The following is a 922,746-nucleotide window of genomic DNA, read 5'->3' on the forward strand; positions in this document are numbered from 1 at the left end:
TTCCCTTCATTAAAAATATTTTATTTTTTCTGGTTTTAATCCGCCGAAAGATCACCGGAGACTGAAAATAGATGGATAGCGTAGGGTGCCCATAGAGCGCATAACGCCATATTTCACTGGCTGTAATCTCTTCATTAGCTTGCTTTTTTATAATATTAACGGCTTCATAAATCGTTACCCGGACCGGCATGACAGAATTGTTACTGTGATAAGGAACCGAACTCATATCACATCCTCCTTTATTTATCTTCCAGAGGGACTCAATATCATCGTCAGTTATTACAAACAGAAACACCACTGGCAAATAAAAATCAAATACTAAAATTGATACCAGACACATTAACAATAATCAGGGAATATCAAAATAGAACATTTCATTTGATTTATGAATACAAAACAATTCTCCTGAAATTATCAATAACAGGATATAATAAAAACAATAACTAGAGTCTTTTAATTACATCGCCATCCAATACACACTTCAGGAAAACATATGAAAATCTGTTCAATGATTTATTTATGCACAACAATATTTTTATTGAGCGCCTGTGTGCGTTCCCCCATTGACGCAAAGAAAAAGGACGTCCCCAGAACGGAAAGTAGTATCAGTAAAAATATGGCCAGTCAGTTAACAGATAAAGATATCTTTGGTAACGAGACCACACTTGCCGTTTCAGAAGAAGATATCCAGGCCGCACTGGAAGGTGAGAAATTCAGCGTACCGCTGAATTCTGCCGTCATTCTGGTTCAGTCTGGTAATCGCGCACCGGAAGCTATTATGCAGCAGGAAATGAGCAAGTATTATACTGTTGCGACGTTCTCTGGCATCCCGGACAGACAAAAGACTGTGACCTGCAGTAAAGACAAAATTAAAGACGGAAATCAGGACATTGCTACTGCCGAAAATATGAGCTGGATGCAGGCGCTGCGCTATGTTGCCGCGAAAGGACATCAGAAAGCCATTATCGTTTATCAGGATACGTTGCAGTCTGGCAAATATGACGCCATGACAAAAAACACCGTCTGGTCAGATTTTAAAAATGAAAAACTGACCGACAGCGTATCGTTACGTTATCTGGTGCGTTTCACCTTAGTGAACGTGGCTACGGGCGAATGGGCCACCTGGTCGCCACTCAACTATGAGAATACAGTACTTCCACCACAGCCGGGGAAAAAAGATTCCGCAGAGGCAACTACAGAACAGCAGATTTCGCAGCTCAGGCAAAGAACCTATGCGTCAATGGTGAAAGATCTGGTGAACCGCTACCAGTAAACGAACAGTGCCAAATACGGAGCCGGTGGACTCTCCGCTGACATAAATCCAGAGGAGCTGTCGCTCCGCTTTTTAAGTCTTTGGATTCAACACTGTCAGCGGGGTTTCTGATCCTACCCGCGTAATATGGGCACAACCCTAAGCGAGGTTCTGGTTTTCAAATTGTTCCGGACTGAGACCGCCACAGGCACTGTGACGACGCCACCGATTGTAATCACACTCAATATAATTAAACACTGCTGTCCGCATTATTTCCCGGCTGACAAAGTCCTCTCCGTGGATACATTCCACCTTCAGCGTATGGAAGAAGCTTTCCGCACAGGCATTGTCGTAACAACAACCTCTGGCGCTCATACTTCCCCGCAGATTATGGCGTTTCAGTAAGCTCTGGTAATCCGTAGAACAGTACTGACCGCCTCTGTCTGTATGCACGATGACATTTTCCGGACATTTACGCCGCCACAGCGCCATCTGTAACGCATCGCAGGCAAGCTGTGCCGTCATCCGCGAAGACATCGACCAGCCAATGACTGACCGCGACCACAGATCGATAACCACGGCCAGATACCAGTGCGAAGATACGTGATGTCACCCACCCACTTCTGATTCGGGCCGCTGGCGTAAAAGTCCTGCTTCAGCAGATTCTCTGAGACTGGCAGACCATGTTTGCGGTAACTGACCGGACGGAACCGGCGCGAGGCTTTCGCCCGCAGCCCCTGCCGACGCAGGCTGGCCGCCACGGTTTTCACGTTGAACTGGTAATCCTGAGCACGAAGCTCATCCGTCAGGCGTGACGCACCATAGCGTTGTTTTGCGTCACTGAATGCTTCCCGGACGACGTTATCACAGACAAGGCGGAACCGCTGACGCCGGTTTATCTGATGACGACGCTGATGCCAGACGTACCAGCCGCTACGGGCAATCTGAAGTACACGGCACATGGCTTTGATATTGAACTCAGCCTGATGGTTTTCGATGAAGACATACTTCATTTCAGGCGCTTCGCGAAGTATGTCGCGGCCTTCTGGATAATGGCCAGTTCCTCATCCCGTTCTGCCAGTTGACGTTTCAGACGGGCGATCTCAGCGGACATCTCCTGCTCGCGTTCAGAAGAAGAGAGCTGATTTTGCTGTTTGCTTCGCCAGTTGTAGAGCTGTGATTCATACAGGTTAAGTTCGCGGGCGGCAGCGGCCACCCCAATGCGTTCAGCCAGTTTCAGAGCTTCCTGACGAAATTCAGGCGTGTGCTGCTTGCGTGGCTTTTTGGTGGTTGATGCTGGTTTTGTCATGTGAGTCACCTCTTACTTGAGAGTTTACTCACTTAGTCGCGTGTCCACTATTCTGGGTAAGATCACTCTGCCTCGCCCGTCACGACTGGAATTGTGAAGGCGTTCAAGTTCAACTTTTTCTTGGTCAGTAATGAACATTTTCTTAGCGAGTAGAATGATCTTCTGTCGCTGAAAAATCAAGCATCTTCAATAATCACGGGTATAAATGCTTACTCTCTTTATCTCTATCTGTGTCATCTCCATTGAGATTAGTATGGTATTTTTCAATATATTCAGTGGAAAGTGCTTTAGCTTTTTCAATTTCTTTAGTTTCTAATTTTCCCATGATTACGTTTCGTGAGGTATCAGCCTCTTTAAAACCATTATAAAATGCCACTGAGAACCAGGCGTAGGATTGCTGATAATCTTTAGATAATTCATCTGTACCATCAGAATATAATATTCCAAGATTATTTTGAGCTACCGCATATCCCTGACAAGCAGAAATATTCAATAATTTTAATGCCTTATTTCTGTCAACAGGCAGATTACCCAATCCTTTTGCATAAAATAGAGCAAGTGAATTTCTTGCGCTCATTGAACCAAGATCTTCCGCTTTGCTATACCATGTTGCAGCCTGAACATCATCTCTTGGAATGCCCAATCCATAATTATAGATGTGTCCCAGATTATAAATAGCAACTGGATTATTGGATTCAGCAGCCTTTATAAATAATTTTCTGGCTTGAACATAATCAATCCCCCCCTTTGCCATCCATGAATAGAATGCCTAAATTTATTTGAGCATTGGTAAAGCCTTGATTTGCCGCCTTACGGTAAAATTCTTTTGCTAATTGAAGATCTCTGCTTCCACCCCAACCATTTTCATAGAAAAGACCGAGATTAAATTGTGCTGGTGCGTAACCTTGTTTTGCAGCCTGATTATACCAATACATTGCTTTTGTGTAATCCTGTGGGATACTGTTACCACTCCCATAAGCAAGCCCCAGATCTGTTTGTGCTTTCATATCCCCCTGTTCTGCTAACTTGGTTAGATGTGCTATATCACTATTCGCACTCACATTTTCCAAACTATCATTTGAATGATAAAGCCAAGCAATAACTCCTCCAAATAAAACAATTACTGTAAAAACCATCATTAATATGTTTTTCTTCATGTTATCCTTCAGCTTACTATTGTTAAAATAGATGGATTTCTTACTGTTACGTTATCCATAACAGTGATTACTGTTTCGCCTTATAGGAAAAAAGAGCGTCAATAAGGTAATCGGATACCTTACCCTGAAAACTGGAATCTCCTTCATTTATAAAGCTTTTTCCGCAAGTTAATGCCAAATTTGTTGGATCTCTTTCTCCGTCTTTTATCATGGACTTAACTACATCTTTAATACATGCAGAACCTTTTTCTGCAACAGTTGCCACTCCGAAACTCGTACCAGCTATACCAGTTATAGTTGAACCTACTGATATCCCGAAAACATATTTAGATAACGGATTGTATACGTTATGCATAGTTTCCATATTATGTATCACTCCTGCTGCTTCTTGTGGTGTTAGATAATGTACTGCCGAACCAGCTTGCTGGCATATTTCCCTAAATCCTCCATATCCAAGAGAATCCCAACCTGATAATCCTAAAGGATCTATATTCAAAATCGGATTCAGCGGATACTGATACAGGTTCAGCCCTCCTTCCAGCCCTATCGGATCTTTGGTGATATACTTTCTTTGCAACAAATCATAGTGTTGGTGATATAGATCCGGTTGGTTTCTGCATCGTACTATCGTTTTATTTTTAATATATTTTCCTGGCCCACTACAGGAATTATGCGATTCCTCTCATTATTATTCATCTTTCTCCCATGTATCTACATTTCCATCGTTCAATAACATAACGATTTCATTCTCATTAATTTTATTTTTTGAGCATTTATAGTTTTTTTTATTCTTGAATAACACTACACCTTTGTTATCTATGAAATATTCGTGATTATCTTCATATATATATTCTAATGTTTTCATCATAGAATAGATAACATTTATTCCCATGTGGGCTTAGTAATGCTAATACTTTTCCATGATTTCGTTGCAGCAATTCTTGCACCCCTCCTTTCACTGCAAGTCTTTTAATTTCCCCCCTTGTTATTGGTGTATAGGTTTGAATACGAAAAGGAATACGGAAAAATAGCATTTTCGCATCGCAAAAAAATGGTAAAATACAGACAAGCAACAATAATGTATTTTTAATGATTTTTTGAAGATGCAAAGAAAATACATAAAATTTCATTAAGCAGGGAGGGCTTATCTTTATCATCAGTATTTCATCCTTGGTGGGATTCCCATTTCTTTGCGGACAGGGTTCTCATGTTTTTTGACATTATTCATATGTCCTGGTCCGTCGTCATTTTCACCCATTGCATGCCCCATTTCGTGGGCGATAACTACACTTAATGGCGTAGGTGTCAGTTTGCATGCTTTACCTTTTCCTTGATATTGGCATGCGGCATGGTCAGAATCTATTTCAATATAGAAAGTATATTCGGAGGGATCGTAGCATGTATGTTCCATACCTTTCCTCGGTCCTCTAAATATATAATCATGATCAGATAACTCCATTTTTTCTATCATTTCCTGACCATGTTTTGTCTTCCTTACAGATTCGTATGCCTCTTTCATAGCCTTTTGCTGTTCTTCGTCACCCTTAAAAGTCACCTTTAATCCCAATGGATCTGTACCTGTGACAGGGTTCAGCGGATACTGGTACAGGTTCCATCCCCCTTTCAGCCCTATCGGATCCTGTGTAATATACCTCCCCTGTCCCGGATTATAATAACGGTGCCGGTTATAATACAGCCCCGATTCCTCATCATATTGCTGCCCCGGCAGCCGTATCACCAGCTCCAGGTGCTCAGGATTTTCCTCACCCGACAGGTTTCCCCATTCATCATACTCCCCGCGCCACGCCACCGTGTTGTCCGGGGTAACCAGCGCCAGCGGCAGTCCACGCTGGTCGCAGTGGTAAAGATGGATTTTCCTTTGGGGTGTGTACTCCGGCTCCAGTTGTTCCGCCATCTGCTCCGGCGTCAGCCCGCATCCCGCCAGCCATGCCCGGCTCTCCTCACTCACCGCGTTACGCCTCAGTTCGCCCTCCAGTCTGTCCAGCATCGCCGTCAGCGCCGCCGGAAGCTGTACCTCCTGGCCGTCCTCACTTCCCTCCTGTGACAGCTTCTCCGCCAGGCTGCGGTGCTGTGCCTTCGCCTGTTCAGCCGCATCTGTTTCGATGCGCACCAGCGGCGTGAAACTCCCCGGCGCATATAACGTCTGGACGCGGCTCTGTCCGGTCTGGATGGTCGTCAGCCTGTCACCCTCCCAGCCGTACCACGTCACATACGGCCTGCGCGACAGCTCCATCCTCGTGTCGCTCCAGTGAACCCGTTCCCGCTTCCATACCCGTTTACCCACACGGCGGCCCAGCGGGTCATAGAGATACCGCCCTTCCGCCTGCGTTTCTCCGTGCTGTGTGCGCACATAATGTACCAGCCGGTGCTGGTTATCGTATTCGTACCGGTGTGTACGTTCGTCGTTCATCCGTATCACCACCCCTTCCGGGATGCGGTCCGTTTTCTCCGTCAGCCTGCCGTATTTGTCGTAGCGGTACAGGTACTGCATATCTTCCGTGATGCGGTTATCCGCCCATACCGTACTGGCGCTGTCGGGGTAAAACTCCGGGTCCGGCAGCCGGTTCCCCGCCGGGTCCGTGGCATACGGAAGGGTGATGTCCAGAGTGGTACTGGTGGTATGGACACTAGTTAAGCGTCCTGTATCACTGTAGCGGTATTCCCTCGTCTGCTGCGGCCCGCTGATGCGTACCAGCCTGCCGCCCTCATCGTAACCGTACTCCCGGTTTAGCTGCGGCAGTGTCAGATGCTGACCATGAAGCTGACCGCCCGGTGTGTATGTGGTCGTCAGTTCATAACTCTCCGGGAGGGTGTCTGAACCGAACCGCCGCAACACCTCACGGTGCAGCCTGTCACGCGTGTATTCCAGCAGCGGCATATCCCCCAGCTTCATTCCCGCCAGATAACCACTCCCGTACGTCAGCCACTCCACCGGCGGCAGGTTATCCGGCTTAAACCGGTTTGCCAGCCCCTGCTCACTGTACCCCTGTAGTGTCTCATGCTGCCATAACAGTTCATTCGTCTGCGGGTCACTCACCGTCTGGCGTTCGCGGATAAGGCGGCCTTTATTATCGTAGCCGTAATACACCGCCACACGCTGCTCTTCGCTGAGGTGACTCAGCTCTGTCAGCCACCCGTGTTCGTCATACTGCCAGCGTTCGGCCTCCAGGCCGTTGACGGTACGGTGCGTCAGCCGGTCTGACGCATCGTAGTGCCAGTGCGTGACCAGGTCCTCATCTTCACTCTGTGTGAGTTTTCCCGTCAGGTCGTAACCGTACCGCTGCACCCGTCCGTCAAAGCCCGTCTGTTGTGTCAGGCGGTCCAGCGTATCCCAGGTAAATGCGCTGTGGCTGCCGTTCTCGTTGGTCAGTTGCGTCACACGGCCAGCAGCATCATATTCCATCCGCCGCGTCAGCCCGCCCTGTGTGGTACTGAGCGCCTTGCCCCACCCGTCGTACTGCGTTTCAGTGCGGTTTCCGTCCGGGCCGGTCACAGTGATAAGGTCGCCTGCATCGTTATAATCGTAGCGGGTTTCACGGCCCTGGCTGTCCCTGACGGCAGTTAACTGTCCCAGGCGGTTATAGCTGCGGTAGATGCTCTGCCCTTCCTCCCGGTGTACCGCCGTCATCTGGCCGAACCGGTCATATTCATACTTCGTCTCATACCCCGAACAGTCCGTGAACGCCACCATCTGCCCGTAGCGGTTCCAGCGCATCGTCTTACTGCTGCCGGTGGCGTCATGTATCCCGGACGGTAATTCACTCTGCGGATTATCATAGCTGTACCGCGTCGTCTCACCGGTACGCGATGTCTCCGCCGTCAGCCTGCCACGCTCATCATACTCCCGCGTGCTTCGCAGCCCGTCCGGGTACACCGTCGTCGTCAGTTGCTGCCGATCGTTATAACTGTACTTCGTCTTTCTCCCGTCCGGCCCCGTCACCGCCGTCAGCTTCCCTGTCGCCACGTCCGGGCTGTATGTCGTCTTCCTCCCCGTCGCATCCGTCTGCCACTCTGGCCTTCCCGACGCATCATATCTACTGCGCGTCACGCTCCCGTCGGCTGACGCCTTCATCACCACCCGTTTCAGGCCACCCTCGCCTTCCGTGTGCAGCACTTCACGCCGTCCCAGGCTGTCCGTGATGGTGACACAACTCTTCTCATAATCGTAGCGGTAGCTTAAGCCCTCCGGGTTAAGCTGCTCCGTGACACGCCCTGTCTCATCATAACGGTAGCGCATCTGCGGCCTGCCTGCATACCGGTGGCCCGTCATCCGCCCCGGATGGTCCGCGTCATACAGGAAGCGGCGCACCTCCACACCCCCACGATCATACACGGCGGCAAGCTCTCCGCCCGGCGTGTACTCATAGCGCGACAGCATTGCCGGCTCCTGGTCGCCCTCAGCGTCCGGCTCATGCGTCAGCCATACCTGCGAGAGGCGAATACCGTTATCCGTGCCGTACTCCGTGGCGGGCAGCGTCTCAGGGTATGCCGGTGCGGCGGGTAAACCCGCCCCACGTGCCGCCTCCGCACGCTGCGCCTGCGTGGTCAGCACCAGATGAAAGCGCCGTCCCGCACCGTCCGTCACCCCGGTGACATTCCCGGACAGTTCACCCTCTGCGGCGCGGTGATACGTCAGCGTCCGTCCGTAGCCGTCCGCCAGCCCCGTCAGCACACGGTACGGCGGCAGCGGCGCGGGCAATGCCTCATCCGCGCCCGGTACCCGCTCCGCCCACCCCAGCACCCACCACGGCCCCTGCGGGCTGTTCGTCGCCAGATAAATATGCTGGCTTAACCGTAACTCTTCCGGAAGCTGCTGCCAGAGTTCATGCAACGGGCAACTCGCATGTAGCTTCAGCGCGCCACAACGCGCCAGCCAGAACGACTCGCTGCGGCTGTATGCCCATTCGCCCGGCGACAGCGGTTCAAAATGGATACTTCGGCCTCCGCTGTCGTTCAGTATCAGCGCCCGCTCACGAATCTGTAAGCGCATATCGGCAGCCATCTTCCAGCCAGGACCGAACAACCCCGATGGCGCGGGCGTTTTCGTCCGGTAGCTGCTGTAAGCGCGGCTAAGTATGAACGGCAGCGGGCCGGGCAGCGCGAAATCCGTCTCACCGGGCAGTACCTTCGCCCCCAGCAGCGGGTTCACCGGCTCGCCGGACGTCATTCCGCCCGGACATACCGAACATGCCACGCCTGTCGGCGCGCCTATCAGCACCCCCGCCGAACCCTGGACGATTTTCCCGCCCTTCATGGTCATGTCGTCCTGACGCGCCGCTGGTTTTCCGCCCATATCTATATCTCCTTTTTGTTCTTTTTTATTGTTCAGTTATTCAGCCGGTCGACGTTAATAAATTCATTATATAATTCGTATCAGGTTAATTTTTCATAACCAGACACCAGACCTTCATTTTTAAACAATGCTCCAGATACAGCAGCATCTAAGAAATGCATTAATCATATGCCCTACACATAATAAAACAGTCGCCTCCACCCTAAAATGAAGGAAAAATAAAGGAGTTGTTTATATACGTTGATGAGTTTTGAACATGCCTATAAGATGCGTCATTTTCTCACATTATTCTGGCATGGTCATTCGCATCAGGTTTAAACTTATTAGTCCCTTTTCTGATTGAGTACAATTCTGCCAGTAATGACCTGCCTTAACCTCATATCATATCGACAGCATAGATGCCCCACCACTCAAAGAGTTATTTAGAACAGTTAGATATCACTGGAGACTCTGAGGACAAAACATCAATGATATCATTTACTGTCACAATCAAATAATGAATAATTTTCTCTTTTTCATGTATATTAAAACTCTGGTCATTAAACCATTCCAGATAAGATGAGTCCTCAACCTTATAAATACCTACTCGCATTTTTCCTTTTTGCTCACCCAACATTTTCAACAGATCACCTTCATCAGTGACACGAAATGAATGAGTCCAATCAAAAAAAAATCGAAAATCCGAATTCACTCCATCAAGAGTAACTATAATCTCAAGACTCCCTGCCCTATAATGAAAATCAATTATCTGACTACCTTTTAAAGATATATTTTGGGGGGTAATATCAACCAATTTTTCAATCATATATTCCTCACTAATCATACCTAAATTTAATTTTATTTTTCCCGGATTGGACCTCAAGTGTAGGTCTACCATCAGAACTGCCATCACGCACAATCACTGTGCGACCATCCGGCAAAGTACCCACTCGTCCCGTAACATAATTATTGTCGATGTCCTTAACATCGCTAGGGGATAAGTTATCAAAATCCTTGTTAGCCTCATCAATCCCCCCAGGCCGTTCATAAAGCCGGGACCTCCCTGTAGTCTGCTCACCTTTAGATGACGTTGCAATTAAATCGTCAACAGTCGTGGCATCCGAATCGCTGCCACTCTCATTGTCTTCCGCACCAGATACTCCATGCCCTGAATCCGTGGAGTCCCCCTTCTCACCATAGCCAGCATCACTGTCCTCTGAATCCTCTGTTGAATCATCACCGGACGCACAGGTCAGGTATGTAAAAGCAGCCGCAGCAGCAATAACGACTGCCCACCCAGCCCACTTCGGCCAGGCGCCATCTGTTGGCTCCGGAACGGCCACATCCGCTTCAAATCCGGCCAGTGCCGCATCCAGCACCGCCCCCCCTATCACGGTTCCTGCAACCAGTGAGGGCACCGCCGTGGGTGTCGCCGCTCCCCAGGGAATCGCATCCACAACCAGCCCCAGCGGGTCAGTCCCGCTCACCGGGTTCAGCGGATACGCATACAGGTTCCATCCCCCCCGCAACCCAATCGGGTCCTGCGTGATGTACCTTCCCTGTTCCGGATTATAGTAACGGTAACGGTTATAATACAGCCCCGTTTCCTCATCATACTGCTGGCCCGGCAGTCTCAGTAACTGCTCAAGCTGTTGCGGGTTCTCCTCCTTCTGCCGGTTTCCCCACACATCATACTCCGCGCTCCATTCCCGCGCCCCCTCGCTGTTTATCAGCGCCACCGGCAGACCACGGTGGTCGCAGTGGTAAAGATGGATTTTCCTTTCCGGTTCAGCGCGCTCTTCCAGTTGCCCCGCCATCTGCTCCGCCGTCAGTCCGCACTGCGCCAGCCATGCACGGCTCTCACTGCTCACTCTCCCCGCCCGCAGCTCTGCCTCCAGGCTGTCCAGCCGCCTCACCAGCCCTGCCGGGAACACCACCCCCGCCCCGTCCTCGCTCCCTTCCGCCTGGAGCTTCTCCGCCAGGCTCCTCCGGCTACGGACCGTTGTCAGGGCCGCTGTCGCCGTCTCCACCCTGACCAGCGGCGTGAACCCGCCTCCCTCGTACACCGTCTGGATGCGGCTCCGTTCCGTCTGCGCCGTCACCAGCCTGTCCCCGCTCCACCCGTACCACGTCACTTCCGGGGTCTCCGGCAGCGCCGTGTAGTCATGACAGCGTCCTGTCGCATACCGCTCACGCCGCCATACCTTTTTACACACCCGCCGGCCGGTCGCATCGTATACGTACCGGCTCTCCGTGATGCTCCGGCTTCCGTAACCCTCCGTACACCGGTAGCTCACCAGCCGGTGATGACGGTCATAACGGTAATGGTGCGTCCGCTCATCGCCGCTGCGTATCGCGCCCGCCGGGACGCGCTCTCCCTTCTCCACCAGGTTGCCGTACCGGTCGTAACGGTACACGTACCGCCCGTCCTCCGTTACCCGGTTGTCCGCGAAGACGCCCGGCAGTCCGTTCGCCTCCCGGCGTTCCGCCCCCGCTTCCACCCGGTTTCCCGCTCCGTCCGTCTCATACGGGATGTCCACGCTCATTTCTCTGGTCGTCAGGCCCACCGCCGACAGCCTTCCCGCCCCGTCATAACCGTAACGCCAGCTTTCACCCGCGCCGTCGATGCCCGTCAGGAACCCCGGTACGTCATGCCGGTATTCCCGGCTCAGCGCCGCCTCCGGCAGGTGCCGGTATGCCACCTCACCCCCCGCCGTGTAGCCCGTCTCCATCCGCCACGCACCGAACTGCCGCTCCGTCTCACGGTGCAGCCTGTCGCGCGTGTACTCCACCAGCGGCTGGCTTCCCAGTTTCAGCCCCGCCAGGTGCCCGCTGCCGTACGTCAGCCACTCCGCCACCGGCAGGCCGTCATACGCTTCCCGTACCGCCTGCCCCCGGTCGTTATAACCGTGCCGCACGCTGTGCGCCCACAGCGGTTCTTCCGTCTCCGGGTTATGGACCGTCTGCCGCTCGCTGGTGAGACGGCCTTTATTATCGTAGCCGTAATGCACCGTCACACGCTGCCCTTCGCTGATATGGCTCAGCGCCGTCAGCCACCCGCGTTCGTCATACTGCCACCGTTCCGCTTCCTGACCGTTGACGGTGCGCTGCGTTAACCGGTCGGCGTTATCGTAGTGCCAGTGCGTGACAAGGTCCTCGTCCTCACTGCGCGCCAGCCGTCCGCTCCGGTCATAGCCATACCGCTGCGTCCTGCCGTCAAAGCCCCGCTGTTCCGTTACCCGGTTCAGCGCATCATACGTGAAGCGCATCTCCGCGCCGTTCTCGTTTTCCAGCCGCACCACGCGCCCTGCCGCATCGTACTCCACCCGCCGCGTCAGCCCCCCTTCCGTCACGCTGATGAGCCGCCCGCGCGCGTCATACTCCGCCTCCCGCCGCTGGCCGTCCGGGCGGGTCACCGCCGTCAGGTCGCCCGCGTCGCTGTATTCGTATGTCGTCTCACGACCCTGGCTGTCCTTCACTGACGACAGCCTGCCCCGGCGGTCGTAACCCCGGTAAACGCTGAGGCCTTCCTCATAATGCACCGCCGTCTGCTGCCCGTAGCGGTTATACTCATACCGCGTCTCATAACCCGAGCAGTCCGTCCGCGACACCACCTCCCCGTTACGTCCCCGCCTTATCCGGCGGCTGCCGGAGCTGTCCTTCACCACCGACGGCTGGCTGTCATGGGCGCTGCCATACGCATACTCTGTGACCTTCCCCTCACGCAACACCGTTTTCACCAGACGGCCCTGACGGTCATACTCCCGCGTGCTGCGCCGTCCGTCCGGGTGGACGGTGGCTGTCAGCTGCTGCCGGTCGTTATAACTGTACTTCGTCTTCCTCCCGTCCGGCCCCGTCACCGCCGTCAGCTTCCCTGTCGCCACGTCCGGGTTGTATGTCGTCTTTCTCCCCGCCGCGTCCGTCCTCCATTCCAGCCGCCCTGAACCGTCATACCCGCTGCGGATAACGCTCCCGTCCGCCTGCTCCTTCATCACCACCCGTTTCAGGCCACCCTCGCCTTCCGTGTGCAGCACTTCACGCCGCCCCAAGCTGTCCGTTACCGTTATTTTGTTCTTCTCATACGCGAACGCATAACCCAGCCCTTCCGGGTTGACCTGCTCCGTCACCCGCCCCGCGTCATCATACCGGTAGCGGCTCGCCGGTCTTCCCGCGTAACGGTGCGCCGTCATCCTCCCCGGCTGCCCGGCGTCATACTCAAAGCGCCTTACCTCCGCACCGCTGCGGTCATACACCGCCTCCAGCTCACCGCGCGCCGTGTACCCGTAACGCACCAGCGGCTGCGACGGCAGCGCATCCGGACAGGCCGGGTCTTCCACCAGCCACACCGCCGACAGCCTGATGCCGCTGTCCTCACCGCAGGCGGTTACAGGCAGCGTCTCCGACCAGGAGGACGGTGAGCGGGGAGAGGGTGGGGAAGAAAATGAAGGGAACGACGACGGGGCGGGAGATAATGACGAAGAAGACGCTGACGCCGCCTGCGCCGCGCGCTGCGCCTGCGTGGTCAGCACCAGCCGGTAGCGCCGCCCGGTGCTGTCCGTCACCGCCGTCACCGCGCCGCCGTATGCACCGTCGCGATGGTACGTCAGACGGCGGCCATAACCGTCCACCACTCCCGTCAGCACCCGGTACGGCGGCAGCGGCGCGGGCAGCGCCTCATCCGCCCCCGGCACCCGTTCAGCCCATCCCAGCACCCACCACGGCCCCTGCGGGCTGTTCGTCGCCAGGCAAATATGCGGGCACAGCCGCACCGCCTCCGGCAGCATGCCCCACATGACCGACAGCGGGTGGCTGTTGTGCTGCGATGCCGCCCCGCCCCGCGCCAGCCAGAATGACTCTCTGCGGCTGTACTGTATCTCCCCCGGCGCCAGAGGCTCAAAATGCACGCTCCTGCCCCGTTATCGTTCAGTATCAGCCCGTCGCCGCGCAGCTGTAACCACAGGTCTGACGGCAGCTTCCAGCCCGGCCCGCACAGCCCCACCGGCGCGGGCGTCTTCGTCCGGTAACTGCTGTAGGCGCGGGAAAGCACGAACGGCAGCGGGCCGGGCAGCGCAATATCGGTCTCGCCGGGCAGGACCTTCGCCCCCAGCAGCGGGTTCACCGGATTGCCGTACTTCGGACTGGCCTCTCCGGTTGGGCACACCGAGCACGCCACCCCTGTCGGTGCGCCTATCAGTACCCCCGCTGAACCCTGAACTATCGGTCGTCCGCCCACCTGGGTCATGTCGCCCTGACGCGCCGCTGGTTTTTTTCAACAGTCGCCTCCACCCTAAAATGAAGGAAAAATAAAGGAGTTGTTTATATACGTTGATGAGTTTTGAACATGCCTATAAGATGCGTCATTTTCTCACATTATTCTGGCATGGTCATTCGCATCAGGTTTAAACTTATTAGTCCCTTTTCTGATTGAGTACAATTCTGCCAGTAATGACCTGCCTTAACCTCATATCATATCGACAGCATAGATGCCCCACCACTCAAAGAGTTATTTAGAACAGTTAGATATCACTGGAGACTCTGAGGACAAAACATCAATGATATCATTTACTGTCACAATCAAATAATGAATAATTTTCTCTTTTTCATGTATATTAAAACTCTGGTCATTAAACCATTCCAGATAAGATGAGTCCTCAACCTTATAAATACCTACTCGCATTTTTCCTTTTTGCTCACCCAACATTTTCAACAGATCACCTTCATCAGTGACACGAAATGAATGAGTCCAATCAAAAAAAAATCGAAAATCCGAATTCACTCCATCAAGAGTAACTATAATCTCAAGACTCCCTGCCCTATAATGAAAATCAATTATCTGACTACCTTTTAAAGATATATTTTGGGGGGTAATATCAACCAATTTTTCAATCATATATTCCTCACTAATCATACCTAAATTTAATTTTATTTTTCCCGGATTGGACCTCAAGTGTAGGTCTACCATCAGAACTGCCATCACGCACAATCACTGTGCGACCATCCGGCAAAGTACCCACTCGTCCCGTAACATAATTATTGTCGATGTCCTTAACATCGCTAGGGGATAAGTTATCAAAATCCTTGTTAGCCTCATCAATCCCCCCAGGCCGTTCATAAAGCCGGGACCTCCCTGTAGTCTGCTCACCTTTAGATGACGTTGCAATTAAATCGTCAACAGTCGTGGCATCCGAATCGCTGCCACTCTCATTGTCTTCCGCACCAGATACTCCATGCCCTGAATCCGTGGAGTCCCCCTTCTCACCATAGCCAGCATCACTGTCCTCTGAATCCTCTGTTGAATCATCACCGGACGCACAGGTCAGGTATGTAAAAGCAGCCGCAGCAGCAATAACGACTGCCCACCCAGCCCACTTCGGCCAGGCGCCATCTGTTGGCTCCGGAACGGCCACATCCGCTTCAAATCCGGCCAGTGCCGCATCCAGCACCGCCCCCCCTATCACGGTTCCTGCAACCAGTGAGGGCACCGCCGTGGGTGTCGCCGCTCCCCAGGGAATCGCATCCACAACCAGCCCCAGCGGGTCAGTCCCGCTCACCGGGTTCAGCGGATACGCATACAGGTTCCATCCCCCCCGCAACCCAATCGGGTCCTGCGTGATGTACCTTCCCTGTTCCGGATTATAGTAACGGTAACGGTTATAATACAGCCCCGTTTCCTCATCATACTGCTGGCCCGGCAGTCTCAGTAACTGCTCAAGCTGTTGCGGGTTCTCCTCCTTCTGCCGGTTTCCCCACACATCATACTCCGCGCTCCATTCCCGCGCCCCCTCGCTGTTTATCAGCGCCACCGGCAGACCACGGTGGTCGCAGTGGTAAAGATGGATTTTCCTTTCCGGTTCAGCGCGCTCTTCCAGTTGCCCCGCCATCTGCTCCGCCGTCAGTCCGCACTGCGCCAGCCATGCACGGCTCTCACTGCTCACTCTCCCCGCCCGCAGCTCTGCCTCCAGGCTGTCCAGCCGCCTCACCAGCCCTGCCGGGAACACCACCCCCGCCCCGTCCTCGCTCCCTTCCGCCTGGAGCTTCTCCGCCAGGCTCCTCCGGCTACGGACCGTTGTCAGGGCCGCTGTCGCCGTCTCCACCCTGACCAGCGGCGTGAACCCGCCTCCCTCGTACACCGTCTGGATGCGGCTCCGTTCCGTCTGCGCCGTCACCAGCCTGTCCCCGCTCCACCCGTACCACGTCACTTCCGGGGTCTCCGGCAGCGCCGTGTAGTCATGACAGCGTCCTGTCGCATACCGCTCACGCCGCCATACCTTTTTACACACCCGCCGGCCGGTCGCATCGTATACGTACCGGCTCTCCGTGATGCTCCGGCTTCCGTAACCCTCCGTACACCGGTAGCTCACCAGCCGGTGATGACGGTCATAACGGTAATGGTGCGTCCGCTCATCGCCGCTGCGTATCGCGCCCGCCGGGACGCGCTCTCCCTTCTCCACCAGGTTGCCGTACCGGTCGTAACGGTACACGTACCGCCCGTCCTCCGTTACCCGGTTGTCCGCGAAGACGCCCGGCAGTCCGTTCGCCTCCCGGCGTTCCGCCCCCGCTTCCACCCGGTTTCCCGCTCCGTCCGTCTCATACGGGATGTCCACGCTCATTTCTCTGGTCGTCAGGCCCACCGCCGACAGCCTTCCCGCCCCGTCATAACCGTAACGCCAGCTTTCACCCGCGCCGTCGATGCCCGTCAGGAACCCCGGTACGTCATGCCGGTATTCCCGGCTCAGCGCCGCCTCCGGCAGGTGCCGGTATGCCACCTCACCCCCCGCCGTGTAGCCCGTCTCCATCCGCCACGCACCGAACTGCCGCTCCGTCTCACGGTGCAGCCTGTCGCGCGTGTACTCCACCAGCGGCTGGCTTCCCAGTTTCAGCCCCGCCAGGTGCCCGCTGCCGTACGTCAGCCACTCCGCCACCGGCAGGCCGTCATACGCTTCCCGTACCGCCTGCCCCCGGTCGTTATAACCGTGCCGCACGCTGTGCGCCCACAGCGGTTCTTCCGTCTCCGGGTTATGGACCGTCTGCCGCTCGCTGGTGAGACGGCCTTTATTATCGTAGCCGTAATGCACCGTCACACGCTGCCCTTCGCTGATATGGCTCAGCGCCGTCAGCCACCCGCGTTCGTCATACTGCCACCGTTCCGCTTCCTGACCGTTGACGGTGCGCTGCGTTAACCGGTCGGCGTTATCGTAGTGCCAGTGCGTGACAAGGTCCTCGTCCTCACTGCGCGCCAGCCGTCCGCTCCGGTCATAGCCATACCGCTGCGTCCTGCCGTCAAAGCCCCGCTGTTCCGTTACCCGGTTCAGCGCATCATACGTGAAGCGCATCTCCGCGCCGTTCTCGTTTTCCAGCCGCACCACGCGCCCTGCCGCATCGTACTCCACCCGCCGCGTCAGCCCCCCTTCCGTCACGCTGATGAGCCGCCCGCGCGCGTCATACTCCGCCTCCCGCCGCTGGCCGTCCGGGCGGGTCACCGCCGTCAGGTCGCCCGCGTCGCTGTATTCGTATGTCGTCTCACGACCCTGGCTGTCCTTCACTGACGACAGCCTGCCCCGGCGGTCGTAACCCCGGTAAACGCTGAGGCCTTCCTCATAATGCACCGCCGTCTGCTGCCCGTAGCGGTTATACTCATACCGCGTCTCATAACCCGAGCAGTCCGTCCGCGACACCACCTCCCCGTTACGTCCCCGCCTTATCCGGCGGCTGCCGGAGCTGTCCTTCACCACCGACGGCTGGCTGTCATGGGCGCTGCCATACGCATACTCTGTGACCTTCCCCTCACGCAACACCGTTTTCACCAGACGGCCCTGACGGTCATACTCCCGCGTGCTGCGCCGTCCGTCCGGGTGGACGGTGGCTGTCAGCTGCTGCCGGTCGTTATAACTGTACTTCGTCTTCCTCCCGTCCGGCCCCGTCACCGCCGTCAGCTTCCCTGTCGCCACGTCCGGGTTGTATGTCGTCTTTCTCCCCGCCGCGTCCGTCCTCCATTCCAGCCGCCCTGAACCGTCATACCCGCTGCGGATAACGCTCCCGTCCGCCTGCTCCTTCATCACCACCCGTTTCAGGCCACCCTCGCCTTCCGTGTGCAGCACTTCACGCCGCCCCAAGCTGTCCGTTACCGTTATTTTGTTCTTCTCATACGCGAACGCATAACCCAGCCCTTCCGGGTTGACCTGCTCCGTCACCCGCCCCGCGTCATCATACCGGTAGCGGCTCGCCGGTCTTCCCGCGTAACGGTGCGCCGTCATCCTCCCCGGCTGCCCGGCGTCATACTCAAAGCGCCTTACCTCCGCACCGCTGCGGTCATACACCGCCTCCAGCTCACCGCGCGCCGTGTACCCGTAACGCACCAGCGGCTGCGACGGCAGCGCATCCGGACAGGCCGGGTCTTCCACCAGCCACACCGCCGACAGCCTGATGCCGCTGTCCTCACCGCAGGCGGTTACAGGCAGCGTCTCCGACCAGGAGGACGGTGAGCGGGGAGAGGGTGGGGAAGAAAATGAAGGGAACGACGACGGGGCGGGAGATAATGACGAAGAAGACGCTGACGCCGCCTGCGCCGCGCGCTGCGCCTGCGTGGTCAGCACCAGCCGGTAGCGCCGCCCGGTGCTGTCCGTCACCGCCGTCACCGCGCCGCCGTATGCACCGTCGCGATGGTACGTCAGACGGCGGCCATAACCGTCCACCACTCCCGTCAGCACCCGGTACGGCGGCAGCGGCGCGGGCAGCGCCTCATCCGCCCCCGGCACCCGTTCAGCCCATCCCAGCACCCACCACGGCCCCTGCGGGCTGTTCGTCGCCAGGCAAATATGCGGGCACAGCCGCACCGCCTCCGGCAGCATGCCCCACATGACCGACAGCGGGTGGCTGTTGTGCTGCGATGCCGCCCCGCCCCGCGCCAGCCAGAATGACTCTCTGCGGCTGTACTGTATCTCCCCCGGCGCCAGAGGCTCAAAATGCACGCTCCTGCCCCCGTTATCGTTCAGTATCAGCCCGTCGCCGCGCAGCTGTAACCACAGGTCTGACGGCAGCTTCCAGCCCGGCCCGCACAGCCCCACCGGCGCGGGCGTCTTCGTCCGGTAACTGCTGTAGGCGCGGGAAAGCACGAACGGCAGCGGGCCGGGCAGCGCAATATCGGTCTCGCCGGGCAGGACCTTCGCCCCCAGCAGCGGGTTCACCGGATTGCCGTACTTCGGACTGGCCTCTCCGGTTGGGCACACCGAGCACGCCACCCCCGTCGGTGCGCCTATCAGTACCCCCGCTGAACCCTGAACTATCGGGCCGCCCACCTGGGTCATGTCGCCCTGACGCGCCGCTGGTTTTCCGCTCATCTTTATTTCTTCCTTAATATCCCTCAGAGTCATGCCGTACCGGAAAAACGCGAAAGACACTCCCGGTGGCTCCTGCTGTAGCCCGGTATTCATTATGTTATTCAGTACATGATCAGATCCGATGGATCGGGGTCATCCTGCTGTTCAGATGCTTCAGGTGGCTTCTTGCTCACCCCACAGTTCCAGCTGATCAGCTTTGAATCCCCGTTTAAGCTGTCCACGCCCTGCAACTCAATATGTTTGCCGTTCAGAAAAATACCGCCGTCGCTCGTCAGCACCAGACGGGCTTCACCACACACCAGCTCCAGATGCTCGCCTGCGGAATACACCGCCGTTTTACCGGTACTTTCGGTTTTACTGTTGCCCACGTTAACGCTGGCATTACGCCCGACATTGACGTTGTATTTCATTCCCACATTCAGTGATTTGAAGATCCCGACCTCAGAAGACTGCATCAGCGCCACCGAGGTATTCATGATGCCGCCCACGGTAGTCTGGTATGCCAGCCCCACATTCAGGGCGCGGACAATCCCCACCGTTTCCACCTGATTGGCACCCACCTTGATCACCTGGTTACTGCCCACCTTCTCCACCTGGTTGACGCCGATGGTCTGGATTTGGTTATTGGTAACGGCAATCACCTGGTTATTACCAATGGTTTCAGCATGATTATTCGTCACATCGGTGGTGCGGTTGTGCAGCACCTCGGTATTCATATTCTTCTGCGCGTGGATATACACGCGCTCCTTCCCTGTCGCATCATCAAACATGAGTTCGTTAAACCCGCTGCCTTTATAGGTTTTCGAGCGGATGGTCATCTGCGTTTTGGTGCCCGGCAGGCTGCCCGGTGAGCGGTTTTCCTGGTGGTAGGTGTGCCCCATGATGATGGGCTGGTCCGGGTCGCCGTTGAGGAAGTCCACTATCACTTCCTGCCCCACGCGCGGTATCGCCAGGTTGCCGAACCCCGGCCCCGCCCACGCCTGTACCACCCGTATCCAGCACGAGCTGTCCTGGTTCGCCGGGTTATACCGGTCCCAGTTAAATTTCACCCGTACACGGCCATGTTCGTCGCAGAAGATTTCTTCCCCTTCCGGGCCGGTGACCACCGCCGACTGCGGGCCGTCCACTGATGGTTTGGGCAGCGGGCGTGGCCGCCATGTTCTGTCTGCCGGGATGACCGTAAAATGATTGTCCAGCGTTGTCCCTGAACCTGAGCGCCCCGCCGCCTGCGGCTGGCTGCCGTGTAAATCGCTGCTCACCACCTGCCATTCCCGGTTCAGGCTCGCCTGCGGGTGTTCCGTCAGCTGAATACGCCGTCCCGGCCATATCGCCGGCGAACGGCTTTTCCCCTGCGCCACTTCGGCATTATTACGCCAGCCTTCCATCTGCCAGCGGGCGAAGTTCTGACCGTGGCCGTCCTTGAAGCGCCCCGGATAATCAAAGACCTCATACTGCGTGCGCTGGTAATCCTGATGTTCGCCCTGGTGCTCAAAGCGGCCCGCCCAGCCGGGGCGTTTGAAGGTGTAGTCCTTGCCGATGACGGAAGAGGGGCGGATTTGCGCGCTGTGGCGGAACTGGCTGACGCACGGCGTGCTCACCTCGGTACGGGTGTTCGGGTTCCAGGGGATTTCAAAGGCTTCCGGCAGAAAACGTACCGTGTCGCACAGCACCAAGCTCTGGTCGTCGCTGGTCTGCGCATGTTCCTCGTAAAAGAAAATACCTTCCTCCGCCGCCATCCGCGCCAGAAAGTCGTAATCCGTTTCGCTGTACTGCACGCAGAACTCCCGCGCCGGATGCGCCTCACTGAACAGCGGGCTCCAGTCCGTCACGCCGTTTTCCTGCAGTATCGTCCCGAGAATGCTTTTTATGTCTTCATTCTGGAAAATACGCGAGTTCTGCCGCAGCGCGGCGCGCCACACCGGCGGACGAACTTTCATGCTGTACAGCATCTGGTGTCCGTCGTTTTCCCCCTGCTCAAACCAGGTCACTATGCCGTTCACCCGGCGCTGTATCTCCGTGCCCTGCCAGATTTTCAGGTGCGCCGGTTTTTCCAGTACCTGGGCAAACTCAATGTTGTGAAGTTGCTGACTGACCAGCGAGATATCGAGGGAAAATAACGTGGAAAGGGACTGGCTCAGGTGAAAGGACTCCACGACCAGCGCATCCGGTGGCAGGCCGTCCACCTCCAGTGTGAAACGTAATCCTGTTGACATGAATAACCTCATGAATTAACGGGGAAAATAAACCGCCTGCCGGACTGCGGCGAATGACAGTACAGTGTTACGCCTGCCTCCGGGCACGCTACCGCCGAAGTATCCGGCGTCCGCCATCTCCCGTAATAAAAACGTAACCCCTTACTGGCACTACTTTTTTACCTCCGTCTCCAGGCAAAAACAGCACCCTGCCCGTCAGGGCGGGATGCTGTTGATTCCGTTTACGCTTCCAGCGGCGCGCGCCAGTCATCCGCGCCAGAGGTGCCGGATTTGACGTGTTCCCACTCGATTTTGCGGTAGGCCAGCGAGACTTCGAGCAACTGCGTGAATTCGCGCTTTGCCGGGTCCTGACAGTGCGGCATATGCAGTTTCATATCCACAATCGTTGAGTCCGTCAGGCGGGTGGTGAAGTAATGCTCCTGCTTGCCTTCAACGGAAGTACGCCACCAGTGCAGTTCGGTTTTCGGCAGCATTTCACCGGACGCCAGCGCGTTGTACAGCAGCGGTACGGCTTTGTTCAGCGCCACGGTAAAAATGAACGGCTTGTGCGAACGCTGGCCGCTCGGCTGCCCGGACTGTGGATCAGTGGGTACGGTCACGTTATGCAGGAATTCCTGTACCAGCATTTCATCCTCGTGACCCTGCACGTAGATATTGCCGACAGAATCTGCGGTGAATGCACCAGCGGTGATATTGCCCTGGGTTTGCCCCGTAATTGAGATGTAACACGGTGTTGGCATTTATAAACTCCTTGTTAACGATTAATGACACTTACATACATCTGCAGAAAGATATCCGACAGATAAAAATATGTGGATTACATTAAAAATCCTGTAGCTTAAGCTCTCTTCATATAGCAAGCTGAATCGTACAATCTGAGACTAAAAAGCATTCACATGATGACTAAATTACATGCCAACATATTCACATGATAATATATCAGCATTTATTTTTATAAAATAAAGACGATACTTACTCATGAATAAATATTATATCCATTCTTTTTTCACCATCACCATCTTCGTAAACCTCATTCACCATGCTATTTTATTAATGATGAACAAAAAGTGTACAAATAAATATAGATAGCATTTACCCAATACATGGTTAAATAAAAAATACATATATATCAATCAACTAAAAAAACAAAACACCATTCATTAAAATATCTTTTAAGATATTCCTTATAAAAACAACGTCATCCTGAAATAACCACAAAAGAAGAATACTCCTGTATTCCATTTTGAAAAAGTGCTTCTCAAAAAATTTTCTGCGCGTAAAATGATTACCAAGCTTTTTATTACACGGCATTCCATAGTCTGTACGGAGATGCAAAAAAACATAACGTAACCTGATGGATGATCTCTATGAGCAAAGATTATAACGGCAGCGTGGCACCCAAAGAACGCATTAATATTTCTTACATTCCAAAAACGGACGGTGAGCCTTCTGAGGTGGAATTACCCCTTAATATGTTGATAGTGGGGGATACCGGAAACTCACAGGAAACAGCGCCACTTGATGAACGCCAGATGGTTTCTATCGACAAACATTCATTCAATTCAGTGATGGCAGAAGCGTCCATTAGCCTGAATTTTGCAGTTCCGGCATCATTGAAGGACAACGCAAAAGATGGCGATGAGATGAATATCTCGCTGGAAATCAAATCCCTGAACGATTTTTCTCCGGACAGCGTGGCAAAACAGGTACCGGAGTTGAACAAATTGCTGGAACTACGCGAAGCGCTGACAGCATTAAAAGGCCCGCTCGGTAATCTGCCTGCATTTCGCGCCCAGCTTCAGGCATTGCTGGAAAATGAAGAATCCCGCGAACAGTTACTGCGGGAGATCAGCCAGGCAGAAAACCAGTAACCTCTGTTTTTCAGGGAGATTATCCTGGTATGGGCTTGCGGGAAGAGACCTCCAGAACCGATGACGCAATAACGCAGGCAGTGATCCGGTTATTTATCAGTCAGACAGGCGACATCAACACAGAAACACTGGAGGTATTGGTCGCGGCGCTTGACCAGAGGATCGGATGTCTGATGGATGAAATCATCCATATCAACGGGTACCAGCAGATGAAGCCACACTGGCGAAAGGTGTTCCACTGACAGTGAAACCTGGTTCCAGAAATACAGATCAACACAAGGATTTTCAGTATGTCTTTACAGGAAGAAGAACTTGTTTCCACCCGCACTGAACAGGGAAGCCATGCCCCGTCGTTGCTTGATGAAATCATGGCACAAACCCGTATCCAGCCCGGCGCTGACGGTTATGATATTGCCCGTCAGGGCGTAACGGCTTTTATTGCCAGCCTCCTGCAATCCACTTCACCTGCCGAACCCGTAAACAAACTGGCCGTGGACAGCATGATTGCGGACATCGACGCCCGTATCAGCCGTCAGATGGATGCTATTATTCACGCCCCTCAGTTTCAGCAACTGGAGTCGTTCTGGCGTTCAATGAAAGCGCTGGTCGATCGCGTTGATTTTCGTGAGAATATTAAGGTGCATGTCCTCCATGTCACCAAAGCGGAATTGCTGGAAGATTTCGAGTTCGCGCCGGAGATTACCCAGTCCGGCTTCTATAAGCATGTTTATTCCAGCGGGCTTGGGCAGTTTGGCGGCGAACCGATTGCGGCTGTGCTGGGCGCATATGAGTTCAAAAATACCACGCCGGATATGAAGCTGCTGAACTATGTCAGCGCCGTCGGCGCAATGGCTCACGCGCCGTTCCTTTCTTCCGTGTCGCCGGAGTTTATGGGCCTGAAATCATGGACCGAGCTGCCCAATATCAAGGATCTCTACGCCATTTTTGAAGGTCCGGCCTACACAAAATGGCGCGCCCTGCGTGATTCCGAAGATTCCCGCTACCTGGGACTGACCGCGCCGCGTTTTCTGCTTCGCCAGCCCTATTCCGCGACCGAAAACCCGATTAAAAGCTTCAACTACGCCGAAGATGTGAGCCACAGCCACGAGCATTATTTGTGGGGCAATACCGCCTGGATGCTGGCCAGTAATATAGCCGATTCGTTCGCGAAATACCGGTGGGCGCCCAATATTATCGGGCCGCAGAGCGGCGGCGCAGTAAAAGATCTGCCGGTACATTTATATGAGTCAATGGGGCAGATTCAGGCCAAGATCCCGACGGAGGTGTTGATCACCGACCGCCGTGAGTTCGAGCTGGCCGAAGAGGGGTTCATCACCCTGACCATGCGTAAAAACAGCGATAATGCGGCGTTTTTCTCGGCTAACAGCGTTCAGAAACCCAAGCATTTTCCGGGCAAAGACGCCGAGACCAACTACAAGCTGGGTACGCAGTTGCCTTATCTGTTCATTATTAACCGCCTCGCGCACTACATTAAGGTGCTGCAACGCGAGCAGCTTGGGTCGTGGAAAGAGAGAAGCGATCTGGAGCGGGAGCTGAATATTTGGGTGCGCCAGTATGTCGCCGATCAGGAGAATCCGCCTGCTGATGTCCGCAGCCGTAAGCCGCTGCGTGGCGCTAAAGTGGAGGTGCTGGATGTGGACGGCGAGCCGGGCTGGTATCAGGTGGCGATTTCCGCAAGGCCGCACTTTAAATATATGGGCGCGTCGTTTGAATTGTCTTTAGTCGGACGGTTAGATAAGTGATACCGGCGCGCGAAAAGCCTGCCGGATCGCTGTTTGAGCGTCTGGAAAACCCTCCTGCCAGAAACTGGCGGGAGGGCAGTAATATAGAGGCGTTCAGGCAGTCCATTCGCCATAGTCTGCGCAATATCCTGAACACCCGCTCCGGCAGTTGTCGGGGAACACCGGGGCTGGGTATTGAAGAGCCGGAAGGGTCGGATAATTACCGCAGCGCCATGAGCCAGGCCATCGTGCAGTGTATTGAGCGTTATGAACCCCGGATTTCGCACGCGGAGGTCCGGGCAATCCTGCCACAGGCCGCCAGCCCACAGGAGATAATTTTTCGTATCACCGCCTGGGTGACATTTAACGATATCGACGATGTGCTGGAGTTTGATATGGCACCGGACGGTAGTCAGCATTATCGGGTGGAGTAGCAGAATGGAATTCGAAGAACGCTATTACAGGCAGGAGTTGGATCACCTGCGGCAGTTGAGCAAGCTGCTGGCGACCGAAAAGCCGCATCTGGCCCGGTTTCTGGCAGAAAAAGAGGCCGATCCGGATATCGAGCGTCTGCTGGAGGGCGTGGCCTTTCTGACCGGCAATCTGCGCCAGAAAATCGAGGATGAGTTTCCGGAGCTGACGCACGGACTGATCCGGATGCTGTGGCCCAATTATCTGCGCCCGGTGCCGTCGATGACGCTGATTGAATATACGCCGGATATGGATAAAACTTCCGTGCCGGTACTGATCCCCCGTAATGAGCAGTTCACAACCGGGGCGAAGGGGACTCAGGGAAACCCGGTATTGTCTGCGTATTCCGGCAATGAGCACGATGTAGCCCCGCCCTGTACGTTCACCCTGTGCCGGGATATCTGGCTGTTACCCGTTCAACTGGATCAGGTTGAAAATCGCAGTACGCCCCGCCACGGCATTATTGATATTACGTTTGCCGTCGCACCGGGCACTGATTTTGCCACGCTGGATCTGAACAGGCTGCGCTTCTGGCTGGGCAACGATGATAACTATACCCGCTATCAGCTTTATCTGTGGTTTTGTGAATATTTACAGGGCGCAGAGTTGATGGCGGGCGGGCAGTCGATCCCGATGCCTGAATTTATGCTGAAAGCGGTGGGTTTTGAGTCAGAGGACGCCATGCTGCCCTGGCCCGGCAATGTCCACAGCGGCTACCGCATTCTCCAGGAGTTTTTCTGCTACGCCGACAGTTTTCTGTTTTTCGATGCCTGTGGCATTCCGGCATTGCCAGACAGGTTAAAGGAGAACCGTTTCACTCTGCGGCTGCGGTTTTCTCGCCCCTTACCGGCAGATATCCGGCTGCGGGATGATTCCCTGCGCTTATATTGTGCGCCCGCCATTAATCTGTTTTCCCACCATGCCGAAGCCATCACGCTGGATCATCAGCGGCAGGATTACGCTCTGGTTCCCAGCCGTCATTTTCCGGATCATTACGACATTTTTTCGGTTAACAGCGTGGTGAGTCAGACGCAGGGGAAGCAGAGAAAAGCGGATCTTGGACGGCCGGTGATCACAGAGGCCGCGCGCCACTGGCCTGCTTTTGAGAGTTTCCGCCACCAGATGGAGTACAGCCGTAAGCGGGAAGTGGTCTACTGGCAGCACCGGACCAGGACCTCGCTGTTTCACCGGGGCTTTGATCATACCCTGGCTTTTATTCATGCCGATGGCAGCCTCCCGGATGCCTCACTGCTTAATAATGAAGTGGTTTCTGTATCGCTGACCTGCACCAACCGGGAGCTGCCGGTACAGCTACGGCCCGGCGATATCACCGGTACGACAGGTAAAAACGCGTCGGTGGCGTCATTTCGCAATATCACCCGCCCCACCAGACCGCTCTGGCCGGTGATTGACGGCAGCCTGCACTGGTCGTTGCTGTCTGCCATGAACCTGAATTATCTGTCGTTGCTGGATGCTGATGCGCTCAAACAGGTGATCGCCAATTTTGATCGCCACGCCATCCATCATCCGCAGATGGCCCGTCTGTCACAGCAGAAGCTGGACGCCATTGAACGGCTGGAAACAACCCCGGTTGATCGCCTGTTTACCGGCATACCGGTGCGCGGGCTGGCGTCCACCCTGTCCATTCATACGGAGCCGTTTGTCTGCGAGGGTGAAATGTACCTGCTGGGCGCGGTGCTGTCGCATTTTCTGTCGCTGTACGCCATCGTCAATTCGTTCCACATGCTGACCGTCGTTAACACGGAAAGCTAGGAGTCATGGAAATGGGCGGAAAGAACCGGGCAACACCCGCTCATCTGAGTCCGGACGATGCTCCGGCGCAGGATGAACAACGCACGCTGCGGGAGCCGTTGTTTCAGGACGCCTGCGCCTGCAATTTTTTCGCGCTCTCTGAGCTGCTGCACCGGCTGGCATCAGAAGGCGGCGAAACGCCAGTGTTATCCCTGGATACCCCTCCGGCGCAGGAAACCATTCGTTTCCAGGCGGACGCCAGCCTGGGATTTCCGGTAAGCGATGTCAGCGCGCTGGAGCAGGATGCTTCCGGGTTGTTCCGGATGACCACCACCTTTATGGGATTGCAGGGCAGCCAGTCGCCCCTCCCCGGCTATTACCTTGATCACCTGGCCTGGAAATCCGCGCACGAGCAGAGTCCGGTCAGCGATTTTCTGGATATGTTCAGCCATCGCCTGACGCAGTTTGTCTGGCATATCTGGCGTAAGTACCGTTACCACGTCGCTTTCCGTAACGGCGGCGTGGATGCGTTCTCGCAGCGGATGTACTCCCTGGTGGGGCTGGGCCACCGGCAGCTTCGCGACAGTCTGCCCGTTAACCACAGCAAAATGCTGGCCTATGCCGGGATACTGGCAAATCCGGGACGTTCGCCGGAGATCGTCTGTACGCTGGTTGCGCACTGTTTCGATTTAAATTTATCGGACGTGACGCTGCAAAACTGGCAGCGGCGGATGGTGGATATCGAGCCGGATCAGCAGAACAGTCTTGGATGTTACACGATTAAAAATGGCGAAAAACTGGCCGGGCGATCGGTGCTGGGTAATTTTGTCCTCGGTACGCGGGTTCCCGATCTCAGCGGTAAATTTCAGTTAAGTATTAACCACCTGAGCCGCAAGCAGTTTCTCTCGTTCCTGCCGTCAGGAGAAAATTTTCTGCCGCTGGCGATGTTTGTCTCCTTCGTCCTGCGCGATCAGCTTGCCTGGGATTTACACCTGGGGCTGGCCCCGGATCAGGTGGGGATTATGCGGCTGGGCGATAACAAGAGCGCGCTGCTGGGCTGGACGTCATTTCTCGGCGAGCCGGGAGAGCATCCCTCAGTCACCATCAGGGTCAGGGAGTAAAATATTACTATCATGGAGCAGAATATGGCGGAAGAAAAAGCGCGGCAACAGACGCTTTCACTGCATGTCGTTAACGGTAACGAGCTGGAGAGCGGACGTACCGCACGGTGTCTGTTCACCGGAGACGGCGATGTGGGCCACGGCAGCGAATGCCACTGGCCTGTTCAGGACCGGCACCAGAACGTTCCGGCGAAGGCGTTCAGCATCAGCCTGCATGATGGCGCATTCTGCCTGCATCCGCTGGCATCGCCATTATGGCTGAACCAGGCTAAAGTCACGGCGGCCTCAGACCAGGTGCAGTTACGTCAGGGCGATGAGATCCAGACCGGGCATCTGATACTCCGGGTTTATCTGAACCAGGGCGGGATGCGGCATTACGATGAGGAGATGGCGACGCCTGAAACCATCGTTTCTAACCACGACCTCCTGTCGGACACGCTACTGTCCACGGACGGCGCGCCGGAATATCCGGGAATGCCGTCCCGCCATCAGCTCGCGGATACCGTTGTTAATGGCTTTTCCACCGATCCGTTGCAGGTGCTCCAGGCTGAAAGTCTGACCACCAGGGACAATCCGCTTGCGGGTATCACCCCGGCCCGGCCCTCCGCCCCGTTATCCGATCCGGCGATAAACGGCGGGATCAACACGCCGTTTATGGATCTGCCGTCCATGTATGCCGATCCGCATGATAATGAAGAGGGCATGTCACCGGCAGACGCGGCGCAGCGCCACCTCGCCGTCACGCCGTTACTGCGCGGGCTGGGGGGATCGCTTGCCGTGCATAACACCCAGGACGCCGATGATTTTCTGGAGGAGGCCGGAAGGACATTGCAGGCGGCGATTCAGGGGTTGCTTGAGCTACAGCAGCGCCGCAACAGCCTGTCAGACAAGCATCTGCGCCCGCTGGAAGATAACCCGCTGCGCCTGAATATGGACTACGCCACGGCGCTGGACGTGCTGTTTGCCGAAGGGAAAAGCCCGGTACATCTGGCCGCGCCCGCCGCCGTCAGCGAGAGCCTGCGCAATATTCGTCATCACGAAGAAGCCAACCGCGCCGCGATTGTGGAATCGCTGCGCGTGCTGCTGGACGCCTTCTCGCCACAGAGTCTGATGCGCCGTTTTGTGCAGTACCGCCGCAGCCACGAACTGCGTAAACCGCTGGATGATGCCGGTGCGTGGCAGATGTACTGCGATTATTACGATGAGCTGGCCTCCAGCCGCCAGCAGGGTTTTGAGATGCTGTTTAACGAAGTGTATGCCCAGGTGTATGACCGGGTGTTGCGTGAAAAGCAGCGGGAGCCGGAAGCATGACAGGCCGTGGTTTCCTCGCCTGGGCGATGGTGGCGTTGTTCACCCTCGCCTTATGCGGTTGTGAAACGGTAAAAAAAATCGGCGAGGTGATTAAAAACCCGGATATTCAGGTCGGTAAGCTGGCAGACCAGTCTTCGCAGGTGACGATTACGCTGCTGACGGAGCCGGATGCCAATATCAACGCGGACGGTGAAGCGGCTGCGGTGGACGTGCAGCTGGTTTATCTGAGCGATGACTCAAAATTTCAGGCGGCCGACTACGACCAGATAGCCACCACCGCACTACCCGACGCGCTGGGGAAAAACTATATCGATCACCAGGATTTCAGCCTGCTGCCCGACACCATGAAAACCCTGCCGCCGGTGAAGCTGGATGAGAAAACGCAGTTTATCGGCGTGATTGCCTATTTTTCCGACGACCAGACTACGGAATGGAAGCAAATCGAACCGGTAGAAGGGACAGGACACAACTACCGCCTGCTGGTGCATATCCGGCAGAGCAGTATTGAAATGAAAAAAGAGGATGATTAACGATGGCAACCACGCGAAACAAGGTGATGTGGCGGGAAGGAACGCTGATGCGTCCGCACCATCTCCAGCAGCAACAACGTTATAACGATTATGTGAATAATCTGCGTTTCCGGGCCATTCATGATTTGTCCTGGGGATTTACCGAGCTTTCCCTCAATGATGAGCTGCTGGGACAGGGCAAAATTATGATCGACAGCGCGTCGGGCACCCTGCCGGACGGCACCGTGTTTTCCCTTCCGGACCAGGATGCGCTCCCCGATCCGCTGCATCCGGACAGTTTTCCTGATGAAGAAAGCCGCAATGTCTATCTGGCTTTACCCGTTGCCAGCGATGTGAGAGGCGAAGTCAGTTACGGGCAGCAGGTTGGGCGTTACCGGCTGAGCGATGCCAGTGTCCGGGATCTGCACTCCGAGAATGGCGATGCCCGGACGCTGACGCTGGGCCAGTTGACCCCCCGCATTATGAGCGGAGCGGACGATATGAGCGCGTATGTCACGTTGCCGCTGTGCCGTATCAAAGACAGGCGTGCGGACGGCTCCCTGATGCTGGATGAAAACTTTATCCCTACCTGCCAGAACGTTTATGTCAGCGCACGGCTGCGTGAATTTCTCCGGGAAGTCCAGGAAGCGGTTGGCGGCCGGGCCAATGACCTGGCTAACCGCATTGGCTCTCCGGCGCAAAGCGGTATTGCCGACGTTGCGGAATTTATGATGCTGCAACTGCTCAACCGTAACCAGACGCGGTTCACCCACCGCGCCCGCAGGCCGCACCTCCATCCGGAAGATTTTTATCTCGATCTGGCCGGACTGCTGGGCGAGCTGATGACATTTACCGAGCCATCCCGCCTGCCCTGTCCGCTGGATGTCTACGATCACCGTAACCTGACGGACACCTTCAAAACGCTGTTGCCGGAAGTGAAACGGGCATTACATACCGTCCTGTCGCCCAGGGCGGTTAACCTGCCGCTGCATCTGCGCGATGGCATCTGGCAGGCTGACGTACATGACTCCAGGCTGTTGCAGTCGGCCACCTTCGTGCTGGCGGTGGCGGCGAAAATGGAGACGCTGCAACTCCAGCGCCAGTTTATCCAGCAGTCAAAAATTTCCTCGCCGGAAAAAATCCGCAATATGGTCAGCGTGCAAATCCCCGGCATCCCGCTGCATACGCTGATGGTGGCGCCCCGCCAGCTTCCGTACCATGCCGGTTTCAGCTATTTCGAACTGGACAAGAGCGGGGCCGCCTGGGCGGATGTGGCGGCCACCGGCGCTGTCGCCCTGCATGTTTCCGGTACGTTCCCGGATCTGAACATGCAACTGTGGGCCATAAGAGGATAAGGCGATGGATGAGCTGTCACTGCCCCCTTTACCCGGATACGAGAGAGAAGGCCAGCGCCAGTATCAGCTGGCGCTGCGCGGCAACAGCCTGAACCCGATGATCGATGCCGCCACCCCGCTGCTGGGGATGGTGATGCGCGTTTCGGGCATGAACAGCCATGCCATGCCTGAACACCTGTTCACCCAGGTGGTGACGGATGTGCAGGCGGTGGAGCAGTTACTCCAGGAGCAGGGCTATGAGCCTGGGGTGATTATCTCGTTTCGTTACATCCTGTGTACCTTTATTGACGAGGCGGCGCTGGGGAATGGCTGGTCGAACAAAAACGAGTGGATCAAGCAGTCGCTGCTGGTGCATTTCCATAACGAAGCCTGGGGCGGTGAAAAGGTTTTTATCCTGCTGGAGCGCCTGATGAGCGAACCCAAACGCTACCAGGATCTGCTGGAATTTTTGTACATCTGCTTTTCGCTGGGCTTTCGCGGGCGCGCCGTCCAGGACCAGGGGGAGTTTGAGCAGATATACCGCCGCCTGTATCACGTCCTGCATAAGCTGCGCGGCGATGCGCCCTTTCCGCTGCTGCACCAGGATAAAAAAACCCAGGGCGGGCGCTATCAGCTGATTAAACGGCTGACCATCCGGCATGTTCTGTGCGGCGGCATCGTCGTACTGGCGCTGTTTTATCTGTTTTATCTGCTGCGTCTGGACAGTCAGACGCAGGACATTCTTCATCAGTTAAACCGGCTGCTTGCCAGGTAAGGATTTCATCCCATGATCCAGATTGACTTAGCCACCCTGGTAAAACGGCTTGCTCCCTTCGCGAAACAGGCGCTGGAAGCGGCGGCGTCGGAGTGTATGAGCCAGCAGGCGGCAGAAATTACCGTCGCGCATGTGCTGCTACAGATGCTGGCGACCCCGCGCAGCGACTTTCGGGTGATTGCCGAACGTGCGGAGATCGGCGCCGATGATTTACGCCAGGCGCTGACGGTGGAAAATTACGCCACCGCCCGTTCATCCGACAGCTACCCGTCGTTTTCCCCGATGCTGGTTGAATGGCTGAAAGAGGCCTGGCTGCTGGCCTCCGCGGAAATGCAGCAGACCGAACTGCGCGGCGGCGTGCTGCTGCTCGCCCTGCTGCATTCGCCGTTGCGCTACCTGCCGCCCGCCGCCGCCCGGTTGCTGACCGCCATCAACCGCGACCTGCTCCGGCAGGATTTTGCCGGGTGGACGAAGGAGTCCGCCGAATCGGTGATCCTGAATGCGGACGGACAGACCGCCAGCGCCATAGCCGATACCGGCGACACCCTGCTGGCCCGCTATGCCAAAAACATGACCGACGATGCCCGGCAGGGGCGGCTTGATCCGGTGCTGTGCCGCGATAACGAAATTGACCTGATGATCGATATCCTCTGCCGCCGCCGTAAAAATAATCCGGTGGTGGTGGGCGAAGCGGGCGTGGGCAAAAGCGCGCTGATTGAAGGGCTGGCGCTGCGCATTATTGCCGGTCAGGTGCCGGACAAACTGCGCGATACCGATATTATGACGCTGGATCTCGGCGCATTACAGGCGGGCGCGTCGGTGAAAGGTGAATTTGAGAAGCGCTTTAAGGGGCTGATGGCGGAAGTCATTCAGTCGCCGAAACCCGTCATCCTGTTTATCGACGAAGCCCACACGCTGATTGGCGCGGGCAACCAGCAGGGCGGGCTGGATATCTCCAACCTGCTCAAACCGGCACTGGCGCGCGGCGAGCTGAAAACCATCGCCGCCACCACCTGGAGCGAATACAAAAAATACTTCGAGAAAGACTCCGGCCTGTCGGCGGTGTATGAGCAGTCCCACGGCGTGCTGATTGACGATGAAGCCTTACAGGCCGCTGCGACGTTGAGCGAGCGCTACCTGTCAGGCCGCCAGTTGCCGGATAAGGCCATTGATGTGCTGGATACCGCCTGCGCCCGCGTGGCGATTAACCTCTCCTCGCCGCCGAGACAAATCTCGGCGCTGACCACCCTGCGCCAGCAGTGTGAAGCGGAAATCCGCCAGCTTGAGCGTGAGATCCGTATTGGCCTGCGGTCGGACACCTCACGGCTAAACGAGGTTCTGGCGCAGTATGACGAAACGCTGAGCGAACTGGATGCGCTGGAGGCCGCGTGGCGCCAGCAGCAGACGCTGGTGCAGGAGATTATCGCGCTGCGTAAGGGGCTGCTGGACGAAACGGACGCTACCGGCAACGACGAAACCGCAACGCCTGAAACAGAGGCGGTGGGCAGTGACGATGAATCCGTCACAGCGCCGCCGGAAGCGGAACCGGAAATTTCGCCAGCCGCCCGCCTCGCGCAGCTCACCGCCGAACTGGACGCCCTGCACCACACGCAGCTGCTGGTCTCCCCACACGTCGATAAAAAACAGATAGCCAGCGTGATTGCCGAATGGACCGGCGTGCCGCTTAACCGCCTGTCACAAAACGAAATGTCGGTCATCACCGACCTGCCGCAGTGGCTGGGCGACACCATTAAAGGCCAGGCGCTGGCGATTAAGCACCTGCACAAACACCTGCTGACCGCCCGCGCCGATCTGCGCCGTCCGGGACGCCCGCTCGGCGCGTTCCTGCTGGCCGGTCCCAGCGGTGTCGGCAAAACCGAAACCGTGCTGCAACTGGCCGAACTGCTCTACGGCGGTCGCCAGTACCTGACCACCATCAATATGTCGGAGTTTCAGGAGAAACACACCGTTTCACGCCTGATTGGTTCGCCGCCGGGCTATGTCGGCTACGGCGAGGGCGGCGTGCTGACCGAAGCGATTCGTCAGAAACCGTACTCCGTGGTGCTGCTCGACGAGGTGGAGAAAGCCCACCCGGACGTGCTCAACCTGTTCTACCAGGCGTTCGACAAGGGCGAGATGGCCGATGGCGAAGGGCGTCTTATCGACTGTAAAAATGTGGTGTTCTTCCTCACCTCCAACCTCGGCTATCAGGTGATTGTCGAACATGCCGACAACCCGGAAGCCATGCAGGAAGCGCTGTACCCGGTACTGGCGGACTTCTTTAAACCGGCGCTGCTGGCGCGGCTGGACAACGTACTGCGCGCCCGCTTCGGCGCGGAGGTGGTGATTGAGCCGGAGGTGACCGACGAAATCATGCAGCGCGTCACCCGCGCCGAAAACGGCGCGCGGATGCTGGAGTCGGTCATCGACGGCGAGATGCTGCCGCCGCTCTCCCTGCTGCTGTTGCAGAAAATGGCGGCGAATATCGCCATTGCCCGTATCACGCTGGGCGTGGCAAACGGCGCGTTTACCGCGGATGTGGAGGATGTGCCGGATGAGGATACTCAGCCCGTAGCGGAAGCAGAGGACGAAGCCGTTCTATGAGCAGAATGCAGACGCTCCTGATCATGGCGCTACTGCCGGGATTACTCCCCGGCGCAGTACAGGCGGAAACCGCGGCCAAACAGACGGCTGCCGCGCTGCCGGGAATTGTGGTGCCGGGCGTCCCGGAAACAGACGCACAGGCGACACTCAGCGCCATGACGGCCTGTCGCCGGGAGCCTGCGGCGCTGGAGCGTCTGGACTGCTACGACAAAATCCTCACCCCGGAGCAGCCCGGTTTTGCCAGCGCGCTGGTGAAGGCAAAATACGAAGGGGAAGCCTGGAAACGCGCCTTCGCCCAGGAAAAACAGCGCCCGGACAACTCCACCGCGCTGATAATGACGCAGAGCGGCGGCGAGCGGCCAACGGTGATTATCACCACGCCCGCCATCGGCAACGTACCGCCGCGCCCGGTGCTGATGTTCAGCTGCGTGGACAACATCACCCGGATGCAGGTGGCGCTGACCCACGCCATGACGCCGGACAGCATCGACGTGACGCTGACCGCCGATACCCGACAGATTCGGTCGCGCTGGTTTATCCGCGAAAACGGCACCCTGCTGGAGTCCAGCCGGGGCTTATCCGGCATCGACGAAATAAAACAACTTTTCGGCGCAAAAACGCTGACCATTGATACCGGCACCGACAGCGCAGCCGGAAAACTGACGTTTAACATTGATGGACTGGCAAAAACCATCGCGCCGCTGCGTGAAGCCTGTCACTGGGCGGGAGAATAATATGGACTTACGCGACCCGAATACCTAGATTTCGCACCTGCTGGAAAATCTGCCGGATGACAAACTGGCCTGCGCGCTGAAAGACGATGATCCTGACTGGGAATATATCGACGGCGAAATGCTTAAACTCGGCTCGCTGGCGCACAGTCAGCTGGATATCCCGGAAATTCAGCGCCGGGGGCTGGTGATTCTGGCCTCGGAAAGCAAGGATTTTCGCCTGCTGGCCCATCTGCTGCGCACCCTGCAACATGCCGGCGATCCGCTGCTGGCGCTGCGTCTGCTGGCGCTGTACGTGGAGCATTACTGGACGGTGGCGGCACCACAAAATGCGGCACATAAACAGCGTTTCGCCACCCAGGTGCTGAAACGCTTTGAAACCGGCGTGGAGAGTTTCGCAGAGACAGCCCGTACCGCGCAGCGCGACAGCCTGCTGGCTGAACTGGCGAAACTGGCGCAGCGCTGGCAGGAGCAGAATATCCCGGCGCTGGCACAGGCCGTCGATGACCTCTCGTCGCAGTATCGCCGGGCATTTCGCGGGGCCGCCCCGGTGCCGCCAGCGGCTGGCCCGTCCACGCCTCCGGCTCCGGTTTCGGCCACGCCGTCCGCCCCGGTATCCCCGTCTGCGCCTGCGGCGACGACGGCGCCACCGGTGGATATCGACAGCCATGACGACAAAGCCTGGCGCGACACGCTGCTGAAAGTGGCCGCCATTCTCTGTGAGCGCCAGCCGGATTCACCGCAGGGCTACCGCCTGCGCCGCCATGCGTTATGGCAGGCCATTACATCCGTCCCCCAGGCCGAAAGCGACGGGCGCACACCGCTGGCGGCGGTGCCTGCCGACATGACCGCCGATTACCAGGCGCGGCTGAACAACGCCGATCTGGCGCTCTGGCAACAGGTGGAAAAAAGCCTGCTGCTGGCCCCGTACTGGCTCGATGGTCATTACCTTTCAGCGCAGGCCGCACAACGCCTGGGCTACACCAGCGCGGCAGAAGCCATCCGGGATGAGGTGGTTCGCTTTCTCGCCCGCCTGCCGCAACTTGCCACCCTGCTGTTTAATGACCGCACACCGTTTATCAGCGAACAGACAAAACAGTGGCTGGCGGCGTCTCCGGGCAGTCAGACAGCCCCGATGGTGCGGACCAGTGAAGACACCGAGGCCGTCCGCCAGTGTTTCAGCGAGCAGGGGCTGGAGGCCACGCTGCGATACCTGGAAACCCTGCCGGAAGGCGATCCGCGCGATCGGTTCCACCGGCAGTATCTTGGCGCGCAACTGTTAGAAGAAGCCGGGATGGCGCAACTGGCACAGCAACAGTACCGGATGTTGTTTAAAGCAGGGCTGCGCATGACGCTGGCTGAATGGGAGCCGTCCCTGCTGGAACAACTGGAAAACAAACTCACGGCAGAACAGTAAGAGACAACAGGAGTTTTTGTGTTCAGATTACCGACCCCCCGATTATTCAGCACACTGAGATCGGCACTCAGACCGGCAATGCCCCGGTTTAAGGTTTCTGCCGCCTGGCTGCTGGCGCTGGCGTGGATTTTGCTGCTGGTATGGATCTGGTGGAAAGGTCCGTCATGGACGCTCTACGAGCAGCGCTGGCTGGCCCCGCTGGCGAACCGCTGGCTGGCCACCGCCGCCTGGGGGTTGATTGCGCTGACGTGGCTGACCGTCCGGGTCATGAAGCGCCTGCAACTGCTGGAAAAACAGCAGCGCCAGCAACGGGACGAGGCGCAGGATCCGCTCAGCGTGGAACTGAACACCCAGCAACGCTATCTCGATCACTGGTTACTGCGTCTGCAACGCCATCTCGACAGCCGCCGCTATCTGTGGCAGCTACCGTGGTATATGGTCACTGGCCCGGCGGGAAGCGGTAAAACCACGCTGCTGCGCGAAGGGTATCCGTCCGACATTATTTATGCCCCGGAGGAGCTGCGGGGCGTGGAGCAGCGCCGGTATGTTATCCCGCATGTGGGAAAACAGGCGGTGATTTTTGACGCTGACGGCCTCCTCTTTGAGCAACAGGATGCGGATATACTGCATCGCCGCCTGTGGACCCATATGCTGGACTGGCTGGCGCAAAAACGCGCCCGGCAGCCGCTGAACGGCCTGATACTGACGCTGGATCTGCCCGATCTTCTGACCGCCGACAAGCCACGCCGTGAGCACCTGTTGCAGATCCTGCGCGGACGTTTGCAGGATATACGCCAGCATCTTCACTGCCAGCTCCCCGTCTATGTGGTGCTGACCCGGCTGGATCTACTGCACGGTTTCGCCGCCCTGTTTCAGTCACTGGACCGCAACGATCGCGACGCCATTCTTGGCGTCACCTTTACCCGTCATGCCCATGAAAATGACGACTGGCGTACAGAACTGAATGCCTTCTGGCAGACATGGGGCGAACAGTTGAATAACGTCCTGCCGGAGCGGATGTTAGCCCCCGGCTCCCGCAGTTCCCTGTTCAGCTTTGTCCGCCAGATCCAGGGGGGCCGCGAGCCGCTGATCGCCCTGCTGAACGGGCTGCTGGACGGGGAAAATATGGATGTGATGCTGCGCGGCGTGTACCTCACCTCCTCCCTGCAACGCGGCCAGATAGACGATATTTTTATGCAGTCCGCCGCCCGTCAGTTCCGGCTGGGCAGCAGTCCGCTGACCGCCTGGCCGCTGGTGGACACGTTACCGTATTTCACCCGTAATCTGTTTCCGCAGACCTTACTGGCTGAGCCGAACCTCGCCAGTGAAAGCCGCGTCTGGCTGATGCAGTCCCGCCGCCGGTTGTCCGTGTTTTCCGCCACTGGCGGCATCGCCGCCCTGCTGCTGATTATCGGCTGGCATCACTATTACAATAACAACTGGCGTTCCGGCATCACCGTACTGGAGCAGGCCAAAGCTTTTATGTCGGTTCCGCCACCGCAGGGTATGGACGATTATGGCAACCTGCAACTACCGTTACTTAACCCGGTGCGTGACGCCACGCTGGCCTACGGCGACTGGGGCGATCGCAGTCGTCTGGCCGATATGGGATTATATCAGGGCAGGCGTGTCGGCCCATATGTGGAGCAGACCTACCTGCAACTGCTGGAGCAGCGTTACCTGCCCGCCCTGTTTAACGGCCTGGTCAAAGAGATGAATGCCGCGCCTGCGGAGAGCGAGGAGAAGCTCGCGGTATTGCGCGTTATCAGAATGCTGGAAGATAAAAGCGGACGCAGCGACGAGGTGGTGAAGCAGTATATGGCGAAACGCTGGAGCGATAAATTTCACGGCCAGCGCGATATTCAGGCACAGCTAATGTCTCATCTGGACTACGCGCTGAAACACACCGACTGGCACGCGGAGCGTCAGGCAGGCGACGGCGACGCCATCAGCCGCTGGACGCCGTATGACAATCCGGTCGTGGCGGCGCAGAAAGAGCTCAGCAAACTGCCCGTCTACCAGCGCGTTTACCAGAGTCTGAAAACGCGGGCGATGGGCGTGCTGCCCGCTGATCTGAACCTGCGTGACCAGGTGGGCGCCACGTTTGATCAGGTCTTTACCTCCGGGGATGATAATAAGCTCATTGTTCCGCAGTTCCTCACCCGTTACGGTCTGCAAAGTTATTTTGTCAAACAGCGCGACGCGCTGATCGAACTGACGGCGATGGATTCCTGGGTGCTGAACCTGACCCGCAGCGTGAAATACAGCGACGCCGACCGGGCGGAAATCCAGCGCCAGCTCACTGAACAGTATCTCAGCGACTACACCGCCACCTGGAGCGCCGGAATGGACAACCTTAACGTGCGCAATTACGAATCCATTGCGCAACTGACCGGGGCGCTGGAGCAGATCATCAGCGGCGATCAGCCGCTCCAGCGGGCGCTGACGGCACTGCGCGACAACACGCAGCCTGCCGTTCTCTCTGAAAAACTGGATGACAAGGCGCTTCAGGAGGCGATGGCGGAGCCGGATTACCAGTTGCTGACCCGCCTGGGGCATGAATTTGCCCCGGAAAACAGCACGCTGGCGGTACAGAAAGACAAAGAAAACACTCTCCAGGCGGTCTATCAGCAACTGACGGAGCTGCACCGTTACCTGCTGGCTATTCAGAACGCGCCGGTGCCGGGAAAATCAGCGCTGAAAGCGGTGCAGCTACGGCTGGATCAGAACAGCAGCGATCCTATTTTCGCCACCCGCCAGATGGCGAAAACCCTGCCTGCCCCGCTCAACCGCTGGGTGGGCAAGCTGGCGGATCAGGCCTGGCATGTGGTGATGGTGGAGGCAGTTCACTATATGGAAGTGGACTGGCGCGACAACGTGGTCAAACCCTTTAATGAACAACTTGCCGACAATTATCCGTTTAACCCACGCTCACAGTCAGATGCGTCGCTGGATGCGTTTGAACGCTTCTTTAAACCGAATGGCGTACTGGATACCTTTTATCAGCAGAACCTGCGTCTGTTTATGGAAAACGATCTGAGTCTGGAGGACGGGGATAACAACGTGATTATTCGTGAGGATGTCCGGGAGCAACTGGATACCGCACAGGAAATCCGCGAGGCGTTTTTCAGCAGACAGAACGGCCTGGGCGCGCAGTTTGCCGTGGAAACTGTGTCGCTTTCCGGCAACAAACGGCGCAGCGTGCTGAATCTGGACGGGCAGTTAGTGGACTACAGCCAGGGCCGCAATTACACCGCCCATCTGGTCTGGCCGAACAACATGCGTGAAGGCAATGAAAGTAAGCTGACGCTGATAGGCGTCAGTGGCGGCGCGCCGCGCAGCATCAGTTTCAGCGGGCCGTGGGCGCAGTTCAGGCTGTTCGGCGCCGGGCAACTTACCGGCGTTCAGGAGGGGACATTCAGCGTGCGCTTTAACGTGGACGGCGGAGCGATGGTGTACCGGGTACATACCGATACGGAAGATAACCCCTTCACCGGCGGGCTGTTCAGTCAGTTCCGGCTGCCGGATACCCTGTACTGAGGAAGCTGAAATGAGTCAGGACGCACTCACGCACATTATTGTTACCGGCCAGGATCCGCGCGGCCTGCCGGAGTTCAGCGCCCTGCGGGAAGAGATCAACAAATCGTCTCACCCGTCGCAGCCGGAGCTGAACTGGAAACTGGTGGAATCGCTGGCGCTGGCCATTTTTAAAGCCCATGGCGTGGATCTGCACACGGCCACTTATTACACCCTGGCGCGCACCCGCACGCACGGCCTGGCCGGATTTTGCGAAGGGGTGGAGCTACTGGCGGCCATGATAAGCCACGACTGGGACAAATTCTGGCCGCAGGATGAGTCAGCCCGCACCGGGATGCTTGACTGGCTTAATTCGCGCACCGGCAATATTCTGCGCCAGCAGCTGTCCTTCTCCGGCGCGGACCTGCCGTTGCTGTACCGCACCGAACGGGCGTTACAGTTGATTTGCGACAAACTCCAGCAGGTGGAACTGAAACGCCAGCCGCATGTGGAGAACCTGCTTTATTTTGTGCAGAACACACGTAAGCGGCTTGAGCCGCCGCCGAAAAGCAGCGTGGACATTCCGCCGCAGACCACCGTCAGAACGTTGATCTACGCCCCGGAGAGCACGCAGCCCCTCACGGCGGAAAACCTTCCGCCCCTGCCTGAGTTGCCGGAAATGAAGGTGGAAGTCCACCACGGCGCGGTGGAGGATCCAGAGCCTGTCGCCAGGGCCACGTCAGGCCGGACTATAAAAGGCTTTATGGCCGGTGTCGTCTGCGCTGCGGCTGTCGCAGCCGCACTCTGGTGGTGGCAGGTGTACCCGATGCAACAGCAACTGGCGCAGGTAAGGGACACGGCGCAGGGCGCGGCAATGCTCTGGCTGGCCTCGCCTGAACTGGACAGCTACGGGCAGCGGTTACAACAGCTTCCCGACGCCTCGCCGCTGCAACTGCTGGAGGCGGGGATGCAGATGATGCATACCGCAGACAGCCGCTGGCCGGAGAGTCTGCAACAGCAGCAGGCAACAGCGCAGTGGAATGAAATCCTGAAAACCCGCGCGCAAAGCAGCCCACAAATGCGCGGCTGGCAGCAGGCGCGCCAGAATCTGCGTGACTTTGCTGACCTGATGATGCAGCGGGAAACGGAGAAGCAGGGCTTTACCCTCTCCTATATTAAAACGGTGACCTGGCAGGCGGAACGCCTGCTGAACCAGGAAACGCCGCTGGAGTCCCTGCTGACGCAGTACCAAGATGCCCGCGCTCAGGGACGGAATGCGGAGGTGCTGGAAAAACAAATTAATGAACGGCTGGATGGGGTGTTAAGCCGCTGGCTGTTGCTGAAAAACAATGTAGTGCCGGAAACGGCAACTAAAGCCCCCCCCCCCCCCGAAAATAATAGTTAAATCAAGGAGATTAACATGGCCAATTTAATTTATTTAACACTGAACGGTGAAAAGCAAGGATTGATTTCAGCAGGTTGTTGTTCCCTTGACTCTATCGGTAATAAAGCACAGTTACTGCACCTTGATCATATTATGGTATATGAACTGACACATGGGTTAAGTCGGGATCAAAATGTCAATCATCATTCAGTTACGATAAAAAAACCTGTCGATAAATCATCTCCTTTACTGGGAAAAGCAATTAACGATAATGAAATATTGACCTGCACTTTTGATTTTTATCGAACAAATCGATTTGGTATTAATGAAAAATATTACAAACTGGAATTAAAAAACGCCCGAATTAGTGATATTAATTTCTCGATTGCGCATGTAGTCATTGACAGTGAAGCACAACCTCAGGAAAGTATTTCTTTTATATATGAATCCATAAACTGGGAACACTGTATTGCCGGGACCAGTGCATTCAGTTTATGGGATGAGAGGGTGTTTTAGTAAAAATTTTACAAATGAATGGAGGGTTGCACATGGTAAATCGCACAGCATCGGCACACAAAGGCATCCCAACAACAGAAAATCCGAGGGAAAGACCCCAGGTAAATACCCGGACAACAGGGAAAGGGTCTGGACACCCTCCCAAAAAACTCAGTCCTCTTGATGAGTGGAAGGCTGGCCGGGAAAAAGCGATTGGCAATCCTGACTGGTATATTTATGATAATACAATCAGGAAACTTGTATCTGAGATTAATCGGCATTTATCAACATCTAAAAACATCGAAAAATATAAGCCGCTGGACTGGAAATTGATTAAGGCAATGATATGGACTGAAACAGGTGCGGCGGTAGCGGAGTGGAAAACGAGACCAATACAGATAGGAAACACAGGAGATGAGGGGATCAAAGAAGTGGTTATTCCTGCTCGCCCTAGAAAGTACAACATCATAATTCCGAAAACATGGAACACATATTTAATCAATAAGACAGATCTTATAAGGAGCAATCCAGAATATAACATCCGGGCGGGCATTGCTCTTTTAATGATAAAAATGTCAGAAACAGAAAAAGATAAAATTGTTTATGACAATGAAAATGAAGATACCTATGAAGTTGTTGAGGGTGATCGTGGTTATAGCTCCATAGCCAAGAAAATAGGTACAACACAGAGTGTTCTTACTAAACTGAATGGCGTTAAAGTCATTCACCCCGGAGATAAACTTAAGTATAAGAAAGCGCATCTGGAACAGTATATACCAGGATGGCTTTTATTTACACCTGAAAACATTCAAAAACAATATAATATAGACCCAACAAAAGCACAACCTGGTCATAGAGGGGATCACACCTATGCGGATAAAATCAGATTCACATACGCTCTCATTGTCGCAGATGAGAGTAAATAACGTTTACAAGGAATAATCAATGAACATAAAAAAATTCTATGTCTTTTTCTTATATGTGGTGCAGCCAATGCGCATAACATCGATCCTGCGAAATGCAATAATGAGATACAACAGGATGACGTCTATTGGTGCCTTATGGATAAATACCAACAAAGTGTTATCGCTTTAAAAAAAGAAGAAATTAATGCACAAAAAAGGCTGGAAAGATTCGATAAAAATGAAGGAAAGGAAAGAGGCCTTAATGAAGATGGGACTCTTGCATACGATTCTAACATTCACCTTGCAAGAATAACCTTCCCCGAACTTCATCGTTATTTTATCATTTACAGGGAAAAACAATGCGGCTATGCATCACTTAGTATTGGATCGCTTTCCGGTTATAGGGTTCCAATATCTTCATTATATTGTAAAACCGAGATGAATATTTCACAAATAAAATGGCTTAACGATTATATATAGAGGTTATTATGCGCAAGAAGTTCCTTATTATAATTAATTTCATTATGGCATTTTTTTACTGTAACTATTTATTTGCAGAAAATGTTAACCATATCGTTATTTATGATATGCCGCAAGACTTACGGGATTTTTTTGAAACCGCTGATTCCTGTGAAGGATGGATAAGGGATTTTGATGTTCGTCAAGAAAAATTGACTTATCAGTTTGTAGAGGATTCGATTAAAAGAGACTGCTCAAACATTGAAAATAAATTACTCTCGATGAAAAACAAATACAAGAATAATAAAGATTATTCAGCAAGACTAACGGTCTATGATGATACCATCATAATATATGACGAGTATAAAAAGACGCAAATAAAAAATGAAAGTAATGAGTGATTTTGCGACTATCATTTAATGAGCTAGTGGATGTAGTTATAATGGCGGAGGAGATTCTAAGTATGCAGAAAAATTGCCTTATGTATATGCATTATTTACCTCTGCAACAGGAAATAAAAATCAATGATTAGTATTGCACGGATTTTTATAATATTAGCCACGTTGATATTTAGCTTTTCCTCAATCCATAGTACATATGCAAATAATGTTTATTATCCCAGTAAGAACAACTGTGAATCAGGAGAAGAGGCGGAACTTGTCGACTGCCTGAGAAATGAAGTAATTGAAAGCACTATAACGCTGAGAAAGGCCGAAGAAAATATCAGATTACGTATAAACAAATGGTCTGAAGTCAAAAATGCAGCACTGGATGATGCTATCCCGATTGCACTCTACAGACTGGATAAATCTAATCAAGAGTTTATTCGTTATCGTCTTGCTCAGTGCTCGTTTGCAGAATCATGGGGAAATGGTGTGGGGAGTTTTACTCGCATATATTTCTGTATGGCTGAACTAAACAAACAAAGAGCCGAACAATTGATGCATGCTGATATTCCTAATTATACAGAGGATACGAAATAATCATGACCCGTTTACTGTTATGCTTTTTACTTTTTGTGTGCAACTCATCATATTCACGCGAGGAGCCAGAATATTCAAAAACATATACCCCAGACGAGTATTATTATTTATCTTCTAAAATCCCAAAAGAAGTTCGTCAACTGATAATGAACGTAAATATGGCCCCCCCCTCGCCGCCATATTCAAGAAAGAGCTCGTACAGAAGTACGGGCTTTTTGCTTATATATCCCCCAAACCAAGGGGGGATGAGAACCACCGACCGGGGTTCGACACAAAAACGCCGGGAGCGTTTTTGAACAGAGCTTGCTCTGGCCCCGAAGGGGCGAGGCCCAGGGATGGGCTGAGTAGCGGCGCAGCCAGCTGGACAGACGACGAGCCTGCGAGGAGACTGCCCGAAGGGCGAGCGAAGCGAGTCAATTCCCCCTTACCGGCATCTTCAAAAAAGAGCCTGTACGAAAGTATCAGACGACTGACAAACCTTGATGCCGAAATGCGCTTCGCTTTTCCAACTGCCAAAACCATCGTTCCCGGAGGTTGGGTGGAACGGCGCGTAACCCAACATTCATACCCAATACCGCAATGTTGGGTTTCGGTTTCGCCTCACCCAACGTTGCCACGTCGGATAATGTGTAACCGCACAACAGGTTTGTCATCAAGCTCGGCTTTTTTCGCATATTGCAATTCAGCCAACCTCACATAAAGTTCATCAAGATTACTGGCGGCGTCTCCTGGCGCATAGAAGAACGGCCCACTAATGAAGGTCGTTTCCATAATTCCAGACATTAAAATTTTTCGCGTCTCTGCATAGAGTGCTAGCATAATATCCCCTTTATATTTATGGACAACAAAATGAGTGTGCTTTGTGTGGTTGTCTTAACCTACGTAAAACCATTGCATGAAATTGATGCGCAAATCCCTGCACATGTGGAATGGCTAAAAAAAGGTTATGCCGATGGACTTTTTCTGGCTTCCGGGCGAAAAATTCCGCGCACAGGAGGCGTAATACTTGCAAACTATGATGACGCGGATGTACTGCAAAACTATCTGGCACAAGATCCTTTTCGCTTGTCTGGCGTAGCTAAAGTCGATTTGATTCCTTTTGAACCCACAATGATGGTCACGGAATTAAAAGCGGTCTTATAACCAAAAACAACAAAGCCCGACAGTCGGAGTTCACACCAGAACAACGGGCTTTTTTCATATATGTGACCCGTCCATTGCCGGATGGCGGCACAGTTCACGGGCGCCTTATCCGGTCTACATAAGCGCAGCGCCACCGGCCAATAACACCACCATCCGGCTTTCAATTTTAGCCAAGAATTTCAGTGAGTTTAACTTTGCGCCCCTCGTTTGAGGAAAGCGTCGCAGCATCAGCGGTAGCAATAGCATTTGTCGCCGCTTCTCCCGTTAGCAATTTAGCAAACTCCTCGCTTGGCTCCAGACCGTTTATCACATCATGCAAGTACTGCATCTCCAGTTTCATAATTGATGAGAGCCACATCGGCGTACGTTTACCGGGTTTACCATAAGCGATTGCGCCATCCATCTCGCTGGATATGTTACCGTTGCGACGATCATCATCCTCCGCCTGGCTTTCATGCACAAGAAAGTGTGTTTTTTTGCCCGCTTTTATTAGATAACCAGCCGTGTTTTGCATATCAATGAGAATTGCACCTGTCGTGCCCTCAATTAATACATAGTGCTCAGGGTAGTGGAACGATGATCCCCACTGAAGTGTCGCGAAACGACCGCTTTCAAACTCAAGGGTGATTAGGACAACATCATCTTCATCACCAAATTTTTCACCTTTGTGCGCAACATTCCCCGCCGCCATTGAAACCAGGGATGGGGTTTCATCCATGATGAACAGTGTACAATCTAGCTCGTGAATGTGATGGTACAGATGCCCACCTGACTTTGCGCGAATCTTCTTCCATGAGATCTCATCCTGCACGTCTTCAAAACCATTACGTTTAGTGTGAACTTGTGTAACTTCACCAATTTCACCAGCTTTGATGAGCGCTTTAGCGTGGCGAACCCCGTGAAAAAAGTTCATAACGTGACCCGCCATAAAGGTAACACCAGCTTCTTTGCAGGCATCAACCATATCCTTACAATCCTGGTAATTTAAGGCGATAGGTTTTTCACAAAACACGTGTTTACCCGCTTTAGCCGCCGCAATGACTGGCGCTTTATGTAAGTAATTTGGTGAAGCAATAATTACGCAATCCACATCAGGATGGGAACAAAGCGCCTCCATCGTTGCAGTGGCGACACAGTTCAACTCTTTCGCTATCGGAGCCGCATTTACCGGATCGTAAATCGCAGTGATTTTCGCCCCTTCAACCTTAGACATAAATCGCGCCAGTTCAGCGCCAAAATAACCTGTACCTACAACACCGTATTTCGTCATCATTTATCCTCTATTAAAATTCTTTTGTTGATTGAAAACTTTCACGACGTGCTTTTAGTCTATCCGGAATGGATAGGCCAATAATGAGTAGAATTGTTGCGGTCCAGAAAGCAACAATGAACGTTAGCGCAGCTCCTAGCCCCATTGTTATTCCAAGCCAGGTCGCCGCCATTGAATTGAATGTGCCTGATGTCGCAGCAAGATTATAAATCAGCCCGGTACCCAAACCACGAACCTCAAGAGGAAAGTAGTCGTAGAGAAATTTGGGAACCAACCCGCCAACACCTACGTTAGTCGCCATTAAACCGAATAAACATGCGCCCAGCAGTAAATAATTATCTTGCGGAATTCTGAATAACGGGAAAATGAATAAAAAGGACATGAGAAGACCAATGCTGAACGTTTTCTTCAAACCAATTCTATCTGCGCACAGACCCCAAACGATATTTCCCAATACAGTGCCGAATGCCGCCGCCGTCATTAAATTAGAGACCACGCCCGTATCAAAGCCCTCTCCCGCCAAATATGTAGGCAGTAGACCAAAGATCGGCCAGTTTGCGCCGAAAATAGAGAACAGAACAATAAATACACATAATGTCAGTGGAAATTGAGCTCGATTAAATAGCCCTTTCATTGACAAAGAGAAAACTGACCAGGCACTTTGTGAATGCTTTCCGGGACCACTGAGTTTAGCTTCTTCCCACTCTTTAGATTCAGGAGCCCTGGCCCGGATGTAGATTACTAAAAGAACGGGTAGCAAACCGACAAAAAAAGCAGCACGCCAACCATACGCTTCGGCAAATGACGGCATAAAATAGGCTGCTATGATGTTACCAATACCGAAACCTGAAACCAGAAATGCGCTCGCTTTAGATTTTAAATGCTTTGGCCAACTTTCCACGGCATAAGTAGAAGCGCAAGCATACTCCCCCGCCATCCCCATACCGACAATGAAGCGACTAAGCGTCAGCATAATTACACCGGAAGCCAGGCCACTTAACCCTGTACCTACAGAATAGGCAACTATCGACCACATCATTAACGGCTTACGGCCAAATTTGTCTGCCAGCAGACCAAATAGCGCCCCGCCAAATGGTCGCCCAATAAAGGCCGCTGTGGCAAGGAATGCGCCCTCCATATCTGTCAATCCTAAGTCAGCCTTGATCAGATACATAATGTAGAAAATCAGCATAAAGTCGAAGCCATCAAAAACGTAACCCAGCCATGCTGAAAATAAAGCATTTTTTTGTGGACGTGTTATCTCGCTATACCACGGGAAGAATTTTGCTATCACAATAAAACCCTTATTTGCTGTTACCGTCTGAAATGCTTACGGAATTAATTTTTAAGTCATATCAATTGCCGAATAAGACACTATCAATCGGCACTTTCCGACAACCGCCTGAGATCGTAGCTATGTAAGGCGTATATTCATTGTTTATCATCCTTATTCGTAGCTACGTTAAGGACGTGAATACTCAAGACAAAGTCTAACGTTCTGTAACGTAGCTACGGGCTATAAGATTATCGATATGAATACTAAGCAAAGATTAGTACAGTAACTCTTTAACCTTTCTCAAAAGTGGTATTGTAATCCAACGCGATAACGGGTCTGTCTCTCATCGGTATTATTTCTCACCGCTACATTTCCGACCTCAACGTATGGTGTAAATGACTTATTCAGTTTCCAGGCTAAAGCCACATTATGTTCATAGTTTGTTTTTTTGTTATCAAATTTAATTTGATCGCTATCCATCCAGGTAAAGTTATATTCTAATTTCAACTCATCAAAAACATAACCTATATAAGTATCAAATCTATTCGTTTTCTCATCATCACTATAGTTAGCTGTCTTCCTTGCATAGTCATAACGGTAACGACCAGCCATATAAACACCAGAATCAAAATTATATTGCCCCCTTAAATAAGGCTTATAAATTGAAGTGTCTGGACCGCTTTCAAATATAAATCCAGGCTGCAAAGCAAAATTGTCCGTAACTTTATAATTATAACTTACGCCCAGTTCTATAGCGTTTGCGACGAGATCGCTTAAATGCTTATCCTGCTCACCATCTACTCCTCCCGATTTAACGCTGGCATCGACATAAAAACCAATGCCGTTAGGAAGCTTTTCAATTATAGCAATACGGTCTTTATTAATTCTGGTTCTATCAGCATATTCATGCCGATAATCAAGGGTTGCCGCTTGTAGATATGATGAAAATGCTATAAACGAAACCATACCCAGAAGATATTTGTTGATTTTCATAAAATACTCCGCTCATCAATTAACTTTATTTTTGTATTTAAAAAATTATTTTATTAATAAATTACCATCACGCATGGTAAAGGAGGTTACAGACGAAACAGGTTTCCCTTTAGCATTTTCACCACCAATAAGGAAAACTTCATCACCATAACTTACTGATACACCATAGCCGAGAGGTTGTTTCATTTTACCCATATATTGCCAATGGCCATTAACCAAACCATAGACTTCATCTCGCCATTTTTTATTTATTCCTTCGTGGGAATAAAACTTTCCATTGGTATAATTTTGTTTTGCTCCCGGAAAATTCGCGCCACCACCGACAAGCAGGACACCGTGACTATAGCCCGAAAATGCTCCGGCCAACCCTTCTTGCTGTTGTTCTCCAGGCGATGGCGGTAACTGGCTGTTCTTCAACCATGTTAGCTTATCGTTATCCCACATGGCGCGGTAAATCACATCGGTACGTAAACCCGGTTTGAGCTCACCATTAATCAGCATCAGGAAATTATTTTCCATTACCGATGACGATCCTGCCGTCCCCGCGCCTGGCAGCTCACCGGCATTCTTCCATGTGTTCTCTTTAGCATTGTAGATAAATACGATTTTATTAAAAAAATAATCTTTGGCAGGTTTATTAAAATAATTATAGATGACTTTATTTTTTTCACTTTCATCCGCAGCTTCTATATCAATAAAATACTTATCAAAGATATGCTCATTAACCCCTCCGGTAATAAGTACCATCGTTTCGTTTAATTTTACTCCCGTATGCCCTGTTAATCCAACTGGAGATATAGTGTCAACTTTTTGCCATGTATTTTTCACCGGTGAGTATTTGTACACATCGCTATAAACCTGCAACGGTGATTCACTGTTTTTTTTCCCTACGCCACCAAAAACATAAAGCTCATCATTTAAAAATACCGACACTGATTGCTCACGAGCTCCACCAGGAAACGACTTTATACGCTCCCAGTCTTTATGTTGCTTTTTAAGATCAATTTTATACCAGGATGTCCCTGCGGTACCTAAGCCGACATAAATCACGCCATTATTATCAATAGCGCCAGTACCATTTTTCAGTGGTTCTGGTATATCAGGAAGCGTCGTTGCATATCCTGATGTGGTGATAGCGACTGATAAACATAGCGCCATTAGCGTCATCATTTTCTTAAAATTTTTCATCTGCATCCCCATGCGAAGAAATACAATTGGAGTAAAGCTTCATCATTAGTGATCTTATGGTGCACAATTTCAACAATGATAATGACAAAATGTGACCAAGCGCTAAAAATAATTACATGAGGTTATCATGTGCGAGGTAAAAGCACACCATGGTGATGTTAGAAGTGATTATGGGTGACCTGTTATGGTCAAACTCATTAGTGATAGCATTCGAATAAATACAACAAGAATTATGTGATGCATTTCATACTGGCTATCCCGTGGCGTATAAGCTCCTTCTGAGCATTTTATCTTTATGCCGGAAGCAGCTAATAAAATACAGCATGCTGCCGTCAGAGTGAATTGTATTTGTCTTGTAGCTTCAGGTTATAGCCTCAAATCCGCTGGCGCAGTAATTGAATAACAAACATACCTTATGACTGTGTTCACATTTTTCTATCTTTTTGCTTGATGCAGCAACACTCCACAACATAATATAAAACGGAGCAAAACTTCAAAATATATAAGGCGGAACTGGATGTCACTATTAGCCAGGCTGGAACAAAGTGTACACGAAAACGGTGGGCTGATTGTCTCATGCCAACCGGTACCAGGCAGCCCTATGGATAAACCTGAAATTGTGGCTGCAATGGCACAGGCAGCGGCTTCGGCGGGTGCGGTCGCTGTGCGCATTGAAGGCATTGAGAATCTGCGGGCTGTTCGTCCCCATCTTTCTGTTCCTATTATTGGGATAATTAAACGTGACCTTACAGGGTCGCCAGTCCGTATCACTCCCTATTTACAGGATGTTGACGCCCTGGCGCAGGCAGGTGCCGATATTATCGCTTTTGATGCCTCATTCCGCTCTCGCCCGGTTGATATTGATAGTTTACTGACACGTATTCGCCTGCATGGATTACTGGCGATGGCAGACTGTTCAACCGTGAATGAAGGCATAAGTTGCCATCAGAAAGGAATCGAATTCATTGGTACAACACTGTCTGGCTATACCGGCCCCATCACGCCGGTTGAGCCAGATTTGGCAATGGTGACACAACTGAGCCATGCAGGTTGTCGTGTTATTGCCGAGGGGCGCTATAACACGCCTGCACTGGCGGCCAATGCTATTGAGCATGGTGCCTGGGCAGTTACCGTTGGTTCCGCTATCACCCGTATCGAGCATATCTGTCAGTGGTTCAGTCACGCAGTAAAACGCTGAACAGGAAAAGAAAATGAACACGCTTACTATTGATATGTATGTCTCAGAGAATAATCCGACGTTAATAATGCTATCGGCAAATACGATCCCCAGGCCTGAAGCCTGTTTGAACGCAATATCGGATATCTGCTATTTCAGGTATCCGGCAGGACATACGTCTGGGCATCACCATTGGTGGAGCATAAATGCTCTGCCTTTTACATCTCATGATTACCGTCATTGAGAGTAACAAAAACTATTACTTGATCTGAATATCGTATCGTCTGAATGATGGGAAGATAAAAATACACAGACGATGACCGCAACTCTACTCAAAACCATAAGCAGGAAAGAACTATGATTACACATTCTTTCGGCATCGTTAACTATCTTGTATTATTTGGCTACCTCCTGGCCATGATGTTAGTCGGTGTCTATTTTTCCAGACGGCAAAAAACAGCAGACGATTATTTTCGCGGTGGTGGCCGGGTTCCTGGTTGGGCGGCTGGGGTCAGTGTATTTGCTACTACGTTAAGCTCAATTACATTTATGTCAATTCCTGCCAAAGCGTTTACTTCCGACTGGACGTTTATCATTGGTCAGTATCTGGCTATCGCAATTTTACCGCTGGTTTTTTATTTCTATATTCCGTTTTTTCGGAAATTGAAAGTCACATCAGCCTATGAATATCTCGAAGCACGGTTCGATGTGCGCTGCCGTCTATTCGCCAGCATGTCATTTATGTTGTTTCATATCGGACGTATCGCCATTATCACTTTCCTCACCGTGCTGGCCTTGCGCCCCTTCATCGCTATAGACCCGGTGATTTTGGTACTGTTGATTAGCGTGATGTGTATCATTTATACTTGGATGGGTGGAATTGAAGGAGTAATATGGACTGATGTTATTCAAGGCCTCTTACTTTCTGGCAGCGCGATACTGATTTTTATAGTGATATGTCTCAAAGTCCAGGGCGGCATTGGTGAAATTTTTACGGTGACGCAGCAGGCGGATAAATTCTTTCCGGCTACGCAGTTCCACTGGAGCTGGACGGAAAGCACAGTACCTGTATTGATGATTGGTTTTCTGTTTGCCAATATTCAGCAATTTACTGCCAGTCAGGATGTGGTCCAACGCTATATCGTGACTGACTCCATAGAGGAAACGAAGAAAACATTACTTACAAATGCCAAACTGGTTGCTGTGATCCCTGTTTTCTTTTTTGCTATCGGCTCGGCATTGTTTGTCTACTATCAGCAACATCCACAATTATTACCGGCGGGATTCAACACTGGCGGCATTTTGCCCTTATTCGTGGTCACCGAAATGCCAGTCGGCATTGCAGGGTTGATAATCGCCGCTATTTTCGCTGCTGCGCAGTCCAGTATCTCCAGCAGCTTAAACAGCATTTCCAGTTGTTTTAATTCCGATATCTATCAGCGTTTGAGTCATAAAAAAAGAACGCCTGAAAACCGTATGAAAATAGCTAAGTTAGTTATTCTGGTCGCGGGCCTGATAAGTAGCGCGGCCTCAGTATGGCTGGTCATGGCCGATGAATCAGAAATCTGGGATGCATTTAATAGTCTGATAGGTCTGATGGGAGGGCCAATGACCGGTCTGTTCATGCTGGGCATTTTCTTTAAACGAGCAAATGCCGGGAGTGCGGTTTTAGGAATTATTATCAGCGTCATTACCGTGCTGGGCGCACGCTATGCCACTGACCTTAACTTCTTCTTTTATGGGGTCATTGGCTCGCTAAGCGTGGTGATCAGCGGCGTTATTTTCGCCCCGTTATTTGCCCCGGCACCGCCATTGACGCTGGATGAAAAACCTGAGCCAAAGGTGACATTATGATTTCATGATACCACGCTATACCGACACAGCACACGGTGACGCCAACGCGCGGGGCGACAATACCGGGCCAGATATAAACCATCCGTCAGATGGCGCGCTATAAACACCGTAAGAGCAAACAGATTACTCTCCAGTGATGTTCTGTCATAAGTTGGCAACGCGATGTAAATATTCCCCCTCCTTTACTTACATCGCGCTTTTTTTCATGCCGCAGACTTGATAGGCTCTGCTCTGTTCGATATTGCAGGCTTTGTGCCGCAATCAGCCCTCAAGAGCAGGAACTATATGGAGCCTCAACCCCCACGTCTTAAACCCGGAAAAATCCTTGACACTCTGGGTGCTATGCAAAAAAGCCTGACACGTGCCTCCCAGCGTATTGCGCAATATATTTTAGCCTTCCCCAGACAGGTGACACAGTCATCTATTGCCGATTTGTCGCGCGACACACAGGCCGGAGAAGCCACGGTTATTCGCTTTTGTCGCACCCTGGGCTATAAAGGTTTTCAGGATTTTAAAATGGACCTGGCCATTGAACTTGCCACTACCGAGTCTGATGACAGTAGTCCTCTACTGGATGCCGAAGTTAGCGAATCCGACGATGCCCACGCCATTGGTTTAAAATTGCAGAACACCATTAGTAATGTATTGTCTGAAACGCTAAATCTGCTTGATATGCAACAGGTTCTCGGTGTCGTGGACGCCCTACGTCACTGTCACTCAGTTTATATCTTTGGTGTGGGCTCATCGGGGATCACGGCGCTGGATATGAAACACAAGCTAATGCGTATTGGTTTACGGGGCGATGCGGTAAGCAATAACCATTTTATGTACATGCAGGCTACGCTATTAAAAGCAGGCGATGTCGCGATGGGTGTCAGTCACTCGGGCACATCGCCAGAAACAGTGCATTCACTCCGATTGGCCCGACAGGCTGGCGCCACCACAGTCGCCATTACCCATAATCTGGGTTCTCCATTATGTGAAGAGGCCGATTTTTGCCTGATCAATGGTAATCGGCAAGGAATGTTGCAGGGTGACTCGATCGGTACGAAAGCCGCGCAGCTTTTCGTCTTTGACCTGCTCTATACCCTTCTTGTACAGTCCTCGCCGGAACAGGCCCGAGAAAGCAAATTACGGACAATGAATGCCCTGGACATGACAAAATAATTCCCTTCACGTACAGGCGTCATTTTCCTTTTTTGTCCATGAGTCTGCTGGACGCTTTATAGACAACAAAGCCCGGTCTCCCGGGCTCTGAAAGTCAATGCTATATTAGCTGTATGCGTGGAGCGTTCGCTGACAAAGCGCCGAGCGCACGCAGTCGTCTTTGTTGAAATGCACAATCCCTACCATTTCATCTTCTTCAAAGCGTTCCAACGCATCGCTCAATCCGGAACGCACGCCGCGCGGCAGGTCGCATTGCGTAATATCGCCATTGACAATGACCGTGACATTTTCGCCTAGTCGCGTCAAAAACATTTTCATTTGCGCCGCAGTCACATTTTGCGCCTCGTCGAGGATCACGACCGCATTTTCAAAAGTACGCCCACGCATATAGGCGAACGGGGCAATTTCTACCTTACCGATTTCCGGGCGCAAACAATATTGCATAAAGGACGTGCCCAACCGTTTAAGCAGGACATCGTAGACGGGACGAAAATAAGGCGCAAATTTTTCAGCGATATCACCGGGCAAAAAACCAAGATCTTCATCAGCCTGCAATACCGGACGCGTCACAATGATCCTCTCGACGTCCTTATGAATCAATGCTTCTGCCGCCTTTGCCGCACTGATCCATGTTTTTCCACAGCCGGCTTCGCCGGTCGCAAAAATAAGCTGTTTACTGTCGATAGCGTTCAGATAATGCGCCTGTGCTTCATTTCGCGCCTTAACAGGCGAGGTATCGCGACTATCGCGCGCCATGCCAATGGCTTCTACTCCGCCCATCTGTACCAGTGACGTGACCGATTCTTCTTCACGTTGCTTATGACTACACGAATCTCGTCTCAACACACGCTTTGCTTCACGACGAGCTTTGATCACTGCTTTTTGTCTTCCCATGGATAGCACCTTGAGTTGTAGGTATACATCACCCGCGTTCTCTTGAACGCGATTATGCGCACACACATCTGAGGGTTGGCTTCCTTGTAAGCCTTAGCTTGCTTTTTGAAACGACGCCACACACGGCTACGCGCACCACATATGACGTCATGGGTATGGACAGTAAGAGAAATGATGAGAGCTTTTAAGATGACAAGACCACCACCGGAGAGAGAATGTCCGTACAGGGTGTTGTAACTACTGTAAACAATGTGTCCTGGTGCGGACATTACCATTCGCGATCTCCATAGTGAGTGACCATCACTGCCGGGGAACTACCGCTATTACTACTAAGTACAACACAAAACATCAATAATGCAACAATATATTCACCAAACATTAACCAAACATTATTGCGTCATTGTCAGTCTCTTACAGAAAGATTACACAATTATTTCATTGGCAGGAGACTAAAAAAGATAATCATTAGCTACTATGGGTATTAATGGTAAAACCACCCATAACCCATTGAATATTCAACATATAAAAGGTTAAAACGGAGTAATTAACGTGTCCTCTCTCCCATCGCTAAAACGGCATTATTTATGCAAAATTTTGTGCGGCATACTTACGCCGGTAACGCTGACTCGTTTTAATTTTTGTCATTACTCTATTGCGTCAAGGCTATTGGTACCATTAACAGGCGATTTCATATATGGCCAGTTAGTGATTACTCGAGACGTATTACGCCCGCGTTAACGGCGCTCAAGGGCTAAAAATAGTTTGAGAGAGCGTCCTCATTTACCTGAACATCTTCAGTCAATCGGTACGGGACTTATCAGAGGACCAGGCAGGCGTATAACGCCGCCTGGTAAAATATGTCCGATGGCGATAATGCTATCGGACATGTCGGTTATTCCGCCTGTAGCTTCGACGGCGGCGCGGAATGATAATGCGCGTCCGCTTTTGCAAAGCGTTCCTGCATCGCTGCTGTCGGCGCTTTGCCAAGCAGGCTAAAGATTACGATCCCCAGGCTGCCGAAAATGAAGCCAGGGATAATCTCATACAGATCCAGCCAGCCATATTGTTTCCAGACGATAACCGTCACCGCGCCAATAATCATTCCCGCCAGCGCGCCGTTACGTGTCATACGCGACCACATCACAGAAAACAGGACAACAGGCCCAAATGCCGCGCCGAATCCAGCCCAGGCGTAGCTCACCAGCCCCAGCACACGGTTATCGGGGTTCGCCGCCAGCGCAATGGCGATCAGCGCTACCACCAGCACCATCACTCGCCCTACCCATACCAGCTCTTGCTGGCTGGCGCTTTTACGCAGAAAAGCCTTATATAAATCTTCTGTAATCGCGCTGGAGCATACCAGCAACTGACAGCTCAACGTCGACATCACCGCCGCCAGGATAGCAGACAGCAGAACACCGGCAATCCACGGGTTAAACAGGATCTGCGCCAGTTCAATAAATACGCGTTCTGAGTTTTGGTTCACCGCCCCGGCCAGTGCGGGGTTATTGTTAAAGTACGCAATGCCAAAGAAGCCCACCGCCACCGCGCCCGCCAGACACAGAATCATCCAGGTCATACTGATACGACGCGCATGAACAATACTGTGATGGGAATCCGCCGCCATAAAGCGCGCCAGGATATGCGGCTGACCGAAGTAACCCAGTCCCCAGCCCATCAGAGAAATAATAGCGACAAAATTCAGCCCCTTGAGCATGTCGACATTCTCGATGCTCTTTTGCTTGATCACCTCCAGCGACTCGCTAAAACCGCCTACGCCGACAATAACCATCACCGGCGTCAGGATTAACGCAAAAATCATCAGGCTGGCCTGAACGGTATCCGTCCAGCTAACGGCAAGAAACCCGCCGATAAAGGTATAAATAATGGTTGCCGCGGCCCCCGCCCACAGTGCGGTTTCATAGCTCATACCGAAGGTGCTTTCGAACAGTCGTGCCCCAGCGACAATACCTGATGCGCAATAGATAGTGAAAAACAGCAGAATGACCAGCGCGGAAATAATACGCAGGACTCGGCTCTTATCTTCAAACCGACCGGTAAAATAGTCCGGTAGCGTGAGCGCGTTATTGTTAAATTCGGTATGCACGCGCAGGCGCCCGGCCACCAGCTTCCAGTTAATCCATGCGCCTAACGTCAGGCCAATGGCGATCCAGCTTTCAGAGATCCCCGACAGAAAGATAGCGCCAGGCAGCCCCATTAACAGCCAGCCGCTCATATCCGACGCGCCGGCTGATAAAGCCGTAACAAACGGCCCCAGGCTGCGACCGCCAAGAATATAGTCATCAAAGTTTTTGGTTGAGCGCCAGGCGATAAACCCAATCAATATCATGCCAAAAATATAGACACAGAATGTCACCAACATCGGTGTGCTAATAGCCATCAAGGTTCTCCAAATTTATTTATTGGCACTACCGTAGCGTGCCGTTTTGTACCCTGCCGGAACGTGGCAAGGGTGTTATGTTTACCAGGGCGACCGTATCCTGCCGGAAGCGGTGGTTATTCACAATCGATTTAACACACCATTTACATCAAATTTGATTGCAGAGGGATACTATTTTTCTCCAGGTTGCACTCTCTCACATTTTTTGCGGTTGCACCTTTTAAAAGTGTTAACTACCGCAGAGAAAATAAATCCAGATGGTTTTCCCCGTCAGACTCCCTCTTTCTTTTTTTAACAATTTATTCATTTTTAAGCTTGCAACGCAGGTCACATTTAACGCGGTTGCACAAAGTTGCAACATAGTGGATATTTTCCGCTAACTATTGGTTAGCAGATAGAGCGAATAACAGGAGTAGAGGGTATGGGAACCACCACGATGGGGGTTAAGCTGGACGACGCCACGCGCGAACGGATCAAAATGGCCGCGTCGCGTATCGATCGCACGCCGCACTGGTTAATAAAACAGGCAATCTTTAGCTATCTGGACAAGCTGGAAAATAGCGATACGCTACCGGAGCTACCTGCGCTGTTTGCCGGCGCGGCAAATGAAAGCGAGGAGCCGGTCGCGCCGCAGGATGAGCCGCATCAGCCCTTTCTGGAGTTTGCCGAACAGATTCTTCCCCAATCCGTCTCTCGCGCCGCCATCACCGCCGCCTGGCGCCGCCCGGAAACCGATGCGGTGTCAATGCTAATGGAACAGGCGCGCCTGTCGCCGCCTGTCGCTGAGCAGACGCATAAACTGGCGTATCAACTGGCGGAGAAATTGCGCAATCAAAAATCCGCCAGCGGTCGCGCGGGTATGGTGCAAGGGCTGTTGCAGGAGTTTTCCCTCTCTTCGCAAGAAGGCGTTGCGCTGATGTGTCTGGCGGAAGCGCTGCTGCGTATTCCCGACAAAGCTACGCGCGATGCGTTAATTCGCGACAAAATCAGTAATGGCAACTGGCAGTCGCATATTGGCCGTAGCCCGTCGCTGTTTGTAAACGCCGCCACTTGGGGGCTGCTCTTTACCGGCCGACTGGTCTCAACGCATAACGAAGCCAATCTTTCGCGCTCGCTGAACCGCATTATCGGCAAGAGCGGCGAACCGTTAATCCGCAAAGGCGTCGACATGGCGATGCGTTTAATGGGCGAGCAGTTCGTGACTGGCGAAACCATTGCTCAGGCGCTGGCGAATGCCCGAAAACTGGAAGAGAAAGGGTTCCGCTATTCTTACGATATGCTGGGCGAAGCCGCGTTAACCGCCGCCGATGCGCAGGCCTATATGGTCTCTTACCAGCAAGCGATTCATGCCATCGGCAAAGCGTCTAACGGTCGCGGTATTTACGAAGGGCCAGGCATCTCGATTAAGCTGTCCGCCCTGCATCCACGCTATAGTCGCGCGCAATACGATCGGGTAATGGAGGAGCTTTATCCGCGCCTGAAATCACTGACGCTGCTGGCGCGCCAGTATGATATCGGTCTCAATATCGACGCCGAAGAGGCGGATCGTCTGGAGATCTCGCTCGATCTGCTGGAAAAACTCTGCTTCGAACCCGAACTGGCGGGCTGGAACGGCATTGGCTTTGTGATCCAGGCTTACCAGAAACGCTGCCCGCTGGTCATTGATTATTTAGTCGATCTGGCCTCCCGTAGCCGCCGGCGGCTGATGATTCGTCTGGTGAAAGGCGCCTACTGGGATAGCGAAATCAAACGCGCGCAAATGGAAGGGCTGGAGGGCTATCCGGTTTATACTCGCAAAGTGTATACCGATGTCTCTTATCTGGCCTGCGCGAAAAAACTGCTCGCCGTCCCTAATCTGATCTACCCGCAGTTCGCGACCCATAACGCTCACACACTGGCGGCGATTTATCATCTGGCCGGGCAAAATTACTATCCGGGTCAGTACGAATTCCAGTGCCTGCACGGCATGGGCGAACCGCTGTATGAACAGGTCACCGGTAAAGTGGCGGACGGAAAACTTAACCGTCCCTGCCGTATTTACGCGCCGGTGGGAACACACGAAACCCTGCTGGCCTATCTGGTACGACGCCTGCTGGAAAACGGCGCCAACACCTCTTTTGTCAACCGTATCGCCGATGCCACCCTACCGCTCGATGAACTGGTGGCGGACCCGGTCGAGGCCGTGGAAAAACTGGCGCAGCAGGAAGGTCAGGCTGGCATACCGCATCCGAAAATTCCGCTGCCGCGCGATCTGTACGGCGAAGGTCGGATAAACTCCGCCGGACTTGATTTAGCGAATGAACATCGCCTCGCCTCGCTTTCTTCTGCCCTGTTAAGCAACGCCATGCAGAAATGGCAGGCCAAACCTGTGCTGGAACAACCGGTGGCCGACGGTGAGATGACGCCGGTTATCAACCCGGCGGAACCGAAAGATATTGTCGGCTGGGGACGCGAAGCGACAGAAAGCGAGGTTGAACAGGCATTGCAAAACGCGGTCAATCAGGCGCCGGTTTGGTTTGCGACGCCGCCGCAAGAACGCGCCGCCATTTTGCAGCGGGCGGCGGTATTAATGGAAGACCAAATGCAGCAGTTGATTGGCCTGTTGGTGCGTGAAGCGGGGAAAACGTTCAGCAACGCCATTACCGAAGTGCGCGAAGCGGTAGACTTCCTCCATTATTATGCCGGTCAAGTGCGTGACGATTTCGATAACGAAACGCATCGCCCGTTAGGGCCGGTAGTCTGCATCAGTCCGTGGAACTTCCCGCTGGCCATTTTCACCGGCCAAATCGCCGCCGCGCTGGCGGCAGGTAACAGCGTTCTGGCGAAACCGGCAGAGCAGACATCGCTGATTGCCGCCCAGGGCATTGCCATTTTGCTGGAAGCGGGCGTACCGCCGGGCGTCGTGCAACTGTTGCCGGGACGGGGAGAAACCGTCGGCGCCCAGCTTACCGCCGATGCGCGTGTACGCGGCGTGATGTTTACCGGTTCCACGGAGGTCGCGACGTTGTTGCAGCGCAACATCGCCACGCGTCTTGACGCCCAGGGCCGCCCTATTCCGTTGATTGCGGAAACCGGCGGTATGAACGCTATGATTGTCGACTCTTCCGCGCTCACCGAGCAGGTGGTCGTGGATGTGCTGGCTTCCTCTTTCGACAGCGCCGGACAACGCTGTTCCGCGCTCCGCGTGCTGTGTTTGCAGGACGATATCGCCGAACATACGCTGAAAATGTTACGCGGCGCGATGGCGGAGTGTCGGATGGGGAATCCAGGCCGTCTGACGACCGATATCGGGCCGGTGATCGATAGCGAGGCCAAAGCCAACATTGAACGTCACATCCAGACGATGCGCGCCAAAGGCCGCCCGGTTTTCCAGGCCGCACGTGAAAACAGCGATGATGCGCAGGAATGGCAGACCGGTACGTTTGTTATGCCCACGCTTATTGAGCTGGAAAACTTCGCAGAACTGGAAAAAGAGGTCTTCGGGCCCGTGCTGCACGTCGTGCGTTATAACCGTAACCAACTGGCGGAGCTTATCGAACAGATTAACGCTTCCGGCTACGGGCTAACGCTGGGCGTACATACCCGTATTGATGAAACCATTGCGCAAGTCACCGGTTCCGCCCATGTCGGCAACCTGTACGTTAACCGTAATATGGTGGGCGCGGTCGTCGGCGTCCAGCCGTTTGGCGGCGAAGGCCTGTCCGGCACCGGGCCAAAAGCGGGAGGACCGCTCTATCTCTACCGCCTGCTGGCACACCGCCCGCCCAATGCGCTCAATACGACGCTGACTCGTCAGGATGCGCGTTACCCGGTGGATGCGCAGCTTAAAACCACGCTACTCGCGCCGTTGACCGCTCTGACGCAATGGGCGGCGGATCGCCCGGCGCTACAGACGCTCTGCCGACAATTCGCCGATCTGGCGCAGGCCGGCACGCAGCGCCTGCTACCGGGACCGACCGGCGAGCGCAATACCTGGACGCTGTTGCCGCGTGAACGGGTATTATGCCTGGCTGATGACGAACAGGACGCGTTGACGCAGCTTGCCGCCGTTCTCGCCGTCGGCAGTCAGGCGCTATGGTCAGACGACGCCTTCCACCGCGATCTGGCGAAACGTCTCCCCGCCGCCGTTGCGGCGCGTGTCCAGTTTGCGAAAGCGGAAACGCTGATGGCGCAGCCGTTTGACGCGGTGATTTTCCACGGCGACTCCGACAAGCTGCGAACCGTGTGCGAAGCCGTCGCCGCCCGCGAAGCCGTCGCCGCCCGCGAAGGCGCGATAGTGTCGGTACAGGGGTTCGCCCGCGGCGAAAGCAATATACTGCTGGAACGGCTCTATATTGAACGTTCGCTGAGCGTAAACACTGCCGCCGCTGGCGGTAATGCCAGCCTGATGACAATTGGCTAATACTGTGGTTAATTAAGGCTCCGTCAATGGAGCCTTTTTACTCGCGTCAGAGGACCGTATGAAACGAATTTTCCTTACCTGCGCGGCGTTGTGGTTCAGCAGTCAGGCGTTGGCCGATGAGTGTGCCAGCTCCAGTACGCAGCTGGAAATGAATCGCTGCGCCGCCGCGCAATACCAGGCGGCAGATAAAAAGCTGAACGAAACCTATCAAAGCGCGATTAAGCGTGCGCAACCGCCGCAGCGCGAGCTGTTGCAAAAAGCGCAGGTGGCATGGATTGCACTGCGGGACGCCGATTGCGCTCTGATTCGCTCAGGTACGGAGGGCGGCAGCGTGCAACCCATGATCGCCAGCCAGTGCCTGACCGATAAAACGAACGAACGCGAAGCGTTTTTAGCCTCGCTGCTGCAATGTGAAGAGGGTGATTTGAGCTGCCCACTGCCGCCAGCCGGTTAACGCACGCGAATCCCTTCAATAATAATGCGCTGAACGCTTTCGACCGTTTGGTTGAAAAAGGCTTCATCGCGAAGCGTCGCGCCGGTTACCGCCTCAACCTGAGGGGCAAAATCGGCGTAATGTTGCGTGGCGGCCCAAATCATGAAGATCAAATGGTGCGGGGAGACGGGCGCCAGTTTCCCGCTGTGCACCCATCCGGCAATCAGCGCGGATTTTTCATCTATCAACGCTTTTAGATCGCCGGTCAGTTCCTCCATTAAGAGCGGCGCGCCCGCCAGCATCTCCATGCAGAAGAGCCGCGACGCCTGCGGATAATCACGCGAAACCTCCAGCTTGAGACGGATATACTCTTTGATGGCCTCCAGAGGGGAAAATTCTGCGCGAAACGCCTTGAGCGGCGCCAACCAGACATCCAGAATCTGTCGCATTACCGCGACATACAGCGCCTCTTTCGAGGGATAATAATAAAGCAGATTGGTTTTGGAGACGCCTGCCCGCTCGGCGACCTGCTCAAGACGCGCGCCATGAATGCCATACTGGGAAAAAACAGCAAGCGCGGCAGTTAAGATAAGCTGCCGTTTTGCACCGGTGGCCTGCGAGCGTTTCCCGATTTTTTTCTCTGTGCGTTGCGACATGCGCCCTCTCCTTTTTGTCAGGACGCAAGCATACCAAATCCGGCTTATAAACAAAAAAACCGCCGGAAATCCGGCGGCGGTGGCGCATGACGCTTTTTAGCGCGAAACGCTCAGCGTCTTGCTGTTGTGACGCAGGCTAGCTATTACGGTTACTGCTTTTGCCCCCTTTTTTGCCTGCTTCGGATGCACGCTGCGGGTCATTCTTAAAATTGCCCCCGCTGTGCTGACCACCTTTACGACCTGCTTCTGATGCTCTTTCGCGGTCTTCCGCAAAATTACCGGAACCGCCACGATGGTTTGCCATTACTGACCTCCGTCATAGATTAGACATCATATTGCATAGGTAATGAGGAGTATCTCCTCGCGCCGCGTATGAACGATATCATCAGTAACGCCGCGTATGAACGATATCATCAGTAACGCCGCGTAAAATTAAGCATAGTGAAAAACGCCGTGGTAGGCCGCTTACCGAAATATTCTGCAACATCAGAAGCCGAATATGCAGAATAATAACAATGAGAAATAAATAAGTTATTCTTATACTTGGAAAAATCAAAGCGCTTAAAAATGTATCATTTTGCAACAAAGGTCGCCAAATTAATTATTGTTATAAATCAAAGAAATGGCGCTGAAATTTGCACTCTTCACAGGAGGGCATATCTTTAAATAGACGTAGCGAATCGCTACACACCTGATTAATCTGAGGAGTAGTACAAATGGCAAAGATTCTGGTGCTCTATTATTCCATGTACGGACACATTGAAACCATGGCGCACGCGGTGGCGGAAGGGGCAAAGAAAGTCGACGGCGCAGAGGTCATTATAAAGCGTGTGCCAGAAACAATGCCGCCTGAAATCTTCGCAAAAGCTGGCGGTAAAACGCAAAACGCACCGGTTGCCACCCCACAGGAGCTGGCGGATTACGATGCCATTATTTTTGGTACGCCAACCCGGTTTGGCAATATGTCAGGCCAGATGCGTACCTTCCTGGATCAAACCGGTGGACTGTGGGCATCCGGCGCGCTATACGGCAAGCTCGGCAGCGTGTTCAGTTCTACCGGAACGGGCGGTGGCCAGGAGCAGACCATCACCTCGACCTGGACTACGCTTGCCCATCATGGGATGGTGATTGTCCCGATAGGCTATGCCGCACAGGAACTGTTTGACGTCTCCCAGGTTCGCGGCGGCACGCCTTACGGCGCAACGACTATCGCCGGAGGCGACGGTTCACGTCAACCAAGCCAGGAGGAACTCTCTATCGCTCGCTATCAGGGGGAATACGTCGCCGGTCTGGCAGTCAAACTCAACGGCTAATCTTCAACAGGAGGATTCGAATGCCAACTCAAGAAGCAAAAGCGCACCGCGTCGGCGAATGGGCAAGCCTGCGTAATACGTCGCCGGAAATTGCCGAAGCCATTTTTGAAGTCGCTCACTATGACGAGAAACTGGCAGAAAAAATATGGGAAGAAGGTAGCGATGAGGTGCTGATCAAAGCCTTTGAGAAAACGGACAAAGACTCGCTCTTCTGGGGCGAACAAATCATCGAACGTAAAAACGTATAACACAAACGCCCCCGCCTGCGCGGGGGCATATGGCTATTTTGCAGCAGTGTTCATGACATTATCGAACTTATCCAGCGGACAGAAGCCGTTCGCATCCACCGGACATCCTTTCAGTTCCAGGGTTACCCTTTGCGCGGGCGATTTGAGCGTTAACGCTTCCGCATTGCGTAACTGCCGGGCGCTCTGGTAGACATACTCGATTTTCATCAAATCCCGGTTAGCGTTGCCGTCATGCCAGCGTTGGAAGACAAGCTGACCGCCAATCGGCGTTCTCTCATACTGGTCATGGAGCTGATAGGGTTTAAAATCCAGCGCCGTCAGCAGCGACGCGATATTGGAATCATGCCCCACCAGCACGGTAACCTTCGGCGCGCTAACGCGATCGGCAACCAGCACCTTATCGATATATTTCACCAGCGGCGCAGCGACATTGCGTGCCACCGTGGGTGAGGTAAACAGGCTGTCCTGGTAGCCGTTTTTCAGTTTTGACAGCACCTTCCACTGCCGATCGGTGTGGATCCCGCCCCAGGCGACCTGATCCATCGGAAACCCTTCGTAATATTGCAGGGTAAACGCATCCACCAGCGAGTTCCCCACTTTCAGCGGCCCCTGCACGCCAGGCTCTTGCTGATAGTTCGCACTGAAGGTATCTTTCGCGTCGATTAGCGAACACTGATGCTTCTCTTTGCAGGACGGCGAGTCCTGATAATGCGTTATCTGCTCAAGCAGTTTATAACTCTCATCAAGATGTAGCTGACTACGCGCCTTTTCCATCGCCTGTACGGCCTGTTGCCGGAACGCGGCGGAATCATCGGTAATCACCGGATTGAAGGTAGGGTCCATAGTGCCCATTTTTTCCTGATGATGAACAGGAATATCACAGCCGGGGAAAGCGCCGGTAATGAAAAATTGCGCGGTGGCGACGGTGCGCTGCAAACTATTCGCATAGGCATATACCGTGTCGGGCGCCGGACATTCTCCCGACGGTATCAGCCCCTGCGCGACCAGCCATTCACGTGTGTAATGTCCCATATAGACTTCCAGCACGCCGCCTTTCGTCGTCAGTTGCCCGCCGGGAACGTCCCACGCCGGCCAGGCGTTCGGCGTCGACTGCGCCAGTACGCTGCCATTATTCGCCAGCGGCGCCCGCAGATTATGGCGGCTCATCATCAGCACCTGTTGTAATTGATAACCCTCCGGCGTTGTCTGCGCCTGTACGGCGGATGACAACAAAACAGCCCCTGCCACAGCAACAGCGAGTAATGATTTTTTCATCCCTATGACCTCTTGTTGTTATCAAATCGTTCTGAGTGTGACAGAAATGGATCATTTTTCCGGGAACGATTTCGCAAAACGGGGGTTTTTCTTACAGTAAACGCGTTAGCGCCGGGAAACCCCGGCGCATATTCAGAACGTTTTTGCCCACCACAGCCGAAGCTTCATGCCCCAATAGCTGGTCCAGCCGCTGGTGGTGAACACAACCCGACCTTGTGAAACCACCACCAGCGTTGGTGTCACGCTGATTTCCCAGCCAGCGGATAAGGCGCCTTTAGCATCATTGACGACCGGGAAGTCAACGCCCTTGCGCGCCAGCCAGCGGGCAACCTCAGCGTCATCGCCGGAGCGGAGCGCAACGGTCATGACGTTTTCCCCTTCAGCCGCCAGGCGAGCGACCGCAGGCGTAGTAAAGCGGCATACCCCGCACCAGCTGGCCCAAAAATAGAGCAGTACGGGGCGTTCTTCGCTCAAGGTCGCCAGAGTTGTCGACTCTCCCGTCAGCGTATGTAACGGTGTCGCGGCAAACGCCGGAGGCGCCTGCGGCGCGCGCCAGACGTCCATGACCACCATTATCGCGATGAGGAGCGCCAGAAAAACCGCGGCTTCACGCAGCCAACGCCGCAGTTTAGCCGCCATTGGCAGCCGCCAGTTTTTCTTTCACCACCGCTTCCAGCGTATCCCAGGGCACCGCGCCCGGAATCAGCTCGTCGCCAATGATCGTCGCTGGCGTTCCTTGCACGCCGACCAGCCTTGCCAACTGCAAATTAGTGCGTATCGTTTCCATGCTTTTTTCATCCAGAGTCACTGGCGTAGCCCCTGCTTTCTGCTGGGACTGTTTAATACTGTCATCCGTATGGTAACCGCGCTTTTGCATGAGTTTTTCATGTAGCGCGAGGAACTGTTGCGGATGCTCGCGCCAGGTGGTCAGCGCAATACGCGCCGCCAGTACGGAACTCTCTCCTTTGAATGGCAGCGGTTTAATAATGACCGCAACGTCAGGATATTTCTGCACAATCTTTTCCAGCATCGGATCGAGCTGTTTGCAGTACGGGCAGTTGTAATCCGTAAAGTTCACCAGCGTCAGCTTAGGGTGTTTAGCGCCTATCCGCGGGCTGGCAGGATCGTTAAACAACGCCGCATGGATCAGATTTTCAATCTGCTTTTCCTGATCGGGCGTAAAAGGAGCGGTTTCTTGCGCGATGCTCAGCGTTGAAAACAGCGCCAGCAGTAAAACAATCATGTATTTCATTGGGTTATTCCTTTCGCTTTTTTCAACGTTTGTAATACCGCATCGCGGGTCAGCAAAGTGGGCAGTGCCTCCCCTTCCGGCAAGCCGGGGCCATATACCTGATTAAACGGCACGGCGACCTGGCCACGCGTTTTCAGAAAATCTGTAATGGCATCGGACGGCAGCGTCCAGTCTCCCCGCAGCGCCACAACATCCGGTTGTTGCAAGGCGGCCTGCACATCTTCTTTTTGCAGGACGTTGTATTTATTCACTTTACAGGTAATACACCAGTCCGCAGTGACATCGACAAATACCCGCTTATGCTGCGCCAGCGCCGACTGGATTGCCTGTTCACTCAACGGTTGCCACTGAACCGTGTCTTGCGCGCTCTTTGACGCAGTGAAGCCGAAATGCGGCAGGAGTAACGTCGCCAGCCAGATAGCCGACCCCAGCATCATCAGACCGAGGATCCTACGCAGGACATTCATCCAACGCCCGGGGCGCGGTAAACGTAGCGCAAGCCCTGGTCGTATCGCGACCAGTAGCCACGGCGCGCTCATCCCCAGGCCTAGCGCAAGGAACAGCCCCCACAGCGTCGGCAACGACGCCGTGAGCGCCACCGCGACCGCCGTGCCCAGAAACGGCGCGCTACAAGGCGTCGCCAGCAGCGTGGAGAATGCCCCCTGCCAGAAATGTCCCGACATACCGTTACCGCCGTAAGTGGCCAGTTTCGTGCTCATAGATGAGGGAAGCCTGAACTCAAAAAGCCCGAACAGGCTGGCGCTAAACAACAACATCACCAGCGCCATAAAACCAATAAACCATACATTCTGGAACTGGACTCCCCAAGCCAGCGCATGGTTTGACAGGCGAAGGAGGGTCATAAACGCCGCCAGCGCCATAAATGACGCAATGATACCGGCGACCGAAGCCAAAAATTGTCGCCTGATGTGAGAGCGGCTTTTTTCCTCTACCAATAAAATAGAGCCAAGTTTCATGCCCAGAACCGGCAGTACGCAGGGCATTAAATTAAGAATCAGTCCGCCGATCAGCGCCATCATTACAACTTGCCAGAAAGGTAGCGCCGCATTGTCCGGCGTTTGCGCTGGCGCAGCGCCAATGGTTTGCGTGCTCTCCTGGGCGATAGCGCCATCGGCTAACACGAGGGTCAGCGATTTGTTGCGCAAATCGGGCGCCTTTTCGCCCCAACTGTCCGTCACCGGCACCGTCGCCTGTAACCTGTCGCCCTCTACGCGCAGGCGAGGCTTCGCAAAATCGACGTCATCTATGGTGTCAAGATAGAGCCCGGGCGATGACCAGCCCGCCGCTCGCGTAGCAGTGACCACCAGTTCTCCCGGGCGATAGCCGACGTCAAGCGAGTCCGTTAGTCCACTGCGGAGCGGAACTTTACCCATCGCCCGCGCATAGTCATGGGCAAAATCGGCATTCTGCACAGTGGCCGTCACGGAAAAGGGGTAATCGGTCAACAGACAAACATTGCTGCAGGTTGATAACGTCAACACGCCGCTCAAGGTCGCGGGCGGCGTACCGCGCACGATCATCGGAAAGGTCACCTCGTCGTGATATCCCTGGGTGGTGATATTCGCCACATCAAAGCGCGAGGGGGTTGGCCAGAACCAGCTTACCTCAGGCATGTCACCTTTCCAGGCGATAGAGGGCGCCACGCCCCCTTCCCCCGGCGCGCGCCAGTAGGTTTTCCAGCCGTTTTCCAGTTTGACGTCAAGCAACAGCCGGGTCTCACCGTTAGCGGACGTATCGGCACGTAGCCGTATGCTGGCATGGTCGTTATCGGGCGAACGCAGCCAGCCGCTTTCCGCCGCCCAGGAGACGGGCAGCCAAAGCCATAACAGGCAGAACAGTATCCGCCTGAATAAAATCATCATATTTTTTCTCCGTGAATGAGTAATTAACCGTTAGCAATAACCGGTCTGTCATTCACGGAAGACACAAAATCGTAGATGTACCCGTAATGTGGGCGGCGAAATAGCCCGTGGAGGCGAAAACGGCAGGCGCATGACCCGGACAGGCGCCAGTAAGGAAAGCAGTAGACAAAGCGCAAGGATAGCGCCTTCAAAGAGTACCGGAGGCGCCGCCAGCAGCGACTTGGCGCTTAATTCGCAGGGGGTGACCGGCGAGCCGTCATCTGTCGAGGAGGGAGCGCTGATCACCGCAGCAGAGGCCGTCGCCTGCATCTGCAAGGCGTGCAGGCCCGCCATGCGTTGCGCGGTACAAACCATTACCACGACACATGCAAGGCAAAGAAACCACCAGCCCATCCGTTGTTGTTTCGCCATTGCGCCCTCACTGTTTAACGCGAGTTATCTTAGCCACTGGCGCGGTTTTGGCAACCTTTCCCCTGTAAAGTTATGTCGGCGCGCTGCGCAACCTTCTGATAGTCGAACAACGTAATTTATTCTTACTAATGATATAACTGGTGTTTTCATACGCACTTTTCAGGTTTACCCTACACTTAGTGGAGAAACCTTTTTGGGGTCCCTTCTGTATGTATTGATTTAGCGAGATGATGCTATGGAACTTAAGGATTATTACGCCATTATGGGCGTGAAACCGACGGACGATCTCAAGACGATTAAGACCGCCTATCGCCGACTGGCCCGCAAGTACCATCCAGATGTCAGCAAAGAACCCGATGCCGAAGCCCGTTTCAACGAGGTTGCTGAAGCATGGGAAGTGCTGAGTGATGAGCAACGGCGCGCCGAGTATGACCAGTTATGGCAACACCGTAACGATCCACAATTTAATCGCCAGTTCCAGCAACACGAAGGCCAGCCGTATAACGCTGAAGATTTTGATGATATTTTCTCGTCTATTTTTGGTCAGCACGGTCGCCATTCGCATCACCGCCACGCCGCACGCGGTCATGATATCGAAATTGAAGTGGCGGTATTCCTGGAAGAAACGCTGGAAGAGCACCAGCGTACGATTAGCTATTCCGTCCCCGTTTATAACGCGTTCGGCCTGGTGGAGCGGGAAATTCCCAAGACATTGAATGTGAAAATCCCGGCTGGCGTCAGCAACGGGCAACGAATCAGACTGAAAGGCCAGGGCACGCCGGGGGAAAACGGCGGACCTAATGGCGATTTATGGCTCGTTATCCATATTGCCCCGCATCCGCTCTTTGATATTGTCAATCAGGATCTGGAAGTCGTCCTTCCGCTTGCCCCATGGGAGGCGGCGCTCGGCGCTAAGGTGTCTGTGCCAACGCTTAAAGAGCGTATTTTGCTGACCATTCCCCCCGGTAGCCAGGCAGGTCAGCGGCTGCGTATCAAAGGAAAAGGATTAGCCAGTAAAAAGCACACTGGCGATCTCTATGCCATCATCAAAATCGTTATGCCGCCGAAACCTGACGAGAAAACAGCTGCCCTGTGGCAACAACTGGCGGACGCGCAGTCGTCCTTTGACCCACGCCAGCAATGGGGGAAAGCATAATGGCTAACATCACTGTCACCTTTACCATCACCGAATTTTGTTTGCACACCGGCGTGACGGAAGAGGAGCTAAACGAAATCGTCGGACTTGGCGTAATTGAGCCTTACGAAGACGATAACGCCGACTGGCAATTCGACGATCGCGCAGCGAGCGTGGTACAACGCGCGCTACGCTTACGTGAGGAGCTGGCGCTCGACTGGCCTGGGATCGCGGTCGCGTTAACGCTGCTGGAAGAGAATTCACGGCTGCGCGAAGAAAACCGGTTACTACTGCAACGCCTTTCTCGCTTTATCTCGCATCCCTAATCCACGATAAAGGCAATAAACCGAGGGTGGGCTTTCTGCCCACCCCGGATTTACATGCACCCGGTATAATACCAGAATGCCTCTGACATACTTCCCCCAACGGAAGAAATATAGCCTTTCACCGCGCACAACCCGATCAACGAACCGCCAATGTCAGCCATTAATGCGCCATTGCGAAGATCATCGTTTAAATAAAGACCAGCCGCACGTTCACATTTTTTAGATACGTCGGTTATTTTTACACGTTAGCGATCATTTATTGCCTGAAGAATATATTCTTTCACTGTTTTGTACTCTCTGGTTGATACGTACCTTCTCCCTGTCAATGCCGGGTAAAATGTACCGCTGCGCTTACAGGTTGCGGTATTTATAAATAAGAAATACAACAGTCACTTACAGTTTAATAATTGAGCGTTATAACATCCACTACCGCCCAATATTTACACCACGTCTAAAATACAAAAATGTAATAGAATGTAAACAAAATAAGAGCATAAAATAAATAACTTATTAAAAAATCAATATAAATAGAGTGGTCAATAAAAAACGATCGTTTTCAACGAGTTATGTTTCTCAGATTTTCATCTATCCTGAATAGGCTTACGGAAAATGTAATTTACACCATTGACTATTTCACTTAAAAGGTTTCTGTAATGGAATGGAAGGTCGTTGATACAGTTATAAGTCCCTCTACCGGAGTGTCGTTCTCATGCATACATAGCCTAAAAAATCTTAGATTGACCTTATGGTATCAGGCAGATGTTTACATGCCTCCAGGTAGCATTATCATCCCCTTTAATAAGGGGGTCTTAATAAACGATAAACTTTATCCCGTTACTGTTTACAACGTTACCAGGTTTAATCCTGTTCTATGGAAATCGCTTAAAGAAAATAGCCACTATCCTGGTAACTGCAATCCTAAACCAGAAGCCTGCAGTTATCCTTTCGAGTGTCTGGTATCCGTTTGTCCATTTGGTTTAACCAGAAATATTCAAATAGATAATAAGAAAGTTTAGGAAATAAAGTATGCATTAGCCATACTACTGATTAAGTGTATTCGCGCACGTTTGCAGTATTTTGCAGTTAAATATGTTTGATATAAAAATTGTACAGTTCGGATATTTTTTGATTCGTTTAATCTAACCTTCACTTTGGCAACGAGGAGCCGGTACAGAGGATATTACTGATGGCCGGCAGACAAAGAAACGCATTGCTTTTAACACTGTATAAATTCCATCCGTGACATTCTTATTTAGTGATATTTCACCAGAGTAATCATCTTACCTTTATTGTGCATAAAAATCAGCAAGTAGTGTTTAGAAAAAATAATGTTTTAGACAAAAGCTCTGCGCGTCATGCTGATCGCCAAAAGCATAACGGGCTGACATCATGTCAGCCCGTGGGTTTATCCCTGCTCTGATACTTACGGTACGCTTATCGTCATATTGTCATGACCGACAATGACAGGGCCCGGGTAATTTTTCATGGCTTCCTGTTGCCAGACGTCATCCGCAACCGTCGCAGGCACCAGATGACTTAACACCAGTTTTTTCACGTGGGCCTCGCGAGCAATCTTACCGACATCTTCAATCGTGGTGTGATGCGACGCAATCGCTTCAGCCAGCGTTTTTCCGTTGCCAATACTATTAGCCAGTTTTGCTACCGAGGGGACATGTACCGCCTCATGTACCAGGATATCCGCCCCTTGGGCAAACGTTGCAAGCGGCGGAAACCAGGACGTATCGCCAGAGAAGACGATTCGCTTACCCTGGGTATCAAAACGGTAAGCAAACGCTTCACCGTCCGGGAAAGGGGAATGAGGCACTTTCAGCGCGCTTATTGTAACCAGTTCATCTTTATAGATGACGCCCTGACCAATATCGGTCGCCTTAACCAGGTTGCGCGGATCGGGTTTCCCCTCTTCTTCCATGCGTAGCGTGATATCCCTGTCAAAGACCTTCCAGCTAGCCTTCGTCATCGCCTGGGTTCCCGGCGGGCCATACACCTGTATGGTATGGTCTTTCAGGCCACTTGCCCAGGCATTCATCAGCAAGGAAGGATAATCCAGTATGTGGTCGCTGTGCAGATGGGTGAGCAAAATAGTATTGATGTTGCGCAGTGGAATGCCGTTTTTCACCAGTTGCAGACTGGCGCCGTAGCCGGCATCTATCAGCCATATTTTATCGCCGATAGTGAGCGCTGTCGCTTGCGGTAGTCTGGCTGTATTGAGCAAAGAAGGCCCGCCTTTGGTGCCCAGTAAAACAATGTTGATCTCTTGAGGCGCAGGAGCACTGGCAGCAATAGCAAGGTGGCTTTGCGCCAGCATACAAACCGCCAGCATAGCGACGCTTTTTTTTCATCATGTTTTTACTCTTCTTAGTTGAGAAAAGAGGGAACTTCACGTTGGCGAAACTGCGAAGGAGAACAGCCAGCAAGGCGATTAAAGAAACGGGCGAAATAAGCCGGATCTTTAAAACCTAATTGCCAGGCGATCTCGTTGACAGCATTGTCGGAAAAAAGCAGCAGTCGTTTCGCCTCGCGTAATTGCCGATCAAAAATCAGGCGTTTAGGCGGGCGATTAGCAAAACGGCGGCAAATATCGGTCAAACGAGATTCGGTAATATGCAACTCACAGGCATAATCGGGCACAGTCCAGTGCTGATGGAAGTGGTTGTCAATTAACAGGGTAAAGCGCTGAAAAAGTTTCAGTTCACCGCGCATCCCGGTTGCGGCGTGATCGTCCAGCTTCGCATTACGCAACAGCAAGGTAAATACCGCCTGCGCCAGTAGCACCAGGGTATGTTCGCAGCCAGCCAGTTGTTCCGTGGACTCCCGCTCAATTAGCTGCCAGTAATGTTTGAGCGCCGCCAGCTCGTTGGGTTTATCCGCCAGCGACAGACAGATTCCCGGCAGGCCGAAGGCCTCTCTGGTGCCGGGATAAAGCACTTCCAGCAGCGGCCAAACCAGCTCTTCGCGTACCGTCAGAACATGACCATCGCTATCCGATTCGGTAATAAAAGCATGCGGCACCGAGGGCGGCGTTAGCACAAATAGCGGCGCCTGCACCGAATAGCGATGATCGTCGAGCTGTAGCTCAATCTGCCCGGTATCAAGAAAGTGCATTTGAAAAAACTGGTCGTGGCGATGCGCCTGCATATCACGACCAAAGAAATCCGCCATACGAGCAAACGACTGATAATGCACATCGTTACTGCCCATGCTTTCGTCATACTCTTTGCTGATATCAATATTGGCGATCGCACGTTGGCACATAGTTTCTCCTCAAGGGGTGGCGCGCGGACGCGATGCTTTCATGGGAATAAGCCAGATAATGGCGGCGCCGACGACTAACAGAGAAGCGACAAACCAGAGGCCGCTATTGAAGCTACCGGTGATATCTTTTAGCCAGCCAATCATAAACGGGCTGAGCGCGGAGCCAATATTGCCGGTGGCATTGATGACCGCAATGCCTATCGCCCTGGCGCGTAAACTGATCGACTGATCCGGCGTGGTCCAGAAGATCGCCATCGCGCTAAAGGAACCCGTGGATGCCATCACGATCCCCAGGAGCTGGATCAGGTTATGGTCGGTCGCCGACGCCAGCAGCCAGCCCGCGGCGGCAAACAGGAACGGCAACGCCGTGTGATGTTTACGTTCCTGATGTTTGTCCGAATGGCGGCTCCAGTAAATCATGCCCAGAATAGTACAAATCTGCGGGATCGCCGCCAGCAGGCCGATGGTGATATTGCTGCTGCCTTCATTAAAACTTTTCAGGATTTGCGGCGTCCAGATACTAATGGCGCTAAGCGTATTGGTAAGGCAAAAATAGGCCAACGTATACATCAGTACAATTGGCGTGAATACTTCGCGCCACAGACTACGCTGCTGCATGGCGTTATGGCTGATGGCCCCCTCCGGCTGAACCAGCGTCAGGCGGTCATTATCCATCATCTCCTGCAAACATTTTTTATCCTCTGCCGTCAGCCATTTGGCTTTTGCCGGGGTATCATCCAGGTAAAACCAGACCATAATGCCTAACAAAACTGACGGAAATCCTTCCAACAGGAATAACCACTGCCATCCATGCAGATTGAATATGCCGTCCAGCGATAAAATATAGCCGGAGACAATCGACCCCAACGCGGTAGTGGCCGGCATGGCAATCATAAATAATGCGTTGGCGCGGGCGCGGAAAAATGCCGGGAACCAGTAGGTTAAATAGAGCAGTATTCCTGGCAAAAAGCCCGCTTCGGTAATGCCCACCAGCATTCGCAGCACATACAGGCTTTTCGGTCCCACCGCGAACATCGTGGCGGTAGATGCAATGCCCCATAGCACCATAATGGTCGCAATCCAGCGGCGGGCGCCGACAATGCTCAACATCACGTTGCTGGGAATGCCGAAAATGACGTAGGTGGCGTAAAACAGCGTCGTGGCAAGGCCAAACATGGTGGCGCTTAACCCCAGATCCTGCCCCATCGTCAACCCGGCAAAACCGATGTTGATACGGTCTAAAAACGAGAAGATAAACAACACGAATAAAAATACGATCAGTTGGCGGAACAGTTTATTTATGACGGTTTGTTGACCCGTGCTGAGCGCGTTGTGCGAACGGACAGACTCGGGGCTTTCCGGAAGTGCAGATGATGTGTCGCTCATTTTTTTTCCTCTGATGGGAATTTTGTAGGGTACTACGGTTGCCCGGTAGCGCTGCGCTTACCGGGCCAGGCTTAATAGACGCCGGACGCACCGGACAGTTTTTTTTCTGCGCCAAAGCGCGCCGCCAGCGCCTCCGCTCCGCGCGCCAGCAGCGTGGTGTCAACGCCGACGGCGACAAATAGCGCCCCCAGTTCCAGATAACGTTTCGCCAGTGCTTCATTGGCCATCAGAATCCCCGGCGCTTTCCCCGCCGCGCGTATCTGCACGATGGCGTTCTCAATCGCCGCCTGCACTTCCGGGTGCTGCGGATTGCCGGCAAAGCCCATATCGGCGCTGAGATCCGCCGGACCAATAAACACGCCGTCAATGCCATCCACGTCGAGAATTGACGCCAGATTGCTCATCGCCTCACGCGTTTCAATCTGCACCAGTACACACATGGCGTCGTTGGCCTGGTGGAGATAGTCCGGAATGCGGTTCCAGCGCGATGCCCGCGCCAGCGCGCTGCCCACGCCGCGAATGCCGGCAGGCGGATAACGCGTAGCCGCTACGGCGTTTCGCGCTTCATCGGCATTCTGCACCATCGGTATCAGCAGCGTTTGCGTGCCGACGTCGAGCAGTTGCTTAATCTGTACCGGATCGTTCCATGACGGACGCACCACCGGCTGGCTGGGATAAGGCGCAATCGCCTGCAACTGGGTCAACACCGTCTGCACGTTGTTTGGCGCGTGTTCACCGTCGATCAGTAGCCAGTCGAAGCCGGCGCCCGCTAACAGTTCAGCGCTGTAACTGTTGGCAAGCCCCAGCCACAAACCGATTTGCGGGCGCCCCGCTTTTAACGCGTCTTTGAAAGCATTTTTCATCGTTTCTTCCTTACACAAACCGGCAACTGATCGCGCCCATGTTGCCGTAATCGACATGGAAGGTGTCGCCCTTGCTCGCCGGCACCGGGCGGGTGAACGAGCCGCCGAGGATGATCTGCCCGGCTTCAAGCTGGACATCGTAGGGGGCAAGCTTGTTCGCCAGCCACGCCACGCCGTTGGCCGGATGATTCAGCACGCCTGCGGCGACGCCGGTTTCTTCGATCACGCCGTTGCGATAGAGCAGCGCGGAGATCCAGCGCAGATCCAGCTCGTCTGGTTTGATGGGGCGACCACCGAGGATCACCCCGGCGTTGGCGGCGTTGTCGGAAATGGTGTCGAACACTTTGCGCGGGCGCTGGGTTTCCGGGTCGATGTTGTGGCTGCGGGCGTCAATCAGTTCCAGCGCCGGAATCACATAATCCGTGGCGTTGTAGACGTCGAACAGCGTGCAGTGAGGGCCGCGCAGCGGTTTCGCCAGCACGAACGCCAGCTCCACTTCAATACGCGGGACGATAAAACGGTCGGTGGGGATATCGCCGCCGTCATGGAAGAACATATCGTCAAGCAGCACGCCGTAATCCGGTTCGCTGATTTGCGAGCTGGCCTGCATCGCTTTTGAGGTCAGGCCGATTTTGTGGCCTTTGAGCGTGCGCCCTTCGGCGATCTTGATATTGACCCATTCACGCTGTACGGCATAGGCATCTTCAATAGTGATGTTGGGATAATCCAGCGACACTGCGCGAATTTGTTCACGCTGTTTTTCAGCCTGATTAAGTCGCTGGGCGATCAGGGTATGGGTCTGTTTATCGAGCATAGTGTTTCCTGTTACGTCATTCGGTGCTGCTGTGCCGGGTGGCGACGCGGGTGCGTCTTACCCGGCCTACGGTTCGGTATTGCTTCGTGCATCGTTTTTTTGTAGGCCCGGTCAGCGCAGCGCCACCGGGCGAAAGAGTGTGCTATTTAAATAACGCGTGTACGTTGTTTTGTTTGTAATTGAGCGTCGGATGTAGCTCGGCAATCTCAAACGACAGCGCCAGATAGCGGTTCTCCATCAGGTCGGCGAAGTGGGCTTTAATCAGCCCAAACAGCATTTCGCCGACTTCCTGACGGCTCTCCAGGCTGCGCCCGGTACCGATTTTCAGCGTCATATGCACAAACGCGTAATCATGCTTACCGTCAGCCATCTGCCAGGTATCCAGCCAGTGGGCGCGACTGCGGATACCGCCGATAGGGAAAATCCCGCTGGCGGCCAGCGCCTCGTTTACCTTGCTGAACAGGCCGGGTAAATCAGCCTGCTCGCGAATATTTTCAGTACATTCAGCAATAAAGTGCGGCATAAACACCCCTTACGCAGGCAGCGGGAAAACAGCGTTTACCTGGCCGGTACCGGAGCTGGCGAACAGGTCGGTGATGAACTCCACCTTGCCGTCGTATTTGTCCCAACCCAGCATTCCCAGCAGCATGACCGTGTCGTGCATGTTGCCTTCGCCGTAGCAGTAGTCGGCGTACTCCGGCAACATGGTGCAAAACTCCTTGAATTTTCCTTCGCGCCACAGCTTGACCACACGCTCGTCCATTTGATGATCGAACTCGCGGGTGTAGCTGTTCATCCCCTCTTCCGCCCGTTGGTCGTCAATAAAACGGTGCGACAGAGAACCACTGGCGAATACCGCTACGGTACCGTCATATTTCTCAATCGCCTTGAGAATGGCTTCGCCCAGTCTGCGGCTGTCGGCAAAATCATGCACAGTGCAGAACGCCGAGATGGAGACCACTTTGAAGTGCTTGTCGCTGTTCATGTAGCGCATCGGTACCAGCGTGCCATACTCCAGCTTCAGGCTCGGGATGTTATGCGCTTTAGCGCGCACGCCCAGTTTGACTGCCTCGTCGGCGATCAGGTGGCCGAGCTCCGGATTGCCGTCATAGTCATAGGTCATGTCGCGAATAAAGTGTGGCAATTCGTTGCTGGTATAGACGCCCTGGAAATGGTCGGCACAATTAATGTGGTAAGCGCTATTCACCAGCCAGTGGGTGTCGAATACGATAATGGTGTCAACGCCCATTTCGCGGCAACGCTTGCCAATTTCAATATGCCCATCAATGGCTGCCTGACGACAACCGTGATTTTTTCCCGGCAGTTCAGAAAGATACATCGACGGCACGTGGGTAATTTTTGCTGCTAACGCTAACTTGCCCATATCAAACTCCCCATTTTGGGATAGGATGGTCGCCCATTGAGATGCAGACGTTTTTCATTTCCGCAAACACTTCGAAGCTATATTCGCCGCCTTCGCGCCCGGTACCGGAGGCTTTCACGCCGCCGAACGGCTGGCGCAGGTCGCGGACGTTCTGGGTGTTGACGAAGACCATGCCGGCTTCAATCCCACGCGCCAGGCGCAATACTTTGCTCACGTCCTGGGTCCAGATATAAGAGGCCAGACCGTATTCGACGTCGTTCGCCAGGCGTAACCCTTCCGCTTCGTCTTTGAATGGCAGCAGACAGGCAACGGGCCCAAAGATCTCTTCCTGCGCGACGCGCATACGGTTGTCGACATCGGCCAGCACGGTTGGGCGCAGGAAGTTACCGCCTTTCAGATGCGCAGGCAGGTCAGTGGGTTTTTCCGCACCGCCCGCCAGCAGCGTTGCGCCCTCTTCAATGCCGAGGCGAATATAGCCAGAGACTTTTTCCCAGTGCTGTTGGCTAATCAGCGCGCCGACCTGAGTGTTCGGGTCGGTCGGATCGCCGACACGCAGGCGATTCGCGCGTTCGGCAAAGCGCTTCACGAACTCAGGGTAAATGCTCTGCTGGATAAAGATGCGCGACCCGGCGGTGCAGCGTTCGCCGTTGATCGAGAAGATGGTGAACAGCGCGGCGTCCAGCGCGCGCTCAATGTCGGCATCTTCAAAAATCAGCACCGGCGATTTGCCGCCCAGCTCCATCGAGTATTTTTTCAGGCCGGCATTTTTCATGATATTGCGACCGGTGGCGGTACCGCCGGTAAACGACACCGCACGCACGTCATGGTGGCGTACCAGCGCATCGCCCGCCGTCGCGCCGTAGCCCTGCACCACGTTCAGCACGCCTGCCGGAATTCCTGCCTCCAGCGCCAACTCGCCCAACCTGTCGGCAGTCAACGGCGACAGCTCGGACATTTTGAGCACCGCGGTGTTGCCCAGCGCCAGGCACGGCGCGACTTTCCAGGTCGCGGTCATAAACGGCACGTTCCACGGCGACACCAGCGCGCAGACGCCGACGGGCTGCACCAGCGTATAATTGAGCATTTTATCGTCAACCGGATAGGTCTTGCCGTTCATCTGCTGGCACACTTCGGCGAAGAATTCGAAGTTATGCGAGGCGCGCGGGATCAGCACGTTTTTAGTCTGGTGAATAGGCAGACCGGTGTCGGCGGTTTCCATCGCCGCGATTTCCGGTACGTTCTGGTCAATCAGGTCGCCAAGGCGGCGCATCAGGCGCGCGCGCTCTTTCATCGGTAGGTTGGCCCATTTCGGGAACGCCTCTTTTGCCGCCGCGACAGCCTGGTTCACTTCTGCTTCACCGCCGGAGGCTACTTCCGCCAGCACGTCACCGGTCGCCGGGTTAGTGGTCTGGAAGTAGTCATTACCTGCAACGTTTTTGCCGTTAATCCAATGATTTATTTTCTTCATTTTGCGCTCTCCTCACTGACGATTCGGTTAACCAGGCGGCCCACGCCTTCTACTTCCACGACAACTTCATCCCCCGGCACCACATCGGAAAGCCCTTTCGGCGTACCGGTGGCAATCATGTCGCCCGGTTGCAACGTCATAAATTCGCTCAGATAAGAAATCAGGAACGGGATGCTGAAGATCAGATCGGCGGTCGTCCCTTCCTGGCGCAGCTCACCGTTAACAAAGGTGCGTAACGTCAAGTTGTGCGGATCAGAAACCGCCTCTTTATCCACAATCCACGGGCCTATCGGCGTCAGGCCGTCGCGGCTTTTTACCCGCAGATTCGGACGGTAGTAGTTTTCCAGATAGTCGCGGATCGCGTAGTCGTTACAGACGGTGTAACCGGCCACATACTCCATGGCTTCGGCTTCGCTCACCTTACGCGCCGTTTTGCCAATCACCACGACCAACTCGGCTTCGTAGTGCATATATTCGACGTTGTTCGGGCGCACCGACGTTTGGTGATGTTCGGTAAAGGTGTTTGGCGCTTTGATAAATACCAGCGGCTCTTTCGGCGGCGTAAATGCCAGCTCGCTGGCGTGATCGGCGTAGTTCAACCCCAGCGCAAATAACGTACCCGTCGCTGACAGCGGCCACGTAAACGTCTGGTGGCGGGCGAATTCATCTTCTGCGACAACCGGATTTTCCAGCGCGGGTAAACCTTTCGCCAGAATACGCACCCGATCGCCGGGACGCAGCGCAACGCGATTCTGCGGCGTACCGAGTAAGATCGCATCGCCAGGGTTAAACGTAGCGAACTCACTTAACGCGCTAAGTAGTTGTGCGGCGCTACGCTGTAAATCGGCAGTATTCCAGTGGTCCGCTTCTCGTCCGTTGATTTCCGTGATAATGGTGAGGTTATCCACATCACTCAGCGGTGCCATTTCACCCAGCGGGCAAAAGCCATCGCGACATTTCGCTTTAATCGCCGGGCGATAAAAGCTCTCTTCCGGCAGGCTGACCTCGTTAGCCAGCGCATACCCGGCGATATAGTCCGCCGCCGCTTCAGGGCGTATCCGGCTGGCGGTTTTCCCCACAATGAGCGCCACTGTCGCGCCGCTCAGTACCTTTTCTCCCTGCGGATAAGGAATGGGTTCGCCGTGACGAATCACCGTATTACGCGGTTTGATGAACCACACTGCGATTTTAGGCGGCGCATTATAGGGAGGCTGAGAGAAAGCCTCTTGCCAGGCATCAAGCTGACTGCGATGGTTTAACGCAACGGCGAAAACAGTACCCTTCATACATAAACTCCTCAGGCCGATTCAACGGGCTGTGATTTCATTAATATATTAATGATTAGATTTATGCTTTCGCTGTACATTTAGCAAGCTGAAGTAAAGTATTTGTGATGTGATTAACAATATTTTCACAAATTTATTATTAAATACATACATATCAAAGAGTTAAATAAAACCCCTTGTTTCTGTTAAACTTTGGACATAAAACAGATGTCATAGCTCACATCGGTAAACACGATTATTCAGGTATTAATAATTCTGCAAAAGAGAAACGCTTATGCATGATTCATTAACCATCGCCTTGCTTCAGGCGCGCGAAGCGGCAATGACCTATTTCCGCCCCATCGTTAAAAGCCACAATCTGACCGACCAGCAATGGCGCATTGTGCGAATCCTGGCCGATAGCCCCTCTATGGATTTTCACGAGCTGGCCTTTCGTACCTGCATTTTGCGTCCAAGTCTGACCGGAATATTGACGCGCATGGAGCGAGACGGACTGGTGTTGCGACTCAAGCCGGTTAACGATCAGCGTAAGTTATATGTCATGTTGACGGAGCAGGGACAAACGTTGTACGCCCGTGCCCGAAGCCAGGTAGAAGAGGCTTATCGAAAAATTGAGGCCGATTTCACGCCCGAAAAAACACAGCAATTGATGCTGCTGCTGGACGATCTTATTGCCCTGGGACGCCAGCATCCTGATAGCGAAGCGGAAGCATAGTATTCTTACCTTCCCACGCCGCCGACACGGGAATCCCCTCCCGCTTACAACGTTGACGGAGATCGCATTTTACTCTTCTTCTTCGACGTTCATCTGAAAAGTACCCGCCGTTGTCCTGAAAGTCTCTTCACAGTTTACGCTTCTGCCTATTCAATTAAACAACAAATAAGAAACATATTATTAACAAAACATTCCGATTAATGAGGAAGAGGCCGCAATGAAACCTGAAGATTTTCGTACTGATAACAAGCGTCCGTTAACGGGCGAAGAGTATTTAAAAAGCCTGCAGGACGGGCGGGAAATTTATATTTACGGCGAACGCGTTAAAGATGTTACGACACATCCGGCATTCCGCAATGCCGCAGCCTCTGTCGCACAACTGTATGACGCATTACATAAACCGTCGATGCAAGATACCCTATGCTGGAATACCGATACCGGCAGCGGCGGTTATACGCATAAATTTTTCCGCGTTGCGAAAAGCGCAGACGATCTGCGCCAACATCGTGATGCTATCGCCGAGTGGTCACGCCTGAGTTACGGCTGGATGGGACGCACACCGGATTACAAAGCCGCCTTTGGTTGCGCCCTGGGCGCTAACCCAGCCTTCTACGGCCAGTTTGAGCAGAACGCCCGCAACTGGTACACCCGTATTCAGGAGACCGGCCTGTACTTTAACCATGCAATCGTCAACCCGCCCATTGACCGCCACAAACCTGCCGACGAAGTGAAAGACGTCTATATCAAGCTGGAGAAAGAGACGGACGCCGGGATTATTGTCAGCGGGGCGAAAGTCGTCGCCACTAACTCCGCCCTGACTCACTACAACATGATTGGTTTCGGCTCAGCCCAGGTGATGGGCGAAAACCCGGATTTCGCTCTGATGTTTGTCGCGCCAATGGATGCCGAAGGCGTAAAACTTATTTCGCGCGCCTCGTATGAAATGGTCGCGGGCGCGACGGGCTCGCCGTTTGATTATCCACTCTCCAGCCGCTTTGATGAAAACGATGCCATTCTGGTGATGGACAAGGTGTTGATCCCGTGGGAAAACGTGTTGATTTACCGTGATTTCGATCGTTGCCGTCGCTGGACGATGGAAGGCGGCTTTGCCCGTATGTATCCACTGCAAGCCTGTGTTCGTCTGGCGGTTAAACTTGATTTCATTACCGCGCTGCTGAAAAAATCGCTCGAATGTACGGGTACCGTAGAGTTCCGGGGCGTGCAGGCCGATCTCGGAGAAGTCGTGGCGTGGCGCAATATGTTCTGGGCATTGAGCGATTCTATGTGTTCTGAAGCAACCCCGTGGGTAAACGGCGCCTGGCTACCGGACCACGCCGCGCTGCAAACCTATCGTGTCATGGCCCCAATGGCCTACGCGAAAATTAAAAATATTATTGAACGTAACGTTACCAGCGGCCTGATTTACCTGCCTTCCAGCGCCCGCGATCTGAATAATCCGCAAATCGACCAGTACCTGGCGAAATACGTACGCAGCTCTAACGGAATGGACCATGTTGAACGTATCAAAATTCTTAAATTGATGTGGGATGCCATCGGCAGCGAGTTTGGCGGTCGCCATGAGCTGTACGAGATTAACTACTCGGGCAGCCAGGATGAAATTCGTCTGCAGTGCCTGCGTCAGGCCCAGAGCTCCGGCAATATGGATAAGATGATGGCAATGGTTGATCGCTGCCTCTCCGAATACGATCAGAATGGCTGGACGGTTTCGCATTTGCACAATAACGACGACATCAATCAACTGGATAAGCTGCTGAAATAACGCGGCAGGAGGTTCTCATGCAAGTAGATGAACAACGTCTGCGTTTTCGCGATGCGATGGCAAGTCTGGCGGCAGCGGTCAACATCGTAACCACGGCGGGTCACGCCGGACGCTGCGGTATCACCGCAACAGCGGTCTGTTCCGTCACCGATACGCCGCCCTCCGTGATGGTATGTATTAATGCCAATAGCGCCATGAACCCCGTCTTTCAGGGCAACGGCAAGCTGTGCATTAATGTACTTAACCATGAGCAGGAGCTGATGGCGCGCCACTTTGCCGGTATGACGGGGATGGCGATGGAAGAGCGTTTTCACCAGCCATGTTGGCAAAACGGGCCGCTGGGCCAGCCGGTACTTAACGGCGCGCTGGCCGGTCTTGAAGGCGAGATCAGCGAGGTACAAACCATTGGCACGCATCTGGTGTATCTGGTGGCGATCAAAAATATTATTCTTAGCCAGGATGGGCATGGCCTGATTTATTTCAAACGCCGTTTTCATCCGGTCAGACTTGAGATGGAAGCGCCTGTTTAACCGTCACTCATGCCCACAAGCGGGATAACCACCGCTTGTGGGAGAAGAGTCGATACGCTGAAGATTTTTATTCCCGCCGCGATGTTTGCTCGCCATAAATCGCGGCGATTAATACAATCTAAGAGCCTATCCCACCAGGCGTTATTGGCGCAGCCAGTTTGGACACGGACAGCGCGCAAAAACCGGAGCGTACACGTAGTACGTGAGGTTTGACTCGCTACGCTCGCCCTTCGGGCCGCCGCTAGCGGCGTTCAAAACGCTAACGCGTTTTGGCGAGCACTGCCCAGGTCCAAAATGGCAAGTAAAATAGCCCTAATGGGATAGGCTCTAAATTAGCTCCCGCGATAGGTTGAATAACCATACTGACTTAATAACAGCGGCACATGATAGTGCTCATTCGTTTTGCTGATATGAAACTCGACGGGAATCTCCGGGAAAAACGTATCCAGTTTTTTACTTTCAAAATACTGGCCGGTTTTAAAAATAACGCGATAATCCCCCGGCGCGGCAGCTTTTTCGGGCCACAGTGCTTTAATACGTCCATCCTGGTCGGTATGCCCGGTGTTTAATTGCGTCCATCCGTTATCCTTTTTCTGCTCCAGTACCACCTCCACGCCGGGCGCCGGTTTGCCTGTTTGCTGATCGAGAATATGTACGCTGAGAATATTGTTGCCAGCGGCCAGCGCCATTGCCGGGGCTGCAACAAGAGATGCTATCACGGTAGCCAGTATATGTCGTTTCATGCTTCACTCCTTTACGGTATTGATGCAGGAAAATATATCTGGCGCGTCCAGGATTAACCTTACACGGACATGACAATTATGTCATCTTGTTGGAGATTTACGGATTCGCTAACAAGCCTATGGCATACTGCGTTGATGAAGATTTTATTGATTGAAGATAACCAGAAAACCATTGAGTGGGTACGTCAGGGACTCACGGAAGCAGGCTATGTGGTTGATTATGCCTGTGATGGACGAGACGGATTACACCTGGCCCTTCAGGAACATTATTCATTGATTATTCTTGATATTATGCTGCCGGGGCTTGATGGATGGCAGGTTTTACGCGCGTTACGCACTGCGCATCAGTCCCCTGTTATTTGCCTGACGGCGCGCGGCTCGGTTGAGGATCGCGTCAAAGGTCTTGAGGCGGGCGCTAATGATTACCTTGTTAAGCCTTTTTCCTTCGCCGAACTGCTGGCCCGGGTGAGAGCTCAACTCAGACAGCATGTCCCTGTCTTTACCCGACTGACGATCAATGGTCTGGACATGGATGCCACAAAGCAATCGGTGTCACGAAATGGCAAACCGATTTCCCTGACCCGCAAAGAATTCCTGCTCCTCTGGTTACTGGCGTCCCGGGCAGGAGAAATCGTGCCCCGAACCGCGATCGCCAGCGAAGTTTGGGGAATTAACTTTGATAGTGAAACCAACACCGTTGATGTCGCGATTCGTCGGCTGCGCGCCAAAGTAGACGATCCATTTGAAAAGAAGCTCATTATGACCGTCCGGGGGATGGGTTATCGATTACAGGCGGAAACGTCGCAGAATGGTTAAGTTATCAATGACGCTGCGCCTGACAATTTCTTTTATCGCCATCCTTATCCTCGCCTGTACCGGCATTAGCTGGACGCTCTATAACGCGCTGAGCAAAGAATTAACGTATCGTGATGATATGACGCTAATAAATCGGGCGGCGCAAATGCAGCAACTGTTACTGGATGGCGCCAGGCCGGAAAATCTGCCGCTCTATTTCAATCGGATGGTGGATACGAAGCAGGATATCTTATTGATCCATTCAGCAACAGGCCACAATGTTGCGATTAATCATAGCGGCATCCCCGACCAACGCTTTAACGAGATTCCGCTGGCTAAAAACATCACCCGCGAAACCTTATTTCGCCAGGCGGTACAAGGCACGGAACTTACCGCGGTACGAGTAAACGCCAGAAGCGGCGATGACCCGCTGACCCTTACTATTGCCAGGCTGGCGACGGAAAGGCGGCAAATGCTGACGCAATATCGCCGCAACAGTTTGCTGATGAGCCTTATCGCGATCCTCGTCTGTTCGGCGCTCAGTCCATTAGTCATCAGAAACGGGCTGCGGGCCATTACGTCGCTCAGCCGACTCACCGCGGCGACAGATAGCGGCACACTTCGCCAGCCGTTGGCGGAACAGGCGTTACCCGTTGAGCTCAGGCCGCTTGGACAAGCGCTAAATACCATGCGCCAGAAGCTTTCCGACGATTTTGAACGCCTGAACCAATTTGCCGACGATCTGGCGCATGAGCTGCGCACGCCGGTTAATATTTTACTGGGGAAGAATCAGGTGATGCTGAGTCAGGAACGCAGCGCCGAAGAGTATCAACAAGCCCTTGTCGATAATATTGAAGAGCTGGAGGGACTGTCGCGACTGACAGAAAATATTCTCTTTCTGGCACGCGCGGAGCACCAGAATATAGCGGTAAAAAAACAGCCTGTTTCGCTCAATGCGCTGGTCGAAAATATGCTGGATTATCTTAGCCCCCTTGCCGAGGAGAAGCGCATCTGTTTTATAAATCAATGTCAGGGAACGGTATGGGCTGACGAAATATTATTACAAAGAGTGCTCTCAAACCTGCTGACGAATGCCATCCGTTATTCTGATGAAAACGCCGTGATACGTATTGAAAGCGCTTATGATGATAACGTTGCAGAAATTCGGGTCGCTAATCCGGGCAGCCACCCAGCCGATGCGGATAAGCTTTTCCGGCGTTTTTGGCGAGGAGATAATGCCCGCCACACTGCCGGTTTCGGCCTGGGGTTATCGTTAGTTAACGCGATTGCTCTATTACACGGTGGTTCGGCATCTTACCGCTATGCCGATGAACATAATATCTTTTCGGTTCGTCTGCCCGATAGCGGTGATAGCTAAGGTCAGTACAGGTTCTGTTCCCCTTCCCTGCCACAGGGCTGTGGTTATCAATACAACCTCAATAAAGAGAAAATAAAGGATGCCGGCAAAGAATATTGCTGGCTCGATCACTTTCTCGGTTTCCAATCCAGGGTCAATTCATCCCATAACGCGTTATTCAGTGGGAACCTTTATGAAAAAGTATCTTGCATTCGCCGTTACGCTGCTGGGTATGGGTAAAGTCATCGCCTGTACTACCCTTTTGGTAGGCAATCAGGCTTCGGCTGACGGCTCCTTCATTATCGCGCGCAACGAAGATGGCTCGGCAAATAACGCCAAGCATAAGGTTATTCATCCCGTCGCGTTTCATCAACAAGGCGAGTATAAAGCACATCGCAACAATTTTAGCTGGCCGCTTCCGGAGACAGCGATGCGCTATACGGCGATTCATGACTTTGATACTAACGATAACGCCATGGGTGAAGCCGGTTTCAATTCGGCGGGCGTCGGAATGAGCGCAACGGAAACCATTTATAACGGCAGAGCGGCGCTGGCTGCCGATCCTTACGTGACAAAAACAGGAATCACGGAAGACGCCATTGAGTCCGTGATCCTGCCAGTGGCGCAATCGGCGCGTCAGGGCGCCAAATTACTGGGAGACATTATTGAACAAAAAGGCGCTGGCGAAGGTTTCGGCGTCGCGTTTATTGATAGCAAAGAGATATGGTATCTGGAGACGGGAAGCGGTCATCAATGGCTGGCAGTACGACTTCCGGCAGATAGCTATTTCGTTTCCGCCAATCAGGGACGTTTACGCCATTACGATCCGAATGATAACGCGAATTATATGGCGTCACCAACGTTAGTAAGCTTTGCGAAAAAGCAGGGATTATATGATCCGGCCCGCGGCGAATTCGACTTTCATCAAGCCTATTCGCAGGATAACAAAAACGATACCACCTATAATTATCCGCGCGTCTGGACGCTACAACACCAGTTTAATCCGCATCTGGATACGGCCGTTAGCGAAGTGGAAACATTTCCTGTTTTTTTAACGCCAATAACAAAAATTAGCGTGGCGGCAGTAAAAAACGCGTTACGAAATAACTATCAGGGAACGTCGCACGACCCTTATGCCAGTCATAATCCACAAGAACCATGGCGACCCATATCCGTTTTTCGTACCCAGGAGTCGCATATTTTACAGGTCAGACCGAAATTACCGCAGGCTATCGGCAACGTAGAATACATCGCCTATGGAATGCCATCTCTTAGCGTCTATCTCCCCTATTATCAGGGGATGCGTCATTATCAACCCGGAGATGATAAAGGAACCGATCGGGCGAGCAACGACTCTACCTACTGGACATTCCGCACGCTGCAAACGCTGGTTATGCAGGACTACAATGCGTTTGCGCCAGATGTGCAACACGCCTGGAAAACATTTGAACAGCAAACAGCTAAGCAGCAGTATAAGATGGAGCAGAGCTATCTGAGATTATATGCGTCGCATCCGAAAGAAGCGCAACGCTTACTGCAAAATTTTGAAGATAAAACGATGCAAAATGCGCAGACGCTCGCCCGTCGCCTGACCAATAATATTATTACGACAATGACTTACCGTACAGATATGAAATATCACTTTTCAAGTACGCAACCATAAATTTAATGACAATCTATTAGCCACTCATACACAATAAGATAAAGCGGTACCAGAATTAGCCAGATATAAAAGACAATAATTATTATGGATTCATAGAGAGGATAGTTTATGACACTCCAGGCAAATATCAGCAGAGAGACAAAAGCGGCAAAAACCCAGGAGGTATATAAGCACGTTGTTCTTTTCAAAATGGCCGCCCCCTCTTACATAAGACGATAACTACAGCTTATGTCCCGTGTTACATAACTTTTCCCGACAGGCCTCTTTTACCCATGCTGAAAAATTCCGCGTCTTTTCAGATTTCAACGCGAATTCTATCTGTTCAAGCATGGAATAGGAAAAACGAATATTCTTCGTCACGGTCTTACTTGTCCGGGGCTTTGCTGGCATACACACACCTGTATAACATTTGATGTAACGCCGTTACTTTACGCAGGAGTAAATCGGTGAATTTGATCTGAGTCAAGAAGGTGGGTTTTCAATAAAAGTTGTGCCATAAATTGTGAAGTTTGTAGATTTTATGAACATTTGATGTACCGATCTCCCCCATGATCGCCACTACGTATGGACGTCAGGATGCCTCCCCGCCTGATCAGAAGCGTTTCCTCATTAAAAAGGACATTTTTTTAAAGTTCCTGGTGCATAAAAGTCACATCCTTTTAAAGGGTTGTTAACCCTGTTGAATGTTCCCACTCCCCTATTCAGGAATATTAAAAACGCTATGCAAATACAGAGCTTCTATCACTCAGCTTCACTAAAAACCCAGGAGGCTTTTAAAAGCCTACAAAAAACCTTATACAACGGAATGCAGATTCTCTCAGGCCAGGGCAAAGCGCCGGCTAAAGCGCCCGACGCTCGCCCGGAAATTATTGTCCTGCGAGAACCTGGCGCGACATGGGGGAATTATCTACAGCATCAGAAGACGTCTAACCACTCGCTGCATAACCTCTATAACTTACAGCGCGATCTTCTTACCGTCGCGGCAACCGTTCTGGGTAAACAAGACCCGGTTCTAACGTCAATGGCAAACCAAATGGAGTTAGCCAAAGTTAAAGCGGACCGGCCAGCAACAAAGCAAGAAGAAGCCGCGGCAAAAGCATTGAAGAAAAATCTTATCGAACTTATTGCAGCACGCACTCAGCAGCAGGATGGCTTACCTGCAAAAGAAGCTCATCGCTTTGCGGCAGTAGCGTTTAGAGATGCTCAGGTCAAGCAGCTTAATAACCAGCCCTGGCAAACCATAAAAAATACACTCACGCATAACGGGCATCACTATACCAACACGCAGCTCCCTGCAGCAGAGATGAAAATCGGCGCAAAAGATATCTTTCCCAGTGCTTATGAGGGAAAGGGCGTATGCAGTTGGGATACCAAGAATATTCATCACGCCAATAATTTGTGGATGTCCACGGTGAGTGTGCATGAGGACGGTAAAGATAAAACGCTTTTTTGCGGGATACGTCATGGCGTGCTTTCCCCCTATCATGAAAAAGATCCGCTTCTGCGTCACGTCGGCGCTGAAAACAAAGCCAAAGAAGTATTAACTGCGGCACTTTTTAGTAAACCTGAGTTGCTTAACAAAGCCTTAGCGGGCGAGGCGGTAAGCCTGAAACTGGTATCCGTCGGGTTACTCACCGCGTCGAATATTTTCGGCAAAGAGGGAACGATGGTCGAGGACCAAATGCGCGCATGGCAATCGTTGACCCAGCCGGGAAAAATGATTCATTTAAAAATCCGCAATAAAGATGGCGATCTACAGACGGTAAAAATAAAACCGGACGTCGCCGCATTTAATGTGGGTGTTAATGAGCTGGCGCTCAAGCTCGGCTTTGGCCTTAAGGCATCGGATAGCTATAATGCCGAGGCGCTACATCAGTTATTAGGCAATGATTTACGCCCTGAAGCCAGACCAGGTGGCTGGGTTGGCGAATGGCTGGCGCAATACCCGGATAATTATGAGGTCGTCAATACATTAGCGCGCCAGATTAAGGATATATGGAAAAATAACCAACATCATAAAGATGGCGGCGAACCCTATAAACTCGCACAACGCCTTGCCATGTTAGCCCATGAAATTGACGCGGTACCCGCCTGGAATTGTAAAAGCGGCAAAGATCGTACAGGAATGATGGATTCAGAAATCAAGCGAGAGCACATTTCTTTACATCAGACCCATATGTTAAGTGCGCCTGGTAGTCTTCCGGATAGCGGTGGACAGAAAATTTTCCAAAAAGTATTACTGAATAGCGGTAACCTGGAGATTCAGAAACAAAATACGGGCGGGGCGGGAAACAAAGTAATGAAAAATTTATCGCCAGAGGTGCTCAATCTTTCCTATCAAAAACGAGTTGGGGATGAAAATATTTGGCAGTCAGTAAAAGGCATTTCTTCATTAATCACATCTTGAGTCTTGAGGTAACTATATGGAAAGTCTATTAAATCGTTTATATGACGCGTTAGGCCTGGATGCGCCAGAAGATGAGCCACTGCTTATCATTGATGATGGGATACAGGTTTATTTTAATGAATCCGATCATACACTGGAAATGTGCTGTCCCTTTATGCCATTGCCTGACGACATCCTGACTTTGCAGCATTTTTTACGTCTGAACTACACCAGCGCCGTCACTATCGGCGCTGACGCAGACAATACTGCTTTAGTGGCGCTTTATCGCTTGCCACAAACCAGTACCGAAGAAGAGGCGCTCACTGGTTTTGAATTATTCATTTCAAACGTGAAGCAATTGAAAGAGCATTATGCATAATTTAATACGTCAACATACTTTCTTAATGAGATAAAACGCGATACGTATGCCCTTTACAAGAGACAAGACCAGAATCTTTGGTGGAAATGTAAGGGGCAAACGTTCATCTCTCTCATTTTGCTCTGTTTGCGGGAGCATTTTTAGTGTGTAAGTATTCCTGCTCATCAGGTTTTTACGCCATCTACGCACATTTATTCTGCTATAAGTTGAAATGCTGCAAAAAATATTAAAGCTTATTATTTTTTCTTTAGGTAAATTTTCGCTCAACAAACTTAATTGTTTATTCAATGATGATGAAGCGTAAGCTATACTGGAAATGAAGGAAGTCAATAGCAAGGATAATCTTATTATTCACGGGTGATATTACTTCTGCTTCACCGTTATGGCAGATATCATCGCCTCTTGTCAGATGCCAGACACCTACTCATACTCAACCAAAGCTCTAAATACAAAAATCACCTTATATCTTTTTTTATTATTTCTTGTATAAATGTGACTTGACTCACACCTATAAGGAATCGACTCACTTCCATAAGAAGGAATCAAAATGCCAATAACTAACGCGTCCCCAGAAAATATATTAAGATATTTGCATGCGGCCGGTACCGGTACGAAAGAAGCAATGAAAAGTGCAACTTCACCACGCGGTATACTGGAATGGTTTGTCAATTTTTTTACCTGTGGTGGAGTAAGAAGAAGCAATGAAAGATGCTTTCAGGAGGTAATTGGAAAACTGACCACATCATTATTATATGTAAATAAAGATGCTTTCTTCGATGGTAATAAAATATTTCTGGAGGATGTCAACGGGTGTACTATATGTCTGTCATGTGGAGCAGCATCCGAAAATACGGCTCCCATGGTCATTATTGAAGTGAACAAAAATGGAAAAACTGTAACGGATAAAGTTGATAGTGAGAGATTTTGGAATGTATGCCGAATGTTAAAGCTGATGAGTAAACATAATATACAACAGCCTGATTCACTTATAACCGAGGATGGTTTTCTGAACCTGCGCGGAGTAAATCTGGCTCATAAAGATTTCCAGGGGGAAGATTTGTCAGACATAGATGCTTCTGATGCAGATTTCCGTGAAACAACTCTATCTAATGTAAATTTAGTCGGTGCAAATTTGTGTTGTGCAAATCTACACGCTGTAAATCTAATGGGTTCAAACATGACTAAAGCAAACCTGACTCACGCAAACCTGACTTGCGCTAACATGTCCGGTGTAAACTTAACCGCTGCAATTCTATTCGGCTCAGACTTAACTGACACCAAACTAAATGGTGCGAAATTAGATAAGATAGCTCTAACTTTAGCGAAATCATTAACAGGAGCCGATCTGACAGGTAGTCAACATACCCCTACTCCACTCCCGGATTACAATGATATAACTCTTTTCCCCCATCCGATATTTTAGTCGAGATAAAGGGATTTTATAAACAAGAAGTATTCAAACAGAAGCCCCTTGTTTTATTAAATAACCCCGCTCCTAAGTTTCATTATAAATAACATTTTCAGCGTATTACTTGTTGACTTTGTCTGAATCATAGCATTATCTGTATGTGGCACATTAACTAAAAACACTATTATTGTTTAATTTAAATAATTCATAATTGTAGTCAGGAAATAAGAAGTTATGCTTCCGGTCACCTACAGATTAATACCTCAAAGCGGAGTATCCACATATGGATTAAATACCGCAGATACACCTGTTTTCCCCGATATTCCCGAACATGCACCAAACCCCTCACGGCTACGCCTTGCTCATGACAGCCTTGCCATAAACAGTGAATTCCGTCTGGAGCCAGAGTGTGTGGTGGAGTACCTTATCTCAGGCGCGGGTGGAATAGACCCTGATACAGAAATTGATGACGACACTTATGACGAATGCTACGATGAACTATCCTCCGTACTTCAAAATGCGTATACCCAAAGCGAAACATTCCGCAGACTGATGAGTTACGCATATGAAAAAGAACTACATGATGTGGAGCAGCGCTGGCTACTGGGGGCAGGCGAAGCCTTTGAAACTACCGTGGCTCAGGAACACTTCAAACTTTCAGAAGGCAGGAAAGTTATTTGTCTCAATCTGGACGATTCTGATGATTCATATACCGAACATTATGAAAGTAACGAAGGAAGACAACTTTTTGACACAAAACGTTCATTTATTCATGAAGTTGTACATGCACTGACCCATCTTCAGGATAAAGAAGAAAATCATCCAAGAGGCCCTGTTGTCGAATATACCAACATTATTCTGAAAGAGATGGGGCATCCTTCACCTCCCAGAATGGTCTACATCTTCAATAAATAGACACATCAGGAAACGAAAAGAAACTAAAAACCCACGTAGTCCGTTTTTTCGGGAAATGTTCTAGCAGTATTTTCTAACTATATTCTAAGCACCCAAAAAACAAAGGGGTTGCCTTTCGGTAACCCCTTGTTTAATCTGGCGGAAGCGCAGAGATTCGAACTCTGGAACCCTTTCGGGTCGCCGGTTTTCAAGACCGGTGCCTTCAACCGCTCGGCCACACTTCCGGAATGAGGCGCACTATAAACATCCCGGTGCGTCATGTAAAGACCGAATGTGTTCGTTTGCGTGAAAAACAGGCAAATTTTCGTTAATTGCCTGAAATAGCGGCACATTGACCATTTCTTCAACACAAAAACGGGCTTAATACGTGTTGATCGTCCCCACTGTTTTACCGCTGTGATTATCAATTTTTTATCGGTAACGCGTGGCTGGCGCAGCCGCCTGTTTTATGGCGTAGCGCCAGGCATGAGCAGACCGTTTTAACGACGGTAATCACCTGAAATCTCTAAAGGAAACTAAACGTAAACGAATGCGTAAAGATGGGTAAAACCACTGGGTGACAGTGACTGTTTTTATTATTCTCCTTTATTAATTACATCTGTCATAAGAGAGTGACTAATGGATCGTATCATTACATCATCGCGTGATCGTAGCTCGCTACTGAGTACGCACAAAGTACTGCGCAACACCTATTTTCTGTTGAGCCTGACGCTGGCTTTCTCCGCAATTACCGCGACAGCCAGTACGGTACTGATGCTGCCCTCCCCCGGCCTGATTCTGACGCTGGTCGGTATGTATGGGCTGATGTTCCTGACCTATAAAACCGCCAATAAGCCGGTCGGTATCCTGTCTGCTTTTGCGTTTACCGGCTTCCTCGGGTATATCCTGGGCCCGATTCTTAACGCCTATCTGTCAGCAGGCATGGGCGATGTCATTGGCCTGGCGCTGGGTGGTACCGCGTTAGTATTTTTCTGCTGCTCCACTTACGTTCTGACCACCCGTAAGGATATGTCTTTCCTGGGCGGTATGTTAATGGCCGGGATCGTCGTCGTGCTGATTGGTATGGTGGCGAATATTTTCCTGCAACTGCCTGCATTGCACCTGGCGATTAGCGCGGTGTTTATCCTGATTTCCTCGGGCGCTATCCTGTATGAAACCAGTAACATCATTCACGGCGGTGAAACCAACTATATTCGTGCGACCGTCAGTCTGTACGTTTCGCTGTACAACATCTTTGTCAGCCTGCTCAGCATTCTGGGCTTCGCCAGCCGCGACTAATCGACATTCCCCTCTTCCAGCCCTGCTTATGCAGGGCTTTATTTTTTGCTACACTGCCGTCCGTGTTGATTACGCAGTGAAACGTTATGTTGATCTTTGAAGGTAAAGAAATCAGTACTGATAGCGAAGGCTATCTGAAAGAGACGACGCAGTGGAGTGAAACGCTGGCAGTCGCTATCGCCGCCAATGAAGGCATTGAGCTCTCTGCGGAACACTGGGAAGTCGTGCGCTTCGTGCGCGAATTTTACCTGGAGTTTAATACCTCTCCCGCCATCCGAATGCTGGTAAAAGCGATGGCGAATAAGTTCGGCGAAGAAAAAGGCAACAGCCGCTATCTGTATCGTCTGTTCCCGAAAGGCCCGGCAAAGCAAGCGACCAAAATCGCCGGTCTGCCCAAGCCGGTAAAATGTATCTAATACCGAATACTGAAGCCTGTTAACGTCTCGCGAGGGCTGTGCGGTTCAGTGAGGATTTTGTCCACACGAGCAGAGCGCGGCCCGCCCTCTTTCAGCCACTTGATGAGCTTTTCTACCTGCGCCGCGTCGCCACAGGCCACCACTTCTACGCTTCCGTCATCCATATTCTTCGCATAGCCGGTTAACCCCAGCCGCTGCGCCTCATGCTGCGTGGTATAGCGAAACCCGACGCCCTGAACGCGACCATAAACCCAGGCGATAATGCAGACGTTCGACATGATGGTTCTCCTTTCATAATCAACGGTGAAGACGCATACAGGACATACTTAACGTACCTGACTAGGCAGACACCCATAATGTTGGCGGAATCTGGCCGTAAATCGCGACCCCGACAGGTAGCCGCACCGTAGCGCTATTTCGCCGATCGGCAGCGTCGTCGATTGCAGTTGAGAAAGCGCGCAGGACATGCGTACCTCTTCAATAATTTGCCGATAACTCTGCGATTCGCGCTGCAAACGCCGACGCAGCGTCGATGTTCCCATAGCAAGACGGCGGGCTATCTCCTGGGCTGTCCATAGCTTAGCAGGTGAGAGCATAATCAGTTGCCGCACCTGCTCCGTGAGGGTGTAACGCCGTTCAATAAGCAGCGGTCCCGCCGCGCCATCATGCAAAAGCGCTAACAGTAACCCCATCGCCTGATGTTCCTGTAGCCCGACAGGTAAGCCCTGGCGCACAGCATCCAACACGTTCTCCCACATAAATGTCAGGCTACGGCTCATCGGGGTACACAGCGATGTCAGGTTTGCCGGTGGATAATCCTGAACGTACATCGTTTTAAAGCGAGCAATAATCTCCGGTGAAAGTAACAACAGGTCGGAGCGAAAACCGTTCTGCGCAGGCTGATTAATAATCTCCAGCGGCGTGTTCGCCGGAATAATAATCAACTCGCCCGGCCCGGCGACAAGGCGGCTATCATACTGAATGATGACTTTACTGCCCTGCGTAATATGGCAGATAGCGGCGGAAAAAAGCGTAACACGATGCAAACGGTGCAGATGACTGGAACGCACCTCTGCCGTCGTAAGATCCTGATGTCGAATATGCATCTCCTGCACCGTGCCGTCCTCTGTTTTATCTTCCGTATGTGGCCGTGAATTTTGCTTTCGCAATCACATGCGCGTTAAGCATAAACCCTACCAACGCGCCACTCGACTCACTGTCGAGCGGCAGTGTTGCCGTATTCAGCGCCCACACAGTAAACTGATAGCGATGAGGCTTATCGCCCGGCGGCGGACAGGCGCCGCCAAAACCAGCATAACCGAAATCATTCCGTCCCTGCACCACTCCAGTGGGTAACGTTTTTTTATCAGCCCCCGTCGGCAGGTCGTGAATCTGCGCAGGAATATTCACCATCGTCCAGTGCCACCAGCCGCTTCCGGTGGGCGCATCAGGATCGAAGACGGTAATAGCGTAGCTTTTGGTTCCGGCAGGCGGATTGCGCCAGCTCAGCTGCGGCGAAATATTTTCTCCGCTACAACCAAATCCTTTAAAGACGTGCTGTTGCGTTAAACGAAAATCCGCCGGAATATCCGCGCTACTGAGGCTAAACGCCGACGCGGCAGATACGCCGCCACTCAATGCCATCATTGCGGCTGCGGTCAAAGAGAAGACTGTTTTCATTGTATTTCCTTCTTCATGTAAAGAAATAACACTATAAAAAGCGTCCGCTGAAGAAACTGTGCCTTTACGATTCTATTTTGTGCAGAAACGCTCACCACCATACGCTGGTGATTGCCCCTCTCATCTGTGCTACCCTACGCGCCATTTCGTTTTCACGGTCCCAGGCTGGAACTATCATCCGGCCCGCGTCACTGTTTGTGAGAGGTTACTCCGCATGACTGAATCTACATTTCCGCAATATCCCCGTTTAGTCCTCAGCAAAGGGCGAGAAAAATCTTTACTCCGCCGCCACCCATGGGTCTTTTCCGGCGCCGTATCCCGTCTGGAAGGCAAAGCCAACCTCGGTGAAACTATCGATATCGTCGACCATCAGGGAAAGTGGTTAACACGCGGCGCCTGGTCACCAGCCTCCCAGATCCGCGCGCGCGTCTGGACATTTGATAAAGCAGAATCCATTGATATTGCGTTTTTCACCCGCCGCCTGCGCCAGGCGCAGCAGTGGCGCGACTGGCTGGCGAAAAAAGACGGCCTGGATAGCTATCGTCTGATCGCCGGTGAGTCCGATGGCCTGCCTGGCGTCACTATCGATCGTTTTGGTCATTTTTTGGTGCTGCAACTGCTCAGCGCCGGGGCCGAATATCAACGCGCCGCATTAATTAGTGCGCTGCAAACATGCGATCCGGATTGCGCTATTTACGATCGCAGCGACGTCGCCGTGCGGAAAAAAGAAGGGATGGCGCTGACGCAAGGTCCGGTCACTGGCGAACTGCCGCCTGCGCTTTTGCCAATTGAAGAACACGGTATGAAATTGCTGGTCGATATCCAGGGCGGCCACAAAACCGGTTATTATCTTGATCAGCGCGACAGTCGTCTGGCGACGCGCCGCTACGTGGAAAATCAGCGGGTACTGAACTGCTTCTCTTATACCGGCGGTTTTGCCGTGTCGGCGTTAATGGGCGGTTGTCGCCAGGTTGTCAGCGTGGATACCTCACAGGATGCGCTGGATATCGCCAGGCAAAACGTTGAACTGAACCAACTGGACTTGAGCAAAGCCGAATTCGTGCGCGACGACGTGTTTAAGTTGCTGCGCGCTTACCGTGAACACGGCGAAAAATTCGACGTCATCATCATGGACCCGCCCAAATTCGTTGAAAATAAAAGCCAGTTAATGGGCGCCTGCCGGGGCTATAAAGACATTAACATGTTAGCGATTCAACTGCTCAATCCGGGCGGCATACTGCTGACATTCTCTTGCTCCGGACTGATGACCAGCGATTTATTTCAGAAAATCATTGCCGATGCCGCAATAGATGCCGGTCGTGATGTACAATTTATAGAGCAGTTCCGTCAGGCCGCCGATCACCCGGTGATCGCCACCTACCCGGAAGGGCTGTATCTGAAAGGGTTTGCCTGTCGCGTCATGTAACTTGAAAAGTGGAATAGTATCCTCATATAAAGGGTATCTATTTCCCCGGGAGGTGACTATGATAGCCAGCAAATTCGGTATCGGCCAACAGGTCCGCCATTCCCTGTTAGGTTACCTCGGAGTGGTCGTCGATATCGACCCGGAATATTCGCTTGATGAGCCGTCGCCTGATGAGCTGGCGGTTAACGACGAACTTCGCGCCGCTCCGTGGTACCACGTGGTAATGGAAGATGATGATGGTCAGCCAGTGCATACTTATCTGGCCGAGGCCCAGTTGCGAAGCGAAATGCGGGACGAGCATCCAGAACAGCCATCGATGGATGAACTGGCGCGTACCATTCGCAAGCAGCTTCAGGCGCCGCGACTACGTAACTGATTGTATGTAAAAGGCCGGAGAGCGATATCCGGCCATTTAAACTTTTATTTCGCCAGCCCCAGGCGAGGGATCTCAATCGCCGGGCAGCGATCCATCACCACGGTCATGCCTGCATCCCGCGCCAGCACCGCCGCCTGTTCGTTGATCACGCCAAGCTGTAGCCATAGCGTTTTTGCGCCGATGGCGATAGCTTCCTGCGCGACGCCCCATGCAGCTTCAGAGTTGCGAAAAACATCCACCATATCGACTTTTTCGGGAATGTCCGCCAGCGTGTCATACCCCTGTTGCCCCAGCAATGCCTTACCCGCGACTTTTGGCGCAACCGGAATCACATGGTAGCCCTGTTCAAGCAGGTATTTCATTACCCGATAACTTGGACGATCGGGTTTATCGCTCGCACCTACCAGCGCGATAGTGCGAGTGGACGTCAAAACATCAGCAATATCGGTCTCTTTCATCATCTTTCTCCTGGCTGTTTTGCAAAGTGTACGACAAACCTGACATAGCAACCATTCATCCCATACCGATGTATGAGAGCAAAACGCCAAAATATGTCTATATGTTAGTAAACATGATCTAAGAAAAATTTCGATACATTATTAGCCAGACGGCCTTTGGACAGGAGAACCTTATGAAAACCGGCGCGCTAGCCACCTTCCTTGCTCTCTGTTTGCCGGTGACTGTTTTTGCCACAACGCTCCGTTTGTCTAATGAGGTTGATCTGCTGGTGCTGGACGGCAAAAAGGTGTCCAGCTCTTTATTACGCGGCGCAGAGAGCATTGAACTGGAAAACGGGCCGCATCAACTCGTTTTCCGGGTGGAAAAAACCATCCGCCTGCCCGGTAATGAAGAGCGGCTTTATATTTCTCCGCCGCTGGTGATAAGTTTCGATACCCAACTGATAAGTCAGGTCAATTTCCAGCTCCCGCGGCTGGAAAACGAGCGCGAAGCCTCGCATTTTAACGCGGCGCCGCGTCTGGCGCTTTTGGACGGCGACGCCATGCCCATTCCGGTAAAACTCGATATTCTGGCCATTACTTCTACGGCTAAAGTGGTCGATTATGAAATAGAGACCGAGCGTTATAATAAATCGGCGAAACGCGCCTCGCTTCCTCAGTTCGCCACGATGATGGCAGACGACAGCACATTACTTTCCGACGTCTCAGAGCTTGATACCGTACCGCCGCAATCACAAACTCTGACAGAACAGCGGCTGAAATATTGGTTCCGACTGGCCGACCCGCAGACACGCCATCATTTTCTGCAATGGGCGGAAAAACAGCCGCCCTCTTGATATGAGTTGTCCCAGCGCGCAATTTTTTTCTCTTTCTCTTGCAGCATCAAGCGCTTCCAGTAATCTGTAGACAGGTTAACTACGGAATCGAATTATGGAACTGACGACTCGCACCTTGCCGACGCGCAAACATATCGCGTTGGTTGCTCACGACCACTGCAAACAGATGTTAATGAACTGGGTGGAACGCCATCAGCCGTTGCTGGAAAAACACGTTCTTTATGCAACCGGCACCACGGGGAATCTGATCCAGCGCGCAACCGGTATGGACGTTAATGCGATGCTGAGCGGCCCGATGGGCGGCGACCAGCAGGTTGGCGCACTCATTTCAGAAGGGAAAATCGACGTGTTGATTTTCTTCTGGGACCCGCTTAACGCGGTACCGCACGACCCCGATGTCAAAGCGCTACTGCGTCTGGCCACCGTATGGAATATCCCTGTCGCCACTAACGTCTCAACGGCGGACTTTATCATCCAGTCCCCGCATTTTAATGACGCTGTAGATATTCTTATTCCGGATTATGCGCCGAGCGCCTGAAATAACCGCTACGCGGGCGGGATGCTGTACCGCCCGCGCTTTAGGGCTTCCTCGCCACCGGCACATCCAGCTGTTTAAGCGCCTCCACAAAGCGCGAGGGATTATCTTTATTAAAAAGCAGCCAGACCCGCGCACGCGCGCGCGTCAACGCCACATATAACAAACGCCGCTCTTCAGCGTCCGGAAAATCCTCAACCTGAGGAAGAAGCGCACTTTCCATAATGGATTCTCGCGCCGGGGCGGGGAAACCGTCGTTACCCTCCTGCAATCCGACAAGAATCACGTAATCGGCCTGTTGGCCTTTGCTGGCATGGATAGTCATGAAGTCTATCTGTAACTTCGGCCAGCGAGTCGCCGCTTTTTGTAGACTCGCGGGTTTCAGATGGTGATAGCGCGCCAGCACCAGGATACGTTCATCTTCCTTCGCATAGCCGGATAATTTATCCAGTAACGCGTCCAACTGGCTTTCATCCAATAACGTCACCGCTTTTTTATCGCCTGGGGTCAGACTATTTAACGGTTTTTTAAGCTGGTGCGGATTCTGCTGTACAAAGCGATTGGCAATATCGCCAATCCGACTGTTAAAGCGGTACGTGGTGTCCAGGTGGCAATGCTCGCCCTCGCCGAACGTCTGATGAAACGCCGTCGTTAAGGAGAGCTGCGCCCCGCTAAAACGGTAAATCGCCTGCCAGTCATCGCCAACGGCAAACAGCGTAGTCTGGCTATTCTGCTTGCGCAGCGCCTCTAACAGCGCCGCCCGTTGCGGGGAAATATCCTGAAATTCATCGACCAGAATATGCTTCCACGGGCTGATAAAACGCCCTTTTTCGAGGATCACCATTGCCTGATGGATCAGCCCGGAGAAATCAACGGCATTTTCCGCTTTCAACGCGCTTTTCCAGGCCTTTAGCAGCGGCGCCATCAGCTTAATGCGTTTGCCAAACAGCTCGCGGCACTCCTCTGGCGCGCCAGCGATCATTTCTGCCTGCGCGCCGCCGTGCATACGCATCAAACTGACCCAACGATCCAGGCGAGGGGCCAGACGCCGCTGCAATGTCTCATCGTCCCAGAAATTACCTTCCGGCACTACCCACTGCATCTCCTCTTCCAGCCACTGACGCCAGCCTTTGGCCTGCGCTTTTTTCTCGCTACACTGCTGACGCCAGGTGCGCAGAAATAGCTGATGCCGCGCGGTGGCGTCACTTTCCAGCTTACTGACAACCGGCGCTTTTTTACTGCCTTGCTGAATAATATACAGCGCCAGCGAATGGAACGTACGGGCAGTAATCTCTTCCGTATGTAAGCGCTCGCGGATACGCTCATCCATCTCTTCTGCCGCCTTGCGACCAAACGCCAGTAAAAGAATTTGCCCCGCATCGGCTTGTCCGCGCGCCAACAGCCAACCCGCGCGCGCCACCAGCACCGAGGTCTTACCGCTTCCCGCGCCCGCCAGTACCAGTAACGATGATTCGCCGTTAACCACCGCCCTGGCCTGGGAAGGATTAAGCGGAGAGGATTCTATCTGCGTAAAAAAGTCGGCATGCGCTTCCAGCATGGCATCAGCATACGCCTGATTATGCTGCTGCCGACTTCCCTCGCTATCCTGTAACCATGCCAGACACTTACGCCATATCTCGCGACAGTGAGCAAACTCCTCCAGACGTGAGACCGGCAGCGGCAAGGCGGCAAACGTCTGGCGAATTTCGTGTTCCAGCCCCCGAACGCGTTCACGGGTAAGCCATTGGTTTCCGCCCGTTCGCTCACTAATACGCGCCCATTGCTCCTGTAATGCCTGCGCGGCGACATCACTCATCTCCTGGCTCCAGCGACGCCAGTGCGCGTCCAGATAGCGATGGAATTGCTGGGTTTCCGACCACTCGGTACCGTGCAAACGCACGACTTTATCCTCCGGCAGGACAAACTCCAGCTCGCCCCATACCAGCCCACGCTTACAGTGAATCGCCAATAACTGATTGAATGGAATAAGATATTCATGCCTGTCGCCAGACACTTTCACCCCAGCGTTGAGGATCTCGGCACGATCATACGGGTGTTGCGCCAGACGTTTTCCAAGAGAAGTTGCTTTCAGTTCCATGACTCAGCGAATCCAGACGTAAAGATGTGCTTATCAGTGTAACCGCCAGAGAAAACGTGCTCCAGTCTAAAAAAACGTTACAATTGCCCGCAGTGATAGAAAACCGGAATGAACTGAGGGTTTATGCGTACCGTTCTGAATATTTTAAACTTTGTACTGGGCGGCTTTGCCACTACGCTGGCCTGGCTGCTGGCGACGCTTGTCAGTATTGTGCTTATTTTTACCCTGCCGTTGACCCGCTCCTGCTGGGAGATAACCAAACTGTCCCTGTTCCCTTACGGTAATGAAGCCATTCACGTTGACGAACTTAATCCGGCGGCGAAAAGCGTATTAATGAATACTGGCGGTACCTTGCTGAATATTTTCTGGTTACTTTTTTTCGGCTGGTGGCTATGCCTGATGCACATTGCCTCCGGTATCGCTCAGTGTGTCACTATCATCGGGATACCTGTCGGTATTGCGAACTTTAAAATTGCCGCGATTGCGCTTTGGCCTGTCGGTCGCCGCGTCGTCTCTGTAGAAACCGCTCGCGCCGCGCGAGAAGCTAACGCGCGCCGCCGTTTTGAATGATCGGGACAAATAGCCTTTATGTTAAGTCCGTTGATTCGCCGTTATACCTGGAACAGTACCTGGCTGTATTACATCCGCATTTTTATCGCTCTGTGCGGCACCACCGCCCTGCCCTGGTGGCTGGGCGACGTCAAACTGACCATCCCGCTCACGCTCGGTATGGTTGCCGCGGCGCTAACCGATCTCGACGATCGCCTTGCCGGACGCTTGCGTAATTTAATCATTACCTTAATTTGCTTTTTTATCGCGTCGGCTTCTGTGGAGCTGCTCTTTCCCTGGCCGTGGCTATTTGCGTTGGGCTTAACGTTATCCACCAGCGGGTTTATTCTGTTGGGAGGACTGGGGCAACGCTATGCCACCATCGCGTTCGGCGCGCTACTCATTGCCATCTATACGATGCTGGGTACCTCTTTATACGATCACTGGTATCAGCAACCACTGCTCCTGCTGGCAGGCGCAGTATGGTATAACCTACTGACGCTAACCGGGCATCTGCTATTTCCGATCCGTCCGTTGCAGGATAATCTGGCACGCAGTTACGAACAGTTAGCGCACTATCTGGAACTGAAATCACGTCTGTTTGATCCTGATATTGAAGATGAAAGCCAGGCGCCGCTCTATGATTTAGCGTTAGCGAACGGGCAGTTAATGGCGACGCTGAACCAAACGAAAGTGTCGTTATTGAGTCGCCTGCGCGGCGATCGCGGTCAACGCGGTACGCGCCGCACCCTCCATTACTATTTTGTGGCGCAGGATATTCATGAACGCGCCAGTTCTTCGCATATTCAATACCAGACACTGCGCGATTATTTTCGCCATAGCGACGTCATGTTCCGCTTTCAGCGTCTGATGTCGATGCAGGCGCAGGCCTGTACGCAGCTGGCGCGCTGTATCTTACTGCGTACGCCGTACCAGCATGATCCGCGTTTTGAACGCGTCTTTACCCACATTGACGCCGCGCTTGAACGTATGCGCGCCAGCGGCGCTTCTTTAGAGCTGCTGAATACGCTTGGATTCTTATTAACCAACCTACGCGCCATTGATGCGCAACTGGCGACGATCGAGTCGGAGCAGGCCCAGGCAATGCCGCGCAATGAGTCAGAAAACCAGTTGGCTGATGATAGCCTGCACGGGTTTAGCGACATCTGGCTGCGTCTGAGCCGTAATTTTACCCCGGAGTCCGCTCTCTTTCGCCATGCGGTACGCATGTCGCTGGTATTGTGCATCGGTTATGCTCTCATCCAAATTACCGGGATGCGCCACGGGTACTGGATATTGCTCACCAGCCTGTTTGTTTGCCAGCCTAACTATAACGCGACCCGCCATCGCCTTGCGCTCAGGATTATCGGCACGTTGGTAGGCGTTGCTATCGGCCTGCCGATTTTATGGTTTGTTCCTTCGCTTGAAGGACAGTTAGTTCTGCTGGTGATTACCGGCGTGCTTTTCTTCGCATTCCGTAATGTGCAGTATGCCCATGCAACGATGTTCATCACCCTGCTGGTATTACTCTGCTTTAACCTCCTGGGCGAAGGCTTCGAGGTAGCGTTACCGCGCGTCGTCGACACGTTAATTGGCTGCGCTATCGCCTGGGCTGCGGTCAGCTTTATTTGGCCGGACTGGCGCTTTCGCAACCTTCCCCGGGTACTCCAGCGCGCCACCGATGCTAATTGCCGCTACCTTGATGCGATCCTTGAGCAATATCACCAGGGACGGGATAACCGCCTGGCCTATCGCATTGCCAGACGCGACGCGCACAACCGCGATGCAGAACTGGCATCCGTGGTTTCTAATATGTCGAGCGAACCCGACGTCACGGCTGAAACCCGGGAGGCGGCGTTCAGGCTGCTTTGCCTCAATCACACTTTTACCAGCTATATCTCCGCCCTCGGCGCGCACCGCGAAAAGCTCAGTAATCCGGACGTGTTGGGGCTTCTGGATGACGCGGTCTGCTACGTTGATGATGCGCTTCATCATCAACCTGAAGACGAACAGCGCGTACACCAGGCGCTGGAGGGTTTAAAGCAGCGAGTTCAGTCACTGGAAACACGTCCGGACAGCAAAGAACCTCTGGTTGTTCAACAAATTGGTTTGCTCATTGCCTTACTGCCCGAGATTGGACGCTTGCAACGGCAAATTTCACCGCCGACTTCTACATTAATTACCCAGCCGTAAGCGAATGAGCCCAGTCGGCAAGCTCCTGGCGACGACTCGCCGGGAGCGCCGCTTCATGTACGCCGACAATTGCGCCTTCCAGGGCATACAAAACTTTCACCGTCAGCAAGGGATTGCTTTGTCGCAACCTTAGCCAGCACATTTTCGCGCCCAGTATGCGTAACATATTTTCGTCCTTTATCCCTGACTCATTGAGCAATGTTTCCAGATGGAAGGTCATATTGGGAAGATCTTTGAGTCTGTGCTGTAAAATACGGCTGTGTTTTTCCTTCATTGCCGCGTCAAGAGAATACTTCGATAAACGTACCAGCTGCTGCTGATCGCGCCACAGGCTTTCATCCACCCGGTAATAGTTGAGCATAACGGGACGTCCACATTTCATAAACATGAGCCAGGCGGGGGGATGCTTCACACAGTAGGGTACGCTTTCTTCACAGGCGCGGAGATAAAGCTCGCCATTAGCCACCATCGCAAAGACGGTATCCTCCACGGTCAGACTATAGCTACCGAATAAAGATCGATACTGGATCGTCCCCAAAGAGGCCAAATATTCTTGCGATTTATAGATCCTGTCATAAGAGAGTGCTCTCATAAAATTCCTTTTAAATCATAAAGTAAAAGAATGATTTGCAGTAACGGATCCGTTAATGACGAAAATAGGCAACTTATACTCCGCGAGCAAGATGATTTTTATTTTTGACGCCACTAAGAATAAAAATTGCGAGACAGTTTCCGAAAATAGAGTTGATCTTTCATCGCCACAGGGGTACTGTATGAATACACAGTAACTCACAGGGCTGGATTGATTATGTACACTTCAGGTTATGCAAATCGTTCTTCGTCATTTCCTACCACTACCCACAACGCTGCGCGCACCGCTACGGAAAATGCCGCGGCAGGACTGGTCAGTGAAGTTGTCTACCACGAAGACCAGCCCATGATGGCGCAACTCCTGCTTTTGCCTTTACTCCGTCAGTTAGGCCAACAATCACGCTGGCAGCTCTGGCTCACGCCGCAGCAAAAGCTCAGCCGTGAATGGGTACAGTCTTCAGGTTTGCCATTAACGAAAGTGATGCAAATTAGCCAGCTTGCGCCTCGTCATACGCTGGAGTCGATGATCCGCGCTTTGCGTACAGGAAATTACAGCGTGGTAATTGGTTGGATGACTGAAGAACTGACAGAAGAAGAACATGCCAGCCTGGTTGAAGCAGCGAAGGTAGGTAATGCGGTAGGGTTTATCATGCGCCCTGTACGTGCGCACGCTTTATCCAGGAGACAGCATTCCGGGCTAAAAATTCACTCTAATTTGTATCATTAAGTAAAATTAGGATTTATCCTGGACTTTTTTTTACGCGAACGTATCTCCTTTGAGTGCTAACGTTTTTTTTTGCGAGAACGCTTGTCAGAAGCGGTTTCCGCAATTTTTGCTGTACGATTTATCATCTGAAACTGTTAAATGATGTGTATATCCGTCATGTTTTTTTCACATGTCTGACGGAGTTCACACTTGTAAGTTTCCAACTACGTTGTAGACTTTACATCGCCAGGGGTGCTCAGCATAAGCCGTAGATATCGGTAGAGTAACTATTGAGCAGATCCCCCGGTGAAGGATTTAACCGTGTTATCTCGTTGGAGATATTCATGGCGTATTTTGGATGATAACGAGGCGCAAAAAATGAAAAAGACAGCTATCGCGATTGCAGTGGCACTGGCTGGTTTCGCTACCGTAGCGCAGGCCGCTCCGAAAGATAACACCTGGTACGCTGGTGCTAAACTGGGCTGGTCTCAGTACCATGACACCGGCTTCATTCACAATGATGGCCCGACTCATGAAAACCAACTGGGCGCAGGTGCTTTTGGTGGTTACCAGGTTAACCCGTATGTTGGCTTTGAAATGGGCTACGACTGGTTAGGCCGTATGCCGTACAAAGGCGACAACATCAATGGCGCTTATAAAGCTCAGGGCGTTCAGTTGACCGCTAAACTGGGTTATCCAATCACTGACGATCTGGACGTTTATACCCGTCTGGGTGGTATGGTATGGCGTGCAGACACCAAGTCTAACGTCCCTGGCGGCCCGTCTACTAAAGACCACGACACCGGCGTTTCCCCGGTATTCGCGGGCGGTATCGAGTATGCCATCACCCCTGAAATCGCAACCCGTCTGGAATACCAGTGGACTAACAACATCGGTGATGCCAACACCATCGGCACCCGTCCGGACAACGGCCTGCTGAGCGTAGGTGTTTCCTACCGTTTCGGCCAGCAAGAAGCTGCTCCGGTAGTAGCTCCGGCACCGGCTCCGGCTCCGGAAGTACAGACCAAGCACTTCACTCTGAAGTCTGACGTACTGTTCAACTTCAACAAATCTACCCTGAAGCCGGAAGGCCAGCAGGCTCTGGATCAGCTGTACAGCCAGCTGAGCAACCTGGATCCGAAAGACGGTTCCGTTGTCGTTCTGGGCTTCACTGACCGTATCGGTTCTGACGCTTACAACCAGGGTCTGTCCGAGAAACGTGCTCAGTCTGTTGTTGATTACCTGATCTCCAAAGGTATTCCGTCTGACAAAATCTCCGCACGTGGTATGGGCGAATCTAACCCGGTTACCGGCAACACCTGTGACAACGTGAAACCTCGCGCTGCCCTGATCGATTGCCTGGCTCCGGATCGTCGCGTAGAGATCGAAGTTAAAGGCGTTAAAGACGTGGTAACTCAGCCGCAGGCTTAAGTTTCCGTCTGATAAAAAACCCCGCGTCGCGGGGTTTTTTGCTCTGGTCTGGGTGACAACGCCTTTCAGCGTTACTTCTTGCCTAATAACGCCTGTAAATCCTGCTTTAACGTGGTCATTTGCGTGGCATATTTCTCTTTATGCTCCGCGTCTTCTATCAGTTGCACTATCGTTTCGGATAATGTTTTACCGCGTCGCTGCGCAAGGCCCGCCAGACGCTGCCAGACCATAAACTCTAAATCGATAGATTTTTTGCGCGTATGCTGATGTTCCGCATTGAAGTGTCGTTTGCGTCTTGCCCGAATGGTTTGTTTCATCCGATTAAGCAAGGCAGGATTCATATGCCTGTCTATCCAGACATTTACCCGCACCGGTTCATTTTCGAGGGCCAACAACAAATTGACGGCTTCCTGGGCAGCACTGGCTTCCACGTAGCGGGTGATCAACTCCCCTTCGCGGTGCTTTTTCACCAGATATTTCCATTTCCAACCGCTTTCAAGATTTTCAAGTTGTTGATATTTCATTGCGATCCCAACGTTACCGTGTAACTGTTATCAGAATATCAGTTTTTTAGCCATCTGAAGAAAAGAATCTCGAACCTGTGAATGGTTACACGTCTTCATATTACTTTGCATTCGCTTTCCGCGTGTGCAGCGTGACGGGTTAGGCTATAATCCCCCCTTTTACAACAGACTAAAAAACCTCAACTTTGACCATTACGAAACTTGCATGGCGTGATCTGGTTCCGGATAGCGAAAGCTATCAGGAGATATTTGCACAGCCACACGCGACTGACGAAAACGACACCTTACTCAGTGATACTCAGCCACGACTGCAATTTGCGCTTGAGCAACTTATACAGCCGTGGGCATCATCCTCTTTTATGCTGACTAAAGCGCCTGAAGAGCAAGAGTATCTCACTTTACTTTCAGATGCCGTCCGCGCTCTGCAAACCGATGCCGGACAATTAACCGGCGGACATTATGACGTTTCCGGGCATACTGTTCATTACCGCGCCGCGCAGAATGCGCAAGACAACTTTGCCACCGTCACACAAGTCGTCAGCGCGGACTGGGTCGAAGCCGAACAGCTCTTTGGTTGCCTGCGGCAGTATAACGGCGACATTATCCTGCAGCCGGGACTGGTTCATCAGGCGAACGGCGGCGTGCTGATTATTTCCTTACGAACCCTTCTGGCGCAGCCGTTACTGTGGATGCGTCTGAAAGCCATCGTTAGCCGCGAGCGTTTTGACTGGGTGGCCTTTGACGAGTCGCGTCCATTACCGGTCTCCGTGCCATCAATGCCGCTCAAACTGAAGGTGATTCTGGTTGGCGAACGTGAATCACTGGCTGATTTTCAGGAGATGGAACCGGAGCTCGCGGAACAGGCTATCTACAGTGAATTTGAAGACAATTTACAGATAGCGGACGCAGAAGCTATGACCCTGTGGTGTCAATGGGTGACGCGTATCGCTTTACGCGATAATTTGCCCCCTCCGGCACCGGACGCCTGGCCCGTCCTGATACGCGAGGCTGTGCGCTATACCGGCGAACAGGATACGCTGCCTCTTTGCCCACTGTGGATAGCCCGCCAGTTTAAGGAGGCGTCGCCTTTATGCGAAGGCGATACCTGCGGCGCAGAAGCGCTCAGCCTGATGCTTGCCCGACGCGAATGGCGAGAAGGCTTTCTGGCGGAGCGGATGCAGGATGAGATTCTGCAAGAGCAGATCCTGATTGAAACCGAAGGCGAACGCGTTGGACAAATCAATGCGCTTTCCGTCATTGAGTTTCCCGGGCATCCGCGCGCCTTTGGCGAACCGTCGCGAATTAGCTGTGTTGTGCATATCGGCGATGGCGAATTTAACGATATTGAGCGCAAGGCCGAACTTGGCGGGAATATCCACGCTAAGGGAATGATGATTATGCAGGCCTTCCTGATGTCGGAGTTGCAGCTGGAGCAACAAATTCCCTTCTCTGCCTCGTTAACCTTTGAGCAGTCCTACAGCGAAGTGGATGGCGATAGCGCCTCAATGGCGGAATTATGTGCGCTCATCAGCGCGCTGGCCAATGTGCCGGTGAATCAAAACATTGCGATTACCGGCTCGGTCGATCAGTTTGGTCGCGCGCAACCGGTGGGTGGGCTAAACGAAAAAATTGAAGGTTTCTTCGCCATCTGCGAGCAGCGGGAATTAAACGGTAAACAGGGCGTGATTATCCCTGCAGCCAATGTCCGCCATCTCAGTCTTAAATCTGAACTGCTGCAAGCGGTTAAAGAAGAGAAGTTCACTATCTGGGCGGTAGACGACGTGACCGACGCCTTACCGCTACTGTTAAATCTGGTGTGGGATGGCGAAGGTCAAACGACGTTGATGCAGACTATCCAGGAGCGTATCGCGCAGGCGACGCAACAGGAAGGCCGTCATCGTTTCCCGTGGCCATTACGTTGGCTGAACGCTTTTATTCCGAACTGATCGGACTTGTTCAGCGTACACGTGTTAGCTATCCTGCGTGCTTCAATAAAATAAGGTTTACATAAAACATGGTAGATAAACGCGAATCCTATACAAAAGAAGACCTTCTTGCCTCTGGTCGTGGTGAACTGTTTGGCGCTAAAGGGCCGCAACTCCCTGCGCCGAACATGCTGATGATGGACCGCGTCGTTAAGATGACCGAAACGGGCGGCAATTTCGACAAAGGCTATGTCGAAGCCGAGCTGGATATCAATCCGGATCTATGGTTCTTCGGATGCCACTTTATCGGCGATCCGGTGATGCCCGGTTGTCTGGGTCTGGATGCTATGTGGCAATTGGTGGGATTCTACCTGGGCTGGCTGGGCGGCGAAGGCAAAGGCCGCGCTCTGGGCGTGGGCGAAGTGAAATTTACCGGCCAAGTTCTGCCGACAGCCAGGAAAGTCACCTATCGTATTCATTTCAAACGTATCGTAAACCGTCGCCTGATCATGGGCCTGGCGGACGGTGAGGTTCTGGTGGATGGTCGTCTGATCTATACCGCACACGATTTGAAAGTCGGTTTGTTCCAGGATACTTCCGCGTTCTAAGTGTTGAATTGATATTCCGCGCTATCGGTATCATGCTTGCAAAGCCCATAAAGGCGAAACCTCCGCACTGCGGAGGTTTCTTTTTCTAAAGAGACAGAATCAGGCCATTACCGCCCTGTCCTCCATGGCTTGTCGCCAACCTCCCAACCAGTATGACCGTTGATTCAGCGTCTGATAGGGACACATTTCTTTTGATCGTCCGGCGATGCCGGCCTGATATCCACGTTGATGTGCCCGTTCCAGGCGATCTCGTTTTTGTCTCTTCATGCCTCGCTTCCCTCATATTTGTATCTGGTGGAAAAGAAAACAGTGATTACAAAATGTGCAATCACACTACACGAATACCTCTAAATGGATCGCCCGTCAATGCGCAAAATTCACACCAATGTCATATTTGTGAGCTATACGGTAAATCATTTGTACAAAAAATGTGAGCCATAACAACTATTTTTCCGGCGTCAAAAATAAAAAAACCGCCTCAGGCGCACGACCTGAAGCGGTTAAATTTACATTACTTTTATCTCAGGGAAGGCGCTTTATCTCATCTGCGATAGCGGCTGCTTCCTGACTCCATGCGCTTGCCAGTACTTTGACCATCTCATCATAGCCATCTTTCTGCTGACTGGCTTCGATATGGAAAGGCCGCTTAATCAGCTGTCCATTGTGGTTTAATAACCACTCCCCGCTGACGATAACCTTACCATCGTAGCGTCCATGGAATCCGGTTACGGTAACGTTTAACGTATCCTGGGTGGTTCCCAACGGCTGGGAAGCGACGACCCAGCCAGGAAGCCGGGCGCTAAGATTCGCCACCAGCGTGTTACGTAATTGCTGGTCCAGCGGGCTGGCCCACAGATTGTTATTGGCAATCACATACTGAACATCACTGGTTTGATACACCACGCCGTTACCTGCCAGATAGTCAGGTACGGAAACCTGCTCTACCCATAAGAGACGGTTGCCCTGGCTTGCGGTGCTTTGCACACCGCTTTGCGCTATCGGGAGCTGATAATAGCTTTTATTCTCTCCGCCGGAGCTACATGACGCCAGCCAGAACGCCATTATCACGACTAGCCATTTTTTCATTGTTTCGCCCTCTTAGGCTCAGGATCTTTTTTATCCTTCGCTTCAAATACCAGCGCGTTGCTCTTCTCGTTCAGAGTTTTCAACACCGGTTGTAACTCACGAAGCACCTGATCGAGACGCTGCATATCCGCCACCATTTTGTTATACGCCGCCGATCCAGGCTGGAAGCCCTGCATACTGCGGTTAAGTTCGCGTAACGTCGTTTGCATATCCGCCGGAAGCTGCTGCATCGACTGACTGGAGGTAATCTTGTTCATATTATCCAGCGTGGTTTGCAGCCGACGCATAGTACGCTGGCTTTCAGACAGCGTATTGGTCGCTTGTTCAATCATCGGATTCAGCGGCAGGTTGTTGATCTTATCCAACGTTTCCACCAGTCGCTGTTGAATTTGCGCCAGGCCGCTGCTGACGGTGGGAATAATTTCATAACCATCAAATTCGCGTAGCCCGGTAATCGGCGGCTCCTTAGGATAAAAGTCCAGATCGACATACAGCGCCCCGGTCACCAGGTTACCGGTTTTAAGCGAAGCGCGTAAACCGCGCTTAAGCAGTTCCGTCAAATGCGCGCCAACATCCGCATTTTCTCCCAATTGCGCTTTCAGACGCTCCGGTTCAATGCGCACCAGCACAGGAATACGGTAATCGTCGTTAAATACCTGGCGCATTTTAGACGCAAAGAAAGGCACTTTGCTTACCGTCCCCAGACGAATACCGCGGAACTCCAGCGGCGCGCCGGGTTGTAATCCGCGCACAGAATCTTTAAAGAACATCAGGTAATCGATATGATCGGTATACAGCGAATCCTGAATACTTTTTTGATCGTCGTAGAGATTAAACGCCGTTTTTTCGGCGACGGGTTGCCCCTGCTCAAGTCCTTCCGGCACATCAAAACTCACGCCGCCGCCAAACAACGTCGTCAACGATCCCATTTCCACGCGCATTCCCGCCGATGTCAGATCCACAGCGATACCGCTATCTTTCCAGAATCGGACATTACTGGTGACCAACCGATCGTTTGGCGCCTTAATGAACAACTGATAACTCATTGTCCGTTTTTGCGGATCGAAAGAGCTGGTTTCAACGGACCCTACCCGATAGCCCCGGAACAGAACGGGATCGCCAGGACTGAGCTGACCGGCCTTTTTGCTGTCCAGAATCACACGAATACCTTTGGCATCGGGCGGCGCCAACGGCGGTGAGTCAAGAAGCTGATAGCTTTCCGGCTGACTGCCCTTACTTCCTGGTTGTAGTTCAATATACGCACCTGATAGCAGCGTCCCAAGCCCGCTGATGCCTTCACGCCCCACCTGCGGTTTTACCACCCAAAATACCGAGTCTTTATGCAGCAACTTTTCCATACCGGAATGGAGCCGCGCTTTGATTTGTACGTGGGTCAGATCGTCAGTCAGCGTCGCGCTTTCAACCACGCCAACATCCACGCTGCGACTTTTGATCGTCGTTTTTCCGCCTTCAATGCCTTCCGCATTGGTGGTGATTAAGGTAACTTCCGGTCCCTGGTGGCTGTAGTGATAAAACAGAATCCAGGCTCCGATAAGCGCAGTAACAATCGGGAATATCCAGACAGGCGACCAATTTTTCACCTTTTGTACTTTGGCTTCCCCTTTTTTAGGTTCCATGCTATCAGGACTCCTCATGGCCTGGTTCGTACTCACGATCCCACGACAGACGCGGATCAAAGGTCATCGCAGAAAACATTGTCATTATGACGACTAAAGCAAACATCAACGCACCCATCGCAGGATAAATATTCATTAACCCTCCCATACGCACCAGCGCAGAGAGTACGGCAATGACAAAGACATCAATCATTGACCAGCGCCCCACAAACTCCACTACTTCATAAATAAAATGCATCCGTTCACTGTCGCGCTTACCGTGGCCTTTCGCATCCCAACAAAGCCAAGCAATGGCGATCATTTTTAGCGTCGGCACCATAATACTGGCGAGAAAGATAACCGCCGCCACCGGATAAGACCCCTCGCTCCACAGCAAAATCACGCCAGCCAGAATGGTCGACGGCATTTTCGAGCCCAGTAAGTCGGTAATCATAATCGGCAAAATATTGGCGGGCAGATAAAGCATGATCGAGGTAAATAATAACGCCAGCGTCCACTGCAAACTGTTTTTACGCCGGACATAGCCTTTCGTATGGCAACGCGGACAGACGAGACTCTCCGCAGGCAGGATCGCCGTACAGCAGGCGCAAGAACGCAAAGACTGCCGGATACCGGTAATCCCCGGCGTTAACGGCTGCGCCAGTGCAGGCTGCGGGGCGATATCATCCCACAACCAGCGGCGATCGACACACTGGAACGCCCGCAGTTGAACGAGACAAAATAAGCACCAGGGAATAAAGCTGCTGCCGATGCCGATATCGCCGTAGGCCATCAGCTTAACAAAACTGACCAACACCCCGGCGAGAAATATTTCCGCCATTCCCCACGATTTGAGGAGGAAAAAGATCCTTGCCAGCGTTTTTTTTACCGACAACGGCAGACTGGCGCGGTTGACAAGTAATAGAATAGTCACCAGGCAAAATGCCGGCACCAGTTGGACAAATAATAAAAAGAACGTGCCGAGGCTGGCGTAATCTTCAGAAAACATGACGCCGGGGATTTCCAGAAGCGTGACTTCGCTGGTGACGCCCGCGACATTCATATTCACGAAGGGAAAAAGGTTAGAAAGCAGCAACATAAATAGTGCCGCTAACGCATAGGCGGTAGGACGCTGCCGGGGCGCGTCCCACTCGGTCGTTAACGTTGCGCCGCATCGTGGACATGCTGCTTTTTGCCCATGCGAGAGGCGGGGTAAAGCCACCAGCATGTCACATTGCGGGCACAATATGTGCTTCGCAGCATGGTGATGTTCACACATAGGCGCTCCTTTCGTTATGCCCCGTTTTTCAGGCCTTCAAGATACTCCCAACGTTCGAAGGCTTGCTCAAGTTCTTGCTCCGCCTGACTTAAATCGGCCAGAACTTTTTGCGTTTGCTCATGGGGTTGGCTAAAAAAGGCCGCATCCGCAACCTGCGCCTGTAGCGCTTCCAGCTTCGCTTCCAGGTCTTCAAGCTGACCGGGTAACTGCTCCAGCTCGCGCTGCAGTTTATAGCTTAGTTTGCTACTGCCACGTTTTACAATTTCTGCTTTAGGGGCAATAACTTCCTCATTTTTTTTCGCCATCGGCTGTTTCGTCGCCAGATGCTGCTCTTGCTGCGCACGCGCATCATGGTAGCCGCCGATATAACGTCCGATTTTGCCGCCGCCCTCGAAAATCCAGCATTCCGTCACGGTATTATCGACAAATTGCCGATCGTGGCTGACCAGTAGTACCGTGCCCTGATAGCCATCAATTAATTCTTCTAATAGTTCCAGCGTTTCGACGTCAAGATCGTTCGTTGGTTCATCGAGAATTAAAAGATTGCTCGGCTTGAGGAACAGTCGCGCCAGCAGCAGACGGTTACGTTCGCCGCCGGAAAGCGCGCGGACGGGCGTCATCGCCCGTTTGGGGTGAAACAGGAAGTCCTGCAAATAGCCCAGTACATGGCGCGGCTTACCGTTTACCATCACCTCCTGCTTGCCTTCCGCCAGGTTATCCATCACGGTTTTTTCCGGGTCCAGTTCGGCGCGATGCTGATCGAAGTAGGCGACTTCCAGCTTCGTTCCTACGTGGATGCGCCCGCTGTCAGCCTGAAGCTGTCCCAGCATCAGTTTCAGTAGCGTGGTTTTACCGCAGCCGTTCGGGCCAATTAACGCAATCTTGTCACCGCGCTGTACCTGAGCGGAGAAATCTTTTACCAGTTGTTTTCCTTCTACCTGGTAATCGACGTTTTCCATCTCAAAAACGATTTTACCGGAGCGCGTCGCCTCTTCGACCTGCATCTTCGCCGTGCCCATCACTTCCCGGCGCTCGCTGCGTTCACGACGCATCGCTTTTAACGCCCGCACGCGCCCTTCATTACGGGTGCGGCGCGCCTTGATCCCCTGGCGAATCCAGACTTCTTCCTGCGCCAGTTTGCGATCAAATTCCGCGTTTTGTAACTCTTCTACGCGCAGCGCTTCTTCTTTCTCCAGCAGGTATTGATCGTAATTTCCCGGATAGGTGACCAGTTTGCCACGATCGAGATCGACAATGCGGGTCGCCATATTGCGAATAAACGAACGATCGTGAGAGATAAAAATAATCGTTCCGTTAAAGGTTTTCAGAAACCCTTCCAGCCAGTCGATAGTTTCGATATCCAGATGGTTAGTCGGTTCATCCAGTAACAATACGCGCGGATTGCTGACCATCGCCCGACCCAGCGCGGCTTTACGCAGCCAGCCGCCGGAGAGCGACGACAGCGCGGCGTTAGGATCGAGTCCAAGCTGCGCCAGCACTTCATTAATACGGTTTTCCAGCTGCCACAGATTATGATGATCGAGCTGTTCCTGTACGCGCGCCATTTCATTGAGGTTTTTCTCGCTGGGATCGGTCATCACCAGACGGGAAATCTCATGATAGCGCTTGAGGTATTCCGCTTGTTCTTCGATACCTTCGGCGACAAAGTCATAGACGCTGCCCGCAATATTACGGGGCGGGTCCTGTTGCAGACGCGCGACGATCAGATCCTGCTCATAAATAATACGCCCATCGTCCAGACCCTGTTCGCGGTTGAGGATCTTCATCAAGGTGGATTTCCCGGCGCCGTTACGCCCCACCAGACAGACGCGTTCGTTATCTTCGATATGCAACTCTGCGTTATCGAGAAGCGGCGCGTCGCTGAACGACAGCCATGCGCCATGCATACTGATTAATGACATTTACTTTTCCTTTCAGGCGGCGCGGATCAGCCAGCAGTTATGGATCTGACGGTTACGGGCAAAATCCGGGGAAAGCGTTTTTTGCGTAATTTCTTGTGCGGTAAGCCCCAGCTCAGCCAGCCCTTCCAGATCCATACGGAATCCGCGCTTATTATTTGAGAACATGATGGTGCCGCCTTTACGCAGCAGACGTTTTAAATCTTTCATTAACGCGACATGATCGCGCTGAACATCAAACGACTCTTCCATACGTTTTGAGTTAGAGAACGTCGGCGGATCGATAAAGATCAAATCGAACTGTTCATTCGCCTCGCGCAGCCAGCCCAGGCAGTCGGCCTGAATCAGGCGATGCGCGCGGCCGCTCAGTCCGTTCAGACGCAAATTACGTTCGGCCCACTCCAGATAGGTGCGGGACATATCCACCGTTGTGGTGCTGCGCGCGCCGCCCAGACCCGCATGTACGCTGGCGCTGCCGGTATAAGAAAAGAGATTCAGGAAATCTTTGCCTTTGCTCATTTCTCCCAGCATCCTGCGGGCAATACGGTGATCGAGGAACAGACCGGTGTCGAGATAATCCGTCAGATTTACCCATAAGCGCGCATTATATTCGCTGACGTCAAGGAACTCGCCCTTCTCGCTCATTTTCTGATACTGGTTTTTTCCTTTTTGCCGTTCACGGGTTTTTAACACCAGTTTATTCGGCGGAATACCGAGCACTGACAAGGTTGCCGCAATAATATCGAACAGGCGCTGCCGCGCTTTTTGCGCATCCACCGTTTTCGGCGGCGCATATTCCTGAATCACCGCCCAGTCGCCGTAACGGTCTACCGCCACGTTATATTCCGGCAGGTCGGCATCATACAAGCGATAGCATTCAATCCCTTCCTGGCGCGCCCATTTCTCCAGCTTTTTAAGATTTTTACGCAGGCGGTTAGCGTAATCTTCCGCCACCGTCGCCGGTTTACTGTCCGCCGTGGTTTCCGCAATATGATAGTTTTTCTGCACGCAGTCCAGCGGGCCATTCTTGGCTTTAAACTGTTTGTCGGCACGTAATTGCAGGCTGCCCAGCAAATCGGGCGAAGCGCTGGACAGCGACAGGTTCCAGCCGCCAAACTGATTTTTCATGGTACGGCCCAGCAGACTGTGCAACGCAATCAGCGCCGGTTCGCTGTCCAGACGTTCGCCGTAAGGCGGGTTACTGATCACCGTACCATACGGGCCTTTCGGCAATGGATTACTCAGTTGCGCCACATCTTTCACTTCAAAGGTGATAAGCTCCCCGATACCGGCGCGACGGGCGTTGCTGCGCGCCCGCTCAATGACGCGCGCATCGCTGTCGGAACCGTAGAAATGAGAGGAATACTCCGCCAGCCCCTTACGCGCCCGGGTCTGCGCTTCGGCTTTCACTTCCTGCCAGATAGTTTCGTCATGCTGCGCCCAGCCGCTAAATCCCCAGTGACCACGGTGCAGTCCCGGCGCGCGATCGGTCGCCCACATCGCGGCCTCAATCAACAGTGTCCCCGAACCACACATAGGGTCGAGCAGCGGCGTACCTGGTTGCCAGCCGGAACGCATAACAATCGCTGCCGCCAGCGTCTCTTTAATTGGCGCCAGCCCGGTGCGATCGCGATAACCGCGCAGGTGCAGGCCATCACCACTGAGATCCAGCGCAATGCTGGCAGTTTCTTTATTCAGCCAGACGTTAATACGGAGGTCCGGCGATTCGCGGTCCACATTTGGACGCGGAAGATTTTTCCGCGTAAACGCATCGACAATCGCGTCTTTAACTTTCATCGCGCCATACTGACTATTACGGATGGTGTCGTTCAGGCCGCTGAAATGCACCGCAAACGTCGCGCCAGGATTAAAAATCTCTGTCCAGTTTATCGCCTGAACGCCGAGGTAAAGATCGAGATCGCTGTAGACCTTGCACTCACCCATCGGCAGGATAATACGCGAGGCCAGGCGGCTCCACATCAGGCTCTGGTAAATAAGCCGCGTGTCGCCCTGAAAATGGACCCCACCCTGAACAACCTGACACCCTACGGCGCCCAGTTTTTCCAGTTCAGTTTTTAACAGCTCTTCCAGCCCGCGGGCCGTACTGGCAAACAGAGAATTCATATTGTCACTTTTACGCTAAGAAAATTGTTGCGCATTATAGCTAATCTCACGCCCATGTCATAAAGTTGAAGGCTTATTTTCATTTGAGGGACTGTACGGTGGCGACATTATCACGGCTCTTTATTCATCCGGTCAAATCCATGCGCGGCATTGGCCTGACTCATGCGCTGGCAGATATCAGCGGCCTGGCTTTTGATCGCATCTTCATGGTGACCGAGCCTGACGGCACATTTATTACCGCCCGCCAGTTTCCACAAATGGTACGTTTTACCCCTTCTCCCTTACACGACGGCCTCCATTTGACCGCGCCAGACGGCAGTAGAGCGCTGGTTCGCTTTACGGATTTCACCCCGCAGGATGCGCCGACCGAGGTCTGGGGAAACCATTTTACCGCTCGCGTCGCCCCGACGGCGATTAATCAATGGTTGAGCGGCTTTTTCTCCCGCGATGTCCAGTTGCGCTGGGTTGGGCCGCAGTTGACGCGCCGGGTCAAACGACATAACGCGGTGCCGCTGGGATTTGCCGATGGCTACCCGTATTTATTGACCAACGAAGCCTCGCTGCGCGATCTGCAACAGCGTTGTCCGGCAGGCGTACAAATGGAACAATTTCGCCCAAACTTAGTGGTTTCCGGCGTAGCGGCCTGGGAGGAAGATAGCTGGAAAGTGCTTCGCATTGGCGATGTGATTTTTGACGTCGTGAAGCCCTGTAGCCGCTGTATTTTTACAACCGTCAGCCCTGAAAAGGGGCAAAAACATCCTTCCGGAGAACCGCTGGCGACACTGCAAGCTTTTCGTACCGCCCAGGACAATGGCGATGTGGATTTCGGTCAGAATCTGATTGCCCGCAATAGCGGCGTCGTTCGCGTCGGCGATGAAGTGGAGATTCTGGCGACAGCTCCGGCAAAAGCTTATGGCGCCACAACGGTCGACGACAGCGTTACGCCAGATAAACACCCGGACGCGAGTGTAACCATCGACTGGCAGGGGCAAACCTTCTGCGGGAATAATCAACAGGTACTACTGGAACAGTTGGAGAATCAGGGGATTCGTATTCCGTATTCTTGCCGGGCTGGTATCTGTGGTTGCTGCCGGATACGTTTGCTGGAAGGCGAAGTAAGTCCGCTGAAAAAATCGGCTATGGGTGACGATGGTACGATTCTGAGCTGTAGCTGCGTGCCTAAGACCGCGTTACGACTGGAGAATTAAACCGCTTGTTCAAGGCTGAAACTGTGACAGTGAACCTGCGGTTTCAGCCTGTCGTTCATAATTTTAATCGCATCGCCAAGCTGCATGGTTCGGCCTGCTATCACCACGCCCGGCTGGGCCAGCAGACACAACGCGGCATTTTCTCCCGGCTCAACGACCAGCAAATTAACCTGTTCCGCCGTATCGCTTAACCAGACGCTTGCGGCATCGCCCGTTCCTGGGGTCCACATTTCGCCATGCGCTACAAAATGCCAGCTTTTTGGCATCTGCGGTTTGAGATAGCGAATCGCCACCAGCGCATTCAACACCAGCTCCGCGCGTTGCTCTTTGGTTAATTCGAAATCCCGGCATTTTTCTTCAAAGGAAAAATAGAGCGCGGCATCATCCACACAAAAACCGGTCGGGCAAAACGCGTCCGGCGTAAGCATTTTACGAGAGAAGCGCGAGCGAAAAAGTATACCATTGGCGAGATCGAGCATCATACGATCGTGCTCTTCATCATAATACCAGCGCCAGTTATCGTCAGGTTTAATTCGCATTACCTCTCTCCCGCTTTTAAGCAACTCGTAACAGCATTGTCCTTTTGCCGCTTCGTTTATTACCCCAATAATAAAAGCCTAAAATGTCTAAATAAGCAACAGTGGAGAAATATAAAACAACCAGCGCCGGAAATAAAGCCCTGGTTGTCTGATAAAGGCTAAAGTTTAGATGTGCGTTACGATTTCTTTAATCAATGGCGGGCCTTTAAAAATAAAGCCGGAATAAATTTGTACCAGCGTAGCTCCTGCCGCTATCTTCTCGCGCGCGGCGATAACTGAGTCAATGCCGCCGACGCCGATAATAGGCAATTGTCCCTTTAACTCCTGGGATAAACGGCGAATAATTTCTGTGCTTTTTAATTGTAATGGCCGGCCACTTAATCCCCCCGTTTGCTGGCAATTTTTCATTCCTTGTACCAGAGAACGATCGAGGGTGGTATTTGTCGCAATCACCCCATCAATATTATGACGAAGCAGGCTATCGGCAACCTGGATCAATTCTTCTTCACAAAGATCCGGCGCGATCTTTACTGCCACCGGCACATATTTATGGTGGATCGCCTGAAGATCGTTTTGCTTATTTTTAATGGCAGTTAACAGATCGTCCAGCGCATCGCCATACTGGAGCGTACGTAGCCCTGGCGTATTCGGCGAAGAAATATTAATGGCGATATAACCCGCATAAGCATAGACTTTTTCCATACAAATCAGGTAGTCATCTTTGCCATTTTCGACAGGCGTATCTTTATTTTTACCGATGTTAATTCCCAGAATACCATCAAAATGGGCTTTTTTAACATTCTCGACCAGGTTATCGACGCCCAGATTATTAAAGCCCATCCGATTGATCAGACCTTCAGCATCCACCAGACGAAAAAGACGCGGCTTATCGTTACCCGGCTGTGGGCGCGGCGTCACGGTGCCGATTTCCAGGGAGCCAAACCCCATCGCGCCTAACGCGTCGATGCACTCCCCGTCTTTATCCAGACCGGCAGCCAGCCCCAGTGGATTTTTAAAGGTAAGTCCCATGCAGGTAACCGGCTTTGTCGGTACTTTCTGGCGCACCAGCGCTTCCAGCGGCGTACCTGTAATGCGGCGTAATTGTTGAAATGTAAATTCATGAGCGCGCTCTGGATCGAGCTGGAAAAGGGCTTTACGAACGAAGGGATAGTACATGAACTCTCCTGGATTCCCGGTGTGCAAACCGGGGGCGTATTATGGGCGATAACAAGGCAAAAGGGAATTGACCTACGGCAATAAATAGCAATCGTTTTCCTTCATTCTCACTTCACGTTTCGCCAGCGAGCGTCATCGTCCGGCAAAAAAATGCCCGGCAGCGCTAACGCTTACCGGGCATGTCTTACCTCTTTATAACGGATACTGTCAGGCTAACGCTTTAGTTATCTTCTCGTACAGATCGCCGGAAAGATTCTCCAGTCCTTTTAACTGCTCCAGCGCCGCACGCATTTTCTCCTGACGCTTTTCATCGTAACGTTTCAGACGAATCAGCGGTTCAATGAGGCGAGATGCTACCTGCGGGTTACGGCTATTCAGATCGGTCAGCATCTCGACCAGGAACTGGTATCCGCTACCGTCTTGCGCATGGAACGCCGCCGGGTTGCTGCCAGCAAACGCGCCAATTAATGAACGGACGCGGTTCGGGTTGCTCATACTGAAAGAACGGTGTTTGAGCAGGCCGCGTACGGTTTCCAGTACATTTTCCGCCGGGCTTGTGGATTGCAGGATAAACCATTTATCCATCACCAGGCCGTCCTGATGCCACTTATCGTCATACTCCTGCATCAGCGTATCGCGGCACGGCAACTGCGCCGCCACCGCAGCAGACAGGGCCGCCAGCGCATCGGTCATATTATTGGCGTCGCGATACTGTTTGCTGACCAGCGTATTAGCCAGCTCCGTCTCGCCGAACGCCAGGAAGCGCAGGCAAGCATTGCGCAGCGTGCGCTTACCGATATCGCCGTGATCAACACGATACTCATCCAGATGATTGGCGTTATAGATAGCCAGGAACTCATCCGCCAGTTCTGCCGCCAGCGTACGCGTTAGCGCTTCACGAACTTGCGCAATGGCGATCGGGTCAATGACCTCAAACAGCTCCGCAATTTCATTGGCCGAAGGCAGCGTTAAAATTTCTGCGGCCAACGCCGGATCGATTTTCTCATCCAACAGTACTGCACGGAACGCATCAGCGACATGCACCGGAAGCGATAGCGGTTGCCCCTGCTGATGACGCGCCACATTCAGTTTAATGTATGTGGCCAGCAGGCTTTGCGCCGCATCCCAACGGGAGAAATCATTGCGCGCATGGCGCATCAGGAACGTCAACTGCTGATCGCTCCATTTATATTCCAGTTTCACCGGCGCTGAAAACTCGCACAGCAAGGCCGGAACAGGCTGGAAGTAAACATTATCGAAGGTAAATGTCTGCTCCGCCTGCGTGACGTTCAGCACGGCGTTGACCGGGTGACCGCCTTTTTGCAACGGAATGACGTTGCCTTCGTTATCGTACAGTTCGATGGCGAATGGAATATGCAGCGGCTGCTTCTCCGCCTGATCCGCCGTCGCCGGAGTGCGCTGGCTGATGGTCAACGTGTACTGCTCGGTTTCCGGATTATAATCATCTTTTACCGTTACAATCGGCGTGCCGGACTGACTGTACCAGCGGCGGAAATGGGACAAATCGACATTAGAAGCATCTTCCATCGCCTGTACGAAGTCATCACACGTCGCGGCGCTGCCGTCATGGCGCTCAAAATAAAGCTGCATCCCCTTCTGGAAATTTTCCTCACCCAGCAACGTGTGGATCATGCGAATGACTTCCGCGCCCTTTTCATAAACGGTGAGGGTGTAGAAGTTATTCATTTCGATTACTTTATCCGGGCGGATAGGATGCGCCATCGGGCTGGCGTCTTCCGCGAATTGTAAACCGCGCATGGTACGCACGTTACTGATGCGGTTCACCGCGCGTGACCCCAAATCAGAGCTAAACTCCTGATCGCGGAACACGGTTAGCCCCTCTTTAAGGCTCAACTGGAACCAGTCGCGGCAGGTGACGCGGTTGCCGGTCCAGTTGTGGAAATACTCATGGCCTATCACGCGCTCAATATCGAGATAATCTTTATCCGTCGCGGTATCGGTTCGCGCCAGCACGTATTTGGAGTTAAAGATATTGAGACCTTTATTCTCCATCGCGCCCATATTAAAGAAATCCACCGCGACAATCATATAGATGTCGAGGTCATATTCGAGCCCAAAACGCGCTTCATCCCATTTCATGGAATTTTTCAGCGAGGTCATTGCCCACGGCGCGCGATCCAGATTGCCACGGTCAACGTACAGTTCTAATGCGACGTCACGCCCGGAGCGGGTGGTAAAGGTATCGCGCAGCACGTCAAAATCACCGGCCACCAGCGCAAACAGATAACACGGTTTCGGGAACGGATCTTGCCACTGAACCCAGTGACGGCCATTCTCCAGCTCGCCCTGTGCAACACGGTTGCCATTGGAGAGCAGGAACGGATATTTGCTTTTATCGGCAATAATTTTGGTGGTAAATCGCGCCAGTACGTCCGGGCGGTCAAGATACCAGGTAATATGGCGGAAGCCCTCCGCTTCACACTGGGTACAGAGCGCATAGCCGGACTGGTACAATCCTTCCAGCGCCGTATTCGCCGCCGGACTTATCTCGTTGACAATGCGTAACGTAAAACGCTCTGGCAGGTCGCTGATGATAAGCGCGCCCTCTTCTTCCTTATATGCTGTCCACGGCGCATCGTTGACGTGGATAGATACCAGCGTTAAATCTTCCCCATCAAGGCGAAGAGGCGCATCAGGCGCGCTATGACGAACAGCCTGGCTTATTGCGGTGACCACGGTTTTTTCGGCATCGAGGTCAAAGGTCAAGTCAATATCAGTAATCTGGTAATCCGGCGCGCGATAGTCATGGCGGTATTTGGCTTGTGGCTGTTGTGTCATAAAAAACCTTTCGCATCTTTGTGTAGAGTGTCGACTCCAGTCTATTCCTGTTGCGCAAATCGCGCTACGCAGAATGTTCATCTTTTCAGGCACAAACGGCCTATTTGCTACATTTTTATAACATGGGGCACGAAATGCGCTCGACCCTAAAGACAGCTTATGGTGTGATCGGGGTTCAATAAATCGCTAAACAAGGTATACTCCAGCGGTTTTCTTAGTTGTTTATTGTACTAAACGCTCCCGTGAGAGGACGCAACAGCGCACCTATGACACAATTCGCTTCTCCTGTTCTGCACTCGTTGCTGGATACAGATGCTTATAAGTTGCATATGCAGCAAGCCGTTTTTCACCACTACTATGATGTGCAGGTAGCGGCTGAGTTTCGTTGCCGTGGCGACGACCTGCTGGGTATTTATGCCGATGCTATTCGCGAGCAGGTGGACGCGATGCAGCACCTGCGCCTCCAGGAGGACGAGTTCCAGTGGCTCTCCGGCCTGCCCTTTTTTAAACCGGATTATCTGAACTGGTTACGCGAGTTTCGCTATAACCCAGCTCAAGTCTGTGTCACCAACGATAACGGCAAGCTGAATATTCGCTTAACCGGCCCGTGGCGTGAAGTCATTATGTGGGAAGTGCCGCTGCTGGCCGTGATCAGTGAGCTGGTTCATCACTACCGCTCGCCAAACGCGGGCGTTGATCAGGCGCTCGACGCGCTGGAAAGTAAGCTGGTTGATTTCACTGCGTTAACCGCCAATCTCGATATGTCCCGCTTCCACCTGATGGACTTCGGCACCCGCCGCCGTTTCTCTCGTGAAGTGCAGCAGGCGATAGTTAAACGTCTCCAGCAGGAGTCATGGTTCGTCGGCACCAGCAACTATGATCTCGCGCGTCGCCTGGCGCTGACGCCGATGGGCACTCAGGCGCACGAATGGTTCCAGGCGCATCAACAAATCAGTCCGGACCTGGCGACCAGCCAGCGTGCCGCGTTGGCCGCCTGGCTTAACGAATATCCGGACCAGCTTGGTATCGCCTTGACAGATTGCATTACAATGGATGCGTTTTTACGCGATTTCGGCATTGAATTCGCCAGCCGTTATCAGGGGTTACGCCACGACTCAGGAGACCCTGTCGCATGGGGCGAAAAGGCGATTGCCCATTATGAAAAGCTGGGGATTGATCCGCTGACAAAAACGCTGGTCTTTTCAGATAACCTTGATCTGCCAAAGGCGGTCGAGCTCTATCGCCATTTCGCCTCTCGCGTGCAGTTAAGCTTCGGCATCGGTACCCGCCTGACCTGCGATATCCCTCAGGTAAAACCGCTCAATATCGTGATTAAGCTCGTGGAATGTAACGGAAAGCCGGTGGCTAAACTTTCCGACAGCCCCGGTAAAACGATCTGTCATGATAAAGCGTTTGTGCGCGCGCTGCGTAAAGCGTTCGATCTCCCGCAGGTGCGTAAAGCAAGTTAACCATGCCTGTGCGAAGCGCCCGGAAAGTGGGCGCTTTGTTACTCTTCTGACCATCTTACCTGTTCTGGCCGCGATGGTTACTCCTCTTTCCCTTCACTCTTCGACATATTTACGTGCGTAATTTGCGTTGTTTTTTCAGAATGAGTGTCCCGCTGTGTACGCGTTCTGAATAAATTGAATTCGCTAATAAATTCTTTACGCAGCAAGAACAGAGCAATTACGTTGGGGATAACCAGAAAACCGACAGCAATATCAGCCATTAACCAGATTACCGGGATTTCCATATTAACGGCAATCAGTGGCGGCAAAAAATATAGCCATTTAATGATGCGTTCTAGCTTATCGCCAAAGATATAGTTTATCGAAGTGCGAAATTTAATATATGAACCAAGATAAGAAGTAAACAGAATCAACGCCACACCGAGACAGAGAACCTGAACAATAATCGGATGCCATGTTTCTTTTAAGGCGGCAAAGATAATCTGAATACCTTGATAACTGGCATCTGTCCACATACCAGAAGCAAGTACAGCAAATGCGGTAAAGTTACAGGTAATCATTGAGACAAAAAATACTTCCACTGCCCCCCACATTCCCTGACGGAAAGCATAATCCACGTTGGCAGTAGCATGTACTGTGGCCGAGGTACCCATGCCGGCTTTGTTAGTGAATATTCCGCGACTGGCTCCTTTACTGATGGCCATCATGATGGTTGACCCGACAAAGCCACCGACTGCTGGCGCAGGGGCAAAGGCATAATAGAAAATACTTTTTATAACCTGTGGGATAGCCTCGATATTCAATACCACTACACCAGCGGCACCAATGAAATAGGCAATGGTGATCGGTGGAAGTGCAATCGTACAGAATTTACCAAGACTGGAGAGTCCTTTTAAAATAACCAACGCGCCTACGATGACAATAAATCCCCCGATGACGCTTGTTGGGATTTCAAACGTATAGTGAATGACCGCCGCCATCGTATTAGTTTGCACAAAACAGACATCCGTAATAACCAGAATCATTAATGCAAACGCATATAATCCTGCCAGGGGATGCCATTTTTTATTGAGCCCTTTCTTAATATAATGCATTGGGCCGCCATAATATTCGCCATTCTCACCTTTACTTCGGTATTTCACCGCCAGCGTCACTTCAACCATTTTGGTCATCATACCCACGACCGCAATGATCCACATCCAGAAAATTGCCCCAGGTCCGCCAACCGCAATAGCCGCAGCAACACCTGCGATCGTTCCCGCGCCTAATGAGCCGGATAGCACAGTGGCAGCCACCTCTATTGATTTTAAGGATTTTTTAGACGCTGCCTCGCCAGTAGTGTTTTGTTTATTTTTTCCGGCAAGTGTACCAATTGTATTACGGTAAATTTCTTTTAAATTGATAATCTGGAAAAATTTGAGGCGTACTGTGAAATAAAAGCCAATGCCGATAACACACAAAAATAATGGGCCACCCCATAGAAATTCAAAGAGTTGTGAAAGTTGCTCTAACATAATGACCTCGGATTTAAATTAATTCGTTCAGTCTCAGAAATAATCTTTCCAGTTCAGCGTAATCCTGAATTTTGCCAACAACACTAAACTGGAAAGTCAGCGGGTAGGAGCATCCCTTACTCACTAAATGCCGTTTTAATGGTATATTGTTATGAAGTTTTGCTTCCTGCATTAGGTTTATTATGCGTATAAAAAACGCGTTTTTTACATGCTGCCTTTATTATCTAATTTTTTAGTCGTAATGTTTAAGCACTGCGTCCGTTCCAGACTATATCTTCATAAATATCTGGGGACGTATCGCCTTCTGTGCTAATAAGCAGAACATGAGCATTGGCATCAAGCTGTAAGCGATTAGCAAGATCCTGATAATGCATATTGTTCATCAACTCATAAAGTAACCCTACGCCAATAGCTCCGGACTCGCCGGAAATAAAAGGCGTATCCGTACCTGGACGCGGCGCGGCAGAAATGCGCATACCCTTAGCCGCCAGACAATCATCAGCGGAAATAAAACAACTGGTGTTGTCCCGAATAATAGGCCAACTGATAATATTCGGCTCCCCACACGCAAGCCCGGCCATTATCGTCGCCATATCGCCAGTGACGCAGTGAGGTTGACCATCATTCATAACTGCGGATTGATAAAGACAGTTGGCCTGATGCGGTTCAACCACAATAATATTAGGGATACTTTCCTGCATTTTTTCAACAAAATAACCCATAACACTGCCAGCAAATGATCCCACCCCCGCTTGTAAAATAAGGTGGGTTGGCAACGGACTGTTTGTTTCTGCGAGCTGATCATAAGCTTCAACCGCTAGTGTCATATAGCCTTGCATAATCCACGTTGGGATCTCTTCATACCCTGTCCAAGCTGTATCCTGCAAAAGCACCCAGCCTTTTGTTTGCGCCATTCTATGGGCCAGTCGCACTGCATCATCGTAGTTCAGATCGGTGATGGTGCATTCAGCTCCATGATGGCGAATATTCTCTGCCCGGATTAACGATGATCCTTTAGGCATATAAACGACGGCTTTTAGACCTAATTGCTCCGCCGCCCACGCCACACCACGGCCATGATTGCCATCCGTCGCGGTAACAAAAACACAATCCTTAATTTTTTCTTTAATCTCAGGAGTGTTAAGGGCAGCAAAACTTAACGAGTTAATATCACATTGCAATTTATCAGCGAGATATTTTCCTACAGCATAAGAGCCGCCCAGACCTTTAAAAGCATTCAGACCAAAACGCCAGGACTCATCTTTAATATGGATGGACCCTAGTCCAAGCCGCCGGCTTAGATGCGCCAGATTATGTAACGGCGTAACGGCATAATTGGGTAATTTTTTATGAAATGCTAACACCTCACGCCCAACATTTCCGTTAAGCAAACTTAAAGCCGCTCCTGTACCATATTTTTTCCGACGTGTATTAAACTGGTATTTAATAAGCTCATGCATAATGATACCTTTTGTTAAAGTTTATTTATTGAAATAATATGTTTTTGGCAATTATTGAGTAGAAACAAGTAAAGAACTCGCGTTTTGTGGCTGTAGTAGTGGTTATCCTCACTTTAATAAACCGTACTGATAAAAGAGCCGCACAATATCTATTACGTCCTTTTCTTTATTCCACTGATTATGATAGTACTATGCTTATTGCTGTTAAATGGCGCGAAAATGCCCATCGTCGTGCAATTTTCACCTTTTTTTAACGACCTGGACGCGGCAAAATTGCGCACAGTGATAGTCATCACATTAAAGAGGTTATTTGCGATATGAAGCTTGACGCCTGGGATAAAAACATTCTGACATTATTGCAGCGCGATAATCGTCTTTCTCAGCGGGAAATCGCCGAACAGGTCAATCTTTCACCTTCGGCAGTGAATCGTCGTATCGCGGCACTGGAGGAGGCGGGCATAATTAAAGGCAATGTCAGCCTTATTGATGCTGGCAAAGTGGGACGCCCGGTCACGATTGTGGTGCAGGTGGTGATCGAAAACGAGCGATTCAATTTACTGGAAGAGGCTCGTCAACGGTTTGTCAGTTGCCCGCAGGTGCAGCAGGTCTACTACGTAACGGGCGATTTCGACTTTTTACTGGTGCTCAATGTTCGTGACATGGCGGAATATGAAGCGCTTACCCGTGAGCTTTTCTTTTCCTCAGGCAATATTAAGTCTTTTAAAACGATTGTCGTGATGCAAAACGCCAAGCAAGAGATGCGCGTCCTGATCGAGTAACGTGCGCAAAGCTTGCAAAACCAGCCTAAATTCTCAATGGTTCGCGAGCAGGTGCGAACTTTTTACAGGTTTCTTTCTGAAAACCTGCTTCCAGATGCGATTTCTGCTTGTCTGATTGCAGATGCCAGGTAACATAGGAATACCCCCATTTCGGGTGGACAAGTGTTTATTTTTTCCGACTATTAACTAGAGAGAATATTATGAGCGTTGTGCCTGTAGCCGACGTACTCCAGGGCCGCGTAGCCGTTGACCAAGAAGTCACCGTGCGCGGATGGGTGCGTACCCGCCGAGATTCAAAAGCTGGCATCTCCTTCCTCGCCGTTTATGACGGCTCCTGCTTTGATCCTGTACAGGCTGTCATTAATAATTCTCTGCCCAATTATAATGAAGAAGTATTACACCTGACGACAGGCTGCTCCGTGGTAGTAACAGGTAAGGTTGTCGCGTCGCCGGGACAGGGGCAAAGTTTCGAAATCCAGGCTACGAAAGTAGAGGTCGCAGGCTGGGTGGAAGATCCGGATACCTACCCGATGGCGGCAAAACGCCATAGCATTGAGTATCTGCGTGAGGTCGCGCATCTGCGCCCGCGCACCAACCTGATTGGCGCGGTAGCGCGCGTTCGCCATACTCTGGCGCAGGCGCTGCATCGCTTCTTCGATGAGCAGGGTTTCTTTTGGGTCTCCACCCCGCTGATTACCGCTTCCGATACCGAAGGCGCTGGTGAAATGTTCCGCGTCTCAACGTTGGATCTGGAAAACCTGCCGCGTAACGACCAGGGCAGAGTAGATTTTGACAAAGACTTTTTTGGCAAAGAATCATTCCTGACCGTCTCCGGCCAGCTCAACGGTGAAACGTATGCCTGTGCGCTGTCCAAAATCTATACTTTTGGGCCGACCTTCCGCGCGGAAAATTCCAACACCAGCCGCCACCTGGCGGAGTTCTGGATGCTGGAGCCGGAAGTGGCGTTCGCCGATCTGGAAGACAACGCCCGTCTGGCGGAAGCCATGCTGAAATATGTCTTCAAGGCGGTTCTGGAAGAGCGTGCGGATGATATGAAGTTCTTTGCCGAACGCGTAGATAAAGACGCTATCGCTCGTCTGGAGCGTTTTGTCTCTACCGACTTCGCTCAGGTGGATTACACCGATGCGGTCGCCATTCTGGAACGCTGTGGTAAGACATTTGAAAACCCGGTGTTCTGGGGCGTCGACCTCTCTTCCGAACACGAACGTTATCTGGCGGAAGAGCATTTCAAAGCGCCGGTAGTGGTGAAAAACTATCCGAAGGAAATTAAAGCATTTTACATGCGCCTTAACGAAGATGGCAAAACCGTGGCGGCCATGGATGTGCTGGCGCCGGGAATCGGCGAAATCATCGGTGGTTCCCAGCGTGAAGAGCGTCTGGATGTGCTGGATGCCCGTATGGCCGAAATGGGGCTGAATAAAGAGGATTACTGGTGGTATCGCGACTTGCGTCGCTACGGTACTGTACCGCATTCCGGCTTTGGCCTGGGCTTTGAACGCCTTATCGCTTACGTCACGGGTGTGCAAAACGTGCGCGATGTTATTCCGTTCCCACGGACCCCACGCAACGCCAGCTTCTGATTTTTACGTCACACTCAAGGCCAGCTATGCTGGCTTTTTTTTCGCCTGAATGTCAGCTTTATTATCAATAAGTAAATAAATTTAATTACAACCCTCTGAGTTACCACATCTTGTTACTATATATTTCACGAAAATATTTACACATAAAAATTAATCCTTAATTTTATTGCGGATTAGATTTTTCTGTTCTAATAGCACAATTTTTCACCACAATTTCAGACATCAAGACTTCTAAATGGCTATTTTTATGAAATAGCTCTTCTGCTGCTTTTTCAGGCACAACGGTTCTACAAGCCAATAATTACAATAAAATCATAGTGATAAAAGAAAAACGATCAAATCAAAGCGAGAACTCAGGGGAAGTTTGACGTTGTTCACAAAGTTCCGCGAAAATAACATTTGTTTACATATTTTTTCCTTTTGAAACTAAATCTTTATATTTGTAGCATTTTCACGGTAGCGAAACGTTAGTTTGAATGGAAAGATGCCTGTCAGACACATAAAGACACCAAACTCTCATCAATATTTCTGTAAAGTTTTATTGACGGCAGTGGCAGGTGTCATATAAAAAAACCAATGAGGGTAATAAATAATGATGAAGCGCAAAATCCTGGCAGCGGTGATCCCTGCCCTGCTGGCTGCTGCAACCGCAAACGCAGCAGAAATTTATAATAAAGATGGTAATAAGCTGGATCTGTACGGTAAAGCCGTGGGTCGTCACGTATGGACAACGACCGGCGATAGCAAAAATGCCGACCAGACTTATGCCCAGATTGGTTTTAAAGGGGAAACGCAGATTAACACCGATCTGACCGGTTTCGGTCAGTGGGAATACCGTACTAAAGCAGACCGCGCTGAAGGCGAACAGCAGAACTCGAATCTGGTCCGTCTGGCCTTCGCGGGTTTGAAATACGCGGAAGTGGGGTCAATCGATTATGGTCGTAACTACGGTATCGTTTACGATGTTGAATCCTATACCGATATGGCCCCCTACTTCTCCGGCGAAACCTGGGGCGGCGCCTATACTGATAACTACATGACCAGCCGTGCTGGCGGTTTGTTGACCTACCGTAACTCTGACTTCTTTGGTCTGGTGGACGGTCTCTCTTTCGGTATCCAGTATCAGGGTAAAAATCAGGACAACCACAGCATTAACTCTCAGAATGGCGATGGCGTAGGTTACACCATGGCATATGAGTTCGACGGCTTTGGCGTCACCGCAGCGTACAGCAACAGCAAGCGTACTAACGATCAGCAGGATCGCGATGGTAATGGCGATCGCGCAGAATCATGGGCCGTTGGCGCGAAATATGATGCAAACAACGTCTACCTGGCTGCCGTATATGCTGAAACCCGCAATATGAGCATTGTTGAAAATACGGTTACCGATACCGTGGAAATGGCAAACAAAACGCAGAACCTGGAAGTGGTCGCTCAGTACCAGTTTGACTTCGGCCTGCGTCCGGCAATCTCGTATGTGCAGAGTAAAGGTAAGCAGTTGAACGGCGCCGACGGCTCGGCCGATCTGGCGAAATATATTCAGGCGGGCGCGACTTACTACTTCAACAAAAACATGAACGTATGGGTTGACTACCGTTTCAACCTGCTGGACGAAAACGACTACAGCTCCAGCTACGTTGGCACCGACGATCAGGCGGCTGTCGGTATTACTTACCAGTTCTGATCAGCAGACCCCTTTGTTTTATGCCTCAAAAACAGGACTTCGGTCCTGTTTTTTTATCTCTCTTAGAGAAAATGTGCGTCTTTCAAAAACAGGCGGGCTTTTTAGCGCTAACGGTTGGCATTTTGTAAATCTGCCGTTAACCTGATAGCGGATTTCCCTTCTGTAACTATAATGGAACCTCGTCATGTTTGAGAACATAACCGCCGCTCCTGCCGACCCGATTTTGGGCCTGGCCGATCTGTTTCGCGCCGATGACCGTCCAGGGAAAATTAACCTTGGCATTGGCGTATATAAAGATGAAACCGGCAAAACACCGGTGCTCACCAGCGTTAAAAAAGCCGAGCAGTATTTACTGGAAAATGAAACGACGAAAAACTATCTCGGCATTGACGGGATTCCGGAATTTGCTCGCTGCACTCAGGAACTGCTGTTCGGCAAAGGCAGCGCGCTGATTAACGACAAGCGCGCACGCACGGCGCAAACGCCGGGCGGTACCGGCGCGTTACGCATTGCCGCCGACTTTTTGGCAAAAAATACTCCGGTAAAACGGGTGTGGGTGAGCAACCCCAGCTGGCCGAACCACAAAAGCGTGTTTAACGCTGCCGGCCTGGAAGTTCGGGAGTACGCTTACTACGATGCGGAAAATCACACGCTGGATTTTGAAGCGCTACAAGCCAGCCTGAGCGAAGCACAGGCCGGCGATGTGGTTCTGTTCCACGGTTGCTGTCATAACCCAACCGGCATTGACCCTACTCTGGAACAGTGGCAGGTTCTGGCTGAGCTTTCCGTTGAAAAAGGGTGGCTGCCGCTATTCGATTTCGCTTACCAGGGCTTTGCCCGCGGCCAGGAAGAAGATGCGGAAGGTCTGCGCGCCTTTGCCGCGCTGCATAAAGAGCTTATTGTCGCCAGCTCCTACTCCAAAAACTTCGGCTTATATAATGAGCGCGTCGGCGCCTGCACCCTCGTGGCTGCCGATGCGGAAACCGTGGATCGCGCTTTTAGCCAGATGAAATCCGCCATTCGCGCTAACTACTCCAACCCGCCAGCGCACGGCGCGTCCATCGTCGCGACTATCCTGAGTAATGACGCCCTGCGCGCTATCTGGGAACAGGAACTGACGGACATGCGCCAGCGTATTCAGCGTATGCGTCAACTGTTCGTGAATACCTTGCAGGAAAAAGGCGCGAACCGTGACTTCAGCTTTATTATCAAGCAGAACGGGATGTTCTCATTCAGCGGTCTGACCAAAGATCAGGTGCTACGTCTGCGTGAAGAGTTTGGCGTTTATGCCGTGGCTTCTGGTCGCGTGAACGTGGCGGGCATGACCCCGGATAATATGGAGCCGCTGTGCGAAGCCATTGTCGCGGTACTATAAAAAGCTGTCGACTGGCGTGACCGATAAAAAAGCCTGCACATTGCAGGCTTTTTCATTCTGCTTACCAGACCGGCATCTCATCTTGCAGGAAGGGATTATGCAGACGCTCGTATCCGAGCGTAGAGAGCGGGCCGTGGCCAGGAATAAAGGTCACATCATCGCCAAGCGGCAATAATTTACGCTTAATGGCGTCAATCAACTGGGTGTGATCGCCGCGAGGAAAATCGCTGCGCCCGACGCCACCTTTGAAAATCACATCGCCGGAGATCAGCAGTTGCGACTGTTCATCAAAGAAAACCACGTGTCCCGGCGTGTGTCCCGGACAATGTAACACCTGTAACGTCACATTCCCTACGCTGACGCGATCGCCGTCGTTCAGCCAGCGATCAGGCGTCAGCGGCTGACACTCATCCAGACCAAACATGCGGCTTTGCGCCGGCAGTCCTTGCAGCCAGAACTCATCTTCTTTTTCCGGACCGATAACAGGAACGCCGTAATGCTGCGCCAGTTCACTCGCCGCGCCGACATGATCGAGATGCCCATGCGTGAGTAAAATTTGCATCAACGTCACGCCGCTGGCGTCCACTTCCTGTTTAATTTTTTCCGCGTCGCCGCCCGGATCGACCAGCGCCGCCAGCCGGGTTTGTTCGCACCAGATTAATGAACAGTTCTGGGAGAACGCGGTGACCGGAATAATACGATAGTTCATACTGCTCCTTTGATTAAGCCTCGCTGATTACCAGTGCCGCGCCGGCCCGGTATCAATATGCACAAAGTTACTACGTGGGTAATATCCTACACCACCTGCGCGCATAGATAACGCCGCTTTGCGAATATTGCTCAGCGCCACGCCTTCAATATGAAAATCCATCGCCTGCCCTTTTGTATGGTAGCTTTTTTTCGCTACGCCGCTGCTACGGGCGCGTAATTCATTATTGGTATCAAGAGAACGGTAGCCTGAGATGAGCTGCACAGGTTTACGCGTCCCTAACAGCCCCTGAAGTCGGTAAAGTTGGTCAAACAGGCGGGGATCGATTGATCGGACTTTATTCGCGCGATAGTCACGGAAAAAATGGTTTAACTTTGCTAATTCATCCTGAATGTAGGCTCTTCCATCGAAAAACTCCGCCTTGATTGACTCTCCGGTATGGAGATTGTTTAACGTCAAAATGCGCGGGCGTGGGGTCGAGAGTGTGGCAAACGCTGGCGCGGGCAGGATGGCGGCGCCGAGAGCGACACCACCAAGCGCCAGCAGCTTGCGGCGATTAGCGTCAAATTTGTCCATGATAATCAGGTCTACAGGTCAATGTTATCGTTAATACACTTCTACCTTTAAGCAGACATGATACCGGCTGGCACAGACTTCTGAACGGCCCGGTCGACTTAAAGGTTGTTGTATATGCACTTCTGGCGCACGAAAGGCACCTTAACTGCCGATAAAGCCCGCGTCAAGATGGCCCTCCCCCAGCCACAACGGGGGTCTACAGCGAAACGCCCCGTTGAAGCCAAACATTAGGACAACATATTTACCAGAACTTCTTCATTTACCTGATTAATTGTTCAACCTTTGGCACAATTTGTGCGCTGGATCGCGCTGTGAGATCGTAATTGTAAATATCTGTACGATATTGCATACGTCCATCTGCGCCGACAAACGCGGTCAGATAGTAAAGATTTACTGGAATGTTCTGCCGGATATTGACATACCGCGTGTCGCCTTGCTTCAGGGCGCCTGAGATCCGCGCATCGTTCCAGCCAGCATCCTGCAAGAGCATATTCGCCAGTTCAGAGGCCTTATTGACCCGCACGCAGCCGGAACTTAACGCCCTGGCGTCACGCTGAAAGAGAGTATGGTTAGGCGTATCGTGCAGATAGATCGCATCAGAGCTCGGCATATTAAATTTATAACGCCCCAGCGAATTGTGCGCGCCTGGCGCCTGCTGGAAACGGAACGGAAGATTCGATGGCGTAATGGTGGTCCAGTCAACCTGCCACGGATCGATCGCTTCTTTGCTGTTCCAGCCGCGCATCACGGTGTAGCCATGGCGCTCCAGATAGCCTGGGTCATTCCACACCTTCGGTAAAATGTCTTTACGCGCAAGCGTGGGCGGAACGTTCCACGGCGGGTTCACCACCACATTATTCAGCGCGCTGCTCATCATCGGCGTTTTACGATCGGGACGCCCGACGATCACCCTCGAAGCCAGCACCTGGTTGCCATTCTGATAGTAGACCAGCGAATAAGCGGGAATGTTTACCATAATACCGGTAGAGAGTTCCGCCGGCAGCAGGCGTAAACGTTGGATATTCAGTGCCAGTACGCCTGCGCGTTGCGCGGGGGTCATATTAAGCCAGTTACGCGTCGCCGGGCCAATAACGCCATCCGCCCCCAGCCCTTGCCATGCCTGAAAACGCTTTACCGCCTCGACCAGTTCATTATCGTAGGCGGCGCGTACCGCCGGAGCCGGCTTACTACGGCGGGCCGTTTGTTCGTCGACCGGCTGCGCCACCGATGTTTCGTCGACCACGGCGGAGGGGCTGACGACGGCGCTATCAGCAGTGTTATCGCCGGGTAAGGCTATCTTTGGACCGCCATCCAGCATCCCCGTACGCTGTAATATTTCGCGCAGCGCAGGCACATCGTTACTCCATTGCCCCGGGCGCAGCGTTGCGGTATTGGCCAACTGCGGCCACGGGCGAGAGTCCGCCACCAGCTTCAGCAGCGCGTCATGCATGGGCGCATACTGTGGATGCTGCGGCGCCAGGCTGGCGACAAACATCGGCAACTGCCCCTCTTCCAGCGCGATTTGCCACTGGTTAATCACCGAGACTGGCGGCGTCGCCAATGCGTAAGGTTTGTTGCTATATAACCAGCGCTGGCCTTTGACGGGGATATTCGCAATGAAATGGAGATAGCCCATCATAGCGTCTGACAACACAACATCGCGCGCCATACCGTTTACGGCGGGATCGGTCAACAATGCCACCCAGGCGGTAAACTGCGGCTGGAATCCGGCAATCGCCACCTCCGCCAACTGTTGCTGGAAGACTTTCACCGCATCGCGATTATCCCACATGGGCTTCATGTCGCGCGCGGCATACAGCAATGTCAGCTGGCTCATATAGACCGGCGTATAGCCGGAAGGAAGCTGCGACTGTAAATCAGCCCGGACTTTCTCGGCTGAAACGCCCTCCGGCAGCGGCTGAATCCCGGCCATAATCGCCGTCGCGGCTGATTGCTTCTGCGGCCCAGCTAGATCCGGCGCGGCAACGGCGCTATCGCCAGGTATCATTTCAGGCTCATCGGCCTGCGCATTGAACAGTGGAGCGAATGTTACGGCCAGGCATAAACTGATTGCCGACAGACAACGACCACACATCTTGTTAAGCAACATCCCTTGCCCCCTGTTTTCGTTATCATACTCCGCATGACTGTGCTGCCCGCAGCGCGGGTCAACCGCAACCAATGCTTTTGTTTAGTATGACGAGTCAGCCTGCTCACTCGTCAGGCTTAACTCCAGTATATAAAGTTCGTTACGTTTTTGCCTAACCTAATGTAAAGAAGTTTAAAGAAAATGCACTACCCGGAGAGATTTTTCAGATAAAGAAAAAGGCGGCTTTCGCCGCCCCAGGCTAATGATAAAGCAGAACTTGTTGTGCCGGATGGCGGCGTAACCGACTTATCCGGCCTTGCCTGATAAACGAGGCGCCATCAGGCACGTCATCGTTTCTGCCGTATTTAACTCGCTTCTGAAGGCGTATCTTCCGTTTGCGTACCGGGAAGCGTTTCCGGAAGCTGCGGCGCAAAGCCACGCAGCCCGACAACATGAACATGCTCAGTATTCTGAAACACTTTACGCACCAGTTTATAGGTCGTGCCCTTCTCCGGACTGATGTTTTCCGGCGCGGCGATGATGAGCTGCATCTGCAAACGTTCGCATAGTTCAAACAGCGTGGCGATAGAGCGCGCATCCAGACGCGCCGCTTCATCGAGGAACAGCAGGCGACATGGCGAAATATCTTTCCCGCGCAGTCTGCGCGCTTCGTCTTCCCAGCTTTGCACAACCATCACCAGAATTGACATCCCGGTCCCGATAGCTTCCCCCGTTGATAGCGCGCCGGATTCCGCACGCAGCCAGCCGTCGGACCCACGGTTAACTTCAACTTCCATTTCCAGATAGTTACGGTAGTCCAGCAGCTCCTCGCCGATGGTCTGCGGCGTGCGTTGCCCCATATCGATCTGCGGATTCAGGCGCTGGTACAGTTTCGCCAGCGCTTCGGAGAAGGTCAGACGATTGCTGTTAAACAGATCCTGATGCTGCTCCTGCTGTTCTGAAAGCACATCCAGCAAGGTGGCATGCGTTTCACGCACGTTGACGTTTAACCGCACGCTATTCACCTGGCCAAACGAGACGCTTTGCAACCCCTGGTTCAGCATGCGAATACGGTTCTGCTCACGCTGGATAGTCTTGCGGATAATGTTTGCCACGCTGCGGGAACTGATCGCCAGCTTTTTCTCACGCGATGTCAGCTCTTCCGTCAGACGACTCAGCTCAATCTCCATTTGTTCAATGGCTTCAACCGGATCGTCGGTACGAATAATATCCTGACGAATACGTTCGCGCAGATGCTGGTAAACGGCCACAAAGAACTGGATTTTACGTTCCGGGCGTTTCGGATCTTCCGACAGACGCAATACGTCGCGCAGATGTTCGTTATCCGCGACGGCCAGGCGCAGCGCGCCCAACGCCTTATCCGACATGGAGCGCAGTTCATCCGCCGACAGATAAGCCAGCTCACGACGGTGCAGACGGCGTTCCACGCCATTGTCTTTCACCATCCGCATGACTGCGCACCAGCCGGCTTTCGCGGTCACGACCTGCTCGCGCATTTCATGATAATCACGCTCCAGCTTGCGCAGCTTACGGGTCAGGTTCTCCATCTCCGCTTCGCAGAAGGTGAGCGCTTTCTCAAGCTGATTGCGACGCGAACGGTTATTGCTCAACTGGGCGTGCAGTTCATCGCGACGCTGGCGGGCACGCTCTTCCGCCCCGCTGTCGGCGCGAACGCCAATATCCTGTAATTCGCGCTGCAAATCGTTAAGCAGCTCTTTTTTCGTGCCGTAAGAGCTTTTTAGCGAGGCCAGGACCTGGCTGTACTGACTTAACTGCGCGGCATGGCTGCGCAGCGCTTCGCGGGCGCGGGTACGCTCGGCTTCCGCCTGCTCCAGCCGCTGGCGCAGCTTTTCGTTGAGATCGCTGTTGCCGCTCAGCATTTCCGCCGAGTCGGAATAGCTGAAATGCGCCCGACGTTCGACAACTTCAGCCAGAGCAAAAGCCTGCTGGCGCGCGTCGCGCTGCATTTGCTGCGACCATGCATAGTCTTCTTTTAACTGCTCAAACTGTTCCGGATCGCTTTGCAGAACGGAAACCACCGGCTCCAGTTTGGCTAACTGGTTGCCATATTGCTGCACAAATCGCGCCGCTTCTTGCGCCTCATCCAACCGTTCCTGAATTTCATCGACCCGATCGGCCAGCGTTTCATCGGCCAATAAATTCAGCCGCGGCAGCAAACGGTTAAGCGCGGAAACGCCCTCTTTGGCCTGCTCAAACTGAAGGCGCTGCTGCTGGTTGTCGCTTTCATGCGTCGCCAGCGCGCGCTCCAGCTCGACGCGACGCCCGTTCAGTCGGCGAATTTCCGCTTCCGGATCGTCCTCAAAGGCAACAGAAAGGTGGCTACCGATAAAACGGCTGAACGCCTGGTGCAAACGCTGGGTTTTCTGCACGTCAAACGAGAGCGTGGCAAAGCGCTCGGAAAGCACTTCCCGTTCCGCATGGAGACTTTCAATACGGTTCTCGCGCGCCGCACGGCCAAAAATAGGCAGCGACGGAAAACGCGAATAACGCCACTGACGGTCGGCAATTTTCACGACCACCGCCTTTTCCAGCTCGTCAACGCTGAATACGCTGTCATCAAAAGACTGCGGATCGCCTTCGATCAGGTACAGATCTTCCGGGCAGTCGGTCAGACCTTCAAGCTGTTCGGCTATTTGCGATAAATCCGGTACGACGATCGCATGGCGCGACGGGCCATACAGTGCGGAAAAGTACGGCGCATCTTCAAGACTGACATCATCGTAGATTTCCGACAGCAGTACCCCGCCAAAACGCTCCGCCAGCGCATTCAAACGCTGATCTTCCGCGCCGCCCGGCTGGCTTAAACGCTCGATCTCTTCATCAACCGCATTTTTACGCGCGCCCACTTCGTCGCGTTCGACAATGGCTTCGCGCTCACGCTCCAGTAGCTGTTGCAGGTATTCGGTCACTTCCTGGCTGGACGTAAACTCCTCGCCGCACTGTTCGCTAAGCTGGTTCAGGCTATTCTGCGCCGCCAGCCAGACAGGAGCGCGTTGCATCAGATGCTGGATACGGGATTGCAGCTGTTCCTGTTCCTGACGCAAGGCCATACGCTGTTCGCTGGCTGACGACACGCTCTCAGACAAGGACGCGATGCGGGCTTCCAGCTCCTGATGCAGCGCTTCCAGTTCGTCAATATCAAAATTTTTGCCCTGTCGCTTACAGAACTCAGCCAGCAGACGTTCCGCCTCTTGCTGCTCGCGCAGCCGCTGTTCCAGTTCGCTCAGGCGCATCCGCAGCGGCTGTACCTGTTCCGCCAGATGACGCTGGTTCACGCCGTCCCGTAACAGCTCGCGCGCCACGTCCCAGGCTTCGCTACGCGCCAGCGGGCCGTTGATCGCCGCTACTAGCTGGTAAGCCTGCTCAAACTGGCTGTGCGCGGTTTGCGCCACGCTCATTTTTTGTTCCAACGACAGCAGTTTTTCCGTAGCTTCCTGCTCTTTTGCCTGGAAAGTATCCAGCCATTCGGCGGCGCTTTCCGGCGTTAGATCCGGCAGATGACAAAGTTCTTTAGCGCGGGCAAGCGCTGATATCGCCTGGTTATACTGAATCGCGCGCGTTTGCTGTACATCCAGCGCCTGCTGGTAATCCGCAAGCTGGCTTTTGAGTTCATCGACTTCCAGCTCGGCGGCTTCGGCACGCGCTTCATTTTCGTCCTGCATTTCGGCGGCTTCCGCCACCACTTCGTTTTGCTCTTCGAGTCGAATCTGCAGCTCTTCAAGATCCGCTTCGTAGCGTTCAATTTTTTCCTGCTGACGCAGCGCGGTTTGCACCAGATTCAGGTGATCGCTCGCCGCCTGGTAATCCGCCTCAAGAGAACCTTCGGCGCCGTTATGTTCGCCCAACTCACGGGCCATATCGACGTGCTTGTACTGCTCAGCCGCCAGTTGTTTGCGCGATGTGTACAGTTCGCGTCGAAACGCCAACGCCTGATCAAGGTGAACCCGACGCTCATTGGCGTGGCGCATATAATCCGCCGCCACATAATCGGTGGCTTCGCTGATCAAATGCTTAAACAGATCGCGATCGGATTGGGTAACACGAATCGCTTCCAGCGTGAGTCGGTTCTCGCGCAGCGCCGCTTCCATATCCTGGAACGCCTTGCGCACGCCGCTGTTTTCCGGCAATAAATAATCGCGTAGCGATCGGGTAATGGCGCTGGAGATCCCGCCGTACAGCGAGGCCTCTATCAAACGATAGAATTTACTACGATCGGAAGCGGAGCGCAGACGACGGGCGATAATCCCTAAGTCAAACATCAGCGAATGATAATCGGTGATGGAGTTAAACTGCTTAAACTGCACGCCTTCCATCTCGTCAAGCTTGTCTTTCAGCTCAGCAAGCGACAGTACGCGCGCCTGACGTTCGTTTAATGTCTCCGTCACCAGTTGTGTCGGCTGTACCGACATCGGCAGCCCCTGGATAGCGAACGGTTTGATGTCCACTTTGCGATCGCGCCCAGCGACCTGCTGCAGACGCACGCCGACCACCACCCGCTGATGGCGGGAATTAATGGTGTCGAGCATGGAGTAACAGACGCCCGCCTTCAGCTTACCGTGCAGACCTTTATCGCGCGAACCGCTGGTGGCGCCGGCTTCCGTGGTGTTACGAAAGTGCAGTAATGTAAGATCCGGGATCAGCGCCGTGACGAACGCCGCCATCGTCGTGGATTTCCCGGCACCGTTGCCCCCGGATAACGTCGTGACCAGTTCATCCAGGTCAAAAGTACGGGCAAAAAAACCGTTCCAGTTAATCAGCGTTAGCGAGCGAAATTTACCGCGTTCAATCATTATTCTTCCTCTCCACTGTCCGGCTGACTCTCTTCGGTCTCATCATTAAGTTGCAGATGGTTTTCAATGGGCATCGCTTCCCCGTCGCGGATGAGACGACGCTGCGCCTCGCGAGGATCGTCGCCGGCGCGGACATCCGCGCCAAAGCGGAAGACCGATTCGGTAATGCGGAATTTGCTGCTGTCGTGGCCCATAAACCATACCATGCCCAAACGACGCAGGCGGTTTAAAGAAGAACGCACCTTTTCCTGCAGTTTCTGACGATCAACGTCAGATCCCGTCGAGCGGTTATTAACCAGCTTTAGCAGTTTGGCTTCGTCCGCAAGGGTAAGCAGCTCGTCGTACAATTCTTGCTGAGTAAAGATCCCTTCGTTGGCCAGACGCTCCGGGCTAAGATAGAGGTAGCAGAGAATTTTACCGACCATCATATCCAGTTCGGATAACACCGAGCGCGGGATAAGCGTGGTAGAACGCGGACGCAGGTAGAAGAACCCCTCCGGCGCGCGAATCAGTTCCACGTTATAACGCGCGTAAAACTCTTCCAGGTATTCCTGAAAATCCATCAGAAAGGCATGATTATCCAGTTCGTCCAGCCCGATGTGGCGGCCCGAACGTAATGCGCTATCCAGCGCCGGAAATAACGGATTCGCCAGCGCCTGCGCCAGCTTAACCGGCATCACTTGTTCAATATTTGTCAATGACATGCGCCTGTACCTTGGCTCCGTAATCATTAATCGGCTGCCATTTGGCTGGCAGTCCGGTGAAATCTGCTTGCGCTACGCCAAGACGTACCGCTTGATCGATAACAATACGCGCCACGTCGAAATGACGCGCGCGCGGGTATTGCGCCAGATACTCGCGCACCACCAGCCCAAGATCCAGTGGCGTTTGTCTGGTTTTGTAGATAGCCAGCTGTTCTTCAATGATGGCCGCTAACTGCTCGCGGATCTCGTTAAACTCTTCATATTCCAGATCCGGCGGAAACTCCCCGGTGACTTCATCGTCACGCAACGCCATCTCTTCATCGCGCATATCCAGCAGACGATCGGCATTCGCGTAGGTTAGCGCCCAGGGATCGTCAAAATAAGTCTGCACGGACTGGCGCAACCGCTGGGCGAAGACACGGTTTTTATCCATATCGATCGCGGTACGGATAAATTTATGCACGTGACGATCGTAGCCGATCCATAAATCAATAGACTGCTGACCCCAACTGATAATGCGGTCGAGTTTACTTTGTAAGTCAAACACCAGCCTGTCGACAACATGCAGATCGTCGTGCGTCATCGTGGCATCCTGAATGCGCAGCAGGTTAGCCTGCAGCTTATCGCCCGCCGCCTCCAGCGTATCCTGCAACTCGCGCAGCGTACCGGACGTTTCGGAAAGCAGCAGCTCACAGCTGGAAATCGCCGCCCGCCAGTCTTTATTCAGCAGTTGTGCGATATCGTCTTTCACCTGCTGCTGCTGTTCATCCATGATGCGCTGGGTGAGATCGATACTGTCGAAAATCTCCGCCACCGAATATTTCAATGGCGCGTAAACGTTGCGATGCCAGTGGAACTCATCGCCCCCCTCCGCTGCCGCATCCGCCGCGCGCTTCAATTCGCCGGCCACAATCGACAACTGCATAGAAAGACGCAGCGTAGAGAATTCGCGTTGACGAATGTAGTAATCGGTGATGCCAATCCCGAGCGGGGTTAATCGGTAAATCGCATTGCCTTCCGCCTGCTCGCTGGTAAAGCGGTTCAGCAGACGTTGACGCACCATATCGTTAATCGCGTTGTTCGCGCGCACGCCGATGGTTTCGCTGGTTTGCTCAAACGCATCACTCACATGGCGGAATGCATCCACCAGCTCGCCTTCACTCATCTCACCGTCAAGGCGTTCGCCGTTCAACGTGGCGACCGCCAGCAGAAAGGAAAGTCTGTCTACCGGCAGCGAGATGGAAAAGTCGTTTTTTCTGGCCCAGGCAACCAGTTCGGGGACTGTCTGGGAAAATTCACTCATAGGTTATCCTTGCATCTGCGGCTAGCGCCGGGCTTTTAATCGCGGTGACATGAATGTAGCGCCCAAGGCTAATATACGGCTCCTGGCGGCAATAACGCGTTTCCAGTTCGACCAGGGTCTCATAACAGTCACGCTGCTGGTGTTTTTCACGCAGATAATCATGAAACACACGCACGCCGGTTTTACCGGTAATCTGCCAACCAATCGCCTCCAGCCACTGGTACACCTGCGCGGGGTCGCGCGGGTAGTCAGGCGACAGCGTGCGCTTCTTGCGTTTAGGCATCCCCGCCTGCACGTAGTCAAAATTACCCGCCACCATATTGTGCATCAGCAAACCGTTAGCGTTATAGAACATCAACGACAGCGCGCCGCCAGGGCGCAATACTGACCAGAGCGTTTCTAATACGCCGACAGGATCGGCTACCCACTCCAGCACAGCATGAAACAATATCAGATCAACCGGGCTTTCCAAATGCGAAGCGACGTCCTGAGCCGGGCATTGTATAAAATGCATGTCTTTGCTCACACCTTTTGCCTCGGCCGCCTGCCGCGCGCGGGCGATCATTTCGCCAGACAGATCGCATAACGTCACCTGATGGCCGCGTTCCGCCATCTTAATCGCCGTTTGCCCTTCGCCGCAGCCGGCATCCAGCACCCGCAGTTTCCGCCCGCCAATCTCCTCCAGCACGCGATCCAGGTCTTGCCACAGAATGGCTTGCCGCAGTTGTCCTTTGGTCGTGCCGTAAATGTTACGGGAAAACTTTTCAGCAATGTCATCAAAATTGCGATCCTGCATCGGACTCTCCACAGGCTGGCTCAGGCGTTATCTGATAAAACCGCTATTTTGTCACAGCCGCGGCCAGAATGAACCTGTCTGGTGTAATATCACCGTTAATCCTCCGCTATATGGTTAAAAAAGGAACCAAAAAGGATGCTTTTTACGCTAAAGAAAGTGATTGGCGGTATGTTATTGCCGCTTCCGCTGATGTTGCTGATCATTGGCGTCGGCCTGGCGCTGCTCTGGTTTAGCCGCTTTCAGAAGACCGGAAAAGTATTTATCAGCGTAGGTTGGCTGGCGCTATTGCTATTAAGCCTGCAACCCGTCTCTGACCATTTGCTGCGTCCGATAGAAAACCGCTACCCTACCTGGCAGGGTCCGCAAAAGGTGGAATATATTGTGGTTCTCGGCGGCGGCTATACCTGGAACCCGCAGTGGGCGCCGAGCTCTAATTTAATTAACAACAGCTTGCCGCGGCTGGCGGAAGGCATTCGGCTGTGGCGCGCGAATCCGGGAGCCAGGCTGATTTTTACCGGCGGCATAGCAAAAACCAATACGGTAAGCACGGCGGAAGTCGGTGCGCGGGTGGCGCAGTCGCTGGGCGTACCGCGTAGCGATATTATTACGCTGGATAAGCCAAAAGATACGGAAGAAGAAGCCGCCGCCGTTAAGCAGGCCATCGGCGACGCCCCTTTCCTGTTGGTAACCTCCGCCTCGCATTTGCCGCGTGCGATGATTTTCTTTCAGCATGCCGGGCTGAATCCGCTTCCCGCGCCGGCGAATCAGTTGGCGATCGATTCGCCGCTCAATCCCTGGGAGCGGGCAATTCCGTCCCCGGTCTGGCTGATGCACAGCGATCGCGCTGGGTATGAAACATTAGGGCGACTTTGGCAATGGCTGAAAGGCATATCAGGCAAGCCAGGGGAGTAATGATTTCGCCGCCAGATCAAAATTGGTACGGTTAAAACGTCCGGTATTGACCAATTGCGCAACCTCGTCCCACAGCACATAGAGCCAACGCCGCCAGATGAAGGACTCCGCCACTGGCGCGCGTTGCAGATAATGCCAAAGCAATCCCTCCGCCAATGGATTATCCATCAGGCGAAACAGTTCGAACTCTCTCGGCGCCCACAGCATCAGCCCGGGGCCGACCATCGCCAGAAGCTGATCGCTACGGGCGTCTTTAAGCATACTGCGCAGGCAGAAGTTGCCATGCACCAGTACGCAGTTGTCGTTAAACCCTTCAAATAACGAAGGAAGACATTCTCTGGTACGAAACAGAATGCGTCTGTCCTGCATCGTCAGGCCGGTATTGCTGAACTGATTTAGCGTCGTCCACAGCACCTCCACCCGCTGACGATACCAGGAAGGCCAGATATTCTCCTGAGTATGGTCTACGGCGCCAACGCAACCGCGGCTATCCTGCCGATGCCAGGCTAACAGCCCTTCGACAATCTGATCTTTTAGCTGTTCCCAGCGTTCCGGAGTGCGCGCCGGCGCCTCTACCGGTACACCGCGCAGTCGTTCCAGCAGCAGCACATCCGGACCAAGATGCTCTTCATGCGTCAATACGCCATAGATTACCGGCATCCTCACCGTACCGCTACGCGCCAGCATTGAGGTTTTCCAGGCCAGTTGCTGCGCAACGCCGGGAGTGGTAAAACTTCGCGCCATCAGCGGCATCGGGATGCCCTGGCTGTCATATAATGACCACAATGCGGAATCCGCTTTCTCATTCACGCACTCTATACGGCTAAGTTTTTCACCCAACAAATGACTGAGTTCGGCCCGCAACTGTTCCATTCCAGATTACCCCCATTAGTGCTACTGCTTTAATAATGAGCGTCGTATGGACAGATGTCACCCGTATCAGATCAAGGGAAGAAAAGAAAAATGAGGAAAATCGTAACGGTACGAGAAAGCTGCCACTAGTGAGCAGACGTGAGTATTCATCTTTGCGCTATCATACCGCGCTGTTCATGACCGTCTAAGACGATCATGAACAGGATCATGTTAACGCATTTCAGCGCGCACGCGCTCCAGGTCGTCGGCGGTGTCTACGCCCGTGCCGGGCACCGCTTTGGCGACGGCGACATGAATTTTTTCGCCGTACCACAGCACACGGAGTTGCTCCAGCATTTCAATATGTTCCAGCGGGCTGGGTTGCCAGCTCACGTAACGGCGGATAAAACCCGCGCGATAGCCATAAATGCCCAGGTGACGAAGGCAAGTATCTCCTACCGTTTCCAGACTTTTTGCAAAGCGGTCGCGATCCCAGGGAATCGTCGCCCGGGAAAAGTAAAGCGCATAGCCTTCAGCATCCAGCACGACTTTTACCGCATTCGGGTTAAACGCTTCTTCGGCGCTGTGAATCGGCACCGCCAACGTCGCCATGCCAACCTGGTGCTGCGCCAGATTTTCCGCGACCTGGCGAATAATAACCGCCGGGATCATCGGCTCATCGCCCTGAACGTTCACAATAACGGTATCGTCGCTGAATCCGCACTTCTCTACCACTTCCGCCAACCGTTCGGTGCCGGACTGGTGATCGGCGCGCGTCATGCACACTTCGCCGCCAGCCGCTTCTACCGCACGAGCCACGTCTTCATGATCGGTGGCAACAATAATGCGTTCCGCGCCAGATTCGCGCGCCCGCTCCAGGACATGAACAATCATGGGCTTACCATTAATATCCACTAATGGTTTTCCTGGCAGTCGGGTAGATGAAAAACGGGCCGGAATGATGACGACGAAACTCATGATTTACTCTCATCAGATGTCAGGGCGCGAGCTTCATTTTCCAGCAATACAGGAATGCCGTCGCGTAACGGGAAAGCGAGATTATCCAGTTTGCAAATTAATTCTTGCTGTTCCTGGTTATACCAGAGTTTGCCGTTACATACCGGGCAGGCGATGATTTCAAGCAGACGATGATCCATAGTTCCTCCAGATGGACCGGATTGTGAATCCTTCAATATTAACATAATCGGTTATGGTGCAGGGTCTATTTCCCAGCCATGACGCATGGCGCTAAACAGGCCTGGCGGACATTGTCCCAGCGTCACGCGCGATGCCCGTTGCCAGGCAGCAAACGCGCTAATCGCCTGCCAGATTCCTTTTTGCAGACTAACGCCAGGGCGAATATCGTCCTCCAGATACAGCGAGATAACCTCAAGCACCCCCGTTTTACGGTGCATTTTGGCATCCATTCGCCCGACTAAACGGCCCTGGTATAATAGCGGCAGCACAAAATAACCGTACTGGTGCTTCGCCGCAGGCGTATAACATTCCAGCCGATAGTTAAATCCGAAGAGCTGCGCTGCCCGCTTGCGATCCCATACCACAGGATCGAAAGGCGACAGCACTGCGCTATGGGTCGCCTTTAAGACGTTATTCAGCGCTGGTTCCAGCTGCGAAAGAAGATCGGCATGAAGCCACATCCGCCCCAACGTTTCCACCTCGACCGGAATAATCTGCTGCTGTTCCGCCCGGCTCTCCCGCCATCCCTTCAGGTCAGGACGTTTCAGGCGGTAGTAATCCGCCAGCCACTGTTCACGGAAAATCCCCAGACTGCGCGCGCTATTATCCAGCATCAGGTTTTCCGCCTGCGACTGTGACAGTCCATCGCGTTCATCATCCCAGTGCAGCATCACACGGGGCGTTAAATCATATACACGTTGAAAATTACGCCGCTCAACAACCATGACTTTTCCGGCGGTAAATAAACCCTCAGGTGGCGTTTATGTGGTTTCCATTCCCACCAGCCGATGACGCCTTTCCGCGCATGTTCAAAATCGGCAGAACGCACCGGACCGTGCTCCTGAATATGCCGCACTAGCTGTTCTATTTCTTCCGCGTGCTCATGCATCCATGCCGCGCGATATTTCCAGCCCATCTTTTCCGGCGACAGCATACGATGGCGGATAAGTTTAAAGTCGCGGCGTGGTAAGAAACAGGCCTCATGCGCCCAGTATTCCATTAACTCTCCGCGTCGCAGCGCCTCATCCAGCCAGGCCTGCGGGTACGAACCGAGACGGCTAAACAGCACCAGATAGGGGCTACGTGCGACAACATTGATGGTATCAATTTGCAGCAACGCCATGCGTGAGATGGCGGCAAGAACATCGCCAGGCAGCACGTTACGGCGTGGCTTTTTCAATAGCCCCTGCGCAGCAAGGTGAAGACACCGGGCCTGGGAAAGGAAAGGTACGGCAATGACATTCATGACTCCATAAATTCATCACTGCCGCTGCATTGGGGGACGCTAGCGAACCAGCGAGGTGATATGTTCAAGCAACTTATCAGGCTGCTCACCGGACAAACGCGCATCAACCGGTAAGAACCACCAGTTATCTTCGGCAAAAGCACGGCATTTCACCGCGTCTTTTTCCGTCATTACCAGGGTCTGTCCTTCACCGACCAACGCCTGAACGTCAGCAGGGGCGAGCGTTTGATGATCCGCCAGCGGGACACACTTTTGCGGATGCGCGCCACAGGCTTCCAGCGTGGCGAAAAAGCGCGGCGGATGACCGATGCCCGCCATCGCCACAATATTGCTCAGCTGCGCTACATCGCAACGCGCTCCCGTACGTAAGTTCACCGCCAGTCCAGGCGCTAGCTGCATGGGTATTTCGCCTGCCCGGGCGACGCCGCCATTGACGATAGCGGCGTCCACGGTTTTCAGGCGACTGGCGCGTTCGCGCATAGGGCCGGCAGGAAGCCACCAGCCGTTGCCAAAACGGCGCACCCCGTCAATCACCACAATTTCAATATCTCGCGCGAGTCGGTAATGCTGCAACCCATCGTCGGTGATAATAATCTGCAGATTATGCGCCGCCAGAATCGCTTTCACCGCCGCGGCGCGTTCAGGCGCCACCGCGACAGGCGCGCCGGTCCGCTGATAAATCAATACCGGTTCATCTCCCGCTTCTGCGGTTGTCGTCTCAGGCGTCAGGAGCAGCGGATAAGCGGCAGCTTTCCCGCCGTAGCCGCGGGAAACGACCCCCACGCGCACGCCACGCTGTTGCAGCTTTTCCACCAGCCAAATGACTACGGGGGTTTTACCGTTACCGCCAGCCGTAAGATTCCCTACCACAACCACCGGTACCGGCGCTCGCCAGGCGCGTTTAAAACCAAGCTTATAGCTCAGACGAATCGCCCCGCTCACCAGGCCATACAGCCAGGAGAGCGGCAGTAGTAACCGCCATAGCGGGGATTCACCCGACCAGATACGCGCAATCATTGGCCAAATTGCATCTTATGTAGCTGGGCGTAAACGCCGTGTTGCGCCAGCAGCTCGCTATGAGTGCCGCGCTCAACGATAATACCGTCTTCGACTACAACGATCTCATCCGCCTGTTCGATGGTGGAGAGACGGTGCGCAATCACCAGAGAGGTACGGTTTTTCTGCAGCTCATCCAACGCTGCCTGAATCGCACGTTCAGATTCGGTATCCAGCGCGGACGTAGCTTCATCAAGGATCAGAATCGGGCTGTCGCGCAGTAAGGCGCGGGCGATCGCGATACGCTGGCGCTGACCGCCGGAAAGCAGTACGCCGTTTTCGCCGATGATGGTATCCAGGCCATTATCCATCTTATTGATAAAGTCCATGGCATAGGCCATGCGCGCCGCCTCTTCAATCTGCTCGCGGCTGTATTCTTCCGTCCGGGCATAAGCAATGTTATTGGCGACCGTGTCGTTAAACAGATGCACGTTTTGCGAAACCAGCGCCACCTGATTACGTAGAGAGGCCAGAGTGTATTCGCGTAGATCGTGACCATCCATCAGGATGTGCCCTTCATCAATATCGTAGAAACGGGTGATCAGACTGGCGATAGTTGATTTACCCGATCCGGAACGCCCCACCAGCGCCACGGTTTTCCCGGCAGGAATTTTCAAATTGATGTTACGCAATGCCGGCACTTCACGGCCCGGGTAAGTAAACGTCACATTGCGGAATTCGAGATCGCCGGTCGCGCGGTCAATGACACGTTTACCTTCATCTTTCTCCTGTTCGCTATCCAGAATCGCAAACAACGTTTGACAAGCCGCCATCCCACGCTGGAACTGCGCGTTAACGTTTGTCAGCGATTTTAATGGACGCATCAGCGCGATCATGGAGGAGAACACCACGGTGATGGTCCCTGCCGTCAGGCTATCCATTACGCTTGGGAAGCTCGCAGCATAGAGGACAAACGCCAGCGCCAGCGAGGCAATGAGCTGAATGATAGGATCGGAAATTGACGAGGCAGAGACCATTTTCATGCCTTGCAGTCGCATCTTATTGCTGACTTTATCAAAGCGTTTAGTTTCGACTTCCTGACCGCCAAAAATCAGTACCTCTTTGTGTCCTTTCAGCATTTGTTCAGCGCTGGTAGTCACTTGTCCCATCGTGTTCTGCATATTTTTACTGATGCTGCGGAACCGCTTTGAGACAACGCGAATCGCAATCGACACAATCGGTGCTAAAACAACCAGGATGATCGACAACTGCCAGCTGTAATAGAACATCATGATAAACAATCCGATGATCGATGCCCCTTCACGCACCACGGTAATCAGTGCGCCAGATGAAGAAGAGGCAACCTGTTCTGAATCGTAAGTAATACGCGACAGCAGCGTACCGGTAGACTGTTTATCAAAGAAGGCGACGGGCATTCCCATCATATGGCCAAACAGGCGACGGCGCATGGTCATTACCACCTTGCCTGACACCCATGAAATACAGTAGCTGGAGATATAGCTAGTGATGCCTCGTAATATCATCAGCCCAATAACCACCAGCGGCATCCACAGCAACACTGAGCGATCCGTTTTACCGAAACCATCATCCAGTAATGGCTTGAGGAGCGATAGCATGAAGGTATCGCTGGCTGCGTTGAGAATTAACGCTATGCCCGCCACGATCAGACCTGCTTTAAAAGGCGCTATGGTTGGCCACAGTCGGCGGAAGGTCTGCCACGTAGAGAGATCTTTATCGTTATGCATTCAAAAAACCAGCATTTGTTGAAATAGCCGCATATTCTACCCGTTATCCTCGGACACGCCAAACCACTGATGATACCAGCGAGGTAAAATTTGATCCCGTAAGCCTTGTATGCGCCAGCCCTGCGGAGAAAACAGCAGCGAAATTTGCCCCTGGTGGGGTGTATCAAACCACTGATACGCCTGCTGTCGGTAGCGCTGTTTTACCTTGCGGGACGGCAGCCGCCATGCGTTATAGCGCGATGCGGACGCCAGCGCCGCTTCACCATGTACGCGCTGAATAAATGGTAGCGACGACGACGTATTACTACCATGATGCGGCACCTGGATAAACGTCGCCGCAAGATGTCGCCAGTAACGACTTAGCATTTTTTGTTCAGCGCCCGCTTCAATATCGCCCGTGAGCAGGATGCTATGTACGCCGTCATCCACTTTGACCACACAGGAGCGGTTATTTCCTCGATCGGCACTTTCGCGTAACGGCCAGTGCGCCTGAAACGTTAGCCCCTGCCATTGCCACTGCTCACCGCGAAAACAGGGCAAATGTCCCTGCCAGCCTAACGGGCTGCGAATCCACATTGACGGCCAGACCTGCTGTAGCGAACGCAGCCCGCCCCGATGATCCAGATGCTCATGACTCAAAATAACGCCCTCCGGCGTCAGATTATGCCAGCGCAACCAAGGAATAATAACCTGTTGCCCGCTGTCGCCCTCCGGCCATGCCCGACCGGTATCGTAGAGTATTACTTTATCGCCCCTGACGATCGCTATCGCCAGCCCCTGACCGACATCCAGCATATGCACCTGCCATCCGCTGGCGTTTATCGGCCGCCAGAGTGGCCAGCTCATCAACAATAACCCGCATAAACAGACCGCCGGACAGGTATGCCAGACGTTTAATCGCCACGCGATAAGCGTTAGCCAGGGTAAAAGCGTCAGCCACTGCCAACGGTTATCAATATTGACCCAGCCCTGCGGTAAAGCATTCAACAGGTAAAATAGCGCGGCTAACGCGCGATCGGTCAGGTACCATACCCACTCTTCAAGAAAAAACGGCCCGGTTAAATGCAGAATCATTCCCGCCAGGATGAGCGGAACCGTCACAAATGTGACCCAGGGTACGGCAAAAAGATTCGCCAGCATTGCGGTAACGCTTATGCCATGAAAAAGCGCCACCTGGAGAGGCAAAAGCAGAAGTGTAATGCCTGCCTGTAGGTGAAGCAGGTTAAGCAACCAACGTAAGCCCCGTGGAAAATTTCCGTTTGGCGCAGGAAACCACTGATACCAGAATAACAGGCCGGCAACCGCAAATGCTGACAGCCAAAGACTTTGTGATATAACCGCCACAGGATCGGCGAAAATAATCGCGGCCAGACAGCAGCACCAGACTTGCCAGCCGCTCCACTGTCGTCCGCTTAATTTTAATCCTCCCCAGACGCTCAGCGCCGCCACCGTGCGCAGCGCAGGCGGTTGTAAGCCGGTAAGCCAGGCATAACATATCGCGCAAAGAATGCCGCCCAGCAATGGCGTCTGCCAACGAATCCATCTGACCGGCAAAAAGAATTGTCCGCCACGGATTAATCCGGCAGCCAATAACGCAGCAAAAGCGATATGCAGGCCGGAAATCGCCATCAAATGGGCAGTCCCCGTATCGCGCATAACGGCCTTCACCTCCTGCGACACCGCTCCCCGCTCCCCCATTCCCAACGCCAGAATAACCTGCTGCCACGGATAAGGCGCAAGCGTAGCGCGAAGCGAAGCAAGATAGCGCCCACGCAAGCTACACTCAGGGTTAATCGCTTTAGCCTGTAGAAAACGCCCGGTCAACGGTTGGTGCTGCGCCAGCGCGTAACGCTGGCTATCAAAACCGCCTTCGTTAAGCTGTCCGTGTACCGCTCTGACCTTCAGCGTCATCGCCCACTGCTGTCCGGCACACACTTCCGTGGGTAAGTACTGGCCATGCAGGACAATCCCTACAGCAGGAAAGAGTGGCTTTCCATGCAAATGGGTAATTCGCCCATAATGAGTGGTCATATGATCGGTGGCAGTAATGACGACTGTCGCCTCCTGCGTCGCAGCGGGCAGGACGTTTCCCGCCCAGATGGCCTGCCTGGCGGCAAATATCCCCCACATGAAAAAGAGCAAGGTTAATGCCGCGTAGCGCGCATAGTGATGGGGTATGAGGCAAAGCAAACATGCCAGACAAAACAGCACCGCGAGAATCCACGTATCAGGTAATACTGGCAATATCATGAGCGGAAGTATGCCGCATACTACGCATACGCTGACCGTCGTTATCTTCATAGACACCTCCCTGTGCGGGAAAGTGTGCAGGTTCAGGACGCCATTGTCTGGAGGGGATTTTGTGCTATACGGCGCGGATTCCAGGTTTTTTACCTGATAAATGTAAGACGCAGCAAAAAATGCGAAACGTTTTCCAGTTTTCGGTCGAATAGCGTTTGCGCCTGACGGCGTATAAATGAAAAAAGCACCCTGGACGGTGCTTTTTTCGGGTTCAAGTTTTGCGTTAAAACTTAACCGTAAATATTGGCGCGATCGCGCAGTTCTTTACCCGGTTTAAAGTGAGGAACGTATTTTCCTTCCAGTTCCACTTTATCGCCGGTCTTGGGGTTACGTCCGGTACGAGGCGCGCGGTAATGCAAAGAAAAACTGCCGAAACCGCGGATTTCAATACGCTCGCCCTGCGCAAGAGTCGAGGCCATATGCTCCAGCATCTCTTTTACCGCGTCTTCAACCGCCTTAGCGGGAATGTGAGATTGCTGGGTTGCAAGTCTTTCAATCAATTCTGACTTGGTCATAATTCCTCCGGTTCCTTAAAGGCAAATTGGCTGCAGCCGTGAGATTGATTAAGGGCGGCCGTAGCCGCCCTTAGTGCTTGATTACAGGCCGAAACCTGCAATCTGTCAAGTAATCTCGTTATACTTCGGACTAAAAGACCCGAAGTTTCAGAGGATTACTCGCCTTTAGCTGCTTTGAATGCTTCAGCCATTGCGTTGTTAGAGAAGTTTGCATCTTCCTGTTTGTTAACAGTTGCGATGGCATCTTTCTCGTCAGCTTCGTCTTTCGCACGAACAGACAGGCTGATTGCGCGGTTTTTACGATCAACGCCGGTGAATTTAGCTTCAACGTCGTCGCCAACGCTCAGAACCAGAGTCGCATCTTCAACGCGGTCACGGGATGCTTCAGAAGCACGCAGGTAACCTTCAACGCCGTCAGCCAGTTCTACGGTTGCGCCTTTCGCGTCAACTGCAGTGACTTTACCGGTTACGATAGCGCCTTTCTTGTTCAGAGCAACCCAGTTGTTGAACGGATCTTCTGCGAGCTGTTTAACGCCCAGGGAGATACGTTCACGTTCTGCGTCAACCTGCAGAACAACTGCAGCGATTTCGTCGCCTTTTTTGTATTCACGAACTGCTTCTTCGCCTGCAACGTTCCAGGAGATGTCAGACAGGTGAACCAGGCCGTCGATGCCGCCGTCCAGGCCGATGAAGATACCGAAGTCAGTGATAGACTTGATTTTACCTTCAACGCGGTCGCCCTTGTTGTGGGTTTCTGCGAACTGCTGCCACGGGTTAGATTTGCACTGCTTCAGACCCAGGGAGATACGACGACGTTCTTCGTCGATATCCAGAACCATCACTTCCACTACGTCGCCAACGTTAACCACTTTGGACGGGTGGATGTTTTTGTTGGTCCAGTCCATTTCGGAAACGTGAACCAGGCCTTCAACGCCTTCTTCGATTTCAACGAAGCAGCCGTAGTCGGTCAGGTTGGTCACGCGACCGGTCAGTTTGGTACCTTCCGGATAACGTTTAGCGATAGCAACCCACGGATCTTCGCCCAGCTGTTTCAGGCCCAGGGATACACGGGTACGCTCGCGGTCGAATTTCAGCACTTTCACGTTGATTTCGTCGCCAACGTTCACGATTTCGCTCGGATGCTTAACGCGTTTCCAGGCCATATCAGTGATGTGCAGCAGGCCGTCAACGCCGCCCAGATCAACGAATGCACCGTAGTCAGTGAGGTTCTTAACGATACCTTTAACTTCCATGCCTTCCTGCAGGTTTTCCAGCAGCTGATCGCGTTCTGCGCTGTTTTCGGATTCGATAACGGCACGACGAGAAACCACAACGTTGTTACGTTTCTGGTCCAGCTTGATTACTTTGAATTCAAGCTCTTTGCCTTCCAGGTGCAGAGTGTCACGCACCGGACGAACGTCTACCAGAGAACCTGGCAGGAACGCGCGAATACCGTTCAGCTCAACAGTGAAGCCACCCTTAACTTTGCCGTTGATAACACCGGTAACAGTTTCAGCATCTTCGTAAGCTTTTTCCAGCGTGATCCATGCTTCGTGACGTTTAGCTTTCTCACGAGAGAGCAGAGTTTCACCGAAGCCGTCTTCTACTGCATCCAGAGCAACGTCAACTTCGTCACCAACCTGGATTTCCAGTTCGCCCTGGGCGTTTTTGAACTGCTCAGCCGGAATGGCAGACTCAGATTTCAGACCGGCGTCAACCAGTACTACGTCTTTGTCGATAGCAACAACAACACCACGAACGATGGAACCCGGGCGGGTTTCGATTTCTTTTAAGGATTCTTCAAAGAGTTGAGCAAAAGATTCAGTCATGTTTAATCTTCAGGTTTCATATTTAACGTCCACCTGGCTCCGTGCCGGATGGGGTTGTTTAACATACCCGCTGTCAATCCTTTGCAACGGGGGTACTACAAATTCGGTCGCATTTAAGCGAGAGCCAATTTTTGGCGCGCATATTGTAACGCTTTTTCAATCACTTGCTCAATGCTTAATCGGGTAGAATCCAAAACTAATGCATCAGCAGCAGGAACTAACGGCGCTACAGCGCGATTACGATCGCGATCGTCGCGCTCCTTGATCTCGGCCAAAAGGCGTTCAAAGTTAACACTAAAGCCATTCTCCTGCAACTGTAGCATACGTCGATGCGCACGTTCCTCCGAGGAGGCGTCAAGGAAAATTTTTACCGGCGCATCCGGGAAGACCACGGTCCCCATATCGCGTCCATCGGCGATTAAACCAGGCGCTTCGCGGAATGCGCGTTGGCGGCGAAGAAGCGCTTCACGCACGCGTGGGAATGCTGCCACCTGGGATGCCGCGTTCGCGACTTCCTGCGTACGGATTTCGCCGCTAACGTCCTCGCCTTCCAGGATAACTTCCAGGTTGCCGTCCGTTGAGACGAAACGCACGTCCAGATGGGACGCCAGCGGCACCAGCGCATCTTCAGAGGCGAGATCGACATGGTGATGCAATGCCGCCAGCGCCAGTACGCGGTATATCGCGCCGGAATCCAGCAGATGCCATTGCAATGCTTCCGCCATTGCTTTGCACAAGGTGCCTTTACCTGCACCGCTTGGGCCATCAATGGTTATTACCGGGGCAATTGCCGTCATCTTTATCTCCTTAAACAGGCGTACCGTTAACGTAAACGCCGCGCATTATACGCGCCAACGCTCGCGACCGTTAACGTTGCGTGCAAAAACCAGTTTTGTCTGTAATCAGATGCGGAATAATTGCGCAATTATAGCGGGCCGGCGAGAAACCAGCCCGAAAGATGACAATGATTTACTTTTTATCTTCGGCAATTCTGTCGCGCATATGCTGCGCGCGATCGGCTGAAGCCGGGTGGGAGTCCATCAATGATTTTGCATGACCTGCGTCCATTGTGGCGAATTTATCGAATGCCGTGACTAAGCCCTGGGTGTTAATCCCGCGTTTTTTCAGCAGATCGTAAGAGAAGTCATCCGCATCCGACTCCTGACTGCGAGAAAACGCCGAATTGATGACGCCTTCCGCCAGATCGCCCAATTGAGACTGGGAAAGCTGCGCTGCGACGCCGCTGGTGGCGGAAATCGCATCGCGAGCCGCCAGCGTGGCATAAGCGGTCTGCATTGCCTTGCGAGAGTGCCCTAAAGAGACATGGCCCAGTTCATGGCCCAGTACGCCTTCAATTTCATTATCGGTCATCAGATCCATCAGGCCGGAGTATACGCGAACGCAACCGTTCGCCATCGCCCATGCGTTGATATCGCTGGTCATATAGACTTTATAGCTAACCGGCGTACCGTCAATGTTGTTACCCAGCGCTTTGGCGATTTTGCTCAGACGTTTGGTGTATTTGCTTTTCGAACCTGCCAGTTGATTCTCGCTGTCCATTTGTTTACAGGCATTATTAGATAATGCCTTAACATCCGCATCGGACAGTGTGGCGGCTTTGTAGGCTGACATGCCTGAACTGGCGATTAAATTGCCATTCACGCCATTTTTACATCCTGCCAGTAGCGTGGCGGAAATCGCCACCGCCAGTAGTAATGATTTATTTTTCATACTAATCTTCCGTTGATAACTATTATAAAAAACACATAAATCAATGTGTTAAATCATCAACAAATTAGCATTAGTCATAATTATAAAAATAGTGCGAATACGGACTCGGCGCGCCAGCCCGTCGACTGGCGCAACAGAAGACTTAGGCAGGCGTACTCATTCGCGCCAGTTGTTCGAAATAATCAGGGAACGTTTTTGCGGTACATTTAGGGTCCAGGATCGTAACTGGCGTATCGGACAGTGCGACCAGTGAGAAGCACATCGCCATACGGTGGTCGTTGTACGTGCCAATATCCGCGTGTTGGAGCTTCGCCGGCGGCGTGATACGAATATAGTCGTGCCCTTCTTCGACTTCAGCGCCCACTTTACGTAGCTCGGTCGCCATCGCGAGCAGGCGATCGGTTTCTTTCACTCGCCAGTTATAAATATTGCGCAACGTCGTGGTTCCTTTCGCAAACAGCGCCGTGGTGGCAATCGTCATCGCCGCATCCGGAATATGGTTCATATCCATATCTATGGCGTGCAATTCACCGCGCGTGCAGGCAATAAAATCATCGCCCCAGGTAATGGTCGCGCCCATTTTCTCCAGCACATCGGCAAAACGAATATCGCCCTGCATACTTTTGCGGCCAATTCCGGTCACTTTTACCGTGCCGCCTTTTATCGCCCCGGCGGCGAGAAAATAGGACGCTGACGAGGCATCGCCCTCGACCAGATAGCGACCTGGAGAGTGATACTGTTGACCTCCCTTCACGACAAATTGTTGGTAGTGGTGGTTCGCTATCTCCACGCCAAAGGTTTTCATTAAATTTAGCGTGATATCGATGTAAGGTTTTGATACCAGTCCGCCTTTAACGCGAATAATTGTGTCTTTAGGGGCCAGCGGCGCCGTCATCAGCAGAGCGGTCAGGAACTGGCTGGAAACGCTACCATCAACCTCAATGTCGCCGCCGATAAAACCGCCGCGCAGACGCAGGGGCGGATAATTTTCCTGCTCCAGGTAATCAATATTCGCCCCGCCCTGACGCAGCGAATCAACCAGATGGCCTATCGGACGCTCTTTCATACGCGGTTCGCCGGTTAACACTATCTCATTTTGCCCCAGACATAGCGCTGCCGCTAACGGACGCATCGCGGTTCCGGCATTACCGAGAAACAGTTCCAGAGCGCCTGGCGCACGTAATGGGCCGCCATTACCCGTGATATCACAGCGGGTGCGATCGGCAGAAAGGGTGTAATTGATCCCCAACGCGCTCAGGGCATTGAGCATATGGCGGACGTCATCGCTATCCAGCAGATTCGTCAGAACGGTTTTACCACAAGCTAAAGCCGCCAGGAGCAAAGCACGGTTTGAAACACTTTTGGAGCCAGGTAAATTAATGGCGCCATCGACCCGCACGATGGGTTGTAACGTCAGGGATTCCATGAAACTCAACTCTCAAAAAACAGAAATAAAAACCCCACAGACTGGCCGTGGGGATGAAAAAAGAAACGAATTAGCCGTGGCGACGCTCAAAATCGATCATGAAATCGGTTAGCGCTTTTACCCCTTCAATCGGCATGGCGTTATAGATAGAGGCGCGCATCCCGCCAACAACACGGTGCCCTTTTAAGGCGTGCAGACCGGCGGCGAAAGACTCTTCCAGAAAGACCTTGTCCAGCGCATTGTCCGCTAACTGGAACGGAACATTCATCCGCGAACGGTTGGCCTGTGCGACATCGTTACGGTAGAAATCGCTGTTATCAATCACACCGTACAGCAACTCCGCTTTTTGCTGATTGATTTTGTGCATCGCCGCCACGCCGCCCTGCGCTTTCAACCATTTGAACACCAGACCGGAAAGATACCAGGCGAAAGTCGGCGGCGTATTAAACATCGAGTCGTTATCATTCAGGACGGTGTAGTCGAGGATGGACGGGCAGCTCTCATGCGCCTTGCCTAACAGATCCTCCCGGACGATAACCAGCGTCAGTCCTGCCGGACCGATATTCTTCTGCGCGCCAGCATAAATTACGCCATAGCGAGAGACGTCCAGCGGCGCAGACAGGATGGTAGAAGAAAAATCCGCCGTGACGACCACTTCCGGGCCAAAATCCGGCGTTTCATCGATGGCGATGCCGTCAATGGTCTCATTCGGGCAATAGTGTAAATAAGCGGCGTTATCGGAAAGCTGCCACTCGCGCATCGGTTTTACGGCACGTTTGCCGTCAACGGTGATTTTGGCGTCGATAATCTGCGGCGCACAGTATTTTTTGGCTTCTTTGATGGCGCTCGCCGCCCAGTAACCAGCATCGACATAATCCGCCGTGGTTTTATCGCCCAGCAGATTGAGCGGCACGCCAGCAAACTGCCCGCGACCGCCGCCGTGACAAAATAAAACTTTATAGTTGGAGGGGATATTAAGGAGATCGCGAAAATCCTGCTCCGCCTCTTCAGCGACCTGGATAAACTCTTTGCCTCGATGGCTAATTTCCATTACCGACGTACCAAGACCGTGCCAGTCACGCAGTTCCTGTTGCGCCAGTTTAAGTACTTCCGCCGGTAGCATCGCCGGACCTGAACTAAAATTAAAGACCTGAGCCATTTCCCCTCACCACGCTGCATTGTTTCCTGCCTGACAGACATCAGGCAAACGTTATTCATGTGAATATCGGTTTTATCATTCAGTGACACGCGCCGCAATGGGTAAAACAATGCGAGGAGAAAATGCGGCATGCGTCACACAACAGAATCTTCCGGTTTAACCGTATAAATCCGATATTTTCGCTGTTAAACAACGCGTTTAGCCCGGCTTGCCTTCGTCCATTCTGGATTTGCGCAGCGCGGACATAATTGCTTTTCCCCGATATTCATGCGTATCACTTCACTGCAACGTACGCAGGCATAGTCGCCAGCCTCCGGCGCCACGATAAAGCGTGGCGTACAGTGCTCAGGAAGAATGCTTAACCCCGGCTTAACGTCTTTATTTTCAAAGAAATAGACGCTGATTTGTCCGTTTGTCTCCAGGATGGCCAGTCTGACCTGCCCCAGTTGCTCAACGCCATTCAAGCGAAGCTCCATAAAAAACTCAAACTCCGTCATGTTCGAGCGCTGCAGTTTTTCCCACGCCAGTTCGCCGTCTTCAACAATGACCACCGACTTGCCTTCCAGCAGATCTTCCAACTTTTCACTATGCGCCATCAGCCACATGACCAGGCGATAGAGCAGCGCCAGGGTGATGAATACCACCAGAACAGGGAGCATCGGAACGTCATCATAAAACGCGACGTCGCCTGCCGCCGATCCCAATGTCAAAATGATCAGCACTTCAAAAAGCGACATTTGCCGTACGCCGCGTCGTCCTGTCACCTTTAAGAAAAGAAACACCAGAACAAAGGTGTAAAAGCTACGCAGCGCCACTTCCCCCAAAAACGCTACCGGCACGTTATCCAGCGCCATTCGTTGCAAATCAAATGCTTTCATTTTTTATGCTCTTCCTGTGAATGCCAGTGTAAAAGCATAGCCAATACTTTTATTTCCGCCGATGTCCCGGCGAGATAGCGCCCGTCACATAAAACCCGTATCATTGCGCGCTTTCCGTACGACAAAAGTGATTTTCATGACGCAAACATTTATTCCCGGCAAAGACGCCGCGCTGGAAGACTCCATCGCCCGCTTCCAGCAAAAGTTACTCGACCTCGGCTTTCACATCGAAGAGGCCTCCTGGCTGAACCCGGTGCCAAACGTCTGGTCAGTGCATATTCGCGATAAAGAGTGCGCGTTATGCTTTACCAACGGAAAAGGCGCGACCAAAAAAGCGGCGCTGGCCTCGGCGCTGGGCGAATACTTCGAGCGTCTGTCAACCAACTACTTCTTTGCTGATTTCTGGCTTGGCGAAACGGTCGCCAATGGGCCATTCGTGCATTACCCGAACGAAAAGTGGTTCCCGCTGACTGAAAATGACGACGTACCGGAAGGCTTGCTTGATGCCCGTCTGCGCGCGTTTTACGATCCGGAAAATGAACTCACCGGAAGCCAGTTAATTGATCTTCAGTCCGGCAATGAAGCTCGCGGCGTCTGCGGCCTGCCATTTACCCGTCAGTCCGATAACCAGACCGTGTATATTCCGATGAATATCATCGGCAACCTGTACGTCTCTAACGGAATGTCCGCCGGCAATACGCGTAATGAAGCCCGCGTTCAGGGACTGTCGGAAGTCTTCGAGCGTTATGTGAAAAATCGCATCATTGCGGAAAGTATCAGTCTGCCGGAGATTCCCGCAGAGGTGATGGCGCGTTATCCGGCGGTAATGGAGTCAATCGCCACGCTGGAAGCCGAGGGTTTCCCGATTTTCGCCTATGACGGCTCGCTGGGCGGTAAGTATCCGGTTATCTGCGTCGTGCTGTTCAACCCGGCTAACGGTACCTGCTTTGCTTCTTTTGGCGCCCATCCTGACTTTGGCGTTGCGCTGGAGCGTACAGTGACCGAGCTACTCCAGGGACGCGGTCTGAAAGATCTTGATGTCTTCACGCCACCAACGTTCGATGATGAAGAAGTCGCGGAGCACACTAATCTGGAGACCCACTTCATCGACTCCAGCGGCCTGATTTCCTGGGATCTGTTCAAACAGGACGCCGATTATCCGTTCACGGACTGGAGTTTTTCCGGCACTACCGAAGAAGAATTCGCCACGCTGATGGCCATCTTTGCTGCTGAAGATAAAGAAGTTTACATTGCCGATTACGAGCATCTCGGCGTATACGCATGTCGTATTATCGTACCGGGAATGTCTGATATTTATCCTGCCGAAGATCTGTGGCTGGCCAACAACAATATGGGTAGCCATCTTCGTGAGACTCTGCTTTCGCTGCCCGGTAGCGCCTGGAATAAAGAAGATTATCTCAATCTGATTGAACAATTGGATGAAGAAGGTTTTGACGATTTCACCCGCGTGCGTGAACTGTTGGGTCTGGCGACCGGAGCGGACAATGGTTGGTATACACTGCGCGTCGGCGAATTAAAAGCAATGTTAGCGTTAGCGGGCGGCGATTTGGAGCAGGCGCTAATCTGGACAGAATGGACGATGGAGTTCAATTCGTCGGTCTTTAGTCCGACACGCGCAAACTATTACCGTTGCCTGCAAACTCTGCTGCTCCTGTCGCAAGAAGATGCGCGTCAGCCACTGCAATATCTCAATGCTTTTATAAAAATGTATGGCGCAGAGGCTGTAGAGGCCGCCAGCGCCGCGCTTAGCGGTGAAGCGGCTTTTTATGGACTACCGGCTGTCGACCACGATCTACAAGCGTTCCCGGCGCATCAGTCCTTGTTAAAAGCGTATGATAAATTACAGCGCGCGAAAGCGGCATACTGGTCAAAATAAGGCCATATGAGTGACTTAGGGTAGGTTTACCCTCTCGGCTGCGTTATATTACGGGGCGCCTTTGCGGCCCCGTTTTATTTATTTTCGCTAAACGGCGAAAAATGTAATAACAAGGTTAAATATTGGTTGTTGATATTAAATTAATTGACATAGTGATGTTACTTTATTTGTTGATTACTCCATATTAATTAACCGTGCAGCAGGAGGAGTCAGGAAAAAATTCAACTCTATTTATAATTTTTAAAATTTATTTTTATTAGGATAATCAAAAAGTTACACCGTAATTGCATAAAAGCCATGCGACTTACGGGCCTATAAGCCAGGCGAGATATGATCTATATCAAATTCTCATCTATAATGCTTTGTTAGTATCTCGTCGCCGACTTAATAAAGAGAGAGTTAGTGTGAAAGCTGACAACCCTTTTGACCTTTTACTCCCTGCAGCAATGGCCAAAGTGGCTGAAGAAGCAGGCGTCTATAAAGCAACGAAACATCCGCTTAAGACTTTCTATCTGGCGATTACCGCCGGCGTATTCATTTCAATTGCCTTTGTTTTTTATATTACTGTGACAACCGGTACTGGCGCGATGCCTTATGGCATGGCGAAACTTATCGGGGGTATCTGTTTCTCTTTGGGACTGATTCTCTGTGTTATTTGCGGCGCTGATCTCTTCACCTCTACTGTTCTGATCGTTGTAGCTAAAGCTAGCGGTCGCATCACCTGGGGGCAACTGGCTAAAAACTGGCTAAACGTCTATTTTGGTAACCTGATTGGCGCTCTGCTTTTCGTGTTACTGATGTGGCTTTCCGGCGAGTATATGACTGCCAACGGTCAATGGGGACTTAACGTCCTGCAAACCGCCGACCACAAAATGCACCACACTTTTATTGAAGCTGTCTGCCTCGGTATTCTGGCGAACCTGATGGTTTGTCTGGCCGTGTGGATGAGCTACTCAGGTCGTAGCCTGATGGACAAAGCGTTCATCATGGTACTGCCCGTCGCCATGTTTGTCGCCAGCGGTTTTGAGCACAGTATCGCAAACATGTTTATGATTCCTATGGGTATTGTAATACGCGATTTTGCTACACCGGAGTTTTGGACCGCGGTTGGTTCGTCTCCGGAAAGTTTTTCTCACCTGACCGTGATGAGCTTCATCACTGATAACCTGATTCCGGTCACGATCGGTAATATTATCGGCGGCGGTTTGTTGGTCGGGTTGACATACTGGGTCATTTACCTGCGTGGTAACGAGCATCATTAATCTGTTGATGCCCATTACATGCAGTAAATAAAAAATCCACTTAAGAAGGTAGGTGTTACATGTCCGAGCTTAATGAAAAGTTAGCCACAGCCTGGGAAGGTTTTACCAAAGGTGACTGGCAGAATGAAGTAAACGTCCGTGACTTCATTCAGAAAAACTACACTCCGTATGAGGGTGACGAGTCCTTCCTGGCTGGCGCTACTGACGCGACCACCAAGCTGTGGGACAGCGTAATGGAAGGCGTTAAACAGGAAAACCGCACTCACGCGCCTGTTGACTTTGACACCTCCGTTGCTTCCACCATCACTTCTCACGACGCTGGCTACATCAACAAAGCGCTTGAGAAAATTGTTGGTCTGCAGACTGAAGCTCCGCTGAAGCGTGCGATTATCCCGTTCGGCGGCATCAAAATGGTTGAAGGTTCCTGCAAAGCGTACAATCGCGAGCTGGACCCAATGATCAAAAAAATCTTCACCGAATACCGTAAGACTCACAACCAGGGCGTGTTCGACGTTTATACTCCGGACATCCTGCGTTGCCGTAAATCCGGCGTTCTGACCGGTCTGCCGGATGCGTATGGCCGTGGCCGTATCATCGGTGACTACCGTCGCGTAGCGCTGTACGGTATCGACTACCTGATGAAAGACAAATTCGCACAGTTTACGTCTCTGCAATCCGATCTGGAAAACGGCGTAAATCTGGAAGCGACTATCCGTCTGCGTGAAGAAATCGCTGAACAGCACCGCGCTCTGGGTCAGATCAAAGAAATGGCAGCTAAATACGGCTGCGATATCTCTGGTCCGGCGACTAACGCTCAGGAAGCAATCCAGTGGACTTACTTCGGTTACCTGGCTGCGGTTAAATCTCAGAACGGCGCAGCAATGTCCTTCGGTCGTGTATCCACCTTCCTGGATGCGTACATCGAACGTGACCTGAAAGCAGGCAAAATCACCGAGCAAGACGCACAGGAAATGATTGACCACCTGGTCATGAAACTGCGTATGGTTCGCTTCCTGCGTACTCCTGAATATGATGAACTGTTCTCCGGCGACCCGATTTGGGCAACCGAATCTATCGGCGGTATGGGCGTTGATGGCCGTACTCTGGTCACCAAAAACAGCTTCCGTTTCCTGAACACCCTGTACACCATGGGGCCGTCTCCGGAGCCGAACATCACCGTTCTGTGGTCTGAAAAACTGCCGCTGAACTTCAAGAAATTCGCCGCTAAAGTCTCCATCGACACCTCTTCTCTGCAGTACGAGAACGATGACCTGATGCGTCCGGACTTCAACAACGATGACTACGCTATCGCATGCTGCGTAAGCCCGATGATCGTTGGTAAACAAATGCAGTTCTTCGGCGCGCGTGCAAACCTGGCGAAAACCATGCTGTACGCTATCAACGGCGGCGTTGATGAAAAACTGAAAATGCAGGTTGGTCCGAAATCCGAACCGATCAAAGGCGATGTTCTGAACTTCGACGAAGTGATGGATCGCATGGATCACTTCATGGACTGGCTGGCTAAACAGTATGTCACCGCGCTGAACGTTATCCACTACATGCACGACAAGTACAGCTACGAAGCCTCTCTGATGGCGCTGCACGACCGTGACGTTATCCGCACCATGGCGTGTGGTATCGCAGGTCTGTCCGTTGCTGCTGACTCCCTGTCTGCCATCAAATATGCGAAAGTTAAACCGATTCGTGACGAAGATGGTCTGGCTATCGACTTCGAAATCGAAGGCGAATACCCGCAGTTTGGTAACAACGACGCTCGTGTAGATGACATGGCGGTTGACCTGGTAGAACGTTTCATGAAGAAAATTCAGAAACTGACCACCTACCGTGGCGCTATCCCGACGCAGTCTGTTCTGACCATCACTTCTAACGTTGTGTATGGTAAGAAAACCGGTAACACCCCGGATGGTCGTCGCGCTGGCGCGCCGTTCGGACCAGGTGCTAACCCGATGCACGGTCGTGACCAGAAAGGCGCTGTCGCTTCTCTGACCTCCGTTGCTAAACTGCCGTTTGCTTACGCGAAAGATGGTATTTCTTATACCTTCTCTATCGTTCCGAACGCACTGGGTAAAGACGACGAAGTTCGTAAGACTAACCTGGCAGGTCTGATGGATGGTTACTTCCACCACGAAGCGTCCATCGAAGGCGGTCAGCACCTGAACGTCAACGTCATGAACCGTGAAATGCTGCTGGACGCGATGGAACATCCGGAAAAATATCCGCAGCTGACCATCCGTGTATCTGGTTACGCAGTACGTTTTAACTCCCTGACGAAAGAACAGCAGCAGGACGTTATTACTCGTACCTTCACGCAGACCATGTAATGGGTTTGACTGAAATTACGCCATAAAAAGCGTACAAAAAAGGCTTCATATCAGTGGGGCCTTTTTAATGACTTTTTATATAAGCATATTGCGACAACTCGACTTTTCACTTATAAATAAAGTGTTATTATGTGATCTATATATTCTTCTTAGAATAGCATCAATTTCTCTTTTATTATTTTGATAATCATCATAATCCTTATTTAATACATCAGAAAACAGCATGGTGTTAGTTTCTATTAAATCAGATGACAATGACGGTTTATATGCTTGTAGCAGATAGCTAAGTGTTGGATGAACCATATCAAACAGGACTTCCCCCTCTAATTCCCAGTAACCTATTTTAAAAAATTGGGTAGTAATATTAAAAGACCCCATTTGAAGACAGCGTAGTTTATTCTTCTCCTCTTCAGTAAGAGTACCATTCCATTCAACACATTCCATTTTTCGATCTTCTCCAGATCGCATAAGCTTATAAACTTCATCCTTAACGTCATCATCCTCATTAACTGCATCTTTAAGTTTATTAGCAAATCCTTCTAATAATTCTGGATAGCGGGCAATTTTTTCTCCATACTTAATACATACTTTAAAAAACAACTCTTCTTCATCTTCTTCCATCACTTTAAAAATACAGTTTTCTGAAACATTGAGGAGACGATGCAAATTACATTTATCAATAACCTTGCCATCAATCTCAAATAAAACTTGTGTCTGATTCATATCAAAACGCATAACAAAGCGGTCTTGTTGAGATGGATTAGCATATTGTTTTAATTGTGTAAAGGCATGTATCTTCTCCATGCCGGTTATATCAACATTAAGTTCAGCTTGATTTTCACGTTTACATCCATGGATGAGTGTATATAATACCTCCAGCACCTCTTGTTTTTTGTGTGTTCTGAAGCAGTCCTTAAATCTATCCCATACCCCCATGTATAGCGCTTCTTCTTTATCAGGACTCATCAAACGGGCTAGCCGTGAATTATTAATTTCATAGTTATGACGATTACCAAAACTTAACGTAACTGGCATAATAACTCCCTTGATTATTTACCGCGAAAGCAAGATCCAATCCGTTGCTCTCATTTTTTGATTAAAACCACACTCTATTTAAGAGATTGAATCAGCCTGGGTTTAGAAATGACATCAGATTTACACCTGATTGCGCGTTGAATGCGACGCCAGGCGCTGGACAGCGCATAACGTTCTTTGGACACATCTGAATTATGTTGAGAATTATTTTCGTTCTGACCACAACAAAACGGCGCCAACCATTCGAAAAAAGAGGCGGATCATAAACAGCAAAACCAGGACGCTATGGATGATACACTTACAGTATGTATTGCGGTTGAGGCGTTACGAGCTGATGAATGAGCCAGAATTTCTGGCGGTGCGAGTTATGCAGCATAGATTTGCCGTATATTTTATACTGAATAGAGGTAAAATAGCTCCATTGCAGCACATTCTGGAACAGCCACACATTCTGTAGTCCAAAATTTACGCTCGCAGTACCGCTTTTTTACAGGATGCAACCCCCTTACCAGGGTGCTCAACATGCCCGGAATGTGTCCATAAACCCCATGTTATTTAGAGCTAGCCGAAGCGATATGAGTAACTTAACCAATTGTATTACAAATGAAAGTGTTGCAGTAACTGCTGATAAAAAGCCGGTTATTGGTCGCATTCACTCCTTTGAGTCCTGTGGCACCGTTGATGGCCCAGGCATCCGCTTTATTACCTTTTTTCAGGGCTGCCTGATGCGCTGCCTGTATTGCCATAACCGCGACACATGGGATACGCATGGCGGTAAAGAAATCACCGTTGAAGACTTAATGAAAGAGGTGGTGACCTATCGGCATTTTATGAATGCTTCTGGCGGCGGCGTGACGGCATCCGGCGGCGAGGCCATTTTGCAGGCAGAATTTGTACGCGACTGGTTTCGCGCCTGTAAAAAAGAAGGTATCCACACCTGTCTCGACACCAACGGCTTTGTGCGCCGTTATGACCCGGTGATTGATGAACTGTTGGACGTTACCGATCTGGTGATGCTCGATCTCAAGCAGATGAATGATGAGATCCACCAGAATCTGGTCGGTGTCTCTAATCACCGGACGCTGGAATTCACGCAGTATTTATCAAAGAAAAATGTGAAGGTCTGGATCCGTTACGTTGTCGTTCCCGGCTGGTCTGACGACGATGATTCCGCGCATCGCCTGGGCGAGTTTACCCGCGATATGGGTAATGTCGAAAAAATCGAACTGTTGCCCTATCATGAGCTGGGCAAACATAAATGGGTGGCAATGGGCGAAGAATATAAACTGGATGGCGTGAAGCCGCCTAAAAAAGAGACCATGGAGCGTGTAAAGGGTATTCTTGAGCAGTATGGTCATAAAGTGATGTATTAATCGCCTGCTATCTTACCCGCTTTTAAACGGCTACCCATGACGGTAGCCGTTTTGCTGTCTGGATAACGCTCTTACCGCTAAAATACCCGACCCCGCCATCAGACAGGCATGGTTAACAATATTGCGCTAACCAGGTATTAAATACAGAGTCGCTTATCTGCTGCTGGGTTGAAGGTCTGACAACTATTGCTGCCCCCGGCGCCTGTTAATACCGTGGTCTCCGCCTGGAACCCAGGCACCTGTAACCTTAAAAGGCGCTCGCCTGACAAGAGCGCCGTGGAAAAGAGCGTCGTTATGTGTTTCTACGCGCCAGCAGTGGGAAAATTAATCCCAACCCGACCAGGACAAAAGGCGTCACGATGTTCAACGTCAGCTGGAATGTCCACTCCGGCGTGAACGCCTCCATTTTGGGGAAAATACCGGTAAGGCAGGCAAACGCGGTGAAGGCAAAACACCATATTCCCACAGTTAACGCCAACGCCCGGTTGCGAATAAACACATATTCGGGTTTGTACTTTTGCGCCAGTCGAATGACGGCAATAAAGGCGACAAATACCCACAGATAGCGCAGCGGCATAACGACTGAATTGAGATTAAGCAGCCATTTGTACAGGTTGTTCATATCGCCGATGCCAAGCGTTGGCAACATAATCAAGATAGCGACCAACACTAATGTCAGCAAATAACCGTTAACAGGCGTACCTGAAGCGTTAGTACGACATAAGCGCTGCGGGATATATTTAGTGTCCGCATCACCCAGTAAAACTTTCAGTGGCGCATCAATAGAAAACACCAGCGCGGCGATTTGCCCCAGAGTATTGGCAATGGCATAAATCACCATTAATGAATTACCCATATGGTAATACTCACCCAATTTCTGGAATGCATAATATTGCCCATTAGTCATTAAATCGTCAGGTATATGCCGCGAATCAAACATCATTCCCATCGCCAACGAACCGAGGATAGCGCAGACCGCAACCATGACGGCTAAAAAGAGCATCCCCTTCGGAAATTCTTTTCCTGGATTCCGCGTCTGGTTGACATAAGGCGAGATCTTCTCTGCCCCACCAACCGCAAAGACCAACATAGAGATGGTGGTGATATAGGTAAAATCGATATGAGGAATAAATGACTGCCAGGTGATGTTAGTGGTCGCAATTTCAACGTTTGTAATTGCTGGCGCGGTCACTGCCATCACAACATATAAAATTGACATGATAAACATGGCAATCCCGGCCACAGACCCAACAACCTTTAGCGATTTCATCCCCCGGGAAGCAACCCACATAAAGAAAACAAACAATGCCAGCGTCAGCCCCTGCAAGGCAACGACGGTATATTCTTTTATCAACGAGCCGTCGCCTTTTAAAGCCCATCCCAATGCAATGAGTATCGCCTGCGGCTTTTGCGCCAGGTAGGGAATATGCACGACCCAATAGGTCCATGCCGCAAGGTAAGCCAACCCCGGCCCCATCGTATGCTTAATCCAGGTACTGACGCCCCCTTTTCCCTCTTTGAAGGTTGAGCCCAGTTGCCCCACGATTAAGGCATAAGGAATGAAATAGAGCGCAAAAATAAACACCCAGGAGAAGACAACCACTAACCCCTGGTTAGCATAGTTATTGACAACATTGCCGAATCCCCAAACGGTAATAAACGACATCAGGGCGATGTTGTACCATCGCAACTGTTTTTCCTGCACATTCGGCATAACGCGATCCTTCGTGAACACAATGCTATTACTATAAATGAAGCGGGGGATTATGCGCGGTAAAGACGAAGAGAGAAAATAGAGGAGCGCAAAATTATAACCTTCGGCACATTTTATTTTTCAGCAAAGCAAGAAAATTATGCAGGTCAATTATTTTACGTAAAACATAAACAAATAGTATGCAAGACTCACGTCCTGCATACGATTCAGAGAACAGTCAGATGTGGGCGACAGGATTAGGCGTCTGGCCGGCGTTACGTAACAGCATCAGCAGATAAATAAACGATACGCTGGCGATCATAATAAACAGCAGATTATCTGAATAATTCTGCATTAACATCGCAGCAAAAGACGGCCCCAACAGGCTCCCTACCGTATAACTTAACAACAGCGCCTGGTTCATTGCCACAAGCTGGTGATGTTCGACTTTTTCACAGGCCCAGGCCATTGCGACGGGATAAAGCGTAAAACCCGCCGCCCCCAGAATAAACAGAGCTGGCGCCATCGCCGCCTGGGTTAACATGGCAATACTACCGAGTATGACAACGAATACCTGTACGCGTAACACCAGCAAGCGACCAAATTTGTCCGCCAGACGTCCCATTGGCCATTGCCCCAAAATGCCGGCGCTCACCAGCACCGCCATCCAGAAACCGATGCTGGCGTTAGCCATCCCCTGATGCTTCAGATATAACGGCATCAGGCCATATAATGAACCAAGAACAATGCCGGAAATAATACAACCATTCACGCCAAGACGCGCCTGGCGTAGCTTCAGCATGGCGCTAATAGAAGAGGAATGACGTGCCTGCGTTTGCTGATTTACAATTCGGGTAAAGAGTAGCGGCAGAATTCCCGCCAGAATCATTCCGGTCACCCAGGGAAGGACGTGCAGCAATTCACCAGATACTTTACTGACCAATAATTGTCCAAGGAAGGTCCCCATGTAATAGGCCATCATATAGGCAGCCAGCAGGCGCCCGCGATTATGCGAGGTTCCGCTGCACATCAACGCACTTTCGACAACCACCCAAATCATGGCGCAGCCGATACCGGCAATAAAACGCCAGCTCATCCAGCTCCAGAACCCCACCATCACCCCCAACCCGACACAACCCGCGGCGAAGATCAGCGAGGCAAGATAATAGCTACGGTTAAACCCAATGCGTTTAATTAAATACCCGGTAAATAACGTCCCGACCAGATTGCCGGTAAAATAAGACGAGCTGACCATCCCCACCTGCCAGGTAGGAAGGTTTGCCTGAGCAAGCCACAGCGGCACAAGCGTATTCAGTACCGCAATGGCCAGGGTCAACAAAAGTAGCCCGCACAGCAAAAGCATGACGGGACGGGTATAGGTGGACATGAATAAAAACCGTGAGGAAGTTCAAATTTCATGCGCATCATGCCATCGCCAAAAACATTGTCAATCGGCTCCGCATGGGCGATTCTCAAGTTTTGAGACTATCGATTTGATTTACTTATTCTGCACGTGAATATATTGAAAGGCTAAAAATTCATCCCCTTGTTTTTATTGATCTAACCCGCAAAATCGGCGTTTTGTTCAGTCGAAAAATTTCATGGTTCCTTTAGCTTCGTTTTCTTCTCTATGGATTTATATGCGCCTTCTCCGCCCCGGTTATATTCCTTAGATTGATGGCGGCTAAAGGCGAATTCGGCCTGCACGTTCTGCAGGCCGAATGCGCGTCAACGCGTTAGCTGGCTACCGCCATGCCCACGGTCATATGCAGCCCATAGAATACGCCGCGGCCAATCAATTCCCCCGCCAGCATCAGAATGAAGGCGACAGAGAGCAACGGTACCGCAGGTTGATACCCTTTTAACTGTGGCACAATCCAGCAGCACAACGCCGCCGCAAGCAGCACCATACGCCAGGCCATCAGCGAACCATAATCCGGCACCAGAGCAGACGCCTGCTGAATGGAACTGTGAATCGTCGCCAGTTCCGCGCCCTGCATGGCCACCATAATGGCAATAACCACCAGCGCCAGCACCGACACCGCAGGCAACAAACGCATCGCCCAACCGTTCACGCCTGCGATGCGCAGCAGCAGATAACCCAGTAGCGGGCCCCCTATAAAGAGCGTCAGGAAGAAGCCCAGCGGCGTCCAGACGCTATACCAGGTCGGTACTGTATCGATGCTGTTATAGACGCGTACCATCATCCAGACGAAGACGACGCCCAGTACCATCGTGATAATCAGCCAGAGTGTGCGCAGTGCCGGCGGCAGCTTTTTCAGTACCGCCAGCAGCCAGCCAATCCCGCCGACCGCAAAAAACACCGAGCCGCTGGCAATTTCATTGCTCAGTGCGGAAGCACCCACGCGGTTAAGCGAGTTAAACGCGCGCATCGGCGAGCCCAGATGCAGCATCGAGGCGATAAAGCCAATCCCCATCAGCACCCACAGACCAAACATACAGGCGATCACCCGCTGCTGCGTTTCCGCGCGCAGGTCGCCCTTCATCAGCGCCAAAGCCAGAACAATAAAACCACCGGCCACGCACTGACCAAAGACCGTGAAGATCATCAACGGCCATTCATGCCATCCACTTCCCATCTTATACCTCCTTCGGATTGGCCAGATAACCGGTAGTGTCCCCGGTCGGGCGGCTGTTGGCGTTGGGTTTAATCACAATATTCGGCTTCGTGAAATGCGCGCGCGGTAACGGCGCGACGGCAGCCAGCTCACCGTGTTTTTTGCGCAGTTCGTCTATCGGGCCGAAATCCAGCGCCCGCAGCGGACAGGATTCGACGCAGATCGGTTTCTTACCTTCCGCCACCCGGTCATAACAGCCATCGCACTTGGTCATATGACCTTTGGCCGCGTTGTACTGCGGCGCGCCGTACGGGCAGGCCATGTGGCAGTAGCGGCAACCGATACAGACCTCTTCGTTCACCACCACAAAACCGTCATCGCGCTTGTGCATCGCGCCGCTCGGGCAGACTTTGGTGCAGGCCGGGTCTTCGCAGTGGTTACAGGAGATAGAGAGATAGTAGGCAAAGACGTTCTGGTGCCAGACGCCGTTATCCTCCTGCCAGTCGCCACCTGCATACTCATAAATGCGACGGAAGCTGACATCCGGGGTCAAATCTTTGTAGTCCTTGCAGGCCAGTTCGCAGGTTTTGCAACCGGTGCAACGGCTGGAATCAATAAAAAATCCATACTGGGTTGTCATCGGTTACTCCTTACGCCTTTTCAACCTGAACGAGGTTCGTATGTGACGGGTTCCCCTTCGCCAGCGGAGAAGGACGTTGGGTCGTCAGTACGTTAATACATCCGCCCTGATCCACGCGTTTTGCATCCGGGTCATACCATGCGCCTTCTCCCAGAGCGACCACGCCCGGCATCATGCGCGGCGTCACTTTAGCCTCGATATGAACTTCGCCGCGATCGTTGAAGATGCGGACTTTATCGCCATTGTTGATACCGCGTTTCTGCGCATCCATTGGGTTAATCCACATTTCCTGGCGACAGGCGGCTTTCAGTACGTCTACGTTGCCATAAGTGGAATGCACACGCGCTTTATAGTGGAAACCCGTCAACTGCAGCGGGAATTTATCCGTTAGCGGATCGTTATAGTTTTCAAAACCTGGCGTGTAGATCGGTAATGGATCGATCACGTCGCCTTCCGGCAGCTCCCAGGTAGCGGCGATATCCGCCAACGCCTGTGAATAGATTTCAATCTTGCCCGATGGCGTTGTAAGTGGATTCGCTTGCGGATCTTCGCGGAAGTCTTTATAGGCGACATGGTGGCCTTCGGGGTCGCGCTGTTTGAAGATGCCTTGCTTACGGAACTCCTCAAAGGTGGGCAGATTCGGAATGGATTTACGCGACTGTTCGTACAGATGACGCATCCACTCTTCTTGCGTCCGTCCTTCGGTAAACTGTTGTTCCACGCCAAGACGTTTCGCCAGTTCGCTGGTCATCTCATAAATCGTCTTACACTCGAAGCGCGGTTTAATTGCCTGGTCAGTGAAGATAACGTAAGACATGTTCCCGCAGGAGGCATCCAGCGCAAAGTCCATCTGCTCAGAAGCAGTGCAATCCGGCAACAGAATATCGGCGTATTTTGCCGACGAGGTCATATGACAGTCGATAACGACGATCATTTCGCATTTCTTGTCATCCTGCAGGATTTCGTGGGTGCGGTTAATCTCAGAGTGCTGGTTAATCAAACAGTTGCCAGCATAGTTCCAGATCATTTTAATCGGCACGTCCAGCTTATCTTTCCCCCGCACGCCATCACGCAGCGCCGTCATTTCCGGGCCGCGTTCAATGGCATCGGTCCACATAAACATGGAGATGCTGGTTTCAACCGGGTTTTCTAACGTGGGCATACGTTCAAATGGCAGGGCATAAGACCCTTCGCGCGCGCCGCTGTTACCTCCGTTAATCCCAACATTACCCGTCAGGATCGCCAGCATCGAGATGGCGCGCGTGGCGATTTCTCCATTAGCATGACGTTGTGGTCCCCATCCCTGGCAAATATAGGCGGGTTTAGCGCTGCCGATTTCTCGCGCCAGCTTAATAATGCGATCCGCCGGGATACCGGTAATTTGCGCCGCCCACTCCGGCGTCTTCGCGATACCGTCTTTACCCTAGCCCAGAATATAGGCTTTGTAGTGACCGTTTTTCGGCGCGCTGGCAGGCAAGGTTTTTTCGTCATAACCAACGCAATATTTATCCAGGAACGGCTGATCGACCATGTTCTCGGTGATTAAGACATATGCCAGACCATTGACCAGCGCCGCATCGGTACCTGGACGAATCGGAATCCACTCATCTTCGCGACCGGCGCCGGTGTCGGTGTAACGAGGATCGATAATGATCATCCGCGCGTTTGATTTCTGCCGCGCCTGTTCAAGATAATACGTTACACCGCCCCCGCTCATGCGGGTTTCGCCAGGGTTATTGCCAAACAATACCACCAGCTTACTGTTTTCAATGTCGGACGGACTATTGCCATCCGCCCAGCCGCCATAGGTGTAGTTCAGACCCGCTGCGATTTGCGCGGAAGAGTAATCACCGTAGTGATTAAGATAACCGCCGCAGCAGTTCATCAGACGAGCGACCAGCGTTTTTCCTGGCGGCCATGAACGTGTCAAAGTGCCGCCCAGCGTTCCCGTGCCATAGTTCAGATAAATGGACTCGTTGCCATACTCTTTGATAAGACGCTGCATATTGGTGGCAATGATATCGTAGGCTTCGTCCCAGCTAATACGCTCAAATTTACCTTCGCCGCGCGCGCCGACGCGCTTCATCGGATACTTGAGCCGATCCGGGTTATAGACGCGACGACGCATAGAACGACCGCGCAGGCAGGCGCGAACCTGGTGCAGGCCATCGTAATCATCGTTTCCGGTATTATCCGTTTCAACATATTTGATTTCGCCATCCACAACATGCATACGTAGCGGACAACGGCTGCCACAGTTTACCGTACAGGCGCTCCAGACGACTTTCTCGTCGGTTTTCGTCGGGCTTATCGCCTCTGCGGCGTTAGCGATGCGGGTAAATGGCAGGGTAAATGCGCTACTGGCCATCGCCAGGCCGCCTATCGCGGTGGTTTTGACTAAACCACGACGGCTCACCTCGGCTGCCAGCACGGCATCAGGGATCTTAGTTTTCATAAGGGCTCACTCTGCTGCTCACAATAAAAAAGCAATAAAACGATGTATAGAATTTTATATAGCGATAACTTCGCTATAAAGTCTGATATATATCGAAAAAATATAAAAATAGTGTTAAAAACTGAACTTCATTCGAAATCAGTATTACCCCTAATAGGGTAGGGATTATTGTCCGGTATCAAACTGGCATAAAAAAAGCGCCCGAAGGCGCTTTTTAGAAGAGGAGAAAGCGAGGATTAGCCGATATATTCCAGTCCGTTCATGTACGGACGTAATACTTCCGGCACTTCAATGCGGCCATCAGCCTGCTGATAGTTTTCCATCACAGCCACCAGGGTACGACCTACCGCCAGACCAGAACCATTCAGGGTATGGACCAGACGGGTCTTTTTGTCGGACTTGCTGCGACAACGTGCCTGCATACGACGCGCCTGGAAGTCCCAGACGTTAGAGCAGGAAGAGATCTCGCGGTAGGTATTCTGCGCCGGAACCCAGACTTCGAGGTCATAGGTTTTGCAGGCGCCGAAGCCCATATCGCCAGTGCACAGAATGATTTTACGGTACGGCAGTCCCAGTAGCTGGAGCACTTTTTCCGCGTGACCGGTCATCTCTTCCAACGCAGCCATAGAATCTTCCGGGCGAACGATCTGCACCATCTCAACTTTGTCAAACTGATGCATACGAATCAGGCCACGGGTATCACGACCATAAGAACCTGCTTCAGAACGGAAACAAGGCGTATGCGCCGTCATTTTAATCGGCAGTTGATCTTCGTCGATGATTTCATCGCGTACCAGATTGGTCAGCGGAACCTCCGCCGTCGGGATCAAAGCATAGTTGCTGCTGTCTGCTTCTTCTTCCAGCGGACGGGTATGGAACAAGTCGCCTGCGAATTTCGGCAGTTGACCGGTGCCATACAGCGTGTCGTGGTTAACCAGATACGGCACGTAGTTTTCGCTATAGCCGTGCTGTTCCGTATGCAGATCCAACATGAACTGCGACAATGCGCGATGCATACGCGCAATCTGTCCTTTCATCACCACAAAACGGGAGCCGGTCAGCTTAACCGCGGCGGCAAAGTCGAGGCCGGAGTGCATTTCCCCTAAGGTGACGTGATCGCGGATTTCAAAATCAAACTCACGCGGGGTACCCCAGCGGCTGACTTCAACGTTGTCGTTTTCATCTTTACCTACCGGCACTTCATCCGCAGGCAGGTTTGGGATGGTCAGTGCGATATCGCGGATCTCCGCCAGCAAGGTATCCAGCTCGGCTTTCGCCGCATCCAGCTCTTCGCCCAGTTTATTCACTTCCAGGCGTAAAGGCTCGATATCTTCCCCGCGCGCTTTCGCCTGGCCGATGGATTTCGATCGAGAATTACGCTCCGCCTGCAGGTTTTCCGTGTTGACCTGCAAAACTTTACGACGCTCTTCAAGAGCGCGCAGCTTATCTACATCCAGCTTAAAGCCCCGGCGTGCCAGTTTTTCAGCGACTGCGTCTGGCTCATTACGCAGCAGATTGGGATCGAGCATGCTTATCCTGTGCTTATCGAATAATAAAAGGAAACGCGATCAATTGATGATCGCCTCTGATTGTATTGATGAACGTAAACCGCGTTTACGTAATAGCGACGTTTTCGCCTTACCAGACCGACGACAGCAACAACGCATCCATTGCGCTATACCCGCGGACCTCATAAGCAACGTGCTATCAGGCATAACGAGATTCATCATCAACGCCATGATACCTGGAGCATCATATTTAGAGATAACCTTACCGCAACGTTTACACTAGCGGTAGCGTTTTGTGGGGCTATTTTGATCCTGTTCAGCCAGCCAGGCGAGCTTTTCGCCAATCTTGCCTTCCAGACCACGATTTGTCGGATGATAATAGCGCGTTTGCGCGATTTCCGGCGGGAAGTACACTTCACCCGCAGCATAGGCATTGGGCTCATCGTGGGCATAGCGGTACTCCTGGCCATAGCCCATCTCTTTCATCAGTTTGGTTGGCGCATTACGCAGATGGACAGGAACGTCATAATCAGGACGTTCGCGCGCGTCGGCCAGCGCAGCCTTAAAGGCGGTATAGACGGCGTTGCTCTTCGGTGCGCAGGCGAGATAAACGATAGCCTGCGCGATCGCCCTTTCGCCTTCAGCCGGGCCAACGCGGGTGAAACAATCCCACGCGGCAATGGCGACCTGCATCGCGCGCGGATCGGCATTACCCACATCTTCCGAGGCAATCGCCAGGCAGCGACGCGCCACGTACAGCGGATCGCCTCCCGCAGTAATGATACGGGCATACCAATAGAGGGCGGCATCCGGCGCGCTGCCGCGCACTGATTTATGTAAGGCGGAAATAAGATCGTAGAAGCGATCGCCTTTGTTATCAAAACGCGCGCTGCGCTCGCCGGCGATCTCGGTCAACAAGGCGGGCAATAAAACGCGTTTGCCGCTGTCATCCGCCTCCGCCATATCAGCCATCATTTCCAGCGTATTTAAGGCGCGCCGCGCGTCGCCATTGACCAGCTCAGCAATCGCTCGCCGTGTCTCATTCGGTAACACGATATCCTGATCGCCGTAACCACGCGTTTTGTCCTGCATCGCCTGGTCCAGTACTTGCTCGATATCGTCAGTGGTCAACGATTTCAGCAGATAGACCCGCGCTCGCGACAATAGCGCCGAGTTCAGCTCAAAAGAGGGATTTTCCGTGGTCGCGCCGATAAAGGTGATAGTGCCATCTTCGATATGCGGTAAAAAGGCGTCCTGCTGGCTTTTGTTAAAGCGATGCACTTCATCGACAAACAGGATGGTACGGCGACCAGCATTACGATTCTGGCGGGCGCGCTCGATAGCTTCACGAATCTCTTTTACCCCAGAAGTGACGGCGGAAATACGCTCGACATCGGCGCTGGCGTAGCGGGCGATCACTTCAGCGAGCGTGGTTTTCCCCGTCCCTGGCGGCCCCCATAAAATCATGGAGTGCAGATGCCCGGCCTCAATAGCGCGAGGCAACGGCTTACCTGCGGCCAGCAAATGCTGCTGGCCGATATACTGCGCTAAATTTTCCGGCCGCATTCGCGCGGCCAGCGGTTGAAACGTATTATCAGAAAAATCGAGCGACAGATTGCTCACTCATCGCCTCTACTTACGTTGGTCGTCTATCGTTACCCCTTGCGGCGGAGTAAACGTAAATTTTGACGGATCAACAGCGCCGTTTTGCTGGGATTTTAGCTGATAGGCGCTACGCTGATCGTCTTGTTCTACGGCGCTAAACTGGTGGATAGTCCCGTCGCGTCCCACATTGATGGTGAACTGTTTCAGATTGCCGTTGCTGGCTTTCGGCGTCAGCACAAAATTATCGCCATCCTGCTTAATATTATACTGCTGCCAGTCGCTGGCCTGGTTGCGGGCAATCAGCATAAACGGTGTATTTCCAGTGGCATCTTTCAACCACGTGGCGGTAGCCTGTTCTACAAACGGGTTATAGAACCATAACGTTTTGCCGTCAGAAACCAGAATACTCTCGTCAGGTTGCGTCATATGCCAGTTGAATAGATTTGGCCGCTTAACCCATAAATCACCCTGTCCCTCCTGCACCGCGGCACCGCTGCCATCGGTGACTTTTTGAGTAAAGGTGGCATGAAAGCTGCTCACTTTATCCAGACGGCTTTTCAGAGAGCTGGCGGCGTCAGCCCATACGCTGCTGGCTACAACGCTTGAAAGTAATGCACAGGCGATTGCCATTTTTTTCATCATTATTCCTCAGGTTTCGACACTCCCGACCAGGAGCTCCTTTTGCTTTCTATTCCAGGCCAAAAATCAGCATGAGGAAAGAAGAAAATACTGAATTTTGTTGCCGGATGGCAGCCTGCACAGCGCCATCCGGCTTACAGGTTTACTCAAAAGGCGGCGGAGCCAGCACTTCACGATTACCGTTATGCCCCTGAGCGCTGACAATACCCTGCGCTTCCATCTGTTCGATAATACGCGCCGCACGGTTATAGCCGATGCGGAACTGACGCTGAACGCCGGAAATGGACGCTTTACGCTTCTGGGTGACGAAATTAACGGCCTGATCGAATAGCGCATCTAATTCTTCGCCGCCGTCAAAACCGCCACCGCCACCTTCGCTTTCGCTGTCGGAGGTAATGCCATCCACATATTGCGGACGACCGCGCGCTTTCCAGTCCTGCACCACCGCATGGACTTCCTGGTCACGCACAAACGCCCCATGGACACGTACCGGCATGGTGGAGTTTGGTCCGGAATAGAGCATGTCCCCCATTCCCAATAACGACTCAGCGCCACCCTGATCAAGAATGGTGCGGGAGTCGATCTTGCTGGATACGGTAAAAGCGATACGGGTTGGAATGTTGGCTTTAATTAAACCAGTAATCACATCGACCGACGGACGCTGCGTCGCCAGTACCAGGTGAATCCCCGCGGCGCGCGCTTTCTGCGCCAGACGCGCGATCAACTCTTCAACTTTTTTACCGACGGTCATCATCAGGTCGGCAAATTCATCAACCAGTACCACGATATACGGCAGTTTTTCCAGAACCGGATGCTGAACATCCATACTGTCGCCCGGCTTCCAGTACGGGTCCGGAATCGGGCGTCCCATGCGGGCCGCTTCGGCGATTTTCTCGTTATAACCAGCCAGATTACGCACGCCGAGCGCGGACATCAGCTTATAGCGACGCTCCATCTCATTGACGCTCCAGCGTAACGCGTTAGCCGCGTCTTTCATGTCGGTAACAACTTCTGTCAGTAGATGCGGTATACCTTCATAGACCGAGAGTTCTAACATTTTCGGGTCGATCATGATAAAGCGAACGTCTTCCGGCTGCGCTTTATACAGCATACTGAGGATCATGGCGTTAACCCCGACCGACTTACCGGAACCGGTCGTACCGGCCACCAGCAGGTGAGGCATTTTCGCCAGATCCGCCACTACCGGATCGCCCGCGATATCCTTACCTAACACCACGGTAAGCGGCGACGGATTCTCGCGGAATTTGGCGTTATCCAACACTTCGCGCAGATAAACGGTTTGCCGTTTCTTGTTCGGCAATTCCAACCCTACGTAAGGTTTGCCTGGAATGACTTCCACAACGCGTACGGCTACCGTTGACAATGAGCGCGCCAGATCCCGGGAAAGGTTGGAGATACGCGCCGCTTTAACGCCCGGGGCCAGATTCAGTTCAAAGCGAGTAATGACCGGGCCTGGCGAATAGTTCACCACATCAGCTTTAATGCGGAAATCCGCCAGACGCGCTTCAACCAGACGCGCCATTTGTTCCAGCGCAAAGGTATCTACCGGTTCAACTTCGCTCGGCGGCGGCGTCAGAAGATCTAACGAAGGCAGCGGAGTCGTCGGACGCTGTAATGGACGACTGTCGCCGTTACGCATCAACAGCGGGTGGATCAAGCTGTCTTGCGGCGCTGTCGGCTGTTGCGGCTGCTGATACTGTGGCTGCGGCGCTACCGGCTGCTGCGGCTGCTGATACTGCGGCTGCGGCGCTACCGGCTGCTGCGGCTGCTGATACTGCGGCTGCGGCGCTACCGGCTGTTGCGGCTGCTGATACTGCGGCTGAGGCGCTACCGGCTGCTGCGGCTGCTGATACTGCGGTTGCGGCGCTACCGGCTGTTGCGGCTGCTGGTACTGTGGCTGAGGCTGCGGCGCTACCGGTTGCTGCGGCTGCTGATACTGCGGCTGAGGCTGCGGCGCTACCGGTTGCTGCGGCTGCTGATACTGCGGCTGCGGCGCTACAGGTTGCTGAACAGGCGTTGACTCGGGCATGACACCCGGCGTGAACAGCGGTTCGTGCGGACCTTCATCAACCAATACTTTCATTGGCGAGAAATCCAGATCGTCCAGTGAGAACGGCTGCGCGCCAGCGGGTTGCTCGCCGGAATAGCGCTGCTGTTGCGAAGCGGCAAACTGGCGGGCTAATTCAGCTTCCGCAGCGGTATCGTCATCTTCTGCCTGTTGAGTATCATGCTGATACGTTTCACCATAACGATGCTGCTGCGACTGCGCAAACTGACGGGCTAACTCGTCCTGATGCATTGCATCTATTTCTTCATCGGTTAGCTGCGCGCCCGTCTCGTACTGATTGCGCTCCGCCTCGCGGGCTTTTTCTTCTGCAATCCTCTGTGACGGCAGCTTAATACCGTACGATGCCAGTTCCCGTCGGGTCGGCACGCGAACGCGGTTCGGACGCGGCAGTTGCGGACCAATCCCCTCTTTCACCTGCGGACGCGGCGCGCCGCCGGTAGCCAGACTAAATGCAGGCGCAGCGGCCGCGGCGCCTGCTGCCAGGGCGCCACTCTTAATACCTGCGTCAAGCGACGCGGCGGCGGCTACCGCTTCCACTGGCGGTATGGACGGCGCGACAGATACCGTAGGTTTGACCGGCACGTTCTCTTTTACCGGCTCCGGAATCGGTTGATACCATGCCGCCAGTTGTTCGCGCTCACGGGCGCGTTTCTCTTCCACCTCTTCAAAATAGTAAAGCGGAGGACGGGCGGGTCTGGTCTCTTCTGTGTCAGGTTCAGGCTCGGTGGCAACCGGCTGTTCGATAACCGGCGGCGGCATGTGGGAAGGTTCAGCCGCTATCGGCTCCGGCTGATAAACCGGCTCCGGCTGATGGGTCGGCTCCGGCTGCCAGTGTTGTTCGGCATCCGGCGCCTGCCATTGCGGCTGTGTTTCCTGCGGCGCAAGAGAGTCATATTCTGCTGCGGTCGCTGGCGTCGCGGCGTATTGCGGCGCGGAAGCGACAGGCACAGGTTGCTGCCACGGCGCACTTTGCGCCTCTTGCGGTTGAGCATATTGCGGATGCGGCTGATACCCCTCCGGCGCAGGCGCGATAACCGGTTCGCCGGTTTGCGGCCCCGGTACGGGCTGCCACTCCACGGTCGGTTGCGCGACAACCGGCTCAGCCCCAGGCATGGGCGGCGTTTGCATTATGGGATCGGCGGACGCTGCCCACGTCTGGGTGACGGCAGTTGCAGCCGCAGCGGCGGCGACCGGTTCGGTGACAGAATGGCCGTTTAACAGCGGATCATATTCATCATATTCCGGCTGCGTCGCACGGTTGCCCGAAAACAGAACGTCGTCGGGATCGGCAGCGACGCCGCGCGCGCTATACTGAATGTCCTCGTCATCATCCATCCGTTTGCCGGAAAAGAGCGCGGCATCGGTCTGACGGCCCCGTGGATTGCTGAATTTTTCAGCCAGTCGCTTACGACGCGCCAACGCGCCGCGCAAAATACGCGCCCGGCGAGATTCACGCTGCACGCCGTCGGTTTCTTCATCGTATTCGTCATCATACTCTTCGTCGTCAACCCACGTATCATCACGCCGGGTACGGTTGCTGGCGAAGGTCAGTATATTAAGCAGCCAGCCGCCTAATTTTTCGGCGATACTGACCCAGGACCAGCCGGTAAAGAGCGTCAGCCCGGCAGCCCAAATACAGAGAAGCATTATCGTTCCGCCGCTACTATGCAACAACGGCTGCAGCGTGGTGCTTAACAGGCTGCCAATTACGCCGCCAGAGGCGAAATACCAGATATCGTCGGCATTAATGGCCGCCAGACCGCAGGAAGTGAGAATCAGCGCCAGCACGCCGATAAGGCGTAGCGACACAGCAAAATAGTCGATGTAATCATCCGTAGACTGATGACGCCACGCAAACCAACACCCGCCGACAATAATGACAGGGATGGTGTAGGCCATTACGCCAAAAATAAAGAACAGTGTATCGGCCAGCCACGCGCCCGGCGCGCCGCCTAAATTATGGATGGGTTCATGCCAGGCGGTTTGCGACCAACTGGGGTCCGAAGGGTTAAAGCTCAACAAGGCCGCCATCAACCAGACGGCAAAAAGGGCAATAAGTATCAACAACGCTTCCAGAAGTCGGCGCCCGCTGCTTAACTTCGTCAATGTGACGTCTTTGTCTTCAGTATATTCCTGGCTCAAAAAAGGCTCTCCAGGTTCCAGGCTTTTCCCGCCCGATGCTAAAACGGACAACAGCACCGGGTTACCCCGGCACTGTTGCTGTATGGATTAATAGGAGTGTAATCAAACTACAGCGATTTTGCACCTGTTCCGTGTTAGCGTGTCTTAATAACCAGACGATTACTCTGTTTTACCTCTTCCATCACTACGTAAGTTCGGGTGTCGTTCACACCTGGCAAGCGCAGCAACGTCTCTCCCAATAGTTTTCGATACGCTGACATATCCGGTACACGGGTTTTCAACAGGTAGTCGAAATCGCCGGAAACCAAATGACACTCCTGAATCTCTTCAAGCTTTTGCACGGCGGCATTAAACTGTTCAAACACATCCGGCGCGCCGCGATTTAAGGTAATCTCAACGAATACCAGAAGTGACGCATCCAGATAATGCGGGTTCAACAGCGCCGTATAGCCCTGGATAAACCCCTGTCGCTCCAGCCGACGCACACGCTCAAGGCAAGGTGTCGGCGAAAGTCCTACTCGTTTAGAAAGCTCGACGTTGGAAATACGCCCATCCTTTTGCAGTTCATTAAGAATGTTACGATCGATACGGTCGAGATCTTTGCCAGGGCGCTTCTTGCTATCTACCATTATTATTGTCTCTCTGTATTCCTTCCCTACTCCTGCCTGACTCTACTCACATCACTGTTCAGAGTCGCTGCCCATCACGATAGACCGAAACCCAGAGGGATTAACGGCGCGCAATGCCTGGTCTATGGTGAGAAGACCGTTGCCTCGCGGCAGCTATCGACATCACGAATGGCGTCTGTCCACGCCATGCGTAGATTTCACTAGCCCGGTAAACATGGTATTTACATGCATGATTATGCAGCACATACATAACACAGTTTTTTCTTCCTCGAATGTTTTCGCAAAACAGCAGGTGATTGTCAAAGCAAAACATCGATTTTTAGTACAACATGCCAGTTATTCATTAGAGAGGGCGGTAAACTGTCATTTCGTCACCTTATAAGTTACCGATTTTAATTAAAGTTTGTGATGATAACGTCGCTGTCGCGGCCGTTCATCGGTTCATGCTATTACACATATTGTTAACAAAATCGTTATGCTCTTTTTTTACGTCTGTAAATTCCCTACAATTCTGCTCATTGTCTGCCAACAACTATGGGGATCTCATGGGCACGACCAAACACAGTAAGCTGCTTATTCTGGGCTCAGGACCGGCGGGATATACCGCGGCGGTGTATGCCGCGCGCGCAAATTTACAGCCGGTACTTATTACCGGTATGGAAAAAGGCGGTCAACTGACTACCACGACGGAAGTGGAAAACTGGCCCGGCGATCCAAACGATTTGACCGGCCCGCTGCTGATGGAACGCATGCATGAACATGCGGCAAAATTTGAAACCGAGATAATTTTTGATCACATCAACAACGTGGATCTGCAAAATCGTCCGTTCCGTCTGACAGGTGACAGCGCAGAGTACACTTGTGATGCGTTGATCATTGCGACCGGCGCTTCCGCGCGCTATCTGGGGCTGCCATCGGAAGAAGCCTTTAAAGGGCGCGGCGTTTCCGCCTGCGCAACCTGCGACGGTTTCTTCTACCGCAATCAGAAAGTAGCGGTGATCGGCGGCGGCAACACCGCGGTTGAAGAAGCGCTTTATCTGTCCAACATCGCTTCGGAAGTGCACCTTATCCATCGCCGTGACGGTTTCCGCGCTGAAAAAATCCTCATTAAGCGCCTGATGGATAAAGTCGAAAATGGCAATATCATTCTGCACACCAACCGGACGCTGGAAGAAGTGACCGGCGATCAGATGGGCGTCACCGGTCTGCGTCTTCGCGACACGCAGCAGAGCGATAATATCGAGACGCTGGACATCGCCGGACTTTTCGTAGCCATCGGTCATAGCCCAAACACGGCGCTCTTCGAAGGCCAGCTTGAGCTGGAAAATGGTTATATCAAAGTTCAGTCCGGCACCCATGGCAACGCCACACAAACCAGCATCCCTGGCGTATTCGCGGCGGGTGACGTCATGGATCATATTTACCGTCAGGCGATCACCTCTGCAGGTACGGGCTGTATGGCGGCGCTGGATGCTGAACGCTATCTCGATGGTCTGGCCGACGCGAGCAAATAGTTTTTACAAATCAGTAACAAAAGTAAAAAAGGCGACTATAAGTCGCCTTTATTTTTGCGTCGTTGTAACATTGCCCTGCCTGAAATTCCAATAACTCACCTGCTAAGCGTGCAATGAATAAAACCCGTCAAAAAGAGCTGACCCGCTGGTTAAAACAGCAAAGCGTAATCTCCCAACGGTGGTTGAATATTTCCCGCCTGTTGGGGTTCATGAGTGGCGTATTAATTGTCGCTCAGGCCTGGATCATGGCGCGTATCCTGCAACATATGATCATGGAGAACATTCCACGGGAAGCGCTGTTGCTCCCTTTTATCCTGCTGATACTGGTCTTTGTCCTCCGCGCCTGGGTGGTGTGGTTGCGCGAGCGCGTCGGTTTTCATGCCGGACAACATATTCGCTTTGAGATCCGCCGTCAGGTGTTGGATCGTCTGCAGCAAGCCGGCCCAGCCAGGATTCAGGGCAAGCCAGCCGGTAGCTGGGCGACGCTGGTGTTGGAGCAGATTGACGATATGCATGACTATTATGCGCGCTATCTGCCGCAAATGGCGCTTGCCGTTTGCGTACCGCTCTTAATCGTGGCGGCGATTTTCCCGTCAAACTGGGCGGCAGCGCTGATTCTGCTGGGCACCGCCCCGCTAATTCCCCTATTTATGGCGATGGTGGGGATGGGCGCGGCTGACGCCAACCGCCGCAATTTCCTGGCGCTTGCCCGGCTAAGCGGCCATTTTCTTGACCGTCTGCGCGGGATGGAAACGCTGCGAATTTTCGGTCGTGGAGAAGCGGAAACCGAGAGCATTCGCGCAGCATCGCAGGATTTTCGTCAGCGCACGATGGAAGTACTGCGCCTCGCCTTTTTATCTTCCGGCGTGCTGGAATTTTTCACCTCGCTTTCTATTGCGCTGGTCGCCGTTTATTTTGGCTTCTCTTACCTGGGCGAGCTGAACTTTGGTCATTACGGTACCGGCGTGACGCTCGCCGCCGGGTTCCTCGCCTTGATCCTCGCGCCGGAGTTTTTCCAGCCATTACGCGACCTCGGCACGTTTTATCATGCTAAGGCGCAGGCGGTTGGCGCGGCGGATAGTCTGAAGACGTTTCTGGAAACACCCCTCGCCCACCCGGCGCGCGGCGAAGTTGAGCTGGCGGAAAACGAACCTGTAACCATTGACGCAGTCAATCTTATTATCACCTCGCCAGAAGGCAAAACGCTTGCCGGGCCGCTGAATTTCTCATTAGCGGCAGGAGAACGCGCCGTCCTGGTAGGACGCAGCGGTTCCGGTAAAAGCTCTCTGTTGAATGTATTATCCGGTTTTCTCTCCTATCAGGGATCTTTGCGTATTAACGGTGTCGAGCTTCGCGATCTCTCGCCGGAATCCTGGCGCCAGCATCTCTCCTGGGTTGGGCAAAACCCGCAATTACCTGCGGCGACGCTACGCGAAAATGTATTACTGGCGCGCCCGGACGCCAGCGAGCAGGAACTTTATGCCGCGCTTGACGCCGCATGGGTAAGCGAGTTTTTACCGCTGCTGCCGCAGGGAGTAGACACCCCGCTCGGCAATCATGCCAGCAGACTTTCCGTCGGCCAGGCACAGCGTGTAGCGGTCGCCCGTGCGCTACTTAATCCCTGTCAACTGCTACTGCTGGATGAACCGGCGGCAAGCCTGGACGCTCACAGCGAGCAACGCGTCATGCAGGCGTTAAAAGCGGCGTCAAAACGCCAGACCACATTAATGGTGACGCATCAGTTGGAAGATCTCGCCGACTGGGACGCTATCTGGGTTATGCAAGATGGCGCGATTGTCGAACAAGGCAGTTATGCCGAACTCAGCGCCGCCAACGGCGCTTTTGCGACGTTATTGGCTCATCGTCAGGAGGATATTTAAATGCGCGCGCTACTCCCTTATCTGACGCTTTATAAACGCCATAAATGGATGCTAACGCTGGGAATTGCGCTGGCAATCCTGACCCTGCTTGCCAGTATCGGGCTGCTGACGCTTTCCGGCTGGTTCCTGTCCGCGTCCGCTATCGCAGGCTTCGCGGGAATTTACAGTTTTAACTATATGCTCCCGGCAGCCGGCGTGCGCGGCGCGGCCATTACCCGTACCGCTGGTCGTTATTTTGAACGTCTGGTAAGTCATGACGCCACGTTCCGCGTGCTGCAACATCTGCGTATTTATACCTTTAGCAAACTTTTACCGCTCTCCCCCGCGGGTCTGGCGCGATATCAGCAAGGTGAACTGCTGAACCGCATCGTTGCCGACGTTGACACGCTGGATCATCTCTATTTGCGCGTCATCTCCCCGCTGGTCGGCGCTTTTGTAGTGATTATGATTGTCACCCTGGGGCTTAGCGTTCTCGACGTGACGCTGGCGATCACGCTGGGCGGCATTATGCTGTTGACGCTGTTTATTATGCCGCCGGTGTTTTATCGCGCCGGCAAAAATACCGGCCAAAATCTGACGCATCTACGCGGTCAGTATCGCCAGCAGCTCACGTCATGGTTACAGGGCCAGGCGGAACTCACCATTTTTGGCGCCAGCAAACGCTATCGGGCGCAAATGGAAGCCACCGAATTACAATGGCATGAGGCCCAACGCCGACAGTCTGAACTCACCGCCTTATCGCAGGCGTTAATGCTGCTGATTGGTGCGCTGGCGGTGATGTTAATGTTGTGGATGGCCTCCGGCGGCGTTGGCGGCAATACGCAGCCCGGCGCGCTCATCGCGCTGTTTGTCTTCTGCGCGCTGGCGGCTTTCGAGGCGCTTGCGCCCGTTACCGGCGCATTCCAGCATCTGGGGCAGGTTATCGCCTCTGCGCTTCGTATCACTGAATTAACGGAGCAAAAACCGGAGGTGACCTTTCCGCAATCAGAAACTCCCGCGCCGGAAAAGGTCACACTCACCCTGCGGGACGTTTCGTTTCGTTATCCCGGCCAGCCGATTAATGCGCTCAATGCCCTCTCATTACAGGCTAATCCTGGCGAGCATGTCGCTATTCTGGGGCGTACCGGCTGCGGAAAATCAACGCTGTTGCAGCTACTCACCCGCGCCTGGGACCCGCAACAAGGCGAAATTCTGCTCAACGATCTTCCGCTATCCTCGTTGAGCGAATCCGCCTTACGCCGGACTATCAGCGTGGTGCCGCAGCGTGTCCACCTGTTCAGCGCCACGCTGCGTGATAATTTATTACTGGCGGCGCCCAATGCCAGCGACGAAGCCCTTTCCGATATGCTGCGTCACGTCGGCCTCGAAAATCTGCTCGAAGATAGTGGGCTTAATAGCTGGCTCGGCGAAGGCGGTCGTCTGCTATCCGGCGGCGAACTTCGTCGTCTGGCCATCGCCCGCGCGCTGTTGCATGATGCTCCGTTAATGCTGTTGGATGAGCCCACTGAGGGGCTGGATGCGACCACCGAGAGCGAAATGCTGGAATTACTTGCCGATGTGATGCGCGAGAAAACCGTCCTGATGGTGACGCACCGTTTGCGCGGCCTGGCCCGTTTTGATCAAATCATCGTAATGGACGACGGGCGCATCATTGAGCGAGGCACTCATGCAGAATTGTTAGCCGGACAAGGGCGCTATTATCAGTTTAAACAACGTCTGTAAGCTATTATTGAACGATCCGACTTGCGTACTGGAGTTTCGCCGTCATGCGTCTGGTTCAGCTTTCCCGACATTCTATCGCCTTCCCTTCGCCGGAAGGCGCTTTACGCGAGCCTAACGGTTTACTGGCGCTGGGCGGCGATCTCAGCCCTGCCCGGTTGTTAATGGCCTACCAGCACGGGATTTTCCCGTGGTTTTCGCCGGGCGACCCGATTCTGTGGTGGTCGCCCGATCCGCGCGCCGTGCTGTGGCCTGAAAAGTTTCACCTCAGTCGCAGCATGAAGCGCTTTCACAACGCATCCCCTTACCGCGTGACGCTCAATTACGCTTTCGATCGGGTCATTGATGGATGCGCCAATCACCGTGACGAAGGCACCTGGATAACGCGTGGTATTGAGGAAGCCTATCGCCGATTACATGAATTGGGCCACGCGCACTCCATTGAAGTGTGGCGCGATCGGGAACTGGTCGGCGGGATGTATGGCGTCTCGCAGGGGGCGCTGTTTTGCGGCGAATCGATGTTTAGCCGCCAGGAGAATGCCTCTAAAACCGCACTGCTGGTTTTTTGCGCTGAATTTATCCGTCACGGCGGTAAACTTATTGATTGTCAGGTACTTAATAGTCATACCGCCTCGCTCGGTGCCATTGAAATTCCACGTCGTGACTACCTCGATCACCTCGCGGCCTTACGCCAACAGCCGCTGGCCTCCCGTTTTTGGGTGCCGCGGACATTATTTTTGCCCCGGAAGTGAATGTTTTCGGCACATTTTTTATTGGGGTGTTATAATTGCTGCCGCAGAATTGGTTTAGCTCATTATCCCGCAGCCCGTTGTCAGGTAACGCCCATCGTTTATTTCACCGCTCCCTTATATGTTGCGCTTATGTCGATTCATCAGGCGGTAGTATCAGGGAAAAGGTGTATAACGCGGCGTTGTCGTGTGTCGCGGAATCATGTGCTAAACTTTGTTTGCTGTGTTTTAAACGCACAAATCTTTACTTATCAAAAGAAGTTCGGCATTATCTTGCCGGTTCAAATTATGGTAGTGATACCCCAGAGGATTAGATGGCCAAAGAAGACAATATTGAAATGCAAGGTACCGTTCTCGAAACGTTACCTAATACCATGTTCCGCGTAGAGTTAGAAAACGGTCACGTGGTTACTGCACACATCTCCGGTAAAATGCGTAAGAACTACATCCGCATCCTGACGGGCGACAAAGTGACCGTTGAGCTGACCCCGTACGACCTGAGCAAAGGCCGCATTGTCTTCCGTAGTCGCTAATTGTCTCCTCACGCCCTGAAGGGCGGCTGGATAAAAGGTCGGTTTAACCGGCTTTTTTGCGTCCATTAAGTCGATGAATGACGAGCAGGTTACTCTTCCACCATCCGCGCATACTCTTCCGTCAAAAAATCGACCAACGCACGTACGGAAGGTAATAGCCCTCGCCGGGATGGGAACACAGCATGAATAACCTCCCGCCGGGGCTCCCACTCTTCCAGCACCGCAACCAGTTCACCGGCGGCCAGTTGTTCTTTCACCATTAAGACAGATAGCTGCACAAGCCCCACGCCCGCCATCGCCGCCTCGCGTAGCGCCAACATGTCGGTGGTAATCATACGCGGGGTAAAATGGACTTCCGCACGTGCGCCCTGCGGGCCATAAAGTTCCCAGCGGTGAATATGCTTGCCGGATGCAAGACTTAGCCCTGGCCAATGGCTCAACTCCGCCGGCGCGGAAGGGATTCCCATCCGTGCGATAAGATCCGGGCTGGCAAACAGGCGATGCCCTCTGTCAGCCAGGACGTGCATCACCAGGTCGCTATCTTCAAACGGGCGCGGCCTGACGCGAATCGCCACATCCACCCCCTCCCCTACGACGTCCACCCGACGATTGGTCGCTTCAAGCTGTAGCGAAACATCAGGATAACGCGCCATAAACTTCGCCAGCATTGGGCCGATGTGTACATGCAGCAGCGTCACCGGGCAGGTCAGCTTCACGATACCGCGAGGCTCTACCTGCAATGCGGCAATGGCATCCTGCGCCGCCTGAGCTTCCACCAGCATCGCTTTACAGTGCTCATAGAATGTTTGTCCCACTTCGGTAACGTTAAACTGCCGGGTGGTTCGCTGAATCAATCGCACGCCCAGCCGTTCCTCCAGTTGCGCAATACGCCGGCTCAGTTTTGATTTTGGTTCATCAAGCGCACGCCCCGCCGCGGCAAACCCACCCTCTTCGACCACATGCACAAACCACGCAAAATCATTGAGATCCGTTTTTATCATTACATTGTCCTATTAATGGAACGGTATGAGCCATTTTAGCCACTACCGAAGCTTTTGTCATGAATATAAGCTTATTCACATCAAGACAACGCCACTGAGGAGAACACCATGAAACAGATTACAGGCGTCTATACCGCACCTCGCCCGCACTGGGTTGGCGATGGATTTCCGGTTCGTTCACTCTTTTCTTATCAGTCACATGCGCAGCAGTTGAGTCCCTTCCTGCTGCTGGATTATGCCGGGCCGCACACATTTACGCCGGGTAATGAAAAACGCGGCGCTGGGGAGCATCCACACCGCGGTTTCGAGACCGTGACGATTGTTTATAGTGGCGAAGTCGAGCATCGGGACTCTACCGGTCGCGGCGGCGTTATCGGCCCGGGCGACGTTCAGTGGATGACCGCAGGCGCAGGCATTTTGCATGAAGAGTTCCATTCCGACGCGTTTACCCGTCGGGGCGGCGAACTGGAAATGGTGCAGTTGTGGGTTAACCTTCCAATGAAGGACAAAATGACCACCCCGGGTTATCAAAGCATTACCCACGATGTTATCCCGACCGTTACGTTACCGGATGACGCCGGAGTCGTGCGGGTCATTGCAGGGCGTTATGAAGAGACAAAAGGCCCGGCGCACACTTTCTCGCCGCTCAATGTCTGGGATATGCGCCTGCAACGCAATCGCCAGCTTACATTGGCACAGCCGGAAGGATGGAGCACCGCGCTGGTGGTACTGAAAGGCAATATCACGGTGAACGGCACGACGCCGGTCAACGAAGCGCAACTGGTGGTATTGAGCCAGCAAGGGAAAACGCTGCACCTTGAGGCCAGCAGCGACGCCAGCGTATTGCTGTTATCAGGCGAGCCGCTGAATGAACCGATTGTGGGTTACGGCCCATTTGTTATGAACACGAAACAAGAGATCGCAGAAGCAGTCCGCGATTTCAACTCCGGCCGTTTTGGCCAAATCTGAAAACATGAAGGAGAACACGATGTCAAGTCCTGCTAATTTTAATGGTTTGCGCCCGGTAATTGATGTTAACGATTCCGTGATGCTTTTAATCGATCATCAAAGCGGTCTTTTCCAGACCGTAGGCGATATGCCAATGCCGGAATTACGCGCTCGCGCCGCGGCGTTGGCGAAGATGGCGACGTTAGCGAAAATGCCGGTCATTACCACGGCATCCGTACCGCAAGGTCCGAACGGCCCGCTGATCCCGGAGATCCACGCTAATGCGCCACATGCGCAGTACATTGCGCGTAAAGGTGAAATTAACGCCTGGGATAACGAAGATTTCGTTAAGGCGGTAAAAGCGACGGGTCGTAAGACGCTGATCATTGCCGGGACGATTACCAGCGTGTGCATGGCATTCCCGGCCATTAGCGCGGTAGCGGAAGGTTATAAGGTATTTGCCGTGATCGACGCATCCGGTACCTACAGTAAGATGGCGCAGGAGATCACCCTGGCGCGTATCGTACAGGCTGGCGTCGTACCGATGGATACTGCCGCAGTCGCCTCTGAGCTGCAAGGCACCTGGAACCGTGAAGACGCCGCCGCGTGGGCCGACGTTTATACTCAGGTATTCCCGGCCTATCAACTGCTGATAGAAAGCTACAGCAAAGCGCAGGATGTGGTGAAAAACAACGAAATGTTGGATTCACAGCGCTAATTTGCCTCCCCGCGCCAGTTTGGGCGGGGATTATGTCTATTGCATGAGCAAACGACAGTGAATATGTAAATTCTGCTTGACCGTTTTAGCGCAACTCCCTATAGTAGCGCCCCGTTGCCCCCCAAGCGGTCAGGCAGCAATACAATATGGTGAGGTGTCCGAGTGGCTGAAGGAGCACGCCTGGAAAGTGTGTATACGGCAACGTATCGGGGGTTCGAATCCCCCCCTCACCGCCATATTCAAGTTGAGAGCCTGTACAGAAGTACGGGCTTTTTGCTTATATATATCCCCCAAACTAAGGGGGGATGAGAACCACCGACCGGGGTTCGACACAAAAACGCCGGGAGCGTTTTTGAACAGAGCTTGCTCTGGCCCCGAAGGGGCGAGGCCCAGGGATGGGCTGAGTAGCGGCGCAGCCAGTTGGACAGACGACGAGCCTGCGAGGAGACTGCCCGAAGGGGCGAGCAAAGCGAGTAAATCCCCCCCTCACCGCCATATTCAAGAAAGAGCTCGTACGAAAGTACGGGCTTTTGTATCTAAACTTCTTGTTTTTACTGTGATTTTCCTGATGAAAGGTTTGTTTTTGGACCTTTGGTTGCTACACCAAACTTACTATAGATTGTGTAAAACAGCCCTACTTCCCTACCTGAAACGCTTTAGAAAAGTTTGCATAAGTATCTCTCGGTAGTAAAAAAGCACCGAGTTCCTCTGTCTGATGCTGCTGTTGATTTGTTAAAAGATTTACCACGATTAAAAGATAACAATCATGTATTCCCTGCCCCTCGCGCTGAAACACTTTCTGATATGTCGTTATTGGCTGTATTGAAACGAATGGGATATATCGACTTAACGCAACATGGCTTCCGTTCTACTTTCCGTGAGTGGGCTGGTGAAGCAACGGATTATCAACGTGAGGTTATTGAACATGCGTTGGCGCACCAGTTGGCAGATAAGGCTGAAGCAGCGTATCAGCGTGGGACGTTATGGCCTAAACGGGTGGCGTTGATGGATGATTGGACGGGGTATAGCACTGCCAACAGCTAAGCTACCTATACGAAAGCATTATCGTTGATAACAACGTAGAAAGTGTGATGCTAATAGCATTCGCTTTCGAAAATGTGATAAGTAATAATTTCATACTAAACTATTTCTTATATGATTATTATCATAATTTGCAAATTACATAACCCACTCGAGGAGAGGTTATGCCCGGACTGATAGGCTACTGGAAGCAACTTCCCACCAAAGATGAATATATTAAAAAACACAATATGAGCAAAATATCCTGCTACAGTTGTGGTCACGAGAAATTCAGCGATGTTGGTTTGATACAGGTATGGGATAATCACAGAAGAATTCTTTGTGCTAAGTGTAAGACTACTCTTTTCAGAGAAGAGGATTAGTTTTTTTGGCATTGGTAACAGCGGCTTCAGCATCCCTTTTCACGCAGCGGGTCGGGCTTTTTTTTCGCATTTGACCCGTCGATTACCGGATGATGACGCAATTTACAAGCGCCTTGTCCGCCTACCGCGAGCACAACGCCATCAGGCTAACTATTAGCCGGCGTAAAAAAACCGGGCGCTAAGGCCCGGTTTGTACGGCAGTGAAACGAAGATTAATGCGCGGCTTCCGGCTTGTGCTTTTGCGCACTCTGGAAGCCATACGTCAACGCATTTTTCTCTTTATCCAGCGCGACGGTGACCTGTCCGCCATCAACCAGCGATCCAAACAGCAACTCATTGGCCAGCGGTTTTTTCAGGTTATCCTGAATCACACGCGCCATCGGTCGTGCGCCCATCGCCCGGTCATAGCCCTTTTCCGCCAGCCAGTCGCGCGCTTCCTGACTGACTTCCAGAGAGACGCCTTTCTGATCCAACTGAGCCTGCAACTCGACGATAAACTTATCGACAACCTGATGAATCACCTCGCCAGACAGATGATCGAACCAAATAATGTTGTCGAGACGGTTACGGAACTCCGGCGTAAACACTTTCTTGATCTCGCCCATCGCATCGGTACTGTTGTCCTGATGAATAAGACCAATAGATTTACGTTCGGTTTCTCGCACGCCGGCGTTGGTGGTCATCACCAGCACCACGTTGCGGAAATCCGCCTTACGGCCATTGCTATCGGTCAGCGTACCGTTATCCATCACCTGCAGCAGCAGGTTAAAGACATCCGGGTGCGCTTTTTCGATCTCATCCAGCAACAGCACCGCATGAGGATGCTTAATCACCGCATCCGTCAGCAGCCCGCCCTGGTCGAAACCGACGTATCCCGGAGGCGCGCCGATCAAACGGCTCACCGTATGACGCTCCATATATTCGGACATATCGAAGCGCAACAGCTCAATACCCAGCGCTTTTGAAAGCTGTACCGTAACTTCAGTTTTCCCTACGCCAGTTGGCCCGGCGAACAAGAATGAGCCGACAGGTTTATGCTCATGGCCCAGACCGGCACGACTCATCTTAATAGCTTCGGTCAGCGCCTCAATCGCGTTATCCTGGCCGAAGACCAGCATTTTCAGACGATCGCCCAGGTTCTTCAGCGTATCGCGATCGCTCTGCGAGACGCTCTTTTCAGGAATTCGCGCAATTCGCGCCACTACGGACTCAATATCCGCCACGTTGACCGTTTTCTTACGTTTGCTCACCGGCATCAGACGCGCCCGAGCGCCCGCTTCGTCAATCACGTCAATGGCTTTATCCGGCAGATGGCGGTCATTGATATATTTTACCGCCAACTCGACCGCCGCACGCACCGCTTTCGCGGTATAACGCACGTCGTGGTGCGCTTCGTACTTAGGTTTCAAGCCGTTGATAATTTGCACCGTCTCTTCCACCGAAGGCTCGGTAATATCAATTTTCTGGAAACGGCGCGCTAATGCACGGTCTTTCTCAAAAATATTGCTGAATTCCTGATAGATCGTTGAGCCGATCACCTGGATCTTGCCGCTGGAAAGCAGCGGTTTAATCAGATTTGCCGCATCCACCTGTCCGCCCGACGCCGCGCCAGCGCCGATAATGGTATGGATTTCATCGATAAACAGGATGCTGTTGGTATCCTGCTCAAGCTGTTTCAGCAACGCCTTAAACCGTTTTTCAAAATCACCGCGGTATTTGGTGCCCGCCAGCAGCGAACCGATATCCAGAGAGTAAATGGTGCAATCGGCCATCACTTCCGGCACATCGCCCTGCACGATACGCCAGGCCAGCCCTTCGGCAATCGCCGTTTTGCCGACGCCGGATTCCCCTACCAGCAACGGGTTATTTTTACGGCGACGACACAAGACCTGGATCGCGCGTTCAAGTTCTTTTTCACGACCAATCAGCGGATCGATGCCGCCCACGCGAGCAAGTTGGTTAAGATTCGTCGTGAAGTTTTCCATACGTTCCTCCCCGCCAGCTTGTTCGTCGCCAGTTGGCTGATTGCCGAGATCGGAAGATTGGCTCGGTTCGTCTTTTCGCGTCCCGTGAGAAATAAAGTTCACGATATCCAGACGGCTCACTTCATGCTTGCGCAGCAGATAAGCCGCCTGTGATTCCTGTTCGCTAAAGATAGCCACCAGCACATTCGCGCCAGTCACTTCACTACGCCCGGAAGACTGAACATGGAAGACGGCACGCTGCAGGACACGCTGGAAACTTAACGTCGGCTGCGTATCACGCTCTTCTTCACTGGCAGGCAGTACGGGTGTGGTTTGTTCAATGAAGGCTTCGAGTTCCTGACGGAGCGCCACCAGATCCACGGAGCATGCTTCCAGCGCTTCGCGAGCCGATGGGTTGCTGAGCAGCGCCAGCAACAGATGCTCGACGGTCATAAACTCATGACGGTGCTCGCGCGCTCTGGCGAAAGCCATGTTTAAACTGAGTTCCAGTTCTTGATTGAGCATAGGCACCTCCCCCAATTTTTATACCTGCATTCAGGCTTTTTCCAGCGTACACAGCAACGGATGCTCGTTCTCCCTTGCATACTTGTTCACCATCGCCACTTTGGTTTCCGCCACCTCGGCGGTGAACACGCCGCAGATGGCTTTGCCTTGATAGTGAACTGCAAGCATCAATTGCGTTGCACGTTCTACATCATAAGAAAAGAATTTTTGTAACACGTCAATAACAAACTCCATCGGAGTGTAATCATCATTGACTAATATCACTTTATACATAGATGGCGGTTTTAGCGCGTCGCGCACGCTATCTTCCACCAACTGGTCAAAATCCAGCCAATCGTTCGTCTTACCCATTGTCAGTCGTCATTATCGGTTACGGTTGTCGGCAGGAAAATCTGCCGCTGACCAGAGTCTATGCACACAATCAATCTACCTCAATTGATAGATAACTAACATCTATCAGTACCATCCGCGACATCTGTCACATTCCCGGCAATAGCGTTAACTGCTTCAAATTTTTGATTCATTTTTACCCGATCCCCCCTGCCTGATGCTTGACGCCTCGCCTGATTTCTCTAAATTGTAATGTCGAGAGTTGGTTAGGTTTTGAACAGCCCCCACTCCGTCACCGGTTCATTCCATCTTACTTATATAAGATTTACGAAGGATGTCGAAGCATGGAAACGGGTACTGTAAAGTGGTTCAACAATGCCAAAGGGTTTGGTTTCATCTGCCCTGAAGGCGGCGGCGAGGATATTTTCGCCCATTATTCCACCATTCAAATGGATGGTTACAGAACGCTTAAAGCCGGACAGTCTGTCCGGTTTGATGTCCACCAGGGGCCAAAAGGCAATCACGCCAGCGTCATCGTGCCCATCGAAGCAGAGGCCGTTGCATAGCTCCTCTGTCTCATTGTGTACATCCAGGAGGCAAAATGCCAGCCCGATCGGCTGGCATTTTTATTTAACGCCAGTGCCTGATAGCGACACTGTTGCATCTTATCAGGCCGACAAATGACGTCAGCGAGATTACTCCCTTGCCAGCGCATCCACCGGGTCCAGTCGCGCCGCGTTTCTCGCCGGTAGCCAGCCAAACAGTATCCCGGTAAACGTCGAACATAAAAACGCGCTCGCCAGCGCAGTCAGTGAAAAACCGATCTCCCAGCCGGGCAGGAAAAGCTGTAGCATAAATGCGATGAACATCGACAAGCTAATCCCCAGCGCTCCCCCAACCAGGCAAACCAGCACCGCTTCAATAAGAAACTGCTGTAGCACATCGCTGGCGCGCGCGCCTACCGCCATACGGATGCCGATTTCACGCGTTCGCTCGGTGACGGAAACCAGCATAATATTCATAACGCCAATGCCGCCGACAACCAGCGAAATGACGGCCACCAGCGTCAGAAATAACTGAAGAGTATAGGTGGTTTTTTCAGCCGTTTTCAGAACGCTGTCCATATTCCAGGTGAAGAAGTCTTTTTTACCGTGGCGTAAGGTGAGCAGGCGGGTAAGCTGCTGTTCAGCCTGATCGCTATCAACGCCATCTTTCACACGAACGGTGATCGAGTTAAGCCATGACTGACCCATTATGCGATCTGACATCGTGCTATAGGGCAACCAAACTTGCAACAGATTGCTATTGCCGTACATGGACGGTTTCTCTTCCGCCACGCCAATAACAATAACCGGCATATTACCCACCAGCACCACTTCCCCTACGACATTCGCTTTATTTGGAAATAGCTGTCGTCGCGTGTTGGCATCCAGCACCACCACCTGCGCGCGATCCTGTTGCTGTACAGCATTGAAGGTGTTCCCCTCCCTAAAGGACATGCCGTAAACGTTAAAATAATCGCCACTGACGCCATTAGCATTTACGGCAATATCAATATTGCCATAGCGAAGACGTAAGCTCTTTGAAACGCTGGGCGTCGCAGAGTTAACCCACGGCTGTTTCTGAATAGCGACCAGATCGTCATATTTCAGCGCCTGTCGATACTGCGGATTGTCGTCGCCAAAATCTTTGCCTGGATGAATATCAATCGTGTTAGTGCCCATAGCGCGGATATCCGCCAGTACCATCTGTTTTGCGGCGTCGCCGACCACCACAATCGACACCACCGACGCAATACCGATAATAATTCCCAGCATGGTCAGTAAAGTACGCATTTTGTTAGCGGCCATCGCTAACCACGCCATTGACAGCGCTTCGCGAAAGCTGCTGGCAAATTGCCGCCAGCCGGGAGCCGTATTAACTACGGCAGCGTCAACGCCCTGTTCGCGTTTCTTTTCCTCCGCGGGCGGATTATGGACAATCTTGCCATCGTGAATTTCAATAATCCGCTCCGCCTGGGCGGCAATCAGCGGATCGTGCGTCACAATGATCACCGTATGTCCGCGATCGCGCAGTTGGCGCAAAATCGCCATCACCTCTTCGCCGGAATGGCTATCCAGCGCGCCGGTCGGCTCATCTGCCAGAATCACCTGTCCACCGTTCATCAGAGCGCGGGCAATACTGACACGCTGCTGCTGTCCGCCAGAAAGCTGTGAAGGTGGGTAATCGACGCGATCGCTTAATCCCAGCCGCAAAAGCAACTCTCTGGCGCGCGCCTGGCGTTTTTTGCGTTCAATGCCGGCGTAGACGGCGGGGATTTCAACATTTTGCGCTGCCGTTAAATGCGACAACAGATGGTAGCGCTGAAAGATAAAGCCAAAATGCTCACGCCGCAGCTGCGCCAGCGCGTCCGGGTCCAGCGTCGAGACGTCCCGCCCCGCCACCCGATAAGTGCCGCTGGTCGGTTTATCCAGGCACCCGAGGATATTCATCAGCGTTGATTTTCCAGAACCGGAAACGCCGACGATCGCCACCATCTCCCCGGCGTGGATTTGCAGGGAGATATCTTTCAACACCGCCACCTGCTCTTCTCCGGAGGGGTAGCTACGACTCACATTGCACAGTTCAAGCAATGCCGTCATGGCGTCGCTCCTGGCCTGCTTTCGCCGATGATCACCTCATCGCCCGCTTCCAGACCTTTAACCACTTCCACGTCTGTATCGTTACGCTCGCCAATGACCACTTCGCGCTCACGTTTTTCGCCGTTACGCAACAGCGCCACTTTATAACGATTGCCGCCCACCGGTTCGCCAAGCGCGGCGAGAGGAATAATCAGCACATTTTTGACATCCATGAGTTGAATATAAACCTGTGCGGTCATATCAAGACGCAAGATTCTTTTGGGATTCGGCACTTCAAACCGGGCGTAATAAAAAATAGCGTCGTTGATCTTTTCCGGCGTCGGCAGAATATCTTTTAAAACGCCTTCATAGCGCGTTTGCGGATCGCCTGCAATGGTGAACCATGCTTTCTGCCCCGCCCGAAGATGGATCACGTCCGCTTCCGAGACCTGCGCTTTTACCAGCATGGTGCTCATATCCGCCAGCGTCAGAATATTGGGCGCCTGCTGAGCTGCAATCACCGTTTGTCCTTGCAGGGTAGTGATTTGCGTCACTTCCCCCGCCATGGGGGCGACAATACGGGTATATTCCAGGTTGGTTTTCGCGGTGTCCAACGAGGCCCGATTACGTTTGATCTGGGCATCTATGGTGCCAATACGCGCCTGTTTAACCGCCATCTCCGTCGCCGCGGTATCCAGATCCTGTTGCGATACCGCCTGAGTCTTAGCTAACTGCTGCTGGCGCGCCAGCGTAACCCGCGCCAGCTTTAACTCAGCGGCTGCCTGCTGACGCTCCGCGTTCAGCTCCATCAAGGTGGCCTCGACCTCTTTTATCTGGTTCTCCGCCTGATCTGGGTCAATCACGCCGAGTAGCTGATCTTTTTTAACGTTATCGCCAATGGAGACCAGCAGCGTTTTCAACTGGCCGCTCACCTGCGCGCCGACATCCACTTTACGCAACGCGTCCAGTTTTCCAGTCGCCAGTACACTCTGTTCAAGATCGCCTGGCCGCACGATTAATGTCTGATAAGTTGGCAGCGGGGCATTTATCATTCGCCAGCCAGCCATCCCCCCCACTAAAAGAATTAAAATAATGACCAGATAACGCTTTTTAAATTTCTTTCCCTTAGCACGCATAGAAACCCTGACGGCAAAATTTTAACCAGAAAGTAAACCGTATCTAAAAAAACCTGACACAATAAAGATAGCGCCGGCTGTGTTGACGATTTATTAATGTTTCCTGTGGTTCAATCTCGACAATCTTATGTCGCGGATTACGATCATGACACAGCTTACAGATAATACCTGGTACACTTCAGATTACATCTCTCCTTTACAATTATTTATTCGTCTGACGCGCGGGCAATTACAGCCAGGAAAATTCTGGCGTAAAGCCAGCTTTCGTCGCAAGTTTTTAATCCGCTCATTAGTCATGCCGCGTGCGACCAGCCAATTACTGACCAATCTCACCCAATGGCCGGAGTTAAATACGTTACTTGCTCGTCAGCCGCGTTTGCCTATTCGGCTACATCGTCCTTATATGGCTGTAAATATTAAACGCGATTTCGCCTTAGATGCGCTGTGTTTTCATTATCAACAGATGCGCCAACTTTTATCGCGGGAACAACAAGTTAGCTATTTAAGTCAGTATGGCCTGAATCTTGCTAAATTTGAAACTAAAACCGGCGAGTTGTTTCAACTTGATTTAGTCAGTCTGGTCTCACTGGATAAAGAAGGTGAAAGCACTATTGTTGTTCGCGACGCACAGTTACGTATTCTGGCAGAGATCACATTTACCCTGTGTCGCTTTAACCAACAACGTACACTATTTATCGGCGGATTACAGGGCGCGGCAAACGACGTCCCTCACGAAATTATCCAGCAGGCGACCAAAGCCTGCCATGGTCTTTTTCCCAAACGCATCGTGATGGAGGCTCTCTGTCAGTTTGCGCAAGTCTTTCAGGCGGAGCAGATTATAGCCGTGAGTAACGATGCGCACGTTTACCGTAGCTGGCGATACATGGATAAAAAGACGCAAATGCATGCCGACTATGACGCGTTTTGGGAATCGTTAGGCGGTGAAAGAATTAAAGGAAATTACTATGCGCTACCGCTGGCGATCGCCCGAAAAAGCGAATCGGAGATCGCCAGTAAGAAACGGGCCGAGTATCGCCGCCGCTATGCGTTACTCGATAGCGTCGTCGAACAGGTTCCGGTCACATTCAAACGTTAATCCGCCCGGCCCCGCGCCAGCCAAACCACGCGCGAGAACATCTTTCTGAACAGCGGCGGCACGGCGTCAATTCCCCGCCGCCCGGCTTCCATCGCGACTTCAATCGCCAAATCCGGCTTTGACGAGCGGTGGATAGCTTTAGTGATAATTTTCCGGGTATTCATCGGCACATTAGGCGGAAGTTGCGCAACCCGGTGAAAAACATCGGCAAAGCCCTGACGATACATAAAATGTTCCATATCCAGCGCAGGCAGCGCCGTGAGATGTTCGCGTTCTTCTTCCCGATCGTTATTAAGCAGACTGCGGACCGTCGCGGCATATTTTTTCCCCGCTTCGTCGCCATCCACCAGGACATGCCACTCGATTCCCATACGGCGAGCGAACTTCACCAGCGGTTTCAGGCCGGACTGAGCAAACTCAATGACTTTAATGCCCTCCGCATCAAAATGATGTCCACACTGACGCGCCAGCTCATTAATAACCCAGGTTTCCGTCTCGCCTTCCACCAGTAGCCAGCAACGCGCAAACAGCGACGACGCGCGATTAAAGCGGATATGAAAGGCGATACGCCGTCCATCTTCCGCGCTTAACCCGCCCGGGCCCAGACGCCAGGCGGCGACGCGGGAAGATTCGCGCACCAGCCGTACGACATGCTCCACCGGCGTTAGCGAGAGCAGTTCGCCTGAGTTGGTTGTCGCTATCCGCTGTAGCGGTAACAGATTGAGCAATTGCCAGGCGACTGAAAGCATAATGGGATGTAAACGGGTTTCCGGATCTTCCACCAGCAGTAATGGTCGAGCGTCTTTATGTAACCGCAGCGTCCCTTTCGCCTGTAACAGCGTGGAGAAAAGCCCCAGCAGGATCACCCGATGCGACCGGCTGCCCGGTTTGTCGATCATCCGATTAATAATATCCAGATAGCGCCAGCTACGCTGCTCATTTTGCGAACGCCGGCGCATGAGTCGGTGACGCGCCTGTCCTGCGCCCTGCTCTGAGAAATAGTGTTCAAGCAGTTGCACCATCGCGGACAGTCCCTGACGAATCTGCCCGTCGGTTAAATTTTGCGGCCGGGTCGCCAGCTCACGCGCCAGAAAATCCAGCTGTCGGGCCGTGACTTCAACATCCGGCACATTGGGCACCGTACCGTTGCGAATACGTCGCATAAAGCGCGCATCGCGCAAACGTAGCACTGGCATCAGACGAACCAGGTGGCGCACCTGATCGTTAATATTTTCCACCAGTAATGGCTGCCCATCGCTATTGAGAAAACTGCGCAGCGTCATCACGCTGCCATCGGCGCCGCATTCGCCCTCTAGCCGATAAAAAATACGGTGAAAATCATCCTCGCAAAGCGACCAGCATACTTCCAGCGCTCTATAACGACGTACCCGATGCCGCCCTGGCTGCGTTTCGCGAAAAGTCAGAATAATATGCAGGTGATGCTCGCGTCCTTTTATGTCGCCAGGCGGAAACCAGAAATCCTCACGGACAAAATGGTAGAGATCGAGTTCCGGCGACAATAACAGAGTCAGCGCATCCAGCAGGCTGGATTTTCCCCAGGCGTTTTCCCCAATCAGCACGTTGTTTTGCTCCAGCATCAACGACAGTCGGTTGATACCGCGAAATCCTACTATTTCAACGCGTTCGAGAATCATGCTTCCTCCAGAAAAACGTCATCACTCCATAAAATTCACCGCAGTATAACGGCAAATGCGTCCGCCAGGCGTGATATTCCCCCCCTTTGCCTGGGGCAAATGTCTGATAAATGTACGGCTGACGGTGTCGCTTTACTGATAGTCTGGAATTCGGTAGTGTCATGTACGCTATTCAAACAATAAAAAAGGGCCCGGCTGTTCATGTTTTCAGGACTTTTAATCATTCTGGTTCCACTGATTGTAGGCTATCTCATTCCACTGCGACATAAAGCCGCATTACAACTCATTAACCGGCTACTGAGCTGGATCGTGTATCTTATTCTCTTTTTTATGGGAATAAGCCTGGCGTTTTTGGATAACCTCGCCAGTAATCTGGTGGCGATTTTTCATTATTCCGCCGTCAGTATTACGATTATTTTATTGTGTAATATCGCCGCCTTATTGTGGCTGGAACGTATCCTCCCGTGGCGTCACCATCATCAGCAGGAAAAACTGCCTTCGCGTATTGCCATGGCGCTGGAGTCGCTGCAACTGTGCGGCGTAGTGGTATTGGGGTTTGTTATCGGCCTGAGCGGACTCTCTGTTTTACAGCACGCCACCGAAGCCAGTGAATATACGCTGATCTTTTTATTGTTCCTGGTGGGGATTCAGCTACGAAATAGCGGCATGACCTTAAAGCAAATTGTGCTTAACCGCCGGGGAATGATGGTCGCGGTCGTTGTCGTGGCAAGCTCATTACTGGGCGGCGTGATTAATGCGTTTATCCTGGACTTACCGCTAAAAACCGCCCTGGCGATGGCGTCAGGTTTCGGCTGGTACTCTCTTTCCGGTATTTTGCTGACGGAGTCGTTTGGACCGGTTATCGGCAGCGCGGCATTTTTTAACGATCTGGCCCGCGAGCTCTTAGCCATTATGCTTATTCCCGGTCTGGTTCGCCGCAGCCGTTCAACGGCGTTGGGCCTGTGCGGAGCGACTTCAATGGACTTTACGTTGCCGGTATTACAGCGCTCCGGCGGCGTAGAGATTGTTCCGGCGGCTATCGTACATGGCTTTATCCTCAGCCTGCTGGTCCCCCTCTTAATGGCGTTCTTCTCGGCCTGATACCTCTTTGGTGGTAGGCATCTGCCGCCAAAATTGCGCTAAATCAATCTCCTTGCACATTATGGCAGAAATCCCTTTTATCCCTTTGTCCACAGGCATAACCTTAAACATGTATATTAAATATAACTTTAAAAGGTGTGACCATGTTTTGTGTGCAATGTGAACAAACCATCCGTACACCAGCCGGAAACGGCTGCTCCTACGCGCAGGGAATGTGCGGTAAAACAGCTGAAACGTCCGATCTGCAGGATCTGCTGATTGCGGCTTTGCAAGGTTTGTCTGCCTGGGCGGTGAAGGCCCGTGAATATGGCATCATTAATCACGACGTTGATAACTTTGCGCCGCGCTCGTTTTTCTCCACGCTGACCAACGTTAACTTCGACTCTCCGCGTATCGTCGGCTACGCCCGTGAAGCGATTGCCTTGCGTGAAGCGTTGAAAGCGCAGTGCCTGAGCGTGGATGCTAATGCGCATTGCGACAATCCGATGGCCGATCTGCAACTGGTCAGCGACGATCTGGGCGAACTGCAACGTCAGGCGGCGGAATTTACCCCGAATAAAGACAAAGCCGCCATTGGCGAGAACATCCTCGGCCTGCGTCTGCTGTGCCTGTACGGTCTGAAAGGCGCGGCGGCGTATATGGAACACGCGCACGTTCTCGGTCAATACGACAACGACATTTACGCGCAGTACCACAAAATCATGGCCTGGCTGGGCACCTGGCCTGCTGACATGAACGCGCTGCTGGAGTGCGCAATGGAAATCGGCCAGATGAACTTCAAAGTGATGAGCATTCTGGACGCCGGTGAAACCACCAAATACGGTCACCCAACGCCGACTCAGGTCAACGTCAAAGCGACTGAAGGCAAGTGCATTCTGATCTCCGGTCACGATCTGAAAGATCTCTACAACCTGCTGGAACAGACCGAAGGCACCGGCGTTAACGTCTATACTCACGGTGAAATGCTGCCCGCACATGGCTATCCGGAACTGCGTAAATTCAAGCATCTGGTCGGTAACTACGGCAGCGGCTGGCAGAATCAGCAGGTCGAATTCGCCCGCTTCCCTGGCCCAATCGTGATGACCTCTAACTGCATTATCGACCCGACCGTGGGCAGCTATGACGACCGTATCTGGACCCGTAGCATCGTCGGCTGGCCGGGCGTTAGCCATCTTGAAGGCGATGACTTCGGGCCGGTCATTGCCCAGGCGCAGCAAATGGCGGGCTTCCCGTATAGCGAAATTCCGCATCTCATCACCGTCGGTTTTGGCCGTCAGACCCTGCTCGGCGCTGCCGATACGCTCATCGATCTGGTCAGTCGTGAAAAACTGCGCCACATCTTCCTGGTCGGCGGCTGTGACGGCGCGCGCGGCGAGCGTAACTACTTTACCGATTTCGCCACCAGCGTGCCGGATGACTGCCTGATCCTGACTCTGGCGTGTGGTAAATACCGTTTCAACAAACTGGAGTTTGGCGATATCGAAGGTCTGCCGCGTCTGGTCGATGCCGGTCAGTGTAACGATGCTTACTCTGCCATCATCCTCGCCGTTACGCTGGCGGAAAAACTGGGCTGCGGCGTCAACGATCTGCCGCTATCGCTGGTGCTCTCCTGGTTTGAGCAGAAAGCGATCGTGATTCTGCTGACGCTGCTGTCATTAGGCGTGAAAAATATTGTCACCGGGCCGACCGCGCCGGGCTTCTTCACGCCGGATCTGCTGGCTGTGCTCAACGAGAAGTTCGGTCTGCGTTCCGTGACCACCGTTGAAGAAGACATGAAGCAATTGCTGAGCGCGTAAGGAGGTCAATGATGACGATGCCAACCTCACAGTGTCCCTGGCGAATGCAGGTGCATCACATCCGTCAGGAGACGCCGGATGTATGGACAATTGCGCTATTATGCCATGATTACTACCCTTACCGCGCCGGGCAGTATGCGCTGGTGAGCGTGCGTAATTCAGCGGAAACGCTGCGCGCCTACACCCTTTCGTCTACGCCGGGCGTCAGTGAATATATCACGCTGACCGTTCGTCGGATTGACGATGGCACGGGTTCACAGTGGTTGACCCATGACATCAAGCGCGGCGATTACATCTGGCTGTCTGATGCAATGGGCGATTTTACCTGTGACGATAAAACAGAAGATAAGTTTCTGCTGCTCGCCGCCGGTTGTGGCGTAACGCCAATCATGTCGATGCGTCGCTGGCTGGCAAAATACCGCCCACAGGCCGATGTGCAGGTCATCTTTAACGTCCGTTCGCCGGATGATGTGATTTTTGCCGACGAGTGGCGACAGTATCCGGTCACGCTAGTGGCGGAAAATCATGCCACGGAAGGTTTTGTCGCGGGCCGTCTGACCACGGAATTATTACAGCGCGTACCGGATTTGGCATCGCGCACCATCATGACCTGCGGCCCGGCGCCCTATATGGATTTCGTCGAACAGGGAGTGAAAGCGCTTGGCGTAACGCGCTTCTTTAAAGAGAAGTTCTTCACGCCGGTGGCGGAAACGGCAACCAGCGGCCTGAAATTCACCAAACTACAGCCAGCGCAGGAATTTTATGCCCCGATCGGTACGACGCTGCTGGAGGCGCTGGAGAGTAATAAAGTACCGGTTGCCGCTGCCTGTCGGGCAGGTGTTTGCGGCTGCTGTAAAACCAAAGTCGTTTCCGGCGACTATACGGTGAGCAGCACCATGACGCTGAGCGAGGCGGAGATTGCCGAAGGTTACGTACTGGCCTGCTCCTGCCATCCGCAGAGCGATCTTGTTCTCGCATAATCGGTAAACGTTCCATCATAGGCCCGGTAAGCGTCAGCGCTACCGGGCGATTTGCCGCTCGCTTCATCCTTTCGCCCCTCTCTTCGCCAAAGAAAAACGTCATCGTCATCTTCAACTAAACTTGTAACCGTTATCACATTTAAGGAGATGGAGAACCATGAAACAAACCGTTGCCGCTTTTATTGCCAAAACGCTGGAACAGGCTGGCGTAAAACAAATCTGGGGCGTCACTGGCGACTCCCTGAACGGCCTGAGCGATAGTCTTAATCGTATGGGAACCATTGAATGGATGCCAACCCGCCACGAAGAGGTCGCCGCTTTCGCTGCCGGCGCACAAGCGCAGCTTACCGGCGAGCTGGCAGTGTGCGCCGGTTCATGCGGACCGGGCAACCTGCACCTGATCAATGGCCTGTTTGATTGCCACCGTAACCACGTCCCTGTTCTGGCGATCGCCGCCCATATTCCGTCCAGTGAAATCGGCAGCGGTTATTTCCAGGAGACCCACCCGCAGGAGTTGTTCCGTGAATGCAGCCACTATTGCGAGTTGGTTTCCAGCCCGGAGCAGATCCCGCAGGTACTCGCCATCGCCATGCGCAAAGCGGTGCTAAATCGCGGCGTCTCCGTGGTCGTACTTCCGGGTGACGTGGCGCTGAAACCCGCGCCTGAAAACGCCGTCACCCATTGGTACCATGCCCCGCACCCCGTCGTTACGCCGGCGGAGGAAGAGCTGAAAAAACTGGCGCAACTGCTGCGCTACTCCAGCAATATCGCATTAATGTGCGGTAGCGGCTGCGCGGGCGCGCATGAGGAGTTGGTCGCGTTGGCGGCAAAACTAAAAGCGCCAATCGTTCATGCCCTGCGCGGCAAAGAGCACGTTGAGTACGATAACCCTTATGATGTGGGAATGACCGGCCTGATTGGCTTCTCTTCTGGCTTCCACACCATGATGAACGCCGATACGCTGATCCTGCTCGGCACCCAGTTCCCCTACCGCGCCTTTTATCCGAGCGATGCCAAAATCATTCAGATTGACATCAACCCGGGCAGTATTGGCGCGCACAGCAAAGTCGACATGGCGCTGGTGGGCGATATTAAAGCCACGCTTCGCGCCCTGCTGCCGCTGGTGGAAGAAAAAAGCAATCGTAAATTCCTCGATAAAGCTCTGGAGCACTATCGGGACGCCCGTAAAGGGCTTGATGACTTAGCCAAACTCAGCGATAAAGCCATCCACCCACAATATCTGGCGCAACAAATTAGTCATTTCGCCGCTGACGACGCTATTTTTACCTGCGATGTCGGCACGCCGACCGTCTGGGCGGCCCGCTATCTAAAAATGAACGGCAAGCGCCGCCTGCTGGGCTCGTTTAACCACGGGTCAATGGCCAACGCTATGCCGCAGGCGCTCGGCGCTCAGGCTACCGCGCCGGGTCGTCAGGTTATCGCGATGTGCGGTGATGGCGGCTTCAGTATGCTGATGGGCGATTTTCTCTCGGTGGTACAGATGAAGCTGCCGATAAAAATCGTCGTCTTTAATAACAGCGTGCTGGGCTTTGTGGCGATGGAAATGAAAGCTGGCGGCTACCTTACCGACGGTACCGAACTGCACGACACCAATTTCGCGCGTATCGCCGAAGCCTGCGGCATTACCGGTATTCGCGTGGAAAAAGCCGCAGACGTGGACGGAGCGCTACAGCGCGCGTTTTCCATTGACGGCCCGGTACTGGTTGACGTGGTCGTGGCAAAAGAAGAACTGGCGATCCCGCCGCAGATCAAACTGGAACAAGCTAAAGGATTTAGCCTGTACATGCTGCGCGCCATTATTAGCGGCCGCGGCGATGAAGTGATCGAACTGGCGAAAACGAACTGGCTAAGGTAAAACAGTGCACATCACCTTTTAAAATCCAGGGATGTGCCATGATTGATTTACGCAGTGATACCGTTACCCGACCGGGCCGCGCCATGCTCGAGGCGATGATGACCGCCCCGGTCGGGGACGACGTATACGGCGATGACCCTACTGTTAACGCCCTTCAGCGCTACGCCGCCGACCTTTCCGGTAAAGAAGCGGCGCTTTTTTTACCCACCGGCACCCAGGCCAATCTGGTCGCGCTGCTTAGCCATTGTGAACGCGGCGAAGAGTATATCGTCGGTCAGGGCGCGCATAATTATCTTTATGAAGCTGGCGGCGCGGCGGTGCTCGGCAGCATTCAGCCGCAGCCCATCGACGCCGCCGCGGACGGTACGCTGCCGCTGGAGAACGTGGCGGCGAAGATTAAAGCGGATGACATCCACTTCGCGCGCACGCGCTTGCTCAGTCTGGAAAATACGCATAACGGGAAAGTGCTGCCGCGCGCGTATCTGAAAGACGCCTGGACATTTACCCGCGAACGTGGACTGGCGCTGCACGTTGACGGCGCCCGAATTTTTAACGCGGTGGTTGCCTACGGTTGTGAGTTAAAAGAGATTACGCAGTATTGCGACTCTTTTACCATCTGCCTGTCAAAAGGTCTCGGAACGCCGGTCGGTTCGCTGCTGGTCGGCAACCGCGATTACATTAAACGCGCGACGCGCTGGCGTAAAATGGTCGGCGGCGGAATGCGTCAGGCCGGGATTCTGGCAGCGGCCGGACTGTATGCGCTGAAGCATAACGTGGCGCGTCTGCAAGAGGACCATGATAACGCCGCCTGGCTGGCGCAGCAGCTTCGCGAAGCGGGCGCGGAGGTCATGCGCCACGAAACGAATATGCTGTTTGTTCGCGTTGGCGAAGCACAGGCCGCCGCGCTTGGCGACTATTTGCGGGAACGGAATATCCTGATTAACGCCGCGCCGAGTGTGCGTCTGGTGACGCATCTGGATGTTTCTCGCGAACAGCTTGCCGACGTCGTCGCCCACTGGCGCGCCTTTTTAGCCCGCTAAGGAGAGCAACGTGGCGCAACGCATTCTGGTTCTCGGCGCCAGCGGCTATATCGGCCAGCACCTGGTCTTTGCGCTAAGTCAGCAAGGACATCAGGTGCGGGCGGCGGCGCGGCGCGTCGAACGTCTGGAAAAACAGCGCCTCGCCAACGTCAGTTGTCATAAGGTCGATCTGCACTGGCCGGAAAATTTACCCGCGCTGCTTCGCGACATTGATACCGTTTACTATCTGGTACACGGCATGGGCGAAGGCGGCGATTTTATCGCCCATGAGCGTCAGGCGGCGCTCAACGTGCGAGACGCGCTGCGCCAGACGCCGGTTAAACAACTTATTTTCCTCAGTTCATTGCAGGCGCCAGAGCATGAGCAATCCGATCACCTGCGCGCCCGCCAGCTTACGGCTGACACGCTGCGCGACGCAGGCGTGCCGGTGACGGAATTACGCGCCGGGATCATCGTCGGCGCAGGCTCCGCCGCCTTCGAAGTCATGCGTGACATGGTTTACAACCTGCCAATACTCACGCCGCCGCGCTGGGTGCGTTCGCGCACCACGCCCATCGCTCTGGAAAATTTACTCTACTACCTGGTCGGCTTGCTGGACCACCCTGCGCACGAGCATCGTATTCTGGAAGCCGCCGGGCCGCAGGTATTAAGCTATCAGCAGCAGTTTGAACGTTTTATGGCCGTCAGCGGTAAACGGCGTCCGCTGATCCCGGTGCCTTTTCCGACCCGCTGGATTTCGGTCTGGTTTTTAAACGTCATTACCTCCGTGCCGCCGACTACCGCAAAAGCCTTAATCCAGGGGTTAAGGCACGATTTGCTGGCCGATGACGCCGCGTTAAAAAAGTTGATCCCCCAAACGCTTATCACCTTTGATGACGCCGTTCGCCGCACGCTAAAAGAAGAAGAAAAACTGGTGAACTCCAGCGACTGGGGCTACGACGCGCTGGCCTTCGCCCGCTGGCGTCCCGAATACGGCTATTTTCCAAAGCAGGCGGGCTTTACCGCGCAGACCCCGGCCAGCCTATCGGCGCTATGGCAGGTCGTAAATCGGCTGGGTGGCAAAGAGGGCTATTTTTTCGGCAATATTTTGTGGCAGACGCGCGCCGCGATGGACCGTCTGGTGGGGCATAAACTGGCGAAAGGCCGCCCGTCGCATACCTTGCTCAAGCCTGGCGATACGGTAGATAGCTGGAAAGTGATCATTGTCGAACCAGAAAAACAGCTCACGCTCTTGTTTGGCATGAAAGCGCCGGGTCTGGGGCGGCTTAGCTTCACGCTGCACGATAAAGGTCGCTACCGCGAAATTGACGTGCGCGCCTGGTGGCATCCCCACGGAATGCCGGGCCTGATTTACTGGCTACTGATGATCCCGGCGCACCTGTTTATTTTCCGGGGAATGGCAAGGCGTATTGCCCGATTTGCAGAACAAATCACAGAAAAATGAGAAAAAGTTGCTGTATTCTTTCGTGTTTCCCATTGCATACCGATGTAATTCACGGAAGAATGCGCACGACGGTTTATTAAACACAGTGGATTGATATGAAGGTACTGGTTACCGGCGCCACCAGCGGCTTAGGTCGAAACGCGGTTGAATTTTTGCGCAATAAAGGCATCAGCGTCAGAGCGACGGGTCGCAATGAAGCGATGGGCAAGCTGCTTGAAAAAATGGGCGCGGAATTCGTCCATGCGGATTTAACCGAACTGGTCTCCTCGCAGGCTAAAGTGATGCTTGCCGGGATCGACACGTTGTGGCACTGCTCCAGCTTTACCTCGCCCTGGGGAACCCAACAGGCTTTCGATCTGGCGAATGTTCGCGCCACCCGCCGTCTGGGAGAATGGGCGGTCGCCTGGGGCGTGCGCAATTTTATTCATATCTCCTCTCCCTCGCTCTATTTTGATTACCACCATCACCGTGATATCAAAGAAGATTTCCGCCCGCATCGGTTTGCCAATGAGTTCGCCCGCAGTAAAGCCGCCGGCGAAGAGGTGATTAATCTGTTGGCGCAGGCCAATCCGCAAACACGTTTTACGGTATTGCGTCCACAAAGCCTGTTTGGCCCGCACGATAAAGTATTTATCCCACGTCTGGCGCATATGATGCACCATTACGGTAGCGTCTTATTACCGCACGGGGGCAGCGCGCTGGTCGATATGACCTACTATGAAAATGCGATCCACGCCATGTGGCTGGCCAGCCAGCCGGGCTGCGATCATCTGCCTTCTGGCCGCGCTTATAACATCACTAACGGCGAAAACCGTACCTTACGCAGCATCGTACAAAAGTTAATTGATGAATTGACTATCGATTGCCGCATTCGCTCTGTGCCTTACCCGATGCTGGATATGATCGCCCGCAGTATGGAGCGCTTCGGCAAAAAATCCGCCAAAGAGCCCCCGCTAACGCATTACGGCGTGTCAAAACTGAATTTTGATTTTACGCTCGATACGACTCGCGCGCAGGAAGAGCTGGGCTACCAGCCCATCATCACGCTGGACGAAGGCATTGAGCGCACCGCCGCTTGGCTGCGCGATCACGGAAATTTACCGCGTTAATCCTGGCCGTACTTCTCCAGTAATGCTTCGGCAATCGCCTGCGTTTCGGCATCTGCGATACCGTTCCATTGCGCCGGACGGAAGTGCATCTGGAACGCCATAATCACCCGCTACTGCCCGCGCGCCGTCATATCGGCTTTGACTTCATAGCCATAGCGCGAGAGTAACGCAAGCACCGTTGCGGTATCGACTGGCGTATACGGCGCGCGTCCAGCCAGATAAAACGCCACATGCTGGGCGTCAGGCCAGGCGCCAATCCCCTGCGCCGCCAGCTCGCGCCACGGGAAGCGCGGGCCGGGATCGTCTTTACGCTGCGGCGCGATATCCGCATGGGCCACCACATTCTGCGGTTTGATGTCATAGCGCGCGATAATGTCCTTCGCTAACGGAATCAATGCCTGAATTTGCGCGGATTCAAACGGCGCGAAAGATTTCACCCCGCCGGACATTCGCCAGCCGCGATTTTCCAGCTCAATGCCAATAGACGTATCATTGAGACGCGTGGCGCCTCGCCAGAAACTGACGCCCGCATGCCAGGCCTGATCCTGTTCCGGCACCAGTTGCCAGATGCGCGGTTTACCGCCATATAATGGCGGGGTTGCGGGAATCAGGTAATGCGAACTGACGTTGCGGCCCGTTAACGTCGCCAGCGAAACGTCAAAGTTTTCCGCCGTATAGTGAATCACCAGGACTTTAATGCGCGGATAGGCCGCCTGCGCCCGATGTCGGGTATCAAGCTGATATCCCTCTTTATCGATAATTCCTTTTTCGCTCGCGCAGCCTGTTAACAGCAACGCGAGACCCACCAGCCACAGTAGCGCTTTCATCGGCGCGTTTTCACCGCCGTTCCGCTGACGCTGACCATTAGCATACTGCCATCCTTGCCGACAGTTTCGTAATCAATATCGATGCCTACCACCGCATCGGCACCCAACGCTTTAGCCTGCTCGCCAAGTTCCTGAAAAGCCGATTTCACGCGCTTTACGCAGCTCTTTCTCATACGCGCCGGAACGTCCGCCGACGATATCCCGAATGCCGGCGAAAAAATCGCGGAAAATATTGGCGCCTAAAATGGCTTCGCCCGTTACCACACCGCAATACTCCACGATGCTTTGTCCTTCCAGCGTTGGGGTTGTTGAAAACTGCATAGTGAATCTCCCGGGTTAGCTAAGCACACGATCTCAAACGCATTATCAAGCTGATACGCTATCATTGAAAGGATATAATTGATTATCGTAGATCGGTTTTTGCTCGATCGCCTATAAGGAAATCATCATGCGCTATTCTAAACTCTCTTTGCTCATCCCGTGCGCGCTTCTGCTTAGCGCCTGTACGACCGTCACTCCCGCCTACAAAGATAATGGCCCGCGTATCGGCGCGTGTGTGGAAGGCGGCCCGGACAGCGTGGCTCAACAATTTTACGACTACCGTATTCAACACCACAGCAATGATATCGCCGCGCTTCGCCCCTACTTGAGTGATAACCTGGCGAAATTGTTGACCGACGCCAGCCGCGATACGGAGCACCGCCAGTTGATGAGCGGCGATCTGTTCTCCAGCCGCGCTACGCTGCCGGATAGCGCCAACGTCGCCAGCGCATCAACCATTCCGAACCGAGATGCGCGCAACATTCCTCTGCGGGTGGCGTTAAAACAGGGCGATCAAAGCTGGCAGGATGAAGTGCTTATGATTCACGAAGGCTCATGCTGGGTGATTGACGACGTTCGCTATCTGGGCGGAGATGTCCATGCCCCTGCCGGTACGCTGCGCCAGTCAATAGAAAACCGTTAACAGACAGTATTCCCCCGCTTTTGCACCCATAACCCCGTAAATTGTCTGGCATTCTGCCCGGGATGCCGACAATTCTTCTTACCTACTATTCCTCCTGCTATTTTGTGCTATGTTTAGGGAAGAATGTGGGATATATTTAACTTTTAACGCATAAATATTGCATAACTATTCTGCGAAAGGTACTATCTGCGGCTTCAATAGCTATCAGACTGCCTGTATACGAGTGTCAATGAGTATTCAATTAAACGGCATTAATTGCTTTTACGGCGCGCATCAGGCGCTGTTCGATATCACGCTGGATTGCCCCGAAGGCGAAACGCTGGTGTTGCTTGGCCCAAGCGGGGCGGGTAAAAGTTCGCTGCTGCGTGTACTCAATCTGCTTGAGATGCCGCGCTCCGGCACTTTGACTATCGCCGGGAACCATTTTGACTTTACGAAAACGCCGTCCGATAAGGCGATTCGTGAGCTACGTCAAAATGTCGGAATGGTCTTTCAGCAATATAATCTTTGGCCGCATCTCACCGTTGTGCAGAATCTGATTGAAGCGCCCTGCCGCGTACTGGGTCTGACAAAAGATCAGGCGCTGGCGCGCGCAGAAAAGCTGCTGGAGCGTTTACGTCTGAAGCCATATAGCGATCGTTATCCGTTGCACCTTTCCGGCGGTCAGCAGCAGCGCGTCGCGATTGCCCGCGCGCTGATGATGGAGCCGCAGGTGCTGCTGTTTGATGAACCGACCGCCGCGCTGGACCCGGAAATTACCGCTCAAATCGTCAGCATTATTCATGAGCTGGCGGAAACGAACATTACTCAGGTGATCGTTACGCATGAAGTCGAAGTGGCGCGTAAGACCGCCAGTCGTGTGATTTATATGGAAAATGGTCACATCGTCGAGCACGGTGATGCGGGTTGCTTTGCCCACCCTCAGACCGAAGCGTTCAAAAACTATCTCTCTCACTAAGATTCGGGACAATGACAATGAAAAAAGTTCTGATTGCCGCGCTAATTGCAGGCTTTAGCCTTTCCGCTACAGCAGCCCAGACCATTCGTTTTGCGACCGAAGCGTCCTATCCGCCGTTCGAATCGATGGATGCTAATAACAAGATTGTCGGCTTTGACGTCGACCTGGCCAACGCGCTATGTAAAGAGATCGACGCCTCCTGTACCTTTACCAATCAGGCGTTCGACAGCCTGATCCCCAGCCTGAAATTCCGCCGCTTCGACGCTGTAATGGCGGGAATGGATATCACGCCGGAACGTGAAAAGCAGGTGCTGTTTACCACGCCATATTACGACAACTCCGCGCTGTTCGTGGGTCAGCAGGGCAAATACACCAGCGTTGATCAACTGAAAGGCAAGAAAGTCGGCGTACAGAACGGTACGACGCACCAGAAATTCATCATGGATAAGCATCCGGAAATCACCACCGTACCGTATGACAGCTATCAGAACGCGAAGCTGGATCTACAAAATGGCCGTATCGACGCTGTTTTCGGCGACACGGCGGTCGTGACCGAATGGCTGAAAGCCAATCCTAAGCTGGCGCCGGTCGGCGATAAAGTCACCGATAAAGATTATTTCGGCACCGGCCTGGGTATCGCGGTACGTCAGGGCAACACCGAGCTGCAGCAGAAATTCAATACTGCGCTGGAAAAAGTGAAGAAAGATGGGACTTACGAGACCATCTATAACAAATGGTTCCAGAAGTAATCTTTGATGAACGAATTTTTTCCTTTAGCAAGCGCCGCCGGGATGACCGTCGGCCTTGCCGTCTGCGCGCTGATCATTGGCCTCGCGTTAGCCATGTTCTTTGCCGTCTGGGAGTCCGTAAAATGGCGCCCGATTGCCTGGATAGGCTCCGCGCTGGTCACTATTTTGCGCGGCCTGCCGGAAATTCTGGTGGTGCTGTTTATCTATTTCGGCTCCTCGCAACTCCTGCTTACGCTGTCTGACGGGTTTACCCTCCATCTCGGCTTTACGCAGATCCCGGTGCAAATGGAGATTGAGAACTTTGACGTCAGTCCGTTCCTGTGCGGCGTGATTGCGTTGTCCCTGCTGTATGCGGCCTATGCGTCGCAGACGCTACGTGGCGCGCTGAAAGCCGTTCCGTCTGGTCAGTGGGAGTCGGGTCAGGCACTGGGATTATCAAAGACGGCGATTTTTTTCCGTCTGGTGATGCCGCAGATGTGGCGTCACGCCCTGCCAGGGCTGGGTAATCAGTGGCTGGTGTTGCTAAAAGATACGGCTCTGGTCAGCCTTATCAGCGTTAACGATCTGATGTTGCAGACCAAAAGTATTGCCACACGCACCCAGGAACCGTTTAACTGGTACATTATTGCGGCGGCTATTTACCTGGTCATTACGCTGATCAGTCAGTACATTCTCAAACGCATAGACCTGCGCGCAACACGTTTTGAGCGGAGGCCAGACTAATGCTTGAGTACTTACCTGAACTGCTAAAAGGGCTACACACCAGCCTGACGCTGACCGTGGCTTCTATTGCCGTCGCTTTGGTGCTGGCGTTAGTTTTTACCATCATCCTGACGCTAAAAACGCCGTTCGTGGTGTGGCTGGTGCGCGGCTATATCACGTTGTTTACCGGTACGCCGTTGTTGGTGCAAATTTTCCTGATCTACTACGGACCCGGTCAATTCCCGACACTGCAAGAGTATCCGCTACTCTGGCATCTACTGTCTGAACCGTGGCTGTGCGCACTGATCGCGTTGTCGCTAAACAGCGCCGCTTATACCACGCAGCTATTTTATGGCGCGATTCGCGCGATTCCGGAAGGTCAGTGGCAGTCCTGCGGCGCGCTGGGGATGAGTAAGAAAGATACGCTGGCGATTTTGTTGCCCTATGCGTTTAAACGCGCCCTCTCCTCCTATTCTAATGAGGTGGTACTGGTCTTCAAAAGTACCTCGCTGGCCTATACCATCACCTTGATGGAAGTCATGGGGTACAGTCAGTTGCTCTATGGTCGTACCTACGATGTGGTGGTATTTGGCGCGGCAGGCGTAATTTACCTGGTCGTCAACGGTCTATTGACGCTGATGATGCGTTTGATTGAGCGTAAAGCCCTGGCGTTTGAGCGGCGCAATTAACCAGGCAGGATAAGGCATTCTCGCCGCCGTTCGACAATGGTCAGATGGCGCTGCGCTTATCAAGCCTACGATGCATAATATTGAATAAACCCGACGGACAAGTGGTTAACTTGTCCGTCTTTTTTTATCCATTTCAAAATATTTAATCATTTTTATTGCATACAAATTCAATTGATGGCATTGTAAATCTATGCCGCAGACACGGCGCATAATCATAAGATTACGGGAGTGACATCATGAAAAAGTTAGTTCTGGCTGCATTACTCGCCTCTTTCGCCACTGGCAGCATCGCCGCTGAAAAAATCAATTTCGGGGTTTCCGCCACCTACCCCCCGTTTGAATCCCTGGATGCGAGTAATAAAATTGTGGGCTTCGATATCGATCTGGCAACCGCATTATGCAAGCAAATGCAGGCAGAATGTACTTTTACCAATCATGCTTTCGATAGTCTTATCCCGGCGCTGAAATTCAGAAAATATGATGCCGTCATTTCCGGAATGGACATTACCCCGGAGCGCAGTAAGCAGGTCGCCTTTAGCAATCCCTATTATGCGAACTCTGCGCTGGTGATTGCCAAAAAAGACACCTATAAGACCTTTACCGATCTAAAAGGTAAGCGTATCGGTATGGAAAATGGCACCACGCATCAAAAATATCTCCAGGATAAACATCCGGAGGTCAAAACCGTGGCCTACGACAGCTACCAGAATGCGATTATCGACCTGAAAAATGGCCGTATTGACGGTGTCTTTGGCGATACCGCAGTGGTCAATGAGTGGCTGAAAACGAATCCGCAACTGGGTCCGGCAACAGAGAAAGTGACCGATCCGCAATACTTCGGTACCGGACTTGGCATCGCGGTGCGCCCGGACAATAAGGCGTTGCTGGAAAAACTGAATAATGCGCTGGCCGCCATTAAAGCGGACGGCACTTATCAGAAAATCAGCGATCAGTGGTTCCCGCAGTAAGACGTATATTATTACCCCACTGTATTGCGAAATGGCAGTATAAATACCTTATTCAGCCCACGGGTCGCCATCGGAAACTATCCTAGCCTGATAAGCGTAGCGCCATTGGGCATTCTACAGTTTGTCATCAGTCTCAAACGCCTGCATCAACAGGCGATTCGGACTAATACTTGCCGGGTGACGCTAACGCGCACCCGGCTTACAACATTGTTACGTTTTTAGACAACATCCAGACCCAGACGGCGATACTGCTCCGCCGGAGCATCATTTTCTTTCATCAAACGGATAAGTAAGTTGATCATCCTTGCTTCGATGGCCTCATCATGAATAGGATGTTGCTGCTGCGGATCGTCTCTGAGATCAAACAAGAGATGACCAAAGCTATTCACACCTTTATATTTTTCCCTGGCCGGAATACGTAATACCTGAAGCCCTTTAGTAAAGTTAAACGGAGGTGCCAGAGATAATTTTCCCAGTTCATCCACGTCATAACGCGCATTCATCTTGATCGGCATTAACGTGTAGTTCGCAATGTCATGCTCACGCCCCGGCTGCGCGGCCCGCATATAAACATAGAGTCCGTCGGTAACATTAACATGTCCGCTAAACACGCCAAACAGCGCGCCTTCCCTGACGGGTTCATCACTGGCAATGACTTTCGCCAGCGGTTGGCCCTGCATATCTGCGGGAATAGGTTGCTGAAAATAATCCAGTAGCGTTGGCGCCCAGTCAATCATCTGCACCAGCGACTGCCGTCGCGCTCCGCATACCGCGCTGCGCGGGTCCCAGATAAACAGCGGGTTATTCGCCACCTCGTTATAATAGGGCATCTGATTTTTAGCCCACCAACCGTGCTCCCCCAGCAAGAAGCCGTGATCGGTACCGACAATCAGCATCGTATCGCGCCAGAGATCGTGTTCATCCATCAGATCAAGGATACGTCCCAGATTGCGGTCGCACATGGAAACCAAGGCCCGATAACGACAGCGAATATGCGCTATCGCCTCCTCGCTTTCACTGACTTTGCCGCGCGGCCAGTCATAATGCGGGCCTTGCCACTCATCGTCATAGAGCGATAAATATTCCTCGGTGGTATAAAACGGCTCATGCGGATCAAACGTCTCAACCTGCAATAACCAGTTATCTTCGGCATGATTTTTATGGATAAAATCGCACCCGGCGTCAAAAACTTTCGTCTGGGGAAAATCGGCTTCCTGCTGGATGTATTCGCGGTTCGCCCAGTCATGACGCCATAGCCCGGAAACGCCGCCTCCGGTTTGTTTTTGTGGAACGCGCAGTACTTCCGGAATGGGCGGCTCGCCAACACTTGCCTTCCAGTGATCGCCCTCCTGACCGCGTACTACGTCCCAGGAGCTATAGCGGTTATGGTAGTTACCGCCGCCGTCTTCCCAGTAATGCAGATGATCGCTGATAAGATGGGTGTAGATCCCCGCTTTTTTCAATAATTCCGGCATGGAATCATCAAAGGGTTCCAGCGGCCCCCACTCACGATGCAGGAAATTATAGCGCCCGGTGTGCAGTTCCCGACGGGCTGGCATACAGGGCATACTGCCGACATAACTATTGTCAAAGGTGGCGGCATGTGCCGCCAGGCGTTGAAAGTTAGGCACTTTCGTTAGCAAATCGCCATAGGGCGGCAAATAGTTTTTATTCAGACTGTCAAACAGCAGAATAATCGCTTTCATGACTCACCCTCATTTGTTGAGCAGGTGCGGAAAATTTTTCTCTACCACATCGTAAATCTGTTTACCTATTGATTCGCCATCCATGATATTTTCAATGGGAATAAGATATTGTCCGTGTTTAGGGTCAAGGCTAACGACATCAAGCAATTTTTTCGAAATCGCATAAATATCTGCCCAGTCGGTAAATCCACCGACCTCTCCCGCTGCCGTATGCTCCATATCAAAAGAGAAGTCATATTTTGCTAACGCTTTTTTAACAACAGTCTGTAACATTACGCTACTGCCTACACCATAACCGCATACGAATAAAATATTTACAGAATCTTTCATAATAAAATCCTTTATATAAACCGAATCAATTAAATGGAATAAGGACCAAGATGGAACGTTGAAGCAATAAATTTCAGTAATTCACAAATCGCAGGCCACAGAGTCGCCCAGTCAAATATTCCCGTCCAGCCCACGCCTTCTTTTGCCAGCCCGGTTAAAGGAATGGCCCATACCGTACCGAAAGTCTGAATAATCCCTAACAGGAAAGTACAAATAATAACGGAACGATATCCCCCCATTCGGTTGGCTAATACGCCGATGGGACCGCCGGAAAAGAAGAGCGGAACAAAACCAGGCAATACCATAATAGGGCTATGGATGAGCAGCAGGATGCCCATGGAAAAAATCGTGCCGAAAGTACAAAAGACGAATCCCAGCGTGGCCGCGTTCGGCGAAAAAGGTAATAAAGCAGCAACATCCACAGCCGGTATAGCGTTAGGAATAAAGCGATCCTGCCATCCTTTAAACGAACCGTTAATTTCGCCTACCATCATCCGCACGCCCTGCAGCAAGATGACCATATACATAGAGAATTGCAGGCCCAGATTGATGATATAAATATACCAGGGTTTTCCTTTCGCCATTAACTGTACGTTATCGATCCCTGTCGCCAATAGAAAACCGCCAACGAAGAGCGTCATCACAATGGCGATTGCCGTCACGTTGTGGTTAAAAATGGCTAACCAACCGGGAAGTTTCAGGTTTTCGGCGTCATGCTTTTCCGGATCGCCGAATTTATGCGCGAATTTCGAGAAAAACCACAGTCCCAGCATCTGGTTATGCGCAATGGTAAAACCGGCGTTATTGGTCACTTTGGCGATGGGTTTAACAATAAGCGTAGTTGAAAACGCCCAAAAGACCCCGGTCAATACCCCGGCAATCACAATGGATTGTACCCAACCGAACCCCAGCCAGAAGACGATTAACCACAGTACTGCCTGTGAATGAGAGACCCCGGTATTACCGGTAAGAAATATACCTTTTGCGCCGGTATAACGGCCAAATAAAACTAATAACAGGTTAGTAAAAAACGCCAGTACAAAAACGTATCCTACATAGCCGAAATTATCGCCCAGCGCTATTTGCGTCGCGGCTTTCATGGCATATGAATCCATTAAGTATCCATGCACGCCATAAGCCTTGCTGACTGCCTCTGCAACCGGTTTAAAAGTGGCTGAAAATTGAAAGCCGCCAAATAACACCATCATCAAACCGACCATCGCGCTGATCATACCGGTGATAATTTTTATAGGCGTCTTTTTATCCAGCGCATAGCCAACACCGACTAATATCCCAATTAATATTGCCGGTTCAGTTAAAAACGTTTGAATAACATCTATAAATTTGGCAAACATCGTCTGAACGCCCTCCATAAGCGTGCCTATTCGTTGTCATGATTGACCCCTTTACTGACGTTACGTATTGCTTCGCTGATGCTATTGAAAGTTACCCGATAAACCACCTTGTCTAATTTTGCCTTACACGCACTGTAATAATCAAAATTAGTCATTAAAAGATTTAAAGTGATTATTTGTGATTTGATTTGCAAAAATAGGGTAATATATAACCACGATCGATCGGAGTTTTTTATCGATCGATCATGGTTATTATTATTTATGGATAATTAGATAGTTAATATAGATATTTTGTATGTCTGGCTTTTGGCGCTACAGCCTGCGCAGTAACGCTAAAACCTCATAATGCGCGGTATGCGGGAACATATCGAAAAGCTGAACACGTTGAATACGGTAGTTCGGCAGATGACGAATATCCTGCGCCATCGTCTGCGCGTTACAGCTTGAATAAATAATAAAACGCGGCGCCATTTGTGCAAGGTAATCGCACAACGGCTTGCCAATGCCGCGGCGGGGAGGATTCACCAACACCAGGTCGGGCGTTTCACCTTGTGCGGTGGCGAATTGGGTGGAATCCAACGCCTGGAAATGAAGGCGGGTCAATCCCAGCTCGGCAGCGGATTGCTTCGCGCAGGCAATCGCCTCCGGCGCGATCTCAATACCGGTTAATTGCATCTGCGGCGTCGCGCAGTGCAGGCCGAATCCGCCCACTCCGCAAAAAAGATCCCACATATGGCGTACCGGCAGTTGCCCTACCCAGTCGCGCGCCGTCGCATATAATCGGCTGGCGACCGTAGGGTTGGTCTGAAAGAAACTTTGCGGGCGAATCCACAGCGGCACATCGTTAAAACGTTCCGCCAGCGCCTGCTGATCCGTCAGGTAGATTTCCGTCTCCCCTTCCATAATCGCCATATGTACCGGCTGGATATTTGCGGTGATCACTCTGAGCTGCGGCAGTTGCGCGCGCAGCCACGGTAACGCCGCGCGCAGTTGCGTAAGTTTGGTTTCTGAACGCAACACGAAGCGTAGCATCATGCCGCCATCGAACTGACTTTCCGTCAGCAACAGGTATTTCAGTTCGCCACGTTTTCGCGCCACGTTATAAGGCGTGAGTCCGGCACGGGCAATAAAAGGTTTTAGCGCGCTGAATACGGGGGCAAAGGAGGCGGGATACAGCGGGCAGCCGCAAAGATCGACCGGCGTACCGTCGCGATGCAGCATCCCGAAGAGCGGTTTTTCTACACTACCGCTCACGACCATTTTCGCTTTGTTGCGGAAATGCTGTTCCGGGCCGCCAATCGGCGCGCACCACTGTTCAACAGGCAGCCCGGCGAGCAAACGATGTAAATCGGCTGTTTTTGCGGAAAGTTGTTCGTTAACCGACTGCGTAATCCATTGACAGGAACGGCAGCGACCCGCGTCATAGAGTGCGCACTGCATACCAAAAAACCTTCATATTATCCGGGGCGACGATTATACACATTATTGCAGCCGGAAGAACCGACGGCTGGGAGCGGGAATAAACAGCAGAAACAGAATTAAAAGATCGGGGAGTTTTTGCATGACCAGGGAATGCAGGATATCACGCTTCGATTCTCCCGCGATGCTAAACAACTCCGGATATCCGTAGCCTAACGACGCCGCCCACAGATATCCGCTCACAATAATTTGTGTCGCCAGGTACACCCAGCGCGCCCAGCTACGGCCTTTCACCAGCGAAAACGCACAATAAATTTCAACAAAGACCAGCACTAAACTGGCCAGAAAGACCAGGGTTAAGCTCCACGTCTGCACGCTGCGATGAATAAACTCGCCCATCCCGCGTATGCCGAGGGTATTCATAATCATCAGCACATCGAGACCGCGAATCAAAATAATCGCCATAGCCGCAACCTGCACCAGCGTAGGCACATTTAAACGGGCATGTGATGAGGTTGATTGCTTTATAAATCCCAATGAATGTCTTCCCTGAAAATGATGCCGCGACCCGCGCGGCAACGCATTGCCATAGTGGAAAATTTTAGTGGCTTCAGCCGCGTCTTGCACGCTGGATATCGCGAATCCGCTGTTTTTCCGCTCGCGCCATCAGGTACCAGGCAATAAATCCGACGATTCCTACCACGCCGAGGATTAACGTCGCCAGCGCGTTGATTTCCGGGTTCACGCCCATGCGCACGCTGGAGAAAACCAGCATCGGTAGCGTGGTGGTGGTGGCGCCGGGACCGGAAACGAAGCTGGCAATCACCAGATCGTCAAGGGAGAGCGTAAAGGCCAACAGCCAGCCCGAGATCACCGCTGGCATGATCATCGGTAACGTAATGACGAAAAAGACCTTCAACGGCGCCGCGCCAAGATCCATCGCCGCCTCTTCAATCGAACGATCCAGTTCGCGTAATCGCGAAGCGATCACCACTGCCACATAGGCGGTACAGAAAGTGACGTGCGCCAACCAGATGGTCAGCATCCCGCGATCGGAGGGCCAGCCGATAGCATGACCAAGCGCGACAAACAGCAGCAGCAGCGACAGCCCGGTAATCACATCCGGCATCACCAGCGGCGCGGTGATCATAAACGCAAAGCCGTTTGCGCCGCGAAATCGTCCAAATCGCACCATCACCACCGCGGCGATAGTACCGAGCACCACCGCCATCGTCGCCGCGCAGGCGGCAATTGTCAGGCTTAGTCCCACTGCGCTCATCATGGCGGTATCCCGAAAGAGCTCGCCATACCAGCGCGTCGACCATCCCGCCCACACCGTCACCAGCTTCGAACTGTTAAACGAGTAAATCACCAACATTAACATCGGCGCATAGAGAAAAGTAAACCCCAGCACCAGAATCAGAATGCGCCAGGGCGAGCGAACAACCGGTAAGTTATTCATCCATGCTCCCCCACACTTTTTTGCTGATGTTTATGGAACCACATGATCGGTACTATCAGCAGCAGCAACATAATAATGGCGACCGCAGAAGCAACCGGCCAGTCGCGGTTATTGAAAAACTCCTGCCACAGGACGCGACCAATCATGATACTGTCCGGCCCGCCAAGCAGTTCCGGGATCACAAACTCGCCCACCGCCGGGATAAAAACCAGCATCGAGCCGGCGATGATTCCGCCTTTGGTGAGCGGGACAATGATGCTAAAAAATGTTTTCAGCGGTCGGGCGCCGAGATCCAGCGACGCTTCCACCAGCGAATAATCAATACGTGTTAATGCGGTATAAATGGGCAGAACCATAAACGGCAGATACGCATAAACAATGCCGATATAGACGGCCAGGTTAGTGTGCAGGATCGTCAGCGGCTGATCGATAACCCCTAGCCACAGCAACACATTGTTCAGCACACCGTTGTTTTTCAAAATGCCCATCCAGGCATAGACGCGTATTAAAAAAGACGTCCACGAGGGCAGGATCACCAACAGCAGCAGGATATTGCGCGTGGAGGGCTTGCTGTGCGCCACCGCCCACGCCAGCGGGTAGCCCAGCAGCAGGCAGCAGATTGTGGAAATACCGGCAATTTGTAACGATTGCAGATAGGCTTCGAAATAAAGCGGATCGTCGGTCAGTTGCAAAAAATTACCGAGATTGAGCGTAATCGACAACTGACCGTCAGCCCATTCCAGCAGATCGGTATACGGCGGGATCGCCCTCGCCATTTCCGCCAGACTTATCTTAAAGACGATAAGAAACGGCAGTAAAAACAGCAGAATGAGCCAGATATAAGGCAAAGCAATAACCAGCTTACTCCCATGTTTCATTTGCATTCGCGCCAACCATAGCGCCGCGCCGCCAGGTTTACTGATGCGTGCCGGAGGTTCAAGTGTGCTCATGTTTCCCCCTTATACCGTCAGGACCACGCAGCTATCCGCTTCCCAGCACAAACGCACTTCATCGCCCCATGTCGGTAACCCTTTCCGGTAACGGTGCGCATTCTGCAGTTGAGCGCTGATCATCTGCCCGCTTTTTAGCCGCACATGATAAATAGACAGATCGCCGAGATACGCAATATGCGCCACTTCGCCGACGGCGAAATTATAGCCATCGGCAGGCGGCGACTCACAGAGCATGATTTTTTCCGGACGTAGCGCCACATATACCGGCACATTATCAACGACAGAGGCATCTGCATCGACTTTTAACGGATGAACCAAACCGGGCGCGTCAATGACCAGACCGTCCTCTTCACGCGCTTTCAGTAAGCCCTCAAAAACATTTACCGATCCGATAAATTCGGCGCTGTAGCGGGTCGTCGGATGCTCGTAAATCTCCTCCGGTTCGCCAATTTGCACAAATTTTCCACGGTTCATGATGGCAATGCGCCCCGCCATCGTCATCGCTTCTTCCTGATCGTGCGTCACCATGACGCAGGTCACGCCGACGCGCTCAAGGATATCCACCACTTCAAGCTGCATCCGGTCGCGTAATTTTTTATCCAGCGCGCCCATCGGTTCATCCAACAAGAGCAGCTTAGGACGTTTCGCCAGGCTGCGCGCCAGGGCCACGCGCTGACGCTGACCGCCGGAAAGCTGATGCGGCTTACGTTTCGCAAACTCCTGCATGTGCACCAGACCCAGCATCTCATTGACGCGGCTGGTAATCTCCGCCTTCGGCAGTTTGTCCTGCTTCAGACCAAAAGCGATGTTCTGCTCTACCGTCATATGCGGAAACAACGCATAGGACTGAAACATCATATTAATCGGACGCTGATACGGCGGAACATGCGCCAGATCGATGCCGTCGAGCATAATTTGCCCGCTGCTCGGCGGTTCAAAACCTGCCAGCATCCGTAGCAGAGTCGATTTTCCACAACCTGACGCGCCCAGCAGGGCAAAAATCTCGCCTTTATAGATAGTCAGACTGACATCATCGACAGCATGTTGCCCGTCGAATGACTTCGTCAGGTTGCGAATTTCCAGAAGCGGCGTCAGCGCTTTACGGGTTTTCACCTGCGGGCGGTGGGGGACATCATTCACAAGGCGCTCTCCGGCATAACACAATCAAACGATACAAACGGTGGAATGCCCGATAGCGCACGCTTATCAGGCCATACCGTTAATCAATTACTTACCGCTTTTCACCTTCGTCCATGCGCGGGTGCGGACGCGATCAATCTTCGGCTCCTGCACTTTCAGGGTAAACAACTTGGCCCGCACATCCGCCGGCGGATAAATTCCCGGGTTATCGCGCACCTGCTGGCTGACCAGCGCCGTCGCCTCTTTATTCGCATTGGCGTAGAAAACGTGATCGGAAATATGGGCAATCACATCAGGGCGCAGCAGATAATTAAGGAACTGGTAGGCCTCGTCTTTATTTTTGGCGTCAGCCGGCATGGCAAACACATCAAAAAACGCCATTGCCCCCTCTTTGGGGATCGAGAAAGAGATATTGACGCCATTTTTCGCCTCTTTCGCCCGGTTAGCGGCCTGCCAGACATCGCCCGCCCAGCCGATGGCCACACAGGTATCGCCATTAGCCAGATCGTTAATGTATTGCGAGGAGTGAAAATAGCGAATGTTTGGCCGTAGCCTCAACAACAGATCGGTTGCCGGGCCGGTGTAGTCATCCGCTTTGCTGCTATTCGGATCTTTACCCAGATAGTTCAGCACAGTGGCAAAAATTTCTTCAGGCGCATCAAGGAAAGAGACGCCGCAGCTTTTTAGCTTCTCCAGATTTTCCGGCTTGAGGACTAAATCCCAGCTATTCACTGGCGCATCATCCCCCAGCACCGCTTTCACTTTATCAACGTTATAGCCAATGCCCGTCGTGGCCCACATGTAGGGCATGGCGTATTTGTTGTCAGGATCGTGCTTCGCTACCAGTTTCAGCAGTTCAGGAGCGAGGTTTTTCCAGCCGGGAAGTTTGCTTTTATCCAGCGGCTGAAAAACGCCCGCGGTGAGCTGGCGCTCAAGAAAACTGGCCGATGGCACCACCAGATCGAACCCGGTGCTGCCTGCCATTAACTTGCCTTCCAGCACTTCGTTAGAGTCAAAGACATCATAGATAACGTTAATCCCGGTCTCTTTTTCAAAGTTCGCCACCGTGTCCGGCGCGATATAATCTGACCAGTTATAAATGTGCAGCGTTTTTTGTTCGGCAGCGAGCGTGCCGACAGAGACGACCATCAGAGCACCCGCAACCAGACCCGATAGCCATTTTTTCTTTAAGGCGGTCATCATCGCTTTCCTTCTGAAATCCGTTAACAAATGAACCCATTAGGCGTGGTTTAAAACATGCCTGAAATGTGCATACCTTTTCATTTGATACAAATGAAGAAGAGAGGTCGCCCTCCCTGCCATCAAGCTCGCTATAGAAGCTTCGCAAGAATAACTTTAGCTAAGGTTTGAGGCTATAGCCCAGATTAAAAAACGCCTTTTATCAATTTTTTATGCAGGTTTTGTCTATGTGATAGAGCGAAATGGTCAGAAAGGAGGTGAATAATTCTTTAAATAAAGGTTAATAGCAGCATAAAAAAACGTAAACAGCAGCTGCGCTGGCAGCGACTGCCTGATTATCGGAAGGGATTAGTGAAGAAAATGGTCAACTGCGCTGGTTTTTTGCGCGTCTTCTTCCGCGTTAAACAGAAGCTGATGCGCCCCGGCCTCAAGGATCACCATAGAAATCTGCTCTTCACTTTGGCGAACAAACCATTCGAACTGTTCGTAGGTGACGCCTTGCATAACGGATAAAGACTGGCACACAACCAGTTTTGGTAGATTATCATCCTGCATATCGAGAAAGGCTTTTACCGTCAACGAACTGGCGTTGATAGCAGAGAGATCGGCCGCCAGCGGCAGCAACGCGGAAGGCCTGACCTCCGCCATCGCGGAAAAAAGAATGGTGTTGTCCACCAAATCGATTTTAGCATCGTAGACGCCGTCAAAATTCTGCATATGCGGCAAATGCAGCGCCTGGCAGGTATCACACTCGAAGAAATTCATGCCCAGGTCGTCGAGCCATTGACGCAACGTATCCAGAGTGGGAACGACCAGTGATATCATAATAATGTGCTACCTCTTACGATGACGATGAAAAAATTACCGGCACAGCTTACGCAAAAAGCGTGCTTCGTACTACGGCGGAATCCATGATTGCGATTAGCCGCCGATTTTAAGGCAAAATTCAGGCGTAGCGTGACGTTCTATCCACTGAATCATTCGCCCCGCGATATCCACGCCCGTAGTCTTTTCGATACCTTCCAGTCCCGGCGAGGCATTCACCTCCATCACCAGCGGCCCGCGCGCGGCGCGTAAAATATCGACGCCCGCCACATCCAGCCCCAGCGTCTGTGCGGCTTTGATGGCGATATCCCGTTCACGGGGCGTGATCGTCGCGATGCTGGCCACCCCGCCGCGATGAAGATTGGAGCGAAAATCACTGGCTTTCGCGCACCGCTCAATCGCTGCCACAACCTCATTGCCGACGACCAGACAACGAATATCGCATCCTTTAGCTTCGGCAATGTATTCCTGAACCAGGATATGGGCATTCAGCCCCCGAAACGCATCAATAACACTTTCAGCAGCCTGACGCGTCTCTGCCAATACCACGCCGATCCCTTGCGTGCCTTCTACCAGCTTCACGACCAGCGGCGCCCCGCCAACCATCTTAATAAGATCGCTGGTATCATCCGGCGAATGGGCGATCCCGGTAATGGGAAGATCGATCCCCTGGCGCGCCAGAAGTTGTAGCGATCGCAGCTTATCGCGCGCGCGGGTAATGGCGACGGATTCATTCAGCGGATAGCTACCCAATAGCTCAAACTGACGTAGCGCAGCGGTACCATAAAAGGTAATGGCCGAACCAATACGGGGAATAACGGCGTCAAAATGGGGCAGACGACGCCCCTTGTAATGGATCGACGACGCTGCCGGATTAATATTCATATAGCAGGAAAGAGGATCGAGTATCTCGACCAGATGGCCGCGCCGCATCGCCGCTTCGCGCAGACGTTTGCAAGAATAGAGCGTTCCATCCCTGGACAATATGGCAATTTTCACCCTGCACCTCGCTGAAAACCCTGAAAAGCCCGCGTATCATACACTGGCCCGCAGGTTTTAGCGCGTCGCCCAGCCCTGTTTATGCAAATATTCAAGGATAAATGGGCGATTTTCTTTAATCAGGGTGCGACGGATATGATCGCTCCAGGTATCGCGTCGCGTATTACTGCCGCGGGTCAGATAATACTCAGCCAACTGCTCGTCATAGCGCGCCAGCAGCTTTTCATCAAGCGGTTGATACTGGTTCTCATGAACCACAAGCTCGGCAGGCAGGCGCGGTTTCAGATCCGGATTATCCGCAGGCCATCCCAAACACAGGCCAAAGAGCGGCAATACATGCTTCGGCAATTTTAATAGTTCGGTAACAGACTCAATATTGTTACGGATGCCGCCGATATACACGCCGCCTAACCCCAGTGATTCCGCCGCCGTCAGCGCGTTTTGCCCCATCATCGCCGTATCGACGACACCGAGCAACAGTTGTTCGGCAAGCCCCAGCTGCGCGTCAGGACAGATCTGCAAATGACGATTAAAATCGGCGCAAAATACCCAGAACTCAGCGGCCTGCGCCACATGCTTTTGCCCGCCCGTCAGGGGCACTAACGCCTCACGCAGCGCCCGATCGGTAATACGGATAATAGAGCTGCACTGTAAAAAACTGGAACTGGACGTGCTGCGCGCGGCGGCAATAATGGCCTCTCGCTGCGCGTCAGTCACGGGTTCATCGGTGAAATGGCGAATAGAACGATAGCCACAAAGAAGTTCAATGGTCGGACTCATTATGCTTTTCTCTATCTGAACGGGAAGAAATGTCGGGTGGACGTTTCATCAACTGCGGCGCCAGTAACTGCGCAATACGCCACATCATCGCCACCGCGGCGGGGAGGATCAACACGACGCCGAGGAAAACCATCAATACGCCAGCCAGCGGCGTATTGAACGGCGCGGGCAGCGTAAGGTAATGATTAAGCGATAGCAGAGCAAGCGCCAGCAAAATCATACCGAGGCATTCCAGTATCAGTACGCTTTTGGGTAACACGCCAATCGTGCGCATATCAAGCCTCCCGGTTAACTGACGCACAGTGTAGAACGTTCTGGTCCGGCGTGCTTAACAGATATAGCCCTGGGTTATCAAAGGAACAGGCGTAACCTGCTTTTCATCTGCCGTAAATCGCGGCATGATAACACCTGTTCGCCGTCTGGCTTTATGTTCGAGGAGAGATATGTTTACTGTTATTTTTGGCCGCCCAGGGTGCCCTTATTGCGTGCGTGCAAAAGAGTTGGCGGAAAAACTGAGCAAAGAACGCGACGATTTTAACTACCGCTATATTGATATCCATGCTGAAGGCATTACTAAAGCGGATTTGGAAAAAACCGTAGGTAAACCTGTAGAAACCGTACCGCAGATTTTTGTCGATCAAAAACATATCGGCGGCTGTACGGATTTTGAAGCATGGGCAAAAGAAAATCTGAATCTTTTCGCCTGATTGCTCTGGCAACGCCCTCTACCGGAGGGCGCTATTGGCGTTTTTTTCGCCGGTGGCTAAACAGGCTGCTAATAAACAAATAACAGAGCGCGCCTAACGCACACCAGAATACGGCGCTAAATAACCACGCCAGTTCTTGCCAAAACGATCGGGTAGGCATAAATACCACGCGCATTAACACCAGGCAAAACGGCGCCGCCAGCATCGCCCCGATCAGCGGTCGGATCACCTCGCGTCGGTGAGAACAAAAACTGGCCACCGCACCAGGCAACGTAAAAAATAACAGTCCAATCTCAGGATGCCCTGCCGCGCGAAAAGCGCCTTGTACATGCATAGTTAATGAAAGACACACCACAATAAAGAGTACAAAGCAGCAGACAACGCTTGCCCACCCGTGTTTATGTTTCAATCGTTCCTCCTGACACTCTCTATCGAACACGCTTTCCGCCGTGAGGCATCCAGTCAGATAAAGTCATGTGGCATTCCATGCCAAAAACATACCTGCACGATTCTTATAGCCGTTAGTACGCAATAAGATTAAACTAGCAGGATATATTGTTGTGTTGTTTTTATTTGGATGCTGTATGCAATACGATTGCACCCTTAATTCATGATAAAAACAGTAGCGTAAATTACCATTTCTTTCAACAGCTTACTCGTAAACAAGAAGTTAGTCTCCGTGAATATAAACGTCGCAGATTTGTTAAATGGGAATTACATCCTGTTATTATTTGTGGTCCTGGCTCTTGGCCTGTGTCTTGGCAAGTTACGTCTGGGTTCAGTCCAACTTGGTAATTCCATTGGCGTTTTAGTGGTCTCTCTATTATTAGGGCAGCAACACTTTAGTATTAACACCGACGCGCTAAATCTGGGATTTATGCTGTTTATTTTTTGTGTCGGCGTCGAGGCTGGCCCCAACTTTTTTTCGATTTTTTTTCGCGACGGTAAAAATTATCTGATGCTTGCCCTGGTCATGGTCGGTAGCGCTCTGCTAATCGCCTTAGGCCTTGGTAAGCTATTCGGCTGGGATATCGGCCTGACGGCCGGTATGCTGGCTGGCTCAATGACCTCCACGCCCGTGCTGGTTGGCGCAGGCGATACCCTGCGACATTCCGGCATCGCCAGCACCCAACTCTCCTCCGCTCTTGATAATCTGAGCCTGGGCTATGCCCTGACCTATCTGATTGGGTTGGTCAGTCTGATCGTGGGCGCGCGCTACTTGCCTAAACTACAGCATCAGGATTTGCAAACCAGCGCCCAGCAAATTGCTCGCGAGCGCGGTCTGGATACCGATGCTAATCGCAAGGTTTATTTGCCGGTTATCCGCGCCTATCGGGTTGGCCCGGAACTGGTGGCCTGGACTGACGGCAAAAACCTGCGCGAGCTGGGTATTTACCGCCAGACAGGCTGCTATATCGAACGTATTCGTCGTAACGGTATTCTGGCGAACCCGGATGGCGATGCGGTGCTGCAAATGGGCGATGAGATTGCGCTGGTCGGCTATCCGGACGCGCACGCCAGGCTCGATCCCAGCTTCCGTAATGGTAAGGAAGTGTTTGATCGCGATCTGCTTGATATGCGCATCGTGACGGAAGAAATTGTGGTGAAAAACCACAATGCGGTCGGTCGCCGCCTCGCTCAGCTCAAGCTGACCGATCATGGCTGCTTCCTTAACCGCGTCATCCGCAGCCAGATCGAAATGCCTATCGACGATAACGTCGTGCTGAATAAAGGCGACGTGTTACAGGTGAGCGGCGACGCCAGACGCGTAAAAACCATCGCCGATCGCATTGGTTTTATTTCGATCCATAGTCAGGTGACGGACCTGCTCGCCTTCTGCGCTTTTTTTATCATCGGGTTAATGATCGGGATGATTACCTTCCAGTTCAGCAATTTTAGTTTCGGCATCGGCAACGCGGCCGGATTGTTGTTCGCCGGGATCATGCTCGGTTTCCTGCGCGCTAACCATCCTACCTTTGGTTATATTCCGCAGGGCGCGCTTAATATGGTGAAAGAATTCGGCTTGATGGTGTTTATGGCAGGCGTTGGTTTAAGCGCCGGCAGCGGTATCAGCAACGGTCTGGGCGCGGTCGGCGGACAAATGCTGATCGCCGGGCTTGTCGTCAGCCTGGTACCGGTGGTGATCTGCTTCTTGTTTGGCGCTTATGTGCTGCGCATGAACCGGGCGCTGCTGTTCGGTGCCATGATGGGCGCGCGTACCTGCGCCCCGGCGATGGAAATCATTAGCGATACGGCGCGCAGTAATATTCCAGCGCTGGGTTATGCGGGGACTTACGCCATCGCCAACGTTCTGCTAACGCTGGCGGGGACGCTTATTGTCATCATCTGGCCGGGGTTAGGATAAAACTGAAGTTTGCCTTTAAGTGAAAAAATTTTGCCAATAGGTCGAACTTTTCGTTAAAGCATCAGTCATACCTATTGCCACTGCTTTTCTTTGATGTCCCCATTTTGTGGAGCCCATCAACCCCGCCATTTCGGTTCAAGGTTGGTGGGTTTTTTGTTGCCTGACGCAGAGTGACACGACATTGACTCTCCGGCGATTCGCTTTACCATCTGTAAAATCGCTTCACGCGCCAGCGGCGTTCGATCCGTTACAAAATGCAGCGTCATCCCCTCGATAAACGCATCCAGCGCGCGGGCGGTCTGTGCGTAAAACCACTGCGCCAGCGTATTCTGGCTACGCTGCATCCAGTTTTGCATGACTATTTTTAACGCTGGCTTATCGCTGGCATAGGCATATAACTGATACATTAACGCCATATTATCCGGCGTCGTAACCTGCGAGCCGTAAATCATTTCCGTTATCGCCTGGCACGCCCCCTCCGCATCCGTCACCTGCGCAAAAAAGTCCTGGTATTGACGCGACATGTTCTCGGTGAAAAGTGTAAAGGCTTCACTCAATAACGCATCCATACCGGCAAAATAGTAGGTCATCGAGCCAAGCGGCACCTGAGCGATAGCGGCGATTTTCCGGTGCGTCACGGCATGAACGCCATAGGTCTTTACCGCTTCCAGTGTAGCCTGAATTATTTTTTCCCGTCGCTTAGGATCATTGGCGCGTCTTACGGCATTTTCTTTCATGATGAGTTCCACATCTCATTCAGGATGCAGGCGATAGTAGCCTGCCGCTTACGCTGAAAAAACAGACAGCAAAAACTGTCTGCACAACGAAGTATGACGACGATATGTACAAATGTACACAAGCTTGCTAATGTTTACCTCTCGCTTCTATTTTCTGGCCTGACGCTATGACCGTCCTCTCCTCACGTAACGCCTTAAAACGCCGTACCTGGGCGCTGTTTATGTTCTTCTTTTTACCCGGACTGCTGATGGCCTCCTGGGCAACCCGAACGCCTGCTATTCGGGATATTCTTTCCGTCTCTACCGCGGAAATGGGGGCGGTCTTATTCGGGCTTTCTATCGGTTCAATGAGCGGTATTCTTTGTTCCGCCTGGCTGGTGAAACGATTTGGCACCCGGAAGGTTATTCGCACGACGATGACCTGCGCAGTAGGCGGGATGGTTATTCTTAGCGTCGCGCTGTGGTGCGCCTCGCCGCTGATTTTTGCCCTTGGATTATCCGTTTTCGGCGCCAGTTTTGGCGCCGCCGAAGTGGCGATTAATGTCGAAGGCGCGGCGGTCGAACGCGAGCTGAATAAAACCGTTCTGCCGATGATGCATGGTTTTTACAGTTTCGGCACGCTGGCGGGCGCTGGTGTCGGCATGGCGTTAACCGCATTAAGCGTCCCGCCTAACATCCATATCATCCTCGCGGCTGCCGTGGCGATCGCGCCCATTTTCATCGCCATTCGGGCGATCCCTGACGGTACGGGTAAAAACGCATCGGAAGATGCTCACCTTCAGGAAAAAGGATTACTTTTTTATCGGGACATCCAGCTTTTGCTTATTGGCGTGGTGGTGCTGGCAATGGCATTCGCCGAAGGATCTGCGAATGACTGGCTACCGCTACTGATGGTAGACGGACACGGTTTTAGCCCAACCTCCGGCTCTCTGATCTACGCCGGTTTCACGCTTGGTATGACCGTTGGCCGCTTTACCGGCGGCTGGTTTATTGACCGCTATAGCCGGGTGACGGTTGTTCGCGCCAGCGCGTTGATGGGAGCGTTGGGCATTGGCCTGATTATTTTTGTCGATAGCGACTGGGTTGCCGGCGTCTCGGTCATTCTTTGGGGCTTGGGCGCTTCGCTCGGCTTCCCGCTGACCATTTCCGCCGCCAGCGATACCGGTCCCGACGCGCCGACGCGTGTGAGCGTTGTCGCCACGACCGGCTATCTGGCGTTTTTGGTCGGGCCGCCGCTGTTGGGCTATCTGGGAGAGCACTATGGATTACGCAGCGCCATGATGGTTGTGCTGGCGCTGGTTATTCTGGCGGCGCTGGTGGCGAAGGCCGTCGCCAAACCTGTATCGACTCCGCAACCGGTGATGGAGCATAACGCATGAGTATTAAATTAATCGCCGTCGACATGGACGGCACGTTTCTGAGCGATCAAAAAACCTATAACCGTGACCGGTTTATGGCGCAGTACCAACAAATGAAGCGGCAAGGCATTCGCTTTGTCGTGGCCAGCGGCAACCAGTATTACCAGTTAATCTCGTTCTTTCCGGAAATTGCGCACGAAATCGCTTTTGTCGCGGAAAACGGCGGCTGGGTGGTCAGCGAAGGAGAGGATATTTTTAACGGCGAGCTGACAAAAGCCGACTTCCAGACGGTTGTCGAACACCTGCTCACACGCGCCGATGTGGAGATTATCGCCTGTGGAAAAAACAGCGCCTACACGCTGAAACGGTACAACGATGCGTTAAAAGCCGTTGCGGCAATGTATTATCATCGTCTGGAGTTTGTGGATAATTTTAATAACATCAACGATGTCTTTTTCAAATTCGGCCTTAATATTACCGATGAACGGATACCGGAAGTACAGGCGGCGCTGCACGACGCTATTGGCGATATCATGGTCCCCGTTCATACCGGCTATGGCAGTATTGATTTAATAATTCCCGGCGTGCATAAAGCCAACGGCCTGCGTCTGTTACAGCAGCGCTGGGGCATTCATGATAGTGAAGTGGTGGTATTCGGCGACGGCGGCAACGATATTGAGATGCTGCGTCAGGCCGGGTTTAGTTTTGCCATGTCGCACGCCAGCGAAGCGGTCGCGGCGGCGGCGAAATACCGCGCCGGATCGAACAATCAGGAAGGCGTGCTGGATATCATCGACAGCGTATTAAACAACGAGCCGCCGTTCAACGTCTAGCGGATGCCTCTCTACGCCTGATAACAGAAAGCTTATCAGGCGTAGCCGCTCTCTCAGACTGTTTGCGAATTCCCCGTCCGCTTATCTTTTAAGAAGACCAGCATCAGCAGTAGCCAAAGAATACCGTTTGCCAGATTAAACAGGCTAAATAGCCCATTGCCGCCGCTTAACCAGGCGTGTTTACTGACTTCAATGCCAACGGTAAAAATCAGCATTTGTAGCATTCCCATCGCCGCCGAGACCGTTCCTTTACTCATATCGCTGGAGAAGAGCGTCAGACGCACCAGTCCGGCATTCGCCAGCCCAATGCCAAAAGCGTATACGCTTAATCCCGCCGTCATCCATAAATAAGCATGGGATGAAACCACCGTCGCCGCCGCGGCGATGATCAGCCCCGCGACGATAGGCCAGCCGCCCATCACGATCAGCGAGCGAACCGTACGTCGGGAGGTTAAACGCGCCAACACCAGATTACCGGCAATGAGCGCGCCAAAAACGGGCACCTGCAGCAGACCATATTCATAGCTGCTGAGCTGTTCGCCGCTAATGATGATAATCGGCGACTGCGCAATCCAGGCCAACAACGGCAGGCTGACAAATCCCAGCGCTAACGCCCCTGCGACGAACCGCCGGTTTTTTATCACCAACCGATAATCCCGGCCCAGCGCCTTAAATGACAGCGTTTCGCCCCGCCGCGTGGCGGTCTCCGGCATTGCGCGCTGTAGCCCGAAAAAGGCGATAGCGGCCAGTGCGGCAAATAAAATAAACATCCCCTCCCACGGCAGAACATGCACCCATGCCGCCCCAACCAGTGGTCCCAGTAGCGGCGCGATTAACGCCACGTTCGCCATCAGCGCGGTAATTTTTATACACACCGCCTCCTCAAAGGACTCCTGAATCGCGGCATACCCTACAGCGCCGATAAAACACAGGCTAATCCCTTGCAAAAAACGCAGGAAGGTAAATTGTTCGATGTTTTTCGCCAGTAACGTCGCCAGGCAGGTGACAATAAACCACACGACGCCCGCCAGCATCACGGGACGACGGCCAATCCGGTCAGACAACGGGCCAAGCAGCCACTGTAAGAACATACCGCCCGCCAGATAAGCGGTCATGGACGTCGGAACCCAGTCCAGGCACGCCTGATACTGCTCAACCACCGCCAGCATACCCGGCTGGATCATGTCGTTGCCAATATAAGTAGAAAATTCGTACAGCACCAGACAGAGAGGAAAAAGCAGCGCCTGACGTCCCAGCCTGCCGCCTGATTGTAAACGATTCTGCATACCATCTCTTCGCCAATAAAAACCGCGCAGAGTGTAATGAAAGTCGGGGAACTGAGATAGCGAATTATGAGGCTGCAAGGGAAATAGCGCACATTTTTACAGAAAGCCGCTTAGCGCTTGCGTACTTTAAGGTTAATTTAAGTTTGTGCCGTTATCATCAACGTTATTTTATGCCATTGTCTTAAATCTCTTCATGTTGCCGCCAAATAAGACAATACTGCTTTTCCTCCCTGTTACGCTGCATTTATGCTCAGTTTGCACGGGGATGAGCTGGCTATCCCTTTTGATTTCATTGCTCCGAGCCTGGATGTTATGCTGGAAAACCTTAACAACTCGCTGTTTTATTTTATTAACGCCACGCCTGATTCCGCGCAGTGGATAATTTCGCTCGCTATCTTTATCGCCAAAGATGTCATCAACATCGTCCCGCTCTTAGCCGTGGTACTCTGGCTGTGGGGGCCCCGCGATCGGGTCTGCGCCCAGCGCCAGCTGATCGTTAAAATAGGCATCGCGCTGATTATCAGTCTGGCGGTCTCCTGGACAATGGGACACCTTTTCCCGCACGACCGTCCGTTTGTCGATCATATCGGCTATAACTTCCTGCATCATGCCGCCGATGACTCGTTCCCCAGCGATCACGGTACGGTGATTTTTACCTTTGCGCTGGCGTTTTTGTTCTGGCACCGCCTCTGGTCAGGCATCGTGATGATGGCGATAGCCATAACCATCGCCTGGTCGCGCGTCTATCTCGGCGTACACTGGCCGTTAGATATGATTGGCGCGCTGCTGGTAGCGATGCTTGGCTGCCTGAGCGCACAGCTGATCTGGCAATGGTACGGCGCGCCGCTCTACCAGGCGCTGCAACGTTGTTACCGTTTCTGTTTCGCATTGCCCATTCGAAAAGGCTGGGTACGTGACTAAATAGCGAAAAAAAGAGTAATATTAAGCGCTCTGTATGGTGCGGAGCGCTTATTTAACTCTCCAGGGGAACTATGGAAACGCGACGCGACGAGCGTATTGGTCAATTGCTGCAGGCCTTAAAACGCAGCGATAAACTTCATCTTAAAGAAGCCGCGACCCTGTTGGGCGTCTCTGAAATGACCATTCGTCGCGACCTGAACCATAAAAGCGCGCCTGTCGTGTTGCTGGGCGGCTATATCGTACTGGAGCCCCGCAGCGCCAGCCATTATCTGTTAAGCGATCAAAAATCTCGTCTGGTGGAAGAAAAACGCCGAGCCGCTCAGTTGGCTGCGGGCCTGGTACAAGCCCATCAGACGGTATTTATTGACTGTGGCACCACCACGCCGTGGATCATTGAAGCCATTGATAATGACCTTCCCTTTACGGCGGTGTGCTATTCACTTAATACCTTTCTGGCGCTGCAGGACAAACCCCATTGCCGCGCCATCCTCAGCGGCGGGGAGTTTCACGCCAGCAACGCCATTTTCAAACCGCTTGATTTCCATGAAACGTTAAACAATATTTGTCCGGATATCGCGTTTTATTCCGCCGCTGGCGTTCATACCAGTAAAGGCGCTACCTGCTTTAATCTGGAAGAGCTGCCGGTAAAACATTGGGCAATGACAATGGCACAGTGCCATGTACTGGTGGTGGATCACAGTAAATTCGGCAAGGTACGTCCGGCGCGGATGGGGGAATTATCACGCTTTGATACGATTATCAGCGACCGCCGTCCCGATGAGGCCTTTGTGGCCTACGCTAAAGCGCAACAAATTACTCTGATGTATTAACCGCCCGTAGCCGGATGCGACGCGCACCCGGCAACGGAGTTATTTTACGAGAACCAACTGCCAAACCACTGATGGAGTTTCATCAGCACAAAATCCCACATCCGGCTGAAAAATCCCCCCTCCTCGACGTTTTCCATCACCATTAACGGGCGTTGCTCAATGGATTTTCCGTTAAGCTGGAAATCGATGGTGCCGACAACCTGCCCTTTCTTCAACGGCGCCGTGAGCTGTGGTTCGTTCAACGTAAAGCTGGCCTTCAGGTTTTTAAGCTGCCCACGCGGAATCGTCACAGACCCCGCATCGCCCGCCCCCAAATTGACCTCACGCTTATCGCCAAACCAGACCCGTTGCGTCACGAATGTCGCGTCAGGTTTAATCGGCGTGACCGTTTCAAAGAAGCGGAAACCCCAGGTCAGCAGTTTTTCTGACTCATTAAAACGAATACGGTCCGTTTTCGCCCCCAGCACGACAGAGATCAGGCGCATATCGCCCTGGGTGGCGGAGGCGACAAGGTTATACCCAGCGCCAGCCGTTGTCCCCGTTTTCATGCCGTCGACATGCAGATTGGTGCTCCACAACAGGCGGTTGCGGTTCGGTTGACGAATATTATTAAAAGTAAATTCTTTCTCTTTATGAATGGCGTATTCGTCAGGCACATCGTGAATCAAGGCCTTGCCGAGCAGCGCCATATCGCGAGCGGTACTGAACTGCCCTGGCGCATCAAGACCGTGTACCGTCTGGAAGGTTGTATTGGTTAACCCCAGTCGTTTCGCATAGGCGTTCATCAGGCCGATAAAGGACTCCTGGCTTCCGGCGACGTAGTCGGCAAGCGCGATACAGGCATCATTACCTGACTGAATGATGATGCCTTTATTAAGATCCGCAACCGACACCTGATCGCCTGGCTTCAGAAACATCACCGACGACCCACGTAGCGCCGGGTTCCCCGTCGCCCAGGCATCTTTGCCCACCGTCACCATATCGGTCAGCTTGATTTTCCCTGCCTTCAGCGCCTGGCCCACCACGTAGCTGGTCATAATTTTTGTCAAACTGGCAGGGTCGAGTTTCTCATCGGCGTTGCCTTCCGCCAGTACTTTACCGCTGGCGTAATCCATTAAGATCCAGGCTCGCGCATCAACGCCCGGCGGCGCGATCGTTTGTTCCTCTGCCTTTACAGGCGAAGCGAAAAGGAATAAGAGAACCGAACCTGCCGCGAGGCTACGAAGGGAAGAAGCGTATTGCGTCATAGTACCACCCGAGTATCCATTCCAAAAACACACGTCACACCACCGTGTAATAAGTGCGGTGAGTAATAACGCACTCACGACGTTAAAGAAACCGTAACTTGGTAAAGTTTTTAAAGTTTATGCAATAACATCCCGTTACGCTTCCTTCATAACGATTTTTTTACAGACCATTGTGTAAATGTTAGGTTTATCTCACGGTAGGCCGATTACTGTCATCATCCTGATAAAACGGAAGGGGTTAATATGATTACGCTGTGGGGCCGGAACAACTCGACTAATGTTAAAAAAGTGTTGTGGACGCTTGAAGAGCTGGAACTGCCATACGATCAAATTCTGGCAGGCGGAAAATTCGGCGTTAACCAGGATGCCGACTATCTGGCGATGAATCCTAATGGGCTGGTGCCGCTGCTTAAAGATGATGAAACCGACCTGTTATTGTGGGAATCCAATGCCATTGTCCGCTATCTGGCGGCGCAATACGGCCAGAACCGGCTATGGGTTGATAATCCGGCGCGGCGTGCGGAGGGCGAAAAATGGATGGACTGGGCGAATCAAACGTTAAGCCCGGCGCACCGCGTGATCCTGATGGGACTGGTCAGAACCCCGCCGGAAAAACGCGACCAGGCGGCAATTGAAGCTGGTATCGAAAAGTGTGATGGCCTGTTTGCGCTTCTTGATGATGCTCTGGCCCGCCAGCCGTGGTTCTCCGGAGATAACTTTGGCACCGGCGATATCGCTATTGCGCCTTTCGTCTATAACCTGCTGAACGTGGGTCTGAAATGGACGCCGCGCCCGAATCTGGAGCGCTGGTATCAGCAGCTTACCGAGCGCCCTGCTTTTCGCAAAGTGGTGATGATCCCGGTGACCTAACGCGTGGCTGCAGGACTTACCTTGAGTAACTGCCCGTCGGACTCATCGGTTAACACATATAAGTAGCCGTCAGGTCCGACACGCACATCCCGAATACGCTGCTTTCTGTCACCCAGAATACGGCCTTCTTCCGTCACCGTATTGCCATCGACGCGCATCACAATGACCTCTTTATCTTTTAGCGCGCCGATAAACAGTTTGTGCCGTCACGGCACAAAAACGTCGCTGATATAAAGGCCATCCCGCTAATTGCCGGAGAATCTTTCCAGTAATAAACCGGCTGCTCCGCCCCCGCGACAATTTTACCTTTGGCTTCCGACACTTTCAGACCGCTATAGTTAACGCCCCATGTAGCCAGCGGCCAGCCATAATTTTTGCCTTTTTCCGTGATGTTAATTTCATCGCCGCCGCGCGGACCGTGTTCATGCAGCCATAGCGCGCCGCTCCAGGGATTGATGGCCAGCCCCTGCGGATTACGAATACCGGCATTGTACATGGCAAGATCAACAACCTGCCCTTTCATGCCGGGCTGACAGGCGCGGTATTCATAGTCGACCTGAAAGCTGCGGCAACATGCCTGACAGCGGTAATGCTGGTGCCCTGCACTCCCCGGACCATACTTTTTAACAGATGCCGTTTGCGCGCAAAACGGGCATTTCACATCGACTTTAGCCATCATAAATCCTGCGATAAAAGTCGGTATTCGAAACGATAATCAACGATTGAATACATGATCGTTTTCTGGGGATTTCACTGCATGTCATGATGGTTTACTCCTGCGATGAATAAGAGAACGGCGTTTAACCGTAAAATCAACATGCAGCGGGTCGAGAATAAAGATTATTAACGGAGTGATACCGACTTGAATCCGCCGAGTACTTTTTAGAGTATGTTCCATTCTTCGCGCCGGAATCCCTGAGTAATAGCCTGTCTGATCTAAAATGGAGATCAGAAAAATATGACACAAGCTGTTGCATAACATGGATAAAATGGGTAGTCATGCTAGCGAGATAAGACAATGAATGTATTCATTACTGATGCTGGTCGCTTATCGTGGTTACAGTGTGATCCTTTTTGCTCCGCTGGTAGCACTTGGCGCAGTTCTGTTCACCCGTCCAGTGACGGTCGCCCCGGTTTTCAGTGATATATTTATGGATAAGTTGATCGGTTTTGTAAAACTTTATTTTCCTGTCTTTCTGCTGGGCGCAGTATTTGGCAAGCTGATTGAATTTGCTGGTTTTTACTACTCAATTGTCAGTGCTGTGACCTGTATGGTGGGCCAGAACAAAGCCATGCCGATGATTATTCTTGTATGCGCTTTATTGACCTATGGAGGCGTATCATTGTTTGCGGTGGCGTTTGCCAATCTGTTCTTTACTTGGCTGATTCCACATATTTACGGTGATCAGTTTATGATAAATCTGCCGGGGCTGAAAAAACCGCTGTAAACGGGTTAACCTGATGACCACGGGGAGCAGGTATTAGCATCTACGTTACAACGGTTCCGACAATATGTCTGACCTGACCCCCTGTCAGCGGTCACCAGCGTCCTACCAGATCCCCGGATCATGGTAGGGCGGTGACACCGTCAGCCTACATTTTGTAGTTATCTCGACGTGACAGGAATTCGGATAGGCCGAAATACTCAGTCTGACTGAGTCTATAAAAAAGCAGCACACTGTATTATACGTTAATTATGAGCCACAACGATGCACTTTGATATAAAAGATTTAAAATTATTCCTTGCTATCAGTGAAGAAGGGAGCTTAACACGTGGAGCGGAAAAAACTTACATGTCTGCCGCATCTGGTAGCGTGCGTATACGTAATCTTGAACAGAGTATCAATCTGAGATTGCTGTATCGTAGTAGCAAGGGGATAACGTTATCCTCTGCTGGTGAAATATTTAAACACCACGCCAGCCTTATTGTGAATCAGATGGAAATGTTACGTAGCGATATGCAGGAGCATGTTAAAGGCATCAAAGGACATGTCAGAATATTTTCCAGTATAACTGCTATTGCAGAGTATCTCCCCCCATTGTTGAGCCATTTCCTTACACTATATAACGATGTGAATATTGATCTCAGGGAGTATCCAAGTCCGGAAATTGTACGTTCTGTTATTGAGGGGAAAACTGATCTCGGAATTGTTGCTGGTAATATTACAACAGATAATCTTGAAATACTGCCGTTCCGTACTGATAGGCTAGTGCTTATCACCGCGACAGACCATCCCTTTGCTGACAGAAAAAGCGTGACCTTTCATGAATTAATTCAATATGAACAAATCAGTCTGCCTGAAGGGACAGGAATGTTTGAATTTATCCGAAAAAAGGCAGAACTAGTACCATCTAAACTGAAAATTAGAATACAGGTCGGCGACTTTGAAACATTTTGCCGTATGGTTGAAGCAAAAGTGGGCATTGGTATAATGCCTCACTCTGCTGCATCCCGTTTGCGTCAGTTGCATGAATTTTCGATTATTGATCTTGATGAATTTTGGTCATTAAGAAAATTACAAATCTGCGCCAGAAGCTTTGACAAATTACCCGGCTTCACACAAAAACTGGTTACTATGCTCACAGCTCAGACTGAGTGATAGCGTTACATCCCTGTATAATTTGGTCCGTTGCCACCTTCAGGCGTAGTCCAGGTTATATTTTGTTTAGGATCTTTAATGTCACAAACTTTACAGTGAATACAGTTCTGTGAATTTATTTGCAGACGCATGTTTTGTGTTTCACTATCCTGTAAAAATTCATATACTCCGGCAGGGCAATATCGTTCTTCGGGGCCACCATAAATATCCAGATTAATGGATATAGGGATATTCTGATCACTGATTTTCAAATGTACTGGCTGGTCGTCATCATGCCAGGTGTTACTGAGATAGACGGATGACAAAATATCAAACGTCAGTTTACCGTCAGGTTTGTCGTACAGTTTTTTCTGGCTTTTGTTGGCCGGTTGCAGAGTGATATTGTCCGGTCGGTTATTTTTTACACGCCAGGGGATTTTTTTTATACCCATTCGGGGAAGCAGCCAATGCTCAATGCCAGTCATGATAAAACCTATCACACGCCCTTTTTTAAACCAGGGTTTGAAATTACTACCATTTTCCAGCTCCTGCCAAAGCCAGCTCTGTCGCAGTAATGTTTGATATTCTGTCAGTATGTCGTTTTTCCTGTTGTCCAGCAAAGCATTAAATATAGCGTCAGCCGCTATCATGCCACTTTTGATAGCTGTATGGATGCCCTTGATTCTACTTGCATTGAGCGTACCGGCATTACAACCAATCAGCAGACCACCAGGTAAACAGGGATCAGGCATAGACGCAATCCCGCCGTTATTGATTGCTCTTGCGCCATAACCAATACGCTTACCCCGGTCAATGTATTTGCGTATAGAAGGGTGTGTTTTCAGGCGCTGCATTTCCTGAAAAGGGCTTAACCAGGGATTTGAATAATCAAGTCCCACAACCAAACCTAGTGCAATTTTATTATCATTAAGATGATAGAGAAACCCACCCCCGAACGACTCTTTATCCAGAGGCCAACCTGTGGTGTGAATTACAAGCCCCGGATGGGACTGGTCTGATGGAACCTCCCACAACTCTTTTATGCCTATGCTAAAACTCTGGGGTGCTTTGCCTGTATCAAGATGAAATTTTTTGATCAGTTCTTTAGCCAGACTACCGCGGGCCCCTTCGGCAAAAATTGTATATTTTGCCAGAATTTCTATTCCACTCTGGAACCCCTCTTTCTTGCTGCCATCCCGATGACGTCCCATATCACCAGTTACTACACCGATAATGTTAGTATCCTGATCATACAGTATCTCAGTTGCCGAAAAGCCTGCATAAATATCCACGCCTGACGTTTCTGCCTGACCGGCGAGCCATTTAATGAGACTACCGAGGCTTACGATAAAGTTTCCATGGTTGCGAAAATTATCAGGAATCAATGCATCCGGCAAATTAATACATTTTTCATTCGTCAGTAACAGTAATTTATCCTGAGTAACAGGCTGTTTAATGGGTGCGCCTCTTTCCTGCCAATCAGGAATTAGTTCATTCAGCGCTCGGGGATCCATGACTGCCCCACTGAGAATATGAGAACCAGGCTCAGCTCCTTTATCAAGGACGATAATGGACAGTTCTTTTCCTGCATCATTTGCCTGTAATTTAAGTTTAAGAGCTGCAGATAATCCGGCGGGTCCTGCTCCCACAATAAGAACATCACATTCTATTGTCTCACGTGATTGCTGGGTATTAGAAAGTGTATCGTTCATTATTAACTCCTTAATTTTTCAGCACCGTAGGAACAGCTATATTATGTAAATAAAATTGCATTCATATTGTAACCAATGAAATAAATATCATAGTGATAAAACAGATGAAATGGTATAGGAATGTTCAACCTTAGAAAAAGGTGCCTATAAGACTATATAGCCAGTTATCAACTATTAAAAAAATGTCGGTGATGATGAAGCATTCCATAACATTTATATTTAGCTTTCTCCCTCAGATGAAAAAGAATATACACAAATCATTTTTAAGCCGTTCATCATAATTGCAGGAAAAGTCCCTGTTTTCTTGGCATTCTATTATAGTTACCCGCGAGAAATAATCAGCAAACTGTCGGGTACAGAAGGGAGTGGCAATGACATGTTCAATCGAGACTATAATGACTCCGGACAGAGGTAACTGTTTCATAATATTTTTCCAATTGATTTGACATCAGAATGAACGTGGCATCTCCAGCACATGCTCAGCGATATAGCTCAGGATCAGGTTGGTAGATATGGGAGCAACCTGATATAAACGTGTTTCTCTAAACTTTCGTTCGATATCATACTCACAGGCAAAACCATATCCACCATGAAATTGCAGGCAGGCATTGGCTGCTTCCCAGCTGGCTTTCGCAGCAAGGTATTTCGCCATATTAGCCTGTGCTCCACAATCAAGATGCTGATCAAAAAGCTCGCACGCTTTAAAACGCATCAGATTAGCCGCTTCCACTGCAATAAATGCTTCTGCAATAGGAAACTGCACCCCCTGGTTCTGACCAATGGGACGACCAAAAACCTCACGCTCGCAGGTATAGCGGGTAACACGATCCATAAACCAATATCCATCGCCTATACATTCTGCCGCAATCAAGGTACGCTCTGCATTTAAACCATCAAGTATGTAATGAAAACCCATACCCTCTTCACCAATAAGATTTTCTTCGGGAATTTCCAGGTTGTCAAAAAAGAGCTCGTTGGTTTCATGATTGACCATATTGGGAATAGGTCGTACTGTCATTCCATTTTTCATAGCTTCTTTAATATCAACCATGAAAATAGACATCCCTTCGGATTTACGTTTTACATTTGCAAGCGGAGTAGTTCGAACCAGAAGAATCATCCAGTCTGAATGTTGAACACGTGAAATCCAGACTTTTTGTCCGTTTATCACATACCGGTCTTCTCTTTTTACAGCTGTAGTTTTAATTCTGGTGGTATCTGTACCTGCTGTGGGTTCTGTGACGCCCATCGACTGCAGGCGCCATTCACCAGTAGCTATCCGTGGCAGCCAGAATTCTTTCTGTTTATCGGATCCATGACGTAACAACGTATTCATGTTATACATCTGACCATGGCAGGCTCCAGAGTTTCCACCCGATCTATTGATCTCTTCCATGATAATAGATGCTTCAGTTAAACCAAGCCCTGACCCTCCAAATTCCTCCGGGATGAGCGCAGCCAGCCAACCAGCTTTGGTTAGTTTATTAACAAACTCTTCAGGATAGGCTTTTGCTTCATCTATCTTACGGTGATATTTATCATCAAATTCACTACATAATGAACGAACCGCATCACGAATATCCTGATATTTATCCCTTTCAATACTTTTCATAATTTTTTCCTCAATAAACCAGCGCCAACAGGGGGTATAAAATGACCTTTTATCGGATGACCATCAGCAGATAGATCTGACTGGCGGTCGACAGGAAGAAAATAGAGCCAGTGCCATAATTCTGGCAGAACGCCCCCCTCTTTAAAGATTTTGATGTCTTTATCCAGAGTGGCGGCCAGCAGCTTAGCGGGACCGGGGTTAAGATAATCGGTGTTGCGCAGAATGCCAGGCTGCCAAATTTGAATATCAGTATATTGCATAAAAGTTACCTTTAAGGAGGAAAGAATATGATTTATAATTTATCGATAAGTTCAGGTACAGCTTTGAAAATATCAGCTACCAAACCATAATCCGCAATAGAAAAGATAGGAGCGTCAGGATCTTTATTAATAGCGACAATGACGCCTGACTCTTTCATCCCGGCAAGATGTTGTATGGCGCCAGAAATTCCCAGAGCAATATAAAGTTGAGGCGCAACGATTTTTCCGGTCTGGCCAATCTGATAATCATTTGGTGCATAACCAGCATCTACAGCAGCCCGGCTTGCCCCCACGGCAGCGCCTAATTTATCTGCCAGGTTATCAACAAGTTCTTTGAATGCCTGTGCACTTCCTACTCCTCGTCCACCTGATACTACAACTCTGGCGGATTGTAAGTCTGGGCGGTTACTTTTATTAACATGTTGGCTAATAAATTTTACCTGATCTGAACCAAGAACAACCTCTGTAAATTCAATGGGGGCTTTTCCCTCATCTTCCGCAACCGCAGCCGCAGCCGCAAATGAGGTAGGACGAACAGTTATCACTTTATATTCATCATCACTGTGTACTGTGGCAATAGCGTTACCCGCATAGATTGGACGTTCAAAGGTATGTTGATCAATGACACGCGTAATATCACTAATCTGAGATACATCAAGTTTTGCTGCTAAGCGTGGCGCACAGTTTTTTCCAAAAGAGCTTGCAGGAAAAAGAATGGACTGATAATGATTTTTCCCACTATTCAAAAAATAGCTGATCTGTTTTTCCACATTCTCTGCCAGAAGGTGTTCGAATAGTGGGCTGTCAGCAACAAATACAGTGGATATCCCCTGAATATGACTGGCTTTAACTGCAATACTTTCTATACCATATCCTAACATAAGTATATCTATATCACTATTAATGGCTTTTGCCGCAGTGATAGTACTGAGTGTTGAAGGTAAAAGAGTATTGCCGTTATGTTCAGCAATAACTAAAGAAGCCATATTTTCCTCCTTAAATTACTTTTTCTTCGTTTTTTAATTTATCTAGCAGCGTGTTAATATCTGGAACGATTATGCCTGCTTTCCTTCTTGCTGGCTCATCAACTTTAATAATAGTCAATCTGGATGACGGGTTAATACCAAGTGAATCGAAATCTATCTCCTTAACAGGTTTCTTTTTGGCTTTAATAACATTCGGCAAGCTGATATTCCTCGGTGTATTCAGACGTAGATCTGTAGTGAGTACTGCAGGCAGGGATAAATTTAACGTTTCTAATCCTCCATCAACCTCACGAACAGCAGTTAATGAATTATCAGAAATAGTAATTTCACTAACATTAGTGGCTTGGGGAAGATCGAGTAATGCTGCCAGCATTTGGCCTACCTGATTACAATCATCGTCAATAGCTTGCTTGCCTAATAATATAATATCGGGTTTTTCATTCCGGGTAATAGCGGTGATAGTTTTGGCCACAATTAGTGGTGTAAGAGAGTTTTTTGTTAATATGTGTATTGCCCTGTCTGCCCCTGCTGCCAGTGCTGTACGCAATACATCCCCTACACCTGTGTTTCCTATAGACACTACAACAACCTCACTGATTAATCCCCGTTCTTTTAAACGTACTGCTTCTTCAACTGCAATTTCATCAAATGGATTGATACTGAGTTTTGAATCAGAAATATCAACATCAGAATGATCTCGCTTTATTCTAATTCTAACGTTATGATCGACAACTTGTTTTACACAAACTAAAGCTTTCATTGGTGACTCCTTCATATATTTACTAAATGCTATGAGCCAAAATCCTTTTTGCTTTTTCCAGTAACGGTTTATCCACCATTTGCCCTTCATGACTGAACGCTCCATGGGGATATTGAGCCAGTCGCATAATCTGGGGAACCCACTCGATTTCTTGTTTTAAATAGCTGAATGCTCTGTTTACATGTGAAATTTGTGGAGGGTGAATACATACCTTGCCACTGAACCCCATTTTACAGGAGTGAATAGCATTTTGTATTGTCAACTCGTTTTTCATAAATTCAGTTGTGATACCGTCAACAGAAGGATATGATCCAGCCAGGCGTGAAGTTATTACAATTTTTGCACGTACAGCAATCAGTACTTTTTCATCATTACTCATGAAATTCAGAGCATTTTCTCTGGCAATTATTTTTTTCTCAGATGACACCGCATTTTCTAAATCAAGGATTACGCTATCAGCACAACTGCTATTTGCTTTTTCAAATCGTTCAGGTTGGTCCCCCGTAACGAAAAGAAAAAACCGTTCTAACGTTTGCATTCTCGTCTCTCACTTGAATGGAGCATCTGATAATTCAATATATCTTAAAAACATAATTTTTTGAATTAGCTTTTATCTAACCCCCCATTAAAATTGGTTCAGGTTCGCTGATAACAGAAAGAAACATGTAATTTATTGTTACAATAACAAAGATAAAAATAAAATTTAATTATTTGATATAAATAACGTTTCAGAATAGTAAACGGCCGACATTCCGTACCTGTTTCAGGAGTGAATTCGACTATACCGTTCCCTAAGAACATCAACGATTGTCTGGTGAACCGAATTTAGTCACCTTTGGCGGAAAACAGGCTGGCATATAGGAGAGCATGACAACCCGGGTCATTCCCTCCGTGATTTTTTAGTAACACGCTGAAAAAGTATCTGAAACTTCATTCTGCAAGTGAGACTTTCCCCGAAGTCGATCGATACGTTTTGTCTTGTGCCTGACCGATGCTACTCCTGACAAATCACGCCCAATACTGAATAGGTGTAAGAGATGCACTGTTAATCACTACACTGGTAGCCTCAATCAGAGATTGACGGCGGTAAAGGTGCAAAGGCTCCAGTATATTTTTAAAGGATTTTTGGCATAATGAACGAGCAGGCATAGTGATGATTTCCTTGAAAGTGTTAGCGCAATCAATTAGATCACATAACACTATGCCTGTCTTGGTTTGCTGGGGATTCCTCAGGAGTCGCCTCCCCTTGTTCAGACCTGTGTAAGCGGTGAATGTGCTTTCAGACTCTGAATACTCAGCGTCAAAGTTGTCAGACAGTTTTCAAGTTTATCTGCGTTGACGGCAATAAAGGTCGGACAATCATGGTGTCCGCTCATTAAACAAACGGCGGCGGCTGCAAGCGCGCCTTCGGCACGGCGCAGCGCGTTCCACTCTTCCTGATCGAGATGCAGTCCCTGCCGTAAAGCGTGATCGTGGAGCTCGCGATTCAGTTCAAAAAAATTGTCACGCAGAGTGTCACTTTCGCTGACTGACATATACCCCTTCGCTTTTCGCAATTGCAGATAAGCGGCAAGATCGATACGCGCGTTTATCAGCTTGTTGAGAAGATCGGTTCTCAGTCTGTCAACGACCATACCTTTTTTCCTCCTCTTTTCTACCAGGGTTCAACTTAATAGTATGGTCGTTTTTTAGACAAAGGGGTGTCAGAGATCAAGAATTTTCTTAGAAGTGCCCTTTTTCACCTTTTGCTGATAACCACAACGGTTGATGCCGCCGCTCTCGATGAGATTGCGATACAATTTTTGTTCGGATATCTGTAGAATCCCTGCCCTGACCATTCCAATAAATGAACACTTTTTAAGCTATGAGTAATGTAACCCACCAGCCAAAGATCGGCTTCGTTTCCCTGGGCTGTCCGAAAAACCTCGTTGATTCGGAACGCATCCTGACTGAGCTGCGTACCGAAGGCTATGACGTTGTGCCACGCTATGACGATGCGGATATGGTTATCGTTAATACCTGTGGCTTTATTGACAGCGCGGTACAAGAGTCGCTGGAAGCCATTGGCGAAGCGCTGAACGAAAACGGTAAGGTAATCGTCACCGGCTGCCTGGGCGCAAAAGAAGATCAGATCCGCGAAGTGCATCCGAAAGTACTGGAAATCACCGGGCCGTATAGCTATGAGCAAGTTCTGCAGCACGTACATCATTACGTACCGAAGCCGAAGCACAATCCATTTTTAAGCCTCGTACCAGAACAGGGTGTAAAACTGACGCCGCGCCATTATGCGTATCTGAAAATTTCTGAAGGCTGTAATCACCGCTGCACGTTCTGCATCATCCCGTCGATGCGCGGGGATCTGGTCAGCCGTCCGATTGGCGACGTATTAAGCGAAGCGAAACGTCTGGTTGATGCCGGGGTCAAAGAGATTCTGGTGATTTCGCAAGATACCTCCGCCTACGGCGTAGATGTGAAGCACCGCACCGGATTCCATAATGGCGAACCGGTGAAAACCAGTATGGTGAGCCTGTGCGAGCAGTTATCAAAACTGGGCGTCTGGACACGTCTGCACTACGTCTACCCCTACCCACACGTTGATGATGTGATTCCGCTAATGGCGGAAGGCAAAATCCTGCCTTATCTGGACATTCCGCTGCAACATGCCAGCCCGCGGATTCTTAAACTGATGAAACGTCCCGGTTCCGTTGACCGCCAGCTGGCGCGCATTAAGCAGTGGCGCGAAATCTGCCCGGAACTGACCCTACGCTCCACCTTTATTGTCGGCTTCCCCGGCGAAACGGAAGAAGACTTCCAGATGCTGCTCGACTTCCTGAAAGAGGCGCGCCTCGATCGTGTAGGCTGCTTCAAGTACAGCCCGGTGGAAGGCGCAGGCGCGAATGAGCTGCCGGATCAGGTGCCGGAAGAGGTGAAAGAAGAGCGCTGGAACCGCTTTATGCAACTGCAACAGCAAATCTCCGCTGAGCGCTTGCAGGAAAAAGTGGGCCGCGAAATTCTGGTGATCGTCGATGAGGTTGACGAAGAAGGCGCTATCGGGCGTAGCATGGCGGATGCGCCGGAAATTGACGGCGCGGTCTATTTGAACGGCGAAACCAACGTCAAGCCGGGCGATATCGTGCGCGTGAAAGTGGAAAACGCCGACGAATATGATTTGTGGGGCAGTCGGGTTTAACGCCACCTCCCCCGGCGCGGGTGCCGGATGTGTTATCCCGCCTGACGAGCCCGTTCCAGGCCCTCCAGGCGTCAACGCCACCGGGCTGGCTTACCCCTTAATCTTCGGGTCCAGCGCATCGCGCAACCCGTCGCCTAACAGGTTAAACGCCAGCACTGTCAGGAAAATCGCCACCGCAACGATCACATTAGCAATACCGCTGCCTAACACCGCCACAACGGCAATCGCCAGCAAAATGCCGGGGAAGGCGAACAGCACATCGCAAATGCGCATAATAAAACGATCCCACCAGCCTTCATAATATCCCGCCAGCAATCCCAACACCGTACCGATTATCGCGCCGATAAATACCGCGAACACGCCCGCCGCCAGTGAGATCTGCGCCCCAACGAGAACCCGGCTAAAGATGTCTCTTCCCAGCGAGTCAACGCCAAACCAGTGCTGCAAAGAGGGGCCATTGTTCAGGCTATCGTAGTCAAAATAGTTTTCCGCATCGTAGGGCGTCAGCCAACGGGCAAAAATCGCCACCAGAATTAACGCCAGTACGAATCCCCCGGCGACCAACGCGACATGCTGGCGGCGAAAACGACGCCAGAACTCCCGCCACGGCGTGCGTATCTGGTCGGGTTTTACCACCGGCATAGCATGTAAAATCGCCTGACGGCGCCAGTTAAATAATCGCATCCTTACTTATACCTGATAGCCGGATTAATGGCGGCATAGAGGACATCCACCACTAAGTTGATAAGAATAAATTCCAGAGAAAACAGCAGCACTTCCGCCTGAATCACGGGGTAGTCGCGCATGTCGACGGAGTCGACCAGTAATCGCCCAAGCCCCGGCCAGTTAAACACTTTTTCAACGACGATCGATCCGCCAAGCAGGAAGCCAAATTGCAGTCCCATCATGGTGACGACCGGGATCATCGCATTGCGCAGGCCATGTTTTAACACCACCCACGTTTCACTGACGCCTTTCGCCCGCGCGGTCCTCATGTAATCCTCGCTCAGGACATCGACAAACGAGGAGCGCGTAAAACGCGCCATGACTGATGCCACCGCCGCGCCAAGCGTCAGGAAGGGTAAAATATAATGTTGCCAGCTATCCGCCCCCACGGTCGGTAGCCAGCCCAGATCCACGGAAAAAATCTGCATTAACAACATTCCCAGCGCAAAAGCCGGGAAAGAAATGCCGGTCACGGCAAGCGTCATTCCTAACCGGTCAGGCCAGCGATTACGCCACACGGCGGCGGCGATGCCGATCGCCATGCCAAACAGAACCGCCCATATCATACTGGTTATCGTCAGCCACAGCGTCGGCAAAAAGCGGCTGGCGATCTCCTCAGAAACCGGGCGGCGGGAAACCATTGACGTCCCGAAATCGCCTTGTAAAACATGGGTGATGTAACGCCAAAACTGGACATGAAGCGGCTGATCAAGCCCCAGCTGCTGACGAACCAGCGCGATCACTTGCGCGTCGGCTTCCGGTCCGGCTATCAGCCGCGCCGGGTCGCCGGGCAACAAATGAACAAATAAAAACACCAGCACTGCCACAATCAACAGAGTAGGAATTAATCCCAGCAGGCGCTTGAGAACATAGTTAAGCATCACACGAACCTTTTACCGGATGGAGGACAACGCGCGCGCCATCCAGCCCCATCGCATTACTTACTTCAAATCCGCATCGTCAAAGCTGAAACCGGTATCCGGCATAATCCAGAAACCGGTCAAATTTTTACTGTGCGCAGAAACCAATTTCTCCACCACCAACGGTATCCAGGGCGACTCTTTCCAGATAATATCCTGCGCCTCTTTGTACAATCGTGTTTTCTCCTGCGGATCGTTGGTCTTTAAGGCCGCCGCCAAATCGCTGTCGACCTGCTTGTTGCTGTAAAAAGCGGTATTAAACTGCGTCGGCGGCCAGTTTTGTGAGGCGAAGAGCGGCGATAACGCCCAGTCAGCTTCGCCCGTCGACGCCGACCAGCCGGTATAGAACATTCGCACGCCGCTCTCTTTTTGCCCTTTGCCCTCGACTTCCGCAGCGCGCTGGCCGGCGTCCATCGCGGTTATCCGGGCTTTAATGCCAATCTGCGCCAGTTGCTGTTGGGTAAACTGCAACACTTTTTGCGCGGTGCTATGGTTATGCGATGACCACAGCGTGGTACTGAAACCGTCTGGATACCCCGCCTCTTTCAGCAGTTCGCGCGCTTTAGCCGGATCATAGGGCCACGGCTGATAGCTTTGCGCATAGGCTATCGACGGCGGCACCACGCCCGTCGCCGGCGTGGCGTATCCGGCAAACGCCACTTTAACCAGCGCCTGACGATTGATAGCGTAATTCAACGCCTCACGCACCTTAGGATTATCAAACGGCTTCTGCGTCACATTCATACTGATATAACGCTGCATAATGGACGGGCTGGCGACCAGTTCGAGGTTTTTATTTTTCGCCAGTAACGCGGCCTGCTCATAAGGGATAGGAAAAGCAAATTGCGCTTCGCCGGTTTGCAGCATCGCCGCGCGGGTATTGTTGTCAGTAACCGGACGCCAGGTAATAGAATCCAGCTTGGGTAAGCCCTGCTGCCAGTAACCGGCGAACTTTTTCACTTTGACAAAGTCGGTCTGATTCCAGGTTTCAAGCTGGTATGGATCGGTACCGACCGGATGAAAACCAATATCCTTGCCATATTTTTCCAGCGCTTGCGGCGAGATCATCGCCGTCGCCGGGTGCGCCAGAATATTAATGAAAGCGGAGAACGGCTGTTTCAGGGTAATTTTTACCGTTGCCGGATCGACGACCTCCGTTTTTGCGATATTTTTATACAGGTTATAACGCTTGAGGTGGTTATCCGGATTGCTGGCGCGATCGAGATTCGCTTTCACCGCCGCCGCATCAAAATCCGCGCCGTCCTGAAATTTCACCCCCTGCCGTAGGGTAATGGTGTAGGTCAGACCGTCATCAGAAACGGTATAGCCTTCCGCCAGGACGTTTTTTACCTTCATGTCTTTATCCAGGCCAAACAGCCCCTGATAAAATGACTTCGCCACCGCCTGCGAGAGCGTATCGTTGGCGTCATACGGATCGAGCGTGGTGAAATTAGACCCTACCGCCACCACCACATCTTTGGCCGCCAGGGCCGGAAAAGCCGCAATGGATGAGGCCAGTCCCAGCGCCGCCAGCCATTTATGCGTAATAAATTGCGTCATGTTGTTCTCCTGAAACCCTGCCAGTCTGAATGTTATAAGCGCGAGAGCGCATTATCCTGCTGAGGTCGCGCAACATAATGTCCCGGCCCGACCAACTGTAATGAAACGGCGGGCGTCTCTTCGCCACGGTTATGAATATTGCTGGGTATATCATCTGATAGCAGAACGCGCCGCGGCCGGTGTCTGGAGGGATAGGCAACCGGCACCGCCGCCATCAATTTACGCGTATAAGGATGCTGCGGATTTTCAAAAACGGCGCGCCGCGGCCCCATCTCAACAATTTGACCAAGATACATCACCGCCACGCGATGGCTAATTCGCTCCACGACCGCCATATCATGCGAAATAAACAGGTAGGCGATCCCCATTTCCCGTTGTAAATCGAGCAGTAAATTAATGATCTGCCCGCGAACGGAAACATCCAGCGCGGAGACCGCCTCATCGGCAATAATCACTTTAGGATTCAATGCCAACGCGCGAGCAATGCAGATGCGCTGACGTTGACCTCCGGAAAACTCATGCGGATAACGCCAGGCATGTTCAGGACGTAATCCGACACGCTCAAGCAACCAGGCCACGCGCTTTGCCGCAGCGTCCCCCTGCCCCAGACCATGAATCCGTAAAGGTTCCATAATGGAATACCCCACGGTCTGGCGCGGGTCGAGCGAGGCGTAAGGGTCCTGGAAAATACACTGAATATCGCGGCGCAACGGCTGGAGTTTACCCGCAGACAGCGTGTCAATGCTCTGGCCGTTAAAGATAATCTCCCCCTGCCGGGATTCAACCAACCGCAGCAGCGCGCGTCCGGTCGTCGATTTTCCGCTACCGGACTCGCCCACCAGCGATAGCGTTTCGCCGGGCCAGAGATCGAAACTGATATTCTCAACGGCATGAACTTCACGCGTAACGCGGTTAAAGAGACCGCTACGCAGCGGGAATCGCGTCACCAGCCCCCGAGCCTGGAGAATAGGCTCGCCTTCCACCACCGTGTCTTGCTCAATCTGCGATTCATAAAGGGCCGGTTCGTCAGCGGAAATCAACGGGAAACGGCGTGGCAGCGAGTGGCCGCGCATCGCGCCAAGCTGAGGGACGGCGGCCAGTAACGTTTGGGTATAAGGATGCGTCGGCGCATGGAAAATCTGCTCTACGCTGCCGGTTTCCACGGCCTCGCCCTGATACATCACCAGTACGCGATCGGCGATATCCGCCACGACGCCCATGTCGTGGGTGATAAAAATCACGCCCATCGACATCTCTTGCTGCAACACTTTGATAAGTTGCAGAATTTGCGCCTGGATAGTGACATCCAGCGCCGTGGTGGGTTCATCGGCAATCAATACCGCCGGACGGCAGGATAGCGCCATCGCGATCATGACTCGCTGGCGCATCCCGCCGGAAAGCTGATGCGGATAACGCGATAAAATCGCCTGCGACTCCGGGATCCGTACCTGATCGAGCATACGTTTCGCTTCCGCCAGCGCCTCTTCGTGGCTGGCGCCCTGATGCAAACGAATAGATTCGGCAATTTGCTCGCCAACGGTAAATACCGGGTTGAGCGAGGTCATTGGCTCCTGGAAAATCATGGCGATATCCGCGCCGCGCACACGCCGCATCTGCGCGTCACTCTGCTCAGACAGCTCAATCACCTGGCGATTACGCCGACGCAACAGCATTTCGCCGCAGCGCACGTTCGCGCCCGACTGCTCAATCAGCCGCATTAACGCCAGCGCCGTCACCGATTTTCCCGAGCCCGACTCGCCGACAATCGCCAGAGTCTCTCCACGCTTCAGGCGTAATGACACATTACGCACGGCGTCTACCTGTTGCCCTTCGTGGTGAAACGCGATATTCAGGCCACTGACGGACAGAACATCGCGGCTATCCAGTTCATCGCTGTGCGGCACCTGCGGCTCCTTATTCCCGGTAAATTCCTGTGGTAGGCGTATCCCCGGCATATCCCCAGGCGCGATACATCCCTTCGCTGTTAAACGGCAACGCGACATTACCTTCGTGATCAACGGCGATTAATCCACCGCTGCCGCCCAGCGCCGGTAATTTTTCCATCACCACGCGCTCACAGGCGTCGGCAAGGCTGAGTCCGCCATATTCCATCAATGCGGCGATATCGTAAGCCGCGAGCGTGCGAATAAAGACCTCTCCCGTTCCGGTACAGGAAACGGCGACGCTGGCGTTGTTGGCATAACACCCGGCGCCGACCAGCGGGCTGTCGCCGACGCGCCCGGGCAATTTATTGGTCATCCCGCCGGTAGACGCTGCCGCCGCCAGATTGCCGAATTTATCCCGCGCCACCGCGCCGACTGTACCCATTTTTTTCGTTTCGTCCAGCGGCGCGCCGCTGTGATCGAGCGCCATTTCGCCCGCCGCACGCGCCGCCAGCAATTGCTCGTAACGCGCCGGGGTGGAAAAGATATCCGGCGAAACGCGCGCCATCCCCTGTGAAAAGGCAAAGTTTTCCGCCCCTTCCCCCACCATGAGTACATGCGGGCTGCGCTCCATCACCAGCCTGGCGGCGAGCACAGGATGGCGAACATGACTCACGCCCGCGACGGCTCCGGCTTTCAGGGTATTGCCGTCCATCACGCAGGCATCCAGTTCATGAGTCCCGTCTCGGGTATAGACCGCGCCGATACCCGCATTGAAGAGCGGACACGCTTCCAGCAGACGCACCGCTTCCGTCACTACATCAAGCGCGCTGTCACCCGCTTCCAGCATCTTTTGCCCGCTTTCAACAATCTCTGACAACGCCTGGATATAGCGTAGCTCCTGCTCATGGCTCATTTGCGCGCGAGCAATCGCGCCTGCGCCGCCGTGAATCGCAATCACTGCTTTATTCATTTTTAGGGTCCATTACGGTGGCACACAACTTTTACTATAACTATCAGAATTGTTGTGAGTTATTCATTCGATTTTTGAATATAGAAAGATGCGTAAGGTATGTAAAGGCGCAAGGCCGTCTCTAAGGCCGAGGTAGCATACTGCCCGCCACTGTTTTCTGACATAATAGCCGGATTCGATTTTGCCTCGCAGGAGTATGTTCATGGAATTTTCCGCCGGATTGATGCCGCTTGAAACGGCGCTGACACAGATGCTTTCACGTATTACCCCGCTCACCGCCGTAGAAACGTTGCCGCTGGTGAACTGCTTTGGCCGCATCCTGGCGACCGATATCGTTTCTCCCCTCGATGTTCCCGGCTTTGATAATTCAGCTATGGATGGTTATGCGGTACGTATGGCGGATTTGTCCGCCGATAAGCCGCTGCCCGTCGCCGGCAAAGCATTTGCCGGTCAGCCTTACCAGGGAGAGTGGCCTGCGGGCACCTGCATTCGCATTATGACCGGCGCCCCGGTGCCGACAGGTTGCGAGGCGGTAGTTATGCAAGAGCAGACGGAACAAACCGATGACGGCGTGCGTTTTACCGCCGATGTTCGTTGCGGACAAAACATCCGCCGCCGCGGCGAGGATATTCGCCAGGATGCGGTGGTCTTTCCGGCCGGTACGCGCCTGACTACTGCCGAACTGCCAGTGCTGGCGTCGCTGGGAATTGCCGATGCACAGGTTGTACGTAAAGTGCGCGTAGCGCTGTTCTCGACCGGCGACGAGCTCCAGCTTCCGGGCCAGCCGCTGGAGGCGGGACAAATTTATGACACTAACCGTCTAACTATACATTTGATGCTGCAACAGCTTGGCTGCGAAGTGATCAATTTAGGCATTATTCCTGACGATCCCGGTAAGCTTCGCGCCGCGTTTGTCGACGCCGACAGCCAGGCCGATGTAGTGATAAGCTCCGGCGGCGTCTCGGTTGGTGAAGCGGACTATACCAAAACCATCCTTGAGGAGCTGGGCGAAATCGCCTTCTGGAAGCTGGCTATCAAGCCAGGCAAACCGTTTGCCTTCGGCAAGCTCAGTAATAGCTGGTTCTGTGGCCTGCCGGGGAATCCAGTCTCTGCGGCGCTCACTTTTTATCAACTGGTTCAGCCCTTACTGGCGAAGCTTGGCGGCAACACGGCAAGCGCAGTGCCGCCGCGCCAGCGTGTACGCACAGCATCTCGCCTGAAGAAAACGCCGGGGCGTCTCGATTTCCAGCGCGGCATTCTGCAACGTAGCGCCAACGGCGAACTGGAGGTCACGACCACCGGACACCAGGGTTCACATATTTTCAGCTCGTTTAGTCTGGGCAACTGCTTTATTGTGCTGGAGCGTGAACGCGGCAATGTTGAGCCGGGAGAATGGGTGGAAGTCGAGCCGTTTAATGCTCTGTTCGGAGGCCTGTAATGGCGGAACTTAGCGACCAGGAGATGCTGCGCTATAACCGACAAATTATTCTGCGCGGCTTCGATTTTGAAGGGCAGGAAACGTTAAAAGATGCGCGGGTATTAGTGGTCGGGCTGGGCGGACTCGGCTGCGCGGCAACGCAGTATCTGGCCGGCGCTGGCGTCGGGCAACTGACGCTACTCGATTTTGATACCGTTTCCGTTTCCAATCTCCAGCGTCAAACCTTGCACAGCGACGCCACGGTCGGGCAGCCAAAGGTTGAGTCCGCCCGCGACGCGCTGGCGCGAATCAACCCGCATATTACCATTACGCCCGTTAACGCGCGGCTGGACGACGACGCTATGACCAGCCTGATTGCCGGGCATTCGCTGGTACTGGACTGTACTGATAACGTTAGCGTACGTAATCAACTTAACGCCGGGTGCTATACCGCGAAAGTGCCGCTAATCTCCGGCGCGGCAATTCGTATGGAAGGACAAGTTACCGTCTTTACGTATCGGGAAAACGAACCCTGTTACCGCTGCCTGAGCCGTCTGTTTGGCGAAAACGCTCTGACCTGCGTAGAGGCAGGGGTGATGGCGCCACTGATTGGCGTGATCGGTTCGCTACAGGCAATGGAGGCCATTAAGCTGCTGGCGCATTACGGTCAGCCCGCTAGCGGAAAAATCGTCATGTACGATGCGATGACCTGTCAGTTCCGCGAAATGAAGTTAATGCGCAACCCCGGCTGTGAAGTCTGCGGACAGTAGCCACTTTACGGATAAACATACCAAAGCACGGTTTATGGCCGTGCTGTATCAACAGATAATTACTGCCATCAGACGAAAAGCCAGCTTACCCAAGCTCCGACTGACGATCGGCTCAAGCAGCGCGGCATCATCTTAAACGCCATATCACAGCCTCAAACCGTGATGTTGTACCTCATTTAACGCCTCTTTGTCAGAACCTCTCCATTCGTTGACGCACATCAAGATAACTTTCATTCGAAAGTAATTTAATCTTTATATGAAATAAGAGAGGCCGTTTATGATCTTCAATATTCAGCGCTATTCTACCCACGATGGCCCCGGTATCCGTACCGTAGTATTTCTCAAAGGCTGTTCGTTGGGCTGTCGCTGGTGCCAGAACCCGGAAAGCCGCGCCCGCGCTCAGGATCTGTTATACGACGCGCGGCTGTGTCTCGAAGGATGCGACCTGTGCGCGCAAGCCGCGCCGGACGTCATTGAGCGCGCGCTAAACGGCCTGCTCATCCATCGCGAGAAACTGACCGACGCCCATTTTTCAGTCCTGGCGCATTGCTGCCCCACACAGGCGTTAACCGTGTGCGGCGAAATAAAAAGCGTGGATGAGATCATGGCGACGGTACTGCGCGATAAACCTTTTTACGATCGCAGCGGCGGCGGTCTGACGCTTTCCGGCGGCGAACCGTTTATGCAGCCGGAGCTGGCGGCAGAGCTGTTTAAAGCCAGCCATGACGCCGGTATTCATACGGCGGTTGAGACCTGTCTGCATGTTCCATGGAAATACATTGCGCCCTCACTGCCTTATATCGATCTGTTTCTGGCTGATTTGAAACATGTCGCCGACGGGCCGTTTAAGCAGTGGACCGATGGCAGCGCCTCGCGGGTGTTGGAAAATCTCAGGAAACTCGCCGCCGCGGGCAAAAAAATGGTGATTCGCGTCCCGCTGATTCAGGGATTTAATGCCGATGAGGAGGCCATTAAAGCCATTACCGACTTTGCCGCCGACGAACTGCACGTCGGGGAAATTCATTTTCTGCCCTACCACACGCTGGGCATTAATAAATACCACTTACTCAGTCAGCCCTATCATGCCCCGGATAAACCACTGGATGCGCCGGCGTTACTTGATTTTGCCCAGAAGTACGCCTGCCAAAAAGGTTTAACCGCGACCCTACGAGGATAATTATCATGACCCAACTGAAACTGGACACGCTCAGTGACCGCATTAAGGCGCACAAAACCGCGCTGGTACATATCGTGAAACCGCCGGTCTGTACCGAGCGCGCGCAACATTATACCGAAATGTATCAGCAACATCTGGATAAACCGATTCCGGTACGCCGCGCGCTGGCGCTGGCCCATCACCTGGCGGAACGCACTATCTGGATAAAACACGATGAACTGATCGTCGGCAACCAGGCAAGTGAAGTCCGCGCCGCGCCGATTTTCCCGGAATATACCGTCTCGTGGATTGAAAAAGAGATCGACGACCTGGCAGACCGGCCCGGCGCAGGTTTTTCCGTAAGTGAAGAAAACAAACGTATTCTGCACGACGTCTGTCCGTGGTGGCGCGGTCAAACCGTCCAGGATCGCTGCTACGGCATGTTTACCGATGAACAAAAAGGGCTTCTGGCGACTGGCATTATCAAAGCCGAAGGCAATATGACCTCCGGTGACGCGCACCTGGCGGTGAACTTCCCGCTGCTGCTGGAAAAAGGGCTTGATGGCCTGCGCGATAAAGTCGCCGAGCGCCGCTCACGCATCAACCTGACCGTGCTGGAAGATCTGCATGGCGAGCAGTTCCTGAAGGCGATTGATATTGTGCTCGACGCGGTAAGCCAGCACATCACGCGCTTTGCCGCGCTGGCGCGCCAGATGGCGGGCGAAGAGTCCCGTGAAAGCCGTCGTAAAGAGCTACTTACCATCGCCGAAAACTGCGAGGTGATCGCCCACCAACCGCCGCAGACCTTCTGGCAAGCACTGCAATTGTGCTACTTCATCCAGCTGATTCTACAAATTGAGTCTAACGGTCACTCGGTGTCATTTGGTCGTATGGACCAGTATCTTTACCCCTATTATCGTCGCGATGTAGAACTAAACCAGACGCTGGATCGTGAGCACGCCATTGAACTGCTGCACAGCTGCTGGCTGAAACTGCTGGAAGTAAACAAGATCCGCTCCGGTTCGCACTCTAAAGCTTCCGCAGGCAGCCCGCTGTATCAAAACGTCACCATTGGCGGTCAGAATCTCATCAACGGTCAGCCAATGGACGCAGTGAATCCGCTGTCTTACGCCATTCTGGAGTCCTGTGGACGTCTGCGTTCTACCCAGCCCAACCTCAGTGTGCGTTATCACGCCGGAATGAGTAACGATTTCCTTGACGCCTGCGTCCAGGTCATCCGCTGCGGCTTTGGGATGCCGGCGTTTAACAATGATGAAATCGTCATCCCGGAATTTATCAAGTTGGGGATCGAACCACAGGACGCTTACGATTACGCGGCGATCGGCTGTATCGAAACCGCCGTCGGCGGGAAATGGGGTTATCGCTGCACCGGCATGAGCTTTATTAACTTCGCCCGCGTCATGCTGGCGGCGCTGGAAGGCGGTCGCGACGCCACCAGCGGCAAGGTATTTCTGCCGCAGGAAAAGGCGCTCTCCGCAGGCAACTTTAACAATTTTGACGAAGTGATGGCCGCCTGGGATACCCAAATTCGCTACTACACGCGCAAATCGATCGAAATTGAGTATGTGGTCGACACCATGCTGGAAGAGAACGTCCACGATATTCTGTGCTCAGCGCTGGTAGATGACTGTATTGAACGCGCGAAGAGTATCAAGCAAGGCGGCGCTAAATATGACTGGGTATCCGGTCTCCAGGTCGGTATCGCCAACCTGGGCAACAGCCTCGCCGCCGTGAAAAAACTGGTCTTCGAACAGGGCGTTATCGGTCAACAGCAGCTTGCCGCCGCGCTGGCCGATGACTTTGACGGGCTGACCCATGAGCAGCTGCGCCAGCGTCTGATTAACGGCGCGCCGAAGTACGGTAACGACGATGACAGTGTCGATACCCTGCTGGCGCGCGCTTATCAGACCTATATTGATGAGCTGAAGCAATACCATAACCCGCGCTACGGTCGTGGCCCTGTGGGCGGCAACTATTACGCCGGTACGTCCTCTATCTCAGCAAACGTGCCATTTGGCGCCGCGACTATGGCTACCCCGGATGGTCGCAAAGCGCATACACCGCTGGCGGAAGGCGCAAGCCCTGCATCAGGTACGGATCATCTCGGCCCGACGGCGGTGATTGGTTCCGTAGGCAAATTACCTACCGGTTCCATTCTCGGCGGCGTGCTGCTCAACCAGAAACTGAACCCAACGACGCTGGAAAACGAATCCGACAAACAGAAACTGATGGTTCTGCTACGGACGTTCTTTGAGGTGCATAAAGGCTGGCATATTCAGTACAACATCGTGTCACGCGAAACGCTGTTGGATGCGAAAAAACATCCAGACCAGTACCGCGATCTGGTCGTGCGTGTGGCAGGCTACTCCGCCTTCTTCACCGCGCTGTCGCCGGATGCGCAGGACGATATCATCGCCCGTACCGAACATATGCTGTAATTTACCCTGGCGCCATCGGCAATATGTCCGAACTGCCTGATGGCGCTACGTTTAATAGGCCTACGCAGTCCTGTTAATCAGAAGGGATCGGTGCCGTCAAGCACGGCCTGAATGACGTTGAGCGCGCCTTGATGGTTATTATCATCAGTGTGATAACGTGAAAGCGCTTTGATATTGTCTGCGGCATTGCCCATGGCAAAAGAGTAATGCGTCATTTTCAACATTTCCGCATCATTACCGCTGTCGCCAATGGCGACGACATTCTGTGGCGACCTGTTCCAGCGCTTTAACAGACGACTGATGCCATTCGCTTTATGCAGTCCCGGGATAATCAGGTCGATAAAACCGAAGCCGCTGGTGACGGGCTTCATGATGCCATCCAGAGATACGTGCAGTTTGTCGATAACCAGCGGAATTTGTTCATCGGGCAAATTCAGGGAGAACTTAAACAGGATATCGTCAATGTCGTGATAATCGTTTACCGGCTGCAGGCGGTGATAATGTTTGGCCATCAGCGCCACGAAAGTCTCGGGAGCGTTTTTGCTGACATAAGCGCTTTTCAGACCGCAGGCGACAAAATTAAGTTGCTTATCCTTCAGCAGTTCGCCAATCACAATACGCGATTCATGTTGGGTTAGCTCCCTGTGAAACAACTGCTTGCCATGTTCATACACCAGCGCGCCATTTTCTGCGACAAAGGAAATTTCGTCTTTCAGCTCGGGGAAGAAGGAGATCAACTGGTAGTACTGATTACCGCTGGCGACTACAAATTCGATATTACGTTTTTTCAGTTCCTGGTATTGCGCCATGAAGCGTACACGATCGTACTGCTTGGCATCGTCGAGAAAAGTGCCGTCCATATCGGTAACGACAACGTTAACGGTCATACTTAAGCTCCTGGCTGTAACTGCGACCAGAAACATTTTAATAACAATGTGAGCAGAACCACAAATTTATTTCGAATGAAAAGTGGCTGAACGAAAGGAATAGCCGCATAAGACATTAAGGCGTCCTGGCCACCTTACGTTTTTCTCTCGCTTCTCTCCTTGTGCGCTCCTGCAATATTTTAAACTTGCATTAACCTTATTTTAACTTAAAGTATCAGATGTAACTAATTTTACTTTCGAGCGAAAGATGATGAGGTTGATATGACGACTCCTTTTACCCACGAAACGCTACCCGCCGACCCAAAAGCGGCCATTCGTCAGATGAAGCAGGAGCTACGCGCGCAAATCGGCGACGTACAGGCGGTGTTCGACCGTTTGAGCGCCACCATAGCAGCCCGGGTGGCGGAAATTAACGATCTGAAGGCGCAGGGGCAGCCGGTATGGCCAATTATCCCTTTTAGCGAACTGGCGATGGGCAACATTAGCGATGCCACCCGCGCCGAGGTTAAGCGCCGCGGGTGCGCGGTGATTAAAGGTCATTTTCCACGCGAACAGGCGCTGGCATGGGACCAGTCGATGCTCGACTATCTGGACAAGAACCATTTTGACGAGGTGTATAAAGGACCGGGGGATAATTTTTTCGGTACGCTGAGCGCCTCCCGGCCTGAAATCTATCCTGTCTACTGGTCGCAGGCGCAAATGCAGGCCCGCCAAAGTGAAGAGATGGCGCTGGCGCAGTCGTTCCTCAACCGTCTATGGCAGGTAGAGCACGACGGCAAGCGATGGTTTAATCCGGATATCAGCATCATTTACCCGGATCGCATCCGCCGCCGCCCGCCGGGCACCACATCCAAAGGACTGGGGGCGCATACCGACTCCGGTGCGCTGGAGCGCTGGCTGCTGCCAGCCTATCAGCGGGTATTCGCCAGCGTGTTTAACGGCAACGTCGAGCAGTACGATCCGTGGAATGCGGCACACCGTACCGAAGTTGAAGAGTATACGGTGGATAACACCACCAAATGCTCGGTATTTCGCACCTTCCAGGGCTGGACCGCGCTCTCCGATATGCTGCCCGGTCAGGGGTTGCTTCATGTCGTCCCTATCCCGGAGGCGATGGCGTATATTCTGCTGCGCCCGCTGCTGGATGATGTCCCGGAAGATGAATTATGCGGCGTCGCGCCGGGCCGGGTGCTGCCGATTTCTGAACAGTGGCATCCTTTACTGATGGCGGCGTTAACCAGCATTCCGCCGCTGGAAGCCGGGGATTCCGTGTGGTGGCATTGCGATGTCATCCACTCCGTCGCCTCCGTCGAAAATCAGCAGGGCTGGGGCAATGTGATGTACATTCCTGCCGCGCCAATGTGTGAGAAAAATCTGGCCTATGCGCGTAAGGTGAAAGCGGCGCTGGAGACAGGCGCATCACCGGGCGATTTCCCGCGCGAGGACTATGAAACCACCTGGGAAGGGCGCTTCACGCTGCGCGATCTGAATATTCACGGCAAGCGGGCATTAGGTATGGACGTTTGACGGTCGTACCGCCCTTCCCGCTCACCTGCGGTGTGCCCTTTGCCTGGGCGCACCCGTCTTACCGAACCTACGCGCCAGGATACGTAGGCCCGGTAAGCACAGCGCCACCGGGCGTCAGTGTTTAGCTTTCAATCCCTTTACTACGCAAATAATCGTCGTAGTTGCCGCTGAAGTCCACCACGCGCTCCGGCGTAATTTCAATGACGCGGGTTGCCAGCGAGCTGACGAACTCACGGTCGTGCGAAACAAAGATCAGCGTGCCCTGATACAGCTCCAGCGCCATATTCAGCGATTCGATCGACTCCATATCCAGGTGGTTAGTCGGTTCGTCCATGATCAGGATATTCGGCTTTTGCATCATCAGTTTGCCGAACAGCATACGGCCCTTCTCGCCACCGGAGAGGACTTTCGCAGGCTTTTTGATATCATCCTGGCTAAATAACAGGCGGCCCAGAATACTGCGCACTGCCTGCTCGTCGTCGCCTTCCTGCTTCCACTGACTCATCCATTCAAACACCGTCAGGTCATTTTCGAATTCATATTCGTGGTCCTGCGCGTAGTAACCAATACGCGCGTTTTCCGACCATTTAACGGTGCCGTGATCGGCGTCCAGATCGCCAACCAGCGTCTTCAGCAGCGTAGATTTACCCACGCCATTGGTGCCGAGTACCGCCAGCTTCTCCCCGACTTCGAGCAGCAAATTGACATTTTTAAACAGCGGACCGTTATCAAAACCTTTCGTCAACGCTTCCACTTCCAGAGCGTTACGGAACAGTTTTTTATCCTGCTCAAAACGGATGAACGGGTTCTGACGGCTGGAGGCTTTCACCTCTTCCAGCTTGATTTTATCAATCTGCCGCGCGCGCGACGTTGCCTGACGCGATTTAGAGGCATTGGCGCTAAAACGGCTAACAAAAGATTGCAGCTCGGCAATTTGCGCTTTTTTCTTCGCATTATCGGCCAACAGACGTTCACGCGCCTGGGTCGCCGCCGTCATATACTCATCATAGTTACCCGGATAGACGCGCAAGTCGCCATAATCCAGATCCGCCATATGCGTACAAACCATGTTCAGGAAGTGACGGTCGTGCGAAATGATGATCATCGTGCTGTCGCGCTCGTTCAGCACCTGCTCCAGCCAACGGATAGTATCAATATCCAGGTTGTTGGTCGGTTCGTCGAGCAACAGGATGTCCGGATTAGAGAATAACGCCTGCGCCAGCAGCACACGTAATTTCCAGCCTGGCGCGACTTCACTCATCAGACCGTAATGCTGCTCCAGCGGGATGCCCACCCCCAACAGCAGTTCGCCCGCGCGCGCCTCAGCGGAATAACCGTCCATCTCGCCGTATTTTACTTCCAGATCGGCGACTTTATAGCCGTCTTCTTCGCTCATTTCCGGCAAGGCGTAGATACGGTCGCGCTCCTGCTTGACTTCCCACAGTTCGCCATGCCCCATAATGACAGTATCAAGTACGGTGAATGTTTCAAAAGCGAACTGGTCCTGACGCAGCTTACCGATGCGCTCATTCGGATCGAGGGAAACATTGCCCAGCGTCGGCTCCAGGTCGCCGCCGAGGATTTTCATAAAAGTGGACTTTCCGCTACCGTTGGCGCCGATCAGGCCGTAACGGTTGCCGCCGCCAAATTTGACGGAAATGTTTTCGAACAGCGGCTTACTGCCGAACTGCATGGTAACGTTGCTGGAAACTAACACAGGCTTATCCTGAAAAAAGATGTGACAAACCGCTTATTATGCCACAAGTCTGAAATAAGATCGCGCCCTGTACAAAGGGCTACACTGAACCGTAAGGGAAAAAAACGTGATTTCGTACACATCTGAATTCCCTGTTTACTGGAATGCACCTATAATGCGCTCCCAACATGACAGAATTCTCAACCTACTAGCCTGCTTGGCACAGAATCTCGCATAACATGAATATGAAATTAACAACGCTTTTCGCGGCGGCTTTCGCTGTAGTTGGTTTTTGTAAAACAGCCTCAGCAGTCACTTACCCGCTGCCTACCGATGGTAGCCGTTTAATTGGGCAAAATCAGGTCATCACCGTTCCTGAGGGCAATACCCAGCCGCTGGAGTATTTTGCCGCGGAGTATCAGATGGGGCTGTCCAACATGCTGGAAGCCAACCCGGGCGTGGATACCTTCCTGCCGAAGGGCGGTACCGTGCTGAATATTCCGCAGCAGCTGATCCTGCCGGATACCGTACACGAAGGCATTATCATCAATAGCGCGGAAATGCGCCTCTATTACTACCCGAAAGGCACAAACACCGTTATCGTCCTGCCGATTGGGATCGGTCAGTTAGGTAAAGACACGCCTATCAACTGGACGACCAAAGTTGAACGTAAAAAAGCCGGTCCGACCTGGACGCCTACGGCAAAAATGCACGCTGAATATCGCGCCGCCGGCGAGCCGCTGCCTGCCGTCGTACCTGCGGGCCCGGATAACCCGATGGGCCTGTACGCGCTGTACATCGGTCGCCTGTATGCTATTCACGGCACCAACGCCAACTTCGGCATCGGGCTTCGCGTGAGCCACGGCTGCGTACGTCTGCGCAACGACGATATCAAATTCCTGTTTGAAAATGTGCCGGTCGGTACCCGCGTGCAGTTTATCGATGAACCGGTAAAAGCCACCACCGAGCCGGACGGTAGCCGTTACATTGAGGTGCATAACCCGCTGTCAACGACGGAAGCGCAGTTTGAAGGTAAGGAAGCGGTGCCGATCACGCTTAATAAGAGTATCCTGGCCGTCACCAACGAGCCTGACGTTGATCAGACCGTCGTACAACAGGCAGTTCAGGATCGTTCCGGGATGCCGGTTCGTCTGAACTGACAGACTCTGCCTGCGAAGCCCGATAGACACTATCGGGCTTCTCTTACGGCATCAGTTGCAATAATCCATATCCCACCAGCGCCGCCCATGCCAGCATCGGCAGCGAATAGAAATGAAATCGCCACCAGATTCGGCGATCGTTCGCCATCCGTAAAGCAATAAGATTTGCCAGCGATCCCGGCAGCAGACCAAACCCGCCGATATTCACCGCCCACGCCAGCAACGTCGAGGCCGGTACATAGTTCAGCAGGAGAATGGTACTGGGCACATTACTGATAACCTGCGACAGGCCGATAGCGGTTAGCCAAAGCCCCAGGTGAGACAGTGCGCCAACCTGGTTGAAAACGCCCTGCAACGCCGGCAATTGCGTTAGCAGATGGACATCAATAAACATCGCCATAAATACCAGCAGCAGCGTCCAGTCCACGCTGGCTATCACCCTGCGCGCCAGCACAATAAACCCAGCCGCCACCAACACCAGTCCCCATAACTCTTGCCTGAGCTCCAGCGCGGTAAGAAAAACGACATATAATGCCAGGCAACTCCACACCAGACGGGGCTGCCACTGCGGCGAACGCGTACCGGTATGATACTGTAACGCCCTACCCGGAAAACAAAACCAGCACAGGAGCAGTAACGTCAGCATCATCATGACGGCAAGCGGCGCCATTTGCCCGCTAAATTCAGCAAAGGTTAAGCCGGAGCGTCCCCACAACAGAATATTTTGCGGATTACCGACAGGCGTCAGCAGCGAACCGGCGTTCACCGCCAACGCTTCAAAAATAATCAATCGGTTGACCGGAATCGCGCACAGTTTTTTTAACGTTATCGTCAGCGGCACAACGATAAACAGCGCGACATCGTTTGTCAGAAAGGTCGACAGCGCCGCCGCAGCCAGCACCAGGAACATCGCCAGTTGCCGCTCGGTATGAAATCGGCGCGTCATCTTGCGTCCCAGCACATCAAAATAGCCGCTCAGCTCAACGCCTTTAGTGAGCAACATTAACCCACTGAGGGTAATAATGGTGTGCCAGTCAATCGCGCCAGGCCAGGCGCGGGGCGCAAAAGGAACAAACAGGCTTAACGCCATCCCCACAATGATCAACAACTGAAAAAAACGGTCACGCCGCAGCGCCCGTAAAAAGGCCAGATTCATTCTGCAGATGTTCCATGCTGTTGCGTGAAGGCCAAAAAGGCATCCAATGTCTCCTGGCTGACATGGTGTTCCATCCCTTCCGCATCACGACGCGCGATCTCCGGACTTACGCCTAACACCAGTAAAAAATTTTCGACAATTTGGTGCCGCTCGCGGCTTTCCTGCGCCAGCTTCTCCCCTTCCGGCGTCAGAAAAACGCCGCGCCAGGGGATCATTTGAATAAATCCTAACGATGCCAGGCGCTTAAGCATTTTGGCCACAGTTGGCTGGGAGACGCCGAGCCGAGCCGCCATATCCACCTGACGCGCTTCCCCTACCTCAATAATTAAATCGGAAATCAGCTCAACGTAATCGTCTATCAACTCACGGCGATGCGCCTCTCTGACCTGACGAAATCCTTCAACGTGTTCTTCTACGTTCACCAATTGCGTCACTTTTTTTGTTGTTGGCGTACCTGCGCGACGACCCATTTTGCTTCCTCGTTTCTGTGACGCGTTAACGCGTCAGCTGACAGAGCGCTCATTGTAAACCAGAGTTGTCCGGGCACAAAAAATTAACGTTTTAGCAATAGCTATAAAACATAGCCTGTGCTATATCTGTATGTAATGCAGACATCCCTCACGGATCGATGGGATAGAAACATCAGGAGGTTTATATGAACGAATTTAAGAGGTGTATACGCGTGTTCAGTCACTCTCCCTTTAAAGTCCGGTTAATGCTGCTCTCTATGTTGTGCGATATGCTCAACGGCAAACCGGAGCAGGATAACCCTTCCACGAAATAACGCGGCGGTGCGGTACGCCGCTTTATTTTGCATCCTCAACGGAAATGGCGCCCATTTCCCCTGTTTTTTTGTGGTTTTGCTATTCTCTTCGCAAAACATTTTCTTTCCGGCGGTTGACCTTCTTACCCGCACGCTCTATCTTCTGGCAGCCCTGAATATTTTGCGACTCGCCGTTGCGAACCCAATACCTTTTTTACGCATAATCAGGCAGGTAATGACCCTTCGCGCCAGGGTTAGCACATGGCGTTTTTGCAATAGTGGCATATGAATTCAACCCTTATCGATTCACTTCTGGCCCGTCGTCGGGCTGTAAGCCCGTGGGCGGGCCTCTACTTTTTACAGTCGCTGCTGATTAACCTCGCGCTCGGCTACCCCTTTAGCCTGCTTTATACCGCGGCGTTTACCTGCCTGTTGCTGTTACTCTGGCGCTACCTGCCCCGCGGACAAAAAGCGCTGCTCGGCATCTGTTCGCTGGTAGCCGCTTGCTATTTTCCCTTTGGCCAGGCTTACGGCGCGCCGAACTTTAATACGCTGCTGGCGCTGCACTCCACCAATATGGAAGAGTCGAGCGAAATCCTGACCATCTTCCCGTGGTATAGCTACCTGACCGGACTTTTTATTTTTGCGCTGGGTATTATTGCGCTTCGCCGCCGAAAAGAAGAGGTCAGGCCGCGCTGGAATAGCCTCGACAGCCTGTGCCTGCTGATCAGCGTCGCGGCATTTTTCGTCGCGCCGATACAAAATCTGTCCTGGGGCGGCGTTTTTAAGGTTATTGATACCGGCTATCCGGTTTTTCGCTTCGCCAAAGACGTTATCGTCAATAACAACGAAGTCATTGAAGAGCAGCACCGTATGGCGCAGCTATCCGGCATAAAAGATAGCTGGACGGTTACTGCGGTGAAACCCAGATATCACATCTATGTCGTGGTGATTGGTGAAAGCGCGCGACGGGATGCCATGGGCGCTTTCGGCGGCCACTGGGATAATACCCCCTTCGCCAGCCATGTGAATGGCGACTTCTTTATGGATTACATCGCCGCCAGCGGCTCAACGCAAAAATCGCTCGGTTTAACGCTCAATCGCGTGGTGGTTAACAAACCGCAGTATCAGGATAATTTCGTCACGCTGGCTAACCGCGCCGGTTTTCAGACATGGTGGTTTTCCAATCAGGGGCAAATCGGCGAATACGACACGGCCATCGCCAGTATCGCCAAACGCGCCGATGAAGCGCATTTCCTGAAAAACGGCGATTTTGAAGCGGATAAAAATACTCGCGACGACGCGCTGTTAACCATGACGGCGCAGGTATTGGCGACAGAACGCACGCAACCGCAGTTGATTGTGTTGCATTTAATGGGATCGCATCCCCAGGCCTGCGACCGTACTCAGGGAAAATACGCGACGTTTGTCCAGTCGAAAGAGACGTCTTGTTATTTATACACCATGACGCAAACCGACAATTTGCTCCGTCAGCTCTATACTCAGCTTCGTCATAGCGGCGACAGTTTTTCGCTCGTCTATTTCTCCGATCACGGGCTGGCGTTTAAAGAACGCGGCAAAGCGGTACAGTACCTGGCGCATGACGACAAATTCCAGCAAAACTTCCAGGTGCCGTTTATGGTGCTATCCAGCGACAGTAAAGCGCATCGGATCATTAAAGCTCGCCGTTCCGCGAACGATTTCCTGAGTTTTTTCTCGCAATGGACAGGAATTAGCGCTAAAGAGATCAAAAATCGCTATCGATTTATTTCGGAACAGAAAGCCGGGCCCGTTTATATCACCAATTTCAAATTACAGAAAGTGGACTATAACCATCTGGGCAGCGATATTTTTTCACTAAAATAATGCACGTTTCAGGCAAAAAAAATCCGCCCCGAAAGGCGGATTTTTCATTTTCACCGACGTGATTAGAAGCGGTAACCTACGCCAGCAATCCAGGTGCCAACGTCAACGCTACGAATACGGCTCTGCTCGTAAGAGAAGTCCAGAGCAACATTTTCCATCGGGTTGAATTGCAGACCAGCGCCATAGGAGAAGCCATAATCGCTGGTGTCATGTTTGTAGGTTGGGTAATCGGTCGTCTGGAATTTACCGTAACCCACACCGACTACACCGTAGATGCTCGCCCAATCGTTCAGACGGTAAGCCGGGCCGGCAGTGATGCCGTAGTACTGACCTTTGTTGTAATCGCCCGCACCGTTAGTACGATCTTTTTCGGTGTAGGTGAAGGAACCGATTACGCCCAGCGGGTTGTCGTCCTGCTCGTAACGATACTTCAGGTTGAAACCGCTCATTTTATTCGCTACGCCCTGCGCGTCGCTCTGAGCGTAACCACCGGTAACGGTAGAAGTAGCAGCTACTGCAGTACCTGCGGAAAAAGCCAGAACAGCGGCCAGTGCTGAAAGACATGCAATTTTTTTCATAACCACCTCAAATGTGCTTCAAGTAAGTCCTAAGTTTTAAATATATCAAAAATTAATGGGAAACTCTTTGCGATTCACGGTGTCTAAGGGCGCCTTTCATGTAACAGAACGTTTCCATATCGCGCTATCTTATTCAATTAACATCACTTTTCCGGCTGATTGCACCAATAATGCGCGTGTGGCGCGATACATTCATCCAGATTATTCCTAAACTAACAGTCTATTTATCCATCAATTTAAGTTCATTTTATGGAATCCTGGAGATTTTTTTTCAACGAATCCTCAACCGCTCCGGGGAATTTCCATTACACTGCCACCTTTACTCGTACTGACATTTTTTGACAGGAGAAAGGATGCCGGGGTCAACACGTAAACTACCAGTCTGGTTGCCCATTTTGGTTTTGCTCATTGCCATGTCCTCTATTCAGAGTGGCGCTTCACTGGCAAAATCGTTATTTCCTCTTGTCGGCGCGCCGGGCGTAACGGCGCTTCGTCTGGCGTTGGGAACGCTTATCCTTATCGCCTTTTTCAAACCCTGGCGTTTGCGTTTTGCCAAAGAGCAGCGGCTGCCTTTACTGTTTTATGGTCTGTCGCTGGGCGGGATGAACTATCTATTCTATCTGTCGATTCAGACGGTGCCGTTGGGTATTGCGGTCGCGCTGGAATTTACCGGTCCTCTGGCGGTCGCGCTGTTTTCATCCCGGCGGCCGGTAGATTTTATTTGGGTCGTACTGGCTGTGCTTGGGCTCTGGTTCCTGCTGCCATTAGGGCAAGATATGTCTCACGTCGATCTTACCGGGGCCGCGTTGGCGCTCGGCGCTGGCGCCTGTTGGGCTGTCTATATTCTTACCGGCCAGCGAGCAGGCGCGGAACATGGTCCGGCCACGGTGGCGGTAGGCTCGCTGATTGCCGCCATCATTTTCGTGCCGATTGGCGCAGTTCAGGCTGGCGACGCGCTATGGCACTGGTCGATTCTTCCCTTAGGGTTAGCGGTCGCTGTGCTTTCTACGGCGCTGCCTTATTCACTGGAAATGATTGCACTGACGCGCCTGCCAACCCGCACCTTCGGTACGCTGATGAGCATGGAACCCGCGCTGGCCGCCGTTTCCGGGATGATTTTTCTGGGCGAAACGCTTACGGGCATACAAATCCTGGCCCTGTGCGCCATCATTGCCGCCTCAATGGGTTCTACCCTAACGATTCGACGCGAACCGCAAATTAAACAAGTTGACGTAAAATAGTTTCTTATTCTGCATGATGTGCATAATCATGCAGAATATCACCTCGTTATTCACCTTTTATTATTGCGCTATTACTTCGTCATTTTTTGTCATATTTTTTCTCATTTTTTACATTAAAATGAGAATTATTACCCACCAAACAGCAAACTCATCTAACTAATTGATTTTTAATCATAATAAATATTAAATCTTGTCTGTACTATTAAAGTGATAGGTAAATTCAAAAAAGCAAAGTTAAAAACCGGTGCTATACTTATTTTCGTTAATTACCTGGGACACAAACATCAAGAGGATATGAGATTATGAGTACCGCTAAACTGGTAAAAACAAAAGCGTCTAATCTGCTTTATACCCGTAACGATGTATCAGAGAGCGATAAAAAAGCGACGGTTGAGTTGCTTAATCGTCAGGTGATCCAGTTCATTGACCTGTCGCTGATCACGAAACAGGCCCACTGGAACATGCGCGGTGCTAACTTTATTGCCGTTCATGAGATGCTGGATGGCTTCCGTACCGCACTGACCGATCATCTGGATACTATGGCCGAGCGTGCCGTACAGCTTGGCGGTGTGGCGTTAGGCACCACGCAAGTTATCAACAGCAAAACTCCACTGAAAAGCTATCCGCTCGACATCCATAACGTGCAGGATCACTTAAAAGAACTGGCCGATCGCTACGCTGTTGTCGCTAATGATGTTCGCAAAGCTATTGGTGAAGCCAAAGATGAAGACACTGCCGATATCTTTACCGCCGCATCACGCGACCTCGATAAATTCCTGTGGTTTATCGAATCCAACATCGAATAAATCTATCTCTACCCTGAATACTTCGAGTTGCAGGAAGGTACAAACGCAGCGAATCCGCAGAAGCCTGACTTCCGTCGGTCACTGAAGCGAACGCACCTGCAACTTGATGTACACAGGTATATAAGTCATCCCTATACCCCTGCCTGGCACAGGGGTTTTGCACTTAAATAGTGCACACGTCTTGTACTCCCCTCCGACAAAAGTGAATTATTTGTAATAATTACATCACACAATCGTTAATTAAAGATTGTTTTAACAACGATTTTTACGCTAAATAGACCCTGTATCTCTACTTTGTTATTCATGCACTAAATCAGTGCCCCAAAACGGTGCGGCATACTGGTTTTGCCCGACTTATTGTGCACAGGAATGTTTCACGCTTCTGTTAAAACAATGAGTTACATAATTGGCATGATTTTTTCATTACGCTACATGTTCTCGCAGGGGATCGCCCCGTGGATAGAAAAGGAAATGCTATGAAGTCTCTATTAAAAGTTTCACTGGCTGCACTTACCCTGGCTTTTGCGGTGTCTTCGCACGCCGCGGATAAGAAACTCGTTGTGGCAACCGATACGGCGTTCGTTCCGTTTGAATTTAAACAGGGCGACAAATACGTCGGTTTTGATGTTGATCTGTGGGACGCTATCGCGAAAGAACTGAAGCTGGACTACACCCTGAAACCGATGGATTTCAGCGGCATTATTCCGGCATTACAAACCAAAAATATCGATCTGGCGCTGGCGGGTATTACGATTACGGACGAGCGTAAAAAAGCGATCGACTTTTCCGATGGCTATTACAAAAGCGGTCTGCTCGTGATGGTGAAAGCCAACAATAACGATATTAAAAGCGTTAAAGACCTCGATGGCAAAGTCGTTGCCGTGAAGAGCGGAACCGGGTCGGTGGATTACGCGAAAGCGAATATCAAAACCAAAGACCTGCGTCAGTTCCCGAACATTGATAACGCGTACATGGAATTAGGCACCAACCGCGCAGACGCCGTTCTGCACGATACGCCGAACATCCTGTACTTTATCAAAACCGCAGGCAACGGCCAGTTCAAGGCGGTAGGCGAATCGCTGGAAGCACAGCAATACGGAGTTGCCTTCCCGAAAGGCAGCGATGAACTGCGCGAGAAAGTCAACGGCGCGCTGAAAACGCTGCGTGAGAATGGCACCTATAACGAAATCTACAAAAAATGGTTCGGTACAGAACCTAAATAAAACGACCTGATGTTGGCTTGTGGCCCGGTAGTGAGGACGCTCACCGGGCCTACAGCTCTTTCCGTGACGGATAAGACACTTTCCGCCATTTCTGCGCCGGATAGAGCATTTGACTATTTACACCACGGTAACAGGAACGACATATGCAGTTTGACTGGAGCGCCATCTGGCCCGCCATTCCGCTTTTGCTTGAGGGCGCTAAAATGACCCTGTGGATCTCGGTCCTCGGTCTGGCTGGCGGCCTGGTTATTGGACTGGCGGCAGGTTTTGCCCGTACGTTTGGCGGCTGGTTCGCCAACCACATCGCCCTGGTTTTCATTGAAATTATTCGCGGCACGCCCATCGTTGTACAGGTCATGTTTATCTACTTTGCCCTGCCGATGGCATTTAATGATTTGCGTATTGATCCGTTCAGCGCAGCGGTCGTGACAATTATGATTAACTCCGGCGCTTATATCGCGGAAATTACTCGTGGCGCAGTACTATCCATTCACAAAGGTTTTCGCGAAGCGGGTCTGGCGCTGGGCCTTTCTCGCCGGGAAACCATCCGCCATGTTATTTTACCGCTTGCTCTGCGCCGTATGCTGCCGCCGCTGGGCAATCAGTGGATCATTAGCATCAAAGACACCTCGTTGTTTATTGTTATCGGCGTAGCCGAGCTGACCCGTCAGGGCCAGGAAATTATTGCCGGTAACTTTCGCGCCCTGGAAATCTGGAGCGCCGTGGCCGTCTTCTATTTGATCATTACGCTGGTGCTGAGCTTTATTTTGCGTCGTCTTGAAAGAAGGATGAAAATCCTGTGATTGAATTTAAAAACGTCTCCAAGCACTTTGGCCCCACCCAGGTGCTACATAACATTGATTTAAACATCCGTCAGGGCGAAGTGGTTGTGATTATCGGCCCTTCCGGTTCGGGTAAATCCACGTTATTACGCTGTATCAATAAACTGGAAGAGATCACCTCCGGTGATCTGATTGTCGATGGTCTGAAAGTCAACGATCCTAAAGTAGACGAACGGCTGATTCGCCAGGAAGCCGGCATGGTGTTTCAACAGTTTTATCTGTTCCCGCATCTGACCGCGCTCGAAAACGTAATGTTCGGTCCTCTGCGCGTGCGCGGCGTAAAGAAAGAAGAAGCGGAAAAACAGGCGAAAGCTCTGTTAGCGAAAGTTGGACTGGCGGAACGGGCGCATCACTACCCCTCCGAGCTTTCCGGCGGTCAACAACAGCGCGTCGCCATTGCCCGAGCGCTGGCAGTGAAGCCGAAAATGATGCTCTTTGACGAGCCAACCTCCGCTCTGGACCCTGAACTGCGCCATGAAGTGCTGAAAGTCATGCAGGATCTGGCGGAAGAAGGCATGACCATGGTCATTGTCACTCACGAAATCGGCTTTGCCGAAAAAGTCGCCTCACGGCTGATTTTCATCGATAAAGGCCGTATTGCCGAAGATGGCAGTCCGCAGGCGTTGATCGAAAACCCGCCAAGCCCACGTTTACAGGAATTTTTACAGCACGTCTCCTGAGATATCGCCCTTCCAGCCCTGCGGCAGGAAGGGCATCATGGAATAGTCCCATTTCATTTTCCCTCCCCTGCGCCATCTATACTTAGTGTTTTGCGTCTCTTTTCTCACTGGAGGAGTCATGCGGTGGACCCTGTTCATCCTTTTTTGTCTACTGGGCGCACCTGCCCATGCGGTCGCCATACCCGGCGTGACCACGGGGACATCAACCAGCCAGCAAGCAGCGCCAGAGCCCAGTCCTGAACAAAAAAAAGCGGCCTATGCGGCCCTGGCTGACGTACTGGAGAACGAGGCTTCACGTAACGAATTGATAGCGCAACTCCGCGAAGCCTCAACCACGCCGCCGACCGAGCCAGCGCCAGCGCTTGCGCCGCCTGCGGCCAAAGATGAGAAAACGGTACTGGAGAACGTCACCACCGTTACCCGTCAGTACGGCGATGCTTTCGCTACCCGTTTCGCCCAGCTTTATCGCAACATCACCGATGCGCCGCACAAGCCGTTTAACTCGCAAACCTTCACCAACGCGTTAACCCACTTTTTATTTCTGGCCGTCGCGGTATTTGGTTTTTATAGCGTGATACGGCTTTGCGCCCTGCCGTTATATCGAAAAATGGGCCTGTGGGCACGCAAGAAAAACCGTGAACGCAGCAACTGGTTACAGCTCCCGGCGATGATCGTCGGCGCGTTTATTATCGACCTCCTGCTACTGGCGCTCACCTTATTTATCGGTCAGATGCTCAGTGATAATTTCCATGCGGGAAGTCGAACTATCGCTTTTCAGCAAAGCCTGTTCCTGAATGCCTTCGCGCTAATAGAGTTCTTTAAAGCGATTCTGCGGCTTATTTTTTGCCCTAATGTACCGGAGTTACGCCCATTCGCGATTCAGGATGCGACAGCGCGTTACTGGAATCGCCGTATGAGTTCCCTTAGCAGCTTGATTGGCTACGGGCTGATTGTTGCCGTTCCGATTATTTCCAACCAGGTGAATGTTCAGGTTGGCTCGATGGCTAATGTGGCGATCATGCTCTGCATCACCATCTGGGCGCTGTACCTGATCTTTAAAAACAAAGCGGAGATTACGCAACATTTATTAAGTCTGGCGGAACGATCATTAGCCTTTTTTAGCCTGTTTATCCGCGCCTTTGCGCTGGTGTGGCACTGGCTGGCCAGCGCTTACTTTATCGTGCTGTTTTTCTTCTCGTTATTCGACCCAGGCAATAGCCTGAAGTTTATGATGGGCGCGACCGTGCGCAGTCTGGCGATTATTGGCATCGCCGCGTTTATCTCCGGTATGTTTACCCGCTGGATAGCGAAAACCATCACCCTGTCGCCCCATACGCAGCGCAACTACCCGGAATTACAAAAGCGGCTTAACGGCTGGCTCTCCTCAGCGCTAAAAGTCGCACGCTTTTTGACCGTCTGCGTCGCCGTTATGCTGTTGCTCAACGCCTGGGGGCTATTCGATTTCTGGCACTGGCTACATTATGGCGCGGGGGAAAAGATGGTCGATATCCTTATCCGTATCGCGTTAATCTTATTCTTCTCCGCCGTGGGATGGACGATCCTCGCCAGTCTGATTGAGAATCGTCTGGCCTCCGATATTCATGGCCGCCCGCTACCCAGCGCCCGCACGCGCACGCTGCTGACGCTGTTCCGCAATGCGCTGGCAGTGATTATCAGTACCATAACCATCATGATCGTGTTATCGGAAATCGGCGTCAATATCGCGCCATTGCTGGCTGGCGCGGGGGCGTTAGGTCTGGCTATCTCTTTCGGTTCGCAAACCTTGGTGAAAGATATTATTACCGGCGTCTTTATTCAGTTTGAAAACGGGATGAATACCGGCGACTTAGTCACCATAGGCCCGCTGACGGGGACGGTCGAAAGAATGTCGATTCGTTCCGTCGGCGTGCGGCAGGATACCGGGGCATACCATATTATCCCGTGGTCCTCGATCACCACTTTCGCCAACTTTGTGCGCGGTATCGGCTCAGTTGTCGCCAACTATGACGTGGATCGCCATGAGGATGCGGATAAAGCGAATCAGGCGCTGAAAGACGCGGTAACGGCGCTGATGGAGACGGAGGATATTCGCGGGCTGATTATCGGCGAACCCACGTTCGCCGGTATTGTCGGTTTAACGAACACGGCGTTTACTTTACGCGTATCGTTCACCACCCTACCGCTCAAGCAGTGGACGGTGCGTTTTGCCCTTGATAGCCAGGTGAAAAAGCATTTTGATCTGGCTAATGTGCGCGCGCCGGTGCAAACGTATCAGGTTCTGCCCGCCCCCGCCGGCGGCCCGCCGCCTGATTCACTGCCGCCGCGCGAACCGACGATTTAGCGTTTACGGGTGATAAAACGGCGACGCTGGTCGTCATCCATAAAGGTCCAGGCGATAAAGCGGCTTTGCTTTTGCCCCTGGGCCATCTCTTTTTTCACCACTTTCACCGCGCCAGCCTCCGTCAACGCCCGGTAAAGCGGTGGTAAATTCTCGCCGCGCGACACCAACGTCGTAAACCACAACACCTGACGGCGGAAGGATTGGCTTTCAGCAATCATTTTTTTAATAAAGGCGACTTCGCCGCCTTCACACCATAGCTCCTGCTGTTGACCGCCAAAGTTCAGCGCATCATCTTTATTCTGCCCCAAATTGCGGCGCTTACGCTCGCTGCCCGCGCGGGCTGCGGCGGCGGAGTCGTGAAAAGGCGGGTTACAAAGCGTTGCGTCATAAAATTCATTTTTATGAATAATACCGGTAAAAATGGCCGCCGGATCTTTTTGCCGACGCAGACGAATGGCGCGGCTTAACCCCGTATTAGCCTGAATGATAGCCTGCGCGCTGGACATCGCTGCGTCGCTGACTTCACTACCGGTAAATCGCCAGCCATATTCATGTACGCCGATAAGCGGATAAATACAATTGGCGCCCACCCCCACGTCCAGAATAGTTGCCTGCGCCGGAATACTCCCTGTCGTTTCGCCAAGCAGATCCGCCAGATGATGGATATAATCCGCACGACCAGGCACCGGCGGACATAAAAACCCTGGCGGAATGTCCCAGTGTGTAACGGCATAAAAATGCGCCAGCAACGCCTTATTGAGCGCTTTTACCGCTTGCGGATTAGCAAAATCAACGCTCTGTTCACCGGCGGGCGTGCGGATAAGAAAGGACGTCAATTCCGGCGTGGTCTGACACAGTGCGGCGAGATCATAACGGTGTTGGTGGCGGTTGCGCGGGTGTAACCCCGGTTTCTGGGCGGACATGGCATTCTCCTTTTAGCAGCGGCGTAAGATACCCGTATAACGCCACGGGGTAAATATACCACCGCGAATTCCCTGCCTCGCTCGTTTGATCGGATATCTGAATGACATTGGTTCTGCTCATGGTCTGAAAAGATCGCGCGATGCGATTTTTTCACCTGACGGCGCTACACTTAACCTCAGGTACCCTAAAATCAGGAGAGCGTGATGGCATCCGGCTGGGCAAATGACGACGCAGTGAATGAACAAATCAACAATACCATTGAAGATGCCGTTGCCCGCGCTCGCGGCGAACTTCCCCACGGCGAAAGTCGCGATGAATGCGAATCGTGCGGCGACCCTATCCCTGAAGCGCGGCGTAAAGCCGTACCGGGCGTTCGGTTATGCATATCCTGCCAGCAGGAGAAAGATTTACATAACGCAACATTTTCAGGATATAATCGCAGAGGTTCAAAAGACAGCCAGTTACGCTGACTTTTCTTTACCGAAACCGCCAGTATCATCCATTCCTTTACGCTCATGCTTTTTAGCGTTTTGCGTCGCAGAATGTGCCGTTAACCTCGACTCTGTAAAGCCAGATGACAAGAACGGTAAATTCCACCGTTGAATTAATTAATAATCAATAGGTTATTTGTCATTCAAAAATTTTGAGCAAGGCCGTCAATTCTATTCGATTTTATCTTTCGCAAAAAACCGTGATACTCATCACATCGACGGAACATCGTCCCATAAACAGAATAACCTGCGAGAGATTAATCATGAAAACCATTAAATATGCTGTTGCAGCCATCGCGCTTTCCACCCTTTCTTTTGGCGCTTTTGCCGCAGAACCGGTTAGCGCGTCTCAGACGCAAAACCTGCATAAAATCGGCGTAGTGTCTGCCAATGGCGCCACCACGCTGGATGGCCTGGAAGCTAAACTGGCTGAAAAAGCCGCCGCTGCTGGCGCAAGCGCTTATAACATCACCTCCGCCGTGGGTAATGATAAAATGAGCGGCACTGCGGTGATTTATAAATAATTTACCTGCCCGCCAGATTTCAGGCTGTAACATCGCTGTTGTTTGAATTCTGACGGGTATTACCCTCGTCTGTTTGCCAACAGACCCACTGCTCCAACCCTCATTAACCCTGTTTGTTACCCTTATTTGCCCGTCCGTCACTGGACGGGCTTTTTTTATTCGCTAAAAGCCTGTTCGACGCGCGCAAGCCCGTCTTCTAACGTCGCCGCCTCTCTCGTCGCAACCAGACAACAGGCCATTTGCGTTTTTAATGATTGCGGCACCGGCTCATGGCCGGCAAGGCAGCGCTCAATCCAGCGCGCGGTGATTTCAGGATCTTTGGTCGCAGGCAGTGAAAGCGGCTCGTCGTGCGTGTCGCTCTGACGCTCATGCAGTACCTGCACGCCGCGGCTATCAATCAGGCTGATTTGCGGACAGCGTTGCGGGTTGGCATAGACTTCGCCTTCGGTACCATGCATCAGCAAAGCCCGCCCGCCAATGCGGCTAAAAAAGGTCGCCACACGCGGAACATATTCAGGATGAGAAACGCTTGATAAACGCAGCGCGGCATCCTCAGCAAATGGCGTCGCCAGCTTGGCCAGTGAATGCGCGCTGTTACGCACGCCCATCCGCCAGCGCATCGCCAGCTGTTTTTCCAGCGGCGGGCAGAGCGCTCTCACCGGGATAAACACCGGCTGGCGCCCGTCCAGTTTGGCCTGCGCTTGTCCACCGTGTAGGGTGGGGATAATCCCCATCAGCTCAAATATAGTTTCCGTCAGTACGCGGGTCGGATCTTCACTGACGCCGTGTACTACGACTGGGAAGCCCAATTTATGCAGCAGGATAGCCAGCAGCGGCGTTAAATTCGCCTGTTTACGCGCGCCGTTATAGCTGGGAATAACGACCGGCAACGGCCTATCTGCGGGCGGTGTCAGTTTGATGGTATGATTCTGCATGGCCTCATAAAAGCCCAGCATTTCGGCTTCGCCTTCGCCTTTAATACGCAGCGCCATCAATATACTGCCCATTTCCAGGTCGGGGATGTCGCCATTCAGCATTCGGGTATACAAACCGCGCGCGGTATCCAGATCCAGATCGCGGGCGTGATTTTTACCTCGCCCGATCTCTTTGATGATCTTGCGATAATCCATTGAAAGCTCCTTGAAGTGTGCTCACAGCATTAACGCCGTCGGCGGCGTGCAGGTTTTGCTTTTGGTTTTACTATAACGTCTGGCACGGCAGGCTGCTCTATCGGAAAAACAGGTAAGGCATTCAGTAAACGCTGTCCGTAGTTTTTGGTCAACAAACGCTTATCATAAATGACCACTTCTCCCCGACAGGCATGGCTACGGATCAATCGCCCTACCTGCTGAATTAAATTAAAAGACGCGCTTGGTAAACTTTGTACCTCAAACGGATAACGATTCAGGCTTTTTAGCCATTCGCCTTCGGTGATCACGACCGGGCTGTCGATCGGCGGGAAGGCAATTTTATGGATATGGACCTGCGTCAGCAGCTCGCCTTTAAGATCCAGCCCTTCGGCAAAAGACTGAAGCCCAACCAGCACGCTGCGTTCGCCGCTCTCCACCCGTTTACGGTGTAGCTCCACCAGCCGGTAACGCGGCTGGTCGCCCTGGACCAGGAGGAGTAAGCGCACATCAGCGACATGCTCCAGAAAACGCTGCATCGCCCGCCCGCTGGCGAACAGTACCAGCATACCATGATGTTTTTTGCTCTCCAGTTGCTCACGAAAATAGGCCGCCATTTCGGCAATATGCTGCTCTTCGTTATCAATGGTGGGTTCGTAGCGCATTTGAGGAATCACCAGTTTCCCCTGTTCCACATGATTAAACGGCGAATCCAGCGCCACAAAGCGGTCGCCGGCTTTTTCTTTTAAGCCGCTCATTTCCTGCAGGCGCGAAAAGCTATTGAGCGAGCGCAGTGTCGCCGAGGTGACAATAATGTGCGGTACGCTGCGCCATAACAATCTTTCCAGCTGCTCGCTGACGCGGATACCGACACAATGGAACCAGACGTGGAGTTGCCCTTCGCGTATTTCACGCGTCGCCCATTTGGACACCGGCGCGCCTGAAGACTGCGCCATCGAAGCCAGCCGCCATAATTTACTTTGCGCCTCGAACATTCCCAGCGCCCGGTTCATCTGTAAAATCACCCGATGCAAACGCACAATATCGTGCGACCCGGTTTTTTCGCTGAGATCGTTGAGAAAGGACTCCGCCAGCCCACGCAGCGTCTCGGTCAGCTTCGCCAGTCGCTGGCAGATTTCCATGACCTCATCAGGCAACTCGCCCATTGCAAAACAGTGCTCCGCCTCCTGCGCTGCGGGCATATACAGATTAAGAATGGCATTGAGCGAGGCGATCAGTTCGTACACCTCCTCGCAATGGGCGTTAAGTCGCTCAGGGTTCGCTAACGGCGGCGTGGTTTTAGGGCGAAACTGCTCCATGCAGGTCGCCACCAGTTTGCTGAACAGATCCAGTTGCAAGCGATACCAGGAGGCGGTAATTTCCGCGCTCATCTCCAGCGCATCGCGAGCGACATCGGGCAGATGATGACCTTCATCCAGTACCAACAGCAGATGCTTTGGTTCCGGCAGTACGGCTTCACTTTCCATCGCCGCCATTACCAGCGCGTGATTCGCCACCACGACTTCCGCTTCCTGTATTTCACGTCGGGCGACAAAGAATGGACACTCGCGGTAATAGTGACAGTTGCGGTTCAGACAACTGGCTTTATCGGTACTTAATCGCCGCCACAGATCGTCGTCAATAGCAATGTCGGTATGATCCCGCAGACCATCCCATTTGTAACCGTCAAGATCCCCTTTCAGCCTGGCGCAGCGCTTTTGCTCTTCCTGGTTGTTAGGCGTCAGTTCGTCATCAAGAAAGGCGAGCAGATCCTGCTGCGTAGGCTCGCTACTGGCGAGCGCCGCCAGGTTTCGCGGACACACGTAACGCCCGCGGCCAAAGGCGGCGGTAAAGCGCAGATCGGGGATGATTTTTCGTAGCAGCGGCAAATCTTTGCTAAAGATCTGATCCTGTAACGCCACGTTAGCGGTACTGACCACCAGTGTTTTTTGCTCTTCCCGGGCAATGGCGATACCGGGAATAAGATAGGAGAGGGTTTTCCCGACGCCGGTCGGCGCTTCAATAGCCAGATGTCACCCTTCTTCCCCGGCCAGCGTTCTGGCGACGTCAGCAATCATCTGCCGCTGCGGCGCACGGGGAATAAAGTCGGGAATCTGGTCCTGAAGCGCCTTATACCAGGCGGCGATTTGCGCTTTCAGCGCAGCGGTCAATGCCATGAGAAAACCTGAAGTACTGTATAAACAGCCACTATTGTGGCACATTTCAGGGGCGGGAAGTACCTTTTTTGCCGGTTCTGGAAGGCGGCTCGCAACGCGATGTGTATTTTGCCGGATGACGGTGCAAGCACCTTACCCGGCCTACGTATTTGCATAGTCCGTAGGCCCGGTAAGCGTCGCACTACCGGGCATGTTGCCGGATAAAATTTACTGGGCAGGCGTGATTCTGCGCGGGCGACGCGGCGGACGTGCTTTGTCGCCCTCGGGTTTCCCCTCGCCTGTGCGCGGTTTTGGTTTCGCCTTCGCCGCCCCGCTATCCTGGCGTCGCGGCTGCTGACTGCGCCCCGCTCCCCCCTGATTTTGTCCGCGTCCACGACCGCCGCCGCCGCGCTGCTGACGACCGTTCTGAATCGGCTCCGCTTTAATCGACGGGTCCGGCTCATAGCCCGGCGTCGTAATGCGTGGGATCTCTTTTTTCAGCAACTTTTCGATATCACGCAACAATTTATGCTCGTCAACACAGACCAGCGACAGCGCCTCGCCAGTTGCCGCCGCGCGACCGGTACGGCCAATACGGTGTACATAATCTTCCGGTACGTTCGGCAGTTCATAGTTGACCACGTGCGGCAGTTCTTCAATATCCAGACCACGCGCCGCAATATCCGTCGCCACCAGCACGCGAATATCGCCGGATTTAAAATCGGCCAGCGCGCGGGTACGTGCGCCCTGCGATTTATTACCGTGGATCGCCGCGCTGCGAATACCGTCTTTATTAAGCTGTTCCGCCAGATGGTTCGCGCCATGCTTGGTGCGGGTGAAGACCAACACCTGCTGCCAGTTGCCCTGGCCAATCATCTGCGACAACAGTTCACGTTTGCGTTTTTTATCGACAAAGTGCACGTGCTGCGTTACCTGCTCTGAGGCCGTGTTGCGGCGCGCCACTTCGATTTCCAGCGGGTTGCGCAACAGCTTTTCGGCGAGCGCTTTGATGTCGTCAGAGAACGTGGCGGAGAACAGCAGATTCTGACGCTTCGCCGGCAGTTTCGCCAGCACGCGACGAATGTCGTGAATGAAGCCCATATCCAGCATACGGTCGGCTTCATCCAGTACCAGAATCTCAATCTGATCCAGCTTCACGGCATTTTGATGTTCCAGGTCGAGCAGACGTCCCGGCGTCGCCACCAGCACATCCACGCCGCCGCGCAGTTTCATCATCTGCGGATTGATGCTTACGCCGCCAAATACCACCAGCGAGCGAATGTTGAGATATTTACTGTAATCTCTGACGTTTTCGCCAATTTGCGCCGCCAGCTCGCGGGTTGGCGTGAGGATCAACGCGCGCACCGGGCGACGACCTTTAGCGTGCGGCTGATGGGTAATCAGATGCTGCAATAATGGCAGGGTAAAACCCGCCGTTTTACCGGTTCCGGTCTGGGCGCTGGCCATCAGATCGCGGCCTTCCAGCACGGCGGGAATCGCCTGTTGCTGAATAGGGGTAGGTTCACGGTAACCCTGCTCGGCAATGGCGCGCAGGATATCAGGGTTTAATCCCAGGGAATCAAAAGACATAACTACTCCGGACCGCCCCGACCGTTGCCGGTGTAGTTTTCAGGGAGATGCTCAAATTTGGAATGACAAAAACCACAATGTCATGAAGGGGCGGAGTGTAGCAGTTTTTGTGATGCGGCGCATAAATTATCCCGGAAGGTAGCAAAGACAAATTAATCGACCACACTGGACAAGTACCATTATGAGTCATAGTCTTAATCAATCGATTGATTAAGACTTAGGGCGTGTGATGAATATTCCCACTACGACCACCAAGGGCGAGCAGGCGAAAAGTCAGCTCATTGCCGCCGCGCTGGCGCAGTTTGGCGAGTATGGCCTCCATGCTACCACGCGCGATATCGCTGCGCTGGCGGGGCAAAATATTGCCGCCATTACTTACTATTTCGGCTCAAAAGAGGATTTATACCTCGCCTGCGCCCAGTGGATTGCCGATTTTCTTGGCGAAAAATTTCGCCCCCATGCTGAAAAAGCGGAGCGTCTGTTTAGCCAGCCTGCCCCTGACCGGGACGCCATACGCGAGCTCATTCTGCTCGCCTGCAAGAACATGATTATGCTGCTGACGCAGGAAGACACCGTTAACCTGAGCAAATTTATTTCACGCGAGCAGCTCTCTCCCACGTCGGCCTATCAATTGGTCCATGAACAGGTTATCGATCCGTTGCACACCCATCTGACAAGATTGGTTGCCGCTTATACCGGCTGCGACGCCAATGATACGCGCATGATTTTGCATACCCATGCCTTACTGGGAGAAGTACTGGCGTTTCGTCTCGGCAAAGAAACTATTCTGTTACGTACCGGCTGGCCGCAGTTTGATGAAGAAAAAGCGGAGCTGATTTACCAGACGGTAACCTGCCACATCGATCTTATTCTGCACGGTTTAACGCAAAGGAGTCTGGACTGATGAAAAAACCTGTCGTTATCGGACTGGCAATCGCAGCGATCGTCGCTGTGATTGCCGGTGGAACCTGGTGGTATCAAAGTCGGCAGGACGATGGGCTGACGCTATACGGTAATGTCGATATCCGTACCGTCAATATCAGCTTTCGCGTCGGCGGCAGGCTGGCGTCGCTGAATGTTGATGAAGGCGATACTATCAAAGCCGGACAGGTGCTCGGCGAACTGGATCACGCGCCATACGAAAACGCGCTAATGCAGGCGAAAGCTGGCGTGTCGGTCGCGCAGGCGCAATATGATTTGATGCTGGCAGGCTATCGCGATGAAGAGATAGCCCAGGCCGCCGCCGCCGTCAGACAGGCGCAAGCCGCCTATGACTACGCGCAAAACTTTTATAACCGTCAGCAAGGTTTGTGGAAAAGCCGCACCATTTCCGCTAACGATCTGGAAAACGCCCGCTCATCGCGCGATCAGGCGCAGGCGACGCTGAAGTCCGCGCAGGATAAACTGAGCCAGTACCGTACCGGTAATCGTGAACAGGATATCGCCCAGGCGAAAGCCAGCCTAGAACAGGCAAAGGCCCAACTGGCGCAGGCGCAGCTTGATTTGCAGGACACCACGCTTATCGCGCCTGCCAACGGAACCTTGCTCACCCGCGCGGTCGAGCCTGGCAGTATGCTGAGCGCCGGCAGCACGGTATTAACGCTCTCGCTGACCCGCCCCGTCTGGGTGCGCGCCTATGTCGATGAACGCAACCTCAGTCAGACGCAACCGGGGCGCGACATTCTGTTGTATACCGACGGTCGTCCTGACAAACCTTACCACGGCAAGATTGGTTTCGTTTCGCCCACCGCGGAATTTACGCCGAAAACCGTCGAAACGCCGGATCTGCGTACCGATCTCGTCTATCGCCTGCGCATTATCGTCACCGATGCGGACGATGCGTTACGCCAGGGGATGCCAGTCACGGTGAAATTTAATGACGAGGCACGGCATGAGTGAGGCCGTTATTACGCTGCACGGTCTGACGAAGCGCTTTGCGGGAATGGATAAACCCGCCGTCGCGCCGCTCGACTGTACCATTCATTCCGGTTATGTCACCGGGCTGGTAGGGCCGGACGGCGCAGGAAAAACCACGCTGATGCGTATGCTGGCGGGCCTGCTCAAAGCCGATGGCGGCAACGCGTCAGTATTGGGCTTCGACCCGATACAAAACGACAGCGAGCTGCACGCGGTTCTGGGCTATATGCCGCAGAAATTCGGTCTGTATGAAGATCTTACCGTCATGGAGAACCTTAATCTCTATGCCGATTTACGCAGCGTTACCGGCGAGATACGGGAAAAGACCTTTGCCCGTTTGTTGGAGTTTACCGCCCTCGGCCCTTTCACTGGCCGTCTGGCAGGAAAATTGTCCGGCGGGATGAAGCAAAAACTGGGGCTGGCCTGTACGCTGGTCGGCGAACCGAAAGTGCTGCTGTTGGATGAACCGGGCGTTGGCGTTGACCCGATTTCACGGCGCGAGTTGTGGCAAATGGTCCACGAACTGGCGGGCGACGGGATGCTGATTTTATGGAGCACCTCCTATCTGGATGAAGCCGAACAGTGCCGCGATGTGCTGCTGATGAATGAAGGCGAGCTGCTCTATCAGGGCGAACCTAAAGCGCTGACGCAAACGATGGCCGGTCGTAGCTTTCTGATGAGCAGTCCACAGGAAAACAACCGTAAGTTACTACAGAGAGCGCTCAGACTGCCGCAGGTGAGCGACGGCATGATTCAGGGGCGTTCGGTACGCCTGATCCTGAAAAAAGAGGCGACCGCAGCAGATATTCGTCAGGCCGAAGGAATGCCGGAAATCACCCTCAATGAGACCGCGCCGCGCTTCGAAGATGCGTTTATCGATCTGCTTGGCGGAGCGGGAACCTCGGAGTCTCCGCTGGGTTCAATCCTGCATACGGTTGAAGGCACTGCCGGCGAAACGGTGATTGAAGCGCAGGAACTGACGAAAAAATTTGGCGATTTCGCGGTCACGGACCATGTTAATTTCGTCGTACAACGCGGCGAGATTTTTGGCCTGCTCGGCCCGAACGGCGCGGGTAAATCAACCACCTTTAAAATGATGTGCGGCCTGCTGGTGCCGACGTCCGGCAAGGCGCTGGTGCTGGATATGGACCTGAAAGTCAGCTCCGGCAAAGCCCGTCAGCATCTGGGCTATATGGCGCAAAAATTTTCGCTTTACGGCAACCTGACGGTTGAGCAGAACCTGCGTTTTTTCTCCGGCGTCTACGGTTTGCGGGGCCGCGCGCAAAATGAAAAAATTCAGCGCATGAGTGAAGCGTTTGGTCTGAAAAGCATCGCGTCGCATCCCACCGATGCGCTGCCGCTGGGCTTTAAACAGCGACTGGCGCTGGCCTGCTCGCTGATGCACGAACCGGATATTTTATTCCTTGATGAACCAACGTCCGGGGTTGATCCCCTCACCCGCCGTGAATTTTGGCTGCATATTAATAGCATGGTGGAAAAAGGGGTCACGGTAATGGTGACGACCCACTTTATGGATGAGGCGGAATATTGCGATCGCATCGGACTGGTTTATCGCGGGAAGCTTATCGCCAGCGGTACGCCGGACGATCTCAAAGCGCAGGCCGCCGATGAGCAACAGGCCGATCCGACGATGGAGCAGGCCTTTATCACTCTCATCAATGACTGGGATAAGGAGCATACGCATGAGTAAGTCTCTCTCCTGGCGCCGCGTGCGTGCGTTGTGCGTCAAAGAGACGCGCCAGATCGTGCGCGATCCCAGTAGCTGGCTGATTGCGGTGGTGATCCCGCTGCTGTTGCTGTTTATTTTTGGTTACGGTATTAACCTCGACTCCAGCAAGCTGCGGGTGGGGATTCTGCTTGAACAACAAAGCCAGGAGGCGCTGGATTTCACTCATGCGATGACCGGTTCACCCTATATCGACGCGACCATTAGCGATAACCGCCATGAATTAATTGAAAAAATGCAGGCCGGACGCATTCGCGGACTGGTGGTGATTCCGGTGGATTTCGCGCAGCAAATGGCGCGCGACGGTGACAGCGCGCCAATTCAGGTGATTACCGACGGCAGCGAGCCAAACACCGCCAACTTCGTTCAGGGTTATGTGGAAGGCATCTGGCAAATCTGGCAACAGCAGCGGGCGGAAGATCGCGGCGACACCTTTGAACCGCTCATCGACGTCCAGACGCGCTACTGGTTTAACCCGGCGGCGATCAGTCAGCATTTTATCATTCCCGGGGCGGTGACCATTATCATGACGGTAATTGGCGCAATCCTCACCTCGCTGGTCGTTGCCCGCGAATGGGAGCGCGGCACGATGGAGGCGCTGCTCTCAACCGAAGTGACGCGTGTTGAACTGCTGCTGTGTAAGCTTATTCCCTATTACTTTCTCGGTATGCTGGCGATGCTGCTCTGTATGCTGGTATCGGTGTTTATTCTCGGCGTGCCGTATCGCGGTTCGCTGGTGATTCTGTTTATCATCACCAGTCTGTTTTTACTGAGTACGCTGGGGATGGGGCTGTTGATTTCCACCATCACTCGCAACCAGTTTAACGCCGCGCAGGTGGCGCTGAACGCCGCCTTTTTGCCCTCGATTATGCTGTCCGGATTTATCTTCCAGATAGACAGTATGCCTGCGGTGATCCGCGCGGTGACCTATATTATTCCGGCGCGCTATTTTGTCAGCACCCTGCAAAGTCTGTTTCTGGCCGGCAATATTCCGGTCGTGTTAGGCGTTAACGTACTGTTTTTAATCGCCTCGGCGGTGATGTTTATTGGCCTGACGTGGCTAAAAACCAAACGACGACTGGATTAAATATGTGTATGGATAATTGTCGTCGTAGGCCGGATAAGGCGTTCACGCCGCCATCCGGCATTATGCCTGATGCGCTTTGCTTATCAGGCCTACAAACTGGACTGAGAGGACGGACATGTTTCATCGCTTATGGACGTTAATTCGCAAAGAACTGCAATCGCTTTTACGCGAACCGCAAACGCGCGCGATCCTGATTCTGCCGGTGCTGATTCAGGTCATCCTGTTTCCGTTCGCCGCGACGCTTGAAGTCACTAACGCGACTATCGCCATCTATAACGAAGATAATGGCAAACATTCGGTAGAACTTACCCAGCGCTTTGCCCGCGCGAAAGCGTTTACCCATGTGCTATTGCTGAACAGTCCGCAGGAGATCCAGCCGACTATTGATACGCAAAAAGCGCTGCTGCTGGTGCGCTTCCCGGCGGATTTCTCGCGGAATCTGGATACCTTCCAGCCTGCGCCGATGCAACTCATTCTTGATGGACGTAACTCCAATAGCGCGCAAATCGCCGCCAATTATCTGCAACAGATCGTCAAGGAGTATCAGCAGACATTGATGGACGGCAAGCCAAAGCCCAACAATAGCGAACTGGTGGTACGCAACTGGTATAACCCGAATCTGGACTACAAGTGGTTTGTGGTGCCCTCGCTGATCGCCATGATCACCACTATCGGCGTGATGATCGTCACTTCGCTGTCCGTCGCCCGCGAGCGTGAACAAGGCACTCTGGATCAGCTGCTGGTCTCTCCGCTCACCACCTGGCAGATTTTCGTTGGTAAAGCGGTGCCGGCGCTGATTGTCGCGACCTTCCAGGCCACGATCGTGCTGGCTATCGGCATTTGGGCATACCAAATTCCCTTCGCCGGTTCGTTAGCGCTGTTTTATTTCACGATGGTGATTTACGGGCTGTCGCTGGTAGGCTTTGGCTTGCTGATATCATCGCTTTGCGCCACGCAACAGCAGGCGTTTATCGGCGTCTTTGTCTTTATGATGCCGGCGATTTTGCTCTCGGGTTATGTCTCGCCGGTGGAAAATATGCCAGTCTGGCTGCAAAACCTGACGTGGATAAATCCTATCCGCCACTTTACTGATATTACCAAGCAAATTTATCTTAAGGATGCGAGTCTGGGGATTGTCTGGGGAAGTTTGTGGCCGCTACTGGTGATAGCGGCCACCACGGGTTCAGCGGCGTATGCGATGTTTAGACGCAAAGTGATGTAGCTTTTTATCTTTCGCCAGTAGCGAGACCACGGCGGGCCCGGCCAGGATAGCCAGCCCCGCCAGCGCCAGCAAGACATTGTTTTGCAATACGCGGGATAGCAGCCAGAGGACAATCAGCGCGGTGCCGAAGTACCAGGTGGTAGTCAGCTCTTCCAGCACATCCGCCACATCGCGCCAGCGTTGCTCATGATGGCGCTGCAACGCCAGCATCAGCAGTACCGTCACGCCATAAAGCACGCATAATCCCAGGCCGACGCGCACTAATGTGCCGCTCATCCAGCCTATTACCAGCATCGCCACTACCAGTAAATGCAACATAATCTGCCAACAACCGAGGCCGGTTGCGACACGAACGCGTTGTTGCCACTTCATGGCTTTTCTCCTGAAGCATTTTTCTCTCATTATTCAGAGTACCGAACTTTACGGAAAATTCCGTAAGACCGCATCTTTTTGTGACGACGACTACACTATTTCAATCAGGATAGTGACGCGGACAGGAAGAAAATGACTCAACACACGCGAAATTTTTCATTCAAAGTGCTCACAATTAATACGCACAAAGGTTTTACCGCCTTTAATAAACGCTTCATCCTGCCGGAGCTACGCGACGCCGTCAGAACGGTCGGCGCCGATATCGTCTGTCTGCAAGAAGTAATGGGCGCGCATGAAGTACATCCGCTGCATATCGAAAACTGGCCGGACACTACCCACTATGAATTTTTGGCCGACACCATGTGGAGCGATTTCGCCTATGGCCGCAATGCGGTCTATCCGGAAGGCCACCACGGTAACGCGGTTCTTTCTCGCTATCCCATTGAACATTATGAAAATCGCGACGTCTCGGTCGGCGGTAGCGAAAAACGCGGCGTGCTCTATTGCCGCATTACGCCGCCCATGCTCAACCGCCCTATCCACGTCATGTGCGTACATCTCGGCCTGCGGGAGAGCCACCGCCAGGCGCAGTTAACCATGCTGGCGGGATGGGTGAATGCCTTGCCGGAATCAGAACCGGTGCTGGTGGCCGGAGACTTTAATGACTGGCGGCAAAAGGCCGGCCCGCCGTTAAACGCGGCCGGGCTGGAGGAGATATTCACCCGTACCCATGGCCGACCGGCGCGCACATTCCCGGTGAGTATGCCGCTGCTGCGACTCGATCGTATTTACGTCAAGAATGCGAACGCCAGTTCTCCTACGGCGCTACCGCTGCGGAACTGGCGACATTTATCAGACCATGCCCCCCTTAGCGCGGAGATCCATCTATGAAATGCGGCTGGCGTGAAGGTAATCAAATTCAGCTACTGGAAAACGGCGACCAGTTCTATCCTGCCGTGTTTGAGGCTATCGCTCAGGCACAGCAAAAAATCATTCTGGAAACCTTTATCTTGTTTGAAGATGAGGTGGGTAAAAAGCTCCATGCCGCTCTGCTAAAAGCCGCACAGCGCGGCGTAAAAGCCGAAGTATTACTCGACGGCTACGGCTCTCCCGATCTCAGCGACGCGTTTGTCGGCGAATTGACCTCAGCGGGCGTGATTTTTCGCTATTACGACCCCCGCCCGCGTCTACTGGGGTTGCGAACCAATATCTTCCGCCGAATGCACCGCAAAATTGTGGTGATTGATGATCGTATTGCCTTTGTCGGCGGCATTAACTACTCCGCCGAACATATGTCGGATTACGGCCCGCAGGCGAAACAAGACTACGCGGTACGGGTCGAAGGGCCTGTAGTGGCCGATATCCTGCAATTCGAAGTCGAGAATCTGCCGGGGCAAAGCCCCGCGCGCCGCTGGTGGAAGCGCCATCATCAGGCCGAAGAAAACCGCCACCCCGGCGAAGCGCAGGCGCTGTTTGTCTGGCGAGATAACGAAGAGCACCGCGACGATATCGAACGTCATTATCTGAAAATGCTGACCCAGGCAAAGCGTGAGGTGATTATCGCTAACGCCTATTTTTTCCCCGGCTATCGCTTGCTCCACGCAATGCGTAAAGCCGCCCGCCGTGGCGTGAGCGTAAAACTGATTGTCCAGGGGGAACCAGACATGCCGATAGTCAAAGTCGGCGCGCGGTTGCTCTATAACTATCTGGTGAAGGGCGGTGTGCAGGTTTATGAATACCGACGCCGTCCGCTGCATGGCAAAGTGGCGCTGATGGACGATCACTGGGCCACGGTAGGGTCGAGTAATCTCGATCCGCTCAGCCTGTCGCTTAACCTTGAAGCTAACCTGATCATTCACGATCGTACCTTTAACCAGACCCTGCGCGATAATTTACAAGGCATCATCGTGAATGATTGTAAGCAGGTCGATGAGTCTATGCTGCCGAAACGCACCTGGTGGAACCTGACCAAAAGCGTGCTGGCGTTCCACTTTTTACGTCATTTCCCGGCGCTGGTCGGCTGACTACCTGCGCATACCCCGCATCTGGCGCAGGTTCCCCCGCCTGCCCAGCCGGAAATGGAAACCCAGGATCGCGTTGATCCAGAAAATACAGGAGTGAAGCCCTAATGGCTAAATCGCATCCGCGCTGGCGGCTGGCTAAAAAAGTGCTGACTTGGCTGTTTTTTATTGCGGTCGTCGTTCTGCTGGTGGTTTATGCTAAAAAGGTCGACTGGGGCGATGTCTGGACCGTCATCCGCGACTATAACCGCACGGCGCTTTTAAGCGCTGTAGGACTGGTGATCGTTAGCTATCTTCTGTACGGCTGCTACGACCTGCTTGGACGGCTTTATTGCGGCCATAAACTGGCGAAGCGACAGGTGATGTTGGTATCGTTCGTCTGCTATGCCTTTAACCTGACGCTCAGCACCTGGGTCGGCGGGATCGGGATGCGTTACCGACTGTACTCTCGCCTCGGGTTGCCCGGCAGTACTATCACGCGTATTTTCTCACTCAGCATTACCACTAACTGGCTGGGCTATATTCTGCTTGGCGGCATCATTTTTACCTTCGGCATTGTCCAGCTTCCCGACCACTGGTATATCGATGAAGGCACGCTACGAATTCTCGGTATCGTTTTATTGTTGATTATCGCGGTCTATCTGTGGTTTTGCGCCTTTGCGAAGCGGCGGCATATGACGATTAAAGGACAGAAACTGGTGCTGCCGTCATGGAAATTCGCGCTGGCGCAGATGGCGATCTCCAGCGCGAACTGGATGGCGATGGGCGCCATCATCTGGCTGCTGATGGGTCAGGATGTGAACTATTTCTTTGTGCTGGGCGTACTGCTGGTGAGCAGTATCGCGGGCGTCATCGTGCATATTCCGGCAGGCATCGGCGTGCTGGAGGCCGTATTCCTCGCGTTGCTGGCGGGCGAACATACGTCGCAAGGCACGATTATCGCCGCCCTGCTCGCGTACCGTGTGCTTTACTATTTTATTCCCCTGTTGCTGGCGCTGGTGTGCTATCTGATCCTGGAGAGCCGGGCGAAGAAGCTGCGGGCGAAAAACGAGCGGGCGATGGCGAAATGAATTTAAGCAGACGCGTTTTCGCTTTCCAGCACAACGCGTTTTATCCGGTAAAAATAAACATATGCTGAGAAAAAAGACGTATTCATCTGTAAGCGGGAAAAAAGCAGCAATGACCAGCTAAACAGCAGCAGGAGCACTTCGTTAAACTCACCCATGAATACTGATGACAGGGTACAGAACGTTGCCAACGTAACGGAAATAATGGCCAGTAATAGCGCATAGCGGTAAATAATGACCCCGCTCATTCTTCCTTTAAGCAGGAGCTGATTTGACGGGGTAAGAAAAGCGATATAGCCCACGGCCAGGAAGAAGACCAGCTCCAGATGCTTTTTATTGTGCAGCTCAAACTGCGCAATAACCATGTTTATACTGACGATCCATGTCATGGTCATCATAATCGCCGTAAGCCCAATAACGCCTCCGTGAGGAATACCTTGTTCATACCAGTTTTTTTTGTAGTGGCTGGCCGGATACACAGGTAACTTAATTTCTGGCGGGATCAACTGCCCTTTTTTCACCAGCTCCGCCAGTGTTTTTCCTGTTAGCCACGTCATCAGGTTCATGGGCTTATCATTTCCTTGTCTGTGAGGTGAGATATTTTTGTAATGCGACTCGCACTAATCGACGCCCCAGGCAGAAACGAATCATCATCGTAAACGTTTCGCCATTCATCACCCAGCGGCAAAGCACAACCATAATAATCGCGATAACCAGATCACTCTTTAGTTCGCTATTTTGATGGCACAACACGTCAAATAATCCAGTACCACAGAGCATAATATTTAATAAAAACAGTAAAACGCAGAGGCGCAACCCCAGGATAAAACCTTTGGCAATAAGCCATACCTCAGCCATAACACATAGCATCATACCTATAGCACTGCCAAAATAAATAATTATATTTAGTGGCCAATACAGGATAAACTTATCAAAAACAAAATGCGCACTGCACACACCTCCCACAAGAAGCATAAAACTAAACGCGCAAACAGGCGCAGGATTAGGTAATGAATGTTCCCATGAAAATCCGGTAATGAAATGAGAAATCAGCGCTGGCGGGCATTTCTTATTAAAATCCTCGCCGCCATTTTTAATGGCGCGAGTGACGTCTTTAGCTTCACAAAACGCTAACCAAAATTGTTTGCCACATAATTTACTCATTATACCCATCATCACCAACCTGAATAAAAAACCTGCAACGCCTACGGCCTGAAAGATAATAGTATTTCCAGAATCATCAAAATGATATAACGACACAGCGTAACCACAGCATTAATAATGCCAAGGTAAAGCGTCAGCGCGCCAAATAAAGTGCAACGAGACAGGGATGAAAACTTGCTGTGATATAACATGCGGGCATAACCATGAAGTGTCGATTTTTCTAGTGCTGTAATCAATGTCCATACCAATACCGTCAGCATACTGACTATCCAGACCATAGTGCTGCTGGCCACCAGGCTATTGACAACTATCGCAGCGATGATCCCGCTTACCGCCATGAAGATTAACAGCCTGAATAGACCAGAACTGATATTCAGGTAGAAAATAAATAAGGCATTAAGACTAAACATGATTCCAACAATCACGAAAATGGTCGCGCCACTTGAGAAAAGGTAAGCTAATGACACGCCGGTAAGCGTAATGATGGCAATATATATCAACGTTGCGACAACAGTGCCAAAGCGGGAAAGACAGGTAACGGCCCCATACCCCAGACCAAGCAAAAGTGCTGATATCCACAAAACAACAACAGGTTGAACGTGGGTTATCAAAAAATGAGTATACAACGTTAACCATATAATGCCGGCGGTACACCATAGTCCCAACGCAGTATACCAATAGGTAAGGGATAACATTGTCGCGGGAATAAATGCTATTTGCCGTATACGTATTGCAGCCAGAGGTCCCACTTGTCATTTATCACTCTTCACATGATCACGTGATAAGAATGGCAAGCGCAGGAAAACATTTCTAAGATATTTATGCTGTTTCGCCCTAAATATAGTCCTAAAAAAATCCTGGCGCAAGGCCAGGATTTTAAGAGATCGCTATAATTAGCGGCGATTACCAAAAATACGCAGTAACATCAGGAACAGGTTGATAAAGTCCAGGTACAGCGTTAACGCGCCGAGAATCGAATATTTACGCAGATTAGCGCTATCGCGGGTATCTATTTGCTCGCCGATATTTTTCAGTTTCTGCGTGTCATAGGCTGTCAGACCGACAAACACCACCACCCCGATATAGGTTACCGCCCACATCAGCGCTTCACTCTTCAGCCAGAAATTGACCAGCGACGCCAGAACGATACCAATAAGCGCCATAAACAGCATATTGCCGAAACCGCTAAGATCGCGTTTAGTGGTGTACCCGTACAGGCTCATGGCGCCAAACATTCCCCCCGTCACCACAAACGTGCTGGCGATAGAGGAGTAGGTGTAAACGATAAAAATACTGGATAACGTCAATCCGGTTAGCGCCGAATAGAGCATAAACAGCGTCGTCGCCATTCCGGCGCTAAGTTTATGCACCAGTCCCGACAGAACAAACACCAGCGCAAGCTGGGCAATAATTAAGCCAAAGAAAGTGATCTTACTGGAAAAGACAAACATCATGACGGCTGGCGTATTAGCCGCATACCACGCGATAAACGCGGTCAGTAACAGTCCGACCGTCATCCAGCCATACACTTGCGCCATATAGGTCTGCAGGCCGGACCGCGCCTGCACTATTGAATCAGATCGTGGAAATCTGTCCATGATGAACTCCTGTGTGGAAATGATACCCTAAAGCGTATCACATTCTGCTACCAACGTTTCGCCAACTGCTGGTCGCTGTCGCGCGCTTCGACCCAGCGATCGCCTTCCGGCGTGGCTTCACGCTTCCAGAACGGCGCACGGGTTTTCAGATAATCCATAATGAACTGACCGGCGTCGAACGCGCTACTGCGGTGCGCGCTGGTGACGCCGACAAACACAATCTCATCGCCCGGCCATAATTCGCCAACGCGATGAATCACCGTGACCCGCCCCAGCGGCCAGCGGGAACGTGCCTCAACGACGATCTCCGCCAGAGCTTTCTCAGTCATGCCGGGATAATGCTCCAGCGTCAGCGCCTTAACGCTATCGCCCAGGTTATGATTGCGCACTTTTCCGGTAAAGGTGACGACCGCGCCGTCTTCGTCGCGCGCCGCCAGCCAGGAATATTCCTCCCCGACGCTAAACGGCGCAGGGCCGACTACAATTCGCGTTTCACGCATGTTAGCCCCCCGTGACTGGCGGGAAAAACGCCACTTCATCGCCCGCCGTCAGCGGATGGTCAAAACTTACCAGCGTCTGGTTGACCGCCGCCAACAGCTTACCGTCTTCCAGCGCCAGCGCCCAACGATCGCTCTTTGTCGCCAGATGCTGTCGCAGCGACTCAACGGTGGAAAAATCTGCTAGAAGATCCAGCGCATCAGTTCCTGTAAGCTCGCGAACCAGGGCGAAGAAAAGCACCTTAATCATGCGCATCCACCTTAAAATCCCCCGATTTGCCGCCGCTTTTCGCCAGCAGGCGCACCGGACCAATTACCATATCTTTTTGTACCGCTTTGCACATGTCGTAGATGGTTAACGCCGCGACGGACGCCGCGGTTAACGCTTCCATTTCGACGCCGGTTTTACCGGTCAGACGGCACAGAGACTCAATACGCACGCGGTTATACTCCGGCTCGGCCTGAAGCTGAATCTCCACTTTACTTAGCAGTAGCGGGTGGCACAGCGGGATCAGCTCCCAGGTGCGTTTGGCGGCCTGAATACCGGCAATTCGGGCGGTGGCGAAAACATCGCCCTTGTGGTGTTTGCCATCAACAATCATCGCCAGCGTTTCACTACGCATGGTAACGAATGCTTCCGCACGCGCTTCACGAACGGTTTCCGCTTTCGCGGAAACGTCCACCATGTGCGCTTCGCCTGCGGCGTTTATATGGGTTAATTGCGACATCGTTATTTCTTTAAATGAGGGTGAAAATTACATGGGCGTGTACGGGCATCCAGCTGCGGCGCAATGATATTCTCCCATGCGGTTCTGCACGCTTTTGTGGAGCCCGGCATGGCGAAAATCAAGGTGTTATTCGCCACGCCAGCTACCGCGCGCGACTGCAGAGTTGCGGTGCCGATCTCTTCAAACGAGAGCATGCGAAACACTTCGCCAAATCCTTCCACTTCACGATCGAACAGCGGCAACAGCGCTTCCGGCGCCTGATCGCCTTCGGTCAAACCGGTCCCGCCAGTTATCAATACGACCTGCACCTCATCACTGGCGATCCAGGCGGAAACCTGGGCGCGAATCGCGTAACGGTTCTCTTTAACGATGGCTTTCGCCACCACTTCATGCCCGGCCTCCTGCGCCGAATCACGCAGATAATGACCGGAGGTGTCGTCTTCTTCGCCGCGTCGGCTGGAAACAGTAAGAATAGCGATGCGGGTCGGGATAAATTCAGCGCTGACCTGACTCATCTGAAATCTCCTTATTAAGGATTAACCGCCAATGTAAGATAAATTTTGCGTAATACCAGTATTGCTCTGGTGAAGGAAATGGGTCTGCTTTTTCTCCCGCAACGCGTCGGAAATACGTTTCTCAAGCGCGTATTGCTGCGCGTCATCCTGTAACAGGTCGCGTAAACTCACGCCGCCGTCGCCAAACAGACATAAATGCAGCTTACCGACGGACGAAACACGCAGGCGGTTACAGGTGGCGCAGAAATCTTTTTCATACGGCATAATGAGGCCGATCTCACCGGCGTAATCGGGATGACAAAAAACCTGCGCCGGGCCATCGCTGCGCTGGCGGAGCTGGTGGATCCAACCGCGCTTAATCAGCTCGTCGCGTAATACCTGACCCGAAATATGATGTTTGCGGAAGAGATCGCTCCCCTCGCCCGTCTCCATAAGTTCAATGAAGCGTAGCTGAATGGGGCGAGGCTGAATCCAGGCAAGGAAGGTATCCAACTGATGGTGATTCACGTCGCGCATCAGCACGGTGTTGACTTTCACCTTTTCGAAACCGGCGTCAAAGGCGGCATCGATGCCCGCCATCACCTGGCGGAATTTGTCCTGACCGGTAATCGCATGGAACTGACGCGCATCCAGACTATCCACGCTAACATTGACGCCCGTCAGCCCCGCTTCGCGCCAGTTCGCGGCATCGCGCGCCAGTCGATAACCGTTAGTGGTCACCGCGATCTGGCGAATAGCATCATTTTCACCCACGGCGGCAATGATGTCGGTAAAATCGCGGCGTAATGAAGGCTCGCCGCCGGTAAGACGCACCTTCTCCGTGCCAAGACTGGCAAAAGCGCGCGTAACGCGACGAATTTCATCGACGGTAAGGAAACCGTTGTTAGTGACGCCGCCAGGTTTGTAGCCATCCGGCAGACAGTAGGTGCAACGAAAGTTACACACATCGGTAATCGACAAACGCAAGTAGTAAAACTTACGCGCGAAAGCATCGGTAAGTTGTGAAGCCATGTACACCTTTCCAAATACGGGAGGCGGAGTCATTTCTTCCTGCGCCCTGGTGGCAAACGTTAAACGTTGTCACGGCCAAAGCACCGTATCAAAAATGACCCAGGTGCAGAGGCTAGAGTGTTTACTGTGGTTACGCCGATACTAGCGTGTAAATGACAATTTCGCCATCACGCTTTCGCTATATAAACATATGCATAGCGATATGATCGTGCTATTTAGCGACAGAATACGTGAAAATCACACTTTTACATTGATATATATCATTTAGCCGTGGTAACGCCCTCGCTATAAAGGGGTAGTCGGGAATAATTAATTGTCTTTTAGCCGGTCGGCTAATTGCTGAAAACCCGCGACTTGCGCTACTGTAGCGCTGCTTATTTGACTTCAGGAATTTTTATGCGCAATCGTACGCTGGCTGACCTTGATCGTGTCGTTGCCCTCGGCGGAGGGCATGGATTAGGACGCGTCCTCTCCTCGCTTTCTTCATTAGGTTCGCGCCTGACCGGCATTGTGACTACCACAGATAACGGGGGGTCAACTGGCCGTATTCGCCGCTCGGAAGGCGGGATCGCCTGGGGCGATATGCGCAACTGTCTGAATCAGTTAATTACCGAACCTAGCGTCGCGTCCGCTATGTTTGAGTATCGTTTTGGCGGTAATGGCGAACTTTCTGGTCATAACCTCGGAAATTTGATGTTAAAGGCGTTAGATCACCTGAGCGTGCGGCCTCTGGAAGCGATTAATTTAATTCGTAATCTGCTTAAAGTGGACGCGCAGCTGATCCCGATGTCGGAGCTACCGGTAGATCTGATGGCGATTGACGAACAGGGGCATGAGATTTACGGCGAGGTGAATATCGATCAGTTAGCGACGCCGCCGCAGGAGATCATGTTAACGCCGAACGTTCCGGCGACGCGGGAAGCGGTACAGGCCATTAATGACGCGGATCTGATTCTGATTGGCCCTGGCAGTTTTTATACTAGCCTGATGCCTTGCCTGCTGCTGGATGAACTGGCGCAGGCGCTGCGGCGCACCCCAGCGCCAATGGTGTATATCGGCAATCTGGGTCGCGAACTGAGTCTGCCCGCCGCCAGTTTAACGCTGGTCGATAAGCTGGCAATGATGGAGCAATATATTGGCAAAAAAGTCATTGACGCAGTAGTGGTTGGGCCGCGAGTTGACGTCAGTGCGGTGAACGATCGGCTGGTGATTCAGGAAGTGCTGGAGGCCAGCGATATCCCCTATCGCCACGATCGTCAGTTATTACATAATGCGCTGGAAAAAGCGCTACAGGCGTTGGGTTAAGCCCGTTTACCGACGACGCTGCGCTTATCAGAAGCCTGTTTACACCGAAGGGTAAACAGGCTCTCTCCCTCTTCTGATAAACTGCGTTCAGCTATCGCCAGTAGGCGCTCATGAGCGAGCTCACCTCTTTTTTCAGCAATATATTCTCCATGATCTCAGTAAAGAGGGTCTGATTGATCTCTTCCATTATCCGCATTCCAGCCATGCGCTCTGCGTCAGGATCACCTGCTATTCCTAACGCTTCCAGTTCAGCATTGACCCGGCTCTGATACTCATCCGTTTCAATACACTCAGCCCTTTTGGCCATCATTTCACGCCACTCTTCTGGCGCTATACGCTCCAGCACTTTATGCCACGGCCCCCACAGCGCAAACCATTTGTGAAAATCCCTATTTTCAGCAATTTTTATCCTTATTTCCGCCTCGTCCAGGTCAGACTCAGTGATACCCGAAACGTTATAAAATCGCATATCCTGGGTCATTGTTGTCAGCGACAGCGACTCTCGTAACTGATTCTGAAAACCCAGAAATACTTCGACTTCGTCAATAAAAAACAGCCGTTTTACCTTTTCTCTGGCGAGCGATTCTATTTGCTCCAGCCGAAAGATTTCACGCCCCGCCATAATCAGTTCCGCTAAGTGGCTATCAAAGGCGCCTCTTTCAGCATCATGAACCAACGTCGCTTCCTGCATTTGGTGGTATGCCAGTGTGACCCGATCTTCACAGCTTATCGTTGCACCCATCGCTATAATAAATGCGGTTTCTCTTAGTGCGCTATCTTCAGCCAGGCGCATTAGCCAGGCGGAGACTTGTTCCTTAAAATCCGGGTGTCGGGTGTTCTGCGTATCGCTAAGACGATCCAGAAACATGCTGAAGGCTGCCGCGTTTACTTCCGTCTCAAACGCCCGCCATTGGTTGACGTCTTCCTCCTCGAGATTGGTTAGCCACCCCTGGACAGCTTGATGCAGTGGTCGAGTTACCCGAACAATTGAAAAGTCGCCCATGGCAAACAATACCCGGGGTCCCTGATAATCTACAGAGGACATTAGCCGCTGCATATTCTGTATTGTTCGTTCTGAAAAAGGATTATATTCTACGATTATTCTTGTAGGTTGAGGTCCTTCACCACGAAAATGGGGTAACGACTCCGGGAGACGGACCAGGTTATTGCGAGAGGCCTGCATTATTTGTAATGCCGCCGGGAGGTTTTCCGGTAGATTAGTCAATGCGTTACGGGAAACATCCAGCGTTGTTATCGTGGGAGGTAGTGTTTCAGGCAGAACCGTAATCTGATTTTTACTTACATCCAGGACCTGTAATTCTGGTGGTAACGATGCGGGCAGACTGGTTAAGGCATTTTCGCCGGCCTCCAGAGTCTTCAGGCCCGGCGGCAATGTTTCAGGCAAAGCGGTTAACGAATTACTCTGCACATTCAAATGGGTAATCCCTGACGGAAGATGTGCTGGCAGTGTCCTTATGCTGTTATCATAAACGCTCAGGTACCGAAGTTCCTCAGGTAGATTTTCAGGTAAGCAACTAATTTTATTATGGAAAAGATCCAGCGATTGAAGCGCTGAAGGCAAACGTTCCGGCAATTCAGTAATACGGTTAATGCTCAGCTCCATTTCCTGTATGGTATCCGGTAACGTGGCAGGGATACTGGTTAGCTGATTACTGTTGGCATACAGGGTCTTTATATTTCCCTGTAAATTTTCCGGCAAACTTTTCAGTTCATTGTTATCGAGTATCAGAGTAGTTATCTGCTCAGGAATATAGGCAGGTATAGTGGTAAGTCCTAATATTTTCAGACGAAGTTCCGTCTTATTATTTTTCAGGCAGTCACGCATCCGTTGTACGGCTTCTTCACGATTTGCTGCCTCTTTCGCTGGCGCCTCTTTTACCCACTCAGACCAGATTAACTCATAATTCACAGCATCTTTGGATGCCGGAAGCGCTACTCGCCTGCTCGCTTTCTGTCACACGGGTATAGGTGACTGACTTTCCCCCTCCCTCAACGGTATAGCCCTCTGTATTAAAAACTATAGACAGAATTTCCTGACTATTTTCACTCAAAATACAGTATTGGTCTGCCCCTCCTCTACTATACTGAATATTATCCGCATACGCCGGGAAAGCTAACATCCTTAAACATTCAAACTTGCTTTTGATCTCTTCTGGCGAGGCGGTTTCAGGTGGATGACAAAGATAAGCGATGCAGCTTTGTGCTTCAACCTGATGTTCTGAAGAGAAAAAGGCACTTATTTTATTCCATATCTCTTCTTTTAAAGGCACCTCTGTTGAGGCCTCATTGCTAATACTTTGATGCCTTGCCGTAGATTGTATATTAGTAATATTAAACATATTTTCCCTACCTGATCTGAACGTAACCTAAAGTAACAGATAAGGATATTCTCAACTTTAAATAAGAGGTCACAGTCGTCATTATTTCGGACAAATCATTCAGTATTTGCAGCGCTTGACTTATAAATGCTCGCGCTTCCATCACCTCTTTTTTAAGTAGAATGATGTAATCTGCTGCCATGACACGCTTTCAACGAACTCACATAAGATTAAAATGACGATCATGAGGATAGCTATACCGATAATACGGGGCGTTTTTTTTCATAGCCGAGGAGAGAGGGAAAATTAGCGTTGGGTTCAGCCTCAACGCTAATTTTCTTCAGTTGTGATTAAACTAGCTACCCCATTGATGTTTTGAGTTTTTCGACAATCTCGTTAGTCAAAGCCTGTCACTGTTTTTCATTCCTGACTGACTTAGCCCTTACTATTGAACTGAAATTCTCAAAAGCGAGCCATGGTAACGATGACTCGCTGGCGATCGACACATTGTCAGGACGCCGCGATAAACAACTCGCGTAACTGGTGCAACTGGTCGCGAATTTGCGCGGCTTCTTCAAACTCCAGATTTTGCGCGTGCTGCATCATTTGCCCTTCCAGTTCATGAATTTTCTGCTGCAACGCTTTCGGCGTCATATCCAGTTCGACAATTCCGGCTTTTGCCGTAGAACTGCCCTTGCCTTTCCCCTTCGCTTTGGTTTTCGCAATGTTCTGCCCCAGCGCCAGGATGTCGACCACTTTTTTGTTCAGCCCCTGCGGAGTGATACCGTGCTCTTCGTTGTACTTCTGCTGCTTCTCGCGACGTCGCTCGGTTTCGCCAATCGCCTTCGCCATCGACGGCGTGATTTTATCGCCATACAGAATCGCTTTACCGTTAACGTTACGCGCCGCGCGCCCTATGGTCTGAATCAGGGAGCGCTCGGAGCGCAGGAAGCCCTCTTTATCGGCGTCCAGAATCGCCACCAGCGAGACTTCCGGCATATCCAGCCCTTCGCGCAGCAGGTTAATCCCCACCAGAACGTCAAACTCGCCCAGACGCAAATCGCGGATGATTTCCATGCGCTCCACGGTATCAATATCTGAGTGCAGGTAACGCACGCGCTCGCCGTGCTCTTCCAGATATTCGGTCAAATCTTCCGCCATCCGTTTGGTAAGCGTAGTGACAAGGACACGCTCATTAATGGCCGCACGCTGACGAATTTCGGACAGCAGATCGTCCACCTGGGTCGCCACCGGACGCACTTCAATAATCGGGTCCAGCAGCCCGGTCGGTCGCACGACCTGATCCACCACCTCATCACCAGATTTTTCCAGCTCATAGTTGCCGGGCGTGGCGGAAACATAGATAGTTTGCGGCGCTAAGGCTTCAAACTCCTCAAACTTCAGCGGACGGTTATCCAGCGCCGAAGGCAGACGGAAGCCATACTCGACCAGCGTCTCTTTGCGCGCCCGGTCGCCGCGGTACATGCCGCCTATCTGCGGGATGGTGACATGAGACTCATCCACCACCAGCAGTCCGTCGGCGGGCAGATAATCGAACAAGGTTGGCGGCGGTTCGCCCGGCCCGCGGCCCGACAGAAAGCGGGAATAGTTTTCAATGCCTGAGCAGTAGCCCAGCTCGTTCATCATCTCTAAATCGAACTGCGTGCGCTGGCTTAATCGCTGCTCTTCAAGCAGCTTATTATTCGCCAGCAAGACCTTACGCCTGTCCGCCAGCTCATCTTTTATCTCTTCCATCGCCTGCAGAATACGCTCGCGCGGCGTCACGTAGTGCGTTTTGGGATAGATAGTATAACGTGGCACCGTTGACTCTACCTGCCCGGTTAACGGGTCGAACAGCGACAGGCGTTCCACTTCTTCATCAAACAGCTCAACGCGTAGCGCGATGTCGTCAGATTCAGCCGGGAAGATGTCGATCACTTCGCCGCGCACGCGAAAGGTACCACGCTGAAAAGCTTGATCGTTACGGGTGTATTGCAATTCCGCCAGCCGACGCAAAATCGCGCGCTGGTCAATCAGCATTCCCACCGTCAGATGCAGCATCATTTTCAGGTAGAGATCCGGATCGCCCAGACCGTAAATCGCGGACACGGAAGCCACCACCACGACATCGCGTCGCTCAAGCAACGCTTTCGTTGCCGACAACCGCATTTGCTCAATATGTTCGTTTACCGAAGCGTCTTTTTCGATAAACGTATCCGAACTTGGCACATACGCTTCCGGCTGATAGTAGTCATAGTAGGAGACGAAATACTCCACCGCGTTTTCCGGGAAAAACTCTTTCATTTCGCCGTAGAGCTGCGCCGCCAGGGTTTTATTGGGCGCAAGCACCATCGTTGGCCGCTGCAAGTCCGCAATGACGTTGGCAATGGTGAATGTCTTCCCGGAGCCGGTCACGCCCAATAACGTCTGATGCGCCAGCCCGTCCTCCAGCCCCTCTTCCAGACGACGTATAGCGTCCGGCTGATCGCCAGAAGGTTTAAAAGCGGAATTCAGTTTGAACGGTTTACTCATGAGCGGCTACCTGAAGGAGTGAGCGGGCAGGGATGTAATTTTACTCTCGACGGTGAATATTGCCAATAAAAAATACTGGATGAAAAAACAGTAACACTCCAGTGTATAATGGCTATCGGTAGATACCCCACGCTATTTAGAGGTAAAACATAGACAGTCGCGGGGTAAAATTCCAGCAGTGTGCTGGTTATCCCCAGACCAGAGTCTTTTTTAACATTTGTCAAGTCGGATGATGAAAGTTTTATGTCAACGTATCCTCCTTCCTTTACAACAATTGATTTTATATAACTTGCTGTCTGAAAAGGGATATTTTCTCAAGCCGTCTTTCGCGCCAATTTAGTCGCAGGCCGCGTCGCCTCTCGCTTACGTTGTGTTTTCTAACTCTAATACACAAGGTTATCCACAGGAATAGTGGATAACTGCTTCCAGCCCGTATCCCCTGCCGCCTGGCAAAATCAGCCCCTGACGTTTTCGCCGGGCGATAAAAAAAAATTATCGCTATTTTTGGCAGATTATTGGCTAACGAGAAGGCAAAAATTGAGGCGTAGACGCTCACATTTTGCACATTTTTAGCATGGCGACGTCAGGAGGGTCTGGCGAAAGAACAGCAGGATCGTCTGATCCTGCAAGAAGGCGGTTTTTAAGCGCGGTCAGGCGCGTTCCAGGGGGCTAAGGTCCAGATACTGTCCTGTCGCCGCCTGCGATGGAGAAACGCCCAGCCACGGGATTTCCCCTAACAGCGGGGCCGGTATGACGCGGCGAAGCGTCGCGAGATATTCACCATGACGCGCGCCTGGCGGCTGCATGTCGTTGGCTATCCATCCGACAAGCGGTAATCCGGCCTGTTCTACCGCCAGCGCCGTCAGCATGGCGTGATTAATACAGCCCAGCTTGACGCCAACAACCAGAATCACCGGCAGCTGCTCCGTCTGTACCCAGTCGGCAAACGTCAGCGTGGCAGAGAGCGGTGTAAACCAGCCGCCCGCCCCTTCTGTCAACACCCAGTCTGCCTGCGCCTCCAGCGTTCGTAATCCGCGTGATAACACCGCCGCGTCTATCGCCCGGCCTTCGTCGGCGCTAGCGATGTGGGGAGAAGTAGGCTCGGCAAAAGTATAAGGATTGATAGCGGAATAAGGTTGCGGCAGGCTGCTGTTACGCTGCAAGGCCAGGGCATCGCTATTGCGTAGCCCGTCGGTTGTCATTTCGCTGCCGGAAGCGACGGGCTTATAGCCTACGGTTTGATAACCTAACTGCGTTGCGGCCTGCAATAAGGCGCAACTGGCGACCGTTTTACCGACTTCAGTATCAGTACCGGTCACAAAATAGCGTTTAGTCACGTTCAATCACTCCCATAAAAAGGTGGTACGTCAGCGGATATTTCCCCTGCCGCTGCGGCCATGCCAGTTGAATCTGTCTAAGCCGGGCGCGGGTTAATACATCCGTCTCCCGCCCTTCATGAAGATGGGTGGCGCCAATGCCTTTGAGCGAACGCATCGCGCTCAGGGCATCCTCAAACCACAATGTCATCGCCTGAGTATGACGAGACGCCCGCCAGCCGCGTAGCGCGTGGTCAATGGCCTCTTCCGGCAAAAAGCTATTCGCGTGAGCGCGATTATCGACGGCCTGCCATGCCTGACGCAGCTCCGGCAACGACCCCTGGCACAAGGTGGTAAACGCCACCACGCCGCCGGGCCGTACAACCCGATACAACTCGCTCAACGCATCGCGTAAATCGCCGCACCACTGGACCGCCAGGTTGCTCCAGGCCAGGTCAAAAACGCCGGCGTCATGGGGAATCGCTTCGATATCCGCCAGCAAATAGTGATGCGCCGCCTGACGATCGCGAGCCTGTTGCAGCATCGGCAGCGAAAGATCCAGGGCGGTCACTTCGCTCCCCCGCTCTCGCCAGTAACGACTCATACGTCCGGGGCCGCAGCCTGCGTCCAACACACTGGCAAACTGGCGGCCTGTCAACAGCGTCAGCAGCGCATCCGCGCTGTGTTGCTGTAAAGAGGCGTGCTGTTCGTATTGCGATGCGGCCCGGCCAAACGCCGCCGCAATAGCCTGCTTATTCACCTGCGCCATGCAGCACCTCCAGCAGACGGTCTATATCGCACGCTTCATGCGCCTGCGTTAACGTTAAGCGCAGGCGCGCCGTACCGACAGGCACCGTCGGCGGACGAATCGCCGTCGCCCAGCATCCTTGTTGACGCAGCGCCTCCGCCAGGCGCAATGCACGGCTGTTATCGCCCACGATTAACGGCTGGATGGCGCTATGGGCATTCAGTAGCGTAAATCGGGACGCGTTAACGCCGGCCCGAAAGCGCTGAACCAGAGCGGCGAGTTTTTCGCGCCGTTCACGACCTTCATCGCTACGGATCACCGCCAGCGAGGCGCTTAACGCCTGCGCCTGGGCGGGCGGCATACTGGTGCTGTAAACCAGATGACGGGCGAATTGCAGCAGATAATCTGCGACGCTTTCCGAGCAGAGCACCGCTGCGCCGCTGACGCCAAACCCCTTACCGAAAGTCACCACCAGCAACTCAGGCTTCACCCCCCGCTGCCAGCAGGTGCCCCGCCCCTCATCGCCAGTCACGCCGATGCCGTGCGCATCATCAACCAACAGCCAGGCATGATGCCTGCGGGCAATGTGCTGGATTTCCGCCAGCGGCGCGCTGTCGCCGTCCATGCTGTATACACCTTCTGTCACCACCAGTTGCTGACCCACGCAGGGCGATTGCAGTAAACGCGACAGATGCTGCGTATCGTTATGGATAAAGCGGCGAAGCTGCGCCGGACTCAGATTAGCGGCTTCCAGCAGGGAAGCATGACTCAACCTGTCGGCCACAATCCGGTCATTTTTTTTCATTAAGGCGGTAATGACCGCCTGATTCGCCGCAAAGCCAGAGATAAACAGCAGCGCGCGTGGATATCCTAACCATTGCGCCAGTTCCTCCTCTAACGCCTGGTGCGCCACGGAATAACCGCTGATATGACCCGACCCGCCGCTGCCGACGCCAAAACGCGTCGCTGCCTGTTGCCAGGCGCGAATAATCTGCGGATGTTGACTTAAGCCGAGGTAATCATTGCTGGAAAAGTTAAGATACTGTCGCCCGTTCGCTACCAGCCAGCGTCCGGCGCCCTGCGACACCACATAGCGGCGGCGCAACGTATCCGTCGCCCGACGCGCCGTCAGCGCATCGTCGACGCGTTGTTGCCAACTCATAAGGCTGCCGCGTTGTAATAATCATCGGTGTCAGGCGTCATCAGCGTCTGCTCCAGACGTTGCTGCTGCTCGTTATCGCCCGCCAGCACCCTGGTCTGCTGCGGATTCAGTCCCAGCTTACGGAATAACTGCAGATCCTTGTCCTCTGCCGGATTTGGCGTAGTTAACAATTTGCAGCCATAGAAAATCGAGTTCGCCCCGGCCATAAAGCACATCGCCTGGGTCTGCTCGTTCATCTGTTCACGCCCTGCGGAAAGACGCACGTATGAGGTCGGCATCATGATGCGCGCCACGGCGATAGTACGAATAAAATCAAACGCATCCACGTCATCGTTATCCGCAAGCGGTGTGCCTTTCACCTTCACCAGCATGTTGATTGGCACGCTTTCCGGCGGCGTCGGCAGGTTCGCCAACTGCAACAACAGTCCGGCGCGATCGGTAACCGTTTCGCCCAGACCCACAATGCCGCCGGAGCACACTTTAATCCCTGCTTCACGGACTTTTTCCAGCGTGTCGAGGCGCTCCTGATAGGTACGGGTAGTGATGATATTGCCGTAAAACTCCGGCGAGGTATCGAGGTTGTGGTTGTAGTAATCCAGCCCGGCGTTAGCCAGACGCTGCGCCTGGCTCTCGTTCAACATGCCGAGCGTCATACAGGTTTCCAGCCCCATCGCTTTGACGCCCTGTACAATCTGCTCCAGATAAGGCATATCGCGTTCATGCGGATTCTTCCAGGCCGCTCCCATACAGAAGCGGGTCGAACCGGCGTTTTTCGCTTTACGGGCGGAGTCCAGTACCTGCTCTACCTCCATTAAACGCTCGGCTTCCAACCCGGTTTTATAGCGCGAGCTCTGCGGGCAGTATTTACAATCCTCCGGGCAGGCGCCGGTTTTGATCGACAGCAGCGTACTAACCTGTACCTGCTGCGGATCGAAATGCTGGCGATGAATTTGCTGCGCTTCAAACAGCAATTCCAGCAGTGGTTTTTCAAATAATTCGGTTACTTGCGACAGTGTCCAGCGTGGGTGGCGAGCCATCGGGCTTCTCCAAAATATGTTGTTTGTTTTTGATATGGTGTAGACTCGTAAACCTAAATCTTTTTAATTTGGTTTACAAGTCGATTATGACAACGGACGATCTGGCCTTCGATAAACGCCATATTTGGCATCCTTACACTTCCATGACCTCGCCGCTGCCGGTATATCCCGTTGAGCGGGCCGAAGGCTGCGAGCTGGTTCTCGCCTCGGGCGAACGCCTGATTGAGGGGATGTCCTCCTGGTGGGCGGCCATTCATGGTTATAACCACCCGCAATTGAATGCGGCGATGAAAGCGCAAATTGACGCCATGTCGCATGTCATGTTCGGCGGCATAACCCATACACCTGCGGTGAATCTGTGCCGTAAGCTGGTCGCGATAACGCCTGAGCCGCTGGAGTGTGTCTTTCTGGCCGACTCTGGTTCGGTGTCGGTAGAAGTGGCCATGAAGATGGCGCTGCAATACTGGCAGGCGCGCGGCGAATCGCGTCAGCGTTTTCTGACGTTTCGCCACGGTTATCATGGCGACACGTTCGGCGCGATGTCGGTGTGCGATCCGGATAACTCCATGCACAGCTTGTGGAAAGGCTATCTGCCGGAAAACCTGTTCGCGCCGGCGCCGCAAAGCCGGATGGATGGCGAATGGGATGAAAGCGACATCGCGCCATTTGCCCGCCTGATGGCCGCGCATCGCCATGAAATAGCCGCCGTGATTCTGGAACCTATCGTTCAGGGCGCGGGCGGGATGCGCATATATCATCCACAATGGCTCAGGCGTATTCGTAACATGTGCGATCGCGAAGGCATTCTGCTGATTGCCGATGAAATAGCCACCGGGTTTGGCCGTACCGGCAAACTGTTCGCCTGCGAGCACGCCGGGATCGCGCCGGATATTCTGTGTCTCGGCAAAGCCTTAACCGGCGGCACCATGACCCTCTCGGCAACGCTCACGACACGCCAGGTTGCAGAGACTATTAGCAACGGCGAGGCGGGGTGTTTTATGCATGGCCCGACGTTTATGGGGAATCCGCTGGCCTGCGCCGTCGCTTGCGCCAGCCTGACGCTGCTGGAAAGCGGCGAATGGCGTCAGCAGGTGGCGTCTATCGAGTCTCAGTTACGCGCTGAGTTAGCCCCCGCGCAAAGTTCGCCCTGGGTGGCGGATGTGCGGGTGTTGGGCGCGATTGGGGTGGTTGAAACCACGCACACGGTCAATATGGCGGCGCTTCAACGCTTCTTCGTCGGGCAAGGCGTCTGGATCAGGCCGTTCGGCAAGCTAATCTACCTGATGCCGCCCTACATTATTCGTCCGGATCAACTGCGCCGTTTGACCCAGGCGGTCAATGACGCGGTACACAATGAAACATTTTTTAGCCATTAATCAGCGGTAAGCGATGCTGCTTCTGGCTACACTTCTGGTGAGTCAAAAGGAGAGCGCATGAAACTTATCAGCAACGATTTGCGCGATGGAGATAAACTTCCTCATCGCCACGTTTTTAACGGTATGGGCTATGATGGCGATAATATTTCGCCGCATCTGGCCTGGGACGACGTGCCGATGGGCACCAAAAGTTTTGTCGTGACCTGTTACGATCCCGACGCGCCGACCGGCTCCGGCTGGTGGCACTGGGTGGTGGTGAACCTCCCGGCGGATACGCGCGTACTGACCCAGGGGTTCGGCTCAGGCCTGGTGGCCGTACCAGACGGCGTCATTCAGACGCGTACCGATTTCGGTAAAGCGGGCTACGGCGGCGCGGCGCCGCCTAAAGGGGAAACGCACCGCTATATCTTTACGGTTCACGCGCTGGACGTCGAGCGTCTTGACGTTGATGAAGACGCCAGCGGCGCGATGGTCGGCTTTAATGTGCATTTCCATTCGCTCGCCAGCGCCTCGATCACGGCGATGTTCAGTTAAACGCTGTGCCGGATGGCGGCGTAAACGTCTTACCCTGCCAACGGGTTGGGTAAGCCGAATACGCGCCGCGCCATCCGGCAGCATTCACATAAAGTCCGGCACCAGACGCTGTAACGCGCCTTGCGCCAGCAGCGCCGTCGCACACTCAATATCGGGCGCGAAAAAACGATCCTGCGTATAGTGCGCCACCTGCTCGCGCAGTGTCTGCCGCGCCTGTTCCAGTAACGGGCTGGAGGTTAACCCTTCCCGTAAATCTATCCCCTGACAGGCCGCCAGCCACTCCACGGCAATGATGCCGCGGGTATTCGCCGCCATTTCCCAGAGTCGCCGCCCTGCCGCCGGGGCCATTGAGACATGATCTTCCTGATTCGCCGAGGTCGGCAGGCTATCCACGCTGTGCGGGTGCGCCAGCGCTTTATTCTCGCTGGCGAGCGCCGCGGCGGTGACCTGGGCAATCATAAAACCGGAATTAACGCCGCCATTTTTCACCAGGAACGGCGGTAACTGCGACATATGTTTATCCATCATCAGCGCGATGCGCCGCTCCGATAGCGCGCCGATTTCCGCTATCGCCAGCGCCAGATTATCCGCCGCCATGGCAACCGGTTCAGCATGGAAGTTACCGCCGGAGATCACCTCCCCCGCATCGGCAAAGACCAGCGGATTATCGGATACCGCGTTGGCCTCAGCCAGCAGTACCTCTTTCGTCTGACGTAACTGGGTCAGACAAGCGCCCATTACCTGCGGCTGGCAGCGAAGGGAATACGGGTCCTGAACTTTATGACAGTGGTGATGTGATTCAGCAATGGCACTGGTATCGGTCAGCAGGTGCCGGAACAACCGCGCGACGTCAATTTGCCCCTGTTGTCCGCGCGCGGCATGAATGCGCGCATCAAAAGGACGGCGCGATCCCAGTACGGCTTCGGTAGTCAGCGCGCCGCAGACAACGGCGGAGGCAAATAACTCCTGTGCCTCAAACAAACCGCGCAGCGCGAAGGCCGTTGATGCCTGGGTGCCATTAAGCAGCGCCAGCCCCTCTTTGGCCGCCAGCGCGACAGGCTCCAGTCCGGCCTTTTTTAGCGCCGTCTGCGCCGGAAGCCATTCGCCCTGCCAGCGCGCTTTTCCTTCGCCAAGCAGCGTCAGCGACAGATGCGCCAGCGGCGCTAAGTCGCCCGACGCGCCAACCGAGCCTTTTGCCGGAATCAGCGGATACACGCCGGCATTCACCAGAGCGATGAGCGCTTCTATCACGCTCAACCGAATTCCGGAAAACCCGCGCGCCAGGCTATTGATTTTCAATACCATGATCAGACGCACCATCGCGTCATCCAGTGGGTCGCCTACGCCCGCGGCGTGAGACAGCACCAACGATCGCTGTAGATTTTGCAAGTCTTCATCAGCGATGCGCGTCTGCGCCAGCAGGCCGAAACCGGTGTTGATGCCGTAGGCGGTACGCCCTTCGGCAACGATATCATTGACGCACGCGACGCTGGCGTTAATGCCGTCAATGGCGCTGGCGTCCAGCCGAAGCTGTACCGGATGACGCCAGACATCGTACAGTTGAGAGAGGCTTAACTGCCCCGGAGTGAGTGTCATGGTGTTCATATCAGCCTTTCCCCTGCGTCGCCGCAACCATCGGTAAATTCAGACCTTGCTCAACAGCGCATTCCACCGCGAGATCATATCCGGCATCGGCATGGCGCATGACGCCCGTCGCCGGATCGTTGTGTAACACGCGGCGAATACGCGCGGCGGCCTCGTCAGTGCCATCACAGACAATCACCATACCGGCGTGTTGCGAAAACCCCATTCCCACCCCGCCGCCATGATGGAGCGATACCCATGTCGCCCCGCTGGCGGTATTCAGCAACGCATTTAACAGCGGCCAGTCGGAAACCGCGTCGGAACCGTCGCGCATCGCTTCGGTTTCACGGTTAGGGCTGGCGACAGAGCCGGAATCCAGGTGATCGCGGCCAATCACAATGGGCGCGGATACCTCGCCGCAACGCACCATTTCGTTGAACGCCAGCCCCAGTTTTTGCCGCCACTCCAGGCCTACCCAGCAGATACGCGCCGGTAACCCCTGAAAATGAATGCGCTCGCGCGCCATATCCAGCCAGTGATGCAGATGTTTATCCTCAGCCACTATCTCTTTGACTTTGGCATCGGTTTTATAGATATCCTGCGGATCGCCGGACAGCGCCACCCAGCGAAACGGCCCGATACCACGACAGAACAGCGGACGAATATAGGCTGGCACAAATCCCGGAAAATCAAAGGCGTTTTCCACCCCCATCTCTTTCGCCATCTGACGAATATTGTTGCCATAGTCAAAGGTCGGCACGCCCATTTTACTGAACGCCAGCATCGCCCGAACATGCGCCGCCATGGAACGTTTTGCTGCCTGCATCGTCCCGTGGGGATCGGATTGCGCGTTTTTCTGATACTCCTCCCAGCGCCAGCCGGAGGGTAAATAGCCATGTAGCGGATCGTGGGCGCTGGTCTGATCGGTCACCAGGTCCGGGCGCACGCCGCGATTAACCAGTTCCGGCAGGATATCCGCCGCGTTCGCGCACAGGGCGACGGACACGGCTTTCCCCTCGCGGGTGTAGCGCGTAATGCGGGCCAGCGCGTCATCCAGCGTGGCGGCCTGCTCATCCACGTAACGAGTACGCAGACGAAAATCGATACGGCTTTGCTGGCATTCAATCGTCAGCGAACACGCTCCGGCCAGCGTCGCGGCTAGCGGTTGCGCGCCGCCCATGCCGCCCAGTCCGGCGGTCAGCACCCAGCGTCCCGCCAGCGTGCCGTTATAGTGCTGACACCCCGCCTCGACAAAGGTTTCGTATGTTCCCTGCACGATTCCCTGACTGCCGATATAGATCCAGCTTCCGGCCGTCATTTGACCGTACATCGCCAGCCCTTTCGCATCCAGTTCGTTAAAGTGTTCCCATGTCGCCCAGTGGGGAACCAGGTTGGAGTTGGCGATTAATACCCGCGGCGCGTTGTCGTGCGTTTTAAATACGCCGACCGGTTTGCCAGACTGAATAAGCAACGTTTCGTCCGCCTCCAGCCGGGTGAGCGCATCAACAATAGCGTCATAGCATTCCCAGTTGCGCGCGGCGCGACCAATCCCGCCGTAGACCACCAACTCATGCGGATTTTCCGCCACGTCAGGATCGAGATTATTCATTAACATCCGCAGCGGGGCTTCTGTCAGCCAGCTTTTCGCCGTTAATACCGTGCCTCGGGGCGCGCGGATAGTCTGCTGACGATACTTGCTTTCAGGCATAGCAATGACTCCTCATTATTATCGGTCTGCCATCGCCAAATAACGCTAAAACGCCACTATCAGGCACCGCCGCAGACCCACAGATAAGAATCAGACATATACTTGTCTATACAAGTAAGCACAAGAATAGAATTAACAAAAATGATACAATTTTGTTATATTGTGTCAGCAATCACGTTTTCCGGCAGCGGCCCGCTCAGGAGATAAATCGTCCCTGTAGCCGATAGCGCGACCCGGGGAAAAGTAAGCGGGCGTGAGAAACAATCCGCGACGCGGACCAGGTTGTACGACGAATGAGCAGACAAGGCTCATGCTCTTTGATAGTTAACCACGCGCACTCTTGCGCCGTGGCGCGCACCGCCTCCACAATATGTTCCCCTTCCGTTAGCGGCACGATCCGCGACAAATAAGCGTGCGGCGTGGTCTGACGGTAATCCTGCGTCAGGTAATCCACGGCAATATCCGCATTCACGCAGCGATCTTCAATTTGTACCGGCAGATCGTTTTCATAATGCACCATGATGGAATGGAAAATGACATCGCTCTCATTGACGTTGAGAGCGCTGGCCTGGATGGCGTTTGCCCGCACGCGCTCCAGCGTGAGCACCTCACAACGATGCTGATGACGGCGGGCGGCAATCTCCTCGGCGATACTGCGGACTTCAAACAGCGCGGACTGGCCTTTCGGTTCGGCGACAAACGTCCCCACGCCCTGTAAACGCACCAGCCACCCTTCATCCGTCAGCTCACGCAGCGCCCGGTTGATGGTCATTCGGCTAAAGCCATACTGAGCGACCAGTTCAGCTTCCGACGGAATGCGATCGTGCGGCTGCCAGACGCCGCCGGCTATTTTTTTACAGATGTCCTGTTTCACCGTTTCGTAAAAAGGCGCAGGTGCAGAACGGGAGCGGGATGAATACATGCGTGAAGCCTTCCTTATGCGGAGAGTGTTTTCCGGATGACAGATTAACGCCACCAGTGCGCGATTTGCCAGCCAAGCCGCGCCGCCACGCGCGCCGCTGCGCCATCTTCATCAAAGCGTGGATTAAACTCAACCAGATCCGCCGCCTGTAATTTTCCGCTGCGGCAAACCGGCTCAATTAAACGCAGAACCTGTATCAGCGGCACGCCCAGCGCTGCGGGAGCGGAGACGGCCGGCATTTCCCAGACAGGCAATACGTCGAGATCGATAGTCAGATAAATTTTATCCACCTTGTCGATAAACTGCGTCATCTGCGCCAGCGCGTCATGGCAGTCAAGATCCTCCACCACGGTAACATTCCGCCACTGCGCTTCCCGCCACAACGCCTGCGTATTCGCCGCACGGCTCACGCCGAAACAGGCATAATGAAACGCGCGGCTCTGCGCGTCGCATAGCTGCGCCAGTTGACGAAACGGCGTCCCGGATGTTGCCCGGTCGGTCTGACGGAGATCCAGATGCGCATCAAGATTAATGATACCTACGCTTTCCTGCGCAAACGCGTCCAGCACCCCCGCGCCGTGTCCAAACGCGGTTTCATGCCCACCGCCCAGCACCAGCGTGCGCATCCCGGCCCGCGGACAGCGGCTTACCGCATCGCGCAAGGCCTGCTGCGCGCCTTCCAGATCGGGCGTAGGCGCAACCCAATTGCCTAAATCCACTAGCCGTTCATGTCCCTGGTGGCTGGCCATATTCGCCAGCGCTTTACGCAACGCATCCGGGGCGCCTGCCGCGCCGGGACGCCCTGCATTGCGTTTTACCCCCTCGTCGCAGGCAAATCCCATTAACGCGATCTTTTGCTGCCAGTTTTCGGGGGAAAAGGTCTCGCTGCGCGTGACGGTCTGAAACAGACGCCGCGCATCCGGCGCTTCTATACTGTCATCGCGCCCCTGCCAGAGCGCCGGAGAAGCCGGATACCATTGCGTCATGAGATTTGTCCTCTGTATACCCGCTGATATAAAGGATTACGCCCCGGCTCATACACAACCTCTACCGGCTGTTCAGCATCCCACACCACAAAATCCGCCCGGTAGTCGGCCCTGAGCTGCCCATGCGTCGCCTGTCTTCCCAGCGCACGAGCGGCATGGCGCGTAACGCCCGCCCATGCCTCTTCCGACGTCAGACCAAACTGTACGCAGGCCATATTCATCGCCAGATGCAAACTGCAAAACGGGCTGGTGCCGGGATTGAAATCGCTGGCGACGGCGACAGGCACCTGATAGCGGCGCAGCAGTTCCACCGGCGGGCGCTGCGTCTCGCGCAGAAAATAAAACGCGCCAGGCAACAACACGCCGACAGTACCGCCGTCACGCATCGCCGCGACGCCCGCTTCATCAAGATATTCGATATGATCCGCCGATAAACCCTGATAGCGACTCACCAGCTGCGCGCCGCCCAACAGCGAAAGCTGCTCAACATGGCCTTTAACGGGAATACCTAACGCCTTCGCCGTCTGCAATACGCGCTCACTCTGCGCCACATTAAAGCCGACGCTCTCGCAAAAGAGGTCTACCGCATCAAATAACCCTTTTTGCCAGAGCTGCGGAATCATCGTCTCGCAGACCAGAGTGATGTAGCCGTCCGGGTCGTCACGATACTCCGCTGGCGTAGCATGAGCGGCCAATAGCGTGGGGCTAATGTCGATAGCGTTTTCGGCGGCAAGTTTTGCAGCAACGCGCAACAGCTTTTCTTCTGTCGCCAGCTCCAGGCCATAGCCGGATTTAATCTCCAGCAGCGTAACGCCTTCGCTGGCAAGGCGCATCATGCGTTCGCGCGCCAGCAGGTAGAGCGTCTCCTCCGCACAGGCGCGGGTTGCTGATACCGTCGCGTTAATGCCGCCGCCCTGAGCGCTAATATGCTGGTATGACGCGCCGTTAAGCCGCTGCTCCCACTCTGCGGCGCGGTTACCGGCAAACACCAGATGCGTGTGGCAATCGATAAGTCCCGGGGTTACCAGTCGTCCCTGCATATCATGGATATTGTCCCCACTGACAGGAAGCTGCGTCTCTGGCACGATATCGCAAATATGCCCTTCGCGTACAATCAGCGCCTGGTTATCCACCAGCCCGTACGGGGCTTGCCGCTGCGGGTCCATTGTCGCCAGCCTGATGTTTCGCCAGACAGTATCGCCCGGTAAAAGTTGCCGCATTCCTGTCGCTCTCTTGCCTGTCATGAGTTGTATAGACATTTATTTTCTTTCTGCTCCGGATTGTCAACTCAAAGCGCGAAAGTTGTTGCTTAATTGTGATAAAACTATCTGATGCTACAGGTGTTTCCGGCCTGAAAAGGAACTTTTTACCTTTTCGCCTTCCCGTTTCGTTCAACTTAGTATAAAAAAGCAGGCTTCAATGGATGTCATTTAACTTTTTCAAGCCCGGAGCAACCTGTGAATACATTATCGGTTTCCCGTCTGGCGCTGGCACTGGCTTTTGGCGTGACGCTGAGCGCCTGTAGCTCTACGCCACCCGATCAGATCCCTTCCGATCAAACCGCGCCTGGCACCGCCTCGCGCCCAATTCTGTCGGCAAATGAAGCGAAAAACTTCGTTGCGGCGCGCTATTTTGCCTCCCTGACGCCGAATACCGCCCCGTGGTCGCCGTCGCCGATTACCCTGCCCGCACAGCCTGACTTTGTGGTGGGGCCGGCAGGTACGCCAGGCGTTACGCACACCTCGATTCAGGCCGCGGTCGATGCGGCAATGGTTAAACGCACGAACAAACGCCAGTACATTGCTATTATGCCGGGCGACTATCAGGGGACCGTGTATGTTCCCGCCGCGCCGGGAAGTCTGACCCTGTACGGGACCGGTGAAAAACCGATCGATGTGAAAATTGGGATGGCGATTGATGGTGAAATGAGCGTCGCTGACTGGCGCCGCGCGGTGAATCCCGGCGGGAAATATATGCCTGGTAAACCCGCCTGGTATATGTTCGATAACTGCCAAAGCAAACACGCCGCGACGATCGGTGTGATGTGTTCTGCCGCGTTCTGGTCGCAGAATAACGGTCTGCAGCTACAAAATCTGACCATCGAGAACACGCTAGGCGACAGCGTCGATGCCGGAAACCATCCGGCGGTGGCGTTGCGTACCGATGGCGACAAAGTCCAGATTAACAAGGTCAATATCCTTGGCCGCCAGAACACCTTCTTTGTGACCAACAGCGGCGTGCAGAACCGTCTGCAAACCGATCGCCAGCCGCGTACGCTGGTGACGAACAGCTATATTGAAGGCGATGTGGATATGGTTTCCGGACGCGGCGCCGTGGTGTTCTATAACACCAACTTCCAGGTCGTCAACTCCCGCACACAGCAGGAAGCCTACGTCTTCGCCCCGGCGACGCTGTCCAATATTTACTATGGCTTTTTGGCGATCAACAGCCGCTTTAACGCCTCCGGCGATGGCGTTGCGCAGCTTGGCCGCTCGCTGGATGTCGACGCCAACACCAACGGTCAGGTCGTGATCCGCGACAGCGTGATTAACGAGGGCTTCAACGTTGCCAAACCGTGGGCCGACGCGGTCATCTCGAAACGTCCGTTTGCTGGAAATACGGGGACCGTGGATGACAAAGACGAGGTGCAGCGTAATCTGAACGACACTAACTACAACCGCATGTGGGAATACAACAACCGCGGTGTAGGCAGTAAAGTAGTGGCGGAACCTAAGCAGTAATCACCGTTCCGGTTCAGGCTTATAAACGGGCCGCCGCAGCAGATGTGGCGGCCCGTGGTTTTACTGCAAGCAATGTTTATTGAAATTAATCAGGCATCCCGCCTTGATGAGTTCCAGCCCGCCTCCATCCGGCACACAGCGCTTTAGTACGCGTTCACCACAACCCACATTGGCCCCTGGCCGACGGCATAACGGCCTTTTTCCGTCAGCAACCCCTGAGTGCCCGTAATTTCATAGACCGCGATATGATGTGATTTTTGACCCGCAGCAATCAGGTATTTTCCGCTATTGTCGATATTAAAGCCGCGCGGTTGGGCTTCCGTCGGCTGGAAGCCTTCAACGCTCAGTACGCTGCCATCTTCGGAGACACTAAAGACGGTAATCAGACTGGCGGTGCGGTCACAGGCATACAGATGCCGTCCATCCGGCGTAATATGAATATCCGCCGCCCAGCGGGTATCGGAAAAATCGGCGGGCATCATATCCAGCGTTTGCACGCACTCTATCTCGCCATGCGGATTTTTAAGCTGCCAGACATCCACCGAACTGTTCAGTTCATTGACGCAATACGCATATTGTCGATTCGGGTGGAAGACCATATGACGCGAGCCTGCCCCTTCAACTGTATTTACTTCCGCCGGCTCCTGGGCCACCAGATGGCCGTCATCGCTTAGCGTAAACAGACAAATGCGATCCTGTTTTAGCGCAGGCACCCACAGGGTACGGTTATCAGGCGTAATATTTGCCGAGTGGCAGCCGTCCAGCCCCTCCACCACATCCACCAACTCAACCGGCAGGCCATCCTGTAAGCGCGTCACGCTGACATTACCGGCGTTATACGATCCGACAAAGACAAAACGACCATGATGATCGGTAGAAATATGGGTCGGGCTACCCGGCAGGGCGGATTCGGCGGCAAACGTCAGCGCGCCATCATCCGGCGCAATACGATACGCCAGGACACGAAACTCCGGGCGCACGCCGACATAGAGGTAGCGTTTATCCGGACTGACCACCATCGGCTGAACCTGACCGGGCACATCCACGACCTGCACCAGCGTCAGAGTCCCTTCGTGGTTCAGGCTCCAGACGTGAATTTGCTGACTCTCAGGGCTGGCGGTATAGACTGTTTGTTTCATGAATACTCCTTTGCATATGGCATGTAGCTGCAATAACAGGACACAGCTTAACGTAGTCGCTTTTGACGGCGAATGCTGAATTCAGACGCAGAATTTTGTCTGCTTACCGTCCCGGTGTACCATGCCGACAGACGGAATTATTACTCTTAATCTGGAAAAAATTATGACTGCACGCGTGATTGCCCTCGATTTAGACGGAACATTATTAACCCCGCATAAAACCTTACTCCCCTCCTCGCTTGAAGCGCTATCACGCGCCAAAGAGGCGGGCTTTCAACTTATCATTGTCACGGGTCGCCATCACGTTGCTATTCATCCTTTTTATCAGGCGCTGGCGCTGGAAACACCTGCTATTTGCTGCAACGGCACCTATTTGTATGATTATCAAGCTAAAACTGTCCTGGATGCCGATCCTATGCCCGTGGATAAGGCGTTGCAGTTGATTGATTTACTGGATGAGCATCAGATTCACGGCCTGATGTATGTTGATGACGCTATGCTTTACGAACACCCAACCGGTCACGTCGTGCGTACCTCCCGGTGGGCGCAGACCTTGCCGCCGGAGCAACGTCCGACCTTTACACAGGTCTCTTCGTTGGCGCAGGCGGCGCGCGACGTGAATGCCGTGTGGAAGTTTGCGCTTACCGATGAAGATATTCCCAGGCTACAGCGGTTCGGTCAGCATGTTGAACAGGCGCTTGGCCTGGAGTGCGAATGGTCATGGCACGATCAGGTGGATATCGCGCGCAAAGGCAACAGTAAAGGCAAGCGCCTTACCCAGTGGATAGAAGCGCAGGGAGGGTCAATGAAAAATGTGATCGCTTTCGGCGATAACTACAACGACATCAGTATGCTGGAGGCGGCAGGCACCGGCGTTGCGATGGGCAACGCCGATGAGGCGGTGAAAGCGCGCGCTGACGTTGTGATCGGCGATAACACTACCGATAGCATCGCCAAATTTATTTACACCCACCTACTATAGTCAGGCGGTGATAGAAACGCTTTTCACCTGCGCGTAAAGCCACAGGCCAGGCTTGATATTCAGCTCATCCCTGGCCCACGGGCTTATTCGCGCCCACAGCGTTCTGCCGCCTATCTCAAGCTGGATTTCCACCTGTCCGTTATCGTCATAACAATTCGCCACTTTTGCCCGCAATACGTTGCGGATACTGGTCTGCTGCGGCGGCTGTAGTACCAGCGAGACATCCGACGCCTGTATACGAATACGCAGTGTGGATTGCAGCGGCTGATTGAGTTTATTTACCCACAGGTGCTGGTCGCCAAGCGCCAGGGCGGTCATGGCATAATGTGGGTGATGCTCCAGCACGCTAACTTTCAGAATACTGCTCTGTTGCTCTTTCGGCAGCCACGGGTGCATAACGCTGCTTCCCCAGACTTCTTCCAGCGGGCCAAACGCTTTAACCTGTCCATCCTCCAGCACCATGACTTTATCCGCCAGGTGGAGAATTTCATCGAGAGAATGGCTGACATACAGCATGGGAATATTGATTTCCCGCGCCAGCCGTTGCAGGTACGGCAGTAATTCGCGTTTACGCGGGATATCCAGCGAGGCCAACGGTTCGTCCAACAGCAGCAACTCCGGGGCGGTGAGCAATGCCCGGCCTATCGCTACGCGCTGTTTTTCTCCGCCGGACAAGCTCCCCGGCAGGCGATCAAGCAACGCTTCAATTCCCGGCAGCGACACCAGCTTATCAAACTGACCGGTCATGCTTTTCGCCATGCCGTAGCGCAAATTGCCGCGTACTTTGTAATGGGGGAACAGGCGCGCATCCTGGAAAACATAACCGATGCGGCGCTTTTCCGGCGTTAAACAGATACCGTTTTCCGCGTCATGCAACACCCGGCCATTCAGCGCGATGCGTCCTTTTTGCGGGCGAGTCAAACCGCTGATGGCATTAATCAGCGAGGTTTTTCCCGCGCCGGAGACGCCAAAGATAGCCGTGATCCCACTGGCTGGCAGCGTTTCGTTGAGGGTTAAACAGTGCGTTCCCAGCGTCTGGGAAAAATTAAGCTCCAGCATGGTTAGCGCCCCGTCCGTTCACGGCTAATCCGCGCCAGCCATTCAGAAATCAACAGCGAAATCAGCGCTAATACAATCGAAATCACGCACAGCCTCGCCGCCGCGCTCTCCCCGCCCGGCGTCTGGATCAAGGTATACATGGCGGAAGGTATGGTGCGGGTTTCGCCCGGAATATTAGAAACAAAGGTAATGGTCGCGCCAAATTCGCCAAGCGAACGGGCAAACGCCAGCACCGTACCGACAATAATGCCCGGCAGGGTAAGCGGTAAGGTGATAGTCAGAAAAACGCGCCAGCGCCCGGCGCCCAGCGTTCTGGCGGCCTGTTCAAGCTTGATATCCACCCCCTCCAGCGCCAGCCGAATGGCCCGCACCATCAGCGGGAAGGACATCACCGCCGCCGCCAGCACGGCGCCGCGCCAGCTAAAGGCAAACGTGAGACCGAACCAGTCATACAGCCACTGGCCAATAAACCCGCGTCGCCCCATCGACACCAGCAGCAGATAGCCGACCACCACCGGCGGCAGCACCAGCGGCAGATGCAGGACGCTATCAAGTAAGGCTTTGCCCGGAAACCGGCATCGTACCAGTAACCAGGCAAAAAAGATCCCAAACGGCAGGCTAAACAGCACGGCCAGGGAAGACACTTTCAGGCTAAGAAGGACAGCCTGCCATTCTGGATCGGTCAGTATCATTACTTCGTCGTAAATCCATAACGTTTAAAGATTGCCGAGGCCTGCGGTCCTTTCAGGTAATCATAGAACGCGCTGACGGTCGCATTTTTATGCCCCTCCACGATAGCGATGGGGTATTCCACTTTTTTATGTGAATCTTCCGGGAACGTCGCCACCACGTTGACCCCCTTGCTGGCAACCGCATCAGAACCATATACAATGCCCAAAGGCGCTTCGTTACGTTCGACCAGCGCCAACGCGCCGCGCACATCCTCGCCCGGCGCCAGTTTCGGTTCAAGCGTTTGCCATGCGCCCAGCTTTTGCAGCGCTTCTTTGGCATAAATTCCCGCCGGTACGTGTTGCGGATCGCCCACTGCCAGACGCCCGCCGTTCAACAGACGAATCCAGTCCGTTTTGTTGTCGATGGTAAACGGTTTCTGCTCGCTGGCTTTCGGCGCCACCACCACCAGGCTATTGCCAAGCAATGTTTCGCGCGTCGTGGTATCCACCGCTTTTTTATCGGCTGCGTAATCCATCCATTTCTGATCAGCAGAGATGAACAGGTCCGCCGGCGCGCCCGCTTCTATCTGGCGCGCCAGCGTTGAAGAGGAGGCGAATGAGGAGACCACATCCACATTTTTCTCTTTTTTATATTCTGCCGCAATGTCTTGCATCGCGTTCGTTAGCGACGCGGCGGCAAATACGGTGATCTTGCCTTCATCCGCCAGCGCATGACCGGCGATGACGAAAGATAATGTTGCCCCTGCGACCAGGCGTAACCAGGAATGCGCCATCTGTAACTCCTTGTGTGTTTCGTTATGTAAGCGACAATATAACGATAATCTCAGGGGTTTCCCAGCGGTTATTCATACCCATTAACGATTAAACACAGAAAATATCGGCAGGAAAAGCAGGATCTTGAGTAACAAAAACGCCCGACTGAGCGGGCGTTTGGGGAAATCAGCGGTTCTGTCTGGACTGGTCTTTCTGACCGATACCGGAAAAAATGTTGAACACCTCACCCAGACCGTAAATCAGACCGAGGATGATGGCCATCACTACCGGTACCATGATGACGGCGAATACCAGACTTTTTAATAACTCTAACATGGGCAACTCCAGATATAGTCCTTTTTGTATTTTAACCGCATCACACAGAAAAGCACTCCCCTTTTGTGCGGTCGGCTTTGCGCTGACGCGCTTTTCAGTCACAATAGTCTTTTTACCAGGAGCTGGTTATGCAGGCCGAAATCCTTCTTACCCTGAAACTTCAGCAAAAGCTTTTTGCCGATCCCCGACGTATCTCTCTGCTGAAACACATTGCGCTTTCCGGCTCTATTAGTCAGGGCGCGAAAGACGCGGGAATCAGCTATAAGAGCGCCTGGGATGCGATAAACGACATGAACCAGCTTAGCGAACATATGCTGGTTGAGCGCGCAACGGGCGGCAAAGGCGGCGGCGGCGCGGTATTAACCCGCTATGGTCAGCGTCTGATCCAGCTTTACGATTTGCTGGGCCAAATTCAGCAAAAAGCGTTCGATGTGTTAAGTGACGATGACGCCCTGCCGCTTGACAGTCTGCTGGCCGCTATTTCCCGCTTTTCACTGCAAACCAGCGCCCGAAATCAGTGGTTCGGCACCATTACCGCCCGCGATCGCGATCAGGTGCAACAGCATGTCGATGTGCTGCTGGCCGACGGCAAAACGCGGCTTAAAGTCGCGCTGACGGCGCAAAGCGGCGAGCGTCTCGGCCTGGAGGAAGGTAAAGAAGTGCTGATCCTGCTAAAAGCACCGTGGGTTGGCATTACCCGGGATGCAGCCGTTGCGCGCGCCGCTGACAATCAGTTGTCGGGAACGATCAGCCATATCGAGCGCGGCGCGGAACAGTGTGAAGTGTTGATGGCGCTGCCGGACGGCCAGACGCTGTGCGCCACGATACCGACTTCAGATGCCGCCACGTTAAAGGAAGGCGATGACGTGATTGCCTGGTTTAATGCGGACAGAGTGATTATTGCAACGTTGTGCTAAGCACATTGACATCCGTTGCCGAAAGACGTATCCCTGTCATTCATCGCTGCAAAAAATGGGATGCAAAATGTCATCGTTGCAAATTTCGCAAGGCACGTTTCGTCTGAGCGATACAAAAACACTTCATCTGGATTCGCTGACGCTCAATGCGGGCGATAGCTGGGCATTCGTTGGGGCTAACGGGAGCGGGAAGTCGGCGCTCGCCCGCGCGCTGGCGGGCGAACTGCCGTTATTAACTGGCGAGCGCCAGTGTCGGTTTACCCGCATTACTCGTCTGTCCTTTGAACAATTGCAAAAGCTGGTCAGCGATGAGTGGCAACGTAATAACACCGATATGCTCAGTCCTGGCGAAGACGATACCGGGCGCACTACCGCGGAAATTATTCAGGATGAAGTTCACCATCCTGCCCGCTGTGCGATGCTGGCGCAGCAGTTCGGCATTTCCACTTTACTCAACAGGCGTTTTAAATACCTTTCTACCGGCGAGACGCGAAAAGCGCTGCTGTGTCAGGCGCTGATGTCTGAGCCGGAGTTATTAATCCTTGATGAACCGTTCGACGGGCTTGACGTGACCGCCCGTCAACAACTGGCGCAACGCCTGACGGCGTTGAACCAGGCGGGTATGACCCTGGCGCTGGTACTCAACCGTTTTGATGAGATCCCGGACTTCGTGCAGTTTGCCGGCGTGCTTGCCGACTGTACGCTGGCGGAGACCGGAACGACGGCGGAGTTGCTGCAACGGGCGTTGGTTGCTCAACTCGCGCACAGCGAGCGTCTGACCGACGTACAATTACCCGAACCGGACGAACCTTCCGCCCGCCATGCGTTACCCGATGGCGAACCACGGATCGTACTTAACGATGGCGTAGTCTCGTATAACGATCGCCCTATCCTCCACCACCTAAGCTGGCGAGTCAATCCGGGCGAACACTGGCAGATCGTCGGTCCTAACGGAGCGGGTAAGTCTACGTTGCTTAGCCTTATTACTGGCGATCATCCGCAAGGCTACAGCAACGATCTTACGCTGTTCGGGCGGCGGCGAGGAAGCGGCGAAACAATCTGGGATATCAAAAAACATATCGGCTACGTCAGCAGCAGTTTACATCTGGATTACCGCGTCAGTACCACGGTGCGCAATGTCATTCTCTCCGGCTATTTCGATTCTATCGGCATTTACCAGGCCGTTTCAGACAGGCAACGAAAACTGGCGCAACAGTGGCTGGATATTCTGGGAATCGATAAGCGTACGGCGGATGCCCCCTTCCACAGTCTCTCCTGGGGACAGCAGCGGCTGGCGCTGATCGTGCGCGCTCTGGTTAAGCATCCGACAGTGTTGATTCTGGATGAGCCGCTGCAAGGGTTGGACCCGCTGAACCGCCAACTGGTACGCCGTTTTGTAGATGTATTAATTCGCCAGGGAGAGACCCAACTGCTGTTCGTTTCCCATCATGCAGAGGATGCGCCTGCCTGTATTACCCACCGGCTGGAATTTGTACCAGATGGCGAACGTTATAAGTACGTTTCCGGACGATGCAATAATTAAATGTATTATCAGAATGGCGCCGCGCGCCATTCTGGAACCACTCTCCTTTTATTAAGAATAATAATAACGGTCGATAAGCTTACTATCTCTTGAATCGCTGACCGCCTCATTGTCATAATAATCCTGAAATTTTCGACAATGATGTCGTATGTGAATATAAGGGATCCATTATGGCTTTTCGTTTTCCACAAATAATACTATTTTTACTGGCAGCCATGTTATTTTGCCCCAGCAGTTATGCTGAGCAAAAGCCGACCGCTGCGCAGGAAGCGCGTAAAACCGCCGTTGAGGTCGCTGTTGAAGGCATGAGTCGCGCCGCCGTTGCGGGTCCGACAAAGATTAGTTTAGGTGATAAAGCCACGCTTAATCTGCCGGAAGGATTTACCTGGATACCCGCAAAAGAAGCGGCGGTATTTATGCGTGAAATTGGTAACTATGTTGACGATGAATATTTTTACGGCCTCGTATTTAAAAAGGAAATGAATGGATTTATTTCTATCGAATATGATGATTCTGGTTATGTAAAAGATGATGATGCAAAAAACTGGGATGCCGATGAATTAATGGATAACCTGCGCAAAGGCACAAAAGAAGCGAATAAAGATCGTATTGCAAAAGGCATTGAGCCGATAGAAATTATTGGCTGGATCGAGAAGCCTACCTACGATGCAACCAATCATCGTCTGATCTGGTCCGCCGCCATCCATGATATCGGCACCAACGAACCACTGAATGAACAAGGCGTGAACTACAACACCTATCTGCTGGGACGTGAAGGCTATTTTTCTTTAAATCTGGTGACCGACAGAGGCTCTGTTGACCACGAAATCCCTCTGGCGAAAAGAATTCTCAGTTCCGTCAAGTTCAACGCTGGACAACGCTACGCTGACTTCAACGAATCAACGGACAAAATAGCGGAGTATGGGCTCGCCGCGCTGATTGGCGGTATCGCGGCCAAGAAAGTAGGACTGCTTGCTATGCTCGGTATCGCGTTGCTTAAATTCTGGAAAGTGACCGCCATCGGCGTCGTCGCTGTCGGGGCGCTCGCCAGGAAGCTACTCTCGCGTAAAAAAGACTGACAGCTCTTGCCCCGTCCGTTTCATTCCCAGGCGCGTAACGCGCCTTTTTTTCGGATAAAAAACAGAAGCATTCTCAAGCCAGATGATTTGTAATCATTTAATCGATACAAATGCGTAAAATCACCAGTGTGTAAACGATTCCACTAATTTATTACATGTCACACTTTTCGCATCTTTGTTATGCTATGGTTATTCCATACCATAGGCTTAACGGAGCGAATTATGAGAGTATTGGTTACAGGTGGTAGCGGTTACATTGGAAGTCATACCTGCGTACAGTTGCTGCAAAATGGTCATGACGTCGTCATCCTCGATAACCTCTGCAACAGCAAGCGCAGCGTGCTGCCCGTGATTGAACGTCTGGGCGGTAAGCACCCGACCTTTGTCGAAGGTGATATTCGCAACGAAGCGCTTATAACCGAAATTCTGCACGATCACGCGATTGATACCGTGATTCACTTTGCCGGCCTGAAAGCCGTCGGCGAATCGGTCGCCAGGCCGCTGGAGTACTATGACAACAACGTCAACGGTACGCTGCGGTTGGTCAGCGCCATGCGTGCGGCCAACGTTAAAAACCTTATTTTTAGCTCCTCCGCCACCGTTTATGGCGATCAGCCCAAAATTCCTTACGTCGAAAGTTTTCCTACCGGCACGCCGCAAAGCCCCTACGGCAAAAGTAAATTGATGGTAGAACAGATCCTCACCGATCTGCAAAAAGCCCAGCCGGAGTGGAGTATTGCGCTGCTGCGTTATTTCAACCCGGTCGGCGCGCACCCGTCGGGCGACATGGGAGAAGATCCGCAAGGTATTCCGAATAACCTGATGCCCTATATCGCCCAGGTCGCCGTGGGTCGTCGCGAATCGCTCGCCGTTTTCGGCAATGATTACCCGACCGAGGATGGCACCGGCGTACGCGATTACATTCACGTTATGGACTTAGCCGACGGGCACGTCGTGGCGATGGAAAAACTGGCGGACAAATCCGGCGTACATATTTATAACCTCGGCGCGGGTGTCGGCAGTAGCGTCCTGGATGTGGTCAACGCCTTTAGTAAAGCCTGCGGTAAACCCATTAATTACCACTTCGCGCCGCGTCGCGACGGCGATCTCCCGGCGTATTGGGCGGATGCCAGCAAAGCCGATCGCGAGCTGAACTGGCGCGTCACCCGCACGCTTGACGAAATGGCGCAGGACACCTGGCACTGGCAGTCACGCCATCCGCAGGGATACCCAGATTAAGGACGTTGTTATGACCCCATTTAATCCCATCGATCATCCGCATCGCCGTTATAACCCGCTTACCGGCCAGTGGGTTCTGGTTTCGCCGCATCGCGCAAAACGCCCCTGGCAGGGGGCGCAGGAAACGCCGTCTCAGCAAATGCTGCCGGCCCATGATCCGGACTGCTTCCTGTGTGCGGGCAATACGCGTGTCACCGGCGATAAAAATCCCGATTACAAAGGGACTTACGTCTTTACTAACGATTTCGCGGCGCTGATGGCCGACACGCCGGATGCGCCGGACAGCCACGATCCGCTGATGCGCTGTCAGAGCGCGCGCGGCACCAGCCGCGTGATCTGCTTTTCTCCCGATCACAGTAAAACGCTGCCGGAGTTGAGCCTGCCCGCGCTGACGGAAATCGTCAGAACCTGGCAGACGCAGACCGCCGAGTTAGGCAAAACCTATCCGTGGGTGCAGGTCTTTGAAAACAAAGGCGCGGCGATGGGCTGTTCGAACCCGCATCCGCATGGACAGGTCTGGGCCAACAGCTTCCTGCCGAATGAGGCCGAACGCGAAGATCGTTTACAAAAAGCCTATTTCGCCGAGCAGCGCTCGCCAATGCTGGTGGATTATGTCCAGCGGGAACTGGCGGACGGCAGCCGCACCGTGGTCGAAACCGAACACTGGCTGGCGGTGGTGCCTTACTGGGCGGCGTGGCCGTTCGAAACGCTACTGTTACCCAAAACGCATGTCCTGCGCATTACCGATTTAAGCGACGAGCAGCGCGACTCTCTGGCGCTGGCGTTGAAAAAGCTGACCAGTCGTTATGACAACCTGTTTCAGTGTTCCTTCCCCTACTCAATGGGCTGGCACGGCGCGCCGTTTAACGGTGAAGAAAACGCGCACTGGCAGTTGCACGCGCACTTTTATCCGCCGCTGCTGCGCTCTGCGACCGTCCGTAAATTTATGGTCGGCTATGAAATGCTGGCGGAAACCCAGCGTGATTTAACCGCAGAACAAGCGGCTGAACGCCTGCGCGCGGTCAGCGACATCCATTTTCGCGAATCCGGAGTATAAAAATGAATCTGAAAGAGAAAACGCGCGCGCTGTTTGCTGAAATTTTCGGCTACCCTGCTACCCACACGATTCAGGCGCCAGGCCGCGTCAATCTGATCGGCGAGCACACTGATTACAATGATGGTTTTGTTCTGCCCTGCGCTATCGATTACCAGACCGTAATTAGCTGTGCGCCGCGCGACGATCGTACCGTACGGGTGATTGCCGCCGATTACGACAATCAGGTGGACGAATTTTCACTGGATGCGCCGATCGTGACCCACGATAGCCAGCAGTGGTCTAACTATGTGCGCGGCGTAGTGAAACACCTGCAACAGCGTAACAACGCGTTTGGCGGCGTGGATATGGTCATCAGCGGCAATGTGCCGCAGGGCGCCGGGTTAAGCTCCTCCGCCTCGCTGGAAGTGGCGGTGGGCACCGTCTTCCAGCAGCTTTATCACCTACCGCTGGACGGCGCGCAAATTGCGCTCAACGGACAAGAGGCCGAGAACCAGTTTGTCGGCTGTAACTGCGGCATTATGGATCAGCTCATCTCTGCGCTCGGCAAAAAAGATCATGCGTTGCTGATTGATTGCCGTACGCTCGGCGCCAAAGCGGTTTCCATGCCGAAAGGTGTCGCCGTGGTGATCATCAATAGTAACTTTAAGCGCACGCTGGTGGGCAGCGAGTATAATACCCGCCGTGAACAGTGCGAAACCGGCGCCCGTCTCTTCCAGCAGCCGGCCCTGCGCGATGTCAGCCTTGAGGCGTTCAATGCCGTTGCCAGCGAACTGGACCCGGTAGTCGCAAAACGCGTTCGCCATGTATTGAGCGAAAATGCGCGCACCGTTGAAGCGGCAAGCGCGCTGGAGAAAGGTGATTTGCAACGTATGGGCCAACTGATGGCGGAGTCCCATGCCTCAATGCGCGATGATTTCGAAATTACCGTCCCGCAGATAGACACACTGGTAGACATCGTCAAAGCGACCATCGGCGATCAAGGCGGCGTGCGCATGACCGGCGGCGGCTTCGGCGGGTGTGTTGTCGCGCTGATCCCGGAAGATCTGGTTCCCGCTGTGCAGCAGGCCGTTGCGCAACAGTACGAAGCGAAAACCGGAATCAAAGAAACCTTTTATGTATGCAAACCGTCACAAGGAGCAGGACAGTGCTAAATGAAACGCCCGCACTGGCCCCCGATGGTCAACCGTACCGCCTGCTAACCCTGCGCAACAGCGCAGGGATGGTGGTAACGCTGATGGACTGGGGAGCCACTCTTCTTTCCGCCCGTATTCCGCTGTCTGACGGCAGCGTTCGGGAAGCATTGCTGGGCTGCGCCAGCCCGGAACACTACCCTGAACAGACGTCATTCCTCGGCGCCTCTATTGGCCGTTACGCGAACCGTATCGCCAATAGCCGCTATACGTTTGCCGGCGAAACCGTACAGTTAAGCCCAAGTCAGGGCGAGAACCAGCTACACGGCGGACCGGAAGGCTTTGACAAGCGCCGCTGGCAAATTGTGAACCAGAACGATCGCCAGGTATTATTCGCGCTCACCTCTGATGACGGCGACCAGGGCTTTCCTGGACATCTTTGCGCCACGGCGCAATATCGTCTGACCGATGACAATAGAATATCCATCACCTACCGGGCGACGGTCGATAAACCCTGTCCGGTGAATTTGACCAACCACGTCTATTTTAATCTGGACGGCGATCGGACCGACGTGCGCCAACATAAGCTGCAAATTCTGGCGGATGAGTATCTGCCGGTAGATGAATCCGGTATTCCACGCCAGGGGCTAAAATCGGTAGCCAATACCTCGTTTGACTTCCGGATGCCAAAAGTCATTGCCAGTGAATTTCTCGCCGATGACGATCAGCGCAAGGTTAAAGGCTACGATCATGCTTTCCTGCTACAGACGCAGGGTGATGGCAAAAAGCCGGCGGCCCGTCTGTGGTCACAGGATGGAAAGCTACAAATGATGGTTTACACCACCGCCCCGGCGTTGCAGTTTTATTCCGGCAATTATCTGGCGGGTACACCTTCCCTCGGGCCGGAACCTTATGCCGACTGGCAAGGGCTGGCGCTGGAAAGCGAACTGCTGCCGGACAGTCCGAATCATCCTGAATGGCCGCAGCCTGACTGTATCCTTCGCCCTGGCGAGGAGTACGCCAGCCTGACCGAGTATCAGTTTATTCCGTTCTAACGATATGCCGCTACATGCCCGATGACGCAAGCTTATCGGGCCTACGCGCCATTGCCCTGCTCAAACCTCCACCACTTAAAGACAAAATCGCAACTCTGAGTTCACAAGAACCTTACACTGCGCCACTATTTTCGCTATGGTTATGCGTAAGCATTGCCGCCAACACCTCGCGGCAATATAATGAGAATTATTATCATTACATATGATTTATAGGAGTGAGAGTATGGCTGTAACTAAGCTGGTTCTGGTACGTCACGGTGAAAGTCAATGGAACAAAGAGAACCGTTTCACCGGCTGGTATGATGTTGACCTGTCTGAAAAAGGCGTAAGCGAAGCAAAAGCAGCGGGTAAACTGCTAAAAGAAGAAGGTTTCAGCTTTGATTTTGCCTACACTTCCGTACTGAAACGCGCTATCCATACGCTGTGGAACGTACTGGATGAACTGGATCAAGCGTGGCTGCCGGTGGAAAAATCCTGGAAACTCAATGAACGTCACTATGGCGCGTTGCAGGGGCTGAACAAAGCGGAAACGGCAGAAAAATATGGTGACGAGCAGGTTAAACAGTGGCGCCGCGGTTTTGCCGTGACGCCGCCGGAACTGACCAAAGATGATGAGCGTTATCCGGGTCACGATCCACGTTATGCCAAACTGAGCGAGAAAGAGCTGCCGTTGACCGAAAGTCTGGCGCTGACCATCGACCGCGTTATTCCTTACTGGAACGACACCATCCTGCCGCGTATGAAGAGCGGTGAGCGCGTGATCATCGCCGCTCACGGTAACTCATTGCGTGCGCTGGTGAAATACCTGGATAACATGAGTGAAGATGAGATCCTTGAGTTAAACATCCCGACCGGCGTGCCGCTGGTGTATGAGTTCGACGAAAACTTCAAGCCGCTCAAACATTACTATCTGGGCAACGCTGACGAAATCGCCGCGAAAGCGGCTGCCGTGGCGAATCAGGGTAAAGCGAAGTAATCACCTTTGCCGGATGGCGGTATAACTGCCTTATCCGGCCTACGAGCAATGGGTAGGCCGGATAAGCGCAGCGCCATCAGGCAATATGTCTTAAACAGCGATCACGCCGTCCAGCACCACCTGCAATTTCCCCTGCGAACAGCGCTCCACGCGTCCTCGTACCCGGTACACTTCAGCCAGACGCTCCGCAGTAATCACCGTCTCCGGCGCGCCGCTGGCGACCAGCCTGCCGTCTTTTAGCATCAGGACATGGTCACCATGACGCAGTGCAATATTAATGTCATGCGCCACGACTATCGTTACCCTATTTTGCGCCTGGGTATCCCGACGCACGAGATCCATTACGTGAAACTGATAGTTTAAATCCAGCGCGCTGAGCGGCTCATCCAGCAACAGAAGTTCAGGGCGACGAATCAGCGATTGCGCCAGACCCACTAACTGCCGCTGACCGCCGGAAAGCTGGTCGAGATACTGCAACGCCAGATGCGTTATGCCCAATTGCTCAAGGATAGCCAGTATCTGCGCTCTGCCCTGCGCATTGTCTCTGCCGCCTGATGCCCGCAGTACCACGATAATCGACTCCAGTACATGCAGATGTACGCCCTGCGGTAATGACTGCGGCAAAAACACAACTTTCTGCGCCCGCTCGGCAAACGATAACGACATGAGATCTTCGCCATCAAGCAGCGCCTCGCCGTCGGCGTTATTCAGCCCGGCCAGCGAACGTAGTAACGTCGATTTACCACAGCCGTTCGGCCCCAGCAAAATGGTAATTTTCCCGCGCGACAGTAAGGGAACGTTGAGATCTGCAATAACCGGCTGAGTGGAATAGCCGGCGCTAAATGAGCGGAGCATTAACCCGCGCATCAGAGACTCCCCCGATGTCGCAATACAATGCTTAAAAAGAACGGAACCCCGACCAGCGAGGTGACAATCCCCACCGGCACCATGACGCCCGGAATACTATTTTTCGCCGCAATAGAGGCCAGCGATAACACCAGCCCGCCTATCAGCACGCTGCCCGGAAGGTAGAAACGGTGATCTTCCCCCAAAAGTATTCGTGCAATGTGCGGTGCAACGAGACCAATAAAACCAATCGGCCCGACGAAAGCTACCGCCAGCGCTGATAACAAGCTGATACGCAACAATGACAGCAGGCGTAAACGGCGGACATGAATCCCAAAGCTCATCGCCCTCTCTTCGCCCAGACGTAATGCCGTGAGTTGCCAGGCGCTTCGTAACGCGCAAAAAAGCACAGCAATAAACACCACGGCCAGTACGCCCAATTTTTCCCACGACGCGCGGACCAGGCTCCCCATCGTCCAGAATACCAGCCCCTGCAGCGTATCTTCATCAGCCACAAACTGCATAATGGCGACCAACGCGTTAAAGGTGAATACCAGTGCAATACCGAACAACACCACTCCGGATGCGGCGACGCCTGTCCAACGGGTAATACCGTCCAGGAGTAACGCGGATAAAAGCGCAAAGATGAACGCATTGGCCGGGATAAACCAGGCGGCAGGAATACCGGGAATACCGATCCCCAACACAATCGCCAGCGCAGCGCCAAAAGCCGCCGCGGACGATACGCCGAGGGTAAACGGCGTCGCCAGCGGATTATTTAAAATGGTTTGCATTTCGGCGCCCGCTAACCCTAACGCCATGCCCACCAGTAGGGCCATCAGGGCATAGGGTAAACGAATATCCCAGACAATAACGTGTATGCCCGCATTCACCTTTTCCGGTTGAAAAAGCGCCTGCCATAGCGCACTGAGCGGTAAACCAGAAGACCCACAGGTTACATCCACCATCAGTGAAGTCATCATCGCCAACGCAATAGCTAACATGAGCACAGCCCGTTTGCGTATGATCTGGCGATAGCGCGGAATGACGGGCGTGGAAGCGAGAGCGGGGGCTAAAAGTGATTTGTCCTGACAGGTCATGGTTCGGGCTACGTTATTAATCAGAGGAGAATTATAGCGCCGAATTATTTCGTTATATATTTATTTATATTTCGATTAATGACACGGTGGCCTATCTCACCGGTTTCCAATAAATATCCTCCGGCATAGCCCTGTGTCTTGATCAGATCTCCTGATCAAGACACAGGGCCTGGCTGGGGGTTTTCCATAGACAAAAAAAGCGTGGAGCCATCCACGCTTGAGGCTGTTGACAAAATGTAACCAGGTGGCAATGTTCCAACCACGGACCTACAAAAAGTACGTAATCTGTTGATATTCTCGTTTCGTAAGTCAGGCAAAGCGCTAGCTGCCTCTCGCAGAAATGCCAACACAACAGATAATTGTCAGCAGTCCTCATTTTTCAGTCAGCAAATATCGGTCCGGCAGGGAATTTCGCCAGAAACCCGGTGACGGCCAGCAGCGACCACAGCCCGGGCCACTCAATCTGGCGCTCCCGCAGTTCATCATCCAGCGTCATAAGCGCAAACTCACCTTTATCGCCCAGCACGCCGCCCTGCCAGAGCAGCCGCTGCGCCTGCTGCCGCGCCCAGGGGGAATCGCTCTTCCAGGCCAGCAGGTGCAGTAGAGCCTGCTGCAGGCAGACACCGTGAGAATGTTGATCCCGCAACAGCCGCCGGTAAACCGGCAGCGATATGCTGCGCACGGTATAAAAACCGCTGCGGGTTTCGCTGTCAACATCTGCCATGCCAGCACAGAACTGACTGGCCAGGTCACATAAACGATTGTGCGTCAGCGGCTGGCGCAGGGCATCCAGACGACCTGCTGCGGCACACAGCAGCCCGCTCCTTTGCCGTTCTTGTGGCAGCGAATCAGGCAAAACCGCTACCGTTTCAGCCGCCCCGGCCTGCGCATGCTGTACGCCCGCGTTATAACAACAGACAAAGAAATCATGGCTGCCACGGACAATTGACGGGTGCGCCAGCAGATTCAGCGCCGGGTGCAGTTGTTCAAGCTCGTCCAGTGATGCCAGCGTATAATTGACAACCACATCTTTTATCGATGCCCGGCCTTCCGGACGAAATGCTATGGTTTCATTCATCAAAGTCTCCTTATGGGACATTCCCGGAGACGATGCTGCGCATCTGTCCGGGCTACAGATCCATGCAATCCGGTAGCCCGGACAGGCGCAACGCGCCGCCTCCGGGAAAGGAACAGATTTACATCGCCAGCACGTACTTCAGCATCACCCCGGCGGCTATCGCCGAGCCAATCACCCCGGCCACGTTCGGGCCCATCGCGTGCATCAGCAGGAAGTTCTGCGGGTCTGATTCCAGCCCCACTTTGTTCGATACGCGGGCCGCCATCGGCACCGCCGACACCCCCGCCGAACCGATAAGCGGGTTGATTTTGTTCTTACTGCACAGGTTCATCAGCTTCGCCATCAGCACCCCGGCCGCCGTCCCAATCCCGAACGCAATCACACCCAGCAGCAGAATGCCCAGCGTCTGCGGCTGCAAAAACTTATCCGCCACCAGCTTCGCGCCCACCGACAGCCCGAGGAAGATGGTCACGATATTAATCAGCCCGTTCTGTACCGTGTCGCTCAGACGCTCCACCACGCCGCTTTCACGCATCAGGTTGCCAAAGCAGAACATCCCCAGCAGCGGCGCGGCGTCCGGCAGCAGCAGGGCCACCAGTAGTAACAGCACCACCGGGAAGAGGATTTTTTCCCGCTTACTCACCGTGCGCAGCTGCACCATGCGGATTTTGCGCTCTTTCTCGCTGGTCAGCGCGCGCATAATCGGCGGCTGGATTAACGGCACCAGCGCCATATACGAGTACGCCGCCACCGCGATGGCCCCCAGCAGCTCCGGCGCCAGCTTGCCCGACAGATAAATCGCCGTCGGGCCGTCCGCGCCGCCGATGATGCCGATTGCCGCCGCCTGCGGCAGGGTGAAGGAAATCAGGCCGAAGTAGTTCAGCGTCAGCGCCCCCAGCACGGTGGCGAAGATGCCGAACTGCGCCGCCGCGCCGAGCAGCAGGGTGCGCGGGTTGGCCAGCAGCGGGCCGAAGTCGGTCATCGCGCCGACGCCCATAAAGATGACCAGCGGCGCGACACCGGAGCCAATCGCCACTTTGTAGAACAACGCCAGCACCCCCGGTGTATAGCCCATGTCCACCGCCAGGTTCTCCATCTGGCTCTGCACCGACGGCAGCGCCAGCGCTAATGCCTCTTTAATGGCGTGCACGTCCGGCGCGCAGTTAAGCTTCGCGGCAATCACCGCCAGCTGCCCGGCGTCGTGGTGCGCCAGCAGGCTTTCCAGCGCGGTCAGCGCCATGCCCGCTTCCGGAATGTTCGACAGCAGCCCGCCGAAGCCAATCGGCAGCAGCAGTAACGGTTCGAACTTTTTCGCAATCGCCAGCCACAGCAGCAGCAGGCTGACCAGCAGCATGATGGCCTGGCCTGCGCCAAGGTGCATCAGCCCCATGCCCTGAAGCAGGGCGTTCAGACTTTCCATGGTTCCAGTTCCTTACGCCAGCGTCATCAGGGTGTCGCCCACGGAGACGGCGTCCCCGGACTTCACTGCGATGCCGCGCACGGTTCCGGCCTGCGCGGCGCGGATTTCGGTTTCCATTTTCATGGCTTCCAGAATCAGCAGCACGTCGCCTTCGGCCACCGTCTGGCCCTCGGTGGCAATCACCTTCCAGATATTCCCCGCCAGCGGCGCGGTGACCGGGGTGCCGGCGCCTGCCGGGGCGGTGGCAGGAGCAGAAGAGGCAGCAGGTGCAGCCGCAGTGAGCTGGCTGATATCGCCGCCGTCGCTGACTTTCACCACAAAGGCTTTGCCTTCCACTTCCACGGTGTAGATACCGGAAGCTGCGGCTTTTGCCGGGGCAGCGGCAGGCTGCGCGGCTTCCGCCTGCGGCAGTGGCTCAAACGCCGCCGGATTATGGCGGTTCTCAAGGAATTTGAGGCCGATTTGCGGGAACAGCGCCACGGTGAGCACGTCGTCGATGGCGTTTCCCGCCAGAGTAATCCCCTTCTCCTGCGCCTGGCGCCTGACGTCCGCTTCCAGTTCAGCCAGTTCCGGCTTCAGCAGGTCTGCCGGGCGGCAGGTCACCGGAGCGCCTCCTTCCAGCACGCGGGCCTGTAACGCGGCGTTCACCGGCACCGGGGTGTGGCCGTATTCGCCTTTCAGAATGCCCGCCGTTTCTTTGGCAATGGTTTTGTAGCGCTCGCCGGTCAGGACATTGAGCACCGCCTGGGTGCCGACAATCTGCGAGGTCGGGGTCACCAGCGGGATAAAGCCGAGGTCCTCGCGCACGCGGGGGATTTCCGCCAGCACCTGGTCGAGTTTGTCCGCCGCGTTCTGCTGCTTCAGCTGGCTTTCGAGGTTGGTGAGCATTCCGCCCGGTACCTGGGCCACCAGAATACGGCTGTCGTAGCCCTTCAGCTGGCCTTCAAAGGCGTGATACTTTTTGCGCACCTCGCGGAAGTACGCGGCGATATTTTCCAGCTTCAGGATATCCAGCCCGGTGTCGTGCTCAGTACCTGCCAACGTCGCCACCAGCGCTTCGGTGGCCGGGCGGCCGTAGGTGGCGCTCATGGAGGAAATCGCCGTGTCCACGCCGTCAACACCCGCCTCGATAGCCTTCAGCAGGGCCATCTCCGCCATCCCGGTGGTGGCGTGACAGTGCAGGTGCAGGCGCACGTCATAGCGTTTTTTGATTTCGCTCACCAGCTCATACGCCGCCATCGGCGTGAGAATGCCGGACATATCCTTGATGGCGATGGAATCGACGCCGGTCTCTAACAACTGTTCGGTTAAATCCAGCCAGGTCTGCAGGGTGTGCGCCGGGCTGGTGGTATAGCTCAGCGTGCCCTGGGCGTGCGCGCCGTGGCTGCGCACCGCCTGCAGGGCGGCTTTCATATTGCGCGGGTCGTTCATGGCATCGAAGACGCGGAACACGTCCATGCCGTTTTTCACCGCGCGTTCGACGAAGCGTTCCACCACGTCATCGGCGTAATGGCGATAACCGAGCAGGTTCTGGCCGCGCAGCAGCATCTGCAGTGGGGTTTTGGGCATGGCTTTTTTCAGTTCGCGCAGGCGCAGCCACGGGTCTTCGCCGAGAAAGCGGATACAGGCGTCAAAGGTGGCGCCGCCCCAGCACTCCAGCGACCCGTAGCCCACGTCATCGAGCGCGGCGGCAATCGGCAGCATGTCATCAAGGCGCAGGCGGGTGGCGAACAGAGACTGGTGGGCGTCACGCAGGACGACGTCGGTAATGGCAATGGTCATGGATCCCTCCGGGAATTAAGGGTTAAGGCGGCGATGGTGGTGGATAGCGGCGGCAATCACCGGCTTGAGGCGGGCAAAGTCGTCCGCGGGCGCGGCGGCGGCAGGTGCCAGTTTTGGCGCCGGAGCCGGTTCAGGGAAGAAGCGGTTGACGGCGGCGGACATGCCGCGGATGGCGAAAATCAGCAGGAACAGAAACGCCAGCACGAACCCCATGCCGAGGAACATCAGGGTGAAGCCTTCACCTAATAGCACCGAACTATTCATAATAAAGTCTCAAATTTAATAATCTAAAATAGAAAAGTAATATCAGGCATTAATAGAAGGGATAAAATATCGGTAGTAAAATCATACTAACGATAAAACAAACCAAACCAATCGCCAATCCGGGTTTTAAAAAATCTTTAAATTTAACATTCCCCGGGCCAATAATCATTGAGTTTGCTGGAATAGCCATTGGGGTACAAACAGCAACACTACTCGCAATAAAAACAGCAATAACAACTGCACGAGGGTCTGCGCCAATAGACTGTGCGATAGTCCATCCTACCGGGCATAACAACGTACATGCTGCAGTGTTACTCATAACTTGAGTCAAAGCCCATGTAAGTATCCACAATGACGCCATAATAATCATAACGCCAGAATCTCCGGTTACTGAAATAACGGCATTAGCAATCATTTCTCCAGCACCAGTAGAATTCAGCGCGGCTCCTAAAGGCATCATAAACGCAAGCATGAAAACAGTTAGTGTTTCAAAAGAATTAAAAGTTTCCTTTTGTGTCAAAACGCCAGCAAATACAAGAACAATAGCCGCACAACACGCAATAATATGCATTGGAGGCAGAAACTTAATATAATCAGTTGCCACCATTCCAGCGATAGACAGAATAAAAACGGCTAAAGTTAAATTTCTATGCCAGGCCGGAATTTGGCTATAATCCATTTGAGAATCAGATTGTGTATTTCCATCACGATCTGCGATGAGTTTTGAACCGAAGAAATAGAGAAATATAGAGCATGCAATCAGCAAAGGAATACCAATTTTAGCGTATTCGAAAAATGGCACCGACAGACTTCCCTTACTAAAAGTTTCAATAGTATTTTTAGCAATCAGATTTCCTGGCGAACCGATAATAGAAATATCAGCACCGATTGTTGCCCCAAAAACCAGAGGCATAAGAAGTTTAATAGGCTTAATCTGACTACTGGCGGCAATACCTAAAACAATAGGAATTAGCACAGCAACTGTTCCGCTATTAGAAACAAAGGCAGACATAACTCCACCAATAAGAAAAATCAATACACTAAGGCTTCTTTCTGTTTTAGCATATTTTAGTAAAATTTTACTTGATTGCCATGCCAAACCTGTTTTAAAAAATGCCGCACCGAGTACACACATGGCGACGATAAGAATAACATTCGCATTTACGATTGAAGCAAAAATATCCTTAGCATCGATAACACCGGTAAAATAAAGTGCCATTGGGACCATAAATGCAACTAATCCCATAGGAAGACGATCGCTAACAAAGATAATTATTGCAACCACTAAAACCAACAAAGTAATAATCGCTGGTGACATGTATACGTCCTTATATTATTAGGGTACAAAAACAACTCATTACAGTCATGAATACAACTGCAACAAGCATAAATCACATGTTATACTAAAATTACATCTAATTAATTTCTATTGAGAAAGAATACACTCACATAAATAACAACACTTACCCGACAAAGGAATAACATATTCTTACTGCTTTTGTTTCTGTTTAATCAAATAATTTCCTCTTAAAATCTGTCTGTGTATAATGCTACTTATATAAATGAAACTCATCCAATGCTAATAAGGTTGCAGCTTATGCAATATCGGCATCACCTCGAACTAACATGGCTCGAAGACTGTCTGGCTCTAAAAGAAACGTTGAATTTCTCAAAAGCGTCTGCCTCAAGATATGTGACTCAACCCGCATTTAGTCGTCGGATACAATCTCTCGAAGAATGGGTGGGTACGCCCCTTTTTGAAAGAAGTAAACGGGGAGTCACCCTTACCAAGGCCGGAGAAGTATTTACAGACCAGCTTCCCGAACTGATCCACTCCTTGTACACATTGAAAAGTGATACCCTTGAGGCTGCAGGTAATAAACAACCTAGTCTTGTTTTTTCAGCAACGCATGCTTTGTCTTTCTCTTTTGTACCGCACTTGTTAAAGCAAAGTGATAAAATTGCAAAATTTGGTTCATTTCGTCTTTTATCTGACTCATTGAATGCGTGCGAAAAAATGATGCGGCAGGGAGATTCACAATTTTTGCTGTGTCACCATCACCCACATATGCATCTAAATTTAAATAAAAATAACTTTATGAGCATTCGTCTTGGGTTTGATACATTAATTCCATTCAGTAAACCAGACTCAGAAACGTTAAAACCGTTGTGGAATATAAATAATAAGATTCAATTCCCTTACCTTTCTTTTTCATCACAATCAGGTCTGGGAAGAATAATAGCAAATACAGCGTCTATTAACAGAATTACCCATAATATAAATGTTGCCTTTGTGGCCGATCTGGCAGCAACACTATTGGCAATGGTCAGATCTGGCGATGGTGTTGCCTGGATACCTCAAAGCCTTGCCAGGCAAGATATAGAGGCTAAAACTATTGTTACTGCAGCGGAAAAAGAAAGCAATTTATGGGTACCCATAGAAATAAGACTTTATAGACCAGCCAAGAGAATGCCTCCAGATGCCGAAGAGCTATGGGAAATTTTTGTTGAAGAACAAATATAATTATTTAATTGTAAAATGTTCTTTAATATAATCCTCAATAAATTTAATTAACGCTCTGGTTGCATATGATAAATATTTATCTTTCTTCCAGGCCAAACCAATCGTAACATAAGTCGGCTCAGTCATGGCCTTGGTTATTACTTTTTCGGCTTTAAGATCGACAGCGTCCAAAATGAAAGAAATTCCTTCATTTTTAGCAACCAGATCTATGTTGGTTTGAACCCTGTTTGATGATAGAAAAATATGTGTATGAATTCCTCGCTTTGTACATTCTTCAATAATCGTTTTTCTATGCCAGGAATCTTTTTTCATTAGTATCAATGGCTCATATTGTAGATCTTCCCAATCGATACTATCCTTTTTTGCCAGGGGATGTTTATCTGACATACATACCACGTGTTGCTGAGTCATTAATGGTACCGTAACTAATTCTTTTGGACAGTCATTAATAATAACAATAGCAAGATCCAGCTCTCCAGCAGAAAGTTTATCATGTAAACCAAAAGTCCCCTCTTCAACAAGAGAGAGTTCCATCTCTGGATAAATCTCTCGGAAATGCTTGAAGAGCGGTGAAAAAAGAAACAAACTTATCATCGGTGGGATCCCCAAAGTTACTATGCCACCATTTTCATTACGATAATCTTTCATTTCCGCTACGCTATTTTTTAACGCAATAAGGATAGGTTCAATTTTTTGTAAGAAAAACATGCCCTCCTCAGTAAGGACAAGTTTATTTTTCTTTCTATCAAATAATGTCACCCCTAATTCAGTCTCTAACTTCTTAATAGCAATGGTGATATTAGGTTGAGAAACAAAATGCCGCTCAGCAACTCTGGTTAAGTTACCTAACAAAGAAGCGCTTACAAAATATTCTAATTGTCTAATTTCCATCTATTTTCCACTACTATAAATAAAATTTATCATTTAATAAAAATAACATATTTCCTTCCTACAATGAATACGAATATCATGAAAATGTGATCAATGGATAAAACAATGCAACATAGCACTGGAGGGAGTATGAGTCGTATATTAAATACAGAAATTATCATTTCGGTTATCGAAAAACTTGTAAAAAAAGCTTGTTATGAACTGGATGATAATCTCATGTGTTCTTTTCGTAAAGCATATGATAAAGAAGAGTCAAAGATCGGCAAGGAAACCATTAAGATATTAATTGATAATGGAGAGTATGCAAAAAAAGAACAACTTGCATGCTGCCATGATACCGGCACTTGTATCGTTATAATGGAAATTGGACAACATGTATGCTGGGAAGGTAAGCCGCTTAAAGATCAGGTGAACCAGGGTGTTCGCCAGGGCTATGAAAATGGATACTTAAGAAAATCCATGGTTGCAGATCCATTAGAACGTATTAATACTAATGATAATACTCCTGCAATTTTACATACTGAAATTGTTGATGGTGACCGAGTGACAATTACCGTTATGCCAAAGGGCGGCGGTAGCGAAAATATGGGAACTTTTAAAACATTGCTTCCCGGCGATGGTATTGATGGTATAAAAGATTTTGTTCTGGAAACTGTCCGTCGTGTAGGAGGCAATCCATGCCCTCCTTATATTATTGGTATCGGCGTTGGCGGTACAATGGATCACTGTTCGTGGATGGCTAAGAAAGCATTATTACGCCCTCTTGGTGAGTTCAATGCTAAACCACTTTATGCCCAGCTCGAAGCTGAATTATTAGAGGCCGTGAATAATACAGGGATCGGCCCTTTAGGTATGGGCGGGCGTATTACGGCGTTAGGCGTGCATGTCGATTACTATCCTTGCCATATCACTGCACTGCCAGTCGCAATCAATTTCCAATGTAATGCAAGCCGCCACGCTAGTGAAATCATTTAATACCTGGAGAGGCTATGATGGAATTAACATTACCATTGACTAAAGAGAAAGCGAAAACTCTTAAGGTCGGCGATATATTATTTCTCACTGGATTTGCTTACACCTGCCGTGACGCCGCGCATAAAAAAATCGAAGTAGCGCTTAGTAACGGAGAAAAATCACCGGTCGATTTTCAAAACCAAACGATTTACTATGCTGGCCCCTGCCCTGCCAGACCTGGTTTACCTATTGGCTCCAACGGTCCTACAACGGCCGCGCGTATGGACCCATTTGTAGAAATGATGTTTCAACAAGGAGCAACTGCGTTTCTTGGCAAAGGCGATCGTGCTGATTATGTCGCTGAGCTTTGTAAAAAATACGGTGGGGTTTCGCTACTCGGGATTGGAGGAGCGTCTGCAATTAATACAAAACATGTTAAATCAGTAGAAATTGTTGCCTACGAAGAATTAGGAACAGAATCCATTAAGAAGTTATATTTTGACCGCTATAGAGTCATTGTAGGAATTGATTCGGAAGGAAATACTCTCCAGAAGCAGGAAGTACCCAAGTACGCCAAATAATAATACATTAATATTGGCAATATCGGTCCGGTAGGCTGTTACCGGACCGATATGTTTTCTATCCTGCACTTCACCACAGGATAGAAACTAAACTTAGCCGCGACGGGCTTTTACCGCTGCCGACAACTGACGAAGCAGCGCATCGGTATCTTCCCAGCCAATACAGGCGTCAGTAATGCTTTTACCGTAGGTCAGCGGCTGACCGCTTTCCAGACTCTGGTTTCCTTCTACCAGATGACTCTCTACCATCACGCCAATAATCGCTTTTTCACCGCCCGCTATCTGCTGACAGACATCGGCGCAAACCTCCATCTGCTTTTGAAATTGCTTACAGGAGTTGGCATGGCTGAAATCGATCATGACCTGCGGCGTCAGTCCCGCTTTGATGAGGCCTTCTTTCACCTCAGCAACATGTTGCGCGCTATAGTTTGGCGCTTTACCTCCGCGCAGAATGATATGGCAGTCGCCGTTGCCGCTGGTATTCACAATCGCCGAATGACCCCATTTAGTGACGGAGAGGAAGCAATGCGGCGCGCCGGCGGCGTTGATGGCGTCAATGGCAACTTTAATCGTGCCATCAGTACCATTTTTAAAACCGACCGGACAAGAGAGGCCAGACGCCAGTTCGCGATGAACCTGGGATTCAGTAGTCCGCGCGCCAATGGCGCCCCAGCTCATCAGATCGGCCAGATATTGCGGCGTGATCATATCGAGGAATTCGCCGGCGGCAGGCAGGCCGCTGTCGTTAATATCCAGCAGCAGTTTGCGCGCAATACGCAGACCGTCGTTAATCTGGAAGCTGTTATCCATGTGCGGATCGTTAATCAGCCCTTTCCAGCCGACGGTGGTACGCGGTTTCTCAAAATAGACGCGCATGACAATTTCAAGCTCGCCTTGAAGCTCATCACGTAGCGCCAGCAAACGGGCGGCATACTCTTTCGCCGCTGCCGGATCATGAATTGAACAAGGACCGATCACCACCAGCAGACGATCGTCATTGCCTTTGAGAATTTTATGGATGGCTTTGCGCGCGTGAGCAACGGTATTTGCTGCATTTTCCGTGGCGGGAAACTTTTCCAGCAGCGCGACCGGAGGTAATAACTCGTTGATTTCTTTAATGCGTAAATCGTCGTTCTGATAATTCATGTTTATTCCAGTGTTGCCGTACTTATCCCAATGAATGCAATCCCTCCAATCTATCTCTTCAATTAAATAGTGTAAACGGGCTTTTACACTTTGAACGGAATAATCCTGGAATTCAGGAAAAAAACGCACAAATGTAGCGAAAAATGGGATCTAACCTACACTTTTTAACTGTAACCACTCTGTTTATGAATTATTGCAAGATTCTCTGCTGCGTTAACCCGCGGCGGCGAACGTTTTTTATCCCTTATTTGAGGATTTGACTGACACGTGCACTGTTGGAAGAGGTTATCCGACATATCCACCATAACAGGAGCATCTTATGAAAATGACAAAACTGACTACGCTTTTACTCACCGCTACCCTCGGCCTTGCCAGCGGCACAGCGTTAGCTGCTGAATCTAACGCGCAATCCAGTAATGGCCAGGCGAACTCGGCGGCAAATGCCGGTCAGGTTGCCCCGGACGCCCGCCAGAATGTGGCGCCGAATGATGTGAATAACAACGACATCAATACCAACGGCAATACTAACAGCACGATGCAGCATCCAGACGGTTCAACCATGAATCATGACGGAATGACCAAGGATGAAGAGCATAAAAATACCATGTGTAAAGACGGTCGCTGCCCGGATATTAATAAAAAAGTGGAAACCGGTAATGGCGTCAATAATGACGTGAATACCAAAACCGACGGTACCACACAGTAATGCAGAAAAAAGTCTGATAACGGGAGAGCTTTCGCTCTCCTTTTTATTTTGTCAGCGAAAAATCAGTATGATGTCTACAGTATTGATGAGAATAACAAAGGAATGACGTTATGGCGCACTCACACTCTCATGCCGATTCACACCTGCCGAAAGATAATAATGCTCGTCGCCTGCTTTTCGCCTTTATCGTCACTGCCGGATTTATGCTCCTTGAGGTGGTGGGCGGGATACTCTCCGGCTCTCTGGCGTTGTTGGCGGATGCGGGACATATGCTCACCGACGCGGCGGCCCTTCTTTTTGCGCTGCTGGCGGTTCAATTTTCCCGTCGTCCCCCGACTGTTCGCCACACTTTTGGCTGGCTAAGACTCACCACACTGGCGGCTTTTGTGAATGCCATTGCGTTGGTGGTCATTACCCTTCTCATTGTCTGGGAAGCGATAGAGCGCTTTTACACGCCACGTCCGGTGGCGGGCAATCTGATGATGGTAATTGCGGTTGCGGGTCTGCTGGCGAACCTGTTTGCGTTCTGGATACTCCATCGGGGAAGCGATGAAAAAAACCTGAACGTGCGCGCTGCCGCGCTACATGTGATGGGCGATTTGCTGGGTTCCGTCGGCGCAATAGTCGCCGCGTTGATCATTATCTGGACGGGCTGGACGCCAGCGGACCCGATTCTCTCTATTCTGGTTTCGGTACTGGTACTACGCAGCGCCTGGCGTTTGTTAAAAGATAGCGTCAACGAATTGCTGGAAGGCGCGCCGGTTTCACTGGATATTAATGCCTTACAGCGCCATTTAAGCCGGGAAATCCCCGAAGTCCGCAACGTACACCATGTGCATGTCTGGATGGTCGGCGAAAAACCGGTCATGACATTGCACGCTCAGGTCATTCCGCCACACGACCATGATGCGCTGCTGGAACGTATCCAGGATTTCCTGATGCACGAATACCATATTGCGCACGCTACGATTCAGATGGAGTATCAAGTGTGTCACGGCCCGGACTGTCATCTGAATCAGACGCCATCCGGGCATGTTCATCACCATTAACGGGAAAGCGCGCGCGATCCTCGCTCCCGCGCGCTGTTTATCCACAGGCGACTACCGTTCACGGCGATAAATGTCAGGATCAGATATTCCAGCGACATCGCATAGACGCCCTGCAAAGCAAAAATCACCACACTGATTACGTTGATTATCACCCACAGGAGCCAGTTTTCGACATATTTGCGTGTCATCAAAATCATCGCCACGATAGACAGCACCATCATGCAAGAGTCCCAGAACGGGAAAGCGTCCGGTTGCAGTACAGGCATTGTCACCTGTAACCCCAGCATCTGCATAATGGCGACGGCCACGCGCGTCAGGACGGCGAATACGGGATCGATATATCGCGTCATCAAACCGATAGCTATCACACATATCGCCAGCCATGCCATTGCTTTTGGCAACGGCAGCCAGCGGATTTTAAGCTCGGCTTCATTATCCTTTGTTTGCCGCGACCACGCATACCAGCCATAAATATTGGCGGCAAAGAAAAAGAGTTGCAGCAACAGGCTGGCATAAAGCTGGATCTGAAAGAAAATAATCGCAAACAGGGTGACGTTAACCAGTCCAAAAAAGTAGTTGCTGATCTTCTCCAGACTGGCAAGCCAAATACAGAGCAGGCCGGCGATGGTTCCTACCGCTTCGATCCACGAGAGATCGTACCCGCCAGCGCCAATCGGAATATGAATCAGTATGTTGTGCGTACTAAAAAAATCCATTCTCTCCCCCAAAGATTTCCGTCTTTACGCCCGAAGTGTAGCCGCAAAATCCAGCATCCGGTTGAGCGGCAGTAATGCGCCCTCGCGTAGCGCCGCATCAACCTGTATTTCATGCGCCGCGCCTCCCTGCTCCAGCCCTTCAGCAATGGCTTTCAGGCCATTCATCGCCATCCACGGACAGTGCGCGCAGCTACGGCAGGTCGCCCCCTCGCCAGCCGTGGGCGCTTCAAGCAGTTCTTTTTCAGGCACCGCCTGCTGCATTTTGTAGAAGATGCCGCGATCGGTCGCCACGATAAGCTGTCTGTGCGGCAGCGTTTTTGCCGCCTTAATAAGCTGACTGGTGGAGCCCACCGCATCGGCCATCTCGACAATGGACTGCGGCGATTCAGGGTGAACCAGAAGAGCGGCATAGGGATAGATTTTTTTTAAACGGGTCAACGCCTGGGTTTTAAACTCGTCATGCACGATACACGCCCCTTGCCAACACAGTACATCGGCCCCGGTCTGTTTTTGCACGTAACTCCCCAGGTGTCTGTCCGGCGCCCAGATAATTTTTTCCCCCAAACTATCCAGATGCTCAATCAGTTCTACGGCGATACTGGAGGTCACAACCCAGTCCGCACGCGCTTTAACAGCAGCCGAGGTGTTAGCATAGACCACTACGGTTCTGTCAGGGTGCGCATCACAAAAAGCGCTAAATTCGTCTATTGGGCAGCCTAAATCCAGCGAACATTCCGCCGCCAGCGTAGGCATAAGAATGTTTTTTTCCGGGCTGAGGATTTTGGCGGTTTCCCCCATAAACCGTACGCCCGCTACCAGTAACGTGGATGCGGCGTGCTTCGCGCCGAAACGGGCCATTTCCAGCGAGTCGGAAATACAGCCGCCGGTTTCTTCTGCTAACTGTTGAATTTCCGGATCGGTGTAGTAGTGCGCCACCATGACGGCATTGCGCTCTTTGAGCAAACGCTTGATTTTCTCACGATAAAATTGCTTTTCATCGTCGTTCAACGGCGTTGGTTTCGGCGGGAACGGGTAGATTGCGGCTTGTGGGTCAAACATTACGCTCATCGTGGTTTCTCGTTTTACTGACTTAACGAAATAACCGAATGAAAGCGTAACAAACGCCACAATCGGTTAATTTGTTTTATATGCTAAACAAGATAGCTGATTCAATAAGGAAAGTCACAATAATTACGTAGCCCCATATCTGATGGCGGCGTAACGTCTTATCTGGCCTACGTGAGCGGTGCCGTCTGTAGGCCTGATAAGCGCAGCGCATCAGGCAAGACCCAAACCTGCGGCAGGTTCGAATCTTCCATATTGCAGATAGCAAAAAGGCGCCGCCAGCGCCCTCTTTTACATTGGTGGGTCGTGCAGGATGACTCGCTTCGCTCGCCCTTCGGGCCGTCGCCGCAAGCGGCTCCGTTGTCTCACTGCGTGAGTCCCGAACCTGCGGCAGGTTCGAATCTTCCATATCGCAGATAGCAAAAAAGCGCCTTTAGGGCGCTTTTTTACATTGGTGGGTCGTGCAGGATGACTCGCTTTGCTCGCCCTTCGGGCCGTCGCCGCAAGCGGCTCCGTTGTCTCACTACGTGAGACCCGGACCTGCGGCAGGTTCGAATCTTCCATATCGCAGATAGCAAAAAAGCGCCTTTAGGGCGCTTTTTTACATTGGTGGGTCGTGCAGGATTCGAACCTGCGACCAATTGATTAAAAGTCAACTGCTCTACCAACTGAGCTAACGACCCCTTGGATAAGGGTTACTGCTTCAATCATTCAGGATGGTGGGTCGTGCAGGATGACTCGGCTTCGCCTCGCCCTACGGGCCGTTGCTGACGCAACGTTATCCTTCACGTTTTATTCTCGTTTCCACCGAACGATTGGTGGGTCGTGCAGGATTCGAACCTGCGACCAATTGATTAAAAGTCAACTGCTCTACCAACTGAGCTAACGACCCACTTTTGCGTTGCTTTCGAGTTGTTTAATATCCCGTGGCAACGGCGGCATATATTACTGATTTCAGATTTGAGCGCAACAAAAATTTCGACGCAGAGGGCTCAACTGCTTAGGAATCGCACGACGCGACCAGAAAAAAGGCGTTTTCTGGTCGCATGGTACGCATTACATCGCGTTAAGACGCTTCTGCGCCTGTTTCGCGCCATCAGTGCCAGGATATTTGTTAATCACCTGCTGATAAACCGCTTTCGCTTTTGCCGTATCACCTTTGTCCTGCATGATAACGCCAACTTTGTACATCGCGTCCGCAGCCTTCGGCGACTTAGGATAGTTTTTTACTACCGAGGCGAAATAATAGGCGGCGTCATCTTTTTTACCCTTGTTGTAATTCAACTGGCCCAGCCAATAATTGGCGTTCGGCTGATAAGTAGAATCAGGGTATTTCTTGATGAAGTTCTGAAACGCCACAATCGCATCATCCTGGCGAGACTTATCCTGCACCAGCGCAATTGCCGCATTGTAATCGGTATTCGCATCGCCACTTTGTACCGGCGCCCCTGAGGTTGCCGTACCGGCATCCGGGGCGGGGGTCGCAGTGGTTGCCGTCCCGCTCTGGTCACCAGCTGCTGGCTGCGCTGCGCCGCCATTATTCAAGCTCCCCAGCTGCAGCATAATTTGCTTCTGGCGCTCCATCACCTGATTCAGTTGATACTGATTTTCCTGGATTTGGCCGCGCAAAGAATCGATATCGGACTGATTATCGGAGAGCTGCTGCTGAAGTTGGGTTAAAAGCTGGCTGTGAGCGTTAGAGATACGCTCAAGTTGAGTGACGCGGTCTTCGACCGAGCCTGAGCCGACACTACTGATTGGCGCCTGAGAAAAAGCGGCCCAGGGGGCCGCTATGCCAACCAGTAACGACAGACTCAACAGGTGATGTCTGAAGTTACTGCTCATGCAATTCTCTTAGTAAACCAGTACAGCGCGACGGTTCTTAGCGTAAGCCGCTTCGTCGTGGCCCAGTACGGCAGGTTTTTCTTTACCGTAAGAAACGATGGAGATCTGGTCAGCGGAAACGCCTTTACCCTGCAGGTACATTTTAACGGCGTTAGCACGACGTTCGCCCAGGGAGATGTTGTACTCCGGAGTACCGCGTTCGTCCGCGTGACCTTCTACGGTGACTTTGTAGGACGGGTTGCTACGCAGGAAGTTAGCGTGCGCATCCAGCATTGCCGCGAAGTCAGAACGGATATCGTACTTGTCGAGATCGAAGTAAACGATGTTGTTCTGCTGCAGCTGCTGCATCTGCAGACGCGCTTGCTCTTCAGATGACATGTTGCCGTTGCCGTTAGCGTCCATACCAGTGCCGGCGCCGTTCAGCATGCCGCCTTCGCTACCGTCATTGCTGGCGTTCTTGTTGGAAGAACATGCCGCGATTGCCATAACAGGCAGGGCAATCATCAGGCCCTTCAGCACTTTGTTCAGTTGCATTTCTTTAATTCCTTTAGTAATCAATTAATTATTATCACAGATACGGCGACCAGGCAGGCGATTTCACCTGACCATCAGTTGCCGGAAGACGCGCTTTGAAACGCCCATCTGTAGAAACCAAATTCAGCACAGATCCCATCCCCTGAGAAGAGCTGTAGATTACCATCGTGCCGTTAGGTGCCAGACTTGGCGTTTCATCCAGGAACGTTGACGACAGAACCTGTACGCCACCCGTCACCAGATCTTGTTTGGCAATGTGCTGCTGCCCGTTATTTGAGCTTACCATTACCATAAATTTACCGTCGCTGCTGACATCCGCATCCTGGTTTTGCGAACCTTCCCAGGTAATACGCTGCGCCGCACCGCCGTTAATGTTCATTTTATACACTTGCGGACGTCCAGCCTGGTCAGAGGTAAAGGCCAGAGTCTGGCTGTCCGGGAACCAGGTCGGCTCCGTATTGTTGCTACGCCCGTCCGTTATCTGACGAATCTGGCCGGAAGCAAGATCCATAACGTACAGGTTCAGACTTCCGGTTTTCGATAACGCGAACGCCAGTTTCGTCCCATCCGGCGAGAAGGCCGGCGCGCCGTTGTGACGCGGGAAGGACGCAACCTGACGCACTGCGCCGTTTGCCAGCGTCTGGATAACCAGCGCGGAGCGACCGCTTTCAAATGTCACGTAAGCCAGTTTTGAGCCGTCCGGAGACCACGCCGGAGACATCAACGGCTGCGGAGAACGGTGCACCACAAACTGATTGTAACCATCGTAATCCGACACACGCAGTTCATACGGGAACTGACCGCCATTAGTCTGTACCACATAGGCGATACGAGTACGGAACGCGCCCTTAATGCCCGTCAGTTTTTCAAAGACTTCGTCACTGGCGGTATGACCTGCATAACGCAGCCACTGCTTGTTCACTTTATAAGAATTTTGCGCCAGTACAGTCCCCGGCGCGCCGCCAGTGTCAACCAGCTGATAAGCAACATTGTAGGAACCGTCCGGATTCGGCGTTACCTGCCCAACGACGACGGCATCAATACCCAGCGCAGACCATGCGGTAGGCTGAACTTCCTGAGCGGTGGCTGGCTGCTGCGGCAGTCGGGACCGGTCTAACGGATTAAATTTACCGCTATTACGTAAATCTGCCGCCACGATGCCGCCGATATCTTCAGGCGCAGCGCCCGGCCCGGCCCATTTAAAAGGCACAACGCCAATCGGTCGCGCCGAGTCCACCCCCTGGGTGATCTCGATACGGACTTCTGCGTGCAGCACCGCCGCCCACAGCATCAGAAAACCAAATGCTACTCGTAATGCCTGCTTCATCATATCTCCCATACCTGGGCCTGCGACCCACGATAATTTAGCAGAATGTTAACAAACTCAAATACACAAAACCACCAGGACCAGTAACAACTCAACCGCTCCAACTTCCATAAAGAAAAGTATCTACAGTTTAAAGTCTAGTTTGGCATCCTTTATTTTCTCATAAACAGCCTGGCTTGGCGGTTTAGGAATTTTCGCGGTTTTTGCCGCCATTAACGCCGCCTGACAAAGCGCCGGATCGCCGCCCTCAGACGTAATGCTTTTTAATGAGCCATCCGGCGCCAGGCTAATATGCAAGACACATTGTTTGCCCTGATACAGGCTCGCATCATACAGACGGCTCTGAATGGCGACCTGAATCTGTTTCGCGTAGGCGCTGATATCAGCGCCTGTCGCCCCACCGTTAGCGCCCGATGTACCGCTATCTTTCGATGGCTGACCATTCCCTTTCGCGCCGCCGCCGGTTTTCGGCGCATTCTTACCCGAGCTGAGATCGCCAAGCAGATCGTCGACGCCTTCTGCGGCGGCCGCTTTTTCGGCAGCCGCTTTCTTCTTAGCGTCCGCCGCTGCTTTCGCCGCCGCGGCATCCGCTTTCTTCTTCGCCTCCGCCGCCGCTTTCGCCGCCTCGGCATCCGCTTTCTTCTTCGCCTCCGCCGCCGCTTTCGCCGCTTCGGCTTCCGCTTTCTTCTTCGCCTCCGCCGCCGCTTTCGCCGCTTCGGCTTCCGCTTTCTTCTTCGCGTCCGCTGCCGCTTTTACCGCCTCGGCTTCCGCTTTCTTCTTCGCGTCCGCCGCCGCTTTCGCCGCCTCGGCTTCCGCTTTCTTCTTCGCGTCCGCCGCCGCTTTCGCCGCTTCGGCCTCCGCTTTTTTCTTCGCGTCCGCCGCCGCTTTCGCCGCTTCTTCGACCTGTTGCTGCTGCTGTTGCGCCAGTTTTGCCGCTTCTTCAGCCTGCTTTTGCTGCTCCTGAGCCGCTAAACGTTCTTTCTCAAGTTGTTTCAACCGCTCCTGTTCGGCAGCCTGCTTCTGCTGCAGCTCCTCTGCTTGCTGCTGTTGCAGCTTTTTACGCTCTTCTTCCGCGCGTCTGGCGCTGGCCTGTTGATCCTGCTGACGGTTGTACTGCTGCACAACGGCGCCAGGATCGACCATCACCGCGTCGATAGCGGAACCACCGCCGCCGCCGGCAGAAGCCTCTATATGCTCATCAAACGAACTCCAGATCAGCACTGCAAATAAGATGATATGCAGCACGGCTGAAATAATTATCGCCCGTTTGAGCTTGTCGTTTTGTTCGGTTGCCTTTGACACTCTCGGTTCCCAAAAAACTGTTCGCCTGTTACTCGCCGTCTTTCAAGCCAACGGGACGCAGACTTCAGATTGGCTGCGTCATTAAGCCAACCGATTTTACGCCCGCGCTGTGTAACAAGTTCAGCGCTTTAATTATTTCATCGTACGGCACCTCTTTCGCGCCGCCGATTAAAAAGACTGTTTTCGGATTAGCCTGCAGATGACGCTTTACTTCTGCGATCACCTGTTCAGACGGCAGTTGATCCATTCGATCTTTATCAACCACTACGCTGTATTGCCCTACTCCGGAAACCTCAATAATGACCGGTGGATCGTCGTTACTACTGACCGCCTGCGACTGATTCGCCTCCGGCAAGTCGACCTCCACGCTCTGGGTAATGATCGGCGCGGTTGCCATAAAGATCAGCAGCAACACCAACAGTACGTCGAGTAGCGGTACAATATTGATTTCGGACTTAAGTTCGCGACGACCTCGTCCACGCGTTCTGGCCATGGCTTACCCCTTGTTGCTTTCGCTTACGGTAAACGCCTGGCGGTGCAGAATCGCGGTGAACTCTTCCATAAAGTTGTCGTAATTCAGTTCCAGCTTGTTCACGCGCTGATTCAGTCGGTTGTAAGCCATAACCGCAGGGATGGCGGCAAACAGACCAATCGCCGTGGCAATCAATGCTTCGGCAATACCCGGCGCAACCATTTGCAGAGTCGCCTGTTTCACCGCGCCCAGGGCGATAAACGCATGCATAATCCCCCATACGGTGCCAAACAGACCGATATAAGGACTGATTGAGCCTACCGTGCCAAGAAACGGGATATGCGTTTCCAGCGTTTCCAGCTCTCGGTTCATGGAGATGCGCATCGCACGCGACGCCCCCTCTACCACTGCCTCCGGCGCATGGCTGTTGGCGCGATGGAGCCGGACAAACTCTTTGAGCCCGCTATAAAAGATTTGTTCCGAGCCCGACAGACTATCGCGCCTCCCCTGGCTTTCCTGGTACAGACGTGATAGTTCGATTCCGGACCAGAATTTATCTTCAAACGCTTCCGCCTCACGCGCAGCGGCGTTCAGAATACGCGTTCGCTGGATAATGATGGCCCAGGATGCTATTGAAAAACCAATCAAAATCAACATGATAAGTTTAACCAGAAGGCTTGCCTTCAGGAACAAATCAAGGATATTCATGTCAGTCACTGCTTAAACTCCGCGACAATAGACTTAGGAAGCGCACAAGGCTTCATTTTGAGTGGATCAACGCAAAAAATCAGAACCTCTGCTTCATTTAGCAGCGTGTTCTCTGCGTTGACAATGCGTTGCGTGAAAACCAAAGCGGTGCCACGCATTGACGTAATTTCTGTTTGAACTTCAAGCATATCGTCGAGCCGCGCAGGCGCATAGTATTCCAGAGTCATCTTGCGCACCACAAAGGCGACCCGCTCCGCCAGCAGCACCTGTTGGCTGAAGTGATGGTGACGCAGCATCTCCGTGCGCGCTCTTTCATAAAAAGCGACATAGCTGGCGTGATAAACCACACCGCCGGCGTCCGTGTCTTCGTAATAAACTCGAATTGGCCATCGAAACATATACTTATTCATCCCTGCAGCCTCTTTATTGGCGTCATCCGCTTGCCGCCGTAATGCCTCAAGAATGCCGTTGTATATCGCCTTGTATTCACTTTATATCCCGGTAATGCAACAAAAGTAGAGCTTTTAAACGTTGCTACTATACGCGTGGGAATGAGGCTTGGGAATGGGGGAAGTTAAGGGAGAGTAAAAATATATGGGCTTATGCAAGCCCCTATATTTTTAAGGAGGTTTCTTATTCACAAGAAGAAGAAAATCAGGCCGACGATAAGGACGATATCCGCAAGGAGCGGACAAAAAATCCCTTGCCAGTGTACGGATTCAGGGCGAAAACCCACGCCGTGGATTATGCCTGCGCAAACCGCCCACATCAGCAATAATCCGTGCCAGATTTCAAGCGTGCTGGTCCTGGCGGCAAACCGTGACGGGTCCCAGAACATACATCCTGCCAGCACTATCGCCATCACAAAGGAAAGCGCCCTTAACGGGCGCTTGTCCATTACCGCATACAGTTTTGCGATAATATGGGTCATTAGCTTTCTTCTTGACCGGTTTTACCCGCTTCAACGTGCTCAAGCGCCAGGGCGGTAATGATCCCGAATGCACAGGCAAGAAGCGTTCCCAGAATCCATGCGAAATACCACATTTTAAGCTCCTTACTTAGTACAGAGAGTGGGTGTTGCTTTCAATATGTTCTTTAGTGATACGACCGAACATTTTCCAGTAACACCAGCTGGTGTAGATCAGAATGATCGGTACGAACACCGCCGCAACCCAGGTCATCAGGTTCAGTGTCATCTGGCTGGATGTCGCATCCCACATGGTCAGGCTGGCATTCATCATCGTGCTGGACGGCATCACAAATGGGAACATAGCGATACCCGCCGTCAGAATAATGCAGGCCAGGGTCAGCGAAGAGAACAGGAATGCCCACGCGCCTTTCTCCATACGGGAAGTCAGGATAGTCAGCAGCGGCAGAACCACGCCCAGAGCCGGAACCAACCACAGGATCGGAGCATTATTAAAGTTCACCAGCCAGGCGCCAGCTTCACGCGCCACTTCTTTAGTCAGCGGGTTAGAGGCGGCATGATGGTCAATCGCGGATGTCACGACATAACCATCAATACCATACATTACCCAAACGCCCGCCAGCGCAAAGCACACTAATGTCACCAGCGCCGCAATCTGCGAGGTGGCGCGCGCGCGCAGGTGCAGTTCGCCAACGGTGCGCATTTGCAGGTAAGTCGCCCCCTGCGTGATGATCATCCCTACGCTTACGATACCCGCCAGCAGACCAAACGGGTTCAGCAACTGGAAGAAGTTACCGGTGTAGTACAGACGCAGATACTCATCCACGTGGAACGGTACGCCCTGCAACAGGTTGCCAAAGGCCACGCCAATCACCAGCGGCGGCACAAAGCTACCGATGAACACGCCCCAGTCCCACATGTTGCGCCAGCGCGGGTCTTCAATCTTGGAACGGTAATCAAAACCGACCGGACGGAAGAACAAAGACGCCAGCACCAGGATCATCGCTACATAGAAACCGGAGAACGCCGCGGCGTAAACCATCGGCCAGGCAGCAAACAACGCACCGCCCGCGGTGATCAACCACACCTGGTTACCGTCCCAGTGCGGGGCGATAGAGTTAATCATAATTCGACGTTCGGTGTCGTTACGACCGAGGAAACGGGTGAGCATCCCCACCCCCATGTCGAACCCATCGGTGACAGCGAAACCAATTAGCAAAATGCCAACCAGCAGCCACCAGATAAAACGTAGTACTTCATAATCGATCATTTGACGACTCCTGTCTTAGCGTGCCGGCTGAGAAGTCACGGTGGACTGCTCAAAGTGATAGCGACCGGTTTTCAGGCTGCTTGGGCCAAGGCGTGCAAATTTGAACATCAGGAACAATTCTGCCACCAGGAACAGGGTATACAGGCCGCAAATCAGGAGCATGGAGAACAGCAGATCGCCTACGGTCAGCGATGAGTTCGCCACGGCTGTCGGCAACACTTCGCCGATCGCCCACGGCTGACGACCATACTCGGCGACGAACCAACCTGCTTCAACCGCAATCCACGGCAGTGGAATACCGTATAGCGCCGCGCGCAACAGCCATTTTTTCTCACCGATGCGGTTACGAATCACGCTCCAGAAGGAAAGTGCGATGATCGCCAGCAGCAGGAAGCCGCACGCCACCATGATACGGAAAGCGAAGTACAGCGGCGCAACGCGAGGAATGGAATCTTTCGTCGCTTGCTGGATCTGCGCTTCGGTCGCGTCAGTCACATTAGGCGTATAGCGTTTCAGCAGCAGGCCGTAACCGAGATCTTTCTTCATGCTGTTGAACTGGTCGCGAACGGCCTGGTCGGTAGAACCGGCGCGCAGCTGCTCCAGCAGTTCATAGGCTTTCATCCCGTTACGGATACGCTCTTCATGCTGAACCATGAGATCTTTCAGGCCAATAACCGGCGTGTCCACGGAACGCGTAGCGATAATACCGAGCGCATAAGGGATCTGAATCGCCAGATGGTTTTCCTGTTTGTCCTGGTCAGGAATACCGAACAAGGTAAAGGAGGCCGGAGCAAGTTGCGTTTCCCATTCAGCTTCAATCGCAGCGAGCTTGGTTTTCTGCACGTCGCCCATTTCGTAACCGGATTCGTCGCCGAGTACGATAACGGACAGTACGGCAGCCATACCGAAGCTGGCGGCAATAGCAAAGGAGCGTTTAGCAAAGGCGAAGTCACGACCTTTCAGCATGTAGTAAGCGCTGATACCGAGGATGAACATCGCGCCGGTGACATAGCCGGACGCCACAGTATGAACAAATTTCACCTGTGCTACCGGGTTCAGCACCAGTTCAGAGAAGCTCACCATTTCCATACGCATGGTTTCGAAATTGAAATCCGCAGCGATTGGGTTTTGCATCCAGCCGTTCGCTACCAGAATCCACAACGCGGAGAGGTTGGACCCCAGAGCCACCAGCCAGGTGACGCACATATGCTGAACTTTACTCAGACGATCCCAGCCGAAGAAGAACAGACCTACAAAGGTGGATTCGAGGAAGAAGGCCATCAAACCTTCGATGGCCAGCGGCGCACCGAAGATGTCCCCAACATAGTGGGAGTAGTACGACCAGTTTGTCCCGAACTGGAACTCCATGGTCAAACCGGTAGCCACACCCAGAGCAAAGTTGATACCAAACAACTTGCCCCAGAACTTGGTCATATCTTTATAAATCTGTTTGCCGGAAAGGACGTATACCGTTTCCATAATGGCCAGCAGGAACGCCATACCGAGCGTTAGCGGCACAAACAGGAAGTGGTACATCGCGGTCAAGGCAAACTGTAAGCGCGACAGTTCGACTATATCTAACATCATGACTCCTTGCTCATCGCATGAAGACTCCGAGAGTGAACCCCGTTAGAAAGGGTCACACGCATGCCCCAATACAAATTTATTTGCGGCCTCTCATCGTACTATCCCCTCGGGAAGGAAACAGTAATGATGAAAGGTTACAAACATGTTAATAAAAAACCCAAATTGATCCCGCAAATATATTACGCCGTAAAACCCTTACAATAAACAGGTTTTTAGTGGGTCAGATTTGCTTTTTTCGACAGCGATCAATTTATGGCTAATCTATCGCTTTTCAGGGAATTTGATCACGGACAATTTAACCAGTTTTGATGCTCTTTTCCAACATTTAAATATTGATTAAAATCAATTTTTGAAGTTAATGTTAATAATGTTTATTCATTGAATGCATGGTGAATTTTTTGTTAACTTTTTGTTTTTGCAAAGAGTAATTTCCAACCCCCTGTAAAAAGATGCTTATTCGATAAGGCTAAACATTTTGTGCGTTTTTTACTGCCCCGCATCCAGTAAAAAACATTCCACATTGATGTTCAATTATTGCTAAATAGCTCACAGATTTTTTCTGCAGGTTATCAACACTTATTATTTTATACATTTAGTCTATTTTTATTTTACTTATAATTAACACCGCAAAGAAACTATCTCATTGCACACGCGCCATCATCCCACCGGGATTACCCTGCCCCAACTTCCCTTTCCCGACGACTAACGGCCAGGATCATCTTGCCAGGTTATCGCCTTAATTATCGCTAATAAGCCTTCCAGATAGCCAGGATCAAACATTTTATTCGCTAATTTTTCTTTATTTCAACAACACCGTATTTACCTCTCCATAATTATTATAGCGAAGATTCTGTTATCACCTTCACAGATTTACCCTCAATTTCTACGTCACTCATAGTGATAATTCTGTTTATTCGCAGCCATAAATACCCTTTAGACATAATTAATCACGAACGAATAGTGCCAATAAGTTCTTAATAATTTTTAAAGTTAACCTCTTTTAACCAGCAAAAGTTCATATGATTTATTAAACGATACCTTTAATACTTCATGGAAATAATGTCGGTACTCTTATGATTAAAATAGCTGTTTTATTCTGCCATTAAACAAGCAGTCTGTGTAAGCGCGATACATCTGAGGAGACATGTAGTTCGCGCTCAGGCAAACATGCGCGGCCACAGAGTCAAGCGTCAATTTACTATAGAGGTTAGCGTCAACATAGTGTAATGCTGCGATGCGCTTTTTTCATGGCGGAAAGCGCATAATCCGTCTCCGATGAGGTCGGCAGGTCTTTCACTAAGACAGCATCTGTATTTGCTGCAAAAGAGTTAACCGGCAAACTGAGTAAATTTACTGCCGCTGCCAGACGGTTATTATCAATTATTTTTAGACTCCACCATGTTTTTTTAATGAGGCATCATTTTCCTATAGCTCAATATTTACAAAGCCAATAATTTTATATCCCGGATGCTTCACCCGTACTTTGCCACAAACAATAAAGCCATAAAAAAGGCCACCGTAAAGGTGGCCAACCATGTCGAAAACGGACATTTATCTGTTCCCGCAAGAACAGCGAGTTTTATTTTATAATTGCTTTCAGCGCTTCGCCGATATCGGCCAGGCTGCGAACGGTTTTCACGCCTGCGGCTTCCAGTGCGGCGAATTTTTCATCCGCAGTGCCTTTACCACCGGCAATGATGGCGCCAGCGTGGCCCATACGTTTGCCTTTCGGCGCGGTAACACCCGCGATATAGCCAACAACCGGCTTGGTCACGTGTTCTTTAATATAAGCAGCCGCTTCTTCTTCTGCGCTACCGCCGATCTCGCCGATCATCACGATCGCTTCAGTCTGCGGATCTTCCTGGAACAGTTTCAGGATGTCGATGAAGTTAGAGCCCGGAATCGGGTCGCCGCCGATACCCACGCAGGTGGACTGGCCGAAACCGTAGTCGGTGGTCTGCTTAACCGCTTCATAGGTCAGCGTGCCGGAACGGGAAACGATACCCACTTTACCCGGCTTATGAATGTGACCCGGCATGATGCCGATTTTGCATTCGCCCGGGGTGATCACACCTGGGCAGTTCGGGCCGATCATGCGTACGCCCGCTTCGTCCAGCTTCACTTTCACGGTCAGCATATCCAGCGTCGGAATACCTTCGGTGATGGTGATAATCAGTTTGATGCCTGCGTCGATCGCTTCCAGAATGGAGTCTTTGCAGAACGGCGCCGGCACGTAGATAGCGGATGCGGTCGCACCGGTGGCTTCTACCGCTTCGCGCACGGTGTTGAACACCGGCAGACCCAGATGCGTGGTGCCGCCTTTGCCCGGCGTTACGCCGCCGACCATTTGCGTACCGTAAGCAATCGCCTGTTCGGAGTGGAAAGTCCCCTGGCTACCGGTGAAGCCCTGGCAGATAACCTTGGTATCTTTATTAATTAAAACGGACATTATTTCCCCTCCACTGCGGCAACAACCTGCTGAGCTGCATCCGTCAGACTTTTCGCTGCAATAATATTCAGGCCACTGTCAGCCAGTTTCTTCGCGCCGAGTTCGGCGTTGTTGCCTTCCAGACGCACCACCACCGGAACGTTCACGCCCACTTCTTCCACCGCGCCGATGATACCGTCGGCAATCAGGTCACAACGGACGATACCGCCGAAGATGTTAACCAGAACCGCTTTCACGTTGTCATCCGAGAGGATGATTTTAAACGCTTCGGTGACGCGCTCTTTGGTTGCGCCGCCGCCCACGTCAAGGAAGTTAGCCGGTTCGCCGCCATGCAGCTTAACGATGTCCATGGTGCCCATCGCCAGGCCCGCGCCGTTCACCATGCAACCGATGTTGCCGTCCAGCGCGACGTAGTTCAGTTCCCACTGCGCCGCCTGCGCTTCACGCGGGTCTTCCTGAGACTGGTCACGCATTTCACGCAGATCCGGCTGGCGGAACAGCGCGTTGCCGTCAGCGCCCAGCTTGCCGTCGAGGCAAATCAGATCGCCCTGCTTAGTGATCACCAGCGGATTAATTTCGATTAGCGCCAGGTCGCGCTCAAGGAAAATGGTTGCCAGGCCCATAAAGATTTTGGTGAACTGCTGCACCAGTTTACCTTCCAGACCCAATTTGAACGCCAGTTCCCGTCCCTGATACGGCATCGGGCCGGTCAGCGGATCGAGCGCGACTTTATGGATCAGATGCGGGGTTTCCTCCGCGACTTTTTCGATCTCTACGCCGCCTTCGGTAGATGCCATAAAGACCACGCGACGAGAACTACGGTCAACCACCGCGCCGAGGTACAGTTCTTTGCCGATGTCGGTCGCCGCTTCAACCAGAATCTGGTTTACCGGTTGGCCATTAGCGTCTGTTTGATAGGTCACCAGACGTTTGCCCAGCCAGTTTTCCGCAAAGGCGCGAATCTCTTCTTTACTTTTTACTACCTTCACACCGCCCGCTTTGCCGCGGCCGCCAGCGTGAACCTGACATTTCACTACCCACGGGCCGGCACCGATTTTAGACGCGGCTTCTTCGGCTTCACGCGGAGTAGTACAGGCATAACCCACCGGCGCCGGTAAGCCATAGCGGGCAAAAAGTTGTTTTGCCTGATATTCATGTAAGTTCATGTGTTCTGTCCATCCTTCAGGTAATCGTTATCTTTAGACCTGTAGGCCTGAAAGCTGCGCGCCATCAGGCATTACACCATCGCCGGATGGCGGCGTGAACGCCTTATCCGGCCTACAGGTAGCAGGTGATGCTCTTGCTGACTACACGTCCAACAGCAGACGGGTCGGATCTTCCAGCAACTCTTTGATGGTGACCAGGAAGCCCACGGATTCGCGACCATCGATCAGGCGATGATCGTAAGAGAGCGCCAGGTACATCATCGGCAGGATTTCCACCTTGCCATCCACCGCCATCGGCCTGTCTTTAATAGCATGCATTCCCAGAATCGCGCTCTGCGGCGGGTTGATGATCGGGGTAGACATCAGCGAACCGAATACGCCGCCGTTGGTAATGGTAAAGTTACCGCCGGTCAGGTCTTCTACGGTCAGCTTGCCGTCGCGGCCTTTGACAGCCAGTTCTTTAATTTTTTTCTCAATGTCAGCCATGCCCAGCGTATCCACGTCACGCAGGACCGGCGTGACCAGGCCGCGCGGCGTAGACACCGCCATGCTCACATCAAAGTAGTTGTGGTACACCACGTCATCGCCGTCGATAGAGGCGTTCACTTCCGGATAACGCTTCAGCGCTTCCACTACCGCTTTCACGTAGAAGGACATAAAGCCCAGGCGGATACCATGACGTTTTTCAAACACTTCGCCATACTGCTTACGCAAATCCATAATCGGCTTCATGTTGACTTCATTGAAGGTCGTCAGCATGGCGGTAGAATTTTTCGCTTCCAGCAGACGCTCGGCCACGCGCTTGCGCAGGCGGGTCATTGGCACGCGTTTTTCGCCGCGCGCGCCCAGAGCGGGTTGTGCTGCAGGTTCAACAGCGGGTGCTTTAGACTCGCCTTTCGCCAGATGTTTTTCCACATCTTCACGGGTCAGACGCCCACCCACACCAGTGCCTTTAATGGCGCTGGCTTCCAGATTGTGTTCAGCCAGCAGGCGACGGATCGCCGGGCTGAGCGCATCGTTGTTTTGTTCTTCCAGCGACGCCTGCTGGCGCTGTGCCGGCGTAGACGCTTTCTCTTCAGATTTGGCGCTGGTCTCTTTACCCGCGCTGTTGCCTTCACGCAGGCGACCCAGGATCTGGCGAGAGGTGACAGTCGTCCCCTCCTCTTCCAGAACCGCATCCAGAATGCCGTCCGCTGATGCCGGTACTTCCAGTACCACTTTGTCAGTTTCGATTTCTACCAGCACTTCGTCACGAACAACCGCATCACCCGGTTTTTTATGCCAGGTGGCGACGGTCGCGTCCGCTACGGACTCAGGCAGGTCGGGAACAAGAATATCTACGCTACTCATTATTTATCCTTTATTTAATCGACGTTCAGCGCGTCATTAACCAGATCTTGTTGCTGTTTCTGGTGAACGGACATATACCCTACCGCCGGAGAGGCGGAGGCCGGGCGACCTGCATAACGCAGAGCGGCCCCAAACGGAATCACTTCACGGAAATGATGCTGACTGCAGTACCATGCGCCCTGGTTGAGCGGCTCTTCCTGGCACCAGACAAAATCATGGACGTGAGCGTATGGTTGCAGCGCTTCCTGCACCGCTTTATGCGGGAACGGATAGAGCTGTTCGATGCGCACGATAGCGACATCTTTCTGGTCGTTTTTGCGACGTTGTTCCAGCAGGTCGTAATAAACCTTACCAGAACACATTACCACGCGTTTTACGGCTTTAGGGTCCAGCTCGTCAATTTCGCTAATGGCCGGCTGGAAGGAACCGTTCGCCAGTTCATCAAGCGTGGAAACCGCCAGCGGGTGACGCAGCAGCGATTTCGGCGACATCACCACCAGCGGACGACGCATCCCGCGCAGCGCCTGACGGCGCAGCATATGGTAGACCTGCGCCGGGGTGGACGGCACGCAAACCTGCATATTCTGCTCGGCGCAAAGTTGCAGATAACGTTCCAGACGCGCGGAAGAGTGCTCCGGGCCCTGCCCTTCATAGCCATGCGGCAACAGCATCACCAGACCGCACATCCGGCCCCATTTCTGCTCGCCGGAGGAGATGAACTGGTCAATCACTACCTGCGCGCCGTTGGCAAAATCGCCAAACTGCGCTTCCCAGATAGTCAGGGTACGTGGTTCCGCCGTGGCATAACCGTATTCAAAAGCCAGTACCGCTTCTTCAGACAGCACGGAGTCCCAGACTTTAAACTGTCCCTGACCGCTGTGAATATGCTGCAACGGCGTATACGTTGAGCCGTTCGTCTGGTTGTGGATCACCGCATGACGATGGAAGAAGGTGCCGCGACCGGAGTCTTCCCCGGACAGGCGCACCGGAATGCCTTCATCGACCAGCGTGGCGTAAGCCAGATTTTCCGCACCGCCCCAGTCAAACAATTTCTCGCCTGCCGCCATTGCCTGACGGTCGCCATAAATTTTCGCCACGCGAGACTGCATTTCAATGGCTTCCGGCACGGTGCTGATACGTTTTGCCAGCTCCTGCAGACGCTTCATTTCTACCTTGTTCGGGTATGCTTCATCCCATTCGTGGTTTAGATACGGCGACCAGGTGAACGAGTGCATATTCATCGGACGCCACTCTTTCACCACGCATTCGCCTGCATCCAGCGCATCGCGATAGAGGTTAACCATTTCGGTGGCATCTTCCAGCGTCGCGACTTTGTCCGCTTCCAGCTTGTCGGCGTAGATTTTACGCGGCGTCGGATGCTTTTTGATTTTCTGGTACATCAGCGGCTGGGTTGCGCTTGGCTCGTCGGCTTCGTTGTGGCCGTGACGGCGGTAGCACACCAGATCGATGAACACATCGCGTTTAAAGGTGTTACGGAAGTCCAGCGCCAGACGGGTCACAAAAGCGACGGCTTCCGGATCGTCCGCATTGACGTGGAAAATCGGCGCCTGGACCATTTTACCGATATCGGTGCAGTAAGGCGTTGAACGCGCATCCAGTGGGTTAGAGGTGGTGAAGCCCACCTGGTTGTTGATAACGATACGTACCGTACCGCCCACTTCGTAACCGCGCGCTTTCGACATGTTCAGGGTTTCCTGAACCACGCCCTGGCCGGTCACCGCGGCGTCGCCGTGAATAGTGATCGGCAACACTTTGTTGCTGCTCGGTTCGTCCAGTCTGTCCAGACGGGCGCGCACGGAGCCCATCACCACCGGGCTCACAATTTCCAGATGCGATGGGTTAAACGCCAGCGCCAGGTGAACCAGACCGCCTTCGGTTTCGATATCTGACGAGAAGCCCATGTGATACTTCACGTCGCCGGTACCCAGATGTTCTTTATGCTTACCGGCAAATTCGTCGAACAGATCCTGCGGTTTTTTACCCAGTACGTTGATCAGCACGTTCAGGCGACCGCGGTGCGCCATCCCCAGCACCACTTCGCGAGTGCCGCTGTTACCCGCATGGCGAACCATCTCTTTCAGCATGGGTATCAGCGCATCTCCCCCCTCGAGCGAGAAACGTTTCGCACCCGGGAATTTGGCACCCAGATAACGTTCTAGCCCTTCAGCGGCGGTCAGTTCGTTCAGGAAGCGTTTTTTCTCGTCAGCGCTAAAGGCCGCACGACCGGATTCGATGCGCTGTTGGATCCAGCGTTTCTCTTCGGTGCTGGTGATGTGCATATACTCAGCGCCAATCGGGCCGCAGTAGGTCTGTTTGAGCGCGTCGAGCAGCTCGCCCAGCTTCATCGTCTCTTTGCCGCTGGCAAAGGAGCCGACATTGAAGGTTTCCTGGAAATCGGCCTCGGTCAAATCATGGAAAGAAGGGTCCAGATCCGCCACGCGTTCTTGTTTCCACAGACCCAGCGGATCGAGGTTTGCATGCTGATGGCCACGGAAACGATAAGCGTTAATAAGCTGCAGGACTTTAACCTGCTTCACATTGGTGTCAGGGTCGGAAATCGTAGAAGAGTGACGTGAGCCAGCCAACGCCTGCCGCCGGAAATATTCACGTGTTTTTGAATGGAGTTGATCCGGTTTGACTCCGGTACCAGGTAACTGCTGGAACGTCAAACGCCAGTTAGCGTCTACCGAGTCAGGATCGGTTAAAAAGTCTTCATAGAGCTGTTCTATCCAGCTCTGATTCGAACCAGAGAGGTAAGAAGAGTCCAACCAGGCTTTCAAAGCGCTGTTCTGCATCGTGATCCCTTAAGCATCTTTTCTGCTTATTTAATACTCTAAATAGGTCACGTTTCAGGAAGGCGGCAAGCTTGCAAATCCCTGGGAGCTTACATCCAGTAAGTGACCGGGGTGAGCAAGTGCAGCCAACGCACATGCAACGTGAACTATGACGAGTATTTCGCCGTGGATACTAACCACGCATACGCTGTATGCGTGCCGGGGTTCACTTGTTGCGGACTGTCGTGTCATCTGCGTCCGCTAAGGAACCTTTAAAAACTGTCTAATAATCTTCGCTGTTCAGGCTACGACTGCGTTGCGGCCTTCGCTCACTCCGGTCACATAGTTAACTATGCTCCCGAAGATTCGTTCAGACCGCGCCTTGTCTCGCTCTGAACATCTCGATTATTACTAATCATATGGCAGTTTTTAGAGGTTTCCTGCACTTCTATTGCCTGATGGCGCTGCGCTTATCAGGCCTACGGGGTTGCGCCTGTAGGCCTGATAAGACGGTACATCGCCATCCGGCAACCACTACAACTACTTATGCGCTACGCTGCAACAGCATCGACTTAATATGGCCGATAGCGCGCGTCGGGTTTAGTCCCTTAGGACATACACTGACGCAGTTCATAATGCTGTGACAGCGGAATACGCTGAATGCATCGCTCATCCCTTCCAGACGACTGTCGGTCTCGGTATCACGACTATCGATCAGGAATCGATACGCCGCGAGCAGCCCCGCCGGACCGATAAACTTATCCGGGTTCCACCAGAATGACGGGCAGGATGTTGAGCAACAGGCGCAAAGAATACATTCATACAGCCCATCGAGTTTTTCACGCTGCTCCGGCATCTGCAGATGCTCACGAGCCGGTGGATTTTGCCCATTATTCAATAAGTAAGGCTTAATCTTCTCATATTGTGCGTAGAATTGCCCCATGTCTACCACCAAATCGCGGATCACCGGCAAACCGGGCAGCGGGCGAATCACAATCTTCTTACCCGGCTGAGTCAGCGCCGAAATAGGGGTAATACAGGCCAGACCATTCTTACCGTTCATATTCAAACCATCAGAACCGCACACACCTTCGCGGCAGGAACGACGGAAAGAAAGGCTGGGATCTTTTTCTTTAAGCTGGATTAACGCATCCAGCAGCATCATGTCGCGCCCTTCTTCGCCTTCCAGGGTGTAATCCTGCATACGCGGAGCGTTATCGACATCCGGGTTATAACGATAAATCGAAAATTCGAGTTTCATCATCCTGTCTCCGCAATTAATAAGTACGAATCTTCGGCGGGAACGCCGGACGCAGTTTCGGCTCCATATTGACGCTTCGGCGCGTCATGGATTCCGTTTGCGGCTGATACAGGGTATGACACAACCAGTTGGCATCATCACGCTCCGGGAAATCGAAGCGGCTATGCGCGCCGCGGCTTTCCGTTCGGAAGTTGGCTGATACGGCAGTGGCGTAGGCGGTTTCCATCAGGTTATCCAGCTCCAGACACTCAACACGCTGGGTATTAAACTCGCTGGACGTGTCATCCAGACGGGCGTTTTTCAGACGCTCGCGGATCACTTTCAACTGCTCAAGCCCTTTCGCCATCGCGTCGCCTTCACGGAATACGGAGAAGTTATGCTGCATACACTCCTGCAACGCTTTGCGGATAGCCACCGGATCTTCGCCATTGCGGTTATTGTTCCAGCGATTCAGGCGCTCCAGAGAACCTTCAACGTCAGACTCGCTGGCGTCGCGCAGCACGCCCTGCTCGGCGATGGATTCCTGTAAATGCAGCCCCGCCGCGCGGCCAAAGACCACCAGATCCAGCAGTGAGTTACCGCCCAGACGGTTGGCGCCGTGAACCGATACACAGGCGATTTCGCCTACCGCAAACAGCCCCGGAATGACCACGTCTTCGCCCTGCTCGTTCACGGTCAGCGCCTGACCGGTCACTTTAGTCGGAATACCGCCCATCATGTAGTGGCAGGTCGGGATAACCGGAATCGGCTCTTTCACCGGGTCAACGTGGGCGAAAGTACGGGACAGCTCCAGGATACCCGGCAGGCGAGATTCCAGCACCTCTTTACCCAGGTGATCCAGTTTCAGTTTAGCGTGCGGCCCCCACGGACCATCACAGCCGCGGCCTTCACGGATTTCGATCATGATGGAACGCGCCACCACGTCACGACCCGCCAGGTCTTTGGCATTCGGCGCATAACGCTCCATAAAGCGCTCGCCGTGTTTGTTCAGCAGGTAACCGCCTTCGCCGCGGCAGCCTTCTGTCACCAGCACGCCCGCCCCGGCGATGCCGGTCGGGTGGAACTGCCACATTTCCATGTCCTGCACCGGGACACCGGCACGCAGCGCCATACCGACACCGTCACCGGTGTTGATGTGAGCGTTGGTGGTGGACTGGTAGATACGGCCTGCGCCGCCGGTCGCCAGCACCGTCGCGCGGGCTTTGAAGTACACCACTTCACCGGTTTCGATGCACAGTGCGGTACACCCCACCACCGCGCCATCCTGGTTTTTCACCAGATCCAGCGCATACCATTCGGAGAAAATCGTGGTGTGGTTTTTCAAATTCTGTTGATACAACGTGTGCAGCAAGGCGTGACCGGTACGGTCAGCCGCCGCCGCGGTACGTGCCGCCTGCTCGCCGCCAAAGTTTTTCGACTGGCCGCCGAACGGGCGCTGATAGATACGTCCATCATCAAGACGGGAGAACGGTAGCCCCATGTGCTCCAGTTCCAGAATCGCTTCCGGTCCGGTCTTACACATATATTCGATAGCATCCTGGTCACCAATGTAGTCCGACCCTTTTACGGTATCGTACATGTGCCATTCCCAGTTATCTTCATGGGTATTGCCGAGCGCCACGGTGATACCGCCCTGCGCGGAAACGGTATGGGAACGGGTCGGGAAGACTTTCGAGAGCAGCGCACAGGTTTGGCCGCTCTGGGAAATTTGCAGCGCCGCGCGCATACCTGCGCCACCGGCACCAATCACAACAGCATCAAATTCTCTGACTGGCAGTTTCATTACACACCCCACACCACAACAAATCCATAGATGACGTAAACCACCAGCGCAACAACAATAACGAGTTGCAGTATCAGACGCACTGCCAGTGGTTTAACGTAGTCGGTTAACACCTGCCACATGCCGATCCAGGCATGAATCAAGATGGAAAAAAGCGCCAGCAGGGTGAAGACTTTGGTGAAGGCCGATGAGAAGAAACCGGTCCAGGCTTCAAAGGTCAGTTCGCCACTCGTGGCGAAAAAACCCACCATGTAGATGATGTATAACGTCAGAACGATAGCGGTAGCACGGACCAGGATGAAGTCATGTACGCCATTGCGTCCTAATGCGGAGGCGTTGCTTACCATACGAGGACTCCTGCGAGAAGTGAAAGCACGACAGTGATAACAAAAGAGATTTTGGCAGAGCGTTGACCCGCTTCGAATGTTTCTTCCAGATAGCCAAAATCCATTAACATGTGACGAATTCCCACGATGACGTGATACGCCAGCGCGGTAAGGATGCCCCACATGATAAATTTAACGATGAAGCCGTCCATGATATCGGCGGCCTGCTGGAATCCTTCCGGAGAAGAGAGGCTGGTGCCCAGTAGCCACAGTAGTATGCCGACGGCGATGAAAGTAATCACACCGGATACGCGATGGAGAATGGACGCTATCGCTGTGATGGGGAACCGAATCGTTTGTAGATCCAGATTGACAGGTCTTTGTTTTTTCACATTTCTTATCATGAATAACGCCCACATGCTGTTCTTATTATTCCCTTAAGACTTCGGTTACAGAGGTGAATCTACCTGTAGCCAGAAAGACGACGGGATTTCCTTCCTCCGGTCTGCGTGCGGGTCAGACAGCGTCCTTTCTATAACTGCGCGTCATGTAAAACACTGCTTCCAGTAGCTAAAACGACACGTTACAACGCTGGGTGGCTCGGGATTGCAGGGTATTCCGGAGACCTGGCGGCAGTATAGGACGTTCACAAAATCATTACAATTAACCTACATATAGTTTGTCGGGTTTTATCCTGAACAGTGACACAGGTCACGATAACAACATTTTTTTAATTTTCAATCATCTGATTTGACAAACATTAAACAAAATTGTTACAAACGACACCAGAAAAAGCATATAATGCGTAAAAGTTATGGGGTCACTCTTTCACCTGTTAATAAGTTATGTAACAGTACAATGATATTGACCCATTCTTTCAGGACAGTTATTAGTGATAGACAGGTTACATTACTCGGATTGCTACGTTCCTGATTTGCTGCTAATTCGAAATTAATCAAGCCGTTACCTGCAAGCGCCCATTGCTCTGTACCCAGGTCATCCCCTCTTTCACAGAGCGGCGAGCCAAATAACAAACTGGTAACGGTTGATTGATGCATACACAGAATCTTCCCTGCACTAACGACGAGGAAGATGACGTGGAGAAGGCAAGTCTGAGTTCCGGCAGTCTTAAGCAATAAGGCGCTAAGGAGACCGTAAATGGCTGATACAAAGGCAAAAATCACCCTTACTGGTGACACTGCTATTGAACTGGATGTGCTAAAAGGTACACTCGGTCAAGATGTTATTGATATTCGTAGTCTCGGTTCAAAAGGAGTTTTTACTTTTGACCCTGGTTTCACCTCTACCGCATCCTGCGAATCTAAAATCACCTTCATCGACGGCGACGAAGGCATTTTGTTGCATCGCGGTTTCCCGATTGACCAGCTTGCTACCGATTCCAACTATCTGGAAGTCTGTTACATCCTGCTGTACGGCGAAAAACCGACGCAGGAAGAGTATGACGAGTTCAGAACGACAGTCACCCGCCATACGATGATCCATGAGCAAATCACTCGCCTGTTCCATGCTTTCCGTCGCGACTCACATCCGATGGCGGTAATGTGCGGGATCACTGGCGCGCTGGCGGCGTTCTACCACGACTCGCTGGATGTGAACAATCCGCGCCACCGTGAAATCGCGGCGTTCCGCCTGCTGTCCAAAATGCCGACCATGGCGGCGATGTGTTACAAATATTCCATCGGTCAGCCGTTTGTTTATCCGCGCAACGACCTTTCCTACGCCGGTAACTTCCTGAACATGATGTTCTCCACGCCGTGTGAAACCTATGAAGTGAATCCGGTACTGGAGCGCGCGATGGACCGTATTCTGATCCTGCACGCTGACCATGAGCAGAACGCCTCAACGTCAACGGTACGTACCGCAGGTTCAAGCGGCGCCAACCCATTCGCCTGCATTGCCGCCGGGATCGCCTCCCTGTGGGGACCCGCGCACGGCGGCGCCAACGAAGCCGCGCTGAAAATGCTGGAAGAAATCAGCTCTGTTAAACACATTCCGGAATTTGTTCGCCGTGCGAAAGACAAGAATGATTCTTTCCGCCTGATGGGCTTCGGTCACCGTGTTTACAAAAACTACGATCCGCGCGCCACCGTGATGCGTGAAACCTGCCATGAAGTGCTGAAAGAGCTGGGCACCAAAGATGATCTGCTGGAAGTGGCGATGGAGCTTGAGCACATTGCGCTCAACGACCCGTACTTCATCGAGAAGAAACTGTACCCGAACGTAGACTTCTACTCCGGCATCATTCTGAAAGCGATGGGCATTCCGTCCTCCATGTTCACCGTGATCTTCTCCATGGCGCGTACCGTTGGCTGGATTGCACACTGGAATGAAATGCACACTGACGGCATGAAAATCGCCCGTCCTCGTCAGCTGTATACCGGCTACGATAAACGCGATTTTAAATCGGCGCTGAAGCGTTAATTGACAACCGGATGGCGACGCAACCCTCGCCATCCGGTACATTTTCCCTTTTTTCTTATCCTCATTATTTTATTCTTACCCCGTTACTCTCTATGATTAATTAAGGTTTCGCTAAATATCATTCAGGGAGCATGGAATGCCGATTCTGCAGTGGTTTTTGTTGTTCCTGTTATCGCTGCTCATTTCCCTTATTTTTCTCTGGCTGCACCTTCCGGCGGCGATGCTGCTCGGTCCAATGATTGCGGGTATCGTGTTGAGTTTGCGAGGTAGTACGCTACAACTTCCGCGCGGTATTTTTCTCGCCGCGCAGGCGATTCTCGGCTGTATGATCGCCCAAAATCTAACCGGTTCGATATTGACCACCCTCGCCCTCTACTGGCCGGTCGTGCTTTTAGTGTTGCTGGTGACGCTGCTTTCCAGCGCGATAGTCGGCTGGCTGCTGGTACGCTACAGCTCGCTGCCCGGCAACACCGGCGCATGGGGGTCTTCGCCGGGCGGCGCGGCGGCAATGGTAGCGATGGCGCAAGATTACGGGGCGGATATCCGCCTGGTGACGTTTATGCAGTATCTACGGGTACTGTTTGTGGCTGGCGCGGCGGTGCTGGTGACACGCCTGATACTCGGCGACAGCGCGGCAGCGGTCAGCCAACAGGTGATCTGGTTTCCACCGCTTAGCGGTAATTTATTGACGACGCTGCTATTAGCGATCGTGGCGGGCATTGCCGGTCGCCTGTTGCGTATCCCTTCCGGCACGATGCTGCTCCCCATGTTGGCAGGCGCGATTCTCCATTCGCAAGGCATCATTGAAATTGAATTACCCGAATGGCTGCTGGCCGTGGCGTATATGGCGATAGGCTGGCGTATTGGGCTGGGTTTTGACAGACAGGTGTTTTTTATGGCGCTGCGGCCATTGCCGCAAATCTTATTGTCAATTTTCGCGCTGATGGCGATTTGCGCCGCGATGGCGTGGGGAATGGCTTACTACATGCAGATTGATTTTATGACGGCTTATCTCGCCACCAGTCCCGGTGGTCTGGATACGGTTGCCGCGATCGCGGCAGGAAGCAGTGCCGATATGGCGCTCATCATGGCAATGCAAACCCTACGGCTGTTCAGCATTCTGTTAACTGGGCCAGCAGTGGCCCGTTTTATATCAACCTATGCGCCCAGACAACCTTTGTAGGGCTGATAAGCGTCGCGCCATCAGGCAATAGCCGCTCGCCGATGGCGGTTCCGGCTATTTCTGGCAATGCGGGCACCAGTAAAACGGGCGTGAGGACAGTGTTGTCTTTTCAATAATGCCGCCGCACCGCTCGCACGCTTCGCCGTCACGATGGAAAACCTTAAAGCGAAACAGTGCGCCATGATGCTTGTTTTCATCCGACTGACCGCGAGTCGTGTAGGACAGGCGCGGAATATCCAACAGCGCGTGAGAAAGCGCATTCAGTTGCGCCTCGTTGAGATCTTTCGCTTTATGCTGTCCGGTTAACCCTACCTGCCAGAGGATTTCAACGCGCAGATAATTCCCCAATCCCGCCAGAAAGGCCTGATCCAGCAACAGCCCAGAAAATTGTCGGTTGCGAAAACGCGGCGACAGCAATCGAGCTTTAACCTCTTCCGGAGTGAGACGCGCGTCCAGCACATCCGGACCGACCCGCTGTAAAAAAGGGTGCGTCGTGAGCTGCTCTGCTGTCAGCATTTCGATATCAGACGCGCTATAAAGCAGAATAGTTTTATCCGCCGTTTGTAGCCTGACGCGCAATATACGCGTGGTCTGCGGTATTTCACCAGTATCGATCACCCGCCATACGCCATAGAGTTGGTTGTGGCTGTAGAGCGTCAGGCCATTTGAAAAGTGGGTCAATAACGCTTTTCCCCGCGTCTCTATCCGGGTAACAAGTTGACCGGTAAGCTGCGATTCATACGGTTTTAACTGTGCAAAGGCAAACCAGACATCGGTTAAGGGTTTGCCTTTGATTGCCGCCTCCAGATTATCCGCCGCACGACGAATTTCCGGGCCTTCAGGCATAATAATATCCTTTGTTAACAGTTGATTAATGGACTACACCGCCTCTGACTATCGGGAATGCACATCGAACGCCATAATGAATATCCACAGCCGTAATATAATAGCTTCAATCGTCGGGCTCTCAGGCAATAACGTGTATATTACGCGCATTGAACGCGGCGCGTAACCTGCGAGCGAATGCAAGCGCATACTCGCCGTCGCCATGAATGCACACCGTTTGCGCCAGCGCCTGCTCTTCGTCGTGAATCAGCGCGCCAGGTTGCATGCGCGGCACCAGGCTACCGTCGGCCTGATAGCCGCGATCGGCAAACACCTCCTGCCGCGTCACCAGGCGATGGCGCTCACCGGCCCGGATCAGCTCACTTCCCGCCAGTCCAACCAGTATCAGTGACGGATCATAGTCGTGTACCGCTTTCGCAATCGCCTGTGCCAGATGGGGATCTTTCGCCGCCTGGTTATAGAGCATACCGTGCGGTTTGACATGGCGCATCACGCTGCCTTGCGCCTGAACAATCGCCCCCAGCGCGCCGATTTGGTACAGCGTCTGGGCGTATACCGTTTCCGGCGGCAAAGCCATCGCCGTCCGCCCAAAATTATCCCGATCCGGAAAGCTGGGATGCGCGCCGATCGCCACGCCGTTTTTCAGCGCCTCGCGCACGCTGGTCAGCATGGTTTGCGCATCACCGGCGTGAAAACCACAGGCGATATTGGCGGAGGAGACCAGCGTTAATAATTCGCTGTCGCTGGCGCAGCCTTCGCCCACATCCGCATTTAAATCAATGTTCATGCTGAAGCCGCCAGGTAAGCTGTTCCAGATAGCGCTGACGCTCGCGGCGCGCGTTGAGCGCCTCTTCCAGCGAACATTGCACAAAATGGATCGGTTGCCCTAGCGGGATCTGCGCCAGATGGTACATATCTGCCTCGATGATGCAGGCAATGCGCGGATAGCCGCCAGTTGTCTGGGCATCATTCATTAGCACAATAGGTTGGCCGTTGTAAGGCACCTGCACGACACCGGGCAGCAAACCGTGCGACAGCAGTTCGCGATCCGTTGTCCGCGTTAACGATTGACCCTGCAAACGATAGCCCATGCGATTACTTTGCGGACTGAGTTGCCACGGCGAACGCCAGAACGCTTCTTGCGAGGCGCGATCGAATTCACGGTATTCCGGCCCCGGCAGCGCACGGATGCGATTCCCCCACAGTAACTGCTTCACGCCCTGCGGCCCGCTAAACTGTCGCGATGGTTTACCCATCGCCAACCGATCGCCATCTTTTAGCAACCGTCCTTCCAGCCCACCGATACCGGACTTCAGATCGGTACTACACGATCCCATTACCTCCGGCACAGCAATACCGCCCGCCACCGCCAGATAGCTACGCATCCCGTGAAGCGGTCGATGCAGCGTAAGACGTTGACCCGCTTTTACCGGCAATCGCCAGCCTGTCCAGACCGGTTGATCATCCAACTGCGCCTCGCAGCCTGCGCCGGTAAGAGCGAACCAGGTCTCATTTTCAAATTCGACAACCAGTTGACCGAGAGTGATTTCCAGCGCCGGGGCATTCGCATCGTTCCCGACCAGGAGATTAGCGGTCTGAAAGGCGGGTTTATCCAGCGCACCGCAGTGACTCAGCCCCGACTGACGAAAGCCGTGACGCCCGCTATCCTGCACGGAGGTGTAAATCCCCGCGCGAATAATATTCAGCATATTCCCTCCTTTTGCGGCACAAAGCGTACGCTATCGCCAGGGCGTAGCAGAACCGGGGGCTCCCGCATCGGATCGAATAACTTCAACGGCGTGAAGCCGATCAGCTGCCAGCCGCCCGGCGTGGATAATGGATAAATCCCCGTCTGCGCGCCGCCGATGCCGACAGAACCGGCCGGAACCTGCAGGCGCGGCTCCGCGCGTCTGGGCATATGGAGCGGTTCTGGTAAATTCCCAAGATAGGGAAAGCCAGGCTGAAAGCCTAAAAACCAGACGACATACTCAACGGAGGCATGTAGCTCCACGACCTGCTTTTCACTCAAACCGCTGTGCCGTGCCACCGCCGCCAGATCCGGCCCGCCTGCGCCGCCATAGATCACCGGGATCTCAACCGAACGCGAGTCCGGCTCCAGCGCCTCGCTCTCTTCCCACCAGCGCTGCAGACGCTCAATCGCATCCAGCGCCAGGGTTTGCGGTTCCCGCAAGATCACGGTGATATTGTTCATCCCGGGAATGGCTTCCACCACGTTCGGCATATCGACCAGACGCTGCGTCAGACGCCAGATGCGTTTCTGGCTCGCCAGCGTAATCGGCGGTTCAAGTTCCAGAACGACCGCCGTTTCGCCTAACAGATAACAACGCGCTCGCTGCACTTTATTACCTCTCAGTTATGCCGGGTTAGGGATATCAATAAACGTCACATCCAACGCCGTGTTTTCGTTCAACCATTCGCTCAGGGCGCGAATACCGCCGCGTTCAGTGGCATGGTGCCCGGCGGCATAAAAATGCAGCCCCTGTTCGCGCGCGGAATGAATGGTCTGTTCAGACACCTCGCCGGTAATAAAAGCATCCACGCCGAAGCGGGCGGCGCTATCAATAAAACTTTGCCCGCCGCCGGTACACCAGGCGACACGCTGCACATTCTCTGGCCCGGTATCGCCGCACCATAGCGGTTTACGCCCCAGACGCGCTTCAATCCATGAGGCCAGTTCCAGCCCCGGCACCGGCATTGAGAGCTCTCCCCACGGCACCAGCGGCTCAATTTCTCCTTTCACGGTAATGCCTAATAGCGCCGCCAACTGCGCATTGTTGCCCAGCTCAGGGTGCGCATCCAGCGGCAGATGCCAACCGTAAAGGTTAATATCATTTGCCAGTAACGTTTTTAAGCGACGGCGTTTCATACCGCGAATAACCGGAGACTCGCCTTTCCAGAAGTAACCATGATGAACAATGACCGCATCGGCCTGCAAACGCACCGCCTCATCGAGCAGCGCCTGACTTGCGGTCACGCCGGTAACGATTTTCTGTACCGTCTCTTTTCCTTCGACCTGTAAACCATTCGGCGCATAATCGCTTATTGCCGCACTGTTCAGCTTGTCGTTAATCAGTTGTTCCAGCTCGGTGTTTTTCATCATCGCTCCCTTTAACCCACGTTCTACTTTCCCGTTACGGGTTCAGCCTCCGTTAACATAGCCTCCTGTTAGCCGTTCGTCGATAAACATTTGTTTGACACATCAAGAAACAATCACCCCCGGGTTTGGCGCAAATTACTTAGCAAAACACGATCGGTTTCATGTATATTTATGCAATCAGAACGCATATTTCAGAAAAAATCAGTTCTGTATCATGTTGGTAACTTTAAGGAAACACGGCGATGCGGCAGGCTTAATAAGCCCACTAAGAAAGGCATTATCTGAGATGCCCGCTTTCTTGCCGCAGCGTCTCTATCCCGGAAATACGATGAATAAACAAGCATCTCAACCCCGCGCTATTTACTACGTTGTCGCCCTGCAAATTTGGGAGTACTTCAGCTTTTATGGTATGCGCGCCCTACTGATTCTTTATCTCACCAATCAGCTAAAATACGACGATAACCACGCCTATGAGTTATTCAGCGCTTATTGTTCGCTGGTCTACGTAACGCCGATTCTTGGCGGCTATCTGGCGGATAAGGTGCTTGGCAACCGAATGGCAGTCATGCTGGGCGCATTTTTAATGGCTATAGGTCATTTAGTGCTGGGCGCCAGTGAGATCGCGCCGACATTCCTTTATCTGTCGCTGGCGATCATTGTCTGCGGCTACGGCCTGTTTAAATCGAATATTAGCTGCCTGCTGGACGAACTGTACCAGCCGGAAGATCCGCGCCGCGACGGCGGGTTCTCGCTGCTTTACGCAGCGGGCAATATTGGTTCGATCGTGGCGCCTATCGCCTGCGGCTATGTGCAAGAGGAGTACAGTTGGGCGATGGGCTTTGCGCTCGCCGCCATTGGTATGCTTGCGGGGTTAGTGATCTTCCTGTGTGGAAATCGTCATTTCACCCACACCACCGGCGTGAATAAAGCCGTGTTGTGCGCCAGAAACTACCTGCTGCCGAACTGGGGCTGGCTGTTAATTTTGCTGGTAGCGGCGCCGTTGCTGATTACCGTTCTGTTCTGGAAAGAATGGTCTGTCTATGCCTTAATCGTGGCGACCGCGATCGGCCTGGTCGTGCTGGCAAAAATTTATCACCAGGCGCAAACGGCCAAACAGCGCAAAGAACTGGGGCTGATTGTCACCCTGACCCTGTTCAGTATGCTGTTCTGGGCGTTTGCCCAGCAGGGCGGCAGTTCTATCAGCCTGTATATCGACCGCTTTGTGAACCGCGATATTCTGGGCTATTCCGTTCCTACCGCCATGTTCCAGTCGGTGAACGCCTTTGCCGTGATGCTGTGTGGGGTCGTCCTGGCCTGGCTGGTTAAAGAGAGCGTAAGCGGTAATCGCACCGTGCGTATCTGGGGCAAATTCGCGCTGGGTCTCGGTCTGATGAGCGCCGGATTCTGTATTCTGACCCTGAGCGCACGCTGGTCCGCCGCTTACGGACACTCTTCAATGCCGCTAATGGTGCTGGGACTGGCGGTGATGGGCTTTGCCGAGCTATTTATCGACCCGGTCGCCATGTCGCAAATTACGCGCATTGATATCCCCGGCGTCACCGGCGTATTAACCGGAATTTATATGCTGCTGTCCGGCGCGATAGCTAACTATCTGGCAGGCGTCATCGCTGACCAGACCTCGCAAAGCGCCTTCGACGCCAGCGGCGCGGTTAATTACGCCATCAACGCCTATGTGGATGTTTTTGAACAGATCACCTGGGGCGCGTTAGCCTGCGTAGGGGTTGTCCTGCTGATTTGGCTGTATCAGTCCTTCAAATTCAAAAGCCGCGCGCTGGCCGTCGAATCCTGATAGCAGAATGCCCGGTAGTTTGCGCTACCGGGCCTGTATCACGCCCCTTTTCTCGCCGCCTCATAGGCGGAAAGCGTTGAGATTCTCGCCTGTTTGTGCTCCACAATAGGCCGAGGATAATCAAGCACGACTCCCGCTTTTTCCGCCCACCGCCACGGCTCGTGAATCGCTTTTCCAGGGATATCGCGTAATGCCGGTAGCCACTGGCGGATAAATTCGCCGTCGCGATCGAACCTCTCTCCCTGAGTCGTGGGATTAAAAATACGAAAATAAGGCGCGGCATCGGTACCGGTTGAAGCGGCCCACTGCCAGCCGCCATTATTGGCGGCAAGATCGCCGTCAATAAGCTGCGACATGAAATAGCGCTCCCCCAACCGCCAGTCAATCAACAGATCTTTTACCAGAAAGCTGGCGGTAATCATGCGTAAACGGTTATGCATCCAGCCCGTCGCGTTAAGCTGGCGCATCGCCGCATCGACAATGGGATAACCGGTTTCGCCTTTCTGCCATGCCTGAAAATAGTGAGGGTTTTCCTGCCACGCGACGCGTTTTGTCCAGCGGATAAACGGCTGGTGTTTGCATAATGCCGGATACCAGGTCATTAAATGACGGTAAAATTCCCGCCAGATGAGCTCATTCAACCAGACGCTTCCCGGCCCGCCGTCCAGCGCCTGCGGCTGCTCCGCCAGTAATCGGTGCAGGCACTGTCGCGGCGACAGGCCGCCCGTCGCCAGGCTGGCGGAAAGCCGACTGGTGCCGTCAACCGCAGGGAAATCGCGCCGTAACGCGTACTCGTCTGCGCCCTGCGCGCAAAACTGACGTAGCTGCGCGATGACCGCGTTTTCTTCCACCGGGAAAAGCGCGGCGTCAAACGCCTGTTGCGGGTAGTTAAGCGAGACTGGCGTTAAGGGTGTAGAAAGCGCGCCGCTCACCCGGATCTTCGGGGCCGGAACGCACGGCGGGATATCTTCTTTTAGCCGTTTCAACCAGGCATTTTTAAACGGCGTAAAAACTTTATACATTTCATGATTGCCGGTCATCACCGCGCCGGGCGCCAGAATCACGCTATCGTCAAAGCCTTCGCAGATGACAGAGGGCAGCGTTTTTTCCACCGCCGCATCACGCTGACGCTCGTTAAACTCATACTGATAGTTATAAAACAGATGGCTGACGTCATGCTGTCGGCAAACGTTTTTGACCGTTTCAATACTGGCGTTAAAATCCGCCACTTCATGAAACAGCAACGGAATGCCTTTCTCTGCAAGGGCCGTCTGTAGCGCATTGAGCTGCGCGCTGATGAATGCCGCCTGCCGCGGCGCCATATCATGGGCCTGCCACTGCGCGGGGGTGGAAATATAAAGCGCCAGCACCCGCGCGGATGCATCGCGGCAGGCGGCGGCCAGCGCAAGGTTATCCTGTAAACGCAGATCGCGCCTGAACCAGACTAAATGGGTGGGCATACAACTCCTGAAAGATAAAACGTCACGGCGAATAGCGTTAAACAGTGTAGACCCTGGCGCATAAAAAAACCGCCAGCGTGGCGGCTGACGGTTTTTTCAGGCTGGTCGCGATTAATAAAAGTCGCAGGTGGCTTTTTCAGCCTGCGCCATCCATACCGGTTTATCACTGGTTTTCGACCAGACACGGTGCAGATAACTATAAAAACGCGCGCGGTCTTTCCAGAAGAGCATCACCGGCAACGCCAGCACGCCTGCGGTCACCGCGAAAGCACGACGTGCAAAAATGACATGCGCTGGATAGTCTTTATAGTGTTCCATACGTTTCCCCCCTTTATACCGACGCTATCCGCCCCGGTATAGATTGAATCGGTGAATAGCACCGAAAAATTGAACCTCGTTACCTGATTAAAATAGTACCGCTTTCGGTGTAATTTTACTACTCATCCGATCACTTATTTTCACGCTTTGCCAGCAGATTTACATTCAAAGCGTAAATTAGTTACAAAAAGGTTAAATTAATACTAATCATTAGTTAAATAATGGTCTTTGCCATTTTTATACTTTTTTTACACTCTGCCCGCCAATTTTTGCGAAATCTTTGCAGCCAAAAAATTACCTTTCTCAGGAGTAAAACAATGCCACTGGAGGTGCTCTGTGAGTGCAGGCGTGATAACCGGCATCGTGCTGGTTTTCTTACTTTTAGGTTATCTGGTCTATGCCCTGATTAATGCGGAGGCGTTCTGATGGCCGCGCAAGGATTTTTACTGATCGCCAGTTTTTTACTGATTTTATTGGTACTGGCGAAACCGTTGGGTTCGGGCCTGGCAAGGCTCATCGCCGCCGTTCCGTTGCCGGGCGTGGCTGGCGTTGAGCGTATCCTCTGGCGGACTCTTGGCATTACCGACCACGAAATGAACTGGCGTCAGTATTTACTGGCGCTACTGACGCTCAATCTGCTGGGACTGGGCATCCTGTTTTGCCTGCTGTTCTGGCAGGAGTGGCTGCCCTTAAATCCGCAGCGGCTACCGGGGCTGTCCTGGGATCTGGCGCTGAATACCGCCGTCAGCTTTGTCACCAATACCAACTGGCAAGCCTACAGCGGCGAAAGCACGCTGAGCTACTTTAGCCAGATGGCCGGGCTGACGGTGCAAAATTTCCTGTCGGCGGCGACCGGGATTGCGGTGGTTTTTGCGCTTATCCGCGCCTTTACGCGCCAGAATGTGCACACGCTGGGTAATGCCTGGCAGGATCTGGTACGCATTACGCTATGGATATTATTTCCTGTCGCGTTAATTATCGCGCTGTTTTTTATCCAACAAGGCGTACCGCAAAATCTGTCGGCTTATCAGCCCATCACCACCCTTGAAGGCGCTAAACAACTTTTGCCGATGGGTCCGGTTGCTTCGCAGGAGGCGATCAAAATGCTTGGCACCAACGGCGGCGGTTTCTTTAACGCCAACTCTTCGCATCCGTTCGAAAACCCTACCGCGCTCACTAATCTGGCGCAGATGCTGGCGATATTTTTGATTCCAGCCGCGCTCTGTTTCGCCTTTGGCGAAGCGGCGGGCGATCGCCGTCAGGGACGCGCGCTACTGTGGGCAATGTCATTCATTTTTGTGGTCTGCGTAGCGGTAGTGATGTGGGCGGAAGTTCAGGGAAATCCACATCTGTTGGCGGCGGGCGCGGACAGTAGCGTCAACATGGAGGGTAAAGAAACGCGCTTTGGCGTGCTGGCCAGCAGCCTGTTTGCCGTCGTCACGACCGCGGCGTCCTGCGGGGCGGTAAATGCCATGCACGACTCGTTTACCGCTCTGGGCGGTATGGTGCCGATGTGGCTGATGCAAATTGGCGAAGTGGTCTTTGGCGGCGTCGGTTCAGGCCTGTATGGCATGTTGCTGTTTGTCCTGCTGGCGGTGTTTATCGCGGGGCTGATGATCGGTCGCACGCCGGAATATCTGGGGAAAAAAATCGACGTGCGCGAAATGAAAATGACCGCGCTGGCGATTCTGGTCACGCCGATGTTGGTCTTGTTGGGTTCGGCGCTGGCGATGATGACGGATGCCGGACGCAGCGCAATGCTGAACCCTGGCCCGCACGGTTTTAGCGAAGTGCTATATGCCGTCTCCTCTGCCGCCAACAACAACGGTAGCGCCTTTGCGGGTCTGAGCGCTAACTCGCCTTTCTGGAACTGTTTGCTGGCGTTCTGCATGTTCGTCGGCCGTTTCGGCGTGATTATTCCTGTCATGGCCATCGCCGGATCGCTGGTCAGTAAAAAAGTACAGCCGGCCAGTCAGGGAACGCTGGCGACCCACGGCGCGCTATTTATTGGGCTGCTCATCGGCACGGTACTGCTGGTCGGCGCGCTGACGTTTATTCCTGCCCTGGCGCTTGGCCCGGTAGCGGAACATTTCTCTTTACCTTGAGCGATGCGGAGTACATTGATATGAGTCGCAAGCAACTGGCGCTGTTTGAACCTGTTTTACTCGTACAGGCGCTAACGGATGCCGTAAAAAAATTAAGCCCACGCGCCCAGTGGCGTAACCCGGTGATGTTTGTGGTCTGGGCCGGCAGCGTGCTAACCACTCTGTTAACGCTCGCTATGGTAACAGGACAAATAGCGGGAAGCGCCTTGTTTACAGGGATTATCAGCCTGTGGTTATGGTTCACCGTACTGTTCGCCAATTTTGCCGAAGCGCTGGCGGAAGGCCGCAGCAAAGCCCAGGCAAACAGTCTGAAAGGGGTGAAAAAGACCGCGTTCGCTCGTCGGCTGCGCGCCCCGCGCCATGATGCGCAGGCCGATAACGTGCCCGCCGCTGAACTGCGAAAAGGCGACATTGTCCTGGTCAAAGCGGGCGATATTATTCCCTGCGACGGCGAGGTCATCGAAGGCGGCGCGTCGGTGGATGAAAGTGCGATTACCGGCGAATCCGCCCCGGTGATCCGCGAGTCCGGCGGCGATTTCGCCTCTGTCACCGGCGGCACGCGAATTCTTTCCGACTGGCTGGTGATTGCCTGTAGCGTCAATCCTGGCGAAACCTTTCTTGACCGGATGATCGCGATGGTGGAAGGCGCGCAGCGGCGGAAAACGCCTAACGAGATTGCCCTGACGATTTTGCTCATCGCCCTGACCATTGTCTTTTTACTGGCGACCGCCACCCTGTGGCCCTTCTCCGCCTGGGGCGGTAATGCGGTCAGCGTCACCGTGTTGGTGGCGTTGCTGGTGTGCCTGATCCCCACCACCATCGGCGGGCTACTCTCCGCCATTGGCGTAGCCGGAATGAGCCGAATGTTGGGCGCGAACGTCATCGCCACCAGCGGCCGCGCCGTAGAAGCCGCGGGCGATGTCGACGTGCTGCTGCTGGATAAAACCGGCACTATCACGCTCGGCAACCGCCAGGCGTCCGATTTTATACCCGCCCGAGGGGTGGACGAACGCACGCTGGCTGACGCCGCGCAGCTCGCTTCGCTGGCCGACGAAACGCCGGAAGGTCGCAGCATTGTGATCCTCGCCAAACAGCGCTTTAACCTGCGTGAACGCGATGTGCAGTCGCTTCATGCCACCTTTGTTCCGTTTACCGCACAAAGCCGCATGAGCGGGATTAATATCGATAACCGGATGATCCGTAAAGGCTCGGTGGACGCGATTCAGCGTCATGTCGAGAGCAATGGCGGCCATTTTCCCGCCGATGTCGAGCAAAACGTCGAGAACGTGGCGCACCTGGGCGCGACGCCGCTGGTGGTCGTGGAGGGCGCGCGCGTACTGGGTGTTATCGCCCTCAAGGATATCGTTAAAGGCGGTATTAAAGAACGTTTCGCCCAGCTGCGAAAGATGGGTATTAAAACGGTGATGATCACTGGCGATAACCGCCTGACGGCGGCAGCGATTGCCGCCGAAGCCGGTGTGGACGATTTTCTTGCCGAAGCCACGCCGGAAGCCAAGCTGGCGCTGATCCGTCAATATCAGGCGGAAGGACGGCTGGTCGCCATGACCGGCGACGGCACTAACGATGCCCCGGCGCTGGCGCAGGCTGACGTCGCGGTGGCGATGAACTCCGGCACCCAGGCGGCGAAAGAAGCCGGTAATATGGTGGATCTGGACTCTAACCCAACCAAGTTGATTGAAGTGGTGCATATTGGTAAGCAGATGCTGATGACGCGCGGCTCGCTCACCACCTTCAGTATCGCGAATGATGTAGCGAAATATTTCGCCATTATTCCCGCCGCGTTTGCCGCTACCTATCCGCAGCTAAACGCGCTCAACGTGATGGGGCTGCATTCGCCGAACTCCGCCATTCTGAGCGCGGTGATCTTTAACGCCCTGATTATTATTTTTCTGATCCCGCTGGCATTAAAAGGCGTGAGTTATAAGCCGCTTTCCGCATCGGCCATGCTGCGCCGTAATTTATGGATCTATGGTCTGGGTGGTCTGGTGGTGCCGTTTATTGGTATCAAAGTGATTGATGTGCTGCTGACCCTGCTGGGTCTGGCGTGAGGTGTATGATGATCGGTTTACGTCCTGCTTTTTCGACAATGTTATTTCTGCTGTTATTGACCGGCGGCGTGTATCCGCTTCTGACCACGGCGCTGGGGCAGTGGTGGTTTCCCTGGCAGGCTAATGGCTCGCTGATTCATAAAGACAATGTGATACGCGGCTCAGCGCTTATCGGACAATCGTTTACCGCCGCGGGTTATTTTCATAGCCGGCCCTCCGCCACCGCCGATACGCCTTATAATCCACTGGCGTCGGGCGGAAGCAACCTGGCCGCCAGCAATCCCGAACTGGATGCGCAAATACAGTCCCGCGTCGCCGCGCTACGCGCCGCTAACCCCCAGGCGAGTTCCGCGGTTCCGGTTGAGCTGGCGACGGCCTCGGCAAGCGGGCTGGATAATAATCTGACGCCCGGCGCCGCGGCATGGCAAATCCCCCGCGTGGCGGCGGCTCGCCAGCTTCCCGTTGAACAGGTCGCGCAACTGGTTGCAGAATATACGCACAGGCCGCTGGCGCGCTTTCTTGGGCAACCGGTGGTGAATATTGTTGAGCTTAATCTGGCGCTGGATGCGCTACAGGGACACAGAGCGAAATGAACGACGAACCCTTGCGTCCTGATCCGGATCGCTTGTTGGAACAAACGCCCCCGCCCCACCGGGGGAAGTTGAAAATTTTCTTCGGCGCCTGCGCAGGCGTCGGAAAAACCTGGGCGATGCTGGCGCAAGCGCAGCGGCTGCGAGCGCAGGGGCTGGATGTGGTGATCGGCGTGGTAGAGACGCACGGCCGTGAAGAGACCGCCGCACTACTTGACGGGCTGACCATTCTGCCGCCAAAACGTCACTCGCACCGGGGGCGGCAAATTCGCGAATTTGACCTGGATGCCGCCCTCGCCCGGCGTCCGGCGCTGATTTTAATGGATGAGCTGGCGCACAGTAACGCGCCTGGCTCACGCCATCCTAAGCGCTGGCAGGATATTGAAGAGCTGCTGGAAGCGGGAATCGACGTTTTCACCACCGTGAACGTACAACATCTGGAAAGTCTGAACGATGTGGTGAGCGGCGTCACGGGGATTCAGGTGCGCGAAACCGTCCCCGATCCCTTTTTTGATGCCGCTGATGAAGTCGTACTGGTCGATCTGCCGCCCGACGATCTGCGCCAACGGCTCAACGAAGGTAAAGTGTATATCGCCGGTCAGGCGGAACGCGCTATTGAACATTTTTTCCGCAAGGGCAATCTGATCGCCCTCCGCGAGCTGGCGCTACGCCGGACAGCCGATCGCGTGGACGATCAGATGCGCGCCTGGCGCGCGCATCCGGGCGAAGAAAAAGTATGGCACACCCGCGATGCGATTTTACTGTGTATCGGGCATAACACCGGCAGCGAAAAACTGGTGCGTACCGCGGCGCGTCTGGCCTCCCGGCTCGGCAGCGTCTGGCACGCCGTCTATGTCGAAACGCCAACGTTACACCGCTTACCGGAAAAACAACGGCGGGCTATTTTAAGCGCGCTGCGCCTGGCGCAGGAGCTTGGCGCGGAAACCGCCACCCTGTCCGATCCCGCCGAAGAGAAAGCGGTCGTGCGCTATGCCCGCGAGCATAATCTGGGGAAAATCGTCATGGGCCGCCCGGCGTCGCGACGCTGGTGGCGACGTGACGCTTTCGCCGACCGTCTTGCCAGGCGCGCGCCGGATCTCGATCAGGTGATCGTCGCGCTGGAAGAGCCGCCAGCCCGCGCATTGGCGCAAACGCCTGATAACCGTCCTTTTAAAGAGAAATGGCGTGGGCAGATTCAGGGCTGTCTGGTCGCCGTGGCGCTTTGCGCCATCACCACGCTTATCGCTATGCAGTGGCTTGTCACCTTCGACGCCGCCAATCTGGTGATGCTCTATTTGCTGGGCGTAGTGGTGATTGCGCTGCTTTACGGGCGCTGGCCGTCGGTGGTGGCGACGGTGATTAACGTGGCGAGTTTCGATCTCTTTTTTATCGCGCCACGCGGTACGCTCGCCGTTTCGGACGTGCAGTATCTGCTGACTTTTGCCGTGATGCTGACGGTTGGTCTGGTGATTGGCAATCTTACTGCCGGAGTGCGCTATCAGGCGCGCGTCGCCCGTTATCGGGAACAGCGTACCCGTCATTTATATGAAATGTCTAAAGCGCTGGCCGTCGGGCGTAGTGAACATGATATCGCCGCGACCAGCGAGCGGTTTATCGCCTCGACGTTTCAGGCGCGCAGCCAAATTTTATTACCTGATGCTAACGGTAAGTTGCTGCCTCTCACCCACCAGCAAGGCATGACGCCGTGGGACGACGCAATTGCGCGCTGGAGTTTTGATAAAGGCCAGCCTGCCGGCGCAGGCACCGATACCCTCCCTGGCGTGCCTTATCAAATCCTGCCGCTGAAAAGCGCCGATAAAACGTACGGTCTGGCTATCGTCGAACCGGGTAATTTGCGTCAGTTAATGGTGCCGGAGCAGCAACGCCTGCTGGAAACATTTACTCTGCTTGTCGCCAACGCGCTGGAACGACTGACGCTGACCGCCAGCGAAGAACAGGCGCGTCTCGCCAGCGAGCGCGAAAGTATTCGCAACGCTCTGCTGGCGGCACTGTCGCATGATTTACGCACGCCGCTGACGGTATTGTTCGGCCAGGCGGAAATTTTGACGCTGGATTTAGCCAGCGCAGGATCGCCCCACGCGCGTCAGGCCAGTGAAATCCGCCAGCATATTCTCAACACCACCCGGCTGGTGAATAATTTGCTGGATATGGCGCGTATTCAGTCCGGCGGGTTTAATCTTAAAAAAGAGTGGCTGACGCTGGAAGAGGTCGTCGGGAGCGCGTTACAGATGTTAGAGCCGGGTTTATTGCATCCGATTACATTGTCGCTGCCGCAACAGTTAACGCTTATCCATGTCGATGGCCCCTTATTTGAGAGCGTCCTGATCAACTTGCTGGAAAACGCCGTTAAGTACGCCGGGCCGCAGGCCAGTATCGGCATTGATGCTGCGGTTAAGGACGATCGTTTACAACTGGATGTCTGGGATAACGGGCCGGGTATTCCTGCGGGGCAAGAACAGAAGATTTTCGATAAGTTCGCCCGCGGCAACAAAGAGTCCGCCGTCCCCGGCGTGGGGCTGGGGCTGGCGATTTGCCATGCTATCGTAGAGGTACACGGCGGCACGCTTACCGCCTATAATCGACCGCAGGGCGGCGCCTGTTTCCGTGTTACGCTGCCGCAAGGAAAACCACCTGAACTTGACGATTTTCATGAGGATATGTGACAAACGTTCTGATTGTTGAAGATGAACAGGCCATCCGCCGCTTTCTGCGCGCCGCGCTGGAAGGCGACGGCCTGCGCGTGTATGAAGCTGAAACATTACAACGTGGTTTACTGGAAGCCGCCACGCGAAAGCCCGATCTGATTATTCTCGATCTCGGCCTGCCGGACGGCGACGGAATCGATTTCATTCGCGACCTGCGTCAGTGGAGCGCAATACCGGTGATTGTCCTTTCCGCCCGCAGCGAAGAAAGCGATAAGATTGCCGCGCTTGACGCCGGAGCTGATGATTACCTGAGCAAGCCATTCGGCATTGGCGAGTTGCAGGCGCGTTTGCGTGTCGCGCTGCGACGGCACGCCGCCAGCCCTAGCGCCGATCCGATCGTCCGTTTTTCCGGCGTGACGGTCGATCTCGCCGCACGGTTGATCCACCGTGGCGACGAAGAAATCCATCTGACGCCGATTGAGTTCCGCCTGCTGGCGGTATTACTCAATAATACCGGCAAAGTATTAACCCAACGGCAGTTATTAAACCAGGTCTGGGGGCCTAACGCCGTGGAGCATAGCCACTATTTGCGCATCTATATGGGACATTTACGCCAGAAACTGGAACAAGATCCCACCCGCCCACGCCATTTTATTACCGAAACCGGAATTGGCTATCGCTTTATGCCGTGAATAGCTATTCATTATTTTTAAATAACTTCTAATTTTTATATCATTTATTTTCGGCGTCGCGAATAATTATTTTCGCGGCGATATTATATTTTATAGAGGATATAAAAAACATATAATTAACATTTAAGAAACAATCCGTTATTTCACAGCACGATATGCATAATCGCCGACTAATTATTTTTCAAATGATCGTTTTTTGTTGATCTGGTTCACAGATTGCTGGCGCTTCCTGGATAAAATATCCATGCTTTCAATAAATCAATGAAAGGACCTCAAAATGGAAAATAATAATCGTTTTATGCCCCATATAAGGCGGACAACGCATATTATGATGTTTGCCCACCGTAATAGTTTCGACTTTCATTTCTTTAATGCCCGGTAGTTTTTCTGCTACGGGTACTTCAGCATACAGGTCTTTCCGACCCTTATGTCATTCAGGTCTATTGCCTAAATAACTCGAATTGCTAAAAGCGACAGTACGGTAATTCTTTTACACCAAGCCAGCTAACTATATAGTTTGACAGAAGAAATTCCGACTCAGCGCAATTTTAGTTATCGCGGTTTCTGCCTGTATATCGTAGTACTCAACTCCTTAAATCCTGAATTTCCTGCAACCGGACGGGTTGGGATTTATTACATCTAAAATAAAGCTAATTTACTGATTTTTTTATCAGCGGGATAGCTTTGATTTTTTCCGGAAGAATCAGTTTCTCATGCGAGAAATTGAGGGCCTGCTATTACCTGAAATAAAGAGATGAAAAATGTCAGAATTAAAAATTGCCGTTAGCCGTCATTGCCCGGATTGTTTTTCTACACACCGTAATATTGTAAATGTTGATGAGAGTCGTTTCATCGACGTGGCTGCCATCGTGTTATCCATCGACGACATTGAACACGGAAAACTCGATGAAATCGACGCAACGGGTTACGGTATTCCCGTGTTTGTCGCGACTCATGACGAAGGGCGCGTACCGCCTGAGTATTTGCCGCGTATCTCTGGTGTATTCGAATATAATGAATCCCGTACTGCCTTCTATGGTCGCCAGTTGGAAACCGCAGCAAGCCACTACGAAACGCAGTTACGTCCGCCGTTTTTCCGCGCGCTGGTGGATTATGTCAACCAGGGCAACAGCGCATTTGACTGCCCGGGACATCAGGGCGGCGAATTCTTCCGCCGTCATCCTGCCGGTAATCAGTTCGTGGAATACTTTGGCGAAACGCTCTTCCGCTCCGACCTATGCAACGCGGACGTGGCGATGGGCGATCTGCTGATTCACGAAGGCGCGCCTTGCATTGCGCAGCAACATGCGGCGAAAGTCTTTAACGCCGATAAGACCTACTTTGTGCTGAACGGGACCTCCTCCTCTAACAAAGTCGTACTCAACGCGCTGTTAACGCCGGGCGATCTGGTACTGTTTGACCGTAACAACCACAAATCTAACCACCACGGCGCATTATTGCAGGCGGGCGCAACGCCAGTTTATCTGGAAACCGCGCGTAACCCGTATGGTTTTATCGGCGGGATCGACGCTCACTGCTTCGAAGAAGATTACCTGCGCGAGCTGATTAGCGAAGTCGCGCCGCAGCGTGCCCGCGAAGCACGTCCATTCCGTCTGGCCGTCATCCAGTTAGGCACCTACGACGGTACCATTTATAACGCCCGTCAGGTCGTCGATAAAATTGGTCATCTGTGCGACTACATCCTGTTTGACTCCGCCTGGGTCGGCTATGAACAATTTATTCCGATGATGGCCGATTGTTCGCCGCTGCTGCTGGAACTGAACGAAAACGATCCGGGTATTCTGGTGACGCAGTCCGTTCACAAACAACAAGCCGGTTTCTCCCAGACCTCGCAGATCCATAAAAAAGATAGCCATATCAAAGGGCAATCGCGCTACGTTCCGCATAAGCGCATGAACAACGCCTTTATGATGCACGCCTCCACCAGCCCGTTCTATCCGCTGTTCGCTGCGCTGGACGTTAACGCCAAAATGCACGAAGGCGTCAGCGGTCGCAATATGTGGATGGATTGCGTGGTTAACGGCATCGATGCCCGTAAATTGATCCTCGAAAACTGTCATCACATCCGTCCGTTCGTACCGGAACTGATTGATGGTAAGCCGTGGCAGTCATACCCGACGTCAGAGATCGCCAGCGATCTGCGCTTCTTCCACTTCGTTCCGGGAGAACACTGGCATGCGTTTGAAGGCTATGCCGAACATCAGTACTTTGTCGACCCTTGCAAACTGCTGCTCACCACACCGGGCATTAATGCAGCGAGCGGCGAATATGAAGACTTTGGCGTTCCTGCCACGATCCTCGCCAACTTCCTGCGCGAGAACGGCGTTGTGCCGGAAAAATGCGACCTCAACTCCATTCTGTTCCTGCTGACGCCGGCAGAAGACATGGCGAAGTTACAACAGCTTGTCGCCCTGCTGGCTCGTTTCGAAAAACTGCTGGAAGCTGATGCGCCGTTAGCGGAAGTATTACCGTCCATCTACAAACAGCATGAAGCGCGTTATGCCGGCTATACCCTGCGTCAGCTTTGCCAGGAGATGCACGATCTCTATGCGCGGCACAACGTGAAACAGCTGCAAAAAGAGATGTTCCGTAAATCGCATTTCCCGAAAGTCAGTATGAATCCGCAAGAGGCCAACTATGCCTATCTGCGCGGCGAGGTCGAACTGGTTCGCCTGCCGGAAGCGGAAGGTCGTATCGCGGCTGAAGGCGCTCTGCCTTACCCGCCGGGAGTGCTGTGTGTAGTTCCGGGTGAAATCTGGGGCGGTTCTGTCCTGCGTTACTTCAGCGCCCTGGAAGAAGGGATCAACCTGCTGCCGGGCTTTGCGCCTGAACTGCAGGGCGTTTATATCGAAGAACACGACGGCCGTAAGCAGGTCTGGTGCTACGTCATTAAACCTCGTGACGCGCAGCGCTCCCTGCTGAAGGAGGAAAAATTATGAGTAAACCTAAATCCAATAAAATGGGTGTCGTGCAGCTCACAATTCTGACTATGGTCAACATGATGGGCTCCGGGATCATCATGCTACCGACCAAACTGTCTGAAGTCGGCACGATATCCATTATCTCCTGGCTGGTCACCGCCGTCGGCTCGATGGCACTGGCCTGGGCGTTTGCGAAATGCGGTATGTTTAGCCGTAAATCCGGCGGCATGGGCGGTTACGCCGAATATGCCTTCGGTAAATCCGGCAACTTTATGGCGAACTATACCTACGGCGTCTCGCTGCTGATCGCCAACGTGGCTATCGCCATCTCCGCTGTCGGCTATGGTACCGAACTGTTCGGCGCCGCGCTGACGCCGCTCCAGATCGGTCTGGCGACTATCGCCGTATTGTGGGTTTGTACCATCGCAAACTTTGGCGGCGCGCGTATTACCGGACAGATCAGTAGCGTTACCGTTTGGGGCGTCATCATTCCGGTTGTCGGCCTGTGCATCATTGGCTGGTTCTGGTTTAGCCCCAGCATGTACGTAGCGTCATGGAACCCGCACCATGTTCCGTTCTTTAGCGCGGTCGGTTCTTCCATCGCCATGACGTTATGGGCATTTCTTGGACTGGAATCCGCCTGCGCCAACGCAGACGTGGTCGAGAATCCGGAAAAGAACGTCCCCATCGCGGTACTGGGCGGTACGCTGGGCGCGGCGGTCATCTATATCGTTTCGACTAACGTGATTGCCGGGATTGTGCCGAACATGGATCTGGCGAACTCCACGGCGCCGTTTGGTCTGGCGTTTGCACAGATGTTCACGCCTGCGGTAGGTAAAGTGATCATGGCGCTGATGGTAATGTCCTGCTGCGGCTCGCTGCTGGGCTGGCAGTTCACTATCGCCCAGGTATTTAAATCCTCCGCTGACGAAGGCTATTTCCCGAAAGTCTTCTCTCGTGTAACGAAAGTCGACGCGCCAGTACAGGGGATGCTGATTATTGTGATTATTCAGACTGGCCTGTCGCTGATGACCATTAGCCCGTCGCTGAATAGTCAGTTTAACGTCCTGGTTAACCTGGCGGTGGTGACGAACATTATTCCGTATATTCTGTCGATGGCCGCGCTGGTTATCATTCAGAAAATGGCGAATGTGCCGTCATCAAAAGCGAAAGTCGCTAACTTCGTGGCCTTCGTTGGCGCCATGTATAGCTTCTACGCGCTCTATTCCTCCGGTGAAGAAGCCATGCTGTACGGCTCAATTGTGACCTTCCTCGGCTGGACGTTATACGGCCTGGTCTCACCGCGTTTTGAATTGAAAAATAAACACGGCTGATGGCGCGCCCGGGCTGCGGTAACGGTAGTCCGGGCATTTTCACTCTTTGAATAAGATAATAGAAATGAGTAATCCAGAGCGGGAAGTCACTGATATAGCAGAAATACTGGCTATTCTCAGTAAACACGAAGTGTGTCGGATAGGGTTTAACGACAATCTCTGTCCGTATGTTGTCCCCGTAAATTTTGGCTACGAGTATCAGAACGGACGCTGGATATTTTATTTTCACGGCGCACGCACCGGGAAAAAGATGCGTCTGTTACGTAAGAACCCGGCAGTATGCATTGAAATGGACGGCGACCATGCATTACTACGTGCCGATGACCCCTGTGATTATAGCTACGCCTACACCAGCGTTTTCGCCACCGGACTGGCATCGATATTGCAAACACGCGAGGAGATGCGCTACGGCCTGGACGTCATTATGCGTCAGACCGATCCGGGAAAAACCTTCAGTTATCGGGAAAATATGATGAAAGCGGTTTGCGTGGTGCGTATTGAATGCGACGCCCTCACCTGCCGCCGACATCTGGCGACTCAGAGCGAATAAGTCAGATATCACAAGCGCCTTATCCGGCCTGGAGGCGGTTTACAGGCCTGATAAGCGCAGCGCCGTTAATACAAAAAAGGAGCCGTAAGGCTCCTTTTTCTTCCATATCGCCCATCAGGCGTTTTTCAATACTTCGCTAACGATTTCAACGGCTTCTTTCTCAATCTGCTTGCGATGTTCTTCCCCCAGGAAGCTTTCGCAATAGATCTTGTAAGCGTCTTCCGTACCGGATGGACGCGCGGCGAACCAGCCGTTGTCGGTCATTACCTTCAGGCCGCCAATCGATGCGCCATTACCCGGCGCTGCGGTAAGACGCGCGGTAATCGGGTCGCCTGCCAGCGTGCTGGCGCTCACCATTTCCGGAGACAGTTTAGACAATGCCGCTTTCTGGGCCGAGGTCGCTGCCGCCTGCAGACGGTTATAGCTCGGCGCGCCAAAACGCGCTGCCAGTTCATTGTAATGCTCTTGCGGGTTTTTCCCGGTAACGGCGGTGATTTCCGCCGCCAGCAGGCACATGATGATCCCGTCTTTATCGGTAGACCACGGCGTACCGTCGAAACGCAGGAACGAAGCGCCCGCGCTCTCTTCCCCGCCGAAACCAAAGCTGCCGTCGAACAAACCGTCAACAAACCATTTGAAGCCAACCGGCACTTCTACCAGCTTGCGTCCCAAATCATTCACCACGCGGTCAATCATCGCGGAAGAGACCAGCGTTTTACCGACAGCCACGTCTTTGCCCCACAGCGGACGATGCTGGAACAGATAGTTAATGGCGACCGCCAGATAATGGTTCGGGTTCATCAGCCCTGCAGGCGTCACGATGCCATGACGGTCGTAGTCCGGGTCGTTGGCGAAGGCCAGGTCAAACTTGTCACGCAGCGCCAGCAAACCCGCCATCGCACATTCGGAGGAGCAATCCATACGGATCGCGCCATCTTTATCAAGGTGCATAAAGCGGAAGGTTTGATCAACCTGATCGTTAACTAACGTCAGGTTAAGTTTGTAATGCTCAGCGATACGTTTCCAGTATTCAATACCGGAGCCGCCCAGCGGATCGATACCCAGCGTCAGACCGGCTTTCTGAATCGCCGCCATATCAACGATATCCGCCAGCCCTTCGACAAACGGCTGTACCAGATCTACCGCTTTAACGTGGCCCGAGGCCATTGCCGCATCCAGAGAGATGCGCTTAACGCCTTGCAGGCCGCCCGCCAGCAGCGCATTGGCACGATCTTCTACCACTTTAGTGACGTTGGTATCCGCCGGGCCGCCATTGGGCGGATTATATTTAATACCGCCATCTTCCGGCGGGTTGTGCGACGGCGTAATGACAATACCATCAGCCAGCGGGCCGCCTTTTTTGTTATGGACCAGGATAGCATTTGACACGGCAGGCGTTGGCGTAAAGCCATTATTTTCCTGCACGATAACGTCTACGCCGTTTGCCGCCAGCACTTCCAGCACGGAAATGAAGGCCGGTTCCGAGAGCGCATGGGTGTCTTTCCCCACATAGCAGGGGCCGGTAATGCCATTTTTCGCCCGCTCTTCAGCAATCGCCTGGGCGATCGCCAGAATATGCGGTTCGTTGAAACTGTGACGACCTGCGCTACCGCGATGGCCGGAAGTGCCAAATTTCACGGCATGTTCTGCATTCCCTGCCTCCGGTTTCAGTACATAATACTGCGCCGTCAGTTGGGCGACGTTAATCAAATCACTCTGTTGCGCGGGTTGTCCTGCGCGGTTGTGGATTGCCATTGCCTGGTCCTTCTAATGCAAGGATTAAATTGTTCCGCAAACCTTTTCAATCAATTCCGCCGGGAATTGCATTGACTGCATGATGTGTTCGATCATGCTGCATTTACGGCCGGTGTTGGTGTTGGTGATCACCCAGTACGGCGTGCCGGGAACGTGCTTAGGTTTAGTTTGATTCCCATTTTTCAGCAGCGTTTGTTCATCCGCCGCAAAATAGACGCGCGTGCGGCCATGCAACGACTCCGTCGCCTCCGCAAACGCGTGGTGATCCAGTGAATAGAGTGTAGTCAGAATCAGCATAAAGCGGTTGACCGCTTTTTTCTGCTCGGCATATTCGTCAGACAACAACAGCTCACGCATCGCGCGAACTTTGTCTTTTACCGGGTTAACCGGTTTCGCTTCGGCAACGGGTTGCGCCGCAGGCGTCCCCTTCACCGCTGAAGCCGTTGGCTGTGTCGTGGCGGAAAACTTCAACATACGCCGTAAAATGTCGGATGCGCTCTCGCCGATATGCTTGGTGTGGCTGGCAATATAGCTATAGAGTTCATCATCAACTTCAATCGTTTTCATCTTAATCCAGTGCGATGTCTTTGCTGAATACAAGTCATTGGGATTATAGGAACAAATCCCAACAGCGGATAGCGTTAAGCCCGGCTGACAAAAAAACTCGGAGTAAACCTTAGAGGTTGCAGCCCAGTGGCAGAATGGTCAACATAATACCCTAACCCGACAGAGCGAAAAAAAGAACTTTGCCATGAAATTAAACATCCGAGCGCAATCTGCACAAAACCTGCACAATAATTCCCCCATCGTTCTCGTTCATGGTCTGTTTGGCAGCCTGGACAACCTCGGCGTACTGGCGCGCGATCTGGTGACCGATCACGACATTATTCAGGTCGATATGCGCAATCATGGTTTATCGCCGCGCGATCCGGTCATGGATTATCCGGCAATGGCCCAGGATCTTCTGGATACGCTTGACGCGCAGCAGATTGAAAAAGCGACGTTTATTGGTCATTCCATGGGCGGAAAAGCGGTAATGGCGCTGACGGCGCTGGCGCCCGATCGCATCGATCGTCTGGTCGCGATTGATATCGCCCCCGTGGATTATCACGTTCGCCGCCACGATCGCATTTTCGCGGCCATTAATGCCGTCAGCGAATCCGACGCGACATCCCGCCAACAGGCGGCAGGGATTATGCGCCAACACCTCAACGAAGAAGGCGTGATCCAGTTTCTGTTAAAATCCTGGGCTGAAGGCGAATGGCGTTTTAATGTTCCGGTATTATGGGAGCAGTATCCGCATATCGTCGGCTGGGAAACCATTCCGCCCTGGGAACATCCGGCGCTGTTTATTCCAGGCGGTAACTCGCCGTACGTGACCGAAGCGTACCGCGACGCGCTGCTGGCGCAATTCCCTTTGGCGCGCGCGCATGTGATCGCCGGCGCGGGCCACTGGGTACATGCCGAAAAACCAGAGGCGGTTCTGCGCGCCATCCGCCGTTATCTGCACGATAAACGCTAACTGATTAAAAACTCATCGCCTGTGCGCGATTACGCGCGCGGGCGTTGGCGTCGCTTCCTCGCTGATGTATGATGGCGCGCTATCCATCCGGGCATAAGCCTGGCTGATTGTTTCCCCCGAAGTCACCAAAATCATGGCCAAAGAACAAACGGACCGTACGACATTAGATCTGTTCGCGCACGAGCGTCGCCCGGGACGACCTAAAACGAATCCGCTTTCGCGCGATGAACAGTTACGCATCAACAAGCGCAACCAGTTAAAACGCGACAAAGTTCGTGGCCTCAAGCGTGTCGAATTAAAACTCAACGCACAAGCGGTTGACGCGCTGAATGAGCTGGCCGAAGCGCGCAACATTAGCCGCAGCGAGCTCATTGAAGAAATATTAATGAAGCAGCTTATGGCGCTGCGCGGCCAGGGTTTAGTCTGAAAATAAGTTTTGTTTCATATTTCGTGTAGCAGAGCGTGCAGTCCCGCGTGATTGCTGTTTCCGCATATCTGCCTGTTCTGCTATGATTGCCCTTATCCGTGGGCAATTCGCCACCACCATTTCAATAAGTTTCAAGAGGTTATTTTACTCATGGCAATCACTGGCATCTTTTTCGGCAGCGACACCGGTAATACCGAAAATATCGCAAAAATGATTCAAAAACAGCTTGGTAAAGACGTTGCCGATGTGCATGACATTGCAAAAAGCAGTAAAGAAGACCTGGAAGGGTATGACATTCTGCTGCTGGGCATCCCAACCTGGTACTATGGCGAAGCGCAATGTGACTGGGATGACTTCTTCCCGACTCTCGAAGAGATTGACTTTAACGGTAAGCTGGTGGCGCTGTTTGGCTGTGGCGATCAGGAAGACTACGCGGAATACTTCTGTGATGCGCTGGGCACGATTCGCGACATTATTGAGCCGCGCGGCGCCACGATTGTGGGTCACTGGCCAACTGCAGGCTATCATTTTGAAGCCTCTAAAGGTCTGGCTGACGACGATCATTTTGTCGGTCTGGCGATTGACGAAGACCGTCAGCCTGAACTGACCGCCGAGCGTGTTGAAAAATGGGTTAAGCAAGTTTCGGCTGAATTGCACCTCGACGACATCCTCAACGCCTAATCTTATGCGGCGCAGCGTTATATCTGCGCCGCATCAATAGACAAGACCAATCAAAATAATTGCTACAAATTTGTAACTTTCGCACCCATCCCTGTACAATGTCCGGGTGTAATCAGGTGGCGCCAGAATTTGCAGGCAAAACCACAGTTTTATTAACATCTGCGAGAGACTTGCGGTTTTCATTTCGGCATGGCAGTCCTATAATGATACGCATTATCTTGAGTGCAATTTCTGTCACTTCTCTAATGAAGTGAATCGTTTAGCAACAGGACAGATTCCGTATGACTGACAACAATACCGCATTAAAGAAGGCTGGCCTGAAAGTAACGCTTCCTCGTTTAAAAATTCTGGAAGTTCTTCAGGAACCAGATAACCATCACGTCAGTGCGGAAGATTTATACAAACGCCTGATCGACATGGGTGAAGAAATCGGTCTGGCAACCGTATACCGTGTGCTGAACCAGTTTGACGATGCCGGTATCGTGACCCGCCATAATTTTGAAGGCGGTAAATCCGTTTTTGAACTGACGCAACAGCATCATCACGACCATCTTATCTGCCTTGACTGCGGAAAAGTGATTGAATTTAGTGATGACTCTATTGAAGCGCGCCAGCGTGAAATTGCGGCGAAACACGGTATTCGTTTAACTAATCACAGCCTCTATCTTTACGGCCACTGCGCTGAAGGCGACTGCCGCGAAGACGAGCACGCGCACGATGACGTGACTAAATAAGTGTAAATCTTTCGAAGAGCCAACCGCCCGGTTGGCTTTTTTATATCCTCCTCTTTCCTGCCGCTTGATGTTGATTTAATGTAAAAAACGCTATCGCATCTCAGGAGAGCAGGAATGGAGCTTCGCCAGTTACGCTATTTCGTGCGTATTATTGAAACCGGCAGTATGGGCAGCGCCGCACAGGATCTTGATATTGGCGTTTCAGCATTAAGTCAACAGATGTCCCGTCTGGAAAACGAGCTTGCCATCCGTCTGCTGCAGCGCACTTCGCGCGGCGTAACGCCAACCAACGCCGGGCTGGCCTTTTATTCGCAGGCGCAACTCGCCCTGCGTCATGCCGACGACGCAATTCTCGCCGCCAGAGAAGCGCGCCTTTCCGGTCATGTGAGCGTAGGAATGGCCCCCAGTACCGCCTCCATACTGGGTATACCGTTTATCCATGCCATGCAGGAAAACTATGCCGATGTTCGACTGCATGTGGTGGAAAGCTTGTCCGGTAATCTGGAAAGAATGATCAATACCCGCCAGATTGATTTAGCCGTTGTCTTTCAAAAAGATAAAATCCTGCGCTGGAGCGCCAGACCGATCCTTGAAGAACAGCTTTTTCTGATTGGCTCCCATGCCCTGCTGGCGGCGCTTCCTGATAACCCGATCACACCTGAACAACTGGCAGGCATTCCGCTCATTATGCCAAGCCAGAGACATGGGCTGCGCGGCAGGCTGGACGCTGTCTGCCAGGAACATGCGCTTAACGTTGAGATCGTCGCGGAAATTGACGGTCTGGCGTTGTTGATGCGCGCCGTGCGCGACGGTCTTGGCGCCACGTTGCAGCCCGGCGCGGCGATTTCTCATCTGGATAACGACGCGCTACGCGTGATCGGCGTCCATAATCCGGTACTCAGCCGCCCCAATTTTTTAGTCAGCCTGTCGGATGATGAACTGACGCCCGCCGGCCTTGCCGCCAGAGTAGTCCTTACCAAAGTTATGCGTCAGTTAGTCGACGCCGGTGAATGGCCAGGCGCAACCCTTTACGCTTACTAAACCCCTGTTTAGCGCTACCTGATAGCGCGCCGCTTATTTATCCGTATACATTTCAATTACAAATTTAACAAATAGTTAAATGGTACGGGAGTATAAGATGGTTGATGTACTGGTGATAGGCGGAGGCAATGCCGCATTATGCGCCGCCCTGACCGCACGGGAAGCGGGCGCATCGGTTCTGCTGCTTGAGGCTGCCCCGCGGGAATGGCGCGGCGGAAATTCTCAGCACACACGAAACCTGCGCTGTATGCATGATGCGCCGCAGGATGTGCTGGTAGAAAGCTATCCTGAAGAGGAATTCTGGCAGGATCTGTGGCGAGTCACCGACGGCAACACCAACGAGGCGCTGGCGCGGCTGGTCATTCGCACCTCTTCGCAATGCCGCGACTGGATGCGCAAACATGGCGTTAACTTTCAACCGCCGCTATCAGGTGCGCTCCACGTTGCGCGCACCAATGCGTTTTTTATGGGCGGCGGGAAAGCGCTCGTCAATGCCTATTACCGTAGCGCCGAACGGCTGGGCGTACAGGTTCGCTATAACACGCCGGTTCACGCGCTTGAACTTCATGACGGCGAATTCGTGGCGGCGCTGGCGGGTAGCGAACGGATTACCGCCAAAGCCTGCGTATTAGCGGCTGGCGGTTTCGAATCAAACCGTGAATGGCTGCGGGAGGCCTGGGGAGAAAACGCCCGCGGCGAATGGCCCGCGGATAATTTCCTGATTCGCGGCACGCGTTTTAACCAGGGCGTATTACTCAAATTTATGATGGATGCCGGCGCGGATATCATTGGCGATCCGTCCCAGTCGCACTGCGTAGCGATTGATGCCAGGGCGCCGCTGTACGACGGCGGTATTTGTACTCGCGTGGATTGCGTATCGCTGGGTATTGTCGTGAATCGCGACGCCGAACGTTTTTATGATGAAGGCGAAGATTTCTGGCCGAAGCGTTACGCCATTTGGGGGCGGCTGGTGGCTCAACAGCCAGGACAAATTGGCTATTCGATTATTGACAGCAAAGCCATCGGCCACTTTATGCCGCCGGTTTTTCCTGGCGCGCAGGCCAATACGCTGGCTGAGCTGGCCTGCCAGTTGGGGCTGGACGCGGAAAAATTTACCCATACCGTCACGCAGTATAACCAGGCCTGCCAGCCCGGTCATTTTGATCATACCTTGCTTGATGACTGCGCCACTAAAAACCTGACGCCGGCGAAAACCCACTGGGCGCGCCCGCTTGATGCGCCGCCCTACTACGGTTATGCGCTGCGACCCGGCATCACGTTTACCTACCTGGGTCTGAAAGTCAATGAACGTGCCGCGGTGCATTTTGCCGGTCATCCAAGCCGCAACCTGTTTGTTGCCGGCGAGATGATGGCAGGAAATGTACTGGGCAAGGGGTATACCGCAGGCGTAGGCATGTCTATCGGCACAACCTTTGGCCGCATTGCGGGAATAGAAGCCGCCCGCGCGGCGCACAAGGAGGCGCAGCATGAAACAGCTTGAAAAATTAATCATTGAGGCCACCGTGCTTACCGAACCGGAAGCCGAGGTCGAACGCGTCATGCAAGTGTGTAACGCGTGTCGCTACTGCGAAGGTTTTTGCGCGGTATTTCCGGCGATGACCCAGCGGCTCGAATTCGGTAAAGCCGATATTCATTATCTGGCGAATTTATGTCATAACTGCGGCGCCTGCCTGCACGCATGCCAGTATGCGCCGCCCCATGAATTTGCCATTAACGTGCCGAAAGCGATGGCGCAAGCCCGCCTGGAGACGTATCAACAGTATGCCCAGCCCGCCGCTTTTGGCGCGTTATACCGCCGGGCGGGGATCACCGTCGCGCTGGCGCTGATAGTCGGTCTGACGCTCTTTTTATTACTGGCGATGGTGCTGAAAGGGTCGCTGATTCATCCGCCGCTGGCCGGTGACTTCTATCAAATTTTTCCGCATAGCCTGCTGGCATGGATGTTTGGCTCAGTTTTTGTGCTGGCAATCGGTTTGCTTATGGCGGGCGTAATTCGCTTCTGGCGTGAGATCTCGCCGGGCGTACCGCGTTCGGCAGAGATTGCGGAAGCGTCGCACAATGCGTTAACGCTGAAATATCTCGACGGCGGTCACGGCAAAGGCTGTAACGAAGCGGACGATGCGTTCACGCTGCTGCGCCGTCGCTTTCATCACTTTACCTTTTACGGTTTTATGCTCTGTTTTGCCGCCACGGTCGTGGCGACGGGCTATCACTACGTCGCCGGTTGGGAAGCGCCCTACCCGTTTTTTAGCCTGCCGGTCATGCTCGGCACGCTGGGCGGTATCGGTCTGCTTATCGGCCCGGCCGGGCTACTGTGGCTCAATCTGCGGCGGTCGCCGTTACATGGCGATGCGCGCCAGAAACCCATGGATCGCGGCTTTATTCTGCTGCTGCTCTTAACCAGTCTGACCGGGCTGGCGCTGCTGGCAGGCAGAGACACCAGCGGAATGGGCATACTGCTGGCGCTCCATTTAGGCGTGGTGATGGCGCTCTTTCTCACCCTTCCCTACGGAAAATTCGCCCACGGATTTTTCCGCTGCGCGGCCTTACTCAAATGGGCAGTTGAGAAGCGACGCGGAAAACATGCGGGGGATACAGGCAACTGACCCGCAACATCTTACCCATAAAACAATAAAGACAGTGGAGAGCAAACCCTATGGCACAACACACACCTGCAACATCGCGCGCCGGCACGTTCGGCGCAATACTGCGCGTGACAAGCGGCAATTTTCTTGAACAGTTTGATTTTTTCTTGTTCGGATTTTACGCCACCTATATCGCCAGAACGTTTTTTCCGGCGGAAAGCGAATTTGCCTCATTAATGTTGACCTTTGCCGTCTTTGGCTCCGGTTTTTTAATGCGCCCCGTCGGCGCGATTGTGCTTGGCGCCTATATTGACAGAATCGGACGCCGTAAAGGGCTGATGGTGACACTGGCGATTATGGGCTGCGGTACGTTGCTCATCGCCCTCGTCCCCGGCTACCAAACGATCGGCCTGGCAGCGCCTGCGTTGGTGCTGTTGGGCCGGTTATTACAAGGATTTTCTGCGGGCGTTGAGTTAGGCGGCGTCTCGGTCTATATGTCCGAAATCGCAACGCCAGGCAATAAAGGGTTTTATACCAGCTGGCAATCCGCCAGTCAGCAGGTCGCGATCGTTGTTGCCGCGTTGATTGGTTATAGCCTGAATATCACGCTGGGACACGACGCGATATCGGAGTGGGGCTGGCGAATTCCGTTCTTTATCGGCTGTATGATCATTCCGCTGATTTTTGTTTTACGTCGTTCATTACAAGAAACAGAGGCGTTTTTACAACGCAAGCATCGCCCCGACACCAGGGAAATTTTTGCAACTATCGCCAAAAACTGGCGCATTATTACGGCCGGAACGCTGCTGGTGGCGATGACCACCACAACGTTTTATTTTATCACCGTTTATACGCCGACCTATGGCAGAACCGTGCTTAATCTCAGCGCGCGGGACAGTTTGATCGTCACCATGTTGGTGGGGGTGTCCAATTTTATCTGGTTACCCATTGGCGGCGCGATTTCCGACCGGATTGGCCGTCGCGCCGTATTAATGGGCATTACGTTGCTGGCGCTGATCACCACCTGGCCCGTCATGCAATGGCTGACCGCCGCGCCCGACTTTACCCGCATGACGCTGGTACTGCTGTGGTTCTCTTTCTTTTTTGGCATGTATAACGGCGCAATGGTCGCGGCGTTAACCGAAGTGATGCCAGTCTATGTGCGTACCGTTGGTTTCTCGCTGGCCTTTAGCCTGGCGACGGCGATTTTTGGCGGCCTGACGCCGGCCATCTCTACCGCGCTGGTAAAGTTAACCGGCGACAAAAGCTCGCCCGGCTGGTGGCTGATGTGCGCGGCATTATGTGGACTTGCCGCGACGGCGATGCTGTTTGTACGTCTGAGTCGCGGCTATATCGCGGCAGAAAATAAAGCCTGAAAAAACCACGGGCGGAAAACATTCGCCCGTGGGTGGCAAGGCAGGTTTTTATTGCACGTTATTATGACTGCGAATTTCCTGCCAGACCTTGTCGCAGTCAGCCTTGACCGCCTGATCGTTACCCGTGCGCGTCGCCTGAATGCACTGCTGATAGTCCAGTACCCGCACGCTTTCTTCGTTAGCAAATTGCTGATGTTTGCGGTCTTTTTTAAGGACATTCAGTACGCTTTGGCAGGCCTCTATCTTCTCAGGCGAGCCCTGTGCGGTATTGATACAGGCGCTGTACGCCTCTTTCAGCCGGCTATCTTCTTCCGGCGCGGGTGATGACGCGCAGGCCGTCAAACCGGCGGTCATGCTGGCGATGAGTAAAATTTTTTTCATAGGTCGTTCCTCAACAGCGCGGCAGACCGGCAGCCTGCCGCATCTGACATCAGAAAATAGTGAATGGCGCAATAACGATAAATTTCACGTCACGTTCATCCTGGAAGATGTTGCCGTAACCACCGCCCCAGCTTGGAATATTGGAGTGGTTGTCATATTCGGTGAAGTGCAGTTTGAACATGGTGCCTTTGGCACGCCCCTCCTGCAGGGTATAGACCGCATCCAGACTGTATGAGGACTCTTCGATAGTGCGGTTTTTGTCGTAGTAAGCATCCGGGTTACTTTGCCAGGTTGCCGGTTTAGCATCCCAAGCGTAAACGTAAGACGCGCCCACAGCCCAGCCCGGCAGATTCCAGTTTTTCAGGTCATACATCGCGCCGAAGAAAACCGCCTTTTCACCGTTAGCGTTAAAGTCGGAGCGGTTATCCCACCAGATATCCAGACGACCGTTTGAAGAGGCGTAGGTTGGCGTCATACGTTGCAGAAAATAGCCCTGCTGACCGTCCGCTTTCACCCAGGTGCCTTCCAGACGCAGGTCAACCACTTCCGCGACTTTGTAGCCGAAGGTCAACGCCTGCAGCCAGGCCGTACCGTCGTAAATATCATTCACGCTGCGATCGTCTACTTTGTCGCGCGCGCCGTAGAACTGGTAACTGGTGGTGAACGGATTGCCGCCTAAATCAAATTTATAGCTGGCCTTTGCGAAATATTGATCGACATAGCCTTCGGACTGACCAAACGCCGCTTCCAGCACCAGATCATTTTTGAAGTCGTACTTCGCGCCGATGGAGTGGAGGTAGTCCACATTAGTTTTTTTATCCGCCTGATAAAACTTATCCATTTCGGTATGCCACGGCGCTTTATATTCGTTAGTCCACATGTAGGAAAAACTTAACGCGCCCGCATCGCCATAGTCAAAACTGGCGCCGGCTTCCGCACCCTGATAAGTACCCGGCATAAAACTCCAGTGCGGCGCTAACAGCGTCTGACCGGTAGGCTGAATATAACCGGCGCGCGCCCAGACCGGGCCATATTTAAATTTCGCGGCGGCTTTATAAAGACTGATACCGCTCTTATCGCCGGAATAGTCTTCGTCGTAGCCTTTATTCTTTTTCGAGAAGGCAATTTCGTTTGGATGACCGCTGTCGCCGTTTTCTGCCATTTCAATCGCGGTAAACGCCGCGATATCCAGACCGAACATATCCGCAGCGTAACCAGACTGAAAATCCAAGTTAGCGTTCCAGGTCGCATGAGAAAGGTTAGTTTTATATTTGTCGCCGTCGGTCACATCTTTGCGATCGCGTTCACGCTGCCAATAATAGATGCCGCCCGTTAACGTGGAGTCGTCGAAAAAGCCGGAGGCTTGCGCCTGCGGAACAACGATCCACCCCGACATTGCTGTGATACCGGCGATAGCCAGAGCCAGCGTACTACGTTTGCCACTAAACGTACGCATAAGTTAATCCTCTTTGACGTATAAATTGCTGCCGACAAAAGCGAACAGCGAAAAAATAAAAATAAAAAGTAGCGCTGAGAAACCTCATTTACTACGTTAAATAGACTATTTTTCGCGATGCGAATTATCAATCTCTTTCTGTAACCAGTATGTAATAATATGAGCAACCGCACATATTTAATTGCTTTCTGTTATATTCGACTGCTGGTGGGGGAAGCAGACCGCCAGAAAGAAAATTGACTTGTTTTCCATAGGCATGAAAATAATTGTCTCCTGTTGACCTGACGCTTATAACATTTAGATTAATAATCATTTATCAGATCAATAATTTTCAGAGAATAATTAATTCGCCTCGCAAAAAAGAGAATCGACTAAGAGCCTATCCCACCAGGCGTTATTGGCGCAGCCAGTTTGGACACGGACAGCGCGCAAAAACCGGAGCGTACACGTAGTACGTGAGGTTTGACTCGCTACGCTCGCCCTTCGGGCCGCCGCTAGCGGCGTTCAAAACGCTAACGCGTTTTGGCGAGCACTGCCCAGGTCCAAAATGGCAAGTAAAATAGCCCTAATGGGATAGGCTCTTGGAAATGCAGAGAAAAAACGCCGCAAAACGCGGCGTTGACAAGGTATTTTTACAGCATTCGTCTGTTGGCGCAGTGCTTACTCGCCCGCTTTCGCCCAGGTATCACGCAGGCCCACGGTGCGGTTAAAGACCAGCTTATCGGCCGTTGCATAGCGGCTGTCGAGGCAGAAGTAGCCTTCACGTTCAAACTGGAAAGCTTTTCCTGCTACCGCCGCTTTCAGCGACGGCTCACCATAACCCTGCTTAATCACTAATGATTCGGGGTTGATAACAGACAGGAAGTCCTCCGCGGCGCCTGGATTCGGCACGCTGAACAGACGGTCGTAGAGACGAATTTCAATCGGCAACGCATGTGCTGCGCTAACCCAGTGGATTACGCCTTTCACTTTACGCCCGTCAGCCGGATCTTTACTCAGCGTATCGGCATCATAGGTACAGAAGATGGTGGTGATATTCCCTTCGGCATCCTTCTCTACGCGCTCCGCTTTAATGACGTAGGCATTACGCAGACGCACTTCTTTGCCCATCACCAGACGCTTGTACTGCTTGTTCGCTTCTTCGCGGAAATCTGCGCGATCGATCCAGATCTCACCGCTAAACGGCACTTCACGGCTGCCCATCTCCGGTTTATTCGGATGGTTAGGCATGGTAACCATTTCGCTCTCGCCCTGCGGGTAGTTTTCGATAACCAGTTTTACCGGATCGATTACCGCCATCGCGCGCGGCGCGTTTTCGTTCAGATCTTCGCGAATGCAGGATTCCAGCGACGCCATCTCAATGGTGTTGTCCTGCTTGGTGACGCCGATGCGTTTGCAGAACTCACGAATAGAAGCTGCGGTATAGCCGCGACGGCGCAGACCGGAAATAGTCGGCATACGCGGATCGTCCCAACCTTCGACGTGTTTGTCGGTCACCAGCAGGTTCAGCTTACGCTTGGACATCACGGTGTATTCCAGATTCAGGCGCGAGAATTCGTACTGGCGCGGGTGAACCGGAATGGTGATGTTGTCCAGCACCCAGTCGTACAGACGACGGTTATCCTGGAACTCCAGCGTACACAGAGAATGAGTAATGCCTTCCAGCGCATCGCTGATGCAGTGAGTAAAGTCGTACATCGGGTAGATGCACCACTTGTTGCCGGTCTGGTGGTGTTCAGCAAATTTAATGCGGTACAGCACCGGATCGCGCATCACGATAAACGGCGACGCCATGTCGATTTTAGCGCGCAGACAGGCTTTACCCTCTTCAAAACCGCCGGTACGCATTTTTTCAAATAGCGCGAGGTTCTCTTCCACGCTGCGATCGCGGAACGGGCTGTTTTTACCCGGCGCGGTCAGCGTACCGCGGTATTCACGGATCTGCTCCGGCGTCAGCTCATCAACGTAGGCCAGGCCTTTATTGATTAGCTCGACCGCATAGGCGTGCAGTTGGTCAAAGTAATCGGAGGAGTAGCGAATATCGCCAGACCAGTGAAAGCCTAACCACTCGACGTCGTTTTTGATCGAATCAACGTACTCGATATCTTCTTTTACCGGGTTGGTGTCATCGAAACGCAGGTTGCACTGGCCCTGATAATCTTGCGCGATGCCAAAGTTCAGGCAGATAGATTTCGCGTGGCCGATGTGCAGATAGCCATTCGGCTCCGGCGGAAAACGGGTATGGACAGTGGTATGTTTACCACTCGCCAGATCTTCATCAATAATCTGACGAATAAAGTTAGTCGGGCGGGCTTCAGCCTCACTCATCGTGGATTCCTCAAAGCGTAAACAACGTATAACGGCATATGATCTTATAAGCCGGACAGACTGACAACCTTTAGTTACTTAAAAAGTGGCTTTGCAGAAAATATTGGGGCTAATTGCGGTAAAAAAAAGCGGCGAAGGTTCCCCTCTGCCGCTTATGTTTTCTGTGATATCGCCGGATGGCGTCTTACGCCTTATCCGGCCAGGAAGCGATTATTTGCTCTTGATCTCGTACAGTGGCGTTTGACCCGCCACCACGTGACCATCCGCTTTGATGACCAGAGCGCTGAAGTCATCGCTGTTGCTGCAAACAACCGGGCTTATCATGGAACGCGCATTGGCATTCAGGAAGTCCAGATCCAGTTCCAGCACCGGCTGACCCGCCGTGACTTCCGCACCCTCTTCTACCAGACGCTTAAAGCCCTGACCGTTCAGCGCGACGGTATCGATACCCATATGGACAACGATCTCCGCGCCTTTTTCGGTTTCCAGACAGAACGCGTGGTTAGTGTTGAAGATTTTCACGATAGTACCCGCCGCCGGAGAAACCACGGTTTTATCGGTGGGTTTCACCGCCACGCCGTCGCCGACCGCTTTGCTGGCGAAAGCTTCATCCGGTACCTGATCCAGCGCCACTACCTCACCGGTAATCGGAGAGACCAGTTCAGCGATAGTCACCGCATTCGGCACCGCCTGGGGTTTGGCCGCCGGAGCAGGTGTTGCAACGTGAGCCGCATCAGCAGACGCTGCCGCGACCGGCCCCCGCGCCACCACTTTCTTCATTTCATCGCCAATCGATTCTGCTTTCGCGCCGACAATAACCTGAATGGTCTGTTTGTTCAGTTTAACCACCCCGGAAGCGCCGAGGCGTTTGCAGGCCGCATCGTTAACGCGAGCAGAGTCATTCACGGTCAGGCGCAGACGGGTAATACACGCATCGATCGCTTTCAGGTTGTCCGTACCGCCAACCGCAGCAATATAGCTGGTCGCCAGTTGCGTTAACCCTTCTTCGGTGTTGCTGTTGGCTTCTTCCGTTACCATCTCATCAACTTTATCTTCGCGGCCCGGCGTTTTCAGGTTAAACATACGAATAACCGCGCTGAACAGCAGGAAGTAGATGATAAAGAATACAACGCCCATCACCAGCAACATCCAGACGTTATTGCTGGCCGCTGGCAGGTTATACATCAGAACATAGTCGATCGCACCTGCCGAGAAAGAGAAGCCCGCATGGATACCCAGCAACGTCGCGACGAACAGGCTGATACCAGTCAAAATGGCGTGCAGGAGGTACAGCAGCGGCGCCAGGAACATAAACAGGAATTCCAGCGGCTCGGTTACGCCGGTCAGAAACGCGGTGATCGCGACAGACAGCAGCATACCGCCCACCATCGGACGACGTTCTTTCGGCACGGCGAAATACATCGCCAGAGCGGCGCCCGGCAGACCAAACATCATGATCGGGAAGAAGCCGGACATAAACATCCCCGCCGTGCCGTCGCCAGCATAGAAGCGGTTGATGTCGCCGTGGAATACAGTGCCTGCGGCATTGGTGAATTCGCCAATCTGGAACCAGGCGATGGTGTTCAGTACCTGATGCAGACCGGTGGGGATCAGCAGACGGTTGATGAAGCCAAAGATACCGGAACCCAGCGCGCCTGCGGAAACGATCCATTCACCGCCCGCATGGATGCCATGCTGTACCGGCGGCCAGACGTAACCGAAAATAGCGGCCAGCACCAGACAGAAAAAGCCCGTTGCGATCGGCACAAAACGTTTTCCACCGAAGAAACTGAGAAAATCAGGCAGTTTGATACCAGACCAACGATTATAAACCGCGCCGCCGACCAGACCGGTAATAATCCCCGCCAGCACGCCCATGTTGATTTCCGGGTTAATCGTCACCATCGCTTTGGTCATGACGAAGTAACCCACGGCTCCCGCCAGTGCTGCCGCGCCCGCGCTATCTTTAGACCAACTGGAGGCCACGCCGATAGCGAAAACCAGCGCCAGGTTATCGAAAATAGACCCGCCCGCTTGCGCGATAAACGGCATATTCAGCAAATCTGGTTGGCCGAATCGCAGCAACAACGCTGCCACCGGCAACACGGCGATAGGGAGCTGCAACGCCCTACCCAGCCGCTGGAAAAAACCTAAAATATTCATCTTATTCCCCCTACGAGACGCCGATATGGCTTCTTTGAAGCCGTTTTTTATTGTGCTGCAAACGTTAAAAACGTGATGTTCTGTAATCGAACGGTGAGATCATCTTCTGCAGAGTGTGTGGAAAATTAATTCGCCTCGCAAATTAAACGGGTGTTTTTTGTGATTATAATCACTAAATATCGTAATCACCCCCACCATCCACTGGCTAACACGGAAAACTTATTTTATGATTCAAAAAATCAGGACGGATTGAACACGAACCCTGGATATCCAGGTTACGCTTAATACGATCCGCCAAATTTTGACATTGATTATCGAGGTGAAGAATGAGACTGATCCCCCTGAGTACCGCAGAACAGGTTGGCAAATGGGCCGCTCGCCATATCGTTAACCGTATTAATGCGTTCAAACCGACCGCCGATCGTCCGTTTGTCCTTGGACTGCCTACCGGCGGCACGCCGCTAACGGCGTACAAAGCGCTGGTTGAGATGCACAAAGCGGGCGAGGTCAGCTTTAAGCATGTGGTCACCTTTAATATGGACGAATATGTTGGCCTGCCGAAAGAGCACCCGGAAAGCTACCACAGCTTTATGCATCGTAACTTTTTCGATCACGTTGATATTCCAGCAGAAAACATCAATCTTCTCAACGGTAACGCACCGGATATCGATGCGGAATGCCGTCAATATGAAGAAAAAATTCGTTCTTACGGTAAAATCCATCTGTTTATGGGCGGCGTCGGCAACGACGGTCACATCGCCTTTAACGAACCGGCGTCTTCCCTGGCTTCCCGTACCCGTATCAAAACGTTAACCCATGATACTCGCGTAGCGAACTCCCGCTTCTTTGACGGTGACGTAAACCAGGTGCCGAAATACGCGCTGACGGTAGGCGTAGGCACGCTGCTGGATGCGGAAGAAGTGATGATTCTGGTGCTGGGCCATCAGAAAGCCCAGGCGCTGCAGGCGGCGGTTGAAGGCAACGTCAACCACATGTGGACCATTAGCTGCCTGCAACTCCATCCGAAAGCGGTTGTGGTATGCGATGAGCCGTCCACAATGGAACTTAAAGTTAAAACATTGAAATATTTCAATGAATTAGAAGCAGAAAATATTAAAGGTCTGTAATGTTGTCTCCGCCCCGCCAGTCAATGCGGGGCGGTAAATTTTTGATATCGGGGTCGGAATGTATGCTTTAACCCAGGGCCGGATCTTTACCGGTCACGAAATTCTTGATGACCATGCGCTTGTTGTCGCTAATGGCCTGATTGACCGCGTTTGTCCGATGGCCGAACTGCCGCCGGGAATAGAACAACGCTCATTGAATGGGGCCATTCTCTCCCCCGGTTTTATTGATGTGCAGCTAAACGGCTGCGGCGGCGTGCAGTTTAACGATACCGCAGAAGCCGTCAGCGTTGAAACGCTGGAAATTATGCAGAAAGCCAATGAAAAATCGGGCTGTACTAACTTTCTGCCAACGCTTATCACTACCAGCGACGAGTTGATGAAACAGGGCATTCGCGTCATGCGCGAATACCTGGAAAAACATCCGCACCAGGCGCTGGGTCTCCACCTGGAAGGCCCCTGGCTTAATCTGGTAAAAAAAGGCACCCATAATCCTGATTTCGTGCGTAAACCAGACGCTGCGCTGGTCGATTTCTTATGCGATAATGCCGACGTCATCACCAAAGTCACTCTCGCGCCGGAAATGGTGCCTGCTGACGTAATCGCTAAACTGGCGAATGCGGGCATTGTGGTTTCCGCAGGTCACTCCAACGCGACGTTAAAAGAGGCGAAAGCAGGCTTCCGCGCCGGGATTACTTTTGCGACTCACCTGTTTAACGCGATGCCGTACATTACAGGGCGTGAGCCGGGCCTTGCTGGCGCTGTTCTGGACGAAGCGGATATTTATTGCGGCGTTATCGCCGATGGTCTGCATGTCGACTACGCCAACATTCGCAATGCCAAACGCCTTAAAGGCGACAAACTTTGTCTGGTGACAGACGCCACCGCACCGGCGGGGGCCAATATTGAGCAGTTCATTTTCGCAGGTAAAACAATATACTACCGCAATGGACTGTGTGTGGATGAAAACGGTACGTTGAGCGGTTCGTCCTTAACCATGATTGAAGGCGTACGCAACCTGGTCGCGCATTGCGGCATCGCGCTGGATGAAGTGCTGCGCATGGCAACGCTCTATCCGGCACGCGCTATCGGCGTTGATAAGCATCTCGGTAGCATTGCGCCGGGTAAAGTCGCCAACCTGACCGCGTTCACCCACGATTTTAAAATTATCAAGACCATCGTTAATGGTGACGAGGTCGTTGACTTGAGTAAGTGAGAATATGACACCAGGCGGACAAGCTCAGATAGGTAACGTTGATCTCGTAAAACAGCTTAACAGCGCGGCCGTTTACCGCCTGATTGACCAGCATGGTCCTATCTCGCGCATACAAATTGCCGAGCAAAGCCAGCTTGCTCCCGCCAGCGTAACGAAAATTACGCGTCAACTCATTGAACGCGGGCTGATCAAAGAAGTCGATCAGCAGGCCTCTACCGGAGGCCGCCGCGCTATCTCTATCGTCACGGAAACCCGTAACTTCCACGCCATTGGCGTTCGCCTGGGCCGTCATGACACCACTTTAACGCTCTACGATCTGAGCAGTAAAGTGGTCGCTGAGGAGCATTATCCGCTACCGGAGCGCACCCAGGAGACGCTGGAACATGCGCTGCTCAACACCATCGCCGTCTTTATTGATAGCTGTCAGCGTAAAATTCGTGAATTGATCGCTATCTCGGTGATCCTGCCAGGGCTTGTCGATCCGGAAAGCGGCGTGATTCGTTACATGCCGCACATTCAGGTTGAAAACTGGGGACTGGTCGAAGCGCTGGAAAAACGGTTTCACGTTACCTGTTTCGTGGGACACGATATCCGTAGCCTGGCGCTGGCGGAACACTACTTCGGCGCCAGTCAGGATTGCGAGGACTCGATTCTGGTGCGCGTTCATCGTGGTACAGGCGCCGGGATTATCTCCAACGGACGCATCTTCATTGGCCGTAACGGCAACGTCGGTGAAATTGGGCATATTCAGGTGGAGCCGCTGGGCGAGCGCTGCCACTGCGGTAATTTCGGCTGTCTGGAAACCATTGCCGCCAATGCGGCGATTGAACAACGGGTGCTGAATTTGCTTAAACAAGGGTATCAAAGCCGTGTTCCGCTTGACGACTGCACGATTAAAACCATCTGTAAGGCGGCAAACCGGGGCGACAGCCTGGCCTCGGAAGTCATTGAGCATGTTGGTCGCCATTTGGGCAAAACGATCGCCATTGCTATCAACCTGTTTAACCCGCAAAAAATCGTCATTGCCGGCGAGATCATTGAAGCCGATAAAGTCCTGTTGCCCGCTATCGAAAGCTGTATCAATACGCAGGCGTTAAAGGCATTTCGCAAAAATTTGCCGGTGGTACGCTCCACGCTGGATCACCGTTCTGCTATCGGCGCATTTGCCTTAGTTAAACGCGCCATGCTCAACGGAACATTGCTGCAACGTTTGCTGGAAAGTTGATGCGCTCTTATAGTATCGGATTATTCACAAATTCCCTGGGTAGTTCATGACCATCAAGAATGTAATCTGCGATATCGACGGCGTGCTGATGCACGACAACGTAGCCGTACCCGGTGCGGCGGAATTTCTGACGGGGATTCTGGAAAAAGGTCTGCCGCTGGTGCTGCTGACCAATTACCCGTCGCAAACCGGCCAGGATCTGGCGAACCGTTTTGCTACCGCTGGCGTTAACGTGCCGGACAGCGTGTTTTATACGTCAGCAATGGCGACAGCCGATTTTCTGCGCCGTCAGGAAGGTAAAAAAGCGTATGTCGTGGGCGAAGGCGCGCTTATTCACGAGCTCTATAAAGCGGGTTTTACCATTACCGATGTGAACCCTGATTTTGTCATCGTTGGAGAAACCCGCTCCTACAACTGGGACATGATGCATAAAGCAGCATTTTTCGTCGCCAATGGCGCGCGCTTTATCGCTACCAACCCGGATACTCACGGTCGCGGCTTTTATCCGGCCTGCGGCGCGCTGTGCGCAGGCATTGAAAAAATTTCCGGCCGGAAGCCGTTTTATGTCGGCAAACCCAGCCCGTGGATCATCCGCGCGGCGTTAAACAAAATGCAGGCGCACTCGGAAGAGACCGTTATCGTCGGCGACAACCTGCGCACCGACATTCTGGCGGGGTTCCAGGCCGGTCTGGAGACCATTCTGGTGCTTTCAGGCGTATCAACAATCAATGATATTGACAGTATGCCGTTCCGCCCAAGCTGGATTTACCCTTCCGTCGCCGAGATAGACGTTATCTAAACCTGTCCCCTGCCCGATGACGCGCCGCTTTCAGGCCTACGGTTCGAACAACATTGTAGGCCTGATAAGCGAAACGTCATCAGGAAAAACATAATTCAATTAAACCACGATAAAACTGAAGATCCATCAATAAATCCGCGCAATACGTAATCATTTTTCACTAATCAACAATGACGATTGCATTTTTCATTTTTCAGACCGTAATCCCCTTGCGCCTTCCACGCCTTTGCGGCATTTTTTAGTCAAGCAAATACAAAAAGTACGACGCAACAGATTAACGGAGAAGGCTATGTGTTCTATTTTCGGCGTATTCGATATCAAAACAGATGCAGCGGAACTGCGTAAAAAAGCCCTTGAACTGTCACGCCTGATGCGCCATCGCGGCCCGGACTGGTCCGGCATCTACGCTTGCGATAACGCGATTCTCGCACATGAACGCTTGTCGATTGTTGATGTTAACGCTGGCGCCCAGCCCCTGTATAACGCCAGAAAAACCCACGTACTGGCGGTGAACGGTGAAATTTATAACCATCAGACGTTACGCGCGGAGTATGGCGATCGTTACGCGTTCCAGACAGGCTCCGACTGCGAAGTTATTCTCGCGCTGTATCAGGAAAAAGGGCCGGATTTCCTTGACGATTTACAGGGGATGTTCGCCTTCGCCCTGTATGACAGCGAAAAAGACGCTTATCTGATTGGTCGTGACCATATCGGTATTATTCCGCTCTATATGGGCTATGACGAATTCGGCAACTTCTACGTAGCGTCAGAAATGAAAGCGCTGACCCCGGTCTGCCGCACCATTAAAGAGTTCCCGGCGGGCAGCTACCTGTGGAGCAAAGACGGCGAAATTCGTCAGTACTATCAGCGCGACTGGTTCGATTACGATGCGGTAAAAGACAACGTCACCGACAAAAACGCGCTGCGCCAGTCGCTGGAAGAATCCGTGAAAAGCCACCTGATGTCCGACGTGCCCTATGGCGTGCTGCTCTCCGGCGGTCTGGACTCGTCGGTTATTTCGGCAATCACCAAAAAATTCGCCGCCCGTCGCGTCGAAGATCAGGAGCGCTCCGAAGCCTGGTGGCCACAGTTGCACTCTTTTGCGGTCGGTCTGGAAGGTTCGCCTGACCTGAAGGCGGCCCAGGAAGTGGCTAACCACCTCGGCACCGTGCACCATGAAATTCACTTCACCGTGCAGGAAGGCCTTGATGCCATTCGTGATGTTATCTATCACATTGAAACCTATGACGTGACCACTATCCGCGCCTCAACGCCGATGTATCTGATGTCGCGTAAGATCAAAGCGATGGGCATCAAAATGGTGCTCTCCGGCGAAGGTTCCGATGAGGTGTTTGGCGGCTACCTGTACTTCCATAAAGCGCCGAACGCCAAAGAGTTACATGAAGAGACGGTCCGTAAGCTACAGGCGCTGCATATGTATGACTGCGCCCGCGCCAACAAAGCGATGTCCGCCTGGGGCGTGGAAGCGCGCGTACCGTTCCTGGATAAAAAATTCCTCGACGTGGCGATGCGTATCAACCCACAGGATAAAATGTGCGGCAACGGCAAGATGGAAAAACACGTGCTGCGCGAGTGCTTCGAGTCTTATCTGCCAGCAAGCGTCGCGTGGCGTCAGAAAGAGCAGTTCTCTGACGGCGTAGGCTACAGCTGGATCGATACGCTGAAAGAAGTGACGGCGAAACAGATTTCCGATCAACAACTGGAAACCGCCCGCTTCCGCTTTCCATACAACACGCCGTCGTCTAAAGAGGCGTACTTGTACCGGGAAATTTTTGAAGAATTGTTCCCGGTGCCGAGCGCGGCGGAATGCGTACCCGGCGGCCCGTCCGTGGCCTGTTCTTCCGCCAAAGCCATTGAGTGGGATGAAGCATTCAAAACGATGGATGACCCGTCAGGCCGCGCGGTCGGCGTGCATCAGTCGGCGTACCAGTAAATTAACGATGACGAAAGAGCCCTTAGGGGCTCTTTTTTTATAGCAAACCACTTTCGGAAAAACGATTAATAACCAATAATTGCCGAATATCGCGCCACGCTGTTCGCAACCTAACCAAACAGACACTTTCCGACGTTTTTCGATGAAAAAGAGGTTGACGCTTCAAGGCTCAATACGCATAATGCGCCCCGCAACGCCGATAAGGTAACGCGAAAAAAGATGGCTACGTAGCTCAGTTGGTTAGAGCACATCACTCATAATGATGGGGTCACAGGTTCGAATCCCGTCGTAGCCACCATCTTTTTTGCGGGAGTGGCGAAATTGGTAGACGCACCAGATTTAGGTTCTGGCGCCGCAAGGTGTGCGAGTTCAAGTCTCGCCTCCCGCACCATTCACCGATAAGCGTTGTACGGATGGGGTATCGCCAAGCGGTAAGGCACCGGTTTTTGATACCGGCATTCCCTGGTTCGAATCCAGGTACCCCAGCCATCGAAGAAATCATCTGGCTACGTAGCTCAGTTGGTTAGAGCACATCACTCATAATGATGGGGTCACAGGTTCGAATCCCGTCGTAGCCACCATATTCAGAACGCGTCGAGATATTCGACCGGTTCGAAAATAATTTGTTGGGGTATCGCCAAGCGGTAAGGCACCGGATTCTGATTCCGGCATTCCGAGGTTCGAATCCTCGTACCCCAGCCAGTTTTAAAGACGCTCTGCTAACGAGCGCAAGAAGTACGACAATTGGGGTATCGCCAAGCGGTAAGGCACCGGATTCTGATTCCGGCATTCCGAGGTTCGAATCCTCGTACCCCAGCCACCTTTAAAAAGCTCGCTTCGGCGAGCTTTTTGCTTTTCTGCGTTTATAAATTCCGAAAGAGGTTTCCCCCTTAATGCCCTGCTATCAGTAAAACGCTATGATAAAGCCTTACAGGGAGCGTTCGGTAACCTCACAATGAATTACCAGTTTTGTTGGTATCTCTTTTTGCGGCCATTAACATTTTTTATGGTCGTCTTGCTCTGCGCTTTCACCTTCATTGATATCACGGCCAGCGCCGCCTGGTTGATTATTTTGGGTCTGGTTTACCCCGTGGCAGTGTCAATGAGGCTACATATACTGCACCAGAAAAAGGCGGTCATGCTACGCCAGAATAGTGCGGAATGGATAGTGTATCTGCCAGGGATCCCTGTGCAAGAAAAACAAAGCGCGCTGATTAATGTCGCGTTTTCCTCGAAAAGGGCGCTGCGTGGATTCTATATTCGCGCTCTGTCCAGCAAAGTCATTCTTCACATCATCACTTTTTATATTCTGTGGTTTGATGTCCAACATGCAACACTGACGTGGTATCGGATTCTCGCCGCATTAATCACCCTGGCGATTCTGGTAAAATCAATGAGTTCCACATTACTGATGCTACATAAAGTAGTACGTTGCCAATACAACGTATGCACAATTGAAATGGCATCACCTTGGTATGAAATTGATTTCAAAGGGAAATTAGGTTTATGTGCTTTATTTGCAGTAAAGTAAGATGTCAATACGCTTACCCGACCTGCAATTGAGCGTTTTTACAAACCGGGTAAGGCATTCAGCGGGTTACAATCCCAACGCATACTTCAGCGCCTGACGTTTTAGCACGCCTGCGCGCTGCGCCGCCATCAGCCCCATATTGCGTAAAATACGCAGTGGCGGCAGTTCATTGCTGAACCCGGCATAAAACAGATCCATTCCACTTTGCATCATAAAATTATCTGCCATGCGCCGCGTCTGATAGCGTTTCAACACCGAATGGCTGGCCCAGGACTCGCCATAGCTACGGGCACTCGCCAGCACATCAATCAACGCATCAACATCCCGATACCCCAGGTTGACGCCCTGCCCGGCCAGCGGATGAATGGTATGCGCCGCGTCGCCTACCAGCGCCAGCCCCGGTTGCGCATACTGCAACGCGTGACGACGGGTTAGCGGAAACGCGCCCGCCGCGACAGGCATCACCGCCCCCAGACGCGCCGGAAAGTGCTGGTTAATTTCCACCTGCAATTGCGTCATCGATAAACTCTGTAGCTGGCGAATACGTGCCGGAGCGTCATACCACACCAGCGACGCCCAATCGTCGAACAGCGGCAAAAAAGCGCGCGGCCCCGTTGGCGTAAACTGCTGCCAGGTGCTGTCGCCTGGCGCATTTTCACACTTGACGGTGATAAGCATACACGACTGCGCATATTGCCAGGCATGAATGCCAATTCCCGCCATTTGCCGAACCTGCGAATTCGCGCCGTCGGCGCCAATCACTAACTTCGGCGTTACCCATTCGCCGTCGGCCAGCTCCAGCGCATAACCATCGTGGCGGCGGTGCAATGCCGCCAGTGAAGCCGGAACGCGCAGCGTCACGCCGGGGTGCGCTTCCAGCGCCTGCCACAGCGCCTGTTGCAGGACGTTGTTCTCTACCATATAGCCTAACAGCGGCAGCTTGAGTTCAGCGGCGTCGAACACCACATGGGCGTTTTCCCACTCCCAGGTCTCCAGTCGCCGATAAGGATGGCTACGCATTCCCTGCACCGCCTCCCAAACGCCCAGCCCCTTGAGCAGCGCCACGGATGCCGCGCTAATGGCCGAAATCCGCACGTCAGGCTGGCTGTCAGCCACAAACGGCGCAGGCGCGGCATGTTCTATTACCATCACCGTAAACCCTTGCTGCGCCAGACCCAGCGCCAGCGCGCCGCCGACCATTCCCCCGCCGACAATGGCAATTTCCGTTGGTTGATTTGTCATGGTCATTCATCCTGTTACGTTTTAGACAAGTTTACAGGATTTTTTACCCATTAGGGCTGACGTCAGTCATACTGGTCACAACCGCGCCAAAGCATTACACTATGCGCCCTGCTTTTCAGCCACTATTTCGCAAGAGCAAGTCGATGACTAAAAAACTCCATATTAAAACCTGGGGCTGTCAGATGAACGAGTACGATTCATCGAAGATGGCCGATCTGCTGGACGCCACCCACGGCTATCAACTGACCGACGTGGCGGAAGAGGCGGATGTGCTGCTGTTGAATACCTGCTCAATCCGCGAGAAAGCTCAGGAAAAAGTCTTCCATCAATTAGGTCGCTGGAGACTGTTAAAAGAGAAAAATCCCGATCTGATTATTGGCGTCGGCGGCTGCGTGGCTTCCCAGGAAGGCGAGCACATTCGTCAACGCGCCCATTACGTGGACATTATTTTTGGCCCGCAAACCTTACACCGCCTGCCGGAGATGATTAACTCCGTGCGTGGCGACCGCAGCCCGGTGGTCGATATCAGCTTCCCGGAAATCGAGAAGTTCGACCGTTTGCCGGAACCGCGCGCAGAAGGCCCGACCGCTTTCGTTTCTATCATGGAAGGCTGCAATAAATATTGTACTTACTGTGTGGTACCGTATACCCGCGGTGAAGAAGTCAGCCGTCCCTCAGACGATATCCTGTTCGAAATCGCCCAGTTAGCGGCGCAGGGCGTGCGTGAGGTCAACCTGCTGGGCCAGAACGTTAACGCCTGGCGCGGAGAAAACTACGACGGCACCACCGGTACCTTTGCCGATCTGCTGCGTCTGGTTGCCGCCATCGACGGCATTGACCGTATTCGCTTTACCACCAGCCATCCGATTGAGTTCACCGACGATATTATCGAGGTGTACCGCGATACGCCGGAGCTGGTCAGTTTCCTGCATCTGCCGGTACAGAGCGGTTCCGATCGCGTGTTGAATCTGATGGGGCGCACCCACACTGCGCTGGAATATAAAGCAATCATCCGTAAACTGCGCGCGGCTCGGCCGGACATTCAGATAAGCTCTGACTTTATCGTCGGTTTCCCTGGCGAAACTAACGATGATTTCGAAAAAACCATGAAGCTTATCGCTGACGTCAACTTTGATATGAGCTACAGCTTTATCTTCTCTGCGCGTCCGGGAACGCCGGCTGCCGATATGGTTGATGACGTACCGGAAGAAGAGAAGAAGCAGCGTCTGTATATTCTGCAAGAGCGTATCAATCAGCAGGCGATGGCATGGAGCCGCCGTATGCTCGGCACGACACAGCGCATTCTGGTGGAAGGCACGTCACGTAAAAACATTATGGAACTGTCTGGCCGTACCGAAAACAATCGGGTGGTGAACTTTGAAGGCACGCCGGAGATGATTGGTAAGTTTGTCGATGTGGAAATTACTGACGTCTATCCGAACTCCCTGCGCGGAAAAGTGGTGCGTACCGAAGATGAAATGGGTCTGCGCGTCGCCGAAACGCCGGAGTCCGTCATTGCCCGTACCCGTAAAGAAAATGAGCTGGGCGTAGGATTCTACCAGCCTTAATCCTGCAGGAAAGGCAATAATGCCCGATGGCGCTACGCCTGTCGGGCTTCCTGGTCATGGCCTGTCGCCCGACGGGCCTTGCAATTTTCCCTCTTCATCCCCATCTTCATTGCAATGCTTGCGCCTTTTCCCTATGGCGTGAATAATTTCCTTAGATGCCGGTAAATGTTCAGCGTCCGGCGATACAGACACAAGAGGAACAGTTTGAATATAGACACTCGCGAAATTACCCTTGAGCCCGCAGACAACGCCCGTCTGTTGAGCCTTTGCGGGCCGTTTGATGACAATATTAAACAGCTCGAACGTCGTCTCGGTATTGAAATCAACCGCCGTGACAATCACTTTAAACTGACCGGTCGTCCGATTTGCGTGACCGCGGCGACAGATATTTTGCGAAGTCTGTATGTCGATACCGCACCGATGCGCGGCCAGACTCAGGATATCGAACCGGAACAAATTCATCTGGCGATCAAAGAAGCGCGGGTGCTGGAACAGAGCGCGGAAAGCGTGCCTGACTATGGCAAAGCGATCAATATCAAAACCAAGCGCGGCGTGATTAAACCGCGTACCCCGAACCAGGCGCAGTACATCGCCAATATTCTCGATCATGATATTACCTTTGGCGTCGGCCCGGCGGGTACCGGTAAAACGTATCTTGCGGTCGCCGCTGCGGTAGACGCCCTGGAGCGCCAGGAGATTCGCCGTATTCTACTGACCCGTCCGGCGGTGGAAGCGGGCGAAAAACTCGGCTTTCTGCCAGGCGATTTAAGTCAGAAGGTGGACCCGTACCTGCGTCCGCTGTATGACGCGCTGTTCGAAATGCTCGGCTTTGAAAAAGTCGAGAAGCTGATTGAACGCAATGTGATTGAAGTCGCGCCGCTGGCCTATATGCGCGGACGCACATTAAACGACGCCTTTATCATTCTGGATGAAAGCCAGAACACCACTATCGAACAGATGAAGATGTTCCTGACACGTATCGGCTTTAACTCGAAAGCGGTGATCACCGGCGACGTGACGCAGATTGACCTGCCACGCAACACCAAATCCGGCTTGCGTCATGCTATTGAAGTGCTGGCGGAAGTCGATGAAATCAGCTTTAACTTCTTCCACAGCGAAGACGTGGTGCGCCATCCGGTCGTTGCCCGCATTGTGAACGCCTATGAAGCCTGGGAAGAGGCAGAACAAAAACGCAAAGCGGCGTTGGCGGCGGAGCGTAAGCGTGAAGCCCAGGAGCAGGAACAGAAATGAGCCAGGTGATCCTCGATTTACAGTTGGCCTGTGAAAACCACGCGGGCCTGCCGGATGAAGCTCAGTTTCAACGCTGGCTGGACGGCGTTATTCCGCAGTTTCAGGAAGAGGCGGAAGTCACAATCCGTCTGGTGGATGAGACCGAAAGCCACGACCTTAATCTGACGTACCGCGGGAAAGATAAACCCACTAATGTTCTCTCCTTCCCGTTTGAAGCGCCCCCCGGTATTGAAATGCCGCTACTGGGCGATCTGATTATTTGCCGTCAGGTCGTGGAGCAGGAAGCGCAGGAACAGAGCAAGCCGCTGGAAGCGCACTGGGCGCACATGGTCGTGCACGGTAGCCTGCATTTGCTGGGTTACGATCATATCGACGATGACGAAGCGGAAGAGATGGAGTCTCTCGAAACGGAGATTATGCTTGCTATGGGCTATGAGGATCCGTACATTGCCGAGAAGATTGCAGAATAGTAGCTTGCCGGATGGCGGCGCTTGCGCCTTATCCGGCCTACATTCATGCCTTTTGTAGCCCTGATAAGCGTAGCGCCATCAGGCAAAACATGCCGTCACAGCTGAGTATACGCATGACGAGCTTTGTATTAACTAACATGAGAACCCATACGACGCCATGAGCGACGACAATTCACACAGTAGTGACACAGTAAACAGTAAAAAGGGATTTTTTTCCCTGCTACTCAGCCAGCTTTTCCACGGTGAACCTAAAAACCGTGATGAGTTGCTGGCGCTGATCCGTGATTCCGGGCAGAACGAGCTTATCGATGAAGATACGCGCGATATGCTCGAAGGCGTAATGGACATCGCCGACCAGCGCGTTCGCGATATTATGATCCCGCGCTCCCAGATGATTACCCTGAAACGCAACCAGACGCTGGACGAATGTCTCGATGTTATCATCGAGTCCGCCCACTCGCGTTTTCCGGTGATCAGCGAAGATAAAGATCACATTGAAGGGATTCTGATGGCCAAAGATTTGCTGCCGTTTATGCGCAGCGATGCCGAAGCCTTCAGCATGGACAAAGTGTTACGCACCGCGGTTGTCGTACCGGAAAGCAAACGGGTTGACCGTATGCTCAAGGAATTCCGCTCCCAGCGCTACCATATGGCCATCGTTATCGATGAGTTTGGCGGCGTTTCCGGCCTTGTGACTATCGAAGACATCCTCGAACTGATTGTCGGTGAAATTGAAGATGAGTATGACGAAGAAGACGATATCGACTTCCGTCAGCTTAGCCGCCATACCTGGACGATTCGCGCGCTGGCGTCGATTGAAGACTTCAATGACGCTTTCGGCACCCACTTCAGCGATGAAGAGGTCGATACCATCGGCGGGCTGGTGATGCAGGCGTTCGGCCATTTACCGGCCCGCGGCGAAACCATTGACATTGATGGTTACCAGTTCAAAGTGGCGATGGCCGATAGTCGTCGTATTATTCAGGTGCATGTCAGGATCCCGGATGACTCGCCCCAGCCAAAACTGGACGAATAACAGCAATAGTGGACTAAAAATGGCATTTGCCTCGTTAATTGAACGCCAGCGTATTCGCCTGCTGCTGGCGTTATTATTCGGCGCCTGCGGAACACTGGCTTTCTCTCCGTATGACGTCTGGCCCGCAGCGATAGTGTCGCTTATCGGGCTGCAGGCCTTAACGTTTAATCGCCGCCCGCTCCAGTCTGCCGCCATCGGCTATTGCTGGGGACTCGGACTTTTCGGTAGCGGGATTAACTGGGTTTATGTCAGTATCGCGCAGTTTGGCGGCATGCCGGGCCCGGTTAACGTTTTTCTGGTGGTGCTGCTTGCAGCTTATCTCTCGCTGTATACCGGACTGTTTGCCGGGATTTTGTCGCGCCTGTGGCCAAAAACCAACTGGCTGCGCGTCGCTATCGCCGCGCCTGCAATATGGCAAATCACCGAATTTTTACGCGGCTGGGTGCTGACCGGCTTCCCCTGGCTGCAATTTGGCTATAGTCAGGTCGACGGCCCGCTAAAAGGCCTGGCGCCGGTAATGGGCGTCGAAGCGATCAACTTCCTGCTGATGATGGTCAGCGGCCTGTTAGCGCTGGCACTGGCGACGCGGAACTGGCGTCCGCTGGCTGTCGCCGTGATTCTGTTTGCTTTGCCCTTTCCGCTACGTTATATCCAGTGGTTTACGCTGGAACCGGCCAAAGCGACCCAGGTATCGCTGGTGCAGGGCGATATTCCGCAGTCGCTGAAGTGGGCCGAAAACCAGCTACTGAATACGCTAAAAATTTATCTCAACGAAACCCGCCCAGAGTTAGGCAAATCACAGATTATTATCTGGCCTGAGTCGGCGATTCCGGATCTCGAAATCAATCAGCAGCCCTTCCTTCGTTCGCTGGACGAGATGTTACGCGAAAAAAATAGCACGCTGATCACCGGTATTGTCGATGCGCGTCTCAATAAACAGAATCGATACGACACCTACAATACGATTATTACGTTGGGCAAGGATAATCCATACAGTTATGACTCGCCCAATCGCTACAATAAAAATCACCTTGTACCCTTTGGCGAGTTCGTTCCGCTGGAGTCTATCCTGCGTCCGCTGGCGCCGTTCTTCGATCTGCCCATGTCCTCCTTTAGCCGCGGCCCTTATATCCAGCCGCAGTTACATGCGCACGACTATAAGCTGACGGCGGCAATCTGTTATGAAATTATTCTTGGCGAACAGGTGCGGGATAACTTCCGCCCGGACACCGACTATCTGCTGACGATTTCTAACGACGCCTGGTTTGGTAAGTCCATTGGCCCGTGGCAACATTTCCAGATGGCGCGGATGCGTTCGCTGGAGCTGGCGCGTCCGTTGCTGCGCAGTACTAATAACGGTATTACGGCGGTGATTGGCCCTCAGGGCGAGATTCAGGCGATGATCCCGCAGTTCACACGCCAGGTACTGACCACCAATGTCACGCCAACCACGGGGTTAACTCCCTATGCCCGTACCGGCAACTGGCCGCTATGGGTACTGACCGCGCTGTTTGCTTTTGGCGCGGTAGTGATGAGTCTGCGACAACGACGGAAATAATCTCTCCCCAGGCCGGATAGCGCTTCATTTATCCGGCCTGAAAATCCTCCTTTTTCCCCCATTCTGGCACGTCTATTGCTTTGTTAAACATGGCAAACCTGTTCTGGCTGCTTGTGCAACCTGGTCGCACCAAAATCGATCATCGGTAGCACCTGAACGGTGCAATGTAGGATTTTTGCCTCTGAACGGTGCGGCGCACTTCGCAAAAATAAACAATATCGCAGCAAAATATTTACAACAAGCCACACTAAATGTTAACAAACACACATAACACTGCACGCGCAAGTTGCAGGCAATAACAACATCACAATAGCTATCAATGCGTCGACGGCGCAGATGATAAAGGAGTTGGATATGCAATTACGTAAGCTAACCACAGCAATGCTGGTCATGGGACTGTCTGCGGGCCTTGCGCACGCAGAAGATGGCGCGCCTGCCGCTGGTAGCACCCTGGACAAGATCGCTAAAAATGGCGTGATCGTCGTCGGGCATCGCGAATCTTCTGTGCCCTTTTCTTATTACGACAACCAGCAGAAAGTGGTCGGCTATTCCCAGGACTACTCCAACGCCATTGTGGAAGCGGTAAAAAAGAAACTTAACAAGCCCGATCTGCAGGTGAAGCTGATCCCGATCACCTCGCAAAACCGTATTCCGCTGTTGCAAAACGGAACCTTCGATTTTGAATGTGGTTCAACGACTAACAACCTTGAGCGCCAGAAACAGGCCGCTTTCTCCGATACGATTTTCGTCGTCGGGACGCGACTGCTGACTAAAAAAGGCGGCGATATTAAAGATTTCCCGGATCTGAAAGGCAAAGCGGTCGTCGTCACCTCCGGGACGACCTCTGAAATTCTGCTGCATAAGCTTAACGAAGAGCAAAAGATGGGGATGCGTATTATTAGCGCGAAAGACCACGGTGACTCGTTCCGCACCCTGGAAAGCGGTCGCGCCGTCGCCTTTATGATGGATGACGCGCTGCTGGCCGGCGAGCGCGCCAAAGCCAAGAAACCGGATAACTGGGAGATTGTCGGTAAACCGCAGTCCCAGGAAGCCTACGGCTGTATGCTGCGTAAAAACGACCCTGAGTTTAAAAAGCTGATGGACGATACCATCGCTCAGGCGCAAACCTCCGGCGAAGCGGAAAAGTGGTTTGATAAGTGGTTTAAAAATCCGATCCCACCGAAAAACCTGAACATGAATTTCGAGTTGTCTGACGAGATGAAAGCCCTGTTCAAAGCACCGAATGATAAAGCGCTTAACTAACTAAAACTAAATGGGACGGGACTCCTGTCCTCTCGATTGTCGCTCAGCACGGACAGACTATAAGCCTGATGGTCGTTCCCCATCGGGCCTGAAGCCGCAAATCGCCGGGCAACAATCTTCGAGGGTAGCGCTGCTACCCTTTTTTTTCGGAGTAGATGTATGTCAATAGACTGGAACTGGGGTATTTTTTTACAGGAAGCCCCCTTCGGCAATACCACCTATCTCGGCTGGCTATGGAGTGGTTTTCAGGTCACCGTAGCCCTTTCGATTACCGCCTGGATTATCGCTTTCCTGGTAGGATCTATTTTCGGCATTTTACGTACCGTTCCCGACCGTTTCCTCTCCGGACTGGGCACGTTGTACGTAGAACTGTTCCGTAACGTGCCGCTGATCGTGCAATTCTTCACCTGGTACCTGGTGGTGCCTGAACTGTTGCCGGAAGATCTTGGCATGTGGTTTAAGGCGGAACTCGATCCCAATATTCAGTTTTTCCTCTCCTCAATGATCTGTCTGGGACTGTTTACCGCCGCCCGCGTTTGCGAACAGGTGCGCGCCGCGATTCAGTCTCTGCCTCGCGGGCAGAAGAACGCGGCGTTGGCGATGGGGCTAACGCTGCCGCAGGCTTATCGCTATGTCCTGCTCCCGAATGCCTATCGCGTTATCGTGCCGCCAATGACGTCAGAGATGATGAACCTGGTGAAAAACTCGGCTATTGCCTCAACCATCGGCCTGGTGGATATGGCGGCGCAGGCAGGCAAACTGTTGGATTACTCGGCGCACGCCTGGGAATCCTTCACCGCCATTACGCTGGCCTATGTGCTGATTAACGCCGTTATCATGCTGGTCATGAGCCTGGTTGAACGCAAAGTCCGCCTGCCGGGCAACGTGGGGAGCAAATAATGTACGAATTTGACTGGAGTTCGATTATCCCCTCACTGCCTTACCTGCTGGCCGGGTTGGTCATCACGCTGAAGATCACCGTCACCGCCGTTGTCGTGGGGATAGTCTGGGGAACCATTCTGGCCGTCATGCGCCTCTCAAGCTTTGCTCCTATCGCCTGGTTTGCTAAAGCGTATGTTAACGTTTTCCGTTCCATCCCGTTGGTCATGGTCTTGCTGTGGTTCTATCTGATTGTACCCGGCTTTCTGCAAAACGTGCTGGGACTATCGCCGAAAACCGATATCCGCCTGATCTCCGCGATGGTGGCATTCTCCATATTTGAAGCGGCCTACTATTCCGAGATTATTCGCGCCGGTATTCAAAGTATTTCCCGCGGGCAGTCCAGCGCCGCGCTGGCGCTGGGGATGACCCACTGGCAGTCGATGAAGCTCATTATTCTGCCGCAGGCGTTTCGGGCGATGGTGCCGCTGTTGCTTACGCAGGGCATCGTGCTATTTCAGGACACCTCTTTAGTTTATGTACTCAGCCTGGCGGACTTCTTCCGCACCGCGTCGACTATCGGCGAGCGTGACGGTACTCAGGTCGAAATGATTCTGTTCGCCGGCGCCGTTTATTTTGTTATCAGCCTGAGCGCGTCGTTGCTGGTCAACTATTTGAAGAAAAGGACAGTTTAATAATTACCCTGAAAAATGTTTCAAAATGGTATGGTCACTTTCAGGTGCTGACCGATTGTTCAACAGAAGTGAAAAAAGGTGAGGTGGTGGTAGTCTGCGGGCCATCGGGTTCCGGTAAATCCACGCTAATTAAGACCGTCAACGGTCTGGAACCGGTGCAAAAAGGCGAAATTACCGTTAACGGCATTATTGTGAACGACAAAAAAACCGATCTGGCGAAACTGCGTTCCCGCGTGGGCATGGTATTCCAGCATTTCGAGCTGTTTCCCCACCTGTCGATCATCGAAAACCTGACGCTGGCGCAGGTGAAAGTGCTGAAACGCGATAAGGCCGCCGCCCGCGATAAAGGCCTGAAGCTGCTGGAGCGCGTTGGCCTGTCTGCGCATGCCAACAAGTTCCCGGCGCAGCTTTCCGGCGGTCAGCAGCAGCGCGTGGCGATCGCCCGCGCGCTATGTATGGACCCCATTGCCATGTTATTCGATGAACCGACTTCCGCGCTCGATCCGGAAATGATCAACGAGGTACTGGACGTGATGGTCGAGCTGGCGAACGAAGGGATGACCATGATGGTGGTGACGCACGAAATGGGCTTTGCCCGTAAAGTGGCTAACCGGGTGATCTTTATGGATGAAGGTAAAATCGTCGAAGATTCGCCAAAAGAGGAGTTCTTCGCTAACCCCAGTTCCGATCGCGCAAAAGACTTCCTTGCGAAAATCCTGCACTAATCTTCCCGGCGCGCACGTCAGAGTGCGCGCTATCTCACGCTTTACCGCTTCGCTTCTCGAAACGTATCCAGCCGGGCGTTAACCTTGTCACAAAGTACCGCTTACAAGGAGCCACAATGGCACTGCCCATTATTATTGATTGCGATCCGGGTCATGATGACGCGATCGCCCTCGTTCTCGCCCTCGCCTCCCCTGAACTGGAAGTGAAAGCGATCACCTCTTCCGCCGGTAACCAGACGCCGGAGAAGACCCTGCGCAACGTGCTGCGGATGCTGACACTGCTCAAACGCCCGGATATTCCGGTGGCGGGCGGCGCGGTGAAACCTCTCATGCGCGAACTGATTATCGCCGATAACGTTCACGGCGAAAGCGGCCTCAACGGCCCGGCGCTGCCCGAGCCGTCATTCGCCCCGCAAAGCGGCACTGCCGTTGAGCTGATGGCAAAAACGCTGCGCGAGAGCGCACAACCGGTCACCATCGTCTCCACTGGCCCACAGACCAACGTGGCGCTGCTGCTGAATAGCCATCCGGAACTGCATACGAAAATCGCCCGCATTGTGATCATGGGCGGCGCGATGGCGCTGGGTAACTGGACGCCCGCTGCGGAATTTAATATTTACGTCGACCCGGAAGCGGCAGAAATTGTCTTCCAGTCAGGCATTCCGGTGGTGATGGCCGGGCTGGACGTCACTCATAAGGCACAGATTCACGCCGCCGATATCGAACGCTTTCGCGCCATCGGTAACCCGATTTCCGCCATCGTCGCCGAACTGCTGGACTTCTTTATGGAGTACCACAAAGACGAAAAATGGGGATTTGTCGGCGCACCGCTGCACGACCCGTGCACCATCGCCTGGCTGCTCAAGCCCGAGATTTTCACCACCGTTGAGCGTTGGGTCGGCGTGGAAACCAAGGGGAAATACACCCAGGGGATGACGGTGGTGGATTATTATTTCCTGACGGGGAATAAGCCGAATGCGACGGTGATGGTGGATGTAGACAGCCAGGGATTTGTCGATTTGCTGGCGGAGCGGCTGCAATACTACGCATAAAGCGCAAAGTAGAATCCAGGGATGAACAGCGATGTTTTGGCGTAACAATAGACCTGAAATCAGCCTGCTACAGCACGATGTAGCCCATATAACGTTTTCAGTACGTAACGGAAAAGCATTGCTTCGTCCCTGCGTTATCCACGCTCCCGACTCTGACGCCGGTATTCATACGCTCTCCTGGCATGGCTCGCCGCTGATTCGTTTTTACACTGAAGCCTGGTGCCCAACCTGCGCAGAATTTGTTTATGCCGGTTTTAGCAATGATGATGAAGGCGCCGCGCAGTTTTTATCCTCACTTGCCGAGTGGAATCAGACAGGAGTCGGGTTGAACGAAGCATTTACCGCCCTGACGCCGCTGTTTTCACTCTTTGCCGATGGCTATTACCGGCTGGAAGAACGCGAACTTTATCCGACGGACGGCAACGGGCATGTTTTCTGGGCGGTGGGTAACGAAAAACAACCGAATCCCGCGACCACAGGGCAGTGGATTGCTGACGTGGACTATCACTATCAGTCCGGCGAACCCTGTTTTTTACTGCCAGGCCAGCCCCTATCGCGATTTAACCCACAACGCGCCGGGTATTACCGCGATAAGCCAGAGAGCCACGCGCTGGCCTGGTATATGAATGACGCCTGGCTTTGCGTCCTGCTTGATGGTCACCATAAAGCCACCGCCGCCGCGCTGGAAGGCCGGCCCGTGAAGACCTGGGTCATCAGCCAGCCGGTGGCGATGACATGCTACGAGACGCGACAGCAATACCTGCGATTTTATGACGGCGAGCGCCTGGAAGAAGCCCAGTTTCAGCGCCGCATCCCCCTGAAAATACAGTACGAAAAACTACCGCCATCCCTTTGGGAGGATTACTTTACTCGCCATGACGAACGTTATACCCGCGTCAACTGGCCGAACGCATTGGCTAACTGCGCGGCGAATTATCCCAATCTTGCGGCCTGCACAGACATTATTGCCGCAGGCGATCTGAGCGAGGCCGGCCTCAACAAAATCATGGCGCAAGGGATCACCGAAGAGGGATTTCCCGCCGTATTGTTACGCGCGCTGTTTTATACCCATTCCCCCTTGTTGATTGATTTTGTCCGTTTTCTGACTCGCACCCCCGATTATGCTTGCCACTACCCGCTGGCGTTTCGTTTACTGGCCCAGAAACGCACGCCACAGGCCGATGCTTTTTTCCTCGATTTCGCCATCAATGATGACGGCGAGCGCCCGGAGTTGACGAACATTATGGATGAATACTTTCGCCAGGCGTGACATTGATAAAGATCACCACGCCAGAGGGTGGTGTTCTTTATTCTATAAACTCTCTTTCCCGATAAATTAAACGCAATGGATAATGCAACGTTAGCGATTGGTATCGATCTCGGCACCACTAATAGTTTAATCGCCGTCTGGCAAGACGGAGCCGCACAATTAATACCTAATAAATTTGGTGAATATTTAACACCATCCATAATTAGTATGGATGAAAATAAGCAAATTCTGGTGGGAAAACCTGCCGCAGCTCGTAAAACATCTCATCCAGATAAAACCGCTGCCTTATTTAAACGCGCAATGGGCAGTAATACTCACTGGCATTTGGGTGAAGAGTCGTTTAATGCGCCGGAATTATCTTCGCTGGTTTTACGCTCGCTGAAAGAAGATGCGGAAGACTACCTTCAGCAGCCAATCAAGGATGTCGTGATCTCGGTTCCGGCTTATTTCAGCGATGAGCAGCGTAAGCATACACGCCTTGCCGCTGAGCTTGCGGGGTTAAACGCCGTGCGCTTGATCAATGAACCCACGGCGGCGGCAATGGCTTATGGCCTGCATACGCAGCAAAATAGCCGTTCGCTGGTTTTCGATCTGGGGGGCGGAACCTTTGATGTGACCGTTCTGGAATACGCTACGCCGATTATCGAAGTTCACGCCTCCGCTGGCGATAACTACCTCGGCGGCGAAGATTTCACGCATTTGTTGCTTGATGAAGTGCTGAAACGCTGGAACCTCGATAAATCAGCGCTGACGGATAGCGATCTGGCTGCGCTGTATGCCTGTGTTGAAGCCGCAAAATGCGCCAGCAGCTCCCCGCTGCGCATGAGCTGGCTTTATCAGGAGAGCGTTCTGGAAAGCACGTTTTATGACGATGAGCTGGAAGCCCTGTGGCTACCGTTGCTCAACCGGCTGCGCACGCCCATTGAGCAGGCGCTGCGCGACTCCCAACTCAAACCGGAGCAAATTGACAGCCTGGTGCTGGTCGGCGGCGCGTCACAGATGCCGCTGGTGCAACGCATCGCGGTGCGCTTATTCGGTAAATTGCCCTATCAAAGTTACGATCCCAGCACCATCGTGGCGCTTGGCGCCGCAACTCAGGCCGCCTGTCGCCTGCGCCATGAAGACGTTGAAGAGGTGATCCTCACGGATATCTGCCCCTACTCGCTGGGCGTGGAAGTCAACCGACAGGGAGTGCCTGGTATTTTCTCGCCCATCATTGAACGCAATACCACCGTTCCGGTGTCAAAAGTGGAAACGTACTCCACCATGCACCCTGAGCAGGACTCTATTTGCGTCAGGGTATACCAGGGCGAAAGCCATAAGGTGAAAAATAATATCCTGATTGATTCTTTTGACGTCATGCTGAAGCCGAACGGGCACATTCAGGCCATTGATATTCGTTTTAGCTACGATATTAATGGTCTGCTGGAAGTTGACGTGCTGCTGGAAGACGGCAAGAGTGAATCCAGAATCATCAGTCACAATGCCACCTCACTGACGACGCAGCAAATCGACGCCAGCCGCGAGCGGCTGCTGGCGCTGAAAATTTATCCCCGCGATATGCTGATTAACCGGACGTTTAAAGCACAGTTAGAGGAGCAGTGGTCACGCGCGTTAGGCGATGAGTGCGAAATGCTGGGGGAGATTATTACCGATTTCGACGCGGCCCTGCTGTCTAATGATATGCAGCGTGTCGATGACGTACGCCGTCGCGCCTGTGAATATCTGGGTATTGACGAGCCGAAAGCGCCGTAACGGCGCTTTCACTACCCCTGTTCAGAAAAAATGGAAGAATCGATTTAACGCGCAGACAATCAACGCGATCAAACCGACAATCTTCATGATTTTCATCACCCCGCCAGATTCCGCCTGACGGGGTGCTTCGGTTTTCGCTTCAGAAGACAATTTTGTCTCTTCTTTCTCAGCCGCCAGCCTGAGCTCTTCCGCCAGCTCCTTTTTGTCACGAATATCGCCTGGCTTCATGGCGATTTTAGATGACAATGCCTGCGTTATCAGCGCCTCCAGCGGACAGGATTGCCCCTCCTCCAGCCGGATCAGCAGGCGAAAAAAGGGCTTTTCTTTGGGAAACGCTTCCAGCACCACCTGCTCCGCCGTCCGGTACAGATCCAACAGCGGCGTTTCGGGTTCCCCCTGGGTACTCAGCCGTGAATTTGCCCACGCCATCGCTTTTCGCTTATAAAACAGGGAGTCAACAAATGAACGCCCCAGCGGTGATAACCTACCGCTGTGCAAAATGTCGGCCCACAGTAAACGCGTGCGCGCGCTTTCACCGGGGACATATTCGGCATCCGCCATACAGCGCGCTTCGACCGCCATCACCGCCAGCGGGAAGAAATCAGGCCGATGCTGGCGGCACCAGCCCAGCAACAGGTCGTCCGCCTGAGTGGAGGGATAACGCTGCCAGAAATCGCAAAGGTCGGCCAACAGGCTTTCCCCTTCACCGCAGAGCAAACGCTGTTTGCACAGGTAATAGTGCGCATCTTCGTTATCCGGCTCCGCGGCCTGCCAGCGACGAGCAATATCGACCAGTTCCGCCATGCCCCACTGCTCGGCGCTAAACCAGTGTAATAGTTTACGATGCAGCTGTTTATCATCGGGAATTATCCAGGCTCCCTGAACCTGCAGAGCGTCGGCAAAATGTTCGGGATAAAAGCGCCAGATACGCTCAAGCTTAAAAAAGTAGGCGTCAGTTTGGTCTTGAACAACAAGAGGCAATTTGGCCAGACTTAGCAGATCAAACGCATCGCCCCGCTTTACGGTCTCCAGAAATGCTTCCAGCTCTTCTCCATCAGCATCATCTTCTGCTTCCTGCGGCTGCCAGTTCAGACGCTGCGCCAACAATGCCAGGCAAGACAGCGAGATCGTTTCTGTTTTCATGGCGATGTCGCACAACTGCCAGCGCAGCTTATCTATCTCATCCATTGAACACTGGTTCAATTGCTGAATAAATTTCTGCCATGCCGAGGGCTGAAAGCGATCGCGCTCTGATGCCAGCAATTCCCTGAACGCCACCAGTATTTCATGTTCGTCGCCCACCTCTTCCGTTTTTGCGTCCTCCGCAGGCGAGGCGGCCCAGTGCTGCGCTTCTTCATAGGCCTGGCGCAATCGCTTAAAACCCTGCGGATCGCTCTCAGGGTGGAATGAGGGCAACAGGGCAAGATAAGCCTGACGGATACATTCCAGATCGGTGGTAGGTTCAATGCCCAAGATTTCCCAACAGATATTCATAAATCGCTCACTCCTTTAAGCGTTTCCGGGCATGTCGGTTGTTCGTTGAGCGGACGCCACGGTAGCTGCGCATAATAACTCTCTGTCGTAGAGGCCAGTTCATTAAACATCCGCGCGCCTGAAGCGTCGTACTTTAGGTGAGCGAAATATGCCTGTATGGTGTCCCCTTTAGCCTGCCAGTACAGCCGACCCAACGAATAGGCGGCAAAATATTGCGTCCAACCGTCGTAAAAATAGTACGCCCGCGCATAGATACGCGATTGCAGCCACAGGCTTTCCTCTTCCGTCAGCCATTGATTCAACACCCCCATCCGGCATAAAAACCCCATACGCACATAGTCCCAGGCTTTAATGCCTCCGCGCCCGCAGCATAGTGCGGTTTCGGCAACAAATCGCGCATAAATCTGGCCCTGCTCGCCAAACTGCGCGGTAAATTCGCGCCATTGACGAGGAGATAGCGTAAACCAGCGGATATAAAAGGGAGCCAAATCTGCCGCATGACCATCGTCCGTCATCCGATAGATGGTTTGAATAAGATCTTCACGGTTATCAATCCCCCATGAATCGGAGAGATCGACAGCAGGAATTCCGGTATACATTGCTGGAGAGGTATGCGAAGGCTCATTGCCGATATATAGCACCTCCATCGGCGTGGAGAGCGCAAAAAGTAAATATTGTTCTTCCTTGTCCATATTCGATATCCCTAATGCATAAACTGGCGTAATACATGGCCGACAACGCCAATAAATAAAATGATTTTAATCACCTGCCAGAGGCCAAAGCCGCCGCCAGATTCCTCCGTACTCGGCGAAGTCACCGTCGTCACCGGTTCTTCATCTGCGACTACAGCTTCACACGGTGTGGCGACAGCCGCAGCCCGCCCCAGCAACCCGCGAATAACCAGCGCTTCCAACGGGCAGATATCCGGCGCATCAAGCTTCGTTACCAGACTCTGTAACAATGCCGCTGACGGCTCCTCGGCGCACGCCAGGCTATCCGCCACCTGATACAACAGCCAGTATGGATGCTGGCTATGCGCCTCACTCACCGCTGGCGCGCCATAATTCAAACGCCGCGCAATAAAACTTTCGCTTAGCGGCGATAATGCGCCGCTGTGCAGCGCCTCGGCCCACAGCAAGCAGGAACGAGCGCTTGAGCCGGGAATATACAGCAGCTGTTCAGCGTTAATATCCACCTGCTCACGCCCCTCAACCGCCATCACCAGCAGCGGGAAAAAGTCCGGTCGATGCTGACGGCACCAGCGCAGCAACAGATCGTCAAGCTGGGTAGAAGGATGCGCCCACCACTGCGCGTAAAGTTCTGGCAGCAGGCTATCGCCTTCACCGCAAAATACGCGCTGGGCTAAGTAGTAATAACCCGGCGTTGCGTTATCGGGTTCGGCTTCCTGCCATGCCAGGGCGACAGGCAGCAGCTCCGCAATACCCCAGTGCAAGGTGCTGAACCAGCGTAACAGACGTCGTTGAAAGCGTAGATTGTCCGGGATAATCCACGGGCCGTGCTGGGCCATAAGTTGGGCGAAATAGAGAGGATGCTCGAAAAAGGTGTTGTCCAGGGCATCATAAAAAGCAATGGTCTGGTTTTGTACCGCCACTGGCAAATGCAGCAATAGCGAATAATCAAACAGGTCGCCACGGCGGATTTCAAACAAAAGATCCTCCACCTCCTCGGCATCGACATCTCGATTATCACTCCCCTGTTCCCAAGCCAGGCGATCTGACAGCAGTTTCAGACACGAGTAAGAAATAGGAAAGGTCTTCATCGCGATAGCGCACAGCCACCAGCGCGATTTTTCGACCTGTAAAATCGATAATTTATTGATCTGTTGGATAAACTCCTGCCATGCCTGCGGCTGAAAGCGCCGTTCGCCATCCGCCAGCAAATCACCGAATATCTCCCTGAGATAATTCACCCACGGGGTATCGGGATCCTCATCAACCACCGTAATGGCGGGCGATGTTGTCCCCTGCAATGCATTCTCATAGGCTTCTCGCAATTGCTTAAAACCCTGCGGATCGGTTTCCGGATGAAATGACGGAAGCAGCTCCAGATAAGCCTGACGAATGGCGTCGGTATCCGTGGTGGCCTCAATGCCAAGGACTTGCCAACAGGTTTTCATAGATCGCTCACCTCCTGAAGCGTGTCCGGGCATTCAGGGTAATGGGGCAGGTAGCGCCACGGCAGCGTGGCGTAAAAACTGTCCTTCCCTGCGATCAGCTTATTCATCATACGTCGCCCCGCGTCATCAAACTCCTTACGGGCGAATGTCTCGCGTAGCAACGGTAGGTTATCGCCATTCCGTAACTGCCAGTACAAACGCCCGGTGTAATAAGCGCTGAAATACGGCAACCAGCCGGAATAATAGCTGAGCGCGCGAAGCTGTATCCGCGACTGCAGCCACAGGCTCTCCTCTTCCGTCAGCCATTCATTGAGCACGCCCATGCGGCAGAGAAATCCCATCCGCACATAATCCCAACTGCGAATACCACCTTCGCCGCAACACACGGCGGTATCAGCGACGAATCGGGCATAAATGCGATCTCCCTCGTCCAGCGCGTCGGTATACTCCTGCCACTCCTGCGGCGCATACCTAAACCAGCGGCGATATAGCCATTCCAGTTGCGTGGCATGACCGTCATCCGTCATGCGGGAAATGGTCTGAAGCAGTTCATCGCGATTTTCAATACCCCACGACGATTCAAGATCGAAACGTTTTACACCTAAATACATTTTCGGTGACGAATGTGAAGGTAAACAGTCCTCGTTCAATACTTCCATCGGCGAGGAAAGTGCAAAGAGTAAATATTGTGATTCTTTATCCATAATAAATCGCCAAAATATATTCACACCACAAATAAAAACGCAATTGAAAACTAAAATAGAGTACAACAAAGCCAAATCGCAATATATTATTAATCTAAAAAACAATGGCGGGATAAATTAAAAAATGAATCATTCCATAACCAGTCATCCCTGCGACAACGTATCTTTAGCACAATAAACCGAACTGGCGCAGTCAGGAAATAGTGAAGCTCAATATATATTAGGCCGTTTATATAATGACGAATGTATAGATGGCAGCGAAGAGGATAAGCTCTCTTTTTATTGGTTGCAGCAGGCAGCTGAACAAGGACACTGCGAGGCACAATATTGGCTCGGCTTACGATACAAAGACACGCCTACCGACATGAAAGATAATACGCTGGCTTTATTCTGGTCAGAAAAAGCCGCACAGCAAGGACACCGCCACGCTTTCAACACATTAGGCTGGGTTCAGGAAGGAGAAACCGGGATGGCGCCAGATTATGCCCAGGCCGTTGCCTGGTATCGCAAAGGAGCAGAACAGAGCCACAACCTTGCGCAATATAATCTCGGGAGAATGTATCATTCAGGAACTGGCGTAGAGCAAAATGATACACAGGCACTCTACTGGTTTAAACAGGCAGCATTACAAGGCCATTGCGCCAGCCAGGAAAGACTGGCGTATATGTATGGCAATGGGAAAGGATGTCGGAAAAATTTATCCCTTGCCGCCCTTTGGTACAAGAAGAGCGCGCTACAAGAGAGCAGCTACTCGCAATATCAGATGGGCTATTGTTATTACATCGGAAAAGGTATCAAACAAGATTACCAGCAGGCAATATACTGGTTTCGAAAAGCGGCAGACCAGGGTGACAATGATGCCTATAACAGTATCGGCTGGATGTACAAATGCGGTCATGGCGTCGAGCAAAATTATTCGCTAGCACTGGAATGGTTCCACAAATCAGCAGAATGTAACAATTCATCGGGCTGGTACAACCTCGGATGCATGTACAGAGATGGACACGGTACCGCACAAGACCTACAACAAGCGCTCTACTGGTTCAAAAAAGCACAGCCCACGGGCAAATGGAACGTCGATGAAGAGATCCGCAAACTGGAAGCCCAACTGCACGCTTAACATGGCGGACGGCAACCGTCCGCTCACGATAATGAACCTTACGGCTCAAACGGCCTGCGCTGGAACTGATCGTGGCCACACTTCGGGCAGAGCGGCAACACATCCGGCGTGTAAACCGCCAGATGATAGTGGCATTTCTCGCACACCAGATTCCCCAATCCCACCACTTCGCCACTGTGATACACGCCGTGGTGATTCAAATCCTGGAATACCTCGCGCCATTCCAGCTGGGTTTTGTCGGTAATGTCCGCCAGTTCCTGCCAGAGACTCTCTTTAATCACCCGCAAGAAGACGCTATCGTCCTGGCTCTCTTCGTAGCTCATGGCGAACTCTTCCAGATCGCGTCTGACAGCGCGCGTCAGTTCGTCCACCTCGGTTCGCGTTAACTCCCCTGTTTGCATCACGCGCTGGCGCGCCTGCTCCACCAGCGCATCAATGTCGCGCTCGCCATTGCGTAAACGCTCGCTTAATGAGGCCACCAGTTCACGGTAATATTGAGCAACCTTGTTCATCACTTCACCTCTTGGATCGTTAACTGCCTATAATAATAGACGTTATTTGCGTTACGCTTTGCAAGGCTGCCCACAGAGTCTGTAAATTCTTGTCAGGCCGACTCACGTATCCAGCGCGTCAGCGAGGTACGATCGACATTTAACCGTTTCGCCACTAACGATTTATTATCCCTTTCCGCCTCTAATAATTTTCTCAAAATACGCAGGCGAATCGTTTTATAATCGCCAGCCAGCATCTGGCAGTCGTGGCAGGTAGTTGGCTCGCGTCGGCTCCCCTCTTCCAGATCGTCCAGCAAGAGGCGACCCTCATCCAGCGTTGCCGGGGAGTGATCAATAGAGAGTACCAGCCGTTCGATAATATTGCTTAACTGCCTGACGTTTCCGGGCCAGGCGAAGCGCTGAAGCTCTTGCCACAGCGCCGGGGTTAACGTTAGTGCCGGGCGTTTATAATGCTGGCTGAAACTAGTAAGCAGCGACAGGCCGATGGCTTTGATATCCTCCGGACGTTTGCGTAGCGGGATGGTGGTCACTTTTAATACGTTAAGCCGATAGTAAAGATCTTCGCGAAATGTCCCGTCCGCAATGAGCTTCGTTAACGTCTGATTGGTCGCCGCAATCACGCGAATATCAACAGGTATCATCTGGTCTGAGCCCAGCCGCATAATCTGCCGCTCCTGCAATACCCGTAATAAGCGCGTCTGTAGCGGTTTATCCAGCTCTCTAATCTCATCCAGAAAAATGGTACCGTGGTGCGCTAATTCAAACAGGCCTATTTTGCCTTTCGGCGACGCGCCGGTAAATGCGCCGGCGACATAGCCAAAGAGTTCGCTCTCCAGAATCTGAGGGGCCATCGCGCCGCAGTTAATGGCGACAAACGGGCCGTTGACGCGTTGGCTGGCATTATGAATACTTTGCGCCAGCACCTCTTTCCCCGTCCCGCTTTCGCCATTAATTAAGATAGTCGCGTCCGTACCGGCATAATTTTTAATGATCGCCAGACGACGCAGCATTTCCGGGTTTTCGGTAAGCAGATCGTCGAAATGATAGCGGGCGCTCAAGCCGCGGCGAGACAGTTCCTGGCGGCGAACATGATGTTCTGCCCCCTGTAAACTGGAGACGGTTTGCATAGTCAACACTACCCGGCTTAACTGTCTGGCCGCAAATACCGGATACAGATTAACCACCATCGCGCCTTGCGGCGTATCGACGACTTTCGCGCTGACGGTTTTTCCCTCACGTAATGTATGCCGCTCCTGGTGCAATACCTGTTTCAGGAAAGATGCGTCATAAATCTCACCGGAGGCGTTAATTTTAAAAAGTTGGCTCGCATATTTATTGTAATGCAGTAACGCGCCGGTATCATCAAGCGTGATAACAGCTTTATCAAACTGATCGAGAATCAGCTGCAGATGATGACGCTCGAGTAATTGGCTGCGAAAAGCCAGATATAATGAGCGGGCTTCTTCCAGAGCTTCGGTTATTGAGGCGGGGCTGGAATCAAGTAAACGGAATTGCGAGCCCAGCGGTGAAAAATAATCCTGACAAACGGTATCGCCAACAATGCAATCTAATGGCGTGGACGCTAATTGCCGCTTCAGGCAAGAAATCGTTTCTTTATCATTTCCCTGTAAGGTAAAAATTTTATAGTTAATATTTAACTGCTCCGCTACGCGCGCGCATCCTTTGATCACACTGGAAAAGCCGACAATACCGACAGTGCCTTTTTGTCCTTTAAAAGGGATAAGCGCATCAAGAATGTCGTAGCCGGACATTTTAATTTCGACTACCGGTAATTTACTGTGCTTTTTTAATATTTCCGCACATCCGCCACGACTAATCAGTACCTGGTGCCCACGGGACTCTAATAAAGGTAGCTCATCCAGGATACGATTAAGCGTCGTTTGATGAATAGTGACGGCGTAATCCAACTGCGCGACCAGCGCCTCGGCAGCCTTTGCCAGTTGCGGGTAAGGAGAGACAAAACAGAGAGGAGATGCGGCTATATCTTTCGTCTTATTCATCACTCACCATCCTGTTGGTTTATGAACGGGCGAGACCGCCCGTCGTGATTTATTTTCCGCCGAAACGCTAACCGCCTGCGGCGGCTGGGTTCAGTTTACGATCGTAGCGTTTTTTTATCCATACGGTCAGGAAGGGGGCGCACAGAGCGGTAATAATCGTCGAGGCCGCCACCTGTGCCGCCGCCGTCGACGCCAGGTCGGTAAAATGCGGATCGAGCAGCGCGATTGCCGCTGGCGTCGCGACGGCGTTGCCAGAGGTGGTGGATACCGCCGCGCCTGCCACGCCACTGCCTCCCGTCACACGATCGGCGAAAATATTAAAAAATCCGCCAATCGCCACCGTCATGAGTCCCAGTAAAATGCCTGAAGAACCTGCCGTGATAAGTCTTGCGAAATCAATACCGTATCCTAACCCAAAGGCAAAAAAGGGAATCGTTACCACGCTGCCCTGTTTAAGAAACTTGCGCATGTCCTCATCCAGATTACCCAAAATCATGCCAATGATAATGGGAATAATAACCGCCACCAGATTCATAAAGGGTATCGACACCATGCCTGCCGACCCTAACGCCAGCATGGTGAAAAAGGGACCATCGTTCAACGATATTACCGCAATCGCGCCGCCGTCGGTTTCATCGCCGTACTCCCCCACCAACGCGGCATATAACCCACTGTTCGAGTTGGTCATCGCCGAAATAATCGCTAAAGCCGACAGACCTAATAACCCATCCGGGCCGCAAAATTTCCCGACCAGAATGCCAATAATCACGCCGCTGGCAAATTTCGCAAAGGTGATCGCAGCGCCTTTTTTCAACGCTTTCGGCGCGGCTTTAAACTGGATATCCGCGCCCATACAGACTAAAAACATGCCTAAAATCGCCATTGCGCCATGCGAAATAGAGGTGACAAAACCGCCTATTTCCAGCGCCTCCGGCGCAAAAGTTTTAAACAATGCGCCGATGATTAGCGGTACAACCATCATACCACCAGGAAAACGTTCCAGTGTTTTTTTAATTTTCATAGCTTATTCCCAGGAGATAACCGGACAGCTTGTGCTGCCCGATTTGGTATCAGAACGTCGGCGCGATCTTATAAATAGAGAATTCGTTATGACCTAAATCTTCTGATTTAGTCGTTTTCCCATTCGCGACGCGTAAAATTTCCTGATAAATTTCCTCGCCCATTTGCGTAATAGAAGCCTCGCCAGACATAATGGCGGACACATCAATATCAATATTGTCCTGCATCATTTCCCACGTTGCTTTATTACCCGTAATTTTTATTACCGGCGCTATTGGGTTACCGGCAGGCGTTCCGCGACCGGTAGTAAAAATAACGATCTGCGCTCCACCCGCCACCATGCCGGAAATAGATTCAATATCCTGCCCCGGGGTATCCATAATCCACAGGCCCGGATGCGTTGGACTATCGGCATATTCCAGGACGCCCTGTAACGGCGCATGACCTGCTTTATGCATACAGCCTAACGATTTTTCTTCAATGGTAGTCAACCCGCCTTTAATATTGCCCGGCGTCGGCTGTCCCCCGCGAATATCCTCGCCCAGCGCTTTTGCTCGCGCCTCGCAGCCGACCACTAAATCAATAAGCTGTTGACCAACCTCCGGCGTCACCGCGCGTTTCGCCATCACATGCTCGGCGCCAATAAATTCCGTCGTTTCAGAAAGAATTGAGCTTCCGCCGCAGCGTATCAGCTTATCCGAGGCGACCCCGCAGGAAGGGTTAGACGCCAGCCCCGATGTCGTATCTGACCCGCCGCACTCCATCGCCAGCAGCAGCTCGCTAACCGGTGCTTGCTGCGGTTTTTGCATGGAGAGTTGTTGCGCATAGTCGCGGGCCAGCGAAATCCCCCGAGCCTGACATTTAAGCGTGCCGCCCTCTTCCTGAATGGTAATGCAGGAGGTCGGTTTGCCAAATGCGGTAATCTCTTCTGCGATGCGCAGCGGCTCCGCGCCTTCACAGCCTAAGCCCACAACCACAATAGCGCCGACGTTGGGATTATTCGCCACATTAATCAATGTCTTTTCCGTCAGACGCGCATCGCCTGCCACCTGGCAGCAGCCAAAATCGTTATTCACCCATGTCGCGCCTTTTACCTGCCGGGCAATATCCTGGGCAACTTTATTCGCACAAACGCTGGTAGGTAAAATCAGTACATAATTACGGATGCCAAAACGGCCGTCAGGGCGGCGGAACCCCAAAAAAGTCTCATTGCTCATAATCATTTTCCCTTGTTTTATATTATTTCCAGTCACCACGTCCGCGTTCGCTTTCCACATTGTGGACGTGCACATAGTCGCCACTTTTTATTTCCTGAGTGGCACGGCCAATGGATTCGCCATATTTATAAACTTCGCCATGAAAAGGCACATCGCAGATGGCGAATTTGTGGCCAAATGGCACATCCTGATGTAACACAACGCTTATCTCGCGTTCGCCAATGAACATTGTGGCGGTTTCGCCGGCCTTGAGCGCCGTAATAGCCGTCGCGACGCAATCCTGAGGGTGAATCACCACTGCATTTTTTTCACGATTAACTCCTTTGCTTTAGTCCTGTCTTCCCTAATCAAAAGGCGTGCCATTTTTTAACTGCTTCATTTATATAACTTTATTTTCATGAGCCGATCTGGCGGTGACAGGAACTGCGGTAATTTGCCTCAGTCGTGTCGCATTTTGCGTCACCTCCTCACGGACGCCTGGCGCGACAAATGTTCTACCCCCTGTTTTGACGTGCGTGTTTGGGCTATGCTATGCGGATCTAAACACCACCTCTAAAGCTACATTTGTAGCTGTATCGAAAACAGGACTACTGGCTGCCATGCAAGAGCAATACCGCCCGGAAGAGATAGAATCCAAAGTACAGCTTCACTGGGATGAGAAGCGCACATTTGAAGTGACCGAAGACGAGAGCAAAGAGAAGTATTACTGCCTGTCGATGCTTCCCTATCCTTCTGGCCGACTACACATGGGCCACGTACGTAACTACACCATCGGCGACGTGGTTGCCCGCTACCAGCGTATGCTGGGCAAAAACGTGCTGCAGCCAATCGGCTGGGACGCCTTCGGCCTGCCGGCAGAAGGCGCGGCGGTGAAGAACAACACCGCGCCGGCGCCGTGGACGTACGACAACATCGCGTACATGAAAAACCAGCTCAAAACGCTGGGTTTTGGCTATGACTGGAGCCGTGAAATCGCGACCTGCACCCCGGAATACTACCGCTGGGAACAGAAATTCTTCACCGAGCTGTATAAAAAAGGCCTGGTGTACAAGAAGACTTCTGCCGTTAACTGGTGCCCGAACGATCAGACCGTTCTCGCCAACGAACAGGTGATCGACGGCTGCTGCTGGCGCTGCGACACCAAAGTTGAGCGTAAAGAGATCCCACAGTGGTTTATCAAAATCACCGCTTACGCAGACGAACTGTTGCGCGATCTGGATAAGCTGGACCACTGGCCTGATACCGTAAAAACGATGCAGCGCAACTGGATTGGCCGCTCTGAAGGCGTGGAAATCACCTTCGATGTGAAGGGTTACGATAACACGCTGACCGTCTATACCACCCGTCCGGATACCTTTATGGGCGCCACTTACCTGGCGGTGGCCGCCGGTCATCCGCTGGCGCAAAAAGCGGCGGCGAACAACGCCGAGCTGGCGGCGTTCATCGACGAATGCCGTAACACCAAAGTGGCCGAAGCCGAAATGGCGACCATGGAGAAAAAAGGCGTCGACACCGGCTTTAAAGCGACTCATCCGTTAACTGGCGAAGAGATCCCGGTCTGGGCGGCAAACTTTGTCCTGATGGAGTACGGCACTGGCGCGGTGATGGCCGTTCCGGGTCACGATCAGCGCGACTACGAATTTGCCTCCAAATACGGTTTGACCATCAAGCCGGTGATTCTGGCCGCCGACGGTTCCGAGCCGGATCTTTCCGAACAGGCGCTGACCGAAAAAGGCGTGCTGTTTAACTCCGGCGAGTTCGACGGTCTGGCCTTTGAAGCGGCGTTTAACGCCATTGCCGATAAACTGGCGGAAAAAGGCGTCGGCGAACGTAAAGTGAACTATCGTCTGCGTGACTGGGGCGTTTCCCGTCAGCGTTACTGGGGCGCGCCGATCCCGATGGTCACCCTGGAAGACGGCACCGTGCTGCCGACGCCGGAAGATCAACTGCCGGTTATTTTGCCGGAAGACGTCGTCATGGACGGCATCACCAGCCCGATCAAGGCCGATCCTGAGTGGGCGAAAACCACCGTTAACGGGATGCCGGCGCTGCGTGAAACCGACACCTTCGACACCTTTATGGAATCGTCATGGTACTACGCGCGTTACACCTGCCCGCAGTATCAGGAAGGAATGCTGGATTCGAAAGCGGCAAACTACTGGCTGCCAGTCGACATCTACATCGGCGGTATTGAACATGCCATCATGCACCTGCTCTACTTCCGCTTCTTCCATAAGCTGATGCGCGATGCGGGCATGGTCACCTCTGACGAGCCGGCTAAGAAGTTGCTGTGTCAGGGCATGGTGCTGGCGGATGCGTTCTATTATGTCGGCGAGAACGGCGAACGTAACTGGGTTTCGCCAGTTGACGCTATCGTCGAGCGCGATGAAAAAGGCCGCATCGTCAAAGCAAAAGACGCAGCGGGTCATGAGCTGGTCTACACTGGCATGAGTAAAATGTCCAAGTCGAAAAATAACGGTATCGACCCGCAGGTAATGGTTGAACGTTATGGCGCGGACACGGTACGCCTGTTTATGATGTTCGCTTCTCCGGCGGATATGACTCTGGAATGGCAGGAGTCCGGCGTAGAAGGCGCAAACCGCTTTATTAAACGCGTCTGGAAGCTGGTTTACGAACACACCGCTAAAGGTCCTGTCGCGGCGCTGAACGTCGATGCGCTGAGCGAAGATCAAAAAGCGCTGCGTCGCGATGTGCATAAAACCATTGCCAAAGTGACCGATGATGTCGGCCGCCGTCAGACGTTCAACACCGCCATTGCGGCGATCATGGAGTTGATGAACAAACTGGCGAAAGCCCCGCAGGAAGGCGAACAAGACCGCGCACTGCTTCAGGAAGCGCTGCAGGCCGTCGTGCGTATGCTTAACCCGTTCACCCCGCACGTCTGCTTTACCTTGTGGCAGGAACTGGGCGGCGAAGGTGATATCGACAACGCGCCGTGGCCGGTTGCCGACGAGCAGGCAATGGTGGAAAACACCACGCTGGTTGTCGTGCAGGTTAACGGTAAAGTTCGCGGTAAGATCACCGTTGCGGTGGATGCCACCGAAGAACAGGTGCGTGAACGTGCAGGCCAGGAACATCTGGTGGCAAAATATCTTGATGGCGTTACCGTGCGTAAAGTGATTTACGTTCCGGGTAAACTCCTCAATCTGGTTGTTGGCTAAGCGCGGGAGGAAGCGTGCGATATCTGGTAACACTGTTGTTATCTCTGGCTGTGCTGGTCACCGCCGGATGCGGCTGGCATCTGCGTAGCACTACGCAGGTTCCGGCTTCAATGAAAACGATGATCCTCGATTCCGGCGATCCGAACGGTCCGCTAAGTCGTGCGGTACGTAATCAGTTACGGCTGAATAACGTAAACCTGCTTGATAAAGACACAACGCGCAAAGACGTTCCGTCTCTGCGGCTTGGAACGGTGACTATTTCGCAGGATACGGCGTCAGTGTTCCAGGACGGCCAGACGGCGGAATATCAGATGGTGATGACCGTCAATGCCTCGGTATTGATTCCGGGCCATGACATCTATCCTATCAGCACGAAAGTGTACCGTTCGTTCTTCGATAACCCGCAGATGGCGTTGGCGAAGGATAACGAGCAGGCCATGATCGTTCAGGAGATGTACGACAAAGCCGCTGAACAGCTGATTCGTAAGCTGACCAGCGTCCGCGCGGCGGATATTCAGGCGACGAAAGAGGAGGCTACCGCCGACAATGAGACGGCGGCGCCCGCCTCTACGCCAGCACGCGTCTCCACTACGCTGAGTAACTAATGATCAGGTTGTATCCCGAACAACTCCGCGCGCAGCTCAACGAAGGGCTGCGCGCGGCATATCTGCTATTGGGCAACGATCCGCTGCTGCTGCAGGAAAGTCAGGACGCTATTCGTCTGGCGGCTGCGTCGCAAGGCTTCGAAGAGCACCACGCTTTTACTCTCGATCCCAGTACCGACTGGGGATCGCTTTTCTCACTCTGCCAGGCGATGAGCCTGTTCGCCAGCCGTCAAACGCTGGTGCTGCAACTGCCGGAAAACGGGCCTAACGCGGCAATGAATGAGCAACTCGCCACCCTGAGCGAGCTGCTGCATGACGACCTGTTATTAATAGTACGCGGAAACAAGCTCACCAAAGCGCAGGAAAACGCCGCCTGGTATACCGCGCTGGCAGACCGTAGCGTTCAGGTCAGTTGTCAGACGCCGGAGCAGGCGCAGCTTCCCCGCTGGGTGGCCGCCAGAGCGAAAGCACAGAATTTGCAACTGGATGACGCCGCGAACCAACTGCTGTGCTATTGCTATGAGGGCAATCTGTTGGCGCTGGCGCAGGCGCTGGAACGGCTGTCGCTGCTTTGGCCTGACGGTAAGTTAACGCTTCCTCGCGTGGAGCAGGCCGTCAATGACGCCGCCCACTTTACCCCTTTCCACTGGGTGGATGCGTTACTGATGGGGAAAAGCAAACGCGCGCTGCATATCCTGCAACAGCTACGCCTTGAAGGCAGCGAACCGGTTATTCTGCTGCGCACCCTCCAGCGAGAGCTGCTGCTACTGGTAAATCTCAAACGTCAGTCCGCGCATACGCCGTTACGCGCGCTGTTTGATAAACACCGGGTCTGGCAAAACCGTCGCCCCATGATCGGCAACGCGTTGCTGCGTCTCCATCCTGCACAGCTTCGCCAGGCCGTGCAGTTACTGACGCGTACAGAAATTACGCTCAAACAGGATTATGGTCAGTCGGTATGGGCAGACCTTGAAGGGCTGTCGCTCCTGCTCTGCCATAAGGCGCTGGCAGACGTATTTATTGATGGGTGATATGAAATCGTTACAGGCTTTATTCGGCGGCACCTTTGATCCGGTGCATTATGGACATCTTAAACCTGTTGAAACGCTGGCGAATCTGATCGGCTTATCGCGGGTGATTATTATGCCTAACAATGTGCCGCCGCATCGCCCCCAGCCGGAAGCCTCCAGCGCGCAGCGTAAATATATGCTGGAGCTGGCTATCGACGATAAGCCGCTTTTTACGCTGGATGAACGCGAGCTACAGCGAAACGCGCCCTCTTACACTGCGCAAACGCTGAAAGCATGGCGCGAAGAACAGGGGCCCGAAGCGCCGCTGGCGTTTATTATCGGCCAGGACTCGCTACTTAACTTCCCCACCTGGCATGATTACGACACCATCCTTGATAACACTCACCTGATCGTTTGTCGTCGTCCGGGCTATCCCCTTGAAATGACGCAGGCGCAACACCAGCAGTGGCTGGAACAGCATCTGACCCATACGCCGGACGATCTGCACCAGTTGCCAGCCGGTAAAATTTACCTGGCGGAAACGCCCTGGCTTAATATCTCCGCAACCCTCATCCGCGAACGGCTGGAAAAAGGCGAATCCTGCGACGATCTGTTGCCGGAAAACGTGCTGAACTACATCAATCAGCAGGGGCTATACCGGTAAGCACATTGCGCAGCGCCGCCAGCAGACGCTCGTTTTGCGCAGCGCTGCGTATCGCCACACGATAATAGCGGCTGTCCAGCCCCGGGTAGTTAGCGCAGCTACGGATTAAAATCCGCTGCGTCAGCAACCGTCGCTGCAGATCAATATCCTCTCGCTCACAGCGTAACAACAGATAGTTTGCCCGCCCGGGATAAACCGTCAGCAGGGGGAGCTGACAAAGCGCCTGATAAAACCGGGCGCCCTCCTCCCGTAACCAATGCCAGGTCGCCTGTTGCCAGGCGCTATCCTGTAACGCTACCTCACCGGCAAGCGCCGCCAGCGCGTTAATCGACCACGGCATTTGTTGGCGACGCATCCGCGCTACCGCCGCGTCATCGCTATTGACGAGATATCCCAACCGCAGGCCGGGAATGGCATAAAATTTGGTCAGCGAACGCAGCACCCAGATATGCGGATTATCTTTAAGAGCAGGAATAAAGCCCGCCTCATGCGGAATAAAATCGATAAACGCTTCATCCAGGATCAGGTTAATGTTCAGCGATTTGCAGCGATCGGCAATGGCCTGTAATAACTGCCGCTCCGGCAGCAGGCCGGTAGGATTATTGGGCGTACACAGAAACAGGCAGTCCAGATCGGGCGTCAACGCCTCAAGAATGGCATCGGTAAGCTGCCAGCCATCCGCTTCGCGTAGAGACCAGCGACGAATTTCACAGCCACTTTGCGCCAGCGCCCGGCCATACTCCGCGAAACCTGGCGTGACAATCATTGCACGACGCGGTTTAAGACCGCTCGCCACGGTAAAGATTGACTCCGTCTCGCCATTTCCCGCCAGTATCCACGATGCCGGCACCTGATGATGACGCGCCAGCGCCTGGTGCAAATGAAAATAATCGGCGTCCGGGTAGCGCTCAATGCAGTCCAGATTGTCGATAAGCGCGCGTTTCACGCTGACAGGCATACCCAGCGGATTAATGTTTGCGCTAAAATCCAGTAACTGGTCAGGCGAGATGCCCAACACCGTCGCGGCTTCCCGAATATTACCGCCATGCGCGCTGTTGAATAACGCCATTATGCCTCCGGCCAAAAAACGCTATTTTAGTGAAAAAAACGTTGCGCAATCAGGGGCATTATCATGTTTTGCGCATTTAACCTCATGAGGAATACCATGCGATTGTGGCTGGTGCGTCATGGCGAAACCGAGGCCAATGTCGCCGGGTTGTATAGCGGACATGCTCCCACGCCGTTAACGGAAAAAGGGATTGGCCAGGCGAAAACGCTACATACTTTATTGCGCCACGCGCCATTTGACCGGGTGTTATGCAGCGAGCTGGAGCGCGCGCGCCATACCGCCCGGCTCGTACTGGAGGGCCGGGATGTGCCGCAACACATCTTACCTGAGCTTAATGAGATGTACTTTGGCGACTGGGAAATGCGCCATCACCGCGACCTCACCCATGAAGATGCCGAAAGCTATGCCGCCTGGTGTACGGACTGGCAGAATGCGGTTCCGACCAATGGCGAGGGTTTTCAGGCTTTTACCCGGCGCGTAGAGCGCTTTATCTCGCGACTCGACGCGTTTAGCGATTGCCAGAACCTGCTGATCGTCAGCCATCAGGGCGTACTCAGCCTGTTGATTGCCCGTCTGCTCGCAATGCCCGCCGCCTCGCTATGGCATTTCCGGGTAGAACAGGGATGCTGGAGCGCAATCGACATATGCGAAGGGTTCGCCACCCTGAAAGTATTAAATAGTCGTGCCGTCTGGCGGCCTGAGTGATGAATTTTCCGTTTTTTCTCGCCGCAGCGGTTTCGCCCATTGACAGCCCCCGACAGGCTGTTATTCTCCGCAGCCAGGCTTTTTTCACCTTGCAGAGCTTTGCAGAAATTGTTTTACAAAAATGGCGATGCTTTCTGTGACGTGGGATGGGATGATAATCTGGTTTTAAACGCCGATCCGGCGACATAAGTCCCGGTATCGCCGCTGATTCAGGTATACTACACGGCGTCCCGCCGGAAGGTTAGCGTTAACTCGCAACGCCTTACCGGTCCAGCCTGTTGGCCTTTTTTCTATCGTTATAACGCAATTATTCACCCAGGGGGAAAACTTGCAGGGTAAAGCACTCCAGGATTTTGTTATCGACAAAATTGATGACCTGAAAGGTCAGGACATCATCGCCTTAGATGTTCAGGGTAAATCCAGTATCACCGACTGTATGATTATTTGTACCGGCACCTCCAGCCGTCACGTTATGTCTATTGCCGACCACGTGGTGCAGTCGTCGCGCGCGGCCGGTATGCTGCCATTGGGCGTCGAAGGCGAAAATGCGGCTGACTGGATTGTCGTCGATTTGGGCGATGTGATTGTGCATGTCATGCAGGAAGAAAGTCGCCGCCTGTATGAACTGGAAAAACTCTGGAGTTAATGCGTGAAGCTGCAACTTGTCGCTGTCGGCACGAAGATGCCCGACTGGGTTCAAACGGGATTTACGGAATATCTGCGTCGTTTTCCGAAAGATATGCCCTTTGAGCTGATCGAAATCCCTGCGGGCAAACGCGGCAAGAACGCGGATATCAAACGCATTCTCGACAAAGAGGGCGAGCAGATGCTGGCCGCCGCCGGTAAGAATCGCATTGTTACCCTGGATATTCCAGGCAAGCCGTGGGATACGCCGCAGTTAGCCAATGAGCTGGAGCGCTGGAAACAGGACGGGCGCGACGTCAGTTTGCTGATTGGCGGCCCGGAAGGATTATCTCCCGCCTGCAAAGCGGCAGCGGAACAGAGCTGGTCGCTCTCGGCGTTAACGCTCCCTCACCCGCTGGTTCGAGTTCTGGTTGCGGAGAGTTTGTACCGGGCGTGGAGCATCACAACCAACCACCCTTATCACCGTGAGTGATCGTGAAGTCTTGAGAAGATTAAGCAGCGGATGAAACGACAAAATTCTTTTCGTGACTATACGGCTGAGTCCGCACTGTTTGTGCGTCGGGCGCTGGTCGCCTTTTTGGGTATTTTGCTGCTGACCGGCGTACTGATCGCCAATTTGTATAATCTGCAAATCCTTCGTTTTACCGATTACCAGACCCGCTCGAACGAAAACCGTATCAAGCTGGTGCCAATTGCGCCAAGCCGCGGGATAATCTACGACCGTAACGGCATTCCCCTTGCGCTGAACCGCACTATCTATCAGATTGAAATGATGCCGGAAAAGGTGGATAACGTTCAGCAAACGCTGGATGCGCTACGCAGTGTGGTCGATTTAAACGACGACGATATCGCCGCCTTTAAAAAAGAGCGCGCCCGATCCCATCGCTTTACTTCTATTCCGGTGAAAACAAACCTGACGGAAGTTCAGGTCGCGCGCTTTGCCGTCAACCAGTACCGTTTTCCGGGCGTCGAAGTCAAAGGCTATAAACGCCGCTATTATCCATACGGATCGGCGCTGACCCACGTTATCGGCTACGTATCGAAAATCAATGATAAAGACGTCGAGCGTCTCGACAGAGAAAACAAACTGGCGAACTACGCCGCCACCCATGACATCGGCAAGCTGGGCATTGAGCGCTACTATGAAGATATTCTGCATGGGCAAACCGGTTATGAAGAGGTTGAAGTCAACAACCGCGGTCGCGTTATTCGCCAACTCAAAGAGGTGCCGCCGCAGGCCGGACACGATATCTACCTGACGCTGGATCTCAAGCTCCAGCAGTATATTGAAACGCTGCTGGCAGGCAGTCGCGCGGCGGTGATTGTCACCGATCCGCGTACCGGCGGCGTGCTATCGCTGGTCTCCATGCCAAGTTACGACCCTAACCTTTTCGTGGATGGCATCTCCAGCAAAGATTATTCCGGGCTGCTTAACGACCCGAACACGCCATTAGTGAACCGCGCGACTCAGGGTGTCTACCCACCTGCTTCTACCGTTAAGCCTTACGTCGCCGTATCGGCGTTAAGCGCTGGCGTCATCACCCGTAACACCAGTCTTTTCGACCCTGGCTGGTGGCAGTTGCCGGGGTCTGAGAAACGTTATCGCGACTGGAAAAAATGGGGCCACGGGCATCTGAATATCACCAAATCCCTTGAAGAGTCGGCGGATACCTTCTTCTATCAGGTTGCCTATGATATGGGGATCGATCGCCTGTCAGAATGGATGGGTAAGTTCGGCTATGGTCACTACACCGGAATTGATCTCGCAGAAGAGCGCTCTGGTAATATGCCGACCCGCGAGTGGAAACAGAAACGCTTTAAAAAACCGTGGTATCAGGGCGATACGATTCCGGTGGGCATCGGCCAGGGTTACTGGACAGCGACGCCGATTCAGATGAGTAAGGCGCTGATGATCCTTATTAACGACGGTGTAGTTAAAGTCCCGCACCTGTTAATGAGCACCGCGGAAAACGGTAAACAGGTGCCGTGGGTACAGCCGCATGAGCCGCCGGTGGGCGATATTCACTCCGGCTACTGGGAAATTGCGAAAGATGGCATGTATGGCGTCGCCAACCGCCCTAACGGCACAGCGCATAAATATTTTGCCAGCGCGCCCTATAAAATCGCGGCGAAGTCGGGCACCGCGCAGGTCTTTGGCCTGAAGGCCAACGAAACGTACAATGCGCATAAAATCGCCGAGCGCCTGCGCGACCATAAATTAATGACCGCCTTTGCGCCGTATAACAATCCCCAGGTCGCCGTCGCGATCATCCTTGAAAACGGCGGTGCAGGCCCGGCAGTAGGCACAATCATGCGCCAAATCCTTGATCACATCATGCTGGGCGACAACAACACCCATTTGCCTGCGGAAAACCCGGTGGTTGCAGCGGCGGAGGACCAATAATCATGACGGATAATCCGAACAAAAAAACCTTCTGGGATAAAATTCATATCGATCCCACGATGCTACTCATTCTGCTGGCGTTACTGGTTTACAGCGCGTTGGTCATCTGGAGCGCCAGCGGCCAGGACATCGGCATGATGGAGCGTAAAATCGGTCAGATTGCGATGGGGCTGGTGGTCATGGTGGTGATGGCGCAGATCCCGCCGCGCGTGTATGAAGGCTGGGCGCCCTATCTTTATATCATTTGTATCATTTTGCTGGTCGCCGTTGATGCCTTCGGCGCAATATCCAAAGGCGCGCAGCGCTGGCTCGATCTGGGAATCGTTCGCTTTCAGCCTTCGGAAATAGCCAAAATCGCCGTGCCGCTGATGGTCGCCCGCTTTATTAACCGTGACGTCTGCCCGCCCTCGCTGAAAAATACCGCCATCGCCCTGGTATTAATCTTTATGCCTACCCTGCTGGTCGCCGCCCAGCCGGACCTGGGGACGTCTATTCTGGTCGCCCTTTCCGGTCTCTTTGTCCTATTTTTGTCTGGCCTGAGCTGGCGCTTAATTGGGGTCGCCATTGTATTGATCGCTGCGTTTATTCCTATTTTGTGGTTTTTCCTGATGCACGATTACCAACGCCAGCGCGTCATGATGCTCCTTGATCCGGAGACCGATCCGCTGGGCGCGGGCTATCATATTATTCAGTCTAAAATCGCCATTGGCTCAGGCGGCCTGCGCGGTAAAGGCTGGCTCCACGGCACCCAGTCGCAGCTGGAGTTTTTACCCGAACGCCATACCGACTTTATTTTCGCGGTACTGGCGGAAGAGCTCGGTCTGGTGGGCATCCTGATTCTGCTCGCGCTCTATATTTTGCTAATAATGCGCGGTCTGTGGATTGCCGCCAGAGCGCAAACTACATTTGGTCGCGTGATGGCTGGCGGATTAATGTTAATATTATTCGTTTATGTCTTCGTAAATATTGGTATGGTGAGCGGTATTCTGCCTGTGGTTGGAGTACCTTTACCCCTAGTCAGCTACGGGGGCTCCGCACTGATTGTGCTGATGGCCGGGTTCGGGATTGTGATGTCGATCCACACCCACAGAAAAATGTTGTCGAAAAGCGTATAAGGGGTGCGCAATGCGTAAGCAGTTGCCTGTAATCTGCGTCGCGGCAGGGATAGTACTACTCGCGGCATGTACTAATGACGGCGGTCAGCAGCAAACCACCGTCGCGCCGCAACCTGCGGTATGTAATGGTCCGACTGTGGAAATCAGCGGAGCGGAACCGCGTTATGAACCTCTGAATCCGACCGCAAACCAGGATTATCAACGTGACGGTAAAAGTTATAAAATCGCTCAGGACCCGTCCCGCTTTAGCCAGGCTGGCCTGGCCGCTATTTATGATGCGGAACCCGGCAGTAATTTAACCGCCTCCGGGGAGATGTTCGATCCGATGCAGCTTACCGCCGCCCATCCGACACTGCCTATCCCCAGCTATGCGCGAATCACCAACCTGGCCAACGGTCGCATGATCGTCGTGCGTATTAACGATCGCGGCCCCTATGGCACCGATCGGGTCATCTCCCTGTCCCGCGCGGCGGCGGATCGTCTGAATACCTCGAATAATACTAAAGTACGGATTGACCCTATTATCGTGGCGCCGGATGGTTCGCTCTCCGGCCCGGGGATGGCCTGTACGACGGTGGCGAAACAGACCTACGCTCTGCCCCCGCGCCCTGATTTAAGCGGCGGAATGGGAAGCGCCTCTTCAGCGCCTGCGCAACCGCAAGGCGACGTTCTTCCGGTCAGTAATTCCACGTTGAAAAGTGACGATACCACCGGTGCGCCGGTGAGCAGTAGCGGCTTCCTCGGCGCGCCGACTACGCTGGCGCCTGGCGTGCTGGAGAGTAATGAACCGACGCCGACACCACAGACAGCGCCGGTTTCCGCGCCGGTGACGGCTCCAGCGACTGCGACGCCGGTAAGCGCGCCTGCTGCCGCGGCCCCGGTATCTGCCCCGGTGAGTGCGCCAGCCGCCGCGGCGAGCGGTCGTTTCGTCGTCCAGGTCGGCGCCGTCAGCGATCAAACGCGCGCGCAGCAGTACCAACAGCGTTTAAGCCAGCAGTTCAGCGTACCAGGGCGCGTAATACAAAACGGCGCGGTCTGGCGTATTCAACTGGGGCCTTTTGCCAGTAAAGCCGAAGCCAGCGCGTTACAGCAACGTTTGCAAACAGAAGCACAATTACAGTCCTTTATCGCCAGCGCGCAGTAACCGATCGCAGGTATCTGTACTGTCAATTTCTGTAAATGACATTAACAAAGTCACGCGGAAAGTCAGATGCCTGCCAGTTATGCTTTTGCTATAGTAGGGCTCTTTTTTTAATTTCATCACGGACGTCGTAGTTCAGACCATGAAGACCACTTTTTCCGCTCGTTTTATGCAGCGCATGGCGCTCACCACGGCGCTTTGTGCCGCGTTTATCTCAACCGCACATGCCGATGACCTGAATATCAAAACTATGATCCCGGGCGTTCCGCAGATCGATGCGGAATCCTACATCCTGATCGACTACAACTCCGGCAAAGTTCTGGCGGAACAAAACGCCGACGAACGTCGCGACCCGGCTAGTCTGACGAAGATGATGACCAGTTACGTCATCGGACAGGCAATGAAAGCGGGTAAATTTAAAGAAACCGACCTGGTTACCGTCGGTAATGACGCCTGGGCCACCGGCAATCCGGTATTTAAAGGTTCCTCGCTGATGTTCCTCAAGCCGGGAATGCAGGTACCGGTCTCTCAGTTGATACGCGGCATCAATCTGCAATCCGGCAATGACGCCTGTGTGGCGATGGCTGATTTCGCCGCCGGTAGCCAGGATGCTTTCGTCGGGCTGATGAACAGCTATGTGAACGCGTTGGGGCTGAAAAATACCCACTTCCAGACCGTACACGGCCTGGACGCCGACGGACAATACAGTTCAGCTCGCGATATGGCGCTGATTGGTCAGGCGTTAATTCGCGATGTGCCGAACGAATATGCCGTTTATAAAGAAAAAGAGTTCACCTTTAACGGCATTCGCCAGCTAAACCGTAACGGTCTGCTGTGGGATAACAGCCTGAATGTGGACGGCATCAAAACCGGCCATACCAGCAAAGCGGGCTATAATCTGGTCGCTTCCGCAACCGAAGGTCAGATGCGATTGATTTCCGCCGTGATGGGCGGACGGACCTATAAAGGCCGTGAAACAGAAAGCAAAAAACTGCTGACGTGGGGCTTCCGTTTCTTTGAAACCGTTAATCCGCTGAAGGCTGGTAAAGAGTTCGCCTCTGAACCCGCCTGGTTTGGTAATACCGATCGCGCCTCGCTGGGCGTTGATAAAGACGTTTACCTGACGATCCCTCGCGGTCGCATGAAAGATTTGAAAGCGAGCTATGTACTGAATACCGCAGAACTGCACGCGCCGCTGCAGAAAAACCAGGTGGTTGGCACTATCAACTTCCAGCTGGACGGTAAAACCATCGAGCAGCGTCCGCTGGTCGTACTGCAAGAGATCCCGGAAGGGAACTTCCTCGGTAAAATCATTGATTACATTAAATTAATGTTCCATCACTGGTTTGGATAAAAATTGAACGCTTGAAAGTGTGATTTTCGTCCCCATATACTATGCATCAGTAAAACTCCCGCCCTGTGGCGGGAGTTGTTATTTTTTTACGTAATGCCGGAGCTGACATGAAAACCAAACTTAACGAACTGCTTGAATTCCCTACGCCATTTACTTACAAAGTAATGGGGCAGGCGTTACCTGAGCTGGTTGATCAGGTGGTTGAAGTGGTACAGCGCCATGCGCCTGGTGATTACTCTCCGACGGTAAAACCGAGCAGCAAAGGCAACTACCACTCGGTCTCTATCACCATTAATGCCACCCATATTGAACAGGTTGAAACGCTGTACGAAGAACTGGGCAATATTGATATCGTGCGAATGGTATTGTAATACATCCAGACGGTTACCCGGTCTTATCCGGGTAACTCCCCGCCTCCCCCGCTGTGATATACTTTCCTCTCTTTTTTCATTCTCTACGGAGATGCCGTTTTGTATCAGGATAAAATCCTTGTCCGCCAGCTCGGCCTTCAGCCCTATGAAGCTATCTCTCAGGCCATGCATAACTTTACCGATATGCGCGATGAAAACAGCCATGATGAAATCTGGTTGGTTGAGCATTACCCGGTGTTTACCCAGGGCCAGGCCGGTAAAGCGGAACATATATTGATGCCTGGCGATATTCCCGTTGTGCAGAGCGATCGTGGAGGACAGGTGACCTATCATGGTCCGGGCCAACAGGTAATGTACGTTTTACTTAACCTGAAACGACGTAAACTGGGCGTGCGTGATTTAGTCACCCTACTTGAACAGACCGTGGTGAATACGCTGGCTGAAATTGGTATTGAGGCGCATCCGCGCGCCGATGCGCCGGGCGTCTACGTGGGTGAAAAGAAAATCTGCTCGCTGGGTTTACGTATCCGTCGCGGCTGCTCATTCCACGGTTTAGCGCTAAACGTTAACATGGATCTTTCTCCTTTCCTGCGTATCAACCCGTGTGGTTATGCCGGCATGGAAATGGCTAAAATAACGCAGTGGAAGGAAGACGCTACCACGGATAATATTGCGCCCCGCTTGCTGGCGAATATTTTAGCTCTGCTAAATAATCCACCGTATGAATATATTGCTGCTTAATGCGTAAAATATAATGGCCCAAGAAATTTATGGGTCATTAATCATATATGATTTGAATGCTTTACTTCTCCCCCCGCTTTCTATATTTTCGTTATATCCCTGCTGTAGCCGCCAGGCGGCATGGCCTCTTCAGTCCTCATGATGAGGAATTTTCCGTGAACAAAATCCCGGCCTTGCTGTTACTTATCTTATTGAAATGACTAAAAATATATTCATAAGAGTAATTTTAAAACCAACTCATAAATGCAAAATATACTATTTCATCTATTATTCATAATACGAATGAATTCGGAGCCAGAGCGTGAGTGATAATAATCAGGCAGAAAGACAACCGGCCGATCAACACCTACAAGACAAACCGCAAATTTTCAGAACACTGAGAAATATTGACCTCAATCTGTTGACGATTTTCGAGGCCGTATATGTCCATAAAGGGATCGTCAATGCAGCGAAAATTCTTAACCTGACGCCGTCAGCCATCAGCCAGTCCATTCAAAAATTACGGACTATATTTCCCGATCCGCTGTTTATTCGCAAAGGCCAGGGCGTAACGCCCACGACGTATGCTACGCATCTGCACGAATACATCAGCCAGGGGCTGGAATCTATTCTTGGCGCCCTGGATCTTACGGGCAGCTATGATAAGCAACGCACCATTACAATTGGCACGACGCCTTCGGTCGGCGCGCTAGTGATGCCGATTATTTACCAGGCCATCAGGCCGCGTTATCCTCAGCTTTTGCTGCGCAACATTCCGGTAGACGATGCCGAAAGCCAGCTTAGTCAGTTTCAGACCGATCTCATTATCAATACCCATAGCTATAACAACCGGAGCATCCAGCATCACGTCCTGTTTAGCGATACGCTTGAGATTGTCTGCCGCCAGCATCACCCGTGTCTGGCGAACGCCATTACTGAAGAGAGACTGAACAGCGCGGATCACACCTTTCTGATGCTGGAGGGACAACATCTTTCCCTGCTGCGCCAGCGACTGCAGGAGACATTTCCCGATCAGCAAATCAGTTTTAGCAGCTACAATATTTTTACCATTGCCTCGCTGATCGCCAGCAGCGATCTGCTGGGACTGATGCCCACCCGCTTCTACGACTTATTTAGCCGTTGCTGGCCGCTTGAAAGCCTTCCCTACGCGCCGGTGAATAGTGAACAGGTCGAGTTCTCGCTGCATTACAATAAACTGAGTCTGCGCGATCCGGTGCTGGAGAACGTCATTGATATCATCCGTGAGGCGTTCTGACAAAAATGTTGCATTCAGGTCACGGAAGATATGGGCAAACAGCACAAAACAACAACTATTTTACATTTTGCCGGGCTGTCAGGCTGCTTTATGGCCCTTATCAATGATATACTGCGTGTCACAAATTCAAAAATAGTTGATAAATACAACTTTCCCTTGAATTGAAACGCTTTCCTTCGTTATTCGCAACTGGAACACGCACGCTATGAGTAAACCCATTGTGATGGAACGCGGTGTAAAATACCGCGATGCCGATAAGATGGCTCTTATCCCGGTTAAAAATGTGGTCACAGAGCGCGACGCTCTACTACGTAAACCGGAATGGATGAAAATAAAACTTCCGGCGGATTCTACCCGTATCCAGGGCATCAAAGCCGCAATGCGCAAAAATGGCCTGCATTCTGTCTGCGAGGAAGCGTCTTGCCCAAACCTGGCTGAATGTTTCAACCACGGTACCGCTACGTTTATGATCCTTGGCGCCATTTGCACTCGCCGCTGTCCGTTCTGTGATGTCGCCCATGGCCGCCCCGTTGCGCCGGATGCGGAAGAGCCGCAGAAACTGGCGCAAACGATCGCCGACATGGCGCTACGCTATGTGGTCATCACCTCTGTCGACCGTGACGATCTGCGTGACGGCGGTGCCCAGCATTTTGCTGACTGCATCACTGCCATCCGTGCCAAAAGCCCGGAGATAAAAATAGAGACGCTGGTGCCAGACTTCCGTGGACGTATGGATCGCGCGCTGGATATCCTTAACGCGACGCCGCCGGATGTGTTTAACCACAACCTGGAAAACGTGCCGCGTATTTACCGCCAGGTTCGTCCGGGCGCCGATTACAACTGGTCGCTGAAATTACTGGAACGCTTCAAAGAAGCGCACCCGGAAATTCCGACAAAATCGGGTCTGATGGTGGGCTTAGGCGAAACCAATGCGGAAATCATTGAGGTTATGCGCGACTTACGCCGTCACGGCGTTACCATGCTGACGCTTGGTCAGTATCTACAGCCAAGCCGCCATCACCTGCCGGTACAGCGTTATGTCAGCCCGGAAGAGTTTGACGAGATGAAAGCGGAAGCTCTGGCGATGGGCTTTACCCATGCCGCCTGTGGCCCCTTTGTACGTTCTTCGTACCATGCTGATCTCCAGGCCAAAGGCATGGAAGTGAAATGATCGTGTAATAGACGCTTACATTTCAGGCAAAAAAAACCGGCAACTCGCCGGTTTTTTTACTCTGCGGAGCAAGCGCATCGCGCTATTACTCTTTGTGCGAGAGTTTTTCAGCCTGAACGCTACCGTCGACGTCTTTCTTAACGCCCGCGTCTTCATCGTTCATTGCTTTCTTGAATCCTTTAATCGCCGTGCCCAGGTCTCCGCCCAGCGTACGTAACTTCTTGGTACCAAACAGCAGAACAACCAGTGCGGCAACCACCAGCAGTTTGGTAATACTAATCTCACCCATAGATACCTTCTTCACTAAAAACAGGCTGCGTAACGCGCCGGATTAACCTGAGAATATTAACGGTCTTTCGACGCGCGCACACAATAGCAATCTGTAACAAGGTGAATCAAGCTTTGCGTAAAAAAACATCATAATAATTGCGGTGGCGCAAATCGTCGTTGCTGCAAAAGAGGAAGTTGCTCCCGCACCTGATCTATTCGTTCTCTGAATATTTCCGCGACGATCAGCGCCGGACGATCGGCTGCCGCGGCTATCGTTACCCCCAACGGATCGATAATACGACTTTGACCAATATTACGATTACCACACTCCCCGGCCGCAATCATATAGCAGGTGGTATCCAGCGCTCTCGCCGCCAGCAGCGTCGACCACTGCTGCTCTTTCAACGGGCCGCGAACCCAGCCCGTCGGCAGCGCCAATACGTCAGCCCCCTGTAAAGCCAGCGCTAACGCCATGTCAGGAAAGCGCAGGTCATAACAGGTCATAAGCCCCACCTTAACCCCCTCCACGTCCAGCACAGGCGCGATAACGGTTCCGGCATCAATACTTTGGGATTCTTGCATCGAAAACGCATCATAGAGATGCAGCTTCGCGTAACGCGCGACAATGTGACCCGCCCGTAGCGCCACCAGCATATTAACCGCCCGTCCAGGCGTTGACGGGACAAGGATAGTGAATATCGTCGTCATATTATTATGAGCGCTTTCTTCCAGAAGCCGCGTCATAAACTCGCCATCCAGCGGCTGCGCGGCGCGAATCGGCAGGTCAAGGTCGATGTCATTTCGCGCTAATATCCCCTCAGGCAACACCAGAAGCGATACGCCGCGGCCCGCCGCCTGAGCCATTAACGAAACGCAAACTTGCGCATTCTCTTCCCATACAGAACTCACCACAAACTGCCCGGCTGCAACGAACATATCCCCTCCCACACCTCTGTCAGGACTCGCCAATTATGCGTGTTCGGCGTTACACTCCTCTTGTATAGCAATTAAATAAAGGATTCGGCAGTGTTACAGCTTCTTTTAGCAGTTTTTATTGGCGGTGGAACGGGGAGCGTAGCCCGGTGGATGCTCAGTATGCGTTTTAATCCGCTTCATCAGGCGATTCCCATCGGTACGCTAACAGCAAATTTGCTTGGCGCGTTTATTATCGGCATGGGGTTCGCCTGGTTTAACCGCATGACACATATCGATCCGATGTGGAAAGTGCTCATTACGACCGGCTTTTGCGGCGGCCTGACGACCTTTTCTACTTTTTCTGCCGAAGTGGTATTCTTGCTGCAAGAGGGGCGCTTTGGCTGGGCGCTGCTGAATGTGCTGATTAACCTGTTGGGTTCGTTTGCCATGACGGCGCTGGCATTCTGGCTATTTTCCGCCGCAGCGGCGCGTTAAGCGCAAAAAAAACCCGCCGAAAGGGCGGGTTTTGAAATCTTGCTGTCGGACGTATGCTTACAGAGCAGTTACGTTTGCAGCGGAAGGGCCTTTGGCACCGTTAGTGATTTCGAACTCTACGCGCTGACCTTCAGCCAGAGTTTTAAAACCATTGGTCTGGATTGCAGAGAAGTGTACGAACACGTCTTTGCTGCCATCTTCCGGAGTAATGAAACCGAATCCTTTGGATTCATTAAACCACTTAACGTTACCTTTAATCTTAGACATCAAAATTACCTTTACATGAAAAATAGACACAAATGCTGTGTCGGATACCAGTACAACAATTGTGATGCATTTTGTCCAGTCGAACTTTGCGAAAAAGTGATAAATATCGCGTTAATTTTTAACTAACCCTATCTACTTATTGTTTTTTAAGGCTTTTTAATTCACAACAGAACAATGCCCTTCTCCGTCAAAACTGGAAACGCATCCAGGCAAAATAGACGTTTCCGTTGTTATACGAACCCGGAATGTAGGTCATCTGAAAGGTAGCGGGACCATAGCCTATCGATGCTAAAGGCAACAGCACAGGGATGGGAATATAATTCCAGTTGTCGCGCGCGGTAACGCCTGCGGTAAAGCCCAGTCCCAGACGAAAATTATCGTCTTCCAGCGGTCGCCAGGTTTTTTCCCAGCCATAACCGCCTATGGGTTCCCATTTGTTAAATGAATCTTTAAAGGCCATCATATAGAGGCCATGCCAGTTGCCTTTATCGTCCCAGCGCGACTGACCAAAACCAACGCCCCACGGCCGCTCGTTATAGCGATCCGTTTTCTCTTTATCGTAGGCAAAGCGCGCATGCCAGGTAATGGCGGGGACATACAAATCATAATGCTCAGGCTGTCGCCACGTTTCTGCGACGTTATCGGTAAACGTGTTAAACCACCCTTTATCCGCCGCAGAGACTGAAGGAATAGCCAGCCATGGCATAACAAGGAGAGCAATAATAAGAAAATACTTTCTGATGATCATCGCAACATACATACCGTTCAAAAATTCGACTGTGATAATAACAACATTAACCTGAATAAAATCTTAACAAACTATAAACAGAGAATAATCTGAGAGAGTATCGGGTTAACGGCGTTTGATTTAGCACTCAGAACCGTCACGCGCTCCTTAATAAGCTTTCACAAAAAACACAAAACAAAGCACAACAAATAAAACAATAAAATAACAATAAATTAATACTTATAGCACTACAGAAAATTCGTATAAACATATTTCATCTTTAGTGATGACATGAAAAAATAACCGCGCCGTGATTTTAATCAGTAAGGCGCCATCCTTTATTCGGTACATTTTTATACCACTTTTGTGGTTCTTATTTTTACTCTGGGTGTCGATAAGACAGGGGAAACAATGCTAACAGTTATAGAGCTCCTTATCGGAGTCGTCGTTATTGTGGGTGTAGCACGCTACATCATTAAGGGATATTCCGCCACTGGCGTTTTATTTGTCGGCGGTCTGGTTCTGCTTATTATCAGCGCGCTGATGGGGCATAAGGTATTACCTGCCAGCGAAACCAGTACCGGCTATACCGCAACAGATATTGTTGAATACATCAAAATTTTGCTTATGAGTCGCGGCGGCGATCTTGGCATGATGATCATGATGCTATGCGGCTTTGCCGCCTATATGACGCATATCGGCGCGAATGATATGGTCGTGAAGCTGGCGTCGAAACCTTTACAGTATATAAACTCGCCCTACCTGTTGATGATTGCCGCCTATTTTGTCGCCTGCCTGATGTCGCTGGCCGTCTCTTCCGCGACGGGGCTTGGCGTACTGCTCATGGCTACTCTCTTCCCGGTGATGGTCAACGTCGGCATTAGCCGCGGCGCGGCGGCGGCTATTTGCGCCTCTCCGGCCGCCATCATCCTCTCGCCAACGTCTGGCGATGTGGTTTTAGCCGCAAAAGCGGCGGAGATGCCATTAATCGATTTCGCGTTCAAAACCACGCTGCCGATTTCCATCGCCGCCATTATCGGTATGGCGATTGCGCATTTTTTCTGGCAACGCTATCTGGATAAAAAAGAGAACATTTCACATGAGATGCTGGACGTGGCGGAGATTACCACCACGGCCCCGGCGTTTTATGCCCTTTTGCCGTTCACGCCCATTATCGGCGTACTGATTTTTGACGGTAAATGGGGGCCGCAGTTGCACATTATTACCATTCTGGTGATCTGTATGCTGCTGGCCGCCGTGCTGGAATTCGTGCGCGGCTTCAACACGCAAAATGTGTTTTCCGGCCTGGAAGTGGCTTATCGCGGCATGGCGGATGCGTTTGCCGGCGTCGTGATGCTGCTGGTCGCGGCGGGCGTTTTCGCCCAGGGGCTGAGCACCATTGGCTTTATCCAAAGCCTGATCTCGATTGCCACTTCTTTTGGTTCCGCCAGCATTATTCTGATGCTGGTATTAGTGATTTTAACCATGCTGGCCGCGATGACCACCGGTTCAGGCAATGCGCCTTTTTACGCCTTTGTTGAGATGATCCCTAAACTGGCGCACTCCTCCGGCATCAACCCAGCCTATTTATCTATCCCAATGCTGCAAGCCTCAAACCTGGGGCGCACGATTTCGCCGGTCTCCGGCGTCGTGGTCGCTGTCGCCGGGATGGCTAAAATATCACCGTTTGAAGTGGTGAAGCGCACGTCCGTTCCGGTCATCGTCGGTCTGTTGATCGTCATTATCGCCACGGAAATTATGGTGCCAGGCGCCTCTTCCGCCGTTACTGGCGGCTGATAGACCGTAAGCCGGGGCGAGGGAAAACATCGCCCCGGCATCTTAAACCAGGCTTAGCCGCCGTGGTAAATACGCTGCGGCCTGCCCACTTTGCCATGAATAATCTCTGCGACAATCAGGTGCCGACTCGCGCAATATTCCAGGTAGCGTCGGGATGTGGTGCGGCTTATCGTTAAGGCCTGCGCGACCGTTTCAGCCGTATGGCGTACGGTTGGATCGGCAAACAGCTTCATCACCGCATTAAGGGTTAAGGCATCAATACCGGTCGGCAAATCCCCTTTCGGTTCGCCGCGCGCATAGGCGTTGAACATTTCATCTATCTGCTTCTGACTTGCGCTATCCGCGCTCGCCAGCATACGTCTGCGCTGTTGATAGCGGGTCAGCGTCTGCCCCAAACGCTCATAAGCAATAGGTTTGACCAGATAATCAAACGCACCGCTACGTACCGCTTCCGCTACCGTCTCCATGTCACTGGCGGCGGTCGTAAACACGACGCCGCCGGGATAGCGCGACTGCATTAATTCATGCAGCAGCGTAATCCCCTTCCCATCCGGCAGATAATTATCTAACAGAATTAATCCAGGTTTGAACCGGTCAATCATCATTCTCGCCTGCGCCAGATTGCCCGCCAGCCATATCTGGTTAAAGCCAGGAATATGGCGGATATATTCTGCGTGCATCTCCGCCAGCAGCGTTTCATCCTCAACGATCAATAGGGTTAATGGTTCTGTCATCGTTTTTTTTCACTTTCGGAAGGAATAAAGAAAATAAGGTGCCACAAGGATCATTGTCTTCCAGCGTAATGACCCCGCCACAGCGCCCCACATAACTTGCAATCAGATATAACCCGATACCATGCTCACCGGGTTCGTCGGTTCGGGTACTTACGCCCTGTTCAAAAATTTTTTCCCGCAGCGCTTCAGGAACGCCGCAGCCCTGGTCGGCGACCTCTATCACCACCTCGTCGCCCTCGTCGCTCAGGAAAAGTTCGATGGTATTGTCGCCTTCCTGTGTACGCAAACTCGCCTCAAACGCGTTATCCAGCAGATTCCCGACGATGGCGGCGAACTCCGTGCTATCCAGCCCCTCCGGCAGTTGATGTAGCTGGCTGCCGGGAACAATCACCATCTTGAGCCCCAGTTCACGCGCGCGCTGAACTTTGCCAAACAGCAAACCGGCCACCTGACGATCGGCGAAGGCGCCGAGTAAACTATCAATAAGTTGCTGCTGCGCCTGCGATTCGCCCTGCACCATCTCTCTGACCCGATCATACTCTTTCATTTGCAGCAGGCCGTTCAGAGTCGACATCCAGTTCAGGTGCTCATGGCGTAGCGTGCGCAGGCTCTCAACATACTGTTTAATCTGGGTTAGCTGCGCGTTCAACGTCGCGATTTCATCTTTGCTGCGAAAACTAATAATAGCGCCCAGCAGCTCCTCGCCGGAACGGATAGCCTCACGATTGGCGATGACGCTCAGGCCATTGAAGTTGGCCATCACGTCCTGGCGTCTTTCTGCGATCTGGCAGGTAAAAAAGTCTGCCGGATTGACGACTTCCGCGATCAGCTTGCCCAGCCACTGACGCCCCGGCGACGGCAGCCCCAACATTTTTCTCGCACTGCGGTTAATCGCGGTAATATGTCCCTCCGGATCAACGGCGATCAGCCCTTCATAAACCGAGCTAAACAACGCCTCCTGCTGGCGTACCACGCGCGCAATCTGTTTCGGCTCCATGCCCAGCATTTGTCGGCGGATATGCGCGGCGAAAAACCAGGAAAGCAGCATTAATACCACCAGCAACAGGACAAAAACCCCCGCCATCGGTAATAAGAAGTCCAGCCGCCAGGAGTCGATTTTACTGACCAGATAGCCAATTGAAACAACGCCGATCACGTTGCCTTTGTTGTCAAAGATAGGCGTTTTGGCGCGCATCGCCATCCCTATTGAGCCCTTACCGGTAATGAAATAACTTTCTCCTCTTTCCAGCGCGCCGGGTTTCGTAAACTGCATGGGATAGCCGATTTTTTCCGGATTCGGATGGTAAAGCCGGATCGAGTGGCGATCGCCTATCACCACATAGTCAAAATCCGTCCCGCGCTGCAGTTTATTCGCAATTATCGCCAGGCGTTTATAGTCCCGGTTTTTTACGGCAGCGATAATGCTGTCGTTAGAAGCAATAATTTTTGCCTGATTCATCGCCATATCACGAACATGGGACGCCAGATAATCTTCGAAACTGGCAGACAAATATTGTGCTAACGCTGCCACGATGAAAACAGAAACCACCAGAATGAGCAGAAAAATACGTAACGGAAACGCGAGTTGCCGAAAAAAAGGAAACAGCTTTTTATTTTTCTGATAGGACATTAAGGTTCCTTATGGGCATTTTTCTTCAGATTTATCGCAAATGTAATAAAAATGTTTTCAGCATCTTGATGCATATAAAAACCAATCGTTACAGATTCCCCACATTAAATCAATTAAACAACTAAAACCCACCGCCGGAATGGCGATTAAATTAATTAAAAAACTTAAAACCATAAAACACTTAAAAACCATCTAACGCTTTGTGAAATAAATCAAAATTTACCGCCAAAATACTCCTTACGATGTATACGTCAGAGAGAAAAATAAATAACTCGTCATAAAAAAACTCCCACTCTGACTGAAAAGAAAAAGTTATCAAGTTGCAACACAGCGCAACATATACAGAAAAGTGGCAACAAGCATATCACCAGGATATTTCTTACTATGTTTGGCAATAATGTATTCACTCGGGTAAAACGCTCTGAAAATAAAAAAATGGCGGAGATCGCTCACTTTCTCAAAGAGAATGATTTAAGCGTCGATACCACTGTAGAAGTGTTTATTACCGTCAGCCGTGATGACCGTCTTATTGCCTGCGGCGGTATTGCCGGAAATATCATTAAATGCGTGGCCATTAGCGAATCAGTACGCGGCGAAGGCTTAGCGTTAACGCTGGCGACGGAATTGATTAATCTCGCCTGGGAGCGGCACTGCACCCATCTTTTTATTTATACCAAAACGGAATACGAAGCGCTGTTTAAACAGTGCAGCTTTTCGACGATAGCCAGCGTCCCTGGCGTAATGGTCTTAATGGAAAATAGCGCGACCCGGTTGAAACGGTATGCGGAATCGCTGGCGACATTGCGTCATGAGGGAAAGAAAATTGGCTGTATCGTGATGAACGCCAATCCTTTCACGCACGGCCATCGCTATCTGATCCAACAGGCGGCGGCACAGTGCGACTGGCTGCATCTGTTCCTGGTCAAAGAAGATACATCACGCTTTCCCTATGAAGACCGACTCGATCTGGTTCTTAAAGGGACCACCGATATCCCGCGCTTAACCGTTCACCGCGGCTCCGAATACATTATTTCTCGGGCGACGTTCCCCTGCTATTTCATTAAAGAGCAGAGCGTCATTAATCACTGTTATACCGAAATCGACCTGAAGATTTTTCGCCAGTATCTGGCGCCCGCGCTTGGCATCACACACCGCTTTGTCGGTACGGAACCGTTTTGCACCGTTACCGCCCAGTACAACCTTGATATGCGTTTCTGGCTGGAGACGCCAACGCTTCCCGCCCCACCCATTACGCTGGTGGAAATAGAGCGGCTTTGCTTCCAGGAGACGCCGATATCCGCCTCCTGGGTACGCAAGCTGCTGGTTAAACACGATCTCACGGCTATCGCGCCGCTGGTTCCCGACGCCACCCTGCGCTATTTGCAGGGCATGGTCGAACGCCATCCGGGCAGCGCGGCAGCCCGTCAAAAGTCCCCCGTCTTAGCAACAGGTGAAAAATGAAAATAAACCAGCTAGCCGTCGCAGGCACGCTTGAGTCCGGCGATGTGATGATACGCATTGCGCCGCTCGATACGCAGGATATTGACCTGCAAATCAACAGTAGCGTTGAAAAACAGTTTGGCGAGGCCATTCGCGCCACCATCCTGGAGGTGCTTTCTCGCTACGACGTGCGCGGCGTACAACTGAACGTCGATGATAAAGGCGCTCTGGACTGCATTTTGCGCGCCCGACTGGAAACGCTACTGGCGCGCGCCAGCGGTATTGCCGCTCTGCCCTGGGAGGATCGCCAATGATTTCCGCCTCTCTGCAACAACGTAAAACCCGCACCCGCCGCAGTATGTTATTCGTACCGGGCGCCAACGCGGCGATGGTGAGCAATTCGTTTATCTACCCGGCCGACGCGCTGATGTTCGACCTGGAAGACTCCGTTGCATTACGCGAAAAAGATGCGGCGCGCCGTCTGGTATATCACGCGCTGCAACACCCGCTTTACCGTGACGTCGAAACCATTGTCCGCGTGAATGCGCTGGATTCCGAATGGGGCGTCAACGATCTGGAAGCGGTCGTGCGCGGCGGCGCGGACGTGGTGCGTTTACCGAAAACCGACACCGCGCAGGACGTCATTGATATCGAAAACGAAATTCTGCGCATTGAAAACGCCTGCGGTCGCGAACCGGGCAGTACCGGCCTGTTAGCTGCCGTGGAATCGCCGCTGGGTATTACCCGCGCGGTAGAAATCGCCCACGCCTCTGAACGGTTGATCGGGATTGCGCTGGGCGCGGAAGACTATGTTCGCAACCTGCGCACCGAACGCTCTCCGGAAGGCACCGAACTGCTGTTCGCCCGCTGCGCCATTTTGCAGGCCGCGCGTTCCGCCGGCATTCAGGCCTTCGATACCGTCTATTCCGACGCCAACAACGAAGCCGGTTTCCTGCAAGAAGCCGCCCACATTAAACAGTTGGGCTTTGACGGTAAGTCACTGATCAACCCCCGCCAGATCGAACTGCTGCACAACCTTTATGCGCCGACGCGTAAAGAGGTCGCCCATGCGCGTCTGGTCGTTGAAGCCGCAGAAGCCGCCGCCCGCGAAGGTCTCGGCGTCGTTTCCCTTAACGGCAAGATGGTCGACAGCCCGGTGATTGAACGCGCCCGTCTGGTGCTCTCCCGTGCAGAACTTTCCGGTATTCGCGAAGAATAAGGCAAAAAAATGACGCAGAAAAATGAATCTCAACGCCAGGATCGCGTAGCAGCCTGGAGCCGTCACGCTGAAAGCGAACTGAGCGCTTACCAAAGTGCGGCAAAATTGGATCTACAAGCGCAAAAACCGCGCGACCACAAACTGTGCGCCAGCCTGGAAGAGGCCATCCGCCGTTCCGGTTTACGCGACGGCATGACGCTCTCTTTTCACCACGCGTTTCGCGGCGGCGATCTGACGATTAACCTGGTGATGGAAACCATCGCGAAGATGGGCTTCAAAAATCTGACCCTGGCCTCCAGCTCGCTGAGCGACTGCCACGCGCCGCTGGTTGAACACATTCGTAACGGGGTGGTCAGCCGCATCTACACGTCAGGCCTGCGCGGCCCGCTGGCGGAAGAAATTTCTCGCGGCCTGCTGGCTGAGCCGGTTCAGATTCACTCCCACGGCGGTCGTGTACATCTGGTACAAAGCGGCGAACTCAACATTGATGTTGCGTTTCTTGGCGTGCCCTCCTGCGATGAATTCGGTAATGCTAATGGTTATACCGGCAAGGCCTGTTGCGGTTCACTGGGCTACGCGATGGTGGATGCCGACAGCGCGAAGCAGGTCGTGATGCTGACGGAGCAACTGCTGCCGTATCCGCATAACCCGGCAAGCATCTCTCAGGATCAGGTTGATCTGATCGTGCAAATCGAAGAAGTCGGTGATGCAAACAAAATCGGCGCTGGCGCGACCCGCATGACCACTAATCCGCGTGAACTGCTGATCGCCCGCAGCGCGGCGGAAGTCATTGCTCACTCCGGCTACTTCAACGAAGGTTTCTCCCTGCAAACCGGCACCGGCGGCGCATCGCTGGCGGTCACCCGCTTCCTGGAAGACAAAATGCGTAGCCGCAACATTGTGGCTAATTTCGCGCTGGGCGGTATCACCGCCACCATGGTCGACCTGCATGAAAAGGGCTTAATCCGCAAACTGCTTGACGTGCAGAGCTTCGATCGTAACGCTGCGCAATCTTTGGCCCGCAACCCGAACCATATCGAAATCAGCGCTAACCAGTACGCCAACTGGGGCTCTAAAGGTGCTTCCGTCGACCGTCTGGACGTGGTGGTGCTGAGCGCGCTGGAAGTAGACACCCACTTCAATGTTAACGTGCTGACCGGCTCCGACGGCGTTCTACGCGGCGCGTCCGGCGGCCACTGCGATACCGCCGTCGCGGCGGCGCTGTCCATCATCGTCGCGCCGCTGGTGCGCGGTCGCATCCCAACGCTGGTTGATAACGTCACCACCTGCGTCACACCAGGCTCCAGCGTCGACATTCTGGTCACCGATCACGGTATCGCCGTCAACCCGGCGCGTCCGGAGCTGGCTGAACGACTGCAAGCAGCGGGAATGAAAGTGGTATCGATTGAGTGGCTGCGCGAACGCGCGCAACTGCTTACCGGTCAGCCCCGCCCTATCGAATTCACCGACCGCGTGATTGCTGTCGTGCGTTATCGCGACGGTTCAGTGATCGATGTGGTGCATCAGGTGAAGGAATAAGCCATGCGCCTGTTTCCTGAACTCGCCACCTGTCACGACGTTTCTATTCCTGAGCTGCTCGCCAGCCGGGATGAGAGACAAGCAAGACAGCGCGCCTGGCTAACGCGCCACGCCACTCCACTGGTCTCCTTTACCGTGGTGGCGCCAGGCCCGATAAAAGACAGCGCGTTAACCCGCCGGATCTTTAATCACGGCGTGACTGCCCTGCACACGCTGGCAGAAGAGTATGGCTGGACTATCCGGGAGCAGGCTGCACTGGCTTCCGCCAGCGGGCCGGAAGGGCTGCTAGCGATTGACGCGCCCGCTCAGGCGCTCAAACAGGCGACCATCGCACTTGAACAGCGTTATCCACTGGGGCGCCTGTGGGATATCGATGTCCTGACGGCGGAAGGCGAAATACTCTCCCGCCGCCATTTCGCGCTTCCCGCCCGCCGCTGTCTGCTGTGCGGGCAAAGCGCGGCTGAATGCGCGCGGGGTAAAACCCACGCGCTGACTGATTTACTGATTCATATGGAGGCGCTGCTGCATGATGCCGATTCCCGCCAACCCGACTAACGCCTCCATTCAGCCTCAGTCGCTGTATGACGCCTGGGCCGATTTGGCCTGGCGCGCCATGCTGACCGAGGTAAATTTATCGCCAAAACCCGGTCTGGTAGACCGACTAAACTGCGGCGCGCACAAAGATATGGCGCTGGCGGATTTTCACCGCAGCGCAGAGGCGATTCGACACTGGCTGCCGCGCTTTATGGAATATGGCGCCAGCTGCACGCGCCTGCCGCCAGAGTCAGTTCTGGCGGGCCTGCGTCCATTGGGGATGGCCTGTGAAGCAGCGATGTTTCGCGCAACGGCGGGCGTCAATACCCATAAAGGCAGCATTTTCTCGCTGGGGTTACTGTGCGCCGCCATTGGCCGCCTGTATCAGCTACGCCAGCCGATCGCTGCAGAAACACTCTGCGCTACCGCCGCCGATTTTTGCCGCGGCCTGACCACGCGCGAACTGCGCCAGAACAACCTACAGCTCACCGCAGGTCAGCGGCTGTATCAGCAACTGGGATTAACTGGCGCGCGCGGCGAAGCGGAGGCGGGCTATCCGCTGGTCATCCGCCACGCGTTACCGCACTACCGCGCATTGCTGGCGCAGGGGCGCGATCCGGAACTGGCGCTGCTTGATACCTTACTGCTGCTGATGTCGCTTAACGGCGATACCAACGTCGCGTCGCGCGGCGGGGCGGACGGTCTGCGCTGGTTACAGCAGCAGGCGGCGGTCTTATTACATCAGGGCGGCATACGGACGCCTGACGATCTCGTTTATCTCCACCGGTTCGATCAGCAATGCATTGAACGCAATCTCAGCCCAGGCGGTAGCGCCGATCTGCTGATCGTGACCTGGTTTTTAGCGCAAATTTCGCAAGTTAATCATTAACACAATTATAGAAAATATCCTTTCCGGAGAGTCATTTATGTCTTTATCCAAAGATAATATATGGAAGTTGTTGGCCCCATTAGTGGTGATGGGCGTCATGTTGCTAATTCCTGTTCCAGATGGTATGCCGCCGCAGGACTGGCACTATTTTGCGGTTTTCGTCGCGATGATTGTCGGTATGATCCTGGAGCCGATCCCGGCGACAGCGATCAGTTTTATCGCCGTAACCATTTGCGTTATCGGCAGCAATTACCTGCTATTTGACGCTTCGGAACTGGCCGATCCGGCGTTTAACGCCAGTAAACAGGCGCTGAAATGGGGGCTTGCCGGTTTCTCCAGCACCACGGTCTGGCTGGTTTTCGGCGCGTTTATTTTCGCGCTGGGCTACGAAGTGACCGGGCTGGGGCGCCGCATTGCGCTGTTTCTGGTAAAATTCATGGGTAAACGCACGCTGACGCTCGGCTATGCGATTGTCATTATCGATATTTTGCTGGCGCCGTTTACTCCCTCCAATACGGCTCGTACCGGCGGGACTGTCTTCCCGGTCATCAAGAACCTGCCGCCGCTGTTTAAATCGTTTCCAAACGATCCTTCCGCACGCCGCATCGGCGGTTATTTGATGTGGATGATGGTGATCAGTACCAGCCTGAGCTCTTCGATGTTTGTCACTGGCGCGGCCCCGAACGTATTAGGTCTGGAGTTCGTCAGCAAGATCGCTGGCGTCCAGATTAGCTGGCTGCAGTGGTTTCTCAGCTTTCTGCCGGTAGGGATTATTTTACTGATCGTTGCGCCGTGGCTCTCCTATGTACTTTATAAACCTGAAGTGACCCACAGTGCGGAAGTCGCGGCCTGGGCTGGCGGCGAGTTAAAAAACATGGGGCGTCTGTCCCGCAAAGAGTGGACGCTGATTGGCCTGGTGCTGCTTAGCTTAGGATTGTGGGTTTTTGGTGGAAAAATCATCAACGCCACTGCCGTGGGTCTGCTGGCCGTCTCGCTGATGCTGGCGTTGCATGTTGTGCCGTGGAAAGATATTACGCGCTACAACAGCGCCTGGAACACCCTGGTGAACCTCGCTACGCTGGTGGTCATGGCCAATGGCTTAACCCGCTCCGGCTTTATTGACTGGTTCGCCAATACCATGAGTACGCATCTGGAAGGTTTCTCGCCGGATGCAACCGTGATTGTACTGGTACTGGTGTTCTATTTCGCGCACTATCTGTTCGCCAGTCTTTCCGCTCACACCGCGACCATGCTGCCGGTCATTCTGGCAGTGGGTAAAGGCATTCCGGGCGTTCCGATGGAACAACTGTGTATTCTGCTGGTGCTGTCTATCGGTATCATGGGCTGTCTGACGCCGTATGCCACCGGCCCTGGTGTGATTATCTACGGCTGCGGTTACGTGAAATCCAGAGACTACTGGCGGCTTGGCGCAATCTTTGGCGTTATCTATATCGCGATGCTGTTGCTGGTGGGCTGGCCGATTCTGGCAATGTGGAATTAAACATTACGCCAACGCAGGTTAAAAATGATGCCGTTCAGGTTCACCTGAGCGGCATTTTTTATGATTAAATGGGTAACATTCATAATGTGTATAAATTATCGAATTCATCATGAACACAATATGGCATTACAGTCCGCTGCTGGCTGCCCTCTTAACCCCGATTTTTGCCGCCAACGCCGACGAACTTCAGGCGCAACAGTACGGTGATTTCACTGACTATGTGCTGGCGCTTTCCTGGCAAACCGGTTTTTGTCAAAGCCAGCATGAACGCCGCCATCGGGAGCCCGATGAGTGCCGTCTGCAAAAAGAGCCAGCCAACAAAGCAGACTTTCTGACCGTCCACGGCCTGTGGCCAGGATTACCCAAATCTATCGCCGCACGCGGTGTTGACCAGAGACGCTGGCAGCGCTTTGGTTGTGCGACGCGGCCAATCCCGAATCTGCCTGAAGTCAAGGCCAGCCGGAAATGCTCAGCCCCCACCCCCGGACTTTCGCCTGACATCGCGACAGCGCTTAAGGAAGTGATGCCCGGCGCGGGGGGGAATTCCTGTCTGGAGCGCTACGAATATGCCAAACATGGCGCCTGTTTCGGGTTTGATCCCAATGCCTATTTCGGCACCATGATACGGCTGGATAAGGCGATAAAAGACAGCGCGCTGGGGCAGTTTCTGACGGATAATTACGGCAAAACCGTTAGCCGCGCTGAGTTTGATAGCGTCGTCGCACAAATGTGGGGCCAGGATAATGTCAAAGCCGTTAAAGTAAACTGCCATGGCAATCCCGCCTATTTAACAGAGATTCAGTTTTCATTAAAGGCGTCGATGATTAACGCCCCGCTCTCCTCTGCCTCATTCCAGCCGCAGCCGCATCCCGGCAACTGCGGGAAACAGTTTATTATCGATAAAGCCGGTTATTGACGAAGCAGAGGTTTAAAACCGTAGCCACATTTGAGAACACGCCCGAATGTAGACTAAAATTCACTCAGGGCTATGACGTTTGAGGATTTACCCGAATGTGAACTAAATCACTTCAAAGACGGGGTAAGTCTCAGTATCATCATGAGAGTTAAACCCTCGCCGCCAGACGGTGAGGGTTTTCTTTTGGGACCATTTACCTGCACTACTCGCAGTATCGATGACATGGAGTAAGAAATGTCCAGACCCACTATTATCATTAACGACCTTGACGCCGAACGTATTGATCGTCTTCTGGAACAGCCTGCGTATGCGGATCTGCCGATTGCCGACGCGCTCAACGCCGAACTGGATCGCGCGCAAATGTGTTCGCCACAAGAGATGCCGAACGATGTCGTCACCATGAACAGCCGCGTTAAATTCCGCAATTTGAGCGATGGTGAAACACGCGTGCGGACGCTGGTGTACCCCGCCAATATGACGGATAGCAGTACCCAGCTTTCGGTAATGGCGCCCGTCGGCGCGGCGTTGCTGGGACTGCGCGTCGGCGACACCATTCACTGGGAACTGCCGGGCGGCGCCTCCACCCATCTCGAAGTGCTGGAACTCGAATATCAGCCTGAAGCCGCGGGCGACTTCCTGCGTTAAACCATCTGCATAAGCGTTAATGCGTTTACACAGAGGATGCCTGCGCATCCTCTTTCCGTTAGCCCTTTCATTTCTGCCTGTTTCAGACAACGCCGCCTGGCATCGGGTTGATTACTCCCGTCGCCTGTTTCTGCGCCGCTTGTGCCGACGTCGCTCCCGGCACCAGGATAACCTTTCGGCACTCTTCTTCGCGTTTTTCGAAAATTTCGTAGCCGCGCGCCGCCTCTTCAAACGGCATATAGTGCGTGACAATCTCCTCCGGCTTCAGCAACCCTTTTTCAATAAGCGGTAATAATTCCCCCAGCCACGCGTGAACATGGGTTTGACCCATTTTAAAAGTTAGCCCCTTATCAAAGGCGTCGCCGAATAAAAAGCCGTGAATAAAACCGGCATACACGCCGGGCACGCTGACCACGCCGCCGCGTCTGACCGCCGCGATACATTGTCGCAGCGCTTTGCCGCTGCTGCCTTCCAGTTTAAGGTTCGTCAGAACCGTCTCCGTCAAGCTGCCTTTCGCTTCAAAGCCTACGGCATCAATTACCGCGTCCACGCCGCGGTGTCCTGCCGTCTGCTCGATGATTTTTTCCGCCGGATCGTTCTCATCATCGAAGTTGATCGGTATCGCGCCGTAACGTTCTTCGGCGAAACGCAGGCGCCAGGCGTGGTGATCAACGACGAAGATCTGCTCCGCGCCCAGCAGTCGCGCACAGGCGATAGTCAGTAATCCTACCGGCCCTGCGCCAAAAACCGCCACGCTGGAACCTTGCTGAATCTGGGCATTTTTTGCCGCCTGCCAGGCGGTAGGCAAAATATCAGAAAGAAACAGCGCTTTATCGTCAGATAACAGCGGCGGCACCTTAAATGGACCGACATTACCTTTTGGCACGCGAACATATTCGGCCTGTCCGCCGGGAACGCCGCCATACAGATGGCTATACCCAAACAGCGCCGCCGGCGGTGGGATCTGTTTTTTATTCATCGTCGCGCCGTGTCCGTCGTTAGTGTTTTCACACGCTGAATATTGCTGTAGCCGACAGAAAAAGCAGTCACCACAGGCAATGACAAACGGGATAACGACCCGATCCCCTTTTCGAATATTCTTCACATCATGTCCGGTTTCCACCACCTCGCCCATAAACTCATGGCCGAAAATATCGCCATGTTTTACCTGTGGGATCTTGCCGCGATAGAGATGCAAATCAGATCCGCAAATCGCGGTGGCGGTAACACGCAAAATGATATCGTCAGGCTGCTCAATGCCGGGATCGGGTACGTTTTCAACCTTTACGTGATGTGGACCGTGATACGTCAATGCTTTCATGCAGCCTCCGGGGTAACGGTGAATGTTGCGTTCGACTATAAAAGGGTAGCTATCCCGGAGAGACTGCCGGCAAAACAGGCGGCTTTAGGATTTTTCCTGGAAAATACACGACTTTTTTAACGTCAGGTTGCCGTAATATTTAAAATTGCCAGACGAATAGCAGAAAGAAACATTATTATATGCTTGAATAAATTCAGTATTGATTAACAGGGAGTAACGGGTATGTATAAGACAATCATTATGCCGGTTGATGTTTTTGAAATGGAACTTAGCGATAAAGCCATTCGCCACGCTGAGTTTCTGGCGCAACAGGATGGCGTCATTCATCTGTTGCATGTACTGCCTGGGTCCGCGAGCATGAGTCTGCATCGCTTTGCCGCCGACGTGCGTCGCTTTGAAGAACATTTACAGCATGAGGCGGAAACGCGTCTGCAAACGATGGTGGGACACTTCAGTATCGATCCTTCACGAATTAAAACGCATGTTCGCTTTGGTAGCGTGCGCGATGTCGTCAATGAGATGGGCGAAGAACTGGATGCGGATGTCGTGGTAATCGGTTCGCGTAATCCGTCTATCACGACACACCTGTTGGGATCTAACGCCTCAAGCGTGGTGCGCCATGCGACGCTGCCGGTATTGGTTGTGCGTTAACCCTGGTGGCTAAAAACTGACACGCCCTGCCAGGTCACGCCTGGCAGGGCTTTTTACTGCATCATCGTTAATACAAATGCCCGATATTCACAATAGTACTCACCGTGTCGCCAAAAAAGACCAGCCGGCTCAGAAATACGCCAACGAATAACAAGACGAACAGGAGTTTCGGGCGCGAATCACCGTGACGGCTGGCGACAAAAGCGAGCGCAAGGCAAACCAGGCTTGCCAGATAAAACGGGGAAGCCAGCCATGAACGCGCCGTCATCTGCATGACCGTTCCCCCGCTTAACCACACCAGCGGCGCCGCGATAAGTACCGCGGTACACACCACAATTCCCTGGCGTAACGCAGGAACGGCAGGCCTGAGTCTTAACAGCGGAATCGCCGCGCAACCCATGACCCATACCGTAATAAAAAATAACAGCATGGTAAATCCATTAGCGATAGCTACCATCGCTGGCGCGGCGTAGGTCATCCCCTGCACCGCCACCAGTAACACGCCGAACACGGAGGCGATAAGAGCCATCGCTTTATGTCCCTTTGCCAGGAAAGTTACGCCGACCGCTGCGCCAAACAACGTGGCGCCAAGGATTTCCCGACTTAACCAGGCATGTCGCAGGTTAATCAGCGCATCATAAGCGCGATCGGGATGCGCCAGATGCAGAATCGCGGCAATAGACGCCAATGCCAGCACCAGCCCGGTGGCCAACCAATAGAAACGCTGGCCTTCCACTTCACCACGCAGCGTACGCCATGTCAGTACCAAAGCCATCCCGACAGACATCTGGCTTAATACCGTAAAAAACACCAGCGGCAGTTCATATTTTTCCATTACTTGTCCTCCGGCTGCTTAGGCTGGCGCGCCAGAATAAAGCGCGTTCCTGGATTGAGCTGTGGCATATGCGGGAACCCTGGCGGATACTGCACCGCATTATCGGGCACAGGATCGGAATCCAAATCGATAATCGACAAGGCGCCCACCGGGCAGGCGTTTACGCACGCCGGATTCATACCGATATCAAGACGCTCGTAGCACATACTGCATTTTTCCGCTTTACGCGTCTCTTCATTAAAACGCGGCGCGCCATAAGGACAGTTACGAATACAGTTTTTGCAGCCAATGCAGCGCTCAGGGTTATGCACCACCACGCCATCTTCACGTTTGGTATAGGCTTCGACCGGACAGGCGGCGACGCAGGCCGGATGTTCGCAGTGGTTACAGGCCAGCGAGTAAAACGCCCGCTCTTCATGTGGATAGATGTCTTTATCCAACGGATAAACGTAGCGCCAGAAGCGATCCGGCTCCAGTTGGTTAAAGCTTTTACACGCCATAGCACAGCCACGGCAGCCGATGCACTTATCGCTATTCACTAAAAACGCACGTCTCATGCTACGGACTCCCCTTTACCGATCAATACAACGTCAGCAAACTGACTGTGGATAGCGGCGCCCGGCGCGCCAGTTTTCATCAGCCCCATATCAGCAGGCGTATCGGCCACGACGTTTTGCACGTTGTACTGCCGTTTCGGGAACCACGCTTCATACATCACCAGAAAATCTTCCGGCACGTTGGTGGTGACTTTTGCCCGCAGCTCAACTTCACCGGTGCCATTGAAAACTTTGACCAGATCGTTCTCGCTGATGCCTTTTTTCTGTGCGGAAGAAGGATGGATATAAACGAACGGTTCCGGGTAGAACACCTGCATCCAGTCCAGGTTGATAAACTGCGAGTGCAGGCCAAACTGCACGTGCGGCGTAAACAGATGGAAAGGCAGTTTGCTCTCGGCTTCCGGTTTGTATTCCGGCAGCGCGGTATGGCCGTTTTTCTCCGCCAGTTCAGATTTAAATTCATACTTGCCTGACGGCGTTTTGAACTTGCGGTCGTACCAGGCGGCAGAACTTGGCAGGATCGCTTTTTTCGGCCCGTCCAGCAGATCGTCCCAGGAAGAGATGCCAAACATTTTCGCCATACCGTCGTTGAACTCCTGATCCAGCCAGCGCTTGTGATCGAACTCTTGCGGGAAGGTACAGGAACCCGGCGCCATCTTATTAATGGTGCGCGACAGCATGGTAGCGATTTCAAGGTCGCATTTTGCTTCATACATCGGCTTAATCGCCGGCTGATTAATGGAAAGCCAGTAGTGCCAGTAAGAAGCATCCACGTTCCACTCTTCAAACGCGGTGGTAACGGGCAGCACGATATCAGCGTGTTGCACCGTTTCGTTGAAGAACTGATCGGCGCAGACCACCATTTCCAGTTTTTCAAACGCTTTTTTCATCTTGCTGCGATCGAAATCCTGGGCAAACGGGTTTTTACAGGCGACCCACAGCATACGAACCGGCGGATCGTTGGCCTCCAGAATCCCCTGCGCCGTCTGGTTGATATTCAGAGAGCGATCGGAGTACTGCACGGCGTCGCTGCCAGCGGCAGCCCCGAATTCACTGGTGGTGCCCGCCGCTCCCGGTATGCCAATAGCGCCCACCGGCGGCTTCTGCAGCATGGCGTTATAGTTAAAGCCCCAGGTATGCAGATGGCCATAACGCGCGCCGCCGCCTTCGACACCGATGTTGCCGGACATAGTGACAAAGGCATCGATAGCGCGAACGTTGGCGCCGCCGTTGACATGACGCTGCATCCCGTAACCAATCCAGACCGTGGCCGGCTTAACCGCCGTAAACTCTTCCGCCAGTTGGCGAATGACATCCGCAGACAGGCCGCAGATTTCTGCCGCCCACTCCACGGTGACGTTATTACGCAGATAGGCTTCAAATTCCGGATAGCCATGAGCATCGTTGTTGACAAAGTCCTGATCCACCAGGCCTTTATCCACCAGATGACGCGCCATCCCCAGCGCCAGAGCGCCGTCTGAGCCAGGCCGTACGCGCAGGTAGAGATCGGCTTTGGCGGCAGTCTGCGACAGCAGCGGGTCGATAACCACGACCTTCGCCCCTTTCTCGCGCGCCTGATAGATGTACTTCATGCTGTGCATTGAGCACCAGGCCGGGTTGGCGCCCCAGATAATGATGTATTTCGCTTTCACCATATCTTCCGGGTCGTTACACCACATGTCGCCCATGTCGTAGTTTTGCGCGTCGATACCGGCAGGCCAGCACGGCGTACCGGCAAAACGGGTGGTGTAGCCAAGCGAGGACATCATCCCTTCAACGGCATAGTTCAGCACGCCAAACTTACCGGAGTATTTGGTCAGCGCCAGACCGAGCATAGAACCGTCTTTTTTCTTAATCTCCAGCATTTTGGCGGCAATGCGCTGCATCGCCTCTTCCCATGAGATGCGACGCCAGTTGCCGCTACCGCGAACGTCCTGCGCCATGGGATATTTAATACGATCGGGGCTATAAACCCGGCGCGGATAGCTTAACCCTTTGACGCAAGGGGTACCGTGAGTAAATGTTGATTCCGGCGCGCCTTCCACGAAAGTAATGACCCCGTCCTTTACCCATGTCTTGAGGCTACAGGTGTCATAGCAGTTACGCGGACACGCGTTACGATAAATTTTGTACGTTTTAGGGTTAAAGGGAACAGGCGGCTGCGCAAGCGCGCATCGGGAGGTCAGTAATCCTCCGGGTAAAGCCGCAACGGCGCCCAGTGCCACTATCCCCTTTAAAAAAGAACGTCTGTTCAGATGTCCTGTCTCATTACTCATATTGATACTCTCGTTTTAATTCATCAAGCCAATAAAATAAGATGTCCGCCACCGTATATAACGTGGTCGTTTGTGCATGAGTTTTTATTTTTTCGATATATAATGGCACCCACTTTGTTAAATAGTTATTGATATATTGAGTGAGAGTAGATCGGTATGGTGACGTTTGCCGGGTATTAGCCAGTAATAGTGTGGTCAACTCCAGCACGCAGGAAATATGATCGTCAGGAATATTGCTCTCCTGATTAACCGATAATCCCAACGCTGCCATAAACTCCCGTATCTCCAGCGTCGCCTTTCCCATCACCAGCGCATCGTCCTCCAGATACACTGAAGCGAAAGGCGCAGCCAGCAGCTTGCCAGGACCGACGAATAGCGCATTAAAGTCATACTCCGCTTCCAGCCACGCCCGGTCGGTAAGGTTTACCGCAGCAGAGGGATTTAATCTCACGTAGGCAGATTTCAGTGAATGACTATCATGAGAATTAAAAAAATCACGCAATGTAAGCCCTGTTTTTTCTAATTCCGTCAGTGATTCATAGATTGAATCCATGAATAAATAACCTCACATACAAATGCAATATAAATCAAGAAAAAAGAATGGGCATGTTAGCGGAAGCGCTTAATCTTTCTTTGATAAAAAAACAGAAAAATTCCAGTTAAATCCGTAGAAGGCTTTTTTATTGTTTCAAAGTTTAAAAACAGAAGACCGTTGAAATAAAAAACCGTCTGTTATTAACAGACGGTTTCAGAGTATTGATAATGAAGAAGGTGTTTTACCCAGTGGCGTTCCCCAGGCATAAACACCGCAGGCCCGAATAGCTTACACTATCGGGCCATTTACGATGGCCAGTTAACTGGCCTTGCAGGTGTGCTTACTTCTTTTTATGCGATTTTGGTACGAATCAGATAATCAAAGGCGCTCAACGAGGCTTTCGCCCCTTCGCCTGTGGCGATGATAATCTGTTTGTAAGGAACGGTGGTGCAATCGCCTGCAGCGAAGACGCCCTTAACGCTGGTTTCACATTTGGCGTCAATAATGATCTCGCCCATGCGGTTACGCTCAAGCGCGCCTTCCAGCCAGTGGGTATTCGGCAACAGACCAATCTGCACAAAAATCCCTGCCAGCGCGACGCTATGAATATCGCCGCTGACACGGTCACGATACTCCAGCCCCACCACTTTCGAACCGTCGCCCTTCACTTCTGTCGTTTGCGCATTCAAAATGATATCGACATTTTTCAGGCTACGCACTTTGTCCTGTAGCACCTGATCCGCCTTCATCTCCGGCGCGAACTCCAGCAACGTAACGTGTTCTACAATACCTGCCAGATCGATAGCCGCTTCAACGCCAGAGTTGCCGCCGCCGATGACCGCCACACGCTTCCCTTTAAATAACGGACCGTCGCAGTGCGGACAATAGGTGACGCCTTTGGTGCGATACTGATCCTCGCCCGGCACATTCATATTGCGCCATTTCGCGCCGGTGGCGATGATGATACTGCGCGCTTTCAAGACTGCGCCGGACGCCGTTTCAATCTGATGCAGGCCGCCTTCTGCCGCTGCCGGAACCAGTTTACTTGCGCTCTGGCTGTCGATAACGTCAACGTCGTAATCGCTGACATGCGCTTTCAGCGCGCCCGCCAGTTTCTGGCCTTCGGTTTTCGGCACCGAGATATAGTTTTCGATATCCACGGTATCCAGCACCTGACCGCCGAAGCGCTCGCCCATCAGACCGGTACGGATGCCTTTGCGCGCCGAGTAGACCGCCGCCGCCGCGCCCGCCGGGCCGGAACCGACAATCAGCACGTCATACGCATCGCGTTTGTTCAGCGCTTCCGCCGCACGTTTTTCTGCGCCAGTATCCACTTTAGCGACAATCTCGGTCAGAGTCATACGTCCCTGGCCGAACTCTTTACCGTTGACAAACACCGCCGGAACGCCCATCACGTTACGCTCGGTGATTTCGTTCTGGAAGGTGCCGCCATCAATTGCCGTATGTTTAATACGCGGGTTCAGCACCGCCATCAGGTTCAGCGCCTGCACTACGTCCGGGCAGTTATGGCAGGAAAGTGAATAATAAGTTTCGAATTCAAAATCGCCGTCAATATCGCGAATCTGCTCCAGCAGCGACTGCGCTTCTTTTGACGGATGACCGCCGGTCCACAGCAGCGCCAAAACCAGCGAGGTAAATTCGTGGCCCAGCGGAGAACCGGCAAAGCGCGGCCCTTGCTGAGAACCTGGATTCGTAATCAGGAAAGACGGCTTGCGCACCGGCAGAGTATTGTCTTCTTTAAACGTGACTTTGTCGGACAGCTCGGCGATTTCAGCCAGCAGTTCCTTGATTTCCGCCGATTTAGCGCTGTCATCCAGCGTGGCAATCAGCTCAACAGGTTTGGTCAGTTTCTCAAGGTAAGCCCTGAGCTGGGTTTTCATATTTGTGTCGAGCATTCTTCTTCCCTCTCTGAAAACATCATCATGCAAGCCGACTTCGCGGGACTGCATTAATGCAACTTGCGTCATGGTGCTGAAATGAAATGGGCGCGGGTGCGCCCATGACTGAAACAATTTCCAAAGTATTTCACGTCAGAGTAAGGCGGCTAGCCTGAGAATCCCCGGGAGCTTACTGAAGTAAGTGACCGGGGTGAGCAGGCGACGCCAACGCAGCTATGGCGTGAAAGACGACGGAAATTTAGATTTTACCGACCAGGTCTAAAGATGGAGCCAGAGTCGCTTCGCCTTCTTTCCATTTCGCCGGGCATACTTCGCCTGGGTGAGCGGCAACGTACTGTGCTGCTTTAATTTTACGCAGCAGGTCAGACGCGTCACGGCCGATACCTTCAGCGGTAACTTCGATCGCCTGGATGATACCCTGCGGGTCAACAACAAAGGTTGCACGGTCTGCCAAACCTTCGTCTTCACGCATGTTGTCGAAGTTACGGGTCAGGGCGCCAGTCGGGTCGCCGATCATCGCATATTTGATTTTTGCGATAGTTTCAGAGCTGCTGTGCCATGCTTTGTGCGTGAAGTGAGTATCGGTTGAGACGGAATAAACGTCTACGCCCAGCTTCTGCAGTTCTTCGTAATGGTCGGCAACGTCACCCAGTTCAGTCGGGCAAACAAAGGTAAAATCGGCCGGGTAGAAGAAGAAGACGCTCCAGCGGCCTTCGGTATCTTTCTCGGTGACTTCAATGAATTCACCGTTTTTGAACGCCTGGTTTTTGAAAGGTTTGATTTTGGTGTTAATTAAGGACATCTATACTTCCTCCGTGTTTTCGTTGAGGAGTAAGTTAACGAAATTTTGCTGATTCGGCTAATGCGTTTCCATTATCAAATCAATAAGCGTTAACTAACAACCCGTTTCGGGCGACATTGTGAACACTGCGCCCTGTCAGCCATCTAAAGTAAAAAGGCCGCCTGACAGGCGGCCCCATTACCTGAACTACCCGTAGGTAACTTCAGAGCCAGTACGACTCGTCTTGCAAATTACAGACGTATTGTCTGCAACTCGAAATCCATAGCGTATATGCTGGCTAAGTGTTGCGCTCTACATTACCTTAACAAAGGCTGTAACAGCGAAAAGGATTACATCACCCCAGCACAGAAAGGGCAATCCTGGCACGCCAGCTCTTACCTATGTCTGTGATAGGCATCATCATTAATACTCTTTTCGCTTTGATATTAAAAGGAAAAAATATGATTAAACGTACATTGCTGCTTGCTATGCTGCCCATTCTCGCCCACGCGGAAGAACTGCCTGCGCCGGTTAAAGCCATTGAAAAACAGGGTATAACTATCCTGAAATCCTTCGAGGCGCCGGGGGGCATGAAGGGCTATCTCGGAAAGTATCAGGATATGGGCGTCACGATTTACCTGACGCCGGACGGTAAACACGCGATTTCCGGCTATATGTATAATGAAAAAGGCGAAAATCTTAGCAACGCCCTGATAGAAAAAGAGATCTATGCACCGGCCGGACGTGAAATGTGGCAGAAAATGGAAAAAGCGTCATGGATACTCGACGGTAAAAAAGACGCGCCGGTGGTGCTGTATGTCTTCGCCGACCCTTTCTGCCCCTATTGTAAGCAGTTTTGGCAACAAGCTCGTCCGTGGGTCGAATCCGGCAAGGTACAATTACGCACATTACTGGTCGGCGTGATTAAACCGGAAAGCCCGGCCACAGCCGCAGCGATTTTAGCCGCGAAAGACCCGGCGAAAACCTGGCATGACTATGAAGCCTCCGCAGGAAAGATGAAGCTGGAGGTTCCGGCGTCCATCCCCCCGGCGCAGATGAAAGTCATTAATCAGAATCAGCAGCTAATGGACGATCTTGACGCTAACGCGACGCCAGCAATTTATTACATGAATAAAGATAAGATTTTGCAACAGGTTGTGGGTTTACCGGAAAAAGCGCAACTGGACGCCATGATGGGGCAGCCTTAACGCAGAAATTAGCAAAGCTGGAGCTTAACCGTACCACGCCCGATAGCGCTACGTTTGTCGGGCCAACCTCTGACTGGCATTAACGCGACGCCAGACCAGCATGTCATCCGACACAGCCTTTTTAGACTAACGGCGTGGTTATAAAAGTGTACGTTATGTCCGCCTTTACTGTAATTATTTACTCGCTAAAATATTCATAACTGTGGTATTTTAGTTTAAATAAACTCTACATTAAGTTTAATAAACATAACTCTGGTAAATTATTGAGATTAAGTCATAATCATGGAAGATACCATGATAATGCCGGGAACATACTATGGCTAACCTTTACGACCTTAAAAAATTCGATCTTAACCTGTTGGTTATATTTGAATGTATCTATCAACATTTAAGCATTAGCAAAGCAGCAGAAACACTCAATATTACACCTTCTGCCGTAAGCCAGTCATTGCAACGCCTGCACACGCAATTCAACGACCCTCTATTTATTCGTTCAGGCAAAGGAATTACGCCTACCGTAACAGGCATTAATTTACATTATCATTTAGAAAATAATCTTAACAGCCTGGAACAAACTATTAATATAATGAATCAGTCCAGCCTGAAGAAAAAATTTATTATCTACAGCCCACAGCTGTTGATCACCCAATATGTGATGAAATTAGTTAAATATATCCGCAAAGATCCACAGGTTGAAATTGAACATCACGACATTTTGACCACTGACGAACTGCCTGAAGATCTGCTTGCCTACCGCAAAGCAGATATTGTGGTTTCAATGGCCCCACTGAATAATCGTTCTATTGTTTGTACTCACTTTAATAGGCTAGAATGCATCTTGGTTTGCAGTGAAAACCATCCCCGACTAGGCGACACCGCCACTATCGACGAAATTCTACAAGAGTCATTTACGCAACTCGTCTCCCGGGCAACCGGTATGAAAGAATATCATTCACTTATGGATGATGTGCTGGGGGAAAGAATAATTGGTTTCAGAAGCAAATCGCTGATGACCATCGCCAACTCTATCAGCTCCACGGAGCTTATTGTTTTTTTACCACAAACATTTTTTGACTATTACTCTTCCTCTATCAAACTTAAAAAAGTCACCATACCTTTTACCATTGCTCCCATACAATTCTATCTTATGTATAATAGGGCTTCGCTGAATAATAGCGGATTTGCTGAGCTCATTGAGCACATCACAAAAAAACATTAATAAGAAGGTCAGATAACGGATATTAATATAAATTTAATGTATATGTTTATGGAATATATTTATTTTACAAATATAATAAAGCATTGCAAGTTCATCTAATCTGCTTATCCTTTATGTTAATTATTTCGAATATACTGTAGTTAACACATCGGAGACTATCCAGAGATGTCGGTTTATAAAGTTCCGCTCGAGCAAAATGTTCTGGAAGCGGCTCAAGAGCGTATAATGTGGACCCTGGAAACCTTACCCCGGGTCTGCGTCTCATTTTCTGGTGGTAAAGATTCAGGACTTATGTTGCACCTGACGGCAACGTTGGCGCGCAAAATGAATAAAAAGATCCATGTTCTCTTCATTGACTGGGAAGCGCAATTCTCCTGTACCATCGCCTATATTGAATCGTTACGTGAATACTACGCGGACGTTATTGAGCGTTTTTATTGGGTCGCATTACCCTTAACCACACAAAATTCCCTTTCACAATACCAGCCGGAGTGGCAGTGTTGGCAGCCGGGTACCGACTGGGTACGACAACCGCCAGAAGATGCGATTACCGATCCGGCTTTTTTTCCTTTTATCAACACGGCATGACCTTTGAACAGTTCGTTCGCGATTTTGCCGACTGGTTTTCAGAAAAACGTCCTGCCGCTATGCTGGTCGGTATTCGTTCCGACGAATCCTATAACCGATTTGCCGCTATCGCTAACTCGCATAAGCTGCGCTTTGCCGACGATAAGCCCTGGACCACGTTAGCCCCTAAAGGGCACACCTGGTATATCTATCCCATCTATGACTGGAAAACCGCAGATATCTGGACCTGGTTCGCCAAAACAGGTAAACCATGTAACCCTTTGTATAATTTGATGTATCAGGCTGGAGTACCGCCCCGTTACATGCGTATTTGCGAACCGTTCGGCCCGGAACAACGACAGGGGTTATGGCTGTATCATGTTATCGAACCTGAGCGCTGGGCGGCCATGTGCGCCAGAGTCAGCGGCGCACTCAGCGGAGGAATATACGCCGGACAAGACAGCCATTTTTACGGCCACCGGAAAATTTTAAAACCCGATCACCTTAACTGGGAAGAGTACGCGCTGCTCTTGCTACACAGTATGCCTGAAGTCACTGCCGAACATTACCGTAATAAAATCGCCGTTTATTTGCAGTGGTATAAGAAAAAAGGCATGCACACCATTCCACAAACGCAGCATGGCGATATCGGATCGCGCGATATTCCGTCGTGGCGACGGATCTGCAAAGTATTACTGAACAATGATTACTGGTGCCGGGCGCTGTCATTCAGTCCGACAAAACCTAAGAATTACCAGCGTTATAACGAACGTATGAAAGCTAAACGCCAGGAATGGGGGATCTTATGCAACACCGACTCACAACCGAAATAACTCACTTTCTCTCTGAACTGCCTGAAGAGGAGAGGATCGCCGCCATTAATGAATTTAGAATGGCGATACATAGCGTTAGTCCTTTTCGCGATGAGCCTGTCGATTGTGTCCTGTGGGTGAAAAACGATCATATTTCACCTAATGACTACAACCCGAATAACGTTGCGCCGCCGGAGAAAAAACTGCTGCTTAAATCGATTGAACAAGATGGGTTTACTCAGCCGATCGTGGTGGTAAAGGCCAATACGGAGGAGTACGAGATTGTAGACAGTTTTCACCGTCATGAGCTGGGCAAAGGAAAAGCGGCCCTGAAAAGGCGTCTGAAAGGCTACCTGCCGATAACGTGTCTGGACAGAGAACGTCACGAACGCATGGCGGCAACCATTCGGCATAACCGCGCGCGCGGGCGCCACCAGATCCACGCCATGTCAGAAATCGTGCGCGAACTTTCTCTGCTAGGCTGGGACGAGAGCAAAATCGGCCAGGAGTTAGGTATGGACGCCGATGAAGTCCTGCGCCTGAAACAGATCAACGGCCTGCAGGAGCTTTTTGCAGACCGTCGATTCTCCAGAGCGTGGACGGTTAAATAACTACAGTTTACACAGGCGCTCTGCGGCGGCCAGCAGCGTTGATTCCTGTTTAGCGAAACATAAACGTATAAGCTGATGCGGGAAAGGGGCGGCGCAAAAGACAGAGAGCGGAATAGCGGCGACACCGACTTCTTCGGTTAGCCACTGACAAAACTCAACGTCATTTAGCGTCGACACTGCGCTGTAATCGATTAACAGAAAATAGGTACCTTCACAGGGCAGCACTTTTAATCGGCTTTGCGCCAGCGCGTTAACCAACACATCGCGTTTTTTCCGGTAAAAATCGGGTAACGCGCGATAGTGTTCCGGCGCGGCGCGCAGCATATCCGCCAGCGCCAGTTGCGCCGGCGTATTGACGCAAAACGTCAGGTACTGATGAACTTTGCGTATTTCGGCGCTAATGGCCGCAGGCGCAACGCAGTAACCAATCTTCCATCCTGTCATATGAAAGGTTTTACCAAACGATGAAACGGCAACCGCCCGCTCTCGTAACTGAGGGTGCGCCAGTACGCTGGCATGACCTTCGGCGGCAAAACAAATATGTTCGTACACTTCATCGCTTAATACATAAATTTCCCGCTCGCCGATAGCCTGCCACAGCGCCTCGATATCCGCCTGGCGCCAGACGGTAGCGGTGGGATTATGCGGCGTATTGAGGATCACCAGTCGCGTGCGCTCGCTAAGCAACGCCGAAAACGCCTGCCAGTCGACGCGAAAATGCGGCGGCGTAAGCGCTATGCGTTTTAACACTCCGCCGGAGAGCGCCACGGCCGGGGCATAGCTGTCGTAACTGGGATCGAAACAGATAACCTCATCCCCTGCCCGCACCAGCGCGGTAATCGCCGCATACAGCGCTTCTGTCGCGCCCGCTGTGACGGTGATATCACTGACGTCATCGGGTCGATAACCATATATTTCCGCCGTTTTATCGGCAATGGCCTCCCGCAGCGCCTGCGCCCCCGTCATCGGCGCATATTGATTCGCGCCCTGCGCGACATGATAAGCCAACCGCTCGTGCAAATAACGAGGACCATCAAAATCAGGGAAGCCTTGCGATAAATTTATTGCCTGATGTTTCTGCGCCAGCGCGCTCATTTGCGTAAAAATCGTGGTACCAAGATTTGGCAATTTGCTTTTTGGAATCAGTGGGTTATTTCTCATTATCTTCATACCCGCCAGTGATGTGGTTGTTGACACACTATCACAGGGTGTTAGTATTTGGCAATCAAGACGTTTAGATGTCTAAATATAATAACAACGGTGAGAAGACCCTAAGGATAACACAACATGAACCACACTGAGATCCGCGTCGTTACCGGCCCGGCGAATTATTTTTCCCATGCAGGAAGCCTCGAAAGACTGACCGACTTTTTCACGCCGGAACAGCTTTCCCACGCCGTTTGGGTGTACGGCGAACGCGCGATTGCCGCCGCCCGGCCTTACCTGCCGGAAGCGTTTGAACGTGCTGGCGCAAAGCATCTGCCGTTTACCGGCCATTGTAGCGAACGCCATGTTGCCCAACTGGCGCACGCCTGCAACGACGATCGTCAGGTGGTGATAGGCGTCGGCGGCGGCGCGCTGCTCGATACCGCCAAAGCGCTCGCCCGCCGTCTGGCGCTGCCGTTTGTCGCTATCCCGACAATCGCGGCAACCTGCGCCGCCTGGACACCGCTTTCCGTCTGGTATAACGACGCGGGACAGGCGTTACAGTTCGAAATTTTTGATGATGCCAATTTTCTGGTGCTGGTCGAACCGCGCATTATTCTGCAGGCGCCCGATGACTATCTGTTAGCTGGCATTGGCGATACGCTGGCGAAATGGTATGAAGCCGTTGTGCTTGCGCCGCAGCCTGAAACGTTGCCATTGACCGTAAGACTGGGCATTAACAGCGCGTGCGCTATTCGCGATCTCCTGCTGACCAGCAGCGAACAAGCATTAGCGGATAAACAGCAGCGTCGGCTGACCCAGGCATTTTGCGACGTGGTGGATGCGATTATCGCTGGCGGCGGTATGGTCGGCGGCCTCGGGGAACGCTATACCCGTGTCGCCGCCGCCCATGCGGTACACAACGGTCTGACCGTTCTGCCGCAAACGGAAAAATTCCTGCACGGAACGAAAGTGGCTTATGGCATTCTGGTGCAAAGCGCGCTACTGGGACAAGATGACGTGCTGGCGCAATTGATTACAGCGTACCGGCGATTTCATCTGCCGGCCCGGCTTAGCGAACTGGACGTGGATATTCATAACACCGCCGAGATCGATAGGGTCATCGCGCATACCCTGCGCCCGGTCGAATCCATCCACTATTTACCGGTGACGTTAACGCCAGACACCCTGCGTGCGGCGTTTGAAAAAGTTGAATTTTTCAGAATATAGCCTGGTGACGTTGCGTTTATCAGGCCTGGCAACCCTCAGCAGCAACGCGCGCCGCCTTTTCCACCATAGCGCGCATCCTGCCGCTCGCGGAAAAATTCTTCATAGGTCATCGGCGTCTGATCCGGATGCGTTATGCGCATATGCTCAACATAGTTGTCGTAGTCTGGCACGCCAATCATCATTTTTGCGGCCTGTCCCAGATATTTTCCGGCTTTCGAAAGCGTATCGAACATCGTTGTCACCTGTCATTCAAATGCCCTCTCCTTATTCTGGAGAGGGCTATTGATGTAAAAAGATTAGTGCGCGCCTTTCGCCTGCGTCACGATCTCATCCACATTTTCCGGCATCGGCTCATACGGCGTTTCATTCGCCGTCGGTTTATCAATCTTCAGAGCGGCCAGCGCCGTCTTAATAGAGAAGACCGCCAGCACCACGACCACCACCATAAAGAAGATGGTTAGCCCGGCATCCAGACGGTTATTGAATACCAACTGCGCGAGTTGCGATTCGGTGTACTGCGGCGGAATATTGCCGCTGTCGATCATCGCCTGGAACTTATTGGCAATGGCCAGGAAGCCGATTTTCGCATCCGGACTAAACGCTTTCTGCCAGCCCGCCGTCAGCGTACAAATCAGCAGCCAGGCCGTCGGCACCAGCGCGACCCACGCATAACGCTGACGCTTCATTTTGAACAGTACCACGGCGCAAAGCATCAGCGCCATACCCGCCAGCATCTGGTTAGCGATGCCAAACAGCGGCCACAGGGTGTTAATACCGCCCAACGGATCGACCACGCCCTGATGGAGGAAATACCCCCACGCCAGCACGCACAATGCCGTAGCAAGCAGGTTCGCTGGCAACGAATCGGTACGTTTCAGCTCTGGCGACACTACGCCCAACAAATCCTGCAACATAAAGCGCGCCGCACGGGTGCCCGCATCCACCGCCGTCAGAATAAACAGCGCTTCAAACAGAATGGCGAAGTGATACCAGAACGCCACATCCATCATGCCGCCCAACGCGCCATGTAAAATGTAGGCCATCCCTACCGCCAGCGTTGGCGCTCCGCCTGCGCGGGAGATAATGGATTGTTCGCCGACTTCATTGGCAATCTGGTGTAACGTATCCGGCGTGATAGCGAAACCCCAACTACTGACCACCTGCGCGGCAGAAGCTACGACATCCGCTGTCCCCGCTGGCGCCAGTACCGCCATCGGGCTATTCATCGCAAAGTAAACACCCGGATCGATAATACAGGCGGAGACCAGCGCCATAATGGCGACGAAAGATTCCATTAACATCCCGCCGTAGCCGATAAAGCAGGCCTGGCCTTCGTTGGCCAACATCTTCGGCGTCGTGCCGGAGGAGATGAGCGCATGGAAACCGGAGACCGCGCCGCAGGCGATGGTAATAAACAGGAACGGGAACAGGTCGCCCGTCCAGACCGGTCCGGTACCATCAACAAATTTGGTCAGCGCCGGCATAGTCAGCGTCGGACGCATAATCAGAATCCCGACCGCCAGACCGACAATCGTACCAATTTTCAGGAAGGTAGAGAGGTAATCACGCGGCGCGAGCAGCAGCCAGACCGGCAGTACCGCCGCGACAAAACCATAACCCACCAGCATCCAGGTAAGCTGCACGCCAGTAAAATCAAAGTACGGCGCCCAGGTTGGGCTTGCCGCCACCCATCCGCCGGAAATAATAGCGAAAATAAGAAATACCAGCCCAATGACCGACACCTCGCCGATGCGCCCCGGACGCAAATAACGCAAGTAGATGCCCATAAAAATCGCCAGTGGAATAGTGAACGCGACAGTGTACGTTCCCCACGGGCTATGGGTCAGCGCTTTCACCACGATCATCGCCAGGACGGCCAGAATGATCACCATGATCATAAAGCAGGCCACCAGCGCGATCACCCCTGCCGTCGCGCCCATCTCCTCTTTAACCAGCTCGCCAAGCGAACGCCCATCGCGCCGGGTCGAGACGAACAGCACCATAAAGTCCTGCACCGCTCCCGCCAGCACGACGCCCGCCAGCAGCCAGATCATCCCCGGCAGATAGCCCATCTGCGCCGCCAGTACCGGCCCGACCAGCGGACCTGCGCCAGCAATGGCCGCAAAATGGTGACCGAACAGCACTTTTTTATCGGTCGGGACATAATCCAGACCATCATTATGACGTACCGCGGGCGTCATACGCGTTGGGTCAACCGCCAGCACTTTTTTGGCGATATAGAGCCCATAAAAACGATACGCAATAAGATAGACACAGACCGACGCCACCACGATCCATAGCGCGTTGATCTGTTCCCCACGATTTAACGCAATATAGCCCAGGGCAAACGCACCCAATACTGAGAGCGCTGTCCAGACGAGGTATTTCCCTGATTTATTCATAGTTGTTGTCCGTTTGGGTGTTCCAGAGAGATGTTACATTTTGTTTCTATAACACCTTTACCGTAATTAACAACACAACAACATGATAAAACCGGATTGTTACCCATTTTTTACATTACAGTGTTAACCAGATCACTTCCTTTCTTCGTTAATGCTGCAATTGCATTTTACTTTGCCAGAACTATCCCATTACCGCCGTTCCCAGGCGACAGGTGCAGCAGCGCCTCCCCTGCTCGTCAAAGAGCGTAATTTCCCAGCTTTGATTCTGCCGCCCCAGATGCAGCGGCAGGCAAACGCCGCGTACTTTCCCCTGCGAGACGGCGCGGTGGTGGGTGGCGTTTAACTCGGTCCCGACCACGCACTGCCCGTCGCGGGTCATCAGATAACCCGCCATTGATCCTAACGTCTCCGCCAGCGCTGCCGATGCGCCGCCGTGTAGCAGACCAAACGGTTGATGAGTGCGGGCATCGACGGGCATTTCCGCCTCCAGCACTTCATCGCCCAGACGGGTGTAAACAATGCCCAGATGCGCCACCAGCGTGTTCTGACTGGTAGCGTTCAATTCATCCAGCGTTAAATGCCGTTTCCAGATCATCGTCAGGCTCCCAATGTTGAACCGCCGTCCACCACGATATCCTGCAAGGTAATGTGGCTGGCCAGATCGGAGGCAAGAAACAAAATGGTATTGGCTATCTCCTGCGGACGGGCGATTTTACCGAGCGGTATGCCGAGCTTAAACTGTTCGCCGAAACCGCGAATACGCTGCTGTTCGGCATCTTCGCTCACCCATAACGTGCGCTGCATATCGGTGTCAGTCGAACCAGGCGACACCACATTACAGCGCACCCCGCAGCCCGCCAGCTCCAGCCCTACGGTTAGCGCCAGGCTTTTCAGCGCCGCTTTAGAGGCGCCGTAAGCGCTCATACCGATACGCGGCGTATGCGCCGCATCTGAGGCTACGGTGACAATCGCTCCTCCCTGCTGACGGCGAAACTGCGCCATCGTCTGCGAAAACAGGTTAAATGCCCCGCCCACATTGACCGCAAATGTCTGCTGCCAGTCGTCGACGCTAAGCGCGTCGGTCGCTCCCATACGCAAAATACCGGCGGCGTTGACCAGCACATCCAGCCGCGGCGTTTTTTGCAACACACGCTGGCACACCTGCGCAACCTGTGCGGCATCCGCCACATCCATGACTTCGGTAGCAAAGGGATAATTCTCTTGCGTAAATTCGCGATCGAAGCCGATCACCCGCGCCCCGGCGTCGACAAACGCCAGCGCCGTCGCGTAACCGATCCCTTTCCCCGCCCCGGTCACCCATACCGTTTTGTCTGAAAAATCAATACAGGCCATTACTCTACCCCGCGAGAAAGCAGCGCCCACCAGGCGTCAATGGTCGGGTTTTTCGCCAGCATCACGAAGTCGATATCGCCGTGTACTTTACGCCAGCGCGCTGCCAGCCCCATCATGCGTACTGAATCCAGGCCATAATCAATCAGGTTTTCATCATCCAGCGGCTCGTCGGTCTCATCCAGCAACGGCAGAATCAACGCCCGCAGCGCCGCTTTACTGGCAGGAACCGGCGTCGGCAGCAGCGACTCGGTCATGACGACGCGACCGGAACGCCCCGCCACATAGTTCAGCGCCATCAGATGCTCTTCCCGGCTGAAATCCGCCAGCGCATCCGCCACCATAAACGGCTTAATGTCGCGCATAAACGCATCGGTAGCGGTGGTCATACAGCCAATATGCGCATACACGCCGGTAATGATGAGCTGATTGCGTCCGGTATCTTTTAACATCTGTTCCAGCGGCGAGCGGTGAAACGCGCTATAGCGCCACTTCACCAGCACCGTATCCGCCTCATCCGGCGTTAAGGCTTCTACCACCTTCTGCTGTTCCGGAGAGCGCGTCAGTCCCGGCCCCCACATATCATTGAGTAACGCGCGATCTTCATCGCTTTGCTCTTTCGGCTGAGCGGTGTAATAGACCGGGATATGATGTTCCTTACAGTACTGGCGCAGGGCGGCGATATTAGCAATCACCTGGTCCATCATTGGGCAGTTGCGGCCCCAAAAGCTGACAAAGTAATCCTGCATATCGTGGATGAGCAGCGCAGCGCGCTCCGGCTCAAATGCCCAGTTCACTTTGTTGGTCGGGATATCCAGTGCGGTGGGCAGCGCGTAAGACTGTAGTTTCGGGATTGCCATCTCTCTTTCTCCTTCAGAGCGGTGAACGTGACGCCAACCGCTAGCGTAATTGTTTTTTATCGACTTTACCAACCGGCGTCAGCGGCAGTGACGCAACGCACTCTACGCGATCCGGTAATTTAAATTCCGCCACGCCCTGCTCTCGCAGGAAACGGCGTACCTGTACCGCTCGCAGCGGCTCTTTTACCACCAGATATGCGCAACTTTTTTCTCCCAGCAGTTCATCTTCCATGCTGACCAGCGCCACATGGATCACCGCTGGGTGGCGCAGTAACAGGTTTTCTATCTCTTCGGCGGCTATCTTCTCGCCGCCCCGATTGATCTGATCTTTTTCACGCCCGTGAACGGTGATGTAACCGTCTTGATCAATGGAGATCAGATCGCCGGAACAGTAAAAACCGTTGGCGTCAAAGGCGCTGGCATTGTGTAGCGGACTGTTGAAATAGCCGCGAAAAGTATAGGGGCCGCGCGTCATCAGACGACCAATCTCGCCCGGCGGCAGTGGATTCCCGTCGGCATCCGCCACCCACACTTCGTCGTCCGGACACATGGGTCTTCCCTGAGTATTGATAATCCGTTCCGGACTATCGTCCAGCCGGGTATAGTTCACTAACCCTTCCGCCATGCCGAAGACCTGCTGCAACTGACAGCCAATTTCAGCCGGAATACGGGCGGCCAGCGTCGCAGAAAGCCGCGCGCCGCCAACCTGCAATAACCTTAATGACGCCAGCGGCGCATTACCGCCCCACTCCTGGATAGCCTGTAGCCATAGACTGACCGCGGGAGGCACCAGCGCCGTGGCATTAATCTGGTGTTTTTCGATCAGCGGGAAACAGAGCGTGGCGCTGGGATCGGTCGCCAGCACTACCGTTCCTTTGGCAAGAAAGACGCCCAGCGCGCCCGGCGAACTCATGGCGTAGTTATGCGCGGCGGGAATCGCGCACAGAAAACGCGTCTCCTCGTTAAAACCGCAAATCTCATTGCTACGGCGCACGCTGTAGTAATAGTCGTTATGGGTACGGGGAATAAGCTTTGGCGTGCCGGTAGTACCGCCGGAAAGCTGAAAGTAGGCCACTTCGTCAGCAGGTGATGGCGTGGCGGTGAAATCTTCCGCCGCCTGCCGCATCGCCGCGTCCAGGCTGTGATCGCCGTCGTCGTTGCGCAATAACACCACCCGCACAGAGCGGTGTTCAGCCACAAACGTGTTGAGAAAGTCCTCCCCGGCGAACAGCGTATGTTGGCGATCGGCAATCACCAGCGTCGGCGCGATCTGCATCGCATAGGCGTTAAGTTCGGTACGTTGATGGCTAAACAGCGCCAGAACGGGCGCTACGCCAAGCTTCAACAGGGCGAAAAAGGTGATATACAGTTCCGGTACATTCCCCAGTTGTACCAGAGCGGTTTCGCCAGGTTTGATGCCCTGACGGCGTAAACTGCAGGCCAGATTATCTGCGGCCTGGTTGAGCTGGCGATAGCTGAATGCGCGCTCGCCTTCAATGACCGCCGTCTTGTCGCTGCCAGCGTGGCGGGTCAGAATATCGGTCAACGGCACGTCTTGCCAGTAGCCTTTTTCACGATAACGGCGGGCAAATTCATCCGGCCAACGGGTGAAAGGTATACGCATCATCGTTCCTTAATGCAGTCCAAAAACGTTCAACATCGTAGAGAGCTTGACGCCGGTTTCCCGCCACTCGCCGACTGGCGAAGAGGCAGGGACAATCCCGGCGCCGGCGAACAGGCGCACCTGATTACCGTGCAATTTCGCACAACGAATCGTCACTACCCACTCGCCGTTTCCTTCGGCATCGCACCAGCCGACAATGCCGCCAAACAGTTCACGATCGAACGGTTCCAGTTCAGCAATCAGCTTTTTCGCGACCTGATGAGGGAAACCGCTTAACGCAGGCGTTGGATGCAGCAGACAGGCCAGCGTCAGCGCGTTTTCTCCGGCGTTGGCCTTGCCCTCAAACGGCGTACCGAGATGCCATAGCGTCGGCGTGGTGATCAACTGCGGAGAGGAAGGTAATTGCAGTTCCGTGCTGCGATCGCGCAGGATCTGCTTCATCGCCTGCGTCACCAGCTCATGTTCATGGCGATCTTTTTGTGAAGCCAGCAGTCGGTTTCCCGCCTCGCGATCCAGAACGTCATCGGGCTGTCGGCGTGCCGAGCCTGCTAACGGCAGCGAACTAAACCGCTCGCCCTCTTTGCGTATCAGCAATTCGGGGCTGGCGCCCAGCAGAACGCCGCCATCCGCCAGTGGCACATGGAAGTTGTAACTAACTGGATTCTGCGCAACCAGCCGCTCCAGCAATGCTCCGCTATCCACCGCTACATCAGTGGTGATATCTACCAGCCGGGAAAGCACCACTTTATCGACGTCTGGCGTGGCGGTCAGCATAGCCGCGCGTGCGACCATCGCTTCAAAAGCATCCTGCTCCGGAATCGCCTTTCGCGCCGTCACCGTCAGCGACTGATGGTCAGTAAAATAACGCGCCGTGCGCTGCTTTTGCTGGCGGGAAAAGGACTGCCACGCCATCGGGATAAATAGCGACGACGGCTGGCGGGTATCAAAGGGAATCGCCCCCACCAGGATAGGGTTGGCGATGCCCTGCGATTTGGCCTCGGCAAACTGCTGGCGCAATTTCTGCTGGAAAGGGCTATCCGGCGAATCTCCGGCAACCGCAGGCTCGGTATAACGGGCGAAGCACCCGGAAGTGGTAAAACTGCGATACGGCGACATGAAGAAAAAGCGATCGGGAGCAAGCGTTGCCATTGTCTCCTGAGCGTCCTCGGCCAGTGACATATCCATATCATCCTCCAATGATAAAGGCTTATATACACTTCATCTTTCAAGCTGCCTCTTTGTTGGCTGCGCTCAGAAACCCCGGTCACACAGTTATCTATGCCCGCTGGGATTTCTTCCCTTGCCGTTGCGATGCTTCTTGAATGATTTTGTGTATAATAATGATTATTATTTCTATTTTTAGTGCGCTAACCTAAGAGTAAAACGTCGCTCTGTCAACTCTGGTCATGAGTTAAATGGCACTAAGGCTTGCATCTCGCTGCCGCTGACATGAAAATGAGAAGCATTAACTTTATTAATAACAGGACGCTATTGTGAGACTCCCCGCCTTTTATCGTTGGCTGCTTTTAGTGGTTGGTATATCAATTTCAGGAATATCCTTAGCCCAGGACGCCGGTTGGCCCCGGCAAATCCAGGACAGCCGCGGCGTTCATACTCTGGACCACAAACCCGCGCGTATCGTCTCTACCAGCGTGACGTTGACAGGCTCGCTGCTGGCGATTGATGCGCCCGTCGTCGCCAGCGGAGCCACTACGCCGAATAACCGCTTTGCCGACGATCAAGGGTTTATGCGCCAGTGGAGCGACGTAGCAAAGGCTCGCCATGTCGCCCGGCTGTACATCGGCGAACCGAATGCCGAAACGGTCGCCGCGCAAATGCCGGATCTCATTTTGATTAGCGCCACCGGCGGCGACTCCGCGCTGGCGCTTTACGATCAGCTCTCCGCTATCGCGCCGACACTCGTCATCAATTATGACGATAAAAGCTGGCAGAGTTTGCTCACGCAACTTGGCGAGATCACCGGTCAGGAGAAACAGGCCGCCGCGCGAATAGCGGAATTTGAGGCGCAACTGACGACGGTTAAACAGCGAATCGCCCTGCCGCCGCAGCCGGTTAGCGCGCTGGTGTATACCCCTGCCGCGCATAGCGCCAATCTGTGGACGCCAGAATCAGCACAAGGCAAGCTATTGACACAGTTAGGCTTTACGCTGGCGACATTGCCCCGAGGGCTGCAAACCAGCAAAAGCCAGGGTAAGCGCCACGATATCATTCAGCTTGGCGGTGAAAATCTGGCCGCCGGGTTAAACGGTGAATCTCTTTTCCTGTTTGCCGGCGACAACAACGATGTTGCGGCCCTTTACGCCAATCCGCTGCTGGCGCACCTGCCAGCGGTGCAAAATAAGCGCGTCTATGCCCTGGGTACGGAGACGTTCCGTCTGGATTATTACAGCGCAACATTGTTGCTTAACCGGCTTGCCGCCCTGTTTTAGCCTTATCGGAGTCTTATCCGACTGACCAGACCGATTTTGTCAGTCGGATAAACGCCCCTTCATCAGCCAGCATCGCTAACCGGCGGCGTCTGGCGAAAACGGCGTAGCTCGCCCAGCACTAACAGCAGCAGCAAACCGATAATCACCAGCCCGAATCCACTCACGCTCGCGGAAGCGACCGGCGTCATCATTGCGCCAAGACCGCCTAACAGCGCCGCGCCGATAGCGTCTCCCGTGACGTTTTGCGCGGTCCACAGGCCATTCATTCGCCCCAGCATATTTTCCGGCGTCTGGGTTTGCAGCAGGGTGTATTGTAATAACGAACTGATGGCGCTAAGCCAGCCAAACAGCGCCAGACAGATAACACCTGCGATCCAGACCGGCATGATGGCGAACAGCCCCACCGCCAGAAAAGAACCGACTGTCGAAACCAGCATAATGAGCCCCGGACGAACGCTATGCGCCAGTTGTCCGCTGGTCAGCGCGCCAATGGCCGCCCCCAGCGGAATTGCCGCATACAGCAAACCGATTTGCGCCGCCGACATCTGCCAGCTCATCGCCAGCGCCGGATAGAGGACGCGTACCGCGCTTGCCATCGTCACCAGACCGCCAAGCAGCGCAATACCGCCGATAAGCGGACTGGCGAGCAAAAAACGAAATGCCGCCAGTAACGCGATAAAAGGATTTTCCCGCGGCTGCGGAGGAACAGGCAGTCGCGGCAGCGTCAGTAACGGCAATAGCGTAATAAACGTCCCGGCGGCCGCCAGCCCATAGTTCCAGGCTACGCCGCCGCTGGCAAGCAATATGCCCCCCAACATCGGGGAAATAACCGATCCCAGACGTACCGTCAGCATGGTAATCGCGCCGGCCTGCATCAGATTTTCTCTTCCGACCAGCGCTGGCGTCGCCGCCAGTAACGCGGTCATGCCCAGAGACGCGAAAAAGCCGTCCCACAGGCCAAGGAGATATATCGCCAGCAATGACGGTTCCGGCAACAGCGCGTTCACGCACAGGCCAATAAAGCCAATACCGCAAGTACCGCGCGCCAGCAGAGTCACCTTTTTGCGTTCGTAGCGATCGGCCAGCACACCGCCCACCATTAAGCCAATAAACATGGCGCCGCCGGTTAACGTTACCGACAGCCCTACCTGCCAGGTGGAGTGCGTCATCATTTGGATCTGTACCGGAACCGCCACGCCAAGCAGCCCCAGCGAGACAATAGAGATAAAACGGGCCAGAAATACTGCGCGAAATTCAGGGTGCGTCTTCAACAGGCTGAGATTGAGCAGCCAGGATTGTCGATTCATTACAACGCCTTAATGCGAGTTTTTTTAAATATCCATTCAATGGCTGCACATGCTAACATAACCAAATAAGATAGATAACGATAATTACTATCATTATCAGGGAAGTTACTATGTCATGCTCGTTTTCCGTGACGCGCGCGTTTGCCGTGCCCGGATTGTTGTTATTACTGAGTCTCGCCGCGGTTTTAAGCCTGGTCATTGGCGCGAAACCGCTGCCCGCCGCCGTCGTGCTGGAGGCGTTCACCGGCGTGTGCCAAAGCGCCGATTGCACCATCGTCCTGGATGCGCGTTTGCCGCGTACGCTGGCCGGATTACTGGCAGGCGGCGCGTTGGGCCTCGCCGGGGCGCTCATGCAAACACTTACTCGCAACCCGCTCGCCGACCCGGGGATTCTGGGCGTTAACAACGGCGCCAGCTTCGCCATTGTACTGGGCGCGGCGCTGTTTGGTTTCTCCACGCCGCTGGAGCAGCTTTTCATGGCATTTAGCGGCGCGCTTATCGCATCGCTGATTGTCGCCTTCACCGGTAGTCAGGGCGGCGGCCAGTTAAGCCCGGTCCGCCTGACACTGGCGGGCGTGGCGCTTGGCGCGGTACTGGAAGGATTGACCAGCGGCATCGCGCTGTTAAATCCAGAGGTCTATGATCAGCTTCGCTTCTGGCAGGCGGGATCGCTGGACATTCGTAGCCTGCAAACGTTGAAAGTCGCGCTCGCGCCCGTGGTTATCGCTGGGATCGTGGCGCTATTTCTGAGCCGAGCGCTGAACAGCCTGAGCCTCGGCAGCGATACCGCGACGGCGCTGGGGAGTAAAGTGGCGCGCACCCAACTTATCGGTTTACTGGCGATTACCGTCTTGTGCGGCAGCGCAACGGCGCTGGTCGGCCCTATCGCCTTTATTGGTCTGATGATGCCGCATATGGCGCGTTGGCTGGTGGGCGCAGACCACCGCTGGTCGCTGCCAGTGACGCTACTGGCCACCCCTGCTCTGCTGCTTTTTGCCGATATTATTGGTCGTCTGTTGGTGCCGGGCGAACTCCGGGTATCGGTCGTCAGTGCGTTTATCGGCGCGCCGGTACTTATCTTTCTGGTACGCCGTAAATCGAACGGAGGCGGCCTGTGATGTTTCTTTCTCGTCGGCTTATCGTAAGTTGCCTGCTTCTGGCGGCTGGCTGCTTCGCCATTGGCTTATGGAGTCTGCAAAGCGGCGCCGTGCCTCTTGAGACCGGGCAGATTATTGCCGCGCTGCTGGGCGACGCGCCGCGTAACATCACCCTTGTCGTAACCGAATGGCGACTACCGCGCGTATTAATGGCGCTGCTGATTGGCGCTGCGCTTGGCGTCAGTGGCGCGATTTTTCAGTCGTTGATGCGTAACCCGCTAGGCAGCCCTGATGTGATGGGCTTTAATACCGGCGCCTGGAGCGGCGTACTGGTCGCAATGGTCCTGTTTGGCCAGCATCTTACCGCGATCGCGCTGGCGGCAATGGCGGGCGGTATCGTCACGTCATTGATTGTCTGGCTGCTCGCCTGGCGTAACGGGATTGAAACTTTCCGGCTGATTATCATCGGTATCGGCATCCGCGCGATGTTAGTCGCCTTTAATACCTGGCTTCTGTTGCAGGCGTCGCTGGAAACGGCGCTCACCGCCGGCTTATGGAACGCCGGGTCGCTCAACGGTCTGACATGGGCAAAAACCTGGCCTTCAGCGCCGCTGATTATTGTAATGCTGACAGGCGCCGCGCTACTGGTGCGTCGTATGCGGCTGCTGGAGATGGGCGATGACAGCGCCTGCGCGCTGGGTGTTAGCGTGGAGCGGTCACGCCTGATGCTGATGCTGGTGGCGGTGTCGCTCACCGCTGCGGCAACGGCACTGGCAGGCCCCATCTCGTTTATTGCCCTTGTCGCGCCGCACATCGCCCGCCGTCTTAGCGGCACAGCGCACTGGGGATTAACCCAGTCGGCGCTGTGCGGCGCATTATTACTACTGGCCGCCGATGCGTGCGCGCAGCAACTGTTTATGCCTTATCAGCTTCCAGTGGGCGTGGTCACCGTCAGCCTCGGCGGTATTTACCTTATCGTCTTGTTAATTCAGGAGTCCCGCAAAAAATGACCGAATCCGTAGCCCGTTTGCGCGGCGACCAGTTAACGCTGGGTTATGGCAGCTATACCGTCGCAAAAAACCTTAATGTTTCGATTCCGGACGGCCATTTTACCGCCATCATCGGCCCTAACGGCTGCGGCAAGTCAACGTTGCTACGCACGCTAAGCCGTCTGATGACGCCTGTTGACGGCCATGTCTGGCTGGATGGCGAACAAATACAGCGTTACGCCAGTAAAGAGGTGGCGCGGCGCATCGGATTGCTGGCGCAAAACGCTACCACGCCGGGCGATATCACCGTACAAGAGCTGGTCGCCAGAGGGCGGTATCCGCATCAGCCGTTATTTACCCGCTGGCGTAAGGAAGATGCCGATGCCGTCGCCAGTGCCATGCGTGCAACAGGTATCACCTCACTAGCGGCGCAAAGTGTAGACACTCTGTCCGGCGGCCAACGTCAGCGGGCGTGGATAGCCATGGTGCTGGCGCAGGAAACATCCATCATGCTGCTGGATGAGCCGACAACGTGGCTGGATATTAGCCATCAAATTGATTTGCTGGAGTTGTTAAGCGATCTCAACCGCGAAAAAGGTTATACGCTCGCCGCCGTCCTGCACGACCTGAATCAGGCCTGCCGATACGCCACGCATTTGATTGCATTACGCGAAGGTAATATTGTCGCACAGGGCGCGCCGAAAGAGATTGTTACCGCAGAGCTTATCGAAAAAATCTATGGGCTGCGCTGTATGATTATCGACGATCCGGTTGCCGGTACGCCGCTGGTGGTACCGTTGGGGCGGCGATAGTCGCCCACACAGATGACAAAGCCGGATATCGCTATCCGGCTTTTCGGGTAAATCAGACTAACCGTTCATCTATCGCCAGCGCGTTTTCCATTTTACGTGAGACCATCGCGTGACGCAGTAATACGCCGCCGCAGGCCATCATACCGCCAATCAACGCCGCCAGGATAATAATGACCGCTTTACCCGGGCCATCTTTTTTCACTGGCAGAGACGGCGACAGTTGATATTTAAACGGGGTAAACTTCACGTCACTCACATTCATTGCCGCCAGTTGTTCAACATGGTATTGACGGTTACGCAAATCACCGTCGATCTCAGCCACGTCCGTTACCCCTTTCTCAATTTCCAGTTTGCGGGAAATACCATCCGCGCCGAGAGAAATAGAAAAATCCGGATCATCTTTTACCGCCTGACCATTGCTGTAAACCGGTCTCTTAATACCGGCGGCGTTGGCGATTTCCAGCGAATAATGAAGACGTTGAATATTGGCATCAAGCTGATTTTTGAGACGCACCCGATCCATCGCCAGCTTTTCCTGCTCATAGCGGGTTTTGATTTCCAGCTGGTTACGAATATTTTCCAGCGTCTCTTTCACGACGATATCGGAGATGTACTGAATATAGCCAGCCAGCACTTTTTGCGCTTCTTCCCGCGTCGGCGCGGTAAAACTCAGCGTCCACGACGTGAATAACGACGTTTCATTTTTCTTGCCGACATTACTGTCCACCGCTTTCATTTTTTCGCTCAGCAGGACAATCGCCCGGTGAAGATCCTGCTCGTCTATTTGCGCGCCTTTTAATTGATCCATGACATACGGAGAAGAACGAAGATATTCTTCCAGCAGCGAGGGCGAGCTAAACTTTTTAATAAACAGATTAAATACGCTGCCCCGATCAACGCTTACCTCCATATCCAACACGCGCAGCGCGGTCAACGTTCTCTCCAGCCCCTGCCACTGTACCGACTCCGCCGGTGTGACAATCGCCTGGCTAGTCCATTTTTGCGGCAGCAGAAAGGACAGAAGCAACCCCACGCACGCAAAGGCGAAAACGGTAGCAAGAATACGACGTTTCGCCTGCCATAACACCTCTATAAGGCTAAACAAATCGATTTCATGACTGTTGGTGGGCGGCAGTGAATAACCTACAAGTGACTGATTTTTTTCTTGTTTTACATTAAGAGATGGCATGCCGTATGACCTGAAAACTTTATCCAATGAAAGAACACATTCCTGTCAGAGATTCTAACAGCAAGTCAGAATTATCCGAAACAATCTTTACGCGCCAGTGCCCGAAAAGCTAAATATTCGGAATTAAACTTGCCTGTAGCATGTATCACTTATGTTAAAAGAATTAATAGTTGCAATAAAAAACCCATAATAATTAGTAATTATTATGGGTTTCAGGATTTAATTTGTTAAAGACAGAAACAACGCCCGTTATTTATTAATAAGTTCGCTGATGATGGGCCCGATAGTTTCAAAAGCGGAGGGAGAAATAATATCTACATGCGCGCACGGCTGGCGATAAATAGCCAACGACGCTATCCACGGCGACCAGCTCTGTTCAGGCGATACGCCTTCCGGCACCGTTTTATCCGCCACAAAGAGCGTAGCATGTCCATCAAACGGTACGCTATGCGCCGTCGTCAGCAAACGGACGGCATCCGCATAATTGCCTTCAATGGCGGTAAATAAGGCGTCGGAGGCATTTCCCTGCTGCGCGGCGACAAACGCAGCGCGTTCACGTTCAATTTCCGCCAATACGTCCGGATTGAGGCCATTCGCCTCTTTTTCCCGCCAGTTTTGCGTTTCCGGCGGCCAGGTGTCCAGTAACCCCAAAAACGCCACGGTTTCGCCGCGCGCGCACAACCGGGCGGCGATCCCTTGCGCCAGCGTCCCGCCCAGCGAATAGCCTAATAAATAATAAGGGCCATGCGGCTGCCGGGCGAGCAAAGTCGCCAGATGATGTTCACATACCTCATCAAGGGTGGTTGCGGTTTGCATAGGGCCAGCGGGGCGCGGCGACTGAATCCCCATAATCGACCACGACGGGCTGAGATAGCGTGATAATACGCTAAATTGCCAGGCGAACCCCGACGCCGGATGGAAACAAAATAACGTTGGACCATCGCTTTCACGCAGCGGCAACAGCGGCCCGAACCCCAGATTGCGCGAGCGTTCGTCATCGTCAGTATCGAGCAGCTTACTTAACTGCGCCACGTCAGACGCCACCATCACCTGCCCCGGCGTCACCTGGCGGTTAAACGTCTGGCTTAGCTGCGCGGCCAGTTTCATCGCCAGCAGCGAGTGTCCGCCCAGCGCAAAGAAATCACTTTCAACGTCGTTAATCTCACAGCCCAGCAGGCGGGAAAACGCCGCGGCGACAGCAATCTCCGTTGCGGACTGCGGCGCACGCCCTTTCACGCGCGGCGTCAGGTCCGGCAGCGGCAGGGCTTTGCGATCCAGCTTGCCATTAGCGCTAAGCGGCAAACCGGCAAGTTGCAACAACACAACCGGCACCATATGCGCGGGAAGTTTTTGGCGTAATTTTTCCTGCAGCGCCGGTAAATCCAGCGGCAAACCGGAGTGCGACACCAGATAGCCGACCAGTTGCCGGGCATCCCCGCCCGTCGCCGCCGCCTGATTAAAGACGCAGGCATGTGCTACCGCCTGTTCAACATCCGGCAGCGTTTGCATGACGCGGTCAATCTCGCCCAGTTCAATACGTTGCCCCCGAATTTTGAGCTGATCGTCGCTGCGCCCCAGGTACTCCACCGCGCCGGAATCCAGCCAGCGCGCCACATCTCCGGTACGGTACATCCGTTCGCCTGGCGCAAAAGGATCGGCGATAAAACGGCTGGCGGTAAGATCCGGACGCCCCAGATAGCCCTGCGCCAGTTGGATACCGGTAAGATAGAGATCGCCAGCCACGCCCGGCGGCACCGGCTGCATATGCGCATCGAGAATACGTAAACCGGTATTCCAGACGGGATAACCAATCGGGATGCTGTTGCCGTCAACAGCCGCCAGCTCATCGCCACAGGCCGGATACCAGCTCACATCCACCGCGGCCTCCGTTGGCCCGTACAGATTGTGTAGCGGCGCGTTGGTTAACGTCTCCCATTCGCGGCACAGCGCCGTCGGCAGGGCCTCGCCGCTACAGAAAACGCGCGTTAAGGAAGCGCAGCTTTTCCCCGCCGACGCTGGCGTGAGCGAGGCAATAAAGGCCGCCAGCATCGACGGCACAAAATGAGTGGTCGTGACGCCGTATTGCGCAAAGAACCGCTGCATCGCGAGCGGGTCGCGGTGCGCTTCCGGCTCGGCCATCACCAGTTTCGCCCCGGCGATAAACGGCCAGAAAAACTCCCATACTGAGACGTCAAAACTGCACGGCGTTTTTTGCGCTACTACATCATCCGCCGTCAACGGATAGTGAGCCTGCATCCACAGCAGCCGGTTGACTATCGCCGTTTGTCCCACCATCACCCCTTTCGGCCTGCCCGTCGAGCCAGAGGTGAAAATGATGTAAGCGGTATGATGCGGTAACGACAGCACCAGCGGAGTGGCGTCACTGACCGGTAGCGGTTGGCTATAACACAAATATTCCATCCCCGGAATATCGTGAAAGCGCGCCAGCTGCGCCTGAGTCGTAATTAATAGTTTCGGCTGCGCATCTTCCAGCATCATTCGCAGCCGATCGTCAGGATAACCGGTATCCAGCGGCAGCCAGGCGGCGCCCGCCTCGACAATGCCATGCAGCGCTAAGGTCAGGAAAACCGACCGCGGTAACGCCACCGCCACGCTATCGCCAGGCTGAACGCCGCGTTCCCGCAGCGCGTACGCCAGCGCCACAACCTGTTCGCGCATTTCACGGTAGGTAAAGTGATAATGCGCATCTGCCAACGCGGAAGCCTCTGGCGTTTTTTGCGCCTGCTGCGCCACCAAATCGCTAAGCGTGGCGGCGGGAATCGTTACCGCCGTATTATTAAGGTGTGCTAATTGCGTTTGTTCTTCCGCCAGCAGCATTTGCGCATCGCCGCAGCGCAGCGCCGGGTTATCCGCAAACTGCGTGATAAGCGCCATCAATCGTAAGGCATGGCGGGAGAGCGTGGCATCATCGTAACGCTGTGCATTCGCCAGCAATTCAATATCCAGACCGCCGTTTTCATCCGGAAAAAGCGCCAGTTCAAGATCGTTAACCGGCCCCGTCGCCAGGGTATGGGTTTGCGCCTGTATGCCAGGAAGATCCAGATGATAATCAAACACTTTTATATTGAGCACCGGGCCAAATAGCGGCGTCTCCCCTGCGGCTCGCCCGCTATCGCGTACAATCTGTTCGGCGTCGTAACGCTGGTGGCGGCGCATCTTCTTTAACTGCGCCGCAAGACGCTTCGCCAGCGTTGGCAGATCTTCCGTCGCATGAAGGTTAATCGCCAGCGGCAACACGTTAAGGACAGGCCCGGTCGCCGTTAACGCCGCCGAACCCATCCGCCGCATAAAGATAAATCCGGCGGCATAATCCATACGCCCGCATAATCGTCCCAGCCACAACGTCACCAGCGCCAGGGCAAGATCCGCTCGCGGTATCTCAGGCATGTGCGCCGCCAGTTGGCGAAACGCCCCCGCCGGCGCGTTCAATTTCATACGTAGAATATCCGCGCTCGCCGACCGCCCCGGCAACGGCGCGGCAGACATTGACGCCGGCGGCGGCAGCTCGCGGCGCTGCTGCGCCCAGAAGGCGCCGTCACGCTGCCAGGCCTCGCTCTGGCGATAGCGCTGATATTCCTCGACCACATCCGCAAAGGGGGTAAAAGGCGACTCCGGCGTAGGAGCGTCGCTCTGCCAGGCGCGATAAATCGCCGCAATCTGGCGAGTTATCGCCAGGAAGCTAAAGCCATCCACCAGCAAATGGTGATAGCGCTGATACCAATACCAGCGGGTATCATCAATGCGGATTAACTGGTGAAACGCCAGCGGCTTACCGCTATCTGCGCGCAGGTTTTGCCGTAAATCCGCCTGCATTAACGCCAGCGCCGCGTGATGCGGATCGGGATGGTCGCGTAAATCGGCAATCGGGGGCTCGCCGAAGGTGTGCTCAGGATCTATCCATTGCCAGACCTCGCCGTTCTCTTCGGTAAAACGCATCCGTAGCGTATCCGCCTGTTGCATCCCTACCGCTACCGCTTTTGCCAGCAAGGCGGCATCCAGCTCGCCATTCAGTTCCACATAGTGCGCCACGCTCCAGGCGGAGGGTAAATCAGAGAGTTTTTCCGCCATCCAGATCCCCGGCTGAGCGGCGACTAACGGTAAACGCTGCGTCATTTCGCCTCCTGCTTATCGGCATAATGCGCCGGATTCAGTGTTGTCCAGCGCGTATTAAGCCACTGCTGGCACGCGTCCTGCGATTGCGGTTCGCATACCACGTCCCAGCCTGCGGGAAGCGTGCACGCCGCTGGCCAAAGGCTGAATTGACGCTGCGCATTTTGCAGGATGTAAAACTGTCCCTGCGGATTATCGAAGGGATTACTGAATTCCATACTCAACTCCTGTCATGGACATGTGCCCGGTTAAAGCGTGTCGATAAGCGTCTGCCAAAGCAGCATCAGCCCTTGCGTTAGCCCGCCGCGCCAGCAAAGCGCATCGTGTCCGCCGTCAACCTGACGCCAGAAAATGGACTGCTGCGAAGTATTCAGTTGGGCATAAAGCGCCTGATTCGCCTGAAACACGATCTGCTCACGCACGCCGGCTTCCAGTACGATACGCAGTCCGCGCGCACATAATGCGCCGGTTTTCAGCCGGGTAATGACTTCCCCCTCCGGCGGGGTGATGCGATGAGGCCACCAGAACGATCCTGACTGGCTTAGTACACAGCCAAAACGCGTCGGCCAGTTCAGGCCGGCATACAGCGCCGACAGGCCGCCAAAGCTCTGTCCGGCGACCACCGTTCGCCCGGCATCATCGCTAAAAGGCGTCACGGCTCTGACTTGCGGCAACAGTTCCTGCTGCACTGCCAGCCAGAAGTCGGCATTGCAGGTCAACTCCTGGCTGCGGTGGTGAGTATCAATCGCGTCAATCAGCAGATAGACGGCACCGGGAAGCAGGCGTTGATGAGTCAGCGAGGCAAGCGCGGGCCAGACGGGCATATTTTCCGCCCAGAATTGACCGTCCAGCAGAATAGCCAACGGTCTTTCCTCCGGCGCCTCGTCTCCGGTCGTCAATATCCATACGCGGCGGGAGTTACCCAGACGTGCGCTATGCCACTGCATCATCAAAGGCGGCGAGTACGGCGTTTCAGGACGATCCCATCCCGGCTGAAGGGGCGCATCCGGCATTTCCAGCGCTGAAACCGCATGACCACGTCCTCCCCGCCAGCTTTGCGAATTAAGCGGGTCGGCAATCGCCTGCGGTAATAGCTGTCGCCAGCCTTCACGCAGTGCGTTCCGATCGGGCGTTTCGCCCGGCGCAAAAGCGGCAAAAACGTCATCGCGTTCGGTAGGAATAAAACAGTAGCTGCCGCGCCAGTTAGCGCTAAGCGCCGTACTCCAGCGCCAGACATCCGTTCCGGCAATACGCGCCATCGTCTGAGGCTGCGCGTTTTGATGATGATCGGTTACGCCAGTGATGTAGACCCAGACACGCCGTATCGGGGAGTGTGTTTCGTTTCCCTGCGGGTCGCGCCACCAAAAAGTGACCCGATAATTTCCGTCTTTTTCCCGTATCCATTCCGGCCCGGTTTTCGTCCTCCACCAGGCCTTACTTCCCGTTGCCAGCGCCTCTTTCATTATAACTCTGTGTTTATTATGAATTTTGTATATAAAAGGTGAAATATATTGATAATATTATTGATAACTATTTGCATTTGCAATAGCGTATTGTCGCGCTATGGGACGCGCGAACACAATTTCACCACCCGGCCAATGCCTTTGACGGGCGCTTTGGCTTATGTGGCTAAAGAAAAGCAGGATATACAATGAACAAGAAGATTCATTCCCTGACCTTACTGGTCAATTTAGGGATTTACGGGGCCGCTCTGCCCGTGATGGCGGAAGACAAAACCGATAGCGCTGCGCTCACCAATGAAGACACCATCGTGGTGACCGCTGCCCAGCAAAACCTACAGGCGCCAGGCGTATCCACCATCACCGCCGATGAGATCCGCAAAAATCCGCCCGCGCGCGACGTGTCAGAAATCATCCGCACCATGCCGGGCGTGAACCTGACCGGCAACTCCACCAGCGGTCAGCGCGGGAATAACCGCCAAATCGATATTCGCGGCATGGGGCCGGAAAACACCCTTATCCTGATGGACGGTAAACCCGTCACCAGCCGTAACTCGGTGCGCCTGGGCTGGCGCGGCGAACGCGATACCCGTGGCGATACCGCGTGGGTGCCGCCGGAGATGATCGAACGCATTGAAGTGCTGCGTGGCCCTGCCGCTGCACGCTACGGTAACGGCGCGGCGGGTGGCGTGGTCAATATCATTACCAAAAAAGGCGGTAGCGAGTGGCACGGCTCCTGGAATACCTATTTCAACGCGCCGGAACATAAAGACGAAGGCGCGACCAAACGCACTAACTTTAGCCTGAACGGCCCGCTGGGCGGGGATTTCAGCTTCCGTCTGTATGGCAACCTCGACAAAACGCAGGCGGATGCGCGTAATATTAACCAGGGGAATCAGTCTGAACGTACCGGGAGTTACGCCGACACGTTACCAGCCGGACGCGAGGGGGTCATTAACAAAGATATCAACGGCGTGGTTCGTTGGGATTTTGCTCCGCTTCAGTCTCTGGAGCTGGAGGCCGGTTACAGTCGCCAGGGCAACCTCTATGCCGGCGATACTCAGAACACCAATACGAACCAACTGGTGAAAGATAATTACGGAAAAGAGACAAACCGCCTCTATCGGCAGAACTACTCTCTGACCTGGAACGGCGGCTGGAATAATGGCGTAACCACCAGTAACTGGGTGCAATACGAACATACCCGTAACTCCCGGATGCCGGAAGGCCTGGCAGGCGGCACCGAAGGAATTTTCGATCCCAAAGCATCGCAAAAATATGCCGATGCCGATTTGAATGACGTCACCCTACACAGCGAAGTGAGCCTTCCTTTCGATCTGCTGGTAAATCAAAACCTGACGCTGGGTACCGAATGGGCCCAACAGCGTATGAAAGACGAGCTCTCCAACTCGCAAACCTTTATGGGGGGAAATATCCCGGGTTACAGCAGTACCAATCGTAGCCCCTATTCAAAAGCGGAAATTTTCTCTCTGTTTGCTGAAAACAACATGGAACTGACCGACAGCACTATGCTGACGCCGGGGCTACGTTTCGATCATCACAGTATTGTGGGGGATAACTGGAGCCCGTCGCTGAACCTGTCGCAAGGTCTGGGGGATGACTTTACTCTGAAAATGGGGATCGCCCGCGCTTATAAAGCCCCGAGTCTGTACCAGACTAACCCAAACTATATTTTGTACAGTAAAGGTCAGGGTTGCTACGCGACTGGCGCGGGTACCGGCATCGGCTGCTATATGATGGGTAACGATGATCTGAAAGCCGAAACCAGCATCAATAAAGAGATCGGTCTGGAATTTAAACGCGATGGCTGGCTGGCCGGCATCACCTGGTTCCGCAATGATTACCGCAATAAGATTGAAGCGGGTACGGTGCCGTTGCAGCGTATCAACAACGGCAAAACGGATGTTTATCAGTGGGAGAACGTGCCGAAAGCGGTCGTTGAAGGTCTGGAAGGCACGTTAAACGTACCGGTTAGCGACACCGTCAACTGGACGAATAACGTTACGTATATGCTGCAGAGTAAAAACAAAGAGACCGGCGAACGCCTGTCGATTATTCCACAGTACACGCTTAACTCAACCCTGAGCTGGCAGGTACGTCAGGACGTTTCTCTGCAATCAACCTTCACCTGGTACGGCAAACAAGAGCCGAAGAAATATGATTATCAGGGTAACCCCGTTACCGGAACAGATAAGCAAGCGGTCAGCCCATACAGTATTGTTGGCCTGAGCGCGACCTGGGACGTGACCAAAAATGTCAGCCTGACCGGTGGCGTGGATAGCCTCTTTGACAAACGTCTGTGGCGTGAAGGTAACGCGCAAACCGTCAGGGATACTCAAACTGGCGCTTATATGGCGGGCGCTGGCGCGTACACCTATAACGAACCAGGACGTACGTGGTATATGAGCATTAATACCCATTTCTGATGGCAACCTTCCCTCCCTCATTCGGGGAGGGAATTGGCAAAAACGATGCTGACATCTCATTTTCCCCTTCCCTTTGCCGGACACAGGCTGCATATCGTCGACTTTGATGCGAGCAGCTTTCGCGAACACGACCTGCTATGGCTACCTCATCACGATCGGCTCCGGTCTGCCGGACGCAAGCGTAAAGCTGAACATCTGGCAGGCCGCATTGCCGCCGTTCATGCGCTACGCGAGGTGGGCGTCAGGACAGTGCCCGGTATGGGCGACAAGCGACAGCCGCTATGGCCGGACGGCCTATTTGGCAGCATCAGCCACTGTGCGACAACGGCGCTGGCCGTCATATCCCAACAGCGTATCGGCATTGATATAGAAAAAATCATGAGTCAACACACGGCGACAGAGCTGGCGCCGTCCATTATTGATAGCGATGAGCGCCAAATTCTCCAGGCGAGCTCGCTCCCTTTTCCGCTTGCCCTGACGCTGGCTTTCTCCGCCAAAGAGAGCGTTTATAAAGCCTTTTCAGACCGCGTCACGCTCCCGGGATTCGATAGCGCAAAAGTTACCTCGCTTACCGCCACGCACATCTCGTTACATCTGCTGCCAGCCTTTGCCGCCATGATGGCTGAACGTACCGTCCGTACAGAATGGTTTCAACGTAGCAATAGCGTTATTACTCTTGTTTCTGCAATAACGCGCTTTCCCCACGACAGGAGCGCTCCCGCTTCTATACTTAGCGCAATCCCCCGATAAATGAGATCGCTATGGCGCTGAATGATTTTCACGTTTCTGAACCTTAATACGCTTGGTATTGAGCTGGAGATGCAGGTGATCAATCCACCTAGCTACGATTTAAGTCAGGACTCTTCTACGCTGATCGACGCCGTTAAGCCCCAACTTACTGCGGGAGAAATTAAGCACGATATCACCGAAAGTATGCTGGAGATGGCCACGGGCGTCTGCCGCGATATTGACCAGGCGGCGGCCCAACTTTCTGCCATGCAGCACGTTATTTTACAGGCGGCGTCGGAACACCATCTCGGCATTTGCGGCGGCGGTACGCACCCTTTTCAAAAATGGCAGCGTCAGGAGGTCTGTGATAATGAGCGCTATCAACGCACGCTGGAAAATTTCGGCTACTTAATTCAACAGGCGACGGTTTTCGGCCAGCATGTCCACGTCGGCTGCGCGAATGGCGACGATGCGATTTATCTTTTACACGGGCTGTCGCATTTTGTGCCGCACTTTATTGCGCTCTCCGCCGCGTCTCCCTATATGCAAGGATCTGACACCCGTTTTGCCTGCGCGCGCCTGAATATTTTTTCCGCTTTTCCCGATAACGGTCCCATGCCGTGGGTCAGTAACTGGCAAGAGTTTGCCGGACTATTTCGCCGTCTGTCTTACACCACGATGATCGACAGCATCAAAGATTTGCACTGGGATATCCGCCCCAACCCGGCCTTTGGCACGGTAGAAGTTCGGGTGATGGATACGCCGCTCACCCTTGATCGTGCCATCAATATGGCAGGGTTGATTCAGGCGACCGCGCACTGGCTGCTGACCGAGCGTCCCTTTAAACCGCAGGAACAAGACTATCTGTTATATAAATTCAACCGTTTTCAGGCTTGCCGCTATGGTCTGGAGGGCGTGATAACCGATGCCTATACCGGCGACCGCCGTCGCCTGGCAGATGATACGCTGCGTCTGCTGGACAACGTTACCCCCTCTGCGCGCAAGCTGGGCGCCGACAGCGCCATTGACGCGCTACGTCTGCAGGTGAAAAAAGGCGGTAACGAAGCGCAATATATGCGGGAGTTTATTGCCGACGGCGGATCGCTGATAGGTCTGGTACAAAAACATTGTGAAATCTGGGCGGGACAATAGACAGCATATTTGCCTTACCAGGCGATATCCCGGACAATGGCGTTTTAACTTACGTTTAACAAAGCCATGAAACACCCGCTTGAATCATTGATGACCGCTGCCGGTATTTTGCTGATGGCGTTGCTCTCCAGCCTGCTGCTGCCCGCCCCTTCGCTCGGCCTTGCGCTGGCGCAAAAACTGGTCGGGATCTTTCATCTTATGGATCTCAACCAGCTTTATACTTTGTTGTTTTGTTTATGGTTTCTGTTGCTCGGCGCGCTGGAATATTATGTCATTCGCTTTATCTGGCGGCGCTGGTTTTCGCTGGCCGATTAAACATTTCAATGCGTACGACCATGCTTTTCTTTACGATAAGCGCCTGGCGGCAGGTTGAACGTGCGGGTAAAAATGCGCGTAAAGGTTTGCTGCGAATCAAAACCATACTTGAGACAAATATCATACACCTTCTGGTCGGTGTCGCGCAGGTCGCGCGCCGCCAGTTTTAGCTTCCGTTCACGCACGTAGCGCCCCAGACTCTCCCCTTTGTACTGCATAAAAAGGCGCTGCAGGTGCCACTTGGAATACCCCGCATGACGGGCAATATCATCAATACGTAACGGCTGATTCAAATTATCATCAATCCACTCGACAATCGTGTCGATAACCTGAGCGGAAATGGTCATCGTGCTCTCCCCTCTATCAAACTCGTCAGCGGCTCCCGCACCGCACATTTACGGCAACAGCAATAAGCATAGTAATAACCACACAAATTGTGAGATAGCTTATCGCATGGCCTGCAATAGGCTTTTCTACCACTTCATGCGGCAGCCCTTGATTATGAGTGAGTAAGCACTCATTATAGAAAGCAAAGATACGCCGTCAAGGTACTTTTCAAAGGTTGACATTCACCGTTGCGACGCGACAACGGGCATGATTCAATCATGTTTTTCCAGACATAAGGGTAACGTGTAGTGGCTCGTCCGAAGAGTGAAGACAAAAAACAAGCATTACTGGAAGCGGCAACCCAGGCGATAGCGCAATCCGGTATCGCCGCCTCAACGGCGGTGATTGCGCGTAACGCAGGTGTTGCAGAAGGAACATTGTTTCGCTATTTCGCGACCAAAGATGAGCTGATTAACACGTTGTATTTGCATTTAAAGCAGGATCTCTGCCAGTCAATGATAATGGAGCTGGATCGATCCATTACCGATGCCAAAACGATGACCCGCTTTATCTGGAACAGTTACATCAGTTGGGGTCTGAACCATCCCGCGCGCCACCGGGCGATCCGTCAACTGGCCGTCAGCGAAAAGCTCACCAAAGAGACGGAACAACGGGCCGACGATATGTTCCCCGAATTGCGCGATTTATGTCATCGTTCCGTTTTGATGGTGTTTATGTCGGATGAGTACCGCGCCTTCGGCGACGGCCTTTTTCTGGCGCTGGCTGAAACAACAATGGATTTCGCCGCGCGCGATCCCGCTCGCGCTGGCGAATATATTGCGCTGGGATTCGAAGCGATGTGGCGCGCGCTGACTCGCGAGGAGCAATAATGGACGGTCAAACACTGCACGCCTGTGCAAAACGCTTTGCGCTGGAACTGCCTTTTACCGAACACTGCTGGCCTTTCGGCCCACAGTACGATGTGTTTAAAGTCGGCGGCAAAATATTCATGCTGTTCACTGAACATCACTGTCGCCCAGTGGTAAACCTGAAGTCGGATCCCCAAAAATCCCTGGTAAATCAACAAATTTACCCCAGCATTGCGCCAGGCTATCACATGAATAAGAAACACTGGATTTCAGTCTATGCGGGCGAGGATATTACCGTCTCGCTACTCAACGATTTGATAAATGACTCATGGAATCTGGTCGTAGACGGGCTGCCTAAAAGAGAGCAACTGCGCCTGCGACCGCGCTGATGCAATAACCGTTTCCGCATTTTCCTCCCTTATCTTTTTACCGATAACCCGGTACCCTGCTGATACAAAAGGGTACTAAACCAACCAGGAGCATTTATGGATATCGTTTCTGTCGCCTTACAGCGCTACTCCACTAAGGCGTTCGATCCCAGCAAAAAACTGACCGCCGAAGAAGCGGATAAAATAAAAACACTACTACAGTACAGCCCCTCCAGCACCAATTCCCAGCCGTGGCACTTTATTGTCGCCAGTACGGAAGAAGGCAAAGCGCGCGTAGCAAAATCCGCTGCCGGAAACTACACGTTCAACGAACGCAAAATGCTGGACGCCTCCCATGTGGTGGTCTTCTGCGCCAAAACCGCAATGGATAACGCATGGCTTGAGCGCGTCGTCGATCAGGAAGATGCTGATGGCCGTTTCGCTACGCCGGAAGCTAAAGCGGCAAATGATAAAGGTCGCCGCTTTTTCGCCGATATGCACCGCGTCTCGCTGAAAGATGACCACCAGTGGATGGCGAAGCAGGTTTATCTGAACGTCGGCAACTTTCTGCTGGGCGTCGCCGCGATGGGTCTCGACGCCGTCCCCATTGAAGGTTTCGACGCCGAGGTGCTCGACGCTGAATTTGGTCTGAAAGAAAAAGGCTATACCAGTCTGGTCGTGGTGCCGGTCGGCCATCATAGCGTCGAGGATTTCAACGCCGGGCTGCCGAAATCACGTCTGCCGCTTGAAACCACACTGACGGAAGTTTAATCCCCTGCCTAAGCCGGACGCCCGTCCGGCTTTTTTCACCTTTCTGCCAGGTTCCCCAATGATCAATGGCGCGAAGTGCCAGGTTTTACATCGCCAGTGTTAACTTTCTCTTTCAAACTATTGAAAATAAATAATATTTAAAACTGGCACGCCGTTTGCCATATCTGGATACCCCCCATCTGGATGAAGGAGAAAACGGCGTGACACCGGTTTGCGCCTACGATGGCGATATTGTCACCACGGAGTTGGCCCTCCCTGGCGTATCATCAAAATCGGGCGCTAAACCCAACGTTATAACGGGTTTGATTGCCATCGCTTAACCCTGCCGTTTGCGCCAGCCCGGCGAAAGCGGACACCGTTGCCGACAGCGGAAAATCTGCGCCAATCGCGATATCAACCCAGTTTTTATCCTGCGCTTTTCCGTCGCGGCTAAACGTCAGCGCGGTCGATTTAAGGCCGCCATTCGCCACATACGTATCATCGCCAAACTGACGGCGATAATTAATCTGCGCCCAGGAGTGAATGATGCTGTGGCGGAGATCCAGACGCCAGCCAGCGCTACCCACCTGCGAATGGGCGTTTTGGTCGCCAAAACGCATTGATGTACTGGTATTGAGCCTCTCGCTATAGCCATTAACGTGGCTGTAATCCCATGCATATTGCAGCATCGGTCCGGTCGTTAACCACGGCATCATGACAAAATCATAACCACTGGTTAACCTCGCGCCCCACAGCCGACCGTTGGTTTCGCCCTCTTCCACCCGTCTTAGCGCACCGAGCGTGATACTGCGCTGAATGTTACTGAATTTAGCGGACAGATAGTGTAAATCGCCATCCAGCCACGCCTGACCGGCGCGCAAATGGCTGAATACGGTGGCCTGAAAACCACGGGCGTCATAACGATAATTATCGTCAGGATGTTGCTTATCCAGAGAACCAGCTATCAGCCCTCCCAGCAGTACCTGCTCGTTAAGCTGATAATCGACGCCAACCGTCAGATTATTATGATTACCGTTCCCGTCGGCCTCATTATTATCATAATGTTGATATCCCCCGCTGTATCCGCCGAACATGCCCAGCGAACCGACAGGGTTTTCCCCCTGGCGAAGCTGCTGATAACGGCTGTCAAGCGTGGTACGACTACCTTGCGCCATCGACTGAACGCTTTGGTTCAGATATGTCGCCTGTACCGGCGCGGCAATGATCGACTGGATATATTGCGCAATAATGGTATGGACCTGCGGACCGGGATGTAAATGATCGGCAAACAGATAGTCCTGCGACGCATTAAATCCAGGCATTGCCGAGGAGCACGCCGAAGCGGATACGCCCGGCGGGCAGGCCATACCTACGGTATTTGTCAGACCAAACGCCTGCGGGTGGGCAAGAATTTCCTTAAAGAGGCCGTTGATATCGGCACGGGCTATATTGCCGCCGTGTTGCTCCAGCCCCTTCTCTTCCATCCGATTATAATCATCGGTCAGAGCTGACGCCTGCCCTGCCGCCGCTTCATAGCCCGCCAGCAGTTGCTCAACGAGCAGTTGCTGAATAAACGGATTGCTGCTTACCGTTGCAGCCGCCGCCAGCAACGCCTTGCGGATCGCCTGTTGCCGACTGGCGAAATCGGGCGTAGCTCCCTCCGCCAGCGCCTCTAACGCCGCTTTTAGCGCCGGGGGAGCCGCTGCGCCCAGCCCGGCGGTGATTACCGCCTCCAGAAGCATTGGCGTCGCACTAATATCCGGTACGTTTGGCACCACGACCAGCCCGGCGCCGGCATCCAGTAACAGCCCTACCTGCGCCGCCGCGCTAGTGGCGCTATTACCGGCTATTTGCTGTGCCATGGCAGGTCGCGCGATGGCCGCCGCCAGATCGTTTCCGCCGACCCAGTGAATATACAAACCGTTGTGGTCGGCTTTTTCCCCCGTTTTGGCAAGCCACTGCCGTACCTGATCTGCGGTATTATCCTGCGGGTTTAATTCCGGGGTCGCCGTCGCGCCGCCGGCGGCATAATTAGAACCGCCATTGCTGGAAGGGCTTAATGCCAGCCCATATAGTTCGGCCAACTGTTCGTCGTAGAGCTTATTTTGACCACTATCCCAGGTCCAGCGACCGTTATTTCCGGTATCGCTAAGGCTATCGCCAATTACCGTAAGAGAGTCAAACGCACAGGCAGATAATGGCGCGGCCAGCGCCAGCGAGAGTATGCCGTATTTTAGCAGGGTACGCTTTTGGGTCATCCGATGTTCCTTAATGTTATTGTTGATAGATACGACGGTGCTAATCATTATCCGACAGAGATATTGCAATCGTTTTAAACATTCTGGTTAAAAAGTTTTCATTCATTGTTGACGGACTGGCGCCTGTTCAAAAAGAGGGAACCGCGTAAAATGACGACGTTTACAGGGCGCTGGATAAAATATAGCGTATGGATAACCCCAGAGGCGCTTTTACCCGTCTGTTGCTGATTATGCCTGAAGCGCAGGCGTCCTGATTTGCATAAATGCCATTCAGCAGTCATCATAGGCTGCTGTTTATAAAGGAGAGATTATGCAGGAATTGATATCCCAGGTAGAAGATTTAGCGGGAATTGAAATGAATCACACCACGTCGCTGGTGGTGATATTTGGTATTATTTTTCTGACAGCAGTTGTCGTGCATATTATTTTGCACTGGATAGTACTGCGCGCTTTCGAAAAACGCGCCAGCGCCAGTTCCCGCCTGTGGCTGCAAATTATTACCCAGAATAAATTATTCCATCGTCTGGCTTTTACGCTACAAGGCATCATTGTCAATATTCAGGCCGCGCTCTGGCTACAAAAAGGCAGTGAGGCTGCGGATATCCTGACGACCTGCGCGCAGTTATGGATTATGACCTACGCCCTGCTGTCGTTATTTTCTCTGCTGGACGTGATTTTCAATCTATCGCAAAAATGGCCCGCCGCCTCTCAGTTACCGCTAAAAGGAATATTTCAGGGCATTAAGCTCATCGGCGCAATTATCGTCGGCATTCTGATGATCTCACTGCTGATTGGCCAGTCACCAGCAATTTTAATCAGCGGGCTTGGCGCGATGGCCGCGGTATTAATGCTGGTCTTTAAAGACCCGATTCTTGGCCTGGTTGCTGGTATACAGCTTTCCGCCAACGATATGCTCAAACTGGGCGACTGGCTGGAGATGCCAAAATATGGCGCAGATGGCGCGGTCATTGATATTGGTTTAACCACGGTAAAAGTACGCAACTGGGATAATACCATCACCACCATTCCCACCTGGTCGCTGGTTTCCGACTCGTTCAAAAACTGGAGCGGCATGTCTGCGTCCGGCGGACGCCGGATTAAACGCAGCATTAATATTGACGCGACCAGTATCCATTTTCTGGATGATGATGAAAAACAGCGGCTATTAACCGCGCAACTGTTAAAGCCGTACCTTACCAGCCGTCATCAGGAAATCGATGAATGGAATAAACAACTGGATGCGCCGGAATCAGCCTTAAATCACCGCCGAATGACCAATATCGGGACATTTCGCGCCTATCTGAACGAATATTTACGCCACCATCCGCGCATCCGTAAAGACATGACGCTGATGGTACGCCAACTGGCGCCTGACGATCATGGTTTGCCGATAGAGATCTACGCCTTTACCAATACCGTCGTGTGGCTGGAATATGAGAGCATCCAGGCCGATATTTTCGACCATATTTTTGCCGTGGTGGAAGAGTTCGGCTTGCGTATTCATCAGACGCCGACCGGCAGCGATATTCGTGCGCTGTCAGGGACATTGCGGCATTAATGGATTGCCCGATCGCATGAGCATGGGATCGGGCAAAAAAGTTAATGAGCCTTACGGCGCAAAACTGTAAACGCGATAAACAGGAATACAATCCATACCGGCAGCAAAATCGCCGACAATCGCATATCGTCCATCGTACACATTAACACCAGAATCAGCGCCAGAAACGCAATGCACAAATAGTTTCCGGCGGGATAGAACAGCGCCTTAAATTGCGTCTCGCGCCCTTTACGACGCATCGCCGCGCGAAAACGTAAATGCGCGAGACAGATCATTATCCAGTTTAGCAATAGCGTCGCGACAACCAGCGCCATCAACAGGCTAAACGCTTTTTGCGGCAACAGATAGTTGATCAGCACCACCAGCGAGGTAATCGCTCCGGAAAGTATCAGCGAGTTCACCGGTACGCCGCGATGGCTGACGCGGGTTAAAAATTTCGGCGCGTTGCCTTGTACGGACAGGCCGAACAGCATTCGGCTATTCGAATAAACGCCGCTGTTATATACCGAAAGCGACGCGACCAGAATAACGAAATTCAGCGCCGAAGCCACCACATTACTGTCCAGGTTATGGAAGATCATCACAAAAGGGCTGCTATTGGATTTCACCTCTACCCACGGATAGAGCGCCAGCAACACCACCAGCGAACCGATGTAGAACAGCAAAATACGGTATACCACCTGATTCACCGCTTTCGGGATGCTTTTTTGCGGATCGCGCGCTTCCGCCGCAGTAATGCCGATCAGCTCCAGTCCGCCAAAAGAAAACATAATCACCGCCAGCGACAGAAGCAAACCATGCCAACCGGTAGCGAAGAAACCGTTATAACGCCAGAGGTTATCAATGCTGGCATGTTCGCCGCCGTGGCCGGAGAACAGCAGCCACAGACCAAAACCTATCATGCCGATAATCGCCAGCACTTTAATCAGCGCGAACCAGAATTCCGTTTCGCCATACAGACGAACGTTCACCAGATTCACGGCATTAATGATAATAAAAAACGCCGCCGCCCATACCCATGTTGGTACGTCAGGCAGCCAGTACTGCATATAGATGCCCGCCGCGGTCAACTCCGCCATCCCGACCAGCACAAACATGACCCAATAGTTCCAGCCCGACAAAAAGCCCGCAAACGGCCCCCAATATTTCCAGGCGAAGTGGGCAAACGATCCGGAAACCGGCTCTTCCACGACCATTTCACCCAACTGGCGCATAATGAGAAAAGCGATAATCCCGGCAACGCCATAGCCCAACAAAACAGCCGGCCCCTCCATTTGAATCGCCGGGCCGATGCCCAGAAACAGTCCGGTGCCAATGGCGCCGCCCAGCGCAATTAGCTGAATATGGCGGTTTTGCAACCCCCGCTGAAGCGTCGGTTCATTCTTCGACGCGGCATCCGACACGCTGGCGCCGGATGCAGTTGACGCGTTTTTCACGTCCTACCCCTGTATCGTTTTTATTGAGGGGCACCTTTTAACATTTCGCTCTCGCTACCGCAAGGCGCAATCGTTTGTCAAGGCTCAACTCCGGACGTTAACGTTATCGTGTAAAAAAAGATGTCGCGGGGAGTAAAAAGAAAAGAGTGCGCGCCGATATAGAACGTTACGGGTGACAGACGCCGAGTATAAAATATGTGAATAACTCTGGACGAAAAGTACGACACCCTACAGAATACATTTAGTATTTTTTCAGTATTTTCAAAAAGGTGAATCAGACCTGGTATCTGTTATCCGTTTTTGAGCCACGCCAGGCATCAACGTCATGAATAAGATCATCAAACGTTTAGAGATCATCAAAAGCGCCATCGAACTTGAGGACGAAGAGATTATCCGTCAGCAGCTCATCTACCTGAAAAATGAGCCGCAGGATGCCGTAATCAGCGCGATTGCCCAGGCGATTGAAGCTCGTCGATTCAGTGACGCCATGCAAGAGATCGCCGCCTGGCTACAGGCTCAACGGGCGCTCTCGACGTGGCAAGATCCCTCTATTGCCGCCAGTAAACTGGAGCTGAAAGCGCTTGAAGCCCAACTTCGCGATCTGATTGACAAACGAAATGCGCGGGTACAAATCCTCGACGATTTCAACGACCTCTATCATCTGCGTCTCGGGCCGTTGATGAGCCGTATTCTGGAGTTGCGTAAACAGCTCGCGGTGAGTATGCAGCGTAAGCAAGAAGCCGAAATAAAACGCCGGGAAAAGGATTATCAATCCTGCCTGCAATTTATTTCCCAGGCCGTGGATCAACTGGCAACGCTAAAACAGCAGTGGACAGGATTGAATGCCGCCTCGCGCGAAGCGGTGGGCATCCGTCAGCGAATCCAGCAGCAGACGGAATTAATTACCGCGTTGCTGGCGGAAATTCGCGAGCTGGAAGCGGATTTTTCCCATCAGGACGACAGCGCATTCCGCCAGGCGCAGGAAAATGCGGAACAGGACTATCACCAGTACCGGGAGCAGCAGCAGGAAGCGCAATTCCGCTACGCTCGCGATCAACGTTTGTCGGCTGACGAACGCAATGAATTAAAACGTTTGTGGCGTCAGGCCAGCCGCCTGTGTCACCCGGATGTGGTCGCCGATGAATTAAAAGAAAAAGCGCACCAGATGATGGTACAACTTAATCAGGCGCGGCAGAATGCCGATCTGGCGGCAATTCGCGCGTTATTGACGCAGCTGCAAAGCGGTCTGGAACCGATGATGGCAAGCGACAGGCTCAATAACCTGGAACATCTGCGCCATAAAATACGCCAGCTCCGCACGCAAATCGACGCGCTGTTGAAAGAGATAACGCAGCTGGAAACGGAAAACGCCTGGCGGCTCGCCTCTTCCGTTGCGGATAAGGAAGCCTATTTCTCCGAGCAGGAACGGGCGCTAACCGAAATTCGCAATACGCTGGAGGCGCAGGTTCAACAGGTGGAACAGGAACTTCTGTCAGGGTAGTCCATCATTCATCAACACATTGTCGGATGGCGCAAGCGCCACCCGACGAATCGCGGCATAAAGAGGGTAAGAGGGTCGCTACTGTCGCTGTAAAAGTAACGAACGGGCGGAGTCCGCCATGATCATCACCGCCCCTGCCAGCATTAACGTATCTTTTAATACCAGCCGCCCAGCGCCCGATAAATACGGGAAACCATAATGCGCATCGCCCAGCGGCATAACCCAGGCCTCCGGCGTGGTGATTAAAAACGACAGCGTGACAAATGGCGTCAGGAATGCCAGCACGCCGCCCGCCAGCCCTAACCAGCGGCTGACAGGGTTAGCCAGTACCAGCACCGCGATAATCAATTCCACCACGCCCAGACCATCCGAAAACGCATACGTATTATTGGCCGTTTGCCAGGCGCGTTCCTCCGGTTTTAGTTCGCCCTCATGCGTCAGATGCTGACGATATTCTTCAGGATGTTCATAGAAAAAAGACATAAACGGGCTGTTCGCCACAAACGGGGTAATACTGTCTGCCTCATAGGGCACAAATTTTAGTAGTCCAATCCAGATAAAAACGATGGCGATACTCAGGCGAATTAATGTTAATCCAAGCCGATCCCCCTGACTTAACAGACGAAGATATTTATCCATCTCAGGCTCTCCTTATTTATATAATATCGCAGTGGCGTAACCCGTATTATCAATACGCATTGACGTAATTTTCCATGACGACGCCTGTTTACTTTGCGCCAGTCTGGCAATAGCGTCTTCAAGCATTGACGGCGTTGCTGACACCGCAGAAACGCTGATATATTCAACGTCAGTTAGCGGCTGGGCGGAGACGGAAAACGCCAGCGGCGCAGCCAATAATGAAGCAATAAGTGTGGTAACTTTTAACATCGAGATTTCCAGTCGTGGGTTATTTTAATGGTGTTATAATACGTTACGCCTGACTAAAGCCTTTTCTTTCAGACGCCAGCATATTTGTCCTGGCGTATTTTTATGGTCTGACAGGCAAAAAAAAGCCCTGATTAACAGGGCTACATTATTTATATTTTACTTAATGAGAGAGAAGAGATCGTTTAAAGACTCACTCATTGTAGGATGGGTAAATATCTGGTCGCGTAACACCGTATAAGGTAAATCTGCATCCATAACGGTTTTAACGATATTAATCATTTCATGAGAATCGACGCATAACAATGACACCCCTACAATACGCTGCGTATTCACGTCCACTACCGCTTTTAGTACGCCACGGGTATCGTTCATAACACGGGCGCGAGGGATCGCCGCCACCGGTAATGTCACCACCTGCACCGTTGCGCCGCTTGCCCGCGCTTGTTCTTCCGTCAGCCCGACACGAGAGAGCGGCGGCGTCATAAAGACGGAATACGGGACGTTCTGGCGATCGCGGGTACTGCGTTTGCCATCTCCCAATAACCCGTCGCGTACAATACGAAAATCATCCAGTGAAATATAGGTAAACTGCAACCCTCCGGTAACATCGCCCATCGCCCATCGCCCATCGCCCAGATATTGTCCGCCGTGGTACGCAGGTAATCATCCACGATGATCCCGCCGCGTTCGTTCACCGCCACGCCGGCGTTCTGCAACTGTAAGCCAGCCGTCGCCGGTTTTCGCCCCGACGCCACCAGCAGGGCATCCACAAGATGCGCGCCTTCCGGCGTTTCAACTTGTACCACGCCCTCCTTTGAGGATACGGCCTGTACGTTGGCGTTTAAAATCAGCTCGACGCCCTTTTCCTGTAAAATGTGGGTAATTGCCTGCGCGATATCCTGATCTTCACGAGGCAGGAATTGCGGCGCTGCTTCAAAGATAGTGACCTTCGTACCGAAGTTGGCGAACATTGAGGCAAATTCAAGGCCAATATAACCGCCGCCTAAAATCCCCAGCCGCGCCGGACGCTGGCTCAGGCTGAGTAGCCCGGTGCTATCGAACACCCCTGCCGTCGTTGTTAAGCCCGTAATAGCCGGGATCACCGACTCTGCGCCAGTATTAATGAAGATCTTTTCTCCCCGTAACACCCGCTCGCCGTCCGCCTGAAATACCCGTAAGGTATGGTTATCAATAAACTCCGCCCTTCCCTCAATCACATCGACATTGTCCAGGTCGGCAAGATTATGAAAATTTTTGTCGCGTAAAAAATTTACGACCGCCGCTTTGCGTTGCATGGCGACAGAAAAATCGCCCTCACGTTCCGCGTCATGAACCAGCGTTTTCGTTGGAATGCAGCCAATGTTGATGCAGGTTCCGCCGAACATACTGGCGGACTGTTCGATAATCGCCACGCGCCATCCCGTCTTCGCCAGAGTTGCCGCCAACGTTTTTCCTGCCTTGCCAAAACCAATAATGAGCGCCTGATACTGTGTCATCTTCTTTCTCCGCCAAATCACCATCTGTTTGTCAGGACAAGTATAAATAACGTCAAAAAAGACAGGGTTATCCGCAACGCGTCATTTTTTGTCTTATCGTCTAAATTGGCGGTTAGCAAAAACAAGGGTAGAAATGACATTGAGTCCGAAATATAGTGATCAAAGACAGAAATGGTGATCCCTATTTTTGAAAATAAATCTGTTCTGGAGTCTATATGGATGCGCTTAGTCGGCTATTGACGCTTAACGCCCCTCAGGGCTCAATCGACAAGAATTGCCCGTTAGGCGGCGACTGGCAGTTACCGCACGCCGCTGGCGAGCTATCGGTGATTCGCTGGCATACCGTTACGCAGGGCGAAGCGCAACTGGAAATGCCTACCGGCGACGCCATGACGCTTACGCCGGGAAAGGTGGTGATTCTGCCGCAAAACTCCGCCCACCGTTTGCGCCAGTCTGGCGAAGCACCGACACATATCGTGTGCGGTAGTCTACGTCTGCACACGACGTCACGTTATTTCCTTACCGCGTTGCCGGAAGTGTTATGTCTTGCCCCGCCGCTGCATAGCCCCGCCAGTATCTGGCTTAACGCCGCCATTTTGCTGTTACAGCAGGAGTCAGAACGCCATTTACCTGGCGCTGACGTCTTATACAGTCAGCAGTGCGCCACGCTGTTTACCCTCGCCGTTCGCGACTGGCTATCGCAGGCCGGCACCGCGAAAAGTGTGCTCAATTTATTGCTGCATCCCCGGCTGGGCCGCGTGATCCTTCACATGCTGGAAACACCGGCGCATCCCTGGACGGTCGAAACGCTGGCGCAACGGGTACACATGTCGCGGGCGAGCTTCGCCCAGCTATTTCGCGACGTGTCCGCTACGACGCCCTTAGCCGTGTTAACAACGCTGCGCCTGCAAATCGCCGCCCAGACCCTGTCGCGTGAAGCGCTGCCGGTGATGGTGATTGCCGAGTCGGTAGGTTATGCGAGCGAATCTTCTTTTCACAAAGCTTTTGTCCGTGAATTCGGTTGTACACCAGGCGAGTACCGCAAACGGGTCAGCGCGCTCGGACGATAAACGTATACTGAACCCGCCTACAGTTTGACGCCGCAGGCGGGCGACACACGTTATGCCGCAAGGCGACGATGCCTGCGCAGCCACATCAGCTTGTAGGCTGCCGGAATGATGAACAGCGACAGCAACGGCGCGGTAATACGGCTCATCACCTCAGAACCCGCGCCGGTCCCCCATAAAACAGGTAGCAGACCGGCGATAATCACCGCTACCGTCATGGCTTTTGGCCGCACCCGGAGCACCGCCCCGTGGTAAAGCGCCTCATCGAGTTTTTCTGCCGAAAAGGTGTTGGGAGCTTGCGCTTTGAAGGCCGCGCCTGCTGAATCACCGGCGATCCCATCATGCTACGCAGAGCGATCAGTAATTTACTCTCTAATACGATGCGCTATACGCCGCCGGGTAAAACCATTACTCTTCGGATAAAAGAAGCGGACGACCAGATACATATTATTGTTGAAAACCCCGGTACGCCAATCGCGCCGGAACATTTGCCGCGCCTTTTCGATCGTTTTTATCACGTTACTCCCTCCCGCCAGCGTAAAGGGGAAGGCCGCGGTATAGGCCTGGCAATTGTAAAATCCATCGTCACTGCGCATCAGGGAAAAGTTTCTGTCACCTCCGATACGCGCGCTACTCGTTTTATTTTGACATTACCCAAATACCTCCGTTGAACTGTAGCGATAGTGAAAGGCGCTATCACTAGCCAGCAAAATAATCTGATATAATCGTCATTATCCTGTCACGCGCCAGCCCCAACGACTGTTTTATTATTTCTCTTATTAACCCACACCGGAGAAATAAGATGAATAAGTTTACATCCCTTTTAGCTGTCGTTTTTTTATTTCAGCTGGCGTAAAAGCCGCAGAGAAAATGGAATCTCGCCAATTATCCGCCACGGCGCATGAGATGATGAATAACGGTGACGCCTTCGCGCATCAGCAAATGGCTCAGACACAGAAAACCAGCGCCCCGGCTACTGTGGAAAATGCGACATCCTTTTCTGAAATGGACGGCTATGAAAAAGCAATGGTCATCCATCAATCGATGAATAATGCCCATTCTTTCTCCCACGAGATCCAGGCTGAGGAGCACCATAAACAGATTAAACGCAATTAGTTATTTGCATATTAGCGTCACGTACTGCGGATGGCGCAACGTCGCCGCCGCAGAAGCTTACGGATTAACATAATTTTGAGAGGTTAAATGGCGCGCCCTGCAGGATTCGAACCTGCGACCCACGGCTTAGATGTTCCTGGAACTACCTGAGCTAACAACAAGTTATTCCATTACTACGGCGCTCACTCGCCCCATCCTCGAAAAACATGCAAAGACTTGCAAGCCGATGCAAAGCTTTGTGTGTCCCGTTTTTGTCCCAAACTACTTAGCAATCAGTAGCCCCAATTGATCGGTAACAACGATCAATTAATAAGATAACAATAACTTTAAGCTATTGAATACCACATTATTGATCGTTTATATCGATCAAAGCAATTTGTAGTGCTACACTCCAGACCTTTCCGAATCCGCTGATTTTCATAATGTTGAAGTTATTCGCTAAGTACACATCGATCGGTGTTCTTAACACGCTTATTCATTGGGGCGTATTTGCTTTTTGTGTGTATGGGATGCATACGCATCAGGCGTTGGCGAACTTTTCCGGTTTTGTTATCGCCGTATCGTTCAGCTTCTATGCCAATGCGCGCTTCACCTTTAACGCCAGCACCACCACGCTTCGCTACATGATGTACGTGGGATTTATGGGAACACTGAGCGCCGTTGTTGGCTGGATGGCTGACAAATGTTCCCTGCCGCCACTCCTTACTCTTGTCACCTTTTCAGCTATCAGCCTGATATGCGGATTCATTTATTCAAAGTTCATTGTCTTTAGGGATGCGAAATGAAAATCTCGTTAGTCGTTCCGGTCTTCAATGAAGAAGCCACGATACCTATTTTCTATAAAACGGTTCGCGAGTTTGAAGAGCTAAAACCGTATGAAGTTGAGATTGTTTTCATCAACGACGGAAGCAAAGATGCGACTGAATCAATAATTAACAAAATAGCTGCATCTGATCCGCTCGTTATTCCGCTTTCGTTTACGCGAAACTTCGGTAAAGAACCTGCTCTTTTCGCGGGTCTCGACCATGCAACCGGGGATACGGTCATTCCTATTGATGTCGATTTACAGGATCCGATAGAAGTTATCCCCCATCTCATTGAGAAGTGGCAGGCTGGCGCGGATATGGTGCTGGCTAAGCGCTCAGACCGCTCAACTGACGGGCGCATGAAGCGTAAGACAGCTGAATGGTTTTATAAGCTGCATAATAAAATCAGCAATCCGAAAATTGAAGAGAACGTTGGCGACTTTCGGTTAATGAGTCGTGAGGTTGTCGAAAATATTAAACAGATGCCAGAACGTAATCTGTTTATGAAAGGCGTTCTGTCATGGGTGGGCGGCAAGACTGATATAGTTGAATACGCCCGCGCTGAACGTGTTGCCGGCGATTCAAAATTCAATGGCTGGAAATTATGGAATCTGGCGCTGGAAGGAATAACTTCTTTCTCAACATTTCCGCTCCGCATATGGACTTATATTGGATTGTTTATTGCAGGTATGTCATTCCTTTACGGTGCATGGATGATTATTGATAAATTAATATTTGGAAATAATGTTCCTGGCTACCCGTCACTTCTTGTTTCTGTACTTTTCCTGGGTGGCGTTCAATTGATAGGAATAGGTATTCTTGGAGAATATATTGGTAGAATTTACATAGAAACCAAAAAAAGACCTAAGTACATAATTAAGAATGAGAAGAAAAATGGTTAACAATAGATTAAAAATGGTAATTGCTATCCTTATAGTTTTCTCGTTGGTGTATTCAATAGGATTTATCACACCAATGAACTCTGATGACTATACTTATGCCCTAAGAGAGCTTTCGCTTTCTAGCGTAAAAATGCACTATTTGGGATGGAGCGGAAGGGTTGTGTCAGATACGATCAGCACATCTCTATTAAAGTTTTTCTCCCCGCATATTTACAATGCAATAAACTCAGCAGCGCTAACATTAATGGTGTTGTGCTGGACAATGATCCCAGCTACATTAACAAAGTCGTCACCGTCCCCATATGTGATGATTTTCTTATTTTTCTTATACTTCATTGCAAATCCAGCCCTCGGTCAAACTAACTTCTGGCTTGTTGGGTCAGCAAATTACTTATGGACCAACATGTTCATTGCCATTTATATACTAATTTCTATATATTTAAGCAATGGTAAAAAATCCAATTTAATACTCTTTGTATATGCCATATCATCGATATTTGCAGGTTGCTCAAATGAAAATACATCTCTTGTAGTTGTATTAATTTCTGTAGCATATTTCTTTATAATGAATAGAAATAAATATTTACTGATTGGCGTATTCGGATCTGCAATAGGCGCGGGGGTTCTCCTGCTGGCTCCGGGAAACCTATCCCGTGCGTCTACAATACAAGACTGGTACAATCAACCACTTGCATGGAGGGTTCTTGAGCACTTTTCAGAAAGGCTGCCATCAGCAATGGGGGCATATTGGCAGGTCTATATTGCATTTATAATACTACTAATCTCTGTAGTGTTATCAAGGAATAGTAGCAGCAAACTTATGTTTGGAAGCTTTTTATTCATACTGGGTGCAATTGCTGCAAATGTTGCGTTCCTTGCATCTCCTGCAATGCCCAGCAGGGCTCTCAATGGAGCACTCTGCTTTATGATTCTTTCGATTTCCTTTGTTGCTCATTCTGCATTTACGAAATTTAACAAGGCTTCCATTTATTTATCTGTTACTACATATGCAATGGCTTTTTTATATTTCATTCCATCATACATCCTCTATTACTCATCAATTAAATCAATAAGCAAACAAACGGAGATTAGGGAAGAAATAATAGACAGGGCGAAACATAACAAACAAGATCAAGCGATAATTCCTGATTATTACTTTCCACCGGTACTGCATGCAGGCCCAAGTCTTGATACGTTTAACAGTGAAGCAATGTCTAGATACTACGGGATTGATTTGAAAATAACTGCTCCAGGATTTTTCGACTATTCACGAGCCTTTAATTTCAAGCCTCTTAATATTAACGCAAAAATATGTAACAACGTTTATATAAAATCATTATGGATATATAAACAGCAAATGGACATTAAAACCTTTGTAATATTTGAGTTTAATAAGAATCCTGCTGATTCTCTTGATGAGAAGACAGCGATGTTCATTAGCTTTAAAACAAAGGATGGAAAAATTATAAATGCAGATGTCGACAAGAAGACATTCCAAATAGACGGAAGATGGCTTTCCGGGCGGGCGATTAACGACATAGATTCAAATGAATTAGAATCAATTACATCTGGGACATGGGACGTTAGAACAGGGGCGAGGACAAATGAGAATATTACGGAAATAATTAAATAACATTCATGTATAATTAATGTTCCCCGCCACCAATGGGTAACGGGCGGCGGGGATTCCTACATATCGTATGTCACAAATGCCCCATCAGGTTTCTTAGCAAGAAGTCGCAATGCACCATCAGTCCCAAAAAAGAACCCAACGGAGCCATAGTGCATTAATCCAGACTCCGGCAACTGACCAATACACGCAAGGATACGCATGTGCCCAAAGCCCATCCGGTTCAACTCCACCACAGATGCAGGAACACCGTCTTTTAGTGCGGATAAACTGCCCCCTACTGGTTTCACTACCGGGTAAAGGAACCTGACAATCTGCGGTCAATGTGAATCGCCACGGATTTAACAGACACCTCAGAGCCATTTAAGATGACTTAAAGAGAGGTGCCTATGAGCGGTAAACGTTATCCCGAAGAGTTTAAAATTGAAGCGGTAAGACAGGTTGTTGAGCGTGGCCATTCTGTTTCCAGCGTCGCAACACATCTCGATATTACTACCCACAGTCTTTACGCCAGGATAAAGAAGTACGGGTCGAACTCCTCCACCAATAAAGAAATAAAGAGCAGTCAGATGATCAGACCGAAATCCGCCGACTCCCGAAAGAGTTGAAGCGGGTTACTGACGAACGGGACATATTAAAAAAAGCCGCAATAGATTCAATTGGTCACTGCAACCATGAATGACAAAAGATAGAGTCCTGAATGCGCTTCTGATGGCCGTGTGGCGACGTAATCACCCGCTATGAATGGCAGTCGATCCTGAAATCGCACGGACTGGAGAGCAGAATGAGCCGTCGTGGCAACTGTCATGACAATGCGGTTGCAGAAAGCTTTTTCCAGCTACTGAAGCGTGAACGGATAAAGGAAAAGATCTACGGAACGAGAGACGAAGCCAGAAGCGATATTTTTGATTACATAGAAATGTTTTATAACAGTAGACGCCGGCATGGTTCGAGCGAGCAGATGCCACCGGCTGAATATGAAAACCTATATCATCAACGACTCAGAAGTGTCCAGGTTATCCGTGGTGATTCACAGATATGCTCACCTTGCGCCTAATCATTTAACGGAACACGCGAGGAAAATAGACGACATTTTTGGTGATGATGTCCCATATGAGAATTAAAGAGGCGTAACCAGTTGATATATAAGTGGCGCGCCCTGCAGGATTCGAACCTGCGACCCACGGCTTAGAAGGCCGTTGCTCTATCCAACTGAGCTAAGGGCGCCTTGTGAAGTGAAGACTTCGTGTAGACGAAACGCGAGAATTATACGGTCAGGCACTCCTGAGTCAATGGCTTTTGTTCTGGTTGCTGACTAAGTGTACGAATATCGTCTTTTCTGGCGCAATGCCAGGTTCCAGGAAATCGCCTGGACACATCTCAGCACGCATAAAGTGGGAATTAAGGCCGCCAGTATTTAGAAAATCAATCAGTTTCTTTAATATTTCACCATGATTCACCTGCCGTGTAGGATATTTTTTATGCTGCGTATCGCTATTAAGGAACAAAACAGTCACTTTGAGCATGGTTTGAAAATCATCATGACGCGTCTGGCGAATCAATGGCAGCAGAAAATTGACTTTCTGCCGCCAGAAGAGATAGATAATGCCGATATCGCTTTCCTGGCCCTGGATGATGATTGGTTCAGCGCAGGCTGTTACCAGATACCTATGCATACCCAACATCAGCTACGGGTGATTATTTGTAATAAATGCGATAAAGAAAAGCTCATGTTCAGACCATGTCTGTATATGCTGCCGCATATTTATCGGAAAGATGATGTTGAAGAAATTACCCGGAAAATGATATTGATCTTACATAAGCGAGCGCTTCGACATAGCGTCCCTTCTGGCATTTGCCACTACTGCACGACTCGTCATTTTTCAGTAACAGAACGTCACCTGTTAAAACTGATCGCCAGCGGTTATCATTTAAGCGAAACGGGTGCTTTACTTTCACTTTCTGAAGAGCAGACAAAGTCACTCCGCCGGAGCATTATGCGCAAATTACATGTTAAAACGGAGCAGCAGTTTTTAAAGTATATTAGAGTTAACCTTCATTTCTTACTCAGTAAGTAAACTCACTTAACTTTTTACAAGGCTTACGAAATATCTCACCAATAATTAAGTAACGATACCTACAGGCATTTTTTTAACGCTGCCACAATGATGCCCATAATATCCTGATAGATTCAGGGGTCAAAAATATATGGCTGCATCATAAATGCCTGGAGGAGTGTTTGGTGGCACAGGGTACTTTATTAAAGGAAAGGATAAATCCCCCACACCTGGCGTCTTCGCCAACACGCCATTCATATCTCAACAGCGGATTGTTAAAATCTGAGCCAATCGTTAATCTCTCAACTGCGCAATTAATCGGCTATGAGGTCCTGACGCAACTTCCGTCAAAACATGATAGCGAAGTTTTTTTTCAGCAGTTAATGCTGATGGAAGGCATTGAAACATCAGAGCAACGAAGCATTGCTTTTTACGCTGGTGCAACGATGGGACAAGGTTATTTATGGCCAGCCATATTACCAGATATATATTAGAGCAATGGAAAAAGCAGGATGCGCAGCGTACCACGCAGGGAAAGACACCGCCGTTTAAGAAATGCCAAAGACTGCGCCTGCCGTTATCACTCTCCAACGCCGCAGATATTTGATCGCCTTGAGTTACTGGACCAACAGCTTAATTATGCCTTGCCGGTTGGTATCATTTCCCAGGCAATAATTACAACTGATAACTACCTCGGCTATTCATTGAGTCACTACTTATTTTCCGGAAAACGTACCGCTGCATTCCGCTCATTAGATGACATTTCTTTGTGGATTGAAAAGGGGTCGCTCAGACAACTGATTGTAGATATGGAGGAGCTACCTGTCTCCTGTATTGAGGCGCTTAACCAGCTACGCGCGCTCAGTTGGCAACAAAGCGATATCCAGATTTACCTGCTGGTATCAGATAAAACCCCCGCTATAACACAGTTTATCCGTATGGCTGGGCGTTTTTTTGTTCTGTCGCGACGACAAAATCTGGCCTCTGTACGCGAAGCCTTGTTATCAGCCGCCAAACCTCGCTTATCGGAAAGCTTTAGCCGTACTGACTGGTTGATGATTGAAACTTTAGCGCAAGGTGCCTCTTTAAAAGAAATAGCACGTCAGCAAAGCGTACCTTATCATCGTGTAGTTTACCGGCTTAAACAACTTATCACCCTCCTTAACCTTCCCCACAGACAAAGCTTTCTTCGGCTGATCCAGCAGTTAAACGTTACTTTCCACGACATTTTTTAACGAACTAACGTTTTGGTGAATAAGATTTTTTAAGAAATTACTTATTTTCACTTCCATTAAATGTAAATATTTCACATAAAATTAATATTTACAACTCGTCCTGGTAAGCGATAAAAATTTTTTTCTTACATCGCCCCCTGTCCCTCCTCGTTTTTTGAGGTCTCCAGCGTCAACATCTTTCTGTTATTACATAACAAATACTAAACAATTAGTCTTTCATATTATTTTTATACTTAAAAACAACAGTTTAAACTACTCAATGTCAACTCTAAAGAAAATAGCTCCACCACGAACAAATTTTCTATAACGCCACAGAACATCCTACCCGCTATCCATAATTCGCATTTCGCAAGACTTTTCCGAGAAATCAGACCAGGTATAATCCATATTGTTTTTACTTAATCAGAAATTTCTTTTTTGTTGGTGCGAAATGGATATTCCACATATTTATTACTCTTACGCAAAATAGCCAGTCAACAGGGAGGTCTCATTCTTTATTATTGCTCCACTGTGTGGTGTGTAGATCTGGCTATTTCACAATCTTTAAGGTGTCTGACGCTTATTCTAAAACGAAGGACGCATAACAGTCTGAGGCATACAACAATGAAACCTGCATCTGTTATCATTATGGACGAACACCCTATTGTAAGAATGTCGATCGAAGTTTTACTCGGTAAAAATAGCAATATTCAGGTTGTCCTGAAAACGGATGATAGCCGAACAGCGATAGAGTATCTGCGCACTTATCCTGTTGACCTTGTCATTCTGGATATTGAATTACCGGGCACCGACGGCTTTACCTTACTTAAACGAATCAAATCTATCCAGGAACATACCCGGATACTTTTTTTATCGTCGAAATCAGAGGCTTTTTATGCCGGAAGAGCAATAAGAGCGGGCGCAAACGGATTTGTAAGTAAACGCAAAGACCTCAATGATATTTATAATGCGGTAAAAATGATTTTATCCGGCTATTCTTTTTTCCCATCTGAGACGCTTAATTTCATCAGTAATACCCGTACCCCCAAAGGCGGGCACCATGATATGCCACTATCTAACCGCGAAGTTACCGTGCTGCGCTATCTGGCCAATGGAATGTCTAACAAAGAAATTGCCGAGCAACTTTTATTGAGTAACAAGACTATCAGCGCGCATAAGGCCAATATATTTTCTAAACTTGGCCTTCACTCTATCGTTGAGCTTATCGATTACGCCAAATCACACGAATTATTGTAAATGTACTCCCGGCGAATTATCGTTCGGGAGCCACAATAACGGACACTAATTGTAATTGATCAGGAAGGTCGCATCCGCGTTAGCAAGTCCGGGCTGCACGCCATCGGCTAAGGCGATATAGTTCGCATAGAATTTCAGGGTAGCATTGCCGTTGTTGTCAATATCGACGGCCTTGCTGGCCTGTTCAAGTGGCAATCGACGTTGATCGCCATCGCGAATTTCAATCGCCAGTTTTTGCGCCATTGCCGTATCAGCAAGCGCCAGTAATGCCGTGCCGGGCGCTGGCGTCCCGGAAAACGTTATAGACGCCGACCCCGGCGGGCAGCCTTCAAGTTTTAGGCTAAAGGCTACCGGTTGCGTGGCGTCACCGGCGGCGTGAAGCTGTTTTGTCGGCCAGGTGCCGAGGTTAACCGATTTGTTACTGTCGCCCGCCACCACGGCGCAGGTAAAATCCACCACGTTACCGCGCAGTTCAATATTCACTTCGCCCAGAGATGAGTTGGCCTGACTCAGCGGGCTGAACAAAACACAACCGATAGCGATGAAAACGCGCCGAAAGATCATTATGCCTCCTTAATCATAATCGACTCGTAGATAGCCGCGCGCAGTAAACGGCCCTTCCGCCGGTTTATTCCCCGTCACGCTGATCGGCCAGGCGCGAATACCTACGCGAGCGGCGGCGTTATCATCAAGATGAAACGGAATTTTACTCGACAAATTATTGGGTGTGAGCGGCGTACCGTTGCTATTAGCAACCACAAAGCCTAAATCCGGATTATCGGACACCATCGCCTGCCCTGAGGCCTTTTCGGCTTCAAGCCGCATAGATAAATAGGCCTGCGCCGCGACGTTGGTACATTTAATAGCGATAGTTTTCGTTTGCGGCGTGACGCCTTGCGGACGATTACCCGCCCCCGCCTGACTAAATAACGACGCGCCGATATCGCCGAAATCAAACTCCACGACCTGTCCGGCATTCACTTCGCAGTTTTGCGGCACTTCCACTTTGCCGCTGTAGCTAATGGTATATACCGGCGTGCTCAACGCGTCGCCGGTAGAGGTCGTCACATAGACAGTAAACATTGTCTGGCGAGGGATCGTCACCATATTAATAAAAGGCCGTATCACTTTTAATTTAAAAACCAGCTTTGAGTCCTGCACGCCAAACGGCATTTGCTGCGACACGTTAGAGTCGACGCCCATGCGAATATAGTTACGGGGCGGATAAAATACGCCAGCGACACTATCGGTGATGCTCATCGCGCCCAGAAGGTAGTCATTCAGCTTGAGGTATTTAAAATTTCCTTCGGTGCTTTGTACCGGTAATTCTGATACATAGCTTCGGTAGATATAATTTACCGTTGTCCCCGCCGGGCACGTCGCGTTTACGCCGACCCAACCAGATTTTTCCGGCAGCGTAACCACCTGTCCCGGCTGATTATTGCCACTGGTGAAAACATCTGACAGGTCGTAAAAGATATCGGTCGCCGTCCCGTTTGAATTACGGCAAACCGTCGCCAGCGCGGGATGGGTGAAAAAGAGCGTGGTCCCCGCCAGCAATAGCGCTGAGTATATTTTCATCTCTATTTTTCCTTTTATGACGACGGACGGATACAGGTCGCGCTGGCTATCGTAATCGCCTGCTTCAGGCTATCCTCCGCCAGGGCGTAAGGGGCGATACAACGCGCGTTTTTCCCCTCTCCCCACTGGATGAACAGTTCACCTTTTAGCGGCAAGCCGCTCAGATAAATTTGCCCGTCATCGCCGACCATACTGGTAATACCGCTGGCGGTTTCTCGTACTATCGCGCCAAACGGTAACGGACGTCCGCCAAGCCTCGCGGTAATGATTGCCCTTACGCCTATCCGCGTATCAAAAGCGGCCCGCACCAGAGCGCCCTCTGTCGGCACTACGCTGCTGACGTTATTTTCGACATCGGTATGGTTGTCCATCGTGTTGGTATCTAACGCGACGCGGTTATAGCGATATACCGTGGCGTAGGGCATTACCGCATAACCCCGCCAGTCCGTTTTCACGCCGGTCTGGTTTTCGATGCGCACGCCTTTCGCTCCCGGCGCTTTAATCAAGACATTGGTATCGCCCAACGGTTGGCTAAACGTAATACCATCCGCATGACCGACCACGCCGCCGGAAAGTTGCCAGTTATAGTCATGCTGATCGCGATCGTAGTTATATCCCACGCCCAGCGTGCCATACGTCGCCTGCCAGCTAGCTCTGGCGCTGCCGCTATAACCATTGCTACTGCTACGCCCTTGCGTCACGCTGTAGCTCAGATTACGTCCTTCCAGAAGCGTGCCGCCCACGCCGGTCTGCCAGCTATTGTCGCCGTCGCGGTTGCGGTTGGCGTTAAACGTGGCATAAGTACGATCAAGAATAGTGTCGCGCGCATAGCGCCGTCCGGTCAGAACGCTAAACGGAACGGACATATTGAATGCCAGAATGCGATCGGCGCCTGAGATCCCCACCGACTCGTTCCACGACCATGACAGCGAATAACTTATGCCTTGCCATCCACTGGCGTATCCCAGTTGATACCAGGTATTGGTATCCGCCGTATTCCAGTAATTTTGTTGACTGCCGGAAAGATACAGTGACCCGTAATCCCCCAGGTTTTGCGAAATATTGACCTGAAAGCGGCCTTTTTTGCTGTAGCGGAGATTGTGGTAGCTCTGCGCCACCGGCACTTTATGGCGGCGTCCGTCGCTATCGTATTCGTAGTCGTACCCTTCCATACTGCGGTATGCCACATCATCCAGGGTGTAAAATCCGCGCGTGGAATAGCGGTAACCCAGCAATTGAAAATTAGTCCCGTAATTATTCAGCGATTTGGCGTACAGAAAACGCAACGATTGCCCCTGATGGGTGCTGTCATCTGCCAGTTGGCTACGCGCATGTGTGACATCGACCGACACGGCTCCCCAGTCGCCCAAATTTCGCCCCGCCCCGACCACCACGGCACGGTAACGATCGGCAAGTTGCGTACCGCCGTAAGCCGTCAGCCCCGCAGGCAGGCCGGCAATCACCGTTCCCTGGAAAAAGAATGGCGAAGACTGCTGACTATTGCCGCTGCGAAAATCCCCGGCCACCAGGTCATACTTCACCCTACCCTCACGCTGCAATAGCGGAACGGTAGAGTAAGGCACCGTGTAACGTTGTTGGCTACCGTCTTTTTCATCTACCGTCACCTCAAGGTCGCCGCTGGAAGAGGTAGGATTAAGATCGGTAATCGCAAACGCGCCCGGCGACACATAGCTTTGGTAGATAACATACCCGTTCTGTCGTATCGTCAGCTTTGCCGCCGTCCGGGCGATCCCTCTGACCGTGGGGGCGTAGCCCTGCAGGCTATCGGGATACATATTGTCAGAAGAGTACAGCCGCGCTCCGCGAAAGCCGACGCTGTCGAAAACATCGTTCCCGGTATTGCTGTCCCCCATGACCAGTTCGCTTTTTAGCGGAATGATGGCGCGCTGTACCCAGGTGCCAATGTTGTTCCAGCGTTGCGAATGATAGCCGTCCCCTTTCGAATAGCTCCAGGCTCCGTTATTACGCAGCCGCCAGGGGCCATAGTTCAACCCGCTCAGCAGACTCAAAAAATAGCTATCGCTGTCTGTTCCGCGGCTACCGGTAAAACTGTAATTAATGAGTGCGGCGGGTATCCCTTCATCCCACTCTTCCGGCGGGATATAGCCACGCGCGCTGTTGAGCAATGACGCCTGCGGCAAGCTAATGTTTAAGCGCATCGACGCGAAATCGAACGCGACCTCCGCGCCCGGGATTTTCTCAGGAAGGTGAATACACGTGGTATCGACGCCTTTATCTGAGACAGGGAACACCGCGGTATTCACGCCCAGCCGTTTAATCCACTCCGGTGTAAAACAAGGCATCAGGCCGCCGGATTTATCGCCGGCGCCCACGGCGCCCGCCTCAAAACGAATATCCTGCGTCGCTACGAATTCGTCGTTACGCCAGATATCCACCCGGTAAATACCAGGCGGCTGATGATTACCTTTTTCAAAGCGAGATAAATCCGCCACGGACGCGGTATCCGCCGACAAAAACGCAGGGTTGAAATAACTTTCGCCGCGGCTCGTCAGCGGACACAGCGCCGCCAGCACCGACAGCGCCACGCCGCTTAACGGTGATACATAGCCGGGAAATCGCCCTGCAAACCAGGTTGTCTTCTTCATCGTGTTCTCGTGTGGCTTCACGCTCTCTGCTTAACCGAGACTGGCCGTTGTCGCCGACGTCAATGCGCCGTAATCATTGACGGTCTGAAATGTCACGCTGCCCTGCGCGCCAGTCGGTAAAGGAATTTGCATGTCGCTTTTTGGCGCGATCATCACGTTATCAATCTTTTTCGCGCCCACGCTGATATTGACCAGCGTGAGGTAATAAGCAGATGGGTTGGTTATCTTGAGATGGTTGCCGACACGGGAAAATTTCAGCAAGGTCGGCGCGTCTTCCGGCGTCTGCGGCAAATTCGCCGGACGCACGAACAGTTTGATGCGCGACAGAATCGCCAGTTGCAGAACGTTTTTTCCTTCAATATGACTTTTATCGACCGACGGGATGGCTTTCACGTTCATCCAGAATAACGACTCCCGATCCCCGGGTAGCGGTTGCCCGGCGTAGATAATACGCAGCGTGTTTTCGCTTTTGGGCTCGCTGACGAATAAAGGCGGCGTAACGATAAACGTTTTTTCTTTCTGCCCGGCGCTATTTTCGATCCATGAATTGACGAGGTAACGTTCTTGAGTATCGCTATTACTGATTGCCAGAGAAGTCTGCTTCGCCGCCGAGGGATAAATAACTCGCGTGGCGCCTAATGCAATCCCCCCCGCCGCCTGTACGTTCAGCGAAGTAAATAACGTGAGAAGAACAATAAAGCCTAATTTTATACTATTCAGCATGGTAATAAATTAAACATTTCGCTAAATAAAAAATAGCCGCAAACTCTTTTAATGACCTAAGCTAATTCTTATTGGGATATAAGAAGGGTCTAATCTTATTTGTATAAAATGTCGCATTATGCCGCCCGATGCTATTAACGACGAGGGATTACGGTAACCATAGCCAGGGTGATGAATTGTTTCTTTTTGGTTAATCATGGCGCGCTTATGGGTCACGTCTCAGCATCGGCAACGAACGGGGGAGACGTCGCGTTTGCATCGGAAACACAAACGTTAACTGACAGCGAGGCCCGCCTCTGACAAAATAGCGTCATCCCCTTTGACTTGAAGTAACAGATGGAATCTTCTCTCTGATGGCAGCAAAGATTATTGACGGTAAAACGATTGCGCAGCAGGTGCGATCTGAGGTTGCTCAAAAAGTTCAGGCACGCGTCGCAGCAGGACTTCGCGCTCCCGGCCTGGCTGTGGTGTTGGTCGGCAGCAATCCGGCCTCACAGATTTATGTCGCAAGCAAACGTAAAGCGTGCGACGAAGTGGGGTTCGTCTCCCGCTCCTATGACCTGCCAGAAACCACCAGCGAAGCCGAACTGCTGGCGCTTATCGATACTCTGAATGCAGATAACACGATTGACGGTATTCTGGTGCAGTTGCCTTTACCGGCAGGTATCGACAACGTTAAAGTGCTGGAGCGTATCGCGCCAGATAAAGACGTAGACGGTTTCCATCCTTATAATGTCGGTCGTCTGTGTCAGCGTGCGCCACGCCTGCGTCCCTGTACGCCCCGCGGTATTGTGACGCTGCTTGAGCGTTACAATATTGATACCTACGGCCTGAATGCGGTGGTCATTGGCGCGTCCAATATCGTTGGACGCCCGATGAGCATGGAGCTGCTGCTGGCTGGCTGTACGACTACCGTTACGCACCGCTTTACCAAAGATCTGCGTCACCATGTCGAGCATGCTGATTTGCTCATTGTCGCCGTAGGTAAACCGGGCTTTATTCCCGGCGAATGGATTAAAGAAGGCGCAATTGTGATTGATGTCGGTATTAACCGTCTGGAAAATGGCAAGGTCGTTGGCGACGTCGTGTTTGACGAAGCCGCGGCGCGCGCGTCATACATCACGCCAGTACCGGGCGGCGTCGGCCCGATGACGGTCGCCACGCTTATCGAAAACACGCTGCAGGCGTGCATTGAATATCACGATCCACAAGGAAAATAACATGGCGACATTCTCTTTAGGCAAGCACCCGCACGTCGAGCTGTGCGATCTGCTCAAGCTGGAAGGCTGGAGCGAAAGCGGCGCGCAGGCGAAAATCGCCATTGCCGACGGGTTGGTGAAGGTTGATGGCGTGGTTGAAACGCGTAAACGCTGCAAAATTGTCGCCGGGCAAACCGTTAGCTTTGAAGGCCAAAGTGTGAACGTCGTGGCCTGATTACGCTGTCTTTTCAGATAATCATCCACTTAATCCTCTGCGTTCCAACTGCTAGCATGGCTATTTCCCTGTGAACCATCGCTATGCCTACCGTTATCACCCACGCCGCCGTTCCTCTGTGTCTTGGCGCAGGCTTAGGCCTGAAAGTTATCCCTCCTCGCCTGCTGTTTGCCGGTGTTGTGCTGGCGATGCTCCCCGATGCCGACGTGCTGGCCTTTAAATTTGGCGTCGCCTACGGCAACGTGTTCGGCCATCGTGGATTTACCCATTCTTTACTTTTCGCATTCGTCCTCCCCCTGTTGTGCGTACTCGCGGGACGACGATGGTTTCGAGCGGGGCAGGTGCGCTGCTGGCTGTTTTTAACCGTTTCATTGCTGTCGCACAGCCTGCTGGATTCGATAACCACGGGTGGGAAAGGCGTCGGCTGGCTGTGGCCGTGGTCGGATGAACGTTTCTTTGCGCCCTGGCAGGTGATTAAAGTCGCGCCGTTTGCGCTTTCAAGCTACATCACGCCGTATGGACACCAGGTCATTCTCTCAGAATTGCTGTGGGTGTGGTTGCCGGGAAGTATTTTAGTGTTATTTCTATGGGTACTTAAAACGCATATTAAAAGGAATCAATATGAATAAAATGACATTCGCCGCCGCGGTCATCTGTTTCTCATTTTCCCACGCCAGCTATAGCGAAGAAATGTCTGCCACTGGCTGGTATGCGGCATCGTCTGCGGTTGTCAGCGTGGGCAGTTCCGCACTGGTTAGCGGAATTATACTCTCCCCCGTACTGCTGCCGCTCAACCTGAGCATTGGATCTGTTGTCGAAAATAAAAAGCAAAAAACCGCGCTGTTAACCACTAAGTCCCCCGATAACAAAGACATTAAAATGCAAGTTCCTCTAAATGTCGTCAAAGAAGGCAACCTCAAAGCAGGTGATAAAGTCACTCTGGAAAAAACGCAGGAAGGCACCGGCGCTTATTTGAAAAAAGAGGGCAAGGTCCTTGCCCATATGGTAAATCAGGACGACGCAGGACTTTCCAGCAACCAGACGGTACCGGCCAAATGAAGCGGTTCGCGTTTGCCCTGTGGCTCAGCGCAATCTCGCTCAACGCTTATGCAGACAGTGCTAACTGTCACCAAAAAGCAAACACGCCGGAGAGCATCGCAGCGACAATGGATCAGGCGCTACAGCTCAAACAACAGCTTAACAGTCAATCCGATCCGGTCGTCATTCTGGTTCGCCAGGGGCAAGATATGTCGAGCCGACATTTAACCTGGTCACATGCTGGCTATGCCATGCGCCAGCCAAACGGAGACTGGCGGGTTTACCATAATCTGAATACTTGCGGAACCGCTGAATCAGCGCTCTATATACAAGGTCTGTATGAGTTTCTGGCTGATGACCTGGTGAATCAGAGCATTGCCGTTTTGCGCCCGCGTTCAGATATCGCGACGGCATTACAAACGCTCTTACATAGCGCTATCAAACTCAATCTCTTCCACAGTCCCCGCTATAACCTGATTGCGTGGCCTTTTTCCGGCCCTTATCAGAATTCGAATGGCTGGCTTCTCGAAGTGTTTGCGCGAGCAAACGATGCGCAGATTTGGTCACGTAATGATGCCCGCCGCTGGTTGCAGCTTCAGGGTTATCAACCCTCTATCGTTAGTGCTGGCACTTTTGAACGATTAGGCGCAAAACTGTTCACCCCTAACGTTTTCACCGACGATCAGCCAGCAGAATTGCTGCGAAAAGGAAATGTGGGGCTAAACAGCGGCGACAGCGTCATCCGCTTTATTGCCCATTACAGCCGGGCAATGCCCGGGTGTGAACATCAGAATCTGGGGGAGTCGGTGTGTGTTTATCTTTCGCCCGGTGCGAAAAAATAAAAAACAGGCCGTTCTATGCAAATAGAGCGGCCTGTAAAAGCGCTTACTTACGCCGCCAGGTGGTGCCCTGCGGGCCATCTTCCAGAATAATACCCATTTCAGCGAGACGATCGCGCGCCGCGTCCGCCGCCGCCCAGTCTTTCGCTTTACGGGCATCCAGACGCTGTTGAATCAAGGCTTCAATTTCCGCAACTTCACCGTCATCCGCCTGCGCGCCGCTTTGCAGGAAAACATCCGGCTCCTGCTCCAGCAGTCCCAGCACGCCGGAAATCTTCCGCAGATGAGACGCCATCGCATTCGAGGCGGTCATATCCTCGCCCTTCAGACGGTTGACTTCACGCGCCATGTCAAACAGGACGGAGTAGGCTTCCGGCGTATTGAAATCGTCATTCATCGCCTCCACGAAACGCGCTTCAAACGCCTCGCCGCCCGCCGGGGCCGCTGATTTATCCGTTCCACGCAATGCGGTGTATAGCCGCTCCAGCGAAGCGCGCGCCTGCTTGAGGTTCTCTTCGCTGTAGTTCAGTTGGCTACGGTAATGCCCGGACATCAGGAAGTAGCGCACGGTTTCCGCATCGTAGTATTTCAGCACGTCGCGCACGGTAAAGAAGTTGCCCAGCGATTTGGACATCTTCTCGCGATCCACCATCACCATACCGGAGTGCATCCAGTAGTTGACGTATTCGCCGTCATGCGCGCAGGTAGACTGGGCAATCTCGTTTTCATGGTGCGGGAACATCAGATCGGAACCGCCGCCGTGAATATCAAAATGGTTGCCCAACTGCTTGCAGTTCATCGCCGAACATTCAATGTGCCAGCCCGGACGCCCTTCGCCCCACGGCGACGGCCAGCTCGGCTCGCCCTCTTTCGACATTTTCCACAGCACGAAGTCCATCGGGTTACGCTTCACGTCAACGACATCTACGCGCGCGCCCGCCTGAAGCTGCTCAAGATCCTGACGGGAAAGCTGCCCATAAGTCGGATCGGTCGGTACATCGAACATCACATCGCCGTTATCCGCCACATAGGCGTGTCCTTTCTCGATTAAGGTGCGGGTGAGCTCGATAATTTCCTGAATATGGTGCGTCGCACGCGGCTCGCTGTCCGGACGCAGAATATTCAGCGCGTCGAAGTCCTGATGCATTTCCGCAATCATTCTGTCGACCAGCGCGACAAAACTTTCGCCGTTTTCATTGGCGCGTTTAATAATTTTATCGTCGATATCGGTAATGTTACGCACATACTTCAGCTTATAACCGAGAAAACGCAAATAGCGCGCGACAACGTCAAAAGCGACAAACGTGCGTCCGTGGCCAATGTGGCAGAGATCGTAAACGGTGATACCACACACGTACATGCCGACTTCCCCGGCATGAATGGGTTTGAATTCCTCTTTTTGGCGCGTCAGTGTATTAAAAATTTTTAACATCGAAGATTCCGTATAGACGTGTGTGGGTAATAATCTCTGTATGATACATATTATTCGTAATCGAAGCAGCACACTTTGCAAGGTGATCGCAGCTTACGGTTATGCTATAACAAGCCCCTATATGTGCCCCATTGCGGGCTAAAGCACCACTCTCTTGGAACAGGATGCAAAAATGGTTACTTTCCACACTAATCACGGCGATATCGTAATCAAAACCTTTGATGATAAAGCGCCTGAAACAGTTAAAAACTTCCTGGACTACTGCCGCGAAGGTTTTTACAACAACACCATTTTCCACCGTGTGATTAACGGTTTTATGATTCAGGGCGGCGGCTTTGAGCCGGGCATGAAACAGAAAGCCACCAAAGAGGCGATCAAAAACGAAGCCAACAATGGTCTGAAAAATACCCGTGGTACGTTGGCAATGGCACGTACTCAGGCGCCACATTCGGCTACCGCGCAATTCTTCATCAACGTGGCAGACAACGACTTCCTGAACTTCTCCGGCGAAAGTCTGCAGGGCTGGGGCTACTGCGTCTTTGCGGAAGTTGTAGAAGGTATGGACGTGGTAGATAAAATCAAAGGCGTCGCCACTGGCCGTAGCGGTATGCACCAGGACGTACCAAAAGAAGACGTCATCATTGAAAACGTGACCGTCAGCGAGTAATCGTGGCGACACTGTTTATTGCAGACTTGCATCTGCAAACGGAAGAACCGGCGATCGTCGCCGGTTTTCTGCGTTTTTTAGCCGTAGAAGCCCGCCAGGCCGACGCGCTGTATATTCTTGGCGATCTCTTCGAGGCCTGGATTGGCGACGACGACCCCAACCCGCTACATCGTGAAATGGCCGTTGCCATTAAATCGCTGGTTGATTCCGGCGTCCCCTGCTTCTTTATTCATGGTAATCGCGACTTCCTGATTGGCAAACGCTTTGCCCGCGAAAGCGGCATGACGCTACTGCCGCAGGAAAAAGTGCTCGACCTGTATGGCCGCAATGTGTTGATTATGCACGGCGATACGCTCTGTACCGATGATGCCGGATATCAGGCGTTTCGCGCCAAAGTCCATAATCCGTGGGTTCAACGGCTGTTCCTTACCCTGCCGCTGTTTATCCGCCGCCGTATCGCCGCCAGAATGCGCGCCGGCAGTAAAGCCGCCAACAGCAGCAAATCGCTGGATATTATGGACGTCAATGCGCAGACCGTCGTCGCCGAAATGGAAAAACACCGCGTACAGTGGCTGATTCACGGTCACACCCACCGCCCGGCGGTGCATGAACTTTCCGCCAACGACCAGCCCGCGTTCCGCGTGGTGTTAGGCGCATGGCATCATGAAGGTTCAATGGTAAAAGTCACGCCGGACAACGTTGAGTTAATCGCCTTCCCCCTGTAAATGTTCGTCGAATCGTCCGTTACGGCGCGCACGCAACCGTTTTCCTTGCCTGATTATCATGCTATTCTCTGACACCTCAAAAGCAGCGTGTCCCGCACCACAGGAGTTTTAAGACGCATGTCTTCCCGCAATAATCCGGCGCGTGTCGCCATCGTGATGGGGTCCAAAAGCGACTGGGCTACCATGCAATTCGCCGCCGAAATTTTTGAAATTCTGGATGTCCCGCACCATGTAGAAGTGGTTTCCGCCCATCGCACCCCCGATAAACTGTTCAGCTTCGCCGAAACGGCGGAAGAGAACGGATATCAAGTGATTATTGCCGGCGCGGGCGGCGCGGCGCACCTGCCGGGAATGATTGCGGCAAAAACGCTGGTCCCGGTACTCGGCGTGCCGGTACAAAGCGCTGCGCTAAGCGGCGTGGACAGCCTCTACTCCATTGTGCAGATGCCGCGCGGCATTCCGGTGGGTACGCTGGCGATCGGTAAAGCCGGTGCCGCTAACGCCGCCCTGCTCGCCGCGCAGATTCTGGCGCAACACGACGCGGAACTGCATCAGCGCATTGCCGACTGGCGCAAAGCGCAAACCGATGAAGTACTGGAAAATCCCGATCCGCGGGGGACGCTATGAAGCAAGTTTGCGTTCTCGGCAACGGACAACTGGGCCGAATGCTGCGCCAGGCGGGCGAACCGCTGGGTATCGCCGTCTGGCCGGTTGGTCTGGATGCAGAGCCTACCGCCGTGCCGGTACAGCAGAGCGTCATTACCGCAGAGATTGAGCGCTGGCCGGAAACCGCGCTTACCCGCGAGCTGGCGCGCCACCCGGCCTTCGTCAATCGCGATGTATTTCCGATCATCGCCGACCGTCTGACACAAAAACAGCTTTTCGATAAACTGGGACTCGCGACCGCGCCGTGGCAGCTGCTGACCAGCACCGACGAGTGGTCCGGCATCTTTGACCGTCTGGGCGAACTGGCGATTATTAAGCGTCGCGTTGGCGGCTACGACGGTCGCGGGCAGTGGCGTCTACGCGCGGACGAAACCGGGCAACTGCCGGATGACTGCTATGGCGAATGTATTGTTGAGCGCGGTATCCATTTTTCCGGCGAAGTGTCGTTAGTCGGCGCGCGCGCTCATGACGGCAGTACCGTGTTTTACCCGCTAACGCACAATTTGCATCAGGACGGTATCTTGCGGACCAGCGTCGCGTTCCCACAGGCGAACGCCGAACAGCAGGAGCAGGCGGAATCGATGCTGTCAGCAATTATGCAGGCGTTGAACTACGTCGGCGTAATGGCGATGGAATGTTTTATCACGCCGGAAGGCCTGTTAATCAATGAACTGGCGCCGCGCGTGCATAACAGCGGACACTGGACGCAAAATGGCGCCAGCATCAGTCAGTTTGAATTGCATTTGCGCGCGATTACCGGCCTGCCGTTGCCCGCGCCGGTGATTAACGCCCCGTCGGTGATGATCAATCTGATCGGCAGCGAGCTGAATTACGACTGGCTGAAGCTGCCGCTGGTACATCTGCACTGGTATGATAAAGCGGTACGTCCGGGGCGAAAAGTCGGCCATCTGAATCTGACCGACAGCGATACGTCACGTCTTAGCGCCACCCTGGAAGCGCTCTCTCCGCTCCTGCCGGGCGAATACGCCAGCGGCATTATCTGGGCGCAAAGTAAGCTTAAATAAACAGCGTGGGCGGCGCATTCTCTGTCGCCGCCCGTCGCGATCACAGACGGATGCAGGTTCCCGCCCTGCCCGCCAGGGTATCGTCAATACGCGATAATGCGCCAATCCATGCCGGCTTTCCGCACCGCTTCACATACCCGCTTACCGCGGTCACCTTCGGCCCCATCGCGCCATCGGCTTTGGCAAACGGCGCCAGCTCATCGGGCGAAGCCTGACGAATAGCGCGCTGCTGCGGCGTTCCCCAATGTTCATACACCGCATCCGCATCCGTCAAAATGATCAGACCATCGGCCGCTATCTGCTCCGCCAGCAATGCCGCCGCCAGGTCTTTATCTATCACCGCCTCGACCCCTTCGCCTTCGCCGGCAACAGGTACCCCGCCACCGCCGCTGCAAATCACCACATGGCCCTCTTTTAGCAATAACTCAATAGCGGCGCTTTCGATAATCTGACGCGGCGCCGGGGAAGCGACGACACGGCGCAGATATTTTCCATCACGTTTCATATGCCAGCCATAAGTCGCTTCCAGCGCCATTTGCTCTTCTGGCGAATAAACGGGACCGATAAACTTTTCCGGCTCAAGAAAAGCAGGATCGTCCGCCGATACCTTTATCCGCGTTAATACCGTAGTCACCGGCGGCATATCGGGTTCAAGCGCCAGACGCTGCGCCAGCATATAGCCGATCATGCCCTGACTTTCCGCTACCAGCACATCCAGCGGATAAGGCTCAACGGCTTTCCAGGCAAGGTTCTGTAAAGCCAACAGGCCGACCTGAGGGCCGTTGCCATGTACTATCGCCAGCCGATACGAGCGGGCAAGTCGCGCCAGCGCGGGCACCGCGTCAGCAATATTGCGATATTGATTCTCTGCCGTTAGCGCTTCTCCGCGCTGCAATAATGCGTTGCCGCCAAGAGCAACTACCAACGTTTTCATTCCCTATCCTTTTACTATTTGTTGTCCAAGCCAGAACCCCAGCAGCGTATCCGCGCCAGAGGTGTGCCCCAGCGCCAGCAGTCCGTCAATCGCCGTTTCTGTGCGAGCATCTCGTCGCAGCGCATGAATAAAGTGGAGTAAAGGCGACGCGAAATAACCCATAGCCGCATAGCGTAAATAGCTGACGCTCACGAGCGTCGTCGCCCGATCAAGGCTGCCGGATTGGGCAAAAAAATTACGCCCGACGCGTTCATCTATGGCGCCAAAATACCAGGCCGCCAGCAACATTCCCGTCAGCGTGTCGTCATGACTGGGCGTTAAGCCCGGCCCTTTACCCAGCCATAGCCGCCAGTCAGTCGCAGCACCTGCAAGCGCCGACTGAAAGCAGTGACAAAACTGGCGAAGTTCCGGACATAGAGGCTGGGCTGCTGCGACGGTTAACGGCCCAAACAGTCCCGTCTCCTCACTACGCTGCATGTACGTCGCGTTAAGACGCGGCGACGCAAGATAGCGCGGAACCCGCAGCGAACAGCGCCTCTCCGGCTCGCATAAAAGAAACTCGCCAATCTGAATACCGGCAGCGGTTGACTGCGGTTTTTCGCCATCGGTGAGCACATCGCGCAAGGCGTCAAAATCGCCGCCGCGCAGTATCCACCCTCCCGGACTGAAGCCGCTCCCCCGACGGTGAAGCGTTAATAACTCACCGCTTTTCGCCACAAAATTAATAGAGCGACGCCATACCCCTGACATCTGCCAGGGTTGCCGATAATCCGCCGATTGTCGGCTTGCCATAAGAGGATGGATACGTTTCATGAGACGCTCTCTTAACTTACGCCCATGCTTTCCGCCAGCGCTTCCAGCGCCTGCTCGAAACAGGCCAGCGGCGCACGGACGGTTCCCGCGCCAATCTGTCCAATCCCCGCCTCTTTATGCGCGATACCCGTGTTAATCAGCGGCGTAATTCCGGTCTCGACCACGCGGCGGATATCCAGTCCCAGACAGGCCCCCTGAAAATCCCAGCCGGGGATTTGTAGCTGCATGTTGCGTTCGAGATAAATTTCAGCCATCTCTTCAGAAACAGATTTCGCCGCTTCCATTCCCCCGGCACCGACAAAACGCGTTACGCCAGGCGCGGCAATCATCGCAGCGCCGCCAATACCAAACGTTTCAGTAATGGCGCTGTCGCCCATGTCCGGGTTGGCCTGATCCTGCGAAAAACCGGTAAAAAATAGCCCCTGCGGCGTATTAACAGGCGCGGTGAACCAACGGTCGCCCAGACCGCTAACCCGAATGCCAAACATATCGCCATTACGGGTCATCGCCGTCACAATACTGCCGGCGCGAATCTGCGCGCCCGCGTCCATGGCGGCTTTACAGTAGGCCATCGCCAGATTAAGGAAGAATTGATCGGTGACGCTCAGAAAATCCATCACTTCCGCTATCTGCTGCTTATCGTGTTCCAGACGGGCGATATGCGGCGCCAACGTGCGCATCAGCAATGCGGAAGAGGCGATATTGCGCTGGTGGAATTCATCTCCCATCGTAATGCCCTGCGCCATCATTGCGGTCAGGTCGAGCCCCCGCTCCAGACGTCCCAGCGCCGCGCTTAATACCGGCATCAGCATATCACGCATCCAGCGCAAACGTTGCTGAACATCCTCGCCATAGGCGCCGAAACGCATCACTTTGCCGATCCCTTCGTTGAGATTGCAGTACGCGCGATTGCCGTCGGTGATATTTTCCACGACCAGCATCGGCATACTGGCTGAGGTAATACCGCCCATCGGCCCCACGGCGTTAACGTGATGGCAGGGAATAAAGTTGACCTTTCCCTGCTCTAACAGCGCGAGCGCGCTCATTTCATCTTTGGCCCATCCTTCAAACAGGCATGCGCCGATACAGGCGCCTTTCATCGGGCCGGTCATCTCTTGCCAGCGCATCGGCGGGCCGGCATGAAGAAGCGTTTTCCCTTGATTGAGCACGCTAATTAATGAAGAAGCTGGCTTCACATCCAGCCAGTGCGGACGTGCGCGACGAATTTGTTCGATGACTGCAGCGTTGGCTTGCGCCACTGATGTAAACATGGGAACCCCTTATTGCAAACGTTCTAACAGACGAGCCAGTTTTTTATTACCGCCAGCGACAGGCGCCCACTGGTAGTGCACCACGGGCATACCGGCAGCCTGTAAATCCAGCGCGAAGCTACGTAACCCGGCATTAATCACCGCTACCGATTCCAGTAACCGGGGAGCTGATGGATGAGTGGAAGAGAGAGTGGGTCGAATCAGTTCCGCGGCCAACAGAGTGGCTTCGGGAAGAGAATCCACTACCGTGATGCCGGCATCTTCGAGCGCGGCGATTTGTTGCGAGCGGCACTGAGGATCGCGTTCCGTTCCGGTGACGGTTGCGATGGCGAACAGCGGCTGATCGCTGGCGCGTGCGGCGCATGCCTTCTGCCAGGCCTGAATCAGCGATGCGGCGGGATCGGCGGTCGCGCCAAAACCAATAACGACGTCCACTAATAACACGCGTACCTGCGGCTGCGCGCCAAGCCCGGCGATAAGCTGATTACGTAACGCCGGGTCGATCATCGGATGTGGTCGCCCAACGGTATAAAAGTCATCGCCCAGATCGATAATCTGGTGGCCGTCAGCGTCAAGCATCATGCCATGGTGATGTTCCGTATCCGCCGCGACGCCCAGATAGCCGGCCAGCAGCCCCGCCGCTTCCGCCGCCAGCGTTCCGCCGGTATAGAGGCCACGAATCACGCCGCCTGTTGAAACCATTTCTTTACGCTGCGACGTCACGCGAGACAATAAACATGCCAGGCGGGCGGCTTCATCCAGCGTCGAGGCAAACCAGACGTTTCCCTCACGCGCAACGGGAGAGGAAAACCCTAAGAACAGCGCTACAACGGGTTTCCCGGTGGCTTTCATCGCCGCGATAATATGCTGACGAACCGCATCGGCAGGCGGTTTGGAGACAAAGGCCAGCACCTGGCTCTTTTCATCCGCGCTGAGTATCTCCAGTGCCGTTAGCGCGCTGATCCCGCCGACCTCGGCGCTCAAATCGCGTCCGCCAAGCCCGATGGCATGGGTAATCCCTTCCCCCGCCAGCGCAATCTGTGAACAGAGCTCCTGAATACCGGTGCCGGAAGCGCCAATCACCCCGATGTTGCCCTCTGGCATGACGTTAGCGAAAGCCAGCGGCGTATTGGCGATCATAGCGGTGCCGCAATCCGGCCCCATGACCAGCAGTCCTTTATCACGCGCCCGGCGTTTTAGTCTGATTTCATCGTCCAGCGTGACATTATCGGAGAAGATCATCACGTTCAACGAACGATCCAGCGCCTGCTCTGCCAGTTCCGCCGCATATTCGCCGGCCACCGATACCAGCGCCAGATTCGCCTCTGGCAGTTTCTGACAGGCGCTTTCCCAGCGTCTGACCTGGATTAACGACTGGCTGCCGCTGCTTCCCTGCGCCAACTGCTGCAATGCTTCTTCGAGCTGTTGCACAATCACCTGCGTAATGCCGTCATCTACCGCTTCGGTACGAATCGCCACGCAAATGTCATTGGGCGTAGCGCCATGAAAATCGTCATGCCAGAAACCGGTAGTTTCCAGCAGCGACTTATTCGCAGGCGTTCCCATCATTACCGATACATCATCAACATTTTCGGACTCACTCAGCTTTCGAGAAATAATCATTAAGCTGACAGAGTCCTGAAAACACCCTTTTTTAATAAAGGCGTGGATCATAACAACTCCTTAATAATTGCACCCATTGCAATTGCACGAGCAGTGTTAATGTGCGCTTCACGGTATATATCCGGGAGGGTAAATAGAGTGATTAACGTCACATCAAATTTATTAACAAAAGAATTCAAACAACGGCTAAAGGATTAGTTATGATTTTCTAAAAAAGCTTTTTATTTAAGCAAAAAGATAAAACCCGCCTGATTATCAAATAAATTCTAATTATATTTTTTTGCCTGTCTGGATCACATAATCATTTTATTTTCCCGGTATGTTAATCGCAGTCATGCTTCACACCGTCGTTAAAAAGGAAGACAGATGAAAATCAGTCGGGAAACACTCCATCAGCTTATCGAAAATAAGCTTTATAAAGCCGGACTAAAACGTGAGCACGCCGCCACCGTCGCCGACGTATGGTTTATGCAGATGCCAGAGGTATTCACTCACATGGCGCCGTACGCGTTGAATATTATGCCGAACGAATTTCAAAAGGCGGCACCAACCGGGAGCCGACGTTCCGCATTGAGAATACCGGTCCCTGTACGGCGATACTGCATGCCGATAATGCTGCCGGACAGGTCGCAGCCAAAATGGGAATGGAGCATGCTATTGAAATAGCCAAAAAAAAATGGCGTCGCGGTTGTCGGCATTAGCAGAATGGGCCATAGCGGCGCCATCTCTTATTTCGTCCGCCAGGCTGCTCGCGAAGGCCTGATTGGTCTGTCTATCTGTCAGTCCGATCCTATGGTCGTGCCGTTTGGCGGGGCGGATATTTACTATGGCACTAATCCGCTGGCCTTTGCCGCGCCGGGCGAAGGCGATGACATCATTACCTTTGATATGGCCACCACCGTGCAGGCCTGGGGAAAAGTCCTCGATGCACGGTCTCGCAATGAGTCCATTCCGGAGAGTTGGGCCGTCGATAAAAACGGCGCGCCGACACATGATCCTTTTGCCGTCAATGCGTTATTACCCGCCGCAGGCCCGAAAGGTTACGGCCTGATGATGATGATCGATATTTTGTCCGGCATTCTGCTGGGGCTGCCGTTTGGCCGCCAGGTCAGTTCGATGTATGAAGATTTACACGCCGGACGCAATTTAGGACAACTTCATCTGGTCATTAATCCAGCGTTCTTTTCTTCCTGTGAATTATTCCGCAAACATATTAGTCAGACTATGCAGGAACTCAATTCCGTGAAGCCCGCTCCCGGTTTTAAACAGGTTTATTATCCTGGACAGGATCAGGATATTAAACAGAAAAATGCCGATATGAATGGTATCGATATTGTTGATGATATTTATCAATATCTGATTTCCGATGCCCTCTATCTCAAGTCATACGAAACAAAAAATCCCTTTGCCCAATAATTATTGAAACAGGAATTTTCTATGATAAAGCATTTTCGCCACGCGATAGAAGAAACATTGCCCTGGCTCTCTTCCATTGGAGCCGATCCTACGGGTGGAATGACGCGTTTACTTTATTCGCCTGAGTGGCTGGAAACACAGCAGCAGTTTAAAAAGCGAATGGCAGAAAGCGGTCTGGAGACACGCTTTGATGACGTCGGAAATTTATATGGCCGCCTTTGCGGCACACAATTTCCGGAGCAGGTGATTTTAAGCGGTTCGCATATTGATACGGTCGTCAACGGCGGCAATCTGGACGGGCAATTCGGCGCGCTTGCCGCCTGGCTGGCGATCGACTGGCTAAAAGCGACCTACGGCGCGCCGCTGCGCACCGTCGAGGTAGTGTCAATGGCAGAGGAAGAAGGCAGCCGTTTCCCTTACGTTTTTTGGGGCAGCAAGAACATTTTTGGCCTGGCGAATCCTGAAGAGGTACGCCATATCCAGGACGCCAAAGGCACAGGCTTTGTCGACGCTATGCAGGCGTGCGGATTTACCCTTCCCGCCGCGCCACTCGCTGCGCGAACCGATATCCGCGCCTTTGTTGAATTGCATATTGAGCAAGGCTGCGTTCTGGAGAGCAACGGACAGTCGATTGGCGTCGTCAACGCCATCGTCGGGCAACGTCGCTACATGGTGACGCTCAACGGCGAGTCCAACCATGCAGGCACAACGCCAATGGGCTATCGTCGCGATACGGTGCACGCCTTCAGTCGTATTTGCAGTCAGTCCATTGAAAAAGCCAAACAGCATGGCGATCCCCTGGTATTAACGTTCGGCAAAGTTGAGCCGCAGCCGAATACGGTCAATGTAGTCCCTGGAAAAACCACATTTACAATCGATTGCCGGCATACGGACGCCGCGGTACTTCGCGAATTTACCGAACAGTTGGAAAACGATATGCGCGCCATCTGCGATGAAATGGATATCAGCATCGATATCGATTTGTGGATGGACGAAGCGCCGGTGCCGATGAACGCCGAACTGGTCGCGGCCCTCACCAGGCTGTGTGAAACCGAACAACTGAACTATCGCATAATGCATAGCGGCGCAGGTCATGACGCGCAAATTTTCGCGCCGCGCGTCCCTACCTGTATGATTTTCGTCCCCAGCATTAATGGTATCAGCCATAACCCGGCGGAACGTACCAACATTAATGACTTTGCTGAAGGGGTCAAAACTCTGGCATTAATGCTGCATCAACTTGCCTGGCAAAAATAAGGAGCCATCAATGGGATATCTGAATAACGTCACGGGTTACCGCGATGATTTACTGGCGAACCGCGCCATTGTGAAACACGGTAACTATGCGCTCTTAACGCCGGACGGTCTGGTGAAAAATATTATTCCTGGCTTTGAAAACTGTGACGTCACAATCCTTTCGACGCCGAAGCTGGGTGCTTCTTTCGTCGATTATCTGGTCACCTTACATCAGAATGGCGGCAACCAGCAGGGCTTTGGCGGCGAGGGGATTGAAACTTTTCTCTATGTCATTACGGGAAATATTGAAGCTAAAGCAGAAGGAAAAACATTCTCTTTAACTCAGGGCGGATACCTCTATTGTCCACCGGGCGAGATGATGACCTTTAGCAACGCTCAAACGGAAGACAGCCAGCTATTTTTATATAAACGCCGCTATACTCCTGTCGAGGGGCATGCCCCGTGGTTGGTTTCCGGCAATGCCAGCCAGCTGGAGCGTATTCATTATGAAGGCATGGAAGATGTTATTCTGCTGGATTTCCTGCCTAAAGAGCTGGGCTTCGATATGAATATGCATATTCTGTCGTTCGAACCGGGCGCCAGCCACGGCTATATTGAAACCCACGTCCAGGAACATGGCGCTTATATCCTTTCCGGCCAGGGGGTTTATAACCTCGACAACAACTGGGTGCCGGTGAAAAAAGGCGACTACATCTTCATGGGCGCTTATTCCCTGCAGGCCGGATACGGTGTAGGTCGTGGCGAAGCATTCAGCTACATCTACTCCAAAGACTGTAACCGCGACGTTATGATTTAACGGCGGACAGCCCTCCTGATTATTTTTAATTTAGCTATGTTGGATTTTGCCACGGTGAGAACCGTGGCTTTTTTTATGCTTAACGAGTCCCGATATCCTGGCCAAGTTTGATGACGCGGGCAATATTACAGGCGCTGTGGTAGAGATTTTGTTCACCGTTCGCCAGAACCTCCGGCAAAGGCGCCAGCCGCGGCAAAATACTGAATACGGCATCAATACCGTGGCGATGGACCACTTCCACGCCGTCGCCCAGTACGCCGGCAATGCCGATAACCGGGACGTGATGCCGTTTCGCCACTGACGCAACGCCTATCGGCGCTTTTCCTCCCGCCGTTTGCGAGTCGATTCGCCCTTCTCCGGTAATCACCAGCGAGGCCTCTTTTACCGCCTCCTCCAACTTCACCGCCTGCATAACAATCTCAATACCGGGCTTCATTTCCGCTTCCAGGAAGACGATAGCAGCAATCCCCATTCCTCCGGCCGCTCCACCGCCCGGTATTTGAGACATGTCGCGTCCGGTCAGGGCATGTAAAACACGGGCATAATTACGTAATCCATTTTCCAGCGTCTCGACCATTTCAGGCGTCGCCCCTTTCTGCGGACCGAATACCGCCGCCGCGCCGCGTGGCCCCACCAACGGGTTATCAACATCACAGGCGACCTCAATACGACACTCTGAAATACGCGGATCGCCCCCCTGCAGGTCAATGCTCGCCAGGCGCGATAAATTGCCCCCTCCGGCGCCAAGCAGCATTCCTTGCGCGTCCAGAAAACGCACACCGAGCGCCTGCGCTACTCCCATTCCGCCATCCACCGTGGCGCTGCCGCCGATACCCAGAATAATATGGCGAATCCCCGCGTCCAGGGCGTGACGAATCAATTCGCCGGTGCCGAAACTGGATGCCAGCAGCGGATTACGCGCCTCTGGCGCCACCAGCATCAATCCGCTCGCCGCCGCCATTTCAATAATCGCCGTTTTGCCGTCGCCGGTCAGGCCATAAAATCCGTTTACTTTTTCCCCCATCGGCCCGCTAACGTCCACAGAAACCCGTTTCCCGCCGGTCGCAGCCACCATTGCGTCCACGGTTCCTTCTCCGCCATCGGCGATCGGTAAACAAACATAGCGCGCATCAGGAAATACGGTTGAAAATCCCGCTTTAATAGCCTGACAGCATTTATCAGCGCTTAAGCTCTCTTTAAATGAATCTGGCGCAATTACAATCTTCATCATGTCTCCTTGTTTTCTCACGTTATTTAATGCGTTCCCACGGAATAAGATTTTCCATAAGCACTGCCAGTAAGATTCCCACCAGTAATCCGTTGCTAAGCAGAGGACGAATCATCAGTGGAAGATCCTGTAAATAGACCGGAGGAAGCCCCATCAAAAAAATGCCGACAAAAAGCGGTAACGCCAGGCGATAAATATTCCGCGCGGTAAACGTAATTTGCTGGCTAAAAACCAAACCGGAATAAAGTAAAGGTAAATAAGAGACCAGCATAACGGCGCTGCTGATCGCCAGTGGAATAGCGCAAAATAAGCGGGTTAACGGCGTTATAATGGCAACCAGCAGACACAGCGCGCTACCACAGATAAAGGATTTGCGAGAACTGTCGCCGGTTTGCGTTAATAAACCAATGGAAGACACAAAAGGCGAAAAAGGCACGACCGCGAAAGGCCCGTCACTAACGTCATCAGTCCGGAAATCATAAAGCTTCGGCGATAACGAGAACTGCCCGACCCTTGATGCAGATAAAAGATATCGGTACCGCGGATGGCGCCGTAAGTGTTGCTGATGTTGACTAACCCCGTCATCACCGCCGTCACAATAATACCCGGCATCAGCGTGCCGTGGCTGCCCAGCGGAAACCATCGCCAGCTTAATTCACCCGGCGGTAAGTGTGATGAAGGAAAGCATAACCGCCATAGCCCCCACCCGACCACGGTCCCTACCAGTAACGCGTAACGGGAGATACGCTGCTGCAGGAAAATAATCATCGCGAGGATAAAACACATCACCGCGACCGCCAGCCCAAAGGGGGCCAATTTGATTCTGGCGCTGGTATCGGCAATGCCAAAAGGCAGCCCCAGCATGCCTTTAAAAAATATTGAGGTCAGCTGCGCGCCCAAAAGCAGCATGAAAAAAACCATTACCGCCGGCGTAAACAGGCGAGCCAGACGGTGTCCTAAGCCGCTAATGCCGATAAATATCGTCACCATTGCGGAGATCGCGATCCCGACCGACAGGCTGGAGACGATATCGTTCAGCGGCGTGCCGCGAGACGCCTCGCCAAGCGTAATCGTAAGAATAGCGCCCCACCACAGTCCTGTCGGCCCTTCCATAATGGCACGGCGATGGCCGCAAAATGCCTGAACCAGGCAGGCCAACGCGGTGGTCAAAAAAGCGTATTGTGTGAGCATTAACAAGTTATCAGCGGGAAGATGAAAAGCGGACAGCAAGGTAGGGGGAACCACAACCGTGTTACAGAAAATAAAGAAAAACCACTGAAAGCCGGACAACACACTTTCGCGGTTAATAACAGGGAATATATCCACACCTTAAAATAGAGAATGCCCGTCGTGACGACGGGCATTAAATCACACCGGATTACTGCTGATGTTTAAGGATAAACTGACCTTTTGGCGGCACAGGGAAGCCATGCTCGATGTCATAAATAACATCGCCGCGCAAAATCGTTTTGGTAATACGCGCGCCAATAGTACGGCCAACATACGGACTGACTTTATGGCGATATTCCAGATCTTCATTTTTCAGAACATAGCTGCTGTCAGGCTGAATAAAGACCAGGTCAGCATCTTTGCCGGGGGCAATACGTCCTTTATGTTTCAGACCAAAAATATAGGCGGCGTTGGTCGCCATTAATTTGCCAAACATCGGCAACGACATACCGCGTTTTTGCACCGCTTCATCAAACATGACGTCCATGCAGTTTTGCAGTCCGGCAATTCCGCCCCATGCTTGCATGATATTGCCTGCTTTCATTTCCGGAGGGCATGGAGAGTGGTCGGATACCAGGCAGTCGATTTCGCCGTTAAACAGTTTTTCCCACATCCCTTTCTGGTTTTCCTGGTCGCGAATTGGCGGAGAGCATTTTGCCAGGGTGCCAATCTCTTCGAACTGATCGGTATCGAGGACAAAATAGTGCGGGCACGATTCACAGGTGACATCCTGGCCTTCCTGACGCGCGCGCGTTACTTCCTCTACCCCCTCCGGGCTGCTGATATGGCAAACGTGCAGACGGCAACCTGCCGCTTTCGCCAGATACAGCACGCGACGAATGGCTTCCACTTCAGTAAATACCGGACGTGAGGCGACATAATCATGCGCCGTTACGCGACCTTCGCGTTTAGCTTCCTCGCCCAGCTCATCGCAAATCAGAGCATTTTCGCAATGTACCAGTACCGTCTGGTCCATTTCCCCCAATTTTTGCGCGCCTTTGTAAAACTGCCAGTCATTAACGTCGCGAAAATCATTATCGATGCCACGATCGCCGCAGGTGGCGACAAAGCACTTGAAGCCGACAACGCCCACTTCGTCCAGCTCATGAAGCCGATCCAGGTTATAAGAAACCAAACCGCCCAACTGCGCGGCGTCGATGGTCAATTTACCTTTTGCCGCGTCAAACTTGAGTTCAATCGTCTCACGATCGACCGTCGCCGGCAGCTGATTGAGCGGCATCTCAATCATCGTGGTAATACCGCCTTTCGCCGCCGCGCGGGTACCGGTTTCATAGCCTTCCCAGTGGGTACGGCCCGGTTCAGAAATGTGGGTATGCGCGTCAACCATGCCCGGCGAAACGATCAATCCCGTCGCATCCAGCACATTTTTCGCTTCCCCCAGGTTCTCGCCAATCGCGGCGATTTTTCCGCCCTGGACGGCGATATCGATAACTCTCGCTTCGTTTTCTAAGATGACAGTACCGTTCTTAATAATTAAATCAAAAGACATAACAAACTCCTTGTATGGATACAGATAGTTTTTAAATAGCGCACACTTCATTAAATACGCTTAATGCTTTTTCAATATTTAACCTGCGAGTTTTTTCTCTCCTGTATTTTCAAAACCCGTGCGTTTCTTCAATAGCGCATAAGTAACGAACGCAACTATTACGCCTACAAACCAGGACACGCGGGATAAAGGCTCCAAAAATGGTATAAACTTGCCGCCTAATGACAGAATAACTGCGACCAGGGTGACTGAAAATGCAGTCAGGTTAAATCCATTATCATAATATTTGTAATCACCGCTGGCGGTGTACAGCTCATCAAGATTAATTTTTCCACGCATTACCACAAAATAATGAGCTAACATTACGCCGATTACCGGGCCAAGCATACCGCCGATAATATCAAGGAACAGATAAATACTGTCCTGATTCTCCATTAATTTCCATGGACAAATCAGTAGACTGATAATACTGGCAATCATTACGCCATTTTTATAGTTAAGCTTTGTCGGGGCAAGCGCCGCAATTTGATACCCCGCAGGTATAATATTACCGGTGGCGTTGGTTGAAATTGTCGTCATCAGAATCACCAACACCGCAAAGAATGAAGCAAACAGGCTGTCCCAGCGCTGCACAATATCCAGCACGTTCCAGGTATCCATACCATAATGAATACTGGCTCCGGCAATAATGCACACGCTGGCTACGGCGAATAATATATACGCTACGATAAGCCCCAGCGTTTGTCCCAATGCCTGAGCGCGAAATGAATGCGCGTTTTGCGTGAAATCGGACGCGCTCACCGCTGGCGCTGCCCAGACGGCGACTACGGCGTTAATCACCACCAGGAACAGAAAGCCGCTGTGCTCTGCTTTTTGCACGCCTGAAGGCAGATAGTCCAGAATCGGGCCAATGCCGACCAGCGATATTGCCCAAATAGCCATGCCGCCAAAGACAATGTAAATACATGGATTGAGGATAGCGGTAAATTTATTTAATACTTTACCACCGCCAAAACCGATGCCAACGTTAATAATCCAAAAAATTAGAAAAGTAATTAGTCCTGGCAGTGAAAGACCCAGCAGCTTGAAATCTCCGCCTAATGTCAGAAATCCTGGCCAGATCTTCCCAATCAAAATAAGAAATGCCAGCGATCCCGCGTAACACTGTAAGCCGAACCACATAATTGCCGCGATTCCCCCTCGCAATAATCCAGGGAATAGCGCGCCGCGGACGCCGTAAGAACCTCGCAATATCATAGCAAAAGGAACGCCATATTTGCTGCCTGCCGCGCCATTCATTACCATCGCCGCCGCAATAAATAATGCGCTGATAATAATGGCCAACATGATATTAAATGTTGATAGGCCCAGTATAAAAAAACCGCCGACCATAACGTAATTTGGCACGTTATGTACAGATCCCATCCATAAGGTGAAATAGTTAAATGCCTTCCAGTTTCGTTGGGTTTCTGTTTTAGGTAATAAGTCTTCGCTATAACCGCGCTGCTGGTATAGCTCTCTTTGATGTTCCATAAATCCCTCTTTTCACGCATCGGATAACGTTGTTATGGGTTTAGCTATGAGGAACAAATAAATATAAAATAAAGAATTAGTAGATATAATTATTTTTAAGCTGAAGCAATACGTTGCGTTGCTTTCTTTTTATATAAAGTGACGACAGCAAAGATCAGCGTTCCGGTGACCACTAAACATGCTGAAATCACAAAACTGATCTCCTTCGACCCCGTTACATCCGAAATAAATCCGGTCAACGTTGGGGCGACAACCGCCGAGCTCATGCCAAAGAAATTAAAAAGGCTGAAAGCTCTTCCCAGACTTTTTGCCGAAGCCTGTTCAGATACAAAGGAGATCAGGATCGGGTCTACCGCCATTTTCCCCAGCAAGCCGTATAGCGTCAGGCTGACCATCAGCATCGTGGTATTCGGGGACAAAACCGTAAACGCCAACATTGCTGCCGCCACAATTTCCAGACCGAGAATAACCTTAACTTTACTGTTACGGAATTTATCTGACAGATGGCTAAAAAATAACGCCCCCGGTACGCCAACCACCGCCACCAGCGCTGATGCCAGCCCGATAGCTCCGCCATCAAATCCTCTTTCAGTCTGTAGATAAGAGGGCAGCCAGGTCACTATCAAATAATAACCGTAGCAGGTACAGAAATAGAGGAAGTAAACGCTACACAATAAACCAGAGAATAAAGGCGCACGCTTCTCATCTTCCGTAACGGTTTGGGTTTGCTTTTCCGCTTGCGCAGAGTCGCTTTTGGCTTTACCGCGAATGATCAGCGTAAAGACGCACAGCATGATTACTAATATCGCGGCCACGATATACAGTACATTTTGCCAGGCCATGCTCATGTTTTTTACTAATACGCTGGAACCGATTAAGCCAATCCCCATCCCTATAGCCGACCCGCTGTTGATAATCGCGTTGGCTAATGCCCGACGGGCCTGCGGCACGTTTGCCGAAGAGAGTGAATAAGCCGAGCTAAAGAAAGAAGCGCATCCGCCACCTGCCATTAGCGACCCTATATAGATCATGGTCAGGCCATTGGCTTTCGCGATACAGAGTGTACCAATAATAAAAAGCGTAAATCCGGCCATCAGCATGATTTTTTGACCGAATTTATCGACCAATATTCCGCAAGGGATTTGCATACTGCAGTAAGCAAAAAAGTAAAAACTTGCAATGGCGCCTATTTCTGCATTACTTACATTGTCTAAAGATGCCTGAGTTTCTGGATAAATTGGCGTAAGCACGGTGCGATAGATCCAAATCGCTACCCAGCCCAGGCTCATTACGACAACAATTTGTTTCCAGTAATCAATCCCGGATTTTTTAGTTTCACTCATGTTCTTCACCTTTACAGAGTGTTCCTTGTGAACAGGTATCGCTGCAGCCGCAGCGATACACATAATTAGGACAATTTATGATTGGCCATTAATTCCAGCGCCTGTACCATTGCCGAATGATCAAGCTGGCTCCCGCCATTTGCCGCACAGGTATTGAATAATTCCTGGCAGGTCGCCGTATTCGGTAAATTCAGCGCCAGCGCTTTTGCGCTTTGCAATTCAAGATTAAGGTCTTTCTGATGAAGCGCGATTTTGAAACCAGGCTCGAACGTCCGGTTGATCATCCGCTCGCCGTGAACTTCCAGAATGCGTGAAGAGGCGAACCAGCCCATTAACGCCTGGCGCACGCGTACCGGATCGGCGCCTGCTTTTGAAGCAAACACTAAGGCTTCAGAAACCGCTTCAATATTCAGCGCAACAATAATTTGGTTAGCCACCTTACAGGTTTGCCCATCCCCATTGCCGCCCACCAGGGTGATATTTTTTCCCAGGATGTCAAAGAGCGGTTTAACGCGGTCAAAGACTTTCTGCTCGCCGCCGACCATAATCGACAGAGTGCCTTCACGCGCCCCGATTTCTCCCCCGGAAACCGGGGCATCCAGGTAATCAGCGCCCATTTCATTAACGCGCTGGGCAAAACGTTTGGTTTCGATAGGAGAAATAGAACTCATATCGACGATGGTTTTTCCCTGAAGCGATGTTTTGGCGCAACCGTGTTCGCCAAATAACACCTCTTCAACCTGCGGCGTATCCGGCACCATTATGAAGATAATGTCTGCAAATTCAGTTACCTGACGTGCAGTCTCAACATTTACCGCCCCCAGCGAGAGCAGTTCGTCCGCGACCGGACCAATAGTCGTAACGTGTAATTGATGACCGGCGCGTGCCAAATTGATAGCCATTGGCGAGCCCATAATTCCCAGGCCAATAAATCCCAGTTTCATATACAACCTCTTTTATTGCTTTCGGTGTTTCCAGATTCAGGCAACACAATCCCTTTCCAACACAGTGGAAAAAAAAGCGCTGCCCGAATTATTCTGCGTTTTAACGGTACTGATTAATCCACGATAATCCCGCTTCCGTGGTAGTCAGTGGTTTATATTCACAGCCAACCCAGCCATCATAACCAGACTGTTTAATGACATTAAAAATAAAGTCATAATTAATTTCCCCGGTCCCCGGCTCGCCGCGACGCGGGTTATCAGCAATCTGTAAATGGCCTATTTTATAGGCCCATGCCGTCATGGTTTGCGTTAATGCCCCTTCCATGCGTTGCATGTGATAAATATCATACTGAATTTTGATATTATCACTGCCGATATCCTTAATTAATGCTAACGCCTGTTGAGTGCCGGTGAGATGGAATCCCGGCATATCAAAGTGATTAATAGGTTCGATAAGTAATAAAATGTCTTCTTTCGCCAGCATATTTGCCGCATAGCGCAGGTTTTCGACCAACGTGTCGTGGATCTCCGTTGCGGAGAATCCTGACGGCGTTTTACCCACCAGACAATTTATTTTCTTATTGCCTAACGCACGTGCATAGCGGATTGCGGCCGCTACGCCATCGCGAAACTCTTCTTCGCGCCCAGGAATACAGGCAATTCCACGTTCGCCAGCCGCCCAGTCGCCAGCAGGTAAATTATGTAACGTATGTTCCAGATTATTATCCCTGAGCTTACGTTTTAACACTTCGATGTCGTTATCGTAGGGAAACATGAATTCCACGCCGCGAAATCCCGACAACGCCGCTTTATCAAAGCGTTCCAGGAAATCATATTCCGTAAACAGCATAGAAAGATTGGCAGAGAAACGTAACATCGATTACCTCCCTTACTCATATTTCATAAAACAGGTTTCTGTTGGCGCATCTTTCGCACTATCCGCAACCTCTTCAAACTCGGTTACGTTATCCAGTTCGCTGCCCATGGAAATATTGGTTACGCGTTCCAGAATGACTTCCACCACCACCGGAACGCGATATTGCGCCATCAGCGCTTTAGCTTGTTCAAATGCAGGCGCAATATCTTCCGGTTTAAAGACACGAATTGCTTTACAGCCTAACCCTTCTGCCACTTTTACATGGTCAACGCCATAGCCATTCACTTCGCTGGAGTTGATATTTTCAAAGGCGAGCTGTACGCAGTAGTCCATGTCAAATGCGCGTTGCGACTGGCGAATCAGACCAAGATAAGCGTTGTTAACCAGCACATGGATATACGGGATGTTAAACTGCGCGCCGACGGCTAACTCTTCAATCAGGAACTGGAAGTCGAAATCGCCGGAAATCGCCACCACATTGCGTTGCGGATCGGCAGCACAAACCCCTAATGCCGCCGGGATTGTCCAGCCAAGAGGCCCCGCCTGGCCGCAGTTGATCCAGTGTCTGTCTTTAAACACATGCAGCATCTGCGCTGCCGCGATTTGCGACAATCCAATGGTGGTGACATAGCACACATCGCGACCAAAGGCTTTGTTCATCTCTTCATAGACGCGCTGCGGCTTCACTGGCACGTTGTCAAAGTGGGTTTTACGCAGCAAAGTCCGTTTACGCTGCTGGCATTCGTCCACCCAGGTCTTCCGGCATGGCAAACGCCCCGCCTTTTGCATCTCCTGCGCGACATCGATCAGCAACGTTAGCGCCGCTTTGGCGTCCGAAACGATGCCCAGATCCGGGCACAACACGCGGCCAATTTGCGTCGGTTCAATATCGATATGGATGATTTTTCGCCCCTGAGTATATTTCTCAACGGACCCCGTATGACGGTTGGCGAAACGGTTACCGATGCCAAAAACCATATCGGATGCCAGCAGAGTGGCGTTGCCGTAGCGGTACGCCGTTTGCAGGCCGACCATCCCCGCCATTAGGGGGTGATCGTCCGGGATACAGCCCCAGCCCATCAGGGTAGGGATCACCGGTACATTGGTCAGTTCGGCAAACTGCTGCAGCAGTGGCGCGGCGTCGGCGTTAATAACCCCGCCTCCCGCGACAATTACCGGACGCTCGGACTGAATCAGCATCTCCAGCGCCTTTTCAATCTGTACGCGGCTGGCGGCTGGCTTATATACCGGCAGCGGCTCATACATATCCGGATCGAATTCGATTTCCGCAACCTGGACATCAAACGGTAAATCAACCAGCACAGGACCTGGGCGGCCTGAGCGCATCAGATGAAAAGCCTGCTGTAATACGCGCGGCACCAGCGCCGCCTCACGAACCGTCACTGCCATCTTGCTGACTGGTTTTGCAATCGCTTCAATATCGACTGCCTGGAAATCTTCCTTGTGCAGACGCGCTCGTGGCGCCTGACCAGTAATGCATAAAATCGGGATAGAGTCGGCAGAAGCGGAATAGAGCGCGGTGATCATGTCGGTTCCCGCCGGGCCGGAAGTGCCCAGGCAGACCCCAATATTACCTGCCGCCGCACGTGTGTAGCCCTCAGCCATATGCGAAGCGCCTTCCACATGACGCGCCAGTATATGGCGAATGCCTCCATGCTTACGCATTGCAGAATAGAAGGGGTTGATTGCAGCCCCAGGAACGCCGAATGCTGTGGTGATACCTTCTTTTTCCAGCACATACATTGCCGCATCCACGGCTCTCATTTTTGCCATTTTATTGCTACCTCTTTTTATTGGAAAAAGTTTTCAACTTTTAAAAATTTTAAAAAAGTCCCGCTCCAGCGAGCGGGATGCGGCTCAGGCTACAGGGGGTTTTAGCCCAAGCGCCGTACTGATGTCTTTCGCGGTATCCCGTACCAGTTCACCCTGGCTGATAAAGCGATCTTCCGTCAGCCGGGAAGCCGGTCCCGATATTGAGATAGCGGCGACCACGCTGCCCGCATCGTCATAGATAGCGGAGGCGATACAATTCAGCCCGACAACATGTTCTTCCTGGTCGACGGTGTAGCCCTGTTCACGCGCCTGCTCCAGATTTTTAAGCAGGATAGGTAAATCCACCAGAGTGGTCGGCGTAAACCGCCGCAAACCGGTATTGACGACGATCCCCACCAGCTCTTCTTCGGTGAGCGGGTAAAGCAGCGCTTTTCCGGCGCCGGAAGCATGTAACGGCAGACGACTCCCTAAGGGCGCGCACATTCTGACCATCGATTTGCACTCCTTTTGACCGATTAACACCGCTTCATTACCGTTGCGAATCGCTACGTTGACCGTCTCGCCAGAAAGCAGCATAAGTCGGTGCATAAAGGGTCCGGCCACCGAGAGGACATCGCGATTATGAATATACGCAGAGCCCACATTAAATACGCCTAAACCAATATGCCACCAGCCAAGCTGGCTATCCTGGTACACAAAATCAGCCGCTTGCAGTACCTTTAACAGGCGAAACGTCGTAGAAAGCGGTAAATCCAGGCTGCCGGAAATATCGCTAACTGATGAACTGCCGCCGCTTCTTTCGAGATATTGCAATATCGCTATGCCCCTCTCCAGCGCCTGAGCGCCTTTCTGCGCAGTCGGCTCTGCCTGTCCTGGCCTGCCGCGTCGTCTTACTTCCGTCATATTTACGTTAACTCCGGCCCAAAATATGAGCATAAACAATGAACAATATGTTCATCTTATGCAAGAAGGCCAATAGCGTCACGTAAAACAGAGTTCATGTGTCGGGATACTTTCAACATCACAGTTATCGCTGCCGCCGCGATCCACCGTCAGAAAATCGGTAACCGTCTGCCACGCAAACAGCGGGTGATGCCATACATTACGGTGATAATTGACGCCCTGCCGTCCATTGCTAATAAACGCCCGCAGCGTGGAGAGATCGGGTTTATCATCGCCGAGCGCGACAATAACGACAAAAGCCTCGCCGTTCATCGGCACAAACGCCTGCGTACCTAAAGGATGACGTTCCAGTTCATGTACCACAATAGGCATCGCGGCCGGTTGCGCCCTGTTAATACTGATCAGCGTGCGATCCTGCTCCAGAACTTCAACCTTCGCCAGGTCGTGATATCGCTCAACTAACCCGTTGTTTATATGAAAAAAGTCACGTTCCTGCGTCTCAATAACATCGCCATAAGCGCTGAACGTCTTCTGATCTAACGGTAATACCTCAAGTTTCATTATTTTTCCCTTGTAGCTCGATTCCGTTTAACCGCGGTTTGGACTCTGTCCGGTTTCAATACCATGCAATCTAAAACCTTCGGGATTTAACATCAACATAAAAGTTGGAATATTTTTCCAAAAGTAGATTTAGACCACAAATCAAACATGGCTATTATGTAAAACTACTTAAAAATCATAGGAAAACAATTCTGGTTTTATCAGGATCGTAAGGAGGCGTCTGACGATGTTTGACCCGGAAACACTGCGTACCTTTATCAGCGTTGCCGAAACGGGGAGTTTCTCCAAAGCGGCGGAGCGCCTGTGTAAAACCACGGCAACCATTAGCTACCGCATCAAACTGCTGGAGGAAAATACCGGCGTAGGGCTGTTCTTTCGCACAACGCGAAGCGTCTCGTTGACGGCGGCGGGCTCTCACCTTCTCTCTCAGGCAAAAGACTGGCTTGCGTGGTTGGACAGCATGCCTGACGAGCTACGCCAGGTTAACGACGGCGTAGAGCGTCAGGTCAATATTGTGGTGAATAACCTGCTCTATAGCCCGCAAGCGGTCGCCAGTCTCTTATCGTGGCTTAATGCGCGTTACCCTTTCACTCAGTTTCACTTTTCCCGGCAAATTTATATGGGCGTCTGGGATTCGCTCCTGTATGAAGGTTTTTCGCTGGCGATTGGCGTAACTGGCACCGAGCCGTTGGCTAATACCTTTATGCTCGACCCTTTAGGTTCCGTACAATGGCGTTTTGTGATGTCTGCGGATCATCCTTTAGCTCACGTCAGCGGGCCTCTAACAGAAGCGCAGTTGCGCCGTTTCCCGGCAATTAATATCGAAGACAGCGCGCGTACGCTGACCAAGCGGGTAGCCTGGCGCCTTCCGGGGCAGAAGGAAATTATCGTGCCTGATATGGAAACCAAAATCGCCGCTCATCTGGCAGGCGTCGGTATCGGTTTTGTCCCGCAGCCGCTCTGTCAAACGCTGATCGACAAAAACGAACTGGTGAGCTGTACCATCCCGACGATGCGTCCGCCCTCACCGTTAAGCCTCGCCTGGCATAAATTTGGCGGAGGCAAAGCGGTAGAAGACATTGTGAAATTATTTACCCAACGACAACCCGAAATAGCCGGTTTTTTATCCATTTTCAACACGGTACGCTGTTAAAAATCAAGCCACTTTGCGAATTGGCGCGTAAAATAGCGCAAAGGATGATTTAAGGTTACGTTTTACGTTATGCAAGACAGACAAAAAGCACAGGACTATCGCGCGCTCCTCCTTGCCGATACGCCTTTAATTGATGTACGCGCGCCGATTGAGTTTGAACAGGGCGCCATGCCGGGCGCTATCAACCTGCCATTGATGATGGACGACGAGCGGGCCGCCGTCGGCACCTGCTACAAACGTCAGGGCGCGGATGCGGCGTTAGCGCTGGGGCATCGGCTGGTTTGCGGCGACATTCGCCAGCAGCGGCTTGAGGCCTGGAAAGCCGCGTATCAACGTTTCCCCAACGGGTATCTGTGCTGCGCGCGCGGCGGTCAGCGGTCACATATCGTACAACGTTGGCTGCAAGAAACAGGGATTGACTGCCCGCTTATTGAAGGCGGCTATAAAGCGCTGCGCCAGACAGCAATTCAGGCGACCTGGCAACTGGCGCAAAAACCGATACTTTTAATTGGCGGCTGTACGGGCAGCGGCAAAACGCAACTGGTACGACAACAGCCCAACGGCGTGGATCTGGAAGGTCTCGCGCGTCATCGCGGCTCCTCTTTTGGCCGCACGCTGAACCCCCAGCTCAGCCAGGCCAGTTTTGAAAACAAACTTGCCGTTGAATTGCTGAAAATTAACGCGCGTCAGACGCTAAAAAGGTGGGTACTGGAAGATGAAGGGCGAACGATCGGCGCCAACCATCTGCCTGAGTGTTTACGCGAAAGAATGGCGCAGGCCCCCATTGCGGTAGTGGAAGATCCGTTTGCGCTTCGTCTGGAACGACTGCGTGAAGAGTATTTCATCCGTATGCATCACGACTTCACCCACGCCTACGGCGATGAAGCCGGTTGGCAGGCGTATAGTGAATATCTTCATCATGGACTGTTCGCTATTCGCCGCCGTCTGGGGTTGCAACGCTTTGCCGAACTGACGGACACGCTGGATAGGGCGCTGGCAGAGCAATTATCCAGCGGCAGCACCGACGGCCATATGGCATGGCTGGTTCCGCTACTTAACGAATATTACGACCCAATGTATCGCTATCAACTGGAGAAAAAAGCCGCGAATATCGTTTTTCGCGGCACATGGCAAGAGGTTGCCAACTGGCTAAAAGCGCAATAGCTTATTTTTATTGCCGGCTGACGCTACATTAAGCCGGCTTAGTGTCTGTCGCGCTTGTCGGCACGTTTTGCCAGCCAGTCGCCCAGCATCTGAACGACCTGAACCAGCACAATCAGCGCCACCACGGTAACAACCATCACTTCGGTTTCGTAACGGTAGTAGCCATAGCGAATCGCCAGGTCGCCTACCCCGCCGCCGCCGACAATCCCGGCCATCGCCGAGTAGCCGATTAAGCTTACCAACGTAATCGTCAGGCCGCGCAGCAGCCCTGCGCTGGCTTCCGGCAACAGTACGGTACAGATAATACGCATCGGACTAGCGCCGAATGCCAGCGCCGCCTCAATAATCCCTTTATCGACTTCACGGAGCGCGCTATCTACCAGGCGTGCATAAAACGCGATTGCGGCCACCGACAGCGGGACGGAGGCCGCAATCGGGCCTATCGTATTGCCCAGCAAAAGCTGCGTTAGCGGCAGTAACAGCACCAGTAAAATAACAAATGGCACCGAGCGGATAATATTCACCAGAACCGAGGCGGCGAGATAAATAAAACGGTTCTGCCAGAACAGATGACGATCGGTGACAAAAATCAGAAAACCGAGCGGTAGACCGCCAAGAATCGCCAGCACCGTTGAAATACTCAACATCTGGAAAGTTTCATTGAACGCCAGCGTTAAATCCGGCAATAAATCATCCACGGATCACCTCCACCTGTGCGGTACGTTGACGGATATGCTCCACGGCGGCGGCCACCGCCGTTGGATTATGCGGCGCGGTTAATTGCACCACCAGAATGCCCAACGCGCGTTCGCCGATATATTCAATCTTGCCATGCAGGATATTGACCGCGACGCCAAACTTGATCGCCACCTCCGACAGTACCGGCTGCTCCGCCGAATCGCCGATAAACAAAATTTTCAGCAACTGCCCGGGCAGGTGTTCCCGTAAACGTTCCGGCAGGGTCAAATTAAGAGTATGAGACACCAGTTGCTGTGTGAAAGCGTGTTGCGGGTGGGCAAACACATCAAACACCTCGCCCGATTCCACAACCTTACCGCCCGACATCACCGCCACGCGATCGCAAATAGATTTGATCACGTTCATTTCATGGGTGATCAGCACAATAGTAATCCCGAGCTGTGCGTTGATCTGTCTGAGCAGAGCCAGAATCGTGGCGGAAGTTTCCAGATCCAAAGCGGAAGTCGGTTCGTCACACAGCAAAACATCCGGATGGTTAGCGATGGCGCGGGCTATCCCCACCCGCTGTTTTTGCCCGCCGCTGAGCTGTACCGGAAAACGGTTCGCTTTATCGGCAAGGCCCACCAGCGTTAAAATTTCCGCCACCCGTGGCGCGATTTTGCTGCGTTCCCAGCCAGCCGCTTTCAGGCTAAACGCCACGTTTTGCGCCACTGTCCGGGTATGCATTAAGTTAAAATGCTGGAAAATCATACCAATACGCTGCCGCGCCTGGCGTAACGCTTTTCCGTCCAGCGCAGAAATTTCCACGCCGTTAACGTTGACGCGCCCCTGGCTGGGACGCGTTAAGGCGTTCAGGGTACGCAGCAGAGTGCTTTTTCCTGCGCCGCTGGTACCGACAATGCCAAAAATCTCGCCCGCGGCGATATGCAGGCTCACATCATCCACCGCGCGCGTGAGGGTACCGCGACCGGCGGTAAAATCGACGCAGACTTTTTCTATTTCAATCATATTCACCTCAGAAATTGGGGATGGCTACCGCTGCGATCAGGGTGTCGCGGTCATCCATTCCGGTTTCTGGAAGGCGCTATAAATATTCTTTGGATCGTCGATGACCGCGCGATAAGCCGGCGATTTCACCGCCTCGACAATATCTTTGGCAAACGGCTTATCGGCATCTTCACTGCGTACCGCAATGATATTTTTCAGATTCTCATCCAGGTGTTCCTGCTTAATCGCGCTGGAGAGATCGAGTCCTGCCGCCACCGCAAAGTTCCCGTTAACCAGCGCGCCGGTCACGCCATCCAGCGTGCGCGGTAGCTGTGCGGCTTCCAGCGGTTTGAAAACCAGTCCTTTTGGATTGCTGGCGATATCTCGTTCAGAGGCTTTGGTCGGATCGATATTGTCCTTAATCGTGATGAGCCCCAACGATTGCAGGAAGCGAAGGCCGCGCGCCAGGTTAGTCGGATCGTTGGAGAGAGTAATAATGTCCCCTTTTTTAAGCGCATCCAGACTGTTGATTTTACGTGAATAGAAGCCCATCCCAGCGGTCGGTACCACAATAAGTTTGCTGAGCTTCAGCCCTTTGTCAGCGGTGAATTTGTCAAAATAGAGGGTATGTTGAAAGAGGTTGGCGTCGATGCTGCCGTTAGCTAACGCCATATTGGGCTGGACATAGTCGCTAAACTCGCGCACCACGACCTTATACCCTTTTTCTTTTAATGTCGGCGCAATCGCCTGCTTCACCATGTCGCCATACGGCCCTGGCGCGACGCCAAATACGATCGTTTGCGGGGAACTATCGGCATGGGCAAACTGTAATCCGCAGGCCAGTAATAGCGTGCTGGCCGCAATGCGTAAACTCTGACGCAATCCCATAATTTCTCCATTTTAAATAGTGTGATGCTGTGCCGGATGCCGTTCATGCGGCATCGTCTGTTTTGGCCCAAACGAAAGGCTATTTCTTAACATGACACAGATCACAGCCTGCTGCCCTTGAAATTATTTCATGATGTTTCCTGGTGTGTCGTTAAATGTACGAGGCAGGCGCTCAGGCGTGTGTCAGGCGGGAATGGCGTAAAGGGAAATGCCGGATAAGAGGTCTTAACGCCAACATCCGGCACAGGAAAACGCTTTAGAAATCGTAACGCAGACGCACCAGGTTCATATCGCCCAGATTGTCAGTGCTGGAGGTGAAAACATGTTCATAATCAACGCGGAAACCATAATCCAGTTGGAAGGTGATCCCCACGCCGTTATCGGTGCGCAGATAGTCGCGGCCATTCACATATTCAATGCGGTCGCCCATAAAGTACGGTTGAATAGCTTTCACGGCATACTGACCAATCGGGAAAGCGTAACCGACAAAATATTCCAGACCCCACGCATCGCCGGCAAAGTAATCATTCACAGACACTTTTTTGGTCGTCATAAAGTTCTGATACCAACCGCCGCCTGCGGCGATAGTCCAGTTTTCCGGCGTCCAGCTTAATGCGGTACCGACAATATTTTGATCGTAAGTTTTATTGCCGTTGCCACGCATCTCCGCACGGGTATAGTTCCATGCCGTCCCCCAGGTCAGATCGTCGGTGAGATGGTAATCCGCGCCTAAAGAACCGCCGCCTTTACGCTTGTAATTCAGGCCGTTATTGGCATTATAATCGTCGCTGAACAGATAAGATGCGTAGAGATCGACATTGCCAATACTTTTCTTATACTTCAATGACTTACGCGTGCGATAAGAACCATCGTAGTCGCCGTTAATCCCGTTGCCCGGCGCCTGACCTATCATGTCGTAATCCCAGATATCGGTTTTTACGCCCACCACATCGTAATAAATGCTGTTCTGTTGACCGAAGGTCAGCGTTCCCCACGTCGCGCTCTTGAAGCCGGTATACAGCATACGGCGAGTGGTATCAGTCGCGCCCTTCGCATAATGGTTATCCCAGTCAAATACCGCAGGGATATTGACGCCCAGCTCGTAATAGCTAATCCAACTGATATCATCAAACAGATAATAATCCGCGGCGAAGCGGAAACGCGTCCCGCCATCAAAACCATTACGTTTATAACCGTTCGCGCCGTCATTACCGGTCATATTCTGGAACTGCGGACGAATACTCCCGCCAACGGTGAAATTGAGTCGGCTGAGTGGATTACCCGCCTGGGGATCTTGTTTTAAAACGGTGATTTCCGCCTGAGTGGCGAAAGGCATGAAAGCCACTGCCGCGCCGATCGATGCCGCCAACGCTGTTATTTTAATTGTCATTATATTTTCCTTGATAGATAGCCAATCCAAATCATTTAGCAGGCAAATAATAACTGTTATAAAACCTTACGTGTTGTGTATTTTTTAATGATTTGTGCTACTAAAAATCAAGGAGTTAGCAATTTGTGCGACTAAAAAAGTACGCGCCGTTTTAAAAACCGGCGCGAAATTATTCACATCATGAATCATCCGCTAAACTGTCGGAATAGCGCTTTGCCTTTCAGCAAACGAACGCCAAGCCAGCCGCCGCATACGGAAAGCAGCAGCGCGCCGCAAAACAGCAGTGCGCCCCATAAACGCCAGTCCGGCTCCCAGGGGAAATCAAAAACGTTGATTTGTAAGATCGCCAGCGCCGTTTCCGCGCCAATCGCGGCGACCAACCCGGCAACTAATCCCAGCATGGCGAATTCGCACCAGAGTGTGGTACGCAACAGTTTCTTTCCGGCTCCTAACGTGCGCCACACCACCAGCTCCTGATGGCGCTGACGCATCCCGACCTGTACCTGGGCCAGTAATAGCAACATGCCGCAGAGGGTGACTAGCACAACCATCACCTCCAGCGCCCGACTGACCTGCTCCAGCACCTGTCCCACCTGTTTCAGGATCGCCCCGATATCCAACAGGCTGACGGTAGGAAACTCGCGGTTAAGCTGCGTTAACATGCCGTTGCCATTCTCCCAGCGAAAACTGGTCAACCAGCTTTGTGGTTGCCCGTCCAGCGCCCCGGAAGGAAAAATGAAGAAAAAGTTGGGCCGCAGGCTTTCCCAGTCCACTTGACGCAGACTGGTAACTTTAGCGCTAAACGCCTGGGTATCGCCCATAAAGGTTACGCTATCGCCGAGTTTGACGTTCAGCCGCTTCGCCAGCCCCTCTTCCATGGAGACTTCGCCCGGTTTTGGCGGCCAGTGACCGGCGACCAGCGGGTTATGCGCCGGGCGCGTATCCTGCCAGGTCAAATTCAGTTCACGGTTGAGTGACTCATCCTGCTGACCTTCCGTCGGATTACCGTTTATCCTGGTTAACCGCGCCCGCACAATCGGATAAAACGTCTGCGGAATCACCTGATGTTCCGCCAAAAAGGCTTTCAGCGGCGCGACCTGCTCTGAAGCAATATTGATAAGGAAATAGTTCGGACTTTCCGGCGGGAGTTGCTGTTGCCAGCGATCAAGGAGGTCGCCGCGCAGCACCAGCAAGAGCGCCAGCAGCATAAACGAAAGCGAAAACGCCGAAAGCTGACTCAACGTTGACCACGGCTGACGCAGAAGTCGGCTGACGGCCAGACGCAGCGGTAGCGACGTCAACGTCATGCCGCGCAGCACGTTAAGCAGCATCCAGCCCACCAGACCGCACAGCAGCGCCAGTATCACTGCACCCGCCAGAACCGCCCACAACAGCATACTTCCGCCCATCAATCCGGCGAGCAGCGCCACCACGACGGCGCAGGCGACAGGCAAATAAATTTTTAACGGCCAGACGCGAGCGACAACATCGCGGCGCAGCACCCGTAGCGGCTGGGTCGCCAGCAACAATCGATAAGGCCGTAAACCGACCAGCAAAGAGATGACCGTCATCGCGCCCAGCGCCCACAGCCAGGGCCACAGGCTGGCGGGCGGCAAATCGGCGGGCAATACCGGTTTTAGCAGCACCAGCAATATGTTTTCAAACAGTAACCCAATCGCGCCTCCCGTGACGGCGGAAAGCCCCAGCACCATCAACCACTGTCCGATAATAAGTTTACGCAACTGGGCCCGGCCCGCGCCCAGCGTTTTTAAAATCGCCACCAGATCGTAGCGGCTACGGCAGTAATGGCTCATCGCCACCGCGACGGCAGCTACCGCCAGCAGTAGCGTTAATAACGCCGAAAGCAGCAAAAACTGCTGCGAACGTTCGAGCGATTTCCCCAATGCCCCGTCATCCTGCCCCAGCCCGTACCAGCGATGTTCCGGTTTAAGCTGCGGTAACAGCCAGCTTTCATAGCCAGCAAGCTGTTGCGGCGTTCCGCCGAATTTATACCGCCACATCACGCGGCTCCCCGGCTGTATCGCACCGGTTTTTGCCACATCGGCCATATTCATCATCAGACGCGGCGCCATCTGAAAAGGGTTAAATCCGGAATCCGGTTCCTGCACCACTTCACCGGCAATACGCAAGGTCACGTCGCCGACATCAATGGTATCGCCCGTTTTCAAATTAAGCAGCGCCATCAGACGCGGCGCCAGCAGTACGCTACCCGGCTGCGGTTTCACTCCGCCTGGACGGGTTTGCAATTCGCCGTACATCGGATAAACGCTATCTACCGCCTTCACGCTGGCCAGTTGCGGCGTATCGCCGGCAAACGTCATGGTCGCAAAGGTTAACTGCTCGCCCACGTTAAGGCCGCGTTTACGCGCCTCTTCAAGCCAGGCTTTCGGTACCTCCCGCGAACTTTGCAGCGTCCGATCGCCTGCCATAAACTCGCGGCTTTGCTGACTTAACCCTTTTTCCATCCGGTCGCTGATACTGCCGAGCGCCAGTACGCAGGCCACCGCCAGACTCAACGCCAGCCAGACAATAATCAGCGACGGCGAGCGCCATTCGCGCCAGAACCAGCGGGCTATCATGCCTCCTCCTGTAACTGACCGTTGACCAACCGCAGCCGCCGGTCGCAGCGCGCCGCCAGCGCCGGGTCGTGCGTCACCAGAATCAGCGTGGTGCCGTGCTCGCGGTTAAGCGAAAATAGCAGGTCGGCGATTTTATCTCCGGTCTGATGGTCAAGGTTGCCCGTCGGCTCATCGGCAAACAGCACATCAGGACGCCCGTTAAACGCGCGCGCCAGCGCTACGCGCTGCTGTTCGCCGCCGGAAAGCTGTGCCGGAAGGTGGTCAAGCCGTTTTCCCAGTCCCAGTTGTTCGAGCAGCGCTTTCGCCCCCGCCTTACTCTGACCGCTGTTTTCACCGCGTAGCAGGGCCGGTAGTTCAACGTTTTCCAGCGCGTTAAGCGTAGGAATAAGCATGAAGGATTGAAAAACAAAACCGACATGCTGAGCGCGAAGCTGCGCCCGCGCCTCTTCGTCCATCTGGTGAAGCGGTTTCCCGACCAGACTGACCTCTCCGCTACTGCCGTCATCCAGTCCGGCGAGAATCGCCAGCAGCGTAGATTTTCCCGATCCTGATTCGCCAATCAGCGCAATGGTTTCGCCGCGTTTGACAACCAGTTCAACTCCGGTAAGGATGGAAAGCTCATGCTCACCCTGACCGACGGACTTCCTGAGACGATGAACTTCAACACTGTTTTCCGCTGGCATTTGCCCTTCCTGTTTTTGATCCTGTTAACTTTCCGTGCCGCCGCCGCAGACACCTTATTAATTCTGGGCGATAGCCTCAGCGCCGGTTACCGTATGGCCGCCAGCGCGGCATGGCCGTCGCTCCTTAATGATAAATGGCAAAACAAAACGTCGGTCGTTAATGCCAGTATAAGCGGAGATACCTCGCAGCAGGGACTGGCGCGTTTGCCGGCGCTGTTGCAACAGCATCACCCGCGCTGGGTAGTGGTGGAACTTGGCGGCAACGATGGCCTACGCGGTTTTGCGCCTGCGCAAACCGAACAGACGCTACGTAAAATCATTCAGACGGTGAAAGCCGCCGATTCCCAACCGTTACTGATGCAAATTCATCTGCCCGCTAACTACGGTCGCCGTTATAATGAATCCTTTAGCGCCATTTATCCTAAGCTCGCCAAAGAGTTCGATATTCCTCTGTTACCGTTTTTTATGGAAGAGATATATCTGAAACCACAGTGGATGCAGGATGACGGCATTCATCCCAACCGCGACGCCCAGCCGTTTATTGCCGACTGGATGGCGAAGCAGTTGACCCCTTTTCTCTCCTGAATAATTCGAGTTGCATGAAGGCGGCACGTAAGAGAATGTCCAGGAGCATAGATACCTATGTGACTGGAGTAAACGAACGCACAGGCAACTTGAAGTATGACGGATATAGTTAACCACGACTCTTAAATCAACGGAGATCCTGACAGGTAAAGTTATGCAAAAATCGGTCTTAATAACAGGATGTTCCAGCGGAATCGGTCTGGACAGCGCGCTTGAACTTAAACGCCAGGGCTTTCAAATCCTGGCGGGCTGCCGCAAACCTGATGATGTCGCCCGGATGAACAGTATGGGATTTACCGGCGTGTTAATCGATCTCGACTCCCCTGAAAGCGTGGATCGTGCCGCCGATGAAGTGATCGCCCTGACCGATAATCGTCTGTATGGGATCTTTAACAATGCCGGCTACGGCGTGTATGGCCCCCTTTCCACCATCAGCCGTGAGCAGATGGAGCAACAGTTTTCCAGTAATTTCTTCGGCGCGCATCAGCTTACTATGCGCTTACTTCCCGCCATGTTGCCGCATGGCGAAGGACGCATTGTGATGACCTCATCGGTGATGGGGCTAATTTCCACCCCAGGGCGCGGCGCTTATGCCGCCAGCAAATACGCGCTCGAAGCCTGGTCTGACGCGCTACGTATGGAGCTACGGCACACAGGCATTAAAGTGAGCCTGATAGAACCGGGGCCGATTCGTACCCGTTTTACGGATAACGTTAACCAGACGCAGCGTGATAAACCGGTAGAAAATCCCGGCATCGCCGCACGTTTCACCCGCGATCCTGACGCGGTAGTAGCGAAAGTACGTCATGCTTTTGCAAGCGATAAACCCAGGCTGCGCTATCCCGTTACGCTGGTCACCTGGGCAGTGATGGCGCTGAAACGCCTATTGCCGGGCCGGATGCTGGATAAAATTTTACAAAGCTGAGTTGAAGCGCGCCCGTCAGCCCCCATGTAAACGTGACACAGACAAAAGAGAGCGACGCCATGTCCGTACAGAACATTGTCAATATTAATGAATCCAACCTGCAGCAGACCTTAGAGCAGTCCATGACCACGCCGGTACTGTTCTATTTCTGGTCTGAACGCAGCCAACACTGTCTGCAATTAACGCCAGTGCTGGAAAGTCTGGCTGCCCAGTACCACGGTCAGTTTATTCTGGCAAAGCTGGACTGCGACGCCGAACAGATGATCGCCGCTCAGTTTGGTCTGCGCGCCATCCCGACTGTCTATCTGTTCCAGAATGGCCAACCGGTCGATGGTTTCCAGGGGCCGCAGCCGGAAGAGGCAATCCGCGCTCTGCTGGATAAAGTACTGCCGCGTGAAGAAGAGCTAAAAGCGCAACAAGCGATGCAGTTAATGCAGGAGGGCAACTACATTGACGCGCTGCCGTTGCTCAAAGACGCCTAGCAGCTCTCTTCGCAGAACGGTGAGATTGGCCTGTTACTGGCGGAAGCGCAAATTGCGCTGAACCGCTCTGAAGAGGCCGAAGCGGTGTTAAAAACTATACCGCTACAGGATCAGGATACCCGTTATCAGGGGCTGGTTGCGCAGATCGAACTGCTTAAACAGGCGGCGGATACGCCGGAAATTCAGCAACTTCAGCAGCAAGTCGCGGAGAATCCGCAGGATGCGGCTTTGGCAACGCAACTGGCGTTGCAGTTGCACCAGGTCGGACGTAATGAAGAAGCGCTGGAATTGCTGTTCAGCCATCTGAGAAAAGATCTTGCCGCCGCCGAGGGACAGACGCGCAAAACCTTCCAGGAGATCCTTGCCGCGCTCGGCACCGGCGATGCGCTGGCGTCGAAATACCGCCGCCAGTTGTACGCGCTACTGTATTAATCCTCTCTTGCCTGATGGCGCGCTTATCTGGCCTACCTGTCGTCCTCAGGCCGGATAAGGCGCTTGCGCCATCATCCGGCAACTATCATGATTTCTTGAGCGGCATTACTACCAACTGATGACGCGAATTATAGAACTTCCGGTAGGTTAAATAGCAGGCAATGATGGTAGACAGGCTGGCTGTCGACAACAGCATAAACGTTACCATAATTTGATATTTAATCGCTTTTACCGGATCGATCCCGGCAAAAATCAGCCCGGACATCATCCCCGGCAGGCTCACCAGCCCAACGGTCTTTGCCGAGTCGATCGTCGGGATAAGCGATGCGCGGATGCTATCGCGGATAAGCCCGGCGGAGGCCATTTTCGGCGTTGCGCCCAAACTTAACTTTTCCTGGATTTGCTGCTGCTCGCTATGAAAACGCAGCCCCAGTTGGTTGTAGCACAGCCCTACCGCTACCATCGCATTACCGGCGACCATGCCAGCGATGGGAATCACCTGCATCGGCGCAAATTCAATCGAACCGGTAAGCACCAGTACCGTCAGCGTTAGCCCGGCGCCGACGGTGATGGCGATAAACGAGGAGAGAAATGCCTTATCGATATATTTACTGCGCTTTTGCGCGTTCCATGCGGCGTTAAAACAGATGAACAGCACCATCAGTAGCGTCAGGGCGGCATGATTAACGCCAAAGATGTATTTCAGTACATAGCCGACAATAATGAGCTGTATCACCGCCCGGCATACGCTCCACAGAATATCTTTTTCCAGCGCCAGCTTTTCCTTGTGACTGATGAGCATCGCGACCACCACCAGCAGCATCGATAACGCCAGCGAGGTATTGGTAATATTATGCTCGTTCATAACGCGCCTCCTGCATCTCTCCGGCAGATGGCGTTAACGTTATCACCTTATCCGCGTGTTGAATTTCATCTTTATCATGCGTTACCCACAAGACAGCGACCTGCTTATCGCGAACATAGCGATGAATAATATCATTCACATTCCGTTTGTTATGTTCATCCAGCGCGCTGGTTATTTCGTCGAGTAACAGTATTTTCGGCAGAAACTGTAGATTACGAATTAGAGCAATACGCTGTTTTTCCCCGCCGGAAAGCGCGGCAATCGGTTTTTGCAGAATCGTATCCGGCAGTTCAAAACGCGCCAGATCGTCTGCGAAGGCTGTCGGCTGCGGGCGCTGATGGCGAATTTGCCAGGGAAAAATCAGGTTATCGTAAACCGTATCGCCAAAGAGCGCTGGCGTCTGAGCGCAATAAGAAACCTGCTGGCGATAGGCTTCCGGACTCAGAGTAGTAATATCCTGCCCCTCAAAAAGAATCATGCCGATATCAGGGCTTATTAGCGAGGCCACCATTTTCAACAACGTACTTTTTCCGCAGCCAGAAGGACCGGTAATTAACTTAAATTCGCCGCGTTGCAGCGTAAAACTGATGTTATTCACTATTTTTGTCGTCGCAGTCCGGTAACCGACCTGCTTTAACTCAAGCAACATGCTACGTTCTGTCATTTATTGCGCATCCGTTGTTCATATTTTTATAGCGATAGTGTATCCCTGTAATTAATAAGGGGGGGAACATGCTTTACTGAATCAGGTATAATTCGCTTAATTCGTCAGCAAAATCGGTTTATGGACAACGCAACAGGAGGTTTAGCTATGCTCATTCTTATCCCTATTCTCATTTTCGTCGCGCTGGTGATCGTCAGCGCGGGCGTCAAAATCGTTCCGCAGGGGTACCAGTGGACGGTGGAGCGCTTTGGACGTTACACCAAAACCCTGCAGCCGGGATTAAGCCTTGTTGTACCGTTTATGGACAGAATTGGCCGCAAGATCAATATGATGGAACAAGTGCTGGATATTCCGTCGCAGGAGGTGATCTCAAAAGATAACGCCAACGTCACTATCGATGCGGTCTGTTTTATTCAGGTTATCGATGCGCCGCGCGCCGCCTATGAAGTCAGTAATCTGGAACTGGCGATCATTAACCTGACCATGACCAATATCCGTACGGTGCTCGGTTCGATGGAGCTGGATGAAATGCTCTCCCAGCGCGACAGCATCAACACGCGGCTGCTGCATATTGTCGATGAAGCCACCAATCCGTGGGGAATTAAAGTTACCCGTATCGAAATTCGCGATGTCCGCCCGCCCGCGGAATTGATCTCCTCAATGAACGCCCAGATGAAAGCGGAACGTACCAAACGCGCCTATATCCTTGAGGCCGAAGGGGTGCGTCAGGCGGAAATCCTGAAAGCCGAGGGGGAAAAACAGTCGCAGATTCTGAAAGCCGAAGGCGAACGTCAGTCCGCTTTCCTGCAGGCGGAAGCGCGCGAACGTTCCGCCGAAGCGGAAGCCCGCGCTACGCAGATGGTGTCTGAAGCCATCGCCGCCGGGGATATTCAGGCAATAAACTACTTCGTGGCGCAGAAATACACCGAAGCGTTACAGCAAATCGGCTCGGCGAATAACAGCAAAGTGGTCATGATGCCGCTGGATGCCAGCAGTCTGATGGGCGCTATCGCCGGGATCAGCGAGCTGGTTAAGGACAGCGCCAGCGAACGGAAAAAAGCATGATAGCGATGATTCTGGTACATCCGCATATCTTCTGGCTTAGCCTCGGCGGCCTGTTGTTGGCTGCGGAAATGCTCGGCGGTAACGGCTATTTGCTGTGGAGCGGCGTGGCGGCAGTGATTACCGGCTTAACCGTCTGGCTCTTACCGCTCGGCTGGGAATGGCAGGGCGTGCTGTTTGCGGCCTTAACGTTACTGGCGGCCTGGCTTTGGTGGCGCTGGCTGGCGCGTCGCGTGCGGGAGCAGAAGCCGACCGACAGCCGCCTTAACCAACGCGGACAACAACTGGTAGGCCGCCGGTTTATGCTTGATGCCGCGTTAGTTAACGGACGGGGTCATATGCGTGTCGGCGACAGCTCGTGGCCGGTATGCGCTGACGAAGACCTGCGCGCAGGTACGCATGTCGAAGTGATCGCCGTGGAAGACATCACCTTACGCATTCGTGCCGTTTAATCAACGTGGCTTTTGCGCCTTGTGATGACAGCAGCCGGAAAGATTATCAATAATCGGGCAGTCGGCGCTGTCATCGCCGGGACAACTCTCCGCCAGCGCCAGCAGTTGATCGCGCATTGATTGCAGCTCGCTGATATGGCGCTCGATCTCCGCGACCTTTTCCAGCGTCCGCTTTTTCACATCTGCGCTATGGCGTCGCGGATCGTTAAACAGATTGACCAGTTCGCCACACTCTTCCAGATTAAACCCCACCTGCCTCGCCTGTCGCAGCAACGTCAGCTCGTTTAAATGCTTCTGCGTGTAGGTGCGATAACCATTTTCGCTACGTAATGGCGGCGTCACCAGCCCTTTCTCTTCATAAAACCGAATGGCTTTGCTGGTTAAACCGGTTTTTTTCGCCACATCGCTAATATTCATATTTCCCCCTTGACCTTAACCTTGCTGGAAGGTTTAACCTTTATCACAGTGAGTCACTACGATTACTAAGGTCAATGAATTGATGACCAATCATAAAGGAGTTTTTACTATGTCTCAAACTATCGACCTGACCCTGGACGGTTTGTCCTGCGGTCATTGCGTTAAACGCGTGAAAGAAAGTCTTGAACAACGTCCGGATGTTGAGCTGGCGGACGTCACCGTAACCGAAGCGCACGTTACCGGTACCGCCAGTGCGGACGCGTTAATTGAAACCATCAAACAAGCCGGGTATGGCGCGACGTTAAGCCACCCAAAGGCTAAACCGCTGACGGAGTCATCAATCCCGTCGGAAGCACTGGCAGCGGTTCCTCATGAGCTTCCGGTAGCGACGGCCGATGAAGAAAGCCAACAGTTGCTGTTAAGCGGCATGAGCTGCGCCAGTTGTGTCACCCGCGTACAACATGCGCTACAAAGCGTACCGGGCGTCACGCAGGCACGGGTAAACCTGGCGGAACGCACTGCGCTGGTGATGGGCAGCGCGTCCGCCGCTGATTTAGTGCAGGCGGTGGAAAAAGCCGGCTACGGCGCAGAGGCGATTGAAGATGACATCAAACGCCGCGAGCGCCAGCAGGAAACCGCCATCGCCACCATGAAACGTTTTCGCTGGCAGGCCATCGTTGCCCTGGCGGTCGGTATACCGGTCATGGTCTGGGGGATGATCGGCGATAACATGATGGTGACCGGCGACAACCGCAGCCTGTGGCTGGCTATTGGCCTGATCACGCTTGCGGTGATGGTCTTTGCGGGCGGTCACTTTTACCGTAACGCGTGGAAAAGCCTGCTGAACGGCACGGCGACGATGGATACGCTGGTGGCGCTCGGCACCGGGGTCGCCTGGCTCTACTCCATGAGCGTCAACCTGTGGCCGCAGTGGTTCCCGATGGAAGCACGGCACCTCTATTACGAAGCCAGCGCGATGATTATCGGTCTGATTAATCTCGGACACATGCTGGAAGCGCGCGCCCGTCAGCGTTCCTCAAAAGCGCTGGAAAAATTACTCGATCTCACCCCGCCCACCGCACGCGTCGTGACAGAAGACGGCGAAAAAAGCGTCCCGCTGGCGGACGTTCAGCCAGGGATGCTGCTGCGGCTCACTACCGGCGATCGCGTGCCGGTGGATGGCGAAATTACCCAGGGCGAAGCGTGGCTTGATGAAGCCATGCTGACCGGCGAACCCATTCCGCAGCAAAAAGGCGAAGGCGACAGCGTTCATGCCGGCACCGTCGTCCAGGACGGCAGCGTCCTGTTCCGCGCCAGCGCGGTGGGCAGTCATACCACGCTGTCACGCATTATTCGCATGGTACGCCAGGCGCAGAGCAGTAAACCGGAAATTGGCCAATTGGCCGATAAAATCTCCGCGGTATTCGTTCCCGTCGTCGTGGCCATTGCGCTGTTCAGCGCCGCTATCTGGTATTTCTTCGGGCCGGCGCCGCAAATTGTTTATACGCTGGTCATCGCCACCACCGTACTGATTATCGCCTGCCCTTGCGCATTAGGCCTAGCGACGCCAATGTCGATTATTTCCAGCGTAGGCCGCGCTGCCGAATTCGGCGTGCTGGTACGCGACGCCGATGCCCTGCAACGCGCCAGTACGTTGGATACCCTCGTTTTTGATAAAACCGGGACGCTGACGGAAGGCAAGCCGCAAGTGGTGGCGATAAAAACCTTTAACGGCGTTGAGGAAGCTCAGGCATTACGTCTGGCTGCCGCGCTCGAACAAGGCTCCAGCCACCCGCTGGCCCATGCGATTCTGGAAAAAGCCGGCGATGATAAACTGCCGCAGGTGAACGGTTTCAGAACGCTGCGCGGACTGGGCGTCAGCGGTGAAGCGGAAGGTCATCAACTGCTTCTGGGGAACCAGGCGTTGCTGAACGAACAGCACGTCGCCACGGATGACATGACGGCGGAAATCACCGCGCAGGCCTCGCAAGGCTCGACTCCGGTCCTGCTGGCGATTGACGGTAAAGCGGCGGCGTTACTGGCGGTACGCGATCCATTGCGCAGCGATAGTATTGCCGCGCTTGAACGCCTGCACAACGCCGGATACCGTCTGGTAATGCTCACCGGGGATAACACAACGACGGCTAACGCGATTGCCAAAGAAGCGGGTATTGACGAAGTCATTGCGGGCGTTCTGCCGGATGGCAAAGCCGATGCGATTAAACGCCTGCAAAGCCAGGGTCGTCAGGTTGCGATGGTCGGCGATGGTATCAACGATGCGCCCGCGCTGGCGCAGGCGGACGTCGGTATCGCGATGGGCGGCGGCAGCGATGTGGCGATTGAAACCGCGGCGATTACGCTGATGCGCCATAGTCTGATGGGCGTGGCGGATGCGCTGGCCATTTCGCGCGCGACGTTGCGCAATATGAAACAAAACCTGCTTGGCGCATTTATCTACAACAGCATTGGTATCCCGGTGGCCGCCGGTATTCTGTGGCCGTTTACCGGTACCTTGTTAAACCCGGTAGTAGCAGGCGCGGCAATGGCGCTGTCTTCCATTACCGTCGTCAGCAATGCCAACCGGCTATTGCGTTTTAAACCGAAAGCGTAAAAACGCTATATCAGGCAGCATCAGCTGCCTGATATATTATTAAGCCATCAGTAATTTACCGTATCAATATATAAAAATTTAACCGCACATCCTGTAGAAAAATAAAAAACAACATTTTATAATGTTTTTTTGAATCATAAGGATGTGTTATTTATGTTTAGAAAAGCAGTTACGCTTCTTTTCCTGCTTTCTCCCGCCGTCAGTTATGCAGGGTTATTTGATTCCACTCCAGAGTTAAAATGTGGCAACGATAATGCAGTCACGGCGGCAAAAGAATGGATTTACAATGAAGCATTAGGTCGTTTACAGCAAGACTATATTAAAGAGCCCTCCACGCTTTTCTTCGATATCCCCCAGACTCAATACGAGCAACAACTCCGGGCTATTCCTGTTCAATTCAGTGATGTAATCACGCAGAACCCTCAAGCAGAAAATGCCAACTTACGAACTTGCTCGGCTACCGTCGCCATGGGTATTCCTCAGCCATTATTTAAATTAATGAAAGACTTACCAAACACTCTATTCTATATTTCACAAGGGGATGGACAGGTAATAAACAATACGGTGACCTGGAAACAGGTTAACTACAATATTCAGCTAGCAGACAACAACAAAGATATTGTTGTCACCCCTGTGCCAAAAACCGATAAATTGGCGCGGTCTATTTATGTAATGGCAAGAATGACGGTGTCTGGTGATAGCATTATAAAGAAAAAAAATAACTCACTGATTGAAATCGCAGCAAAGAAATTTGAGAGTAGAGATCGCGAGCTTAATCAGGTCTGGAAATCGCTACCCGCCTCTGCCCGAACGGCATTAAAACAAGAACAGCGAGTCTGGGTGACCAAAAAAGAGCAGCAGTGCGGCAAACTTAGCGATGCAAAATCCGAGGCCATACCCGCTGAAAAGCGCATCAGTATTTATAAATGCCAGCTTGAAATGACCATCGCCAGAACGGCCTATCTCGACGGCAGCGAATAACCCGACCGATCGTTGACGTCCCGTCAGGGCGCATTGCGCCCTTTTCTCCAACGCGCTAGCATGAGCTTTTTCAAAGGGAGCGCGTATGAAGCTATTAAATCAACTTAAACGTTTATGGCGCGCGCTGCGTGGTACCCCAAATAGTTGGCCTGCTATCGATCTCTCCCTGCCCGGCGGTCGTCATCTGCATCTGGTTGGCAGTATTCATATGGGGACGCGCGATATGGCTCCTCTTCCAGCAAAGCTGGTGAAAAAGCTACGCCAGGCCGACGCGCTGGTCGTTGAAGCGGATATTTCTGGTAACGAAACGCCATTCAGCAATCTCCCCAAATGCCCGCCGTTGGTCGAACGTCTCAGCGCCGGGCAGTTAAGCGCACTGGAAAAACGGGTCAGCGAGTTGGGTATGCCGCTGATCCATTTTGATAATCAACCTTTATGGCAGATAGCTATGGTGCTACAGGCCACGCAGGCGCAACGGCTGGGATTGCGTCCGGACTATGGCATTGATTATCAGCTATTACAGGCTGCCCGCGAAATGTCGCTGCCGGTGCAAGAGCTGGAAGGGGCGAAACACCAGCTCGAACTACTATGCGATCTGCCCGATGGCGGGATGGCGCTGCTCGACGACACGCTGACGCACTGGCACACCAACGCACGGCTTTTGCAGGTGATGATCGGCTGGTGGCTTGAGCAGCCGCCGACCAGCGTCGGCGCTTCGCTCCCCAGAACGTTTAGCCAGCCGCTGTATGATGTACTGATGGTGAAACGCAATGAAGCCTGGCGCGACGCGCTGCTGGCACTGCCGCCGGGACGCTACGTGGTAGCCGTAGGGGCGCTACATCTGTACGGCGAAGGCAACCTACCGCAAATATTGAAATAAAAAAATGGCCAATATCGCTATTGGCCCGTCAAAGAGGAATTTCATCGTTATTATTATCCCGACGCTTTCGCTTCGGATCTTCAGATTGTCGCTCAAAGTTGCCGCAACTGCCAAGACCTAATGCACAAGATTATACTATTTTTTAGTCCGCTTTCGGGCGTATGCTGATGGCAAATCACGTCTGTAGTAAGAAGGAACGTTATGACACCCGCAGTTAAGTTACTCGAAAAAAACAAGATTCCGTTTAACATTCACACCTACGATCACGATCCGAATGAAACTAACTTTGGCGATGAAGTGGTGCGTAAGCTCGGGCTAAACGCCGATCAGGTGTATAAAACGCTTTTGGTCGCCGTGAATGGCGATATGAAGCAACTGGCCGTCGCCGTGACGCCTGTAGCCGGACAGCTGGATTTGAAAAAAGTCGCCAAAGCTCTGGGCGCGAAAAAGGTCGATATGGCCGACCCGATGGTGGCGCAACGCACCACGGGATATCTGGTCGGCGGGATCAGTCCGCTGGGACAGAAGAAACGGCTGCCCACGCTGATTGACGCGCCTGCCCGCACGTTTGCCACTATTTATGTTTCCGGTGGTAAACGCGGGCTGGATATTGAACTGGCGGCTGACGATTTGGCCGCCATACTGGGTGCTAAATTCGCTGATATCGCGCGTCGGGATTAAGCCTGCGTAAAATACATTGCCGGATAGCGGCGCAAACGCCTTATCCGGCCTACAGCAGACATAATCCGTAGGCCTTAAGGCTGCGCGCCATCAGGCAGAAATGGCTATCCGTACCGCTACAGCCAGCTCACCTCGCCTTTTGGCGTAAACGCCGCCGCATCCGGCGGTGAATTTTGCTGAATAAACTCTTTCAGCACTTCCGCGTCAATAAACCCGGTATTCACGTATCCCGGTTTGTTATCGATGCGCGGATAACCATCGCCGCCCGTGGCGTTGAAACTCAGCGTCGCCATGCGGTAGGTTTTGGCCGGATCAACAGGCTCGCCTTTGATTTTCAGCTCGGTGAGCTTGCCCTCTTTGGCGACAAAGCTCACATTGGCGAACTGTGGATAGGCGCCGGAGTCCGGTTTCATCTGTGCTACGGCGGTGAGATAATCAACTACCTCTTTGCCGCTCATATCGGCATACACCACAATGTTGCCGAACGGCTGTACCTTGAGCACGCTTTTATAGGTAATATCTCCCGCCTCAATCGAGTCGCGAATACCGCCGCCGCTCATCACGCCAAAATCGGCGCCGGTGCGCGCGATCTGCGCAGCCAGAATCACCCGTCCCATATTGGTCTGGACAAATCTGACCTTACTGCGATCGCCTTCAAGAAGGCCATTCACGCTACCAATTTTCACCTCCAGTTGCACTTTACCTTTATTCTGGAACGGCGTTAATAACAAGAGCATTTGCGGATTTTCGGCGATTTCCGGCGTGTAAAGTACACGCTCGCTTTTCCCGTTATCCCAGGTCACTTTTTTCTTGAGATTTACCGGAATAAGCTGGTAGTTAACCATTTTCATCTCGCCGTTACGGAATTCGAAATCCGCGCGGCCCACATATTTACCCCACTCATGCGCCTGCACTATCCAGATACCATTTTGCTTATCCGGCGCGCAGGGCGTTCCCGGTACGTAATTCACCTGTTTTTTATTTTCCGACGCCATGCATACCGGGTCTTGTGAGTGACCGCCCACAATCATCGCCAGCGAACCGGCAGGCAGGCTACGCGCCATCTCAACGTCGCCCGGCGCGTTCGAACCGTGATCGCCGTTGTCATAATGTCCCATATGCGTGGTCGCGATAATCACGTCCGGTTTTTCATTCATATTAAGTTCCTGAATCACCACCTTTGCTTCTTCAGCAGGTTTACGAAACTCAATATCGGTGAAATATTCCGGGTTGCCTATTTTCGCCGTGTCATCGGTGGTTAAGCCGATTACCGCGATTTTTATATCCTGGCGTGTAAAAATAGCCCACGGCTTAAACAGACGCTCGCCGGTACTTTTTTGATAAATATTGGCGGAAAGAAAGGGAAACTTCGCCCACTTTTCCTGCTGGCGCAATACGGTGAGCGGGTTATCAAATTCATGATTACCGACGGCCATAGCGTCGTAGCCAATCAGATTCATCCCGCGGAAATCGGGCTCCGCATCCTGGAGATCGGATTCCGGCACCCCGGTATTAATGTCGCCGCCGGATAACAACAGGACGCTTCCCCCCTCTTGCGCCACCTCTTTACGGATACTGTCCACCAGCGTTTTTTGCGCTGCCAGACCATATTCGCCGTATTCGCTGCGCCAGAAGTGACCGTGGTGATCGTTGGTATGCAGGATAGTAATTTTATAGGTTTTATCTTTTTCGTAAGCCTGTGCAGGCTGAGTCGTCAGCGCGAACGCCGCCAGTAACGCCAGCGCCACACCCCGTTTCAAAAATTTCATCTTTCTCTCCCTGACTCAATATCAACCGCAGAAATTACCTTTCCTTGCAATAATAGACAAATATGTTTTCAGAATTGAGACTTCCTTCAAACACATTTCACAGGTATGTTAGGCAAGTAATAATTACACATCCTACTATCTCCAACATCGCATAAAATTTAAGTGACTTTCTATGGCCATGAGTGAACCAACCCAGCCGTTAGCCGGCGCGCCCGCAGCGGCCGCTAAAGCACGTACTTCGTTTGGTATTTTGGGCGCGATCAGTCTTTCCCATCTGCTGAACGATATGATCCAGTCGCTAATCTTAGCCATTTATCCCCTGTTGCAGGCGGAGTTTTCGCTGACTTTCGTCCAGATAGGTTTGATCACCCTGACGTTCCAGCTCGCCTCATCGCTACTGCAACCGGTCGTCGGCTACTGGACGGATAAGTATCCCATGCCGTGGTCGCTGCCTGTCGGCATGTGTTTTACCCTGAGCGGGCTGGTACTGCTGGCAATGGCGGGAAGTTTTGGCGGCGTATTGCTCGCTGCGGCGCTGGTGGGTACCGGCTCGTCCGTTTTTCACCCGGAATCATCCCGCGTGGCGCGCATGGCCTCCGGAGGACGTCATGGTCTGGCGCAGTCTATCTTCCAGGTCGGCGGTAACTTCGGCAGTTCGTTGGGGCCGCTGCTGGCCGCCGTGATTATCGCGCCCTATGGCAAAGGGAATGTCGCCTGGTTTGTGCTGGCCGCGCTGCTGGCGATCGTGGTGCTGGCGCAGATCAGCCGCTGGTATGCAGCCCAGCACCGGATAGCGAAAGGCAAGCCAAAAGCGATAATCGCTAACCCGCTGCCGCGCAATAAAGTCGTGCTGGCGGTCAGCGTATTATTGCTACTCATTTTCTCGAAATATTTCTATATGGCGAGCATCAGTAGCTATTACACCTTTTATCTGATGCAAAAATTCGGATTATCAATACAAAACGCGCAGCTCCATCTGTTTGCCTTCCTGTTTGCGGTGGCTGCCGGGACGGTTATCGGCGGGCCGGTGGGCGACAAAATCGGCAGGAAATATGTGATTTGGGGCTCTATTCTCGGTGTCGCGCCGTTTACCCTTGTTTTACCCTACGCCACGCTGTACTGGACGGGGATTTTAACGGTGATTATCGGCTTTATTCTAGCGTCGGCGTTTTCCGCCATTCTGGTGTATGCCCAGGAGTTGCTGCCAGGACGCATCGGTATGGTTTCCGGCCTGTTTTTCGGGTTTGCCTTCGGGATGGGAGGCCTGGGCGCAGCGGTGCTGGGGCTGATTGCCGACCATACCAGTATCTATTTAGTTTATAAAATCTGTGCTTTCCTGCCGCTTCTGGGGATACTGACCATATTCTTACCTGATAATCGACATAAATCGTGATTTTATGGCGGTTAAAGGTACGCTTTAACCGCCTGTACATCCTGATGCCATCTTGCTTTGTCCATCCCATACTTATCACTTTTACGTTCCGTGCTCTTTTTGCCTTCAGATCGTATCTTTTTATAAAACACAACCATTTTTTATAAACATCCTGATTGAAATTGTCATAAACTATTACCCGGAGTTTTGGAGTCCAGCAACCAAAGGAGACGGAATGCATCACGCTACCCCGCTTATCACCACCATTGTCGGCGGCCTTGTGCTCGCTTTTATTCTCGGCATGATTGCCAACAAATTGCGTATTTCTCCACTGGTGGGATATCTGTTAGCGGGCGTTCTGGCGGGACCTTTTACCCCGGGTTTTGTTGCGGATACCAAACTGGCGCCGGAGCTGGCGGAGCTCGGCGTGATTCTATTGATGTTCGGCGTCGGGCTGCATTTTTCGCTGAAGGATTTGATGGCGGTAAAGTCTATCGCCATTCCCGGCGCTGTCGCTCAGATAGCGGTGGCGACGCTGCTGGGTATGGCGCTTTCCGCCGTGCTGAGATGGTCATTAATGACCGGCATCGTTTTTGGGCTCTGTCTGTCTACCGCCAGTACCGTCGTCCTGCTGCGCGCGCTTGAGGAGCGGCAACTCCTTGATAGCCAGCGCGGGCAAATCGCCATCGGCTGGCTGATTGTCGAAGATCTGGTGATGGTACTGACGCTGGTCTTGCTGCCCGCCGTTGCCGGCATGGTGGAAAAAGGCGATGTCGGCATAGCCTCGCTGGCAGTCGATATGGGGATAACCATTGGTAAAGTGGTGGCGTTTATCGCCATCATGATGCTGGTCGGACGCCGCCTGGTGCCGTGGATTATGGCTCGCAGCGCCGCCACCGGCTCGCGCGAATTGTTTACCCTTTCCGTACTGGCGCTGGCGTTAGGCATTGCGTTTGGCGCGGTAGAACTGTTTGACGTCTCTTTTGCGCTGGGCGCGTTCTTCGCTGGAATGGTGCTTAATGAGTCGGAGCTGAGTCACCGGGCGGCGCACGATACGTTGCCGCTGCGCGACGCCTTTGCCGTCCTGTTTTTTGTTTCCGTCGGCATGTTGTTCGATCCGTTAGTCTTGATCCAACAGCCGCTGGCGGTGTTGGCGACGCTTGCCATTATCGTCTTTGGTAAATCGATCGCTGCGTTTTTCCTGGTGCGTATGTTCGGCCACTCGCCGCGAACCGCGCTGACCATTGCCGCCAGCCTGGCGCAAATCGGCGAGTTCGCCTTTATTCTCGCCGGACTCGGCATGGCGCTCAACCTGCTGCCGCAAGCGGGACAGAACCTGGTGCTGGCAGGCGCTATTTTGTCGATTATGCTTAATCCCGTACTGTTTACCCTGCTGGAGAAGTATCTGGCGAAAACCGAAACGCTGGAAGAGCAAACTCTGGAAGAGGCTATCGAAGAAGAGAAGCAAATTCCGGTGGATATCTGTAATCATGCCCTGCTGGTGGGTTTTGGCCGCGTAGGCAGTCTGCTGGGAGAAAAATTACTGGCGGCGGGGATTCCGCTGGTGGTTATCGAAACGTCCCGTACCCGCGTGGATGAACTGCGCGAACGCGGGATTCGCGCCGTGCTGGGCAACGCCGCTAACGAAGAAATTATGAATCTGGCGCATCTGGACTGCGCCCGCTGGCTATTATTGACCATCCCCAACGGGTACGAAGCCGGCGAGATTGTCGCCTCAGCGCGGGAAAAAAGTCCTGATATCGAGATAATCGCCCGCGCGCACTATGATGATGAAGTGAAATATATTACCGAGCGGGGAGCCAATCAGGTAGTGATGGGCGAGCGAGAAATTGCCCGGGCGATGCTGGAACTGCTTGAAACGCCGCCCGCAGGTGAAGTCGTCGCCAGTTAAGAGTTTGTCGGACGGCCCGATGCGCGCAGCGCCATCGGGCAAGCCAGATTAGCGATCCCAGTACGACTCTTCCAGGCTGTCCTCACGTTCCGGCAGCCCGCGTGTCAGACGCGGAGAATGCTGGTTCAGTACCTGATAACTGACACGGTTAGCATATTTACACACCTGCGCCAGCGACGAATAAGTCAGCCAGGTAAATTTGTGCTTACTGGAGTTCGGTACGTTGCTACGATGGTAACTGTTCGCCGTAATATCGTGCAGCAGCGCCGCCAGCGCGCCATCGCCCGCGCCGTTGGTGTTCATGATTTTTTCCGGCCCGCCCATATACGGCGCAATATGCGAATAAACGCGCAGCGGATTAATACAATCTTTATGGCGCATTGCCCGGCTAAATTCATACTGGTTAAATTCAGCAATAGCTCCCGGTAGCAGCGGATGCTGGGTTTTACGTTTTGCTTCCTCTTCGGTGAAGCCCGCCATATATAACCCTATCGGCCCGGCGGTGCATAACACCAGGTCGACCCAGTCCAGCGCCTTATCCGCCGCCAGCAGCGGGTCGTTTTCGCCGGTCAGCGCTTCCGCTTCTTCTTCATTCATTGCCAGAATCGAGACATTCTCTTTGAGAAACGCCTGCCACCACTGCGGATTATCGGCGATCACAAATTTGGTGCCCAGTGTCATGACAACCGGCACGTTATGCTTTTTCGCGTATTCGATCGCTTTCATCGTCGCGTCAGGCATCGGTTCGCCAGGCTTACAGCGCACCAGATATGAGGTCAACACCAACGCGGAGGCGCCAGCGATCACCGCTTCCGGAATACTTTCCGCCCGTAGCTGATTCATATGGCCGGGGCTGATAGCGAAGGTACGCTCGCCGGATTCGCCAATCAGCGTGAAACAGCGGCCAATCGGGCCATCTACCGCTTGCAGATAATTCAGGTCGGTACGGCTGGAAGTATTACACAGGTAGCGATAAGCGTAGCTGCCAATCTCAATGTTGCTGCACATCACGCCCAGTAACACCGAACGGTCATCCGCCAGTACCGAGTAATTGTGCATCGTATTGCCTATAGTGCCGCCAGCAAACTGATGGGTGATCAGATTTTCCCGCGTCAGTTCCTGATACAGCTTCTCCGCCACCTCGTCTTCTATCACCAGAGAATGCCCGGCGCTTAATCCATAGCGTGTAATAAAATCGTCATCCACTTTCGCCTCAATATCCACCAACGTCTGGTCGATACCGACGACCCAGGAGGCGTTGGTTTCCTGTTCTGGCTGAATTTGTTGCAACAACGGGTCACGCGCATTGACGGGAAAATAGTGTTTGGATTTACGTTTACCGGGAAATTTCATGATTGTGCTTACGGATGAATAACGGAGCGCTGCATGGTAGCACATTCCCCCTGCTGCGTGCGACGGACGATGGCGTTTCAATATCGGACGACGAGATCGCAGTTTCTCCAGCCGCGTTTTTTACAATGGTTCACTTTCACAAGGAGCGTTTTATGAAGCCGGAAAATAAAATTCCCGTACTCACCCGACTGTCAGACGAAATGAAAGCCGTCGTAAACTTCCAGCAACCAGGCCTTCCCCCCTGGCCTGCCGATGGCGATATTGAGACCCAGCGTCAGTATTATCTTCTTGAGCGCCGTTTCTGGAATGCCGACGCGCCGTCCATGACCACCCGCACCTGCGCCGTCCCTACGCCTTATGGCGATGTAACAACCCGGCTCTACTCGCCGCAGCCGACCAGTTAGGCCACCTTATACTATCTGCACGGCGGCGGATTTATCCTCGGTAATCTGGATACGCATGACCGGATAATGCGTCTGCTGGCGCGTTATACCGGCTGCACCGTGATCGGTATTGATTATTCGCTGTCGCCGCAAGCGCGTTATCCGCAGGCCATTGAAGAAACCGTCGCGGTATGCAGCTACTTCTCTCAACATGCCGATGAATACTCGCTCAACGTGGAGAAAATCGGTTTCGCCGGGGATTCCGCAGGCGCCATGCTGGCGCTTGCCAGCGCGCTCTGGCTACGTGATAAGCACATTCGCTGCGGTAACGTTATCGCGATTCTGTTGTGGTATGGGCTGTATGGGTTGCAGGATTCGGTAAGCCGCCGTCTGTTCGGCGGCGCGTGGGACGGCCTGACGCGTGAAGATCTGAACATGTACGAAAAGGCCTATCTGCGTAACGATGAAGATCGGGAATCGCCCTGGTATTGTCTGTTTAATAACGATCTCACGCGCGATGTGCCGCCCTGCTTTATTGCCAGCGCGGAGTTTGATCCGCTCATTGATGACAGCCGCTTGCTGCACAAGACATTACAGGCGCACCAGCAGCCCTGCGAATACAAAATGTATCCCGGCACACTGCACGCCTTCCTGCACTATTCGCGAATGATGACAATCGCCGACGATGCCTTGCAGGACGGCGCACGCTTCTTTATGGCGAGGATGAAGACACCGCGTTAACGGTACGGCGCCGTGAGTTTCAGCATCATATCAATATGTTCCGGCGTCGCGTTCAGCGCCGGAATGTACGCATATTTTTTACCGCCCGCTTCAAGGAAAATCTCGCGGTTCTGTTCCGCTATCTCTTCCAGCGTCTCCAGACAATCCGCGGCAAATCCCGGACACATAACCTGAATATGGCCAGTCCCCTTTTCACCCAACATTTTTAGCGTTTCATCGGTGTACGGCGTCAGCCACGGTTCACGGCCAAAGCGCGACTGGAACGTCATCATTACCTTTTCCGGCGGCAGTCCCAATGCGGAAACCAGTTCGCGCGTGGTATCGCGACAGCGCTGCGGGTAGTCATCGCCTTCATCCGCATAACGTTGTGGAATGCCGTGATAGGAGAGCAGAAGCACATCCGGCTCGCCGTGTCTGGCGAACGACTCACGCGCGCTTTTCGCCAGCGCATCGATATAAGCGCTGTCATCTGCGTAATCGCGAATAAATGAGATACCGGGAATACGACGTTTACGCGCCAGTATCCGCCCCAGTTCGTCCCAGACTGCGCCCACCGTTGAGCAAGAGTATTGCGGGTACAACGGCAGCACGACGATATGGTCAACGTCGCTTGCTAACAGTTCATCGACAGCGCTTTCCAGCGAGGGCGAACCGTAGCTCATCCCCAGCGCGACGGGCGTGTCTGGCAACCGCGCGGCCAGCGCCTGTTGCTGTTCGCGGCTATATACCATGAGCGGCGAACCGCCATCCATCCAGATAGATTGATAGAGTTTCGCGACGCGCGGCGAACGCAGCGGTAAAATAACGCCACGCAGCAGCGGCCACCACAGCAGACGAGGAGTATCCACCACGCGTCTGTCGCTTAAAAATTGTTTCAGGTAGCGCTTTACCGCTTCGGGAGTTGGGGCATCTGGCGTGCCAAGGTTAGCCAGCAGGATACCGGTTTTCGTCTGACGCATTGCCGCCTCTTATCTATTCAAATTGTTGATAATTGTAGCGGAAAAGTGATAAAGAAGAACTAATTGCTGCGAGAGGTAAGACGAGAATTCGCCGAATGGCGCTAACGATACCAGCAGGCCGGATAAGGCGTTCAGGCCGCCATCCGGCACCGATTGCCTGATGGCGCTACGCTTATCAGGCTTGCGGGATAATGGCAGGCCTGATAAGCGGTTCACTACGCGAAAAAATTAACCGAGGATTTTTTCCAGCGCTGCGCGCACGTCGGCAACGGCCTGCGTACCGTCAACTTTAGCGTATTTGGTGTTGCCCGCTTCCGCTTCTTTCTGGTAGTAGCCAATCAGCGGCGCGGTCATCTGATGATATTCCACCAGACGTTTGCGAACGGTCTCTTCCTGATCGTCTTTACGGGTCGTCAGATCTTCGCCGGTGACGTCATCTTTGCCTTCCACTTTCGGCGGATTAAACTTTACGTGGTAAACGCGGCCAGAGGCGGCGTGTACGCGACGGCCCACAATGCGGTCAACGATCAGTTCGTCCGGTACGTCGAATTCCAGCACGTAATCCACGACAATACCCGCTTCTTTCATCGCGTCAGCCTGCGGGATCGTGCGCGGGAAACCATCCAGCAGAAAACCGTTACGGCAGTCTTCCTGGGCGATACGCTCTTTAACCAGCGCAATCACCAGTTCATCGGTCACCAGTTTACCGGCGTCCATGATATCTTTCGCCTGTTTGCCCAACTCGGAGCCTGATTTCACTGCGGCGCGCAGCATATCGCCAGTGGAGATTTGCGGAATACCATATTTCTCCATGATGAACTGAGCCTGAGTTCCTTTACCCGCGCCCGGAGCGCCAAGCAGAATAATACGCATTACGAAAATCCCCTCAAAGGTTGTTGATATTTTTTAAAAAGCGCTAAACGATACCACCATCACGCATTTCGCTCAAGGAAGCCGCCTGATGCTGAAACGGTTAACGAAGAGAAATCGAGAAAAGAGAAGGTATTATAAAAAATGCCGGATGGCGCTGGCGCTTATCCGGCCTACAAACAGTACTCGCCCGTAGGCCGGATAAGATGCTTCGCGTCGCCATCCGGCAGTCACAAAACAGTACTCGTCCGTAGGCCGGATAAGACGTTTCACGTCGCCATCCGGCAGTCACAAAACAGTACCCGTCCGTAGGCCGGATAAGATGCTTCGCGTCGCTATCCGGCAATCAGATGAGCGTTATCAGGACACCAGCAACTGGTTCATACGGCGGATAAACTGGTTCGGATCTTCCAGCGTACCGCGTTCAGCGAACAGCGCCTGATCCAGCAGCAGCTCGACCCACTCTTTAAACTGCGCTTCATCCTCGGTATCGGCAGTGCGTTTAACCAGCACATGATCCGGGTTGAGCTCAAAGATGTATTTCACTTCCGGCACGGACTGACCGGCCGCGGCGAACAGTTTCGCCATCTGGGTGCTCATTTCATCCGCATCGGTGGTGACAATCGCCGGCGTGTCGGTTAAACGATGCGTCAGACGCACCTCTTTCACGCGATCGCCCAGCAGGGTTTTGACACGCTCCACGAACGGCTCAAGCGCCTTTTCCGCTTCTTTCGCGTTTTCGTCGACTTCATCCGCCAGTTTTTCGATGGACTCATCGGCTTTAGCGACCGACTGGAATGCTTTACCGTCAAACTCGGTCAGGTAGTTCATCATCCACTCGTCGATGCGATCGGAGAGCAGCAGCACTTCGATGCCTTTCTTACGCAGCAGTTCCAGGTGCGGGCTGTTTTTCGCCGCCGCATAGCTGTCTGCGGTGATGTAGTAGATTTTTTCCTGCCCTTCTTTCATCCGGGAGACGTAATCTTCCAGCGACACGGTCTGGGCGGAAGAGTCGGTATGAGTGGAGGCAAAGCGCAACAGTTTAGCGATCGCTTCCTGGTTGGCGTGATCTTCCGCCGGGCCTTCTTTCAGCACCAGACCAAACTGTTTCCAGAAGGTTTGGTATTTTTCCGCGTCGTCTTTCGCCAGTTTTTCCAGCATTTGCAGAACGCGTTTGGTTAGGGCGCTGCGCAGATTACGCGTTACCGTGCTGTCCTGCAGGATTTCACGGGAGACGTTCAACGGCAGGTCATTAGAATCAATCAGGCCGCGCACGAAACGCAGATAGTTCGGCATGAACTGCTCGGCATCGTCCATAATGAACACGCGCTGTACGTACAGCTTCAAACCATGTTTGTGATCGCGGTTCCACAGATCCCACGGCGCCTGCGACGGGATATACAGCAGGCTGGTGTACTCCTGCTTACCTTCCACGCGGTTGTGGCTCCAGGTCAGCGGATCGGTGAAATCATGCGCGATGTGCTTGTAAAACTCGTTGTACTCGTCGTCTTTAATTTCCGACTTGTTACGGGTCCACAACGCCTGGGCCTTGTTGATTTTCTCCCAGGAAATCACGGTTTCGCCGTCTTTTTCTTCCCGTTTTTCAATCTCTACCGGCAATGCGATGTGATCGGAATATTTACTGATAATTGAGCGTACGCGCCAGTCATCGAGGAATTCATCTTCGCCTTCACGCAGGTGTAAGGTGATTTCCGTACCACGGTCATTTTTGGTGATATCGGCAACGGTGTATTCGCCTTCGCCTGCCGATTCCCAGAACACGCCATTTTCCAGCTTGTCGCCTGCTGCACGGGTACGTACGGTCACTTTATCGGCCACAATAAACGCGGAGTAGAAGCCTACGCCAAACTGACCGATGAGCTGGCTATCTTTCGCCTGATCGGACCCCATTGATTCGAGGAAAGATTTGGTGCCGGACTTGGCAATGGTGCCTAAGTGGTCAATCACCTCATCACGATTCATCCCCACGCCGTTATCGGCAATGGTCAACGTACGCTTATCTTTATCGAAAGAGACGCGCACACGCAGCTCGCCATCTCCTTCATACAGGTCCGGGTTTGACAGAGCGCGGAAACGCAGCTTGTCCGCCGCATCTGAGGCGTTAGAGATGAGTTCACGCAGGAAGATTTCTTTATTGGAATAAAGAGAATGGATCATCAGGTGCAGAAGCTGTTTAACTTCTGACTGAAAACCACGCGTTTCTTGTCCTTTCATGTGGATAGACCTCAACAATGCCATTTTTAATGGTAAAAATACGTTGAGGGTGAGATGGGGACAAGCGGGTGTGATTTCAAGCGGAGGCCGCGAATGCCGCCTCCGTTTGTTCAGAAAATAATCTTATGGCGTCCCGCCAGCGAGTGGGACAGCGTCGTACCGTCGACCATCTCCAGTTCGCCGCCAACCGGCACGCCGTGGGCGATACGACTGGCTTCGACGCCGGCCTCCGCGCACAGCTCGGCAATATAGTTTGCGGTAGCCTCTCCTTCAACCGTCGGGTTGGTCGCGAGGATCAGCTCGCTGATTTTTTCTGACGCCAGCCGCTGTTCCAGACGATCGAGACCGATATCATCCGGCCCGATGCCGTCCAGCGGCGACAGGTGGCCCATCAGCACGAAATACCGCCCGGAAAATTGCCCGGTCTGCTCAATGGCGTAGATATCCGCAGGACTCTCCACCACGCAAATCTGGCCGTTTTCCTGACGCCGCGGGTTCGAACAGATATTACAGACATCCTGCTCGGTAAAGGTGCGGCAGTCGGCGCAGTGGCCGATTTCCGACATCGCCCGGGTCAGCGCCTGCGCCAGGCGCATTCCGCCGCTGCGATCGCGCTGCAACAGGGTAAACGCCATCCGCTGCGCCGACTTAGGGCCGACGCCCGGAAGGCAGCGCAACGCTTCCATAAGCTGAGTTAACAGCGGACTGGTTTGCATCAGAATGGCATCTTAAAGCCTGGCGGCAATTGCATACCGGAAGAGACGGAAGCCATCTTCTCTTTTTGAGTCTCTTCAATGCGGCGCGCCGCATCGTTGAAGGCCGCAGCGACCAGATCTTCCAGCATCTCTTTGTCATCTTCCAGCAGGCTTGGGTCAATTTCCACGCGGCGGCAGTTATGCGCGCCGTTGATGGTAACCTTCACCAGACCCGCGCCGGATTCGCCGGTCACTTCCAGCTGCGCAATCTCTTCCTGCATTTTCTGCATTTTTTCCTGCATCTGCTGGGCCTGCTTCATCAGATTGCCCAGACCGCCTTTTCCAAACATAAGCTCTCTCTTGATGGTTCACAATCGCAAGCCAGGCTTACGATCAAATGGGGCGGATACTCTCTTCATCCAGCTCGGCGTCGAAGAATCGACGCAGCGTCTGAATGTTATTATCCGCAATAATTGACTCACGCGCTTGCGCGAGTTTCTCTTCATAAATGGCCTGACGCCATTCCAGCGGCGTACGCACCGCGGGATTATCATCTTCAACGATGGTCAGTTCAACCGTCGTTCCCGTCAGATCGCTGAGCGCTTGCGCCAGCTTTTGCTGCGCGCCGCTGGAATTGAGGTGCCGCTGCGTCGAGCGCAGATGCAGACAAACCGCGTTGCCGTTCTGTTCCTTCCAGGCATTAAGCGCCACCTGCTCCACCAGCTTAGGCAAAGAAAGCTGACTTACCTGCGCCGCCCACGGATCGCGCTCAATCGCTTCCGCCGCCAGTTTAGCCGCCAGCTCCGGCGTTTTTTCATGCTCCAGAGCTTTCTTAAGCGCTTTTGGCGTAGCCACCACTTCTTTGGTTTGTACTACCGGCGTGGTGGCCTTCCAGCGATAAGCCTCTTTCTTTACTGGCGCCGTTTCCAGCGCAGACGGCGCCGGGCGCGCCTGTACGCGCTCCGAAACCGAGGCCAGCCGCTCCAGCGCAGAGTTATTCACCGGCCGCGCGCGGGATGCGGCTGCCGGTTCACTCTTTTTTGTTTTGGTTACTCCCTGCGCGCGCTGTAGCTGATTGCGCGCCGCCAGCACCTGACTGGTAGACGCCGGCAGCGGCGCTGGCGATGTCTGCGGCGCGGGCGCCGACGACTGCTGCACCTGCGGCGGCGTCATTACCGCCGTTGGGGCCACGGGCGCAAAAGACTGCCGCGGCGTTTCAGGCTCCGGCAAGGGCATACGCGGGTGAAACGCCAGTGCACGCAGTAACGTCATTTCAACGCCCATCCGCCGGTCCGGCGCCCAGGGCAATTCTTTGCGACCAATCAACAACGTCTGATAATAGAGCTGAAGATCGCCGGGAGGCACCGTCCGGGCAAGTTCGCGCATCCGTTGCTCGATAGCCGCCATATCGCTGCCTAACGCGGCAGGCGAAAGTTGCACCATCGCAATACGGTGCAGCAGGCTAAGCATTTCGACCAGCAGCGCTTCCCATTCAATACCGCGCGCCGCCGCCTCGTTGATAAGCGACATGACGCGTTCGCCGTTAGCGTCAACCACCGCCTCGACTAATGACAAAGCCTGGTCGTCGTCCAGCGTACCGAGCATGGCGCTTACCGCCTGCGTCGAAACCTGCCCGTCGCCGCTGGCGATCGCCTGGTCAGTCAGACTTAATGCATCGCGCAGGCTGCCGTCAGCCGCACGCGATAACAACTGCAACGCGCGGGGTTCGTGAGCGATATGTTCCTCATTGAGAATATGCTCAAGCTGATGGCGAATCTGTTCAACATCCAGCGCTTTGAGATGAAACTGTAGGCAGCGCGACAAAATGGTCACCGGCAGCTTCTGCGGATCGGTGGTCGCCAGTAAAAATTTCACATGCGCTGGCGGCTCTTCAAGCGTTTTAAGTAGCGCATTAAAGCTGTGGCGCGACAGCATGTGGACTTCATCGATCAGATAGACTTTAAAGCGACCGCGCGCAGGCGCGTACTGGACATTATCCAGCAGGTCGCGGGTGTCTTCGACTTTGGTACGCGATGCGGCGTCAATCTCAATGAGATCGACAAAACGCCCTTGCTCAATTTCCCGACAGTTATCGCAAACGCCGCACGGCGTCGCGGTAATGCCGGTTTCGCAGTTCAGCCCCTTCGCCAGCAGTCGGGCGATAGAGGTTTTACCGACGCCGCGCGTGCCGGAAAAAAGATATGCGTGATGAATGCGCCCTAACGACAAGCCGTTCGCCAGTGCGGTCAGCACATGCTCCTGGCCGACGACGTCAGCAAAGGTTTGTGGGCGCCATTTTCTGGCTAAGACCTGATAACTCATTGGCAGGCTCTGAAACGCTGGAAGGTGGATTCATAGAAGGGTAATGCTAACACAACCTCGCCGATACAGCGAGGTTGTCTCTCTGGCTAAAATAGCAGTGCGAATAGCCTGAATCAATGCCCCGGAAACGGCACCAGGCTATAACAGGTAATCCCCTGCTTTTCCAGACGCTGCTCGCCGCCCAGATCGAACAAATTGATGATGAACGCCGCATCGGTGACTTTCCCGCCCAGACGACGGATCAGCTTCACGGTCGCCTCAATGGTGCCGCCAGTCGCCAGCAGATCGTCCACGACCAGCACGTTGTCGCCAGGTTTAATCGCGTCGACATGAATTTCCAGCTGATCGGTGCTGTACTCTAATTCATAGGTCTCGGCAATAGTTTCACGCGGTAATTTGCGCGGTTTACGTACCGGAACAAAACCAACGCCCAGCCCAAGCGCAACCGGCGCGCCAAACAGGAAGCCACGCGCTTCGGTGCCGACCACTTTGGTGATACCCGCATTTTTATAACGCTCAACCAACAGTTCAATACTGAGCGCGTAGGCTTTCGGGTCTTCCAGTAAGCTGGTGACATCACGGAAAAGAATGCCCGGTTTCGGGTAATCCTGAATGCTTTTGATGCTGTTTTTGAGAAACTCAAGCTGCTGTGCAGTCGCGGTCATGGATATATGCCTGCTAAGTACGGTGTTACTCACGGCGCAATACTTTTCGGTCAGGGGTAACGCTCGGTTACTCTTTGACCGCCTGCGCCTGTGCTCGAAAACGGTCGAATTTACTGGCTGTGAACGACAATTGCAACAGCGATTCGTGTGCTTCAGCGCTTTTGTTGCTTTTCATCAATCACCGGTATCCGCCACATAAAGATCAGCAGACAGGCCAAAATAACCAACAGCAGCACCCGCACCCACATCATATTCACCAGCCACAGCGAAATACCAAAGGTCAGCAATATCAACGCGATCGCTCGCGGTTTCGCTCCCGGCGGCATGGCCCGATAGCGCTGCCAGTGGCGCAGATAACCGCCAAACCATGAGCGGTATAACAACCAGGCATGGAAACGAGGCGACGAGCGGGCGAAACACCAGGCCGCCAGTAAAATGAACGGCGTTGTCGGCAACAGAGGCAAAACCACGCCCAATGTCCCTAATACTACCGCCAGCCAGCCAATGATGATTAAAATAGTACGTTGCATAATGCGAATCGTTATCAAACAGAAGGCTACTGTAGCACAGCCTGTCTTATTTTCATCGGGGTGTTGAATTGAAAACCGCTATGCTGTTACAGACGCTGGAAGAGAGGCTGGCGACGCTACGCCAACGCTGCGCGCCGCTGGCGCAACATGCGACGTTAAGCGCGCGCTTTGACCGACATCTTTTCCGTACCCGCAGTACTCTGTTGCAGGGATATCTGGAAGAGGCTGACGCCAATCTCGCCGCGTTGCGTCAGGCGGTAAAACATGAGCAACTGCCGCAAGTCGCCTGGCTGGCAGAACATCTGGCTTCGCAACTGGAGGCGATATCGCGTGAAACCGCCGCCTGGTCGCTGCGCCAGTGGGACGCCGCCGCGCCAGGGCTTGGCCGTTGGCAGCGCAGACGAATACAGCATCAGGAGTTTGAACGTCGACTACTGGCGATGACACAGGAGCGCAAAATTCGTCTGGCGCAGGCGACCGGCCTTGTCGAACAACAAACGCTGCAAAAGGAAGTCGAGATCTATGAAGGACGGCTGGCGCGTTGCCGACATGCGCTGGAGAAAATAGAAAACGTACTGGCGCGTTTAACCCGCTAACCCTGGAGAAAGTATGTCGCTTGAAAATGCCCCTGATGAAGTCAAACTGGCCGTGGATTTAATTGTGCTGCTTGAAGAGAATCGCTTACCGGCACGAACGGTGCTACGCGCGCTGGAAATAGTTATGCGAGATTATGAAAACAAGTTAAAAAGTACGGAAGACGACTCGCAAACAGAGTAATTGCCCTCTGGTTTGTCCTCGTTGTCGCTGACAGAGTGGTCGCTACAGTCAGGCAACAAGGGACAGGTCATGGAACGTCTACCCACCACGCCGCACGATGCGGTATTTCGACAAATGCTGATGCAAAAAGAGGTCGCCCGCGACTTTCTGGCTATCCACTTGCCAGAAGCCTTTCTTGCAATCTGCGATCTGGATTCACTGAAGCTGGAGTCAGGGAGTTTTGTTGAAGACAATTTACGCAGCCGCTATTCAGATATTCTCTACTCTCTGCATACCCAACACGGCCCAGGGTATGTTTACGCGCTCATTGAACATCAGAGCAAATCAGACCGGCTGATGGCTTTTCGCCTGATGCGGTACGCCATTGCCGCCATGCAGCGTCATCTGGATGCCGGTCATGATACCTTGCCGCTGGTGGTACCAATCCTCTTTTATCACGGTCCGGAAAGCCCGTGGCCCTATAGCCTTAACTGGCATAATATGTTTGTGAAACCGGATATGGCGAAGGCCTTATACAGCTGCGAATTTGCGCTGGTCGACCTGACGACAATGCCGGATAATCAGCTTTTGCAGCATCGGCGGATAGCGATGTTAGAGCTCCTGCAAAAACATATTCGTCAACGCGATTTAAGCGAACTGCTCGACCCCCTTATCACGCTTTTAACGCAGGATCATTTGACGGACACGCAGCTCAGTGTGTTGATCAACTATATGTTGAAAGCAGGAAACGCCGCAGAACCCGGGGCGCTAATTCGTCAACTGGCGCAGGGCGCGCCGCAGTATAAGGAACAACTGATGACAATAGCGGAATGGCTGGAAGAAAAAGGCCGAACGGAAGGGTTGCAAAAGGGCCTGCAAAAAGGCCTTGAGCAAGGGTTAGCACAAGGCCGAGAGGCCGAAGCGCGCGCTATTGCCCGCAAAATGCTTGCCAACGGGCTGGAACCCGGGCTCATCGCCAGCGTCACCGGCATTACGCCGGAAGAGCTTTCTACGCTGTCGCATTAGCGGCGCCGCGCGCACTCATAAAGCGCGCGGCCCACCGCCTTTTAGCTTGCCGTAGGCGCCAGATCGCCGCCGTTGAGATCGCGCTTCACTTCAGTGACTTCGTCGCCCTTCGCGTTATGCAGATGCACCTCAAGCTGGTTAAAGGCGATATTGATATCATTTTCACGGCACAGTCGATCGATCGCGCGGTTCAGTTCATCCACCGTATGGCTACGATCGCGCAATTCACGCACATACAGACGCAGTTCATGATCCAGAGTGCTGGCGCCAAAGGTGGTGAAGAATACGGCAGGTTCCGGATCGTGCATCACCTTCGGATGCTCCATCGCCGCCTGTAGCAGGACTCTTTTCACTTTCTCCAGATCCGAGCCATAAGCCACGCCAAGCCGGATCACCAGACGTGTCGTGGTATCGGAGAGGGACCAGTTAATCAGCCGCTCCGTTACGAATGCTTTGTTCGGAATGATCACTTCTTTACGATCAAAATCGGTAATAGTGGTGGCGCGAATACGAATCTTACTGACCGTGCCGGAATAGGTGCCGATCGTTACCGTATCGCCAATGCGTACCGGACGTTCGAAGAGGATGATTAAACCCGAGACAAAGTTACCGAAGATCTCCTGTAGCCCAAAACCGAGACCCACCGACAACGCCGCCGCCAGCCACTGGAGTTTATCCCACGAGACGCCGAGCGATCCGAATACTGTCATCGCGCCAACAGCGATAATGACGTAGTTAAGGATCGTGGTGATCGCATACGAAGCCCCCTGGCGCATATTCAGACGTGAAAGCACCAGCACTTCCAACAGGCCGGGTAAGTTGCGGATGAGCGCCCAGGCCACCATCGCGGCAATAATGGCGAATAGCAAGCTGCCCATCGTCACGCTTTTCACCACCGCAGCGCCAGCTTCGGAGCCGTTGTAGTGCCACAGCGTGATGCTATCAAGATAGCTGAATACGGTGATCAAATCGGACCAAATCGCCCAGAACATAACGCCGAACAGGGCAAGCATTAGCAGCATCGTGATACGTAATGTTTGCTGGTTAATCTGCTCCAACGCGATGGCGGGTTCTTCCTGTGGCTCCGCGCCTTCCGCTCCCTCTTTTACCAGGTTCTGACGACGAGCCAGCGCGCGTCGCCAGGCAATCCGGCGCGCCGCTACGCTTAACCCGCGCAGCACCGTTTGATAAAGCAGGTTCCAGATAATGACCAGATAGACGGTTTCAATCCAGCGCCCCGCCAGGCGCAGGGCGGTATAGAAATAGCCGGTCGCCGTTAATACCATTAACGCCACCGGAATAATGGAAAGAATCGTCACGGTCACCAGTCGAATGCCGTGAGATTCTTTATCGCGCCAGCTTTCCCGGCACAGTGGCCACACCAGCAATGTTATGACCAGCAGATTGAGGAAAATAACCGCCTGCCCCAGCACGTCATCCATCAGATTCAGCGGCGACAACTCCGCCACCACAGACCAAAAGTGCAGCGGCAGCAATGCGAGGCTAATGCGTACAATCTGGCGACGCCAGTGGCTGGTCAACTGCGCTGGCATACCGAAATGGCGTATTGCCACGCCCTCTTTTTCCAGCACCTTCCAGCACAGCCCAAAGACCAGCCAGAACATTGCGAGCTTTTTACTAAAGGCCCAGAGCAGATCGCTGATATTTAGCTGCATGGTCAGCAGGATCAGTCCAAGCGCGAGGATAATCAGGCACACCGGCAGCGCGCGGATCAGATCGATCAGAATAGCTTTTGGCGTATTGAGCTGACTATCGTTACGCAACGCTCCCACGGCGGCGGCCAGCTTCTGTTGATACGCTTTTAACCATTTCAGACGCCAGCGGATTAAACCGGCGATGAGCAAGAGCGGCAACCCGGCCAAAAAAGCAATAAATACCGCGGGCCAGGCTTTTTGCCAGTTCACCGTGATTTTCATGGCGCTGAATTGCTCTTTTAACGTTTGGGGGAACGCTTTAAGCCAGTCCCAGTCCATAGGGCGGTTACTGTTCACCCAAAAAATCTGCTGCGTCAGAATGGCTTTCAGATTTTTCGAGACGCTCATCAACTGCTGCTGGTTAACTTGCAGGTTAATCGCCATCATCAGCTGGTTACCCAACTGTTTATTTAGCTGATCCAATAGCTCACGGCGCATCTCCACCACCTGAAGCAACGCATCATGAACTTCATCATTCACCTCGCTGGTATGCCCCTCCTCCAGCTTGTCGACAAAGGCATCGCTTTGGAATAAGGCATCACGCTGCTGGTTGATTTCAAACTGCTCCAGACGCAAATCCGCAATGCGGTTGGTCATATCTTCGAGTTCGTCGGCGGAGGGCAGGGTTTGCTGCTGTTGATAAAGAATACGCGACAGCAACAGGCTGCCTTTTAAGACGGCAATCTGTTCTTTGATATTTCTTTCCGACTGCAGCGCGCGATCGAGCCAGTTTTTTACTTTAATGTTTTGCTGCATCAACATATTGCCGTTTTCGGTCGCGACAATCAGACGCTGGCTGAGTTGATGGTTAATATCCAGTTCCTGTTTTACCAGCGGGTTCGCCTGGATACGCGCCGTTTCGTCCGGCGAAATGGCCTCCTGGGCCGTTTTTTCCGTTAGCGTAAGTCGTTTACTGTTGACCGCCTCCTGTAAAAGTTGAAGCTGATGTTCAAGGCGATTACTGTTGGCCGTCACGTAATCCCGCTGTTTTTGCAGGGTGTCCTGCAAAACGGTATTTCCTTCAAGACTCTTACGTTGCTGGTCGATCTGCGCATTAAGCAGCGCCTGTTGTGCCTGTAATAACACCTGTTGGCTGGGGCGAAGCGCGGCTTCGCCGACGTTATTGCCGTCCAGACGGTTACGGATTTGCTGTATTTGCTGTGAGGCGGTATACATGGCGTTTTGCACGCGCTCAGGCTGGGTCTGTAGCGAAACAAGCTGGCTGTTATAAGCGGCAAGATCGTTTTGCGAATTTTGCAAATCATCCAGTACCTGCGCCACGCGCAGCTCAAGCTGACGTAACGAAAGCGCACTCAGCGTTTTTCGCATTTCATCATCATTATCGACGTCGCTCAGCGCATTCAACGCAGCCGTCGCCTGACGCATTTTTTCAGGCGCCTGCGCCACCTTCTGCCGTAGCTGTACGGTCTCCTCTTTTACCCGCTCGATTTTCTCCAGCGTAGCTAACGTATCAATAAGGTCCTGCTGGACGAGCTTATCCTGGGCGGAGAGATCTTTTTGCTTATTCAGCGTATCCAGCTGGTTTTGCACATCCGCTTTTGACGGCAGGTCGCCATTCGTTTGCCCCCGGGCAAATGCCAGAGACTGACAGGACAGCAGGATAATAAGGACGCTAATTGTAATAAAAACAAAATGCTGTGAACGTTTATAAAGCTGCAACATAGTCATGAGAATGAAGTGTCTGAACCGGCAAGCAGACCGGAAATAATTGAGTCGCAAGAATATCACGCCTGTAACAAACAGAATAGCGACACAGAAAATGTCCAGGAGTTTTCCTGGAATATTATCAGGGGGAGCCGTTGAACGTCGACGCGCGCAGCGTCGGACACAATTGATACATCTCCAGCAGGATCGTGACGTAGGCGCGAGCTTCTTTTTTTAAATCAAACGATTGCGGAGCAAATAACCAGTTTTCCATGAGCCCTGAAATAAAGCAGCGCATCAGTATCGCCGCACGACGAGTCAGCAGATTTTCAGGCAGCATTTTAGCATTAATACAATGTTTTAACGTTTGTTCAATCCGATCGTAACTTTCCAGACAAAGGCTACGTTGCGCCTGTTGAACCACAACCATTTCTCCGACAAACTCACATTTATGGAATATAATCTCCATCAATAAGCGGCGTCGTTCTTCTGTTACAGTAGCTTCAAGAATATGAACTAAAATTTCTCTTAATACAGATAGTGGATCGTCGGGGAATTTTGCCTGATACTCAATCTCAAGCTCACCAATATTGGATTCTGATAGCTCCCAGATCTCACTGAATAAATCCGACTTATTTTTGAAATGCCAATAGATTGCGCCGCGCGTCACGCCAGCAGCGTTCGCAATCTCCGCCAGCGAGGTTGCTGATACGCCTTGCTGCGAGAACAAACGCAGGGCCACATCCAGGATGTGTTGTCGTGTCTCCAGCGCTTGTTGTTTGGTTTTTCGTGCCATATGTCGGTGAATTTACAGGCGTTAGATTTACATACATTTATGGATGTATGTACCATAGCACGACGATAATATAAACGCAGCAATGGGTTTAAGGACCTTTGACCATTGACCAATTTGAAATCGGACACTCGAGGTTTACATATGAACAAAAACAGAGGGTTAACGCCTCTGGCGGTCGTTCTGATGCTCTCAGGCAGCTTAGCGCTAACAGGATGTGACGACAAACAGGACCAGCAAGGCGGCCAGCAGATGCCAGAAGTTGGAGTTGTCACACTAAAAACGGAACCACTGCAAATCACAACTGAACTTCCGGGTCGTACCGTTGCTTACCGTATCGCCGAAGTTCGCCCACAGGTAAGCGGCATTATCCTGAAGCGTAATTTCGTTGAGGGAAGTGATATCGAAGCGGGAGTCTCTCTCTATCAGATTGATCCTGCGACCTACCAGGCGACTTACGACAGCGCTAAGGGCGATCTGGCAAAAGCGCAGGCCGCCGCGAATATCGCTGAACTGACGGTGAAGCGTTATCAAAAGCTGCTGGGTACGCAGTACATCAGTAAGCAGGAATACGATCAGGCGCTGGCTGACGCGCAACAAGCGACTGCCGCCGTTGTCGCAGCAAAAGCCGCCGTTGAAACCGCACGTATCAACCTGGCGTATACCAAAGTCACCTCGCCGATTAGCGGTCGTATTGGTAAGTCGTCCGTAACGGAAGGCGCGCTGGTACAGAACGGTCAGGCGTCGGCGCTGGCGACAGTGCAGCAGCTGGACCCTATTTATGTCGATGTGACCCAGTCCAGCAATGACTTCCTGCGCCTGAAGCAGGAGCTGGCAAATGGTTCGCTGAAACAGGAAAACGGCAAAGCGAAGGTCGATCTGGTGACCAGCGACGGTATCAAATTCCCGCAGTCCGGTACGCTTGAGTTCTCCGACGTGACCGTTGACCAAACCACCGGGTCTATTACTTTGCGCGCCATCTTCCCTAACCCGGATCACATCTTATTGCCAGGAATGTTCGTTCGCGCACGTCTGCAGGAAGGGACAAAACCGACGGCATTACTAGTTCCACAACAGGGCGTTACCCGTACTCCACGCGGCGATGCCACGGTGCTGGTGGTTGGCGCTGATAACAAAGTGGAAACCCGCCAAATCGTCGCAAGCCAGGCGATCGGCGATAAGTGGCTGGTGACTGACGGGTTGAAAGCGGGCGACCGCGTAGTCGTCAGCGGGCTGCAAAAAGTACGTCCTGGCGCACAGGTTAAAGTGCAGGAAATTACCGCGGATAACAAACAGCAAGCCGCAAGCGGTGATCAACCTGCTCAGCCCAGGTCTTAACTTAAACAGGAGCCGTTAAGACATGCCTAATTTCTTTATCGATCGCCCTATATTTGCGTGGGTGATCGCCATCATCATCATGTTGGCAGGGGGGCTCGCGATCCTCAAATTGCCGGTAGCGCAATATCCGACGATTGCGCCACCAGCAGTGACGATCTCCGCAACCTACCCTGGCGCTGATGCGAAAACGGTACAGGATACCGTCACGCAGGTTATCGAACAGAATATGAACGGTATCGATAACCTGATGTATATGTCCTCCAACAGTGACTCCACGGGGACCGTGCAGATCACGCTGACCTTTGAATCCGGCACCGATGCGGATATCGCGCAGGTTCAGGTTCAGAACAAGTTGCAACTGGCAATGCCTTTACTTCCCCAGGAAGTACAGCAACAGGGCGTGAGCGTTGAGAAGTCCTCAAGTAGCTTCCTGATGGTAGTGGGCGTCATTAACACCGACGGCACCATGACCCAGGAGGATATTTCGGATTACGTTGCCGCCAATATGAAAGATCCGATCAGCCGTACCTCTGGGGTGGGCGACGTTCAGCTGTTTGGTTCGCAGTATGCGATGCGTATCTGGATGAATCCGACAGAGCTGACCAAATACCAACTGACGCCGGCCGACGTGATTAACGCGATCAAAGCGCAGAACGCCCAGGTCGCGGCAGGTCAGCTCGGTGGTACGCCGCCGGTAAAAGGCCAGCAGCTTAACGCATCGATTATTGCCCAAACGCGTCTGACCTCAACGGATGAGTTTGGCAAAATCCTGCTGAAAGTGAATCAGGATGGCTCCCAGGTTCGTCTGCGGGATGTAGCGAAAATTGAGCTTGGCGGCGAGAACTACGACGTCATCGCGAAATTTAACGGTCAGCCAGCGTCAGGTCTTGGCATCAAACTGGCTACCGGCGCCAACGCGCTGGATACCGCTACCGCTATTCGCGCCGAACTGAAAAAAATGGAACCGTTCTTCCCGCCAGGGATGAAAATCGTCTACCCGTATGACACCACGCCGTTCGTGAAGATCTCTATTCATGAAGTGGTAAAAACGCTGGTCGAAGCGATTATCCTCGTGTTCCTGGTGATGTACCTGTTCCTGCAGAACTTCCGCGCGACGTTGATTCCGACTATTGCGGTTCCGGTGGTGTTGTTGGGAACCTTTGCCGTGCTTGCGGCATTCGGTTTCTCGATAAACACGCTGACGATGTTCGGGATGGTGCTCGCCATCGGCTTGCTGGTGGATGACGCCATCGTGGTGGTCGAGAACGTCGAACGTGTTATGACGGAAGAAGGCCTTCCGCCGAAGGAAGCGACGCGCAAATCCATGGGCCAGATTCAGGGCGCATTGGTGGGTATCGCGATGGTACTGTCGGCGGTATTTATTCCGATGGCCTTCTTTGGCGGCTCAACCGGGGCAATTTATCGTCAGTTCTCTATCACCATCGTATCGGCGATGGCGCTGTCGGTGCTGGTCGCGCTGATCCTGACGCCTGCGCTGTGCGCGACGATGCTCAAACCCGTCGCCAAAGGCGATCATGGCGAAGGGAAAAAAGGCTTTTTCGGCTGGTTTAACCGCCTGTTTGATAAGAGCACGCATCACTACACCGATAGCGTAGGCAATATTCTGCGCAGCACCGGGCGTTATCTGCTGCTCTATCTCATTATCGTCGTCGGTATGGCTTATCTGTTCGTTCGTCTGCCAAGCTCTTTCTTGCCGGATGAAGACCAGGGCGTATTCCTGACAATGGTCCAGCTCCCCGCCGGCGCGACGCAAGAGCGCACGCAAAAAGTGCTGGATGAGGTCACGGATTACTATCTGAACAAAGAGAAAGCCAACGTTGAATCGGTATTCGCCGTCAACGGCTTCGGTTTTGCAGGGCGCGGTCAGAATACCGGTATTGCATTCGTGTCGTTGAAAGACTGGGCCGATCGTCCAGGCGAAAAAAACAAGGTTGAAGCGATTACCCAGCGGGCAACCGCAGCGTTTTCACAAATTAAAGATGCGATGGTCTTCGCCTTTAACCTACCGGCGATTGTTGAACTGGGCACCGCAACCGGGTTTGACTTCGAGTTGATTGACCAGGCGGGACTTGGTCATGAAAAACTCACCCAGGCACGTAATCAGTTGTTCGGCGAGGTGGCGAAATATCCTGATCTGCTGGTCGGCGTTCGACCTAACGGTCTGGAAGATACGCCGCAGTTTAAAATCGATATCGACCAGGAAAAAGCTCAGGCGCTGGGCGTGTCTATTAGCGACATTAATACCACACTGGGCGCAGCATGGGGCGGCAGCTATGTAAACGACTTTATCGATCGCGGTCGTGTGAAGAAAGTTTACGTGATGTCCGAAGCGAAATACCGCATGTTGCCGGATGATATTAACGACTGGTACGTTCGTGGTAGCGATGGTCAGATGGTGCCGTTCTCCGCATTCTCCTCTTCCCGCTGGGAATATGGTTCGCCGCGTCTGGAACGCTATAACGGTCTGCCTTCGATGGAAATTCTGGGTCAGGCGGCGCCAGGCAAGAGTACTGGTGAAGCGATGGCGATGATGGAGGAACTGGCCAGCAAGCTGCCGTCAGGCATTGGATATGACTGGACCGGGATGTCCTACCAGGAGCGGTTGTCCGGCAACCAGGCCCCTGCCCTGTATGCTATCTCGCTGATCGTCGTCTTCCTGTGTCTGGCGGCATTGTATGAGAGCTGGTCTATCCCGTTCTCCGTAATGCTGGTTGTTCCGCTTGGGGTTATCGGCGCGCTGCTGGCTGCGACCTTCCGCGGACTGACTAACGACGTTTACTTCCAGGTGGGCCTGCTCACAACCATTGGGTTGTCGGCGAAGAACGCGATACTTATCGTCGAATTCGCCAAAGACTTAATGGATAAAGAAGGGAAAGGTCTGGTAGAAGCGACGCTGGAGGCCGTTCGGATGCGTTTGCGCCCGATTCTGATGACCTCGTTAGCGTTCATGCTGGGGGTTATGCCGCTGGTTATCAGTTCCGGCGCGGGTTCCGGCGCGCAGAATGCGGTAGGTACTGGCGTACTGGGCGGGATGGTAACGGCAACCGTACTGGCTATTTTCTTCGTACCGGTCTTCTTCGTGGTGGTACGCCGCCGCTTTAGCCGTAAAAGCGAAGATATTGAGCATAGTCATTCGACAGAACATCGCTGATTTGCTCACTGTTGATAAGGCCGCGCAAGCGGCCTTTTTTACGCAAAAATCATAAAATACGCTTATTGTTAGATTGATTATTTTTTGCCATATTAATAAAAGGTATAATCCTTACTGCGTTAAAGGCTTTTCTTAGGAAAGTTGGCCATTTCTTAATTCAGCCATTAATTAAGAAATATTAAGAATATTCCTGGCTATTTTCTCCTGTCAGAGTCTATTGTTTTAGCCTGAAAAGCTAAAAAACGTTAACCCAATGATTACACAAACAATAAAACTGGTTCCTTTTTAGGCGACCGACGATCACTGTTAAAATTCGAAAAAGTATGGCAACACGCGGCTTTCACGCAATTGTAATTTTTCGTAATATGACGATGAAAAGTTTTTTAGAGTAGATTATAGTTAAATCATAAGGTGACGTGGGAAGTACCAGGTTAGTTAGTTGTATCCATCCCGAAGGTGTTCGGTTAGTTTAAGCCACTAAAAAGGGGATGCATTATGGACGAATACTCACCCAAAAGACATGATATAGCACAGCTTAAATTTCTTTGCGAAACCCTGTATCATGACTGTCTTGCAAACCTTGAAGAAAGCAACCATGGCTGGGTTAATGACCCGACCTCAGCAGTCAACCTGCAGCTCAATGAGCTGATAGAGCATATTGCAACTTTCGCGCTTAATTATAAAATTAAGTACAATGAAGACAATAAATTGATTGCGCAGATAGATGAATACCTGGACGACACCTTTATGTTGTTCAGCAGCTATGGTATTAATACGCAGGATTTGCAAAAATGGCGTAAATCGGGCAACCGCCTGTTCCGTTGTTTCGTCAACGCCACCAAGGCCAATCCTGTTAGTTTGTCTTGTTAAAAATTATTACAATCATAGGTAGAATTTATGTCTGATAAACCATTAACTAAAACTGATTATTTGATGCGTTTACGGCGCTGTCAGACAATTGACACTCTGGAGCGCGTCATTGAGAAAAATAAATATGAATTGTCCGACAATGAGCTGGCTGTATTTTACTCAGCTGCGGATCACCGTCTTGCAGAATTGACGATGAACAAACTCTACGACAAGATCCCCTCTTCAGTATGGAAATTCATTCGTTAATCACGCTACATTACTTTTTAGAGAACACGCAGGTGTTATCTGCCTCCTCGTTCTGGCTAATAACACAACGGGCTATTATAGAACAGTGATATAAATCACATAGCAATAGCAGGGAACGTTCCCTCTAATACTTTATTATTGCTTCTATTGCGATAATATCCACCAAGGGGAGCGCGCGATGAGTGACGAAAAACAAAAAATGATCGCTGGGGCACTGTATTGCCCGACCGATGAAACTTTATGCCAGGATCGACTGCGGGCGCGTCAACTCATCCATCAATACAATTATACTACGCCTGATGAAATAAATAAGCGTCAGGCGATTTTACGCGACCTGTTGGGTCGATGCGAAGACGCCTATATTGAACCTTCCTTCCGTTGCGACTACGGCTATAATATTTTTCTTGGTCACTCCTTTTACGCTAACTTCGACTGCGTCATGCTTGATGTTTGCCCTATTCATATTGGCGATAATTGTATGCTCGCGCCAGGGGTACATATCTATACCGCCACGCACCCGCTGGACGCCGTCGAACGCAACAGCGGCAGAGAATTAGGTAAACCCGTCACTATCGGAAATAACGTCTGGATAGGCGGACGAGCCGTCGTTAATCCTGGCGTAACCATCGGCGATAACGTCGTCGTCGCTTCAGGCGCTGTGGTGACAAAAAACGTACCGCCAGACGTCGTGGTAGGCGGAAATCCGGCGCGAATCATTAAAAAATTGTAGTTCAAATGATAACTGTTATGCTAATTCGTGGTTAATCTGTTACTTTTTTCACGTTACACCTCCCTTTAAAATGGGCTGTTACTACCCCCTATGTCGCAGAAATCATGAAGGCAAAAGATGACAGAGATACAGCGCCTGCTTAGCGAAACTATTGATGACTTAAACGTCCGTGAAAAACGCGATAACAGGCCGCGTTTTAGTATCAGTTTTATCCGCAAGCATCCTGGGTTATTTATCGCGATGTATGCAGCCTGGTTTGCGACGCTGGCGGTCATGCTGCAATCAGAAACGCTGGTGGGGTCAGTGTGGCTGTTAGTGGTGTTATTTATCGCATTTAATGGCTTCTTCTTTTTCGACATCGCCCCGCGTTATCACTATAACGACATCGATGTGCTGGACCTCCGGGTCTGTTACAACGGCGAATGGTACAACACCCGCTTTGTTCCCCCCACGCTCATTGAGACGATTCTTCAGTCTCCACAGGTGGATAATGAACATAAAGTCCAGCTGCAAAAAATGGTTGCCCGTAAGGGCGAACTTTCCTTCTACGATATTTTTACGCTGGCCCGCGCAGAAGCCAGCCGGTAATAAAAAAGTGCGCCCCCTCCCTGGTACGCACTGCTTTCCCTGAACCGTTGGTTTTTTAACGTCTTTTTTTACGCCCCTGAACCGCCTTAAAACGCGGATTTGTTTTACAAATCACGTATAAGCGTCCTTTGCGTTTGACTATCTGGCAATCCGGATGCCGTTGTTTTGCATTGCGAAGTGAGTTTAACACCTGCATTTCATTTACCCCCCCGTTTAGCGCCGATAAAATGACCAAAACGTTTCTGGAAGCGTGCGGCGCTACTTTCGCTATCAAACGTTTTCTGTCTACCGGTATAAAAAGGATGCGATTTTGATGACACATCAATAGTGACATACGGATATGTCACGCCGCCCAGTTCGATTTCACGTTCAGTTTTGATAGTTGATCCCACTTTCACATATTCATTTGCGCTGGTGTCGTGAAATACGACGGTGCGGTATACAGGATGAATATCAGGTTTCATTGCGCTCTCTCAATTATGTTATAACATAACAATAAAATACGCTATCAATGCTCCTTTTTCAACCGGTAAACATTCACGATCTCTTCCTGGCGGCAAAAGCAACGTGGCGTAACGCGTTAGTCTGGCCCCTGTATCTGTAAAATCGATAAAATAGCTTTATCATTCAAGGGCGCGATTTACGATCGGATATACTTTCTCTACGCTGTGTTTATAAGGACATCACTGTGACAACACGACATCTGGTCAGCCTGGTAACGGGAGTGCTTATCCTGTCTGTCCTTTTCCCGATAGGATTGAGCCTGTGGCTGGCGCACCGTCAAGTTGAAAAAAGGTTTAACGAAGAGCTGGATATCTTCTCGTCCCGGGTGGCGCTACGTACAGAAAGGGTCAGTGACCAGGCAAAAGCCGCGTTAACGCATATTGCCTCCTTTAAAGGCGAGCCCTGCAGCAGCGCCCATTTACTCGCCATGCGCCGCGTGTCTTATAGCTTTCGGTATGTCCAGGAAGTTCTGTATCTTAAAAATTCGATTCCCGTTTGCTCCTCACTTGAAAAAGAGAGCCATATTCCCGCTTTCCCTCCGCCCATGAAAATCACTCGCGACGGTTATCGCGCCTGGTTTACGGCGCAAAACGATCTGGGTATAAAACGCTATATGGCGGCACTCGGGAGCGACAGCTATATCGTGATGATCGACCCGGCGTCCTTTATCGATGTGATTCCGTTTGGCGCATGGCCGATTGACGTCGCTATTATTGGCCGGGAACGCAATACTGTGGTTGCCAGCAGCGGTAACCTTGACCCCGCTATTCTTCCGCTCATTCACCATGAGACGCCCCTGCGGCTGGAAAACCGAGGCATTCAGTATGCTATCCACCCCTTTCCGGAAATGGGCATTACTATCGTAAGCTGGGCACCGACCGCTCCGCTGGAAAGGAGCTGGTATCGACAGGCGTTTATCTGGCTACCGGCGGGCATCGTAACGGGTCTGCTGGCCGCGGCCTTTATTCTGCGTATTTTGCGTCGGCTACAGTCGCCCCGCCACCGTCTCCAGGATGCGATAGACAATCGCGAAATTAACGTACACTATCAGCCTATTGTCTCCCTGAGCAGCGGAAAAATTGTCGGTGCCGAAGCCTTAGCTCGCTGGCAACAGGCGGACGGCACTTTCCTTTCGCCGGAAATTTTTATCGCGCTGGCTGAACAAACCGGGCTCACGGAGCCGCTAACCCGGCTAATCATCGACACCGTTTTTGAAGACATGGGGAGTTGGTTAAAGTCCCATCCCGAACAACATATTTCAATCAATCTTGAGGCATCCGATCTGGCGTCGGAAACGTTGCCGACGCTGTTAAGCACGCTGCTGAACCGTAGCCAAATTTCTCCGTCGCAAATCGCGCTTGAGTTAACGGAACGCGAGTTCGCCGATCCGAAAACCAGCGCGCCAATTGTCGCCAGATACCGTAACGCGGGACATTCAATTTATATTGATGACTTTGGCACCGGCTATTCCAGCCTCAGCTACTTACAAAATCTGGATGTGGATGTCCTTAAAATTGATAAATCTTTTGTCGATGCGCTGGAATATAAAACGTCACGCCGCATATTATTGAAATGGCGAAAACGCTCAAACTTAAGATGGTCGCAGAAGGCATCGAAACGACCAGGCAAGAACAGTGGCTACGCCAGCATGGCGTACATTATGGTCAGGGCTGGTTATACAGTAAGCCCCTACCCGCTACGGCATTTATTCTTTGGGCGGAACAGCGGCTATAACGTCGCACAGCAGAAAAGAACAGTGTGGAGAGGCACAAATGGGTGGGGGCCCTGCCAGCTACATCCCGGCACACGCGTCATCTGCCTTGGCTGCTTCCTTCCGGACCTGACCTGGTAAACAGAGTAGCGTTGCGGGAGAACCAACAGAGCCCCCATTGAGAGCGTTGTGAACCAACGCGCAGGCGCATTATCACTGCTATATCGTGCAATTGCAACCCATCAGGCATCGGATGCTGGTTTCTTGCGCATCCGGGCTTTCCTCCCCCCTTATTCCAGATTATCCTGAAGCATTAACGCAGGATTCTATTATGGATATTCAGGACACATTTCCTCAACGCGTCTGGCAAATCGTCGCTTCGATCCCGAAAGGGTTTGTCACGACCTACGGCGATGTCGCCCGGCTTGCCGGTTCCCCTCGGGCAGCGCGTCAGGTCGGCGGAGTTTTAAAACGTCTGCCGGAAGGCAGCACTTTACCATGGCATCGGGTGGTGAACCGCCAGGGCGCAATATCACTTACCGGGCCGGATCTACAGCGGCAACGTCAGGCATTACTGGCGGAAGGCGTAGTGGTGTCGGGAAGCGGACAAATCGATTTACAACGCTATCGCTGGGTGTATTAACCCTCTCCGTAACGGAGAGGGTTGGCGCAGGATTAATACTGGGTAGGCGCAGGAACGGCAGAAGACGGATTGACCTGGGTCGGCGAAGTCGATGGAACCGTCGTCGTCGCACCACCGCTGGCCTGCACAGGCACCGCCGTTTGCTGTACCGGTACCAGCGTCAGATCCGCTTTAGTGCCGCCATTGTTAATCACCGGTTTCACGCTATCGGTAATAAATACCAGCTTATTGTCAACGGTGATGGCCGCGCTCAGGAGAATACGCGCGTTAGGTTGAATATCTGATGGGTTAAACGGCAACACAAAACTGAAAGGCGCCTGTTTACCTTCGGTACGTACCGCTTTTTGCGACAGCACCTTAGACGGCGCATCAGCCAGCGAAGCATCTGAAAGCGTCACGGTCAGCACCGCATCTGGCGGCAGAGCGACCTTCTGGCGGATCCAGACGGTACCGGAAACATTGGGTTGCTGAATAGTAGACTGGTTAGCTGTAATCGACATGTTAGGGTTTGGCGCAGGCGTCTGGATATCAGCGCTTTTATCAGCGCAGGCCGCCAGAGATATCGCAACCGCTAAACCACTTACGATGTGCACGAGTTTCATTCAATTCTCCTTATCATCAATGCACCAGCAGGCCTTTCCCCCCGCCGGAAGAGTGGTTAACAGAAACATAACGTGATTAAGTGTGGCACATGTCACTCATTTTTGCCTGGAATTGGTCTGTTATTCAGACTTTTGTACCCATCGGACCACTTGCAAAATTGCGTTATACTCTGCCCTACCTCGCTTCGGCATCGTTGTCACCTGGAGAGTATGTATGAGTCAGACACTGAATAATTTGCTGACATTATTGAATCTGGAAAAAATTGAAGAAGGACTCTTTCGGGGCCAAAGTGAAGACTTAGGGCTGCGCCAGGTATTTGGCGGTCAGGTGGTGGGCCAGGCGCTCTATGCCGCCAAAGAAACGGTGCCGGAAGCGCGACTGCTGCATTCATTCCACAGTTATTTTCTGCGGCCAGGCGATAGCCAAAAACCCATTATCTATGACGTAGAAGTGCTGCGCGATGGGAATAGCTTCAGCGCCCGCCGCGTTGCCGCAATTCAGAACGGGAAACCCATCTTTTACATGACCGCCTCATTCCAGGCGCCGGAACCGGGTTTTGAACATCAAAAAACCATGCCGACAGCAGTCGGGCCGGAAGGACTACCGTCAGAAACGGAAATCGCGCAATCGCTGGCGCATTTACTGCCGCCGATTCTGAAAGAAAAGTTTCTCTGCGATCGCCCGCTGGAAATTCGTCCCGTCGAATTTCACAATCCGTTGAAAGGTCACGTCGCCGCGCCTGTGCGTCAGGTATGGATTCGCGCCAACGGCACCGTTCCGGATGACATTCGCGTCCATCAATATTTACTGGGATACGCCTCGGATCTGAATTTCCTTCCCGTCGCGCTTCAGCCTCACGGCATCGGTTTTCTGGAAAAGGGCATTCAGATCGCCACGATCGATCACTCTATGTGGTTCCATCGTCCGTTCAATTTTAATGAATGGCTACTTTATAGCGTGGAGAACACTTCCGCCTCCAGCGCCCGGGGCTTTGTTCGCGGCGAGTTTTATACTCAGGATGGCGCGCTGGTCGCTTCAACCGTGCAGGAAGGGGTAATGTGCAATCACAATTAAAAAACGTGCCGCTATGCGGCGTTAATGGCCTGATGACGCTGCGCTTATCCGGCCTACGGTAGACTGGGTAAGCGCAGCGCCATCAGGCATGTTGCGCAATCACGCGTTATACGCATTCTCGCCGTGACTGTTCACATCCAGCCCCTCGCGCTCCTGCTCTTCCGGTACACGCAGTCCAACAAGGATATCCGCCAGTTTGTAACCAACAAACGCGACAACGCCGGACCAGACGACCGTAATAGCAATACTTTCCAGCTGTACCATCACCTGATGTCCCATCGTAACGCCGTCGACAAAGCCGACGCCGCCCAGCGAACTGGCGGCAAAAACGCCGGTCAGGATACAGCCGACTATTCCGCAAACGCCGTGAACGCCAAATACGTCGCACGGATCATCTACCCGTAACAGACGTTTAAGCATGGTGACTCCCCACAATCCCGCCAGACCCGCAATAACGCCGATAACCAGCGCGCCGCCAACGCCAACATAGCCACAGGCTGGCGTCACGCCGACCAGACCGGCAATCGCGCCGGAACACGCCCCCAGCAGGGAAGGCTTACCGCGTAGCGTCCACTCGCCGATAATCCACCCCAGAATCGCGGCGGCGGTCGCCACCACGGTGTTCACAAAGGCCAGCGCTGCTATCTCGTTTGCGCTACCCGCAGAACCCGCGTTAAACCCAAACCAGCCGATATACAGAATCGCAGTACCGGTAAAGACCATCGGCAGGTTATGGGGTTTAAATGATTCTTTCCCAAAGCCGACGCGTTTGCCAATTAAATAAGCCCCCACCAGCCCGGCGATAGCGGCGTTAATATGCACCACCGTACCACCGGCAAAATCCAGCGCGCCGTGAGCAGCCAGCAGGCCGCCGCCCCACACCATGTGCGCAATCGGGATATAAGAGAGCGTGAACCACACCACGACAAAAATCAGCACCGCCGAAAAACGAATACGCTCCGCCAGCGCGCCGACAATCAGCCCGACGGTAATACAGGCGAAAGATCCCTGAAACGCGACATGAATATACTGATAAATCGTCCCCGTTACCGCCGTCAACGCGATATTCTTCAACATCGCCCCATCGGTATTACCGAAGAAATGATTCCCTTCGCCAAAAGCCAGCGAATAGCCGTACACCACCCATAAAATACAGACCAGCGCAAAGGTGACGGTCACTTGCGTTAACATTGACAACACGTTCTTGGCGCGAATTAATCCGCCGTAAAACAGCGCGATACCCGGTATCGTCATGAACAGCACCAGCGCGGTGCAAATCATCATAAAAGCACTATCCGCTTTATCGGCAACCGCCGGCGCGGCTATCGTTAGCCCAGGCAGCAGCGCCAGTGAAGCCAGTGTGGTTTTTATCATCGCTATCTTCATTTTTTCATTTCCTGTTGCTGTGTGGCGGGTCTTACAGCGCTGCTTCGTCAGCTTCGCCGGTACGAATCCGAATAACGCGCATGAGCTCCGCGACGAAAATTTTGCCGTCGCCAATTTTTCCGGTGTAAGCCGCTTTACTGATGATATCGATCACCTCTTCCAGTTGGTCGTCGGCGATAGCCACATCAATTTTGACCTTCGGCAGGAAATTCACGCTGTACTCCGCGCCGCGATACAGTTCGGCGTGTCCTTTCTGACGGCCAAACCCTTTCACTTCGGTGACGGTCAGTCCCTGAATGCCAATGGAAGAAAGCGCCTCCCGCACGTCCTCCAGCTTGAACGGTTTGATAATCACGGTAACCAGCTTCATAGAACCCTCCAGTCAGAATTAGGTAACGGCTGCCGCCGCGCATGGACTCTTCAGAATGGATATTGCAAAGGATGTGCCAGAAGCTGGCGAGCGAGGAAAAGCGCAGTTAGCGGCGCGTCTTTATATTGACGCGCCCCAAAATCGAAGCAGGGAAAGAAAAACGCACCACGACGGTGCATAATGGGCGAGGCTTTGCCCTGTGGTGCCAAACCTTATGCCGCAGGGCCGGGTTCTTCGTGTACGCTGGCGGCTAACTCCTCGCCAACTAACTGTAATTGATACATTTGCCAGTAGCGCCCTTGCGCCGCCAGCAATTGTTGATGCGTCCCGCGCTCCACCGCCTGGCCGCGATGGAGAACCAGAATGGTATCCGCCTCCACGATTGTCGATAGCCGATGGGCAATAACCACCAACGTGGTGCGCTCGCGAATCGCCGCCAGCGCCTGCTGTATCGCCTGCTCAGTGCCGGAATCGATGCTGGCCGTCGCTTCATCAAGAATTAATATTTGCGGGGCGTCAACCAGCACGCGCGCCAGCGCCAATAGCTGTTTTTGCCCGACGGACAGCGTATTTCCCTGCTCGCCGAGATGCGTATGCAGCCCGTCGCTCAGGCCGCGCGCCAGATCTGCCAGTTGTACCGTTTCCAGCGCCTGCCACACCTGCGCCTCGGAGACATCGCGCCCCAGCGTCACATTAGCCAGAAAGGTATCCGCCATCACTACCGGGTCCTGTTGAACCATCGCCACGCCCTGGCGTAAAACGCGATGATTAAGAGAGGCGATTTCTCGCCCATCCAGCCGAATTTCGCCTTGTGTCAGGGGGTAATACCCCATTAATAAGCTGGCGAGCGTGCTCTTCCCGCTGCCGGTGTGCCCCACCAGCGCCACAAAGCTACGGGACGGTACTGATAGCGTAATGTCCTGTAAAACAAGATTATCGTCGCGGTAAGCAAACGACAGATGATCAATATCAATCGCCCCGCTTTGTAACGGCCTGTCGTCGCTGCCATAGCGCTGGCGCGGGCGATCCATCAGTTCAAAAACACGCTCTCCCGCCACAACCGCCTGCTGTAGCATGGATTGCTGGGTGGTCAGTTCAATGAGCGGCTCGTTCAGACGTGACAAATAGCTAATGAACGCATACAGCACCCCGACCTCAATCGTGCCGACAGACGTAAAGCTGAAAAGCATCAACAAACCGCATAAAATGAGCGCGGAAAAGAGGCTAAGCAGCGGACGCAATAAAAAGCCGTCCAAGCGCAGCGTCTGCATCCGCGCCATGTAGTGCGAGCGGCTGGCCTCGCCCATGCGTTCGCCGAAGCGCGCCTGCTGGCGAAACTGCTGGATTACGCTCATCCCATTGATGATTTCGTTAAAGCCGTCGTTAATATCCGCCAGGTATGCCCGCACGCGGCGTACAATCGGCGTGCTGTAGCGCTGATAAATGACCATCACGGTCAACACCGCCGGAAAAATCAAAACCGCCACCAGCGCCATCCGCCAGTCAAGGCTGAACATAGCGACCAGCATGGCGCCGATCAACGCCGCGCTACGTAATACCGTTGCGACGACCGTGACGTACAGATCGCGGATGACTTCCGTATCGTTGGTCACGCGTGAAATTAATTGTCCGACAGGCTGCGTGTCGAAGGCGCTTAGCGGCTGACGCAAGGCGGCATCCATGACGTCCGTGCGCAAGGACTGAACCACGCCAACGGCCGCCCGGTTAAATAATAAAGACTGGGCGTAATGGAGACCCGCCGCCAGAAACTGTAGCCCCACATAGGCGGCCGCCAGCCCCGCGACCTTGCCCAACGGTAAATGGTGGCGGGCCACCATGTTATCAATGAAATAGCTGATCAGCAGCGGACCGCTAACCTCCGCCGCCGCCGCAATCCACAGCATCATCACCGCGACAGAGAGCGGTTTTCGCCATGGCGAGCCATACGCCAGCAACCGTTTCAGCGTCGGCCATAGCTGTCCAAAACTACGCATTCACCGCCTCCTCGCCGCGTTCCGGCGCGTCATCCAGAGCGGCCTCCAGTTGCTGATAGCGATACATATCGCGATACCAGCCAATCTGCTGCGCCAGTTGATCGTGATCGCCGCGCTGAACAACATGACCATGTTGCATAACGATAATTTCATTGGCGTCGGTCAGCGCGGATAAACGATGCGCGCTGATGATGACCGTACGCCCTTCGCCCCACTGGCGCAAATTATGCAAAATCTGATGCTCCGTGCGGCCATCTACTGCAGAAAGCGCATCATCGAGAAGCAGAATTTCCGCATTTAACAGTAGCGCTCTGGCAATCGAGATACGCTGTTTTTGCCCTCCCGATAACATGACGCCACGTTCACCTACCTGCGTGTCGTAGCCCTGAGGCAAACGGAGAATATCCTCATGTACGCTGGCTAAACGCGCCACCTGTTCAATCTCCTCCTGAGTCGCCTCCGGGCGTCCGAGCGCAATATTATTGGCAATAGAGTCCGAGAACAAAAACGGCGTCTGGCTGACGACCGCCAGTCGGCTACGCCAGCTATCCAGCTGCAGATGCGTCAACGGCACGTCATGGAAACGGATCTCTCCCTGCGTCACATCAAAATGGCGCTGGATAAGCGACAATATTGTGCTTTTCCCCGCGCCGGTCGGACCGCATATCCCCAGCATCTGACCCGGTTTAAGACGAAAGTTCACATTCTCCAGCGCCGGATGCGTCGTTTGCGGATAGCAAAACTCACGAATGGCCGCCGTCAGTTCGCCGCGCCCCGCCGGGACCGGCTCTTCGCCATCCTTAACTACCGGCGCTTCCGCCAGCATGGCGCGGATGCGGCTGTAAGCGGCGCTCCCCCGCTCCACGATATTAAACATCCAGGCCAGCGCCAGCATCGGCCAAATCATCAACCCCAGATACATCATAAAGCTGGTGAGTTCGCCCAGCGTCAGGCTGCCGTTAACCACCATCCAGCTTCCGCCGCTAATCGCGAGCAGGTTCGCCATGCCAATGGCGATGTAAATGGTTGGATCAAAACGCGCGTCAATACGCGCCACGCGCATATTTTTCTTGCCGGTATCTTCGGCATCCGCCGCAAACAGCGAAGACTGGCGGTCCTCCAGACCAAACGCTTTGATCATACGGATGCTGGTCAGACTCTCCTGCGTGCGGTCGTTCAGGCCGGAGAAGGAGGCCTGCGCCAGTTTGAAATAGTCATGCAGCCGATCGCCGTAACGTTTGATCATCAGCGCCATAATCGGCATCGGCAACAGCGCTAATAGCGTTAGCTGCCAGCTAATTTGCGTCGACATGACAATCAGTACCGCGCAGCCCATTACCAGCGAGTCAACCAGCGTCAGAACGCCCTCGCCCGCCGCAAATACGACGCGATCCACATCATTCGTCGCACGCGCGATAAGATCGCCCGTCCGATGGCGCTGATAAAATTCAGGATGCTGACGACTCAACTGGCGATAATAATCTTCACGCAGTTCAACGGCTAATTGATAAGAAGCGCCAAACAGCAGCACGCGCCAGACATAGCGCAACAAATAGACCACTACGGCGATCAGGGCAATGGTGCCAATCCACATCGCTATTCGGCCTGGAGTAAAATGCTGTGCGGTTACGCCATCCACGACAATCCCCACCACTTTGGGCGGGATCAGCTGAAGCATCGCAATAAGCATAAGCAGGGCCACCGCGCCAAGATAGCGACGCCATTCCCGGCGAAAGTACCAGCTTAATTGAGCAAATAATCGCACGCGTTATTTCCTGATATGATTTCCGGCAATACCGGGAGAATTATTCAATGGGCAGAGAGGTGGTGTACTTAATCTGTTCCATCGCAAAACTGGAGGTGACGTCTGACAGTCCTGGGACGCTATTGACCAGACGTTTATAGAAGTCGTCATACCGCTTCATGTCGGCCACCTGAACTCGCATCAGATAGTCGTATTCCCCCGCCATCCGCCAGAAGCCAAGCACTTCCGGCATCTCAGAGACGACGGTCACGAACCGACAGTACCATTCACTGCTGTGGTGCTGCGTTTTTATCAACACAAAAGCGGTTAATCCCAGCCCCAGTTTTTCCGGGTCCAGCAGCGCGACCCTGCCAAGCAGGATACCGTCATCTTCCAGGCGTTTAAGCCGCTTCCAGCAAGGCGTTGTCGTCAGATTAACGGCATCCGCCAGCGCCTGCAAAGAGAGGGTACAGTCCTGCTGCAATAAGCAAAGCAGTTTACGGTCAATTTTATCTAACATACCCACTCCATAGAGAATATTTTTCTCCTTACATTGTAATTTAAAGGTCAAATAGCAACAATTTTTTCCGTACTTTTCGCTACCCTTGGCACAAAATGATAAATGGATATTAATGATGAGTAGCAATTGGGTTAAAAATGCCATTAATGAAATTAACGCTGACCACCAGCGCTCGGCGGATACGCATCTTATTCGTTTGCCCCTGTCGGCATTTCCAGGTATCCAGCTTTACCTGAAAGACGAAAGCACGCATCCCACCGGTAGCCTCAAGCATCGTCTGGCGCGCTCGCTGTTCCTTTATGGGTTGTGCAATGGCTGGATTAAAGAAGGCACTCCGATTATTGAAGCATCATCAGGCTCAACGGCGATTTCCGAAGCCTGGTTCGCGCGTTTACTGGGACTGCCGTTCATCGCCGTCATGCCCGCCTGTACCGCAAAACGTAAAATCGAACAGATTCAATTTTACGGCGGCCACTGTCATTTTGTGGAGAGCGCCTGCGAAATTTATGCCGCCTCCGAGCGGCTGGCGCATGAACTGAACGGTCACTATATGGACCAGTTTACCTACGCAGAACGAGCTACCGACTGGCGGGGCAACAATAATATTGCCGACAGTATTTTCCGCCAGATGCGCAACGAACCCCATCCGGTACCGCGATTTATCGTCATGAGCGCCGGAACGGGCGGAACCTCTGCGACGATTGGGCGCTATATTCGCTGCCAGGGCTATGATACTCAGCTCATGGTGGTGGATCCGGAAAATTCCGTCTTTTTACCTTGCTGGCAGGATCGCGACGCTTCATTACGCAGCCCGGTAGGCAGTAAAATTGAAGGAATTGGTCGTCCGCGAGTAGAGCCTTCTTTTATTCCGGATGTCGTGGATGAGATGCTGCGCGTGCCGGACGCCGCCAGCGTTGCCACCGCACACTGGCTGGAAACGCAGCTAGGCCGTAAAGTCGGCGCCTCTACCGGCACGAATATGTGGGGAGCGCTGCAGCTTGCGGCCCGGATGCGCGAGGCTGGAGAAACCGGCGCTATCGTGACGTTATTGTGCGATAGCGGCGATCGCTATCTGGATACCTATTACCATCCGGCCTGGGTTAGCGACCATATCGGCGATTTGACGCCGTGGTCAGCGGCCATCGCAAAATTACTTACCGGCGACTAGAAACCAAAAAAAAGCCAGACTGAATGTCTGGCTTGCTGGAAGAGATCTCTCATTCGGGGGAATAAGGTAGATGCGGATTGTCCAGCCAATGCGTCAAAAAGTGTGATACCGCTTGATTACCACAATGTCCGATAACCGAAAGGTGTGGCAGCGCGGCGATAAGCTGCGGCATGGCATTGCCCATAATGAGCCCCCGCCCGACGCTGCCCAGCATTTCCCGATCGTTCATCGCGTCGCCAAACGCCATGCAATCTGCCAGTGAAAGCCCTAAATGGTTGCTCAATACCGCCAGCGCCGATCCTTTATTGCACCCCAGCGGTAGCACTTCCAGGCAGTCGACGGCAGAGAAACAGAGGTGCGCGCGTTCTTCCAGCGCCTCATTGAGCTGAATGCGCAAACGGATCAGATCGTCATGATCGCCGCAAAAACAGATCTTCGTCACCTGATGGGCCGGAATACTTTTTATATCGATAACCTGATAACGAAAGCCGCTGTAGACGTGCGCCTGGAGTAGCGCGGGGATCTCCTGGCCTGTAAACCAGCCGTTGTCATTAAACACATGCATACTGGCTCGGGTATCCCAGGCATGGTGCATCACCGTATCGGCAACCTGAGGATCGAGATCCTGACGATGCAGCACGTCGCCTTCCAGCGAGTGAATTCGCGTCCCGTTACCGGTAATAAGATAAGCATCCAGTGAAAGCGTCCCCAGAATATGCCGCATTTCCAGCACATGACGACCCGTAGCGAATGTCAGGGTGATATCGCGTTCGCGCAGACGCGCCAGCGTGGCGATCGTTTCTCTACCCAAATGGTGATCGGGCATTAATAACGTGCCATCCATATCAAATGCTGCCAGACGGGCCATCTCTTTCTCCACACTGTGACGCGGTTAACTTGTTGTTCAGTATTACCTGAGATATACGGAAGTAATAGTGAACAGATAAAAGGAAGTGTTCCGGGTTTCTATGAGGCTACTGAATCGGCTTAATCAATATCAACGCCTCTGGCAGCCTTCCGCCGGGGAAACGCAACATGTCACCGTTAGCGAACTGGCCGAACGCTGTTTTTGTAGCGAGCGCCATCTGCGAACGCTGCTGCGTCAGGCCCAGCAGGCAGGTTGGCTAAGATGGGAGGCGCAGTCCGGGCGCGGGAAACGTGGACGGCTCCAGTTTCTGGTCACGCCGGAATCGCTCCGCACCGCCATGATGGAACAGGCGCTGGAAAAAGGGCAGCAGCTCAACGTACTGGAACTGGCGCAGCTGGCGCCGGGCGAGTTACGGGCGATGCTCCAGCCTTTTATGGGCGGCCAATGGCAAAACGATACGCCGACATTGCGTATTCCCTACTATCGTCCGCTTGATCCGCTGCAGCCGGGTTTCCTGCCAGGCCGCGCGGAACAGCATCTCGCAGGGCAAGTTTTTTCCGGGTTAACGCGCTTCGACCGCGACAGTCAATATCCTTGCGGGGATTTGGCGCATCACTGGGAGGTTTCCGCCGACGGTTTACGCTGGGATTTTTATATTCGCTCCACGCTGCACTGGCATAATGGCGATGCGGTGGATACCGCGCAGCTACACGAACGCCTGGAAAGGCTGCTTACCCTACCCGCGCTAAGCAAATTGTTTATTAGCGTCGCACGGATCGAAGTAACGCATCCTCAGTGCCTGACCTTTCTCCTTCACCGACCTGATTACTGGCTGGCGCATCGTCTGGCGAGCTATTGTAGCGGTCTGGCGCATCCTGACCTGCCGCTTATCGGCACCGGTCCTTTTCGCCTGGCGTTGTTCACGCCGGAACTGGTGCGTCTGGAAAGTCATGACCATTATCACCTCAGCCATCCGCTGCTGAAAGCGATTGAATTCTGGATCACCCCGCAACTGTTTGCCCAGGATCTGGGCACCAGTTGCCGCCATCCGGTGCAGATTGCCATCGGCAAACCGGAAGAGCTGGCGACGCTGAGTCAGGTAAGTAGTGGTATCAGTCTTGGCTTTTGTTATTTAACCCTCAAAAAGGGCTCACGGCTCAACGTACAGCAGGCGCGGCGTCTGATACATATTATCCATCATACTTCGCTGCTGAAAACCTTACCGGTAGATGAGAACTTGATTATGCCAAGTCAGGGGCTGCTACCCGGCTGGACAATCCCGCAATGGCAGGACGTTGATGAAACGCCATTGCCGAAAAAACTTACCCTGGCGTATCACCTTCCCGTAGAGCTGCATACGATGGCGGAACAGCTTCGACATTACCTGGCGACGCTCGGCTGTGAGTTAACGTTGATTTTTCATAATGCCAAAAACTGGGATAACTGCCCTGCGTTGACGCAAGCGGATCTGATGATGGGCGACAGGCTGATCGGCGAAGCGCCGGAATATACGCTGGAGCAGTGGCTACGTTGCGATCAGATCTGGTCACATGTCCTGGACGCGCCTGCGTTTTCCCATCTGCAGGCTACGCTTGACGCTCTGCAAATTCAGCCCAATGAAAAAGATCGCCGCGCCGCGCTACAACAAGTTTTTGCTAACCTGATGGATGACGCCACACTTACGCCACTATTTAATTATCACTATCGCATCAGCGCCCCACCGGGCGTTAACGGCGTTCGACTCACCCCTCGCGGCTGGTTTGAATTTAGCGAAGCCTGGCTTCCGCCGCCTTCGCCGTGAAGAAGCTGGTCGGGATTATCCGTACGCGTTACCATATTGGCTTTCGTCATTGATCAGGATAACTATGAAACGCGCCGTTGTTGTATTTAGTGGAGGTCAGGACTCCACCACTTGTCTGGCGCAAGCGCGGCATCAGTATGATGAAGTGCATTGTGTCACGTTTGATTATGGTCAGCGCCACCGCGCAGAGATTGATGTCGCGCGGGCGCTGGCGTTAAAACTTGGCGCACGCGCGCATAAAGTGCTGGATGTCACTTTGCTGAACGAACTGGCGGTCAGCAGCCTGACGCGGGATAGCATTCCGGTGCCGGACTATGAACCGAACGCTGACGGTATCCCCAATACTTTCGTACCGGGACGCAATATTCTCTTTCTGACGCTGGCGGCGATTTACGCTTATCAGGTTAAAGCCGAAGCGGTGATCACTGGCGTTTGCGAGACCGATTTTTCCGGCTATCCAGACTGTCGCGATGAGTTCGTCAAAGCGCTGAATCACGCGGTGAATCTGGGCATGGCGAAAGATATCCGTTTCGAAACGCCCTTAATGTGGATTGATAAAGCTGAAACCTGGGCGCTGGCCGATTATTGGGGCCAACTGGATTTGGTTCGCGAAGAGACGCTGACCTGCTATAACGGCATTAAAGGCGATGGCTGTGGTCATTGCGCGGCCTGTAATCTGCGCGCTAACGGCCTGAATCATTATCTGTCGAATAAAGCGGCGGTGATGGCGGCAATGAAGCAAAAAACCGGGTTAAGGTGATTGTTTTGCCGGATGGCGGCGCATGCACCTTATCCGGCCTCGCGATATTCACCATGGTCAATATCGCCAGGCCGGACAAGTTCAACGCCATCAGACTGCGAAGCGTTATTGCACCATCTGTTCCAGCTTTTCACGCAATTCGCCTTCCAGCGGCAGCGCTTTTTGCGTTTTTAAATCAATACAAACAAACGTGATGAGCGCATCGGCCACCACCTGCCCTTCTGGCTCCAGCGTAATCGTCTGGCTTAATACGCCGCTTTTACCGTTAAGCTGTTGTACCTGGCTGGTCACGGTCAATAGATCGCTCAATACCGCCGGGCGACGGTAATTTATATTGATGTTTACCACCACAAAGGCAATATTGCGGGCCGTCATCCACTGAAAGCTGTCGCTGTTTTCCAGACCATCCCAACGGGCCTCTTCCAGAAACTCCAGATAGCGGGCATTATTAACATGTTGATAAACATCAAGATGATATCCACGAACTTTGATTTGTGTTTGCATAGCGCAATAACCTTACGTTGTTGTTATAAGTAAACGACAAGTACAGAGGTCATAACTGGTATGACCTCTACAGTCTGGCAAATTTTGGCCACTATGCAAGTGATTACAATGTTAAAACTGCCAGATTACGCTCCACCAGCGCGCTTCCCATTCCCGGCACCTGCTTTAAATCATCCACCGTTTTAAAAGGACCATACTCCTCCCGATAGCTCACAATAGCCTGCGCTTTTTTCAGCCCAACGCCGTTCATCACCCGCGCCAGATCCTCCGCAGACGCGGTATTAATGCTCACCCTGGTACCTTCATCATCGCTGGCTTTAGCAGGTAATGCCGCTTTGGCGGAGGATGAAGAAGGCGTATCCGCTTTTGTTTCCACCGCTGCATTTTTTGCGACAGGCGTCGCCGCCAGTGCGCTATGGGCCATGCCCGCGCAGGTTAAAGAAAGTGTAATAAGCAGTGCTTTAATTCCGTGTTTCATACTGTTTTCTCCTTGTTTGTTAACAGTGCAGCCACGATAGCGGGGCGGAGAAAAACGAACAAACGGCAATTCTCAGAAATGGAAAAGGCCGCGAAAGCGGCCTTTGTGGGATACAACGTTTTGCAATTTTTTGCGAAGCGCCTCGACGATTACTGCTGTTCCAGAGCGTCGCCGATTTTGATTTTCGCCTCTTTACGCAGATTGCTCATCAGCGCCTCAAAGACAATTTGCGCATTGTTCTGCGTGATGCCCTGCACCATCGCTTTTTTCTGCGCTTCCGGCATGGCGCCCGCTTTCACCTCGTCAAACGCCAGCAGAACGACGTTACCCTGCATATCGTTCGCCACGCCATAAACTGGCTTATCTTTCGTCGGAAGGCTTAACGCAAAGGCCGCCTGACTCACCGGATCCTGACTGGTACGACTTAACGTTTTAGGCTCGCCAAAACTCAGCCCCGCCGCTTTCATCGCTTCCGCGCCTTTGCCCGCTTTCAGCTCGACCAGCAGTTTTTCCGCATCCAGCTTCGCCTGTTGTTCCGCTTTATTATGCTTCACCAGGGCAGTGACCTGTTCTTTCACTTCTGCCAACGGCTTCACGGCTTCAGGTTTATGTTCGCTCACGCGCACAACAAAAGCCCGGTCGCCATCTACGGTGATAATGTCTGAATTCGGCCCCGGCGTACCGTTTTCGCCTACCAGACCGCCATTAAAGATAGCATCGGCTACCGGTTTGAAGTTCAGCTCTTCCGGTAAGGTGTCACGGCTAAACCAGCCGGTTTCAACGGCTTTTACGCCAGCGACCTGTTCAGCGCCTGCTAACGACTCATTGTCGTTGCTTGCCGCATCGCTCACTTTCTGCTGCAACGCATAGTAAGCATCCAGCGCTTTTTCCTGTTTCACTTTCGCGGCAATGTCGTCGCGAACCTCGCTTAACGGTTTCACTTTGGCAGGCTGAATATCATCCAGACGCGCCACCAGAAAACCGACAGACGACTTAATCACGCCAGATATCTGGCCTTTTTCTTTTAATCCGGCGTTTTTCAGTTCCGGCACCGTGGCAGACTCTTCCAGCCAGCCCATATCGCCGCCATTACGCGCAGAGATGATATCGGTAGATTTCTCTTTCGCCAGCGTGGCGAAATCTTCGCCCTTGTTCAGCGCATCCAGTACCGCTTTCGCATCATCTTCCGTTTTGGTCTGAATAATGCTGTAACGAATACGCTCCGGCTGAGTAAACTGATCTACATGCTGGTCATAATAGGCCTGAATATCCGCATCGCTGACCGGTGCCTGCATCGTCGCGGCATCCAGCTTGATATAGCTTACGCGGAACTGTTCCGGCGTCATAAAGCGGACTTTATTCTGATCGTAGTAGCTGGACACTTCCTGATCGGTCACCTGCTGCTTCGCCGCCAGCGCGTTGACATCAATAACGGCTTCACGCACCACGCGCTGTTGAGAGACTAATGCCGCCAGTTCGTCGGTTTCCCCTTTCAGCATAAAATCAGTACCGGCCACGCCGTTGATCAGTTGCTGAGTGGTAAGCTGGTTACGCAGCGCCTGAGCGTACTGATCGGCGGTCATTCCCATCTGATTCACAATCGCGTTATAGCGGTTGTTGTCAAACTTACCGTCCACCTGAAAAGCGGGAGTGGCGAAAATCGCCTGTTTTACCTGCTCATCGCTGATGCCCAGTTTCAGTTCGCGGGAATATTGATCCAACAGCGCTTCATCTATCAGACGATTCAGCACCTGCTGGCGCAGGCTTTTCATATAACCTTCGTTGGCCGCCAGTTCAGAATACCTGTCGCCCAACTGCTGCTGCATACGGTTACGTTCGTTGTTAAACGCATTCTCAAACTGTGCCCGGCTGATTTCCTGGCCATTCACTTTTGCGGCGTAGTTATTGCTTCCGCCAATCAGGTAACCACTAACGCCGGTCAAAATGAACGACACGATAATGATAACGAAAATAATCTTGAGCACGAGACTGTTTGCAGCCGTGCGTAAGCTGTCCATCATGGTGTAACCACACTCCGCTGTAGGTGACTTTACACTTTATCTTTCAGGCGGCTTCTCTGCTGGCTACTGAGTGATTCGCTCAGTAGCCGCGTCGACGCAACCTGAATGATTTGCGTATAGAGACTTCACGCGCATCGCATTTTCTGAACGCGGCGCACAAAAGCCTATTGTGACAAGAAACGAGGGCAATTGTCAGCCCGCAACGCACAGAAAGTCCCGAATCGCCAATAAAAAAGGCACATCAGTTGATGCGCCCTTGTACTTTGTCACATCCCCCGAGGGGATCACGCTTAGTTTACCGCGTCTTTCAGCGCTTTACCTGCACGGAAACTCGGCACTTTGGCAGCGGCGATGGTGATCTCTTTACCTGTTTGCGGGTTGCGACCAGTACGGGCAGCACGCTCTTTAACAGCAAAAGTACCAAAGCCTACCAGTGCAACGTCATCCCCTTCTTTCAGAGATTCGGTAACAGAAGCAATAATCGCATCTAACGCACGTCCAGCCGCAGCCTTAGAGATATCAGCCCCTGCAGCAATTTTTTCGATCAGTTGAGATTTATTCACTCTTCTCTTCCTCTTTATAATTTATATCGCACCTGAATCCTTCGAAGTACGACCGCGCAGCAGTTATATCAGGCCTGCCACGCCCTTACAACACCCGTTAATGGTGGCAGACCCAATCAACCATCTAAATTAGCTATACAAAAAAAGGCTGGCAAGTCCGAAATAGCCTGCCAGCCCTGTTTTTATTAGCGCTATTTGCGCGAGGTCACTATTTTGCGGTTACAACCTGCATTCCAGACGGTTCGTTTTGCAGAGCAAGCGTCAGAACTTCCTCAATGCGCTTCACAGGATGAATATCCAGATCGGCAATCACGTTGTCCGGAATTTCCTCCAGGTCACGTTTATTTTCGAACGGAATTAAGACCGTTTTAATCCCGCCGCGATGCGCCGCCAACAGTTTTTCTTTCAGGCCGCCGATCGGCAACACCTGACCACGCAGCGTGATCTCACCGGTCATTGCCACATCTGCGCGCACCGGATTACCGGTCAGGCAGGAAACCAGCGCGGTACACATCGCGATACCGGCGCTTGGACCGTCTTTCGGCGTTGCGCCTTCCGGCACGTGAACGTGGATATCGCGTTTTTCGTAAAAGTCCGGATTAATACCCAGTTTTTCCGCGCGCGCACGCACCACGGTCAGCGCCGCCTGAATGGATTCCTGCATCACTTCACCGAGCGAGCCGGTGTAGGTCAACTTGCCTTTGCCCGGGACGCAGGCGGTTTCGATGGTCAACAGATCGCCGCCCACTTCCGTCCACGCCAGGCCCGTCACCTGACCTACGCGGTTTTCGCTATCCGCGCGGCCATAGTCAAAGCGCTGCACACCGAGGTAGTCGTGCAGATTATCACCGTTAATTTCGATATGTTTTAACGACTTATCGAGCAACAGTTGTTTAACCGCTTTGCGGCACAGTTTGGAGATTTCACGCTCCAGACTACGAACGCCCGCTTCACGCGTGTAATAGCGGATAATACCGATAATCGCGCTATCGTCGACCGTCAGTTCGCCTTTCTTCAGCGCGTTACGCTCGATCTGCTTCGGCAGCAGGTGACGTTTAGCAATATTCAGCTTCTCGTCTTCGGTATAACCGGACAGACGGATCACTTCCATACGATCCAGCAGCGGCGCCGGAATGTTCATGGAGTTGGAAGTGGCGACGAACATCACATCGCTGAGATCGTAATCCACTTCCAAGTAATGATCGCTGAACGCCACGTTCTGCTCCGGATCCAGCACTTCCAGCAGTGCGGAAGCCGGATCGCCGCGCATGTCAGAAGACATTTTGTCGATCTCATCGAGCAGGAACAGTGGGTTTTTAACCCCCACTTTGGCCATTTTTTGGATCAGTTTACCCGGCATAGAGCCAATGTAAGTCCGGCGATGACCGCGGATTTCCGCTTCATCACGCACGCCGCCCAGCGCCATACGGATGTATTTACGCCCTGTTGCTTTAGCGATGGACTGGCCCAACGAGGTTTTACCTACCCCCGGCGGCCCCACCAGACACAGGATCGGCCCCTTGATTTTATTTACACGGCTTTGAACCGCGAGATACTCAAGGATGCGGTCTTTCACGCGCTCCAGACCATAATGGTCAGTATCGAGGATTTCCTGCGCCTGACGCAGGTCTTTTTTGACCTTGCTACGCGCATTCCACGGCACCTGCACCATCCAGTCGATGTAGCCGCGCACCACGGTCGCTTCCGCCGACATCGGAGACATCATTTTCAGCTTCTGCAGTTCCGCTTCCGCTTTCTCTTTCGCCTCTTTCGGCATTTTCGCCGCGTCGATCTTACGCTTCAGCGCTTCGTTTTCGTCCGGCGCGTCGTCCATCTCGCCAAGCTCTTTCTGAATCGCTTTCATTTGCTCGTTCAGATAGTACTCGCGCTGGGATTTCTCCATCTGCTTTTTCACGCGGTTGCGAATGCGTTTCTCAACCTGCAGCAGATCGATTTCAGATTCCATCATCGCCATCAGATATTCCAGACGTTCGTTAACGTCGGACATCTCCAGTACGGACTGTTTATCCGCCAGTTTCAGCGGCATATGCGCGGCGATGGTGTCAGCCAGACGTGCAGGGTCGTCAATGCTATTGAGTGACGTCAGCACTTCCGGCGGAATTTTTTTGTTCAGCTTGATGTAGCCTTCGAACTGGCTGATAGCGGTACGCACCAGCACTTCTTGTTCACGCTCATCAATGGCTGGCGAATCAAGGTACTCCGCCTTCGCGGAGAAATGTTCGCCGTTGTCAGACAGCGCGGAAATACGCGCGCGCTGTAACCCCTCGACCAGCACTTTTACGGTGCCGTCAGGCAGTTTCAGCATCTGCAAAATAGAGGCCACGGTCCCGACGGTGAAAAGATCGTTTACACCCGGCTCATCCGTCGATGCTTCCTTCTGGGCGACCAGCATGATTTTTTTATCATGGTCCATAGCCGCTTCCAGACAACGGATAGATTTCTCCCGCCCTACAAATAAGGGTATGACCATGTGCGGATAAACCACCACATCGCGCAAGGGCAATACGGGGATTTCAATGCGTTCAGAACGCTCAGGATTCATAGAGCTCTCTCTTAGTTTAGTGTCCGCCAGGTAATCAGATAGTATAGCTGTGCTCCATACCACCTATAACATGTACGTCAGTATATGGGGATGTTTCCCACACATTCAACGGCGTGTTTACAGGAAAAACGAAAGGGGAGATAAAATCCCCCCTTTTTTGGCTAACTGATTGTATGAATGTTTAATTATTCGCCAGAAGCCTGCGCTTCCGGTTTGCCGTAAATCAGCAACGGCTTACTCTGACCGGCAATAACGGACTCGTCGATCACCACTTTTTCGACGTCTTCCATAGATGGCAAATCGTACATGGTATCCAGCAGCGCCGCTTCGACGATAGAACGCAGGCCACGGGCGCCGGTTTTACGCGCCATTGCTTTCCTGGCGATAGCGTCCAGCGCTTCGTCACGGAATTCCAGATCGACGCCTTCCAGGTTAAACAGCGCCTGATACTGCTTGGTCAGCGCATTTTTCGGCTCTTTCAGGATTTGAATCAGCGCTTCTTCGCTGAGTTCATTCAGCGTCGCTACCACTGGCAGACGACCGATAAACTCAGGAATCAGACCAAATTTGATCAAATCTTCCGGTTCAACCTGCGACCACAGCTCGCCTTCGCTGGCTTTGTCGGACTTCGCTTTCACCGTCGCGCCAAAACCAATGCCGGAGCCGGTTTCAACACGGTTAGCGATCACTTTATCCAGACCGGCAAACGCGCCGCCGCAGATAAACAGAATCTTAGAGGTATCTACCTGTAAGAACTCCTGCTGCGGATGTTTGCGACCGCCCTGCGGTGGAACCGCGGCGACGGTGCCTTCGATCAGTTTCAGCAACGCCTGCTGTACGCCTTCGCCGGAAACATCGCGGGTAATGGACGGATTGTCTGATTTACGCGAAATCTTATCGATTTCATCAATGTAGACAATCCCACGCTGCGCTTTTTGCACGTCGTAGTCGCATTTCTGCAACAGTTTCTGAATGATATTCTCGACGTCTTCACCAACGTAACCCGCTTCGGTTAGCGTGGTCGCATCCGCCATAGTGAACGGCACATCCAGCAAGCGCGCCAGCGTTTCCGCCAGCAGCGTTTTACCGGAACCGGTCGGTCCAATCAGCAGAATGTTGCTTTTACCTAACTCGACGCCATTGCTGGTATCGCCGTTACGCAGACGCTTGTAGTGGTTATAGACCGCCACCGCCAGCACTTTTTTCGCCTGCTCCTGGCCGATAACGTAATCGTCCAGGTGGGTACGAATTTCATGCGGCGTCGGCAGCGCACTACGTTCACGGTGCGGAGCAACTTCTTTAATTTCTTCGCGCATAATGTCGTTACATAAATCGACGCATTCGTCGCAGATATACACGGATGGACCGGCAATCAGCTTGCGCACTTCATGCTGGCTTTTGCCGCAAAAAGAGCAGTACAACAATTTGCCCGAGCCATCTTTGCGTTTATCTGTCATGAGTCAAAACCTCTTCTTTGTTCTTTGTGCCGCACACGACGACGCAAATGCCATTCTCAGGCGCAAGCCGCTAATCAGCGTTGTGCCGCCCTTCATTAGTATATACACAAAATCATTCGAGCTACATCAAGGCGGCAACTCGGCGACTCCGCAGGCTCTTACATAAGTAAGTCACTGGGAGGCGCGCTAACAGCCAACACCGAGGTAGCGTGAAGGATGAAGTGTATAGCGGCACACTTGCGTCCAGGGCATCAATTACGATGGGTCAAAATTGAGTCAACCAAACCGTACTCTACCGCTTCAGGCGCGGAGAGGAAGCGATCGCGCTCAGTATCACGTTCAATCTGCTCAAGAGATTGACCCGTATGATGCGCCATAAGTTCATTCATGCGCCCTTTTACTTTCAAAATTTCGCGGGCGTGAATTTCAATATCCGTCGCCTGGCCCTGGTAGCCGCCCAGCGGCTGGTGGATCATGACGCGAGAGTTCGGCAAGCAGAAACGTTTGCCTTTCGCCCCGGCAGTCAGCAGAAACGCCCCCATAGAGGCCGCCTGTCCCATACAAATGGTGCTGACGTCTGGCTTAATAAACTGCATGGTGTCATAGATGGACATCCCCGCAGTAATTACGCCGCCAGGAGAATTAATGTACAGATAGATATCTTTTTCCGGGTTTTCCGCTTCCAGGAACAGCATCTGCGCCACGATCAGGTTAGCCATATGGTCTTCGACCTGGCCGGTCAGAAATATGACGCGTTCCTTAAGTAGACGAGAATAGATATCAAAAGAGCGCTCACCGCGTGAGGTCTGTTCAATGACCATCGGCACCAGCGCCATATGAGGGGCCAAATTATCTCGTTCTCCGCTGTATGACATTTCCGTCTCCTGGATAAAAATTGAAAAAACCTGCTGTACTGATTGTAACCTGATGGACGGATTATCAGCCAGTCCCTCTGTAATGGGTACGGCATCGCCATAATTCAAGCATAACAATCTTTTGCTCTAACGCTAACACTGAAACGCGGTTTTCGCACCCTTACCATGCAAAATGCGTGACAAAAAAAAACCCGTCACTGAAAGGTGACGGGTTTTTGTGCAAATTTCGTGCTTTTAACGCGACAAATTACGCCTGCTGGTTCATCAGCTCATTGAAGGAAGTGGCTTTTTCAGACACTTTCGCTTTTGCCAGAACCGCTTCAACAGCCTGTTCTTCCAGAGCGACGTTACGCATATTGTCCATCAGCTCTTTATTTTTGCTGTAGAACTCAATTACTTCTTTCGGATCTTCGTAAGCAGACGCCATCTCTTCGATCAGGCCTTTAACGCGTTCTTCGTCCGCTTTCAGCTCGTTGGTACGAATGACTTCGCCGAGCAGCAGACCGACAACTACACGACGCTTAGCCTGTTCTTCGAACAGTTCGCGCGGCAGCTCCAGAGCCTGTTTCTCGTTACCACCAAAACGCTGCGCAGCCTGACGACGCAGAACGTCGATTTCGCTGTCGATCAGCGCAGCCGGTACGTCGATGTCGTTAGCTTTTACCAGACCTTCAATCGCCTGAGACTTAACGCGGTTACGCACCGCGCCTTTCAGCTCGCGTTCCATGTTTTTACGTACTTCAGCGCGCAGACCGGCTACGGAACCATCTTCAACGCCGAAACGTTTGATGAATTCTTCGGTCAGTTCCGGCAGTTCGCGTTCTTCAACTTTCTTCAGGTTGATAACGAACTTAGCCGCTTTACCTTTCAGGTTTTCAGCATGGTACTCTTCCGGGAAGGTCACATCGATAGTGAACTCTTCGCCAGCTTTGTGGCCTTTAACGCCGTCTTCAAAGCCCGGAATCATACGACCCTGGCCCATCGCCAGAACGAAATCGGTCGCTTTGCCGCCTTCGAACTCTTCGCCGTCTACAGAGCCGGTGAGGTCGATGGTCACACGGTCTTCCGCATCAGCAGCGCCGTCTTTTTCTTTCCAGGTCGCCTGCTGCTTACGCAGGGTGTCCAGCATCACATCAACGTCAGCGTCGGTGACTTCAACAACCGGTTTTTCAACTTCGATGGACTCGAGGCCGGTCAGTTCAACTTCCGGATAGACTTCAAACTCGACGGAGTAAGTGAAGTCTTCACCCACTTTGTATTCGCCCGGAACATAGTTCGGCGCGCCTGCCGGGTTAATTTTTTCTTTGATGATCGCGTCAACGAAGTTGCTGCTCATCAGATCGCCCAGCACGTCCTGGCGAACAGAAGCGCCATAACGCTGAGCGACGATATTCATCGGTACTTTGCCTTTACGGAAGCCGTCAATACGTACTTTTTTCGCTACGTTGACCAGCTCGCTTTTTACAGCGGTCTCGATGCTGTCAGCAGCGATTGTAATCGTTACACGGCGGCCAAGGCCCTGAGTGGTTTCAACTGAAACTTGCATCTTGTTACCTCAAAAAATCACAGTGCTCGGTCAACTCTACTCCGCAAGCACGTGCTATTTGCTTCGCGGAACCGGGATGTTCTCATAATCAATCACATTCCCTGTCGTCAGAATCATCCCGAAGACGTTCATATATAAGACGGCGCATTATAGCGGCATCACTTTTGTGAGTCGAGAACGGTGATTGTGCGATGCTGCGGCGGTTTTCACAATTCTCGGCTAATTTTTGTCTGAATACTGTACGACACGCTCAAAATTCAGACAAAACAAAACGGCCCGCAGGCCGTTTTCACATAATTCTGTAGCAACATACTGGAAAAGCGGAGGTAGTTGCAAATCCGTTTTGCTACGCGATGCTTCCCGCGCCGCGACAAGGAGGCGACGCGAAGATAGTATCCTGCAATCCTTCCCACTCTTTGAGGGTATAAGTATGCAGTGCCAGCGCATGTACGGTTGTGGAAAGTTCCGCCGTTAACGTACCGTAAATCATCCGATGACGATTAAGAAAACGTTCGCCTGTAAAGCGATCGCTCACCAGCACGACCTTAAAATGGCTTTCCGATCCTGCAGGAACATTGTGACGATAGCTTTCATCCACAACTTCGAGAAACACGGGGTCGAACGCTGTCCTTAATTTTTCTTCTATTTGCTCACGTATCATCATGAAAATCTCCTCCGACAACGCTGTGATGTCACCCATCCCTTTAAATACTAGCCGCTTTTACCGTTTCCATTACAGCATGACAACAAAAATTTAGCTTTCGTCTGATTATTTCAGCCAAACGTATGAAGTTTACTGCCTTAATCATTCTTTTAGCGCTCAAAATCCCCGCTCGCGCCGTTATCAATACCAAATCGGACATTACGACGAATTTACCTGCGTTGACCACTTCCCCTCGCCGTTAGCGGTGTTATGATGGCGGGAATTTTTACCTATCACGTTTTAAGCGTCATTGAGAGCCTGAATATGTTAAAAAAACTTCTCTTTCCGTTAGTCGCTCTGTTTATGCTGGCAGGATGCGCCACACCGCCGACGACCATTGACGTCGCGCCGAAGATCACCTTGCCACAGCAGGACCCGAGCCTGATGGGCGTCACCGTTAGCATTACCGGCGCGGACCAGCGCCAGGATCAAGCGTTAGCGAAAGTCACGCGTAACAACCAGCTGGTAACGTTAACCGCCTCCCGCGATTTACGCTTCCTGTTACAAGAAGTCCTGGAAAAACAGATGACGGCGCGGGGCTATATGATCGGGCCTAACGGCGCGGTTAATCTGCAGATTATTGTTAACCAACTGTATGCTGATGTTTCCCGGGGCAGCGTGCGCTACAACATCGCGACCAAAGCGGATATCGCGATTATTGCGACCGCGGCAAATGGCAGCAAGATGACCAAAAACTATCGCGCCAACTACTCTATTGAAGGGGCGTTCCAGGCCTCTAACCAGAATATTGCCGACGCAGTGAATAGCGTTCTGACCGATACCATTGCTGATATGTCTCAGGACACCAGTATTCACGATTTTATCAAGCAAAACGCCCGTTAATAGCAACAACAAGACCCGGCAGAAGCCGGGTCTGTAGATGCCTATGTCAAGTCAATATTTACGTATTTTCCAGCAACCGCGCTCAGCCATTCTGCTGATATTGGGTTTTGCCTCCGGTCTCCCGCTGGCGCTCACTTCCGGTACGCTACAGGCGTGGATGACCGTCGAGAATATCGATCTTAAAACGATTGGCTTCTTCTCGCTGGTTGGTCAGGCCTATGTGTTTAAGTTTCTCTGGTCCCCGCTGATGGACCGCTACACGCCGCCTTTTTTAGGTCGTCGTCGCGGTTGGTTACTCGCCACCCAACTGTTGTTACTGGCGGCGATTGCGGCGATGGGCTTTCTTGAACCCGGCACGCAGCTACGCTGGATGGCGGCGCTGGCGGTGGTGATTGCTTTTTGCTCCGCCTCGCAGGATATCGTGTTCGACGCCTGGAAAACCGATGTTTTACCCGCAGAAGAACGCGGCGCTGGCGCGGCAATCAGCGTGCTTGGCTACCGGTTGGGAATGCTGGTTTCCGGCGGACTGGCGCTATGGCTGGCCGATCGCTGGCTCGGCTGGCAGGGCATGTACTGGCTGATGGCGGCATTGCTGATCCCCTGCATTATCGCCACCTTACTGGCGCCGGAACCGACCGATACTATCCCGTCCCCGAAATCGCTGGAACAGGCCGTCGTCGCGCCGCTACGCGATTTCTTTGGCCGTAATAACGCCTGGCTGATTTTACTGCTCATTGTGCTTTATAAACTGGGTGATGCCTTCGCTATGAGCCTGACCACCACCTTTTTGATTCGCGGCGTCGGCTTTGACGCCGGCGAAGTCGGCGTGGTCAATAAAACGCTGGGCCTGCTGGCGACGATCGTCGGCGCGTTATACGGCGGCATATTAATGCAGCGTCTTTCGCTGTTTCGCGCGCTGCTGATTTTCGGCATTTTGCAAGGCGCGTCCAACGCCGGTTACTGGTTGCTCTCCATTACCGATAAAAACATGTTCAGCATGGGCGCGGCGGTCTTTTTCGAAAATCTGTGCGGCGGGATGGGTACTGCCGCCTTTGTCGCCTTATTAATGACGCTATGTAATAAGTCGTTTTCCGCAACACAGTTTGCCCTACTGTCGGCCCTCTCCGCAGTAGGCCGCGTTTATGTTGGTCCTGTAGCGGGCTGGTTCGTTGAAGCGTACGGCTGGCCGACATTCTACCTCTTCTCGGTTGTTGCCGCCGTTCCCGGGCTGTTACTGTTGCTGGTCTGTCGGCAAACGCTGGAATATAGCTGGCAGAACGAGCGTTTCATTCCCCGCACGCAATACCGTGGCGCCTACAATTTCGCGCTTTCAATCCTGCTCGCGGGCGTCGCTTTGCTGGCGGTATGGGTACTCCTGCTGACCATGAACGCGTTGGATTACACTAACTTCTCATTCCTGTCCGGATTGCTTGAGACTGCGGTAGCGGTTGCCGTGTGCGGCATTGTCTTTGGCGGGTTGCTGGACTACCTGGCACTACGAAAAACACGCCTGCTCTAAAACATTATTTGCCGTTGTAATAACGACCCGGAATTATAACGGCTAAATAACCATCAATTGATAAAAAATATATTTGTCTTTTTGTGCGCAACAGAATTTTGGAAATTATTGGTAATTTCTACGCTACCTATTTTCTTTACACGATTCAGCCGATTAAATTTAAATTTCTGCCGTTGATTGTCCTTTTATTGATAATAAATTGTTAAGTAATTGTTTTATTTTTACATTGGTTATACCAATTATCCCTCAACATCCCACTTACAGACCTCATCCGTTATAACGCAAAGTTTCAACAGTGTCTTAAAGTTATTTCGACATACTTGGCAACATATGTGACATGCGCGGCAGAACTTGGTAATACAGAACCAATCATGTTTACAGTAATGTAACCTTACCTTAAAATGCCCCTACACTTTAAACGCCACCAGGTCCCGTGGAATTGAGGTCGTTAAATGAGACTCAGGAAATACAATAAAAGTTTGGGATGGTTGTCATTAATTGCAGGCACTGCATTACTCAGTGGCTGTAATTCTGCGCTGCTGGATCCCAAAGGACAGATTGGACTGGAGCAACGTTCGCTGATACTGACGGCATTTGGCCTGATGTTGATCGTCGTTATTCCCGCCATCTTGATGGCTGTTGGTTTCGCCTGGAAGTATCGTGCGAGTAATAAGGATGCGAAGTATAGCCCGAACTGGTCACACTCCAATAAAGTGGAAGCCGTGGTCTGGACGGTGCCTATCTTAATCATCATTTTCCTTGCCGTACTGACCTGGAAAACCACGCACGCGCTTGAACCAAGCAAGCCGCTGGCGCATGACGAAAAACCGATCACCATCGAAGTGGTTTCCATGGACTGGAAATGGTTCTTCATCTATCCGGAGCAGGGTATCGCCACCGTCAACGAGATCGCCTTCCCGGCGAACACGCCGGTTTATTTCAAAGTGACCTCCAACTCCGTGATGAACTCCTTCTTTATCCCGCGTCTGGGTAGCCAGATTTATGCCATGGCCGGTATGCAAACACGTTTGCATCTGATCGCCAACGAACCCGGAACCTACGATGGCATCTCCGCCAGCTATAGTGGCCCGGGCTTCTCTGGTATGAAGTTTAAAGCTATCGCCACCAAAGACCGCGCAGAATTCGACCAATGGGTCGCAAAAGCGAAGCAGTCTCCGAACACCATGAATGATATGGCGGCGTTCGAGAAAGTGGCTATGCCAAGCGAGTACAACAAGGTGGAATATTTCTCCAGCGTGAAACCAGATTTGTTCAAGGACGTTATTAACAAATTCATGGACCACGGTAAGAGCATGGACATGACCCAACCTGAAGGTGAGCACAGCTCGCATGAAGGAATGGAAGGTATGGACATGAGCCACGCGGAATCCGCCAACTCCAAGGGTTGAGGAAGATAAGATGTTCGGAAAATTATCACTGGATGCAGTACCGTTCCATGAACCTATCGTCATGGTAACGATCGCTGCAATTATCGTCGGGGGACTGGCGATACTGGCAGCGATTACTTACTTCGGTAAGTGGACCTACCTATGGAAAGAGTGGTTAACGTCAGTTGACCATAAACGCCTCGGCATCATGTATATCATCGTCGCGATTGTGATGCTGTTACGTGGTTTCGCCGATGCCATCATGATGCGTAGCCAGCAGGCACTTGCCTCCGCAGGCGAAGCGGGTTTTCTACCGCCGCACCACTACGATCAGATCTTTACCGCTCACGGCGTAATCATGATCTTCTTCGTGGCGATGCCCTTCGTTATCGGTCTGATGAACCTGGTGGTTCCGCTGCAGATCGGCGCGCGCGACGTTGCGTTCCCTTTCCTGAACAACCTGAGCTTCTGGTTCACCGTTGTCGGCGTTATCCTGGTTAACCTCTCGCTGGGCGTGGGTGAATTCGCGCAGACAGGGTGGCTGGCTTATCCGCCGCTATCGGGAATAGAGTACAGTCCCAGCGTCGGGGTCGATTACTGGATATGGGCGTTGCAACTCTCGGGTATTGGTACGACGTTAACCGGTATCAACTTCTTCGTGACGATCCTGAAGATGCGTGCGCCGGGTATGACGATGTTCAAGATGCCGGTCTTTACCTGGGCCTCTTTGTGCGCCAACGTACTGATCATCGCCTCTTTCCCGATTCTGACGGTTACCGTCGCGTTGCTGACCCTGGATCGCTATCTGGGCACCCATTTCTTTACCAACGATATGGGCGGCAACATGATGATGTACATCAACCTGATTTGGGCCTGGGGCCATCCGGAAGTGTACATTCTGATTCTGCCGGTCTTCGGGGTATTCTCCGAAATCGCAGCGACCTTCTCGCGTAAACGTCTGTTCGGCTATACCTCGCTGGTTTGGGCGACCGTCTGTATTACCGTACTGTCGTTTATCGTTTGGCTGCACCACTTCTTCACGATGGGCGCAGGCGCGAACGTTAACGCCTTCTTCGGTATCACCACCATGATTATCGCCATCCCGACCGGGGTGAAGATCTTCAACTGGTTGTTCACCATGTATCAGGGCCGTATCGTCTTCCATTCCGCAATGATGTGGACCATCGGCTTTATCGTGACCTTCTCGGTCGGCGGTATGACCGGCGTGCTGCTGGCGGTACCGGGCGCGGACTTCGTCCTGCACAACAGTCTGTTCCTGATTGCGCACTTCCATAACGTGATCATCGGCGGCGTAGTGTTTGGCTGCTTCGCGGGTATGACCTACTGGTGGCCGAAGGCGTTTGGCTTCAAGCTGAACGAAACCTGGGGTAAACGCGCCTTCTGGTTCTGGATTATCGGTTTCTTTGTAGCCTTTATGCCGCTGTATGTACTGGGCTTCATGGGCATGACCCGTCGCCTCAGCCAGCAAATTGATCCGCAGTTCCATACGATGCTGATGGTTGCCGCCGCCGGCGCCGCGCTGATTGCGCTGGGTATCCTGTGTCAACTGATTCAGATCTTCGTTTCTATTCGCGACCGCGATCAGAACCGCGATCTGACCGGCGACCCATGGGGTGGCCGTACGCTGGAGTGGTCAACCTCGTCTCCGCCGCCGTTCTATAACTTTGCCGTTGTGCCGCACGTTCACGAACGTGACGCCTTCTGGGAAATGAAAGAAAAAGGCGAAGCGTACCAACAGCCTGGACAATATGAAGAGATTCATATGCCGAAAAATAGCGGTGCCGGTATTGTTATCGCCGCCTTCGCAACGGTATTTGGCTTCGCCATGATCTGGCATATCTGGTGGCTGGCGATAGTGGGTTTCGCAGGCATGATCATCAGCTGGATTGTAAAAAGCTTTGATGAAGATGTGGATTACTACGTGCCGGTCCCGGAAGTCGAAAAACTGGAAAACCAGCATTTCGATGAGATTACTAAGGCAGGGCTGAAAAATGGCAACTGATACTTTAACGCACGCGACTGCCCACGCGCACGAACACGGGCACCATGACGCAGGCCAGAACAAAATCTTCGGATTTTGGGTCTACCTGATGAGCGACTGCATTCTGTTCTCTATTCTGTTTGCTACCTATGCCGTTCTGGTGAACGGCACCGCTGGCGGCCCGACAGGTAAGGACATTTTCGAACTGCCGTTCGTTCTGGTTGAAACCTTCCTGCTGTTATTTAGCTCCATTACCTACGGCATGGCGGCGATCGCCATGCACAAGAACAACAAGAGCCAGGTTATCTCCTGGCTGGCGTTGACCTTCTTGTTCGGTGCCGGATTTATCGGGATGGAACTCTATGAATTCCATCACCTGATTGTTAACGGTATGGGCCCGGATCGCAGCGGCTTCCTGTCTGCGTTCTTCGCGCTGGTCGGCACGCACGGTCTGCACGTCACTTCCGGTTTGATCTGGATGGCGGTGCTGATGGTGCAAGTTGCCCGTCGCGGTCTGACCAGCACTAACCGTACCCGCATCATGTGCCTGAGCCTGTTCTGGCACTTCCTGGATGTGATTTGGATTTGCGTATTCACTGTTGTTTATCTGATGGGGGCGATGTAATGAGTCATTCTACCGAGAGCGGCGGCGCATCCCACGGCAGCGTAAAAACGTACATGACCGGCTTTATCCTGTCGGTCATCCTGACGGTTATTCCATTCTGGATGGTGATGACCGGCGCTGCCTCTCCGGCCGTTATTCTGGGATCTATCCTGGCAATGGCAGTGGTGCAGATTTTGGTGCATCTGGTGTGTTTCCTGCACATGAACACCAAATCTGATGAAGGCTGGAACATGACGGCCTTCATCTTTACCGTGCTGATCATCGCCATCCTGGTTGTGGGCTCCATCTGGATTATGTGGAACCTCAACTACAACATGATGATGCACTAAGAGCGGCGAGTATGATGTTTAAGCAATACCTGCAAGTAACGAAACCAGGCATCATCTTTGGCAACCTGATCTCGGTGATCGGGGGATTTCTGCTGGCCTCAAAGGGCAGCATTGACTATCCCCTGTTCATTTATACGCTGGTCGGGGTGTCACTGGTTGTGGCGTCGGGTTGTGTATTTAACAACTACATCGACAGGGATATCGACAGGAAGATGGAAAGGACCAAGAATCGGGTGCTGGTCAAAGGCCTGATTTCTCCTGGCGTCTCGCTGGTATACGCCACCCTGCTGGGTATTGCTGGCTTTATGCTGCTGTGGTTTGGCGCTAATCCTCTGGCCTGCTGGCTGGGGGTGATGGGCTTCGTGGTCTACGTTGGCGTGTACAGCTTGTACATGAAGCGTCACTCCGTTTACGGCACGCTGATTGGTTCTCTCTCCGGCGCAGCGCCGCCGGTGATTGGCTACTGCGCCGTAACGGGCGACTTTGACAGCGGCGCGGCGATTCTGTTGGCTATTTTCAGCCTCTGGCAGATGCCGCACTCTTACGCCATCGCCATTTTCCGCTTTAAGGACTATCAGGCGGCCAATATCCCGGTTCTGCCGGTGGTAAAAGGAATCTCAGTCGCTAAAAACCACATCACGCTGTACATCATTGCGTTTGCCGTTGCAACGCTAATGCTCACGTTGGGCGGTTATGCCGGTTACAAATACCTGGTGGTCGCCGCGGCGGTCAGCGTTTGGTGGCTCGGCATGGCGCTACGCGGTTACAAAGTGGAAGATGATAAGGTCTGGGCGCGTAAGCTGTTCGGCTTCTCTATCATTGCGATTACCGCGCTGAGTATCATGATGTCCGTTGATTTTATGGTGCCGAATTCGCAGAATCTGCTGACTTACGTCTGGTAACAAGCGTTGCTATTGAAAAAACCGCCGTGTCACAAACGGCGGTTTTTTTATCCATTTCATCAGGCAGTAACGCCCCACGAGTTATCGATTCTGAATAATATGTAAATTATCCGTTTTCAGTAAATCAACTTTTTTACCATTGATTGTTGCCGTCGCTGACTTCACGGTGAAAGTAAGTTTATGGTAATCACACAAGTCACCGTTTTTCATCAAGAGATATCCCATCGACTTAAAAGAATCCCCCATACCCTGTTCAGCACCCAGAGTATTGAGACCCAAAGGAGGAAAAGCGACTATTCTTTCGTCACTAACTCCAGCATCATTTTTTAATATCAATTCCACACGTAAGTTCGCAACATGAATTAACTTATTCGTATTGACAACAAATCCAATCTGACACAGAGGAATATTATCAATCCTGCCAAATAATCCCGCATATTTTTCTAATGTCAGCTCAGGAAGTTGCTGACTAAAATCATTACGGCGCTTTCGATCTTTTTCACAATAATCAAGATAATCGCGTTGTGTCATCTTTTTTATATAGCTGTTATCGTAATAGTGCCAGGATTGTTGGCAATCGACATCTACACTCTGGCCATTAAAATACATCTGTGCTAAATAATCAGCGGCCGCCTGTAATTCTTTCTCATAAGCTTTTTTAAAAAATACAGCGCTTTATCGTAATCAACGTTAACCATTACGCCAGAATAGTACATACGACCTAACGTATACAATGCTTCTCCATTACCTTGCTGCGCCGCCATTTCATACCATTTCCTGGCTTTCTCTCCATCTGGTTGTAATCCCAATCCAGCGTGTTCATAAAGAAAACCTAACAGCGTCTGTGAGTCGGCATCCCCCTTCTCGGCCGAAATTCGGAGCCATTTCAGCGCTTCAGCAATATCTATCGTTTTCGTTTCATTATTAAAATACAAAGTAGAGACCAGTTTTGCCGTCTGATACGCGACCTCAGGATCACCCTCTCTCGCCCAGAGTATCGCTATCCGCGCAAGATGTGATGAGTCAAAACCTATTCGACTCAGCAGTTTTCGCTCATCTGATTGCGGGGCATAAAAATAGAAACTTAAGCCTTGAATAAAATGAGGACGAAATGAAAGGTCTCTATATGCCTCAAGTTTATTACTATAAACACTCCCAATTATACGTTCACTCACCTTTTTATCGAGATTGATATTGGATAGATTAATTTTTTCTCTAAGCTGTTTTGCTAATGTTTTCGCTTGCGTAATGTCCTTTTGGGTACCGATGCCATATTCATAGAAATAAGCTGCATTAAAGCAACCATAATCACCGTCCAAATCACAAGCCTGCTCGTAGTACTTTATTGCTTGCGGAATATCCACAGACACTGAAACACCGTACTCATAAATAAACCCCAACTCCGCCAGCGCTTGAGCATTATTATCTTTGGCTAACGCTTTTAGCTCATTTAGCGCCTGAATATCTTTCTGCGCAATACGGCTATACAACGCGTCAATATCACCACCTGCCTGACATACCGATGCGAAAGAAAGCCCAAGCAGAAACAAAATACTCCATTTCCGTTTTATCATTTTTCATTCCCTTATTCTTTATCTAAAAAGCGCACACTATCAGCTTTCAGTAAATCGACATTCTTACCGTTAATCGTTGCCGTAGCGGATTTCAGCGTAAAATGGATATCGTCAATCCCGTGACAAAAATCTTGCGTATACAGCGGGAGATCGTATGGGGTAACGAGAGGATCAACATCATGATTTTGCATATCTATCCCCAGAGTATTCAAACCGAATGGCGGAATCATCAACGTTTCCTCAGTTGCCATTCCATCAGCATTCTTCAGTTCAAGCGTAATATGCAAATTCGCCATGTTACGAATTTTATCTGTGCCAATCTGAAAAATTAGTGCGCATTCTTTCGGTTTAGCCGTTATCCCGCGAGAGAAAATTCTCTCTTTTTTCAGGGTTACTTTAGGTAAAGCATCCGCGTTGTTTTTTCGACTCTGAATATCCGCTGCGCATTTACTTAAAAATATTTTTTCCTCAACTTTCTTACCTACATATCGAGATGCTTTCTTGTAATACGACCAGGCTTTATCACAATCAGGTGCAGTACCTAAACCGTTATAATACATCCAACTCAACGGCATCGTTGAGCGCGAATTAGTACCATCATTTTCAACCTGCGTAAATAATGCCAGCGCTTTAGCGTAATCAGTGCGCCCTGTTGCGCCAGAATAATAGATTTTACCTAACGCAATCTGTGCATCGCTGTCCCCCTGCTTAGCCGCCTGTCCATACCATTTTTGTGCTTCCTGAATGTCTGGCTTAATCCCCCACTCATCGCCCTCTCCCCCCGAATAAATACCCTCCAAGAGAGATTGGGCCTCAACGACGCCTTTTTCCGCGGCGGCGCGAAACCATTTCAACGAGGCCGGCCTGGCTTTATAAGGCTCATCCACATAATGACCAGAGAAATCATTAAGGGTGAGTAACCCCAGTTGATAATCCATTTGTGGATCGCCGTCCTGCACCCATAGCGTAGCAAGGCGGAACGTTTTTTCCTGATTAAATCCGATACGACTAAAAAAAAGCGCATCGCTCTCTGGCCTATTATTTAGAAAATTAAATAGTGCATTAATAAATTCTGGTCGCTGCGATTTATCCGTATCGGCCAATACTTTTGCCGTGAAAATTTCTTGCGAAAACTTATCAATATATTCTTGCTCAATCAATAAATTATCCAGATTCATTTTCTTAGCATACTTATTGGCCTGAGCGCTATCTTTGGCCACTCCGTCGCCATACTGATAAGCATACTTCACATTATAACAGCCGTAGTTACTGCCAAGCTCACAGGCCTGCTTGTAATACTGCAACGCCTGTTCGCGATTCATCGGTACATTAAGGCCGTATTCATGGATAAACCCCAGTTCATCCAGAACCGAAGCTCTTTTTTCCACAGGCAAAGCATCAAGATCCTTCTGGGTAAGCACAGCATATTTTACATCATCTTTACCGTTGTTCGCTGAAGCATTCACCTGGCTAACAAATAAAACACCCGCTAAAATACATAATGATAAAAATTTAATTTCCATAACGAATTCACTCCTTGAATAATATAATAAATGCGACTGCTGACGAACCTTCTGCCTGATAAACGCGCGCCATCACGCGGAAAGTTTGCTATCAGTCTCGGCGTTGTTGAATAAATCAAATTTTCAGGAGATGGACGGTTCTGATCATTGCCATCGTTTCAGAATCGGCTTCCTATGGCAAAGCAAAAGTTTAAAGTCACCCACCGGCCAGCAGCGCGGTTCGCTGACAGTCTGACTTGACGAGTCTGCTATTGCTACATGGAGCAACAGCGTACACAGCCTGAAGGCCGTGGCTAACCGCTACACTATACTGAGATGGCTCAGATAGCCACTACAGCTCAAGGAGATCGGAATATGAATGAGCACAAGGCTATGCTGACTCTCCCGATCGCCCCTATCGTGTTAACAATTTATCTCTTTTTTAGCTCAACTGTTTCAAAAACATAATATTTGCTAATTAACCCTCTATTTACCCGGCACACTCCCCGCACTACACTACTCCCAGCTTTTATACAGAGGTGGCAATGAACGATTATAAAATGACGCCAGGGGAGCTGCGCGCCACATGGGGTTTAGGGACCGTCTTTTCGTTGCGTATGCTGGGCATGTTTATGGTTCTACCAGTACTGACCACATACGGTATGGCGCTACAGGGCGCCAGCGAAGCATTAATCGGCATTGCGATCGGCATTTACGGGCTGGCGCAGGCTATCTTTCAAATTCCCTTTGGGCTGCTGTCCGACCGCATTGGCCGCAAACCGCTGATTGTCGGCGGACTGGCGGTATTTGTCGCGGGCAGCGTCATTGCCGCGCTCTCCCACTCAATCTGGGGCATTATTCTGGGGCGAGCGCTACAAGGGTCCGGCGCTATTGCCGCCGCCGTCATGGCGCTCCTGTCTGACCTCACCCGCGAGCAAAACCGTACCAAAGCGATGGCGTTTATCGGCGTCAGCTTTGGTATCACCTTCGCGATTGCGATGGTATTAGGGCCGATCGTTACCCATAGTCTGGGATTGAACGCGTTGTTCTGGATGATCGCCGCCCTCGCCACCCTGGGCATTATTTTGACGATCTGGGTGGTTCCCAACAGTACCAACCATGTGCTGAATCGCGAATCCGGGATGGTCAAAGGCAGCTTCAGTAAAGTGCTGGCGGAGCCGAGGCTGCTCAAGCTCAATTTAGGCATTATGTGTCTGCATATTTTATTGATGTCCACCTTTGTCGCCCTGCCCGGCCAGCTTGCCGATGCCGGTTTCCCTGCCGCCGAACACTGGAAGGTGTATCTGGCAACCATGGTAATCGCCTTTGCCGCCGTCGTGCCTTTTATTATCTATGCTGAAGTCAAACGGCGGATGAAGCAGGTATTCCTGTTCTGCGTGGGACTCATTGTCGTCGCAGAAATCGTGTTGTGGGGAGCGGGCCAACATTTCTGGGAGCTGGTGATTGGCGTACAACTCTTTTTCCTCGCCTTTAATCTGATGGAGGCGCTGCTGCCTTCGCTTATTAGCAAAGAATCGCCCGCGGGGTATAAAGGAACGGCGATGGGCGTCTATTCTACCAGTCAGTTTCTTGGCGTGGCGCTTGGCGGCTCGCTGGGCGGCTGGATAGACGGCACGTTTGATGGGCAAACCGTTTTCCTTGCCGGGGCCGTACTGGCGATGGTATGGCTGGCGGTGGCAAGTACCATGAAAGAGCCGCCCTATGTCAGCAGCCTGCGTGTGGAAATTCCAGCGGATATCGTTGCTGACGACAGACTAAAACAGCGACTGTTGGAAATGAAAGGCGTAAGCGAAGCGCTGATCGTGGCGGAAGAGCATTCCGCTTACGTCAAAATCGACAGCAAAGTGACCAATCGCTTTGAAGTTGAACAGCTTATCAGCAAAGGATAAATACTGCATTGCCGGATGGCGGCGAGGCTCTATCCGGCATAACAACTTAATCGCGGAAGTTTTTGAACTGGAACGGCTGGCCCAAATCACCGCCGCGAACCAGCGCCATTACCGATTGCAGATCGTCACGTGATTTGCCCGTCACGCGAATCTCTTCCCCCTGAATTTGCGCCTGCACCTTCAGTTTGCTGTCTTTAATCAGCTTGACGATTTTCTTCTGCACGGCGCTTTCAATGCCCTGCTTCAGCTTCGCTTCCACATACCAGGTTTTACCGCTATGCACGAACTCGTCCGGTACATCCAGCGAAGCGCCTTCAATACCGCGTTTAAGCAGCTTGGCGCGCAGAATATCGAGCAACTGATTGACCTGGAAATCGGACTCGCTCAGCACCTTGATGGTTTTATTGGCATCGTTCAGTTCAATAGTCGCCTCTACGCCACGAAAGTCAAAACGAGACTCAACCTCGCGAACCGCGTTATCCACGCCGTTACGCGCTTCCTGCAGATCAACTTCAGAAACAATATCGAAAGATGGCATCTTTTCTTCTCCCTTCATTTTCGTTGCGTTGCATAATACCTGCAACGAGGCTTAACGAGAAGCTTAGCTGATGACGCTATAATTAGCGCCATAACACCTGGCGCTGTTGCAGGTGAGGAGGAACAATGAAAATTACTGTACTGGGATGCGGAGCCTTAGGACAACTTTGGCTTTCGGCACTGTGCAAACATGGACATGACGTACAGGGCTGGCTACGGGTGCCACAACCTTATTGCAGCGTAAATCTGATCGATACCGATGGTTCCTTTTTCAACGAATCACTGACGGCAAACGATCCGGATTTTTTGGCGAAGAGCGAACTGTTGTTAGTCACGCTGAAAGCGTGGCAGGTTTCCGACGCAGTACGAACCCTGGCGTCAACCCTACCGGTGACGTCGCCTATTCTGCTCATTCATAATGGAATGGGAACCATAGAAGAACTGCAAAATATCCAACAGCCGATGTTGATGGGGACTATCACCCATGCTGCGCGCCGCGACGGTAATATCATTATTCATGTCGCTAACGGTACTACGCATATTGGCCCGGCACGCGAGCAAGACGGCGATTACAGTTATCTCGCCGAGATCCTGCAGGGGGTACTGCCCGATGTCGCCTGGCATAACAATATCCGCGCAGAGATGTGGCGCAAACTGGCGGTCAACTGTGTTATCAACCCGCTCACCGCGCTTTGGAACTGCCCGAACGGCGAGCTGCGCCATCATACTGATGAAATCAACGCGATTTGCGAAGAGGTCGCCGCCGTGATTGAACGTGAAGGCTACCACACATCGGCAGACGATTTACGCTATTATGTTGAGCAAGTGATTGACAGTACGGCAGAAAACATCTCATCCATGTTGCAGGACGTGCGCGCCATGCGCCATACCGAAATTGACTACATCACCGGTTATTTACTCAAGCGCGCCCGCGTGCACGGTCTCGCCGTTCCGGAAAATAGCCGCCTGTTTGAAATGGTAAAGCGAAAGGAGAGTGAGTATGAGCGCTCAGGCACTGGTATGCCTCGCCCCTGGTAGTGAAGAGACCGAAGCGGTCACCACTATCGATCTGCTGGTTCGCGGCGGAATCCACATCACTACCGCCAGCGTCGCCAGCGATGGCAACCTGACGATTGTCTGCTCGCGCGGCGTGAAGCTGCTGGCGGATGCGCCGCTGGTTGAAGTTGCCGACGGCGATTATGACATCATCGTGTTGCCCGGCGGAATTAAAGGCGCCGAGTGCTTTCGCGACAGCCCGCTGCTGGTCGAAACCGTAAAACAGTTTCACCGCTCCGGGCGTATTGTCGCAGCCATTTGCGCCGCAGCCGCTACAGTGCTCGTGCCGCACGATATCTTCCCTATCGGCAATATGACCGGTTTTCCGGCGCTGAAAGATAAGATCCCCGCCGAACAGTGGCAGGATAAGCGTGTGGTGTGGGATGCGCGGGTAAAATTATTAACCAGCCAGGGACCGGGTACCGCTATCGATTTTGGCTTGAAAATCATCGACCTGTTGGTTGGTCGTGAAAAAGCGCATGAAGTGGCTTCGCAACTGGTGATGGCGGCGGGGATTTATAACTACTACGAATAAGAATGATTGCCGGATGGCGGCGTAAACACCTTATCCGGCCTACAAAACGGTACAGTCTGTAGGCCGAATAAGCGGCAGCGCCATCCGGCAGTTATTTTACGGGCGTTCGCCCTGCGCCAGACGCGCATTAATATGCGCAATCACCCCAGATAAATCCGCCAGTGAATCCACCACGTAATGCGCCCCGGCGGCGTACAGCTTGCTGGCCGCGTGCTCGCGGCGGACCGCAACGTCCTCTTTCGACATTGTCTGATAGGCGTCCCATGTTGCGCCGAATTCGTTACCCGATACCGCCAGCCCCACCGTCCACATCCCCGCGTTAAGCCCCTCGCTAATGCCCGGCGCGGCATCATCTACCTTCACGCAGTGCGCGACCGCATCAATGCCCAGCGCAATCACGTTTTGCAGCGCCATCCACGGCCCCGGGCGACCACCCGCGGCCAGGTCGTCCGTTGCTACCCAATGATCCGGACGATAGCCATGCTCGGCGGCGGCGGGAACCAGGCGCTCCATCACCGCTCGTGGGTAACCGGAGCAGGAGCCTATCTTGATGCCCTCGGCTCGTAGCGCCGCGATCGTGTCGATAACTCCGGCAATAGGAGAAGAAAAATCGACAACTTTAGCAATCTGTAACGGCATGAAAGCGGCGTAGATGGCATCAATATCTGCTGCGCTCATGGAGCGACCAAACTTTGCCTGCCAGCGCGCGTCAACAGCAGGTAATTTTCCCAGAGCTTCAATGTGTTGCCATTTACCCAGCCCCATTGGCACGCGTGCTTCGGCGAGGGTGATCTCCACATCAAATGCCTGACGGAACGCCTCGACGAAAATTTGCGTCGGCGCGAAGGAGCCAAAATCGACGGTGGTGCCCGCCCAGTCGAGAATAACAGCGTGAATACGGTTCATCATGGTTCCTTATTTCGTCCAGTACATGGCGGTACGAATGGCGGTCAGCAGGGCAGTGATATCGGCGGCATATACTTCGCCAATGTTGCCGATGCGGAAGCAGTCGCTTTGCGACACTTTGCCAGGATAGATAACAAAGCCCTGCTCTTTGAGGCGGCGATAAAATTCGCTAAAGCGATACTGCGGGTCTTCCGGTGAATAAAAGGCGGTGATAATGGGCGAATGAAGCTCGTCATCCAGCAGCGTGTTAAAGCCCAGCGCCCGCATTCCGGCCACCAGGCTGCGCTGATTTTGCTGATAGCGTTGATGACGTGCCGCCACGCCACCTTCTTTCGCCAGCTCTTTCAGCTCCTGTGCAAACGCCAGGACGGTATGTGTGGGCGAAGTAAAACGCCATTTGCCGTGGTTATCCTCCATGCAACGCCACTGGGCGTAGAGATCTAACGACAGCGAGCGGGAACGCCCTTTGCACGCGGCCAGTTTTTGCTCGCGGGCAATCACGAAGGCAAAACCCGGCACGCCCTGAATGCATTTATTGGCGGAGCTGATCAGATAGTCGATGTGTAATGCTGCAATATCCATGGGGATGCCGCCGAAGCTACTCATGGCGTCAACGATGTAGGTTTTGCCATAGCGATGCGCCAGAGTGCCCACCTCATCAATGGGGTTGAGCATCCCGGTGGTCGTTTCGCTATGCACCATGGCGATATGGCTGATCGTCGGGTCGGCGTTGAGGATCGCGTCGATCGCCTGCACGTCCGGGCGCGCAACTTCGCCGCAGTCGTAAGCGTGATGGGCGGTACCCATAAGGCCGGCCATCTCGACCATTCGTGCGCCGTATGCACCGTTGCTGACGATCAGCACCTTATCCTGCGGACCCAATGCGCTGCCCAGTACGGCTTCCACAGCATAGCTGCCGCTGCCTTGCAGTAGTACGGAGGTGTAGCCTTCGGAGGCCGTTGCCAGTTCGGTCAGCTGCTGGCGGATCTGTTCCACCACGCCGATATTGTAATCATCATCCCAGGTACAGCTATCGAACAACATCGCTTCTTTCACGGTACGAGAGGTGGTGAGCGGGCCAGGAGTCAGCAACAGATAGTTACGCGAAGTCACGTTATTTACCTTTGGTCTATACCAGATTGCATTTATCATGACGATCTTTGCCGCGACGGGTCAAAGAGAAAATCGCGCTGCAACAAAAAATTCATCTCTGCTTGTATAATGGCGGCAGGCAAAACGGAAGCGAGTAAGCATGAAATCTATCCCGGGCGATATCCCGCAGTACCTGTTGATCAAGGCACAGCTTCAGGCACGTATTCAGAGCGGTGCGTTGAAAAGCGGTGATAAACTGCCGTCTGAACGCGAACTGTGCGCGATCTTCAACACCACGCGCATTACTATTCGCGAAAGTCTGGCACAGCTGGAGTCCAGTGGGCTTATCTGGCGCGCCGATCGTCGCGGTTGGTTCGTTACGCCGGAACGCCTGTGGCTGGATCCGACCCAGAACACCAACTTCCATAAGCTTTGCCGCGAGCAGGGGCGGGAGCCAAAAACCGCGCTACTGAGCGGCGTGTTAACCACCGTGCCTGTCGAGGTCATGGAGCCCCTCCAGCTCCAGCCGTTTGATCAAATCTATCTGCTGACCCGTCTGCGTTACGCCGATGGCCGCGCCGTGTGCTACTGCGAAAACCATTGTTTGCCCGCCCGCGTGCCTGAGCTGCTGCAGTACGATCTCAACGGCAGCCTGACCGAGGTATACGAGTCGCACTACAATCTCGTCTATACCAGCATGCATCTGTCATTCTACCCCACCGCCATGCCTGCGCAGGCCGCACAGGCGCTGGGAGTTATGGAAGGACGCCCGGCGCTGTTACTGCGCCGCCTGAACTACGATCAACACGGGCGAGTGCTGGATCTGGATATCGAATACTGGCGTCACGACAGCCTGCGTATTGAGGTAGATACCCACTAGCGGATGCGCCGGATGTTGGCTGCGGGACTTATCCGGCCTACCAATCGTATCGTCTCACGGCTATCCGGATAAACGCAGCATCATCCGGCGTGGACTGATTTATTTCTCTTTCATCGTTTTGTCATATAAGCCGTTTAGCGTAAAAAGCAAACCTGGTATAGGCCAGAAAATGCAACGTACGCTATGAGGCTATTACGATGAAACTTTCCCGACTTGCTCTGCTGTCTGTCTTCGCTCTCGCCAGCGCCCCGTCATGGGCGGAATCGGTGGTCACGGTGTACTCCATCGACGGGCTGCACGATGGCGATAACAGCTGGTACCAGGTGCAGTTTGACGCATTCACCAAAGCGACCGGCATTACCGTACGCTATGTTGAAGGCGGTGGTGGCGTGGTAGTGGAACGTCTGGCAAAAGAGCGCACGAATCCACAGGCCGACGTGCTGGTAACCGCGCCGCCATTCATTCAGCGCGCCGCCGCCGAAAAGCTGCTGGCGAACTTTAACACCGACGCCGCATCGGCTATCCCCGATGCCAACAACCTTTATTCGCCGCTGGTAAAGAACTATCTGAGCTTTATCTACAACAGCAAGCTGCTGAAAACTGCCCCGGCGAGCTGGCAGGATCTGCTTGACGGTAAATTCAAAAATAAACTCCAGTATTCCACGCCAGGTCAGGCCGCTGACGGCACGGCGGTGATGCTGCAGGCTTTCCACAGCTTCGGCAGTAAAGATGCCGGTTTTGCGTATCTCGGCAAGCTGCAGGCCAATAACGTCGGGCCATCTGCCTCTACCGGCAAGCTAACCGCGCTGGTTAATAAAGGTGAAATCTACGTCGCTAACGGCGACCTGCAAATGAACCTCGCGCAGATGGAACGTAACCCGAACGTGAAAATCTTCTGGCCGGCCAACGACAAAGGCGAGCGCAGCGCGCTGGCCATCCCTTATGTCATTGGCCTGGTCCAGGGGGCGCCGCAGAGTGAAAATGGTAAAAAGCTGATTAACTTCCTGCTGAGTAAAGAAGCGCAGACTCGCGTCAGCGAACTCTCCTGGGGAATGCCAGTACGCAGCGACGTGACGCCTAGCGACGAACATTACAAGGCCGCCACTGCCGCGTTAGAAGGCGTGCAGAGCTGGCAGCCAAATTGGGATGACGTAGCCGTTTCGCTGTCGGCAGATATTAGCCGTTGGCACAAAGTGACCGAAAGCGAGTAAGCCTGATGCTGATGAAAACGACTGCCGTTCACGTCCCTGCATCGCAGGGGACATCGGGGATAGTCCTCGACTCGCTGCGCGTTGCGTATCACGGCAACGTGGTGCTTAAACCGCTCTCTTTGACGATTGAACCTGGCGAAGTGCTGGCGCTGATTGGCCCATCAGGATCTGGAAAAACGACGGTGCTGCGTGCGGTTGCGGGCTTTGTGCAACCTGCAGGCGGTCGTATTCTGATTGGCGATACGGACGTCACCCATCTGCCACCCTATAAACGCGGGTTGGCGATGGTGGTGCAGAACTACGCCTTGTTCCCGCATCTGAAAGTGGAAGACAACGTCGCTTTTGGCCTGCGTGCGCAGAAGCAGCCAAAGGCGCTAATTAATGAGCGTGTAACGCAGGCGCTGAAAACGGTTGGCATGAGTGATTACGCCGCCCGTTATCCGCATCAACTTTCCGGCGGCCAGCAGCAACGCGTGGCCATCGCCCGCGCGATTGCCGTGCGCCCGCGCGTGCTGTTGCTGGATGAACCACTGTCAGCGCTGGACGCACAGATTCGTCATAATATGGTGGAAGAAATCGCCTGTCTTCACCGTGAGCTGCCGGAGCTCACTATTCTCTACGTCACCCACGATCAAACGGAAGCGCTCACCCTGGCCGATAAAATCGGCATTATGAAGGATGGCTCGCTGATTGCTCACGGCGAAACCCGCGCGCTGTATCAGCATCCGCCCAATCGTTTTGCCGCCGAATTCTTAGGTCGCGCCAATATTCTCTCCGCCATCGCGCTGGGGATAACGGAGGCTCCGGGGCTGGTGGACGTCAGCTGCGGCGGTGCGGTGATTCGCGCGTTCAGCCGGGGCAGCCACCACGGTTACAACAAACTGCTGTGCATTCGTCCTCAGCACCTCAGCCTGACACCGCGTTCGGCCTACAGCAACCGCTTCAACGCCACACTGCAATCGGTGCACTGGCAGGGCGATTTAACCCATCTGCTGTGTGACGTTGCTGGCGAAACGGTGCGAATGGTGTTGACGCATGTCAATCCGCTGCCGCGCGTGGGCGACAAGCTGGCGCTGTGGTTCGAACCGGATGATGCGGTCCTGATTGAGGTATAACCATGTCACTCATTTTACCTCTGGAAAAACCGGCGCTTAACCTACGCCCACTGCTGTGGCTGCTGCTCCCGTTGCTGGTGCTGGCGACGCTGTTTTTCTGGCCTCTGTCGCTCATCGTTGAACAGGCGCTACGCGGTGCTAATGGCGAGATCGGGCTCGAGACCTTCCGCCAGGTGGTCGACTCGAAACGCTTTGTCGGCGCGTTGCTGAACACGTTGCAAATCGCCTTTTTCGCCACCGCCGGTTGCCTGCTGCTGGGCAGCGTGATGTCGCTGATTCTGGTGTTTATTCCTTTCCCCGGCAGCGAGTTGATTGGTCGGGTCGTCGATACTTTTATTGCGCTGCCGACCTTCCTGATTACGGTGGCGTTCACCTTTATTTATGGGTCAGCGGGTCTGCTCAACGGTACGCTGATGAGCCTGTTTGCCTTTGAGCTACCGCCGGTGGATTTTCTCTACTCGATGCAGGGCGTCATTCTGGCGGAGATCACGGTGTTCACTCCGCTGGTGATGCGGCCACTGATGGCCGCGCTGCGGCAAATTGATAAAAGCCAGCTAGAGGCAGCCAGCATTCTGGGGGCGCCCCCGTTACGGGTGATTGGGCAGGTGATTTTCCCGGCGGCGCTACCGGCGCTGATGGCTGGTGGCAGCCTGTGCCTGCTGAGCCTGTGCCTGCTGTTGACCACTAACGAGTTTGGCATCGTACTGTTTATTGGCGCGAAAGGGGTTAACACCCTGCCGATGATGGTTTACAGCAAAGCGATTCTGGAGTCCGACTATACGGTCGCCTGCATGATTGCGTTGATTAACATTGTCTTGTCGCTGGGGCTGTTCTCCCTCTATCGCCTGGCGGCATCGCGTACCGGCGTAAGGAGCCAGCCATGCTAATTTGGTCACCTAAAGGACGCGCAGCGGCGGGCGTTGTGGCTAGCGTACTGTTTATCGTGTTCTTTTTCCTGCCGCTGGCGGTGATTCTAATGTCCAGCCTTAGCCAGCAGTGGAGCGGTATTCTGCCGAGTGGCTTCACGCTGAACCACTTTGTTAACGCTCTGCACGGTGCGGCATGGGATGCCCTACTTGCCAGCCTCACGATTGGCTTTTGCGCCAGCCTGTTTGCGCTGCTTTGCGGCGTTTGGGCGGCGCTGGCGCTGCGTCAATATGGGGTGAAAACGCAGAAATGGTTAAGTATGGTGTTCTATCTGCCGAGTGCGATTCCGTCAGTGTCCGTGGGTCTGGGCATTCTGGTTGCTTTCAGCCAGGTGCCATTGCAAATGAACGGCACCCTATGGATTGTGCTGACAGCGCACTTTGTGCTGATTTCCGCCTTTACCTTCAGTAACGTGTCGACCGGACTGGCGCGCATTTCCGCCGATATTGAAAACGTCGCGTCGAGTCTGGGGGCATCGCCCTGGTATCGTCTGCGTCACGTGACGTTGCCGTTATTGATGCCGTGGATGGTGTCAGCGCTGGCGCTGAGTTTATCGCTCTCCATGGGGGAGTTGGGCGCGACGATGATGATTTATCCGCCGGGCTGGACGACGCTGCCGGTAGCTATCTTTAGCCTGACCGACCGTGGAAATATTGCCGACGGCGCGGCGCTGACTATTGTGCTGGTGGCCATTACGCTGCTGCTGATGATGAAGCTGGAGCGCATTGCAAAACGGTTGGGGCAGAAATAAAACGGTAGGCCGGGTAGGACATAGCCGCCACCCGGCAAAGGAATTACGGACGATACGCTTTCACGTTTTCAAAGCCCTGCTCGCGCAGATAGAGAGCCTGCAGGCGGCTCATTACCCCGCGCTCGCACCACAGCAGCCAGGTTTTGCTCTGATCGAGGTCGCCAAATTTAGTGCTCAGCTTGTAGAACGGCAGCGAAACGACGTCCACACCTTCCACTTTCAGCGGCTTGTCATCCTGCTCATCCACAGAACGGATATCCAGAATCACGTCGTTCGGGCCGAAACCGCTCACGGTTTCTACTTCCACCACCTCCTGCTGGGTCTGCTGGGCGATTTCACGAATATCGACGTTGTTCGCTTCTTCTACCACCTTATCGAGAATACTGAAGTCGAAATTTTCTTCTTCGGCTTCAATTTTCGCTTTAATGGCTTTCACCGTCGGACTTTTTGAAATCACGCCACAGTATTCCGGCATCGTACGGGCAAAATCTTCCGTACCAATCTGGCGCGCCAGGTTGATAATGTGCTCTTTATCGTAAGAGATCAGCGGGCGCAGGATCAGCGTGTCAGACACGTTATCGATCAAGCGCAAGTTGGTTAGCGTCTGGCTGGATACCTGGCCCAGCGCTTCGCCGGTCACCAGCGCCTGTACGCCGTAACGTTCCGCCACTTTCGACGCCGCGCGTACCATCATACGTTTGAGCACCACGCCCATCTGGCCGTCGTCAACTTTCTCCAGAATCTCGCCGACCACCGGTTCGAAGTTAATCGCCACAAAACGCACGCGATGGGAGCTGCCAAAGCGGTTCCACAGGTAATGCGCCACCTGGCGAACGCCGATTTCATGCGCCGCGCCGCCAAGGTTAAAGAAGCAGTAGTGTACGCGACAGCCGCGACGCATCAGCATATAGCTGGAGACGCCGGAGTCAAAACCGCCGGAGATCAGCGACAGCACATCTTCCTGGGTGCCAATCGGGAAACCACCAATACCTTCATAACGCCCTTTGATCAGCAGCAGGCGATCATCTTCCACTTCCAGATGCACCGTCACATCCGGGTTAGTGAGCTTCACGCGCGCCGATTCAATATGCTGATTTAATCCGCCGCCAACATAGCGCTCCACTTCAATGGAGCTAAACTCATGCTTACCGCGACGTTTTACCCGCACGCAGAAGGTTTTGCCTTCAAGCTGTTCGCGATACTGCGCCAACGCTTTCTCGAAAATGTCGTGCATATCGGTGAACGGCACATCTTCGACTTCAAGAATATGGTGAATCCCCGGGATGCGGGTCAGCGCGTCGCGAATCGCCAGACGCTGGTTTTCATCTTTGGCGCGAACTTCAATGTTATCCCAGTGACGGACAACCGCGAGGGTCTCATCGTAGTGCTTTAAAACGTTACGGATGTTCCCGGTTAAAATTTTTATAAAGCGCAAACGCACAGATTGGCTTTTGATAGTGATTTCCGGGAACAATTTAATGATAAACTTCATGGCGGCAATGGTTCTTTAGCAAGCTATCTAAGGCTTGTCGTGGAGAAATAGTATAGCAGCCCATACCTACGGCTGCATCCAGGCGCGGAAGTATATCACTATCACGGACATCTTGCGCATTTCCCCTTACCATTGCGCGTTATTTGCTTATCAGTGTGAGTCCGTTACCATAGACTTGTGCTGCCATTACAGAGAGTCAAACAGTCATCATGCCGAAGAAAAATGAGGCGCCCGCCAGCTTTGAAACTGCGCTGAGCGAGCTGGAACATATTGTTACCCGCCTGGAAAGCGGCGATTTGCCGCTGGAAGACGCGCTGAATGAATTCGAGCGCGGCGTACAACTGGCGCGTCAGGGGCAGGCAAAACTGCAGCAGGCGGAACAGCGCGTGCAAATTTTGCTGTCTGATAATGAAGAGGCTTCACCTGAGCCTTTTATCGCGGATAATGAGTAAATGGACTTTACGCAGCAGCTACAGGCTTGCGTAACGCAAGCGAATCAGGCGCTGAGCCGTTTTATCGCGCCACTGCCCTTTCAGAACACTCCCGTGGTCGAAGCCATGCAGTATGGCGCATTATTAGGCGGTAAACGCCTGCGGCCATTTCTGGTTTACGCCACCGGTCAAATGTTTGGCGTCAGTACGGCAACGCTGGATGCGCCAGCTGCGGCGGTCGAATGCATTCATGCCTATTCGCTGATCCATGACGACCTGCCAGCAATGGACGATGACGATTTGCGTCGCGGCCTGCCGACTTGCCATATTAAATTTGGCGAAGCCAACGCAATCCTGGCGGGAGACGCGTTGCAAACGCTGGCGTTTGCCATTCTCAGCGACGCGCCGATGCCGGAAGTCACCGATCGCGATCGTATCGCGATGATCGCCGAACTGGCGAACGCCAGCGGCATCGCCGGTATGTGCGGCGGTCAGGCATTGGATCTGGCGGCAGAAGGCCAGCGGATCACTCTGGACGCGCTGGAACGTATTCATCGCCATAAGACCGGCGCGCTCATTCGCGCCGCCGTTAGACTTGGCGCGTTGAGCGCGGGCGATAAAGGACGGAATACTCTGCCGATACTTGACCGCTATGCAGAGAGTATCGGCCTTGCCTTCCAGGTTCAGGATGACATTCTGGATGTGGTGGGCGATACTGCAACGTTAGGTAAACGTCAGGGCGCAGACCAGCAGCTTGGCAAAAGTACCTACCCTGCACTTCTGGGTCTTGAGCAAGCCCGGAATAAAGCCCGGGACCTGATAGAGGACGCCCGTCAGTCGTTACATCAGCTGGCCGCGCAATCACTGGACACCTCGGCACTGGAAGCGCTAGCGAACTACATAATCCAGCGTGATAAATAAACCCCATATCCAATGAGCTTGCGATGAGTTTTGATATAGCCAAATACCCTACCCTGGCATTGGTCGACTCCACCCAGGAGTTACGACTGTTACCGAAAGAGAGTCTGCCGAAACTCTGCGACGAGCTACGCCGCTACTTACTCGACAGCGTAAGCCGTTCCAGCGGGCACTTCGCTTCCGGGCTGGGCACGGTAGAACTTACCGTGGCGCTGCATTATGTCTACAACACCCCGTTTGACCAGCTAATCTGGGATGTTGGTCACCAGGCTTATCCACATAAAATCCTTACCGGTCGTCGCGACAAAATCGGCACCATTCGCCAGAAAGGCGGTCTGCATCCGTTCCCGTGGCGCGGAGAAAGCGAATACGATGTGCTGAGCGTTGGGCATTCCTCCACCTCCATCAGCGCCGGTATCGGTATTGCCGTGGCGGCGGAGAAAGAAGGCAAAGATCGCCGCACCGTCTGTGTGATTGGCGACGGCGCCATCACCGCCGGTATGGCGTTTGAAGCAATGAATCACGCAGGCGATATCCGACCCGACATGCTGGTCATTCTGAACGACAATGAAATGTCGATTTCGGAAAACGTCGGCGCGCTCAACAACCATCTGGCGCAGCTACTTTCCGGTAAACTTTACTCTTCTCTGCGCGAAGGCGGAAAAAAGGTCTTCTCCGGCGTACCGCCAATTAAAGAACTGCTCAAGCGTACCGAAGAACATATTAAAGGCATGGTTGTGCCGGGCACACTGTTCGAAGAGCTGGGCTTTAACTACATCGGGCCGGTCGATGGTCACGATGTCATGGGGCTTATCAGCACATTGAAGAACATGCGCGACCTGAAAGGCCCGCAGTTCCTGCATATCATGACCAAGAAAGGCCGCGGCTATGAGCCCGCGGAAAAAGATCCGATCACTTTCCATGCGGTGCCTAAATTTGATCCTTCCAGCGGATGTTTGCCGAAAAGCAGCGGCGGTCTGCCAGGCTATTCAAAAATCTTCGGTGACTGGCTGTGTGAAACTGCCGCCAAAGACAGCAAGCTGATGGCGATCACCCCGGCAATGCGCGAAGGTTCCGGCATGGTGGAATTTTCACGTAAATTCCCGGATCGCTATTTTGACGTCGCCATCGCCGAGCAGCATGCCGTCACCTTCGCCGCAGGTCTGGCGATTGGCGGCTATAAGCCCGTCGTGGCGATCTACTCTACTTTCCTGCAACGCGCCTACGATCAGGTCATCCATGACGTCGCTATCCAGAAACTGCCGGTCATGTTCGCCATCGATCGCGCCGGTATCGTTGGCGCGGATGGGCAAACACACCAGGGCGCGTTCGATCTCTCCTATCTGCGCTGCATCCCGGATATGGTGATCATGACGCCAAGCGACGAAAACGAATGTCGCCAGATGTTATTTACCGGGTATCACTATAACGACGGCCCGACGGCAGTACGTTATCCACGCGGTAATGCGCAGGGCGTGGCGCTAACCCCGCTGGAAAAACTGCCTATTGGTAAAGGCCTTGTGAAGCGTCATGGCGAAAAACTGGCGATTCTGAACTTTGGCACCTTAATGCCTGAGGCGGCGAAAGTCGCCGAAGCGCTGAACGCCACGCTGGTCGACATGCGCTTTGTTAAGCCGCTGGACGACACGCTAATTCTGGAGATGGCCGCGCAGCATGACGCGCTGGTGACGCTGGAAGAGAACGCCATTATGGGCGGCGCTGGCAGCGGCGTAAACGAAGTGCTAATGGCCCATCGTAAACCTGTACCTGTGCTGAATATCGGTCTTCCGGATTTCTTTATCCCGCAAGGAACGCAGGAAGAAGCCCGCGCGGAACTGGGGCTTGACGCCGCAGGCATTGAAGCCAAAATCAAGGCCTGGCTGGCATAATCTCCTCTTTGCTCCTGCTATGCTTGAAGAGTGACGGGTATAACAGGAGCGGAGTCATGCAATACAACACGTTAGGAAATACCGATCTTCGGGTGTCCCGCCTTTGTCTGGGCTGTATGACATTCGGCGAGCCGAGTCGCGGCAATCACGCCTGGACGCTTCCCGAAGAGAGCAGCCGTCCCATCATCAAGCGCGCCCTTGAGGGCGGCATTAACTTTTTTGATACCGCCAACAGCTACTCCGACGGCAGCAGCGAAGAGATTGTCGGCCGCGCGCTGCGTGATTTCGCCCGGCGCGACGAGGTGGTGGTAGCGACGAAAGTCTTCCATCGCGTCGGCGATCTGCCGGAAGGATTGTCCCGCGCGCAAATCCTGCGCTCTATTGACGATAGCCTCACCCGTCTGGGAATGGAGTATGTCGATATCCTGCAAATCCACCGCTGGGATTACACCACGCCGATAGAAGAGACTCTGGAAGCGCTAAACGACGTGGTGAAGGCGGGTAAAGCCCGCTATATCGGCGCTTCCTCAATGCACGCCTCACAATTTGCCCAAGCGCTGGCGCTACAAAAACAACACGGCTGGGCGCCGTTTGTCACCATGCAGGATCACTATAACCTGATCTACCGCGAGGAAGAGCGTGAGATGCTACCGCTGTGCTGGCAGGAAGGCGTCGCCGTGATTCCGTGGAGTCCGCTGGCGCGCGGGCGCTTAACTCGCCCCTGGGGAGAAACCACGGCCCGGCTGGTCTCGGATGACGTGGGCAAAAATTTATACGCTGAAAGCGATAAAAATGATGCGCAAATAGCGGAACGGCTGGCTGGCGTCAGCAAGGCGCTTGGCGCAACGCGAGCGCAGGTCGCGCTGGCCTGGCTACTCAGTAAACGAGGCGTCGCCGCGCCGATTATCGGCGCTTCGCGTGAAGAGCAGTTAGATGAGTTGCTGAATGCCGTTGATTTAACGCTCAAACCGGAGCAGATTGCTGAACTCGAAACGCCGTACAAACAGCATCCGGTGGTGGGATTTAAATAATCTGCCATTGCCCGATGGCGCGGCGCTTATCGGGCCTGCGAAATCGACATATTGTTCGGGGATAGGCCGGATAAGGCGTTTACGCCGCCATCCGGCAAACCCTTTAAATAATACCGAGCGGCCAGTGATGACCGATAAAATACAGTATGCCGGCGGATATCACGCCGGCGACGATATCATCGATCATAATTCCCATGCCGCCGTGCACGTTGCGATCAAACCAACGGATCGGCCAGGGTTTCCACATATCCAGAATGCGGAAAATAACGAACCCGGCAGCCACCCACTGCCAGTCCGTCGTCGGCAACGCCATCAGCGTTATCCACATACCGATAAATTCATCCCAGACAATACTGCCGTGGTCGTGTACGCCCATATCTTTCGCCGTCTGATGGCAAAGATAAACGCCAATGCAGATCCCAAACATCACGACCAGCGAATAAAGCTGCCACGGCAGAAACGTCATCAAATACCAGAAGGGGATCGCCGCCAGCGAGCCCATCGTGCCCGGCACCACGGGGCTCAGCCCGCTGCCAAAGCCGGTAGCGAGCAGGTGCCACGGATTGCGCAAATTCAGGCGACTTTTCGCAACATCTTTATGGCGTGGCAAAATGGTCATATCCTTTCCAGTCAAAAGTGACAGGTTCTCCGTCACGCACAAAGGCGATCCCTTCGATATCCGCCGTCATTTGCCCGATACAGGTAAACGGCACGCCCAGATGACCAAGCGCGACATCCAGCGCGCCACGGTTCAGCTCCGGGACGGTAAAGCACAGTTCATAATCTTCGCCGCCGGATAACATCCAGCGAAGCTTTTGTTCGGGATCATTGGCATGTCCCCACAGTTCTTCGGAGTCAGGCAGCGCCTCCAAATCGATTCGCGCGCCGCAGTTGCTGGCTTGCAGAATGTGACCAAGATCGGAGATCAAACCGTCGGAAAGATCGATCGCTGAACTGGCGAGATCGCGTAGCGCCTGCCCTTGTAAAATACGCGGCGTCGGGCGCAGATGGCGTTTGACCAGATAGTCGGCATCCCCCCAGCTTCCCACGCGAAAATCACCCCGTAGAATCGCCAGCCCGGCAGCGCTATCGCCCAACGTGCCAGTAACATAAATCCAGTCGCCCGGTTTTGCGCCAGAACGTTTCAACGCCCGACCGACTGGCACAAGGCCATGAATACCTAGCGTCATCGACAGCGGGCCGCACGTGGTATCGCCGCCAATGAGCTGCATGTCGTAGTAATCCAGTTGTTCAAACAGGCTGTCGCTGAACGCGGCAAGCCACGCCTCATCGACGTCAGGAAGCGTGAGCGCCAGCGTTAACCATGCCGGATCGGCGCCCATCGCCGCCAGATCGCTTAAATTCACCGCCAGCGCTTTATACGCCAGATCGGCAGGATCGATATCGGGTAAGAAATGGATGCCCGCCACCAGCGTATCGGTACTGATCGCCAGGGTCTGTTTTTCAGGAATATTCAGGAGCGCGCAATCGTCGCCAATACCGGTTTCAACATCAAGACGAGAGCTTTTTACACGGTCAAAATAACGGGCAATCAGGGAAAACTCGCCACATGCCATACGTTATGCCTCAGCAGAAAAAAAGAAAAGGCCGGAGACGGCGGGTATCGATCGCCCGCTATCTTTCCGGCCTGTGAATCACTTTTTGTTGGGACGAATCACCGGAGCTGCTTTATCCAGTACGCCGTTGACGAATTTGTGGCTGTCTTCAGCGCCAAAGGTTTTCGCCAGTTCAATCGCTTCGTTGATGGCCACTTTATAAGGCACATCGCTGCGTTTTGACAGCTCAAACAACGCAATACGCAGCACGGCTTTTTCAACCTGTCCCAGCTCTTCAAGCAGGCGGGACAGATACGGTTTCATTAAACCATCCAGGTACGCGCTGTTAGTCGCCACCCCGGATAGCAGTTCACAGAAATAGAGAACGTCGACGTCTTTTACGTCCTGTTCCGCCAGGAACTGGTATTCAACATCAGCGATGTCGTTCTGGGACAACTGCCAGGAGTAAAGCGCCTGGACGGCACACTCACGGGCGCGGCGACGAGCAGCAGGTTTCACGGAATTCCCCTTACAAAAAATCAGGCCTTAATGGCTTTCAATACATTAATCATTTCAAGCGCGGTCAGCGCAGCTTCTGCGCCTTTATTACCGGCTTTTGTACCAGCACGTTCGATGGCTTGTTCAATACTCTCGGTGGTCAGAACACCAAAGGCTACCGGCACGCCGCTGTCCTGGGCAACGCTTGCCAGGCCATTGCTGGCGCCGCCTGCCACATATTCAAAGTGCGCAGTCCCCCCGCGAATCACGGTTCCCAGCGCAACCACGGCGTCGTATTTACCGCTTTTCGCCAGCGCTTCGGTCGCCAGCGGCAGTTCATAGGCGCCAGGCACCCACACTACGGTAATATTATCATCTTTTACCTGACCAATACGCGTCAGGGCATCAACCGCGCCATCCAGCAGGCTGTCGTTGATAAACTGATTGAAACGCGCAATAGTGATGGCGACACGAGCGTCAGGGGCTGCAACGTTAGCTTTAATAATGTTCATATTCTCTCTTCCAGGGTTCATTTGGCCCCGCAGGGGGGCGGATTTTATCATAATAATTTGAGCGCTGCTCCCCTTTCGACGGGAGAACTCATGCGCTCACCATATGCAGGCAAACATCCGGGCCGACATGACGTATTTCGCTGAAGGTAAATTGCGGCGCGTCGGCGAGCTTCTCAAGCCCCGGCAATTCGCATAATCCCCGCGCCTGGGTTCCCAACAATTTAGGCGCGACATAGACAATCAGTTCATCCACCAGCCCGGCTTGCAGCAACGCGCCCGCCAGTCCCGGTCCGGCTTCAACCCATATGCTATTAATCTGCTGCCTGCCTAACTGCATCATCAGCACAACCAGATCCAAATGTCCGTTGTGCGCCGGCACGCTGATAGTACGAACCGAATCGGGCCACGCGCGGCTATCTTCCTGGGTACGCGCAATCCACGTTTCGCCAGGCTGCTGCACAATACGATGCGCAGGCGTTACCCGGTTTTGGCTGTCGATAACAATTCGCACCGGCTGGCGCAGATTTTCCTGCGGGTAAGACGCCTGCGTAGAGGCGTCTAACTCCGCCCAACGCACCGTCAAGGCCGGATCGTCAGCCAATACCGTCGCGCTACTGGTTAAGATAGCGTGACTTTGCGCACGCAAGCGCTGAACGTCGCGCCGGGCCTGCGGCGAGGTGATCCACTGGCTTTCGCCGCTGGCCATCGCCGTCCGTCCGTCGACGGAGGCGCCCAGTTTAAGCTGAAGATAAGGGAATCCGGTACGCATCCGTTTGAGGAAGCCTTTATTGAGCGCCTCCGCTTCACTCATCATTAACCCGTGGCTGACCGCAATACCCGCCTGTTGCAGGCGATACAGTCCGCGCCCGGCGACCTGTGGGTTCGGGTCCTGCATCGCGGCGACCACGCGCGCGACGCCAGCCGCAATCAGCGCATCGCAACATGGCGGCGTTCGCCCATGATGGCTACAGGGTTCAAGCGTGACATAGGCGGTTGCGCCTTTGGCTTTTGCGCCCGCCATCCGCAGCGCATGGACCTCGGCGTGCGGCTCTCCGGCGCGCTGGTGATAACCTTCGCCGACGATGTCGCCATTGTTAACAATGACACAGCCGACATTAGGGTTCGGGTGAGTGGTGAAACGTCCACGCTGCGCCAGTTTGAGCGCTCGCGCCATGTAAAACTCATCCTGCATGGCTTAGTCCTGTAGGCGAGCGATTTCTTCGCCAAAGTCTTTGATATCTTCGAAACTGCGATAGACGGAGGCAAAGCGAATATACGCGACTTTATCGAGTTTTTTCAGCTGCTCCATGACCAGGTTGCCAATCATCTTGCTGGGAACTTCACGCTCCCCAGTGGCACGTAATTGTGACTTAATATGGTTCAATGCCATTTCAACATCATCTGCGCTGACGGGTCTTTTTTCCAGCGCTCTCAACATGCCGCTACGCAGCTTATCCTCATTAAAGGGTTCGCGCACATCGTTGCTTTTTATCACGCGCGGCATGACCAGTTCAGCCACTTCAAAGGTCGTAAAGCGTTCATTACACACCAGACACTGCCGACGGCGGCGCACGGACGAGCCCTCGCCTACAAGACGAGAGTCAATGACTTTGGTATCTACGGCGAAACAAAATGGGCAATGCATACGGCGTCCTGACCAGATGATTTAGAAAACACTATTTTACCCTGAACTGGCGCGACAACAAAGGCGGAGCGCTTTTGAGATAAAGGATCGGTGCCTTTGTGCGTATAGCGCACTACCATTACGCTATCGGACCACGAAGGAAATCATCGACATGACAAGACGTTACCTAAGAATTCTCCTGGTGGGAAGTCTCTTGAGCCTGACCGCCTGCGCGCCGCAGAGCGAAGTTCGCCAGATGCATCAAAGCATTAGCACCCTGAATAAAGAGATGACCCAACTGAATCAGGAAACGGTAAAAATTACCCAACAAAATAAGCTGAATGCGGAGTCAACCCGCGGCGTCTATTTGTTGCCTGGCGCCAATACGCCTGCCCGGCTGGAGAGCCAGATCGGTACGCTACGTATGACATTGCTGGAAATTACGCCTGTCGCAGACGGCGCTCACGCAACGTTACACATTCAGGGCGAGTCCCGCGATCCGCTGCCGGCATTCAGCGCTACCGTAGAGTACGGGCAACTTCAGGGCACTACGGAGAACTATCAGGAGGTGAATGCACAGAGCCTTCTGGTAAATGCCCCTGCCAGCTTGCTGGCGCCCAGTGATGTCAATATTTCGTTACCGTTGAAGGGGATCACACCGGCGCAGTTAGGCTTCATTCGCATCCATGATATTCAGCCTGTTAATCAATAAACGTTCTGGCGGAGCGTTTTGTGCGTTCCGCAACATCCCCCGCGCGACTTTTGTTGCCCTACTGACATTTCCGTCATTTATGACATGGATTGGTAATATTCATGAAAGATAGTACTGTCGCCGCGTCTAAAATGCGCAAACGTGAACGCAATCGATTACGTAAATGATAGATATGTGAAACAAGACATATTTTTGTGAGCAATGATTTTTATAATAGGCTCCGCAGAAACACGAAATATTTAGAAACGCAAATTGCGTTCTTTTCACTCCCGCAAGGGATTTCAAACAGTGGCATACATATGAAAAAAACTTTACTCGCAGTCAGCGCAGCGCTGGCGCTCACCTCATCTTTTACTGCTAACGCAGCAGAAAATGATCAGCCGCAGTATTTGTCCGACTGGTGGCACCAGAGCGTAAACGTGGTAGGCAGCTACCATACCCGTTTCTCGCCGAAATTGAACAACGACGTCTATCTGGAATATGAAGCATTTGCCAAAAAAGACTGGTTTGATTTCTACGGCTATATCGATATTCCCAAAACCTTTGATTGGGGTAACGGCAACGATAAAGGTATCTGGTCCGACGGTTCTCCGCTGTTCATGGAAATCGAACCGCGTTTCTCGATTGATAAGCTGACCGGCGCAGACCTGAGCTTCGGCCCGTTTAAAGAGTGGTATTTCGCCAACAACTACATCTACGATATGGGCGATAACAAAGCCAGCCGCCAGAGCACATGGTATATGGGTCTGGGGACCGATATCGACACAGGCCTGCCGATGGGTCTGTCGCTGAACGTGTATGCGAAATATCAGTGGCAAAACTACGGCGCGTCCAATGAAAACGAATGGGACGGCTACCGTTTCAAAGTGAAATACTTCGTCCCCATCACCGATCTGTGGGGCGGTAAACTGAGCTATATCGGCTTTACCAACTTTGACTGGGGATCTGATTTAGGCGACGATCCGAACCGTACCAGCAACTCCATCGCTTCCAGCCATATCCTGGCGCTGAACTACGATCACTGGCACTACTCGGTCGTTGCGCGTTACTTCCATAACGGCGGACAGTGGCAGAATGGCGCAAAACTGAACTGGGGCGACGGCGATTTCAGCGCGAAATCTACCGGCTGGGGCGGCTACCTGGTCGTGGGTTACAACTTCTAAACCTGCAAAAAAAGGCCAGAGGTCGTCTTCTGGCCCGTTTCGGGCGCATGCTGCCATGCGGCGGCGAGTCGCGCCCACTTCACATTACTTCCGGCGATGCCACCAGCCTAAAAACAGACCTGTCGCAATCCCGACCAGCGTTGGTGCCGCCAGATCGTGCCAGATAGTAATGCTCAACTCTGTGAGCGTCATATTGCCGCCTTTGTTGCAATGGCAACGGTTCGCGGCTATCCTCAACTTGTCTAGGGTCAAGTTAGCCCCCGTAATGTTGCCGGTGAATACCGAACAATGTGCGGGGGTTTTCTCTTTCCAGCGACAAGGCCACCGGGGATCAAGCCCCCGCAACATTGCGCCTCACCGGGTTGCCCCGGCTTACCGCTGATTCTACTCTGCTCGCCAGTATCGGCAGGACTTAAAAACAAAAAAATCCCAACCTTGCGATCGGGATTCCAGTGACAATGTATGCGTTACAGGACGTTTGGGGCTGGCGACAAACTCCGGGGCTGAAAAAATGTCGGATTGCATCCGATCTACGAAAACCAATAGTTCATTTATATTGCGGATTCCGTTGGGTGGAGCGAAGCGTAACCTAACATTCAACAGCACCAACAACTTTGTCAGCAGCCTGCTTATTTCTTTTTGTTCATCATCGCTTTCAGATCGGCAAACGGGTTATAAGTCGCCTCGCCGACATCTTTTTGCGCATCTTCCCCGGCAATGACCGTCGAACCGTACTGATCGGCTTCGGTATATTTAGAATGCTCATGATCGTGGCAGTAGAGGCACAATAGCTCCCAGTTGCTGCCGTCTTCCGGATTATTGGTGTGGTCATGATCGATATGATGCACCGTCAGCTCACGCAGATTTGAATACACAAACTCACGGGAACAACGTCCGCATACCCACGGAAACAGCTTCAGCGCTTTTTCACGATAGCCGCTTTCCAGGCGCGCATAGTTTTTGGGGATGATAGCCATAATCAACAGGTACCTGAATAATACAAAGGGTTATGCGCAGTTTCCCGCGAAGCCGGGCTTTTAGCAATGATTCTGTGCAACTTATATATCCAGGTAAGGAAGGCTATTTCAGGCAAACTGATGACCAATCAACCCGTTTTACAAGCGTTGGAGTTATCGCTATCACATCTTACGGCATTTTTTCGTGCTCAACTTTACGCAAAAAATCACGCAAAGAACGGTCGATTGTTTCACGAAATCGCCGGTTAAGCGGAGTAATTTGTAAACAGCGATCGAGGCGAAAACACCGATAGTCTTCCCGTCTCTCACACCAGGCAACCAGTAGCCAGTGCTCTCCCCAGAAAAACAATCCCAGAGGTTGTATATCCCGCGAAGAGAGATGCCCCGCTTCATCACGATAATGTAGCGCCAACACCTGCTGCGCCGAAACGGCCTGATGGATAAGATCAAACGCGCTGCGCGAATGTGGAGATGTACCCAAATCCGGAGCGTAAATCCGTGTCTGCTCCGCTTTACGACGGCTCTCTTCCGGTAAAATAGCCAACACTTTTTCCTGGGCGGATTCAAGCTCGCGCGATAGCGAATCGCCGCCCCAGGTTTTCAATAACCGTATAGCCACCATCAGTGCTTCCGATTCACGATGGGTAAGCATCAAGGGCGGCAGATCAAAACCCGCCATTAAACGGTATCCGCTCCCCGCTTCACCTTCGACAGGCACACCGGATAACGACAGATCGCGAATATCGCGATAAATCGTCCGTTCAGAAACCGCAAGCCGCTGTGCCAACAGCGCTGCCGTCGTCAGTCGTCTACCCCGCAAAATTTGCACGATCTGAAACAAACGGTCAGCGCGTCTGGTCATATTGACTCTCTACATTTAGCAAATATCACGCAGGTTGATGTAAACCTATTCGGTTACCTTCGCTGTCAATAAACAACGCGATGGTTCCAATGTCATCTCCGGGAACCATGGGTTCCAGAACACACTTGCCACCAGCAAGGACGACACGTTCAATCGAGGCTAACAAATCGGCGGTATGCAGATAAATAACGACTCCCTGCGCAACTGGAGCGACATCATCCTGCTTTATCAGCGCTCCGCCGGGTCCGGGTTCAGCATACGGGAATACGGCCAGGTCCGCCCCATCCATGGTTTCCCGACGTAACGATATCTGCATCACTTGCTCATAAAAGGCGATTGCACGCGCCATATCAGTAACTGGAATTTCAAACCAGTTAATCAAGTTTTTCATACATCCTCCTGCGTGTGTGGATTAATTCATGAGGAGTGTATGACAGGGCTCCTGACAGCATACTGTCAGTAATGTTTATCGTCATGGTACATAAAAAAAATCCCGATCGTATGACCGGGATTCAGATAACACTTAAATACGTGTTTACGGCAGAATGGACGGCTGATCCGCCCCTTCTTTTTCGACTTTCTGCTGCAGCATATGCTCGCGCTTCATACCGAGTTTCAGCGCCAGCGCCGATGCGACATAGATAGAAGATGCCGTACCAATAGAGACACCGATCAGCATCGTCAGCGAGAAGCCTTCCAGTACCGGACCGCCGAAGAGGTACAGCATCAGAATTACCACTAACGTCGTACCGGAGGTAATCAACGTACGGTGTAGCGTCTGGGTCAGCGACACGTTAAAGATTTCGTAAGGCGTCCCGCGACGGATTTTGCGGAAGTTTTCACGAATACGGTCGGAGACCACGATACTGTCGTTCAGCGAGTAACCGATCACCGACATCAACGATGCCACAATGGTCAGGTCAATCTCGATATGGAAAAGCGACAGTATCCCCAGCGTAATGATCACGTCGTGCGCCAGCGCGATGACCACCCCTGCCGCCAGTCGCCACTCAAAGCGGAAACCGACATAAACGAGGATAGAGATCAACGCCACCAGCAGCGCCATAGCGCCGGTTTGCGCCAGATCGGCGCCCACGCTTGGCCCCACGAATTCAATACGCTTCACGGCCGCGTTCTGGTTGGTGGCTTCATTAATGATCGTCACCACTTTGCTACCCAGTACCTGACCGCCGGTTTCACCTTCGGTTGGCGGCATACGCACCATAATGTCGTGACTGCTGCCAAAGTTCTGCAACTGCGGCTCTTCATAGCCCGCTTTTTGCAGCGCTTCGCGCATCACGTCCATTTCAGCCGGTTTTTCCAGCGTGATTTCAATTACCGTACCACCGGTGAAATCCAGCCCCCAGTTAAACCCGCGTACGCCCATAATGACAATAGCCGCGATCAGCAACAGCCCGGAGATGCCGAATGCCCAGAAGTCCCAGCGCATAAAGTCATAGACTTTACGGCCGTGGTTTAGTTGTTCAACAGTGTATTCCTGTGCCACATCGCACTCCTCAGATTGACAGCTTAGTGACGCGCTTGCCGCCATATAGCAGGTTTACGATAGCACGCGTACCGATAATCGCGGTAAACATCGACGTCGCCACACCGATACCGGTCGTAATCGCGAACCCTTTAATTGCCCCGGTACCAACGGCATACAGAATGATGACTTTAATCAGCGTCGTGATGTTCGCATCGAAGATGGAACTGAACGCGCCGGCATAGCCTTCGTTTATCGCCTGCTGTACCGTGCGGCCATTACTCAACTCTTCTTTGATACGTTCGTTAATCAGAACGTTGGCGTCGACCGCCACCGCAAGGGTTAACACGATACCCGCAATCCCCGGCATACTGAGCGTTGCCCCCGGCAACAGCGACATGATACCGACAATCAACACCAGGTTAGCCACTAACGCGCTGGTCGCAATCAGACCAAACTTCTTATAGAAGAAGATCATGAACAGGATGGAGACCACCAGACCGGCCAGACAGGCTTCCAGGCCCTGCTTGATGTTCTGCATACCCAGAGTCGGGCCAATGGTGCGCTCTTCAACGATCTGAATCGGCGCAATCAGGGCGCCCGCACGCAACAACAACGAGAGCTGACGCGCTTCGTTCGGGTTGCTGATACCAGTAATACGGAAGCTGTTACCCAGCCGGGACTGGATGTTGGCAATGTTAATCACTTCTTCCTGTTTCACCAGTACGGCGCGACCGTTAGCGTCTTTCTTACCGCTGTCTTTATACTCCACAAACAGGGTCGCCATCGGTTTGCCGATATTGTCCTTAGTGAAGTTAGACATGATATTGCCGCCTGCGCTATCCAGCGAGATGTTAACCTGCGGTTGGTTATATTCATCCTGGCTGGACGTCGAGTCGGTGATATGGTCGCCGGTGAGGATCACGCGTTTGTACAATACCACCGGCTGACCTTCGCGGGTCTGTTTCACTTCGGAATCACCCGGTACGCGCCCGGCAGCAGCGGCGGCCTGGTCAACGTTGGTATTCACCAGACGGAATTCCAGCGTCGCGGTCGCGCCGAGAATTTCTTTCGCGCGAGCGGTATCCTGGATACCCGGCAGCTCAACCACAATACGGTCTGCGCCCTGGCGTTGTACGACAGGCTCCGCGACGCCCAGTTGGTTAACACGGTTACGCAGAATATTAATGTTCTGCTGAACGGCGTATTCACGCGCTTCGCTCAGGCGCGCATCGGTCATTACCGCGCGAAGTTGATTGCCGCTCTGGCTGGAAATCACCAGGTCACGATGACGCGGCGTCAGATAGGCGATCGCCTCATCACGCGCTTTGCTGTCACGGAACGTGATGCTCAACCCATAATTATTTTCTTTACGAACGGTGGTATAAGGAATGCCTTTTTCACGCAGATCGCTGCGCAGGCTATCGATATTTTGTTCCTGGAGTTTACCTAACGCGGTATCCATATCCACTTCCATCAGGAAGTGAACGCCGCCGCGCAGATCAAGACCGAGCTTCATCGGATCGGCGTGAATAGCCGCCAACCAGCGCGGCGTAGCCGGCGCAAGGTTAAGCGCCACGACATATTTATCCCCCAGCACGCTCATCAGCGCTTCACGGGCGCGTAGCTGGGTATCGGTGGTGTCGAAGCGCGCAAGAATAGCGCCCTCTTCCAGTGCCACAGACTTAGCGGGAATTTTTTCTTCTTGTAACGTTTTCTGGACCTGGATCAGCGTTTGCTCACTGGCGGCGACGCCGCGCACGCCAGTGATTTGAACAGCCGGATCCTCACCATACAGGTTGGGAAGTGCGTAAAGCAGGCCGACGATAATCACGACGACCAGCATGATGTACTTCCACAAAGGATAACGGTTTAACACGGCAGTTCCCTTTGGGAAAACGAAATATTACAGCGCCTTCATGGTGCCTTTCGGCAGAACGGCAGCTACGAAGTCACGTTTGATAACCACTTCCGTGGTGTCATTCAGCGCGATGGCAATGTAGCCGGCTTCCGCTACTTTGGTCACTCGACCGACCAGACCGCCATTCGTCAGAACTTCATCACCTTTCGCAATGGAGTCCATCAGCTTTTTGTGCTCTTTGGTGCGCTTCTGCTGCGGGCGCAGGATCATGAAATAGAAAATCAGACCAAACACCACCAGCATTAAAATCAGAGACATCGGGCTGCCCTGCGCTGGAGCACCTGTTGCCGCTACCGCATCAGAAATAAAAAAGCTCATTCAAATTCCCTCATTATTAAAATTAATCAACGTTCAAAGGTGGAACGGGTCGCCCCTGACGTTGGTAAAACTCGGTTACGAAGCTCTCTAATTTACCCTCTTCAATAGCCTTGCGTAAACCCGCCATCAAACGCTGGTAGTAACGCAAGTTATGAATGGTATTGAGACGCGCACCTAATATTTCGTTGCAACGGTCGAGATGATGCAAGTAAGCGCGTGAATAATTGCGACAGGTGTAGCAATCGCACTCGGCGTCAAGCGGGCTGGTGTCGCTTTTATGCTTTGCATTACGAATCTTCACCACGCCGTCGGTCACAAACAGATGACCATTACGGGCATTTCGCGTTGGCATGACACAGTCAAACATATCAATACCGCGACGCACTCCTTCCACCAGATCTTCCGGTTTACCCACGCCCATCAGGTAACGCGGTTTGTCAGCCGGGATCTGCGGGCAAACGTGCTCCAGAATGCGGTGCATATCTGCTTTCGGCTCACCGACAGCCAAACCGCCGACAGCGTAGCCATCAAAGCCAATCTCTACCAGACCTTTCACCGAGATATCGCGTAAATCTTCGTAAACGCTGCCCTGAATGATGCCAAAAAGCGCATTCTTATTGCCAAGGCTATCAAAACGGTCGCGGCTACGCTTCGCCCAACGCAACGACATCTCCATCGAGCGTTTCGCATAGTCCCAGTCTGCCGGGTACGGCGTACATTCATCAAAGATCATCACGATATCGGAACCGAGATCGTACTGGATCTCCATCGACTTTTCCGGATCGAGGAAAATCGGATCACCGTTGATCGGGTTACGGAAGTGCACGCCTTGCTCGGTAATCTTACGAATATCGCCGAGGCTGAAGACCTGGAAGCCGCCGGAATCGGTGAGAATCGGCCCTTTCCACTGCATAAAATCGTGCAGATCGCCATGCAGCTTCATGATCTCCTGACCCGGGCGCAGCCACAGGTGGAAAGTGTTGCCGAGAATAATCTGCGCGCCGGTCGCTTCCACTTCTTCCGGCGTCATGCCTTTCACGGTACCGTAAGTACCCACAGGCATAAAAGCAGGCGTTTCCACTATGCCACGATCAAACACCAGACGACCGCGACGCGCGCGACCATCGGTGGTATCTAACTCAAATTTCATTATCACTCCTGCGTCAGAAAAACAGTCCGACGTTTAACGACTCGCTACGGAATGATTCCATAGCTAATAAATTCCCGAAGGCGTCATCGGCGCAGCCAGTTTGGGGTCGACCAGCGCACAGCCACCGGAGCGTACACGCAGTACGTGAGGATGGCGAGCACTGCCCGGCGTCAAAATGGCAAGTGAGATAGCCTTCTTACGGACGCTCAGAAATAGCCTGCGGATTGTACGTGATAAACATCGCGTCCCCGTAGCTAAAAAAGCGATATTTTTGTTCTACCGCAGTCTTATAGGCATTCATGGTGTGTTGATAACCGGCAAATGCGGAAACCAGCATAATCAACGTCGATTCCGGCAGATGAAAGTTGGTGATCAGCGCATCAATCACTTTGTATTGATAACCTGGATAAATAAAGATTTGCGTATCGCCGAAGAGCGGCTCTATCAAATCGTTTTTTGCCGCCTGTGCCGCGCTCTCCAGTGAGCGTACCGAGGTGGTGCCGACAGCGATAACCCGGTTGCCACGCGCTTTCGCCGCCAGCACCGCGTCGACCACCTCCTGCGGCACCTCAGCATATTCGGAGTGCATGATGTGATCTTCAATGGTATCGACACGCACTGGCTGGAAAGTGCCCGCGCCTACGTGTAGCGTAACAAACGCCATTTCGATACCTTTCTCACGAAGCGCCGCCAGCAGCGGCTCATCAAAGTGCAGCCCCGCGGTCGGCGCGGCGACGGCGCCCGGTTTTTCACTGTAGACCGTCTGGTACAGTTCGCGGTCGGCGTCCTCGTCCGGGCGGTCGATGTACGGCGGCAACGGCATATGGCCGATGGCGTTAAGAATATCCAGCACCGGACGCGGGTCATTAAACTCAACTTCAAACAGAGCGCCGTGACGCGCGGTCATGGTCGCGTGGATACTTTCGTCGTCGCCCAGTAGCAGTTCCGTGCCCGGTTTTGGCGCTTTAGAAGCGCGAATATGCGCCAGGATGCGTTTATCATCGAGCATACGTTCGACCAGCACTTCTATCTTGCCGCCGCTGGCTTTACGGCCAAAGAGCCGCGCCGGGATCACGCGGGTATTATTGAAGACCAGCAAATCGCCAGGGTTGAGCTTATCGAGCAGATCGGTGAAAGTACCGTGCGTCAGCGCGCCCGTCGGCCCCTCTAATGACAGCAAACGGCAGCGACTGCGTTCCGGCTGTGGGTAGTGGGCAATCAGGGATTCGGGTAGTTCAAAGGAAAAATCGGTAACGCGCATGACTCTGACTCAGACTAAAATAAGAGGCGGGTAGTCTAGTGCCGGGGCGTTCCCGCTGCAACCGTTACCCGCTTTTTGGACAGAGAATCAATAATGAATTTTCTTGCTCACCTGCATCTGGCGCACCTTGCCGACAGCTCGCTTTCCGGTAATCTTCTGGCCGATTTTGTCCGCGGTAACCCGGCAACGCATTATCCTCCTGACGTGGTAGAGGGTATTTATATGCATCGGCGTATTGACGTCATGACCGACAACCTGCCGGAAGTTCGTGAGGCGCGAGAGTGGTTCCGCCATGAAACGCGGCGCGTGGCGCCCATTACGCTGGACGTCATGTGGGATCATTTTTTATCGCGTCACTGGACGCAAATCTCTCCCGATTTTCCACTTCAGGCGTTTGTCGGCTACGCCCATGCGCAGGTCGCGACGATTCTGCCCGACTCCCCGCCGCGCTTTGTCAACCTGAATGATTATCTTTGGTCAGAAAAATGGTTAGAGCGGTATCGCGATATGGATTTCATTCAAAACGTGCTGAATGGCATGGCGAATCGCCGTCCCCGGCTGGATGCCTTGCGTGATTCCTGGTACGATCTGGACGCGCACTACGACGCGTTAGAAGAGCGCTTCTGGCATTTTTATCCGCGTATGATGGCACAGGCCGCCCGCAAAGCGCTGTGACGGCCTGATAGCGAGGGCGTGCGTCAGATCCGCCGTTGGCAGAAAGATCGTTCGCTGTCATAAAAGGGTCATCATTACGATTTATAATGACCCGATCGATAGGCAAAAGCTGTCTCATTGATTGTCAAGACCGCATTGTTTTGTCGCTTCGCCCTCCCTATACTGCCCGCGTTGCGTTCTAAAACCCTTAATATTGCAGGAGAATTATTATGGTACTGGTTACTCGTCAGGCCCCGGATTTCACCGCTGCGGCGGTACTGGGTAGCGGTGAGATTGTTGATAAATTCAACTTCAAACAACACACCAATGGTAAAACGACCGTTCTGTTCTTCTGGCCGATGGACTTCACTTTTGTTTGCCCGTCTGAGCTGATCGCCTTTGATAAACGTTATGAAGAATTCCAGAAGCGCGGCGTTGAAGTGGTCGGCGTTTCTTTCGACTCTGAGTTCGTTCACAACGCATGGCGTAACACCCCTGTCGATAAAGGCGGCATTGGCCCGGTGAAATACGCAATGGTCGCCGACGTGAAGCGTGAAATTCAGAAAGCTTACGGTATCGAACACCCGGACGAAGGCGTTGCGCTGCGCGGCTCTTTCCTGATTGACGCTAACGGTATTGTTCGCCACCAGGTCGTAAACGATCTGCCGCTGGGTCGTAATATCGACGAAATGCTGCGTATGGTCGACGCGCTGCAGTTCCACGAAGAGCACGGTGATGTCTGCCCGGCGCAGTGGGAAAAAGGCAAAGAAGGCATGAACGCCTCTCCGGACGGCGTGGCTAAATACCTGGCTGAGAACATTTCCAGCCTGTAAGTCAGTGCATTGATAAAAGGCTCGCGAATGCGAGCCTTTTTTATGCGTGAGGTATTATGAACCACCTCGCCTCAACGATTCATCCATACCGTCGCGGAAATCGCGGGTAAACTAAGTCTTCCCTCGCGGATGTCACCGCTTCCCGTTTTACATTGCCATCCGGCCACGTTCAGCAACGGCAACGCTTCCAGCGCCACTTCACAGGCCTCGCCCCGGTTAATCGCCACCAGCGCCCGCTGCTGCTGATAAACTCGCACGAATACCACTACGTCACCTTCGGCATACAGCGCCTGGCATCCGCCACGACGCAGCGCCAGACTGCTCTGGCGCAGTTTCGCCATACGCTGGTACAGCGCCAGCAAGTTGCCGTCCTGCTTGCGTTCATCCCACGGGAATGGTTTGCGGCACATAGGGTCATTTGCGCCGTCCACGCCGACTTCATCGCCGTAATAAATACATGGCACGCCGGGCCAGGTAAACAGCCAGACCACCGCCAGCGGCAGGCGCGCCGCGTCTTTACCCAGCAGGGTTTTAAAGCGCGCAGTATCATGGCTGTCGAGTTGATTAAACATGCGCAGTTGTTGCTGATGTGACAGCCCGGCGCGGTAGTTATCCATCCACGCGATACAGGTCCGGGCATCAATATGCTGTGGTTCGTAAGCGATATCAGTATTGGCGAGAAATCCCCATAGCGGGAAGGTGAAGCCGCGATAATTCATGGCGGCATCTTCCGCATCGGCCTGTAGCCACTGCCGCGCATCGCCGAAATGTTCCCCCACAATATAGGCTTCGGGCTGCGCCTCTTTTGCCGCCCGGGTAATACCGGCGACGTGCTGCAAATTATGACGCGCCCCGCCCGCCTCGCCCAGCATATGTACGACATCCAGCCGCCAGCCGTCCATATTCCACGGAGCCTTTAGCCAGTGACGAACGATACTGTCCTCACCGCGATAGATCTCATCGACCAGCGTTTCTGATTGATAATCGAGTTTCGGCAGGCTCGGATAACCCAGCCAGTCCAGCGCCACGCCTTGTGGTGAAAAGGAGTACCAGTCACGCCACGGCGAGTCCGGGTGATGGCACGCGCCGCCAGTGCTGCGGTTATGCCTGTCAAACCACGCATGCGAGTCGCCGCTATGGTTAAACACGCCATCCAGCACCAGCCTCATGCCCTGTGCTTGCGTTTCACGCCGCAGGAGTAGCAGCGCCCGATCGCCGCCAAATTGCGGATCGACATGGCGATAATCTTCCGTGTCGTACTTATGGACGCTCGGCGCGGTAAATACCGGATTCAGATATAGCGCTGTGACACCCAGTTTTTTCAGATACGGCAGCTTCTCACAAATGCCATTCAGACAGCCGCCGTAAAAGGTGGAACCGCCCGCCTGGGGAGTGAGCGGTTCATCCCACTCTTTACGCACGATGTCGTGACCGGCAGCATGGTGGTAATACACCTTATCCTGCCCGGCTTCACGAGACTGGCTGCGGGCAAAACGATCCGGGAAGATCTGATAAAAAATTTGATCGGCGACCCACTGCGGGCCGCTATCCGGCACATCAACCGCAAATTGTTCCAGACGCGCGGGCGGAAAGCAGCTAAATCCCTGCGGCGTAAACCAAAGCTGGCGGTCGTGCCAAAGCAATTTAAAGCTGTAACGGCGACGGGGCTGCCCTAACGCGATATTGAGCGTCGCTCGCCACGCCGTCACGCCCGGCTGCGGCTGGCGGCGCTGTTTGCGCATCGCCAGTGAGATTTCTTCATTATCGAATTCTGAGCGCAACGTCACGCGAGACGGCGGATTTTCTCCGCTCAGCCACAGCGTAATGGTTAATTTATCGTTATGTTGCTTCACAAATGGGGCAACCGGTAAGTGCCAGGCATTCAACATCTCGTATCCCCTCCACTGAAAATGGGGCCACCTTGCCACAGAGATTTAAAGGATAACTCATCATCCAGGGGTTTATTAGGGGAGGAGACTCCAGGAGGAGAAACGGCTCCGCTTATCCGGCCTACCATTGTCTGCAGACCGGATAAGGCAGAGAAAAACGACTACGCCTGCGCCAATTGACGGTCGCGACGGCGTTTAAACATCCAGCCAATCAACAGCAGAACTATCCAGGCGAAGCCCACATACAGTGAGATGCGGGTATCCGGATGGTAGCCGATAAGCGCAATAATGAAGACCAGGAAAATCAGACCCGCTATCGTCGTTACGACACCGCCCGGCACCTTAAACTTCAGCGCTTTTACCTCTTCCGGCGGTAAACGACGGCGGAAGGCGATTTGTGACAGCAGGATCATGATCCATACCCATACCGTCGCAAACGTCGCCAGCGAGGCAATCACCAGGAAGACGTTTTCCGGCATGATGTAGTTCAGGTAAACCGCAAACAGCAGCGCAATCGTCATCACCAGCACAGTAACCCACGGAATACCACGGCGTGACGTTTTGGCAAAGACTTTCGGCGCGCTCCCCTGCTCCGCCATACCATGCAGCATACGGCCTACGCCAAACACATCGGAGTTGATAGCGGAAAGCGAGGCGGTCAATACCACAAAGTTCAGAATGCTGGCGGCAAAGGTAATCCCCATATGCTGGAACGTCAGCACAAATGGGCTGCCGTTTGTGCCGACCTGATTCCACGGATAGATAGACATAATGACGAACAGCGTGCCGACATAAAATACCAGGATACGCATCGGTACTGAGTTAATGGCGCGCGGAATGGATTTCTCCGGGTCTTTCGCTTCCCCGGCGGTGATACCGATAATCTCAATCCCGCCGTAAGCGAACATCACCATTTGCAGCGACATGATCATTCCCAGCCAGCCATTGCTGAAGAAGCCGTCGTTGCTCCACAGGTTATGAATGCCGGTCGGCTGCCCGCCGTTGCCAATTCCCCACACAATGATGCCGATACCCGCGACAATCATGATAATAATGGTGGCGACTTTGAAGAAGGAGAACCAAAACTCCAGCTCGCCGAACACCTTGACGCTCATCAGGTTGATGGCGCAAATGATCAGCACCACGCTAAGTACCCAAATCCAGTGCGGCACGGCGGGGAACCAGACTCCCATGTAAATGCCGAACGCGGTCACGTCGGCAATGGCGACGATCAGGATCTCAAAACAGTAGGTCCAGCCGGTAATGTAGCCCGCAAGCGGGCCGAGGTTTTCCTGCGCATAGCGCGAAAATGAGCTGGCGGCAGGGTTGTGAACGGACATTTCCCCCAATGCGCGCATAATGATATATGCCGCGACCCCGCCAATAATATAGGCCAACAGCACGCTCGGCCCCGCCATTTTGATGGCGTCCGCCGAGCCGTAAAACAGGCCGGTGCCGATTGCCGAACCTAATGCCATAAAGCGAATGTGCCGGGTGCTCAGCCCACGCTTTAGCTTATTATTGCTTTCCATCAATTTCTGACCTATCAACACAATAAAAAACCACGGGGCGTTAAGCCCCGTGGTGTACACATATGTCAGCGATTTTAGTGAGCGCTGGAGGTCACCTGCCGACCCGCCGCGCGATCCCAGATAATCGCCAGGATCACCATCACCACCGTTGGCATCAACCACGCCAGTCCCTGTTCCGCCAGCGGCAAACGCTGACTCCAGGCTGGCAGCATATCGCCAAAGGCAGATGCTTTGATGCCGTCAAGGATACCAAAAAGCAGACTGATAAACATGGCCGGCGCGATGATGCGGGTGGAATTATGCCACCATGAGCGGGTAAAACTTAATACAACCAGTGCGATACACGGCGGATAGATAGCCGTCAGCACCGGAATGGAAATTTGAATCAGATGGCTCAGTCCGAGGTTTGACACCACCATAGAGAAGCCGCCGAGAATAAAGACCAGCGTGCGGTAAGACAGCGGAATATACTGCGCGAAAAACTCAGCGCAGGCGCAGGTCAGCCCCACCGACGTCACCAGACACGCGATAAAGATCAGCGCCGCCAGCAGGAAGCTTCCCGCGCCGCCAAAGGTATGCTGAACGTAGGCATGAAGAATCGCCGCGCCGTTCGCTGACTGATCGACCAGCGTCGCGCTATCAGAACCTAAGCGGAACAAGGCAAGGTAAAGCAGCGTCAGCCCCACGCCCGCCATCAGGCCGGCCCAGACCGTGTAACGCGTCAACAGGCGCGCTTCGGTCACGCCGCGAGAACGCGCCGCGTTCACAATAACGATACCAAACACCATCGCGCCCAGCGTATCCATCGTCAGATAGCCGTTCACAAATCCGTTAGAAAAGGCCGCATTCTGATAAGCGTCCAGGGCGTTGCTGATTGGACCGGCAGGCCAAACGATAGCCGCGACGGAAAGGATGACCAGCGCAATAATTTTCAACGGCGCCAGGAAATTCCCTACCGTATCCAGCAGCTTACCCGGATAGAGGGAAACCAGAATAACAATAGCGAAATAGACCACGCTGTAAATCAGCAACGGCATTGCAGAATCGCCGGTCAACGGAGCGATACCGACCTCAAACGACACCGTCGCGGTACGCGGCGTCGCAAATAACGGCCCGACGGCCAGATAGCAAACGGTCGCCAGCAGGAGTCCCGCCACTTTACCAATCGGCGTACTGAGGCTGTCTACGCCGCCGCCGACTTTCGCCAGCGCCACAACAGTAAGAACCGGTAGCCCTACGGCGGTAATCAGAAAGCCAATAGCGGCTGTCCAGACGTGTTCACCCGCCTGCAAACCGACCATAGGAGGAAAGATAATATTGCCTGCGCCAACGAACAGCGCAAATGTCATAAAGCCCAGGGCGATGATATCGCGCGATTTTAACTGATGGGTCATAAAGTCTTACTGCCTGTGGATGGTGATGTTGTAAACATTAAAATTTTTGCCTTTCCCGGAGGATTATAAAGCGGCGTTTTTTATCAATTTCAGCGGGAAAAGCTCCCGGACCGATGCGGCGAAGAATTGTTTTTCGATTTACCGCGCAAATGCAGTCGTAATGACAGCACCTGAAGCGCAATTTAAACGCTTATAACGTTTTAAAGCAAGGTGGGATCTAAAAACCAGATGAATATAGCGATATGAAATTTACAACCAGAATAAAACACCATTCTCATGAAAAAGTTATGGCTAATCATGCGAACAAAAAATCACCAAACGTTGAATGTTTCAACGAGCCCGTCTTAACTGCAAAGAAAATAAGCCAGCATCCGCTGGCTTATGGAAAGTTATACTTACGAAAGGCAATTAATCGCTATTTTTGGCAATTAGACGTTCCGGCAGCACAAAGCTAAATCGCGTTCCTTTGCCAGGCGAACTGTCGATTTCAAGGCGGCTTTCATGGTGATTCAACGCATGTTTCACAATCGCCAATCCCAGGCCGCTGCCGCCCGTTTGCCGCGAACGCGCTTTATCGACGCGGTAGAAGCGTTCGGTCAGACGAGGAATATGCTCGGCAGCAATCCCCGGACCGTTATCTTGAATGCAAAATTCAGCGCCATGCACGACACGTCGCCAGCTCACCGTAATATGCGTTCCCGCCGGCGTATGGTTTACCGCGTTATACACCAGGTTTGAGATCGCGCTACGTAGCTGCTCTTCGTTGCCCAGAACGCTAAGACTATCGTCGACCTCAAACGTAAAGGTATGTTTCTGCTGGCTGAGCGTCTGCGCTTCACGCTCCACGACCCGCAGCATCATCGGTACATCCACTTTTTCATTTAATAACAGCGCCGGGGCCGCCTCAATTTTAGACAGCGTAAGCAGTTGTTTTACCAGCCCTTCCATACGATACGTTTGCTCGCGCATCGTATGCAGCGCTTTCTCTCGCGTCGCCCCTTCCAGCGCCTGTTCCTGCATCATTTCCAGATAGCCTTGCAATACCGTCAAGGGCGTACGCAACTCATGGCTAACGTTGGCGAAAAAGTTACGTCTGGCGCCTTCAAGCTGATGCATTTGCGTCACATCGCGCGCCACCATCAGGAGTTGTTTATCGGTATAAGGCATGACGCGGATCTCCAGGTGCCGCCCGGTATTGAGCACCAAATGAAGCGGACGGGTGAAATCACGCGTTTTTAAATACTGGGTAAACTCCGGATAACGCAGTAGATTGAGAATATTCTGCCCGTTGTCATCCGGCCAGCGTAGCCCCAGTATCTGTTGCGCCAAACCGTTACACCAAAAAATGCCGCCCTCTTCTGTGGTCAGTACCACGGAATCAGGCAGCGACTCCGCGCCACTGCGAAAACGTTTAATCAGGTTCCCCAGCTCGCGGCGACGCTTCTTATTTCGCAACTGCATCTGGTGTAAACCGTATAACAGCGGTTCCCAACTTCCCCGTCCCGGCGGCGGCGTCATACTTCTGTCGACCCAAAGCCACCAGGAGAGGCGTAACAAATTCCAGAAATGCCAGACAAGCAGTCCCGTCACCGCCGCCAGTAAAAACCACGGCAGATAACCAAAAAAAGCGCTAAGGATAAGCGCGGGGATGCAACAGAGCACCAGCTCCAGCACCAGCCTTTTCCATGACAGCCGTTCCAGCACGCGTCATACTCCCTCAAGAATGGAAAGCCTTCTCCGCCAGAAACCTGTGTTCTACTGGCGGAAAAGGCATTAAAAGCGGGTCGAAAAACGATACCCTGTCCCGCGTACCGTTTGCACCATCCGGTCGTGGCCGCTGTGCTCCAGCGCCTTACGCAAACGGCGAATATGCACGTCGACCGTCCGGTCTTCAACGTACACATTGGTGCCCCAGACATGATTGAGTAGCTGCTCGCGACTGTAAACCCGTTCCGGGTGCGTCATAAAGAAATGGAGTAATTTAAATTCGGTCGGCCCCATATCCAGCGGGCTGTCGCCGGTCATCACGCGGTGAGAGCCGGGATCAAGGCTCAGTCCCTGCATCTCGATCACCTCTTCGACCGCCATCGGCGAGATGCGCCGCATAACGGCTTTAATGCGCGCCACCAACTCCTTGGGGGAAAACGGCTTGGTAATGTAATCGTCAGCGCCGGTTTCCAGCCCGCGCACACGATCTTCTTCCTCACCTCTTGCGGTCAGCATAACCACAGGAATATCCCGGGTCATGGCTTCACGTTTGAGATGTTTAATAAACTGTAACCCTGACCCGCCGGGCAACATCCAGTCAAGAAGGATGAGATCCGGCCAGGGTTCATTAAGTTTATTCACCGCACTGTCATAATCTTCGGCTTCTACGGGCTGAAAGCCATTTTGTTCGAGCACGAAGCACACCATTTCACGGATCGGCGCCTCATCTTCTACGACCAGAATACGTCTCGCCATAATTTGCCCTGTTAGTCGTTAGTTATCAATGCCGCGCCATTATGCGTCAGATTTATGACAGATTTATGAAAAAAAGGCGGCATTGACAGCATGTTGATGATTTATGACACCGGTGAAACCGTGCATTACCGTGTACCGGCGGTAAATTGCGCCCAAAAATGGAAGGGATGACGTGTATAATCCCGTTCACGCTTTTTTTGCATGGAACAATTATGCGCATCCTCCACACCTCTGACTGGCATCTGGGACAAAATTTCTACAGTAAAAGCCGCGCCGCGGAGCATCAGGCTTTTCTGGACTGGCTGCTGGAGACCGCGCAGGCCCATCAGGTGGATGCCATTATTGTCGCTGGCGATATTTTTGATACCGGTTCGCCGCCAAGCTATGCCCGAGAACTTTATAACCGTTTCGTCGTTAATTTACAGCAAACGGGCTGTCATCTGGTGGTGCTGGCCGGTAATCATGATTCCGTCGCCACGCTAAACGAGTCGCGCGACATTCTGGCGTTTCTCAATACAACCGTGATCGCCAGCGCGGGCTATGCGCCGCGGCTACTTCATCGTCGCGACGGTTCTCCGGGCGCCGTACTGTGCCCCATTCCCTTTTTGCGCCCGCGCGACATTATTACCAGTCAGGCGGGGTTATCCGGCAGCGAGAAACAGCAGCAACTTCTTCATGCGATTGCCGATTATTATCAACAGCAGTATCAGGAAGCGTGCCAGCTACGCGGCGAACGAAAGCTGCCGGTTATCGCGACGGGACATTTAACCACCGTCGGCGCCAGCAAAAGCGATGCGGTTCGCGACATTTATATCGGTACGCTGGATGCCTTTCCGGCGCAGCATTTCCCCCCCGCAGATTATATCGCATTAGGACACATTCACCGCGCGCAATGTGTCGGCGGCACGGAGCATATCCGCTATTGCGGCTCGCCCATCGCCCTCAGCTTTGATGAGTGCGGCAAAAGCAAATGCGTGCATCTGGTGACCTTCGACCAGGGGAAATGGCAAAGCACCGAAAGTCTGGCTGTCCCCGTGACTCAACCGTTGGCGGTTTTAAAAGGCGACCTGGCATCAATTACCGAACAGCTTGAGCAGTGGCGCGGCGTTGAGCAATCGCCCCCCGTCTGGCTGGATATTGAAATCACAACCGATGACTATCTGCACGATATCCAACGCAAAATACAGACATTAACGGAGTCACTCCCCGTAGAGGTATTACTGGTGCGCCGTAGCCGCGAACAGCGCGAGCGCTCGCTGGCGAACGAGCGGCGGGAAACATTAAGCGAGCTTAGCGTGGAAGAGGTTTTTGCGCGGCGTCTGGCGCTGGAAGCGTTAGATACCCCGCAGCGCGAGCGCCTGAATCAGCTCTTTTCCAGCACGCTCTACGCGTTGAATGAGGAGCATGAGGCATGAAAATTCTCAGTTTGCGTCTGAAAAACCTGAACTCGCTGAAAGGAGAATGGAAGGTCGATTTTACCGCCGAACCGTTTGCCAGTAACGGGTTATTCGCCATTACCGGCCCGACCGGCGCGGGAAAAACCACCTTGCTTGACGCCATCTGCCTGGCGTTGTACCACGAAACGCCGCGCCTGAATACGGTATCGCAATCGCAAAACGATTTGATGACGCGCGATACGGCGGAATGTCTGGCCGAAGTGGAGTTTGAGGTAAAAGGCGAAGCCTGGCGCGCGTTCTGGAGCCAGAACCGAGCCCGAAATCAGCCTGACGGCAATCTCCAGGCCCCACGCGTGGAGCTGGCGCGGTGTTCAGACGGAAAGATCTTTGCCGATAAGGTAAAGGATAAACTGGAGATGATCGCCACGTTGACCGGGCTGGACTACGGGCGCTTCACCCGTTCGATGTTGTTATCACAGGGGCAGTTCGCCGCCTTTCTTAACGCCAAAGCGAAAGAGCGCGCAGAGCTTCTGGAGGAGCTCACCGGCACTGAGATTTACGGGCAGATCTCCGCACAGGTATTTGAAAAACATAAATCAGCCCGTCTCGAACTGGAAAAGTTACAAGCGCAGGCCAGCGGCGTCGCCCTATTGGCGGACGAACAGTTACAGCAACTGGAAGCTAGTTTGCAGGCGCTTACTGACGAAGAGAAACGCCTGCTGGCCGACCAGCAGGTACAGCAGCAGCACCTTCACTGGCTGACCCGAAAAAACGAGCTCCACACTGAATTACACGCCCGGCAGCAGGCGCTGTACGCGGCACAAGAGGCGCGAGAAAAAGCGCAGCCGCAGCTCGCGGCGTTGACTCTGGCGCAACCCGCTCGCCAGTTGCGCCCGCATTGGGAGCGTATTCAGGAACAAACCCGCGCCGTTGAGCGTGTTCGCCAGCACAGTGATGAAGTGAATGCTCGCTTACAAAGCGCGTATCGCCTGCGCCGGCGTATCCGCGCCTGCGCGCATCGACAATTCACGCAACTGAACGCCACAGGGCAGCGGTTGAAGACATGGCTGGCGGAACACGACGGCATCCGCATCTGGCGCAGCGAACTGGCGGGGTGGCGAGCATTATTAACACAACAATCCCACGATCGGGCGCAACTGAGCCAATGGCAACAGCAGTTGCTGAGCGATACGCGTCAGCGTGATGCGCTACCGCCGCTCACGCTCGACCTCACGCCACAGGCGCTGGCGGAAGCCAGGGCATTGCATACTCGGCAGCGTCCGCTACGCCATCGTCTCGCCGCGCTTCAGGGGCAAATTCTCCCGAAACAAAAGCGTCAGGCGCAGCTACAGGCAGCTATCGCGCGTCATCATCAGGAGCAGGCGCAATACACCCAACGTCTGGCGGATAAGCGCCTGAGTTATAAGACTAAAGCGCAGGAGCTTGCGGACGTTCGCACTATTTGCGAGCAGGAGGCGCGCATCAAAGATCTGGAAAGCCAGCGGGCGCACTTACAGTCCGGCCAGCCGTGCCCGCTTTGCGGCTCGACGACACACCCCGCCATCGCCGCCTATCAGGCGCTGGAGCTGAGCGCGAATCAAACCCGCCGCGACGCGCTGGAAAAAGAGGTCAAAACGCTGGCGGAAGAAGGCGCTGCGCTGCGAGGACAGTTAGATGCCTTAACGCAACAATTACAGCGGGATGAAAGCGAGGCGCAGTCGTTGTTGCAGGAGGAGCAAGCGCTTACTGAGGAATGGCAAACGCTGTGCGCTACGCTGGGCGTTCAGCTCCAGCCGCAAGAAGACCTCGCGGGCTGGCTGACCGCCGCGGAAGAGCATGAGCAACAGTTGGATCAGCTCAGCCAGCGTCATGCTCTACAAACGCAAATCGCGGCGCATACTGAACAGGTAGCGCGCTTTACCGCGCAGATTGCGCAGCGTCAGGCGTCGCTGACGGCTGATTTGGCGCAGTATACGCTTTCCCTTCCAGCGCCAGAAGACGAGGCTTCGTGGCTGAATGAGCGCGCCGACGAAGCGAAAATATGGCAACAGCGTCAGACCGAGTTCGCGGATTTGCAAATGCAGATCGACAGGCTTGCCCCGTTGCTGGAGACGCTACCGCAAACGGATACCGCGGATTCCGACGACGACGTGCCGCTGGATAACTGGCGGCAGGCGCATGATGAGTGCGTGTCATTACAAAGCCAGTTGCAAACCCTGCAGGAACAGACGACGCAGGAGCAGCAGCGCGCCGCCGAGGCGATAGCGCACTTTGATGCGGCGTTAAAAAATAGCCCGTTTGACAGCCAGGCAACGTTCCTGGCGGCGTTGCTGGATGAAGAGACCGTGACCCGTCTGGAAAAACAACAACAAACGCTGGAAAGTCAGCTACAACAAGCGAAGGCGTTAAGCGCGCAGTCCGCGCAGGCGCTGGCTGACCATCAGCAACAGCCGCCCGCTGGTCTGGACCCAACGTGTACGGCGGAGCAGCTCGCGCAGCGGCTGACGCAGTTGGCGCAACAACTGCGCGAAAACACGACACGCCAGGGGGAAATCCGCCAGCAAATTAAACAGGATGCAGATAATCGGCAGCGCCAACGCGCGCTGATGGCGGAAATGAAGCAAGCCTCTCAGCAAGTGGAAGACTGGGGCTATCTCAATGCGCTGATCGGCTCTAAAGAAGGTGATAAGTTCCGCAAATTCGCCCAGGGACTGACGCTGGATAATCTGGTCTGGCTGGCGAATCATCAGCTCACCCGCCTGCATGGCCGCTATTTATTGCAGCGCAAAGCCAGCGACGCGCTGGAACTGGAGGTTGTCGATACCTGGCAGGCCGACGCCGTGCGCGATACGCGAACGTTATCAGGCGGCGAAAGTTTCCTGGTCAGCCTGGCGCTGGCGCTGGCGTTATCAGATTTGGTCAGCCATAAAACGCGCATTGATTCTTTGTTCCTCGACGAAGGCTTCGGCACGCTTGATAGCGAAACGCTGGACGCCGCGCTGGATGCGCTCGACGCGCTGAATGCCAGCGGGAAGACCATCGGTGTGATTAGCCACGTGGAAGCCATGAAAGAACGTATCCCTGTGCAGATAAAAGTGAAAAAAATCAATGGGCTTGGTTATAGCAAACTGGACAAAGCGTTTGCCGTGGAGTAACGCGAATGTCATCCTGCACACAGCATACCGTCATGACATAGCATAATAATGAATACACAAAGACGAATAAAGAATGGTATTACCTCGCGCTTATCCGCAAGCTATACGTTGATTGGCTGTGACAATTCATAGCCGCAGCGCGCGACATGCGTCTTCATTTTCGGCAGGTGGTATGAAAAAAGTTATTTTTTCTTTGGCGCTGGGTACGTTCGGCCTGGGGATGGCCGAGTTTGGCATTATGGGCGTGCTGACGGAGCTGGCACGCGATGTCGGAATAACGATTCCCGCCGCCGGGCATATGATCTCGTTTTACGCCTTCGGCGTCGTGCTGGGCGCGCCTGTTATGGCGCTCTTTTCCAGCCGCTTTTCGCTTAAACATATACTGCTGTTTCTGGTCACGCTGTGCGTGATGGGCAATGCCATATTTACCTTTTCCTCGTCATATCTGATGCTCGCCGTCGGCAGACTGGTTTCCGGCTTTCCGCACGGCGCCTTTTTTGGCGTCGGCGCCATTGTCCTGTCAAAGATTATCCGCCCCGGGAAAGTCACCGCCGCCGTCGCGGGTATGGTTTCAGGGATGACGGTGGCGAATCTGGTGGGCATTCCGTTCGGCACTTACCTGAGCCAGGAATTTAGCTGGCGCTACACCTTTTTATTGATCGCGGTTTTCAACATCGCCGTGCTCACCGCAATTTTCTTCTGGGTGCCGGATATCCGTGACAAAGCCCAAGGCAGCCTGCGCGAACAGTTTCACTTCTTGCGTAGCCCCGCGCCGTGGCTCATTTTCGCCGCCACGATGTTCGGCAATGCGGGCGTTTTTGCCTGGTTCAGCTATATCAAGCCATTTATGATGTACATCTCCGGTTTTTCGGAGACGAGCATGACGTTTATTATGATGCTGGTCGGGCTGGGGATGGTGTTAGGCAATCTGTTAAGCGGCAAACTCTCCGGCAGATATACTCCGCTGCGCATCGCGGTAGTGACTGACCTCGTTATCGTGCTCTCTCTCATGGCGCTCTTTTTCTTCAGCGGATACAAAACGGCATCGCTGACTTTCGCGTTTATCTGCTGTGCTGGTCTGTTTGCGCTCTCTGCGCCGCTGCAAATCCTGCTGCTGCAAAACGCCAAAGGCGGCGAACTGCTGGGCGCGGCGGGAGGGCAAATCGCGTTTAATCTCGGTAGCGCGATTGGCGCCTGGTGCGGCGGGCTGATGCTGACGCTAGGTTTTGCGTACCACTATGTGGCGCTTCCCGCCGCCCTGCTCTCGTTTTCCGCCATGTCGTCGTTGCTGGTATACGGACGTCTAAAACACAAGCAGCCATCGGTCACGCCGGTTGCCGGATGACGCGCCATCCGGCTAACAACGTTACGCCAGCGGCCACAGCCAGGCCGCGCCGCGCACGCCGCTCGAATCGCCATGCCGCGCCTTACGTACCGGCGTCTCGCACTCGCCGCCAAAAACAAACGATTTCATCAGCGACGGAACCGTTTTGTACAGGCGCTCAACATTGCTCATACCGCCGCCCAGCACAATGACCTCCGGATCCAGAATATTCACGACATGAGATAATGCCTTCGCCAGCCGTAGCTCATAACGGCTTATCGCTAGTTCCGCCACGGCGTCCTGCGCGTCGACCAGACGAATAATCTCATCGCCTTTTAGCGTTTTACCGCTCAAACGCTGGTAATCCGTGGCGAATCCCGTACCGGAAATAAAGGTTTCGATACAGCCTTGTTTACCGCAATAACAGGGAATTTCTTCGCGGTAACGCAACTCATCGTCATCCATCCACGGCAACGGATTGTGGCCCCATTCGCCTGCCGTACCGTTGCCGCCGATGTGCGCCCGGCCATTTAGCGCTACGCCCGCGCCGCACCCGGTACCGATAATCACCGCAAATACCGTTTGCGCCCCCGCCGCCGCGCCATCTACCGCCTCTGATACCGCCAGGCAATTGGCATCGTTGGCTAACCGCACTTCACGCTTCAGACGACGGCTCACATCGCTATCGAACGGCTGGCCGTTAAGCCACGTAGAGTTAGCGTTTTTCACCACGCCGGTGTAAGGCGAGAGAGAACCGGGAATGCCAATGCCAACGCTACCGGTCTGGCCGGTCGCCTGTTCCGCCATGTCGACCAGCGTAGCGATGGTTTCTATCGTTTGCTGATAATCCTCCCGCGGCGTAGGCAGACGATGGCGAAACCGCTGCTCTCCTGCATCATCAAGCGCAATGACTTCCGTTTTTGTGCCGCCTAAATCGATACCAATACGCACATACCGCTCCTCATTTTTTGGGAATATCAACAGGGTAGAATTCACCGTTCTGATTGGCAATGCAAGCCTGCCGACAATTCGTTACTATACCGCCTGGATTTAACGACAAGGCCGTGGAAATTATCATGCTGTGGTTCAAAAATTTAATGGTTTACCGTCTTAGCCGCGATATTACATTACGCGCCGAAGAGATGGAGAAACAGCTCGCCTCAATGACGTTTACCCCATGCGGTAGCCAGGATATGGCCAAAATGGGCTGGGTTCCGCCGATGGGCTCTCACAGCGATGCGTTAACGCACACCGCCAATGGCCAGATTATTATTTGCGCGCGCAAAGAAGAGAAAATCCTGCCATCGCCAGTGATCAAACAGGCTCTGGAGGCGAAAATCCAGAAACTGGAAGCCGATCAGGGACGCAAGCTGAAGAAGACGGAAAAAGATTCCCTGAAGGATGAAGTGTTGCATTCGTTGCTGCCGCGCGCGTTTAGCCGCTTCAGTCAGACAATGATGTGGATTGATACCGTTAACGGCCTGATTATGGTTGACTGCGCCAGCGCGAAAAAAGCGGAAGATACTTTGGCGCTACTGCGTAAAAGTCTTGGCTCGCTGCCGGTCGTCCCGCTGGCGCTGGAAAATCCGATTGAGCTGACGCTCACCGAGTGGGTGCGCTCCGGTACGGTCGCTCAGGGTTTCCAGTTGCTGGACGAAGCCGAATTGAAAGCGATGCTGGAAGATGGCGGCGTGATCCGCGCGAAAAAGCAGGATCTGGTCAGCGACGAGATCGCCGTTCATATTGAAGCGGGTAAAGTGGTCACGAAGCTGGCGCTCGACTGGCAGCAGCGCATTCAATTCGTCATGTGCGATGACGGCTCCATTAAGCGTCTGAAATTCTGCGATGAGCTGCGCGACCAGAACGAAGATATCGACCGGGAAGATTTTGCCCAACGTTTTGACGCGGACTTTATCCTGATGACCGGCGAGCTGGCGGCGCTGATTCAAAGCCTGGTGGAAGGATTAGGCGGCGAAGCGCAGCGCTAACCAGAGGGCCCCTCTCCGCCGGAGAGGGGACTCACCGTTACAAATAGCGGCACAGATACGAGGTGGGCTCAGCAACCTGGAGATGAAACTCGCTGTGGCCAGGCACGTTAAACACCTCACCGGCTGTATACACTTTCCATTCGACAGTTCCCGGCAACAGTACCTTCAACGCGCCGCTCACAACCGTCATCTCTTCGGGTTCGGCGGTGCCAAATGTATACTCCCCTTCCGCCATCACACCAACGCTGGCCCGGCCGGTGCTACTGCTGGTAAATCCAATAGACTTCACTTTCCCGGAAAAGTATTCATTGCTTTGTAGCATAATCAGGCCCCGTCTCATTATTAAATTAACACCCAATATAGAGTCCTGACGTTCGGCCTGTCACGTAAAATTAGACAAGCAGTTCTGAAGCTAACCGCGCAATCAAAACATTAGAGAGTAAAACCGGCACATCCAGCGCCTGCTGTAAAATATCCCGATGACGCTGATGAAAACCCAGACAATCCAGCATAATGACGTCCGCGCCTTGATCCAGTAGCGCCTGCCCGGCATCAATTAACTGTTGCTCAGAACCGTGAACCGGATTCGCCAGCGAATACACCGGCGGCATTTGCAATACCTGCCATTTTTTCTCCTGGGCCGCCAGAAGTTCTGCAACAGGCACAATCACGCCAACCTGATGTCCATCCACAATAGAGGCGACAAGCGGTGGAATAATACGCAGCGGTTCAAGCAAAATAGAATTACGGGCTGCCATACTTTTAATCGCCGCGGTGCTCATCAGTATAATGACATCGTAACCCTGATTATCCAGCACCTCGACAACGCTCTGAAAATCTCGCTCCACTTTCTGGCGGGAAACATGGGCTATCTGGTTATCATTCAGCAACGTCAAAAGCGGATCGTCGCCAGGCTCTACAGCGTAATCCGCCATAACGTCTTCCCGGCTCATTTTTCCCAGCAGGCTATGATGGGTGATGTGTTGTTCGTCGATGTATTCCGTCAGAAGCGGTAACACTTCGCTCATTGGCACAACGCCGATTGTGAGGATTGCCAACGACGCACTCATTTTTATTCCACCTTATTACTTCGTCGTAATTCCCGGGCAAATATTCACACGCTCACCGCGCTACCTGCCCTACAAATCTCAGAAAGCGTAGCAGCAGATGAGCAACGTATTGTGTAAAGATTCCAAATAACTCCAATATTGTATTGTTATCGCTTAATTTACGGTTTTAGTTGCCAGTATAAATGTTTCAAGAATGTGATGGAGATACAATTTAGGGGTACTCAGAATCCCCTCCGAGTGGTTCATGCGTCTATGATTTATTCGGATCTTCGTAACGTTTTTTCGCATCCATCGCTTCTTCTGCGGTCGGATGCTCGCTGATGAGCGAATCAGGTTTCGGATGGTCAGCCCGTAGCTGATACCACGTCACCGTCTGGCCCGGCGTGCCTTTTTCAATGGTGACGATATAAGCTTCCCGCGGATAAGGTGGTCTGGTTGGCATAGCGTTTCCTTTATTCTGGGTGAGCGTTAAGTATAGACATCTCCCTGTAACCGTTGCGTCGACGGCGGCAGCGCCGCAATAATTTCAGAAACGACCTGGGCCGGCGCTTTCGTCGCGTCAATAATGTAATGCGCCGTTTCGCGATACAACGCGTCACGCTGCTCAAGCACTTCCCGAACCTCTTCGCTCAACGGCTTGCCGGTGAGGGTCGGGCGCAGATCCGCTTCAGGTTCAGCCTCAAGCCGGTTAACCAGCGTGGATACCGGCGCGCACAGATAAATCACTACGCCAACACGGTGCATATAACGTCGGTTATACTCCGTGAGAATAATACCGCCTCCCGTCGCCACGACAGTCGAAGGCGCGCTTACCGCCTCCAGGGCCGCGGTTTCCCGGGCGCGGAACCCTCCCCAGCCTTCTTTTTCAACGATATCAGCGACGCTCATCTGCACGTGCGATTGCAGCCAGCGGTCGGTATCTGCAAACCGAAAACCGGTTGCCTGCGCCAGCGCCATACCGATGGTGGTTTTCCCACAGCCCCGCGGGCCAACAAGATAAAGAGGTTGCATCATAGCAGGCGCTCCCCCAGGAACTGCGCATACGCAGGATTTGATATCAGCAATGTTATAATCATATCATCTAACTAGTACAACGCATAAATGTAAATAATAATTTACACAAAGGTACTAAAGTCACAATATTAGTACTATAGCAAGAATCAGAAATGAATAAACTGTAAATTTTTCATTACATGATTTATTTTTTACGCTGGCTTTCCAGCCACCACTTATCCAGCTCGGCGGCAAAATGCTGACGATCGCGCGGCGAGAGAGTGTTTGGCCCCCCCGTTTGTACGCCGCTGGCGCGTAGCGTGTCCATAAAGTCACGCATCGTCAGACGTTCACGAATCGTGGCGTCGCTATAGCGTTCTCCCCGGGGATTAAGAGCCGCAGCGCCTTTTTCCAGCACTTCAGCCGCCAGCGGAATATCCGCGGTAATCACCAGATCGCCCGCTTTGCATTGACGCACGATTTCATTGTCCGCCACGTCAAACCCGGCGGCCACGCGGAGCGTGCGGATAAAACGCGAAGGCGGCACGCGCAAGGCCTGATTGGCAACCAGAATAAGCGGCAACTGCATCCGCTCGGCGGCGCGGTACAAAATTTCTTTAATGACATTCGGACACGCATCCGCATCCACACAGATGGTCATAATGTCTCCCGTACGGTATACAATCTTTTATTGTCTCGCGCTTTTGTCTTTCATCAAAGTACTGTTTCTCCTTCTGCCCGTTTTCAATCCGCGTTAAGCTAACCATTCCCCATAACACACAAACATAGGGAGTGACGAGATGGAGAAGAAAATCGGTTTTATTGGCTGCGGTAATATGGGCAAGGCTATTCTTGGCGGACTGATTGCCAGCGGTCAGGTACTTCCCGGCCAGATCTGGGTCTACACCCCCTCCCCCGATAAAGTTGCCGCCCTGCATGACCAGTACGGCATTAATGCGGCGCAAAGCGCGCAGGAGGTCGCTCAGGTCGCGGATATCGTTTTCGGCGCGGTAAAACCGGGCATTATGGTGAAAGTGCTCAGTGAAATCTCCTCCAGCCTGAACAAAGACTCGCTGGTGGTCTCTATCGCCGCAGGCGTAACGCTTGATCAGCTTGCGCGCGCGCTGGGACACGACCGTAAAATCATTCGCGCTATGCCGAATACGCCGTCGCTGGTCAACGCAGGAATGACTTCCGTCACACCCAACGCGCTGGTCACACCGGAAGATACGGCTGATGTGCTGAATATTTTCCGCTGCTTTGGCGAGGCGGAGGTGATTGCTGAGCCGATGATCCATCCGGTGGTTGGCGTGAGCGGATCTTCGCCGGCCTATGTGTTTATGTTTATCGAGGCGATGGCGGACGCTGCCGTTCTGGGCGGTATGCCTCGCGCTCAGGCTCATAAATTCGCCGCGCAGGCCGTCATGGGGTCGGCGAAAATGGTACTCGAAACCGGAAAGCATCCCGGCGAACTGAAAGATATGGTGTGCTCGCCTGGCGGAACGACGATTGAAGCCGTACGCGTTCTGGAAGAACGTGGCTTCCGCGCTGCGGTAATAGAAGCGATGACGAAGTGTATGGAAAAATCAGAGGCGATCAGTAAATCCTGAAGCCCGGCTGGACGTCATGCCGCCACTTCGGTGCGGTTACGTCCGGCATTCTTTGCTTTGTAAAGCGCCATATCCGCAGTCTTTAACCATTCCCGATAATGACCGATTTGTGGCGTTAACGGCGCCACGCCCACGCTGATACGTAACATGACCTGCGGCGCGCCCGGCAAGCGTAAGGTATTTAGCCGTTCATGCACTCGCGACATGGCGGTAATCGCGCTGTCTGCCGGCGTTCCGCACATAATCACCGCAAATTCGTCGCCGCCAAAGCGCCCGATAATATCACTCCCGCGTAGCGTTATCTGTAATTGACGCGTCAGGGCGATAATAGCCTCATCCCCAACATCATGTCCCCAGGTGTCGTTAATGCTCTTAAAATGATCGATGTCGATAATCAACAATGTCGCCTCCCGATGGTGGCGTCGGCTGTGATCGAATTCATTACGTAATAAAATTTCCCAGTGGCGTCGGTTATAGACGCCGGTCATGCCATCCCGCGAGCTCATCGCCTGCAAGCGTCGCTTATGTTCCGCTAATTTAATGGCCGTTTGGTAACTTACCCAGGCGAACAGCAGCGGATACAACATAATGACGGGCAAAGAGAGCGTGACTTCCAGCGACGAGCTTCGCATCGCGACAGGTAGCCCGGTAAGCTGCAACGTCACCAGACATGACGCCAGCAAAAGGCCCATTCCGACAGTGAATAGCCGCCGCCCGCCAGCGCCCATCAGATTCATGCTCATCATCATAAACAGCGCGGCGGCAGGCAACATATTGACGCCCATCAACGCGATCCACATGCCGGAGAGGATCGCATCCACTTTCAGGTTGTAAATTTCCTGGCGTAGCGGATCAAGGGCTTTCGCCGCCCACTGCCACGCCAGATGCGGCCAGACAAAAGACCAGCCGACCAGCAATAGCCACCAGCCGCCAAAGACAGGTTGCGACACTAACACGGCGGCCACCGGTAAAAACATCCCCCCTAACCCCACCGCACGCGGTAGCCTGATGCGCCGGGCGGAGCGCAACCCGGAGCGCTGACGATCATCAGGAGGGTCAGGCGGCGCTACCGCCTGTTCAACCGCTTTTCGGTAAAATTTTCATCATTCATTATTTTTGGGAACATTTAGAAACAATTTTCCCAAATTATAGAAACAGAGCGCATGGAGGAAGTATGAAATTTCGGGTGAGTGTTTTTCAGGGCTCACCCGATAGCACTACGCCGCTTTTTTCAGGCAGGCGCTCATAAACTTGCTACGGTCATCGCCTTTCAGGGATTGTTCCGTCGCCTGAACATTGCATTCACGCATTTTCTGCTGTTGCGGCGTCAGGCTTTTCTCGCCAGGGCCTGACTGGCTGTTTTTTAGACAGTCGCTAAGGTAAGTTTTACGTGCATCGCCTTTCAACGCTTGCGCTGTCGCCTGCTGATTACAGGTCGTCATGCGCTGCTGTTGCGGTGTTAACGGTTTTTCGGTTGCGCCGACGGCGGTTAAAAAGACCAGGCCAAAAAGTAAAGTCACCAGTAATGTTATTTTCATAGCACCATCCTTTTGTCAGTGTACGCATTACACGTTGTCCCTTTGGGAAATATCCCAGGGACTTTATATAAGTCTGGCTGTTACTGGCAAAAATACCACCCGGCAGTAAAAGTATTACTTACCGTTAGCAATATATGTTTTATTGATTGACAAACCGTAGGCTAATGTGCAACTCGATTATCCACAGTCACGCAGGATGCAGAAGAACAACGCATAACGTTACACTGTTATTACCATAGCCGCTTCGTTTTTATTTTCTTCTGGTTAATACAGAGCAAAATAAAAACGAAGCGGCCAGGGCTATTTTATAAAAGTAACGTTATAACAACTGTGTTGTTTTAAATACGATTAGTGCCGGGGGTGTCTCAGCAACTTTTTTACATATTGGCGCAGCAATTCCGTATCGTGATCAGGAACGCTGGCATCCGGCTTTACGCCTTCAAGTGCCCCCTCTACCTGACGTATCAACATCTCCTGCTCGTTTTGCGCCATGTTACGTAACATTGCTGTGACGATAATCTCTAACGCTTCTACCTGAGCAACCAGTTCTTTCGACTCTTCTTCTTTTTGGGCTAGCTTAAGCAACAACTCTGCTATGAGATTTTTCATGGCCATATTTCCTTATTAGTTCCAGGGTGACGTTATCACTATGAAGAACCACTGCCTAGAGGCTGAAAGTACTATTTTTATGATACAGGAAGAGCTTTACACAAATAATTATCACTGTCGACGCAGCGAAACGTTTCTCAGGCCGTAAACGAGACGATAATAAACCATCAAAAAACAATAATCACGCTATATCATAATTTAAGGTTATGCCATCTATAGAAAAACTTCACGGATAAAGAATATATCTTTTAATTTAAACCATATCGTAACGGCAGAAGTGCCGTTACGATGCACCGCTATTGGCCTTTCGCTTTTTGCGCGTTACGCCGACGACGTAACGCCAGGGTCAGTTGCCCGATATTGATCAACACGATCGCCGCCGTAGCGATAAAAACCCAGCGGAAACCGGCCATCGCCGATACCGTCGCGCCCATCAACGGCCCAACCACGTTGCCCAGGTACATAAATGACTGGTTGTAGCCAAAAATACGTCCGGTAATTTGATCGCTGGAGTATTTCACCAATAACGTTTGTACGGCGGGTAACATCGCGCCATCGGCAAAGCCTAACAAGAAACGTAACAGCCCCAGCTGGAACGGCGTGGTGACCCAGAACATCGCGAAGAAAAGCAGCACTGCGCAGATAAGCGTGGCCATCAGAATTCTTTCCGTGCCGATTCTGTCGCCAAGTTTTCCCAGGCGAGGCGCGGAGATAAGCGCAGAGATACCGGGCACCGAGGCGATTACCCCGCTAAGAAAGGCGATGTTATTACTGTCCGGCATCATTGATTTGATAAACAGCGCCAGGATTGGACTGATGGAACCATTACAGAGTTGAATGACCATCGTGGTAAAAAACAAACTGATCACCAGCGCAGGATAAGGTAACGACGCAAAAACGGCTTTACCGCTCAGGCGTTCGCTTTTCCTGATGACCGGACGCACGCCTTCTTTAATTAAAAATAGCGTGACCAGAAAGCTCACCACCAACAGCATGGCAGTAATCAGAAATACCGCCCGCAGCCCGATATGATCCGCGACAAAGCCGCCCATTAACGGCCCGCCGATAACGCCGCTGATCTGCGCGGTAGAAAGTGTACTGAGCGCCCAGCCGCTACGTTCGCGCGGTACCTGAGAGGCTACCAGCGCCATAGCATTGGGGATATAACCTGACGTTAACCCCATGATTCCGCGCAGCAGGAAAAGTTGCCAGACATGGGTCGCGAATGCCTGCAGTAGAATAGCTATCGCCATCCCGAGCGACGCGCGCAATAGCATCAGTTTACGCCCTTTGCGATCGGCGAGACTGCCCCACATCGGCGACACAATGGCGGAAATAAGAAACGTGATGCTAAACGTTAACCCGGACCACATTGATAACGCTTAATGGGAAGAGACGCCAAGCTGGGAAATATAAAGGGGTAAGAATGGCAGGATTTGGCTGATTGCCAGCCCGGTAAAAAAACATCCAAACCAAACGGAAATTAGATTAACTTTCCAGGATTCCATAAGACTCGTAACGGTAAGTAGCTGAAAATACGCGTTAGCTTAGCAAGTTCTCTTTTTCCTGGTGGTTCCAGAGGTGCGATACGTCACACTTTGCTATTTTGTCTCCCCGTTCATCATTTTTGTGAAACATGTCACATTATATAGCCGCGCAAGGCAGACGTTTATGCTTTAACGACACACGCCGTAGCCCCGCATTCCAAGATGAAAATGGTTAGCATGAGCAGCGTTATAGTCAGGCCCGAGCCCATTGCCATAATAATGGCAACTGGCGTTTAACATAGCGCGTAACCAGGGCCCCGTCTCCTGACGCCCCCAGCCGCGCAGAACAGTGATTTTTCGGCCATCTGATAGCTGAAACCCGCTGATATCCAGCGCTTCTGCGCTGGCATGTTCACTGCGACGCGCATCCGGGCGGTGATAAATATTACGGCAGGCATAGCTACCCAGATGTTCGATGCGGGTCAGGCGGCGCTTCATCCACGTTTCTGTTAAAGGTTTTGCCTGCTGTTCGACAAACAGCGCGGAGCGCAGCGCCAACGGGCAGGAGGCTAAAAAACTGCTGCTCAGTTCGACCTGGCCAAAATCTCTGACGCGCACAACATGGGACAAGGGACATTCACCAGCGCTATCCGCAACAGGTTGTGATGAAATTAATCCCTGTTGATTGGCCGCCGTCAACAGCTCCCGGCACTGCGACGGCATCAGGCGCTGTAGTTTGAAGGTAGTGATCCAGCCTGGCGGATCGGCAAGTTGTAGCGGAGCAAAAGGATTATAATAAGAGGGAAGATAACGATATCCCAGCCCGCCAATACCGCCCAACAGCACAATAATCAGAAAACCCTTACCTCTCACGCGGCCTCCGTTCTCACATCCCATAAACATTATGGCAGAACCCCGCGAAACCCGCGTTTTGTCGTGGTAATGTATACGCTTTGCATTCGATGGAATGGGTTTTTAAGATGGCGAAATTGCGGGTAGGAATAGTATTTGGCGGTAAGTCGGCGGAACATGAAGTGTCTTTGCAATCAGCGAAAAATATCGTTGATGCGATCGATAAAACCCGCTTCGATGTGGTGCTGTTAGGGATAGATAAGGCGGGACAATGGCATGTTAACGATGCGGAAAATTATTTGCAGAATGCAGACGATCCGGCACATATCGCGCTACGTCCTTCGGCAATCAGTCTGGCCCAGGTGCCTGGCAAACATCAACACCAATTGATTAACGCCCAGAACGGGCAGCCGCTACCGACGGTAGATGTTATTTTTCCTATCGTCCACGGTACGCTGGGCGAAGACGGCTCATTGCAGGGGATGCTGCGCGTCGCAAACTTACCGTTTGTCGGTTCAGACGTGCTGAGCTCCGCAGCCTGCATGGATAAAGACATCGCCAAACGACTGCTACGCGATGCAGGACTGAATATCGCCCCGTTTATTACACTCACCCGAACGAATCGTCACGCGTTTAGTTTTGCCGAGGTTGAATCCCGTCTGGGACTGCCGCTGTTCGTTAAGCCCGCCAATCAGGGCTCTTCGGTCGGCGTTAGTAAAGTCGCTAACGAAGCGCAATATCAGCAGGCGGTCGCGCTGGCTTTCGAATTCGATCATAAAGTGGTGGTGGAGCAAGGGATCAAAGGGCGCGAGATCGAATGCGCCGTATTAGGTAACGATAACCCACAGGCCAGTACCTGCGGCGAAATCGTACTGAACAGCGAATTTTACGCCTACGATACTAAGTATATTGATGATAATGGCGCACAAGTTGTCGTGCCTGCGCAGCTTCCTTCCGGGGTGAATGACAAGATCCGCGCGATCGCGATCCAGGCTTATCAGACGCTGGGATGCGCGGGTATGGCGCGTGTCGATGTCTTCTTAACGGCAGACAATGAGGTCGTGATTAACGAGATTAATACGCTGCCAGGTTTTACCAATATCAGTATGTATCCAAAACTCTGGCAGGCGAGCGGATTGGGCTATACCGATTTGATCAGCCGCCTGATTGAGCTGGCGCTGGAACGCCATACGGCGAATAACGCCTTAAAAACCACGATGTAATACCGCACGCCCGATAGCGCAACGTTTATCGGGCGTCTTTTACCTCATCATCTTCGCGCCGGCGAATAATGAACCCCGCCAGCCAGAAGCTAATAATCCACGTTACCAGCCCAACACCATAGGTTTGCCATCCTTTCGCCTCAAATCCCAGCAATCCTACGACGCCATTCAAAATAAAGATAAGGCCAATAGAGAAGGCATAGTAGTGCCAGTCACGACGAATTTTTACAGGCAAACGCATAACGACTCCGACGTATTAACAGCAACAAAAACGTATTTTTGCATACTTCTGGCGGGCGAGTCTGTGGGGGATACGGAATTTCTTAAATGTTAATTAATTTTGATAAAAGTGATCGTTTTGTGACAACTAACAAAAATTTACGCGATGGATACATTCCGTATGTGAAATTACCGTGATTCTGATATTGACAAACACAATGACCTGTCAGACTTCACAGTAAGCCGATGGCATAACGCCAGATCGTAGCCGATCATCCTGGAGGTCTTTATGGCTGATTTCACTCTCTCAAAATCGCTGTTCAGCGGGAAGCATCGAGAAACCTCCTCTACGCCCGGAAATATTGCTTACGCCATATTTGTACTGTTTTGCTTCTGGGCCGGAGCGCAACTCTTAAACCTGCTGGTTCATGCGCCGGGCATCTATGAGCATCTGATGCAGGTACAGGATACAGGTCGACCGCGGGTAGAGATTGGGCTGGGCGTCGGGACGATTTTTGGCCTGGTGCCCTTCCTCACGGGCTGCCTCATTTTCGCCGTTATCGCCGCGTTTTTACGCTGGCGTCACCGTCACCAATAAACCTTAGCGCGCTGGAGAAAATATCCCAGCGCGAAATTTATCGCCCCATACACCGCGCCCGCCGCTCATCAACTCGTTTAGCAAACCAGGCGGTCGTCAGCTTGCGCGTGATCTTCGGACTTTCCAGTTGAATACCGGGCAACATTTCCCGCGCAAGCGTCTTGCCCGTTTTGGCCTCGGCCAGTTTATAGACTTTCTTGTAGAGCGCCGTTTTTTCAAACGCCAGGCTATCGCCTTTCTCCAGTTGGCTGCGAATTTCACGCTCACTCATTCCCAACTGCCCTGCCAGTTTGCGTACCGCTAACTCTGTTTTGCCCGGTTCCTTGCTGTTATAACGAATCAGATCGCCATCCAGCGCCAGTTTTACCCCACTGGCTTTACTGACGGCATTCTGGAACGCAGCGTTACGGCTGGCGTACCATCCCGCGTTGAAGTCGGCGAAGCGGAAAACAGGCGCGCTGTAGTTCGCCGGGTAATTCAGCAAATGGTAAGTTCCAAACCACAACCCGCCACGGCGCGTAAAGACCTCCTGACGTACCGTACCCGCCATCTTCCACGGATAACCTTTCGCGTGCTGTTCGGCAAAGGCAATGCTGACCTGCACCGGGCCGCCCGTATGCACCGGGTTATATGAGCCAAATAGCGTCTGCCCCATAGGAACCATATTGATAAAATCATCAAAAATAGCGCTAAGCTGTTTTTCGGTTTTTACCGTGTCCAGGCGTTCGCTATAGCTCTTGCCGTTGGGGGAGTTAATTTTCAGCGCGGTGTGCACCAGAAACAGCGGAATGTGTAGTCGTTCAGCGCGGCGATCAATCTCCTGCCAGGCGATTTTACTTAGCCCCGGCACGACAGGAGCCGCCTGATAACCGGACTCCTGCTGGGCGACAGCCAGCACCGAACAGATATTTTCTACCGTCGGCGCCAGCCCCTGGCTCTTAAACGTTGTCGCGATATCTTTCGCCCAGGCCTCTCTGTCTTTGACACTGGCTGGCATTTTCTGACGTACTACGCTTGCCACGTCGACAGGCTTCTCGCCCTTGCTCACCGGCTGCCCGGATTGACTACTACAGCCAGCCAATATGGCAACCGCCAGAAAAGGCAGAGGATAAAGACGGGACGCCGCCGACATAACGTTTCCTTCTGTTAGCTAAAAGAGTGGGTCACTTCCTGAACTGGCTGACCATCCAACTGGCGTTCAAAGCTACGTAAACGTTTATAAATAGACATCAGCTCCACCAGCGTCGTCCAGGAGTTAATCAAATACTGGAACGAACCGCGCACCTGGCCAAACACGTTGGTGATTTGCGTCATCAGCCCCAGCGTAATCGTACCGGCAACAATGGAAGGAAACAGCAGGAACAAACCGAAAACGTTATCGACCTGCAAATAGAGAATGCGCGCGATGTTGAAATACATATAGTGAAAGTAGAGACGGAAGTAGTTATGGCGCACCGCGCTAAACAGTTCACGGACGGTGGGCGGCGTGGCGCGGCTGGCGTCATCTTCACCGTAGACCAGCTCCTTACGATAAGCGGCTTCCACTCGCTGATTTTTAAATTCCAGCCCTGGCAATTTGATCCCGACGACCGCCAGCAGGCCCGTCCCCATTAATGACCAGACTATGGCGGCAATGACCAGGCCGTAAGGGATATGTCCTACGATGGGTAAATTCGGCACATGCGCTGACAGGGTGACTAACACCGGCAGAAAGGCGATAAGCGTCATGATGGCATTGATAAAACTCACGCCCATGTTCTCCAGTGTAGAGGCAAAACGCATGGTGTCTTCCTGCACACGCTGGGCAGCCCCTTCGATATGGCGCAGGTACTGCCAGTGCGCCATATAGTGCTCATTCATTGCGGTACGCCAGCGAAATACATAGTGGCTGACAAAGAAGTTGTTCAGCACGCCGATCACCACGGCGATAAGCGCAATACCGAGAAACACCCCCACTTCATGATAAAATTGACCAAGAGTGACCTTGTGCGGCGAGCTGAGCGCCGTTTGAATCAAATCATAGAACGGCGCGTACCAGGCGTTAACCGCGACGCCAACCTCCACCAAAAACCAGGTGACAAAAATAATGAGCGAGGTGCCAAGTATCGACCAGTACTGCCAGCGGTGCGGGCTATAGATGAACCAGAACGTTGCAAATAATCCCACGCAAATCAGGTAATAAGCATAAAAAATCAGATAGTCCAGCGACCAAAAGCGCGCTGCGCTGATAGGCACTTCATCGGATGCCCCCACAAGTCGCGCCACCCAATCTCCTCCTCCCGCCTGCCAGAAAATGACGGCGATCAGCGCCCAAACAAACGCCGACATGAAAAACGGCCCTGGCTTTGGGAAAAAAGATTTAAACATCATGCTCTCCTGCTAACTTCTTATCTTTATTACGGCTGCTGTGACGGCGGCAATAGCACGCCATGCCCACGCAAATGAAAGGGCTAAACCAGGCATTGTGACCTACGTTGTGACGCTTAGTTCGCATTTCTGCTCAACAGAATTGTTTCGACGAGTTTCATACACAGCAGGCACGCTGACGCTATCAGGTTATCACAAGCGATCTATCACAAAAGTAAACATTCTCCATCACGAAAACCCGCCGTTACGTTTTTTCACCCACTTTTTTCTCTTTAACGTTTTGCAATGTGCCGCCGGGTAGTATAAATACGCATAACCACCGTTATTTCACTTATGGACATCACCGTTGAAACGTAGTCTGCTTTTTACTGCCATGCTGTTTGCGGCATCACTTACTTCTGTCCAGGCGGCTCAGCCGATTGCCGATCCGGTTTTTGCCTCTGATATCGTTGATCGTTATGCCGAGCATATCTTTTATGGTAGCGGTGCCACGGGCATGGCGCTGGTGGTGATCGACGGCAATCAACGCGTGTTTCGTAGTTTCGGTGACACCAGACCGGGCAATAATGTTCGTCCACAGCTTGATTCGGTCATTCGTATCGCTTCTCTCACCAAGCTCATGACCAGTGAAATGTTGGTAAAATTGCTCGATCAGGGAACGGTAAAATTAAACGATCCTCTCAGCAAATATGCGCCTCCCGGCGCGCATGTCCCGACGTATCAAGGCACGCCGATTACGTTGGTCAACTTAGCGACCCACACCAGCGCGCTTCCGCGAGAACAGCCCGGCGGCGCGGCGCATCGTCCGGTATTTGTCTGGCCAACCCGCGAACAACGCTGGAACTGGCTCTCCACAGCAACGTTAAAAGTCGCGCCCGGTTCACAGGCGGCCTATTCCAATCTGGCGTTCGACCTGTTAGCCGACGCGCTGGCGACCGCCTCCGGCAAACCTTATACGCAACTGTTTGAAGAAAAGATTACCCGCCCGCTGGGAATGAAAGACACCACGTTTACCCCTTCTCCCGATCAGTGTAAGCGTCTGATAGTGGCAGAAAAAGGCGCAAGCCCCTGTAATAATACGCTGGCTGCCATTGGCAGCGGTGGGGTCTATTCTACGCCAGGAGATATGATGCGCTGGATGCAACAGTATCTGTCGTCAGATTTCTATCACCGTAGCCAACAGGCCGATCGTATGCAAACGTTGATTTATCAGCGCACACAGTTAAAGAAAATCATCGGGATGGACGTACCGGGTAAAGCCGACGCGCTCGGTCTGGGTTGGGTCTATATGGCGCCAAAAGACGGACGTCCTGGCATTATCCAGAAAACAGGAGGAGGCGGCGGTTTTATTACCTATATGGCGATGATCCCGCAATATAATATTGGCGCTTTTGTGGTCGTAACCCGTTCCCCTCTCACGCGTTTTACCAATATGAGCGACGGGATTAACGATTTGGTTACTGAGCTAAGCGGCAATAAACCGATTGCTATTCCTGCATCCTGAGTCGTCGCGCCTCGCGCTATATCAGACGAGGCGCAACATTCTTGTTAATATTCGGAGGGCAAACGGTTAATACTGATCAGTTTGCCTTTATTCATTTCAATGTAATTACCCTTACGCAGGGCCGCGAGAACTTCCGCCACCACCGATCGCGATACGCGCGTTCGTTGATGAATATAATTCATAACACCAATACGTGAGCGAAGTTCTTCATCCCACTCAATCATTGTCATTAACGTCGCACGAATTTGGTCGTAAGAATTATTACCAATGAGCTGCTTGTCACGAAGTTCCAGTACCTGACTTTTCCATACTATCCAACAGAAGGCTTCACGCCACAGTTGGTTTTGCTCAATGATGGCAAGAGTTTGTGATGATGAGAGGCGATAACCAATGCAACCGCTCTCCGCAATTAATTTATATTGTGCCTCTTTTTTCGCCACACCATCGGCTAAACCGAAAATAAAGGGGGCCTGCACAATACCAATAAGAACTTTATCACCGCGAACTAACGAAACAACCCCCTCTAAAATAACAAAGGTATGGGTATTACTTTCATCAGGTGAACAGATAATCTCTTTATCATTAACAAACTCGAAACGCGTACCATGCTTAGAAAGGCATTTATCGAGTCTGTAGAATTCCTGTAGTGGCTTGCTTAAAGATAACATATGCATTCCTTGCAATAATGCCCGTCAAGTCCTTGACGGGCATTTTTCAGTTTAAATTACCTTTATTTCTCCTGAGAGAAAATGATTACCAGGTATATTTAACACCAACGTTTGCAGACCAGTCTTGATCAACATCACCGCCGCCGAGGTAGTTAGCATCGGTGTAGGCGCTGAAGTTCTTCGTGAAGCTGAACTGAGTACCCAGACCAACACGTACCGCAGAACCTTCTACGCCGTTGTCGATAGAGTCGCCGTTTACGTCAGCATCGTTGTTGGAGTCGTCGTAAACGTAAGCCAGTTTGAAGTACGGCGTCAACGCCTGATCTTCGCTGTAAGTGAAGGTATAACCTGCATCTACACCGAGTTCATAACGCATGCTGTCGTAAGACTGACCGTCAACTTTCATGTCGTTGCTCAGCTGGTAGTCGTCGCCGGACTGGAACAGACCGGATACGCTGCCGTAAGGCGTTACGTAGCCTGCATCACCCAGCTTCAGATCATAACCCAGTTTCAAGCCGAAGCCCCAGGCGTCAGAAGAGGTGTTGCCGTCAACGTAAGTACCGTCGCTCATGTTAGCAGACAAATCGTTGTTGAAGTGAGAGTAGCTTAAGTTACCGTCAACAAAGATGTTGTTTGCGAAACGAGCGGAAGAGTAGATGTAGGCAGACTGGCTGTCCTGATCCACCTGACCGGTACGATCGCTCAGATCGCCTTTCACGAAGCCTGCTGCCGCACCAACGATCCACTTAGCGTTGTTACCGTCAACTTTGGTATCAACACCGACCATGATGCCATTAACATCCTGATCGTAGTTAATGGTGCCGTTGTCGCCGTTGAAGTTACCGCCGAAGTAGCTTACCCATGCGCCGCCGTTATCCTCCAGGCCATGACGAGCATTGGTCAGACGAGTACCAACGGTGTCTTGCTCCAGGTTCCAGATATTGGTGTTCGCAGAAGGAATGCTCAGCGCCATGTTAGCGTAGTCGGTCAGTTCCATCTGTTCCAGCACGACAGTGTTGCCTTCCTGCTTAGCCTGATAGGTGTAAGCACCCAGGTCAGCTTTGTTTGCTGCAGAGAAGGTTGCGGTGCTGTTCTTATCGTTAACATAGATCAGCTCATTACCTTTATAATCCGCAACAGAACCCGCGCCAGTGGCGTTGTCGATACGCACTTTATAGTTACCGGTGGCAGCTGCAACATTGTCACCAACGTTATCAACTTCATCCTGACCTGCTCCCGTCTGGTCGGTATCGTAAGTATCGCCGTTACCGTTAATGGTCAAATGACCATCAGAGTTCATCGCAATCACGCCATAACCGTAGTTAGACTTAGTCGTGTCGTTAGTACGATCGTTAGTCAGGTCAGCATCCAGTACGAAACGGTTACTTTCGATGTTGAAGACACCAGCGTTCACATAACCGTTAGCATCGGTGTAGCTGGTCAGGTTCAGAGTATCAACCTGCAGCGCATTAGAAGCGCTATTACCAACATCCAGTACACCATTATTGGTTACGTTGATAGTGTTTGCGTACAGGGCAGCATCATTTACGCTCCAGCCAGCAGAAACATCATCAGCAATCGTAACGGTACTGTTATCGATAGACAGGGTATCAGTTGCAACATGACCATCTTCATTGATGTTCAGAGCAGAACCACCAGTCAGGCCGATAGTGTCAGAAACCAGAGTAGAATCAGCAACATTGACAACATAACCACTATTGATACTCAGCGTATCAATCAGAGAAGTTTTAGTAGTGTCCCACTGTGATCCGGTATTCAGGGTCACGTTAAACAGGCCGCTCTGATAAACTTCGTTACCAACGATATGGTTATACTCACTGTAGTCAGTATAAATGTTATCAACACCTACAGTTGATAATGGCCACAGACTATTAGCTGCGATATCGATCAGAGTTGCAGTTGCCTCGGTACCTACAGCATAAGAATCGTAAACTCCATCCGGAGATGTGGCATCAAGAATACCGTCGCCGTTAGTATCTACAGTATATTCAAAAACACCGTCTCCATCGGCATCAGTACCAGTGTCTGTCATATGTACAGACATTGCTGCACCAACCCATTTGCTACCATTATTCAGGGTAACATCCATACGGTCAGTGCCATCCCAACCGTTCGTGTCGCGGTCAGCATCAGTATCACGATAGCTATCCGCTCCATTCGGGAAGAAGTTTTCATCGAAATTGCTGGAGAATACAACATCGCCCATCAGCGTGGAGTTGCTGAGGTTGACCGTCGTCTGCATTGCATTATCAGCATATGGGTGTGCAATTGCCGCAATCGCAATGTCATCAGCAGTATAAGAACCACTGTAATCGCTAGCGTTATTAGTATTACCAAACCAGCCGGAAGTACCTTCATCAGACAATGAACCAGAGGTTACGGTAGAATCAACAACATTGATTGTGTTATTAAATACTTCACTACTGTTTACGCCAGTGCTAACGGTGTTATCGTCGATATCTTCCCATTCGTAGCCCTGAGTCAGGGTAATACCAGCAACATGAGAATTATTTACAATAGACAGATCAACTTCCTGATCCAGTGTAATCGCGGTACCCATGCCATAAACATCAACAACATGTGTATCCGCAGTACCATCGGTATAGGTACCGTTATAGGTATAATGCTCGTAGTTGTCATCAATAGTAGAGTTATCAACGGTCAACGCCAGACGATCATATACATACCCGGTGTCACGATTTACGCAATCGGTACCCTCAAGACACGCGGAGGTAATCATACCGTGAATAGTACTGTTTTTAATTGTCAGGCTATTCGCATTAGTATTGGTAGTAACGCCATCATCCAGATAGTAGGTAGAAATAACGCCATTAACTCGCGCGTTATTGATTACAGGATAAATGTCACCGTTATAGTAACTATCAGTTGCGTAGTTGTTCCAACCTACATAGCCATCATAATAAACGTCATCAGCGTAGGTCGCATCGTTGTAGTGATGAAACGTATTGTAAGTGGTACCAGAAATATCATTAGTAGTAGCATTCGCCTGAGAAGTGATTGCCAGAGTGCAAGCCAATGCTAATTGTGAGACTACAAGTTTCTTTTTCCAGGAGTGCATTTGTCATCCCTCCTCAGGGACGTAATATAGTTGATCCATCAATTATCAATGCATAAAAACATACAGATGTTTAGCAAGAAGGATTATGCGGCGTCATTGCTAAAAGGTTCAATTATTCTTTATCCTCAGTCCGGATTCGGACATGAATTAAAAGGACGTAATAAAAGGAAAATTTATAATTGAAAAGCATTCTTTTTCATGGCCTTACAAGAAAATAAAAAAAACAAAACACATATAAGATAAATATGGATTAAAGAAAAACAAAATAAACATGAATAATGTTGAAACCCACATTTACTTAAATGACGATGAAATAAAACTAAAAACAACGTAAAACTAATTCTTATTTAAAATGATATAGTGCCTGAGGTATTAATCTTCGGTATATAAAGGAAGCGTCATGTTCTGCTGCCGCTGGGGCTGCGCCTGCTACGTTAAGGACCGTTTTCGTAAAACATCTGCCTGCAGATTCAGGTATACTGGGCCTTCGATTCCACAAACATCAGGCAGACCATGACAGACCTTATCCATCGCCCTCGCCGCCTGCGCAAATCCGCTGCGCTGCGCGCTATGTTTGAAGAGACAACACTTAGCCTGAACGACCTGGTGTTGCCGATCTTTGTTGAAGAAGAACTCGACGATTACAAAGCTATTGATGCCATGCCCGGCGTAATGCGTATCCCGGAAAAGCAACTGGCGCGAGAGATTGAACGTATCGCAAATGCTGGCATTCGTTCCGTTATGACCTTCGGCATTTCTCACCATACTGATGACACCGGCAGCGATACCTGGAAAGAAGACGGACTGGTGGCAAGAATGTCCCGCATCTGTAAGCAAACCGTGCCGGAGATGATCGTCATGTCCGACACCTGCTTCTGCGAATACACCTCGCACGGCCACTGCGGCGTGTTGTGCGAACACGGAGTGGATAACGATGCGACGCTGGCCAACCTCGGCAAGCAGGCCGTTATCGCGGCGGCGGCTGGAGCAGATTTTATTGCGCCCTCCGCAGCCATGGATGGACAAGTCCAGGCTATCCGCCAGGCGCTGGATGCCGCCGGTTTTACCGATACGGCAATAATGTCCTACTCCACTAAGTTCGCCTCTTCTTTCTACGGCCCCTTCCGTGAAGCAGCGGGTACCGCGTTAAAAGGCGACCGCAAGACGTATCAAATGAATCCGATGAACCGCCGTGAAGCGATTCGCGAATCACTGCTCGACGAAGCCCAGGGCGCGGATTGCTTAATGGTGAAACCGGCCGGCGCGTATCTGGACGTGCTGCGTGAAATCCGCGAACGCACAGAGTTGCCGCTTGGCGCTTACCAGGTGAGCGGTGAATATGCCATGATTAAATTTGCTGCTATGGCTGGCGCCATCGATGAAGAAAAGGTCGTGCTGGAAAGTCTGGGCTCGATTAAACGCGCCGGCGCCGATTTGATTTTCAGCTACTTCGCGCTGGATCTGGCTGAGAAAAATATTCTGCGTTAATTCTGTTACAGGGCGGCGCGCTGCCGCCCTTTCCCGACTTTACACCCCACTATTCAGTCGCAAACGCTAACCCGTTGCCGGACGCGGCTTATCCGGCTTACGGCTATTCCTCGATCGCCTGGCGAATTTGCTGCGACGACGCGGGATCGTCAATGGTTGTCAGATCGCCCGGATCGCGGCCTTCGCAGATCGCCTGGATCGTGCGGCGAAGCATCTTTCCGGAACGCGTTTTGGGGAGCTGCGAGACAAACCAGACATGCGCCGGACGACCAAAGTGACCAATCTGATTGTCTACCAGCGCCATAATCGCGTTTTCCTCGTCGCGCGCCGCCTCGCGATCCGCCAGCGTATCGCTCTGCTTCGGAATGACAAACGCCACCGCCACCTGCCCTTTCAGAGCGTCTTTTATCCCCACTACCGCCACTTCCGCTACGTTCGGGTAGCTGGAGATACTTTCTTCTATTTCTCGCGTCCCCAGCCGATGACCCGCAATATTAATCACATCATCGGTACGGCCCAGAATAAAGTAATACCCCTCGGCGTCGCGGATTCCCCAGTCGAAGGTGGCATAAACCTGACGGGTAAACAGCGACCAGTAAGTCTTCACAAAACGCGCATCGTCGCCCCAAATAGTCTGAATACAGCCCGGCGGCAGCGGCCCTTCGATCACCAGCATGCCTTTTTCATTTATGCCGCAGGGCTCGCCGGTGACTTCATTGAGTAGCTGGACGTTATAACCGTACATCGGCACGCCGGGACTTCCCAGACGCGACGGCCTGTCGTCCAGCGCGCGGGCCAGCGCCATGATCGGCCAGCCGGACTCCGTCTGCCAATAATTGTCGATGACCGGTACGCCCAGCGTCTCCGTCACCCAACTGGCCGTCGGCTCGTCCAGCGGCTCACCGGCCAGATAAAGCGCCTCCAGCGAGGAGAGATCGTGATTGCGGATTTGCGCCGTCGGGAATTTTTTCAGCACGCGAATCGCGGTCGGGGCGGAAAACATCCGGTTAACCTGGTATTTCTCGACAATTTTCCACCAGACCCCGCAGTCCGGGTACGTCGGCAGTCCTTCGTAAACAATAGTCGCCATGCCTGCCAGCAGCGGCGCGTAAACGATATAGGAGTGGCCGACGACCCAGCCGATATCCGATGCGCAAAAGAATACGCCGCCCGCCTTGCCGCCAAAAATGGTGTCCATCGAGGTTGCCAGCGCCACCGCATAACCGCCGACGTCGCGCTGGACGCCTTTCGGTTTGCCGGTAGTGCCGGAGGTGTAAAGAATGCACGAGGTTTCATTGGATTCCAGCCACGCCACCGGCACGCTCGCGCCGAGATGCTGCTGGCGTAACGTGGCAAAATCCAGATCGCGCCCATCCACCCACGCCATTTTCGCCAGCCCTCTGTCCACCAGCAGAACGTGTTTCGGCTGATGCTGCGCCTGCGCAATAGCGTCATCAAGCAGCTTTTTATACGGCAGGATTTTACCGCCCCGCGCTCCGGCATCCGCCGACACAATCAGCGCCGGTCTGGCATCGTCAATCCGCGCCGCCACGCTGTGCGAGGCAAAACCGCCAAAGACCACCGAATGGATCGCGCCAATGCGCGCACAGGCCAGCAGGGTTATCTGCGCTTCGGCAATCATCGGCATATAGACCAATACGCGATCGCCACGCTGCACGCCCAGCGACAGCAGCATAGCGGCCACAGCGTTGACTTCATCATGCAACTGGCTGAAGGTAAATGTGCGCTCTTCATCGGTCTCTGATGAGACGGCAATCAGCGCCAGCGCCTCCGGCTGTTTATCCAGCCAGCGGTCAACGGCGTTATGACATAAGTTAGTGGTGCCGCCGCAAAACCAGCGGGCAAACGGTGGACGGCTATGATCCAGCGTCTGCGTAAACGGCTGTCGCCAGTCGATACGTCGGGCCTGCTCGGCCCAGAACGCCTCCGGTTCGTTAATGGAACGCTGATAAAATTCGCTAAAAGACATCACGCTCTCCTGTTGAACTTACGCCTTACTGCTGGCTGGCTCAGATAACATATAAATCGAGGTATTCGTTAACCGGCATCTGCTCCAGGCGGGCTCTGTCCAGGGAGACATCCAGAATGCGTTGCTGCTGGCGAGTCGGGAACTGACGAGCCAGGTTAATTTTAAATTTTTCGATAAGCTTCGGAATACCGTCGGCGCGGCGACGCGCATGACCAATCGGATACTCCACGACAACCTCGCCAAAGCGTGAGCCATCAGTAAACTCCACGGTGATCGCATTGCCGATAGCTCGTTTTTCCGGGTCGTGATAGTCGGCGGTAAAAGCCGGGTCCTCATAACACACGATTTTCTCGCGCAGGGCGTCAATACGCTTGTCCTGCGCCACCTCGTCTTCATAATCCGCCGCGGTTAACCGTCCGAACAGCAGCGGCACGGCGACCATATACTGGATACAGTGATCGCGGTCCGCCGGGTTATTGAGCGGGCCTTTTTTATCGATAATGCGAAGACAGGCTTCGTGGGTACGGATGGTCACTTTCTCGATATCCGCTGCCGTTTTACCCGCGGCCTGCATCTGCTCATACAGCGTCATCGCCGCTTCGACGGCGGTTTGCGAGTGGAATTCTGCCGGGAAAGAAATTTTAAATAGCACGTTTTCCATCACGTAGGAGCCGTAAGGGCGCTGGAAACGGAACGTTTCACCTTTGAATGAAACGTCGTAGAAGCCCCAGGTTTTGGCGGTGAGCGCCGAGGGATAGCCCATCTCGCCGGTTTTCGCCATCAGCGCCAGACGTACCGCGCGTGAGGTAGCGTCGCCCGCCGCCCAGGATTTGCGCGTACCGGTATTCGGCGCATGACGATAAGTGCGCAACGACTGCCCATCCACCCATGCCAGCGATACCGCGTTAAGGATCTCATCGCGCGTCAGCCCCAGCATTTCAGCGACCACCGCCGTCGAGGCCACTTTCACCAGCAACACATGGTCAAGTCCGACACGGTTGAAGGCGTTTTCCAGCGCGATGCAACCCTGAATTTCATGGGCTTTGATCATCCCGCTCAATACCTGTTTCATGGTCAGCGGCGCTTTGCCGGCGGCGACGGCGTTGCGTGACAGCCAATCCGCAATCGCCAGAATACCGCCCAGGTTATCAGAAGGATGGCCCCACTCGGCGGCAAGCCAGGTATCATTAAAATCGAGCCAGCGGATCATCGCGCCAATGTTAAAGGCTGCCTGTACCGGATCGAGCTGGAACTGGGTGCCCGGCACGCGTGCGCCGTTGGGCACCACCGTGCCTGGCACGATCGGCCCAAGCAATTTTTTACAGGCCGGGTATTCCAGCGCTTCCAGACCACAGCCGAGCGTGTCGAGCAGGCAATAATGCGCGGTGTCGTACGCCACCTTTGAGGTGATCTCGTAATTCATCACGTAATCAACGATATCAACGATTTCACGGTCAAAGTCTGGGCGGATGTTCGAAATATGTGCGGACATAGGGTACAACTCCTGTTTTTATATTTAGAGGTTTTAATTAGCAACGCTTTTCGATCGGCACAAACTGGCGATCGTCCGGGCCGGTATAATTGGCGGAAGGACGAATAATTTTGTTGTCCTGACGCTGTTCAATAATGTGCGCCGCCCAGCCGGTAACGCGGGCGATGACAAACAGCGGGGTGAACATTTCGGTAGGGACGCCCATCATGTTGTAGGAGACCGCCGAAAACCAGTCGAGATTCGGGAACATCTTTTTGGTCTCCCACATCACCGTTTCCAGACGGTCGGCGATGTGGTACATCTTCAGCGAGCCGCCTTCTTCTGAAAGCTGTTTCGCCACCCGTTTGATCACCTGATGGCGCGGGTCGGCGATGGTGTAAACCGGATGTCCAAAGCCAATCACCACCTCTTTGTTTTCCACGCGTTTACGGATATCCGCCTCTGCCTCGTCCGGCGTTTCATAACGCTGTTGAATTTCCAGCGACACCTCATTCGCCCCGCCGTGTTTCGGGCCGCGCAGCGCGCCAATCGCGCCGATAATCGCGGAGTAGACATCCGAGCCGGTCCCGGCAATCACCCGGCTGGTAAACGTCGAGGCGTTGAACTCATGCTCGGCATACAGCACCAGCGAAATATGCATCGCCTTTTCCCAGCTTTGGGTTGGCTTTTCACCGTGCAGCAGATGCAGGAAATGGCCGCCGATGGAATCATCGTCGGTTTCCGGCTGAATACGTTCGCCGTTGTGGCTGTAGTGATACCAGTAAAGAAGGATAGAGCTGAGCGAGGCCAACAGCTTATCGGCAATATCGCGCGCGCCGGAGACGGTATGTCCCTCTTTTTCCGGCAGGGTGCAGCCCAGCGCGGAAACGCCGGTACGCATCACATCCATCGGGTGCGAGGCCGCCGGTAACGCTTCCAGAACGGTACGGACATTGGCGGGTAATCCGCGCAGCGCTTTTAACTTGCTTTTATACGCGTTCAGCTCGTCGCGGGTCGGTAATTTTCCGTGGATCAGTAAATGCGCGACTTCTTCAAATTCGCAGTGCTCCGCCAGATCGAGAATGTCGTAACCGCGATAGTGCAGATCGTTACCGCTTTTTCCCACGGTACACAGAGCGGTATTTCCGGCAGGTACGCCGGAAAGCGCGACCGATTTTTTAGGCTTAATGACATGCGTGTTGTTTTGCAGGATCGTAGTGTCTGTCATATTGTCCTCGTCATTATTGTAATGTGTAGGGTATTGAGGCGTGTAGGGTATTGAGGCGTGTAGGCCGTACCGTAGGCGGGATAAACGTAGTGCCATCCGGCATTGCCTGATGGCGGCTTCGCCTTATCAGGCCTACAGGCTACGATTTTTTATTCCTGTACAGCGCGTCCAGCTTCTCTTCGAACTGGTAGTAATTGATGCTTTCGTACAGCTCGTTGCGGGTCTGCATGATGTCGATCACGTTCTTTTGCGTCCCTTCCTGGCGCAGCACGGTATAGACTTTTTCTGCGGCGCGGTTCATGGCGCGAAACGCCGACAGCGGATAGAGCGCCATCGCCACGTTTGCGCTGCGCAACTCGTCGGTCGTAAACAGCGGCGTCGCGCCAAACTCAGTGATGTTGGCGAGGATCGGCACCTGCGCCACGTCGGCGAACCGGCGGTACATCGACAGTTCGGTGATCGCCTCCGGGAACAGCATGTCAGCCCCCGCGTCCACGTAAGCCTGCGCACGATCGAGAGCCGCCTCCAGCCCTTCCACCGCCAGCGCATCGGTACGCGCCATGATCACAAAGTTCGGATCGGTGCGCGCATCCACTGCCGCCCGAATTCGGTCTACCATCTCCTCTTTCGAGACGATCGCTTTGTTTGGACGGTGTCCACAGCGCTTAGCGCCAACCTGGTCTTCAATATGCAGCGCGGCGGCGCCCGCTTTGGCTATGGACTTTACCGTCCGCGCGACATTAAAGGCGGAGGAGCCAAAGCCAATATCCGCATCCACCAACAGCGGCAGCGGGCAAACATCCGTGATGCGCCGGATATCGGTTAACACATCATCCAGCGTAGAAATCCCCAGATCCGGCAGTCCGAGCGAGCCCGCCGCTACGCCGCCGCCAGAAAGATAGATAGATAGCCTGATACCCGGCCCGTTGGGCCAACAGAGCATGGTTGGCATTGATCGCGCCGACAATTTGTAATGGATTCTCTTTAGAGAGCGCGGCGCGAAATGCCTGCCCCGGCGAATGTAAAGACATATCTCGTCCTCATGTTAGTAAATTGTTATTCAAGATGTATTTACCAAAGCAAAGGCTATGCCAGGCAAAGAGGCAGCGAGAAAATTAAATACAATGAGATTTAAAAACAGGTAATTACAGTAATGCCTGTTATGAATAAGCGCGATTAAGGGAAAAGAAAAACGTGTCAGCTAACGTTTCATGAAACGAATCACCCCGTTTCATTGCAACATTTATGAAACACGTTTAAAACAAAAAATCGCCCCTTAAAGATGAGCCTACTGCGATGACGACTGCTCACAGCGCTCCGCGCGATAATAGCGATAAACCGGTGATCTGGACGGTCTCCGTAACGCGTCTGTTCGAACTGTTTCGGGATATCAGTCTGGAATTCGATCATCTGGCGACCATCACGCCTATTCAACTCGGCTTTGAAAAGGCGGTGACCTACATTCGCAAAAAACTGGCGACCGAGCGCTGCGACGCGATTATCGCGGCGGGTTCGAATGGGGCCTATTTAAAAAGCCGCCTGTCAATACCGGTGATCCTCATCAAGCCCAGCGGATTCGATGTATTACAGGCGCTGGCGAAAGCGGGAAAGCTCACCTCGTCTATCGGTATCGTGACCTATCAGGAGACCATTCCGGCTTTACTTGCCTTTCAGAAAACGTTTCACCTCCGTCTTGAACAGCGAAGCTATGTCACCGAAGAGGACGCGCGCGGGCAAATTAACGAACTTAAGGCCAACGGTATTGAGGCCGTCGTCGGCGCGGGATTAATTACCGATCTGGCGGAAGAAGCGGGAATGACCGCCATCTTTATTTATTCCGCGGCGACCGTTCGTCAGGCTTTTCATGATGCGCTGGATATGACCCGTCTGACACGGCGCCAGCGCGTGGATTACTCATCCGGCAAGGGATTACAAACCCGGTATGAACTGGGCGATATACGCGGCCAGTCGCCGCAAATGGAGCAGCTCCGCCAGACGATTACGCTCTATGCCCGCTCCCGTGCGGCAGTGCTGATTCAGGGGGAAACAGGGACCGGAAAAGAGCTGGCGGCGCAGGCGATTCACCAGACGTTTTTTCACCGCCAGCCTCACCGTCAGAATAAGCCATCCCCTCCCTTTGTCGCCGTCAATTGCGGCGCGATTACCGAGTCGTTGCTGGAAGCGGAACTGTTTGGTTATGAAGAGGGTGCGTTTACCGGTTCACGACGAGGAGGCCGGGCGGGGCTGTTTGAAATCGCACACGGCGGCACGCTGCTTCTGGATGAAATCGGCGAAATGCCCTTGCCGTTACAAACCCGACTTTTGCGCGTACTGGAGGAAAAAGCCGTCACTCGCGTCGGCGGACACCAGCCGATCCCGGTGGATGTCCGGGTGATCAGCGCTACGCATTGCGATCTGGATCGGGAGATAATGCAAGGACGTTTTCGCCCCGATCTCTTTTATCGCCTGAGTATTCTGCGTCTGACGCTTCCTCCTTTGCGCGAGCGGCAGGCTGATATTTTACCGCTGGCGGAAAGCTTTTTAAAACAGTCGCTGGCGGCAATGGAAATTCCGTTTACCGAATCGATACGTCATGGATTGACACAGTGTCAGCCGCTTTTGCTGGCCTGGCGCTGGCCCGGTAATATTCGCGAACTGCGTAATATGATGGAGCGCCTGGCGCTTTTTTTAAGCGTCGATCCCGCGCCAACGCTGGACAGGCAATTTATGCGGCAGTTATTACCTGAGCTTATGGTGAACACAGCAGAACTGACGCCTTCAACCATGGATGCGCACACGTTACAGGATGTACTGGCGCGCTTTAAGGGCGATAAGACCGCGGCGGCGCGTTATCTGGGGATTAGCCGCACCACTCTGTGGCGTCGTTTAAAAGCAGGTGCCAAAGACCAGTCGGATAATTAAGACAAATGACAGCGTCCTGAATGCCTGATGGCGCTACGTTTACTGCAGGCCGTCATCCGGCAAAACGGATGACGGTTGCCAGGAATAAAAATACCCGCCGGAAACCCAGGCGGGTATTTTTATGATGCAACGCTTTTATTTCTTTTTATAAATATCAGCCGTACCATGAATTTTATTTTCTGTCTGCCCGGACGTCAGCACCACCACATCCGCCCCTTTTTCATCCGCCTTTTTGATTAAATCTTCTCTGGCGTCCAGCGGCGACATTTCCCCGGTGGTGGAAATCGTGCCAATTTTCGTGTATTCGGAGGCGACTTTATCAAAGTCCGTTTTTTTCATGATTTCTGCGGCATAAACGTTTGTCACGACAAACGCTAATGCGCCAAGCATAACCTTGTAGCCAGTTTTCATAGCAAAACCCTCGTTTTATTATTACACCATCATCGCTTTATCAGAACAAAAAGGCCGTTCGGACTGATTAAATAAGTAGTGTAGATTGCTGGAAAAATCCAGTCAGCCCCCGCTCAGTCGGCATAACGACGCGGATTAAAACGCCCCTGCTTTGTGATCTCACTCGCAATCATCTGGTTTGACTATTAATAAGATGAACGTTATTTCTTGAGGCTAAGAGAAGAGTTGCCTATGGAGCCGTTTCATGCCGTTGTGCTTACCGTCAGTCTGTTTGTGTTAACCTTTTTTAATCCCGGCGCGAATCTGTTTGTGGTGGTGCAAACCAGCCTCGCATCAGGACGCCGGGCGGGAGTCATCACCGGCCTGGGCGTCGCCACGGGAGACGCCTTTTATTCCGGGCTGGGGCTTTTCGGTCTGGCGACGCTCATTACGCAATGCGAAGCGGTATTTTCTCTTATCAAAATTGTCGGCGGCGCCTATTTATTATGGTTCGCCTGGAACAGTATTCGCCACCAGGCGACGCCGCAAATGAGCACGCTCCAGACGCCGATTGCCGCCCCGTGGACGATTTTCTTTCGCCGGGGATTAATGACCGATTTATCCAATCCGCAAACCGTACTGTTTTTTATCAGTATTTTTTCCGTAACGCTTAGCGCAGAAACGCCCACATGGGCAAGGTTAATGGCCTGGGCCGGAATTGTGCTGTCATCCGTTATCTGGCGTATTTTTCTCAGCCAGGCCTTTTCGCTCCCCGCAGTCCGCCGCGCTTATGGGCGTATACAGCGCATTGCCAGCCGTGTTATCGGCGCCATTATCGGGATGTTTGCGCTCAGACTTCTCTATGAAGGCGTGACGCACCGCTAATGTTTGCCCGGTAGCCTTTGCTACCGGACGATAAGCGTTATCAAAACGCCCATGACACGCTGCCTACAATGCTACGCTCGGCGCCAAAATAACAATAAGAGAGCGAATTACAGGCAGCGACATAGCGTTTGTCCGTCAGGTTATTTACGTTGAGCTGGGCGCTCAAGCCATTTAACCCAATGCTGGATAAATCATACCCTACCACCATATCGACCAATGTATAGGACGGCAACGTGTGGGTATTCAGGCGATCGCTGGTCACGCCGTTGACGTACCGGATGCCGGAGCCCAAAGTCAGCCCCTCTAACAGACCGCTTTTCACATCGTAGCTTAGCCAGGCGCTGGCCTGGTTCCGTGGAGCATAAACCGCGCGCTTACCCTGCTCTTGCGGGCTACTTTTCTTATAACGGATATCAGTATAGGTATACGCCGCCTGCAAACGGACGCTATCCGACAAATGGCTAATGGCCTCCAGTTCCACCCCTTTAGACTCAATTTCACCAATCGAGCGGTACGGATCGGTAGGTTCTTCTTTGGTCGCGATATTTGTCTGGTTAATACGATACACGGCGGCGCTAAACTGGCTATTCCCCCCCAGCGGTTCGTATTTTACCCCCGCCTCCCACTGCTTGCCTTTCATCGGTTCCAGCACATTGCCGTTTTCGTCGGCGAAGCTGGTCGGCGTAAACGCGGTAGAATAACTGAGATAGAGGGCGACGCCATTGTCGAACAGATAAAGCAACGCGGCACGGGTGCTGACGTTGTTTTTATCGAGATCGCTGCGTGAATCATGAAGTTTGTCGATGTTAGACACGCTGACCCGATCGTAACGACCGCCCAACGTAAAGCGCCAGCGATCCCATGACATCTGATCCTGTAAATAGTATCCGGTCTGCCGCAGCTTATGTTTTTCACGGCTATACAACGTAATGTAATCCGGCTGAGCGCCATAAACAGGGTTGAAAGCGTCAATCGGCGGAAACGCGCCATAATAGCCAGTAGTATGATTACTGCGATCCTGATAATCGATCCCCACCAGCAGACGATGATTAATCGCCCCGGTATCCACGCTGCCGTCGAGCTGATTATCCAGCGCGATAGCCGACATTTTCTCCCCGGAGCCGGAATAGCCGCGATTCAGCGCCGTTTCATTCAACCAACCTGCGGCATAGACCTGATTCAACGTCACTTTGGTATGCAAATAACGCAATTTTTGCCGTACCGACCAGCCGTTATCGAACAGATGCTCAATGTTATAACCCACCATATTTTCACGGCGATCGTATTTGTCGTAGTCATCTTCACCTTCAAAGAAAGTGTTAGAAATTTTTCTGCCGTTATAAGGTACAACCGTGCCTTGATAAGGCAGTCCGGAGTGGCTACCGCCTTCCGGATCACGGTGCAGATAGGCCATAAGATCAAGACGCGTCCGATCGGTAATTCGCCAGGTCAGGCTCGGCATCAGCGCATAACGTTCCTCTTTCAAGGGGGTAAACTGCGAATCGGCGTAACGTGTCATACCGCTAAGACGCGCCGCCACACGTTCATTGTCATCCAGTGGGCCGGTCACATCAAAAGCCGCCCCGCGCTGGTTGTGATTGCCGGCAAACAGCTTCACTTCTCCCCCGACATCAAACGCCGGTTTTCGCGACGTCAACGCGACAATGCCGCCTGGCGATGAACGACCATACAGAACGGACGCCGGGCCGCGTACCACCTCGATATCTTCCAGAAACCAGGGGTCAACCACCAACGAACTGTGCGAATTGGTGTCGCCCATCATTTTTAACCCGTCGAGATAGACGTTATCCAGACTACCGTCCGAAAAACCACGCAATACGATGTAATCAAAGCGGTTAGAGGCGCCTATCTGGTTACTGTATACGCCTGGGGTGTAGCTGACCGCCTGACGCACGCTGGTTGCGCCCTGCTCTTCAAACTGCTGGCGGGTAATAATGGATACCGACTGCGGCGTTTCAATATCTGGCGTCGCCAGCTTGGTCGCGCCACTCTGAACGGGCGAGGTGACAATGACGGTATCATTTTTTGTGGTTTCCTGGGCAAAAAGAGGAAAAGTCGCGCCGCCGATAGCTCCGCCTATCAATAGCGCCATACGCGTTGTCGCAAACATGAACATCTCCAAAGGCATCTTTATTGTAAATAAGAATTATTACCTTTTAGAGATAACGGACCACTATGCGTAACGCCAGATTGCCTATGCGCAATGATAAAAAATCACCCAAAGCGGCAGAAAACCGGGTTAGCGGCGGATATTACCGTTCTGGCGGGGCGCGTTACGCACAGTGGCGGGACGCCGTCAGAGACGCGTCACGCAGCTCGCCGGGCGAGCAGCCATAACGCCGACGAAATGCCGTCGCAAAGTTAGTGGCATGTTGATAGCCTGACATCCAGGCGGCCTGCTGCACGCTGTATCCCTCCATCAGATAACGACGCGCGCGCGCCAGGCGGCAATCGCGCAGATAATCAAACACGGTACACCCATAGGCATGGCGAAACTTGCACCGCAGGCTACTTGGACTCATTGCCGCCCGACGCGCCAGTTCGTTCAGCGTGTAGGCTTTTTCCGGCGTCTGCTCCAGTAAACGCCGAATGAGCTCCAGCCAGCTGATATTCACCGGTGACGGGAAGCCCGCGTTTTTGCGTTGCGGGCTGACATAGATTTAGCGCATAGCCCAGCAATTGCAGCATGATGCCTTCCAGCATTAACTGGCGTGACGCCGCATGAGGTCCGGGCTGCTGCGCATAACGTAGCCCCGAAAGCAGAAACTCCGGCACCTGCCAGACCCTCGCCGAGGTTGCGCTATTTTCCCACTCGTCTGCCAGCGAGACAGGCAAACGCTCCCGCCATCCGCCGTCCGGGTACATTCCCAGCGATAAGGTGCGCAATTTACTGTCTGCGCCGTGATGGGCGCGTATCGTCTGCTGCTCACTCAGTTGCGAGCAAAACGCCATCCCCGCGCTCAACAAAAAGGTCTGCTCATTGACAGCCAGCGCGACGTTACCTTCCAACACCACCAGCATATACAGCGGACTGCTATGGCGAGAGGTGGTTTCATAAGGTTGTAACACGTGAACATCCGAGCGTGTAATGCAAATCCCGCCGGGAAGCGCTATCTCTTCGATATCGCCATGAAGTACGGGACTACTCTGCGTATACTGCGGTAACGCAGGGAAGCGGTAATCAATGCCATAACGCTCGCCAAACGCGATGAAGTCGCTGACGGAAAAGATCTTTTTCATCGCCGGGGCGGCGGAAGAGTGACAGGAGATCGGAGACATCATCAATACCGTTTATCTGCGTTATACCAGAGCGTTAGCCACTGTGTAACCATATCACTGCGGCCCGGGAACGACAATAAAGATGAGAATAATTATCAACCGCTATTGAGGGGAGAGATAAGGCGAGCAAAGGTGATCGATAAACGCCGATCTGTCGATAAAAACGCGCTTTCGCGAGAGATGAAAGCGCGTCCGGGGGGTATCAGTCAGGAGCGAAATCCTGCGGAGGTCATGAGCAGTCTGAATAACATTCCGACGCCCGCCAGCAGAAGCACGCTGGCGCACCATATCGCGACCATCCATACGACTCGCCGCGACCATTTTTTCACTTTAACCATCAGTGATATCCCTCTCCATGTCGCACTTTTCCACGGAAGACGTAGTAGCTCCAGAAGGTATAAGCCAGAATAATCGGGATGATTATCAGCGCCCCAACCAGCATAAAGCTTTGACTTTGCGGCGGCGCGGCGGCGGCATACAGCGAAATATCCGGTGGAATAATATTCGGCCAAATACTGATGCCTAACCCGCTGAACCCCAGAAAAATCAGCCCTAGCGTGAGAATAAATGGACGCGCATGGGATTCTGGTTTTTTCACGCTGCGCCATAGCCAGATGCTAAAAGCCAACACCAGCACAGGCACCGGCAGGAAGTAGTATAAATTGGGCAGCGTGAACCAGCGCTCGGCGATGTCGTCGTGGGTGAGCGGCGTCCACACGCTGACGCCTCCCATCACCAACAACAAGACGATCAACAACGGGCGCGACAGCGCGCACATCCGGCTATGCAGCGGATCTTCGCTTTTCATAATCAGCCAGGTAGCGCCCAGCAGCGCGTAGGTGACAACCAGACCGACACCGCAGAACAGATTAAACGGCGTCAGCCAGTCAAGCTGCGAACCGCTAAAGGTTCGCCCTTCCACCTGAAAACCGCTCACCACCGCGCCCACCACAACCCCCTGGGCAAAGGTCGCCAGGATTGACCCGACGATAAAGGATTTATCCCAGAACGCGCGATGCGACTCGGTGGCTTTAAAACGGAATTCAAAAGCGACGCCGCGAAAGATAAGACCAAGCAGCATAACCACCAGCGGGATAGTCAGCGCGTCGGTGATGACGGCATAAGCCAACGGGAACGCGCCAAAAAGCCCGGCCCCGCCCAGCACCAGCCAGGTTTCGTTCCCGTCCCATACCGGCGCGACCGAGTTCACCATAACATCGCGATCGTGTTTATCGCGAATAAACGGAAACAGGATACCGACGCCCAGATCGAACCCATCCATTACGATATACATCAGCGTGGCGAACACGATAATAGCAAACCAGATAACCGGAAGATCGATGGTCATTCGCGTTTCTCCTGCTCAAGCGATTCTCCCACGGCAGAGATAGGACGCGCGGGTCTGCCATCGGTTTCAGCGGTCGGTGTCTCCGCCGGCTGCGGCCCTTTCTGGATAAGACGAATCATATAAATATAGCCAACCCCAAAGACCAGGGAATAGACCACAAAGAAGGCCAGCAAACTGATGCTCATCTGCAAGGTGCTGTGCGCGGAAACCGCATCACGCGTTCGCAGCAGGCCATAGACCACCCACGGCTGACGTCCTACTTCAGTCGTCACCCATCCGGCAAGGATGGCGATAAGCCCGGACGGCCCCATCCACAGCGCAAAGTGCATAAAGGGCCGCGAATGATACAGTCGGCGTCGGTAGCGTAGCCACAGGCTGGCCAGCCCCAGGAAGATCATCAGTACGCCCATGCCCACCATCAGACGGAAAGACCAGAACACCACGGTAGAGTTGGGGCGATCCTCTTTGGGATAATCTTTTAGCGCAGGCACCTGTTTGTCCAGGCTATGCGTCAGGATCAGACTGCCCAACGCCGGGATCTCAAGCGCATAGCGGGTCCGTTCCGCCTCCATATCCGGCCAGCCTACCAGCGTAAGCGGCGTTGGCTCGCCGGGCGTATTTTCCCAGTGCCCCTCAATCGCGGCGATTTTGACCGGCTGATGCTTCAGGGTGTTAAGGCCGTGCATATCGCCAATCAATGCCTGAACGGGCGCCACCACGACCGCCATCCATAACGCCATCGAGAACATACGGCGGATAGCCGGCGTATCGTTACCTTTCAGTAAATGCCAGGCAGCGGACGCGCCGACAAACATCGCGCTACTTAAAAACGCCGCAACGGACATATGCAACAGGCGATACGGGAACGACGGGTTGAAAATCACCGCGAACCAGTCCACCGGGACCACCTGACCGTTGTGAATTTCAAATCCCTGCGGGGTATGCATCCAGCTATTAGACGCCAGAATCCAGAACGTCGACATTAACGTACCCAACGCCACCATACAGGTAGACAAGAAATGCAGGCCCGGCCCGACTTTGTTCCAGCCAAAAAGCATCACGCCTAAGAATCCCGCTTCCAGGAAGAATGCGGTGAGCACTTCATAGGTTAATAAAGGCCCGGTGATACTGCCGGCGAACTGGGAGAAACCGCTCCAGTTCGTTCCGAACTGGTAAGCCATGACCAGACCGGAGACCACGCCCATCCCGAAGTTGACGGCAAAAATTTTGAGCCAGAACTGATAGAGCGAGCGCCAGACAGGATTACGCGTTTTTAGCCATAAACCTTCCAGTACCACCAGGTAACTGGCTAAGCCAATCGTAATCGCGGGGAAAATAATATGAAAAGAGACGGTAAAGGCAAACTGGAGTCTCGCTAAAAAGAAGGCATCAAACTCCATGTTCCCTCCCGTTTATATATAGTCACTTCGTGTAAAATATTCACTGTTCGCAACCAGGTTGAAACGAAACGGTTATTTTCCCCAAACGTAAAAACGTCGGGGAATATCCAGATAAATTACGATTTTTTTTGCGGCTGGCTGTCAGGCTTATCGCCCGACTCTGGCGCTTCGGAGGGGTCGTCTTTTTCGACAGCGAAACGGTAGTATCTATTTAGCATAACATGTCTCCCTTAGTTACATTCACTTGGCAATATCTACCTGGCCGTTATAAAAATAACGGCAAAACAAAAAAACAGCGTCCTCAAGACTATTTGCAATTTCAGCAAAATACGCTTAGCTGAAAGTTAAGAATAGACGTAAAACGATAACCTTCAAGTCAACGCGGTTTACGGGACGGGGGATTAGCACAGGGAGAATGACCGCAACGCTCGCTGCGCGGCGGCCATTTTATATGGTCTATCAAAAAGATAACCGTTAAGGTCCATTCAAACCCGTTAGTTTGCCTTCCCCTCAATCAAGCCATTGATCGTAGAAAATACCGCCGGCGCGCTGGTCGCTTCCGCAAACTCGACATTGATATTTTGCCGACGCAGCATATCGAAGAATTTACGTTGCGCATCAAGAATAACCTGATCGCCTACGCGCATATTTTCTGCTTTAGTTTCAACCAGTAAATAAACACTGTCGGCGTCCTGACGCTCAATACGGTACACAAAATCCGGCGTAGTAGAGCCCCCCGTATATTTGGGGATCTGAATGGCCCGCTTAGGCAGTTTGCCAAACACAGAAACCTGTTGCGGATAATCGTATTTTAATAGCGGCAATTCTGGATCGACGCTGTCATAACGCAACGGCGGTATTTGATAGAGAGAACGGGGATCGTCTATCGCATTCTCATCCACATTTTTCCCCACAATTTCAGCGCTAATCTCCTCTCTGAACTGCCGTGCCGTGGAATCAAATACCGACGTTGAAGCCTGAAAATCGAGAGGCAGATAATCGTGGCGCTGCGCAAAATGCGCATTAATCCGCGTCTGTAATGCGCGGGTCATATTGTCCAACGAGATCTCGCTTAAATAGCGTGAATCTCCGTGCAAAACATCACGCAGCATCGCCATTAACACCGGGTGCAGGACGTTAACCGGCAGACTGGTGCGTAACGCCAGTTGCTTAAGAAAATGGCCATATTTCATGCCCACCATAAATTCGCTGGCGGCTAATTCGCCTTCCCGCTGCGCCACTTCAAAACGGCCATTATCTTCATTCGATACCAGCCGTTGTTGCACCTGGCTTGGCTTCTGGCGTATATACAGCGCCGGATCGCGCAGCACCTCGGCGGCAATCTGTTCCAGAGACGCGCCGCTACGCTCGAATTGCAGCATATAACGGCGGGAAAACTGCTCCCAGATACTGCTAAGTTGTTCCCAATTCTCTTTGCGTAACCTGACTCGCAGTCGGGAGGCGGGCTTATTGTCACGAATGCGATCCGCTCGCACCCGCGCCTGCGTCAGCTCAGGGTAGAACTCCAGTAGCCACGCAAAACCACTTTTGGTTTCCCCGTTAAGCGTGACGCTGGGTTTAAACTCATTACTCCGGTTGATCAGTTTTTTATCATCCAGATCTTCCAGCAAACGAAGCTCCGTAAACGCAGGATCGACTTTTTGCCGCTCGGTGACGATGAGTGTGATCATCGCCTCATCCAGTTTCTGCTCGTTAAGCTGAACTTTGCTGTCGCGATTAATCTCATCAACCAGCATACTGGCAAACGCTTTTTCATCATAACCAATCAGAAACGACAGTCGGGACGGCCACTCTTCCTGATGAACGCGATGGCCGTTTTCATCTACCGGTAGCCGCAGGCCGCGCCCCACTTCCTGAATTTTGCTCGACTCGCTACCGGAAGAACGTAATTTAGCAATGACAAAAACATTCGGGTTATCCCAGCCTTCGCGAAGCGTCCATTTTGAAAACAGAAAGCGGCGCGTTTCCCAGTTGCCGTGATGGTCTGAAAAACTGAGCAACTTCTCTTTATTTTTCAGAATATCATCTACCTCAGCCTGGATCGCCTCATCGCCGCTTCCGCGGTCTTCGCCAAAGTAACCAGCGTGGACGTTTTGGTTATCCGAGTGCAGGCTGGCGAGCGTGGCCTGCAGAAACGACAGATACTCCACTTCTCGCGGCAGGGTCTTGCGCTGATAATCGTCAATCAGTTGCGTCAGTTTCTTTTTCAGCAAACGCTCAAAAGTGACTTTCAACCAGCCTTCGTCATCACGATAGCTTTTAATACTGTCAATAAAGAAAAGGCTTAAGGTCTTAATACGCGGGGCATTATTTTCTGGTAGCTCGCGCCAAAGGTTCCTGGCACCAGCGCCATCCCTGCCTCCAGCTCCAGATCGTTCGACAACATTTTACTGCCGGCATATTCGATACTGCCTTCAAATCCTGCATCGACATCGGCGAGATTTTCGCCCACGCCAACCTCGGCAATTTTGCTCCCCCGTCGGAGGATTAATTTCTTTGCCGTGACGCTGTCAACGATATAACGATTGTTGGCCTGTTCTTCGGGGAGATTCGGGTAATAAATATCAATACCTTTCACCAAACCATCGTTAAAACTGTCCACCGCGTTGAGATCAAACTGCGGTTGCCGGCGATAGTAATCTTTACGTACACATTTATTTTTACCCTTACCTTCGACAATATCCGGGAAGGTAGCGCCAAAGCGGACGATCATTTGCGGCTGAATGGCCTGAATCGCTCGATAAAATTTGTTATCTCGCGCAAAACGATGCGGTTCATCAATAATGACCACCGGTCGCGTCATTTGCAGCCCTTTAACAGGCGACGTCAGCCCGCCCAGTAGCGTTTGATCGTAATCGTCTCGCGTCATACTGGCGGAATTGAGCATTTGCGCATTGATCAGCAAAACCTGAATCGTATGGCTATCACGACGGCTGGCATCAGTAAAACTTAATAACTGGGCCGGAAAATTTTTACGCCCCGACTTTACTTTAAAATCACCGGCGTTGATGGTGCAAAGTTCCATCCGCGTATTTTCGTAGAACTGTGAAAAATGCTGTCTGGCGTAATCGCTGGTGATAAAGTTCCGCGCGCCTTCTTTAATGGCTGGCGTCGGCACCACCAGCACAAATTTGAAGAGGCCATACTTCTGATGCAGTTCATACATCAACCGGGTATAGACATAGGTTTTGCCCGTCCCGGTCTCCATTTTAACGTCAATATTGGCCTTATCGTCGTAACGTTCCTTAATCAGCGGATTAGCATAGTGATTATGATCGGCCTGCGCGTGATCGATACCGGTGAAACTCGCCAGAATCGCCGCTAACGCCTGTTCCTGATGGGGAAGTTCTTCCAGTAAAATATTCATCATCATCCCCTCTTAATAACGCTTCACCAGGTTCACTTTTTAATCAAGCTGTTTTAAGCCGATTTCCAGTTCACGAATGGATTCAAGGTCGAAAGAGTAGCCGTAAATGACAATGGTCTGAACCGGAAGCTGGTGCGTACCAATGTGGTTGAGAAGATCGCGGGTCTGCTCTGTTCCCCATCGTTCATCAATCAGATACAGGCGCGTATTATCAACATACCTGGCGCAATAGCCGGAAAAATCAATGGTCTGTACGTCAATATCCATTTTATAACCATCGGCGACCAGCCATGTCGTTAATAAGGTCTCTTCGCCGCTTGCGCCGCCCGGCACGCCCAATCCTCTGGCGGAAAAAGGATTGATCATGTCGGTAAATCCTGACTCGGTGAAAGCGGCCAGTTGACCGCTGGTATTGATAAAATGGCCGGTAGCAATATCGAAGCTATCCAGATCGTCCAGCGTCTGCTGTGTCGGAGTGGCAAAACGATAATGTTTAAAACCGAGATCGCTATTGGTCGCGGGATTGTTGGCGCGGATCTTCGCCGCAACGCGTGTAATTCGCTCGCGGCTGATTTCATCAATAGTGTTATAACCTGCTTTTTTCGCGATAGTGTTATTGCTTAATGCCTGATCGATAGTACACAGAATAAACGTGCGCTGCCCCCCATCTTCTTCATTCAGCGCCATCACCGCATGGGCCGTGGTGCCGGAACCGGCAAAAAAGTCCAGAACGACGCCGTCTTTATCGATAGCGAGCTTGATGATTTTCTTCAATAATGCGGTCGGTTTCGGCGTATCAAAAACGTTGTCGCCGAAGAGATCCAGAATCTCCTTTTTCCCCTCTTTATTCGACGCTACGTTATCCCAGTAATTGGTCGTTGGCTGCCCTTTACTGTGGTGCGCGTACATGACTCTCTGGGGAATACCGCCGTTATCTTTGCCAAAATAGACCAGATTATCGGCCACCAGTTTTTGGTAACTGGCTTCAGGATAAGCCCATAGTCTTTCGTGTACCGTACCGTTCGGCGTGGTAATTTTATAGGTATAGCCGCCGCCGCTCAGCCCTTTTGACACCGTTAACGGCACCGGTCGCCATTTCCCTTCTGGAAACTGTTCGGTCGGTTCTTTATAGGATTTCTGAATATACTCTTTAGAAAGCGGTTCTAAACGTAAAGCGCCCTGACCGGTTTTGGCGTAAACAAGAATGTATTCCCCCTGGATGGAAACGTTATCAGAGTCGTTAGAAATCTCTTTTTTGCGCTTCCACATCACATTGGTGACAAATCCGCCTTCGCCAAAAATCTCATCCATCATTAATTTAAGATTGGCGTACTCATTATCGTCGATAGAGATAAAAATAAATCCGGTATCTTTCAGGAGCTTCCTGGCCAGGAAAAGACGCGGATACATGAAAGATAACCACGCGGAGTGCGTCGATTTACCCTGAATGGATTTTAAACGTGCCAGTTCAGTATCATTAAGACCAAACATATCCTGCAACGCCCGATCGCTATATTCAAAATGATCGGGATAGACAAACCCGTCCGATCCGGTGTTATAAGGGGGATCGATATAGATCATATCGACGGTAACGGATTTTTCACCCGCCTGTTTTTTTGCGTAATCTTTACCAATAAAATCAATCTGATAACCGCTAGTCAGCTCATCAATATTACGCGCTTTCAGCGCGCGCTCAAATCTGGCGAGATCAAATCCGCCTTTCGCGATCAGTTCGCCCTGCTCGTTATAGCGATCGGCGGTAAAAAATTCCGGTAATGCACGTTGTAACTCAGACAGAAAGGCGCTATTCGGGGCAACAGACTCGTTGTGTTTTTGTTTATCTTTCAACATGATATCTTCGCTCCGTTGACAATTTTAAGGTCCAACAATCAATTTCTTATAAAGAAAAAAGTAAGCGATGATTGTAATGGTCACGAAAGGCAGATGCCATCATTAACCTTTGTTGTTCGTTGAAAGGGCGTAAAAACCACAGGAGGAAGGAGCGCTCCCGGCGACAGTATGCGCCAGGAGCGTAGTGTTTACGTGCGATGACCGATGGCCGACTCCGGGAGGGCGTCGCTATCTGTACCGGAGATGACGACTCCCCGGGTCTCGCGACCAAATGCCACAAATACACAGATTAAAATAGCCACCGCGCCAGCCACGATCGCCATTGCCAACCCGTAATTTCCGCCATGCGTTTCCGCGATGCGGGCCTGTAACGTCGCATTAACCGACGCCAGTAAATTACCGAGTTGGTAAACAAACCCTGGCAGCACGGCGCGCGCATTCGCCGGAACCAGCTCGTTCAGCCAGGTCGGCACGACTCCCCAGGCGCCCTGCACCATAAACTGCATCAGGAACGCGCCCAGGCCAATCGTGAATGATCCGCTGGAAAATGCCCATAGCGGGAGTACCGGAAGCGCAAGAAAGGCGGCGATCATGATCGCTTTTTTACGCCCAATACGTTCCGATAGCGTACCGTAGAAAATACCGCCGAGCATGGCGGCAATGTTATAAAAAATCGCAATGATACTGATCAGATGCGGATCAAAACCATGCTGCATCTTCAGGAAGGTAGGATAGAGATCCTGCGTGCCGTGACTGAAAAAGTTAAAGAACGCCATGACCAGCACCAGATACAGACACAACTTCCACTGTTTGCGCAGAACAGGAAGCAGCGCGGTATTCCCTTTACGCGCTCTGGCCGCCAGCCAGACGGGGGATTCCGGCACTTTAAACCAGATATAAGGCAGTAAGACAACAGGCAGGGCGCCAATCAGGAACATACCGCGCCAGCCTACCATACTGTAGAAGAGGCCAAAAATAACCGAGGCGAACAGATAGCCGCAGGGATAGCCCGCCTGAAAAATGCCCGACATCAGGCCACGCGAACGATCGGGAATGGTTTCCATCGCCAGTGATGACGCGACGCCCCATATCCCGCCCATCGCCACGCCGTACATGACCCTAAAAATCAGAAATGCCATGAAGGTGGGCGACCAGGCGGAAAGCAGTTCAAACACCGTAAAGAACAGAATATTGAGCATCAGTATCGGTCGACGTCCGTACTTTTCCGCCATTCGGCCAAATAGCAGCGCGCCAATGGGACGTACCGCCAGGGTCAGCATAATCGCAATGGAAACGTCCGATACGGAAGCGTGAAACCATTCGGCGAGATCGCTAAGTACAAAGACAAGGATAAAGAAATCAAACGCATCCAGCATCCAACTGGTAAAGCTGGCAAACGCCACATGTCGTTGTGTCGTCGTCCAGTTCAGGGGGGTGTACATAGGTAGTGTCCTGCATCAAAAAATAACATCAAGCTTTGAAGCGGCGAAACGCTGGAGCGCTCCCGTCGTCAAAGCGACGTAACAAGGTAGCGTTGCGCTACTTATTTGTTATCTTTTTGTATATAGCAGGTAAAATGTTAGCAAAAATAGACAAATCATTACATATTATTAACAAAGCTTACTGGCACATGATTTGTCACATTTTTTATGGGGATTATCTCATGCAAAGGAAAGCGAAGCGTGGCTAGCGTATCGCGACCGGCCTGTCGCCAGACCGATCGCCATTGACGATTACCTCTCGCGCGGCGGGAAACCGGCCTTTTGCAGGGCGGCGGCAATCTGCTCCGCGGATAGCGACGTTTCAACGTCAACCAGACGCGTCGCCGGGTCGGTTCTCACCGTCGCATTGGCATCGAGAGTCAGAATCGTCTTTTTTACCGTACTGGCGCAGCCGCCGCAGGTCATGTCATCAATATGGAACTGCATGGTGAACTCCTTTTGTGTGGGAACTGTTGCCAGTCTGGGCCTTGCCAGTGTTGGAAGGTCAAGCGTAATCTCAGGACTTACAGACGCTTTGCCAGTCCGTGGCGACGAGGACGGCGCAATACCGCTCCGGTACGCGCCTCCGGCTCGCTATCGTCAGGTTGTCCAAGCGTATGCAGAATGGGACAATCTGGCAGCGCGTCGCCGGCGCAGCAGTGAATCAGCGCTTTGAGGGGTTGCGCCATGTGCTGCATGTTCTGGATACGTCTGTCCAGTTCATCAATGTGCGTCTGCGCCAGGCGTTTGACGTCAGCGCTTTGCCGCGACTGGTTATTCCAAAGATTCAGTAAGTCGCTGATTTCAGCAACTGAAAAACCGAGGTCGCGCGCGCGGCGTATAAAATGCAATTGATTAACATCAGCCTGGGTATAGGCCCGATAGCCGGAATCCGTCCGACTTGCCGCGGGAATCAGACCAATCTGTTCATAGTAGCGAATCATTTTGGCCGAAACTTTCGATGCTTTAGCTGCTTTACCGATGTTCATGACGCTCCTCCTCGGGTCGTGGATGTGTCGGATGGGGTTGCCATCGGCGCCCGGAAACGGCGCAGCCGCAAAGCGTTGCCCAGCACGAGCACGCTCGACATCGCCATCGCCCCTGCGGCGAATACCGGTGACAATAATATGCCCCAGACCGGAAATAGCGCGCCTGCCGCGACAGGAATCAGCGCCGTATTGTAAGCAAAGGCCCAGAACAGATTCTGGTGGATATTGCGGATGGTCGCTTTAGACAGCGCGATAGCATTCGGCACGCCTTGCAGGTTGCCGGACATTAGTACGACGTCGGCGGATTCCACCGCCACATCGGTGCCGGTGCCAATCGCCAGCCCCACGTCGGACTCCGCCAGCGCTGGCGCATCGTTGATGCCATCGCCGACAAACGCCACCTGCCCATACGCCGCTTTCAGGCGCCGTATCGCCTCGACTTTCCCTTCTGGCAATACCTCGGCAACCACATCATCAATTCCTAACTGTCTGGCGATAGCCTGTGCCGTGCGGGCATTATCGCCAGTGATCATGGCGACCTTAATGCCGAGCTGATGTAAAGCGTTAATTGCGGCGGGCGTACTGGGTTTGATCGGATCGGCCACGGCGATAATCGCCGCCAGTTGACCGTCAATAGCCGCATAGAGCGGCGATTTCCCTTCCTGCCCTAACCGTTCGGCGGTGGTGGCGAAGCCGCTAATATCCACGCCAATTTCGCGCATATAGCGATCAGCCCCCACGTCAACACGCGTACCGTCAACGGTAGCGTATACGCCCATCCCGGTCACCGATTCGAAGCCGTTCATGCCTGGTAGCGCGATCCCTTCCTCTTCTGCCGACACGACAATCGCACGGGCAATCGGATGCTCTGAACGCGATTCTACCGCCGCGACTTTCGCCAGCACCTCACGGCGTTCAAAGCCGCTGGCCACGTCGAGATCGGTCAGTACCGGGCGGCCTTCGGTAAGCGTCCCGGTTTTGTCTACGGCCACCACCTTAGCGTCTTTGAGTAGCTGTAACGCCTCCCCCTTACGGAACAGCACGCCCATTTCCGCCCCACGACCGGTTCCCACCATAATAGAGGTCGGCGTCGCCAGGCCCATCGCGCAAGGACAGGCGATAATCAGAACCGCAACGCCATTGATCAGAGCGAAAGTCAGCGCAGGCGACGGCCCAAACGCCAGCCATACCACAAAGGTCAGCGCAGCAATAAGCATTACCATCGGGACAAACCACAGCGTCACTTTATCCACGACGGCCTGAATCGGCAGTTTTGAACCCTGCGCCTGTTCCACCAGACGAATGATTTGCGCCAGCATGGTCTGTCCGCCGACGGCGGTCGCCCGCAGCGTGAGCGCGCCTTTTTGGTTTACGGTACCGCCCACCACCGCGCTTCCTGCGGATTTCTCAACCGGTATCGGTTCGCCGGTAATCATCGACTCGTCAACGAAGCTGCGGCCTTCGGTCACTTCGCCGTCAACCGGTATCCGCTCGCCTGGCCGAACCTCCACACAGTCGCCCAGCACAACCTCGTCGACAGGGATATCCTCGATGCGGCCCTCGCGTAACACATGCGCGACCCGCGCCTGTAGCCCCACCAGACGTTTAATCGCTTCGGAAGTCCGCCCCTTCGCCCTTGCCTCCAGAAAGCGCCCCAGCAGAATAAGCGCGACAATCACTGCGGCGGCCTCGTAATAGACGTTTACCGTCCCTTCAGGCAACAGGTCGGGCGTAAAGGTCGCCACCAGCGAGTAGCCGAATGCCGCTGCGGTTCCCACAGCGACCAGCGAGTTCATGTCCGGCGCCAGACGCGCCAGCGCCGGGAACCCTTTAAGGTAAAAACGGCGACCGGGGATCGTCAGCACCAACAGGGTCAGTGCAAATTGCCAGTACCAGCTTTGTTGCAGGCCAATCGTTTTTATCACCCACTCGTGCATACCAGGAATAAGGTGCGAGCCCATTTCAAGCACAAAAACGGGGAGCGCCAGCACGCTGGCGAGAATCAGATCGCGCTTCAGCCTGACGCGCTCGGCCTCTTTTTTCTCTTCAGAGTCGTCTTCGCCCTGCCCCGCCGTCTCTATCGGTCGCGCCTCATACCCCGTTTTTTCAATCGCCGCGATCACCGCCTCCGCCGACGCCGTCCCGCGGACGGTGGCGCGCTCCGTCGCCAGATTCACCGTAGCGTCCGTTACGCCAGGCACAGCCTTAATACCTTTTTCAACGCGAGCGACGCACGACGCGCAGGTCATACCTTCAATAAGCAAGCTTATCGTGTCGTGACGATTTTCTGACTGACTCATGACGACTTCCCCATCCTGACTATTCGGTATCAGAAAGCCTAAAGCTTGCCATTGTGGGAAGGTCAAGCGTATTCAGGCTGCACGGTTCGGCGAGAATGTGATATGGCTCATAAAAGAGGATGATGCGAGACATTTACGCCACGATGCCGACCTACGTCCCGTAAAAACCCGCCAGGAACGCTTGACCTTTCCTTCGTTGTAACGCCTAGCCTTTGCCAAAAATTCTGCGGCAGCGTTGCGGAATGGCCGACACGCTGCGGTAAAGAGGGAAACGACATGCGTAGAACATTCAAAATTATGTTGATAGCCGGCGTCATCGCCGCCATCGGGGGCGTGATTTACATGGCCGGCGAAGCACTATGGGATAAAGACAACGCCGTCGGCCCCCCGGCCAGCGCGCCGCCTCCACCGTCGGTACCGGTTGCTAAAGCCCTTAGCCGTACACTCGCGCCTACGGCGGAATTCACCGGTTTTCTGGCCGCGCCGGAGACCGTGGAGCTGCGTTCGCGCGTGGGAGGAACCCTTGACGCCGTCAGCGTTCTGGAAGGACGTCTGGTAAGCCGCGGACAACTGCTGTTCCAGATCGATCCGCGCCCGTTCGAGGTCGCCCTCGACACCGCCGTCGCGCAATTACGTCAGGCTGAAGTACTGGCCCGCCAGGCGCAGGCGGATTTCGATCGCATTCAACGACTGGTCGCCAGCGGCGCCGTATCACGTAAAAACGCTGACGATGTCACCGCCACGCGTAATGCGCGACAGGCGCAGATGCAATCGGCCAAAGCCGCCGTCGCCGCAGCGCGCCTTGAACTCTCCTGGACCCGTATTACCGCGCCCATTGCCGGACGCGTTGACCGCATACTGGTGACCCGGGGCAATCTGGTCAGCGGCGGCGTAGCGGGTAACGCCACGCTTTTGACGACTATCGTGTCTCACAATCCCATGTATGTGTATTTCGATATTGACGAAGCCACCTGGCTGAAGGCGTTACGGCATACCCGCTCCGACAAAAATTCACCGGTAGTCAACATGGGGTTAACCACCGATAACGGGCTGCCTTATCAGGGCGTACTCGACTTTATGGGCAATCAGATGAACCGCAGCACCGGCACTATCCGGGCGCGCACCGTGATTCCTGACCCCAACGGAATGCTTTCTCCCGGCCTGTTTGCCCGAATCAGTTTGCCCATCGGCGAGCCGCGGGAAACCGTGCTGATTGACGATATGGCGGTGAGCGCCGATCAGGGCAAAAATTATGTGCTGATCGTCGGCAAGGAGAATCAGGTGGAGTATCGTCCGGTTGAGCTGGGACAAATGGTCGATGGACTCCGCGTCGTTACACAGGGAGTACAGCCGGGAGAAAAAATCATCCTCAAGGGGCTGGTGCGTCCTGGCATGACCGTTGCGCCGCGTCTGGTGCCGATGCGACAGAATGTGACCGACAAACAGACCGCGACATTGACTAAAGCGGACGGCGACAGTGCGCCGAAGGCGGTGCGCCAATGAAATTCACCCACTTTTTCATTGCACGACCCATCTTCGCCATCGTCCTGTCGCTGTTAATGCTGCTGGCTGGCGCTATCGCCTTTTTAAAACTGCCGCTGAGTGAATATCCGGCCGTTACGCCGCCCACGGTACAGGTTAGCGCCAGCTACCCCGGCGCTAACCCGCAAGTGATTGCCGATACGGTAGCCGCGCCGCTGGAACAGGTGATCAACGGCGTTGACGGCATGTTGTATATGAATACCCAGATGGCCATTGATGGTCGCATGGTTATCTCTATCGCCTTCGAACAGGGAACCGATCCTGATATGGCGCAAATTCAGGTGCAAAACCGGGTATCCCGCGCGCTGCCTCGCCTGCCCGAAGAAGTCCAGCGAATTGGCGTTGTAACGGAGAAAACGTCCCCCGATATGTTGATGGTGGTCCATCTTGTCTCGCCGCAAAAACGCTATGACTCGCTTTACCTGTCTAACTTCGCCATCCGGCAGGTTCGCGACGAGCTGGCCCGTTTACCCGGCGTCGGCGATGTTCTCGTCTGGGGCGCGGGCGAGTACGCCATGCGCGTCTGGCTGGACCCGGCGAAAATCGCCAACCGCGGTCTTACCGCCAGTGATATCGTTACGGCGTTGCGGGAACAAAACGTACAGGTCGCCGCCGGTTCCGTCGGGCAACAGCCGGAGGCCTCCGCAGCTTTTCAGATGACGGTAAACACGCTGGGCCGCCTGACCAGCGAAGAACAGTTCGGCGAGATTGTGGTAAAAATCGGCGCTGACGGCGAGGTGACGCGTCTGCGTGATGTCGCCCGCGTCACGCTGGGCGCAGATGCCTATACGCTGCGCAGTTTACTGAATGGCGAAGCGGCGCCAGCGTTACAGATTATTCAAAGTCCGGGCGCCAATGCGATTGACGTTTCTAACGCGATTCGCGGCAAAATGGATGAGTTACAGCAAAACTTCCCGCAGGATATCGAATACCGGATTGCCTATGATCCTACGGTCTTCGTGCGCGCATCGCTACAATCGGTGGCGATTACGTTGCTGGAAGCCCTCGTGCTGGTCGTCCTTGTCGTGGTGCTGTTCCTGCAAACCTGGCGGGCGTCCATTATTCCTCTGGTGGCGGTTCCCGTTTCGCTGGTCGGCACCTTTGCCTTGATGCACCTGTTTGGCTTTTCGCTGAATACGCTTTCGCTGTTTGGTTTGGTCCTGTCGATAGGTATCGTTGTCGATGACGCCATCGTTGTGGTCGAAAACGTGGAACGGCATATCTCGCAGGGCAAAAGCCCCGGAGAGGCGGCAAAGAAGGCGATGGATGAAGTCACTGGTCCCATTCTTTCTATTACCTCGGTGCTAACGGCGGTCTTTATCCCTTCCGCATTCCTGGCGGGCCTGCAGGGTGAGTTTTATCGTCAGTTCGCGTTGACCATCGCTATTTCGACCATCCTTTCGGCCATTAACTCTCTGACGCTCTCCCCTGCGCTGGCTGCCATTTTGCTAAGACCGCACCACGATACTGCGAAGGCTGACTGGCTAACGCGGTTGATGGGCACGGTCACTGGCGGTTTTTTCCATCGCTTTAACCGTTTCTTCGACAGCGCGTCGAACCGCTATGTTAGCGCCGTCCGTCGGGCCGTGCGCGGCAGCGTCATTGTGATGGTGCTCTATGCTGGCTTTGTGGGGCTGACCTGGCTTGGCTTCCATCAGGTGCCGAACGGGTTTGTGCCTGCGCAGGATAAATACTATCTCGTCGGCATCGCCCAGCTCCCAAGCGGCGCATCGTTGGATCGCACAGAGGCGGTCGTGAAACAGATGTCCGCTATCGCGCTGGCGGAACCCGGCGTTGAAAGCGTCGTCGTCTTCCCCGGTCTGTCGGTTAACGGCCCGGTAAATGTGCCAAATTCGGCGCTGATGTTCGCCATGCTGAAACCCTTTGACGAGCGTGAAGATCCTTCGCTTTCCGCTAACGCTATCGCCGGAAAGCTAATGCACAAATTTAGCCACATTCCCGACGGATTTATTGGCATCTTCCCGCCACCGCCGGTTCCAGGGCTTGGCGCGACGGGCGGCTTTAAATTGCAGATTGAAGATCGTGCGGAACTGGGATTTGAAGCGATGACAAAGGTGCAAAGCGAGATTATGTCTAAGGCGATGCAGACGCCCGAACTGGCCAATATGCTGGCCAGTTTCCAGACAAACGCCCCGCAATTACAGGTGGATATCGACCGGGTAAAGGCGAAATCAATGGGGGTATCGCTCACCGACATCTTTGAAACGTTGCAAATTAACCTCGGTTCGCTTTACGTCAACGATTTCAACCGATTTGGCCGTACCTGGCGGGTGATGGCGCAGGCCGATGCGCCATTCCGTATGCAACAAGAGGATATCGGCCTGCTTAAAGTCCGCAATGCGAAGGGCGAGATGATCCCGCTTAGCGCTTTCGTCACGATTATGCGCCAGTCGGGGCCGGACAGAATCATCCATTACAACGGCTTCCCCTCGGTAGATATTAGCGGTGGACCGGCTCCGGGCTTCTCCTCCGGACAGGCGACGGACGCGATTGAAAAGATCGTGCGTGAAACGTTACCGGAAGGGATGGTCTTCGAATGGACCGATCTGGTTTATCAGGAAAAACAGGCCGGCAATTCTGCGCTTGCTATCTTTGCGCTGGCGGTGCTGTTGGCCTTCCTGATCCTGGCGGCGCAGTACAACAGTTGGTCGCTGCCCTTCGCCGTCCTGCTTATTGCGCCTATGTCATTACTCTCAGCCATTGTCGGCGTGTGGGTATCTGGCGGAGATAACAATATCTTTACGCAGATTGGTTTCGTGGTGCTGGTCGGCCTGGCGGCCAAGAACGCCATTTTGATTGTCGAGTTTGCCCGCGCCAAAGAACACGACGGCGCAGACCCGCTGACCGCCGTACTGGAAGCGTCCCGCCTGCGTCTGCGTCCTATCCTGATGACCTCATTCGCCTTTATCGCAGGCGTAGTACCGCTGGTACTCGCGACGGGTGCCGGCGCGGAAATGCGACATGCGATGGGCATCGCCGTGTTTGCCGGCATGTTGGGCGTCACGCTCTTCGGCCTGTTATTGACGCCTGTGTTTTACGTGGTGGTTCGCAGGATGGCATTAAAGCGTGAGAACCGCGTTGATTCACATGATCAGCAAGCATAATGATGGGAATGGCATAATGAAGATCACTTTTACAGGCTATCGGCAGACCGCCACGCTGGCGACGCTTGCTTTCGTCACCACGCTTGCTGGCTGTACGATGGCGCCGAAGCACGAACGCCCCGCATCGCCGACTGCGATGGTCTATCCCTACGCAACGTCAACCGTTTCTGGCGCGCCGGATGCCGCTGACATTGGCTGGCGTGATTTCTTCCACGATCCGCTTCTACAGGAACTGATCGCGATCGCGTTACGCAATAATCGGGATTTACGCAAGGCAGGGCTCAATGTTGAAGCCGCCCGGGCGTTATACCGTATTCAGCGCGCGGAGATGCTGCCGACGCTCGGCATCGCCACCGCCATGGACGCCGGTCGCACTCCCGCCGATCTCAGCGTCACGGACGAGCCTGAGATTAACCGACGCTACGAGATGGCTGGGGCGACGACGGCCTGGGAACTGGATCTCTGGGGGCGAGTGCGAAGCCTTAGCGACCAGGCATTAGCCGCCTATATGGCGCTTGATGAGACGTACATTGCGGCGCGAATGAGCCTGGTTTCCGAAGTCGCCAGCGCCTGGCTGACGCTACGGGCTGACCGGGAGCTGCTGCGCTTAACCGAAGATACGCCGGCCGCGCAAAAAAGTTCATACACATTGACAACCCAGCTTGCCCGGACAGGCAACGCCACACAGCTCGATCTGCGTATGGCGGAGATCGCGCTGCGTTCTGCCGAAATCAATCGCGCGGCGTATACGCGACAGTTGGCGCGGGATCGTAACGCGCTGGAATTGCTGTTGGGCCAGCCGCTCACGCCTGAACTGTCGCGTCGACTAAACGAGGCGGTCACGCTTACGGAAGTCGCGATCCCGACCACATTGCCAGGCGGATTACCGTCAGATCTGCTGGTACGCCGCCCGGATATTCGCGCCGCCGAGTACAGGCTGCGTGGCGCAAACGCCCGAATAGGCGCAGCGCGCGCCGCCTTCTTCCCGACAATCAGCCTGACAGGCACGGCGGGAACGGCCAGCGCGTCTCTTAGCGGACTCTTTGAACCGGGATAGGGAAGCTGGCGTTTTCTACCGCAAATCACCTTGCCTCTCTTTCACGGCGGCGCATTACGCGCTGACCTGGATAGGGCGCATGTCCAAAAACAGATTGAAATCGCCAGGTATGAAAACGTTATTCAGCAAGCCTTTCGCGACGTGGCGGATGGTCTGGCGGGACAGCGTACGCTGAATGACCAGGTGCAATCAGAACAACGCGCGGTTGAAGCCAGCCAAATCGCCTATGAGCTGGCCGGACTCCGTTTTCAGGAAGGCGTCGATGACTACCTTACGCTGCTTGATACCCATCGTATGCTTTATGGCGCGCAACAGCGCCTGGTACGCACACGGCTCATGCAACAGCTGAATATCATTAATCTGTATAAAGCATTAGGCGGCGGTTGGCGGGAATACAGCGAGAAAAAGCAAGGTTAGCCCAAATAGCGCCCGCGTCGCCAGTGCGGCGCGCGCGCTAAACAGGCATATATTGCCTGCAAAATAAGGTTAACGAGGGCAACGATAAACGTTCCCGCTTAACGTGACATTCGTTTGTTTGCTTGAGCCCGAACCGTGCCATGAACTTCCTGTCTGGCCTGCACGCTGGGTTAACAGGACTACCGTATTGCCGCCCATTTTATAAGCTTTGTTTTTCAGATCGTTACGGGCACCCGTTTCCAGGTTACTGTTGGAAGTCCAGCCACCGGTAAAGAAATTCCCCTGGCTGCCCGTGATATCCCCTAAGTAGCTGCATTCCTTACCTGGCTCGCTGGTCATCACCCGTACCTGTTCAGCGCCATAATTCAACGAATTAGCGCTACATGCGGTTAAAGCCAAGCCGGCGAAACATACTAAGATCTTTTTCATACTAATACCTGGTCTATTAATCATTAAATAATAACGCGTTCTTGCTTCTGAACGCCGTCAAGGAACTATATTTAAGATGTAACGAATGTCTTTCATTTGCTGAAGAAAAGTCTCTGTCATGATGCTATCATGTATGCTTGAGGCTATTTCTTGTTCAGTTTTTTCAATATGCTCTCTGAGTCTTATTTTTGTTTTTTCGTCAAGCGCCGAGATAAGTATCTTAATGGCAAGCAGCATAGTAGGATTGATGCTTTCACACTCTCTCATCGTTAACTTTTTCATCTTGTTTGCTTCAAGCCTGATCGGCGTTTTTGTCTACACGGCAAATTTTAGATGCGAAGATATGGCGACTTCTTTGGTAAATAAATAGCAAATGGAAAAAGCGTTTGAAGCCATATTTACGACAGATACGCAATCTATGAATGTACAAAGTCTTACGACTCATGCCATAGCTACTGGCGATCTGACTCATCGACTTTTTATATAAAAAGTGCCATAACAACTCCTCCTCCTTTTTTGTCAACGGCGCAAGTTCACCGACCGCTACTTCGTTTGCACAAGCGTATTTAATGAAATGCTCAATAAAAACAGGCTTTGCCAAATCGGGATCGATATCAGGATCTCTATCGCAGCCATGTGGATAAAGTTTTCCAATATCTCTGCGCGTGAGCCAGATTCGACGAGCATGTGGATAATGCTGCATGAGCGCCTTAAAACCTTTCCAGACCCCCTGAATCAAAACTCGTCCATCAATAATAATTATGATATCTTCGCTAGCTGATATCTGACACGAATTATATTCTCCATTGAGTGGGAACATAAAGCACTTCCCATCCTCAAAGAGTGAAGCGATGCCTAAATAAGTATAATAATCATCCGTTAAAACTATACCTATCGTTTTTAACGGAAGTTGTTCCGATAGTGAATTTATCATAATTTCATCAATAGAATAACGCTACGGTGAGTGTTTTATCTTCCTCTTAAGATTACCTGAGCGCTCATAACCATCCCTATTCTGTAGCAGCGCCATATTATTTTTAATTCCTTGCCATAAACGTAACGCTTATACTTTTAATATCAGAAGCGATAACCTACGCTGACACCAAATGTATTGGTATCCACAGCGAAGAAACGACTGGCTTCCCATGATGCATCGATAGATATACTCTTAACTGGATTAAATATTACGCCAGCGCCGTAGGCAAAGGACTCTTCTTTTGAGTGTTTATTAAATTTCATCGTCGCTATACCCGCATTGCCGTACAGGCTCACATAGTCATTAAAACGATATGTTGGTCCAAACATCAAAGAACCATAGTCCACAGAATCGGAACCATTTTTATGCAATTTCCCCTCTTTCCAGGTGTAGTTCTCCATTTCATTGCGCGTCGCGGTGAATGATCCTAACATCCCCCAGGTCTCATTGAACTCGTAACGATATTTAAAATTAAAGCCTCGCAGATCTTTGCTATCGCTATTTTTCAATGAACTGAGATGAGTTTGTGCATAACCAAACGATACGGTGTGCTGATCGTTAGCCAAAGCTAAAGGTGACGCTAATAATAAACCTAAAAAAACAAGGAACGAATACCGTCTTTTCATTAAAACCACTCCATTTTTGATATATAATTAAGGCGGTACCGGAACTTATGGCACACAAATAGCATTTAGATTAAGAACACCTAATGCGCTTATTACCAGTCATGCCAACTGCGGAGGTAATATAACCTGATATATTCGATAATGGATATGAAATCAGTCTTACAGAGTTCTTACTTTTTTATTAATGGCGGATTCATAGTTGCTTCAGACCGATCCTGGCATCGCATCCGTCAGGCGGACTGCGAGAGGTTATCAGCAAGTATCAGTCACCTTTTCGAAGAGTCAAAATTCATAAATAACTGTTTTATATAGATTTTAATTAACATTCAAGTTAACCTTTACCCTTGCGGAGGGCAATTTCGCAACTCGCTTTCTGACGCATTCAGACAACATTCAGATCTACTGCGCGGTACAAACGTTATAAAGCTGCCGATTAAGAGAATAAAAAAAGGTTTTCTCACCCACTTTAGATATTCGAATCTCATTAGCCGCTTCCGGATGCAGAACCCGTAAATATGATAACAGATCGCCAGCCGTGTCCGTGGCAAAGACTTTTACCCGGGATACTTCGAACGTATAAACACCAGGTGCTGTTCGATGTAAATTTTTCATATATACGTCCCGGTATAATATTTTTACACCGTTATCTTTTGTTTTTATTTCATATTGAAGCGTAATTCTCTTCATCTTAAAATCAAGAACAAGACTGCCATCGGCATGGATATCTTTAGGTTGTATCGTCGTTACCGTTCTTGTCGTACATAAAAATTCATTAGTATTAATAGAACTATGGTTACTGTTTCGTACCCAAACTACCATCAGTACGACTGAAACAGCCAGCATACCAAGCGTCGCCACGCTTAATAACGTTCTTTTATGGAAATGCATTTCGGCTCCGCTATATCAAGTTGGTTAAGACACTGGACAAAAATATTTGTATTAGGAACGCGAATGTAATAAATGATTTTTCCGTTTTGTTTATGTATTTCATTACTCATCTCAGAGTACGCTTCAACGATATCCGTCAGATGGGTTTTATCATGCCCGACACTATAAAAAGTGTATCCATCATACGAACCCTGGAGGGTAAAATAATCAATATTTTCACCCTTAACTTTATACATCATAAAAAACATCAGAAGCGCGGCCAGGCAAAAGTAGAGCCAATCTTTTTTATTCACAGCGCCCGGTATTGGGGTAATAATAGTGTCATCGTGCCGCACTTCAACCGTCGATACTTCTGTTTCAGCAACAGCAGGCAACGGAGTATTTTGCGCCTCATCACTCAACGGTTCAATGGAAACGGAGAGTAAAACACCCACGCGAGGGCGAGTCACAACAGACGCCCCCTTAAGACCAATTTTATCAAATGACCCTCGTAGCTGGTTAATCAATTTATAATAACTGGCATCAGAGACCACGACACCTTTGCGCCCCCAGACATAGTTAATTAAATCATCTTTTTTAAAAAGGCCTTCATGAAAAGCGATAAGCAAACTGCGTTCCGATTCAGATATCGTTATCGACTCTCCGGCGCAGGAAAGCGTCATTCGTTCACAATCAAGAATAACTCTTTTGTCAATCAGATAATTGTTCTGACTCATAAAAATATCCGCCCCAGTGCTATCACGTTTCTTCACGGCATAAACATATTACCAGGATATATCGCGCTATTGAATTTTTTTCCGTAGCGAGCTCCTGTATTATTCAGCCACCAGGCCACTCGCAGATTCGTTTTCCCCCTTGAGCAAACCATTTTGCCTCTGGGCCGACTTGCCAAGCCAGCTCATAAAGTCATTAGCCCCCATCGGCCTGGCATAAAGAAATCCCTGAACGAATCCTACCCCGTGGCTTAAGATGTAACGCAATTGGTGCTGGGTACTGACCCCTTCGGCAACCACATTGAGCCCCAGTCGCTGACTCAGCGTAATGATAGTATCCAGGACAGGAACATCATCGCTGCTGGTATCAATGGTATCGATAAACGTTCTGTCTATTTTAAGAGAGTCTACAGGTAATTGCTGGAGATAGGAGAGTGAGCAATAGCCGGTCCCAAAATCATCAATCGCTATTAACACGCCTTTTTCACGGAGCGTTGAAAGTTTTTCTGCGACCTGTGAAGGTTCTACAATCAGGCTACGTTCGGTGAGCTCCAACATAAGCGTTATCGTTCCCAAACGAGTCCTGAGCGCCTCTATATCTTGTATAAAACCGTCATCCATAAGATGCGCAGGCGATATATTTACGCTGATATAGAAATCATCCGGTACAGTCCAGTTTATTACGTCATGAGCAATCAGTTCGAACAGATGACGAGAGAGTGGAATAATCATGCCTTCATTTTCTGCGGCGGTAATAAAAATATCCGGGGTTATAAAACGGCCATCCGGTTGCGGCCAGCGCATTAGCGCCTCCACGCCGCTGCAACTACCGTGTTTAACATTAAAAACAGGCTGATAATGTACCGTAAACTCATTGTGCGTTATTCCCCTGGCAATCTCCCGGGCCAGAGATAAACGTTTTAAATACCAGCGCCTGTAGAACAACATCATCCCTACAGAAAGACACAATGACAGCGGAACAAAAATAAAAAGGTTTTGTAACCAGTATGCCGATAACGTTGAGAAGGGGGTTCGCACCATCAGCTGGAGAGTGTGATCGGTTGAGGTGAACCGCTGCGTTAAAAACGCCTTACCGCGCAACGTCGCAGCGCTGGTAATCGCCTCCCCTGCGCCGAATGTCAGGCTAAAGGCTGATGCTCTCTCTGCTGCCAATATCTCTATGAGCTCCTGGACATACTGCGAATCCACAATGACGAAGGCCGCTTTATTCGCTGCTACTTTTTTCACATAAACCACAACAAGGCGATCGGGTCCTTCGGCCATACTACCGATAGATCGCAACCACCGTTCCGGATAAGAAGCAGGTAAGGAAAGCCCTGCCAGCCGGGAAAAATGATAGCGTTCGGTTCCTGTGACAAAGGAGCAAGTGATATCACCATTTTCCAGAAACCCAATGTCACGTACATAAGGAGTGAAGGCCCGCGTTCTGGACAGTTCTTTCAGCGTATCAGTGCAGGAACTCTCAGCCAGTCTGGCGGCTTTTCCAGCGACTTGCCAGGAGGCGGCAGATATATCCGCGCTAAACCGCAGCAGCGTATTGGCGCTGACGGCGATATCTCGTTTTAGCTGGAAGATACCCGCGAGTAACCCCACCAATATCATTACGATCAGTGGAACGGCAATAAACAACATCAGAAATAGCTTTCTTACTTTCAAATCATTGCCCTCTTACCGGCCTTCCTTTTGCCACTGTACGCTTTTATAGGATAACTAAAGTAACATTAATATAGAAAAGCAATATTGAGAGATAGGTTATACGTTCTTAATGATAGCAAGATGGCACTCCCTGTGCCGAAAATAGACAAGAAAATATCAATACCCAACAGGTGCAGGATACTATCGTTAAAATAAGCGATAGCAGATATCTAAATTCAATATGTTAGCCAGATGCCAGGTTCGCTGCCTGATGAGGCATAACAATCACGGAACGAATTCCCATCAATACAGGGATTATTGGCTACAACTCAACGTTACTACTGGTGGTACACACATTATACAAATGTCGATTAAGCGAAAACATGTAGGTATTTTTCCCAATTTTGACCATCTTTAACTCATTAATCGTACCAGGCTGTAACAGTCTCAACCAGGAAAACAAATCGCCAGCAGTATCAGACTCAAAAGTCTTAACTGAATTGACTTTAAAAGTAAATGTTTTCATACCCGTTCTGCGCAGTTTGCTGATGCAGATATCACGAAAAAAAAGCCGTTTCTCTTTCGTATCGGTAGTAACATCGTAGTGCAGGGTAATCCTGCCGGATTTAAGATCCAGCACAAGTCCACCATCCATGTACAATTTTCGTGGTTCAATATACGCTTCTGATTTTGTCGTGCATATAAGATTATTGGTTCTATAAGAGTCACGATTTACCCATTCAAGCGCTATTACCGATCCGATTGCGACAATGGCGATAAATATTACAAATATAATCAGTAACGTTCTTTTACTGTAATACATTTTGGCACCGCCATTTCAACAGGATTTAAGCATTGCAGAAAAATATTCATGTTAGGCTCCCTGATATAATAAAGATGGCGTCCATTTTGCCGGTAAATTTTAATTTTTAGAGAGTTAAAAGCAAAAACTACTTCACTTAATGTGACCTTATCCTCTTTTGTTTTATAGATTGCATAATCGTTATATTCGCCAAGATATGTAAAAAAACTATCAGGGCTGTTACGAACAGGCGCTTTATATATAGTAAATACACCATAGAGCAATGCCAGAAGAATGGCTCCTGTTAATACCACAAATACGCTGTGACGTTTAATTTTGTAAAATATTTTCTCCCGAGTCGAGGGGCCTTTAACGTTTTCATCACTCACCTTTAGGGAGGTGATTTTTTTATAGGTTCAATGGCAACAGACAGCGACACCCCACCCGAGGGCGAGTTACGATGTCAGATGGCTGTAGACCGATGCTACTAAAATCATTTCTCATTTGATTAATGAGTTTATAGTAACTTGATTCTGAGACGCAGCCTCCGCGATTTTCCCAAACAAAATGAATAATATCTTCTTTTTTGTAAAGACCATGCCAAAAAGCAAGAAGCAGATGGGTCTCAGCTTCTGATATTCTGATTATCTCATTACCATGCGATAAGGTCATCTTCGTACTATCAAATACAACACGCTTATCAAGTAAAAATATGCTTTCATTCATGACAATCCTAAAGGTAACTGCATCCATCATTCAGACGACATATTATCATGCTCAAAAAAGAATTCAGCCCCCTAATTAACCTGAGTTTAACTTATAACTCTCACTTATAGTAAACAATAATTGACACAAGTATTACCTGCACATTACAAATCAAACAGTTATAGGTAAATCTGAACACTTTTCTTTACCTTAACGCAAACTCAGGAAACTTCTGAAAGGCCAAAAGTAAGAAAAAAGTAAGACTAATTATACTGTTTCAGAAGCACATTTCAGAAAATTTACCTTAATCTCACCATCGTATTATCCATCGGGAGGTTTAACTGATACGGATTTTACATAGCAAAAATGTGCAGGTTGTATTGCAACATAGTCTATCTATTCAGTCGCGGAGAGAATTGTTATCGGATTACACTCAATTAAATGATAACACTATCAGTTGTACTAATGAGATGTATGGACGAAAGCGCTTATCGCTCTATTTCATGATGAGAGAAATAAGTCTGTTTGTTTTATATCGCATTATCAATAGTCAGGAGGGTATAGCTCACATCCCAAAATAGAGTTAATGATCGTTATTTTTACCACTCCTCCATAAGCACGAAACATTCGGGCGAATTGCACTCGTTCTGAAAAAGTAAAGATTAATACAGGAACATTATCATATGTCTATGAAAAAATATTTAGCAATGATCACAGGCTCGCTTCTTATCTCCAGCAGCGCGATGGCTGTTTCTGATAACACCATCACCTTTCAAGGGGAAGTCTCTGATGAAACGTGCTCTGTCGTGATTAATGGTAATCAGGCTAAACCCGTCGTGTTATTACCAACAGTAAGTACTAAAGATTTATCAGAACAAGGGAAAACCGCGGGGCCAATAACGTTTGATATTGGGCTGTCCGGATGTACCGGCTCTCAGGACAAAACAACAAAAATTTCCACTGTCTTTGTCGGTAATCAGGTCACCAGTAACGGTAACCTGGGTAATACTGGCAGCGCGAAAAATGTTGAAGTCCAATTACTCGACACCTCAGGGGAGCCAATCAATCTGACCGGCGGCTTTACTGGCGACGGCGACCTACAGCTGGAACCAAATGCTTCTGAAGCGAGCGCGACTTATACCGCGCGGTATTACTCTACCGGGAAAGCAGAGGCTGGGACAGTCGCTGCCACCCTACAATACGCCGTTTCGTATAAATAATCGTCGCTACGGTCTGGCGTTGAAACGCCAGACCATTTTCAATCGCCAGGGAGTTGTTGAGATGAAAATGGATACCCGACATTCCGCATTATATTACTTAATAGTTTTTCTATTGCTGGCCCTACCCGCCACAGCATCGTGGGCGAGCGTTACTATTTTGGGTAGCCGAATAATTTACCCATCAACAGCCTCCTCCGTAGATGTGCAGTTAAAAAATAATGATGCAATACCTTATATCGTACAAACCTGGTTTGACGATGGCGATATGAATACCAGCCCGGAAAATAGCAGCTCGATGCCGTTCATTGCCACGCCGCCGGTATTTCGTATTCAACCCAAAGCAGGCCAGGTGGTACGCGTAATTTATAACAACACGAAAAAATTGCCGCAGGATCGTGAGTCAGTATTCTGGTTTAACGTATTACAGGTACCACCAACGAATATTGGCAGCGACAGTGGGCAAAATAAAATGTTGGTGATGCTGCGCTCAAGAATAAAACTTTTCTATCGTCCTGACGGGCTAGGTAAACCTGATAATCTGGCGAAAAAATTACAGATTAAAACGGTAAATAAGGGTTCCGGAAAAAGCGGTATTGTTAATCCGCAGCCCTGGTTTGCCTCTTTAAGTAACCTGAATGTAAAAGTGAACGGCGCTTCGTATAACCTGGATGCTGACATGATTGCCCCTTTCTCCAGTCAAACCTGGTGGCTGCCTGGCAAACGGTCACTCAAATCCTTCTCCGGTACAGTCACCGTTACTTTGGTTAACGACCTGGGCGCAAGGATAAGCGAGAGCTACGATGTCCCCCACCATTAATTGGAACCGCAAAAGCCTTGCGCTATTGATCGCCATAGTTTGCTCAGGCTCCGCGCAGGGTGAAGAGTATTATTTTGATCCTGCGCTACTTCAGGGGGCCACTTACGGACAAAATATTGCCCGTTTTAATGAACAGCAAACGCCTTCCGGAGACTATCTTGCCGACGTTTACGTTAATGGCACGCTGGTAACCTCGAGCACTAATATTCGATTTAATGCTGTAAAAGAGGGTCAACAGACTGAACCCTGCCTGCCCTTATCGGTGATGAAAGCAGCACAGATAAAATCACTCCCCGCGACCGACGCTGCGACCGAGTGTCGCCCGCTCAGGGAGTGGGTGCCTCATGCCGGTTGGCAATTTGATAGCGCCACGCTTCGCCTGTTGCTAACGATTCCAATGACCGAACTTACGCACAAACCGCGCGGTTATATCTCCCCTTCAGAGTGGGATAGCGGCGCGCTGGCGCTGTTTTTACGCCATAACACAAACTGGACCCACACCGAAAATACCGACAGCCATTATCGCTACCAATACTTATGGAGCAGTTTAAACATGGGCGTTAACCTCGGACTTTGGCAGGTCCGTCATCAAAGTAATCTGCGCTATGCCAATAGCAACCAGAGCGGAAGCGCCTGGCGCTATAATAGCGTTCGAACCTGGGTGCAAAGACCTGTCGCGTCTATTAACAGTATTCTGTCGCTGGGCGATAGCTATACGGACTCCAGCTTATTCGGCAGTCTGTCTTTTAACGGAGCTAAACTTGTCACCGACGAGCGGATGCGCCCGCAGGGCAAACGCGGTTATGCGCCGGAAGTTCGGGGCGTAGCGGCCAGTAGCGCGCACGTGGTAGTAAAACAACTGGGGAAAGTGATTTATGAAACCAACGTTCCGCCGGGCCCATTTTATATTGACGATCTGTACAACACCCGTTATCAAGGCGATCTGGAGGTAGAGGTTATCGAGGCCAGCGGTAAAACCTCACGTTTCACCGTGCCTTATTCTTCCGTGCCGGATTCGGTACGTCCCGGTAACTGGCACTATTCGCTGGCCTTCGGCAGGGTTCGTCAGTACTACGATATTGAAAATCGTTTCTTTGAGGGAACGTTCCAGCACGGCGTTAATAACACCATTACCCTCAACCTCGGTTCACGAATTGCGCAGCGTTACCAGGCATGGCTGGCGGGCGGCGTCTGGGCCACCGGTATGGGCGCGTTCGGCCTTAACGCCACCTGGTCGAACGCGCGCGCAGAGCATAACGATCGCCAGCAAGGCTGGCGCGCGGAACTCAGTTACAGCAAAACGTTTACCATCGGCACTAACCTGGTACTGGCGGCTTATCGTTATTCAACCAACGGCTTTCGCGATCTTCAGGACGTGCTCGGCGTACGCCGGGAAGCAAAAACGGGGATTGATTACTACTCCGACACGCTGCATCAGCGCAATCGCCTGTCCGCGACGGTAAGCCAGCCGTTAGGACGGCTTGGCACGCTTAACCTCAGCGCCAGCACCGCAGACTACTACAATAACCAATCGCGTATAACACAGCTACAAATGGGGTATAGCAACCAGTGGCGGAATATAAGCTACGGGGTGAATATCGCACGACAGCGCACCACCTGGGATTACGATCGCTTTTATCACGGCGTCAACGAACCACTGGACGTGAGTAGCCGACAAAAATATACCGAAACCACAATGTCGTTTAATGTCTCTATACCGCTGGATTGGGGCGAAAACAGAACGTCTGTCGCCATGAATTATAACCAGTCCAGTCAAAGCCGTTCCTCAACCGTATCCATGACCGGCAGTAGCGGTGAAAACAGCGACCTGTCATGGTCGGTTTATGGCGGCTACGAGCGTTATCGCAATAGTAATAGCGATAGCAGCGCGCCAACGACGTTTGGCGGTAATCTACAACAGAACACCCGGTTTGGCGCACTTCGCGCCAACTATGACCAGGGTGATAACTATCGTCAGGAAGGGCTGGGCGCGTCCGGCACCCTGGTTCTTCACCCTGGCGGTCTGACGGCTGGCCCCTATACCAGCGATACCTTTGCGCTTATTCATGCCGATGGCGCGCAGGGCGCGATCGTACAAAATGGCCAGGGCGCTGTGGTTGATCGCTTTGGTTACGCCATTCTGCCTTCGTTATCTCCTTACCGCGTCAATAACGTTACGCTCGATACCCGTAAGATGCGCAGCGATGCCTAACTGACGGGAGGAAGTCAGCAGATTGTGCCCTATGCCGGCGCCATCGCGCGTGTCAATTTCGCCACTATCAGCGGCAAAGCAGTGCTGATCTCCGTGAAGATGCCGGATGGCGGCATACCGCCAATGGGCGCTGATGTTTTCAACGGTGAAGGCACAAACATCGGCATGGTCGGCCAGAGTGGGCAGATTTATGCCCGTATCGCCCATCCGTCGGGTTCTCTACTGGTGCGCTGGGGAACAGGGGCAAACCAGCGTTGCCGGGTTGCCTACCAACTCGATCTTCACACCAAAGAACCGTTTCTCTATCTGAACAAAATCTGCGAGAAGGAATAGCACAATGCTTTTTAGTTTCCGAACGCTATTGTTTATCACCAGCCTGTTCGTCAGCGCCGGAACATGGTCGTCATGTATCAAAGTCACCGATAAGAGCGCGCTCTCTGACGCGGCGATAAAAGCGGGCTACACGGCGCAAAACTGGATCGGCGCAACTGACACGAATACCGGTAATATCGGTTTGCCAACGGTGATTAGCGTCAGTAATAGTGAAACTTTTCAACCCTCCGGCACACTATTGGCCAGTGGGATCGGTAACTTCCTGACGGCCGCCACCGGCACGCCCTATTCCAGTAAACAGGTACTTTACCGCTGCGATTCCGCCGATGCCGGGAAGCTCTATGAGATGTATTCGACAAATGGCGATAGCGCTTTTGCGGGGGCATTTTTTACTCCCGAAGTAGAAGGCGCTTATTATGATGTGGAGCGTAATGTTGCTGTCCGTATGACAAACCTCAGTACCGGCGAATATTACAGCCGCTTCTGGAAAGAACGCCAACTTACCGCAGACAGTTGGTTTCAGGATGACAAATATATTTATATTCCTGCCAGCGCGTTTAGCAACGTGTTATATGAGATGTTTAAAATTGACTCAAGAAAATATTTTGCCTACCAGAATCCAATGGACCGAGATACCTGGACGCAGCCTCGGGGTTATATCGCGTTTAAAGGCCCAGGCTTGATTACCGAGCGGATCAAAGCGGGACTGGATCATGCCAGCGATTATTATGGCTGGCCCAGCTATTGGCCCGGGGCATGGAGTACATATAATAGCGTCACCTATGTTCGCGGCGCGTTATGTAAAATCACAGATTATCCTGCGATCGTGAAAATTCCCCCTGTCGCCGTCGGCATATTAGCCGCCGGAGGCAATAGTCAGGCGCCTTTCCACGTCAGCCTGGAATGTGAGTCCGGTGCCGTGTCCAGTGCCCTCCCGTCCACCAGCGCCGCTAATGTCGCAATGGGGTTTGTCGTTAATCAACCCACCGCCGTGGCGGCGGCGCGTCGCCTGGGGCTAACCACATCCGCAGGCGGTCTGTCGTGGCTACTGGACACCCATTATGGCGAACCTGGCGTAGCTTCCGGAGTGGGTATCCGCATCTATAACGATGCCGGTACGCCGATTAACCTGTTACCCGATCGGATCAAGACAGGCACTGGCAACGCCCGAGGCTGGTATGGCTATAAAGATTTAACCACACGGGTATCATCCGGTTCAGTAGAAACCTATAGCGGTGATTTTACTGCCTCGCTTGAGGCGATCGGCGGACAAACAGTAACGGTAGGAAGCGTGAATGCGCAATTACAGGCAGTGGTTAGTTTTCAGTAAAGTCATATTAACGCTACTTGGGTTGACGGGATGGTATGGCCCGGCACAAGCTGCCGTTAATATTGACAGAACCCGAATTATTTTTGCTTCAGATGATGTCGCTCAATCGTTGACATTATCCAACGATAATACAACGCCGATGCTGTTACAGGTATGGACCGACGCCGGAAACATTGACGCCTCTCCGGATAATAGCAAAACGCCGCTGGTGGCGCTGCCGCCGGTATTTAAAATGCAGCCAGGAGAACTGAGAACGCTTCGCCTGCTCCTGAGTTCCCGCCAGCAGCTGGCAACGGACCGGGAGAGTCTCTTCTGGCTAAACATTTATCAGATACCGCCAGTCACCCAGGACATTAAAAACCACCCGCGAAAACTGGTATTACCGCTTCGTTTGCGGCTAAAAATTTTAATTCGCCCGACCGGATTAAAAGCGCCCACGGAAGCGGAGGAGAAAAAATTACGCTTTATTGCTAAAGAAAATACTATACGGATAGTTAACCCCACCTCGTGGTATATGAGTTTAACGTTAACGATGGATAACAAGAAAAGTATCGGCGATATCATGGTTGCGCCGAAAACAGCACTTGATGTGCCGCTAACACGCTCGCCAACGCCGGGAGCATCGATAAATTATGCAGTAATCAATGATTCCGGGAACTGGCGACAATATACCGCCATACTGGAAAAATATATTAGTAAGAGTGATTTTATTCCTGAGTTTTGATGGGAAATATTCAGGGATACGATCGTATCCCTGAGGCAAGCCAGACTCAGCATGTACCATTGTCAAAAATAGCATTAAGCTGATATTTTACTTTTTGCACGGCATCTTTGTTCTGTTGAGTTCCCTTCTCCTCAACAGACATATCCCATACGTTTTCATTATCTGATTCAATTAATGTGTAGAACGTATTATTATTACGCATCATATAACCACGAAAATTATTTTCGATGCCCGTTGTCACAGGCTTAGCAACCCCTGAAATAACAGACTCCGTCTCTTTATTGAAAATCTGGTATTGAATATTTGCGCAGTTTAAATCACAGGGAGAACATTTAAGATTTAAAACAAGCAGTATCGTGTTATTTTCAAAAACAAGGGCATAATGATTGCTGGCAGATGAACATAACGGGAATAGCGCGAGAAGGAGGATTATTATCAATTTCATATAGTTATATAGACTCCATCAAAGAAAACTTTCATTTCACGCCCCTGAGAATAGCGAAAGGCATACCATGCAGAACGAATGCTTTCCGAGCTGACGTCCTCATAGACATTTATACCATGCTCAGCAAGTATGCGAGAAAGAAAATGAGAAGATTGTTATGACAGAAAAGGTTGTAACGATAACAGGAACAATACCTATTTCATATTCATTTAATTAATAATATTAATTTTCTATTTCATCTTTGGTAATACCCCCAATGGATTTTCCGCCTATAATGCTGCACAGGTAGCTACTTCTCTTTTGCTGTGAGAAAACATTACATTGGTATAACTAATGAGAATGAGCAGAGGCATTAAGTCACGTAATATTGCGTTTCCTCTGTTAAGGCTTTTGTGTGAAAAGAGCATTACTGTTAGTCAGTTAGGTAGCATTACATAAGCATAACTAAATTTGAGAAAACCTCGAAAAATCAGCATATTGAATTGATGGATGGTATTGTTTTTTAAAGAATTTTAATTACCAACCTGCGATAATACGCTTAAGATGAACACATATCTATTGCGCTAAAGTAGTAGCTCAATCAATCTGATTGTTATGGAGTGAGTGTGTGATACTTACAATGCCATCCAGCCGATACCAATAGAATTCTCAACCTCCGATAATCGTCACCCAAAAATCAGGAGATAAAATATGACGTTAAAACCAAGTGAGAAATCCGGTAATAATGGAGGTATCTATGTGGAGGTTGGGCCTCGTGGTGGGATAAAAGATAACTTTGCCACGATAGCGGAAACAAAACCGCGCCACCAACGCAACGCCCTAAAAGCTACTGGGTGCTGGCAAAAAGAACACCTAACAGTAAACGTAAGTCAGAGCATCTGGCGCCACGACAGTTGGCGCCGACTGATCACAGTACGCCCGGTTCTTTACCGCCTGGCAAGCATTGTGCAAGATGCTCCGTGAGGAAATCGATGCAGATTTTGATACGATCAGAACTTGATGAACGCCGGGTATATACAGCCCAGATATTCGCTTCCTGATACCACTGAGGCAACACGCGAACCAGCTCACCTCGTTCAATATACTGCGCAACATCCCATTCCGACCGCAATGTAATGCCATGGCCTTTCAAGGCCCAAATAAGCACCACACTGCCGCTGTTGGAAGAATGAAAACCGTTTAGTCGGCAATGTGTCTGCTGCTTACCGTCCGTTAATATCCAATTGCCAAATGCCGAGTTTTTTTCCTGAATCATTAGGCAATCGTGCTGCACAAGCGCACTAACAGACTCTGGCTTGCCGTGGCGTTCGAGGTATTCAGGGGAAGCACACAGGATCCGTCGATTAGTGGCTAACTGCCGTGCGATATACAATTCGTTGATATCATCCCCAACGCGAATTTCAATATCGATCCCCTCTTCCACCAGATCCACTTCACGATCCGTTAGCGTGAGTTTTACCGTAATATCAGGATAGGCGATCATAAATGACGACAGCGCCTCTGCGACATATTTATGCCCAAAACCAAATGAGCAGTTGATGGTGATATTACCAGCCAACACACCACGTTGATTATCCAAACGACTGACAAAACCATCCATTTCACTGACGACCTGCATAGCCCCACCCAGCGCATTTTCGCCTTCCGGTGTGAGACGCATCACTCTGTTATTTCGAAAAAAAAGCCGGGCGTTGAGACATTTTTCAAGGATAGCGATACGTTTGCTGATATAGGAGGGAGATAACCCCAGCTCCAGCGCTGCCCGGGCAAATCCACCGTTGCGAGCAACGGTGACAAAAACGAAAAGATCTTCAACAGAAGGCCAGCCCTCAAGGGGCTGGCGATGTTTTTTTCCTACAGGTGTCGTTTTCATAGCATCAGTGCGAAGTTGCAAAGGATGACCGAGTTATAACACTGAATGTAAAAAGGACTGAAGTTTCTGGATAAAGTACTCAGGACACTCTTCCTGCGGGGAGTGTCCGCAAGGCAATGCTTCCCCCTGAACGTTTAGCGCCTTTTCTTTCCAGGTACCAACCACATTATATAGTTGCCCTACCGTTCCCAGCCCTCCCCACAGCAACTGTAACGGACACCGGATACGCGCCGACGTATCTGCGGCATCATCGTCCAAATCAATCGTCGCAGCAGCCCGGTAGTCCTCACAGATCGCGTGGATCATCTCAGGGTTCTGGTAACAGCGCAGGTATTCATTGAATGCTTCCTGCGAGGTCGCGCCCTCTATTTTTAGCTGGCCAGAAATATGCTTACGCAGAAAAAATGCCGGATCGTGCGCAATCATCGTTTCGGGTAACGGGAAAGGTTGAATCAGGAAAAACCACCAAAAGTAACGCGTAGCAAAGGATTTATCGGTCAAGGCGTACATCGTCGCGGTTGGAGCAATGTCGATAAAAGTACAACAGGTCACACGATCCGGATAATCCAGCGCGAGCCTGTGTCCTACGCGTCCGCCACGATCATGCCCTACAAAGGCAAAACGGGAAAAGCCGAGCGCATCCATTAACATGACGATATCCTGCGCCATGGTGCGCTTTGAATAGGTACGGTGCGCCGGATCGCTCGTTGGTTTATCGCTGTCGCCATAGCCACGCAAATCCGGCAAAATGACTGTATGATTTTGCGCCAATGTCGGTGCGACTTTCCGCCATGTTGTATGATTCTGCGGATGCCCATGTAGCAGTACCAAAGGTGAACCGCTGCCTCCGATAGCCACTCTTACCGTCAGACCATTTTCCAGACGAACATCCTTGAGCGCAAACCCCGGAATAAACGGAGAGGCGCCGCATTCAATCAGTGTACTCATCACTTTCTCCCGTCATGCCAGCTAACAGATGATGTTAAATAACGGCTATCCCGGACGACATTGCGCAGGGTTCCAATATGTTCAATCTCAACTTCAATAACATCACCATCGTGTAAAAACAGCGGTGGAACGCGTTTTTTGCCCACTCCACCAGGCGACCCTGTGAGGATCGTGTCGCCAGGGGAAAGCAGAGTAAAGGTGCTTATATAAGCAATGAGTGAAGCGATAGGATGGATCATATTTGCCGTAGATTCGTTCTGCACCTCCCGCCCGTTTAGTCGTGTCAGTAAACGTAGCATCTGGGGATCGGGAATGTCGTCTGTGGTCACCAGACACGGACCGAATGATCCTGTCGAAGGCCAGTTTTTTCCAGCCGTAAACCAGCTATGCTGCCAGTCCCTCACTGAACCATCCATATAGCAGCTGTATCCGGCGACATAATCTAAAGCATCCTCAGCGCTGACCCGGGAGCATGGCCGCCCAATCACTACGGCTAATTCACCTTCGTAGTCGAACTCATTGGTATTTTCAGGCTTCAGCAGCAGGCCATTATGCCCGGTCTGAGAATCCGCAAAACGGACAAAAAGGGTTGGGGCCGGGTTGGTTTCATTAAACTCAATACGCTTATCGGCGTAATTCATTCCGACACAGATGATCTTCTGCGGATCGTCAATCACCGGCAGAAAAGTGACTTCCTGGTAGTAATAATCCGCCGGCTCATCACACCATAACGCCGCATCCGTCAGCGCATTAGCGCACAGTAGAGATTTCAAAGTGGGATATTTGTCGCCAAGCCGCTGCGAGAGATCAATTATTCCGGTTTCCTGCATAATGCCGTAGCGTTTGCCACCGTTCACAAGATATTGAACCAGTTTCATTGCAGTCTTCTTCCTTAACCGCGCGGGGATGCAGGGCGTTTTAACCACGGCCGCCGTGAATAATGCGCAACCTCAAAATTTTCAATCTCCGGCAAGTATTGCAATGTCCAGGCTATCGCATCTTCGCCTGCGGCCAGCATCGCCCGTTTGAGTTCACTGATCACAAAGGAGATCGTTTCCTCTGCCGTCGTAATTTCGCAGCGATCGAGTGAAACAGTGATAGAATTGGTATCAGCACTCGCGGCAAGCTGCGCCAGGCGCGCCAAAGCAGGTTCATCTAATGAGACCGTGAGGATCCCGTTGCGTTGGCAGTTATCATCGAAAATGCCTGCAAATGTGCTACCTATCAGCCCCCGTATTCCCAGTTGTTTTAATCCCCATACGGCGTGTTCACGACTCGATCCACAGCCAAAATTGGGGCCAACCAGCAGGAATGTCGCGCTCTGCCAGCCCGGCATGTTCAGAATAAAATCAGGATTTGGTTGGCCGCCAGCCATAAAGCGACGATCGAAAAACACCCCTTTATCCAGCCCCTAGCGATCGATCCCTTTCAGGAACTGTTTTGGCATAATCACATCAGTGTCGATATTCGGTTCCAGCATCGGCGCAATTCGCCCGCTGATTTGCTTAAACGTATCCATCTTATTCCCCTGCCTGAAGTAATGACCGAACATCGACCAGATGCCCCGCTACCGCCGCCGCCGCAACCATCGCCGGGCTCATCAAATGCGTTCTTGCTCCAGCGCCCTGTCGTCCAGGGAAGTTACGATTCGTACCTGATGCACAGCGATCGCCGGGCGACAATACATCTTCATTCATCGCAAGGCACATTGAGCAACCCGACTGCCGCCATTCAAAACCGGCAGCAATAAAGATTTTCGCCAGTCCTTCTTCTTCCGCCTGGCGTCTTACCATTGTTGAACCAGGCACAATGATCCCGCGAACATGGCTGGCGATTTTGCGCCCTTCAAGCACCTTCGCAACGGCACGCAAATCCTCAATGCGACCATTTGTGCATGAACCAATAAAAGCGTGAGAGATACGAATATCTTTCAGCAACATGCCAGCCGTTAATCCCATGTAATGAAGGGCCTTCTCAAGCGCCAGGCGCTTAAGCGGATTGGTTTCCTGTTCCGGGAAAGGAACACGTCCGGTGATGGAACCTGTTTGATCCGGACTGATTCCCCAGGTGACTTTAGGCTCAAGATCATGGCAGTTGATCGCCACCGTCTTATCAAATACCGCATCAGCATCGCTGCTCAACTGTGACCATTCCAGCAATGCCTGCTGCCAGAGTTCACCTACAGGCATTTGCGGTTTACCGTAGATATAGTCAAAAACCTTTTTATCCGGCGCAATAATGGCACCACGCGCCCCCGCTTCTACCGCCATGTTGCAGAGCGTCATTCGTCCTTCAACGCTCAACGCGCTGATGGCCTCACCCACAAATTCAATGGCATATCCGGTCGCGCCATCAGCGCCAATACGTTCAAGCAATTCAAGAACAATATCTTTTGCGGAACAGGCGAAAGGTAGCTCTCCCTGAACACTTACGCGCATGGTTTTGAGCTTGCGGTAAACCAGCGTCTGCGTGGCCAGCAGATGTTCAATTTCCGACGTCCCGATACCAAAGCCCAGCGCGCCAAATGCACCGTAGGTTGTCGTGTGACTATCCCCGGCGGCGATCACCATGCCAGGCATCACTAGCCCTTGTTCATGAGCAACCACGTGTTCAATCCCCTGACGCGGATCCAGCACATCAAATAATGTGATGCCAAAGTCAGCGGCATTTTCCCGAAAGTAATCAACCTGTAGCTGTCCTCCCGGATCGGTCATTAAGTCATCCCGTTGCGACCGCGTGGGATTAACATTGTCAATATTCAATAAAAACGTGTCGGGGTGCCGAACGGTGCGGCCGCGTTCTCTTAACCCGCTAAATGCCTGCGGGCTGGTATATTCATTCAGTATTGAACGATCAATATAAAGTAAAACATGTCCTTCGTTATCAAGTTCACGAATGGTATGTGACTCAACTAATTTTTCATACAGCGTTTTAGCAGACATATATATTCCTAGAGCAACGAATATCCGGGTAGCCAAATATTCACAATTTAAGCTTTTAGCTATAGTGACACATTAATGAAAAAATGATGATTCCATTATGGAAAGTATAAAAACACACTTCGTGTCTATAATCAGAAACTCTCCTGAACTGACTGTTTTTTGATTTGCGGTTGTTTCTCATATTTTGCGAAAATAAACCGGCAGATAAATAATCCTATCCCCAGCATCATCAGACATGATGCCGCAATAGCATTCCATCCCTGCCAGGAGAAAAGATACCCGTTTAAATACCCCATTACTGCACCGCCAGAGTAGTAGCAAAGCAGATAAAACGATGTCGCCTGTCCTTTTGCGTTTGGACTCCGTGAACTGACCCAGGCTAATACGGTGGAATGAGCAGAGAAAAATGCGACTGACAGTAAAACGATACCTGAAATGAAAACCCACAGAGAAGGGGCGATTAGCGTAAGAAATGCACCGACCATCATACAGATGATCAGCATACTGAGCGCATTCATCGACCCAATATTCAACGCGACACGGGCAGCATATGGCGCAAGAAAAAAAGTTAATGAGAGGCTAACTGGAATCAAACCTATCCAGGTGTAGCTCAGCTCATAAGGCGGTCGATGCAGGTAAAACGCCAGAAAATTAAAGATGGACGTAAAAGAGCCGAAAAGAATAAATCCAATGACAAAACATAATGATACGCGGATATTCTTAAAATGTTCCAACCCGCCTTTCAACACTGCACCAAGCTGTAGTGAAGGTGTAGGAACAAACTGTCGGGATGTCGGGAGAAACAACTTCACCGCGAGTGCCATAGCAATCAGAACACCACCGAAGATAAAGAAAATCGTATCTATAGATACATGCTCCATCATCAAAGTTGCAAACACACGACCAGACATACTCCCTAGCGAATTGCCAAAAATAAAATATCCAGTAACAATCCCTGCCAAAGCAGGAGAGACTTCTTCACTGATATAGACTGTAACGGCCGCCGTAATACCACTTACTGCAATGCCGAGCAAAGCGCGGTATACCACCAGCATCGGCCATGATGATGCAGTTGCGCACAATAGAGTTAAAATACCTCCTGCCAGCAACGAATAAAAAATGATTGGCTTTCGCCCAAAACGGTCAGATAACGTGCCGCTAAATAACATGGCTAATGCCAGAAACCCCACCTCAGCAGACAAAATCATCCCTACCTGATTCAATGGGATATTATAAACCTCACTTAACTTTGGTAATAAAGCCTGGATTGAATATAAAGAAGCTAACTCTGCCAAACCCGCCAGAGGTAATATCATTAAAATAGGCAAGTACTTACCTATTGTCTCTTCAATATTATTTTTCATACACAATGTTCCGTAAAAGATCCTGATTGCCATCTGCCTGTTTGCCAACAAACATCCGTGTATACAATATTTATCTTTTACGTTTACAGAATTGACAGCGTTCACATTTTATTTTTCTTAATAGAGACGAAATGGAATCAAGTGTTTTATGAAATGTAGATCATCTAAGAATGACGCGGTAATGGCAACGTAGTAAGTTATGAACTATATATTTATTCAATAAATATATAGACATTAATTTGACGAAAAGAAATGAATCGGCAGTCCAAAACTGTCACTGGCAACCCCTTCTGAACGCCGCCATCCTTAGATGGAAACGTCCGTTAGCGTTTTATTCGATAGTCAGCTCACACGAGTTCTTTGAGCTGCTCCTGCATATAGGTCGAAAAATACTCTGGGTTTTTGATAAGGATGCGGTTACCGGAGGCGACTTTCTCTGCCCATCCGGCCACTTTTTTCGTGAACTCAGGATTCCATCCCTCCTGCTCACCCCGTGCCATCACAACTTCCGGACTCGCTGGCACACCTAAGTCATGCAAATACTTTAGAATTCCCTTAGCGGTGCTTTCATCCATTGAATGGGGCACTGGCGCCGAAGTATTCATACCACCAATAAAATCCAAGGCTTTTTCAATTGCTGTTGGCATGCTCTTATCCTTAAAATTAACCACGTGAGAGACACCTTGATACTATGTACCCAACTCCGCCGGGATATCAAAGAGAACATCGCCTTTCTTTGACTTACCCCGCAGCTAAACGCTTGCGCGGCTGTTTTCTGCACTATTTTTTGGCTTCTCCGGCTAAAACCAGCCCGGTCGCTACCGCATTGCGCGGGCCTTCAGTACCACGGATATTACCCTGCCCGGCGACAACGCCGTACTGCGCCATCGTTATTGATAATGGCGGCATCGGTGGATCCTGCGCCTAAATCGAGGATCGCCAGCGGCACGGCGCATCCATGCGTCGTTAACGCGCCAGCCACAGCCATGTTGGCTTCCACACCACCGACTTCAACTGGGGTATTTAACCGGGCGCTTAGCTCGCTGGCGATAGCCTGCATCTGTAAGCGATCGGATTTCACCATCGCCGCAATGCCAACGGCGTTTTCCATTGAACATTCCCCGGCAATGCCACCCTGTACCGCGCGGGGAATAAACGTATCCACCGCAAGAAGATCCTGGATATGCACGGCGTTCATGTCATGACTGGTCAGCGAGGCCATTGATCTTACCCAGCAATAGTGGACACGCGACTAAGTGAGTAAACTCACAAGTAAGAGGTGACTCACATGACAAAACCAGCATCAACCACCAAAAAGCCACGCAAGCAGCACACGCCTGAATTTCGTCAGGAAGCCCTGAAACTGGCTGAACGCATTGGGGTGGCCGCTGCCGCCCGCGAACTTAACCTGTATGAATCACAGCTCTACAACTGGCGAAGCAAACAGCAAAATCAGCTCTCTTCTTCTGAACGCGAGCAGGAGATGTCCGCTGAGATCGCCCGTCTGAAACGTCAACTGGCAGAACGGGATGAGGAACTGGCCATTCTCCAGAAGGCCGCGACATACTTCGCGAAGCGCCTGAAATGAAGTATGTCTTCATCGAAAAACATCAGGCTGAGTTCAATATCAAAGCCATGTGCCGTGTACTTCAGATTGCCCGTAGCGGCTGGTACGTCTGGCATCAGCGTCGTCATCAGATAAACCAGCGTCAGCGGTTCCGCCTTGTCTGTGATAACGTCGTCCGGGAAGCATTCAGTGACGCAAAACAACGCTATGGTGCGCCACGCCTGACGGATGAGCTTCGTGCTCAGGGTTACCAGTTCAACGTGAAAACCGTGGCGGCCAGCCTGCGTCGGCAGGGGCGGCGGGCGAAAGCCTCACGCCGGTTCCGTCCGGTCAGTTACCGCAAACATGATCTGCCAGTCTCAGAGAATTGGCTGAAGCAGGACTTTTACACCAGCGGCCCGAATCAGAAGTGGGTGGGTGACATCACGACGAGAACTGGCATCTGCAAGTGTGATCGTCGGATACACACCCAGCGAGATCATTTTTGGCTTACCGGCAAAACGATAACGGAACCGCCAGCTCTTGCTTCCATTAGGTTCAATTAGCAATGACAACCCTTGCCCATCTCCGAGTGTATAGGCTTTAGTTTCAGGCTTAGCGCGGCGAATCTGCATATCGTTTAAAGGCATGTGGATAGGAATCCAAGACCGAACAGGAACATATACACAATCCTATACACATTCAGTGTCGGATTCTACTGGATGGTTACGGACGGTGATGGACAAAAAAGCAATAAAGTCGTTATAAATCAGTGTATTTATGGATGAATACGGACGTTTGAGGAACTTGAGATGGTGCCGATAATAGGAGTCGAACCTACGACCTTCGCATTACGAATGCGCTGCTCTACCAACTGAGCTATATCGGCCCTGAGAAGGGTGTGTTCACGCGGGTGAATCACGGGGTAGAAGGTTAAAACTAACCGGGCGGTGCGTCAATAGCCTTGCTACTCAACCGGCTATTTTTGCACCGCTCGACATTAATTACGCACGAATCGTACCATCGCCAAAGCCGATCCACTTATAGGTGGTAAGCGCTTCAAGCCCCATCGGACCGCGGGCATGTAATTTCTGCGTGCTGACCGCCACTTCTGCGCCAAGCCCAAACTGCCCGCCATCGGTAAAACGGGTAGAGGCGTTGACATAAACCGCAGCGGAATCCACTTCGTTCACGAAACGCGCAGCATTATGCATATCACTCGTCAAAATCGCATCGGAGTGCTGAGTACCATGTTCGCGAATGTGAGCGATAGCGCCATCCATATTTTCGACCACCACAACGTTCAGATCCAGAGACAGAAACTCGTTATCCAGCTTTTCCGGTTTCAGCGGCACCAGTTTGGCAGGGCCATGCAGTTGCATGACGGTTTCATCCCCATGCAACGTCACGCCGCTCTCCGCCATCTGCTTGCTCAGCGCAGGCAAAAAGCGTTCTGCGATGTCCTGATGCACCAGCAAGGTTTCCACCGTGTTACAGGTGCTCGGGCGCTGGGTTTTGGCGTTAACAATAATCTTCAGCGCCGGGGCGATGTCTGCGCTGCTATCAACAAAAATATGGCACACGCCAATCCCGCCGGTAATCACCGGAATGGTGGATTGCTCGCGGCACAGTTTATGCAAGCCTGCGCCGCCGCGCGGGATCAGCATATCGATGTACTTATCCATACGCAGCATTTCATTGACCAGCGAACGGTCCGGATTATCAATCGCCTGAACCGCCGCCTCCGGTAAACCGCAAGCTTTCAGCGCCTTCTGAATGACACGAACGGTTGCGGCATTCGTGCGATACGTCTCCTTCCCACCGCGTAGAATCACCGCATTACCGGTTTTCAGACACAAAGAAGCCACATCAACGGTAACATTCGGACGCGCCTCATAGATAACGCCAACCACGCCCAACGGCACGCGGCGGCGTTCCATACGTAGCCCGCTGTCCAGCAGACCGCCGTCGATCACCTGCCCGACCGGGTCGGCGAGATTACAGACCTGGCGCACATCGTCAGCAATCGCTTTCAGACGCGCAGGGGTCAGCGTCAGGCGGTCCAGCATCGCTTCGCTCAGGCCATTGGCTCGCGCCTGCTCAACATCTTGTACGTTCGCGCTGAGGATACTTTCCATTTGCGCTTCCAGTTCATCGGCTATTTTTTCCAGCACGCGATTTTTTTCGCCGCTGGAGAGCAGCGCCAGCTTATACGACGCCGCTTTAGCAGCAATGCCCATTTGTTCCAGCATATGCCTGTTCCTTATCGAGTAATCATGTCATCACGATGAACAGCGACCGGGCCATATTCATAGCCCAGAATCGCATCGATTTGTTGAGAGTGGTGACCGGCTATCCGCCGCAGAGCATCACTGTTATAACGGCTGACGCCATGAGCAATATCACGCCCTTGCAGGTTACAAATTCTGATGACCTCCCCCCGCGAGAAATTGCCCGTCACGCTTTTGATGCCTTTTGGCAGAAGTGAACTGCCACGTTCCAGCATTGCCGCGGTCGCGCCTTCATCAACCGTAATTTCACCTGCCGGCGGCGCGCCGAAGATCCAACGTTTGCGGTTCTCCAGCGGCGAGGCTTGCGCATGAAAACGGGTGCCGACGGAAATCCCCTCCATCACATCGCCGATCACGCCCGGTTTACTGCCTGAGGCAATAATCGTATCAATACCCGCGCGACAGGCCACGTCTGCCGCCTGAAGCTTAGTGCTCATACCACCGGTTCCCAGCCCGGAAACGCTGTCTCCCGCGATAGAGCGCAGCGCATCGTCAACGCCATACACATCTTTGATAAGCTCCGCCTGCGGATTGCTACGCGGATCGGCGGTAAATAATCCTTGCTGATCGGTCAGCAGCAGCAGTTTATCCGCGCCTGCCAGGATAGCCGCCAGCGCGGAGAGGTTATCGTTATCGCCCACTTTAATTTCCGCTGTCGCAACGGCATCATTTTCATTGATAACCGGCACAATATGGTTATCCAGTAATGCACGTAGCGTATCGCGGGCGTTCAGAAAGCGCTCTCTGTCTTCCATATCCGCACGCGTCAACAGCATCTGCCCGATATGGATACCGTAAATTGAAAACAACTGCTCCCACAGTTGAATCAGGCGGCTTTGCCCTACCGCCGCCAGAAGCTGTTTAGAGGCGATCGTTGCCGGCAGTTCCGGGTAGCCGAGATGTTCACGTCCGGCGGCAATCGCGCCAGAGGTAACAATAACAATACGATGTCCCGCGGCGTGTAGCTGCGCGCACTGGCGGACAAGTTCTACGATATGGGCACGGTTCAGGCGGCGCGATCCGCCTGTTAGCACGCTGATGCCGAGTTTTACGACCAGCGTCTGGCTGTCACTCATGATTCTCTGCCGTTCAAAATAAGAAATAAAGACCAAATGAACGTTTTAGCAGGACTGGCTCCGGTTGCCAACAACCTGTACGCGTAGCGTGAAATTTTGTTGCGCAGGATCAGCAAGCGTAGCGGCGGAATTTGACCATTTTATTACCGCAACAATTAAACATATTTTTTTAAAAAAATCCTCACTTTGTCATAAATCTTTCATTACCGAACGTTAAAAACCTTCCTGTTTTTTACCGGGTCTCCCGACAAATCATAGCGCGTAATTAAAACAGGAATGGAAATGAATAAGAGCACTCTGGCAATAGTGGTGAGTATCATCGCATCAGCATCTGTTCACGCCGCCGAGGTTTACAATAAAAACGGTAATAAGCTTGATGTGTATGGAAAAGTTAAAGCCATGCACTATATGAGCGATTATGACAGCAAAGATGGCGATCAAAGCTACGTTCGTTTTGGTTTTAAAGGCGGAACGCAAATTAACGATCAATTGACCGGCTACGGGCGCTGGGAAGCTGAGTTTGCCGGTAATAAAGCCGAAAGTGATTCGTCCCAGCAAAAAACCCGCCTGGCCTTTGCTGGCCTGAAATTAAAAGATATCGGTTCTTTTGACTATGGACGTAACCTGGGCGCGCTGTACGATGTTGAGGCCTGGACGGATATGTTTCCCGAATTCGGCGGCGACTCTTCCGCCCAGACCGATAATTTTATGACTAAACGCGCCAGCGGGCTGGCGACTTACCGCAATACCGATTTCTTCGGCATCGTTGATGGACTGGATCTTACCTTACAGTATCAGGGGAAAAACGAAGATCGCGATGTGAAAAAGCAAAACGGCGACGGCTTCGGCACATCCGTGAGCTATGATTTCGGCGGCAGCGATTTTGCCGTCAGCGGCGCTTATACTCTCTCCGATCGCACCAGGGAGCAAAATCTGCAGCGCCGCGGTACGGGCGATAAAGCCGAAGCCTAGGCTACGGGTGTTAAGTATGACGCTAATGATATTTATATTGCGACCTTCTATTCAGAAACCCGCAACATGACGCCAGTTTCCGGCGGATTTGCCAATAAAACCCAAAACTTCGAAGCGGTTATCCAGTATCAGTTTGATTTTGGTCTGCGTCCGTCATTAGGCTATGTGCTGTCAAAAGGCAAAGATATTGAGGGCGTCAGCAGTGAGGATTTGGTGAATTACATTGACGTTGGCGCAACCTATTATTTCAACAAAAATATGTCCGCGTTTGTAGATTACAAAATCAATCAGCTTGATAGCGATAACACGTTAGGCATTAATGACGATGATATTGTGGCAATAGGGTTGACCTACCAGTTCTGATAAGTCGCATTGTGCCTGATGGCGCTACGCCATCAGGCATGGCAGCAGGGTTATGCCGACAGTTTTACCGGCTCGTCGTTGAAATCGTCAGACGGCTCCAGCGCCAGCTCCATAGAAATCAGCAGGTCGCGTAGCTTTTCATGAAACTCGCGTAGCGTGTATTCCAGTCGCTCCACCACTTCGGTTTCGTTAATCGGCACTGCGGTCCAGTTGCCCTCTTTATCAAACAAACCAAACTGATAACGATAAGTGAAGCGTTTCTCTTGTGCTTCCAGCTCCATCCACCAGCCCCAAAATTCACGCTTCTCTGGCGCGGGCTTCACGTTGACGCAAACTGCCAGGCAATCGAAAAAAAAACGATTGTCTTCGCACTGCCCTTCCCGGATATAAGGGCCAAGCGCGGTAAATTTCTTGATCAATCTACTTTTCGGGTGTCCACTCGGTAACGTCATTGCGATCTCCTTTAATGAAGCAACTGTTTTACCAAATCAATAGAATTTATCAATCTATTAACACAATCTATGATTAATCCAGTCGGTAATTTCTTGCAGCGCGTGGTCAAAATTACGGTACACCGGGTTAAAAGGGATCTCTATCAGCTTACCGTCTGAAGATGATGTTGTAATTAAGCGAGACTCTTCTTCCGGGCTGAAAGGATCGTTTTTCCAGAAGCCGGAAAGCATTGGCGTAGGACAACGTCTGCCCAGTAGCCCCTGTACTTTCAACGAATAGCGATTGAGCTCCACACGCAGCGCCTCATCCGAAGCATCATGCATACCCAGACGGCTGGCCAGCACATCCAGATACATCTCCGGCACCGTGCTCTGTCGTTGCGGATCGCTAAGTAGCGCATGGACCACCGGCCCCAGGCAAGCCACCGCCTTCAAACGCGGCGCTTCCAGATAGGCCAGACGCACCGCAACATTGGCGCCAAAACGGAAACCAAACGCCGCAACACGGGTATGATCCACCCAGGGGACATTAGGAAGCGCTTTTAACACATGCTGATGGAGCAAGCTGGAATCCTGGGTTAATTTCCACTTTGATGAAAATCCAACCGAAGGCATATCAAGCGTTAACATCGCGATACCGCGCGGCGCGAAATAGCGTTCATACAGGGTGTAATAGTCGGTTTGCATGGCGTCCAGGCCGCCGCACATGAGCACCGTCGGAAACGGGCCATCCCCTTTCGGCATATGTAAAAACGCGGTGACAGGCGAACCGCCAGGAACGGCAAACTCCATTTCACGTAACGAGCCTGGCAACCTCTGCGCGGCCTCTTCATAGGCGCGATTCGCCAGCGCCTGCGCCTGCTCCGCCAGCTCATCGCCCTTCAAATGCGGGTAGGCGGCAATGTTATAGAGCGTTGAGGCATGAAGCCAGTAGCGTCCGCTGCGCATGGCGTCCTGTTCCTGACAGGCTTTCTGCTGCCAGTCCATCGCCTGCTTTGCCCATTCATAAATCCAGTTGCCGCCGCGGTAACCGATGACCGTATCGTATAAATCATCATCCGTTCGCTCTGCGTCGCTCATCACAATGCGCGCCTGCACATCAAGGATTTCTCGTGGGTCAACGCCGCGCCAAATCCACATCAGGCGGTTTATCATGCGATACCAGTGCGGGACGTTCTTACCGTCCAGCGCGGATTGCATGGGCGGCTGCGACCCACGATTGAACCGACGGACAAGGGTAGACGTTTCAGTATGTTTAAAGCGGGGTTTGAACAGGGTTTCGCTGAGGTTAGCCTGTGTCATTCGTGCAGCCTCCTTGGATACTCATAGAGGCTTATTGTAACCAATAAAACAGCGCCCGGCATTGCCGGGCGCTCTGAAAAGCTGCTGATTAACGACCTGAAATCGGCGGTACAAATACCACACCCATATCCCAGGGCTGCTCAATCCAGGTGTTCTGAGGAATATCAATAACATAATCATCAACCAGCGGACGGCCCGCCGGTTTAGCGAAAATCGTGACGAAATGCGCTTTAGGGTACATTTCGCGAATCGCGACGGCAGTGCCGCCGGTATCGACCAGATCGTCGATGACGATAAAGCCTTCGCCGTCGCCTTCTGCACGTTTCAGCACTTTCAGTTCGCGCTGGTTATCGTGATCGTAGCTGGAGATGCATACGGTATCGACATGACGAATGCCCAATTCACGCGCCAGTAGTGCGCCCGGTACAAGGCCGCCACGACTTACGGCAATAATGCCTTTCCATTGTTCTGAAGGCATGAGGCGGCTCGCCAGTTTGCGTGCGTGAATCTGCAACATGTCCCAGGTGACGACGTATTTTTCGCTCATGTGAAGTGTCCCAGCCTGTTTATCTACGGCTTAAAAAGTGTTCGAGGGGGAAATAGTTGCGCGAGATTATAGAGACCTGACGCGCTAAAAACCAGTGTTTAGCGGAATCCACGCCTCTTTTTGTATGCTTTATACTACCCGCAGGCGGAGAAAGTGGTATTCTCAGTCGCATCTCGTAAGAGTTATCAATTCCGCTAACCCTGTGGCCTGTAAGAACGTTTTTCAGACCACCGCCAAGGAGACTTATCGTGTCTGAACTGTCTCAGTTATCACCACAACCTTTGTGGGATATTTTTGCCAAAATCTGTTCTATTCCTCACCCGTCCTATCACGAAGAGCAACTCGCGGAACATATTGTGAGTTGGGCCAAAGAGAAAGGCCTTTACGTGGATCGCGACCAGGTCGGTAATATTCTGATCCGTAAGCCCGCCACTGCAGGTATGGAAAATCGCAAGCCGGTCGTTTTACAGGCGCATCTGGATATGGTGCCGCAAAAAAATAGCGACACCGTTCACGACTTCACTACAGATCCTATCCAGCCTTATATTGATGGCGAATGGGTTAAAGCGCGCGGTACTACGCTCGGCGCCGACAATGGTATTGGAATGGCTTCTGCGTTAGCGGTACTGGCTGATGATAATGTCGTCCATGGCCCGCTGGAAGTGCTGCTGACCATGACCGAAGAAGCGGGCATGGATGGCGCGTTCGGCCTCCAGTCCGGCTGGTTGCAGGCCGACATCCTGATCAACACCGACTCTGAAGAAGAAGGTGAGATCTATATGGGCTGCGCAGGCGGTATTGATTTTACCTCTAATCTGCCGTTGACCCGTGAAGCTGTACCCGCAGGATTTGCGTGCTTTAAGCTAACCCTGAAAGGCCTGAAAGGCGGCCACTCCGGTGGTGAAATTCACCTCGGTCTTGGCAATGCCAACAAATTGCTGGCGCGTTTTCTGGCCGGGCACGCAGAAGAACTGGATCTGCGTCTGATCGATTTCAACGGCGGCACGCTGCGTAACGCGATTCCGCGCGAAGCGTTCGCTACCCTCGCCGTTGCCGCAGACAACGTAGGCGCGCTGAAAACATTAGTGAACGCTTACCAGGATATTCTGAAAAACGAACTGGCGGAAAAAGAGAAAAACCTGACGCTGCAACTCAATGAGGTTGCCAGTGATAAAGCCGCATTGACCGCGCCGTCACGCGATACCTTTGTGCGCCTGCTGAACGCAACGCCGAACGGCGTGATCCGCAATTCAGACGTGGCGAAAGGCGTAGTGGAAACATCGCTGAACGTTGGCGTGGTCACAATGTCCGATGCGAATGTCGAAATTCACTGCCTGATTCGCTCTCTTATCGACAGCGGTAAAGATTATGTGGTGAGTATGCTGGATTCGCTGGGCAAGCTGGCTGGCGCGAAAACCGAAGCAAAAGGCAGCTATCCTGGCTGGCAGCCCGATGCGAACTCGCCGGTCATGCACCTGGTGCGGGAAACCTATCAGCGTCTGTTCAACAAGACACCGAACATCCAGATTATCCACGCCGGCCTAGAATGCGGTCTGTTTAAGAAACCCTATCCGGATATGGACATGGTTTCTATTGGGCCTACCATTACCGGACCTCACTCTCCGGATGAGCAGGTACATATCGAAAGCGTCGGCCACTACTGGACTCTGCTGACCGAATTGCTGAAAGCGATTCCTGCGAAGTAAGAAAGCGCTAAAATGCCCGTCCCATTTCTGGACGGGCTATCAATATGGAATATCGGGTATCCATTGCCAGATAAGCTCTCCTGGATGCGCTGAATAGCGCTGCGGCTACACGCGAATAGCCAGACAGCCCTATAACAGCGCTGGTAGCACCGAATTATTGTGGCGTAAACGCCATTCCTTTAAATATCCGTAGCGGATTGCCGCGCTCAATCTGATGATGGAACAGACGCCTTTCAGACTTCAACGCCGCACACCCATTTTGCCGTTGCTGTTCCAGCCGCCAGGCAATCAGCAGCCGGGTCAGACGCTTATTCGCATGTTGACTGCGCTCCGACTGAACCTTCACGCTAATCCCGCTCACCAGGTGCGTGGCCCGCACTGCCGAGTCGGTTTTATTAACGTGCTGCCCACCCGGGCCGGAAGAGCGCAGAGTCTCGAAACGAATCTCATCAGACTGTATGTGTTCGTCGGCGGAAAAGCGCCCAATGCCGACGTACCAGTTTTTTCGCCCATGGTGCGGGCGATACGGGCTGGTACAAATCCACAGTAACGTGCCGCACCAACGTTCACTGAAAGCCATGGCTTTTTCGCCGTCCAGCGAGACCAGCGCGGAACGCAGCGTGTCTGGTAATCGTCCCGGCTCTGTTTCAAGCCGTGTCAGCGATACCTTTTCTCTGGAGGCTTCTTTCGTCAGACAATCCAGCGCTTTTTTTACCGCCAGACAACACTCGTCCGGTCCCTGTGCGGAAGAAAGTTGCAGTAAGATCATGCGCTTTTCTCCCCTGAGGCTTTCAGCGTCAGCACCGGACGCAGGCAGGCAACCGGCGTAATCAGTCCGGCGTCTGCCAGACAATCCACAACGCTATCGATGGATTTATACGCCTGCGGCGCTTCTTCATAAATGAGCTGTCGATCGCGGCAAATCACCCGGCTACCCATCCCGGTACGGCAGAGCTGTCGCGGGGTAAATTTTGCCGATAACCGGTCTTTACACTCGGTACGCATCCATTTGCGCCCCGCGCCATGCGCCAGGGAGAAGAGGCTCTCCTCGCTGACGACGGGTTTCACCAGCCAGCTATAATCGCCGCGCGAGCCGGGGATAATCACCAGTCCCTGCCCATCTGGCGTAGCGCCCTTACGATGCAGCCACCCCGCCTCACCCGCGACAGTACAGGGTTCAACGAAGTTATGCGCCACATCCAGCCGCGGTTCGCCCTCAGCCCTGAGCTGTTGCAGTATCCGGCGGGCAATCAGCGCGCGATTACTGCGGGCAAATGCCAGCGCATCGTCATGTTCTGCAAGGTAGCGGCGCGCATCGTCGCTATCTTCCGGCAAACCGTTATGCGAAAACGCCTCCACATGACGACGCAGGATAGCTTGCCCCAGACCGCGTGAACCACTGTGTACCAACAGTAATAACTGCGCTTTTTGCAACCCCGACAAAGCGAACGAATCAGCATCGACGATGCGATCGACCTGCTGCAGCTCGGCAAAATGATTGCCGCCGCCAATGGAACCCAGCGCAGAGCGCCACGAATGATGCTGCATTGCGGCGGGGACATTCTCCTCCAGCCACTGCGCGTCCGCCACGTCAGTCAGCGACGCCAGCCGCTTCTCCAGTTTATCGGCGTTATATTTACGCCCTAAAATATCCGTTTGCCATAACGCCATGCCGCAGCCGATATCGTTGCCGACCAGCGCCGGATAAAAGCGTCCACGCGAGAAAAAAGCTGCGCCAATAGGGTAGCCGCGCCCCGGATGCAGATCTGGCATCCCGATAACGCGTTTCATACCGGTTAACTTAGCCGTCGTATATAATTGTTGGATCGCGGAATCTTCGATCCACAGGTTATCTGATGCGATAGAAAATACCACATCTGATAAAGGACGAATATAATTGCCCATATACCATTCCATATATGAATTAAAAAATCAGGAAATGGCAGACTAATCCAGGGCAATAAAAGAAAATTAATCCTGGAAAGGTCTGCAAAGTGCGTTCAGAGAATAAAGTGTCATGATGAACCTCCTTTGCAGTTATTGAGAATGAGAAAACGTGGGTATAGTAATACTGAAATTTAGATGGCGCAATCGTAATAGTGATAAAATCTTAATAGCCTGACTTATAACCCTAACACCAACTGTCGCTCCAGTTGAGGGTCGAGCAGCGTTACGTGTAACCCCACCAGCCGTACGCCGCGCTCGCCGCGACGCTCGTTCCAGGTTTTACGGGCGGTGGTAATTAAGTCTTCTTTATTTAATTGCGGCCAGACATGTTCCTGAGTGGTTTGCTGAAAATCATTAAATTTTAATTTAACGCCCTGTCGGGCAATCAGTAAATCGGGCTTTACTATAGCCAGACGACGCTCCAGTTCCGGATATAAATATTCAATAATGGCCTCGCAGTCCGACCACTCATGAATATCCTCCGCCAGAGTACGCTCAACGCCTACCGATTTACGCAGCCTTTCGCTGTTAACATCACGCTCGTCAATACCCTGACTACGCTCCCATAATACCCGGCCAAATTTACCAAAGCGTTTGAGAAGCATCGCCAGATCGCACTGTTGAATATCCCCGCAGGTTCTTAACCCCATATTTTCCAGTTTGGCGGCGGAAACTTTCCCCACGCCTGGAGTTTTGGCTAACGGCAACGTTTTAAGAAAGTCGGGTACATCGGCTGGCGTAATAACATATTGTCCGTTCGGTTTATTGAGATCGGAGGCGATCTTCGCCAGAAATTTCACTGGTGCAACGCCAGCGGAGGCGGTGAGTTGCAGTTCATTGAAAATAGTCTGACGAATCTCCCTGGCGATCAGAGTTGCCGATCCATAACAGTGCGGGCTGTCAGTCACATCCAGCCAGGCTTCATCCAGCGAGAGCGGTTCAATCAGTGAAGTGTAGCGGGAAAAGATGTCACGTACATGCCGCGAAGCCTCTTTATAGGCGTCAAAGCGGCCAGGCAATAGGGTGAGATGGGGGCACAGCTTTAGCGCCATGGCGGTCGGCATCGCGCTACGTACGCCAAACTGGCGCGCAGGATAGTTGGCGGTACTGATAACGCCTCTTCGCTCACGACTCCCGCCAATGGCAATGGGAATATCGCGTAACGCCGGATTATCACGCATCTCTACCGCGGCAAAAAAACAGTCCATATCAACATGTATGATTTTGCGCATCGCTCGCCCCCACAATACTGTTTAAGTGTACAGTATGTTTTATTGCGCGCAAAGAGACATTCGCGTTAAAAATGCGACATATTCGAAGGTATGACGACGAAAGCGGCGGGAAAATTGTAAACGTACACACGGGGACTTGCGAAAAACTGCCGTGGTGCTAATGTGAGCGCTCCAAATCCAGATTACTCCGATTTGGGGACTCTTTTGCCGTTCTGGCGTGTGTAACCGTTTTATCAAGGAACAAGCAGTATGCGTAAAATCGCATTTTTTCTTGCGATGCTTCTGATGCCGTGCGTCTCATTTGCCGGTTTGCTGAGCAGCAGCAGCCCCGTCACGCCGGTCAGTAAAGAGTATAAGCAGCAGTTAATGGGCTCACCGGTCTATATTCAGATTTTTAAAGAAGAGCGCACCCTTGATCTCTACGTCAAAATGGGTGAGCAATACCAGTTGCTTGATAGCTACAAAATTTGCAACTATTCCGGCGGGTTAGGCCCGAAACGCCGTCAGGGCGATTTTAAAAGTCCGGAAGGGTTTTACAGCGTTCAGCGCAATCAACTCAAGCCAGACAGCCGTTTTTATAAGGCCATCAACATTGGTTTTCCAAATGCCTACGATCGCGCGCATGGCTATGATGGTAAATATCTGATGATTCACGGCGCCTGTGTTTCCGTCGGCTGCTATGCCATGACCGACAGCGGCATTGATGAGATTTTCCAGTTTGTCACCGCCGCGCTGGTCTTTGGTCAGCCGAGCGTGCAGGTGAGTATTTATCCGTTCCGGATGACCGACGCCAATATGCAGCGTCATAAATATTCATATTACAAAGATTTCTGGGCGCAGCTAAAACCCGGCTACGATTATTTTGAACAAACGCATAAGCCGCCAACTGTTTCTATCGTTGATGGGCGTTACGTCGTGGGCAAACCGTTGAGTCACGAAGTCGTTCAGCCACAGCTGGCCTCAAATTATACGCTCTCCGAGGCAAAATAACGCCCATTCGCCTGGCATAATCTTTTGCCAGGTTTCATTCCCCGTTAGCGGCTGGGTAGCAATCACGGTAACCACGTCATTTGGCGTGGTCTGTGAACTGAAATCAATTTCCATATCCTGATCCACCAGCGTGGCTACGCCAAACGGCGCCCGGCGAGTGATCCAGTGCAAATGGGTTGAGCAAAACGCCATCACATATCGCCCATCTGACAGCAGCATGTTAAAAACGCCTTTTTCACGTAATACCGTCGCCAGTGTCGCAATATATTTAAATACCGCCGTCATGTTGCCCGGCGTGCGGGGATAACGCTGCGTTAATTTATGCAATAGCCAGCAAAACGCTTTTTCGCTGTCGGTTTCCCCCACCGGACGAAAATTACCGGTTTCCAGCGACTTATAACCGTTGAGCTGACCGTTATGAGCATAAGTCCAGTTGCGTCCCCATAATTCCCGGGTAAAAGGGTGTGTATTTTCCAGCGCCACTTCACCGCGATTAGCCTGACGGATATGGGCGATAACCGAGCAGGACTTGATCGGGTAATTCTGTACCAGTTTCGCAATCGGCGAATGGTAGCTCGGTTGCGGATCTTTAAACGTGCGACAGCCCTTTCCTTCGTAAAAGGTAATTCCCCAGCCGTCTTTATGCGGCCCGGTTCCGCCGCCACGCTGCACCAGTCCGGTGAAGCTAAAGCAGATATCCGTCGGCACATTGGCGCTCATCCCAAGCAGTTCGCACATACATCACCTCCACAAACGCCTTAAGCGGGAAGGCGTAATTTTTACAGCCAATCAAATCTCAAAATATCGAAGAAAACAATATGCTATACCCTAAATAATTCGAGTTGCAGGAAGGCGGTAAGGGAGGAAAACCCCAGTCACATAGATAACTATGTGACTGGGGTTTCTGAGCGCAACCAACGCACCTGCAGCTTGAAGTATGACGGGTATAGTTATTTAACCATCTCTTTTTCGATCAACTGAATCAGGATATGAATTACTTTGATATGAATTTCCTGAATACGATCGGCATAACCGAAGTGCGGTACGCGAATTTCAATATCCGCCGTTCCCGCCATTTTGCCGCCGTCTTTGCCGGTCAACGTAATCACTTTCATGCCTTTTTCACGGGCCGCGGCAATCGCTTTAATCACGTTACCAGAGTTACCCGACGTCGAGATCCCTAACAGGACATCGCCTTCGCGCCCTACCGCCTCAACGTAACGAGAGAAAATATAGTCATAGCCAAAATCATTACTGACGCAGGATATATGGCTAACATCAGAAATCGCAATTGCCGGGTAGCCCGGACGATTTTCACGATAACGACCTGTCAGCTCTTCAGCAAAGTGCATCGCATCGCAATGGGAGCCGCCGTTACCGCAGGAAAGTACCTTACCACCCGCTTTAAAACTGTCAGCCAACAGGACCGCCGCGCGCTGAATGGCGTGAATATTGGCGTCATCTTTTAAAAAATTAGCCAGCGTTTCCGCCGCTTCGTTCAGTTCGTTACGAATAAGATCCTGGTACATGAGGATATCCTTCAGCATGAATGTAAATGACAGTATGCAGTGTACCGGATAGCAGTACAGGCGAGAAGCATAAGCCGAATTAACGCCTCACGCTTTTGATTTTTCGTGCCCCCAAAAACGGCAACAATGTGAGCTTTGTTGTAATTATTTTGTAAACACATTGCTAAAAGATTTTACATCCACTACAACCTAATCATCACAAGTGGTCAGACCTCCTACAAGCAAGGGAGCTTTTCGTTATGATGATTTTGAGTATTATCGCTACGGTTGTTCTGCTCGGCGCATTGTTCTATCACCGCGTGAGTTTATTTCTCAGCAGCCTGATTCTGCTCGCCTGGACCGCCGCACTTGGCGTCGCTGGCCTGTGGTCCATCTGGCTGTTGGTTCCTCTGGCCATTATCCTCGTGCCGTTTAACCTCACACCGATGCGAAAATCAATGATTTCCGCACCGGTGTTCCGCGGCTTCCGTAAGGTCATGCCGCCGATGTCGCGCACTGAGAAAGAAGCGATTGATGCCGGTACAACCTGGTGGGAAGGCGATCTGTTCCAGGGCAAGCCTGACTGGAAAAAACTGCACAACTATCCGCAACCGCAACTCACTGCCGAAGAGCAAGCGTTTCTCGACGGCCCGGTAGAAGAAGCGTGCCGGATGGCGAACGATTTCCAGATTACCCATGAACTGGCGGATCTGCCGCCGGAACTGTGGGCTTATCTGAAAGAGCATCGTTTTTTTGCGATGATCATTAAAAAAGAGTACGGCGGACTGGAGTTCTCCGCTTATGCGCAGTCCCGTGTACTGCAAAAACTGTCCGGCGTCTCCGGGATTCTGGCTATCACCGTCGGCGTTCCAAACTCACTCGGCCCTGGCGAGTTGTTGCAGCACTATGGTACGGAAGAGCAGAAGAATCACTATCTGCCGCGACTGGCGCGCGGCCAGGAGATCCCCTGCTTTGCGCTGACCAGCCCGGAAGCAGGTTCTGATGCAGGCGCCATTCCGGATACCGGCGTGGTTTGCATGGGCGAATGGCAGGGCCAGCAGGTGCTGGGTATGCGCCTGACCTGGAACAAGCGTTACATTACGCTGGCACCGATAGCTACCGTGTTGGGCCTGGCGTTTAAGCTTTCCGATCCGGATAGATTGTTAGGCGGAGAAGAAGAGCTGGGTATTACCTGTGCCCTGATCCCCACCTCAACGCCGGGTGTGGAAATTGGTCGTCGTCACTTCCCGCTTAACGTTCCGTTCCAGAATGGTCCAACCCGCGGTAACGATATTTTCGTGCCTATTGATTATATTATCGGCGGCCCCAAAATGGCCGGACAAGGCTGGCGTATGCTGGTGGAATGTTTGTCGGTAGGACGCGGTATTACCCTGCCGTCCAACTCCACTGGCGGGGTGAAATCCGTCGCGCTGGCAACCGGCGCCTATGCTCACATTCGTCGTCAGTTCAAAATATCTATCGGCAAGATGGAAGGTATTGAGGAACCGCTGGCGCGTATTGCAGGTAACGCTTATGTGATGGATGCCGCCGCATCGTTAATCACCTATGGCATTATGCTGGGTGAAAAACCGGCGGTACTGTCGGCTATCGTGAAGTACCACTGCACCCACCGCGGCCAGCAGTCCATTATCGACGCGATGGATATCACTGGGGGTAAAGGCATTATGCTGGGCGAGAGCAACTTCCTGGCGCGTGCTTACCAGGGCGCGCCTATCGCGATCACCGTGGAAGGCGCGAATATCCTGACCCGTAGCATGATGATCTTTGGTCAGGGCGCCATTCGCTGCCATCCTTATGTACTGGAAGAGATGGCCGCAGCGCAGAATAATGATGTGAATGCCTTTGATAAGCTGTTGTTTAAACATATCGGCCATGTCGGCAGCAATACCGTCCGCAGTTTCTGGCTTGGCCTGACCCGCGGATTAACGAGCCATACGCCAACCGGCGACGCCACGAAGCGTTATTACCAGCATCTGAACCGACTGAGCGCAAACCTGGCGCTGCTGTCTGACGTGTCAATGGCGGTACTGGGCGGCAGCCTGAAACGCCGCGAGCGTATCTCCGCGCGTCTGGGCGATGTGTTGAGTCAGCTTTATCTGGCCTCAGCCGTACTGAAGCGTTACGACGACGAAGGTCGCCACGAAGCCGACCTGCCGCTGGTGCACTGGGGCGTACAGGATGCGCTGTATCGTGCTGAACAAGCGATGGACGATCTGCTGCAGAACTTCCCGAACCGCGTCGTGGCCGGATTGCTCACCGCGATGATCTTCCCGACTGGCCGTCATTATCTGGCGCCGTCTGATAAGCTGGATCACGCCGTGGCGAAGATCCTACAGGTGCCGAACGCCACACGTTCACGCATTGGGCGCGGTCAGTATCTGACGCCCGCCGAACATAATCCGGTCGGTTTACTGGAAGAAGCGCTGCGTGATGTCATCGCTGCCGACCCTATCCACCAGCGCATCTGCAAAGAACTGGGTAAAAATCTGCCGTTTACTCGTCTGGATGAACTGGCGCGCAATGCGCTGGCGAAAGGGCTTATAGATAAAGATGAAGCCGCCATCCTGGCGAAAGCGGAAGAGAGCCGCCTGCGCAGTATCAACGTTGATGATTTTGAACCTGAAGCGCTGGCGACCAAACCGGTAAAGCTGCCGGAGAAAGTGCGTAAAGTCGAAGCCGCATAATCAGTCTCGTGTCTTTCCTGCCCCGCTTTCGCGGGGCTTTTTCTTGCCGCTTTTTTATTATTGCTCATGCTACAGTGTAAAGACGCTGTTCAATGAGGAGCTCCGATCGTGTCTGGTTTGAAAATTACTCTGTTGCAACAACCTTTAGTCTGGATGGACGGCCCGGCAAACCTGCGTCATTTTGACAGACAGCTAGAGCTCGTATCTGGCCGGGATGTGATTGTTCTGCCTGAAATGTTTACCACCGGCTTTGCGATGGAGGCCGCTAATAACTCACTTTCGCAAGATAGCGTGATTACGTGGATGCAGGCCAAAGCCCGACAAACTGACGCTCTGATTGCCGGCAGCGCGGCGCTACAAACTGAGCGCGGCGCCGTAAATCGCTTCTTACTGGTTGAACCGGAAGGCAAGGTTCATCTCTATGATAAGCGCCATCTGTTTCGTATGGCGGATGAACATCAACATTATGCCGCAGGCGATAAACGCATCATCGTGCAGTGGCGCGGTTGGCGCATTCTGCCGCTGATCTGTTACGATCTGCGCTTTCCGATATGGTCGCGCAACCGCAATGATTACGATCTGGCGCTGTATGTAGCGAACTGGCCCGCGCCGCGCTCGCTACACTGGCAAACATTACTGACGGCGCGCGCTATTGAAAATCAGGCTTATGTCGCAGGCTGCAACCGGGTTGGCACTGATGGCAACGGGTTACATTATCGCGGCGATAGCCGGATCATTAATCCCCAGGGTGATATTATCGCCACCGCCGAACCACACCAGGCGACACGTATTGATGCCGATCTTTCTCTCGTCGCCTTGCAGGACTATCGCGAAAAATTTCCAGCCTGGCGCGATGCCGATCCATTCACCTTGTAAGCAACCTGCCGCTAACCGCGGCGGGATTGTTTCACTCCGTAACTCTCCGTAAAACAAATTCGCGTGGCGTAATGTGGCAGGCAACGTATTCTGACTAAGAGCCTATCCCACCAGGCGTTATTGGCGCAGCCAGTTTGGACACGGACAGCGCGCAAAAACCGGAGCGTACACGTAGTACGTGAGGTTTGACTCGCTACGCTCGCCCTTCGGGCCGCCGCTAGCGGCGTTCAAAACGCTAACGCGTTTTGGCGAGCACTGCCCAGGTCCAAAATGGCAAGTAAAATAGCCCTAATGGGATAGGCTCTAAGATAATTGCTCGCCATTCGTGGGTAATAAAAACGGTTAATCACTCCCTTATCAGGATATCTTCATGAAAAACTTTGTACGCACAACTTTACTGGCAGCGACTCTGGCGGGCGTTTCTTTTGGCGCTTTCGCCACCACTGTCCCCAATCCTCCCCTGCCCGCCCAAGATCCTATTGTCCAGCATCTGAAGCTAACAAACGATCAGATTACCCGGATCAAAAAACTTCACCAACAACTGGAAACCGACGTCAGTCAGATTTCTATGAAGGGAATTAAAGACGGTGCGCTGATAGAGGTGATTAAATCCGGTAAATGGGATGACGCCGCCGTAAAACAGCAGCTTGCAGCCTTCAGTAACATAGAACAACAGGCTCGCTATTATCGGGTTAAATATTATTTTGATTTAAGCAAAGTCTTAACACCAGAACAGCGTCAACAGGTACAACAAGATCTCGCCCAGGCACTTGAGTAAATATTTTTGCCCGTTATTCCGGGATAACGGGCTTTATCCAGGTCGGGTACAAATTCATCTTCATCTTTTTCTTACAGCATCGCTCCATCTCACACTACCCGTTACATAACGTAGAAGTGAAACCGTACGTGGGGCAATTTGGCGAGGAGATGGATTTCCATACCGACGATTATCGTATTGTTATTTAAAATCTTCATCTCATTTTTTACCCGCTTACAGAAAACCCAGCGTTACAATAGACCGTTTTTTGGGCTTCGTTTATGTAATCGTTATATCACACCCAATACCGTGAAACTTGTCTTTTAGCCCAATATTAAGGCAGGTTCTGAAATGAAAAACTTTTTCGCAGTCTGCATCATTCCCCTTGTGGTAGCCTGGTCCGCTACTGCATCAGCAAAAGAAGGGATCTATATCACCGGGAAAGCGGGGACATCCGTAGTCAATGTCTATGGAATCAACTCAACCTTCAGCCAGGATGAGATAGTTAATGGTCATGCAACGTTACCTGACCGTACCAAAGGCGTTTTTGGCGGCGGGGTTGCTATCGGTTATGACTTTTATGATCCATTCCAGCTTCCAGTACGTTTAGAACTGGATACCACTTTCAGAGGTGAGACGGATGCTAAAGGCGGGCAGGATATTATTGCATTTGGTGATCCAGTACACATAAATGTAAAAAATCAGGTCCGAATGACCACTTACATGGTTAATGGCTATTATGATTTTCACAATAGTACGGCATTTACTCCCTATATCAGCGCAGGCGTTGGCCTCGCTCATGTGAAGCTAAGTAATAACACCATTCCTGTTGGTTTTGGTATTAATGAAACTCTGTCTGCTTCAAAAAATAACTTTGCCTGGGGCGCAGGTATCGGTGCAAAATATGCTGTAACAGATAATATTATGATTGACGCCAGTTATAAATACATTAATGCTGGCAAAGTAAGCATTTCAAAAAATCACTATGCTGGTGATGAACATACCGCTTATGATGCAGACACAAAGGCTGCCTCCAATGACTTCATGCTCGGCATTACTTACGCCTTTTAAACACTATCGGTAAAATAGCTGGTCCTGTGGGTTCCCGAAGGCGCAATGGAGGATATCAGTAATGAATACTCCTGCGCCTTCAGAAAATCGTTGAACAGGTGCAACCTGGCGCCATTTTTCAGTACACTGCAACGTTTCTGGTATGGGCTTAACTTCCGGCTGCCCAAAAACAGCCCCGTCCTGTTTCCGGGTATTATCATTTCCGTCAGTCGGCATCATGTTTTGTATTGGGCATCGTCAAAAGACGACTGGGTGACCAGTCGCATATCTCGATGCCTCAATTCAGTCATCATGTGGGTTTAAGTCAGGAACGTATCAAAACCATTCCAAACGGGTTAATCATCATTCAGAAAATCAATTTGTGGGCGATTATTCCATTTATCTTCAATAAAAGACAGAAAGCGTTGAAATAAAGGAGAATAATACTGACGATGACGCCATACAAGATAAATGGGGAGATCTGGAACCCTCCATTCAGGAAGTATAATTTCAAGTTCATTATTTTTTAAGTATTTGGTGGCAAGCCAGGCCGGAGTCATGAGGTTGATACCCTTTCCTTCTAAAACCAAATTAAGAACACTCAAAAGATTATTGGAAGATAAATGAACATTAACAGCGCCACTAATAGTGTATGATTCATCCTGACGGAAAAGAGTAAGAGGTCCGGAAAGACCATGGTTGTGAAGACCCACAATAATGTGATTTTCCAAATCGCCAGGATGTGAGATCCTGCCATATTTTCTGATATATTTCGGACTCGCACAAAGAGCCAACTTTAAAGGGCTTATCTTTCGATACACGAGATCCTCACTTTCGATTATGCCACTTTTAAAAACCAGCTCATCAAACTCCAGGGATTTACTAAAAAAATCGCTACGCTCTCGTGAATCCAGGTAGATTTTTGTATCCGGATAGCTAGCTGTAAATTCCCATATCCACTTATTGGCAAGAAACTCACAGACAATAGCCGGAGCCGAAAATTTTATACTCCCTCTGATAATTTTATCCGGATTTCGCAATTCATCCAGCAAGGACTGAAAGGAAGATGTTATCCTTTTCATGCTTGCATAGGCTGTCTGACCAGCTCCAGTCAGTTCTAAGTGATGTGAATCGCGCCGAAGTAAAGGAACCTCAATAGAATTCTCAAGGCGGCTAAGCGATTTACTGACAGCAGAAATGCTAATATCTAATTCCCGCGCAGCCCGGGAAAGACTCCCTACTTCCGCCACTTTAATAAATATCATCCAGTCTCGCATACCACGATTATTGATCAGTTCCATCATTATCTTCCGTTGATAAAAGAAATTCTTATATTAAAGGAGCTATCAACGACTTACTGATGCGTCATTGTGTGCCTCAATGTCCTTGATATCATCATAATAAAAAATCTATTGGCGCAAAATAGCATCTGAATCGATCATGATTTTGCATCCATCTCCGGTTACTAATTGAACCTGTTTACCACTCAGTGTAAATACCCTATCTCAGAAGTGATCGTCAAGGTTGTCGCCGAACCAGATACCAATAATAAAGTGGTTCATTGTCATGCGCCCGTTCTGCAAAGGCATTCTCCTTTTCTGTGACGCAGTCTGGAGCGCATTAATTGCATCGTTCACCTAACAAAGTATCCCGTGGAAACAAGCAAAACATCGCCAGATTATTCTTACTTAAGTCCCCCCCACCCGGTTCGACATTATTTGTGAAAGTGGAGGAAACAGAACAGACGGTTTAAATAAGACGCTTACTCAAAACATAAACCTATGTGCAGGCTCCTCTCATTTCGTCACGTCGCTGATATCCAGCTTTACTGGCGCCAGGGGAAGATATCTGCGCAAGGCAATAATTCCGGCGCAACAACAACCACTCCCGCTAGGCCTCTGTACATTCAAAATCTCCCATGACCAAAAGCCAGCGGGTAGAAGCCCTGCGCCAGTGACCTGCTGCCTCCAGATTCTGCGCAACCGGGTCTATCACGGCCTCCGGTGTTATCTTATTTCTGCTCAAAATCAGCACCATCATTTGGGATATAGCCTACAACCCCTGCCCGCCGATGATGGGGGAGGATTCGGTATGCAGCACTTTCATCCTGGTCTCCGGCTCAGTCAGCTATCCGACGTGCCTCCTTATGCCGGGCCAGCAGCGAAGAAAATCCGGGCGTGGTGTGATAAAACAGACGACGTTTCAGCCAGCCCACATTCTTTCGCTCCTTTGTGTTGATACGACCAATACGCTGTGAACCGATGACTGGATTGTTCATACGCCTTTCTGTGGTATACAGGTATGTGAACCCCAGCTCTTCAGCCACATGAATATAGTCAGAACAATACCAGCCCTCAGGCCAGCACAGATGCTGACTGCAGTAACCCAGCATCTCCCTCATCCGCTTACGACTAAGAAGAATATCGACACGAAGCAAATCCGACGGATTACGGGACACAGGTTTCTGGTCCCAGCGTCGGTGGGTGTGCGTGTGCGAGTGAAACTCAACAAGGCCACTGAGGTGCATCTCCCGGACCTCTGACCAGCGCAGCATGACCTCATCAGCCCGGCCTTGTTTAACCAGCTTCTGACGCTCATCATGAGAGTACACCGGTTCGCCTGCAGGAATACGGACCGGTCCGTCACTGATCAAACTGGTCACAAGAAAGAGATGCGCATGCAGATTAAACTCCTGCAGCACCGGAAAAACCTGCAACCAGTTATCCAGCCAGCCGCCATCAAAGGTCAGCATGACGCTTTTACGAGGCAATCTTGCACCATGATAAAAAGCTTCCACCTCTGCAGCGGTAACGGTTTTCCAGCCAGATTCAGCCAGCCATTTCATCTGCGCCCGGAACGTACAGGGAGATAAGGTTATCTGTCCGGGTTTATCACTGACATGGTGATACATTAATACCGGTAAATGTCGTGCATAAGACATATGCTTTATTCCTTTATGTAAAAAATAAATTATTTTTACGCCTGAGGGGACAAGAAAAAGCCCCCTAAACATAAAATCTTAAATATCACATATGAATACCTGACAGATAAACAAACCTTATACTAAGGGCTTATAAAGCCCCGCTCACAAAAGAGTGAATCAAACAAATCCACAAAACAGAAAATAATAAAGGCATCAGTGTCCGTTAAATTATTTTACGAAACATAATATTCCTCTCCCTACAAAAAAAGATGAATTTCAGATTTTAAAATCAATCAGCAATTGATTTTTCTGCAATGAAGATTGCTAACCATATTTGCCTTGAGTAAATTTTCAATACATCCTCGAACCTGATATACAGTATTCGCCTTATTCACTGATACAGGAAGTATGAGTGGAACAGACGGCTACGTATCCTCCTGCGCCAATGCACAGGCCTTAAAATCTAGCGTCCAAGTGTCCGCAGGCACTTCCTGATTGCCATCAACGACCACACTAAAACTGGCGTTATCTGCAGCGGTTCTTAAAATGGCGCCACGACCACTCACCGTATCTGGTTGCCACCCCTCGCCCTCCAGGCGAACCTGAATGTGATGGCGAGGATCCTGTTGCCCGCTCAGCAGCAATACGGTAGGCGTGTTACCCGCCTTTTGCTCATCGCTCCATACCCGAAACCCGCTGTGACTGCCGTGATAAGTCACCCAGCCTTGCGCAAGCACCATCCCATCTGGCACATGCCCGGCCCGAAAGTAAGTACCTACACGTAGCGTTGTCTGAAGTTTTTCTGCGGCGTTCGCTATCGGCACCAAGCTACTGGCAGCGACCAGTAAGCTTACGCTATAGATAACCGTTTTCACTCGCTGTATTTTCATCCACATTATTCTCTCCTTCAGAATCGGCTATCTGCAGAGACCGCTCATTTGATACAAGCCCGCGATTCCCTTGTGGGCAGGTAGGTGGTAGTTAACCCGACATTGCTGTGCTCCCCATTTCACCGTCAGTTCGCCCTTATCCGCCAGACCAGTGAGATAAACCTGGCTATCAGTATCCACCAGATCAGCGCTGCCATCCTGTCCATTGACTATAACCTGCGCCCCGAAAGGAATGGCGCTACCATCTTCCCGTTTCAGCGTCATCAGTGCCCTGGCCCCGATGCGAGTGTGAAACTTCGCTTCCACCACCGCCCCTTCGGTTGGCACCACGCGCACATCGGTTTGTGTGACCTCTGCGTCATCCGGTAGTCGCGACGGATCGAGGCTGACTGTATTCTCCTGATAGACGCTCAGGTTGCCCACTGTGGTGTCGCCACGAAAATCCGTCTTAACGCCAGGCCAGCCGCCAACTGGCACCCCCGAGGCCCCTGGCGCTTCAACCAGCGCCACTGAGCCTTGCAAAGGTTGCCCCAGCGTCACACCATGATGGTGGATAACTATACCTCCCGCGATATTGACTCCCATCTGGCGCATCGCCCGGCTGTAGCTATAGTCACCACCTAACAGGCCGTAACCCCCATTCCATGCCAAGTGCAATGCGCTGTTATTACCACCACCTGGCGGGGCATCGGCACGGTAACTCTGACGCACCTCCCAATCCAGTTGCTGACTGAATGCCTCTCCGTTGCCCCCCACTTGTTGCGTCTGACCACCGTGTGATGGTGAAGTCATCTGCCAACTGGCACTTACATTATTCCCCGTCCAGCGGCTTAATGACATACTGAACCACAGGCTGGTTATGTTCTCTTTACTGTGCGCGCCATTGCGCCACAGCGTTCTGTTTTGATTCCAGTTCAATGACAGCGAGCCCCCTCCAATAGAGGTTCCCCAACTCAGTCCGTAGCTGTCATCATGACCGGGGCGATTACGCCAGTCGGTACGGGAACCGGTTAAACTCAGATTGCCCAAATGCCTCCCCCATGACTGACTCAACATCAGGGTGGTACGCGAGCTCGGCTGCAAATTTTCCCGCCACGACCATAGACGGTTGCCATCATGTCGATAACTGTCGAGCACATCGGATAGGGTGTTATAGCCCTGCGAGGCATACTGCCATCTCGTCAGAGAAAAATTTGTTCCCGTCGCAGTCAGCTGGTTGCTGTAACGCAGTCGCCAGGAGGCTCCTTGCTGTACCGCTTCCCCCTGACGCTGACTGTGTGTGTCGCTTCCATCGACAGATAAACTCCCCCACCGCCCGAGAGATACCCCCAAACCAAGCGATGCAGCTTGATAGTGCGTTGCACTCTGTATACCGCCATATGCAGTGAGATTCCACGGCAGACCATACATCAACGTAGCCTGCGCGATCTGCGCCTTATCCGTTGCAGAGTCTGACGATCGGTATCGGCCCGCCAACAGGCTGTACTTCAAATATCCCTGGTGCAGTGCTATCGCCGGGGTCTGATCTGGCACCACAAACATTTGTGTACTGCCATCGGCCTCCCACACGGTGACATGCAGATCACCACTACTGTCTGTTACCGACAGATCCCGCAGTGCAAACGGTCCGGGCGCCACGGTGGTGTTGTAAATGGTGTAACCATTCTGTTTGACCTCCACCCGAGCCTGCGTGCGGGCAATCCCACGCACTACCGGAGCAAACTGCCGCTCACTGTAGGGCACCATGTTGTCATCCGATGCCAACATCACACCGGTAAATGGCACACTATCAAATATCTCCCCCTGCGAAGTCTTTTGCCCCAGAGTCAGACGACTTTTTAGTGAGTACAGTCCACGCTCAGCATAGGTATATGCTGCCTGCCACTTCCCCGACAGTTGACTACTCCGCTGCCAGCTGGTCGCATTGCGGACACGCCACGCACCTATATTGATTCCCGGTTGCAGTTGTACCCAGGAAGAGTTGTCACGCCTCTCCATATCCATTTTGTAATCCGTCTGCGTTGTCCTCGCACTGTAGTTCATCAGAAACGCCGGAATACCATCATCCCAGAGATCTTCAGGAGCGATCCCCTTAAATTCCGGACGCAACGCCAACTGCGGAATACTCAGTTGCAGTTGCTGATTATTGATATCCACTACCGCTTTAGCCTGTGGAATGGCGGTCAGATCCGCACACTCATCTGGGGTCTTTGCTGCTTTCCACAACTGAGGGTAATCTTCCGTTTTTACGCCGTAGCGTGAAAGCTGACTGACCGTCAAACAAGAAGCCAGAAAAGGCGTTCCTTGCCCATCCTTTTCTAATTTGAACACCACATCACGGGTGTCGACACGTTTACCATTCACCATTACGTCCACTCGATAAGTCCCTGGCTGTTGTACCCCCTGGTTAAAGAGCGACATATCAACCCCTTTCGCTGCATCGCCCAACATTGATGCATCGAATGTGTAAGTGTGCGCATTTGCGCAGTGAACCACTCCCGCGATAAACAGTAGCAAGGCAGGTTGTTTGAACTTCATATTCTGCCGCTAAGCCCCTGGATTTATTTAAGGACGTAGTGGAACGGATGACTTTCACCACCAAAGTCTGTAATAACTCTCCACTCGATATCACCATGGGCACTACCTGGCATATTTAGTGTTTTGTCAGCAAAAGGGGGGATATACTCAAGCCCTGTAATGGGCTTTCCCCCTACTGTGACGGAGGCTAAATTCATGTAAAACGGGGTGGGGTTCTCCACCTTAAGTTTGTTGCCCGTCTCCACCCATCTTAAATTTCCTGCAACATCTTCCGGCGTCCCCTTCACGGCATCCGGGCGGAAAATCAGCTTATCACAGACGTTAATGGACAAATTGAGGTCAAGGGTCGCGCCCTTAGCCTGTGTATCCGACGGTTCATTTTCGGGTGGTACCGCCTTTACACAGACCCACTGTAAAGTCTCACGATCCGTTGGCATGTCACCACCAGTACGGACAATACGCAGTTGACTCTGCTGGTTCGCTTCTAAACGAAATAGAGGCGGCATCACCAAAAAGGGAGCAGGCGAACTTTTGTCTGCTGCTTTGACTGAAGACTGAACCAAAATAGGGTAATTCTGCGGGTTGCTCACCGAGAGCGTGGCTCCAGCTGTACCAGCGTGATAAATCACCCGTGTAGCCCCCAGCTTCACGCTGAATGATTTAGTGTTTAAATTTAATTTCTGCTCAGAGGCATACACTGGAGGAGTTATAGAATTAGAGACGAATAAAACAGCCGCCATTACACCAAAACTAATAATTTTCATATTACAATTTATAAAAAAATGTATGACTTGATATTTATTGCGCCTTAATAAGGCGCAATAAAAGTTGTTTACTATTAAGCTTGATACTCCGCTATGTGTAGCGTCACTGGATAAGTATCAGCCTTTACCGTTTGTGATCCAGACAATTTCACAGCGATTTTATCTGTCATGTTATATACCCACCACTTATGCGAAGCACCATCCACTAATGAACCTTTATTGGCACAGGCTACCCCCCCAAAGGTAACTTTAATGGTATTACCATTTTTACCAGTTACCGTCCACACATCGCTGTCGTTGCCCACTGTTTCAGGTTTAGAATAATCTCCCGTTACCACGTATTGTTTGCTCGAACCGCTTACCGAAAGCACAGCAATAGCCTCATCACCCTTATGAGGCCCTGCCACCAAGCCAGACACTGGAGTAAGCTGTACTTGTAGTTGTCCAGGATTGCTGAAGTTTACATCCGCCGACACGCCAGTGCTTGTATTCGGCACGAGCGAGCCAGCATAACAACTAGCAGTCATCATGCTCAATACACTTGCAATAATTAATTTCTTCGCCTTGTTCATTTGAAAAAATCCCCTTTACTACCCGAGATTTACCTCATATCCTAATCTAAGAAAAACAACGTTGTTGCCGACATAACCAATATTGATGTTAATATCGTGTTGTCAGGGTGGAATAGAACACTAGTCAAAAAGTAATTACACCCTCCATTTACATTCAAGTGATAACATTACAATGACACCCACCACACTGGGTGTGGGAAACTTATCTTCGAAGAGAGGATAATTATCAGGCATCGTTGCAACATTGTTTATATTTAAACATACATCTCCTAACTCGACGGTAAGATTATTAGTTAACTTTTCCTCGCAGGGAAGATCTTTAATGGAAAATCTTGTTTTCCGAAACGGAAAAGCAATTATAACGCTCCAACGAGAGTCTCAACACTAAGAGCTGACTGACACAGGCCAGACTGATTATACAGGCATGAAAAAGCTCTCCCCTTCCTTTCAGTTCTTGCTGGATTATGCAAACGTCGCACCACCTCCCCGTGAACATGGCACATTAATTTGAAGCAGCTCTCATCCGGTATCGCTTTTCAGTGCAGCGAAATTCATCGCAGGTGCCCCCGTAAATAGACCCGTTTTAGCTCCATGCATTTTTAAGATTCCGGCCAGATAACGTTATTGGCGGTATTCCTCCGGCATCATATTGTTCCGCGATTCATGTGAACGTTCGCAGTTATATTCTGATAACCCTTTATCCGTAATTTCCCGCACCTCATTCAGCGTTCTGAACAGATAAGAATTGAGTATTTCTGTACGGTATGTCCGGTTAAAGCGCGCGATGAAAACGTTTTTCTTCGGCTTACCCGGCTGGATAAACGCCAGCTTTACTGCATGTTTCTTTGCCCATTCAGCCAGTGCCAGCGAGATAAATTCCGGTCCCTTATCCATACGCAGCATGGCCGGATAACCGCGGTTGCTGTAATCCTGTCGAGTACACGAACCACTCGCAGAGCTGGCAGATTCAGATCGATTTCAACCGACAACGCTTCACGATTACAGTCATCAACAACATTGAACGTGCGAAAACGACGCCCACAGACCAGCTCTGGTTCAGCGCTTCCGGCGTGACCAGTGGCGAGGGATTGCGTACCAGCAGCCGTTGTTTACCCTTACGGCGAAAATTCAGCTTGAGTAGACAGTATATACGGTGGAGCCTTTTGTGATTCCACGCGTATCCCTGCCGCCGTATCCAGACTTCCAGTTGTCCCTGGTGGCTTCAGAAATACCGGCCTCCCGGTAGACATCTTTAACAGTCCGTCCGGATTCGACTGATCTAATCACAGCGATGATCTGGTGCGCAGTAAAACGGGCTTTACGCACAGCGATCTCCTGCGTTGGCAGATTGATTATGTCGGATGATCTCTAAATGTGAATGGCTCGATTATGCGGGATACTTACATACTCACGCATTGAGAGACTTTCAGTTCGTTTGTACGGTGAATGGATGCCGCAGGCGGGGTTTATTAACGGGATGCCCGTCAAGGTGCGGGTAATGAGGGATTGCATCGTGATCACGCCGCAGCATACCCGCGGACTCTTTGGCTGTATTGAAGGGATGGGCGTAACCCGCATTAATAAACGGAATGCAGAACAATGGTTAAAAACATTTCCGGGGCGCTGAACAATACCGGAGATATTCCGGTGATTAAACGTAAAAGAACGGAACAGGAGTTAATGAGTAATTGATAATAAAAAGCCGGAAAAAGATAACCCCTCCGGCTTTTACACATTATTCCTCCGGTTCCAGATGTTTTATTTCAATCCTTTTGGTTTTATTTCGGGATGTTTTTCATATAATGGATTCATTATTTTAATAAGCATTTCACCCATGATCAAACCAACCGCTTCTCGATATACCTTAAATTCATCCTCATCACAACGGGACTGAACAACAGCAACAGATTCATCAAGTTCCTTACCGAATCTCAACATTAAATCACTAATTAATATAGCTGTATCCTTATCGTTAACCATACTTATTCCTGTAGTAAAAACATCAACAGCCTTGATTTTATTTGCATTCGTTAACACAATTCCAGAAGGCAAATCCGTTACTTTTTGTAGGTAAAGACGTAAATAAGCATTCACTAATGCAATTATTTTCAACCATTTTTCATCTTAATAACTTGCCAGAATCACCTCTATCAGCACCACAAGTAATAAGGCCAAGAGGATCACTATCTGTAATAGGATTCAGCGGAGAATGATATCGGTTCCATCCCCCTTTCAGCCCTATTGGATCTGCGTAATATACCTTCCCAGTCCCGGATTATAGAACGGTGCTAGTTATAATACAGCCCCAATTCTTCATCGCATTGGGATAGGTTCTAACTGGAGTTATCACACGTTAATGTAATTTTATTACCTCCCCATGTTTCCCCGCATCATCCGTAAACATTGCTTGCAAGCATATTTTTTATCCATCATTTTTAATATAGTTAAACTCTTCAATTAAAGAATAGTTAATATAGTCCACTCTATAATATAACTCCACGGATTTTGAATTAATGACATTACTATATTGAAGTTTTCGCCCTTTAAATTCACCGAGTATTTTCATTTTAGTTCCCATAACTGTTAAAAAATCTTTTCTCGCAGTGGCATTTTTGAAAGAGTCACATGACAAATCATATATCTCAGCATACTCCCCTTTATTATAAAGAGAAAAAAGCTTATCAACTTCTTCTTTCGCAACTTCTCGAATAGCTCTATCATTTTTAATATTCTCTCTACCTAACCATGTAAAAAATAGAATAACGAACAACACAATCAACACCATAAATAGTAACGATAGAAAAAATCTATTTCTTTTCACTTGAATTCACCTGATAACCAATCATATTCCTTATCCATCAGATCGAAAATCTCCGATAGACACCTCGAATGCCGGGAGCATGTGAGTTCCCCCCAGTCTCCAAATCCGGGTCCCATACTCACACCTTTTGTATATTTATAACTATCATTTTTATTACGAGCATCTGTATAAGCCACTCCCGCAAGAAGTGCCCCATAAGAATCCCCTCCAGACTCTGATATTCCTGGTGATAAATCAGCATCAGGGTTGATAGTGTGAATAACAAACCAGCAGAAGTACCTGTACCGCTATGATCACACAATGAATAATACGCACAAACCTCTCTTTCCTTTGGGGTGTGTACTCCGGCTCCAGTTGTCCCGCCATCTGCTCCGGCGTCAGCCTCCCGTAACAGTCATACCGGTACAGTTACTACATATCTTTCGTGATGCGGTTATCCGCCTATAATGATTTCCCAGCTTTTATTCAACGAATGATTAATAATTTCATGTACAGTCTCTGATATTCTTTACTCAGAGTTATCAGCCTATCCCCCAAAATAAATCACATATTATCTTGATTATTTTTTTAAGATTATCTCTAAACATCCCTCTTTTCGATAAAGTGGCATATAATATCCAAATTATCGCGATTATACTTCCAATAATAAATATCAACATGGATATTTTATTAATCATATTCATCAAACATCAATGTCCCTATCTCTTTGATTAAATTCATTGGAGAATCCATCATGTTATGGAATTTCTCTTTATACACATCGCTAATTGATGGCTCATCTGGATCGTCAAACTGTTCACTATAAGGCAATACACCTAATAAATTTTGCAGCACCTATCCTTGTCGGTTTCATTAAGTGATTCTGATAATCATAAATTTGCCCTGTTATATGAAGCAGTTGCTAATGTGATATTCCCCCCTGCCAGAGAAACATTGCCCACTGGAGACAATGTAATAAATCCATCAGCAGCAATACCTATCCCGAGTTTGGCTACCCCACTTGTGTGCAATCTTGCAGAATTAGCTATATTTAAACTAGCCGTTAACATTTTTGCCGGATTAAATGGAAGACTATCCAGACTATTATTAGTCTCATCTATCATGCGACTACATATTTCACATGTAAACAATCCCAGCGAATCTATATCTATGACGGGATTCAACGGATAGTGGTAAGGATTTAATCCCCCTTTCAGCCCTGTCGGGCCTGACTGACGAACCTGCCACACTCCGGTGCATAATATCTGAACAGATTTTAATGCAGGCCCGTTTCATCGTCAAAATACGGCCCCGGTAGCCGGTTGCTCATCACTGGCCGGGGAGAGGGGGGCGCGGTGCCAGGATGTCGCGCCCATACTCACTCACCCTGAGCTCCACAATCAGCCAGCATCCGGCGGAGAATTAAGAATTTATTTAGTCAGCAAATATGAATACCTCCGGCGCCAGCGTCCGCCACATCAACAGCGAAACCTGCATGACCACCTGTTACTCACAAATCCCCAGCGGCGACTGCCAGGAAGAAGCGGGATTTGAGACCGGGGAGCGGCGTGACGGTGAAGATTTCGGACGGGTGTATTGTGCTAATGGCGGACGGTAACGAGGTGCAGGAGCTGCGCGAACAGCTTTATCAGGCTAAACGGGTGGTTAAGGGGGGTGAAGGATGTGCTGGTTTAGTGGACTGAACGGGGGTTAATAAAAAAACCGGGAAAAGTTAATTTCTTTCCCGGCTTTATATTACTACTAATCTCTCACAAAATTAACTATCTATTTTTCGTAATGATAATCTTCATATTCCCATGAAAAATAGCGTTGTAATACAAGACAAGATTCTTCCCAATTTTCTCTTGTACATTTTTTTAGAATATTTTCGATTACTTTCCTAAGTATATAATAATCAATTACAATAACTCTGTTATCAGATATGAGAAAATTCTTTGATCGCTTTCTCAAGGCTTCTGGAGTGGCAACTTTCACATAGAAATAGTTGCTTCCTTTTTCACCATCATTCATCCCAAGGCATAAATCAACAGCCACATATGTATCTTCAAGAGAAGCAGGCTCCCACTCACTAAGTGGATCGAACATTGTTGAAGACATATCGTATAAAATAAGTTGTGGTTTATTTTTTTCATGGCCGAAAATTCTCCACGTCTAAATGAACATTGGCAATAACATCACCATCCCCATTTTTGGTTTCAAAATTCACTTGCTTTCCAGTCTTCGACCATGGACGACCGTTAACACGATCAAATCCCCTTTTATCAGCAGGGAATCTGAATGTTCTCAAACCATCTTCTGGCACAAGTCCCTTACCACTGGACATAACCTATAATTAGGACCTACAAATGCTTCCCCTAATCTGAAAGCATCATTCTGTGATACAACGCCAGTAATTCCCCGATTACCACCTGCGGCGGTCTGATTTCTAATTCATTTAAGCTTATTCTTAAACTACTGGTTTGTTAACTTGCAGGTTAAACCAAGAGGATCGATCCAGCCTAATGGATTCGGTGCATAACTGTAGAGATTTAGCCCCCCGCCAGCCCTATCGGCTCAAGTTACACAAAGCGTCCAGTTTATGGATCGTACTGCCTAATTTAGGTCGTAATGAGTCAAAGGTTTTACATCGTAATTCATGCACTACCACCATAACGTGATAATTTTCATCTGCACAAAAGTACTATAAATCAAAGGGTAATTTAAATATAGTCCAATTGATATACAGGTACATCCCTCATATCGGCGCGAACTGGGTACGGGACACAGTAAGCTATATCGGTCAAGAGACTGACTGACTCAGTGCAGCTTAACCGGGGGAGATCTTTCGGGTTTTAATCAGCTATTTGATACTATATCAAAAATATTTATTTTCGCATCGCAGAATTTAGCATTTTCAACATTTCCTCCTCTGTTTTATCATATGGCGGTTTCCATAAAGGAAAATTTTTCTCTATCCACTCATCATATTCTTCAGGAGTTAATCTGGCTTCTAACTCTTGATATAAGTATTTTCTTGTTTTGGATAGTTTATCTAATACACTGCATTGATTAAAGAATAGCAACAACGCTAATGCCATTTTGCCACTTTTATCAAACCCAGAGCCAATCTTATCTATTACAGTAACAATCTCTTCTAAAGATATCAAAACATCTTTTAGATTGTCTGTATTTTCTGAGTTATATTCTCTCATAGCTTTAGCATCTCTTATTAAATTCAGTTGTTTTCCCATCTAGTTCAATGTCACCTTTTATCTTATATTCCTCAACACCTAAGTCATTTTTCCTAAGCTCCACTCGATTGGTATCCATATCAAAGTCAATATAATTTCTGGCGTGATTTTGTTTTATTTTAAATTTATCTGCCGCATCAGCCATACTTAATGGTTTCCCTTTTGCTCTAACAGCAAATACAGCATTTTGGTCACCTGCAAGTATCTTCATACTTTCTTTTATTGCCGCAAAACCTTGATTACTTGTGTAATGCCGTAAACGAATAACGTCAAGGCCAAGTGGATCGATCCAGGTCAGTGAATTAGGCGCATACTGATAAAGGTTTAACCCGCCCCTCAGCCCAATCGGATCCTGACTGACGAACCTGCCACACTCCGGTGCATAATATCTGAACAGATTGTAATGCAGCCCTGTCTCGTCGTCAAAATACTGCCCCGGCAGCCGCAGCGGCTGGTGAAAGTACGCTCCGCTGTTGCTGATGTCCGCCGCATTTTCTCCAAACCCCCTGATATACCCCGCCCATACCAGCGTTCCGTCCGCCGCCGTCACCTCCTGCGGCGTGCCCGTCACATCCGTGTGGTAATACCACACCTGCCTACTTTCTCCCTTTCCCGTCACGCTCGCCACCGGCGTGTACGGCTGTTCCGCATCGTACAGATATGTCCGCCAGCCCTGCTGCTGCACGTTCTCCTGCAACAGCCTGAACCCCTCCCACACAAAGTCCGTCCGGCTCCGCGCCGTATGCCCCGTGTGCCGCCCGTACGTCGCCTTGCGGGTTCGCCTCCCCAGCGCATCGTAGCCGTGGTGCGTCTCCGTGTTGCCGCTGATGACCCGCGTCAGCTGCCCCTGCGCGCTCCACTCCAGTTGCTGGTCGCGCCGCGTGGTCAGCTCGCCCCACTCGTTATAACCGTAACGGTCACGACCACAGCCCGGCACCGGTTTGCGTGGATCGCCCAGTCCCGCCCTGGCGGTCTGAATACGTTCACCAATCTGCGCCAGCGCGCCGTCTTGCCCGGTAACGCGTTGCGCCAGTCGGGCAGGCAGTTCCAGCACCTGGCTGGCCTCATCTTTCACCATGCGCCCGGCAGGAATACCGGTCCAGTCGGCGACAATCGCCGCGACAACCGCCGCGCTGACTTCCGGGAACACCACCGGCGCGTCACCCTGCCACTCCCTTAGCGCCGTTTCGGCCTGTTGCAGCGTGGTTTTGTCATCAGCATCAGACTCTGCGAGACGCAGTTCCTGCAACGTATGTACCAGTTCCAGCTCCCGCTGCCAGCGGGATTCGGATGCAGTCAGTTCATTGTTGAGCGAGAAAATTCGTGCCGTCAGCGCATCGCGCCGCTCATCTGACTGAATCCCCATTTTTTCCTGCCTCTGCAACAGCGACCGTTCCATTTCCGCCGCTTTTAGCTGCTGGCGCAGGAACTGTACGCTGGCAGGCGGCGTGTGCAGCGTCAGCGCCACGCGGGCCGCGGCGGTATCCAGCAGGCTGATGGCCTTATCCGGCAATTGCCGGGCGGGAATGTAGCGGTGAGAAAGCTGTACCGCCGCACGTACCGCCTCATCCAGAATCAGTACGTTATGGTGTTTTTCCAGCGTATCCACCAGACCACGCACCATTTCCATTGCGGGGATCTCTTCCGGTTCGGCAATCTGCAACACCTGAAAACGACGGGTCAGCGCCGGATCTTTCTCAATATGGCGCTTGTATTCGCTCCAGGTGGTGGCGCCGATAGTCCGCAGGGTGCCGCGCGCCAGCGCCGGTTTCAGCAGGTTAGCGGCATCGCCCGTGCCGGATGCGCCGCCCGCGCCCACCAGAGTGTGAACTTCATCGACAAACAGAATAACCGGCTGCGGCGAGCGCCCGGCCTCTTCCAGTAACCCTTTCTGACGCGATTCAAACTCGCCTTTCATGCTGGCTCCGGCCAACAGAGCGCCAACGTCCAGCGCCAGCAGCCGTACTTCCCGCAGCGCGGGCGGCACTTCCCCCTGCGCAATCGCGAGGGCAAAACCTTCGACGACCGCCGTCTTTCCGACGCCCGCCTCACCAGTCAGTAGGGGATTATTCTGGCGACGGCGCAGCAGAATATCCGTCATGGTGCGGATTTCATGCTCACGCCCCGTCACCGGGCGATTTTGCCGTCGCGCGCCTGTGCCGTCATGTCCTGACAGTATTTCGCCAGCGCGGATTTACCGTCCTGCCCGCCGCCGGGAATCGCCTGGCTGCTTTCGCCGGGAATGGCTGATGCCAGGCAGGAGCCGTCGTAAGGGCGCTCCTGCGCTTCCGGCGATGTTTCGATCAACGAGGGCAGAATTTCCGTCAGTTCATCAACCGGAAGCGTGGCCAGCGGCGCGCAGATACTGCTCAGTACCCGACGCAGTTCTGGCGTGGTCAACAAGGCCAGCAGCAACCAGCCGCTGCGAATTTTGTTATCGCCGTAACGGACGCTCGCCAGCATCCAAGCCTTTTCAACGCAGAGATCGATATGGTGAGAAAAATCACTGATGGCGCTGGCCCCGGCGGGCAGCATATCCAGTTGCCGGAGTAACACTTTCTCCACATCAGAAAGAGGGATTTGGTAATGCCGAAGAACGTGGAGAATATCGTTATCGGGCTGCTGTGTTAACTGGTGCAGCCAGTGAGTCAGCTCAACCCAGGGATTAGAGCGTAGTTTGCAAAATGCCGTTGCCGATTCCAGCGACCGGAATAGTGGGCCGGCCAGTTTTCCATACAACGCACTGCGTGAAACAGGAGTTTCCATGTGTTATGCCTTGTGACATAAAAATTCATAAAAATAATGCATCAATGCACATAAATATATAAACAATTCTTTATTGATGGCCTCGAAAAAATATCGAAACAAAACAATGATACAGATCAGGGACTAATTAGCAACTAAGCCGTTAATATTAAATAATCAATGAACAGCAAGATAAAAATCGAAATTGAAGAATTAAAAGAAATAATATTTCAAAAAAGACATCTATGCATACAACAATGCATTCACGACGAAAATAATAAAAAGGGTGTCATCAATAATGACCCCCTATGAATTTAGTTAAAATTATTTATGAATTAAAACTCCCTAAACGTTTCCTCCAGAAAAATAAATACATTTAAGGGACATAATGAAACAAGACATGTGGGAATTACGGAAAATACAGTCGCAGGGTATAACGGATAACGCACAGTATCCCGCAGGGACATACATCGTATTTACTGCCGCCGCCCCCTACATTCCGCTTTTTGAGCAACATGGGAAAGACGATATCGCGCTCAGTCTTGTTCGCCACGAAGAGGCGTGGTGGATTGTTAATCACTCTGATGAACTGTGTTGTGCCGTCAATGAGCAGGTGATGGAACCTCATCACCGTATGCGGCTGAATGATGGAGATACGATTGAATGGGGTCTGTCATCCTGGTGCCTTGCCCGCACCAATGATGAGTCCCGTCCCGATGTTTCGTTTCCTCAGTTGGTTCAGTCATCTGAATCTGTTGCTGAGTACCTGGATCTGGACTGGTTTAAACAACAACAGCTCAATCCGCAGAACCCGTTCGATATTATTCCCGTCCGGGAAACCGCATCCTCTTACACTGGCCATGAAGCGGATAGCACGCTACACCAGCTTTACCAGGAATATCAGCAGGCATTGCGGCCCTCCGGGCAGGAAAAGCCCCTCCGTGCTAAACCGTTTCCCCGAAATGAAGACGCTGTCACCCAGGATTTGACGTCGTTATACGATAAAAAGGGCGACACCGACACGTTACAGGATATGGTGGCAGGCGCGCCCGGTATTGATGCCATTCTGGATACGCTGGACACGACCGGTGAAGGTGAAATGCACTGGCTGGCGATGGAATCAATGCCCGATACCCGTAGCAGAAAGTCATAATAATCAGCACTTAACGTTAACGCATCATCCCGAGTGAACCACGCGCTGTGATTCTTCGGAAAATGCGGGAGATAAGCATATTCAGGATAATCAAGACCAATGGCGCTGCACCAGGCTTTCTGTATCCGGGTCCCCATATTATCAGCGTCAGGCTTTGTATAATCTCCCAGATAGGCATAGGCCTCTCTGTCAAACAGCAGAACCAGATGGTAGTGAGGATGTTCCCCGGTAACCCGTTCCCTGGCCCAGATATAGCCGAGTGGCACAGGCTCACCAGGCCTGCCAGAACGCTTGTGTTCTTCCCTTAACTGGCTTTTAAGGGATTCCATAGCCCGAGTAATGGCTTTCTCATCATCCTTCTGAAAGCATATCGGCAAGTCCGGCTCTCCTGGCACATGGGACTGAGCAAACCTCAGGTCAGCGCGCAGAGCGAATATCCGGTTATAGTTTTCCAGATAATTAGATATTACAGCAAGCGATCGACGAAGCATATGGCGTGATATTCTCGAATCATATTTATCTTCAGCTTCCTGCAGCAGAAATTTAAACTCTCTCTCAGCTAAATCATAAGGTGACTTCATAATAATCTCTTTTATCGAAATTCATTAGATAATGGGTAGCAAGCAGCTACCCATGCAATTAGGCATACAGGTTCCCCTGCAGGAATGTGTTACCTCTGCAGACATACAGATTTTATTATTACGTTAGCGCATACATACCGATACTTATCGTATTAGTGTAAGAGTACCTACCCACGATAAATATAGTACATATACCGACTAATCAATACGGATAATAATTCCACTCACAACAGCGAAACCCGCTACACGCCAGGGAATGCGTGGAATATAACCATCTGATATTGAATGAAAATCACTCTGAAGTTATCCTTTCAGCGGGACGCTACTGATAGCACTACCTCCCCCATGATATTCTGGTATACCTTTCAAAGCCTTGTGTTCTGTATCCAGTTCTGAAGGTGCCATTTCGGAAGCCAGGTATTTGATGTAATGCGTCCCACTTTCGTCCTCCCACAGCTGGATTTTACCCTCCTCAGCAAGCTGTTCCAGAACAGGCTCAAGATCAGCTTTTTTTCTGAGTGAACGATGTATCTCTTGCATCATTTCACGCCTTAAAAAATCATAAGACCCATTTTTAACAAGATGGTTTTCAAGCCAACTGAGTACTCTTTCAGAATGGGAAGATCCCCTGACCACATCCATTTTTACAATAAAATTATTAAGGTGCCATTCCGATATTAACAACTCAGCTTCCAGTGTTTCCAGCGTAATAACGGTTGAGTCAGGGGTGATAAACAACTGCATCACAGCAGCACTCCTAGCGGTATGTTCGCAGTACCGCGCAGCCCAGTCGTTATAATGGTACAGCTTTCCCCCCTGCTGCATCAGACGCTTTACGTCCCTGCCAACATAACGCAACCGCTTCTTTGCGTCAGGAGCAAAAGTCATACAGATTCGGGGTTGATTTTTTTTCTGCGTTCAATCCCGGCAAGTAAATGTTTTTTCTGAATGGCATAAAACTTTTCCAGATCGGACTCATCGCCAGAAACCAGCTCATCAATATCAATCTGTCTGGTGAGTAACGTAAGATCCATGGTTAACGTACGCGCATAAATTCCCGTAGCTCGTATTGCGTTACCCAGTGATTTCAGTGTGCAGTCATGTGGCTCCGGCTGTGTCATCAACAGCACACCAAGCCGGGGATCTTTAATATCTGTGATACCCGTTGACGCACGACTGATCCGATAATCATCACCACACCATAGCGTATTATGAATTGCGATCTTACGGCGCATGATGCTTTCATACAGAGCACTTCCCTCGTCAGAGGTGATACCCAGACTGGAGTATTGCCCCAGCTCTTTCAGAAGGGCTTCCGGCGTGGGATCCGTTACCGTCAGATGCACCCTTACAGGCTTAACCGGTTCATTTCTGAGACATTCATCCAGTTCATTTCTGGCTGTCTCCACTCCCTCTTTCTGGCGTACAGCTTTCTGAAACGATTTCTTAAGGCTCTTACATTCTTCATCCCATAGCACGTGTTGCCGTTCATACTCCTTCAGTCTGACTGAAAACACCTCTGCCAGCTCACGTTCAGTCTGATGAATTTGCGCCATAATGAGCCTGTATACTGTCGTTTTTTTGCTTCCGGACCTTGCCAGTATTATGTGAAAATGCGATACAGGAACGATAATATCATCATCAATTTCAACATCATACATATCCTGGCAGGCCAGAGCCATGCTCCCCTGGAGGGTTGCAAAGATAAGCTCAACCGCCGCGCTGGTTTTGCCATATATGAAAGATATGATTTGTTGAAAAAACGTCAAAATTGCTCTGGTGTTCAGATTAACATGATGATTTTGAGTTTTTTTATGGGTAAGCTTCATTGCATAGTCTCTTTTGAGAAAAAATTAAACGCTTCTGGAGGCGATCCACTCATCAACGGAAGTGGAACGCCATCCAACGGAAGCAGCACCAAGTCTCACGGTTTTTGGAAACGTTTCGTCGTAATACCTGGATTCGGGATTTAGCTTTTCATAGATAGTTGACCGGGACAGACCGACTATCTTCGTCAGTTCTCTCATGCGCAGAATGCGCTGTTGTGGCTCTGATTGTCTGGTGTAAACAGATGACATTTTCGATTCTCCTGTTGGATGTCTCTGGCTGTGGTCGCAATTTTCCACAGGAGCTGAAATACTGTCCCCGTAAAAAAAACAAAACCAACCGCAGGGAGTGACAATGCACACTTTTGCCAGCCTGATGTACGATGTTTATCGGTCTTTTGGCTTATTCAGTAAAGGGAACAGGCGGGCTGCTATACGGGGGGCTGCGACCTTTTCCAGCCATCAGCGCTTTTTCGGTAATCGTGAGGATGAAAGACATCAGGAACAGAAACACTATGATGAAATCATCGGGGTTCTTGATGCAGAACAGGTGTTCAGCACAACTCAACGAAGGGAGATTTTTTACAAATACGAGCAACTTTATAATGCCCTGATGGCTCGCCCCGTCTTTACTGAACTGAGCCGGGAACAAATAAAAAAGCGATATGCTCTGCATATAATCCCCAGATTAATCGCACTTGACATATATAAAACGTACAAAGACGAAAACAAAAACTGTTTTTATCACCATATACACCAGTTCTTGCTGAAAGATTATTGCCCATGCTGGCAGGATAAAAAGAAAGGGGGTTTATCTGCTGTCCAGAAGTATCTGAAAAGTTTAGCAAGAAAACAAAAGTTCTCTCATACAGATTCAGAAAACCTGGCGCCTCTTTTCAAAGTAATTGAAAATATCCGCCCAGGTAATACACAGAAAAAAAGCACGCTGGAAGCATCAATTATAGACTGCATTAAGGCGTATTCTGGTATTGTTGACGATGATACGCTTAACAGCGTCAGAGTCAGTCTTGATAATATAAAAAAAGCCCATTACTCCCTGACCGTACTCCTTAATGTCGAACGAAAACTCCCTGTCATTAACATCATATCACGGTACTACAGAAACTATGTAGACAATGGAATAAAACCCGGGAATATATCAGCAATGTTATGCAGACTACTGTATGAGCCAGAACCCCATGATTTTATCCATCATGATACCATGATTAACTCAATTGCGGATTATTATCATGAGAGAGTAATAAAACCGTTCTCCCTGAATATAAACGAGGAATGTTTACAGAGTATCAGCGCATTAAAAAACATCATTTTCAACTTCAATGATAAAACCATTATCTCCGAAGCACAGTTAACTGACATCGCTGTAAAATTAAAAAAAGAACCCCATAAACAGTTTATTCAACCGTATATTGAACTCTGGAAGGTTATAGATTTAATCAGTAAAGGCGAAACAGAGGAAGCATTTGAGAAAGTCAAAACTATTTCTCTGGACGATTTACCTGCAGGATATCTGGCATCCGCTTTTTTAGTTATCCATATTGCATTACGTATAAAATTTGAGAGGAAAAACGTTAAAAATGGTGTTTTCTCATTATCTGTAACATCCATCCTGGAAAATCAGGGGATTTACACTGACTATATCCCCGTCAGTCAGACTTATACAGAAACCCACAGTGACGACTCTGTTATAAAAAGTACTCTCCTTTCTGAATCCATTTTATCAGATGCCAACAATCTGACCATCATCCGTTCGGTAAGGATGTATAATAACATGGTCAGGAGAATAAGTGACTGGAATGACCTTGAGCTGGAAGGCATTTATCCTGAGTCTGTTTACGGGCTTCTGGATAAAGTTGACACTATCCTGGGTAAGATACTCAACATTATCTTTTCTGAAAAAATTACTTCCAGTCAAGATTTATCCTGCATCCTGAAAAATAATAAAATTCTGACCCGAGGTGAACTGAATGATAGCCTTATAGGCATACTGGTTAACTGTCCTCTTTTGGCGTGCGTACGGGACATCGAGAGTCTGATAAAATATCTTCGCTGCCCTGGGGAGGAAATAAGGAATATGATTCTTTCAGTTGATAAAAAATTGTGGGATTTGATATATGGAGCCCTGACGATTCTGGAGGAAGAAAGAAAAATACAGACTGGGAAAACACAGGGGGGTGGAAAATAATTGCATATTTTTACATATCCCCCCGGCTACAGTGGCTACGTGTAGCCACTGTAGCCGGGGGCTTACATTGAAAGTAACATTTTACTGATCAGAAAAAGCAGGTGAATCAAGGCTTATGGGTGATCGAGGTGCTCAATAATCGCACTAACTGGTAATAGGTAACGTCTAGCAGAGACGATACTTGGCCTGGATGTATGTCTTTTTATTAAAAAGGGCTTATCCATTAAGAATAGGCCCTGTAAACTCAGACATCAATCTCTAATAAGAACCAAATATAACTAATATGAATCTAAATAATTGCTAACCCAATAATACAGTTATTCCGTAGATATTATGTCAAGCAAATTTTGTAATCCTTGATAGGCAACAGGAACGTTTTCACTATCATACATAGATGAAAATATTTGTTTTGATCTCGTTGATTCAGATATCAATGAACTTGCTATTTTCAAATGTTCCACCTCAGACGAGATAAACCCTATTGGGATGCTAACCGGCTGATGTTCCAAATGGAAATGAAAAAGAACACATACAATTAAACCAGGTATAAGTAACAACTCTAATTTCCCATCCATAAGACATATATCTAGATTAAATAAATATTGAAACTGATCTCTATATTTAAATGCACGATCTTTAGCTGCATTATTCCGACCAGAGATCATTACATAAGTACCAACAGGATTGCTCTTTTTTTTATTCCTAGAATCCAACAGACGGTCAATCTTCTGAACAAACTCTCTTGCCCCGCGAGTTCTAGCCCAAAGGGATAGTTGGGGGGCAAGCCACAACCCGCTTTGAACGATAGTTTTTTCTGAAACAGGGAGGGTATCTATTTTTTCACCATCCTCACCAGATTTTAAACTAACCTCCTTATTAACTAACATTTCCTCCTGTTTTAGTATCTCATCTCCAAGCCTAGTGATAATTAAATCGGCGTTATGTTGTAGATAAAATGCTCCAAATAATGGGGTGACACGTCTATTATCATAACAAACAATACGTGTTAAATGAACATCTTGAACATATCGACGCAAATCAAAAGCATCATTCGAAACATAACGTTCAAATAACGAATAATCAAAATAATGAATAAAATCCATAAAACTATTGTTTTGCGGACGTTCTTGTTTTGAAAGTGCATCAGTAATAGCCTCTGATATTTCAAGTCTATTATTAAAAGCTTCATTATCTATATCACGTCGAATATTAACTTGGCCATCAAAATCCAGATAAAACATACACGGCAGTGGAATGCTAAAATGCTCGCCAGCATCTACCGCACTAATCTTATAGATCTCTGCTTTATTCTTCTTACAAATACTATGAAAGTGCTCTTGAAAGGCTTGCTCTGCATATTGAATTGTTTTAGATTGCCTCTCAATATTTCGTGCTGCTAACTCCACTAATGAATTTACACGTTTCAATCTGTTGGGGCGTCCTGCTGGACTAAAACTTATTAGATCAAAAATAACTTCAGAACTCCATTCTTGGACTTTAAAGAACCGAGGTAGATGATCTGAGCTATCTTGAAAACGAGTTAATGCATAAGAAGTTAGCTCTAACAGCTCATCTTCATTCCATTTAATGAGGCGTTCGTTAAGTAATGTCTGAATTATTGCATCAGTTTCTTTTTTTGTGAATCCAAAAAAATCCTGAATTTGTACAGGACTCAATGTACCACAAACATAAGCGATGCGAAGCGCGAACTCAGTAACAACGGGCAATGCCTCCTCAGCACTTATTGAGCATTCGATAGCGAAACTTTGTGCAGGAATTGCAAAAGTAATTTCATCAACAGCTAATATTTCTCTTAGTTTTTTTCTTCCAATGTAATCATTTCTGTCCCTCCTCAATGGCTAATGCCTGAACCAAATTGAAGTTACTCCCATCACGATGTGTTTCAATGTGGTTTAATACACGGCCTAACGCTGAAGTTTGATGCCTCTCACGCCACATACGAGCAGCCCCAATGATTACTAATCTATCCATTGCACGCGAAATCGCCACATTTATTCGCTCCGAGCTGCTAAGGAACCCTTGAATACACTGATTATTATTGCGCGTCGTTGCAACGATAATGATCCGATTTTCCTTACCTTGATAACTATCAACTGTATCAATTTTAATAAGATGTCTATAACCAGTAGCCCAATCTTGTTCGCTAAGTAAACGTTGCAATAGGCGTTCTTGATTTGCATACATGCAAATTACACCAATTGGTTTTTCCTCATCTGAAGTTTCATCAATTAAATATTTGATGAATGATTCTGCTGTACATATTGAACGCAGCGTATCAATAATTTCTCTAGCTTCATAAGGATTGTCAAATCCAGGATGTTTTGCTCTTTCATAAGATTCTCCCCCAGCATCGGAAGTATCAACCCAAGTAATAATAGAACTTAATCTTTTAGGTAATTGATTAAACCAAGGTTCTGGATTTCCACGTCCAGGTTCTAACGGTTTGGGATAAAAACAAGCTGAAACCATTTCACCTATTGGTGGGGCCATTCTATATTGAGTACGTAATGTTGCTCCGACTTGTTTACCATAATCTGATTCGAAAGCACGTTCAAAATCACTACGTGTTAGTACCGCGCGATCAGAGTAATTTAGTTCTATCGATATTTTTCGCACCACTGGTTCAGGATACAAAGGTGGCAATTGACGATGATCGCCGACCAGTAACACCCTGCGACCCGACTGAATTGCTATAGCCAATTCGCCAGGTGTCGCACGAGCAGCTTCGTCGACTATCACCCAATCATAGCGATTTTTTGCTACACCAAATTGTGAGCGTCCTAGACCCACACAAGTCCCACATACAAGTGATCGGGTCTTCGCAAGAAATTCTTCAAAGTTACCTCTCAGAGTGCCTAAGCGATCTACCCACTCTTGAGACATTGCAATTACTTGCTCCAGTCTAGACACTGCATCTAAAGAAGTTACACCAAACTGATTCATTGTCTCACGGCTTAATTGATTAATCACTTCCTCTGGAGTTCCCTCCCCCGCATAACCAAACTTTTCAGATGCAATTTTTTTAAATCGTTCAAGTCGCTGATTTATTCGAGCTATCAGAGGATTATTATTAGCTTCTGATATTTCATTTTTATTTAGTTTTGTGGTTAATCTTTCTATTTCACGATTCAAACGCTTAAGTTGATATTCAATATCGAACCATCTTTCTACAAATTTGTTAGGGAGACCTAAATTTCGGTTCATTGCTGAAATTCTAACTCGCATTTCTGAGCGGAATAAGTCTCGATAATTTTGCAAAATGGAAGATGAATGATATGGATGAAGTTTTTCTGAGACCATTCCTTCTGCACCAAACCTAACAACATCTAGGGGCAGATTGCTGTGCTGACAAAGTTCAATTACTTTTTCTGCAGCATTATTAACTGCTTCATGTGACTGGCTTGCAAGAAGTATACTTTGGGCTCCTTGTGAGAGAGCATAATGGATAAATGAAGCAATGAATGAAGTTTTACCAGTGCCTGGAGGGCCTTGCAAAAGACTCAATGGGCCGTATGACCAAAGTTTAGAAAAGGCATCTCGTTGCTGTCGATTGAGTGAAAAAGATAGCTCTCCATCTTTATCATATCGATTATAAGCATCAAGATCAGAATCAGTTGGCTCTGGTTGTAGATATTGTGGATGAGGGCAAGTTAATGGTTCAAAGTAATTGATTAATGAGGGGATAGCCGATTCAGCATTTAAAATACGTGTAACTGCATGACGCCTACGAATAAAAGATGATAGATCTTGTTGACTTCGTAATTTCAAAGTGTCGCCAATATTAGTCTGAATGCGAATCTTTGGATTTTCAAGTACGAGAGTAGATTGGGTAGTCTCTCTTATATCAACATTCCCTACACGAATCAGTTCACCGTTTATTTCTTGTAATGCCTCAACTTTTGCATCTGATTCATAGTCTAAAGACTCTCCCTCTTTTCTGTAAGGTATTCGCAATTTCTCATGACGCTTATCCATATCCCTGACAACTGATGAGGTGATTTCAATTTCAGGTAAGGAATCTTCTTCTGCATCTAAAATTGCACGCCAAAGTGATGCTGTATGTGGTCTTGTTTGAGAAACAGTTAAAGTTTCTGAGTTCTCAATTTCTTCCTCATCAGAAGAAAAATCGCCACCGAGAATTCTATTCTGAATTCTCGATATTGCAGAGATAACCTCAGGTATTTTTTTACATGTTCTAATAACTTGCTAGGGTCATCCGCGGATGAGGGTTCGAATAGTATATTAGCTTCGAGTTGTGTAATGGCTTGTGATGCCATTCGTACAAATAAGCTATGGGCTATATCTTTAGTTCGTAAAAATGCAAAATCTAATTGGGTCGCTTTAAGATAGATTTGTAACTGTTTACGTACTCCGGCAAAAGCTACGATAATATGAGGCTGCTGCTTTGGCGAACGGACTCGTTCTTCACTAATACTGATATGGTATACACCATTGTCATTTATTAATTTCTGGCTGGAGGTCAGTTGCCTCATTAATACTGACAACCTCACTCCCTCATTTATTTGTGGAGGGTTGATTAACATCTCTATTTCATCATTTATTCGGTCAAGAGAATAAATTTTAAAATCCCGCCCCATACAACTTCTGATCTCATTAAGTAAAGCTGATGGATCAATCCCTTCCCAGTTAACGTCGTGTTCTAAAATCTCATTACACACTTTGGCCACAGCGTAGCAATCACGTTCCTCCATAGGCAAAGATTCGTAATCTGTAGGTACATATGCAGGAGTGAATATTATATTCACACCTGAACAAGGTATATCAAGTGCATCAATGAAGCGAACATCTCCCACTTCTATTAGAATATTGTTAGGGTGCAGATCCCCATGTTGTAATTGCATAGCATGTAAATGTAAGACTGCCCTAACTATTTTTTTGCATAGTAATATCAATTCACGACCAACATGACATGATTTGACAGCGTCATTTAGGAATTCCCCATTCAACCATTTTTGGACTAAATAGGTTCCTGCATCTGAAATACCAAAATCAATAACTTCAGCAAGAGAAGAACAGGGCTGGGATTTTATTAGGCGAGCTTTATCGAGAAAATTCTGAAGTTGTAAAGCCTCTTCCGGTCGCTTTATATCTGGTTTCCGCCCATACCATACTTTAACCGAAACACTCTCACCAGAAAAAGTCGATTTATATAAATGACTTATGCCCTGCTTTATATTTTCCTCAATAGGATAAATAACCATTGGAATCAACTCACTTCGATAAGGCTCGAATCTACGTAAGTCAATACCTGTTTTTTCCGGATATCCTAAAGATAAGGTATTAAACGAATTAAGCATCGTTCGCGCATCTGAAAATCGACCTGCGGGAATTAAATCCAAAGCAGTTTCAAACCAAGTGCTAAGTTGTGGATCAACTTCAAAATCAGTTGGACTATTCCAAACAAATAAAGAGTCTTCTTGCTTGGGGGCTTGTAAAAATAAAATATGATGTATAACTACAGCCAATAAATAAACATCTCTACGGAATGGATCGCTCGCTTCACCTTGTCCAATTTCGGAATCCTCAGGTAAAATAGTTTTGCTTGCACGAAGCTGATCACGAAGAGAACCAACTGTTCCTAATTCAGGAAAATATGCGGTCAGGAAACCTGATATAGATATTTTAGATGGCCGTTCTAACCAAATAGTATGATCGCTAATATCCCGATGAGCAACGCCCAAGTCATGTAAATCGGCTGCGTGGGATAAAAGTACCTTTACAAAGTTAACCCTTTCACAGAACTCTAGATCTTCACCAAAACGTTGAATGAATTCATTAAGTCTTAATTGTCTCGACGGTAGTCTATATAGTTCACAGAAGTCAGCATCTATATCATCTCGAGTTGGATGCGATAGAGGTTGCAAAACTACGCTATCAAGTTGTTCATTTTGCTCATGAATGAAACCTAGAACTTTATGCTCTCGCAATGCTATACGGGCTCGTTCATCAATAGTATCGGCTATGCCAGATAATGCTGAGAAATCCCATCGCCTTAATAATGCTTCATGTCGTTGGTCATCTTTTTTGACAGATTTGTATTCTTTGTACAATCCATCAGGATGAGGAAAAGTTGCTTCTCCAACAATTTGGAAATTATTGAATGAAAAACTTGAAGGCTTGAAATCCTTACCTCTAAAAAATGGTGTGAACACCTGCAAATATTCACAAGGCTTACGCGCTTTTTGTGGACCAAATTCGCCTTGGTACCCCCCAGATTTGGCAATTTTTAAAAACTGTTCAAGTGTACATACAAATGATTTTTCATCTTCTGGAATTTCAGAAAAGTCAGCACTCCCACACATGACAACTCTGTAATCAATGTATACTTCTGTTGCTGGCGCACTTAGACGAGTTTTAATCTTTGATGATAAAATTTTCCACTTATCGGCAAGGACTTTAACTGGTGAACGTCCCATGTCATCACCATCACGTAACCAATGATCATGCATTGGTTCAATTTTTCCGCGCCACTTTTTAAGCTCCACGATTAGGAGTCTATCATGCGTCAGAAGAACTAAATCAATCTCTCGATCTCTATAAGTTGTATCCATCATCATGAAACCAGCATAGCCATGCTATTTTTGGCTAAAACTAGATGCATTGAAAACTTCTACCATCCTCTTAATTGCTTCCTTTTCTGAGGCATGGATACCGTCACTACTTAGAATATCAATCTTCATTTTTATATTTTCATCAGGAGTTCCGTCATGTTAACGATTTGCAAGACTCTTAACGGAAACGCAAACAAAAAATGACAGATAACTCGTGAAATCAAGGACAAAATGCAGAACTAACTCAACAGGAGCAGTACTACATACCGCATTCAATTATTGATGAATTTTTCACCACACAACATGATGACATGTAACCTATTGATTTTAAAAATATTAATAGTTATAAACATATTCCTTGCCATTGTTTGATTTATCAAACTGTGCACATGATCTGTAAGTCGGCAATGGCCTTCTCACTGAGAAGGCCATATTTGTATTGCATCAACCAATTACTGAAATGCACAGTTTCGTTACGCAATTTTCTATAGATTACCGGTAGTCATCAGCAAGTCCGCTACTAAATAACGTTTCTGCATTTTCAGCGGTAGCAACAGCATCCTGCACATCCTGCCGTTTCAAATCTAACACTCGTAATTTACCCTTTACTTCGGCGACAGATTCGATTCGCCTGTAAGCATCAGAATGATGTTCGGCATATAGAGCAAGTCCTTTCAGTTTGGACAAAGCATCAGCTAGATGTAGGCCATGTGGATCTACCAGGTCCACAACTATTTTGCCATCCTGTTCGGCAAAGAACAGGAAATCGGGACGAACAATCTTGTACTGTTCAGCTTCAACATAAGCGATTCCCAGTGACGACTGCCCTGTGTACTGTGGATTACGACAAAGGGAAGACGTGACGACAGGATCTTGATTTCTCGATCAAGATCAGCGCCTAGTTGCGGGTCTTTGGCCTTTGCTTTAGCTATTAAATCAGTCAGCCTGGACATATATTCCTTATTCCTTATCAATTCTGAGCATTGCAGGTTCTGAACGTTTTTCTCTGAGGCGAGCTCAATGTATTGATTTTTTTGTCGGAATCAGAACGCTGAAAAATTGGCGGTAATATTAACACTAATCAACGACTTCAGCGATCCTAAAACAGGAAAGTACAGGTTATTACCAGCATGTTTGCAGCTCGACTCCCTCGATCAGTATCATCAGACAATCCCAAATAATTTCAGATAGATATCATCAAAGTGGATCCCCCGCCTCTTTAACCGGAGTGCGGGGATTTTTATTTTTTCACGCTGAGAACCCTGTATGACTAAACCTCACGGCCTTCAGGCCCTGGAACAACCGCTGTCGGCGCTTCCCGATACGCTTCGTCAGCTTATTCTTGAACGTATTCAGAACCTCACCCACTACGAGCCGGTGATTAGCATCATGGGCAAGAGCGGTGCGGGTAAGTCTTCGCTCTGTAATGAACTCTTCCGGGGTGAGGTCTCCCCCATCAGTGATGTGAACGCCTGTACCCGTGACGTGCTGCGCTTCCGGTTGCGCAGCGGTCGTCACAGTCTGATGATTGTTGATTTACCGGGTGTGGGAGAAAACGGGCTGCGGGACCAGGAATACCGTGCCCTGTACCGGCGTATGCTGCCGGAGCTGGACCTGGTGCTGTGGGTCATTAAAGCCGACGACCGGGCGCTGTCAGTAGACGAGCAGTTCTGGCATGGGGTGATGCAACCTTACCAGCAGCAGGTGCTGTTTGTGCTGAACCAGGCTGACAAAATCGAACCCTGCCACGAATGGGATATCCGCACCAGTACCCCCTCGCCACAGCAGCAGACTAACTTGAAGGCGAAACAGGCCGCCATTACCACGATATTCACTCCCCGTCATCCGGTCTGCATGGTGTCAGCGTTGACCGGTTGGGGCGTGGAAGCGATGGTGGCAACCATGATGCGCTGTCTGCCGGACCATGCCACCAGCCCGGTGGCGACACAACTGCACGGGAGGCTCTGCACCGGGCCGGTCAGGTCACAGGCCCGTGATAGCTTCGGTGAGTCCGTGGGGCGGGTGTTCGATACGGCAGAATCATCGTCGTTTCTGCCTGCGCCGCTGAAGACTGTGATACGTACCGTGCGTGATGCGGTGGTGTCCGTGGCCCGCGCGGTCTGGGACTGGATTTTCTTCTGAATGAGTAAAAGGTCATCAGGACTGTAGTGAATGACTCTGTTTATTCACCGCCTGGTAGATGATTATTTTCAGGCAGACATAACCTGTCCTGACCAGCAAAAGATACCACCAGTCGTAAGCGCGTCACCACTGCCGACGTTGCATCCACACAGTCTTCTTGCACCAGGCGTTTCGCTACGTATGACGGACACAACCCGTCAGTCCCATCCTTTACAGTAATACCATCTTAATTAACCAGTTATTAAACACGGAGATAATGCATGTCTCAGGCTGAGCGTCGTTATGACCGCTTGTCTGTCCGGCTATCGCTGATTATCAGCCGTCTGCTCGCGGGTGAAACGCTGAATATGCGCAAACTGGCCGCTGAGTTTGGCGTGTCGGTTCGCACCCTGCATCGTGATTTCCGCGAGCGTCTGATTTACCTCGACATCGAGTATCAGGATGGCTGCTGCCGTCTGCTGACCGGGGGCCGTCAGGAGATTCGGGAGGAGGCAGCAATGCAGTTCGCCCGTCAGTCAGGCACTGGCACATTGTTTCCTGATATGGACCACCATCTGGTCAGTTCGTTGCTGAGTAGCCAGGATTCCTCGCCATGCCTTATCTGGCATCAGGGGGCAACCATACCACTTTCCCGACCGGGCATCTTCACACGACTGGTCAGGGCGGTATCAGAACACCAGAAGGTAACCCTGCTTACTGACGGGAGTCGTTGTGACAGCCTTGCCCCATATCGGCTGATTTTCAGCACCGGTGAGTGTTTTCTGGCGGGAGAACATCTCGGCCGGATAACCGTTTTTGCGCTGCACACCGTTCACTCCGTGACGTTTCACCCGGAAACCTTCACACCAGACGGACATTTCACCCGCATTCTGTCCCGCCCGGACTTTTTACAGGCGTTACCTCATTTTCATATTTTACATTCACTGCTCGCTGACGACAGTTACGGGCAACTTACCCATAAGGAACAGGTATGAAATTATTCACCACGGCGGCGCTGGCCGCCAGCCTCTGCATTACCTCTGTGCCTCCGGTCCTCGCAGATGACATCATGGGCTCCGTCAGGTCCTGGCAGTACATGCAGGCCGACGGCTGGAAATCGGCCGACGGTACGGATAACAACACACTGCATAACGCCCTTTATCAGGCTGATGTAATAGGCAATTATCCCTGGACGAAACAGTTTCTGCTGCGTATTCGTGGCGGCGGTGCCTATTACCTTGCCGACAAGAAAACGCACACGGTACGCAGGCTAAATCTGAAACCGGCCAGCGGCTACACCTCTGACCTGACTTCGGTGTACCAGGGCGAAGACCAGGGGAAAGGCTGTTATTTCACCATTATCGATACGCAATATCAACTGGAGCTGGCCGAAGAACCTCACAGCAATCAGGTGCTGGCCGCCTTCCCGGAAAATTGCGTCAACAAAAAACAACAGGCGGCCCTGGCGGCCAGAAGCTCTGAAGCCGACAGGAAACTGCAGCAATGGGTGGCGCAGCAGAGCCTGGCAGAATTATGTCGTCGTACAGGCAACTGCTGAACCCGCTGAAAAACAACCATAACAGGGAGTTTTACCATGAATATATTCAATACGCGTCTGACGACCTTTCTGGTGGTTATCGGCACTCTGCTGGCATCCGGCTGCGACAGCAAGGAAGATGCTGGCGTGAAGGCGATTGCCCGGTTTAAGGACCTGACTCCGCCGCCGTTCAGCGACGTGGTGTCTCACAAATCCGATGTCGTGCAGGAATGGGTAAAAAAGGATGCCTTCGGCACACCGCTATACACGGTAATGAAAACCCGCCAGTCGCCGGAAGGCTGTGAGTCCGGTAATTATTACTACATTGCTGATATGCAGCAGAAAACGGTGCAGCCGCTGATAGCCGCCCTGTGTCTCGCGGGCAATATTACTCTGAGCTTCCGGATCGAGACTGACAGCTATATGGGTGAAAAATCGGTGGTGTATTCGCACGATGGCAAGGAAATGGGGAAACTCTATCTGCCGGATAACCAGGAGAACCATCCATGAAGAAGCTGAAAGGTGTTATCTCTGCTGCAGTCCTGAGTCTGTATTTGCTGACACCGGCCCATGCTGATGGCGGTTTTCAGGGTGCCATCAAAGGCGGCATTCCGGCCTACACCCGCGATATGCAGCATAACAAACCCTTCTGGTGTAACCAGTACAAACTGGAGAGAAAGATGTGTGAAGTGGTTTCGCAATCGGAAAACGGGCGCGTTGCCATTGTCAGAATGGTCCCCACCGACTGGAAATGCCCCAACGGTATCTGGGGTGTGGTTGACCGTTCTAATGGTGACGCCATGGAGTTGATTCCGACGGCGAAAATGTCCCTGGAGCAGTACTGCAGCAAGGCATTCAGTGCAGGTTTTGTCAAACCACAGAACAGGACATCACTGGCCGACGTCGTGATGTACTACAACGGCAAGCCAGTCGGTTCTTTCGAATACATTGAAGAGTGAACTCCCTGCCTCAGGGAGAAGCCTCCCATATTCATTTAACACATTAAAAATAAAGGAAAAGAATGAACTGGCATTATGAGAAAAATGGCGTGCGTCACGACAATGTGACCGAAGCCGACATAACCGAACGTATTCAGCGCGGGGAGCTGAATGCCTCAACGCTGGTATGGCAACAGGGCATGACGGAATGGCAGCCGCTGTCAGCCACGCCGCTGGCAGATGTCCTGAAACAATGTGCGGTTCCCCCCGCGCTGCCCGGCAATCGTATCCCCGGAGGCGTGGTCTGGACGCTGGCCTTTGCGCCCCTGATTGGGTATGCCCTAGAGATGTGGACGGCCGGGCTGAGCGGAATGGAATTTGAAGAGGCGTATGCCGCCGTGACGGAGGGGCAATACTGGTTTATCACACTGATACTGAATATTGCGCTGGGGTATCTGGATGAACGACGGCTCCGTAAATCCGGCGTTGATACCGCTGCCTTTGGCTGGCTGGCCTGGCTGGTTCCGTTTTATCTGTGGCGCAGGGCTAAAGCCCTCGGTCAGAAACCGGCTTATTTCTGGGTCTGGTTGGTTATGTTAATACTGGTGTTATTAACTGCCTGATATTCTTTATCACAGAGTTTACTAAATAATCAGGTCATTAGTGTAATTAACAAGTAAATGATGTAAATCGCCTTGGAGCAGCTGTGTCTTATTTGATTCAGAGGACAGTCAAAGTCACAATATAAAATATTCCCCCGTTGAAGTGCATACTTCGGGCATGTGTTTAATAAACAGGCCGGACTTTAATTTCGGCCTCTCGGGGGGAGTTATAAGTGTTGCGGAAACAGGGGGCTTATATTTTTATTTAACATCAGAAACACTGGAGTATTTATCATGAAAAATATTATCACCATTTTAATGGTTGCAGTTATCAGTTTCTTTACCGGTAATGTATCTGCAAACACGGTTGTACCTTTACCGCACAACCTTACTGACGTCACTGACGGTACGGAGTTCTGGTGTCAGGGGACCGATACCACTGATGGAAGATGTAAATACCTGGGTACATCCAAAGACATGCAATACGGTCTGGTACACGCTATGGGCGGTACGGCGTGTTGGGATGGTTTCTACGGCGTGATTAACTTTTACACCGGCAAAGCTCAGACCATCAAATACAACGACAATCAAAGTTGTGAAGGCGATATCAAAGCCAGTTTCGTTACGCTGAAAAACGGTAAACTGGGCGTTAAACTTTACGACAACCCAATTCACGAAGTTGTCGGACTTGACCAAATTAAAATCTAAGGAATAAATCATGCGCCTGATCTGTGTGTTATTAATTTATTAATATTAGTAATTAATACAGCGCCTGCCATGATGACAGGCGCTTTTTACTATAAAGTAACAGATATGCCAGACTGTACATCACTTTTATTGCCTGAAGGCGAAGGCCCTTTCTCACGCACGCAGGCGATTGCCGTCACAACAGCTTACCGCAATGTGTTTATTGAAGATGACCAGGGCACACATTTCCGGCTGGTCATACGCGACAGTTATAATCAGTTGCTCTGGTGGGCATGGAATTTTGAAGCCCGTGCCTGGTACTGGCTGAACCGCTATCTGCTCAGCCACGGAATACCCCGACACTGACTCACCGCTGCTCACCCCACCAGCAACCACGCCAACAGGCCATGTTCCCACAGGAGCATGGCTTTTTGTTTATGCAGTTAAATCAACCCACGAAGGAAATTAACAATGCGCTTAGCCAGCCGCTTTGGACGGATTAACCAGATACGCCGCGACCGTCCCTTAACCCGTGAAGAATTAATACAGGTGGTCCCCAGCGTTTTTGGTGAGGACAAACATGCGTCCCGCAGTGAACGCTACACCTGCATACCGACCATCACCATCCTGGAAAACCTTCAACGGGAAGGGTTCCAGCCGTTCTTCGCTTGTCAGTCACGGGTTCGTGACCCTGCTCGTCGGGAATATACGAAGCACATGCTCCGCCTGCGTCGCACCGGTCAGATACACGGTCAGCAGGTGCCGGAAATCATCATCCTGAATTCGCACAGTGGTGAGTCCAGTTTTCAGTTATTGCCGGGAATTTTCCGCAGCGTATGCACGAATTCGCTCGTCTGCGGGCAGTCCTTTGGCGAAATCAGAGTTCCGCACCGGGGCGATGTCGTTAACAAGGTCATTGAGGGAGCCTACGACGTACTCAGCGTCTTTGACCGGATGGAAGAGAAGCGCGACGCCATGCAGTCACTTTTATTACCGCCACTGGCACAGCATGCACTGGCGAATGCTGCCCTGACGTACCGTTTTGGTGAAGAGCATCAGCCGGTGACGGCAACGCAGATACTGACACCCCGACGTTATGAAGACCGCAGTGATGACCTGTGGACAACGTACCAGCGTATCCAGGAGAACTTGCTGAAAGGCGGGCTTCCGGGACGTACTGCGAAGGGCAAACGCAGCCATACCCGAGCCGTTAACGGCATTGACGGGGACATCAGGCTAAACCGTGCCCTGTGGGTGATGGCGGAACAGATGCAGCAGGCGCTGAGTTGATGCGCCATGTTCCTGCTGATGCCCGTCAGGCCAGAATATATCCGGTATCCCTGGCGAACCAGCCAGGCTGCCGTTCCATATCCGACGACGACCTCTGTGCCTGGTGTTCTCACCTCTGTTACCGGCCCGGTGAGCTCAGCCTGTGTCGGCTGTTCATTACTGATGGTACCTGGCCCGCACGGTCTGGCGCTGACGGCTATGCACAGTCCTGCCCGGCATTCCACCTGAACCAGAATACTCACCCCGGCAAATAAGACGAAAAGCTTGTTCTCCTGCCCCCCCGATATTGCCAGTAACAACATCCGAAAGTCACCCCACTCCGCTTATTCACCGACAGACACTCCGGGCCATGCTCTTCCCGTGCATGGCCTTTTCATTTATCTCAGCGTAATCAGGAGGTTCCCCATGGGACTCGATTTATATTTCATTAAACGTCCGGCCGAAACCACGGCAGACACCACCCGCCGGGAGCAGGACGAGGCCGTCGGGTATTACCGCAAGTTCAACGCTCTGCTCAACTGGATTGATGCCAACGCCGGGGAGGTGGAGAACTGTACTGATGTCCCCCTGACCCGCCAGGACCTGGAAAAACTCCGGGCCACTCTTGACCGCCTCACGCCGGAAAACTGCCACGACCTGTTCCCGACCACCGAAGGGTTCTTCTTCGGCTCGCAGGAGTACGACGACAGTTACTGGTCTGACGTGGAAAACCTGAAACAGTTTGTACAGCAACAGCTGGCGTCGTTTGATTTCAGCACCCACCGCCTGTGTTTCCACGCCTGGTGGTGACGTCCCCGTAGATCCCCTTCAGTTCAGCCGGTTCCGGATATCCCCGAACCGGTTATATTTCAGTCTGTTAAGGAAACCATAATGACCACAGCAATTAACCCTGAACTTATCCCTGCGCCTGATGAAACCCTCATCACCGCCACGCCCGTACCGGATGAGGACCGCCCTGACTTCTGGCCCCGCCACTTCCGGGGCGTTCCGCAGTGGATATTACTGGAGCCCCGTATCTTCGCCTGGACGGACCGCCTGTGCGCGGACTACAGCGGCGGTATCTGGCAGTTTTACACGCTGAGCAACGGTGGCGCATTTATGGCCCCGGAGGCGAATGACGGGGACGACACCTGGTCACTGTTCAACGCCATGAACGGCAACAGCGCGGACATGAGCCCTGAGGCGGTCGGGATCACCGCCTGCCTGCTGGAGTACAGCCACCATGCCTGCCGTACCGGCAGCGACCTGATGACCGCGCATTACCTCCACCTGCGGGATTATACCCTTAACCATCCTGAATGCAGCGCCATCATGCATATCACCGACTGAGGATACCGACATGAGACAACAGTTACCGCTGTTTGCCGCCACATTACCGGCATCCGCACAACAAATCATCCGGGAAGCCTTAACCCTGCTGGAGAACCAGTTACGCGAACCCGGGGCGGCATTTACCTCCAGCCATGCTGTCCGGGACTGGCTACGCCTGCAACTCTCCGCGCCAGAGCGGGAAGAATTTGTTGCGCTCTTCCTCGATAACCAGCATCGCCTTATTGCTCACGAAACGCTCTTCAGCGGCACTATCAACCATACTCAGGTCCATCCCCGCGAAGTGGTGAAATCCGGTCTGAAACATAACGCCGCCGCTGTCATTGTGGCGCATTGTCATCCGTCGGGGCTTGCCGATCCCAGCCTGGCGGACCGTCAGATAACAGAGCGGCTCAGACAGGCCCTGGACCTGGTGGATATCCGTCTGCTGGATCACCTGGTGGTTGGCGGCATGGAGATTGTCTCGTTCGCTGAACGCGGCTGGCTTTAAAAAGGTAATGACACCATGAGAAACGATGAAACGCAGGTTATACCCGCTGATATTTTCAGTAGCGTGACCGTTCTTCGTCTGGAGAACGGGGATGAAGCGGTTTATGTACACGGTCTCTTCCTGGAGTGTGCTGATATCGCGCAGGGCGACAAACCTCTCACGGATATTGCAGCACGCCTCGCCGGGCTCCTGAAGATACCGTTCAGACAGATAACGCTACCTGTCCCGGAGGATGAGGAGTGGTGCTGGAATGATATTGTTGATGCCCTGCTGAAAAACACCAGCTCAGGCGGGACTGCCGTATGAAAATTATCAGCAAACGCCGGGCAATGGCGATATACCGCCGGCACCCGCAGTCCCGTCTGTTTCGCTTCTGTACCGGGAAATATCCGTGGTCCGGCAGCGTCTGTCACTGGTACGACCGGGACGTACAGGATATCAGTGGCGTACTGGCCGTGTACGCTGAACGACGCCGGGACCGCCACGGCCCGTACACCCGCCTGATGTGCGTCACCCTGAATTAACCCACGGAGGAAAACCGATGTCAGATAACCCCGACCGCAAACAACCGGATAATCATTCAGTCCCCTGCATCCGGGGCCGTCTGCTGCAGGACGGCTGTCTGTTCCGTTTACAGACCAGCAGGGACGATATCAGGGCGGCATTCACGGAGGAGGAGGCCCGCTGGCTGGAGCAGGCCTTCCCGCTGATATTACAGCAGATGGTCACGATGGCGTCCCCCGGCTCACCGGAGGCACAGACGCCGCATGTCTTTCACCACAACGGGCTGACCTGTGAATCAGAACCCGGTCCACAGGGCGCTGTCAGCCTGATGATTTACCCGAAATCTGATGAATCCCCCTTGTCAGAGGAACCCTTAAATGAAGAAGACCACAACCACCGTACATGACCTCACGTCTCCCTGGTGGGGACTCCGCCGCAATGTGTCACCATGTTTTGGCGCACGGCTGGTTCAGGAGGGCAACCGCCTGCATTACCTGGCTGACCGCGCCGGCATTACCGGACAGTTCAGCGACGCGGATTTACGTCACCTGGACCAGGCCTTTCCGGTACTACTGAAACAACTGGAGCTGATGTTACTTTCCGGTGAGCTTAATCCCCGCCATCAGCACTGCGTCACCCTGTACGCAAAGGGACTGGTATGCGAGGCCGACTCACTCGGGTCGTGCGGCTACATTTATCTCGCCATTTACCCCGGAGAACCGCCTGAAACCGGAGGTATGGCACGATGAGCCGGGTCATTTCCACCACGGTGTATCTGTCTGATGAACTCTCAGAGTCAGCCCGCAAGAAGGCCCGCGCCTGGTACTGCGAAGGGGGGCTGGAGTATGAGTGGTACGACGCTGTTTATGAGGATTTCACCCTGATTTGCAACATCCTGGGCGTGAGACTCAAAACACGTATCTTCACCACCACCGGCGGCAGATCCTACGAAAAAGCCTGTATCTGGTTTTCCGGTTTCTGCTGTCAGGGGGACGGAGCCTGCTTTGAGGGGCTGTACCACTATCAACCCGGTGCCGCACAACACATCAGAAAGCATGCGCCTCAGGACGAAGCGCTTCACCGTATTGCTGATGAGCTGCAGGCAATCCAGCAGCGTAACCTCTGGCAGCTTCAGGCTGATATTCAGCATCAGGGGCGCTATTACCATGAATACAGTATGCACATTACTGTTGAGCGGGACTCCCCCACCGGTCAGGAAGCCACCGATGACGCAGACTGTGTCCTGGGTGACGCGTTACGCGATCTGGCCCGCTGGTTATATCAGCAACTTGAAACGCAATACGACTGGCTGACCTCACCGGAGGCCGTGGATGAGGCGCTTATCGCCGGCGGTTACACCTTCACCGAAACCGGCCAGCGCTTCGGTTAAACTTTTTCGTCACTCCCTTCCGGTTCATTTCTTACCTTCCACCAACAGAGAACACATTATGCAGATTTTACCCTCACTCCCGCCCGGGGCGACTTCGTCACACCCCACGCCTGTCGGCATCTGGCAGACCCTGCTGTCGCATCTGCTGCAACAACACTACGGTCTGATGCTGAACGACACCCCGTTTGCTAACGACGGCGTCATTGAGCAGCATATCAACGCCGGCATCTCCCTGTGCGATGCGCTGAACGGTATTGTTGAAAAATATGACCTGGTCCGGACCGACCGCCCGGGATTCAGTATTGCAGTGCAGTCTCCGTTCATTACCCGTATCGATATTCTCCGCGCCAGAAAAGCCTGTGGCCTGATGAAACGTCGTGGCTACCGGGCCGTTACCGACATCACCACCGGCAGATACAGCGGGGGGGCACGATGAAGCTGTCCATGACCGTGGAAGCCGATACAATCAACGTCCGGGCCCTTAATGGGGGCCGGATCGTCGTGGATATCGACGGTATTGAACTCGCCAGCCTGATCGATGTGGTCTGTGATAACGGATATTCACTTCGCGTTGCTGACGAGCCCGGAAAGCTGATTGTTGAAGATCCGCTTCCGCCCGTCGCCCGCGTTAACGGCATTCAGTGCAGCACCGCACATATCACGGAGAAAGACAATGCTCTGCTGTTTACCCTTTCACACCAGTATGAAGACTTTGGCGAGTCGGAGTGGATTTTGTATACCGGCTCCGGCTACTTACTCCACCTGGAGGCATGGTCATTTCCGGTTCTGCGGCTTAAACGGCTGGGGCTGTCGAAAGCCTGTCGACGGTTAGTGGTGACGCTGATACGCCGTTACGCCGCTGGTATTCTCCACCTGGATGCTTTCGGCGAACTCCTGCCAGGCTTTGCCACCTTCGACTGGTAACCCACTTCCCCACTGAGGTAAACACATGCCATTAACCACTGAAGAAGGGCTGCAGATCCTGATCTGCTGGCTGCAGGACAATATCGACTGTGGTACAGAGATCATCTTCGATAACGACGATACTCTCACCGGTTCAGCAGCACTCCTGCCCTCTGTTGAACAGGCCCTGAACGAGGTCCGGATGATACACTACCTCCGGCTTTTACTTTCTCCGCAGTAACACCACCTTACTGACACTCGCATAAGCGCCGGTCCTCACAGACCGGCGTTTTGTGCTTATATAAAGGAAAGAAAATAATGTCAGAACATACTAATGCCGACCCCGAAGTCTTAACTGACCATACCGATATGATTTGCTCCACCAGCATTGAACGTATCGTCACCGGACGCAACGCTGCACTTGAACAGATCAGAACCGTGACTGAGCGGATTGCAGAAATATCGGCGCTGACCAGAAGCATCGGCGGTAAAGCCGCCCTGGACTGGGGCATGAAGCAGGATTTTCGCTGCGGCTGCTGGCTGATGGAGAAACCAGAAGCGGCAATGAAAGCTATTACCCGTAATCTCGATCGCAGCATATGGCGGGACCTGATGAAGAAGTCCGGAATGCTGAGTCTGATGGACGCTCAGGCCCGTGACCAGTGGTACAGAAACCTTGAAGGTGATGATATTCCAGCCATCAGTGAAGCGAATATACTCAGTACCTTTGAGCAACTGCACCAGAGCAAAGACGAGGTGTTTGAACGCGGTGTGATTAATGTGTTCAAAAGCCTTAGCTGGGATTTTAAGTCAAATTCGCCGTGTAAATTCGGGAAAAAAATTATCGTGAACGGTCTGGTAAAATGCGACAGATGGGGATTTGGACTGGACTGGGGCTGGCAGCGTGATCGGCTCGCTGACCTGGAACGTATGCTTATGCTGCTGGATGGGAAACCCGCTCCTGATAACCGTGCTGATGTGACCCGACGCCTAGGCGATCACATTCACGATAACAGAGGGAGTAACAGTTACGAGGACGAGATGTTTAAAATCAAATATTTTCAGAAGGGAACTGCCCATATTACTTTCAAACGACCGGAACTGGTGGATAAACTGAACGACATCATCGCCAGACACTACCCGGGGAGAGTGGCGGCAGGATGAGGCTCAATCGACACGCTGATGTCCGGTACAGGCTGATTTACACCGATGCAAGCCGGACGCTGATGGCATACTGAATGGCACACCAGAAAAAACAGGAAAAGAAAAAGGCCATGCTAATCAATAGCATGGCCTCGAATAGTGGCGGAACGGACGGGACTCGAACCCGCGACCCCCTGCGTGACAGGCAGGTATTCTAACCAACTGAACTACCGCTCCGTGATGTTCCCGCTGGGAACGAGGCGAATATTACGGTTTGCGGTGTCGCCCGTCAACGCTTTTTCTCACCTTTTGAATCAGTTGCTGCAAAAATCGCCCGAAGGATGATTTTTATAGCCTAAAAAGGAATAAATTACGCCCGCCAAAGGCAACTTCCGCCCTTTTTCTGCACCAGATCAAGCCGCGATTCATGCGCAGCCAGCTCTTCCTCAGAGGCAAAAACGACCCGTAACCGGCTGGCCTGGCGAACGATTCGCTGAATGGTCGCTTCACCTTGCTGCCGTTGCGTCTCTCCTTCCATCGCAAACGTCATGGACGTTTGTCCGCCCGTCATCGCCAGATACACTTCGGCAAGGATCTGGGCATCGAGCAATGCGCCGTGCAAAGTACGTTTGCTATTATCTATCTCATAACGCGAACACAGCGCATCAAGGCTGTTACGCTTGCCGGGGAACATTTTCCGCGCCAACGCCAGGCTATCGGTAACTTTGCAGAAAGTATTGGTTTTAGGAATATCGCGTTTAAGCAGACCAAACTCATAATCCATAAAGCCGATATCGAACGATGCGTTATGGATGACCAGCTCCGCGCCGCGGATATAATCAAGAAACTCATCGACCACATCAGCAAAAACCGGCTTATCCAGCAGAAACTCATCGGCAATACCGTGTACGCCAAACGCCTCCGGATCCACCAGCCGATCCGGCTTCAGGTAAACATGAAAATTGTTGCCGGTCAGACGACGGTTTATCACCTCAACCGCACCGATCTCAATAATCTTGTGACCTTCATAGTGCGCGCCTATCTGGTTCATACCGGTGGTTTCGGTATCGAGGACAATCTGTCGTGTAATTGCAGTGCTCATATCGGTCATTTATGTCAGACTTGCGTTTTGTTATCGATTTCAATTACAGGAAGTCTACCAGAGATGCTTAAACAGGTAGAAATTTTCACCGATGGCTCTTGCCTGGGGAATCCAGGGCCTGGTGGTTATGGCGCTATCTTACGCTATCGCGGTCATGAAAAAACGTTTAGTGAAGGTTACACGCTGACCACCAATAACCGTATGGAACTGATGGCGGCGATCGTCGCGCTTGAAGCGTTAAAAGAACATTGCGAAGTGACATTGAGCACCGACAGCCAATATGTGCGGCAAGGAATTACCCAATGGATTCATAACTGGAAGAAACGCGGCTGGAAAACAGCGGAAAAGAAACCCGTAAAAAATGTCGATCTGTGGAAACGTCTCGATGCTGCGTTAGGTCAGCATCAGATCAAATGGGTATGGGTCAAAGGCCATGCAGGCCATCCCGAAAACGAGCGTTGTGATGAACTGGCGCGCGCCGCGGCAATGAACCCCACGCAGGAAGATAGTGGCTACCAGGCGGAGGCTTAGCCATCCGGTTTGCGATATTGCCGGGTGGCGCCAACGGTCTGGCGGATAGGGGTTTTACTTTTATTATGTCGCAGCGGATTAAGCGTAAGCGGGATGGTCCGCTTACGGGCCACAATAAGCTGTAAACAGCCCAGCGCCGGGATATGCGTATTTAAAAGCCGCCCCCCCTGCTTTTTCCAGGGTAAGACATGAAAACGGCTATAATGTAGCACTTCAAAATTGAGTAAAGACAGCCAGTCCAGTTGCCGCATAAGGGTAAACATCCGACTATTATAGGGCGGTGTTTTACGTAAAACGGGTACTAGTTTACGTAACCCCATCAAACTCAGCGGGTTAAATCCACTGATGACCAGCCAACCGTCATCAATCAATACGCGGTCGGCTTCCCGCAATAAACGGTGCGGGTCGGTACACCACGGCAAAGTATGCGCCAGCAGACAAACATCGACGGATTTATCCGCAAAAGGAAGGTGTAGCGGATCGGCCAGAACCTGCATCGGTGAGCCCTGCGATGAAACATTCACCTGATGGGAGACCGCGCACGCTTCGGAATTGATTTCTGCGCTTAAATTACCGATTTTAAGCAAATGGAAACCATACATTTTTGCAAGCCACGGATTTAGCTGCTGTTCCAGCGCCTCACGGTAGTAATTGCCCCAGGGCAACTCACCCCAACATCCGGGCGCAACGACAGTTTGAGAGAGCCTTGCCGGTTTCATCGCAACCTTCCGCTAATTATTTGAGAGGTAATATATGAATCTTAACAGTATTCCCGCGTTTCAGGACAATTACATCTGGGTGCTGACCAATGATGAAGGCCGCTGTGTGATTGTTGATCCCGGCGAAGCGGCCCCCGTCTTAAAGGCCATTGCTGAACATAAGTGGATGCCGGAGGCGATTTTTCTGACGCATCACCATCACGACCATGTTGGCGGAGTCAAAGAGCTGTTGCAACACTTCCCGCAAATGACGGTTTATGGACCGGCGGAAACGAAAGACAAGGGAGCAACCCATCTTGTTGGCGATGGCGATACTATTCGCGTTTTAGGCGAGAAATTTACTCTTTTTGCCACGCCGGGCCACACGTTAGGACACGTCTGTTACTTTAGCCACCCTTACTTATTCTGCGGCGACACGCTGTTTTCTGGCGGCTGTGGTCGACTGTTTGAAGGCACGCCATCACAGATGTATCAGTCACTTATGAAAATTAACTCTCTGCCTGACGACACGCTCATTTGCTGCGCTCACGAATACACTTTAGCTAACATTAAGTTCGCATTGAGCATACTTCCGCACGATTCGTTCATAAATGAATATTATCGTAAAGTTAAAGAGTTACGTGTAAAAAAACAAATGACATTACCCGTTATTCTTAAAAATGAGCGTAAGATTAATCTTTTTTTAAGAACTGAAGATATTGATTTAATTAACGAAATAAACAAAGAAACAATATTGCAACAACCAGAAGCGCGTTTTGCATGGTTAAGGTCAAAGAAAGACACGTTCTGATAATTCTTACTTGTCATTCGCTAACTTCGCCGTTATGATCGGTCGTCTTTTAAGCAACTATTGACACACACATGAAGGCAAAAGCGATATTACTCGCCTCTGTCCTGCTTGTGGGGTGCCAGACGTCTCAGAACACTGGCAACGTCCAACAGCACGCACAGAGCCTTTCTGCAGCTGGTCAAGGGGAAGCAGGAAAGTTTACGAGTCAGGCACGATGGATGGACGACGGAACGTCTATCGCGCCAGATCAGGACTTGTGGGCTTTCATTGGCGACGAGCTAAAGATGGGAATTCCGGAAAACAGCCGGATTCGCGAACAGAAACAGAAGTATTTACGCAATAAGAGCTATCTCCACGATGTAACTTTACGGGCAGAGCCGTATATGTACTGGATAGCGGGGCAGGTTAAGAAACGTAACATGCCTATGGAGCTGGTACTACTACCCATAGTGGAGAGCGCTTTTGATCCTCACGCAACGTCTGGCGCCAATGCCGCAGGCATCTGGCAGATCATACCGAGCACAGGGCGCAATTATGGTTTAAAGCAGACCCGTAATTATGACGCGCGTCGCGATGTTGTAGCCTCTACGACCGCCGCGTTAGACATGATGCAGCGTCTGAACAAAATGTTTGACGGCGACTGGCTGTTAACCGTTGCAGCGTATAACAGCGGCGAAGGCCGTGTTATGCGGGCAATTAAAGCAAACAAAGCGCGTGGAAAACCGACGGATTTCTGGTCGCTTTCTTTGCCCAGGGAAACGAAACTCTACGTACCTAAGATGCTGGCATTGAGTGAAATTCTCAAAAACAGCAAACGCTACGGCGTACGTCTGCCAACAACAGATGAAAGCCGAGCGCTGGCACGAGTTCGTTTAAACAGTCCAGTTGAAATGGCCCAGGTTGCGGATATGGCGGGCATGTCTATCAGCAAGCTGAAGACGTTTAATGCCGGTGTAAAAGGGTCTACCTTAGGCGTAAGCGGTCCGCAATATGTTATGGTGCCCAAAAAGCATGCCGAGCAGTTGCGTGAGTCGCTGGCTTCCGGTGAGATTGACGCCGTTCAGTCCCAACTGATCGCCGACAATACGCCGTTGAATAGCCGTAGCTATAAGGTGCGCTCTGGCGATACGCTTTCCGGTATTGCTTCGCGGCTTGGCGTAAGCACGAAGGACTTGCAGCAGTGGAACAACCTGCGTGGTTCGCGCCTGAAAATCGGGCAAAGCCTGACCGTGGGCGCTGGCAGCAGCGCACAACGACTGGCAAACAATAGCGATAGCATTACCTATCGTGTCCGTAAAGGCGATTCGCTTTCCAGTATCGCCAGACGTCACGGGGTGAATATCAAAGATGTGATGCGTTGGAACCATGATACGGATAATCTACAACCGGGCGATCAGCTTACGTTGTTTGTGAAGGACAATAGCACGCCAGACTCCTGATATTGTCCGACGAAAAAGCCAAAAGGCGCCGCTTCCCCCGGCGCCTTTTAAATTGCTATACCGCTTTATGCGCTTCCAGCATGATAGTATCGCTGCTAAACGAACCGTCATCCTGCAACTCAAAATAACGCTTCACCTCTACCGGGGCACTCGCCTGATATAATCGAATCGCCTCAACCAACGGCGCTGGCGTACGCATCCGCGTTACCCATGAGCGAAACTCCAGCGATAAACGATCGGTTATCACGGTATTCGTTACCAGCATCGCATTATTGACCATCGCCAGCCATTCACCACTGGAATAATTACGGACATGCGACGTGTCGCGTAACGCCTCCACCGTTTGCAGCCAGATATCGCGTACAGGATGTCCTGGCGACATGACATCCATGATAATCAGCACGCCGCCGGGTTTTAATACACGATTAACTTCACGCAATGCCTGACCAACGTCGTGCCAGTGATGCGCGGAATAGCGGCTAATCACCACCTCAAACGATGCATCTTCAAAGGGCAGTTTTTCGGCATAACCTTGCCGGAGAGTAATATTACTTAAATGTCTTTCTTCCGCCGCTCCAGCGACAACCTCAAGCATGCTGGCGGATAAATCGTATGCCACGACCGAGTTGACATGTTGCGCAGCGACAAAACTCGCGTGTCCAGCTCCACATCCCATATCCAGTACGTTCGCCTGGGAAAAATCAGACAGCCTTTGCGCCAGCCGCACTAAGTCACGACCCGCTGCGTGAACGGCGCTATGTAAATAGGCGTTCGCCTGTGAACCAAACTGCTTTTCGACATTGTCATGGTGGGAATGCGTTGTCATGGTAGTGCCCTTCTGTTATGAGAAAAGTAAAGGGCAGCACCCGCAGAGGCCTGCCCCACGGCAGACCTGACGCACCTTTATTGCTCAGGTTTGCCGGGACTGAATTCAACGAGTAGCGGATTGTGATCGGAAGCGCGCGTCACCAGTACGGAGGCTTCATTCACGTTTAAACCACGATAAAAAACAAAATCCAGCGGTCGTCCAAACGCACGACGGCGTTGATCGTCAGTGAAACGCACCTGGCGCAGCGACATCTCACGTGCAAAGCGGTACAACGCATTCATACGTGGACGGCTCCAGGCATTAAAATCACCCGCCATAATGACAGGGCCGCTATGGTGCGCAATCTGGTCGCCGATCGGAAGTAGCTGCTTACTGTATACGTCCACGCCCAGACTAAAATTTACCGCATGAACATTTACTACCATTAATAAACGGGTATCCGGCAAGGGATATACCGTCACCAGGGCTGATTTCGCCAAACGTAAAATTGGTTCTCTTTCCCGTAAAGGGCAGCAGTAAACAGGATGGGCGGCAGACAGCGTCATGACGCCAGACGGGTGCTGAGGTAATACAAAAGCGGGAACCTGATCGGCGGCAAGATAGTTAGCGGTGGCAAACTGTACCAGTTCAGGCGTCGTCTGGGCCTCCTGCAACAGGACCAGATGCGCATCTTTGCCGTAGTTCTTCAGCACCGATAACCATTCGGCTCGCTGCTGCTTGAATATATTCCACACGAGGATACGGATCCGCTCTTCACTGCTTAACGGTTCCCCGGCGGGCAATGCCTGGCCAATGCTCGCAAACGACCCTGGCGGCAAAATCCGTTCGGCGGGCTGTCCGGCAACATAGCGCATCGCATAGGTGTTTTTTCGCACTTTTGACTTTCAAACCTCTATAACGTAACCAGTCCGGAAACGGAATGGTCTTTCTGTTATAGGGATTTTAGCACTCACTTTCAACGAACAATTGCAGTTTGTTTTGTAAGTAGGCGCTTACATCAATAATTTACTCCAGAGCAATGCGTACAGGTTTATCAAGACGTCCGCTGACACTCATCAGCAGGAAAGCCACCAGAACAATGAGGGCGCCAATCCACGGCGTCTGCGCCAAACCGTAATGCGCCACCGTTTGTCCGCCAATCACGGAACCCAGCGCAATACCAATGTTAAACGCCGCAATGTTCAGACCTGACGCCACATCTACCGCATTAGGCGTGAATTGTTCCGCTTTCTGTACCACGTAGACCTGCAACCCCGGTACGTTACCGAAGGCAAAGATCCCCATCACCAGAATGGTAGCCAGCGCGGCATACTGCGTGGAGGCCGTCACCTGGAAGACCATCAGCAGAACAAACAGCGCGGCGAAAATGAATTTCAGCGCCGGCACGGCACCATGCTTATCCGCCAGTTTACCGCCCCAGATATTGCCGATAGCCACTGATACGCCATACCCCAGTAAGATCCAGCTTACCGCTGCCGGGGAGAATCCCGCCAGATCCTGCATCATTGGCGCCAGGAAGGTGAATGCAGTGAACACTCCACCGTAGCCCAGCGCCGTAACGGCGTAAATCAGTAACAGACGAGGATGAGTCAGTACTTTCACTTGGTCACGAATGCTGGCGGCCGCCCGACCGGGAATATTGGCAGGGATCAGCAATTGACTACTCATCAGCGCAATCACGCCTAACAGTGATACCGCAAGGAAGGTCTCACGCCAGCCAAAATGCTGACCGATAAATGTGCCCAGCGGAACGCCTGTTACCAGCGCTACCGTTAAACCACCAAACATAATAGCGATAGCAGAAGCCGCTTTCTCTTTCGGCACCAGACTTGTCGCGATGGTAGAGCCAATCGAGAAGAACACGCCGTGCGCCAGGCCCGTCAGCAGACGGGCGACGATTAATGTCATATAGCCCAGCGCCTGCCACGCCAGCAAATTCCCCGCCGTAAACAAGACCATCAGCGCAACCAGTAACTGTTTACGCGGCAGGCGTCCGGTCAGAGCGGTTAGCACCGGCGCGCCAATAGCCACACCCAGCGCATAGATTGAAACCAGCATTCCGGCGGAAGGTAACGAGACAGCCAGTTGTTGTGCAATGGTCGGCACCAGGCCGACAATCACGAATTCAGTCGTGCCAATAGCGAATGCACTTATTGTCAGTGCAAATAAAGCGAGAGGCATACATAACTCCATAACAGCAGTAATCAGATAACACGCAGTATGCCTGGATGTTTTAATGACAAAAATAGCCAAAATATCAATTTAATTTTGCTTCAGGAGCAAAAATGAAAGCCACCTCCGAAGAACTTGCAATTTTTGTCGCTGTCGTGGAAAGCGGCAGCTTCAGCCGGGCGGCAGAGCAGCTCGGACAGGCCAATTCCGCTGTCAGCCGGGCAGTTAAAAAGCTGGAGATGAAGCTCGGCGTCAGTCTGCTTAATCGTACGACCCGACAGCTGAGCCTGACTGAAGAAGGAGAGCGATACTTCAGGCGTGTGCAGCAGATACTGCAAGAAATGGCTGCCGCAGAAACGGAAATCATGGAGTCGCGTAATACCCCACGCGGCTTACTGCGTATCGATGCGGCAACGCCGGTAATGCTGCATTTCCTGATGCCGCTGATTAAACCTTTTCGTGAACGGTATCCGGAAATAACGTTGTCTCTTGTCTCCTCAGAAACGTTCATCAATCTTATTGAACGAAAAGTGGATGTTGCGATACGCGCAGGTAGGTTGACAGATTCAAGTCTGCGCGCGCGTCCGTTATTTACCAGTTATCGTAAGATTATCGCCTCACCGGATTATATTGCCCGTTTTGGCAAGCCAGAGACCGTTGAACAGTTAAAACGGCATCTGTGCCTGGGGTTCTCAGAACCTGTTTCGCTCAATACCTGGCCAATAGCCTGTAGCGATGGGCAGCTCCATGAGGTTGAATGTGGGATTTCTTCCAATAGCGGGGAAACGTTAAAACAGCTTTGCCTGAACGGTAACGGCATTGCATGTCTTTCAGATTATATGATTGATAAAGAGATCGCCCGGGGAGAACTGGTGGAACTGCTGGCCGATAAACGTCTGCCGGTAGAAATGCCTTTCAGCGCCGTTTACTACAGCGACCGCGCCGTCAGCACACGTATTCGGGCATTTATCGACTTTTTGAGCGAATATATAAGAACAGCTCCCGAAGGAGCTGTGAAAGAGGGTTAAAGGTACAAAGGATCGGGTAATTAATCCCAGGCAGGAGCCAGTCCTTCCGGGCTAACCAGACGATCGTTGCAGTCCAGTGCCGCGATCGCATTTTTATCTTCGGCATCCAGATGCAGGTCCTGCGCCAGCAGGTTGCTTGCCAGGTTTTCACGCCTGGTGGATGAAGGGATCACGGAGTAACCTTCACCCATTGCCCATGCCAGAATAACCTGCGCCGGGGTCGCATTATGTTTAGCCGCAATGCGCGCAATCACTTCATCTTTCAGCGCTTTACCGTATGCCAGCGTCATATAAGAGGTGATGTGGATACCGTGCGCTTTCGCCCAGTCAACCACCTTACGATTCTGCAGATACGGAGATAGCTCAATCTGGTTGGTGGCGATATTGTCTGCGCCCACCGCGGCAATAGCCTTTTCCATCAACGGAATGGTGAAGTTTGAGATGCCAATTTCGCGAGTCAGCCCTTGTTTTTTAGCTTCCAGCAATGCCTGCATAAATTCTTCGACAGACACGGCATCACCCGGAGATGGCCAGTGGATCAGCGTCAGATCGACATAATCGGTACGCAGTTTTTTCAGGCTCTCTTTCAGGCTTGGGATTAGCTTGTCTTTGCTAAGGTTTTCAATCCAGACCTTGGTGGTGATGTACAGCTCGCTACGTGGTACGCCGCTCTCAGCAATCGCCTGTCCAACAGCCGCTTCATTATCATAGATTTGCGCAGTGTCGACAGCACGGTAGCCCAGTTCAAGCGCCGTTTTCACAGAAGCGATAACCACGTCGTCTTTCAGGCGAAAAGTACCTAAACCGAATGCAGGGATAGTCATAGAATTCCTCTTTTTAATCACTATGTTCGTTAACTGAGGGGATTATGACCTTCAGCGCTTTGCAGAAAAAGAGCGAGAAATGCAGAGGATTTTTGCGAATTGAGCAATAATTAAATGACAGGCAAAGAAAAAGCCCTGAGCTAATGCTCAGGGCTCTTAATAAGTGGCGGAACGGACGGGACTCGAACCCGCGACCCCCTGCGTGACAGGCAGGTATTCTAACCAACTGAACTACCGCTCCACCGAATTCTTTTACAACCACTGATTTTTACATCAGTTTACTGCTTAATTTGATGCCTGGCAGTTCCCTACTCTCGCATGGGGAGACCCCACACTACCATCGGCGCTACGGCGTTTCACTTCTGAGTTCGGCATGGGGTCAGGTGGGACCACCGCGCTACTGCCGCCAGGCAAATTCTTTGTGCTCTGTACGCAATTCTTTATCGCATCAGCGGCGTTGCCTGCGCTCGTAAACTCAGTCACATACTTCTGTATGCTCCTTCCTTTCCTTCGCTTGCCGCCTTGCTGCTGCGCAAATTATTGCGTACTCAACTCTGAATCACTGCTGAAAATCGTCTCTCATCCGCCAAAACATCTTCGGCGTTGTAAGGTTAAGCCTCACGGTTCATTAGTACCGGTTAGCTCAACGCATCGCTGCGCTTACACACCCGGCCTATCAACGTCGTCGTCTTCAACGTTCCTTCAGGAGACTCTAAGTCTCAGGGAGAACTCATCTCGGGGCAAGTTTCGTGCTTAGATGCTTTCAGCACTTATCTCTTCCGCATTTAGCTACCGGGCAGTGCCATTGGCATGACAACCCGAACACCAGTGATGCGTCCACTCCGGTCCTCTCGTACTAGGAGCAGCCCCCCTCAGTTCTCCAGCGCCCACGGCAGATAGGGACCGAACTGTCTCACGACGTTCTAAACCCAGCTCGCGTACCACTTTAAATGGCGAACAGCCATACCCTTGGGACCTGCTTCAGCCCCAGGATGTGATGAGCCGACATCGAGGTGCCAAACACCGCCGTCGATATGAACTCTTGGGCGGTATCAGCCTGTTATCCCCGGAGTACCTTTTATCCGTTGAGCGATGGCCCTTCCATTCAGAACCACCGGATCACTATGACCTGCTTTCGCACCTGCTCGCGCCGTCACGCTCGCAGTCAAGCTGGCTTATGCCATTGCACTAACCTCCTGATGTCCGACCAGGATTAGCCAACCTTCGTGCTCCTCCGTTACTCTTTAGGAGGAGACCGCCCCAGTCAAACTACCCACCAGACACTGTCCGTAACCCGGGTAACGGGTCCACGTTAGAACATCAAACATTAAAGGGTGGTATTTCAAGGTCGGCTCCATGCAGACTGGCGTCCACACTTCAAAGCCTCCCACCTATCCTACACATCAAGGCTCAATGTTCAGTGTCAAGCTATAGTAAAGGTTCACGGGGTCTTTCCGTCTTGCCGCGGGTACACTGCATCTTCACAGCGAGTTCAATTTCACTGAGTCTCGGGTGGAGACAGCCTGGCCATCATTACGCCATTCGTGCAGGTCGGAACTTACCCGACAAGGAATTTCGCTACCTTAGGACCGTTATAGTTACGGCCGCCGTTTACCGGGGCTTCGATCAGGAGCTTCGCTTGCGCTGACCCCATCAATTAACCTTCCGGCACCGGGCAGGCGTCACACCGTATACGTCCACTTTCGTGTTTGCACAGTGCTGTGTTTTTAATAAACAGTTGCAGCCAGCTGGTATCTTCGACTGACTTCAGCTCCGTGAGTAAATCACTTCACCTACGTGTCAGCGTGCCTTCTCCCGAAGTTACGGCACCATTTTGCCTAGTTCCTTCACCCGAGTTCTCTCAAGCGCCTTGGTATTCTCTACCTGACCACCTGTGTCGGTTTGGGGTACGATTTGATGTTACCTGATGCTTAGAGGCTTTTCCTGGAAGCAGGGCATTTGTTACTTCAGCACCGTAGTGCCTCGTCATCACGCCTCAGTGTTAAAGTGAACCGGATTTACCTGGAACACACACCTACACGCTTAAACCGGGACAACCGTCGCCCGGCCAACATAGCCTTCTCCGTCCCCCCTTCGCAGTAACACCAAGTACGGGAATATTAACCCGTTTCCCATCGACTACGCCTTTCGGCCTCGCCTTAGGGGTCGACTCACCCTGCCCCGATTAACGTTGGACAGGAACCCTTGGTCTTCCGGCGAGCGGGCTTTTCACCCGCTTTATCGTTACTTATGTCAGCATTCGCACTTCTGATACCTCCAGCAACCCTCACAGGCCACCTTCGCAGGCTTACAGAACGCTCCCCTACCCAACGAACGTATCCTTAAACCGACTCGACTTTGTATACGCTTTGACGTCGCTTCGCTCCGTCAATCGTAACCCGCTGAATCGCTTTAAGTGATACGTTCGCTGCCGCAGCTTCGGTGCATGGTTTAGCCCCGTTACATCTTCCGCGCAGGCCGACTCGACCAGTGAGCTATTACGCTTTCTTTAAATGATGGCTGCTTCTAAGCCAACATCCTGGCTGTCTGGGCCTTCCCACATCGTTTCCCACTTAACCATGACTTTGGGACCTTAGCTGGCGGTCTGGGTTGTTTCCCTCTTCACGACGGACGTTAGCACCCGCCGTGTGTCTCCCGTGATAACATTCTCCGGTATTCGCAGTTTGCATCGGGTTGGTAAGCCGGGATGGCCCCCTAGCCGAAACAGTGCTCTACCCCCGGAGATGAATTCACGAGGCGCTACCTAAATAGCTTTCGGGGAGAACCAGCTATCTCCCGGTTTGATTGGCCTTTCACCCCCAGCCACAGGTCATCCGCTAATTTTTCAACATTAGTCGGTTCGGTCCTCCAGTTAGTGTTACCCAACCTTCAACCTGCCCATGGCTAGATCACCGGGTTTCGGGTCTATACCCTGCAACTTAACGCCCGGTTAAGACTCGGTTTCCCTCCGGCTCCCCTATTCGGTTAACCTTGCTACAGAATATAAGTCGCTGACCCATTATACAAAAGGTACGCAGTCACACAGGTAAACCTGTGCTCCCACTGCTTGTACGTACACGGTTTCAGGTTCTTTTTCACTCCCCTCGCCGGGGTTCTTTTCGCCTTTCCCTCACGGTACTGGTTCACTATCGGTCAGTCAGGAGTATTTAGCCTTGGAGGATGGTCCCCCCATATTCAGACAGGATACCACGTGTCCCGCCCTACTCATCGAGCTCACAGCACATGCGCTTTTGTGTACGGGGCTGTCACCCTGTATCGCGCGCCTTTCCAGACGCTTCCACTAACACACATGCTGATTCAGGCTCTGGGCTCCTCCCCGTTCGCTCGCCGCTACTGGGGGAATCTCGGTTGATTTCTTTTCCTCGGGGTACTTAGATGTTTCAGTTCCCCCGGTTCGCCTCATTAACCTATGGATTCAGTTAATGATAGTGTGACGAATCACACTGGGTTTCCCCATTCGGGTATCGCCGGTTATAACGGTTCATATCACCTTACCGGCGCTTATCGCAGATTAGCACGCCCTTCATCGCCTCTGACTGCCAGGGCATCCACCGTGTACGCTTAGTCGCTTAACCTCACAACCCGAAGATGTTTCTTACGATTCATCATCGTGTTGCGAAAATTTGAGAGACTCACGAACAACTTTCGTTGTTCTGTGTTTCAATTTTCAGCTTGATCCAGATTTTTAAAGAGCAAATATCTCAAACGTGACTCGTAAGTCAGTTTTGAGATATTAAGGCAGGTGACTTTCACTCACAAACCAGCAAGTGGCGTCCCCTAGGGGATTCGAACCCCTGTTACCGCCGTGAAAGGGCGGTGTCCTGGGCCTCTAGACGAAGGGGACGTATCAGTCTGCTTCGCAAGACGCCTTGCTATTTACTTTTCATCAGACAATCTGTGTGAGCACTGCAAAGTACGCTTCTTTCAGGTAAGGAGGTGATCCAACCGCAGGTTCCCCTACGGTTACCTTGTTACGACTTCACCCCAGTCATGAATCACAAAGTGGTAAGCGCCCTCCCGAAGGTTAAGCTACCTACTTCTTTTGCAACCCACTCCCATGGTGTGACGGGCGGTGTGTACAAGGCCCGGGAACGTATTCACCGTGGCATTCTGATCCACGATTACTAGCGATTCCGACTTCATGGAGTCGAGTTGCAGACTCCAATCCGGACTACGACGCACTTTATGAGGTCCGCTTGCTCTCGCGAGGTCGCTTCTCTTTGTATGCGCCATTGTAGCACGTGTGTAGCCCTGGTCGTAAGGGCCATGATGACTTGACGTCATCCCCACCTTCCTCCAGTTTATCACTGGCAGTCTCCTTTGAGTTCCCGACCTAATCGCTGGCAACAAAGGATAAGGGTTGCGCTCGTTGCGGGACTTAACCCAACATTTCACAACACGAGCTGACGACAGCCATGCAGCACCTGTCTCACAGTTCCCGAAGGCACAAATCCATCTCTGGATTCTTCTGTGGATGTCAAGACCAGGTAAGGTTCTTCGCGTTGCATCGAATTAAACCACATGCTCCACCGCTTGTGCGGGCCCCCGTCAATTCATTTGAGTTTTAACCTTGCGGCCGTACTCCCCAGGCGGTCTACTTAACGCGTTAGCTCCGGAAGCCACGCCTCAAGGGCACAACCTCCAAGTAGACATCGTTTACGGCGTGGACTACCAGGGTATCTAATCCTGTTTGCTCCCCACGCTTTCGCACCTGAGCGTCAGTCTTTGTCCAGGGGGCCGCCTTCGCCACCGGTATTCCTCCAGATCTCTACGCATTTCACCGCTACACCTGGAATTCTACCCCCCTCTACAAGACTCAAGCCTGCCAGTTTCGAATGCAGTTCCCAGGTTGAGCCCGGGGATTTCACATCCGACTTGACAGACCGCCTGCGTGCGCTTTACGCCCAGTAATTCCGATTAACGCTTGCACCCTCCGTATTACCGCGGCTGCTGGCACGGAGTTAGCCGGTGCTTCTTCTGCGGGTAACGTCAATTGCTGCGGTTATTAACCACAACACCTTCCTCCCCGCTGAAAGTACTTTACAACCCGAAGGCCTTCTTCATACACGCGGCATGGCTGCATCAGGCTTGCGCCCATTGTGCAATATTCCCCACTGCTGCCTCCCGTAGGAGTCTGGACCGTGTCTCAGTTCCAGTGTGGCTGGTCATCCTCTCAGACCAGCTAGGGATCGTCGCCTTGGTGAGCCGTTACCTCACCAACAAGCTAATCCCATCTGGGCACATCTGATGGCAAGAGGCCCGAAGGTCCCCCTCTTTGGTCTTGCGACGTTATGCGGTATTAGCCACCGTTTCCAGTAGTTATCCCCCTCCATCAGGCAGTTTCCCAGACATTACTCACCCGTCCGCCACTCGTCAGCAAAGCAGCAAGCTGCTTCCTGTTACCGTTCGACTTGCATGTGTTAGGCCTGCCGCCAGCGTTCAATCTGAGCCATGATCAAACTCTTCAATTTAAAAGTTTGATGCTCAATGAATTAAACTTCGTAATGAATTACGTGTTCACTCTTGAGACTTGGTATTCATTTTTCGTCCGAGGACGTCAAGAATCCGTATCTTCGAGTGCCCACACAGATTGTCTGATAAATTGTTAAAGAGCAGGTGCGACGCGGCTTACAGCTCACCGTCGCGAGGTGGCGTATATTACGCTTTCCTCTTTTTGAGTCAAGCCTTTATTTTCGCTTTCCTCACAGGCTTCTTAACGAAGCCTTTCTGACCCGGCGGCCTGTATGCCGTTGTTCCGTGTCAGTGGTGGCGCATTATAGGGAGTTATTAGAGCCTGACAAGACCTAAATGCAAAAAAAGCTCAACCGTTCACTTTTCAAACAACATTTGAACCAAAAGCCTATTTTCGCCTGGTTTTTAAACAAAAACGAGCCCGTCAGGGCCCGTTTTATTCAAATTTGTGACTTACTGCACTGCCACAATACGATCATCACTGGCTTCAAGGCGAATCACTTTGCCAGGAACCAGTTCACCAGACAGGATTTGCTGCGCCAGTGGGTTTTCGATCTGCTGTTGAATAGCACGTTTTAACGGACGCGCCCCGTAGACCGGATCGTAACCGTTGGCGCTCAACAGTTTCAGCGCCTCGTCGGAGATATGGATTTCATAACCACGTTCTTCCAGACGTTTGTACAGACGCTGCAGCTGGATCTGAGCAATAGAAGCGATGTGTTGCTCACCTAACGGATGGAATACCACAACTTCATCAATACGGTTGATAAATTCCGGACGGAAGTTTTGGCTAACCACACCCAGCACCATCTCTTTCATTCGACCGTAATCCAGTTCGCCAAAGCGCTCCTGAATGAGATCGGAACCGAGGTTAGAAGTCATAATGACCACCGTATTACGGAAGTCGACCGTTCTCCCCTGCCCGTCAGTCAGCCGACCGTCGTCCAGCACCTGCAACAGAATGTTGAATACATCCGGATGCGCTTTTTCTACTTCATCCAACAAGATGACGGAATAAGGACGACGGCGTACCGCTTCCGTCAAATAACCGCCTTCTTCATAGCCGACATATCCCGGAGGCGCCCCGACCAAACGAGACACGGAGTGTTTCTCCATAAACTCGGACATATCGATACGCACCATCGCGTCGTCGCTGTCGAACATAAAGTTAGCCAGCGCTTTACACAGTTCGGTTTTACCGACCCCCGTCGGCCCCAGGAACAGGAAGGAACCAATCGGACGGTTCGGATCGGACAGCCCAGCACGGCTACGACGTATGGCGTTCGATACTGCTTCAACGGCTTCATTCTGCCCGATCACACGGCTGTGTAACTCTTGTTCCATACGCAACAGTTTTTCACGTTCGCCTTCCAGCATTCTGGCAACCGGAATACCGGTCCAGCGCGCCAGCACTTCGGCAATTTCCGCATCCGTTACTTTGTTACGTAACAGACGCATGGTTTTACCTTCCGACTGGGTCGCGGCTTCCAGCTGTTTTTCCAGCTCCGGAATTTTGCCGTACTGCAGTTCAGACATTCGCGCCAGGTCGCCAACGCGACGCGCCTGCTCGATGGCGATCTTCGCCTGCTCCAGCTCCGCTTTAATAGTTTGCGTCCCAGAAAGCGATGCTTTTTCCGCTTTCCACTCTTCTTCCAGCTCAGAGTACTGACGCTCTTTATCGTCCAGTTCTTCGTTGAGCATATCGAGACGTTTTTTACTCGCCTCGTCAGACTCTTTCATCAACGCCTGCTGTTCCAGTTTGAGCTGAATAATCCGGCGGTCGAGTCTGTCCAGCTCCTCCGGCTTAGAGTCAATCTGCATACGAATGCTGGATGCCGCTTCATCGATGAGGTCGATAGCTTTATCCGGCAACTGACGGTCGGCGATATAGCGGTGAGATAATGTTGCCGCCGCCACAATCGCCGGGTCAGTGATCTGCACATGGTGGTGCAGCTCGTAACGTTCTTTCAGGCCACGCAGAATAGCGATGGTGTCTTCCACTGAAGGTTCTGCGACAAACACTTTTTGAAAACGACGTTCCAGCGCCGCGTCTTTTTCAATGTACTGACGGTATTCATCCAGCGTGGTGGCGCCCACACAGTGCAGTTCACCACGCGCCAGCGCCGGTTTCAGCATATTCCCGGCGTCCATGGCGCCATCAGCCTTACCTGCGCCAACCATCGTGTGCAGCTCGTCAATAAACAGGATGACGTTGCCTTCCTGTTTCGCCAGATCGTTCAGCACGCCTTTCAGACGCTCTTCAAATTCGCCGCGATATTTCGCCCCCGCCACCAGCGCGCCCATATCCAGCGCCAGTACGCGGCGACCTTTTAAGCCTTCAGGGACTTCACCGTTAATAATGCGCTGCGCCAGTCCTTCAACAATTGCCGTTTTACCGACCCCTGGCTCACCGATTAACACCGGGTTGTTTTTGGTACGACGTTGCAGTACCTGAATGGTACGGCGAATTTCTTCATCACGACCAATTACCGGGTCAAGCTTGCCTTGTTCAGCCCGCTCGGTCAGATCGACGGTATATTTTTTCAAGGCCTGACGTTGGTCTTCAGCCCCTTGATCGTTCACGCTTTCACCTCCGCGCATCTGTTCAATTGCCTGAGTGATATTGGCCGTGGTCGCACCGGCTGATTTCAGCAGATCGGTTAACGTGCCGCGAGACTCAAGCGCCGCCAGAACAAACAGCTCTGACGAAATAAAATTGTCTCCCCGTTTTTGCGCCAGCTTGTCGCAAAGGTTCAGTACGCGTACCAGTTCCGAAGAAGGCTGTACGTCGCCGCCGGTGCCTTCCACCTGCGGTAAACGGCTCAGCGCCTGATCGATAGCGGTGCGCAACTGGCCAGCATTAATGCCGGCGGAGGTTAATAAAGGACGTATCGATCCCCCTTCCTGGTTCAGCAAGGCGCTCATTAAATGAAGAGGTTCGATGAATTGGTTGTCGTGCCCCAGCGCGAGCGACTGGGCATCGGCAAGAGCAAGCTGGAATTTGTTAGTAAGACGATCCAGACGCATAACTCCTCCCATAACAGGTCAAAATTGCTACTGGAGATTAAATGAGGTCATCCCTCAATTATTCAAGGTGAATGACCTGAATTATGCGAAAAGAAAGTTACCCGTACCGGATCGTCTTGATTCTTTAGGTTATATCAGCCAAATAAAACTTGCCATACGACCTGTCGTCTTGTCGCGACGATAAGAGAAGAAAGTCTCACTTTCGCTAAAGGTGCAGCGATCCCCGCCATAGACATGTTCAACGCCGGTATTCGCCAGACGTTGGCATGCAAGCTGATAAATATCCGCCAGAAATTTTTCCCCGTGCGGCAAAAATGCGCTATCGGCTTGCGCATCTTTTGCTAAAAATGCGTCACGCACTTCCGGCCCCACTTCAAACGCGGTCGGGCCGATCGCCGGACCTAACCAGGCGATGATATTTTCTGGTTTGTCAGCAAAGCAGGTGACAGTTTCCTCCAGTACGCCTTCACATAATCCGCGCCAGCCCGCATGAGCCGCCGCCACTTCTGTTCCCTCACGGTTACAGAATAGCACAGGCAGGCAGTCTGCCGTCATTACCGCGCAGACGGTTCCTGGCGTATTGCTGTAAGACGCATCCGCACGTTTGGAGGCATAAGGTTCTCCGGTAAGCCTCAACACATTTTTACCGTGAACCTGTTCAAGCCAGACAGGTTTCGAAGGCAGATTGCCCGCCGCAAACAGACGCTTGCGGTTCTCTTCAACATGCTCCGGGTTATCGCCGCAATGCGCGCCCAGATTCAGCGAGTCGTAAGGCGGTAAACTCACCCCGCCAATACGGGTAGAACTACAGGCTGCGACGCCTTTCGGCAGCGGCCACTGCCACTGCGGGACAATCAGTGCATTCATAACCAGTCCACATCATCTTTATGATCTTCAAAATCGGCGCGCATCGCATCGATAAGGTCCACCATATCTTGTGGAATCGGCGCGTGCCACTCCATTTCGATACCCGATACAGGATGGTAGAGACGCAGCATTGTTGCATGCAGCGCCTGGCGGTCAAACTTACGCAGCGTGGAAATAAATTCTTCCGATGCGCCTTTCGGTGGACGTGGACGACCACCGTAGACCTGATCGCCCACTAACGGGTGCGTAATATGCGCCATATGCACGCGGATCTGGTGCGTACGCCCGGTCTCCAGACGCAACCTAAGACGCGTGTGCACACGGAAATGTTCCATAATGCGGTAGTGGGTCACCGCCGGTTTGCCCATGGGATGCACCGACATATGGGTACGTTTGGTCGGGTGACGACTGATGGGTTCATTCACCGTTCCTCCCGCCGTCATATGTCCGATCGCGACCGCTTCATATTCGCGGGTGATCTCGCGCAGCTGCAAAGACTCCACCAGGCGCGTTTGCGCCGGAACGGTTTTGGCCACCACCATCAGCCCCGTCGTGTCCTTATCCAGACGATGCACAATGCCCGCGCGCGGGACATCCGCAATCGGCGGATAATAATGTAGCAACGCGTTCAGTACCGTACCGTCCGGGTTACCCGCGCCAGGATGTACCACCAGATCGCGTGGTTTGTTGATAACCAGAATATCGTCATCTTCATAAACAATATCTAACGGGATATCCTGCGCTTCAAAACGAATCTCTTCGTCGATCTCCGCATCAATAGCCACCCGCTCGCCGCCTAACACTTTTTCTTTTGGCTTATCGCAAAGTTGACCATTGACCAACACGCGCTGATTCAAAATCCATTCTTTTATACGCGAACGTGAATAATCCGGGAACATTTCGGCCAAAGCCTGATCTAAGCGTTGACCGAGTTGGTTTTCGGAGACCGTTGCGGTGAGTTGTACTCGTTGTGCCATATACAGCTTCTTCGTTTAACGTTGGGTTTTACGGCTTTGCCGTTTAATATAGTGTGCTATTGTAGCTGGTCTTAACCGGGAGCAGGAACAGAGAATCTCCCGTAAAACATTTTGAGGAAAGTCAAAACGTCATGACGCGCATGAAATATCTGGTGGCAGCAGCCACGTTGAGCCTGTTTCTGGCGGGTTGCTCGGGTTCAAAGGAAGAGGTGCCCGATAATCCGCCGAATGAAATCTACGCGACTGCTCAGCAAAAGCTGCAGGACGGTAACTGGAAACAGGCAATAACGCAATTGGAAGCGTTAGATAATCGTTATCCATTCGGACCGTATTCTCAGCAGGTGCAGTTGGATCTTATCTACGCCTATTACAAAAACGCCGATTTGCCGCTAGCGCAGGCCGCCATCGATCGTTTTATGCGTCTTAATCCAACGCACCCTAATATTGACTATGTCATGTACATGCGCGGCCTGACGAACATGGCGCTGGATGATAGCGCGCTGCAAGGTTTCTTTGGCGTCGATCGCAGCGATCGCGATCCGCAACATGCGCGGGCGGCGTTCAATGACTTTTCGAAACTGGTACGCAGCTATCCTAATAGCCAGTACACCACCGACGCCACTAAGCGTCTGGTATTCCTGAAAGACCGTCTGGCGAAATATGAATATTCCGTCGCAGAGTACTATACCGCGCGCGGCGCATGGGTTGCGGTCGTAAACCGGGTAGAAGGTATGCTACGCAATTATCCTGATACGCAGGCCACGCGCGATGCGTTGCCGCTGATGGAAAACGCCTATCGTCAGATGCAGCTGAATGCGCAGGCTGACAAAGTCGCGAAAATTATTGCCGCTAACAGCAAAAACACCTGAAGCAATACCAACAAGCAAAACGGCAGCCTTCCGGCTGCCGTTTTTTTATTCGATATCTGATGCAACAGAAATGATTTCACTGCAACGCATCCAGTCAAATATGGCCTGCTTTCAGCCATTCCTCAAGTAAAAGATCGCTTCTTCCTGCGATGCCTCACAAAAAGTTCGCCTTGACAAAAAGTGACAAAATAATGTGATTTACATCACACATTTTGACATTAAGAACGGTATGCTGGAATCACCAAGACGGGAAAGACAAGAGGTGAAATTTATGACAATGAACATTACCAGTAAACAAATGGAAATTACTCCGGCAATCCGCCAACATGTCGCAGACCGTCTCGCCAAACTGGAAAAATGGCAAACTCACCTGATTAATCCTCATATCATTCTGTCTAAAGAGCCACAGGGCTTTATTGCTGACGCCACCATTAATACACCGAACGGACATCTGGTCGCCAGCGCAAAACACGAAGATATGTACACCGCTATTAATGAATTGATCAACAAGCTGGAACGGCAGCTCAATAAAGTGCAGCATAAAGGCGAAGCCCGTCGTGCCACCGCATCGGTGAAAGATGCCAGCTTCGTCGAAGCAGAAGAAGAGTAGTCCCTTACATTGAGTGTATCGCCAACGCGCCTTCGGGCGCGTTTTTTGTTGACAGGATTAAAACAGTACGGGTACTGTACTTACGTACACAAAGGAAACAGTTATGAAGCTAACCCGGTTTTTCTTCGCATTCTTTTTTATCTTCCCCTGACCGGGAGGCGTTTCGTCATGTGATAAAGAATGCGAAGACGAACAAGAAGGCCTCCCCCACCGGGAGGCCTTTTTTATTGATAACAAAAAAGGCAACACTATGACATCGGAAAACCCATTACTGGCGCTGCGAGATAAAATCAGCGCTTTAGACGAAGAGTTACTGGCCTTACTGGCAAAACGACGCGCGCTGGCGATTGAAGTGGGACAAGCAAAACTACTGTCGCATCGTCCGGTTCGGGATATCGATCGTGAACGCGCGCTGCTGGACAGACTCATCCATCTCGGTAAAGCCCACCATCTCGACGCACACTACATTACCCGTCTGTTCCAGCTTATCATTGAAGACTCCGTGCTTACTCAGCAGGCGCTGCTGCAACAACATCTGAATAATACTCACCCTCATTCGGCACGTATTGCGTTTCTTGGGCCGAAAGGCTCCTATTCTCATCTCGCGGCGCGCCAGTATGCTGCACGCCATTTTGAGCAATTTATTGGGAGCGGCTGCGCAAAATTCGCCGATATTTTTCATCAGGTCGAAACCGGCCAGGCCGATTACGCCGTGGTTCCGATAGAGAACACCAGCTCCGGCGCTATCAACGATGTGTACGACTTATTGCAACACACCAGTCTGTCGATTGTCGGTGAGATGACTGTCACTATCGATCACTGCGTGCTGGTTTCCGGCGCTACAGATCTGAATACCATCGAAACGGTGTACAGCCATCCGCAGCCGTTTCAGCAGTGCAGTAAATTTTTGAGCCGCTATCCGCACTGGAAAATCGACTATACCGAGAGTACGTCGGCAGCGATGGAAAAAGTCGCGCAGGCAAACTCTCCGCGCGTCGCGGCGCTCGGCAGCGAGGCAGGCGGCATGTTGCACGGTTTACAGGTGCTGGAACGCATTGCCGCAAACCAGACGCAGAATATCACCCGCTTTCTGGTACTGGCGCGCAAAGCCATCAACGTTTCCGATCAGGTTCCGGCAAAAACCACTCTGTTAATCGCCACCGGGCAGCAAGCTGGCGCGCTGGTCGAAGCGCTGCTGGTGCTGCGTAACCACAATCTCATCATGACGAAACTGGAGTCGCGCCCCATTCACGGCAATCCGTGGGAAGAGATGTTTTATCTCGATATTCAGGCGAACCTGGAGTCGCAGGTAATGCAAAGCGCGCTAAAAGAGCTGGGCGAGATCACGCGCTCAATGAAAGTGCTTGGCTGCTATCCCAGCGAAAACGTCGTGCCGGTAGAACCTGCCTGACGTTCAATAAAACGGCTTTTCTTCATCCCTGCGACGGCTACCTGCAGGGTGAAGATGGCGCCGGAGAGCGGATAATCCGCCACTTCCTGAGCAGACATATTTTCTCTGGTAGTTGTAATAAACAGCGTTTTCATATCTGCGCCGCCAAAGCAAACCATCGTCGGACAACGTACCGGCAACCGGTACTCTTCCAGCTGCTCTCCTTGCGGTGAGAAAAGCGCCACGCGCCAGCCGTCAAACATCGCGCTCCAGTAGCACCCTTCGCTATCCATCGCCGCGCCGTCGGGAAGTCCTTCTCCTTCGCCAAAATGGCGAAAAAGTTCACGCTTGCCCGGATCGCCATGCTTATCAAGTAACGTGCGGTATATCACGCCATTCGGCGTATCGGAGGTATACATCCACTGGTTATCCGGGCTGAACGCCAGGCCGTTGTGTCCCTGGATATCGCACTGGATCACTTTTGCCGTCAGGTCATGATCGATCCGCATCAGCAACGCGCCATTATAGTCACCTGGCGCCCAGAACGTTCCGGCATAAAAACGTCCATCGCCATCAGTGCCGCCATCGTTGAAACGCGCCAGTTTCGTATTAGAGGGATTGTCGCAAACCTTACGCTGCAATAATCCATTTTTATCGGCCAGCCAGATAGCATGACGCATGGCCACAATAAATCCGCCCTGCTCACGCAAGGCAAAACAGCCCACCTCTTCCGGAAACGCCAGCACGCTATGCGTCCCGCTCGCCGGATGGTAACGATGGATCTCCTGTTCCAGGATATCGGTCCAATACAGCGCGCTTTCATCCTCGCTCCATGTGGGGCATTCTGGTAAATGTCCGGCATAATCAAATAAAACGTGCGGCGTAGTCATAACGGTTCCTTAAACGAAAAAAGCCAGCAAAGCTGGCTTTTAGTATAGATGTCATCATTATGGTCGGCTGTCATTCGCCTGACGCAATAACACACGGCTTTCATTCTGGAAGCGTCTGGCATAATCGCCAAACCAGTGTTCAACTTTGCGAAAACTGTCGATAAAAGCCTGCTTATCACCTTGTTCCAGTAACCCGATCGCATCGCCAAAACGTTTATAGTAACGCTTGATAAGCGCCAGATTGCGCTCCGACGACATAATAATGTCCGCATACAGCTGCGGGTCCTGGGCGAACAGACGCCCGACCATCGCCAGCTCCAGTCGATAAATCGGCGATGATAGCGCCAGAAGCTGCTCAAGCTGGACGTTCTCTTCCGCCAGATGCAGCCCATAAGCGAAGGTAGCAAAATGGCGCAACGCCTGGATAAAAGCCATGTTCTGATCGTGCTCGACAGCGCTAATTCGGTGCAACCGAGCGCCCCACACCTGGATTTGCTCAAGGAACCACTGATACGCTTCCGGTTGACGCCCGTCACACCAGACCACCACCTGCTTCGCCAGGCTCCCGCTGTCCGGGCCAAACATCGGATGCAAGCCCAACACGGGGCCATCATGGGCCGCCAACATTGCCTGTAACGGATCGCTTTTCACCGATGCCAGATCGACCAGAATACAGTCGGACGGCAGGGGCGGCAGTTGCGCTATGACCTGTTCAGTAACATGAATCGGCACGCTGACGATCACCATTCCGGCATCGGCGACAATGTCCCTGGCGCGCGGCCAGTCCTGCTGTTCCAGAATACGGACCTGATAGCCCGACAGCGTGAGCATTTTTTCAAACAGACGCCCCATCTGTCCGCCGCCGCCCACAATGACGACCGGACGCAGAGAAGGACAAAGCGTTTTGAACCCCTTATCATTTTCGCTGGAGTAAGATTCACGCATTACCCGGCGCAGGACATCTTCAATGAGATCGGGCGGGACACCGATCGCTTCTGCTTCCGCCCGTCGTGAAGCCAGCATAGAGGCCTCACGCTCCGGCACGTAAATAGGCAGGCCAAAACGGCTTTTCACCTCGCCGACTTTGGCAACCAGTTCCAGGCGCTTAGCCAGTAAATTCAACAACGCTTTATCGACATCATCTATTTGATCGCGTAACGCGGTCAATTCAGCAACCATAACAACCTCTTATGCGACGCGCACCGCCAGCTGGCCGCTCAAATCTTTATGAATTTCACGTAACAGGGCATCGGTCATCTCCCAGCTAATACAAGCATCGGTGACGGAAACGCCATACTTCATTTCGCTGCGCGGCTGTTCGGAAGACTGATTACCCTCATGAATATTACTTTCAATCATTAAGCCAATGATTGAACGATTGCCATCTTTAATCTGCGCAACCACAGATTCGGCGACGGCTGGCTGGCGGCGATAATCTTTATTGGAGTTACCATGACTGCAATCTACCATCAGCGAAGGACGTAGTCCCGCCTGTTCCATCTCTTTTTCACACTGAGCGACATCTGCCGGGCTATAGTTTGGCGCTTTGCCGCCACGCAAAATCACATGGCCATGCGGATTTCCCTGGGTTTGCAATAACGCAACCTGACCGGCCTGGTTAATGCCAACAAAACGATGAGGTTGCGCAGCGGCGCGCATGGCGTTAATCGCTGTCGCCAGGCTGCCATCCGTGCCGTTTTTAAAGCCGACCGGCATAGAAAGACCAGACGCCATTTCGCGGTGGGTTTGCGATTCGGTTGTGCGCGCGCCTATCGCCGACCAGCTAAACAGATCGCCCAGGTATTGCGGGCTGTTCGGATCCAACGCTTCGGTCGCCAATGGCAACCCCATATTCACCAGTTCCACCAGTAGCTGACGCGCTATTTTCAACCCGGCTTCCACATCAAATGAGCCATCCATGTGAGGATCGTTAATCAGCCCTTTCCAGCCGACGGTAGTTCGCGGCTTTTCAAAATAGACGCGCATTACCAGATAGAGGCTATCGCTGACCTCTGCGGCAAGGGCTTTAAATCGACGGGCATATTCCAGAGCGGTTTCAGGATCGTGAATAGAACAAGGACCGCATACCACCAACAGACGCGGATCGCGCCCGGCAATAATGTCAGAAATGATTCCCCGGGACTGCGCTATCTGCGCTTCCTGCGCCAGGCTCAACGGAAAGGCCGCTTTAAGCTGCTCCGGCGTCATTAATACCTGTTCATCGGTGATACGTACGTTATTCAGCGCGTCTTTTTGCATGATGGCGATCCTGTCTTTTCTTGTTTGCGATAGTTGATCCTCCACGAGGATGTTTAAACCATACCACAAAAAGTAAAGATTTCAATCCATATTACGTAAAATAAACTTTACATCATGCGCAATCGTCGATTAACCCCCTCCATTTCGTATCAAAAACTTTACACAACAAGTGAATTATTTTATTCCCAGCCTCAGAAAAACGGTAAAATGAGCGATGCTCGCTATTTTTTGATTATTTTTTTCCGCACACATATTTTTACTTTCTGATATAGGTTGATTAATACCATTATCACAAGAATTTAATATCAGGGACGCCACTTAAATTATTCATATTATCAATAAGACATAATGACGATATGGCAAAATAATGTTATTTTGCTACAAACAATCACGGATGTATTTTAATGCTTTACGACTGAAGATGGTGGGGACTTGTTAATGCGTTTTTCTCACCGATTTATCCTTCTGTTATCGCTATTATTAGCAAGCTTGCCTCTGTATGCTCAACGCGTCACGGAAGAAGAGAAATCCGTACGCGCCATCGTCTCCGGTATCGTCAGTTATACACACTGGCCAGCGTTATCCGGGCCGCCAAGGCTATGCATATTTTCATCTGCGCGTTTTGTCAGGGTACTTAGCGAAGAGGCTGATTGGGCTTTCCCTTATCAACCGCTTGTCATCCGTACCACACAAGAAGCCCTGAGCGCCCGCTGTGATGGTTTTTACTTTGGCAATGAATCGCCAGCTTATCAGGTGGAGTTAACGCGTCATTATCCAGTTAATGCCTTGTTATTAATTGCCGAGCAAAATACCGAATGTATTATTGGCAGCGCATTTTGTCTGATCATTAACAATGATGAAGTCAAATTTTCCGTCAACCTGGACTCCCTCTCGCATAGCGGCGTGAGAGTAAATCCAGAAGTATTAATGCTTGCACGGAATCAAAAGCATGAATAAGGAATTTTCTCTGTCCAGACCAACATTTAAACGCACACTACGGCGGATTAGTATAATCAGCGTGCTGCTTACAATGACATTGATCTGGCTATTAATTTGCGTTGCGTCTGTCCTTACGCTCAAACAGTATGCGCAAAAAAATCTCGATTTGACCGCCGCCACAATGGCCCATAGCCTTGAAGCGGCACTGGTATTTTCCGATAACGCGGCCGCAGCGGAAACGCTCGCCACACTGGGACGCCAGGGACAATTTTCAGCGGCGGAGGTCCGCGATAAAAATGGCCGTACTATCGCCTCATGGCGCTATGATGCGCGAGCCGCAGACGATAAGCTCATCGGCTTAATTAGCCACTGGCTTTTTCCATTGCCGGTATCACAACCCATCTGGCACAACGGCAGGGCCATCGGCGAAGTACGGCTTGTCGCCCGCGACAGCCTTATTGGTCATTTTATCTGGCTATCGCTGGCAGTGCTGACAGGATGTATTCTGCTGGCATCCGGCATTGCCCTGCTGCTCACGCGTTATTTGCACAATGGCGTTGTGGATGCGCTGCAAAATATTACTGAAGTTGTACACGACGTTCGCACTAACCGAAATTTTTCACGCCGGGTACCTGATGAGCGTATTGCGGAATTTCACCTGTTTGCGCAGGATTTCAATAGCCTTCTGGATGAGATGGAAGAATGGCAGCTACGGCTTCAGGCTAAAAATGCCCAGTTACTACGTACCGCGCTGCACGATCCGCTGACGGGGCTTGCCAATCGCGCGGCATTTCGCAGCTGTATTAACGCGCTGATGAAGGACAATTCCGCTCGTAGCAGTTCGGCATTGTTATTTCTGGATGGCGATAACTTTAAATATATTAATGATACCTGGGGACATGCGGCAGGCGACCGCGTACTTATAGAGGTTGCCAAAAGATTAGCGGAATTCGGCGGTAGCCGTTATCAAACTTACCGACTCGGCGGCGATGAATTTGCGATGGTGCTTTACGATGTACATTCGGAGTATGAAGTACAACGTATTTGCGCAGCGCTATCCCAGGCGTTTAATCGACCTTTTGAACTGCATAACGGCCAGCGGATAACGATGACCCTGAGTATTGGCTTTGCGCTGACATGGGAACATGCCACTGCCGAAAAACTACAAGAACTGGCCGATCGAAATATGTATCAGGCTAAACACCGGCGTGCGGAACGCTCGCTAAATTAAGGAACGGGCCTGGCCGTTTCTGACTCAGCGTTGAGACCACAGACCCAGCCTAATCATGCAACCGTCCATGGCGTGGAGCAACCCCATAAAAAAGGGGCCAGCGTAATGCCAGCCCCTTCTTTTCTACAAGCTTTCGGATGTTGCGAAAGCGCGTTCTTAGTTAAGACGCTCTTTGATACGAGCCGCTTTACCAGTACGCTCACGCAGGTAGTACAGTTTAGCTTTACGAACAGCACCACGACGTTTAACAGCAATGCTGTCAACTACCGGAGAGTGAGTCTGGAAGACACGCTCAACGCCTTCGCCGTTGGAAATTTTACGAACAGTGAATGCAGAGTGCAGACCGCGGTTACGAATAGCGATAACCACGCCCTCGAATGCCTGCAGACGTTTCTTGGTACCTTCAACAACCCATACTTTCACTTCCACGGTATCGCCCGGACGGAAGGAAGGTACGTTCTGCTTCATCTGCTCTTGTTCAAGTTGCTTAATAATGTTGCTCATAATTTAATCTCTTATCCTGGGTAAACTGATATTCGGGGGCCTATGCCATCCCATCATGTTTATGCTGCTGTTGTGCGTGTTCTGTTTTGAACTCCGCCAGCAACCTTGCTTGCTCTTCAGTCAGAGCCAGGTTTTCCAGAAGTTCAGGTCTTCTAAGCCAGGTTCGGCCCAGCGACTGTTTCAAGCGCCAGCGACGTATCTCGGCATGGTTTCCCGACAGCAATACTGGCGGTACTTCCATCCCCTCTAACACTTCAGGGCGCGTATAGTGCGGACAATCCAGCAACCCATCAGCAAACGAATCTTCGATTGCTGATGCCTCATGCCCCAGAACCCCCGGTATAAACCGGGCGACGGAGTCAATCAGAGTCATTGCCGGTAGTTCGCCACCGCTGAGAACGTAATCGCCAATTGACCATTCTTCGTCAATTTCGGTCTGAATTACGCGCTCATCTACGCCTTCGTAGCGACCACACACCAGAATAAGCTTCTGATTCGTGGCCAGCTCGCTAACGCCCGCTTGATCAAGCTTGCGTCCCTGAGGCGACAGATAAATCACTTTAGCACCTTCACCTGCCGCGGCTTTTGCTGCGTGAATGGCGTCCCGCAAGGGTTGCACCATCATTAACATCCCCGGTCCGCCGCCGTAAGGACGGTCGTCCACGGTACGGTGCCGGTCATGCGCGAAGTCGCGAGGACTCCAGCTTTGGATGTTCAGCAGGCCTTTTTTTACTGCCCGGCCAGTTACCCCGTAATCGGTAATTGCGCGGAACATTTCAGGAAACAGGCTAACGATGCCAATAAACACAAGCCAATCCCCATAACGCCATTTATTACCGTTTATTCGGTGGTTTAAAAACCAGGATCCCAGTCTACTTCGATAGTACGAGTAGCGAGATCGACTTTCTTGATAACCTGCCCATCGAGGAACGGTACTAGTCGTTCCTTGATACCAAATGCATCTTTCAGGTTCGCCTTAATGACGAGAACGTCATTCGACCCGGTTTCCATCATGTCGATAACTTTACCGAGATCGTAGCCTTCAGCGGTGACTACCTGGCAACCCATCAGGTCTTTCCAGTAATAGTCTCCCTCCTCAAGCGCAGGAAGTTGCGAGGAATCCACGACAATTTCGCAATTGGTCAGAAGATTCGCGGCATCTCGATCGTCAACGCCTTTCAGCTTGATGATCAGATCCTGATTGTGGTGCTTCCAGCTTTCCAGCTGTACCTGCTGCCACTGACCCGCCTTCTGGATAAACCAGGGCTGATAGTCAAAAATGCTTTCGGCGTCTTCAGTGGAGGAAAACACTCTGAGCCAACCACGGATACCGTATGAAGAACCCATTTTCCCCAGTACAACCGGTTCAGCGGGTACTTGTGCGGCGAGTTGCTTGCTCATCATGACCACCGTGACAGATTAAGCTGCTTTTTTTACTTCTTTGATCAGCGCCGCAACGCGATCGGAAATGGTTGCGCCCTGGCCAACCCAGTGAGCGATGCGATCCAGATCCAGGCGGGTGCCTTCTTCTTTTTCGCTAGCGATTGGGTTGAAGAAACCAACGCGCTCAATGAAGCGACCGTTGCGTGCATTACGGCTGTCGGTGACAACAACCTGGTAGAACGGACGCTTTTTAGCGCCGTGACGAGCTAAACGAATAGTTACCATAACATCCTCTTGTGTGAATAAAACAACCGGGCCCCATCGAGGAACGGAGCCCGGCGTCATATTAAAAGCCCGAAAATTTTACTGATTTCTGGGAGAATTGCAATCAACAGTTAATAACTCTGCTGTAGAAGGCCGTCGGCGGCGCAGCGAGTTCGGTGCCGGCGTGCGCGCAGCCACCGCAGCGTACACGCAGTACGTGAGGATGGCGAGCACACCCCGGTGCCGAAATAGCAAGTGAGCCAGGCCGGGAAATTAGCGACCCGGGAAGCCTGGCGGCATCATCCCCTTCATACTGCGCATCATCTTCTCCATCCCGCCCTTCTTCATCTTCTTCATCATGCGCTGCATGTCGTCGAACTGTTTCAGAAGGCGGTTAACGTCCTGCACCTGCATCCCACAGCCCTGCGCGATACGACGCTTGCGGGAACCTTTGATGATTTCCGGCTTCGCGCGCTCTTTCAGCGTCATCGAATTGATGATCGCTTCCATACGCACCAGCACCTTGTCATCCATCTGCGATTTAACGTTGTCCGGAATCTGCCCCATGCCCGGTAATTTGCCCATCAGACTGGCCATACCGCCCATGTTTTTCATCTGTTTGAGCTGTTCCAGGAAGTCGTTCAGGTCGAAACCGTCGCCTTTCTTCAGTTTAGTCGCCAGCTTTTCAGCCTGTGCGCGGTCAACTTTGCTTTCGATATCTTCGATAAGAGACAGTACGTCGCCCATACCGAGAATACGCGAGGCGATACGATCCGGGTGGAACGGTTCCAGCGCGTCGGTTTTCTCGCCGACACCGAGGAATTTAATCGGCTTGCCGGTGATATGACGAATAGAGAGCGCCGCACCGCCACGAGCATCACCATCAACTTTGGTCAGCACCACGCCGGTTAACGGCAGCGCTTCGTTAAAGGCTTTTGCGGTATTCGCCGCATCCTGACCGGTCATCGCATCGACGACAAACAGCGTTTCTACTGGCTTGATAGAAGCGTGGACCTGTTTGATTTCGTCCATCATCGCTTCGTCAACGTGCAGACGACCGGCGGTATCCACCAGCAGCACGTCGTAGAATTTGAGCTTCGCTTCTTTCAGCGCGGCGTTGACGATATCAACCGGTTTCTGGCCGACATCAGACGGGAAGAAATCCACGCCAACCTGTTCAGCCAGCGTTTCGAGCTGTTTGATCGCCGCCGGGCGATAGACGTCGGCAGAGACGACCAGCACTTTCTTCTTGTGCTTCTCGCGCAAGAATTTACCCAACTTACCGACGCTGGTGGTTTTACCCGCCCCCTGCAGACCCGCCATCAATACTACGGCTGGCGGCTGCGCAGCTAAATTCAGCGTCTGGTTCTCTTCGCCCATCGCCGCAACCAGTTCGCTACGGACAATCTTGACGAACTCCTGCCCTGGGGTCAGGCTCTTGTTAACTTCATGACCAACCGCTTTCTCTTTTACGCGATTGATGAACTCACGCACTACCGGCAGCGCAACGTCAGCCTCCAGCAGCGCCATGCGCACTTCGCGCAGCGTCTCTTTAACGTTGTCTTCAGTAAGGCGCCCACGGCCACTGATATTGCGCAGCGTGCGCGACAAACGATCGGTTAAATTATCAAACATTGTCTCTCGCCTGGGGTGGAAACGGTTGGTCGCCGCAGCGACACAGTTACATAATTTCGCCACAGTATACCATGAAGCCGTCTTTGTTGTTATGCAACGGTTGGAGCTGCGGTCACGTAACGCTATACTGCTTCTCTTTCTCACTGGTCAACTGTCGACACAACTATGCCCGTTTTTGCTTTACTTGCCCTTGTCGCCTACTCCTTCAGCCTCGCGCTGATCGTTCCCGGACTGTTGCAAAAAAACAGCGGCTGGCGGCGTATGGCTATTCTTTCTGCGGTCATCGCGCTGGTGTGCCATGCTGTCGCGCTGGAATCGCGTATTCTGCCCGGCGGCGACAGTGGACAAAACCTGAGCCTGCTGAATGTCGGTTCGCTGGTCAGTCTGATGATCTGCACGGTGATGACCATTGTCGCGTCGCGTAATCGCGGCTGGCTACTTCTGCCCATTGTCTATGCTTTTGCGCTGATTAACCTGGCCTTCGCCACGTTCATGCCTAATGAATATATTACGCATCTGGAAGCGACCCCAGGCATGATGGTGCACATCGGTCTGTCGCTTTTCTCTTACGCGACGCTGATAATCGCCGCGCTGTATGCGCTACAACTGGCGTGGATCGACTATCAGTTGAAGAACAAAAAGCTGGCGTTTAGTAATGAAATGCCGCCATTGATGAGCATTGAGCGCAAAATGTTTCATATCACGCAGATTGGCGTCGTACTGCTGACCCTTACTCTGTGTACCGGCCTGTTTTACATGCATAACCTGTTCAGTACTGAAAATATTGATAAAGCCGTGCTCTCTATTGTGGCATGGTTTGTCTATATCGTTCTGCTGTGGGGGCATTACCATGAGGGCTGGCGGGGTCGGCGGGTCGTGTGGTTTAACGTCGCAGGCGCGGGTATTCTGACGCTGGCCTATTTTGGTAGCCGCATATTACAGCAATTTGTAAGCTAAGCTTTTAAAGGAGTTTCCCCTGGAACACATCTCCACCACCACGCTGATTATCATATTAATCATCATGGTGGTCATCTCGGCCTATTTTTCCGGTTCCGAAACTGGAATGATGACGCTAAACCGTTACCGTTTACGCCATATGGCGAAGCAAGGTAATCGCTCGGCAAAACGGGTAGAAAAATTACTGCGTAAACCCGACCGACTGATAAGCCTGGTGCTGATCGGCAATAACCTGGTCAACATTCTTGCCTCGGCGCTCGGCACGATTGTGGGTATGCGGCTTTACGGCGACGCTGGCGTGGCTATCGCCACCGGGGTACTGACGTTTGTCGTGTTAGTTTTTGCCGAAGTCCTGCCCAAAACTATCGCCGCGCTCTATCCGGAAAAAGTGGCCTATCCCAGCAGCTTCCTGCTGGCGCCGTTACAGATACTGATGATGCCGCTGGTGTGGTTACTTAACACCATCACCCGCCTGCTGATGCGTCTGATGGGAATTAAAACGGACATCGTGGTTAGCGGGTCGTTAAGCAAAGAGGAATTACGCACTATCGTGCATGAATCCCGTTCGCAAATCTCTCGCCGCAATCAGGATATGCTGCTGTCGGTTCTCGACCTGGAAAAGGTCAGCGTGGATGACATCATGGTGCCGCGTAATGAAATTATCGGGATCGATATCAATGACGACTGGAAGTCTATCGAGCGGCAGCTCACCCACTCGCCACACGGACGCATTGTGCTCTATCGCGATTCGCTGGATGACGCCATCAGTATGCTGCGCGTGCGTGAAGCCTGGCGGTTAATGGCCGAGAAAAAAGAGTTCACCAAAGAGATGATGCTGCGCGCCGCCGATGAAATCTATTACGTCCCGGAAGGTACGCCGCTCAGTACACAACTGATTAAATTTCAGCGCAATAAAAAGAAAGTCGGACTGGTCGTCAACGAATATGGCGATATCCAGGGGCTGGTCACCGTGGAAGATATTCTCGAGGAGATCGTTGGCGACTTCACCACATCGATGTCGCCGACCCTGGCGGAAGAGGTCACGCCGCAAAACGACGGTTCGGTCATTATTGACGGTACCGCCAACGTCCGGGAAATCAATAAAGCGTTTAACTGGCACCTGCCGGAAGACGACGCGCGCACCGTCAACGGGGTGATTCTGGAGGCTCTGGAGGAAATTCCGGTTGCTGGCACGCGCGTGCGCATTGAGCAGTACGATATCGATATTCTCGATGTACAGGAAAATATGATTAAGCAGGTAAAGGTTGTACCGGTAAAGCCGCTGCGCGAGAGTGTGGCGGAGTAACACAATGGCGAACTCCGGTTCGCCTTTTTTATCGCCGTCTTTTAAGATTCCATCAATTCCTGCCATTTACTTAACAATGCAATAATGTCTTTTCAGGCATTCAGAAAGGATATTGATGTTATGTCAGAAGATTATGTAATTGAATGGGATAAGAATTTTGCAGACGACCTCAACGTCGTCGCCAACGTTTTTTTATCACACAACCCAACCTTATGGCCCACTATTTTCTCTCAACTTTCGACGCAACCTGAAATCTTTGAAGACGAAGATGAAGACGAATATGGGTTGCAGGACGTCCTGGATTGTAGCGGTGGCGATCTCGGAAATAACGAGCTGGCACAGGCATTTTTACAAGTTCTACGCGGCGAAAGATTTATTCACCTCGTTGACTGGAAAGGTGAAGATGAAGAAGGCGAACTGGCTAATTTTGCCGCAGATCGCTTTTATGAACTCACAAAAAACCTGACGAATTCTGAGGAATTAAGAAATCTTCTTGTCGAAATAACCCAAGAGGATGAAATCTCCGATGTCTGTGAAGCCGGAGACCGTTACCTTGACGAGATCTTTGAACGCATCCAGACCGAACTCAATAAGAGGGGCTTCCAGATTTTTGATCTGAATGAAGGATCTGACACCTATAATGTGGTCGTTCTGCCAATGAGCGAATATAAAAAAATAGAGGACTTCAACACGCCGTGGCTGGAAGTGCAGGATTTTTTAAGCTAAAAAAATGGCCGACTTTACATCGGCCATCAGACTTTTACTTCGCCTTCGCTACAGTCACCATCGCCGCGCGAATGGTACGACCGTTCAGCGTATAGCCTTTCTGCATAATACCCAGCACATTGCCTGCCGGAACCTCTTCCGACTCCACCATCGCAATCGCCTGATGCACGTTCGGGTCCAGCGGCACGTTGGTCTCAGCAATCACTTCCACGCCGAACTTACGCACCACATCCAGCATAGACTTCAGCGTCAGCTCAATCCCTTCGACCATTGCCGCCATATCCGGATTGGCTTTGTCTGCGACTTCCAGCGCGCGATCCAGGCTATCGATGACCGGCAGCAATTCGTTGACGAACTTCTCGAGAGCGAATTTATGCGCTTTTTCGATATCCTGTTCAGTACGACGGCGCAGGTTTTCCATTTCCGCTTTGATGCGCAACACGGTGTCGCGTTCGCGAGTCTGGGCTTCTGCAAGCTGAACTTCCAGATTCGCAATTTTTTCATCGCGCGGATCCACCTGCTCAGCAGAATCGTTTGGTTCAACTGCCTCAACCTCTTCGTGCTGATCCATGATAATTTCTTCCGGGGCTTGCCCCTCAGGCGTTTTCTGTTCTTTACTACTCATGAATTTCTCCGCGTTTTTTTTCGCATTCATCTCGCTAACTTCGCTTATTATGGGGATCAGATTCAGGGTTTCAAGGGAAGTACTCACATTGTCATCAATCTTCGCTACAAGGACCTCAGAAAAATGAATAATCATTTCAAGTGTATCGGCATTGTGGGGCATCCGCGTCATCCCACCGCACTCACGACACATGAAATGCTCTACCGTTGGCTATGCGCTCAGGGTTATGAGGTCATTGTGGAGCAACAAATCGCCCACGAATTACAGCTAAAAAATGTGCCAACCGGCACGCTGGCGGAAATTGGTCAACAGGCGGATCTGGCGGTAGTCGTGGGCGGCGACGGCAATATGCTTGGCGCAGCGCGTACGCTGGCGCGTTATAACATCAATGTGATTGGCATTAACCGCGGTAATCTTGGCTTCCTGACCGATCTCGATCCGGACAACGCCCTGCAACAATTATCTGATGTGCTGGAAGGACGCTATATCTCCGAAAAACGTTTTCTGCTGGAAGCGCAGGTCTGCCAACAGGACCGCCAGAAGCGTATCAGCACAGCCATTAATGAAGTGGTGCTGCATCCGGGAAAGGTGGCGCATATGATCGAATTCGAGGTTTATATTGATGAAACCTTCGCTTTTTCACAGCGATCTGATGGTCTGATCATTTCTACGCCGACCGGCTCCACCGCCTATTCGCTCTCCGCAGGCGGCCCTATTCTGACCCCTTCACTGGATGCCATCACCCTGGTGCCGATGTTCCCGCATACCTTGTCGGCGCGCCCGTTAGTCATTAACAGCAGTAGCACGATTCGTTTGCGTTTTTCGCATCGCCGTAGCGATCTGGAAATTAGCTGCGACAGCCAGATAGCCCTGCCTATTCAGGAAGGAGAAGATGTGCTGATTCGCCGCTGCGACTACCATCTCAACCTGATACATCCCAAAGACTACAGCTATTTCAATACATTAAGCACAAAACTCGGCTGGTCAAAAAAATTATTCTAATTTTACGTTAGCCTCTTTACTGTATAAAAAACCAGTTTATACTGTATTTAATTACAGTTATGGTTTTTCATACAGGAAAACAGCTATGTTGGCGCAACTGACCATCAGCAATTTTGCTATCGTTCGCGAGCTTGAGATCGATTTTCAGAGCGGAATGACCGTCATTACTGGTGAAACCGGCGCGGGTAAATCTATTGCGATTGATGCCCTGGGTCTGTGTCTGGGCGGTCGCGCTGAGGCCGATATGGTCCGCACCGGAGCGACCCGCGCCGATTTGTGTGCCCGCTTTGCGCTGAAAGACACGCCTGCGGCATTGCGCTGGCTGGAAGAAAACCAGCTTGAAGAAGGTCGCGAATGCTTACTTCGCCGCGTTATCAGCAGCGATGGCCGCTCACGGGGCTTTATTAACGGCACCGCTGTGCCCCTGTCTCAATTGCGCGAGCTCGGTCAGTTGCTGATTCAAATTCATGGTCAACATGCGCACCAGCAGCTTACCAAACCCGAACAGCAAAAATCGCTGCTGGATAGCTATGCCAACGAAGCCGCTTTAGCGCAGCAGATGGCTGCCCGCTACCAATTATGGCATCAAAGCTGCCGCGATCTTGCCCATCACCAGCAACAAAGCCAGGAACGCGCCGCGCGCGCAGAACTGCTGCAATATCAGTTAAAAGAGTTGAACGACTTTAATCCGCAGGCCGGTGAATTCGAGCAAATTGACGAAGAGTACAAACGGCTGGCCAACAGCGGGCAGTTGCTTACGACCAGCCAGAACGCTCTGGCGCTACTCGCGGACGGCGAAGACGTTAACCTGCAAAGCCAGTTATATAGCGCAAAACAACTGGTTAGCGAGCTGGTAGGTATGGACAGCAAGCTTTCCGGCATCCTGGATATGCTGGAAGAAGCCACTATCCAACTCACCGAAGCCAGCGATGAATTACGCCACTATTGCGAGCGTCTGGATTTAGACCCCAATCGCCTGTTTGAGCTTGAACAGCGCATCGCTAAACAAATTTCGCTGGCGCGAAAACATCACGTCAGCCCGGAAGCGCTGCCGCAGCTTTATCAGTCACTGCTCGAAGAACAGCAGCAGCTCGACGATCAGGCCGATTCGCTGGAAACGCTAACGCTGGCGGTTAATAAGCATCACCAACAAGCGCTGGAAACGGCGCAAGCGCTGCATCAACAGCGTCAGTTTTACGCCCAGGAGCTGGGGCAGTTGATCACTGAAAGTATGCATTTACTTTCGATGCCGCACGGTCTGTTTACTATCGACGTGAAATTTGATGAGCATCATCTGAGCAACGACGGCGCCGATCGCGTGGAGTTTAAAGTGACGACAAACCCGGGTCAGCCGCTGCAGCCTATCGCTAAAGTCGCGTCTGGCGGTGAACTGTCGCGCATTGCGCTGGCTATTCAGGTGATTACCGCGCGCAAAATGGAAACGCCGGCGCTAATTTTTGACGAGGTCGATGTTGGCATCAGCGGCCCAACCGCCGCCGTGGTCGGTAAACTCCTGCGTCAGCTTGGCGAATCCACTCAGGTGATGTGCGTCACTCACCTGCCACAGGTAGCCGGGTGCGGTCACCAGCACTTCTTTGTCAGTAAAGAAACAGACGGGGCAATGACCGAAACCCATATGCAACCGTTGGATAAACGTGCGCGTTTACAGGAACTGGCCCGCCTGTTGGGAGGAAGTGAAGTTACGCGTAATACGCTGGCAAACGCAAAAGAACTGCTGGCGGCGTAAACTTTTTTATCTCCCGAAGGTCTGAGTTCACAACAAAAACGCCGTAAGACCCGACAGCAAAAGGTTTTAAAGTGATGAAAGGTCTATTATCATCGGCATATTAATATGAGCCACGTACTGCTCAGGCCCGAAAAGGAACCCAATCACTATGCGCTGTAAAACGCTGACTGCTGCCGCAGCAGTACTCCTGATGTTGACCGCAGGCTGTTCCACTCTGGAGCGAGTGGTTTACCGACCTGACATCAATCAGGGGAACTATCTTACACCTACGGATGTCGCCAAAGTGCGTGTTGGTATGACGCAACAACAGGTTGCGTATGCTTTAGGCACGCCGATGATGACCGATCCTTTTGGTACGAACACCTGGTTTTATGTCTTCCGCCAGCAGCCAGGACATGAGAACGTGACGCAGCAGACTCTGACGCTCACCTTTAACAGCAGCGGCGTGTTAACCAATATTGATAACAAACCGGCGTTGACGAAGTAATTTTGTGATACCGCCTGATGAGGTTACGTTCATCAGGCCTGCAAACCTCTCCCCCGCCATTTGGTACGAATTTGCCTGATGGCGCTACGTTTATCTGGCTTACAGGCACGCCTGTGCTTCAGGTGTGGTACGGCTTCCACACCGTTATCCGGCAAAAGAGGCTAATTATCTGCCAGCCGATTTTTCGGCGCGCTGGCGGCGTAACGCTTTTGGATCGGCGATTAAGGGACGGTAAATTTCAACCCGATCGCCATCCTGCACCGTATCGGTGAGTTTTACCGGACGACTGTAGATACCTACTTTATTTTTCGCCAGATCGATATCCGTGCGCAATTCCAGCAAGCCGGAAGCGCGAATCGCCTCTTCGACCGTCGCGCCCTCCTCCAGCGTTACGCGCTGCAAATACTGCTTTTCCGGCAGCGCATAAGCCACTTCAACCACAAGTTTATCCGGCACGGTAAACCTCTTTGGCGCGAACCGTAAACGCCTGCACCATGTTGGACGCTAACTCTTTGAATATACGACCAAACGCCAGCTCAATGAGTTTATTGGTAAACTCAAAATCAAGCTGAAACTCAATGCGGCACGCCTCGGGGCTGAGCGGGGTAAATTTCCAGCCGCCGATCAGCTTTTTAAAGGGGCCATCCACCAGATGCATCAGAATACTCTGGTTACGCGTTAGCTGATTACGCGTCGTAAACGTCTTGCTGATACCCGCCTTCGACACGTCAACAGCCGCCGTCATCTGTGCTGGCGATGACTCCAGGACGCGACTACCAACACACCCAGGCAAAAACTGGGGATACGATTGCACGTCATTCACTAACTGATACATCTGTTCCGCACTGTAGGGGACTAAAGCAGTCCGACTAATCTGAGGCATAGCAATTCCCATCAACATAAATCGTGTAAATAATACCACTTATCAGCGAGTAAAAAAAATGCTGTCCCCAACCGTCATGCCTTAATTGTGCGTGCATAGCCCAACTCATGCTAAGATAGATTTTTGCACCTCATCAGGACGTAATGGGGTGTTTTCGATATCAGATTACCTATGAATTCACGACACTTATGACGAAGAAAAAAGCACATAAACCGGGCTCAGCCACCATCGCGCTGAATAAGCGCGCCCGGCACGAATACTTTATCGAAGAAGAGTTCGAGGCTGGTCTCGCCCTGCAAGGCTGGGAAGTAAAATCTCTGCGCGCAGGAAAAGCCAATATCGGCGACAGTTACGTTATCCTCAAAGATGGCGAGGCCTGGCTGTTTGGCGCAAACTTTACGCCGATGGCGGTCGCCTCGACACATGTCGTATGCGACCCAACCCGAACCCGCAAACTGTTGTTAAATCAGCGTGAGCTTGATTCACTGTATGGCCGTATTAATCGTGAAGGTTATACTGTCGTCGCGCTTTCTCTGTACTGGAAAAATGCCTGGTGCAAAGTGAAGATCGGCGTGGCGAAAGGTAAAAAACAACATGATAAACGTTCCGATCTTAAAGAACGTGAGTGGCAACTGGATAAAGCACGCATTATGAAAAATGCAGGCCGATAATAGACATTTTTTGTGACCAGCTTCTCAGTATGAAGCTGGTCAATGTTCATATCTCATGCATGCCTCGAAAATATATTCTCTGTGTCTGACGCTTATCAATAGCAATAAATACCACAACAAGAATATATTCTTCGTTTAAAAAATTTTTATAGCCTAATAACACAATACTTCAAATGATTTTTATAAAATTTAATATTGCTGAATACCTTCACAAAAGGTATTGTTTTTATGTTAAAAAAGAAAAAGAAGAAGAAATTAAAATTCATTATAAAACATAAAGATAAATAAAAAACTATCATGCGTTGTTAGCCTGCCCCACCTCTCCTTAACACAAACTCCGTTATATTTCAGACGCACTAACATCTTTATCAATAGATCTTAATTTGCAGAAAGATTTTTTTCTGACTATATCATCTAATACGAAAGCACTAGTCAGGCACAAAAAACAAAGGATTATTCGGCGAGAAAACCAGACCTTCACCTACGCTCATAAAAAAGAATATGGCTACGGAAATTCATCTCTCATGATGAACGGGAAGGCTCGTCTACGCATTTTGCCCTGAACGTCGTGCCCGTTAATTAATACACAGAGCAAATCCATCAGGAGCTAATTTATGCGTCTACTCGCCGTGGTTTCGAAATTGACTGGCGTCTCCACCACTGTGGAATCCTCAGCGGTCACTCTTAACGCCCCGTCAATTGTTAAATTATCAGTGGCCCGGGAGGAAATTAGTCAACTTACGCGCATTAATCAGGATCTGGTGGTGACGCTCCATTCCGGCGAAACGATCACGATTAAAAACTTTTACGTTACCAACGATCTGGGCGCAAGCCAGCTGGTACTGGCGGAAAACGATGGCACGTTATGGTGGGTAGAAAATCCGCAAGCCGGGCTACATTTTGAACAAATCGCTGATATTAATGAACTGCTGGTCACTTCCGGCGCTTCCCATGAAGCAGGCGGCGCCGTTTGGCCGTGGGTACTGGCTGGCGCGGTGGCGGCTGGCGGCATTGCCGCTATCGCGTCTTCCGGCGGCGGCGATTCCCACCATCATTCGGATGGCGATAATCCGCCCCCCGATAACACCAATCCTGACGGTAATCCCCCTGATAACAGCAATCCCGGCGGCAGTACCCCCAACGGCAATACTCCAGGTAGCAGTAATCCTGTAGATACTACCCCGCCTCTCGCTCCCGGCGAATTATTGATTTCAGCGGACGGAAAAACGGTAAGCGGGCAAGCCGAAGCGGGCAGTACCATTACCATCAAAGATCCCTCAGGCAACGTCGTTGGCGAGGGCAAAGCGGATAGCGACGGTAAATTTAGTATTGATCTGACAGCACCACAGATTAGCGGCGAACAACTTACCGTGACCGCGACTGACGATGCCGGCAATACCGGCCCATCCGCAACCATCGATGCGCCCAACATTCCTCTCCCCGATACACCAGCTATCACCGCCGCTATCGATGATGCCGCTCCCCTCACCAGCACGCTGAGCAATAACCAGTTTACGAACGACAATACCCCCACTCTGGAGGGCACCGGCAGCGCAGGCACAGTCATCCATATTTACGCCAATGGTCAGGAAATAGGCTCAACAACGGTTGATACCAGCGGAAACTGGCATTTTGCCATTACCAGCGCGCTAGCGGATGGGGAAAATCATTTCACCGCCATTGCGACTAACGTGAAAGGCGAAAGTAGCGAATCAGCCCGCTTTACGCTGACTATCGACACACTCATCCCCGATGCCCCACGTGTTGAACTGATTGCCGATAACACCGGTTTGCTCACCGGGCCGCTACAGAATAATGACCGAACTGACGAGGCAAAACCGCTATTTTCCGGGCAGGGAGAGGCAGGCAATACCATCACGATTAAAGAGGGTTCAACCGTTATCGGCAGCGCTACCGTAGACGAAAATGGACGCTGGACCTTTACGCCGACTACGCCGTTAAGCGATGGCGAACATACCTTTACCGTCGAACAAAGCGACAAAGCCGGAAACACGAGCCGCGTGACGACAACGCCTACTATCATTGTGGACACCACGCCGCCTGACGCCGCTATCATTGATAATGTTGCGAAAGACGGCACAACCGTTAGCGGCACCGCTGAAGCTGGCAGTACTGTGTCGATCTATGACCCGGCGGGAAATTACCTGGGCTCCACGATTACCGGAGAAAATAACCACTTCAGCATCACGCTGAATCCGGCTCAGACCCACGGCGAGCGTCTGGAAGCGCGTATTCAGGACGCCGTCGGTAACATCGGCCCCGCCACGGAGTTTACCGCTTCTGACTCACAGTATCCTGCCCAGCCGACTATCCTTACCGTGACGGATGACGCTGGCGCCGTTACCGGGCTGCTGAAAAATGGCGATGCCACAGATGATAACCGCCCAACCCTCAGCGGTACTGCTGAACCAGGCAGTACGATATCGATTAACGATAATGGCTTTCCTGTAGCGACCTTTCCGCCCATTGTCGCTGACGCTGACGGCAAATGGAGCTTTACCCCCTCGCTGGCGCTTGCCGATGGCGACCATGTCTTTACCGCTACCGCGACCAACGATCGCGGCACCAGCGGGCAGTCCGTCTCCTTTACCATTGATATCGACACGCAGCCGCCGGTGCTGGAAGGCCTGGCGGTTAGCGACGTCGGCGACAGACTCACCGGCACTACGGAAGCTGGCAGTACTGTGGTTATCAAAGACAGCCTGGGAAATACGCTCGGGAGTGGAACGGCAGGCGACGACGGTACCTTCTCAATAGGTATTAGCCCGGCGAAAATTAACGGCGAAACATTAAGCATTAGCGTTACCGATAAAGCCGCGAATAGCGGTCCGGTAGAAACGCTGAACGCGCCGGATAAAACTGCGCCTGCGGCACCGGACGGTCTTACCGTGGCGACCGACGGTCTGTCCGTAAGCGGTCAGGCGGAAGCCGGGGCAACGGTCACTATCCGCGACAGTAGCAACACCGTACTTGGCAGCGCCGTCGCTAATGGCAACGGACAATTTATCGTTCCGCTGAATACGGCGCAGACTAACGGCCAGGCGCTTATCGCTACCGCCACCGATGTCGCGAAAAACGAAAGCGCCGCCGCGACGGTTATCGCGCCGGACAGTACCGCGCCGGAAATGCCGAAAAACGTGGTAATTAGTGAGGATGGCACCAGTATCAGCGGCACCGCCGAACCGGGTAGCGCCATCACGATCGCCACGCCGGACGGCAAGCCGCTTGGCAGCGGCAAAGCAGATGGCGAAGGTCATTTTACCCTTCCCCTCGTCCCCGCACAGACCAACGGCGAACAGGTTACCGTCACCGCCACCGACAGCGCCAACAACGTCAGCCCGCCAACCACAGCGCAAGCGCCCGATATCACCGCCCCGGATAAGCCCATTATCACTCAGGTACTGGACGATGTTGAAAGCTTCACCGGGCCGCTGGTTAACGGACAAACCACCAACGACAACCGTCCCACCCTTAGCGGTACGGCGGAGGCCGGCGCGCGTGTCGAAGTCTTTGATAACGGCGTTTCACTGGGACTCGCCACGCTACAGCCCAACGGTGCCTGGACGTTTACGCCGTCGCAAAATTTAGGTGAAGGCGCGCATCGACTGACCGTAATCGCAACCGACGCTAAAGGCAATGCCAGTCAGGCCGCGTCATTCGACCTGGTGGTCGATACGCAATCGCCGCAGCAACCGGTAATCACCTTCATTACAGATGATGCGCCGGGTATTCTCGGTAGCGTCGCGCATCTGGGGCTCACTAACGACAGCACGCCAACGATTAATGGTACAGGTGAACCGGGTTCCACAGTACACCTGTATCAGAATGGCGCCCGGATAGCAGATATTATCGTCGGTAATTCCGGCGTCTGGAGCTACGCTTACACCACGGCCTCGCCACTGGCGGACGACACCTACACCTTTACCGTGACGGCCAGCGACAGTAACGGCAACACCACGCCTTTTTCGACCGATTTTACGATTACCATTGATACCCAGGCCCCTGCCGCCCCCGGCGTTATCGGCGTAGCTGACGGCGACGGAAATACGATTGATACCAATCAGATTACCCAGGAATCCCAGCCCCGGTTGAGCGGTAGCGGCACCGCAGGCGACACAATCATCCTTTACGATAATGGCAATGCCATAGGTCAGGCGCTGGTCGGCACGGACGGGCGCTGGCAGTTTACGCCGCCTGCCGCGCTGGGCGACGGCGACCACCATCTGACCGCTCGCGCCAACGATCCGGCGGGGAACGAAAGTCCCGAATCCATCAGCTTTACCCTACGCATCGATACCCAGGCGCCGGATGCGCCGCAGATCGTGTCAGCCGCCATCACCGGCGGAGAAGGCGAGGTGCTACTGGCAAACGGCAGTATTACCAATCAGCGTATGCCGACCCTCAGCGGCACCGGCGAACCCGGCACCATCATCACCCTGTACAATAACGGCGTAGAACTGGCTACCGTCCAGGTCAATCCACAGGGTAGCTGGACCTATCCGCTAACCCGTAATCTGAGCGAAGGGTTAAACATCCTGACGGCCACCGCCACGGATGCCGCAGGCAATAGTAGCCCGACCTCCGGCGTTTTCTCCGTTACCCTTGATACCCAGCCTCCAGCGCAGCCTGACGCGCCGCTAATCAGCGATAACGTCGCGCCGGTTATTGGCAACATCGGCAATAATGGCGCAACGAACGATACCACGCCGACCTTCAGCGGCACGGGAGAGATCGGCAGCACGATAATTCTCTACAATAATGGCAGTGAAATTGGTCGCACAACGGTAGGCGATAACGGTAGCTGGAACTTTACGCCTGCGGCACTGACGCCAGAAACCTATACCATTACCGTCACGGAAACCGATAGAGCGGGCAATATCAGTCCACCTTCCGCCTCAGTCACTTTTACGCTAGACACCACTGCGCCCGCCAATCCGGTTATCACTTTTGCCGAAGATAACGTCGGCGAAGTCCAGGATACTATTGTCAGCGGCGCAACCACTGACGACAATACACCGGTCATTCACGGCACTGGCGACATCGGCAGCATTATTACGCTCTATAATGGCAGCAGCGTTTTAGGCGTAGTCACCGTCGATGAGACCGGCACCTGGACGCTAGCGGTGACCAGCGCGCTGCCGGATGGCGTCTACACCCTGACTGCCATTGCCGCCGATGCCGCCGGAAACAGCAGCGGCGTATCGAACAGCTTTACCTTCACCGTCGACACCGTTCCGTTGCAGCCGCCCGTCGTCAATGAAATCCTTGACGATGTTGCGCCAGTGACCGGGCCATTAACCGATGGCGCCTTTACTAACGATCGGACGCTGACTATTAACGGCAGCGGCGAAAACGGCAGCACCGTCACGATTTACGACAATGGCGTGGCAATCGGGACGGCGCTCGTCACCGACGGGGTCTGGACATTCAATACGCCCGAATTATCAGAAGCCAGCCATGCGCTAACCTTCAGCGCGACTGACGATGCTGGAAATACCACGGCGCAAACCCAGCCGATCACTATTACCGTGGATATCACTGCCCCGCCCGCGCCAACGATCCAGACGGTGGACGACGATGGCACGCGCGTCGCCGGACTTGCCGATCCTTACGCTACCGTTGAAATTCACCATGCCGATGGCCCCCTGGTCGGCAGCGCTGTCGCTAATGGCACCGGTGAATTCGTCGTTACGCTCAGTCCGGCGCAAACCGATGGCGGTACGCTGACGGCAATTGCTATCGATCGCGCGGGGAATAACGGCCCGGCTACGAATTTTCCCGCTTCCGACAGCGGTCTGCCCGCCGTCCCGGCCATCACGGCGATTGAAGATGATGTCGGGAGCGTACAGGGGAATATTGCGGCGGTCGGCGCCACGGACGACACCATGCCGACGCTGCGCGGCACCACGGATATCGGCTCTACCGTTGAAGTTTTCATTGATGGCGATTCGGCAGGCTTTGCCACCGTTGACGCCAGCGGGAACTGGATCTTTGAGATCGCGACGCCATTAAGCGAAAGCACACATTACTTCACCGTCCAGGCAACCAATGCGAATGGCCCGGGCGGCCTGTCCGCACCGGTCGGGATCACTGTCGATCTTAGCGCGCCGGCGCAACCGGTTATTACCAGCGCAACGGATGATGTCCCCGGCATGACCGGTACGCTGGATAACGGCGCGCTCACCAATGATTCACGCCCGACGCTCAACGGAACGGGAGAAGCTGGCGCCACGATCCGCATTCTGGATAACGGCGTAGAAATCGGTTCCGCCACGGTAGATCAAAGCGGCAACTGGCGCTTCACCCCGAACGCGCCGCTAGAGAGCAACGCGCACATCTTTACCGCCGTGGCGACCGATCCCGCTGGCAATAGCGGCCAGCCTTCGGACGGCTTTACGCTGAACATTGACGCGCAGGCGCCAGATGTGCCGGTTATCACGTCCGTGATTGACGATAACAATCAACCGACCGTTCCGGTGTTACCGGGGCAATCCACCGACGATCGGCAGCCAATACTGAACGGAACTGGCGAACCTGGCGCGACAATCACCATTTTTGATAACGGTACGCCGCTTGGCACGGCTCAGGTAGGCGAAAACGGTAGCTGGACCTTCCCGGTGCCCCGCAATTTGTCAGAGGGAAGCCATAATCTGACGGTTAGCGCTACCGATCCGGCGGGCAATACCAGCGCGGTCTCCGCGCCGTGGACGATCGTGGTCGATATTACGCCTCCGGCGATCCCGGTTCTCACCTCCGTCGTGGATGACCAGCCCGGAATTACCGGCAACCTGGTTAGCGGGCAGCTAACGAACGATGCGACGCCCACCCTGAACGGGCGCGGAGAGGCAGGCGCGACGATTAATGTCTATCTTGACGGTAATCCCGCGTCCATCGGTACCACGACGGTGAATAGCGACGGCACGTGGAGTTTCACGCCGCAGACGCCGCTTGCAAACGGTAGCCACACGTTCACCCTTAGCGCCACCGATCCGGCGGGTAATAGCAGCTCGGTGTCCAGCGGATTTGTGCTGACGATTGACGCCACACCGCCCGCCGCGCCGGTTATCGCCAGCGTGGCAGATAATACGGCGCCGGTAACGGGCATCGTCCCCAACGGCGGCTCGACGAACGAAACCCGACCAACACTCTCGGGTACCGGTGAGGCGGGTACAACCATCTCGATTTATAATGGCAGCGCGCTGGTCGGTACGGCGCAAGTTCAGGCCAACGGTAGCTGGAGCTTTACACCGTCTACCTCGCTGGGCGCGGGCGTCTGGAACCTGACGGCGACAGCAACCGATGCGGCAGGCAATACCAGCGCCGCGTCCGAAATACGCTCGTTTACTATTGATACCACGGCTCCCGCCGCGCCTGTTATTGATACGGTCTACGACGGTACGGGCCCCATTACCGGCAATCTGAGTTCAGGACAGATCACAGACGAGGCGCGCCCTGTCATTAGCGGCACCCGTGAAGCCAACACAACTATTCGTCTCTACGATAACGGCACGCTGCTGGCTGAAATTCCCGCCGACAATAGCAGTAGCTGGCGCTACACGCCCGACGCCTCGCTGGCGACGGGCAACCATGTAATTACCGTCATTGCCGTTGATGCCGCAGGCAACGCCAGCCCCGTTTCGGACAGCGTTAATTTCGTCGTCGATACTACGCCGCCGCTGACGCCGGTAATCACATCAGTCAGTGACGATCAGGCGCCAGGCCTCGGCACGATCGCGAACGGCCAAAATACCAACGATCCTACGCCAACCTTCAGCGGCACCGCAGAAGCCGGCGCCACGATCACGCTCTATGAAAATGGTACGGTCATTGGCACGACAACGGCTCAGCCTGACGGCGCGTGGAGCGTCTCCACCTCAACGCTGGCAAGCGGAACGCACGTCATCACCGCCGTCGCCACCGATGCCGCAGGAAACAGCAGCCCGAACAGTACGGCTTTCACCCTGACGGTCGATACCACCGCGCCGCAAACGCCCATCCTGACGTCCGTGGTGGATGACGTCGCGGGTGGGGTCACAGGAAATCTCGCTAATGGTCAGATAACCAATGATAACCGCCCCACGCTGAACGGCACTGCCGAAGCGGGCAGCGTGGTCAGTATCTATGATGGCGACACTCTGCTTGGCGTCACCTCGGCTAACGCGAGCGGCGCGTGGAGCTTCACGCCGACGACAGGGTTAAACGACGGCACGCGCACATTAACAGTGACCGCCACCGACCCGGCAGGCAACGTTAGCCCGGCCACCAGCGGTTTTACTATCGTGGTCGATACCCTTGCGCCAACGGTTCCGCTTATAACCAGCATCGTTGATGATGTCCCGAACAATACCGGCGCCATTGGCAATGGACAATCGACCAACGACACACAGCCGACGCTCAACGGTACTGCGGAAGCCAACAGCGCGGTAAGCATCTTCGATAATAGCGCGCTGGTCGCGACCGTGAACGCCAATGCCAGCGGCAACTGGAGCTGGACGCCAACCGCCGCGCTCGGCCAGGGAAGTCACGCCTATAGCGTTAGCGCCGCCGATGCGGCTGGCAACGTTAGCGCCGCTTCGCCATCGATAACGATTATCGTGGATACCATTGCGCCCGGCGCGCCCGGCAACCTGGTCATCAATGCTACCGGTAATCGGGTGACGGGCACCGCGGAAGCAGGCAGTACAGTGACGATTACCTCTGATACTGGTGTGGTACTGGGAACCGCCACCGCCGACGGTACAGGCAGCTTCACCGCCACACTCACGCCCGCGCAGACCAATGGTCAGCCGCTACTGGCATTTGCCCAGGATAAAGCAGGCAACACAGGCATTGCCGCCGGATTTACCGCGCCCGATACGCGTGTGCCGGAAGCACCGATCATCACCAACGTAGTAGATGATGTGGGTATTTATACCGGCGCTATCGCCAACGGCCAGGTCACTAATGACGCACAACCCACATTGAATGGTACCGCTCAGGCGGGCGCCACGGTGAGCATTTATAACAACGGGGCGCTGCTCGGCACCACCACGGCGAACGCCAGCGGAAACTGGAGCTTTACCCCGACAGGCAATTTGACCGAAGGCAGCCACGCCTTCACCGCCACCGCGACTAACGCCAACGGTACAGGCAGCGTCTCCACCGCCGCGACGGTGATTGTCGATACGCTGGCGCCCGGTACGCCGTCAGGTACGCTCAGCGCCGATGGCGGTTCACTTTCCGGGCTGGCAGAGGCAAACAGCACCGTAACCGTCACGCTGACGGGGGGCGTGACGCTCACCACCACCGCTGGCAGCAACGGCGCATGGTCTCTCACCTTGCCGACAAAACAAATTGAAGGTCAGCTCATTAACGTGACGGCCACTGACGCTGCGGGTAACGCCTCCGGCACGTTAGGCATTACCGCGCCGGTTCTGCCGCTGGCGGCAAGGGATAACATCACCAGCCTTGATCTGACCTCTACCGCCGTCACCAGCACGCAAAGCTATTCGGATTACGGCCTGCTGCTGGTTGGCGCGCTTGGCAATGTCGCCTCGGTTTTGGGTAACGATACCGCTCAGGTTGAGTTCACCATTGCTGAAGGTGGTACGGGCGACGTCACCATCGATGCCGCCGCAACGGAAATCGTGCTTTCGCTGCTCAGTACTCAGGAGATTGTGGTACAGCGCTACGACACCAGCCTCGGCGCCTGGACGACGATCGTCAACACCGCCGTTGGCGACTTCGCGAATTTGCTTACCCTGACCGGGAGCGGCGTTACCCTGAACCTGAGCGGCCTGGGCGAAGGCCAGTACCGGGTACTCACTTATAACACCAGTCTGCTCGCCACCGGGTCATATACCAGCCTGGATGTCGATGTACACCAGACCAGCGCAGGTATTATTAGCGGGCCAACCATCAGTACCGGCAACGTCATGGCTGATGATACCGCGCCGACGGGCACCACGGTCACCGCCATCACCAACGCCAACGGCGTCAGTACGCCGGTCGGCGCGGGCGGCGTGGATATCCAGGGACAATACGGCACGCTGCACATTAATCAGGACGGCAGTTACACCTACACGCTGGCTAAGCCCACGGCAGGATACGGACATAAAGAGAGCTTCACCTACACCATTACCCAGAATGGCGTCGGTAGCAGCGCCGCGCAACTGGTTATCAATCTGGGTCCCGCGCCTGTACCGGGCAGCGTGATAGCGACAGACAATAACGCCTCGCTGGTCTTTGATACTCACGTTAGCTACGTCAACAACGGTCCCTCGACACAAAGCGGCGTCACGGTATTAAGCGTCGGACTTGGTAATGTACTGAACGCGAATCTGCTTGATGATATGACTAATCCGATCATCTTTAACGTTGAAGAAGGCGCTACGCGAACCATGACGTTACAGGGAACCGTCGGCGGCGTCTCACTGGTTTCCACGTTCGATCTGTACGTTTATCGCTTCAACGATGCCATTCAGCAATATGAGCAGTTCCGGGTGGAAAAGGGCTGGATTAACACCCTGCTGTTAGCCGGACAGTCCCAGCCGCTGACCCTGACGTTGCCTGGCGGCGAATACCTGTTCGTGCTGAATACCGCCAGCGGCATTAGCGTTCTCACTGGCTATACGTTGGCGATTTCCCAGGACCACACCTATGCCGTTGACAGTATCACCGCCAACACCACCGGCAACGTACTGACCAATGATGTCGTCCCTACGGACGCCCTCCTCACTGAAGTAAACGGCGTGGCGATTGCGGCGACCGGCACAACGGAGGTAAACGGGCTGTATGGCTCGCTCATCATTGACGCAAGAGGCAACTATACCTACACGCTGAAGAACGGCGTCGGCGCCGACAGCATTAAAACGCCGGACAGCTTTATCTATACGGTCAAAGCGCCAAACGGCGATACCGATACGGCCTCGCTCAATATCACGCCAACCGCCAGGGCGCTGGATGCGATTAATGATGTCAGCGATACCCTCAGCGTCGCCACGCTTCAGGATACCGCTGCCTGGCTGGACTCCAGCGTCGGCAGCGCCAGTTGGGGGCTACTCGGCAAATCGGGCAGCGGGAGCGGCACCTTTGACGTTGCAACGGGCACCGTACTTAAAGGCGCGTCACTGGTCTTTGATGTCTCCACGCTCATTACGCTGGGCAATCTGAATATTAGCTGGGCCATTCAGGAGAACGGGACCGTCATACGCAACGGAACCGTTCCGGTGGCGAATATCACGCTGGGCAGCGCGACGGTGACCGTCAACCTGAGCGGTCTGGAGCTGGATGCCGGAGCGTACACGCTTAACTTTACCGGCACCAATACCCTGGCCGGGGCGGCGACGATCACGCCACGCGTCATCGGCACCACCGTCGATCTGGATAATTTTGAAACGTCCGGAACGCATACCGTTCTCGGCAATATTTTTGACGGCAGCGACGCGGCGGGGGCGATGGATCAGCTTAATACGGTGAATACCCGCCTGAGCATTAGCGGGTATAACGGCAGCGCCGCCACGCTGGACGCCGCGGCGAATACCACCAGCGCCACGATTCAGGGACATTACGGCACATTGCAAATTAACCTCGATGGCGCTTACACCTACACCCTGAATAATGGCGTCGCGATGTCGTCCATCACCAGTAAAGAGGTCTTTACCTATCAACTGGATGACAAGATGGGTCATACGGATAGCGCCACATTGACCATTGATATGGCGCCACAAATCGTCAGTACCAACCAAAAAGATGTTCTCATCGGCTCCGCCTATGGCGATACGCTGATTTACCATCTGTTAAACGGCGCGGACGCGACCGGCGGCAACGGCGTCGATCGCTGGCAAAACTTCTCTACCGCGCAGGGCGACAAGATCGATATCCACGAACTGCTGACCGGCTGGGATCACCAGGCGGCGACGCTGGGTAACTTTGTGCAGGTTCATACCAGCGGCGCCAATACGGTGATATCCGTCGATCGCGACGGCGCCGGCAGTGCGTTTAAATCCACTGACCTTGTCACTCTGGAGAATGTGCAGCTCACGCTAAATGATCTGTTGCAGAACAACCACCTGATAACCGGCGGTTGATAAAAAAGCCCCGAACGCCACGACGTTCGGGGCAACAAGCGGTGATATTTAAAAGGGATAAACTATGGGAAGAGTCGCGCCTGTCGCCATCGTACTGGCATTTGCTTTGTTTCATCACCAGCCCCGGGGCGCAGAAGCGCCGCCAATGATTACATCCGAAGGATTAGCAACGGACCAGATGCTTCCTTCGCTGGATGGCTCCGCCGCTGAGTTGCCGCTCAGCGCCGCCGCGCCGGGCAACCTGACGCTCAATGACGCGGTCAATCGCGCCGTTAACTGGCATCCTTCTATTCGCGAAGCCGTCGGCAAACTGCTCGCACAGAATGAACAAATAGAGGTCGCCAAATCGAAATATTATCCGCAAGTCAGCGCTGGCGTGAACAATGGGTACAGCAATACCTACACCGATCACGGGTATAGCCCCTCGCTGGTGCTGTCGGTATCGCAAATGCTTTATGACTTCGGCAAAGTGGCAAGCCAGGTTCGCGCCGAAACCGCAGGCGCAGCGCAGCAACAGGCCAATGTGTTGCTCAGTATTGATACCGTCGCGCACGAAACCGCCAACGCCATTGTACAAACGCAGAGCTGGCAGCAAATGGTAGACGCGGCGGAAGAACAGCTCGTCGCGCTGGACAGCATCGGTAAACTTATCCGGCAGCGCAGCGATGAAGGCGCTACGTCGCTATCTGACGTGGTGCAAACCGAAGCCAGAATCGAATCCGCCCGCTCGCAACTGGCGCAGTATCAGGCCAATCTCGACAGTGCGAAAGCCTCACTGATGAGCTGGCTGGGCTGGAATTCGCTTAACGGCATCAATAATGACTTCCCGGCGAAACTTGCTCGCAGCTGTGAGACGGCGACTCCCGACGATCGACTGGTGCCCGCGGTACTGGCCGCCTGGGCGCAGGCTAACGTTGCGCGGGCGAATCTGGACTATGCCAGCGCGCAAATGACGCCGACGATTTCGCTCGAACCTTCTGTACAACATTATCTTAATGATAAATATCCCAGTCATGAAGTGCTGGATAAAACCCAGTATTCCACCTGGGTGAAAGTTGAGATGCCGCTTTACCAGGGCGGAGGGCTGACTGCCCGACGCAACGCCGCCAGCCATGCGGTAGACGCGGCTCAGTCGACCATTCAGCGCACCCGGCTTGATGTCCGCCAGAAACTGATGGAGGCGCGCAGCCAGGCAATGAGTCTTGCCAGCGCGTTACAAATCCTTCGTCGGCAACAGCAGCTTAGCGAACGCACGCGCGAACTGTATCAGCAGCAATACCTTAACCTCGGTTCCCGCCCGCTGCTCGACGTGCTTAATGCGGAGCAGGAAGTTTACCAGGCGCGTTTTGCCGAACTGCAAACGGAAAGCCAGTTGCATCAGTTGCAACTGAACTGTCTGTATAACACCGGCGCGCTTCGTCAGGCGTTCGCGTTAAATCATCGCAGCATTCAATCCGTGGAGATCCAGCCATGACCCGCGCCGCCCCCGATGTAGAAGAGGTACTCAGTGAGCGCGCGCTAAGCCAATGGGCGCAGGCCATCAGCTATGTCGCCGGTCATTATCGCGTTGCCTGTTCTCCCGGTTCAATTCAGGCCAACGCCCCGTGGTTTAGGGGTAAAAGCAGAACGACCGCCTTAACGCAGCTCGCGCGGCAGGCGGGTTTATCCTTTCATGCGCCGGACATAGACAAAACGGCATTTAGTCAGTGGCGATTGCCGTTGGTTGTCGAGCTCCGGGACGGGCAGTTATTGGTCATCGAGCATGTTAATGGCGAAGATGCGGTAGACGTTTTTGTGATTGAAGAAGAGGGTCAGCGTAACCGCCTGACGCTCAGCGAGTTATTGCCGGAGATCCTCTATGTTGCCGCGCTACGCCCGCTATCGGCGCTCAAGGATAGCCGCGTCGATCGCTATATCTCCCGCTTTAAACCCGACTGGATGCGCGAGCTGGTTCTGCAGGATATTCGCCCTTATTTACCGGTAATGGTCGCCGCCTTTCTGATTAACGTGCTGTCGCTGGCCGGGATTGTGTTCTCTATGCAGGTTTACGATCGGGTGATCCCCGCTCAGTCATATCCTACCCTGTACGTGCTCTCCTTCGGCGTGCTGGTAGCGGTGCTGTTCGGTTTTCTGCTGCGTGAAGCGCGTACGCACATTATGGACGTGCTCGGTAAACGCGCCGATATGCGCATTTCCGATCGGGTATTCGGTCATGCGTTAAGGCTGCGCAACAGCGCTATCCCCCGTTCCACCGGCAGTTTTATCTCGCAGTTACGCGAACTAGAGCAGATCCGCGAGATGATTACCTCTTCAACGCTGGCGACCATTGTCGATCTGCCTTTCTTTTTCCTGTTTATGATAGTCCTGGCGATTATTGCCCCACCGCTGGCATGGATAGCGCCCGTGGCGGCTCTGCTGATGATCCTGCCGGGCGTCGCACTGCAAAAAAACTGGCTGTCCTCGCCAACCAGGCCGCCCACGAAGCGACGCTACGCAATGCAGTCTTGGTCGAAAGCGTTCAGGGGCTGGAGGATATTAAACTGATGCAGGCGGAGAACCGCTTTCTTCAGCAGTGGAATAGCTATATCCGTATTACCGGCGAGTCGGGTCTACGCACCCGCAAACTCACGCAAGGGCTTATCAGTTGGGGGATGTCGGTACAAAGTCTGGTGTATGCCGCAGTGATTATGTTCGGCGCGCCGATGGTCATTGAAGGCAGTATGACTACCGGCGCCGTGGTCGCCGCGTCGATGCTCGGCTCACGGATGATCGCGCCAATGGCTAACCTGTGCGGCGTGCTGGCGCGCTGGCAGCAGGTGAAAGCGGCGAAGATGGGTCTCGACAACATTATGCAACTGCCCACCGAGACACAGCATGACGATAGCCTGATACACCGCGACATCCTCCACGGGCATTACCTCTTTGAAAATGCTCAGTTTCGTTACCATAACGACGATCAACGCATACCGCTGCGCCTCGTGCGTCTGGAGATCATGCCAGGCGAGCGGATTGCGATACTGGGGCGTAACGGCGCGGGTAAATCCACACTTTTACAGGCGATGGCGGGCGGCCTGGAGATGATTCAGGGAGATGCCCGGCTTGATAATCTCAGCTTGTCGCACATCGATATGGCGGATTTACGCCGCAACATCGGCTTTCTTAGCCAGAACGCGCGGCTTTTCTTCGGCACCCTACGAGAGAACCTGACGCTCGGCGCGCCGCACGCCAACGATGAACAGATTTTTGACGCGCTCGAAGTCAGCGGCGGCGCCGTCTTCGTCAGGCGGCTGGCAAAAGGGTTGGATCATCCCATTATGGAGGGCGGTAACGGCCTGTCCGGTGGGCAGCGCCAGTCCCTGTTGCTGGCGAGAATGCTGCTGCGCTCCCCCAATATTGTGCTACTTGATGAACCCAGCGCCTCGCTGGACGAGCATACGGAACGAGAGTTTATTCAGCGGTTACATCAGTGGCTTGGCAACCGTACCCTGGTCGTCGCGACGCACCGGGTACCAATACTGGAGCTGGTTGAGCGTGTCGTTGTCCTGAAAGAAGGACAACTGGTGATGGATGCGCCAAAAGCGCAGGCGCTTAACGCGGATCGGATACAAAGTCACCGTCGGGAGTGGAAAAATGAAAATCAATCAGCATGATGCCGCGATGGACGATCCCGATATTCAGCGTGAGCGGGCGTTTTCCGGCGCGGGTCGTATTGTTCTGATCTGCTCACTGTTATTTCTCATTCTCGGCATCTGGGCGTGGTTTGGCCGACTGGATGAGGTTTCCACCGGCAACGGGAAAGTGATCCCCAGTTCACGCGAACAGGTTCTGCAGTCGCTGGATGGCGGCATTCTGGCGCAGTTGACGGTGCGGGAAGGCGACAGAGTTCAGGCTAACCAGATTGTCGCCCGGCTTGATCCGACGCGTCTGGCGTCCAATGTGGGTGAAAGTGCGGCAAAATATCGCGCTTCACTCGCCTCCAGCGCACGGTTAACCGCGGAAGTCAACGACTTACCTCTCGCCTTCCCCGCTGAGCTGAACGGCTGGCCGGATCTGATTGCCGCAGAGACGCGTCTCTATAAAAGCCGCCGCGCGCAGCTGGCCGATACCGAAGCCGAGCTACGGGATGCGCTGGCGTCGGTTAATAAAGAGCTGGCCATTACCCAGCGTCTGGAGAAAAGCGGCGCGGCCAGTCATGTTGAAGTGCTGCGCCTGCAACGACAAAAAAGCGATTTAGGCTTAAAAATTACCGATCTGCGCTCACAATATTATGTGCAGGCACGCGAAGCGTTATCAAAAGCGAACAGTGAAACCGGAAATTTTCTACTATCGCGTGTTTATCCGCACCCACCAGGACTATCTACAAAATAAATCAGGACGCCGTTTTTCGATTGTTCCAAGCATGATCGCCACGGTGGATATCAAAACCGGTGAAAAAACCATTGTCGACTATTTAATCAAACCGTTTAATCGCGCGAAAGAAGCGCTGCGCGAGCGGTAAATCGTTGAAGATAAGAAGATACGGGGGCTGGTCACGCGTGTCACAAGTCTGTTATACTTACCTTACACATTGGGGCTGATTCTGGATTCGACGGGATTTGCGAAACCCAAGGTGCATGCCGAGGGGCGGTTGGCCTCGTAAAAAGCCGCAAAAAAATAGTCGCAAACGACGAAACCTACGCTTTAGCAGCTTAATAACCTGCTTAGAGCCCTCTCTCCCTAGCCTCCGCTCTTAGGACGGGGATCAAGAGAGGTCAAACCCAAAAGAGATCGCGTGGATGCCCTGCCTGGGGTTGAAGCGTTAAAACGAATCAGGCTAGTCTGGTAGTGGCGTGTCCGTCCGCAGGTGCCAGGCGAATGTAAAGACTGACTAAGCATGTAGTACCGAGGATGTAGGAATTTCGGACGCGGGTTCAACTCCCGCCAGCTCCACCAAATATAACAAGGGGTTACGTGAAAACGTAGCCCCTTTTTAATGTCCAGTGTCCACTTAGCGTCCACCTAAGATCAGGTGACCAGATAGGGATAAAAAATGCCAACACCTGAAAGTTTGTGGAAAATTCTGGCTTCACCCATTTCGACAAAGACGGCTGTTAGGTATGGATTCCTCTCTGTAGCAATTGTCCTTTCTATCCGCTTTATACTCCCAATACTTAAGGACATTGCGCCTCTAACTGAACAAGACTTGCCGGGGTATTCCTATGCAGCGCATTTTGCTCTAACGATTTTGTTTTCACTTATTGCGGAAACTCTAACCTTTGAACTAGTAGCTTGGATGTATCTCAAGCTCGAAAAATTCATAGAAAGGAGGAAATTAAGAAAAGAACTCGCCCGCAAACAAGAGATTGAGAGCAAGGAAATCAAGAGAATCCAAGAAAAGTTTATTGAAAATTTCATACTGGCATGGCCCCTCATAGCCCCCCGCTATAAATATTTTGTCTATGAGCTACGAAGGGGCCACAAGGGCTACTCAGATACGAATTCGGCCATCAATTACCTTAGACAACAAGGTTGGATTCACCCAATAACTGAACTACCTTATAGCCATTGCCTTTATCGGTTAGACGAACTCATTTTTGAAGCCCTAAATAGGATAGAGTCAGCCGCAACAGCAACAGACTCCTAGCTTTGCATAGCTGCCCGCTATGCAAACTAGTGAGCCAAATAAATTTAGACTTCAGGCAAAGCCTGCTGGCTGAATCGCCACGGATAATCTAGACATTTCCGAGCCGTTGATAAGATTGTTTTTCATATTCCTTCCACGTCAGCCCTCTTAATGTGGTGGATTTCATGCACCTGTAGCAATCGTAGCGATCCGGATCAATACTTGCTAGGACGATGAAACACTCCACGGGAGCTCATGCAAACCCGTGCACGGATTTGCGTTTCTGGCTAGCCAAAACCCCACCAGCACTTTCAACACGGCTCCATCCTCAATGGAAATCAAATCTTATCCTTATCAACCCGTTAAGAATGTGGTTAAATCATAACCTTACGTCTAATATCCATTCATGAAGGGTAAACATGGAATCGAACGATCCTGGAAAGCTGATTTGGCATGTCGCCTGCGATGAATCAGGGATAGATGGTCAGCGATTTTATGGATTTGGTAGCTTATGGATGAAATACCAGAGGCGTGGCGATTTTGCGCGTATTGTCCGCGAACTTCGTGAGAAACATAACTGTAGCGATGAAATTAAATGGCAGAAAGCTCATTCCAAGCGTAACGCTGCATTCTATCAGGATTTAATCGAGACCTTCTTCAAACACCCTTGGCTAGCTTTTCATTGCATAGTCGTGGAAAAGTCGAAGGTAGAAAAATCTTTCCACGGTGGCGACTATGATCTTGCAATGCGTAAGCATTTTGGCAAGCTAATAGAGACTAAAATTGGCAATGTCATCAAAGCCCACCCCGACAGAGAGTGTGAGTTTCGTGTTGAAGTAGATCCATTACCATCCCGCTACAAAAAAGCTGATGAGGAATTCCATGTAATCACCAACCACACTTTGGCACGTAGGTTTGGGCGCAAAGATATTATCAAAAGCGTAGTAAGTAAAGACTCAAAGGCGTCAGAACATATTCAGATAGCAGATTTTTTGCTAGGTGCGGTCATGTGCGCTTATCAAGGTAAAGCAACTTCTGAGGCAAAGCTAGCCGTCGCAAACAATGTTGCATCCTACTTGGGATGGGACTCACTGATGCATGATACTTGGCCAACAGAACGTAAATTCAATATTTGGTTTTTCTTCGACAGGTCAAAAGGACCAAGGGATATTGTCACCCAAGAAGTTAAGCTCACTTACGCCCTTCCCAACACACGAAAATAGTAGATCCGACCTCTCAGCCGGCACGGTTGGAGTCCCAGTCATTCGACGAAGTTACCAACTAGGCGGTATCAACTTTCGGGGGGCCGCCTCTAGATCCCCAAAATCTTAAACTCGTTATAAGTAGCATACCCCGTAACCAATATGACTTCAACAAATCCTTAAGAAAATCATAATTTAACAAGATACAACTTATCTATCTTATCTATCTCAACCTAAAAACTATTGACCTATAAATGTGCCCTAATTTTAGCTATCTAAGTAGAGTTGTGAAACGTCCTCTCTTGGCCTTGCCACAAGACGGACTAAAAGGAAGCGACAACACTTTAACTGCCATTCAGGACAGTTAGTCAACACGCAAAACCCCGCCTCTCAATAATCAACTTAAAAATCAAAAAATATACAAAACCCCTTCCATATCAACACCATCGCCACTCTTTTGCGCCTTCGCGCAAAAAATAAAAATCCCCAACAAACTCAACCACCTCCCCCACCAATTACAAGGACGCCAGCAAATAAAACAAGGGGCAACGTGAAAACGTAGCCCCTTTTTGTTGTCTATGGAAAACCCCCAGCTAGGCTGGGGGTTCCGGAAAGCTTTCAGCTTTAAGCCAGTTATTAAAACCCCTTTTGATTTGTTAAAACATCTTGCGGTCTGGCAACTGCAAAAGTTCAACAAGAAATCAAAAGGGGGTCCCAATGGGGGACGAAAAGAGCTTAGCGCACACCCGATGGAACTGTAAATATCACATAGTTTTCGCGCCCAAATACCGAAGACAAGCTGTAAATAGACCCGTTTTAGTTCCATACATTTTTTGAGTTCCCGGCCAAATAATGGTGCTGTCGGTATTCCTCCGGTGTCATATTGTTCAGCGATTCATACGGACGTTCACAGTTATATTCTGATAACCATTTTTCCGTGATTTCACGTACTTCATTCAGCGTTCTGAACAGATAAAAATCGAGTATTTCTGTGCGATATGTCCTGTTAAAACGCTCAATGAAAGCATTTTGTGTCGGCTTACCCGGCTGGATAAACACCAGTTTTACGGCATGTTTCTCTGCCCATTCAGTCAGTGCCAGAGAGATAAATTCTGGGCCGTTATCCATGCGAAGCATGGCCGGATAGCCACGGTTTGCCGCGATCCTGTCAAGCACCCGGACCACTCGTGGGGCTGGCAGATTCCGATCTATTTCAATCGACAACGCCTCACGGTTAAAGTCATCAACGACATTGAACGTGCGAAAACGACGCCCACAGACCAGGGCATCATGCATAAAATCAACAGACCAGCTCTGGTTCAGCGCTTCCGGCGTGGCCAGTGGCGAAGGGTTACGCACCGGCAGCCGTTGTTTGCCCTTACGGCGAAAACTCAGCTTCAGCAGACAATAAATACGGTGGATCCTTTTGTGATTCCACATGTATCCCTGCCGCCGCAGAACCTGAAAAAGCTTCGGAAAACCGTATCGTGGATACCGTTCAGCTGCCGCCTGCAGTGCGGTAATAACGGGTTCGTCACGTGTGTTATCCGGACGGTAATGATAAACCGTTCTGCTCAGGTTCAGGCTCCGGCAGGCCTGACGGATACTGAGTCCGAATGCCGTTATCAGATGAGTGACCAGCTCACGCTTAAAGGCTGGTTTTAAAGCTTTTTTTCGATAACGTCTTTCAGCGCCCGGTTCTCAAGGCTCAGGTCGGCAAACATCTGTTTGAGGCGTCGGTTCTCGTCCTCAAGATCTTTTATCTTTTTAATATCAGAAGGTTCCATGCCGCCGTATCTGGACTTCCAGTTATAGTAGGTGGCCTCAGAGATACCGGCCTCCCGGCAGACATCTTTAACGGTTCGTCCAGCTTCAACCGACTTAATCACAGTGATGATCTGATGCTCAGTAAAACGGGCTTTACGCATAGCGATCTCCTTCGTTGGCAGATTGATTATGCCGGATGATCTCTAAATGTGAATGGCACGATTATGCGGGATACTTACAAAGCGTTCTATGGAGAGAAGCGTAGGGCAGTAGGCAGCATATTAAGAAAATTGTGTGAATGGAAAAACGTACGAATTCTGGAAGCAGAATGTTGTGCAGATCATATTCACATGCTTCTGGAGATCCCGCCGAAGATGAGTGTGTCGAGTTTCATGGGATATCTGAAGGGTAAAAGTAGTCTGATGCTTTACGAGCAGTTTGGGGATCTAAAATTCAAATACAGGAACAGGGAGTTCTGGTGCAGAGGGTACTATGTCGATACGGTGGGTAAGAACACGGCGAAGATACAGGACTACATAAAGCACCAGCTTGAAGAGGATAAAATGGGTGAGCAATTATCGATCCCTTATCCGGGCAGCCCGTTTACGGGCCGTAAGTAACGAAGTTTGATGCAAATGTCAGATCGTATGCGCCTGTTAGGGCGCGGCTGGTAAGAGAGCCTTACAGGCGCATCAGAAAAACCTCCGGCTATGCCGGAGGATATTTATTGTCTATGTCCACTTTACGTCCACCAAATTAAAGGATTTAACGCCAGGATTAATGCAGTCATTAAAAGTATGGCACTGACTACTTTAGGAAGAGGCGTCCGTCACATCACTGCACGGAAAGTCTGCACAGAACACGATCTGCCGCCGGACACCATTAAATTGCCCCGCAACGTGTTATCAATACTACTCCCTACGTTTCCCGTTACCTTGCTGTCGGTACGTTTACCTCATTGTCTGAAAGGTTATTTGCGAAGTTATCATTAATAATCCACGGGCGTCTGGTATGCGAATCCAGTTCCCCAATCCTGGCGCTTTGCCTGTGCGACCATACGCGCGTAAATAAGCCTGAAACCAAACTTCACCGCTTAACGCTCTCCCCTTCCCCGATTTTTATGAAAAAAATCATCACATGATCAAGGGTCGTATTTGTTATTGCATTTTTCAAATAATATTGGTAATTATTATCATTCTCATTAATGACTTGTTCGATTTATGACGTGGAGAGAGAGGATTTCTCATGCGTATTCTGTTTGTCGGTCCACCACTGTATGGACTGCTATACCCTGTGCTGTCCCTGGCGCAAGCGTTTCGTGTTAATGGCCATGAAGTGCTGATTGCAAGCGGTGGAAAATTTGCACAGAAAGCAGCCGAAGCTGGGTTGGTGGTATTTGACGCTGCGCCTGGTTTCGATTCGGAAGCGGGTTATCGCCGTCAGGAGGCATTACGAAAAGAAAATAACATTGGAACAAAAATGGGGAACTTCTCATTCTTCAGCGAAGAGATGACTGACCCGCTGGTCGCGTTCGTCGGGCAGTGGCGACCAGATCTCATCGTCTACCCTCCCCTTGGGGTCGTTGGACCACTGATTGCCGCTAAGTATGACATTCCGGTAGTGATGCAAACCGTCGGCTTCGGTCATACGCCCTGGCACATCAAAGGCGTGACGAAATCACTTTCTAACGCCTACCGCCGCCATGGGGTCAGCGCGCCACCAAGAGATCTGGCGTGGATAGACGTCACACCGCCCAGCATGAGCATACTGCAAAATGACGGAGAGCCGGTTATCTCCATGCAATACGTCCCGTATAACGGCGGCGCCGTCTGGGAAGAATGGTGGGAACGTACACCTGATCGCAAGCGTCTTCTGGTTAGCCTCGGCACCGTCAAACCGATGGTGGATGGCCTAGATCTGATTTCCTGGGCAATGGATTCTGCCGGCGAAGTAGATGCCGAAATCATCCTGCATCTTCCGGCAAACGCCCGCTCGGATTTACGTTCGCTGCCGTCGAATGTCCGTCTGGTCGACTGGCTTCCGATGGGCGTTTTCCTTAACGGCGCCGACGGTTTTATCCACCATGGCGGCGCAGGCAACACCCTGACGGCGCTACATGCTGGCATTCCGCAGATAGTCTTTGGCCAGGGTGCCGACAGACCCGTCAATGCCCGCGCCGTGGTCGAGCGCGGATGCGGCATTATTCCCGGTAAGAGCGGGCTTACGAGCAGCATGATCAATACCTTCCTCGGTAATCGCGCGCTTCGCGAGGCGTCGCAGGAGGTCGCGGCGGAAATGGCGGCCCAGCCTTGCCCGACCGAGGTGGCAAAAAAACTGATCGCCATGCTGCAACACGGCTAACCGCGGCAGCGCAATGACAATATGGCGGCTGAACCCAGCGTGTGTCGCCATATCTCATCTTTCACCGATAAGGAGGCTTAATGCCCGCGACTCATTCCCCCATGCCCGCTCGTGCCTGGATAGTTCGCCTTGCCCGCGTGTGTTGGGAACGTAAAACACTGAGCATCATTGTCATCGTAGCATCAGTATCGACCATTTTACTGGCTGCGCTGACGCCGCTAATAACGCGTCAGGCCGTCAATGACGCGATAGCAGGCGATACGACCCACCTGCCGTTACTTGCCTGCGGCCTGCTGTTAATTGCCCTTTTTGATTTTATCGGGAATTACGTGCGCCGCGGCTATGCCGGGGAACTCTCGCTGTGGGTTCAGCATACGTTACGTAGCCGTGCGTTCGACAGTATTCAAAAACTGGACGGCGCAGGCCAGGACGCCTTGCGTACCGGGCAGGTCATTTCGCGTACCAACAGCGATCTTCAACAGGTACACACCTTGCTACAGATGTGTCCGGTGCCGCTGGCGGTGCTCACTTACTATGTGGCCGGTATCGCGGTGATGCTATGGATGTCGCCATCCATGACGCTTATCGTGATTTGCGTACTGGCCGCCCTTGCTATTACCGCCCTGCGCGCCCGTCGCCGTGTTTTCGCACAAACGGGGCTTGCCTCAGACCGGCTGGCGCACATGACGGAACATATGCGCGAAGTATTGGAACAGATCTCAGTGGTGAAGTCCTGCGTGGCGGAGTTACGCGAAATGCGTTGGCTCGATGGTCAGTCGCGGCAGATGGTGCGGGTACGCATCGGCGCCGCTATCTCGCAGGCGATGCCGGGCGCAACCATGCTGGCGCTACCGGTGATAGGGCAAATCGTCCTGCTGTGCTATGGCGGCTGGTCGGTAATGAATGGGCGCATCGATCTGGGAACCTTCGTTGCGTTCGCGAGTTTTCTCGCTATGCTGACCGGCCCTACCCGCGTACTGGCATCGTTTTTGGTTATCGCACAGCGCACACAGGCGTCGGTGGAGCGCGTCTTCGCGCTTATCGACACGCGTTCTCGCATGGAAGACGGTACTGAGTCGGTTGAAGGTCAGATTATCGGGCTGGACGTGGAGAAGATGAGTTTCCACTACGACAACGGTAACCGTATCCTCAATGAGATCTCGTTTTCCATTCACGCCGGTGAAACCGTGGCAGTGGTTGGCGCCTCCGGCTCCGGGAAATCAACGTTGCTGATGTTGCTGGCGCGCTTTTACGATCCCACCTCCGGCGGGGTGTGGCTCAACACCACTACGGGTCAACAGAATATTCGCGACCTGAAACTGACGGCGCTTCGTCGTCGCGTTGGCGTAGTGTTTGAAGACGCGTTTCTGTTTGCCGGTACGGTGGCGGAAAACATCGCCTATGGGCACCCGCAAGCGACTCAGGACGACATTCGACGCGCCGCCGATGCCGCAGGCGCCAGCGGGTTCATCAATGCGCTACCGCAGGGGTTCAACACCCGACTGGCCGAACGCGGAAGCAACCTCTCCGGCGGCCAACGCCAGCGTATTGCGCTAGCCCGGGCACTGATTACCGCGCCGGAACTGCTGATTCTCGATGACACAACCTCGGCGGTCGATGCCGGTACTGAAGCGGAAATTAACACGGCTCTTGGTCGTTATGCCGATAATGAGCATATGCTGCTGGTGATTGCACGCCGCCGTTCAACGCTGCAGTTAGCCGATCGGATCGTCGTGCTGGATAAAGGCCGCGTCGTGGATATCGGTACCCAGGCGGAGCTGGATGCAAGGTGTCCGACGTTTCGCTCGCTGATGAGCGGCGAGGGTGATTTTCTCGCCCTTGCCCCGGCAGAACAACGGACGCTATGGCCAACAGCGCAGGCGGCAAAATCCGACGACGCGCATGAGCGCCAGACACCCGCCGGAAAAGGTTTTGTCGACCGGATGACGCGCGTTCCGGAGCGCGCCGTACAGATGGCGCTGGCAGGCCACGGGCGTCAAGTCTCATCGCTGCTGACGCCAGTAGCCTGGATGTTCGTCATCGCCGCCCTGCTTATCGCGCTTGATTCCGCCGCAGGCGTTGGCGTGCTGGTGCTTTTGCAGCGCGGTATTGACTCAGGCGTTGCCGCAGGGGATATGTCGACTATTGGCATATGCGCTCTGCTCGCGCTGTGCCTGGTAGCGATCGGTTGGTGCTGCTATGCGCTGCAAACGATCTTCGCCGCCCGCGCGGCAGAGTCGGTACAGCATACGGTACGCTTACGCAGCTTCAGCCACCTGCTACGCCTGAGTCTTCCCTGGCACGAGAAGCACATCGACTCGCGTCTTACTCGCATGACCGTCGACGTTGATTCACTCGCCCGATTTCTGCAAAACGGTCTTGCCAGCGCGGCCACCAGCATCGTGACGATGGTCGCTATCGCCGCGGCAATGTTCTGGCTTGACCCCATTCTTGCGTTAACGGCATTAAGCGCCGTACCTGTAGTGATACTGGCGACGTGGATTTACCGCCGTTTGAGCTCGCCTGCCTACGCCCAGGCACGGCTGGAAATTGGTAAGGTGAACAGTACGCTTCAGGAAAAGGTCTCCGGTATGCGGGTAGTGCAGTCACACGGTCAACAGAAGCAGGAAGCCGCCAGGCTACGGGCGTTATCAGACAACTTCCGCGCCACCCGCGTGCGGGCGCAAAAATACCTTGCTGTCTATTTTCCGTTCCTGACCCTCTGCACCGAGGCCGCCTATGCCGCCGTGCTTTTAATCGGGGCTACCCGGGTCGCCGGAGGCGAAATGACGCCCGGGATACTGGCGGCGTTCTTCCTGCTACTGGGACAATTTTATGGCCCGGTACAGCAGTTGTCAGGCATTGTTGATTCCTGGCAGCAGGCGACCGCCAGCGGCAAACATATCAATGCGCTATTGGCGACTGAGGAAACGGAGAATATTGAACCGTCCTCCATAACGCCTGGCACTGGCGGCGCGCTACGTCTGGAGGCATTGACATTCCGCTATCCCGAAAAAACGCAACCTGTGCTTGATAATCTCTCGCTCACCATTCCGCCAGGAACGGTAGTCGCGGTGGTCGGACGTAGCGGCGCCGGCAAATCGACGCTGATCAAGCTGCTGGCCGGGCTCTACTCTCCCGGCAGCGGGCAAATCCGTGTCGGTGAGCGCCTAATTGATGCCGCGTCGCTTAGTGATTATCGTCGCCAGACGGGGCTGGTCACTCAGGATGTCGCATTATTTAGCGGCGATATTGCCGAAAATATCCGCTATTCGCTGCCAGACAGCAGCGACACGGAGGTGGAGATCGCGGCGCGACAGGCGGGACTCTTTGAAACTGTGCAACATCTGCCGCTGGGGTTCCGTACTCCGGTCAATAACGGCGGCACGGATCTGTCCGCGGGCCAGCGTCAGTTGATTGCCCTCGCCCGCGCCCACCTGGCGCAGGCGCATATTCTGCTGCTCGACGAGGCGACAGCGCGTATCGACCGTAGCGCCGAGGAGCGCTTAATGACCTCGCTTACCAGGGTGACGCATACCGAGAAACGCATCGCGCTTATCGTCGCGCACCGGCTGACCACCGCTCGCCGTTGCGATGTTATTGTCGTAATCGATAAAGGATGTATCGCTGAATATGGCAGCCATGAGCAGTTGATAGCGACTCATGGCCTGTATGCTCGTCTGTGGCGGGACAGCATCGGCCAGACACGCGATACGCAAGGAGAGGTCATAGGATAGTTTTTATCGCCACGATTTACGCAAAAGAAAGCCCGCAAGCGGCTGTTCCTGTAACAGCCGCTTTAGCTATTAGTACTGACCGAAATATAAATGAGATGGAATACAAAGAATGAGACTGAGCCCGCCCGTCGCTCCTGTCGCTATACAGACCGCTACACGCCTTCGCCGCCAACTCGCCGCCGGAAGCCAGGTTGACGCTTCTCACTTCTGGCGAGAAGCAAACTCGCTCGCACTGCCGCTGGTGACAGCCATTAACGGCGCAGACGATGAACGGGAAGTCACCTTCCTGTGGCGTGCCGCCTCTCCTCTGCGGGGGGTTTATGTTCGCCTGAACCGTGTCACCGATAAAGATAACGTGGCGAAAGGTATGATGACGCAACTGCCCACAACGGATATCTGGCATCTGACGCTTCGCTTACCGGCGTCCTACTGCGGTTCCTATACGATGGTCGAAATACCACCGGAAACCCCGGACGAGACGGTGTTGCAGCTTGGAAGCCGTTTCGCCTCCCTTGTCGGGAAGGCGGACCCGCTGAACAGCACGCCGGGAATAAATGTTCGGGGCAATGCGCAGGAGTCCGTTCTGGCGCTGGATCATGCCCCGGCACAGGAGGAGTGGTCAGGCTGTCGCGCTTACGCCGGGCAGCTTTTCACCTCAGAGCATCGGCTCGCCGGACAATGTCGCCGTGTGCGGCTGTATCTTCCTGACGTTCCTGTCGTACAACCGCTGGGCTTGCTGGTACTCACGGATGGCGAGATCTGGTTCGACCATCTTGGGGTAAGCGCCGCCATTGACGCCGCCATCCGCAGCGGACGCATCGCGCCGGTGGCCGTACTCGGCATTGATAACATCAACGCGCGTGAACGCGTCGCAATCCTCGGCGGTCGCCGCGAGCTGGTGCTCGACATTGCCGAACGCCTGCTGCCAACTCTTCGCGCCAACTACCCGGAACGGCGGTGGGCGGACCGTACACAAACGGTGCTGGCAGGGCAAAGCCTCGGCGGCGTGACCGCGCTGATGGCGGCCCGCCACGCGCCAGAGAGCTTCGGCCTGGTGCTGAGCCACTCCCCCTCAATGTGGTGGACGCCGGACAACCGCAATCGCCCGCCCCATTTCAGCGCAGAAGAGCGCTCATGGGTCAGCGAACATGTGTTATCCGCGCCCTCGCCAGCCGTACGTACGCATCTGTGCGTGGGAGCGCTGGAAGGTTCGACGGTCCCGCAGGTCAAACAGTTGCATGAAAAATTGCGCGCCGCCGGCGTTGAAAGCCATTGCAGCGTGTACACCGGCGGTCACGATTATGCCTGGTGGCGCGGCGCGCTGATTGACGGATTACGTCTACTGCCCCGATAAAACTTCACCTGCCAAAAAGGAATCACATCCGATGTATGGTCGCCAGTACCACAACAAGTGCTATCGCATGGCGCTATTTTTAGTGAGTTTTTGTTTTAGCGCGCTGAGTTATGCGCAGCCGGATATGCAGCCATTAGGACCGAATATTGCTGATAAAGGTTCGGGATATTACCATTTTAGGGTCAATGACTTTCAATCTGCCGATGGCGCAAGACATTACCGGGTATGGACCGCTATTCCCAATAAAGCCGCCCCGCCGTCGGGTTATCCTGTCTTATATATGCTGGACGGCAACGCAGTGATGGACAGACTGCCGGAGACGCTGCTCAAACAGCTGGCAGACCACTCGCCGCCGGTGATTGTGGCGATTGGCTATCAGACTAACCTGCCGTTTGATCTTAACGGCAGAGCTTATGACTATACGCCGGCGCCGGGAATCGAAGGCAGTGAAAATAACCCGCGTTTTCATCGTAAGACCGGCGGCGGGCCAGCGTTCCGCCAGCTACTGGAGAGACATATCGCGCCGCAGGTGGAACAGGGAATAACCATCAACCCCGAACGGCGCGGGGTATGGGGACATTCTTATGGCGGCCTGTTCGTTTTAGACTCCTGGCTGTCATCATCCTTCTTTCATATCTATTACAGCGCCAGCCCGTCACTCAGCAGGGATAACTTTGCTCTGTTGAATCGCCTTACGGCAGTGAAGCCGTCGCCGTTCTGCCATAAAAAACTCATCATAATGGAAGGTTCAGCGTCGAATGGGGATAGCAGGCAACGCCAGATGGCCGAGCTCCTGCAAAAAGTTCAGGAGACCGTGAGAACGCTTGAGAACAACGGCGTTAACGCGGCCCTGCAGCATTACCCGGGCCTGGGCCACGGGCCCATGTTTAACGCCTCTTTTCGCAGTGCATTGCTGGATATCAGTCGCGAACCGGCAAGCCAAAAACCACGCTGTCATTAACCCGCCGCCAGAATATGCCCGCCAGCGACGGGCATAATCCATCAAAACGAGGCCGTCACACCGGCATAATAAGCCCGACCCGGTTCGTTATAGGTATTTGCCCCTTCGGCGGAGCGATAGATCTGTTTATCGAAGATATTGCTGATACCGACATTAAGACGCAGGTTCTTATTGATATCGTAGTTAACGTTAGCGCCGACCAGTGAGTAAGCCCCCAGCGCTTTCCCGGACAATCCTTTGGTCTCTTCACTACGCGACTCCGCATGTGTTCGCGGTTTTTGCTTGCCGTATAACGTCCAGTTGACGTTAGCGGAGAGCGCGCTGGTGATAGTCCAGTCGAGGAAGGTATTCACCGTATATTTCGGGATTATCGATAAGGGATTACCGGTATCTTTTTGCTCAGAAGTGATCATATAAGTCGCATTGGTATTCCAGTTCAGACGGTCCGGCATCAGCGGAACAGCCATGCTGGCTTCAATACCTTCAATCAGCGCTTTACCGCCGTTCTGCCACTGCAATACATAAGCGCCAGATGCGCTTCTGCCAATAATCTGATCACCTGCGACAATCTTATTCTGATAATCGTTACGGAAATACGTTACGCTTGCGTGATAATCGTCTACGGTAAATTCCAGCCCAATCTCTTTATTGATACTAATTTCAGGATCGAGGTTCTTATTACCGACCAGGTAACAGCCGCCTGACGTAATATCTTTTGGACAACCGTTGCCTTTCGAATAGAGTAAATACCCCTCACTGGTTTGATACAAGTTCGGTGCCTTAAAGGCCCGGGCAATACCGGCTTTCACCTTGACGTATTCACCTAACTCCTGGGAAAGGTTAAGACTGGGACTAAAATTACTCCCGGATTCGCTCAAATAGTCAAAACGCAGACCCGGAATAATATTGGTACCGGCCATGGGTTCGATATTATCTTCAACGTACAGCGCACTGATTTCCGATTTATTTTTGCTGCTACGGTTAGCCGCCGAACCGGGAATCCCGGCGATATTGCTATCCTTAACCGTCAGACTGGTAGAGGAAGGATCGTTCAGCTCATCGCGGTTCCACTCCGCGCCGACGGTGAGCGTTTGCTCAAATAGCCATATCACCGGGACATTCACCTCGCCGCTGGTGCGATACGAGATCAGGCGGTTAGTGGTGAACGTCTGGTCGTTGGTAATGCGCCCCTCGCCGCCGCCGGAGAGTCCCTCATTCATGCGGGTATTATCGGTTTTTTCATAGTAGAACCCCAGGCGGCTTTGCCCCCAGTCCCAGATGCCGTTATGAGTTAGACCGTAATTCTGCCGGTACAGGCGATTGGTCTCCCGCCCGGACTGCGCCAGACTTTTAGTAACCGCGTTCGAAGTACTGTTTTGCGTATCGCCGGCATAGATATTCCCCTGCCGACTGTATCCCGCTTCAAAATCAAGGATTTGCTGCGGGGTCATTTTCCATGAGAAGACGCTATTAATATCTTTATTGGTGACCCCCTCCCGTCCGGCAGCATTCTTGGTACCGGCGGAGGAGTTAATATCCCAGCTGTCGGCATCGGTTCTGTTGAGATTACCGTACAGGCGCATCGTCAACGTATCTCCAGCCAACGGGCCGCTAAGGCTAAAGTTACCCCGCCGGGTGTCACCTTCTTTGCTGCTTTCCGGCTGGTTGGTATAGAGCGACAGCGAACCATGCCAGTCGTTAGTCGGACGTTTGGTGATGATATTCACCACCCCGCCAGCGGCACCGGAGCCATAGCGCGCGGCGGCGGGCCCACGGATCACTTCAATACGTTCTACCATCTCCGGCGGTACCCAGTTCGTATCGCCACGGGTGTCGCGTTCTCCGCGCCAGCTATAGCGAACCGAATTTCGTGACGTCACCGGCACGCCGTCAATCAGCACTAAGGTATTTTCCGGCCCCATACCACGAATATCAATTTGTCGGTTATTTCCGCGCGTCCCCGAGGCGCTATTGCCGGTAAGATTAACCCCAGGCATCTTACGAATAATATCGGCAAGATCGTTAACGGGAGGATTCTTCTGAATATCGTCACGAGTAATAATCGAAACGCCCGGCTGTTGCTTTAATACTTGCTCGGCAGTGGATTCAACCACCATCGTTTCGCCGTTGTCGTCTGTAGATTCTGCTGCTGATAATGGACTATTAACCCCTGTAGAAACCACGGTTATTAACCAGAGGAACTTATTAACTTTCATACCCATTCCCTAAATAATGTCTAAAGTAGCGCTGTTGCCCTCAAGCTCACATCCTTGCCAGGTTACGGCTATATAGTAATTATTATCATATGATAATGATAATAATTATCATTCAATTAAGAAAAAGGCAATCTTTCGACCGCAAAAATCTGGTCATAAGAAAACAGAAACGGGATTTTGCAATATGACTCTCTGTCCGGGCTCCGCTTTGCCAATAAATCCGGGAAGGGTGGCAGAATGCGCCTACTGAGCGGAGGTTTTACAAAACAGGAATAGATAAAATAAAACTATTTTTTCAAAGCGTTAATGACAAGAAACAACCAGGAAAAATGGTATAGCGCGGTTCAGAGTCCATCGGCGCTTCCCTGCCGACGGCGAACCGTTCTTACAGTTTGCCAGAGGCTTTCCGTCAGGGTAATGGCGGGATCGGATACGATTGTAGTCATTCGATATATGACGATGAAAGTGATGTTGGCGCCAAAATACAAAGCGCCTGGTAATATTTATCAGGCGCTTTGCAGACAGAAAACCATCAAACATCGGTTTCTCGTTCTCCAGCATCTACCGGGAAAAATGACAACCCACAGTTAGTGGATTTTACTGTCGGGTCTTGCCAGGGATTTTGTGTTACCCCCAGGTCTTTTAAAAGACCGCGTAACAGCACTAAATCCTTGGGTGTCATTTTTTGCTTTGGTTCACCCTCTTTAGGTGGACGAATATCCTCCTGACTAGTACATGTAACACAATAACCTTTTAACTCTATCCACTTAGGCTTAGGGGGGCCTTAGGATCGGTAGGCGTCGAGCTGACAACGCACGAACAGGCACTTATACATCCAGGCATAGCGTTTTCCTTTTCAAACAATTCGCTTTAGTTGGAAGTTCTACTTGAGAAAATAGGAATGGTTATTCAGATATTTTTACCGTCGCATACTCCTGTAATAATAAAAGATACTGTAAATAATTTACTCTCAGCTACTATTCAGTAGCAGATTGTTATTCTTACATTGCTTTTATTTCAGGTTTACGTCAAAAAGGGCTAAATATTTTCACTATAAAATTCGTTAAAGAGTGTTTGTGTACTTGTAGACATTGTGGCGTCTTCGGTACGCAAATGGGTTAGTGTACAATCTTTAAAACAGGTATTGTTTAAATTAGCCTCAGCCAAATCAGCCCCGTCCAGGTTCGTAGAAATGAAACTCGCCTTTCGCAGATTTGCCCGGGTTAAGACAGCGTCTTCCATAATTGCAGCCATTATAGTAGCACCCTGTAATGTCGCACCGCTCATATCAGCACGTATAAGGGTTGCGCCTGAAAGATTAGTGTGATCCATATTTGCACCGGAGCAATTACATTCTATCATGCTACAGCCTAACAGACTCGCGTGTTGTAAATTGGCGCCAGTAAGATTAGCGTGATCGAGGGTAGCGCCACACATAATGCGATCTTCCAGACAGGCGTTCTTGAAATTACTGTCGCCTAGTGATGTTCCCGATAGATTTGCGCCCTTAAAATTTGCACCTTCACAATCCGCCATAAACAGCACTGCCCCCTCTAAATTTGCGCCGCTTAAGTCTGCGTCACATAAATTTTCTGACGTCAGATTTGCTCCGGTAAGGACAGCGCCTTTAAGATTCATGCCTCCCTGGGCAGTTAATATTACAGAATCCTGAGGGAGAGAAAATTCGCATCTGAATAGTAAAGCTCGGCATATTTTTTCAAAAGAGGCAAGCGGAATTTCTCTTGTCTCAGAATGGTCGCCTTTACTGACTCGTACAATAACTTGTCCAGCTTCGTTATTCTCACCAGGAAGATTAAATTCGACACGACACCCATCCATATCATCCAGGATGATGTTTTCTGGCAACGGAGCACCTCTGTCAGGCATTGTACTTTTCAATGTCTCAGCCATAGTCTCTATCAATTCCTGATATTGTGTTTCATTTCTCCGATGTATCCCACCACAGGTAAAAAAGTTAATGATATATTCCAGAATGGTTTTGGGCGAGGTAGCTTGCCGCATAGCAGCAGAAGTCCCCGCGCCAAAAGCAGATTTAGCCATACCAGCCAGACTATCGAGTGAACGCTCCATATATTTTCTCCCAGAGACAGCAACACAGTGCATGATAAAATTTATCATATAGATTTGCATTTAGAGATAAGGTGAATACCCCCTTTACGTCTGGTTACATAATAACGTATCACGACGCGTTGCTGTCTGGCTTACACAATAGCAGCCAAATAAATATATTGGCTTATACTCGTCATACTTCAAGTTGCATGTGCTGCGGCCACGTTCCCTCACCCCAGTCACTTACTTTAGTAAGCTCCTGGGGATTCGCTCGCTTGCCGCCTTCCTGCAACTCGAATTATTTAGAGTATATAACATCATTTAAAATAATAAACACGGCATTCGTTTTAATACTACGTTCAGGACTCATCCCACTCATTAGCAGAAAACCTATTAAAAAGCGTGTTCAGGCGTTTTATTACCGCCATTGATAAACTGTTTAACAACATCGTCTGTACAGACCTTCTTCGTTGCCTTTACGTTTAACTCAATCAGGCTACCGTCTCGGTTATAAGTCTATCGAGTAGTAGGGACGTAGTATGACGATGCAGCAAAGTGATATGGAAAGATATAATCCATTATTAATGTTAAAAGAAGTCATGGCGCAGACGCCTTATCGCCATAAACGCTGGGGAGAGCGTAAGTTTCGCTATAAATTTGTATTACGTTGCCTTATTAACCCCGTAACGACAATTAAATACTTCAATGAATTATGCCATCTGTCTCAGCCCAGAACGCTGATTATTCATCGTCCACTGTTGCCGGCAAAAATCCAGCGGCCCTATTTGTATACCGGGCTTAGCATACGTTGCCGGGCAAAAGCTATTCTGGAACACTACCAGTTCGTTCAGTCCTTTCCGGAAAGTAAAATTAAAAAGATCCTCCTGTCCGAGGAACAAATCTTGCTCGCTCACCTGGAAGGAAAAAACGACGCTCTGGTAGATATCTACTGCGGTCCCTGTGGCTATGACAGAGAAGGTGAGCTGACATTAACGCTGTGTTTCAATGATACGCCGTTGGCACGTTTATCATTTTCCTTTATCCGCCATGAAGGGAAGCAAATAGCGCTGGTTGCCGGGTTACAAGGGCCCAGTAAACATGTCGGCCCACAAGTCATACGTAACGCCACCAAAGATTGTTACGGTCTCTTTCCTAAACGGATGCTGTATGAAGCTTTTGCAACATTGATGCAGGCCTGTAATGTCGACGAGATTTATGCGGTAAGTGAAAACAACCATGTTTATCGTCAACTCAGGTACTTATTCCAGAAGAAAAAAACTTTTGTGGCCAGCTATAGTGAATTCTGGGAGTCGCTAAACGGCGTTAAGAAAGGTGCCTTATATCATCTGCCATCACAGGTGATGCGTAAAGCGCCTGAAAGTATCCCCAGCAAAAAACGCGCAGAGTATCGGAAACGCTATCATATTCTGGATACAATAATACAAGAGGTTAACAGCCTCTCCCGGTAGAACTATTTCATACGCGGATGTGCAGATCCTGCTACCGTTCAGCGGATCTCTTTGAAATCTGTATCGCTACTGGATGGTTAAATACAGAATGGCTTGCGAGTGAATAGCGCGGCATTTAACCGTCGCTTTCACTCATGCTATGATCAACATCTTAATCTTATTCCCTTCACCATAACGCCATCGATTAGCATGTTAACCATTAAATACAAGCTAAACATTTGTCACATTTTTATTTGGTTAAGCAAAAAAATAATACAAAATAGAATTTTCAGTAAACCAAGTCAGGAGTTTTGGTGAAAATACAAGAAGTTAAGCGTATATTAACCCGCTGGCAGCCG

The 922,746-nt window shown here is 52.3% G+C and carries 790 protein-coding genes, 15 tRNA genes, 3 rRNA genes, 4 other RNA genes, 54 pseudogenes, 1 riboswitch and 2 other annotated features (2 of these 869 only partly in view); of the genes and pseudogenes, 399 read left to right on the forward strand and 467 right to left on the reverse strand.

What is annotated here, in order from left to right; genetic code table 11:
- On the reverse strand, positions 1-226 hold the 5' portion of the coding sequence (locus ACQ29O_RS13430) for a hypothetical protein (RefSeq protein ID WP_001675348.1). 53 nt of this gene lie to the left of the window's left edge; the window shows 226 of its 279 coding nt (coding positions 1-226); its start codon is at positions 224-226; the stop codon falls past the left edge of the window.
- 267 nt (positions 227-493) lie between these two features.
- On the opposite strand from ACQ29O_RS13430, the gene ACQ29O_RS13435 reads away from it, so the two are divergent.
- Positions 494-1,273, forward strand: coding sequence for a hypothetical protein (locus ACQ29O_RS13435; RefSeq protein WP_000686694.1), 780 nt, complete (start codon positions 494-496; stop codon positions 1,271-1,273).
- Between the two features lie 138 nt (positions 1,274-1,411).
- On the opposite strand, the pseudogene ACQ29O_RS13440 reads toward ACQ29O_RS13435, so the two are convergent.
- From ACQ29O_RS13440 to ACQ29O_RS13495, 12 genes and pseudogenes are all read right to left on the reverse strand, one after another.
- Positions 1,412-2,561, reverse strand: a pseudogene (locus tag ACQ29O_RS13440) (IS3-like element IS1230B family transposase).
- A 193-nt stretch (positions 2,562-2,754) separates the two neighbouring features.
- On the reverse strand, positions 2,755-3,315 hold the full coding sequence (locus tag ACQ29O_RS13445) for a tetratricopeptide repeat protein (RefSeq protein WP_253336198.1): 561 nt from the start codon (positions 3,313-3,315) through the stop codon (positions 2,755-2,757).
- A complete protein-coding gene (locus ACQ29O_RS13450; protein WP_001691786.1) occupies positions 3,296-3,718 on the reverse strand; it encodes a tetratricopeptide repeat protein in 423 nt (140 codons plus the stop codon). Before ACQ29O_RS13450 ends, ACQ29O_RS13445 begins: the two co-directional genes overlap by 20 nt.
- Before the next feature lie 67 nt (positions 3,719-3,785).
- Positions 3,786-4,298: a hypothetical protein gene (locus tag ACQ29O_RS13455; RefSeq protein ID WP_001574177.1), complete on the reverse strand. Its 513-nt coding sequence runs from the start codon at positions 4,296-4,298 to the stop codon at positions 3,786-3,788.
- A 259-nt stretch (positions 4,299-4,557) separates the two neighbouring features.
- Positions 4,558-4,875: a hypothetical protein gene (locus ACQ29O_RS13460; RefSeq protein WP_253336200.1), complete on the reverse strand. Its 318-nt coding sequence runs from the start codon at positions 4,873-4,875 to the stop codon at positions 4,558-4,560.
- On the reverse strand, positions 4,875-9,032 hold the full coding sequence (locus tag ACQ29O_RS13465) for an RHS element core protein (RefSeq protein WP_000509054.1): 4,158 nt from the start codon (positions 9,030-9,032) through the stop codon (positions 4,875-4,877). The genes ACQ29O_RS13460 and ACQ29O_RS13465 overlap by 1 nt, the downstream gene beginning before the upstream one ends.
- 418 nt (positions 9,033-9,450) lie before the next feature.
- A complete protein-coding gene (locus ACQ29O_RS13470; RefSeq protein ID WP_024131466.1) occupies positions 9,451-9,837 on the reverse strand; it encodes a hypothetical protein in 387 nt (128 codons plus the stop codon).
- Between the two features lie 10 nt (positions 9,838-9,847).
- Positions 9,848-14,253 (reverse strand): annotated as a pseudogene (locus ACQ29O_RS13475) (RHS repeat-associated core domain-containing protein).
- Between the two features lie 261 nt (positions 14,254-14,514).
- Positions 14,515-14,901: a hypothetical protein gene (locus ACQ29O_RS13480; RefSeq protein ID WP_024131466.1), complete on the reverse strand. Its 387-nt coding sequence runs from the start codon at positions 14,899-14,901 to the stop codon at positions 14,515-14,517.
- 10 nt (positions 14,902-14,911) lie between these two features.
- Positions 14,912-19,348, reverse strand: coding sequence for an RHS repeat-associated core domain-containing protein (locus tag ACQ29O_RS13485; RefSeq protein ID WP_223557406.1), 4,437 nt, complete (start codon positions 19,346-19,348; stop codon positions 14,912-14,914).
- Between the two features lie 101 nt (positions 19,349-19,449).
- Positions 19,450-21,561 carry a type VI secretion system tip protein VgrG gene (locus ACQ29O_RS13490; RefSeq protein WP_000103448.1) on the reverse strand — a complete coding sequence of 704 codons (2,112 nt, stop codon included), beginning with the start codon at positions 21,559-21,561 and terminating at the stop codon, positions 19,450-19,452.
- 221 nt (positions 21,562-21,782) lie between these two features.
- Entirely contained in the window at positions 21,783-22,301 is a 519-nt protein-coding gene (locus ACQ29O_RS13495; RefSeq protein ID WP_001142966.1) for an Hcp family type VI secretion system effector, read from the reverse strand.
- A gap of 627 nt (positions 22,302-22,928) precedes the next feature.
- Here ACQ29O_RS13495 and tssB point away from each other — a divergent pair.
- From tssB to ACQ29O_RS13590, 19 genes are all read left to right on the forward strand, one after another.
- On the forward strand, positions 22,929-23,432 hold the full coding sequence (gene tssB, locus ACQ29O_RS13500) for a type VI secretion system contractile sheath small subunit (protein WP_020937030.1): 504 nt from the start codon (positions 22,929-22,931) through the stop codon (positions 23,430-23,432).
- 290 nt (positions 23,433-23,722) lie between these two features.
- Complete coding sequence (gene tssC, locus ACQ29O_RS13505) at positions 23,723-25,195, forward strand: type VI secretion system contractile sheath large subunit (protein ID WP_000057000.1); 1,473 nt, start codon at positions 23,723-23,725, stop codon at positions 25,193-25,195.
- Positions 25,192-25,608 (forward strand): type VI secretion system baseplate subunit TssE, encoded by a 417-nt coding sequence (gene tssE / locus ACQ29O_RS13510; RefSeq protein WP_000611698.1) that lies wholly within the window; start codon positions 25,192-25,194, stop codon positions 25,606-25,608. The genes tssC and tssE overlap by 4 nt, the downstream gene beginning before the upstream one ends.
- A 4-nt stretch (positions 25,609-25,612) precedes the next feature.
- Entirely contained in the window at positions 25,613-27,418 is a 1,806-nt protein-coding gene (gene tssF, locus ACQ29O_RS13515) for a type VI secretion system baseplate subunit TssF (protein WP_020953528.1), read from the forward strand.
- 11 nt (positions 27,419-27,429) lie between these two features.
- The gene (tssG, locus tag ACQ29O_RS13520; RefSeq protein WP_000509049.1) at positions 27,430-28,518 is read left to right on the forward strand and encodes a type VI secretion system baseplate subunit TssG; all 1,089 of its coding nucleotides are present in this window, start codon (positions 27,430-27,432) and stop codon (positions 28,516-28,518) included.
- Positions 28,519-28,542: 24 nt separating this feature from the next.
- Positions 28,543-29,829, forward strand: a complete 1,287-nt coding sequence (gene tagH / locus ACQ29O_RS13525) for a type VI secretion system-associated FHA domain protein TagH (RefSeq protein WP_000796942.1) — start codon at positions 28,543-28,545, stop codon at positions 29,827-29,829.
- Positions 29,826-30,359, forward strand: a complete 534-nt coding sequence (gene tssJ, locus ACQ29O_RS13530; RefSeq protein ID WP_000147702.1) for a type VI secretion system lipoprotein TssJ — start codon at positions 29,826-29,828, stop codon at positions 30,357-30,359. Before tagH ends, tssJ begins: the two co-directional genes overlap by 4 nt.
- Before the next feature lie 2 nt (positions 30,360-30,361).
- Entirely contained in the window at positions 30,362-31,693 is a 1,332-nt protein-coding gene (gene tssK, locus ACQ29O_RS13535; RefSeq protein ID WP_000246456.1) for a type VI secretion system baseplate subunit TssK, read from the forward strand.
- Between the two features lie 4 nt (positions 31,694-31,697).
- Positions 31,698-32,447 (forward strand): type IVB secretion system protein IcmH/DotU, encoded by a 750-nt coding sequence (gene icmH / locus ACQ29O_RS13540; RefSeq protein ID WP_000343979.1) that lies wholly within the window; start codon positions 31,698-31,700, stop codon positions 32,445-32,447.
- A gap of 12 nt (positions 32,448-32,459) precedes the next feature.
- The gene (locus ACQ29O_RS13545; protein ID WP_020976744.1) at positions 32,460-35,051 is read left to right on the forward strand and encodes an AAA family ATPase; all 2,592 of its coding nucleotides are present in this window, start codon (positions 32,460-32,462) and stop codon (positions 35,049-35,051) included.
- Positions 35,048-35,785, forward strand: coding sequence for a type VI secretion system-associated protein VasI (vasI, locus tag ACQ29O_RS13550; protein ID WP_000089149.1), 738 nt, complete (start codon positions 35,048-35,050; stop codon positions 35,783-35,785). The genes ACQ29O_RS13545 and vasI overlap by 4 nt, the downstream gene beginning before the upstream one ends.
- A 28-nt stretch (positions 35,786-35,813) precedes the next feature.
- The gene (tssA, locus tag ACQ29O_RS13555) at positions 35,814-37,199 is read left to right on the forward strand and encodes a type VI secretion system protein TssA (protein ID WP_223557407.1); all 1,386 of its coding nucleotides are present in this window, start codon (positions 35,814-35,816) and stop codon (positions 37,197-37,199) included.
- A 78-nt stretch (positions 37,200-37,277) separates the two neighbouring features.
- Positions 37,278-40,739 (forward strand): type VI secretion system membrane subunit TssM, encoded by a 3,462-nt coding sequence (gene tssM, locus ACQ29O_RS13560; protein ID WP_201720992.1) that lies wholly within the window; start codon positions 37,278-37,280, stop codon positions 40,737-40,739.
- A 10-nt stretch (positions 40,740-40,749) separates the two neighbouring features.
- The gene (impA, locus tag ACQ29O_RS13565; protein ID WP_061710372.1) at positions 40,750-42,120 is read left to right on the forward strand and encodes a type VI secretion system protein impA; all 1,371 of its coding nucleotides are present in this window, start codon (positions 40,750-40,752) and stop codon (positions 42,118-42,120) included.
- A gap of 15 nt (positions 42,121-42,135) precedes the next feature.
- Positions 42,136-42,615 (forward strand): Hcp family type VI secretion system effector, encoded by a 480-nt coding sequence (locus ACQ29O_RS13570; RefSeq protein ID WP_001284963.1) that lies wholly within the window; start codon positions 42,136-42,138, stop codon positions 42,613-42,615.
- Positions 42,616-42,647: 32 nt separating this feature from the next.
- Positions 42,648-43,520 carry a LysM peptidoglycan-binding domain-containing protein gene (locus tag ACQ29O_RS13575; protein ID WP_000248211.1) on the forward strand — a complete coding sequence of 291 codons (873 nt, stop codon included), beginning with the start codon at positions 42,648-42,650 and terminating at the stop codon, positions 43,518-43,520.
- Positions 43,521-43,655: 135 nt separating this feature from the next.
- Complete coding sequence (locus ACQ29O_RS13580) at positions 43,656-43,979, forward strand: DUF1311 domain-containing protein (RefSeq protein ID WP_001698942.1); 324 nt, start codon at positions 43,656-43,658, stop codon at positions 43,977-43,979.
- Positions 43,980-43,987: 8 nt separating this feature from the next.
- On the forward strand, positions 43,988-44,359 hold the full coding sequence (locus ACQ29O_RS13585) for a hypothetical protein (RefSeq protein WP_001227393.1): 372 nt from the start codon (positions 43,988-43,990) through the stop codon (positions 44,357-44,359).
- A 123-nt stretch (positions 44,360-44,482) separates the two neighbouring features.
- Entirely contained in the window at positions 44,483-44,941 is a 459-nt protein-coding gene (locus tag ACQ29O_RS13590) for a lysozyme inhibitor LprI family protein (protein ID WP_000623372.1), read from the forward strand.
- A 600-nt stretch (positions 44,942-45,541) separates the two neighbouring features.
- On the opposite strand, the gene ACQ29O_RS13595 is transcribed toward ACQ29O_RS13590, so the two are convergent.
- Complete coding sequence (locus ACQ29O_RS13595; RefSeq protein WP_000880617.1) at positions 45,542-45,760, reverse strand: hypothetical protein; 219 nt, start codon at positions 45,758-45,760, stop codon at positions 45,542-45,544.
- A gap of 30 nt (positions 45,761-45,790) precedes the next feature.
- On the opposite strand from ACQ29O_RS13595, the gene ACQ29O_RS13600 reads away from it, so the two are divergent.
- Positions 45,791-46,084: a YciI family protein gene (locus ACQ29O_RS13600; RefSeq protein WP_000114401.1), complete on the forward strand. Its 294-nt coding sequence runs from the start codon at positions 45,791-45,793 to the stop codon at positions 46,082-46,084.
- A 166-nt stretch (positions 46,085-46,250) separates the two neighbouring features.
- On the opposite strand, the gene ACQ29O_RS13605 is transcribed toward ACQ29O_RS13600, so the two are convergent.
- From ACQ29O_RS13605 to ACQ29O_RS13620, 4 genes are all read right to left on the reverse strand, one after another.
- A complete protein-coding gene (locus ACQ29O_RS13605) occupies positions 46,251-47,357 on the reverse strand; it encodes a Gfo/Idh/MocA family protein (protein WP_000988586.1) in 1,107 nt (368 codons plus the stop codon).
- A gap of 10 nt (positions 47,358-47,367) precedes the next feature.
- On the reverse strand, positions 47,368-48,648 hold the full coding sequence (locus tag ACQ29O_RS13610; protein ID WP_000560758.1) for an MFS transporter: 1,281 nt from the start codon (positions 48,646-48,648) through the stop codon (positions 47,368-47,370).
- A 282-nt stretch (positions 48,649-48,930) separates the two neighbouring features.
- Complete coding sequence (locus tag ACQ29O_RS13615) at positions 48,931-49,623, reverse strand: oligogalacturonate-specific porin KdgM family protein (RefSeq protein WP_000700607.1); 693 nt, start codon at positions 49,621-49,623, stop codon at positions 48,931-48,933.
- Between the two features lie 45 nt (positions 49,624-49,668).
- Positions 49,669-50,823 carry an N-acetylneuraminate epimerase gene (locus ACQ29O_RS13620; protein ID WP_000525764.1) on the reverse strand — a complete coding sequence of 385 codons (1,155 nt, stop codon included), beginning with the start codon at positions 50,821-50,823 and terminating at the stop codon, positions 49,669-49,671.
- Positions 50,824-51,328: 505 nt separating this feature from the next.
- On the opposite strand from ACQ29O_RS13620, the gene ACQ29O_RS13625 reads away from it, so the two are divergent.
- From ACQ29O_RS13625 to ACQ29O_RS13635, 3 genes are all read left to right on the forward strand, one after another.
- Positions 51,329-52,009 (forward strand): N-acetylmannosamine-6-phosphate 2-epimerase, encoded by a 681-nt coding sequence (locus ACQ29O_RS13625; protein WP_000054241.1) that lies wholly within the window; start codon positions 51,329-51,331, stop codon positions 52,007-52,009.
- Positions 52,010-52,345: 336 nt separating this feature from the next.
- On the forward strand, positions 52,346-53,842 hold the full coding sequence (locus ACQ29O_RS13630; protein WP_000628085.1) for a sodium:solute symporter: 1,497 nt from the start codon (positions 52,346-52,348) through the stop codon (positions 53,840-53,842).
- 285 nt (positions 53,843-54,127) lie between these two features.
- On the forward strand, positions 54,128-55,009 hold the full coding sequence (locus tag ACQ29O_RS13635; RefSeq protein ID WP_000433673.1) for a MurR/RpiR family transcriptional regulator: 882 nt from the start codon (positions 54,128-54,130) through the stop codon (positions 55,007-55,009).
- Positions 55,010-55,114: 105 nt separating this feature from the next.
- Here the strand turns inward: ACQ29O_RS13635 and phoH are convergent, their stop codons facing one another.
- The gene (gene phoH, locus ACQ29O_RS13640) at positions 55,115-55,903 is read right to left on the reverse strand and encodes a phosphate starvation-inducible protein PhoH (protein WP_024143601.1); all 789 of its coding nucleotides are present in this window, start codon (positions 55,901-55,903) and stop codon (positions 55,115-55,117) included.
- A gap of 892 nt (positions 55,904-56,795) precedes the next feature.
- On the reverse strand, positions 56,796-58,304 hold the full coding sequence (putP, locus tag ACQ29O_RS13645; RefSeq protein WP_001018467.1) for a sodium/proline symporter PutP: 1,509 nt from the start codon (positions 58,302-58,304) through the stop codon (positions 56,796-56,798).
- A 421-nt stretch (positions 58,305-58,725) separates the two neighbouring features.
- On the opposite strand from putP, the gene putA reads away from it, so the two are divergent.
- A complete protein-coding gene (putA, locus tag ACQ29O_RS13650; protein ID WP_001747002.1) occupies positions 58,726-62,706 on the forward strand; it encodes a trifunctional transcriptional regulator/proline dehydrogenase/L-glutamate gamma-semialdehyde dehydrogenase in 3,981 nt (1,326 codons plus the stop codon).
- 58 nt (positions 62,707-62,764) lie between these two features.
- Entirely contained in the window at positions 62,765-63,160 is a 396-nt protein-coding gene (locus ACQ29O_RS13655; protein ID WP_020937035.1) for a lysozyme inhibitor LprI family protein, read from the forward strand.
- Here the strand turns inward: ACQ29O_RS13655 and rutR are convergent.
- Positions 63,157-63,795 (reverse strand): HTH-type transcriptional regulator RutR, encoded by a 639-nt coding sequence (gene rutR, locus ACQ29O_RS13660; RefSeq protein ID WP_000083128.1) that lies wholly within the window; start codon positions 63,793-63,795, stop codon positions 63,157-63,159. The two genes, ACQ29O_RS13655 and rutR, sit on opposite strands and share 4 nt — an antisense overlap.
- A gap of 136 nt (positions 63,796-63,931) precedes the next feature.
- The gene (locus ACQ29O_RS13665; RefSeq protein ID WP_001273663.1) at positions 63,932-64,099 is read right to left on the reverse strand and encodes a general stress protein; all 168 of its coding nucleotides are present in this window, start codon (positions 64,097-64,099) and stop codon (positions 63,932-63,934) included.
- A gap of 412 nt (positions 64,100-64,511) precedes the next feature.
- On the opposite strand from ACQ29O_RS13665, the gene wrbA reads away from it, so the two are divergent.
- Positions 64,512-65,108, forward strand: a complete 597-nt coding sequence (gene wrbA, locus ACQ29O_RS13670; protein WP_001062898.1) for an NAD(P)H:quinone oxidoreductase — start codon at positions 64,512-64,514, stop codon at positions 65,106-65,108.
- 20 nt (positions 65,109-65,128) lie between these two features.
- A complete protein-coding gene (locus ACQ29O_RS13675) occupies positions 65,129-65,356 on the forward strand; it encodes a YccJ family protein (protein ID WP_001143125.1) in 228 nt (75 codons plus the stop codon).
- Between the two features lie 33 nt (positions 65,357-65,389).
- Here ACQ29O_RS13675 and agp read toward each other — a convergent pair whose 3' ends face one another.
- The 5 genes from agp to ACQ29O_RS13700 form a co-directional block, all read right to left on the reverse strand.
- Positions 65,390-66,631 (reverse strand): bifunctional glucose-1-phosphatase/inositol phosphatase, encoded by a 1,242-nt coding sequence (gene agp, locus ACQ29O_RS13680; RefSeq protein ID WP_000749201.1) that lies wholly within the window; start codon positions 66,629-66,631, stop codon positions 65,390-65,392.
- Positions 66,632-66,763: 132 nt separating this feature from the next.
- Positions 66,764-67,270 carry a protein disulfide oxidoreductase gene (locus ACQ29O_RS13685; protein ID WP_000729206.1) on the reverse strand — a complete coding sequence of 169 codons (507 nt, stop codon included), beginning with the start codon at positions 67,268-67,270 and terminating at the stop codon, positions 66,764-66,766.
- Complete coding sequence (locus ACQ29O_RS13690; protein ID WP_000876692.1) at positions 67,260-67,883, reverse strand: DsbA family protein; 624 nt, start codon at positions 67,881-67,883, stop codon at positions 67,260-67,262. Before ACQ29O_RS13690 ends, ACQ29O_RS13685 begins: the two co-directional genes overlap by 11 nt.
- A complete protein-coding gene (locus tag ACQ29O_RS13695; RefSeq protein WP_020937037.1) occupies positions 67,880-69,766 on the reverse strand; it encodes a protein-disulfide reductase DsbD family protein in 1,887 nt (628 codons plus the stop codon). The genes ACQ29O_RS13690 and ACQ29O_RS13695 overlap by 4 nt, the downstream gene beginning before the upstream one ends.
- Positions 69,767-69,814: 48 nt before the next feature.
- The gene (locus ACQ29O_RS13700; protein WP_001118899.1) at positions 69,815-70,177 is read right to left on the reverse strand and encodes a copper resistance protein; all 363 of its coding nucleotides are present in this window, start codon (positions 70,175-70,177) and stop codon (positions 69,815-69,817) included.
- Positions 70,178-70,412: 235 nt separating this feature from the next.
- On the opposite strand from ACQ29O_RS13700, the gene cbpA reads away from it, so the two are divergent.
- From cbpA to ACQ29O_RS13715, 3 genes are all read left to right on the forward strand, one after another.
- Entirely contained in the window at positions 70,413-71,333 is a 921-nt protein-coding gene (cbpA, locus tag ACQ29O_RS13705) for a curved DNA-binding protein (RefSeq protein ID WP_000420645.1), read from the forward strand.
- Complete coding sequence (gene cbpM / locus ACQ29O_RS13710) at positions 71,333-71,638, forward strand: chaperone modulator CbpM (RefSeq protein WP_001284251.1); 306 nt, start codon at positions 71,333-71,335, stop codon at positions 71,636-71,638. Before cbpA ends, cbpM begins: the two co-directional genes overlap by 1 nt.
- Positions 71,639-72,291: 653 nt before the next feature.
- Entirely contained in the window at positions 72,292-72,654 is a 363-nt protein-coding gene (locus ACQ29O_RS13715) for an anti-adapter protein IraM (protein ID WP_001575959.1), read from the forward strand.
- Between the two features lie 407 nt (positions 72,655-73,061).
- Here the strand turns inward: ACQ29O_RS13715 and ACQ29O_RS13720 are convergent, their stop codons facing one another.
- From ACQ29O_RS13720 to hpaG, 9 genes are all read right to left on the reverse strand, one after another.
- The gene (locus ACQ29O_RS13720) at positions 73,062-73,979 is read right to left on the reverse strand and encodes an MBL fold metallo-hydrolase (protein WP_000881584.1); all 918 of its coding nucleotides are present in this window, start codon (positions 73,977-73,979) and stop codon (positions 73,062-73,064) included.
- Positions 73,980-74,014: 35 nt separating this feature from the next.
- Positions 74,015-74,911 carry a 4-hydroxyphenylacetate catabolism regulatory protein HpaA gene (gene hpaA, locus ACQ29O_RS13725; protein WP_000336602.1) on the reverse strand — a complete coding sequence of 299 codons (897 nt, stop codon included), beginning with the start codon at positions 74,909-74,911 and terminating at the stop codon, positions 74,015-74,017.
- A 9-nt stretch (positions 74,912-74,920) separates the two neighbouring features.
- Positions 74,921-76,297, reverse strand: coding sequence for a 4-hydroxyphenylacetate permease (gene hpaX / locus ACQ29O_RS13730; protein ID WP_001285790.1), 1,377 nt, complete (start codon positions 76,295-76,297; stop codon positions 74,921-74,923).
- Positions 76,298-76,368: 71 nt separating this feature from the next.
- The gene (gene hpaI, locus ACQ29O_RS13735) at positions 76,369-77,160 is read right to left on the reverse strand and encodes a 4-hydroxy-2-oxoheptanedioate aldolase (protein ID WP_000785076.1); all 792 of its coding nucleotides are present in this window, start codon (positions 77,158-77,160) and stop codon (positions 76,369-76,371) included.
- 10 nt (positions 77,161-77,170) lie between these two features.
- Positions 77,171-77,974, reverse strand: a complete 804-nt coding sequence (hpaH, locus tag ACQ29O_RS13740) for a 2-oxo-hept-4-ene-1,7-dioate hydratase (protein WP_000884800.1) — start codon at positions 77,972-77,974, stop codon at positions 77,171-77,173.
- A 142-nt stretch (positions 77,975-78,116) separates the two neighbouring features.
- Complete coding sequence (locus ACQ29O_RS13745; protein WP_001119850.1) at positions 78,117-78,497, reverse strand: 5-carboxymethyl-2-hydroxymuconate Delta-isomerase; 381 nt, start codon at positions 78,495-78,497, stop codon at positions 78,117-78,119.
- A 9-nt stretch (positions 78,498-78,506) separates the two neighbouring features.
- Positions 78,507-79,358, reverse strand: a complete 852-nt coding sequence (hpaD, locus tag ACQ29O_RS13750; protein WP_000516978.1) for a 3,4-dihydroxyphenylacetate 2,3-dioxygenase — start codon at positions 79,356-79,358, stop codon at positions 78,507-78,509.
- Position 79,359: 1 nt separating this feature from the next.
- Positions 79,360-80,826 carry a 5-carboxymethyl-2-hydroxymuconate semialdehyde dehydrogenase gene (gene hpaE / locus ACQ29O_RS13755; RefSeq protein WP_000723529.1) on the reverse strand — a complete coding sequence of 489 codons (1,467 nt, stop codon included), beginning with the start codon at positions 80,824-80,826 and terminating at the stop codon, positions 79,360-79,362.
- Complete coding sequence (gene hpaG, locus ACQ29O_RS13760; protein ID WP_000679205.1) at positions 80,823-82,112, reverse strand: 4-hydroxyphenylacetate degradation bifunctional isomerase/decarboxylase; 1,290 nt, start codon at positions 82,110-82,112, stop codon at positions 80,823-80,825. The genes hpaE and hpaG overlap by 4 nt, the downstream gene beginning before the upstream one ends.
- 274 nt (positions 82,113-82,386) lie before the next feature.
- Here hpaG and hpaR point away from each other — a divergent pair, with 274 nt between their 5' ends.
- From hpaR to ACQ29O_RS13775, 3 genes are all read left to right on the forward strand, one after another.
- On the forward strand, positions 82,387-82,827 hold the full coding sequence (gene hpaR, locus ACQ29O_RS13765; RefSeq protein WP_000543922.1) for a homoprotocatechuate degradation operon regulator HpaR: 441 nt from the start codon (positions 82,387-82,389) through the stop codon (positions 82,825-82,827).
- A 217-nt stretch (positions 82,828-83,044) separates the two neighbouring features.
- Positions 83,045-84,607 (forward strand): 4-hydroxyphenylacetate 3-monooxygenase, oxygenase component, encoded by a 1,563-nt coding sequence (gene hpaB / locus ACQ29O_RS13770; RefSeq protein WP_020937039.1) that lies wholly within the window; start codon positions 83,045-83,047, stop codon positions 84,605-84,607.
- Positions 84,608-84,624: 17 nt separating this feature from the next.
- The gene (locus tag ACQ29O_RS13775) at positions 84,625-85,137 is read left to right on the forward strand and encodes a 4-hydroxyphenylacetate 3-monooxygenase reductase subunit (protein ID WP_001195551.1); all 513 of its coding nucleotides are present in this window, start codon (positions 84,625-84,627) and stop codon (positions 85,135-85,137) included.
- Positions 85,138-85,469: 332 nt separating this feature from the next.
- Here the strand turns inward: ACQ29O_RS13775 and hiuH are convergent, their stop codons facing one another.
- Positions 85,470-85,826 carry a hydroxyisourate hydrolase gene (hiuH, locus tag ACQ29O_RS13780; RefSeq protein ID WP_001574144.1) on the reverse strand — a complete coding sequence of 119 codons (357 nt, stop codon included), beginning with the start codon at positions 85,824-85,826 and terminating at the stop codon, positions 85,470-85,472.
- Between the two features lie 189 nt (positions 85,827-86,015).
- Here hiuH and hprR point away from each other — a divergent pair, with 189 nt between their 5' ends.
- From hprR to ACQ29O_RS13800, 4 genes are all read left to right on the forward strand, one after another.
- The gene (hprR, locus tag ACQ29O_RS13785; protein ID WP_000698210.1) at positions 86,016-86,696 is read left to right on the forward strand and encodes a response regulator transcription factor HprR; all 681 of its coding nucleotides are present in this window, start codon (positions 86,016-86,018) and stop codon (positions 86,694-86,696) included.
- Positions 86,689-88,053: a heavy metal sensor histidine kinase gene (locus tag ACQ29O_RS13790; protein WP_000240033.1), complete on the forward strand. Its 1,365-nt coding sequence runs from the start codon at positions 86,689-86,691 to the stop codon at positions 88,051-88,053. Before hprR ends, ACQ29O_RS13790 begins: the two co-directional genes overlap by 8 nt.
- A gap of 172 nt (positions 88,054-88,225) precedes the next feature.
- The gene (locus tag ACQ29O_RS13795; protein WP_020937040.1) at positions 88,226-89,695 is read left to right on the forward strand and encodes a C69 family dipeptidase; all 1,470 of its coding nucleotides are present in this window, start codon (positions 88,226-88,228) and stop codon (positions 89,693-89,695) included.
- Between the two features lie 108 nt (positions 89,696-89,803).
- On the forward strand, positions 89,804-89,914 hold the full coding sequence (locus ACQ29O_RS13800) for a hypothetical protein (protein ID WP_000174813.1): 111 nt from the start codon (positions 89,804-89,806) through the stop codon (positions 89,912-89,914).
- Here the strand turns inward: ACQ29O_RS13800 and ACQ29O_RS13805 are convergent, their stop codons facing one another.
- Entirely contained in the window at positions 89,915-90,085 is a 171-nt protein-coding gene (locus tag ACQ29O_RS13805; RefSeq protein WP_001111006.1) for a YlcI/YnfO family protein, read from the reverse strand. It lies immediately after the preceding gene.
- A gap of 331 nt (positions 90,086-90,416) precedes the next feature.
- On the opposite strand from ACQ29O_RS13805, the gene sopB reads away from it, so the two are divergent.
- Positions 90,417-92,102, forward strand: a complete 1,686-nt coding sequence (gene sopB / locus ACQ29O_RS13810; RefSeq protein ID WP_001166949.1) for an SPI-1 type III secretion system effector inositol phosphate phosphatase SopB — start codon at positions 90,417-90,419, stop codon at positions 92,100-92,102.
- A gap of 16 nt (positions 92,103-92,118) precedes the next feature.
- Complete coding sequence (sigE, locus tag ACQ29O_RS13815) at positions 92,119-92,460, forward strand: type III secretion system chaperone SigE (RefSeq protein WP_000444724.1); 342 nt, start codon at positions 92,119-92,121, stop codon at positions 92,458-92,460.
- Between the two features lie 9 nt (positions 92,461-92,469).
- Here sigE and ACQ29O_RS13820 read toward each other — a convergent pair whose 3' ends face one another.
- A complete protein-coding gene (locus ACQ29O_RS13820; RefSeq protein WP_016716169.1) occupies positions 92,470-92,790 on the reverse strand; it encodes a hypothetical protein in 321 nt (106 codons plus the stop codon).
- Positions 92,791-93,007: 217 nt separating this feature from the next.
- On the opposite strand from ACQ29O_RS13820, the gene pipB reads away from it, so the two are divergent.
- Together pipB and pipA are read left to right on the forward strand one after the other, a co-directional pair.
- Positions 93,008-93,883 carry an SPI-2 type III secretion system effector PipB gene (pipB, locus tag ACQ29O_RS13825; RefSeq protein WP_001123027.1) on the forward strand — a complete coding sequence of 292 codons (876 nt, stop codon included), beginning with the start codon at positions 93,008-93,010 and terminating at the stop codon, positions 93,881-93,883.
- Between the two features lie 219 nt (positions 93,884-94,102).
- Positions 94,103-94,783, forward strand: a complete 681-nt coding sequence (gene pipA, locus ACQ29O_RS13830) for a type III secretion system effector protease PipA (protein ID WP_000938186.1) — start codon at positions 94,103-94,105, stop codon at positions 94,781-94,783.
- A 136-nt stretch (positions 94,784-94,919) separates the two neighbouring features.
- Here pipA and ACQ29O_RS13835 read toward each other — a convergent pair.
- Positions 94,920-95,007: transfer RNA gene (locus tag ACQ29O_RS13835), tRNA-Ser, on the reverse strand.
- Positions 95,008-95,401: 394 nt separating this feature from the next.
- Between ACQ29O_RS13835 and yccA the strand changes: the two genes are divergently transcribed.
- Positions 95,402-96,061 (forward strand): FtsH protease modulator YccA, encoded by a 660-nt coding sequence (gene yccA, locus ACQ29O_RS13840; protein ID WP_045161275.1) that lies wholly within the window; start codon positions 95,402-95,404, stop codon positions 96,059-96,061.
- Between the two features lie 86 nt (positions 96,062-96,147).
- On the forward strand, positions 96,148-96,477 hold the full coding sequence (gene tusE / locus ACQ29O_RS13845; protein WP_000904449.1) for a sulfurtransferase TusE: 330 nt from the start codon (positions 96,148-96,150) through the stop codon (positions 96,475-96,477).
- Here the strand turns inward: tusE and yccX are convergent.
- The 3 genes from yccX to ACQ29O_RS13860 are packed head-to-tail and all read right to left on the reverse strand — an operon-like array spanning position 96,474 to position 98,157.
- The gene (yccX, locus tag ACQ29O_RS13850; RefSeq protein ID WP_000072884.1) at positions 96,474-96,755 is read right to left on the reverse strand and encodes an acylphosphatase; all 282 of its coding nucleotides are present in this window, start codon (positions 96,753-96,755) and stop codon (positions 96,474-96,476) included. The genes tusE and yccX overlap by 4 nt on opposite strands.
- Before the next feature lie 48 nt (positions 96,756-96,803).
- On the reverse strand, positions 96,804-97,583 hold the full coding sequence (locus ACQ29O_RS13855) for a helix-turn-helix transcriptional regulator (protein WP_000548093.1): 780 nt from the start codon (positions 97,581-97,583) through the stop codon (positions 96,804-96,806).
- A gap of 25 nt (positions 97,584-97,608) precedes the next feature.
- Complete coding sequence (locus tag ACQ29O_RS13860) at positions 97,609-98,157, reverse strand: YbhB/YbcL family Raf kinase inhibitor-like protein (RefSeq protein WP_000859420.1); 549 nt, start codon at positions 98,155-98,157, stop codon at positions 97,609-97,611.
- A 214-nt stretch (positions 98,158-98,371) separates the two neighbouring features.
- On the opposite strand from ACQ29O_RS13860, the gene rlmI reads away from it, so the two are divergent.
- Both rlmI and hspQ read left to right on the forward strand, forming a co-directional pair.
- Complete coding sequence (gene rlmI / locus ACQ29O_RS13865; RefSeq protein ID WP_020937042.1) at positions 98,372-99,583, forward strand: 23S rRNA (cytosine(1962)-C(5))-methyltransferase RlmI; 1,212 nt, start codon at positions 98,372-98,374, stop codon at positions 99,581-99,583.
- A gap of 58 nt (positions 99,584-99,641) precedes the next feature.
- A complete protein-coding gene (gene hspQ / locus ACQ29O_RS13870; RefSeq protein ID WP_000561983.1) occupies positions 99,642-99,959 on the forward strand; it encodes a heat shock protein HspQ in 318 nt (105 codons plus the stop codon).
- Between the two features lie 44 nt (positions 99,960-100,003).
- Here the strand turns inward: hspQ and ACQ29O_RS13875 are convergent, their stop codons facing one another.
- Positions 100,004-100,417: a CoA-binding protein gene (locus ACQ29O_RS13875; RefSeq protein ID WP_001674966.1), complete on the reverse strand. Its 414-nt coding sequence runs from the start codon at positions 100,415-100,417 to the stop codon at positions 100,004-100,006.
- Positions 100,418-100,590: 173 nt separating this feature from the next.
- On the opposite strand from ACQ29O_RS13875, the gene ACQ29O_RS13880 reads away from it, so the two are divergent.
- Entirely contained in the window at positions 100,591-101,253 is a 663-nt protein-coding gene (locus ACQ29O_RS13880; RefSeq protein WP_000847719.1) for a DUF2057 family protein, read from the forward strand.
- A gap of 94 nt (positions 101,254-101,347) precedes the next feature.
- A complete protein-coding gene (gene mgsA / locus ACQ29O_RS13885; RefSeq protein ID WP_000424186.1) occupies positions 101,348-101,791 on the forward strand; it encodes a methylglyoxal synthase in 444 nt (147 codons plus the stop codon).
- A 40-nt stretch (positions 101,792-101,831) separates the two neighbouring features.
- Here the strand turns inward: mgsA and helD are convergent, their stop codons facing one another.
- Complete coding sequence (helD, locus tag ACQ29O_RS13890; protein WP_000420505.1) at positions 101,832-103,886, reverse strand: DNA helicase IV; 2,055 nt, start codon at positions 103,884-103,886, stop codon at positions 101,832-101,834.
- 123 nt (positions 103,887-104,009) lie between these two features.
- Here helD and ACQ29O_RS13895 point away from each other — a divergent pair, with 123 nt between their 5' ends.
- Both ACQ29O_RS13895 and yccS read left to right on the forward strand, forming a co-directional pair.
- Positions 104,010-104,456 carry a YccF domain-containing protein gene (locus ACQ29O_RS13895; RefSeq protein ID WP_001261222.1) on the forward strand — a complete coding sequence of 149 codons (447 nt, stop codon included), beginning with the start codon at positions 104,010-104,012 and terminating at the stop codon, positions 104,454-104,456.
- An 18-nt stretch (positions 104,457-104,474) separates the two neighbouring features.
- Positions 104,475-106,628 (forward strand): YccS family putative transporter, encoded by a 2,154-nt coding sequence (gene yccS, locus ACQ29O_RS13900; RefSeq protein ID WP_000950876.1) that lies wholly within the window; start codon positions 104,475-104,477, stop codon positions 106,626-106,628.
- Here yccS and ACQ29O_RS13905 read toward each other — a convergent pair.
- The gene (locus ACQ29O_RS13905; protein ID WP_001202375.1) at positions 106,615-107,220 is read right to left on the reverse strand and encodes a TfoX/Sxy family DNA transformation protein; all 606 of its coding nucleotides are present in this window, start codon (positions 107,218-107,220) and stop codon (positions 106,615-106,617) included. The genes yccS and ACQ29O_RS13905 overlap by 14 nt on opposite strands.
- 216 nt (positions 107,221-107,436) lie before the next feature.
- On the opposite strand from ACQ29O_RS13905, the gene sulA reads away from it, so the two are divergent.
- Entirely contained in the window at positions 107,437-107,946 is a 510-nt protein-coding gene (gene sulA, locus ACQ29O_RS13910) for an SOS-induced cell division inhibitor SulA (RefSeq protein ID WP_000288733.1), read from the forward strand.
- A 357-nt stretch (positions 107,947-108,303) separates the two neighbouring features.
- Positions 108,304-109,356, forward strand: a complete 1,053-nt coding sequence (gene ompA / locus ACQ29O_RS13915; RefSeq protein ID WP_001674965.1) for a porin OmpA — start codon at positions 108,304-108,306, stop codon at positions 109,354-109,356.
- A 71-nt stretch (positions 109,357-109,427) separates the two neighbouring features.
- On the opposite strand, the gene matP is transcribed toward ompA, so the two are convergent.
- Positions 109,428-109,880, reverse strand: a complete 453-nt coding sequence (gene matP, locus ACQ29O_RS13920) for a macrodomain Ter protein MatP (protein ID WP_000877172.1) — start codon at positions 109,878-109,880, stop codon at positions 109,428-109,430.
- A 185-nt stretch (positions 109,881-110,065) separates the two neighbouring features.
- Here matP and ACQ29O_RS13925 point away from each other — a divergent pair, with 185 nt between their 5' ends.
- Positions 110,066-111,826, forward strand: coding sequence for an AAA family ATPase (locus ACQ29O_RS13925; RefSeq protein WP_000156448.1), 1,761 nt, complete (start codon positions 110,066-110,068; stop codon positions 111,824-111,826).
- 68 nt (positions 111,827-111,894) lie between these two features.
- Positions 111,895-112,413, forward strand: a complete 519-nt coding sequence (fabA, locus tag ACQ29O_RS13930; RefSeq protein WP_000227928.1) for a bifunctional 3-hydroxydecanoyl-ACP dehydratase/trans-2-decenoyl-ACP isomerase — start codon at positions 111,895-111,897, stop codon at positions 112,411-112,413.
- A gap of 99 nt (positions 112,414-112,512) precedes the next feature.
- Here the strand turns inward: fabA and rmf are convergent, their stop codons facing one another.
- The 6 genes from rmf to rlmKL form a co-directional block, all read right to left on the reverse strand.
- Positions 112,513-112,680, reverse strand: coding sequence for a ribosome modulation factor (gene rmf / locus ACQ29O_RS13935; RefSeq protein ID WP_001537784.1), 168 nt, complete (start codon positions 112,678-112,680; stop codon positions 112,513-112,515).
- 255 nt (positions 112,681-112,935) lie between these two features.
- Positions 112,936-113,499 (reverse strand): membrane integrity-associated transporter subunit PqiC, encoded by a 564-nt coding sequence (pqiC, locus tag ACQ29O_RS13940; RefSeq protein ID WP_000759136.1) that lies wholly within the window; start codon positions 113,497-113,499, stop codon positions 112,936-112,938.
- On the reverse strand, positions 113,496-115,136 hold the full coding sequence (pqiB, locus tag ACQ29O_RS13945; RefSeq protein WP_000433414.1) for an intermembrane transport protein PqiB: 1,641 nt from the start codon (positions 115,134-115,136) through the stop codon (positions 113,496-113,498). The genes pqiC and pqiB overlap by 4 nt, the downstream gene beginning before the upstream one ends.
- A 4-nt stretch (positions 115,137-115,140) precedes the next feature.
- Positions 115,141-116,394 (reverse strand): membrane integrity-associated transporter subunit PqiA, encoded by a 1,254-nt coding sequence (gene pqiA / locus ACQ29O_RS13950; protein ID WP_000333152.1) that lies wholly within the window; start codon positions 116,392-116,394, stop codon positions 115,141-115,143.
- Between the two features lie 14 nt (positions 116,395-116,408).
- A complete protein-coding gene (locus ACQ29O_RS13955) occupies positions 116,409-118,316 on the reverse strand; it encodes an ABC transporter ATP-binding protein (protein WP_000053049.1) in 1,908 nt (635 codons plus the stop codon).
- Between the two features lie 12 nt (positions 118,317-118,328).
- The gene (gene rlmKL, locus ACQ29O_RS13960; RefSeq protein WP_001086487.1) at positions 118,329-120,437 is read right to left on the reverse strand and encodes a bifunctional 23S rRNA (guanine(2069)-N(7))-methyltransferase RlmK/23S rRNA (guanine(2445)-N(2))-methyltransferase RlmL; all 2,109 of its coding nucleotides are present in this window, start codon (positions 120,435-120,437) and stop codon (positions 118,329-118,331) included.
- 98 nt (positions 120,438-120,535) lie between these two features.
- Between rlmKL and ACQ29O_RS13965 the strand changes: the two genes are divergently transcribed.
- Positions 120,536-121,645, forward strand: coding sequence for a YcbX family protein (locus ACQ29O_RS13965; protein ID WP_000224068.1), 1,110 nt, complete (start codon positions 120,536-120,538; stop codon positions 121,643-121,645).
- Here ACQ29O_RS13965 and zapC read toward each other — a convergent pair.
- From zapC to pepN, 3 genes are all read right to left on the reverse strand, one after another.
- Complete coding sequence (gene zapC, locus ACQ29O_RS13970; RefSeq protein WP_001574119.1) at positions 121,642-122,184, reverse strand: cell division protein ZapC; 543 nt, start codon at positions 122,182-122,184, stop codon at positions 121,642-121,644. The genes ACQ29O_RS13965 and zapC overlap by 4 nt on opposite strands.
- Before the next feature lie 165 nt (positions 122,185-122,349).
- On the reverse strand, positions 122,350-123,360 hold the full coding sequence (gene pyrD / locus ACQ29O_RS13975) for a quinone-dependent dihydroorotate dehydrogenase (RefSeq protein ID WP_000291723.1): 1,011 nt from the start codon (positions 123,358-123,360) through the stop codon (positions 122,350-122,352).
- A 207-nt stretch (positions 123,361-123,567) separates the two neighbouring features.
- A complete protein-coding gene (gene pepN / locus ACQ29O_RS13980) occupies positions 123,568-126,180 on the reverse strand; it encodes an aminopeptidase N (RefSeq protein WP_000193792.1) in 2,613 nt (870 codons plus the stop codon).
- Positions 126,181-126,446: 266 nt separating this feature from the next.
- On the opposite strand from pepN, the gene pncB reads away from it, so the two are divergent.
- Positions 126,447-127,649 carry a nicotinate phosphoribosyltransferase gene (gene pncB / locus ACQ29O_RS13985; RefSeq protein ID WP_000191404.1) on the forward strand — a complete coding sequence of 401 codons (1,203 nt, stop codon included), beginning with the start codon at positions 126,447-126,449 and terminating at the stop codon, positions 127,647-127,649.
- 77 nt (positions 127,650-127,726) lie between these two features.
- On the opposite strand, the gene ACQ29O_RS13990 is transcribed toward pncB, so the two are convergent.
- A complete protein-coding gene (locus ACQ29O_RS13990) occupies positions 127,727-129,163 on the reverse strand; it encodes an alanine/glycine:cation symporter family protein (RefSeq protein ID WP_020937046.1) in 1,437 nt (478 codons plus the stop codon).
- Between the two features lie 245 nt (positions 129,164-129,408).
- Positions 129,409-130,623, reverse strand: coding sequence for a diaminopropionate ammonia-lyase (gene dpaL / locus ACQ29O_RS13995; RefSeq protein WP_000544855.1), 1,215 nt, complete (start codon positions 130,621-130,623; stop codon positions 129,409-129,411).
- Positions 130,624-130,940: 317 nt separating this feature from the next.
- On the opposite strand from dpaL, the gene ACQ29O_RS14000 reads away from it, so the two are divergent.
- From ACQ29O_RS14000 to aspC, 4 genes are all read left to right on the forward strand, one after another.
- Positions 130,941-131,402: an Lrp/AsnC family transcriptional regulator gene (locus ACQ29O_RS14000; protein WP_000762342.1), complete on the forward strand. Its 462-nt coding sequence runs from the start codon at positions 130,941-130,943 to the stop codon at positions 131,400-131,402.
- Positions 131,403-131,602: 200 nt separating this feature from the next.
- On the forward strand, positions 131,603-133,003 hold the full coding sequence (gene asnS, locus ACQ29O_RS14005) for an asparagine--tRNA ligase (protein WP_000117867.1): 1,401 nt from the start codon (positions 131,603-131,605) through the stop codon (positions 133,001-133,003).
- 592 nt (positions 133,004-133,595) lie between these two features.
- Entirely contained in the window at positions 133,596-134,687 is a 1,092-nt protein-coding gene (gene ompF / locus ACQ29O_RS14010) for a porin OmpF (RefSeq protein WP_000977709.1), read from the forward strand.
- A gap of 184 nt (positions 134,688-134,871) precedes the next feature.
- Positions 134,872-136,062: an aspartate transaminase gene (gene aspC, locus ACQ29O_RS14015; RefSeq protein WP_000462657.1), complete on the forward strand. Its 1,191-nt coding sequence runs from the start codon at positions 134,872-134,874 to the stop codon at positions 136,060-136,062.
- Between the two features lie 61 nt (positions 136,063-136,123).
- Here aspC and ACQ29O_RS14020 read toward each other — a convergent pair whose 3' ends face one another.
- The 7 genes from ACQ29O_RS14020 to cmoM form a co-directional block, all read right to left on the reverse strand.
- A complete protein-coding gene (locus tag ACQ29O_RS14020) occupies positions 136,124-136,771 on the reverse strand; it encodes an MBL fold metallo-hydrolase (RefSeq protein ID WP_001109471.1) in 648 nt (215 codons plus the stop codon).
- Positions 136,772-136,798: 27 nt separating this feature from the next.
- Entirely contained in the window at positions 136,799-137,347 is a 549-nt protein-coding gene (locus ACQ29O_RS14025; RefSeq protein WP_000357052.1) for a YcbK family protein, read from the reverse strand.
- 259 nt (positions 137,348-137,606) lie between these two features.
- Positions 137,607-139,457, reverse strand: a complete 1,851-nt coding sequence (ldtD, locus tag ACQ29O_RS14030) for a L,D-transpeptidase (protein WP_000925870.1) — start codon at positions 139,455-139,457, stop codon at positions 137,607-137,609.
- Positions 139,458-139,801: 344 nt separating this feature from the next.
- Positions 139,802-144,268 carry a chromosome partition protein MukB gene (gene mukB, locus ACQ29O_RS14035; protein WP_000572747.1) on the reverse strand — a complete coding sequence of 1,489 codons (4,467 nt, stop codon included), beginning with the start codon at positions 144,266-144,268 and terminating at the stop codon, positions 139,802-139,804.
- Positions 144,268-144,972 carry a chromosome partition protein MukE gene (gene mukE, locus ACQ29O_RS14040; protein ID WP_000060025.1) on the reverse strand — a complete coding sequence of 235 codons (705 nt, stop codon included), beginning with the start codon at positions 144,970-144,972 and terminating at the stop codon, positions 144,268-144,270. Before mukE ends, mukB begins: the two co-directional genes overlap by 1 nt.
- Entirely contained in the window at positions 144,953-146,275 is a 1,323-nt protein-coding gene (mukF, locus tag ACQ29O_RS14045) for a chromosome partition protein MukF (RefSeq protein ID WP_001288832.1), read from the reverse strand. The genes mukE and mukF overlap by 20 nt, the downstream gene beginning before the upstream one ends.
- Positions 146,268-147,071, reverse strand: a complete 804-nt coding sequence (cmoM, locus tag ACQ29O_RS14050) for a tRNA uridine 5-oxyacetic acid(34) methyltransferase CmoM (protein ID WP_001154020.1) — start codon at positions 147,069-147,071, stop codon at positions 146,268-146,270. Before cmoM ends, mukF begins: the two co-directional genes overlap by 8 nt.
- Positions 147,072-147,206: 135 nt before the next feature.
- On the opposite strand from cmoM, the gene elyC reads away from it, so the two are divergent.
- Positions 147,207-147,983 carry an envelope biogenesis factor ElyC gene (gene elyC, locus ACQ29O_RS14055; protein ID WP_000899553.1) on the forward strand — a complete coding sequence of 259 codons (777 nt, stop codon included), beginning with the start codon at positions 147,207-147,209 and terminating at the stop codon, positions 147,981-147,983.
- On the opposite strand, the gene ACQ29O_RS14060 is transcribed toward elyC, so the two are convergent.
- The 14 genes and pseudogenes from ACQ29O_RS14060 to ACQ29O_RS14125 all read right to left on the reverse strand — a co-directional run bounded on the left by ACQ29O_RS14060 (position 147,963) and on the right by ACQ29O_RS14125 (position 163,879).
- Entirely contained in the window at positions 147,963-148,856 is an 894-nt protein-coding gene (locus tag ACQ29O_RS14060) for a YcbJ family phosphotransferase (protein WP_000436885.1), read from the reverse strand. The genes elyC and ACQ29O_RS14060 overlap by 21 nt on opposite strands.
- Before the next feature lie 210 nt (positions 148,857-149,066).
- A complete protein-coding gene (gene kdsB, locus ACQ29O_RS14065) occupies positions 149,067-149,813 on the reverse strand; it encodes a 3-deoxy-manno-octulosonate cytidylyltransferase (RefSeq protein WP_000011571.1) in 747 nt (248 codons plus the stop codon).
- Complete coding sequence (ycaR, locus tag ACQ29O_RS14070) at positions 149,810-149,992, reverse strand: protein YcaR (protein WP_000350061.1); 183 nt, start codon at positions 149,990-149,992, stop codon at positions 149,810-149,812. The genes kdsB and ycaR overlap by 4 nt, the downstream gene beginning before the upstream one ends.
- A 51-nt stretch (positions 149,993-150,043) precedes the next feature.
- Positions 150,044-151,274: pseudogene (locus ACQ29O_RS14075) on the reverse strand (winged helix-turn-helix domain-containing protein).
- Positions 151,275-151,317: 43 nt separating this feature from the next.
- Positions 151,318-152,295, reverse strand: a complete 978-nt coding sequence (gene lpxK / locus ACQ29O_RS14080; protein WP_000561676.1) for a tetraacyldisaccharide 4'-kinase — start codon at positions 152,293-152,295, stop codon at positions 151,318-151,320.
- Positions 152,292-154,040 carry a lipid A ABC transporter ATP-binding protein/permease MsbA gene (gene msbA / locus ACQ29O_RS14085; protein ID WP_000551246.1) on the reverse strand — a complete coding sequence of 583 codons (1,749 nt, stop codon included), beginning with the start codon at positions 154,038-154,040 and terminating at the stop codon, positions 152,292-152,294. The genes lpxK and msbA overlap by 4 nt, the downstream gene beginning before the upstream one ends.
- Before the next feature lie 36 nt (positions 154,041-154,076).
- Entirely contained in the window at positions 154,077-156,341 is a 2,265-nt protein-coding gene (locus ACQ29O_RS14090; protein ID WP_000705773.1) for a ComEC family protein, read from the reverse strand.
- A gap of 230 nt (positions 156,342-156,571) precedes the next feature.
- Complete coding sequence (gene ihfB, locus ACQ29O_RS14095; RefSeq protein ID WP_000167332.1) at positions 156,572-156,856, reverse strand: integration host factor subunit beta; 285 nt, start codon at positions 156,854-156,856, stop codon at positions 156,572-156,574.
- Positions 156,857-157,011: 155 nt separating this feature from the next.
- Positions 157,012-158,685, reverse strand: coding sequence for a 30S ribosomal protein S1 (gene rpsA, locus ACQ29O_RS14100; protein WP_000140324.1), 1,674 nt, complete (start codon positions 158,683-158,685; stop codon positions 157,012-157,014).
- Positions 158,686-158,798: 113 nt separating this feature from the next.
- Complete coding sequence (gene cmk / locus ACQ29O_RS14105; RefSeq protein ID WP_000125007.1) at positions 158,799-159,482, reverse strand: (d)CMP kinase; 684 nt, start codon at positions 159,480-159,482, stop codon at positions 158,799-158,801.
- A 172-nt stretch (positions 159,483-159,654) separates the two neighbouring features.
- Positions 159,655-160,416, reverse strand: a complete 762-nt coding sequence (locus tag ACQ29O_RS14110) for a M48 family metallopeptidase (RefSeq protein ID WP_000792301.1) — start codon at positions 160,414-160,416, stop codon at positions 159,655-159,657.
- Between the two features lie 142 nt (positions 160,417-160,558).
- A complete protein-coding gene (gene aroA, locus ACQ29O_RS14115; protein WP_020937049.1) occupies positions 160,559-161,842 on the reverse strand; it encodes a 3-phosphoshikimate 1-carboxyvinyltransferase in 1,284 nt (427 codons plus the stop codon).
- A gap of 70 nt (positions 161,843-161,912) precedes the next feature.
- Positions 161,913-163,001 carry a 3-phosphoserine/phosphohydroxythreonine transaminase gene (serC, locus tag ACQ29O_RS14120; protein ID WP_000079590.1) on the reverse strand — a complete coding sequence of 363 codons (1,089 nt, stop codon included), beginning with the start codon at positions 162,999-163,001 and terminating at the stop codon, positions 161,913-161,915.
- A gap of 185 nt (positions 163,002-163,186) precedes the next feature.
- Positions 163,187-163,879 (reverse strand): DUF421 domain-containing protein, encoded by a 693-nt coding sequence (locus ACQ29O_RS14125; RefSeq protein ID WP_000642867.1) that lies wholly within the window; start codon positions 163,877-163,879, stop codon positions 163,187-163,189.
- 136 nt (positions 163,880-164,015) lie between these two features.
- On the opposite strand from ACQ29O_RS14125, the gene ycaO reads away from it, so the two are divergent.
- The 3 genes from ycaO to pflB all read left to right on the forward strand — a co-directional run bounded on the left by ycaO (position 164,016) and on the right by pflB (position 169,380).
- Positions 164,016-165,776, forward strand: coding sequence for a 30S ribosomal protein S12 methylthiotransferase accessory factor YcaO (gene ycaO, locus ACQ29O_RS14130; protein WP_000194823.1), 1,761 nt, complete (start codon positions 164,016-164,018; stop codon positions 165,774-165,776).
- A 404-nt stretch (positions 165,777-166,180) separates the two neighbouring features.
- Positions 166,181-167,038, forward strand: coding sequence for a formate transporter FocA (gene focA, locus ACQ29O_RS14135; protein WP_000642554.1), 858 nt, complete (start codon positions 166,181-166,183; stop codon positions 167,036-167,038).
- Positions 167,039-167,097: 59 nt separating this feature from the next.
- Complete coding sequence (pflB, locus tag ACQ29O_RS14140) at positions 167,098-169,380, forward strand: formate C-acetyltransferase (RefSeq protein ID WP_001292799.1); 2,283 nt, start codon at positions 167,098-167,100, stop codon at positions 169,378-169,380.
- Positions 169,381-169,455: 75 nt separating this feature from the next.
- Here pflB and sopD2 read toward each other — a convergent pair whose 3' ends face one another.
- A complete protein-coding gene (gene sopD2 / locus ACQ29O_RS14145; protein ID WP_001145568.1) occupies positions 169,456-170,415 on the reverse strand; it encodes an SPI-2 type III secretion system effector SopD2 in 960 nt (319 codons plus the stop codon).
- 130 nt (positions 170,416-170,545) lie between these two features.
- Between sopD2 and ACQ29O_RS14150 the strand changes: the two genes are divergently transcribed.
- Together ACQ29O_RS14150 and pflA are read left to right on the forward strand one after the other, a co-directional pair.
- Complete coding sequence (locus tag ACQ29O_RS14150; RefSeq protein WP_012543336.1) at positions 170,546-170,872, forward strand: hypothetical protein; 327 nt, start codon at positions 170,546-170,548, stop codon at positions 170,870-170,872.
- Between the two features lie 118 nt (positions 170,873-170,990).
- On the forward strand, positions 170,991-171,788 hold the full coding sequence (gene pflA, locus ACQ29O_RS14155; protein ID WP_000067974.1) for a pyruvate formate lyase 1-activating protein: 798 nt from the start codon (positions 170,991-170,993) through the stop codon (positions 171,786-171,788).
- 292 nt (positions 171,789-172,080) lie between these two features.
- Here pflA and ACQ29O_RS14160 read toward each other — a convergent pair whose 3' ends face one another.
- The 10 genes and pseudogenes from ACQ29O_RS14160 to lrp form a co-directional block, all read right to left on the reverse strand.
- The gene (locus ACQ29O_RS14160) at positions 172,081-173,502 is read right to left on the reverse strand and encodes an APC family permease (RefSeq protein ID WP_001134268.1); all 1,422 of its coding nucleotides are present in this window, start codon (positions 173,500-173,502) and stop codon (positions 172,081-172,083) included.
- Positions 173,503-173,719: 217 nt separating this feature from the next.
- A complete protein-coding gene (locus tag ACQ29O_RS14165; protein ID WP_000109268.1) occupies positions 173,720-174,868 on the reverse strand; it encodes an MFS transporter in 1,149 nt (382 codons plus the stop codon).
- A 349-nt stretch (positions 174,869-175,217) separates the two neighbouring features.
- Positions 175,218-176,081, reverse strand: coding sequence for a dimethyl sulfoxide reductase anchor subunit family protein (locus ACQ29O_RS14170; RefSeq protein ID WP_000534676.1), 864 nt, complete (start codon positions 176,079-176,081; stop codon positions 175,218-175,220).
- A gap of 1 nt (position 176,082) precedes the next feature.
- Positions 176,083-176,700 carry a dimethylsulfoxide reductase iron-sulfur subunit DmsB gene (gene dmsB, locus ACQ29O_RS14175; protein WP_000213069.1) on the reverse strand — a complete coding sequence of 206 codons (618 nt, stop codon included), beginning with the start codon at positions 176,698-176,700 and terminating at the stop codon, positions 176,083-176,085.
- 10 nt (positions 176,701-176,710) lie between these two features.
- Positions 176,711-179,155, reverse strand: a pseudogene (dmsA, locus tag ACQ29O_RS14180) (dimethylsulfoxide reductase subunit A).
- Between the two features lie 236 nt (positions 179,156-179,391).
- Positions 179,392-180,684: a serine--tRNA ligase gene (serS, locus tag ACQ29O_RS14185; RefSeq protein ID WP_000886697.1), complete on the reverse strand. Its 1,293-nt coding sequence runs from the start codon at positions 180,682-180,684 to the stop codon at positions 179,392-179,394.
- Positions 180,685-180,942: 258 nt separating this feature from the next.
- On the reverse strand, positions 180,943-182,286 hold the full coding sequence (gene rarA, locus ACQ29O_RS14190; protein WP_000067792.1) for a replication-associated recombination protein RarA: 1,344 nt from the start codon (positions 182,284-182,286) through the stop codon (positions 180,943-180,945).
- A gap of 9 nt (positions 182,287-182,295) precedes the next feature.
- A complete protein-coding gene (gene lolA / locus ACQ29O_RS14195) occupies positions 182,296-182,907 on the reverse strand; it encodes an outer membrane lipoprotein chaperone LolA (RefSeq protein WP_001519746.1) in 612 nt (203 codons plus the stop codon).
- Positions 182,908-183,049: 142 nt separating this feature from the next.
- A complete protein-coding gene (gene ftsK / locus ACQ29O_RS14200) occupies positions 183,050-187,138 on the reverse strand; it encodes a DNA translocase FtsK (RefSeq protein WP_223557470.1) in 4,089 nt (1,362 codons plus the stop codon).
- 134 nt (positions 187,139-187,272) lie between these two features.
- Positions 187,273-187,767: a leucine-responsive transcriptional regulator Lrp gene (gene lrp, locus ACQ29O_RS14205; RefSeq protein ID WP_000228469.1), complete on the reverse strand. Its 495-nt coding sequence runs from the start codon at positions 187,765-187,767 to the stop codon at positions 187,273-187,275.
- Positions 187,768-188,312: 545 nt separating this feature from the next.
- Here lrp and trxB point away from each other — a divergent pair.
- The 5 genes from trxB to infA all read left to right on the forward strand — a co-directional run bounded on the left by trxB (position 188,313) and on the right by infA (position 194,162).
- The gene (gene trxB / locus ACQ29O_RS14210) at positions 188,313-189,281 is read left to right on the forward strand and encodes a thioredoxin-disulfide reductase (RefSeq protein WP_000537407.1); all 969 of its coding nucleotides are present in this window, start codon (positions 188,313-188,315) and stop codon (positions 189,279-189,281) included.
- A 113-nt stretch (positions 189,282-189,394) separates the two neighbouring features.
- Positions 189,395-191,161 (forward strand): heme ABC transporter permease/ATP-binding protein CydD, encoded by a 1,767-nt coding sequence (cydD, locus tag ACQ29O_RS14215; RefSeq protein ID WP_020937051.1) that lies wholly within the window; start codon positions 189,395-189,397, stop codon positions 191,159-191,161.
- Positions 191,162-192,883: a heme ABC transporter ATP-binding protein/permease CydC gene (gene cydC / locus ACQ29O_RS14220; RefSeq protein ID WP_001202262.1), complete on the forward strand. Its 1,722-nt coding sequence runs from the start codon at positions 191,162-191,164 to the stop codon at positions 192,881-192,883.
- Positions 192,884-192,927: 44 nt separating this feature from the next.
- Positions 192,928-193,632 (forward strand): leucyl/phenylalanyl-tRNA--protein transferase, encoded by a 705-nt coding sequence (gene aat / locus ACQ29O_RS14225; RefSeq protein ID WP_001241649.1) that lies wholly within the window; start codon positions 192,928-192,930, stop codon positions 193,630-193,632.
- A gap of 311 nt (positions 193,633-193,943) precedes the next feature.
- Positions 193,944-194,162 (forward strand): translation initiation factor IF-1, encoded by a 219-nt coding sequence (gene infA, locus ACQ29O_RS14230; protein ID WP_001040187.1) that lies wholly within the window; start codon positions 193,944-193,946, stop codon positions 194,160-194,162.
- Positions 194,163-194,251: 89 nt separating this feature from the next.
- Here the strand turns inward: infA and ACQ29O_RS14235 are convergent, their stop codons facing one another.
- Positions 194,252-195,163: a LysR family transcriptional regulator gene (locus tag ACQ29O_RS14235; RefSeq protein WP_000597924.1), complete on the reverse strand. Its 912-nt coding sequence runs from the start codon at positions 195,161-195,163 to the stop codon at positions 194,252-194,254.
- Between the two features lie 108 nt (positions 195,164-195,271).
- Between ACQ29O_RS14235 and ACQ29O_RS14240 the strand changes: the two genes are divergently transcribed.
- From ACQ29O_RS14240 to ACQ29O_RS14260, 5 genes and pseudogenes are all read left to right on the forward strand, one after another.
- A complete protein-coding gene (locus ACQ29O_RS14240; protein ID WP_000809963.1) occupies positions 195,272-196,132 on the forward strand; it encodes a pirin family protein in 861 nt (286 codons plus the stop codon).
- A 19-nt stretch (positions 196,133-196,151) separates the two neighbouring features.
- Positions 196,152-196,829: a hydrolase gene (locus ACQ29O_RS14245; RefSeq protein WP_000097893.1), complete on the forward strand. Its 678-nt coding sequence runs from the start codon at positions 196,152-196,154 to the stop codon at positions 196,827-196,829.
- Positions 196,830-196,977: 148 nt separating this feature from the next.
- Positions 196,978-197,065, forward strand: a tRNA-Ser gene (locus ACQ29O_RS14250).
- 454 nt (positions 197,066-197,519) lie between these two features.
- Positions 197,520-197,873: pseudogene (locus tag ACQ29O_RS14255) on the forward strand (tyrosine-type recombinase/integrase); the annotation flags it as partial.
- Between the two features lie 161 nt (positions 197,874-198,034).
- Entirely contained in the window at positions 198,035-198,232 is a 198-nt protein-coding gene (locus tag ACQ29O_RS14260) for a hypothetical protein (RefSeq protein ID WP_001117984.1), read from the forward strand.
- A gap of 212 nt (positions 198,233-198,444) precedes the next feature.
- Here ACQ29O_RS14260 and clpA read toward each other — a convergent pair whose 3' ends face one another.
- The 3 genes from clpA to ACQ29O_RS14275 form a co-directional block, all read right to left on the reverse strand.
- The gene (gene clpA / locus ACQ29O_RS14265) at positions 198,445-200,721 is read right to left on the reverse strand and encodes an ATP-dependent Clp protease ATP-binding subunit ClpA (protein WP_000934060.1); all 2,277 of its coding nucleotides are present in this window, start codon (positions 200,719-200,721) and stop codon (positions 198,445-198,447) included.
- A 30-nt stretch (positions 200,722-200,751) separates the two neighbouring features.
- Positions 200,752-201,072, reverse strand: a complete 321-nt coding sequence (gene clpS / locus ACQ29O_RS14270; protein ID WP_000520789.1) for an ATP-dependent Clp protease adapter ClpS — start codon at positions 201,070-201,072, stop codon at positions 200,752-200,754.
- 95 nt (positions 201,073-201,167) lie between these two features.
- Positions 201,168-201,245 (reverse strand): hypothetical protein, encoded by a 78-nt coding sequence (locus tag ACQ29O_RS14275; RefSeq protein WP_212742690.1) that lies wholly within the window; start codon positions 201,243-201,245, stop codon positions 201,168-201,170.
- A gap of 150 nt (positions 201,246-201,395) precedes the next feature.
- Between ACQ29O_RS14275 and cspD the strand changes: the two genes are divergently transcribed.
- On the forward strand, positions 201,396-201,617 hold the full coding sequence (cspD, locus tag ACQ29O_RS14280; protein ID WP_000447499.1) for a cold shock-like protein CspD: 222 nt from the start codon (positions 201,396-201,398) through the stop codon (positions 201,615-201,617).
- A 129-nt stretch (positions 201,618-201,746) separates the two neighbouring features.
- On the opposite strand, the gene macB is transcribed toward cspD, so the two are convergent.
- Positions 201,747-203,693 (reverse strand): macrolide ABC transporter ATP-binding protein/permease MacB, encoded by a 1,947-nt coding sequence (gene macB, locus ACQ29O_RS14285; RefSeq protein ID WP_000125873.1) that lies wholly within the window; start codon positions 203,691-203,693, stop codon positions 201,747-201,749.
- Positions 203,690-204,808 (reverse strand): macrolide transporter subunit MacA, encoded by a 1,119-nt coding sequence (gene macA, locus ACQ29O_RS14290; RefSeq protein ID WP_001201751.1) that lies wholly within the window; start codon positions 204,806-204,808, stop codon positions 203,690-203,692. The genes macB and macA overlap by 4 nt, the downstream gene beginning before the upstream one ends.
- A gap of 145 nt (positions 204,809-204,953) precedes the next feature.
- Between macA and ACQ29O_RS14295 the strand changes: the two genes are divergently transcribed.
- Positions 204,954-205,904 carry a VirK/YbjX family protein gene (locus ACQ29O_RS14295; protein ID WP_001519893.1) on the forward strand — a complete coding sequence of 317 codons (951 nt, stop codon included), beginning with the start codon at positions 204,954-204,956 and terminating at the stop codon, positions 205,902-205,904.
- Here the strand turns inward: ACQ29O_RS14295 and ACQ29O_RS14300 are convergent.
- The gene (locus ACQ29O_RS14300) at positions 205,901-207,559 is read right to left on the reverse strand and encodes an ATP-dependent endonuclease (RefSeq protein ID WP_000599774.1); all 1,659 of its coding nucleotides are present in this window, start codon (positions 207,557-207,559) and stop codon (positions 205,901-205,903) included. The genes ACQ29O_RS14295 and ACQ29O_RS14300 overlap by 4 nt on opposite strands.
- Positions 207,560-207,760: 201 nt before the next feature.
- On the opposite strand from ACQ29O_RS14300, the gene ACQ29O_RS14305 reads away from it, so the two are divergent.
- The 7 genes from ACQ29O_RS14305 to ACQ29O_RS14335 all read left to right on the forward strand — a co-directional run bounded on the left by ACQ29O_RS14305 (position 207,761) and on the right by ACQ29O_RS14335 (position 216,905).
- Positions 207,761-208,660: a lysine exporter LysO family protein gene (locus ACQ29O_RS14305; protein WP_000491118.1), complete on the forward strand. Its 900-nt coding sequence runs from the start codon at positions 207,761-207,763 to the stop codon at positions 208,658-208,660.
- Between the two features lie 143 nt (positions 208,661-208,803).
- The gene (gene hcp / locus ACQ29O_RS14310; protein WP_000458795.1) at positions 208,804-210,456 is read left to right on the forward strand and encodes a hydroxylamine reductase; all 1,653 of its coding nucleotides are present in this window, start codon (positions 208,804-208,806) and stop codon (positions 210,454-210,456) included.
- Positions 210,457-210,467: 11 nt separating this feature from the next.
- Positions 210,468-211,436 carry an NADH oxidoreductase gene (hcr, locus tag ACQ29O_RS14315; RefSeq protein ID WP_001676981.1) on the forward strand — a complete coding sequence of 323 codons (969 nt, stop codon included), beginning with the start codon at positions 210,468-210,470 and terminating at the stop codon, positions 211,434-211,436.
- Between the two features lie 157 nt (positions 211,437-211,593).
- A complete protein-coding gene (gene poxB / locus ACQ29O_RS14320) occupies positions 211,594-213,312 on the forward strand; it encodes a ubiquinone-dependent pyruvate dehydrogenase (RefSeq protein ID WP_000815309.1) in 1,719 nt (572 codons plus the stop codon).
- A 38-nt stretch (positions 213,313-213,350) separates the two neighbouring features.
- Entirely contained in the window at positions 213,351-214,352 is a 1,002-nt protein-coding gene (gene ltaE / locus ACQ29O_RS14325) for a low-specificity L-threonine aldolase (RefSeq protein ID WP_000566348.1), read from the forward strand.
- Between the two features lie 10 nt (positions 214,353-214,362).
- On the forward strand, positions 214,363-215,796 hold the full coding sequence (locus ACQ29O_RS14330; RefSeq protein WP_000079010.1) for an SDR family oxidoreductase: 1,434 nt from the start codon (positions 214,363-214,365) through the stop codon (positions 215,794-215,796).
- Between the two features lie 95 nt (positions 215,797-215,891).
- A complete protein-coding gene (locus ACQ29O_RS14335; RefSeq protein ID WP_000866905.1) occupies positions 215,892-216,905 on the forward strand; it encodes an NAD-dependent epimerase/dehydratase family protein in 1,014 nt (337 codons plus the stop codon).
- Here ACQ29O_RS14335 and ACQ29O_RS14340 read toward each other — a convergent pair.
- A pseudogene (locus ACQ29O_RS14340) lies at positions 216,902-217,732 on the reverse strand (N-acetylmuramoyl-L-alanine amidase). The gene ACQ29O_RS14335 and the pseudogene ACQ29O_RS14340 overlap by 4 nt on opposite strands.
- Positions 217,729-218,053, reverse strand: a pseudogene (locus tag ACQ29O_RS14345) (heavy metal-binding domain-containing protein). Before ACQ29O_RS14345 ends, ACQ29O_RS14340 begins: the two co-directional pseudogenes overlap by 4 nt.
- 127 nt (positions 218,054-218,180) lie before the next feature.
- On the opposite strand from ACQ29O_RS14345, the gene ACQ29O_RS14350 reads away from it, so the two are divergent.
- The 6 genes from ACQ29O_RS14350 (at position 218,181) to artJ (ending at position 222,762) form a co-directional block, all read left to right on the forward strand.
- Positions 218,181-218,696: a lipoprotein gene (locus ACQ29O_RS14350; protein ID WP_001270724.1), complete on the forward strand. Its 516-nt coding sequence runs from the start codon at positions 218,181-218,183 to the stop codon at positions 218,694-218,696.
- A 229-nt stretch (positions 218,697-218,925) separates the two neighbouring features.
- Entirely contained in the window at positions 218,926-219,654 is a 729-nt protein-coding gene (gene artP, locus ACQ29O_RS14355; protein WP_000027186.1) for an arginine ABC transporter ATP-binding protein ArtP, read from the forward strand.
- 17 nt (positions 219,655-219,671) lie between these two features.
- Complete coding sequence (artI, locus tag ACQ29O_RS14360; protein ID WP_000756586.1) at positions 219,672-220,403, forward strand: arginine ABC transporter substrate-binding protein ArtI; 732 nt, start codon at positions 219,672-219,674, stop codon at positions 220,401-220,403.
- 6 nt (positions 220,404-220,409) lie between these two features.
- Positions 220,410-221,126: an arginine ABC transporter permease ArtQ gene (gene artQ, locus ACQ29O_RS14365; RefSeq protein ID WP_001001677.1), complete on the forward strand. Its 717-nt coding sequence runs from the start codon at positions 220,410-220,412 to the stop codon at positions 221,124-221,126.
- Positions 221,126-221,794 carry an arginine ABC transporter permease ArtM gene (artM, locus tag ACQ29O_RS14370; RefSeq protein ID WP_000895396.1) on the forward strand — a complete coding sequence of 223 codons (669 nt, stop codon included), beginning with the start codon at positions 221,126-221,128 and terminating at the stop codon, positions 221,792-221,794. The genes artQ and artM overlap by 1 nt, the downstream gene beginning before the upstream one ends.
- A 236-nt stretch (positions 221,795-222,030) precedes the next feature.
- Positions 222,031-222,762, forward strand: coding sequence for an arginine ABC transporter substrate-binding protein ArtJ (gene artJ / locus ACQ29O_RS14375; RefSeq protein ID WP_000737538.1), 732 nt, complete (start codon positions 222,031-222,033; stop codon positions 222,760-222,762).
- A 218-nt stretch (positions 222,763-222,980) separates the two neighbouring features.
- Here artJ and ACQ29O_RS14380 read toward each other — a convergent pair whose 3' ends face one another.
- From ACQ29O_RS14380 to ACQ29O_RS14440, 13 genes are all read right to left on the reverse strand, one after another.
- A complete protein-coding gene (locus ACQ29O_RS14380) occupies positions 222,981-224,468 on the reverse strand; it encodes a sulfatase (protein WP_001747041.1) in 1,488 nt (495 codons plus the stop codon).
- A 9-nt stretch (positions 224,469-224,477) separates the two neighbouring features.
- Positions 224,478-224,798 (reverse strand): PTS sugar transporter subunit IIB, encoded by a 321-nt coding sequence (locus tag ACQ29O_RS14385; RefSeq protein ID WP_000655399.1) that lies wholly within the window; start codon positions 224,796-224,798, stop codon positions 224,478-224,480.
- Positions 224,799-224,827: 29 nt separating this feature from the next.
- Complete coding sequence (locus tag ACQ29O_RS14390; protein WP_000399323.1) at positions 224,828-226,171, reverse strand: PTS sugar transporter subunit IIC; 1,344 nt, start codon at positions 226,169-226,171, stop codon at positions 224,828-224,830.
- Positions 226,172-226,465: 294 nt separating this feature from the next.
- The gene (gene rlmC / locus ACQ29O_RS14395) at positions 226,466-227,593 is read right to left on the reverse strand and encodes a 23S rRNA (uracil(747)-C(5))-methyltransferase RlmC (RefSeq protein ID WP_001149775.1); all 1,128 of its coding nucleotides are present in this window, start codon (positions 227,591-227,593) and stop codon (positions 226,466-226,468) included.
- 42 nt (positions 227,594-227,635) lie between these two features.
- Positions 227,636-228,109, reverse strand: coding sequence for a YbjO family protein (locus ACQ29O_RS14400; RefSeq protein WP_000505788.1), 474 nt, complete (start codon positions 228,107-228,109; stop codon positions 227,636-227,638).
- A gap of 73 nt (positions 228,110-228,182) precedes the next feature.
- Positions 228,183-229,034 carry a putrescine ABC transporter permease PotI gene (potI, locus tag ACQ29O_RS14405; RefSeq protein WP_001061630.1) on the reverse strand — a complete coding sequence of 284 codons (852 nt, stop codon included), beginning with the start codon at positions 229,032-229,034 and terminating at the stop codon, positions 228,183-228,185.
- A complete protein-coding gene (gene potH / locus ACQ29O_RS14410) occupies positions 229,031-229,984 on the reverse strand; it encodes a putrescine ABC transporter permease PotH (protein ID WP_000105456.1) in 954 nt (317 codons plus the stop codon). The genes potI and potH overlap by 4 nt, the downstream gene beginning before the upstream one ends.
- A 9-nt stretch (positions 229,985-229,993) precedes the next feature.
- Positions 229,994-231,127, reverse strand: a complete 1,134-nt coding sequence (gene potG / locus ACQ29O_RS14415) for a putrescine ABC transporter ATP-binding subunit PotG (protein WP_001000694.1) — start codon at positions 231,125-231,127, stop codon at positions 229,994-229,996.
- Between the two features lie 87 nt (positions 231,128-231,214).
- On the reverse strand, positions 231,215-232,327 hold the full coding sequence (potF, locus tag ACQ29O_RS14420) for a spermidine/putrescine ABC transporter substrate-binding protein PotF (RefSeq protein ID WP_000125762.1): 1,113 nt from the start codon (positions 232,325-232,327) through the stop codon (positions 231,215-231,217).
- Between the two features lie 348 nt (positions 232,328-232,675).
- Complete coding sequence (locus ACQ29O_RS14425; RefSeq protein WP_000624810.1) at positions 232,676-233,152, reverse strand: YbjN domain-containing protein; 477 nt, start codon at positions 233,150-233,152, stop codon at positions 232,676-232,678.
- 96 nt (positions 233,153-233,248) lie between these two features.
- Positions 233,249-234,151 carry a 30S ribosomal protein S6--L-glutamate ligase gene (rimK, locus tag ACQ29O_RS14430; RefSeq protein WP_000684362.1) on the reverse strand — a complete coding sequence of 301 codons (903 nt, stop codon included), beginning with the start codon at positions 234,149-234,151 and terminating at the stop codon, positions 233,249-233,251.
- 57 nt (positions 234,152-234,208) lie between these two features.
- A complete protein-coding gene (gene nfsA / locus ACQ29O_RS14435; RefSeq protein ID WP_219552887.1) occupies positions 234,209-234,931 on the reverse strand; it encodes an oxygen-insensitive NADPH nitroreductase in 723 nt (240 codons plus the stop codon).
- Complete coding sequence (locus ACQ29O_RS14440) at positions 234,915-235,205, reverse strand: YbjC family protein (protein WP_001259131.1); 291 nt, start codon at positions 235,203-235,205, stop codon at positions 234,915-234,917. Before ACQ29O_RS14440 ends, nfsA begins: the two co-directional genes overlap by 17 nt.
- 169 nt (positions 235,206-235,374) lie before the next feature.
- Here ACQ29O_RS14440 and ACQ29O_RS14445 point away from each other — a divergent pair, with 169 nt between their 5' ends.
- On the forward strand, positions 235,375-235,638 hold the full coding sequence (locus ACQ29O_RS14445) for a GrxA family glutaredoxin (RefSeq protein ID WP_000495513.1): 264 nt from the start codon (positions 235,375-235,377) through the stop codon (positions 235,636-235,638).
- Between the two features lie 31 nt (positions 235,639-235,669).
- On the opposite strand, the gene ACQ29O_RS14450 is transcribed toward ACQ29O_RS14445, so the two are convergent.
- Positions 235,670-236,047 carry an inner membrane protein YbjM gene (locus ACQ29O_RS14450; RefSeq protein ID WP_000680849.1) on the reverse strand — a complete coding sequence of 126 codons (378 nt, stop codon included), beginning with the start codon at positions 236,045-236,047 and terminating at the stop codon, positions 235,670-235,672.
- 270 nt (positions 236,048-236,317) lie between these two features.
- On the opposite strand from ACQ29O_RS14450, the gene ACQ29O_RS14455 reads away from it, so the two are divergent.
- Positions 236,318-238,003, forward strand: a complete 1,686-nt coding sequence (locus ACQ29O_RS14455) for an aspartate:alanine antiporter (protein WP_001024853.1) — start codon at positions 236,318-236,320, stop codon at positions 238,001-238,003.
- A 116-nt stretch (positions 238,004-238,119) separates the two neighbouring features.
- Here ACQ29O_RS14455 and ACQ29O_RS14460 read toward each other — a convergent pair whose 3' ends face one another.
- Positions 238,120-238,740: a TetR/AcrR family transcriptional regulator gene (locus ACQ29O_RS14460; RefSeq protein ID WP_000661877.1), complete on the reverse strand. Its 621-nt coding sequence runs from the start codon at positions 238,738-238,740 to the stop codon at positions 238,120-238,122.
- A gap of 167 nt (positions 238,741-238,907) precedes the next feature.
- On the opposite strand from ACQ29O_RS14460, the gene ACQ29O_RS14465 reads away from it, so the two are divergent.
- Positions 238,908-240,119: an MFS transporter gene (locus ACQ29O_RS14465; RefSeq protein WP_253336220.1), complete on the forward strand. Its 1,212-nt coding sequence runs from the start codon at positions 238,908-238,910 to the stop codon at positions 240,117-240,119.
- The gene (locus ACQ29O_RS14470) at positions 240,116-240,931 is read left to right on the forward strand and encodes a Cof-type HAD-IIB family hydrolase (RefSeq protein ID WP_000023554.1); all 816 of its coding nucleotides are present in this window, start codon (positions 240,116-240,118) and stop codon (positions 240,929-240,931) included. Before ACQ29O_RS14465 ends, ACQ29O_RS14470 begins: the two co-directional genes overlap by 4 nt.
- Before the next feature lie 53 nt (positions 240,932-240,984).
- Here the strand turns inward: ACQ29O_RS14470 and ACQ29O_RS14475 are convergent, their stop codons facing one another.
- Positions 240,985-242,217, reverse strand: coding sequence for an MFS transporter (locus ACQ29O_RS14475; protein WP_001181274.1), 1,233 nt, complete (start codon positions 242,215-242,217; stop codon positions 240,985-240,987).
- A gap of 312 nt (positions 242,218-242,529) precedes the next feature.
- On the opposite strand from ACQ29O_RS14475, the gene ybjG reads away from it, so the two are divergent.
- On the forward strand, positions 242,530-243,138 hold the full coding sequence (gene ybjG, locus ACQ29O_RS14480) for an undecaprenyl-diphosphate phosphatase (protein WP_001738110.1): 609 nt from the start codon (positions 242,530-242,532) through the stop codon (positions 243,136-243,138).
- 71 nt (positions 243,139-243,209) lie between these two features.
- Positions 243,210-243,968: a DNA-binding transcriptional repressor DeoR gene (gene deoR, locus ACQ29O_RS14485; RefSeq protein ID WP_000450103.1), complete on the forward strand. Its 759-nt coding sequence runs from the start codon at positions 243,210-243,212 to the stop codon at positions 243,966-243,968.
- Positions 243,969-244,012: 44 nt separating this feature from the next.
- Here the strand turns inward: deoR and dacC are convergent, their stop codons facing one another.
- On the reverse strand, positions 244,013-245,215 hold the full coding sequence (dacC, locus tag ACQ29O_RS14490) for a serine-type D-Ala-D-Ala carboxypeptidase (protein WP_000195712.1): 1,203 nt from the start codon (positions 245,213-245,215) through the stop codon (positions 244,013-244,015).
- Positions 245,216-245,458: 243 nt separating this feature from the next.
- Here dacC and ACQ29O_RS14495 point away from each other — a divergent pair, with 243 nt between their 5' ends.
- A complete protein-coding gene (locus tag ACQ29O_RS14495) occupies positions 245,459-246,085 on the forward strand; it encodes a glutathione S-transferase family protein (RefSeq protein WP_000631904.1) in 627 nt (208 codons plus the stop codon).
- On the opposite strand, the pseudogene ACQ29O_RS14500 reads toward ACQ29O_RS14495, so the two are convergent.
- Positions 246,082-246,572 (reverse strand): annotated as a pseudogene (locus tag ACQ29O_RS14500) (PQQ-dependent sugar dehydrogenase); the annotation flags it as partial. The gene ACQ29O_RS14495 and the pseudogene ACQ29O_RS14500 overlap by 4 nt on opposite strands.
- Positions 246,558-246,761 (reverse strand): annotated as a pseudogene (locus ACQ29O_RS14505) (IS1 family transposase); the annotation flags it as partial. The pseudogenes ACQ29O_RS14505 and ACQ29O_RS14500, both read right to left, overlap by 15 nt.
- Positions 246,762-247,107: 346 nt before the next feature.
- Here ACQ29O_RS14505 and ACQ29O_RS14510 point away from each other — a divergent pair.
- Entirely contained in the window at positions 247,108-247,533 is a 426-nt protein-coding gene (locus ACQ29O_RS14510) for a GntP family permease (protein ID WP_000287109.1), read from the forward strand.
- A gap of 261 nt (positions 247,534-247,794) precedes the next feature.
- Positions 247,795-248,685, forward strand: a complete 891-nt coding sequence (locus tag ACQ29O_RS14515; RefSeq protein WP_000545329.1) for a LysR family transcriptional regulator — start codon at positions 247,795-247,797, stop codon at positions 248,683-248,685.
- Between the two features lie 5 nt (positions 248,686-248,690).
- On the opposite strand, the gene ACQ29O_RS14520 is transcribed toward ACQ29O_RS14515, so the two are convergent.
- The 7 genes from ACQ29O_RS14520 to bssR all read right to left on the reverse strand — a co-directional run bounded on the left by ACQ29O_RS14520 (position 248,691) and on the right by bssR (position 255,628).
- On the reverse strand, positions 248,691-250,376 hold the full coding sequence (locus ACQ29O_RS14520; RefSeq protein WP_001000309.1) for an electron transfer flavoprotein-ubiquinone oxidoreductase: 1,686 nt from the start codon (positions 250,374-250,376) through the stop codon (positions 248,691-248,693).
- A 448-nt stretch (positions 250,377-250,824) separates the two neighbouring features.
- Complete coding sequence (locus ACQ29O_RS14525; protein WP_000835399.1) at positions 250,825-251,988, reverse strand: acyl-CoA dehydrogenase family protein; 1,164 nt, start codon at positions 251,986-251,988, stop codon at positions 250,825-250,827.
- Positions 251,985-252,248, reverse strand: a complete 264-nt coding sequence (locus ACQ29O_RS14530; RefSeq protein ID WP_001677061.1) for a hypothetical protein — start codon at positions 252,246-252,248, stop codon at positions 251,985-251,987. The genes ACQ29O_RS14525 and ACQ29O_RS14530 overlap by 4 nt, the downstream gene beginning before the upstream one ends.
- Positions 252,249-252,280: 32 nt before the next feature.
- Positions 252,281-253,234, reverse strand: a complete 954-nt coding sequence (locus ACQ29O_RS14535) for an electron transfer flavoprotein subunit alpha/FixB family protein (RefSeq protein ID WP_000157772.1) — start codon at positions 253,232-253,234, stop codon at positions 252,281-252,283.
- Between the two features lie 10 nt (positions 253,235-253,244).
- On the reverse strand, positions 253,245-253,994 hold the full coding sequence (locus tag ACQ29O_RS14540; RefSeq protein WP_001521753.1) for an electron transfer flavoprotein subunit beta/FixA family protein: 750 nt from the start codon (positions 253,992-253,994) through the stop codon (positions 253,245-253,247).
- Positions 253,995-254,016: 22 nt separating this feature from the next.
- Positions 254,017-254,532: an STM0854 family CoA ester lyase gene (locus tag ACQ29O_RS14545; RefSeq protein WP_001521476.1), complete on the reverse strand. Its 516-nt coding sequence runs from the start codon at positions 254,530-254,532 to the stop codon at positions 254,017-254,019.
- Positions 254,533-255,244: 712 nt separating this feature from the next.
- The gene (gene bssR, locus ACQ29O_RS14550) at positions 255,245-255,628 is read right to left on the reverse strand and encodes a biofilm formation regulator BssR (RefSeq protein WP_000259651.1); all 384 of its coding nucleotides are present in this window, start codon (positions 255,626-255,628) and stop codon (positions 255,245-255,247) included.
- Between the two features lie 230 nt (positions 255,629-255,858).
- On the opposite strand from bssR, the gene rimO reads away from it, so the two are divergent.
- Positions 255,859-257,184 (forward strand): 30S ribosomal protein S12 methylthiotransferase RimO, encoded by a 1,326-nt coding sequence (rimO, locus tag ACQ29O_RS14555; RefSeq protein ID WP_000073322.1) that lies wholly within the window; start codon positions 255,859-255,861, stop codon positions 257,182-257,184.
- A 90-nt stretch (positions 257,185-257,274) separates the two neighbouring features.
- On the opposite strand, the gene ACQ29O_RS14560 is transcribed toward rimO, so the two are convergent.
- From ACQ29O_RS14560 to iaaA, 5 genes are read right to left on the reverse strand one after another with little or no spacing between them, the layout of a single operon-like run.
- Positions 257,275-257,868 carry an ABC transporter permease subunit gene (locus tag ACQ29O_RS14560; RefSeq protein WP_020937055.1) on the reverse strand — a complete coding sequence of 198 codons (594 nt, stop codon included), beginning with the start codon at positions 257,866-257,868 and terminating at the stop codon, positions 257,275-257,277.
- A 2-nt stretch (positions 257,869-257,870) separates the two neighbouring features.
- Positions 257,871-258,791 carry a glutathione ABC transporter permease GsiC gene (gene gsiC / locus ACQ29O_RS14565; protein WP_020937056.1) on the reverse strand — a complete coding sequence of 307 codons (921 nt, stop codon included), beginning with the start codon at positions 258,789-258,791 and terminating at the stop codon, positions 257,871-257,873.
- A 60-nt stretch (positions 258,792-258,851) separates the two neighbouring features.
- Positions 258,852-260,390, reverse strand: coding sequence for a glutathione ABC transporter substrate-binding protein GsiB (gene gsiB / locus ACQ29O_RS14570; protein WP_020937057.1), 1,539 nt, complete (start codon positions 260,388-260,390; stop codon positions 258,852-258,854).
- Between the two features lie 32 nt (positions 260,391-260,422).
- On the reverse strand, positions 260,423-262,294 hold the full coding sequence (gene gsiA, locus ACQ29O_RS14575; protein WP_254486124.1) for a glutathione ABC transporter ATP-binding protein GsiA: 1,872 nt from the start codon (positions 262,292-262,294) through the stop codon (positions 260,423-260,425).
- A gap of 10 nt (positions 262,295-262,304) precedes the next feature.
- The gene (gene iaaA, locus ACQ29O_RS14580; protein WP_001030498.1) at positions 262,305-263,246 is read right to left on the reverse strand and encodes a beta-aspartyl-peptidase; all 942 of its coding nucleotides are present in this window, start codon (positions 263,244-263,246) and stop codon (positions 262,305-262,307) included.
- A gap of 202 nt (positions 263,247-263,448) precedes the next feature.
- On the opposite strand from iaaA, the gene moeA reads away from it, so the two are divergent.
- From moeA to ACQ29O_RS14600, 4 genes are all read left to right on the forward strand, one after another.
- A complete protein-coding gene (gene moeA, locus ACQ29O_RS14585; RefSeq protein WP_000395783.1) occupies positions 263,449-264,684 on the forward strand; it encodes a molybdopterin molybdotransferase MoeA in 1,236 nt (411 codons plus the stop codon).
- A complete protein-coding gene (gene moeB, locus ACQ29O_RS14590; RefSeq protein ID WP_000829289.1) occupies positions 264,684-265,433 on the forward strand; it encodes a molybdopterin-synthase adenylyltransferase MoeB in 750 nt (249 codons plus the stop codon). Before moeA ends, moeB begins: the two co-directional genes overlap by 1 nt.
- Positions 265,434-265,710: 277 nt before the next feature.
- Positions 265,711-266,610, forward strand: coding sequence for a glycyl-radical enzyme activating protein (locus ACQ29O_RS14595; protein ID WP_000576953.1), 900 nt, complete (start codon positions 265,711-265,713; stop codon positions 266,608-266,610).
- 5 nt (positions 266,611-266,615) lie between these two features.
- Positions 266,616-269,048, forward strand: coding sequence for a glycyl radical protein (locus tag ACQ29O_RS14600; RefSeq protein WP_000192661.1), 2,433 nt, complete (start codon positions 266,616-266,618; stop codon positions 269,046-269,048).
- A gap of 77 nt (positions 269,049-269,125) precedes the next feature.
- Here ACQ29O_RS14600 and ACQ29O_RS14605 read toward each other — a convergent pair whose 3' ends face one another.
- On the reverse strand, positions 269,126-269,935 hold the full coding sequence (locus tag ACQ29O_RS14605) for a Cof-type HAD-IIB family hydrolase (RefSeq protein WP_253336222.1): 810 nt from the start codon (positions 269,933-269,935) through the stop codon (positions 269,126-269,128).
- A gap of 261 nt (positions 269,936-270,196) precedes the next feature.
- On the opposite strand from ACQ29O_RS14605, the gene ACQ29O_RS14610 reads away from it, so the two are divergent.
- Positions 270,197-271,462: a DUF1479 domain-containing protein gene (locus ACQ29O_RS14610; RefSeq protein WP_020937058.1), complete on the forward strand. Its 1,266-nt coding sequence runs from the start codon at positions 270,197-270,199 to the stop codon at positions 271,460-271,462.
- Between the two features lie 121 nt (positions 271,463-271,583).
- Here ACQ29O_RS14610 and ACQ29O_RS14615 read toward each other — a convergent pair whose 3' ends face one another.
- On the reverse strand, positions 271,584-273,179 hold the full coding sequence (locus tag ACQ29O_RS14615; protein WP_000961480.1) for an ABC-F family ATPase: 1,596 nt from the start codon (positions 273,177-273,179) through the stop codon (positions 271,584-271,586).
- Positions 273,180-273,397: 218 nt separating this feature from the next.
- On the opposite strand from ACQ29O_RS14615, the gene ldtB reads away from it, so the two are divergent.
- Complete coding sequence (ldtB, locus tag ACQ29O_RS14620) at positions 273,398-274,318, forward strand: L,D-transpeptidase (RefSeq protein ID WP_001056404.1); 921 nt, start codon at positions 273,398-273,400, stop codon at positions 274,316-274,318.
- A gap of 43 nt (positions 274,319-274,361) precedes the next feature.
- Here ldtB and ACQ29O_RS14625 read toward each other — a convergent pair whose 3' ends face one another.
- Both ACQ29O_RS14625 and mntR read right to left on the reverse strand, forming a co-directional pair.
- Complete coding sequence (locus tag ACQ29O_RS14625) at positions 274,362-275,474, reverse strand: anion transporter (RefSeq protein WP_001046520.1); 1,113 nt, start codon at positions 275,472-275,474, stop codon at positions 274,362-274,364.
- Entirely contained in the window at positions 275,471-275,944 is a 474-nt protein-coding gene (gene mntR / locus ACQ29O_RS14630; protein WP_000533542.1) for a manganese-binding transcriptional regulator MntR, read from the reverse strand. The genes ACQ29O_RS14625 and mntR overlap by 4 nt, the downstream gene beginning before the upstream one ends.
- Positions 275,945-276,129: 185 nt before the next feature.
- On the opposite strand from mntR, the gene mntS reads away from it, so the two are divergent.
- Positions 276,130-276,258 carry a manganase accumulation protein MntS gene (mntS, locus tag ACQ29O_RS14635; protein ID WP_001670439.1) on the forward strand — a complete coding sequence of 43 codons (129 nt, stop codon included), beginning with the start codon at positions 276,130-276,132 and terminating at the stop codon, positions 276,256-276,258.
- Positions 276,259-276,522: 264 nt separating this feature from the next.
- The gene (locus tag ACQ29O_RS14640) at positions 276,523-278,103 is read left to right on the forward strand and encodes a phosphoethanolamine transferase (RefSeq protein WP_001089324.1); all 1,581 of its coding nucleotides are present in this window, start codon (positions 276,523-276,525) and stop codon (positions 278,101-278,103) included.
- A 62-nt stretch (positions 278,104-278,165) separates the two neighbouring features.
- On the opposite strand, the gene ompX is transcribed toward ACQ29O_RS14640, so the two are convergent.
- Positions 278,166-278,681, reverse strand: a complete 516-nt coding sequence (ompX, locus tag ACQ29O_RS14645; RefSeq protein ID WP_000716763.1) for an outer membrane protein OmpX — start codon at positions 278,679-278,681, stop codon at positions 278,166-278,168.
- A gap of 353 nt (positions 278,682-279,034) precedes the next feature.
- On the opposite strand from ompX, the gene rhtA reads away from it, so the two are divergent.
- The 6 genes from rhtA to ybiO all read left to right on the forward strand — a co-directional run bounded on the left by rhtA (position 279,035) and on the right by ybiO (position 285,814).
- Positions 279,035-279,922 carry a threonine/homoserine exporter RhtA gene (gene rhtA / locus ACQ29O_RS14650; RefSeq protein WP_001119554.1) on the forward strand — a complete coding sequence of 296 codons (888 nt, stop codon included), beginning with the start codon at positions 279,035-279,037 and terminating at the stop codon, positions 279,920-279,922.
- Between the two features lie 302 nt (positions 279,923-280,224).
- Positions 280,225-280,728 carry a DNA starvation/stationary phase protection protein Dps gene (gene dps, locus ACQ29O_RS14655; RefSeq protein ID WP_000100805.1) on the forward strand — a complete coding sequence of 168 codons (504 nt, stop codon included), beginning with the start codon at positions 280,225-280,227 and terminating at the stop codon, positions 280,726-280,728.
- 476 nt (positions 280,729-281,204) lie between these two features.
- Positions 281,205-281,951, forward strand: coding sequence for a glutamine ABC transporter substrate-binding protein GlnH (gene glnH, locus ACQ29O_RS14660; RefSeq protein WP_000838671.1), 747 nt, complete (start codon positions 281,205-281,207; stop codon positions 281,949-281,951).
- A gap of 143 nt (positions 281,952-282,094) precedes the next feature.
- The gene (glnP, locus tag ACQ29O_RS14665) at positions 282,095-282,754 is read left to right on the forward strand and encodes a glutamine ABC transporter permease GlnP (RefSeq protein WP_001159076.1); all 660 of its coding nucleotides are present in this window, start codon (positions 282,095-282,097) and stop codon (positions 282,752-282,754) included.
- Positions 282,751-283,473, forward strand: a complete 723-nt coding sequence (glnQ, locus tag ACQ29O_RS14670) for a glutamine ABC transporter ATP-binding protein GlnQ (RefSeq protein WP_000569093.1) — start codon at positions 282,751-282,753, stop codon at positions 283,471-283,473. The genes glnP and glnQ overlap by 4 nt, the downstream gene beginning before the upstream one ends.
- A gap of 118 nt (positions 283,474-283,591) precedes the next feature.
- Positions 283,592-285,814 carry a mechanosensitive channel protein gene (gene ybiO, locus ACQ29O_RS14675; RefSeq protein ID WP_001267707.1) on the forward strand — a complete coding sequence of 741 codons (2,223 nt, stop codon included), beginning with the start codon at positions 283,592-283,594 and terminating at the stop codon, positions 285,812-285,814.
- Here the strand turns inward: ybiO and rlmF are convergent.
- A complete protein-coding gene (gene rlmF, locus ACQ29O_RS14680; RefSeq protein ID WP_001275962.1) occupies positions 285,811-286,737 on the reverse strand; it encodes a 23S rRNA (adenine(1618)-N(6))-methyltransferase RlmF in 927 nt (308 codons plus the stop codon). The genes ybiO and rlmF overlap by 4 nt on opposite strands.
- A 204-nt stretch (positions 286,738-286,941) precedes the next feature.
- Between rlmF and ACQ29O_RS14685 the strand changes: the two genes are divergently transcribed.
- A complete protein-coding gene (locus ACQ29O_RS14685; protein ID WP_000146332.1) occupies positions 286,942-287,208 on the forward strand; it encodes a DksA/TraR family C4-type zinc finger protein in 267 nt (88 codons plus the stop codon).
- Between the two features lie 284 nt (positions 287,209-287,492).
- On the forward strand, positions 287,493-287,753 hold the full coding sequence (gene ybiJ, locus ACQ29O_RS14690; protein ID WP_000849090.1) for a DUF1471 family protein YbiJ: 261 nt from the start codon (positions 287,493-287,495) through the stop codon (positions 287,751-287,753).
- A gap of 155 nt (positions 287,754-287,908) precedes the next feature.
- On the opposite strand, the gene ybiB is transcribed toward ybiJ, so the two are convergent.
- The 3 genes and pseudogenes from ybiB to rhlE form a co-directional block, all read right to left on the reverse strand.
- A complete protein-coding gene (ybiB, locus tag ACQ29O_RS14695; RefSeq protein WP_020937059.1) occupies positions 287,909-288,883 on the reverse strand; it encodes a DNA-binding protein YbiB in 975 nt (324 codons plus the stop codon).
- A 29-nt stretch (positions 288,884-288,912) separates the two neighbouring features.
- Positions 288,913-291,057: pseudogene (gene dinG / locus ACQ29O_RS14700) on the reverse strand (ATP-dependent DNA helicase DinG).
- A gap of 207 nt (positions 291,058-291,264) precedes the next feature.
- A complete protein-coding gene (gene rhlE / locus ACQ29O_RS14705) occupies positions 291,265-292,626 on the reverse strand; it encodes an ATP-dependent RNA helicase RhlE (RefSeq protein ID WP_000007067.1) in 1,362 nt (453 codons plus the stop codon).
- A gap of 229 nt (positions 292,627-292,855) precedes the next feature.
- Here rhlE and cecR point away from each other — a divergent pair, with 229 nt between their 5' ends.
- The 5 genes from cecR (at position 292,856) to ACQ29O_RS14730 (ending at position 298,599) form a co-directional block, all read left to right on the forward strand.
- Positions 292,856-293,530, forward strand: coding sequence for a transcriptional regulator CecR (gene cecR / locus ACQ29O_RS14710; protein ID WP_001025254.1), 675 nt, complete (start codon positions 292,856-292,858; stop codon positions 293,528-293,530).
- Positions 293,530-294,525 (forward strand): secretion protein HlyD, encoded by a 996-nt coding sequence (gene hlyD / locus ACQ29O_RS14715; protein ID WP_000743437.1) that lies wholly within the window; start codon positions 293,530-293,532, stop codon positions 294,523-294,525. Before cecR ends, hlyD begins: the two co-directional genes overlap by 1 nt.
- Positions 294,518-296,254 (forward strand): ATP-binding cassette domain-containing protein, encoded by a 1,737-nt coding sequence (locus ACQ29O_RS14720; protein ID WP_001287614.1) that lies wholly within the window; start codon positions 294,518-294,520, stop codon positions 296,252-296,254. The genes hlyD and ACQ29O_RS14720 overlap by 8 nt, the downstream gene beginning before the upstream one ends.
- The gene (locus tag ACQ29O_RS14725) at positions 296,247-297,377 is read left to right on the forward strand and encodes an ABC transporter permease (protein ID WP_000045765.1); all 1,131 of its coding nucleotides are present in this window, start codon (positions 296,247-296,249) and stop codon (positions 297,375-297,377) included. Before ACQ29O_RS14720 ends, ACQ29O_RS14725 begins: the two co-directional genes overlap by 8 nt.
- Before the next feature lie 115 nt (positions 297,378-297,492).
- Positions 297,493-298,599, forward strand: a complete 1,107-nt coding sequence (locus tag ACQ29O_RS14730) for an ABC transporter permease (protein ID WP_000469050.1) — start codon at positions 297,493-297,495, stop codon at positions 298,597-298,599.
- On the opposite strand, the gene ACQ29O_RS14735 is transcribed toward ACQ29O_RS14730, so the two are convergent.
- Entirely contained in the window at positions 298,561-298,971 is a 411-nt protein-coding gene (locus tag ACQ29O_RS14735) for a YbhQ family protein (RefSeq protein ID WP_000871970.1), read from the reverse strand. The genes ACQ29O_RS14730 and ACQ29O_RS14735 overlap by 39 nt on opposite strands.
- Before the next feature lie 132 nt (positions 298,972-299,103).
- Here ACQ29O_RS14735 and ACQ29O_RS14740 point away from each other — a divergent pair, with 132 nt between their 5' ends.
- The 3 genes and pseudogenes from ACQ29O_RS14740 (at position 299,104) to ACQ29O_RS14750 (ending at position 302,062) form a co-directional block, all read left to right on the forward strand.
- Positions 299,104-299,862, forward strand: a complete 759-nt coding sequence (locus ACQ29O_RS14740) for an endonuclease/exonuclease/phosphatase family protein (RefSeq protein WP_000192040.1) — start codon at positions 299,104-299,106, stop codon at positions 299,860-299,862.
- Positions 299,859-301,100: pseudogene (gene clsB, locus ACQ29O_RS14745) on the forward strand (cardiolipin synthase ClsB). The gene ACQ29O_RS14740 and the pseudogene clsB overlap by 4 nt, the downstream one beginning before the upstream one ends.
- Positions 301,100-302,062, forward strand: coding sequence for a lysylphosphatidylglycerol synthase transmembrane domain-containing protein (locus ACQ29O_RS14750; RefSeq protein WP_001129817.1), 963 nt, complete (start codon positions 301,100-301,102; stop codon positions 302,060-302,062). Before clsB ends, ACQ29O_RS14750 begins: the two are co-directional and overlap by 1 nt.
- A gap of 2 nt (positions 302,063-302,064) precedes the next feature.
- On the opposite strand, the gene ACQ29O_RS14755 is transcribed toward ACQ29O_RS14750, so the two are convergent.
- From ACQ29O_RS14755 to moaA, 9 genes are all read right to left on the reverse strand, one after another.
- Positions 302,065-302,625 (reverse strand): hypothetical protein, encoded by a 561-nt coding sequence (locus ACQ29O_RS14755; RefSeq protein ID WP_001052197.1) that lies wholly within the window; start codon positions 302,623-302,625, stop codon positions 302,065-302,067.
- 7 nt (positions 302,626-302,632) lie between these two features.
- The gene (locus tag ACQ29O_RS14760; RefSeq protein WP_001574057.1) at positions 302,633-303,241 is read right to left on the reverse strand and encodes a hypothetical protein; all 609 of its coding nucleotides are present in this window, start codon (positions 303,239-303,241) and stop codon (positions 302,633-302,635) included.
- Between the two features lie 23 nt (positions 303,242-303,264).
- Positions 303,265-303,972, reverse strand: a complete 708-nt coding sequence (locus ACQ29O_RS14765) for a Bax inhibitor-1 family protein (protein ID WP_000529059.1) — start codon at positions 303,970-303,972, stop codon at positions 303,265-303,267.
- Between the two features lie 144 nt (positions 303,973-304,116).
- The gene (locus ACQ29O_RS14770; RefSeq protein WP_000373611.1) at positions 304,117-304,821 is read right to left on the reverse strand and encodes a Bax inhibitor-1/YccA family protein; all 705 of its coding nucleotides are present in this window, start codon (positions 304,819-304,821) and stop codon (positions 304,117-304,119) included.
- Positions 304,822-304,868: 47 nt separating this feature from the next.
- Complete coding sequence (gene moaE / locus ACQ29O_RS14775; protein WP_001209387.1) at positions 304,869-305,321, reverse strand: molybdopterin synthase catalytic subunit MoaE; 453 nt, start codon at positions 305,319-305,321, stop codon at positions 304,869-304,871.
- A 1-nt stretch (position 305,322) separates the two neighbouring features.
- Complete coding sequence (moaD, locus tag ACQ29O_RS14780) at positions 305,323-305,568, reverse strand: molybdopterin synthase sulfur carrier subunit (protein ID WP_020937061.1); 246 nt, start codon at positions 305,566-305,568, stop codon at positions 305,323-305,325.
- A complete protein-coding gene (gene moaC, locus ACQ29O_RS14785; protein ID WP_000080897.1) occupies positions 305,561-306,046 on the reverse strand; it encodes a cyclic pyranopterin monophosphate synthase MoaC in 486 nt (161 codons plus the stop codon). Before moaC ends, moaD begins: the two co-directional genes overlap by 8 nt.
- Positions 306,047-306,048: 2 nt before the next feature.
- Positions 306,049-306,561 (reverse strand): molybdenum cofactor biosynthesis protein B, encoded by a 513-nt coding sequence (gene moaB, locus ACQ29O_RS14790; protein WP_000084604.1) that lies wholly within the window; start codon positions 306,559-306,561, stop codon positions 306,049-306,051.
- 21 nt (positions 306,562-306,582) lie between these two features.
- Entirely contained in the window at positions 306,583-307,572 is a 990-nt protein-coding gene (gene moaA / locus ACQ29O_RS14795) for a GTP 3',8-cyclase MoaA (protein WP_000168181.1), read from the reverse strand.
- Positions 307,560-307,704, reverse strand: a riboswitch (molybdenum cofactor riboswitch). Its footprint overlaps the gene before it by 13 nt.
- A 264-nt stretch (positions 307,705-307,968) precedes the next feature.
- Here moaA and yvcK point away from each other — a divergent pair.
- Positions 307,969-308,877, forward strand: a complete 909-nt coding sequence (gene yvcK, locus ACQ29O_RS14800; protein WP_001246038.1) for a uridine diphosphate-N-acetylglucosamine-binding protein YvcK — start codon at positions 307,969-307,971, stop codon at positions 308,875-308,877.
- Between the two features lie 91 nt (positions 308,878-308,968).
- Here the strand turns inward: yvcK and slrP are convergent.
- The 7 genes and pseudogenes from slrP to bioB all read right to left on the reverse strand — a co-directional run bounded on the left by slrP (position 308,969) and on the right by bioB (position 318,011).
- Positions 308,969-311,237 (reverse strand): annotated as a pseudogene (gene slrP / locus ACQ29O_RS14805) (SPI-1 type III secretion system effector E3 ubiquitin transferase SlrP).
- Positions 311,238-311,244: 7 nt separating this feature from the next.
- A complete protein-coding gene (locus ACQ29O_RS14810; protein ID WP_031606444.1) occupies positions 311,245-311,418 on the reverse strand; it encodes a hypothetical protein in 174 nt (57 codons plus the stop codon).
- 308 nt (positions 311,419-311,726) lie between these two features.
- Positions 311,727-313,748 carry an excinuclease ABC subunit UvrB gene (uvrB, locus tag ACQ29O_RS14815; protein WP_000042504.1) on the reverse strand — a complete coding sequence of 674 codons (2,022 nt, stop codon included), beginning with the start codon at positions 313,746-313,748 and terminating at the stop codon, positions 311,727-311,729.
- Between the two features lie 650 nt (positions 313,749-314,398).
- Positions 314,399-315,085: a dethiobiotin synthase gene (gene bioD / locus ACQ29O_RS14820; RefSeq protein ID WP_000167219.1), complete on the reverse strand. Its 687-nt coding sequence runs from the start codon at positions 315,083-315,085 to the stop codon at positions 314,399-314,401.
- Positions 315,078-315,833 carry a malonyl-ACP O-methyltransferase BioC gene (gene bioC, locus ACQ29O_RS14825; RefSeq protein ID WP_000079917.1) on the reverse strand — a complete coding sequence of 252 codons (756 nt, stop codon included), beginning with the start codon at positions 315,831-315,833 and terminating at the stop codon, positions 315,078-315,080. The genes bioD and bioC overlap by 8 nt, the downstream gene beginning before the upstream one ends.
- Positions 315,817-316,974, reverse strand: coding sequence for an 8-amino-7-oxononanoate synthase (gene bioF, locus ACQ29O_RS14830; RefSeq protein ID WP_000118943.1), 1,158 nt, complete (start codon positions 316,972-316,974; stop codon positions 315,817-315,819). Before bioF ends, bioC begins: the two co-directional genes overlap by 17 nt.
- Positions 316,971-318,011, reverse strand: coding sequence for a biotin synthase BioB (gene bioB, locus ACQ29O_RS14835; RefSeq protein ID WP_000090727.1), 1,041 nt, complete (start codon positions 318,009-318,011; stop codon positions 316,971-316,973). The genes bioF and bioB overlap by 4 nt, the downstream gene beginning before the upstream one ends.
- Before the next feature lie 86 nt (positions 318,012-318,097).
- On the opposite strand from bioB, the gene bioA reads away from it, so the two are divergent.
- Positions 318,098-319,387: an adenosylmethionine--8-amino-7-oxononanoate transaminase gene (bioA, locus tag ACQ29O_RS14840; protein ID WP_000205515.1), complete on the forward strand. Its 1,290-nt coding sequence runs from the start codon at positions 318,098-318,100 to the stop codon at positions 319,385-319,387.
- 57 nt (positions 319,388-319,444) lie between these two features.
- On the forward strand, positions 319,445-319,921 hold the full coding sequence (locus tag ACQ29O_RS14845) for a kinase inhibitor (RefSeq protein WP_000767403.1): 477 nt from the start codon (positions 319,445-319,447) through the stop codon (positions 319,919-319,921).
- Positions 319,922-320,005: 84 nt separating this feature from the next.
- Here the strand turns inward: ACQ29O_RS14845 and hutH are convergent, their stop codons facing one another.
- From hutH to hutI, 5 genes are all read right to left on the reverse strand, one after another.
- Positions 320,006-321,526 carry a histidine ammonia-lyase gene (gene hutH, locus ACQ29O_RS14850; protein WP_001095241.1) on the reverse strand — a complete coding sequence of 507 codons (1,521 nt, stop codon included), beginning with the start codon at positions 321,524-321,526 and terminating at the stop codon, positions 320,006-320,008.
- A gap of 1 nt (position 321,527) precedes the next feature.
- Positions 321,528-323,213, reverse strand: coding sequence for a urocanate hydratase (gene hutU / locus ACQ29O_RS14855; protein ID WP_001115195.1), 1,686 nt, complete (start codon positions 323,211-323,213; stop codon positions 321,528-321,530).
- Between the two features lie 196 nt (positions 323,214-323,409).
- Complete coding sequence (locus tag ACQ29O_RS14860) at positions 323,410-324,135, reverse strand: histidine utilization repressor (protein ID WP_000287415.1); 726 nt, start codon at positions 324,133-324,135, stop codon at positions 323,410-323,412.
- Positions 324,136-324,179: 44 nt separating this feature from the next.
- Positions 324,180-325,121 carry a formimidoylglutamase gene (gene hutG / locus ACQ29O_RS14865; RefSeq protein ID WP_000195686.1) on the reverse strand — a complete coding sequence of 314 codons (942 nt, stop codon included), beginning with the start codon at positions 325,119-325,121 and terminating at the stop codon, positions 324,180-324,182.
- Entirely contained in the window at positions 325,118-326,341 is a 1,224-nt protein-coding gene (hutI, locus tag ACQ29O_RS14870) for an imidazolonepropionase (protein WP_001249485.1), read from the reverse strand. Before hutI ends, hutG begins: the two co-directional genes overlap by 4 nt.
- Positions 326,342-326,578: 237 nt before the next feature.
- Between hutI and ACQ29O_RS14875 the strand changes: the two genes are divergently transcribed.
- The gene (locus ACQ29O_RS14875) at positions 326,579-327,862 is read left to right on the forward strand and encodes a putative acyl-CoA thioester hydrolase (protein WP_253336224.1); all 1,284 of its coding nucleotides are present in this window, start codon (positions 326,579-326,581) and stop codon (positions 327,860-327,862) included.
- Positions 327,863-328,005: 143 nt separating this feature from the next.
- Here the strand turns inward: ACQ29O_RS14875 and pgl are convergent, their stop codons facing one another.
- A complete protein-coding gene (pgl, locus tag ACQ29O_RS14880; RefSeq protein ID WP_000815472.1) occupies positions 328,006-329,001 on the reverse strand; it encodes a 6-phosphogluconolactonase in 996 nt (331 codons plus the stop codon).
- 163 nt (positions 329,002-329,164) lie between these two features.
- On the opposite strand from pgl, the gene ACQ29O_RS14885 reads away from it, so the two are divergent.
- The gene (locus ACQ29O_RS14885) at positions 329,165-329,983 is read left to right on the forward strand and encodes a pyridoxal phosphatase (RefSeq protein ID WP_000127031.1); all 819 of its coding nucleotides are present in this window, start codon (positions 329,165-329,167) and stop codon (positions 329,981-329,983) included.
- Here the strand turns inward: ACQ29O_RS14885 and modC are convergent, their stop codons facing one another.
- The 4 genes from modC to ACQ29O_RS14905 all read right to left on the reverse strand — a co-directional run bounded on the left by modC (position 329,984) and on the right by ACQ29O_RS14905 (position 332,823).
- Positions 329,984-331,042 carry a molybdenum ABC transporter ATP-binding protein ModC gene (modC, locus tag ACQ29O_RS14890; protein ID WP_020937062.1) on the reverse strand — a complete coding sequence of 353 codons (1,059 nt, stop codon included), beginning with the start codon at positions 331,040-331,042 and terminating at the stop codon, positions 329,984-329,986.
- Between the two features lie 2 nt (positions 331,043-331,044).
- Positions 331,045-331,734 (reverse strand): molybdate ABC transporter permease subunit, encoded by a 690-nt coding sequence (modB, locus tag ACQ29O_RS14895; protein ID WP_000604026.1) that lies wholly within the window; start codon positions 331,732-331,734, stop codon positions 331,045-331,047.
- Complete coding sequence (gene modA, locus ACQ29O_RS14900; protein WP_000951416.1) at positions 331,734-332,507, reverse strand: molybdate ABC transporter substrate-binding protein; 774 nt, start codon at positions 332,505-332,507, stop codon at positions 331,734-331,736. Before modA ends, modB begins: the two co-directional genes overlap by 1 nt.
- Before the next feature lie 166 nt (positions 332,508-332,673).
- Positions 332,674-332,823, reverse strand: a complete 150-nt coding sequence (locus tag ACQ29O_RS14905) for an AcrZ family multidrug efflux pump-associated protein (RefSeq protein ID WP_000891513.1) — start codon at positions 332,821-332,823, stop codon at positions 332,674-332,676.
- 128 nt (positions 332,824-332,951) lie between these two features.
- Here ACQ29O_RS14905 and modE point away from each other — a divergent pair, with 128 nt between their 5' ends.
- The 8 genes from modE to gpmA all read left to right on the forward strand — a co-directional run bounded on the left by modE (position 332,952) and on the right by gpmA (position 341,819).
- Positions 332,952-333,740: a molybdenum-dependent transcriptional regulator gene (gene modE / locus ACQ29O_RS14910; RefSeq protein ID WP_001147418.1), complete on the forward strand. Its 789-nt coding sequence runs from the start codon at positions 332,952-332,954 to the stop codon at positions 333,738-333,740.
- Between the two features lie 67 nt (positions 333,741-333,807).
- Positions 333,808-335,283 carry a molybdate ABC transporter ATP-binding protein ModF gene (modF, locus tag ACQ29O_RS14915; protein ID WP_000096946.1) on the forward strand — a complete coding sequence of 492 codons (1,476 nt, stop codon included), beginning with the start codon at positions 333,808-333,810 and terminating at the stop codon, positions 335,281-335,283.
- Positions 335,284-335,453: 170 nt separating this feature from the next.
- Positions 335,454-336,362: a DUF2167 domain-containing protein gene (locus ACQ29O_RS14920; protein WP_000885526.1), complete on the forward strand. Its 909-nt coding sequence runs from the start codon at positions 335,454-335,456 to the stop codon at positions 336,360-336,362.
- Positions 336,363-336,584: 222 nt separating this feature from the next.
- Positions 336,585-337,601, forward strand: a complete 1,017-nt coding sequence (gene galE, locus ACQ29O_RS14925) for a UDP-glucose 4-epimerase GalE (RefSeq protein WP_001265465.1) — start codon at positions 336,585-336,587, stop codon at positions 337,599-337,601.
- A 10-nt stretch (positions 337,602-337,611) separates the two neighbouring features.
- Positions 337,612-338,658: a galactose-1-phosphate uridylyltransferase gene (gene galT, locus ACQ29O_RS14930; protein WP_000187473.1), complete on the forward strand. Its 1,047-nt coding sequence runs from the start codon at positions 337,612-337,614 to the stop codon at positions 338,656-338,658.
- A gap of 2 nt (positions 338,659-338,660) precedes the next feature.
- Entirely contained in the window at positions 338,661-339,809 is a 1,149-nt protein-coding gene (gene galK, locus ACQ29O_RS14935) for a galactokinase (RefSeq protein ID WP_020937065.1), read from the forward strand.
- Positions 339,803-340,843: a galactose-1-epimerase gene (gene galM / locus ACQ29O_RS14940; protein ID WP_000931427.1), complete on the forward strand. Its 1,041-nt coding sequence runs from the start codon at positions 339,803-339,805 to the stop codon at positions 340,841-340,843. Before galK ends, galM begins: the two co-directional genes overlap by 7 nt.
- A 223-nt stretch (positions 340,844-341,066) precedes the next feature.
- Positions 341,067-341,819, forward strand: coding sequence for a 2,3-diphosphoglycerate-dependent phosphoglycerate mutase (gene gpmA, locus ACQ29O_RS14945; protein WP_000301556.1), 753 nt, complete (start codon positions 341,067-341,069; stop codon positions 341,817-341,819).
- Between the two features lie 90 nt (positions 341,820-341,909).
- Here gpmA and ACQ29O_RS14950 read toward each other — a convergent pair whose 3' ends face one another.
- The 7 genes from ACQ29O_RS14950 to ACQ29O_RS14980 all read right to left on the reverse strand — a co-directional run bounded on the left by ACQ29O_RS14950 (position 341,910) and on the right by ACQ29O_RS14980 (position 349,627).
- The gene (locus tag ACQ29O_RS14950; RefSeq protein WP_001214717.1) at positions 341,910-342,686 is read right to left on the reverse strand and encodes an ABC transporter ATP-binding protein; all 777 of its coding nucleotides are present in this window, start codon (positions 342,684-342,686) and stop codon (positions 341,910-341,912) included.
- On the reverse strand, positions 342,686-343,765 hold the full coding sequence (locus ACQ29O_RS14955; RefSeq protein WP_000128331.1) for a FecCD family ABC transporter permease: 1,080 nt from the start codon (positions 343,763-343,765) through the stop codon (positions 342,686-342,688). Before ACQ29O_RS14955 ends, ACQ29O_RS14950 begins: the two co-directional genes overlap by 1 nt.
- A gap of 379 nt (positions 343,766-344,144) precedes the next feature.
- Positions 344,145-344,843: a triphosphoribosyl-dephospho-CoA synthase gene (locus ACQ29O_RS14960; RefSeq protein WP_001005986.1), complete on the reverse strand. Its 699-nt coding sequence runs from the start codon at positions 344,841-344,843 to the stop codon at positions 344,145-344,147.
- Between the two features lie 118 nt (positions 344,844-344,961).
- Positions 344,962-346,263, reverse strand: a complete 1,302-nt coding sequence (locus ACQ29O_RS14965; RefSeq protein ID WP_000444887.1) for an oxalacetate decarboxylase subunit beta — start codon at positions 346,261-346,263, stop codon at positions 344,962-344,964.
- A 12-nt stretch (positions 346,264-346,275) separates the two neighbouring features.
- A complete protein-coding gene (oadA, locus tag ACQ29O_RS14970; protein WP_020937066.1) occupies positions 346,276-348,045 on the reverse strand; it encodes a sodium-extruding oxaloacetate decarboxylase subunit alpha in 1,770 nt (589 codons plus the stop codon).
- A 15-nt stretch (positions 348,046-348,060) separates the two neighbouring features.
- Positions 348,061-348,309 carry an oxaloacetate decarboxylase subunit gamma gene (locus ACQ29O_RS14975; RefSeq protein WP_001089085.1) on the reverse strand — a complete coding sequence of 83 codons (249 nt, stop codon included), beginning with the start codon at positions 348,307-348,309 and terminating at the stop codon, positions 348,061-348,063.
- A 49-nt stretch (positions 348,310-348,358) separates the two neighbouring features.
- Positions 348,359-349,627 carry an SLC13 family permease gene (locus ACQ29O_RS14980; protein WP_000074127.1) on the reverse strand — a complete coding sequence of 423 codons (1,269 nt, stop codon included), beginning with the start codon at positions 349,625-349,627 and terminating at the stop codon, positions 348,359-348,361.
- A gap of 222 nt (positions 349,628-349,849) precedes the next feature.
- Here ACQ29O_RS14980 and ACQ29O_RS14985 point away from each other — a divergent pair, with 222 nt between their 5' ends.
- Positions 349,850-350,833 carry a LysR family transcriptional regulator gene (locus ACQ29O_RS14985; RefSeq protein ID WP_000282119.1) on the forward strand — a complete coding sequence of 328 codons (984 nt, stop codon included), beginning with the start codon at positions 349,850-349,852 and terminating at the stop codon, positions 350,831-350,833.
- Here ACQ29O_RS14985 and ACQ29O_RS14990 read toward each other — a convergent pair whose 3' ends face one another.
- Complete coding sequence (locus tag ACQ29O_RS14990) at positions 350,834-351,724, reverse strand: LysR family transcriptional regulator (protein ID WP_000405927.1); 891 nt, start codon at positions 351,722-351,724, stop codon at positions 350,834-350,836.
- Between the two features lie 129 nt (positions 351,725-351,853).
- Between ACQ29O_RS14990 and ACQ29O_RS14995 the strand changes: the two genes are divergently transcribed.
- Together ACQ29O_RS14995 and ACQ29O_RS15000 are read left to right on the forward strand one after the other, a co-directional pair.
- On the forward strand, positions 351,854-352,699 hold the full coding sequence (locus ACQ29O_RS14995; RefSeq protein WP_000086834.1) for a fumarate hydratase: 846 nt from the start codon (positions 351,854-351,856) through the stop codon (positions 352,697-352,699).
- Between the two features lie 14 nt (positions 352,700-352,713).
- Positions 352,714-353,259, forward strand: a complete 546-nt coding sequence (locus ACQ29O_RS15000) for a FumA C-terminus/TtdB family hydratase beta subunit (RefSeq protein WP_000970374.1) — start codon at positions 352,714-352,716, stop codon at positions 353,257-353,259.
- Between the two features lie 93 nt (positions 353,260-353,352).
- Here ACQ29O_RS15000 and aroG read toward each other — a convergent pair whose 3' ends face one another.
- Positions 353,353-354,405 carry a 3-deoxy-7-phosphoheptulonate synthase AroG gene (aroG, locus tag ACQ29O_RS15005; protein ID WP_001109233.1) on the reverse strand — a complete coding sequence of 351 codons (1,053 nt, stop codon included), beginning with the start codon at positions 354,403-354,405 and terminating at the stop codon, positions 353,353-353,355.
- 319 nt (positions 354,406-354,724) lie between these two features.
- Between aroG and ACQ29O_RS15010 the strand changes: the two genes are divergently transcribed.
- Entirely contained in the window at positions 354,725-355,111 is a 387-nt protein-coding gene (locus ACQ29O_RS15010) for a YbgS-like family protein (RefSeq protein ID WP_000784385.1), read from the forward strand.
- 110 nt (positions 355,112-355,221) lie between these two features.
- Positions 355,222-356,160, forward strand: coding sequence for a CDF family zinc transporter ZitB (gene zitB, locus ACQ29O_RS15015; RefSeq protein WP_000951250.1), 939 nt, complete (start codon positions 355,222-355,224; stop codon positions 356,158-356,160).
- Here zitB and pnuC read toward each other — a convergent pair.
- From pnuC to sdhC, 25 genes are all read right to left on the reverse strand, one after another.
- A complete protein-coding gene (gene pnuC / locus ACQ29O_RS15020; RefSeq protein WP_000345361.1) occupies positions 356,157-356,876 on the reverse strand; it encodes a nicotinamide riboside transporter PnuC in 720 nt (239 codons plus the stop codon). The genes zitB and pnuC overlap by 4 nt on opposite strands.
- 24 nt (positions 356,877-356,900) lie before the next feature.
- A complete protein-coding gene (gene nadA / locus ACQ29O_RS15025; RefSeq protein ID WP_000115338.1) occupies positions 356,901-357,944 on the reverse strand; it encodes a quinolinate synthase NadA in 1,044 nt (347 codons plus the stop codon).
- A 294-nt stretch (positions 357,945-358,238) separates the two neighbouring features.
- Positions 358,239-358,364: non-coding RNA, RtT sRNA (locus ACQ29O_RS15030), on the reverse strand.
- 29 nt (positions 358,365-358,393) lie between these two features.
- A non-coding RNA gene (locus ACQ29O_RS15035) (RtT sRNA) lies at positions 358,394-358,519 on the reverse strand.
- 29 nt (positions 358,520-358,548) lie between these two features.
- Positions 358,549-358,624: transfer RNA gene (locus tag ACQ29O_RS15040), tRNA-Lys, on the reverse strand.
- A gap of 133 nt (positions 358,625-358,757) precedes the next feature.
- A tRNA-Lys gene (locus ACQ29O_RS15045) sits at positions 358,758-358,833 on the reverse strand.
- A 164-nt stretch (positions 358,834-358,997) separates the two neighbouring features.
- Complete coding sequence (gene cpoB, locus ACQ29O_RS15050) at positions 358,998-359,786, reverse strand: cell division protein CpoB (RefSeq protein WP_020937067.1); 789 nt, start codon at positions 359,784-359,786, stop codon at positions 358,998-359,000.
- 9 nt (positions 359,787-359,795) lie between these two features.
- The gene (pal, locus tag ACQ29O_RS15055; protein ID WP_001176621.1) at positions 359,796-360,320 is read right to left on the reverse strand and encodes a peptidoglycan-associated lipoprotein Pal; all 525 of its coding nucleotides are present in this window, start codon (positions 360,318-360,320) and stop codon (positions 359,796-359,798) included.
- A 34-nt stretch (positions 360,321-360,354) separates the two neighbouring features.
- Positions 360,355-361,647, reverse strand: a complete 1,293-nt coding sequence (gene tolB / locus ACQ29O_RS15060) for a Tol-Pal system beta propeller repeat protein TolB (RefSeq protein ID WP_001562341.1) — start codon at positions 361,645-361,647, stop codon at positions 360,355-360,357.
- A 123-nt stretch (positions 361,648-361,770) separates the two neighbouring features.
- Positions 361,771-362,949, reverse strand: coding sequence for a cell envelope integrity protein TolA (gene tolA / locus ACQ29O_RS15065; protein WP_000030606.1), 1,179 nt, complete (start codon positions 362,947-362,949; stop codon positions 361,771-361,773).
- 64 nt (positions 362,950-363,013) lie between these two features.
- Complete coding sequence (tolR, locus tag ACQ29O_RS15070; RefSeq protein WP_000124676.1) at positions 363,014-363,442, reverse strand: colicin uptake protein TolR; 429 nt, start codon at positions 363,440-363,442, stop codon at positions 363,014-363,016.
- A gap of 3 nt (positions 363,443-363,445) precedes the next feature.
- Complete coding sequence (tolQ, locus tag ACQ29O_RS15075) at positions 363,446-364,138, reverse strand: Tol-Pal system protein TolQ (RefSeq protein ID WP_020937069.1); 693 nt, start codon at positions 364,136-364,138, stop codon at positions 363,446-363,448.
- The gene (gene ybgC, locus ACQ29O_RS15080; RefSeq protein WP_024143604.1) at positions 364,135-364,539 is read right to left on the reverse strand and encodes a tol-pal system-associated acyl-CoA thioesterase; all 405 of its coding nucleotides are present in this window, start codon (positions 364,537-364,539) and stop codon (positions 364,135-364,137) included. The genes tolQ and ybgC overlap by 4 nt, the downstream gene beginning before the upstream one ends.
- Positions 364,540-364,766: 227 nt before the next feature.
- Positions 364,767-365,060 (reverse strand): cyd operon protein YbgE, encoded by a 294-nt coding sequence (gene ybgE, locus ACQ29O_RS15085; RefSeq protein ID WP_000148790.1) that lies wholly within the window; start codon positions 365,058-365,060, stop codon positions 364,767-364,769.
- Entirely contained in the window at positions 365,060-365,173 is a 114-nt protein-coding gene (gene cydX / locus ACQ29O_RS15090) for a cytochrome bd-I oxidase subunit CydX (RefSeq protein WP_000270278.1), read from the reverse strand. Before cydX ends, ybgE begins: the two co-directional genes overlap by 1 nt.
- A 14-nt stretch (positions 365,174-365,187) precedes the next feature.
- The gene (cydB, locus tag ACQ29O_RS15095) at positions 365,188-366,327 is read right to left on the reverse strand and encodes a cytochrome d ubiquinol oxidase subunit II (RefSeq protein WP_000568258.1); all 1,140 of its coding nucleotides are present in this window, start codon (positions 366,325-366,327) and stop codon (positions 365,188-365,190) included.
- 15 nt (positions 366,328-366,342) lie between these two features.
- Positions 366,343-367,911: a cytochrome ubiquinol oxidase subunit I gene (gene cydA / locus ACQ29O_RS15100; RefSeq protein WP_000884366.1), complete on the reverse strand. Its 1,569-nt coding sequence runs from the start codon at positions 367,909-367,911 to the stop codon at positions 366,343-366,345.
- 1,582 nt (positions 367,912-369,493) lie between these two features.
- Complete coding sequence (gene sucD / locus ACQ29O_RS15105) at positions 369,494-370,363, reverse strand: succinate--CoA ligase subunit alpha (RefSeq protein WP_000114630.1); 870 nt, start codon at positions 370,361-370,363, stop codon at positions 369,494-369,496.
- On the reverse strand, positions 370,363-371,529 hold the full coding sequence (gene sucC / locus ACQ29O_RS15110; protein ID WP_001048590.1) for an ADP-forming succinate--CoA ligase subunit beta: 1,167 nt from the start codon (positions 371,527-371,529) through the stop codon (positions 370,363-370,365). The genes sucD and sucC overlap by 1 nt, the downstream gene beginning before the upstream one ends.
- A gap of 141 nt (positions 371,530-371,670) precedes the next feature.
- A complete protein-coding gene (odhB, locus tag ACQ29O_RS15115; protein ID WP_000099858.1) occupies positions 371,671-372,879 on the reverse strand; it encodes a 2-oxoglutarate dehydrogenase complex dihydrolipoyllysine-residue succinyltransferase in 1,209 nt (402 codons plus the stop codon).
- Between the two features lie 14 nt (positions 372,880-372,893).
- Entirely contained in the window at positions 372,894-375,695 is a 2,802-nt protein-coding gene (sucA, locus tag ACQ29O_RS15120) for a 2-oxoglutarate dehydrogenase E1 component (protein ID WP_045161201.1), read from the reverse strand.
- A gap of 523 nt (positions 375,696-376,218) precedes the next feature.
- Entirely contained in the window at positions 376,219-376,935 is a 717-nt protein-coding gene (gene sdhB / locus ACQ29O_RS15125) for a succinate dehydrogenase iron-sulfur subunit SdhB (protein ID WP_001537859.1), read from the reverse strand.
- 16 nt (positions 376,936-376,951) lie between these two features.
- Entirely contained in the window at positions 376,952-378,718 is a 1,767-nt protein-coding gene (gene sdhA, locus ACQ29O_RS15130) for a succinate dehydrogenase flavoprotein subunit (RefSeq protein WP_000775561.1), read from the reverse strand.
- Positions 378,718-379,065 carry a succinate dehydrogenase membrane anchor subunit gene (gene sdhD / locus ACQ29O_RS15135; protein ID WP_000254356.1) on the reverse strand — a complete coding sequence of 116 codons (348 nt, stop codon included), beginning with the start codon at positions 379,063-379,065 and terminating at the stop codon, positions 378,718-378,720. The genes sdhA and sdhD overlap by 1 nt, the downstream gene beginning before the upstream one ends.
- Positions 379,059-379,463 (reverse strand): succinate dehydrogenase cytochrome b556 subunit, encoded by a 405-nt coding sequence (gene sdhC, locus ACQ29O_RS15140; protein ID WP_000263340.1) that lies wholly within the window; start codon positions 379,461-379,463, stop codon positions 379,059-379,061. Before sdhC ends, sdhD begins: the two co-directional genes overlap by 7 nt.
- Positions 379,464-379,845: 382 nt before the next feature.
- Between sdhC and ACQ29O_RS15145 the strand changes: the two genes are divergently transcribed.
- The 3 genes from ACQ29O_RS15145 (at position 379,846) to ACQ29O_RS15155 (ending at position 382,669) form a co-directional block, all read left to right on the forward strand.
- Entirely contained in the window at positions 379,846-379,977 is a 132-nt protein-coding gene (locus tag ACQ29O_RS15145) for a hypothetical protein (RefSeq protein WP_418142699.1), read from the forward strand.
- 225 nt (positions 379,978-380,202) lie between these two features.
- Entirely contained in the window at positions 380,203-381,486 is a 1,284-nt protein-coding gene (locus ACQ29O_RS15150) for a citrate synthase (protein ID WP_000785813.1), read from the forward strand.
- Between the two features lie 136 nt (positions 381,487-381,622).
- Positions 381,623-382,669 (forward strand): AbrB family transcriptional regulator, encoded by a 1,047-nt coding sequence (locus tag ACQ29O_RS15155; RefSeq protein ID WP_253336114.1) that lies wholly within the window; start codon positions 381,623-381,625, stop codon positions 382,667-382,669.
- Between the two features lie 54 nt (positions 382,670-382,723).
- Here the strand turns inward: ACQ29O_RS15155 and nei are convergent, their stop codons facing one another.
- From nei to ybgI, 5 genes are all read right to left on the reverse strand, one after another.
- Positions 382,724-383,515 (reverse strand): endonuclease VIII, encoded by a 792-nt coding sequence (nei, locus tag ACQ29O_RS15160; protein ID WP_001113969.1) that lies wholly within the window; start codon positions 383,513-383,515, stop codon positions 382,724-382,726.
- 121 nt (positions 383,516-383,636) lie between these two features.
- Positions 383,637-384,302, reverse strand: coding sequence for a 5-oxoprolinase subunit PxpA (gene pxpA / locus ACQ29O_RS15165; RefSeq protein ID WP_001017926.1), 666 nt, complete (start codon positions 384,300-384,302; stop codon positions 383,637-383,639).
- Positions 384,292-385,224, reverse strand: coding sequence for a 5-oxoprolinase subunit PxpC (gene pxpC / locus ACQ29O_RS15170; RefSeq protein WP_000932039.1), 933 nt, complete (start codon positions 385,222-385,224; stop codon positions 384,292-384,294). The genes pxpA and pxpC overlap by 11 nt, the downstream gene beginning before the upstream one ends.
- Positions 385,218-385,874, reverse strand: coding sequence for a 5-oxoprolinase subunit PxpB (gene pxpB / locus ACQ29O_RS15175; protein WP_020937071.1), 657 nt, complete (start codon positions 385,872-385,874; stop codon positions 385,218-385,220). Before pxpB ends, pxpC begins: the two co-directional genes overlap by 7 nt.
- A gap of 15 nt (positions 385,875-385,889) precedes the next feature.
- Positions 385,890-386,633 carry a radiation resistance protein YbgI gene (ybgI, locus tag ACQ29O_RS15180; RefSeq protein ID WP_000798844.1) on the reverse strand — a complete coding sequence of 248 codons (744 nt, stop codon included), beginning with the start codon at positions 386,631-386,633 and terminating at the stop codon, positions 385,890-385,892.
- Between the two features lie 328 nt (positions 386,634-386,961).
- Here ybgI and ACQ29O_RS15185 point away from each other — a divergent pair, with 328 nt between their 5' ends.
- Complete coding sequence (locus ACQ29O_RS15185) at positions 386,962-388,443, forward strand: MFS transporter (protein WP_253336116.1); 1,482 nt, start codon at positions 386,962-386,964, stop codon at positions 388,441-388,443.
- A gap of 38 nt (positions 388,444-388,481) precedes the next feature.
- Here ACQ29O_RS15185 and phrB read toward each other — a convergent pair whose 3' ends face one another.
- Together phrB and ACQ29O_RS15195 are read right to left on the reverse strand one after the other, a co-directional pair.
- Complete coding sequence (gene phrB / locus ACQ29O_RS15190) at positions 388,482-389,903, reverse strand: deoxyribodipyrimidine photo-lyase (protein WP_001142017.1); 1,422 nt, start codon at positions 389,901-389,903, stop codon at positions 388,482-388,484.
- 111 nt (positions 389,904-390,014) lie between these two features.
- Positions 390,015-390,221 (reverse strand): YbfA family protein, encoded by a 207-nt coding sequence (locus tag ACQ29O_RS15195; protein ID WP_000401435.1) that lies wholly within the window; start codon positions 390,219-390,221, stop codon positions 390,015-390,017.
- A gap of 336 nt (positions 390,222-390,557) precedes the next feature.
- Between ACQ29O_RS15195 and kdpF the strand changes: the two genes are divergently transcribed.
- The 10 genes from kdpF (at position 390,558) to ACQ29O_RS15245 (ending at position 403,169) form a co-directional block, all read left to right on the forward strand.
- A complete protein-coding gene (gene kdpF, locus ACQ29O_RS15200) occupies positions 390,558-390,647 on the forward strand; it encodes a K(+)-transporting ATPase subunit F (RefSeq protein WP_001670793.1) in 90 nt (29 codons plus the stop codon).
- Positions 390,647-392,326, forward strand: a complete 1,680-nt coding sequence (kdpA, locus tag ACQ29O_RS15205) for a potassium-transporting ATPase subunit KdpA (RefSeq protein ID WP_000730078.1) — start codon at positions 390,647-390,649, stop codon at positions 392,324-392,326. The genes kdpF and kdpA overlap by 1 nt, the downstream gene beginning before the upstream one ends.
- A gap of 20 nt (positions 392,327-392,346) precedes the next feature.
- A complete protein-coding gene (kdpB, locus tag ACQ29O_RS15210) occupies positions 392,347-394,395 on the forward strand; it encodes a potassium-transporting ATPase subunit KdpB (protein WP_001746457.1) in 2,049 nt (682 codons plus the stop codon).
- An 8-nt stretch (positions 394,396-394,403) separates the two neighbouring features.
- The gene (kdpC, locus tag ACQ29O_RS15215; protein WP_045162112.1) at positions 394,404-394,988 is read left to right on the forward strand and encodes a potassium-transporting ATPase subunit KdpC; all 585 of its coding nucleotides are present in this window, start codon (positions 394,404-394,406) and stop codon (positions 394,986-394,988) included.
- Positions 394,985-397,669 (forward strand): two-component system sensor histidine kinase KdpD, encoded by a 2,685-nt coding sequence (kdpD, locus tag ACQ29O_RS15220; RefSeq protein ID WP_045161197.1) that lies wholly within the window; start codon positions 394,985-394,987, stop codon positions 397,667-397,669. Before kdpC ends, kdpD begins: the two co-directional genes overlap by 4 nt.
- On the forward strand, positions 397,666-398,343 hold the full coding sequence (kdpE, locus tag ACQ29O_RS15225; RefSeq protein ID WP_000186059.1) for a two-component system response regulator KdpE: 678 nt from the start codon (positions 397,666-397,668) through the stop codon (positions 398,341-398,343). Before kdpD ends, kdpE begins: the two co-directional genes overlap by 4 nt.
- A gap of 277 nt (positions 398,344-398,620) precedes the next feature.
- A complete protein-coding gene (gene speFL / locus ACQ29O_RS15230) occupies positions 398,621-398,725 on the forward strand; it encodes a leader peptide SpeFL (RefSeq protein ID WP_015632840.1) in 105 nt (34 codons plus the stop codon).
- Positions 398,726-399,104: 379 nt separating this feature from the next.
- A complete protein-coding gene (gene speF, locus ACQ29O_RS15235) occupies positions 399,105-401,303 on the forward strand; it encodes an ornithine decarboxylase SpeF (protein ID WP_001292402.1) in 2,199 nt (732 codons plus the stop codon).
- A complete protein-coding gene (gene potE, locus ACQ29O_RS15240) occupies positions 401,300-402,619 on the forward strand; it encodes a putrescine-ornithine antiporter (RefSeq protein WP_000042658.1) in 1,320 nt (439 codons plus the stop codon). The genes speF and potE overlap by 4 nt, the downstream gene beginning before the upstream one ends.
- 64 nt (positions 402,620-402,683) lie before the next feature.
- Positions 402,684-403,169 (forward strand): pyridoxamine 5'-phosphate oxidase family protein, encoded by a 486-nt coding sequence (locus tag ACQ29O_RS15245; RefSeq protein WP_020937074.1) that lies wholly within the window; start codon positions 402,684-402,686, stop codon positions 403,167-403,169.
- Between the two features lie 114 nt (positions 403,170-403,283).
- Here ACQ29O_RS15245 and pgm read toward each other — a convergent pair whose 3' ends face one another.
- A complete protein-coding gene (gene pgm, locus ACQ29O_RS15250) occupies positions 403,284-404,924 on the reverse strand; it encodes a phosphoglucomutase (alpha-D-glucose-1,6-bisphosphate-dependent) (RefSeq protein WP_000974382.1) in 1,641 nt (546 codons plus the stop codon).
- 24 nt (positions 404,925-404,948) lie between these two features.
- On the reverse strand, positions 404,949-405,491 hold the full coding sequence (gene seqA / locus ACQ29O_RS15255; RefSeq protein WP_000848395.1) for a replication initiation negative regulator SeqA: 543 nt from the start codon (positions 405,489-405,491) through the stop codon (positions 404,949-404,951).
- A gap of 184 nt (positions 405,492-405,675) precedes the next feature.
- Here seqA and ybfF point away from each other — a divergent pair, with 184 nt between their 5' ends.
- From ybfF to tcuC, 8 genes are all read left to right on the forward strand, one after another.
- A complete protein-coding gene (gene ybfF, locus ACQ29O_RS15260; RefSeq protein ID WP_000773245.1) occupies positions 405,676-406,446 on the forward strand; it encodes an esterase in 771 nt (256 codons plus the stop codon).
- A gap of 133 nt (positions 406,447-406,579) precedes the next feature.
- On the forward strand, positions 406,580-406,873 hold the full coding sequence (gene ybfE / locus ACQ29O_RS15265; protein WP_001040939.1) for a LexA regulated protein: 294 nt from the start codon (positions 406,580-406,582) through the stop codon (positions 406,871-406,873).
- Between the two features lie 150 nt (positions 406,874-407,023).
- Positions 407,024-407,554, forward strand: coding sequence for a flavodoxin FldA (gene fldA / locus ACQ29O_RS15270; protein ID WP_001018621.1), 531 nt, complete (start codon positions 407,024-407,026; stop codon positions 407,552-407,554).
- A 281-nt stretch (positions 407,555-407,835) separates the two neighbouring features.
- The gene (fur, locus tag ACQ29O_RS15275; RefSeq protein ID WP_000131700.1) at positions 407,836-408,288 is read left to right on the forward strand and encodes a ferric iron uptake transcriptional regulator; all 453 of its coding nucleotides are present in this window, start codon (positions 407,836-407,838) and stop codon (positions 408,286-408,288) included.
- Positions 408,289-408,402: 114 nt separating this feature from the next.
- The gene (gene tcuR / locus ACQ29O_RS15280; protein WP_000423374.1) at positions 408,403-409,329 is read left to right on the forward strand and encodes a tricarballylate utilization LysR family transcriptional regulator TcuR; all 927 of its coding nucleotides are present in this window, start codon (positions 408,403-408,405) and stop codon (positions 409,327-409,329) included.
- Positions 409,330-409,426: 97 nt separating this feature from the next.
- Entirely contained in the window at positions 409,427-410,830 is a 1,404-nt protein-coding gene (gene tcuA / locus ACQ29O_RS15285; RefSeq protein WP_000228709.1) for an FAD-dependent tricarballylate dehydrogenase TcuA, read from the forward strand.
- A complete protein-coding gene (gene tcuB, locus ACQ29O_RS15290; RefSeq protein ID WP_000811145.1) occupies positions 410,817-411,956 on the forward strand; it encodes a tricarballylate utilization protein TcuB in 1,140 nt (379 codons plus the stop codon). Before tcuA ends, tcuB begins: the two co-directional genes overlap by 14 nt.
- Positions 411,957-412,006: 50 nt before the next feature.
- On the forward strand, positions 412,007-413,311 hold the full coding sequence (tcuC, locus tag ACQ29O_RS15295) for a tricarballylate/proton symporter TcuC (RefSeq protein WP_000057017.1): 1,305 nt from the start codon (positions 412,007-412,009) through the stop codon (positions 413,309-413,311).
- A 48-nt stretch (positions 413,312-413,359) separates the two neighbouring features.
- Here the strand turns inward: tcuC and chiQ are convergent, their stop codons facing one another.
- From chiQ to nagE, 4 genes are all read right to left on the reverse strand, one after another.
- On the reverse strand, positions 413,360-413,692 hold the full coding sequence (gene chiQ / locus ACQ29O_RS15300; protein ID WP_000722258.1) for a ChiQ/YbfN family lipoprotein: 333 nt from the start codon (positions 413,690-413,692) through the stop codon (positions 413,360-413,362).
- Positions 413,693-413,741: 49 nt separating this feature from the next.
- Entirely contained in the window at positions 413,742-415,148 is a 1,407-nt protein-coding gene (gene chiP, locus ACQ29O_RS15305) for a chitoporin ChiP (RefSeq protein ID WP_001258803.1), read from the reverse strand.
- A 660-nt stretch (positions 415,149-415,808) separates the two neighbouring features.
- Positions 415,809-417,476 (reverse strand): glutamine--tRNA ligase, encoded by a 1,668-nt coding sequence (gene glnS / locus ACQ29O_RS15310; RefSeq protein WP_001287181.1) that lies wholly within the window; start codon positions 417,474-417,476, stop codon positions 415,809-415,811.
- Between the two features lie 210 nt (positions 417,477-417,686).
- The gene (gene nagE, locus ACQ29O_RS15315) at positions 417,687-419,639 is read right to left on the reverse strand and encodes a PTS N-acetyl glucosamine transporter subunit IIABC (RefSeq protein ID WP_001023077.1); all 1,953 of its coding nucleotides are present in this window, start codon (positions 419,637-419,639) and stop codon (positions 417,687-417,689) included.
- Between the two features lie 326 nt (positions 419,640-419,965).
- Between nagE and nagB the strand changes: the two genes are divergently transcribed.
- The 12 genes from nagB (at position 419,966) to ACQ29O_RS15375 (ending at position 427,488) form a co-directional block, all read left to right on the forward strand.
- Positions 419,966-420,766 (forward strand): glucosamine-6-phosphate deaminase, encoded by an 801-nt coding sequence (gene nagB / locus ACQ29O_RS15320; RefSeq protein WP_001237059.1) that lies wholly within the window; start codon positions 419,966-419,968, stop codon positions 420,764-420,766.
- Between the two features lie 58 nt (positions 420,767-420,824).
- Complete coding sequence (gene nagA / locus ACQ29O_RS15325; protein WP_000271186.1) at positions 420,825-421,979, forward strand: N-acetylglucosamine-6-phosphate deacetylase; 1,155 nt, start codon at positions 420,825-420,827, stop codon at positions 421,977-421,979.
- Positions 421,980-421,983: 4 nt separating this feature from the next.
- On the forward strand, positions 421,984-423,204 hold the full coding sequence (nagC, locus tag ACQ29O_RS15330; RefSeq protein WP_000187578.1) for a DNA-binding transcriptional regulator NagC: 1,221 nt from the start codon (positions 421,984-421,986) through the stop codon (positions 423,202-423,204).
- Positions 423,205-423,250: 46 nt separating this feature from the next.
- Positions 423,251-424,003 (forward strand): ribonucleotide monophosphatase NagD, encoded by a 753-nt coding sequence (gene nagD, locus ACQ29O_RS15335; RefSeq protein WP_000153143.1) that lies wholly within the window; start codon positions 423,251-423,253, stop codon positions 424,001-424,003.
- A 289-nt stretch (positions 424,004-424,292) separates the two neighbouring features.
- Positions 424,293-425,957, forward strand: a complete 1,665-nt coding sequence (gene asnB, locus ACQ29O_RS15340; protein WP_000337037.1) for an asparagine synthase B — start codon at positions 424,293-424,295, stop codon at positions 425,955-425,957.
- Between the two features lie 221 nt (positions 425,958-426,178).
- Positions 426,179-426,255, forward strand: a tRNA-Met gene (locus ACQ29O_RS15345).
- An 8-nt stretch (positions 426,256-426,263) separates the two neighbouring features.
- A tRNA-Leu gene (locus ACQ29O_RS15350) sits at positions 426,264-426,348 on the forward strand.
- Positions 426,349-426,371: 23 nt separating this feature from the next.
- Positions 426,372-426,446 (forward strand) — tRNA-Gln (locus ACQ29O_RS15355).
- Positions 426,447-426,461: 15 nt separating this feature from the next.
- A tRNA-Met gene (locus ACQ29O_RS15360) sits at positions 426,462-426,538 on the forward strand.
- 46 nt (positions 426,539-426,584) lie between these two features.
- Positions 426,585-426,659 (forward strand) — tRNA-Gln (locus ACQ29O_RS15365).
- A 43-nt stretch (positions 426,660-426,702) separates the two neighbouring features.
- Positions 426,703-426,777: transfer RNA gene (locus ACQ29O_RS15370), tRNA-Gln, on the forward strand.
- A gap of 135 nt (positions 426,778-426,912) precedes the next feature.
- Entirely contained in the window at positions 426,913-427,488 is a 576-nt protein-coding gene (locus ACQ29O_RS15375) for a hypothetical protein (RefSeq protein WP_001109076.1), read from the forward strand.
- Positions 427,489-427,554: 66 nt separating this feature from the next.
- On the opposite strand, the gene ubiF is transcribed toward ACQ29O_RS15375, so the two are convergent.
- A complete protein-coding gene (gene ubiF / locus ACQ29O_RS15380; RefSeq protein WP_000184625.1) occupies positions 427,555-428,730 on the reverse strand; it encodes a 3-demethoxyubiquinol 3-hydroxylase in 1,176 nt (391 codons plus the stop codon).
- Between the two features lie 143 nt (positions 428,731-428,873).
- Here ubiF and miaB point away from each other — a divergent pair, with 143 nt between their 5' ends.
- The 12 genes from miaB to hscC all read left to right on the forward strand — a co-directional run bounded on the left by miaB (position 428,874) and on the right by hscC (position 442,252).
- Positions 428,874-430,298 (forward strand): tRNA (N6-isopentenyl adenosine(37)-C2)-methylthiotransferase MiaB, encoded by a 1,425-nt coding sequence (gene miaB, locus ACQ29O_RS15385; RefSeq protein ID WP_001575805.1) that lies wholly within the window; start codon positions 428,874-428,876, stop codon positions 430,296-430,298.
- Positions 430,299-430,502: 204 nt separating this feature from the next.
- Positions 430,503-431,549, forward strand: coding sequence for a PhoH family protein (locus ACQ29O_RS15390; RefSeq protein ID WP_001018045.1), 1,047 nt, complete (start codon positions 430,503-430,505; stop codon positions 431,547-431,549).
- Entirely contained in the window at positions 431,546-432,019 is a 474-nt protein-coding gene (ybeY, locus tag ACQ29O_RS15395; RefSeq protein ID WP_000084480.1) for an rRNA maturation RNase YbeY, read from the forward strand. Before ACQ29O_RS15390 ends, ybeY begins: the two co-directional genes overlap by 4 nt.
- A 157-nt stretch (positions 432,020-432,176) precedes the next feature.
- The gene (gene corC / locus ACQ29O_RS15400) at positions 432,177-433,055 is read left to right on the forward strand and encodes a CNNM family magnesium/cobalt transport protein CorC (protein WP_001278615.1); all 879 of its coding nucleotides are present in this window, start codon (positions 432,177-432,179) and stop codon (positions 433,053-433,055) included.
- A 19-nt stretch (positions 433,056-433,074) separates the two neighbouring features.
- Positions 433,075-434,613, forward strand: a complete 1,539-nt coding sequence (gene lnt, locus ACQ29O_RS15405; RefSeq protein WP_001746848.1) for an apolipoprotein N-acyltransferase — start codon at positions 433,075-433,077, stop codon at positions 434,611-434,613.
- A gap of 354 nt (positions 434,614-434,967) precedes the next feature.
- Complete coding sequence (locus ACQ29O_RS15410) at positions 434,968-435,876, forward strand: amino acid ABC transporter substrate-binding protein (RefSeq protein WP_001518176.1); 909 nt, start codon at positions 434,968-434,970, stop codon at positions 435,874-435,876.
- Positions 435,877-436,035: 159 nt separating this feature from the next.
- Positions 436,036-436,776, forward strand: a complete 741-nt coding sequence (gene gltJ, locus ACQ29O_RS15415) for a glutamate/aspartate ABC transporter permease GltJ (protein WP_000020926.1) — start codon at positions 436,036-436,038, stop codon at positions 436,774-436,776.
- The gene (gene gltK, locus ACQ29O_RS15420) at positions 436,776-437,450 is read left to right on the forward strand and encodes a glutamate/aspartate ABC transporter permease GltK (protein ID WP_000272796.1); all 675 of its coding nucleotides are present in this window, start codon (positions 436,776-436,778) and stop codon (positions 437,448-437,450) included. Before gltJ ends, gltK begins: the two co-directional genes overlap by 1 nt.
- On the forward strand, positions 437,450-438,175 hold the full coding sequence (gene gltL, locus ACQ29O_RS15425; protein WP_000631369.1) for a glutamate/aspartate ABC transporter ATP-binding protein GltL: 726 nt from the start codon (positions 437,450-437,452) through the stop codon (positions 438,173-438,175). Before gltK ends, gltL begins: the two co-directional genes overlap by 1 nt.
- A 116-nt stretch (positions 438,176-438,291) precedes the next feature.
- Positions 438,292-439,227, forward strand: a complete 936-nt coding sequence (rihA, locus tag ACQ29O_RS15430) for a pyrimidine-specific ribonucleoside hydrolase RihA (RefSeq protein ID WP_001207438.1) — start codon at positions 438,292-438,294, stop codon at positions 439,225-439,227.
- A gap of 31 nt (positions 439,228-439,258) precedes the next feature.
- On the forward strand, positions 439,259-440,497 hold the full coding sequence (locus tag ACQ29O_RS15435) for a hypothetical protein (protein ID WP_000498877.1): 1,239 nt from the start codon (positions 439,259-439,261) through the stop codon (positions 440,495-440,497).
- Between the two features lie 75 nt (positions 440,498-440,572).
- A complete protein-coding gene (gene hscC, locus ACQ29O_RS15440; RefSeq protein ID WP_000368033.1) occupies positions 440,573-442,252 on the forward strand; it encodes a molecular chaperone HscC in 1,680 nt (559 codons plus the stop codon).
- 21 nt (positions 442,253-442,273) lie between these two features.
- On the opposite strand, the gene ACQ29O_RS15445 is transcribed toward hscC, so the two are convergent.
- The 4 genes from ACQ29O_RS15445 to ACQ29O_RS15460 are packed head-to-tail and all read right to left on the reverse strand — an operon-like array spanning position 442,274 to position 446,587.
- Positions 442,274-443,746, reverse strand: coding sequence for a J domain-containing protein (locus ACQ29O_RS15445; RefSeq protein WP_001017760.1), 1,473 nt, complete (start codon positions 443,744-443,746; stop codon positions 442,274-442,276).
- Positions 443,743-444,438 carry a DUF1266 domain-containing protein gene (locus ACQ29O_RS15450; RefSeq protein ID WP_000356624.1) on the reverse strand — a complete coding sequence of 232 codons (696 nt, stop codon included), beginning with the start codon at positions 444,436-444,438 and terminating at the stop codon, positions 443,743-443,745. The genes ACQ29O_RS15445 and ACQ29O_RS15450 overlap by 4 nt, the downstream gene beginning before the upstream one ends.
- An 11-nt stretch (positions 444,439-444,449) precedes the next feature.
- Positions 444,450-445,883: a J domain-containing protein gene (locus ACQ29O_RS15455; protein ID WP_023211974.1), complete on the reverse strand. Its 1,434-nt coding sequence runs from the start codon at positions 445,881-445,883 to the stop codon at positions 444,450-444,452.
- Positions 445,880-446,587, reverse strand: a complete 708-nt coding sequence (locus ACQ29O_RS15460) for a DUF1266 domain-containing protein (protein WP_001575803.1) — start codon at positions 446,585-446,587, stop codon at positions 445,880-445,882. The genes ACQ29O_RS15455 and ACQ29O_RS15460 overlap by 4 nt, the downstream gene beginning before the upstream one ends.
- Before the next feature lie 184 nt (positions 446,588-446,771).
- Between ACQ29O_RS15460 and ACQ29O_RS15465 the strand changes: the two genes are divergently transcribed.
- A complete protein-coding gene (locus ACQ29O_RS15465) occupies positions 446,772-447,707 on the forward strand; it encodes a tetratricopeptide repeat protein (protein ID WP_223557438.1) in 936 nt (311 codons plus the stop codon).
- A gap of 38 nt (positions 447,708-447,745) precedes the next feature.
- Here the strand turns inward: ACQ29O_RS15465 and ACQ29O_RS15470 are convergent, their stop codons facing one another.
- From ACQ29O_RS15470 to ACQ29O_RS15490, 5 genes and pseudogenes are all read right to left on the reverse strand, one after another.
- Positions 447,746-448,219 (reverse strand): zinc ribbon-containing protein, encoded by a 474-nt coding sequence (locus ACQ29O_RS15470; RefSeq protein ID WP_001044884.1) that lies wholly within the window; start codon positions 448,217-448,219, stop codon positions 447,746-447,748.
- 92 nt (positions 448,220-448,311) lie between these two features.
- Positions 448,312-450,240: a sigma-54 interaction domain-containing protein gene (locus ACQ29O_RS15475; protein WP_001044180.1), complete on the reverse strand. Its 1,929-nt coding sequence runs from the start codon at positions 450,238-450,240 to the stop codon at positions 448,312-448,314.
- A gap of 67 nt (positions 450,241-450,307) precedes the next feature.
- A complete protein-coding gene (locus tag ACQ29O_RS15480; RefSeq protein WP_000694480.1) occupies positions 450,308-451,261 on the reverse strand; it encodes a 2-keto-3-deoxygluconate permease in 954 nt (317 codons plus the stop codon).
- A 49-nt stretch (positions 451,262-451,310) separates the two neighbouring features.
- Entirely contained in the window at positions 451,311-452,483 is a 1,173-nt protein-coding gene (locus ACQ29O_RS15485) for a UxaA family hydrolase (protein ID WP_001670689.1), read from the reverse strand.
- Positions 452,484-452,499: 16 nt separating this feature from the next.
- Positions 452,500-452,840 (reverse strand): annotated as a pseudogene (locus ACQ29O_RS15490) (UxaA family hydrolase).
- A 236-nt stretch (positions 452,841-453,076) separates the two neighbouring features.
- On the opposite strand from ACQ29O_RS15490, the gene leuS reads away from it, so the two are divergent.
- Genes leuS through nadD form a run of 4 tightly spaced genes read left to right on the forward strand, consistent with a single transcriptional unit; the run spans position 453,077 to position 457,938 of the window.
- Entirely contained in the window at positions 453,077-455,659 is a 2,583-nt protein-coding gene (gene leuS / locus ACQ29O_RS15495; protein WP_001157914.1) for a leucine--tRNA ligase, read from the forward strand.
- 14 nt (positions 455,660-455,673) lie between these two features.
- Positions 455,674-456,264 (forward strand): LPS assembly lipoprotein LptE, encoded by a 591-nt coding sequence (gene lptE / locus ACQ29O_RS15500; RefSeq protein WP_001269950.1) that lies wholly within the window; start codon positions 455,674-455,676, stop codon positions 456,262-456,264.
- Positions 456,264-457,295, forward strand: a complete 1,032-nt coding sequence (gene holA, locus ACQ29O_RS15505) for a DNA polymerase III subunit delta (protein WP_000620493.1) — start codon at positions 456,264-456,266, stop codon at positions 457,293-457,295. Before lptE ends, holA begins: the two co-directional genes overlap by 1 nt.
- A gap of 1 nt (position 457,296) precedes the next feature.
- Positions 457,297-457,938 (forward strand): nicotinate-nucleotide adenylyltransferase, encoded by a 642-nt coding sequence (gene nadD / locus ACQ29O_RS15510; RefSeq protein WP_001675307.1) that lies wholly within the window; start codon positions 457,297-457,299, stop codon positions 457,936-457,938.
- On the opposite strand, the gene cobD is transcribed toward nadD, so the two are convergent.
- Positions 457,913-459,007, reverse strand: a complete 1,095-nt coding sequence (gene cobD / locus ACQ29O_RS15515) for a threonine-phosphate decarboxylase CobD (RefSeq protein ID WP_001173257.1) — start codon at positions 459,005-459,007, stop codon at positions 457,913-457,915. The genes nadD and cobD overlap by 26 nt on opposite strands.
- Positions 459,008-459,103: 96 nt before the next feature.
- On the opposite strand from cobD, the gene ACQ29O_RS15520 reads away from it, so the two are divergent.
- From ACQ29O_RS15520 to lipA, 11 genes are all read left to right on the forward strand, one after another.
- Entirely contained in the window at positions 459,104-459,712 is a 609-nt protein-coding gene (locus ACQ29O_RS15520; protein WP_001241922.1) for an adenosylcobalamin/alpha-ribazole phosphatase, read from the forward strand.
- Between the two features lie 328 nt (positions 459,713-460,040).
- A complete protein-coding gene (gene rsfS / locus ACQ29O_RS15525; protein ID WP_001161670.1) occupies positions 460,041-460,358 on the forward strand; it encodes a ribosome silencing factor in 318 nt (105 codons plus the stop codon).
- Between the two features lie 3 nt (positions 460,359-460,361).
- Positions 460,362-460,829, forward strand: a complete 468-nt coding sequence (gene rlmH / locus ACQ29O_RS15530) for a 23S rRNA (pseudouridine(1915)-N(3))-methyltransferase RlmH (RefSeq protein WP_000776107.1) — start codon at positions 460,362-460,364, stop codon at positions 460,827-460,829.
- 30 nt (positions 460,830-460,859) lie between these two features.
- Positions 460,860-462,761 (forward strand): peptidoglycan DD-transpeptidase MrdA, encoded by a 1,902-nt coding sequence (gene mrdA / locus ACQ29O_RS15535; RefSeq protein ID WP_000828700.1) that lies wholly within the window; start codon positions 460,860-460,862, stop codon positions 462,759-462,761.
- Positions 462,762-462,763: 2 nt separating this feature from the next.
- The gene (mrdB, locus tag ACQ29O_RS15540; RefSeq protein ID WP_000131713.1) at positions 462,764-463,876 is read left to right on the forward strand and encodes a peptidoglycan glycosyltransferase MrdB; all 1,113 of its coding nucleotides are present in this window, start codon (positions 462,764-462,766) and stop codon (positions 463,874-463,876) included.
- Positions 463,877-463,886: 10 nt separating this feature from the next.
- The gene (gene rlpA / locus ACQ29O_RS15545) at positions 463,887-465,020 is read left to right on the forward strand and encodes an endolytic peptidoglycan transglycosylase RlpA (RefSeq protein WP_045161186.1); all 1,134 of its coding nucleotides are present in this window, start codon (positions 463,887-463,889) and stop codon (positions 465,018-465,020) included.
- A 139-nt stretch (positions 465,021-465,159) separates the two neighbouring features.
- Positions 465,160-466,371 carry a D-alanyl-D-alanine carboxypeptidase DacA gene (gene dacA / locus ACQ29O_RS15550; RefSeq protein WP_000858712.1) on the forward strand — a complete coding sequence of 404 codons (1,212 nt, stop codon included), beginning with the start codon at positions 465,160-465,162 and terminating at the stop codon, positions 466,369-466,371.
- A gap of 107 nt (positions 466,372-466,478) precedes the next feature.
- Positions 466,479-466,742 carry a DUF493 family protein YbeD gene (gene ybeD, locus ACQ29O_RS15555; RefSeq protein ID WP_000850547.1) on the forward strand — a complete coding sequence of 88 codons (264 nt, stop codon included), beginning with the start codon at positions 466,479-466,481 and terminating at the stop codon, positions 466,740-466,742.
- Between the two features lie 99 nt (positions 466,743-466,841).
- Positions 466,842-467,483 carry a lipoyl(octanoyl) transferase LipB gene (gene lipB / locus ACQ29O_RS15560; protein ID WP_000284009.1) on the forward strand — a complete coding sequence of 214 codons (642 nt, stop codon included), beginning with the start codon at positions 466,842-466,844 and terminating at the stop codon, positions 467,481-467,483.
- A gap of 301 nt (positions 467,484-467,784) precedes the next feature.
- Positions 467,785-468,738: a YbeF family transcriptional regulator gene (locus tag ACQ29O_RS15565; RefSeq protein ID WP_001282820.1), complete on the forward strand. Its 954-nt coding sequence runs from the start codon at positions 467,785-467,787 to the stop codon at positions 468,736-468,738.
- A 205-nt stretch (positions 468,739-468,943) separates the two neighbouring features.
- Positions 468,944-469,909 carry a lipoyl synthase gene (gene lipA, locus ACQ29O_RS15570; RefSeq protein ID WP_000042640.1) on the forward strand — a complete coding sequence of 322 codons (966 nt, stop codon included), beginning with the start codon at positions 468,944-468,946 and terminating at the stop codon, positions 469,907-469,909.
- An 85-nt stretch (positions 469,910-469,994) separates the two neighbouring features.
- Here the strand turns inward: lipA and tatE are convergent, their stop codons facing one another.
- Both tatE and ACQ29O_RS15580 read right to left on the reverse strand, forming a co-directional pair.
- Positions 469,995-470,198 (reverse strand): twin-arginine translocase subunit TatE, encoded by a 204-nt coding sequence (tatE, locus tag ACQ29O_RS15575; protein WP_000503938.1) that lies wholly within the window; start codon positions 470,196-470,198, stop codon positions 469,995-469,997.
- Between the two features lie 128 nt (positions 470,199-470,326).
- Positions 470,327-471,115 carry a deaminated glutathione amidase gene (locus ACQ29O_RS15580; RefSeq protein ID WP_000495785.1) on the reverse strand — a complete coding sequence of 263 codons (789 nt, stop codon included), beginning with the start codon at positions 471,113-471,115 and terminating at the stop codon, positions 470,327-470,329.
- Between the two features lie 90 nt (positions 471,116-471,205).
- Between ACQ29O_RS15580 and crcB the strand changes: the two genes are divergently transcribed.
- Positions 471,206-471,589 (forward strand): fluoride efflux transporter CrcB, encoded by a 384-nt coding sequence (crcB, locus tag ACQ29O_RS15585; protein ID WP_000939753.1) that lies wholly within the window; start codon positions 471,206-471,208, stop codon positions 471,587-471,589.
- Positions 471,590-471,646: 57 nt separating this feature from the next.
- On the opposite strand, the gene cspE is transcribed toward crcB, so the two are convergent.
- On the reverse strand, positions 471,647-471,856 hold the full coding sequence (gene cspE, locus ACQ29O_RS15590; protein WP_000034826.1) for a transcription antiterminator/RNA stability regulator CspE: 210 nt from the start codon (positions 471,854-471,856) through the stop codon (positions 471,647-471,649).
- Positions 471,857-472,043: 187 nt separating this feature from the next.
- Positions 472,044-472,616 (reverse strand): lipid IV(A) palmitoyltransferase PagP, encoded by a 573-nt coding sequence (gene pagP / locus ACQ29O_RS15595; protein ID WP_000289055.1) that lies wholly within the window; start codon positions 472,614-472,616, stop codon positions 472,044-472,046.
- A 378-nt stretch (positions 472,617-472,994) separates the two neighbouring features.
- Here pagP and dcuC point away from each other — a divergent pair, with 378 nt between their 5' ends.
- Positions 472,995-474,380, forward strand: a complete 1,386-nt coding sequence (gene dcuC, locus ACQ29O_RS15600; RefSeq protein ID WP_000958619.1) for an anaerobic C4-dicarboxylate transporter DcuC — start codon at positions 472,995-472,997, stop codon at positions 474,378-474,380.
- A 53-nt stretch (positions 474,381-474,433) separates the two neighbouring features.
- Here dcuC and dpiA read toward each other — a convergent pair whose 3' ends face one another.
- Together dpiA and dpiB are read right to left on the reverse strand one after the other, a co-directional pair.
- Complete coding sequence (gene dpiA / locus ACQ29O_RS15605; RefSeq protein WP_000138786.1) at positions 474,434-475,114, reverse strand: two-component response regulator DpiA; 681 nt, start codon at positions 475,112-475,114, stop codon at positions 474,434-474,436.
- Positions 475,083-476,744 carry a sensor histidine kinase DpiB gene (gene dpiB, locus ACQ29O_RS15610; protein ID WP_000121821.1) on the reverse strand — a complete coding sequence of 554 codons (1,662 nt, stop codon included), beginning with the start codon at positions 476,742-476,744 and terminating at the stop codon, positions 475,083-475,085. Before dpiB ends, dpiA begins: the two co-directional genes overlap by 32 nt.
- A 384-nt stretch (positions 476,745-477,128) precedes the next feature.
- Here dpiB and citC point away from each other — a divergent pair, with 384 nt between their 5' ends.
- The 9 genes from citC (at position 477,129) to rnk (ending at position 485,427) form a co-directional block, all read left to right on the forward strand.
- Positions 477,129-478,205 carry a [citrate (pro-3S)-lyase] ligase gene (gene citC, locus ACQ29O_RS15615; protein WP_000467872.1) on the forward strand — a complete coding sequence of 359 codons (1,077 nt, stop codon included), beginning with the start codon at positions 477,129-477,131 and terminating at the stop codon, positions 478,203-478,205.
- Positions 478,202-478,498 (forward strand): citrate lyase acyl carrier protein, encoded by a 297-nt coding sequence (gene citD, locus ACQ29O_RS15620; protein WP_000700679.1) that lies wholly within the window; start codon positions 478,202-478,204, stop codon positions 478,496-478,498. The genes citC and citD overlap by 4 nt, the downstream gene beginning before the upstream one ends.
- Entirely contained in the window at positions 478,495-479,403 is a 909-nt protein-coding gene (citE, locus tag ACQ29O_RS15625; protein WP_000622342.1) for a citrate (pro-3S)-lyase subunit beta, read from the forward strand. Before citD ends, citE begins: the two co-directional genes overlap by 4 nt.
- Positions 479,404-479,412: 9 nt before the next feature.
- Positions 479,413-480,942 carry a citrate lyase subunit alpha gene (gene citF, locus ACQ29O_RS15630; protein ID WP_000192328.1) on the forward strand — a complete coding sequence of 510 codons (1,530 nt, stop codon included), beginning with the start codon at positions 479,413-479,415 and terminating at the stop codon, positions 480,940-480,942.
- Between the two features lie 3 nt (positions 480,943-480,945).
- Entirely contained in the window at positions 480,946-481,497 is a 552-nt protein-coding gene (gene citX, locus ACQ29O_RS15635) for a citrate lyase holo-[acyl-carrier protein] synthase (protein WP_001236063.1), read from the forward strand.
- Entirely contained in the window at positions 481,469-482,365 is an 897-nt protein-coding gene (gene citG / locus ACQ29O_RS15640; RefSeq protein ID WP_000982655.1) for a triphosphoribosyl-dephospho-CoA synthase CitG, read from the forward strand. The genes citX and citG overlap by 29 nt, the downstream gene beginning before the upstream one ends.
- Before the next feature lie 37 nt (positions 482,366-482,402).
- Complete coding sequence (gene citT / locus ACQ29O_RS15645; RefSeq protein WP_000059042.1) at positions 482,403-483,866, forward strand: citrate/succinate antiporter CitT; 1,464 nt, start codon at positions 482,403-482,405, stop codon at positions 483,864-483,866.
- A gap of 109 nt (positions 483,867-483,975) precedes the next feature.
- Positions 483,976-484,782: a ribonuclease I gene (gene rna / locus ACQ29O_RS15650; protein WP_001092577.1), complete on the forward strand. Its 807-nt coding sequence runs from the start codon at positions 483,976-483,978 to the stop codon at positions 484,780-484,782.
- Positions 484,783-485,016: 234 nt separating this feature from the next.
- A complete protein-coding gene (gene rnk, locus ACQ29O_RS15655) occupies positions 485,017-485,427 on the forward strand; it encodes a nucleoside diphosphate kinase regulator (RefSeq protein ID WP_000089748.1) in 411 nt (136 codons plus the stop codon).
- Positions 485,428-485,509: 82 nt separating this feature from the next.
- On the opposite strand, the gene ACQ29O_RS15660 is transcribed toward rnk, so the two are convergent.
- Positions 485,510-486,748 (reverse strand): zinc-dependent alcohol dehydrogenase, encoded by a 1,239-nt coding sequence (locus tag ACQ29O_RS15660; RefSeq protein ID WP_000646124.1) that lies wholly within the window; start codon positions 486,746-486,748, stop codon positions 485,510-485,512.
- A gap of 222 nt (positions 486,749-486,970) precedes the next feature.
- On the opposite strand from ACQ29O_RS15660, the gene uspG reads away from it, so the two are divergent.
- A complete protein-coding gene (gene uspG / locus ACQ29O_RS15665; protein ID WP_000278499.1) occupies positions 486,971-487,399 on the forward strand; it encodes a universal stress protein UspG in 429 nt (142 codons plus the stop codon).
- A gap of 67 nt (positions 487,400-487,466) precedes the next feature.
- Here the strand turns inward: uspG and ACQ29O_RS15670 are convergent, their stop codons facing one another.
- From ACQ29O_RS15670 to ahpC, 6 genes are all read right to left on the reverse strand, one after another.
- Entirely contained in the window at positions 487,467-488,234 is a 768-nt protein-coding gene (locus ACQ29O_RS15670; RefSeq protein ID WP_000417098.1) for a dimethyl sulfoxide reductase anchor subunit family protein, read from the reverse strand.
- Complete coding sequence (locus ACQ29O_RS15675) at positions 488,234-488,791, reverse strand: 4Fe-4S dicluster domain-containing protein (protein WP_001250383.1); 558 nt, start codon at positions 488,789-488,791, stop codon at positions 488,234-488,236. Before ACQ29O_RS15675 ends, ACQ29O_RS15670 begins: the two co-directional genes overlap by 1 nt.
- Positions 488,788-491,067, reverse strand: a complete 2,280-nt coding sequence (locus ACQ29O_RS15680; protein WP_000064320.1) for a molybdopterin-dependent oxidoreductase — start codon at positions 491,065-491,067, stop codon at positions 488,788-488,790. Before ACQ29O_RS15680 ends, ACQ29O_RS15675 begins: the two co-directional genes overlap by 4 nt.
- The gene (locus ACQ29O_RS15685; RefSeq protein WP_000377428.1) at positions 491,060-491,620 is read right to left on the reverse strand and encodes a TorD/DmsD family molecular chaperone; all 561 of its coding nucleotides are present in this window, start codon (positions 491,618-491,620) and stop codon (positions 491,060-491,062) included. The genes ACQ29O_RS15680 and ACQ29O_RS15685 overlap by 8 nt, the downstream gene beginning before the upstream one ends.
- A gap of 332 nt (positions 491,621-491,952) precedes the next feature.
- Complete coding sequence (gene ahpF / locus ACQ29O_RS15690; RefSeq protein WP_000887641.1) at positions 491,953-493,518, reverse strand: alkyl hydroperoxide reductase subunit F; 1,566 nt, start codon at positions 493,516-493,518, stop codon at positions 491,953-491,955.
- A 241-nt stretch (positions 493,519-493,759) separates the two neighbouring features.
- A complete protein-coding gene (ahpC, locus tag ACQ29O_RS15695) occupies positions 493,760-494,323 on the reverse strand; it encodes an alkyl hydroperoxide reductase subunit C (protein ID WP_000052802.1) in 564 nt (187 codons plus the stop codon).
- A gap of 440 nt (positions 494,324-494,763) precedes the next feature.
- On the opposite strand from ahpC, the gene dsbG reads away from it, so the two are divergent.
- The 4 genes and pseudogenes from dsbG to ACQ29O_RS15715 all read left to right on the forward strand — a co-directional run bounded on the left by dsbG (position 494,764) and on the right by ACQ29O_RS15715 (position 498,719).
- Positions 494,764-495,510 (forward strand): thiol:disulfide interchange protein DsbG, encoded by a 747-nt coding sequence (gene dsbG / locus ACQ29O_RS15700; protein WP_000597121.1) that lies wholly within the window; start codon positions 494,764-494,766, stop codon positions 495,508-495,510.
- A gap of 316 nt (positions 495,511-495,826) precedes the next feature.
- A complete protein-coding gene (gene citR, locus ACQ29O_RS15705; RefSeq protein WP_020937082.1) occupies positions 495,827-496,729 on the forward strand; it encodes a DNA-binding transcriptional repressor CitR in 903 nt (300 codons plus the stop codon).
- Positions 496,730-496,894: 165 nt separating this feature from the next.
- Positions 496,895-498,129 (forward strand): annotated as a pseudogene (locus tag ACQ29O_RS15710) (phosphoadenosine phosphosulfate reductase).
- Complete coding sequence (locus tag ACQ29O_RS15715) at positions 498,102-498,719, forward strand: IbrB-like domain-containing protein (protein ID WP_001164758.1); 618 nt, start codon at positions 498,102-498,104, stop codon at positions 498,717-498,719. Before ACQ29O_RS15710 ends, ACQ29O_RS15715 begins: the two are co-directional and overlap by 28 nt.
- On the opposite strand, the gene ACQ29O_RS15720 is transcribed toward ACQ29O_RS15715, so the two are convergent.
- Positions 498,720-499,880 (reverse strand): pyridoxal phosphate-dependent aminotransferase, encoded by a 1,161-nt coding sequence (locus ACQ29O_RS15720; protein WP_001245592.1) that lies wholly within the window; start codon positions 499,878-499,880, stop codon positions 498,720-498,722.
- Between the two features lie 126 nt (positions 499,881-500,006).
- Here ACQ29O_RS15720 and ACQ29O_RS15725 point away from each other — a divergent pair, with 126 nt between their 5' ends.
- Positions 500,007-501,095: an oxidoreductase gene (locus ACQ29O_RS15725; protein WP_001016849.1), complete on the forward strand. Its 1,089-nt coding sequence runs from the start codon at positions 500,007-500,009 to the stop codon at positions 501,093-501,095.
- A gap of 35 nt (positions 501,096-501,130) precedes the next feature.
- Here ACQ29O_RS15725 and ACQ29O_RS15730 read toward each other — a convergent pair whose 3' ends face one another.
- The 7 genes from ACQ29O_RS15730 to entC all read right to left on the reverse strand — a co-directional run bounded on the left by ACQ29O_RS15730 (position 501,131) and on the right by entC (position 508,516).
- Positions 501,131-501,328: a YbdD/YjiX family protein gene (locus ACQ29O_RS15730; protein WP_000460619.1), complete on the reverse strand. Its 198-nt coding sequence runs from the start codon at positions 501,326-501,328 to the stop codon at positions 501,131-501,133.
- 63 nt (positions 501,329-501,391) lie between these two features.
- Entirely contained in the window at positions 501,392-503,497 is a 2,106-nt protein-coding gene (gene cstA, locus ACQ29O_RS15735) for a pyruvate/proton symporter CstA (RefSeq protein ID WP_001043105.1), read from the reverse strand.
- A gap of 181 nt (positions 503,498-503,678) precedes the next feature.
- Positions 503,679-504,092: a proofreading thioesterase EntH gene (gene entH / locus ACQ29O_RS15740; protein WP_000637969.1), complete on the reverse strand. Its 414-nt coding sequence runs from the start codon at positions 504,090-504,092 to the stop codon at positions 503,679-503,681.
- A 2-nt stretch (positions 504,093-504,094) separates the two neighbouring features.
- Positions 504,095-504,850, reverse strand: a complete 756-nt coding sequence (gene entA / locus ACQ29O_RS15745) for a 2,3-dihydro-2,3-dihydroxybenzoate dehydrogenase EntA (protein WP_000752163.1) — start codon at positions 504,848-504,850, stop codon at positions 504,095-504,097.
- A complete protein-coding gene (locus ACQ29O_RS15750; protein WP_001007166.1) occupies positions 504,850-505,707 on the reverse strand; it encodes an isochorismatase in 858 nt (285 codons plus the stop codon). Before ACQ29O_RS15750 ends, entA begins: the two co-directional genes overlap by 1 nt.
- Positions 505,708-505,747: 40 nt before the next feature.
- Positions 505,748-507,331: a (2,3-dihydroxybenzoyl)adenylate synthase EntE gene (gene entE, locus ACQ29O_RS15755; RefSeq protein ID WP_001222464.1), complete on the reverse strand. Its 1,584-nt coding sequence runs from the start codon at positions 507,329-507,331 to the stop codon at positions 505,748-505,750.
- Between the two features lie 9 nt (positions 507,332-507,340).
- Positions 507,341-508,516, reverse strand: a complete 1,176-nt coding sequence (entC, locus tag ACQ29O_RS15760; protein WP_000367603.1) for an isochorismate synthase EntC — start codon at positions 508,514-508,516, stop codon at positions 507,341-507,343.
- A gap of 308 nt (positions 508,517-508,824) precedes the next feature.
- Between entC and fepB the strand changes: the two genes are divergently transcribed.
- On the forward strand, positions 508,825-509,781 hold the full coding sequence (gene fepB / locus ACQ29O_RS15765; RefSeq protein ID WP_001238987.1) for a Fe2+-enterobactin ABC transporter substrate-binding protein: 957 nt from the start codon (positions 508,825-508,827) through the stop codon (positions 509,779-509,781).
- Between the two features lie 62 nt (positions 509,782-509,843).
- Here the strand turns inward: fepB and entS are convergent, their stop codons facing one another.
- The gene (gene entS / locus ACQ29O_RS15770) at positions 509,844-511,088 is read right to left on the reverse strand and encodes an enterobactin transporter EntS (RefSeq protein ID WP_253336118.1); all 1,245 of its coding nucleotides are present in this window, start codon (positions 511,086-511,088) and stop codon (positions 509,844-509,846) included.
- Positions 511,089-511,198: 110 nt separating this feature from the next.
- Here entS and fepD point away from each other — a divergent pair, with 110 nt between their 5' ends.
- Genes fepD through fepC form a run of 3 tightly spaced genes read left to right on the forward strand, consistent with a single transcriptional unit; the run spans position 511,199 to position 513,986 of the window.
- Positions 511,199-512,206, forward strand: coding sequence for a Fe(3+)-siderophore ABC transporter permease (fepD, locus tag ACQ29O_RS15775; RefSeq protein ID WP_001277879.1), 1,008 nt, complete (start codon positions 511,199-511,201; stop codon positions 512,204-512,206).
- Complete coding sequence (fepG, locus tag ACQ29O_RS15780) at positions 512,206-513,195, forward strand: iron-enterobactin ABC transporter permease (protein ID WP_000480062.1); 990 nt, start codon at positions 512,206-512,208, stop codon at positions 513,193-513,195. Before fepD ends, fepG begins: the two co-directional genes overlap by 1 nt.
- Positions 513,192-513,986, forward strand: coding sequence for an iron-enterobactin ABC transporter ATP-binding protein (gene fepC / locus ACQ29O_RS15785; protein WP_000140620.1), 795 nt, complete (start codon positions 513,192-513,194; stop codon positions 513,984-513,986). The genes fepG and fepC overlap by 4 nt, the downstream gene beginning before the upstream one ends.
- Before the next feature lie 52 nt (positions 513,987-514,038).
- On the opposite strand, the gene wzz(fepE) is transcribed toward fepC, so the two are convergent.
- The 4 genes from wzz(fepE) to fes form a co-directional block, all read right to left on the reverse strand.
- Positions 514,039-515,175 carry an LPS O-antigen length regulator Wzz(fepE) gene (wzz(fepE), locus tag ACQ29O_RS15790; RefSeq protein ID WP_001746658.1) on the reverse strand — a complete coding sequence of 379 codons (1,137 nt, stop codon included), beginning with the start codon at positions 515,173-515,175 and terminating at the stop codon, positions 514,039-514,041.
- A gap of 249 nt (positions 515,176-515,424) precedes the next feature.
- A complete protein-coding gene (gene entF / locus ACQ29O_RS15795) occupies positions 515,425-519,309 on the reverse strand; it encodes an enterobactin non-ribosomal peptide synthetase EntF (protein WP_000194131.1) in 3,885 nt (1,294 codons plus the stop codon).
- Positions 519,306-519,524: an MbtH family protein gene (locus tag ACQ29O_RS15800; protein WP_000396012.1), complete on the reverse strand. Its 219-nt coding sequence runs from the start codon at positions 519,522-519,524 to the stop codon at positions 519,306-519,308. The genes entF and ACQ29O_RS15800 overlap by 4 nt, the downstream gene beginning before the upstream one ends.
- A gap of 30 nt (positions 519,525-519,554) precedes the next feature.
- Positions 519,555-520,769 carry an enterochelin esterase gene (gene fes, locus ACQ29O_RS15805; protein ID WP_000656611.1) on the reverse strand — a complete coding sequence of 405 codons (1,215 nt, stop codon included), beginning with the start codon at positions 520,767-520,769 and terminating at the stop codon, positions 519,555-519,557.
- 188 nt (positions 520,770-520,957) lie between these two features.
- On the opposite strand from fes, the gene ACQ29O_RS15810 reads away from it, so the two are divergent.
- From ACQ29O_RS15810 to ACQ29O_RS15825, 4 genes and pseudogenes are all read left to right on the forward strand, one after another.
- On the forward strand, positions 520,958-523,213 hold the full coding sequence (locus ACQ29O_RS15810) for a TonB-dependent siderophore receptor (protein ID WP_045161179.1): 2,256 nt from the start codon (positions 520,958-520,960) through the stop codon (positions 523,211-523,213).
- A gap of 45 nt (positions 523,214-523,258) precedes the next feature.
- On the forward strand, positions 523,259-523,963 hold the full coding sequence (gene entD / locus ACQ29O_RS15815) for an enterobactin synthase subunit EntD (protein ID WP_000958063.1): 705 nt from the start codon (positions 523,259-523,261) through the stop codon (positions 523,961-523,963).
- Between the two features lie 11 nt (positions 523,964-523,974).
- Positions 523,975-525,094 (forward strand): annotated as a pseudogene (locus tag ACQ29O_RS15820) (YbdK family carboxylate-amine ligase).
- A gap of 66 nt (positions 525,095-525,160) precedes the next feature.
- On the forward strand, positions 525,161-525,409 hold the full coding sequence (locus ACQ29O_RS15825) for a DUF1158 family protein (protein WP_000682497.1): 249 nt from the start codon (positions 525,161-525,163) through the stop codon (positions 525,407-525,409).
- 5 nt (positions 525,410-525,414) lie between these two features.
- Here ACQ29O_RS15825 and ACQ29O_RS15830 read toward each other — a convergent pair whose 3' ends face one another.
- A complete protein-coding gene (locus ACQ29O_RS15830; protein ID WP_000155633.1) occupies positions 525,415-525,756 on the reverse strand; it encodes a RamA family antibiotic efflux transcriptional regulator in 342 nt (113 codons plus the stop codon).
- Positions 525,757-526,044: 288 nt separating this feature from the next.
- Here ACQ29O_RS15830 and ACQ29O_RS15835 point away from each other — a divergent pair, with 288 nt between their 5' ends.
- The 3 genes from ACQ29O_RS15835 to nfsB all read left to right on the forward strand — a co-directional run bounded on the left by ACQ29O_RS15835 (position 526,045) and on the right by nfsB (position 527,744).
- Positions 526,045-526,626 (forward strand): TetR/AcrR family transcriptional regulator, encoded by a 582-nt coding sequence (locus ACQ29O_RS15835; RefSeq protein ID WP_000113613.1) that lies wholly within the window; start codon positions 526,045-526,047, stop codon positions 526,624-526,626.
- Positions 526,626-526,994: an MmcQ/YjbR family DNA-binding protein gene (locus ACQ29O_RS15840; protein WP_000348989.1), complete on the forward strand. Its 369-nt coding sequence runs from the start codon at positions 526,626-526,628 to the stop codon at positions 526,992-526,994. Before ACQ29O_RS15835 ends, ACQ29O_RS15840 begins: the two co-directional genes overlap by 1 nt.
- 96 nt (positions 526,995-527,090) lie before the next feature.
- The gene (gene nfsB, locus ACQ29O_RS15845; RefSeq protein WP_000355886.1) at positions 527,091-527,744 is read left to right on the forward strand and encodes an oxygen-insensitive NAD(P)H nitroreductase; all 654 of its coding nucleotides are present in this window, start codon (positions 527,091-527,093) and stop codon (positions 527,742-527,744) included.
- 266 nt (positions 527,745-528,010) lie between these two features.
- On the opposite strand, the gene ACQ29O_RS15850 is transcribed toward nfsB, so the two are convergent.
- Positions 528,011-529,981: an autotransporter outer membrane beta-barrel domain-containing protein gene (locus ACQ29O_RS15850; protein ID WP_253336120.1), complete on the reverse strand. Its 1,971-nt coding sequence runs from the start codon at positions 529,979-529,981 to the stop codon at positions 528,011-528,013.
- A 310-nt stretch (positions 529,982-530,291) separates the two neighbouring features.
- On the opposite strand from ACQ29O_RS15850, the gene ACQ29O_RS15855 reads away from it, so the two are divergent.
- A complete protein-coding gene (locus tag ACQ29O_RS15855) occupies positions 530,292-531,539 on the forward strand; it encodes a mechanosensitive ion channel family protein (protein WP_001156971.1) in 1,248 nt (415 codons plus the stop codon).
- A gap of 41 nt (positions 531,540-531,580) precedes the next feature.
- Here ACQ29O_RS15855 and pheP read toward each other — a convergent pair whose 3' ends face one another.
- The gene (gene pheP, locus ACQ29O_RS15860) at positions 531,581-532,975 is read right to left on the reverse strand and encodes a phenylalanine transporter (protein WP_000786295.1); all 1,395 of its coding nucleotides are present in this window, start codon (positions 532,973-532,975) and stop codon (positions 531,581-531,583) included.
- 325 nt (positions 532,976-533,300) lie between these two features.
- Here pheP and ACQ29O_RS15865 point away from each other — a divergent pair, with 325 nt between their 5' ends.
- On the forward strand, positions 533,301-534,476 hold the full coding sequence (locus tag ACQ29O_RS15865) for a DnaJ family molecular chaperone (RefSeq protein WP_001033453.1): 1,176 nt from the start codon (positions 533,301-533,303) through the stop codon (positions 534,474-534,476).
- 78 nt (positions 534,477-534,554) lie between these two features.
- Here the strand turns inward: ACQ29O_RS15865 and rclC are convergent, their stop codons facing one another.
- The 3 genes and pseudogenes from rclC to rclA form a co-directional block, all read right to left on the reverse strand.
- A complete protein-coding gene (gene rclC, locus ACQ29O_RS15870) occupies positions 534,555-535,115 on the reverse strand; it encodes a reactive chlorine resistance membrane protein RclC (protein ID WP_000362181.1) in 561 nt (186 codons plus the stop codon).
- A gap of 12 nt (positions 535,116-535,127) precedes the next feature.
- On the reverse strand, positions 535,128-535,364 hold the full coding sequence (gene rclB, locus ACQ29O_RS15875) for a reactive chlorine resistance periplasmic protein RclB (RefSeq protein ID WP_000922173.1): 237 nt from the start codon (positions 535,362-535,364) through the stop codon (positions 535,128-535,130).
- 156 nt (positions 535,365-535,520) lie between these two features.
- Positions 535,521-536,860 (reverse strand): annotated as a pseudogene (rclA, locus tag ACQ29O_RS15880) (reactive chlorine resistance oxidoreductase RclA).
- A 215-nt stretch (positions 536,861-537,075) separates the two neighbouring features.
- Between rclA and rclR the strand changes: the two are divergent.
- Positions 537,076-537,930 carry a reactive chlorine-specific transcriptional regulator RclR gene (gene rclR / locus ACQ29O_RS15885; protein WP_000339617.1) on the forward strand — a complete coding sequence of 285 codons (855 nt, stop codon included), beginning with the start codon at positions 537,076-537,078 and terminating at the stop codon, positions 537,928-537,930.
- 50 nt (positions 537,931-537,980) lie between these two features.
- Here rclR and ACQ29O_RS15890 read toward each other — a convergent pair.
- Positions 537,981-538,220 (reverse strand): annotated as a pseudogene (locus ACQ29O_RS15890) (efflux RND transporter permease subunit); the annotation flags it as partial.
- Between the two features lie 3 nt (positions 538,221-538,223).
- Here ACQ29O_RS15890 and ACQ29O_RS15895 point away from each other — a divergent pair.
- The 8 genes and pseudogenes from ACQ29O_RS15895 to ACQ29O_RS15930 form a co-directional block, all read left to right on the forward strand.
- Positions 538,224-538,598, forward strand: a pseudogene (locus ACQ29O_RS15895) (ATP-binding protein); the annotation flags it as partial.
- Between the two features lie 235 nt (positions 538,599-538,833).
- Positions 538,834-539,043 carry a copper-binding protein gene (locus ACQ29O_RS15900; RefSeq protein WP_108745541.1) on the forward strand — a complete coding sequence of 70 codons (210 nt, stop codon included), beginning with the start codon at positions 538,834-538,836 and terminating at the stop codon, positions 539,041-539,043.
- Between the two features lie 422 nt (positions 539,044-539,465).
- Positions 539,466-539,828, forward strand: a complete 363-nt coding sequence (locus ACQ29O_RS15905; RefSeq protein WP_000915523.1) for a GtrA family protein — start codon at positions 539,466-539,468, stop codon at positions 539,826-539,828.
- Complete coding sequence (locus ACQ29O_RS15910; RefSeq protein ID WP_000703619.1) at positions 539,825-540,751, forward strand: glycosyltransferase family 2 protein; 927 nt, start codon at positions 539,825-539,827, stop codon at positions 540,749-540,751. The genes ACQ29O_RS15905 and ACQ29O_RS15910 overlap by 4 nt, the downstream gene beginning before the upstream one ends.
- Complete coding sequence (gene gtrC1, locus ACQ29O_RS15915; protein ID WP_001575778.1) at positions 540,732-542,384, forward strand: putative glucosyltransferase GtrC1; 1,653 nt, start codon at positions 540,732-540,734, stop codon at positions 542,382-542,384. The genes ACQ29O_RS15910 and gtrC1 overlap by 20 nt, the downstream gene beginning before the upstream one ends.
- A gap of 386 nt (positions 542,385-542,770) precedes the next feature.
- A pseudogene (locus ACQ29O_RS15920) lies at positions 542,771-543,027 on the forward strand (transposase); the annotation flags it as partial.
- A 32-nt stretch (positions 543,028-543,059) separates the two neighbouring features.
- Positions 543,060-543,438 (forward strand): annotated as a pseudogene (locus ACQ29O_RS15925) (IS3 family transposase); the annotation flags it as partial.
- Positions 543,407-543,505: pseudogene (locus ACQ29O_RS15930) on the forward strand (hypothetical protein); the annotation flags it as partial. The pseudogenes ACQ29O_RS15925 and ACQ29O_RS15930, both read left to right, overlap by 32 nt.
- A 26-nt stretch (positions 543,506-543,531) precedes the next feature.
- On the opposite strand, the gene ACQ29O_RS15935 reads toward ACQ29O_RS15930, so the two are convergent.
- Positions 543,532-543,608: transfer RNA gene (locus ACQ29O_RS15935), tRNA-Arg, on the reverse strand.
- A gap of 254 nt (positions 543,609-543,862) precedes the next feature.
- On the opposite strand from ACQ29O_RS15935, the gene fimW reads away from it, so the two are divergent.
- From fimW to fimZ, 4 genes are all read left to right on the forward strand, one after another.
- On the forward strand, positions 543,863-544,459 hold the full coding sequence (gene fimW, locus ACQ29O_RS15940; protein ID WP_000944160.1) for a fimbria biosynthesis transcriptional regulator FimW: 597 nt from the start codon (positions 543,863-543,865) through the stop codon (positions 544,457-544,459).
- Positions 544,460-544,620: 161 nt separating this feature from the next.
- Positions 544,621-544,932, forward strand: coding sequence for a hypothetical protein (locus tag ACQ29O_RS15945; RefSeq protein ID WP_000226499.1), 312 nt, complete (start codon positions 544,621-544,623; stop codon positions 544,930-544,932).
- An 18-nt stretch (positions 544,933-544,950) separates the two neighbouring features.
- Positions 544,951-545,673 (forward strand): fimbria biosynthesis regulator FimY, encoded by a 723-nt coding sequence (fimY, locus tag ACQ29O_RS15950; protein ID WP_001258111.1) that lies wholly within the window; start codon positions 544,951-544,953, stop codon positions 545,671-545,673.
- A 603-nt stretch (positions 545,674-546,276) separates the two neighbouring features.
- Positions 546,277-546,909 carry a fimbria biosynthesis transcriptional regulator FimZ gene (gene fimZ, locus ACQ29O_RS15955; protein ID WP_000801273.1) on the forward strand — a complete coding sequence of 211 codons (633 nt, stop codon included), beginning with the start codon at positions 546,277-546,279 and terminating at the stop codon, positions 546,907-546,909.
- 45 nt (positions 546,910-546,954) lie between these two features.
- Here the strand turns inward: fimZ and sfmF are convergent, their stop codons facing one another.
- The 4 genes from sfmF to fimC are packed head-to-tail and all read right to left on the reverse strand — an operon-like array spanning position 546,955 to position 551,840.
- Positions 546,955-547,473 (reverse strand): fimbria assembly protein, encoded by a 519-nt coding sequence (gene sfmF / locus ACQ29O_RS15960; protein WP_000577507.1) that lies wholly within the window; start codon positions 547,471-547,473, stop codon positions 546,955-546,957.
- A gap of 9 nt (positions 547,474-547,482) precedes the next feature.
- Positions 547,483-548,490: a type 1 fimbria D-mannose specific adhesin FimH gene (fimH, locus tag ACQ29O_RS15965; protein ID WP_000708677.1), complete on the reverse strand. Its 1,008-nt coding sequence runs from the start codon at positions 548,488-548,490 to the stop codon at positions 547,483-547,485.
- Positions 548,491-548,504: 14 nt separating this feature from the next.
- Positions 548,505-551,117, reverse strand: coding sequence for a fimbrial biogenesis usher protein (locus ACQ29O_RS15970; protein ID WP_000754221.1), 2,613 nt, complete (start codon positions 551,115-551,117; stop codon positions 548,505-548,507).
- A gap of 30 nt (positions 551,118-551,147) precedes the next feature.
- Positions 551,148-551,840 (reverse strand): type 1 fimbria chaperone FimC, encoded by a 693-nt coding sequence (gene fimC / locus ACQ29O_RS15975; protein ID WP_001519112.1) that lies wholly within the window; start codon positions 551,838-551,840, stop codon positions 551,148-551,150.
- A 353-nt stretch (positions 551,841-552,193) separates the two neighbouring features.
- Between fimC and folD the strand changes: the two genes are divergently transcribed.
- From folD to ACQ29O_RS16000, 5 genes are all read left to right on the forward strand, one after another.
- On the forward strand, positions 552,194-553,060 hold the full coding sequence (gene folD, locus ACQ29O_RS15980; RefSeq protein ID WP_000729165.1) for a bifunctional methylenetetrahydrofolate dehydrogenase/methenyltetrahydrofolate cyclohydrolase FolD: 867 nt from the start codon (positions 552,194-552,196) through the stop codon (positions 553,058-553,060).
- A 1-nt stretch (position 553,061) separates the two neighbouring features.
- Positions 553,062-553,274 carry a ribosome-associated protein YbcJ gene (gene ybcJ / locus ACQ29O_RS15985; protein ID WP_000190281.1) on the forward strand — a complete coding sequence of 71 codons (213 nt, stop codon included), beginning with the start codon at positions 553,062-553,064 and terminating at the stop codon, positions 553,272-553,274.
- 83 nt (positions 553,275-553,357) lie between these two features.
- Positions 553,358-553,903 (forward strand): metal-dependent hydrolase, encoded by a 546-nt coding sequence (locus ACQ29O_RS15990; protein WP_001143571.1) that lies wholly within the window; start codon positions 553,358-553,360, stop codon positions 553,901-553,903.
- Positions 553,896-554,333, forward strand: a complete 438-nt coding sequence (locus tag ACQ29O_RS15995) for an STM0539 family protein (protein WP_001038574.1) — start codon at positions 553,896-553,898, stop codon at positions 554,331-554,333. Before ACQ29O_RS15990 ends, ACQ29O_RS15995 begins: the two co-directional genes overlap by 8 nt.
- Positions 554,330-555,154 carry a DUF2145 domain-containing protein gene (locus tag ACQ29O_RS16000; protein WP_000819118.1) on the forward strand — a complete coding sequence of 275 codons (825 nt, stop codon included), beginning with the start codon at positions 554,330-554,332 and terminating at the stop codon, positions 555,152-555,154. The genes ACQ29O_RS15995 and ACQ29O_RS16000 overlap by 4 nt, the downstream gene beginning before the upstream one ends.
- Before the next feature lie 43 nt (positions 555,155-555,197).
- Here ACQ29O_RS16000 and cysS read toward each other — a convergent pair whose 3' ends face one another.
- Positions 555,198-556,583, reverse strand: coding sequence for a cysteine--tRNA ligase (cysS, locus tag ACQ29O_RS16005; protein ID WP_000912378.1), 1,386 nt, complete (start codon positions 556,581-556,583; stop codon positions 555,198-555,200).
- A gap of 172 nt (positions 556,584-556,755) precedes the next feature.
- Between cysS and ppiB the strand changes: the two genes are divergently transcribed.
- The 4 genes from ppiB to purK all read left to right on the forward strand — a co-directional run bounded on the left by ppiB (position 556,756) and on the right by purK (position 559,666).
- Positions 556,756-557,250, forward strand: a complete 495-nt coding sequence (gene ppiB / locus ACQ29O_RS16010; protein ID WP_000255991.1) for a peptidylprolyl isomerase B — start codon at positions 556,756-556,758, stop codon at positions 557,248-557,250.
- Positions 557,251-557,252: 2 nt separating this feature from the next.
- Complete coding sequence (gene lpxH / locus ACQ29O_RS16015; protein ID WP_000212289.1) at positions 557,253-557,975, forward strand: UDP-2,3-diacylglucosamine diphosphatase; 723 nt, start codon at positions 557,253-557,255, stop codon at positions 557,973-557,975.
- A 117-nt stretch (positions 557,976-558,092) separates the two neighbouring features.
- Positions 558,093-558,602 (forward strand): 5-(carboxyamino)imidazole ribonucleotide mutase, encoded by a 510-nt coding sequence (gene purE, locus ACQ29O_RS16020; protein ID WP_000098736.1) that lies wholly within the window; start codon positions 558,093-558,095, stop codon positions 558,600-558,602.
- Positions 558,599-559,666, forward strand: coding sequence for a 5-(carboxyamino)imidazole ribonucleotide synthase (purK, locus tag ACQ29O_RS16025; protein WP_000815603.1), 1,068 nt, complete (start codon positions 558,599-558,601; stop codon positions 559,664-559,666). Before purE ends, purK begins: the two co-directional genes overlap by 4 nt.
- A gap of 40 nt (positions 559,667-559,706) precedes the next feature.
- Here the strand turns inward: purK and ACQ29O_RS16030 are convergent, their stop codons facing one another.
- From ACQ29O_RS16030 to ACQ29O_RS16045, 4 genes are read right to left on the reverse strand one after another with little or no spacing between them, the layout of a single operon-like run.
- On the reverse strand, positions 559,707-560,600 hold the full coding sequence (locus ACQ29O_RS16030) for a carbamate kinase (RefSeq protein ID WP_000855344.1): 894 nt from the start codon (positions 560,598-560,600) through the stop codon (positions 559,707-559,709).
- Positions 560,601-560,603: 3 nt separating this feature from the next.
- Positions 560,604-561,413: a DUF2877 domain-containing protein gene (locus tag ACQ29O_RS16035; protein WP_000821193.1), complete on the reverse strand. Its 810-nt coding sequence runs from the start codon at positions 561,411-561,413 to the stop codon at positions 560,604-560,606.
- An 11-nt stretch (positions 561,414-561,424) separates the two neighbouring features.
- Positions 561,425-562,684, reverse strand: a complete 1,260-nt coding sequence (locus ACQ29O_RS16040; protein WP_020937086.1) for a DUF1116 domain-containing protein — start codon at positions 562,682-562,684, stop codon at positions 561,425-561,427.
- A gap of 9 nt (positions 562,685-562,693) precedes the next feature.
- On the reverse strand, positions 562,694-564,358 hold the full coding sequence (locus tag ACQ29O_RS16045) for an acyl-CoA synthetase FdrA (protein ID WP_000580912.1): 1,665 nt from the start codon (positions 564,356-564,358) through the stop codon (positions 562,694-562,696).
- A 315-nt stretch (positions 564,359-564,673) separates the two neighbouring features.
- Between ACQ29O_RS16045 and allD the strand changes: the two are divergent.
- The 3 genes and pseudogenes from allD to allE all read left to right on the forward strand — a co-directional run bounded on the left by allD (position 564,674) and on the right by allE (position 567,776).
- A pseudogene (allD, locus tag ACQ29O_RS16050) lies at positions 564,674-565,723 on the forward strand (ureidoglycolate dehydrogenase AllD).
- 21 nt (positions 565,724-565,744) lie between these two features.
- Positions 565,745-566,980 (forward strand): allantoate deiminase, encoded by a 1,236-nt coding sequence (gene allC, locus ACQ29O_RS16055; RefSeq protein WP_253336122.1) that lies wholly within the window; start codon positions 565,745-565,747, stop codon positions 566,978-566,980.
- Positions 566,981-566,990: 10 nt separating this feature from the next.
- Positions 566,991-567,776, forward strand: a complete 786-nt coding sequence (allE, locus tag ACQ29O_RS16060; RefSeq protein WP_000540985.1) for a (S)-ureidoglycine aminohydrolase — start codon at positions 566,991-566,993, stop codon at positions 567,774-567,776.
- A 79-nt stretch (positions 567,777-567,855) separates the two neighbouring features.
- Here allE and glxK read toward each other — a convergent pair whose 3' ends face one another.
- The 10 genes and pseudogenes from glxK to allA all read right to left on the reverse strand — a co-directional run bounded on the left by glxK (position 567,856) and on the right by allA (position 579,699).
- Positions 567,856-569,004, reverse strand: a complete 1,149-nt coding sequence (gene glxK / locus ACQ29O_RS16065) for a glycerate 3-kinase (protein ID WP_020937088.1) — start codon at positions 569,002-569,004, stop codon at positions 567,856-567,858.
- Positions 569,005-569,026: 22 nt separating this feature from the next.
- Positions 569,027-570,324: pseudogene (locus ACQ29O_RS16070) on the reverse strand (uracil/xanthine transporter).
- Positions 570,325-570,382: 58 nt separating this feature from the next.
- Complete coding sequence (gene allB, locus ACQ29O_RS16075; protein ID WP_000006867.1) at positions 570,383-571,744, reverse strand: allantoinase AllB; 1,362 nt, start codon at positions 571,742-571,744, stop codon at positions 570,383-570,385.
- Between the two features lie 78 nt (positions 571,745-571,822).
- On the reverse strand, positions 571,823-573,277 hold the full coding sequence (locus ACQ29O_RS16080) for an allantoin transporter (protein ID WP_000401061.1): 1,455 nt from the start codon (positions 573,275-573,277) through the stop codon (positions 571,823-571,825).
- 95 nt (positions 573,278-573,372) lie between these two features.
- Positions 573,373-574,620 carry an MFS transporter gene (locus ACQ29O_RS16085; RefSeq protein WP_000005075.1) on the reverse strand — a complete coding sequence of 416 codons (1,248 nt, stop codon included), beginning with the start codon at positions 574,618-574,620 and terminating at the stop codon, positions 573,373-573,375.
- A gap of 65 nt (positions 574,621-574,685) precedes the next feature.
- Complete coding sequence (gene glxR, locus ACQ29O_RS16090) at positions 574,686-575,564, reverse strand: 2-hydroxy-3-oxopropionate reductase (RefSeq protein ID WP_000765816.1); 879 nt, start codon at positions 575,562-575,564, stop codon at positions 574,686-574,688.
- Positions 575,565-575,664: 100 nt separating this feature from the next.
- Positions 575,665-576,441, reverse strand: coding sequence for a hydroxypyruvate isomerase Gip (gene gip / locus ACQ29O_RS16095; protein WP_000943588.1), 777 nt, complete (start codon positions 576,439-576,441; stop codon positions 575,665-575,667).
- A 12-nt stretch (positions 576,442-576,453) separates the two neighbouring features.
- The gene (gene gcl / locus ACQ29O_RS16100) at positions 576,454-578,235 is read right to left on the reverse strand and encodes a glyoxylate carboligase (RefSeq protein ID WP_253336124.1); all 1,782 of its coding nucleotides are present in this window, start codon (positions 578,233-578,235) and stop codon (positions 576,454-576,456) included.
- 84 nt (positions 578,236-578,319) lie between these two features.
- Positions 578,320-579,138 (reverse strand): HTH-type transcriptional repressor AllR, encoded by an 819-nt coding sequence (gene allR / locus ACQ29O_RS16105; protein WP_000141265.1) that lies wholly within the window; start codon positions 579,136-579,138, stop codon positions 578,320-578,322.
- Positions 579,139-579,216: 78 nt separating this feature from the next.
- Entirely contained in the window at positions 579,217-579,699 is a 483-nt protein-coding gene (gene allA, locus ACQ29O_RS16110; protein WP_000764660.1) for an ureidoglycolate lyase, read from the reverse strand.
- Between the two features lie 226 nt (positions 579,700-579,925).
- Here allA and allS point away from each other — a divergent pair, with 226 nt between their 5' ends.
- Positions 579,926-580,852, forward strand: a complete 927-nt coding sequence (allS, locus tag ACQ29O_RS16115; protein WP_000460169.1) for an HTH-type transcriptional activator AllS — start codon at positions 579,926-579,928, stop codon at positions 580,850-580,852.
- Between the two features lie 69 nt (positions 580,853-580,921).
- Positions 580,922-582,016, forward strand: a complete 1,095-nt coding sequence (gene mnmH, locus ACQ29O_RS16120) for a tRNA 2-selenouridine(34) synthase MnmH (RefSeq protein ID WP_001154079.1) — start codon at positions 580,922-580,924, stop codon at positions 582,014-582,016.
- 38 nt (positions 582,017-582,054) lie between these two features.
- Here mnmH and ACQ29O_RS16125 read toward each other — a convergent pair whose 3' ends face one another.
- The 6 genes from ACQ29O_RS16125 to ybbA form a co-directional block, all read right to left on the reverse strand.
- On the reverse strand, positions 582,055-582,714 hold the full coding sequence (locus ACQ29O_RS16125; protein WP_000342245.1) for a methionine ABC transporter permease: 660 nt from the start codon (positions 582,712-582,714) through the stop codon (positions 582,055-582,057).
- Positions 582,707-583,723 (reverse strand): virulence-associated ABC transporter ATP-binding protein SfbB, encoded by a 1,017-nt coding sequence (gene sfbB / locus ACQ29O_RS16130; RefSeq protein ID WP_000569653.1) that lies wholly within the window; start codon positions 583,721-583,723, stop codon positions 582,707-582,709. The genes ACQ29O_RS16125 and sfbB overlap by 8 nt, the downstream gene beginning before the upstream one ends.
- A gap of 36 nt (positions 583,724-583,759) precedes the next feature.
- Positions 583,760-584,590, reverse strand: a complete 831-nt coding sequence (locus tag ACQ29O_RS16135; RefSeq protein WP_000524317.1) for a MetQ/NlpA family ABC transporter substrate-binding protein — start codon at positions 584,588-584,590, stop codon at positions 583,760-583,762.
- 256 nt (positions 584,591-584,846) lie between these two features.
- Positions 584,847-585,980, reverse strand: a complete 1,134-nt coding sequence (locus ACQ29O_RS16140) for a porin (RefSeq protein WP_000152869.1) — start codon at positions 585,978-585,980, stop codon at positions 584,847-584,849.
- A gap of 185 nt (positions 585,981-586,165) precedes the next feature.
- Positions 586,166-588,580: a putative ABC transporter permease subunit YbbP gene (ybbP, locus tag ACQ29O_RS16145; RefSeq protein WP_000561788.1), complete on the reverse strand. Its 2,415-nt coding sequence runs from the start codon at positions 588,578-588,580 to the stop codon at positions 586,166-586,168.
- A complete protein-coding gene (gene ybbA / locus ACQ29O_RS16150; protein ID WP_001110594.1) occupies positions 588,577-589,263 on the reverse strand; it encodes a putative ABC transporter ATP-binding protein YbbA in 687 nt (228 codons plus the stop codon). The genes ybbP and ybbA overlap by 4 nt, the downstream gene beginning before the upstream one ends.
- Here ybbA and tesA point away from each other — a divergent pair.
- The 3 genes and pseudogenes from tesA to cnoX all read left to right on the forward strand — a co-directional run bounded on the left by tesA (position 589,234) and on the right by cnoX (position 591,687).
- Positions 589,234-589,848: a multifunctional acyl-CoA thioesterase I/protease I/lysophospholipase L1 gene (gene tesA / locus ACQ29O_RS16155; RefSeq protein ID WP_001746772.1), complete on the forward strand. Its 615-nt coding sequence runs from the start codon at positions 589,234-589,236 to the stop codon at positions 589,846-589,848. The genes ybbA and tesA overlap by 30 nt on opposite strands.
- Positions 589,849-590,002: 154 nt before the next feature.
- On the forward strand, positions 590,003-590,773 hold the full coding sequence (locus tag ACQ29O_RS16160; RefSeq protein WP_001172804.1) for an SDR family oxidoreductase: 771 nt from the start codon (positions 590,003-590,005) through the stop codon (positions 590,771-590,773).
- A 59-nt stretch (positions 590,774-590,832) separates the two neighbouring features.
- A pseudogene (cnoX, locus tag ACQ29O_RS16165) lies at positions 590,833-591,687 on the forward strand (chaperedoxin).
- 85 nt (positions 591,688-591,772) lie between these two features.
- On the opposite strand, the gene fetB reads toward cnoX, so the two are convergent.
- Both fetB and fetA read right to left on the reverse strand, forming a co-directional pair.
- On the reverse strand, positions 591,773-592,552 hold the full coding sequence (gene fetB, locus ACQ29O_RS16170) for an iron efflux ABC transporter permease subunit FetB (RefSeq protein WP_001002130.1): 780 nt from the start codon (positions 592,550-592,552) through the stop codon (positions 591,773-591,775).
- Complete coding sequence (fetA, locus tag ACQ29O_RS16175; RefSeq protein ID WP_000140185.1) at positions 592,539-593,216, reverse strand: iron efflux ABC transporter ATP-binding subunit FetA; 678 nt, start codon at positions 593,214-593,216, stop codon at positions 592,539-592,541. The genes fetB and fetA overlap by 14 nt, the downstream gene beginning before the upstream one ends.
- Before the next feature lie 147 nt (positions 593,217-593,363).
- Here fetA and ACQ29O_RS16180 point away from each other — a divergent pair, with 147 nt between their 5' ends.
- Positions 593,364-594,281, forward strand: coding sequence for an SPFH domain-containing protein (locus tag ACQ29O_RS16180; RefSeq protein ID WP_253336126.1), 918 nt, complete (start codon positions 593,364-593,366; stop codon positions 594,279-594,281).
- Positions 594,278-594,730: an NfeD family protein gene (locus ACQ29O_RS16185; protein ID WP_000561176.1), complete on the forward strand. Its 453-nt coding sequence runs from the start codon at positions 594,278-594,280 to the stop codon at positions 594,728-594,730. Before ACQ29O_RS16180 ends, ACQ29O_RS16185 begins: the two co-directional genes overlap by 4 nt.
- On the opposite strand, the gene cueR is transcribed toward ACQ29O_RS16185, so the two are convergent.
- Positions 594,731-595,147 (reverse strand): Cu(I)-responsive transcriptional regulator, encoded by a 417-nt coding sequence (cueR, locus tag ACQ29O_RS16190; RefSeq protein ID WP_001026760.1) that lies wholly within the window; start codon positions 595,145-595,147, stop codon positions 594,731-594,733.
- Between the two features lie 109 nt (positions 595,148-595,256).
- On the opposite strand from cueR, the gene copA reads away from it, so the two are divergent.
- The 4 genes from copA (at position 595,257) to ybaK (ending at position 600,300) form a co-directional block, all read left to right on the forward strand.
- Positions 595,257-597,758: a copper-exporting P-type ATPase CopA gene (copA, locus tag ACQ29O_RS16195; RefSeq protein WP_253336128.1), complete on the forward strand. Its 2,502-nt coding sequence runs from the start codon at positions 595,257-595,259 to the stop codon at positions 597,756-597,758.
- A 153-nt stretch (positions 597,759-597,911) separates the two neighbouring features.
- The gene (locus tag ACQ29O_RS16200; protein WP_000488544.1) at positions 597,912-598,739 is read left to right on the forward strand and encodes a lysozyme inhibitor LprI family protein; all 828 of its coding nucleotides are present in this window, start codon (positions 597,912-597,914) and stop codon (positions 598,737-598,739) included.
- A gap of 85 nt (positions 598,740-598,824) precedes the next feature.
- Positions 598,825-599,619 (forward strand): TraB/GumN family protein, encoded by a 795-nt coding sequence (locus ACQ29O_RS16205; RefSeq protein WP_000771536.1) that lies wholly within the window; start codon positions 598,825-598,827, stop codon positions 599,617-599,619.
- Between the two features lie 201 nt (positions 599,620-599,820).
- Positions 599,821-600,300: a Cys-tRNA(Pro)/Cys-tRNA(Cys) deacylase YbaK gene (ybaK, locus tag ACQ29O_RS16210; protein WP_000186618.1), complete on the forward strand. Its 480-nt coding sequence runs from the start codon at positions 599,821-599,823 to the stop codon at positions 600,298-600,300.
- A 116-nt stretch (positions 600,301-600,416) separates the two neighbouring features.
- On the opposite strand, the gene ushA is transcribed toward ybaK, so the two are convergent.
- Positions 600,417-602,069: a bifunctional UDP-sugar hydrolase/5'-nucleotidase UshA gene (ushA, locus tag ACQ29O_RS16215; protein ID WP_020937093.1), complete on the reverse strand. Its 1,653-nt coding sequence runs from the start codon at positions 602,067-602,069 to the stop codon at positions 600,417-600,419.
- 172 nt (positions 602,070-602,241) lie between these two features.
- Here ushA and ACQ29O_RS16220 point away from each other — a divergent pair, with 172 nt between their 5' ends.
- Together ACQ29O_RS16220 and ybaL are read left to right on the forward strand one after the other, a co-directional pair.
- Positions 602,242-603,462: an MFS transporter gene (locus ACQ29O_RS16220; RefSeq protein ID WP_001251594.1), complete on the forward strand. Its 1,221-nt coding sequence runs from the start codon at positions 602,242-602,244 to the stop codon at positions 603,460-603,462.
- Between the two features lie 214 nt (positions 603,463-603,676).
- Positions 603,677-605,353 carry a YbaL family putative K(+) efflux transporter gene (gene ybaL, locus ACQ29O_RS16225; protein WP_020937094.1) on the forward strand — a complete coding sequence of 559 codons (1,677 nt, stop codon included), beginning with the start codon at positions 603,677-603,679 and terminating at the stop codon, positions 605,351-605,353.
- Between the two features lie 48 nt (positions 605,354-605,401).
- Here the strand turns inward: ybaL and gsk are convergent, their stop codons facing one another.
- On the reverse strand, positions 605,402-606,706 hold the full coding sequence (gene gsk, locus ACQ29O_RS16230; protein WP_000671592.1) for an inosine/guanosine kinase: 1,305 nt from the start codon (positions 606,704-606,706) through the stop codon (positions 605,402-605,404).
- 152 nt (positions 606,707-606,858) lie between these two features.
- Between gsk and aes the strand changes: the two are divergent.
- Positions 606,859-607,830: pseudogene (aes, locus tag ACQ29O_RS16235) on the forward strand (acetyl esterase).
- On the opposite strand, the gene hemH reads toward aes, so the two are convergent.
- The 8 genes from hemH to ACQ29O_RS16275 form a co-directional block, all read right to left on the reverse strand.
- Positions 607,827-608,789 (reverse strand): ferrochelatase, encoded by a 963-nt coding sequence (hemH, locus tag ACQ29O_RS16240; protein WP_001250083.1) that lies wholly within the window; start codon positions 608,787-608,789, stop codon positions 607,827-607,829. The pseudogene aes and the gene hemH sit on opposite strands and share 4 nt — an antisense overlap.
- A gap of 228 nt (positions 608,790-609,017) precedes the next feature.
- A complete protein-coding gene (gene adk / locus ACQ29O_RS16245; RefSeq protein ID WP_001220237.1) occupies positions 609,018-609,662 on the reverse strand; it encodes an adenylate kinase in 645 nt (214 codons plus the stop codon).
- Between the two features lie 357 nt (positions 609,663-610,019).
- On the reverse strand, positions 610,020-611,894 hold the full coding sequence (gene htpG / locus ACQ29O_RS16250) for a molecular chaperone HtpG (RefSeq protein WP_001746768.1): 1,875 nt from the start codon (positions 611,892-611,894) through the stop codon (positions 610,020-610,022).
- Between the two features lie 110 nt (positions 611,895-612,004).
- Entirely contained in the window at positions 612,005-612,610 is a 606-nt protein-coding gene (gene recR / locus ACQ29O_RS16255) for a recombination mediator RecR (RefSeq protein ID WP_001195023.1), read from the reverse strand.
- On the reverse strand, positions 612,610-612,939 hold the full coding sequence (locus tag ACQ29O_RS16260) for a YbaB/EbfC family nucleoid-associated protein (protein ID WP_000467098.1): 330 nt from the start codon (positions 612,937-612,939) through the stop codon (positions 612,610-612,612). The genes recR and ACQ29O_RS16260 overlap by 1 nt, the downstream gene beginning before the upstream one ends.
- 43 nt (positions 612,940-612,982) lie before the next feature.
- A complete protein-coding gene (gene dnaX, locus ACQ29O_RS16265; RefSeq protein ID WP_000121974.1) occupies positions 612,983-614,911 on the reverse strand; it encodes a DNA polymerase III subunit gamma/tau in 1,929 nt (642 codons plus the stop codon).
- Positions 613,586-613,650: a sequence feature (DnaX frameshifting element), on the reverse strand. It overlaps the preceding gene by 65 nt.
- Positions 614,912-615,024: 113 nt before the next feature.
- Positions 615,025-615,576, reverse strand: a complete 552-nt coding sequence (gene apt, locus ACQ29O_RS16270; protein ID WP_000127353.1) for an adenine phosphoribosyltransferase — start codon at positions 615,574-615,576, stop codon at positions 615,025-615,027.
- A gap of 152 nt (positions 615,577-615,728) precedes the next feature.
- Complete coding sequence (locus ACQ29O_RS16275; protein ID WP_001189860.1) at positions 615,729-616,106, reverse strand: DUF454 family protein; 378 nt, start codon at positions 616,104-616,106, stop codon at positions 615,729-615,731.
- Between the two features lie 68 nt (positions 616,107-616,174).
- Between ACQ29O_RS16275 and priC the strand changes: the two genes are divergently transcribed.
- The 3 genes from priC (at position 616,175) to ACQ29O_RS16290 (ending at position 617,888) form a co-directional block, all read left to right on the forward strand.
- On the forward strand, positions 616,175-616,702 hold the full coding sequence (gene priC / locus ACQ29O_RS16280) for a primosomal replication protein N'' (RefSeq protein ID WP_001575715.1): 528 nt from the start codon (positions 616,175-616,177) through the stop codon (positions 616,700-616,702).
- Between the two features lie 13 nt (positions 616,703-616,715).
- Complete coding sequence (gene rsmS, locus ACQ29O_RS16285; protein WP_000051161.1) at positions 616,716-616,883, forward strand: pleiotropic regulatory protein RsmS; 168 nt, start codon at positions 616,716-616,718, stop codon at positions 616,881-616,883.
- A 69-nt stretch (positions 616,884-616,952) separates the two neighbouring features.
- Positions 616,953-617,888: an Rpn family recombination-promoting nuclease/putative transposase gene (locus tag ACQ29O_RS16290; RefSeq protein ID WP_000440504.1), complete on the forward strand. Its 936-nt coding sequence runs from the start codon at positions 616,953-616,955 to the stop codon at positions 617,886-617,888.
- A 41-nt stretch (positions 617,889-617,929) separates the two neighbouring features.
- On the opposite strand, the gene mscK is transcribed toward ACQ29O_RS16290, so the two are convergent.
- Positions 617,930-621,292 carry a mechanosensitive channel MscK gene (gene mscK / locus ACQ29O_RS16295; protein ID WP_000178240.1) on the reverse strand — a complete coding sequence of 1,121 codons (3,363 nt, stop codon included), beginning with the start codon at positions 621,290-621,292 and terminating at the stop codon, positions 617,930-617,932.
- 118 nt (positions 621,293-621,410) lie between these two features.
- Positions 621,411-622,064 carry a multidrug efflux transporter transcriptional repressor AcrR gene (gene acrR, locus ACQ29O_RS16300; RefSeq protein ID WP_000101752.1) on the reverse strand — a complete coding sequence of 218 codons (654 nt, stop codon included), beginning with the start codon at positions 622,062-622,064 and terminating at the stop codon, positions 621,411-621,413.
- A 141-nt stretch (positions 622,065-622,205) separates the two neighbouring features.
- Between acrR and acrA the strand changes: the two genes are divergently transcribed.
- From acrA to ACQ29O_RS16330, 6 genes are all read left to right on the forward strand, one after another.
- Positions 622,206-623,399 carry a multidrug efflux RND transporter periplasmic adaptor subunit AcrA gene (acrA, locus tag ACQ29O_RS16305; RefSeq protein ID WP_020937096.1) on the forward strand — a complete coding sequence of 398 codons (1,194 nt, stop codon included), beginning with the start codon at positions 622,206-622,208 and terminating at the stop codon, positions 623,397-623,399.
- A gap of 22 nt (positions 623,400-623,421) precedes the next feature.
- Positions 623,422-626,571: an efflux RND transporter permease AcrB gene (acrB, locus tag ACQ29O_RS16310; protein WP_020937097.1), complete on the forward strand. Its 3,150-nt coding sequence runs from the start codon at positions 623,422-623,424 to the stop codon at positions 626,569-626,571.
- Positions 626,572-627,066: 495 nt separating this feature from the next.
- Entirely contained in the window at positions 627,067-627,441 is a 375-nt protein-coding gene (gene tomB, locus ACQ29O_RS16315) for an Hha toxicity modulator TomB (RefSeq protein WP_000344806.1), read from the forward strand.
- Positions 627,442-627,468: 27 nt separating this feature from the next.
- Entirely contained in the window at positions 627,469-627,687 is a 219-nt protein-coding gene (locus tag ACQ29O_RS16320; RefSeq protein WP_001280991.1) for an HHA domain-containing protein, read from the forward strand.
- A 178-nt stretch (positions 627,688-627,865) separates the two neighbouring features.
- On the forward strand, positions 627,866-628,417 hold the full coding sequence (gene maa / locus ACQ29O_RS16325; RefSeq protein ID WP_001278793.1) for a maltose O-acetyltransferase: 552 nt from the start codon (positions 627,866-627,868) through the stop codon (positions 628,415-628,417).
- Between the two features lie 117 nt (positions 628,418-628,534).
- Positions 628,535-629,005, forward strand: coding sequence for a YlaC family protein (locus tag ACQ29O_RS16330; RefSeq protein ID WP_000136183.1), 471 nt, complete (start codon positions 628,535-628,537; stop codon positions 629,003-629,005).
- A 55-nt stretch (positions 629,006-629,060) separates the two neighbouring features.
- Here ACQ29O_RS16330 and ykgO read toward each other — a convergent pair whose 3' ends face one another.
- Both ykgO and ACQ29O_RS16340 read right to left on the reverse strand, forming a co-directional pair.
- Positions 629,061-629,201 carry a type B 50S ribosomal protein L36 gene (gene ykgO, locus ACQ29O_RS16335; protein ID WP_001197749.1) on the reverse strand — a complete coding sequence of 47 codons (141 nt, stop codon included), beginning with the start codon at positions 629,199-629,201 and terminating at the stop codon, positions 629,061-629,063.
- Between the two features lies 1 nt (position 629,202).
- The gene (locus ACQ29O_RS16340) at positions 629,203-629,469 is read right to left on the reverse strand and encodes a type B 50S ribosomal protein L31 (protein ID WP_020937098.1); all 267 of its coding nucleotides are present in this window, start codon (positions 629,467-629,469) and stop codon (positions 629,203-629,205) included.
- Positions 629,470-629,693: 224 nt separating this feature from the next.
- Here ACQ29O_RS16340 and ACQ29O_RS16345 point away from each other — a divergent pair.
- Positions 629,694-631,243: pseudogene (locus tag ACQ29O_RS16345) on the forward strand (EAL domain-containing protein).
- A 49-nt stretch (positions 631,244-631,292) separates the two neighbouring features.
- Here ACQ29O_RS16345 and ffs read toward each other — a convergent pair.
- An RNA gene (ffs, locus tag ACQ29O_RS16350) (signal recognition particle sRNA small type) lies at positions 631,293-631,389 on the reverse strand.
- Between the two features lie 84 nt (positions 631,390-631,473).
- Between ffs and ACQ29O_RS16355 the strand changes: the two genes are divergently transcribed.
- Positions 631,474-631,863, forward strand: coding sequence for an MGMT family protein (locus ACQ29O_RS16355; protein ID WP_000961288.1), 390 nt, complete (start codon positions 631,474-631,476; stop codon positions 631,861-631,863).
- A 32-nt stretch (positions 631,864-631,895) separates the two neighbouring features.
- On the opposite strand, the gene ACQ29O_RS16360 is transcribed toward ACQ29O_RS16355, so the two are convergent.
- The gene (locus ACQ29O_RS16360; RefSeq protein ID WP_000779802.1) at positions 631,896-632,465 is read right to left on the reverse strand and encodes a YbaY family lipoprotein; all 570 of its coding nucleotides are present in this window, start codon (positions 632,463-632,465) and stop codon (positions 631,896-631,898) included.
- A gap of 214 nt (positions 632,466-632,679) precedes the next feature.
- Between ACQ29O_RS16360 and tesB the strand changes: the two genes are divergently transcribed.
- On the forward strand, positions 632,680-633,540 hold the full coding sequence (tesB, locus tag ACQ29O_RS16365; RefSeq protein ID WP_000084173.1) for an acyl-CoA thioesterase II: 861 nt from the start codon (positions 632,680-632,682) through the stop codon (positions 633,538-633,540).
- Between the two features lie 99 nt (positions 633,541-633,639).
- Here tesB and amtB read toward each other — a convergent pair whose 3' ends face one another.
- Both amtB and glnK read right to left on the reverse strand, forming a co-directional pair.
- Positions 633,640-634,926, reverse strand: a complete 1,287-nt coding sequence (gene amtB, locus ACQ29O_RS16370; protein ID WP_000684918.1) for an ammonium transporter AmtB — start codon at positions 634,924-634,926, stop codon at positions 633,640-633,642.
- Between the two features lie 31 nt (positions 634,927-634,957).
- A complete protein-coding gene (gene glnK / locus ACQ29O_RS16375; RefSeq protein ID WP_000780341.1) occupies positions 634,958-635,296 on the reverse strand; it encodes a P-II family nitrogen regulator in 339 nt (112 codons plus the stop codon).
- A 55-nt stretch (positions 635,297-635,351) separates the two neighbouring features.
- Here glnK and ACQ29O_RS16380 point away from each other — a divergent pair, with 55 nt between their 5' ends.
- Entirely contained in the window at positions 635,352-635,477 is a 126-nt protein-coding gene (locus ACQ29O_RS16380; protein ID WP_016712120.1) for a hypothetical protein, read from the forward strand.
- Positions 635,478-635,508: 31 nt separating this feature from the next.
- Here the strand turns inward: ACQ29O_RS16380 and ACQ29O_RS16385 are convergent, their stop codons facing one another.
- The 3 genes from ACQ29O_RS16385 to decR are packed head-to-tail and all read right to left on the reverse strand — an operon-like array spanning position 635,509 to position 639,554.
- A complete protein-coding gene (locus ACQ29O_RS16385) occupies positions 635,509-637,290 on the reverse strand; it encodes a SmdB family multidrug efflux ABC transporter permease/ATP-binding protein (RefSeq protein ID WP_001256085.1) in 1,782 nt (593 codons plus the stop codon).
- On the reverse strand, positions 637,283-639,055 hold the full coding sequence (locus ACQ29O_RS16390) for a SmdA family multidrug ABC transporter permease/ATP-binding protein (RefSeq protein ID WP_001235569.1): 1,773 nt from the start codon (positions 639,053-639,055) through the stop codon (positions 637,283-637,285). Before ACQ29O_RS16390 ends, ACQ29O_RS16385 begins: the two co-directional genes overlap by 8 nt.
- Before the next feature lie 40 nt (positions 639,056-639,095).
- Positions 639,096-639,554, reverse strand: coding sequence for a DNA-binding transcriptional regulator DecR (gene decR, locus ACQ29O_RS16395; protein WP_000884593.1), 459 nt, complete (start codon positions 639,552-639,554; stop codon positions 639,096-639,098).
- A gap of 112 nt (positions 639,555-639,666) precedes the next feature.
- On the opposite strand from decR, the gene cdsH reads away from it, so the two are divergent.
- Complete coding sequence (gene cdsH, locus ACQ29O_RS16400; protein ID WP_000987847.1) at positions 639,667-640,722, forward strand: cysteine desulfhydrase; 1,056 nt, start codon at positions 639,667-639,669, stop codon at positions 640,720-640,722.
- A gap of 49 nt (positions 640,723-640,771) precedes the next feature.
- Here cdsH and cof read toward each other — a convergent pair whose 3' ends face one another.
- Positions 640,772-641,590 (reverse strand): HMP-PP phosphatase, encoded by an 819-nt coding sequence (cof, locus tag ACQ29O_RS16405; RefSeq protein WP_000113030.1) that lies wholly within the window; start codon positions 641,588-641,590, stop codon positions 640,772-640,774.
- Between the two features lie 100 nt (positions 641,591-641,690).
- Between cof and ACQ29O_RS16410 the strand changes: the two genes are divergently transcribed.
- Complete coding sequence (locus tag ACQ29O_RS16410) at positions 641,691-643,391, forward strand: SgrR family transcriptional regulator (protein ID WP_001238165.1); 1,701 nt, start codon at positions 641,691-641,693, stop codon at positions 643,389-643,391.
- 64 nt (positions 643,392-643,455) lie between these two features.
- Entirely contained in the window at positions 643,456-644,151 is a 696-nt protein-coding gene (gene queC / locus ACQ29O_RS16415) for a 7-cyano-7-deazaguanine synthase QueC (protein WP_000817201.1), read from the forward strand.
- 105 nt (positions 644,152-644,256) lie between these two features.
- On the opposite strand, the gene fadM is transcribed toward queC, so the two are convergent.
- The 9 genes from fadM to bolA form a co-directional block, all read right to left on the reverse strand.
- Positions 644,257-644,655, reverse strand: a complete 399-nt coding sequence (gene fadM, locus ACQ29O_RS16420; RefSeq protein WP_001194543.1) for a long-chain acyl-CoA thioesterase FadM — start codon at positions 644,653-644,655, stop codon at positions 644,257-644,259.
- 103 nt (positions 644,656-644,758) lie between these two features.
- Entirely contained in the window at positions 644,759-645,133 is a 375-nt protein-coding gene (locus ACQ29O_RS16425; RefSeq protein WP_000680322.1) for a helix-hairpin-helix domain-containing protein, read from the reverse strand.
- A 149-nt stretch (positions 645,134-645,282) separates the two neighbouring features.
- A complete protein-coding gene (gene ppiD, locus ACQ29O_RS16430) occupies positions 645,283-647,154 on the reverse strand; it encodes a peptidylprolyl isomerase (RefSeq protein WP_000969434.1) in 1,872 nt (623 codons plus the stop codon).
- 290 nt (positions 647,155-647,444) lie between these two features.
- Positions 647,445-647,717: a nucleoid-associated protein HU-beta gene (hupB, locus tag ACQ29O_RS16435; protein ID WP_001043544.1), complete on the reverse strand. Its 273-nt coding sequence runs from the start codon at positions 647,715-647,717 to the stop codon at positions 647,445-647,447.
- 208 nt (positions 647,718-647,925) lie between these two features.
- On the reverse strand, positions 647,926-650,280 hold the full coding sequence (lon, locus tag ACQ29O_RS16440; RefSeq protein WP_001067723.1) for an endopeptidase La: 2,355 nt from the start codon (positions 650,278-650,280) through the stop codon (positions 647,926-647,928).
- A 185-nt stretch (positions 650,281-650,465) separates the two neighbouring features.
- Positions 650,466-651,737 carry an ATP-dependent protease ATP-binding subunit ClpX gene (gene clpX / locus ACQ29O_RS16445; protein WP_000130319.1) on the reverse strand — a complete coding sequence of 424 codons (1,272 nt, stop codon included), beginning with the start codon at positions 651,735-651,737 and terminating at the stop codon, positions 650,466-650,468.
- 251 nt (positions 651,738-651,988) lie between these two features.
- Entirely contained in the window at positions 651,989-652,612 is a 624-nt protein-coding gene (clpP, locus tag ACQ29O_RS16450; RefSeq protein ID WP_000122257.1) for an ATP-dependent Clp endopeptidase proteolytic subunit ClpP, read from the reverse strand.
- A 247-nt stretch (positions 652,613-652,859) separates the two neighbouring features.
- Positions 652,860-654,158, reverse strand: a complete 1,299-nt coding sequence (gene tig / locus ACQ29O_RS16455) for a trigger factor (RefSeq protein WP_001198411.1) — start codon at positions 654,156-654,158, stop codon at positions 652,860-652,862.
- Between the two features lie 346 nt (positions 654,159-654,504).
- Positions 654,505-654,822 carry a transcriptional regulator BolA gene (gene bolA, locus ACQ29O_RS16460; RefSeq protein WP_000973433.1) on the reverse strand — a complete coding sequence of 106 codons (318 nt, stop codon included), beginning with the start codon at positions 654,820-654,822 and terminating at the stop codon, positions 654,505-654,507.
- A gap of 303 nt (positions 654,823-655,125) precedes the next feature.
- Here bolA and ACQ29O_RS16465 point away from each other — a divergent pair, with 303 nt between their 5' ends.
- From ACQ29O_RS16465 to cyoE, 7 genes are all read left to right on the forward strand, one after another.
- Complete coding sequence (locus tag ACQ29O_RS16465; protein WP_001747361.1) at positions 655,126-655,704, forward strand: lipoprotein; 579 nt, start codon at positions 655,126-655,128, stop codon at positions 655,702-655,704.
- Positions 655,705-655,747: 43 nt separating this feature from the next.
- Entirely contained in the window at positions 655,748-657,223 is a 1,476-nt protein-coding gene (gene ampG / locus ACQ29O_RS16470) for a muropeptide MFS transporter AmpG (RefSeq protein ID WP_000098485.1), read from the forward strand.
- Positions 657,224-657,675: 452 nt separating this feature from the next.
- On the forward strand, positions 657,676-658,632 hold the full coding sequence (gene cyoA, locus ACQ29O_RS16475; protein ID WP_001239448.1) for a cytochrome o ubiquinol oxidase subunit II: 957 nt from the start codon (positions 657,676-657,678) through the stop codon (positions 658,630-658,632).
- A gap of 10 nt (positions 658,633-658,642) precedes the next feature.
- Positions 658,643-660,634, forward strand: coding sequence for a cytochrome o ubiquinol oxidase subunit I (cyoB, locus tag ACQ29O_RS16480; RefSeq protein ID WP_000467158.1), 1,992 nt, complete (start codon positions 658,643-658,645; stop codon positions 660,632-660,634).
- Positions 660,624-661,238, forward strand: coding sequence for a cytochrome o ubiquinol oxidase subunit III (locus ACQ29O_RS16485; RefSeq protein ID WP_000179833.1), 615 nt, complete (start codon positions 660,624-660,626; stop codon positions 661,236-661,238). Before cyoB ends, ACQ29O_RS16485 begins: the two co-directional genes overlap by 11 nt.
- Positions 661,238-661,567, forward strand: coding sequence for a cytochrome o ubiquinol oxidase subunit IV (locus tag ACQ29O_RS16490; RefSeq protein ID WP_000019878.1), 330 nt, complete (start codon positions 661,238-661,240; stop codon positions 661,565-661,567). Before ACQ29O_RS16485 ends, ACQ29O_RS16490 begins: the two co-directional genes overlap by 1 nt.
- An 11-nt stretch (positions 661,568-661,578) precedes the next feature.
- A complete protein-coding gene (cyoE, locus tag ACQ29O_RS16495; RefSeq protein WP_000971352.1) occupies positions 661,579-662,469 on the forward strand; it encodes a heme o synthase in 891 nt (296 codons plus the stop codon).
- 81 nt (positions 662,470-662,550) lie between these two features.
- Here the strand turns inward: cyoE and ACQ29O_RS16500 are convergent.
- Both ACQ29O_RS16500 and ACQ29O_RS16505 read right to left on the reverse strand, forming a co-directional pair.
- Positions 662,551-664,043, reverse strand: a pseudogene (locus ACQ29O_RS16500) (tetratricopeptide repeat protein).
- A gap of 11 nt (positions 664,044-664,054) precedes the next feature.
- The gene (locus ACQ29O_RS16505; protein WP_253336130.1) at positions 664,055-665,566 is read right to left on the reverse strand and encodes an SEL1-like repeat protein; all 1,512 of its coding nucleotides are present in this window, start codon (positions 665,564-665,566) and stop codon (positions 664,055-664,057) included.
- Positions 665,567-666,090: 524 nt separating this feature from the next.
- Between ACQ29O_RS16505 and ACQ29O_RS16510 the strand changes: the two genes are divergently transcribed.
- Complete coding sequence (locus ACQ29O_RS16510; protein ID WP_001000932.1) at positions 666,091-667,455, forward strand: MFS transporter; 1,365 nt, start codon at positions 666,091-666,093, stop codon at positions 667,453-667,455.
- A 46-nt stretch (positions 667,456-667,501) separates the two neighbouring features.
- Here the strand turns inward: ACQ29O_RS16510 and ACQ29O_RS16515 are convergent, their stop codons facing one another.
- Positions 667,502-667,993, reverse strand: coding sequence for a YajQ family cyclic di-GMP-binding protein (locus ACQ29O_RS16515; RefSeq protein WP_001138913.1), 492 nt, complete (start codon positions 667,991-667,993; stop codon positions 667,502-667,504).
- Between the two features lie 125 nt (positions 667,994-668,118).
- Here ACQ29O_RS16515 and panE point away from each other — a divergent pair, with 125 nt between their 5' ends.
- Positions 668,119-669,030 carry a 2-dehydropantoate 2-reductase gene (panE, locus tag ACQ29O_RS16520; protein ID WP_000705817.1) on the forward strand — a complete coding sequence of 304 codons (912 nt, stop codon included), beginning with the start codon at positions 668,119-668,121 and terminating at the stop codon, positions 669,028-669,030.
- The gene (yajL, locus tag ACQ29O_RS16525) at positions 668,993-669,583 is read left to right on the forward strand and encodes a protein deglycase YajL (protein WP_020937100.1); all 591 of its coding nucleotides are present in this window, start codon (positions 668,993-668,995) and stop codon (positions 669,581-669,583) included. Before panE ends, yajL begins: the two co-directional genes overlap by 38 nt.
- 8 nt (positions 669,584-669,591) lie before the next feature.
- Here the strand turns inward: yajL and ACQ29O_RS16530 are convergent.
- The 3 genes and pseudogenes from ACQ29O_RS16530 to phnW all read right to left on the reverse strand — a co-directional run.
- Positions 669,592-669,674, reverse strand: a pseudogene (locus tag ACQ29O_RS16530) (hypothetical protein); the annotation flags it as partial.
- Positions 669,675-669,679: 5 nt separating this feature from the next.
- Positions 669,680-670,489 (reverse strand): phosphonoacetaldehyde hydrolase, encoded by an 810-nt coding sequence (phnX, locus tag ACQ29O_RS16535; RefSeq protein ID WP_001675137.1) that lies wholly within the window; start codon positions 670,487-670,489, stop codon positions 669,680-669,682.
- A 9-nt stretch (positions 670,490-670,498) separates the two neighbouring features.
- Complete coding sequence (phnW, locus tag ACQ29O_RS16540) at positions 670,499-671,602, reverse strand: 2-aminoethylphosphonate--pyruvate transaminase (RefSeq protein ID WP_045161153.1); 1,104 nt, start codon at positions 671,600-671,602, stop codon at positions 670,499-670,501.
- Positions 671,603-671,741: 139 nt separating this feature from the next.
- Here phnW and phnR point away from each other — a divergent pair, with 139 nt between their 5' ends.
- The 5 genes from phnR (at position 671,742) to phnV (ending at position 676,465) form a co-directional block, all read left to right on the forward strand.
- Positions 671,742-672,461, forward strand: a complete 720-nt coding sequence (gene phnR, locus ACQ29O_RS16545) for a phosphonate utilization transcriptional regulator PhnR (protein ID WP_000836268.1) — start codon at positions 671,742-671,744, stop codon at positions 672,459-672,461.
- 197 nt (positions 672,462-672,658) lie between these two features.
- Positions 672,659-673,672 (forward strand): 2-aminoethylphosphonate ABC transporter substrate-binding protein, encoded by a 1,014-nt coding sequence (gene phnS, locus ACQ29O_RS16550; protein ID WP_000778008.1) that lies wholly within the window; start codon positions 672,659-672,661, stop codon positions 673,670-673,672.
- Between the two features lie 5 nt (positions 673,673-673,677).
- Positions 673,678-674,787, forward strand: coding sequence for a 2-aminoethylphosphonate ABC transport system ATP-binding subunit PhnT (gene phnT, locus ACQ29O_RS16555; protein WP_000928799.1), 1,110 nt, complete (start codon positions 673,678-673,680; stop codon positions 674,785-674,787).
- 2 nt (positions 674,788-674,789) lie between these two features.
- A complete protein-coding gene (gene phnU / locus ACQ29O_RS16560) occupies positions 674,790-675,674 on the forward strand; it encodes a 2-aminoethylphosphonate ABC transporter permease subunit (protein WP_045161151.1) in 885 nt (294 codons plus the stop codon).
- The gene (gene phnV, locus ACQ29O_RS16565; RefSeq protein ID WP_000909800.1) at positions 675,668-676,465 is read left to right on the forward strand and encodes a 2-aminoethylphosphonate ABC transport system, membrane component PhnV; all 798 of its coding nucleotides are present in this window, start codon (positions 675,668-675,670) and stop codon (positions 676,463-676,465) included. The genes phnU and phnV overlap by 7 nt, the downstream gene beginning before the upstream one ends.
- Positions 676,466-676,508: 43 nt before the next feature.
- On the opposite strand, the gene thiI is transcribed toward phnV, so the two are convergent.
- Positions 676,509-677,957 carry a tRNA uracil 4-sulfurtransferase ThiI gene (gene thiI, locus ACQ29O_RS16570; protein ID WP_000668651.1) on the reverse strand — a complete coding sequence of 483 codons (1,449 nt, stop codon included), beginning with the start codon at positions 677,955-677,957 and terminating at the stop codon, positions 676,509-676,511.
- Between the two features lie 209 nt (positions 677,958-678,166).
- Between thiI and xseB the strand changes: the two genes are divergently transcribed.
- The 5 genes and pseudogenes from xseB to ACQ29O_RS16595 form a co-directional block, all read left to right on the forward strand.
- Positions 678,167-678,409: an exodeoxyribonuclease VII small subunit gene (gene xseB / locus ACQ29O_RS16575; protein WP_001124944.1), complete on the forward strand. Its 243-nt coding sequence runs from the start codon at positions 678,167-678,169 to the stop codon at positions 678,407-678,409.
- Positions 678,410-679,309, forward strand: a complete 900-nt coding sequence (gene ispA / locus ACQ29O_RS16580; RefSeq protein ID WP_000348077.1) for a (2E,6E)-farnesyl diphosphate synthase — start codon at positions 678,410-678,412, stop codon at positions 679,307-679,309.
- A 23-nt stretch (positions 679,310-679,332) separates the two neighbouring features.
- Entirely contained in the window at positions 679,333-681,195 is a 1,863-nt protein-coding gene (dxs, locus tag ACQ29O_RS16585) for a 1-deoxy-D-xylulose-5-phosphate synthase (RefSeq protein WP_000006777.1), read from the forward strand.
- Between the two features lie 56 nt (positions 681,196-681,251).
- Positions 681,252-682,226: an aldo/keto reductase gene (locus ACQ29O_RS16590; RefSeq protein WP_001199872.1), complete on the forward strand. Its 975-nt coding sequence runs from the start codon at positions 681,252-681,254 to the stop codon at positions 682,224-682,226.
- 7 nt (positions 682,227-682,233) lie between these two features.
- Positions 682,234-682,325, forward strand: a pseudogene (locus ACQ29O_RS16595) (hypothetical protein); the annotation flags it as partial.
- A gap of 4 nt (positions 682,326-682,329) precedes the next feature.
- Here the strand turns inward: ACQ29O_RS16595 and pgpA are convergent.
- From pgpA to nrdR, 6 genes are all read right to left on the reverse strand, one after another.
- Entirely contained in the window at positions 682,330-682,845 is a 516-nt protein-coding gene (pgpA, locus tag ACQ29O_RS16600) for a phosphatidylglycerophosphatase A (RefSeq protein WP_000154063.1), read from the reverse strand.
- The gene (thiL, locus tag ACQ29O_RS16605; protein ID WP_000742081.1) at positions 682,823-683,803 is read right to left on the reverse strand and encodes a thiamine-phosphate kinase; all 981 of its coding nucleotides are present in this window, start codon (positions 683,801-683,803) and stop codon (positions 682,823-682,825) included. Before thiL ends, pgpA begins: the two co-directional genes overlap by 23 nt.
- Before the next feature lie 78 nt (positions 683,804-683,881).
- Entirely contained in the window at positions 683,882-684,301 is a 420-nt protein-coding gene (gene nusB / locus ACQ29O_RS16610) for a transcription antitermination factor NusB (RefSeq protein WP_253336132.1), read from the reverse strand.
- 20 nt (positions 684,302-684,321) lie between these two features.
- Positions 684,322-684,792, reverse strand: coding sequence for a 6,7-dimethyl-8-ribityllumazine synthase (gene ribH / locus ACQ29O_RS16615; RefSeq protein ID WP_001021372.1), 471 nt, complete (start codon positions 684,790-684,792; stop codon positions 684,322-684,324).
- An 88-nt stretch (positions 684,793-684,880) separates the two neighbouring features.
- Positions 684,881-685,984 carry a bifunctional diaminohydroxyphosphoribosylaminopyrimidine deaminase/5-amino-6-(5-phosphoribosylamino)uracil reductase RibD gene (gene ribD / locus ACQ29O_RS16620; protein ID WP_001150229.1) on the reverse strand — a complete coding sequence of 368 codons (1,104 nt, stop codon included), beginning with the start codon at positions 685,982-685,984 and terminating at the stop codon, positions 684,881-684,883.
- A gap of 3 nt (positions 685,985-685,987) precedes the next feature.
- Positions 685,988-686,437: a transcriptional regulator NrdR gene (gene nrdR, locus ACQ29O_RS16625; protein WP_000543533.1), complete on the reverse strand. Its 450-nt coding sequence runs from the start codon at positions 686,435-686,437 to the stop codon at positions 685,988-685,990.
- Between the two features lie 151 nt (positions 686,438-686,588).
- Here nrdR and ACQ29O_RS16630 point away from each other — a divergent pair, with 151 nt between their 5' ends.
- Together ACQ29O_RS16630 and ACQ29O_RS16635 are read left to right on the forward strand one after the other, a co-directional pair.
- Positions 686,589-687,128 (forward strand): DUF3251 domain-containing protein, encoded by a 540-nt coding sequence (locus ACQ29O_RS16630; protein ID WP_000198484.1) that lies wholly within the window; start codon positions 686,589-686,591, stop codon positions 687,126-687,128.
- Between the two features lie 299 nt (positions 687,129-687,427).
- Positions 687,428-688,291 (forward strand): nucleoside-specific channel-forming protein Tsx, encoded by an 864-nt coding sequence (locus tag ACQ29O_RS16635; protein WP_000752021.1) that lies wholly within the window; start codon positions 687,428-687,430, stop codon positions 688,289-688,291.
- Between the two features lie 84 nt (positions 688,292-688,375).
- On the opposite strand, the gene ACQ29O_RS16640 is transcribed toward ACQ29O_RS16635, so the two are convergent.
- The 9 genes from ACQ29O_RS16640 to queA form a co-directional block, all read right to left on the reverse strand.
- Positions 688,376-688,483 (reverse strand): type I toxin-antitoxin system toxin Ldr family protein, encoded by a 108-nt coding sequence (locus tag ACQ29O_RS16640; protein WP_000176312.1) that lies wholly within the window; start codon positions 688,481-688,483, stop codon positions 688,376-688,378.
- A 437-nt stretch (positions 688,484-688,920) separates the two neighbouring features.
- The gene (gene yajD / locus ACQ29O_RS16645; RefSeq protein WP_000974818.1) at positions 688,921-689,268 is read right to left on the reverse strand and encodes an HNH nuclease YajD; all 348 of its coding nucleotides are present in this window, start codon (positions 689,266-689,268) and stop codon (positions 688,921-688,923) included.
- A 169-nt stretch (positions 689,269-689,437) separates the two neighbouring features.
- On the reverse strand, positions 689,438-690,130 hold the full coding sequence (locus ACQ29O_RS16650; protein WP_000198318.1) for a helix-turn-helix transcriptional regulator: 693 nt from the start codon (positions 690,128-690,130) through the stop codon (positions 689,438-689,440).
- A 25-nt stretch (positions 690,131-690,155) separates the two neighbouring features.
- Positions 690,156-690,521, reverse strand: a complete 366-nt coding sequence (locus ACQ29O_RS16655; protein WP_000793035.1) for a VOC family protein — start codon at positions 690,519-690,521, stop codon at positions 690,156-690,158.
- A 144-nt stretch (positions 690,522-690,665) separates the two neighbouring features.
- Entirely contained in the window at positions 690,666-691,637 is a 972-nt protein-coding gene (secF, locus tag ACQ29O_RS16660) for a protein translocase subunit SecF (protein ID WP_000046629.1), read from the reverse strand.
- Between the two features lie 10 nt (positions 691,638-691,647).
- Complete coding sequence (secD, locus tag ACQ29O_RS16665) at positions 691,648-693,495, reverse strand: protein translocase subunit SecD (protein WP_000934811.1); 1,848 nt, start codon at positions 693,493-693,495, stop codon at positions 691,648-691,650.
- Between the two features lie 27 nt (positions 693,496-693,522).
- Entirely contained in the window at positions 693,523-693,855 is a 333-nt protein-coding gene (gene yajC / locus ACQ29O_RS16670) for a preprotein translocase subunit YajC (RefSeq protein WP_000007628.1), read from the reverse strand.
- Positions 693,856-693,877: 22 nt separating this feature from the next.
- Positions 693,878-695,005, reverse strand: a complete 1,128-nt coding sequence (tgt, locus tag ACQ29O_RS16675) for a tRNA guanosine(34) transglycosylase Tgt (protein WP_000667302.1) — start codon at positions 695,003-695,005, stop codon at positions 693,878-693,880.
- A 196-nt stretch (positions 695,006-695,201) separates the two neighbouring features.
- Positions 695,202-696,266 (reverse strand): tRNA preQ1(34) S-adenosylmethionine ribosyltransferase-isomerase QueA, encoded by a 1,065-nt coding sequence (gene queA, locus ACQ29O_RS16680; protein WP_001266523.1) that lies wholly within the window; start codon positions 696,264-696,266, stop codon positions 695,202-695,204.
- 93 nt (positions 696,267-696,359) lie between these two features.
- Between queA and acpH the strand changes: the two genes are divergently transcribed.
- Positions 696,360-696,941, forward strand: a complete 582-nt coding sequence (gene acpH / locus ACQ29O_RS16685) for an ACP phosphodiesterase (protein WP_001009858.1) — start codon at positions 696,360-696,362, stop codon at positions 696,939-696,941.
- Between the two features lie 209 nt (positions 696,942-697,150).
- A complete protein-coding gene (locus ACQ29O_RS16690) occupies positions 697,151-697,753 on the forward strand; it encodes a peroxiredoxin (protein WP_000244731.1) in 603 nt (200 codons plus the stop codon).
- 71 nt (positions 697,754-697,824) lie between these two features.
- On the opposite strand, the gene malZ is transcribed toward ACQ29O_RS16690, so the two are convergent.
- The 5 genes from malZ to phoB all read right to left on the reverse strand — a co-directional run bounded on the left by malZ (position 697,825) and on the right by phoB (position 705,031).
- A complete protein-coding gene (gene malZ, locus ACQ29O_RS16695) occupies positions 697,825-699,642 on the reverse strand; it encodes a maltodextrin glucosidase (RefSeq protein WP_045161147.1) in 1,818 nt (605 codons plus the stop codon).
- A gap of 161 nt (positions 699,643-699,803) precedes the next feature.
- Positions 699,804-701,174, reverse strand: coding sequence for a proline-specific permease ProY (gene proY / locus ACQ29O_RS16700; protein WP_001747251.1), 1,371 nt, complete (start codon positions 701,172-701,174; stop codon positions 699,804-699,806).
- A gap of 74 nt (positions 701,175-701,248) precedes the next feature.
- A complete protein-coding gene (gene brnQ / locus ACQ29O_RS16705; protein ID WP_000149626.1) occupies positions 701,249-702,568 on the reverse strand; it encodes a branched-chain amino acid transporter carrier protein BrnQ in 1,320 nt (439 codons plus the stop codon).
- Between the two features lie 408 nt (positions 702,569-702,976).
- Positions 702,977-704,272, reverse strand: a complete 1,296-nt coding sequence (gene phoR, locus ACQ29O_RS16710; protein WP_020937102.1) for a phosphate regulon sensor histidine kinase PhoR — start codon at positions 704,270-704,272, stop codon at positions 702,977-702,979.
- A 69-nt stretch (positions 704,273-704,341) separates the two neighbouring features.
- On the reverse strand, positions 704,342-705,031 hold the full coding sequence (gene phoB / locus ACQ29O_RS16715; RefSeq protein WP_000113921.1) for a phosphate response regulator transcription factor PhoB: 690 nt from the start codon (positions 705,029-705,031) through the stop codon (positions 704,342-704,344).
- Positions 705,032-705,243: 212 nt separating this feature from the next.
- On the opposite strand from phoB, the gene sbcD reads away from it, so the two are divergent.
- From sbcD to araJ, 3 genes are all read left to right on the forward strand, one after another.
- Positions 705,244-706,446, forward strand: a complete 1,203-nt coding sequence (gene sbcD, locus ACQ29O_RS16720) for an exonuclease subunit SbcD (protein WP_001221258.1) — start codon at positions 705,244-705,246, stop codon at positions 706,444-706,446.
- Positions 706,443-709,583: an exonuclease subunit SbcC gene (gene sbcC / locus ACQ29O_RS16725; protein WP_001575692.1), complete on the forward strand. Its 3,141-nt coding sequence runs from the start codon at positions 706,443-706,445 to the stop codon at positions 709,581-709,583. Before sbcD ends, sbcC begins: the two co-directional genes overlap by 4 nt.
- A gap of 172 nt (positions 709,584-709,755) precedes the next feature.
- Entirely contained in the window at positions 709,756-710,928 is a 1,173-nt protein-coding gene (araJ, locus tag ACQ29O_RS16730; RefSeq protein WP_000755625.1) for an MFS transporter AraJ, read from the forward strand.
- A 21-nt stretch (positions 710,929-710,949) separates the two neighbouring features.
- On the opposite strand, the gene mak is transcribed toward araJ, so the two are convergent.
- Positions 710,950-711,858, reverse strand: a complete 909-nt coding sequence (gene mak / locus ACQ29O_RS16735) for a fructokinase (RefSeq protein WP_001219274.1) — start codon at positions 711,856-711,858, stop codon at positions 710,950-710,952.
- A gap of 125 nt (positions 711,859-711,983) precedes the next feature.
- Here mak and rdgC point away from each other — a divergent pair, with 125 nt between their 5' ends.
- A complete protein-coding gene (rdgC, locus tag ACQ29O_RS16740) occupies positions 711,984-712,895 on the forward strand; it encodes a recombination-associated protein RdgC (protein WP_000964305.1) in 912 nt (303 codons plus the stop codon).
- Between the two features lie 37 nt (positions 712,896-712,932).
- On the opposite strand, the gene ppnP is transcribed toward rdgC, so the two are convergent.
- The 5 genes from ppnP to ACQ29O_RS16765 form a co-directional block, all read right to left on the reverse strand.
- Positions 712,933-713,217, reverse strand: a complete 285-nt coding sequence (gene ppnP / locus ACQ29O_RS16745) for a pyrimidine/purine nucleoside phosphorylase (RefSeq protein ID WP_000941953.1) — start codon at positions 713,215-713,217, stop codon at positions 712,933-712,935.
- A gap of 70 nt (positions 713,218-713,287) precedes the next feature.
- Positions 713,288-713,965, reverse strand: coding sequence for an AroM family protein (locus ACQ29O_RS16750; RefSeq protein WP_020937104.1), 678 nt, complete (start codon positions 713,963-713,965; stop codon positions 713,288-713,290).
- A gap of 250 nt (positions 713,966-714,215) precedes the next feature.
- Positions 714,216-714,407 (reverse strand): protein YaiA, encoded by a 192-nt coding sequence (yaiA, locus tag ACQ29O_RS16755; RefSeq protein ID WP_001143162.1) that lies wholly within the window; start codon positions 714,405-714,407, stop codon positions 714,216-714,218.
- A gap of 26 nt (positions 714,408-714,433) precedes the next feature.
- Positions 714,434-714,979, reverse strand: a complete 546-nt coding sequence (gene aroL / locus ACQ29O_RS16760; RefSeq protein WP_000983569.1) for a shikimate kinase AroL — start codon at positions 714,977-714,979, stop codon at positions 714,434-714,436.
- 184 nt (positions 714,980-715,163) lie between these two features.
- Positions 715,164-715,619: a YaiI/YqxD family protein gene (locus tag ACQ29O_RS16765; protein WP_001746845.1), complete on the reverse strand. Its 456-nt coding sequence runs from the start codon at positions 715,617-715,619 to the stop codon at positions 715,164-715,166.
- A gap of 139 nt (positions 715,620-715,758) precedes the next feature.
- Here ACQ29O_RS16765 and proC point away from each other — a divergent pair, with 139 nt between their 5' ends.
- Positions 715,759-716,568 carry a pyrroline-5-carboxylate reductase gene (gene proC, locus ACQ29O_RS16770; protein WP_000412189.1) on the forward strand — a complete coding sequence of 270 codons (810 nt, stop codon included), beginning with the start codon at positions 715,759-715,761 and terminating at the stop codon, positions 716,566-716,568.
- A 14-nt stretch (positions 716,569-716,582) separates the two neighbouring features.
- On the opposite strand, the pseudogene adrA reads toward proC, so the two are convergent.
- From adrA to ACQ29O_RS16795, 5 genes and pseudogenes are all read right to left on the reverse strand, one after another.
- A pseudogene (adrA, locus tag ACQ29O_RS16775) lies at positions 716,583-717,694 on the reverse strand (diguanylate cyclase AdrA).
- 91 nt (positions 717,695-717,785) lie between these two features.
- Positions 717,786-718,106: a phosphate starvation-inducible protein PsiF gene (psiF, locus tag ACQ29O_RS16780; RefSeq protein WP_000705166.1), complete on the reverse strand. Its 321-nt coding sequence runs from the start codon at positions 718,104-718,106 to the stop codon at positions 717,786-717,788.
- 348 nt (positions 718,107-718,454) lie between these two features.
- Entirely contained in the window at positions 718,455-718,715 is a 261-nt protein-coding gene (iraP, locus tag ACQ29O_RS16785; protein ID WP_001518423.1) for an anti-adapter protein IraP, read from the reverse strand.
- A gap of 296 nt (positions 718,716-719,011) precedes the next feature.
- Positions 719,012-720,223, reverse strand: a pseudogene (locus ACQ29O_RS16790) (multidrug efflux MFS transporter).
- A gap of 168 nt (positions 720,224-720,391) precedes the next feature.
- Positions 720,392-721,105 (reverse strand): extensin family protein, encoded by a 714-nt coding sequence (locus ACQ29O_RS16795; RefSeq protein WP_000480784.1) that lies wholly within the window; start codon positions 721,103-721,105, stop codon positions 720,392-720,394.
- A 77-nt stretch (positions 721,106-721,182) separates the two neighbouring features.
- Here ACQ29O_RS16795 and ddlA point away from each other — a divergent pair, with 77 nt between their 5' ends.
- The gene (gene ddlA / locus ACQ29O_RS16800) at positions 721,183-722,277 is read left to right on the forward strand and encodes a D-alanine--D-alanine ligase (RefSeq protein ID WP_001096584.1); all 1,095 of its coding nucleotides are present in this window, start codon (positions 721,183-721,185) and stop codon (positions 722,275-722,277) included.
- 25 nt (positions 722,278-722,302) lie between these two features.
- On the opposite strand, the gene ACQ29O_RS16805 is transcribed toward ddlA, so the two are convergent.
- Positions 722,303-722,518: a DUF2754 family protein gene (locus ACQ29O_RS16805; RefSeq protein WP_001239240.1), complete on the reverse strand. Its 216-nt coding sequence runs from the start codon at positions 722,516-722,518 to the stop codon at positions 722,303-722,305.
- Between the two features lie 267 nt (positions 722,519-722,785).
- Here ACQ29O_RS16805 and ACQ29O_RS16810 point away from each other — a divergent pair, with 267 nt between their 5' ends.
- Positions 722,786-723,094, forward strand: coding sequence for a YaiY family protein (locus tag ACQ29O_RS16810; protein ID WP_000763139.1), 309 nt, complete (start codon positions 722,786-722,788; stop codon positions 723,092-723,094).
- Positions 723,095-723,131: 37 nt separating this feature from the next.
- Here the strand turns inward: ACQ29O_RS16810 and yaiW are convergent, their stop codons facing one another.
- A complete protein-coding gene (yaiW, locus tag ACQ29O_RS16815; protein WP_253336134.1) occupies positions 723,132-724,226 on the reverse strand; it encodes a surface-exposed outer membrane lipoprotein YaiW in 1,095 nt (364 codons plus the stop codon).
- A gap of 14 nt (positions 724,227-724,240) precedes the next feature.
- The gene (sbmA, locus tag ACQ29O_RS16820; protein WP_000477024.1) at positions 724,241-725,461 is read right to left on the reverse strand and encodes a peptide antibiotic transporter SbmA; all 1,221 of its coding nucleotides are present in this window, start codon (positions 725,459-725,461) and stop codon (positions 724,241-724,243) included.
- A gap of 346 nt (positions 725,462-725,807) precedes the next feature.
- Between sbmA and ampH the strand changes: the two genes are divergently transcribed.
- Positions 725,808-726,965 carry a D-alanyl-D-alanine-carboxypeptidase/endopeptidase AmpH gene (gene ampH, locus ACQ29O_RS16825; RefSeq protein ID WP_000830773.1) on the forward strand — a complete coding sequence of 386 codons (1,158 nt, stop codon included), beginning with the start codon at positions 725,808-725,810 and terminating at the stop codon, positions 726,963-726,965.
- A 44-nt stretch (positions 726,966-727,009) separates the two neighbouring features.
- On the opposite strand, the gene iprA is transcribed toward ampH, so the two are convergent.
- Together iprA and ehaB are read right to left on the reverse strand one after the other, a co-directional pair.
- On the reverse strand, positions 727,010-727,633 hold the full coding sequence (iprA, locus tag ACQ29O_RS16830) for a hydrogen peroxide resistance inhibitor IprA (protein ID WP_000950242.1): 624 nt from the start codon (positions 727,631-727,633) through the stop codon (positions 727,010-727,012).
- A gap of 85 nt (positions 727,634-727,718) precedes the next feature.
- The gene (ehaB, locus tag ACQ29O_RS16835) at positions 727,719-730,733 is read right to left on the reverse strand and encodes an autotransporter adhesin EhaB (protein WP_020937106.1); all 3,015 of its coding nucleotides are present in this window, start codon (positions 730,731-730,733) and stop codon (positions 727,719-727,721) included.
- Positions 730,734-731,246: 513 nt separating this feature from the next.
- Here ehaB and hemB point away from each other — a divergent pair.
- Complete coding sequence (gene hemB / locus ACQ29O_RS16840; RefSeq protein ID WP_000130724.1) at positions 731,247-732,221, forward strand: porphobilinogen synthase; 975 nt, start codon at positions 731,247-731,249, stop codon at positions 732,219-732,221.
- Positions 732,222-732,324: 103 nt separating this feature from the next.
- On the opposite strand, the gene prpE is transcribed toward hemB, so the two are convergent.
- The 4 genes and pseudogenes from prpE to prpB form a co-directional block, all read right to left on the reverse strand.
- Positions 732,325-734,211 carry a propionate--CoA ligase gene (prpE, locus tag ACQ29O_RS16845; RefSeq protein WP_000010207.1) on the reverse strand — a complete coding sequence of 629 codons (1,887 nt, stop codon included), beginning with the start codon at positions 734,209-734,211 and terminating at the stop codon, positions 732,325-732,327.
- Between the two features lie 40 nt (positions 734,212-734,251).
- The gene (locus tag ACQ29O_RS16850; RefSeq protein WP_001272701.1) at positions 734,252-735,703 is read right to left on the reverse strand and encodes a bifunctional 2-methylcitrate dehydratase/aconitate hydratase; all 1,452 of its coding nucleotides are present in this window, start codon (positions 735,701-735,703) and stop codon (positions 734,252-734,254) included.
- A 37-nt stretch (positions 735,704-735,740) separates the two neighbouring features.
- Positions 735,741-736,910, reverse strand: a complete 1,170-nt coding sequence (gene prpC / locus ACQ29O_RS16855; RefSeq protein ID WP_000132748.1) for a bifunctional 2-methylcitrate synthase/citrate synthase — start codon at positions 736,908-736,910, stop codon at positions 735,741-735,743.
- A 139-nt stretch (positions 736,911-737,049) separates the two neighbouring features.
- Positions 737,050-737,941: pseudogene (gene prpB / locus ACQ29O_RS16860) on the reverse strand (methylisocitrate lyase).
- Between the two features lie 265 nt (positions 737,942-738,206).
- Between prpB and prpR the strand changes: the two are divergent.
- Positions 738,207-739,832: a propionate catabolism operon regulatory protein PrpR gene (prpR, locus tag ACQ29O_RS16865; protein WP_000205288.1), complete on the forward strand. Its 1,626-nt coding sequence runs from the start codon at positions 738,207-738,209 to the stop codon at positions 739,830-739,832.
- Positions 739,833-739,967: 135 nt separating this feature from the next.
- On the opposite strand, the gene yahO is transcribed toward prpR, so the two are convergent.
- Entirely contained in the window at positions 739,968-740,243 is a 276-nt protein-coding gene (yahO, locus tag ACQ29O_RS16870) for a DUF1471 family periplasmic protein YahO (protein WP_000848026.1), read from the reverse strand.
- 231 nt (positions 740,244-740,474) lie between these two features.
- Here yahO and ACQ29O_RS16875 point away from each other — a divergent pair, with 231 nt between their 5' ends.
- Positions 740,475-741,107, forward strand: coding sequence for a LysE family transporter (locus ACQ29O_RS16875; protein ID WP_000433131.1), 633 nt, complete (start codon positions 740,475-740,477; stop codon positions 741,105-741,107).
- 40 nt (positions 741,108-741,147) lie between these two features.
- On the opposite strand, the gene foxA is transcribed toward ACQ29O_RS16875, so the two are convergent.
- The 13 genes and pseudogenes from foxA to golT form a co-directional block, all read right to left on the reverse strand.
- Complete coding sequence (gene foxA / locus ACQ29O_RS16880) at positions 741,148-743,256, reverse strand: ferrioxamine B receptor FoxA (RefSeq protein WP_001127729.1); 2,109 nt, start codon at positions 743,254-743,256, stop codon at positions 741,148-741,150.
- A gap of 145 nt (positions 743,257-743,401) precedes the next feature.
- A pseudogene (gene foxR / locus ACQ29O_RS16885) lies at positions 743,402-744,407 on the reverse strand (ferrioxamine uptake transcriptional regulator FoxR).
- A gap of 95 nt (positions 744,408-744,502) precedes the next feature.
- Positions 744,503-744,695 (reverse strand): annotated as a pseudogene (locus tag ACQ29O_RS16890) (hypothetical protein).
- Positions 744,614-744,799 carry a DUF2474 domain-containing protein gene (locus tag ACQ29O_RS16895; RefSeq protein ID WP_305954967.1) on the reverse strand — a complete coding sequence of 62 codons (186 nt, stop codon included), beginning with the start codon at positions 744,797-744,799 and terminating at the stop codon, positions 744,614-744,616. The pseudogene ACQ29O_RS16890 and the gene ACQ29O_RS16895 overlap by 82 nt, the downstream one beginning before the upstream one ends.
- Positions 744,745-745,755, reverse strand: a complete 1,011-nt coding sequence (gene cydB / locus ACQ29O_RS16900) for a cytochrome d ubiquinol oxidase subunit II (RefSeq protein ID WP_000151045.1) — start codon at positions 745,753-745,755, stop codon at positions 744,745-744,747. Before cydB (ACQ29O_RS16900) ends, ACQ29O_RS16895 begins: the two co-directional genes overlap by 55 nt.
- A complete protein-coding gene (locus tag ACQ29O_RS16905) occupies positions 745,752-747,155 on the reverse strand; it encodes a cytochrome ubiquinol oxidase subunit I (RefSeq protein WP_000393711.1) in 1,404 nt (467 codons plus the stop codon). The genes cydB (ACQ29O_RS16900) and ACQ29O_RS16905 overlap by 4 nt, the downstream gene beginning before the upstream one ends.
- A 116-nt stretch (positions 747,156-747,271) precedes the next feature.
- Positions 747,272-747,373 (reverse strand): small effector SsaA, encoded by a 102-nt coding sequence (gene ssaA, locus ACQ29O_RS16910; protein ID WP_000934834.1) that lies wholly within the window; start codon positions 747,371-747,373, stop codon positions 747,272-747,274.
- Between the two features lie 276 nt (positions 747,374-747,649).
- Positions 747,650-750,546 (reverse strand): annotated as a pseudogene (locus ACQ29O_RS16915) (type III restriction-modification system endonuclease).
- 36 nt (positions 750,547-750,582) lie between these two features.
- Positions 750,583-752,394: a site-specific DNA-methyltransferase gene (locus ACQ29O_RS16920; RefSeq protein WP_001747074.1), complete on the reverse strand. Its 1,812-nt coding sequence runs from the start codon at positions 752,392-752,394 to the stop codon at positions 750,583-750,585.
- 188 nt (positions 752,395-752,582) lie between these two features.
- Entirely contained in the window at positions 752,583-753,836 is a 1,254-nt protein-coding gene (locus ACQ29O_RS16925) for an MFS transporter (protein ID WP_000288507.1), read from the reverse strand.
- A gap of 291 nt (positions 753,837-754,127) precedes the next feature.
- Positions 754,128-754,322 carry a gold resistance metallochaperone GolB gene (golB, locus tag ACQ29O_RS16930; RefSeq protein ID WP_001159470.1) on the reverse strand — a complete coding sequence of 65 codons (195 nt, stop codon included), beginning with the start codon at positions 754,320-754,322 and terminating at the stop codon, positions 754,128-754,130.
- Between the two features lie 77 nt (positions 754,323-754,399).
- Positions 754,400-754,864 carry an Au(I) sensor transcriptional regulator GolS gene (gene golS / locus ACQ29O_RS16935; protein WP_001020581.1) on the reverse strand — a complete coding sequence of 155 codons (465 nt, stop codon included), beginning with the start codon at positions 754,862-754,864 and terminating at the stop codon, positions 754,400-754,402.
- The gene (gene golT, locus ACQ29O_RS16940) at positions 754,861-757,164 is read right to left on the reverse strand and encodes a gold/copper-translocating P-type ATPase GolT (RefSeq protein ID WP_045161133.1); all 2,304 of its coding nucleotides are present in this window, start codon (positions 757,162-757,164) and stop codon (positions 754,861-754,863) included. The genes golS and golT overlap by 4 nt, the downstream gene beginning before the upstream one ends.
- Before the next feature lie 276 nt (positions 757,165-757,440).
- On the opposite strand from golT, the gene mdsA reads away from it, so the two are divergent.
- The 3 genes and pseudogenes from mdsA to mdsC all read left to right on the forward strand — a co-directional run bounded on the left by mdsA (position 757,441) and on the right by mdsC (position 763,305).
- Positions 757,441-758,667, forward strand: a complete 1,227-nt coding sequence (gene mdsA, locus ACQ29O_RS16945) for a multidrug efflux RND transporter periplasmic adaptor subunit MdsA (RefSeq protein ID WP_020937111.1) — start codon at positions 757,441-757,443, stop codon at positions 758,665-758,667.
- Complete coding sequence (gene mdsB / locus ACQ29O_RS16950; protein ID WP_000673153.1) at positions 758,664-761,831, forward strand: multidrug efflux RND transporter permease subunit MdsB; 3,168 nt, start codon at positions 758,664-758,666, stop codon at positions 761,829-761,831. The genes mdsA and mdsB overlap by 4 nt, the downstream gene beginning before the upstream one ends.
- 16 nt (positions 761,832-761,847) lie before the next feature.
- A pseudogene (gene mdsC, locus ACQ29O_RS16955) lies at positions 761,848-763,305 on the forward strand (multidrug efflux transporter outer membrane subunit MdsC).
- Between the two features lie 69 nt (positions 763,306-763,374).
- On the opposite strand, the gene ACQ29O_RS16960 reads toward mdsC, so the two are convergent.
- From ACQ29O_RS16960 to ACQ29O_RS17005, 10 genes and pseudogenes are all read right to left on the reverse strand, one after another.
- The gene (locus ACQ29O_RS16960) at positions 763,375-763,734 is read right to left on the reverse strand and encodes a DUF4156 domain-containing protein (protein ID WP_000722975.1); all 360 of its coding nucleotides are present in this window, start codon (positions 763,732-763,734) and stop codon (positions 763,375-763,377) included.
- A 57-nt stretch (positions 763,735-763,791) separates the two neighbouring features.
- A complete protein-coding gene (locus ACQ29O_RS16965) occupies positions 763,792-764,016 on the reverse strand; it encodes a membrane protein (RefSeq protein WP_000737127.1) in 225 nt (74 codons plus the stop codon).
- A 10-nt stretch (positions 764,017-764,026) separates the two neighbouring features.
- Entirely contained in the window at positions 764,027-764,668 is a 642-nt protein-coding gene (locus ACQ29O_RS16970) for a helix-turn-helix transcriptional regulator (protein ID WP_000610827.1), read from the reverse strand.
- Between the two features lie 143 nt (positions 764,669-764,811).
- A complete protein-coding gene (locus ACQ29O_RS16975; protein WP_000830335.1) occupies positions 764,812-765,336 on the reverse strand; it encodes an Ail/Lom family outer membrane beta-barrel protein in 525 nt (174 codons plus the stop codon).
- Between the two features lie 399 nt (positions 765,337-765,735).
- Positions 765,736-766,224, reverse strand: a complete 489-nt coding sequence (locus ACQ29O_RS16980; RefSeq protein ID WP_000545422.1) for a hypothetical protein — start codon at positions 766,222-766,224, stop codon at positions 765,736-765,738.
- The gene (locus ACQ29O_RS16985; RefSeq protein WP_000081368.1) at positions 766,197-766,940 is read right to left on the reverse strand and encodes a transcriptional regulator; all 744 of its coding nucleotides are present in this window, start codon (positions 766,938-766,940) and stop codon (positions 766,197-766,199) included. Before ACQ29O_RS16985 ends, ACQ29O_RS16980 begins: the two co-directional genes overlap by 28 nt.
- A gap of 99 nt (positions 766,941-767,039) precedes the next feature.
- Complete coding sequence (locus ACQ29O_RS16990; protein WP_000868289.1) at positions 767,040-768,614, reverse strand: EAL domain-containing protein; 1,575 nt, start codon at positions 768,612-768,614, stop codon at positions 767,040-767,042.
- A 501-nt stretch (positions 768,615-769,115) separates the two neighbouring features.
- Positions 769,116-769,416, reverse strand: a pseudogene (locus ACQ29O_RS16995) (hypothetical protein).
- Positions 769,389-769,784, reverse strand: a complete 396-nt coding sequence (locus ACQ29O_RS17000) for a hypothetical protein (RefSeq protein ID WP_001697467.1) — start codon at positions 769,782-769,784, stop codon at positions 769,389-769,391. Before ACQ29O_RS17000 ends, ACQ29O_RS16995 begins: the two are co-directional and overlap by 28 nt.
- A gap of 19 nt (positions 769,785-769,803) precedes the next feature.
- Complete coding sequence (locus ACQ29O_RS17005; protein WP_253336137.1) at positions 769,804-770,121, reverse strand: winged helix-turn-helix domain-containing protein; 318 nt, start codon at positions 770,119-770,121, stop codon at positions 769,804-769,806.
- Between the two features lie 662 nt (positions 770,122-770,783).
- Between ACQ29O_RS17005 and ACQ29O_RS17010 the strand changes: the two genes are divergently transcribed.
- The 5 genes and pseudogenes from ACQ29O_RS17010 to stbE all read left to right on the forward strand — a co-directional run bounded on the left by ACQ29O_RS17010 (position 770,784) and on the right by stbE (position 776,736).
- On the forward strand, positions 770,784-771,320 hold the full coding sequence (locus tag ACQ29O_RS17010) for a fimbrial protein (protein ID WP_000062030.1): 537 nt from the start codon (positions 770,784-770,786) through the stop codon (positions 771,318-771,320).
- Positions 771,321-771,381: 61 nt separating this feature from the next.
- Entirely contained in the window at positions 771,382-772,137 is a 756-nt protein-coding gene (gene stbB, locus ACQ29O_RS17015) for a fimbrial biogenesis chaperone StbB (protein ID WP_024143607.1), read from the forward strand.
- Positions 772,121-774,682 (forward strand): annotated as a pseudogene (locus ACQ29O_RS17020) (fimbrial outer membrane usher protein). The gene stbB and the pseudogene ACQ29O_RS17020 overlap by 17 nt, the downstream one beginning before the upstream one ends.
- Before the next feature lie 4 nt (positions 774,683-774,686).
- Entirely contained in the window at positions 774,687-776,012 is a 1,326-nt protein-coding gene (gene stbD / locus ACQ29O_RS17025; protein WP_000899099.1) for a fimbrial usher protein StbD, read from the forward strand.
- Positions 775,978-776,736 (forward strand): fimbrial biogenesis chaperone StbE, encoded by a 759-nt coding sequence (gene stbE / locus ACQ29O_RS17030; protein ID WP_001247031.1) that lies wholly within the window; start codon positions 775,978-775,980, stop codon positions 776,734-776,736. Before stbD ends, stbE begins: the two co-directional genes overlap by 35 nt.
- A gap of 46 nt (positions 776,737-776,782) precedes the next feature.
- Here stbE and ACQ29O_RS17035 read toward each other — a convergent pair whose 3' ends face one another.
- Positions 776,783-777,181: an outer membrane protein gene (locus ACQ29O_RS17035; RefSeq protein ID WP_000766837.1), complete on the reverse strand. Its 399-nt coding sequence runs from the start codon at positions 777,179-777,181 to the stop codon at positions 776,783-776,785.
- A 690-nt stretch (positions 777,182-777,871) separates the two neighbouring features.
- Here ACQ29O_RS17035 and ACQ29O_RS17040 point away from each other — a divergent pair.
- Positions 777,872-778,144, forward strand: a complete 273-nt coding sequence (locus ACQ29O_RS17040) for a hypothetical protein (RefSeq protein WP_001575666.1) — start codon at positions 777,872-777,874, stop codon at positions 778,142-778,144.
- On the opposite strand, the gene ACQ29O_RS17045 is transcribed toward ACQ29O_RS17040, so the two are convergent.
- The 9 genes and pseudogenes from ACQ29O_RS17045 to ACQ29O_RS17085 all read right to left on the reverse strand — a co-directional run.
- Positions 778,089-779,054 (reverse strand): LysR family transcriptional regulator, encoded by a 966-nt coding sequence (locus ACQ29O_RS17045; RefSeq protein WP_020937113.1) that lies wholly within the window; start codon positions 779,052-779,054, stop codon positions 778,089-778,091. The genes ACQ29O_RS17040 and ACQ29O_RS17045 overlap by 56 nt on opposite strands.
- A gap of 33 nt (positions 779,055-779,087) precedes the next feature.
- Positions 779,088-780,002 (reverse strand): alpha/beta fold hydrolase, encoded by a 915-nt coding sequence (locus ACQ29O_RS17050; RefSeq protein ID WP_000105593.1) that lies wholly within the window; start codon positions 780,000-780,002, stop codon positions 779,088-779,090.
- On the reverse strand, positions 780,002-780,880 hold the full coding sequence (locus tag ACQ29O_RS17055) for a fumarylacetoacetate hydrolase family protein (RefSeq protein WP_000780208.1): 879 nt from the start codon (positions 780,878-780,880) through the stop codon (positions 780,002-780,004). The genes ACQ29O_RS17050 and ACQ29O_RS17055 overlap by 1 nt, the downstream gene beginning before the upstream one ends.
- Positions 780,881-780,894: 14 nt before the next feature.
- Positions 780,895-781,410: a 3-isopropylmalate dehydratase small subunit gene (gene leuD, locus ACQ29O_RS17060; RefSeq protein WP_223557437.1), complete on the reverse strand. Its 516-nt coding sequence runs from the start codon at positions 781,408-781,410 to the stop codon at positions 780,895-780,897.
- Between the two features lie 112 nt (positions 781,411-781,522).
- Positions 781,523-782,944: a 3-isopropylmalate dehydratase large subunit gene (gene leuC / locus ACQ29O_RS17065; RefSeq protein ID WP_001274864.1), complete on the reverse strand. Its 1,422-nt coding sequence runs from the start codon at positions 782,942-782,944 to the stop codon at positions 781,523-781,525.
- A gap of 131 nt (positions 782,945-783,075) precedes the next feature.
- Positions 783,076-784,314: an MFS transporter gene (locus ACQ29O_RS17070; protein WP_077918276.1), complete on the reverse strand. Its 1,239-nt coding sequence runs from the start codon at positions 784,312-784,314 to the stop codon at positions 783,076-783,078.
- Between the two features lie 341 nt (positions 784,315-784,655).
- Entirely contained in the window at positions 784,656-784,979 is a 324-nt protein-coding gene (locus ACQ29O_RS17075) for a DUF1889 family protein (RefSeq protein ID WP_001673904.1), read from the reverse strand.
- Between the two features lie 109 nt (positions 784,980-785,088).
- Complete coding sequence (locus ACQ29O_RS17080; RefSeq protein ID WP_077221214.1) at positions 785,089-785,217, reverse strand: diol dehydratase reactivase ATPase-like domain-containing protein; 129 nt, start codon at positions 785,215-785,217, stop codon at positions 785,089-785,091.
- Positions 785,165-785,530: pseudogene (locus ACQ29O_RS17085) on the reverse strand (diol dehydratase reactivase ATPase-like domain-containing protein); the annotation flags it as partial. The gene ACQ29O_RS17080 and the pseudogene ACQ29O_RS17085, both read right to left, overlap by 53 nt.
- 66 nt (positions 785,531-785,596) lie before the next feature.
- Here ACQ29O_RS17085 and ACQ29O_RS17090 point away from each other — a divergent pair.
- Positions 785,597-786,303 (forward strand): annotated as a pseudogene (locus tag ACQ29O_RS17090) (IS3 family transposase); the annotation flags it as partial.
- Here ACQ29O_RS17090 and ACQ29O_RS17095 read toward each other — a convergent pair.
- The 4 genes and pseudogenes from ACQ29O_RS17095 to proB all read right to left on the reverse strand — a co-directional run.
- Positions 786,280-786,504 (reverse strand): annotated as a pseudogene (locus ACQ29O_RS17095) (Arm DNA-binding domain-containing protein); the annotation flags it as partial. The pseudogenes ACQ29O_RS17090 and ACQ29O_RS17095 sit on opposite strands and share 24 nt — an antisense overlap.
- Positions 786,505-786,667: 163 nt before the next feature.
- Positions 786,668-786,743, reverse strand: a tRNA-Thr gene (locus ACQ29O_RS17100).
- Between the two features lie 115 nt (positions 786,744-786,858).
- The gene (gene proA / locus ACQ29O_RS17105; RefSeq protein ID WP_000893239.1) at positions 786,859-788,106 is read right to left on the reverse strand and encodes a glutamate-5-semialdehyde dehydrogenase; all 1,248 of its coding nucleotides are present in this window, start codon (positions 788,104-788,106) and stop codon (positions 786,859-786,861) included.
- An 11-nt stretch (positions 788,107-788,117) separates the two neighbouring features.
- Positions 788,118-789,221, reverse strand: a complete 1,104-nt coding sequence (gene proB, locus ACQ29O_RS17110) for a glutamate 5-kinase (protein ID WP_020937120.1) — start codon at positions 789,219-789,221, stop codon at positions 788,118-788,120.
- 282 nt (positions 789,222-789,503) lie between these two features.
- Between proB and phoE the strand changes: the two are divergent.
- Positions 789,504-790,556: pseudogene (phoE, locus tag ACQ29O_RS17115) on the forward strand (phosphoporin PhoE).
- Between the two features lie 50 nt (positions 790,557-790,606).
- Here phoE and crl read toward each other — a convergent pair.
- The 3 genes from crl to gpt form a co-directional block, all read right to left on the reverse strand.
- Positions 790,607-791,008, reverse strand: coding sequence for a sigma factor-binding protein Crl (gene crl, locus ACQ29O_RS17120; protein WP_000174693.1), 402 nt, complete (start codon positions 791,006-791,008; stop codon positions 790,607-790,609).
- A 57-nt stretch (positions 791,009-791,065) separates the two neighbouring features.
- Positions 791,066-792,310: an esterase FrsA gene (gene frsA / locus ACQ29O_RS17125; protein ID WP_000189586.1), complete on the reverse strand. Its 1,245-nt coding sequence runs from the start codon at positions 792,308-792,310 to the stop codon at positions 791,066-791,068.
- Positions 792,311-792,398: 88 nt separating this feature from the next.
- On the reverse strand, positions 792,399-792,857 hold the full coding sequence (gene gpt / locus ACQ29O_RS17130) for a xanthine phosphoribosyltransferase (protein ID WP_001292018.1): 459 nt from the start codon (positions 792,855-792,857) through the stop codon (positions 792,399-792,401).
- A gap of 248 nt (positions 792,858-793,105) precedes the next feature.
- Here gpt and pepD point away from each other — a divergent pair, with 248 nt between their 5' ends.
- Positions 793,106-794,563 carry a cytosol nonspecific dipeptidase gene (pepD, locus tag ACQ29O_RS17135; protein WP_001292977.1) on the forward strand — a complete coding sequence of 486 codons (1,458 nt, stop codon included), beginning with the start codon at positions 793,106-793,108 and terminating at the stop codon, positions 794,561-794,563.
- A gap of 154 nt (positions 794,564-794,717) precedes the next feature.
- Here the strand turns inward: pepD and prfH are convergent, their stop codons facing one another.
- From prfH to dinB, 3 genes are all read right to left on the reverse strand, one after another.
- Positions 794,718-795,332, reverse strand: a complete 615-nt coding sequence (gene prfH / locus ACQ29O_RS17140) for a peptide chain release factor H (RefSeq protein ID WP_020937121.1) — start codon at positions 795,330-795,332, stop codon at positions 794,718-794,720.
- Positions 795,329-796,468 (reverse strand): RNA ligase RtcB family protein, encoded by a 1,140-nt coding sequence (locus ACQ29O_RS17145; protein ID WP_000528899.1) that lies wholly within the window; start codon positions 796,466-796,468, stop codon positions 795,329-795,331. Before ACQ29O_RS17145 ends, prfH begins: the two co-directional genes overlap by 4 nt.
- A 218-nt stretch (positions 796,469-796,686) precedes the next feature.
- Positions 796,687-797,742, reverse strand: a complete 1,056-nt coding sequence (gene dinB / locus ACQ29O_RS17150; RefSeq protein ID WP_001226202.1) for a DNA polymerase IV — start codon at positions 797,740-797,742, stop codon at positions 796,687-796,689.
- 249 nt (positions 797,743-797,991) lie between these two features.
- Between dinB and dpaA the strand changes: the two genes are divergently transcribed.
- Positions 797,992-798,732, forward strand: coding sequence for a peptidoglycan meso-diaminopimelic acid protein amidase (gene dpaA / locus ACQ29O_RS17155; RefSeq protein ID WP_001225657.1), 741 nt, complete (start codon positions 797,992-797,994; stop codon positions 798,730-798,732).
- On the opposite strand, the gene ACQ29O_RS17160 is transcribed toward dpaA, so the two are convergent.
- Both ACQ29O_RS17160 and lpcA read right to left on the reverse strand, forming a co-directional pair.
- Positions 798,703-799,470, reverse strand: a complete 768-nt coding sequence (locus tag ACQ29O_RS17160; RefSeq protein ID WP_000333387.1) for a class II glutamine amidotransferase — start codon at positions 799,468-799,470, stop codon at positions 798,703-798,705. The two genes, dpaA and ACQ29O_RS17160, sit on opposite strands and share 30 nt — an antisense overlap.
- A gap of 212 nt (positions 799,471-799,682) precedes the next feature.
- Complete coding sequence (gene lpcA / locus ACQ29O_RS17165) at positions 799,683-800,261, reverse strand: D-sedoheptulose 7-phosphate isomerase (protein ID WP_000284051.1); 579 nt, start codon at positions 800,259-800,261, stop codon at positions 799,683-799,685.
- 239 nt (positions 800,262-800,500) lie between these two features.
- On the opposite strand from lpcA, the gene fadE reads away from it, so the two are divergent.
- From fadE to pagN, 4 genes are all read left to right on the forward strand, one after another.
- Positions 800,501-802,945: an acyl-CoA dehydrogenase FadE gene (gene fadE, locus ACQ29O_RS17170; RefSeq protein ID WP_000973041.1), complete on the forward strand. Its 2,445-nt coding sequence runs from the start codon at positions 800,501-800,503 to the stop codon at positions 802,943-802,945.
- A 108-nt stretch (positions 802,946-803,053) separates the two neighbouring features.
- Positions 803,054-803,821, forward strand: coding sequence for an amidohydrolase (locus tag ACQ29O_RS17175; RefSeq protein WP_000015789.1), 768 nt, complete (start codon positions 803,054-803,056; stop codon positions 803,819-803,821).
- Positions 803,822-804,191: 370 nt separating this feature from the next.
- Positions 804,192-804,599 carry a Spy/CpxP family protein refolding chaperone gene (locus ACQ29O_RS17180; protein ID WP_253336139.1) on the forward strand — a complete coding sequence of 136 codons (408 nt, stop codon included), beginning with the start codon at positions 804,192-804,194 and terminating at the stop codon, positions 804,597-804,599.
- Between the two features lie 330 nt (positions 804,600-804,929).
- Positions 804,930-805,649: an adhesin/invasin protein PagN gene (pagN, locus tag ACQ29O_RS17185; protein WP_000787603.1), complete on the forward strand. Its 720-nt coding sequence runs from the start codon at positions 804,930-804,932 to the stop codon at positions 805,647-805,649.
- Between the two features lie 3 nt (positions 805,650-805,652).
- Here pagN and ACQ29O_RS17190 read toward each other — a convergent pair whose 3' ends face one another.
- The 10 genes and pseudogenes from ACQ29O_RS17190 to ACQ29O_RS17235 form a co-directional block, all read right to left on the reverse strand.
- Positions 805,653-805,868 (reverse strand): hypothetical protein, encoded by a 216-nt coding sequence (locus tag ACQ29O_RS17190; protein ID WP_001575654.1) that lies wholly within the window; start codon positions 805,866-805,868, stop codon positions 805,653-805,655.
- Between the two features lie 116 nt (positions 805,869-805,984).
- Positions 805,985-806,932, reverse strand: a complete 948-nt coding sequence (locus ACQ29O_RS17195; RefSeq protein WP_020937122.1) for a LysR family transcriptional regulator — start codon at positions 806,930-806,932, stop codon at positions 805,985-805,987.
- A gap of 495 nt (positions 806,933-807,427) precedes the next feature.
- Positions 807,428-807,665 (reverse strand): annotated as a pseudogene (locus tag ACQ29O_RS17200) (PerC family transcriptional regulator); the annotation flags it as partial.
- Between the two features lie 82 nt (positions 807,666-807,747).
- A complete protein-coding gene (locus ACQ29O_RS17205; RefSeq protein WP_000119378.1) occupies positions 807,748-808,569 on the reverse strand; it encodes a polysaccharide deacetylase family protein in 822 nt (273 codons plus the stop codon).
- Positions 808,570-808,976: 407 nt separating this feature from the next.
- Positions 808,977-809,447, reverse strand: coding sequence for an AfaD family invasin (afaD, locus tag ACQ29O_RS17210; protein ID WP_000266939.1), 471 nt, complete (start codon positions 809,445-809,447; stop codon positions 808,977-808,979).
- A gap of 21 nt (positions 809,448-809,468) precedes the next feature.
- A complete protein-coding gene (locus ACQ29O_RS17215) occupies positions 809,469-811,979 on the reverse strand; it encodes a fimbrial biogenesis outer membrane usher protein (protein ID WP_020937123.1) in 2,511 nt (836 codons plus the stop codon).
- Between the two features lie 23 nt (positions 811,980-812,002).
- Positions 812,003-812,719, reverse strand: a complete 717-nt coding sequence (gene safB, locus ACQ29O_RS17220) for a pili assembly chaperone SafB (RefSeq protein WP_012539847.1) — start codon at positions 812,717-812,719, stop codon at positions 812,003-812,005.
- 98 nt (positions 812,720-812,817) lie between these two features.
- On the reverse strand, positions 812,818-813,315 hold the full coding sequence (locus ACQ29O_RS17225) for a hypothetical protein (RefSeq protein WP_001030293.1): 498 nt from the start codon (positions 813,313-813,315) through the stop codon (positions 812,818-812,820).
- A 621-nt stretch (positions 813,316-813,936) separates the two neighbouring features.
- Positions 813,937-814,510 (reverse strand): annotated as a pseudogene (locus tag ACQ29O_RS17230) (integrase core domain-containing protein); the annotation flags it as partial.
- On the reverse strand, positions 814,444-814,641 hold the full coding sequence (locus tag ACQ29O_RS17235) for a transposase (protein WP_001746935.1): 198 nt from the start codon (positions 814,639-814,641) through the stop codon (positions 814,444-814,446). The pseudogene ACQ29O_RS17230 and the gene ACQ29O_RS17235, both read right to left, overlap by 67 nt.
- A 52-nt stretch (positions 814,642-814,693) precedes the next feature.
- Here ACQ29O_RS17235 and ACQ29O_RS17240 point away from each other — a divergent pair, with 52 nt between their 5' ends.
- Positions 814,694-814,942 carry a SymE family type I addiction module toxin gene (locus tag ACQ29O_RS17240; RefSeq protein WP_001746936.1) on the forward strand — a complete coding sequence of 83 codons (249 nt, stop codon included), beginning with the start codon at positions 814,694-814,696 and terminating at the stop codon, positions 814,940-814,942.
- Between the two features lie 131 nt (positions 814,943-815,073).
- On the opposite strand, the gene ACQ29O_RS17245 is transcribed toward ACQ29O_RS17240, so the two are convergent.
- From ACQ29O_RS17245 to ACQ29O_RS17270, 6 genes and pseudogenes are all read right to left on the reverse strand, one after another.
- On the reverse strand, positions 815,074-815,352 hold the full coding sequence (locus ACQ29O_RS17245) for a hypothetical protein (RefSeq protein WP_077677834.1): 279 nt from the start codon (positions 815,350-815,352) through the stop codon (positions 815,074-815,076).
- Between the two features lie 130 nt (positions 815,353-815,482).
- A pseudogene (locus ACQ29O_RS17250) lies at positions 815,483-815,639 on the reverse strand (RHS repeat-associated core domain-containing protein); the annotation flags it as partial.
- A gap of 98 nt (positions 815,640-815,737) precedes the next feature.
- Positions 815,738-816,136: a hypothetical protein gene (locus ACQ29O_RS17255; protein WP_000828171.1), complete on the reverse strand. Its 399-nt coding sequence runs from the start codon at positions 816,134-816,136 to the stop codon at positions 815,738-815,740.
- A 669-nt stretch (positions 816,137-816,805) separates the two neighbouring features.
- On the reverse strand, positions 816,806-816,946 hold the full coding sequence (locus ACQ29O_RS17260) for a hypothetical protein (protein ID WP_001575644.1): 141 nt from the start codon (positions 816,944-816,946) through the stop codon (positions 816,806-816,808).
- A 59-nt stretch (positions 816,947-817,005) separates the two neighbouring features.
- A complete protein-coding gene (locus ACQ29O_RS17265) occupies positions 817,006-817,239 on the reverse strand; it encodes a hypothetical protein (RefSeq protein WP_124084119.1) in 234 nt (77 codons plus the stop codon).
- A 24-nt stretch (positions 817,240-817,263) separates the two neighbouring features.
- Positions 817,264-817,436 (reverse strand): annotated as a pseudogene (locus tag ACQ29O_RS17270) (RHS repeat-associated core domain-containing protein); the annotation flags it as partial.
- A 247-nt stretch (positions 817,437-817,683) separates the two neighbouring features.
- Between ACQ29O_RS17270 and ACQ29O_RS17275 the strand changes: the two are divergent.
- Positions 817,684-817,818, forward strand: a complete 135-nt coding sequence (locus ACQ29O_RS17275; RefSeq protein ID WP_001675090.1) for a hypothetical protein — start codon at positions 817,684-817,686, stop codon at positions 817,816-817,818.
- Positions 817,819-817,900: 82 nt separating this feature from the next.
- Here ACQ29O_RS17275 and ACQ29O_RS17280 read toward each other — a convergent pair whose 3' ends face one another.
- From ACQ29O_RS17280 to ACQ29O_RS17290, 3 genes and pseudogenes are all read right to left on the reverse strand, one after another.
- On the reverse strand, positions 817,901-818,221 hold the full coding sequence (locus ACQ29O_RS17280) for an Imm8 family immunity protein (protein WP_223201872.1): 321 nt from the start codon (positions 818,219-818,221) through the stop codon (positions 817,901-817,903).
- 779 nt (positions 818,222-819,000) lie between these two features.
- Positions 819,001-819,366 carry a hypothetical protein gene (locus ACQ29O_RS17285; RefSeq protein WP_000517964.1) on the reverse strand — a complete coding sequence of 122 codons (366 nt, stop codon included), beginning with the start codon at positions 819,364-819,366 and terminating at the stop codon, positions 819,001-819,003.
- Positions 819,332-822,132: pseudogene (locus tag ACQ29O_RS17290) on the reverse strand (RHS repeat-associated core domain-containing protein). Before ACQ29O_RS17290 ends, ACQ29O_RS17285 begins: the two are co-directional and overlap by 35 nt.
- Before the next feature lie 367 nt (positions 822,133-822,499).
- Here ACQ29O_RS17290 and tagK point away from each other — a divergent pair.
- Positions 822,500-823,264 carry a type VI secretion system-associated protein TagK gene (tagK, locus tag ACQ29O_RS17295; RefSeq protein ID WP_000806683.1) on the forward strand — a complete coding sequence of 255 codons (765 nt, stop codon included), beginning with the start codon at positions 822,500-822,502 and terminating at the stop codon, positions 823,262-823,264.
- Between the two features lie 35 nt (positions 823,265-823,299).
- Here tagK and ACQ29O_RS17300 read toward each other — a convergent pair.
- The 4 genes and pseudogenes from ACQ29O_RS17300 to ACQ29O_RS17315 all read right to left on the reverse strand — a co-directional run.
- Positions 823,300-823,845, reverse strand: a pseudogene (locus ACQ29O_RS17300) (inovirus Gp2 family protein); the annotation flags it as partial.
- A 303-nt stretch (positions 823,846-824,148) separates the two neighbouring features.
- On the reverse strand, positions 824,149-824,733 hold the full coding sequence (locus ACQ29O_RS17305; protein ID WP_253336141.1) for a DUF3987 domain-containing protein: 585 nt from the start codon (positions 824,731-824,733) through the stop codon (positions 824,149-824,151).
- On the reverse strand, positions 824,730-825,674 hold the full coding sequence (locus tag ACQ29O_RS17310; protein ID WP_250645698.1) for a DUF3987 domain-containing protein: 945 nt from the start codon (positions 825,672-825,674) through the stop codon (positions 824,730-824,732). The genes ACQ29O_RS17305 and ACQ29O_RS17310 overlap by 4 nt, the downstream gene beginning before the upstream one ends.
- A 24-nt stretch (positions 825,675-825,698) precedes the next feature.
- Complete coding sequence (locus ACQ29O_RS17315) at positions 825,699-825,923, reverse strand: helix-turn-helix transcriptional regulator (protein WP_001673759.1); 225 nt, start codon at positions 825,921-825,923, stop codon at positions 825,699-825,701.
- A gap of 103 nt (positions 825,924-826,026) precedes the next feature.
- On the opposite strand from ACQ29O_RS17315, the gene ACQ29O_RS17320 reads away from it, so the two are divergent.
- Positions 826,027-827,877, forward strand: a complete 1,851-nt coding sequence (locus tag ACQ29O_RS17320; RefSeq protein ID WP_000556730.1) for a hypothetical protein — start codon at positions 826,027-826,029, stop codon at positions 827,875-827,877.
- 317 nt (positions 827,878-828,194) lie between these two features.
- Here the strand turns inward: ACQ29O_RS17320 and ACQ29O_RS17325 are convergent, their stop codons facing one another.
- From ACQ29O_RS17325 to ACQ29O_RS17340, 4 genes are all read right to left on the reverse strand, one after another.
- On the reverse strand, positions 828,195-829,733 hold the full coding sequence (locus tag ACQ29O_RS17325; protein ID WP_020937125.1) for a hypothetical protein: 1,539 nt from the start codon (positions 829,731-829,733) through the stop codon (positions 828,195-828,197).
- On the reverse strand, positions 829,714-831,873 hold the full coding sequence (locus tag ACQ29O_RS17330) for a DEAD/DEAH box helicase (RefSeq protein WP_014341163.1): 2,160 nt from the start codon (positions 831,871-831,873) through the stop codon (positions 829,714-829,716). The genes ACQ29O_RS17325 and ACQ29O_RS17330 overlap by 20 nt, the downstream gene beginning before the upstream one ends.
- Positions 831,874-831,980: 107 nt before the next feature.
- Positions 831,981-834,476 (reverse strand): protein kinase domain-containing protein, encoded by a 2,496-nt coding sequence (locus ACQ29O_RS17335; RefSeq protein WP_223557427.1) that lies wholly within the window; start codon positions 834,474-834,476, stop codon positions 831,981-831,983.
- A gap of 486 nt (positions 834,477-834,962) precedes the next feature.
- Complete coding sequence (locus ACQ29O_RS17340) at positions 834,963-835,199, reverse strand: hypothetical protein (protein WP_000366610.1); 237 nt, start codon at positions 835,197-835,199, stop codon at positions 834,963-834,965.
- Positions 835,200-835,736: 537 nt separating this feature from the next.
- On the opposite strand from ACQ29O_RS17340, the gene ACQ29O_RS17345 reads away from it, so the two are divergent.
- The 21 genes and pseudogenes from ACQ29O_RS17345 to ACQ29O_RS17445 all read left to right on the forward strand — a co-directional run bounded on the left by ACQ29O_RS17345 (position 835,737) and on the right by ACQ29O_RS17445 (position 847,425).
- Positions 835,737-836,612 carry a GTPase family protein gene (locus tag ACQ29O_RS17345; RefSeq protein WP_000165431.1) on the forward strand — a complete coding sequence of 292 codons (876 nt, stop codon included), beginning with the start codon at positions 835,737-835,739 and terminating at the stop codon, positions 836,610-836,612.
- 260 nt (positions 836,613-836,872) lie between these two features.
- Entirely contained in the window at positions 836,873-837,586 is a 714-nt protein-coding gene (locus ACQ29O_RS17350; RefSeq protein WP_000075761.1) for a sporulation transcriptional regulator SpoIIID, read from the forward strand.
- Entirely contained in the window at positions 837,583-838,149 is a 567-nt protein-coding gene (locus ACQ29O_RS17355) for a hypothetical protein (RefSeq protein ID WP_000765650.1), read from the forward strand. Before ACQ29O_RS17350 ends, ACQ29O_RS17355 begins: the two co-directional genes overlap by 4 nt.
- 36 nt (positions 838,150-838,185) lie before the next feature.
- Entirely contained in the window at positions 838,186-838,638 is a 453-nt protein-coding gene (locus ACQ29O_RS17360) for a YfjS/YafY family lipoprotein (protein ID WP_001020193.1), read from the forward strand.
- Positions 838,635-839,087 carry a hypothetical protein gene (locus ACQ29O_RS17365; protein ID WP_000734136.1) on the forward strand — a complete coding sequence of 151 codons (453 nt, stop codon included), beginning with the start codon at positions 838,635-838,637 and terminating at the stop codon, positions 839,085-839,087. Before ACQ29O_RS17360 ends, ACQ29O_RS17365 begins: the two co-directional genes overlap by 4 nt.
- 62 nt (positions 839,088-839,149) lie before the next feature.
- Complete coding sequence (locus ACQ29O_RS17370; RefSeq protein WP_001104017.1) at positions 839,150-839,689, forward strand: DUF4339 domain-containing protein; 540 nt, start codon at positions 839,150-839,152, stop codon at positions 839,687-839,689.
- A gap of 273 nt (positions 839,690-839,962) precedes the next feature.
- Positions 839,963-840,376 carry a hypothetical protein gene (locus ACQ29O_RS17375; protein WP_253336143.1) on the forward strand — a complete coding sequence of 138 codons (414 nt, stop codon included), beginning with the start codon at positions 839,963-839,965 and terminating at the stop codon, positions 840,374-840,376.
- A 105-nt stretch (positions 840,377-840,481) separates the two neighbouring features.
- Positions 840,482-840,721: a DUF905 family protein gene (locus tag ACQ29O_RS17380; protein ID WP_001112363.1), complete on the forward strand. Its 240-nt coding sequence runs from the start codon at positions 840,482-840,484 to the stop codon at positions 840,719-840,721.
- A 105-nt stretch (positions 840,722-840,826) separates the two neighbouring features.
- Entirely contained in the window at positions 840,827-841,645 is an 819-nt protein-coding gene (locus tag ACQ29O_RS17385; protein WP_001234415.1) for a DUF932 domain-containing protein, read from the forward strand.
- A 405-nt stretch (positions 841,646-842,050) separates the two neighbouring features.
- Positions 842,051-842,434, forward strand: coding sequence for a hypothetical protein (locus tag ACQ29O_RS17390; RefSeq protein ID WP_000522007.1), 384 nt, complete (start codon positions 842,051-842,053; stop codon positions 842,432-842,434).
- 138 nt (positions 842,435-842,572) lie between these two features.
- Positions 842,573-842,974: pseudogene (locus ACQ29O_RS17395) on the forward strand (antirestriction protein); the annotation flags it as partial.
- A 10-nt stretch (positions 842,975-842,984) separates the two neighbouring features.
- Positions 842,985-843,464, forward strand: coding sequence for a RadC family protein (gene radC / locus ACQ29O_RS17400; RefSeq protein ID WP_001249723.1), 480 nt, complete (start codon positions 842,985-842,987; stop codon positions 843,462-843,464).
- A 15-nt stretch (positions 843,465-843,479) separates the two neighbouring features.
- Complete coding sequence (locus ACQ29O_RS17405) at positions 843,480-843,770, forward strand: hypothetical protein (protein ID WP_020937131.1); 291 nt, start codon at positions 843,480-843,482, stop codon at positions 843,768-843,770.
- The gene (locus ACQ29O_RS17410; protein ID WP_000691989.1) at positions 843,767-843,988 is read left to right on the forward strand and encodes a DUF987 family protein; all 222 of its coding nucleotides are present in this window, start codon (positions 843,767-843,769) and stop codon (positions 843,986-843,988) included. The genes ACQ29O_RS17405 and ACQ29O_RS17410 overlap by 4 nt, the downstream gene beginning before the upstream one ends.
- Positions 843,989-844,005: 17 nt before the next feature.
- Positions 844,006-844,374, forward strand: coding sequence for a type IV toxin-antitoxin system YeeU family antitoxin (locus tag ACQ29O_RS17415; RefSeq protein ID WP_001282843.1), 369 nt, complete (start codon positions 844,006-844,008; stop codon positions 844,372-844,374).
- The gene (locus tag ACQ29O_RS17420; RefSeq protein ID WP_001746453.1) at positions 844,346-844,717 is read left to right on the forward strand and encodes a type IV toxin-antitoxin system YeeU family antitoxin; all 372 of its coding nucleotides are present in this window, start codon (positions 844,346-844,348) and stop codon (positions 844,715-844,717) included. Before ACQ29O_RS17415 ends, ACQ29O_RS17420 begins: the two co-directional genes overlap by 29 nt.
- On the forward strand, positions 844,714-845,358 hold the full coding sequence (locus ACQ29O_RS17425) for a hypothetical protein (protein ID WP_000091991.1): 645 nt from the start codon (positions 844,714-844,716) through the stop codon (positions 845,356-845,358). The genes ACQ29O_RS17420 and ACQ29O_RS17425 overlap by 4 nt, the downstream gene beginning before the upstream one ends.
- Before the next feature lie 58 nt (positions 845,359-845,416).
- On the forward strand, positions 845,417-845,794 hold the full coding sequence (locus ACQ29O_RS17430) for a TA system toxin CbtA family protein (protein ID WP_001746454.1): 378 nt from the start codon (positions 845,417-845,419) through the stop codon (positions 845,792-845,794).
- Positions 845,791-846,282 carry a DUF5983 family protein gene (locus ACQ29O_RS17435; protein WP_000777708.1) on the forward strand — a complete coding sequence of 164 codons (492 nt, stop codon included), beginning with the start codon at positions 845,791-845,793 and terminating at the stop codon, positions 846,280-846,282. The genes ACQ29O_RS17430 and ACQ29O_RS17435 overlap by 4 nt, the downstream gene beginning before the upstream one ends.
- Before the next feature lie 25 nt (positions 846,283-846,307).
- Entirely contained in the window at positions 846,308-846,502 is a 195-nt protein-coding gene (locus ACQ29O_RS17440) for a DUF957 domain-containing protein (RefSeq protein WP_001537473.1), read from the forward strand.
- 77 nt (positions 846,503-846,579) lie between these two features.
- On the forward strand, positions 846,580-847,425 hold the full coding sequence (locus tag ACQ29O_RS17445; RefSeq protein WP_001289296.1) for a DUF4942 domain-containing protein: 846 nt from the start codon (positions 846,580-846,582) through the stop codon (positions 847,423-847,425).
- A 139-nt stretch (positions 847,426-847,564) separates the two neighbouring features.
- On the opposite strand, the gene ACQ29O_RS17450 is transcribed toward ACQ29O_RS17445, so the two are convergent.
- A tRNA-Asp gene (locus tag ACQ29O_RS17450) sits at positions 847,565-847,641 on the reverse strand.
- A gap of 133 nt (positions 847,642-847,774) precedes the next feature.
- Positions 847,775-848,506: a DNA polymerase III subunit epsilon gene (gene dnaQ, locus ACQ29O_RS17455; protein ID WP_001670675.1), complete on the reverse strand. Its 732-nt coding sequence runs from the start codon at positions 848,504-848,506 to the stop codon at positions 847,775-847,777.
- A 63-nt stretch (positions 848,507-848,569) separates the two neighbouring features.
- On the opposite strand from dnaQ, the gene rnhA reads away from it, so the two are divergent.
- Positions 848,570-849,037 carry a ribonuclease HI gene (gene rnhA / locus ACQ29O_RS17460; protein ID WP_000917872.1) on the forward strand — a complete coding sequence of 156 codons (468 nt, stop codon included), beginning with the start codon at positions 848,570-848,572 and terminating at the stop codon, positions 849,035-849,037.
- On the opposite strand, the gene ACQ29O_RS17465 is transcribed toward rnhA, so the two are convergent.
- Positions 849,034-849,756: a class I SAM-dependent methyltransferase gene (locus tag ACQ29O_RS17465; protein WP_000801242.1), complete on the reverse strand. Its 723-nt coding sequence runs from the start codon at positions 849,754-849,756 to the stop codon at positions 849,034-849,036. The genes rnhA and ACQ29O_RS17465 overlap by 4 nt on opposite strands.
- A 34-nt stretch (positions 849,757-849,790) precedes the next feature.
- On the opposite strand from ACQ29O_RS17465, the gene gloB reads away from it, so the two are divergent.
- Positions 849,791-850,546, forward strand: coding sequence for a hydroxyacylglutathione hydrolase (gene gloB / locus ACQ29O_RS17470; RefSeq protein ID WP_001052768.1), 756 nt, complete (start codon positions 849,791-849,793; stop codon positions 850,544-850,546).
- A 71-nt stretch (positions 850,547-850,617) separates the two neighbouring features.
- Positions 850,618-851,985: a murein transglycosylase D gene (gene mltD, locus ACQ29O_RS17475; RefSeq protein WP_000644706.1), complete on the forward strand. Its 1,368-nt coding sequence runs from the start codon at positions 850,618-850,620 to the stop codon at positions 851,983-851,985.
- A gap of 55 nt (positions 851,986-852,040) precedes the next feature.
- On the opposite strand, the gene ACQ29O_RS17480 is transcribed toward mltD, so the two are convergent.
- The 3 genes from ACQ29O_RS17480 to ACQ29O_RS17490 form a co-directional block, all read right to left on the reverse strand.
- A complete protein-coding gene (locus ACQ29O_RS17480) occupies positions 852,041-852,811 on the reverse strand; it encodes a class I SAM-dependent methyltransferase (RefSeq protein ID WP_000207233.1) in 771 nt (256 codons plus the stop codon).
- 77 nt (positions 852,812-852,888) lie between these two features.
- Positions 852,889-853,689 (reverse strand): endonuclease/exonuclease/phosphatase family protein, encoded by an 801-nt coding sequence (locus tag ACQ29O_RS17485; RefSeq protein ID WP_001230970.1) that lies wholly within the window; start codon positions 853,687-853,689, stop codon positions 852,889-852,891.
- A gap of 130 nt (positions 853,690-853,819) precedes the next feature.
- Entirely contained in the window at positions 853,820-854,995 is a 1,176-nt protein-coding gene (locus ACQ29O_RS17490; RefSeq protein WP_001127547.1) for an MFS transporter, read from the reverse strand.
- A 104-nt stretch (positions 854,996-855,099) separates the two neighbouring features.
- Here ACQ29O_RS17490 and yafC point away from each other — a divergent pair, with 104 nt between their 5' ends.
- Entirely contained in the window at positions 855,100-856,014 is a 915-nt protein-coding gene (gene yafC, locus ACQ29O_RS17495) for a DNA-binding transcriptional regulator YafC (RefSeq protein WP_000648520.1), read from the forward strand.
- 20 nt (positions 856,015-856,034) lie between these two features.
- Here the strand turns inward: yafC and dkgB are convergent, their stop codons facing one another.
- The 9 genes from dkgB to rluD form a co-directional block, all read right to left on the reverse strand.
- Positions 856,035-856,838 carry a 2,5-didehydrogluconate reductase DkgB gene (gene dkgB / locus ACQ29O_RS17500; RefSeq protein ID WP_000154883.1) on the reverse strand — a complete coding sequence of 268 codons (804 nt, stop codon included), beginning with the start codon at positions 856,836-856,838 and terminating at the stop codon, positions 856,035-856,037.
- Between the two features lie 164 nt (positions 856,839-857,002).
- Positions 857,003-857,079, reverse strand: a tRNA-Asp gene (locus ACQ29O_RS17505).
- Positions 857,080-857,133: 54 nt separating this feature from the next.
- Positions 857,134-857,249: ribosomal RNA gene (rrf, locus tag ACQ29O_RS17510) — 5S ribosomal RNA — on the reverse strand.
- A gap of 196 nt (positions 857,250-857,445) precedes the next feature.
- A 23S ribosomal RNA gene (locus ACQ29O_RS17515) occupies positions 857,446-860,434 on the reverse strand.
- 193 nt (positions 860,435-860,627) lie between these two features.
- Positions 860,628-860,703: transfer RNA gene (locus ACQ29O_RS17520), tRNA-Glu, on the reverse strand.
- A gap of 85 nt (positions 860,704-860,788) precedes the next feature.
- A 16S ribosomal RNA gene (locus ACQ29O_RS17525) occupies positions 860,789-862,330 on the reverse strand.
- Together the 16S, 23S and 5S rRNA genes with 2 tRNA genes alongside form the textbook arrangement of a ribosomal RNA operon.
- Before the next feature lie 454 nt (positions 862,331-862,784).
- A complete protein-coding gene (gene clpB, locus ACQ29O_RS17530; RefSeq protein ID WP_001235093.1) occupies positions 862,785-865,358 on the reverse strand; it encodes an ATP-dependent chaperone ClpB in 2,574 nt (857 codons plus the stop codon).
- A 129-nt stretch (positions 865,359-865,487) separates the two neighbouring features.
- Entirely contained in the window at positions 865,488-866,225 is a 738-nt protein-coding gene (gene yfiH / locus ACQ29O_RS17535) for a purine nucleoside phosphorylase YfiH (RefSeq protein WP_000992644.1), read from the reverse strand.
- The gene (rluD, locus tag ACQ29O_RS17540; protein WP_000079130.1) at positions 866,222-867,202 is read right to left on the reverse strand and encodes a 23S rRNA pseudouridine(1911/1915/1917) synthase RluD; all 981 of its coding nucleotides are present in this window, start codon (positions 867,200-867,202) and stop codon (positions 866,222-866,224) included. The genes yfiH and rluD overlap by 4 nt, the downstream gene beginning before the upstream one ends.
- A 131-nt stretch (positions 867,203-867,333) precedes the next feature.
- Here rluD and bamD point away from each other — a divergent pair, with 131 nt between their 5' ends.
- The 4 genes from bamD to pheA all read left to right on the forward strand — a co-directional run bounded on the left by bamD (position 867,334) and on the right by pheA (position 870,092).
- Complete coding sequence (bamD, locus tag ACQ29O_RS17545; protein ID WP_000197660.1) at positions 867,334-868,071, forward strand: outer membrane protein assembly factor BamD; 738 nt, start codon at positions 867,334-867,336, stop codon at positions 868,069-868,071.
- 271 nt (positions 868,072-868,342) lie between these two features.
- Positions 868,343-868,681 carry a ribosome-associated translation inhibitor RaiA gene (gene raiA, locus ACQ29O_RS17550; RefSeq protein ID WP_000178449.1) on the forward strand — a complete coding sequence of 113 codons (339 nt, stop codon included), beginning with the start codon at positions 868,343-868,345 and terminating at the stop codon, positions 868,679-868,681.
- A 102-nt stretch (positions 868,682-868,783) separates the two neighbouring features.
- Positions 868,784-868,909 (forward strand) — a sequence feature (Phe leader region).
- The gene (gene pheL / locus ACQ29O_RS17555; RefSeq protein ID WP_010989056.1) at positions 868,785-868,832 is read left to right on the forward strand and encodes a pheA operon leader peptide PheL; all 48 of its coding nucleotides are present in this window, start codon (positions 868,785-868,787) and stop codon (positions 868,830-868,832) included. Its footprint overlaps the feature before it by 48 nt.
- A 22-nt stretch (positions 868,910-868,931) precedes the next feature.
- Complete coding sequence (pheA, locus tag ACQ29O_RS17560; RefSeq protein ID WP_020937133.1) at positions 868,932-870,092, forward strand: bifunctional chorismate mutase/prephenate dehydratase; 1,161 nt, start codon at positions 868,932-868,934, stop codon at positions 870,090-870,092.
- Here pheA and ACQ29O_RS17565 read toward each other — a convergent pair.
- From ACQ29O_RS17565 to aroF, 3 genes are read right to left on the reverse strand one after another with little or no spacing between them, the layout of a single operon-like run.
- Positions 870,053-870,961: an SMP-30/gluconolactonase/LRE family protein gene (locus tag ACQ29O_RS17565; RefSeq protein ID WP_000210983.1), complete on the reverse strand. Its 909-nt coding sequence runs from the start codon at positions 870,959-870,961 to the stop codon at positions 870,053-870,055. The genes pheA and ACQ29O_RS17565 overlap by 40 nt on opposite strands.
- A gap of 57 nt (positions 870,962-871,018) precedes the next feature.
- Positions 871,019-872,140: a bifunctional chorismate mutase/prephenate dehydrogenase gene (gene tyrA / locus ACQ29O_RS17570; protein ID WP_000225188.1), complete on the reverse strand. Its 1,122-nt coding sequence runs from the start codon at positions 872,138-872,140 to the stop codon at positions 871,019-871,021.
- 9 nt (positions 872,141-872,149) lie between these two features.
- Complete coding sequence (gene aroF, locus ACQ29O_RS17575) at positions 872,150-873,220, reverse strand: 3-deoxy-7-phosphoheptulonate synthase AroF (protein WP_001168062.1); 1,071 nt, start codon at positions 873,218-873,220, stop codon at positions 872,150-872,152.
- A gap of 438 nt (positions 873,221-873,658) precedes the next feature.
- On the opposite strand from aroF, the gene ACQ29O_RS17580 reads away from it, so the two are divergent.
- A complete protein-coding gene (locus tag ACQ29O_RS17580) occupies positions 873,659-874,177 on the forward strand; it encodes a YfiR family protein (protein WP_001212379.1) in 519 nt (172 codons plus the stop codon).
- On the forward strand, positions 874,170-875,390 hold the full coding sequence (gene dgcN / locus ACQ29O_RS17585; protein WP_001030982.1) for a diguanylate cyclase DgcN: 1,221 nt from the start codon (positions 874,170-874,172) through the stop codon (positions 875,388-875,390). The genes ACQ29O_RS17580 and dgcN overlap by 8 nt, the downstream gene beginning before the upstream one ends.
- Positions 875,391-875,546: 156 nt before the next feature.
- Here the strand turns inward: dgcN and rplS are convergent, their stop codons facing one another.
- The 5 genes from rplS to ffh all read right to left on the reverse strand — a co-directional run bounded on the left by rplS (position 875,547) and on the right by ffh (position 879,176).
- The gene (rplS, locus tag ACQ29O_RS17590; protein ID WP_000065257.1) at positions 875,547-875,894 is read right to left on the reverse strand and encodes a 50S ribosomal protein L19; all 348 of its coding nucleotides are present in this window, start codon (positions 875,892-875,894) and stop codon (positions 875,547-875,549) included.
- Positions 875,895-875,934: 40 nt separating this feature from the next.
- The gene (gene trmD / locus ACQ29O_RS17595) at positions 875,935-876,702 is read right to left on the reverse strand and encodes a tRNA (guanosine(37)-N1)-methyltransferase TrmD (protein WP_000469804.1); all 768 of its coding nucleotides are present in this window, start codon (positions 876,700-876,702) and stop codon (positions 875,935-875,937) included.
- Positions 876,703-876,746: 44 nt separating this feature from the next.
- Positions 876,747-877,295 carry a ribosome maturation factor RimM gene (gene rimM, locus ACQ29O_RS17600; protein ID WP_000043266.1) on the reverse strand — a complete coding sequence of 183 codons (549 nt, stop codon included), beginning with the start codon at positions 877,293-877,295 and terminating at the stop codon, positions 876,747-876,749.
- A gap of 18 nt (positions 877,296-877,313) precedes the next feature.
- Entirely contained in the window at positions 877,314-877,562 is a 249-nt protein-coding gene (gene rpsP / locus ACQ29O_RS17605) for a 30S ribosomal protein S16 (protein WP_000256453.1), read from the reverse strand.
- A 252-nt stretch (positions 877,563-877,814) separates the two neighbouring features.
- Entirely contained in the window at positions 877,815-879,176 is a 1,362-nt protein-coding gene (gene ffh, locus ACQ29O_RS17610; protein ID WP_000460053.1) for a signal recognition particle protein, read from the reverse strand.
- A gap of 165 nt (positions 879,177-879,341) precedes the next feature.
- Here ffh and ACQ29O_RS17615 point away from each other — a divergent pair, with 165 nt between their 5' ends.
- The 3 genes from ACQ29O_RS17615 to ACQ29O_RS17625 all read left to right on the forward strand — a co-directional run bounded on the left by ACQ29O_RS17615 (position 879,342) and on the right by ACQ29O_RS17625 (position 882,165).
- Positions 879,342-880,133 carry a cytochrome C assembly family protein gene (locus tag ACQ29O_RS17615; RefSeq protein WP_001537507.1) on the forward strand — a complete coding sequence of 264 codons (792 nt, stop codon included), beginning with the start codon at positions 879,342-879,344 and terminating at the stop codon, positions 880,131-880,133.
- A 19-nt stretch (positions 880,134-880,152) separates the two neighbouring features.
- Complete coding sequence (locus ACQ29O_RS17620) at positions 880,153-881,439, forward strand: HlyC/CorC family transporter (protein WP_127172650.1); 1,287 nt, start codon at positions 880,153-880,155, stop codon at positions 881,437-881,439.
- Positions 881,440-881,559: 120 nt separating this feature from the next.
- Entirely contained in the window at positions 881,560-882,165 is a 606-nt protein-coding gene (locus tag ACQ29O_RS17625) for a DUF6630 family protein (protein WP_001287926.1), read from the forward strand.
- A 34-nt stretch (positions 882,166-882,199) separates the two neighbouring features.
- Here ACQ29O_RS17625 and grpE read toward each other — a convergent pair whose 3' ends face one another.
- Positions 882,200-882,790: a nucleotide exchange factor GrpE gene (gene grpE / locus ACQ29O_RS17630; protein WP_001518875.1), complete on the reverse strand. Its 591-nt coding sequence runs from the start codon at positions 882,788-882,790 to the stop codon at positions 882,200-882,202.
- Between the two features lie 123 nt (positions 882,791-882,913).
- On the opposite strand from grpE, the gene nadK reads away from it, so the two are divergent.
- From nadK to bamE, 3 genes are all read left to right on the forward strand, one after another.
- Positions 882,914-883,792, forward strand: a complete 879-nt coding sequence (nadK, locus tag ACQ29O_RS17635) for an NAD(+) kinase (protein ID WP_001059151.1) — start codon at positions 882,914-882,916, stop codon at positions 883,790-883,792.
- 85 nt (positions 883,793-883,877) lie between these two features.
- On the forward strand, positions 883,878-885,539 hold the full coding sequence (gene recN / locus ACQ29O_RS17640; RefSeq protein ID WP_000880965.1) for a DNA repair protein RecN: 1,662 nt from the start codon (positions 883,878-883,880) through the stop codon (positions 885,537-885,539).
- A gap of 148 nt (positions 885,540-885,687) precedes the next feature.
- Positions 885,688-886,026 carry an outer membrane protein assembly factor BamE gene (bamE, locus tag ACQ29O_RS17645; RefSeq protein WP_001203445.1) on the forward strand — a complete coding sequence of 113 codons (339 nt, stop codon included), beginning with the start codon at positions 885,688-885,690 and terminating at the stop codon, positions 886,024-886,026.
- A 165-nt stretch (positions 886,027-886,191) separates the two neighbouring features.
- Here bamE and ACQ29O_RS17650 read toward each other — a convergent pair whose 3' ends face one another.
- Together ACQ29O_RS17650 and ACQ29O_RS17655 are read right to left on the reverse strand one after the other, a co-directional pair.
- A complete protein-coding gene (locus ACQ29O_RS17650; RefSeq protein ID WP_001112990.1) occupies positions 886,192-886,482 on the reverse strand; it encodes an RnfH family protein in 291 nt (96 codons plus the stop codon).
- Positions 886,472-886,909, reverse strand: coding sequence for a type II toxin-antitoxin system RatA family toxin (locus ACQ29O_RS17655; protein ID WP_001537508.1), 438 nt, complete (start codon positions 886,907-886,909; stop codon positions 886,472-886,474). Before ACQ29O_RS17655 ends, ACQ29O_RS17650 begins: the two co-directional genes overlap by 11 nt.
- Before the next feature lie 188 nt (positions 886,910-887,097).
- On the opposite strand from ACQ29O_RS17655, the gene smpB reads away from it, so the two are divergent.
- The 9 genes and pseudogenes from smpB to ACQ29O_RS17700 all read left to right on the forward strand — a co-directional run.
- A complete protein-coding gene (gene smpB / locus ACQ29O_RS17660; RefSeq protein WP_001518569.1) occupies positions 887,098-887,580 on the forward strand; it encodes an SsrA-binding protein SmpB in 483 nt (160 codons plus the stop codon).
- A 614-nt stretch (positions 887,581-888,194) separates the two neighbouring features.
- Positions 888,195-899,669: a biofilm-associated protein BapA gene (gene bapA / locus ACQ29O_RS17665; protein ID WP_045161695.1), complete on the forward strand. Its 11,475-nt coding sequence runs from the start codon at positions 888,195-888,197 to the stop codon at positions 899,667-899,669.
- 64 nt (positions 899,670-899,733) lie between these two features.
- Positions 899,734-901,143, forward strand: a complete 1,410-nt coding sequence (locus ACQ29O_RS17670; protein WP_000533863.1) for a TolC family outer membrane protein — start codon at positions 899,734-899,736, stop codon at positions 901,141-901,143.
- Positions 901,140-903,319: pseudogene (locus tag ACQ29O_RS17675) on the forward strand (type I secretion system permease/ATPase). The gene ACQ29O_RS17670 and the pseudogene ACQ29O_RS17675 overlap by 4 nt, the downstream one beginning before the upstream one ends.
- A gap of 7 nt (positions 903,320-903,326) precedes the next feature.
- Positions 903,327-904,167: pseudogene (locus tag ACQ29O_RS17680) on the forward strand (hypothetical protein).
- 71 nt (positions 904,168-904,238) lie between these two features.
- Positions 904,239-904,601, forward strand: a transfer-messenger RNA (tmRNA) gene (gene ssrA, locus ACQ29O_RS17685).
- A gap of 97 nt (positions 904,602-904,698) precedes the next feature.
- Positions 904,699-905,292, forward strand: coding sequence for a hypothetical protein (locus ACQ29O_RS17690; RefSeq protein ID WP_001142974.1), 594 nt, complete (start codon positions 904,699-904,701; stop codon positions 905,290-905,292).
- Positions 905,293-905,690: 398 nt separating this feature from the next.
- Complete coding sequence (locus tag ACQ29O_RS17695) at positions 905,691-906,494, forward strand: DUF3800 domain-containing protein (protein WP_000445376.1); 804 nt, start codon at positions 905,691-905,693, stop codon at positions 906,492-906,494.
- Between the two features lie 696 nt (positions 906,495-907,190).
- Positions 907,191-907,274 (forward strand): annotated as a pseudogene (locus ACQ29O_RS17700) (IS200/IS605 family transposase); the annotation flags it as partial.
- 15 nt (positions 907,275-907,289) lie between these two features.
- Here the strand turns inward: ACQ29O_RS17700 and ACQ29O_RS17705 are convergent.
- Positions 907,290-908,401, reverse strand: a protein-coding gene (locus tag ACQ29O_RS17705; protein WP_102047853.1) for an IS3-like element IS1351 family transposase whose coding sequence is annotated in 2 segments (ribosomal slippage) — positions 907,290-908,140 and positions 908,140-908,401 — 1,113 coding nt in all. Because the reading frame shifts where the segments join, the coding sequence is not laid out codon by codon here.
- 78 nt (positions 908,402-908,479) lie between these two features.
- Between ACQ29O_RS17705 and tnpA the strand changes: the two are divergent.
- The 5 genes and pseudogenes from tnpA to ACQ29O_RS17730 form a co-directional block, all read left to right on the forward strand.
- Positions 908,480-908,860 (forward strand): annotated as a pseudogene (gene tnpA / locus ACQ29O_RS17710) (IS200/IS605-like element IS200F family transposase); the annotation flags it as partial.
- Between the two features lie 625 nt (positions 908,861-909,485).
- The gene (gene iroB / locus ACQ29O_RS17715) at positions 909,486-910,601 is read left to right on the forward strand and encodes a salmochelin biosynthesis C-glycosyltransferase IroB (RefSeq protein WP_020937148.1); all 1,116 of its coding nucleotides are present in this window, start codon (positions 909,486-909,488) and stop codon (positions 910,599-910,601) included.
- An 80-nt stretch (positions 910,602-910,681) separates the two neighbouring features.
- Positions 910,682-914,338 carry a salmochelin/enterobactin export ABC transporter IroC gene (iroC, locus tag ACQ29O_RS17720; RefSeq protein ID WP_020937149.1) on the forward strand — a complete coding sequence of 1,219 codons (3,657 nt, stop codon included), beginning with the start codon at positions 910,682-910,684 and terminating at the stop codon, positions 914,336-914,338.
- Between the two features lie 109 nt (positions 914,339-914,447).
- Complete coding sequence (locus tag ACQ29O_RS17725; RefSeq protein ID WP_001239935.1) at positions 914,448-915,692, forward strand: esterase family protein; 1,245 nt, start codon at positions 914,448-914,450, stop codon at positions 915,690-915,692.
- 31 nt (positions 915,693-915,723) lie between these two features.
- Complete coding sequence (locus ACQ29O_RS17730) at positions 915,724-916,653, forward strand: alpha/beta hydrolase (RefSeq protein ID WP_000274364.1); 930 nt, start codon at positions 915,724-915,726, stop codon at positions 916,651-916,653.
- 41 nt (positions 916,654-916,694) lie between these two features.
- Here the strand turns inward: ACQ29O_RS17730 and ACQ29O_RS17735 are convergent, their stop codons facing one another.
- The 3 genes and pseudogenes from ACQ29O_RS17735 to pipB2 form a co-directional block, all read right to left on the reverse strand.
- Positions 916,695-918,869: a TonB-dependent siderophore receptor gene (locus ACQ29O_RS17735; RefSeq protein WP_001675482.1), complete on the reverse strand. Its 2,175-nt coding sequence runs from the start codon at positions 918,867-918,869 to the stop codon at positions 916,695-916,697.
- Between the two features lie 532 nt (positions 918,870-919,401).
- Positions 919,402-919,733: pseudogene (locus ACQ29O_RS17740) on the reverse strand (hypothetical protein).
- Between the two features lie 174 nt (positions 919,734-919,907).
- Positions 919,908-920,960: an SPI-2 type III secretion system effector PipB2 gene (gene pipB2, locus ACQ29O_RS17745; protein ID WP_024143612.1), complete on the reverse strand. Its 1,053-nt coding sequence runs from the start codon at positions 920,958-920,960 to the stop codon at positions 919,908-919,910.
- Positions 920,961-921,478: 518 nt separating this feature from the next.
- Here pipB2 and ACQ29O_RS17750 point away from each other — a divergent pair.
- Together ACQ29O_RS17750 and ACQ29O_RS17755 are read left to right on the forward strand one after the other, a co-directional pair.
- On the forward strand, positions 921,479-922,408 hold the full coding sequence (locus ACQ29O_RS17750) for a VirK family antimicrobial peptide resistance protein (RefSeq protein ID WP_000178740.1): 930 nt from the start codon (positions 921,479-921,481) through the stop codon (positions 922,406-922,408).
- A 293-nt stretch (positions 922,409-922,701) separates the two neighbouring features.
- Positions 922,702-922,746 carry the beginning of an antimicrobial resistance protein Mig-14 gene (locus ACQ29O_RS17755; protein ID WP_000701510.1) on the forward strand. Its footprint extends 852 nt past the window's final position, so only the first 45 of its 897 coding nucleotides appear in the window; the start codon lies at positions 922,702-922,704; its stop codon lies off the right edge, out of view.

It is taken from the genome of Salmonella sp. GDC200615, from assembly GCF_050574145.1.
Classification (GTDB): domain Bacteria; phylum Pseudomonadota; class Gammaproteobacteria; order Enterobacterales; family Enterobacteriaceae; genus Salmonella; species Salmonella enterica.

Coding starts and splice junctions, on each gene's coding strand:
- ACQ29O_RS14535 (WP_000157772.1), bottom strand. CDS start 253,234: ATGGCTTCTTTAGTTATTGCTGAACATAACGGCAATACTCTTTTACCT.
- pal (WP_001176621.1), bottom strand. CDS start 360,320: ATGCAACTGAACAAAGTGCTGAAGGGCCTGATGATTGCCCTGCCTGTT.
- tssG (WP_000509049.1), top strand. CDS start 27,430: ATGGGCGGAAAGAACCGGGCAACACCCGCTCATCTGAGTCCGGACGAT.
- tssM (WP_201720992.1), top strand. CDS start 37,278: ATGCCCCGGTTTAAGGTTTCTGCCGCCTGGCTGCTGGCGCTGGCGTGG.
- ACQ29O_RS17215 (WP_020937123.1), bottom strand. CDS start 811,979: ATGAAGTTCAAACAACCTGCCTTGCTACTGTTTATCGCGGGAGTGGTT.
- ACQ29O_RS13800 (WP_000174813.1), top strand. CDS start 89,804: ATGACACTCCAGGCAAATATCAGCAGAGAGACAAAAGCGGCAAAAACC.
- dnaX (WP_000121974.1), bottom strand. CDS start 614,911: ATGAGTTATCAGGTCTTAGCCAGAAAATGGCGCCCACAAACCTTTGCT.
- sfbB (WP_000569653.1), bottom strand. CDS start 583,723: ATGATTGAAATAGAAAAAGTCTGCGTCGATTTTACCGCCGGTCGCGGT.
- sfmF (WP_000577507.1), bottom strand. CDS start 547,473: ATGATCTTTCGGCGCGTTTTCATCGCTATCGGTTGTGTTTTGTTCAGC.
- ACQ29O_RS13855 (WP_000548093.1), bottom strand. CDS start 97,583: ATGCATATTCGACATCAGGATCTTACGACGGCAGAGGTGCGTTCCAGT.
- mrdA (WP_000828700.1), top strand. CDS start 460,860: ATGAAACGACAAAATTCTTTTCGTGACTATACGGCTGAGTCCGCACTG.
- yccS (WP_000950876.1), top strand. CDS start 104,475: ATGTTAAGTCCGTTGATTCGCCGTTATACCTGGAACAGTACCTGGCTG.
- ltaE (WP_000566348.1), top strand. CDS start 213,351: ATGATTGATTTACGCAGTGATACCGTTACCCGACCGGGCCGCGCCATG.
- ACQ29O_RS13575 (WP_000248211.1), top strand. CDS start 42,648: ATGGTAAATCGCACAGCATCGGCACACAAAGGCATCCCAACAACAGAA.
- afaD (WP_000266939.1), bottom strand. CDS start 809,447: ATGTGGATGAAAATACAGCGAGTGAAAACGGTTATCTATAGCGTAAGC.
- rpsA (WP_000140324.1), bottom strand. CDS start 158,685: ATGACTGAATCTTTTGCTCAACTCTTTGAAGAATCCTTAAAAGAAATC.
- sucD (WP_000114630.1), bottom strand. CDS start 370,363: ATGTCCGTTTTAATTAATAAAGATACCAAGGTTATCTGCCAGGGCTTC.
- yajC (WP_000007628.1), bottom strand. CDS start 693,855: ATGAGCTTTTTTATTTCTGATGCGGTAGCGGCAACAGGTGCTCCAGCG.
- tolR (WP_000124676.1), bottom strand. CDS start 363,442: ATGGCCAGAACGCGTGGACGAGGTCGTCGCGAACTTAAGTCCGAAATC.
- hutI (WP_001249485.1), bottom strand. CDS start 326,341: ATGCGGCAACTTTTACCGGGCGATACTGTCTGGCGAAACATCAGGCTG.
- speF (WP_001292402.1), top strand. CDS start 399,105: ATGTCAGAATTAAAAATTGCCGTTAGCCGTCATTGCCCGGATTGTTTT.
- kdpD (WP_045161197.1), top strand. CDS start 394,985: ATGAACGACGAACCCTTGCGTCCTGATCCGGATCGCTTGTTGGAACAA.
- ACQ29O_RS14245 (WP_000097893.1), top strand. CDS start 196,152: ATGTCAAGTCCTGCTAATTTTAATGGTTTGCGCCCGGTAATTGATGTT.
- proB (WP_020937120.1), bottom strand. CDS start 789,221: ATGAGTGACAGCCAGACGCTGGTCGTAAAACTCGGCATCAGCGTGCTA.
- ybeD (WP_000850547.1), top strand. CDS start 466,479: ATGAAAACCAAACTTAACGAACTGCTTGAATTCCCTACGCCATTTACT.
- dkgB (WP_000154883.1), bottom strand. CDS start 856,838: ATGACTATCCCTGCATTCGGTTTAGGTACTTTTCGCCTGAAAGACGAC.
- modC (WP_020937062.1), bottom strand. CDS start 331,042: ATGCTGGAGCTTAATTTTTCCCAGACGCTGGGAACGCACTGTTTAACC.
- fimW (WP_000944160.1), top strand. CDS start 543,863: ATGCTGCGTATCGCTATTAAGGAACAAAACAGTCACTTTGAGCATGGT.
- ACQ29O_RS14720 (WP_001287614.1), top strand. CDS start 294,518: ATGAGTGAGGCCGTTATTACGCTGCACGGTCTGACGAAGCGCTTTGCG.
- glnH (WP_000838671.1), top strand. CDS start 281,205: ATGAAGTCTCTATTAAAAGTTTCACTGGCTGCACTTACCCTGGCTTTT.
- crl (WP_000174693.1), bottom strand. CDS start 791,008: ATGACGTTACCGAGTGGACACCCGAAAAGTAGATTGATCAAGAAATTT.
- ACQ29O_RS13700 (WP_001118899.1), bottom strand. CDS start 70,177: ATGGCGAAACAACAACGGATGGGCTGGTGGTTTCTTTGCCTTGCATGT.
- pqiC (WP_000759136.1), bottom strand. CDS start 113,499: ATGAAAAAATGGCTAGTCGTGATAATGGCGTTCTGGCTGGCGTCATGT.
- ACQ29O_RS15485 (WP_001670689.1), bottom strand. CDS start 452,483: ATGATTATGAGCAATGAGACTTTTTTGGGGTTCCGCCGCCCTGACGGC.
- dacC (WP_000195712.1), bottom strand. CDS start 245,215: ATGACGCAATACGCTTCTTCCCTTCGTAGCCTCGCGGCAGGTTCGGTT.
- ybjG (WP_001738110.1), top strand. CDS start 242,530: ATGCTGGAAAACCTTAACAACTCGCTGTTTTATTTTATTAACGCCACG.
- ACQ29O_RS14385 (WP_000655399.1), bottom strand. CDS start 224,798: ATGAAAGATTCTGTAAATATTTTATTCGTATGCGGTTATGGTGTAGGC.
- ACQ29O_RS13905 (WP_001202375.1), bottom strand. CDS start 107,220: ATGAGAGCACTCTCTTATGACAGGATCTATAAATCGCAAGAATATTTG.
- hiuH (WP_001574144.1), bottom strand. CDS start 85,826: ATGGCGCTGGCCGCTGGCAACAATATTCTCAGCGTACATATTCTCGAT.
- yahO (WP_000848026.1), bottom strand. CDS start 740,243: ATGAAAACTGGCTACAAGGTTATGCTTGGCGCATTAGCGTTTGTCGTG.
- ybgC (WP_024143604.1), bottom strand. CDS start 364,539: ATGAATAAGTATATGTTTCGATGGCCAATTCGAGTTTATTACGAAGAC.
- yfiH (WP_000992644.1), bottom strand. CDS start 866,225: ATGAATGCACTGATTGTCCCGCAGTGGCAGTGGCCGCTGCCGAAAGGC.
- ACQ29O_RS17655 (WP_001537508.1), bottom strand. CDS start 886,909: ATGCCTCAGATTAGTCGGACTGCTTTAGTCCCCTACAGTGCGGAACAG.
- ihfB (WP_000167332.1), bottom strand. CDS start 156,856: ATGACCAAGTCAGAATTGATTGAAAGACTTGCAACCCAGCAATCTCAC.
- ACQ29O_RS17180 (WP_253336139.1), top strand. CDS start 804,192: ATGAAAAACTTTGTACGCACAACTTTACTGGCAGCGACTCTGGCGGGC.
- mltD (WP_000644706.1), top strand. CDS start 850,618: ATGAAGGCAAAAGCGATATTACTCGCCTCTGTCCTGCTTGTGGGGTGC.
- iroC (WP_020937149.1), top strand. CDS start 910,682: ATGCCCGCGACTCATTCCCCCATGCCCGCTCGTGCCTGGATAGTTCGC.
- ACQ29O_RS13955 (WP_000053049.1), bottom strand. CDS start 118,316: ATGTCATTAATCAGTATGCATGGCGCATGGCTGTCGTTCAGCGACGCG.
- ACQ29O_RS14980 (WP_000074127.1), bottom strand. CDS start 349,627: ATGTCACCAGCGATTATTACTTTGTTGGTTTTAGTGGTTGCAATAATT.
- tesB (WP_000084173.1), top strand. CDS start 632,680: ATGAGTCAGACACTGAATAATTTGCTGACATTATTGAATCTGGAAAAA.
- galE (WP_001265465.1), top strand. CDS start 336,585: ATGAGAGTATTGGTTACAGGTGGTAGCGGTTACATTGGAAGTCATACC.
- ACQ29O_RS15800 (WP_000396012.1), bottom strand. CDS start 519,524: ATGGAATTCAGTAATCCCTTCGATAATCCGCAGGGACAGTTTTACATC.
- moaE (WP_001209387.1), bottom strand. CDS start 305,321: ATGCGTGAAACGCGAATTGTAGTCGGCCCTGCGCCGTTTAGCGTCGGG.
- cdsH (WP_000987847.1), top strand. CDS start 639,667: ATGATGAGTAGCAATTGGGTTAAAAATGCCATTAATGAAATTAACGCT.
- ACQ29O_RS16330 (WP_000136183.1), top strand. CDS start 628,535: ATGACAGAGATACAGCGCCTGCTTAGCGAAACTATTGATGACTTAAAC.
- ACQ29O_RS16220 (WP_001251594.1), top strand. CDS start 602,242: ATGGCCATGAGTGAACCAACCCAGCCGTTAGCCGGCGCGCCCGCAGCG.
- stbE (WP_001247031.1), top strand. CDS start 775,978: ATGCGCAATTACAGGCAGTGGTTAGTTTTCAGTAAAGTCATATTAACG.
- bioC (WP_000079917.1), bottom strand. CDS start 315,833: ATGGCGCAGGTGAATAAGCAGGCTATTGCGGCGGCGTTTGGCCGGGCC.
- ACQ29O_RS14740 (WP_000192040.1), top strand. CDS start 299,104: ATGACTCAACACACGCGAAATTTTTCATTCAAAGTGCTCACAATTAAT.
- mdsB (WP_000673153.1), top strand. CDS start 758,664: ATGAAATTCACCCACTTTTTCATTGCACGACCCATCTTCGCCATCGTC.
- speFL (WP_015632840.1), top strand. CDS start 398,621: ATGGAAAATAATAATCGTTTTATGCCCCATATAAGGCGGACAACGCAT.
- ACQ29O_RS13720 (WP_000881584.1), bottom strand. CDS start 73,979: ATGCTGGCGGTTTGTATGCTGGCGCAAAGCCACCTTGCTATTGCTGCC.
- ACQ29O_RS14885 (WP_000127031.1), top strand. CDS start 329,165: ATGACTGCACGCGTGATTGCCCTCGATTTAGACGGAACATTATTAACC.
- nei (WP_001113969.1), bottom strand. CDS start 383,515: ATGCCTGAAGGCCCGGAAATTCGTCGTGCGGCGGATAATCTGGAGGCG.
- poxB (WP_000815309.1), top strand. CDS start 211,594: ATGAAACAAACCGTTGCCGCTTTTATTGCCAAAACGCTGGAACAGGCT.
- purE (WP_000098736.1), top strand. CDS start 558,093: ATGTCTTCCCGCAATAATCCGGCGCGTGTCGCCATCGTGATGGGGTCC.
- citD (WP_000700679.1), top strand. CDS start 478,202: ATGAAAATAAACCAGCTAGCCGTCGCAGGCACGCTTGAGTCCGGCGAT.
- serC (WP_000079590.1), bottom strand. CDS start 163,001: ATGGCTCAGGTCTTTAATTTTAGTTCAGGTCCGGCGATGCTACCGGCG.
- pagN (WP_000787603.1), top strand. CDS start 804,930: ATGAAAAACTTTTTCGCAGTCTGCATCATTCCCCTTGTGGTAGCCTGG.
- ACQ29O_RS16385 (WP_001256085.1), bottom strand. CDS start 637,290: ATGCGTAGTTTTGGACAGCTATGGCCGACGCTGAAACGGTTGCTGGCG.
- entA (WP_000752163.1), bottom strand. CDS start 504,850: ATGGCCTGTATTGATTTTTCAGACAAAACGGTATGGGTGACCGGGGCG.
- hemB (WP_000130724.1), top strand. CDS start 731,247: ATGACAGACCTTATCCATCGCCCTCGCCGCCTGCGCAAATCCGCTGCG.
- ACQ29O_RS16200 (WP_000488544.1), top strand. CDS start 597,912: ATGTTTAGAAAAGCAGTTACGCTTCTTTTCCTGCTTTCTCCCGCCGTC.
- ACQ29O_RS17055 (WP_000780208.1), bottom strand. CDS start 780,880: ATGAAACTGGTTCAATATCTTGTGAACGGTGGCAAACGCTACGGCATT.
- tolB (WP_001562341.1), bottom strand. CDS start 361,647: ATGAAGCAGGCATTACGAGTAGCATTTGGTTTTCTGATGCTGTGGGCG.
- tssB (WP_020937030.1), top strand. CDS start 22,929: ATGAGCAAAGATTATAACGGCAGCGTGGCACCCAAAGAACGCATTAAT.
- artJ (WP_000737538.1), top strand. CDS start 222,031: ATGAAAAAGTTAGTTCTGGCTGCATTACTCGCCTCTTTCGCCACTGGC.
- ACQ29O_RS14295 (WP_001519893.1), top strand. CDS start 204,954: ATGACACAGCTTACAGATAATACCTGGTACACTTCAGATTACATCTCT.
- ACQ29O_RS17345 (WP_000165431.1), top strand. CDS start 835,737: ATGACTAAACCTCACGGCCTTCAGGCCCTGGAACAACCGCTGTCGGCG.
- entH (WP_000637969.1), bottom strand. CDS start 504,092: ATGATCTGGAAACGGCATTTAACGCTGGATGAATTGAACGCTACCAGT.
- ACQ29O_RS15375 (WP_001109076.1), top strand. CDS start 426,913: ATGAATTACCAGTTTTGTTGGTATCTCTTTTTGCGGCCATTAACATTT.
- pipB (WP_001123027.1), top strand. CDS start 93,008: ATGCCAATAACTAACGCGTCCCCAGAAAATATATTAAGATATTTGCAT.
- ACQ29O_RS16380 (WP_016712120.1), top strand. CDS start 635,352: ATGGATATTGCAAAGGATGTGCCAGAAGCTGGCGAGCGAGGAAAAGCG.
- thiL (WP_000742081.1), bottom strand. CDS start 683,803: ATGGCATGTGGCGAGTTTTCCCTGATTGCCCGTTATTTTGACCGTGTA.
- asnS (WP_000117867.1), top strand. CDS start 131,603: ATGAGCGTTGTGCCTGTAGCCGACGTACTCCAGGGCCGCGTAGCCGTT.
- proY (WP_001747251.1), bottom strand. CDS start 701,174: ATGGAAAGCAATAATAAGCTAAAGCGTGGGCTGAGCACCCGGCACATT.
- ACQ29O_RS14730 (WP_000469050.1), top strand. CDS start 297,493: ATGTTTCATCGCTTATGGACGTTAATTCGCAAAGAACTGCAATCGCTT.
- ACQ29O_RS15010 (WP_000784385.1), top strand. CDS start 354,725: ATGAAAATGACAAAACTGACTACGCTTTTACTCACCGCTACCCTCGGC.
- ACQ29O_RS17405 (WP_020937131.1), top strand. CDS start 843,480: ATGAGAAACGATGAAACGCAGGTTATACCCGCTGATATTTTCAGTAGC.
- ampG (WP_000098485.1), top strand. CDS start 655,748: ATGTCAAGTCAATATTTACGTATTTTCCAGCAACCGCGCTCAGCCATT.
- holA (WP_000620493.1), top strand. CDS start 456,264: ATGATCAGGTTGTATCCCGAACAACTCCGCGCGCAGCTCAACGAAGGG.
- ACQ29O_RS17145 (WP_000528899.1), bottom strand. CDS start 796,468: ATGGGCAATTATATTCGTCCTTTATCAGATGTGGTATTTTCTATCGCA.
- ACQ29O_RS14170 (WP_000534676.1), bottom strand. CDS start 176,081: ATGGGAAGTGGATGGCATGAATGGCCGTTGATGATCTTCACGGTCTTT.
- dpiB (WP_000121821.1), bottom strand. CDS start 476,744: ATGTCCTATCAGAAAAATAAAAAGCTGTTTCCTTTTTTTCGGCAACTC.
- ACQ29O_RS13690 (WP_000876692.1), bottom strand. CDS start 67,883: ATGAAATACATGATTGTTTTACTGCTGGCGCTGTTTTCAACGCTGAGC.
- gpt (WP_001292018.1), bottom strand. CDS start 792,857: ATGAGCGAAAAATACGTCGTCACCTGGGACATGTTGCAGATTCACGCA.
- ACQ29O_RS14960 (WP_001005986.1), bottom strand. CDS start 344,843: ATGAATGAAACCATAGCATTTCGTCCGGAAGGCCGGGCATCGATAAAA.
- zapC (WP_001574119.1), bottom strand. CDS start 122,184: ATGCGAATTAAACCTGACGATAACTGGCGCTGGTATTATGATGAAGAG.
- pncB (WP_000191404.1), top strand. CDS start 126,447: ATGACACAATTCGCTTCTCCTGTTCTGCACTCGTTGCTGGATACAGAT.
- ACQ29O_RS17285 (WP_000517964.1), bottom strand. CDS start 819,366: ATGGGAAAACAACTGAATTTAATAAGAGATGCTAAAGCTATGAGAGAA.
- aroG (WP_001109233.1), bottom strand. CDS start 354,405: ATGAATTATCAGAACGACGATTTACGCATTAAAGAAATCAACGAGTTA.
- cmoM (WP_001154020.1), bottom strand. CDS start 147,071: ATGCAGGATCGCAATTTTGATGACATTGCTGAAAAGTTTTCCCGTAAC.
- hemH (WP_001250083.1), bottom strand. CDS start 608,789: ATGCGTCAGACGAAAACCGGTATCCTGCTGGCTAACCTTGGCACGCCA.
- phnR (WP_000836268.1), top strand. CDS start 671,742: ATGAAATCTATCCCGGGCGATATCCCGCAGTACCTGTTGATCAAGGCA.
- pflA (WP_000067974.1), top strand. CDS start 170,991: ATGAGTAACTTAACCAATTGTATTACAAATGAAAGTGTTGCAGTAACT.
- ACQ29O_RS17430 (WP_001746454.1), top strand. CDS start 845,417: ATGCAGATTTTACCCTCACTCCCGCCCGGGGCGACTTCGTCACACCCC.
- tig (WP_001198411.1), bottom strand. CDS start 654,158: ATGCAAGTTTCAGTTGAAACCACTCAGGGCCTTGGCCGCCGTGTAACG.
- ACQ29O_RS17465 (WP_000801242.1), bottom strand. CDS start 849,756: ATGAAACCGGCAAGGCTCTCTCAAACTGTCGTTGCGCCCGGATGTTGG.
- ACQ29O_RS14950 (WP_001214717.1), bottom strand. CDS start 342,686: ATGCGCGGGTTAATGCTCCGCTCATTTAGCGCCGGCTATTCCACTCAG.
- tagH (WP_000796942.1), top strand. CDS start 28,543: ATGGCGGAAGAAAAAGCGCGGCAACAGACGCTTTCACTGCATGTCGTT.
- hcr (WP_001676981.1), top strand. CDS start 210,468: ATGACGATGCCAACCTCACAGTGTCCCTGGCGAATGCAGGTGCATCAC.
- fetB (WP_001002130.1), bottom strand. CDS start 592,552: ATGAACGAGCATAATATTACCAATACCTCGCTGGCGTTATCGATGCTG.
- hpaH (WP_000884800.1), bottom strand. CDS start 77,974: ATGCTCGATAAACAGACCCATACCCTGATCGCCCAGCGACTTAATCAG.
- ACQ29O_RS14335 (WP_000866905.1), top strand. CDS start 215,892: ATGAAGGTACTGGTTACCGGCGCCACCAGCGGCTTAGGTCGAAACGCG.
- queA (WP_001266523.1), bottom strand. CDS start 696,266: ATGCGCGTTACCGATTTTTCCTTTGAACTACCCGAATCCCTGATTGCC.
- ACQ29O_RS13480 (WP_024131466.1), bottom strand. CDS start 14,901: ATGATTGAAAAATTGGTTGATATTACCCCCCAAAATATATCTTTAAAA.
- ACQ29O_RS16630 (WP_000198484.1), top strand. CDS start 686,589: ATGACAAGACGTTACCTAAGAATTCTCCTGGTGGGAAGTCTCTTGAGC.
- ACQ29O_RS15675 (WP_001250383.1), bottom strand. CDS start 488,791: ATGAGACGTGCGTTTTTAGTGAATAGCGATAAGTGCATCGGCTGCCGT.
- sdhB (WP_001537859.1), bottom strand. CDS start 376,935: ATGAAACTCGAATTTTCGATTTATCGTTATAACCCGGATGTCGATAAC.
- amtB (WP_000684918.1), bottom strand. CDS start 634,926: ATGAAGATAGCGATGATAAAAACCACACTGGCTTCACTGGCGCTGCTG.
- moaB (WP_000084604.1), bottom strand. CDS start 306,561: ATGAGTCAGGTCAGCGCTGAATTTATCCCGACCCGCATCGCTATTCTT.
- ACQ29O_RS13880 (WP_000847719.1), top strand. CDS start 100,591: ATGAAAACCGGCGCGCTAGCCACCTTCCTTGCTCTCTGTTTGCCGGTG.
- ACQ29O_RS14020 (WP_001109471.1), bottom strand. CDS start 136,771: ATGAACTATCGTATTATTCCGGTCACCGCGTTCTCCCAGAACTGTTCA.
- galT (WP_000187473.1), top strand. CDS start 337,612: ATGACCCCATTTAATCCCATCGATCATCCGCATCGCCGTTATAACCCG.
- allA (WP_000764660.1), bottom strand. CDS start 579,699: ATGAAACTTGAGGTATTACCGTTAGATCAGAAGACGTTCAGCGCTTAT.
- hpaR (WP_000543922.1), top strand. CDS start 82,387: ATGCATGATTCATTAACCATCGCCTTGCTTCAGGCGCGCGAAGCGGCA.
- ybfF (WP_000773245.1), top strand. CDS start 405,676: ATGAAATTAAACATCCGAGCGCAATCTGCACAAAACCTGCACAATAAT.
- ACQ29O_RS17330 (WP_014341163.1), bottom strand. CDS start 831,873: ATGGATAAGCGTCATGAGAAATTGCGAATACCTTACAGAAAAGAGGGA.
- fimZ (WP_000801273.1), top strand. CDS start 546,277: ATGAAACCTGCATCTGTTATCATTATGGACGAACACCCTATTGTAAGA.
- cyoA (WP_001239448.1), top strand. CDS start 657,676: ATGAGACTCAGGAAATACAATAAAAGTTTGGGATGGTTGTCATTAATT.
- ACQ29O_RS16925 (WP_000288507.1), bottom strand. CDS start 753,836: ATGTACACCCCCCTGAACTGGACGACGACACAACGACATGTGGCGTTT.
- ACQ29O_RS14445 (WP_000495513.1), top strand. CDS start 235,375: ATGTTTACTGTTATTTTTGGCCGCCCAGGGTGCCCTTATTGCGTGCGT.
- artQ (WP_001001677.1), top strand. CDS start 220,410: ATGAACGAATTTTTTCCTTTAGCAAGCGCCGCCGGGATGACCGTCGGC.
- ACQ29O_RS15900 (WP_108745541.1), top strand. CDS start 538,834: ATGATGAATAACGGTGACGCCTTCGCGCATCAGCAAATGGCTCAGACA.
- gip (WP_000943588.1), bottom strand. CDS start 576,441: ATGTTACGTTTCTCTGCCAATCTTTCTATGCTGTTTACGGAATATGAT.
- ACQ29O_RS16515 (WP_001138913.1), bottom strand. CDS start 667,993: ATGCCATCTTTCGATATTGTTTCTGAAGTTGATCTGCAGGAAGCGCGT.
- phnV (WP_000909800.1), top strand. CDS start 675,668: ATGCTAATTTGGTCACCTAAAGGACGCGCAGCGGCGGGCGTTGTGGCT.
- putP (WP_001018467.1), bottom strand. CDS start 58,304: ATGGCTATTAGCACACCGATGTTGGTGACATTCTGTGTCTATATTTTT.
- ybcJ (WP_000190281.1), top strand. CDS start 553,062: ATGGCGACATTCTCTTTAGGCAAGCACCCGCACGTCGAGCTGTGCGAT.
- ACQ29O_RS14000 (WP_000762342.1), top strand. CDS start 130,941: ATGAAGCTTGACGCCTGGGATAAAAACATTCTGACATTATTGCAGCGC.
- macB (WP_000125873.1), bottom strand. CDS start 203,693: ATGACGGCATTGCTTGAACTGTGCAATGTGAGTCGTAGCTACCCCTCC.
- lipA (WP_000042640.1), top strand. CDS start 468,944: ATGAGTAAACCCATTGTGATGGAACGCGGTGTAAAATACCGCGATGCC.
- ACQ29O_RS15730 (WP_000460619.1), bottom strand. CDS start 501,328: ATGTTCGATACGCTTTCGAAAGCCGGAAAATATCTGGGACAGGCCGCA.
- ACQ29O_RS16355 (WP_000961288.1), top strand. CDS start 631,474: ATGCTGGTTTCTTGCGCATCCGGGCTTTCCTCCCCCCTTATTCCAGAT.
- citE (WP_000622342.1), top strand. CDS start 478,495: ATGATTTCCGCCTCTCTGCAACAACGTAAAACCCGCACCCGCCGCAGT.
- ACQ29O_RS17435 (WP_000777708.1), top strand. CDS start 845,791: ATGAAGCTGTCCATGACCGTGGAAGCCGATACAATCAACGTCCGGGCC.
- adk (WP_001220237.1), bottom strand. CDS start 609,662: ATGCGTATTATTCTGCTTGGCGCTCCGGGCGCGGGTAAAGGAACTCAG.
- ACQ29O_RS14600 (WP_000192661.1), top strand. CDS start 266,616: ATGACCCAACTGAAACTGGACACGCTCAGTGACCGCATTAAGGCGCAC.
- fetA (WP_000140185.1), bottom strand. CDS start 593,216: ATGACAGAACGTAGCATGTTGCTTGAGTTAAAGCAGGTCGGTTACCGG.
- ACQ29O_RS15715 (WP_001164758.1), top strand. CDS start 498,102: ATGCAACACCGACTCACAACCGAAATAACTCACTTTCTCTCTGAACTG.
- fepD (WP_001277879.1), top strand. CDS start 511,199: ATGTCATGCTCGTTTTCCGTGACGCGCGCGTTTGCCGTGCCCGGATTG.
- ACQ29O_RS16340 (WP_020937098.1), bottom strand. CDS start 629,469: ATGAAACCTGATATTCATCCTGTATACCGCACCGTCGTATTTCACGAC.
- rlmC (WP_001149775.1), bottom strand. CDS start 227,593: ATGCAGTGCGCACTCTATGACGCGGGTCGCTGCCGTTCCTGTCAATGG.
- ACQ29O_RS17265 (WP_124084119.1), bottom strand. CDS start 817,239: ATGATAGATGAGACTAATAATAGTCTGGATAGTCTTCCATTTAATCCG.
- ACQ29O_RS17360 (WP_001020193.1), top strand. CDS start 838,186: ATGAATATATTCAATACGCGTCTGACGACCTTTCTGGTGGTTATCGGC.
- ACQ29O_RS14125 (WP_000642867.1), bottom strand. CDS start 163,879: ATGAAAGCATTTGATTTGCAACGAATGGCGCTGGATAACGTGCCGGTA.
- ACQ29O_RS13655 (WP_020937035.1), top strand. CDS start 62,765: ATGAAACGAATTTTCCTTACCTGCGCGGCGTTGTGGTTCAGCAGTCAG.
- ACQ29O_RS15660 (WP_000646124.1), bottom strand. CDS start 486,748: ATGAAAGCATTGACGTATCACGGTCCACATCACGTAAAGGTTGAAAAC.
- ACQ29O_RS15750 (WP_001007166.1), bottom strand. CDS start 505,707: ATGGCAATCCCGAAACTACAGTCTTACGCGCTGCCCACCGCACTGGAT.
- gcl (WP_253336124.1), bottom strand. CDS start 578,235: ATGGCAAAAATGAGAGCCGTGGATGCGGCAATGTATGTGCTGGAAAAA.
- ppnP (WP_000941953.1), bottom strand. CDS start 713,217: ATGCTACAAAGCAATGAATACTTTTCCGGGAAAGTGAAGTCTATTGGA.
- yaiA (WP_001143162.1), bottom strand. CDS start 714,407: ATGCCAACCAGACCACCTTATCCGCGGGAAGCTTATATCGTCACCATT.
- ACQ29O_RS13495 (WP_001142966.1), bottom strand. CDS start 22,301: ATGCCAACACCGTGTTACATCTCAATTACGGGGCAAACCCAGGGCAAT.
- ACQ29O_RS14475 (WP_001181274.1), bottom strand. CDS start 242,217: ATGCAGAATCGTTTACAATCAGGCGGCAGGCTGGGACGTCAGGCGCTG.
- hutG (WP_000195686.1), bottom strand. CDS start 325,121: ATGACGCAATGGTATCCGGCTTCTCCGGCGCTCTGGCAGGGGCGCGAT.
- ACQ29O_RS17565 (WP_000210983.1), bottom strand. CDS start 870,961: ATGACTACGCCGCACGTTTTATTTGATTATGCCGGACATTTACCAGAA.
- artM (WP_000895396.1), top strand. CDS start 221,126: ATGCTTGAGTACTTACCTGAACTGCTAAAAGGGCTACACACCAGCCTG.
- apt (WP_000127353.1), bottom strand. CDS start 615,576: ATGACCGCGACTGCACAGCAGCTTGAGTTTCTCAAAAACAGCATCAAA.
- ACQ29O_RS14275 (WP_212742690.1), bottom strand. CDS start 201,245: ATGAATCAAAAATTTGAAGCAGTTAACGCTATTGCCGGGAATGTGACA.
- ACQ29O_RS16505 (WP_253336130.1), bottom strand. CDS start 665,566: ATGGAAATTAAATTTTTATCATTATGTATTTTAGCGGGTGTTTTATTT.
- ybfE (WP_001040939.1), top strand. CDS start 406,580: ATGGCCAAAGAACAAACGGACCGTACGACATTAGATCTGTTCGCGCAC.
- htpG (WP_001746768.1), bottom strand. CDS start 611,894: ATGAAAGGACAAGAAACGCGTGGTTTTCAGTCAGAAGTTAAACAGCTT.
- ACQ29O_RS17010 (WP_000062030.1), top strand. CDS start 770,784: ATGTCTATGAAAAAATATTTAGCAATGATCACAGGCTCGCTTCTTATC.
- mukF (WP_001288832.1), bottom strand. CDS start 146,275: ATGAGTGAATTTTCCCAGACAGTCCCCGAACTGGTTGCCTGGGCCAGA.
- ACQ29O_RS16140 (WP_000152869.1), bottom strand. CDS start 585,980: ATGACAATTAAAATAACAGCGTTGGCGGCATCGATCGGCGCGGCAGTG.
- ACQ29O_RS14495 (WP_000631904.1), top strand. CDS start 245,459: ATGATTACGCTGTGGGGCCGGAACAACTCGACTAATGTTAAAAAAGTG.
- ddlA (WP_001096584.1), top strand. CDS start 721,183: ATGGCGAAATTGCGGGTAGGAATAGTATTTGGCGGTAAGTCGGCGGAA.
- rplS (WP_000065257.1), bottom strand. CDS start 875,894: ATGAGCAACATTATTAAGCAACTTGAACAAGAGCAGATGAAGCAGAAC.
- uspG (WP_000278499.1), top strand. CDS start 486,971: ATGTATAAGACAATCATTATGCCGGTTGATGTTTTTGAAATGGAACTT.
- tesA (WP_001746772.1), top strand. CDS start 589,234: ATGAACTTCAACACTGTTTTCCGCTGGCATTTGCCCTTCCTGTTTTTG.
- ACQ29O_RS13675 (WP_001143125.1), top strand. CDS start 65,129: ATGCCAACTCAAGAAGCAAAAGCGCACCGCGTCGGCGAATGGGCAAGC.
- ACQ29O_RS17725 (WP_001239935.1), top strand. CDS start 914,448: ATGAGACTGAGCCCGCCCGTCGCTCCTGTCGCTATACAGACCGCTACA.
- ACQ29O_RS15445 (WP_001017760.1), bottom strand. CDS start 443,746: ATGAATATCTGTTGGGAAATCTTGGGCATTGAACCTACCACCGATCTG.
- phnU (WP_045161151.1), top strand. CDS start 674,790: ATGTCACTCATTTTACCTCTGGAAAAACCGGCGCTTAACCTACGCCCA.
- ACQ29O_RS13615 (WP_000700607.1), bottom strand. CDS start 49,623: ATGAAAATCAACAAATATCTTCTGGGTATGGTTTCGTTTATAGCATTT.
- yaiW (WP_253336134.1), bottom strand. CDS start 724,226: ATGTCGGCGGCGTCCCGTCTTTATCCTCTGCCTTTTCTGGCGGTTGCC.
- ACQ29O_RS14750 (WP_001129817.1), top strand. CDS start 301,100: ATGGCTAAATCGCATCCGCGCTGGCGGCTGGCTAAAAAAGTGCTGACT.
- ACQ29O_RS17735 (WP_001675482.1), bottom strand. CDS start 918,869: ATGAAAGTTAATAAGTTCCTCTGGTTAATAACCGTGGTTTCTACAGGG.
- mgsA (WP_000424186.1), top strand. CDS start 101,348: ATGGAACTGACGACTCGCACCTTGCCGACGCGCAAACATATCGCGTTG.
- ACQ29O_RS14470 (WP_000023554.1), top strand. CDS start 240,116: ATGAGTATTAAATTAATCGCCGTCGACATGGACGGCACGTTTCTGAGC.
- ACQ29O_RS16410 (WP_001238165.1), top strand. CDS start 641,691: ATGAGGCTACTGAATCGGCTTAATCAATATCAACGCCTCTGGCAGCCT.
- agp (WP_000749201.1), bottom strand. CDS start 66,631: ATGAAAAAATCATTACTCGCTGTTGCTGTGGCAGGGGCTGTTTTGTTG.
- pipB2 (WP_024143612.1), bottom strand. CDS start 920,960: ATGGAGCGTTCACTCGATAGTCTGGCTGGTATGGCTAAATCTGCTTTT.
- prpC (WP_000132748.1), bottom strand. CDS start 736,910: ATGACAGACACTACGATCCTGCAAAACAACACGCATGTCATTAAGCCT.
- lnt (WP_001746848.1), top strand. CDS start 433,075: ATGGCATTTGCCTCGTTAATTGAACGCCAGCGTATTCGCCTGCTGCTG.
- ACQ29O_RS16040 (WP_020937086.1), bottom strand. CDS start 562,684: ATGTTTACATCAGTGGCGCAAGCCAACGCTGCAGTCATCGAACAAATT.
- tcuA (WP_000228709.1), top strand. CDS start 409,427: ATGGTTGATGTACTGGTGATAGGCGGAGGCAATGCCGCATTATGCGCC.
- ACQ29O_RS16085 (WP_000005075.1), bottom strand. CDS start 574,620: ATGAGTGAAACTAAAAAATCCGGGATTGATTACTGGAAACAAATTGTT.
- kdpC (WP_045162112.1), top strand. CDS start 394,404: ATGATCGGTTTACGTCCTGCTTTTTCGACAATGTTATTTCTGCTGTTA.
- psiF (WP_000705166.1), bottom strand. CDS start 718,106: ATGAAAATAACATTACTGGTGACTTTACTTTTTGGCCTGGTCTTTTTA.
- ACQ29O_RS13450 (WP_001691786.1), bottom strand. CDS start 3,718: ATGAAGAAAAACATATTAATGATGGTTTTTACAGTAATTGTTTTATTT.
- fadE (WP_000973041.1), top strand. CDS start 800,501: ATGATGATTTTGAGTATTATCGCTACGGTTGTTCTGCTCGGCGCATTG.
- fadM (WP_001194543.1), bottom strand. CDS start 644,655: ATGCAAACACAAATCAAAGTTCGTGGATATCATCTTGATGTTTATCAA.
- dgcN (WP_001030982.1), top strand. CDS start 874,170: ATGAATAAGGAATTTTCTCTGTCCAGACCAACATTTAAACGCACACTA.
- bioA (WP_000205515.1), top strand. CDS start 318,098: ATGACAACGGACGATCTGGCCTTCGATAAACGCCATATTTGGCATCCT.
- matP (WP_000877172.1), bottom strand. CDS start 109,880: ATGAAATATCAACAACTTGAAAATCTTGAAAGCGGTTGGAAATGGAAA.
- ACQ29O_RS17750 (WP_000178740.1), top strand. CDS start 921,479: ATGACGATGCAGCAAAGTGATATGGAAAGATATAATCCATTATTAATG.
- prpR (WP_000205288.1), top strand. CDS start 738,207: ATGACGACTGCTCACAGCGCTCCGCGCGATAATAGCGATAAACCGGTG.
- mntS (WP_001670439.1), top strand. CDS start 276,130: ATGAACGAATTTAAGAGGTGTATACGCGTGTTCAGTCACTCTCCCTTT.
- ACQ29O_RS13665 (WP_001273663.1), bottom strand. CDS start 64,099: ATGGCAAACCATCGTGGCGGTTCCGGTAATTTTGCGGAAGACCGCGAA.
- grpE (WP_001518875.1), bottom strand. CDS start 882,790: ATGAGTAGTAAAGAACAGAAAACGCCTGAGGGGCAAGCCCCGGAAGAA.
- ACQ29O_RS16970 (WP_000610827.1), bottom strand. CDS start 764,668: ATGATAAATTCACTATCGGAACAACTTCCGTTAAAAACGATAGGTATA.
- ACQ29O_RS16650 (WP_000198318.1), bottom strand. CDS start 690,130: ATGACCAGACGCGCTGACCGTTTGTTTCAGATCGTGCAAATTTTGCGG.
- ACQ29O_RS17040 (WP_001575666.1), top strand. CDS start 777,872: ATGACGTTAAAACCAAGTGAGAAATCCGGTAATAATGGAGGTATCTAT.
- ACQ29O_RS16260 (WP_000467098.1), bottom strand. CDS start 612,939: ATGTTTGGAAAAGGCGGTCTGGGCAATCTGATGAAGCAGGCCCAGCAG.
- ybgI (WP_000798844.1), bottom strand. CDS start 386,633: ATGAAAAACACCGAGCTGGAACAACTGATTAACGACAAGCTGAACAGT.
- glnK (WP_000780341.1), bottom strand. CDS start 635,296: ATGAAGCTGGTTACCGTGATTATCAAACCGTTCAAGCTGGAGGACGTG.
- ACQ29O_RS13620 (WP_000525764.1), bottom strand. CDS start 50,823: ATGGGGATGCAGATGAAAAATTTTAAGAAAATGATGACGCTAATGGCG.
- ACQ29O_RS17195 (WP_020937122.1), bottom strand. CDS start 806,932: ATGATGGAACTGATCAATAATCGTGGTATGCGAGACTGGATGATATTT.
- pyrD (WP_000291723.1), bottom strand. CDS start 123,360: ATGTACTATCCCTTCGTTCGTAAAGCCCTTTTCCAGCTCGATCCAGAG.
- ACQ29O_RS15450 (WP_000356624.1), bottom strand. CDS start 444,438: ATGGACAAGGAAGAACAATATTTACTTTTTGCGCTCTCCACGCCGATG.
- odhB (WP_000099858.1), bottom strand. CDS start 372,879: ATGAGTAGCGTAGATATTCTTGTTCCCGACCTGCCTGAGTCCGTAGCG.
- ybiO (WP_001267707.1), top strand. CDS start 283,592: ATGCGGTGGACCCTGTTCATCCTTTTTTGTCTACTGGGCGCACCTGCC.
- ACQ29O_RS14515 (WP_000545329.1), top strand. CDS start 247,795: ATGCACTTTGATATAAAAGATTTAAAATTATTCCTTGCTATCAGTGAA.
- tcuC (WP_000057017.1), top strand. CDS start 412,007: ATGGCACAACACACACCTGCAACATCGCGCGCCGGCACGTTCGGCGCA.
- hpaX (WP_001285790.1), bottom strand. CDS start 76,297: ATGAGCGACACATCATCTGCACTTCCGGAAAGCCCCGAGTCTGTCCGT.
- sdhD (WP_000254356.1), bottom strand. CDS start 379,065: ATGGTAAGCAACGCCTCCGCATTAGGACGCAATGGCGTACATGACTTC.
- allB (WP_000006867.1), bottom strand. CDS start 571,744: ATGTCTTTTGATTTAATTATTAAGAACGGTACTGTCATCTTAGAAAAC.
- ybiJ (WP_000849090.1), top strand. CDS start 287,493: ATGAAAACCATTAAATATGCTGTTGCAGCCATCGCGCTTTCCACCCTT.
- ACQ29O_RS15000 (WP_000970374.1), top strand. CDS start 352,714: ATGATGGAATTAACATTACCATTGACTAAAGAGAAAGCGAAAACTCTT.
- rlmF (WP_001275962.1), bottom strand. CDS start 286,737: ATGTCCGCCCAGAAACCGGGGTTACACCCGCGCAACCGCCACCAACAC.
- potH (WP_000105456.1), bottom strand. CDS start 229,984: ATGAGCACACTTGAACCTCCGGCACGCATCAGTAAACCTGGCGGCGCG.
- maa (WP_001278793.1), top strand. CDS start 627,866: ATGAGTGACGAAAAACAAAAAATGATCGCTGGGGCACTGTATTGCCCG.
- ACQ29O_RS17420 (WP_001746453.1), top strand. CDS start 844,346: ATGAAGAAGACCACAACCACCGTACATGACCTCACGTCTCCCTGGTGG.
- tusE (WP_000904449.1), top strand. CDS start 96,148: ATGTTGATCTTTGAAGGTAAAGAAATCAGTACTGATAGCGAAGGCTAT.
- macA (WP_001201751.1), bottom strand. CDS start 204,808: ATGCGTGCTAAGGGAAAGAAATTTAAAAAGCGTTATCTGGTCATTATT.
- ACQ29O_RS14090 (WP_000705773.1), bottom strand. CDS start 156,341: ATGAAGATAACGACGGTCAGCGTATGCGTAGTATGCGGCATACTTCCG.
- ACQ29O_RS14810 (WP_031606444.1), bottom strand. CDS start 311,418: ATGGCAGCAGATTACATCATTCTACTTAAAAAAGAGGTGATGGAAGCG.
- ACQ29O_RS13630 (WP_000628085.1), top strand. CDS start 52,346: ATGATTACACATTCTTTCGGCATCGTTAACTATCTTGTATTATTTGGC.
- ACQ29O_RS16135 (WP_000524317.1), bottom strand. CDS start 584,590: ATGGGATTGCGTCAGAGTTTACGCATTGCGGCCAGCACGCTATTACTG.
- thiI (WP_000668651.1), bottom strand. CDS start 677,957: ATGAAGTTTATCATTAAATTGTTCCCGGAAATCACTATCAAAAGCCAA.
- ACQ29O_RS13625 (WP_000054241.1), top strand. CDS start 51,329: ATGTCACTATTAGCCAGGCTGGAACAAAGTGTACACGAAAACGGTGGG.
- ACQ29O_RS15670 (WP_000417098.1), bottom strand. CDS start 488,234: ATGGAAAAATATGAACTGCCGCTGGTGTTTTTTACGGTATTAAGCCAG.
- radC (WP_001249723.1), top strand. CDS start 842,985: ATGAGACAACAGTTACCGCTGTTTGCCGCCACATTACCGGCATCCGCA.
- ybaL (WP_020937094.1), top strand. CDS start 603,677: ATGCATCACGCTACCCCGCTTATCACCACCATTGTCGGCGGCCTTGTG.
- ACQ29O_RS13490 (WP_000103448.1), bottom strand. CDS start 21,561: ATGTCAACAGGATTACGTTTCACACTGGAGGTGGACGGCCTGCCACCG.
- ACQ29O_RS15990 (WP_001143571.1), top strand. CDS start 553,358: ATGCCTACCGTTATCACCCACGCCGCCGTTCCTCTGTGTCTTGGCGCA.
- moeA (WP_000395783.1), top strand. CDS start 263,449: ATGGAATTTTCCGCCGGATTGATGCCGCTTGAAACGGCGCTGACACAG.
- ACQ29O_RS14530 (WP_001677061.1), bottom strand. CDS start 252,248: ATGCAATATACTGATATTCAAATTTGGCAGCCTGGCATTCTGCGCAAC.
- acpH (WP_001009858.1), top strand. CDS start 696,360: ATGAATTTTCTTGCTCACCTGCATCTGGCGCACCTTGCCGACAGCTCG.
- modB (WP_000604026.1), bottom strand. CDS start 331,734: ATGATACTGACCGATCCAGAATGGCAGGCTGTCCTTCTTAGCCTGAAA.
- golB (WP_001159470.1), bottom strand. CDS start 754,322: ATGCAGTTCCATATTGATGACATGACCTGCGGCGGCTGCGCCAGTACG.
- pagP (WP_000289055.1), bottom strand. CDS start 472,616: ATGTATGTTGCGATGATCATCAGAAAGTATTTTCTTATTATTGCTCTC.
- yajD (WP_000974818.1), bottom strand. CDS start 689,268: ATGGCTATCATCCCCAAAAACTATGCGCGCCTGGAAAGCGGCTATCGT.
- ACQ29O_RS16590 (WP_001199872.1), top strand. CDS start 681,252: ATGCAATACAACACGTTAGGAAATACCGATCTTCGGGTGTCCCGCCTT.
- copA (WP_253336128.1), top strand. CDS start 595,257: ATGTCTCAAACTATCGACCTGACCCTGGACGGTTTGTCCTGCGGTCAT.
- citC (WP_000467872.1), top strand. CDS start 477,129: ATGTTTGGCAATAATGTATTCACTCGGGTAAAACGCTCTGAAAATAAA.
- rnhA (WP_000917872.1), top strand. CDS start 848,570: ATGCTTAAACAGGTAGAAATTTTCACCGATGGCTCTTGCCTGGGGAAT.
- ACQ29O_RS17445 (WP_001289296.1), top strand. CDS start 846,580: ATGTCAGAACATACTAATGCCGACCCCGAAGTCTTAACTGACCATACC.
- ACQ29O_RS13860 (WP_000859420.1), bottom strand. CDS start 98,157: ATGAAAACAGTCTTCTCTTTGACCGCAGCCGCAATGATGGCATTGAGT.
- pheA (WP_020937133.1), top strand. CDS start 868,932: ATGACATCGGAAAACCCATTACTGGCGCTGCGAGATAAAATCAGCGCT.
- ACQ29O_RS15480 (WP_000694480.1), bottom strand. CDS start 451,261: ATGAAAATTAAAAAAACACTGGAACGTTTTCCTGGTGGTATGATGGTT.
- ACQ29O_RS17670 (WP_000533863.1), top strand. CDS start 899,734: ATGGGAAGAGTCGCGCCTGTCGCCATCGTACTGGCATTTGCTTTGTTT.
- ACQ29O_RS16975 (WP_000830335.1), bottom strand. CDS start 765,336: ATGAAAAGACGGTATTCGTTCCTTGTTTTTTTAGGTTTATTATTAGCG.
- nagB (WP_001237059.1), top strand. CDS start 419,966: ATGAGACTGATCCCCCTGAGTACCGCAGAACAGGTTGGCAAATGGGCC.
- iaaA (WP_001030498.1), bottom strand. CDS start 263,246: ATGAATAAAGCAGTGATTGCGATTCACGGCGGCGCAGGCGCGATTGCT.
- ycaO (WP_000194823.1), top strand. CDS start 164,016: ATGACGCAAACATTTATTCCCGGCAAAGACGCCGCGCTGGAAGACTCC.
- gpmA (WP_000301556.1), top strand. CDS start 341,067: ATGGCTGTAACTAAGCTGGTTCTGGTACGTCACGGTGAAAGTCAATGG.
- aspC (WP_000462657.1), top strand. CDS start 134,872: ATGTTTGAGAACATAACCGCCGCTCCTGCCGACCCGATTTTGGGCCTG.
- allS (WP_000460169.1), top strand. CDS start 579,926: ATGTTTGACCCGGAAACACTGCGTACCTTTATCAGCGTTGCCGAAACG.
- ACQ29O_RS17080 (WP_077221214.1), bottom strand. CDS start 785,217: ATGCCGCCATTATCAATAACGATGGCGCAGTACGGCGTTGTCGCCGGG.
- ACQ29O_RS14350 (WP_001270724.1), top strand. CDS start 218,181: ATGCGCTATTCTAAACTCTCTTTGCTCATCCCGTGCGCGCTTCTGCTT.
- stbD (WP_000899099.1), top strand. CDS start 774,687: ATGCTTTTTAGTTTCCGAACGCTATTGTTTATCACCAGCCTGTTCGTC.
- dcuC (WP_000958619.1), top strand. CDS start 472,995: ATGCTAACAGTTATAGAGCTCCTTATCGGAGTCGTCGTTATTGTGGGT.
- ACQ29O_RS13875 (WP_001674966.1), bottom strand. CDS start 100,417: ATGAAAGAGACCGATATTGCTGATGTTTTGACGTCCACTCGCACTATC.
- ACQ29O_RS16965 (WP_000737127.1), bottom strand. CDS start 764,016: ATGAAAAAGTTAACGATGAGAGAGTGTGAAAGCATCAATCCTACTATG.
- cydX (WP_000270278.1), bottom strand. CDS start 365,173: ATGTGGTATTTCGCATGGATTCTGGGAACGCTTCTTGCCTGTGCATTC.
- entC (WP_000367603.1), bottom strand. CDS start 508,516: ATGGATATGTCACTGGCCGAGGACGCTCAGGAGACAATGGCAACGCTT.
- rclB (WP_000922173.1), bottom strand. CDS start 535,364: ATGTTAAAAGTTACCACACTTATTGCTTCATTATTGGCTGCGCCGCTG.
- aroL (WP_000983569.1), bottom strand. CDS start 714,979: ATGATGCAACCTCTTTATCTTGTTGGCCCGCGGGGCTGTGGGAAAACC.
- nagC (WP_000187578.1), top strand. CDS start 421,984: ATGACACCAGGCGGACAAGCTCAGATAGGTAACGTTGATCTCGTAAAA.
- pgpA (WP_000154063.1), bottom strand. CDS start 682,845: ATGACCATTTTGCCACGCCATAAAGATGTTGCGAAAAGTCGCCTGAAT.
- entF (WP_000194131.1), bottom strand. CDS start 519,309: ATGACGCAGCGTTTACCGTTAGTCGCCGCTCAGCCGGGGATCTGGATG.
- ACQ29O_RS16035 (WP_000821193.1), bottom strand. CDS start 561,413: ATGAAACGTATCCATCCTCTTATGGCAAGCCGACAATCGGCGGATTAT.
- nagA (WP_000271186.1), top strand. CDS start 420,825: ATGTATGCTTTAACCCAGGGCCGGATCTTTACCGGTCACGAAATTCTT.
- ubiF (WP_000184625.1), bottom strand. CDS start 428,730: ATGACAAATCAACCAACGGAAATTGCCATTGTCGGCGGGGGAATGGTC.
- ACQ29O_RS14605 (WP_253336222.1), bottom strand. CDS start 269,935: ATGACCGTTAACGTTGTCGTTACCGATATGGACGGCACTTTTCTCGAC.
- hutU (WP_001115195.1), bottom strand. CDS start 323,213: ATGCCTGAAAGCAAGTATCGTCAGCAGACTATCCGCGCGCCCCGAGGC.
- nadK (WP_001059151.1), top strand. CDS start 882,914: ATGAATAATCATTTCAAGTGTATCGGCATTGTGGGGCATCCGCGTCAT.
- rmf (WP_001537784.1), bottom strand. CDS start 112,680: ATGAAGAGACAAAAACGAGATCGCCTGGAACGGGCACATCAACGTGGA.
- rimM (WP_000043266.1), bottom strand. CDS start 877,295: ATGAGCAAGCAACTCGCCGCACAAGTACCCGCTGAACCGGTTGTACTG.
- ACQ29O_RS13580 (WP_001698942.1), top strand. CDS start 43,656: ATGGATAAATACCAACAAAGTGTTATCGCTTTAAAAAAAGAAGAAATT.
- ACQ29O_RS16795 (WP_000480784.1), bottom strand. CDS start 721,105: ATGTTTATGGGATGTGAGAACGGAGGCCGCGTGAGAGGTAAGGGTTTT.
- ACQ29O_RS14625 (WP_001046520.1), bottom strand. CDS start 275,474: ATGAATCTGGCCTTTTTACGGGCGCTGCGGCGTGACCGTTTTTTTCAG.
- citR (WP_020937082.1), top strand. CDS start 495,827: ATGGCTAACCTTTACGACCTTAAAAAATTCGATCTTAACCTGTTGGTT.
- ACQ29O_RS17225 (WP_001030293.1), bottom strand. CDS start 813,315: ATGAACAAGGCGAAGAAATTAATTATTGCAAGTGTATTGAGCATGATG.
- ACQ29O_RS17440 (WP_001537473.1), top strand. CDS start 846,308: ATGCCATTAACCACTGAAGAAGGGCTGCAGATCCTGATCTGCTGGCTG.
- lrp (WP_000228469.1), bottom strand. CDS start 187,767: ATGGTAGATAGCAAGAAGCGCCCTGGCAAAGATCTCGACCGTATCGAT.
- ACQ29O_RS14465 (WP_253336220.1), top strand. CDS start 238,908: ATGACCGTCCTCTCCTCACGTAACGCCTTAAAACGCCGTACCTGGGCG.
- deoR (WP_000450103.1), top strand. CDS start 243,210: ATGGAAACGCGACGCGACGAGCGTATTGGTCAATTGCTGCAGGCCTTA.
- lpcA (WP_000284051.1), bottom strand. CDS start 800,261: ATGTACCAGGATCTTATTCGTAACGAACTGAACGAAGCGGCGGAAACG.
- hpaD (WP_000516978.1), bottom strand. CDS start 79,358: ATGGGCAAGTTAGCGTTAGCAGCAAAAATTACCCACGTGCCGTCGATG.
- tagK (WP_000806683.1), top strand. CDS start 822,500: ATGAAACAAGACATGTGGGAATTACGGAAAATACAGTCGCAGGGTATA.
- ompX (WP_000716763.1), bottom strand. CDS start 278,681: ATGAAAAAAATTGCATGTCTTTCAGCACTGGCCGCTGTTCTGGCTTTT.
- ACQ29O_RS15475 (WP_001044180.1), bottom strand. CDS start 450,240: ATGAATAAGACGAAAGATATAGCCGCATCTCCTCTCTGTTTTGTCTCT.
- mdsA (WP_020937111.1), top strand. CDS start 757,441: ATGCGTAGAACATTCAAAATTATGTTGATAGCCGGCGTCATCGCCGCC.
- glxK (WP_020937088.1), bottom strand. CDS start 569,004: ATGAAGATTGTAATTGCGCCAGATTCATTTAAAGAGAGCTTAAGCGCT.
- rhtA (WP_001119554.1), top strand. CDS start 279,035: ATGCCGGGGTCAACACGTAAACTACCAGTCTGGTTGCCCATTTTGGTT.
- rsmS (WP_000051161.1), top strand. CDS start 616,716: ATGTCGCTTGAAAATGCCCCTGATGAAGTCAAACTGGCCGTGGATTTA.
- ACQ29O_RS16185 (WP_000561176.1), top strand. CDS start 594,278: ATGATAGCGATGATTCTGGTACATCCGCATATCTTCTGGCTTAGCCTC.
- acrB (WP_020937097.1), top strand. CDS start 623,422: ATGCCTAATTTCTTTATCGATCGCCCTATATTTGCGTGGGTGATCGCC.
- ACQ29O_RS14160 (WP_001134268.1), bottom strand. CDS start 173,502: ATGCCGAATGTGCAGGAAAAACAGTTGCGATGGTACAACATCGCCCTG.
- ybgE (WP_000148790.1), bottom strand. CDS start 365,060: ATGACCCATATTATCGCAAAACTGTATGCGGTAATGGACAAGCGCCCG.
- ACQ29O_RS14440 (WP_001259131.1), bottom strand. CDS start 235,205: ATGCGCACGATTGGCGTGTTACCCAAAAGCGTACTGATACTGGAATGC.
- citF (WP_000192328.1), top strand. CDS start 479,413: ATGACGCAGAAAAATGAATCTCAACGCCAGGATCGCGTAGCAGCCTGG.
- ACQ29O_RS17050 (WP_000105593.1), bottom strand. CDS start 780,002: ATGAGTACACTGATTGAATGCGGCGCCTCTCCGTTTATTCCGGGGTTT.
- ACQ29O_RS14390 (WP_000399323.1), bottom strand. CDS start 226,171: ATGGAGGGCGTTCAGACGATGTTTGCCAAATTTATAGATGTTATTCAA.
- ACQ29O_RS17625 (WP_001287926.1), top strand. CDS start 881,560: ATGTCAGAAGATTATGTAATTGAATGGGATAAGAATTTTGCAGACGAC.
- cbpM (WP_001284251.1), top strand. CDS start 71,333: ATGGCTAACATCACTGTCACCTTTACCATCACCGAATTTTGTTTGCAC.
- sopB (WP_001166949.1), top strand. CDS start 90,417: ATGCAAATACAGAGCTTCTATCACTCAGCTTCACTAAAAACCCAGGAG.
- yccA (WP_045161275.1), top strand. CDS start 95,402: ATGGATCGTATCATTACATCATCGCGTGATCGTAGCTCGCTACTGAGT.
- cydA (WP_000884366.1), bottom strand. CDS start 367,911: ATGTTAGATATAGTCGAACTGTCGCGCTTACAGTTTGCCTTGACCGCG.
- ACQ29O_RS17425 (WP_000091991.1), top strand. CDS start 844,714: ATGAGCCGGGTCATTTCCACCACGGTGTATCTGTCTGATGAACTCTCA.
- ACQ29O_RS13605 (WP_000988586.1), bottom strand. CDS start 47,357: ATGATGACGAAATACGGTGTTGTAGGTACAGGTTATTTTGGCGCTGAA.
- prpE (WP_000010207.1), bottom strand. CDS start 734,211: ATGTCTTTTAGCGAATTTTATCAGCGTTCCATTAACGAACCGGAGGCG.
- potE (WP_000042658.1), top strand. CDS start 401,300: ATGAGTAAACCTAAATCCAATAAAATGGGTGTCGTGCAGCTCACAATT.
- ACQ29O_RS13685 (WP_000729206.1), bottom strand. CDS start 67,270: ATGGCGGCTAAACTGCGGCGTTGGCTGCGTGAAGCCGCGGTTTTTCTG.
- ACQ29O_RS17730 (WP_000274364.1), top strand. CDS start 915,724: ATGTATGGTCGCCAGTACCACAACAAGTGCTATCGCATGGCGCTATTT.
- ACQ29O_RS16960 (WP_000722975.1), bottom strand. CDS start 763,734: ATGAAAAAGATCTTAGTATGTTTCGCCGGCTTGGCTTTAACCGCATGT.
- ACQ29O_RS15470 (WP_001044884.1), bottom strand. CDS start 448,219: ATGAACAAGGTTGCTCAATATTACCGTGAACTGGTGGCCTCATTAAGC.
- sdhA (WP_000775561.1), bottom strand. CDS start 378,718: ATGAAACTGCCAGTCAGAGAATTTGATGCTGTTGTGATTGGTGCCGGT.
- ACQ29O_RS17335 (WP_223557427.1), bottom strand. CDS start 834,476: ATGATGATGGATACAACTTATAGAGATCGAGAGATTGATTTAGTTCTT.
- ACQ29O_RS17045 (WP_020937113.1), bottom strand. CDS start 779,054: ATGAAAACGACACCTGTAGGAAAAAAACATCGCCAGCCCCTTGAGGGC.
- modE (WP_001147418.1), top strand. CDS start 332,952: ATGCAGGCCGAAATCCTTCTTACCCTGAAACTTCAGCAAAAGCTTTTT.
- ACQ29O_RS16655 (WP_000793035.1), bottom strand. CDS start 690,521: ATGAAAAACTTGATTAACTGGTTTGAAATTCCAGTTACTGATATGGCG.
- ACQ29O_RS16000 (WP_000819118.1), top strand. CDS start 554,330: ATGAAGCGGTTCGCGTTTGCCCTGTGGCTCAGCGCAATCTCGCTCAAC.
- foxA (WP_001127729.1), bottom strand. CDS start 743,256: ATGCCTTTGGAGATGTTCATGTTTGCGACAACGCGTATGGCGCTATTG.
- sucA (WP_045161201.1), bottom strand. CDS start 375,695: ATGCAGAACAGCGCTTTGAAAGCCTGGTTGGACTCTTCTTACCTCTCT.
- pipA (WP_000938186.1), top strand. CDS start 94,103: ATGCTTCCGGTCACCTACAGATTAATACCTCAAAGCGGAGTATCCACA.
- ykgO (WP_001197749.1), bottom strand. CDS start 629,201: ATGCAGGTGTTAAACTCACTTCGCAATGCAAAACAACGGCATCCGGAT.
- rluD (WP_000079130.1), bottom strand. CDS start 867,202: ATGGCACAACGAGTACAACTCACCGCAACGGTCTCCGAAAACCAACTC.
- ACQ29O_RS14305 (WP_000491118.1), top strand. CDS start 207,761: ATGTTTTCAGGACTTTTAATCATTCTGGTTCCACTGATTGTAGGCTAT.
- ACQ29O_RS16045 (WP_000580912.1), bottom strand. CDS start 564,358: ATGATCCACGCCTTTATTAAAAAAGGGTGTTTTCAGGACTCTGTCAGC.
- nrdR (WP_000543533.1), bottom strand. CDS start 686,437: ATGCATTGCCCATTTTGTTTCGCCGTAGATACCAAAGTCATTGACTCT.
- glnP (WP_001159076.1), top strand. CDS start 282,095: ATGCAGTTTGACTGGAGCGCCATCTGGCCCGCCATTCCGCTTTTGCTT.
- ACQ29O_RS16490 (WP_000019878.1), top strand. CDS start 661,238: ATGAGTCATTCTACCGAGAGCGGCGGCGCATCCCACGGCAGCGTAAAA.
- clpS (WP_000520789.1), bottom strand. CDS start 201,072: ATGGGTAAGACGAACGATTGGCTGGATTTTGACCAGTTGGTGGAAGAT.
- ACQ29O_RS16850 (WP_001272701.1), bottom strand. CDS start 735,703: ATGTCCGCACATATTTCGAACATCCGCCCAGACTTTGACCGTGAAATC.
- ACQ29O_RS15680 (WP_000064320.1), bottom strand. CDS start 491,067: ATGAGTAATGAGACAGGACATCTGAACAGACGTTCTTTTTTAAAGGGG.
- ACQ29O_RS13470 (WP_024131466.1), bottom strand. CDS start 9,837: ATGATTGAAAAATTGGTTGATATTACCCCCCAAAATATATCTTTAAAA.
- gsk (WP_000671592.1), bottom strand. CDS start 606,706: ATGAAATTTCCCGGTAAACGTAAATCCAAACACTATTTTCCCGTCAAT.
- hprR (WP_000698210.1), top strand. CDS start 86,016: ATGAAGATTTTATTGATTGAAGATAACCAGAAAACCATTGAGTGGGTA.
- modA (WP_000951416.1), bottom strand. CDS start 332,507: ATGGCGCATTCCTGGTTACGCCTGGTCGCAGGGGCAACATTATCTTTC.
- ffh (WP_000460053.1), bottom strand. CDS start 879,176: ATGTTTGATAATTTAACCGATCGTTTGTCGCGCACGCTGCGCAATATC.
- ACQ29O_RS15720 (WP_001245592.1), bottom strand. CDS start 499,880: ATGAGAAATAACCCACTGATTCCAAAAAGCAAATTGCCAAATCTTGGT.
- citG (WP_000982655.1), top strand. CDS start 481,469: ATGATGCCGATTCCCGCCAACCCGACTAACGCCTCCATTCAGCCTCAG.
- fur (WP_000131700.1), top strand. CDS start 407,836: ATGACTGACAACAATACCGCATTAAAGAAGGCTGGCCTGAAAGTAACG.
- ACQ29O_RS17320 (WP_000556730.1), top strand. CDS start 826,027: ATGCACACTTTTGCCAGCCTGATGTACGATGTTTATCGGTCTTTTGGC.
- proA (WP_000893239.1), bottom strand. CDS start 788,106: ATGCTGGAACAAATGGGCATTGCTGCTAAAGCGGCGTCGTATAAGCTG.
- msbA (WP_000551246.1), bottom strand. CDS start 154,040: ATGCATAACGATAAAGATCTCTCTACGTGGCAGACCTTCCGCCGACTG.
- bioB (WP_000090727.1), bottom strand. CDS start 318,011: ATGGCTCGCCACCCACGCTGGACACTGTCGCAAGTAACCGAATTATTT.
- ACQ29O_RS13435 (WP_000686694.1), top strand. CDS start 494: ATGAAAATCTGTTCAATGATTTATTTATGCACAACAATATTTTTATTG.
- fldA (WP_001018621.1), top strand. CDS start 407,024: ATGGCAATCACTGGCATCTTTTTCGGCAGCGACACCGGTAATACCGAA.
- ACQ29O_RS14110 (WP_000792301.1), bottom strand. CDS start 160,416: ATGAAAAATAAATCATTACTACTGGCGGTGGCGATTTCCGCCACGCTA.
- stbB (WP_024143607.1), top strand. CDS start 771,382: ATGAAAATGGATACCCGACATTCCGCATTATATTACTTAATAGTTTTT.
- ehaB (WP_020937106.1), bottom strand. CDS start 730,733: ATGCACTCCTGGAAAAAGAAACTTGTAGTCTCACAATTAGCATTGGCT.
- ACQ29O_RS14975 (WP_001089085.1), bottom strand. CDS start 348,309: ATGAATAGTTCGGTGCTATTAGGTGAAGGCTTCACCCTGATGTTCCTC.
- hscC (WP_000368033.1), top strand. CDS start 440,573: ATGGATAATGCAACGTTAGCGATTGGTATCGATCTCGGCACCACTAAT.
- ppiD (WP_000969434.1), bottom strand. CDS start 647,154: ATGATGGACAGCTTACGCACGGCTGCAAACAGTCTCGTGCTCAAGATT.
- phnS (WP_000778008.1), top strand. CDS start 672,659: ATGAAACTTTCCCGACTTGCTCTGCTGTCTGTCTTCGCTCTCGCCAGC.
- ACQ29O_RS13445 (WP_253336198.1), bottom strand. CDS start 3,315: ATGGCAAAGGGGGGGATTGATTATGTTCAAGCCAGAAAATTATTTATA.
- ACQ29O_RS13795 (WP_020937040.1), top strand. CDS start 88,226: ATGAAAAAGTATCTTGCATTCGCCGTTACGCTGCTGGGTATGGGTAAA.
- ACQ29O_RS17305 (WP_253336141.1), bottom strand. CDS start 824,733: ATGACTTTTGCTCCTGACGCAAAGAAGCGGTTGCGTTATGTTGGCAGG.
- smpB (WP_001518569.1), top strand. CDS start 887,098: ATGACGAAGAAAAAAGCACATAAACCGGGCTCAGCCACCATCGCGCTG.
- acrA (WP_020937096.1), top strand. CDS start 622,206: ATGAACAAAAACAGAGGGTTAACGCCTCTGGCGGTCGTTCTGATGCTC.
- ACQ29O_RS16510 (WP_001000932.1), top strand. CDS start 666,091: ATGAACGATTATAAAATGACGCCAGGGGAGCTGCGCGCCACATGGGGT.
- cspD (WP_000447499.1), top strand. CDS start 201,396: ATGGAAACGGGTACTGTAAAGTGGTTCAACAATGCCAAAGGGTTTGGT.
- chiQ (WP_000722258.1), bottom strand. CDS start 413,692: ATGAAAAAAATTTTACTCATCGCCAGCATGACCGCCGGTTTGACGGCC.
- acrR (WP_000101752.1), bottom strand. CDS start 622,064: ATGGCACGAAAAACCAAACAACAAGCGCTGGAGACACGACAACACATC.
- dxs (WP_000006777.1), top strand. CDS start 679,333: ATGAGTTTTGATATAGCCAAATACCCTACCCTGGCATTGGTCGACTCC.
- ACQ29O_RS16805 (WP_001239240.1), bottom strand. CDS start 722,518: ATGCGTTTGCCTGTAAAAATTCGTCGTGACTGGCACTACTATGCCTTC.
- seqA (WP_000848395.1), bottom strand. CDS start 405,491: ATGAAAACGATTGAAGTTGATGATGAACTCTATAGCTATATTGCCAGC.
- entE (WP_001222464.1), bottom strand. CDS start 507,331: ATGCGTATACCTTTCACCCGTTGGCCGGATGAATTTGCCCGCCGTTAT.
- cueR (WP_001026760.1), bottom strand. CDS start 595,147: ATGAATATTAGCGATGTGGCGAAAAAAACCGGTTTAACCAGCAAAGCC.
- recR (WP_001195023.1), bottom strand. CDS start 612,610: ATGCAAACCAGTCCGCTGTTAACTCAGCTTATGGAAGCGTTGCGCTGC.
- sdhC (WP_000263340.1), bottom strand. CDS start 379,463: ATGTGGGCGTTATTCATGATAAGAAATGTGAAAAAACAAAGACCTGTC.
- gsiB (WP_020937057.1), bottom strand. CDS start 260,390: ATGACGCAATTTATTACGCATAAATGGCTGGCGGCGCTGGGACTGGCC.
- ACQ29O_RS14965 (WP_000444887.1), bottom strand. CDS start 346,263: ATGGAAAGTCTGAACGCCCTGCTTCAGGGCATGGGGCTGATGCACCTT.
- oadA (WP_020937066.1), bottom strand. CDS start 348,045: ATGACCATTGCCATTACCGACGTCGTCCTGCGTGACGCCCACCAGTCT.
- ybaK (WP_000186618.1), top strand. CDS start 599,821: ATGACACCCGCAGTTAAGTTACTCGAAAAAAACAAGATTCCGTTTAAC.
- ACQ29O_RS13805 (WP_001111006.1), bottom strand. CDS start 90,085: ATGCCAGCAAAGCCCCGGACAAGTAAGACCGTGACGAAGAATATTCGT.
- ACQ29O_RS16635 (WP_000752021.1), top strand. CDS start 687,428: ATGAAAAAAACTTTACTCGCAGTCAGCGCAGCGCTGGCGCTCACCTCA.
- pxpC (WP_000932039.1), bottom strand. CDS start 385,224: ATGCTGAATATTATTCGCGCGGGGATTTACACCTCCGTGCAGGATAGC.
- tcuR (WP_000423374.1), top strand. CDS start 408,403: ATGGAGCTTCGCCAGTTACGCTATTTCGTGCGTATTATTGAAACCGGC.
- potI (WP_001061630.1), bottom strand. CDS start 229,034: ATGAATAACTTACCGGTTGTTCGCTCGCCCTGGCGCATTCTGATTCTG.
- safB (WP_012539847.1), bottom strand. CDS start 812,719: ATGGCGGCTGTTTTATTCGTCTCTAATTCTATAACTCCTCCAGTGTAT.
- galK (WP_020937065.1), top strand. CDS start 338,661: ATGAATCTGAAAGAGAAAACGCGCGCGCTGTTTGCTGAAATTTTCGGC.
- sbmA (WP_000477024.1), bottom strand. CDS start 725,461: ATGTTTAAATCTTTTTTCCCAAAGCCAGGGCCGTTTTTCATGTCGGCG.
- ACQ29O_RS14520 (WP_001000309.1), bottom strand. CDS start 250,376: ATGAACGATACACTTTCTAATACCCAGCAATCACGTGAGACAATAGAA.
- gtrC1 (WP_001575778.1), top strand. CDS start 540,732: ATGAGAAGAAAAATGGTTAACAATAGATTAAAAATGGTAATTGCTATC.
- citX (WP_001236063.1), top strand. CDS start 480,946: ATGCGCCTGTTTCCTGAACTCGCCACCTGTCACGACGTTTCTATTCCT.
- cspE (WP_000034826.1), bottom strand. CDS start 471,856: ATGTCTAAGATTAAAGGTAACGTTAAGTGGTTTAATGAATCCAAAGGA.
- vasI (WP_000089149.1), top strand. CDS start 35,048: ATGAGCAGAATGCAGACGCTCCTGATCATGGCGCTACTGCCGGGATTA.
- ACQ29O_RS14920 (WP_000885526.1), top strand. CDS start 335,454: ATGGCTTTTCGTTTTCCACAAATAATACTATTTTTACTGGCAGCCATG.
- pxpA (WP_001017926.1), bottom strand. CDS start 384,302: ATGAACATTGATTTAAATGCGGATGTGGGCGAAGGCTGCGCCAGCGAC.
- brnQ (WP_000149626.1), bottom strand. CDS start 702,568: ATGACCCATCAGTTAAAATCGCGCGATATCATCGCCCTGGGCTTTATG.
- ACQ29O_RS16485 (WP_000179833.1), top strand. CDS start 660,624: ATGGCAACTGATACTTTAACGCACGCGACTGCCCACGCGCACGAACAC.
- proC (WP_000412189.1), top strand. CDS start 715,759: ATGGAGAAGAAAATCGGTTTTATTGGCTGCGGTAATATGGGCAAGGCT.
- cstA (WP_001043105.1), bottom strand. CDS start 503,497: ATGAATAAATCAGGGAAATACCTCGTCTGGACAGCGCTCTCAGTATTG.
- yccX (WP_000072884.1), bottom strand. CDS start 96,755: ATGTCGAACGTCTGCATTATCGCCTGGGTTTATGGTCGCGTTCAGGGC.
- nagD (WP_000153143.1), top strand. CDS start 423,251: ATGACCATCAAGAATGTAATCTGCGATATCGACGGCGTGCTGATGCAC.
- ACQ29O_RS17365 (WP_000734136.1), top strand. CDS start 838,635: ATGAAGAAGCTGAAAGGTGTTATCTCTGCTGCAGTCCTGAGTCTGTAT.
- rhlE (WP_000007067.1), bottom strand. CDS start 292,626: ATGTCTTTTGATTCCCTGGGATTAAACCCTGATATCCTGCGCGCCATT.
- helD (WP_000420505.1), bottom strand. CDS start 103,886: ATGGAACTGAAAGCAACTTCTCTTGGAAAACGTCTGGCGCAACACCCG.
- ldtB (WP_001056404.1), top strand. CDS start 273,398: ATGAATATGAAATTAACAACGCTTTTCGCGGCGGCTTTCGCTGTAGTT.
- lolA (WP_001519746.1), bottom strand. CDS start 182,907: ATGAAAAAAATGGCAATCGCCTGTGCATTACTTTCAAGCGTTGTAGCC.
- ACQ29O_RS17690 (WP_001142974.1), top strand. CDS start 904,699: ATGCCAACACCTGAAAGTTTGTGGAAAATTCTGGCTTCACCCATTTCG.
- ACQ29O_RS13460 (WP_253336200.1), bottom strand. CDS start 4,875: ATGATAAAGATAAGCCCTCCCTGCTTAATGAAATTTTATGTATTTTCT.
- ACQ29O_RS15825 (WP_000682497.1), top strand. CDS start 525,161: ATGAAACACCCGCTTGAATCATTGATGACCGCTGCCGGTATTTTGCTG.
- tssC (WP_000057000.1), top strand. CDS start 23,723: ATGTCTTTACAGGAAGAAGAACTTGTTTCCACCCGCACTGAACAGGGA.
- ribH (WP_001021372.1), bottom strand. CDS start 684,792: ATGAACATTATTAAAGCTAACGTTGCAGCCCCTGACGCTCGTGTCGCC.
- purK (WP_000815603.1), top strand. CDS start 558,599: ATGAAGCAAGTTTGCGTTCTCGGCAACGGACAACTGGGCCGAATGCTG.
- ybbA (WP_001110594.1), bottom strand. CDS start 589,263: ATGCCAGCGGAAAACAGTGTTGAAGTTCATCGTCTCAGGAAGTCCGTC.
- ACQ29O_RS15455 (WP_023211974.1), bottom strand. CDS start 445,883: ATGAAAACCTGTTGGCAAGTCCTTGGCATTGAGGCCACCACGGATACC.
- ACQ29O_RS17375 (WP_253336143.1), top strand. CDS start 839,963: ATGAAAAATATTATCACCATTTTAATGGTTGCAGTTATCAGTTTCTTT.
- pgm (WP_000974382.1), bottom strand. CDS start 404,924: ATGGCAATCCACAACCGCGCAGGACAACCCGCGCAACAGAGTGATTTG.
- uvrB (WP_000042504.1), bottom strand. CDS start 313,748: ATGAGTAAACCGTTCAAACTGAATTCCGCTTTTAAACCTTCTGGCGAT.
- phoH (WP_024143601.1), bottom strand. CDS start 55,903: ATGGGAAGACAAAAAGCAGTGATCAAAGCTCGTCGTGAAGCAAAGCGT.
- cpoB (WP_020937067.1), bottom strand. CDS start 359,786: ATGAGCAGTAACTTCAGACATCACCTGTTGAGTCTGTCGTTACTGGTT.
- rdgC (WP_000964305.1), top strand. CDS start 711,984: ATGCTGTGGTTCAAAAATTTAATGGTTTACCGTCTTAGCCGCGATATT.
- mnmH (WP_001154079.1), top strand. CDS start 580,922: ATGCAAGACAGACAAAAAGCACAGGACTATCGCGCGCTCCTCCTTGCC.
- ACQ29O_RS16320 (WP_001280991.1), top strand. CDS start 627,469: ATGTCTGATAAACCATTAACTAAAACTGATTATTTGATGCGTTTACGG.
- cydB (WP_000151045.1), bottom strand. CDS start 745,755: ATGACCATCGATCTTCCGGTTATCTGGTTTGCTATTATCGTGTTCGCC.
- ispA (WP_000348077.1), top strand. CDS start 678,410: ATGGACTTTACGCAGCAGCTACAGGCTTGCGTAACGCAAGCGAATCAG.
- dsbG (WP_000597121.1), top strand. CDS start 494,764: ATGATTAAACGTACATTGCTGCTTGCTATGCTGCCCATTCTCGCCCAC.
- modF (WP_000096946.1), top strand. CDS start 333,808: ATGTCATCGTTGCAAATTTCGCAAGGCACGTTTCGTCTGAGCGATACA.
- citT (WP_000059042.1), top strand. CDS start 482,403: ATGTCTTTATCCAAAGATAATATATGGAAGTTGTTGGCCCCATTAGTG.
- entD (WP_000958063.1), top strand. CDS start 523,259: ATGCTGACATCTCATTTTCCCCTTCCCTTTGCCGGACACAGGCTGCAT.
- ACQ29O_RS17005 (WP_253336137.1), bottom strand. CDS start 770,121: ATGAATGAAAGCATATTTTTACTTGATAAGCGTGTTGTATTTGATAGT.
- tssJ (WP_000147702.1), top strand. CDS start 29,826: ATGACAGGCCGTGGTTTCCTCGCCTGGGCGATGGTGGCGTTGTTCACC.
- ybeY (WP_000084480.1), top strand. CDS start 431,546: ATGAGCCAGGTGATCCTCGATTTACAGTTGGCCTGTGAAAACCACGCG.
- golT (WP_045161133.1), bottom strand. CDS start 757,164: ATGAGTCAGTCAGAAAATCGTCACGACACGATAAGCTTGCTTATTGAA.
- clpP (WP_000122257.1), bottom strand. CDS start 652,612: ATGTCATACAGCGGAGAACGAGATAATTTGGCCCCTCATATGGCGCTG.
- phrB (WP_001142017.1), bottom strand. CDS start 389,903: ATGCCCACCCATTTAGTCTGGTTCAGGCGCGATCTGCGTTTACAGGAT.
- pqiA (WP_000333152.1), bottom strand. CDS start 116,394: ATGTGTGAACATCACCATGCTGCGAAGCACATATTGTGCCCGCAATGT.
- ACQ29O_RS14300 (WP_000599774.1), bottom strand. CDS start 207,559: ATGATTCTCGAACGCGTTGAAATAGTAGGATTTCGCGGTATCAACCGA.
- ACQ29O_RS15725 (WP_001016849.1), top strand. CDS start 500,007: ATGAACCACACTGAGATCCGCGTCGTTACCGGCCCGGCGAATTATTTT.
- ACQ29O_RS16465 (WP_001747361.1), top strand. CDS start 655,126: ATGTTAAAAAAACTTCTCTTTCCGTTAGTCGCTCTGTTTATGCTGGCA.
- malZ (WP_045161147.1), bottom strand. CDS start 699,642: ATGTTGAATGCCTGGCACTTACCGGTTGCCCCATTTGTGAAGCAACAT.
- ybiB (WP_020937059.1), bottom strand. CDS start 288,883: ATGGATTATCGCAAGATCATCAAAGAGATCGGGCGAGGTAAAAATCAC.
- sucC (WP_001048590.1), bottom strand. CDS start 371,529: ATGAACTTACATGAATATCAGGCAAAACAACTTTTTGCCCGCTATGGC.
- bapA (WP_045161695.1), top strand. CDS start 888,195: ATGCGTCTACTCGCCGTGGTTTCGAAATTGACTGGCGTCTCCACCACT.
- hpaI (WP_000785076.1), bottom strand. CDS start 77,160: ATGAAAAATGCTTTCAAAGACGCGTTAAAAGCGGGGCGCCCGCAAATC.
- tssK (WP_000246456.1), top strand. CDS start 30,362: ATGGCAACCACGCGAAACAAGGTGATGTGGCGGGAAGGAACGCTGATG.
- ACQ29O_RS15905 (WP_000915523.1), top strand. CDS start 539,466: ATGTTGAAGTTATTCGCTAAGTACACATCGATCGGTGTTCTTAACACG.
- ACQ29O_RS15145 (WP_418142699.1), top strand. CDS start 379,846: ATGCGTAAAAGTTATGGGGTCACTCTTTCACCTGTTAATAAGTTATGT.
- ompA (WP_001674965.1), top strand. CDS start 108,304: ATGAAAAAGACAGCTATCGCGATTGCAGTGGCACTGGCTGGTTTCGCT.
- rclC (WP_000362181.1), bottom strand. CDS start 535,115: ATGGATAAATATCTTCGTCTGTTAAGTCAGGGGGATCGGCTTGGATTA.
- ACQ29O_RS16360 (WP_000779802.1), bottom strand. CDS start 632,465: ATGAAACTCGTGCACATCGTAAGTGGTTTAGCGGTTGCGATATCTCTG.
- ahpF (WP_000887641.1), bottom strand. CDS start 493,518: ATGCTCGACACAAATATGAAAACCCAGCTCAGGGCTTACCTTGAGAAA.
- hlyD (WP_000743437.1), top strand. CDS start 293,530: ATGAAAAAACCTGTCGTTATCGGACTGGCAATCGCAGCGATCGTCGCT.
- ACQ29O_RS14990 (WP_000405927.1), bottom strand. CDS start 351,724: ATGGAAATTAGACAATTAGAATATTTTGTAAGCGCTTCTTTGTTAGGT.
- icmH (WP_000343979.1), top strand. CDS start 31,698: ATGGATGAGCTGTCACTGCCCCCTTTACCCGGATACGAGAGAGAAGGC.
- ACQ29O_RS15520 (WP_001241922.1), top strand. CDS start 459,104: ATGCGATTGTGGCTGGTGCGTCATGGCGAAACCGAGGCCAATGTCGCC.
- ACQ29O_RS16690 (WP_000244731.1), top strand. CDS start 697,151: ATGGTACTGGTTACTCGTCAGGCCCCGGATTTCACCGCTGCGGCGGTA.
- ACQ29O_RS13485 (WP_223557406.1), bottom strand. CDS start 19,348: ATGAGCGGAAAACCAGCGGCGCGTCAGGGCGACATGACCCAGGTGGGC.
- phnX (WP_001675137.1), bottom strand. CDS start 670,489: ATGAACCGTATTCACGCTGTTATTCTCGACTGGGCGGGCACCACCGTC.
- tssF (WP_020953528.1), top strand. CDS start 25,613: ATGGAATTCGAAGAACGCTATTACAGGCAGGAGTTGGATCACCTGCGG.
- ACQ29O_RS17580 (WP_001212379.1), top strand. CDS start 873,659: ATGCGTTTTTCTCACCGATTTATCCTTCTGTTATCGCTATTATTAGCA.
- clpX (WP_000130319.1), bottom strand. CDS start 651,737: ATGACAGATAAACGCAAAGATGGCTCGGGCAAATTGTTGTACTGCTCT.
- potF (WP_000125762.1), bottom strand. CDS start 232,327: ATGACCGCCTTAAAGAAAAAATGGCTATCGGGTCTGGTTGCGGGTGCT.
- sigE (WP_000444724.1), top strand. CDS start 92,119: ATGGAAAGTCTATTAAATCGTTTATATGACGCGTTAGGCCTGGATGCG.
- ACQ29O_RS14165 (WP_000109268.1), bottom strand. CDS start 174,868: ATGTCCACCTATACCCGTCCCGTCATGCTTTTGCTGTGCGGGCTACTT.
- ACQ29O_RS17410 (WP_000691989.1), top strand. CDS start 843,767: ATGAAAATTATCAGCAAACGCCGGGCAATGGCGATATACCGCCGGCAC.
- ahpC (WP_000052802.1), bottom strand. CDS start 494,323: ATGTCCTTAATTAACACCAAAATCAAACCTTTCAAAAACCAGGCGTTC.
- cobD (WP_001173257.1), bottom strand. CDS start 459,007: ATGGCGTTATTCAACAGCGCGCATGGCGGTAATATTCGGGAAGCCGCG.
- cbpA (WP_000420645.1), top strand. CDS start 70,413: ATGGAACTTAAGGATTATTACGCCATTATGGGCGTGAAACCGACGGAC.
- asnB (WP_000337037.1), top strand. CDS start 424,293: ATGTGTTCTATTTTCGGCGTATTCGATATCAAAACAGATGCAGCGGAA.
- ACQ29O_RS14610 (WP_020937058.1), top strand. CDS start 270,197: ATGACGACTCCTTTTACCCACGAAACGCTACCCGCCGACCCAAAAGCG.
- bamE (WP_001203445.1), top strand. CDS start 885,688: ATGCGCTGTAAAACGCTGACTGCTGCCGCAGCAGTACTCCTGATGTTG.
- bssR (WP_000259651.1), bottom strand. CDS start 255,628: ATGGTCGTTGACAGACTGAGAACCGATCTTCTCAACAAGCTGATAAAC.
- nfsB (WP_000355886.1), top strand. CDS start 527,091: ATGGATATCGTTTCTGTCGCCTTACAGCGCTACTCCACTAAGGCGTTC.
- hpaA (WP_000336602.1), bottom strand. CDS start 74,911: ATGTGCCAACGTGCGATCGCCAATATTGATATCAGCAAAGAGTATGAC.
- ACQ29O_RS14755 (WP_001052197.1), bottom strand. CDS start 302,625: ATGAACCTGATGACGTGGCTAACAGGAAAAACACTGGCGGAGCTGGTG.
- ACQ29O_RS17190 (WP_001575654.1), bottom strand. CDS start 805,868: ATGATGCCGACTGACGGAAATGATAATACCCGGAAACAGGACGGGGCT.
- ACQ29O_RS15685 (WP_000377428.1), bottom strand. CDS start 491,620: ATGGATTCAATCTATGAATCACTGACGGAATTAGAAAAAACAGGGCTT.
- ACQ29O_RS13595 (WP_000880617.1), bottom strand. CDS start 45,760: ATGCTAGCACTCTATGCAGAGACGCGAAAAATTTTAATGTCTGGAATT.
- ACQ29O_RS16205 (WP_000771536.1), top strand. CDS start 598,825: ATGAAGCTATTAAATCAACTTAAACGTTTATGGCGCGCGCTGCGTGGT.
- ssaA (WP_000934834.1), bottom strand. CDS start 747,373: ATGCTAAATAGATACTACCGTTTCGCTGTCGAAAAAGACGACCCCTCC.
- rpsP (WP_000256453.1), bottom strand. CDS start 877,562: ATGGTAACTATTCGTTTAGCTCGTCACGGCGCTAAAAAGCGTCCGTTC.
- ACQ29O_RS14735 (WP_000871970.1), bottom strand. CDS start 298,971: ATGAAGTGGCAACAACGCGTTCGTGTCGCAACCGGCCTCGGTTGTTGG.
- golS (WP_001020581.1), bottom strand. CDS start 754,864: ATGAACATCGGTAAAGCAGCTAAAGCATCGAAAGTTTCGGCCAAAATG.
- leuC (WP_001274864.1), bottom strand. CDS start 782,944: ATGTCTGCTAAAACGCTGTATGAAAAATTAGTTGAGTCACATACCATT.
- ACQ29O_RS14640 (WP_001089324.1), top strand. CDS start 276,523: ATGAATTCAACCCTTATCGATTCACTTCTGGCCCGTCGTCGGGCTGTA.
- ACQ29O_RS17315 (WP_001673759.1), bottom strand. CDS start 825,923: ATGTCATCTGTTTACACCAGACAATCAGAGCCACAACAGCGCATTCTG.
- trxB (WP_000537407.1), top strand. CDS start 188,313: ATGGGCACGACCAAACACAGTAAGCTGCTTATTCTGGGCTCAGGACCG.
- zitB (WP_000951250.1), top strand. CDS start 355,222: ATGGCGCACTCACACTCTCATGCCGATTCACACCTGCCGAAAGATAAT.
- hspQ (WP_000561983.1), top strand. CDS start 99,642: ATGATAGCCAGCAAATTCGGTATCGGCCAACAGGTCCGCCATTCCCTG.
- mscK (WP_000178240.1), bottom strand. CDS start 621,292: ATGACTATGTTGCAGCTTTATAAACGTTCACAGCATTTTGTTTTTATT.
- rihA (WP_001207438.1), top strand. CDS start 438,292: ATGGCACTGCCCATTATTATTGATTGCGATCCGGGTCATGATGACGCG.
- pgl (WP_000815472.1), bottom strand. CDS start 329,001: ATGAAACAAACAGTCTATACCGCCAGCCCTGAGAGTCAGCAAATTCAC.
- ACQ29O_RS15150 (WP_000785813.1), top strand. CDS start 380,203: ATGGCTGATACAAAGGCAAAAATCACCCTTACTGGTGACACTGCTATT.
- ACQ29O_RS15970 (WP_000754221.1), bottom strand. CDS start 551,117: ATGAAGAAGACAACCTGGTTTGCAGGGCGATTTCCCGGCTATGTATCA.
- ppiB (WP_000255991.1), top strand. CDS start 556,756: ATGGTTACTTTCCACACTAATCACGGCGATATCGTAATCAAAACCTTT.
- ldtD (WP_000925870.1), bottom strand. CDS start 139,457: ATGTTGCTTAACAAGATGTGTGGTCGTTGTCTGTCGGCAATCAGTTTA.
- dpiA (WP_000138786.1), bottom strand. CDS start 475,114: ATGACAGAACCATTAACCCTATTGATCGTTGAGGATGAAACGCTGCTG.
- ACQ29O_RS17160 (WP_000333387.1), bottom strand. CDS start 799,470: ATGTGCGAACTGCTTGGGATGAGCGCCAATGTGCCGACGGATATCTGC.
- ribD (WP_001150229.1), bottom strand. CDS start 685,984: ATGCAGGATGAGTTTTACATGGCGCGAGCGCTCAAACTGGCGCAGCGT.
- fabA (WP_000227928.1), top strand. CDS start 111,895: ATGGTAGATAAACGCGAATCCTATACAAAAGAAGACCTTCTTGCCTCT.
- ACQ29O_RS15580 (WP_000495785.1), bottom strand. CDS start 471,115: ATGTTCGTTGCAGCCGGGCAGTTTGTGGTGAGTTCTGTATGGGAAGAG.
- hutH (WP_001095241.1), bottom strand. CDS start 321,526: ATGAACACCATGACACTCACTCCGGGGCAGTTAAGCCTCTCTCAACTG.
- ACQ29O_RS16920 (WP_001747074.1), bottom strand. CDS start 752,394: ATGTTGAAAGATAAACAAAAACACAACGAGTCTGTTGCCCCGAATAGC.
- decR (WP_000884593.1), bottom strand. CDS start 639,554: ATGTTAGATAAAATTGACCGTAAACTGCTTTGCTTATTGCAGCAGGAC.
- ACQ29O_RS14685 (WP_000146332.1), top strand. CDS start 286,942: ATGGCATCCGGCTGGGCAAATGACGACGCAGTGAATGAACAAATCAAC.
- ACQ29O_RS17280 (WP_223201872.1), bottom strand. CDS start 818,221: ATGTTCGATCCACTTAGTGAGTGGGAGCCTGCTTCTCTTGAAGATACA.
- ACQ29O_RS17370 (WP_001104017.1), top strand. CDS start 839,150: ATGAACTGGCATTATGAGAAAAATGGCGTGCGTCACGACAATGTGACC.
- glxR (WP_000765816.1), bottom strand. CDS start 575,564: ATGAAACTGGGATTTATTGGCCTGGGAATTATGGGCTCGCCAATGGCT.
- xseB (WP_001124944.1), top strand. CDS start 678,167: ATGCCGAAGAAAAATGAGGCGCCCGCCAGCTTTGAAACTGCGCTGAGC.
- rna (WP_001092577.1), top strand. CDS start 483,976: ATGAACACAATATGGCATTACAGTCCGCTGCTGGCTGCCCTCTTAACC.
- ACQ29O_RS14460 (WP_000661877.1), bottom strand. CDS start 238,740: ATGAAAGAAAATGCCGTAAGACGCGCCAATGATCCTAAGCGACGGGAA.
- lpxK (WP_000561676.1), bottom strand. CDS start 152,295: ATGATTGCGCGTATCTGGTCGGGTGAATCCCCGCTATGGCGGTTACTA.
- ACQ29O_RS16980 (WP_000545422.1), bottom strand. CDS start 766,224: ATGCATTTCCATAAAAGAACGTTATTAAGCGTGGCGACGCTTGGTATG.
- ACQ29O_RS14380 (WP_001747041.1), bottom strand. CDS start 224,468: ATGAAAGCGATTATTCTGCTGTTTGACAGTCTGAATAAAAACTATTTG.
- cydD (WP_020937051.1), top strand. CDS start 189,395: ATGAATAAAACCCGTCAAAAAGAGCTGACCCGCTGGTTAAAACAGCAA.
- moaA (WP_000168181.1), bottom strand. CDS start 307,572: ATGGCTTCACAACTTACCGATGCTTTCGCGCGTAAGTTTTACTACTTG.
- sbcC (WP_001575692.1), top strand. CDS start 706,443: ATGAAAATTCTCAGTTTGCGTCTGAAAAACCTGAACTCGCTGAAAGGA.
- pqiB (WP_000433414.1), bottom strand. CDS start 115,136: ATGGAACCTAAAAAAGGGGAAGCCAAAGTACAAAAGGTGAAAAATTGG.
- dnaQ (WP_001670675.1), bottom strand. CDS start 848,506: ATGAGCACTGCAATTACACGACAGATTGTCCTCGATACCGAAACCACC.
- ACQ29O_RS15245 (WP_020937074.1), top strand. CDS start 402,684: ATGAGTAATCCAGAGCGGGAAGTCACTGATATAGCAGAAATACTGGCT.
- rlpA (WP_045161186.1), top strand. CDS start 463,887: ATGCGTAAGCAGTTGCCTGTAATCTGCGTCGCGGCAGGGATAGTACTA.
- ACQ29O_RS14540 (WP_001521753.1), bottom strand. CDS start 253,994: ATGAAAGCTTTAGTTTGTGTAAAACAAGTTGTCGATCATAACGTTAGA.
- ACQ29O_RS14860 (WP_000287415.1), bottom strand. CDS start 324,135: ATGTATTCATCCCGCTCCCGTTCTGCACCTGCGCCTTTTTACGAAACG.
- ACQ29O_RS13570 (WP_001284963.1), top strand. CDS start 42,136: ATGGCCAATTTAATTTATTTAACACTGAACGGTGAAAAGCAAGGATTG.
- ACQ29O_RS14955 (WP_000128331.1), bottom strand. CDS start 343,765: ATGACCTGTCAGGACAAATCACTTTTAGCCCCCGCTCTCGCTTCCACG.
- ACQ29O_RS17390 (WP_000522007.1), top strand. CDS start 842,051: ATGGGACTCGATTTATATTTCATTAAACGTCCGGCCGAAACCACGGCA.
- dpaL (WP_000544855.1), bottom strand. CDS start 130,623: ATGCATGAGCTTATTAAATACCAGTTTAATACACGTCGGAAAAAATAT.
- ybbP (WP_000561788.1), bottom strand. CDS start 588,580: ATGATAGCCCGCTGGTTCTGGCGCGAATGGCGCTCGCCGTCGCTGATT.
- bamD (WP_000197660.1), top strand. CDS start 867,334: ATGACGCGCATGAAATATCTGGTGGCAGCAGCCACGTTGAGCCTGTTT.
- ACQ29O_RS13600 (WP_000114401.1), top strand. CDS start 45,791: ATGAGTGTGCTTTGTGTGGTTGTCTTAACCTACGTAAAACCATTGCAT.
- ACQ29O_RS13545 (WP_020976744.1), top strand. CDS start 32,460: ATGATCCAGATTGACTTAGCCACCCTGGTAAAACGGCTTGCTCCCTTC.
- dmsB (WP_000213069.1), bottom strand. CDS start 176,700: ATGACAACCCAGTATGGATTTTTTATTGATTCCAGCCGTTGCACCGGT.
- rutR (WP_000083128.1), bottom strand. CDS start 63,795: ATGTCGCAACGCACAGAGAAAAAAATCGGGAAACGCTCGCAGGCCACC.
- cysS (WP_000912378.1), bottom strand. CDS start 556,583: ATGTTAAAAATTTTTAATACACTGACGCGCCAAAAAGAGGAATTCAAA.
- dps (WP_000100805.1), top strand. CDS start 280,225: ATGAGTACCGCTAAACTGGTAAAAACAAAAGCGTCTAATCTGCTTTAT.
- ushA (WP_020937093.1), bottom strand. CDS start 602,069: ATGAAATTTTTGAAACGGGGTGTGGCGCTGGCGTTACTGGCGGCGTTC.
- panE (WP_000705817.1), top strand. CDS start 668,119: ATGAAAATTACTGTACTGGGATGCGGAGCCTTAGGACAACTTTGGCTT.
- gloB (WP_001052768.1), top strand. CDS start 849,791: ATGAATCTTAACAGTATTCCCGCGTTTCAGGACAATTACATCTGGGTG.
- gltK (WP_000272796.1), top strand. CDS start 436,776: ATGTACGAATTTGACTGGAGTTCGATTATCCCCTCACTGCCTTACCTG.
- ACQ29O_RS14560 (WP_020937055.1), bottom strand. CDS start 257,868: ATGCGATTATTTAACTGGCGCCGTCAGGCGATTTTACATGCTATGCCG.
- ACQ29O_RS15435 (WP_000498877.1), top strand. CDS start 439,259: ATGTTTTGGCGTAACAATAGACCTGAAATCAGCCTGCTACAGCACGAT.
- ACQ29O_RS13895 (WP_001261222.1), top strand. CDS start 104,010: ATGCGTACCGTTCTGAATATTTTAAACTTTGTACTGGGCGGCTTTGCC.
- kdpA (WP_000730078.1), top strand. CDS start 390,647: ATGGCCGCGCAAGGATTTTTACTGATCGCCAGTTTTTTACTGATTTTA.
- ACQ29O_RS15410 (WP_001518176.1), top strand. CDS start 434,968: ATGCAATTACGTAAGCTAACCACAGCAATGCTGGTCATGGGACTGTCT.
- ACQ29O_RS16875 (WP_000433131.1), top strand. CDS start 740,475: ATGGAGCCGTTTCATGCCGTTGTGCTTACCGTCAGTCTGTTTGTGTTA.
- ACQ29O_RS15195 (WP_000401435.1), bottom strand. CDS start 390,221: ATGGAACACTATAAAGACTATCCAGCGCATGTCATTTTTGCACGTCGT.
- ACQ29O_RS15155 (WP_253336114.1), top strand. CDS start 381,623: ATGCCGATTCTGCAGTGGTTTTTGTTGTTCCTGTTATCGCTGCTCATT.
- ACQ29O_RS15855 (WP_001156971.1), top strand. CDS start 530,292: ATGCAGGAATTGATATCCCAGGTAGAAGATTTAGCGGGAATTGAAATG.
- ACQ29O_RS14510 (WP_000287109.1), top strand. CDS start 247,108: ATGTATTCATTACTGATGCTGGTCGCTTATCGTGGTTACAGTGTGATC.
- lon (WP_001067723.1), bottom strand. CDS start 650,280: ATGAATCCTGAGCGTTCTGAACGCATTGAAATCCCCGTATTGCCCTTG.
- ACQ29O_RS16810 (WP_000763139.1), top strand. CDS start 722,786: ATGGCTGATTTCACTCTCTCAAAATCGCTGTTCAGCGGGAAGCATCGA.
- kdpB (WP_001746457.1), top strand. CDS start 392,347: ATGAGTCGCAAGCAACTGGCGCTGTTTGAACCTGTTTTACTCGTACAG.
- ACQ29O_RS15865 (WP_001033453.1), top strand. CDS start 533,301: ATGAATAAGATCATCAAACGTTTAGAGATCATCAAAAGCGCCATCGAA.
- mntR (WP_000533542.1), bottom strand. CDS start 275,944: ATGGGTCGTCGCGCAGGTACGCCAACAACAAAAAAAGTGACGCAATTG.
- recN (WP_000880965.1), top strand. CDS start 883,878: ATGTTGGCGCAACTGACCATCAGCAATTTTGCTATCGTTCGCGAGCTT.
- fimC (WP_001519112.1), bottom strand. CDS start 551,840: ATGCTGAATAGTATAAAATTAGGCTTTATTGTTCTTCTCACGTTATTT.
- hpaB (WP_020937039.1), top strand. CDS start 83,045: ATGAAACCTGAAGATTTTCGTACTGATAACAAGCGTCCGTTAACGGGC.
- rclR (WP_000339617.1), top strand. CDS start 537,076: ATGGATGCGCTTAGTCGGCTATTGACGCTTAACGCCCCTCAGGGCTCA.
- sbcD (WP_001221258.1), top strand. CDS start 705,244: ATGCGCATCCTCCACACCTCTGACTGGCATCTGGGACAAAATTTCTAC.
- pepN (WP_000193792.1), bottom strand. CDS start 126,180: ATGACACAACAGCCACAAGCCAAATACCGCCATGACTATCGCGCGCCG.
- ACQ29O_RS13635 (WP_000433673.1), top strand. CDS start 54,128: ATGGAGCCTCAACCCCCACGTCTTAAACCCGGAAAAATCCTTGACACT.
- ACQ29O_RS15840 (WP_000348989.1), top strand. CDS start 526,626: ATGGACGGTCAAACACTGCACGCCTGTGCAAAACGCTTTGCGCTGGAA.
- cyoE (WP_000971352.1), top strand. CDS start 661,579: ATGATGTTTAAGCAATACCTGCAAGTAACGAAACCAGGCATCATCTTT.
- ACQ29O_RS14240 (WP_000809963.1), top strand. CDS start 195,272: ATGAAACAGATTACAGGCGTCTATACCGCACCTCGCCCGCACTGGGTT.
- ACQ29O_RS14905 (WP_000891513.1), bottom strand. CDS start 332,823: ATGTTAGAGTTATTAAAAAGTCTGGTATTCGCCGTCATCATGGTACCG.
- ACQ29O_RS14545 (WP_001521476.1), bottom strand. CDS start 254,532: ATGCAAACGTTAGAACGGTTTTTTCTTTTCGTTACGGGGGACCAACCT.
- ACQ29O_RS13465 (WP_000509054.1), bottom strand. CDS start 9,032: ATGGGCGGAAAACCAGCGGCGCGTCAGGACGACATGACCATGAAGGGC.
- allR (WP_000141265.1), bottom strand. CDS start 579,138: ATGACGGAAGTAAGACGACGCGGCAGGCCAGGACAGGCAGAGCCGACT.
- allC (WP_253336122.1), top strand. CDS start 565,745: ATGATAAAGCATTTTCGCCACGCGATAGAAGAAACATTGCCCTGGCTC.
- ACQ29O_RS14595 (WP_000576953.1), top strand. CDS start 265,711: ATGATCTTCAATATTCAGCGCTATTCTACCCACGATGGCCCCGGTATC.
- nadA (WP_000115338.1), bottom strand. CDS start 357,944: ATGAGCGTAATGTTTGACCCACAAGCCGCAATCTACCCGTTCCCGCCG.
- aroA (WP_020937049.1), bottom strand. CDS start 161,842: ATGGAATCCCTGACGTTACAACCCATCGTGCGGGTCGATGGCGCCATT.
- hpaG (WP_000679205.1), bottom strand. CDS start 82,112: ATGAAGGGTACTGTTTTCGCCGTTGCGTTAAACCATCGCAGTCAGCTT.
- tomB (WP_000344806.1), top strand. CDS start 627,067: ATGGACGAATACTCACCCAAAAGACATGATATAGCACAGCTTAAATTT.
- mrdB (WP_000131713.1), top strand. CDS start 462,764: ATGACGGATAATCCGAACAAAAAAACCTTCTGGGATAAAATTCATATC.
- ACQ29O_RS17490 (WP_001127547.1), bottom strand. CDS start 854,995: ATGCCTCTCGCTTTATTTGCACTGACAATAAGTGCATTCGCTATTGGC.
- ACQ29O_RS14725 (WP_000045765.1), top strand. CDS start 296,247: ATGAGTAAGTCTCTCTCCTGGCGCCGCGTGCGTGCGTTGTGCGTCAAA.
- rnk (WP_000089748.1), top strand. CDS start 485,017: ATGTCCAGACCCACTATTATCATTAACGACCTTGACGCCGAACGTATT.
- ACQ29O_RS15185 (WP_253336116.1), top strand. CDS start 386,962: ATGAATAAACAAGCATCTCAACCCCGCGCTATTTACTACGTTGTCGCC.
- ACQ29O_RS17310 (WP_250645698.1), bottom strand. CDS start 825,674: ATGAAGCTTACCCATAAAAAAACTCAAAATCATCATGTTAATCTGAAC.
- ACQ29O_RS13990 (WP_020937046.1), bottom strand. CDS start 129,163: ATGTTAGAGCAACTTTCACAACTCTTTGAATTTCTATGGGGTGGCCCA.
- ACQ29O_RS13745 (WP_001119850.1), bottom strand. CDS start 78,497: ATGCCGCACTTTATTGCTGAATGTACTGAAAATATTCGCGAGCAGGCT.
- ACQ29O_RS17380 (WP_001112363.1), top strand. CDS start 840,482: ATGCCAGACTGTACATCACTTTTATTGCCTGAAGGCGAAGGCCCTTTC.
- araJ (WP_000755625.1), top strand. CDS start 709,756: ATGAAAAAAGTTATTTTTTCTTTGGCGCTGGGTACGTTCGGCCTGGGG.
- aroF (WP_001168062.1), bottom strand. CDS start 873,220: ATGCAAAAAGACGCGCTGAATAACGTACGTATCACCGATGAACAGGTA.
- hcp (WP_000458795.1), top strand. CDS start 208,804: ATGTTTTGTGTGCAATGTGAACAAACCATCCGTACACCAGCCGGAAAC.
- cecR (WP_001025254.1), top strand. CDS start 292,856: ATGAATATTCCCACTACGACCACCAAGGGCGAGCAGGCGAAAAGTCAG.
- dpaA (WP_001225657.1), top strand. CDS start 797,992: ATGCGTAAAATCGCATTTTTTCTTGCGATGCTTCTGATGCCGTGCGTC.
- iraP (WP_001518423.1), bottom strand. CDS start 718,715: ATGAAAAATCTCATAGCAGAGTTGTTGCTTAAGCTAGCCCAAAAAGAA.
- yajL (WP_020937100.1), top strand. CDS start 668,993: ATGAGCGCTCAGGCACTGGTATGCCTCGCCCCTGGTAGTGAAGAGACC.
- moaC (WP_000080897.1), bottom strand. CDS start 306,046: ATGTCGCAATTAACCCATATAAACGCCGCAGGCGAAGCGCACATGGTG.
- rimO (WP_000073322.1), top strand. CDS start 255,859: ATGAGTAATGTAACCCACCAGCCAAAGATCGGCTTCGTTTCCCTGGGC.
- ACQ29O_RS13790 (WP_000240033.1), top strand. CDS start 86,689: ATGGTTAAGTTATCAATGACGCTGCGCCTGACAATTTCTTTTATCGCC.
- cmk (WP_000125007.1), bottom strand. CDS start 159,482: ATGACGGCAATTGCCCCGGTAATAACCATTGATGGCCCAAGCGGTGCA.
- glnS (WP_001287181.1), bottom strand. CDS start 417,476: ATGAGTGAGGCTGAAGCCCGCCCGACTAACTTTATTCGTCAGATTATT.
- ACQ29O_RS17205 (WP_000119378.1), bottom strand. CDS start 808,569: ATGTCTTATGCACGACATTTACCGGTATTAATGTATCACCATGTCAGT.
- dinB (WP_001226202.1), bottom strand. CDS start 797,742: ATGCGCAAAATCATACATGTTGATATGGACTGTTTTTTTGCCGCGGTA.
- ACQ29O_RS16425 (WP_000680322.1), bottom strand. CDS start 645,133: ATGAAACACGGAATTAAAGCACTGCTTATTACACTTTCTTTAACCTGC.
- ACQ29O_RS16640 (WP_000176312.1), bottom strand. CDS start 688,483: ATGACGCTCACAGAGTTGAGCATTACTATCTGGCACGATCTGGCGGCA.
- gltJ (WP_000020926.1), top strand. CDS start 436,036: ATGTCAATAGACTGGAACTGGGGTATTTTTTTACAGGAAGCCCCCTTC.
- yafC (WP_000648520.1), top strand. CDS start 855,100: ATGAAAGCCACCTCCGAAGAACTTGCAATTTTTGTCGCTGTCGTGGAA.
- ACQ29O_RS14235 (WP_000597924.1), bottom strand. CDS start 195,163: ATGATAAAAACGGATCTCAATGATTTTGCGTGGTTTGTGCATGTGGTC.
- ACQ29O_RS13695 (WP_020937037.1), bottom strand. CDS start 69,766: ATGATGATTTTATTCAGGCGGATACTGTTCTGCCTGTTATGGCTTTGG.
- hpaE (WP_000723529.1), bottom strand. CDS start 80,826: ATGAAGAAAATAAATCATTGGATTAACGGCAAAAACGTTGCAGGTAAT.
- clpB (WP_001235093.1), bottom strand. CDS start 865,358: ATGCGTCTGGATCGTCTTACTAACAAATTCCAGCTTGCTCTTGCCGAT.
- ACQ29O_RS17415 (WP_001282843.1), top strand. CDS start 844,006: ATGTCAGATAACCCCGACCGCAAACAACCGGATAATCATTCAGTCCCC.
- nfsA (WP_219552887.1), bottom strand. CDS start 234,931: ATGAGTCCGACCATTGAACTTCTTTGTGGCTATCGTTCTATTCGCCAT.
- putA (WP_001747002.1), top strand. CDS start 58,726: ATGGGAACCACCACGATGGGGGTTAAGCTGGACGACGCCACGCGCGAA.
- bioF (WP_000118943.1), bottom strand. CDS start 316,974: ATGAGTTGGCAACAACGCGTCGACGATGCGCTGACGGCGCGTCGGGCG.
- nadD (WP_001675307.1), top strand. CDS start 457,297: ATGAAATCGTTACAGGCTTTATTCGGCGGCACCTTTGATCCGGTGCAT.
- rlmI (WP_020937042.1), top strand. CDS start 98,372: ATGACTGAATCTACATTTCCGCAATATCCCCGTTTAGTCCTCAGCAAA.
- miaB (WP_001575805.1), top strand. CDS start 428,874: ATGACTAAAAAACTCCATATTAAAACCTGGGGCTGTCAGATGAACGAG.
- ompF (WP_000977709.1), top strand. CDS start 133,596: ATGATGAAGCGCAAAATCCTGGCAGCGGTGATCCCTGCCCTGCTGGCT.
- ACQ29O_RS16180 (WP_253336126.1), top strand. CDS start 593,364: ATGCTCATTCTTATCCCTATTCTCATTTTCGTCGCGCTGGTGATCGTC.
- artI (WP_000756586.1), top strand. CDS start 219,672: ATGAAAAAAGTTCTGATTGCCGCGCTAATTGCAGGCTTTAGCCTTTCC.
- ACQ29O_RS13590 (WP_000623372.1), top strand. CDS start 44,483: ATGATTAGTATTGCACGGATTTTTATAATATTAGCCACGTTGATATTT.
- infA (WP_001040187.1), top strand. CDS start 193,944: ATGGCCAAAGAAGACAATATTGAAATGCAAGGTACCGTTCTCGAAACG.
- fepG (WP_000480062.1), top strand. CDS start 512,206: ATGTTTCTTTCTCGTCGGCTTATCGTAAGTTGCCTGCTTCTGGCGGCT.
- pnuC (WP_000345361.1), bottom strand. CDS start 356,876: ATGGATTTTTTTAGTACGCACAACATACTGATTCATATTCCGATTGGC.
- ACQ29O_RS16985 (WP_000081368.1), bottom strand. CDS start 766,940: ATGAGTCAGAACAATTATCTGATTGACAAAAGAGTTATTCTTGATTGT.
- tgt (WP_000667302.1), bottom strand. CDS start 695,005: ATGAAATTTGAGTTAGATACCACCGATGGTCGCGCGCGTCGCGGTCGT.
- cydC (WP_001202262.1), top strand. CDS start 191,162: ATGCGCGCGCTACTCCCTTATCTGACGCTTTATAAACGCCATAAATGG.
- mukE (WP_000060025.1), bottom strand. CDS start 144,972: ATGTCATTGACAAATATTGAACAAGTGATGCCGGTTAAGCTGGCGCAG.
- ACQ29O_RS13775 (WP_001195551.1), top strand. CDS start 84,625: ATGCAAGTAGATGAACAACGTCTGCGTTTTCGCGATGCGATGGCAAGT.
- ACQ29O_RS14060 (WP_000436885.1), bottom strand. CDS start 148,856: ATGGAACAGTTGCGGGCCGAACTCAGTCATTTGTTGGGTGAAAAACTT.
- aat (WP_001241649.1), top strand. CDS start 192,928: ATGCGTCTGGTTCAGCTTTCCCGACATTCTATCGCCTTCCCTTCGCCG.
- cyoB (WP_000467158.1), top strand. CDS start 658,643: ATGTTCGGAAAATTATCACTGGATGCAGTACCGTTCCATGAACCTATC.
- cydB (WP_000568258.1), bottom strand. CDS start 366,327: ATGATCGATTATGAAGTACTACGTTTTATCTGGTGGCTGCTGGTTGGC.
- gsiC (WP_020937056.1), bottom strand. CDS start 258,791: ATGCTTAACTATGTTCTCAAGCGCCTGCTGGGATTAATTCCTACTCTG.
- fimY (WP_001258111.1), top strand. CDS start 544,951: ATGCGCAGCGTACCACGCAGGGAAAGACACCGCCGTTTAAGAAATGCC.
- frsA (WP_000189586.1), bottom strand. CDS start 792,310: ATGACACAGGCTAACCTCAGCGAAACCCTGTTCAAACCCCGCTTTAAA.
- ACQ29O_RS14525 (WP_000835399.1), bottom strand. CDS start 251,988: ATGAAAAGTATTGAAAGGGATAAATATCAGGATATTCGTGATGCGGTT.
- fepC (WP_000140620.1), top strand. CDS start 513,192: ATGACCGAATCCGTAGCCCGTTTGCGCGGCGACCAGTTAACGCTGGGT.
- artP (WP_000027186.1), top strand. CDS start 218,926: ATGAGTATTCAATTAAACGGCATTAATTGCTTTTACGGCGCGCATCAG.
- pflB (WP_001292799.1), top strand. CDS start 167,098: ATGTCCGAGCTTAATGAAAAGTTAGCCACAGCCTGGGAAGGTTTTACC.
- ACQ29O_RS16765 (WP_001746845.1), bottom strand. CDS start 715,619: ATGACCATCTGTGTGGATGCGGATGCGTGTCCGAATGTCATTAAAGAA.
- chiP (WP_001258803.1), bottom strand. CDS start 415,148: ATGCGTACGTTTAGTGGCAAACGTAGTACGCTGGCTCTGGCTATCGCC.
- allE (WP_000540985.1), top strand. CDS start 566,991: ATGGGATATCTGAATAACGTCACGGGTTACCGCGATGATTTACTGGCG.
- ACQ29O_RS14995 (WP_000086834.1), top strand. CDS start 351,854: ATGAGTCGTATATTAAATACAGAAATTATCATTTCGGTTATCGAAAAA.
- yvcK (WP_001246038.1), top strand. CDS start 307,969: ATGCGCAATCGTACGCTGGCTGACCTTGATCGTGTCGTTGCCCTCGGC.
- prfH (WP_020937121.1), bottom strand. CDS start 795,332: ATGATCTTACTGCAACTTTCTTCCGCACAGGGACCGGACGAGTGTTGT.
- ACQ29O_RS16905 (WP_000393711.1), bottom strand. CDS start 747,155: ATGGAGTTTGATGCCTTCTTTTTAGCGAGACTCCAGTTTGCCTTTACC.
- ACQ29O_RS15910 (WP_000703619.1), top strand. CDS start 539,825: ATGAAAATCTCGTTAGTCGTTCCGGTCTTCAATGAAGAAGCCACGATA.
- tyrA (WP_000225188.1), bottom strand. CDS start 872,140: ATGGTTGCTGAATTGACCGCGTTACGCGATCAAATAGATGATGTCGAT.
- iprA (WP_000950242.1), bottom strand. CDS start 727,633: ATGTTATCTTTAAGCAAGCCACTACAGGAATTCTACAGACTCGATAAA.
- ACQ29O_RS15850 (WP_253336120.1), bottom strand. CDS start 529,981: ATGACCCAAAAGCGTACCCTGCTAAAATACGGCATACTCTCGCTGGCG.
- ACQ29O_RS16750 (WP_020937104.1), bottom strand. CDS start 713,965: ATGAGTGCGTCGTTGGCAATCCTCACAATCGGCGTTGTGCCAATGAGC.
- ACQ29O_RS17355 (WP_000765650.1), top strand. CDS start 837,583: ATGAAATTATTCACCACGGCGGCGCTGGCCGCCAGCCTCTGCATTACC.
- ACQ29O_RS14260 (WP_001117984.1), top strand. CDS start 198,035: ATGCCCGGACTGATAGGCTACTGGAAGCAACTTCCCACCAAAGATGAA.
- ACQ29O_RS17480 (WP_000207233.1), bottom strand. CDS start 852,811: ATGACAACGCATTCCCACCATGACAATGTCGAAAAGCAGTTTGGTTCA.
- phnT (WP_000928799.1), top strand. CDS start 673,678: ATGCTGATGAAAACGACTGCCGTTCACGTCCCTGCATCGCAGGGGACA.
- ACQ29O_RS14770 (WP_000373611.1), bottom strand. CDS start 304,821: ATGGACAGATTTCCACGATCTGATTCAATAGTGCAGGCGCGGTCCGGC.
- folD (WP_000729165.1), top strand. CDS start 552,194: ATGGCAGCAAAGATTATTGACGGTAAAACGATTGCGCAGCAGGTGCGA.
- ACQ29O_RS14845 (WP_000767403.1), top strand. CDS start 319,445: ATGAAACTTATCAGCAACGATTTGCGCGATGGAGATAAACTTCCTCAT.
- tatE (WP_000503938.1), bottom strand. CDS start 470,198: ATGGGTGAGATTAGTATTACCAAACTGCTGGTGGTTGCCGCACTGGTT.
- ACQ29O_RS17035 (WP_000766837.1), bottom strand. CDS start 777,181: ATGAAATTGATAATAATCCTCCTTCTCGCGCTATTCCCGTTATGTTCA.
- cof (WP_000113030.1), bottom strand. CDS start 641,590: ATGGCCCGTCTGGCAGCATTTGATATGGATGGCACGTTATTAATGCCC.
- ACQ29O_RS17350 (WP_000075761.1), top strand. CDS start 836,873: ATGTCTCAGGCTGAGCGTCGTTATGACCGCTTGTCTGTCCGGCTATCG.
- moaD (WP_020937061.1), bottom strand. CDS start 305,568: ATGATTAAGGTGCTTTTCTTCGCCCTGGTTCGCGAGCTTACAGGAACT.
- ACQ29O_RS13715 (WP_001575959.1), top strand. CDS start 72,292: ATGGAATGGAAGGTCGTTGATACAGTTATAAGTCCCTCTACCGGAGTG.
- phoB (WP_000113921.1), bottom strand. CDS start 705,031: ATGGCGAGACGTATTCTGGTCGTAGAAGATGAGGCGCCGATCCGTGAA.
- ycaR (WP_000350061.1), bottom strand. CDS start 149,992: ATGGATCATCGTCTGCTTGAAATCATCGCCTGCCCGGTATGTAACGGC.
- ACQ29O_RS14025 (WP_000357052.1), bottom strand. CDS start 137,347: ATGGACAAATTTGACGCTAATCGCCGCAAGCTGCTGGCGCTTGGTGGT.
- ACQ29O_RS16160 (WP_001172804.1), top strand. CDS start 590,003: ATGCAAAAATCGGTCTTAATAACAGGATGTTCCAGCGGAATCGGTCTG.
- nagE (WP_001023077.1), bottom strand. CDS start 419,639: ATGAATATTTTAGGTTTTTTCCAGCGGCTGGGTAGGGCGTTGCAGCTC.
- raiA (WP_000178449.1), top strand. CDS start 868,343: ATGACAATGAACATTACCAGTAAACAAATGGAAATTACTCCGGCAATC.
- serS (WP_000886697.1), bottom strand. CDS start 180,684: ATGCTCGATCCCAATCTGCTGCGTAATGAGCCAGACGCAGTCGCTGAA.
- leuS (WP_001157914.1), top strand. CDS start 453,077: ATGCAAGAGCAATACCGCCCGGAAGAGATAGAATCCAAAGTACAGCTT.
- ACQ29O_RS16290 (WP_000440504.1), top strand. CDS start 616,953: ATGGAACGTCTACCCACCACGCCGCACGATGCGGTATTTCGACAAATG.
- sulA (WP_000288733.1), top strand. CDS start 107,437: ATGTACACTTCAGGTTATGCAAATCGTTCTTCGTCATTTCCTACCACT.
- ACQ29O_RS15810 (WP_045161179.1), top strand. CDS start 520,958: ATGAACAAGAAGATTCATTCCCTGACCTTACTGGTCAATTTAGGGATT.
- rlmKL (WP_001086487.1), bottom strand. CDS start 120,437: ATGAATTCTCTGTTTGCCAGTACGGCCCGCGGGCTGGAAGAGCTGTTA.
- clpA (WP_000934060.1), bottom strand. CDS start 200,721: ATGCTCAATCAAGAACTGGAACTCAGTTTAAACATGGCTTTCGCCAGA.
- sopD2 (WP_001145568.1), bottom strand. CDS start 170,415: ATGCCAGTTACGTTAAGTTTTGGTAATCGTCATAACTATGAAATTAAT.
- ACQ29O_RS16275 (WP_001189860.1), bottom strand. CDS start 616,106: ATGCAACGTACTATTTTAATCATCATTGGCTGGCTGGCGGTAGTATTA.
- moeB (WP_000829289.1), top strand. CDS start 264,684: ATGGCGGAACTTAGCGACCAGGAGATGCTGCGCTATAACCGACAAATT.
- fimH (WP_000708677.1), bottom strand. CDS start 548,490: ATGAAAATATACTCAGCGCTATTGCTGGCGGGGACCACGCTCTTTTTC.
- kdsB (WP_000011571.1), bottom strand. CDS start 149,813: ATGAGTTTCGTCGTCATCATTCCGGCCCGTTTTTCATCTACCCGACTG.
- ACQ29O_RS15460 (WP_001575803.1), bottom strand. CDS start 446,587: ATGGATAAAGAATCACAATATTTACTCTTTGCACTTTCCTCGCCGATG.
- iroB (WP_020937148.1), top strand. CDS start 909,486: ATGCGTATTCTGTTTGTCGGTCCACCACTGTATGGACTGCTATACCCT.
- ACQ29O_RS16030 (WP_000855344.1), bottom strand. CDS start 560,600: ATGAAAACGTTGGTAGTTGCTCTTGGCGGCAACGCATTATTGCAGCGC.
- ACQ29O_RS17385 (WP_001234415.1), top strand. CDS start 840,827: ATGCGCTTAGCCAGCCGCTTTGGACGGATTAACCAGATACGCCGCGAC.
- bolA (WP_000973433.1), bottom strand. CDS start 654,822: ATGATGATACGTGAGCAAATAGAAGAAAAATTAAGGACAGCGTTCGAC.
- fes (WP_000656611.1), bottom strand. CDS start 520,769: ATGAAAGAGGCGCTGGCAACGGGAAGTAAGGCCTGGTGGAGGACGAAA.
- dacA (WP_000858712.1), top strand. CDS start 465,160: ATGAAGACCACTTTTTCCGCTCGTTTTATGCAGCGCATGGCGCTCACC.
- mukB (WP_000572747.1), bottom strand. CDS start 144,268: ATGATTGAACGCGGTAAATTTCGCTCGCTAACGCTGATTAACTGGAAC.
- tcuB (WP_000811145.1), top strand. CDS start 410,817: ATGAAACAGCTTGAAAAATTAATCATTGAGGCCACCGTGCTTACCGAA.
- ACQ29O_RS13585 (WP_001227393.1), top strand. CDS start 43,988: ATGCGCAAGAAGTTCCTTATTATAATTAATTTCATTATGGCATTTTTT.
- ACQ29O_RS17695 (WP_000445376.1), top strand. CDS start 905,691: ATGGAATCGAACGATCCTGGAAAGCTGATTTGGCATGTCGCCTGCGAT.
- ACQ29O_RS15830 (WP_000155633.1), bottom strand. CDS start 525,756: ATGACCATTTCCGCTCAGGTTATCGACACGATTGTCGAGTGGATTGAT.
- ACQ29O_RS14425 (WP_000624810.1), bottom strand. CDS start 233,152: ATGATATCACTGGTCGTTCCCACTCTGGATACGTTGCGTCAATGGCTC.
- ACQ29O_RS15995 (WP_001038574.1), top strand. CDS start 553,896: ATGAATAAAATGACATTCGCCGCCGCGGTCATCTGTTTCTCATTTTCC.
- entS (WP_253336118.1), bottom strand. CDS start 511,088: ATGAATCGACAATCCTGGCTGCTCAATCTCAGCCTGTTGAAGACGCAC.
- ACQ29O_RS17615 (WP_001537507.1), top strand. CDS start 879,342: ATGCCCGTTTTTGCTTTACTTGCCCTTGTCGCCTACTCCTTCAGCCTC.
- ACQ29O_RS17240 (WP_001746936.1), top strand. CDS start 814,694: ATGGCTCGATTATGCGGGATACTTACATACTCACGCATTGAGAGACTT.
- impA (WP_061710372.1), top strand. CDS start 40,750: ATGAGTCAGGACGCACTCACGCACATTATTGTTACCGGCCAGGATCCG.
- elyC (WP_000899553.1), top strand. CDS start 147,207: ATGCTTTTTACGCTAAAGAAAGTGATTGGCGGTATGTTATTGCCGCTT.
- queC (WP_000817201.1), top strand. CDS start 643,456: ATGAAACGCGCCGTTGTTGTATTTAGTGGAGGTCAGGACTCCACCACT.
- ACQ29O_RS16080 (WP_000401061.1), bottom strand. CDS start 573,277: ATGGAACATCAAAGAGAGCTATACCAGCAGCGCGGTTATAGCGAAGAC.
- corC (WP_001278615.1), top strand. CDS start 432,177: ATGAGCGACGACAATTCACACAGTAGTGACACAGTAAACAGTAAAAAG.
- wrbA (WP_001062898.1), top strand. CDS start 64,512: ATGGCAAAGATTCTGGTGCTCTATTATTCCATGTACGGACACATTGAA.